General features: G+C 70.6%; 844 protein-coding genes, 6 tRNA genes, 2 pseudogenes and 1 riboswitch (1 of these 853 cut by a window edge). Of the genes and pseudogenes, 404 read left to right on the top strand and 448 right to left on the bottom strand.

The window, feature by feature from the left end:
- Both CRP50_RS04235 and trhA read left to right on the top strand, forming a co-directional pair.
- Positions 1-275, top strand: the 3' portion of a protein-coding gene (locus CRP50_RS04235; RefSeq protein WP_097277706.1) for an NAD(P)/FAD-dependent oxidoreductase. 901 nt of this gene lie to the left of the window's left edge; only the last 275 of its 1,176 coding nucleotides appear in the window; the start codon falls outside the window, past its left edge; its stop codon occupies positions 273-275.
- 90 nt (positions 276-365) lie between these two features.
- On the top strand, positions 366-1,055 hold the full coding sequence (gene trhA, locus CRP50_RS04230; protein WP_097277705.1) for a PAQR family membrane homeostasis protein TrhA: 690 nt from the start codon (positions 366-368) through the stop codon (positions 1,053-1,055).
- Between the two features lie 58 nt (positions 1,056-1,113).
- Here trhA and CRP50_RS04225 read toward each other — a convergent pair whose 3' ends face one another.
- Complete coding sequence (locus tag CRP50_RS04225; RefSeq protein WP_097277704.1) at positions 1,114-3,093, bottom strand: di-heme-cytochrome C peroxidase; 1,980 nt, start codon at positions 3,091-3,093, stop codon at positions 1,114-1,116.
- Positions 3,094-3,272: 179 nt separating this feature from the next.
- Between CRP50_RS04225 and CRP50_RS04220 the strand changes: the two genes are divergently transcribed.
- The 3 genes from CRP50_RS04220 to CRP50_RS04210 all read left to right on the top strand — a co-directional run bounded on the left by CRP50_RS04220 (position 3,273) and on the right by CRP50_RS04210 (position 6,054).
- Positions 3,273-4,772 carry an ATP-binding protein gene (locus CRP50_RS04220; protein ID WP_097277703.1) on the top strand — a complete coding sequence of 500 codons (1,500 nt, stop codon included), beginning with the start codon at positions 3,273-3,275 and terminating at the stop codon, positions 4,770-4,772.
- A gap of 62 nt (positions 4,773-4,834) precedes the next feature.
- On the top strand, positions 4,835-5,455 hold the full coding sequence (gene msrA, locus CRP50_RS04215) for a peptide-methionine (S)-S-oxide reductase MsrA (RefSeq protein WP_097277702.1): 621 nt from the start codon (positions 4,835-4,837) through the stop codon (positions 5,453-5,455).
- A 98-nt stretch (positions 5,456-5,553) separates the two neighbouring features.
- Complete coding sequence (locus CRP50_RS04210; protein WP_097277701.1) at positions 5,554-6,054, top strand: hypothetical protein; 501 nt, start codon at positions 5,554-5,556, stop codon at positions 6,052-6,054.
- Positions 6,055-6,298: 244 nt separating this feature from the next.
- Here CRP50_RS04210 and CRP50_RS04205 read toward each other — a convergent pair whose 3' ends face one another.
- Complete coding sequence (locus CRP50_RS04205) at positions 6,299-9,511, bottom strand: efflux RND transporter permease subunit (protein ID WP_097277700.1); 3,213 nt, start codon at positions 9,509-9,511, stop codon at positions 6,299-6,301.
- Entirely contained in the window at positions 9,508-10,530 is a 1,023-nt protein-coding gene (locus CRP50_RS04200; RefSeq protein WP_097277699.1) for an efflux RND transporter periplasmic adaptor subunit, read from the bottom strand. Before CRP50_RS04200 ends, CRP50_RS04205 begins: the two co-directional genes overlap by 4 nt.
- A 101-nt stretch (positions 10,531-10,631) precedes the next feature.
- Between CRP50_RS04200 and CRP50_RS04195 the strand changes: the two genes are divergently transcribed.
- The 3 genes from CRP50_RS04195 to CRP50_RS04185 are packed head-to-tail and all read left to right on the top strand — an operon-like array spanning position 10,632 to position 12,556.
- Positions 10,632-11,009, top strand: coding sequence for a metalloregulator ArsR/SmtB family transcription factor (locus CRP50_RS04195; RefSeq protein ID WP_322090839.1), 378 nt, complete (start codon positions 10,632-10,634; stop codon positions 11,007-11,009).
- Entirely contained in the window at positions 11,006-12,325 is a 1,320-nt protein-coding gene (locus tag CRP50_RS04190) for an NAD(P)/FAD-dependent oxidoreductase (protein ID WP_097277697.1), read from the top strand. Before CRP50_RS04195 ends, CRP50_RS04190 begins: the two co-directional genes overlap by 4 nt.
- A gap of 24 nt (positions 12,326-12,349) precedes the next feature.
- The gene (locus CRP50_RS04185) at positions 12,350-12,556 is read left to right on the top strand and encodes a DUF2892 domain-containing protein (protein WP_097277696.1); all 207 of its coding nucleotides are present in this window, start codon (positions 12,350-12,352) and stop codon (positions 12,554-12,556) included.
- Between the two features lie 27 nt (positions 12,557-12,583).
- On the opposite strand, the gene fabG (CRP50_RS04180) is transcribed toward CRP50_RS04185, so the two are convergent.
- Positions 12,584-13,348, bottom strand: a complete 765-nt coding sequence (gene fabG / locus CRP50_RS04180) for a 3-oxoacyl-ACP reductase FabG (protein WP_097277695.1) — start codon at positions 13,346-13,348, stop codon at positions 12,584-12,586.
- 158 nt (positions 13,349-13,506) lie between these two features.
- Between fabG (CRP50_RS04180) and CRP50_RS04175 the strand changes: the two genes are divergently transcribed.
- On the top strand, positions 13,507-14,184 hold the full coding sequence (locus CRP50_RS04175) for a DsbA family protein (RefSeq protein WP_097277694.1): 678 nt from the start codon (positions 13,507-13,509) through the stop codon (positions 14,182-14,184).
- A gap of 1 nt (position 14,185) precedes the next feature.
- Here the strand turns inward: CRP50_RS04175 and CRP50_RS04170 are convergent, their stop codons facing one another.
- The 4 genes from CRP50_RS04170 to CRP50_RS04155 all read right to left on the bottom strand — a co-directional run bounded on the left by CRP50_RS04170 (position 14,186) and on the right by CRP50_RS04155 (position 20,502).
- Positions 14,186-17,761: an AsmA family protein gene (locus CRP50_RS04170; RefSeq protein ID WP_097277693.1), complete on the bottom strand. Its 3,576-nt coding sequence runs from the start codon at positions 17,759-17,761 to the stop codon at positions 14,186-14,188.
- A 663-nt stretch (positions 17,762-18,424) separates the two neighbouring features.
- The gene (locus CRP50_RS25455) at positions 18,425-18,658 is read right to left on the bottom strand and encodes an osmotically-inducible lipoprotein B (protein WP_097277692.1); all 234 of its coding nucleotides are present in this window, start codon (positions 18,656-18,658) and stop codon (positions 18,425-18,427) included.
- Between the two features lie 126 nt (positions 18,659-18,784).
- Entirely contained in the window at positions 18,785-20,113 is a 1,329-nt protein-coding gene (locus tag CRP50_RS04160) for an MFS transporter (protein WP_097277691.1), read from the bottom strand.
- A gap of 89 nt (positions 20,114-20,202) precedes the next feature.
- Positions 20,203-20,502 (bottom strand): hypothetical protein, encoded by a 300-nt coding sequence (locus CRP50_RS04155; RefSeq protein ID WP_097277690.1) that lies wholly within the window; start codon positions 20,500-20,502, stop codon positions 20,203-20,205.
- Positions 20,503-20,755: 253 nt separating this feature from the next.
- Between CRP50_RS04155 and CRP50_RS04150 the strand changes: the two genes are divergently transcribed.
- From CRP50_RS04150 to CRP50_RS04140, 3 genes are all read left to right on the top strand, one after another.
- Positions 20,756-21,610: a LysR family transcriptional regulator gene (locus tag CRP50_RS04150; protein ID WP_097277689.1), complete on the top strand. Its 855-nt coding sequence runs from the start codon at positions 20,756-20,758 to the stop codon at positions 21,608-21,610.
- 66 nt (positions 21,611-21,676) lie between these two features.
- Positions 21,677-22,813, top strand: a complete 1,137-nt coding sequence (gene rimI, locus CRP50_RS04145; RefSeq protein ID WP_097277688.1) for a ribosomal protein S18-alanine N-acetyltransferase — start codon at positions 21,677-21,679, stop codon at positions 22,811-22,813.
- The gene (locus CRP50_RS04140; RefSeq protein ID WP_097277687.1) at positions 22,810-24,291 is read left to right on the top strand and encodes a RimK family protein; all 1,482 of its coding nucleotides are present in this window, start codon (positions 22,810-22,812) and stop codon (positions 24,289-24,291) included. The genes rimI and CRP50_RS04140 overlap by 4 nt, the downstream gene beginning before the upstream one ends.
- On the opposite strand, the gene CRP50_RS04135 is transcribed toward CRP50_RS04140, so the two are convergent.
- Entirely contained in the window at positions 24,288-24,593 is a 306-nt protein-coding gene (locus CRP50_RS04135; RefSeq protein ID WP_097277686.1) for a helix-turn-helix domain-containing protein, read from the bottom strand. The two genes, CRP50_RS04140 and CRP50_RS04135, sit on opposite strands and share 4 nt — an antisense overlap.
- Entirely contained in the window at positions 24,571-24,957 is a 387-nt protein-coding gene (locus CRP50_RS04130; RefSeq protein WP_097277685.1) for a type II toxin-antitoxin system RelE/ParE family toxin, read from the bottom strand. The genes CRP50_RS04135 and CRP50_RS04130 overlap by 23 nt, the downstream gene beginning before the upstream one ends.
- A 182-nt stretch (positions 24,958-25,139) precedes the next feature.
- On the opposite strand from CRP50_RS04130, the gene speE reads away from it, so the two are divergent.
- Complete coding sequence (gene speE, locus CRP50_RS04125) at positions 25,140-25,994, top strand: polyamine aminopropyltransferase (protein ID WP_097277684.1); 855 nt, start codon at positions 25,140-25,142, stop codon at positions 25,992-25,994.
- Between the two features lie 353 nt (positions 25,995-26,347).
- On the opposite strand, the gene CRP50_RS04115 is transcribed toward speE, so the two are convergent.
- From CRP50_RS04115 to CRP50_RS04105, 3 genes are all read right to left on the bottom strand, one after another.
- Positions 26,348-27,532, bottom strand: coding sequence for a type III PLP-dependent enzyme (locus CRP50_RS04115; RefSeq protein ID WP_097277682.1), 1,185 nt, complete (start codon positions 27,530-27,532; stop codon positions 26,348-26,350).
- Between the two features lie 164 nt (positions 27,533-27,696).
- Entirely contained in the window at positions 27,697-28,632 is a 936-nt protein-coding gene (gene rpoH, locus CRP50_RS04110) for an RNA polymerase sigma factor RpoH (RefSeq protein ID WP_097277681.1), read from the bottom strand.
- A gap of 91 nt (positions 28,633-28,723) precedes the next feature.
- A complete protein-coding gene (locus CRP50_RS04105) occupies positions 28,724-29,191 on the bottom strand; it encodes an Hsp20 family protein (RefSeq protein ID WP_217991980.1) in 468 nt (155 codons plus the stop codon).
- A 544-nt stretch (positions 29,192-29,735) separates the two neighbouring features.
- Here CRP50_RS04105 and CRP50_RS04100 point away from each other — a divergent pair.
- Positions 29,736-31,034 carry an MFS transporter gene (locus CRP50_RS04100; protein WP_097277680.1) on the top strand — a complete coding sequence of 433 codons (1,299 nt, stop codon included), beginning with the start codon at positions 29,736-29,738 and terminating at the stop codon, positions 31,032-31,034.
- Positions 31,035-31,049: 15 nt separating this feature from the next.
- On the opposite strand, the gene CRP50_RS04095 is transcribed toward CRP50_RS04100, so the two are convergent.
- Positions 31,050-31,865: an alkaline phosphatase family protein gene (locus CRP50_RS04095; RefSeq protein WP_176525015.1), complete on the bottom strand. Its 816-nt coding sequence runs from the start codon at positions 31,863-31,865 to the stop codon at positions 31,050-31,052.
- A 48-nt stretch (positions 31,866-31,913) separates the two neighbouring features.
- Here CRP50_RS04095 and CRP50_RS04090 point away from each other — a divergent pair, with 48 nt between their 5' ends.
- A complete protein-coding gene (locus tag CRP50_RS04090) occupies positions 31,914-32,417 on the top strand; it encodes a PaaI family thioesterase (protein WP_097277793.1) in 504 nt (167 codons plus the stop codon).
- Positions 32,418-32,419: 2 nt separating this feature from the next.
- Here the strand turns inward: CRP50_RS04090 and CRP50_RS04085 are convergent, their stop codons facing one another.
- Positions 32,420-33,526 carry a bifunctional transcriptional activator/DNA repair enzyme AdaA gene (locus tag CRP50_RS04085; protein ID WP_097277678.1) on the bottom strand — a complete coding sequence of 369 codons (1,107 nt, stop codon included), beginning with the start codon at positions 33,524-33,526 and terminating at the stop codon, positions 32,420-32,422.
- Between the two features lie 156 nt (positions 33,527-33,682).
- On the opposite strand from CRP50_RS04085, the gene CRP50_RS04080 reads away from it, so the two are divergent.
- From CRP50_RS04080 to CRP50_RS04070, 3 genes are all read left to right on the top strand, one after another.
- Entirely contained in the window at positions 33,683-34,534 is an 852-nt protein-coding gene (locus tag CRP50_RS04080) for a metalloregulator ArsR/SmtB family transcription factor (protein ID WP_097277677.1), read from the top strand.
- Positions 34,535-34,610: 76 nt separating this feature from the next.
- Positions 34,611-35,063, top strand: coding sequence for an arsenic resistance N-acetyltransferase ArsN2 (arsN2, locus tag CRP50_RS04075; protein WP_097277792.1), 453 nt, complete (start codon positions 34,611-34,613; stop codon positions 35,061-35,063).
- Positions 35,064-35,172: 109 nt separating this feature from the next.
- Positions 35,173-35,562 (top strand): response regulator, encoded by a 390-nt coding sequence (locus tag CRP50_RS04070; RefSeq protein ID WP_097277676.1) that lies wholly within the window; start codon positions 35,173-35,175, stop codon positions 35,560-35,562.
- A 269-nt stretch (positions 35,563-35,831) separates the two neighbouring features.
- On the opposite strand, the gene CRP50_RS04065 is transcribed toward CRP50_RS04070, so the two are convergent.
- From CRP50_RS04065 to CRP50_RS04055, 3 genes are all read right to left on the bottom strand, one after another.
- The gene (locus CRP50_RS04065) at positions 35,832-36,323 is read right to left on the bottom strand and encodes a hypothetical protein (RefSeq protein WP_097277675.1); all 492 of its coding nucleotides are present in this window, start codon (positions 36,321-36,323) and stop codon (positions 35,832-35,834) included.
- Between the two features lie 98 nt (positions 36,324-36,421).
- Positions 36,422-38,866, bottom strand: coding sequence for a bifunctional diguanylate cyclase/phosphodiesterase (locus CRP50_RS04060; RefSeq protein WP_097277674.1), 2,445 nt, complete (start codon positions 38,864-38,866; stop codon positions 36,422-36,424).
- 187 nt (positions 38,867-39,053) lie between these two features.
- Entirely contained in the window at positions 39,054-39,326 is a 273-nt protein-coding gene (locus tag CRP50_RS04055; protein ID WP_097277673.1) for a DUF2312 domain-containing protein, read from the bottom strand.
- 168 nt (positions 39,327-39,494) lie between these two features.
- Between CRP50_RS04055 and CRP50_RS04050 the strand changes: the two genes are divergently transcribed.
- Positions 39,495-40,658 carry a response regulator gene (locus tag CRP50_RS04050; protein ID WP_097277672.1) on the top strand — a complete coding sequence of 388 codons (1,164 nt, stop codon included), beginning with the start codon at positions 39,495-39,497 and terminating at the stop codon, positions 40,656-40,658.
- Between the two features lie 22 nt (positions 40,659-40,680).
- Here the strand turns inward: CRP50_RS04050 and CRP50_RS04045 are convergent, their stop codons facing one another.
- Entirely contained in the window at positions 40,681-40,845 is a 165-nt protein-coding gene (locus tag CRP50_RS04045; RefSeq protein WP_097277791.1) for a YqaE/Pmp3 family membrane protein, read from the bottom strand.
- 149 nt (positions 40,846-40,994) lie between these two features.
- Positions 40,995-41,378, bottom strand: coding sequence for a 2Fe-2S iron-sulfur cluster-binding protein (locus CRP50_RS04040; RefSeq protein ID WP_097277671.1), 384 nt, complete (start codon positions 41,376-41,378; stop codon positions 40,995-40,997).
- A gap of 224 nt (positions 41,379-41,602) precedes the next feature.
- On the opposite strand from CRP50_RS04040, the gene CRP50_RS04035 reads away from it, so the two are divergent.
- Positions 41,603-42,046, top strand: coding sequence for an ArsC/Spx/MgsR family protein (locus CRP50_RS04035; RefSeq protein WP_097277670.1), 444 nt, complete (start codon positions 41,603-41,605; stop codon positions 42,044-42,046).
- A 78-nt stretch (positions 42,047-42,124) separates the two neighbouring features.
- Here CRP50_RS04035 and CRP50_RS04030 read toward each other — a convergent pair whose 3' ends face one another.
- From CRP50_RS04030 to CRP50_RS04005, 6 genes are all read right to left on the bottom strand, one after another.
- Entirely contained in the window at positions 42,125-42,391 is a 267-nt protein-coding gene (locus tag CRP50_RS04030) for a hypothetical protein (RefSeq protein ID WP_141415060.1), read from the bottom strand.
- Positions 42,392-42,451: 60 nt separating this feature from the next.
- Positions 42,452-42,730, bottom strand: a complete 279-nt coding sequence (locus CRP50_RS04025) for a hypothetical protein (RefSeq protein ID WP_097277668.1) — start codon at positions 42,728-42,730, stop codon at positions 42,452-42,454.
- 10 nt (positions 42,731-42,740) lie between these two features.
- A complete protein-coding gene (gene pyk, locus CRP50_RS04020) occupies positions 42,741-44,165 on the bottom strand; it encodes a pyruvate kinase (RefSeq protein WP_097277667.1) in 1,425 nt (474 codons plus the stop codon).
- 80 nt (positions 44,166-44,245) lie between these two features.
- Positions 44,246-45,523 (bottom strand): glycerate kinase, encoded by a 1,278-nt coding sequence (locus CRP50_RS04015; protein WP_097277666.1) that lies wholly within the window; start codon positions 45,521-45,523, stop codon positions 44,246-44,248.
- A 19-nt stretch (positions 45,524-45,542) separates the two neighbouring features.
- Entirely contained in the window at positions 45,543-46,847 is a 1,305-nt protein-coding gene (locus CRP50_RS04010) for an MFS transporter (protein WP_097277665.1), read from the bottom strand.
- Positions 46,848-46,887: 40 nt separating this feature from the next.
- Positions 46,888-47,835 (bottom strand): DMT family transporter, encoded by a 948-nt coding sequence (locus tag CRP50_RS04005; RefSeq protein ID WP_176525013.1) that lies wholly within the window; start codon positions 47,833-47,835, stop codon positions 46,888-46,890.
- A 117-nt stretch (positions 47,836-47,952) separates the two neighbouring features.
- Here CRP50_RS04005 and CRP50_RS04000 point away from each other — a divergent pair, with 117 nt between their 5' ends.
- From CRP50_RS04000 to CRP50_RS03985, 4 genes are all read left to right on the top strand, one after another.
- The gene (locus tag CRP50_RS04000) at positions 47,953-48,786 is read left to right on the top strand and encodes an N-formylglutamate amidohydrolase (RefSeq protein ID WP_097277664.1); all 834 of its coding nucleotides are present in this window, start codon (positions 47,953-47,955) and stop codon (positions 48,784-48,786) included.
- Positions 48,787-48,788: 2 nt separating this feature from the next.
- Complete coding sequence (locus CRP50_RS03995) at positions 48,789-49,946, top strand: carboxylate-amine ligase (protein WP_097277663.1); 1,158 nt, start codon at positions 48,789-48,791, stop codon at positions 49,944-49,946.
- Positions 49,947-50,159: 213 nt separating this feature from the next.
- A complete protein-coding gene (locus CRP50_RS26310; RefSeq protein WP_097277662.1) occupies positions 50,160-51,173 on the top strand; it encodes a methyl-accepting chemotaxis protein in 1,014 nt (337 codons plus the stop codon).
- An 86-nt stretch (positions 51,174-51,259) separates the two neighbouring features.
- Complete coding sequence (locus CRP50_RS03985) at positions 51,260-52,213, top strand: YihY/virulence factor BrkB family protein (RefSeq protein WP_097277661.1); 954 nt, start codon at positions 51,260-51,262, stop codon at positions 52,211-52,213.
- A gap of 25 nt (positions 52,214-52,238) precedes the next feature.
- Here CRP50_RS03985 and CRP50_RS03980 read toward each other — a convergent pair whose 3' ends face one another.
- The 9 genes from CRP50_RS03980 to ipdC all read right to left on the bottom strand — a co-directional run bounded on the left by CRP50_RS03980 (position 52,239) and on the right by ipdC (position 60,123).
- Positions 52,239-52,718, bottom strand: coding sequence for a VOC family protein (locus CRP50_RS03980; RefSeq protein ID WP_097277660.1), 480 nt, complete (start codon positions 52,716-52,718; stop codon positions 52,239-52,241).
- 15 nt (positions 52,719-52,733) lie between these two features.
- Positions 52,734-53,174: a VOC family protein gene (locus CRP50_RS03975; protein WP_097277659.1), complete on the bottom strand. Its 441-nt coding sequence runs from the start codon at positions 53,172-53,174 to the stop codon at positions 52,734-52,736.
- A 65-nt stretch (positions 53,175-53,239) separates the two neighbouring features.
- Positions 53,240-53,665 (bottom strand): type II toxin-antitoxin system VapC family toxin, encoded by a 426-nt coding sequence (locus tag CRP50_RS03970; protein ID WP_097277658.1) that lies wholly within the window; start codon positions 53,663-53,665, stop codon positions 53,240-53,242.
- On the bottom strand, positions 53,662-53,901 hold the full coding sequence (locus CRP50_RS03965) for a type II toxin-antitoxin system Phd/YefM family antitoxin (RefSeq protein ID WP_097277657.1): 240 nt from the start codon (positions 53,899-53,901) through the stop codon (positions 53,662-53,664). Before CRP50_RS03965 ends, CRP50_RS03970 begins: the two co-directional genes overlap by 4 nt.
- Before the next feature lie 76 nt (positions 53,902-53,977).
- Positions 53,978-55,267: a glycolate oxidase subunit GlcF gene (glcF, locus tag CRP50_RS03960; RefSeq protein ID WP_097277656.1), complete on the bottom strand. Its 1,290-nt coding sequence runs from the start codon at positions 55,265-55,267 to the stop codon at positions 53,978-53,980.
- Positions 55,268-55,271: 4 nt separating this feature from the next.
- Complete coding sequence (glcE, locus tag CRP50_RS03955) at positions 55,272-56,489, bottom strand: glycolate oxidase subunit GlcE (protein WP_097277655.1); 1,218 nt, start codon at positions 56,487-56,489, stop codon at positions 55,272-55,274.
- Positions 56,490-56,494: 5 nt separating this feature from the next.
- Positions 56,495-57,982 carry an FAD-linked oxidase C-terminal domain-containing protein gene (locus CRP50_RS03950; protein WP_097277654.1) on the bottom strand — a complete coding sequence of 496 codons (1,488 nt, stop codon included), beginning with the start codon at positions 57,980-57,982 and terminating at the stop codon, positions 56,495-56,497.
- Between the two features lie 245 nt (positions 57,983-58,227).
- The gene (gene ykgO, locus CRP50_RS03945) at positions 58,228-58,353 is read right to left on the bottom strand and encodes a type B 50S ribosomal protein L36 (protein ID WP_097277653.1); all 126 of its coding nucleotides are present in this window, start codon (positions 58,351-58,353) and stop codon (positions 58,228-58,230) included.
- A gap of 126 nt (positions 58,354-58,479) precedes the next feature.
- Positions 58,480-60,123, bottom strand: coding sequence for an indolepyruvate/phenylpyruvate decarboxylase (gene ipdC, locus CRP50_RS03940; protein ID WP_097277652.1), 1,644 nt, complete (start codon positions 60,121-60,123; stop codon positions 58,480-58,482).
- A gap of 201 nt (positions 60,124-60,324) precedes the next feature.
- Here ipdC and CRP50_RS03935 point away from each other — a divergent pair, with 201 nt between their 5' ends.
- Positions 60,325-60,858 carry an RBBP9/YdeN family alpha/beta hydrolase gene (locus tag CRP50_RS03935; protein ID WP_097277651.1) on the top strand — a complete coding sequence of 178 codons (534 nt, stop codon included), beginning with the start codon at positions 60,325-60,327 and terminating at the stop codon, positions 60,856-60,858.
- Between the two features lie 21 nt (positions 60,859-60,879).
- Here the strand turns inward: CRP50_RS03935 and CRP50_RS03930 are convergent, their stop codons facing one another.
- Together CRP50_RS03930 and CRP50_RS03925 are read right to left on the bottom strand one after the other, a co-directional pair.
- Complete coding sequence (locus CRP50_RS03930; RefSeq protein ID WP_141415059.1) at positions 60,880-61,299, bottom strand: hypothetical protein; 420 nt, start codon at positions 61,297-61,299, stop codon at positions 60,880-60,882.
- Between the two features lie 323 nt (positions 61,300-61,622).
- Positions 61,623-63,989 (bottom strand): DEAD/DEAH box helicase, encoded by a 2,367-nt coding sequence (locus tag CRP50_RS03925; protein ID WP_097277649.1) that lies wholly within the window; start codon positions 63,987-63,989, stop codon positions 61,623-61,625.
- Positions 63,990-64,230: 241 nt separating this feature from the next.
- Between CRP50_RS03925 and CRP50_RS03920 the strand changes: the two genes are divergently transcribed.
- The 4 genes from CRP50_RS03920 to CRP50_RS03905 all read left to right on the top strand — a co-directional run bounded on the left by CRP50_RS03920 (position 64,231) and on the right by CRP50_RS03905 (position 67,319).
- Positions 64,231-64,776 (top strand): hydrolase, encoded by a 546-nt coding sequence (locus tag CRP50_RS03920; protein ID WP_097277648.1) that lies wholly within the window; start codon positions 64,231-64,233, stop codon positions 64,774-64,776.
- A 25-nt stretch (positions 64,777-64,801) separates the two neighbouring features.
- Positions 64,802-65,503, top strand: a complete 702-nt coding sequence (locus tag CRP50_RS03915; protein ID WP_097277647.1) for an alpha/beta fold hydrolase — start codon at positions 64,802-64,804, stop codon at positions 65,501-65,503.
- A gap of 151 nt (positions 65,504-65,654) precedes the next feature.
- Positions 65,655-66,584 carry a class I SAM-dependent methyltransferase gene (locus CRP50_RS03910; RefSeq protein ID WP_097277646.1) on the top strand — a complete coding sequence of 310 codons (930 nt, stop codon included), beginning with the start codon at positions 65,655-65,657 and terminating at the stop codon, positions 66,582-66,584.
- A 111-nt stretch (positions 66,585-66,695) separates the two neighbouring features.
- On the top strand, positions 66,696-67,319 hold the full coding sequence (locus CRP50_RS03905; RefSeq protein ID WP_097277645.1) for an FMN-dependent NADH-azoreductase: 624 nt from the start codon (positions 66,696-66,698) through the stop codon (positions 67,317-67,319).
- Between the two features lie 87 nt (positions 67,320-67,406).
- Here the strand turns inward: CRP50_RS03905 and CRP50_RS03900 are convergent, their stop codons facing one another.
- Positions 67,407-67,652 (bottom strand): YfhL family 4Fe-4S dicluster ferredoxin, encoded by a 246-nt coding sequence (locus tag CRP50_RS03900; RefSeq protein WP_097277644.1) that lies wholly within the window; start codon positions 67,650-67,652, stop codon positions 67,407-67,409.
- A gap of 70 nt (positions 67,653-67,722) precedes the next feature.
- Positions 67,723-67,971, bottom strand: coding sequence for a YfhL family 4Fe-4S dicluster ferredoxin (locus CRP50_RS03895; RefSeq protein ID WP_097277643.1), 249 nt, complete (start codon positions 67,969-67,971; stop codon positions 67,723-67,725).
- Positions 67,972-68,360: 389 nt separating this feature from the next.
- On the opposite strand from CRP50_RS03895, the gene CRP50_RS03890 reads away from it, so the two are divergent.
- Genes CRP50_RS03890 through CRP50_RS03880 form a run of 3 tightly spaced genes read left to right on the top strand, consistent with a single transcriptional unit; the run spans position 68,361 to position 71,511 of the window.
- Positions 68,361-70,118: a 2-oxoacid:acceptor oxidoreductase subunit alpha gene (locus CRP50_RS03890; RefSeq protein ID WP_245913349.1), complete on the top strand. Its 1,758-nt coding sequence runs from the start codon at positions 68,361-68,363 to the stop codon at positions 70,116-70,118.
- A gap of 17 nt (positions 70,119-70,135) precedes the next feature.
- Positions 70,136-70,990 carry a 2-oxoacid:ferredoxin oxidoreductase subunit beta gene (locus CRP50_RS03885; protein WP_097277641.1) on the top strand — a complete coding sequence of 285 codons (855 nt, stop codon included), beginning with the start codon at positions 70,136-70,138 and terminating at the stop codon, positions 70,988-70,990.
- Positions 70,987-71,511, top strand: coding sequence for a ferritin-like domain-containing protein (locus tag CRP50_RS03880; protein ID WP_245913348.1), 525 nt, complete (start codon positions 70,987-70,989; stop codon positions 71,509-71,511). The genes CRP50_RS03885 and CRP50_RS03880 overlap by 4 nt, the downstream gene beginning before the upstream one ends.
- Positions 71,512-71,626: 115 nt before the next feature.
- Here CRP50_RS03880 and CRP50_RS03875 read toward each other — a convergent pair whose 3' ends face one another.
- The 7 genes from CRP50_RS03875 to CRP50_RS03845 all read right to left on the bottom strand — a co-directional run bounded on the left by CRP50_RS03875 (position 71,627) and on the right by CRP50_RS03845 (position 76,226).
- Positions 71,627-72,211 carry a phage holin family protein gene (locus tag CRP50_RS03875; protein WP_097277640.1) on the bottom strand — a complete coding sequence of 195 codons (585 nt, stop codon included), beginning with the start codon at positions 72,209-72,211 and terminating at the stop codon, positions 71,627-71,629.
- Positions 72,212-72,236: 25 nt separating this feature from the next.
- A complete protein-coding gene (locus CRP50_RS03870; RefSeq protein ID WP_097277639.1) occupies positions 72,237-72,515 on the bottom strand; it encodes a hypothetical protein in 279 nt (92 codons plus the stop codon).
- 97 nt (positions 72,516-72,612) lie between these two features.
- A complete protein-coding gene (locus CRP50_RS03865) occupies positions 72,613-73,656 on the bottom strand; it encodes an AI-2E family transporter (protein WP_176525012.1) in 1,044 nt (347 codons plus the stop codon).
- Positions 73,657-73,828: 172 nt separating this feature from the next.
- Positions 73,829-74,332: a TspO/MBR family protein gene (locus tag CRP50_RS03860; RefSeq protein WP_097277637.1), complete on the bottom strand. Its 504-nt coding sequence runs from the start codon at positions 74,330-74,332 to the stop codon at positions 73,829-73,831.
- A 13-nt stretch (positions 74,333-74,345) separates the two neighbouring features.
- Positions 74,346-74,546 carry a PLDc N-terminal domain-containing protein gene (locus CRP50_RS03855; RefSeq protein ID WP_217991978.1) on the bottom strand — a complete coding sequence of 67 codons (201 nt, stop codon included), beginning with the start codon at positions 74,544-74,546 and terminating at the stop codon, positions 74,346-74,348.
- A 119-nt stretch (positions 74,547-74,665) separates the two neighbouring features.
- A complete protein-coding gene (locus tag CRP50_RS03850; protein ID WP_097277636.1) occupies positions 74,666-75,544 on the bottom strand; it encodes a hypothetical protein in 879 nt (292 codons plus the stop codon).
- Positions 75,545-75,554: 10 nt separating this feature from the next.
- Positions 75,555-76,226: a hypothetical protein gene (locus CRP50_RS03845; RefSeq protein ID WP_141415058.1), complete on the bottom strand. Its 672-nt coding sequence runs from the start codon at positions 76,224-76,226 to the stop codon at positions 75,555-75,557.
- A gap of 262 nt (positions 76,227-76,488) precedes the next feature.
- Between CRP50_RS03845 and CRP50_RS25945 the strand changes: the two genes are divergently transcribed.
- The 4 genes from CRP50_RS25945 to glgB all read left to right on the top strand — a co-directional run bounded on the left by CRP50_RS25945 (position 76,489) and on the right by glgB (position 85,527).
- Entirely contained in the window at positions 76,489-77,820 is a 1,332-nt protein-coding gene (locus tag CRP50_RS25945) for an alpha-amylase family glycosyl hydrolase (RefSeq protein ID WP_097277634.1), read from the top strand.
- Positions 77,821-77,871: 51 nt separating this feature from the next.
- Positions 77,872-79,923 carry an alpha-1,4-glucan--maltose-1-phosphate maltosyltransferase gene (locus CRP50_RS25940; protein ID WP_097277633.1) on the top strand — a complete coding sequence of 684 codons (2,052 nt, stop codon included), beginning with the start codon at positions 77,872-77,874 and terminating at the stop codon, positions 79,921-79,923.
- Between the two features lie 86 nt (positions 79,924-80,009).
- Positions 80,010-83,294: a maltose alpha-D-glucosyltransferase gene (gene treS / locus CRP50_RS03830; protein WP_097277632.1), complete on the top strand. Its 3,285-nt coding sequence runs from the start codon at positions 80,010-80,012 to the stop codon at positions 83,292-83,294.
- 10 nt (positions 83,295-83,304) lie between these two features.
- Positions 83,305-85,527 carry a 1,4-alpha-glucan branching protein GlgB gene (glgB, locus tag CRP50_RS03825; RefSeq protein ID WP_097277631.1) on the top strand — a complete coding sequence of 741 codons (2,223 nt, stop codon included), beginning with the start codon at positions 83,305-83,307 and terminating at the stop codon, positions 85,525-85,527.
- Positions 85,528-85,906: 379 nt separating this feature from the next.
- Here glgB and glp (CRP50_RS03820) read toward each other — a convergent pair whose 3' ends face one another.
- The 5 genes from glp (CRP50_RS03820) to CRP50_RS03800 form a co-directional block, all read right to left on the bottom strand.
- Positions 85,907-87,154 carry a gephyrin-like molybdotransferase Glp gene (glp, locus tag CRP50_RS03820; protein WP_097277630.1) on the bottom strand — a complete coding sequence of 416 codons (1,248 nt, stop codon included), beginning with the start codon at positions 87,152-87,154 and terminating at the stop codon, positions 85,907-85,909.
- Complete coding sequence (gene mobB / locus CRP50_RS03815; protein ID WP_097277629.1) at positions 87,151-87,669, bottom strand: molybdopterin-guanine dinucleotide biosynthesis protein B; 519 nt, start codon at positions 87,667-87,669, stop codon at positions 87,151-87,153. The genes glp (CRP50_RS03820) and mobB overlap by 4 nt, the downstream gene beginning before the upstream one ends.
- The gene (locus CRP50_RS03810) at positions 87,666-88,229 is read right to left on the bottom strand and encodes a DUF2478 domain-containing protein (protein WP_176525011.1); all 564 of its coding nucleotides are present in this window, start codon (positions 88,227-88,229) and stop codon (positions 87,666-87,668) included. The genes mobB and CRP50_RS03810 overlap by 4 nt, the downstream gene beginning before the upstream one ends.
- Positions 88,230-88,239: 10 nt before the next feature.
- Complete coding sequence (glp, locus tag CRP50_RS03805) at positions 88,240-89,502, bottom strand: gephyrin-like molybdotransferase Glp (RefSeq protein WP_097277627.1); 1,263 nt, start codon at positions 89,500-89,502, stop codon at positions 88,240-88,242.
- Positions 89,503-89,583: 81 nt separating this feature from the next.
- Complete coding sequence (locus tag CRP50_RS03800; RefSeq protein WP_097277626.1) at positions 89,584-90,198, bottom strand: inner membrane-spanning protein YciB; 615 nt, start codon at positions 90,196-90,198, stop codon at positions 89,584-89,586.
- Positions 90,199-90,617: 419 nt separating this feature from the next.
- Here CRP50_RS03800 and CRP50_RS03795 point away from each other — a divergent pair, with 419 nt between their 5' ends.
- Positions 90,618-91,346: a helix-turn-helix transcriptional regulator gene (locus CRP50_RS03795; protein ID WP_176525010.1), complete on the top strand. Its 729-nt coding sequence runs from the start codon at positions 90,618-90,620 to the stop codon at positions 91,344-91,346.
- A 140-nt stretch (positions 91,347-91,486) separates the two neighbouring features.
- Positions 91,487-92,722, top strand: a complete 1,236-nt coding sequence (locus tag CRP50_RS03790) for a TIGR03087 family PEP-CTERM/XrtA system glycosyltransferase (RefSeq protein ID WP_097277624.1) — start codon at positions 91,487-91,489, stop codon at positions 92,720-92,722.
- 68 nt (positions 92,723-92,790) lie between these two features.
- On the opposite strand, the gene CRP50_RS03785 is transcribed toward CRP50_RS03790, so the two are convergent.
- The 6 genes from CRP50_RS03785 to CRP50_RS03760 all read right to left on the bottom strand — a co-directional run bounded on the left by CRP50_RS03785 (position 92,791) and on the right by CRP50_RS03760 (position 101,761).
- Positions 92,791-94,032 (bottom strand): hypothetical protein, encoded by a 1,242-nt coding sequence (locus CRP50_RS03785; protein ID WP_097277623.1) that lies wholly within the window; start codon positions 94,030-94,032, stop codon positions 92,791-92,793.
- Positions 94,033-94,054: 22 nt separating this feature from the next.
- The gene (locus CRP50_RS03780; RefSeq protein WP_097277622.1) at positions 94,055-95,575 is read right to left on the bottom strand and encodes an MBOAT family O-acyltransferase; all 1,521 of its coding nucleotides are present in this window, start codon (positions 95,573-95,575) and stop codon (positions 94,055-94,057) included.
- 193 nt (positions 95,576-95,768) lie between these two features.
- Positions 95,769-97,118, bottom strand: a complete 1,350-nt coding sequence (prsR, locus tag CRP50_RS03775) for a PEP-CTERM-box response regulator transcription factor (RefSeq protein ID WP_245913347.1) — start codon at positions 97,116-97,118, stop codon at positions 95,769-95,771.
- Positions 97,115-99,259 carry an XrtA/PEP-CTERM system histidine kinase PrsK gene (gene prsK, locus CRP50_RS03770; protein WP_097277620.1) on the bottom strand — a complete coding sequence of 715 codons (2,145 nt, stop codon included), beginning with the start codon at positions 99,257-99,259 and terminating at the stop codon, positions 97,115-97,117. The genes prsR and prsK overlap by 4 nt, the downstream gene beginning before the upstream one ends.
- 1 nt (position 99,260) lies before the next feature.
- On the bottom strand, positions 99,261-100,748 hold the full coding sequence (locus CRP50_RS03765; RefSeq protein WP_097277619.1) for a TIGR03013 family XrtA/PEP-CTERM system glycosyltransferase: 1,488 nt from the start codon (positions 100,746-100,748) through the stop codon (positions 99,261-99,263).
- A 185-nt stretch (positions 100,749-100,933) separates the two neighbouring features.
- A complete protein-coding gene (locus CRP50_RS03760) occupies positions 100,934-101,761 on the bottom strand; it encodes an aldo/keto reductase (protein WP_097277618.1) in 828 nt (275 codons plus the stop codon).
- A gap of 171 nt (positions 101,762-101,932) precedes the next feature.
- Here CRP50_RS03760 and CRP50_RS03755 point away from each other — a divergent pair, with 171 nt between their 5' ends.
- The gene (locus CRP50_RS03755) at positions 101,933-102,262 is read left to right on the top strand and encodes an antibiotic biosynthesis monooxygenase family protein (protein ID WP_097277617.1); all 330 of its coding nucleotides are present in this window, start codon (positions 101,933-101,935) and stop codon (positions 102,260-102,262) included.
- A 71-nt stretch (positions 102,263-102,333) separates the two neighbouring features.
- Here the strand turns inward: CRP50_RS03755 and grxD are convergent, their stop codons facing one another.
- The 3 genes from grxD to CRP50_RS03740 form a co-directional block, all read right to left on the bottom strand.
- On the bottom strand, positions 102,334-102,666 hold the full coding sequence (gene grxD / locus CRP50_RS03750; RefSeq protein WP_097277616.1) for a Grx4 family monothiol glutaredoxin: 333 nt from the start codon (positions 102,664-102,666) through the stop codon (positions 102,334-102,336).
- 121 nt (positions 102,667-102,787) lie between these two features.
- Positions 102,788-103,750 carry an EamA family transporter RarD gene (gene rarD, locus CRP50_RS03745; protein WP_097277615.1) on the bottom strand — a complete coding sequence of 321 codons (963 nt, stop codon included), beginning with the start codon at positions 103,748-103,750 and terminating at the stop codon, positions 102,788-102,790.
- 43 nt (positions 103,751-103,793) lie between these two features.
- Positions 103,794-104,804: a hypothetical protein gene (locus CRP50_RS03740; RefSeq protein WP_097277614.1), complete on the bottom strand. Its 1,011-nt coding sequence runs from the start codon at positions 104,802-104,804 to the stop codon at positions 103,794-103,796.
- A 126-nt stretch (positions 104,805-104,930) separates the two neighbouring features.
- On the opposite strand from CRP50_RS03740, the gene CRP50_RS03735 reads away from it, so the two are divergent.
- The 14 genes from CRP50_RS03735 to CRP50_RS03670 all read left to right on the top strand — a co-directional run bounded on the left by CRP50_RS03735 (position 104,931) and on the right by CRP50_RS03670 (position 120,875).
- Positions 104,931-105,395, top strand: coding sequence for an Lrp/AsnC family transcriptional regulator (locus CRP50_RS03735; protein ID WP_097277613.1), 465 nt, complete (start codon positions 104,931-104,933; stop codon positions 105,393-105,395).
- A gap of 296 nt (positions 105,396-105,691) precedes the next feature.
- Complete coding sequence (locus CRP50_RS03730) at positions 105,692-109,204, top strand: indolepyruvate ferredoxin oxidoreductase family protein (protein ID WP_097277612.1); 3,513 nt, start codon at positions 105,692-105,694, stop codon at positions 109,202-109,204.
- Between the two features lie 181 nt (positions 109,205-109,385).
- The gene (locus tag CRP50_RS03725; protein WP_097277611.1) at positions 109,386-110,204 is read left to right on the top strand and encodes a PRC-barrel domain-containing protein; all 819 of its coding nucleotides are present in this window, start codon (positions 109,386-109,388) and stop codon (positions 110,202-110,204) included.
- 184 nt (positions 110,205-110,388) lie between these two features.
- On the top strand, positions 110,389-110,940 hold the full coding sequence (locus tag CRP50_RS03720) for a DUF3429 domain-containing protein (protein ID WP_097277610.1): 552 nt from the start codon (positions 110,389-110,391) through the stop codon (positions 110,938-110,940).
- 49 nt (positions 110,941-110,989) lie between these two features.
- Entirely contained in the window at positions 110,990-111,403 is a 414-nt protein-coding gene (locus CRP50_RS03715) for a hypothetical protein (protein ID WP_097277609.1), read from the top strand.
- A gap of 206 nt (positions 111,404-111,609) precedes the next feature.
- Positions 111,610-112,020 carry a hypothetical protein gene (locus CRP50_RS03710; protein WP_097277608.1) on the top strand — a complete coding sequence of 137 codons (411 nt, stop codon included), beginning with the start codon at positions 111,610-111,612 and terminating at the stop codon, positions 112,018-112,020.
- Between the two features lie 160 nt (positions 112,021-112,180).
- On the top strand, positions 112,181-112,732 hold the full coding sequence (locus CRP50_RS03705) for an Hsp20/alpha crystallin family protein (protein WP_097277607.1): 552 nt from the start codon (positions 112,181-112,183) through the stop codon (positions 112,730-112,732).
- Between the two features lie 248 nt (positions 112,733-112,980).
- Positions 112,981-113,559: a hypothetical protein gene (locus tag CRP50_RS03700; protein WP_097277606.1), complete on the top strand. Its 579-nt coding sequence runs from the start codon at positions 112,981-112,983 to the stop codon at positions 113,557-113,559.
- A gap of 90 nt (positions 113,560-113,649) precedes the next feature.
- Positions 113,650-114,105: a hypothetical protein gene (locus CRP50_RS03695; protein ID WP_097277605.1), complete on the top strand. Its 456-nt coding sequence runs from the start codon at positions 113,650-113,652 to the stop codon at positions 114,103-114,105.
- Positions 114,106-114,125: 20 nt separating this feature from the next.
- Entirely contained in the window at positions 114,126-114,977 is an 852-nt protein-coding gene (locus tag CRP50_RS03690; protein ID WP_097277604.1) for a M48 family metalloprotease, read from the top strand.
- Positions 114,978-115,028: 51 nt separating this feature from the next.
- Positions 115,029-115,697 (top strand): response regulator transcription factor, encoded by a 669-nt coding sequence (locus tag CRP50_RS03685; protein ID WP_217991977.1) that lies wholly within the window; start codon positions 115,029-115,031, stop codon positions 115,695-115,697.
- 155 nt (positions 115,698-115,852) lie between these two features.
- The gene (gene dsrO, locus CRP50_RS03680) at positions 115,853-116,620 is read left to right on the top strand and encodes a sulfate reduction electron transfer complex DsrMKJOP subunit DsrO (protein ID WP_097277603.1); all 768 of its coding nucleotides are present in this window, start codon (positions 115,853-115,855) and stop codon (positions 116,618-116,620) included.
- Entirely contained in the window at positions 116,617-117,735 is a 1,119-nt protein-coding gene (gene nrfD / locus CRP50_RS03675) for an NrfD/PsrC family molybdoenzyme membrane anchor subunit (RefSeq protein ID WP_097277602.1), read from the top strand. The genes dsrO and nrfD (CRP50_RS03675) overlap by 4 nt, the downstream gene beginning before the upstream one ends.
- A gap of 11 nt (positions 117,736-117,746) precedes the next feature.
- Positions 117,747-120,875, top strand: coding sequence for a molybdopterin dinucleotide binding domain-containing protein (locus CRP50_RS03670; RefSeq protein ID WP_097277601.1), 3,129 nt, complete (start codon positions 117,747-117,749; stop codon positions 120,873-120,875).
- Here the strand turns inward: CRP50_RS03670 and CRP50_RS03665 are convergent.
- Complete coding sequence (locus CRP50_RS03665) at positions 120,868-121,317, bottom strand: hypothetical protein (RefSeq protein ID WP_097277600.1); 450 nt, start codon at positions 121,315-121,317, stop codon at positions 120,868-120,870. The two genes, CRP50_RS03670 and CRP50_RS03665, sit on opposite strands and share 8 nt — an antisense overlap.
- Positions 121,292-121,942: an MEDS domain-containing protein gene (locus CRP50_RS03660; protein WP_176525009.1), complete on the bottom strand. Its 651-nt coding sequence runs from the start codon at positions 121,940-121,942 to the stop codon at positions 121,292-121,294. Before CRP50_RS03660 ends, CRP50_RS03665 begins: the two co-directional genes overlap by 26 nt.
- A 220-nt stretch (positions 121,943-122,162) precedes the next feature.
- On the opposite strand from CRP50_RS03660, the gene CRP50_RS03655 reads away from it, so the two are divergent.
- Complete coding sequence (locus CRP50_RS03655; protein WP_176525008.1) at positions 122,163-124,787, top strand: MMPL family transporter; 2,625 nt, start codon at positions 122,163-122,165, stop codon at positions 124,785-124,787.
- On the opposite strand, the gene CRP50_RS03650 is transcribed toward CRP50_RS03655, so the two are convergent.
- Complete coding sequence (locus CRP50_RS03650) at positions 124,759-125,406, bottom strand: ABC transporter substrate-binding protein (RefSeq protein ID WP_176525007.1); 648 nt, start codon at positions 125,404-125,406, stop codon at positions 124,759-124,761. The two genes, CRP50_RS03655 and CRP50_RS03650, sit on opposite strands and share 29 nt — an antisense overlap.
- 119 nt (positions 125,407-125,525) lie before the next feature.
- Here CRP50_RS03650 and CRP50_RS03645 point away from each other — a divergent pair, with 119 nt between their 5' ends.
- Positions 125,526-126,710: a glycosyltransferase gene (locus CRP50_RS03645; RefSeq protein ID WP_097277597.1), complete on the top strand. Its 1,185-nt coding sequence runs from the start codon at positions 125,526-125,528 to the stop codon at positions 126,708-126,710.
- Here CRP50_RS03645 and CRP50_RS03640 read toward each other — a convergent pair.
- Complete coding sequence (locus CRP50_RS03640; protein WP_097277596.1) at positions 126,692-127,792, bottom strand: sulfotransferase family protein; 1,101 nt, start codon at positions 127,790-127,792, stop codon at positions 126,692-126,694. The genes CRP50_RS03645 and CRP50_RS03640 overlap by 19 nt on opposite strands.
- Positions 127,793-127,833: 41 nt before the next feature.
- Between CRP50_RS03640 and CRP50_RS03635 the strand changes: the two genes are divergently transcribed.
- Together CRP50_RS03635 and CRP50_RS03630 are read left to right on the top strand one after the other, a co-directional pair.
- Positions 127,834-128,832 carry an NAD-dependent epimerase/dehydratase family protein gene (locus CRP50_RS03635; RefSeq protein WP_097277595.1) on the top strand — a complete coding sequence of 333 codons (999 nt, stop codon included), beginning with the start codon at positions 127,834-127,836 and terminating at the stop codon, positions 128,830-128,832.
- Between the two features lie 122 nt (positions 128,833-128,954).
- On the top strand, positions 128,955-129,404 hold the full coding sequence (locus CRP50_RS03630; protein ID WP_097277594.1) for a hypothetical protein: 450 nt from the start codon (positions 128,955-128,957) through the stop codon (positions 129,402-129,404).
- Positions 129,405-129,429: 25 nt separating this feature from the next.
- Here the strand turns inward: CRP50_RS03630 and eutC are convergent, their stop codons facing one another.
- Both eutC and CRP50_RS03620 read right to left on the bottom strand, forming a co-directional pair.
- Positions 129,430-130,200, bottom strand: coding sequence for an ethanolamine ammonia-lyase subunit EutC (gene eutC / locus CRP50_RS03625; protein ID WP_097277593.1), 771 nt, complete (start codon positions 130,198-130,200; stop codon positions 129,430-129,432).
- Positions 130,197-131,597 (bottom strand): ethanolamine ammonia-lyase subunit EutB, encoded by a 1,401-nt coding sequence (locus CRP50_RS03620; RefSeq protein WP_097277592.1) that lies wholly within the window; start codon positions 131,595-131,597, stop codon positions 130,197-130,199. The genes eutC and CRP50_RS03620 overlap by 4 nt, the downstream gene beginning before the upstream one ends.
- 135 nt (positions 131,598-131,732) lie before the next feature.
- Between CRP50_RS03620 and CRP50_RS03615 the strand changes: the two genes are divergently transcribed.
- Entirely contained in the window at positions 131,733-132,551 is an 819-nt protein-coding gene (locus CRP50_RS03615; protein WP_097277591.1) for a hypothetical protein, read from the top strand.
- A gap of 4 nt (positions 132,552-132,555) precedes the next feature.
- Here CRP50_RS03615 and CRP50_RS03610 read toward each other — a convergent pair whose 3' ends face one another.
- The 4 genes from CRP50_RS03610 to CRP50_RS03595 are packed head-to-tail and all read right to left on the bottom strand — an operon-like array spanning position 132,556 to position 136,348.
- Positions 132,556-133,434, bottom strand: coding sequence for a lauroyl acyltransferase (locus tag CRP50_RS03610; RefSeq protein WP_097277590.1), 879 nt, complete (start codon positions 133,432-133,434; stop codon positions 132,556-132,558).
- Positions 133,427-134,413 (bottom strand): tetraacyldisaccharide 4'-kinase, encoded by a 987-nt coding sequence (lpxK, locus tag CRP50_RS03605; protein WP_097277589.1) that lies wholly within the window; start codon positions 134,411-134,413, stop codon positions 133,427-133,429. The genes CRP50_RS03610 and lpxK overlap by 8 nt, the downstream gene beginning before the upstream one ends.
- Positions 134,400-135,689 (bottom strand): 3-deoxy-D-manno-octulosonic acid transferase, encoded by a 1,290-nt coding sequence (locus CRP50_RS03600; RefSeq protein WP_097277588.1) that lies wholly within the window; start codon positions 135,687-135,689, stop codon positions 134,400-134,402. Before CRP50_RS03600 ends, lpxK begins: the two co-directional genes overlap by 14 nt.
- On the bottom strand, positions 135,683-136,348 hold the full coding sequence (locus CRP50_RS03595; protein ID WP_245913346.1) for a lysophospholipid acyltransferase family protein: 666 nt from the start codon (positions 136,346-136,348) through the stop codon (positions 135,683-135,685). The genes CRP50_RS03600 and CRP50_RS03595 overlap by 7 nt, the downstream gene beginning before the upstream one ends.
- Positions 136,349-136,756: 408 nt before the next feature.
- On the opposite strand from CRP50_RS03595, the gene CRP50_RS03590 reads away from it, so the two are divergent.
- From CRP50_RS03590 to CRP50_RS03570, 5 genes are all read left to right on the top strand, one after another.
- On the top strand, positions 136,757-137,542 hold the full coding sequence (locus CRP50_RS03590; RefSeq protein WP_097277587.1) for an ImuA family protein: 786 nt from the start codon (positions 136,757-136,759) through the stop codon (positions 137,540-137,542).
- Positions 137,454-139,025, top strand: coding sequence for a DNA polymerase Y family protein (locus tag CRP50_RS03585; protein WP_097277586.1), 1,572 nt, complete (start codon positions 137,454-137,456; stop codon positions 139,023-139,025). The genes CRP50_RS03590 and CRP50_RS03585 overlap by 89 nt, the downstream gene beginning before the upstream one ends.
- Entirely contained in the window at positions 139,022-142,309 is a 3,288-nt protein-coding gene (locus CRP50_RS03580) for an error-prone DNA polymerase (RefSeq protein ID WP_322090838.1), read from the top strand. Before CRP50_RS03585 ends, CRP50_RS03580 begins: the two co-directional genes overlap by 4 nt.
- Before the next feature lie 119 nt (positions 142,310-142,428).
- Positions 142,429-143,784: an FAD/NAD(P)-binding oxidoreductase gene (locus CRP50_RS03575; protein ID WP_097277585.1), complete on the top strand. Its 1,356-nt coding sequence runs from the start codon at positions 142,429-142,431 to the stop codon at positions 143,782-143,784.
- A 15-nt stretch (positions 143,785-143,799) separates the two neighbouring features.
- Positions 143,800-144,153 (top strand): DUF5368 domain-containing protein, encoded by a 354-nt coding sequence (locus CRP50_RS03570; protein WP_097277584.1) that lies wholly within the window; start codon positions 143,800-143,802, stop codon positions 144,151-144,153.
- 73 nt (positions 144,154-144,226) lie between these two features.
- Here CRP50_RS03570 and CRP50_RS03565 read toward each other — a convergent pair whose 3' ends face one another.
- Positions 144,227-144,709 carry a YchJ family protein gene (locus tag CRP50_RS03565; protein WP_097277583.1) on the bottom strand — a complete coding sequence of 161 codons (483 nt, stop codon included), beginning with the start codon at positions 144,707-144,709 and terminating at the stop codon, positions 144,227-144,229.
- 206 nt (positions 144,710-144,915) lie between these two features.
- Between CRP50_RS03565 and CRP50_RS03560 the strand changes: the two genes are divergently transcribed.
- From CRP50_RS03560 to CRP50_RS03540, 5 genes are all read left to right on the top strand, one after another.
- The gene (locus tag CRP50_RS03560; RefSeq protein ID WP_097277582.1) at positions 144,916-146,436 is read left to right on the top strand and encodes an oligosaccharide flippase family protein; all 1,521 of its coding nucleotides are present in this window, start codon (positions 144,916-144,918) and stop codon (positions 146,434-146,436) included.
- Complete coding sequence (locus tag CRP50_RS03555; protein WP_097277581.1) at positions 146,433-147,716, top strand: hypothetical protein; 1,284 nt, start codon at positions 146,433-146,435, stop codon at positions 147,714-147,716. The genes CRP50_RS03560 and CRP50_RS03555 overlap by 4 nt, the downstream gene beginning before the upstream one ends.
- Positions 147,717-147,832: 116 nt before the next feature.
- Positions 147,833-148,618, top strand: a complete 786-nt coding sequence (locus tag CRP50_RS03550; RefSeq protein WP_245913345.1) for an ATP-binding cassette domain-containing protein — start codon at positions 147,833-147,835, stop codon at positions 148,616-148,618.
- A gap of 24 nt (positions 148,619-148,642) precedes the next feature.
- On the top strand, positions 148,643-149,464 hold the full coding sequence (locus CRP50_RS03545; protein ID WP_097277580.1) for an extracellular solute-binding protein: 822 nt from the start codon (positions 148,643-148,645) through the stop codon (positions 149,462-149,464).
- 63 nt (positions 149,465-149,527) lie between these two features.
- Positions 149,528-150,295 carry a M48 family metallopeptidase gene (locus CRP50_RS03540; protein WP_097277579.1) on the top strand — a complete coding sequence of 256 codons (768 nt, stop codon included), beginning with the start codon at positions 149,528-149,530 and terminating at the stop codon, positions 150,293-150,295.
- A gap of 116 nt (positions 150,296-150,411) precedes the next feature.
- On the opposite strand, the gene CRP50_RS03535 is transcribed toward CRP50_RS03540, so the two are convergent.
- The 3 genes from CRP50_RS03535 to CRP50_RS03525 are packed head-to-tail and all read right to left on the bottom strand — an operon-like array spanning position 150,412 to position 154,041.
- A complete protein-coding gene (locus CRP50_RS03535; RefSeq protein ID WP_217991976.1) occupies positions 150,412-151,320 on the bottom strand; it encodes a helix-turn-helix transcriptional regulator in 909 nt (302 codons plus the stop codon).
- Positions 151,317-152,024: an ABC transporter permease gene (locus CRP50_RS03530; protein WP_097277578.1), complete on the bottom strand. Its 708-nt coding sequence runs from the start codon at positions 152,022-152,024 to the stop codon at positions 151,317-151,319. Before CRP50_RS03530 ends, CRP50_RS03535 begins: the two co-directional genes overlap by 4 nt.
- 4 nt (positions 152,025-152,028) lie before the next feature.
- A complete protein-coding gene (locus tag CRP50_RS03525) occupies positions 152,029-154,041 on the bottom strand; it encodes a 4Fe-4S dicluster domain-containing protein (protein WP_097277577.1) in 2,013 nt (670 codons plus the stop codon).
- A 154-nt stretch (positions 154,042-154,195) separates the two neighbouring features.
- On the opposite strand from CRP50_RS03525, the gene CRP50_RS03520 reads away from it, so the two are divergent.
- From CRP50_RS03520 to CRP50_RS03485, 8 genes are all read left to right on the top strand, one after another.
- Positions 154,196-155,077 (top strand): formate dehydrogenase accessory sulfurtransferase FdhD, encoded by an 882-nt coding sequence (locus tag CRP50_RS03520; RefSeq protein WP_097277576.1) that lies wholly within the window; start codon positions 154,196-154,198, stop codon positions 155,075-155,077.
- Complete coding sequence (gene mobA / locus CRP50_RS26410) at positions 155,070-156,254, top strand: molybdenum cofactor guanylyltransferase MobA (RefSeq protein WP_097277575.1); 1,185 nt, start codon at positions 155,070-155,072, stop codon at positions 156,252-156,254. The genes CRP50_RS03520 and mobA overlap by 8 nt, the downstream gene beginning before the upstream one ends.
- On the top strand, positions 156,251-156,901 hold the full coding sequence (locus tag CRP50_RS03510; RefSeq protein WP_097277574.1) for a DUF3306 domain-containing protein: 651 nt from the start codon (positions 156,251-156,253) through the stop codon (positions 156,899-156,901). The genes mobA and CRP50_RS03510 overlap by 4 nt, the downstream gene beginning before the upstream one ends.
- 199 nt (positions 156,902-157,100) lie before the next feature.
- The gene (locus tag CRP50_RS03505) at positions 157,101-157,718 is read left to right on the top strand and encodes a molecular chaperone (protein ID WP_097277573.1); all 618 of its coding nucleotides are present in this window, start codon (positions 157,101-157,103) and stop codon (positions 157,716-157,718) included.
- 38 nt (positions 157,719-157,756) lie between these two features.
- Positions 157,757-157,978 (top strand): formate dehydrogenase, encoded by a 222-nt coding sequence (locus CRP50_RS03500; RefSeq protein ID WP_097277572.1) that lies wholly within the window; start codon positions 157,757-157,759, stop codon positions 157,976-157,978.
- Positions 157,979-158,001: 23 nt separating this feature from the next.
- Complete coding sequence (locus tag CRP50_RS03495) at positions 158,002-160,878, top strand: formate dehydrogenase subunit alpha (protein ID WP_097277571.1); 2,877 nt, start codon at positions 158,002-158,004, stop codon at positions 160,876-160,878.
- A gap of 24 nt (positions 160,879-160,902) precedes the next feature.
- Positions 160,903-161,499, top strand: coding sequence for a formate dehydrogenase FDH3 subunit beta (gene fdh3B / locus CRP50_RS03490; RefSeq protein ID WP_097277570.1), 597 nt, complete (start codon positions 160,903-160,905; stop codon positions 161,497-161,499).
- A gap of 98 nt (positions 161,500-161,597) precedes the next feature.
- Complete coding sequence (locus tag CRP50_RS03485) at positions 161,598-162,701, top strand: formate dehydrogenase subunit gamma (protein WP_097277569.1); 1,104 nt, start codon at positions 161,598-161,600, stop codon at positions 162,699-162,701.
- A 78-nt stretch (positions 162,702-162,779) separates the two neighbouring features.
- Here the strand turns inward: CRP50_RS03485 and CRP50_RS03480 are convergent, their stop codons facing one another.
- From CRP50_RS03480 to CRP50_RS03430, 11 genes are read right to left on the bottom strand one after another with little or no spacing between them, the layout of a single operon-like run.
- Complete coding sequence (locus CRP50_RS03480) at positions 162,780-163,106, bottom strand: hypothetical protein (protein WP_097277568.1); 327 nt, start codon at positions 163,104-163,106, stop codon at positions 162,780-162,782.
- Positions 163,107-163,164: 58 nt separating this feature from the next.
- Positions 163,165-163,881, bottom strand: coding sequence for a GNAT family N-acetyltransferase (locus CRP50_RS03475; protein WP_097277567.1), 717 nt, complete (start codon positions 163,879-163,881; stop codon positions 163,165-163,167).
- Complete coding sequence (locus CRP50_RS03470) at positions 163,878-165,770, bottom strand: asparagine synthetase B family protein (RefSeq protein WP_097277566.1); 1,893 nt, start codon at positions 165,768-165,770, stop codon at positions 163,878-163,880. Before CRP50_RS03470 ends, CRP50_RS03475 begins: the two co-directional genes overlap by 4 nt.
- On the bottom strand, positions 165,767-166,642 hold the full coding sequence (locus CRP50_RS03465; protein WP_217991975.1) for a hydrolase 1, exosortase A system-associated: 876 nt from the start codon (positions 166,640-166,642) through the stop codon (positions 165,767-165,769). The genes CRP50_RS03470 and CRP50_RS03465 overlap by 4 nt, the downstream gene beginning before the upstream one ends.
- Entirely contained in the window at positions 166,639-167,499 is an 861-nt protein-coding gene (locus tag CRP50_RS03460) for a hydrolase 2, exosortase A system-associated (RefSeq protein ID WP_097277565.1), read from the bottom strand. The genes CRP50_RS03465 and CRP50_RS03460 overlap by 4 nt, the downstream gene beginning before the upstream one ends.
- Positions 167,500-167,502: 3 nt before the next feature.
- A complete protein-coding gene (locus tag CRP50_RS03455) occupies positions 167,503-167,763 on the bottom strand; it encodes an acyl carrier protein (protein WP_097277564.1) in 261 nt (86 codons plus the stop codon).
- Positions 167,764-167,800: 37 nt separating this feature from the next.
- Positions 167,801-168,598: a S1 family peptidase gene (locus CRP50_RS03450; RefSeq protein WP_097277563.1), complete on the bottom strand. Its 798-nt coding sequence runs from the start codon at positions 168,596-168,598 to the stop codon at positions 167,801-167,803.
- Positions 168,595-170,514, bottom strand: coding sequence for an XrtA/PEP-CTERM system amidotransferase (locus CRP50_RS03445; RefSeq protein WP_097277562.1), 1,920 nt, complete (start codon positions 170,512-170,514; stop codon positions 168,595-168,597). The genes CRP50_RS03450 and CRP50_RS03445 overlap by 4 nt, the downstream gene beginning before the upstream one ends.
- A gap of 18 nt (positions 170,515-170,532) precedes the next feature.
- The gene (gene xrtA, locus CRP50_RS03440) at positions 170,533-172,128 is read right to left on the bottom strand and encodes an exosortase A (protein ID WP_245913361.1); all 1,596 of its coding nucleotides are present in this window, start codon (positions 172,126-172,128) and stop codon (positions 170,533-170,535) included.
- Between the two features lie 37 nt (positions 172,129-172,165).
- The gene (locus CRP50_RS03435) at positions 172,166-173,176 is read right to left on the bottom strand and encodes an XrtA-associated tyrosine autokinase (protein WP_097277560.1); all 1,011 of its coding nucleotides are present in this window, start codon (positions 173,174-173,176) and stop codon (positions 172,166-172,168) included.
- A 44-nt stretch (positions 173,177-173,220) separates the two neighbouring features.
- A complete protein-coding gene (locus tag CRP50_RS03430) occupies positions 173,221-174,921 on the bottom strand; it encodes an XrtA system polysaccharide chain length determinant (protein ID WP_176525006.1) in 1,701 nt (566 codons plus the stop codon).
- A gap of 268 nt (positions 174,922-175,189) precedes the next feature.
- Between CRP50_RS03430 and CRP50_RS03425 the strand changes: the two genes are divergently transcribed.
- The 10 genes from CRP50_RS03425 (at position 175,190) to CRP50_RS03380 (ending at position 185,497) form a co-directional block, all read left to right on the top strand.
- Positions 175,190-175,807, top strand: coding sequence for an XrtA/PEP-CTERM system exopolysaccharide export protein (locus tag CRP50_RS03425; RefSeq protein ID WP_097277558.1), 618 nt, complete (start codon positions 175,190-175,192; stop codon positions 175,805-175,807).
- Positions 175,808-175,903: 96 nt separating this feature from the next.
- On the top strand, positions 175,904-177,520 hold the full coding sequence (locus tag CRP50_RS03420) for a TIGR03016 family PEP-CTERM system-associated outer membrane protein (RefSeq protein ID WP_176525005.1): 1,617 nt from the start codon (positions 175,904-175,906) through the stop codon (positions 177,518-177,520).
- A 63-nt stretch (positions 177,521-177,583) separates the two neighbouring features.
- A complete protein-coding gene (locus CRP50_RS03415; protein WP_097277556.1) occupies positions 177,584-178,645 on the top strand; it encodes an XrtA/PEP-CTERM system-associated ATPase in 1,062 nt (353 codons plus the stop codon).
- Positions 178,642-179,523, top strand: a complete 882-nt coding sequence (locus tag CRP50_RS03410; RefSeq protein ID WP_097277555.1) for an XrtA system polysaccharide deacetylase — start codon at positions 178,642-178,644, stop codon at positions 179,521-179,523. Before CRP50_RS03415 ends, CRP50_RS03410 begins: the two co-directional genes overlap by 4 nt.
- A gap of 31 nt (positions 179,524-179,554) precedes the next feature.
- Positions 179,555-180,598: a FemAB family XrtA/PEP-CTERM system-associated protein gene (locus CRP50_RS03405; protein WP_097277554.1), complete on the top strand. Its 1,044-nt coding sequence runs from the start codon at positions 179,555-179,557 to the stop codon at positions 180,596-180,598.
- A gap of 4 nt (positions 180,599-180,602) precedes the next feature.
- Positions 180,603-182,210: an FAD-binding oxidoreductase gene (locus CRP50_RS03400; protein ID WP_097277553.1), complete on the top strand. Its 1,608-nt coding sequence runs from the start codon at positions 180,603-180,605 to the stop codon at positions 182,208-182,210.
- Between the two features lie 144 nt (positions 182,211-182,354).
- Positions 182,355-183,158 carry a hypothetical protein gene (locus CRP50_RS03395; RefSeq protein ID WP_097277552.1) on the top strand — a complete coding sequence of 268 codons (804 nt, stop codon included), beginning with the start codon at positions 182,355-182,357 and terminating at the stop codon, positions 183,156-183,158.
- 10 nt (positions 183,159-183,168) lie between these two features.
- Complete coding sequence (locus tag CRP50_RS03390; protein WP_176525004.1) at positions 183,169-183,459, top strand: HPr-rel-A system PqqD family peptide chaperone; 291 nt, start codon at positions 183,169-183,171, stop codon at positions 183,457-183,459.
- On the top strand, positions 183,423-184,394 hold the full coding sequence (locus CRP50_RS03385) for an HprK-related kinase A (protein ID WP_141415057.1): 972 nt from the start codon (positions 183,423-183,425) through the stop codon (positions 184,392-184,394). The genes CRP50_RS03390 and CRP50_RS03385 overlap by 37 nt, the downstream gene beginning before the upstream one ends.
- Positions 184,391-185,497 (top strand): nucleotidyltransferase family protein, encoded by a 1,107-nt coding sequence (locus CRP50_RS03380; RefSeq protein ID WP_097277549.1) that lies wholly within the window; start codon positions 184,391-184,393, stop codon positions 185,495-185,497. Before CRP50_RS03385 ends, CRP50_RS03380 begins: the two co-directional genes overlap by 4 nt.
- 102 nt (positions 185,498-185,599) lie before the next feature.
- Here CRP50_RS03380 and CRP50_RS03375 read toward each other — a convergent pair whose 3' ends face one another.
- Positions 185,600-186,280 (bottom strand): LuxR C-terminal-related transcriptional regulator, encoded by a 681-nt coding sequence (locus CRP50_RS03375; RefSeq protein ID WP_097277548.1) that lies wholly within the window; start codon positions 186,278-186,280, stop codon positions 185,600-185,602.
- A gap of 1,210 nt (positions 186,281-187,490) precedes the next feature.
- On the opposite strand from CRP50_RS03375, the gene CRP50_RS03370 reads away from it, so the two are divergent.
- Both CRP50_RS03370 and CRP50_RS03365 read left to right on the top strand, forming a co-directional pair.
- Positions 187,491-188,846, top strand: coding sequence for an MATE family efflux transporter (locus CRP50_RS03370; protein WP_097277547.1), 1,356 nt, complete (start codon positions 187,491-187,493; stop codon positions 188,844-188,846).
- An 85-nt stretch (positions 188,847-188,931) separates the two neighbouring features.
- On the top strand, positions 188,932-190,308 hold the full coding sequence (locus CRP50_RS03365) for a sensor histidine kinase (protein ID WP_176525003.1): 1,377 nt from the start codon (positions 188,932-188,934) through the stop codon (positions 190,306-190,308).
- A gap of 6 nt (positions 190,309-190,314) precedes the next feature.
- Here CRP50_RS03365 and CRP50_RS03360 read toward each other — a convergent pair whose 3' ends face one another.
- The 3 genes from CRP50_RS03360 to CRP50_RS03350 form a co-directional block, all read right to left on the bottom strand.
- Entirely contained in the window at positions 190,315-190,617 is a 303-nt protein-coding gene (locus tag CRP50_RS03360; RefSeq protein ID WP_097277545.1) for a hypothetical protein, read from the bottom strand.
- A 14-nt stretch (positions 190,618-190,631) separates the two neighbouring features.
- Positions 190,632-191,069 (bottom strand): helix-turn-helix domain-containing protein, encoded by a 438-nt coding sequence (locus tag CRP50_RS03355; RefSeq protein WP_176525002.1) that lies wholly within the window; start codon positions 191,067-191,069, stop codon positions 190,632-190,634.
- A gap of 295 nt (positions 191,070-191,364) precedes the next feature.
- Positions 191,365-191,865 (bottom strand): MarR family winged helix-turn-helix transcriptional regulator, encoded by a 501-nt coding sequence (locus CRP50_RS03350; protein ID WP_097277543.1) that lies wholly within the window; start codon positions 191,863-191,865, stop codon positions 191,365-191,367.
- A 368-nt stretch (positions 191,866-192,233) separates the two neighbouring features.
- Here CRP50_RS03350 and CRP50_RS03345 point away from each other — a divergent pair, with 368 nt between their 5' ends.
- From CRP50_RS03345 to CRP50_RS03265, 16 genes are all read left to right on the top strand, one after another.
- Positions 192,234-192,530 carry a BrnT family toxin gene (locus tag CRP50_RS03345; RefSeq protein ID WP_097277542.1) on the top strand — a complete coding sequence of 99 codons (297 nt, stop codon included), beginning with the start codon at positions 192,234-192,236 and terminating at the stop codon, positions 192,528-192,530.
- Positions 192,475-192,786 (top strand): hypothetical protein, encoded by a 312-nt coding sequence (locus tag CRP50_RS03340; RefSeq protein ID WP_097277541.1) that lies wholly within the window; start codon positions 192,475-192,477, stop codon positions 192,784-192,786. The genes CRP50_RS03345 and CRP50_RS03340 overlap by 56 nt, the downstream gene beginning before the upstream one ends.
- Positions 192,787-192,884: 98 nt before the next feature.
- Entirely contained in the window at positions 192,885-194,132 is a 1,248-nt protein-coding gene (locus CRP50_RS03335; RefSeq protein ID WP_097277540.1) for a hydrolase, read from the top strand.
- Complete coding sequence (locus tag CRP50_RS03330; RefSeq protein ID WP_097277539.1) at positions 194,129-195,157, top strand: arginine N-succinyltransferase; 1,029 nt, start codon at positions 194,129-194,131, stop codon at positions 195,155-195,157. Before CRP50_RS03335 ends, CRP50_RS03330 begins: the two co-directional genes overlap by 4 nt.
- 14 nt (positions 195,158-195,171) lie before the next feature.
- Positions 195,172-196,629, top strand: a complete 1,458-nt coding sequence (astD, locus tag CRP50_RS03325) for a succinylglutamate-semialdehyde dehydrogenase (protein WP_217991974.1) — start codon at positions 195,172-195,174, stop codon at positions 196,627-196,629.
- Positions 196,626-198,014: an N-succinylarginine dihydrolase gene (gene astB / locus CRP50_RS03320; RefSeq protein ID WP_097277538.1), complete on the top strand. Its 1,389-nt coding sequence runs from the start codon at positions 196,626-196,628 to the stop codon at positions 198,012-198,014. Before astD ends, astB begins: the two co-directional genes overlap by 4 nt.
- A gap of 126 nt (positions 198,015-198,140) precedes the next feature.
- Positions 198,141-199,547, top strand: coding sequence for an aminotransferase (locus CRP50_RS03315; protein WP_097277537.1), 1,407 nt, complete (start codon positions 198,141-198,143; stop codon positions 199,545-199,547).
- 26 nt (positions 199,548-199,573) lie between these two features.
- Positions 199,574-200,356, top strand: a complete 783-nt coding sequence (locus CRP50_RS03310) for an ATP-binding cassette domain-containing protein (protein ID WP_097277536.1) — start codon at positions 199,574-199,576, stop codon at positions 200,354-200,356.
- 85 nt (positions 200,357-200,441) lie between these two features.
- Entirely contained in the window at positions 200,442-201,209 is a 768-nt protein-coding gene (locus CRP50_RS03305; RefSeq protein WP_097277535.1) for a lysine/arginine/ornithine ABC transporter substrate-binding protein, read from the top strand.
- Positions 201,210-201,397: 188 nt separating this feature from the next.
- The gene (locus CRP50_RS03300; protein ID WP_097277534.1) at positions 201,398-202,090 is read left to right on the top strand and encodes an ABC transporter permease; all 693 of its coding nucleotides are present in this window, start codon (positions 201,398-201,400) and stop codon (positions 202,088-202,090) included.
- 3 nt (positions 202,091-202,093) lie between these two features.
- Entirely contained in the window at positions 202,094-202,861 is a 768-nt protein-coding gene (locus CRP50_RS03295) for an ABC transporter permease (RefSeq protein ID WP_097277533.1), read from the top strand.
- Between the two features lie 47 nt (positions 202,862-202,908).
- Positions 202,909-204,156: a cyanophycinase gene (locus tag CRP50_RS03290; RefSeq protein WP_176525001.1), complete on the top strand. Its 1,248-nt coding sequence runs from the start codon at positions 202,909-202,911 to the stop codon at positions 204,154-204,156.
- A gap of 28 nt (positions 204,157-204,184) precedes the next feature.
- Positions 204,185-205,333 (top strand): succinylglutamate desuccinylase/aspartoacylase family protein, encoded by a 1,149-nt coding sequence (locus CRP50_RS03285; RefSeq protein WP_097277531.1) that lies wholly within the window; start codon positions 204,185-204,187, stop codon positions 205,331-205,333.
- Positions 205,334-205,361: 28 nt separating this feature from the next.
- Positions 205,362-206,372 carry an Lrp/AsnC family transcriptional regulator gene (locus CRP50_RS25925; protein WP_245913344.1) on the top strand — a complete coding sequence of 337 codons (1,011 nt, stop codon included), beginning with the start codon at positions 205,362-205,364 and terminating at the stop codon, positions 206,370-206,372.
- A 94-nt stretch (positions 206,373-206,466) separates the two neighbouring features.
- Positions 206,467-206,907 (top strand): hypothetical protein, encoded by a 441-nt coding sequence (locus CRP50_RS03270; RefSeq protein ID WP_097277530.1) that lies wholly within the window; start codon positions 206,467-206,469, stop codon positions 206,905-206,907.
- Complete coding sequence (locus tag CRP50_RS03265) at positions 206,904-207,647, top strand: DUF1828 domain-containing protein (protein WP_097277529.1); 744 nt, start codon at positions 206,904-206,906, stop codon at positions 207,645-207,647. Before CRP50_RS03270 ends, CRP50_RS03265 begins: the two co-directional genes overlap by 4 nt.
- Positions 207,648-207,711: 64 nt before the next feature.
- Here the strand turns inward: CRP50_RS03265 and CRP50_RS03260 are convergent.
- Positions 207,712-207,787 (bottom strand) — tRNA-Glu (locus CRP50_RS03260).
- Positions 207,788-207,973: 186 nt separating this feature from the next.
- Between CRP50_RS03260 and CRP50_RS03255 the strand changes: the two genes are divergently transcribed.
- The 3 genes from CRP50_RS03255 (at position 207,974) to CRP50_RS03245 (ending at position 211,836) form a co-directional block, all read left to right on the top strand.
- The gene (locus tag CRP50_RS03255; protein ID WP_097277528.1) at positions 207,974-208,552 is read left to right on the top strand and encodes a GNAT family N-acetyltransferase; all 579 of its coding nucleotides are present in this window, start codon (positions 207,974-207,976) and stop codon (positions 208,550-208,552) included.
- Between the two features lie 183 nt (positions 208,553-208,735).
- Positions 208,736-210,679: a TonB-dependent receptor gene (locus CRP50_RS03250; protein WP_097277527.1), complete on the top strand. Its 1,944-nt coding sequence runs from the start codon at positions 208,736-208,738 to the stop codon at positions 210,677-210,679.
- A gap of 26 nt (positions 210,680-210,705) precedes the next feature.
- Positions 210,706-211,836 (top strand): PepSY-associated TM helix domain-containing protein, encoded by a 1,131-nt coding sequence (locus CRP50_RS03245; protein ID WP_097277526.1) that lies wholly within the window; start codon positions 210,706-210,708, stop codon positions 211,834-211,836.
- Positions 211,837-211,863: 27 nt separating this feature from the next.
- On the opposite strand, the gene CRP50_RS03240 is transcribed toward CRP50_RS03245, so the two are convergent.
- Positions 211,864-212,400, bottom strand: a complete 537-nt coding sequence (locus CRP50_RS03240) for a DUF2076 domain-containing protein (RefSeq protein WP_097277525.1) — start codon at positions 212,398-212,400, stop codon at positions 211,864-211,866.
- Between the two features lie 196 nt (positions 212,401-212,596).
- Between CRP50_RS03240 and CRP50_RS03235 the strand changes: the two genes are divergently transcribed.
- Positions 212,597-212,818, top strand: coding sequence for a hypothetical protein (locus CRP50_RS03235; RefSeq protein WP_097277524.1), 222 nt, complete (start codon positions 212,597-212,599; stop codon positions 212,816-212,818).
- A gap of 17 nt (positions 212,819-212,835) precedes the next feature.
- Positions 212,836-213,177 (top strand): DUF6156 family protein, encoded by a 342-nt coding sequence (locus CRP50_RS03230; RefSeq protein ID WP_217991973.1) that lies wholly within the window; start codon positions 212,836-212,838, stop codon positions 213,175-213,177.
- Between the two features lie 80 nt (positions 213,178-213,257).
- On the opposite strand, the gene CRP50_RS03225 is transcribed toward CRP50_RS03230, so the two are convergent.
- Positions 213,258-214,373: a branched-chain amino acid ABC transporter substrate-binding protein gene (locus CRP50_RS03225; protein WP_097277523.1), complete on the bottom strand. Its 1,116-nt coding sequence runs from the start codon at positions 214,371-214,373 to the stop codon at positions 213,258-213,260.
- Positions 214,374-214,562: 189 nt separating this feature from the next.
- Here CRP50_RS03225 and CRP50_RS03220 point away from each other — a divergent pair, with 189 nt between their 5' ends.
- A complete protein-coding gene (locus tag CRP50_RS03220) occupies positions 214,563-215,495 on the top strand; it encodes an alpha/beta hydrolase (protein ID WP_097277522.1) in 933 nt (310 codons plus the stop codon).
- A 257-nt stretch (positions 215,496-215,752) separates the two neighbouring features.
- On the opposite strand, the gene CRP50_RS03215 is transcribed toward CRP50_RS03220, so the two are convergent.
- The 11 genes from CRP50_RS03215 to CRP50_RS03165 form a co-directional block, all read right to left on the bottom strand.
- Positions 215,753-217,924, bottom strand: a complete 2,172-nt coding sequence (locus tag CRP50_RS03215) for a site-2 protease family protein (RefSeq protein WP_097277777.1) — start codon at positions 217,922-217,924, stop codon at positions 215,753-215,755.
- Positions 217,925-217,929: 5 nt separating this feature from the next.
- A complete protein-coding gene (locus tag CRP50_RS03210) occupies positions 217,930-219,303 on the bottom strand; it encodes an efflux RND transporter periplasmic adaptor subunit (protein WP_097277521.1) in 1,374 nt (457 codons plus the stop codon).
- Positions 219,304-219,395: 92 nt separating this feature from the next.
- Positions 219,396-220,157 (bottom strand): efflux RND transporter periplasmic adaptor subunit, encoded by a 762-nt coding sequence (locus CRP50_RS03205; protein ID WP_245913342.1) that lies wholly within the window; start codon positions 220,155-220,157, stop codon positions 219,396-219,398.
- A gap of 2 nt (positions 220,158-220,159) precedes the next feature.
- Positions 220,160-222,001 carry a TolC family protein gene (locus CRP50_RS26305; protein WP_281257883.1) on the bottom strand — a complete coding sequence of 614 codons (1,842 nt, stop codon included), beginning with the start codon at positions 221,999-222,001 and terminating at the stop codon, positions 220,160-220,162.
- Between the two features lie 214 nt (positions 222,002-222,215).
- Complete coding sequence (locus CRP50_RS03195) at positions 222,216-230,423, bottom strand: DUF4347 domain-containing protein (protein ID WP_176525000.1); 8,208 nt, start codon at positions 230,421-230,423, stop codon at positions 222,216-222,218.
- Positions 230,424-230,743: 320 nt separating this feature from the next.
- Positions 230,744-231,241, bottom strand: a complete 498-nt coding sequence (locus CRP50_RS03190; RefSeq protein ID WP_097277518.1) for a GNAT family N-acetyltransferase — start codon at positions 231,239-231,241, stop codon at positions 230,744-230,746.
- 81 nt (positions 231,242-231,322) lie between these two features.
- Positions 231,323-231,856: a phage tail protein gene (locus CRP50_RS03185; protein WP_097277517.1), complete on the bottom strand. Its 534-nt coding sequence runs from the start codon at positions 231,854-231,856 to the stop codon at positions 231,323-231,325.
- Positions 231,857-231,868: 12 nt separating this feature from the next.
- Positions 231,869-232,387 carry a phage tail protein gene (locus CRP50_RS03180; RefSeq protein ID WP_097277516.1) on the bottom strand — a complete coding sequence of 173 codons (519 nt, stop codon included), beginning with the start codon at positions 232,385-232,387 and terminating at the stop codon, positions 231,869-231,871.
- Between the two features lie 13 nt (positions 232,388-232,400).
- Positions 232,401-232,919 carry a phage tail protein gene (locus tag CRP50_RS03175; RefSeq protein WP_097277515.1) on the bottom strand — a complete coding sequence of 173 codons (519 nt, stop codon included), beginning with the start codon at positions 232,917-232,919 and terminating at the stop codon, positions 232,401-232,403.
- Between the two features lie 281 nt (positions 232,920-233,200).
- Positions 233,201-234,238 carry a 2-oxoacid:ferredoxin oxidoreductase subunit beta gene (locus CRP50_RS03170; RefSeq protein ID WP_097277514.1) on the bottom strand — a complete coding sequence of 346 codons (1,038 nt, stop codon included), beginning with the start codon at positions 234,236-234,238 and terminating at the stop codon, positions 233,201-233,203.
- A gap of 3 nt (positions 234,239-234,241) precedes the next feature.
- A complete protein-coding gene (locus CRP50_RS03165) occupies positions 234,242-236,119 on the bottom strand; it encodes a 2-oxoacid:acceptor oxidoreductase subunit alpha (RefSeq protein WP_097277513.1) in 1,878 nt (625 codons plus the stop codon).
- 433 nt (positions 236,120-236,552) lie between these two features.
- On the opposite strand from CRP50_RS03165, the gene CRP50_RS03160 reads away from it, so the two are divergent.
- Positions 236,553-237,722: a sensor histidine kinase gene (locus tag CRP50_RS03160; RefSeq protein WP_097277512.1), complete on the top strand. Its 1,170-nt coding sequence runs from the start codon at positions 236,553-236,555 to the stop codon at positions 237,720-237,722.
- Here CRP50_RS03160 and CRP50_RS03155 read toward each other — a convergent pair.
- Positions 237,707-240,055 carry a cache domain-containing protein gene (locus tag CRP50_RS03155; RefSeq protein WP_097277511.1) on the bottom strand — a complete coding sequence of 783 codons (2,349 nt, stop codon included), beginning with the start codon at positions 240,053-240,055 and terminating at the stop codon, positions 237,707-237,709. The two genes, CRP50_RS03160 and CRP50_RS03155, sit on opposite strands and share 16 nt — an antisense overlap.
- Before the next feature lie 148 nt (positions 240,056-240,203).
- Positions 240,204-240,875 carry a Fe2+-dependent dioxygenase gene (locus tag CRP50_RS03150; RefSeq protein ID WP_097277510.1) on the bottom strand — a complete coding sequence of 224 codons (672 nt, stop codon included), beginning with the start codon at positions 240,873-240,875 and terminating at the stop codon, positions 240,204-240,206.
- A gap of 173 nt (positions 240,876-241,048) precedes the next feature.
- Here CRP50_RS03150 and CRP50_RS03145 point away from each other — a divergent pair, with 173 nt between their 5' ends.
- The 5 genes from CRP50_RS03145 (at position 241,049) to CRP50_RS26300 (ending at position 249,057) form a co-directional block, all read left to right on the top strand.
- On the top strand, positions 241,049-241,906 hold the full coding sequence (locus tag CRP50_RS03145; protein ID WP_097277509.1) for a hypothetical protein: 858 nt from the start codon (positions 241,049-241,051) through the stop codon (positions 241,904-241,906).
- Positions 241,907-241,958: 52 nt separating this feature from the next.
- Positions 241,959-243,338, top strand: coding sequence for a cytochrome c peroxidase (locus CRP50_RS03140; RefSeq protein ID WP_097277508.1), 1,380 nt, complete (start codon positions 241,959-241,961; stop codon positions 243,336-243,338).
- A gap of 76 nt (positions 243,339-243,414) precedes the next feature.
- On the top strand, positions 243,415-243,978 hold the full coding sequence (locus tag CRP50_RS03135) for a hypothetical protein (protein ID WP_097277507.1): 564 nt from the start codon (positions 243,415-243,417) through the stop codon (positions 243,976-243,978).
- Between the two features lie 52 nt (positions 243,979-244,030).
- Positions 244,031-245,326: an exonuclease SbcCD subunit D C-terminal domain-containing protein gene (locus CRP50_RS03130; RefSeq protein ID WP_097277506.1), complete on the top strand. Its 1,296-nt coding sequence runs from the start codon at positions 244,031-244,033 to the stop codon at positions 245,324-245,326.
- Complete coding sequence (locus CRP50_RS26300; protein WP_097277505.1) at positions 245,323-249,057, top strand: AAA family ATPase; 3,735 nt, start codon at positions 245,323-245,325, stop codon at positions 249,055-249,057. Before CRP50_RS03130 ends, CRP50_RS26300 begins: the two co-directional genes overlap by 4 nt.
- Before the next feature lie 8 nt (positions 249,058-249,065).
- On the opposite strand, the gene CRP50_RS03120 is transcribed toward CRP50_RS26300, so the two are convergent.
- From CRP50_RS03120 to CRP50_RS03110, 3 genes are read right to left on the bottom strand one after another with little or no spacing between them, the layout of a single operon-like run.
- On the bottom strand, positions 249,066-250,346 hold the full coding sequence (locus CRP50_RS03120; RefSeq protein WP_097277504.1) for a cation:proton antiporter: 1,281 nt from the start codon (positions 250,344-250,346) through the stop codon (positions 249,066-249,068).
- Between the two features lie 59 nt (positions 250,347-250,405).
- Positions 250,406-252,511, bottom strand: a complete 2,106-nt coding sequence (locus CRP50_RS03115; protein WP_097277503.1) for an EAL domain-containing protein — start codon at positions 252,509-252,511, stop codon at positions 250,406-250,408.
- Positions 252,508-255,744 (bottom strand): PAS domain S-box protein, encoded by a 3,237-nt coding sequence (locus CRP50_RS03110; RefSeq protein ID WP_097277502.1) that lies wholly within the window; start codon positions 255,742-255,744, stop codon positions 252,508-252,510. The genes CRP50_RS03115 and CRP50_RS03110 overlap by 4 nt, the downstream gene beginning before the upstream one ends.
- 332 nt (positions 255,745-256,076) lie before the next feature.
- Here CRP50_RS03110 and CRP50_RS03105 point away from each other — a divergent pair, with 332 nt between their 5' ends.
- The 5 genes from CRP50_RS03105 to CRP50_RS03085 all read left to right on the top strand — a co-directional run bounded on the left by CRP50_RS03105 (position 256,077) and on the right by CRP50_RS03085 (position 260,535).
- Positions 256,077-256,826 (top strand): helix-turn-helix transcriptional regulator, encoded by a 750-nt coding sequence (locus CRP50_RS03105; RefSeq protein ID WP_097277501.1) that lies wholly within the window; start codon positions 256,077-256,079, stop codon positions 256,824-256,826.
- 195 nt (positions 256,827-257,021) lie between these two features.
- Positions 257,022-257,720 (top strand): autoinducer binding domain-containing protein, encoded by a 699-nt coding sequence (locus CRP50_RS03100; RefSeq protein WP_176524999.1) that lies wholly within the window; start codon positions 257,022-257,024, stop codon positions 257,718-257,720.
- Positions 257,721-257,772: 52 nt separating this feature from the next.
- Positions 257,773-258,423 (top strand): exopolysaccharide biosynthesis protein, encoded by a 651-nt coding sequence (locus tag CRP50_RS03095; RefSeq protein WP_097277499.1) that lies wholly within the window; start codon positions 257,773-257,775, stop codon positions 258,421-258,423.
- A gap of 92 nt (positions 258,424-258,515) precedes the next feature.
- Positions 258,516-259,277, top strand: coding sequence for a Crp/Fnr family transcriptional regulator (locus tag CRP50_RS03090; protein WP_176524998.1), 762 nt, complete (start codon positions 258,516-258,518; stop codon positions 259,275-259,277).
- Between the two features lie 445 nt (positions 259,278-259,722).
- Positions 259,723-260,535, top strand: coding sequence for a Crp/Fnr family transcriptional regulator (locus tag CRP50_RS03085; protein ID WP_097277497.1), 813 nt, complete (start codon positions 259,723-259,725; stop codon positions 260,533-260,535).
- A gap of 44 nt (positions 260,536-260,579) precedes the next feature.
- Here the strand turns inward: CRP50_RS03085 and putA are convergent, their stop codons facing one another.
- From putA to CRP50_RS25445, 3 genes are all read right to left on the bottom strand, one after another.
- Positions 260,580-264,512 carry a bifunctional proline dehydrogenase/L-glutamate gamma-semialdehyde dehydrogenase PutA gene (putA, locus tag CRP50_RS03080; RefSeq protein WP_097277496.1) on the bottom strand — a complete coding sequence of 1,311 codons (3,933 nt, stop codon included), beginning with the start codon at positions 264,510-264,512 and terminating at the stop codon, positions 260,580-260,582.
- 292 nt (positions 264,513-264,804) lie between these two features.
- A complete protein-coding gene (gene putP / locus CRP50_RS03075) occupies positions 264,805-266,274 on the bottom strand; it encodes a sodium/proline symporter PutP (RefSeq protein ID WP_097277495.1) in 1,470 nt (489 codons plus the stop codon).
- A gap of 97 nt (positions 266,275-266,371) precedes the next feature.
- On the bottom strand, positions 266,372-266,539 hold the full coding sequence (locus CRP50_RS25445) for a hypothetical protein (protein ID WP_176524997.1): 168 nt from the start codon (positions 266,537-266,539) through the stop codon (positions 266,372-266,374).
- Between the two features lie 57 nt (positions 266,540-266,596).
- Here CRP50_RS25445 and CRP50_RS03070 point away from each other — a divergent pair, with 57 nt between their 5' ends.
- Positions 266,597-267,085, top strand: a complete 489-nt coding sequence (locus CRP50_RS03070; protein ID WP_097277494.1) for an Lrp/AsnC ligand binding domain-containing protein — start codon at positions 266,597-266,599, stop codon at positions 267,083-267,085.
- A 380-nt stretch (positions 267,086-267,465) separates the two neighbouring features.
- Here CRP50_RS03070 and CRP50_RS03065 read toward each other — a convergent pair whose 3' ends face one another.
- The 3 genes from CRP50_RS03065 to CRP50_RS03055 all read right to left on the bottom strand — a co-directional run bounded on the left by CRP50_RS03065 (position 267,466) and on the right by CRP50_RS03055 (position 271,099).
- On the bottom strand, positions 267,466-268,905 hold the full coding sequence (locus tag CRP50_RS03065; RefSeq protein ID WP_097277493.1) for a DEAD/DEAH box helicase: 1,440 nt from the start codon (positions 268,903-268,905) through the stop codon (positions 267,466-267,468).
- Between the two features lie 212 nt (positions 268,906-269,117).
- Entirely contained in the window at positions 269,118-270,791 is a 1,674-nt protein-coding gene (locus tag CRP50_RS03060; protein WP_097277492.1) for a cation acetate symporter, read from the bottom strand.
- The gene (locus CRP50_RS03055) at positions 270,788-271,099 is read right to left on the bottom strand and encodes a DUF485 domain-containing protein (protein ID WP_097277491.1); all 312 of its coding nucleotides are present in this window, start codon (positions 271,097-271,099) and stop codon (positions 270,788-270,790) included. Before CRP50_RS03055 ends, CRP50_RS03060 begins: the two co-directional genes overlap by 4 nt.
- Before the next feature lie 340 nt (positions 271,100-271,439).
- Here CRP50_RS03055 and hpnD point away from each other — a divergent pair, with 340 nt between their 5' ends.
- The 3 genes from hpnD (at position 271,440) to CRP50_RS03040 (ending at position 275,120) form a co-directional block, all read left to right on the top strand.
- Positions 271,440-272,330, top strand: a complete 891-nt coding sequence (gene hpnD / locus CRP50_RS03050; RefSeq protein ID WP_097277490.1) for a presqualene diphosphate synthase HpnD — start codon at positions 271,440-271,442, stop codon at positions 272,328-272,330.
- A 169-nt stretch (positions 272,331-272,499) separates the two neighbouring features.
- Positions 272,500-274,458 (top strand): squalene--hopene cyclase, encoded by a 1,959-nt coding sequence (gene shc, locus CRP50_RS03045; protein WP_416045196.1) that lies wholly within the window; start codon positions 272,500-272,502, stop codon positions 274,456-274,458.
- Complete coding sequence (locus CRP50_RS03040; protein WP_097277489.1) at positions 274,446-275,120, top strand: hypothetical protein; 675 nt, start codon at positions 274,446-274,448, stop codon at positions 275,118-275,120. The genes shc and CRP50_RS03040 overlap by 13 nt, the downstream gene beginning before the upstream one ends.
- On the opposite strand, the gene hpnH is transcribed toward CRP50_RS03040, so the two are convergent.
- Together hpnH and ispH are read right to left on the bottom strand one after the other, a co-directional pair.
- Positions 275,079-276,224: an adenosyl-hopene transferase HpnH gene (gene hpnH, locus CRP50_RS03035; RefSeq protein ID WP_097277488.1), complete on the bottom strand. Its 1,146-nt coding sequence runs from the start codon at positions 276,222-276,224 to the stop codon at positions 275,079-275,081. The two genes, CRP50_RS03040 and hpnH, sit on opposite strands and share 42 nt — an antisense overlap.
- 2 nt (positions 276,225-276,226) lie before the next feature.
- A complete protein-coding gene (gene ispH / locus CRP50_RS03030) occupies positions 276,227-277,189 on the bottom strand; it encodes a 4-hydroxy-3-methylbut-2-enyl diphosphate reductase (protein ID WP_097277487.1) in 963 nt (320 codons plus the stop codon).
- A gap of 294 nt (positions 277,190-277,483) precedes the next feature.
- Between ispH and CRP50_RS03025 the strand changes: the two genes are divergently transcribed.
- Positions 277,484-278,479 carry a glycosyltransferase gene (locus CRP50_RS03025; protein ID WP_097277486.1) on the top strand — a complete coding sequence of 332 codons (996 nt, stop codon included), beginning with the start codon at positions 277,484-277,486 and terminating at the stop codon, positions 278,477-278,479.
- 13 nt (positions 278,480-278,492) lie between these two features.
- Here CRP50_RS03025 and CRP50_RS03020 read toward each other — a convergent pair whose 3' ends face one another.
- The 7 genes from CRP50_RS03020 to CRP50_RS02990 all read right to left on the bottom strand — a co-directional run bounded on the left by CRP50_RS03020 (position 278,493) and on the right by CRP50_RS02990 (position 285,571).
- Positions 278,493-279,938, bottom strand: coding sequence for a gamma-aminobutyraldehyde dehydrogenase (locus CRP50_RS03020; RefSeq protein WP_097277485.1), 1,446 nt, complete (start codon positions 279,936-279,938; stop codon positions 278,493-278,495).
- 25 nt (positions 279,939-279,963) lie between these two features.
- Entirely contained in the window at positions 279,964-280,800 is an 837-nt protein-coding gene (locus CRP50_RS03015; RefSeq protein WP_097277484.1) for an ABC transporter permease, read from the bottom strand.
- Positions 280,790-281,767, bottom strand: coding sequence for an ABC transporter permease (locus CRP50_RS03010; RefSeq protein ID WP_097277483.1), 978 nt, complete (start codon positions 281,765-281,767; stop codon positions 280,790-280,792). The genes CRP50_RS03015 and CRP50_RS03010 overlap by 11 nt, the downstream gene beginning before the upstream one ends.
- On the bottom strand, positions 281,764-282,786 hold the full coding sequence (locus tag CRP50_RS03005) for an ABC transporter ATP-binding protein (protein ID WP_097277482.1): 1,023 nt from the start codon (positions 282,784-282,786) through the stop codon (positions 281,764-281,766). The genes CRP50_RS03010 and CRP50_RS03005 overlap by 4 nt, the downstream gene beginning before the upstream one ends.
- A gap of 142 nt (positions 282,787-282,928) precedes the next feature.
- Positions 282,929-284,101, bottom strand: coding sequence for an ABC transporter substrate-binding protein (locus CRP50_RS03000; protein ID WP_097277481.1), 1,173 nt, complete (start codon positions 284,099-284,101; stop codon positions 282,929-282,931).
- Positions 284,102-284,374: 273 nt separating this feature from the next.
- Positions 284,375-285,070, bottom strand: a complete 696-nt coding sequence (locus CRP50_RS02995) for an RluA family pseudouridine synthase (protein ID WP_097277480.1) — start codon at positions 285,068-285,070, stop codon at positions 284,375-284,377.
- 57 nt (positions 285,071-285,127) lie between these two features.
- A complete protein-coding gene (locus CRP50_RS02990; RefSeq protein ID WP_097277479.1) occupies positions 285,128-285,571 on the bottom strand; it encodes a MarR family winged helix-turn-helix transcriptional regulator in 444 nt (147 codons plus the stop codon).
- A gap of 199 nt (positions 285,572-285,770) precedes the next feature.
- On the opposite strand from CRP50_RS02990, the gene CRP50_RS02985 reads away from it, so the two are divergent.
- The 4 genes from CRP50_RS02985 to CRP50_RS02970 all read left to right on the top strand — a co-directional run bounded on the left by CRP50_RS02985 (position 285,771) and on the right by CRP50_RS02970 (position 290,290).
- Entirely contained in the window at positions 285,771-286,193 is a 423-nt protein-coding gene (locus tag CRP50_RS02985; protein ID WP_097277478.1) for an organic hydroperoxide resistance protein, read from the top strand.
- A gap of 85 nt (positions 286,194-286,278) precedes the next feature.
- Positions 286,279-287,172, top strand: a complete 894-nt coding sequence (locus CRP50_RS02980) for a trypsin-like serine peptidase (protein ID WP_097277477.1) — start codon at positions 286,279-286,281, stop codon at positions 287,170-287,172.
- A gap of 17 nt (positions 287,173-287,189) precedes the next feature.
- Positions 287,190-288,755, top strand: coding sequence for a sigma 54-interacting transcriptional regulator (locus CRP50_RS02975; RefSeq protein ID WP_097277476.1), 1,566 nt, complete (start codon positions 287,190-287,192; stop codon positions 288,753-288,755).
- A gap of 221 nt (positions 288,756-288,976) precedes the next feature.
- Positions 288,977-290,290, top strand: a complete 1,314-nt coding sequence (locus CRP50_RS02970) for a D-amino acid dehydrogenase (protein WP_097277475.1) — start codon at positions 288,977-288,979, stop codon at positions 290,288-290,290.
- A 96-nt stretch (positions 290,291-290,386) separates the two neighbouring features.
- Here the strand turns inward: CRP50_RS02970 and CRP50_RS02965 are convergent, their stop codons facing one another.
- The 6 genes from CRP50_RS02965 to CRP50_RS02940 all read right to left on the bottom strand — a co-directional run bounded on the left by CRP50_RS02965 (position 290,387) and on the right by CRP50_RS02940 (position 295,766).
- A complete protein-coding gene (locus tag CRP50_RS02965; protein ID WP_097277474.1) occupies positions 290,387-290,674 on the bottom strand; it encodes a hypothetical protein in 288 nt (95 codons plus the stop codon).
- A gap of 87 nt (positions 290,675-290,761) precedes the next feature.
- Positions 290,762-291,511 carry a TlyA family RNA methyltransferase gene (locus tag CRP50_RS02960; protein WP_097277774.1) on the bottom strand — a complete coding sequence of 250 codons (750 nt, stop codon included), beginning with the start codon at positions 291,509-291,511 and terminating at the stop codon, positions 290,762-290,764.
- Between the two features lie 17 nt (positions 291,512-291,528).
- Positions 291,529-293,448: a 1-deoxy-D-xylulose-5-phosphate synthase gene (gene dxs, locus CRP50_RS02955; RefSeq protein WP_097277473.1), complete on the bottom strand. Its 1,920-nt coding sequence runs from the start codon at positions 293,446-293,448 to the stop codon at positions 291,529-291,531.
- Between the two features lie 29 nt (positions 293,449-293,477).
- The gene (locus tag CRP50_RS02950; RefSeq protein ID WP_097277472.1) at positions 293,478-294,380 is read right to left on the bottom strand and encodes a polyprenyl synthetase family protein; all 903 of its coding nucleotides are present in this window, start codon (positions 294,378-294,380) and stop codon (positions 293,478-293,480) included.
- A 70-nt stretch (positions 294,381-294,450) separates the two neighbouring features.
- Positions 294,451-294,705 carry an exodeoxyribonuclease VII small subunit gene (locus CRP50_RS02945; RefSeq protein WP_097277471.1) on the bottom strand — a complete coding sequence of 85 codons (255 nt, stop codon included), beginning with the start codon at positions 294,703-294,705 and terminating at the stop codon, positions 294,451-294,453.
- 131 nt (positions 294,706-294,836) lie between these two features.
- Positions 294,837-295,766 (bottom strand): histone deacetylase family protein, encoded by a 930-nt coding sequence (locus CRP50_RS02940; RefSeq protein ID WP_097277470.1) that lies wholly within the window; start codon positions 295,764-295,766, stop codon positions 294,837-294,839.
- Positions 295,767-296,001: 235 nt separating this feature from the next.
- Between CRP50_RS02940 and CRP50_RS02935 the strand changes: the two genes are divergently transcribed.
- Positions 296,002-296,337, top strand: coding sequence for an ArsR/SmtB family transcription factor (locus CRP50_RS02935; protein WP_097277773.1), 336 nt, complete (start codon positions 296,002-296,004; stop codon positions 296,335-296,337).
- Between the two features lie 255 nt (positions 296,338-296,592).
- Here the strand turns inward: CRP50_RS02935 and CRP50_RS02930 are convergent, their stop codons facing one another.
- Positions 296,593-297,675, bottom strand: a complete 1,083-nt coding sequence (locus tag CRP50_RS02930; RefSeq protein ID WP_097277469.1) for an MBL fold metallo-hydrolase — start codon at positions 297,673-297,675, stop codon at positions 296,593-296,595.
- Positions 297,676-297,770: 95 nt separating this feature from the next.
- On the opposite strand from CRP50_RS02930, the gene CRP50_RS02925 reads away from it, so the two are divergent.
- Together CRP50_RS02925 and CRP50_RS02920 are read left to right on the top strand one after the other, a co-directional pair.
- Positions 297,771-298,667, top strand: a complete 897-nt coding sequence (locus CRP50_RS02925; RefSeq protein WP_245913341.1) for an ROK family protein — start codon at positions 297,771-297,773, stop codon at positions 298,665-298,667.
- 58 nt (positions 298,668-298,725) lie between these two features.
- Positions 298,726-299,328, top strand: coding sequence for a 2-hydroxychromene-2-carboxylate isomerase (locus CRP50_RS02920; protein WP_097277467.1), 603 nt, complete (start codon positions 298,726-298,728; stop codon positions 299,326-299,328).
- Positions 299,329-299,367: 39 nt separating this feature from the next.
- Here CRP50_RS02920 and CRP50_RS02915 read toward each other — a convergent pair whose 3' ends face one another.
- Both CRP50_RS02915 and aspS read right to left on the bottom strand, forming a co-directional pair.
- Complete coding sequence (locus CRP50_RS02915; RefSeq protein WP_176524996.1) at positions 299,368-300,234, bottom strand: cell envelope integrity EipB family protein; 867 nt, start codon at positions 300,232-300,234, stop codon at positions 299,368-299,370.
- A 168-nt stretch (positions 300,235-300,402) separates the two neighbouring features.
- Positions 300,403-302,244, bottom strand: coding sequence for an aspartate--tRNA ligase (gene aspS / locus CRP50_RS02910; protein WP_097277465.1), 1,842 nt, complete (start codon positions 302,242-302,244; stop codon positions 300,403-300,405).
- A 196-nt stretch (positions 302,245-302,440) separates the two neighbouring features.
- On the opposite strand from aspS, the gene rnd reads away from it, so the two are divergent.
- From rnd to CRP50_RS02800, 22 genes are all read left to right on the top strand, one after another.
- Positions 302,441-303,598, top strand: coding sequence for a ribonuclease D (gene rnd, locus CRP50_RS02905; RefSeq protein WP_097277464.1), 1,158 nt, complete (start codon positions 302,441-302,443; stop codon positions 303,596-303,598).
- Between the two features lie 584 nt (positions 303,599-304,182).
- Positions 304,183-304,662: a division/cell wall cluster transcriptional repressor MraZ gene (locus CRP50_RS02900; protein ID WP_097277463.1), complete on the top strand. Its 480-nt coding sequence runs from the start codon at positions 304,183-304,185 to the stop codon at positions 304,660-304,662.
- On the top strand, positions 304,659-305,630 hold the full coding sequence (gene rsmH / locus CRP50_RS02895) for a 16S rRNA (cytosine(1402)-N(4))-methyltransferase RsmH (RefSeq protein WP_097277462.1): 972 nt from the start codon (positions 304,659-304,661) through the stop codon (positions 305,628-305,630). Before CRP50_RS02900 ends, rsmH begins: the two co-directional genes overlap by 4 nt.
- On the top strand, positions 305,627-306,073 hold the full coding sequence (locus CRP50_RS02890; protein ID WP_097277461.1) for a hypothetical protein: 447 nt from the start codon (positions 305,627-305,629) through the stop codon (positions 306,071-306,073). Before rsmH ends, CRP50_RS02890 begins: the two co-directional genes overlap by 4 nt.
- Positions 306,070-307,869, top strand: coding sequence for a peptidoglycan D,D-transpeptidase FtsI family protein (locus CRP50_RS02885; RefSeq protein WP_097277460.1), 1,800 nt, complete (start codon positions 306,070-306,072; stop codon positions 307,867-307,869). The genes CRP50_RS02890 and CRP50_RS02885 overlap by 4 nt, the downstream gene beginning before the upstream one ends.
- Positions 307,853-309,334, top strand: a complete 1,482-nt coding sequence (locus CRP50_RS02880) for a UDP-N-acetylmuramoyl-L-alanyl-D-glutamate--2,6-diaminopimelate ligase (RefSeq protein WP_097277459.1) — start codon at positions 307,853-307,855, stop codon at positions 309,332-309,334. Before CRP50_RS02885 ends, CRP50_RS02880 begins: the two co-directional genes overlap by 17 nt.
- The gene (locus CRP50_RS02875) at positions 309,331-310,758 is read left to right on the top strand and encodes a UDP-N-acetylmuramoyl-tripeptide--D-alanyl-D-alanine ligase (RefSeq protein ID WP_097277458.1); all 1,428 of its coding nucleotides are present in this window, start codon (positions 309,331-309,333) and stop codon (positions 310,756-310,758) included. The genes CRP50_RS02880 and CRP50_RS02875 overlap by 4 nt, the downstream gene beginning before the upstream one ends.
- A 37-nt stretch (positions 310,759-310,795) precedes the next feature.
- Complete coding sequence (gene mraY / locus CRP50_RS02870; protein ID WP_097277457.1) at positions 310,796-311,881, top strand: phospho-N-acetylmuramoyl-pentapeptide-transferase; 1,086 nt, start codon at positions 310,796-310,798, stop codon at positions 311,879-311,881.
- Between the two features lie 142 nt (positions 311,882-312,023).
- A complete protein-coding gene (gene murD, locus CRP50_RS02865; RefSeq protein ID WP_097277456.1) occupies positions 312,024-313,412 on the top strand; it encodes a UDP-N-acetylmuramoyl-L-alanine--D-glutamate ligase in 1,389 nt (462 codons plus the stop codon).
- Complete coding sequence (gene ftsW, locus CRP50_RS02860; protein WP_097277455.1) at positions 313,409-314,539, top strand: putative lipid II flippase FtsW; 1,131 nt, start codon at positions 313,409-313,411, stop codon at positions 314,537-314,539. The genes murD and ftsW overlap by 4 nt, the downstream gene beginning before the upstream one ends.
- Positions 314,539-315,672: an undecaprenyldiphospho-muramoylpentapeptide beta-N-acetylglucosaminyltransferase gene (gene murG, locus CRP50_RS02855; RefSeq protein ID WP_097277454.1), complete on the top strand. Its 1,134-nt coding sequence runs from the start codon at positions 314,539-314,541 to the stop codon at positions 315,670-315,672. Before ftsW ends, murG begins: the two co-directional genes overlap by 1 nt.
- Positions 315,669-317,096 carry a UDP-N-acetylmuramate--L-alanine ligase gene (gene murC, locus CRP50_RS02850; RefSeq protein WP_097277453.1) on the top strand — a complete coding sequence of 476 codons (1,428 nt, stop codon included), beginning with the start codon at positions 315,669-315,671 and terminating at the stop codon, positions 317,094-317,096. Before murG ends, murC begins: the two co-directional genes overlap by 4 nt.
- Positions 317,093-318,103, top strand: a complete 1,011-nt coding sequence (gene murB, locus CRP50_RS02845; RefSeq protein WP_097277452.1) for a UDP-N-acetylmuramate dehydrogenase — start codon at positions 317,093-317,095, stop codon at positions 318,101-318,103. The genes murC and murB overlap by 4 nt, the downstream gene beginning before the upstream one ends.
- A gap of 8 nt (positions 318,104-318,111) precedes the next feature.
- A complete protein-coding gene (locus tag CRP50_RS02840; RefSeq protein WP_176525019.1) occupies positions 318,112-319,023 on the top strand; it encodes a D-alanine--D-alanine ligase in 912 nt (303 codons plus the stop codon).
- Complete coding sequence (locus CRP50_RS02835) at positions 319,011-319,997, top strand: cell division protein FtsQ/DivIB (RefSeq protein WP_097277450.1); 987 nt, start codon at positions 319,011-319,013, stop codon at positions 319,995-319,997. The genes CRP50_RS02840 and CRP50_RS02835 overlap by 13 nt, the downstream gene beginning before the upstream one ends.
- 26 nt (positions 319,998-320,023) lie before the next feature.
- The gene (ftsA, locus tag CRP50_RS02830) at positions 320,024-321,340 is read left to right on the top strand and encodes a cell division protein FtsA (protein WP_245913340.1); all 1,317 of its coding nucleotides are present in this window, start codon (positions 320,024-320,026) and stop codon (positions 321,338-321,340) included.
- Positions 321,341-321,915: 575 nt separating this feature from the next.
- A complete protein-coding gene (gene ftsZ / locus CRP50_RS02825; protein ID WP_097277771.1) occupies positions 321,916-323,640 on the top strand; it encodes a cell division protein FtsZ in 1,725 nt (574 codons plus the stop codon).
- A 304-nt stretch (positions 323,641-323,944) separates the two neighbouring features.
- Complete coding sequence (gene lpxC, locus CRP50_RS02820) at positions 323,945-324,946, top strand: UDP-3-O-acyl-N-acetylglucosamine deacetylase (RefSeq protein ID WP_097277449.1); 1,002 nt, start codon at positions 323,945-323,947, stop codon at positions 324,944-324,946.
- A 446-nt stretch (positions 324,947-325,392) separates the two neighbouring features.
- Positions 325,393-326,238 carry an outer membrane protein assembly factor BamD gene (locus tag CRP50_RS02815; RefSeq protein ID WP_097277448.1) on the top strand — a complete coding sequence of 282 codons (846 nt, stop codon included), beginning with the start codon at positions 325,393-325,395 and terminating at the stop codon, positions 326,236-326,238.
- A gap of 19 nt (positions 326,239-326,257) precedes the next feature.
- Positions 326,258-327,931, top strand: a complete 1,674-nt coding sequence (gene recN / locus CRP50_RS02810) for a DNA repair protein RecN (RefSeq protein WP_097277447.1) — start codon at positions 326,258-326,260, stop codon at positions 327,929-327,931.
- Positions 327,928-330,027, top strand: coding sequence for an NAD-dependent DNA ligase LigA (ligA, locus tag CRP50_RS02805; RefSeq protein WP_097277446.1), 2,100 nt, complete (start codon positions 327,928-327,930; stop codon positions 330,025-330,027). The genes recN and ligA overlap by 4 nt, the downstream gene beginning before the upstream one ends.
- A 256-nt stretch (positions 330,028-330,283) precedes the next feature.
- Positions 330,284-331,090, top strand: coding sequence for a MetQ/NlpA family ABC transporter substrate-binding protein (locus CRP50_RS02800; RefSeq protein WP_097277445.1), 807 nt, complete (start codon positions 330,284-330,286; stop codon positions 331,088-331,090).
- Between the two features lie 82 nt (positions 331,091-331,172).
- On the opposite strand, the gene CRP50_RS02795 is transcribed toward CRP50_RS02800, so the two are convergent.
- A complete protein-coding gene (locus CRP50_RS02795; protein WP_097277444.1) occupies positions 331,173-333,182 on the bottom strand; it encodes a propionyl-CoA synthetase in 2,010 nt (669 codons plus the stop codon).
- A 306-nt stretch (positions 333,183-333,488) separates the two neighbouring features.
- Entirely contained in the window at positions 333,489-333,656 is a 168-nt protein-coding gene (locus CRP50_RS02790) for a YdcH family protein (protein ID WP_097277443.1), read from the bottom strand.
- 138 nt (positions 333,657-333,794) lie between these two features.
- Between CRP50_RS02790 and CRP50_RS02785 the strand changes: the two genes are divergently transcribed.
- Positions 333,795-334,373: a UbiX family flavin prenyltransferase gene (locus CRP50_RS02785; RefSeq protein WP_097277442.1), complete on the top strand. Its 579-nt coding sequence runs from the start codon at positions 333,795-333,797 to the stop codon at positions 334,371-334,373.
- A 28-nt stretch (positions 334,374-334,401) separates the two neighbouring features.
- Here the strand turns inward: CRP50_RS02785 and CRP50_RS02780 are convergent, their stop codons facing one another.
- Complete coding sequence (locus CRP50_RS02780) at positions 334,402-335,580, bottom strand: ATP-dependent 6-phosphofructokinase (RefSeq protein WP_245913338.1); 1,179 nt, start codon at positions 335,578-335,580, stop codon at positions 334,402-334,404.
- Positions 335,581-335,678: 98 nt separating this feature from the next.
- Here CRP50_RS02780 and CRP50_RS02775 point away from each other — a divergent pair, with 98 nt between their 5' ends.
- Complete coding sequence (locus CRP50_RS02775; RefSeq protein ID WP_097277441.1) at positions 335,679-335,885, top strand: YdcH family protein; 207 nt, start codon at positions 335,679-335,681, stop codon at positions 335,883-335,885.
- 27 nt (positions 335,886-335,912) lie between these two features.
- Here CRP50_RS02775 and CRP50_RS02770 read toward each other — a convergent pair whose 3' ends face one another.
- Positions 335,913-336,674 carry a GGDEF domain-containing protein gene (locus CRP50_RS02770; protein WP_097277440.1) on the bottom strand — a complete coding sequence of 254 codons (762 nt, stop codon included), beginning with the start codon at positions 336,672-336,674 and terminating at the stop codon, positions 335,913-335,915.
- 162 nt (positions 336,675-336,836) lie between these two features.
- Between CRP50_RS02770 and purE the strand changes: the two genes are divergently transcribed.
- Genes purE through CRP50_RS02755 form a run of 3 tightly spaced genes read left to right on the top strand, consistent with a single transcriptional unit; the run spans position 336,837 to position 339,024 of the window.
- Complete coding sequence (gene purE / locus CRP50_RS02765; RefSeq protein ID WP_097277439.1) at positions 336,837-337,319, top strand: 5-(carboxyamino)imidazole ribonucleotide mutase; 483 nt, start codon at positions 336,837-336,839, stop codon at positions 337,317-337,319.
- Positions 337,320-337,328: 9 nt separating this feature from the next.
- Positions 337,329-338,459 (top strand): 5-(carboxyamino)imidazole ribonucleotide synthase, encoded by a 1,131-nt coding sequence (locus tag CRP50_RS02760; protein ID WP_097277438.1) that lies wholly within the window; start codon positions 337,329-337,331, stop codon positions 338,457-338,459.
- On the top strand, positions 338,443-339,024 hold the full coding sequence (locus tag CRP50_RS02755; protein ID WP_097277437.1) for a GNAT family N-acetyltransferase: 582 nt from the start codon (positions 338,443-338,445) through the stop codon (positions 339,022-339,024). The genes CRP50_RS02760 and CRP50_RS02755 overlap by 17 nt, the downstream gene beginning before the upstream one ends.
- 608 nt (positions 339,025-339,632) lie before the next feature.
- Here CRP50_RS02755 and CRP50_RS02750 read toward each other — a convergent pair.
- The 3 genes from CRP50_RS02750 to def all read right to left on the bottom strand — a co-directional run bounded on the left by CRP50_RS02750 (position 339,633) and on the right by def (position 341,757).
- A complete protein-coding gene (locus CRP50_RS02750; RefSeq protein WP_097277436.1) occupies positions 339,633-340,403 on the bottom strand; it encodes an SDR family NAD(P)-dependent oxidoreductase in 771 nt (256 codons plus the stop codon).
- A 75-nt stretch (positions 340,404-340,478) separates the two neighbouring features.
- The gene (locus tag CRP50_RS02745) at positions 340,479-341,147 is read right to left on the bottom strand and encodes a COQ9 family protein (protein WP_097277435.1); all 669 of its coding nucleotides are present in this window, start codon (positions 341,145-341,147) and stop codon (positions 340,479-340,481) included.
- 31 nt (positions 341,148-341,178) lie between these two features.
- Positions 341,179-341,757 carry a peptide deformylase gene (gene def / locus CRP50_RS02740; protein WP_097277434.1) on the bottom strand — a complete coding sequence of 193 codons (579 nt, stop codon included), beginning with the start codon at positions 341,755-341,757 and terminating at the stop codon, positions 341,179-341,181.
- A gap of 211 nt (positions 341,758-341,968) precedes the next feature.
- Here def and rpsU point away from each other — a divergent pair, with 211 nt between their 5' ends.
- Positions 341,969-342,172: a 30S ribosomal protein S21 gene (gene rpsU, locus CRP50_RS02735; protein ID WP_009542764.1), complete on the top strand. Its 204-nt coding sequence runs from the start codon at positions 341,969-341,971 to the stop codon at positions 342,170-342,172.
- Between the two features lie 519 nt (positions 342,173-342,691).
- On the opposite strand, the gene CRP50_RS02730 is transcribed toward rpsU, so the two are convergent.
- From CRP50_RS02730 to CRP50_RS02715, 4 genes are read right to left on the bottom strand one after another with little or no spacing between them, the layout of a single operon-like run.
- Positions 342,692-343,510, bottom strand: coding sequence for a carbon-nitrogen hydrolase family protein (locus CRP50_RS02730; RefSeq protein ID WP_097277433.1), 819 nt, complete (start codon positions 343,508-343,510; stop codon positions 342,692-342,694).
- Positions 343,511-343,520: 10 nt separating this feature from the next.
- The gene (gene grxC / locus CRP50_RS02725; RefSeq protein WP_097277432.1) at positions 343,521-343,775 is read right to left on the bottom strand and encodes a glutaredoxin 3; all 255 of its coding nucleotides are present in this window, start codon (positions 343,773-343,775) and stop codon (positions 343,521-343,523) included.
- Between the two features lie 43 nt (positions 343,776-343,818).
- Positions 343,819-344,577: a ComF family protein gene (locus tag CRP50_RS02720; protein ID WP_097277431.1), complete on the bottom strand. Its 759-nt coding sequence runs from the start codon at positions 344,575-344,577 to the stop codon at positions 343,819-343,821.
- Between the two features lie 44 nt (positions 344,578-344,621).
- Complete coding sequence (locus tag CRP50_RS02715; protein ID WP_097277430.1) at positions 344,622-345,815, bottom strand: MFS transporter; 1,194 nt, start codon at positions 345,813-345,815, stop codon at positions 344,622-344,624.
- A 173-nt stretch (positions 345,816-345,988) separates the two neighbouring features.
- Here CRP50_RS02715 and CRP50_RS02710 point away from each other — a divergent pair, with 173 nt between their 5' ends.
- From CRP50_RS02710 to CRP50_RS02685, 7 genes are all read left to right on the top strand, one after another.
- Positions 345,989-346,900 carry a methyltransferase domain-containing protein gene (locus CRP50_RS02710; RefSeq protein WP_097277429.1) on the top strand — a complete coding sequence of 304 codons (912 nt, stop codon included), beginning with the start codon at positions 345,989-345,991 and terminating at the stop codon, positions 346,898-346,900.
- A 10-nt stretch (positions 346,901-346,910) separates the two neighbouring features.
- On the top strand, positions 346,911-347,630 hold the full coding sequence (sfsA, locus tag CRP50_RS02705) for a DNA/RNA nuclease SfsA (RefSeq protein WP_097277428.1): 720 nt from the start codon (positions 346,911-346,913) through the stop codon (positions 347,628-347,630).
- A 30-nt stretch (positions 347,631-347,660) separates the two neighbouring features.
- Positions 347,661-348,473 carry a type I methionyl aminopeptidase gene (map, locus tag CRP50_RS02700; protein ID WP_097277427.1) on the top strand — a complete coding sequence of 271 codons (813 nt, stop codon included), beginning with the start codon at positions 347,661-347,663 and terminating at the stop codon, positions 348,471-348,473.
- 107 nt (positions 348,474-348,580) lie between these two features.
- On the top strand, positions 348,581-348,811 hold the full coding sequence (locus CRP50_RS25440; RefSeq protein ID WP_176524995.1) for a hypothetical protein: 231 nt from the start codon (positions 348,581-348,583) through the stop codon (positions 348,809-348,811).
- The gene (locus CRP50_RS02695; RefSeq protein ID WP_176524994.1) at positions 348,808-349,293 is read left to right on the top strand and encodes a DUF2335 domain-containing protein; all 486 of its coding nucleotides are present in this window, start codon (positions 348,808-348,810) and stop codon (positions 349,291-349,293) included. The genes CRP50_RS25440 and CRP50_RS02695 overlap by 4 nt, the downstream gene beginning before the upstream one ends.
- Before the next feature lie 23 nt (positions 349,294-349,316).
- The gene (gene radC / locus CRP50_RS02690; protein ID WP_097277425.1) at positions 349,317-350,072 is read left to right on the top strand and encodes a RadC family protein; all 756 of its coding nucleotides are present in this window, start codon (positions 349,317-349,319) and stop codon (positions 350,070-350,072) included.
- A 112-nt stretch (positions 350,073-350,184) separates the two neighbouring features.
- The gene (locus CRP50_RS02685) at positions 350,185-350,643 is read left to right on the top strand and encodes a MarR family winged helix-turn-helix transcriptional regulator (RefSeq protein WP_097277424.1); all 459 of its coding nucleotides are present in this window, start codon (positions 350,185-350,187) and stop codon (positions 350,641-350,643) included.
- 19 nt (positions 350,644-350,662) lie between these two features.
- Here the strand turns inward: CRP50_RS02685 and CRP50_RS02680 are convergent, their stop codons facing one another.
- On the bottom strand, positions 350,663-351,052 hold the full coding sequence (locus CRP50_RS02680; RefSeq protein WP_097277423.1) for a pilus assembly protein N-terminal domain-containing protein: 390 nt from the start codon (positions 351,050-351,052) through the stop codon (positions 350,663-350,665).
- Positions 351,053-351,187: 135 nt separating this feature from the next.
- Here CRP50_RS02680 and purB point away from each other — a divergent pair, with 135 nt between their 5' ends.
- A complete protein-coding gene (purB, locus tag CRP50_RS02675; RefSeq protein ID WP_097277422.1) occupies positions 351,188-352,486 on the top strand; it encodes an adenylosuccinate lyase in 1,299 nt (432 codons plus the stop codon).
- 43 nt (positions 352,487-352,529) lie between these two features.
- On the opposite strand, the gene CRP50_RS02670 is transcribed toward purB, so the two are convergent.
- Both CRP50_RS02670 and doeB read right to left on the bottom strand, forming a co-directional pair.
- On the bottom strand, positions 352,530-353,009 hold the full coding sequence (locus CRP50_RS02670; RefSeq protein WP_097277421.1) for an Lrp/AsnC family transcriptional regulator: 480 nt from the start codon (positions 353,007-353,009) through the stop codon (positions 352,530-352,532).
- Complete coding sequence (gene doeB / locus CRP50_RS02665) at positions 353,006-354,040, bottom strand: N(2)-acetyl-L-2,4-diaminobutanoate deacetylase DoeB (RefSeq protein WP_097277420.1); 1,035 nt, start codon at positions 354,038-354,040, stop codon at positions 353,006-353,008. Before doeB ends, CRP50_RS02670 begins: the two co-directional genes overlap by 4 nt.
- A gap of 135 nt (positions 354,041-354,175) precedes the next feature.
- On the opposite strand from doeB, the gene CRP50_RS02660 reads away from it, so the two are divergent.
- The 4 genes from CRP50_RS02660 (at position 354,176) to CRP50_RS02645 (ending at position 358,897) form a co-directional block, all read left to right on the top strand.
- On the top strand, positions 354,176-355,555 hold the full coding sequence (locus tag CRP50_RS02660) for a PLP-dependent aminotransferase family protein (RefSeq protein WP_097277419.1): 1,380 nt from the start codon (positions 354,176-354,178) through the stop codon (positions 355,553-355,555).
- Between the two features lie 164 nt (positions 355,556-355,719).
- Positions 355,720-356,703, top strand: a complete 984-nt coding sequence (gene eutB, locus CRP50_RS02655; RefSeq protein WP_245913337.1) for a hydroxyectoine utilization dehydratase EutB — start codon at positions 355,720-355,722, stop codon at positions 356,701-356,703.
- Entirely contained in the window at positions 356,703-357,689 is a 987-nt protein-coding gene (locus CRP50_RS02650; protein ID WP_097277417.1) for a cyclodeaminase, read from the top strand. Before eutB ends, CRP50_RS02650 begins: the two co-directional genes overlap by 1 nt.
- The gene (locus CRP50_RS02645; RefSeq protein ID WP_097277416.1) at positions 357,686-358,897 is read left to right on the top strand and encodes a M24 family metallopeptidase; all 1,212 of its coding nucleotides are present in this window, start codon (positions 357,686-357,688) and stop codon (positions 358,895-358,897) included. The genes CRP50_RS02650 and CRP50_RS02645 overlap by 4 nt, the downstream gene beginning before the upstream one ends.
- A 15-nt stretch (positions 358,898-358,912) precedes the next feature.
- Here CRP50_RS02645 and CRP50_RS02640 read toward each other — a convergent pair whose 3' ends face one another.
- From CRP50_RS02640 to CRP50_RS02630, 3 genes are all read right to left on the bottom strand, one after another.
- The gene (locus CRP50_RS02640) at positions 358,913-359,512 is read right to left on the bottom strand and encodes an HD domain-containing protein (RefSeq protein ID WP_097277415.1); all 600 of its coding nucleotides are present in this window, start codon (positions 359,510-359,512) and stop codon (positions 358,913-358,915) included.
- A gap of 1 nt (position 359,513) precedes the next feature.
- Complete coding sequence (locus CRP50_RS02635; RefSeq protein WP_097277414.1) at positions 359,514-361,103, bottom strand: peptide chain release factor 3; 1,590 nt, start codon at positions 361,101-361,103, stop codon at positions 359,514-359,516.
- Between the two features lie 152 nt (positions 361,104-361,255).
- Positions 361,256-361,726: a MarR family winged helix-turn-helix transcriptional regulator gene (locus CRP50_RS02630; RefSeq protein WP_097277413.1), complete on the bottom strand. Its 471-nt coding sequence runs from the start codon at positions 361,724-361,726 to the stop codon at positions 361,256-361,258.
- Between the two features lie 437 nt (positions 361,727-362,163).
- Between CRP50_RS02630 and CRP50_RS02625 the strand changes: the two genes are divergently transcribed.
- Together CRP50_RS02625 and CRP50_RS02620 are read left to right on the top strand one after the other, a co-directional pair.
- Positions 362,164-362,667, top strand: coding sequence for a flavin reductase family protein (locus tag CRP50_RS02625; protein WP_097277412.1), 504 nt, complete (start codon positions 362,164-362,166; stop codon positions 362,665-362,667).
- Positions 362,668-362,747: 80 nt separating this feature from the next.
- Positions 362,748-364,061, top strand: a complete 1,314-nt coding sequence (locus CRP50_RS02620; protein WP_097277411.1) for a dipeptidase — start codon at positions 362,748-362,750, stop codon at positions 364,059-364,061.
- Between the two features lie 10 nt (positions 364,062-364,071).
- Here the strand turns inward: CRP50_RS02620 and CRP50_RS02615 are convergent, their stop codons facing one another.
- Positions 364,072-365,739, bottom strand: coding sequence for a putative transporter (locus tag CRP50_RS02615; RefSeq protein WP_097277410.1), 1,668 nt, complete (start codon positions 365,737-365,739; stop codon positions 364,072-364,074).
- A 732-nt stretch (positions 365,740-366,471) separates the two neighbouring features.
- On the opposite strand from CRP50_RS02615, the gene CRP50_RS02610 reads away from it, so the two are divergent.
- The 4 genes from CRP50_RS02610 to CRP50_RS02595 are packed head-to-tail and all read left to right on the top strand — an operon-like array spanning position 366,472 to position 372,350.
- A complete protein-coding gene (locus CRP50_RS02610) occupies positions 366,472-368,574 on the top strand; it encodes a methylmalonyl-CoA mutase family protein (RefSeq protein WP_097277409.1) in 2,103 nt (700 codons plus the stop codon).
- Positions 368,571-370,775, top strand: coding sequence for a methylmalonyl-CoA mutase (scpA, locus tag CRP50_RS02605; protein WP_097277408.1), 2,205 nt, complete (start codon positions 368,571-368,573; stop codon positions 370,773-370,775). The genes CRP50_RS02610 and scpA overlap by 4 nt, the downstream gene beginning before the upstream one ends.
- Before the next feature lie 4 nt (positions 370,776-370,779).
- Positions 370,780-371,832 (top strand): methylmalonyl Co-A mutase-associated GTPase MeaB, encoded by a 1,053-nt coding sequence (gene meaB / locus CRP50_RS02600; protein WP_097277407.1) that lies wholly within the window; start codon positions 370,780-370,782, stop codon positions 371,830-371,832.
- Positions 371,829-372,350, top strand: coding sequence for a 2'-5' RNA ligase family protein (locus CRP50_RS02595; protein ID WP_097277406.1), 522 nt, complete (start codon positions 371,829-371,831; stop codon positions 372,348-372,350). The genes meaB and CRP50_RS02595 overlap by 4 nt, the downstream gene beginning before the upstream one ends.
- On the opposite strand, the gene CRP50_RS02590 is transcribed toward CRP50_RS02595, so the two are convergent.
- The 3 genes from CRP50_RS02590 to mprF all read right to left on the bottom strand — a co-directional run bounded on the left by CRP50_RS02590 (position 372,337) and on the right by mprF (position 376,037).
- Positions 372,337-372,588: a hypothetical protein gene (locus CRP50_RS02590; protein WP_097277405.1), complete on the bottom strand. Its 252-nt coding sequence runs from the start codon at positions 372,586-372,588 to the stop codon at positions 372,337-372,339. The two genes, CRP50_RS02595 and CRP50_RS02590, sit on opposite strands and share 14 nt — an antisense overlap.
- 153 nt (positions 372,589-372,741) lie before the next feature.
- Positions 372,742-373,452 carry an AcvB/VirJ family lysyl-phosphatidylglycerol hydrolase gene (locus tag CRP50_RS02585; protein WP_176524993.1) on the bottom strand — a complete coding sequence of 237 codons (711 nt, stop codon included), beginning with the start codon at positions 373,450-373,452 and terminating at the stop codon, positions 372,742-372,744.
- Positions 373,449-376,037 carry a bifunctional lysylphosphatidylglycerol flippase/synthetase MprF gene (gene mprF / locus CRP50_RS02580; RefSeq protein WP_176524992.1) on the bottom strand — a complete coding sequence of 863 codons (2,589 nt, stop codon included), beginning with the start codon at positions 376,035-376,037 and terminating at the stop codon, positions 373,449-373,451. Before mprF ends, CRP50_RS02585 begins: the two co-directional genes overlap by 4 nt.
- 181 nt (positions 376,038-376,218) lie before the next feature.
- Between mprF and CRP50_RS25435 the strand changes: the two genes are divergently transcribed.
- From CRP50_RS25435 to CRP50_RS02550, 6 genes are all read left to right on the top strand, one after another.
- Positions 376,219-376,842, top strand: a complete 624-nt coding sequence (locus CRP50_RS25435; protein ID WP_176524991.1) for a LysE family translocator — start codon at positions 376,219-376,221, stop codon at positions 376,840-376,842.
- Positions 376,843-376,906: 64 nt separating this feature from the next.
- On the top strand, positions 376,907-377,524 hold the full coding sequence (locus CRP50_RS02570) for a LysE family translocator (protein WP_097277402.1): 618 nt from the start codon (positions 376,907-376,909) through the stop codon (positions 377,522-377,524).
- 54 nt (positions 377,525-377,578) lie between these two features.
- A complete protein-coding gene (locus CRP50_RS02565; RefSeq protein WP_097277401.1) occupies positions 377,579-378,760 on the top strand; it encodes a hypothetical protein in 1,182 nt (393 codons plus the stop codon).
- Positions 378,761-379,162: 402 nt separating this feature from the next.
- On the top strand, positions 379,163-379,732 hold the full coding sequence (locus CRP50_RS02560) for a gamma-glutamylcyclotransferase family protein (RefSeq protein ID WP_097277400.1): 570 nt from the start codon (positions 379,163-379,165) through the stop codon (positions 379,730-379,732).
- A gap of 104 nt (positions 379,733-379,836) precedes the next feature.
- Positions 379,837-380,973, top strand: a complete 1,137-nt coding sequence (locus CRP50_RS02555) for a type III PLP-dependent enzyme (RefSeq protein ID WP_097277399.1) — start codon at positions 379,837-379,839, stop codon at positions 380,971-380,973.
- A 52-nt stretch (positions 380,974-381,025) separates the two neighbouring features.
- Complete coding sequence (locus CRP50_RS02550) at positions 381,026-381,706, top strand: GNAT family N-acetyltransferase (RefSeq protein WP_097277398.1); 681 nt, start codon at positions 381,026-381,028, stop codon at positions 381,704-381,706.
- A 61-nt stretch (positions 381,707-381,767) separates the two neighbouring features.
- On the opposite strand, the gene CRP50_RS02545 is transcribed toward CRP50_RS02550, so the two are convergent.
- From CRP50_RS02545 to CRP50_RS02525, 5 genes are read right to left on the bottom strand one after another with little or no spacing between them, the layout of a single operon-like run.
- Positions 381,768-382,508, bottom strand: coding sequence for a hypothetical protein (locus CRP50_RS02545; RefSeq protein ID WP_097277397.1), 741 nt, complete (start codon positions 382,506-382,508; stop codon positions 381,768-381,770).
- A 22-nt stretch (positions 382,509-382,530) separates the two neighbouring features.
- Entirely contained in the window at positions 382,531-383,661 is a 1,131-nt protein-coding gene (locus CRP50_RS02540; RefSeq protein WP_217991972.1) for an alanine racemase, read from the bottom strand.
- A 3-nt stretch (positions 383,662-383,664) separates the two neighbouring features.
- Entirely contained in the window at positions 383,665-384,054 is a 390-nt protein-coding gene (gene msrB / locus CRP50_RS02535) for a peptide-methionine (R)-S-oxide reductase MsrB (protein ID WP_217991971.1), read from the bottom strand.
- Positions 384,055-384,097: 43 nt separating this feature from the next.
- The gene (locus tag CRP50_RS02530) at positions 384,098-384,763 is read right to left on the bottom strand and encodes a ChrR family anti-sigma-E factor (RefSeq protein WP_097277395.1); all 666 of its coding nucleotides are present in this window, start codon (positions 384,761-384,763) and stop codon (positions 384,098-384,100) included.
- Positions 384,760-385,335 carry a sigma-70 family RNA polymerase sigma factor gene (locus CRP50_RS02525; protein ID WP_097277394.1) on the bottom strand — a complete coding sequence of 192 codons (576 nt, stop codon included), beginning with the start codon at positions 385,333-385,335 and terminating at the stop codon, positions 384,760-384,762. Before CRP50_RS02525 ends, CRP50_RS02530 begins: the two co-directional genes overlap by 4 nt.
- Positions 385,336-385,594: 259 nt before the next feature.
- Between CRP50_RS02525 and CRP50_RS02520 the strand changes: the two genes are divergently transcribed.
- From CRP50_RS02520 to CRP50_RS02500, 5 genes are read left to right on the top strand one after another with little or no spacing between them, the layout of a single operon-like run.
- Positions 385,595-386,995, top strand: coding sequence for an NAD(P)/FAD-dependent oxidoreductase (locus CRP50_RS02520; protein WP_097277393.1), 1,401 nt, complete (start codon positions 385,595-385,597; stop codon positions 386,993-386,995).
- The gene (locus CRP50_RS02515) at positions 386,992-387,789 is read left to right on the top strand and encodes a DUF1365 domain-containing protein (protein ID WP_097277392.1); all 798 of its coding nucleotides are present in this window, start codon (positions 386,992-386,994) and stop codon (positions 387,787-387,789) included. Before CRP50_RS02520 ends, CRP50_RS02515 begins: the two co-directional genes overlap by 4 nt.
- Before the next feature lie 32 nt (positions 387,790-387,821).
- Positions 387,822-389,054 carry an SAM-dependent methyltransferase gene (locus CRP50_RS02510; RefSeq protein ID WP_097277391.1) on the top strand — a complete coding sequence of 411 codons (1,233 nt, stop codon included), beginning with the start codon at positions 387,822-387,824 and terminating at the stop codon, positions 389,052-389,054.
- Entirely contained in the window at positions 389,051-390,388 is a 1,338-nt protein-coding gene (locus tag CRP50_RS02505) for an MFS transporter (RefSeq protein ID WP_245913336.1), read from the top strand. Before CRP50_RS02510 ends, CRP50_RS02505 begins: the two co-directional genes overlap by 4 nt.
- A 29-nt stretch (positions 390,389-390,417) precedes the next feature.
- Entirely contained in the window at positions 390,418-391,002 is a 585-nt protein-coding gene (locus CRP50_RS02500; protein WP_097277390.1) for a DUF3833 domain-containing protein, read from the top strand.
- Here the strand turns inward: CRP50_RS02500 and CRP50_RS02495 are convergent.
- The 3 genes from CRP50_RS02495 to CRP50_RS02485 are packed head-to-tail and all read right to left on the bottom strand — an operon-like array spanning position 390,974 to position 392,930.
- Complete coding sequence (locus tag CRP50_RS02495; protein ID WP_097277389.1) at positions 390,974-391,432, bottom strand: nuclear transport factor 2 family protein; 459 nt, start codon at positions 391,430-391,432, stop codon at positions 390,974-390,976. The two genes, CRP50_RS02500 and CRP50_RS02495, sit on opposite strands and share 29 nt — an antisense overlap.
- A 20-nt stretch (positions 391,433-391,452) precedes the next feature.
- On the bottom strand, positions 391,453-392,214 hold the full coding sequence (locus tag CRP50_RS02490) for an SDR family NAD(P)-dependent oxidoreductase (RefSeq protein ID WP_097277388.1): 762 nt from the start codon (positions 392,212-392,214) through the stop codon (positions 391,453-391,455).
- Positions 392,211-392,930 (bottom strand): DUF6134 family protein, encoded by a 720-nt coding sequence (locus CRP50_RS02485; RefSeq protein ID WP_141415055.1) that lies wholly within the window; start codon positions 392,928-392,930, stop codon positions 392,211-392,213. Before CRP50_RS02485 ends, CRP50_RS02490 begins: the two co-directional genes overlap by 4 nt.
- A gap of 208 nt (positions 392,931-393,138) precedes the next feature.
- Between CRP50_RS02485 and CRP50_RS02480 the strand changes: the two genes are divergently transcribed.
- Both CRP50_RS02480 and CRP50_RS02475 read left to right on the top strand, forming a co-directional pair.
- Entirely contained in the window at positions 393,139-394,101 is a 963-nt protein-coding gene (locus CRP50_RS02480) for an RNA polymerase factor sigma-32 (RefSeq protein ID WP_097277386.1), read from the top strand.
- Between the two features lie 114 nt (positions 394,102-394,215).
- The gene (locus CRP50_RS02475) at positions 394,216-394,767 is read left to right on the top strand and encodes a PAS domain-containing protein (RefSeq protein WP_097277385.1); all 552 of its coding nucleotides are present in this window, start codon (positions 394,216-394,218) and stop codon (positions 394,765-394,767) included.
- A gap of 68 nt (positions 394,768-394,835) precedes the next feature.
- Here the strand turns inward: CRP50_RS02475 and CRP50_RS02470 are convergent, their stop codons facing one another.
- Entirely contained in the window at positions 394,836-396,887 is a 2,052-nt protein-coding gene (locus CRP50_RS02470) for an elongation factor G (protein WP_097277384.1), read from the bottom strand.
- 194 nt (positions 396,888-397,081) lie between these two features.
- Between CRP50_RS02470 and CRP50_RS02465 the strand changes: the two genes are divergently transcribed.
- Positions 397,082-397,852, top strand: coding sequence for an AraC family transcriptional regulator (locus tag CRP50_RS02465; protein ID WP_097277383.1), 771 nt, complete (start codon positions 397,082-397,084; stop codon positions 397,850-397,852).
- Between the two features lie 98 nt (positions 397,853-397,950).
- Here the strand turns inward: CRP50_RS02465 and CRP50_RS02460 are convergent, their stop codons facing one another.
- Together CRP50_RS02460 and CRP50_RS02455 are read right to left on the bottom strand one after the other, a co-directional pair.
- Positions 397,951-398,328: a GFA family protein gene (locus CRP50_RS02460; RefSeq protein WP_097277382.1), complete on the bottom strand. Its 378-nt coding sequence runs from the start codon at positions 398,326-398,328 to the stop codon at positions 397,951-397,953.
- A 33-nt stretch (positions 398,329-398,361) separates the two neighbouring features.
- Positions 398,362-398,658 (bottom strand): Dabb family protein, encoded by a 297-nt coding sequence (locus CRP50_RS02455; RefSeq protein WP_097277381.1) that lies wholly within the window; start codon positions 398,656-398,658, stop codon positions 398,362-398,364.
- A gap of 125 nt (positions 398,659-398,783) precedes the next feature.
- Here CRP50_RS02455 and CRP50_RS02450 point away from each other — a divergent pair, with 125 nt between their 5' ends.
- The gene (locus CRP50_RS02450) at positions 398,784-399,401 is read left to right on the top strand and encodes a LysE family transporter (protein ID WP_097277380.1); all 618 of its coding nucleotides are present in this window, start codon (positions 398,784-398,786) and stop codon (positions 399,399-399,401) included.
- Between the two features lie 140 nt (positions 399,402-399,541).
- Positions 399,542-401,716 carry a catalase/peroxidase HPI gene (gene katG, locus CRP50_RS02445; RefSeq protein ID WP_097277379.1) on the top strand — a complete coding sequence of 725 codons (2,175 nt, stop codon included), beginning with the start codon at positions 399,542-399,544 and terminating at the stop codon, positions 401,714-401,716.
- An 86-nt stretch (positions 401,717-401,802) separates the two neighbouring features.
- Here the strand turns inward: katG and CRP50_RS25745 are convergent, their stop codons facing one another.
- Positions 401,803-402,669, bottom strand: a complete 867-nt coding sequence (locus tag CRP50_RS25745; RefSeq protein ID WP_101613944.1) for a transglycosylase SLT domain-containing protein — start codon at positions 402,667-402,669, stop codon at positions 401,803-401,805.
- 357 nt (positions 402,670-403,026) lie between these two features.
- On the opposite strand from CRP50_RS25745, the gene CRP50_RS24780 reads away from it, so the two are divergent.
- A complete protein-coding gene (locus tag CRP50_RS24780) occupies positions 403,027-404,253 on the top strand; it encodes a GGDEF domain-containing protein (RefSeq protein WP_101613942.1) in 1,227 nt (408 codons plus the stop codon).
- 9 nt (positions 404,254-404,262) lie between these two features.
- On the opposite strand, the gene CRP50_RS02430 is transcribed toward CRP50_RS24780, so the two are convergent.
- Genes CRP50_RS02430 through CRP50_RS02400 form a run of 7 tightly spaced genes read right to left on the bottom strand, consistent with a single transcriptional unit; the run spans position 404,263 to position 410,159 of the window.
- A complete protein-coding gene (locus CRP50_RS02430; protein WP_097277377.1) occupies positions 404,263-404,832 on the bottom strand; it encodes a response regulator transcription factor in 570 nt (189 codons plus the stop codon).
- A gap of 6 nt (positions 404,833-404,838) precedes the next feature.
- On the bottom strand, positions 404,839-405,543 hold the full coding sequence (locus CRP50_RS02425; protein WP_097277376.1) for a hypothetical protein: 705 nt from the start codon (positions 405,541-405,543) through the stop codon (positions 404,839-404,841).
- Between the two features lie 3 nt (positions 405,544-405,546).
- Complete coding sequence (locus CRP50_RS26295) at positions 405,547-407,322, bottom strand: methyl-accepting chemotaxis protein (RefSeq protein ID WP_097277375.1); 1,776 nt, start codon at positions 407,320-407,322, stop codon at positions 405,547-405,549.
- On the bottom strand, positions 407,300-407,824 hold the full coding sequence (locus CRP50_RS02415; protein ID WP_097277374.1) for a PAS domain-containing protein: 525 nt from the start codon (positions 407,822-407,824) through the stop codon (positions 407,300-407,302). Before CRP50_RS02415 ends, CRP50_RS26295 begins: the two co-directional genes overlap by 23 nt.
- Before the next feature lie 54 nt (positions 407,825-407,878).
- Positions 407,879-408,439: a chemotaxis protein CheW gene (locus CRP50_RS02410; RefSeq protein ID WP_217991970.1), complete on the bottom strand. Its 561-nt coding sequence runs from the start codon at positions 408,437-408,439 to the stop codon at positions 407,879-407,881.
- Positions 408,439-409,071 carry a chemotaxis protein CheD gene (locus tag CRP50_RS02405; RefSeq protein WP_097277372.1) on the bottom strand — a complete coding sequence of 211 codons (633 nt, stop codon included), beginning with the start codon at positions 409,069-409,071 and terminating at the stop codon, positions 408,439-408,441. Before CRP50_RS02405 ends, CRP50_RS02410 begins: the two co-directional genes overlap by 1 nt.
- Positions 409,068-410,159 (bottom strand): pentapeptide repeat-containing protein, encoded by a 1,092-nt coding sequence (locus CRP50_RS02400; protein ID WP_097277371.1) that lies wholly within the window; start codon positions 410,157-410,159, stop codon positions 409,068-409,070. Before CRP50_RS02400 ends, CRP50_RS02405 begins: the two co-directional genes overlap by 4 nt.
- Before the next feature lie 64 nt (positions 410,160-410,223).
- Here CRP50_RS02400 and CRP50_RS02395 point away from each other — a divergent pair, with 64 nt between their 5' ends.
- Positions 410,224-410,646 (top strand): hypothetical protein, encoded by a 423-nt coding sequence (locus tag CRP50_RS02395; RefSeq protein ID WP_097277370.1) that lies wholly within the window; start codon positions 410,224-410,226, stop codon positions 410,644-410,646.
- A 7-nt stretch (positions 410,647-410,653) separates the two neighbouring features.
- Here the strand turns inward: CRP50_RS02395 and CRP50_RS02390 are convergent, their stop codons facing one another.
- The 10 genes from CRP50_RS02390 to CRP50_RS25425 all read right to left on the bottom strand — a co-directional run bounded on the left by CRP50_RS02390 (position 410,654) and on the right by CRP50_RS25425 (position 423,796).
- Entirely contained in the window at positions 410,654-411,499 is an 846-nt protein-coding gene (locus CRP50_RS02390; protein WP_097277369.1) for a division plane positioning ATPase MipZ, read from the bottom strand.
- 15 nt (positions 411,500-411,514) lie between these two features.
- Positions 411,515-411,877 carry a hypothetical protein gene (locus CRP50_RS02385; RefSeq protein WP_141415054.1) on the bottom strand — a complete coding sequence of 121 codons (363 nt, stop codon included), beginning with the start codon at positions 411,875-411,877 and terminating at the stop codon, positions 411,515-411,517.
- Between the two features lie 69 nt (positions 411,878-411,946).
- Positions 411,947-412,336, bottom strand: a complete 390-nt coding sequence (locus CRP50_RS02380; protein ID WP_097277367.1) for a response regulator — start codon at positions 412,334-412,336, stop codon at positions 411,947-411,949.
- A 29-nt stretch (positions 412,337-412,365) separates the two neighbouring features.
- A complete protein-coding gene (locus tag CRP50_RS02375; protein ID WP_097277366.1) occupies positions 412,366-413,430 on the bottom strand; it encodes a protein-glutamate methylesterase/protein-glutamine glutaminase in 1,065 nt (354 codons plus the stop codon).
- 34 nt (positions 413,431-413,464) lie between these two features.
- Positions 413,465-414,328 carry a CheR family methyltransferase gene (locus CRP50_RS02370; protein WP_097277365.1) on the bottom strand — a complete coding sequence of 288 codons (864 nt, stop codon included), beginning with the start codon at positions 414,326-414,328 and terminating at the stop codon, positions 413,465-413,467.
- Positions 414,329-414,335: 7 nt separating this feature from the next.
- Positions 414,336-416,516, bottom strand: coding sequence for a chemotaxis protein CheA (locus CRP50_RS02365; RefSeq protein ID WP_097277364.1), 2,181 nt, complete (start codon positions 416,514-416,516; stop codon positions 414,336-414,338).
- Between the two features lie 16 nt (positions 416,517-416,532).
- The gene (locus tag CRP50_RS02360) at positions 416,533-416,898 is read right to left on the bottom strand and encodes a response regulator (RefSeq protein WP_097277363.1); all 366 of its coding nucleotides are present in this window, start codon (positions 416,896-416,898) and stop codon (positions 416,533-416,535) included.
- Entirely contained in the window at positions 416,895-417,206 is a 312-nt protein-coding gene (locus tag CRP50_RS02355) for an STAS domain-containing protein (RefSeq protein WP_176524990.1), read from the bottom strand. The genes CRP50_RS02360 and CRP50_RS02355 overlap by 4 nt, the downstream gene beginning before the upstream one ends.
- Positions 417,207-417,216: 10 nt before the next feature.
- On the bottom strand, positions 417,217-418,659 hold the full coding sequence (locus tag CRP50_RS02350) for a methyl-accepting chemotaxis protein (protein WP_097277361.1): 1,443 nt from the start codon (positions 418,657-418,659) through the stop codon (positions 417,217-417,219).
- Between the two features lie 229 nt (positions 418,660-418,888).
- Positions 418,889-423,796 carry a DUF4347 domain-containing protein gene (locus CRP50_RS25425; RefSeq protein ID WP_176524989.1) on the bottom strand — a complete coding sequence of 1,636 codons (4,908 nt, stop codon included), beginning with the start codon at positions 423,794-423,796 and terminating at the stop codon, positions 418,889-418,891.
- A gap of 409 nt (positions 423,797-424,205) precedes the next feature.
- Between CRP50_RS25425 and CRP50_RS02340 the strand changes: the two genes are divergently transcribed.
- The 4 genes from CRP50_RS02340 (at position 424,206) to CRP50_RS02325 (ending at position 428,339) form a co-directional block, all read left to right on the top strand.
- Entirely contained in the window at positions 424,206-425,582 is a 1,377-nt protein-coding gene (locus CRP50_RS02340) for a tyrosine-type recombinase/integrase (protein WP_097277359.1), read from the top strand.
- A gap of 153 nt (positions 425,583-425,735) precedes the next feature.
- Complete coding sequence (locus tag CRP50_RS02335; RefSeq protein ID WP_097277358.1) at positions 425,736-425,978, top strand: helix-turn-helix transcriptional regulator; 243 nt, start codon at positions 425,736-425,738, stop codon at positions 425,976-425,978.
- 308 nt (positions 425,979-426,286) lie between these two features.
- Positions 426,287-427,861: an AAA family ATPase gene (locus CRP50_RS02330; RefSeq protein WP_176524988.1), complete on the top strand. Its 1,575-nt coding sequence runs from the start codon at positions 426,287-426,289 to the stop codon at positions 427,859-427,861.
- A gap of 286 nt (positions 427,862-428,147) precedes the next feature.
- The gene (locus tag CRP50_RS02325) at positions 428,148-428,339 is read left to right on the top strand and encodes a hypothetical protein (protein WP_097277356.1); all 192 of its coding nucleotides are present in this window, start codon (positions 428,148-428,150) and stop codon (positions 428,337-428,339) included.
- A 424-nt stretch (positions 428,340-428,763) separates the two neighbouring features.
- On the opposite strand, the gene CRP50_RS02320 is transcribed toward CRP50_RS02325, so the two are convergent.
- Positions 428,764-429,492 carry a recombinase family protein gene (locus CRP50_RS02320; protein WP_097277355.1) on the bottom strand — a complete coding sequence of 243 codons (729 nt, stop codon included), beginning with the start codon at positions 429,490-429,492 and terminating at the stop codon, positions 428,764-428,766.
- A 291-nt stretch (positions 429,493-429,783) separates the two neighbouring features.
- On the opposite strand from CRP50_RS02320, the gene CRP50_RS02315 reads away from it, so the two are divergent.
- Together CRP50_RS02315 and CRP50_RS24970 are read left to right on the top strand one after the other, a co-directional pair.
- Positions 429,784-430,233 carry a hypothetical protein gene (locus CRP50_RS02315; RefSeq protein WP_097277354.1) on the top strand — a complete coding sequence of 150 codons (450 nt, stop codon included), beginning with the start codon at positions 429,784-429,786 and terminating at the stop codon, positions 430,231-430,233.
- Positions 430,234-430,851: 618 nt separating this feature from the next.
- On the top strand, positions 430,852-431,076 hold the full coding sequence (locus tag CRP50_RS24970; protein ID WP_141415052.1) for a hypothetical protein: 225 nt from the start codon (positions 430,852-430,854) through the stop codon (positions 431,074-431,076).
- Positions 431,077-431,757: 681 nt separating this feature from the next.
- Here the strand turns inward: CRP50_RS24970 and CRP50_RS02305 are convergent.
- Positions 431,758-432,411 carry a hypothetical protein gene (locus CRP50_RS02305; RefSeq protein ID WP_097277352.1) on the bottom strand — a complete coding sequence of 218 codons (654 nt, stop codon included), beginning with the start codon at positions 432,409-432,411 and terminating at the stop codon, positions 431,758-431,760.
- Positions 432,412-432,653: 242 nt separating this feature from the next.
- Between CRP50_RS02305 and CRP50_RS02300 the strand changes: the two genes are divergently transcribed.
- From CRP50_RS02300 to CRP50_RS02280, 5 genes are all read left to right on the top strand, one after another.
- On the top strand, positions 432,654-433,016 hold the full coding sequence (locus CRP50_RS02300; protein ID WP_097277351.1) for an ArsR/SmtB family transcription factor: 363 nt from the start codon (positions 432,654-432,656) through the stop codon (positions 433,014-433,016).
- A gap of 149 nt (positions 433,017-433,165) precedes the next feature.
- On the top strand, positions 433,166-433,765 hold the full coding sequence (locus tag CRP50_RS02295; RefSeq protein WP_097277350.1) for an NTP transferase domain-containing protein: 600 nt from the start codon (positions 433,166-433,168) through the stop codon (positions 433,763-433,765).
- A 71-nt stretch (positions 433,766-433,836) separates the two neighbouring features.
- Positions 433,837-434,154, top strand: coding sequence for a DUF1244 domain-containing protein (locus tag CRP50_RS02290; protein WP_097277349.1), 318 nt, complete (start codon positions 433,837-433,839; stop codon positions 434,152-434,154).
- Positions 434,155-434,195: 41 nt separating this feature from the next.
- Positions 434,196-435,188 carry a GTP 3',8-cyclase MoaA gene (gene moaA / locus CRP50_RS02285; RefSeq protein WP_097277348.1) on the top strand — a complete coding sequence of 331 codons (993 nt, stop codon included), beginning with the start codon at positions 434,196-434,198 and terminating at the stop codon, positions 435,186-435,188.
- 110 nt (positions 435,189-435,298) lie between these two features.
- Positions 435,299-435,703, top strand: a complete 405-nt coding sequence (locus tag CRP50_RS02280; protein WP_097277347.1) for a rhodanese-like domain-containing protein — start codon at positions 435,299-435,301, stop codon at positions 435,701-435,703.
- Positions 435,704-435,824: 121 nt separating this feature from the next.
- Here CRP50_RS02280 and ftrA read toward each other — a convergent pair whose 3' ends face one another.
- The 13 genes from ftrA to CRP50_RS02215 all read right to left on the bottom strand — a co-directional run bounded on the left by ftrA (position 435,825) and on the right by CRP50_RS02215 (position 450,297).
- A complete protein-coding gene (gene ftrA / locus CRP50_RS02275; RefSeq protein ID WP_245913335.1) occupies positions 435,825-436,835 on the bottom strand; it encodes a transcriptional regulator FtrA in 1,011 nt (336 codons plus the stop codon).
- 41 nt (positions 436,836-436,876) lie between these two features.
- Positions 436,877-437,749, bottom strand: a complete 873-nt coding sequence (locus tag CRP50_RS02270; RefSeq protein WP_097277346.1) for a YihY/virulence factor BrkB family protein — start codon at positions 437,747-437,749, stop codon at positions 436,877-436,879.
- 57 nt (positions 437,750-437,806) lie between these two features.
- Entirely contained in the window at positions 437,807-438,550 is a 744-nt protein-coding gene (locus CRP50_RS02265; RefSeq protein ID WP_097277345.1) for an SDR family oxidoreductase, read from the bottom strand.
- Positions 438,551-438,634: 84 nt separating this feature from the next.
- On the bottom strand, positions 438,635-440,578 hold the full coding sequence (locus CRP50_RS02260; RefSeq protein WP_141415051.1) for an AsmA family protein: 1,944 nt from the start codon (positions 440,576-440,578) through the stop codon (positions 438,635-438,637).
- 55 nt (positions 440,579-440,633) lie between these two features.
- A complete protein-coding gene (locus CRP50_RS02255; protein WP_097277343.1) occupies positions 440,634-441,635 on the bottom strand; it encodes an LLM class flavin-dependent oxidoreductase in 1,002 nt (333 codons plus the stop codon).
- Complete coding sequence (locus CRP50_RS02250; RefSeq protein ID WP_097277342.1) at positions 441,632-442,528, bottom strand: aldo/keto reductase; 897 nt, start codon at positions 442,526-442,528, stop codon at positions 441,632-441,634. The genes CRP50_RS02255 and CRP50_RS02250 overlap by 4 nt, the downstream gene beginning before the upstream one ends.
- 92 nt (positions 442,529-442,620) lie before the next feature.
- Positions 442,621-444,438 carry an O-acetylhomoserine aminocarboxypropyltransferase gene (locus CRP50_RS02245; RefSeq protein WP_097277341.1) on the bottom strand — a complete coding sequence of 606 codons (1,818 nt, stop codon included), beginning with the start codon at positions 444,436-444,438 and terminating at the stop codon, positions 442,621-442,623.
- A 104-nt stretch (positions 444,439-444,542) separates the two neighbouring features.
- Entirely contained in the window at positions 444,543-444,800 is a 258-nt protein-coding gene (locus CRP50_RS02240) for a DUF5808 domain-containing protein (protein ID WP_097277340.1), read from the bottom strand.
- Between the two features lie 116 nt (positions 444,801-444,916).
- Positions 444,917-445,435 carry a hypothetical protein gene (locus CRP50_RS02235; RefSeq protein WP_097277339.1) on the bottom strand — a complete coding sequence of 173 codons (519 nt, stop codon included), beginning with the start codon at positions 445,433-445,435 and terminating at the stop codon, positions 444,917-444,919.
- Between the two features lie 28 nt (positions 445,436-445,463).
- Positions 445,464-446,162 carry an exonuclease domain-containing protein gene (locus CRP50_RS02230; RefSeq protein ID WP_097277338.1) on the bottom strand — a complete coding sequence of 233 codons (699 nt, stop codon included), beginning with the start codon at positions 446,160-446,162 and terminating at the stop codon, positions 445,464-445,466.
- 38 nt (positions 446,163-446,200) lie between these two features.
- On the bottom strand, positions 446,201-448,066 hold the full coding sequence (locus tag CRP50_RS02225) for a putative nucleotidyltransferase substrate binding domain-containing protein (protein ID WP_097277337.1): 1,866 nt from the start codon (positions 448,064-448,066) through the stop codon (positions 446,201-446,203).
- Between the two features lie 150 nt (positions 448,067-448,216).
- The gene (locus CRP50_RS02220) at positions 448,217-450,007 is read right to left on the bottom strand and encodes a sodium:solute symporter family protein (protein WP_097277336.1); all 1,791 of its coding nucleotides are present in this window, start codon (positions 450,005-450,007) and stop codon (positions 448,217-448,219) included.
- A 23-nt stretch (positions 450,008-450,030) separates the two neighbouring features.
- Positions 450,031-450,297 carry a DUF4212 domain-containing protein gene (locus tag CRP50_RS02215; RefSeq protein ID WP_097277335.1) on the bottom strand — a complete coding sequence of 89 codons (267 nt, stop codon included), beginning with the start codon at positions 450,295-450,297 and terminating at the stop codon, positions 450,031-450,033.
- A 585-nt stretch (positions 450,298-450,882) separates the two neighbouring features.
- Here CRP50_RS02215 and CRP50_RS25420 point away from each other — a divergent pair.
- The 12 genes from CRP50_RS25420 to CRP50_RS02155 all read left to right on the top strand — a co-directional run bounded on the left by CRP50_RS25420 (position 450,883) and on the right by CRP50_RS02155 (position 462,061).
- On the top strand, positions 450,883-451,248 hold the full coding sequence (locus tag CRP50_RS25420; protein WP_176524987.1) for a DUF4174 domain-containing protein: 366 nt from the start codon (positions 450,883-450,885) through the stop codon (positions 451,246-451,248).
- Positions 451,249-451,417: 169 nt separating this feature from the next.
- Entirely contained in the window at positions 451,418-451,924 is a 507-nt protein-coding gene (sufU, locus tag CRP50_RS02205; RefSeq protein ID WP_097277333.1) for a Fe-S cluster assembly sulfur transfer protein SufU, read from the top strand.
- On the top strand, positions 451,921-452,271 hold the full coding sequence (locus CRP50_RS02200) for an XdhC family protein (protein ID WP_097277332.1): 351 nt from the start codon (positions 451,921-451,923) through the stop codon (positions 452,269-452,271). Before sufU ends, CRP50_RS02200 begins: the two co-directional genes overlap by 4 nt.
- A gap of 46 nt (positions 452,272-452,317) precedes the next feature.
- The gene (locus CRP50_RS02195; protein WP_097277331.1) at positions 452,318-453,118 is read left to right on the top strand and encodes an SRPBCC family protein; all 801 of its coding nucleotides are present in this window, start codon (positions 452,318-452,320) and stop codon (positions 453,116-453,118) included.
- A gap of 105 nt (positions 453,119-453,223) precedes the next feature.
- A complete protein-coding gene (locus CRP50_RS02190; RefSeq protein ID WP_097277330.1) occupies positions 453,224-453,715 on the top strand; it encodes a (2Fe-2S)-binding protein in 492 nt (163 codons plus the stop codon).
- A gap of 13 nt (positions 453,716-453,728) precedes the next feature.
- On the top strand, positions 453,729-456,125 hold the full coding sequence (locus tag CRP50_RS02185; RefSeq protein WP_097277329.1) for a xanthine dehydrogenase family protein molybdopterin-binding subunit: 2,397 nt from the start codon (positions 453,729-453,731) through the stop codon (positions 456,123-456,125).
- 21 nt (positions 456,126-456,146) lie between these two features.
- Positions 456,147-456,944, top strand: a complete 798-nt coding sequence (locus CRP50_RS02180; protein WP_097277328.1) for an FAD binding domain-containing protein — start codon at positions 456,147-456,149, stop codon at positions 456,942-456,944.
- Between the two features lie 211 nt (positions 456,945-457,155).
- Positions 457,156-458,079 (top strand): AAA family ATPase, encoded by a 924-nt coding sequence (locus tag CRP50_RS02175; protein WP_097277327.1) that lies wholly within the window; start codon positions 457,156-457,158, stop codon positions 458,077-458,079.
- Positions 458,080-458,085: 6 nt separating this feature from the next.
- Entirely contained in the window at positions 458,086-459,264 is a 1,179-nt protein-coding gene (locus CRP50_RS02170; protein ID WP_097277326.1) for a vWA domain-containing protein, read from the top strand.
- Entirely contained in the window at positions 459,261-459,965 is a 705-nt protein-coding gene (locus tag CRP50_RS02165; RefSeq protein WP_097277325.1) for an XdhC family protein, read from the top strand. Before CRP50_RS02170 ends, CRP50_RS02165 begins: the two co-directional genes overlap by 4 nt.
- Complete coding sequence (locus CRP50_RS02160) at positions 459,962-460,978, top strand: molybdopterin-binding protein (protein ID WP_097277324.1); 1,017 nt, start codon at positions 459,962-459,964, stop codon at positions 460,976-460,978. The genes CRP50_RS02165 and CRP50_RS02160 overlap by 4 nt, the downstream gene beginning before the upstream one ends.
- A gap of 258 nt (positions 460,979-461,236) precedes the next feature.
- The gene (locus tag CRP50_RS02155; protein ID WP_245913334.1) at positions 461,237-462,061 is read left to right on the top strand and encodes a DUF2189 domain-containing protein; all 825 of its coding nucleotides are present in this window, start codon (positions 461,237-461,239) and stop codon (positions 462,059-462,061) included.
- Between the two features lie 88 nt (positions 462,062-462,149).
- Here CRP50_RS02155 and CRP50_RS02150 read toward each other — a convergent pair whose 3' ends face one another.
- Together CRP50_RS02150 and CRP50_RS02145 are read right to left on the bottom strand one after the other, a co-directional pair.
- Entirely contained in the window at positions 462,150-462,923 is a 774-nt protein-coding gene (locus CRP50_RS02150; protein WP_176524986.1) for a phosphodiesterase, read from the bottom strand.
- A 121-nt stretch (positions 462,924-463,044) separates the two neighbouring features.
- Positions 463,045-463,272, bottom strand: a complete 228-nt coding sequence (locus CRP50_RS02145) for a sulfurtransferase TusA family protein (RefSeq protein WP_097277322.1) — start codon at positions 463,270-463,272, stop codon at positions 463,045-463,047.
- A gap of 119 nt (positions 463,273-463,391) precedes the next feature.
- On the opposite strand from CRP50_RS02145, the gene CRP50_RS02140 reads away from it, so the two are divergent.
- The 4 genes from CRP50_RS02140 to CRP50_RS02125 all read left to right on the top strand — a co-directional run bounded on the left by CRP50_RS02140 (position 463,392) and on the right by CRP50_RS02125 (position 466,254).
- Complete coding sequence (locus CRP50_RS02140) at positions 463,392-464,051, top strand: fused MFS/spermidine synthase (RefSeq protein ID WP_097277321.1); 660 nt, start codon at positions 463,392-463,394, stop codon at positions 464,049-464,051.
- A gap of 79 nt (positions 464,052-464,130) precedes the next feature.
- Positions 464,131-464,457 carry a rhodanese-like domain-containing protein gene (locus CRP50_RS02135; protein WP_097277320.1) on the top strand — a complete coding sequence of 109 codons (327 nt, stop codon included), beginning with the start codon at positions 464,131-464,133 and terminating at the stop codon, positions 464,455-464,457.
- 111 nt (positions 464,458-464,568) lie between these two features.
- Positions 464,569-465,492: a sulfite exporter TauE/SafE family protein gene (locus CRP50_RS02130; RefSeq protein WP_097277319.1), complete on the top strand. Its 924-nt coding sequence runs from the start codon at positions 464,569-464,571 to the stop codon at positions 465,490-465,492.
- Positions 465,493-465,726: 234 nt separating this feature from the next.
- A complete protein-coding gene (locus tag CRP50_RS02125; protein WP_176524985.1) occupies positions 465,727-466,254 on the top strand; it encodes a universal stress protein in 528 nt (175 codons plus the stop codon).
- A gap of 37 nt (positions 466,255-466,291) precedes the next feature.
- Here CRP50_RS02125 and CRP50_RS02120 read toward each other — a convergent pair whose 3' ends face one another.
- Entirely contained in the window at positions 466,292-466,753 is a 462-nt protein-coding gene (locus CRP50_RS02120) for a Mut7-C RNAse domain-containing protein (protein WP_097277318.1), read from the bottom strand.
- Between the two features lie 107 nt (positions 466,754-466,860).
- Here CRP50_RS02120 and CRP50_RS02115 point away from each other — a divergent pair, with 107 nt between their 5' ends.
- Positions 466,861-467,721, top strand: a complete 861-nt coding sequence (locus tag CRP50_RS02115; protein ID WP_097277317.1) for a fumarylacetoacetate hydrolase family protein — start codon at positions 466,861-466,863, stop codon at positions 467,719-467,721.
- Between the two features lie 52 nt (positions 467,722-467,773).
- On the opposite strand, the gene CRP50_RS02110 is transcribed toward CRP50_RS02115, so the two are convergent.
- Positions 467,774-469,159: a hypothetical protein gene (locus CRP50_RS02110; protein ID WP_141415050.1), complete on the bottom strand. Its 1,386-nt coding sequence runs from the start codon at positions 469,157-469,159 to the stop codon at positions 467,774-467,776.
- 61 nt (positions 469,160-469,220) lie between these two features.
- Positions 469,221-470,027: a 2-oxo-tetronate isomerase gene (otnI, locus tag CRP50_RS02105; RefSeq protein WP_097277315.1), complete on the bottom strand. Its 807-nt coding sequence runs from the start codon at positions 470,025-470,027 to the stop codon at positions 469,221-469,223.
- A gap of 110 nt (positions 470,028-470,137) precedes the next feature.
- Between otnI and hemN the strand changes: the two genes are divergently transcribed.
- Entirely contained in the window at positions 470,138-471,487 is a 1,350-nt protein-coding gene (gene hemN / locus CRP50_RS02100; protein WP_097277314.1) for an oxygen-independent coproporphyrinogen III oxidase, read from the top strand.
- A gap of 12 nt (positions 471,488-471,499) precedes the next feature.
- On the opposite strand, the gene wecB is transcribed toward hemN, so the two are convergent.
- Positions 471,500-472,591 carry a non-hydrolyzing UDP-N-acetylglucosamine 2-epimerase gene (gene wecB / locus CRP50_RS02095; protein WP_097277313.1) on the bottom strand — a complete coding sequence of 364 codons (1,092 nt, stop codon included), beginning with the start codon at positions 472,589-472,591 and terminating at the stop codon, positions 471,500-471,502.
- 193 nt (positions 472,592-472,784) lie between these two features.
- On the opposite strand from wecB, the gene CRP50_RS25875 reads away from it, so the two are divergent.
- The 4 genes from CRP50_RS25875 (at position 472,785) to CRP50_RS02075 (ending at position 479,219) form a co-directional block, all read left to right on the top strand.
- Complete coding sequence (locus CRP50_RS25875) at positions 472,785-474,014, top strand: TIGR03088 family PEP-CTERM/XrtA system glycosyltransferase (protein ID WP_097277312.1); 1,230 nt, start codon at positions 472,785-472,787, stop codon at positions 474,012-474,014.
- A 16-nt stretch (positions 474,015-474,030) separates the two neighbouring features.
- A complete protein-coding gene (locus tag CRP50_RS02085) occupies positions 474,031-475,242 on the top strand; it encodes a glycosyltransferase (protein WP_097277311.1) in 1,212 nt (403 codons plus the stop codon).
- A 202-nt stretch (positions 475,243-475,444) separates the two neighbouring features.
- Positions 475,445-478,252 carry an XrtA/PEP-CTERM system TPR-repeat protein PrsT gene (prsT, locus tag CRP50_RS02080; protein ID WP_097277310.1) on the top strand — a complete coding sequence of 936 codons (2,808 nt, stop codon included), beginning with the start codon at positions 475,445-475,447 and terminating at the stop codon, positions 478,250-478,252.
- A 142-nt stretch (positions 478,253-478,394) separates the two neighbouring features.
- A complete protein-coding gene (locus CRP50_RS02075; RefSeq protein ID WP_097277309.1) occupies positions 478,395-479,219 on the top strand; it encodes a PEP-CTERM/exosortase system-associated acyltransferase in 825 nt (274 codons plus the stop codon).
- Between the two features lie 162 nt (positions 479,220-479,381).
- On the opposite strand, the gene CRP50_RS02070 is transcribed toward CRP50_RS02075, so the two are convergent.
- The 6 genes from CRP50_RS02070 to CRP50_RS02045 all read right to left on the bottom strand — a co-directional run bounded on the left by CRP50_RS02070 (position 479,382) and on the right by CRP50_RS02045 (position 484,646).
- On the bottom strand, positions 479,382-479,621 hold the full coding sequence (locus CRP50_RS02070; RefSeq protein ID WP_097277308.1) for a BolA family protein: 240 nt from the start codon (positions 479,619-479,621) through the stop codon (positions 479,382-479,384).
- Between the two features lie 20 nt (positions 479,622-479,641).
- On the bottom strand, positions 479,642-481,873 hold the full coding sequence (gene purL / locus CRP50_RS02065) for a phosphoribosylformylglycinamidine synthase subunit PurL (protein ID WP_097277307.1): 2,232 nt from the start codon (positions 481,871-481,873) through the stop codon (positions 479,642-479,644).
- Entirely contained in the window at positions 481,870-482,559 is a 690-nt protein-coding gene (gene purQ / locus CRP50_RS02060) for a phosphoribosylformylglycinamidine synthase subunit PurQ (protein ID WP_097277306.1), read from the bottom strand. The genes purL and purQ overlap by 4 nt, the downstream gene beginning before the upstream one ends.
- 82 nt (positions 482,560-482,641) lie before the next feature.
- Entirely contained in the window at positions 482,642-482,884 is a 243-nt protein-coding gene (gene purS / locus CRP50_RS02055) for a phosphoribosylformylglycinamidine synthase subunit PurS (protein ID WP_097277305.1), read from the bottom strand.
- Positions 482,885-482,972: 88 nt separating this feature from the next.
- Positions 482,973-483,740 carry a phosphoribosylaminoimidazolesuccinocarboxamide synthase gene (purC, locus tag CRP50_RS02050; RefSeq protein WP_097277304.1) on the bottom strand — a complete coding sequence of 256 codons (768 nt, stop codon included), beginning with the start codon at positions 483,738-483,740 and terminating at the stop codon, positions 482,973-482,975.
- 159 nt (positions 483,741-483,899) lie between these two features.
- A complete protein-coding gene (locus CRP50_RS02045; RefSeq protein WP_097277303.1) occupies positions 483,900-484,646 on the bottom strand; it encodes an NRDE family protein in 747 nt (248 codons plus the stop codon).
- A gap of 143 nt (positions 484,647-484,789) precedes the next feature.
- Here CRP50_RS02045 and CRP50_RS02040 point away from each other — a divergent pair, with 143 nt between their 5' ends.
- Together CRP50_RS02040 and CRP50_RS02035 are read left to right on the top strand one after the other, a co-directional pair.
- Positions 484,790-485,137: a DUF1476 domain-containing protein gene (locus tag CRP50_RS02040; protein ID WP_097277302.1), complete on the top strand. Its 348-nt coding sequence runs from the start codon at positions 484,790-484,792 to the stop codon at positions 485,135-485,137.
- Positions 485,138-485,342: 205 nt separating this feature from the next.
- On the top strand, positions 485,343-486,035 hold the full coding sequence (locus CRP50_RS02035) for an extensin family protein (RefSeq protein WP_097277301.1): 693 nt from the start codon (positions 485,343-485,345) through the stop codon (positions 486,033-486,035).
- Positions 486,036-486,042: 7 nt separating this feature from the next.
- On the opposite strand, the gene CRP50_RS02030 is transcribed toward CRP50_RS02035, so the two are convergent.
- The 5 genes from CRP50_RS02030 to CRP50_RS02010 all read right to left on the bottom strand — a co-directional run bounded on the left by CRP50_RS02030 (position 486,043) and on the right by CRP50_RS02010 (position 490,609).
- Complete coding sequence (locus CRP50_RS02030; protein WP_097277300.1) at positions 486,043-486,237, bottom strand: hypothetical protein; 195 nt, start codon at positions 486,235-486,237, stop codon at positions 486,043-486,045.
- A 26-nt stretch (positions 486,238-486,263) separates the two neighbouring features.
- Positions 486,264-486,464: a hypothetical protein gene (locus CRP50_RS02025; protein ID WP_097277299.1), complete on the bottom strand. Its 201-nt coding sequence runs from the start codon at positions 486,462-486,464 to the stop codon at positions 486,264-486,266.
- Between the two features lie 62 nt (positions 486,465-486,526).
- Positions 486,527-488,218, bottom strand: a complete 1,692-nt coding sequence (leuA, locus tag CRP50_RS02020) for a 2-isopropylmalate synthase (RefSeq protein WP_097277298.1) — start codon at positions 488,216-488,218, stop codon at positions 486,527-486,529.
- 620 nt (positions 488,219-488,838) lie between these two features.
- Entirely contained in the window at positions 488,839-489,825 is a 987-nt protein-coding gene (locus tag CRP50_RS02015; RefSeq protein ID WP_097277297.1) for a mitochondrial fission ELM1 family protein, read from the bottom strand.
- A 4-nt stretch (positions 489,826-489,829) separates the two neighbouring features.
- Positions 489,830-490,609 carry an enoyl-CoA hydratase/isomerase family protein gene (locus CRP50_RS02010; RefSeq protein ID WP_097277296.1) on the bottom strand — a complete coding sequence of 260 codons (780 nt, stop codon included), beginning with the start codon at positions 490,607-490,609 and terminating at the stop codon, positions 489,830-489,832.
- Between the two features lie 98 nt (positions 490,610-490,707).
- Between CRP50_RS02010 and CRP50_RS02005 the strand changes: the two genes are divergently transcribed.
- Positions 490,708-491,418: an orotate phosphoribosyltransferase gene (locus tag CRP50_RS02005; protein WP_097277295.1), complete on the top strand. Its 711-nt coding sequence runs from the start codon at positions 490,708-490,710 to the stop codon at positions 491,416-491,418.
- 61 nt (positions 491,419-491,479) lie between these two features.
- The gene (locus tag CRP50_RS02000; RefSeq protein WP_097277294.1) at positions 491,480-492,277 is read left to right on the top strand and encodes a formate/nitrite transporter family protein; all 798 of its coding nucleotides are present in this window, start codon (positions 491,480-491,482) and stop codon (positions 492,275-492,277) included.
- 21 nt (positions 492,278-492,298) lie between these two features.
- On the opposite strand, the gene CRP50_RS01995 is transcribed toward CRP50_RS02000, so the two are convergent.
- Positions 492,299-493,729 carry a hypothetical protein gene (locus CRP50_RS01995; protein ID WP_097277293.1) on the bottom strand — a complete coding sequence of 477 codons (1,431 nt, stop codon included), beginning with the start codon at positions 493,727-493,729 and terminating at the stop codon, positions 492,299-492,301.
- Between the two features lie 176 nt (positions 493,730-493,905).
- Between CRP50_RS01995 and treZ the strand changes: the two genes are divergently transcribed.
- Both treZ and treY read left to right on the top strand, forming a co-directional pair.
- Positions 493,906-495,738 carry a malto-oligosyltrehalose trehalohydrolase gene (gene treZ, locus CRP50_RS01990; protein WP_097277292.1) on the top strand — a complete coding sequence of 611 codons (1,833 nt, stop codon included), beginning with the start codon at positions 493,906-493,908 and terminating at the stop codon, positions 495,736-495,738.
- Positions 495,735-498,650, top strand: a complete 2,916-nt coding sequence (treY, locus tag CRP50_RS01985) for a malto-oligosyltrehalose synthase (protein ID WP_097277291.1) — start codon at positions 495,735-495,737, stop codon at positions 498,648-498,650. The genes treZ and treY overlap by 4 nt, the downstream gene beginning before the upstream one ends.
- Positions 498,651-498,692: 42 nt before the next feature.
- Here treY and CRP50_RS01980 read toward each other — a convergent pair whose 3' ends face one another.
- Together CRP50_RS01980 and CRP50_RS01975 are read right to left on the bottom strand one after the other, a co-directional pair.
- The gene (locus CRP50_RS01980) at positions 498,693-499,406 is read right to left on the bottom strand and encodes a hypothetical protein (RefSeq protein WP_097277290.1); all 714 of its coding nucleotides are present in this window, start codon (positions 499,404-499,406) and stop codon (positions 498,693-498,695) included.
- Between the two features lie 144 nt (positions 499,407-499,550).
- Positions 499,551-500,387 carry a universal stress protein gene (locus CRP50_RS01975; protein ID WP_097277289.1) on the bottom strand — a complete coding sequence of 279 codons (837 nt, stop codon included), beginning with the start codon at positions 500,385-500,387 and terminating at the stop codon, positions 499,551-499,553.
- 242 nt (positions 500,388-500,629) lie between these two features.
- Between CRP50_RS01975 and CRP50_RS01970 the strand changes: the two genes are divergently transcribed.
- The 5 genes from CRP50_RS01970 (at position 500,630) to CRP50_RS01950 (ending at position 505,611) form a co-directional block, all read left to right on the top strand.
- On the top strand, positions 500,630-502,105 hold the full coding sequence (locus CRP50_RS01970) for a thioredoxin-like domain-containing protein (RefSeq protein ID WP_097277763.1): 1,476 nt from the start codon (positions 500,630-500,632) through the stop codon (positions 502,103-502,105).
- Positions 502,106-502,294: 189 nt separating this feature from the next.
- Complete coding sequence (hemA, locus tag CRP50_RS01965) at positions 502,295-503,518, top strand: 5-aminolevulinate synthase (protein ID WP_097277288.1); 1,224 nt, start codon at positions 502,295-502,297, stop codon at positions 503,516-503,518.
- Positions 503,519-503,621: 103 nt separating this feature from the next.
- A complete protein-coding gene (locus CRP50_RS01960; protein ID WP_097277287.1) occupies positions 503,622-504,671 on the top strand; it encodes a GAF domain-containing protein in 1,050 nt (349 codons plus the stop codon).
- A gap of 105 nt (positions 504,672-504,776) precedes the next feature.
- Entirely contained in the window at positions 504,777-505,322 is a 546-nt protein-coding gene (locus tag CRP50_RS01955) for a hypothetical protein (RefSeq protein ID WP_097277286.1), read from the top strand.
- A gap of 88 nt (positions 505,323-505,410) precedes the next feature.
- Positions 505,411-505,611 carry a hypothetical protein gene (locus CRP50_RS01950; RefSeq protein WP_097277285.1) on the top strand — a complete coding sequence of 67 codons (201 nt, stop codon included), beginning with the start codon at positions 505,411-505,413 and terminating at the stop codon, positions 505,609-505,611.
- 3 nt (positions 505,612-505,614) lie between these two features.
- Here CRP50_RS01950 and CRP50_RS01945 read toward each other — a convergent pair whose 3' ends face one another.
- On the bottom strand, positions 505,615-506,346 hold the full coding sequence (locus CRP50_RS01945) for an SDR family oxidoreductase (RefSeq protein ID WP_097277284.1): 732 nt from the start codon (positions 506,344-506,346) through the stop codon (positions 505,615-505,617).
- An 86-nt stretch (positions 506,347-506,432) separates the two neighbouring features.
- Positions 506,433-507,173, bottom strand: a complete 741-nt coding sequence (locus CRP50_RS01940; RefSeq protein WP_097277283.1) for an SDR family NAD(P)-dependent oxidoreductase — start codon at positions 507,171-507,173, stop codon at positions 506,433-506,435.
- Between the two features lie 59 nt (positions 507,174-507,232).
- On the opposite strand from CRP50_RS01940, the gene CRP50_RS01935 reads away from it, so the two are divergent.
- Complete coding sequence (locus CRP50_RS01935; RefSeq protein ID WP_097277282.1) at positions 507,233-507,844, top strand: SOS response-associated peptidase; 612 nt, start codon at positions 507,233-507,235, stop codon at positions 507,842-507,844.
- A gap of 4 nt (positions 507,845-507,848) precedes the next feature.
- Here CRP50_RS01935 and CRP50_RS01930 read toward each other — a convergent pair whose 3' ends face one another.
- The 5 genes from CRP50_RS01930 to CRP50_RS01910 all read right to left on the bottom strand — a co-directional run bounded on the left by CRP50_RS01930 (position 507,849) and on the right by CRP50_RS01910 (position 513,166).
- Positions 507,849-508,538 carry a LysE family translocator gene (locus tag CRP50_RS01930; RefSeq protein WP_097277281.1) on the bottom strand — a complete coding sequence of 230 codons (690 nt, stop codon included), beginning with the start codon at positions 508,536-508,538 and terminating at the stop codon, positions 507,849-507,851.
- 37 nt (positions 508,539-508,575) lie between these two features.
- Entirely contained in the window at positions 508,576-509,439 is an 864-nt protein-coding gene (locus CRP50_RS01925; protein ID WP_097277280.1) for a universal stress protein, read from the bottom strand.
- A 93-nt stretch (positions 509,440-509,532) separates the two neighbouring features.
- Positions 509,533-511,071: an AAA family ATPase gene (locus tag CRP50_RS01920; RefSeq protein ID WP_097277279.1), complete on the bottom strand. Its 1,539-nt coding sequence runs from the start codon at positions 511,069-511,071 to the stop codon at positions 509,533-509,535.
- A 97-nt stretch (positions 511,072-511,168) separates the two neighbouring features.
- On the bottom strand, positions 511,169-512,428 hold the full coding sequence (locus CRP50_RS01915) for a ferritin-like domain-containing protein (RefSeq protein WP_097277278.1): 1,260 nt from the start codon (positions 512,426-512,428) through the stop codon (positions 511,169-511,171).
- A gap of 102 nt (positions 512,429-512,530) precedes the next feature.
- Positions 512,531-513,166, bottom strand: coding sequence for a TetR/AcrR family transcriptional regulator (locus CRP50_RS01910; RefSeq protein WP_097277277.1), 636 nt, complete (start codon positions 513,164-513,166; stop codon positions 512,531-512,533).
- 109 nt (positions 513,167-513,275) lie between these two features.
- Here CRP50_RS01910 and CRP50_RS01905 point away from each other — a divergent pair, with 109 nt between their 5' ends.
- Both CRP50_RS01905 and nirK read left to right on the top strand, forming a co-directional pair.
- Positions 513,276-514,802, top strand: a complete 1,527-nt coding sequence (locus CRP50_RS01905) for a 4-hydroxyphenylacetate 3-hydroxylase family protein (RefSeq protein ID WP_097277276.1) — start codon at positions 513,276-513,278, stop codon at positions 514,800-514,802.
- A 138-nt stretch (positions 514,803-514,940) separates the two neighbouring features.
- Positions 514,941-515,984, top strand: coding sequence for a copper-containing nitrite reductase (gene nirK, locus CRP50_RS01900; protein WP_097277275.1), 1,044 nt, complete (start codon positions 514,941-514,943; stop codon positions 515,982-515,984).
- A gap of 61 nt (positions 515,985-516,045) precedes the next feature.
- Here nirK and CRP50_RS01895 read toward each other — a convergent pair whose 3' ends face one another.
- A complete protein-coding gene (locus CRP50_RS01895) occupies positions 516,046-516,276 on the bottom strand; it encodes a hypothetical protein (RefSeq protein ID WP_097277274.1) in 231 nt (76 codons plus the stop codon).
- A 368-nt stretch (positions 516,277-516,644) separates the two neighbouring features.
- Between CRP50_RS01895 and CRP50_RS01890 the strand changes: the two genes are divergently transcribed.
- Positions 516,645-518,870 carry an esterase-like activity of phytase family protein gene (locus CRP50_RS01890; protein ID WP_097277273.1) on the top strand — a complete coding sequence of 742 codons (2,226 nt, stop codon included), beginning with the start codon at positions 516,645-516,647 and terminating at the stop codon, positions 518,868-518,870.
- Between the two features lie 194 nt (positions 518,871-519,064).
- Here CRP50_RS01890 and CRP50_RS01885 read toward each other — a convergent pair whose 3' ends face one another.
- The 5 genes from CRP50_RS01885 to CRP50_RS01865 form a co-directional block, all read right to left on the bottom strand.
- On the bottom strand, positions 519,065-519,304 hold the full coding sequence (locus tag CRP50_RS01885) for an alanine-zipper protein (protein WP_097277272.1): 240 nt from the start codon (positions 519,302-519,304) through the stop codon (positions 519,065-519,067).
- 104 nt (positions 519,305-519,408) lie between these two features.
- Positions 519,409-520,119 (bottom strand): HdaA/DnaA family protein, encoded by a 711-nt coding sequence (locus tag CRP50_RS01880; RefSeq protein WP_097277271.1) that lies wholly within the window; start codon positions 520,117-520,119, stop codon positions 519,409-519,411.
- Positions 520,116-521,228 carry an AI-2E family transporter gene (locus tag CRP50_RS01875; RefSeq protein WP_097277270.1) on the bottom strand — a complete coding sequence of 371 codons (1,113 nt, stop codon included), beginning with the start codon at positions 521,226-521,228 and terminating at the stop codon, positions 520,116-520,118. Before CRP50_RS01875 ends, CRP50_RS01880 begins: the two co-directional genes overlap by 4 nt.
- A gap of 44 nt (positions 521,229-521,272) precedes the next feature.
- The gene (locus tag CRP50_RS01870) at positions 521,273-521,821 is read right to left on the bottom strand and encodes a CDP-alcohol phosphatidyltransferase family protein (protein WP_097277269.1); all 549 of its coding nucleotides are present in this window, start codon (positions 521,819-521,821) and stop codon (positions 521,273-521,275) included.
- A 30-nt stretch (positions 521,822-521,851) separates the two neighbouring features.
- Complete coding sequence (locus CRP50_RS01865; protein ID WP_176524983.1) at positions 521,852-523,042, bottom strand: DUF2066 domain-containing protein; 1,191 nt, start codon at positions 523,040-523,042, stop codon at positions 521,852-521,854.
- A 103-nt stretch (positions 523,043-523,145) separates the two neighbouring features.
- Between CRP50_RS01865 and purM the strand changes: the two genes are divergently transcribed.
- Both purM and purN read left to right on the top strand, forming a co-directional pair.
- Entirely contained in the window at positions 523,146-524,204 is a 1,059-nt protein-coding gene (purM, locus tag CRP50_RS01860) for a phosphoribosylformylglycinamidine cyclo-ligase (protein ID WP_217991968.1), read from the top strand.
- Complete coding sequence (gene purN / locus CRP50_RS01855; protein WP_097277267.1) at positions 524,201-524,854, top strand: phosphoribosylglycinamide formyltransferase; 654 nt, start codon at positions 524,201-524,203, stop codon at positions 524,852-524,854. The genes purM and purN overlap by 4 nt, the downstream gene beginning before the upstream one ends.
- A gap of 76 nt (positions 524,855-524,930) precedes the next feature.
- Here purN and CRP50_RS01850 read toward each other — a convergent pair whose 3' ends face one another.
- Together CRP50_RS01850 and CRP50_RS01845 are read right to left on the bottom strand one after the other, a co-directional pair.
- Positions 524,931-526,244, bottom strand: coding sequence for a PDZ domain-containing protein (locus CRP50_RS01850; protein WP_097277266.1), 1,314 nt, complete (start codon positions 526,242-526,244; stop codon positions 524,931-524,933).
- 61 nt (positions 526,245-526,305) lie between these two features.
- Positions 526,306-526,722, bottom strand: coding sequence for a nuclear transport factor 2 family protein (locus CRP50_RS01845; RefSeq protein WP_097277265.1), 417 nt, complete (start codon positions 526,720-526,722; stop codon positions 526,306-526,308).
- 102 nt (positions 526,723-526,824) lie between these two features.
- On the opposite strand from CRP50_RS01845, the gene CRP50_RS01840 reads away from it, so the two are divergent.
- Positions 526,825-527,532, top strand: a complete 708-nt coding sequence (locus tag CRP50_RS01840; protein WP_097277264.1) for an alpha/beta hydrolase — start codon at positions 526,825-526,827, stop codon at positions 527,530-527,532.
- 16 nt (positions 527,533-527,548) lie between these two features.
- On the opposite strand, the gene CRP50_RS01835 is transcribed toward CRP50_RS01840, so the two are convergent.
- Entirely contained in the window at positions 527,549-528,205 is a 657-nt protein-coding gene (locus CRP50_RS01835) for a glutathione S-transferase family protein (RefSeq protein ID WP_097277263.1), read from the bottom strand.
- Between the two features lie 70 nt (positions 528,206-528,275).
- Positions 528,276-529,802 (bottom strand): ATP-binding protein, encoded by a 1,527-nt coding sequence (locus tag CRP50_RS01830; RefSeq protein ID WP_176524982.1) that lies wholly within the window; start codon positions 529,800-529,802, stop codon positions 528,276-528,278.
- Positions 529,803-529,945: 143 nt separating this feature from the next.
- Here CRP50_RS01830 and CRP50_RS01825 point away from each other — a divergent pair, with 143 nt between their 5' ends.
- Complete coding sequence (locus tag CRP50_RS01825; RefSeq protein WP_097277261.1) at positions 529,946-530,401, top strand: acyl-CoA thioesterase; 456 nt, start codon at positions 529,946-529,948, stop codon at positions 530,399-530,401.
- Positions 530,402-530,512: 111 nt separating this feature from the next.
- Here CRP50_RS01825 and CRP50_RS01820 read toward each other — a convergent pair whose 3' ends face one another.
- The 7 genes from CRP50_RS01820 to CRP50_RS01790 form a co-directional block, all read right to left on the bottom strand.
- Complete coding sequence (locus CRP50_RS01820; RefSeq protein ID WP_097277260.1) at positions 530,513-532,177, bottom strand: 3-(methylthio)propionyl-CoA ligase; 1,665 nt, start codon at positions 532,175-532,177, stop codon at positions 530,513-530,515.
- Between the two features lie 57 nt (positions 532,178-532,234).
- On the bottom strand, positions 532,235-532,984 hold the full coding sequence (locus tag CRP50_RS01815) for an enoyl-CoA hydratase/isomerase family protein (RefSeq protein WP_176524981.1): 750 nt from the start codon (positions 532,982-532,984) through the stop codon (positions 532,235-532,237).
- A gap of 107 nt (positions 532,985-533,091) precedes the next feature.
- Positions 533,092-533,529 (bottom strand): EF-hand domain-containing protein, encoded by a 438-nt coding sequence (locus CRP50_RS01810; RefSeq protein ID WP_097277258.1) that lies wholly within the window; start codon positions 533,527-533,529, stop codon positions 533,092-533,094.
- 76 nt (positions 533,530-533,605) lie between these two features.
- Positions 533,606-534,004, bottom strand: a complete 399-nt coding sequence (locus CRP50_RS01805) for a DUF983 domain-containing protein (protein WP_176524980.1) — start codon at positions 534,002-534,004, stop codon at positions 533,606-533,608.
- A 68-nt stretch (positions 534,005-534,072) separates the two neighbouring features.
- A complete protein-coding gene (locus CRP50_RS01800) occupies positions 534,073-534,480 on the bottom strand; it encodes a hypothetical protein (RefSeq protein WP_141415049.1) in 408 nt (135 codons plus the stop codon).
- A gap of 70 nt (positions 534,481-534,550) precedes the next feature.
- Positions 534,551-534,835 (bottom strand): hypothetical protein, encoded by a 285-nt coding sequence (locus tag CRP50_RS01795; RefSeq protein ID WP_097277255.1) that lies wholly within the window; start codon positions 534,833-534,835, stop codon positions 534,551-534,553.
- Entirely contained in the window at positions 534,832-535,017 is a 186-nt protein-coding gene (locus tag CRP50_RS01790) for a hypothetical protein (RefSeq protein WP_097277254.1), read from the bottom strand. The genes CRP50_RS01795 and CRP50_RS01790 overlap by 4 nt, the downstream gene beginning before the upstream one ends.
- A gap of 169 nt (positions 535,018-535,186) precedes the next feature.
- Between CRP50_RS01790 and CRP50_RS25415 the strand changes: the two genes are divergently transcribed.
- Complete coding sequence (locus tag CRP50_RS25415) at positions 535,187-536,914, top strand: hypothetical protein (RefSeq protein ID WP_097277253.1); 1,728 nt, start codon at positions 535,187-535,189, stop codon at positions 536,912-536,914.
- 28 nt (positions 536,915-536,942) lie between these two features.
- Here the strand turns inward: CRP50_RS25415 and CRP50_RS01780 are convergent, their stop codons facing one another.
- From CRP50_RS01780 to CRP50_RS01750, 7 genes are all read right to left on the bottom strand, one after another.
- Positions 536,943-537,527, bottom strand: coding sequence for a hypothetical protein (locus tag CRP50_RS01780; protein WP_097277252.1), 585 nt, complete (start codon positions 537,525-537,527; stop codon positions 536,943-536,945).
- A 1-nt stretch (position 537,528) separates the two neighbouring features.
- The gene (locus CRP50_RS01775; RefSeq protein ID WP_097277251.1) at positions 537,529-538,908 is read right to left on the bottom strand and encodes a DUF6880 family protein; all 1,380 of its coding nucleotides are present in this window, start codon (positions 538,906-538,908) and stop codon (positions 537,529-537,531) included.
- Positions 538,909-538,930: 22 nt separating this feature from the next.
- Positions 538,931-539,284 (bottom strand): hypothetical protein, encoded by a 354-nt coding sequence (locus tag CRP50_RS01770; protein WP_245913333.1) that lies wholly within the window; start codon positions 539,282-539,284, stop codon positions 538,931-538,933.
- Positions 539,285-539,456: 172 nt separating this feature from the next.
- A tRNA-Ser gene (locus tag CRP50_RS01765) sits at positions 539,457-539,548 on the bottom strand.
- 71 nt (positions 539,549-539,619) lie between these two features.
- Positions 539,620-540,111: a YbaK/EbsC family protein gene (locus CRP50_RS01760; protein ID WP_097277249.1), complete on the bottom strand. Its 492-nt coding sequence runs from the start codon at positions 540,109-540,111 to the stop codon at positions 539,620-539,622.
- Entirely contained in the window at positions 540,111-540,731 is a 621-nt protein-coding gene (locus CRP50_RS01755; protein WP_097277248.1) for a glutathione S-transferase family protein, read from the bottom strand. The genes CRP50_RS01760 and CRP50_RS01755 overlap by 1 nt, the downstream gene beginning before the upstream one ends.
- 61 nt (positions 540,732-540,792) lie before the next feature.
- Positions 540,793-541,725, bottom strand: coding sequence for a hydrogen peroxide-inducible genes activator (locus tag CRP50_RS01750; RefSeq protein WP_097277247.1), 933 nt, complete (start codon positions 541,723-541,725; stop codon positions 540,793-540,795).
- A 118-nt stretch (positions 541,726-541,843) separates the two neighbouring features.
- Between CRP50_RS01750 and CRP50_RS01745 the strand changes: the two genes are divergently transcribed.
- Entirely contained in the window at positions 541,844-542,311 is a 468-nt protein-coding gene (locus tag CRP50_RS01745; protein ID WP_416045199.1) for a Dps family protein, read from the top strand.
- Positions 542,312-542,389: 78 nt separating this feature from the next.
- Here CRP50_RS01745 and CRP50_RS01740 read toward each other — a convergent pair whose 3' ends face one another.
- Both CRP50_RS01740 and CRP50_RS01735 read right to left on the bottom strand, forming a co-directional pair.
- A complete protein-coding gene (locus tag CRP50_RS01740; protein WP_097277245.1) occupies positions 542,390-543,079 on the bottom strand; it encodes a glutathione S-transferase N-terminal domain-containing protein in 690 nt (229 codons plus the stop codon).
- A gap of 86 nt (positions 543,080-543,165) precedes the next feature.
- Positions 543,166-543,810, bottom strand: a complete 645-nt coding sequence (locus tag CRP50_RS01735) for a hypothetical protein (protein ID WP_176524978.1) — start codon at positions 543,808-543,810, stop codon at positions 543,166-543,168.
- Positions 543,811-543,924: 114 nt separating this feature from the next.
- Here CRP50_RS01735 and CRP50_RS01730 point away from each other — a divergent pair, with 114 nt between their 5' ends.
- From CRP50_RS01730 to CRP50_RS24965, 3 genes are all read left to right on the top strand, one after another.
- Entirely contained in the window at positions 543,925-544,551 is a 627-nt protein-coding gene (locus CRP50_RS01730) for an ion channel (RefSeq protein ID WP_097277243.1), read from the top strand.
- 15 nt (positions 544,552-544,566) lie between these two features.
- Complete coding sequence (locus CRP50_RS01725) at positions 544,567-544,950, top strand: hypothetical protein (protein ID WP_097277242.1); 384 nt, start codon at positions 544,567-544,569, stop codon at positions 544,948-544,950.
- A 107-nt stretch (positions 544,951-545,057) separates the two neighbouring features.
- A complete protein-coding gene (locus tag CRP50_RS24965; RefSeq protein ID WP_141415048.1) occupies positions 545,058-545,246 on the top strand; it encodes a hypothetical protein in 189 nt (62 codons plus the stop codon).
- Positions 545,247-545,249: 3 nt separating this feature from the next.
- On the opposite strand, the gene CRP50_RS01720 is transcribed toward CRP50_RS24965, so the two are convergent.
- Positions 545,250-546,005 carry a class I SAM-dependent methyltransferase gene (locus tag CRP50_RS01720; RefSeq protein WP_097277241.1) on the bottom strand — a complete coding sequence of 252 codons (756 nt, stop codon included), beginning with the start codon at positions 546,003-546,005 and terminating at the stop codon, positions 545,250-545,252.
- A gap of 104 nt (positions 546,006-546,109) precedes the next feature.
- Complete coding sequence (locus CRP50_RS01715) at positions 546,110-546,496, bottom strand: hypothetical protein (protein WP_097277240.1); 387 nt, start codon at positions 546,494-546,496, stop codon at positions 546,110-546,112.
- A 141-nt stretch (positions 546,497-546,637) separates the two neighbouring features.
- Between CRP50_RS01715 and CRP50_RS01710 the strand changes: the two genes are divergently transcribed.
- Positions 546,638-546,871 carry a hypothetical protein gene (locus CRP50_RS01710; RefSeq protein WP_097277239.1) on the top strand — a complete coding sequence of 78 codons (234 nt, stop codon included), beginning with the start codon at positions 546,638-546,640 and terminating at the stop codon, positions 546,869-546,871.
- A gap of 802 nt (positions 546,872-547,673) precedes the next feature.
- Here the strand turns inward: CRP50_RS01710 and gatB are convergent.
- Genes gatB through gatC form a run of 3 tightly spaced genes read right to left on the bottom strand, consistent with a single transcriptional unit; the run spans position 547,674 to position 550,905 of the window.
- The gene (gene gatB, locus CRP50_RS01705; protein WP_097277238.1) at positions 547,674-549,128 is read right to left on the bottom strand and encodes an Asp-tRNA(Asn)/Glu-tRNA(Gln) amidotransferase subunit GatB; all 1,455 of its coding nucleotides are present in this window, start codon (positions 549,126-549,128) and stop codon (positions 547,674-547,676) included.
- A 5-nt stretch (positions 549,129-549,133) separates the two neighbouring features.
- Complete coding sequence (gene gatA / locus CRP50_RS01700) at positions 549,134-550,615, bottom strand: Asp-tRNA(Asn)/Glu-tRNA(Gln) amidotransferase subunit GatA (protein WP_416045195.1); 1,482 nt, start codon at positions 550,613-550,615, stop codon at positions 549,134-549,136.
- 2 nt (positions 550,616-550,617) lie between these two features.
- Entirely contained in the window at positions 550,618-550,905 is a 288-nt protein-coding gene (gene gatC / locus CRP50_RS01695; protein ID WP_097277236.1) for an Asp-tRNA(Asn)/Glu-tRNA(Gln) amidotransferase subunit GatC, read from the bottom strand.
- A 101-nt stretch (positions 550,906-551,006) separates the two neighbouring features.
- Between gatC and ruvX the strand changes: the two genes are divergently transcribed.
- Positions 551,007-551,474, top strand: coding sequence for a Holliday junction resolvase RuvX (gene ruvX / locus CRP50_RS01690; protein WP_097277235.1), 468 nt, complete (start codon positions 551,007-551,009; stop codon positions 551,472-551,474).
- Between the two features lie 16 nt (positions 551,475-551,490).
- Here the strand turns inward: ruvX and CRP50_RS01685 are convergent, their stop codons facing one another.
- On the bottom strand, positions 551,491-552,117 hold the full coding sequence (locus CRP50_RS01685) for a LysE family translocator (RefSeq protein ID WP_097277234.1): 627 nt from the start codon (positions 552,115-552,117) through the stop codon (positions 551,491-551,493).
- Positions 552,118-552,253: 136 nt separating this feature from the next.
- Between CRP50_RS01685 and CRP50_RS01680 the strand changes: the two genes are divergently transcribed.
- The 3 genes from CRP50_RS01680 to CRP50_RS01670 are packed head-to-tail and all read left to right on the top strand — an operon-like array spanning position 552,254 to position 553,928.
- On the top strand, positions 552,254-552,511 hold the full coding sequence (locus CRP50_RS01680) for a type II toxin-antitoxin system prevent-host-death family antitoxin (protein ID WP_097277233.1): 258 nt from the start codon (positions 552,254-552,256) through the stop codon (positions 552,509-552,511).
- Entirely contained in the window at positions 552,511-552,921 is a 411-nt protein-coding gene (locus CRP50_RS01675) for a type II toxin-antitoxin system VapC family toxin (protein ID WP_097277232.1), read from the top strand. The genes CRP50_RS01680 and CRP50_RS01675 overlap by 1 nt, the downstream gene beginning before the upstream one ends.
- A gap of 59 nt (positions 552,922-552,980) precedes the next feature.
- Positions 552,981-553,928 carry an AEC family transporter gene (locus tag CRP50_RS01670; RefSeq protein WP_097277231.1) on the top strand — a complete coding sequence of 316 codons (948 nt, stop codon included), beginning with the start codon at positions 552,981-552,983 and terminating at the stop codon, positions 553,926-553,928.
- On the opposite strand, the gene CRP50_RS01665 is transcribed toward CRP50_RS01670, so the two are convergent.
- Positions 553,918-554,748 carry a hemerythrin domain-containing protein gene (locus tag CRP50_RS01665; RefSeq protein WP_097277230.1) on the bottom strand — a complete coding sequence of 277 codons (831 nt, stop codon included), beginning with the start codon at positions 554,746-554,748 and terminating at the stop codon, positions 553,918-553,920. The two genes, CRP50_RS01670 and CRP50_RS01665, sit on opposite strands and share 11 nt — an antisense overlap.
- A 180-nt stretch (positions 554,749-554,928) precedes the next feature.
- On the opposite strand from CRP50_RS01665, the gene CRP50_RS01660 reads away from it, so the two are divergent.
- The 9 genes from CRP50_RS01660 to rpmG all read left to right on the top strand — a co-directional run bounded on the left by CRP50_RS01660 (position 554,929) and on the right by rpmG (position 566,943).
- Positions 554,929-555,408 carry an NUDIX hydrolase gene (locus tag CRP50_RS01660; protein ID WP_176524977.1) on the top strand — a complete coding sequence of 160 codons (480 nt, stop codon included), beginning with the start codon at positions 554,929-554,931 and terminating at the stop codon, positions 555,406-555,408.
- 62 nt (positions 555,409-555,470) lie between these two features.
- On the top strand, positions 555,471-556,430 hold the full coding sequence (locus CRP50_RS01655) for an aspartate carbamoyltransferase catalytic subunit (RefSeq protein WP_097277761.1): 960 nt from the start codon (positions 555,471-555,473) through the stop codon (positions 556,428-556,430).
- A gap of 2 nt (positions 556,431-556,432) precedes the next feature.
- Positions 556,433-557,737, top strand: coding sequence for a dihydroorotase (gene pyrC, locus CRP50_RS01650; protein WP_097277228.1), 1,305 nt, complete (start codon positions 556,433-556,435; stop codon positions 557,735-557,737).
- Complete coding sequence (gene plsY / locus CRP50_RS01645) at positions 557,730-558,362, top strand: glycerol-3-phosphate 1-O-acyltransferase PlsY (protein ID WP_097277227.1); 633 nt, start codon at positions 557,730-557,732, stop codon at positions 558,360-558,362. The genes pyrC and plsY overlap by 8 nt, the downstream gene beginning before the upstream one ends.
- 64 nt (positions 558,363-558,426) lie before the next feature.
- Positions 558,427-559,560 (top strand): DNA-processing protein DprA, encoded by a 1,134-nt coding sequence (gene dprA / locus CRP50_RS01640; RefSeq protein ID WP_097277226.1) that lies wholly within the window; start codon positions 558,427-558,429, stop codon positions 559,558-559,560.
- Between the two features lie 51 nt (positions 559,561-559,611).
- On the top strand, positions 559,612-562,296 hold the full coding sequence (topA, locus tag CRP50_RS01635) for a type I DNA topoisomerase (protein ID WP_097277225.1): 2,685 nt from the start codon (positions 559,612-559,614) through the stop codon (positions 562,294-562,296).
- A 139-nt stretch (positions 562,297-562,435) separates the two neighbouring features.
- Entirely contained in the window at positions 562,436-564,760 is a 2,325-nt protein-coding gene (rnr, locus tag CRP50_RS01630; protein WP_097277224.1) for a ribonuclease R, read from the top strand.
- 197 nt (positions 564,761-564,957) lie between these two features.
- Positions 564,958-566,676, top strand: a complete 1,719-nt coding sequence (locus tag CRP50_RS01625) for a S41 family peptidase (protein ID WP_101613936.1) — start codon at positions 564,958-564,960, stop codon at positions 566,674-566,676.
- 99 nt (positions 566,677-566,775) lie between these two features.
- Positions 566,776-566,943 carry a 50S ribosomal protein L33 gene (gene rpmG / locus CRP50_RS01620; protein ID WP_097277222.1) on the top strand — a complete coding sequence of 56 codons (168 nt, stop codon included), beginning with the start codon at positions 566,776-566,778 and terminating at the stop codon, positions 566,941-566,943.
- Positions 566,944-567,109: 166 nt separating this feature from the next.
- Here rpmG and CRP50_RS01615 read toward each other — a convergent pair whose 3' ends face one another.
- The 4 genes from CRP50_RS01615 to purU form a co-directional block, all read right to left on the bottom strand.
- On the bottom strand, positions 567,110-567,484 hold the full coding sequence (locus CRP50_RS01615) for a response regulator (protein WP_097277221.1): 375 nt from the start codon (positions 567,482-567,484) through the stop codon (positions 567,110-567,112).
- A 112-nt stretch (positions 567,485-567,596) separates the two neighbouring features.
- Complete coding sequence (locus tag CRP50_RS01610) at positions 567,597-567,971, bottom strand: DUF423 domain-containing protein (protein ID WP_097277220.1); 375 nt, start codon at positions 567,969-567,971, stop codon at positions 567,597-567,599.
- Between the two features lie 238 nt (positions 567,972-568,209).
- Entirely contained in the window at positions 568,210-568,911 is a 702-nt protein-coding gene (locus CRP50_RS01605; RefSeq protein ID WP_245913332.1) for a Crp/Fnr family transcriptional regulator, read from the bottom strand.
- A gap of 109 nt (positions 568,912-569,020) precedes the next feature.
- Positions 569,021-569,884 carry a formyltetrahydrofolate deformylase gene (gene purU, locus CRP50_RS01600; protein WP_097277219.1) on the bottom strand — a complete coding sequence of 288 codons (864 nt, stop codon included), beginning with the start codon at positions 569,882-569,884 and terminating at the stop codon, positions 569,021-569,023.
- Positions 569,885-570,010: 126 nt separating this feature from the next.
- On the opposite strand from purU, the gene CRP50_RS01595 reads away from it, so the two are divergent.
- Together CRP50_RS01595 and CRP50_RS01590 are read left to right on the top strand one after the other, a co-directional pair.
- Positions 570,011-570,421: a cyclic nucleotide-binding domain-containing protein gene (locus CRP50_RS01595; RefSeq protein WP_097277218.1), complete on the top strand. Its 411-nt coding sequence runs from the start codon at positions 570,011-570,013 to the stop codon at positions 570,419-570,421.
- Positions 570,422-570,501: 80 nt separating this feature from the next.
- Positions 570,502-571,134 carry a hypothetical protein gene (locus CRP50_RS01590; protein WP_097277217.1) on the top strand — a complete coding sequence of 211 codons (633 nt, stop codon included), beginning with the start codon at positions 570,502-570,504 and terminating at the stop codon, positions 571,132-571,134.
- Between the two features lie 30 nt (positions 571,135-571,164).
- On the opposite strand, the gene CRP50_RS01585 is transcribed toward CRP50_RS01590, so the two are convergent.
- From CRP50_RS01585 to rpoH (CRP50_RS01570), 4 genes are all read right to left on the bottom strand, one after another.
- Positions 571,165-571,509: a hypothetical protein gene (locus tag CRP50_RS01585; protein WP_097277216.1), complete on the bottom strand. Its 345-nt coding sequence runs from the start codon at positions 571,507-571,509 to the stop codon at positions 571,165-571,167.
- Between the two features lie 161 nt (positions 571,510-571,670).
- Positions 571,671-573,026: an ammonium transporter gene (gene amt, locus CRP50_RS01580; protein WP_245913331.1), complete on the bottom strand. Its 1,356-nt coding sequence runs from the start codon at positions 573,024-573,026 to the stop codon at positions 571,671-571,673.
- A 22-nt stretch (positions 573,027-573,048) separates the two neighbouring features.
- Positions 573,049-573,387, bottom strand: coding sequence for a P-II family nitrogen regulator (gene glnK, locus CRP50_RS01575; RefSeq protein ID WP_097277215.1), 339 nt, complete (start codon positions 573,385-573,387; stop codon positions 573,049-573,051).
- A 350-nt stretch (positions 573,388-573,737) separates the two neighbouring features.
- Entirely contained in the window at positions 573,738-574,643 is a 906-nt protein-coding gene (rpoH, locus tag CRP50_RS01570; RefSeq protein ID WP_097277214.1) for an RNA polymerase sigma factor RpoH, read from the bottom strand.
- A gap of 491 nt (positions 574,644-575,134) precedes the next feature.
- Between rpoH (CRP50_RS01570) and CRP50_RS01565 the strand changes: the two genes are divergently transcribed.
- From CRP50_RS01565 to malQ, 4 genes are all read left to right on the top strand, one after another.
- On the top strand, positions 575,135-575,545 hold the full coding sequence (locus tag CRP50_RS01565; RefSeq protein WP_097277213.1) for a c-type cytochrome: 411 nt from the start codon (positions 575,135-575,137) through the stop codon (positions 575,543-575,545).
- Between the two features lie 281 nt (positions 575,546-575,826).
- Positions 575,827-576,201, top strand: coding sequence for a DUF2934 domain-containing protein (locus tag CRP50_RS26285; RefSeq protein WP_097277212.1), 375 nt, complete (start codon positions 575,827-575,829; stop codon positions 576,199-576,201).
- A gap of 83 nt (positions 576,202-576,284) precedes the next feature.
- Positions 576,285-578,468, top strand: coding sequence for a glycogen debranching protein GlgX (gene glgX / locus CRP50_RS01555; RefSeq protein ID WP_097277211.1), 2,184 nt, complete (start codon positions 576,285-576,287; stop codon positions 578,466-578,468).
- 95 nt (positions 578,469-578,563) lie between these two features.
- On the top strand, positions 578,564-580,774 hold the full coding sequence (malQ, locus tag CRP50_RS01550) for a 4-alpha-glucanotransferase (protein ID WP_097277210.1): 2,211 nt from the start codon (positions 578,564-578,566) through the stop codon (positions 580,772-580,774).
- Between the two features lie 162 nt (positions 580,775-580,936).
- On the opposite strand, the gene glgC is transcribed toward malQ, so the two are convergent.
- Positions 580,937-582,241 (bottom strand): glucose-1-phosphate adenylyltransferase, encoded by a 1,305-nt coding sequence (glgC, locus tag CRP50_RS01545; protein WP_097277209.1) that lies wholly within the window; start codon positions 582,239-582,241, stop codon positions 580,937-580,939.
- A gap of 296 nt (positions 582,242-582,537) precedes the next feature.
- Between glgC and glgA the strand changes: the two genes are divergently transcribed.
- The 3 genes from glgA to CRP50_RS01530 all read left to right on the top strand — a co-directional run bounded on the left by glgA (position 582,538) and on the right by CRP50_RS01530 (position 587,111).
- Entirely contained in the window at positions 582,538-583,980 is a 1,443-nt protein-coding gene (gene glgA / locus CRP50_RS01540) for a glycogen synthase GlgA (protein WP_097277208.1), read from the top strand.
- Positions 583,981-584,042: 62 nt separating this feature from the next.
- Positions 584,043-586,520 (top strand): glycogen/starch/alpha-glucan phosphorylase, encoded by a 2,478-nt coding sequence (locus CRP50_RS01535; RefSeq protein WP_097277207.1) that lies wholly within the window; start codon positions 584,043-584,045, stop codon positions 586,518-586,520.
- A gap of 138 nt (positions 586,521-586,658) precedes the next feature.
- A complete protein-coding gene (locus CRP50_RS01530; RefSeq protein WP_097277206.1) occupies positions 586,659-587,111 on the top strand; it encodes a DUF4168 domain-containing protein in 453 nt (150 codons plus the stop codon).
- Between the two features lie 3 nt (positions 587,112-587,114).
- Here the strand turns inward: CRP50_RS01530 and CRP50_RS01525 are convergent, their stop codons facing one another.
- On the bottom strand, positions 587,115-587,411 hold the full coding sequence (locus CRP50_RS01525) for a hypothetical protein (RefSeq protein WP_097277205.1): 297 nt from the start codon (positions 587,409-587,411) through the stop codon (positions 587,115-587,117).
- Positions 587,412-587,506: 95 nt separating this feature from the next.
- Between CRP50_RS01525 and CRP50_RS01520 the strand changes: the two genes are divergently transcribed.
- On the top strand, positions 587,507-588,199 hold the full coding sequence (locus CRP50_RS01520; RefSeq protein WP_097277204.1) for a helix-turn-helix transcriptional regulator: 693 nt from the start codon (positions 587,507-587,509) through the stop codon (positions 588,197-588,199).
- A 6-nt stretch (positions 588,200-588,205) separates the two neighbouring features.
- Here CRP50_RS01520 and CRP50_RS01515 read toward each other — a convergent pair whose 3' ends face one another.
- The gene (locus tag CRP50_RS01515; RefSeq protein ID WP_097277203.1) at positions 588,206-588,682 is read right to left on the bottom strand and encodes a c-type cytochrome; all 477 of its coding nucleotides are present in this window, start codon (positions 588,680-588,682) and stop codon (positions 588,206-588,208) included.
- 171 nt (positions 588,683-588,853) lie between these two features.
- Here CRP50_RS01515 and CRP50_RS01510 point away from each other — a divergent pair, with 171 nt between their 5' ends.
- From CRP50_RS01510 to CRP50_RS01500, 3 genes are read left to right on the top strand one after another with little or no spacing between them, the layout of a single operon-like run.
- The gene (locus tag CRP50_RS01510) at positions 588,854-590,239 is read left to right on the top strand and encodes an aspartate aminotransferase family protein (protein WP_097277202.1); all 1,386 of its coding nucleotides are present in this window, start codon (positions 588,854-588,856) and stop codon (positions 590,237-590,239) included.
- A gap of 7 nt (positions 590,240-590,246) precedes the next feature.
- On the top strand, positions 590,247-591,617 hold the full coding sequence (locus tag CRP50_RS01505) for a glutamine synthetase family protein (RefSeq protein ID WP_097277201.1): 1,371 nt from the start codon (positions 590,247-590,249) through the stop codon (positions 591,615-591,617).
- A 29-nt stretch (positions 591,618-591,646) separates the two neighbouring features.
- Positions 591,647-592,219 carry a peroxidase-related enzyme gene (locus CRP50_RS01500; RefSeq protein WP_097277200.1) on the top strand — a complete coding sequence of 191 codons (573 nt, stop codon included), beginning with the start codon at positions 591,647-591,649 and terminating at the stop codon, positions 592,217-592,219.
- A gap of 64 nt (positions 592,220-592,283) precedes the next feature.
- Here CRP50_RS01500 and CRP50_RS01495 read toward each other — a convergent pair whose 3' ends face one another.
- Positions 592,284-593,633: a hypothetical protein gene (locus CRP50_RS01495; RefSeq protein ID WP_141415047.1), complete on the bottom strand. Its 1,350-nt coding sequence runs from the start codon at positions 593,631-593,633 to the stop codon at positions 592,284-592,286.
- A gap of 149 nt (positions 593,634-593,782) precedes the next feature.
- On the opposite strand from CRP50_RS01495, the gene CRP50_RS01490 reads away from it, so the two are divergent.
- Complete coding sequence (locus CRP50_RS01490) at positions 593,783-594,808, top strand: hypothetical protein (protein ID WP_097277198.1); 1,026 nt, start codon at positions 593,783-593,785, stop codon at positions 594,806-594,808.
- Here the strand turns inward: CRP50_RS01490 and CRP50_RS01485 are convergent.
- From CRP50_RS01485 to CRP50_RS01470, 4 genes are all read right to left on the bottom strand, one after another.
- Positions 594,744-595,262, bottom strand: a complete 519-nt coding sequence (locus CRP50_RS01485) for a YbaY family lipoprotein (RefSeq protein WP_097277197.1) — start codon at positions 595,260-595,262, stop codon at positions 594,744-594,746. The two genes, CRP50_RS01490 and CRP50_RS01485, sit on opposite strands and share 65 nt — an antisense overlap.
- A gap of 4 nt (positions 595,263-595,266) precedes the next feature.
- On the bottom strand, positions 595,267-595,638 hold the full coding sequence (locus tag CRP50_RS01480) for a hypothetical protein (RefSeq protein WP_097277196.1): 372 nt from the start codon (positions 595,636-595,638) through the stop codon (positions 595,267-595,269).
- 277 nt (positions 595,639-595,915) lie between these two features.
- The gene (locus tag CRP50_RS01475; RefSeq protein WP_097277195.1) at positions 595,916-598,783 is read right to left on the bottom strand and encodes a PAS domain S-box protein; all 2,868 of its coding nucleotides are present in this window, start codon (positions 598,781-598,783) and stop codon (positions 595,916-595,918) included.
- An 88-nt stretch (positions 598,784-598,871) separates the two neighbouring features.
- Positions 598,872-599,738 carry an alpha/beta hydrolase gene (locus CRP50_RS01470; RefSeq protein WP_176524976.1) on the bottom strand — a complete coding sequence of 289 codons (867 nt, stop codon included), beginning with the start codon at positions 599,736-599,738 and terminating at the stop codon, positions 598,872-598,874.
- Positions 599,739-599,982: 244 nt separating this feature from the next.
- On the opposite strand from CRP50_RS01470, the gene CRP50_RS01465 reads away from it, so the two are divergent.
- The 5 genes from CRP50_RS01465 (at position 599,983) to CRP50_RS01445 (ending at position 605,742) form a co-directional block, all read left to right on the top strand.
- Positions 599,983-600,603: a PadR family transcriptional regulator gene (locus CRP50_RS01465; protein ID WP_097277193.1), complete on the top strand. Its 621-nt coding sequence runs from the start codon at positions 599,983-599,985 to the stop codon at positions 600,601-600,603.
- A 5-nt stretch (positions 600,604-600,608) separates the two neighbouring features.
- Positions 600,609-601,763 (top strand): efflux RND transporter periplasmic adaptor subunit, encoded by a 1,155-nt coding sequence (locus tag CRP50_RS01460; protein WP_097277192.1) that lies wholly within the window; start codon positions 600,609-600,611, stop codon positions 601,761-601,763.
- Complete coding sequence (locus tag CRP50_RS01455) at positions 601,760-604,903, top strand: efflux RND transporter permease subunit (RefSeq protein ID WP_097277191.1); 3,144 nt, start codon at positions 601,760-601,762, stop codon at positions 604,901-604,903. The genes CRP50_RS01460 and CRP50_RS01455 overlap by 4 nt, the downstream gene beginning before the upstream one ends.
- A 148-nt stretch (positions 604,904-605,051) precedes the next feature.
- Positions 605,052-605,411 (top strand): type II toxin-antitoxin system RelE/ParE family toxin, encoded by a 360-nt coding sequence (locus tag CRP50_RS01450; RefSeq protein WP_097277190.1) that lies wholly within the window; start codon positions 605,052-605,054, stop codon positions 605,409-605,411.
- 13 nt (positions 605,412-605,424) lie between these two features.
- Positions 605,425-605,742 (top strand): XRE family transcriptional regulator, encoded by a 318-nt coding sequence (locus tag CRP50_RS01445; RefSeq protein WP_097277189.1) that lies wholly within the window; start codon positions 605,425-605,427, stop codon positions 605,740-605,742.
- An 85-nt stretch (positions 605,743-605,827) separates the two neighbouring features.
- Here the strand turns inward: CRP50_RS01445 and CRP50_RS01440 are convergent, their stop codons facing one another.
- The 3 genes from CRP50_RS01440 to CRP50_RS01430 form a co-directional block, all read right to left on the bottom strand.
- Positions 605,828-607,531: a methyl-accepting chemotaxis protein gene (locus tag CRP50_RS01440; protein WP_176524975.1), complete on the bottom strand. Its 1,704-nt coding sequence runs from the start codon at positions 607,529-607,531 to the stop codon at positions 605,828-605,830.
- A 460-nt stretch (positions 607,532-607,991) separates the two neighbouring features.
- Entirely contained in the window at positions 607,992-608,861 is an 870-nt protein-coding gene (gene pssA, locus CRP50_RS01435; protein WP_097277187.1) for a CDP-diacylglycerol--serine O-phosphatidyltransferase, read from the bottom strand.
- Between the two features lie 4 nt (positions 608,862-608,865).
- Positions 608,866-609,576 carry a phosphatidylserine decarboxylase gene (locus CRP50_RS01430; protein WP_097277186.1) on the bottom strand — a complete coding sequence of 237 codons (711 nt, stop codon included), beginning with the start codon at positions 609,574-609,576 and terminating at the stop codon, positions 608,866-608,868.
- Between the two features lie 176 nt (positions 609,577-609,752).
- On the opposite strand from CRP50_RS01430, the gene CRP50_RS01425 reads away from it, so the two are divergent.
- Complete coding sequence (locus tag CRP50_RS01425) at positions 609,753-610,193, top strand: hypothetical protein (RefSeq protein ID WP_097277185.1); 441 nt, start codon at positions 609,753-609,755, stop codon at positions 610,191-610,193.
- A gap of 90 nt (positions 610,194-610,283) precedes the next feature.
- A complete protein-coding gene (locus CRP50_RS01420) occupies positions 610,284-611,159 on the top strand; it encodes a DUF3108 domain-containing protein (RefSeq protein WP_097277184.1) in 876 nt (291 codons plus the stop codon).
- 25 nt (positions 611,160-611,184) lie between these two features.
- Here the strand turns inward: CRP50_RS01420 and CRP50_RS01415 are convergent, their stop codons facing one another.
- Both CRP50_RS01415 and CRP50_RS01410 read right to left on the bottom strand, forming a co-directional pair.
- Complete coding sequence (locus tag CRP50_RS01415; RefSeq protein ID WP_245913330.1) at positions 611,185-612,255, bottom strand: LysM peptidoglycan-binding domain-containing protein; 1,071 nt, start codon at positions 612,253-612,255, stop codon at positions 611,185-611,187.
- A gap of 100 nt (positions 612,256-612,355) precedes the next feature.
- Positions 612,356-613,192: a hypothetical protein gene (locus CRP50_RS01410; protein WP_097277183.1), complete on the bottom strand. Its 837-nt coding sequence runs from the start codon at positions 613,190-613,192 to the stop codon at positions 612,356-612,358.
- A gap of 173 nt (positions 613,193-613,365) precedes the next feature.
- Here CRP50_RS01410 and CRP50_RS01405 point away from each other — a divergent pair, with 173 nt between their 5' ends.
- Both CRP50_RS01405 and CRP50_RS01400 read left to right on the top strand, forming a co-directional pair.
- Positions 613,366-614,148: a cytochrome b/b6 domain-containing protein gene (locus CRP50_RS01405; protein ID WP_245913329.1), complete on the top strand. Its 783-nt coding sequence runs from the start codon at positions 613,366-613,368 to the stop codon at positions 614,146-614,148.
- 142 nt (positions 614,149-614,290) lie between these two features.
- Positions 614,291-614,728 carry a DoxX family protein gene (locus tag CRP50_RS01400; RefSeq protein ID WP_097277756.1) on the top strand — a complete coding sequence of 146 codons (438 nt, stop codon included), beginning with the start codon at positions 614,291-614,293 and terminating at the stop codon, positions 614,726-614,728.
- 70 nt (positions 614,729-614,798) lie between these two features.
- On the opposite strand, the gene CRP50_RS01395 is transcribed toward CRP50_RS01400, so the two are convergent.
- Positions 614,799-615,560 carry an MASE3 domain-containing protein gene (locus CRP50_RS01395; protein WP_097277182.1) on the bottom strand — a complete coding sequence of 254 codons (762 nt, stop codon included), beginning with the start codon at positions 615,558-615,560 and terminating at the stop codon, positions 614,799-614,801.
- 136 nt (positions 615,561-615,696) lie between these two features.
- A complete protein-coding gene (locus CRP50_RS01390) occupies positions 615,697-616,149 on the bottom strand; it encodes a c-type cytochrome (RefSeq protein ID WP_097277181.1) in 453 nt (150 codons plus the stop codon).
- A 350-nt stretch (positions 616,150-616,499) separates the two neighbouring features.
- On the opposite strand from CRP50_RS01390, the gene CRP50_RS01385 reads away from it, so the two are divergent.
- The 3 genes from CRP50_RS01385 to CRP50_RS01375 all read left to right on the top strand — a co-directional run bounded on the left by CRP50_RS01385 (position 616,500) and on the right by CRP50_RS01375 (position 619,910).
- The gene (locus CRP50_RS01385) at positions 616,500-617,102 is read left to right on the top strand and encodes a TIGR00730 family Rossman fold protein (RefSeq protein ID WP_097277180.1); all 603 of its coding nucleotides are present in this window, start codon (positions 616,500-616,502) and stop codon (positions 617,100-617,102) included.
- Positions 617,103-617,279: 177 nt separating this feature from the next.
- Positions 617,280-618,497 carry an NADP-dependent isocitrate dehydrogenase gene (locus tag CRP50_RS01380; protein ID WP_097277179.1) on the top strand — a complete coding sequence of 406 codons (1,218 nt, stop codon included), beginning with the start codon at positions 617,280-617,282 and terminating at the stop codon, positions 618,495-618,497.
- 240 nt (positions 618,498-618,737) lie between these two features.
- Positions 618,738-619,910, top strand: a complete 1,173-nt coding sequence (locus CRP50_RS01375) for a GGDEF domain-containing protein (RefSeq protein ID WP_097277178.1) — start codon at positions 618,738-618,740, stop codon at positions 619,908-619,910.
- A 10-nt stretch (positions 619,911-619,920) separates the two neighbouring features.
- On the opposite strand, the gene CRP50_RS01370 is transcribed toward CRP50_RS01375, so the two are convergent.
- The 7 genes from CRP50_RS01370 to CRP50_RS01340 all read right to left on the bottom strand — a co-directional run bounded on the left by CRP50_RS01370 (position 619,921) and on the right by CRP50_RS01340 (position 625,231).
- On the bottom strand, positions 619,921-620,130 hold the full coding sequence (locus CRP50_RS01370; protein ID WP_097277177.1) for a hypothetical protein: 210 nt from the start codon (positions 620,128-620,130) through the stop codon (positions 619,921-619,923).
- 186 nt (positions 620,131-620,316) lie between these two features.
- Positions 620,317-620,505, bottom strand: a complete 189-nt coding sequence (locus CRP50_RS01365; protein ID WP_097277176.1) for a hypothetical protein — start codon at positions 620,503-620,505, stop codon at positions 620,317-620,319.
- Positions 620,506-620,769: 264 nt separating this feature from the next.
- A complete protein-coding gene (locus CRP50_RS01360) occupies positions 620,770-621,252 on the bottom strand; it encodes a c-type cytochrome (RefSeq protein WP_245913328.1) in 483 nt (160 codons plus the stop codon).
- A gap of 63 nt (positions 621,253-621,315) precedes the next feature.
- The gene (locus CRP50_RS01355; protein ID WP_097277175.1) at positions 621,316-622,245 is read right to left on the bottom strand and encodes a hypothetical protein; all 930 of its coding nucleotides are present in this window, start codon (positions 622,243-622,245) and stop codon (positions 621,316-621,318) included.
- Positions 622,245-623,546: a TRAP transporter large permease gene (locus tag CRP50_RS01350; RefSeq protein WP_097277174.1), complete on the bottom strand. Its 1,302-nt coding sequence runs from the start codon at positions 623,544-623,546 to the stop codon at positions 622,245-622,247. Before CRP50_RS01350 ends, CRP50_RS01355 begins: the two co-directional genes overlap by 1 nt.
- 14 nt (positions 623,547-623,560) lie before the next feature.
- Positions 623,561-624,133: a TRAP transporter small permease gene (locus CRP50_RS01345; protein ID WP_097277173.1), complete on the bottom strand. Its 573-nt coding sequence runs from the start codon at positions 624,131-624,133 to the stop codon at positions 623,561-623,563.
- Positions 624,134-624,235: 102 nt separating this feature from the next.
- Positions 624,236-625,231 carry a TRAP transporter substrate-binding protein gene (locus CRP50_RS01340; RefSeq protein ID WP_097277172.1) on the bottom strand — a complete coding sequence of 332 codons (996 nt, stop codon included), beginning with the start codon at positions 625,229-625,231 and terminating at the stop codon, positions 624,236-624,238.
- Positions 625,232-625,342: 111 nt separating this feature from the next.
- Here CRP50_RS01340 and CRP50_RS01335 point away from each other — a divergent pair, with 111 nt between their 5' ends.
- The 5 genes from CRP50_RS01335 to CRP50_RS01315 all read left to right on the top strand — a co-directional run bounded on the left by CRP50_RS01335 (position 625,343) and on the right by CRP50_RS01315 (position 633,110).
- Positions 625,343-626,044 carry an N-acyl homoserine lactonase family protein gene (locus tag CRP50_RS01335; protein WP_097277171.1) on the top strand — a complete coding sequence of 234 codons (702 nt, stop codon included), beginning with the start codon at positions 625,343-625,345 and terminating at the stop codon, positions 626,042-626,044.
- A gap of 154 nt (positions 626,045-626,198) precedes the next feature.
- A complete protein-coding gene (locus CRP50_RS01330) occupies positions 626,199-629,849 on the top strand; it encodes a hydantoinase B/oxoprolinase family protein (RefSeq protein WP_097277170.1) in 3,651 nt (1,216 codons plus the stop codon).
- A 153-nt stretch (positions 629,850-630,002) separates the two neighbouring features.
- Positions 630,003-631,631 (top strand): GMC family oxidoreductase, encoded by a 1,629-nt coding sequence (locus CRP50_RS01325; RefSeq protein ID WP_097277169.1) that lies wholly within the window; start codon positions 630,003-630,005, stop codon positions 631,629-631,631.
- 121 nt (positions 631,632-631,752) lie between these two features.
- Positions 631,753-632,505, top strand: a complete 753-nt coding sequence (locus CRP50_RS01320) for a FadR/GntR family transcriptional regulator (protein WP_097277168.1) — start codon at positions 631,753-631,755, stop codon at positions 632,503-632,505.
- Between the two features lie 353 nt (positions 632,506-632,858).
- Positions 632,859-633,110, top strand: a complete 252-nt coding sequence (locus tag CRP50_RS01315) for a hypothetical protein (RefSeq protein ID WP_097277167.1) — start codon at positions 632,859-632,861, stop codon at positions 633,108-633,110.
- 64 nt (positions 633,111-633,174) lie between these two features.
- Here CRP50_RS01315 and CRP50_RS01310 read toward each other — a convergent pair whose 3' ends face one another.
- From CRP50_RS01310 to CRP50_RS01300, 3 genes are all read right to left on the bottom strand, one after another.
- Entirely contained in the window at positions 633,175-634,359 is a 1,185-nt protein-coding gene (locus CRP50_RS01310) for a vWA domain-containing protein (RefSeq protein ID WP_097277166.1), read from the bottom strand.
- A 24-nt stretch (positions 634,360-634,383) separates the two neighbouring features.
- A complete protein-coding gene (locus CRP50_RS01305; protein WP_097277165.1) occupies positions 634,384-634,989 on the bottom strand; it encodes a sel1 repeat family protein in 606 nt (201 codons plus the stop codon).
- Positions 634,990-635,050: 61 nt separating this feature from the next.
- Positions 635,051-635,896, bottom strand: a complete 846-nt coding sequence (locus tag CRP50_RS01300; RefSeq protein WP_097277164.1) for an AAA family ATPase — start codon at positions 635,894-635,896, stop codon at positions 635,051-635,053.
- Between the two features lie 195 nt (positions 635,897-636,091).
- Here CRP50_RS01300 and CRP50_RS01295 point away from each other — a divergent pair, with 195 nt between their 5' ends.
- The 4 genes from CRP50_RS01295 (at position 636,092) to CRP50_RS01285 (ending at position 638,362) form a co-directional block, all read left to right on the top strand.
- Positions 636,092-636,364, top strand: coding sequence for a hypothetical protein (locus CRP50_RS01295; RefSeq protein ID WP_097277163.1), 273 nt, complete (start codon positions 636,092-636,094; stop codon positions 636,362-636,364).
- Between the two features lie 20 nt (positions 636,365-636,384).
- A complete protein-coding gene (locus tag CRP50_RS24960; RefSeq protein ID WP_141415046.1) occupies positions 636,385-636,810 on the top strand; it encodes a hypothetical protein in 426 nt (141 codons plus the stop codon).
- 4 nt (positions 636,811-636,814) lie between these two features.
- On the top strand, positions 636,815-637,993 hold the full coding sequence (locus CRP50_RS01290) for an MFS transporter (protein ID WP_141415045.1): 1,179 nt from the start codon (positions 636,815-636,817) through the stop codon (positions 637,991-637,993).
- A 147-nt stretch (positions 637,994-638,140) separates the two neighbouring features.
- A complete protein-coding gene (locus tag CRP50_RS01285) occupies positions 638,141-638,362 on the top strand; it encodes a hypothetical protein (protein WP_097277161.1) in 222 nt (73 codons plus the stop codon).
- Positions 638,363-638,371: 9 nt separating this feature from the next.
- Here the strand turns inward: CRP50_RS01285 and CRP50_RS01280 are convergent, their stop codons facing one another.
- From CRP50_RS01280 to CRP50_RS01265, 4 genes are all read right to left on the bottom strand, one after another.
- Positions 638,372-638,866 (bottom strand): type II toxin-antitoxin system YhaV family toxin, encoded by a 495-nt coding sequence (locus CRP50_RS01280; protein ID WP_097277754.1) that lies wholly within the window; start codon positions 638,864-638,866, stop codon positions 638,372-638,374.
- On the bottom strand, positions 638,863-639,192 hold the full coding sequence (locus CRP50_RS01275) for a type II toxin-antitoxin system PrlF family antitoxin (protein WP_097277160.1): 330 nt from the start codon (positions 639,190-639,192) through the stop codon (positions 638,863-638,865). Before CRP50_RS01275 ends, CRP50_RS01280 begins: the two co-directional genes overlap by 4 nt.
- Positions 639,193-639,394: 202 nt before the next feature.
- Positions 639,395-640,597 (bottom strand): pyridoxal phosphate-dependent aminotransferase, encoded by a 1,203-nt coding sequence (locus CRP50_RS01270; RefSeq protein ID WP_097277159.1) that lies wholly within the window; start codon positions 640,595-640,597, stop codon positions 639,395-639,397.
- Between the two features lie 135 nt (positions 640,598-640,732).
- A complete protein-coding gene (locus CRP50_RS01265) occupies positions 640,733-641,506 on the bottom strand; it encodes a Crp/Fnr family transcriptional regulator (protein ID WP_245913327.1) in 774 nt (257 codons plus the stop codon).
- Between the two features lie 119 nt (positions 641,507-641,625).
- Here CRP50_RS01265 and CRP50_RS01260 point away from each other — a divergent pair, with 119 nt between their 5' ends.
- The 3 genes from CRP50_RS01260 (at position 641,626) to uvrB (ending at position 644,804) form a co-directional block, all read left to right on the top strand.
- Positions 641,626-642,057, top strand: coding sequence for a DUF2141 domain-containing protein (locus CRP50_RS01260; RefSeq protein ID WP_097277158.1), 432 nt, complete (start codon positions 641,626-641,628; stop codon positions 642,055-642,057).
- Between the two features lie 82 nt (positions 642,058-642,139).
- Positions 642,140-642,625, top strand: coding sequence for a DUF2141 domain-containing protein (locus tag CRP50_RS01255; protein ID WP_097277157.1), 486 nt, complete (start codon positions 642,140-642,142; stop codon positions 642,623-642,625).
- 67 nt (positions 642,626-642,692) lie between these two features.
- A complete protein-coding gene (gene uvrB, locus CRP50_RS01250) occupies positions 642,693-644,804 on the top strand; it encodes an excinuclease ABC subunit UvrB (RefSeq protein WP_097277156.1) in 2,112 nt (703 codons plus the stop codon).
- 42 nt (positions 644,805-644,846) lie between these two features.
- Here uvrB and CRP50_RS01245 read toward each other — a convergent pair whose 3' ends face one another.
- The 6 genes from CRP50_RS01245 to CRP50_RS01220 all read right to left on the bottom strand — a co-directional run bounded on the left by CRP50_RS01245 (position 644,847) and on the right by CRP50_RS01220 (position 651,002).
- Positions 644,847-645,800, bottom strand: a complete 954-nt coding sequence (locus CRP50_RS01245; RefSeq protein ID WP_097277155.1) for an MBL fold metallo-hydrolase — start codon at positions 645,798-645,800, stop codon at positions 644,847-644,849.
- A gap of 561 nt (positions 645,801-646,361) precedes the next feature.
- Positions 646,362-647,063: an ABC transporter ATP-binding protein gene (locus tag CRP50_RS01240; protein ID WP_322090840.1), complete on the bottom strand. Its 702-nt coding sequence runs from the start codon at positions 647,061-647,063 to the stop codon at positions 646,362-646,364.
- A 17-nt stretch (positions 647,064-647,080) separates the two neighbouring features.
- Positions 647,081-647,842, bottom strand: a complete 762-nt coding sequence (locus CRP50_RS01235) for an ABC transporter ATP-binding protein (protein ID WP_097277153.1) — start codon at positions 647,840-647,842, stop codon at positions 647,081-647,083.
- Complete coding sequence (locus CRP50_RS01230; protein WP_097277752.1) at positions 647,839-648,774, bottom strand: branched-chain amino acid ABC transporter permease; 936 nt, start codon at positions 648,772-648,774, stop codon at positions 647,839-647,841. The genes CRP50_RS01235 and CRP50_RS01230 overlap by 4 nt, the downstream gene beginning before the upstream one ends.
- Positions 648,775-648,850: 76 nt before the next feature.
- Positions 648,851-649,726: a branched-chain amino acid ABC transporter permease gene (locus CRP50_RS01225; protein ID WP_097277751.1), complete on the bottom strand. Its 876-nt coding sequence runs from the start codon at positions 649,724-649,726 to the stop codon at positions 648,851-648,853.
- A gap of 103 nt (positions 649,727-649,829) precedes the next feature.
- Positions 649,830-651,002: an ABC transporter substrate-binding protein gene (locus tag CRP50_RS01220; RefSeq protein ID WP_176524974.1), complete on the bottom strand. Its 1,173-nt coding sequence runs from the start codon at positions 651,000-651,002 to the stop codon at positions 649,830-649,832.
- A gap of 506 nt (positions 651,003-651,508) precedes the next feature.
- Here CRP50_RS01220 and paaX point away from each other — a divergent pair.
- Positions 651,509-652,462 (top strand): phenylacetic acid degradation operon negative regulatory protein PaaX, encoded by a 954-nt coding sequence (gene paaX / locus CRP50_RS01215; protein ID WP_097277151.1) that lies wholly within the window; start codon positions 651,509-651,511, stop codon positions 652,460-652,462.
- Positions 652,463-652,826: 364 nt separating this feature from the next.
- On the opposite strand, the gene CRP50_RS01210 is transcribed toward paaX, so the two are convergent.
- The 4 genes from CRP50_RS01210 to CRP50_RS01195 form a co-directional block, all read right to left on the bottom strand.
- Positions 652,827-653,393, bottom strand: a complete 567-nt coding sequence (locus CRP50_RS01210) for a hemerythrin domain-containing protein (protein WP_097277150.1) — start codon at positions 653,391-653,393, stop codon at positions 652,827-652,829.
- A gap of 109 nt (positions 653,394-653,502) precedes the next feature.
- Positions 653,503-654,150 (bottom strand): maleylacetoacetate isomerase, encoded by a 648-nt coding sequence (maiA, locus tag CRP50_RS01205; protein ID WP_097277149.1) that lies wholly within the window; start codon positions 654,148-654,150, stop codon positions 653,503-653,505.
- Entirely contained in the window at positions 654,147-655,169 is a 1,023-nt protein-coding gene (locus CRP50_RS01200) for a fumarylacetoacetate hydrolase family protein (RefSeq protein WP_097277148.1), read from the bottom strand. The genes maiA and CRP50_RS01200 overlap by 4 nt, the downstream gene beginning before the upstream one ends.
- 135 nt (positions 655,170-655,304) lie before the next feature.
- Positions 655,305-656,429 carry a homogentisate 1,2-dioxygenase gene (locus CRP50_RS01195; protein WP_097277147.1) on the bottom strand — a complete coding sequence of 375 codons (1,125 nt, stop codon included), beginning with the start codon at positions 656,427-656,429 and terminating at the stop codon, positions 655,305-655,307.
- Between the two features lie 123 nt (positions 656,430-656,552).
- Between CRP50_RS01195 and CRP50_RS01190 the strand changes: the two genes are divergently transcribed.
- Positions 656,553-657,086, top strand: coding sequence for a MarR family winged helix-turn-helix transcriptional regulator (locus CRP50_RS01190; protein ID WP_245913326.1), 534 nt, complete (start codon positions 656,553-656,555; stop codon positions 657,084-657,086).
- 30 nt (positions 657,087-657,116) lie between these two features.
- Entirely contained in the window at positions 657,117-657,323 is a 207-nt protein-coding gene (locus CRP50_RS01185; protein ID WP_097277146.1) for a hypothetical protein, read from the top strand.
- A 75-nt stretch (positions 657,324-657,398) separates the two neighbouring features.
- Here CRP50_RS01185 and CRP50_RS01180 read toward each other — a convergent pair whose 3' ends face one another.
- The 5 genes from CRP50_RS01180 to CRP50_RS01160 are packed head-to-tail and all read right to left on the bottom strand — an operon-like array spanning position 657,399 to position 662,635.
- Positions 657,399-658,169 carry an ABC transporter ATP-binding protein gene (locus tag CRP50_RS01180; protein WP_097277145.1) on the bottom strand — a complete coding sequence of 257 codons (771 nt, stop codon included), beginning with the start codon at positions 658,167-658,169 and terminating at the stop codon, positions 657,399-657,401.
- A complete protein-coding gene (locus CRP50_RS01175; RefSeq protein WP_097277144.1) occupies positions 658,166-659,005 on the bottom strand; it encodes an ABC transporter ATP-binding protein in 840 nt (279 codons plus the stop codon). The genes CRP50_RS01180 and CRP50_RS01175 overlap by 4 nt, the downstream gene beginning before the upstream one ends.
- A gap of 3 nt (positions 659,006-659,008) precedes the next feature.
- Complete coding sequence (gene nikC / locus CRP50_RS01170) at positions 659,009-659,926, bottom strand: nickel transporter permease (protein ID WP_097277143.1); 918 nt, start codon at positions 659,924-659,926, stop codon at positions 659,009-659,011.
- A 1-nt stretch (position 659,927) separates the two neighbouring features.
- Positions 659,928-661,001, bottom strand: coding sequence for an ABC transporter permease (locus CRP50_RS01165; RefSeq protein WP_097277749.1), 1,074 nt, complete (start codon positions 660,999-661,001; stop codon positions 659,928-659,930).
- 38 nt (positions 661,002-661,039) lie between these two features.
- Positions 661,040-662,635 (bottom strand): ABC transporter substrate-binding protein, encoded by a 1,596-nt coding sequence (locus CRP50_RS01160; RefSeq protein ID WP_097277142.1) that lies wholly within the window; start codon positions 662,633-662,635, stop codon positions 661,040-661,042.
- A 340-nt stretch (positions 662,636-662,975) separates the two neighbouring features.
- Between CRP50_RS01160 and CRP50_RS01155 the strand changes: the two genes are divergently transcribed.
- The 3 genes from CRP50_RS01155 to CRP50_RS01145 all read left to right on the top strand — a co-directional run bounded on the left by CRP50_RS01155 (position 662,976) and on the right by CRP50_RS01145 (position 666,345).
- On the top strand, positions 662,976-665,033 hold the full coding sequence (locus CRP50_RS01155) for a methyl-accepting chemotaxis protein (RefSeq protein ID WP_176524973.1): 2,058 nt from the start codon (positions 662,976-662,978) through the stop codon (positions 665,031-665,033).
- Between the two features lie 101 nt (positions 665,034-665,134).
- On the top strand, positions 665,135-665,794 hold the full coding sequence (locus tag CRP50_RS01150) for a VOC family protein (RefSeq protein ID WP_217991967.1): 660 nt from the start codon (positions 665,135-665,137) through the stop codon (positions 665,792-665,794).
- A 14-nt stretch (positions 665,795-665,808) separates the two neighbouring features.
- A complete protein-coding gene (locus tag CRP50_RS01145) occupies positions 665,809-666,345 on the top strand; it encodes a winged helix DNA-binding protein (RefSeq protein WP_097277140.1) in 537 nt (178 codons plus the stop codon).
- A gap of 16 nt (positions 666,346-666,361) precedes the next feature.
- On the opposite strand, the gene CRP50_RS01140 is transcribed toward CRP50_RS01145, so the two are convergent.
- Together CRP50_RS01140 and CRP50_RS01135 are read right to left on the bottom strand one after the other, a co-directional pair.
- Entirely contained in the window at positions 666,362-667,957 is a 1,596-nt protein-coding gene (locus CRP50_RS01140) for a BCCT family transporter (protein WP_097277139.1), read from the bottom strand.
- A 22-nt stretch (positions 667,958-667,979) separates the two neighbouring features.
- On the bottom strand, positions 667,980-668,567 hold the full coding sequence (locus tag CRP50_RS01135; RefSeq protein WP_217991966.1) for a hypothetical protein: 588 nt from the start codon (positions 668,565-668,567) through the stop codon (positions 667,980-667,982).
- A gap of 296 nt (positions 668,568-668,863) precedes the next feature.
- On the opposite strand from CRP50_RS01135, the gene CRP50_RS01130 reads away from it, so the two are divergent.
- Positions 668,864-669,412 (top strand): invasion associated locus B family protein, encoded by a 549-nt coding sequence (locus CRP50_RS01130; RefSeq protein ID WP_097277138.1) that lies wholly within the window; start codon positions 668,864-668,866, stop codon positions 669,410-669,412.
- A 100-nt stretch (positions 669,413-669,512) separates the two neighbouring features.
- On the opposite strand, the gene CRP50_RS01125 is transcribed toward CRP50_RS01130, so the two are convergent.
- The 11 genes and pseudogenes from CRP50_RS01125 to CRP50_RS01085 all read right to left on the bottom strand — a co-directional run bounded on the left by CRP50_RS01125 (position 669,513) and on the right by CRP50_RS01085 (position 678,269).
- Positions 669,513-670,184 (bottom strand): response regulator, encoded by a 672-nt coding sequence (locus CRP50_RS01125; RefSeq protein WP_097277137.1) that lies wholly within the window; start codon positions 670,182-670,184, stop codon positions 669,513-669,515.
- Between the two features lie 214 nt (positions 670,185-670,398).
- Positions 670,399-672,504, bottom strand: a complete 2,106-nt coding sequence (locus tag CRP50_RS01120) for a putative bifunctional diguanylate cyclase/phosphodiesterase (RefSeq protein ID WP_097277136.1) — start codon at positions 672,502-672,504, stop codon at positions 670,399-670,401.
- A gap of 51 nt (positions 672,505-672,555) precedes the next feature.
- Positions 672,556-672,621, bottom strand: a pseudogene (locus CRP50_RS26445) (hypothetical protein); the annotation flags it as partial.
- Between the two features lie 24 nt (positions 672,622-672,645).
- Positions 672,646-673,191: a hypothetical protein gene (locus CRP50_RS01115; RefSeq protein ID WP_097277135.1), complete on the bottom strand. Its 546-nt coding sequence runs from the start codon at positions 673,189-673,191 to the stop codon at positions 672,646-672,648.
- Between the two features lie 43 nt (positions 673,192-673,234).
- Positions 673,235-673,408, bottom strand: a complete 174-nt coding sequence (locus CRP50_RS25410; RefSeq protein ID WP_176524972.1) for a hypothetical protein — start codon at positions 673,406-673,408, stop codon at positions 673,235-673,237.
- 215 nt (positions 673,409-673,623) lie between these two features.
- On the bottom strand, positions 673,624-675,270 hold the full coding sequence (gene groL / locus CRP50_RS01110; protein ID WP_097277134.1) for a chaperonin GroEL: 1,647 nt from the start codon (positions 675,268-675,270) through the stop codon (positions 673,624-673,626).
- Positions 675,271-675,335: 65 nt separating this feature from the next.
- Positions 675,336-675,623, bottom strand: coding sequence for a co-chaperone GroES (gene groES, locus CRP50_RS01105; protein ID WP_097277133.1), 288 nt, complete (start codon positions 675,621-675,623; stop codon positions 675,336-675,338).
- A gap of 182 nt (positions 675,624-675,805) precedes the next feature.
- Complete coding sequence (locus CRP50_RS01100) at positions 675,806-676,543, bottom strand: TVP38/TMEM64 family protein (RefSeq protein WP_097277132.1); 738 nt, start codon at positions 676,541-676,543, stop codon at positions 675,806-675,808.
- A gap of 10 nt (positions 676,544-676,553) precedes the next feature.
- Positions 676,554-677,342, bottom strand: a complete 789-nt coding sequence (locus tag CRP50_RS01095) for a glycosyltransferase family 2 protein (protein ID WP_176524971.1) — start codon at positions 677,340-677,342, stop codon at positions 676,554-676,556.
- A gap of 67 nt (positions 677,343-677,409) precedes the next feature.
- Positions 677,410-677,919 (bottom strand): type II toxin-antitoxin system YhaV family toxin, encoded by a 510-nt coding sequence (locus CRP50_RS01090; RefSeq protein WP_097277131.1) that lies wholly within the window; start codon positions 677,917-677,919, stop codon positions 677,410-677,412.
- Complete coding sequence (locus CRP50_RS01085) at positions 677,916-678,269, bottom strand: type II toxin-antitoxin system PrlF family antitoxin (RefSeq protein ID WP_097277130.1); 354 nt, start codon at positions 678,267-678,269, stop codon at positions 677,916-677,918. The genes CRP50_RS01090 and CRP50_RS01085 overlap by 4 nt, the downstream gene beginning before the upstream one ends.
- A gap of 164 nt (positions 678,270-678,433) precedes the next feature.
- On the opposite strand from CRP50_RS01085, the gene CRP50_RS01080 reads away from it, so the two are divergent.
- Positions 678,434-679,543 (top strand): COX15/CtaA family protein, encoded by a 1,110-nt coding sequence (locus tag CRP50_RS01080; protein WP_097277129.1) that lies wholly within the window; start codon positions 678,434-678,436, stop codon positions 679,541-679,543.
- Here the strand turns inward: CRP50_RS01080 and CRP50_RS01075 are convergent.
- A complete protein-coding gene (locus tag CRP50_RS01075) occupies positions 679,525-680,055 on the bottom strand; it encodes a hypothetical protein (protein ID WP_141415044.1) in 531 nt (176 codons plus the stop codon). The two genes, CRP50_RS01080 and CRP50_RS01075, sit on opposite strands and share 19 nt — an antisense overlap.
- A 166-nt stretch (positions 680,056-680,221) precedes the next feature.
- On the opposite strand from CRP50_RS01075, the gene lptF reads away from it, so the two are divergent.
- The 6 genes from lptF (at position 680,222) to CRP50_RS01045 (ending at position 688,361) form a co-directional block, all read left to right on the top strand.
- A complete protein-coding gene (gene lptF, locus CRP50_RS01070) occupies positions 680,222-681,355 on the top strand; it encodes an LPS export ABC transporter permease LptF (protein ID WP_245913325.1) in 1,134 nt (377 codons plus the stop codon).
- Positions 681,355-684,000, top strand: a complete 2,646-nt coding sequence (gene lptD, locus CRP50_RS01065; protein ID WP_097277127.1) for an LPS-assembly protein LptD — start codon at positions 681,355-681,357, stop codon at positions 683,998-684,000. Before lptF ends, lptD begins: the two co-directional genes overlap by 1 nt.
- Positions 684,001-684,035: 35 nt before the next feature.
- On the top strand, positions 684,036-685,361 hold the full coding sequence (locus CRP50_RS01060; protein ID WP_101613933.1) for a peptidylprolyl isomerase: 1,326 nt from the start codon (positions 684,036-684,038) through the stop codon (positions 685,359-685,361).
- Positions 685,362-685,395: 34 nt separating this feature from the next.
- On the top strand, positions 685,396-686,406 hold the full coding sequence (gene pdxA / locus CRP50_RS01055) for a 4-hydroxythreonine-4-phosphate dehydrogenase PdxA (protein WP_097277125.1): 1,011 nt from the start codon (positions 685,396-685,398) through the stop codon (positions 686,404-686,406).
- Complete coding sequence (gene rsmA, locus CRP50_RS01050; RefSeq protein ID WP_245913324.1) at positions 686,403-687,248, top strand: 16S rRNA (adenine(1518)-N(6)/adenine(1519)-N(6))-dimethyltransferase RsmA; 846 nt, start codon at positions 686,403-686,405, stop codon at positions 687,246-687,248. The genes pdxA and rsmA overlap by 4 nt, the downstream gene beginning before the upstream one ends.
- 156 nt (positions 687,249-687,404) lie before the next feature.
- Positions 687,405-688,361 (top strand): response regulator, encoded by a 957-nt coding sequence (locus CRP50_RS01045; RefSeq protein WP_176524970.1) that lies wholly within the window; start codon positions 687,405-687,407, stop codon positions 688,359-688,361.
- Positions 688,362-688,370: 9 nt separating this feature from the next.
- On the opposite strand, the gene CRP50_RS01040 is transcribed toward CRP50_RS01045, so the two are convergent.
- The 5 genes from CRP50_RS01040 to CRP50_RS01020 form a co-directional block, all read right to left on the bottom strand.
- The gene (locus CRP50_RS01040) at positions 688,371-688,835 is read right to left on the bottom strand and encodes a VOC family protein (RefSeq protein WP_097277123.1); all 465 of its coding nucleotides are present in this window, start codon (positions 688,833-688,835) and stop codon (positions 688,371-688,373) included.
- 96 nt (positions 688,836-688,931) lie between these two features.
- Positions 688,932-689,312 carry a type II toxin-antitoxin system RelE/ParE family toxin gene (locus CRP50_RS01035; RefSeq protein WP_097277122.1) on the bottom strand — a complete coding sequence of 127 codons (381 nt, stop codon included), beginning with the start codon at positions 689,310-689,312 and terminating at the stop codon, positions 688,932-688,934.
- On the bottom strand, positions 689,305-689,676 hold the full coding sequence (locus CRP50_RS01030; RefSeq protein WP_097277121.1) for a hypothetical protein: 372 nt from the start codon (positions 689,674-689,676) through the stop codon (positions 689,305-689,307). Before CRP50_RS01030 ends, CRP50_RS01035 begins: the two co-directional genes overlap by 8 nt.
- 56 nt (positions 689,677-689,732) lie before the next feature.
- A complete protein-coding gene (gene gmk / locus CRP50_RS01025) occupies positions 689,733-690,341 on the bottom strand; it encodes a guanylate kinase (protein WP_245913353.1) in 609 nt (202 codons plus the stop codon).
- A gap of 133 nt (positions 690,342-690,474) precedes the next feature.
- Entirely contained in the window at positions 690,475-691,389 is a 915-nt protein-coding gene (locus tag CRP50_RS01020) for a YicC/YloC family endoribonuclease (protein WP_097277119.1), read from the bottom strand.
- A 122-nt stretch (positions 691,390-691,511) separates the two neighbouring features.
- Between CRP50_RS01020 and CRP50_RS01015 the strand changes: the two genes are divergently transcribed.
- From CRP50_RS01015 to CRP50_RS01005, 3 genes are read left to right on the top strand one after another with little or no spacing between them, the layout of a single operon-like run.
- Positions 691,512-691,964 carry a nucleotidyltransferase family protein gene (locus CRP50_RS01015; protein WP_245913323.1) on the top strand — a complete coding sequence of 151 codons (453 nt, stop codon included), beginning with the start codon at positions 691,512-691,514 and terminating at the stop codon, positions 691,962-691,964.
- Positions 691,965-691,989: 25 nt separating this feature from the next.
- Entirely contained in the window at positions 691,990-692,364 is a 375-nt protein-coding gene (locus CRP50_RS01010; protein WP_097277118.1) for a DUF86 domain-containing protein, read from the top strand.
- On the top strand, positions 692,361-693,137 hold the full coding sequence (locus tag CRP50_RS01005; RefSeq protein WP_097277117.1) for an SDR family NAD(P)-dependent oxidoreductase: 777 nt from the start codon (positions 692,361-692,363) through the stop codon (positions 693,135-693,137). The genes CRP50_RS01010 and CRP50_RS01005 overlap by 4 nt, the downstream gene beginning before the upstream one ends.
- Before the next feature lie 13 nt (positions 693,138-693,150).
- Here CRP50_RS01005 and CRP50_RS01000 read toward each other — a convergent pair whose 3' ends face one another.
- From CRP50_RS01000 to fabD, 6 genes are all read right to left on the bottom strand, one after another.
- Positions 693,151-693,477 (bottom strand): hypothetical protein, encoded by a 327-nt coding sequence (locus tag CRP50_RS01000; RefSeq protein WP_141415043.1) that lies wholly within the window; start codon positions 693,475-693,477, stop codon positions 693,151-693,153.
- Positions 693,478-693,607: 130 nt separating this feature from the next.
- Entirely contained in the window at positions 693,608-694,612 is a 1,005-nt protein-coding gene (gene mltG, locus CRP50_RS00995) for an endolytic transglycosylase MltG (RefSeq protein ID WP_097277115.1), read from the bottom strand.
- A gap of 48 nt (positions 694,613-694,660) precedes the next feature.
- Complete coding sequence (gene fabF, locus CRP50_RS00990) at positions 694,661-695,923, bottom strand: beta-ketoacyl-ACP synthase II (protein WP_097277114.1); 1,263 nt, start codon at positions 695,921-695,923, stop codon at positions 694,661-694,663.
- Between the two features lie 101 nt (positions 695,924-696,024).
- Entirely contained in the window at positions 696,025-696,261 is a 237-nt protein-coding gene (locus tag CRP50_RS00985) for an acyl carrier protein (RefSeq protein ID WP_097277113.1), read from the bottom strand.
- 199 nt (positions 696,262-696,460) lie between these two features.
- Positions 696,461-697,198, bottom strand: a complete 738-nt coding sequence (gene fabG, locus CRP50_RS00980) for a 3-oxoacyl-[acyl-carrier-protein] reductase (RefSeq protein ID WP_097277112.1) — start codon at positions 697,196-697,198, stop codon at positions 696,461-696,463.
- A 32-nt stretch (positions 697,199-697,230) separates the two neighbouring features.
- Complete coding sequence (gene fabD / locus CRP50_RS00975) at positions 697,231-698,175, bottom strand: ACP S-malonyltransferase (protein ID WP_097277742.1); 945 nt, start codon at positions 698,173-698,175, stop codon at positions 697,231-697,233.
- A 283-nt stretch (positions 698,176-698,458) separates the two neighbouring features.
- On the opposite strand from fabD, the gene rpsF reads away from it, so the two are divergent.
- The 3 genes from rpsF to rplI are packed head-to-tail and all read left to right on the top strand — an operon-like array spanning position 698,459 to position 699,750.
- Positions 698,459-698,914: a 30S ribosomal protein S6 gene (rpsF, locus tag CRP50_RS00970; RefSeq protein ID WP_097277111.1), complete on the top strand. Its 456-nt coding sequence runs from the start codon at positions 698,459-698,461 to the stop codon at positions 698,912-698,914.
- The gene (gene rpsR / locus CRP50_RS00965; protein WP_097277110.1) at positions 698,914-699,147 is read left to right on the top strand and encodes a 30S ribosomal protein S18; all 234 of its coding nucleotides are present in this window, start codon (positions 698,914-698,916) and stop codon (positions 699,145-699,147) included. The genes rpsF and rpsR overlap by 1 nt, the downstream gene beginning before the upstream one ends.
- A 21-nt stretch (positions 699,148-699,168) precedes the next feature.
- Positions 699,169-699,750 carry a 50S ribosomal protein L9 gene (gene rplI, locus CRP50_RS00960; RefSeq protein ID WP_097277109.1) on the top strand — a complete coding sequence of 194 codons (582 nt, stop codon included), beginning with the start codon at positions 699,169-699,171 and terminating at the stop codon, positions 699,748-699,750.
- A 118-nt stretch (positions 699,751-699,868) separates the two neighbouring features.
- Here rplI and CRP50_RS00955 read toward each other — a convergent pair whose 3' ends face one another.
- Both CRP50_RS00955 and CRP50_RS25405 read right to left on the bottom strand, forming a co-directional pair.
- On the bottom strand, positions 699,869-700,363 hold the full coding sequence (locus tag CRP50_RS00955) for an NUDIX hydrolase (protein ID WP_097277108.1): 495 nt from the start codon (positions 700,361-700,363) through the stop codon (positions 699,869-699,871).
- A gap of 201 nt (positions 700,364-700,564) precedes the next feature.
- Complete coding sequence (locus CRP50_RS25405; protein ID WP_097277107.1) at positions 700,565-701,152, bottom strand: hypothetical protein; 588 nt, start codon at positions 701,150-701,152, stop codon at positions 700,565-700,567.
- A 251-nt stretch (positions 701,153-701,403) separates the two neighbouring features.
- Between CRP50_RS25405 and CRP50_RS00945 the strand changes: the two genes are divergently transcribed.
- From CRP50_RS00945 to CRP50_RS00915, 7 genes are all read left to right on the top strand, one after another.
- Positions 701,404-701,643, top strand: a complete 240-nt coding sequence (locus CRP50_RS00945; protein ID WP_097277106.1) for a hypothetical protein — start codon at positions 701,404-701,406, stop codon at positions 701,641-701,643.
- A gap of 8 nt (positions 701,644-701,651) precedes the next feature.
- On the top strand, positions 701,652-702,320 hold the full coding sequence (locus tag CRP50_RS00940) for a hypothetical protein (RefSeq protein ID WP_097277105.1): 669 nt from the start codon (positions 701,652-701,654) through the stop codon (positions 702,318-702,320).
- Between the two features lie 62 nt (positions 702,321-702,382).
- Positions 702,383-703,126: a response regulator transcription factor gene (locus CRP50_RS00935; protein ID WP_097277741.1), complete on the top strand. Its 744-nt coding sequence runs from the start codon at positions 702,383-702,385 to the stop codon at positions 703,124-703,126.
- A 46-nt stretch (positions 703,127-703,172) separates the two neighbouring features.
- Positions 703,173-704,744, top strand: a complete 1,572-nt coding sequence (locus tag CRP50_RS00930) for a sensor histidine kinase (RefSeq protein ID WP_176524969.1) — start codon at positions 703,173-703,175, stop codon at positions 704,742-704,744.
- Positions 704,745-704,868: 124 nt separating this feature from the next.
- Positions 704,869-706,227, top strand: coding sequence for a pyridoxal-phosphate dependent enzyme (locus CRP50_RS00925; protein WP_097277103.1), 1,359 nt, complete (start codon positions 704,869-704,871; stop codon positions 706,225-706,227).
- Positions 706,228-706,247: 20 nt separating this feature from the next.
- A complete protein-coding gene (locus tag CRP50_RS00920; protein WP_097277102.1) occupies positions 706,248-707,426 on the top strand; it encodes a cystathionine gamma-synthase in 1,179 nt (392 codons plus the stop codon).
- A 161-nt stretch (positions 707,427-707,587) separates the two neighbouring features.
- On the top strand, positions 707,588-707,860 hold the full coding sequence (locus CRP50_RS00915; protein WP_097277101.1) for a hypothetical protein: 273 nt from the start codon (positions 707,588-707,590) through the stop codon (positions 707,858-707,860).
- 68 nt (positions 707,861-707,928) lie between these two features.
- Here CRP50_RS00915 and tyrS (CRP50_RS00910) read toward each other — a convergent pair whose 3' ends face one another.
- Positions 707,929-709,179, bottom strand: a complete 1,251-nt coding sequence (gene tyrS / locus CRP50_RS00910) for a tyrosine--tRNA ligase (RefSeq protein ID WP_097277100.1) — start codon at positions 709,177-709,179, stop codon at positions 707,929-707,931.
- 105 nt (positions 709,180-709,284) lie between these two features.
- On the opposite strand from tyrS (CRP50_RS00910), the gene CRP50_RS00905 reads away from it, so the two are divergent.
- Positions 709,285-710,364: an anhydro-N-acetylmuramic acid kinase gene (locus CRP50_RS00905; protein ID WP_281257876.1), complete on the top strand. Its 1,080-nt coding sequence runs from the start codon at positions 709,285-709,287 to the stop codon at positions 710,362-710,364.
- A gap of 15 nt (positions 710,365-710,379) precedes the next feature.
- Here the strand turns inward: CRP50_RS00905 and CRP50_RS00900 are convergent, their stop codons facing one another.
- From CRP50_RS00900 to CRP50_RS00880, 5 genes are all read right to left on the bottom strand, one after another.
- Positions 710,380-711,579, bottom strand: a complete 1,200-nt coding sequence (locus tag CRP50_RS00900; protein ID WP_097277099.1) for an OpgC family protein — start codon at positions 711,577-711,579, stop codon at positions 710,380-710,382.
- A gap of 92 nt (positions 711,580-711,671) precedes the next feature.
- Positions 711,672-713,024: a phenylacetate--CoA ligase family protein gene (locus CRP50_RS00895; RefSeq protein ID WP_097277098.1), complete on the bottom strand. Its 1,353-nt coding sequence runs from the start codon at positions 713,022-713,024 to the stop codon at positions 711,672-711,674.
- An 80-nt stretch (positions 713,025-713,104) separates the two neighbouring features.
- Entirely contained in the window at positions 713,105-713,911 is an 807-nt protein-coding gene (locus CRP50_RS00890) for a MetQ/NlpA family ABC transporter substrate-binding protein (RefSeq protein ID WP_097277097.1), read from the bottom strand.
- A gap of 117 nt (positions 713,912-714,028) precedes the next feature.
- Positions 714,029-714,295, bottom strand: coding sequence for a hypothetical protein (locus CRP50_RS00885; RefSeq protein WP_097277096.1), 267 nt, complete (start codon positions 714,293-714,295; stop codon positions 714,029-714,031).
- A 311-nt stretch (positions 714,296-714,606) separates the two neighbouring features.
- On the bottom strand, positions 714,607-717,834 hold the full coding sequence (locus CRP50_RS00880; RefSeq protein ID WP_097277095.1) for a DUF3971 domain-containing protein: 3,228 nt from the start codon (positions 717,832-717,834) through the stop codon (positions 714,607-714,609).
- A gap of 103 nt (positions 717,835-717,937) precedes the next feature.
- Here CRP50_RS00880 and CRP50_RS00875 point away from each other — a divergent pair, with 103 nt between their 5' ends.
- Genes CRP50_RS00875 through CRP50_RS00865 form a run of 3 tightly spaced genes read left to right on the top strand, consistent with a single transcriptional unit; the run spans position 717,938 to position 722,242 of the window.
- Entirely contained in the window at positions 717,938-720,955 is a 3,018-nt protein-coding gene (locus tag CRP50_RS00875) for a bifunctional [glutamine synthetase] adenylyltransferase/[glutamine synthetase]-adenylyl-L-tyrosine phosphorylase (RefSeq protein WP_097277094.1), read from the top strand.
- A 28-nt stretch (positions 720,956-720,983) separates the two neighbouring features.
- Positions 720,984-721,448 carry a thioredoxin-dependent thiol peroxidase gene (gene bcp / locus CRP50_RS00870; protein WP_097277093.1) on the top strand — a complete coding sequence of 155 codons (465 nt, stop codon included), beginning with the start codon at positions 720,984-720,986 and terminating at the stop codon, positions 721,446-721,448.
- Entirely contained in the window at positions 721,445-722,242 is a 798-nt protein-coding gene (locus tag CRP50_RS00865; RefSeq protein ID WP_097277092.1) for a ferritin-like domain-containing protein, read from the top strand. Before bcp ends, CRP50_RS00865 begins: the two co-directional genes overlap by 4 nt.
- Here the strand turns inward: CRP50_RS00865 and CRP50_RS00860 are convergent.
- Both CRP50_RS00860 and CRP50_RS00855 read right to left on the bottom strand, forming a co-directional pair.
- Complete coding sequence (locus CRP50_RS00860) at positions 722,239-722,619, bottom strand: type II toxin-antitoxin system VapC family toxin (RefSeq protein WP_097277091.1); 381 nt, start codon at positions 722,617-722,619, stop codon at positions 722,239-722,241. The two genes, CRP50_RS00865 and CRP50_RS00860, sit on opposite strands and share 4 nt — an antisense overlap.
- Positions 722,620-722,666: 47 nt before the next feature.
- Positions 722,667-722,903 carry a FitA-like ribbon-helix-helix domain-containing protein gene (locus CRP50_RS00855; protein WP_097277090.1) on the bottom strand — a complete coding sequence of 79 codons (237 nt, stop codon included), beginning with the start codon at positions 722,901-722,903 and terminating at the stop codon, positions 722,667-722,669.
- 274 nt (positions 722,904-723,177) lie between these two features.
- Between CRP50_RS00855 and CRP50_RS00850 the strand changes: the two genes are divergently transcribed.
- Together CRP50_RS00850 and CRP50_RS00845 are read left to right on the top strand one after the other, a co-directional pair.
- The gene (locus CRP50_RS00850; protein WP_097277089.1) at positions 723,178-724,086 is read left to right on the top strand and encodes an alpha/beta fold hydrolase; all 909 of its coding nucleotides are present in this window, start codon (positions 723,178-723,180) and stop codon (positions 724,084-724,086) included.
- Positions 724,073-724,498, top strand: a complete 426-nt coding sequence (locus tag CRP50_RS00845) for an NUDIX hydrolase (protein ID WP_097277088.1) — start codon at positions 724,073-724,075, stop codon at positions 724,496-724,498. The genes CRP50_RS00850 and CRP50_RS00845 overlap by 14 nt, the downstream gene beginning before the upstream one ends.
- Here the strand turns inward: CRP50_RS00845 and CRP50_RS00840 are convergent.
- On the bottom strand, positions 724,495-725,454 hold the full coding sequence (locus CRP50_RS00840) for an alpha/beta fold hydrolase (protein ID WP_097277087.1): 960 nt from the start codon (positions 725,452-725,454) through the stop codon (positions 724,495-724,497). The genes CRP50_RS00845 and CRP50_RS00840 overlap by 4 nt on opposite strands.
- A gap of 101 nt (positions 725,455-725,555) precedes the next feature.
- Between CRP50_RS00840 and CRP50_RS00835 the strand changes: the two genes are divergently transcribed.
- A complete protein-coding gene (locus tag CRP50_RS00835) occupies positions 725,556-726,137 on the top strand; it encodes a TIGR00730 family Rossman fold protein (protein ID WP_097277086.1) in 582 nt (193 codons plus the stop codon).
- Positions 726,138-726,165: 28 nt separating this feature from the next.
- Here the strand turns inward: CRP50_RS00835 and CRP50_RS00830 are convergent, their stop codons facing one another.
- From CRP50_RS00830 to CRP50_RS00805, 6 genes are all read right to left on the bottom strand, one after another.
- Entirely contained in the window at positions 726,166-727,104 is a 939-nt protein-coding gene (locus CRP50_RS00830) for a lysylphosphatidylglycerol synthase transmembrane domain-containing protein (RefSeq protein WP_097277085.1), read from the bottom strand.
- 13 nt (positions 727,105-727,117) lie between these two features.
- The gene (locus CRP50_RS00825) at positions 727,118-728,050 is read right to left on the bottom strand and encodes a class I SAM-dependent methyltransferase (RefSeq protein WP_097277084.1); all 933 of its coding nucleotides are present in this window, start codon (positions 728,048-728,050) and stop codon (positions 727,118-727,120) included.
- Entirely contained in the window at positions 728,047-729,087 is a 1,041-nt protein-coding gene (locus CRP50_RS00820) for a glycosyltransferase family 4 protein (protein ID WP_097277083.1), read from the bottom strand. The genes CRP50_RS00825 and CRP50_RS00820 overlap by 4 nt, the downstream gene beginning before the upstream one ends.
- Positions 729,084-729,488: a 6-pyruvoyl trahydropterin synthase family protein gene (locus tag CRP50_RS00815; protein ID WP_097277082.1), complete on the bottom strand. Its 405-nt coding sequence runs from the start codon at positions 729,486-729,488 to the stop codon at positions 729,084-729,086. The genes CRP50_RS00820 and CRP50_RS00815 overlap by 4 nt, the downstream gene beginning before the upstream one ends.
- Before the next feature lie 31 nt (positions 729,489-729,519).
- On the bottom strand, positions 729,520-730,503 hold the full coding sequence (locus CRP50_RS00810; protein WP_097277081.1) for a zinc-dependent alcohol dehydrogenase: 984 nt from the start codon (positions 730,501-730,503) through the stop codon (positions 729,520-729,522).
- 98 nt (positions 730,504-730,601) lie between these two features.
- Positions 730,602-731,417, bottom strand: coding sequence for a creatininase family protein (locus CRP50_RS00805; protein ID WP_097277080.1), 816 nt, complete (start codon positions 731,415-731,417; stop codon positions 730,602-730,604).
- Between the two features lie 137 nt (positions 731,418-731,554).
- Between CRP50_RS00805 and CRP50_RS00800 the strand changes: the two genes are divergently transcribed.
- The 3 genes from CRP50_RS00800 to CRP50_RS00790 all read left to right on the top strand — a co-directional run bounded on the left by CRP50_RS00800 (position 731,555) and on the right by CRP50_RS00790 (position 734,249).
- On the top strand, positions 731,555-732,115 hold the full coding sequence (locus CRP50_RS00800) for a type 1 glutamine amidotransferase domain-containing protein (protein WP_097277079.1): 561 nt from the start codon (positions 731,555-731,557) through the stop codon (positions 732,113-732,115).
- Positions 732,116-732,187: 72 nt separating this feature from the next.
- Positions 732,188-733,222 carry a sodium:calcium antiporter gene (locus tag CRP50_RS00795; protein ID WP_097277078.1) on the top strand — a complete coding sequence of 345 codons (1,035 nt, stop codon included), beginning with the start codon at positions 732,188-732,190 and terminating at the stop codon, positions 733,220-733,222.
- Between the two features lie 22 nt (positions 733,223-733,244).
- Positions 733,245-734,249, top strand: coding sequence for a magnesium transporter CorA family protein (locus CRP50_RS00790; RefSeq protein ID WP_097277077.1), 1,005 nt, complete (start codon positions 733,245-733,247; stop codon positions 734,247-734,249).
- 24 nt (positions 734,250-734,273) lie between these two features.
- On the opposite strand, the gene CRP50_RS00785 is transcribed toward CRP50_RS00790, so the two are convergent.
- Positions 734,274-735,719 carry a diguanylate cyclase domain-containing protein gene (locus tag CRP50_RS00785; RefSeq protein WP_176524967.1) on the bottom strand — a complete coding sequence of 482 codons (1,446 nt, stop codon included), beginning with the start codon at positions 735,717-735,719 and terminating at the stop codon, positions 734,274-734,276.
- Between the two features lie 428 nt (positions 735,720-736,147).
- Between CRP50_RS00785 and CRP50_RS00780 the strand changes: the two genes are divergently transcribed.
- A complete protein-coding gene (locus CRP50_RS00780; protein WP_097277075.1) occupies positions 736,148-737,731 on the top strand; it encodes a diguanylate cyclase in 1,584 nt (527 codons plus the stop codon).
- 10 nt (positions 737,732-737,741) lie between these two features.
- Here CRP50_RS00780 and CRP50_RS00775 read toward each other — a convergent pair whose 3' ends face one another.
- The 11 genes from CRP50_RS00775 to lipB form a co-directional block, all read right to left on the bottom strand.
- Positions 737,742-739,124 carry an ATP-binding protein gene (locus CRP50_RS00775; RefSeq protein ID WP_097277074.1) on the bottom strand — a complete coding sequence of 461 codons (1,383 nt, stop codon included), beginning with the start codon at positions 739,122-739,124 and terminating at the stop codon, positions 737,742-737,744.
- Between the two features lie 21 nt (positions 739,125-739,145).
- Positions 739,146-739,811 carry a response regulator transcription factor gene (locus CRP50_RS00770; RefSeq protein WP_097277073.1) on the bottom strand — a complete coding sequence of 222 codons (666 nt, stop codon included), beginning with the start codon at positions 739,809-739,811 and terminating at the stop codon, positions 739,146-739,148.
- Between the two features lie 8 nt (positions 739,812-739,819).
- Entirely contained in the window at positions 739,820-740,209 is a 390-nt protein-coding gene (gene mnhG / locus CRP50_RS00765; RefSeq protein ID WP_097277072.1) for a monovalent cation/H(+) antiporter subunit G, read from the bottom strand.
- Positions 740,206-740,511: a monovalent cation/H+ antiporter complex subunit F gene (locus tag CRP50_RS00760; protein WP_176524966.1), complete on the bottom strand. Its 306-nt coding sequence runs from the start codon at positions 740,509-740,511 to the stop codon at positions 740,206-740,208. Before CRP50_RS00760 ends, mnhG begins: the two co-directional genes overlap by 4 nt.
- The gene (locus CRP50_RS00755; protein ID WP_097277071.1) at positions 740,508-740,981 is read right to left on the bottom strand and encodes a Na+/H+ antiporter subunit E; all 474 of its coding nucleotides are present in this window, start codon (positions 740,979-740,981) and stop codon (positions 740,508-740,510) included. The genes CRP50_RS00760 and CRP50_RS00755 overlap by 4 nt, the downstream gene beginning before the upstream one ends.
- Positions 740,978-742,489 carry a Na+/H+ antiporter subunit D gene (locus CRP50_RS00750; protein WP_097277070.1) on the bottom strand — a complete coding sequence of 504 codons (1,512 nt, stop codon included), beginning with the start codon at positions 742,487-742,489 and terminating at the stop codon, positions 740,978-740,980. The genes CRP50_RS00755 and CRP50_RS00750 overlap by 4 nt, the downstream gene beginning before the upstream one ends.
- Positions 742,486-742,839 carry a Na+/H+ antiporter subunit C gene (locus CRP50_RS00745; RefSeq protein ID WP_097277069.1) on the bottom strand — a complete coding sequence of 118 codons (354 nt, stop codon included), beginning with the start codon at positions 742,837-742,839 and terminating at the stop codon, positions 742,486-742,488. Before CRP50_RS00745 ends, CRP50_RS00750 begins: the two co-directional genes overlap by 4 nt.
- Before the next feature lie 4 nt (positions 742,840-742,843).
- Positions 742,844-745,570, bottom strand: coding sequence for a hydrogen gas-evolving membrane-bound hydrogenase subunit E (gene mbhE, locus CRP50_RS00740; protein ID WP_245913322.1), 2,727 nt, complete (start codon positions 745,568-745,570; stop codon positions 742,844-742,846).
- Positions 745,571-745,888: 318 nt separating this feature from the next.
- On the bottom strand, positions 745,889-746,116 hold the full coding sequence (locus tag CRP50_RS00735) for a hypothetical protein (protein WP_097277067.1): 228 nt from the start codon (positions 746,114-746,116) through the stop codon (positions 745,889-745,891).
- A 120-nt stretch (positions 746,117-746,236) separates the two neighbouring features.
- Positions 746,237-746,446, bottom strand: coding sequence for a cold-shock protein (locus CRP50_RS00730; RefSeq protein ID WP_097277066.1), 210 nt, complete (start codon positions 746,444-746,446; stop codon positions 746,237-746,239).
- A gap of 177 nt (positions 746,447-746,623) precedes the next feature.
- Positions 746,624-747,280, bottom strand: a complete 657-nt coding sequence (gene lipB / locus CRP50_RS00725) for a lipoyl(octanoyl) transferase LipB (protein WP_097277065.1) — start codon at positions 747,278-747,280, stop codon at positions 746,624-746,626.
- Positions 747,281-747,404: 124 nt separating this feature from the next.
- Here lipB and CRP50_RS00720 point away from each other — a divergent pair.
- The 5 genes from CRP50_RS00720 to CRP50_RS00700 all read left to right on the top strand — a co-directional run bounded on the left by CRP50_RS00720 (position 747,405) and on the right by CRP50_RS00700 (position 751,363).
- Positions 747,405-747,491: transfer RNA gene (locus CRP50_RS00720), tRNA-Leu, on the top strand.
- A gap of 200 nt (positions 747,492-747,691) precedes the next feature.
- The gene (gene mgtE, locus CRP50_RS00715) at positions 747,692-749,089 is read left to right on the top strand and encodes a magnesium transporter (RefSeq protein ID WP_245913321.1); all 1,398 of its coding nucleotides are present in this window, start codon (positions 747,692-747,694) and stop codon (positions 749,087-749,089) included.
- Positions 749,090-749,103: 14 nt separating this feature from the next.
- Positions 749,104-750,348 carry a DUF2157 domain-containing protein gene (locus tag CRP50_RS00710; protein WP_097277063.1) on the top strand — a complete coding sequence of 415 codons (1,245 nt, stop codon included), beginning with the start codon at positions 749,104-749,106 and terminating at the stop codon, positions 750,346-750,348.
- Positions 750,345-750,923 (top strand): GDYXXLXY domain-containing protein, encoded by a 579-nt coding sequence (locus CRP50_RS00705; protein WP_097277062.1) that lies wholly within the window; start codon positions 750,345-750,347, stop codon positions 750,921-750,923. The genes CRP50_RS00710 and CRP50_RS00705 overlap by 4 nt, the downstream gene beginning before the upstream one ends.
- Positions 750,924-750,970: 47 nt before the next feature.
- Positions 750,971-751,363: a MerR family transcriptional regulator gene (locus CRP50_RS00700; protein WP_097277061.1), complete on the top strand. Its 393-nt coding sequence runs from the start codon at positions 750,971-750,973 to the stop codon at positions 751,361-751,363.
- 7 nt (positions 751,364-751,370) lie between these two features.
- Here CRP50_RS00700 and CRP50_RS00695 read toward each other — a convergent pair whose 3' ends face one another.
- The gene (locus tag CRP50_RS00695; RefSeq protein ID WP_097277060.1) at positions 751,371-754,109 is read right to left on the bottom strand and encodes a PAS domain S-box protein; all 2,739 of its coding nucleotides are present in this window, start codon (positions 754,107-754,109) and stop codon (positions 751,371-751,373) included.
- A gap of 282 nt (positions 754,110-754,391) precedes the next feature.
- Between CRP50_RS00695 and CRP50_RS00690 the strand changes: the two genes are divergently transcribed.
- The 6 genes from CRP50_RS00690 (at position 754,392) to CRP50_RS00665 (ending at position 761,201) form a co-directional block, all read left to right on the top strand.
- Positions 754,392-754,892, top strand: a complete 501-nt coding sequence (locus CRP50_RS00690) for a bacteriohemerythrin (RefSeq protein ID WP_097277059.1) — start codon at positions 754,392-754,394, stop codon at positions 754,890-754,892.
- A gap of 95 nt (positions 754,893-754,987) precedes the next feature.
- The gene (locus tag CRP50_RS00685) at positions 754,988-755,779 is read left to right on the top strand and encodes a protein phosphatase CheZ (RefSeq protein ID WP_097277058.1); all 792 of its coding nucleotides are present in this window, start codon (positions 754,988-754,990) and stop codon (positions 755,777-755,779) included.
- 98 nt (positions 755,780-755,877) lie between these two features.
- Complete coding sequence (locus CRP50_RS00680) at positions 755,878-756,729, top strand: Ku protein (RefSeq protein ID WP_097277057.1); 852 nt, start codon at positions 755,878-755,880, stop codon at positions 756,727-756,729.
- A gap of 13 nt (positions 756,730-756,742) precedes the next feature.
- On the top strand, positions 756,743-759,406 hold the full coding sequence (ligD, locus tag CRP50_RS00675) for a DNA ligase D (protein ID WP_097277056.1): 2,664 nt from the start codon (positions 756,743-756,745) through the stop codon (positions 759,404-759,406).
- 74 nt (positions 759,407-759,480) lie between these two features.
- Positions 759,481-760,260: a 3'(2'),5'-bisphosphate nucleotidase CysQ gene (gene cysQ / locus CRP50_RS00670; protein ID WP_097277055.1), complete on the top strand. Its 780-nt coding sequence runs from the start codon at positions 759,481-759,483 to the stop codon at positions 760,258-760,260.
- Positions 760,257-761,201: an L-threonylcarbamoyladenylate synthase gene (locus CRP50_RS00665; RefSeq protein ID WP_097277054.1), complete on the top strand. Its 945-nt coding sequence runs from the start codon at positions 760,257-760,259 to the stop codon at positions 761,199-761,201. Before cysQ ends, CRP50_RS00665 begins: the two co-directional genes overlap by 4 nt.
- A gap of 184 nt (positions 761,202-761,385) precedes the next feature.
- On the opposite strand, the gene CRP50_RS00660 is transcribed toward CRP50_RS00665, so the two are convergent.
- Both CRP50_RS00660 and paaN read right to left on the bottom strand, forming a co-directional pair.
- Positions 761,386-762,369, bottom strand: coding sequence for an MBL fold metallo-hydrolase (locus CRP50_RS00660; protein ID WP_097277053.1), 984 nt, complete (start codon positions 762,367-762,369; stop codon positions 761,386-761,388).
- Positions 762,370-762,622: 253 nt separating this feature from the next.
- Positions 762,623-764,305: a phenylacetic acid degradation protein PaaN gene (paaN, locus tag CRP50_RS00655; protein ID WP_097277052.1), complete on the bottom strand. Its 1,683-nt coding sequence runs from the start codon at positions 764,303-764,305 to the stop codon at positions 762,623-762,625.
- A 435-nt stretch (positions 764,306-764,740) separates the two neighbouring features.
- Between paaN and CRP50_RS00650 the strand changes: the two genes are divergently transcribed.
- From CRP50_RS00650 to paaK, 6 genes are all read left to right on the top strand, one after another.
- Positions 764,741-765,553 carry an enoyl-CoA hydratase-related protein gene (locus CRP50_RS00650; protein ID WP_097277051.1) on the top strand — a complete coding sequence of 271 codons (813 nt, stop codon included), beginning with the start codon at positions 764,741-764,743 and terminating at the stop codon, positions 765,551-765,553.
- Positions 765,554-765,568: 15 nt separating this feature from the next.
- Entirely contained in the window at positions 765,569-766,360 is a 792-nt protein-coding gene (gene paaG / locus CRP50_RS00645) for a 2-(1,2-epoxy-1,2-dihydrophenyl)acetyl-CoA isomerase PaaG (protein WP_097277050.1), read from the top strand.
- Position 766,361: 1 nt separating this feature from the next.
- Positions 766,362-767,876 (top strand): 3-hydroxyacyl-CoA dehydrogenase PaaH, encoded by a 1,515-nt coding sequence (gene paaH / locus CRP50_RS00640; protein ID WP_097277049.1) that lies wholly within the window; start codon positions 766,362-766,364, stop codon positions 767,874-767,876.
- On the top strand, positions 767,869-768,339 hold the full coding sequence (gene paaI, locus CRP50_RS00635; protein WP_097277048.1) for a hydroxyphenylacetyl-CoA thioesterase PaaI: 471 nt from the start codon (positions 767,869-767,871) through the stop codon (positions 768,337-768,339). The genes paaH and paaI overlap by 8 nt, the downstream gene beginning before the upstream one ends.
- Entirely contained in the window at positions 768,332-769,540 is a 1,209-nt protein-coding gene (gene pcaF / locus CRP50_RS00630) for a 3-oxoadipyl-CoA thiolase (RefSeq protein ID WP_097277047.1), read from the top strand. Before paaI ends, pcaF begins: the two co-directional genes overlap by 8 nt.
- An 83-nt stretch (positions 769,541-769,623) precedes the next feature.
- On the top strand, positions 769,624-770,946 hold the full coding sequence (gene paaK, locus CRP50_RS00625) for a phenylacetate--CoA ligase PaaK (protein WP_097277738.1): 1,323 nt from the start codon (positions 769,624-769,626) through the stop codon (positions 770,944-770,946).
- 112 nt (positions 770,947-771,058) lie between these two features.
- Here the strand turns inward: paaK and CRP50_RS00620 are convergent, their stop codons facing one another.
- From CRP50_RS00620 to CRP50_RS00600, 5 genes are all read right to left on the bottom strand, one after another.
- Positions 771,059-771,517, bottom strand: coding sequence for a PaaI family thioesterase (locus CRP50_RS00620; RefSeq protein ID WP_097277046.1), 459 nt, complete (start codon positions 771,515-771,517; stop codon positions 771,059-771,061).
- 57 nt (positions 771,518-771,574) lie between these two features.
- The gene (locus CRP50_RS00615) at positions 771,575-772,354 is read right to left on the bottom strand and encodes an enoyl-CoA hydratase/isomerase family protein (protein WP_097277045.1); all 780 of its coding nucleotides are present in this window, start codon (positions 772,352-772,354) and stop codon (positions 771,575-771,577) included.
- 212 nt (positions 772,355-772,566) lie between these two features.
- A complete protein-coding gene (gene clpA / locus CRP50_RS00610) occupies positions 772,567-774,861 on the bottom strand; it encodes an ATP-dependent Clp protease ATP-binding subunit ClpA (RefSeq protein WP_097277044.1) in 2,295 nt (764 codons plus the stop codon).
- Positions 774,862-774,867: 6 nt separating this feature from the next.
- On the bottom strand, positions 774,868-775,200 hold the full coding sequence (clpS, locus tag CRP50_RS00605) for an ATP-dependent Clp protease adapter ClpS (protein ID WP_097277043.1): 333 nt from the start codon (positions 775,198-775,200) through the stop codon (positions 774,868-774,870).
- A gap of 379 nt (positions 775,201-775,579) precedes the next feature.
- Positions 775,580-776,302, bottom strand: a complete 723-nt coding sequence (locus CRP50_RS00600; protein ID WP_097277042.1) for a phasin family protein — start codon at positions 776,300-776,302, stop codon at positions 775,580-775,582.
- A 484-nt stretch (positions 776,303-776,786) separates the two neighbouring features.
- On the opposite strand from CRP50_RS00600, the gene CRP50_RS00595 reads away from it, so the two are divergent.
- On the top strand, positions 776,787-778,277 hold the full coding sequence (locus tag CRP50_RS00595; protein WP_141415042.1) for a D-alanyl-D-alanine carboxypeptidase: 1,491 nt from the start codon (positions 776,787-776,789) through the stop codon (positions 778,275-778,277).
- A gap of 264 nt (positions 778,278-778,541) precedes the next feature.
- Here the strand turns inward: CRP50_RS00595 and CRP50_RS00590 are convergent, their stop codons facing one another.
- From CRP50_RS00590 to alaS, 6 genes are all read right to left on the bottom strand, one after another.
- Positions 778,542-778,739 carry a hypothetical protein gene (locus CRP50_RS00590; protein WP_097277040.1) on the bottom strand — a complete coding sequence of 66 codons (198 nt, stop codon included), beginning with the start codon at positions 778,737-778,739 and terminating at the stop codon, positions 778,542-778,544.
- A 314-nt stretch (positions 778,740-779,053) separates the two neighbouring features.
- A complete protein-coding gene (locus CRP50_RS00585; RefSeq protein ID WP_097277039.1) occupies positions 779,054-780,697 on the bottom strand; it encodes an alpha-D-glucose phosphate-specific phosphoglucomutase in 1,644 nt (547 codons plus the stop codon).
- Between the two features lie 91 nt (positions 780,698-780,788).
- Positions 780,789-782,126: a UDP-glucose dehydrogenase family protein gene (locus CRP50_RS00580; RefSeq protein ID WP_097277038.1), complete on the bottom strand. Its 1,338-nt coding sequence runs from the start codon at positions 782,124-782,126 to the stop codon at positions 780,789-780,791.
- 92 nt (positions 782,127-782,218) lie between these two features.
- Positions 782,219-783,103 carry a UTP--glucose-1-phosphate uridylyltransferase GalU gene (gene galU, locus CRP50_RS00575; protein ID WP_097277037.1) on the bottom strand — a complete coding sequence of 295 codons (885 nt, stop codon included), beginning with the start codon at positions 783,101-783,103 and terminating at the stop codon, positions 782,219-782,221.
- A gap of 436 nt (positions 783,104-783,539) precedes the next feature.
- On the bottom strand, positions 783,540-783,893 hold the full coding sequence (locus CRP50_RS00570; protein WP_097277036.1) for a phasin family protein: 354 nt from the start codon (positions 783,891-783,893) through the stop codon (positions 783,540-783,542).
- A gap of 623 nt (positions 783,894-784,516) precedes the next feature.
- Positions 784,517-787,183, bottom strand: a complete 2,667-nt coding sequence (alaS, locus tag CRP50_RS00565) for an alanine--tRNA ligase (protein ID WP_097277035.1) — start codon at positions 787,181-787,183, stop codon at positions 784,517-784,519.
- Between the two features lie 295 nt (positions 787,184-787,478).
- Here alaS and CRP50_RS25400 point away from each other — a divergent pair, with 295 nt between their 5' ends.
- Entirely contained in the window at positions 787,479-787,913 is a 435-nt protein-coding gene (locus CRP50_RS25400; RefSeq protein WP_176524965.1) for a hemerythrin domain-containing protein, read from the top strand.
- Positions 787,914-787,962: 49 nt separating this feature from the next.
- On the opposite strand, the gene CRP50_RS00555 is transcribed toward CRP50_RS25400, so the two are convergent.
- The 9 genes from CRP50_RS00555 to flgB form a co-directional block, all read right to left on the bottom strand.
- On the bottom strand, positions 787,963-788,475 hold the full coding sequence (locus CRP50_RS00555; RefSeq protein WP_097277034.1) for a hypothetical protein: 513 nt from the start codon (positions 788,473-788,475) through the stop codon (positions 787,963-787,965).
- A gap of 244 nt (positions 788,476-788,719) precedes the next feature.
- Complete coding sequence (gene recA / locus CRP50_RS00550; protein WP_097277033.1) at positions 788,720-789,811, bottom strand: recombinase RecA; 1,092 nt, start codon at positions 789,809-789,811, stop codon at positions 788,720-788,722.
- Between the two features lie 130 nt (positions 789,812-789,941).
- Positions 789,942-792,452 (bottom strand): PAS domain-containing sensor histidine kinase, encoded by a 2,511-nt coding sequence (locus CRP50_RS00545; RefSeq protein ID WP_097277032.1) that lies wholly within the window; start codon positions 792,450-792,452, stop codon positions 789,942-789,944.
- Positions 792,439-793,524 carry a flagellar biosynthesis protein FlhB gene (flhB, locus tag CRP50_RS00540; RefSeq protein WP_097277031.1) on the bottom strand — a complete coding sequence of 362 codons (1,086 nt, stop codon included), beginning with the start codon at positions 793,522-793,524 and terminating at the stop codon, positions 792,439-792,441. The genes CRP50_RS00545 and flhB overlap by 14 nt, the downstream gene beginning before the upstream one ends.
- 3 nt (positions 793,525-793,527) lie before the next feature.
- Entirely contained in the window at positions 793,528-794,304 is a 777-nt protein-coding gene (fliR, locus tag CRP50_RS00535; protein WP_097277030.1) for a flagellar biosynthetic protein FliR, read from the bottom strand.
- A gap of 79 nt (positions 794,305-794,383) precedes the next feature.
- Positions 794,384-794,650: a flagellar biosynthesis protein FliQ gene (gene fliQ, locus CRP50_RS00530; RefSeq protein WP_097277029.1), complete on the bottom strand. Its 267-nt coding sequence runs from the start codon at positions 794,648-794,650 to the stop codon at positions 794,384-794,386.
- A gap of 53 nt (positions 794,651-794,703) precedes the next feature.
- On the bottom strand, positions 794,704-795,018 hold the full coding sequence (locus CRP50_RS00525; protein WP_097277028.1) for a flagellar hook-basal body complex protein FliE: 315 nt from the start codon (positions 795,016-795,018) through the stop codon (positions 794,704-794,706).
- A 52-nt stretch (positions 795,019-795,070) separates the two neighbouring features.
- Positions 795,071-795,481 carry a flagellar basal body rod protein FlgC gene (gene flgC / locus CRP50_RS00520; protein ID WP_097277027.1) on the bottom strand — a complete coding sequence of 137 codons (411 nt, stop codon included), beginning with the start codon at positions 795,479-795,481 and terminating at the stop codon, positions 795,071-795,073.
- A 27-nt stretch (positions 795,482-795,508) separates the two neighbouring features.
- Positions 795,509-795,919, bottom strand: coding sequence for a flagellar basal body rod protein FlgB (gene flgB, locus CRP50_RS00515; RefSeq protein ID WP_097277026.1), 411 nt, complete (start codon positions 795,917-795,919; stop codon positions 795,509-795,511).
- A 244-nt stretch (positions 795,920-796,163) separates the two neighbouring features.
- Between flgB and CRP50_RS00510 the strand changes: the two genes are divergently transcribed.
- The 6 genes from CRP50_RS00510 (at position 796,164) to thiC (ending at position 800,376) form a co-directional block, all read left to right on the top strand.
- Entirely contained in the window at positions 796,164-796,496 is a 333-nt protein-coding gene (locus CRP50_RS00510) for an EscU/YscU/HrcU family type III secretion system export apparatus switch protein (protein ID WP_097277025.1), read from the top strand.
- Complete coding sequence (locus CRP50_RS00505; RefSeq protein ID WP_097277024.1) at positions 796,493-796,822, top strand: hypothetical protein; 330 nt, start codon at positions 796,493-796,495, stop codon at positions 796,820-796,822. Before CRP50_RS00510 ends, CRP50_RS00505 begins: the two co-directional genes overlap by 4 nt.
- Before the next feature lie 19 nt (positions 796,823-796,841).
- Entirely contained in the window at positions 796,842-797,216 is a 375-nt protein-coding gene (locus tag CRP50_RS00500; RefSeq protein ID WP_097277023.1) for a flagellar biosynthetic protein FliO, read from the top strand.
- Positions 797,213-797,995: a flagellar type III secretion system pore protein FliP gene (gene fliP / locus CRP50_RS00495; protein ID WP_416045194.1), complete on the top strand. Its 783-nt coding sequence runs from the start codon at positions 797,213-797,215 to the stop codon at positions 797,993-797,995. Before CRP50_RS00500 ends, fliP begins: the two co-directional genes overlap by 4 nt.
- A gap of 8 nt (positions 797,996-798,003) precedes the next feature.
- Positions 798,004-798,321: a hypothetical protein gene (locus CRP50_RS00490; RefSeq protein WP_097277022.1), complete on the top strand. Its 318-nt coding sequence runs from the start codon at positions 798,004-798,006 to the stop codon at positions 798,319-798,321.
- A 27-nt stretch (positions 798,322-798,348) separates the two neighbouring features.
- A riboswitch (TPP riboswitch) is annotated at positions 798,349-798,469 on the top strand.
- 104 nt (positions 798,470-798,573) lie between these two features.
- Positions 798,574-800,376 carry a phosphomethylpyrimidine synthase ThiC gene (gene thiC / locus CRP50_RS00485; protein ID WP_097277021.1) on the top strand — a complete coding sequence of 601 codons (1,803 nt, stop codon included), beginning with the start codon at positions 798,574-798,576 and terminating at the stop codon, positions 800,374-800,376.
- Positions 800,377-800,531: 155 nt separating this feature from the next.
- Here the strand turns inward: thiC and CRP50_RS00480 are convergent, their stop codons facing one another.
- The 4 genes from CRP50_RS00480 to CRP50_RS00465 form a co-directional block, all read right to left on the bottom strand.
- Positions 800,532-801,911 (bottom strand): IS4 family transposase, encoded by a 1,380-nt coding sequence (locus CRP50_RS00480; protein ID WP_097277020.1) that lies wholly within the window; start codon positions 801,909-801,911, stop codon positions 800,532-800,534.
- A gap of 340 nt (positions 801,912-802,251) precedes the next feature.
- Complete coding sequence (murA, locus tag CRP50_RS00475) at positions 802,252-803,544, bottom strand: UDP-N-acetylglucosamine 1-carboxyvinyltransferase (RefSeq protein ID WP_097277019.1); 1,293 nt, start codon at positions 803,542-803,544, stop codon at positions 802,252-802,254.
- Positions 803,545-803,651: 107 nt separating this feature from the next.
- A complete protein-coding gene (gene dcd, locus CRP50_RS00470) occupies positions 803,652-804,206 on the bottom strand; it encodes a dCTP deaminase (protein WP_097277018.1) in 555 nt (184 codons plus the stop codon).
- 21 nt (positions 804,207-804,227) lie between these two features.
- Positions 804,228-804,422, bottom strand: coding sequence for a hypothetical protein (locus CRP50_RS00465; RefSeq protein WP_245913320.1), 195 nt, complete (start codon positions 804,420-804,422; stop codon positions 804,228-804,230).
- Positions 804,423-804,655: 233 nt separating this feature from the next.
- Here CRP50_RS00465 and CRP50_RS00460 point away from each other — a divergent pair.
- Both CRP50_RS00460 and CRP50_RS00455 read left to right on the top strand, forming a co-directional pair.
- Positions 804,656-804,730: transfer RNA gene (locus CRP50_RS00460), tRNA-Thr, on the top strand.
- A gap of 346 nt (positions 804,731-805,076) precedes the next feature.
- The gene (locus CRP50_RS00455; RefSeq protein WP_097277016.1) at positions 805,077-805,526 is read left to right on the top strand and encodes a ferritin-like domain-containing protein; all 450 of its coding nucleotides are present in this window, start codon (positions 805,077-805,079) and stop codon (positions 805,524-805,526) included.
- Between the two features lie 15 nt (positions 805,527-805,541).
- Here the strand turns inward: CRP50_RS00455 and CRP50_RS00450 are convergent, their stop codons facing one another.
- The gene (locus tag CRP50_RS00450) at positions 805,542-806,138 is read right to left on the bottom strand and encodes a helix-turn-helix domain-containing protein (RefSeq protein ID WP_141415041.1); all 597 of its coding nucleotides are present in this window, start codon (positions 806,136-806,138) and stop codon (positions 805,542-805,544) included.
- A 234-nt stretch (positions 806,139-806,372) separates the two neighbouring features.
- Here CRP50_RS00450 and CRP50_RS00445 point away from each other — a divergent pair, with 234 nt between their 5' ends.
- From CRP50_RS00445 to CRP50_RS00420, 6 genes are all read left to right on the top strand, one after another.
- Positions 806,373-806,783: a hypothetical protein gene (locus CRP50_RS00445; protein WP_097277014.1), complete on the top strand. Its 411-nt coding sequence runs from the start codon at positions 806,373-806,375 to the stop codon at positions 806,781-806,783.
- Between the two features lie 90 nt (positions 806,784-806,873).
- Positions 806,874-807,347: a YbaN family protein gene (locus CRP50_RS00440; RefSeq protein WP_097277013.1), complete on the top strand. Its 474-nt coding sequence runs from the start codon at positions 806,874-806,876 to the stop codon at positions 807,345-807,347.
- 8 nt (positions 807,348-807,355) lie between these two features.
- Positions 807,356-808,015: an O-methyltransferase gene (locus CRP50_RS00435; protein ID WP_097277012.1), complete on the top strand. Its 660-nt coding sequence runs from the start codon at positions 807,356-807,358 to the stop codon at positions 808,013-808,015.
- Positions 808,012-808,797 carry a hypothetical protein gene (locus CRP50_RS00430; RefSeq protein WP_097277011.1) on the top strand — a complete coding sequence of 262 codons (786 nt, stop codon included), beginning with the start codon at positions 808,012-808,014 and terminating at the stop codon, positions 808,795-808,797. The genes CRP50_RS00435 and CRP50_RS00430 overlap by 4 nt, the downstream gene beginning before the upstream one ends.
- A 143-nt stretch (positions 808,798-808,940) precedes the next feature.
- Entirely contained in the window at positions 808,941-810,296 is a 1,356-nt protein-coding gene (locus CRP50_RS00425; RefSeq protein WP_416045193.1) for a class I SAM-dependent methyltransferase, read from the top strand.
- 53 nt (positions 810,297-810,349) lie between these two features.
- The gene (locus CRP50_RS00420) at positions 810,350-811,759 is read left to right on the top strand and encodes an exonuclease domain-containing protein (protein ID WP_141415040.1); all 1,410 of its coding nucleotides are present in this window, start codon (positions 810,350-810,352) and stop codon (positions 811,757-811,759) included.
- 14 nt (positions 811,760-811,773) lie between these two features.
- Here the strand turns inward: CRP50_RS00420 and CRP50_RS00415 are convergent, their stop codons facing one another.
- Together CRP50_RS00415 and CRP50_RS00410 are read right to left on the bottom strand one after the other, a co-directional pair.
- A complete protein-coding gene (locus tag CRP50_RS00415) occupies positions 811,774-812,424 on the bottom strand; it encodes a CPBP family intramembrane glutamic endopeptidase (RefSeq protein ID WP_097277008.1) in 651 nt (216 codons plus the stop codon).
- Positions 812,425-812,590: 166 nt separating this feature from the next.
- Positions 812,591-813,121, bottom strand: a complete 531-nt coding sequence (locus CRP50_RS00410; RefSeq protein WP_097277007.1) for an Lrp/AsnC family transcriptional regulator — start codon at positions 813,119-813,121, stop codon at positions 812,591-812,593.
- Positions 813,122-813,593: 472 nt separating this feature from the next.
- On the opposite strand from CRP50_RS00410, the gene CRP50_RS00405 reads away from it, so the two are divergent.
- The 3 genes from CRP50_RS00405 (at position 813,594) to CRP50_RS00395 (ending at position 816,478) form a co-directional block, all read left to right on the top strand.
- Positions 813,594-814,196: a peroxiredoxin gene (locus CRP50_RS00405; RefSeq protein ID WP_416045198.1), complete on the top strand. Its 603-nt coding sequence runs from the start codon at positions 813,594-813,596 to the stop codon at positions 814,194-814,196.
- 205 nt (positions 814,197-814,401) lie between these two features.
- Positions 814,402-815,349, top strand: a complete 948-nt coding sequence (gene trxB / locus CRP50_RS00400) for a thioredoxin-disulfide reductase (protein ID WP_097277005.1) — start codon at positions 814,402-814,404, stop codon at positions 815,347-815,349.
- 241 nt (positions 815,350-815,590) lie between these two features.
- Complete coding sequence (locus CRP50_RS00395) at positions 815,591-816,478, top strand: LysR family transcriptional regulator (protein WP_176525018.1); 888 nt, start codon at positions 815,591-815,593, stop codon at positions 816,476-816,478.
- A gap of 200 nt (positions 816,479-816,678) precedes the next feature.
- Here the strand turns inward: CRP50_RS00395 and CRP50_RS00390 are convergent, their stop codons facing one another.
- The 3 genes from CRP50_RS00390 to CRP50_RS00380 all read right to left on the bottom strand — a co-directional run bounded on the left by CRP50_RS00390 (position 816,679) and on the right by CRP50_RS00380 (position 818,983).
- The gene (locus CRP50_RS00390) at positions 816,679-817,431 is read right to left on the bottom strand and encodes an amino acid ABC transporter ATP-binding protein (RefSeq protein WP_097277003.1); all 753 of its coding nucleotides are present in this window, start codon (positions 817,429-817,431) and stop codon (positions 816,679-816,681) included.
- Positions 817,432-817,457: 26 nt separating this feature from the next.
- Entirely contained in the window at positions 817,458-818,132 is a 675-nt protein-coding gene (locus tag CRP50_RS00385; protein WP_097277002.1) for an amino acid ABC transporter permease, read from the bottom strand.
- An 80-nt stretch (positions 818,133-818,212) separates the two neighbouring features.
- Positions 818,213-818,983, bottom strand: a complete 771-nt coding sequence (locus CRP50_RS00380) for a transporter substrate-binding domain-containing protein (RefSeq protein WP_245913319.1) — start codon at positions 818,981-818,983, stop codon at positions 818,213-818,215.
- 336 nt (positions 818,984-819,319) lie between these two features.
- Between CRP50_RS00380 and tyrS (CRP50_RS00375) the strand changes: the two genes are divergently transcribed.
- Positions 819,320-820,573: a tyrosine--tRNA ligase gene (gene tyrS / locus CRP50_RS00375; protein WP_097277000.1), complete on the top strand. Its 1,254-nt coding sequence runs from the start codon at positions 819,320-819,322 to the stop codon at positions 820,571-820,573.
- A 262-nt stretch (positions 820,574-820,835) separates the two neighbouring features.
- Here tyrS (CRP50_RS00375) and ettA read toward each other — a convergent pair whose 3' ends face one another.
- The 5 genes from ettA to carA all read right to left on the bottom strand — a co-directional run bounded on the left by ettA (position 820,836) and on the right by carA (position 828,654).
- Positions 820,836-822,518: an energy-dependent translational throttle protein EttA gene (gene ettA / locus CRP50_RS00370; protein ID WP_097276999.1), complete on the bottom strand. Its 1,683-nt coding sequence runs from the start codon at positions 822,516-822,518 to the stop codon at positions 820,836-820,838.
- Positions 822,519-822,587: 69 nt separating this feature from the next.
- Positions 822,588-823,166, bottom strand: coding sequence for an alpha-ketoglutarate-dependent dioxygenase AlkB (locus tag CRP50_RS00365; protein ID WP_097276998.1), 579 nt, complete (start codon positions 823,164-823,166; stop codon positions 822,588-822,590).
- A gap of 370 nt (positions 823,167-823,536) precedes the next feature.
- Positions 823,537-824,022 (bottom strand): transcription elongation factor GreA, encoded by a 486-nt coding sequence (gene greA, locus CRP50_RS00360; protein ID WP_097276997.1) that lies wholly within the window; start codon positions 824,020-824,022, stop codon positions 823,537-823,539.
- A gap of 71 nt (positions 824,023-824,093) precedes the next feature.
- Positions 824,094-827,342 carry a carbamoyl-phosphate synthase large subunit gene (gene carB / locus CRP50_RS00355; protein WP_097276996.1) on the bottom strand — a complete coding sequence of 1,083 codons (3,249 nt, stop codon included), beginning with the start codon at positions 827,340-827,342 and terminating at the stop codon, positions 824,094-824,096.
- A gap of 136 nt (positions 827,343-827,478) precedes the next feature.
- On the bottom strand, positions 827,479-828,654 hold the full coding sequence (gene carA, locus CRP50_RS00350; RefSeq protein WP_097276995.1) for a glutamine-hydrolyzing carbamoyl-phosphate synthase small subunit: 1,176 nt from the start codon (positions 828,652-828,654) through the stop codon (positions 827,479-827,481).
- A 271-nt stretch (positions 828,655-828,925) separates the two neighbouring features.
- Here carA and CRP50_RS00345 point away from each other — a divergent pair, with 271 nt between their 5' ends.
- The 4 genes from CRP50_RS00345 to CRP50_RS00330 all read left to right on the top strand — a co-directional run bounded on the left by CRP50_RS00345 (position 828,926) and on the right by CRP50_RS00330 (position 833,793).
- Positions 828,926-829,384 carry a GatB/YqeY domain-containing protein gene (locus tag CRP50_RS00345; RefSeq protein WP_097276994.1) on the top strand — a complete coding sequence of 153 codons (459 nt, stop codon included), beginning with the start codon at positions 828,926-828,928 and terminating at the stop codon, positions 829,382-829,384.
- A 96-nt stretch (positions 829,385-829,480) separates the two neighbouring features.
- The gene (dnaG, locus tag CRP50_RS00340) at positions 829,481-831,328 is read left to right on the top strand and encodes a DNA primase (RefSeq protein ID WP_097276993.1); all 1,848 of its coding nucleotides are present in this window, start codon (positions 829,481-829,483) and stop codon (positions 831,326-831,328) included.
- 148 nt (positions 831,329-831,476) lie between these two features.
- The gene (gene rpoD / locus CRP50_RS00335; protein WP_097276992.1) at positions 831,477-833,561 is read left to right on the top strand and encodes an RNA polymerase sigma factor RpoD; all 2,085 of its coding nucleotides are present in this window, start codon (positions 831,477-831,479) and stop codon (positions 833,559-833,561) included.
- A gap of 156 nt (positions 833,562-833,717) precedes the next feature.
- Positions 833,718-833,793, top strand: a tRNA-Ile gene (locus tag CRP50_RS00330).
- Between the two features lie 83 nt (positions 833,794-833,876).
- On the opposite strand, the gene CRP50_RS00325 is transcribed toward CRP50_RS00330, so the two are convergent.
- The 4 genes from CRP50_RS00325 to CRP50_RS00310 form a co-directional block, all read right to left on the bottom strand.
- On the bottom strand, positions 833,877-835,313 hold the full coding sequence (locus tag CRP50_RS00325; RefSeq protein ID WP_097276991.1) for a hypothetical protein: 1,437 nt from the start codon (positions 835,311-835,313) through the stop codon (positions 833,877-833,879).
- Between the two features lie 142 nt (positions 835,314-835,455).
- The gene (locus tag CRP50_RS00320) at positions 835,456-835,896 is read right to left on the bottom strand and encodes a DUF1465 family protein (protein WP_176524964.1); all 441 of its coding nucleotides are present in this window, start codon (positions 835,894-835,896) and stop codon (positions 835,456-835,458) included.
- A gap of 78 nt (positions 835,897-835,974) precedes the next feature.
- Positions 835,975-840,279, bottom strand: coding sequence for a translocation/assembly module TamB domain-containing protein (locus CRP50_RS00315; RefSeq protein ID WP_097276989.1), 4,305 nt, complete (start codon positions 840,277-840,279; stop codon positions 835,975-835,977).
- On the bottom strand, positions 840,279-842,165 hold the full coding sequence (locus CRP50_RS00310) for an autotransporter assembly complex protein TamA (protein ID WP_101613931.1): 1,887 nt from the start codon (positions 842,163-842,165) through the stop codon (positions 840,279-840,281). The genes CRP50_RS00315 and CRP50_RS00310 overlap by 1 nt, the downstream gene beginning before the upstream one ends.
- A 381-nt stretch (positions 842,166-842,546) precedes the next feature.
- Between CRP50_RS00310 and CRP50_RS00305 the strand changes: the two genes are divergently transcribed.
- Positions 842,547-843,014 (top strand): MarR family winged helix-turn-helix transcriptional regulator, encoded by a 468-nt coding sequence (locus CRP50_RS00305; protein WP_097276987.1) that lies wholly within the window; start codon positions 842,547-842,549, stop codon positions 843,012-843,014.
- 130 nt (positions 843,015-843,144) lie between these two features.
- Here CRP50_RS00305 and CRP50_RS00300 read toward each other — a convergent pair.
- Positions 843,145-843,221: transfer RNA gene (locus tag CRP50_RS00300), tRNA-His, on the bottom strand.
- Positions 843,222-843,324: 103 nt separating this feature from the next.
- On the bottom strand, positions 843,325-844,485 hold the full coding sequence (locus CRP50_RS00295) for an aminotransferase (protein WP_097276986.1): 1,161 nt from the start codon (positions 844,483-844,485) through the stop codon (positions 843,325-843,327).
- Positions 844,486-844,833: 348 nt separating this feature from the next.
- Here CRP50_RS00295 and CRP50_RS00290 point away from each other — a divergent pair, with 348 nt between their 5' ends.
- Complete coding sequence (locus tag CRP50_RS00290; protein WP_097276985.1) at positions 844,834-845,172, top strand: P-II family nitrogen regulator; 339 nt, start codon at positions 844,834-844,836, stop codon at positions 845,170-845,172.
- Positions 845,173-845,299: 127 nt separating this feature from the next.
- Complete coding sequence (gene glnA / locus CRP50_RS00285; protein WP_097276984.1) at positions 845,300-846,709, top strand: type I glutamate--ammonia ligase; 1,410 nt, start codon at positions 845,300-845,302, stop codon at positions 846,707-846,709.
- Between the two features lie 482 nt (positions 846,710-847,191).
- Here the strand turns inward: glnA and CRP50_RS00280 are convergent, their stop codons facing one another.
- Together CRP50_RS00280 and CRP50_RS00275 are read right to left on the bottom strand one after the other, a co-directional pair.
- Positions 847,192-848,052 carry an urea carboxylase-associated family protein gene (locus CRP50_RS00280; protein WP_097276983.1) on the bottom strand — a complete coding sequence of 287 codons (861 nt, stop codon included), beginning with the start codon at positions 848,050-848,052 and terminating at the stop codon, positions 847,192-847,194.
- A gap of 62 nt (positions 848,053-848,114) precedes the next feature.
- On the bottom strand, positions 848,115-850,169 hold the full coding sequence (locus CRP50_RS00275) for a methyl-accepting chemotaxis protein (RefSeq protein WP_101613929.1): 2,055 nt from the start codon (positions 850,167-850,169) through the stop codon (positions 848,115-848,117).
- A 520-nt stretch (positions 850,170-850,689) separates the two neighbouring features.
- Here CRP50_RS00275 and CRP50_RS00270 point away from each other — a divergent pair.
- The 12 genes from CRP50_RS00270 to CRP50_RS00215 are packed head-to-tail and all read left to right on the top strand — an operon-like array spanning position 850,690 to position 862,510.
- Positions 850,690-851,346, top strand: a complete 657-nt coding sequence (locus CRP50_RS00270; RefSeq protein WP_097276981.1) for a cytochrome c3 family protein — start codon at positions 850,690-850,692, stop codon at positions 851,344-851,346.
- A 16-nt stretch (positions 851,347-851,362) separates the two neighbouring features.
- Complete coding sequence (locus CRP50_RS00265; RefSeq protein WP_097276980.1) at positions 851,363-854,257, top strand: TAT-variant-translocated molybdopterin oxidoreductase; 2,895 nt, start codon at positions 851,363-851,365, stop codon at positions 854,255-854,257.
- Positions 854,250-855,662, top strand: a complete 1,413-nt coding sequence (gene nrfD, locus CRP50_RS00260; protein WP_097276979.1) for an NrfD/PsrC family molybdoenzyme membrane anchor subunit — start codon at positions 854,250-854,252, stop codon at positions 855,660-855,662. Before CRP50_RS00265 ends, nrfD (CRP50_RS00260) begins: the two co-directional genes overlap by 8 nt.
- On the top strand, positions 855,659-856,195 hold the full coding sequence (locus tag CRP50_RS00255) for a DUF3341 domain-containing protein (protein ID WP_097276978.1): 537 nt from the start codon (positions 855,659-855,661) through the stop codon (positions 856,193-856,195). The genes nrfD (CRP50_RS00260) and CRP50_RS00255 overlap by 4 nt, the downstream gene beginning before the upstream one ends.
- A complete protein-coding gene (locus CRP50_RS00250; RefSeq protein WP_097276977.1) occupies positions 856,192-856,725 on the top strand; it encodes a c-type cytochrome in 534 nt (177 codons plus the stop codon). Before CRP50_RS00255 ends, CRP50_RS00250 begins: the two co-directional genes overlap by 4 nt.
- On the top strand, positions 856,722-857,651 hold the full coding sequence (locus CRP50_RS00245) for a hypothetical protein (protein WP_097276976.1): 930 nt from the start codon (positions 856,722-856,724) through the stop codon (positions 857,649-857,651). The genes CRP50_RS00250 and CRP50_RS00245 overlap by 4 nt, the downstream gene beginning before the upstream one ends.
- Positions 857,644-858,093 carry a hypothetical protein gene (locus CRP50_RS00240; protein WP_141415038.1) on the top strand — a complete coding sequence of 150 codons (450 nt, stop codon included), beginning with the start codon at positions 857,644-857,646 and terminating at the stop codon, positions 858,091-858,093. Before CRP50_RS00245 ends, CRP50_RS00240 begins: the two co-directional genes overlap by 8 nt.
- On the top strand, positions 858,090-858,899 hold the full coding sequence (locus CRP50_RS00235; protein ID WP_097276974.1) for an SCO family protein: 810 nt from the start codon (positions 858,090-858,092) through the stop codon (positions 858,897-858,899). Before CRP50_RS00240 ends, CRP50_RS00235 begins: the two co-directional genes overlap by 4 nt.
- On the top strand, positions 858,896-859,915 hold the full coding sequence (coxB, locus tag CRP50_RS00230; RefSeq protein WP_097276973.1) for a cytochrome c oxidase subunit II: 1,020 nt from the start codon (positions 858,896-858,898) through the stop codon (positions 859,913-859,915). Before CRP50_RS00235 ends, coxB begins: the two co-directional genes overlap by 4 nt.
- The gene (locus tag CRP50_RS00225) at positions 859,912-861,570 is read left to right on the top strand and encodes a cbb3-type cytochrome c oxidase subunit I (RefSeq protein ID WP_097276972.1); all 1,659 of its coding nucleotides are present in this window, start codon (positions 859,912-859,914) and stop codon (positions 861,568-861,570) included. The genes coxB and CRP50_RS00225 overlap by 4 nt, the downstream gene beginning before the upstream one ends.
- Positions 861,567-862,217: a cytochrome c oxidase subunit 3 gene (locus CRP50_RS00220; RefSeq protein WP_097276971.1), complete on the top strand. Its 651-nt coding sequence runs from the start codon at positions 861,567-861,569 to the stop codon at positions 862,215-862,217. The genes CRP50_RS00225 and CRP50_RS00220 overlap by 4 nt, the downstream gene beginning before the upstream one ends.
- 17 nt (positions 862,218-862,234) lie before the next feature.
- Positions 862,235-862,510: a cytochrome C oxidase subunit IV family protein gene (locus tag CRP50_RS00215; protein ID WP_097276970.1), complete on the top strand. Its 276-nt coding sequence runs from the start codon at positions 862,235-862,237 to the stop codon at positions 862,508-862,510.
- Here the strand turns inward: CRP50_RS00215 and CRP50_RS00210 are convergent.
- From CRP50_RS00210 to CRP50_RS00200, 3 genes are all read right to left on the bottom strand, one after another.
- Positions 862,476-862,928 carry a hypothetical protein gene (locus tag CRP50_RS00210; RefSeq protein WP_097276969.1) on the bottom strand — a complete coding sequence of 151 codons (453 nt, stop codon included), beginning with the start codon at positions 862,926-862,928 and terminating at the stop codon, positions 862,476-862,478. The two genes, CRP50_RS00215 and CRP50_RS00210, sit on opposite strands and share 35 nt — an antisense overlap.
- 3 nt (positions 862,929-862,931) lie before the next feature.
- On the bottom strand, positions 862,932-863,864 hold the full coding sequence (locus tag CRP50_RS00205; protein WP_097276968.1) for an NAD(P)H-dependent flavin oxidoreductase: 933 nt from the start codon (positions 863,862-863,864) through the stop codon (positions 862,932-862,934).
- Between the two features lie 199 nt (positions 863,865-864,063).
- A complete protein-coding gene (locus CRP50_RS00200; protein ID WP_097276967.1) occupies positions 864,064-864,324 on the bottom strand; it encodes a hypothetical protein in 261 nt (86 codons plus the stop codon).
- A 397-nt stretch (positions 864,325-864,721) separates the two neighbouring features.
- Between CRP50_RS00200 and CRP50_RS00195 the strand changes: the two genes are divergently transcribed.
- Positions 864,722-865,765 (top strand): Fe(3+) ABC transporter substrate-binding protein, encoded by a 1,044-nt coding sequence (locus CRP50_RS00195; RefSeq protein WP_176524963.1) that lies wholly within the window; start codon positions 864,722-864,724, stop codon positions 865,763-865,765.
- A 269-nt stretch (positions 865,766-866,034) separates the two neighbouring features.
- Here the strand turns inward: CRP50_RS00195 and CRP50_RS00190 are convergent, their stop codons facing one another.
- Positions 866,035-868,344 (bottom strand): ATP-dependent helicase, encoded by a 2,310-nt coding sequence (locus CRP50_RS00190; protein ID WP_097276965.1) that lies wholly within the window; start codon positions 868,342-868,344, stop codon positions 866,035-866,037.
- A 136-nt stretch (positions 868,345-868,480) separates the two neighbouring features.
- Between CRP50_RS00190 and CRP50_RS00185 the strand changes: the two genes are divergently transcribed.
- Positions 868,481-869,728: a cytochrome P450 gene (locus tag CRP50_RS00185; protein WP_097276964.1), complete on the top strand. Its 1,248-nt coding sequence runs from the start codon at positions 868,481-868,483 to the stop codon at positions 869,726-869,728.
- A gap of 16 nt (positions 869,729-869,744) precedes the next feature.
- Here CRP50_RS00185 and CRP50_RS00180 read toward each other — a convergent pair whose 3' ends face one another.
- The 3 genes from CRP50_RS00180 to CRP50_RS00170 all read right to left on the bottom strand — a co-directional run bounded on the left by CRP50_RS00180 (position 869,745) and on the right by CRP50_RS00170 (position 873,283).
- Entirely contained in the window at positions 869,745-871,538 is a 1,794-nt protein-coding gene (locus CRP50_RS00180; protein ID WP_245913318.1) for a chloride channel protein, read from the bottom strand.
- A 131-nt stretch (positions 871,539-871,669) separates the two neighbouring features.
- Positions 871,670-872,707 (bottom strand): GGDEF domain-containing protein, encoded by a 1,038-nt coding sequence (locus tag CRP50_RS00175; protein WP_141415037.1) that lies wholly within the window; start codon positions 872,705-872,707, stop codon positions 871,670-871,672.
- A gap of 90 nt (positions 872,708-872,797) precedes the next feature.
- On the bottom strand, positions 872,798-873,283 hold the full coding sequence (locus tag CRP50_RS00170) for a thioesterase family protein (RefSeq protein ID WP_245913317.1): 486 nt from the start codon (positions 873,281-873,283) through the stop codon (positions 872,798-872,800).
- A 114-nt stretch (positions 873,284-873,397) separates the two neighbouring features.
- Between CRP50_RS00170 and CRP50_RS00165 the strand changes: the two genes are divergently transcribed.
- Together CRP50_RS00165 and CRP50_RS25395 are read left to right on the top strand one after the other, a co-directional pair.
- The gene (locus CRP50_RS00165; RefSeq protein WP_176524962.1) at positions 873,398-874,312 is read left to right on the top strand and encodes a tetratricopeptide repeat protein; all 915 of its coding nucleotides are present in this window, start codon (positions 873,398-873,400) and stop codon (positions 874,310-874,312) included.
- Positions 874,312-874,452, top strand: coding sequence for a hypothetical protein (locus CRP50_RS25395; RefSeq protein WP_176524961.1), 141 nt, complete (start codon positions 874,312-874,314; stop codon positions 874,450-874,452). The genes CRP50_RS00165 and CRP50_RS25395 overlap by 1 nt, the downstream gene beginning before the upstream one ends.
- A gap of 321 nt (positions 874,453-874,773) precedes the next feature.
- Here the strand turns inward: CRP50_RS25395 and CRP50_RS00160 are convergent, their stop codons facing one another.
- From CRP50_RS00160 to tuf, 32 genes and pseudogenes are all read right to left on the bottom strand, one after another.
- Positions 874,774-875,736 carry an RluA family pseudouridine synthase gene (locus CRP50_RS00160; protein WP_097276960.1) on the bottom strand — a complete coding sequence of 321 codons (963 nt, stop codon included), beginning with the start codon at positions 875,734-875,736 and terminating at the stop codon, positions 874,774-874,776.
- Complete coding sequence (crcB, locus tag CRP50_RS00155; protein WP_097276959.1) at positions 875,733-876,119, bottom strand: fluoride efflux transporter CrcB; 387 nt, start codon at positions 876,117-876,119, stop codon at positions 875,733-875,735. The genes CRP50_RS00160 and crcB overlap by 4 nt, the downstream gene beginning before the upstream one ends.
- Complete coding sequence (locus tag CRP50_RS00150) at positions 876,116-877,447, bottom strand: replication-associated recombination protein A (protein ID WP_097276958.1); 1,332 nt, start codon at positions 877,445-877,447, stop codon at positions 876,116-876,118. Before CRP50_RS00150 ends, crcB begins: the two co-directional genes overlap by 4 nt.
- Before the next feature lie 22 nt (positions 877,448-877,469).
- Complete coding sequence (locus tag CRP50_RS00145) at positions 877,470-878,909, bottom strand: DegQ family serine endoprotease (RefSeq protein ID WP_097276957.1); 1,440 nt, start codon at positions 878,907-878,909, stop codon at positions 877,470-877,472.
- Positions 878,910-879,023: 114 nt separating this feature from the next.
- On the bottom strand, positions 879,024-879,449 hold the full coding sequence (gene rplQ, locus CRP50_RS00140) for a 50S ribosomal protein L17 (RefSeq protein WP_097276956.1): 426 nt from the start codon (positions 879,447-879,449) through the stop codon (positions 879,024-879,026).
- A 268-nt stretch (positions 879,450-879,717) separates the two neighbouring features.
- Entirely contained in the window at positions 879,718-880,734 is a 1,017-nt protein-coding gene (locus CRP50_RS00135) for a DNA-directed RNA polymerase subunit alpha (RefSeq protein WP_097276955.1), read from the bottom strand.
- A gap of 193 nt (positions 880,735-880,927) precedes the next feature.
- Complete coding sequence (rpsK, locus tag CRP50_RS00130; protein WP_097276954.1) at positions 880,928-881,323, bottom strand: 30S ribosomal protein S11; 396 nt, start codon at positions 881,321-881,323, stop codon at positions 880,928-880,930.
- Between the two features lie 22 nt (positions 881,324-881,345).
- Positions 881,346-881,714: a 30S ribosomal protein S13 gene (rpsM, locus tag CRP50_RS00125; RefSeq protein ID WP_097276953.1), complete on the bottom strand. Its 369-nt coding sequence runs from the start codon at positions 881,712-881,714 to the stop codon at positions 881,346-881,348.
- Positions 881,715-881,812: 98 nt separating this feature from the next.
- Complete coding sequence (locus CRP50_RS00120) at positions 881,813-882,484, bottom strand: adenylate kinase (protein WP_097276952.1); 672 nt, start codon at positions 882,482-882,484, stop codon at positions 881,813-881,815.
- On the bottom strand, positions 882,484-883,824 hold the full coding sequence (gene secY, locus CRP50_RS00115) for a preprotein translocase subunit SecY (RefSeq protein ID WP_097276951.1): 1,341 nt from the start codon (positions 883,822-883,824) through the stop codon (positions 882,484-882,486). Before secY ends, CRP50_RS00120 begins: the two co-directional genes overlap by 1 nt.
- A 51-nt stretch (positions 883,825-883,875) precedes the next feature.
- A complete protein-coding gene (rplO, locus tag CRP50_RS00110; protein ID WP_097276950.1) occupies positions 883,876-884,361 on the bottom strand; it encodes a 50S ribosomal protein L15 in 486 nt (161 codons plus the stop codon).
- 44 nt (positions 884,362-884,405) lie between these two features.
- Positions 884,406-884,594 (bottom strand): 50S ribosomal protein L30, encoded by a 189-nt coding sequence (rpmD, locus tag CRP50_RS00105; protein ID WP_097276949.1) that lies wholly within the window; start codon positions 884,592-884,594, stop codon positions 884,406-884,408.
- 5 nt (positions 884,595-884,599) lie between these two features.
- Entirely contained in the window at positions 884,600-885,214 is a 615-nt protein-coding gene (gene rpsE, locus CRP50_RS00100; protein ID WP_097276948.1) for a 30S ribosomal protein S5, read from the bottom strand.
- Between the two features lie 12 nt (positions 885,215-885,226).
- Positions 885,227-885,586, bottom strand: a complete 360-nt coding sequence (gene rplR / locus CRP50_RS00095) for a 50S ribosomal protein L18 (RefSeq protein WP_097276947.1) — start codon at positions 885,584-885,586, stop codon at positions 885,227-885,229.
- 11 nt (positions 885,587-885,597) lie between these two features.
- Positions 885,598-886,134, bottom strand: coding sequence for a 50S ribosomal protein L6 (gene rplF, locus CRP50_RS00090; protein ID WP_097276946.1), 537 nt, complete (start codon positions 886,132-886,134; stop codon positions 885,598-885,600).
- Positions 886,135-886,145: 11 nt separating this feature from the next.
- The gene (rpsH, locus tag CRP50_RS00085; RefSeq protein WP_097276945.1) at positions 886,146-886,544 is read right to left on the bottom strand and encodes a 30S ribosomal protein S8; all 399 of its coding nucleotides are present in this window, start codon (positions 886,542-886,544) and stop codon (positions 886,146-886,148) included.
- 15 nt (positions 886,545-886,559) lie between these two features.
- On the bottom strand, positions 886,560-886,865 hold the full coding sequence (gene rpsN / locus CRP50_RS00080; RefSeq protein ID WP_097276944.1) for a 30S ribosomal protein S14: 306 nt from the start codon (positions 886,863-886,865) through the stop codon (positions 886,560-886,562).
- A gap of 19 nt (positions 886,866-886,884) precedes the next feature.
- The gene (gene rplE, locus CRP50_RS00075; protein ID WP_097276943.1) at positions 886,885-887,427 is read right to left on the bottom strand and encodes a 50S ribosomal protein L5; all 543 of its coding nucleotides are present in this window, start codon (positions 887,425-887,427) and stop codon (positions 886,885-886,887) included.
- Positions 887,428-887,440: 13 nt separating this feature from the next.
- Positions 887,441-887,758, bottom strand: a complete 318-nt coding sequence (gene rplX / locus CRP50_RS00070) for a 50S ribosomal protein L24 (RefSeq protein ID WP_097276942.1) — start codon at positions 887,756-887,758, stop codon at positions 887,441-887,443.
- Positions 887,758-888,126 carry a 50S ribosomal protein L14 gene (gene rplN, locus CRP50_RS00065; protein WP_097276941.1) on the bottom strand — a complete coding sequence of 123 codons (369 nt, stop codon included), beginning with the start codon at positions 888,124-888,126 and terminating at the stop codon, positions 887,758-887,760. The genes rplX and rplN overlap by 1 nt, the downstream gene beginning before the upstream one ends.
- 38 nt (positions 888,127-888,164) lie before the next feature.
- Positions 888,165-888,404: a 30S ribosomal protein S17 gene (gene rpsQ, locus CRP50_RS00060; protein ID WP_097276940.1), complete on the bottom strand. Its 240-nt coding sequence runs from the start codon at positions 888,402-888,404 to the stop codon at positions 888,165-888,167.
- Positions 888,405-888,425: 21 nt separating this feature from the next.
- Entirely contained in the window at positions 888,426-888,629 is a 204-nt protein-coding gene (gene rpmC, locus CRP50_RS00055; protein WP_097276939.1) for a 50S ribosomal protein L29, read from the bottom strand.
- A 3-nt stretch (positions 888,630-888,632) separates the two neighbouring features.
- Positions 888,633-889,052: a 50S ribosomal protein L16 gene (gene rplP / locus CRP50_RS00050; RefSeq protein ID WP_097276938.1), complete on the bottom strand. Its 420-nt coding sequence runs from the start codon at positions 889,050-889,052 to the stop codon at positions 888,633-888,635.
- 38 nt (positions 889,053-889,090) lie between these two features.
- Positions 889,091-889,762, bottom strand: coding sequence for a 30S ribosomal protein S3 (gene rpsC, locus CRP50_RS00045; protein ID WP_097276937.1), 672 nt, complete (start codon positions 889,760-889,762; stop codon positions 889,091-889,093).
- Positions 889,762-890,142, bottom strand: a complete 381-nt coding sequence (gene rplV, locus CRP50_RS00040) for a 50S ribosomal protein L22 (RefSeq protein ID WP_097276936.1) — start codon at positions 890,140-890,142, stop codon at positions 889,762-889,764. Before rplV ends, rpsC begins: the two co-directional genes overlap by 1 nt.
- 3 nt (positions 890,143-890,145) lie before the next feature.
- Positions 890,146-890,424 carry a 30S ribosomal protein S19 gene (rpsS, locus tag CRP50_RS00035; protein ID WP_097276935.1) on the bottom strand — a complete coding sequence of 93 codons (279 nt, stop codon included), beginning with the start codon at positions 890,422-890,424 and terminating at the stop codon, positions 890,146-890,148.
- Positions 890,425-890,436: 12 nt separating this feature from the next.
- A complete protein-coding gene (rplB, locus tag CRP50_RS00030; RefSeq protein ID WP_097276934.1) occupies positions 890,437-891,273 on the bottom strand; it encodes a 50S ribosomal protein L2 in 837 nt (278 codons plus the stop codon).
- A 4-nt stretch (positions 891,274-891,277) separates the two neighbouring features.
- A complete protein-coding gene (locus CRP50_RS00025; protein WP_097276933.1) occupies positions 891,278-891,589 on the bottom strand; it encodes a 50S ribosomal protein L23 in 312 nt (103 codons plus the stop codon).
- Entirely contained in the window at positions 891,586-892,203 is a 618-nt protein-coding gene (gene rplD / locus CRP50_RS00020) for a 50S ribosomal protein L4 (protein WP_097276932.1), read from the bottom strand. The genes CRP50_RS00025 and rplD overlap by 4 nt, the downstream gene beginning before the upstream one ends.
- A gap of 6 nt (positions 892,204-892,209) precedes the next feature.
- A complete protein-coding gene (rplC, locus tag CRP50_RS00015; protein WP_097276931.1) occupies positions 892,210-892,956 on the bottom strand; it encodes a 50S ribosomal protein L3 in 747 nt (248 codons plus the stop codon).
- A 12-nt stretch (positions 892,957-892,968) separates the two neighbouring features.
- The gene (gene rpsJ / locus CRP50_RS00010; RefSeq protein WP_043645655.1) at positions 892,969-893,277 is read right to left on the bottom strand and encodes a 30S ribosomal protein S10; all 309 of its coding nucleotides are present in this window, start codon (positions 893,275-893,277) and stop codon (positions 892,969-892,971) included.
- Positions 893,278-893,356: 79 nt separating this feature from the next.
- Positions 893,357-893,740: pseudogene (gene tuf / locus CRP50_RS00005) on the bottom strand (elongation factor Tu); the annotation flags it as partial.

Here is an 893,740-nt window from a genome sequence, read left to right as displayed (position 1 = left end):
GCGCCATGGCGACCCTCACCGACAAGGCCCTGCGCGCCGCCGGCGACCAGCTCAACCGCTGGCAGGTGGTGCCGAGCGGCACCGAGGGCTTCGCCAAGGCCGAGGTGACGGCCGGCGGCATCGACACCCGCGCCCTGTCGTCGCGCACCATGGAGGCGCGCGAGGTGCCGGGCCTGTTCGTCATCGGCGAGGCGGTGGACGTGACCGGGTGGCTCGGCGGCTACAATTTCCAGTGGGCGTGGTCGAGCGGCTGGGTGGCCGGACAGGCGGTGTAGGCACGCCCGCCCGATGGTGGTGGGGTCTTGCGTCCGGCCGTCGGCACCAAACGTTATAAGCATGAGACCCGACCCGAAGGAGACGCGGCGATGCGGCGACCGGCGCCCTTCCACCACAGCTATTTCCCGGACTACACCCGCGCCGAGCGCATCGCCGACGCCGTCGTGCATCTGATCGGCGTGCCGCTCGGCGTGCTGGCGGCGGTGCGCCTGCTGTGGGTGGCGGGCCAGAACGCCGACACCCCAGTGATCGCGAGCCTCGCCGTCTATGCCGCCGGCCTCATCGGCATGCTGACGGCCTCGGCACTCTACAACCTGGCGCCGGTGGGGCGGGCAAAGGCGATGTTCCGCCGCGTCGACCACGCCATGATCTTCGTGATGATCGCCGGCACCTACACGCCCTTCGTGGTCAACGCCCTCGGCGGCGGGCTCGGCACCATGCTGGCCGTCATCGTGTGGAGCGGCGCGGTGACGGGCGTGGTGCTGAAGATCGGCTTCCCGCGCATGAGCGAGCGCCTGAGCCTCGCCCTCTACCTCGGCCTCGGCTGGGTCATGGTGGTCGCCATCGAGCCCCTGGCCGGCGCCGTCGCCCCCACCACCTTCTGGCTGCTGGTGGCCGGCGGGCTCGTCTATACCGCCGGCACGGTGCTGCACGTGTGGGAGCGCCTGCCGTTCAACAACGCCGGCTGGCATGTCGCGGTGCTGGGCGGCGCGGCCTGCCACTTCGCGGCGGTGATCCTGGAATTCGGCTACGGCCGCGTGCTGCCCGTGGTGGGGTGAAAACGCAGAAACGCCGCCTCCCCCGGTGAGGGAAGGCGGCGCCCCGACGTGGTGCCCCTTACAGGGTCTTCAGGTACTCGACCAGCGCATCGCGCTCCGCCACCGTCAGGCCGCGGCCGATGACGCCGTTGCCGAGCGGCCCGTCGCGGAACTCATGGCCGGTGTTCAGGTTGCCGGGGATGCTGGTGTTGATGACGTTGGTCCCCGGCTCGCAGGTGGTGACGTAGCCGACGTTCACCGGATCGAACTCCCGCACGCCGACGCAGAACGACTGCGGCCGCTCCGCCACCGGCGACAGCAGCGCCATGAGCGTCGGCACCGCGCCGTTGTGCAGGAACGGGCCGGTCGCCCAGATGCCGTCCAACGGCCGCGCCTTGTAGACCAGCAGCGCCTGCAGGTGGTTGGGCCGCCAGCCGTTCATGGCCTCCTGCTGCTGATGCGAGGTCCCGTGGTCCTGGTACCACCGCTCGGTGGTGTTCTGCACCACGTCGCCGAGGGCGGCGGCGAAGGAGATCTGCACCCACGAGGAGTCCGGCCGCCCCTCGCACTGCGCCTGCGCCGGCGCGAGGTCGAGCCAGCACGGCACCGCCACCTGGCGCGCCGTCAGCACCGAGGCCTGGGCGGGATCGGTGCCGATTTCCACCACCGGCACCTCGGGCAGCTTGAGGTAGCGTTCGCCGTTGGTGTTGAAGGGCTCGGTCCGGGTGGTGTTCTGGTCCACCGGCACCTGCACCACGATGTCGGTCGGCGTGGTCCAGTAGCGGTCGCGGTACTCCGGCTTCCACAGGTCGCTCTCGGGATCGTTGACCGGCGGCAGGTGGCAGCCCTGGCACAGCTCGGCATAGAGCTGCTTGCCGTGCCCGGCCTTGGCCGTGTCGACGGCGCCCAGGATGGCGTCCGGCCAGCGCGGCGAACGCAGGCCGGCGAAGCCCGGCACCGGCTGCTTCAGCGGGTCCGGCCCGGCCAGCAGGCTTTCCATCTGGTAGATGTTGTCGACCGCCACCGACGAGCCGAACAGCGGCCGCTTCGGGTTGACGAGGTTCACCTTGGCGGCGACGCCGAGCGATTCGCCGGCATTGCGCACCATGGGCTCCATGATGGAAGCGTCATACTGCACCCACTCGAACCACGAGGTGTTCCAGATGTGGGGGTAGTTCACCGGCGCGTTGGTGGGCGCCACGTTGACCAGCGGATCGAACCCCTCGGCACCCCACAGGTCGGTGACGAAGACCTGGTTGCCGATGCGGTTGAGCGCATCCAGGCGGCCGAAGCCTTCCTCCACGTTCTGCGTCTTGGTGGTGCCGAAGGCCTTTTCCTGCGCTGCCAGCGCCTCCAGCACCGCCTTCAGGCCGGCCTTGAGCGTGGCGCGGTTTTCCGGCGTGTCGGCGGTGCCTTCGCGCGCGAAGACGTCCTTGGCGAAGCGGTCGAAGCGCGGCGCCTCCAGCGTCGTGAACAGCAGCGACTCGCCGAGCGCGATGCTGAACTTGCCGAGATCGGTATAGGCCGGGCCGCCATCGACGCGGATGTCGGTGCCCTTGTAGGTCATGTGGCCGGTGTGGCACGCCGCACAGCTGAGGCCGATCTGGTCGGGCACCGGCGCACCCGTGGTCGGGTCGACATAGCCGGGCGTCCGCGCGAAGCCCACCGGCAGTCCGTCCGGGTTTTCGCCCCGTTCCTGCCCGTAGTAGGCCGTGGTGACGCCCGCCCCGCCGCCGTCGGGGGCATAGCCATAGGCCACGGCCTCGGCCATGGAGCTGGGGCTCGGGATGAAGCCGAAGCCCTGGAGGTACTTGCTGTCCGACAGCTTGCCCACCTTGGTCGGCACCAGCTGCGGCTGTTCCAGCGCCATGAACCAGGTGTAGGGCACGGGGAAGGTGGACGTCCCCTGGGTCTCGTGGTGGTACCAGAAGCGCTGCTCGTTGTTCCACGCCTGGTCCAGCCACACCGCCTTGGCGGCGGGCGGCTGCTCCGGCAGTAGCGGCGCACAGGCGGTCGCGAGGGCGCTGAGCGCCGCCGCCGCCACGATCTTCCAACGCATGGCAAATTCCCCCCTTACTAGAAAAGTACGGGATTACTCATATCACGGTGGAGTGCGAACAACCAGGAGGCGCTTTGCAACGACTCGACAACCCGGCGAGAAAAGCCGCCGCCGGTGCTGGCGCAGCCCCTGCCTTATGGGCTATATCAGGCCCTCCCCGACGCGAGAGACAGGTGTTCATGAAGGTCAGCATCGACATGGGATCGGCGCAGGCGGGCAAATCCGCATCGCTCGATCTCGAGGAGCTGCTCGCCACGCGCCTGCTGGTGCAGGGCAACTCCGGCTCCGGCAAGTCGCACCTGCTGCGGCGCCTGCTGGAGCAGAGCGCCCAGTGGGTGCAGCAAGTGGTCATCGACCCCGAAGGCGATTTCGTCACCCTGGCGGAGCGCTACGGCCACGTCGTGGTCGACGCCTCCGACCACAACGACGCCCAGTTGCAGCAGGTGGCGGCGCGGGTGCGCATGCACCGCGTTTCGGTGATCCTCAACCTCGAACACCTGGACGCCGAGTTCCAGATGCGCCGCGCCGCCTCGTTCCTCGGCGGGCTGTTCGACTGCGATCGCGACTACTGGTATCCGGCGCTCGTGGTGGTGGACGAGGCGCAGCTGTTCGCCCCGGCCGCCGCCGGCGACGTGTCGGACGAGGCCCGCAAGGCCTCCCTCGGCGCCATGACCAACCTCATGTGCCGCGGCCGCAAGCGCGGGCTGGCCGGCGTCATCGCCACCCAGCGCCTCGCCAAGCTGGCCAAGAACGTGGCGGCGGAGGCGTCCAACTTCCTCATGGGCCGCACCTTCCTCGACATCGACATGGCGCGCGCCTCCGACCTGCTCGGCATGGAGCGCAAGCAGGCGGAGATGTTCCGCGACCTCAAGCGCGGCCACTTCATCGCCCTCGGCCCGGCCATCAGCAACCGCCCCTTCCCCATCGTCATCGGCACGGTGGAGACCAGCCCGCGCGCCACCAGCCCGAAGCTGATGCCGCTGCCGGAAACGCCGCCGGCCGATGCCGCCGACCTGATCTTCAAGCCCGGCGAGAACGAGCCGGCGCCGGCGCCGCGGGTCATCAAGCCGCTGCCGCCGCAGGCCGCCACCAACGACATCCTGCAGCAGCTCGCCCGCGCCAAGCCGCCCGAGCCCGAATTGCCGGAGGAAGACGACGCCGACCCCGCCGTTTCCATGGAGCGCATCCTGCGCGAGCTGATCGCCGACCCCGACACGGCCTTCCGCTCCGTCGCCGTGCTCTACCAGGATTTCCTCGTGCGCTGCCGCATGAAGCGCCTGAACGGCCGCCAGCTCGACCTCGCCGCCTTCAAGCGCAAGCTGGCGACGGCGCGCGCCGGCGTCTCGGTGGAAGCCGAGCACACGGACGAGTGGGAAAAGGCGCAAGGCGTCGCCGAGCGCCTGCCGGAAGACCTGCAGCCGCTGTTCCTGCTGCTCGCCCGCGCCGCCATGGACAAGGCGCCCTGCCCGTCCGACACGGACATCGCCCGTGCCCGCAACAGCCGCTCGCCGCGCCGCGCCCGCGGGCTGCTCGACTACATGGAAAGCCGCGGCCTCATCGTCATGCGGGAAGAGGACGGCCTGCGCTCCATCACGCTGCCCGACCTCGGCTGGGAAACCGCGCCCGGCGACCCGCAGGCGGGGGAAGAGGCGGTGAACCAGGGCGACCTGTTCGGCTAGTTCCCTCGGCGCCGGCCGCCCCCCATGTAGGGGCGATGCCGCGTCCGCCGAGGAGCCGTGCCATGCGCCGCCTGTCCTTCGCCGCCCTGCCCGTCGCCGCCGCCCTGCTCGCCCTGGTTCCGGCCCCCGCCGCCGCCGAGGACGCGGCCGCCGTCTTCGCCGGCGGCTGCTTCTGGAGCATGGAGCCGCCCTTCGACGCCGTTCCGGGCGTGCTGTCGACCACCACCGGCTACACGGGCGGCGACGAGGAGGCGCCGACCTACGAGCAGGTGGCGCTCGGCCGCACCGACCATGTGGAAGCGGTGCGCGTGGTCTACGATCCGGCGCAGGTGGGCTACGCGACGCTGCTGGAGGTGTTCTGGCGGAACATCAACCCCTCCGACGGCGGCGGCCAGTTCTGCGACCGCGGCGACAGCTACCGCACCGCCGTCTTCGCCATGACGCCCGACCAGCGCCGCCTGGCCGAGGCCAGCCGCGAGGCCGTCGCCGCCCTGCTCGACCGCCGGGTGAAGACCGATGTGGCCGACGCCGGCCGCTTCTGGCCGGCCGAGGAGCCGCACCAGGACTTCTACCGCAAGCACCCAGAGAAATACCTGCTCTACCGCCTCGGCTGCGGCCGCGATACGCGCCTCGCCGACATCTGGGGCGACGTCCCGCCGCTCGACCTCTCCGCGCTGCGGTAGGGACCGGCCGGCGACGAAGGGAACCGATCGGCCCGCTGTTCAATCGTCGGGCGAAGGGATACAGTTGTCATACATCCAGCGGAGGGGGAGTGCTTCGGATGTTCGGCATAAAGTTGCCCGGCGGCGCCGTGGACAAGGCGGAGCTCCAGCGCCAGGCCGTCGAACGCGCCAAGGCGGAGTGGCTGAAGCAGCTCCACGAGATGGTGGAGGCCGACCCGGAGACGGCCGAGCGCCTCAACAAGGCGCTCAAGGACCGCTGCGGCAAGGACAAGACCCTGCCCTACGACTTCAAGAAGGCGCTGCTCGACAAGGCGCGCGAGTACGAGCGCAATGCCAACATGCGCCAGTGCGACCGCCTGCTGCACGAAGCCGCCCGCCTCGCCGCCGAGGAACACCTGACGGAACGGGCGCAGAAGCTGGGCGCCGGCCGGCGCTACTTCAGCAAGGCCTGCACGCTCGGCGCCGACGAGGACTTCCGCCACGCCGCCCAGCGCCTGATGGAAACCATCATGCTGACGGGTGGTGTCCACAAGGACGGCCCGAGCCGCGCCAAACCCGCCGACTTCGCCCCGAAGACACCCAACCGCGCCAAGGGGTGAGGCTGGGGCGGGGGGTGTGGCACCACCCCGCCGCCGGTTCCCGTGCCGAACACCATGAAGAACCGCGCCCGCGGCCCTCGCCGGTGGCGCCGTGGATGGCCGGGTCGAGCCCGGCTATGACGGTTTATGCAACGATACCAACCACTTGTTATGCCCGGCCGCCGAGCCGGGCATCCACGGCTCCCCTACCGGTCGCCGTGGGGGACGGAGCCCCCGACGCCCGCCGCCCGCTCTCCCGGCCCCGTCAGCCCGTCAGGCCCTTGCCGTCGTCGCGCAGCCACACGTAGATGGCCGGGATCACCAGCAGGGTCAGCGCCGTCGAGCTCGCGAGGCCGAACACCAGGCTGATGGCGAGGCCCTGGAAGATCGGGTCGGCCAGGATGAAGGCCGCGCCGATCATGGCCGCCACCGCCGTCAGGAAAATCGGCTTGAAGCGGATGGCGCCTGCCTCCAGCAAGACCTCCCGCAAGGTCAGGTCACCGCGCGCCTGCAAATGACGGATGAAGTCCACCAGCAGGATGGAGTTGCGCACGATGATGCCCGCCAGCGCGATGAAGCCGATCATCGACGTCGCCGTGAAGGGGGCCGAGAACAGCCAGTGCCCGACCACGATGCCGATGAGCGTCAGCGGCACCGGCACCAGGATCACCAGCGGCAGCTTGAAGCTGCCGAACTGCCCCACCACCAGCAGGTAGATGCCGAGGATGGCGACGGCGAAGGCCGCCCCCATGTCGCGGAAGGTGACGTAGGTGATTTCCCACTCGCCGTCCCACAGCACCGTCACATGGCGCTCGCTCTCCGGCTGGCCGTGGTAGCCGATGACCGGCGCGCCGCCGAGGCCGCTCCAGTCGAGCGCGGCGATCTGGTCCTCCACCGCGAACATGCCGTAGATGGGCGCCTCGAAGTCGCCGGCGAGGTCGGCCATGACCATTTCCGCGTAATGGCCGTCGCGGCGGAAGATGACGTGGCTGGACGGCTCCCGCGTCAGGGTCACCGCGTCGCCCAATTCCACGATGCCGTTGCGGCCGGGCACCGGGGTCGTCAGCAGGCGTTCGTCCGGCGTCAGGCCCGACTGCGGCAGGCGCACGGCGATCTCGATGGGGTTCTGGCCGTGGCCGCGGTGGGAATAGCCGACTGGCACGCCGCCCATGAGCGCGGCCAGGGTGTCGTAGACGGCTTCCTCCTCGACGCCGTGGTATTCCAGCGCCTGCTGGTTGATGGCGATGCGCAGGCGCTCCGCCGGGGTGCCGTAGCTGTCGTCGACGTCGACCACGAAGGGCACGGCGCGGAAGGCCTCCTTCACCTTCTCCGCCGCCGCCCGCCGGGCCTCCGGCGTCGGGCCGTAGACCTCGGCGAGCAGGGTCGAGAGCACCGGCGGGCCGGGCGGCACCTCCACCACCTTGATGCTGGTGCCGGCCGGCGCCGGCAGGCCCTTCAGGCGCTCGCGGACCTCGAGCGCAATGGCGTGGCTGGCGCGGTCGCGCGCGTCCTTGGGCGCCAGATTGACCTGCAGGTCGCCCAGTTCCGGGCTTTCGCGCAGGTAGTAGTGGCGCACCAGGCCGTTGAAGTTGAACGGCGCCGCCGTGCCGGCATAGGCCTGGATGTCGGCCAGTTCCGGCAGGTCCGCCAGGCGCCGGGCGGCGGCCAGCAGCACGCGCTCGGTATCCTCCACCGACGCGCCCTCGGGCAGGTCGACCACCACCTGCAGCTCCGACTTGTTGTCGAAGGGCAGCAGCTTCACCGTCACGTCCTTGGTGTAGAACAGCAGGCAGACGGCCAGCGTCGCCGCCCCCACCGACAGCAGGAACACCTTCGACCGCACCCGCCCGACCAGCAGCGGCGCGGCGATGCGGCGGTAGAAGCGGCCCATGGCGCTGTCGGAGCCCTCGTGCCCATGCGCCTCGGCGATCTGCGCCGCCCGCCCGCCGGCCAGCTTCAGCAGCAGCCAGGGCGTGATGATGACGGCGACGAAGAACGAGAAGATCATGGCCGCCGAGGCATTGGCCGGAATGGGGCTCATGTACGGCCCCATGAGGCCGGAGACGAACATCATCGGCAGCAGGGCGGCGACGATGGTCAGAGTGGCGATGATGGTGGGGTTGCCCACCTCCGCCACGCCCTCGATGGACTTGCGCAGGATGGAGCGGTCGTCCTTCATCTGCCAGTGGCGGACGATGTTCTCCACCACCACGATGGCGTCGTCCACCAGGATGCCGATGGAGAAGATGAGCGCGAACAGGCTGACGCGGTTGATGGTGTAGCCCATCAGCCAGCTGGCGAAGAGCGTGAGCAGGATGGTCGTCGGGATCACCACGGCCACCACCACGCCCTCGCGCCAGCCGATGGTGAAGGTGATGAGGGCGACGATGGAGACCGTGGCGAGGCCCAGGTGGAACAGCAGCTCGTCGGCTTTCTCCAGCGCCGTCTCGCCGTAGTTGCGGGTGACCTCGACGGCGATGCCTTCGGGGATGAGGTCGCCCTTCAGCCCCTCCAGACGCTCGATGACGGCGTCGGCGACGTTCACGGCATTGGCCCCGGCCCGCTTGGCGAGCGCGATGGACACCGCTGGCCGCGCCGACAGACCGCCGGCCTCCGTCTTGCCCAGTTGCCAGACGCGGGCGTCGGTCGGGCGGGCGTCGACCACCACGTCGGCGACGTCCTGCACGTAGACCGGGCGGCCGTCCATGGTGGTGAGCAGCAGTTGCCCGACGTCGGGCACGCCCTGCAGCGTCTGCCCCGCCACCACCGGCAGGGAGAAGCCCGCCTCGCGCACCCGGCCGACGGTGAACGAGCGGTTGGCGTTCTCCACCTTCTCCACCAGGTCCTTCAGGGTGACGCCGTAGAGGGCCAGCTTTTCCGGATCGGGCTCGACGCGGATCTGGTCGGCGCGGCCGCCGACGATGAAGGTGAGGCCGACGTTGTCCACCTTCACCAGTTCGGGCAGCAGGGCGTCGGCGATGTTGTAGAGGTCGTTGTCGCTCCAGCGCGCCACCGCCGGCCCGTCCTCCGCCGACAGGGTCAGGACCACGATCGGCACGTCGTTGATGCCGCGCCCGACGATGAGCGGCTCGGGGATGCCGATGGGAATGCGGGCGATGTTGGCGCGGATGGTCTCGTGCACGCGCAGGATGGCGGCATCCTCGCTGGTGCCGACCTCGAAGCGGGCGGTGACGGTGACGTGGTCGTCCACCGTCTGGGAATAGACGTGCTCGACGTCGTCGATGCCCTTGACGATGTCTTCCAGCGGCTTGGTGACCAGTTCCGCCGCATCCACCGCCTTCAGGCCGTTGGCGCTGACCATGATGTCGACCATGGGCACGCTGATCTGCGGCTCCTCCTCGCGCGGCAACTGGACAAGCGCGACGATGCCGACCACCAGCGACGCCAGCAGCAGCAGCGGCGTCAGGGGCGAGCGGATGAAGGCCTGGGTGATGGACCCCGAAATGCCGAGCTTCATCGCATCACCTGCGCGTCGGGGGCGGCGGGCGGCACCAGCGTGTCACCGGCCCGCACGCCGGACAGGATCTCGACGCCGCCGTCCACGGGCTGGCCCGGCTGCACGACGATCTGCGTCCCGTCGGCGAGGGTGGCGTAGGTCAGGCCCCAGCGGCGCACCAGGTACTCGGGCGGCACCACGAAGGTGCGGCGTGCGCCGGTGGAGACGTAGACCAGCGCCCGCTCGCCGACGAAGAAGTCCCCGAGGCCCGCCACCTGCACGTCGGCCACCACGCGGCCGTTGGTGAGGCGCGGGTAGACCTGGACGATGCGGCCTTCCGTCAGCGCGCCGTCGTGCGCCGCCTTTTCCTCCAGCCCGCGCCGGCCGACCAGCACGCCGTCGCCCTCCGCCAGGAAGCGGGCGTGGCGTTCCGGCAGCTCCATGCGCAGGACGTAGCTGTCGGCGGCGATGACGGCGAGCGTCTCGCCCGGCATCACCACGCTGCCGTCCTGCACCGGCACCGCCAGCACGCGGCCCGGCGCCGGCGCCAGCACCGCGCCCTGGTCGGCCTGTTCGGCGATGACCGAGCGTTCGGCACGCACGGACTCCACGGTGCGCTCCAGCACCTGCGCCTGGGTGCGCGCCTCGTCCAGCCGGGCCTGCGGAATGACGCCCTGGCGGCGCAACTCGTTCGCGCGGTTGAGGTCGGTGCGGGCCTGGGACAGCTGCGCCTGCAGGCTGGCGATGCGGGCGTCGAGGGCGCGCATCTGAAGCGCCAGCTTGTCGTCACCGACGACGGCGATTTTCTGCCCGGCCTCCACCATGTCGCCCTCGTCCACCGTGAGGGCGGCGACGGTGCCGCCGATGCGGGCGCGGGCGGCCAGCTGGTCGATGCTCTCGACGGTCGCGAAGACGGCCTTGCGGTCCTGGATCTGCACGGGCTCGACGGCGAAGGGCGCCCCTTCGGCGGCGGGTGCCGGGGCGGCACTCATCACCGCGACGACGGCGGCCGCGACGGCCGACAGGTGGCGAAATCTCATGGAACGGCCCCCTCTCCAATAGGAATGGCGGGCGCGGAGGGTCCACGCCTCTTTCTCTGTTGCCCAATATATTCGTTTACGCTAATTTAGCAAGCATGGATATGATGGACCTCACCTCCAGTGCCAAGGCCGCCGCCGCCCTGTTGCGGGCGCTGGCCAACGACCGGCGCCTGATGATCCTGTGCGAATTGTCCGCCGGGGAGAAGACGGTGGGCGCGCTGGAGGTGGCCGTCGGCCTGCGCCAATCGGCCCTGTCGCAGCACTTGGCGAAGCTGCGGCGCGAAGGGCTGGTGAGCACGCGGCGCGAGGCCCAACACATCTACTACCAGCTGTCCAGCGCAGCCGCCCTGCAGGTCATCGAAACGCTGGCCGGACTGTACTGCGCCCCGCTGCAGGCCGGGGAACGACAGAGCGGAACCGGTTCGCCCGAAGAAACCGGCCGCCGAGGAAACGACAGGAACAGGAAGGATCGCAAATGACACACGTGGTCATCATGGGCGCGGGCATCGGGGGCATCCCCATGGCCTACGAGATGAAGCAGGAGCTGAAGCACGGCGACCGTGTGACGGTGGTGTCCAACCAGCCGACGTTCCACTTCGTGCCGTCCAACCCCTGGGTGGCGGTGAACTGGCGCAAGCGGCAGGACATCGAAATCGAGCTGGCGCCGCTGCTGGAAAAGAAGGGCATCGGCTTCTCCGCCGCCGGCGTCACTCGCGTCGTGCCGCAGGAAAACCGGCTGGAGCTGGGCGACGGCACCAGCCTCGCCTACGACTACCTGGTCATCGCCACGGGGCCCGAGCTGGCCTTCGACGAGGTGCCGGGCCTCGGCCCCGCTGGCCACACCCAATCCATCTGCCACGTCGACCACGCCGCCCATGCCGCCGAAGCGTGGGAGCGGTTCTGCGCCGACCCCGGCCCGATCGTGGTCGGCGCCGCGCAGGGCGCCAGCTGCTACGGCCCCGCCTACGAGTTCGCCATGATCATGGACACCGACCTGCGCCGCCGCAAGGTGCGCGCCGACGTGCCCATGACCTTCGTCACGGCGGAGCCCTACGTCGGGCACCTCGGCCTCGGCGGTGTCGGCGACAGCAAGGGCATGATCGAAAGCATCCTGCGCAGCCGCCACATCAAGTGGATCTGCAACGCCAAGGTAGAGAAGGTGGAGGACGGCGTCATGCACGTCGTCGAATGCGACGAGGAGGGCGCCGAGAAGAAGCGCCATACCCTGCCCTTCAAGTATTCGATGATGCTGCCCGCCTTCCGCGGCATCGGCGCCGTGCGGGGGATCGAGGGGCTGGTCAACCCACGCGGCTTCGTGCTGGTCGACAAGCACCAGCGCAACCCCACCTTCCGCAACATCTTCGCCGTCGGCGTCTGCGTCGCCATCCCGCCCGTGGAGTCGACGCCGGTGCCCGTCGGCGTGCCGAAGACCGGCTACATGATCGAAAGCATGGTCACGGCGACCGCCCACAACATCGCCGCCCTGATCCACGGCCGGGAACCGGAGCGCGAGGCGACGTGGAACGCCATCTGCCTCGCCGATTTCGGCGACAGCGGCGCCGCCTTCGTCGCCCTGCCGCAGATTCCGCCGCGCAACGTCAACTGGTTCTCCGAAGGCTGGTGGGTGCACCTCGCCAAGATCGCCTTCGAGAAGTACTTCCTGCGCAAGGTGCGCAAGGGAGTGTCCGAACCCGTCTACGAGAAATACGTGCTCCGCACGCTCGGCATCGACAAGCTGAAGGGAAAGCAGATCCCCAAGCCCGAGATGGCGATGCTGGAGCGCGAGGCCAAGTAATCTTTCACCAGGAGCCTTCGTATCATGTCCATCGATCGTGTCGTCATGGCTTTCGCCGGTACCGTCGTCCTCGTCACCGTCGCCGCCGCCCTGTTCGGCGGCCTCACCTGGGCGCTGTGGATCACCGGCTTCGTCGGCCTCAACATGCTGCAGGCCGCCTTCACCGGCTTCTGCCCGCTCGCCATCGTCCTGAAGAAGATGGGCGTGCGCCCCGGCGTCGCCTTCGACTGACCACGACGCACGGCCGGTCGGCGGCGGTCAGGCCCGCGCCTCGGGCAGGGTCTGGCCGCCGTCGACCACCAGCGTCTGGCCGGTGATGTAGCGCGCTTCCCGCGACAGCAGGAACAGCACCGCATGGGCGATGTCCTCCGGCTCCCCCAGGGCGCCGAGCGGCACCGAGGCCGCCATGCGCGCCAGGTAATCGTCGCCGAGATCCTCGAGCCCTTCCGTCGCGATGTTGCCGGGCAGGATCGCGTTCACCGTCACCCCGTCGCCCGCCAGCTCCAGCGCCGCGCTGCGCATGAACCCCAGCATTCCGGCCTTGGTGGCGGCGTAGTGGCTGTCGCCCGGGTTGCCGGTGATCGGCCCGGTGATGGACGACATGAGCACGATGCGCCCCTGGTCGGAGGCACGCAGGTGCGGCAGGCAGCTCTTCACCGTCAGGAACATGCCGCGCAGGTTCACGGCGCTCATGTCGTCCCACTGCTCCACCGTCATGTCGTCGAGGAAGGCGGTCGGGTAGATGCCGGCATTGGCGACCACGGCGTCGATGCCGCCGAACTCGCGCGCCGCATAGTCGGCCATGGCCTGCACGGCCGCCGGGTCGCGCATGTCGGCGGCGAGCGGGCGGGCGGTGCCGCCCTCGGCGATGATGCCGTCGCAGGCTTCGGCGGCGGCATCGGCCGAGCGCGCCACCACCAACACCTTGGCGCCCTGGCGCCCGCAGGCCTGCGCCACGGCGCGGCCGATCCCCTTGCTGGCGCCGGTGACCACGACGCTGCGGCCGGTGAGCGGTGTGAGCATGGCTGCTGCCTCCTTCTGCCTCTGGTGTCTGCCGCGCACCGCCAGCATAGCGGGGCGATCACGTTCCCGTCAGCAACGGCCGGGGCGGTCGCTCCGCCGCCCGGCCGCGCGTTAGGGTGGGCACACCCAAGCCCCGAGTGCCTGTTCAGGAGCCCATCATGCCCCCCATCGTCCGCCACGCCGCCCTCGCCGCCGCCGGGCTGTTCGTCGCCGGCGGCGTCGGCCTCGCCACCCTCGGCTGGATCACCTCCGGCGGGCCGGCGACGGCGGCGGGTGTCATCGTCGAGGGCACCGAGCCGCTCACGCCGGCCAGGATCGCCGACAGCGCCAGCGGCATCGTCACCGGCAATCCGCTGGGCGACGTGACCATCGTCGAGTTCTTCGACTACCAGTGCCCGGTGTGCCGGCAGGTGCATCCTGACGTGAAGGCCCTGGTGGAGGAAGACGGCGGCATCCGGCTGGTCCACAAGCACTGGCCCATCTTCGGCGCCGGCTCTGAACACGCCGCCGAACTGGCCATGGCGGCCCGTTGGCAGAACCGCTACGACCCGGTGCACGAGGCCTTCATGGGCCTGTCGGGCCGCCTGAACCGTGACGGCGTGCGCGCGGCGGCGGCGGAGGCCGGCCTCGACCTCGCCCGCGCCGACGCCGACCTGCAGGCCCGCCGCGCCGAGGTGGACGCCGCCCTGGCGGAGGCGGCGCGCGAGGCCATCCTCATGGGCCTGCAAGGCACGCCGGGCTTCCTGATCGGCAACTACGTGGTGCCCGGCGGGCTCGACAAGGCGGGCCTCGCCGAGCTGGTGGCGGGCGCCCGCGCCGGCAAGGACGCGCTGTAACCTACTGGAACAACAGGTTCTTGAGGGTGTCGCGCAGCACCTTCTCGGGCTTCGGCGCGGCCGGCTGGTCGCCCTGCGCCGGGTCGGCGGGCGCGGCCTCGTCCTTTTGGCCGCCGAGTTCTTCCGTCAGCACCTGCTTCAGGGCGTCGACCGCCTGATCGGGCGTCGGCGCCGGTGAGGCATCGGTACCACGGCCGGCGCCGATCTTCACGTTCGGGCTGTCGAGCGGGCCGGACAGCGCCACCGGCACCACCTCCGGCAGCTTGACGCGGTTGCCGAGCAGGGCCGTCAGGGCGTTCTGCGACAGCCGCACCTCGCCTTCCGCATCCACCGTCCAGGCCGGCAGGGCGGCAGCGCCGTGCAGGCTGCCGGAATAGAGGTTGGAGGCGATGGTCAGCGGGCTCTGCGGCGTGAAGCGCACCACCCCCTGCTCCACCGCGAAGTCGCCGCGCACGTCGACGCCATAGCTGCCGCCGCCGACCACGCCGGCCAATCGGTCGAGCGCCCGCAGCGGCGCCAGCAGAGCGGCCAGCGCCGAGCCGCCGGCCTTCTCCACCCGCCGCATGTCCACCTTCGACAACGCCAGAGCCCCCTGCCCGCCCAGCCCGGCAACCAGGGCGGCCTCGCTGGCGCCGGTGGTGGCGACGGTGGCGCGGAAGTCCATGCGCCCGCGGGCCGCCCGCTCGCCCTGCAAGGCATCCAGGGCCGCGCCGACGTCCATCTGTTGCAGCGCCGTATCCAGGTCGAGGCGCACCGCCCCCTCCGGCGTGCGGGCGACGGTGGCCGACAGGCGCAGCGGCCCGCCGAACAGGGCGCCCGTCAGCTCGGGCACCGCCAGCGCGCCGTCGGCCATGCGGGCGGTGAGCGCGGCGTCGGACAGGCGCCAGCGGTCGTAGAGGATCTGGCCGGCCGTCAGCGACAGATCCAGCGTCACGGCGTCCAGGGCGCCGAGATCGATGGGCTCGCGCGACCACCGCGGCGCCGCCGCCTGGGCGTCCGTCACCGGCAGGCCCGCGGCCGGCTCCACCGTCGGCAACACGAAGGCGGCGGGGACGATGCCGCCCACCAGCCGCTCCACCGCCGCCCGCCGCTCGGCCGGCAGGAAGGCACCGACGGGCAGTGTGTCGGCGGCGAGGCGCGCCACCACCGTCGGCACCGCCTCGCCCGGCGTCACCGTCACCTCGCCCGTCAGCCTGCTCGGCCCGGCGCGCAGGCTCAGGTCCGCCAGGGTGACGCTCTGCGCGCCGCCGGTGAGGCGGCCGGTCAGCGCCAGCGGGCCGAGCCCCTTGCCGCCCTGCGGCTCGTAGGCGATGCCGAGGCGGCGCACGAGGCCGACCAGATCGTCGTGATTGGCGGCGACGGTCAGGTCGACGGCCGGCGTGCCGGTGACGTCCGAGACCGAACCCTCGGCGGTCATGGTGCCGCCGGCGAGGCGGTTGGTGGTCTGCACCTGCAGCGCCGTCAGGTCGCCGGTCAGCGTCGCCGACAGCGCCAGCGGCGCCGCCTGGCGCACGGCCGCCGGCAGGTCGAGGTCGAGCACGCGGGCGAGCGGCGCCGGGTCGTCGCTGCGCAGGGACAGGGTCAGGCCGTCGAAGCGCGGCGCCCCGCCGAAGCCGGACAGGCCGCCGGACACGGCGACGCGCGATCCCGCCAGGTTTTCCACCACCGTCTCGCCGAAGGTGGCCTTGCCCTGCAGCAGGGTGACGTCGAGGCGGGCGTCGCGCACGTCCTCGCCACGCAGCGTCAGCGTCCCGGCGCGCGCCTTGACGTTGGCGTCGAAGGTCTGCAGCACGTCGAGCCCGGCCAGCAGCGGCGGCGGCGCGGCCGGAGCCGTCGGCCCGCTCTGCCCCTCCGGCTGGGCCGGCGCGGGGTCGGCCGCCGGCGGCGACGCATCGCGCGGCAGGTAGGCGTCGACGTTGAGGGCGTCGAGCGACAGCGACAGCCCGAAGGCCGGCCGCTCGGCCAGCGGACGCAGGGCGGCGGCGCCCTGGAAGCGGCTGAGGTCGAGCACGCCCTCCAGGCTCGGCAGGGTCAGGTCCGCGGCGGTGCCCTGCAGGGCGGCGGTGACGGCGAAGCGGCGCAGGCGGTCGGCCGGCACGGCGGCGACGTCGACGCCGAGCCACTCCAGCATCTCGCGCAGGTTGCTCGACTTCAGTTCCACCGTGCCGTCCATGGCGGCGGGCTCGGCGCGGGTGTCCAGGAAGCCGAAGGCGTTGATCTCGGAACTGCCGGGCAGCAGGGCGCGGGCCTCGTTCAGCGTCACCTCACCGTCGGCCAGCGAGGCGCTGACGGCGGCGGAGCGGACGATGCCGCCCTTCCAGGTGACCACGTCGGCGGTCACGTCGATGCTGCCGGCCAGATCGGCGGGCAGCGCCGGCACCAGCGCCTGCGTCGGCGGCGCGGGGTCGCCGGGCACGGCCGGGGCGACGGGCTCGGCGGCGGCCGCCTGGGTGGGCGAAATGTCGGCCGGGGCCGGCGGCGGCGTGGTGGCGGCGGTCTGCACCGGCGCCTCGACGCGGGCCTCGCGCAAAAGGGTGTCGAGGTCGATGCGGGTGAAGGCCAGCGCGGCGTCGAGGCGCGGCGGCGCGGCCAGTGTCAGCGAGGCACCACCCGACCCCTCGGTCTCGCCGAGGCGCAGCGTCATGCCGTCGAGCGCCACCCGGTCGGGCGCGGCTGCCAGCGTACCGGCCAGGCGGAAGGCCCGATCCAGCGGCGGCGCCGGCTCCACCCCCTGCACCGCCGCCAGCGTGCGGGCGAGCGACGGGCTCTCGGCCGTCAGGGTGCCGGTGAAGGCCATGGGACCGTGGTCGCTGCCGATGCCCGCGAGGCGCCCCTGAACGGTGACGGTGCCGCCGGCGTCGGGCACGCCGAGCGTCAGCCCGAGCGGCGTCGACGCGGCCTCCGGCGCGAAGCGGCCGGTGCGCAACTCGGCGGTCACCCGGCTGCCGCGCAGCGTCATGGCGAGGTCGCCGGAGAACGGACCCTGCAGGCTTTCGGCGGCGATGTCGCCCGCGATCTGCTCCACCCGCGTCTCGCTGCCCGCGGCGTCGCGCCAGACGATGCTGCCGTCTTCGATGGTCAGCTTCTCGAGCGCCACCGCGAAGCCGTCGCCCGCCGCACCGCCGGCGCCGTCGCCGGCCGGTGCTTCGCCCGGCGGCGGCGGCATCGGGCCGCCGGTGGCCTCGGACGGGCGGTCGAAGGTCCAGTTGCCGCGGCCGTCGGGCAGCATCTCCAGCACCAGCCGGGGCTCCACGAGGCGCACGGACTCCACCTGGATACGCCCGCCGAGCAACGGCCCGAAGGCGACGCGCACCGCCAGCTCCTGCATGCGCACCATGTGCTCGGCAGAGCCCGCGGGGTCGTTGGCGAAGGTGACGTCGCTCGCCACCAGCGTCGGCGCCGGCAGGATGCTGAGCGACAGGCCGCCGGCGATGTCGAGCTGGCGGCCGGTCTGCGTCCGCACCCACTCGGCCAGGTCACCGCGGTAGCGGTTCCAGTCGATGAACGACGGCGCGATCAGCACCACGGCGAGGATCACGACCAGCAGGGCCGCGACCCCGATCAACACCTTCTTCACGACCAGCCTCCCGGCTTCTCGATTCGTTCCATGCTCCGTGCAGTCTACCGGGCTTCGGCCCGGGCCGAAACCGTAGGAAGCGATGTAGGGAAAAAGAGGGGCGGTCCAACCCGTGGACCGCCCGCAGGGTAATCAAGGAGTCTTAACTGCTCTCTCTGGAGAAGGCCGGCCCGAACAGATTTGGGGCCTCCGGCAAGGCCGGCCTTCGCGCCGGACCGCCGTCCGTGGGCCGAACGGCGGCGCAACGCCGCGGGACCGCGATCCGCCATGGGGCGGCGCGGAAACTCAGGAGCGGCGGGAGAACAGACCGACGCGGCCACCGGCGCGAGGATCGCGCACGCGGCGGCGGCATGGGCATGCCATAGGATGTCGGAAGCCTGCCGGGCGCCCGCCGCGGTTCGCGCGACACAGGCGGCCGGCCGTGCTGCTGGCCATGACGTTCATCCCCCCGTTCGGGATCAGGCGGCCGGACTTGTGTTTTTATGGCGTCCGATCCGCCGCAACCGTTCTAATAAACCCCATTCTTCGTGTGGGGCGAAAGGATCATGCCACGCGGCGCGGGCGCGGACCAGAGAATTCGATCACGCCCATGCACCGCACACACGAAACGGGCCGCCCCCGAAAGGACGGCCCGACCGTTCGCCGCAGGGCGACGGAGCGAGATCAGTCGAACAGCTCGCCGTCGTCCTTGGTCGCTTCGTTGACGGCGTAGCCGCCGGCCGCACCGGCCAGGCCGCCGAGAGCCGCGGCGCCGGCGCTGCCGCCCAGCAGGGCGCCGCCCGCGGCACCGGCGGCGGCGCCGCCGCCCACGTACTTCTCCTGACGGCTCATGCCGTCGCAGGCGGCGAGACCCAGCACGCTGGCGCACACGGCGGTGGCGGCGATGAACTTGCGCATGATGAAACCTCCTCCGATCATCCAGAGGGCCGGGTCGAGCGCCGTGCGGCGACCAGGATCGCCGGCCCGTGTCATGCCAGGAAAACGAGGAGGATGGTCCCGGGGTTCACCGATGGAGGGTCCTGGTCATGGATTGCTCACGCCGCGGTCATCCTCGGGCGGGCGCACCACCTCGGCCGGCGGCAGTTCGTCGACCGGCGTCAGCACCGCCTCCGGCCCGTCCGCGGCTTCCGCCCGCGGGTCCAGTTCGAAGCCCTGCGGCGTGGTCAGCGGCGGCGGCGCGGCGAACCTGCCCTGCACCTCGGCGGGCGGCGGCGGCCGGCGGGTGGCGCGCCACAGGCCGAACAGCACCAGCGTCACATGGACGGCGGCCGTATAGAAGAACAGCAGCCACGCCGGCCGCTCCAGCATCACCCACGACCCGAGCGTCGGCCCGATCACCGCGCCGATGCCGTAGACCAGCAGCAGACCGCCGCTCGCCTGGACGAACTCGCCGGGGTCGAGGAAGTCGTTGGTGTGGGCGATGAGCAGCGAATAGAGCGGCATGGTCAGCGCCCCGAACAGCACCGACACCCCGAGCAGCGCCGGGAAGGAGTCGGTCTGCGCCACCGCCGCCATGGCCGCCCCACCCATGGACGCGAAGGCGGCGACGGTGATGAGCACCGTGCGGCGGTCGAAGCGGTCCGACAGCCAGCCGATGGGGTACTGCGCCACCGCACCGCCCACCAGCAGGGCCGCCATGACGAAGGAGACCTCGGCGATGCCGTGGCCGATGCGCTGCACGAAGACCGGCGTCAGGCCCCAGTAGGCGGAATTGGCCAGCGCCACCAGGAAGATGCCGACGACGCCGAGCGGCGAAGCGCGGTACAGCCGCCCCGGCCGCAGCCGCGCCGCCGCGATGGGCGCCGGCGCCACCGCCCGCGTCACCGCCACCGGCACCAGCGCCAGCGCGATGAGCAGGGCGGCGATGCTGAACAGCTGGAAGCCCTCCGGCGCCGCCGCGTTCAGCAGCAGCAGGCCGCCCGTGGAGGCCGACAGCTCGACCACGCGATAGATGCTGAACAGGCCGCCGCGATTGCGGTTGGTGGCGCGGTCGTTGAGCCAGCTCTCGATCACCGTATAGAGGCCGGCGAAGGCGAAGCCGGCCAGCGCCCGCAGCAGCCACCACACCCACGGCACCACCACCATGGGATAGATGAGCGCCGTGCCCGCCCCGATGGCGGCCAGCGCCGCGAAGGTGCGGATGTGCCCGACGCGGGCCACGAGGTGCGGGTTGACCAGGCACCCGGCGGCGAAGCCGGCGTAGTAACTCGACACCAGCAGGCCGATCTGGGTGGCGTCGAAGCCTTCGAGGTTGGCGCGCACCGTGATGAGCGTCGTCTGCAGGCCGTTGCCGGTGACCATGATGGCGACGGACAGAAGCAGGGCGCCGATGGCGGCGACGGCGGCGACCATGGAGTCTCCCGGGGGTGGTTGCGGTCGAAGGGCTGGCAGACTAACGCGCCCGGTGCCCCGCCGTCACCCCCTGGTTGAGCAGGGTCACCCTACCTGGCGGCGGCAGGAGGCGTGGCGGCCTCGACGGTCAGGACGCCGCCGCGGATGACCGCCCGGGCGGCGTCGCGCACCTCGACGGCCGGTCCGCCGGGTAGTGCCAACGTGCAGACCTCGCACACCCCCTCCATCACCTCGCCGGCCTCGATGGTCAGCTCCACCCGGTCGCCACGGTCGACGATGACGACATCGTGCGGCCGGTCGTCGGCGTTGGTCAGGGTGGTGGCGGCCGCCGCCGGCGCGGCGACGGCGAGCACGATGGCGACGAGGGAAACGGGCAGGATGCGACGCACGGGGAACCTCTCCGACCGACGGGGGCGGCAGTCTGGAGACGGCGGCATGGTTCCGCAAACCGAATTTTTCCGATGCCAATGATCAATATCGCGCATGAACAAGCAATTCTGCCGCATTGCGGCATGCAGGCACAGAGCGGGCTTTGGAGATATGATTTGATGACCTCGAACTCATTGCGGTAAACCATTGGCATCACGCTTGGCTGCCTGCTGCAGTGCAGAGGCGCCGTATCAGGACCGGACCGTCTTTCCCATGGACATCGACCTCGCACGCACCTTCCTCACCATCCTCGACACCGGCAATTTCGGCCGGGCGGCGGAACGGCTGAACGTCACGCAGTCGACCGTGTCGACGCGCATCAAGACGCTGGAGGAGCTGCTCGGCCGGCCCATGTTCATCCGCTCCAAGGCGGGCGTGCAGGTCACCCAGGCGGGCCAGCAGTTCAAGCGCTCGGCCGAGACCATGGTGCGCGCCTGGTATCAGGCCAAGCAGGAAGTGGGCCTGCCCGACAACTTCCAGACCATGATCACCATCGGCGGCCAGTTCACCCTGTGGGACCGGCTGCTGCTGAAGTGGATCCCGTGGATGCGCACCTCCATGCCCGACGTCGCCATCCACGCCGAAGTCGGCCTGTCCGACGGCCTCATGCGCCAGCTGGCCGAAGGGCTGCTCGACATCGGCGTCATGTACACGCCGAGCCACCGCATCGGCCTCGTCACCGAGGAACTGATGGAGGAACAGCTGGTGCTGGTGTCCACCGACACGGTCACCGCCGCGCCCTTCACGCCCGACTACGTGTTCGTCAACTGGGGGCCGGAGTTCGCCATCTCCCACTCCAACGCCTTCCCGACGCTGGACACGCCGCCGCTCTACGTCAGCCACGGGCCGCTCGGGCTGCAGTACATCCTGGAGAACGGCGGCGCCGGCTATTTCCCCATGCGCCTGGTGCGTCGCCATCTGGCGGAAGGCCGGCTGCACATCAAGGAAGACGCCCCGCGGTTCCGCCGCCCGGTCTACATGGTCTATGCCGCCGGCTCCACCGATGCCCGGTTCAAGACCGCCCTGCAGGGCCTGCGCTACGTCGCGGCGCAGGAAAGCGAGGAGTGACGGCGGGCGGGCGCGGCTGCTAGGCTGGCGCCACCGCCCCTTCCCTTCTCCGCAGGACGCCCCACCGTGAAGGACGCCGGCACCGCCCTCCGCTCCGCCGTTCCGGCCGACCTGGACACGCTGGTGCGGCTGGAGGACGCCTGCTTCGAGGGCGACCGCATCAGCCGCCGCAGCTTCCGCCACCTGCTGACCCACGGGCACATGAGCTGCCTGATCGCCGAGGTGGAGGGCCAAGCCGCCGGCTACGCTCTGGTGCTCTATCGCGGCACCACGTCGCTGGCGCGGCTCTACTCCATCGCCGTCGATCCGGCCATGCGCGGCCACGGCCTCGCCCGGCTGCTGCTGAAGGCCGCCGAGGACGCCGCCCGTAGCGAGGGCTGCGCCGTCATGCGGCTGGAGGTGCGGCAGGACAACGCCGGCGCCATCGCGCTCTATCGCGCCGAGGGCTACCGCGAGTTCGCCGTCTACCAGCACTACTACGAGGACCTCGCCGACGCCCTGCGCATGCAGAAGGCGCTGGTGGAGCGCCCGGCGCTGCTCAACGTCGGCGTGCCGTTCTACGCCCAGACCCTGGAATTCACCTGCGGCGCCGCCTGCCTGATGATGGCCATGCAGGCGCTCGACCGCGACCGGCCCGTGTTCGACCGCACGCTGGAAATCCGCCTGTGGCGCGAGGCGACCACCATCTACATGACCTCCGGCCACGGCGGCTGCGGCCCGCACGGGCTGGCGCTGGCCGCCCGCCGGCGCGGCTATGCCGCCACCATCCACGTCTCCGACGGCGGGCCGCTGTTCCTCAACTCGGTGCGGTCGGAGAAGAAGAAGGAGGTGCTGCGCCTCGTCCACCAGGAAATGGTGGCGGAGTGCATAGAGGCGGACGTTCCCATCACCGTCAGGGCGCTCGACGTGGACGAGCTGTGCCGCCGCTACGCCGACGGCGAGATGGTGCTGGTGCTGACCAGCCAGTGGCGCATCCACGGCGAAAAAGTGCCACATTGGGTCATTATATCGGGCGTCGACGGGGACCGGATCTACGCCCACGATCCCGACGTGGACGATGCCGACGGCGCCACCTCCGGCGACTGCATGAGCGTTCCCATCCTGCGGCGGGAATTCGCCCGCGTCGCCCGCTACGGCCGCGATCGCCTGCAGGCCGCCGTGTTCATCCGCAAAATCGGGCAGGAGCCTTCTTCCGGCGCATGACCCACGAGATCATCATCCTCACCGACCGCCGCCCGGACACCTTCGACACCCTGGCCGCCCCGCTGGTGCGCAGCCCGCGCGACTACATCGCCAATGCCGAGACCTACCCCGGCAAGGCGATCCGCGTCATCAACCTGGTGCCCGACTGCTCCTACCTCGGCCTCGGCTACTATGCCTCGCTGCTGGCGGAGGCGCGCGGCCACACCGTCATCCCCTCGGTCGAGACGGTGGTGAGCCTGGAGCGCAAGTCGCTGTGGCAGCTGGCCGTGGAGGAATTCGATGCCGCCCTGAACCGGCGCATGAAGAGCCTGGGCGCGGCGGCGCCCAGTGGCCCGTTCGAGCTGTTCGTCGCCTTCGGCCAGGCCGAGGACGACCGCTTCGAGGCCTGGGGCCGCATGATCTACGACCGCTTCCGCTTCCCGCTGCTGCTGGTCGACGTCGACCGCCGCAAGGACGGCACGTGGCACGTGGCGGACCTGGAAACCATCGGCGCCAAGGACTTGTCGCTGTCGCGCGAGACCGTGTTCCAGGACCAGCTCCGGCGCATGCTCACCACCGAGTGGCGGCCGCCCAAGGCCCGCACGACGCCGCGCTACACCATGGCCATGCTGCACAACCCGGCCGACGCCCTGCCGCCGTCGGACCCGGTGGCGCTCAAGCGCTTCGTCAAGGCGGGCAAGGAACTGGGCATCGCGGTGGAGCTGGTGACCAAGGCGGACCTGCCGCGGCTGGCCGAATACGACGCCCTGTTCATCCGCGAGACCACCAACGTCAACCACCACACCTTCCGCTTCGCCCGCAAGGCCGAGGAGGAAGGCATGCCGGTGATCGACGACAGCCTGTCGATCCTGCGCTGCACCAACAAGGTCTATCTGGCCGAACTGCTGGAGGCGCGGAACATCTCCCGCCCCTATACCCGGGTGCTCGACCGCAAGCGGCTGAAGACCATCGACGCCGAGCTGGAATACCCCATGGTGCTGAAGGTGCCCGACGGGTCGTTCTCGCGCGGCGTGGTGAAGGTGAACGACCGCAAGGAACTGCTGGAGGTCGGCGGCAAGCTGCTGGAGAAGTCCGACCTCATCCTCGCCCAGGCCTTCATGCCGACGGAATACGACTGGCGCGTCGGCGTGCTGAACGGCCAGCCGCTGTATGTCTGCCAGTACCTCATGAGCACGAGCCACTGGCAGATCGTCAACCACAAGGAAGGCGGCGGGTTCGAGCAGGGCGGCTACCGCACCATTCCGGTCGACGAGGCCCCGCCCGAGGTGGTGGCGCTCGGCCTGCGGGCGGCGGGACTGATGGGCAACGGGCTCTACGGCGTCGACATCAAGCAGACGACCGACTACGGCTGCGTGGTCATCGAGGTGAACGACAACCCGAGCATCGAAAGCGACGTCGAGGACCAGGTGCTGGGCATGGACCTCTACCGCGCCGTCATGCGCGAGTTCCTGCGCCGGCTGGAGGCCGCACGGGCCTAATAGATCGCCTGGATGCCCTTGCGGTCGATCAGGTCGAGCAGGCGGCGCACGGGGCCGGACGGCTTCTTGGTGCCGGCTTCCCACTTGTGCACCGTTTCCACGGTGACTCCGAGATGGCGGGCGAACATCTGCTCGTCGTCACCACACGCCTGCCGGATCCGGCGGATGTCGGCCGGTGAGAAGGACCCCGGGATCGGGCGAATGTCGTCGTACTTGGCCATGTCCTGGTCGGAAATGAGGCCGATGTCGTGCAGGTCCTTGGCGGCCTCGTAGACGGCGTCAAGAATCGTACTTCTGGGCATGGTCGATCTCTATCAGCTTGCGTTCTTCAATGGCTTCATCCAAGTCGGCATTGCTCTGTTTCAGCACATGACCGGCATAGAGACGAAGCTTCAGAAGCTCTCGATCGTCGATGTTGTCTTTCTCGCTCTTCGCATAACCGATGACGAAGACGATACGCTCGCCCTGTCGGCACGCCAAGAGCATACGGTAGCCGCCACTCTTGCCCTGCCCGGGTCGTGCGACGCGCTTCTTATACAGACCCCCGCCGAGGTCCGCATCCACCAGACCGGCCTCGATCTCCGCCACGGCCTCCCGCAGGACGCGATCCGAAATGCCTTCGTGCCGCGCCCACCGGGCGAACGGCCTCGTCTTGAAAACCCGCATCGGCGCCGCCCCCTCCTGCGACGCCGTAGAAGATATGGCACCTTGCGCCATCCCGGCAAGGCCATTGCCACCGTCACGCGTCCCGGATCACCGCCGTTTTCCCGTGACCGGCCGCCGCGCCTGGTCTATACCCTGCCGCTCATCGCAACCGAGACAACCAGACGAGACGGAGTCGCGAGACGATGGCCACCATCTTCTCCGAGACCCTGCACAAGGGCTACGGGCAGCACATGGAAGTCGCGGGCGACATGCTGGTCAACCAGCGGTCCGAGTTCCAGCATATCCAGATCTTCGACACCGAGGCCCTCGGCCGCGTCATGACGCTCGACGGCGTCGTGCAGATCACCGAACGCGACGAAGCCTCCTACTCCGAGATGCTGAGCCACCTGCCGATGATCGAGCACGGCGCCGTCAAGCGCGTCATGATCGTCGGCGGCGGCGACGGCGCCATCGCCGAGGAATGCCTCAAGCATCCGGGCGTCGAGGTCGACATGTGCGAGATCGACGGTCAGGTGGTGCAGGCCTGCAAACAGCACTTCGCGCACGTCAACAAGGGCGCCTTCGACGACCCGCGCTTCCACCTGCACATCGAGGACGCCTTCGAGTTCCTGAAGAGCGCCGAGGCGGAAGGCCGCTACGACCTCATCATCGCCGACCGGCCCGACCCCATCGGCCCGGCCCAGGTGCTGTTCGCCACCGAGTTCTACGAGCTGCTGAAGCGCGCCCTGTCGGACCGCGGCATCGCCGTCTTCCAGAACGGCTGCCCGTTCTTCCAGAAGGACGAACTGGCCGAGACCATGAAGCAGCTGCGCGGCGTCTTCCCGCACGCCGGCACCTACCTGACGGTCACGCCGACCTACATCGGCGGCTTCATGACGCTGACCTGGGCGTCGCGCGGCACCGACCTCGGCACCCTGCCGCAGGACGAAGTGGCGCGCCGCATCGACGCCATCGGCCTCGCCACCGATCACTACAACGCCGCCCTCCACAAGGCCGCCTTCGCACTGCCGACCTGGATCGCCCGCCTGGCGGGATGAGGCCGGGTCACGTCCGCCGATCCTGATGCAAGGCTTCAGCGAGACGCCTTCTGGCAACGACTCGCCACCCGTAGAACCTCCGCCTCCTGTCGTCTCCCGACGGCCGGAGGCGGAGGGACGTCTGGTTCTCCCGCAGAATCTCGACCTCGTCGCCCGCCTCCACCACGTGAAGAAGGCGCCAGAAATGGTGCTCGGCGAAGGTGAGGGTGACACGGTGATGCATGAGCGACCTCCCGAAGATCCCCGCCATTTGATCGGGAGACAACGCGGCGGTCAATCCGCTGCAAAGAAATGCCCCGGAGCAGCGTCCGCCGCTCCGGGGCAATGTCTTTCGTCGCAGGGCACCACCCGCCTCAGGCGACCTTGCGGACCTTGTAGGAGTCGAGCCAAGTCACCTTGCCGCCGTCGTCCTCGTGGCGGATTTCCACGAAGCGGTCGGCGTGGAAGCCGTTGAAGCGGGTGCGCAGGGCGTTGGAATAGGCGCCCATGAGGCCGATCTCGATCCAGTCGCCGGTACGGATGTCGGCCGGCATGCGGTGCGGGCCGGGCATGCTGTCCACCGAATCGCAGGTCGGGCCGAACAGCTGGAAGTCGTCCCACTCCTGCCCCACCGGCTCGCCGTGGCGGCGGATCACCGAGATGGGGAAGCATGGCCCCAGGTACTTCAGCTCCGACAGGCTGCCGTAGGTGCCGTCGTTGAGGTAGACCGAGGACCCGCGGCGGAGGTCGACGCGGCAGATCACCGACAGCCCGTCCCACACCAGCGCCCGGCCCGGCTCGCACTGCAGGCGGCAGGTGCCGGGCAGGCCGATGCGCGCGATGCCGGCGCGGATCTCGTCGCAGAAGTCCTCGAAGGCGGGCTCGCTGCCGGTGTACTGGCCGGGGAAGCCGCCACCGACGTCCAGCAGGTCGATGTCGACGCCCGACTGCTTCAGGGTCTCACCCACCAGGTCCATGGCGACGCCGAAGGCGCGCACGTCGACGCACTGCGAGCCGACGTGGAAGGTCAGGCCGACCTTGGCCGCCACCGCCTTGCACTGGCGCAGCAGGCGGGCCGCCTCGTGCACCGGCGCGCCGAACTTGCCCGACAGGTCCATGAGCGCCTGGCCGCGCGGCATTTCCAGCCGCACGGCGAGCGTCAGGTCGCGAGCGCCGCGCGTGACCTCGACGATCTTCGCCAGTTCGTCCTCGTGATCGAGCACGAAGGACCGCACGCCGTGCTTGTAGTAAGCCTCGGCGATGGCGTCGGGCGCCTTGATCGGGTGCATGAAATGACACTCGGCCGCGGGCAGCTGGCTGCGCACGTTGCGGATTTCGACGATGGACGCCGTGTCGAAGTGTCGGATACCGCCCTCGTGGAGGGCCTGCAGCACCGCGGGATGGTCGTTGCACTTCACGGCGTAGAGCACATCGCCGGGAAACGCCTGCACGAACCGCAGCGCCGTCGCCCGGAGCACGTCCGAACGCACGCAATGAATGGGATCGACAGGCTGAAGGACGTCGACGACTTCCGCAGTGCAGCTATACAGCTGGCTCATTTTGACCCCTCCCCAAAACCGGTGACAGTTTCAAAGGATGATCAGAATGCCGCCGCCGCGCGAGCCGCAGTGCTTAGGCAAACATTGATCGACTTGAAAAAATTGGGTTCCGGAACAAGGCGTTATGAAAACACCTCACCCGGAACCCGATTTGTGCGCGGACCTTACACAGGAGCGGGCAGCAGGTCAAGACCCTGCGCGATGGGAGCCCGCAGACGCAGCGCGGCGGCCTTGATGGCGCTCTGCATCTTCTGGAAGGCCCGGTTCTCGATCTGGCGCACGCGCTCGCGCGACACGCCGTAGCGCTTGCCCAGGTCTTCCAGGGTCATGGGGTCGTCGACCAGGCGGCGGGCCTGGATGATTTCCCGCTCGCGGTCGTTGAGCGCCGCGAGACCCTCGCTGATGAGCTGGCGGCCGAGGGTGCGTTCCTCGAACGCCGCGTAGGTGTCTTCCTGGTTCGGGTTGTCGTCGATCAGAAGCTCCATGCGCTCCGTCTCGATCTCGCCCGACACCGGCGCGTTCAGCGAACTGTCGCGCGCCATGAGGCGCCGGTTCATGTTCACCACGTGGTCGCGGCCGACGTTCAGTTCCTCGGCGATGCGGGCGACGTCGGCCGGAGCCATGTCGCTGTCCTCGTAGAGGCCGAGCTGCGCCTTCACCTTGCGGAGGTTGTAGAACAGGCGCTTCTGGACGGCGTCGGAGCCCATCTTCACCAGCGACCACTGGCTCAGCACGTATTCGTTGATGCTGGCCTTGATCCACCACATGGCATAGGTGGCGAGGCGGAAGCCCTTCTCCGGCTCGAACTTCTGCACGGCGCGCAGCAGGCCGAGGTTGCCCTCGCTCACCAGGTCGGGCATGGGCAGGCCGTAGCGGCGGTACTGCGAGGCGATCTTGACCACCAGACGCAGGTGGCTGTTGACCATGCGGTGCGCCGCGGCCTCGTCGCCCTGCATCTTGAAGCGCATGGCGAGGTCGTATTCCTCCTGCGGCTCCAGCACGGGGTAGCGGCGGATGGATTCGACATAGGAGGTGAAGCTCATCTCCGGCGTCAGAACCGGAACGTTCTTCACGGGGACGTCGATCTCGTTGAGTTCCATAGGGACATCTCCCCTTTCGTATTCTTCAGATCCCGCTTTCGCGATGCGTGCGGTGCGGCTGGGCCGGCGCGTCTCGTAAGGCTCTGCGCGCTCAGGCCGCCGCGGTGTGGGCATTCTTCGGTGCACCGGCGGCGATGGCGATCTTCAGCGGCGCCTTGGCCTTGGGCTCTTCCCGCGCCAGGTCGATGCGCAGAAGCCCGTTCTCAAGCCGGGCGCCCGTCACCTTGACGTGCTCGGCGAGATGGAACTTGCGCAGGAAGTCGCGGGACGCGATGCCGCGGTGCAAAGTGATGGCGGCCGGCGCGCCGCCGTCCTCGCCCTTGCCGGAGGCCTTGCGGCCGGCGACGATCAGCATGCCGTCGCGCACTTCCACCAGCAGGTCGTCCGGCTCGAAGCCGGCGACGGCCAGGGTCACGGCGTAGGCGGTCTCGCCGATGGCCTCGATGTCGTAGGGCGGGTAGTTGGTTCCGCCGTCGCGGTGGCGCGCAGCCTCCATCAGGCGCGCGGCGCGGTCGAATCCGACCGTGGAGCGGAACAGAGGGGCAAGGTCTTCAATCATGTCACACATCCTCCTTCAGAGCGATGCCGACCGGCCCGCCGCCCAGGCCCCTTGCCCGATGCGTCGAACGTTTCGGTCGTGCGACCCCGGACCGCTCCCGGCGCGTCCGTCGTCGCGATGGTTCGGAAGATCCGCAAGACGTTTGTCCCGGTCTCTCCCTTGCGAGATCGCGCTGCCCTCCCCAACTCCGCCTCACGATCCCGCCGCCCAGGCTGCGGGTCGTTTCCTCTTCAGGCGCGAGCTGCGGTTCGGCGCAGGCGCGGAGCCGGACCCGCTCTGCGGCATCCGGCAGTGTCACTATATAAGCCTGCCGTCGCCGTCGTCAAGCGGAAAGAGGACTAAAACAGTCTCCTTTTCGGAGGCTGCCATGCCGGCCGCGCAAAGCGGTCGCGAACGAGGCGCACCTCCTTTCCGTTGAACTCTCGGGTCGGATGATGCCAGCCTGGGGAGCGGGGGCCGGGACCGGGTTCCGCCTCGCACCAGGGCTGCCGTCTCCGCCCTTTGGATAAGAACACACCGCCGGCCCCGAGAGTTTCCCGTTCGCATGCGCCAGATCGTCGTCCCCATCATCGCCCTGCTGTTCGGCATCGCCTTCATGATGCTCGGCAACGGCCTCATGGGCACCCTCACCTCCCTGCGCCTGGATCAGGCGGGGTCGTCCGCCACCATCGTCGGCCTGGTCATGGCCGGCTATTTCGGCGGCCTGACCATCGGCGCGCTGTTCGCCGAGCGGGTGATCCGCCGCGTCGGGCACATCCGCACCTTCGCCGCCTTCGCGTCGCTCTATTCGGGGGCGGCACTGGCCCATGCCCTGCTGCTCGATCCGTGGTTCTGGCTGGCGCTGCGCCTCATCGAGGGCTTCACCATGGCCGGCCTGTTCATCTGCGTCGAAAGCTGGCTGAACGCACGCGCCACCAACCAGACGCGCGGACAGGTGCTGTCGGCCTACATGATCACCGTCTACTTCTCGCAGTTCCTCGGCCAGTTCCTGCTGAACGTGCCCGACGAAGCGGGCTTCGTGCTGTTCGTGGTGGTGTCGATCCTGCTGTCGGTGGCGGTGGTTCCGGTGGCCATGACGACGACGCCCGGTCCCGTGCTGCCCGACGTGGTGTCCTTCAGCTTCCGCCGGCTGTGGCAGGTGTCGCCCATGGGCGTGTTCGGCACCTTCACCGGCGGCATCGTGTTCGGCGCTTCCTACGGCCTCGCCCCCGTGTTCACGCAGGGGCTCGGCTATTCGGTGCCGCAGACGGCCATCTTCGTGTCGGCGACCATCCTCGGCGGCCTCATCATCCAGTACCCCATCGGCAAGTTGTCGGACCTGCTGGATCGCCGCATGGTGCTGGCGGGCCTCTACGTCGCCTTGGTGGCGACGTCGCTGCTGGTGATCGGCGCCAGCTTCCTCGGCTTCTGGTGGGTGATGGCGGCGGCGCTGCTGTTCGGCGGCATCTCCTTCACCATCTATCCCATGGCCGTCGCCCATGCGAACGACCACCTGCAGCCCAGCGAACTGGTGGCGGCGAGCGGCGGCCTGATCCTGTCCTATTCAATCGGCGCCACCATCGGCCCCATCGTCGTGTCGCCCATCATGGACGCCGGCGGCCCCATGGCGCTGTTCGCCTGCCTGGTGGTGGTCGGCAGCGGCGCCACCGCCTTCGCCGCCTGGCGCCTGCGCGCCCGCCCCTCGGTGCCCATGGAAGAGCAGGCGCCCTTCCGGGTGGCTGCCCGCACCTCGCCCGTCGCGGCCGTGCTCGACCCGCGCGGCGAGGAGGATGCGCAGATGTCCTTCGACTTCTCGGCCGCCCCCACCACGGCCGGCGAGCCCCTGCGGGAGGCGGCGGAGTAGTCCGCCCCTCGCCGCCTAAACCAGCGGCGGCACCCGCATGGTCTCCGGCACCGGCAGCCCCATGAGCCGCAGCACCGTCGGCGCCACCGCCCGCTGGTCGGCCTCGACGTCCGGCGGCACCACCAGCGGCGGGCCGCCGGCGAGGTAGAAGGGAACCCGCGTCACCGCCGGGTAATCGCCGCCGTGGCGGCCTTCGGCGTCCATGCCGTGGTCGCTGGTGACGATCACCGCATAGCCGCGGTCGAGCCAGCCGGGAACGTGGTGGCTCAGCAGCTCGTCGCAGCCTCCCACCCTGTCCCGGTACTGCCGGCTTTCGCCGCCGTGGGCGTGGCCGGTATGGTCGATGCCCATGGGGTGGACCAGCAGGTAGTCGGGCGCCCGCCGCCGCACCAGCATCTCCGCCTGATGGAAGACCTCGCCGTCGGGGATGTCGCAATCCAGGTAGAAGCGGCCGTGGCGGATGGCGCGGTCGCCATCGTCCACCTCGCGGTGGTCGGCGGGGTCATAGGGGATGGCGCCGTTGTACAGTTCGGCGAACCAGGCGAAGGCCGCCGCCGCCGTCACCCGTCCCGCCGCCGCCGCTTCCGAGAACACGCTGGGGTGCCGGCTCGGCGCCACCACGGTATTGCCGGTGATGCCGTGTTCGGCCGGAGCGAGGCCCGTGTGGATGGTGTGGTAAAGGGACCGCGACACGCTCGGCAGGCCGCAGCGCAGGGTGCGGCGCCCCGCCTGCCCTGCCGCCACGAGGCCTTCCATGAAGCCGAGGTGCAGCCGGGCGGTGTCGTCGCGCAGGCCGTCGAGCAGCACGAGAACGATCTTGCCTTCCGTCACGTCACCTCCGCTATCCGGGAGGAAGAACAACACCAGGGAGGTTCCGCCATGTCCAGCACCGTTGCCGTTCCCCCCGCCGGAGCCACACCCGCTGCCGCTCCGCTGCAGCCGCGCGACCCCGAGTGGCGTGCCCGCGTCGAGCGCAGCTTCGGCCTGCAGGGCGCCATGCGCACCATCGGCGCCCGCATCGTGCTGCTGGAGCCCGGCCTGTGCGAACTGGCCCTGCCCTATGCCGAGGCGGTGGCCCAGCAGCAGGGCTTCTTCCACGGCGGCATCATCGGCACGCTGGGCGACTCCGCGGGCGGCTATGCCGGATACTCCATGATGAGCGCCGACTCGGAAGTCCTGACGACGGAATACAAGCTCAACCTGCTCAGCCCCGCCGTCGGCCAGTGGCTGGTGGCGCGCGGCGAGGTCGTCAAGCCCGGCCGCACCCTCACCGTCACCCGCGTCGACGTGTTCGTCGCCGAGGCCCCGCAGGAGGCGCCGCGCAAGCTCTGCGCCACCCTGCTGCAGACGCTGATCCGCGTCGACAAGCCGGCCGGGATGTAAAGTCAGGCGTCCTCGGTAACCGCTTCCGCCTCACCGGCCAGCAGACGCGCCTTGCGCTCCGGCCCCCAGCGGTAGCCGCCGGTGCCGCCGGCGGCCGGCACCACGCGATGGCACGGCACGGCGAGGGCGACGGGATTGCTCGCCACCGCCCGCGCCACCGCCCGCTGCGCCGTCGGCTTGCCGATGCGGCACGCGAGGTCGCGGTAGGTGATGGTGGCGCCGGGCGGGATCTCGCGCAACGCCTCCCACACGCGGCGCTGAAAGGCGGTGCCGCGGACGTCCACCGGCAGGCGCGGCCACGGCCGTTCCCCCGCCACATAGGCCGCCAGCGCCGCCGCCCAGTCCTGCACCGCCGCCTCGGCCTCCACCACTTCGGCCGCCGGGAACTCGGCCGCTAGATCGGCCCGCAGCGCCCCGGCGTCGTCGCCGAGCCGCACGGCGCACAGGCCCGTCTCCGTCCCCGCCACCAGCAGCGCGCCCAGGGGTGTCGGCACCACCACCACCCCGATGCGCTCCCCGGCGCCGCCGCGAGCATAGGCGCCCGGTGTCATGCCGAGGTGGGCGCCGCTGCGCTCGTAGACCCGACTGGCGGAGCCGAAGCCGGCGCCGTAGGTAGCTTCGGCGATGCTCTCGCCGGCGCGCAGGCGGTCGCGCAGGGCGGTGAGGCGCAGCGACTCCACGAACTGCGCCGGCGTACAGCCGAGCACCGCCCGGAACCGCCGGTGCAGCGTGGTGTCCGACAGGCCCTGCCCGGCCGCCACGGCGGCGACGGACAGATCGGCCGCCTCCACCCCTTCGGCGACGGCAGCGGCCAGGCGGCGGCAGACCGCCACCACGTCGGCGGCGGCCGGATCGCCCGCCGCCCGCGGCCGGCAGCGCAGGCAGGCGCGGAACCCGGCGGCTTCCGCCTCTTCGCAGGTGCCGAAGAACCGCACACGGTCCGGACGAGGCCGGCGGCTGGGGCAGCTGGGACGGCAGTAGATTCCCGTCGTGGAGACGCCGTACCAGAAAATTCCGTCGAATCTGTTGTTGCGCTGCAACACGGCAGACCAAAAATGAGGGGGGAGAGCCCCGATGTGGGCGTCCGACGGGAACGGAGGCGCGGCCATGGCGGTTGTCCCTGAGTCGTGGTGCGGTTGCAGCATGATCGTATCGCGGTGCGCAAACCGGCGGCCATCCGGTTCCTGGCGTCGAAGCAAAGGCGTCGCGGAACCGACACGCCACCTTCACTTGTCTCTTGTCAACGGCCCGGCGAGGATCGACGCATGAAATCCCACGATGCCGTTCAGGCCCTGTCCGCCCTGGCCTATGGCGCCAGGATGGACATCTTCCGCATTCTCGTGGAAGCGGGCGAGGACGGAATGCCGGCGGGGCACATCGCCGAACAGTGCGGCATGTCCGCCTCGACGCTGTCGTTCCACCTGAACCAGTTGAAGGCGGCGGGGCTGGTTTCCCACCGGCGCCTCGGACGATCGCTCATCTACAGCGCCAACCGCGCCCTGATGGACACCCTGATCGGCTACCTGGGGGAGACCTTTCACAGCGGGCCGGCCGGCGTCGCCAACCAGACGACGCCCGCCGCCCACGCAGGGACAGGAAGCATGAGCGACGCCGTCTACAACGTGCTGTTCATCGGGGCCGCCAACAGCGGTCGCAGCATCATGGCCGAGGCCATCCTGAACCGCGAAGGCCGCGGCCGCTTCCGCGGCTTCAGCGCCGGCGTCGGGCCGAGCGGCGAGGTCAGCGGCGTCGCCCAGAGCCTGCTGCACCGCATGAACTACCCCACCAGCGCCCTGCGATCCAAGCCCCTGGCCGAGTTCCGCGCCGAGGGCGCGCCGCTCATGCACTTCGCCTTCACCGTGGCAGACCTGCCCGAGACCGCCGCCCTGGGGGCGCTGCCGGGCCAGCCGCTGCGCGCCGACTGGAGCGTGCCCGACCCGCTCACCTTCGTCGGCACGGAAGCGGAGATCGGCGCGTTCTACCACGACGTCTTCCGCATGCTGCACAACCGGATCACGGTATTCACCGCCCTGCCCTTCCGCTCGCTCGACCGCCTGAGCCTGCAGCGGCGCCTGGACGCCATCGGGCGGGAACCGGCGGCGGCCGGCGTGGCCTGATACGAACGATATGGCCCTGGATGTGGCGGTGGCGCCATGGCAGCGTGAGGACGGACCGACCCTGGAGACCGCCGTCATGCCCATCACTGAAGCCGGCCCCGCCGACCTGACGGCCGTCACCGCCCTGCTGACGGCGGCCGGCCTGCCCGCCGACGACATCGCCGCCGCGGGCGTCCGCCTGTGGGTGAGCCGGGGCGCCGACGGAACCGTCGACGGCTGCGCCGGGCTCGAACGCTGCGGGACGGCCGGGCTCTTGCGCTCCGTCGCCGTCGCTCCCCACCGCCGCGGCGGCGGGCTGGGCGGACGACTGGTGGCGACGGTGGAGACGGCGGCACAGGCGAGCGGCTTGAGCCGGCTCTACCTTCTGACCACCGGCGACGCCGCGCTGTTCCTGCACCACGGCTACGCCCCCTGCGAGCGCGCCGCCGCGCCGGAGGGCATCCGCGCCACGCGGCAGTTCAGCGGGCTGTGCCCCGCCGCCGCACGATTGCTGTGGAAGCCGCTGACGGTCGCGACTGTTCAATCCTGACCGAAGGATCAACCAAGGGATACGGCGCCTATTCCAATTAACCCTCGCGCCGGCATGGTAATGCAGACACAGTGTTCCCATGAAAAAAACATAAGAGGGGCCTAGAGGAATGCAGGACGAGCGCAAGACAGTCGTCGTTGTCGAAGACAACGCTTTGAACATGAAGTTGTTCGAGCAGATCCTGCAGCAGGGCGGCTTCACCGCCATTCCGAGCTTGGACGGCCACGGCCTCGTCGAGTTGGTGCGGGGCGCGCGACCGACCTGCATCCTGATGGACATCCAGTTGCCGCACGTGTCCGGCTTCGATCTGATGAAGCAGGTGAAGGGCGAGGCGGACCTGCGCGAGACGCCCATCGTGGCGGTGACTGCCTATGCTCCCGGCCACGAGCGCAACCGCTTCCTGGACGCCGGCTTCGACGCCTTCCTGCCGAAGCCCATCTCGGTGCGCGTGCTGCTGTCGACGGTGGGGCAGTTCAGCGGCGGTGCCGTGCCGGCCTGACCGGCGGTTGATGCCCCCCCCCCGGCACAGCGCCACGCCCGGCGCGGCGACCGGGCATGACGAGTTATTGAGGTCACGGCATAATCGTCATGGCCGGACGTGATCCGGCCAGCCACGGCGCCCCCAGCGTCCGCCGTCACTCCGTCGTGTCGGGGGCCATGTCTCCGTCGCCGGCCGCTTTGGCACCAGCGGGTTTCCCACACGCCGAAGGGCCGCCCCCCGGAGAGAGAGCGGCCCCTGCGTAGGTTTGCCGAGATGGCGGTGGTGCGTCAGTCCGGCTGATGCACCGGAGCCTGCGGGTCGATGGGCTGGCGGTTGCCCTCGCCGCCGACGCGGGCGATGCCGTCCACCTGCGCCGCGAACAGCTCCGGGTAGGCGTGCCGCTGGGTGACGATCACCGTCGTCGTGTTGCGGCCGGTCTTGCCGACCAGCAGGTCGGGGCCGGACACCTGACGCGAGGCCCGCACGTCGCCGGCATCGACGTCGGCGCCCATGGCCTGGTGCATCTGGCGCACCTGCGGGCTCATGCCGGCGGCACCGGAGCCGTCCATGGGCATGGCGCCCTGCGACGCCTGGCCCTGCATGTGCTGCTGGCGCATCTGCTGCATCTGCTCGGGCGTCATACCCTGCATGTGCTGCTGCTGCATCTGCTGCGGCGTCATGTCGGTGCCGATCGCGCCGCGCTGCATGTCGTCGGCGAGGGCCGGCGCGGCGGCCGTGGCGGCCAGGGCGGCGCCGGCGAGAAGGGTGCGAAGGCGCATGGTCTCCTCCTGTGGGACACGAAAAGGTCTGTGTCCTAGAGACGCACAAGCGCCCCGGCGGTTGCCGAGCGCATGAGGTGCCGCCGATGGAGGGCCGGTCAGCCGCCGACGCCGGCCGCCGGCAGCCGCGCCGCGGGCGCCGCCCGTTCCCGCAGGAAGCGTTCGAAGGCCTCGGCCGGCACGGGGCGGGAGATCCAGTAGCCTTGCAGCATGTCGCAGCCCATGGCGCGCAGGGCGGCGGCGTGTTCGGCCGTCTCCACCCCTTCGGCCACCGTCGAGAAGCCCAGGTTGCGGGCCAGCGTGATGATGGTGGAACAGATGGCCGCGTCCTTGCCCGACGACGCCAGCAGGTCGCGCACGAAGGTCTGGTCGATCTTCAGGGTGTCGATGGGGAAGGTCTTCAGGTAGTTGAGCGACGAATAGCCGGTGCCGAAGTCGTCCACCGACACGCTCACGCCCATGGCCTTGATGGCCTCGAGCGTCGCCACCACGCGCTCCACGTCGCCCGACATCACCGTCTCGGTGATCTCGAGGTCGAGGCACTGCGGCGGCAGCCCGGTCTCCTCCAGGGTCTGCGCCACCGTCGCCAGCAAGCCCTGGTCGCCGAACTGGCGCGGCGACACGTTCACCGAAATGGAGGCCGGGGCGATTCCTTGCGCCCGCCACTGCACCATGAGGCGGCAGGCCTCGCGCAGGATCCACCGGCCCATGGGCATGATGAGCCCGCTTTCCTCGGCCAGCGGGATGAACTGCATGGGGCTGACGAGGCCGAGCTGCGGGTGCTGCCAGCGGATCAGCGCCTCCGCCCCCACCACCGCCTGGGTGGCGGCGTCGACCTTGGGCTGCAGGTGCAGCTCGAACTCGTTGCGCGCCACGGCGACGCGCAGGTCGTTCTCCATGGTCAGCACGGCGAGCGAGCGCTGCGCCATGTGCGGCTCGAAGGCGGCGTAACGCCGCTCTCCGCCGCGCTTGGCGTGGTACATGGCGACGTCGGCGTGGCGGATGAGCGCCGCCGCGTCGTCGCCGTCCTGCGGCCAGTAGGTGATGCCGATGGACGGCACGCAGAACAGCTCGCGCCCGACGATGGAGAAGGGCTCCGACATGCTGTAGAGCACCTTCTCGGCGATGTAGCTGCCGATGTTGCCCTCCCCGCAGTCGGGCAGCACGATGAGGAACTCGTCGCCGCCCAGGCGCCCGACGGCGTCCGACATGCGCACGCAGTGCCGCAGGCGGCGCGCCGTCAGCTTCAGCAGCTCGTCGCCGGCGGCGTGACCGTAGCTGTCGTTGACGTACTTGAAGCGGTCGAGGTCGAGGAACAGCACGCAGACCCGCGTCCCCGTCCGCCGCGCCCGCAGGATCGCCTGTTCCAGACGGTCGGTGATGAGGTGGCGGTTGGGCAGGCGCGTCAGCTGGTCGTAGTTGGCCTGGAAGCGGATGCGCTCCTCGTCGCCCTTGCGCCGGGTGATGTCGGTCGCCGCCGCCACGTAGCGCAGGATGGCGCCCCGCTCGTCGCGCACCGTGGTCACCGACAGGTCCATGAGGAAGGGGCGGTCGTCCTTGCGCTCGGCCCATACCTCGCCGCGCCACAGGCCCTGCTCGGCGGCGGCGGACCACATCTCGCGCTCCAGGTTCTTCTCGTGAAAGCCGGGGGCGAGCAGATGCGCCGGCCGCCCCACCAGGTCCTCGGCGGCGTAGCCGGTCATGGCGGTGAAGGCCGGGTTGACGGCGCGCACCACCTGGGCGTCGTCGATGAGCAGGATGCCTTCCGCGACGCTCTCGAACACTTTGGCGAGCATGCGGATCTCTTCCTCCGCCTGCTTGCGCGCCGTGATGTCCTCCACCGTGCCTTCGTAGTACATGAGGCGGCCGTGGTCGTCGCGCACGCAGCGGGCGTTCTCGGTGATCCAGATCACCTCGCCGTCCTTGCGGCGGATCTGCGCCTCGAACTCGCGCACCATGCCGGCGCGCTCCATGAGCGCCTTGAAGCGGTCGCGCGCCTGCGGGTCGACGTAGAGCTGGCCGGCGATGTCGGTCAGGCCGTCCATCAGCTCGCGCGGGCCGTCGTAACCGTAGATGCGCGCCAGCGCCGGGTTGACCTGGATGTAGCCGCCCTGCGCGGTCGACTGGTAGATGCCCTCGACGGCGTTCTCGAAGATGCCGCGCCAGCGCCGTTCGGCCTCGCGCAGGGCCTGTTCCACCGCCTGCTGTTCGGAAATGTCGGTCAGCAGGGCGCAGGCGTGGGTGTCCGACAGGCGGCGGACGTGCAGCGTCAGGGTGCGGCCGGCGAGCGCGAAGGCCAGGATGCGGTCGTCGCGGTCATGGGCGAGGGCGTCGGCCGTCAGGTCCAGGTCGTCGCCCAACAGCTCGTCCAGCGACCCGCCGAGCAGCCGAATGACCGGGCGCCCCGCCAGAGTGGCGAAGGCGGCATTGGCGAACACGATGCGCCCCTGCGCCAGCACCGCCACGCCGTCGGGCAGGTGGTCCAGCAGAGAACGCGTGATGCGGGCCGGCAGGGGGTGCCGGTCGGCGGTGGCGTCGAGCATTCTGCACAGCGTCTCGTCAATGGCCGCTCGGGCATGGCGGCTTGCCCACAGAATAGGCGTCGCAATTGTGCCATGCAACAAAAGGCTTTGGTCGGCTGCACCGAAAGGGGTAAGCCCCGCCGCACGATTCGCCCAAGCAAAAGCCCCCGCCGCGGGTGGCGGCGGGGGCTTTTGCAGCAGAATCGGGTCAGTAGCCGACGGCGCTCAGGTAGAGGTCGAGCAGTTCTTCCTGCTCGGCGCGCTCGTGCGGCTCCATCTTCCGGATGCGGATGATCTGGCGCATGATCTTGGTGTCGAAGCCCGACGACTTCGCTTCCGCGTAGACATCCTTGATGTCGGAAGCGATGTTGGCCTTCTCCTCCTCCAGGCGCTCGATGCGCTCGATGAAGGAGCGAAGCTGGTCGGCGGCGATGCCGCCGACGTCGTTGCTGCTGGCCTGCGCGGCGCTCTCGTCGGCCATGGCGTGGCAATCCTCGTTGTGTGGCAATGGGTTGAGCGGCACCGACTCGGGTTGCGGCGCCGGACCGAGGCGCGAAGATAGCCGAGCCGCCGAGCCCCATCAAGGGACGATGCCGGGACCGCGATGCCCCCTTTGGCCTCCGCGGCGTGATCGCGTATAACGGAGCCCATGGAGCCCGCTGCACCCACGCCTGGAACCCCGCCCTCCTCGCCCCTCGAGCGCCTGACGGTGCTGCTGGTGGAGGACAACCTCTATATCCGCGACATTCTGGCGCAGACGCTGCGGAGCCTCGGCTTCCGCAAGATCGCGCTGGCGCGCAACGGCGAGGAAGCGGTCGGCGTCCTGCGCCGCCGCGGGGCGCTGGCCTCCGGCGGGCAGGCGGTGCTGGCCGTCGACCTGGTGATCTCCGACATGGTCATGCGGCCGGTCAACGGCCTGATGCTGCTGAAGTGGGTGCGCCAGCGCAAGGAGAGCCCCAACCGCTTCATGCCCTTCATCATGCTGTCGGGTGCCGCCGACCGCGAGTTCGTGGAAGCGGCGCGCGACCTGGGCGCCGACGAGTTCCTCGCCAAGCCGTTCTCGGTCACCGCCGTCTACGAGCGCCTGCGCTGGGTGATAGACCACCCGCGGCCCTTCGTCTGCACGCGCGACTACTTCGGCCCCGACCGCCGCCGCCACCGCGGCGCACCGCCCGCCGACACCGGCGAGCGCCGCCGCGAGGGCGAGGAGCACGCCACCGTCGTCTACAGCGGCGACACCATCGTGCGGCCGAAGCAGGCGGGCGACGTGTGGCTGTTCAAGCTGCCGAACCTGATGCGCCAGAAGATGGGACTCGCCGACCCGGGCGAGGACTTCGCGCTGCCCAAGGGCCTGCTGGACGAGGCGGAAGCGACGCTGGAACGCCACGCCGCCGACTTCCACGACTGGGCCGGGGAATACCTGAAGCGGCTGGCCGATGCGGTGGAGGGCGCGCGACTCGTGCCCGGCCTGCGCCACCGCGACTTCGAGGCCATCAACGCCACGGCCCACGAACTGCGCGGCGAAGGGGGGACCTTCGGCTATCCGCTCATCACCCTGTTCGCCAAGAGCCTCTACGAGGCCACCGGCCAGGGCAGCCGGCAGGACGACGCGGCGCTGGAAGTGGTGAAGGCGCACATCGACGCCATGCGCGCCGTCATCCGCGACCGCATCTCCGGCGACGGCGGCGAGACGGGCCGCGAACTCTACCGCACCCTGCAGCAGGCCATCGAACGCTGGCGGCCGGACCTGAAGAAGGCGGAGCCGGCCGCCCCGCCGCCGCCGGCGGCGGCGACGACGGCGGGCAAGGCCTGATCCGCCGCTGCGGGACGGCGAGCTACTTCTTCGCGATCACCCAGACGGCGTGGATGATGCCCGGGATGTAGCCGAGGATGGTCAGGATCACGTTGATCCAGAAGTGCTTGCCGAGCCCGACCTCCAGGAACACGCCGAGCGGCGGCAGGATGATCGCCAGGATGATGCGGAAGACGTCGCCCGCCATGCTGTCGCCGGTACCGCGGTGACCATCGGCCATGTCTGTTCCTCCGTTGCGGGTTTCGCTGTGTCGTGTCCTCACAACGGGCGACGGGGCCCGCCTGTTCGCCGCGCCCGAGTCGGACGTGGTGACGCAGGCGGGCGGGACCCGCGGCGTCAGCGGCGCAGGTCGATCTCGACGCCCGGCTCGCCGGAGAACTCCACCAGGACGTCCTCGTCGCGCACGATGTACTGGCAAGCCAGGCGGTAAGCCGGCGGCACGTCGTTGGTCTCGGCCTCGTAGAGCGCGTCCTTCGACAGCTTGCCGTTGACCGACAGGGTGAGCTTCTCCTTCTCGGTCAGGCCGACGGCCATGGGCTTCTTGTCGCCGAGCGGCGTCACCTTGATGAGGCAGGCGCCGCATTCGCCGTCCTGGCACTGGAAGGGAATGGGAATCTCGTGGCGCTTGGCCAGCGCCAGGATGGTGGAGGTGTCGCCGGCCACCGCATAGACCGTGCAGTCGCGGGGCATGCCGGGGCCGGAAAAGGTGACGTTCGCCATGGGTGTCAGTCCTTCTTGCGCTCGATGAGCCGCGTTGGAAGATGCCGCACCTGGGGGGAACGCCGTCATATGCTCATATTTTAGGCGCAGGTTCGGTAGGGACTATTATTTCATCACGGAACAGGTTATCAAGGTTTTCATCATGACGGAGCTGTGACGGCTCGGCGCACAGGCCCCCAGGCCCGACCGGCAGGCACCGCCCCACCATGAGGAGAGCGAATCCGATGGCTCACGTGATCTTCTTCGGCAAGGCCGATTGCCCCGCCAACGCCAAGCAGCGCCGCCAGTTGGAGGCGGCCGGGCATACCCTGGACGTCCGCGATCTCGCCGCCGAGCCGTGGACGCCCGAGAGCCTGATGGCCTTTTTCCAGGGCCGTCCGGTCGCGACGTGGCTGAACAAGCTGCACCCCAAGGTGCGCACCAACGCGATCGACCCCGACGCCCAGACGCCGGACAAGGCCATCGCGCTCATGCTGGCCGACCCCGATCTCATCCGCCGCCCGTTGTTGCAGGTGGGCGAGCAGAAGCGCTTCGGCTACGACCCGGTCGCCATCGAGGCGTGGATCGGCCTGCGGCCCAAGGCCGACGGCATAACCTGCGACGAAAAGCACGCGGCCGGCCGCTGCGACCACGGCCACCAGCACTTCCCGCAGGCGGCCAGCGCCTGAGGACGGTCACCGTCACCGCACGACGTCCGGGGAGGAGCGGCCCACGCCCCTTCCCGCACGCCGCGCCACGGCCCGCGGCTATTCGGCCGCCTGGCTGTAGGCGCCCCAGCGCGCACGCCACTGGCGGCGTTGCCGCTCGTGGTGGGCGGTGAGCAGCGGACTGGCGATCAGGTAGACGACGCCCAGCATCACCAGCGAAACCCAGGGGTTGGCGTCCTCGACGCCGAACAGCATCAGCTCGAGCGTCAGTTCGAACGCCGCTGCCGCCAGGGCGAAGACGAGCGCCTTCAACGCCGGCGGAGCACCCAGGTCCGGTTCAGGAATGGGCGGCAGGGACTGAGGCATGGCGCACCTCGCATGTCGGGTATTCCCAAGGTTTAACGCTTGGGTCCCGGCGAGGCTGCTTCAACTGCCCGTACGGGTGGGACCGTCGGGATTCTGCCCTTCCGCGAGCATTTTCCGCCGCCGCCGCAGCCATGTTTCATAGGCGAAATAGCCGGCGCCGAGCCCGAAAGCGAGCCCGAGGGACCGCCACGGTTCCGGCTCGGCACCGCCCAGGGTCAACTCCAGCGACAGCGAGACGGCGCCGGCGATCAGCCCGATCACCACGGCCTTCAGGATCGGCGGCGGGCCGTAGCTGCTGGGCGGCGGAGTCGGGCCGGTCGGCGGCGGGGTGGCGGTCACGGGCGCGTCCTCAGCAGAACTCTTCCACCCAGGCGATGCGCAGGATGTTGGTGGTGCCCGGCGTGCCGAAGGGGACGCCGGCGGTGATGACCAGACGCTCGCCGACCTTGGCGATGTCCTGGTCGAGGGCGATGCGGCAGGCCTTTTCCACCATCTCGCCGAAGCTGGTCAGTTCCGTCGTCACCGTGTTGTGGGTGCCCCAGGCGAGCACCAGCCGGCGCGCCACGCGGCGGTCGGCGGTCAGGCAGACGATGGGCACCAGCGGCCGCTCGCGGGCGGCGCGCAGGGTGGTGGAGCCCGACGAGGTGAAGGTGACCACGGCGGCGGCGCGCAAGGTCAGCGCCACCTGGCGGGCGGCGGCCGAAATGGCGTCGGCGGCGGTGTTTTCCGGCGCCTCGCGGCTCGCCTCCATGATCATGCGGTAGGTGTCGTCTTTCTCCACCCGCTGGATGATCTTGTCCATCATGGACACGGCTTCGATGGGATAGGCACCGGCGGCGCTTTCCGCCGACAGCATCACCGCGTCGGCGCCGTCGTAGATGGCGGTCGCCACGTCGGAGGCCTCGGCGCGGGTCGGCGCCGGGTTCTGCACCATGCTCTCGAGCATCTGCGTCGCCACCACCACGGGCTTGCCGACGTGGCGGCAGGCCTGGACGATGCGCTTCTGCAGGATCGGCACGTTCTCCGGCGGGCTTTCGACGCCGAGGTCGCCGCGCGCCACCATGACGGCGTCCGACAGCTCGATGATCTCGGTCAGCTTGTCGATGGCCGAGGGCTTTTCCAGCTTGGAGATGACGGCGGCGCGGCCGGCGATGAGCTTGCGCGCCTCGGCCACGTCCTCGGGCCGCTGCACGAAGGACAGCGCCACCCAGTCGACGCCCAGGTCGAGGCCGAACTGCAGGTCGCGGCGGTCCTTGTCGGTCAGGGCGGAGATGGGCAGCACCACGTCGGGCACGTTCAAGCCCTTGCGGTCCGACAGCATGCCGCCGGTCAGCACCGCCGTCTCGGCGAAGTCGGGGCCGTGGCTTTCGACGCGCAGACGGATCTTGCCGTCGTCGAGCAGCAGTTCCGTGCCCGCGGTCAGGGCGGAATAGACCTCGGGGTGCAGCAGGGGCGCGCGGGCCTCGGTGCCCGGCGTCTCGTCCATGTCCAGGCGCAGCTTGTTGCCGGCCTTGAGCAGGACCTTGCCGTCCGCGAACTTTCCGACGCGCAGCTTCGGACCCTGCAGGTCCATGAGGATGGCGATGGGCCGGTCGAGCTTCTGCTCGATGGCGCGCACGATGTCGTAGCGCTCGCGATGGTCCTCGTGGGAGCCATGGCTGAAGTTGAAGCGGAAGACGTCCGCGCCGGCAAGGCACAGGGCTTCGATGGTGGCGGCGGTGGAACTGGCGGGCCCCAGCGTCGCGATGATCTTCGCGTTGCGATAGCGTCTCATGGTGGCCTGAGCATAAACGCATCCGCCGCCGCCCCGAAAGAGGCTTCAGGCCGGTCGGGCTTTAAGTTTTCGTGATCCGGCTATGCATCGGGCGGCAGCACCAGCACGGCGCGGAAATCGTTTACGTTGGTCAGGGTCGGCCCGGTGGTCACCAGCGCGCCGAGCGCCTGGAAGAAGCCGTAGGAGTCGTGGCGCGCCAGATGGTCGGCCGCCGCCACGCCGGCCGCCCGCGCCGCCGCCGGCGTGCCCGGCCCGGCCAGGGCGCCGGCGTTGTCCTCGCTGCCGTCGATGCCGTCGGTATCGCAGGCGAGCATGTGAATGCCTGCCGCCCCCTCCAGCGCCGCAGCCATGGCGAGCACGAACTCGGCGTTGGGACCGCCCCTGCCCTCGCCGCCGTGCGTGACCGTCAACTCGCCGCCCGACAGCAGCACGCAGGGCGGCGCCACCGGCATGCCGTGGTCGCGGCACGACAGCGCCATGCCGGCGAAGACCTTGGCGACCTCCTTCGCCTCGCCCTCGATGACGTCGCCGAGCACCAGCGGCGTCACCCCCGCCGCCAGCGCCGCATCCCGGGCCGCCAGCAGGGACGCCAGGGGGCGGCCGATGACCCGCGTCTCCACCGACTCGAAGGCCGGGTCGCCGGGCTTGGGCGTCTCCGCCTCCTCGCGGTCCAGCCACGCCGCGATGCTGGCCGGAACGGCGATGCCGTAGCGGCGGAGGATGGCCTGCGCCTCGTGCCGGGTCGTCGGGTCGGGCACCGTCGGGCCGCTGGCGATGACCGAGGGGTCGTCGCCCGCCACGTCGGAGATCACCAGCGCCAGCACCCGCGCCCCGCCCGCCGCCTGAGCCAGCCGCCCGCCCTTGACGGCGGAGACGTGCTTGCGCACGCAGTTCATCTCGTCGATGGCGGCACCCGACTGCAGCAGCGCCTTGGTCAGCGCCTGCTTGTCCTCGCGCGGAATGTCGCCGGCCGGCTTGGACAACAGCGCCGAGCCGCCGCCCGAGACGAGGCACAGCAGCAGATCGTCCGGCCCGAGCCCCTGGGCCAGCGCCAGGATGCGGTCGGCCGCCGCGGCGCCGGCGGCGTCGGGCACCGGGTGGGAGGCCTCGACGATCTCGATGCGCCCGGCCGGGCAGCCGTGGCCGTAGCGGGTGACCACCAGGCCCGACAGCGGCGCGTCGGCCGGCCACGCCGCGTCCACCGCCCGCGCCATGGCGGCGGAGGCCTTGCCGGCGCCGACCACCACGGTGCGGCCGCGCGGCGGCTCCGGCAGGGCCGGCGGCACGATGAGCGCCGGGTCGGCGGCGGCGACGGCAGCGTCGAACAGGCGGCGCAGGAAGGCTTCGGGCTCGGTCATCGGTGGCGATCCTCCGGCGTCAGGCCTGCGGGCGGCAGTGGGTCTCGCGGGTGAGCAGGGCGGCGGTCACCGCCAGCGCGCTGCACACCGGCAGCACGATCATGGCGCTGCGCCACGCTTCGGCGGCATAGACGCGAGCGCCGTCGAGCGTCTCGCCGGTCCACGCCAGGTCGAGGAACCAACCGATGAGCGGTTGGAAGATGGCGCCCGACGACATCACCGCCATGTTGACGACGCCCAGCGCCGCACCGCTCGCCCAGCCGGGAGCGTTCTCGCGCGCCGTGGCGAAGGTGAGCACGATGCCGCCGGCAAACAGGCCGGTGAGGAACAGAACCGGGTAGAGTGCCGCCAGCGGCAGATCAGCGAAGAGCAGCACCAGCAGGCTGCACAGCGACCCGCCCGACGACAGCAGCATGGGCACCCGGCGGCGGCCGATGGCGTCCGTCAGCCAGCCGAAGAACGGCGACCCGAAGCCCCAGCCCACCAGCATGAGCGAGGTCATGAGCGCCGCCTCGGGCCGCGTCATGTCATAAAGCCGCATCATGTAGGGCACGCCCCACAGGCCGGCGAAGCTGAGCATGGGGGCCGAGGTCATGGCGCCGTAGAGGCCGATGACCCAGATCTGCCGCGCGCCCAGCACCCGCTTCAGGCCGCTGAGGAAGGCGTGGTCGGCGGCCGGCGGGCGGGCCTTGGCGCCGGCGCCCGGCCGGTCGCGCACGATGATCCAGGCGGCGAGGCCGAGCACGGCGGCGAAGACGGCGGCGCCCACCATGGTGCCGCGCCAGCCCACCGCCTCCACCGCCGCCGACAGCGGTGCCTGGCCGCCGACGGCGCCGGCCATGCCGAGCGCCATGGTCATGCCGGAGACGAAGGCGAAGCGCTTGGGCGAGAACCACGCCCCGGCCAGCGTCAGCGCCGCCACCCAGGTCACCGCCGCGCCGACGCCGATGAGCGCCCGGCCGACATAGGCCAGCAGCAGGCTGTCGGCGAAGGCGAAGCCGGCCGATCCGGCGCAGGACACGATCGCCGCCGCCGCCAACACCCGGCGCGGCCCGAAGCGGTCGAGCACCAGCCCGACCGGGATCTGCAATCCGGCGTAGGTGTAGAAGTAGAGCGACGACAGGGTGCCGGTGATGGCGGCGCCGACGGCGAAGTCGCGCATCAGCTCGCCCACCATCACCGACGGCGCGACGCGCTGGAAGAAGCCGTAGCAGTAGAACAGGGCGCCGAAGCCCCACATGAGCCACGGCACCCAGGGCGCGATGTCGTCGGTGCGGCGCGCACCGTCGGCGGCCGCCGCGGCCGCCGTCGTCTTGCCTCCCATGGTCGTTCCTCCGGCCCGTTGTCCGGGCTCTAAGGTTGCGTCAGGCCGCGCCGGTCGTGGAGTTGCCGGCGGCCGGCGGCTTGGGCGTCTTCGAGCCGCGACGCGCCAGGAAGATGCCCGCAAGGATGATCACACCGCCGACGCCCTGCCAAGGGCTCAGCGGCTCGTTCAGGATGGCCCAGGCCAGCACCGCCGCCACGGCCGGCTGCAACAGCAGCGACACCGAGCTGAAGTTGGCCGGCAGGTGGGCGAGCGCATAGGCGATCAGGCTCTGGCCGCCGAAGTGCGACACGACCGCCAGGCCGACCAGGATGGCGAGGCCGTAGAGGCTGACGATGGCGAGCCCCTCGCCCGCCACCAGGGTGCACACCAAGAGGCCGGCGGTGGTGTAGACGGTGCTCCAGAACATCAGCACCGAGGTCGAGAACCGCGCCCGCAGCCGGCCGATGGACAGGATGTAGGCGGCATAGAACACCGCCGTCACTACGCCCAGCACGTCGCCCATGATCTGCTCGGACGAGATGGTCAGGCTCTCGCCCATGAGCACGATGGCGCCGCCCATGGCGAGCCCCATGCCGCCGAGGAACATGGGCGTCGGCTTGACGCGCCACAGCAGCCAGCCGCCGAGCGTGACGAACACCGGCGCGAAGTTGGCGAGCAGGGTGGCGTTGGCCACCGTCGTCATGGTGATGGAGATGTGCCACACCGCCAGGTCGCCCATGAACGACAAGCCCGGAATGGCAAGCAGCAGATGGTCGCGCAGGGTGCTCGGCCGCGCCTGCCCCTGCGGCTTGCCGCGCCCCTCCATGCTGGTCCACGCCCACAGCAGCGGCAGGGCGAACAGGCAGCGGTAGAAGGCGGTGGCGATGGGCCCCACCTCCGACAGGCGCACGAAGATGGGCGCGAACGCGATGCCGACGGCCCCCAGCAGCAGGGCCGGCAGGGCGAGGCGAACCAGGGGGGCGGAGGTGGCGGACAGTGTGGTCATGATGGGCAACAGTACGGGCGTCCTGCCCTTTCGGCAAAGGTCCATTGTGACGCGGGCATGGCGGCGCCGTGCGCCCCCTATTGGCCGAGCCGTCGGATCGGGTATAGTCCCCCGATCATGACCGATACGCAGATCCACCGACTGAACCGCGAACTGCCGCCGTTGCTCGGGCCGGAAGACCCGCCGGCGGCCGAACTGGTGAACGGCGACGGCCGTGCGCCGCTGCTCATCGTCTGCGACCACGCCGCGCGCACGGCGCCCAAGGCGCTCGGTGACATGGGCGTGCCGGCGGAGGCGTGGGAGGAGCACATCGCCTGGGACATCGGCGCCGCCGCCGTCACCCGCCGCATGGCGGAGCTGCTGGACGCGCCGGCCATCCTGTGCGGCTACTCGCGCCTCGTCATCGACTGCAACCGCCAGCCCGGCCACCCCGGCAGCGTGCCGCCGGTGTCCGACACCTGGCCGGTGCCGGCCAACCAGAACCTGACCCAGGCGCACCTCGACCGCCGCCTGGACGAGATCTTCCACCCCTACCACCGCGCCATCACCAACACGCTCGCCCACCTGTGGCAGCGCGACCCCGAGCGCGCGCCGGTCATCTTCGCCGTGCACAGCTTCACGCCGTGCATGAAGAGCGGTCAGCCCCGCCCATGGCACGCCGGCATCCTGTGGAACAAGGACCCGCGCATCGCCACGCCCATGATCGACCACCTGCGCCGCGCCCACCCGGACCTCGTGATCGGCGACAACGAGCCCTACGACGGCCGCGAGATCGCCTATACCACCGAGACCCACGCCGCCGCCGCCGGCCTCGCCCACGCCTCGGTGGAGGTCCGCCAGGACCTCATCGCCGACGCCGCCGGCGCCGCCGCCTGGGCCGCCCATCTGGCCGATGCCCTGGGCGCCGTTCTGCGGCAGGAGCCCCGCGTCCACCTCGTGGAACACTACTGACCATGACCACCGCGGCCGCCCGTGAGCCCGCCTTCAGCATCGGTGTCGAGGAGGAATACCTGCTGGTGTCGCAGGACACCCGCGACCTCGTCACCGACTGCCCCGACGACCTGCTGGAAGACTGCGGCGTGTCCGACGCCGGCTCGGTCAGCCCGGAGTTTCTGCGCAGCCAGATCGAGGTCGGCACCCGCATCTGCAAGACAGCCGGCGAGGCCCGCGCCTGTCTGGCCGAGATGCGCGGCGTCGTGGCGCGGGCGGCCAACCGCCACGGCCTCGCGCCCATCGCCGCTTCCACCCACCCCTTCGCCCAGTGGCAGGACCAGCGCCACACCCCGAAGGAGCGCTACGCCGTGCTCGCCCGCGACCTGCAGGGCGTGGCGCGCCGGCTGCTCATCTGCGGCACCCATGTGCACGTCGGCATCGAAGACCCCGACCTGCGCATCGACCTGATGAACCAGGTCACCTACTTCCTGCCGCACCTGCTGGCCCTGTCGACCAGCTCGCCGTTCTGGCGCGGCGTCGACACCGGGCTGAAATCCTACCGCATCAGCGTGTTCAACGAGCTGCCGCGCACCGGCCTGCCCGAGCAGTTCCAGAGCTGGGGCGAGTTGCAGCGCCACATCAACGTGCTGGTCGGCGCCGGCCTGATCGAGGACGGCACCAAGCTGTGGTGGGACGTGCGCCCCTCCGCCCGCTTCCCGACCCTGGAAATGCGCATCACCGACGTCTGCACCAACGTCGACGACGCCTGCGCCATCGCCGCCCTTTATGCCTGCGTGCTGCGCATGCTGTGGCGCCTGCGCCGCGGCAACCAGCGCTGGCGGCTCTATGCCCACATGCTGATCCTGGAGAACCGCTGGCGCGCCCAGCGCTACGGCTTCGACGAGGGGCTGGTGGACTTCGGCAAGGGCGAGATCGTGCCCTACGCCGACCTGCTGGAGGAACTGCTGCACCTGACGGCGGAGGACGCCGCTGCGCTGCAGTGCGAAAACGAAATCGCCCAGTGCCGCCACATCCTGACCCGCGGCACCAGCGCCCACCGCCAGCTCGCCACCTACCGCACGGCCATGGCCGCGGGCGCCACCTCCGAGGAAGCCCTGCGCCAGGTGGTCGACTTCCTCATCGGCGAGACGGTGGCGGGGATCGACGTTCCCGCCTGAACACGCCACTTTCCGCGCCTGTCTCTCCGTCTACCGCGCCCGCGCCGCGGCCGGGCTCGCGCAGGCGTGGCGGCGGTGATGGGGCTCGCCCATCGTCCCCAGACGCACCTTTGCCTGCCTTTTGCGCACAAACTCATTGTGGTTGTAAATGGATCACTTTCGGTGCCCAATAAGTCTTACATCTCGCAGGTGCAGCATTAGACGGAGGTGCCGATGTCCGAACGCATTCTTCAGCTGGCCACCCAGTTTTCCGAAGAGGCCAACCTCAAAGTCGGAGAAATCCAGACCGTCACGACCGCCACCAACATTCTCGCCCTCAATGCCCTGATCGAAGCAGCCCGCGCCGGCGACGCCGGACGCGGGTTTTCCGTAGTCGCCAACGAGGTGAAGGAGATTTCCGGCCGGGTGAGCGGCATCACGCTGCAGTTGCGCGACCTGTTCACCCGCCAGGTGCGCGAATTGCAGAGCACGGCGCGCGAGGTCGCCGGCGTCCGGCTGGCGGACCTGGCGCGCTACACCGTCGAACTCATCGACCGCAACCTCTACGAACGCTCGTGCGACGTCCGCTGGTGGGCCACCGACAGCGCCGTGGTCGACGCCTGCGGCGCGCCCTCGTCGGCCTCGGCGGCCTTCGCCAGCGAGCGACTCGGCATCATCCTCGACAGCTATACCGTCTACCTGGACCTCTGGGTCGCCGACGCCTCGGGGACAGTCATCGCCAGCGGACGGCCCGGCCGCTATCCGGACGCCGTCGGGGCCAGCGTCGCCGACACCGAGTGGTTCCGGGGCGCCATGCGCACGGACGATGGCTCCTGCTTCGTCGTCACCGACATCGAGCGCGCCCCGCACCTCGGCGGCAAGGCGGTCGCGACCTATGCCACCGCCATCCGCGAGAGCGGCGACGTCGCCGGCCGCCCCATCGGCGCGCTCGGCATCTTCTTCGACTGGGAGCCGCAGGCCCACAGCATCGTCACCGGCCTCGGCTTCAGCGCCGAAGAGCAGGCGCGGACGCGCGTCATGCTGGTCGACCGCAACCGCCGCGTCATCGCCAGCAGCGACGGGCACGGCATCCTGACGGAAACCTATCCGCTCGATACCCGCGGCGGCCGGACGCGCGGCTCCTACGTGCCGTCGCAGGGCCGGCTGGTCGGCTTCGCCCTCACGCCCGGGTACGAGACCTACGACGGCCTCGGGTGGTACGGCGTGATCGAACAGGCCGACGCCTGACCGCGGCGGCGGCGGCGGACCCAACCCTCCCCCGCCGCCGCCCGTTGCCTCTGCGCCCCCACCAACGGCGACGAGGACACCGGCCCATGGCGCGCTCCCGACACGATCCCCGCGGCCGCACCGCCGACCGCCCGACCGAGATCCCCCGCCGCGGCTGGATGGACGTCGGCCGGCGGGTGAAGGACGAGATGGCGGCCGACAACATCAGCATCGTCGCCGCCGGCGTCGCCTTCTTCACCCTCCTGTCCATCTTCCCGGCGCTGGCGGCCGCCCTCACCCTCTACGGCATCGTTGCGAGCCCCGAGCAGGTGGCCACGCAGATCCAGCCCCTGAGCGGAGTGCTGCCGGGCGACGTGCAACGGATCATCGGCGACCAGTTGCAGCGCCTGGCCTCCGCCTCGGGCGGGGCGCTCGGGTTCAGCGCCGTCGTCGGCCTGCTCGCCAGCCTGTGGAGCGCGTCCAAGGGCATGAAGGCCATGGTGGGCGGCATGGACATCGCCTACGACGAGACGGACGATCGCGGCTTCGTCAAGCTGACGGCGACGGTGCTCGCCCTGACGGTCGGGGCGGTCGTGTTCTTCCTGGTGTCGCTGGTGCTGATCGCCGCCGTGCCGGCGCTGGCCGGCTCCCTCGGGCTGCCGGACGCGCTGCGGACCCTGGTGTCGTGGGGCCGCTGGCCGCTGCTGCTGGTGCTGGTGATGCTGGCCCTGGCCGTGCTCTACCGCTTCGCCCCCGACCGCGACCCGCCGCGCTGGCGCTGGGTGACGCCCGGCTCGCTGATCGCCGCCGTGCTGTGGCTGGTGGGGTCGGTGGCGTTTTCCATCTACGTGCGGTCCTTCGGCAGCTACAACGAGAGCTACGGCGCGCTGGCCGGCGTCGTGGTGCTGCTGATGTGGCTCTACATCTCGGCCTACGTGGTCCTGCTCGGCGCCGAGGTGAATGCCGAACTGGAGCGCCAGACCCGCAAGGACTCCACCAAGGGCCGGCCCGAGAAGCTGGGCCGGCGCGGCGCGCACGCGGCGGACACGGTCGGACGCTGACCGGCCGCCGGCGCGCGCCCGCCCCTCAGCCGGCCGCCGCCGCCTCCAGCGCGGCGATGTCGAGCTTCACCATGTCCTGCATCGCCTCGAACACCCGCGTCGCCCGCGCCCGGTCGGGGTCGGAAATCAGCGGCGGCAGCATCTTCGGCACGATCTGCCACGACACGCCGTAGCGGTCGGTGAGCCAGCCGCACTGCACCGGCGCACCGCCGTCGGCCGTCAGCGCCGCCCACAGGCGGTCGACCTCCGCCTGATCATCGCACTCGATGGTGACCGAGACGGCGTGGTTGAAGGCGATGGCCGGCGGCCGGCCGTTGAGGGCGATCCACGGCGAACCGTCGAGGGTGAAGCGCACCACCAGGACGCCGCCCGCCGGCCCGGCGGGACCGTCGGCCGGCACGCGCTGCACCTCCTCGATGCGCGAGTCGGGCAGGAGGGAGACGTAGAAGGCCGCCGCCTCCTCCGCCTCGTGCGGGAACCACAGGCAGGGATACATGCGGGACATGACCACCCTCCCCCCTCAGGCCTGAGCGGCGGCAGCGTCGTGTACGCCCGCCTCGGCCGTGGCCGGGTCCATCCACAGCACTTCCCAGATGTGCCCGTCGGGGTCTTCGACGTTGCGGTAGTACATGAAGCCGTAGTCCTGCGCCGGCTTCAGGTCGGCCTGCCCGCCGGCCGCGGCGGCGCGGTCGACGATGGCGTCCACCTCGGCCCGGCTGTCGGTGGACAGCGCCACCAGCACCTCCGTCGCCGCCCGCGCATCGGCCAGCGGCCGCGGCGTGAAGCCGGCGAACTTGGCGTGGGTGAGCAGCATGACGTGGATGGTATCCGACAGCACCATGCAGGCGGCGGTGTCGTCGGAGAACTTGGGCTCCTTCCGCCCGCCGAGCGCCTCGTAGAAGGCGACGGCGCGGCCGAGGTCGGCGACGGGCAGGTTGACGAAGATCTTCTGCTTGGCCATGGACGGCTCCTCTCGTTGGTGACGCCCAGAGGACGAACGAGAGGGACTGGGGCCGACAGGGGGAGTCAGAGAAAGACGGTTTCGATTCCGAGGGACGACGCAGCGGCGGCAAAGCGCCGGTCCAGCGTACACAAGGTGCCGCCATGCTCGGCGACGATGGCGAGATGAAGCGCATCACCGGCTCGCAGGCCGAGGCGGTGATCGTCGGCGAACCTGGCTGCAAGCCGAAAATGAACTGGCTCCACCGGCAGGATGCGGAAAGTTTCCGCGGCCAACCGCTTGAAGGTAGCGAGAGCCGAAGACCTCAGATCCTCGTCCAACTGTCCCGTCCGGAGCTTGAGCGATAGGGCCGACGAGAATTCAGTGACGGCCCACTCGCCGAGGACCAAGTGCTCGGCCTCCTGCGCCGCGAGCCAGGCCTGGACACGTTCGGTTGCCGCTTCCTTGGTCAGTGCCGCGACCAGCAGCGACGTGTCGAGGTAGAGGCTCAATACCGAGCCTCGTCCCGCATCCGCCGCACCAGGTCGGCGGCGGTTTCCGGCTGCTCGGGCATGGGATCGGTCACCGCCTTGAGCTCCGAGAGCGAGATTGGGCGGCGCGGCCCTGCTGCGGTCAGACGGGCGACCTCGCGGCCGTCGCGGAGGATGGACACCGCCTCGCCGGCCTCGGCCTGGGCGATCAGGTCTTCCAGATGCTCCTTGGCGTGCGCCAGCGTGACCTTGTTCATGACGGCTCCCAATGCCGGGAAACGACTCTCAGGATATAGCAATCGCGCCGGTTCGCCACAACGTGCCCCCGCCCCCTCACACCCCCGCCGGCCGCTCGCCGCCCAGGGCCCAGTCCAGCAGCTGCACCGTGTGCACGATCGGCACCTGGGTGCCCTGGGCGATCTGGGTCATGCAGCCGATGTTGCCCGCCGCGATGACGTCGGGCTGCACCGACTCGATGTTGGCGCACTTGCGGGCCAGCAGTTGGCCTGCGAGTTCCGGCTGCATGAGGTTGTAGGTGCCGGCGGAGCCGCAGCACAGGTGGCTTTCCGGCACGTCCTTCACCACGAAGCCGGCCCGGGCGAGCAGGTCCTTGGGCTGGGTGCGCACGCGCTGGCCGTGCTGCAGCGAGCAGGCGGAGTGGTAGGCCACCGTCACCCCCGCCACCCGCGCCGGGTCGCCCGGCGGCAGGTCGAGGTCGGTGAGGAACTCGCTCACGTCGCGGGTCAGGGCGGAAACGCGCGCGGCGCGGTCGGCCCACTCGGCGTCGTGCTGCAGGAAGTGGCCGTAATCCTTCACCATGGTGCCGCAGCCCGAGGCGTTGACGACGATGGCGTCCAGCCCCTCGCCCTCGATCTCGCGCATCCAGGCCGCCACGTTGGCGCGGGCGAAGGCGCGGCCGTCGTCCTCCTTGCCCAGGTGGTGGACCAGGGCGCCGCAGCAGCCGGCATCGGGCGGAGCGACGATCTCGACGCCGAGGCGCGTCAGCAGCCGCACGGTGGCGTCGTTGATGGCCGGGTCGAGGGCCGGCTGCACGCAGCCCTGCAACAGCGCCACCCGCTTGCGCCGCGCGCCCTGCGCCGGGAAGCGGCCGGGGCGGTTGGCGGGGGTGGCGGCCGGCAGGGCGGCGGGGGCGAACTTCAGCATGCCGCGCAGACGTTCCGGCAGCACGCCCGCGAAGGGCTTGCCGAGGCGGGCGGCGGCCATGGCGGCGCGGAAGCGGCCGGGGTACGGCATCACGCGCGCCAGCATCTCGCGCAGCAGGCGGTCGGCCAGCGGGCGGCGGTAGTTCTGTTCGATGCGGGTGCGGGCCTGGTCGACCAGATGCATGTAGTCGACGCCCGACGGACAGGTGGTCATGCACGACAGGCACGAAAGGCAGCGGTCGATGTGCTTGACCACCTTGTCGGACGCCGGCTTGTCGTTCTCCAGCATGTCCTTGATGAGGTAGATGCGGCCGCGCGGGCTGTCCAGCTCGTCGCCGCGCAGCACGAAGGTCGGGCAGGTGGCGGTGCAGAAGCCGCAGTGGACGCACTTGCGCAGGATGCCGTCGGCTTCCTGGATGGCGGGATCGCGCAGCTGTTCCGGGGTGAAGGTGGTCTGCATGGGCCTACAGCCCCTCCGCCATGCGGCCCGGATTGAACACCCGGGCCGGGTCATAGGTCTCCTTCAGGCGGCGGGACAGCGCGGCCAGCGCCCCATCCTGCGGCTGAAAGACGGGAACGGCGGCGCGCACGTCCTCCGGCGCCCGCACCAGCGTCGCGTGCCCGCCGCCGCAATGGGCGACGGCGGCGCGGATGAGCGTCGCCGCCTCGGCCGGCGTGGGTCCGTCGAGCGTCAGCCACACCTGGCCACCGCCCCAGTCGTAGAAGGCGGTCGGCGTGCCGTGGGGCCGCAGGGACTCCACCACCGCCGGGCCGCTCATGGGCGGCACGGAGAGGCGCCACACGGGGCGGTCGGCGGGCTCCACCAGCGGCCGCACGTCGCGCACGGCAGCCCAGGCGGCGAGGCTGTCGTCGCGCCCCATTTCCGCCGTCGGGCCGAAGCCGGCCAGTTCGGAACACAGCGCCTTGGCCCGCCAGTCGACGGAGGGACCGGGCCCTTCCACCCGCACCAGAGTCACCGCCTCCCCTGCCCCCGCCACGGCGTGACCCGCCAGCGCCGCGGGCAGATGGGCGGCGCCCACCACCTCGTGGCTCGATTGCAGGGCGGCGCTCAGGCACTTCACGGCGTCGCAGTCGGACAGGCCGCGCACCACCACGGTGCGGGTGTCCTCGGGCGCCGGCAGCACCTTCAGCGTCACCTCGGTCAGCACCGACAGCGTGCCCCACGAGCCGGCGAGCAGTTTGCACAGGTCGAAGCCGGTGACGTTCTTCACCACCTTGCCGCCGGCCTTGAACACCTCCGCCCGGCCGCCGACCGCATGGCAGCCGAGGAAGTGGTCGCGCACCGCCCCCACGGCGATGCGCCGCGGCCCGGCGAGGTTGCTCGCCACCAGCCCGCCGACGGTGCCGCGCCCGGCCGGCTCGCCGAGCAGCGCCGTCAGGTCCGGCGGCTCGAAGGCCATCTGCTGGTTCTGCGCGGCCAGCGCCGCCTGGATCTCGGCCAGCGGCGTGCCGGCGCGGGCGGTGAGGATCAGTTCCGCCGGCAGGTATTCGACGATGCCGGAGAGGCCGGACAGGTCGAGGGTCGCGGTGGTGTTGGTGGGGCGGCCGAGGGCGCGCTTGCTGCCGTGGCCCTGCACGGTCAGCGGCGTCGCACTCTCCACGGCCCAGGCGACGGCATCGCGCACCTGGTCCGACGTCGTGGGGGCGAGGGTCTGGGTCATGGGCCTCAGAAGCGCGGGATGTCGGGGAACGGCAGGCGGCCGCCGGTGACGTGCAGGCGGCCCAGTTCGGCGCAGCGGTGCAGGGTCGGGTAGACCTTGCCGGGGTTGAGCAGCTGCTCGGGATCGAAGGCGCACTTGATGCGCTGCTGCTGCTTGATGTCGTCCTCGCCGAACATCACCGGCATGAGGTCGCGCTTTTCCACGCCCACGCCATGCTCGCCGGTCAGCACGCCGCCGACCTCGACACACAGGCGCAGGATGTCGGCCCCGAAGGCCTCGGCGCGCTCCAGTTCCGTCGGCTTGTTGGCGTCGAACAGGATGAGCGGGTGCAGGTTGCCGTCGCCGGCATGGAAGACGTTGGCGACGCGCAGGGCGTGGGTCTGCGCCATCTCCTGCATGCGCGCCAGCACCTGCGGCAGGGCGCGGCGCGGGATGGTGCCGTCCATGCACAGGTAGTCGGGGCTGATGCGCCCGACCGCCGGGAAGGCCGCCTTGCGTCCGGCCCAGAACCGCATGCGCTCCTCGTCCGAGGTGGAGACGCGCAGTTCCGACGCGCCGTGGTCGCGGGCGATAGCTTCGACGCGGGAAATCAGGTGTTCCACTTCCGCCGCCGGGCCGTCCAGCTCGCAGATGAGCAGCGCCTCCACGTCGAGCGGGTAGCCGGCGTGGACGAAATCCTCCGCCGCGTGGATGGCCGGGCGGTCCATCATCTCCAGGCCCGCCGGGATGATGCCGGCGCCGATGATGGCCGCCACGCAGTCGCCGCCCGCCTCGCTGGTCGGGAAGCCCATGAGCACGGCCTTGGCGGTTTCCGGCTTCTTGAGGATGCGCACCGTCACTTCGGTGACGATGCCGAGCATGCCCTCCGACCCCGTGACGACGCCGAGCAGGTCGTAGCCGCCGGCGTCCAGGTGCTTGCCGCCGAGCCGCACGATCTCGCCGTCGGGCAGCACCATCTCGACGCCGAGCAGGTTGTTGGTGGTAAGGCCGTATTTCAGGCAATGCACGCCGCCGGCGTTCTCGGCCACGTTGCCGCCGATGGAACAGGCGATCTGGCTCGACGGATCGGGCGCGTAGTAGAAGCCGGCGTGGGCGACGGCGGTGGTGATGGCGAGGTTGGTGACGCCCGGCTGCACGGTGGCGCAGCGGTTCTCGAAGTCGATGTCGAGGATGCGGTTGAACCGCCCCATGCCGATGGTGACGGCATCCGCCAGCGGCAGCGATCCGCCGGACAGGGAGGTGCCGGCGCCGCGCGGCACGATCTTCACGCCCTTGGCGTGGCACCATTTGAGGATGCGGCTGACCTGCTCGGTGTTTTCCGGCAGGACGACGACGAGCGGCAGTTGCTTGTAGGCGGTGAGCGCGTCGCAGTCATAGGCGCGCAGCTCGTCCTCGTCGGCGATGACGCCCTCGCCCGGCACGATTCGGCGCAGGGCCTCGACGATCTCCGACCGGCGGGCGATGGTGCCCTGGTCCGGCGGCGGCATCAGCATGAGCCATCCTCCCTGGCGGCGGCATCCTTGGGATGCCTTGTCTTTCCGCCATCATATGGGGGAGGTGCGGCGCCTGACAATGCCGGAACGGAATTGTCGGATTAGGCGAGCCCGCGGGGCGGGCGCACAAACGAAAAAGCCGCGCAGGCGTGCGCGGCTTTTTCGAGTGCTCTTCGGAAGAACGCGCCCCGCGAACGAGGCGCCATCCGTCGGCGGGGCGCAAGCGCACCGCCCGGATCGCGTCCTCAGCCCTGGCGGGCCTTGAAGCGCGGGTTCTTCTTGTTGATCACGTACACACGGCCCTTGCGACGCACGACACGGCAGTTCTTGTCGCGGAGCTTGGCCGACTTCAGAGAGTTGCGGACCTTCATGACCTGTCCCTCGAAAACCTTTTTGGCTCGGAAGAGCGCGCAAGATACGGGCCGGGTGGGGGGCTGTCAACGGCGGAATCAGGCTTTGTCCGCCCTTTCCGCCGCCCCCGCCGGCCCGTTTGCGGTTCAGTTCTCGCGCGGCGGCTGGTTGCTGCCCTTGATGGTCGCCACGAAGCGCGACAGCGTGTCGGAAATGGCGCCGCGTTCCAGCATCACCTCGATCAGGTGGAAGCGCGCCTCGTCGGCCATGGCCGCATCCAGCGCCGCCTTCAGCTCCCGCCGCGCCGCCGCCCGATGGCCGCAGCCGCCGAGCGCCTGGGCGATGTCGGCAAAGCGCCATTCGGCTAGGTTGTTGTAGGAGCCCTCGGGCTGGAAGGTGCGCAGCATCTCCCAGCTCGCGTTGTTGAACACGATGACGACGGGCGCCCAGCCGTTGGCGAGGCAATTGCCCAGTTCCCACCCCGTCATCTGGAAGGCGCCGTCGCCCACCAGGATGAGCGGCCGCCGCCCGGTCGCCGCCGCCAGCCCGATTCCCGCCGGCACGCCGAACCCCATGGTGGCGTAGTAGCCCGGCGCCACCAAGGCGGTGTTGACGATGTCCATGGCGGTGAACAGGCAGTCGCCCATGTCCGACGCGATGGGCATGGGGCCGCTGGCCGCGAACAGGTCGTTGACGGCGCGCGCGATGTCCATGGGGCCGACCGCGGCGTCGTCGGCGTCGAGTCCCGTCGGGCACACCTGGCGCTGCGGCCGGCGCAGGGCTTCGGCGGCCGGCGGCGGCTCGGCCTGCGCGAGCAGTTCCGCCACCACGTCGGCGAGCGGCAGGGCGGGATACTTGTGGTAGCCGAGGCTCACCTCGCCGTCGGCCGCCAGCATGGCGTGGCGCAGGTCGATGCGGCGGCCGGAGACGCCGAAGTTGGTGTCCGACAGGATGACGCCGAGCATGAGCAGCCCGTCCGACTCCTCGATGATCTCGCTGACGTCCGGCTTGCCGGCCATCCCCATGTAGACGCCCACCAACGGCGCGTCGGCCTCGGCCAACAGGCCGCGGCCCATGAAGGTGGTGGCGACGGGGATGTTGAGGCGGCGGGCCAGCTGCGCCACTTCTTCTTCGATGTCGTAGCGCCGCACCTCGACACCGATGAGCAGGGCCGGCTTTTTCGCCTCCTTCAGGCGGTCGAGGATCTCGGCGGCGGCGGCGCGGGCGGCGCCCGGATCGCCGCGGCGGGGCGGCAGCGGCTGCACCGGCTCGCAGGGCTCGGCCACCATGTCGCGCGGAATCTCGATGTAGACGGGGCGGCTTTCGTCCAGGCAAGCGCGGAGCACGCGGGCGATTTCGCGCGGGGCGGTGCGGACGTCGTCGAGGATGGCCTGGGCGCAGGTGATTTCCTCGAACACCCGCTGCTGGCTCTCGATGGTCTTGGCCTGGTGGTGGAGCAGCAGGCCACGGCCCTTCTCGCCCTTGCCGGGGGCGCCGGAAATGACCACCAGCGGCGACTTCTCGGAATAGGCGCCGGCCACCGGGTTGACCATGTTGAACGCCCCGGCGCCGTAGGTGACGCAGGCGACGCCGAGCCCTTTGTGGATGCGCGCCGCCGCGTCGGCGGCGAATCCGACGCCCGGCTCGTGGCTCAGGCAATGCAGGGGCAGGATCCCGGTGCTCTCGATATAACGGAAGAAGGGCAGCGCGAAATCGCCGGGGATGCCGAAGATCTCGCGGGCGCCATGATCCTTCAGGGCGGTGAGCAGGACTTCGCTGAGGGTGGGCATGGGACGGGTCGTCTCCCTGATCGTGGTCCGGCTCGGACGGCCGGTGTTGCCGCGAGGCTAACGCGGAACGCCGCCGCCGCCCAGGGGCAATTTCCCGGGAGGAAATCGAATTTCCCACCATGGCGTAGCGCGGCGGGGACTTGCGGACACAACCGGCATTTGCCACCGTCGGTTCCACCGATCATCCAGGAGCCGCCCCCCATGACCACCGTCCTCGTCGTTCCCGGCCTCGGCAATTCGGGGCCGGACCACTGGCAGAGCCACCTGGAGACCGCCCTGCCCGGCTGCCGCCGCGTCGTCATGGGCGACTGGGACAAGCCCGACCTGCAGGATTGGGTACAGGGCCTGGAGCGAGCGGTGCAGGATGCCGGCGACGACCCGGTGGTGCTGCTGGCCCACAGCCTCGCCTGCGCCACCGTCGCCCACTGGAGCCGCGAGGGCCGCGTCGACGCCGTTAAGGCCGCCCTGCTGGTGGCGCCGGCCGACGTCGACAGCCGCGACCACACGCCGCCGGAGATCTGGGGCTTCGCGCCCATGCCGCTGCACCGCCTGCCCTTCCCGGCCACGGTTGTGGCGAGCCGCACCGACCCCTTCGTCGCCTGGGACCGCGCCGCCGCCTTCGCCGAGGCCTGGGGCGCCGACTTCGTGGACGCCGGCGACGCCGGTCACCTCAACACCGATGCCGGTTACGGCCGGTGGGACTACCCGGCATCGTGGCTGAACGCGCTCGCATGAGCCGCTCCGCCCCGCGGACCGTCAGGTCGCCGGCGGCGGCGGTGGCGGCGCGGCCGACGGCGCCGTAGCCGCCTGCGCGAGACCGACCAGCTCGCGGCCGACCGAGAGCAGGTCGGGAACGCAGTCCGCAGGAATGCCGAGCACGTAGCCGGCCTCGATCAACGACAGGTTCTGGATCACGATCAGGATCACGGCGCCGCGATTGAGGAACGGCAGGCTGCGCAAGGCGGCGACGGCCGCGTCGCCGCCGGAAACGGCACGCCGGGGCAGACACCGGTAGAGCATCCGCAGGGCCGGTGCCAGTCCGCCGTCCCGAAGCAGGCTGCGCCCCACCCCACCGAAGGCGCGCACGACGAACTCGTCGCCGACCGTTCGGGTTCCGGTCATCAGGTAGGCATGCCGCCGCAGGATGCGCACCAGCGCGACTCTATGCGTGCCCATGGAACCACCGCCGTGAAGACCTCATCACCCCAGGATAAACGCCTTCCGTTCATTAGGAAACCCGTATTCAATTGTGCATACGGTGGGCGTTGTCGATGAAGCGCAAAACACTGCGCCGAACGTCGGTCATCGGGTGGCACCTGCGCGCCCGTCATGCCGATGGACACACCGCGGCTCCACTGGGCACAGGGCGCCCGGCCCACTGATTCGCCGAGCCGAGAAACGAAAGAACCCGCGGCGCGCCGTCGCGCATCCGCAGGTTCTTTGTCGTTCGAGAGACGGCGGATCGCTCCGCGAGCCTCGTCGTTGTCAGGGCTGCCGCGTCACTCGCTGACGGGCGGCACCGGATCGGTCGGGGTGTCCGACGACGCCGGCGCATCGGCATCTACCGCCTTCTTGCGCGGGGCCCGGCGCTTGGCCGGCGCCTTGGCGGCCGGCGCGGCGTCGGTCGACTCGCCTTCCGCGGCGGCCTTGCGCACGCGGGTGCGCTTCGGCTTGGCGGGAGCGGCCTCGGCTTCGGCGGCGGGGGCGGCTTCCGCGTCGGCCGGTTCGGCGGCCTTCTTGCGGCTGCGCGGCGCGGCGGCCTTGGCGGCGGCGGGCTTCTTCGCCGTCGTGCCCGTCGCCTTCTTGGCGGGGGCGCGCTTGCGCTTCGGCTTCTCCTCCGTCGCGGCCTCCTGCGCGGCGGCGGCCTCGACCACCTGCTCGGCGGCGGCGTCGGCGGTCGGCTCGACCGTCTCCGCCGGCGCGGCGGGAACGGCGACCGTCTCGGCGACATCGGCGGCCGGCTGGTCGGCACCACCCTCGATCACCGCGTCCACCGCCTGCACGGCGGCATCGACGGCTTCCGGCGCGGGCGGCACGGCCTCGGCCTTGTCACCCTTGCCGCGACGGCGGGTGCGGCGGCGCTTCTTCGGCTCGCCGGCGTCTTCGGCAGCAGCGTCGACGGCGACGATGTCGTCGGACTCGGCCACGGCTTCCGCCTCGGCTTCGGTCGCGGCGGCCTTTTCGGCGGCGGCAGCCTCGCGGGCGGCACGGCGCTTCTCGGCCTCGGCCTCGCGGCGCTCCCGTTCGACGCGCAGACGCTCGCCTTCCTTCTCGGGGTCGACCAGGATGAAGGCCGGGGTGTGGGAGCCGAAGGCCATCACGTCGTGGCCGTGATCCATCTCCTCGACCTCCCAGGCGGGATGGTCGCGGCGGCCGCGGCCGCTGCGCTCGCCCCGGCGGTCACGATCCCGGCGCTCACCCCGTTCCGGCCGGTCACCCCGCTCGGGACGGTCGGCGCGCTCGGTCCGCTCGGGACGGTCGGCGCGGTCGCGGCGGCGGTCGTCGCGCACCTCGCGGCGTTCCTCCAACCGCGGCGCCTCGGCGACGGGAGCGGGCGCGGCGGCGGTGACGGCGGCCTCGACGGGCGCCTGAACCGGCTGGGCCTGCGCCGGCGCCTCGTCGCGGCGCGGCTCGTCGCGGCGGCCGGAGTCGCGGCGACGCTCACGGCCCTGCTCGCGGGGCTTGTCGCGGCCGGTGTTGCGGCGGCGCCGCTTGCGGCCGTCGTCGGGTGCCAGCTCGCAATTCTCGACGGTTTCGAGCTGCACGCGCGGGATCTCCTTGCCGATCAGCTTCTCGATGGCGTCCACGTACTTGGTGTCGTCGGGCGTCGCCAGGGTGTAGGCGTGGCCTTCCTTGCCGGCGCGGCCGGTGCGGCCGATGCGGTGGATGTAATCCTCGGAATGGCTGGGCACGTCGAAGTTGAAGACGTGCGACACATCCGACACGTCGATGCCGCGCGCCGCCACGTCGGAGCACACCATCAGGCGCGCTTCGTTCTTCTTGAAGCGCTCCAGCGTCACGGTGCGCTCGTTCTGCGGCATGTCGCCGTGCAGCTGCACCACGTCGTAGCCGTGCTTGGACAGCGACTTGTAGAGAATCGCCACGTCCCGCTTGCGGTTGCAGAAGATGAAGGCGTTGCGCACGTCCTCGCGGTTCAGCAACTCGCGCAGCGCCCGGCGCTTGTCCTCGTGCTCGACGATGGCCATCTGCTGGACCACGGTGGCGGCGCTCGACTGCTTCGGGCTGACGCGCACTTCACGCGGGTTCTGCAGGAAGGCGTCGGCCAGCTTGCGGATCTGGTCGTCCATGGTGGCCGAGAAGAACAGCGTCTGGCGGATCTTCGGCAGCAGCGACACGATGCGCTCGACGTCGGGGATGAACCCCATGTCGAGCATGCGGTCGGCTTCGTCGATCACCAGGATCTTCACGTCGGTCAGCAGGATGCGGCCACGCTCGAACAGGTCGAGCAGGCGCCCCGGCGTCGCGATCAGCACGTCGACGCCCTTGTTCAGGGCCGACTCCTGATCCCGGAAGCTCTCGCCCCCGATGAGCAGCGCCATGGCGAGCTTGTGATACTTGCCGTAGAGCGTGAAGTTTTCCGCCACCTGCGCGGCCAGCTCGCGGGTCGGTGCCACGATCAGGGATCGCGGCATGCGCGCCTTGGCGCGGCCGGCGGCGAGGATGTCGATCATGGGCAGCGTGAAACTGGCGGTCTTGCCGGTACCGGTCTGGGCGATGCCCAGCACGTCGCGCCCCATGAGGACGTGGGGGATGGCCTGCTCCTGGATCGGGGTCGGCGTATCGTAGCCGACGTCAGCGATGGCGCGCAGGGTTTCCGGAGAAAGTCCGAGATCGGAAAAGGTCATGCGTATGGATTTCGGCCTACAGGATCTGGCGGGGGCGGACGCTCGAAAAGATGTCGGCGCAGGCCCGGGGCCAAAATGCGGTTCGGTGCGGATAATAGAGCGGGAATAGCCGCTGTCAACGTTCGCGGAAATACCCGATGCCGGCCGCCTTGGCCCGGCGGGCGATTTCGTCTACGGTCGGCGGGTCCGCACGGGGCCTCGCCACCGCCCGGAACAACGCGCCAGAGCCAGGGAGGCTGCCATGTTGATGACTGCCGACAGATCTTCGCTGCTGATCGTCGACGTGCAGGAAAAACTCTGCCCGGTCATGGACGACCCGCGCATCGTGCTGCACAACGGCAGCCGCCTCATGCGCGGCGCCGCCCGGCTCGGCGTGCCGGTGACGGTGACGGAGCAGTACCCCGAGGGCATCGGCCCCACCATGTTCGACCTGCGCGAACTGACGGCGCCCGAGAACGTGCTGACCAAGCGCACGTTCTCGTCGGCGGCCGACGCCGGCATCGTCGAGCGCCTGCGCGGCTTCGGCCGGCCGCAGGTGGTGGTGGCGGGCATCGAGAGCCACGTCTGCGTGCTGCAGACCTGCCTCGGGTTCCGCGCGTTGGGCTACGAGGTGTTCGTGGTGCGCGACGCCTGTTCGTCGCGCCGCGTCGCCGACCGCGACGCCGCCTTCGTCCGCATGGCCGCGGCGGGCGTTGCCGTGGTGACCACCGAGATGGTGCTGTTCGAGTGGCTGGGCGATTCGCGCCACGAGGCCTTCCGCGAGGTCAGCAAGACGTTGATCAAATAACACCCACCAAGGGAGATCCAAGAGAATGTCCAAGGTTTCGCTCGTGCTGGTGCCCGGGCTGCTCACCGACCGCGCGTTGTTCGCGCCGCAGATCGCGGCGCTGGCCGACGTCGCCGACATCACCGTCGCCGACGTGGTGAACGACGACAGCATGGAAGGCTTCGCCCGCCGCCTGCTGCACGATGCGCCGCAGCGCTTCGCCGTGTGTGGCCTGTCCATGGGCGGCTACATCGCGCAGGAAGTGATGCGCCAGGCGCCGGAGCGGGTGCTCGGCCTCGCCCTGCTCGACACCAACGCCCGCGCCGACCGCCCCGAGCAGCAGGAAGCCCGCCGCGAATTCGTGCGCCGCGCCGAGTCGGGTGACTTCATGGACGTGGTCGACGAGATGTACCCCATGCTGGTGGCGCCGAGCCGCCTCGAGGATGCCGACCTCAAGCACACCTGTGCCGAGATGGCGGCACGCGTCGGCGTCGTCGGCTTCGCCCGCCAGCAGACCGCCATCATCGACCGCAAGGACGGCCGCGGCGACTTGAAGGCCGTGGCGGTGCCGAGCCTGGTGCTGTGCGGCGCCGAGGACGCCATGACGCCGCCCAAGGTCCACCAGGAAATGGCCGACCAGCTGCAGGACGTCGAGTACGTCGTGATCGACGGCTGCGGCCACCTCGCCACCCTGGAAGCGCCCGAGGCGGTGAATACTGCCCTGCGGCAGTGGCTCGCCCGACTGTAGTCGGTCTGCAACCGCTGGACGTCCTGTCAATCGCCCTCGGCTTCCACCGTAAAGCCGGGGGTGATTTTTTTCTCTTCATGCGCTAAACCTTTGCGCAGGCGACGTTCACACGCTGGGTGAGGAAAGGGTTTTGGCGGCTGGCAACGGTCTCATGGGATTTCTGCGGCGTGGCGGCTCCAAGAAGGCCGGCGCGGCGGAGCAGGCTGCCAAGTCCGCGGAGCCATCCAAGAAGGACAGCGTCTTCAAGGCGCCGCGCCCGCCCTCCGGCCCGCAGGATCCGGCCTGGCCGAAGCCGCGCGTGCGGCTGATGGACCGCATGTGGGGCGTCGGCCACGTCCTGCCCGGCGGCGACGACCACGTGGTCGACCTGTTCCGCGTCTTCAGCCCCAACAACAGCATGTCCATGCTGCAGATCGGCGCCGGCCAGGGTGGCGACGGCCGCGCGCTGGCGCTGGCCTTCGGCGTCTGGGTCACCAGCATCGAGCAGTCGGAAGTGCTGGTCGAGTCGGGCATGCGGGAAAGTTACAAGCACGGCCTCGAAAAGAAGGCGCCGGTGGTGTCCTTCGTGCCCGAGCGCCTGAAGCTGCGCCCCAGCGGCTTCGACGTGGTGTTCTCGCGCCTCGGCATGCACACGCTGCCCGACAAGGACCTGACCATCACCCAGATGGCCGAGGGCTTGAAGCCCGGCGGCCAGATGCTGCTGATCGAGCTCATGCCGGGCGAGAAAGCCGACCCGCGCGTGCTGGAAGGATGGGCGGACCAGGAGCCGCAGCGCCCCTACCTGGTCTCCGGCCCCAAGATGGCCGAACTGATCCGCGGGCAGGACCTGGACCTGCGCGTGGTGCAGGACGTCAGCGCCGACTATCGCAAGATGGTGATGCTGGGCTTCGCCAAGTTCCTCGGCACCCTCAGCCGCAAGGAGCTGGAGGAAGACCGCGAACTCGGCCGCGCGCTGCTGAAGGAAGCGGAAATGTGGATGCGGCGCATGGCGCTCATCGACACCGGCGTGCTGCGCGTGGTGCGCTTCCACGCCATCGCCCCGCAGACCAAGCGGCGCAAGAAGCTGCCGACGGTCGAATAGGGCATCGTTTCCCCGTCGGAAACGAACATGTTCCGACGAGCCGGTTTATCAACCAGCCGTCGCCAATTACCTTGGGTCTCACGAACGAAATCCCGTCCGGAGACCCGAGACATGACCCTGCTGCACCTCGATTCGAGCCCGCTCGCCGGCGCTTCCGCCTCCCGCCGCCTCACCGCCGCCATCGTCGCCGCGGCGCAGGAGGCCAACCCCGCCCTCGCCGTGGTCTACCGCGATCTCGCCGCTGCGCCGCCGGCGCATCTGGGGGGTGACGCGCTCGCCCCGCGCGGCCTGCCGGCCGACCAGCTGACCGAGGCGCAGAAGGCCGAAGCCGCTGTCACCGAAGAGCTGATCGCGGAATTCCTCGCCGCCGACGTCGTCGTGGTCGGCGCGCCCATGTACAACTTCTCCATCCCGAGCCAGCTGAAGGCGTGGATCGATCGCGTCGCCGCCGCCGGCCGTACGTTCAAGTACACCGAGACCGGCCCGGTCGGCCTGTCCGGCGGCAAGACGGTGATCGTCGCCTCCACCCGCGGCGGGCTCTACAGCGAAGGCCCGGCATCGGCCATGGATCACCAGGAGTCGTACCTGAAGACGGTGTTCGCCTTCCTCGGCATCACCGACGTCCGATTCGTGCGGGCCGAGCGCCTCAGCCTGGGCGGCGACCAGCGGGCGCAGGCCATGGATGCGGCGCTGGCGGGCATCCAGGCCGTGCTGCCGGTGGCCGAGGCCGCCTGAGCGGCGCCCCACCCTGCCCCTCTCATGCTCGACGGCGGCGGTCGCCCCCAGGCACCGCCGCCGTCGGCATGGCGGGATGGCGCCGCGTCAGGCGTGCAGCGCCGCGTACTTCGCCTGCAGCGCCTGCGGGCTCTCGGCATGCGCCGGGTCCTTCACGATGCAGTCCACCGGACAGACGGCGATGCACTGCGGATCGGCATGGGCGCCGACGCATTCGGTGCAGCGCGCCGGATCGATCTCGAACACGACGTCACCGGCCGTGATGGCCGCATTGGGGCAGACTTCCGGACAGGCGCCGCAGTTGATGCAGCTGTCGTTGATGAGCAGGGCCATGGCCTCGCGACACTCCTTCTCGCTCTCGCAGCGCGGCGACCGTGCGGCCGCCGCCCGCGCCGGGAAGGCGTCAGGAAGCGAGCAGCAGGCGCCGCTTTTCCATGAGCCGGCCCCGGTCCTCCTGGACCGCGGGATTCGGCACGATGCATTCGGTGGGGCACAGCGCGGCGCACTGCGGCTCGTCATGGGCGCCGACACATTCCGTGCACTTCGCCGGGTCGATCCGATAGATCTCGCCGTCGAGCGCGATCGCCATGTTCGGGCACTCGTCGACGCATCCGCTGCAGCCGATGCAGTCCTCGCCGATCATCATCGCCATGGTAGCCACTCCGCACGTGCCCGGCATTGACAATTCGCAGAAAAACAAGGGTTTTCCGGGCCCCTCCACGGGCACAGTATAGACCGGCAAGTGCTGTCGGTGCGTTAGTGCTTTTGGTATAATGCCGCCGTTTGTGGGCATTACGGACGGCAGGTGCGCGGTCGGCTGTCGACAAAATCGTCTGCGAGTGAGAGTGCAGTGCAAAAACGCTCTTTCATCCCGACGGCAATTACGGTTATATGAGGATCAGGCGCCAGGATTGGCTGTGCCGGTAGCCCCCAGACCGATGCACCACGAAGGCCCCGCCCCGCGACGCGACCGGCTTGCCGCCGGCACCGGCGGGGGTGGGTGATCCTTCACGTCCCGGCGCTTCGTGAGAACGCAGACTGATGGGGATCACCTCGATGGCCTTGAATTCCGTCTCTATCGCCCTGACCGGCAGCGGCGGCGCCGGTGTCATGACGTCCGGCCAGGTGCTCGTCGACGCCGCCGCCAAGGCCGGCTGGTACGGCCTGATGGCACGCTCGCTCGGCCCGCAGATCCGCGGCGGCGAATCCGCCGCCCTGCTGCGGCTGTCGCCGTCGCCCGTGCAAGCCATGGACGACTGCTACGACCTGATGCTCGCCGTGGACTGGGGCAACATCGAACGCTTCGCGTCCGAAATCCCGTTGACGTCCAAGTCGATCATCATCACCGACCCCGAACAGGGCGACGTGCCGGCCATCATGCTGGCCAAGAACCCGATCGTCGTGCCGATCCCGCTGAAGGAGATCGCCGCCAGCGTGCCGCAGGGCCGCGTCAACATGGTGGCGCTCGGCATCGTCGCGGCGCTCGCCGGCGTGCCGGAGGAGTTCTGCATCGAGGTGCTGGCCGCCGCCCTGAAGAAGAAGGGGCCGGAGGCGCTGGAGACCTCCATCGCCGCCATGCGTGCCGGCGCCGCCCATGCCGACAAGGTGCAGGGCGTGCCCAAGCTCGACGCCGCGGTGAAGACCGACAAGGAACGCTGGTCCATCACCGGCAACGAGGCGACCGGCCTCGGCGTGCTGCGCGGCGGCGTGCGCTATGTCGCCGCCTACCCCATCACCCCGGCGACGGAAGTGCTGGAATACATGGCGCCGCAGCTGCCCAAGCTGGGCGGATGCCTGGTGCAGGCGGAGGACGAGCTGGCCTCCATCAACATGGTGATCGGCGGCAGCTTCGGCGGCGTGCCGGCCATGACCTCGACCTCCGGCCCCGGCCTCGCCCTGATGACGGAAGCCATCGGCCTCGCCGTCGCCTCGGAAACGCCGCTGGTGGTGGTGAACGTGCAGCGCGGCGGCCCGTCCACCGGCATCCCGACCAAGTCGGAACAGTCGGACCTCAACATCGCCGTCTACGGCCTGCACGGCGACGCGCCGCACATCGTGACGGCGCCGACCTCCATCGCCGACTGCCTGTTCACCGCGCAGTGGACCGTCTACCTGGCGGAAGCCATGCAGGCGCCGGCCATCCTGCTGAGCGACCAGGCCATGGGCCAGGCCCGCGCCATCATCGACCGGCCGGCCGACGTCGCCTTCATCGGCCAGCGCCTGAAGCCCGAGATGACCGACGGTGCCATCGACGAAGGCTACCTGCGCTACAAGGTCACCGCCGACGGCGTCTCGCCCATGGCGATCCCCGGCATGAAGGGCGGCGAGTACACCGCCGACGGCCTGGAACACAGCCCGCGCGGCACGCCCTCCACGCAGGCGCAGCACCACCAGGAACAGCTCGACAAGCGCGAGCGCAAGATCACCGGCTTCGATTACGGCAGCCACTGGGCCGAGATCGAGGGTGACGGCGAGATCGCCGTGGTCACCTGGGGATCGGTCACCGAACAGGTGCGCGAGGGCATCGACCGCGTCGCCGAGGCAGGCGGCCCGAAGGTGAAGCTGATCTCGCTGCGCCTCATCGCCCCGGCCCTGCCGGAGAAGATGGCGGCGGAGCTCGCCGGCGTCTCCAAGGTGCTGGTGGTGGAGCAGTGCCACGGCAAGCAGTTCACCAAGTACCTGAAGGCCAGCTACACGCTGCCGCCGGTGGTGCAGACGCTCAACCGCCCCGGCCCGCTCGCCATCCGCCCGTACGAAGTCGTCGCCGCGCTGAATGCGCTGGCCGCGACGTCCGCCTGAGACCGGAGGACACACCCATGAACATCCAGGCTCCGATCAAGACGGAACTGACGTTTGCCGACTACAAGTCCGACCTGAAGCCCGTGTGGTGCCCCGGTTGCGGCGACTATTCGGTGCTGTCGGCCATCACCAAGGCGCTCGCCACCCTGCAGCTGCCGCGCGAGGACGTGGCGCTGATCTCGGGCATCGGCTGCTCGTCGCGCATCCCGGCCTACACGTCGGTCTACGGCTTCCACACCATCCACGGCCGCGCCCTGCCGGTCGCCACCGGCGTGAAGACCGCCCGCCCCGACCTGACCGTGCTGGTGGCCGGCGGTGACGGCGACGGCTTCTCCATCGGCGGCAACCACTTCCTGCACGCCTGCCGACGCAACGTCGACCTGACCTACATCGTCATGGACAACTCGGTCTACGGCATGACCAAGGGGCAGGCCTCGCCGACCACGGAAAGCGACTGGACCGGATCGAAGCTCACCCCGGAAGGGCCCGGCGTCGCCGAGTTCCAGCCGCTGGAAATCGCCCTGTCGGCCGGTGCGAACTTCATCGCCCGCGGCTTCTCCGGCAAGCCGAACGAGCTGGTGAAGCTGATCTGCGAGGGCATCAACCACCCCGGCTTCTCGCTCATCCACGTGCTCAGCCCCTGCATCACCTTCCGGCCCGAGCAGCGCGAATACAAGAGCATGGTGCACGACGGCTTCGGCGGCTTCGGCTTCGACGACGGCACCCCCGACCGGCGCGAGGCGTTCCGCCGCCTGATGGACGACGACGGCTACAGCTGCGGCGTCCTGTTCAAGGGCAACACGCCCGCCTTCAAGTCGCCCACCGCCGCGCCCGCCTCGCTCGCCGACATGGAAAGGAAGTTCGCCCTATGACCGGTTTCAAGGACATGACCGGCGTGCCGGAATTCCTGGCGCACGCCATCACCCTGGAGCAGGAAGCCGCCGTCCGCTTCGACGAGCTGGCGGGCATGCTCGAGGTCCACAACAACCACAAGGGCGTGGTGGACCTGTTCCGCAAGATGGCCCACTTCTCCCGCCTCCACCTGGCCGAGGCCAAGGAGCGGGCGGAAGGCGTCGACGTGCCGAAGCTGGCGCCGTGGGAGTTCAAGTGGCCGGGCGACGAAAGCCCCGAGTCCGGCACCATCGAGGACGCCCACTACCTGATGACGGCGCATCACGCGCTGACGCTGGCGCTCGCCAGCGAAACCCGCGGCTACGACTTCTACCAGGGCCTCGCCGACAAGGCGGCGGACGCCCAGGTGCGGGAGATGGCGCAGGAATTCGCCGACGAGGAAGCGGACCATGTGGCGACGCTGAAGGAGTGGCTGACGCGCTACCCCGAGCCCGAGTCCACCTGGAACGAGGACATGGACCCGCCGGTCTCGGTGGACTGAGCGGCGTCCCATAGCGTACAGGCGATGGCCGGTCCTCTCTCGCGGACCGGCCGGCCGAACGACGGGCGGCATCGGGGAAACCCGGTGCCGCCCGTGCGCTGTTCAGGCCCTGGACTCAGTGCTCGCGCCGGTTGGACGCCTGGGCGCCGAGGGCGGCGGACAGGCCGGCCAGCAGCAGCTTGCGGGCGCCGGCGCTGCGGCCGATGAGGAAGCCGGTCGCCACCGCCGCGGCGACGGCCATTTCCGGATTGCGGCGCAGCTGCTCCGATACCGTGATGCCGGCCATCTGCGCCTTGGCGGCGAGTGCCGCCATGGGATCGTCCGACGCCATGGCCGACGGCGGCGCACCGCGGGTGCGACCGGCGGCCGTGGGCGCCGGATGGGGCCGGACGGGCCGTTCGCCGGCCGCGCCGTGGCCGTGCGCCTCCTTGCCGCTCCCGCCGCCGAGCATCAGCACCACGAGGCCGAGCGCCAGCACAATGCCGGCGACGATGGCCATCGCCGCCCAGGCGTCGAGCAAGGTCGCCAGCCACAGGTACAGGGCGATGGTGCCGTAGATGAACCCGATGAGCAGGAAGATCGCCGCCACGATCTTGATGGCGATGCGGACGGCCGCCTCGACGGCGGCCTCCTGGGCGTTGTGGATGGCGACCTTGGCGCGTTCGCGCAGGGCCAGCAGGGCCATGAGCCGGGCGATCATGCGGTCCTCCCCTCCCCCCGCGCGATCACGAGCGGTCCAGGTCGAGCAGCTTGCCGATGGCGAGGCCGACGCCTAGGGCGATGAGCAGGCTGATGATGGGATTGCGGCTGACCTGGGTGCCCACCACTTCCTGCGCGTCGTGCGCATAGTGGCGGGCCTGCCCGTAGGCGCGCCGCATCTGGCGGGCGGACCGCCGGCGCCAGGCATCGGCACGATCCCCGGCTTCGGCGCCGTAATCGGCCAGCTGGTCGCGCAGGTCTTCGATCTGGCTGCGCAGGCGGTCGATCTCCACGCGGTCGGACATTCTGGCGTCTCCGTCGGCTGGGGTTTGACTGTCGTCGTGTGCGGGAGGATGTCCCTGCCGGTGAACGCGGCGCGGGTAAACCCCGTTGCGGAAGAGGCTAGAGCTCGTCGTAGAAGGCGCTGCGCCGCCACCGGTCGGCCACGTAGCCCACCAGCACCCGCACCACCGCGGCGACGGGCATGGCGAGCAGCGCGCCCACCAGCCCGAACAGGCTGCCGCCGACCAGCAGGGCGAACATCACCCACACCGGATGCAGCCGTACCCGCTCGCCGATGAGCCAGGGCGTCAGCACCGTCGTCTCCAGCACCTGCGAGGCGCCATAGACGGCGCAGACGGCGAACACCGGCCCCACCGTGTCGAACTGGATCAGCGCCGTGCCGAGGGCGACGGCGAACATGGTGAGGTTGCCGATCACCGGCACCAGCGCCGCGAGGCCGGTCATGATGCCGATGAGCAACCCGAAATCGAGGCCGATGAGGGTCAGGCCGGCGGCATGCAGCGCCCCTTGTGCCAGCACGATGAGCAGATGCCCGCGGATGTAGGCGCCGAGCTGGACCTGCATGTCGCCCAGCATCTCGCGCAGGGTCGGCGCCGAGCGGCGCGGCAGCAGGCGGTCGCCGCTGCGCAGCACGCGCGGCCAGTCGGCCAGCAGATAGGCGGTGATGAAGGGCGTCACCACCACCAGCAGCAGCATGGAAACGGCGCTGAGCCCATAGGACACGACGCTCTCGACGTAATGCCGCGTCGGCATGATGGCGCCGGCGATCTGGGCCTTGAGGTCCTCCCGCGACGGCAGGTCGATGGTATCGCCGACCCGGTGGTGGAGGTCGGAATAGGCCTGCGACAGCATGGACGGCAGTTCCGTCGACAGGGCGTCCAGCTCGCGCAGCAGCAGCGGCAGCAGGCCGCCGACGACCGCCGCCATGGCCAGCACCACCACCAGCGTCACCACCGCCGCCGCCGGTCCGCGCGGCACGCCCCAGGCGACCAGCCGCTGCACCACCGGGTGCAGCAGCACGGCGAGCAGGCCGCCGACCACGAAGGGCAGCAGCGCCGTCCCCAGCAGCCACAGCACCACGGCCAGCAGCACCAGGACCGCCGGCGCCAGCAACAGCCGCAGCAGGTGGCGCTGCCGCCGCACGGGATCGTCGACGGGCGCCCTGTGCGGGGCGTCGGCAGGCGCCCTGTGCGGGGCGTCGGCGGGCGCCCTGTGCGGGCGATGCGACGCCGCGGGCGTGTGCGGCCGCGGGCTGATCACGACCCCTCCATGGTTGTTGAACGGTCTGGCAGGGGACCAACGGCCGGATGCGGCCTCAGGCTCGCGGCTGCATGAACCACACGGCGATGGTGATGGAGGCGGCATAGCCGACCCACACCGCATAGGGCAGCAGCAACAGCGCCGCGGTGCGCGAGTGATCGAGGAAGGCGCGCGTGGTGGCGAGGATCAGCAGCAGCAGCACGACGATGTCGAACGCCGCCCAGCCGAACGCCTGGAAGGCGAAGAACAGCACCGGCCACAGCACGTTGACCACCAGCTGCACGAAGAACAGCCCGAGGCCGACGGCGGCGCCGCGCAGGCCCGCCTGCCGCCACACCAGCCAGGCGGCGATGCCCATCATGGCGTAGAGCACGGTCCACACCGGCCCGAACACCCAGTCGGGCGGCGTCCAGAAGGGCTTGGGCAGCGTCTGGTACCACGGCCCCATGCCGAGCGAGGTGGCGAGGCCGCCGACGATCATGGCGACGAACACCACGCCGAGGAAGGCGGCGAGGCCGACGAGGCTGCGGCGGCGATGGCGCGGATTGGGCTCGCTCATGGCGGCGCCGGCCCTACGGCCGTGCCGACTTGGTGGTGCGCGGCCCGAACAGCAGCCACACCAGGAAGCCGAGCAACGGGAACAGCAGGATGAACAGGATCCACAGCACCTTGGCGCCGGTGCCGCGATCGGACCCGAAGACGTTGACGATCGCCCAGATGTCGGCGATCAGCAGCAGCAATCCGAAAAAGCCGCCGATTTCCATCATTTCCATCCGCTCCTCCTGCCATGCCCACCCGTTCACGTAGGACGGGTTCCCTGCTTCCGCAACGCGAGGTCGCGACGGACAGTTCGCACGGGGCGGGAAGAACGGGGCCGGCCGGCGCCGCCGCGTCAGCCCTCCACGTCGACCAGCAGGCCGGGCGTCATGTCCCAGCCGTGGCGCGAGAGAGTCATGGTCGGCGTCACCGTGAAGCCGTCGCCGTCGCGGTCCCAGGTCCAGCGGCCGCTGGCCTCCACGGTCACGCCGTGCTCCGTGTAGGTGTAGTCGCGCGACGAAAAGGTGCGGCGCACGGCGTATTCCAGCACCATGTCGCCCTCGCTGGTGCGGGCGATGTCCAGGTGATGGACGCCGTTCTCCAGCAGCCACTCCCGCGACCGTTCCGCCATGCTCGCCGCGATGGCGTCGAGGTCGATCTGCGCCCGCATGCGGCCGTCGCCCTCGGCTGCTGCGGGCTGGTCCTGCTCGGACGTGGCCGGCGGCGACGCCAGCGTCCAGCCGCCGAAGACCGACCCGGCGTACATGCGCAGGTGGTGTTCCAGCATCTGGTTGAAGAGGTCCGCCTGCTGACGCGCCCCTGCCCGCGCCTGCTCTGGCGTGGCGTTGCTGCCGATGACCATGATGTTGCCGCCGATGCGGACCGTGCCGTCCCACGGGCGGCCGGACTGGGCATGAACGCGGATGCCGGCGACCACCGCGTCGCGCGACGACTCCGTCGCCTCCACATAGGCGAAGGCGGTGGCGACCGCCCCGCCGGCGGCGGCGGCCGCGGCGGCGCGTTCCCCTTCCGGCAGGTCGTAGATCGCCGCCAGATGGTCGTACATGTTGCCCTTGAGCCGCGGACGGTCCGTCGGCAGGCGGTCGACCGATACCGCCGACGCCCGCTCGTGCACCCGCTGCCCCGGCGTGTCGCTCGCCTTCATGCCGGCGAACAGGCTGAAGATGTCGCGCTGGGTCAGGCTGGCGACACCGGTCGGGACGTGGACGGACATGGCGGCCTCCTCAGGCGGTGGCGGTGCGGACGGCGGGGAGACGGCCGCCGGCCGGGCGCGGCAGGCCGCAGCCGACGTGGACACGCCGCAGGTGATCCACCACGGCGGCCATTTCGGCCCGGCGCAGCAGCAGGCGGCGCCCCAGGCGATCGCGGCGGGGCGGTTGCGCCACCAGATCCCGGACGCGGTCCTCCGCCCCCTCGGGCGACAGCACCAGGGCGCGGCAGAGGTCGCCGGGACCGACGGCGGCCTCGCCCATTCCGTGACGGCCGTTGGTCACGACCAGGGCGTCCACCGGCAGGGCGGCGGCGAAGACCGCCGGCAGCAGACGGCCGTGCAGCAGGCTGGCGGCCCGCGCGGCCAGATGTGCCCGCAGGGCTTCCGCCTGGCGGCGCACGGCGACGAGGGCGTGGCAGGGTTCGGCCAGGACCGGCCCATGCGCCGCCCCGGTCAGGCATCCCAGTCCCGCCGCGGCGGTCGGGTGCAGCACGACGAGGCCGCGGCGATGCACCACCACCGTCCCCAGGCGTTCCACCCGCCCGCCCGCCGGCAACCCGACGCAAGGCAGCACCCGCACGTCCGGCATGTCGGCCAGAGCCCGACGCAGCCCGGCCCCGAGGGTGTCGTCCTCGGCGCCGGCGAGCCAGGCATCGGGCGTCACGTCCCGGATCGTCATCGCCATGTGCATCCCGCCCCTCCTCCCCAGGAGACAATCGCACACAGACACTATTACCAGAGCACATGGAGCGCAATACAACTTACGTCAGAAAGACCCTCGGATCGGCCCCTGCCACGGCGGGCGCAACCGCTTTCGTGGTAGCGGCGTTTCCCTGCCGCGGATTCTTCACGCCCCATGGGGGTGACCCGCAGCGCCGAATGGGGCTATCATCACCAGTAGCGGCGATTGAGCCGGCAGGAAATTCTTCGCGTTCCGGAGGTACTGCATGACGTCCGCCGTCGGGCCCCGTGGGCCGCGCATCTACAATCTGTTCCCGCTGCTCGCCGGTCCGGTACACGACTGGCAGCGGCATCTGCCGCGCATCGCCCAGATGGGGTTCAACTGGATTTACGTGAACCCGTTCCATTTCCCGGGATTTTCGGGCTCGCTCTACGCGGTGAAGGACTACTACCGCCTGAACCCCATGCTGCGCGGCAATGCCTACGAGGCCGACGACGCGCTGCTGCGGAGCTTCTGCGACTCCGCCGCCAAGCTCGGGCTGAAGGTGATGATGGATCTCGTCATCAACCACACCTCCAAGGACAGCGAGCTGGCCGCCCAGCACCCCGAGTTCTTCGCCCGCGAGGACGATGGCAGCCTGAAGAGCCCGTCGGCCATCGACCCGGCCAATGCCGAGAACGTCACCGTCTGGGGCGACCTGGCGGAGATCGACTTCACGCCGCGCGACGAACTGGACGGCTTCATCCGCTACTTCCAGGACGTCGTACGGCACTACGTGAAGCTCGGCGTGCGGGGCTTCCGCTGCGATGCCGCCTACAAGGTGCCGGCCGACGTGTGGCTGGCGGTCAACCACGCCGCGCACGGCCTGAACCCCGACGTGCTGTTCTTCGCCGAGACGCTCGGCTGCCGCATCGACGAGGTGGAGGCGCTGCGCCCCGCCCGCTTCGACTACCTGTTCAATTCCGCCAAGTGGTGGGACTTCAAGGGCCCGTGGCTGCTGGAGCAGTACAACCGCTTCCGCGGCATCGCCCCGTCGGTGTCCTTCCCCGAGAGCCACGACACGCCGCGCCTGCGCCAGGACCTGGAAGACCGCGGCATCACCAGCCCGAAGCAGATCGAGCAGCATTACAAGTCGCTGTATCTGTTCACCGCCACCTTTGCCACCGGCGTCATGATGCCCATGGGCTTCGAATACGGCTTCAAGAGCCCGCTGCACGTGGTGGAGACGCGGCCCGAACACTGGGAGCAGCCACTTTTCGACATCTCCGACTACGTCTGGCGCGTCAATCAGATGCGGGCGCTGGTTCCGACCCTGAACCGCGAGGGTCCGCAGTACCAGGTGTGGTCGCCGACCGGCGTCACCGGCCTGTTGCGCAAGGACGCCGAGGGCCAGGACTGGAGCCTCGTGGTCGTCAATCCGGAACCGCGCGGCTCGTGGTCGCTGGCCGGCGACGGTTCCGACCCCATCGCCCGCATCGCCATGCGCGGGCACGAAGTGACGCCGGCCGGGCGCTGCGGCGCCGGCACCGGCGAGGACGGCCTGACCAGCAAGGCCGGCGAGATCCGCGTCTTCACCGGCGACGGCCCGACCGACTAGGAGCACCACATCCAAGCCGGCAACTTGGAGAGCGAAAGGAGTTTGCGCCTCATGGCCTATGACGCACCGCAGGGAACGCCGCACCGGATCGCCACCCCGCAGGACTTCGCGGCCCATGTCCGCAGCCGCTCCGTCGTCATCCAGAACGTCCGGCCGGAAATCGACGACGGCCGTTACGCCGTGAAGCGCGAGGTCGGCGATACGCTGGAGGTATCGGCCGAGGTGTTCAAGGAGGGCCACGGCCGCATCGCCGCGGTGCTGAAGGTCCGCCGCGCCAAGGACGCGCCCGACGCCTGGACCGAGCTCCCCATGACGCTCGTCAACCCCGGCCTGGACTGCTGGCAGGCCGGCGTGGTGCTGCCCGAGAACACGCGCTACTGCTACACCATCGAGGCGTGGGACGACGGCTGGGCCACCTGGAAGCACGACATCGGCAAGAAGCTGGAGGCGGGCCAGGTGGTCGACCTGGAACTGATTGAGGGCCGCACGCTGGTGGATGCCGCCCGCGGCCGCGCCGATGCCGCCGACGCCCAGGCTTTCGCGCTGCTCGTCCAGCGCGTCGACGCGGCGGCGACGGCCGAGGACAAGGCGGCCGTGCTGCTCGGGCGGCAGGCCGACGACCTGATGCGCCGCTGGCCGGACCGCTCCCGCTCGGTGTGCTACGACCGCACGCTGGAAGTCATGGTCGATCCCGTGCGCGCCCGATTCGCGGCGTGGTACGAGATGGCGCCGCGCAGCCAGGGCACCGATCCGACCAGAAGCAGCACCTTCGACGACTGCATCGCCCGCCTGCCCGAAATCCGCGAGATGGGCTTCGACGTCGTCTACCTGCTGCCCATCCACCCCATCGGCAAGCTGAATCGCAAGGGCAGGAACAACGCCGTCACCGCCCAGCCGGGCGATCCGGGCAGCCCCTACGCCATCGGCTCCGACGAGGGCGGCCACGACGCGATCCATCCCGACCTCGGCACCGAAGCCGACTTCCGCCGCTTCGTCGGCGAGGCGAAGAAGCTGGGGATGGAAGTCGCCATGGACATCGCCGTCCAATGCGCCCCCGACCACCCGTGGATCGCCCAGCACCCGGAGTGGTTCGAGTTCCGCCCCGACGGCACCATCCGCTACGCCGAGAACCCGCCGAAGAAGTACCAGGACATCGTCAACGTCAACTTCTACGGCGACCACCAGAAGGAACTGTGGGAGGAGATGCGCCGCATCTTCCGCCACTGGGTGGACTGCGGCGTCACCATCTTCCGCATCGACAACCCGCACACCAAGCCGGTGCCCTTCTGGGAATGGGTGATCCGCGAGATCAAGGACGAGCACCCGGAGGTGATCTTCCTGTCGGAGGCCTTCACCCGGCCGACCATGCTCAACATGCTCGCCAAGATCGGCTTCAGCCAGTCCTACACCTACTTCACCTGGCGCAATTTCCGCCACGAGCTGGAGCAGTACCTGACGGACCTGGTGATCGAGGGCGAGACGCGCGAATACCTGCGCCCCAACTTCTTCCCGACGACGCCCGACATCCTGCCGGAATACCTGCAGCGCGGCGGCCGGCCGGCCCACATGATCCGCCTGACGCTGGCGGCGACGCTGTCGTCGGTCTACGGCATGTACAACGGCTACGAGCTGATCGAGAACGCGCCGGTGCCGGGCAAGGAGGAGTTCCTGGACTCCGAGAAGTACCAGTACAAGGCGCGCGACTGGAACGCGCCCGGCAACATCCGCGACTTCGTCACCGACCTCAACCGCATCCGCACCGAGAACCCGGCCTTCCACGAGCTGACCAACCTGCGCTTCCACGGCAGTTCCGACCAGAACGTCATCTTCTACGGCAAGCGCAGCGCCGACGACGGCAACATCGTCTTCGTCGCCGTCAACCTCGACCCCTTCGAGCCGCACGGCGCCACCCTCACCTTCCCGCTGGAAGAGCTGGGCATCGGCCCCGACGACGCCTTCGCGGTGGAGGAACTGTTCTCGGGCACCCGCCGCCTGTGGCACGGGGCGGAGCATCACGTGACGCTCGACCCGGAAGCCAACCCCGCCATGATCTTCCGCGTCACCCGCTGGAAGACCGTCGACTACCACAGCCCCTGCTACTGAGGATGACCACCCGCCGCTGATCCGGCCGCCGGCGCCTGCCGCCGGTGGCCCTTCGACCGACCACGCCGCTACACTCGGGGAGACCGATGACCGACGACCCGCTCTGGTACAAGGATGCCATCATCTACCAGGCCCACGTGAAGGCCTTCTTCGATGCCGACGACGACGGCATCGGTGACTTCAAGGGCGTGACGGCGAAACTGGACTACATGGTCGACCTTGGGGTCACGGCGGTGTGGATCCTGCCGTTCTACCCGAGTCCGCTACGCGACGACGGCTACGACATCGCCGACTACAAGGCCGTCAACCCGCGCTACGGCACCATGAAGGACTTCCGCACCTTCGTGAAGGAAGCGCACAAGCGCGGCCTGAAGGTCATCACGGAACTGGTCATCAACCACACCTCCGACCAGCACCCGTGGTTCCAGAAGGCGCGCAACTCGCCCAAGGGCTCCAAGTGGCGCAACTTCTACGTCTGGTCCGACACCGACCAGAAGTACGACGGCACGCGCATCATCTTCCTCGATACCGAGCCGTCCAACTGGTCGTGGGACCCGGTGGCGAAGCAGTACTACTGGCACCGCTTCTTCAGCCATCAGCCGGACCTCAACTGGGACAACCCGGCGGTGTTCGACGAGATTACCAAGGTGATGAAGTTCTGGTTCGAGGCCGGCGTCGACGGCATGCGGCTGGACGCCATCCCCTACCTCATCGAGCGCGACGGAACCAACAACGAGAACCTGCCGGAGACCCATACCGTCATCAAGCGCCTGCGCGCCTGGGTGGACGAGCACTTCCCCGGCCGCATGTTCCTCGGCGAGGCCAACCAGTGGCCGGAAGACGTCCTGCCCTACTTCGGCGAGGGCGAAGGCGACGAGTGCAACATGGCCTTCCACTTCCCCCTGATGCCGCGCATGTACATGGCGCTGGCGCAGGAGGACCGCCTGCCCGTGACCGACATCATGCGCCAGACACCCGACATCCCGGCGACGGCGCAATGGGCCATCTTCCTGCGCAACCACGACGAACTGACGCTGGAGATGGTCACCGACCGCGAGCGCGACTACCTGTGGAACTTCTACGCCATGGACCCGCGCGCCCGCATCAACCTGGGCATCCGCCGCCGGCTCGCGCCGCTGGTCGACAACGACCGCCGCAAGATCGAGCTTCTGAACAGCATGCTCATGTCCATGCCGGGCACGCCGATCGTCTATTACGGCGACGAGATCGGCATGGGCGACAACATCTACCTAGGTGACCGCGACGGCGTGCGCACGCCCATGCAGTGGACCATGGACCGCAACGGCGGCTTCTCCAAGTCCGACCCGGCCAAGCTCTACCTGCCCTGCGTCATGGACCCGGTCTACGGCTACACCACGGTGAACGTGGAGGCGCAGTCGCGCAGCCAGTGGAGCCTGCTCAACTGGATGCGGCGGCTCATCAACGTGCGCAAGATGCACCAGAGCTTCGGGCGCGGCGAGATCAAGTTCCTCTATCCGGGCAACCGCAAGGTGCTGGCCTATCTGCGCGAGCACGAGGGCGAGTCCATCCTTTGCGTCTGCAACCTGAGCCGGGCGCCGCAGGCGGTGGAACTGGACCTGCGCGACTATGCGACGCGGGTGCCGATCGAGTTGATCGGCCGCTCGCCCTTCCCGCCCATCGGCGACCTGCCCTACCTGCTCACCCTGCCCGCCTACGGCTTCTACTGGTTCCTGCTGGCCGACGAGGCGGAGGCGCCGGGCTGGCACGTGGAAGCCGTGCAGGCCATGCCGGAACTGATGACCCTGGTGGTCGGCAACGACCTCGCCACCGTCACCCAGGGGCGCAACAAGGACATGGTGGAAAGCCAGATCCTGCGCGGCTTCCTGCCCAACCAAAGGTGGTTCGCCGCCAAGGGCGAGGAAATCACCGAGGTGACGGGGGCCGACCATGCCCTGCTGCGCCACCAGGACGCCCAGTTCCTGCTGCCCGTCTATACGGTCAACACCCGCAGCGGCAAGCCGGGCGACTACTTCCTGCCGCTGTCGGTGGCGTGGGAGACGCGCGCCGACGACCCGTTCCAGCGCCTCGCCCCCTTCAGCGTCGCCAAGGTGCGGCGCGGCCCGACCGTCGGCGCCCTGCACGACGCCACCGCCGACCCCGCCTTCACCCGCGCCATGGTCGAGTCCATGCTGGCCGGCAAGGAGGTGGAGACCGGCGCCGGCGGCAAGCTCAAGTTCGTGCCGACCGATACCGGCCGCACCATCGAGTTCGACCGCAGCGGCGAGATCCAGCGCCTGTCGCGCGAGCAGTCCAACACGTCGGTCGTGGTCGGCACGCAGATGGTCATGAAGATCCTGCGGCGCCTGGAACAGGGCATCCATCCCGAGATCGAGGTCGGCCGCTACCTGACCGACGTGGCCAAGTTCGAGCACATCCCGCCGCTCTACGGCTCGGTGGTGCTGGAGGATTCGGCGGGGCGGGAAACGGCGCTCGCCGTGCTGCAGGGCTTCGTCCGCAACCAGGGCGACGGCTGGGCCTATACGCTGGACTACCTCGACCGCGTCATGGAGGAGGCCGAACTGGCCTCGCCCGAGGCGGCCGAGGACGACACCGGCATGCACGAGTTCTTCCTGACGCTCGCCGGCACCCTCGGCACCCGCGTCGCCGAGATGCACAAGGCCTTCGCGCTGCAGTCCGACGACCCCGCCTTCACGCCCGAACCGGCGGCCGAAAAGGACTTCGCCGCCTGGGCCGAGGGCTTGCGCAAACAGGCCGACGAGGCCCGCCGCATGCTGGAACGGGCGCTGCCCGGCCTGGCCGACGACCTGCGGTCCGACGTGGAGCGCCTGTTCGCCCGGTGGGACGCCATCGACCGCCGCGTCGAGTCGCTGCGCGGCCTCACGCCCGCTGGCCTCGTGAAGACCCGCTTCCACGGCGACTTCCACCTGGGCCAGGTGCTCATGGCGCACAACGACTGGGTGTTCCTCGACTTCGAAGGCGAGCCGACGCGCAAGCTGGAGGAACGGCGGTCGAAGAACTCGGCGCTGAAGGACGTGGCCGGCATGCTGCGCTCGTTCAACTACGCCGGCTGGTCGGCCCTGCTGAAGCGGGCCGAGTACAACCCGCAGGCCATGGAGCGCATCGGCGGCTTCACCGCCGATTGGGAGGCCGCGACGGCCGCCGCCTTCCTGCTCGCCTACCGCGAGGGCATCGCCGGCTGCCCCGTTTGGCCCGACGACGGCGAGACGGCCGCAGCGCTGCTCGAAGCCTTTACACTCGAAAAGGCCCTATACGAAGTATGCTATGAAGTGGCGAACCGCCCAGACTGGCTGCGCATTCCGCTGCAAGGCGTGCTAAGGCTCGTCGACCCGGACCGCCCGGAGGAATGAGGGAGACAGAATGACCCAGGCCCTGACCGTCGACCGCCCCGCCATCGACTCCATCGTGCGCGGTGACCACGGCGACCCCTTCGCCGTCCTCGGCATGCACGGCGGCGGAGGCCGGCCCGTCGAGGTGCGCGTCTTCCTGCCGTGGGCCGAAAGCGTCACCGTCGTCGACCCGAGCGACGGCAGCGAATTCGCGCTCGAGCGCATCCACGACGGCGGCTTCTTCGCCGCCGCCCTGACGGGCCGGCGCGAACGCTTCCGCTACCGCCTGCGCGCCGCCCCGCGCGACGGCGGTGCGGCCGGCGAGTTCCACGACGTCTACGATTTCGGCTACGTGCTGGGCGAACTGGACGTCCACCTGCTGGCCGAGGGCAACCACCTGCGCGCCTTCGAACGGCTCGGCGCCCATCCCATGGAACTGGGCGGCGTCAAGGGCGTGTCCTTCGCCGTATGGGCGCCCAACGCCAAGCGGGTGTCCCTGGTCGGCCCGTTCAACGGCTGGGACGGCCGCGTCAACCCCATGCGCAAGCGCCAGGAATGCGGCGTGTGGGAGATCTTCATGCCGCACATGACGGTGGGGGAGATCTACAAGTTCGAGCTGCTCGACCCGCACGGCAACGTGCTGCCGCTCAAGCTCGACCCCTACGCCTTCCAGTGCGAGCACCCGCCGGCCACGGCCGCCGTCGTCCACGGCACGCCGGAGCTGGAATGGACCGACCACGACTGGATCGCCGAACGCGAGCGCGTGCTGAAGGACGGCGAGAGCCTCCACACGCCCATGACCATCTACGAGGTCCACCTGGGCAGCTGGAAGCGGCACGCCGACGGCAACCGCTACTTCACCTACCGCGAGATGGCCGACCAGCTGGTCGCCTATGTGAAGGACATGGGCTTCACCCACATCGAGGTGCTGCCGGTCCACGAGTTCCCCTTCGACGGCAGTTGGGGCTACCAGCCCATCGGCCTGTTCGCGCCCACCAGCCGCTTCGGCAGCCCGCGGGACTTCGCCTATTTCGTCGACGTCTGCCACCGCAATGGCATCGGCGTCATCATCGACTGGGTGCCCGGCCACTTCCCCACCGACGCCCATGGCCTCGGCTACTTCGACGGCACCCACCTCTACGAGCATGCCGACCCGCGCCAGGGCATGCACATGGACTGGAACACCCTGATCTACAACTACGGCCGCCGCGAGGTGCAGAACTTCCTGCTCGCCAACGCCCTGTTCTGGATCGAATACTTCCACATCGACGGGCTGCGCGTCGACGCCGTCGCCTCCATGCTCTACCTCGACTACTCGCGCGAGGAAGGGCAGTGGATCCCCAACCAGTACGGCGGCAACGAAAACCTGGAAGCCATCGCCTTCCTGCGCCGCCTGAACGAGCTGGTCTATACCCAGGGCCGCGGCGCCGTGACCCTGGCCGAGGAATCCACCGCCTGGCCCATGGTCAGCCGGCCGGTCTACCTCGGCGGCCTCGGCTTCGGGTTCAAGTGGAACATGGGCTGGATGCACGACACCCTGTCGTACATGAGCAAGGACCCCATCCACCGCCGCTATCACCACAACCAGATGACCTTCGGCCTGCTCTATGCCTTCAACGAGAACTTCGTGCTGCCGCTCAGCCACGACGAGGTGGTCCACGGCAAGGGCTCGCTGATCGGCAAGATGCCGGGCGACGACTGGCAGAAGTTCGCCAACCTGCGCGCCTATTTCGCCTTCATGTGGGGCCATCCGGGCAAGAAGCTGGTGTTCATGGGCGGCGAGTTCGGCCAGTGGGCCGAATGGAACCACGACAAGGGCCTCGACTGGCATCTGCTGGAGCAGCCGGGGCACGCGGGCGTGCAGCGCCTCATGCGCGACCTCAACCTGACGCTGAAGGCCATGCCGGGCCTGTGGCAGCGGGACTTCGACTGGACCGGCTTCGAGTGGGTGGACGCCTCCGACGTCGACAACTCCATCTTCTCGTTCCTGCGCCGCACGGGCGAGGACGACGAGCGGCCAGTGCTGGTGGTGTCCAACTTCACGCCGCGGCCGCACGACGGCTATCGCATCGGCGTGCCCTTCGGCGGCTACTGGAAGGCGCACATCAACTCCGACGCCGACATCTACGGCGGCTCCGGCATGGGCAACGGCGACGGCGTGATGGCCGAGCCGGTGGAACACCACGGCCGGCCCTACTCGCTGTGCCTGACCCTGCCGCCGCTGTCCACCCTGTGGTTCACGCCCCAGGGGTGAGGGTTCGGGGAGGGGCGGACGCCTCTCCCCCCTGCCCTCGTCGTGGGGGGTGTGGGTGACCGGCCGAGTGCGTCATGCCCGGCTTCCGCACCGCCTCCGCGCCAGGCATCCACGGCGTGCACGCCGCCCGCCGTGGAAGACGCCGCCAACAGTCGCCGGCGGAGACGCTCGTGGATGGCCGGGTCGAGCCCGGCCATGACAAGTTTCTCTGATTTTTCAGCTATCTATGTCATGCCCGGTCTTGAGCCGGGCATCCACGGCTCCCCTGCCGCCTGCCGTGGACAACGCCGCCAACGGCCGCCGCCGGTGACGCTCGTGGATGGCCGGATCAAGGCCGGCCATGACAATCCCACATATATTTCAACACCCTGCCGCCCCCCTACCGCTTCAACTCCTCGAACGGCAGGAAGTCCAGGACCATGCCCGGCGTGATCTCCGCCGGGTCCTCGGGCAGGGCGAGCAGGCCGTGGGAGGTCACCACGCTGCGCAGGATGCCCGAGCCCTCGCTGGGAAAGCGTTGGGCGACGGGCAGGCCGTCGTCGCCCGGCTCCAGGGTGGCGCGCAGCCATTCGCGGCGGCCGGGGCGCTTCTTGAAGGCGAAGCCGGCGCGCACGGGCACGGGGCGCGGCAGCACCTCGCGCAGGCCCATGCGCTTCAGGATCAGCGGCCGGGCGAACATCATGAAGGTGACGAAGACCGCCACCGGGTTGCCCGGCAGCCCGATGAAGGCCGCCTGCCCCACCCGGCCCACCGCCAGCGGCCGGCCGGGGCGGATGGCGACGCGCCAGAAGTCGAGCGTGCCCAACTCGCCCAGCACCGCCTTCACGTGGTCTTCCTCGCCGGTCGACACACCGCCCGAGGTGAGCACCACGTCGGCCTCCGCCGCCGCCTCCTGCAATACGGCGCGCAAGCGGGCGGGATCGTCGGGCAGGATGCCGAAGTCGCGCACCGTGCAGCCCATGTCGCGCAGCAAACCGATCAAAACATAGCGGTTGCTGTCGTAGATGGCGCCCGGCGGGGCGTCGGCGCCGGGGTCGCGGACCTCGTCGCCGGTGGAGAACACCGCCGCCCGCACCGTCCGATAGACCAGCGGCCGGGCGCAGCCGACGGAGGCCATGTAACCCACCTCCTGCGGCCGCAGGCGGGTGCCGGCGCCCAGGATGCACTGGCCGGCGACGATGTCCTCGCCCGCCCGGCGCAGGTTCTGGCCCGCCTTCTTCACCGGCGGCAGGACGACGCGGCCGTCCTCCTCGCGGCAAGGCTCCTGCGGAATGATGGTGTCCGCCTCGGCCGGCACCGGGGCGCCGGTGAAGATGCGCGCCGCCTCGCCCGGCGCCAGCGGGCGTTCCGGCACGTGGCCGGCGGGGATGCGCATCACCACCGGCAGCGTCGTCTCCGCCTCCGCCGACAGGTCGGCGAAGCGCACCGCGTAGCCGTCCACCGCCGAATTGTCGTGCGGCGGCACGTTGCGGTCGGAGATCACGTCTTCCGCCAGCACGCGGCCGTAGGCATCCGTCAGCGCCACCCGCTCCGTCTCCGCCGCCGGCTCGACCAGCGCCAGCAGGCGGGTGATGGCCTCGTCGGCGCGCAGCATGTCGGCGGAGGGGGCGAAGGCGTCGCGGCTCATGCGGCAGGGTCCTTGCGGTGCGGCAGGCCGATGCGGGCCAGGATGAAGTCGGCCACGGCCTCGGGGTCGTTGAGGTCGAGGCGCGGGCGGTCGAGCGCCGGAATCACCTCGTCGCTGGCCACCGCCACGATGGACGGGTCGCCGGGCCACAGGGGTTCCTTGCCGACGGTGGGGCGGTGGACCTCGATCTTGTCGTGGGGGTGGCGCTTGAAGCCCTCGATCAGCACCAGGTCGACCGCCGCCATGCGCGGCAGCAGGTCTTCCAGGGTCGGTTCCTCCTCGCCGCGCAGCTCGTGCATGAGCGCCCAGCGGGTGCCGGAGGTGACCAGCACTTCCGTGGCGCCGGCCTCGCGGTGGCGGTAGCTGTCCTTGCCCGGCTGGTCGACGTCGAACTTGTGGTGGGCGTGCTTGACGGTGGAGACGCGGAAGCCGCGCGCCGTCAGCGCCTGGACCAGGGCGATCATCAGGGTGGTCTTGCCGCTGTTGCTCCAGCCGGCGAGGCCGAAAATCTTCATGATGCGGAGGTGTCCTCGAGGGAAACGGAAGAAGCGGCGGAAAGCCCGAGACCATCGACCCAGGCCCACATGGCCGGCACTGTCGGCTCGATGAGGGTGCCGAGCCCGCCCGAGGCCTCCATCCAGGCATCCAGATAGCGGCGCGACACCAGCAGCAGCACCGGCACGCCGTCGCTCACGGCCCGGAAGATCTCGGGCGCCAGGCCCTCGCCGTCGGCCTCGGCTCCGGCGAACTTGTTGGCGATGAGCAGGTCGACGCCCTCCTCCAGCACCGCCCGCAGACGGGCCGAGGCATCGGCCAGGCCGCTCGGGTCGAGGCAGCAGGACGCCGAGCCGGAGCCCAGCGCCTGCGAGATGCGGAAGCGTTCGCCGCTGCCGGCGTCCACCAGTTCCATCAGGTTGGGGCCGTCGGGATTGCGCACCGTCTCCTGATACAGGCCGCCGATGCGGAAAGGCGCGCGCGCCATCAGCGCGCGGACGAAATCCGCGAACACGTCCTCGCCGTCCTGGCCGCGGTCGTGGACCACGACGCCGATGCGGACTTCCATGTCGTCGCTCATGGGCGCCTCCTCACACCGGCAGGATATGGGCATAGGGGATGAAGGACACCATGTCGCCGGGCAAGACGCCGGTGCAATCCTCGCGCAGGTCGACGAGCCCGTCGGACTGCACGAGCGACGACAGCACGTGCGGCTCCTGGCTCGGGAACAGGCGCACGACAGGCGATCCGCCGGAGCGGTCGAGGCTGGCGCGCACGAACTGGCGGCGCTTGTGCTTCTTCACGAAGGTGAAATCGGCCGGCAGCGGGTAGACCTCGGGGAACAGCGGTTCGGCCGTGGCACCCGACAGCCGCAGCACGACGGGACGCGCCACCACCATGAAGGTCGCCAGCGTCGACACCGGGTAGCCCGGCAGCCCGACGAAGGCCGCCTTGCCGACGGTGCCGAGGGTGGTCGGCTTGCCCGGCTTCACCGCCATGCGCCACACGTGCACCTGCCCGAGCGCCCGCACCGCCGCCACCACGTGATCCTCGCCGCCGACGGACACGCCGCCGGAGGTGACGATGAGATCCTGGGTCTCGCCGGCCGCCTTCAGCGCCGCCTCGGTGGCGTCGCGGCGGTCCGGCAGATGGCCGAGGTCGTTGGCCTCCACCCCGAGGGTCGCGAGCGCGGCCAGCAGGCCGTAACGGTTGCTGCCGTAGATCTGCGCCGGGCCGAGGGGATTGCCGGGCTCCACCAGTTCGTCGCCGGTGCCGAACACGCCGACCTTCAGGCGGCGGTAGACGGTCAGTTGCGCCACGCCGGCCGCCGCCGCCATGGCGACGTCCTGCGGCCGCAGGCGGCGGCCGGGCTGCACCACGACGCCGCCCTCGGCGAAGTCCTCGCCCACCTTGCGCACGAAGTTGCCGGCGGCGATGCCGGGCGGAATGGTCACGCGGTCACCGTCGACCGTGCAGTCTTCCTGCATCACCACCGCATCGGCGCCCGGCGGCAGGGGGGCGCCGGTGAAGATGCGCGCCGCCGCTCCCGCCGCCAACGGCTCGCCGGGCGCCTGGCCGGCGGCGTGGCGGCCGGTGATCGGCAACGTCGTCGGCGCGGCGGCGTTCAGGTCGGCGGAGCGGAGGCAGAAGCCGTCCATGGCCGCGTTGTCGAAGCGCGGGTTGCCGGTGCGGGCGTGCACGGGCTCGGCCAGCACGCGGCCGAGCGCCGCCGTCAGGCCCACCGTCTCGGTCGCCACCACGGGAAACAGGCGCCGTTCGAGCATCGCCAGCGCGTCGTCGAGGCGCAGCAGATCGTCCGGCGCCTTGAAGCAGTCGTTGAGGTCGCCCTGCATGGAAAGGACATCACCATCTCGTTGATCGGCAAGGATACTCCAGCGTCGTCGAGCAGGACAACGATGGAAACGTCCGGCCGCTCATCCGGCCGGTTCCGGCGCCTCGCGCGGTTCGGTCAGGTCGCCGGCCTCGGGCGCATCCAGCCGGTTGGCGCGCAGGTACTTGTAGGCGCCGGCCACGAACAAGCCGTCGAGCGTGGGGATGACGAAGGCCTTGTAGGCGGCCCAGGTGTCGGTCGGAAAGGCCCGCCACATGATCTCGTTCATCACCGCCAGCAGGGTCAGGAAGGCGACCAGGGCCAGCGTCAGGGTGCGCCACGCCTCGGTGCGGGCATGGGTGCCGGCGCCGAAGATCGCCTTCAGCGGCAGCTTCTTGACCGCCAGCGCGCCAGCCAGCACCAGGGCGCTGATGCCGTTGACCAGGGTCGGCTGCATCTTGATGAACTGGTCGTCGCGCCACCACAAGGTCATGCCGCCGAACAGCAGCGTCAGGCCGAGGCCGGCCAGCGGCATGACGGGAATGCGGCGCGTGCGGTACCACGACACCACCGTGGAGAGGGCGGCCGAGGCCATCAGGGCGATGGTACCGGCGTAGATTCCCCAGATCTTGGTGGCCGCGAAGAAGACGACGGCCGGCCCCAGTTCGAAAACCAGGCGAAGCGCCGCCTGGCGGATGTTCCACGACGTCTTGGCCACGCGGGCTCCTGTTCCTGCATCGGCTCAACTTCCATTGCAGCAGAACGACGCGCACCGGCCGGTGGTGCGGTGGAACAAGCCCTTCGACCGCCCGATACACCAAAAGGTCACAACACCTACCCCCTAGACAAAGGGCATGGTAGGACAGACCTAGGTATGACCTCACGCCAGCCGATCGCCGCATCGGCAGGCCAGCGGCAGCGCCAGCAAGAAGTCTATGATGTCGCCGGCGTAGTCTCTGCAGTGTCGGAAAAACAGACACATTTATTGCACCGGAAATGTAAAGAATGCCGACGTACTTCACGGGAATGACTTTATTCTACCCCGAAAAAACACGGAAGACTTCACATGTGCCGTTTACCGCAGCGACCCGGGAGCCCTAGCGTAACATGCAGCAGATGGCGAATTGGATGAGCTCCATGGCGGAAAGGGACGACATCAGGAAGGCGGCCGGCGCGGCCGAAAACGGCAAAGGCTGGCCGCGCGCGCTCCTGTGCCTGGTCGCCCGCGAAGACCTCGGCGTGCTCGGGGAACTGGTCGCCGACGTGAAGCATGCGCCGCTCTACTTCCTGGATAGGCCGGCGGACCTTCTCACGGCGCGACGGGAGGGGTCGGTCCTCATCGCCTCGGCCAGCCGGGTGGCGAACGAGCCGTGGTCCAACGCCATTGGTCAGGCGCGGCGCACCGGCTCGCTGCCGACCGTGTTCCTGACCCGCTCCGACCAGATGATCGAGATCGCGCCCTATGCCGACCTCATCGACAACCTGATCTTCCTGGAGGTCCCGCCCCGCCGGCTCGGCAGGGCGCTGACCATGGCGCTGGACGGCTTCGTCACCCTGCCCGGCCGCGCCCGCGCCTCGCTGGCGGTGGACGCGGTGCGGCAGGAACGGCTGCAGCGCCTCGACGACCTCGAGCAGGAAGTCATCGCTCTCATCGCCGAAGGCATGACCAACGAGCAGATCGCCCGCCGCCTCGGCATGGGTGAACCGCAGGTCAAGCGCACGGTGAAGCGCATCCTCGACCACCTCGGCCTGCGCAACCGCACCGAGGCGGCCGTGTTCTACCACTGTGCCGACGGCGGGCTGCGCGGTCAGGCCGGCGACGGCGGCGGCAGCGGCAGCGAGAGCCCCCCCGGCGCCCCCGGCTGACCCTGCCTCCTGCGGCGGTCCGCCGGGATTACCCCTCCTTGCCGCAGCGGCTCGCCCCCTGAACCGTCGCTCCGGCGCGCCGGCCCCGTACCATGGCGGAGACCTCCTTCCCCTTCTCCGCCTCAGCGACGGGAGCCGTCATGGCAGACGTGCTGTTCCTCACCCAGCGCATCCCCTACCCGCCCAACAAGGGCGAGAAGATCCGCTCCTTCCGCCTGCTGGAGCGGCTGGCGCGGCGCCACCGGGTGCACCTCGGCTGCCTCATCGACGACCCCGACGACCTGCAGCACCGCGACACCGTGCGCGCCATGGTCGCCGACGCCCACTTCGGCGTGCTCGACCGCCGCCGCGCCCGTATGTGGTCGTTGCGCGGGCTGCTGACCGGCGAGGGCCTCAGCGTCACCTATTTCGGCGATGCGTCCTTGCGCGCCTGGGTGCGGCGCGTGCTGACCGAGGTGAAGCCCAAGGCCGGCGTCATCTCGTCGTCCAACATGGCACCCTACCTGCTCGACGAGCCGGCCCGGCCGCCGCTGCTGGTGGCCGACGTGGTGGACGTCGACAGCGCCAAGTTCGCCCACTACGCGCGGGAAGCGCGCCCGCCCATGCGCTGGGTCTTCGCCCGCGAGGCGGTGCGCGTCGCCGCCCTGGAGCGCCGCCTGGCCGACGAGGCGGCATGGTGCACGCTGGTCTCCGAGCCCGAGGCGGCCCTGTTCCGCCAGGTCGCGCCGCGGGCGCGGGCGCGCGTGCTGGGCGTGCCCAACGGCGTCGACACCGCCTTCTTCAGCCCCGAGCACGCCGCCGTGTCACCCTACGACGGCGCCGGGCCGGTGCTCGCCTTCACCGGCCACATGGACTACCCGCCCAACATCGACGCCGCCCTGTGGTTGGCGCACGACATCCTGCCGTTGGTGCGGCGCAAGGTGCCGGCGGCGCGGCTGGCGATCGTCGGCGCCAACCCGGCGCGCGAGGTGCAGGCCCTGGCCAGCCGGCCGGAGATCCTGGTCACCGGGCGGGTGCCCGACGTGCGGCCCTACGTGCGGCATGCCACTGTCTGCGTAGCCCCCTTGCGCATCGCCCGCGGCATCCAGAACAAGGTGCTGGAGGCCATGGCCATGGGCCGGCCGACGGTGGTCACCACCGCCGCCCTCACCGGCATCGCCGCCGAGCCCGGCCGCGACCTCCTGCTCGCCGACGGCGCGCCGGCGGTAGCCGACGCGGTGCTGCAGGCCCTGGAGCCGGCGCGCGCCCTGGCGCTCGGCGCCCAGGCCCGGCGCTTCGTGGTGGAGCATCACGGCTGGGACCACACCTTCGCCGCCTTCGACACCTGCCTGCGCGGCCTCGACGGGCCGGAGCCGGTGCGCGGCGCGGCGGAATAGGGCAGCGCGCGAGCCTGCGTGGCGCGTGAACGCAGCTCCGGCGCGACGGCGCCGGAGCGCAAAAGGCTCTACCGCGACGACACCGGCACCACCCCGCCCTCCCCTGTCTCTGCCACCCGCCCGGCCTTCCAGGCGTCGAGCACGGGGCGCAGGGTGCGCTGCTGCTCGGCCAGGGCGGCGACGGTCAGGCGCTCGCCCGGTGCCTCCGCCGGGGCGGCGCAGTCGCGGCCGAGCAGGGCGCCCAGCATGCGTTCCCCAAGGGCCGCCGTATAGTGGGCCGGCTCCCAGAACCAGCGCAGCGTGGTGCGACGGTCGCCGGCCGGCGGCACCGCCTCGCGGGCGAAGGGGCCGAGGGTGTTGAAGTCCCACAGCGGCACCCCGTGCGCCGCCGTCACCGCCAGCAGGTCCGCCTTCCAGCGCAGGAAGTCCGGCCACAACCCGCCGTGATCCACCGCCGACAGGTAGGCGGCGTGGTAGGGGTTGAGGAACAGATGCGGCGTCACCCCGCGCGCCGCCAGCTCCGCCAGCAGGGCATCCAGCGCCGCCAGTTCCGGCGAGGTGTCTGCCGCCGGCAGGTGCAGGCCGGGGCGCGAAAACAGGCCGCGCAACTCGTCCTGCTTCTGGGCGAACAGCACGCGCTGGCCCTCGGCGGCGATGATGGCGCGGTAGGGCCGTGCCGGGTTGAACCCGTCCGCCCGCAGGTCGCCGGCGTCGGGATCGTGCTGGGCGACCACCGTCCGCAGGCTGTCGGCCAGCGCATCGAGCGACACCGCCGCCCGCCACCCGTCGGTGAGCCGCTGCCGCCACTGGCCGGCGCCCTCCGGTCCGAGCGCGAGGCGGCGCTGCCAGTCACCGGGCGAACCGCCGCCGCTGCCGCCCTCGCCCGCCGTGGCGACGGCGCCGACGTGCAGGAAGTCGAGGAAGTCGAGGCCGATCACCACCGTGCGCACCGTCCCCGCCGCCAGGCCGTGGCGCAGCGCCTCCAGCTGCATGGCGAAGGAGGCGCCGGGCAGGCCGAGGTTGTAGACCGGCTGCTCCGCCGCGCTCCAGCAGGCGGAGGCTGGGTCCAGCCCCATCTCCGGCCGCGAGTTGCCGACCACCAGCGTCGCCGGCCGCGCCGCCGCCACCTGATAGGGCTTGGCGACGCGGGAATGGCTCGACGCTTCCGGCTTCACGGCATTGACCCCGGCGACGCGGGGGGTGCCGAACAGGCCGTAGGGGTCGACCGCCACGTTCACCGCCGCGGCGACCGCCAGGGTTCCGGCGAAGGCGGCGGCGCAGAGGCGGAGATAGCGACCGTGGCGGCTCATGGTGATGGCGACCCTCGCAGGCTCAGAACTGGAAGTAGAGGAACTCGGACACGCCGGTCAGCGTCAGCACGCCCACCCCGGCCGCGACGCCCGTCGCCACCGCCCAGCGCCCCGAGGGCTGCCATTGCAGGCGGCTCGCCCGCTCCGTGCCCTGGCGCAGGCGGGCGACGATTTCCTGCGTGTTCGGGCAGGCGACGGCGATGGGCAGCAGCACGGCGATCCATGTCCACATGAGGACGAAGTCGCTGCCGCCGCCGAGGTAGCTTTCGACGCCCCAGCCGCTCAGCAGCGTCCAGGCCTCGCCCAGGCGGGCGGCGATGGCGTTGGGCAGGGCGACGCCGTTCAGCCCCGCCATGCCGCCGAGCAGGGTCCAGGCGCCGGCGAAGCTCTCGGCGCGGAAGAACACCCAGGCGACCACCACGGCCAGCATGGTCAGCGCCCAGCCGCCGACGCCGCGCAACGGCCGCCGGTCGCCCGCCACCGCCCGCCACAGGTGGGCGACCATCAGATAGAAGCCGTGCAGCCCGCCCCATGCCAGGAAGGTCCAGCCGGCGCCGTGCCACAGTCCGCCGAGCAGCATGGTGATCATCAGGTTGCCGTAGCGCCAGGCCGTTCCCTTGCGGCTGCCGCCGAGCGGGATGTAGAGATAGTCGCGCAGGAAGCGCGACAGCGTCATGTGCCAGCGCCGCCAGAACTCGATGATGCTGGTGGCCTTGTAGGGCGAGGCGAAGTTGAGCGGCAGGGTGATGCCGAAGATCAGCGCCGCCCCGATGGCCATATCGGAATAGCCCGAGAAGTCGAAGTAGATCTGGAAGCTGTAGGCCAGCGCCCCGCCCCAGGCCTGCAAAAGATCCAGCGCCGCCCCCTGCTCCGCCGCCCGGAAGGCGCCGGTGGCGTAAGGCGCGATGCCGTCGGCCAGCACCGCCTTCTTGAACAGGCCGATGGCGAGCACGGTGACGCCGACGGCGGCGTTCTCGGCCGTCAGACCGGCGGGGCGGGCGAACTGCGGCATCATCTCGCGGTGATGGACGATGGGGCCGGCGATGAGCTGCGGGAAGAAGCTGACGAACAGCGCATAGCGCAACGGTCCGTAACCGCCGTCGTCGCCGTTGGCCCAGCAGTCGGCCAGGTAGGCGATCTGCTGGAAGGTGAAGAAGGAGATGGCGAGCGGCAGCACGATGGCGCCCATGGTGAAGCCCGTGCCGGCGGCGTCATTGACCGTCTGCACCAGCAACCCGGCATACTTGAAGTAGCCGAGCGCCCCCAGGTTGGCGGCGATGCCCGCGATGAGCAGCGCCTTCGCCGCCCTGTCCCGCCCGCTCCCACGCCGGCCGGCGATGGCGCGGCCGAGGCCGTAGTTGACCACCATGGAGCCGCCGAGCAGCACCAGATAGACCGGATTCCACCAGCCGTAGAAGAACAGCGACGCCAGCACCAGCCACGCCACCACGCCCCGCCCCTGCCCCCACCGGCTCAGCACGGCATAGCCGGCGGCGACCACCGGCAGGAACAGGAACAGAAACTCGTAGCTGTTGAAAAGCATGGTGCTTCGTACCTGGCGGTGGAGGATGGTTAGCCACCAAGGCACCAAGAACACCAAGATGCCGTGCCGGTTGCCACCCAGTGCGCCGCCGCAGGCGCAGTGACAGTCCCGTTGGAGGAAAGCTCCGGCTTCACCATCCCGCGCCGCTCTCTTGGTGTCCTTGGTGTCTTGGTGGCTAAAAACTGAGGCCCGCTCACTCCCGCAGCCGCAGCGACCGCATGAGGTCGTAGAGGGTCGGCCGGCTCACGCCCAGCAGCTTGGCGGCGGCGGAGACGTTGTTGTCGGCGACGCACAGCGCCTTGCTGACGGCTTCCATCTCCGCCTCCTCGCGCGCCATGCGCAGGGTGGGGAAGTCGGCGGCCTCCAGGCGCAGGTCGGTGGCGGCGATCATGGGGCCGTCGGCCAGCACCAGCGCCCGCTTCACCCGGTTTTCCAGCTCGCGCACGTTGCCCGGCCACTCGTAGCCGGCGATGGCGGTGACGGCGTCGGCGGTGAAGCCGCGGACGGGGCGCTTCATCTCGCGGGCGTAGCGGCCGAGGAAGAACCGCGCCAGCAGCGTCGCGTCGCCCGGCCGGTCGCGCAGCGGCGGGATGTGCACGCCCACCTCGTCGAGGCGGTAATAGAGGTCCTCGCGGAACCGCCCGTCGCGGATGAGCGCCTGCAAGTCGGCATTGGTCGCCGCCACCACCCGCACGTTGACGGCGATCTGGCTGCGGCCGCCGACCCGCTCGATCACCCGTTCCTGCAGGAAGCGCAGCAGCTTCACCTGCAGGGGGTGGGGCATGTCGCCGATTTCGTCGAGGAACAGGGTGCCGCCGTCGGCCTGCTCGATCTTGCCGGGCGTGGTCTTCACGGCGCCGGTGAAGGCGCCCTTCTCGTGGCCGAACAGCTCGCTTTCCAGCAGGTTCTCGGGGATGGCGGCGCAGTTGATGGCAACGAAGGCGCCCTTGGCGCGGCCGCTGCACCGATGCAGGGCGCGCGCCAGCACCTCCTTGCCGGTGCCGCTCTCGCCGGTGAGCAGGACGTTGACGTCCGACGGCGCCACCCGCTCCACCATGCGCAGCACGTCGAGCATCTTCGGGCTTTCGGCGATGACGTCGGTCATGGGGCCGGTCTCGCGGGCGGCGGCGAGGCGGCGGTTCTCCGCCTCCAGCTCCGCCAGTTGCATGGCGCGCTCGACGATGAGCCGCAGGGTGTCGATGTCCACCGGCTTGGGGTAGATGTCGTAGGCGCCGTTGCGCACGGCTTCGAGGGCGTGCACGCGCTCGGCATTGCCGCTCGAGACGATGATCTTCAGCCACGGCTTGAACGACAGCAGGTCCTTGAGCACCGCCAACCCCTCCGTCGCGCCGTTGGGGTCGGGCGGCAGGCCGAGGTCGAGCACCACCACCTGCGGATCGCAGCGGCGGGCGGCCGCCAGCGCGGCGGCGCGGTCGTTCGCCACCTGGACGTCCCAGGCGTCGGCCAGCGCCCACTTCAGCTGCTTGGCCAGGCCCTCGTCGTCCTCCACGAGCATGAGGATCGGCTTCGCGTCGGCCATCATACGGTCTCCCTGGTCGGCTGCGGCGTCGCCCTGGCCGGCCCCTCCGCCGCGGTGCGGTCGAGGGGCAGGACGATGCGCATGATCGTGCCCTTGCCGGGCTCGGTGCTCACTTCGAGGCGGCCGCCCATCTCGCGCACCAGCTCGCGGCACTGGAAGGCGCCGAGGCCGTAGCCGTCGGCCTTGCTGCTGTCGAGCGGGCGGAACAGGCGGTCGCGGACGTAGGCGAGGTCCATGCCGACGCCGTCGTCGGCGACCTCGACGGCGATGGTCCCGCCGCCCCGCACCAGCCGTACGGTGACCCGCCCCGCCGCGCCGGCGGCCTCGATGGAATTCTGCAGCAGGTGGTCGAGGACGCTGCCGAAGGTCTCGGCCGGCGGAATCGGCAGCCCGCCGCCCGCTGCGCCCGCCAGGTCGGCGGCGAGATCGGGATGGCGGCGGCGCCAGCGCGTCACCGCCTGCGCCACCTGCTCGCCGACGTCGGGGGCCGGCGCGCCGGGCGGCAGGGCCGGCGGAGCCGGCGCCCGGCTGTGGCGCAACTCGGCCAGCAGGGCGCGCAGCTTGGCGACGGCACCGGCGGTGGTGTCCAGCATGTCCTTCTGGAACTCGGGGTCGTCGCCGACGCGCTCGGCGTTCTTCAGCATGAGGTCGAGCTGGCTGACGATGTTCTTCACGTCGTGCACCAGGAAGGCCGTGCGCTTGCTGAAGGCCTCCAGCCGGCGGGCGTCGGACAGCTCGTTCAAGGCCTTTTCCGTCGCCAGGGTGGCGGCGGCGTGGCGGCCGACGGTCTTCAGGACGTCGAAGTCCTCCCACGTCAGCGGCCGGCGCAGGCGCGGCGCGGCCACCAGCACGAAGCCGATGACGTCGCCGCGGATGGGCAGCGGCAGCACCAGCCACGCCTGCGGCAGCGCCGTCAGCCACTCGGGCGCGTCGAAGCCGTAGAGGTCGGGGCGGCGGCGCATCTCGTCCAGGTCCACCACCCAGCGCCGCCCTTGCAGGAACCCCACCAGCGCCGAGTCCACCGGCACCGCCGGCAGGCCGGCGGAGAGGTTCCAGACGGCCGACGGGATGAAGGCGCGGTCACGCTCCTGCAGCAGCCAGAGAGCGCCGGCGGTGCCTTCCACGATGTCGCAGACGGCGCGGATGACGCGGTCGTGCAGGGCGGCGGCGTCCTCGCCCTCGCCGCCCGCCAGCGTGCGGGTCACGCGCAGCCATTCGGCGCGGTAGTCGTAGCGGTGGGCGAAGAAGTTCTTGGCGACCCACACCCGCGCCCGCGCCCGCGACGCCCCCGACAACACCAGGACGCCGAGCAGCAGCAGCGACCCGGCCAGGAACGCCGCCTGACTGGCCGGCCCCCACGAGCCGCCGAGCCCGCGGATGCCATAGCCCACCAGCGACATCACCAGCAGGTAGACGCCGGTCGCCAACAGCGTCGTCGACTTGAGCAGGATCTCCCGCGACGGCCGCAGGCGCCGGCCGCCGTCCATGGAGCGGAACAGCGAGACGCCGATGGCCGCGGCGCACAGGGCGTCGACCAGGGCGCGCGCGGCCACCATGTTGGCGTCGAGCCGGTTGACCAGGAGGGCGTCGGCGAACAGGAAGACATCGAAGGCGAAGACCACCGCCAGCCCGAGGCAGAGGTGCTTGATCGCCCAGCGTTCCTCGACGTCGCGCTGGCGCAGGATGCTCTCCATCAGCGCCAGCCCGACCACCGCGAGCACCAGCAGCGCCACCGGCATGAGGTGGGGAGCGGTCGTCGCGATCCAATCGGAGAGGCCGACGCCGGCGGCCAGGGCACCGGCACCGAGCACGGCACCGCCGCCCACCAGGGCGAGACGGCGGCCCTGCCACAGGCCCGCCACCTCGGCCAGCACCACGAGCCACGCCATGGTGTGCATGGCTTCCAGCGCGAGCACCACGGGCGGCACCGCCATCGTCGGCAGCAGGCCCGCGGCGGCCGGCAGCCCCGTCATCGCCACCGCCCACAGGGCCGTCAGGACGGCCGCCGCCGTGGCGGCGGTGCGGCGGGCGGGGAGCAGGTCGGCGCCCCGGCTCAGGGCGACGACGGCCAGCAGCATGTATGCCCCGGCGCACAGGCCGTAGGCCCAGGTCAGGACGACACCGATGCCGGCCGCGGGATCCACCTCAGCGCGCCCCCTCGTTCCACAGGATCACCTTGGCGGTCTGCACCAGGATGAGCAGGTCGAGGAACATGCTGCCGTTCTTCACGTAATAGAGGTCGTAGGCGAGCTTGCGCCGGGCATCCTCGACCGAGGCGCCGTAGGGGTAGTTGATCTGCGCCCAGCCGGAGATGCCGGGGCGGACCGAGTGGCGCTCGCGGTAGAAGGGGATCTCGGCGGCCAGCTGGTCGACGAAGAAGGGGCGTTCCGGGCGCGGGCCGATGAAGCTCATCTCGCCCTTCAGCACGTTCAGGACCTGCGGGATCTCGTCGATGCGGGTCTTGCGGATGAAGCGCCCGACCGCGGTGACGCGGGCGTCGTTGGTGCGCGCCCACTGCGGCGTGCCGTCCTTCTCGGCATCCACGGTCATGCTGCGGAACTTGAGCAGCCCGAAGGTGCGGCCGTTCAGCCCGACCCGCTCCTGCCGGTAGAACACCGGCCCGGCGCTGGTCAGCTTGACGGCCGCCGCCGCCAGCAGGGTGATGGGCAGGGTGCCGAGCAGGAACACCAGGCTGACCACGATGTCGAAGGTGCGCTTGAAGATGCGGCGGCCGAGCGACAGGCGGAACCCGTCGGAGAAGATCATCCAGCCGGGGCGCAGGGTGTCGAGGTCGATCTCGGCGGCCTCGCGCTCCCAGAAGGTGGCGTAGTCGGCGATGGCGACACCCGCCAGCTTGCACTGCAGCAGGTCGTGCAGCGGCAGCCCGCCCCCGCCGCCGGCCGCACCACTGCCGCGGCGTTCGCGGGTGGTGAGCACGATCTCGTCGACGCGGCGGTCGGTGACCAGCTGGCTCAGGGCTTCGCGCTCCTCCACCAGGCGGCGGGGGAAGATCTGCCAGTGGCGCATGTCCTCGGCGGTGCCGTTCTCGCCGGTCTCGACGAAGCCGACGATGCGGAAATTGCGGTGGTGCGCCGGATCGCCCAGCTCCGCCAGCCGCTGCGCCGCCGCGCCGGTGCCGAGCACCAGCACCCGGCGCTTGAAGACGTCGAGGTCGGCCAGCTCCACGAAGAAATAGCGGATGAGCAGGATGGCGACCCCGGCGGCCGGTGTCGCGAAGCCGAGCAGGATGACGTAGCCCGACCAGTCGGTGCCGGCCCAGGTGGCATAGGCCACCGCCGCCATGGCGAGCGCCACGAACAGCAGCGGGAAGATGACCAGCGAGCGGCGGACGAAGGTCTTGATGTCGAAGAACATGCGGCGGCTGTACATGCCGACCGACGCGATCACCACCACCCCGAGCAGCGCCAGCGCCAGCGGCACCACGTCGTCATGCCATTCCAGCCCGTGAACGAGGGCGTCGGCGGCGCTTTCCACGCCGACGTCCACGGTCACCGGCCACAGCGCCGCGACCAGGGCCGCCAGGCCATCGAACAACCCGAGAAGGACGCCCGCTTCCAACAGCGCCAGAAGCAGCACGGGAACCGCAATGTGGTGCCCGAATACCCGCAGCATGTGCGCTCTCCCTGATGGTTGGTTTTTCTTGTGCCGACCACCAGAGACGCTAGCGGAGCGCTGCGTCGAGGGACAAAGGCGGGGAAGGAGAGGCAGGGCCTATTTGGACCTACCTCGGAGGATGGAACAATCTTTTCAATGGCTTACGGCGGAGGCCCGACCTCCCCCGCGGCCAGGTCGGGCACTCAGCTGTCCCACTGCGGCGCCAGGCCCTCCGGCGCGATCTGGCGGCCGTCGGGGCGCTGCAAGCCCTTGATGGCGCGCATGTCGTCGGCGGACAGCTCGAAGTCGAAGATCTCCAGGTTGGCCTTGGCGTGGTCTTCGCTGCGGCTGCGCGGGATGGCGCAGACGCCCTCCTGCTGCACCAGCCAGCGCAGGGCGACCTGGGCGGGCGTCTTGCCGTGCGCCTCGGCGATGCGCGCCAGCACCGGCTCGCCCAGCACCTTGCCCTGCGCCACCGGGCTGTAGGCGGTGAGCGCCATGCCCTGGGCGCGGCAGGCCTCCAGCACCGGGTCCTGGTTCAGCAGCGGGTGGTATTCCACCTGGTTGGTGACCAAGGGCTCGGGCGAAAGCTCGGTGGCGCGGCGGATCAGGTCGACGGTGAAGTTGGAGATGCCGACGTGACGCGCCTTGCCGGCCTGCTTCACGGACGCGAGCGCGCCCAGCGTCTCGGCCAGGTCGACCTCCGGGTTCGGCCAGTGGAGCAGCAGCAGGTCGACGTGGTCCATGGCGAGCTTGCGCAGGCTTTCGTCCACCGAGCGCTGCAGGTCGCCGTCGCGAAAATTGCTCACCCACACCTTGGTGGTGACCCACAGGTCGCTGCGGCCGATACCCGAGTCGCGGATGCCGGTGCCGACTGCTTCCTCGTTTTCGTAGATCTGCGCCGTGTCGACGTGGCGATAGCCTTCGCGCAGGGCGGCCTTCACCATGCGGTGGCAGTCGTCGGGCGGCAGAGTGAAGGTGCCGAACCCGAGGGCGGGAATCCGGGCGTCCTTGGCATTGACGGTCCACATGGGGCGAGTCCTGTCGTCTTGGGAGGGATCGGGAGGAGGAGCGGGGCCGCACCCCCTGCCCTGCGGGCAACGCCACCGCCCGCGGGCCCGTTGCCGCCCCCGTCAGTGGCCCTGGAGGCCACCCGCCCCGCCGCCTAGGCTCGCAGGGACCGGGACAACGGAGGGCTCGCCATGGACGACCGCACCCCAGGCTGTTACGCCGTCATCTTCTCCTCGCAGCGCAACGACCAGCCGGGCGACGGCTACGGCGCCGCGGCCGACCGCATGGTGGAGCTGGCGAAGGCCCAGCCCGGCTTCCTCGGCATCGAGTCGGCGCGCGGGCCGGACGGCTTCGGCATCACCGTCAGCTACTGGGAAAGCGAGGAGGCGATCCGCGCCTGGAAGCTGCACGCCGAGCACGTCCAGGCCCGCGAGCGCGGCCGTACCGAATGGTACGATTTCTCCACCACCCGCGTCGCCCGGGTGGAACGGGCCTACAGCAGCGCCCGCCGCGGCGGCTGAGGGCGGACGAAAGGAAAGGCCGGCACCCTCGCGGGCACCGGCCTGTTCCGTCGGGGTCGGGAGACGTCCGCTTACGCGGCGGTCTTCACGCCCTTTTCCTTCAGCATCTGCTGCAGTTCGCCGCTCGCGGCCATCTCGCGCACGATGTCGCAGCCGCCGACGAACTCGCCCTTCACGTAGAGCTGCGGGATGGTCGGCCAGTTGGAGAATTCCTTGATCCCCTGGCGGATCTCGTCGCTGGCGAGCACGTTCACGTCCTTGAACGGTACGCCGAAGTGGTTCAGCACCTGCACGACGGCGGCGGAGAAGCCGCACTGCGGAAACTGGGCGGTGCCCTTCATGAACAGCACGACGTCGTTGGTGTCGATGTCGGACTGGATCTGCTGGTGAGCCGGGTTGGTCATACTCGTATAAACTCCTGTGGCGTCGTCGTCGGAGGGGACGGGCCGCCTGACGGCTGGGGGAGGTGGTCCTTTGCACGGTCGACCACCGCCGACTGCGGGCACGGCTGGAAGGGATATTGGCCTATGGCGCGGTTCTGTCAACGCCTTCGGGCGTGGGGTCTTGGTCGGGCCGGCGACGCGCCCGCCGCAGCTTCGCCGGGTCGAGGCTATAGACGGCGATGCCGCTCCAGATCAGCACGAAGGCGACGGCGTGGGGCACCGTGAAGGTCTCGTGGAACACCAGCGTCGCCAGCAGGAACTGCATGGTCGGGTTCATGTACTGCATGAGGCCGAGGGTGGCGAGCCGCAGCCGCCGGGCCGCGAAGGCGAACAGGAACAGCGGCACCGCCGTCAGCGGCCCGGCCGCCACCAGCAGCAGCGGGATTGCCCAGCCCTCGGAATGCAGGAAGCTGCCGGCGCCCGTCGCCTCCAGGGTACCGAGGTAGAGCAGCACCAGGGGCATCAGCACCAGCGTCTCGACGAACAGGCCGACCAGGCTTTCCGCCGGGGCCGTCTTGCGCAGCAGGCCGTAGATGCCGAAGGAGACGGCGAGCGTCAGCGCCACCCACGGCAGCGTGCCGAGCCCGACCACCAGCGCCGCCACGCCTGCCACCACCAGCCCGAGGGCGGCGGCCTGGCGGCGGTTGAAGGTCTCCTTCAGGAACACGGCGCCGAGCAGCACCGTGACCAGCGGGAAGATGTAGTAGCCGAGGCTCGCCTCCAGGGCGTGGCCGCTGGTGACGGCGTGGACGAAGGTCACCCAGTTGATGGTGATGGCCGTCGCCGACCCGACGAAGACCAGCAGCTTGCGCCGGTCGGACAGGATGCCGAGCACGTCGTGCCAGCCGCGGCGGACGGTCAGCACCACCGCCAGCACCACCAGCGCCCACAGCACGCGATGCGCCACCACCTCGACGGGCGGCACGGCGGCCAGCAGCTTGAAGAACAGCGGCGACACGCCCCACACCCCGTAGGCGGCGACGGCGGCGAGGAAGCCGGACTTGGCGGACGCGGCGGCGGCGGAGGGGCTCGGGCTGGGGCTCATGGTGCGCAGGGTGACAGGCCGGCGGCGACGGGTCGAGAGCCGCTCACGCCGCCCCGGCCGGGGCCGCGACCGCCGCCGGACGGCCCCGGCGGTTCATGAACAGGCGCTCGAAGGTGCGGTCCGGCAGGGGGTGGACGATGCGGGCGAGCACGGTCATCACCACCACCGTCAGCAGCAGCCGGCCGAGCACCACGCCCGTCCAGTCGCCGCCCATGGCGATGATGATGAGGCTGTCCTCGATCAGGCTGTGGCACAGGGCCATGAAGGAGATGGACAGGAACACGTCGCGCCGCGGCAACGCCCCGCGGTCGACCTCGCGGATGATGAGGCCGGAGCCGTAGGACAGGCCGAGCACCACGCCGATCACCGTCAGCGGCACCGCTTGCGGCCCCATGCCCATGAGGCGCAGCAGCGGCTGCAGCAGGCGCGTCAGCAGCCGGTTGCCGCCCACCGCGTCGAGCAGGCGCATGCCGGCCATGATGACGAAGATGACGGCGAGGATCATCGCCAGGCTCTCGACCGCCGCGATGCCCCACGCCAGCCAGCCGCCGTCGGCCGGCGCCTGCGGCAGCCACGCCATGTTCGCCGGCTGCTGCAGCACGTCGAGGCCGGTGTAGACCGCCGACAGGATGGCGCCGAACAGCACCGCACCGCCGAGGCGCAAGGCCGTCTGCACCAGGAAGCTCGTGCCCGTGCGCTGGCACACCCGGCCTTCCAGCGGCAGGGAGTGGGCGACCAGCATCATGGTGCCGAGCACGGTCATCTGGGCGACCGTCAGCTGGTCGGCCGGCATCACCGTCGGCAGCACGGCGGCGGCGCCGTAGATGGTGGTCAGGCAGGCCGTCGCCCACACGATGCCCAGCTCCGGCGGCAGGCCGACCACCGCCATCACCGGCGCGAAGGCGGCGGCGATGTAGGGGATGGCGCCGAAGTCCGCCGCCAGCTTCACCAGGATCATGGTCGGCACCATCAGCTTCAGCAGCACCCACCACACGCGCAGCGAATCACGGGCGACGGAGCCGAGGGCGGCGACGGGACGTGGGACGGCGGACATGGGGGTCTCCGGCGGGAGGGGGGATCGCGGTGCCACCAGTGATAGCGCATCGGCCGCGGCAAGGGTGGTCAAAGATTGCCTTTCCGTGGCAGGATCTTGCAGCATCCCCCGCCATTCTGGTGAACCATGCCGCTCGACCGCATCGACCGCCGCATCCTGGCCCACTTGCAGGAGGATGCCGACATCACCAACGCCGCCCTGGCCGAGCGGGTCGGCCTGTCGCCGTCCACCTGCCTGCGCCGCGTCCAGCGCCTGAAGGAGACGGGCGTCATCCGCCGCACCGTGGCGGTGGTCGACGCCGAGGCGGTGGGGCGCGGCCTGACGGCGGTGGTGGAGGTGCAGCTGTCGCACCACGGCGCGCCGCAGCGGCAGGACTTCATCGCCCGCGTGCGGCAGGAACCGGCGGTCATGCAGGCCTGGGGCGTCACCGGCGAGCCGGACGTCATCCTGGTGCTGCAACTGGCGACCATGAGCGAGTACCAGGGCGTCATCGAACGCCTGTTCGCCAACGATCCGCTGGTCGAGCGGTTCTATACCTACGTGGCAGTGGAAACCTACAAGAGCCGCACCGCGGTGCCGGTGGAAGCGTAGCGGGCACCCGGCGCACCGCGAGTCCCGAAACGGCGTCCGCCCTTCCCCGCCCTGCCCTCACAACCTTGCGCGCCGTCCCCGCAGCGCAGCATGTCCGTTGCTTGCATCGCGGCTTTCCCTGACCGATCCTTGCCTTAGCGCGACGGTCGACATTTCCCCATTGTAGGTCACGTTTCCTGCCATTAAATTTTCTTTCATACGCCCCGCCCGGGATACGGACCCCGGAGCAAGCGGGCGCCTGAGGACACCGCGAGGGCGGCGCAAAGAACTGCCCCTGCATCACCGGGAGACACCGCATGACCTTCCTCGCCAACGTCACGCTCGACGACAAGTACACGCTTGCGTCGGGCCGCATCTACATCACCGGCATCCAGGCCCTCGCCCGACTGCCGATGATGCAGCGGGAGCGCGATCTGGCGGCCGGCCTGAACACCGCCGGCTTCATCTCCGGCTATCGCGGCAGCCCCATCGGCGGCCTCGACAAGGAGCTGTGGAAGGCCCGCGAGCACCTGAAGCGCCACCACATCCACTTCCAGCCGGGCGTGAACGAGGACCTGGCCGCCACCGCCGTGTGGGGCAGCCAGCAGACCAACCTGTTCCCCGGCGCCAAGTACGACGGCGTGTTCGGCATGTGGTACGGCAAGGGCCCCGGCGTCGACCGCTCGGGCGACGTGCTGCGCCACGCCAACATGGCCGGCGTCGCCAAGAACGGCGGCGTGCTGTTGCTGGCCGGCGACGACCACGCCGCCAAGTCCTCGACGGTCGCCTACCAGACCGAATACGCCTTCATGGACTTCATGATGCCGGTGCTGGCGCCGGCCAACGTGCAGGAAATCGTCGACTACGGCGTGCTCGGCTGGGCCATGTCGCGCTATTCCGGCTGCTGGGTGGCGTTCAAGGCGCTGGGCGAGATCCTCGACAGTTCCGCCTCCATCGCCGTCGACCCGCACCGCATCGACGTGAAGATCCCGACCGACTTCGAGATGCCGGCCGGCGGCCTGCACATCCGGTGGCCCGACGCGGTGCTGGAGCAGGAACACCGGCTGATGAAGCACAAGCTTTACGCCGCCCTCGCCTTCGCCCGCGCCAACGGCCTGAACCGGGTCGTCATGGACAGCCCGACCCCGCGGCTCGGCATCGTCACCACCGGCAAGAGCTACCTGGACGTCCGCCAGGCGCTGCACGACCTCGGCATCGACGAGCGCATGGCGGCCGAGATCGGCATCCGCGTCTACAAGGTCGGCATGCCCTGGCCGCTGGAGCGCGAAGGCGTGCGCGAGTTCGCGCAAGGCCTCGAGGAGATCCTGGTGATCGAGGAAAAGCGCGCCCTCATCGAGAACCAGCTGAAGGAACAGCTGTACAACTGGCGCGAGGACGTGCGCCCGCGCGTGGTCGGCAAGTTCGACGAAAACCGCAACTGGATCCTGCCGTCCACCGGCGAACTGACCCCGGCCCGCGTCGCCCGCGTCATCGCCGAGCGGCTGGCGCAGTTCTACACCTCGCCCGCCATCAAGCAGCGGCTGGAGTGGCTGGAAGCCAAGGAGCGCAGCCTGGAAACGCCGGTCAGCCCGGTGAAGCGCGTGCCCTACTTCTGCGCCGGCTGCCCGCACAACACCTCGACCAAGGTGCCCGAGGGCAGCCGCGCCGTCGCCGGCATCGGCTGCCACTACATGGTCACCTGGATGGACCGCTCCACCTCCACCTTCACCCACATGGGCGGTGAAGGCGTGCCGTGGATCGGCCAGATGCCCTTCACCGAGGAAAAGCACATCTTCGCCAACCTGGGCGACGGCACCTATTTCCACTCGGGCATCCTGGCCATCCGCGCCTCGGTCGCGGCCAAGGCCAACATCACCTACAAGATCCTCTACAACGACGCCGTCGCCATGACCGGCGGACAGCCCGTCGACGGCATCCTCACCCCCTGGCAGATCACCCGCCAGCTGGAGGCCGAGGGCGTGCAGAAGATCATCGTGGTCGCCGACGACCCCGACAAGTACGCCATCGGCACCGCCTGGGCCGGCGGCGTCACCATCCGCCACCGCGACGACCTGGACGCGGTGCAGAAGGAGCTGCGCGGCGTCGAGGGCGTCACCGTCCTGCTCTACGACCAGACCTGCGCCGCCGAGAAGCGCCGCCGCCGCAAGCGCGGCAAGATGATCGATCCCGACAAGCGCGTGTTCGTCAACGAGCTGGTGTGCGAAGGCTGCGGCGACTGCGGCGTGCAGTCCAACTGCGTCGCCGTGCAGCCGGTGGAGACCGAATACGGCCGCAAGCGCATGATCGACCAGTCCTCGTGCAACAAGGACTTCTCGTGCGTGAAGGGCTTCTGCCCGAGCTTCGTGACCATCGAGGGCGCCAAGGTCCGCAAGAAGACCCCGGACGGCGCCGGCAAGTCGGCGGCCGAGGGCGACGACGGCTTCGGCCCGCTGCCCATGCCGACCCTGCCGGCCCACGACGAGCCCTACGGCATCGTCGTCACCGGCATCGGCGGCACCGGCGTCGTCACCATCGGCGCGCTGCTCGGCATGGCCGGCCACCTGGAGGGCAAGGGCGTCTCCGTGCTCGATCAGATCGGCCTGGCGCAGAAGAACGGCGCCGTCGTCACCCACGTGCAGATCGCCGAAAGCCCGTCCGGCCTCTACGCCAGCCGTATCGCCGCCGGCAACGCCAAGGTGGTCATCGGCTGCGACATGCTGACCGCTGGCACCTTCGATGTGCTGGGCAAGACGCGGGCGGACTTCACGACCGCCGTGGTCAACGACCACGAGACCATGACGGCCGAGTTCACCTCCAAGCCCGACATCGCCTTCCCGCGCCACGAAGTGCGCCACGCCCTGGCCGACGCCGTCGGCGCCGACGCCGCCCACTTCGTCGACGCCACCCGCGTCGCCACGGCCCTCATGGGCGACAGCATCGCCACCAACCTGTTCATGGTCGGCTATGCCTGGCAGCGCGGCCTGATCCCGCTGACGCTCGAGAGCATCGAGAAGGCCATCGAGCTGAACGGCGTCGCCATCAAGGCCAACAAGGCCGCCCTGCTGTGGGGCCGCCGCTACGCCGTGGCGCCGGGGCGGGTGGAAACCCTCATCGACGAAGGCGACAAGGCCCCGGCGGCGACCGAACTCGCCCACCGCCGCCTGTCGCAGACCTTCGACGAGGTGGTGGCCCGCCGCGTCGAGTTCCTCACCGGCTACCAGAACGCCGCCTACGCCGGCCGCTTCCGCGCCCTGGTGGACCGCGCCGTGCAGGCCGAGAAGTCCCGTGCGCCGGGCCGCGGCGGCTTCGCCGAGGCGGTCGCCCGCAGCGCCTTCAAGCTCATGGCCTACAAGGACGAGTACGAGGTGGCGCGCCTCTACACCGACGGCCGCTTCCAGACGGCGCTGAAGGAGCAGTTCGAGGGCGAGAACCTGAAGCTCACCTTCCACATGGCGCCGCCCCTCATCGCCAAGCGCGGCGAGGACGGCCACCTGAAGAAGACCACCTTCGGGCCGTGGATGATGGGCGCCTTCCGCACGCTGGCCAAGCTGAAGGGCCTGCGCGGCTCGGCGCTGGACGTGTTCGGCTACTCGTCCGAGCGCAAGCTGCAGCGCCGCCTGATCGCCGAGTACGAGGCGGTGGTGGCGGAACTCTGCCAGGGCCTGACCCACGACACCCACGGCCTCGCCGTGGAGATCGCCGGCCTGCCGCAGAAGATGCGCGGCTTCGGCCACGTCCTGGAGCGCAACGTCGCCGAGCAGAAGGCCCGCGAGGCGGAGCTGCTGAACGCCTTCCGCCACCCGCAGCCGACCGCCACCGCGGCCGAGTGACGCAGAAGGGAAGACCGACCCGGGGAGAGGCCGGCGGCAGCGATGCCGCCGGCTTTTCCTTTGCCCGGCAAGCGGTTCAAGAAGAAGGAAACCAAAAGCAACCTTACCACTTTGGCTGCGTTGGCAAGACAGAACCCCGATGCCAAGGGGGCCACCGCCAACCAGGCAAAGGAGGATACATATGCTTCGCCATACAATCGGCGCTTCCACCCTCGCCCTCGCCGTCGCGCTCGCCGGCCCTGCGGTCGCACAGAGCCAGAACCAGAGCCAGACTCAGGGTCAGACGGGCCAGCAGCAGATGCAGAAGGGCCAGGCCAACGTGCAGGGCCAGCAGGTCCGCGTGCTGAGCGAGTGGAACTACGACGAGCTCTACCGCACCGGCCTGCGCGCCGAGAACCTGCTCGACGCCGACGTGATGGGCCCGCAGGGCGAGGAGATCGGCAGCGTCGAGAACGTCATCCTCGACCAGAACAACCAGATCGTCGCGCTGATCGCCCAGGTCGGCGGCTTCTGGGACATCGGCGACACCCACGTGGCCGTGCCGTGGACCGAAGCCAAGCTCGTCGACGACGGCGTGCAGATCCCGGTGACCGAGGAAAACGCCGAGGACTACGACCTCTACGCCGAGACCTCCGTCGTCAACAAGCAGATGCTGCAGCAGGCCCGCGTCGTCGACGACGACCTGACGGCCGGCAGCCGCGTCTGGAAGCTGACCAACCTGATCGACGACTTCGCCACCCTGCGCGGCGGTGTCGGCTACGGCTACGTCGACGACGCCATCTTCACCCGCGAGGGCAAGCTGCAGGCCGTGGTGGTCGAACCGAGCGGCACCGGCTACGGCGTCGGCCCCTATGCCTATCCGTTCTACGGCTACGGTGCCGGCACGGGCTGGAACGCCGGCCTCGACACCTACGAAATGCCCTACGGCGAGGGTGACGTGGCCGAGATGGAGACCCTCGACTACGACCTGTTCGAGGACGACTGGGGCGAGATCGACTGATCGTCCGTCATCGCCACCTGCTCTCCGGCGCCCGCTCCGCATCTCGCGGGGCGGGCGTCGCCTTGCGTGTGGGCGGCCGAGCACTTTCGCCTCCGCCTTGCGGTGACCGATCCCCCCGCCCACCTTGAACGTATGGACCCAAGAGAGGGCGCCGCCGCGGCGCTCCGATCCGGAGGTGCCGCCCATGAGTTCCGCCAGCCCCACCGCCGCCCCGGTTCCGACCCTGGACCCGCAGGAGACCCACCGCCGCCTGGCGCGCACCGCCCGGCTGCTGGGCTACGCCGGGCTGATCCCGTTCTTCGTCGGCACGGCGGGGGTGTGGCTGGCCCGACATCCCTTCGACCTGATGGCGCACAAGGCGCAGCTGTCCTACGGCGCGATCATCCTCGCCTTCCTCGGCGCCGTGCACTGGGGACTCGTGCTGCGCATGCCCTACGGCGTGCCGCGGGTGCTGCTGGTGTGGGGGGTGGTGCCGTCGCTGGTCGGCTGGGCGGCACTCGCCTTCGGGCCGCCGCTGGCGCACGGCGTGATGATGCTCGGCTTCCTGGCGGCCTTCCTCGCCGATTACCGAGCAAGTCTGTCGGGTTTGACACCGACGTGGTACGCTCGTCTCCGTCTGGTGCTGACCACCCTCGTGCTGCTGGCGCTGGCCGTGTCGGGCTTGCGGTTCCTGGTCTACCCGCTGTTCGACCACGTGTCACTGGTGCCCGCCGCCGCCGAGGGACTCGCCATCTGACGGCTAACGATAAACGCGCTCGCCGCGAAAAACAGACAGTGGAGGAAGGATGTTCACACCGCAATACGCCGGCAACCTGGTGGTCGCCGTTCTGTTCTTCGTCGCCATCGTGATCATTCAGGTGGTGCAGGGCGCCTTCGCCCTTCCGGGGGGCGTCGACGATCTTCTGAGCATCCTCGCCGTCGTCTCGGCGCTGGGCATCCTGCTGTTCCTGGGCGCCGCCGCCGTGCACGGCACGCCGCGCCTGGACTGGTCCGACGACAGCGGCGAGCACCTGCACCCGCGCGCCAAGGCCGGCCTGCAGACCATGGGCGTGCTCGGCGTCGGCCTCGGGGCCCTGGCGTTCTACGTTGCCATCTACGTGTTCCAGTGGCCGGTCATCATCGTGCCCATGGTCCTGCTGGCGATCCTGGCGCTCGCCGTCATCATCTACCTGACCGCCGGCAAGCACGTCGGCACCTGATCCTTTTCCGCATTTCTTTTGAGGCCTTGACGGTGAAGGGGCGACTGCTTGCGGCAGTTGCCCCTTATCTTTTTGCGGATTAGCAGAGTCTTGTTGTCGACTTTGCCGCACCCATGGTATGGGCACGCTGCGTTGCGGCGGCGCAGCATCGCGCACCCGCTGCACCCCCATTTCCGATCCGCACACCGCCAGAGGATTTCCCGTCGATGTTCACCGCTCGCTATGCCGGCAACTGGGTGATGAGCCTGACCTTCGCCGCCGTCGCCGCCATCGCCCTCGGCCTGCCGGCGCTGGTGCAGACCAGCGGCGCCACCACCTTCCTCGGCCAGCTGGTCGCCGCCATGGCGGTCGCCGGCGTGCTGGTGCTGGTCCTCAACGCCGCCCGCGGCAAGACCCCGCTGTTCGACTGGACCGACGACACCGGCCGCCGCCTGCACCCGCGCGCCACCGCCGCCCTGAAGGGCCTCGGCATGCTGGTGCTGAGCCTCGCCTTCCTGCTCGGCTACGTCTCCATCTTCGTGTTCGGCTTCCACAACATCATCTACTTCGGCCTGTTCATGGTCGTGGTGCTGATGAGCTGGATCCTCTACATCACCGCCGGCAAGCACGTCAGCTGACGGCTCAGCCGTTCGGCGCATCCTGCATCGGAAGAAGGGGCGGCATGATCCGCCCCTTTTTCTTTTGCGGCCTTCCCGGCGGAGGCGTAAAATTACTCTCGGCGGCCAAAGGAGCCGCGCGCTCCACCCCCGCCGCCACCCGCAGCGCTGGGAGGATGCCATGCTCGACCTGAGAAGCCTGGTTCCGTGGGCGGGTCGTTCCACCACCCCCGCCGCGCGGGACACCGATCCCTTCACGGCCATGCGCCGTGACATGGAACGGATGTTCGAAGACGCCTTCGGCCGCTCGCCCCTGCCCACCGGCACCGCCTTGACGATGCCGCGCATGGACGTGACGGAGACGGCCACCGATCTGGTGGTCACCGTCGAACTGCCGGGGGTCGAGGATAAGGACGTCACCGTCGACCTGACGGGCGACCTCCTGACCATCAAGGGCGAAAAGAAGGAGGACTATGAGACCAAGGAAGAGGGCCGTCACCTCGTCGAACGGTCCTACGGCAGCTTCGTCCGCACCGTCCGCCTGCCCTTCACGGTCGACGGCGACGGCGTCGCGGCCACCGTCGATAAGGGCGTGCTGACCGTCCGGCTGCCCAAGCCGGCCGAGGCGCGCAAGGAGCCCAAGCGCATCGAAATCCGCACCACCGCCGCCGCCACGCCGACGGCGCCCGCCGCCACCGCCGCCGCGCCCGACGAACCGGGCAAGGCCGCGTGACGACGACGCCGGCCGGAGCGGCTCCGGCCGAACCCCTCCGCATCACGGACGGCGCGGCCCCCGAACGGGCCGCGCCGTTCGCGCCTGGGCCGGTGCGCCATTCCCGCAACCGCTTCATTGACAGCAGGTTCTTCCCGGACGATATGCAAGGGGCGCGGTGGCCGTTCCGGCATCGCGCGGCCGCCGGCCCGAGGACGGGCGACGGCCGGACAGTACCCGGGTATCGCTTCGCGTGGAGGATACTTGCGATGACCCCCCCCCCTGCCCCGCCGGCCCCCGCCGCCGGCGCCGCCGTCGTCACCCCGCAGGGGGTGCAGCCGCCCGTGAAGGCGGTGGAGGCGCTGATCGACACCATGGTCGGCAGGGCCGCCGCCAAGGGCGCCACCCCGGCCGACGTCGCCCACGGCATCGTCGGCGCCCTCGCCCACCTGCGCACCACCTTCGCCGCCCAGGGCGGTTACACCGCCATGCGGAGCTTCGACGACGCCCTGCGCACCTTCGTGCTCGCCCAGGGCATGGAGATCCGCCGCAGCACCGGCCGCGAGCCCACCCGCATCCGCCGCCTGCCCGACCCCGGCCCGCAAGCCGCCCGCGCCGCCGCCATCCTGCGCGACGCCGTTTCCACCGGGCTGCTGCTCAACGTCTGGGGTCCCGGCAACCTGTTGCTGCAGGTGGCCGCCGGCCGTCTGGCGGTGCGGCTGATCGAGGCCCTCGGCGGCGCCCTCCCCACCTGGAGCGCGCTCGAGGACTGGCTGGCGGTGGATGCCGACCACGTCCTTACGGCCGATCCCGGCCCCGTGCCCTTCCCCGCCGGGCGTCTGCAGTAATCGCGCCGTTGAAGGCAGGTTCGGCGAGCCCACCTGGACTGGGCGGCGTTTCGGGGTTACGACCCGATGCTTTGCAGAAGGAATGACATCATGGTCCACGGCCCCTTCCAGCGCACCGATCCGGGCGACCCCGATCGCGACGACGAGCGGGCCCGGCACGACCGCCCGCCGCCGCGCCGGCCCTACCGCGGCGACGACGACGACGGCAACGGTGCCCCCGACTGGACCGACCCCATGGTGCGCGACCGCCACAACCGGCGGGCGCTCATCAGCGCCGGGCTCGGCGTCGCGGTGGCCTTCCTGCTCGCCTCCGTCATGCCGCAGCCGGTGGTGCTGGCCGCCTTCCGCGAGATCCTGTTCTTCGGCGCCATGGGCGTCGGCCTGGTCGCCGCCCTGCGGCGCGAGCCGCTGACCGGTGCGCCGGTGCTGACGGGCTGGGACCGCGCCGCGCTGATGATGCTGGTCGCCCAGGTGTCCGGCCTGTTCGTCGATCATGGCGCCGTCGAGGAATACCTGCGCCAGGTGCAGGAAACCGGCCAGTTCTGACGCCGCAGGAGGACCGCCGCATGGCGTGGGTCCGCGCCGTTCTGCGCCTCGACGCGCTGGCTTCCCTCGCCGGCATGATCGCCGTGCTGGGGCTCACCGGCTGGCTCATCGCCGGGCCGGACGGACTGCTGGTGACGGCGGCCGTCGGCCTCCTGTCGGTGGCCCTGGCCCCGACCGTGCCGCCGGGCGTCGCCATGCGGGTGCTGGGCGCGCGCCCGGTCCACCCCGAGCAGGCGCCCGGCCTCTATACCCTGCTGATCGAACTGGCCGAGGCCGCCGGCCTGCGCCAACCGCCGGTGCTCTACCGCATTCCCGGCGGATCGGTCAGCGCGCTGTCGGTGGGCGACGGCGAGCGCGCCGCCATCGCCCTGTCGGACGGCATGACCATGGTGATGGACGCCCGCGAACTGCGCGGCGTGCTGGCCCACGAGGTGGCGCACGTCGCCGCCGCCGACACCGCCCTCATGAGCCTCGCCGCCGTGCTCGGCCGCATCGTCCACACTCTGGCGACCTTCGGCCTGATCGCCGCCATCGTCGTCGCGGTGTTCACGCCGGCCGTGGTGCCGGTGTGGCTGGTGCTCGCCATCGCCCTGGCGCCGTGGGGCGCGACGCTGCTGCACCTGCACCTGTCGCGCCGCCGCGAGTTCGCCGCCGATGCCGCCGCCGCCCGCCTGACCGGCGACCCGCAAGGCCTCGCCCGCGCCCTGGTGAAGCTGGAGACCCTGCCCCGCCGCGGCCTCGGCCACCTCATGCGGCCGAGCGGCGGGTGGAGCCGCGGCGGCTGGCTGCGCACCCATCCGTCCACCCGCGACCGCATCGAGCGCCTGGTCGGCCCCATCCGCGACCGCGTGCGCCCCCTGGCGGAGTTGTGAGCGGCGCCTGTCTGGTATAGTGGGCCGTCGTCCACCCGCCAGGAGCCCCCGGTGCCGTCCCCTTCCGCCCAGCCGCCCGCCGAAGCCCCGCCGCTCGTCTACATCGTCGACGACGACGAGGCACTGCGCGATTCCCTGCGCTGGCTCATCCGCTCGGTGGATCTGGCGGTGGAGGATCACCCGTCCGCCGACGCCTTCCTGCGCTCCTTCTGTGACGACCGGCCGTGCTGCATCCTGCTCGACGTGCGCATGCCGGGCGTGTCGGGGCTCGAGTTGCAGGACGTGCTGCGCCAGCGCGGCGCACTTGCCCCGATCCTGTTCATGACCGGCCACGGCGACGTGCCCATGGCGGTGCGAGCCCTGAAAGCCGGCGCCTTCGACTTCGTGGAGAAGCCCTTCGACGACGCCGTCATGCTCGGCCGCATCCACGCCGCCCTCGACCATCACCGCGCCCTGCTGGCCGAACACGCCCAGCGCCAGGCGGTGCTGGACCGCTGGGCGACGCTCACCCCGCGCGAGCGGCAGGTCATGCGCAAGGTGGCCGGGGGCGCGCAGAACAAGGTGATCGCCCACGACCTCGACATCTCGCTGAAGACCGTCGAGGTCCACCGCCACAACGTCATGGACAAGATGGCCGCCCAGTCCGTCGCCGACCTGACGCGCATGCTGCTCACCCTTGGCGAGGCGGCGGAGCACGACCTGCCGCCGCCGGGATCCTGACCAGCCGGTCAAATACATGACCTGATCCCTCAGGTTTCATAGGGGTAACCCCAATATCGCCATCTTCGATAGGGGCGTAAGGTCCGGTCCATGGAGGACGGGCGCCGCGCGGCGCCGACTCCGGCCGCCTTCACGAACCCGAAAGGGGATGAGCCATGGATACGAGCCGCCGCGACTTCCTTGCGGGCGCCTGCTCGATCACCGCCGGCGCCGCCGTCTGCGTCGCTTCCGCCGAGACGGCCCAGGCCGCCACCCCCGCCCGCCGCGGCGGCGAGAGCGGCCAGCGTTTCGCCATGGTGATCGACCTGCGCAAGTGCATCGGCTGCCAGGCCTGCACGGTCGCCTGCTCGACGGAGAACCAGGTGCCGCTCGGCGACTTCCGCACCATCGTCTCGCAGTACGAGGTACGCGACGCCGACCGCCCCGACCAGCCGGCCGCCACCTACACGCTGCCGCGCCTGTGCAACCACTGCGACGATCCGCCCTGCGTCGAGGTCTGCCCGGTGCAGGCCACCTATCAGCAGAAGGACGGCAAGGTGCTGGTCGACGCCGACCGCTGCGTCGGCTGCGCCTATTGCGTCCAGGCCTGCCCCTACGATGCCCGCTACATCAACCCGGAAACCCAGACCGCCGACAAGTGCACCTTCTGCACCCACCGGGTGGAAGCAGGCCTGCTGCCGGCCTGCGTCGAGACCTGCGTCGGCGGCGCCCGCGTGTTCGGCGACCTGCTCGACCCGAACAGCACCGTCAGCGGGCTGCTGCGCGACCACGCCGTGAAGGTGTTGCGCCCGGAGATGGGCACGGCGCCGCACGTCTTCTACATCGGCCTCGACGACCGCTTCGCCGGCAAGGTCGAGGGCCAGGCCGCCCTGTGGATCGTGCGCGATGCCCAGGGTGCCGAGATCGGGGAGATCCGGTCATGACCACCACGCCCGACATCATCGAGACGGTCAACGTCGCCCGCCACGTCGCCTGGCTCCCCTGGGCCGTGTCGTACTTCTTCCTCATCGGCGTCAGCGTCGCCGGCGCCTTCCTGTCGCTGCCCGCCTTCCTGGCCGGCCGGCCGGGGTGCGAGCGCATGGGCCGCATGGCCGTGCTGACCATGCTGAGCTGCGCCCTCGTCGCCCCGGTCGCCCTGCTCGCCGACCTGCACCAGCCCGGCCGCTTCTGGCATTTCTACGCCCACCTGACGCCGTGGTCGTGGATGAGTTGGGGCGCCCTGCTGCTGCCGGTCTACGTGGGCCTCGCCGTCGTCTACGGCTGGCTGGTCATGCGCCCCGGCCTGCAGCGCGGCGGCACGCTCGCCCGCCTGCTGGCGCTCGGCACCGGCGACCTGTCGGGCCTGGTGCGTCCGGTGGCCGCCGTCACCGCCCTCGCTGCCGCCGGCATCGTCGTCTACACGGGGATGGAGGTCATGGTGGTGCGCGCCCGCCCGCTGTGGCACACGCCGACGCTGCCCGTCATGTTCCTGTTCACCGCCCTGACCGGCGCCGCCGGCATGGCGCTGGTGCTCAACCGCGTCGTCGCGGGCTTCGAGGCCGCCGCCGAGCGTCGCCTGTTCCGGGCGCTCGCCCTGTTCTCCGCCCTGGTGCTGCTGAACGGCGCCGTCTGGCTCGGCCTCGGCCTGACCGGCGGCGGGGCGGAGGCGGACGCCGTCGCCAGCCTGTCGGGCAGCGGGCCGTGGCTCGCCGTCGCCGGCTGGGCGGGCGCCACCGCGCTCCTGCTGCTGGTGCTCGGCCTCGTCGCGCCGGCCGGCTTCGGCTGGGCCGCCGGCCTGATCGCCCTGCACAGCGCCTGGATGTTCCGCTGGACCGTGTTCATCGGCGGCCAGACCGTGCCGAAGACCGGCGCCGGCTTCTACGACTACCACCTGCCGCTCGGCTCCGAGGGGCTGGCCGGGATCGTCGGCGTGTTCGGCCTGTGGGTCGCCGTCGTCGCCATCCTGACGCTGGTCGCCCCCTGGCACGCCCAGGGCACCGCCGCCATCCGCTCCGGCGACGCCGGCCGCCGCGCCGCGCCTCCCGCCGCCGCCGAGTAAGGAGACCCGCCATGACCTCCCGCCGCACCCTTCTGAAGGGCGCCGCCGCCGTCGGTGGCCTGACCGCCTTCGCCGCCGGCTACGGCCACACCGTCGCCAAGACCGCCGAGGGCCTCGCCACCGGCAGCGCCGGCACCGCCCCGCGCGACCCGCGCACCTTCAACGCGCCCAAGCCCGAGTTCACCGTCGATGCCGCCACCGGCGCGCTGACGCCCAATCCCGACCAGCAGGTCGCCTTCACCATGTGCCAGGCCTGCAACACCATGTGCGGCGTTCGGGTGCGCACCGACAAGGCGACCGACGCCGTGCTGCGGGTGGCCGGCAACCCCTATCACCCGCTGTCGGCCGACCGCCAGATCCCCTATGCCACCCCGGTGCGCGACGCCTACCTGAGCCTCACCCGCCACGGCGAGGCCGGGCTCGCCGGCCGCTCCACCGCCTGCGGCCGGGGCAACGCGGCGCTGTCGCAGATCAACAACCCCTACCGCGTCACCACCTGCCTGAAGCGCGTCGGCCCGCGCGGCGCCGGCGAATGGCGCAGCATCCCCTACGAACAGCTGATCGAGGAAGTCTGCGAGGGCGGCGACCTGTTCGGCGAAGGGCCGGTGGCCGGCCTGCGCGCCCTGCGCGACCTGGAGACGCCGCTCGACCCCGCCAACCCGGAATACGGCCCGGTCGCCAATCAGGTGGCGATCCTCAACGCCACCAGCGACGGCCGCGACGAGTTCATCAAGCGCTTCGCCTTCAACGCCTACGGCACCCGCAACTACGGCCACCACGGCAGCTATTGCGGCCTTTCCATGCGTGTCGGCTCGGGCGCCATCATGAACGACCTCAACGGCTACCCCCACGGCAAGCCGGACTTCGAGAACGTCGAGTTCGCCATCTTCATCGGCTCCGCCCCCGGCAACGCCGGCAAGCCCTTCAAGCGCCAGGGCCGGCTGCTGGCGCAGGCGCGCAGCGAGGGCAAGCTCAACTACGTGGTGGTCGAGCCGGTGCTGACCAATGCCTCCAGCATGGCCGCCGACGACCGCAACCGCTGGATCCCCATCGTCCCCGGCGGCGACAACGCGCTCGCCATGGGCATGATCCGCTGGATCCTGGACAACGAGCGCTACGACGCCCGCTACCTCGCCCAGCCCGGCCCCAAGGCCGCCGAGCAGGCGGGCGAGGCCAGCTTCTCCAACGCCACCCACCTCGTCGTCACCCAGGACGGCCACCCGCGCAAGGGCTTCTTCCTGCGCGGCTCCGACATCGGCCTGCCGCTGGCCGAGGTCGAAGGGGCCGAGCGCTGGAAGAAGGGCGACGTGTTCCTGTGCATCGACGCCGCCGACGGCAGCCTGCGCCCCTTCGGCAAGCCCGGCCCGGCGCAGCTGTTCCACACGGGTACGGTGGAGACGCCCGAGGGGCCGGTGGCGGTGAAGACCAGCCTGCAGCTCCTGAAGGACTCGGCCGAGGCCCATTCCATGGCCGACTACGCCGCCGCCTGCGGCCTCGACGTCTCGGTCATCGAGGGACTGGCACGCGAGTTCACCGCCCACGGCAAGAAGGCGGCCGTCGACTGCCACGGCGGCACCATGCACGCCAACGGCTTCTACACGGCGTTCTCCGTCCTCATGCTCAACCTGCTGATCGGCAACTGGAACATGAAGGGCGGCATGGTCGACAGCATCGGCGGCTTCCCCGACTACGCGCCGGGGCCGCGCTACGACCTCGCCAAGTTCCCCGGGCAGGTGGCGCCCAAGGGCATCTTCCTGTCGCGCTCCAAGTTCCCCTACCAGAAGACCAGCGAGTTCAAGCGCCGCAAGGAAGCGGGCGAGAGCCCCTACCCCACCAAGGCGCCGTGGTACCCGCTGTCGCCGCCCATGCTGACCGAGTACCTGACGGCGGCGGTGAACGGCTATCCCTACGGCCTGAAGGCGCTGGTGAGCTTCATGGCGAACCCGGTCTACGGCCACGCCGGCCTGCGCGGGGCCGTCGCCGACAAGCTGAAGGACCCGAAGGTCCTGCCGCTGTTCGTCGCCATCGACGCCTTCATCAACGAAACCAACTGCATGGCCGACTACATCGTGCCCGACAGCGTGATGTACGAGGCCTGGGGTTGGACCAGCCCGTGGAGCGGCACCGTCACCCGCGCCTCCACCGCCCGCTGGCCCGTCATCGAACCGCGCCAGGTGAAGGCCGCCGACGGCGACCGCGTGACCATGGAGAAGTTCTTCATCGACGTCGGCCTGCGGCTCGGCCTGCCCGGTTTCGGCGACGCCGTCATCGCCGACGCCGATGGCACGCTGCACCCGCTGAAACGGCCCGAGGACTGCTACCTGCGCGCCGGCGCCAACGTCGCCTATGCCGGCACGCCGGTGCCCGACGCCTCCGACGACGACATCGCCCTGTCGGGCGTCGGGCGCATCGTGCCGGAGCTCGAAAAGGCGCTGAAGCCGGAGGAAGTGCGCAAGGTCGCCTTCGTCTTCGCCCGCGGCGGCCGGTTCCAGGACCACGCCGAGGCCTACGACGGCGAGGCCGTCATGGCCGACAACCGCGTCACCGCCAAGGCCGGCTTCTGCATCTACAACGAGGCCGTGGCGACCGCCGTCAACACCATGACCGGCAAGCGCCACAGCGGCGTGCCGGCGTGGTACCCGCTGACGCTGGCGGACGGCACGCCCCTGCGCGACCGCTTCCCCGAAGCCGAGTGGCCGTTCCTGGTGGCGAGCTACAAGTCCAACATGCAGTCGAGCTATTCCATCGGCTCGCCGCGCCTGCGCCAGGTGCACCCCAACAACCCGATCTCGGTGAGCGTCGCCGACGCCGCGCGCCTGGGCATCGCCTCGGGCGACGCGGTGCGGCTGGTGACGCCGGGCGGCAGCGTGGTGGCGACGGCGCTGGTGCGCCACGGCATCCGCCCCGGCGCCATCGCCGTCGAGCACGGCTACGGCCACACCGAGCTGGGGGCGCGGCGGCACGTCATCGACGGCGTGGCGCAGCCCGACCTCGGCGGTTTCTCGGCGGGGGTGAACCTCAACGACGTCGGCCTCATGGACCCGACGCGCGAGGGCGTGTCCACCCTCGGCGACTGGGTCATCGGCTCGGCGGCCCGGCAGGCCCTGCCGGCGCGGCTGGAGAAGGTGGCGGCTACCTGACCGACTGGCGCAGCATCGGCGGCGGCTCGTCGCGGTCGCCGATGCGGCGCTCCAGGTCCTCGTGCCGGCGGGCGAGCGCCTCGTGGGCCTCTTCCAGGCAGGCGAGCGTCGCCCGCCGCTCCAGTTCGTGGGCGAGCAGGTTGAGCACGTTCTGCACGTCGCCGGTGTGGGGGGCGAAGAGGCCGGCGTCGGCGATGCGCAGGTCGACGAAGCCGAAGGTCTCGCAGCCCGACACCAGGTCGTAGCGGGTCCAGCCGCGCGCCAGCGCCGGGCGTTCCAGCACCGTCTGGCCGTGCACCCGCGCCTCGGCGACGCCCGGCACCTCGCGCAGGGCGGCGGCGGCGAAGGCCTCGAACTGCGGGCGGCCGGGCAGCGAGCGGACCATCACCGCCAGCATGAGAAGACGCGACGCGACATCAGGCATGCGCATGATCGAGGCCATGGGTCTCTCCGCACGGGCAGGCGTCGTCACTGTTGGCCGCCTCGGGCGGGCCGACGTAATAGGGATTGGCGAGGATCTGGTTGCGCACCAGCATGAGCGGATGCGCCTTGACGATCTCGAACAGCAACTCGCCGTCGAAGGCGGCGGCGTCGTACTGGCAGATGGCGCTGAACGGATGGGTGCGGATGACGGTGTTCACCGCCTGCTCGTAGGCCACCAGGTGCTCCCGCCCCGGCAGGCCCGGTTCCGCGGCCCATTCCATCTCGCCGGTGAAGAACACCGTGCCGTCCACCTCCGCCCGGCCGCGGGCATAGGCGTCGCGCAACTGCTGCAGCATGCGGTCCCTGTCGAACCGGCCGCCGGGGGTATAGACCTCGCGCGCCGACTTCACCGCGAAGGTCGGCTCCGCCAGCAGGTCGAGCGGCACGCCGCGCTGACCGAGGTGGTCGCGGATGACGTCGAGGTCGCTGTCGCAGGCGAAATAGGTCGTCGATCCGCCGCCGCGCAGCACGCCAGCCATGATGCGGCCGAGGGCGTCCAGGCGCTGGTCGGCGCTGTCGTAGATGAAGCAGACGTGCGTCCCCGGCCGAATCGAGCCCAGGTCGAAAGTAGCCTGATCGGTCATCGAATCCCCCGCCCCTCCAATGCTTTGTGCGCAGGCCCCGCCCGGCAGGTGGACGAACCTGAGTAATACTGTTGCACGCAGGCTTCCTATACGGAAGTAAAAGCTTAGGGTATTGCCCCTGGCAACAGTCTCGTCGCGCGGACGTAGCGTCGGGAGCGCCGATTGCCTAAACTGCCGCCCGTCCGCCCGTGCCATCCGCCCGCCGCTTCGGGAGGCCTTCGTGCCCTTCAGTACCGCCGACGCCTACCGTCGATTCCTCGTAAAAGTGGTTCGTCTCTGCGCCCGCGCCCGTTGGGCGGTCACCGCCCTGGCGGTGGTGCTGACGGGGCTGTCGGTGTGGTACCTGGCCGCGAACATGGCCATCAACTCCGACACCGAGGACATGCTGAGCGCCGAGCTGCCGTTCCGCCAGCGGGCGACGGAGCTGAAGCAGGCCTTCCCCGAACTGGGCAAGACCCTGCTGGTGGCGGTCGAAGGGCGTACGCCCGAACTGGTGGAGGAAGCCGCCCGCGCGCTGGCCGGCGCCATGACGGCCGAGCCCGTGTTCGGCGACGTCTTCTACCCCGCCGCCGACCCCTTCTTCCGCCGCAACGGCCTGCTCTACCGCGACGTCGCGACGCTGGAGCAGACCGTCGACCGGCTGACAGAGGCGCAGCCCTTCCTCGGCCCCCTGTGGCAGGACCCCACCCTGCGCGGCCTCGGCAGCCTGGTCGGGCGACTCGGCCAGCAGACGGCGGGCGACGGCCTGCCGCCGGCCGCCGGCGAGGCCATGGGGCAGTTGTTCACCCGCATGGCCGAGGTGGCGGAAGCGCGCCTCGCCGGGGCGGAGGATTACCTGTCGTGGCGCGGCGTGCTGTCGGGCGGGGCGCCGGCGCCGCTGGCGGCACAGCCCTTCCGCCGCCTCATCGTCGCCCAGCCATCGGTGGACTACACCGGCCTCGCCCCCGGCCGCAGCGCCATCCGCACCGTCGAGCGGCTGACCGCCGACCTCGACCTCGCCGAGCGCTTCGAGGTGCAGGTGCGCCAGACCGGCCCGGTGGCATTGGCCTACGACGAATTGCAGAGCGTGCGCGAAGGCATGGGCGTGTCCGGCGCCCTGTCGCTGCTCATGGTCGCCGGCCTCCTGTGGTGGGCGGTGAAGTCGGTGCGCATGGTGCTCGCCGCCTTCCTCACCCTGCTCATGGGGCTGGTGTGGACGGCCGCCTTCGGCCTGTGGATGACCGGCGCGCTCAACCTCATTTCAGTCGCCTTCGCGGTGCTGTTCATCGGCCTGTCGGTGGACTTCGGTATCCACTTCTCGCTGCGCTACAAGGAAAGCCGCGACCGCGGCGGCAGCCACGCCGACGGGCTGGACGCCGCCGCCGGCGACGTCGGCGATTCGCTGACGCTGTCGGCCATCGCCGCCGCCATCGGCTTCCTCGCCTTCCTGCCCACCGACTACAAGGGGCTGGCGGAGCTGGGGCTGATCTCCGGCGTCGGCATGGGCGTGGCGCTGGTCGCCAACCTGACGGTCCTGCCGGCCCTCATCACCCTCATGCCGCCCAACCGCATCCGCCTGCCGCGTGGACCGTCGCAGAAGCTGGTGACGGCGGTGGAGCACCACCCGCGCACCATCCTCGGCGTCGCCGGCGGCCTCGCGCTGGTGTCGGCGCTGCTGATCCCGCGGGTCGACTTCGATTTCGACCCGCTGAACCTGAAGGACCCGCAGGCCGAGAGCGTGCAGACCCTGGGCGACCTCATGGCCGCCGGCACCATCGACTTCTACGCCGCCCAACTGCTGCGCCCGAGCCTGGAGGAAGCGGACGAAGTCGCCGCCCGCCTCGCCGGGCTCGACGTGGTGGCGAAGGCGTCCACCATCGAAGCCTCGGTGCCCGACGAGCAGGACGACAAGCTGGCGCTCGTCGACGAGGCCGCCCTGGTGCTCGGCCCCTCCTTCACCGAGGAGCGCCGCCCGCCGCCGACCGGCGAGGAACTGGAGGGCGCCGTGATCCAGCTGCGCCAGGTGCTCGACGCGCTGCCGCCCGATCAGGTGGGAGCGGACACGGCCGCGGCCGCCGCACGCCTGGCGCGGGCGCTGGACGACCTGCCGCCGGCCCAGGCGGAAACGGCGCTGATGACCACCCTGCCCCTGGTGCTGACCGACCTGGACCTGGCGCTGCAAGCCGAAGGCATCGCCCTCGACGACCTGCCGCCGGCCCTGCGTGATCGCTGGGTGTCGGACGGCGGCGCGGCGCGGGTGGAAGTGGCGCCCGCCGTCGACGTCACCGACCGGGCGGCGCTGGCCCGCTTCGTGACCGAGGTGCGCGCGGTGGCGCCCGGCATCAGCGGCACGCCGGTGACCATCCTGGAGGCCGGCACCGCCGTCATCACCGCCCTGCTGGAAGCCGGCGCCCTGTCGGCCGCCGCCATCACGGTGATGCTGGCCGTGGTGCTGCGGTCGCTGCGGGGGATCCTCTACGTCTTCGCGCCGCTCGTCATGGCGGCGCTGGTGACGGCGGGGGCGAGCGTGGTGCTCGGCATCCCGCTCAATTTCGCCAACGTGATCGTGCTGCCGCTGCTGTTCGGGCTGGGCGTCGCGAGCGGCATCCACATCGTGCAGCGCGCCCGCGCCACCGGCCGCCCCGGCGAGCTGCTGGCGACCTCGACGCCGCGCGCCGTCATCTTCTCGACGCTGACCACCATCGCCAGCTTCGCCAGCCTCGCCACCAGCCCGCACCAGGGCACCGCCAGCATGGGGATCCTGCTGACGGTGGCGGTCGGGCTCACGCTGCTGTCGACGCTGGTGGTGCTGCCGGCGCTGATGTCGGTGTCGCCGCTCAGGCCGCGGTCAGCTCACGGCTCTTGATGCGCAGCGTCTCGATGAGGCCGTCGATGCCCTGGCGCTTCAGGATGGTGCCGTACTCGCTCTTCTTGGTGGCGAGTTCGCTGACGCCGCCGCCGAGCACCACGTCGACGATGCCCCAATGACCGTCCTGCTCCGCCATCACGTAGTTGAGGCCGATCGGCTCCTTGCCGGGGCGGACGATCTGCGTGCGCACGATGCGGGCGCCACGCGGCCCGTCGGCGACCTCCAGCACCTCGAACTCCTGGCCCGAGTAGCTGTGGAAGCGGGCGGCGTAGTTGGCGGCGGTCAGGTCGGCGAAGGCCTCGCGCAGGGCCTGGCGCTGGGCGTCGGAGGCCTTGCGCCAGTCGGCGCCGGCGATGGTGCGGAGCATGACGTCGAGGTGGAAGCTGGTCTCGACGGGCGTCCGCAGGGCGCCGTAGCGGGTCTTGAAGTCGCCCGTCTGCATGGCCTGCTTGAGCACGCCCTGGAAGGCGCTCACCACCGCCTGCGGCGACTCGGCGGCGGTATCGGCGGGCGCGGCGGCCTGCGGCTGCGGGCTCGCGCCCTGCTGGGCGGCGGCCGGCAGCGGGGCGGCCAGCGCGAGGGCCACGGCGGCGAGGGCGGGCAGGCGGAAACGCATGGTCATCCTCCGTGCGACAGGCGGCGATTGCGGCGAAGCCCGCAGAACCGACTCCGGTTATGCTTGCGGCGGCCTTGCGAGGCAAGCCGGGATGTATGGCAGATTTCGGGACCGTCCAGATGCCGCATGCGATAATCACCGCCGCCGCCGTGCTCGCCCTCGCCGCCTGGGTGTGGCTGCTGCTGGTCCACGGCGGACGGTTCTGGCGCGGCAGCGAACGCCTGCCCGCCGCCCCGCCGGCCGCCCCTTCGCCGCTGCGGGTCGTCGCCGTGGTGCCGGCGCGTAACGAGGCCGCCGTCGTCGGCGCCTGCGTCGAGAGCCTGCTGCGCCAGGAGTGGCCGGAGCCCTTCCCCGTGATCGTGGTCGACGACCATTCCACCGACGGCACCGCCGCCGCCGCCCACGCCGCCGCCGCCCGCGTGCCCGGCGGGACGGCCCGCCTGCACGTGATCGCCGCCCCGCCGCTCGTCGCCGGCTGGACCGGCAAGCTGTGGGCGCAGCGGGCGGGTCTGGCCGAGGCGGCGCGCCTCGCCCCCAAGGCCGACGCCGTGTGGCTGTCCGACGCCGACATCGCCCACGGCCCGGCCGTGCTCGCGCGGCTGGCGGAGCGGCTGGAGGGGCGGGTCATGGCGTCCGTCATGGCGCGGCTCGACACCGGCGACGCCTGGAGCCGGCTGTTGGTGCCGGCCTTCGTCTACTTCTTCCAGAAGCTCTACCCCTTCCCGCTGGTCAACGACCCGCGCCGCCGCACCGCCGCAGCCGCCGGCGGCTGCGTCCTGGCGCGCCGGGCGGCGCTGGAGGCCGCCGGGCTGCCGGAGGCCATCCGCGGCGAAATGATCGACGACTGCGCCCTCGGCCGGGCGCTCAAGCGCCAGGGGCCGGTGTGGCTCGGCCTGTCGCCGGACGTGCGCTCGCTGCGGCCGTCGGGCGGGCTCGGCGGGGTGTGGCACATGGTCGCCCGCACCGCCTTCGAGCAATTGAACCACTCCGCCCTGCTGCTGGCGGGGACGGTGGTCGGCATGATCCTGCTCTATCTGGTGCCGCCGCTGACCGCCCTGCTGGCCGACGGCTGGACCCGCGCCGCCGGGGCCGCCGCCTGGGGCCTCATGGCGGTGAGCGTCGCGCCGACCTTGCGGCTCTACGGCCTCGGGTCATGGCGGGCGCCGCTGCTGCCGCTGGCCGGGCTACTCTATACCGCCATGACCGTCGACAGCGCCCGCCGCCACTGGCAGGGGCGCGGCGGGGCGTGGAAGGGACGCATCGAAGGCGGCCGCCGCGGCGGTACTCAGGAGGACGTGCCGTGACCCCAGCGCGCCAGCCACGGCTGCCAGTGGCGCTCCACCAGGGCCTTGGTCTCGGGCTCGTCCCGGTAGGTGTTCTTGCGGTAGCCGCGGATGCTGCCGAGGTAGTCGGCCATGCGCGGCCGCGCCGCCGCGAACCCGCCCAGGCCGAGCTGGTCGTAGACCCGCGCCAGTTCGCCCACCGGGTCGTCCTCCAGCGCGTCGAACCCGATCTCGGCGTAGCGGTGCGGCGGCAGGTCGGCGGTGTCGCGCACCAGGGCGGCCATCATGCGGTCGTAGGTGCGCAGGATGACGGTGTCGAAGTCGACGTGATCCCATGGCTGCAGCGCCATGGGCGGCATGAGCTTGGCGTAGAAGTTGCGCATGGACGAGAAGATGCGCAGCGGGTCGCGGTGGACGTGGATGAACCGCGCCTCCGGGAACATCTGCCGCAGCAGGGCGACGCGGGCGGTATAGACCGGGTTCTTGATCAGCAGCGGCCGCCCGTCCCACTGCAGGGTGAGCTTGCGGCACAGGAGCAGGAAGCGCCGCTGCCACAACGCGACCTCGGCCTCGCTGGCACCGTCGAGGAACACCGCCTTGTCGAACTGGGCGTGGAAGCGCCGCGGGAAGTAGAGGGCGTGGTAGTAGGACAGCGGCTGCATGTTGGCCAGCGCCACCTCGTCCTCCTGCGGGCTGTCGGGGGTGACGGCGACGTTGTCGATGTAGCGCCCTTCCGGCAGCTGGCGCTCCAGCGACCGGCGCAGCAGCGGCACCAGGGTCAGCATCTCCCACGGCAGGCCGGTGGCCAGCGGCGGCAGCCAACCGAACTGCGGATCGCGGCTGAGCACGTTGTAGAGGTGCGTCGTGCCGCTGCGCCAATGGCCGAGGATGAACACCGGCGGCGGCAGGGGCGCCGCCCTGCGCAGCCGCACCGCCGTCACCGCCTGCTCCGCCAGGGTGAAGGGCAGCCGCCCCAGCACCGACCCCGCGATGCGCAGCAGCCGGCCGCGCTGCCCCGGCGCCACACCGCCGTTGGCGCGCAAGACGGCCAGCAGGGTGGCCACGTCGCTGCCGCTGAGCGGGTGCGGGGAGTCCTTCTGCATGCCACCTCTTGCCTGACACTCGGCCACCATAGGACGGCGCCATGACCGACGCCCCCGTCTCGCTCGTCACCGGCGGTTCCGGTTTCCTCGGACGTCATCTCGTAGCGGCCTTGCGCAGGCGCAACCACCGCGTTCGGATTATGGACCCAGCGGCGGGGTCCTTGCCACCCGCTCCTGGAGTCGAGGTTCGGGCCGCCTCCATTCTCGACCCCGCCGCCCTGGCCGCGGCCATGGAGGGAGTCGGCCACGTCTGGCACGTGGCCGCGAACGCCGGCCTGTGGGCGCCCGATCCGGCGGTGTTCGAGCGCATCAACGTCGGCGGCACCCGCGCCGTGCTGGACGCCGCCCGCGCCGCGCCTCAGGTCGCGCGCATCGTCTGCGTCTCCTCGGCCGTCGCCCTGGTGGGGCGTGCGACTCCGGTGCCCATCGCCGAGACCACGCCGCGCCCGCCGCTGGAGGAGTTGGCCGGCGCCTATGCCCGCTCCAAGGCGCGCGCGTTGGCGCTGGCGGAGCAGGCGGCGGCGGAGGGGGCGCCGGTGGTCACCGTCTTCCCGACGGTCCCCCTCGGCGCCGGCGACGACACGCCGACGCCGCCGACGCGCATGCTGACGGACTTCCTGGCCGGGCGCGTGCCGGCCTATCTGGAGTGCCGCATGAACTGGGTCGGCGCCCCCGACTGCGCCGAGGGCATCGCGCTGGCCGGCGAGCGCGGCCGGCCCGGCGAGGGCTATATCCTCGGCGGCGAAAACCTGTGGTTCGGCGACTTCCTGCGTCTGCTGCAAGAGGTGTCGGGCAGCCCCATGCCGCGCCGCCGGGTGCCCTACGGCGTCGCCTTCGCCGCCGCGGCGGTGCAGGAATGGCTGGCCGACACCCTCACCCGGCGCCCGCCGCAGGCGCCGCTGGCGGGCGTGCGGCTGGCCGGGCGGGCGCAGTGGTTCGACAGCGGCAAGGCCGCCCGCGACCTCGGCTGGCAGCCCCGCCCCTTGCGCGAGCCGCTGGCCGAGGCCGTCGCCTGGCTGCGGGAGGCGGGGCGCGCCTGACCCGCCGGCCGCCCTGCCGTATGGAAGTGTCGCGGGATGCCCCTGCTGCGGTGTGATCGGCGCACCGGCCTTGCGCGGCCGGTCGTCACGATCACCACCACTCGCATCGGAGCATCCGGTCCATGACCCTGTCCTACAACGTGCCCGCCTATAACGGCATCGTCGTCGACCTCGCCAGCGACACCGCCATGGCCTCGCCGCTGGCGGGCTGCGCCGTCGTGCTGACGCGCGAGGGCGATACCCGCGTCGGCCTGTTCCACTGCGGCCCCGGCCGCGCCTACACCACCGAGCAGACGCGCGACGCCCTGATCTGCATGATGCAGGAATTCGGCGCCACCTGCGCCACCGTCGTCCCCGGCCTGCCCTTCGCGGCCGAGAACAAGCACGAGCGCAACCTGCTGCATTTCCTGGAGCACGAGATGCGCGTCGCCACCGACCTGCTGCCGCGCCCCGACGGCCTGCTGTGCTGGTGCCAACTGGTGGACGGCCAGGTCGCCATCAACGGCTTCATGCAGCCGCCGGCAGTCGCCATCACGGCGGTCGGTGCCGGCAAGGCGGCCTGGTTCTCCTGACGCAGCCCCCCCGCCGACGGCGCCATCAGCCGAGCGCCGGCGGCGGCTCCGCTCCGCCGGGGATGAGGTCCGGCGCGGCGTCCTTGAGGCCGACCCCGGTCAGCGTCAGGCGCCGCGCCTCGGCCATCAGCCACGCCAGCTTGAAGGCAGCGGCGTCGATGGCCAAGCCCTCGGGGCGGATGTTGGAGAGGCAGTTGCGGTCGCTGTTCGGGCGGCCGCGCTGCGGCGCCCAGGTCAGGTAGGCGCCCAGGCTGTCGGGGCTCGACAGGCCCGGCCGCTCGCCGATGAGGATCACCGTCATGGCCGCCCCGAGCGCCGCCCCCACGTCGTCGGCCAGCGCCACCCGCGCCCGCTGCGCCACCACCAGCGGCCCGACGGACCAGCCGCCGAGGCGCTTCAATACCGCCTCCAGCAGAGGCGCCGCATGGCTTTCCACCGCCCGCACCGACAACCCGTCGGCCACCACGAAGACGGCATCCCAGCGGCCCGGCGCGAGGCGCGCCGCATCGTCGGGGTGGAGGCGGCGGCCGAGGTCGGGGCGCTTCAGGTACTCCGCCCCGTCGGCGGCCTGCGAGCGCACCGTCTCCACCGGCAGGCCGAGGGGCGCCAGGCGGGCGGCCAGGGCCTCGGCGTCGAGGCTGCTCTTGAGGCTGTCGCGGGCTTCCGCCCAGGCCGCCTGGAAGCGCAGCAGCGGCGCCGTCGGCAGGCCGTCGCCGGCGCGGCCCAGCGCGATGCGGGCCGCCGTGTGGCGACGCAGGAAGGCCCAGGGCTCGTCGGGTCCGCCGCCGCCGCTCATGCCGCGCCCTCCCCGGCCCCGGCCTGCGCCGGCAACAGGCGGCGCGTCGCCGCCAGGGCCGGACGGATGCGCCCCGCGGCGTCGGCGATCGCCATGCGGGCGAGCCAGTCTTCGAACTCCGGCGCCGGTTTCAGGCCGAGCGTCGACCGCACGTAGAGGGCGTCATGGAAGCTGGTGCTCTGGTAGTTCAGCATGATGTCGTCGGCCCCCGGCACGCCCATGACGAAGGCCACCCCCGCCGCCCCCAGCAGGGTGAGCAGGGTGTCCATGTCGTCCTGGTCGGCCTCGCAGTGGTTGGTGTAGCAGACGTCCACCCCCATGGGCAGGCCGAGCAGCTTGCCGCAGAAGTGGTCTTCGAGCCCGGCGCGAATGATCTGCTTGCCGTCGTAGAGGTATTCCGGCCCGATGAAGCCCACCACCGTGTTGACCAGCAACGGCGAGAAGGCGCGCGCGACGCCGTAGGCCCGCGCCTCGATGGTCTGCTGGTCGCAGCCCCAATGGGCGTCGGCCGACAGGGCGCTGCCCTGGCCAGTCTCGAAGTACATGACGTTGTCGCCCACCGTGCCGCGCTGGAGGGCCAGCGCCTGCTCGCGCGCCTCGGCCAGCATGGGCAGGGTGATGCCGAAGCTGTCGTTGGCCTTCTCGGTGCCGGCGATGGACTGGAACACGAGGTCGACCGGCGCCCCCTCGGCCATCACCGCCATGGCGGTGGTGACATGGGCCAGCACGCAGGATTGCGTCGGGATGTCGTAGCGGCGGCGCACCTCGTCGATGAGGTGCAGCAGGCGCACCATGGCGGCCGGGCTGTCGGTCGCCGGATTGATGCCGATGACCGCGTCGCCGCAGCCATACAGCAGCCCGTCGAGGATGGAGGCGGCGATGCCCTCGGCGTCGTCGGTCGGGTGGTTGGGCTGCAAGCGCACCGCCAGCCGCCCCGGCAGGCCGATGGTGGAGCGGAAGGCGGTGGTCACCCGCACCTTGCGGGCGACGGCGATGAGATCCTGGTTGCGCATGATCTTGCTCACCGCCGCCGCCATCTCCGGCGTCAGGCCGGGCGCCACGGCGGCGAGCGCGGCAGCGTCGGCGGCGTCCGACAGCAGCCAGTCGCGGAACCCGCCGACGGTGAGCGAGGCCAGCGGCGCGAAGGCCGCCGCGTCGTGGCCGTCGCACACCAGGCGCGTCACCGCATCCTCTTCGTAGGGCACCACCGGCTCGGCCAGCAGACGGGCGAGCGGCAGGTCGGCCAGCGCCATGCGGGCGGCCACCCGCTCCGCCTCGCCGCCCGCGGCGACGCCGGCCAGCTCGTCCCCCGACCGCCGCGGGCTGGCCTTGGCGAGCAGGTCGCGCAGGTCGGGGAAGCGGTAGGTGGTGTGTCCGATGGTCCGGGCGAAGGCCATGGCGACGGGCTCCCTGATGCGGCCGCAGGCGTCGAGTGTAGCGCAGCCGCCGCCGACACCGGCAGGGGGATTGCAGCGCCGCTTGCTGCACACGTTTAACGTGATAATGTTCTGGAACACATAAGGAGGGGGATAATGATCAGCTACCATGACTTGTCGGATGCCGACTACATCCAGTGCCGCAATACGGTGGTGAAGACCTTCGAGAACCCGCAGCTGGCGCTCGGGCAGAACCCGGCGGTGATGGGCAACATCGTCGACGTGCTCGGCAACCCGACGGTCGGCTATGGCTACGACCTGACGCAGCACGACCTGCCGGCCATTCAGGTGGCCTTCACCGCCGCCTTCGACGGTACCCTGACGGCGACGGCGCAAGCGGCGCTGGAGCAGATCGGCCGGTGGAAGGCGGGGCAGCTCACCGCCGCCGCCCTCTGCGCCTGGCGGCCGGCGACGCCGCTGTTCGACGACGCCACGGCGACGCGGCTGCTGTCGCAGGTGCTCGATTCGGAGTACGAAGCCGTCCTCGACCGCGCCCTGGCGCGCACGGCGGGCCTTGCGGTGCCGCGGTCGCGCGAGCGGGCGGCGCTGCAGTCGCTGGTCTACAACGGCGGCGGCGGCATGGTCGGCCCCGGCCTGCGCGGCGCCCTCGCCGCCGGCAACCGGGCGCTGGCGTGGTGGGAGATCCGTTACGACTCCAACGCCGGCAACGTCGGCGGCCTCGCCGTGCGGCGCTGCTTCGAGGGCGACCTGTTCGGGCTCTACGACGACTCCGCCGCCCCGACGGCCGCCGAGCGCCAGCAGGTCCAGGCGCTGCTGGCCGGTCACGGAGCGCAGATGGCGGCCTACGACGCCCGCTTCCCGACGGCGGTCGCCCAGGCCAACGCCAACGAAGCGAGCATGCTGTCGTTGCTGCCGGCGGGCCGGGTGCAGACGCTGGCGGAGGCGACGGGCTGAGGCGTCAGCCTTCGCGCGGCCAGCGCTTGTGGACCCACAGCCATTGTTCGGGGTACTCGCGCACCCAGCCTTCGATGATGGCGTTGATGCGCACCATGGTCTCGCGCACGTCGGCGTCGAGGTCGCCGGTGTCGGGCAGGTCCAGGGGCGGGAAGATCTCGACGCGCAGGCGGTGCGGCGCGGTGCGGATCACCCGGCCCGGCACGATGGGCAGCTTCAGGCGCAGGGCGAACTGGGCGATGGAGGTGGTGGTCATGGCGTCGCGGCCGAAGAACGGCACCGGGATGCCCTCGTTCAGCTTCTGGTCCACCAACATGCCGAGGTGCCCGCCCTTGCGCAGCAGCGCAAACGCCCGCCGCGCCCCGGCCGCGCCCTTGGGCAGCACCTCGCCCGGGGCGCCGCCGCGCGCCCGGCGATAGAGTTCCTCCACCGCCGGATTGTTGGCGGCGCGGTAGAAGCGGTGCATCTCCAGCCCCTCGGCATGGGCGAAGAGGTTGGCCATCTCCCAGTTGCCGAGGTGGGCCGAGAAGGTCAGCCCGCCGATGCCGTCGTCGCGCAGATGGCGGATGTGCTCCGCCCCCACCACGTCGCAATGCTCGGCATAGAAGGTGCCGTCTTCGAGGTGCGGGAACTCGCCGGCGACGCGGCCCAGGTTGTCCCACATGGCGCGCAGGATGCGCTCGCGCTCGGCCTCGCTCTTTTCGGGGAAGGCGAGCGCCAGGTTGCGGCGGCCGACGCGCGACACGCCGAGCCGCGGCCCGATCAGGCGGAACAGCCAGGCCATGAAGTCGGACGAGCGGTCCACCGGCAGGAGCCGCAGCCCCTTGTAGACGCCGACCGCGAGCGCGCCCTCGAGCTTCGTCCGCCATGCCGCCTTAGCCATGGGCGGCCTCGGCGGATCGCAGCGGCAAGCCCTTGGCGGCGAGCAGGGCGCGCAGGGCGGCCGGATCGTCCCAGGCGACGGTCACCGTCACCACGTCCACCTGCTGGCGCTGGTCGGGCGGCAGGCGCACGGCGTCCTTGGCGGTGGTGACGGGCACGGCGCCCAGCGCGAAGGCTTCGTCGAGGATGGGCTGCACGTCGTCATGCCTGTAGGGGTGATGGTCGGCGAAGGGATGCACGGCGACGAGGCTCGCGCCGCAGCCGCGCAGGGTGGCGAAGAACTTGCGCGGCTGGCCGATGCCGGCGAAGGCGACCACCCGCCGCCCGGCCAGCGCCGCCGCCTCCGGCCCCGGCACCAGGCGCGCCCGCAGCACCGGCAGGTCCGCCGGCAGACGGCGCGCCACGCCGGCGGTATCGTCGCCCATGAGCACCACCGCATCGGCCCGCGCGAGCCCCTCGGCCAGCGGTTCGCGCAAGGGGCCGGCGGGCAGAACGCGGCGGTTGCCGAAGCCGTACCCGCCGTCGACCACCACCAGCGACAGGGTCTTGGCGAGCGTCGGGTTCTGGTGGCCGTCGTCCATGACGAGCGCGGCGGCTCCGGCGGCCTCGGCGGCGCGGGCGCCCTCGGGGCGGCGGCGGGCGACCCAGGTGGGGGCGCGGGCGGCCAGCAGCAGGGCCTCGTCGCCCACCTCGTCGGCGGTGTGACGGTCGGGGTCGACGCGCAGCGGCCCGGCTTCCGACCCGCCGTAGCCGCGCGTCAGGAAGTGGGCGCCGTCGATGAGGTCGGCGAGCGCCAGGCAGACCGGCGTCTTGCCCGCCCCGCCGGCGACGATGTTGCCGACGCAGACCACCGGCACCGAGGCCGTATACGGGGTCGTGCGTGCCCGCCGCCAGCGGCCGGCGGCGGCGTAGAGCAGCCCGGCCGGCTCCAGCAGCCGCACCAGGCCGTTTTCGGTGCGCCAGAAGTCAGGCGCGCGCATGGGCCTGCCGTTCGGCGGCGTCGAGCAGCGGCGCGAGGCGGTCCACCACGCGCTCCAGCACCACCATTTCCTGGGTGGCGAAGTCGTGGCCGCGGTCGCCCAGGTGGCGGCGCTCGGCCTCGTCGCGCAGCAGGCGGTCGACGGTGAGCGCCAGCTCGCCCTCGCTGCCCACCTGCAGAGCGGCGCCGCCGGTGACCATGCGGCGGGTCATTTCGGCGAAATTGTCCATGTGCGGCCCCATCACCACGGCACAGCCGAGGCGCGCCGCCTCCAGCGGGTTCTGGCCGCCGTGGCCGATGAGCGACTTGCCGACGAAGACCACGGGCGCGAGGCGGAAGAACAGGCCCATCTCGCCCATGGTGTCGCCGAGGAAGAGGTCCACCTTGGCCTCCGGCATCTCGCCGCGCGAGCGCTGAGCGACCACCAGGTCTTCCGCCTCCAGCTCGGGGCGCAGCTCGTCGCCCCGGTGGGCGTGGCGCGGCACCACGATGGTGAGCAGGCCGGGATGCTTCTGCGCCAGGGTGTGGTGCAGGCGAGCGGCCATTTCCTCCTCGCCGGCGTGGGTGCTGGCGGCGAGCCACACCGGCCGGTCGCCGAGCACCCGGCGCAGGCGGCCGAGCGCGTCCTCGTCGGCAGGCAGCGGCGGGGCGGCGAACTTCAGGTTGCCGAGGCACTCGCAGGCCGGGGCGCCCAGGGTGGCGAGGCGCTCGGCGTCGTCCTGCGTCTGGCCGAGGCACAGGGTGAACCCCGCCAGCAGCGGCCCGATGACGCCGCGGAAGCGCTGCCACGAGCGGTAGGAGCGGTCGGAGACGCGGCCGTTGAGCAGCACCAGCGGCACCCGGCGGCGGCGCACCTCGGTCAGCATGTTGGGCCAGAACTCGCTTTCCGCCCACAGCACCATGTCGGGCCGCCAGTGGTCGAGGAAGCGGCGCACGAAGCGGATGCGGTCCACCGGCACGTACTGGTGGGTGCAGCCCTCCGGCAGGCGGTCGGCCATCATGCGGGCCGAGGTGACGGTGCCGGTGGTGAGCAGCAGGCGCAGGCCCGGCCGCGTCTCGCGCAGGTGGCGCAACAGCGGCAGCATGGACAGGCTCTCGCCGACGCTGGCGGCGTGGATCCACACCAGCGGCCCGTGCGGGCGCGGCACCGAGGCATGGCCGCGGCGTTCGGGGAAGCGCAGCGGGTCTTCCTTGCCGCGCGCCTTGCGGCGGCCGAGGTAGAGGTCGATGAGCGGACCGCCGAGGGTGGTGACGCCGCGATAGAGCGAGATCAGCATGGCGCCGCCGGCTCCGTCGTCGGGCGGCCGACCAGGCCGTCGGCCTGGGCCGTGATGGCGTTCATGCGGTCTTCCAGCAGGGCCCGCAGGCGTTCGATTTCCGCCGGATCGGCGTCGCGCGGCACCACGAGCGGCTCGCCCCAGACGAAGGCGCCGCGGGTGAACGGGCGCGGCACCAGGAAGCGGTCCCAGCTGTCCAGCAGGCGGCGGCTGCGCGTGGCGTAGGCCAGCGGCACCACCGGCACGCCGGACATGCGGGCGATGTGGATGACGCCGTCGGCCGCCCGCTGGCGCGGGCCGCGCGGGCCGTCGGGGGTGATGCCGACGCACTCGCCGTCCTTCAACGCCTTCAGCATGATGCGCAGTCCCCCCGCCCCGCCGCGGCTGGACGAGCCGGCGGCGGACTTGATGCCGAAGTGCGCCACCGTGCGGGCGATCAGCTGTCCGTCGCGGTGCTGCGAGATGAGCATGTGGATGGGCTTCGGCCGCGGCCAGGCCTGCGACATCATGAGCAGGCGCCCGTGCCAGAACGACAGGATGAAGGGCTTGCCGGCGCTCCAGATGGCCTCCGGATGCTCGCGGCCGACCTCGGTCCAGCGGCTGGTGGCGTAGACGAAGGCGATGTAGCGGGCCGCGAGCCAGCACATCGCGTTCCGCACGCGATCAGTCTTCAGGACCTGCTTGATCTTCCCCGACAAGCGGCTGCGGCGACGCCGTTGCTGCGAATCCTCTTCGGGGACGGTGGTACGGTGACTGCTCAAGACCGGACGGCTATGCGGTGCGGACGAAGGCGCAACTTACCACGCTTGGCACCGGGGTCAACGCAAAGCAGGCCGAGCGGCGGCGAAGGCGGCGGCCGGCGGCGGGGCGGACGTTCGCGAAGCCCCGCCGCCCATGGGCCGGGCGCGGCGAGCCGGCCTTCAGGTGAGAAAAGGCTATATTCAGTGTTTTCAATGAGTTAACCGCTTTTCCCGGAACCCTCCGTCGACTCCGATGGGACTCTCTCCACAGCTTGACTCTCGCCGCCCCACCCCATAGAACATAAGAAGAACACACGGGATCGGGCCATGACCGCGGAACATCGTCTGGAGCTGCTGCGCCGGCGGGTGCGGGCCATCGAGGGGACGGCGCGGGAGGTCGGGGCGGTGCTGCCGCTCGGCCTGCCGGAGGTCGACGCCGCCCTGCCGTGGGGCGGGCTGCCGCTCGGCTGCCTGCACCAGGTGGTGGGCGAGCCCGGCGATGCGGCGGAGGCCGCCGCCGGGCCCGCCGCCGCGCTCGGCTTCACCGCCGTGCTGGCGGCGCGGCTGGCGGCGCGGCGCGGCGGCACCGTGCTGTGGTGCGTGCGCCGCGGCTCGGTGGACGACGCCCTGCATCCGCCCGGCCTCGCCCGCCTCGGGCTGCCGCCGGCGCAGGTGATGATCGCCCGCGCCGCCGACGATGCCGAGGTGCTGTGGTGCATGGAGGAAGGATTGCGCGCCCCGGCGCTCGCCGCCGTGGTCGGCCAGGCCCGCGACGCCGACCTCACCGCCGGCCGCCGCCTGCAACTGGCGGCCGAGGCCGGCGGGGTGACCGGCTTCCTGCTCGCCGCCGGCGGGCGGGCGGGCCGCGGCGGCCCCACCGGATCGGTGGCCGCGACCACCCGCTGGCGGGTGGTGCCCGCGCCCTCCGCCCCGGTGCCGTGGCCGGGGCTCGGCCCGGCGGCCTGGGACGTGACGCTCGACCGTTGCCGCGGCGGCCTGCCGGGGCGCTGGAAGGTGGATTGGGATGACGAGACGGGTGATCTCTCTGTGGCTGCCGCGCTTCGCGACGGACCGGCCGACCCGCCCCGGCCGGCCGTGCGCCGGCTGGCGTGAGCAGCCCTTCGCCCTGGTGGCGGAGGCGGCGGGCACCCTGCGCCTGCACGCCGTCAACGGCGCGGCGGAGGCGGTCGGCGTCTTCCCCGCCATGCCGCTGGCCGACGCCCGCGCCGTCTTCCCCGCCCTCAAGGTGACGGAAGCCGACCCCGAGGACGACGCCGCGGCCCTGGAGACGCTCGCCCAATGGGCCACCCGCTACACCCCGTGGACGGCGGTGGAGGGCATCGCCCCCGGCGGCGGCGCCGGGCTGTGGCTCGACGTCACCGGCTGCGCCCACCTGTTCGGCGGCGAGGCGGCGCTCGCCCGCGACCTGCGCGACCGCCTGACCGGCTTCGGCTTCGCCGTGCGCCTCGGGCTCGCCGACACCCAGGGCGCCGCCTGGGCCGCCGCCCGCTTCCTCGCCGGCGAGGAAGCGGGCGGCGGTGACGACGACGGTGACGGGGCGGGCCTCGCCCTGCTGCCGGAAGGGGCGCAGCGCCAGCTGCTCATGGGGCTGCCGGTGGAGGCGCTGCGCCTGCCGGCGGCGGTGGTGGAGACGCTGAAGCGCCTCGGCATCCGCCGCATCGCCGACCTCGCCGCCCTGCCGCGGGCACCGCTCGCCGCGCGTCTCGGGGCCGAGGCGGCGCGCCGGCTCGACCAGGCGATCGGGCGGGCGCCGGAGCCCTTCACGCCGCGCGCCCCCGTCACGCCGTGGCGCGAGCGCCTCGCCTTCGCCGAGCCCATCGGCCGCACCGAGGACGTGCAGACCGCCATCGCCGCCCTGTGCCGCGCCCTGCACCCGCGCCTGGAGCGCGAGCGCAAGGGCGCCCGCCGCCTGCTGCTGGAGATGTTCCGCGTCGACGGCGAGGTGATCCGCCGCATGGTCGGCACCAGCCGCCCGGTGCGCGACCCCGACGCCCTCGCCCGCCTGTTCAAGGAGACGCTGGACGGCCTCGACGCCGGCTTCGGCATCGAGGCCATGGTGCTCAGCCTGCCCGCCGTCGATCCGCTGGAGGCCACCCAGACCGGCTTCACCCGCGGCGCCGGCGAGGCCCCCGACGCCGCCGAGCGGGCCGCCCGCACCGCGCTCCTGCTCGACCGACTGCGCACGCGCCTCGGCGAGGACGGCGTGCTGCGCCCGGTGCCGCGCGAAAGCCACATCCCCGAGGCCAGCGTCACCGTCGCCGAGCGCACCCCCGGCGGCACCGCGCCCGACACCTGGGCCGCCGCCGCGCCGCGGCCGGTGCGCCTGATCGCCGCCGAGCCGGTGGAACCGCTGGCCGAGGGCACGCCGCCGGCCGCCTTCCGCTGGCGCCGCCGCACCTGGACCGTCGCCCGCAGCGAGGGGCCGGAGCGCGTCGCCCCCGAATGGTGGCACGGCCCCCTGCCCCACCCGCGCGCCGCCCGCGACTACTGGCGCGTCGAGGACACCGGCGGCCACCGCCTGTGGCTGTTCCGCGGCCGGGCGGCGCGGTGGTTCGTGCAGGGGGTGTTCCCGTGACCCGCACCCTGCCCACCTGGGGCGACGGCACCCTCCGCACCGCCGGGGAGGCGCCCGGCGACATCCCCGCCGCCGATGCCCCGCCCTATGCCGAGCTGGAGGTGACCACCAACTTCACCTTCCTGCACGGCGCCTCGCACCCCGACGAACTGGTGGTGGCCGCCGCCGCCCTCGGCCTCAAGGCCATCGCCGTCACCGACCGCAACAGCCTGGCCGGCGTGGTGCGGGCGTGGGAGGCGGCGAAGCGGGTCGGCATCCGCTTCGTCACCGGCTGCCGGCTCGACCTGGTGGATGCGCCGAGCGTGCTGGTCTACCCCACCGACCGCGCCGCCTACGCCCGCCTGTGCCGCCTGCTCACCCTCGGCCGGCGGCGGGCGCCCAAGGGGGAATGCGAGCTGCGGCGCGCCGACCTGGAGGGCGAGACGACGGGCCTCCTCGCCGTCGTGCTGCCGCCGGAGCGGCCGCTCGCCGCCGCCTTCCTGGCCGACCTGACCGCCCTGCGCGCCCTGTTCGACCCCGGCGCCTGCCACCTCGCCGCCCGCTGCCGCCTCGACGGCCGCGACGCCCGCCGCCTCGCCGCCCTGGCGGACGCGGCGGAGCGGGCGGGAACGCCGCTGGTCGCCACCAATGCAGTCCGCATGCATACGCCGGCGCGGCGGCCGCTGCTCGACGTGGTCACCTGCATCCGCGAGCACGTCACCGTCGACACCGCCGGCTGGCGGCTGGCTGCCAACGCCGAAGCCTACGTCAAGGCGCCGGAGACCATGGCGCAGCTGTTCGCCGACTACCCCGAGGCCCTGGCCCGCACCGTCGCCATCGCCGAGCGCTGCACCTTCGACCTGGGCGAGCTGCGCTACGAATACCCCGACGACGACACGCCGCCGGGCATGACGCCGCAGCAGCGCCTGGAGGAGCTGACCTGGGCCGGCCTCGCCTGGCGCTGGCCCGACGGTGCGCCGGAGGCCGTGCGCCAGACGGTGGCGAAGGAACTGGAGGTCATCCGCGGGCTCGGCTACGCGCCCTATTTCCTCACCGTCCACGACATCGTGACGTTCGCCCGCTCGCAGGACATCCTCTGCCAGGGGCGCGGCTCGGCGGCCAATTCGGCGGTGTGCTACTGCCTCGGCATCACCGCCGTCGACCCGGTGAAGGTGGACCTGCTGTTCGAGCGCTTCGTCTCGGCGGCCCGCAACGAGCCGCCCGACATCGACGTCGACTTCGAGCACGAACGGCGCGAGGAGGTGATCCAGCACATCTACAATAAGTACGGCCGCCACCGCGCCGGGCTGGCCGCCACGGTCATCACCTACCGCTCGCGCTCGGCCATCCGCGAGGTGGGCAAGGCGCTCGGCCTGTCGCAGGACGCCGTGGCGGCGCTGGCCGGCACCGTGTGGGGCTCGTCGTCCAAGCCCATCGAGGACGCCCATGTGCGCGAGGCCGGCCTCGACCCCGACGATCCGCGTCTGCGCCTCGCCCTGACGCTGGCCGACGAGCTGCGCGGCTTCCCGCGGCACCTGTCGCAGCACGTCGGCGGCTTCGTGCTGACGCGCGGGCCGCTGTCGGAGGTGGTGCCCATCGAGAACGCCGCCATGGCCGACCGCACCGTCATCCAGTGGGACAAGGACGACCTCGACGCCCTCGGCATGCTGAAGATCGACGTGCTGGCGCTCGGCATGCTCACCTGCGTGCGCAAGGCCTTCGACCTGATCGCCGAAACCGGCGGGCCGGCCCTGACGCTCGCCACCGTGCCGCCCGACGATCCGGCGGTCTACGACATGCTGTGCCAGGGCGACAGCCTGGGCGTCTTCCAGGTGGAAAGCCGCGCCCAGATGGCCATGCTGCCGCGCCTGCGGCCGCGCTGCTTCTACGACCTGGTGATCGAGGTCGCCATCGTCCGCCCCGGCCCCATCCAGGGCGACATGGTCCACCCCTACCTGCGCCGCCGTCAGGGGCTGGAGCCGGTGCGCTACCCCTCCGGCCGGCTGCGCGCGACGCTGCAGAAGACCCTCGGCGTGCCGCTGTTCCAGGAACAGGCCATGAAGATCGCCATCGACGGCGCCGGCTTCACCCCCGCCGAGGCCGACAACCTGCGCCGCGCCATGGCCGCCTTCCGCCGCTCCGGCACCATCCACACCTTCCGCGAGAAGTTCATCGCCGGCATGATCGGCAACGGCTATGCCCCCGACTTCGCCGAGGGCTGCTTCCGCCAGATCGAGGGCTTCGGCGAATACGGCTTCCCGGAAAGCCACGCCGCCAGCTTCGCCCTGCTGGTCTACGTGTCGGCGTGGCTGAAGCGCCGCCACCCGGCCGCCTTCGCCTGCGCCCTGCTCAACAGCCAGCCCATGGGGTTCTATTCCGCCGACCAGATCGTGCAGGACGCCCGCCGCCACGGCGTCGAGGTGCGCCCCGTCGACGTCAACCGCAGCCGCTGGGACTGCACGCTGGAGCCCTTCACGCGCCCCGGCGGCAAGCGCGACGTGGCGCTGCGCCTCGGGTTCCGGCAGATCAAGGGACTCGCCGGCACGGTCGCCGCCCTGGAATGCGACCGCATCGTCGCCGCTCGCCCGCTGAAGGGCTACATCGACGCCGAGGACCTGTGGAGCCGCGCCGGCCTGTCCGCCGAGACGCTGGAGAAACTCGCCAATGCCGACGCGCTGGCCGGCATGGGGGTGAGCCGGCGCGACGCCCTGTGGGCGGTCAAGCGCCTGAAGGCTGCGCCGCTGCCCCTGTTCGCCGCCGCCGAGGCACGCGAGAACGGGGCGGAACCGGCGGTCTTCCTGCCCGACCTGCAGATCGGCGAGCACGTGGTGGAGGACTACCAGACCCTGCGCCTCACCCTGCGCAAGCACCCGCTCGCCCTGCTGCGGCGCGACCTGGACCGCGACGGCGTGATCTCGACGCGGCGGCTGTCGGCGCTGCCCGACGGGCGCAAGGTGGTGGTCGGCGGGCTGACGGTCTGCCGTCAGCGGCCGGGCACCGCCAAGGGCGTCATCTTCATCACCCTGGAGGACGAGTTCGGCGTCGCCAACCTGATCGTGCGCGCCGACGTCTTCGAAAAGCACCGCCAGGCCGTGCTGCGCGCCCGCCTGCTCTATGCCGAGGGCCGCTTCCAGAAGGACGGGCTGGTGCAGCACGTGGTGGTCGACCGCCTGACCGACATGAGCGGCCGCCTCGCCCTGCTGACCCAGGACGGCCGCGACGGCGCCGGCCTCTCCCTCACGCCCAGCCGCGCCGACCGCGTCGGGCGCTTCCCCGAGGGGATGGGGACGGCGGAGCACGGGTGAGCGGGCCGGCCGGCGGGATGAGCCCCAGCAAACCCCTTGGTTATTTCGGGCTTCTTGCGAATTAGGTTTTTCTAAATTAGAATTTCCTCAGAAAAAGCCTGAGCGAGGGAGCTTCCAGAATGTCCGGTGACCATCCGTCCACCCGCCCGCCGAACGGCCTGAGCCGGCGCGGCCTCCTGAAATTCGGTGCCGCCGGTGCCGCCGTCGGGGCGCTGCCCCTGGTGGCCCCGCCGCCCGCCGCCGCGGCGCAGGCGCCGGTGGTGAAGACCAGCGCCCGCATCGTCATCGCCGGCGCCGGCGCCGCCGGCCTCGCCACCGCCGCCCGCCTGGCCGAGCGGCTGTCGGGGGCGGAGATCACCATCATCGACGCCCGCAAGGAACACTACTACCAGCCGGGCTTCACCCTGGTCGCCGGCGGCCTGAAGCCGCAGAGCTACGTCACCTCCGCCACCGCCGACTACCTGCCGCGCGGCGTGACCTGGGTGGAGGAACGGGTGGCCGAGTTCGACCCCGACGGCAATTCCGTCACCACCGAGGGCGGCCGCAAGATCCCCTACGACTTCCTGGTGGTCGCCGCCGGCCTGCAGCTCGACTACGACGCCATCGCGGGCATGGACACCAGCCGCATCGGCCAGGACGGCCTGGGCAGCGTCTACCACAGCCCGGCCGGCGCCGCGGCCACCTGGCAGGCCATGTCCAAGTTCGCCGACACCGGCGGTCGCGGCCTGTTCCTGCGCCCCAACACCGAGATGAAGTGCGCCGGCGCGCCGCTGAAGTACACCTTCATCACCGACGACTACCTGCGCCGCCGCGGCAACCGCGGCAAGGCCGAGCTGATCTACGCCGCCAACAACAAGGGCCTGTTCAGCGTGCCGATCGTGGCGGAAAAGGTGCGCATGCTCTACCGCGAGCGCGACGTGAAGGTGCAGTACGAGCACGTCATGACCGCCATCGACCTCGGCCGCAAGGTGGCGACCTTCACCACCCCCAACGGCCCGACCGAAATCCCCTACGACTTCGTCAACGTCATTCCGCCCATGCGGGCGCCGCAGGCGGTGCGCAACAGCCCGCTCGGCTGGACCGAGGGTCCCTTCGCCGCCGACGGCTGGATGGAAGTGGAAAAGCCCACCCTCCGCCACAAGCGCTACCCCAACGTCTTTGGCGTCGGCGACGTGGCCGGCGTGCCCAAGGGCAAGACGGCGGCCAGCGTGAAGTGGCAGGTGCCGGTCGCGGTCGACCATCTGGTGGCGACCATCGCCGGCACCACGGCGACCAGCGTCTACGACGGCTATACCTCGTGCCCGCTCATCACCCGCCTCGGCCGCGCCATGCTGGTCGAGTTCGACTACGACAACAACCTGACCCCCTCGTTCCCCGGCGTCATCGCGCCGCTGGAAGAGCTGTGGGTCACCTGGGTGATGAAGACCATGGCGCTGAAGCCGACCTACGTTTCCATGCTGCGCGGCCGCGCCTGAGCCGGAGGACAAGACATGAAGGACCTCGATCTCTCCGTCCTCGTCTCGGTCTTCCTCGAGATGATGGGCCCGCTGTTCTGGCTGCTGCTGCTGCTCGGTATCGCCGGCATCGTCGGCTTCGTGGCGGTGTTCCTGCGCGAGGGCAAGCTCGACAGCCGCCGCCTCATCCGCTCCGAACTCGTCGGCCTGGCCGGCGGCGTCGCGGCGCTGGTGCTGATGGCGTCGGTCACCGTCTCCGGCTTCACCGACGCCGGCGGGCCGGTGGACTGGCTGCTCATCGGCATCATCTGGGGCATCGGCTTGGCCGGGACGACCATCCTCGCCTACGCCGTCCAGGGCCTGCTGGCCGGCAAGCGCCCGACGGCCTGATCCGCCGGGCGGACTGCACGCAGATCAAGAGACAGGGAGACCGTCGGCGCCACCGGCGGTCTCCCTCGTCACGTCAGGCGGCGGCGCCGCAGCACTTCTTGAACTTCTTGCCCGAGCCGCAGGGGCACGGGTCGTTGCGGCCGACCTTCACGGTCGTGCGCGGCAGCGAGCCCATGATGCCGTCCACGTACCACCAGCGGCCGTCGCGCTTCTTGAACGAGCTGGTCTCGTGGTGCACCTGATCCTTGCCGGCCATGCGGTAGTGGGCCACGAACTCGACGATGCCGTTCTCGTCGCCCGCGCCGCCGCCCTGGGTGTGGCGGATCTCGAGGCCGGTCCACTCGCTGTTCTCGGCCCACTGGCGCGCCTGCTCCTTTTCGAAGTCGTGGCGCGTCTCGGGCAGCAGGGTCTCTTCCAGATAGTCGATCTGGCCGGTGGCGAAGGCCGAGTAGCGCGAGCGCATCAGCGCTTCCGGCGTCGGGGCCGCCTGTCCGGCGAGGTAGGGGGCGCAGCACGCGTCGAACTCGCGGCCGGAACGGCAATAGCACTCAGCCATGGAAAAGGACCTCCAGAAACGTCAGGCGCCCTACATAGCCTACCCCGCCCCGTCGTTTCCAGTCCGCAGGGAGCAGGACGGCGCGGCCGCCGCATATCCAAGGGCGTGATCCGCCCGATAGGTCGCGAGGCCCCGGCCCGTTCCGTATCCTGAAGCCCGTCCGCCGCCGCCCGCGGCGCCGGCGCGCCAGGGAGAGCGACCGCACCATGACCGATCAGCCGCCCGGCCCGACGCCCCCCGAAGGCGCGCGTCCCCGCGCCGCCGTGTCGCGCGCGGTGGTCCTGCGCGCCTCCGCCTGGGCTGTCGGGTCGCGCTGGACGGTGCGGCTGCTCGGCCTCCTCAGCACCATCGTGCTCGCCCGCCTGCTGACGCCGGCCGACTTCGGCGTGGTCGGCACCGCCATGATCGTCATCGCCTTTTCCGAGGCCATGTTCGAGATGGGCGTACGCACCGTCCTCATCCACGCCGACGACCCGACGCGCGCCGACTACGACACCGCCTGGACCATGAGCCTGATCCAGGCCTGGGCCGGTGCGGCCCTGACCGCCGCCCTGGCGGTGCCGGCGGCGGCGTGGTTCGACGATCCGCGCGTCGTGCCGGTGATGTACGCCATGGCCGCCGCCATGGCCGTCGGGGGCCTGCGCAACATCGGCATCGTCGATTTCCAGCGCGACCTCGCCATGGGGCCGGACTTCGTGCTCTTCGTGGTGCAGAAGGTGAGTTCCGTCGCCGTCGCCATCGCGGCGGCCTTCCTGTTGCGCAGCTACTGGGCGCTGGTGGCCGGCTATGCCACCTTCATGACGTCGTCGGTGATCCTCAGCTACGTGATCCACCCTTACCGGCCGCGGCTGTCGCTGTCGCGCTGGCGGCGGTTCCTGCGCATGTCGCTGTGGCTGACCATGCAGGCCATGGGGCGCTTCGCCCAGTTGCGGCTCGACCGCCTCATCGTCGGCGGCGCGGCGGGGACCGGCGCGCTCGGGTTCTATTCGGTGGCGAGCGACCTCGCCAACATGCTGGTGGGCGAGTTGCTGGCGCCCATGGCGCGCGCCCTGCTGCCGGCCTATGCCGCCTTGCAGACCCAGGCGGCCCGCCTGCGCAATGCGGCCGAGCAGGCGGTAGCCGGCTGCACCGCCGTCGCCCTGCCCGCCGCCGCCGGGGCCGCGCTGACGGCGCCGCAGCTCATCCTGGTGGTGTTCGGCGAGCAATGGCTGCCGGCGGTGCCGGTGTTCCAGATCCTCTGCCTCGTCATGGGGCTGAACGCCATGCGCCAGCCGGTCGGCACCCTGCTCATCGCCACCGGCCGCGTCGCCCTGCCGGCCTGGGGCACCTGGGCGCAGGCGGCCGTCTTCGCCGGTGCCTGGGCGCTGTGGTTCCGCGACGACGGCCTGACCGGCTTCGCCTTCGCCGTGCTCATCGCCCAGGGCTGCTTCACCGTGCTGACCTTCGGCGGCGCCCTGAAGGACGGCCTGATCGGCGGCAGCCAGCTCGCCCGCGCCGTCGGCCGGCCGCTGCTCGCCTGCGTCGCCATGGCCGCCGTCCTGCTGGAGCTGCCGGTGCCGCCGCTGCCGCCGGTGGCCGACCTCGGCCTGCGGGTGACGGTGGGCGGCGTCACCTACGGCGCGGCGCTGCTCGGGCTGTGGCTGGCGCTCGGGCGACCGCGGGGCGTCGAGAGCCTCGTCGTCGACATGCTCCAGGGCGCCCTGCGCCGCCGCCGGGCGACCCCATGAGCGCCGCCGCCGAAGCCCTGACGACCGGTCCCGCCGGCTACATCGCCGACCGTTTCCGGCCGCAGTTCCACGACACCCGCACCAGCGCCGCCGCCGGCTCCGTCCTCTCGCTGCTGGAGGGCGGCACGCCGGCCGACCTGGACTTCGGCGCGCTCAACGTCTTCCTGCGCACCGGCCTGTTCCTCGGCGGCACGACGCCCTTCCGGCACATCCGCGCGCCCTGCCCGCCCGTGCCCGTGCTGGCGCCCGCCGACCTGACGCGGGAGCAGGCGGTGGCCGGCTACATCGACCTCTTCCGTCAGGCCATGACGCGGCTGCTCGACCGCCACGACGGCCAGCCCTTCGCCCTCGGCCTGAGCGGCGGCCGCGACTCCCGCCACATCCTGCTGCAGGCGGTGGCGTTGGGGCGCCGCCCCGCGTTCTGCTGGACCGTCGCCAACCCCGCCCTGCCCGAGGATACCGCCGTCGCCGCCACCCTGGCCGAGCGCTGCGGCGTCCGCCATGTTCTGGTGACGCCGGCCGATGGCCTGGCGGCGGAGTTGGAGAAGAACCGCCGCACCGACTTCTGTTCGCGGCAGCACCGCTGGATGGTCGGCGCCCTGCCCGCCTTGCGCGGCATCGGCCACCTCTACGACGGCATCGGCGGCGACGTGCTGAGCGAAAGCGCGGTCCTGAAACCCGAGTGGGTGGCACTCATGGCGGCCGGCCGCCTGGACGAGCTGGCCGAGGCCCTGGTGCCGCCCGGCCCCCTGCCGCTGGTGGCCGACCCCGGCCGGTTCCCCGACCGCGCCGATGCCGTGCGCCGGGTGGCGGCGGAACTGGCCCGCCACCGCCCGGCGGTGAACCCGCTCGCGTCCTTCTTCTTCTGGAACCGCACCCGCCGCGACATCGGCGAAAGCCCCTTCGCCCTGCTGGCGGAGGGTAGCCGACAGGTGCACGCGCCCTTCCTCGACGACGACCTCTTCGCCTTCCTGGCGAGCCTGCCAGCCCGCCTGACCCTGAAGACCGGCCTGCATACCGAGGCCATCCGCCGCGCCTTCCCCGCCTTCGCCGACATCCCCTATGCCGCCAAGGCCGCCCGACCGCGGCCACCGTCGGCAATTGCGGTGTTGCGCCTCGCCGCCGGACTCGCCGCCCGGCCGGCGGGGCTGGCGGACCGGCGGGGCGTGGTGGCGCGCCTGCTGCGGGCGGCGCTGGTGCCGGCGCGGCGGGAGGATGCCGGCTGGATCCTGACCACCGCCGCCTATCTCGGCCAGATCACCCGCCCGCTCGGGCGGTAACGCCACCTCTGCATTTCGCAGCATGGGACTGCACACATTCCGGCTTCCGCCGAAAAGCCGCAACGGGTGCTTGGCCGGGGGGCCGCTCGGCTGCTTACACTCTCGGACAAGACGAAATGTCCGAGTCCGGTCCCATGCTGCTGCAGCCCGCCCCCGTTCCCGCCATACCCGACGCCAGCCTGACCCGGGCGGCGCGGCTGCTGCCGTTGCGCGTGACCGACCTGCGCTTCCGCAGCGGCGAGACCGAGCTGATCGCAGGGATTTCCCTCACCCTCGACCATGCCGGCCCGACCGTCCTGCTCGGCCACAACGGCGCCGGCAAGAGCCTGCTGCTGCGCCTGCTGCACGGCCTTCTGAGCCCGACCGCCGGCACCGTCGACTGGGGCGGCCTCGACGCCGCCGCCGCCCGCGCCCAGCAGGCCATGGTGTTCCAGCGCCCCGTCATGCTGCGCCGCTCAGTGCGCGCCAACATCGAATATGCGCTCGGCCTGCAGGGCCACCCGCGCCGCTTCCGCCGGTCCCTTGCGCTGCAGGCGCTGGAGGCGGCCGGGCTCGCGGGGCTGGCGGAGCGGCCGGCCCGCGTGCTGTCGGGCGGCGAGCAGCAACTGGTGGCGCTCGCCCGTGCCCGCGCCTTGCGGCCGGCGGTACTGCTGCTGGACGAGCCGACGGCCAGCCTCGACCCCGCCCATTCCCTGGCGGTGGAGCGGCAGGTCGCCGCCATCGCCGACGAGGGCGTGAAGATCGTCATGGCGACGCACGATCTCGGCCAGGCCCGCCGCCTCGCCGCCGACGTCCTGTTCATGGCCGGCGGCCGGCTGGTCGAGCACACCGCCGCCGCTTTCTTCGACCGCCCGGCCACGCCCGCCGCCGCCGCCTTCCTGCGCGGCGAGCTGGCCGCCTGATCCAACGACCGCACGAGGCCCCCCATGAAGAGGCTCATCGCCGCCGCCCTTACCGCCGCCGCCCTGTTCGCCGCCCCGGCGCAGGCCGCCGACGAGCGGTTCATCACCGTCGCCTCGACCACCTCCACCCAGTCGTCGGGCCTGTTCGAGCACCTGCTGCCGGTGTTCGAGGACAAGACCGGCATCGACGTGCGCGTCGTCGCCGTCGGCACCGGCAAGGCGATCCAGATGGCCGAGGCCGGCGACGCCGACGTGCTGTTCGTCCACCACAAGCCGTCGGAAGAGAAGTTCGTGGCCGCCGGCTACGGCCTCGTCCGCCGCGACGTCATGTACAACGACTTCGTCATCGTCGGCCCCAAGGCCGAACCGGCCGGCGTCTCGGGCATGAAGGACGCCGCCGGCGCCCTGAAGAAGATCGCCGAAGCGGCGGCGCCCTTCGCCTCGCGCGGCGACGACAGCGGTACCCACAAGGCGGAACTCGCCCTGTGGAAGCAAGCCGGTGTCGACGTCGGCGGCGCGGGCGGCGACTGGTACCGCGCCACCGGCTCGGGCATGGGTCCGACGCTCAACACCGCCGCCGGCATGGGCGCCTATGCCCTCACCGACCGCGGCACCTGGCTCAACTTCAAGAACCGCGACGACCTGGCGGTGCTGGTGGAAGGCGACCAGAGCCTGTTCAACCAGTACGGCGTCATCGTCGTGAACCCCGAAAAGCACCCGCACGTGAAGACGGACGACGCCCAGGCCTTCGCCGACTGGCTGGTGGCGCCGGAAGGCCAGAAGGCCATCGCCGACTACACGATCAACGGCGAACAGCTGTTCTTCCCCAACGCGGCAGGAAGCTGAGCTTGCGCGTTGGCATCCGGAGGCTACCTTGATGGCCGAGTGCAACGACCTCCGGATGCCTGCATGTCCTGCTCCTGCCCGACCCACCTCTCCCGACGGCGCTTCGTCTTTCTGACGGGCGCCGTCGCGCTGTCCGTGCCGCTCGGCGGCTGCGACGACAGCGGCGACTGGCCCGTCGACCTGGTCAGCGACGACCAGGTCCGCGAGATGGGCCTCGCCAGCTGGAAGCAGATGCGCCAGGAGATCCCGCTGTCGCAGAACGCCGCCTTCGACGGCACCCTGCAGGACATCGGCGGCCGCCTGCTGCAGGCCCTCGGCTCCGATCCGTCGCAGTGGGAGATGCGCGTCTTCCAGGGCGACCAGATCAATGCCTTCGCCCTGCCCGGCAACAAGATCGGCGTGTTCGAAGGCATGATGCGCTTCGCCGAGACCGAGGCGCAGCTGGCCGCGGTCATCGGCCACGAGATCGGCCACCACCTCGCCGACCACGCCCAGGAACGCCTGAACGCCCAGGTGCTGAAGGACTTCGGCATCAACGCGGTGGAGCTGGTCCTGAACCTCGGCGACATCCAGTACGCTCGCGAGATCGCCGCCGTGCTGGGCCTCGGGGTGGAGGTGGGGCTGCAACTGCCCTACACCCGCGACCACGAGCTGGAGGCCGACCGCCTGGGGCTCGACCTCATGCGCCGCGCCGATTACGACCCCCACGCCGCCGTCGCCCTGTGGCGGCGCATGGAAAGCCAGGGCGGCCAGGGCTTCGCCTTCCTCTCCACCCACCCGGCACCCGGCGACCGGGCGGAAAAGCTGGAGAGGCTGATCCGGGAAGTGTGAGGACTTTTTTTGTTTGGCCCTCAGGCGCCGGGCGCGGCCTCCGGCCGCTTGGCTCCCGCGGCAGGAGCCGCGCGGCGCGGTCGCGCCGTCCGGCTTGCGAGGCCGCAAGCCGGGCTTTACGCCCCGTTGCTGCGCACCGCCCCCAGGTCCGCGAGGTCGTAACCGCCGAACAGCCGGGCGCGCTCGGCGAAGGCCGGGGTGCGGGTGAAGCCGAGCAGGGCCTGCACGGGCGGCTCGAACACCGCCCGGCGGTCGAGCACCAGATCGAAGTCCTCCCACGCCAGCGGCACGAAGGCGAGGCCGAAGCGGTTGGCGGCGGCGCGCACGGCGAAGCCGGCCGTCGCCCGCCGCTCCAGGATGGCCGCGGCGACGTCGGTTTCGCTGACGGCCGCACCCTCGGCGGGGCGGAGGCCCTGCGGGTCCAGCCCGGCCTTGCGCAGCAGGTGGCGCACCAGGATATGAGCGCCGGTGCCGGGCGGACGGTCGGCGAACAGCACGTTGGGGCGCAGCAGGTCCGGCAGGCCGGCGATGCCCTGGGGGTTGCCCTGCGGCAGCACGATCCCCGTTTCCCGCCGCGCCCAGTGCAGCAGCACGTAGGGCACGCCCGCCAGGGTGCGCTCCACGATGGGGGTGTTGAAGCGCTCCGACGCCTCGTCGATGACATGCAGGCCGCAGGCGACGGCACCGCGCTCGGCGAAGCGCTTGAGGCCGACGCCGCTGCCGTCCAGCAGAAGGGCGAGCTTGCAGCCGCTCTGGCGCACCGCCCATTCCAGCAGCAGATCGTCGCTGCCCGACAGCACCGCCGGGCGCGGCTGCGGCACCGGCGCACCCTCGGGCTGTTGCAGGTGGGCGGTCAGCCACAGGTCGATGTGGGCGCGCGGGAACAGCAGCTTTCCCGTCACCTTCACCACCGGAATCTCGCGCCGCGCCACCAGATCGTAGACCTTGCGCTCGCCGAGGCGGAGGTAGTCGGCCACCTCGCGCACGGTCATGAGGTCCGGCATCGGGCCGGGCGGCGCGGTCATGCGTTCTGGCTCCGCGCCGCCCGCTCCTGCGCCAGGAAGGCGGCGATGTTCACCGCCAGCGCCATGAGCAGCAGCACGATGCCGAGCGCCAGCGCCAGCGGCAGGTCGCCGCGGGCGGTTTCCAGCGCGATGGTGGTGGTCATGACGCGGGTGACGTGGTCGATGTTGCCGCCGACGATCATCACCGCGCCGACCTCGGCACTGGCCCGCCCGAAGCCCGCCAGCAGCGCCGTGAACAGCGCCACCCGGCCATCCCACAGCAGGGTCGGCACCGCCCGCAGCGGGGTGGCGCCGAGCGATCCCAGCTGCTCGCGGTACTCGGTCCACAGGTCCTGCACGGTCTGGCGCGTCAGAGCGGCGATGATGGGCGTCACCAGCACCGCCTGGGCGATGATCATGGCCGTCGGGGTGAACAGCAGGCCGAACACGCCGAAAGGACCGCTGCGCGACAGCAGCAGATAGAGCACGAGGCCCGCCACCACCGGCGGCAGGCCCATGAGCGCATTCACCGTCACCAGCACCACCCGCCGGCCAGGGAACCGCGCCAGCGCCAGTAGAGCGCCGAGCGGCAGGCCGATCACCGCCGCCAGCGCCACGGCCGAGAGGCTGACGTAGAGCGACCGCACCACGATCTCCACCAGATCGGGATCGAGTTCGATCAGCAGCTCCAGGGCGCGGGCACCGGCGGCGGCCATCTCGTTCATGGCGTCAGCTCTTCTTCGCCTGTTCGTCGCGTTCGCGCAGGTAGTCGTCGGTGGTGCGCGGGCGCGGCGGCGGCGGGGCGAGCGTCGTGCTGCCGGAGATCTTCACCTGCTCGATCACCCGGCAGTCGCCGCACATCTGCAGCAGACGCAGGCGGTCGCCGCCGGCGAACATGCTGTGACCGGACAGCTTTTCCACCACCTTGTCGATGGCCGACTTGGTGCCGAACTCCTTGCCGCAGCTGATACAGGCGAAGGGCTCTTCCTCCTTCAGCACGCGGCGCTTGGGTCCGGCCAGGAAGTCGATGCGCGGCTCCAGCGTGATGACCTTCTCCGGGCAGGTGGCGGCGCACAGGCCGCACTGCACGCAGGCGCTTTCCAGGAAGGTGAGCTGCGGCCGTTCCGGATTGTCGCCGAGCGCCGCCGTCGGACAGGCGCCGACGCAGGCCAGACACAACGTACAGCCGGGCACGTCCACCACCACGGTGCCGAAGGGCGCGCCCTCGGGCAGCGGCAGCACGTCCACCGGCTGCGGCGCCTGGGCGTGCAGGTGGTCGAGCGCGACGGCGAAGATTTCCCGCCGCTCGCCGAGCACCATGTAGCCGGCGTGCGGGGCGGCCGGCGTCACCGGCCGGCGCAGATCGTCGCCCAGCGCCTCGGGATCGGTCACCCACAGCAGCTCCCCCCGCCCGGGGCCGTAGCCGAGGCCCTGCATCACCCGGTCGGCGAGGTCGAGCGCCCCGTCCAGGTGGTCGAGGGTGCCGCGCAGCTCGGGCGTCGCCAGCAGCACGACCCGCGCCGCGCCCATGGCGTAGGCGGTCAGCAGCAGGTCGAGGCCCGCCGAGCCGACCTCGTTCACCGCGAAGGGCAGCACGTGCGCCGGCAGGCCGCGGCCGTGGCGGGCGAGCAGGTCGATGGCCTCCGCCCCCTTGGCGTCGTGGACCAGCAGCACCGGCGTGCGGCCGCCGGCCTCCAGATAGGTGCCGAGCAGCACGCGCAGGCGTTCCAGCAGGTCGCGGGCCTGCGGCACCTGGTACTTGATGGCGCCGGTCGGGCAGACGCTGTTGCAGGCGCCGTGGCCGCCGCAGGCCAGCGCATCCACCGCCACATGGTCGCCGGCCGGCGACAGGGCGCCGGTGGGACAGGCGTCCAGGCAGGCGGTACAGCCGGTGATGTTGGAGCGCGAATGGGCGCAGAGATCGGTGTCGACGGTGATGTAGCGCGGCTTCTCGAACTCGCCCACCAGATCGGCGAGTTCGAACACCGCCTTCTGCACCGCCACCGGATCGCCGGCGTCGACCCGGACATAGCCGTCGCGCGGCGGGCGGCCGGGGAACAGCGGCGGCGCCGAGGACAGGTCGAGGATGGCGTCGGCCTCGAAGGTGACGGCATCCTTGCGGCTCGCCGGCTCCAGCCGGTCGCGGGACGACGGGCGCGGTGCCAGCACGTCGGCGAAGCGCACCGCGAAGGCGCCGACGTGGCCGGAGGCGCCGACCGGGCGGCCGATGAACAGCGCCATGTCGGCGACGGCGGCGGGCGTGACGTCGCCGCCGCTTTCCAGCACGCAGGTCACCGCCATGCGCCCGGCCAGCTGGCGGGCGGCGGCGAAGGCGACCTCGGGGCGGCCGAACACCACCAGCCGGCCGTCGGACCGCACGGGCAGCGCCGCCGTCGGGCGCGCCTGCACCGTCGCCTCGGCCAGCAGGGCGGCCATCTTGGGGGCGGCCGCGGCGGCCTCGTCGGACCAGCCGGCGCGCTCGCGGATGTTGGTGAAGGACAGGCGCGCGGCGGCCCCGTTCACCTCCGCCGCCTCGCCGAACAGCGGCGCTTCCTGGGTACAGGCGACCAGGAGCGAGCCCGGCGTCGCGGCGGCGCCGACGAAGCGGTCGATCTCGTCGCGGCAGAGATGGCGGCAGGCGGTGACGGAGGCACCGCCGAGCGCGTCCGACAGGCGGTCGGCGTCGACGGGCATGGTGGCTTCGCAGGAGCACACCAGGAAACGGGTATCGATCTTGGGCATCGGGACGCTTTCCAGCCGGGGTGATGGGTCGGTCTTGCTCTTGCTTTGCGGCGCCCTTGCCCCGCGGCGTCGAGTCGCGCCATGATCGGGACGAGGGATGGACAACGGTTCCGCAAAGGCCGTCATAAACACTTAAGCACGAGGCCAAGGCTCGATGGAAGATTCAGAATTCCTGGTCCGCCCGGACCCGGACGACGACCGCCTGTTCCGCGTCGTCGACGGCGTGGATCAGGATGGCCGGCGCATCGAAGCGCCCATCATCAACGAGCGTCCGCTTACCCTCTACTTGAACGGCAGGCGCATCGTCACCGCCGTTACAATCGGCGATTACCCCGAGTACCTCGCCGTCGGCTACCTGATGAACCAGGCCATGCTGCGGCCCGAAGATACCCTCGTGTCGGTCGAGCACGACCCGGAGGCGCGGGCGGTGCGCGTGGTCATCGACGCCGACCGCGACCTCGACGCCATGATGAGCAAGCGCACCCACACCTCGGGCTGCGCCCTCGGCACCGTCTACGGCGACATCCTGGAACGCTTCGCCGACGTGCCGCTCGACACGCAGGCGCGCTTCCATACCCGCTGGCTCTACGCCTTGTCCAAGAAGATCAACACCGCCCCCAGCCTCTACCTCACCACCGGCGCCATCCACGGCTGCGTGCTGTGCGAGGAGGACCGCCCGCTGGTGTTCATGGAAGACGTGGGCCGCCACAACGCCGTCGACAAGATCGCCGGCTACATGCGCCTGCACGGCATCTCGCCGCGCGGCAAGAGCTTCTACACCACCGGCCGCCTGACCAGCGAGATGGTCATGAAGTGCGTGCAGATGGAGATCCCCGTGCTGGTGTCGCGCTCCGGCTTCACCGCCTGGGGCGTGGAACTGGCGCGCGAGGCCGGCCTCACCCTCATCGGGCGGGCCAAGGGCAAGCGGTTCCTCGTGCTGGCCGGCGAGGACCGCCTGGTGTGGGACGCCGACCCCGCCGCCGCCGACGAAGAGCCCGCCCGCGCCCGCCGCAAGGGAAGCCGATCCGATGACTGACCAGCCCGCCCTGCCCGCTCCGCCGCCGCTCCACCGCATCGCCGGGGTGATCCTGGCCGGCGGCCTGTCGCGCCGCATGGGCGGCGGCGACAAGACCCTGCTGACGCTCGACGGCAAGCCCATGCTGGCGCACGTGATCGAGCGCCTGACGCCGCAGGTCGGCCCCATGGCGCTCAACGCCAATGGCGACCCGGCGCGGTTCGAGCCCTTCGGCCTGCCCGTGCTGCCCGACGTGGTGGAAGGCTTCGCCGGGCCGCTGGCGGGCGTGCTCACCGCCCTGCGCTGGGCCGCCCTGGAGCACCCGGACGTCACCCACGTCCTCACCACCGCCGCCGACGCGCCCTTCGTGCCGCTCGACCTGGTGGCACGGCTGTGGCGGGCGGTGGAGGACGGCGCCGATATCGCCTGCGCCGCCTCGGGCGGCTGGACCCATCCGGTGGTGGCCCTGTGGCCGGTGCGGTTGGCCGGCGACCTGCGGCGGGCGCTGGTGGACGAGGACATGCGCAAGATCGACGCCTGGACCGCCCGCTACCGCACGGTCGCCGTGGAATGGCCGGCGCAGCCGCTCGACCCCTTCTTCAACGTCAACCGCCCGGAAGACCTCGACGCCGCCAACGCCATGCTGGAGGCGGCGGAAGCCCGCGCCGCCGTCGGCGAGGTGGAGAAGTCCCGCCGCCTGTCCATCGTGCTGGAGCGGCGCACCTCGTCGCACCCCTGGGGCTCGGACAGCTATGTGCCCGTCGCGGCGGTGCCGGCCGCCGCCGACGCCCCGGCCGAGATCCGCCCCGCCGAGGCCGACCGCTGGATCAGCGCCCCCATGACGGTGGAGCTGTTCCGCCGCGAGACCGAAGGCTACCGCCGCAACCTCTCGGCGCCGGAGCCGCGGCTCTACGTCATCCTGCGCCCGGTGGAAGGCCAGCCGATCCCCATGGCGCCGTTCCTGGTCACCGCCTGCCCCTACGAGGGCGAAGCCTATCTGCACGACGACGGCACCCAGCTCGAGACCGTGCCCATGCCCGAGGACGTCGCCTATTGGGTCGGCGCCTTCTGCGCCCGCCACCACGTCGACACGCCCTTCGTGAAGCGCAAGCAGAAGACCAAGGCCCCGCGCGAAGACGACACCTTCAGCCGCATCGCCCCAGTGGACCGGGCGCGCCGCAAGGGAGAGACGCGATGAGCCGCCCCGGACGCGACGACGAGGACGGCGGCGGCGGGTTCCTGTCGCGCTGGTCGCGCCTCAAGCAGGAAGCCCGCGAGCGCGAGCAGGAGCCGGCCACCGAACCGGACCCCGCACCGGAACCGCCAGCCGAAGCCGAACCGGACGCCGCGGACGACACCGCCCCTGCGACCGACGTGGTCGAGGGCGAGGCGACAGAACCGCTCGACCTGCCCGACATCGACAGCCTGACCCGCGACAGCGACTACAGCGTGTTCATGCGGGCCGGCGTGCCGGCCGACCTTCGCAGGCAGGCCCTGCGCAAGCTGTGGCGATCGGACCCGGTGCTCGCAAACCTTGACGGGCTGAACGATTACGACGAGAACTACGCCGCTCCGTCCATCGTCGGGGCCGCCGTCCGGACGGCCTACGACGTCTTCAAAGGATACGCTCCGCGCGACGTGGAGGCCGGCGAGGCCACCGCGGAGGCGGCGGACTCGCTCGAAGCCGCAGCGCAGCAAAGCGATACCGCAGCGCAATATCCGCAGCCGCCCACCGAACAACCGGAGGAGGCGGCAAAAGCCGCAGCAAGTGCTGCAGCAGCAGAGCCTGAAAATAAAACGGACGAATCTGGTCCGCTTTCAGGGGAAAACGACGAAAGAGCCTGAGCGGCCCTTGTCGGGAATCCGGTTTATCTGGACTTCCCGGTCCCGATCCCGCTATCCTCGGCGTTTCAAGGACAATGGCGGTTCTGCCGCCGAAGTCTAGCGACACCCTCTTTGGGGTGACGCTAGGCCACACTCTCGCCCCTTTGGGGCGATAGGGAACAACGCCCGGCGGGGCTGGCACCGGACAGGGAGGACGCGCATGACCGCTGCGGCGGGGCTGTCGACAGTCGCCGAAGAAGATGCTCTTCGGGCTCATTTCTACGCCTTGCTCTCCAGCCTGACCCTGGCGCCGCCGCCGGCCGAGCGCCTGCGCGACCTGGGGCAACTGGCGGGGGACGAGACCGAACTGGGCCAGGCACTGGCGGCCCTGGGCGCAGCGGCCCGCGAGGCCGATACGGCGGCGCTGACCGAGGAGCACACGGCGGTCTTCGTCGGCATCACCCGCGGCGAGGTCGTGCCCTATGCGTCCTACTACCTCACCGGCTTCCTCAACGAGAAGCCGCTGGCCGAAGTGCGCCAGACCCTCGCCGCGCTCGGCGTCGAGCGCAGCAGCGGCCGCCCCGAGCCCGAGGACCACGTCGGCATCCTGTTCGAAGTGATGTACGGGCTCATCCTCGGCCGCATCGGCGACGGCAGCCTGACCGCCCAGAAGACCTTCTTCGACACCCACGTCGATCCGTGGGCCGAAACCCTGTTCCGCGACATCGAACAGGCGCCGTCGGCCCGTTTCTACCGTCCGGTGGGCACCATCGGCCGGCTGTTCCTCGCCATCGAGCGCGAAAGCCTCGGCATGGTGGGCGAAAAAGGTGAAGGATGAGCCGCGCCGTCGTGCGGCCGCGTGATGAGGACTGTCACATGAGCGAAACCAAGGACCACAAGCAGACCACCGTCGACCGCCGCGGCTTCCTGCGCACGGTCGGCCTGGGTGCCGGTGCCGCCGGTGCCGCGGCCGCCCTCGCCGCCGGCACGGCCGCCGCCGGTGTGGCGGAGCCGACGCCCGATCCGGCCGGCAAGACCGACGCCGGCTATCGCGAGACCGATCACGTGCGCCGCTTTTACGATCTGGCGCGCTTCTGAGGCGGCCTGAAGGGAGACGTTCCATGCTGGTCAAGAAGCGTTCCGGGTCGGCCAACGGCCCGCACATTCTCTCCACCCTGTCGGCCGCCGTCGGCGGCGCCATCGACCGCCGCACCTTCCTGCGCCGCTCCGGCATCGCCGCCGGCGGTGCCGCGCTGGCCGCCGCGCTGCCGGTCGGCGCCGTGCGCCAGGCCCAGGCCGCCGGCCCCGCCGCGCCCGCCGGCAAGATCGAGATGCGCAAGACGGTGTGCACCCACTGCTCCGTCGGCTGCACGGTCGAGGCGGAAGTGGTCAACGGCGTCTGGGTCGGCCAGGAGCCGGGCTACGACAGCCCGTTCAACCTGGGCGCCCACTGCGCCAAGGGCGCCAGCGTGCGCGAGCACGCCCACGGCGAGCGCCGCCTGAAGCACCCCATGAAGCTGGAAGGCGGCAAGTGGAAGAAGATCAGCTGGGACGAGGCCGTCAACGAGGTCGGTGACCGCCTGCTGAAGATCCGCGAGGCCAACGGCCCGGATTCCGTGTTCTGGCTCGGCTCCGCCAAGCACAACAACGAACAGGCCTACCTCATCCGCAAGTTCGCGGCGCTGTGGGGCACCAACAACATCGACCACCAGGCGCGTATCTGCCACTCCACCACGGTCGCGGGCGTCGCGAACACTTGGGGCTACGGCGCCATGACCAATTCCTACAACGACATCCACAATTCCAAGCTCATCTTCCTCATCGGCGGCAACCCGGCCGAGGCGCACCCCGTGGCCATGCAGCACATGCTGCACGCCAAGGAAAAGACGAAGGCCAAGTTCATCGTCGCCGACCCGCGCTTCACCCGCACGGCGGCGCGCGCCGACGAATACATGCGCTTCCGCCCGGGCACCGACGTGGCGCTCATCTGGGGCATCCTGTGGCATGTCCTGGACAACGGCTGGGAAGACAAGGAATACATCCGCCGCCGCGTCTACGGCTTCGAGGACATCCGCGCCGAAGTCGCCAAGTGGACGCCGGAAGAGGTGGAGCGCGTCACCGGCGTGCCGGGCGCGCAGGTCAAGCGCGTCGCGCAGCTCATGGCGTCCAACAAGCCGGGCACCCTGATCTGGTGCATGGGCGGCACGCAGCACTCCAACGGCAACAACAACACCCGCGCCTACTGCATCCTGCAGCTGGCGCTCGGCAACATGGGCGTCTCGGGCGGCGGCACCAACATCTTCCGCGGCCACGACAACGTGCAGGGCGCCACCGACTTCGGCGTGGTGGCCGACAGCCTGCCGGGCTACTACGGCCTGGCCGAAGGCTCGTGGAAGCACTGGGCGCGCGTCTGGGGCCTCGACTACGACTACCTGCTGAGCCGTTTCCACAGCAAGGAGATGATGGAGGCCACCGGCATCCCCGTCTCGCGCTGGATCGACGGCGTGCTCGAGCCCGCCGAGAACCTGGAGCAGCCGGAAAGCCTGAAGGGCATGGTGTTCTGGGGCCACGCGCCCAACAGCCAGACCCGCCTGCCGGAAATGAAGCAGGCGATGGAGAAGCTGGACACGCTGGTCATCATCGACCCGTATCCGACCGTCGCCTCGGTCCTCAGCGACCGCACCGACGGCGTGTACCTGCTGCCGGCGGCGACGCAGTTCGAGACCTACGGCTCGGCGACCGCCTCCAACCGCTCGTTGCAGTGGCGCGAGAAGGTGATCGAGCCGCTGTTCGAGAGCCTGCCCGACCACGTCATCATGTACAAGTTCGCCAAGAAGTTCGGCTTCGCCGACGAACTGGTGAAGAACATCCAGGTCAACGGCGAGGAGCCGGTGATCGAGGACATCACGCGCGAGTTCAACAAGGGCATGTGGACCATCGGCTACACCGGCCAGTCGCCGGAACGCCTGAAGGAGCACATGAAGTACCAGCACACCTTCGACAAGACGACGCTGCGCGCCGTCGGCGGTCCGCTGGACGGTGAATACTACGGCCTGCCGTGGCCCTGCTGGGGCACGCCGGAGATGCGCCACACCGGCTCGGCGAACCTCTACGACACCTCCATCCCCGTCGCCCAGGGCGGCATGGGCTTCCGCGCCCGTTTCGGCGTGGAGCGCAACGGCACCAACCTGCTGGCCGAGGACAGCTGGCCGGTCGGCTCGGAGATCGAGGACGGTTACCCCGAGTTCACCATGGCCATGCTGAAGAAGCTGGGCTGGGACAAGGACCTGACCGACGACGAGCGCAAGGCCATCGAGGCGGTCGGCGGCGATTCCGCCAACTGGAAGACCGACCTGTCGGGCGGCATCCAGCGCGTCGCCATCGCCCACGGCTGCGCCCCCTACGGCAACGCCAAGGCACGCACCGTGGTGTGGACCTTCCCGGACCCGGTGCCGCTGCACCGCGAGCCGCTCTACACGCCGCGCCGCGACCTGGTGGCCGACTACCCGACCTACGAGGACAAGACCTTCTGGCGCGTGCCGACCATGTACGCCTCCATCCAGAAGAACGACTTCTCCAAGGACTTCCCGCTCATCCTCACGTCCGGCCGTCTGGTGGAGTACGAGGGCGGCGGCGACGAGACGCGGTCCAACCCGTGGCTCGCCGAGCTGCAGCAGGACATGTTCGCCGAGGTCAACCCGTACGATGCAAACAATGCCGGCATCCGCAACGGCGCCGACCTGTGGCTGCACGGCCCCAACGGCGGCAAGGTGCTGGTGAAGGCGCTGGTGACGGAGCGCGTCGGCCGCGGCGTGGTGTTCATGCCGTTCCACTTCGGCGGCGTGTTCCAGGGCAAGTCCCTGCGCGACAAGTACCCGCAGGGGGCGGATCCCATCGTGCTCGGCGAATCCAGCAACACGGCCCAGACCTACGGCTACGACTCGGTCACCCAGATGCAGGAGACCAAGGCCACCCTGTGTCGGATCGAAGCGGCGTAACGCCTGGGAAAGGAGACCCCAACAATGGGCAAGATGGTATTCCTGTGCGACGGCGACCGCTGCATCGAGTGCAACGCCTGCGTCACCGCCTGCAAGAACGAGAACGAGGTGCCGTGGGGCATCAACCGCCGCCGCGTCGTCACCCTGGACGACGGTACGCCGGGTGAGAAGTCCCTGTCGGTCGCCTGCATGCACTGCTCCGACGCGCCCTGCGTCAACGTGTGCCCGACCAACGTCATCTACCACACCAACGACGGCGTCGTGCTGCACAACAAGGACGGCTGCATCGGCTGCGGCTACTGCTTCTACGCCTGCCCGTTCGGCGCGCCGCAGTACCCGCAGGAAGGCAACTTCGGCTCCCGCGGCAAGATGGACAAGTGTACCTTCTGCAACGGCGGCCCGGAGGAGACCTTCTCCCAGGCCGAATACACCAAGTACGGCCGCAACCGTCTGGCCGAAGGCAAGCTGCCGCTCTGTGCCGAGATGTGCTCGACCAAGGCGCTGCTGGCCGGCGACGCCAACGAGGTGAGCGACATCTACCGCCAGCGCGTGGTGGAACGCGGCTTCGACAGCGGCGCCTACGGCTTCTCCCAGTCGTTCGGGCAGCAGCAGAAGCTCTGACGGCGCTGTTCGCCGCCACGCACCCGACCGGCCGCCGCCGCCGCGCTTCGCCCGCGAAGCCGACGGCGGCGGTGCCGTCTCCGCGAGGATTCCGCCTGATGCGTCACCCCATCGTCTTCCTTCTGGCGGCCCTGGCCGCCGTCGTCGCCTTCGGGCCGTGGGCGCCCGCCGCCGCTCAGGACGTGCGTCCGCCCGCGAATGCGACGCAGCACGTCCAGCCGACGCCCGGCGGCCCCGGCATCGAGGCGGCGCCGCCGGCCACCATGCGCTATCCCTCCATCACCGGCCAGTGGGGGGAGATCGTCGACGGCGAGCGCGGCTATGTGAGCATCCCCGACAAGAAGGCCGGCCGCCTGATCCAGACCCAGGGCATGGACTGGCTGTCGTGGCGCAGCGAGGAGGTCCGCCGCTACGGCGCCTACGCCGTCGCCGCCATGCTCATCGCGCTGACCGGCTTCTTCGCCGTCAAGGGCCGCGTGAAGGTGGACAGCGGCCTGTCGGGCCGGCTGATCCAGCGCTTCAAGACGCACGAAATCATCGGCCACTGGCTGACCGCCGGCTCGTTCCTGCTGCTGGCGCTCACCGGCACCTGGCTGCTGTTCGGCCGTCCGCTGCTGATGCCCGTGCTGGGTGCCGACGGCTACGCGCTGACGGCCGAGATTTCCAAGTACATGCACAACTTCGGCGGCTTCGTCTTCATGGCGGGCCTGCTGTACATCTTCCTCGTCTGGGTCCGCCACAACCTGTGGGACCGCTACGACTTCAACTGGATCATCAAGGCCGGCGGTTTCCTCGCCAAGAACAGCCATCCGCCCGCCGACAAGTTCAACTTCGGCCAGAAGACGGTGTTCTGGATGGTCGTCCTGCTCGGCCTCGCCCTGTCGGTGACGGGCCTGAACCTGCTGATGCCCTTCTGGTTCGTCGACGAGATCGAGCTGATGCAGTGGAGCCAGATCGTCCACGCCGGCCTCGGCATGGGCATGTTCGCGCTCATGCTGGCGCACATCTACATCGGCTCGGTCGGCATGGAGCACGCCTTCAAGGCCATGTCGACGGGCTGGGTGGACATCAACTGGGCCCGCGAGCACCACAGCGTGTGGGTGGACAAGTACGTGGCCGGCAACAACCCCGAACGCCGCGGCGAAAGCCGCCCGCCGACGGACGGCGAACAGGCCCACGGCCACCGCTCGGCGGCCGAATGACGCAACGGGGCGCTTCCGCAAGGAAGCGCCCCGAGTGTTTGTGGGTTACCGGAGCGGTTCTGAAGCGATCGTCCCTGCTCAGGGCGTCTCTCGTCGGGCGGCCAGCTTCCGGTCGAACTCGGCCAGCATCCGCGCCAGTTCATCCGGCGGAACGCAGCCATCCCGGTCCGCCTCATCGGCGGCGGCATCGATTGATTCTGCGAGGTCCTGCAGGCGCCGGCTGTCTCCGGCCTGTCTGCTCCGATTGAACTCGGCGATCAGACGGGCGCGCTCCTGCGCGTTGACTGGACCGTTGCGCCGTGCGTCCTCCGCCGCCTCGCACAGAGAGTCGACGAGCGCATCCATCTGCCGGCGCCAGTCGGCATAGGCGGCGGAACCGTCGTCGCGGGGCATCGGATGGACCATGGTGCGGAACTCCTGCGTCTGACCCTGATATTGCCACGCGACCGTGGTTTGTCCAGGGTCAGGCGTCCGTCGCCACCGGGATCACCAGGTCGGGGCGGCGGCGCAGGGTGAGGGACAGGCATGGCCGGAAGGTGGAGGTCATGAGTTGCAGCGGCCCGAGGCTGACATAGGTCGCGCTGCCCACCACCCGCGCGCCCAGCGAGCCGTGCGACCGCAAGGACCCGGCGTTGAAGGCCGAGATGCGGCTCGCCGACCAGCGCACGCCGCGCGCCCGCAGGAAAGCGTTGGCGGTGTCCCACAGGCGGGCGAAGGCAAAGCCGCTGCGGTGGTCGGGGTGGACCCAGACGTCGAAATCCCACGACGCCAGCGCCGCCGGCGCGCGCACGAAGCGGCAGCGCACCTCGTCCTCGTCGTAGGGGCCGAGCACCAGCCAGACGCAGCCGACGATGGCGCCTTCCTTGAAGGCGCCGAAGCACACCGCGCCCTGCCCGAAACGGTAGTCGAGCACGGGTTGCGTCAGCGGCAGATCGAGCAGCGCCGGCTCCCCCGGCTCCACCACCCGCACCTCGATGGCGCGGCCACGGTGGGGCTTCAGCAGCGGCGCCTCCGGCACCGGTTGCAGCACGAACAGATAGCGCCGCACCCCCACCGGCAGGCGCAGGCGACGCGCCGCCGTATTGGTCCAGTAGAGCGCCGCATTGCCGCCGCCCAGCTCGTCGAGCGTCGCCCGCAGTCGCTGTGCCAGGCTCGGCCGGGGTGAGACGGCGGTGGTCATTCCGCCGCCCCCAGGGCCGGCTGCGGCCGGCGGCCCGGCGGATGGCGGCGGCTAACGAGCCAGCGCCCCACCGTCACCAGATCCCAGGCGAGCGGCACCGCGGCGCGGTCGCCGGCTCGCAGGGCGCGGATCTGGCCGTCGAGAAAGCCGGCGTCGAACAGCCCGGCGCCCTTGAGGTCGGCGAGCGTGTCGCAAGCCATGGCGCGCAGCGGCGCGTGGGCCGTCAGCATGTCCAGGTAGGGCAGTCCGAAGCCGTGCTTTTGCTTGGCGAGGATGGCGTCGGGCAGGAAGCCGCGGAAGGCGTCCTTGTAGAAGGCGCGCAGCCGGCCGCCGCGACACAGCAGGTCCGGCGGCACGCGGCCAGAGAAGTCGGCGACGTCGTCGTCGAGCATGGGGTAGCGCACCCGCACGCCCGCCAGCTCGCACATGCGGCTCACCTTGCGCAGGTCGCTGTCGGCGAGCGTCAGGCGCAGGTCGAGCCACAGGTGGCGGTGCAGCGGGTGATCGGACCCGGCGTCGTCCCAGATGGCCTGCACCAGCCGCTCCGGCGCCTTCGGATCGACCGCCGCCACCACCTCGCGCGCCAGGATGCCGGCCGCCGGCTGGTCGCGGAACACCGTGTCTCCGGTCACCCGCACGGGCGTCGGCAGGCGCGCCTTGCGGACGTAGCGCGCCACCTTGCGCAGCGGCATGATCCGGCTGTCGGGCGACAGGCGGAGGGCGGCCGGCTCGATCACCGCCCGCCGCAAGGCCGCCGGGATGCGGCCGTAGTGCTGGAACACGGCGTCGGACAGGTAGCGCGCATTGCCGGCGAACAGCTCGTCGCCGCCGTCGCCGGCCAGCATCAGCTCCACCCCCGTCTCCCGCGCCCGCCGCGCGCAGAGGTACGCCGGCACGGCGGAGGAATTGCCGAAGGGTTCGTCGTAGGCGGTGGCGATGGCCTCGAAGGCGGCTTCCACCTCGGCCGGGGTGACGGTGACGATGTCGTGGTCCATGCGGAAGTGCGAGGCGGCGAGCCGGGCATAGGGGCTCTCGTCCCACCGCTGGTCCTCGAAGGCCACGGTGACGGCGCGGGCCGGGTGGTCCACCGCCTGGGCGAACAAGCCGGCGACCGTGCTGGAATCGAGCCCGCCGCTGAGGAAGGCGGCCACCTGGTGGGTGTCCTCGCCGTCGATGCAGCGGCGCACGGCGGTGTCGAGGTGGCGGCGCAGGTCCTTCTGAAGACCCGCCTCCCCCGCCGTGCGGTCGGGGTCGTAGGCGACGCGGCCCCAGCGGCGGCGGGTGACACGGCCCGCTTCGGCCAGCAGGCACTCCCCGGGCACCAGCTTGCCGATGCCCTGCCAGATGGTTTCCGGCGCCGGCACCCGGTCGACGAAGTAGAAGTAGTCGTAGAGCGCCTGCGCACTCAGCGACGTCTCCACCGCCGGATGCGCCCGCACGGCGTCGGCGGTGGAGCCGAACACCACGCCGCCGCGCACCTCGGCCCAGCACAGGCCGTGGACGCCGAAGCGGTCGACCGCGACCAGCAGGCGCTTGCGGGCCGGCTCCAGCACCGCCACCGCCACCTCGCCGGCCAGATGGTCGAGAAGGTCCGGCCCGTGCCGCCGCCACGCCTCCAGCAGGGCGGCGCCGGGACCGTTGCTGCGGGCGACCGCGGCAAGCGCGGCGTCGGTCCAGCGCGGGTAGCCGTCCCATGCCGCCAGCACGCCGCGCGCCTCGACGAAGCCGCCGGCCCCGCGGGCGGTGCGGGCGCCGAGCGCCGCCGGCGGCAGGCCCACGGCCGCCGTCGAGCCGTGCGGCGGTGCCGGCAGGGCCTCGGCCATGGCATGCACGATGCCACTCGGGTCGGGGCCGGTCTCGACGCCCAGCCAGCCGCACAGACCGCTCATGCGCTCCTCCCCACGCCGCGCACCCAGTCGAGGGTCCAGGCGTGGACCTGCTCGCGCCAGGCGGGGCTGCTGTAGGTGTGGTTGGCCTCGGGCAGCCGGCGCAGCACCAGCCGCCCCGCAGCCACCGCCCGCTTGAGCGGCGGCCGCGACAGCACCGCGTCCTCGAACTCGCGCGCCGTCAGGTCGCGGCCCGAGAGGATCAGGCACGCCGGCACGTCGAGCCCGGCCAGCGCCGCCGCCAGACGGTCCGGCAGCGGCGCATCGCCCGCGGCCTCGGGCGTCGCCTCGCTGCGCCGGAACCGGGCCACCAGAGAGGCCGCCACGCCCCGCACAGCGCCGCCTATGTCGACGCCGCCGCGCAGCAGCTTCTTCCAGAACTCGGCAGAGGTCAGGCGGCGGCCGTACCAGTGGCGCACCTGTGTTTCGGCCAGCGTGCGGTCGCTGCGCGCCCAGGGGTTCAGCAGGACCGTGCCGGCGATGCGTGCATCGCGCCGCTCCGCCTGATGGAAAGCGATGGCGGTGGCGCCGTCGCAAAGGCCCCACAGCACCACCTCCCGCACCGCCGGCAGGTGGGCGCAGAGGGCGTCGACGGCGGCGGCGATGTCCTCGCCGCAGTCCTCGAAGCCGCGGAAGGTGCCGGTGCTGTCGCCCATGCCGCGGTAGTCGAAGCGCAAGGTCGGCACCCCCGCCTCGGCCAGAGCGCGGGCGAGCATCACGTACTGCCGGTGGGCGCCGGCGCGGTACTGCGGACCGCCGACGACGATCACCACCGCCCGCTCGGCGGCGAGGCCGGGGTGGTGCAGCACGCCGACCAGGGTGTCGCCGGCGCAGGGCAAGGTGATCGCGTCCTCGCGCGGGGTTTCCAGCATCATCCGGGATACTCCTGCGGCGCCGGCACGACGGGGGCGAAGGCGGGCCGCGGCGCCGTCAGGGCCGCCACCGTCGCCGTCACCAGGTCGGGCGCGAGCGTCGTCTCCTCGATGGTCCAGAACGGCTGGCCGGGCACGTGGCGCAGCGTCGCGTCGATGCGCTGGCGCAGCCACCCGTCCACCAGCGCCCCCACCGCCGGCGGCGCCGGGGCGTGCGGATCGGCCGAGACCTGCAGCAGGTCGATGGTGCCGCGATACCCGCCGCCCATGTCCTTGAGCGCGATGGCCTCCAGCGCCCCGCCGAGCGCCGGGGTCAGCGGGTAGCCGCCGACCTCCACCGTCTCGCCGCCGGCCAGGCGCCGGCGCAGGTCCTTCACCGTCTCCGCCGGTCCCTCGCCGAGCGCCGCCGCCACCCGCACCCGCAGGAGCTGGGTGAGGTAGAGGTCGCCGCGCGTCACCGGCTGCCACAGCAGGGCATGGGGCAACTGTGCCTCCGTCGCCAGGTCGAGCGCCAGCACGGCCCCGGTGCGCAGGCCGCCGGCGGCGCGCGGGCTGAGGCCCTCCTGGCGCAGCCACTCCAGCCCGGCGCGGGCGTCGGCGCGCCAGCCGTCCCAGGTGGCGGCGGCGAGGTCGCCGGCGCTGTCGCCGGTGCCGGAGGGGTCGAGCACCAGCAGCGCCCCGCCCGCCTCCGCCAGGGCGCGGCCGAGTTCCGTCGCCATGCGGCGAGAGCGGTTCATCTCCTCGCCGAAGGGCGGCAGCCACAGCACCGACCACGCCGGCCGGGCGCAGCCGTGCAGCACGGCGAACAGCCGGCCGGCGGGACCGTCGAGGAACAGGGGGCGGGGGACCCAGCCGGTCATGGCTCAGGCCGCCTGCCGCAGCTTCTCGTCCACCAGATCGCACAGGGTGCCGACGGTGCGGAACACCTCCACCGACAGGTCGTCGTCCTCGATGATGATGTCGAAGCGGTCCTCGAGCCCGGCGATGACGGTCGCCACCGCCATGCTGTCGAACTCGGGCAGGCTGCCGAGCAGCGGCGTCTCCGCGGTCAGGCCGTCGGCGCGCGGGCCGAGCTGCAGGACTTCGCCGAGCAGGCCTTTGATGCGGGTCAGGGTATCGGTCATGGCGTGCAGTCTCCTGGGGACGGATGGGGCGGATCGATCAGTCGGGGATGGGCTCGCACTCGCCCGCCCGCGCCCGGGCGAGCAGCGGCTGGAGGCGGGCGACCGGGATGGCGTAGGTGATGCCGCTCGGATCGGTGAGGGCGCTTTCCTTGGTGCTCTTCACGTAGACGCTGTTGAGGATGCCGACGACGCGCCCGCCCGCGGTCTCGTACAGCGGGCTGCCGCTGTTGCCGGGATAGGCCGTGGCGTCCAGCTGGTAGATGTCGAAGTTGTCGCGCAGGCGGGCGACGGTGCGGGCATCCAGCGTTCCGGCCTCGGCGGCCGGCACGGCGGCGGGCGACACGGCCGAGACCATGCCGCGGTGGGTCACCGGGACCAGGCCGATGGAGCCGGTGAGCGGGAAGCCGGTGAAGGCGACCGGCATGCCCGGCGCGACGGGCAGCTCGGGTGCCAGCGTCAGGGCAGCCGGAATGCGGTTGGCCTTGGCGAGGCGCAGGACGAGCAGATCGCGGCCCTCGTCGCGGCACTCGGCGACGGGGAACAGCAGTTCCACCATCTTGCCCTTGCCGAGCACCACCGCCAGCTTCTCGCGCGCCGCCAGATCGTCGAGGCGCGGCAGCACGTGGGCATTGGTGACCACCAGCCGGCCGTCGTCGACGGCGAAGCCGGTGCCGCGCAGGGCAATGGGCGGGCTGCGGAATTCCTCGTAGGTGCCGAGCGCCACCACCGCCGGTGCCACCTGCGCGATCAGCGACCGCAGATCGCCGGCATCGGGCGCGGCGGCGGCTGGTGTCGTCGCCAGCAGCGGCGGCAGCAGGGCGGCGGCCAGTCTCATGCCGGCACCGCCAGGGGCTGCGCCGGCTCGTCCAGGCGCAGGCCCTCGGACCGCCGCAGGAAGGCTTCGAACATGAGCACGCTCCAAAGGGCCGGCGCATGGTCGGCCGTTCCCGCCGCATGCTCGTCGGCGAGGCGGGCGAGGAAGGCCTGGTCGAACAGGCCGCAGTCGGCCAGCACCGGCCCGGTCACCGCCGCCTTGACGCGCTCCCGCAAGGGGCCGCGGAACCACGCCGCCAGCGGCACGGCGAAGCCCATCTTGCGGCGATACAGCACGTCGTGCGGCACCAGCGGCTCCAGCGCCTTCTTGAACACCGCCTTGCCCTCGCGCCCCGAGAGCTTCAGGTCCGGCGGCAGCGAGCAGGCCCATTCGAGGAAGGGGTGGTCGAGCAGCGGCACCCGCACCTCCAGCGCCACGGCCATGGAGGTGCGGTCGACCTTGGTGAGGATGTCGCCGGCCAGATAGGTCTTCAGGTCGGCGTACTGGATGCGGCCGATGGTGTCGTCGGCCGGTGCGGCCTCGATGTGCCGGCGCAGCACGTCGCTGGCGTGATGGCCACCGAGGCGCGCCCGCATGCTCGGACTGAACAGCCGCCGCCGCAGGCCGTCGGGCAGGACGCAGACGGTGTGGAAATAGCTCTCGCCGGTGTCGCGGGCGAGCGCCTGCAGGGTCTGGCGGGCGCGCGGCTCCGGGCACAACGACCCGAGCGTGCCGAACACCGGCCGCCGCAGGCCGCGCGGCAGCAGCCCGCGCAGGCGTTCCTCGTCGGCCAGCCAGCGGTAGCGGGTGTAGCCGGCGAAGGCCTCGTCGCCGCCGTCGCCCGAGAGCGCCACGGTGACGGTCTCCCGCGCCAGCTGGCAGACGCGGTAGGTGGGAAGGGCGGAACTGTCGGCGAAGGGCTCGTCGTACATGGCGGCCAGCGCGTCGATCAGGTCGAAGTCGTCGGCCTCCACCCGTTTGGTGCGGTGGCGTGTTCCATAGCGCTCGGCGACCCTTCCGGCGTAGACGGTTTCGTCGTAGTCCGTCTGGCCGAAGCCGATGGAGCAGGTGTCCACGGGGTCGGGCGACTGGCGCGCCATCATGGCGACCACGCCGCTGGAATCGACGCCCCCCGACAGGAAGGCCCCGAGCGGCACCTCGGCAACCATACGAATGCGTACGGCCTCCGCCAGGCGGGCGCGCAGTTCCTCCGCCGCGTCGTCCATATCGCGCGGGCCGTCCTGGGTGAAGCGGATGTCCCAGTAGCGCCGCGGCCGCAACACGCCGCGGCCTTCGCCGCGCCGCACCAGCAGCGTGTGGCCGGGTTCCAGCTTGCGGACGGCGGCGTAGACGGTGCGCGGATCGGGCACGTAGCCGTAGGCGAAGTAGTCCTCCACCGCCGCCGGGTCGATCGCGCGCGACACCTGCGGGTGGCGCAGCAGGCTCTTCAGCTCCGACCCGAAGACGAGCCCGCCGCCGGGCAGTTCGGCGTAGTGCAGCGGCTTGATGCCGAGGCGGTCGCGGGCGAGGAACAGGCTCTGGCGGGTGCCGTCCCACAGGGCGAAGGCGAACATGCCGCGGAAGCGGGTGACGCAGTCCTCGCCCCATTCCTCCCAGGCGTGGACGATGGCTTCGGTGTCGCAGTGGGTGCGGAAGACGTGGCCGCGCGCCTTCAGCTCGTCGAACAGGTCCGCGAAGTTGTAGATCTCGCCGTTGTAGACCACCACCACCGAGCCGTCCTCGTTGAACAGCGGCTGCGCGCCGCCGCCGACGTCGATGATGGACAGCCGCCGGTGACCCAGCCCGACGCCGTCCTCGGCGTACAGGCCGCCGCCGTCGGGGCCGCGGTGATGCTGCGTCTCGTTCATGGCATGCAGCAGGGCGCGGTCGACCGGCCGGTCGGCGGTGGGATGATAGAGTCCGACGATGCCGCACATGCGGGCGCTCTCCTTCGGTCAGGGACGGGCGGCCAGGGCCGGCAGGCCCTCGGCGGCGTCGGCGAGGCGGCGGGACAGGTCCTGCTGGCCGACCACGAAGGCGCGCAGGGCGCCCAGCGTCGCCGGTTCCTCCAGCGGGTCGGCGTATTCGGCGGACACGGCCAGCAGGGCACCGGCGTCGGAGCGTCCGAACAGCAGGGCGCGCGCCTGCAGCAGCTTGGCGAGGCGATCGTCGCCGGTGAAGGCGCCGTCGACCCAGTACCAGCTCCACACGACGCGGCGGGCGCCCTCGGGGCCGGTGAGGCGCAGTTCCAGGGCCTCCACCGGCTGGCCGTCGACGGTCAGCGCCACGCGGGCCGAGGACAGCCGCTGCCAGCCCGGCCCGAGCAGGTCGTGCTGGCGGTTGACCACCTCGCGCCCCTGCTCCTGGTTGGGGAACCAGGCGGCGATGCGCTCCAGCCGGGCTCCGGGGGCGGCGAAACCCTCGTGCAGGACGCTGGCGGCGCCGGCGAAGGCGGGCTGCCAGGCCCGCGGCGGGGCGTCGTCCCAGCCGGCGGGAACCCCGAGGGCGAGCGGCACGGCGATGCGGCCGCCGGCGGCATGGGCGTCGCGGATGGTGCCGAGGGCGAGCCAGCCCGGCAGCACCGCACCGACGCCGAGCGCCAGCACCACGGCGGCCGCGACCGTTCCCGTGCCGCCGCGGCCGGGGCCGACGAAGTCCGGCAGGGCGGTCGGCGGCGGCTGGCGGAACAGCAGGCCGACGCCGGCCATCAGGGCCATGACCACCGAGAAGAACAGCCAGCCGTAGACCACGTGGTCGACGTCGCGCGCCACCGACGGGCCGACCATGTCGGTCAGCATGACGATGCCGTAGGCGCGCACCCCGTTGGCGATCACCGGCACCACGGCGGAGGCGATCACGAACAGCAGGCGCCGCTTCCAGTCGGCGTAGACCTGCCACGCGAACAGGGTGCCGAAGGCGAGGCAGGCGGTGAGGAAGCGCAGGCCCGAGCAGGCCTCCGCCACCTCGAAGGAGCCGAAGGCGGTCTGCAGCAGCACGCCGTCGCTGAACACCGGCACGCCGCTCAGGCGCAGCAGGCCGACGGTCATCCAGGCCGTCACGTCCTGCAGGTGGACCACCAGGAAATCGCCGAAGGGCACGGCGAACACCAGCCACGCCAGCGGGAAGGCGATCTGCCAGGCGGCGCGCCAGCCGATGACGGCGATCACCAGCCCCCAGATCATGCCGACCAGCGCCGCCTGCTCGACGATCAGCGCCGCCACCGCCGAGCCCAGCGTCCAGAGGAGCGAGGCGACGGCGACGGCCAGCAGGCCGAAGGGGCTCGGCCGCGGCGCCACGCGGGCGAGGGCTGCGCGCCGCTCCCACACCAGCAGCAGCACGACGGGCACCACGAGAAGGCCATGGTTGTAGGACCCGGTGTTCCACCAGGTGGAGACGGTGGCGACGACGGTGCCCGAAAACATGCCGAGCAGCACGACGACGCCGACCGCCACCGCCACCACCGCCGCCGGCCACCCCTGGCCCGCCGCGCCGGAAGGGGCCGTCATGGCGGATACGCCCGCCGCTCCGGCCTGAACGGCCGGCTTGCCCATGGTCACGATGCTGCCTCCTCGACCGGCCCGGGCGGGCTCAGCCGTAATAGTAGTAGCCGTCGTAGACGCCCTTGCTGTGCACGCCGAAGCGGGTGCGCACCTTGTTGAGCACCAGTTGCACGTTCTCGCAGGCGTGCAGCACGTCGAGCGCGCCCTTGACCTCGAGTTCCGTGGTGCGCTCCGCCTCCACGATGAGCAGCACCTGGCCGACGTGCGGGCTGAGCGCCGTGCCTTCGGCGCTGACGAGCGTCGGCGCGCTGTCGAAGATGATGACGCGGTCCTTGTAGCGTTCGGCCATCTCGCGAATGATCGCCGTGGCGCGCTGGCTGGCGAGCAGCTCCGTGCCCATGGGGTGCGGCTTGCCGGCCAGGATGATGGACAGGTTGGGTACGTTGGTGCGCATCAGCACGTCCGGCACCGACAGGCTCGGGTCTTCCAGCAGGTCGGTCAGCCCGCGTTCCGCCGAAATGCCGAGCATGGCGCCGACGTTGGGGCGGCTGAGGTCGGCGTCGACCAGCAGCACGTGCACGTCGCGCTCCTTGGCGATGCTCATGGCGAGGTTGACGGCCGTGAAGCTCTTGCCCTCGCTCGGCAGGGCGCTGGTCACCATGATGAGGTTTTCCTTGCGCACCTGCCCCGGGCGGTAGGTGAAGGCCGCCTGCAGCAGCGGCCGCTTGATCATGCGGAATTCCTCGGCGATGGACGACCGCTCGCCGCGCGGCGTCACCATGCCGCCGGCCTGCAGGCGGTCGAGGTCGATGTCCACCCGGCCGCCGCCGGCGGGGCCGCCGTGGCTGACGGCGTCGGCCGCCGGGCTCGGCCGCGGCGCCGGGCGCGGCGAGTGGTGGTGCGGATGCGGGTGCTGCTGCTGGGGCGGCGGCGGCGCGGCCGGCGCCGGCCGCTCGGCCACGGCGGCTCCGGCCCCCGCCAGTTCGGGCTGCGGCGCATCGCCGCCGAGGCGCTGGGCGGCCCGTTCCACCAGCGAGACGCGCCGCGCCTTGCGGGGGTCGTCGTGGCCGGAGGCGGTGGTGTCGATCACGGATGTCATGCGGACGGATCCCCTGGAACGGGTGGACGGGCCTCTGCGGGCGCTTACTGGATCGTCTCGACCAGCGTCTTCATCTTGCCGGCGACGGTTTCCTTCACGTCGGCCGGCACGGCGTTGGGCAGGCCGACCTGCAGCTCGACGACCATGAGGCCGACGAACACCGCGATCAGCGCGCTGGCGACGCCGCCGAAGGACGACAGCCGCAGCATGCGCTGGGCCGCCGACTCGTGGCGCACCATGGACACGCTGCCGAGCACCGGCAGGCCGACGATCTGCGACAGCCGCGTGGTGGAGACGAAGTTGCTCTGCAGGCTGACCAGCAGCACCGCGATGGCGAGCGCACCGGCCAGGCCGACGACGAACACCACCGACAGCAGCAGCGGGCGCTTGATGCCGGTCGGCAGCACGGGCACCTGCGGCGGATCGATGACGCGGAACTGCACCTTGTCGGCGTTGACCTCGCGGCTTTCCGAGATGTTGGCGGTCTCGCGGCGCTTGAGGAATTCCTCGTAGCCGGCGCGGGCCAGGCTGTAGTCGCGGTTCAGGCGGTCGAGTTGGGCCTGTATCTCCGGCATGCGGTTGACCTCGCCGCGCAGGCGTTCGAGGTCGCCGCGCTTACGCTCGACGGCGCTGCGCAGGGCGGCCACCTGCGACTCGGCGTCGACCAGCGACACCTTGACGCTGTGGTAGATCTGGTTGGGCAGGCGGTTGGCGGCGAGCGGCGCGGCGTCGACCACCGTCACCTCCTCCTCGGCGGCCTCGGCCACCTCGGGCGGCACGTCGCCGGTCGCCATGGCGGCGGGCACCACCGGCGGCCCCGCCACGCCCGGCGGACCGCCCGGAATGCCGCCCGCCTGCGCCATTTCCACATGCAGGCTTTCGAGCAGCGCCTTCACGGCGACGACGTCGGGGTGCTTCGGCGTGTAGCGCATCAGCATGTCGTCGAGGCGCTGCTGCAGTTCGAGGATGCGCACCTCGAGCCCCGTCGGCGGGCCGGCGGTGTTCGCCACCTCCACCCACTGGGGCAGGTCGGCGAGCTGGCGGCGCAGTTCCTCGCTGCGCGCCTCGGCCTCGGCGAGCTGGTTTTCCAGGTCGTCCAGGTCGGTGCGCGTGCGGTTCATGTGGTCGACGAAGGTGGTGTTGCCGGGCAGGTAGCCGAGGTTGTCCTGCTTGAAGGCGTTGAGGCGGGCCTCGGCCTCGCGCATCTGCCGCTCGTAGCGGCGCACCTGGTCGTCGAGGAAGGCGCGGGCGGAGTCGAACTCGCGCCGCGTGGTGCCGGCGTTGCTCTCCATGTAGATGCTGAGCAGCGCCTGCACGACCTTGTAGGCCACCTGCGGGTCACGGTCCTCGTAGGAAATGGTGAAGATGTTCATCTTGTCCGCTTCCAGGGCGATCTTCTCCTGGAGCGTTGTGATGAGCCGCGCCATGTCCTCTTCGCTGCGGGTGCCGAGGTCGAGGTCGGTCATGCGGGCGACGCGCTCGAGGTTGCTGCGGCTGACCAGCGTGCGCTGCATGAGGTCGATCTGCTGCAGCGGGTCGACATCCACCGCGAGGCCCCGCAGCAGCGGCCGCAGCAGGCTTTCGGTGTCGATGTGGACCTTGGACTGGACCCTGTACTGGTCGGGAATGAAGGCGACCGCCGCCCATCCCGCCGCACAGACCAGCCAGGCGACGCCCAGGATCTGCCACCGCCGGCGCCACAACGCCGGGATGTACCACATGAGCTGCGAGAGAGCGTCTTTCATGCGCGTCCCGTCCGATTGAGGGTTCAGGGGGCTCGCGGGCGGCGAGTTGCCCACGGGGACGCGCATTGCCGTGACGCCGACGTAACGGCGCGCCCAGCGCTATGTAAAGCCGGCCGGCACCATTCTGCCAATCCCCCCGGCGGCGTAGTCCGGTCAACACGGAGACTAGGCAATACTTTTAATCTGACAGACTACGTCTTTAGGGGCCGGTTGCGCCCCATGAAATCGTCGTCGATAATGACGCGGAAATTCAAAAGGGAATGGTGCGATGACACGCTTCTCCTCTCTCTTCAAGGCCGCGGCAGCCGCCGTCGTCCTGGCTCTCGGGGCCTGCTCGTCCTATGCGGATGCGCCGGAAGTTCCCGCGGCGAACGAGCGTCCGACCTACGTGATCGGGCCGGGCGACAGCCTGCAGATCTTCGTCTGGCGCAACCCCGATCTTTCGGCCGCAGTGCCGGTGCGGCCCGACGGGCGCATCTCCATCCCGCTGGTGTCGGAACTGGTGGCGGCCGGCAAGACTCCGCCGGAACTGGCGGAAGACATCGAAGGCACCCTCAGTGAATACGTGCAGAGCCCGAGCGTGACCGTGATCGTCACCGGCTTCTCCGGGCCGTTCGACCAGCAGGTGCGCATCGTCGGCGAGGCGACCCAGCCGCAGGCCCTGCCCTACCGCGACCAGATGACCGTGCTCGACGCCATGATCGCCGTCGGCGGCCTGACCGACTACGCCGCCGGCAATCGTGCCGTGCTGGTCCGCGAGCTTCCCGAAGAGGGCCGCAAGCAGTACCGGGTGCGAATCGACGACCTGCTCGAACGGGGCGACATCTCGGCCAACGTGGACCTGCTGCCCGGCGACATAATCATTGTTCCCCAGACCTGGTTCTGACAGTAGAGTGTCTTGGAGCCGAGACACTTTGGGGGTTTCATTTATGGTCGCTCGTCTTTTCGTCGCCTGCCCGGCCCTGCGGTGGGGTGCGTGATCGTGACCCGCTGCCGAAAGACTCCCATCGCCTCGGTCCCAGCCGTTTCGTCCCTCGCCCTCCTCGCCGCCGCGGCCGCCCTGCCGGTGCCTGCCGCGCTGGCGCAAGGGACGGCGACCCCGCCCACCCCGCCCGGGGTCACCGGCCCCGCCGCCGCGGCCGAAGCCGCGCCGGCGGCGGCAGGGCGCGACGCCGTTCAGCGCCCGGTCGACGTGACCGCCACCGCCGCCATCTCGGAAGAGTTCACCGACAATGTCGGCGGCGTCGGCACCACCGGCCGGGGCAACGACGACTCCGACTTCATCACCACCCTGAACGTCGGCGTCGGGGTGACGGTGGACGCCGCGCACACCAAGGCCAACGCCGCCTACCGGCTCGGCTACGACCACTACCTCGACAACGACGACCTCAGCGGCGTGCGCCACAACCTGGCGGGCAACGGCACCTACGAGGCGGTGGAGGACCACCTGTTCCTCGACGCCGCGACCGCGCTCACCCAGCGCAGCGTCGGCCTCGGCCAGGCGACGGCGACCGAACGCACCGCCGCCTCCGGCCAGACCGGCATCTGGACTTTCGCCCTCGGCCCGACGTGGCGCCACCACCTCGGCGACTTCGCCGACGCCAGCCTCGGCTACCGCCTGTCGGGCTCGGCCTTCTTCGAGACCGACGTGGGCGACGCCGGCGACTCGTCGCGGCCGTCGGACAGCATCGGCCACGAGCTGAACGCCGGCCTCGTCAGCGGCGAGCAGTTCGGCCGCCTGCGGTGGGACCTCGCCACCCTGTTCGGCAACTACTACAACGAGGGCGAGCTGCGCGAGGAGCGCCGCACCGTCGACCTCGGCACCGAATACCGCGTCAGCCCGGAACTCGGCATCCTCGTCTCCACCGGCTACGACGACATCCAGTTCTACGAGACCAAGGGCGTGTCGCGGCTCGACGCCGAGGAAGACGACGTCAACGCGCCCTTCCTGACCGCCGGCCTGCGCTTCAACCCGTCGCCCAACCTGGACGCCCAGTTCGAGGTCGGCCGCCGCTACGACGACCCGTACTACACCGGCTCCCTCGGCTGGGACATCACCTCGCGCACCAACCTGACCGCCAGCTACACCATGGACGTGGTGACGCAGCAGCAGGCCCTCATCGAGGCGCAGTGCGCCGATCCATCGGATCCCTTCTGCCTCCCTCTGGAGGAGGATCTGACCAACGATTCTTTCCGCCGCAAGACTCTTTCGGTGAGGTTCACGCACCGGTACGAGCGCACCACCTACGGCCTGTCCGGCTCGTGGGCCGTGCGCGAGTTCAACGGAACCGGAGGCGGCGACGACAGCACCCTGCAGTTTCTTGCGTCCGTTGACCACAACCTGACGCCGACCACCAGCGGCGTCCTGCAAGTCGGCTATACGCTGGGCGACACGGCCACCGGCGGCACCCGCACCACCGGCGTCGGCGGCACCGGCCGCACCGACGAGGTGGATACCCTGCGCGGCACCGTCGGCCTCACCCAGCAAGTGTCGGAAGACCTTTCGGGCTCGCTGTCCTACAGCCACCTGCGGCGCGAGGACGGCTCGGATACCTCCAGCGAGAACTCCATCGTCGCGAGGCTCTCCGCCCAGTTCTGACGGCCCGGCAGCCGACCCGCAGGACACCGGTTCACCGCCCTCGACCTTTGAGAGGTGTCACCGATGTTCGTCGAGCACTACGGCCTCACCGGCCATCCGTTCCAGTTGACTCCGGACCCGAGCTTCTTCTTCGGGTCCACCGTCCACAACCGGGTCAAGAGCTACCTGACCTACGGCATCGCCCAGGGCGAAGGCTTCGTCATCGTCACGGGCGACGTGGGCGCCGGCAAGACCACCCTGGTCGGCCACCTGCTCGACACGCTGGATCCGGCACGGTTCCGCTCGGCGAAGATCGTCACCTCGCAGCTGGGCGCCGACGATACCCTGCGCATGGTCGCCACCGCCTTCGGCGTGCAGTACCCGCGCGACGCCGGCAAGGCGGAGCTTCTCACCATCCTCGGCGACTTCCTGGCGGAGCGGCAGCGCGCCGGCCAGCGCTGCCTGCTGGTGGCCGACGAGTGCCAGAACCTGCCGTTCGAGGCGCTGGAGGAACTGCGCATGCTCTCCAACCTGTCGGTGGAGGGGGCGCCCGCCCTGCAGACCCTGCTGGTCGGCCAGCCGCAGTTCCGCACCACGCTCGCCGGCAGCAACCTGGAACAGCTGCGCCAGCGCGTCATCGCCTCGTGCCACCTCGGCCCCATCGACGCCACCGAGATCGAGGGCTACATCCTCTACCGCATGAAGGCGGTGGGCTGGCAGCGCAATCCCGAGTTCACCGCCGACGTGTTCGACGCCATCCACCGCCACACCGGCGGCGTGCCGCGGCGCGTGAACGTGCTGTGTTCGCGCATCCTGCTGTTCGGCTGCCTGGAGGACCGGACCCTCATCGACGCCCAGGCGGTGGACGAAGTGGCCGAGGACATGGAGGCCGAGGGCGAGTCCGTCCTCGACCGCGAGGGCGCCGCCCGCCGCGCCCTGGTGCCGCGCAACGGCAACGGCCACGGCCACCTCGCGCCGGCGGTCGACGGCGACATCGTCACCCTGCTCGAAGGCCTGGAAGGCCGCCTGAGCGCCCTGGAGGAACGCGCCCGCCGCCACGACCGCGTGTTCCGCCGCACCCTGACCACCCTGTCCGAACACCTGGAGGACTTCATCGACGGCATGCGGCCGCGGACGCCGTCATGACGGGCCGCGTCGTCAACGCCCTGTCGGTGGACGTCGAGGACTGGTTCCAGGTCCAGGCCTTCGCCGACCGCATCGATCGCCGCGACTGGGACGGCCAGGAGCGCCGCGTCGAGGCCAATACCCACCGCCTGCTCGACCGTTTCGCCGAGGCCGGCGTGCGCGCCACCTTCTTCACCCTCGGCTGGGTGGCGGAGCGGGCGCCGCTGCTGGTGCGGCGCATCGTCGGCGAGGGGCACGAGCTGGCGAGCCACGGCCTGGAGCACCGCCTGGTGCGCGAGCAGACGCCGGCCGCCTTCGCCGCCGACCTGCGCCGGTCCAAGGCGATCCTGGAAGACGTCGGCGGCGTCGCGGTGCGCGGCTACCGCGCCGCCACCTTCTCGGTCGGCGCCGACACGCCGTGGGCGTGGGAGGTGCTGGCGGCGGAGGGCTTCGCCTATTCCTCCAGCGTCAACCCCATCCGCCACGACCTCTACGGCATGCCCGACGCGCCGCGCTTCTCCTTCCGCCCGCGCGCCGACCTGCCGGTGGTGGAGGTGCCCATGACGACCGTGCGCATGGGCGGCCGCAACCTGCCGTGCGCCGGCGGCGGATTCTTCCGTCTTCTGCCCTACTCCCTTTTCCGCGCCGGCGTGCGCCGGGTGAACCGCCACGACGGGCGGCCGGCCGTGTTCTACTGCCACCCGTGGGAGGTCGATCCCGGCCAGCCCCGCGTGTCCGGCCTGTCGCGCAAGTCGGCGTTCCGGCACTACCTGAACCTGTCGCGCACCGAAGGACGCCTCGTCCGCCTGCTGCGCGACTTCGCGTGGGACCGCATGGACCGCGCCATCCCGGAATGCGCGGAAGGCCGCGCCGAACCGGAGTGCGCCGCAGCCTCGTGAGTCCCGTCCGCCGCCACGGAGGAGCCTCGCGATGCTGTCGTACACGGTCACGGAGCTGGGCGACGGAACCGCCGCCGCCGAGCGCTGGGACGCGTTCGTGGACGCCTGCCCCGACGCCACCTTCTTCCACCGCGCCGGCTGGAAGACCGTCATCGAGCGCAGCTTCCGCCAGTCGTGCCACTTCCTCATGGCCGAGCGCGGCGGCGCCATCTGCGGCATCCTGCCGCTGGTGCTGGTGAGGAGCCGCCTGTTCGGCACCCGCCTCGTCTCCACCGGCTGGGGCGTGGCGGGCGGCGCGGTGGTGGCCGAGGACGCCGCCGCCGCCGCGCTGGACGCCGCGGCCGATGCGCTCCTGCGCAACACCCGCGCCGCCTACATCGAGATCCGCGACCCCGTGCGGCCGCACGCCACCTGGCCGAAGAAGGACGGCCTCTACGCCACCTTCGACCGCGCCATCGAGGCCGACGAGGACGCCTGCCTGAAGCAGATCCCGCGCAAGCAGCGGGCGGTGGTGCGCAAGGCGCTCACCTCCGCCGACCTCGGCTGGCGGCGGGACGACGACGTCGACCTGTGCTGGAGCCTGTTCGCGCTCGGCATGCGCAACCTCGGCACGCCTGTGTTCGGCCGCGACTACTTCCGGCACCTGAAGGACGTCTTCGGCGACGACTGCGATGTGCTCACGGTGTTCGACCAGGGGCGGCCGGTCAGTTCGGTGCTCAACTTCTATTTCCGCGACCGCGTCATGCCCTTCTACACCGGCGCCGACCCGGTGGCGCGCGGCACCGGCGCCGCCGATCTCATGTACTGGCGGCTCATGCGCGAGGCGGCGGAGCACGGCTATCGGGTGTTCGACTTCGGCCGCAGCAAGACGGGCACCGGCCCCTTCGCCTTCAAGAAGAACTGGGGCTTCGAGCCGCGCCCGGTGCTGCACGAGTTCCGCCTCGCCGACGGCCAGGCCATGCCCGACGTGAACCCCAACAATCCCAAGTACGCCCGCGTCATCGCCGCCTGGAAGCGGCTGCCGCTGCCCGTCGCCAATACCGTCGGCCCGTGGATCGGCCGCCAGGTCGGGTGACGCCATGGACCTCGACGCCTTCGCCGCCGCCGTCACCGAAGCCCTCGGGCCCGACCGGGTGCTGAGCGACGAAGCGGCGCTCGCCGCCTATCGCACCTCGGCCAGCGGCCACAGCCGCACCGTCCCGCTCGCCCTGCGACCGGGTCGGACGGAACATGTGCAGGCGGTGCTGAAGGCCGCAGCCGCCCACGGCGTCCCAGTCTATCCAGTGAGCCGCGGCCGCAACTGGGGCCTCGGCTCCCGCCTGCCGGTGATGGACGGCGGCGTCGTGGTCGACCTGTCGGCCATGGACCGCATCGTCGACATCGACCACACCTTCGGCACCGCCACCCTGGAGCCGGGCGTCACCCAGGGCCAGCTGGCCCGCGCCCTGGCCGAGGCCGCCAGCCCCTTCTTCCTCGACGTCACCGGCTCGGGCGCCGAGACCTCGGTGGTCGGCAACACGCTGGAGCGCGGCGTCGCCTACAACACCACGCGGGCCGACACGCTCATCGCGCTCACCGTCGTGCTGGCCGACGGCACCGTGGTGGAGACCGGCTTCGGCCATTACCCCGGCAGCCGCGTCGGCCGCCTGTTCTCCCACGGCATCGGCCCCGACCTGCGGGAGCTGTTCGTGCAGTCGAACCTCGGCGTCGTCACCCGCGCCACCGTCGCCCTGCTGCGGCGGCCGGAGGCGCTGTCGACGCTCATCCTGTCGGTGCGCGACGAGGACGCCCTGCCCGGCCTGTTCGACGCCCTGCGCGAACTGCGCCAGGAAGGGACGCTGGAAAGCGTCGTCCACGTCGGCAACCGGCGGCGCAGCGAGATCACCCTCACCCCCCTGGTCCAGCGCGAGCTTCCCGGCCTCGGCCTGCCGGCGACGCGGGCGGAGGCCTCGGCCATCGTCGACGGGCAGTTGCGCGGGCCGTGGAGCGCCATCGGCGCCATAATGGGCAGCGTCGGCCACGTGGCGGCGGCCCGCCGGCGGGTGAAGGCGGTGCTCGGCCCCTTCGGGCGGCTGCGCTTCATGACGCCGCGCCTGCGCCGCACCGCCGGATCCGTCGCCGCCGCCCTGCGCATGCGCCGTACCCAGGCCTTCCTGGCCGGGATCGAGCCGCTCATGGGCCTGACCGAGGGCATCCCGACCGACGCCGCCCTGCATTCCACCTGGTGGCCGGCGGGCGGCGACGAGCCGACGCCGCACGACCCCGACACCGGCGAAGGGGGCATCGTCTTCGCCGCGCCCATCGTGCCGCTGGAGGGCGACGCAGTGCGGGCCATGCTGGCGGCGACGGCGGAGGTGGGGGCGGCGCACGGCTTCTCGCCCGCCATCACCCTGAACCTGATGAACGGCCGCACGCTGGAAGGCGTCGTCAGCATCGACTTCCGCCGCACCGATTCGGACGACGTTCGGCGGGCGCACGCCTGCATAAGGGCGCTGAACGCGCGCTACCGCGACGACGGCTTCACGCCCTATCGCATCGACATCGGCAACATGGACCTGATGATCTACCCGGCCGACCCGTTCTGGCAGGTGGTGACGCGCCTCAAGGCGACGCTGGACCCCGCGGGAATCCTCGCGCCCGGCCGCTATGCGCCACTGCCGCAGGCCCGGCACGGTCGAAAGGCGTAACGGCTCTGCCGAGATGCGGCCCCCGCTTCTCCAAGCCTTTAAGCCGGAAGCGTCCTTGGGTGGCGATGCCCGTACCGGTAGCCTTGATCGTACCGACCGAGCCGGCTGCGCCCGGACCTGCAACGACCATCCGATGGGGCGATCATGGACCTGAACGAACAGTCTCCGACCCCCGAGGCGCCGCGCGGCGGAGTCCCCGGTGAACCGCCGGCGGGCGACCGCATGGCGGCCTCGCGCCGCGCCATGCTGCGCGCCGGCATGATCGGCATTCCCGCCGTCACCACCCTGATGGCCCGGCCGGCCTGGGCGCAGGTCGCCTGCTTCTCGGCCGCCACCCAGGTGTCGGTGGAAGCGGCGGGCTTCGCCGGGTCGTCCTACCAGCGGGCGCTGGCGAACGGCACCTGCGAGGAAGGGCCGAGCGCCGCGCGTTGGCTCGAGACCTACAACCTCATGCTCCAGACCGAGCAGATGAAGCTGGCGCAGGCGAGCGAGACCTACGGCCTCACCGCCACGTCGACCACCTTCACCACCGACGACGCCACCGGCCTGCTCGGCACCCGCGCCGGCAAGCCGGGCAAGGGCGGCGGGTCGAAGAAGCCGGTTCCGGAGATCCAGGAACTGACGGTGGCCGCCCTGGCGCTGCAGACCGGCTCGCTGCTCTACACCGCCACCGACGGCACCGTGCTGTTCCTCGGCACCTTCTCGCAGGCCTTCGGCGGCGGCCCGTCGCTGACCCTGGACGAGGTGCTGGGCGGCGGATCCGTCGGCGAGCAGGTCTTCGCCGCCGGCTACCTGAACGCCCTGAACCGCGACACCGGCAATCGGGGCTACATGGACTACCCGCTCAGCACCTCCGACGTGCTGGCCCTCTATGCCGGGGAGCCGGTGGCCGGCAAGCGGTGGAGCTACAGCGAAGCCGTCGCCTACCTGTCGACCACCATGGCCTGAGGCGGACGCCGTGTCCGGCCCGGTGGATCTGGTGGATCGCGGCGAGATCGCCTGGCGCTGCTGGCCCGGCGAGACCGTCGTCTACCAGATGCGCACCGGCGCCGTGCACCACCTGGAGGGCCTGCCGGCCGCCGTCTTTGCCGAACTGGCCGAGGGCGGCGCACGCACCGCCGAGGCCCTGACCGCCTGGCTGGCCGATGCCGCCGACCTGCCGCCGCCGCAGGTCGCCCCCTCCCTCGCCGCCTCCCTGGAGACGCTGTCCCGGTGCCAGCTGATCGTCCCGCCGCCCCCCTCACCGTAGACGCGCTGCCCACCGCCGACCTGCGCGCCCGGCTGCGCGGGCCGGGGGTCCGGCTGGACCTCGGGCCCATGGTGGCGCGGGTGCGCAGCCCGTTGGCCGGTTTCGCTGAGACCTTCCGCCTGCTCTACGGCAACTGGCCGCTGGCCGGCACCGACCAGTTCACCGACGTCACCTGCGACCTGCGCCCGGTCTGGGCGCTGCGCCACGCACCGCACCGCCGCGTGCAGTGCCTGATCGACGGCCAGCCCACCTTCGAGACGCAAGCGCCCGCCTTCGCGCCGCTGCTGTTCGAATGGGCGCTCAACCTGCACCTCGCCAACCACGGCCTCGGGCACAAGATGTTCCACGCCGCCGTGGTGGCGCGCGGCGACGACGCGCTGATCCTCCCCGCCCCCTCCGGCTCGGGCAAGAGCACGCTCGCCGCCGCCCTGGTGGCGACCGGGCGGTGGCGGCTGTTGTCCGACGAGTTCGCCGTGGTCGGCGTGGACGACGGCCTGCTGCACCCCCTGCCCCGGCCGGTGAGCCTGAAGAACGACATGCCGCGCCTGTTGCGCCGGCTCGACCCGCAGGCGCGCTTCGCCGCCACGGTGCCGACGGCGCACAAGGGGCCGGTGACGCTCATGCGGCCGCCGGCGGCCAGTGTGGCGATGCGGCGGCGGCCGGCACGGGCGCGCTGGCTCGTCACCCCGCGCTACACGCCCGGCGGCGACGACACGCTGCGGCCGGACGCCCCGGGCCGTGCCATGATGGGCGTGCTGGAGCAGTGCTTCGAATGGGGCCTGCGCGGCCGCCGCGACTTCGACCTGATCGCCGACCTGGTGGGCGGTTGCGGGTGCTTCACCCTCGCCCACGGCGACCTCGACCGCGCCGTCGCCGCCATCGAGCGCATGGCCGACGCGACCGCCGACACCACCACGGCGGAGGCGGCGGCATGACCGACGTGCGCGCCCTGATCTGCGACCTCATCGCCAAACCCGCCGACACGGTCGGCCGCCTCGGCCTCGGCGAGTGGGAGGCGGTGATCCCGGCGGCGCGGGCGACCCGGCTGCTGGCGCGCATCGCCGTCTGCATCGAGGCGGCAGGCCACTTCGACGCCGTGCCCGCCGGGCCGCGCCGCCACCTCGACGCCGCCCTGCTGGCCGCCGCCCGCCACCGCGCAGACGTGATGACCGAAGTGGAGCGGGTGCTCGACGCCCTCGCCCCCACCGGCGTCGCGCCCATGCTGCTGAAGGGCGCCGCCTATGCCGCTGGCGGCGTGGCGGCGGCCGACGGCCGCCTGTTCGGCGACATCGACCTCATGGTCCCGCGCGAGTCGCTGACCGACGTGGAGCACGTGCTGCGCCGCGCCGGCTGGACCACCGGGCGCGTCGAGCCCTACGATTTCCTCTATTATCACCGCTGGATGCACCAGCTGCCGCCGCTGGTGCACGTGGAGCGGCAGTCGGTGCTCGACGTCCACCACACCCTCGCCGCGCCGGTGTCGCGGCGGACCGTCGACGAAGGTATGGTGCGGGCGGCCGGACGGCGGGTCATGGGCGGCCGGGCGCTGGTGCCCATGCCGGCCGACATGGTGCTGCACAGTGCCGCCCACTTGTTCACCGACACCGAGTTTCCCCACGGGCTGCGCGACCTGTCGGACATGGACCGCCTGATGCGCGGCGAGGGCACGACGCCCTCGTGGTGGGAACTGCTCGCCCTGCGCGCCCGCAACCTCGGCCTCAGTACCGAGCTGGTGATGGCGCTGGTGCACTGCCGGCGGCTGTTCGGCACGCCGGTGCCCGATTACGTGCTGGCGCGCGCCTGCAAGGACGCCGGCCGGCGGCGCGGCACCCTGACCGACCGCCTGTTCGACCACGCCCTGCGCCCCGATCTCGACGGCTGCCGCACCGTCTGGACCGGCACCGCCGCGCGGCTGCTGCACCTGCGCGGCCACCTGCTGCGCATGCCGCCGCGCCTGCTGGTGCCGCACCTCGCCCACAAGGGCCTGCGCGCCGCCGGCACCTGGCTGAAGGCCGAGCCGCCGCACCACGCGGCGTGATCCGTCCCACCACTCGATCGTCCGCCCGCCAAAAGCGAAGGGCACCGGCGCTTCTGCGACGGTGCCCTTCGGCGGTGTAGTGGTCGGCTGTCGACCGCGCAGTTACGCGGTGGCGGCCGCCGCGGCGCCGGTATTGGCGAAGCCGTGGTGCAGTGCCCAGATCGCGGCCTGGGTGCGGTTGGCGGCGTTGATCTTCTTCAGCAGGCTGCGCAGGTGCACCTTCACCGTCGCTTCCGTGATGCTGAGACGGCGGGCGATGACCTTGTTGGGCTCGCCGGCGACCAGCAGATGGAGGATGTCCATCTCACGGGCCGTCAGGTTGTACTGTTCCTGGCTGCCGGGCATCATGACCATGGACTGCGCACCGCCGCGCAGAAGCCGGGCGACCAGATTGGCCGGGTAGACGCGCTCGCCCTCGGCGATCAGCGCCAGCGACTGCAGCAGCACGTTGGGCTTCATGGTCTTGATCAGGAAGCCGTCGATGTCCTGCATCAGGCAGTCGGTCATCAGCATGGGGCACTGCTGCCCCACCAGGGCGACGATGCGCGCATCGGGCACCGCCTCGCGGATGGCCTGGAACTCCTCCGGGACGCTTTCGGCGCCGGCGGGAAGCTCGACGATGACCAGGTCGGGCTTTTCGGCCTGCAGGTGCGGCAGGGCGTCTTCGGCCCGTTCCGCCTCGAAGGCGATCTGGAAACGGCTGTCGCGCAGGATGCTCTTCAGCCCTTCACGGAAAAACGAATTGCTCTCGACGATAACGGTCTTGATCGTGTCTTTTTCCATCGTGACCCCCAAAGTCAGATTAAAGTTATCCCCAAGTCGCGATAGTAGTCCCCTCGTTCCCCGACGAGCGTATGGTAGGGAGATTCTGGCCAAACGGAACAGGCATTCTTGTGTCTTATCTGTGACCCCCTTCCGGGGTACCTCCCATCATAGGGCCACAGTGTTGCCTGTTCCGACGGTGAGGCCGAACCGACCGACCGACGAAAACCCAGAGGACATTCCCACCGCTCGTCCGACCCTGGGTCATCCCAAAGATCGGCAGGGCCGGACTGCGTGCGTCTCGTTCCTTTTGTGAGGGGTGTTGTCCGAAGAGGTTGTTTCCTGCTCCGCACGGGCACACCACCCGGTTGATCGACACACGACGTTGGGAACGCCCCACGCCCCGAAAAGATCCATCCAAAGTGTACGATCGCGAAAAAAGTTATGCCGGAAGGCATATCCGCAGGATGGTCTTTGCCGGACCTCGGCCGGCCCGTCACCACAAGACCCTGTCGTCTTCATGGTCACGGCAGACCGGCATTTCGCCCGGCGTGATACGGGGCAATCGTCACTGCGGTAAAAAATGTATCAGTGCGTCAAAGCCATGAAAACCAGGAAGACGCGGGCCTTCGGGTATTTCTTTTACATATGAGAAGTTTCCGTACGACATTGGACGCGCATCGGCGACATCTTCGGATGCTCGTGCTGCGACGGGGTGGCGCGACGAAGGTAGAGCAGGGCAAGACCTTGGTCGTACGTTGGATGCGAACATGCCTGCTCCTGCACCGCTTCCGACCGCACATGTCCGACCGACTCGGTCGCCCCGCACGCCGTCCGAGTCGCCTGCGCACCGAACGGGCGCCCGACTCGACCGCTGCGGCATTCCGGCCGAGGCCCTGCGTCGTTTGGTGAGCATCCGTAACCCGCTTGCGCGGTGGCGAAGGGCCCGCCCCCCTCCTACAGTTGCTTCACGGCCCACAAGGCCTTGCGCCCGTCGCGGTGGAGTCTTTCCCCCTCACCATTCCCCCCTGCGACACTGCGACGGGCGCCCCCTCCATATATAGAAGTGCGACAACCCGCTTAACCGCCGCCGCCCGCGCCAGCCGCCGGGCGGTTTTTCGTGTGGCGGTCGCGCCAGGGCGGCCCGCTCGGTGGTGCCGCAACGGCCTTTGACAAGGTCGGGCGGGCAGGATAGAGCCCGTCGTCCAATCCGCCGCATCACGAGGCCCCCATGCCGACCCCCGCCTGGCGCGGAGAGCTGAAGGAGACCCTTCGCCTCGGGCTGCCGCTGGCCCTGACCCAGTTGGCGCAGATCGCGCTCGAGACCACCGACGTCATGATGATGGGCCACCTCGGCCCGGAAGCCCTGGCGGCGGGGTCGCTCGGCCTCAACCTGTTCTTCGCCGCCCTGCTCATGGGCGTGGGCGTGACGGCGGCCGTGTCGCCGCTGGTCGCCCAGGCGCTCGGCCGGCGTGACCCGCGCGAGGCGCGGCGAGCCTATCGCCAGGGCCTGTGGGTGGCCGTCGCCATCGGCCTGCCCGGCATGGCGCTGCTGTGGAACGCCGAGTCCATCCTGCTCGCCCTGGAGCAGCCGGCAGGGCCGGCGGCCGATGCCGGCATCTACCTGTTCTGGGTCAGCTTCGCGCTCATCCCCATCCTGTGGTGCATGGTCAACCGGTCGCTGCTCGCCGCCTTCGGGCGCACGAGCATGGTGCTGGCCGTCAGCATCGCCGCCATCGGCGTCAACGTGGTGCTCAACTACGCCCTGATGTTCGGCCACTGGGGCGCACCGCGCATGGAACTGGCCGGCGCCGGCCTCGCCACCTCCATCGTCGCGGCGCTGCAGGCGCTGGTGCTGTTCGTCCACGTGACGCGGGCGCGCCGGGTGCGCCTGCTGCGGCCGCTGGCCCGGCTGTGGCGGCCGGACTGGGCGAGCTTCTTCGCCATCCTGCGCATCGGCTTCCCCATCGGCCTGACCATGGTGATGGAGATGGGCATGTTCGCCACCGCCGCCCTGCTCATGGGCCTGATCTCCACCGACGCCCTGGCGGCCAACCAGATCGCCATCCAGCTGGCGTCGGTGACCTTCATGGTGCCGCTCGGGCTGGCCCAGGCGGCGGCGGTGCGGGTGGGCCTCGCGGTCGGGCGCGGCGATCCAGCCTCGGTACTGCGGGCGTGGCAGGCGGCGCTGGTCGGCGGGCTCGGTTTCATGTCCGTCGCCGCAGCGGTGTTCTGGTTCCTGCCGCACTGGCTGGTGGACGTGTTCCTCACCGACGAGGCGGCCGGCGGGCCGGTGGCGGCGCTCGCCGTCTCCTTCCTCGCCGTCGCCGCCTGCTTCCAGCTGGCCGACGCGACGCAGGTCATCACCTCCGGCGCCCTGCGCGGGCTGAAGGACACCCGCGGCCCCATGGTCATCGCCCTCACCGGCTTCTGGGCCGTCGGCGTGCCGGCCGGCGTGCTGTTGGCCTTCGGCCTGGATCTGGGCGGCATCGGTATCTGGTGGGGACTGTTGTCCGGACTCATGGTCGTCGCCGCGCTGCTGTCCCTGCGTTTCCTGAACCGCGCGAGAAAACTACAGGTAGAGTAGTCGCCTTCGGACTTCGCTGGACAGAGGCTCCACTTCGAGTCATCGTCGTAACGACGGGATGTGGACGCTTGGGGGAGCGGGGACTATGCACGAACAGCGACCCTTGCGCGCCGTGCGCACGCTCCTGTCGCCATTGCGTATCGCCGTGATCTTCCTGCTGCTGGCGGCGGCCTGGATCGTCTTCTCCGACCGCATTCTCCATGCCGTGATCACCGACCCCGATGCCCTGGCTCAGGCGCAGACGGTTAAGGGGCTGGTCTTCATCGGAGCCACGGCGGGCCTCATCTGGGCCTTGGCGCGGCACATGGTCGGCCAGATCGAGAGTGTGCGCCGCGCCCAGATCGAGGCGCTGCGCGACAGCGAGGAACGCTTCCGCGCCACCTTCGAGCAGGCGGCCGTCGGCATGGCCCATGCCGAGCCGGACGGCCGCTTCCACCGCACCAACGCCCGATTGGCCGCCATGCTGGGCCGCGGCCCGGAGGACCTGTCCGGCCTCGCCTGGCCCGACGTGCTGCATCCCGACGACCGCGCCGCCTTCTCGCTGTCGTTCTGCGAGGTCGCCGGCGGCACCCTCGACCATGCCCATGTGGAGGTGCGCTTCAAGCGCCCGGACGGCGTCACCCTGTGGGGGCGGACCACCCTGTCGCCGCTGTTCGGTCCCGACGGACGCATCCGCTGGGTGGCGGCGGTCTGCGAGGACATCGGCGCGCGCAAGCAGATGGAAGCCGACCTGGTGCGCACGGTGGAGGAACTCACGCGCTCCAACACCGAACTGGAACGCTTCGCCCACCTCGCCTCCCACGACCTGAAGGAGCCGACGCGCATCCTCGTGTCCTTCGCCCAGTTGCTGGAGCGCGACCTCAAGGACCGCCTGGAGCCCGACAGCCGCAGCTACCTCGATCATATCGTCGGCGGTGCGCGGCGCATGCGGCAGATCGTCGACGACCTCATGGCCTACGCCCGGTCCGACACCCGCCAGGAACGCTTCCGCACCGTCGAGCTCGACCGCGCCCTGGAAGCGGCGCTGGAGCCCCTGCGCGAGAGCATCGCCGAGGAAGGCGCCGAGATCCGCCTTGCCGCGCCCCTCCCGGCGGTGAACGGGCTCGACGCGCAGATCGTGCAGGTGTTCCGCGCCCTGATCGGCAACGCGCTGAAGTTCCGCCACCCCGACCGGCCGCCGGTGGTGACCGTCGACGCCCATCCCGACGGCGACCGCTGGTGCATCGAGGTGGCCGACAACGGCATCGGCTTCGACCCCGCCCGTGCCGAGGAAGCCTTCCAGGTCTTCCGCCGCCTGCACGGGCCCGGCGTGACGCCCGGCTCCGGCATCGGCCTCGCCTTGTGCCGCCGCATCGTCGAGCGGCACGGCGGCACCATCACGCTGGAGACCAGCCGCGACGCGGGCACGACCGTGCGCTTCCTGCTGCCCGCCGCCCACGGCGACACGGCCCACGCCGCCTGAGACGCCTCAGAACTTGGGCGGGCCGAGGCGGTCGAGACGGCGGCGGTTCTCCGCCGCCGAGCGCAGCGCCTGCCCGGCGAGGCCGCAACGGCCGTCGGCGAGGGCTTCGGCGGCCCGGCGGCCGTCGCTGCACAGGATGACCGGCCCGTTGATCACGAAAACCTGCTGCGCATGGATGACCACGGTGGGGGCGACCGGAGAGGGGACCGCCTCGGGCGGAGAGGGGACCGCCTCGGGCGACGGTGGCGCGTCGTCGTTGCTGCCGAGGGCGCGGCGCAGGATGTCGTCGATGATGGCCTGACGGTCCATGGCAGGGGCTACCGTCACGAGGCCAGCCGCACGAAGCGGGCCACCAGGTCCTCCGACGGCCCGGCTGCGGCGTCGGTCGCCCCTGCCATGCGCTCCTGCGTCAGCATGTAGATCTCCGTGACGACCAGCGCCTTCTTGCCGGCATCCAGCGACTTTCCGCGCGCCGCCAGCGCACGCTCAACACCCGCCAGGCAGGCGGCCAGCAGAGGCTCGTCGAGTCCCTGCGACGGGCCGCGCTGCATGGCGCCCTCGCCCAGCAGAAGCCAGTGCAGGTCGCAGCCGCGGCCGGCCAGGGCACCCAGCACGGCCGCGCCCGGCATGGTGCGGCCGCCCTCGTAGTCGGCCCAGGCCCGCTGCGAGCCGCCGACGCTCTCGGCCATTTCGCGCTGGCTGAGGCGCCAGGCCTCGCGCAGGGCGCGCAGGCGGGCGGGCAGACCGGGCAGGCTCGTCATGCCCGGCCGCTCCGCGCACGCCGCCCAGGGCGCGACATCCGCAATCCGGACACGCGGCGCGCGATTTCCCGCTTGCCTCCAGCGCATTTCCGCATCAAGCTCTTCCGCAGCTGTAGACGACACTATCGGAGCCGCAGGCGTCATGCCTCCTTCGGCTCTCGTCACAACCTACTATAGTCGCAGCGGCGACGGCGGTCACCGCCGAAGGAGGAAGGGCGTGCCACAGCACACGCGCAGATGGGGCGGTCACCGCCCCGCACCGGTCGGCGGACGCCGCGTGGACCTGCCGCCGCGCCTATTCGGCGGGCGGCTCGTCACGGCCCTCGGCGACTTCCAGCAGGCGCTCCAGGCTCGCCTCCATCATGCGCTGGCCGCCGCACATGGGCCGGAAGAACCGCGCATCCACCGCTTCCACCAGCGGGACCGCGGCGGCCACGAGTCGGGCGCCTTCCTCGCTGAGCGAGGGGTTCTTGGCGCGGGTGTCGCGGCCGGTGTTGCGGTGGATGAGACCGCGCTTTTCCAGGCCCCGCAGGATCTGCGACATGGTGTTGGGGTCGAGCCGCACGTGGCGGCCGAGCGCCGCCTGACTGACGGGATCGCCGGCGCGGGTCAGCCAGCCGATGCCGGCCAGGGTGACGAACTGCGGGTGGGTGAGGCCGAGCGGCGCCAGCGCCGCCTCCACCTGACGGCGCCACGTGGTGCTGACCAGCCAGAGCAGGAAACCGGGGCTGTCCTCCGGCGCCGCATAGTAGCGCGCCGGGTCCACCTGGGCGGAAGTCGGTATGTCCTTCGTCATGGGCCGCACGATACACCGATCCTTGGCGGAAATGTGGCGAATTGTGCCCCGCGCGGCGGCGTCGAAAGGGGTGGTCGGGGGTGGTCGATCGTCCTCTTCAGGCGACCGGCCACGGCTCCCGCGCCGCCGGCGGCGGTTTCTCGCTAAGGAGGCGTATGCGAGACGCGGCAACCGCAAACACAGGCGACGATTGCACCATAAGTACAGTTTCTAACACCATCTACTTTTTCTTGCGCAGCGTCGCACGCAGGAAATGAATTTGAAGACTACTGGGCTTTCCTGCAAGTCAAGAATCCGCTATTCCCTTGCTCCTTCGCGCTTTCAACGGCTAGACTCTGCATAAACAATCCTGGGGTGAACGGTCCATCATGTACGACGCCTTCGAGTGGGATGCCGGTCGCAGTCGCTCGAACATCGACGCCCACGGCATCGACCTGGAGAGCGCCGCGACGATCTTCGACGGCCCCGTCCTGGCGCGACCGGACGAGCGCGCGGCCTTCGGAGAGCGGCGGTTCGTCGGGGTGGGAAGCGCGCAAGGGGTGGAACTGACGATCGTCTTCACCGTCCGCTCCCCCAGGCTTTGCAGAATCGTATCGGCACGGAGGGCCCATGGCCGCGAGCGGGAAGCGTATCACCAGGCTGTCGCGAGCAACGCTGCGCGCTGACGCAGACAAGCTGCGCACACTGGCCGGGCGGACGGATGCGGAGGTCGAGGCGGAAGTCGCCGCCGACCCGCTCGCCGCCCCCGTCATCGCCGGCGACGGCTGGCGCGGTGCCGAGCTCATCATGCCCGAACAGACGGTGGTGGTGTCGCTGCGCATCGACCGCGCCGTGCTGGAGCACTTCAAGGCGGCCGCCCCGACCGCGCCCGAAGCCGCCATGGCCGCCGCGCTGAAGGCGTGGCTCGACGCGCAGGAGTAGCTGCCGCCCCAAGCCGCGAAACATCCTGCCGCGGCGGTCGACTTCAGAACCCTTCCCGGCGTGATCCATGGCACGGTGGCACCATGGAGGCACACGCCATGACGACGACCACCCCAAAAGACTACAACCGGTGGCTCGACTGGCTCGACGGACGGCAGGAGGCGATGCTCGCACGCCTCGTGGACTGGTCCGCGATCAATTCGGGCACCCGCAATCTCGCCGGCCTGGAGCGCATGGCCGAGCGGCTGACTGAGGCATTCCGCGCCCTCGGCCCCGCAACGGCGGAGGCCCTGCCCCTGCCCGATGCCGAGGAGATCGGCCCCGACGGCGCGCCGCGCATCGTGCGCCACGGGCGCATGCTGCGGTTCGTGTTCAACCCGCAGGCCAACCGCCGGGCGCTGATGGTGATCCACTACGACACCGTCTTCCCCGCCGACAGCCCGTTCCAGACCGCCCGCCGCACCGACGCCGACACCCTGCACGGCCCCGGCGTCGCCGACGCCAAGGGCGGCATCTGCGTCATCCTGGCCGCCGTCGAGACCTTCCTGCGCTCGCCCTGGGGCCGCGACCTCGGCATTGAGGTGCTGCTCAATCCCGACGAGGAAACGGGCTCCATCGGCTCCGCCCCGCTGCTGGCCGAGGCCGCCGGCCGCGCCCAGTTCGCCCTGCTGTACGAGCCCGCCCTGCCCGACGGCACGCTCGCCGGCGCCCGCAAGGGCAGCGGCAACTTCTCGGTGGTGGTGCGCGGCAAGGCGGCCCATGCCGGCCGCGCCTTCCACGAGGGCCGCAACGCCGTGGTGGCGCTCGCCCGCGTCATCGGCGCCCTGCACGGCCTCAACGCCGAGCGGCCGACCATCACCCTGAACGTGGCGAAGCTGGAGGGCGGCGGGCCGACCAACGTGGTCCCCGACCTCGCCATCGCCCGCTTCAACGTGCGCACCGAAAGCCACGCCGACCAGCACTGGATGGAAGACCGCCTGCGCGCCCTGATCGCCGCGGCCGACGCGACGGCCGAGGACGGCATCACGGTGACACTCGCCGGCGGCTTCACCCGCCCGCCCAAGGAGATCGCCGGTCGTACCGCCGCCCTCTACGACTGGGTCAAGGCGGCCGGCGGCGTGCTCGGCCAGCCCATCGCCTGGGTGCCGACGGGGGGCTGCTGCGACGGCAACAACCTGGCCGCCGCCGGCCTGCCCAACGTCGATACCCTCGGCGTGCGCGGCGGCCTCATCCATTCCGACCGGGAGTTCATGACCGTGTCGAGCCTGACCGAACGCGCCCGCCTGTCGGCCCTGCTGCTGATGCGCGCCGCCGCCGAGGGCCTGCCGTGGGAGGCCGAGCGATGACCCACCTCGTCCGCCCGGTGCGCGAGGCCGACCTCGACATGCTGGTGGCGCTGGCCGAAGGCGCCGGCCAGGGGCTCACCACCCTGCCCGCCAACCCCGATACCCTGCGGGCCCGCATCGCCCGCTCCACCGCCGCCTTCGGCCGCAACAGCGCCGACCGGCAGGAGACGGAGAGCTTCCTCATGGTGCTGGAGGAGGCCGCCACGGGGCGCGTCTGCGGCACCTCGGGCGTCTATGTGGGCGTCGGGCGGGCGGCGCCGTTCTGGAACTTCCGCCGCTCCATCCACAGCCACTTCTGCACCGAACTCGGCATCCGCGTCGACAGCACGGTGCTGATGCTGGCCAACGACTACACCGGCGCGACGGAGGTCGGCACCCTCTACCTGGAGCCCGGCAGCCGGGTGAACGGCAACGGCAGCCTGCTCGCCCGTGCCCGTTACCTGCTCATGGCGAGCGCGCCGGCCCGCTTCGGCGACATGGTGATCGCGGAGTTGCGCGGCTGGCTCGACGAGGCCGGCGACAGCCCGTTCTGGCAGGCGGTGGGCCATCACTTCTTCCAGATGAGCTTCGACCGCGCCGATTACCTGTCGGGCACCGGCCAGGGCGGCTTCATCGCCGACCTGATGCCCAAGTTCCCCATCTACGCCGACCTGCTGCCCGAGCCCGCCCGCAAGGTGATCGGCCTGCCGCAGGAGGCCTCGCGCCCGGCCTTCCACATGCTGGTGAAGGAAGGCTTCCGCATCAGCCACTCGGTGGACATCTTCGACGCCGGCCCGGTGCTGGAGGCCCACCCGCGCGATCTCGCCACCATCCGCGACAGCCGCGCCCGCACCATCGCCGCCGTCGTGCCCGACGAGGCCGACGACCTGCACGAGCACCTCGCCTGCGTCCCCGACCTCGCCCGCTTCCGCGCCGCCCGCGTGCGGCTGCGCCGGGTGTCGCAGGAAACGGTGGAGGTGTCGCAGAGCGCCGCCGCCCTGCTCGACGTGGCGCCGGGCGACCCGCTGCGCTGCGTCGGCTGCTGACAGGAGACCATCCCATGCACGGCATGCACATCATCGCCGGCCGCCGCACCGACGGCAGCGGCCCCGAGTTCACCGCCGAAGACCCGCGCAGCGGCGCCGTCGTGTGGCGCGGCCGCGCCGCCGGCCGGGCGGAAGTGAACGCCGCCCTCGCCGCCGCCCGCGCCGCCCTGCCCGCCTGGGCCGACCTAGGCCGCGACGACCGCCGCGCCGTGGTGCTCGCCTACAAAGACGCTCTGGAAGCCCGCAAGGACGCCCTCGCCGAGGCCATCACGGCCGACACCGGCAAGCCGGCGTGGGAGGCGGCGACGGAGGTCGCGTCCATGATCGGCAAGGTCGCCATCTCCATCGCCGCCGAGGACGAGCGCTGCCCCGAGCGCACCACGCCCATGGGCGCCCACCGTGCCGTCCTGCGCCATCGCCCGCACGGCGTCTGCGCCGTGTTCGGCCCCTACAACTTCCCCGGCCACCTCGCCAACGGCCACATCGTGCCCGCCCTGCTGGCCGGCAATACCGTCGTCTTCAAGCCGAGCGAGCTGACGCCGCTGACCGCCGAGGTGATGGTCGAGGCCTGGCAGGCCGCCGGCCTGCTCGACGGCGTGCTGAACCTGGTGCAGGGCGGCCGCGAGACCGGCGAAGCGTTGGCCGGTCACGCCCAGCTCGACGGCCTGTTCTTCACCGGCTCCGCCCGCGTCGGCAAGCTGCTGGCCCGCCAGTTGGCGGACCGGCCGGGCGTCATGCTGGCGCTGGAGATGGGCGGCAACAACCCGCTGATCGCCTGGAACCCGTCGGACGTCGAGGGGGCGGCGCGGCTGATCGTGCAGTCGGCCTTCGTCTCCGCCGGCCAGCGCTGCACCTGCGCCCGCCGCCTGATCGTCCCCGACACCGCCGCCGGGGCCGAGCTGGTGGAGACGGTGGCCGCCCTGGTCGACCGCTTGCAGATCGGCCCCGACGCCGAGCCCGCCTTCATGGGGCCGCTCATCTCCAACGCCGCCGCCGACCAGGTGCTGGAGGCCGAGGCCGCGCTGGCCCGTGCCGGCGGCCGCGTGATCCGCGGCGCCGTGCGCCCCGTCGCCGGCCGCCCGTGGGTGACGCCGGGGCTGGTGGACGTCACCGACCTCGCCGGCCGCCCCGACGACGAGGTGTTCGGCCCGCTGCTGCAGGTGATCCGCGTGCCCGATTTCGACGCCGCCCTGGCCGAGGCCAACGCCACCCGTTACGGCCTCGCCGCCGGGCTGGTCGCCGACGACGCCGGGCTGTGGGAGACCTTCCTGTGCCGGTCGCGCGCCGGGGTGGTCAACTGGAACCGGCCGCTCACCGGCGCATCCTCCGCCCTGCCCTTCGGCGGCGTCGGCGACAGCGGCAACCACCGCCCGTCGGCCGCCTATGCCGCCGATTACTGCGCCTATCCCGTCGCCTCGCTGGAGGCCGACGGCCTGTCCGACATTCCCCTGCCGCAGGGAGTCCGCCCATGACCACCGCCGCCGCCTTCGAGGTGAACTTCGACGGCCTGCCCGGCCCGACCCACAATTACGCCGGCCTGTCGTGGGGCAACATCGCCTCCGGCAGCAACGCCCGCGCCGCCTCCAACCCGCGCGAGGCGGTCAAGCAGGGCATCGCCAAGATGCGCCGGCTCATGGCCATGGGCTTCCGCCAGGGCGTGCTGCCGCCGCACGAACGGCCGCACGTGCCGACCCTGCGCCGCCTCGGCTTCACCGGCACCGACCGGCAGGTGCTGGAAAAGGCCTGGGCCGCCGATCCTTCGCTGGTGCTGTCGGTGTGCTCCGCCTCGGCCATGTGGACGGCCAATGCCGCCACCGTGTCGCCGAGCGCCGACACCGTCGACGGCCGCGTCCATTTCACTCCCGCCAACCTCGCCGCCATGGCCCATCGCGCCATCGAGCACGAGGTGACGGGCCGGGTGCTGCAGGCCGTCTTCCCCGACCCCGCCCGCTTCGCCCACCACCCGGCGCTGCCGGGGATCGAGCACTTCGGCGACGAGGGCGCGGCCAACCACACCCGCTTCTGCGACGGCTACGGCGCGCCGGGGGTGGAGCTGTTCGTCTACGGCCGCAGCGCCTTCGACAAGGCCGCCCCCAAGCCCGCGAAGTTCCCTGCCCGCCAGACGCTGGAAGCGTCGCAGGCCATCGCCCGGCTGCACGGGCTGGAGGCCGGGCGCACCGTCTTCGCGCAGCAGAACCCGGCCATGATCGACGCCGGCGTGTTCCACAACGACGTCATCGCCGTCGGCAACGGCACCGTGCTGTTCCACTACGAGGACGCCTTCGTCGACACGCCCAAGGTGCTGGCGGAGCTGCGCGGCGCCCTCGGCCCGGCCGGCTTCACCGCCGTCGAGGTGCCCGCCGCCGCCGTGCCCGTCGCCGACATGGTGAAGAGCTACCTGTTCAACAGCCAGCTGCTCAGCCGCCCCGACGGCGACGGCGACGGCATGATGCTGCTGCTGCCCATGGAAGCGCAGGAAACCGACAGCGTGCGCACCTGGCTCGAAGGCCTGGTCGGCGGCGACGGCCCCATCCGCGAGACGGTGTTCATGGACCTGCGGCAATCCATGCGCAACGGCGGCGGCCCCGCCTGCCTGCGCCTGCGCGTGGTGCTTACGGAGGCCGAACTGGCCGCCGCCAACCAGGGCTGCCTCATGACCCCCGCTCTCGCCGACCGCCTGGAGGCCTGGGCCGACCGCCACTACCGCGACCGGCTGGCGGCCGAAGACCTGCGCGACCCGGCGCTGCTGGACGAATGCCGCGCCGCCCTCGACGACCTCACGGGCATCCTCGGCCTCGGCGCCGTCTACGACTTCCAGCGCGAGCCCGGCGGCACCGCCGCCGCGGCGGCGCAATAGGGCCGGGAAAGATTCCGCACGGGCGGGAGCATTCGGGCATTTTCCTCCCGCTGCCGATGCTAGCGTAACTGAAACGTCAAAGGCCGGTCCGCCCGAACGAGACCCGGCCACGACAGGAGAGGCACAATGGCGAACACCTACGACGCCGCGGCCCTGCGCCGCGCGGACGCCGAGAGCATCCTGCATCCCGCCAGCGTGGCGGCCGACGTGGCGGCCAACGGGCCGGCCGGCATCATCGCCTCGGGCCGCGGCTCGACGGTGGTCGACGTCGACGGCACCGAGCTTCTGGACGCCGTCGGCGGCCTGTGGTGCGTCAACGCCGGCTACGGCCGCCAGGAAATCGGCGACGCCATGGCCAAGGCGGCCGGCGAGCTGGGCTACTTCCACACCTTCACCGGCATGTCCAACCCGCAGCAGATCCAGCTGGCGGAAAAGCTCATGGGCCTCGTGCCCGACACCATGGGGCGGGTGTTCTTCGGCTCCTCGGGGTCGGACTGCAACGACACCCTCATGAAGATCATCTGGTACGTGAATTATCTCCGCGGCACGCCGGAGAAGCGGAAGATCCTGTCGCGCCGCCAGGCCTACCACGGCACCACCATCGCCACCGCCTCGCTCACCGGCCTCGCGAGCTTCCACAAGGGCTTCGGCCTGCCGCTGCCGGAGGTGATCCACCTGACGGCGCCGGACTACTTCCGCAACGCCACCCCCGGCGAGAGCGAGGAGCAGTTCTCCGCCCGCCTCGCCGCAGAGCTGGACGAGACCATCCGCCGCGAAGGGCCGGAGACGGTGGCCGCCATGTTCGCCGAGCCGATCATGGGCGCCGGCGGCGTCATCGCCCCGCCCAAGGGCTACTTCGAGGCCATCCAGCCGGTGCTGAAGGCGCACGGCGTGTTCCTGGTGGCCGACGAGGTGGTGTGCGGCTACGGCCGGCTCGGCACCTGGTTCGGCATGGACAGCTACCCCATCCGCCCGGACATGATCGCCACCGCCAAGGGCCTGACCAGCGGCTACTTCCCGCTGTCGGCCGGCTTCGTGTCGCACGAGATCTGGGAGACGCTGCGCGACGGCTCCGCCACCATGGGCGCCTTCGCCCACGGCTTCACCTACGCCGGCCATCCGGTCGGCTGCGCCGCCGCACTCGCCAACCTGGCGATCATCGAGCGCGAAGGGCTGGTGGACCAGGCCGCCGATACCGGCGCCTACCTGCACCGCTGCCTGAACGAGACCCTGGCCGACCATCCGCACGTCGGCGAGATCCGCGGCCGCGGCCTGCTCGCCGCCGTGCAGCTGGTGGAGGACAAGGCCGAACGCCGCGTGTTCGACAGTGCGCTGAAGACCGCCGGCAAGGTCTCCGCCGCCACCAAGGCCCGCGGCGTGCTGGTGCGCCCGCTGCCCACCGTCGACAGCCTCGCCATGTCGCCGCCGCTGGTGGTGACGCGGGCCGAGGTCGACCGGCTGGTCGGGGCGCTCACCGCCGCCATCGACGAGGTGACCGGCTCCGCCGCCGCCCCGCTCGCCCGCCGCGCCTGACCCCGACCCCGACGAAGGATCGTTCCATGCCGCTCGACGCGAACACGCCGGCGCCGCTGGTCATCGAGGGCCTGCGCAAGAGCTTCGGCGCCTACGAGGTGCTGAAGGGCATCGACCTCACGGCCCACACGGGCGACGTCATCTCCATCATCGGCTCGTCCGGCTCGGGCAAGAGCACCTTCCTGCGCTGCATCAACCTGCTGGAGATGCCCGACGAGGGCCGCGTGCAGGTCCACGGCGAGCTGATCCGCATGAAGCGCCTGAAGACCGGCCACCAGGAACCCGCCGACAAGGCGCAGCTCCGCCGCATCCGGGCGCGGCTGTCCATGGTGTTCCAGAGCTTCAACCTGTGGAGCCACCTGACCATCCTCGACAACGTCGCCTTGCCGCCGCAGAAGGTGCTCGGCAAGAGCCGCGCCGAGGCGGTGGAGGCGGCCGAGGCGCTGCTCGCCAAGGTCGGCATGTACGAGCGCCGCGGCCACTACCCCGGCCAGATCTCGGGCGGCCAGCAGCAGCGCGCCGCCATCGCCCGCGCGCTCGCCATGGAGCCCGAGGTGCTGCTGTTCGACGAACCGACCAGCGCCCTCGACCCCGAACTGGTCGGCGAGGTGCTGAAGGTGATGGCGGGCCTGGCCGAGGAAGGCCGCACCATGCTGGTGGTGACGCACGAAATGGCCTTCGCCCGCGAAGTGTCGTCGCAGGTGATGTTCCTGCACGCCGGCGAGGTGGAGGAATTCGGCGAGCCCGAAACCGTCTTCGGCAACCCGAAGAGCGACCGCCTGCGCCAGTTCGTCAGCCGCAGTTTCTGAGGCCGGTCCGCCGGCCCTCGCACCGAAGAATCACAACAAGAAAACGTCCATCCTCTTCCGGATCCATACAGGGAGTTCCTTCACCATGAAGAAGATTCTCGCCGGCGCCGTCGCCGCCGTCGCGCTGCTCGCCGTCGTGCCCGCCCAGGCCGCCATGAAGGAGGTGACCGTCGGCACCGAGGCCGCCTATGCGCCCTTCGAGTACGTCGACACCAACGGCCAGATCGTCGGCTTCGAGGTCGACCTGGGCAACGCCATCTGTGCCGCCGCCGAGCTGAAGTGCAATTGGGTCAACGTGCCCTTCGACGCGCTGATCGCCCAGCTGCAGGAAAAGAAGATCGACGCCATCATGTCGTCCATGTCCATCACCGAGAAGCGCCAGCAGACCATCGACTTCACCAAGAAGTACTTCCAGGTCCCCAACGCCTTCGTCGCCAAGAAGGGCAGCGACCTCGAGATCAGCGAAGAGGGCCTGAAGGGCAAGGTGATCGGCGTGCAGTCCGGCACCACCAACGCCGACTACCTGAAGGCCAAGTACGAGGACAGCGTCGAGATCCGCCGCTACCCGACGCAGGAAGAGGTCACCATGGACCTCGTCAACGGCCGCCTCGACGCCATGGTGGTCGACAGCGTCATCGGCTCCGAGTGGTTCAAGAAGCCCGACGGCCAGGGCTACGGTTTCGTCGGCCCCATGCTGCGCGATCCGCTGTTCGGCCAGGGCGTCGGCGTCGGCCTGCGCAAGGGCGACGACGCGCTGAAGGCGCAGTTCGAAAAGGGCATCGACACGGTGATGGCCGCCGGCATCCCGCAGCAGCTGTCGCAGAAGTGGTTCGGCGTGAACATCTACGAATGATGTCCGCCGCGGCCGGACGCCCCCGTGTCCGGCCGCCCCCTTCTTCCGCCTTCCGCCGCCGTCGCGCCGACCGAGCTTTCGCGTCCCCCCGCGGACGGCACGGCGGCGGCGGAGCCTGCGGCACCGGGTGCCGCCGGGCGTGATCTCGCGGCACGACCGGGTGCCGCCGAACGAGACGAGGAGCCGCTATGGAACCGACCTGGGCCTACGGCTGGATGATCGTACAGGGAGCCGGCTGGACGCTGGCCCTGGTGTTGACCGTGATCCCGGTGGGGCTCCTGCTCGGGCTGATGGGAGCCGCCGCCAAGCTGTCGCCCTTCGCACCTCTGCGCTGGGTGGCGGACGGATACACGACCTTCATCCGGGGCATCCCCGAACTCCTGATCATCTTCCTCGTCTTCTTCGGCGGCAGCCGGGCGCTGATGTGGCTGCTGGAAGGCCTCGGCCTGCCGGACGTGCGCATCGACATCAACCCCTTCGTGGCCGGCGTCATCGCGCTCGGGCTGGTGCAGGGCGGCTTCGCGACGGAAGTGTTCCGCGCCGCCATCCAGTCGGTCCCGCGCGGCCAGATCGAGGCGGCGGAGGCCTGCGGCTTCACCCGCTGGCAGGTGTTCCGCCACGTCACCCTGCCGCAGGTCTGGCGCATCGCCCTGCCGAGCCTCGGCAACCTGTTGCAGATCCTCATCAAGGACACGGCGCTGATTTCCGTCGTCGGGCTCGCCGACATCATGCGCAACGCCCAGATCGGCGCCGGCGCCACCAAGGAGCCGTTCACCTTCCTGCTCATGGCCGGGGCGCTGTACCTGATGATCACCACCGTCGCGACCACGGGCATCACGCTCATGGAAAAGCGCGCCAACCGCGCCTACCGGAGGGCCTGATCCATGCGCTGGGACCTGATCGCCGAAGCCGCCCCCGACCTGCTGGAGGGCACCTGGGTCACCCTGCAGCTGCTGCTGATCCCGCTGGCCTTCGCCACCGCCCTGTCGATCCCGCTGGCCATCGCGCGCGTCTCGCGCCTGTGGTGGGTGCGGGCCCTGCCGGCGGCCTTCATCTTCGTGTTCCGCGGCACGCCGCTGCTGGTGCAGCTGTTCCTCATCTACTACGGCCTCGGCCAGTTCGAGACCCTGCGCGACGGCTTCCTGTGGGACAACATCCTGCGGCACGCCTACTGGTGCGCCATGATCGCCTTCACGCTCAACAACACCGCCTACATCGCCGAGCTGATGCGCGGCGGCATCAACGCCGTGCCCCACGGCGAGGTGGAAGCGGCGCGCGCCTACGGCATGAGCGGCCTGCAGGCCTACCGCCACGTCATCCTGCCGCGCATGTGGCGGATCATCCTGCCCGCCTACAGCAACGAGGTGGTGTTCAGCCTGAAGGCGACCTCGCTCGCCTCGGTCATCACCGTCCTCGACCTGACGGGGCAGGCGAAGGTCTATTACTCCATGTACTACGAGCCCTACGACTTCTTCATCGCGGCCGGCGCCATCTATCTCGTGCTGGTGTTCGTGGTGACGCGCATTCTGCGCGGCGTCGAATGGCAGCTCAACCGCGCCTTCCGGCCGCCCAAGACGATGGCCGCCGCCGCCCAGGACGACGCGCCCGGGGCCGCCCCGCGCGGGGTCGCCAACACCACCCCGGCCGCCTGATCCCCTTCGACCGACCCAACAAGAACGACCGACAGGGAGTATCCGTCATGACGTTCCGTCGCCTGCTCGCCGGCTCCATCGCCGGCGCGGCCCTCCTGACTGTTGCCGTTTCCGCCACCCCGGCCGCCGCCGCCGGCAGCCTGGTCATCGTCGGCGGGGCGCTGCGTTACGAGAACGACGCCGTGTGGCAGCGCATGGTCGACCTCGGCGGCGGCCAGGGCGCCAAGGTCGCCGTCATCGCCGCCGCTTCGGGCAATCCGCAGAAGTACGGCACGCTGGCGGTGGAGGAATTCGCCAGCCACGGCGCCGAGGCCTTCCTGGTGCCGCTGTCGCCGCGCGAGGGCAAGTTCGACCGCGCCTATACCGACGTGCGCCAGGACCCCGAGTGGGTCGCCCGCGTCAAGGACGCCGACGTGGTGTGGTTCACCGGCGGCGCGCAGGAACGCATCGTCAAGGCGCTGCTGGAGGACGGCAAGGACAGCCCCCTCATGGCCGCCATCCGCGACGTCTACGCCCGCGGCGGCGTCATCGGCGGCAGCAGCGCCGGCGCCGCCGTCATGTCCGATCCCATGTTCCGCGACGCCCAGGACGTGTTCCACGTCATGGCCAACGGCCTGACCATGGGCGAGGAGATCGACCGGGGTCTCGGCTTCATGCCCGACGGCTGGTTCGTCGACCAGCACTTCCTCACCCGCGGCCGCTTCGCCCGCTCGCTGGTCGCCATGCGCGACCTCGGCCTGCCCTACGGCATCGGCGTCGACGAGGACACCGCCGCCGTCGTCACCGACGGTAAGGCGCTGGAAGTGATCGGCTACAAGGGCGTCGTGTTCATGGACATGAGCGACGCCACCTGGAGCAAGGAGGGCCCGTTCAACGTGAAGAACGTGAAGCTGTCCTACCTCGACCGCGGCGACCGCATGGACCTGGCCACGCGCCAGGTGACGCCGAGCGAGGCCAAGGCATCGGACCTGAAGGTCGACCCCAACGCGGCCGACTTCGACCCCTACTACGGCGACTACCAGTTCGTGCCCGACATGCTGGGCAATACCGCGCTGCTCGACGTCATGGCGAACCTGGTCGACAACAAGCACGCCGAAGCCCACGGGCTCGCCTTCCGCCGCACCGCGCCCGACGCCCCCTTCGAGGGCGGCTATGCCTTCCGCTTCTACCGCGGCGCCGACACGCTCGGCTGGTACACGGGCAAATTCGGCGGCGAGGACTACACGGTCACCAACATCCACCTGGACGTGACGCCGGTGACCATCGCGCCCGACCTCGCCACCCCCACCAACTGAGGCCGCCCCAGGCCATCGGAGGACCACCATGGCGGATACCGCCCGGCTGCCGCTCGTCGCCGCCAGCCCCGGCACGGCCCGCGCCCTCACCATCCATCGCTTCGGACGGCCGGGGGCGCGGCCCAAGGTCTACGTCCAGGCCGCCCTGCACGCCGACGAGCTGCCGGGCATCCTGGTCGCGGAGCACCTGATCCGCCGGCTCGACGCCGCGGAGGCGGAGGGGCGCATCCGCGGCGAGGTGGTGGTGGTGCCCGTCGCCAACCCCATCGGGCTCGACCAGATGGTGCACGGCCACCTCATCGGCCGCTTCGACCTGGCCGGCGGGGTGAACTTCAACCGCCTGCACTGCGACCTCGCCGAGGCGGTGGTGCAGGCGGTGGACGGGCGCCTGACCGACGACGCGGCGGCCAACGTGGCGACCATCCGGGTGGCGCTGAAGACCGCCTTCGACGCCCTGGTGCCGGCGGCGCCCGCCGGCCAGGGCGAGCACCTGAAGCGCCTGCTGTTCGGCCTCGCCCACGACGCCGATCTGGTGTTCGACCTGCATTGCGACTGGGACGCCGTGATGCATCTCTATACCGCCACCGCCAGCTGGCCCGACGTGTCCGACGTCGCCCGCCAGCTGGGGGCGGAGGCCGTGCTGGTGGCCGGCCAATCGGGCGACGTGCCCTTCGACGAGGCGCTGTCGTGGCCGTGGATGGCCGTCGCCGCCCGTTACGGCGACCGCTTCCCGGTGCCGCAGGGCTGCCACAGCTTCACCGTCGAGCTGCGCGGCCAGACCGACGTGGACGACGCCCTCGCCGCCGCCGACGCTGCCAACCTGCTGGCCGTGCTGGTGCGTCGCGGCGTGCTGGAGGGCGAGCCCGGCCCGCTGCCGCCGGCCCGCTGCGACGCCAGCCCGCTGGAAGCCGTCGACATGGTGAAGGCTCCCGCCGCCGGGGTTCTCGTGTATGCTCACGCGGTCGGAACCCGGGTGGAGAAGGGAGCGGTGCTCGGCCATGTGGTGAACCCACTGGCCGAGGATGCGGCAGCGCGCCGCGTGCCCTTCACCGCCGGCACCTCCGGCATCGTCTACGGCCGCCTAGCGCAGCGCCTGGTGCGGCCGGGCGACGTCATCTGCAAGGTGGCGGGCAGCGAGGTCCTGGCCCATCGCAAGGGGAAGCTGCTCACCGCCTGAGGCGATCCTCGGGAGGAACGGGCAGCGCATGGCGCGCAAGGTGAAGCTGGACGAACTCAACCTGCGAATGCTCGCCGCCCTGCAGACGCAGGCGCGGCTGACCAGCGGCGAGCTGTCGGAGCTGCTCGGCCTGTCGCAGAGCGCCTGCCTGGAGCGTTGGCGCAAGCTGGAGAAATGCGGCGCCATCCGCCGCTACCGCACCGACATCGACCTCGACCGCCTGACGCCCAACGTGCGCGTCTTCGCCGAGGTGACCCTGGAGGACCAGCGGCCGGAGGACTTCAAAGCCTTCCTCGACGTGCTGAACGCCTGCCCCGAGGTGGTCGCCGCCTACCGCATCAGCGGGCCGTTCGACGTGATGGTGTGCTTCGTCTGCCGCGACGTGAAGCGCTACCACGAGCTGTCGGAGCACCTGATCGAGACGGTGCCCGGCATCGCCAAGTTCACCGGCCACGTGGTGCTCGGCCGCACCAAGAGCTACGGCGGCTATCCGCTGGGCGACCTGTCCGGCCTCGACCTGCCGCCCCCCGCCCCCGCCCCGCGCCCGGCGGAAGAGGCCCCGCTCAAGCTCGACCAGATGCACCTGAAGATCCTGCAGTGCCTGCAGACCGAGGGCCGCATCTCCAACCTCGCCCTGGCCGAGCGGGTGGCGCTGTCGCCCTCGCCGTGCCTGGAGCGAGTGAAGCGGCTGGAAGCGCACGGCTACATCGGCCAGTACGTGACCGAGATCGACCTCGACGTCTGCCTGCCGCACGTCTACCTCATGGCCGAGGTGACGCTGGAAAGCCACTACACCAGCGACTTCAAACGGTTCGAGGAGCGCGTGCGGGGAATCCCGGAGATCATCTCCTGCTACAAGATCGCCGGACCCTACGACTACACCATGGACATCATCTGCCGCGACATGAACCACTTCCGCGAGCTGGAGGACTACCTCACCGGCCGCGACATGGCGCTGGCCAAGCTGCGCTTCCACGTGGTGCTCCAGCGCATGAAGCTGTTCTCGGGCTTCCCGCTGGAGCGGTTGACGGGGGGATGAGGGGGGCGTAGACTGCGGCAAGCGAATCTGCAACGCTGCACAACCGTCTTCGCCCTGGGGAAGCAGCGTGGGAAGCCAACCCGATACATCGGCCGTGGTTGCCGATTTTCTCGCCGACGCCAAGCGGCTCGAGGGCCGCCTGTCATGGAAGCCGAAGTCGACCCGCGGGGATTACGTCTGGACGTCGCACCTGGTCGTCGTGTTGAGCGGCCGCCACCGGGCAGCCGACCTCCACCTCACCGCCCACCTGACCCGGGAGCCGCGCAAGTACGGCTTCACCCTGATCTGGCGCGGCGCAAAGATCCTCCGCCTGGACGTGGAGCCCGGCGCCACCCACTTCAACATATCGACGAAGACGTCCGTCAGCGGCACCCATTGGCAACGGTGGCCCGACGACGAGGCGGAGCCGGATCTCCGCGCGCTCGATCATCGTGGCTGGTTGACCGCCTTCTGCGGGCGCGCCAACATCGCGTTCGAGCCCGACCAGTACAAGGCGCCGCCCTTCAAAACCTATCAGTACGAGATGCCGTTATGAGCGCGCTGGATCCCAAGGCCATCGAAACTGCCGTCCGTGCCCTGGTCACGGCGCGGGAGACGAGCCTCGGCGTCGAGGTGAACCTGCCCGTGGTGCATGCCGGGGGCCAGGGAGTATCGGTCACGGTGGTGCGCCACAACGACCGCTACCAGGTCCATGACGGCAGCGCTGGTGCCATGATTCTGAGCGGCAGCGGCATTCGCATGGACCGCCGGATGCACGACCGTCTCGCCGCCCTGGTCGCCACCTACGGCTGCGAATTCACCGCCGGCCGCGTGTCGACCACCTGCACGGACCAGCAGGTGCCGGTGGCGCTCGTGCTCGTGGCCAATGCCTCCCGCGCCGTCGGCGATGCGGTGAAGACGGCGAGCGATCTGGCAGAGGCCGGCTTCGACAGCAAGGTCACCGAGATCCTGCGGCAGACGGTCGGCAAGCGTCTGCGGGAGCGGGATGGCGTCGTCGGCGACAGCGGCAAGACTTACATCGTGTCGCACGTCATCCTCGACGCGACGCTCAGTCGTCCGGCGGCTTTCGTCGAAGCCGTGCCGCAAAGCGAGGCCGTACCGCGCCGGGTGGCCGAATTCCTCGACCTCATGGGTGAGTATCCGGACGTCGCGCGTGAAGCGATCTACGACGACAGTGTGGCATGGGGCGCCCACAACCTCGTCCTGCTCGGCAAGGTGTCGAACCCGGTCCCGTGCAGCGTCGCAGCCGATCGCATGCGCCTGCTGGCGGCCTGACCGCCCGCCCCCGCCGCCAAAGCGAAAACCCCGCCGTCTCGCGACAGCGGGGTTTTCCGAAACTTGGCGTCCCCACGGGGATTCGAACCCCGGTCGCCGCCGTGAAAGGGCGGTGTCCTAGGCCTCTAGACGATGGGGACGTAGTGGCCTGCGTTCCGTGTGGGGCGGTTTTTAGCGGGTCGGCTCCGGTCGTGCAAGCACTTTTTTGCAGATTTTTTCCGCCCCCCTCAGGCACTTGCGCCAGCGCCCGGCAGTGGCCCTTGCGAACGGGGCCGGCGACGGGCAGGTTCGGCCGGAAACCGCCTCCTTCGCAGGGACCCGCCGCCATGGCCGATCGTGATCCGCGCACGCCCGAAACCGCTTCTCCCGAGCCAGTGCTGCGCGAGGCGACCGCCGGCGACCTGCCCGGCATCCAGGCCATCTACGCCCACCACGTCGCGCACGGCACCGGGTCCTATGAATACGAGGCGCCCGACCTGGCCGAGATGCAGGCGCGGTGGGAGAAGATCCGCAGCCACGACCTGCCGTGGCTGGTGTGCGAGGACGTCGCGACCGGCCACCTGCTCGGCTACGCCTACGCCGGCCTGTTCCACGGCCGCATCGGCTGGCGCTTCGTGGTGGAGGACAGCGTCTACGTCCACCCCGACCACACCGGCCAGGGCATCGGCGAGCTGCTGCTGCGCGAGCTGCTGCGCCGCTGCGAGGCCCTCGGCTACCGCCAGATGATGGCGGTGGTCGGCGACGGCGAGAACCGCGGGTCCATCCGCCTGCATGAAAAGCTCGGCTTCGAGCGCATCGGCACCGCCAAGGACACGGGGTGGAAGTTCGGCCGCTGGCTCGACACCGTCTACATGCAGAAGACCCTCGGCGTCGGCGGCAGCGAGCCGCCACCCGCCGGCGCCTGATCCCCCGTCGCCTTCCCCAGTCCCGCCGACCGTAGCCCCTCCCCGCCCCGCCCCGCGGCGGGGAGGACCGCCTACCTGCTTTCCCATCCACTCTAAATGCAAACGATTCTTATTTGCGTTTTCTGGCAGGCTTGCTTAGTCTTCTCGATAATGAGAATCATTCGCAGATTATGGAGAGTGGAGATGCGGGTGTGGCTGAAGCTTAGCGGTGCCACCATTTTGGCGACGACTGCGGCTTTCCCGGCGGGGGCCGAACAGTTCCAGCTCGATACCATCGTGGTGGTCGACGGTGCTTCGCATCCGTCGCAGCAGGTGCGGGCGCAGGTGGAAGGCGCCGCCCAGCAAAGCCGCACCACTTCGACCGTCGACGGGTCGGTGGTGCAGAACGTCAGCCCGGTCAACAAGCTGGATGCGGTGCGCTACAACACCACGGGCATCCTCAACCAGCCCGGCACCGGCGACCGCTTCGGCGCCAGCACCAAGATCCGCACCTTCGGCGACTGGGGCGCGGCGGAGTCCATCGACGGTCTGCCCGCCATCAAGTCGGCCGGCGAGGAAGGCGGCGGCTACTCCAACACCATGATCCCGTCCATCGCCGTCGACCGCATCTCGGTGCTGAAGGGCGGCCGCGCCGTCGGCTATGGCGACGGCACCGACGGCGGCGTGCTGGAAACCCGCATCAAGAGCGGCCGCGCCTACACCGACCACGGCGCCGTCTCGCTCGACGCCAGCTCGGCCGGCGAGGCCCTGGTGCAGGCCGAGGCCGCCGATCACGGCGAGCAGTGGGATTACTACGCCGCCCTCAACGGGTTCGCCGGCGACTACGACCGCGAGCCGCCCAACCTGGAAAGCCAGACCACCTACGGCGGCCTCGGCAAGGTGGGCCTGAACCTGAGCGAGGACACCCGGATCGAGCTGCTGACCATCTACGACCGCAGCGAGCCCGAGATCTACCGCAACGCCGTGCAGGAAGACGTCTCGACGGAACAGAGCTACAGCGCCGTCACCGTCGACCATCGCCTGAGCGAGACCACCAGCCTGCGGGCCGGCGCCCTCTACAACGACAGCCGATCCCTGTGGGAGGCCCGCAGCCGCGACCGCAGCGTCGACACCGCCGTCGCTTTCGCCGATGCCTACACGAGTGTCGCGCTGTCCGACGACATCCACTTCGACGGATCGCTCGGCGGCGAGTACCGCCACACCGAATACCTGCGCGACAATCAGTGGGAGAACACCTTCGCCGACGTGGCCGCCATCGCCCGCGGCGCCCTGACCTTCGACGACAACCTCACGCTCTCCGCCGGCCTGCGCAACACCTGGCTGACCAACGACATCGTGCTCAACGGCGTCACCCAGCCGGACAACCTGGAGAGCGACACCGTCTTCTCCTACGAACTCGGCGCCGCCTATTCGGTGCTGGAGAACACGCGCCTGCGGGCGTCGTGGGCCACCGGCTACAACCGCTTCTACGAGAAGTACGGCAACTTCGGCAGCGACCCGCTCGACACCACCAACGGCGCCGGCGACGCCGTGGTGGAATCGCGCACCGCCGAGATCGGCGTCCGCCAGACCTTCGACCGCGGCTATGTCGACCTCGCCCTCTACAACATCGTCCAGGACAACGTGCCGCGGCGGAACAACGGCGCCATCGAGAGCGTCGAGGTCGACCAGAGCGGCCTGGAACTGGAAATGCTCTGGCAGCTGACCGACGCGGTCGCCCTGTCCGGCGGCTACATGTACGTCATCGACCTGGAGGCGACGCGGGCCGACGGCACCAGCGCCAACTCCAACATCTTCTTCGGCACCAACGGCACCTCGGTGCCCAAGCACCAGCTGAACGGCCGCGCCACCTGGGCGGTGACCGACGACCTGAGCCTGTGGACGGCGGCCTTCTGGTCGTCGGGCTACGAGGCCGTCAACTTCGACGGCAGCGTCACCGAGCGCGACGGTTACAGCCGCTTCGACCTCGGCGCCGCCTATGCCGTCGCCGACAACGTCGTGCTGCGCGGCCGGGTCGAGAACCTGACCGACGAAAAGGACTTCGGCACCACCGTCAAGGGCGTCGCCGCCAACGACGGCGGCAACATCGGCCGCGTGTTCTGGCTCGGCGCCGACGTGGTGTTCTGAGCGGCGGCAGCAGAGGAAGCCCGATCATGCAGTACAAGACCGTGAGGCGCCTTCACCTGGCGGTGACCCTGTTCATGGGGCTTCCTCTGCTGGTGCTCTGCCTGACGGGGGCGGTGCTCGTCTTCGGCAAGGAGATCGACCGGCTGGTCGAGCCGGACGTCTACACCGTCACCCCGCAGCCGGCCGGCCCGCTGCCCATGTCCGAGCTGCTGCACCGCCTGCAGGTCCAGGCGCCGGACGTCGAACCGTGGTCCGTCGGTCTCGGGAAGGAACCCGACGCGGCCTGGACACTGTGGCTCGGCAAGGGCGCCGGCGTGCTGGTGTTCGATCCCTACGACGGCGCCGTCCTGTCGCACCGCCGGCCGCAGGAGTCCGTCAACGGCTTCCTGACCGGCGTCCACCGCTACTGGATGGCGCCGGAGTCCGTGCGCCGGGTGGTACGCAACGTCCTCTCGACGGTGGCGCTGCTGCTGATCGTGCAGGTCGTCGTCGGCACCTGGCTGTTCCTGATCCCGCCCAAGCCGCTCAAGCGGCTGGCCGTCAAGCGCGGCCGCATGTTCGTGCTGCGCCTGCATCAGGCGACCGGCCTCGCCACCGGGCTGGTGATGGCGGTCATCGCCTTCACCGGCTTCAGCATCTTCTGGCACGAGGCGACCAAGGCGGTGTTCGTCGCCGCGGGCGTGGAGATTTCCGACCCGCCGGAGCCCGAAACCGCCGGCCTCGCCGCCGTCGCCGACCTGGACGGCGCGCTCGCGCTCGCCCAGGCGGAGCTGCCGGAGGGCCGGCTGCTGCACTTCCGCGTGCCCGACGGCCCCGGCAAGCCGTTGGTCGCCGCTTTCGCCGAGGGCGCGGCGGAGGTGCCGAGCCGGGTGTGGGTCGGCGACGACCCGCCGCGCGTGCTGGCGGTGGAGGATCGCCGCGCCGTCACCCTCGGCCAGTGGATCTGGTACAGCCGCTACAAGATCCACATGGCCGACTTCGACATCCTGGCGATCAAGCTGCTGTGGGTGCCGCTGGCGCTGCTGCCCATCGGCTTCATGGTCACCGGCCTGCAGCTCCATTTGCGCCGCCGCCGGCGCCGGGCGACGGCGGATCGCCTGGTGCGCGACGCCGACGCCGCCCGCCGCGAGCCGGCGGCGGAGACCGGCGCCCCCTGAGCGGCAGGGAGCGTCGGGTGTCGGCTGTCACCATTCCTCGTCGCCGAAATCCATGGCGGGCTCTTCCTCCATGGCCGCCTCGTCCTCGGCCGGAGCCTCGGCGGCCTGCGCCATGTCGGGCATGAGGGCGGCCGACAGCAGGTTGCCGAGCACGAGGCCGCCGGCCACCGCCATCATGGTCTGCCCGGCGCCCGCCATGAAGCCGCCGCCGTGCGGGTGCTGCTGGGCGTGGGCGGCGCGGGCGAGGATGGGCGACTGCTGCGTCGCCGGCACCGGCGCCGGCACGCCGCGCGGCCCGCCGCCGCCGAACAGCCCGCCGAGCAGGCCGCCGCCGGCCGGCTGGCGTAGCGAGGCCTCCAGCTGCTCGATGCGGTTCTGGGCGACCTTCAGGCTTTCCTCGAGCATGACGATGCCCTGCGCCATGTAATAGGCGGCATGGGGCTGCTTCTGAAGGTGAGACGCGATCAGCGCCTCGGCGTCGGCGTCGCGCGGGCCGGCCTGGCTCTCGGCCTGGGCGACCTTGTCGAAGACACCGTCGATGAGGGCGCGGTCGTTGGCATCCATGGGGGAAACTCCTGGTCAGGGTGGAAGCGTCGCGCGTCATGTGATCGCCGCCGCCCGCGCTTCAAGCCCGCACGAGACGCTTTCACCCGAACGCGAATCAGGGTAATCGGGAAAGCATGGTGGCCGTGTCTGCACTCCCCCCGCGCGCTGCCCCGATCAACCATCGCGCCCCGACGCGAAGAGGGAGTGCTCTGCCATGGCGACGTACATGATCAAGGTGGCCGGCGAAGGCCTGGTGGCCAAGGCCCACAAGCTGGCCGACCCCGGCCCCACCACCGGATCCTCCATCATCTACGAAGTGGTCGAAGTGCCCGACGGCCTGTCCGCCGAGGACGTCATCGAACGCTTCAAGCGCTTCGCTGCGCCCAAGGACCGCTTCGAAATCAGTTTCGCCGAACTGCCCGACGCGGCGGCCTGAGCGGCAGGAGCCCGAGCGTGAGCGACACCGCCCCGCCCGCCCCCGTGTCGATCGCCGTCCCCGCCGGCGGCTGCATCCGCCACTTCGTCACCTACAGCGGCATCCGCCTGCCGCTGAAGCTGGTGACGCCCCTGGAGGACGACCAGCTCGACAACCGCAACACCTTCTTCCGCGGCACCTTCGACGCCCTCGACCGGCTGGTCGCCTGCGAGAAGCTGGTCTACGGCACCGTCGAGCTGACCCACCGCTACGCCTACCACGGCGACGGCACCATCCTGGCGCGGGCGGAGGTCACCGGCCCCGACGGCGAGATCAAGGTGATTGCCTTCGACGAAACCGGCGCCCCGGCGGCCGGGTGATCCCATGCGAAAGGGCCCGCCGGATCGCTCCGGCGGGCCCCTTCCTCACGACGTACGGCGTGCGGCCTGCGGCCTGCGACTCAGAAGCCGGCGGGCTGCGCCTTGCCGCCTTCCCACTTGTAGAAGACGAACTGCGGCGCCTTCAGGTCGCCCTTGTCGTCGAACTCCATGGTGCCGACGACGGTCTCGAAGCTGTTGCCGCGCAGGGCCTTGCGCACCGCTTCCGGATCGGACGAGCCGGCCTTCTCCATGGCCTGGGTCAGCACCTGACCGGCGGCGTAGTAATAGTAGGCGAAGTTGTCCGGATCGCCCTTGCCGTCGGCCTTGAAGGCGTCGACCGCGGCCTTGGCGGACGGGTTCTGGCTGGCGTCGGGGGTGAAGGTGAACAGGGTGCCCTTGCCGGCCTCGCCGGTGATGGCCCAGAACTCAGTGGACGACAGGCCGTCGCCGCCGATGAAGGTGGCGTTCAGGCCCTGCTGGCGGGCCTGGCGGACGATCTGGCCCAGGTCGTTGTAGTAGCCGCCGAAGTAGACGACCTCGATGCCTTCCTGCTTCAGGCGCGAGATGAGGGCCGAGAAGTCCTGCTCGCCCGGCGTGATGGAGGCTTCCATGGCCGGCGTCTTGCCGGCTTCGACCATGGCCTTCTTGGCTTCGTCGGCGAGGCCGCGGCCGTAGGCCTGCTTGTCGTGCACGACGGCCGCCTTCTGGTCCTTGAAGCGCTCGGCGATCATGGCGCCGGCGACCGAGCCCTGCTGGTCATCGCGGCCGGTGGCGCGGAACACGTTGTCGTAACCGCGCTCGGTCAGGTCCGGCCCGGTGGCCGAGGCGCTGATCATCGGGATGCCTTCCTCGGAATAGACCGACGAGGCGGCGATGGTCGGGCCGGTGCACATGTGACCGACCACGGCGACCACGCCCGACGACACCAGCTTGTTGGCGACGGCGACGCCCTGCTTGGGATCGCAGGCGTCGTCTTCCACCTGCAGGGCGATCTTCTCGCCGTCCAGGCCGCCCTTTTCGTTGAAGGCTTCGATGGCGGCGGTGACGCCGCGGCGCGACTGCTCGCCGATGGCGGCGATCTGGCCGGTCAGGCCGAGCGCCACGCCGACGGGGATCTCGGCCAGCGCCGGCACGGCGGCGGTGACGACGAACGACGCGACGGACGCCGCCAGGGCGGCCCGGGTGATGGAACGCATTCTTCCTACCCCTTGAATTGTTTTCGATCTGGAAGGCCGGGCGGCAGGCTCCCGCGTCCGCCGCCCCGGTTTCCGCGACTACGGGACCGTAGTGAATGGGGGCCGATGATGCAATCCCAGGCCCATTCCGCCCCGGCCGACAGGACCATATAGTGCGAGTGCTACGCCGCCCCGATTTGCAGGAGCCCCATGCCCGACCAGCCGCCCCTCGACCCGCACGCCCGCGCCTTCCTCGACCGTCTCGCCAGTGGCCGGCGGCCGAGCCTCGCGGAGCAGTCGCTGGAGGAGGCCCGCGCCGGTTTCGCCCGTCTGCAGCGCCGCGCCGGCGCCCCGCCGCCCGTCGGCGTGACGGCCGAGGACATGGACGTGCCGGGCGGCGCCGGCGACCGCCCCGCCCGCCTCTACCGCCCCGCCGATCCGGCGCCGGGCCGGCCGCTGCTGGTATGGCTGCACGGCGGCGGCTGGGTGCTCGGCGACCTCGACACCCACGACACCGCCTGCCGCTGGATCGCCCACGGCTATGGCGGCCCGGTGCTGTCGGTGGACTACCGCCGGGCGCCGGAGCACCCCTTCCCCGCCGCCCTCGACGACGCCGAGGCGGCCTTCGGCTGGGCGGGCGAGCGCTTCGGGGCGACGGCCCTCGGCGGCGACAGTGCCGGCGGCAACCTGACCGCCGCCCTCTGCCTGCGCCTCGCCGGGCGGCGGGCCGCGGTGCGGCCGGTGCATCAGGTGCTCGTCTACCCCTGCCTCGACGCCAGCCTGCAGGCGCCGAGCCACCGCGCCCACGGCCGCGGCAAGTTCCTGGAAGAGGCCGACATCCTGTGGTTCCTGGAGCACTACGCCCTGGCGGCCGGGGTGAGCGTGCTCGACCCGGAGCTGTCGCCCCTGCGCGCCGCCCGGCTTGCCGACCTGCCGCCGGCGACGGTGGTCATCGCCGGCCACGACCCGCTCGCCGACGACGGCCGCCGCTGGGTCGAGCGACTGACGGCCGACGGCGTGCCCGCCCGGCTGGTGGACCACCCGGGCCTGATCCACGGCTTCCTGCACATGACCGGCCTCATCCCCGCCGCCGACGCGGCCCTACGGGCGCTCGGCGGCGAGATCGCGGCGGATGTGGGGTAGGAGGTGCCGCCGGCGAGCCCGGCCATGACAAGTCATCGTTTTAAATCAAACCCTTGTCATGCCCGGCCACCGAGCCGGGCATCCACGGCCCCACGACCGGCAGCCGTGGAAAGCAGCGCCCCCAGACAGCAAACACCAGTGCCGCCGTGGATGGCCGGGTCGAGCCCGGCCATGACAATTTCTACTGCAAAATCAAATACTTGCCGCCTTGACGGTGAGCGATCCCGCCCCCCAAGCACACCGAACCCAGCGGCCCCTCAAAACCCGCTTTCGCGGATCAGCACGCCCGCCACCGCGCGCCACAGGCGCACCGCCAGGCTCTCCGGGCGGCCTTCGACGCGGACGGTGCCGCGGCGGACCTGGTCCGGGGCCGTCGCACCCTCGGCCGGCGTGATCGTGACGCGGTAGACCGAGCGTTCCGGCGTCAGCCGCCTCTCCGCATCGGGGCGAGCGGCGATGGGGCCGCCCTGGTCGGCCGACAGCATGGCGTGGTCGAGCACGGGGCGGTTCACCGTCTCCACCGCCGCCACTGCGCCGTCCAGCGCCGGCGCCAGGGCGTCGTCGGGGTGGAAGCGCGCCGCCGCTCCCGCCTGCAGGTGCGGCAGGTCGTCCTGCCCGGCGTAGGCGACGATGCGGCCGTCCTCGCGCCCCACCACCCGCAGCAGGACGGTGGTCGGCTCCACCCACAGGCCGGGGCGCAGGCCGGGCAGCAGGTCGGCGGCGACGCCGTCCACCGCCGCGGTCAGGGTCATGCGGCCCTGGCGGGCGACCAGCCCGGCCTCCTCCGCCATCTGGGTCTGCAGGTCGGCGGTCAGCAGCGGCACGTCGGCGCGGCGGTCCTCGTCGGTCACGGCACGGTCGAGGGTCATCTGCGTCACCGCCACGCGCAGCCGCGCCAGCGCCAGTTGGAAATCGACGTGCGGCTGCGTCAGCACCACCAGCGGCTCGCCCGCCCGCACCGCCTGCCCCGGCGCCACCAGCACCTGCGCCACCTGCGCCGGCTCCGGCGCATGGACCTCGTGGCTGCGGGCGGCTTCGTAGACCGCCGGCAGCGGCACGGCGGTGCGCCACGGCACCACCAGCACGGCCGCCAGCAACGCCAGCAGGCCGAGGGTGGCGAAGACGTTGGGCGTCGGCCGCAGGTCGCCGCGGCGCTGCCACCACACCTTCACCTCCGACGCCACCGGGCGCAGGATGAACCAGCCGATTTCCACCGCGAACAGCAGGATGCCGACCACCTTGATGAAGAAGTGATAGACCAGCAGTGCGATGCCGAGGAACAGCACCAGCCGGTAGAGCCACGTCGCCCAGGCATAGACCACCAGCAGCCGCCGGCGGCCGCGCGGCAGCGCTTCCGGCGGCGGGTCGCCGAGGCCGAACAGCAGCTCGCGCAGGCGCCACCGCCCCAGCGCGAAGGCGCGCGGCTGCAGGTTGGGTTCGTCCAGCCAGTCGGCCAACAGGTAGTAGCCGTCGAACCGCATGAAGGGGTTGAGGTTGATGGCCAGCGATGCCGTCCACCCCGCCGTCGCCAGGAAGAAGGCGGCGGAGCGCAGCGGCCCGTCGTCGGTGAGCGCCCACACGAAGGTCGCCAGCACCGCCACGCACAGCTCCACCGTCACCCCGGCGGCCCCGATGGCGAGGCGCTTGCGGCGCTCCGTCAGCGTCCAGCCGTCGGAGGTGTCGGTATAGAGCACCGGCCACAGCACCATGAAGGCGACGCCCATGGTCGGCACGCGGCAGCCGTAGCGGTGGGCGGTATAGGCGTGGCCCAGCTCGTGCAGGATCTTGGTCACCACCAGCGCGACGCCCATCCAGGCGAGGCCCTGGAGGCTCGCGAACTGGGTGAAGGTGTGGACGAAGGCGTCCCATCGGCGCGCCACCAGATAGACGGCGACCAGCGCCAGCAGCGCCATGATCCAGCCGGCGGCGGGCGAGAACAGCGGTCGCACCAGCGGCCAGGTGCGCCGCAGAAAGCCGTCGGGGCGCACCAGCGGAATGCGGAAGAACAGGTAGTTGTGCAACAGCCACGACGACCACCGCTGCCGCATGGCCTCCGCCTGCCGGGTCCACTGGCCGCGGTCGGCGGCGGAGCCCATGTCCACCAGGGCGTTGGCGCGCAGGAAGCGCAACAACTGCTCCAGCTCCGCCTTGCCGGGCGCCAGGGTGGTCTCCGCCGCCACGCGGGCGCAGACGGCGGCGCCGGTGCCGGCCGGCCAGCGCGCCAGCATCTCGAAGGCCGCCCAGCCGAGCCGGTGGTAGCGGTTGCGCACGGGATCGTGGATGGTCCAGGTCGGCGAGCCGTCGCGGGCCGTCGGGCCGGGCAGCAGCCGCAGGTCGTCGCGCAGGGGCGGCAACGGCTGCTCCATGGGGTCCGGCGCCCCCATGGTGAGGCGCGGGGCGGCGGACGGGACGGCAGCGGGCGACGCCATGGCGGTCACAGCCCCAGCACCTGACGCACCGTCGCGATCGGCCGCCGGAACAGGGTGAAGGCGAGCGGCGCCCGCTCGCCATAGAGCTTGGCCGTGCCCTGCAGGCCGAGGCGCGGCGCGGCGGCGGCGGTATCGCCGTCGAACTCGGCCTCGATGCGGTAGGCGAGCACGCCGTCGGGCCGCATTTCGGCGTCGTAGCTCGCCCGCCGCAGCACCGCCGCCACCGGGGCCAGCGGATCGACGGCAAGGAAGAGGCGCACGTCGGTACCAGGCTCCAGACCGATGGCGTCCGAGACCGGCAACCAGGCCCGCAGTTCGGTACGCGCCGGGTCGGCCACCACCATCACCCGCTCGCCGACGGCCACGGGGCGGCCGGTCCAGTGGTCGCGGTCGGCGAAGACGGCGACGCCGGCCGCCGGCGCCGTCACCACGGCGCGCGCCAGCATCTCTTCGGCATAGGCCAGTTCCGCCTGACGCAGGGCGACGGCAGCCTCCTTCAGCGCCACCTCGCCCTTGCGGGTGACGTCGCGGAAGGCACCCTGCTGGGCCAGCCGCAGGTCCGCCTCGGCCACCGCCAACTGCTTGGCCGCCACGTCGCGGCGGGCGCGCAAGGGCGCCTCCTCGAAGCGGAACAGCACGTCGCCCAGGGCCACCGGCTGGTTGGGCTGGACCAGCACTTCCTCGACGACGCCCTCCAGCGGCGCCGCCACCATCCAGGGGTCGCGCGGCACCACTTCCGCCGGCGCCAGGGCCGACTGCCGCACCGGCCAGGCCAGCACGACGACGGCCACCGCCGCCGCGGCCGCCATGATCCAGCGGCGGCGGCGATGGGTGCGGGCGTCGGCGAAGCGGCGGCCGAGGCGGCGGCGCAGGGCTTCCCAGGCGTGGGCATAGGCGTCGGCGAGGCGGTCGGCGAGCACCCGCTCGGCCGGCTTGAAGGGCTCTTCCCGCAGCAGCACGAGGCCGCCGAGCAGGCGGCCGTCGGGCGCGGTGAGCGGCTGCCACAGAGCCTCCGGCAGCCACCACTCCGCCCAGTCGGCCCGCAACGCCTCGGGCAGCGCCGCCGGGTCGAGGCGGCGGCCGGCGGGCTGGCCGGGCTCCAGGGGTGTCTCGGGCGGCAGGTCGGGGCGCAGGGCGGCGAGCACGCGGGCGATCCAGCGCACCAGCGGCGCCTCGCGGTCGATCACCGGCACGTTGGAGACGGCATCGACCACGAACAACCCCGGCCCTTCCAGCCGCACCAGCACCGCCTGCCGGAAGGCGACGAGGCGGCGGGTCTGGTTGACCACCACGAAGCGGAAGGCGTCCTCGCTCTCGGCGTGGCGCGCCTCGCGCTCGAGCTGCAGCAGGACGGCGTAGACGCTGGTCTGTTCGGTCATCGAGCCCGCGAGGTCCCGCGACCTCCCTCCGGTTGCCGGCGATGCGCCATCATCCGCAACCCGGTCTTGAAAAACAGTTTACGCCTCAACTATTACCGGGCCGACGGCGCGGCGAAGGCGGCGGTGCCGCTCATGCCCGCCAGCAGGTCCGGCGCCGGCTTGTCCAGGGCGGCATAGACCGTCACCGACTGGCTGACGGGGTCGACGCGGGCGCCCAGGCGCGAGACCTTGGCCGGATGGCTCGTGCCGGTCTCGTCGACGGTGACGGTCAGCGGGTGGCCCGCCTTCAGCCAGCCGAGCCACGGCGAGGGGACGATGACCTCCACCTCCAGCGCCGTGTCGTCGAGCACTTCGATGAGCTGCTTGCCCGCCTCGACGCTCTCGTGGGTCTTGGCGTGCTGCTGCACCACGCGGCCGGGCCACGGCGCGGCCACCTTGCAGCGGTCGACCATGACCGCGGCGCCGTCCACCACAGCCTTCACCTCCTGCACCTCGGCGCGCGAGATGGCAACGTCGAGGTCGCCGATGGAGTTGAGCTTGCGCAATTGCTCGTTGGAGGCGAGCCGCGCCTGCGCCGCCGCCAGCCGGCCGCGGGCCTCGTTCAGGCGGGCCTGATAGAGCCGGCAATCGAACTCCACCAGCACCGCCCCCTTCTCGAAGCGGCCGCCGGTGCGCACGGGCATGTCCGCGATGCGGCCGGCGATTTCCGCCGACAGCACCGCCTCGCGGGCCGGGACCAGCAGGCCGCGGGCGGTGAGACCGTCCGCCCCGCCCTGTGCCAGACCGGGGGCCGCCGCCCCGCCGGCGAGAACCGGCAGGACGGCGGCGAGAACCAGAAGGCGCGAGACCCGCACCCTCAGAACCTCACCGTGCCGGGCATGCTCGACCACACGGCGGGCGCCGGCACGACGGCGCGGGCGGGCGCCGCAGCGGGGGTCGGCGCGGCCGTCCGCACCTGAGCGGCGGCGGGGACGAGGCGGATGCGGCTGGCCGCTTCGGACACCGCGGCCGTCTCCACCACCGGCGGCTGGTAGGGCGCGGCGGCCGTCGCCGGAGCCGGAGCCGGAGCCGGAGCCGCCGCGGGAGCGGTGGCCGGGGCCGGCTCGGCGGCAGCCATGGGGGCCGGGGCGCTTTCCACCACGGCCGGAGCCGGGGCGGCCGGGGCGGCGGGAGCCTCCGGCGCGACCTCGGCCGGCTCCTGCGGGGCGGCAGCCGTCGCCGCCTCGATGGAGCCGGTCTTCCACCGCGCGAAGGTCTCCGCCACGGCGGCGGCCACCTCGGGCACCGAGTGCTCGGCGAGCGCGGCCGGCAGCGGGTCGGCGCCCACCGTCGCGAACATGCGACCCCAGGCCGCCTGCATGTCGGCATAGGCCATGTCGCGGCGCAGTTCCGCCAGCGCCGCCCCGATGCGGCCGCGGACCACGGCCCGCAGGCCCTGCTGCTGCGCCAGGCCGCCGGCTTCCAGCTGCTGGGCGATGCGCAGCTCGACGTCGGCCAGACGGCTGGCGAGCTGGTAGTCCTCCACCGCCGACTTGTAGGCGAGGTTGGCGACGTTCACCTGGCTCAGCACCGCCATGGACAGGGCATGACGCCGCACCTGCGACAGCAGTTCCTGGCTCTCCGCCAGTTTGATGGCGCGCGGGCCGGCGAACAGGTTGAGCAGGTTCCACGTCAGCTCCACGCCACCCGAGGCCCAGGTGTCGTTGAGCAGGAACTTGTTGGCCGAGTAGTCGAGCGAGCTGGTGAGTTCGAGGCCCGGCAGCATGCGCAGCATGGCCACCCAGCTCTCGTTCTCGTTGATGCGCAGCTGATAGGCCTCGCCGCGGGTCTCGGAGCGGTTGGCGAGCGCCGCCAGCTCCAGGGTGTCGAGGTCGGCCGGCAGGGTCGGCACCTCGTCGGGCGTCGGCGCCTGGGCGGCGGCGATGTCGAAGGGCGTGCCCGGGCGCAGGTTCATGAGCGTCGCCAGCTCGGTGCGGGCCTGCTGCATCTGGCTGCGCAGGGCCTTCAGCTGGCGCTCGGCCTCCAGCATGGAGCGCTGGTATTCGAGCGCGTCGAGCTGCGGCCCGATGCGCTGCGTGACCGCCGCCTCGGCGTCGGCGACGGCGCGCTGCACGTCGGGCAGCAGGGCGTCGAGGCGCTTCAGGATGCGGTCGGCCGCCGCCGCCCGCCAATAGGCGGCGCGCACGTCCTGAACCACGTTCTGCACCACCTGACGGCGGCGTTCCGACACGATCAGCGCCTGATCGGCCTGCTGGCGGGCGCGGATGTAGCTGATGCCGAAGTCCAGCACGTTCCAGCTCACCACCAGATTGGCGGTGCCGAAGGCCTTCTCGTCGGACGTGGTGTAGGTGTTACCCGTCTGCCCGGCGTTGGGGCCGGTGAGCGTCTTGTTGACCGAGGCGTCGTAGTTGGACCGGCCGAAATAGCCCGCCGAGGCCGCCAGGTTCGGCAGCAGGGACATTTCGGCGACGTCGAGTTCGCGGCGCGACACCGCCTCTTCCATCAGCTTCAGGCGGCGGTCCAGGTTGAACTTCAGCGCCCGCGCCACCGCCTCTTCCAGGCTGATCGGCGCCGTCACCGGGTCCTGGTCCTGGAACATGGCGGCGAGGTCGGCCTCGGCCCGGGCCTGGTTCTCGGCCTCCGTGTAGGGCTCCGGCGACACGCAGGCCGTCAGGGCCAGCACCGTCAGGACAACCACGCTGGCTCCGCCCAGGCGGCCGCGCACTCCCCGCCGGGTCGTCGCCTGCCGCGCCGTCCCGGTTTCCCCGCTCGCAAATCGAATCACTCTTTCCCCCGTAGCAGGTTTGTCTGTCCCGTGGTCGTGTGGTCGCGGGACCGCCGCGGTCGTGCGGCCCCGCCAGTCCCGTGACTCCCCCCGCCGGCCCCGAGCCGGGCGGAAGGCGCTAGTGTAATCAAGCCGCTGCCTCTTGTTCCAGCGCCGCGACCGAGGCTGCCAACAGGGCCGCTTCGGCATCGAACCGGGCATGCAGGGCCGTGAGCCGGGCCGTGAAGGCCGGCGCCGCCGCCACCTGCTCGCCGTCCGGCTCGGCCGCCGGCTGGTCCTCCGCCGCGCCGGCGAGGATGTCGCCGCCGAAGCCACCGCCCCCGAGACCGCCGCCGAAGCCGCCCCCGAGGCCACCCCCGAAGCCACCACCCAGGCCGCCGCCGAAGCCGCCGCCCAGGCCACCGCCGAAGCCGCCGCCGGCCAGGCTGCCGCCGAGGCCGCCACCGGCCGGACCACCGCCGCCCAAACCGCCGCCCTGCGTCGGGCCGGTGCCACCGCCGCCCAGGGTGCGCTGGGTGAGCGTGTTGAAGGTATTGACGCCCGCGGTGACCGGCGTGCCCGAGTTGTCGATGGGCGACTGGCTGCCCAGCTGGCCGGTCACGGTGGTGCGCACGCCGCCGTCGTTCTGGCCCGTGCCGCCGGCGGAGCTGCGCACCGGCGTGCCGCCGTCGTCGACGTTGCCGGCCCCCACCCGCGGACCGACAGGACCGCCGGTGAGCGGCCCGGTCTGCCCGCCCGGCGTCGTGCCGCTGGCGAGCGGGCCGGTGGTGAAGGCCGTCGGCGCGGTGTTCGGCCCGGTGTCGCGCGGCGCGTTGCTGAACGGGTTGCCGCCGATGTTGGGGGCCGCGCCGCCGAATGGGCTGCCACCGGCCGGCGGCGCCGGCGGCGGCGCGGGAGGCGGCGCCGGCGGCGGTGCGGGGGGCGGCGCCGGCGGAGGCGCAGGCGGCGGAGCAGGCGGAGGCGCCGGCGGCTCGACCGGCGGCGGGGCGGGCGGCGGCGCCGGGGGCGGCGCCGGCGGCTGGACCGGCGGCGTGTCGCCACCGCCACCCCCGCCCGTCGGCGGCGGCACGCTGTGGCCGACCGTGATGGTGGCGTCTCCGGTCAGGACCGGATTGCCGCCGGTCAGGGGCCGGTCGCTGATCTGCACCGTGATGGAGCGATCCGTCGTATCCGGCGTCATCGACAGGTTCTGGTAGACGACCTGGCGGAGCAGCGCCTGGTAGTCGGCGACCGTGGCATCCCCGGTGAGCGTGATGCTGGCCGCCCGGGTCCCGGCCACGTACCCGCCGCCGAGCGTGACGCCGGCGGGCAGAACTGCCGTGGTCGGCAGGATGAGGCCTTCCTCGGCACCGTTCGGAGCCGCGACGAGGCTGACGGTGGCGCCGCTCAGATGCGTGCCGTCGATGTCGGACAGGACGAGCGCGGTTGCGAAGGACGACGTGCCGCCGGTCTGGAACGTCGGCTGCCCGGTGGACGCGACGGTGGGCGCGTCGTTGGCGTCCACCACGGTGATGGTGCCGGTCTTCGACGGCCACGTCGGCGTGCCGGTGCCCGTATTGCCGCCGTCCTGCAGGCTTACGGTGATGGTCCGGCTGGTGGCCGTGCCCTTCTGCGTCGGATCGTCGCTGGACGAATAATACGCCAGGTGGATCATGGTGTTGCGGGCCATGGTGGCGGTGACGGACGGATTGCCGCCGCCGGCGGCGACGAAGGTGACCGTCAGGCTGCCGGTGGCGGCGTCCCAGGCCGCCGTGCCGATCCGCACCATTGTGCCGCCGCCCATGTCGTAGAGCACGTCGCCGGTGGTGGTGCTGGTCGCCGTGTAGCCGATGACGCCCGTCGCCGCGACCCCGATGCGGTCGCCGGCCACCAGCGGACCGGAGACCGTGGCGACGACGCGGCCGCCGTTGAACTCGGTGGCGTCCGGGTCGGTGACGGCGGTCGGATAGCTGGTCCAGATGGAGGTGCCGGCGCCTTCCGTGTAGGTGCCGCCGATGGTGCCCCCGTCGATGACGGGCGGATCGTTGACCGCCGTCACCGCCATGGTGACGGTGGACGCGGCCGACACGCCCGCCGTTCCGCCGGCGCCGTCGGTCATCTGCACGGTGATGGTGCGCGCGCCGGTGCCCGGCGTGTCGCTGCTGCTGCTGAAGCCGATCTGGCGCAACAGGGCGCCGGCCGCGTCGGTGGTGGCAGCCCCGCCGGTCACGAAGGTGACCTGCAGCGCCTGGGTGTTGCTGCCGGCCTGGGTGATGTCTGCGATCTTCACCGCCGCGGTGGCAGGGTTGGCGTCGGCGTCGAAGAACACTTCGCTGCCGACCACGGTGATGCCGTTGCCCTCCGTCACCGTCAGCAGATCGCCGGTGGCGCCGTTGGCGGTGATGGTGGCGGTGACGACGCCGCCGCCGAAGTCGGTGCTGTCGGCGTCGGAGACGGTGACCGCCCCGGCCGCCAGGGTGGTGGCGGCGGCGCCTTCGGTGAAGCTACGGCTGCCGCCGTTCAGGCCGGTCAGCACCGGCGGGTTGGCGGTCACGGTGAGCGTGAAGGCCGTCGTGGTGACGCTGGCGGCGCCGCCGTTCGCGGTGCCGTCGCCGTCGTCCAGGGTGACGGTGAAGGTGCGGGCGCCGAGGCCGGTGCCGGGGTCGTAGGCGAGCGCCGCCAGGAAGGCGCTCACCTGCGCCTCGGTCACGCCGGCGTCCAGCGCCACCACCAGGTCCGCCCCCGCCTGCCCCGCCGTGGTGACGGTGCCGATGGTGGCACCGCCGACGGTGATGGTCTCGGCGGCGGCGAAGGCCCCGTCGGCGCCGGAGGTGCCGCTGGCGAGCGCCCAGCCGCCGGTGCTGCCGGCGGTCTGGTGGATGGTCAGGGTGCCGCCGCGCACGTGGCTCTCGGCATCGCCCACCACCGCATCGGCGGCGATGGTCAGCGCCTGCGGGCCGTTGCCGGCGACCACCGTCATGCTGTCGCCGCCGAGGCCGCCGAGCGTGGGCGCATCGTTGACCGAGGTGACGACCACCGTGGTGGTGGCGTTCTGCACCGGGTCGGTGGCGCCGTCGGCGTCCTCCACGGTGATGGTGAAGGTGGCCGTCTCCGTCGCGCCGGCGACGCCGCGGTTCTGCGTCGGCGTATAGACCATGCCCTGCAGCGCGGTCTGCGCCGCCGCCGCCGTGCCGGTGAAGGTCCAGGTGCCGCCGCCGGCGTCGGTGAAGCCGTTCAGGGTGGTGAAGGTGCCGATGGCGGCGGTGTCGACGGCGACGGTGACGGTCACCGCCTCGCCGTCCGCTTCCGTCACGGTGACGGCGGAGAACGGCGAGATGGTCGCCTTGTCGGTCACCGCCTGCCCGGCCGCCGCGCCGCCGATCACCGGCTGGTCGTCGGTGGCGGTGACGGCGACGGTGGCGGTCGCCGCCGAGCTGGTGTTGCCGTCGGTGTCGCGGGCGGTGATGGTGATGCTGCGCTGGGTGGTGGACGGCGCCTGCGAGGTGCTGTTGAACCGCGCCTCGCGCATCAGCGACACGTAGTCGGCCTTGGTGGCCGCCCCGCTGAGGGTGACCACCGACGACGAGGTGTAGGTGATGGTGATGCCGTTCACCACGTCGCCGCTCGCCCGCCCGGCCAGGGTCAGCACGTCGCCCGCCTGCGGATTGGTGAGGGTGACGACCATCTGGTTCAGGTTGGCGTTGTCGTCGGTCAGGTCGGCCGTGGCGTCGACGATGGCGACCGCCCCGAGATCCTCGGTGAAGGAGGCGGCGTAGCCGGTGCCGGCGGCGGCGCCGTTGAGGTCGAGGATGGGCGCCCGCACCAGGGTGACGGACACCGCCGCGCCGGCCGAGGGATCGGTGCCGTCGTTGACGGTGAAGGTGACGGTGCGCGTCGCCGTGTTGGCGGTGCCCGCGTCGGTGTTCTGGTAGGTCACCGCCCGCAGCGCCGCCGCCCATTGCGTCGGCGTCGCCGTCTGGCCGGCGGAGGTGAGCGTCAGCGTGCCGGTGCCGGCATCCCACGAGCCGGTGATGTTGCCCATGGTCGTGCCGTCGTTGGCGAAGGCCAGCACGTCCTCGCCGGTCTGGTAGCCGCCGGTGATCTGCACCGTGGCCGAGGCCAGGGCGGCGTGGTCCAGGTCGCTCACGCCGAGCGCCGTGCCGGCGTCGAGCACCATGGCGCCGCCGCCGACGCTGAACTGGCGGGTGTCGCCGTTCAGGTCGGAGAGGGTCGGCGGGTCGTTGCTGGCGGTGACGGTCACCGTCGCGGCATGGCTGACGGTGGCCGTCGCCCCCGCCCCGCCGCCGCTGTCGGTGACGGCGGTCAGGGTGACCGTGCGGGTGCCGGCGACGGTCGGGTTGTCGCTCGAGTTCATGTACTGCAGGGCGGTGATGTAGCCGCCCCAGGCGGCGGCCGTGTCGGTGCGGGTCAGGGTGACCTGCGCCGTCGAGCCGGTGACGCTGACGCTGTAGCCGATGCCGCTGGTCGCCGACGTGCCGGTATTGCCGTCGGTGAGCGTCACCTGCACGCCGTCGACCAGCAGGCGCTCCGCCGCGCCGTCGGCGAGGCCGCTGACGGTCACGGTCACGCCGGTGATGGACTGGCCGGCCTCCACCGTCGACAGGGTGGCGGCGGTGAACAGCTGCTGCGCCGGGCCGTTCTCGGCATAGGTGGGCGTCGCGCCGGTCACGGAGGTGCGCGGCGTGTCGTTGGTGGCGACGACCGTCAGGGTGCCGGTCAGCTGCCCTTCCAGGGCGCCGGTGCCGCCGTTGGCGTTGTCGTTGAAGGTGGCGGTGACGGTGCGGTTGCCGGCCGTCGGGTCGTCGTTGGCGTAGATGGAATAGGTGACGGCGCCCATCACCGCCTCGATGGCGGCCTTGTCGGCGGCGGCCAGGAAGGTGACGACCAGCGGTGCCTGATAGCCGCCGGTGACGTTGCCGACCGGCGTGCCGCCCACGGAGACCACCCCCGGCGTTCCGGTCACATAGCTGACGGTGCCGTAGTTGGCGGGGATCGAGATGAGGTCGCCCGTCCGGTACTCCGACAGCGCAACCGTCAGCGTCGCGCCGGTGAAGGCGGTAGTGGTGTCGGCGTCGGTGAGCGTCGGGCTGGCGAACAGCAGCTGACCGGTGCCGCTGTAGGCGGCCGGCGTGGTGGTGTAATCGCCGTTCTCGGTCCAGGTGGCGCCGACGGTGCCGCCGAGCACCGGCGTGTCGTTGGACGGCGTGATGTTCACCGCCACCGGCCCGAAGGCCAGGTCGCCGCTGCCGGCGCCGTCGTTGACGGTGACGGAGATGCTGGTGGCGCCCGCGCCGTTGACGTTGCTCGCGCCGGTGTAGCGCACGTTCGACGCGGTGTTGAGGAAGGTGTCGATGGCCGCCGCCGTGCCAGACAGCGTCAGGGTGCCCGAGCCCGAGCCGGTCACCGTCACGCCGCCGCCCGTCACCGCCGTGAAGGTGCCGGCACCGGCGGCCAGGGTCATGGTCAGGGTGTCGGAGGGGTCGATGTCGGCCAGGGTGGCGGCCGACAGGTCGACGTTGCTCAGCGTATCCTCGACCACCGTCACGCTGGCCGGCAGGGCGACGAGCGTCGGGTTGTCGTTGGTGTTGCTGACGGTGATGTTCAGCGTGTCGTCGTCGCTGCCGCCGTTTCCGTCGCTGGTCTGCACCCGCAGGGTCGCGGTGCCGGCGAAGTCGGCCGTCGGCGAGAAGGTGAGGCTGGCGAGCGCCGCGTTCACCTGCGCAAGCGTGCCCGAGAAATTGACGGACGTCGTGTTGGTGTAGCCGCCGGAGTTGAGCGTCAGCCCGGTGGTGGTGCCGACCGTGACGGTGCCGTTGCCGACGGTCAGGGTCACCGTCTGGTCGTGACCGTCGCCGTCGGCGATGGAGATGCCGGTGATGGCATTGCCGGTGGTGTCTTCCACCACCACGGGCGTCGTCGGCAGCGTGGTGACCGGGACGTTGTTCGACAGCGTGGAGACGTCGAGCTTCGTCTGCACGGCGGTGACGTTGGGCGTGCCGGCGGCGTCGCGGGCCACCATGTAGACGTCGTAGGCGGTGCCCATGGTCAGGCCGGCGACGGCGAAGGTGTGGCTGAAGGGCGTCGTCCCCACCGCCTGGCTGCCCGCCGCCAGCGCCGCCGCGCCGGAGGCGTTCTGGCCGGCGATGATCTGGGTCGCGGTCGGCGCCGCGGCGCCGTCGGCGACCACCACGTAGTAGAGCGTGCCGGCCTCGTTCACGCTGGCCGACAGGTCGAAGCCCGTCGTGGTGATGTTGGCGGCTGCCGGGGCGCTGTCGAACACCGGCGCGACGTTGTCGGCGACAGTTATGGTGAAGGCCTCGGCATAGGTGCCGCCGGAGCCGTCGCTCACCTGTACGCGCACGCTGTAGGTGCCGGGCGTCATGGCGGCGGCGTCGTTGGCGCGCAGGCTGGTGCCGCTGATGTTGAACAGGCTGTTGTTGGTGTCGCCGCTGCCCGCCACCAGGGTGTAGGTGGACGACGGGCCGTCGGGGTCGTTGTTGCCGAGGGTGCCGACCACCGCATTGGCGCCGCCGGACTGGTCGACGCTGGTGCTCGACAGGGTGATGTCGGTCGCGGCATCGTTCTGCGGCGTGATGGTGATGGTGGCGGTGCGGGCCGTGCTGGTCGCATTGCCGGCGCCGCTGCTGTCGGTGACCGTGACGGACACGGTGCGGGACGTCGTGTTCGGGGCGTCGGACGTATTGTTGAACTGGATCGCCTGCAGCAGCGACTGGTAATCGGCGCGCGATCCGGCGGTCGAGAAGGTCAGTGTCGTCCCCGTCTGATTGACGAGGCCGAGGCCGCCGAAGGTGCCGTTCACCGACAGCTGGTCGCCGGCCTGGGCATTGCTCAGGCTGACCGACATGCCGGTGATGGTGTTGGCGGCGTCGCCGTCGCTGATGGTGGCGCCGGAGGCGATGGCGACCGGCGTCTGTTCGGTGAAAGCGACGGTCACGTCGTCACCGGCGGCAGTGTTGGGGCCCGTGGCACCGTTCAGGTCGACGACCGGACTCGCATTCGTCGCCGGCGGCGACGCCGAGGCCGACTGAATCGTCAGGTCGATCAGATTCATGGCGCTGAGATAGCTTCCTATCGGGGCCGTGAAGTATACCCTGATAGTATCCAAGGTTTTTCCAAGTATCGGGGCATAGTCGATCGCATACGTCGCTTCGTACGTGCCGACACTGTCGATTGCCACAGTTCTACCGACCTCACTCCCCGCCGCATACCCGACGACATAGATATTCGTGAAATCATCAGCAGAAGAAGACTGGTCACTATTAATATATTCGCCAACATTTAACCCACTCAAAGTAAAACTTCCAGTCGCCGCAAGCTGTAAGTAATATGTAGATGCGCGCCAATAACCGGCGCTGCCGTCGCTCTCGTCCTCGATGAAAGCGCCATATTGGTCAGCACTTATGCTGGCCTCCGGACTGTCATTCGGAGGAGCGTTCCTGCGATCGCGCGGAAAGATGTTGTTGTCTACGTCCCACGCGGTGATCGTGAAGAATCCGCCGCTGACGGTTGCGCTCATCCCGTCAGGTGCAGCGGTCGCGCCGGCAAAAGTGAAGGTGCCTGTGCCCGGCACCGCCAGCAGCCACCCGTAGAAGTTCCACGAGAGGGCTTCGCCATCCACATCACCGTGGCGAGCTTCCAATGCCCAATCGCCGCCGAGTCCGGCCGCCCCGGTGGCGTCGTCGGAAGCGGCAACATCGGCACCCGTGGCCTCCGCCAGCGCCGTCAGGAACGTCGCGCCCTCGCTACCCTGGCCGACATCGCAGCCGTAGACCAGAACGTCGCCCGACTCCGTCAGCGCCGCGCCGAGCGCGGCGAGGTCCGCAGCGCGCTCCGCCACGGTATCGGCCGTCATGGTCAGCGACCCGATATGCAGGGTCGCCGCCGAGCCATGGGTGACGAGGTGGACGACGTCGTACCCGCTGCGCCCCTGCGCCCACTCGGCCATCTGCGTGAGCCCGTCACGCGCCGCGTCGAGCAGCACGACCTCGACCCCCGGCCCGGCGGCGTCGATCAGGGCTTCTGCGTCGCGCACCGTGGTGTCGACGAACAGCACCTGCTTGCGCTCCGCCGGCGGCAGGGCGTGGTCGGCGGCGGCGCGGTCGAGGGCGGCGGCAGGCGCGTCGTGATCCGACTGCGCGCCGTCGCCGGCCATGGCGTGGGCGGTCGCTTCGCGCACCGCCTCCACTCCGGAGGCGGCACCGGCGGCATCGAACATGAACCGCGGCTCGAGCGCCATGGCGAGCGGCGCGGCGTGGGACATCATGGTGTCCTTCCACCGCCGCGCGGTGCGGTTCGGCGTAAACATCTGGTTCATGGCTGATGCCACCTTTCTGCAGTCGTCCGGTACAGGAACCGGCTCCCCCGTCTTTCCCCAACAGCACCGCGGCGTGCCCGTGCACTGCTCTTCTTTTTCGGCTGCCCGTCCGGCGGGTCGCCGAGGCGGAACCGCGCCTCTGCGATTATGAGCAAAACCTCGCGCCCATGAAACCACAACGATAGGCATACTATATGCTCTACCTTAGCTTAGCAGTCTAGTCGAAGCCAGTGCGAATCGACGGGGGATCATGGCTGCCACTCGGTCCCGAACGGGCCGACAGCCCCCATGCTCGGTTGATGGCCCCGCGTGACGTTCGCTCAAAAAGATGAGGGACGCCACTCTAATAATTTGTGAACACCCTTGTCCTGCACCATCGTGAAGCCCAACCGGTCGTAGAGATGCCCTGCCCGATTGAAGGCCTCCACGTGCAATCTCACCGCGAGGCCCCGCGCCGCCGCCCGCGCCATCACCGCCCGCAGCACGAGGGTGCCGTGCCCCTGGCCGCGGAACCCGGGAAGGAGCGCGATGTCCATCACCCGAATCTCGTCGCCCAGCTCGCAAAGGGCGAGACGCCCGACGGGCTGCCCCGCGTGCTCCAGGATGTCGAAGGTCGCGCCCGGATAATGGGCGCGGTAATGGTGATCCTGGGCCGCGGCCTGCTGTGCCATCAGCGCATCCCATACCGCCGGGTCGCCGGGGAACAGGTCGCGCTCCACCTCACGCGCCGAACTCATGAGCCGGGCGAGAAACGGCAGGTCGGCGGCCGTCTGGGGCCGGCGGAGAAAGCCGCCGACGGTGGCGGGCAGATCGATCATGGCACACTCCCGGTCTGAAACGACGGAGGGGGCCGGACGATCGTCCGGCCCCCATCGCCGCGCGATGCGACGAGCGACATCCTACCAGGGCTGCGGCGGCCACAGCCCGGCCGAGGCGATGCAGTAGTTCAGCACGAGGTACGGCTGCATGTTCTCATGCGCCTGACTTCCGCCCGCAATGGTGAGGGCACCGGCACCCATCTGACCGGTTCCCGGACCAGGACCGAAGGCGTTGAACGGCGACGGTGTACGCCCGGCCCGGATATTCTGGCCGACCATGACCGTCGCGGCCGGCACGTTGGTCGTTCCAGCGACATCCACCGCCGAGAGGCTGTGCGTGTGTGCCGGCACTTCGGCGATGGTCAGCTGGTGGGCCGCCTCGCCGCCCGTGGCGCCCACCGGGTAGGTGGTCGCATAGTCGGTGCAGATGGCGCTGCGGCCCTGCATGTTCGGCAGGGCGAAGGTGGTGGTGCCGTTGCCGCCGAACTTGGTGCCCAGGAGGGCGTAAAGCGCCTGGTACTGCGAGATGTTCAGAATCTGGCCGTTGCACTGCAGCCAGCCATGCGGCGTGAACCAGTAGGGAAACACGCGGATTTCACCGAGAAACGGATCCATGAAAGTGCCTCCTTACGGCTTGACCGGGAAAGTGCCGTTCCAGCAGATGCAGAACCGCAAGGCGGTGAAGGGCGCCATGTTGTTGTGCGCCTGCGCGCCGCCCACCGGGGTGACGGTCGCCGCCAGCGGAACCGGCGTATTGCTGCCGGGGGCGGCGTAGAGCTTCTGCTGGCCGGCGGGGACGGCGCCGACCGGACTGCTCACCAGGTTGGTGTTGGTGGTCGAGGCGCTCATGCCGTGGGTGTGCGGCGGCACGGTCGTCTCGTTCAGGGTGACGGTCGTCGAGCCCCACGTCTGGGCGATGGTGCGCGCCGTCAGCCCGGGGCCGGCTCCGGTGCCGACCGGCACGAGCCCGCGCAGGTCCGGCAGTTTGAAGTTCGTCTGTCCGTCGCCACCGAAGCGGATGCCGATCACCGCGAAGAGCGGCGTGTACTGCTGGATCAACAGAGTCTGCCCGCTGCAATCGAACCAGTCTTCCGGCGCGTAGGTGTAGGGCATGAGGCGAATTTCGCCGATGTATGGATCAGCCATCGCGATACCCTCCTTACTGCTGCTGCGGGAAAATGCCCTGCAGGGCGATGATGTAGGTCAGCGCCACGCTCGGCTGACAGTTCTGATGCGGCTGGCTCCCACCCGGCGCCGTCGAGACCGAGGCGGGCGCCAGGGTGGTGTTGGGAACCGAGGCCGTGAAAGTGGTCAGGTCGGCAGTGGCCCACACGGCGTCGTTCGGCGACGAAGACGTCGCCGCGGTGCTGGCGGCCGACACCATGTGCGTGTGCGCCGGCATGTTGGCGACGGTGACGGTGACCGTCTCCGCACCAGCCTTCTGGCCGCGGTTGTACATGATCCCGGTGGTGCTGGTTCCCATGCCGACGATCATGCGACCACGGAGATCGGGCAGACCGAAGGTCGTCACGCCGTCGCCGCCATAGGTCGTTCCGATCAAGGAATACAGTGCCTGATACGTGTTGATCGGCAGCAGCGAGCCGTCGCACAGATGCCAATCCTCCGGGGCGTAGTTGCCGGCGAACAGCCGGATCTCGCCCAGATAAGCGTCACTCATGAGGATGTCCCCCCCTTTTCCATACAGCCTCCCGCAGGAGGCGATGACGGGTGGAATGATAACCCCAGGCCACACCAATAGCACACACCGAAAGTTGTTTTATACGAGCAAAAACCGTCTGGACACGAACCACGAATCCCCCTTTGCGCGAAAGGAACTCAGTATTCTGTGAGAAACCGCCGCCCGCAGACAAAAAAGTGGCCGGGGCGAGCCCGGCCACTGTCCTCACCGCGGCATCCAGAAGGATGCTTCCAAAACAGATCCCACCCGCGACGGGTGCGTCAGGCCTTCGGCCCCTCCACCATCCAGGTGCGGCCGCGCTTCAGCAGCGCGTTGATGGACACGTCGGGCGTGCGCGCCTTCTGGTCGGCCTTGTGGGCCGCCACCGCCGCCTCGTGGCTCTCGGCCGGATCGTCGTAGAGGACGCCGAAGGCGATGGGGAAGTGCGGGCCCCTCATGGCCGCCAGCAGGCCGGCGAGTACCGGGTCGGTCTTGTCGTGGACCAGAAGGTCGGCTTCCGTCACACCGCCCTCGCCCACCGTCACCACCTCCAGTTTGAAGGTGCCGGGCTTGACGCGCAGGCCCTTGGCGCGGCCGGCGCCGAACAGCAGCGGCTTGCCGTGTTCGACGTGGAGGAAGCTGCCTTCCTGCGCCTCCTTGCCGGTGAAGCCGGCGAAGACCTGGTCGTTGTAGACGATGCAGTTCTGCAGGATCTCCACGAAGGCCGTGCCGCGGTGGCTGCGGGCGGCCTTCAGCACGTCCGGCATTTCCTTGATCCACTTGTCGGCCGTGCGGGCGACGAAGCGGGCACCGGCGCCGAGCGCCACCTTGATGGGCTCGAGCGGCGCGTCGGTGGAGCCGTTCGGCGTCGTGCTCGACCGCGTGCCGAGGTGCGAGGTGGGCGACGCCTGGCCCTTGGTCAGGCCGTAGATCTCGTTGTTGAACAGCAGGATCTGGCAGTCGATGTTGCGGCGGATGGCGTGCATCAGGTGGTTGCCGCCGATGGACAGCCCGTCGCCGTCGCCGGTGACGATCCACACGTCCAGCTCCGGGTTGGCCAGTTTCACGCCCGTGGCGATGGCGGGTGCCCGCCCGTGGATGGTGTGGAAACCATACGTTTCCATATAATACGGAAACCGCGACGAGCAGCCGATGCCCGACACGAAGACGGTCTTGTCCTTGTCGGCGCCCAGGTCGGCGAGGGTCTTCTGCACCGCCTTCAGGATGGCGTAGTCGCCGCAACCGGGGCACCAGCGCACGTCCTGGTCGGTGGCGAAGTCCTTGACGGTCAGCTTCTGGGGGGACGTCGGGGCGTTCATGGCTCAGGCCTCCAGCCGGGACCGCACGGCGGCCTCGATCTCGGCGATCTTGAAGGGTTGGCCGGTCACCTTGGACAGGCTCTCGAAGGGCTTGGCGTAGGTGGCGCGCAGCAAGGTGCACAGCTGGCCGACGTTCATTTCCGGCACCAGCACGTGGTCGAAGCCGGCCAGCATGTCGCCCAGGTTCTCGGGCAGCGGCCACAGGTTGCGCAGGTGGATGTGGCTCACCTCCACCCCCTCTGCGCGCAGGTTGGAGACGGCGCGGCGGATGGGTCCGTAGGTGGAGCCCCAGCCGACCAGCGCGAGGCGGCCGCGCTCCGGCCCCTGGTCGATGGTCTGCGGCGGGATGTCGCGGGCGACGCGCGCCACCTTGGCGTGGCGGTAGTCGGTCATGACCTGGTGGTTGGCCGGGTCGTAGGAGATGTCGCCGGTCAGCGCGTCGCGCTCGATGCCGCCGATGCGGTGGGCGAGGCCCGGCGTGCCCGGCTTCACCCAGGCGCGTGCCAGCGTCTGCGGGTCGCGGGCGAAGGGCTGGTAGCCCTCGGCCTCGGTGCGGAAGGCGACCGGCAGGTGCGGCAGGCTGTCGACGTCGGGGATCAGCCACGGCTCCGACGCATTGGCGATGTAGCCGTCGGACAGCACCATCACCGGCACCATGTACTTGACGGCGATGCGCACCGCCTCGATGGCCATGGTGAAGCAGTCCGACGGCGACTGCGGCGCCAGCACCACCAGCGGCGTGTCGCCGTTGCGGCCCCAGACGGCCTGGAAGAGGTCCGACTGCTCGGTCTTGGTCGGCATGCCGGTGGAGGGGCCGGCGCGCTGGGTGTTGATGACCACCAGCGGCAGTTCCGCCGCCACGGCCAGACCCAGCGCCTCGCCCTTCAGCGCGATGCCGGGGCCGGAGGACGAGGTGACGCCGATGGCACCGGCCCAGGAGGCACCGATGGCGACGCAGGCCGCCGCGATCTCGTCTTCCGCCTGATGGGTGGTGACGCCGTAGGCGCCGAGCTTCACCAGGTGGTGCAGGATGGGCGAGGCCGGGGTGATCGGGTAGCTGGCGAAGACCATCTCAGTTTCCGTCAGCTGCGCCGCCGCGGCGAGGCCGAGCGCGAAGCCGTCGCCGCCCGTGATGGTGCGATAGAGGCCGGGCGGCAGGTCGGCGGCCGGCACGGCGTAGCCGTGGAAGCCCTGCAGCAGCTCCATGGTCTCGCCGAAGGCGTGGCCGGCGTTCAGCGCCGCGACGTTGGCGGCGGCGACGGCCGGTTCCTTCTTCTCGAACTTCTGCAGGATCCACTGGGCGGTCGGCGCGCGGTCGCGGCCGAACATCCAGTAGACCAGGCCGAGCGCCCAGAGGTTCTTGCAGCGCAGGGCGTCGGACTTGCCGAGGCCGCTGTCGGCCACCGCTTCCAGCGTCAGCTTGCTGATGTCGACCGGCACGATCTTCCAGTCGCCCAGGCTGTCGTCGTCGAGCGGGTTGTGGTCGTAGCCGGCCTTCTTCAGCTCGCGCGGGCCGAAGTTGCCGGTATCGACGATGATCATGCCGCCGCGCTTGACCAGCTTGGCGTTGGTCTTCAGCGCCGCCGGGTTGAAGGCGACCAGCACGTCGGCGGCATCGCCCGAGGTGTTGATCTGCCGCCCGCCGAAATTGATCTGGAAGGCCGAGACGCCGTAGGTAGTGCCGACGGGGGCGCGGATTTCCGCCGGGAAGTCGGGGAAGGTCGCGAGGTCGTTGCCGGCGAGCGCGCTCGCCACGGTGAACTGGCCGCCGGTCAGCTGGATGCCGTCGCCGGAATCGCCGGCGAAGCGGACCACGGCGGACTCGAGCGGCGTGCGCTCGGCGTGGCCGGCACCGGGGGAGAGGGTCTGCGTCTCGTTCATGCGGTCCTCCGGCCGCCTGCAGCGCGGCCGTGCTTCGGAGTTGCGTGCGTTCGCCACGCGGGTCCGGCGAGTCTGGCGCATGCGGCACCCGCGAAGGGGCCTCATGAATAGACCATCACCCACCCCGCGTCAGCAGGAAAACCCGGGTGCGGACATCGGAATTAACCGCTGTCCATCCCGCATCTAGGGGGCGCCGGGCGCCGCCGCCACCAGCACAGGCGCTTTTCCCCGTCCGGATAGCCCACTGGCGCCCTGTCTCTCCCCGCCATGCCCCACCCGCCCTGGTAGTAAAGGGCGATTATCCAGCTGGCCGCCTTTCAAACTATCCGAATTGGTGTATCCTTTGGAACCGCACCAACGGTGGGAGGGGGCCCCCGACGTGACGACCGCCGAAGATCCATGCTGTCCGCCAGGGACACTGCCCTTTGAGGCCATGGCCGACGCCCTGCCCAACCAGCTCTGCGTGCTCGATGCGCGTGGCCGCGTGGTGTTCGTCAATGCCGCCTGGCGGCGCTTCGCAGAGGAGAACCTGCACTGCGGCGGGTCCTTCCTCGGCGTCGACTACGTGACCCTGTGCGAAGCCGCCGAGGGCGCGGAGATGGAAGACGCGCGCACCGTCGGCCGCGGCCTGCGCGAGGTGCTCGCCGGCCGCCTCGACCGCTTCGAGCACGTCTACCCCTGCCATGCCCCCGCCTGCACCCGCTGGTTCCGCGTCCAGGCGACGCCCTTCGGCAGCGGCCTGGTGGTGCAGCATGTGCCGGCCGCCGACCCCGCCAAGGCGGAGGACGACCTCGTCCACGTCCTGTCGCACGTGGCGCACGAACTGCGCACGCCGCTCGGCGCCATCGTCGGCTATTCGGACCTGCTCACCCATGTGCGCGACACGGCGACGCCGGTGCAGCGCGACAGCTTCACGGCCGCCATCCACCGCTCGTCGCTCTATCTGTCCGGGGTCATCGAGGACATGATGGAACTGGCCCGCAGCCAGCGCCAGCGCGACATGCTGACCCTCAACGAGACCGTCTGCGACCTGGAAGACCTCGCCGCCGACGCCTGCGCCATGGTCTCGGCCCTGGCCGCCGACCGCGCCCTGCGCCTGACCCTGGAGCGCCACCGCCGCGACGATCCGGTGCCGATGGTGCTGGTCGACCGCCGCCGCCTGACCCAGGTGCTGGTCAACCTGCTGACCAATGCCATCAAGTTCTCGCCGCGCAGCAGCGCGGTCGTCTGCCGTCTGGTGCGCGCGCGCAGCGGCGGCTGGCGGACGGAGATCGTCGACAACGGCCCCGGCATGAGCGCCGAGGAAATCCCGCTGGCGTTCGCGCCCTATGGCCGCACCGCGTCGGCGCGCAAGAGCGGCGCCACCGGCCTCGGTCTCGGCCTGCCGCTGTCGAAGGCGCTGGTGGAACTGCACGGCGGCACGCTGATCCTCGACAGCAGCCCCGGCCGCGGCACCACCGCCGTCGTCGATCTGCCCGCCTGGCGGACGAAAGCCGCAGCGGAGGCCGCGACGGCAGCGTCCGGCGAGGCGACGGCGGACCGCTCCACCGCCGCCTTCACGGCCGCACCAGCCATGGCCGCCGCCGCCTACGCCGCGCCCTGAGCCTTCGCCGACAGGGCCTTCGCCAGCTCGTCCAGCAGGTCGAGCACCGCGTGGCTGGCGTCGTTCATCTCCTCCACGTGCTTCAGGGCCGCCTGGCGGTCACCCGCCTGCGCCGCCTTCAGGGCGGCGACGCCGGCGGCATGGACGCGGGCGTGCGGCTGTTCCATGCGCTTGAAGGCGGCCTGATCGCGGATCGCCGGATCCTGGACGCCGTCGTACCACTTGCCGAGGCGGCAGGCGTGATGGTCCGGCACCTCCGACGGCGCCCAGCGGCCGCGGCCGATGAGGGCGTCGATGATGCGCTTCTTGAACACCACGTGGTCGTTCTTGGCCACCTGCACGATGGCGAGGCCGGTGCCCACCTTGGCGAATTCGCCGACCCGTTCGTTGAGCACCGCCGAGGCGCGGTCCATGGCGCGCAGCACCTCGCCGATCTCCTCGTCGTTGCGGCGCGACAGGTCGGCGATGGAGGCGGTGCCGCGGCTGACCTCGCTGGCCGCCATGGTCTGCTGGCTGAGGATGGCGGCGATCTCGGCGATCTTGCCGTTGACGCCGTTCACCGCACCGGCGATGTCCTGCAGGCGGTCGCCGAGCGCATGGACGGCCGTGCGCCCCTTCTCCACCGCCGCCGCGCCGTTTTCCATGGCGGTGACGATGGTGGTCATTTCCTGCCGCAGGTTCTCGATGCGGGCGCGGATGTCCTCGGTGGCGCGGCCGGTCTGGCCGGCGAGGTTCTTCACCTCGTTGGCGACCACGGCAAAGCCCTTGCCCGCATCGCCCGCGCGCGCCGCCTCGATGGTCGCATTGAGCGCCAGCAGGTTGGTCTGGTCGGCGATGTCCTCGATTTCCTCGATGATGGTGCCGATCTGCGCCGAGGCCTCGGCGAGGCCGGTGACATTGGCCGCCGCATCCGAGACGGCGCGGAAGATCTGCTCCATGGTCGAGGTGGCGTGACCGGCGGCGGACAGGCCGTCCCCGGCCGCGCCCTCGGCGTCGCGGGCGCCGTCGGCGGCGGTTTCCGAGTTGCGCGAGATTTCGTGCACGCTCGCCACCAGTTCCTCGATGGCCGAGGCCATGGCCTGGCTCTGGCGACTGGCGGCGGCCACGTCCTCCATCATGTGGGCGAGCACGATGATGGCCTCGTTGGACTGGATGGCGGCGTCGACCACGCCGACCAGATGCGCCTCCGTCTCCCGCCGCACCTCGGCTTCGCGGGCTTCCACCTCGGCGAGGCGGCGGCCCTGGGCGGCTTCGTTCTCGGCCACCTCGCGGGCGCGATCGCGCAGGGTGACCAGGGCACGCGCCATGGCGCCGATCTCGTCGCGGCGATCCTGGGCCGGGATGTCGACCTCGAACTGCCGGTGGCCGATGGCGTCCATCACCGCGGTCATGCGGCCGACCGGGCGGGCGATGCCGCGGGCGATGAGGAAGCCGAGCACCGACGCCAGCACCACGGCGGCGAGCCCCGCCAGAAGGGTCGTCGTGCGCGCGGCGGACAGTTGCTCCGTATAGGGCGTCGCGTCCATGACGATCTCGGCCACCGCGATGGGGGCGCCGGAGAAGTCCGTCACCGCGTGGGCATAGACGCCGACGTCGACGCCGCTCACCACCGCCCGGCGCATGACCGGCGACCCGCCGAGCGCCGCCATCAGGTCGTTCTGCGTGAACACCGAAGCGCCGGTCAGGGTCGAGGCGAAGGTCTCGAACCCGGCGCCGTCGGCCTTCCGCACGTGCAGCGCCACCTGCAGGCCGGTGAGATCGGAGAAGTGCTGGAAGAACGCCGGGCCGAAGCTGGTGCCCACTTCCACCGTGCCGACATGGGCACCGTCCGGTCCCGGCACCGGCACCACACCGCGCACGCCGAGGCCGGCGACGCCGCTTTCGAGGCCGGTGACCGTCTGGCGGCCGCGGTTGGCCTGCACGACGGTGGCGCGGAACCCGCTCAGGTCGTCGCCGAACTTCTCCGGCTTGTGCAGGCGCAGGAAACTGGTGGCGGGCGGGGTGTGGAACTGGAACTGCTCCACCGCCCAATCGCTCTTCAGGGCGGCGAACCCGTCGGCGAACAGCGCCGTGAGCCGGTCGCGGTCGCCCGCCGCGAAGGCCTCGCGGGCCGGCGGCAGGGCCGCCACCACCGCCGACATGGACGCGGCGCGGCTGCTTTCCGCCGCGATGGCGGCCGCCATCTTCTCGTAGGCCTGGTCCAGCTGGCGCTGCAGAGTGGTCGAGATGATGTCGTTGGTGGTCATCAACGCCGGCACGGACGCGACGGCCGCCGCCAGCGCCGCGACGGCGACCATGGCCGCACCGATGCGGCCGAGAATGCTGAAAGTCATGACTCCGATCTCGCTCTTCCCCCGGGCGGTTTAGCAGTTCCCGCACCGCCACACCCGTTGCGTGCACGATAGCGCGGGGCGCGCATGAGACCAAGCTTAACTATTCGGCAACAAGGGGCATTTGGCGCAGGGCCGGTCTGCGCTGCCGTTACACCTCGGCCCACTCGCGCAACAGGTTGGCGCGGCTCTTGGTGACGAGGTCGAAGACGGCCGACTTGCCGTCCTTCTCGAACACCGCCCGGCGCGAGCGTTCCAGGTCGAACAGGATCTCGCGGTGGGCGGGGTCGCGCACCATGCTCTGGGTCCAGGTCACCGCCACCCGGCGCTCGCCCGCCGTCACCGGCTGCACGCGGTGGAGGGTGGTGGAGGGATAGGCGATGGCGGCGCCGCGCGGCAGCTTGAAGGACTGGGTGCCGGCCGGCGTCTCCATGACCAACTCGCCGCCCTGGTAGGCGTCGGGGTCGGACAGGAAGACGGTGGTGGAGACGTCGGTGCGCACCGGCGGCGCCCCCTGCGGGCGCATGATGGGGTCGTCGATGTGGTCGCCGTAGGTCATGTCGGTGCCGTAGCGGGCGATGAGCGGCGGCATGATGCGCACCGGCAGGGCCGCCGTCATGAAGGTGGCGTTGCGCTGCAGGGCGGCGAGCACGATGTCGCGCGCCCGCGCCGCCTGCGGCCCGCCCATCTGCTCGTTGTTCTTCACCAGCTTGGCGTGCCAGCCGGCGGTGCGGGTGCCGGCCTGGAAATCCCCGCCCTCGATGATGCGGTCCAGCTCGGCGAGCTCTTCGGCGGTCAACACCTCGGCGATGGCGATGAGCATGGGGGTCCCTCCGGTCGATGTGGGGCCGCATGGTAGTCGCCATGCGGCGGGGCGTGAAGCCCTACGGAATATGGCGGAAAGCCTATTGAAACTGCGAATGATTTTCAATACGATTTCGACCGTCGCCCCGTGCGGCAGCATTCCCCCCATTCCATCCGGAGGATCGGATCGACATGCAGAACAACACCGTGAAGCTGTGGAGCGGCCTGGGCGTCGCCCTCGTGCTGGGAACCACCGGCGCCGTAGTGGCCGCCGATGCGGCCGAGGCCGCGCCGATGCACCTGGAAACGCCCGCCGCGCCGGGCATGCCGGTGCTGCTCGCCGCTGGTGGCGAGGGTGGTGAAGGCGGTGAAGGTGGCGAGGCCGGGCACGGCCACGGCGGCGAGGCCGGTGCCTTCGAGGGCATGGACGAACACGCCGCCACGGTGGGCCAGCTGCTGCTGGTGCGCGGCCACCTGAACATGGGCATGACCCTCTACGAAGCCGGCAAGGCCGACGACGCCCTGCCCCACTTCCTGCACCCGGCCGAGGAAATCTACGAGGCCATCGAGCCGGAACTGCACGAGCACAAGATCACCACCCTCGGCGACAAGCTGAAGGCGCTGTCGGAAGCCGTGAAGTCCAAGGCCGACACGGCCAAGGTCGCCGAGTTGCGCAAGGCCGTCGCGGCCGACGTCGCCGGAGCGATCGAGGAAGTCGGCGGCAAGGGCCTGTCCGACAAGGCTTTCCTCTATCACGTGTCGCTGCCGGTGATGCAGACTGTCGCCGACGAGTACGAGGCCGCCTTCCGTGACGGCCGCATCGCCAACGTGGTGGAATACCAGGACAGCCGCGGCTTCGTCTGGGCGCTGGAGGACTTCCTGAAGGCCCGCGGCCTGAAGGACGGCGACCCGCTGCTGTCGGCCGTGCAGGCGACCAAGCCGGCGTGGCCGTCGGTCGACGCGCCGGAGAAGCCGGCCATGGAACCCGGCGCCGTGCTCGCCGAGGTGTCGCGTATCGAGCTGATGCGCGGCGACTACGAGAAGAAGTAAGCCGCAACGCCCGGCGACAGATCGGGCGGCGGCGCCAGGGGACACGACGATCATGCGCATCCGTATCTTCATCGGGTCGGCCGTGTGGGCCGCCGCCCTTCTATCCCTCCTGCTGCACCCGGCCGACGCCCACGCGGCGGCGGACGGGGGCGCGGTGGAGGTCGACCGCGACCTGCTGGCCGCCTTCGAGCGGCCGGCGGCGGTGCCCTTCCCCGCCGACAACCCCTACACGCCCGAAAAGGCGGCGCTGGGCGAGCGGCTGTTTCACGACCCGCGCCTGTCGGGCGCCGACGACCGCTCCTGCGCCTCCTGCCACATCCCCGAGCGCGGCTTCGAGGACGGCCTGCCCACCGGCGCCGCCATCGACGGCACGCCGCTCGGCCGCCGTGTGCCGACCATCCTCAACGCCGCCTGGGGCGCCCTGTTCTTCTGGGACGGCCGCGCCGACGGGCTGGAGGACCAGGCCCTCGGCCCCGTGCAGAACCCCCGCGAGATGAACCAGACCCTGCCGGAGCTGGTGGGCGAGCTGAAGGCCGACCCCGATCTGGTCGCCGCCTTCGCCACCGCCTTCCCCGACCGGCCGGAGATCACCGCCGACACCATCGCCGCGGCGCTGGCCACCTTCGAGCGCACGGTCGTCTCCGGCATCGCCCCCTTCGACCGCTGGGTGGCGGGCGACGACGGCGCCGTGTCGGCTGCGGCCAAGCGCGGCTTCGCCCTGTTCACCGGCGAAGCGGGCTGCGTGTCCTGCCATTCCGGCTGGGCCTTCACCGACAACGCCTTCCACGACATCGGCCTGCCCGACCCCGACGTCGGCCGCGGCGAAATCCTCGGCATGGCGGAGTTGAACCACGCCTTCAAGACGCCGACCCTGCGCGACCTCGGCGCCCGCGGCCCCTACATGCACAACGGCATGTTGACGACGCTGGAGCAGGTGGTCGGCCACTATGCCCACGTGCGCGACATGACCCACGCCATGGACGCCTCGCACGCCATGCACCACGGCAAGGCGCACCCGGAAACGGTGACCCGCGCCAGCCTGTCGCCCGACCTGCCCAAGGTGGACCTGTCGGCGCAGGACCAGGCCGATCTGGTGGCTTTCCTCATGAGCCTGGACGCCGACGCGGCCCCGCCGCCCTTCCGCGCCGAGACCATCGGCCTGCCCGCCACCACCGTGACCACCACCGAGATCAGCCAGAAGGACAAGCAGTTCCAGCCCGGCGCCATCACGGTGAAGGTCGGCGCGACGGTGCACGTGCTCAACGACGACACGCGCAGCCACAACGTCCGCGTCGACGACCCCAAGCTGACCCTGAACTCCGGCTACCAGGACCCGGGCCAGAGCGTCGAGTTGAGCTTCCCCGAAGCCGGCACCTATCACGTCTTCTGCGGCATCCACCCGAAGATGGAGCTGGTGGTCACCGCCGAATGATCGCGTACCACTCTTGAGCGGCGCGCGCGGCGGTGGTCTACTGGCGTTCCCCGTTGGCCCCAGCCGGAGACGCCGCATGCCCCGCCGCCGCCCGCAGACCGTCCTCGCCGCCGCCGCCCTGCTCGCCCTCGCGGTGCCGCCGGGCGCCGCCTCGGCCGCCGAGGTACCGCGGACGCTCGCCGGCCTCGACCTCGGCATGACGCTGGACGCCGCCCGCGCCGCCGCGGTGGCGCAGAAGCTGCCGTTCAACGGCTGCGACACGGTGACGGTGCGCGGCGACGGCCGCCCGCTGGTCACCATCTGCTCGCACCAGGGCCTGTCCAAGGGCACCGAATTGGACCTCGAGCGCACCGACCTGCAGGTGTGGGCCGACGGCGCCGGCACCGTCTTCACCATCCGCAATGCCACGCCCATCTCCTGCCGTCCGGAAGAACAGGTGGGCGTGGTGCGCGACATCCAGGCCCGCTACGAGGGCATCGCCCAGTGGCAGCCGGCCTGGAGCTGGACCGGCGGCGACGGCACCACGGCGCTCGACGTCGAGATGAAGAACGCCGAGGCGCCGTGCTCGGTGGTCAGCGAGATCCGCACCATCGCCACCCACGATGCGGTCGCCGCGGCGTTGAAGGCGGAGTTCGAGTGACGCGCCGCCGCGACACGTGACGCCGGCCCCGGCGCTCTGGCATGATCGCGCCATGACCGCTTCGCCCCCGCCGCTCCGCCTCCTCCACACCTCCGACTGGCACCTGGGCCAGGAGCTGCACGGCCTCTCCCGCGAGGGGGAGCACCGCGCCTTCCTGGAGTGGCTGCTGGCCACCCTCGACACCGAGCAGGTCGATGCCCTGCTGATCACCGGCGACGTGTTCGACAGCCAGAACCCGCCGGTCGCCGCCCAGGCGCTGTTCTACGAATTCCTGGCGCGCGCCAAGCGGGCGCGGCCCGACCTCGACGTCGTCGTCATCGGCGGCAACCACGACAGCGCGGCGCGGCTGGAGGCGCCCAACGCCCTCCTGCGGCCGCTCGACGTGCACGTGGTCGGCAGCCTGCCGAAGGAGCCCGAGCGCCTGCTGGTGCCGCTCACCGACCGCAGCGGCCGCCTGCGCGCGGTGGTCGCCGCCATCCCCTTCCTGCGCCTCGCCGACCTGCCCGTGCCGACGCCGGGCGAGGACGTGGAAGACACCCTGGTGTGGGGTGTGCGGACCGTGCACGAGCGCGTCTTCGCCGCCGCCCGCGCCCGCTGCGCCGAGTTTGGCGGCCTGCCGCTGATCGCCACCGGGCACTGCTACATGGTCGGCACCGCCCTGTCGGAACTGAGCGAGCGCCGCATCCTCGGCGGCAACCAGCACGCCCTGCCGGTGGACCTGTTCCCGGCCGACTGCACCTATGTCGCCCTCGGCCACCTGCACAAGCCGCAGGCGGTGGGGGGGCGGGAAACGGTGCGCTATGCCGGCAGCCCCTTCCCCCTGTCGGTGACGGAAAAGGACTACCCGCACCAGGCGGTGCTGGTGGAGATTTCCGCCGAAGGCCCGGCCGCCGTGCGCGCCCTGCCCATCCCCCGCACCGTCGACTACCTGCGCGTCCCCCGCACCGGCGCCGCCGCGCCCGAGCCGGTGCTGGCGGAGCTGCGCGCCCTCGACGTCGCCGAGGCGCCGGCCCGCGACCTGCGGCCCTACCTGGAGGTGGTCGTCCGCCTCGACCGCCCGAGCCCGTCGCTGCGCCATGAGGTGGAGCAGGCTCTGGAGGGCAAGCCGGTGCGCCTCTGCCGCCTCGCGGTGGAGTATGCGACGCCCGAGGCCGGCGGCCCGGCGGCGGCGGAGACGCCCGACCTCGCCGGCCTGCACCCGGAAGAGGTGTTCGAGCGCGCCTGGGCCAGGCTCTACCCGGACGAACCGCCCGAAGAGACCCATCTGGCCGCCTTCCGCGAACTGCTGGAGAGCCTGGATGGCGACGCGCCCGCCGCCTCCGCCCCCGCGACGGAGCCCGTGGCATGAGGATCCTCGCCATCCGCGGCCGCAACCTGACCTCGCTCGCCGGCGACTTCGCGGTGGACTTCGAGGACGGGCCGCTGGCCGCCGCCGGCCTGTTCGCCATCACCGGCCCGACGGGCGCCGGCAAGTCGACCCTGCTCGACTGCCTGTGCCTCGCCCTCTACGACCGCTTCCCGCGCCTGGAGAACGCCGCCCGTGTCGCCGTCGGGGCGGCGGGGGCGGATGCCACCATGCTGGTCACCGGCACCGACCCGCGCACCATTCTGCGCCACGGCGCCGCGGAAGGCTTCGCCGAGGTCGACTTCGTCGGCCGCGACGGCGGCCGTTACCGCGCCCGGTGGGAGGTGCGGCGGGCCCGCAACAAGGCAGACGGCAAGCTGCAGGCGCAGGGCATGAGCCTCACCTGCCTGACCACCGGCGGGCAGCTGGGCGGCACCAAGACCGAGACGCTGGCCGCCATCGGCGAGCGCACCGGCCTCACCTTCGAGCAGTTCCGCCGCTCCGTGCTGCTGGCGCAGGGCGACTTCGACGCCTTCCTCAAGGCCAAGCCCGCCGACCGCGCCGACCTGCTGGAACTGATGACCGGCACCGAGGTCTACGGCCGCCTGTCGCAGGCCGCCTACGAGCGTCACAAGGCCGAACGCGGCGCCCTCGACGCCCTGGAGATGGAGCGCCGGGCGCTCGCCATCCTGTCGCCCGAGGACCGCGCCGAGGCCGAGCGCCTGGTCGCCGAGGCGGAGGCCGAGGCCAAGGCGGCGCAGGAGGGGCTGGACGGCCTCCGCGCCCAGATCGCCTGGCACCGCGAAACCCGCCGCCTCGCCCAGGCGGTGACCGAGGGCGAGACCGCCCTCGCCGCCGCCGAAGCCGCCCAGGACGAGGCGGCGCCGGAACGGGCGCGGCTCGCGGCCTTGCGCCGCCTGCACCGCCTGCGCCCCGTCGTCGCCGAGGCCGACCGCCTTGAGGCCGAGGCCGCCCGCCTGTCCGCCGCCGCCACCGAGGCCGGCGCGCGGGTGGAGCGCACCGCCGCAGCCCTCGCCACGGCGGAAGCCGCGCGCGACGCCGCCCGCACCGCCCTGGCCAAAGCCGAGGCCGCCTTCAAGGACGCCGGGCCGCAGCTCGACGCCGCCGCCGACCTCGACAGCCGCATCCACACGGCGGCGGAACACAAGGAGCGCTGCGCCGCCGTCCGCGAGAAGGAGGTCGCCGCCTGCGCCCGCGCCGAGGCGGCGCCGGCCGACCACACCCGCGCCCGCGACGCCGCCGCCCGCACCGCCGCGGAGGCGCGCGACTGGCTGGCGGCGCACGAGGGGCACCGCCTGCTCGCCGACCAGACCGACCGCTGGACCGCCGCCCTCGCCGACTGGGCGGCCGCCTCCGCCGCCCGCGATGCCGCTGCGGCCAAGGGCGCCGCCCGCGCCGCCTCCGTCACCGACCTCACCGCCCGCAAGAACAAGCGCGAGGCCCAGCGCAGCGAGCGCACCGAGGCCCTGGTCGCCGCCGAACGCGACCTGACGCCGGTCGTCGAGCGCCTCGCCGCCCTCGACCCCGATGCCCTGGAAGACCGCCGCCTCGCCGCCGCCGGCCGTGCCGATGCGGTCGCCGCGCTGGTCGCCCTCGCCCGCTCCGCCCGCGACGTCGCCGAGCGGCAGACCGCCCTCAGCAAGCGGGTCCGCACCGCCGCCGCTGCCCGCGACGCCGCCGCCGAGGCCGTCGCCGCCGTCGGACGCGAACGGCCGGAGGTGGACGCCCGCCTGTCGGAAGCCCGCCGGGCGCTCGACCTCTCGCGCGCCGCCGCCGACGAGGTGGCCGCCCGCCTGCGCGGCCTGCTGCGCGACGGCGATCCCTGCCCGGTCTGCGGTTCGCCCGATCACCCCCTCGCCCACACCGACACGGCCTTCGACGGGCTGGTGCGCGAGCAGCAGGCGCGGGTGCGGGAGTTCGAACAGCAGATGCGCCTGCTCGACGACCGCTGGCGCACGGCCGCCGCCGAACGCGACGCCGCCGCCGCCATCCTCGACGCCTGCCACGGCGACGAGCGCCGCCTGAAGGCGGAAGCGGACCGCATCGCCGCGGACTGGACGGAGGCCTTGCCGCGCGCGCCGCTGGCGGACCTGCCGCCGGAGCCCGCCGCGGCCGACGCCGGCGTCCTGGAAGCGGCGGTCGCCGAGACGGCGCAGGCCCTGGCCGCCGCCACGGACGAGCTCAAGCAGGCCGCCCAACTGCGCGGCGAGATCGACCGCCGCAAGGCGCAGATCGACCAGATGCGCCTGGAGATCGCCCAGCACGGCGACACCCTCTCCACCCTCGGCGAGAGCCTCGCCAAGGCCGAAGCCGAGCGCACCGCCGCCGAGCAGGAAGCCGCCCGCGCCGCCCGCGCCGCCGAGGCCGCCGCCGCCGCCCTCGCCGCACCGCTCGCCGCCCTGCCCGGCTGGCAGGAGCGCGCCGCCGCCGATGCGGCCGCAGTGATCGCCGAGGTCGAGGCCCTGGCCGCCGCCTACGCCGGCCGCCGCGCCGCCCTGACGGAGGCGGAGGCGGAAACCCAGCGCCTCGCCGCCGCCATCGGCGCCGCCGAGGCCGAGGCCCGCGCCGCCCGCGCCCGTCGCGACGAGGCCGGCGCCTCCCTCGATGAAGCGGCGCAGCGGCTCGCCCGCCTGACCGCCGCGCGGGCCGGCCTGTTCGGTGGCGAGCCGACCCAGGCCGTGCGCTCGCGCCTCAACCAGGCGCGCCTGCACGCGCAGGAGCACGCCGACCGCACCGCCGCCGCCTGCGCCGAGGTCCAGGCCGCCCGCACCGCCGCCGAAGCCGCCGCCGAAGACCTGCGCCGCCGCCTCCGCGAGACCCGCGATGCCCTCACCGCCGCCGTCGCCGCCCGCGATGCCGCCCTGGCCGACGCTGGTGCCTCCCTGGCCGAAGCCCGCACCGCCCTCGCCGTCTCCGACGAGGCGTTGACCGAGGCGGAGGAGCGGGTGCGCCGGCTGGACGAGGCCGTCGGCCAGGCCCGCGCCGTGCTCGCCGACCGCCGCGACGCCCTGGCCCGCCACCGCGAGACGCCGGCGCCCGAGGACGACGAGGAGGCGCTCGCCGCCCGCGCCCTGGAGGCGGAGGCCCTGTGCGAGACGGCCCGCCAGCGCGGCGCCGAGCAGCGCGCCCGCCTCGCCCACGATGCCCGCCAGCGCGACAAGGGTGCCGACCTCGCGGCGCGTATCGCCGCCCAGCGCAAGACCACCGACCTGTGGGCGGCGCTCAACGAGGTCATCGGCTCGGCCAACGGCGACAAGTTCCGCCGCTTCGCCCAGAGCCTGACCCTCGACCGCCTGCTCATGCTCGCCAACTGCCACCTGGAGGAGTTGACGGCGCGCTACGTGCTGCAGCGGGCGCCGGGCGGCGAGCTGGACCTGCAGGTGGTCGACCGCGAGATGGGCGACGAGGTGCGCGGCGTCGGCTCGCTGTCGGGCGGCGAGCGCTTCCTGGTGTCGCTGGCGCTGGCCCTCGGCCTCGCCTCCATGTCCGGCGAGCGGTCGCTGGTCGAGAGCCTGTTCATCGACGAAGGGTTCGGCGCGCTCGACGCCGACAGCCTGGACGTCGCCCTGTCGGCCCTGGAAGCCTTGCAGGCGACGGGGCGCAAGGTCGGCGTCATCAGCCACGTGCAGGCCATGGTCGACCGCATCGGCGTGCAGATCCGGGTGGCGAAGGCCGGCGGCGGGCGATCGGTGGTGGCGTGCGTACAGGCCTGACCGGCCCCTCATTCGGTCTGGCGCACGGCCTGCCGGCGCTCCGTTTCCGGCTGGTAGAGCGTGCGGTCGAGCCAGCGCATGACCGGTGTCGAGGCGATGCCGTGCACCACCACCGACACCAGCACCGTGAAGCCGACCACCGACCACACGGCCTTCAGCTCGGGAAACGCGGCATGGCCGGCGGCGAAGGCCAGATAATAGAACGACCCGACGCCACGAATGCCGAAGAACGCCGTCACCGCCGCCTCGCGCCTGTGCTGGCGGGTCGGCAGGAGGGCGAGCAGGCCTGTCAGCGGCCGCACCAGGAACACCATCAGCAATGCCCCGACGGCGCCGGGCCACGTCAGGGCGTCGAGCAGCCCGCCGACCAGGCTGCCGCCGAACAGCACCAGCAGCACCATCATCAACAGGCGCTCGATCTGTTCGATGAAGTGATGCAGGTGGACGACGTAGTCGCCTTCGTGCGTGCGCTCCGCCCGCCGCAGCACCACGGCGGCGGCGAAGACGGCGATGAAGCCGTAGCCGTGCGCCAGTTCGGCGGCAGCATAGCTGATGAAGGTGACGCCGACGGCCACGAAGCCGTCGCGCGTCGCCGACAGCACCACCCGGTCGTCGCGCCCGAACACCAGCCAGCCGAGCAGCCGCCCGACGCCGTAGCCGATGCCCGCCCCGGCCGCCAGCTGCCACACCACGTCCACCAGCAGCCAGTCCCAGGTCCACGGCCCGCCGGTGCTGCCGTTGAGCGCGAGGCCGATGGCGAGCCAGGTGAAGGGAAAGGCGAGGCCGTCGTTGAGCCCCGCTTCCGACGTCAGGGCGAAGCGCACATCGCCGCCTGGGCCGGAGCGCGGCGGCCCGACCTGCACGTCGGCGGCCAGCACCGGGTCCGTCGGCGCCAGCACGGCCCCGAGCAGCATGGCGGTCGCTGGCGGCAGGCCGAGCAGCAGCGTCCCGACCCCGTAGCCGGCGGCGATGCACAGCGGCATGGTGACGCTGAGCAGCCACCACGTCGAACTCCAGCGCCGCACCCCCGGCCGCTCGTCGATGCGCAGGCCGCAGCCGGTGAGCGCGATCAGCACCACCAGTTCCGTCATGCGCTCGGTGGGCGTCAGCCAGTCGGCGGGGTGCAGGGCGCTGCCGCCTTCCGGCAGGGCGAAGACGACGGCGCCGAGGGCGATGCACACCAGCGGCAGGGACAACGGCAGCTCGCGCGTCACCAGCGGCACCCAGGCCACCAGCAGCACCAGCAGCCCGAGGCCGCCCAGGAGGGCGACGTAGGGATCGACGATCATCCGGCCTCCGCGACAAGGATCCGGACGATCAACGGCTTGGCCGGCGCGGCGATGCGTCGTCAGGCGGGAACGCGGCCGCTCACGAAGTCGAGGAAGTCGGCGGGCGGCAGGGGCCTCGCGTAGAGGTAGCCCTGCCCCAGGTCGCAGCCGAGGTCGCGCAGGACGGCGGCGTGTTCCTCGGTCTCGATGCCTTCGGCCACCACGTTCAGGTCGAGGGCGCGGGCGAGGTCGACGATGGTGCGGGCGACGGCGCGATCGGCGGCGCGATCGGGCATGTGGCGGACGAAGGACTGGTCAATCTTCAGGGTCGACAGCGGCAACTGCCGCAGCGTGCCGAGCGACGAATAGCCGGTGCCGAAGTCGTCGATGGCGACCGACGCGCCCATGTCGCGCCACTCGCCCAGCATGCGCACGGCATCGGCGACGTCGCTCATCACCGCGCTTTCGGTGATTTCCACCTCGAGGCACGAGGGCGTCAGGCCGGCGCCGTCGATGGCGGCGCGCACCCGCCGCGTCAGGTCGTGGACGCGGAACTGGCGGCCCGACACGTTCACCGCCACCACCAGGTCCGTATGGCCGGCGTCGTGCCAGATGCGGGTCTGGCGGCAGGCTTCCGTCATCACCCAGTCACCGATGGCGACTATGACGCCGGTATCCTCGGCGACCGGGATGAACTGCGCCGGCGACACGAGCCCGAGTTCGGGATGCTGCCAGCGCACCAGCGCCTCCATGCCGGCGACGCGCCCCGAGGCGAGGTCGATCTTCGGCTGGTACAGCAGGCGCAGCTGGCCGCGTTCCACCGCATGGCGCAACTCGCGCTCCAGCACGTGGCGGCGGCCGATGGCCTCCTCCATTTCGGCGTGGAAGACGGTGACACCGGCATCGCCCCGCACCCGACCCGCGAACACGGCGAGCCCCGCCCGCTGGACCACCCGCGGCGCCAGCGCACCGTGCTCGGGGAAGCGGGAGACGCCGATGCGGCAGTCGAGCACCAGTTCGTTGCCGTCGACGTGGAACGGTTCCTCGATGGCCTCGCGCAGGGCCGTGGCGAGGTCCTGGCCGCTGTCGGCGCTGTAGTCGCACACGCCGTCCATGTTCTCGCACAACACCAGGAAGTCGGCGGCACCCCAGGCGCCCACCACGGCGCGACCGCCGCTGGCTTCCTCCAGCCGTTCGCCGGCGGCGCGCAGCACCTTTTCCGCCACCGCATGGCCGAGGGTGTCGCCGATGCGGCGCAGGCCCTGGATCGCCACGTAGAGCGCGAGGCCACCGCGCCCTTCGTCGATCATGGTGGTCAGGCGGGTGATGAGGGCGGTGCGGTTGGGCAGCTCGGTGATCGGGTCGTGGCGGGCGAGGAAGGCCATTTCCTCCTCCGCCAGCTTGCGCTTGGTGACGTCGCGGCCGATGAGGATGACCCACGGCGCGCCGTCGATCTCCATGGTGGCGAGCGAGGCTTCCAGCGGGAAGATGCTGGCATCGCTGCGCCGGGCCATGGTCTCCAGCGTGCCGACGCGCGGCGTCCAGCCCTCCCCCAGGAACGTGGCGAGCGGCAGGCCGGCGGCTTCGGCGGCGCCGATGTGGAAGGTCTGTTCCGCCGCCGGGTTGAACTGGCGGATGCGGCCTTCGGCATCGGCGGTGACGATGATGTCGGCGGCGTTGCGCAGGATGCCCGACAGATGCGCCTCGCGGGCGTGCAGCTCGGCGGTGCGCTCGGCCACCAGGCGTTCCAGCGCCTCTGCGTGGTCGCTGCGCTCGCGCCACAGGAGTTCCACTTCCAGCGTGTTGCGGATGCGGTAGAGGGTCTCGGTGCGGTCGAAGGGCTTGGTGATGAAATCGCGCACGCCCGCCTGCAGGGCCTGCAGGCGGGTCTGGCTGTCGGTCTGCGCCGTCATGACGATGACCGGCAGGAAGGCGTCCTCCCCCACCAGGGCGCGCAGGCGGCGGATGACCTCGTGGCCGTCCATGCCCGGCATGCGGATGTCGCACAGCACCAGATCGAAGGGCTGCGCCGCGAACAGCGCCACCGCCTGGGTCGGATCGGTGACGCCGGTGACGTCCGTATAGCCCTCGTCGTCGAGCATTTCCTCGAGCAGGGCGACGTTCACCGGGTTGTCGTCGACCACCAGCAGCCGCGCGTCGCGGACGAGTTCCTGCAGCCGGTTCATGACGGACGTCCCTCCACCGCTGTGCGGATCGCCTGCATCAGCTGGGGAATGACCACCGGCTTGGTCAGATAGGCGGTGAAGCCGGCGGCGATGCCCTTCTGGATGCTGGACGCGGTGGCATTGGCCGTCAATGCGATGATGGGGGTGGCGCTCGTCTCCGGCTGCTCGCGCAGGAACGCGAGCGCCTGGAAGCCGTCCATGCCGGGCAGGTTGATGTCCATGAGGATGAGATCGGGCCGCTCGCGCACCGCCAGCTCGATGCCGAGTTCCGCCGTGTGGGCCGTGCGCAGGTCGACGCCCCCGAGTTCGTCCATCACCTCTTCCATGAGCCTCATGTTCGCCGGATTGTCCTCGACGTACAGAACGCGGAGGGAGGGACCGGCGGACGCATCGGCAGTAGTGTCGTCGGGTGTTTCGATTTCCGCCGGTATGTCGAGCCGGGCTTCGGAGAGCGGCATCTCCACCCAGAAGGTGGAGCCGACGCCGACCTCGCTCTCGACGCCGAGCGTGCCGCCCATGCGCTCGGTCAGCTCGCGGGTGATGGTCAGGCCGATGCCGGTGCCTTCCACCTCCGTCGTCTCGGCGCCCAGGCGGTTGAACGGCTCGAACAACGAGGCGAACTTGTCGGCGGGGATGCCGCGCCCCGTGTCGGTGACGGCGAAGCGGAGCATGCCCGGCGCGCCGGGGCCGACGGCGAGGGTGAGGCGGCCCGCCTCGCGGTTGTACTTCACGGCGTTGGACAGGAGGTTCAGCAGCACCTGCTTGAGGCGCGTGTAGTCGGCCCGCACGCCCGGCAGCGGCAGGGCGAAGCCGCGCTGCACGGCGATGCCGCGACGCTCCGCCAGGGTCTCGGTGATGGACAGGCACTCGTCGAGGACGTCGGCGGGCGAGATGTCCTCGATGGACAGCGTCAGCTTGCCGGCCTCGATGCGCGCCAGGTCCAGCACCTCGTTGATGAGGTCGAGCAGGTGCTGGCCGCCCTTCAGGATGTGCTGGACGTGGCTCTTCTGCTTGTCGGTCAGCGGGTCCTTGCGGCTCGCTTCCAGCAACTGGGCGAAGCCGAGGATGGCGTTGAGCGGCGTGCGCAATTCGTGACTCATGGACGACAGGAATGCGGACTTGGCCTCGTTGGCGCGCTCCGCCTCCTCCTGGGCCAGCCGCAGTTCGGTGATGTCGGTGCGGATGCCGACCCGCCCGCCGCCGGGCAGCGCCGTTTCCGCCACGCGCACCCAGCGCGGCCGCCCCTGGTCGTCGATCAGCCGCTCCTCGTACAGTTCCTGCGGCAGGCGATGGCGCGCCATGCGCTCGGCGACGAACTCCTCCTCGCGGCCCGCGGCGTTCAGGTACTGGCCGTCGCGCACGCCGGCCCGGACCATGTCCTCGAAGGGAACGCCGACGCGGACATGGGGGGCGAGGCGCGGATAGAGCTGCGTCATGCGCTCGTTCCACAGCACGATGCGGTCGTCGGCGTCGATGAGGATGAAGCCGTCGGTGATGTTGTCGATGGCGACCCGCAGGCGGCGCTGGCTTTCCTGCACCGCCACCTCGGCCGCCTTGGCGCGGGTGATGTCGCGCACCACGCCGAGCATGCGCCCGGGTCGGCCGTCGCCATCCCGCACCACGTCGCCGCGTTCGTGGACCCAGCGCACGGTACCGTCCGGCCATACCACCCGGTGTTCGATGTCGTAAACGCGGCCCTGCTCGATACAGGCCACGACAGCCGACTGCAGCCGCTTGCGGTCCTGCGGATGGACGCAGGCGAGGAAGTTCTCGTAACTCGTTTCCAGCGTTCCGTCAGGGTAACCGAACAGCTTGGGGATCCGTTCCGACCAATAAAGCTCGCCGGTGCGGATGTTCCAGTCCCAGGTGCCGATATCTGCGAAGGCGGTGGCACGCTGCAGGCGGTCCTGGCTCAGCTTCAGCGCCTCCTGGGCTCGCTTCCGGTCGGTGATGTCCTGCATGACACCGAACACGGCCGTCACGCTGCCGTCCGCCGCCACCTCGCAGCGCCCGAGGATGGCGACGTCGCGCACCTCTCCCGACGGCAGGATCACGCCCGCGTCGATCGAGAAGCCGCCCGCCGTGGCAATCGCCCGCTGCACCGCCGCCTGGACCAGCGAACGGTCGGTCGGCGGATGGCACTGCACCACGCTCTCGACGGTCGGCACGAAGTCCTCGCGGGTGCGGCCGAAGATGCGGTACATGCCGTCGGACCATGTCACCTGCAGGTTGGCCCGCTCCACCCGCCAGTTGCCCATGAGAGAGAGTTCTTCGGCGAGCCGCAGCAGGCGGTTGCGCTCCACCAGGGCCTGCTCGGCCGCGACACGGGCCGACAGGTCGCGCAGCACGCCGGTGAAGAAGACCTCGCCGTCCAGGTCGACGCGGCTGACCGCCAGGTCGCAGGGGAAGATGGTGCCGTCCTTGCGGCGGGCCGGCACCTCGCGCCCGATGCCGATGATGTGGGGCACGCCGCTGCCGAGATAGCGCCGCATGTAGCCGTCGTGGCCGGCAGCGTGCGGTTCGGGCATCAGCATGTGGACGTTGCGGCCGACCATTTCGCTCTCGGAGTAGCCGAAGAGGCGCACGGTGGCGGCGTTGACACCCTGGATGATACCGGACGAGTCGATGGTCAGGATGGCGTCGACGGCCGTCTCCAGGATGGCGCGCTGGCGCTGTTCGCTGGCCTTCAGGGCCTGCTGGGCCCGCAGGGTCGCTTCCTCGCGCGCCGTCGCATCGCGCAACGCATTCCGCAAATCCATGGCGTCCATGGCCATGGCCGCGAGGTCGACCAGCACCTGCCGCTGTTCTTCCGTCAGGGCGCGCGGCTTGCGGTCGATGATGCAGAGCGACCCGAGCGCCACCCCGTCGGCGGTAAGCAGCGGCGCCCCCGCGTAGAACCGGATGCCGGGGTCGCCGGTGACGAGGTCGGTGCCGACGAAGCGGGCATCGACGGTGGCATCGGGCACTTCCAGGATGTCGCGCCCCTGGATGGTGTGGGCGCAGAACGCGACCTCGCGCGGGGTTTCCCGGACGTCGAGCCCGAAGGCCGACTTGAACCACTGGCGGTCGGCGTCCACCAGCGAGACCGCCGCGATGGGAACGTCGAACAGGCGCGCCGCCAGACGGGTCACGCGATCGAAGCTCTCCTCCGGCGGCGTGTCCAGGATGGCGTAGGCGCGCAGCCGCGCGAGCCGATGAGCCTCGTCTTCAGCGAGCGTGTTCACAGGAGTCACGAGATGTCGTTCCCACTCTTCAGAGCCTGACCTAATGGATCAGGCATTGCAACACTCGGACCAGACCAGGACCCGACTGGATTATCCGGCGCCATAGTAAGTGTATGGATTTGTTCGCCAAGCCCGGCGGAAGTCATAACCCGCGGTAGGGCGCCGCCCCGGTCCGGTGGGAGCGGACCGGGGGGCTGTGCCAGCGGCGCAGCGGCACCTGGGGTTGGGCATGGGGTTCGGCTGCGCCGTCGGAGTATATCCGCCAGGTAGCGGACGCTCGACAGTAGCTCACCGATACGGTACCTCCCTATACTCCAAATCGAGGATGCCGGAGCCCCCGCATGCCCCCTCGCCGCCCGCGCGCCGCGGTCCTGCCGCCCGACTGGATGAGCCGGATCGCCGACACGGCGACCATGGACGACCTCGGCGCCGTCTCGGCGACCCTGGTCGAGGGGCTCGGCTTCCGCATGCCCACCTACGGCCTGTTCCTCGGCGCCGCCGGCATGCCGGCGCCGGCCGGTCTGTTCACCACCTTTCCCGCCGCCTGGGTGGAGCACTACCTGGCGACGGAGGCGGCGGCGGTCGACCCGGTGGTGCACCACGCCCACGGGACGCGCGATCCCTTCACCTGGAGCGAGATCCCGGCGGCCCGCATCGGTCCGGCGGAGGCGGAGCACCTGCGGCGGGCGGCCGACTTCGGCATCGTCGACGGGCTGACGGTGCCCTTGGCCACCAGCAATGCCATCGGCGTCTTCACCGCGCTGGCCGACGGCAGCCGGGCTGAACGCGCCGCCGCCCTGCGCATGCGGCGGGACGGCATCGCCGCCCTCGCCATGGCGGTGCACGACCGGGCCATCCGGCTGTGCCGCTCCGCCCGCCTGCCGGCCGCCCCGACCCTGTCGCCGCGCGAACGGGAATGCCTGCAGTGGCTGGTCGTCGGCAAGTCGGGCAGCGAGATCGGCGAAATTCTCGGCATCAGCGACTTGACGGTGACGCAGCACCTCAAGTCGGCCATGCGAAAGCTCGGCGTATACAACCGGGTGCATCTGGCGGTGCGCGCCGTCGCACTGGGATTGGTCGCGCCGGAGTAGCAGCCTCCGCCACCTATACAATCGACATTGTCCCCATTATAGTTGTCCAGGGACGGGGCAGCCGCACCACCGCCGGCCGACGGCGGCACGCTGCTGCACCGGAGGGGGTATCCGCACAGCGGATTTGGGGGAAACGGGATGTGGGACCCTGGAGGGACTCGCGGCACGTCGTCATTCGTCCTGCCATCGGGCTGGATGACCCGCATCGGCAACGCGAACAGCGTCGCGGACCTGCAGGCGATCGCCGACGATCTCGCCGAGCGCATCGGTTTCGGCAGCGTCACCTACACCCAGCACCTGCCGCAGGACCCCGACCGGGTCCCCCTGTTCTTCACCCGCTATCCGGACGACTGGGTCGAACACTACAGCGGCAACCACTTCGGCGCCGTCGACCCGGTGATCCGCCTGGCTAAACTCGGCCGGCCCTTTTGCTGGCGCGACATCCCCGACCGCTACCAGGGCGACGACGGGCGCCACGTGCTGAACGAGGCGCGCGACTTCGGCATCATCGACGGGTTCTGCGTGCCCGTGCTCGGCGGGCCGGTGATCGGCGCGCTCAACGCCCTGCCCGTGGGCTCGGCGCGCGAGCGGGAGGAAGCGCTGCGCTACGGTGTCGAGTCCCTGGTCGCCCTCGGCCATCTCGTGCACGAACGCGCCCGCCTCCTGACCATGCGGCAGGCGCGCGACATCGTCGCCGCCCTGACGCCGGTGGAGAGCGAGATGGTGCAGCGCCTCATGACCGGCCTCAGCGAAGACCAGGTGGTCGGTGCCATGCGCCTCGGCGAGGGGGAATTCCGCCGCCTGCTGGGATCGGTGATGGGCAAGCTCGGCGCCACCGACCCCCACCAGCTGCGCGCCCGCACCGCCCTGCTCGGCCTCGCCGACGCACCGTGACCGGACCGGCGTCGGCAGCCGCGCCGGCGCGGCAGGCGTTGAGCCGCACGCCATGTCCACCCCACCGCCCCATGCCCCGCAGACGCCGGCCGTCGGCGACGGGGACTCCGCCAGCGCCGTGCTCCACCGCCTCGCCGAGACGTGGCCGGAGGAGCGCGTCGCCCTGAACGGGTTGATCGACGCGCTCGGCGACCGCGCCTACGGGCTGCTGATCCTGGTGCTGGCGGTGCCCAACATCGTGCCCAACCCGGTGCCCGGCCTGTCCGGGGTCATGGGCGTGCCGCTGGCGCTGGTGTGCCTGCAGATGGCGGCGGGCCGGGCCTCGCCCTGGCTGCCGCGGATGATCGGCCGGCGCAGCGTGTCGCGCGACGGCTTCCGGCGGGTCATGGCGAAGGCCCTGCCGCGTGTCCGCTGGTTCGAGCGGGCGCTGCGGCCCCGCCTGCCGGCGCTGACCACCCCGGCCATGGAGCGCCTGCTCGGCGCCGTCTGCGCCGGCCTCGCGGTGCTCCTGGCGCTGCCCATCCCCTTCGGCAACACGCCGACCGCCATCGCGCTCACCATCCTCGCCCTCGGCCTGGTGGAGCGCGACGGCGTCTTCGTGGCGGCCGGGCTGGCGGCCGCGGCGGTGGGGGCCGGCATCGCCGGAATGCTCGGCTGGGGCGCCGTCGAGGCCTGGCAGGCCGCCGCGCGCGAGCTGCTGTAACCTGCCGCAGGGGCTACCCTTACCACCGGTGATGATGCATCCACCCGGCTTCCACAACCGTCTTTTTTCCGACCATGACGGGAAGGAGACCCATGACGCATCCGGCCGACCGCCTCTTTCACCGACTGCAGGCCGTGCTCGACCTGCCGCCGGAGGATCGCCGAACCCTGGAGGGGGCCTTCATCCGCTGCGAGACCGTGCCGGCGGGCACGGTGCTGGTGCGCGAGGCGGAGCCCAACCGCATCGGGTTCCTCATCGCCTCCGGCTGGGCCATGCGCGAGCGGCACCTGCGCGACGGCAGCCGCCAGGTCATCAATTTCCTGGTACCCGGCGACCTGAGCGAGCCCGGCGCCTTCGTCACCGACGATGCCGACCACACGGTGACCACCCTCACCGAGGCCAAGGTCTGCCGCTTCACCCACCGCGACTGGTTCATGGCCATGACCGCTACCCGCCCCCTGTCCGCCGCCCTGTGGTGGCTGTCGGCGCACGAGGAGGCGGTGGTGAAGGAGCATCTGGTCTCCATCGGCCGGCGCTCGTCGCGCAACCGCCTGCTCTACCTGCTGTGGGAATTGTGGCGGCGCCTGCGCATGGCGGGCCTGGCCGAGAACGGCAGCTTCACCTTTCCGGTGGGGCGCGAAGTGCTGGCCGACGCCACCGGCCTGACGCCGCGCCATCTGGGCCGCGTGCTGGCGGAGGTGCGCGGCAGCGACATCCTGACGCTGGAGCGCGGCCGGGTTCATATCCACGACCCGGCCCGGTTGCTCACCGAAATCGACTGCCGCGACGTCTACCTGCAGATCACACCGATCGCCGAGAGCCTGCGGGAGGTTCTTCGCCAGCCCCGGCCGTGACCGCCGCGTCACCTTCCGGCGAGGCGTACCCGCAGGTGCCGCAGGTCACCAGATGCCAGGTGCCGGGGAACAGGTCGGCGAACAACTCGGCCGAGACCGTGACGTCGGACGCGGGCAGACAGGAGCGGCACAGGATGGCGCCGTCGATCGAACGCCTGAACATCTCTCTCATCGTGTGCTCCATGATGGCCCGGCACGGATGCCGAAAACCGCACCACCAGGAATAGCACGACTGCGGGAAAAGGCTCGCTGACATATGTCCCGCGCCGGGAAAAGCGAGCCGCGCGACATATGTCCTCGCACGTCCTGCGGGGTGCGCGGATACTGCCCCTAGTCGTAGGTTCTTTAAAGAATGCTGCACAATAAGGCCTGAACCCGGACCCTTAATGCCCGACCAATCCCTGCCGTTTGCTCCGGTTGCGCCCGCCCCGGAGACCCGCCCCTGATGCCGACCCCCGAGTTCCTGCTACGGAAACTCAACACGGCGCTCGAGCTGCCGCGCGGTGACCGCGAGACGTTGTTGCGCCTGCTCGGCAGTGCGACACACGTGCGCAGTGGTGCGCTTCTCGCGCGCGAGGGCGAACCGCTGGCCGGCGGCTTCGTAGTCGGCTCGGGCTGGGCGGTGCGCGAGCGCCTGCTCAGCGACGGCCGCCGGCAGGTCATCAACTTCATGTTGCCGGGCGACCTGTCGCACGCCGGCCCCTTCGTCGGCGCCACGGCCGACCATACAGTGACGGCGCTGACCGACATGACGGTGCTGCGCTTCGCCCCGGCCGCCTGGGCCGCCGCCGTGCGCGACAGCGGCACGCTGTCGGCCGCCCTGTGGTGGCTGGCGGCGCACGAGGAGGCGCTGCTGAAGGAACACGTCGTCGCCCTCGGCCGGCGGGCGGCCAAGGAACGCATCCTCTATCTGGTGTGGGAGGTATGGCGCCGCCTGACGCTGGTCGGCCTCGCCACCAACGGCACCTTCGACTTCCCCGTCGGCTACGAGACCCTGGCCGACGCCAGCGGCATGACGCCGCGCCACCTCGGCCGCGTGCTCAACGGCCTGCACGAGGACGGCATCATCCGCTTCAAGGCGGGCATCCTGACCATCCTGGACCACGACCGCCTGCGCGACGCCTGCGACTGCCGCGACGAGCACCTGCGCATCGTGCCCATCCCCGAAGCCGCCCGCCGCGCCTTCGAAACCGCCGGCAGCGCCGACGCCACGTCGGCCCCGGCGGCGGCGGCCGCGCCGCGCATGCGGGAACCCTGACGCCATGACGAAAGGGGCGGCCCGCGAGCCGCCCCTTCCCTCTCTTACTCCGCCGCCTGCGGCGCGTCCTCGTTCAGCGTCAGCAGCGAGGCGTTGCCGCCCGCCGCCGTCATGTCGACGGTCAGCGTGCGCTCGGCCGCGAAGCGGTGCAGGTAGTGCGGCCCGAAGGCCTCGGCGACCAGCGGCACGATGGGTCCGCGACGGCCGGCGAGCGCCACGGCGAGGCGGCGCTGCACGTCCTCCGGCCCGGCCCAGGCAAGTACCTCCACCCGCTCGTCGGCGCATAGCGCGTCGGGGTCGGAGCCTTCCACCAGCGCCAGCACACCCTCCGGCACGCCGGCGGCGCGGAAGGCGGCCACCACCCGCTCCAGGGCGGCGGCGAGGGAGGCGTCGGGCGCCACAACCACCGGACAGCCGGCGGCCAGCGCCGCGGCGACGGGCGCCACGGCGGCGGCGAGTGTCGCGCCCGGCCCACCGGCAGCGGCGACGAGGCCGCGGCCGTGCAGTTGCAGCTCGTTGTGCTCGCCCGTCGGCCCCGGCAGGGTCATCGGCTTGGCAAACTCCGCCCGTGCCTGGGCGGCGAGCAGCCGCAGCATCTCCACCGCCGCCACCGCCTCGCCGGCGGCCTCGGCCATGGGACGGCCGGTGTCGCGGGCCACCATGCCGGCGAGCAGGGCCGCGTCGCGCATCAGGCGCTCGGCCGCGTCCTCCAGCAGCACCGCCCGCTTGGCGCCGCCCTGGCGGTCCCAGGCCAGCGCGGCGGCCCGGGCGGCGTCGAGCGCCCCGTGCAGCCCGGCATGCGAGCCCTGCACCTTGGGCAAGTCGCCCGGCAGCAGCTTGGCGGCGTTCATCTCGACCGCCCGCACGGCCTCCGGCTGGCCGTCGGCCAGCGGGGTGACGCGCGGTTCGGCGAAGCGGGCGATGTAGTGCGGCCCGCCGGCCTTGGGGCCGGTGCCCGAGACACCCTCGCCGCCGAACGGCTGCACGCCGACCACGGCGCCGATCATGTTGCGGTTGACGTAGGTATTGCCGATCCGCGACTGCGCCTGGATGGCGCGCGCCTTGCGGTCGATGCGGGTGTGGATGCCCATGGTCAGGCCGAAGCGGGTGCCGCGCACCGCCGCCACCACCTTGTCGAGGTCGGCGGCCTTGTAGCGCACCACGTGCAGCACCGGCCCGAAGACTTCGCGCTCCAGCACGCCGATGTCGGCGATCTCGTAGGCGGCGGGGGCGAAGAAGGTGCCGTCGCGGCAGCCCTCCGGCACCGCCACCCGGTGGACGAGGCGCGCCTCGCGGTCCATGCGGTCGGCATGGGCCTGCAGGCCGGCGCGCGCGTCCTCGTCGATGACGGGGCCGACGTCGGTGGACAGCAGCGACGGGTCGCCGACCGTCAGTTCGGCCATGGCGCCCTTCAGCATGGCGATCATGCCGTCGGCGACGTCCTCCTGCACGTACATCACCCGCAGCGCCGAGCAGCGCTGGCCGGCCGACCCGAAGGCGGAGACGATGGCGTCGCGGATCACCTGCTCGGGCAGCGCCGAGCTGTCGACGATCATGGCGTTCTGGCCGCCCGTCTCGGCGATGAGCGGCGCCGTGCCACCGGCCCGCTCGGCGAGCGTGCGGCTGATGATGTGGGCGACCTCCACCGAGCCGGTGAAGGCGACGCCCGCGACGCGCGGGTCCTTCACCAGCGTCGCGCCGACGGTTTCGCCGCGGCCCGGCAGCAGGGCGAGCACGTCGCCGGGCACGCCGGCCTCGTGGAACAGCGCCACGGCGGCGGCGGCGATGAGGCTGGTCTGTTCCGCCGGCTTGGCGAGCACGGCGTTGCCGGCGGCCAGCGCCGCCGTCACCTGCCCGGTGAAGATGGCGAGCGGGAAGTTCCACGGGCTGATGCAGACGAACAGGCCGCGACCGCGCATCTCGACCCGCGCCGCCTTGCCGTCCAGGCTCGGCATCTCGACCGCGTGGCCGAAGGTCTCGCGGCAGCGGCGGGCGTAGTAGCGCAGGAAGTCCACCGCCTCGCGCACCTCGGCGACGGCGTCGTTGATGGTCTTGCCGGCCTCGCGCACGCAGATGGCCATGAGGGCCGGCATGCGCTCTTCCATCAGGTCGGCCACCTTTTCGAAGCAGCGGGCGCGCTGGTCGGGGTCGGTGGCGTCCCAGGCCTGCCACGCCGCTTCGGCGCGGGCGAGCGCGTCCTGCACGTCGTCGGCCGTCGCCTCGGTGACGTGGCCGACGGTGCGGCGGCGGTCCGCCGGATCGGTGACCGGCACGCCGTTGCCGGCGCGCAGCGCGCCGCCGACGATCGGGCCGGCCTTCCAGGTGCCGCAGCCGGCTTCGTCCATTGCGTGGGCGACCGGGGCGAGGCGGGTGAAGTCCGACAGGTCGATGCCCTTGGAGTTGGGCCGCCCGTCCGGGTAGAGCCCGCGCGGCTGCGGGATGTGCGGATGGCGCTTGGGGCTGAGGCCGCTCAGGCGCTCCACCGGGTCGGCGATGATCGCCTCGATGGGCGTGCGGTCGTCCACCAGCCGGTTGACGAAGCTGGTGTTGGCGCCGTTCTCCAGCAGCCGGCGCACGAGGTAGCTCAGCAGTTCCGCATGGCCGCCGACGGGCGCGTAGATGCGGCAGGGCTTGCCGCGCTTGTTGTGGCCGACGACCTCGTCGTACAGCTCCTCGCCCATGCCGTGCAGGCGCTGGAACTCGAACTCCTTGTCGCCGCCGATCTCGAGGATGGTCGCCACCGTGTGGGCGTTGTGGGTGGCGAACTGCGGGAAGAACAGGTCGGTGCGGTCGAGCAGCTTCTTGGCGCAGGCGATGTAGCTGACGTCGGTGGTCACCTTGCGGGTCCACACCGGATAGCCTTCCAGGCCCAGTTCCTGGCTGCGCTTGATTTCCGTATCCCAGTAGGCGCCCTTCACCAGCCGCACGTTCATGCGGCGGCCGACGCGCTCCACCATGCCGGCGAGCACGTCGACGACGGCGCGGGCGCGCTTCTGGTAGGCCTGCACGGCGAGGCCGAAGCCGTTCCAGCCGGCCAGCGACGGGTCGCCGTAGACCTTCTCGATCAGCTCCAGCGACAGTTCCAGGCGCTCGGATTCCTCGGCGTCGACGCAGAAGCCGATGTCGTGGCCCTTGGCCTGGCGGGCGAGCTGCAGCAGGCGGTCGGCCAGCACGTCGAGCATCTCGGCGCGGCGGCCGGGCTCGTAGCGCGGGTGCAGGGCCGACAGCTTGACCGAGATGCCGTTGCCGGCGACGACGCCCTTGCCGCGGGCGTCCTTGCCGATGGCGTCGATGGCCATCTGGTAGGCGCGGAAGTACTTGGCGGCGTCCTCTTCGGTGCGGGCAGCCTCGCCCAGCATGTCGAAGGAGTAGCGGTAGCCCTTCTTCTCCATCTCCTTGCCGCGCTCCATCGCTTCCTCGATGGTGCGGCCGAGCACGAACTGGCGGCCCATGACGCGCATGGCCTGGCGCAGCGCCTGACGGATCACCGGCTCGCCCAGGCGCGACACCATGCGGCGCAGCGTGCCCTGCGGCGCGTCCTCCGGCAGGTCGGCGGGGCCGAGGATGCGGCCGGTCATCATCAGGCCGAGGGTGGAGGCGTTGACGAAGATGGAGCGCGACGACCCGAGGTGCTTCTCCCACTCGGTGCCGGCGATCTTGTCGTGGATGAGGCGGTCGGCGGTCTCCGGATCCGGCACGCGCAGCAGCGCCTCGGCGAGGCACATGAGCACGAGGCCCTCTTCCGTCGACAGGTCGTACTCGCTCATGAAGGCGTCGATGCCCGAACGCAGGGTGCGGTTGGCGCGCACCGCCTCGACCAGGGCATAGGCCGTGCCGCCGATGCGCTGGCGGGCGTCGGGGGCGATCTGCGCGTCGGCCAGCAGCGTCTCGACCAGGGTGTCCTCGTCGGCGCGGTAGGTGGCCTGCAGGTGATCGCGCCAGGCGGGGGCCGGCGGGGCATCGTCGCGGAAGATCATGGGCGCGGACTCCAACGGAAGCGGCGGTTGTCGAGCGGTCGCATGGCAGCCATGCGTGTCTCACCTGCGGCAAAGAGTACCCGGAACGCGGCAGACGATCTTGCTTAGTTTGGCCGTCACGGCAGCACGGCGTGCTGGTTGATGGCGGCCGGATCAGCCGAATCGTCTGCCGACGGCCGATGATGCAGACTATTCGATCATATCCAAAGAGACCGTCGGTCGAAGCGGTCCCTCAGACAGAGGTAAGGCCGCGACCGGGAGCGGAAAACCCCGGCCGCGGCCTTGGCCGTCCTCACTTGGCGCGGTCGAACTCGGCGCGGACGCGGGCGAACTCCTCCCGCACCTCCGGCGTCGCCGGACCGGCGAACAGGCTGACGCCCACCGCCGTCAGGCCGCACAGCAGGAAGCCGGGCAGGATTTCGTAGATGTCGAACAGGCCGCCCGACAGCTCCGCCCAGACCACCACCGTCACCGCACCGACGACGATGCCGGCCAGCGCGCCGTTGCGCGACAGGCGCTCCCACGTCAGCGACAGCAGGACGATGGGCCCGAAGGCCGCTCCGAACCCGGCCCAGGCGTAGGACACCAGGTCGAGCACCGAGCGCTCGGGGTCGGACGCCATCCAGATCGCCAGCAGCGCGATGCCGAGCACGGCCAGACGGCCGACCCACACCAGTTCCTTCTCGCCGGCGTCGCGGCGGAACAGCTGCTTGTAGAAGTCCTCGGTGATGGCCGACGACGACACCAGCAGCTGACTGTCTATGGTCGACATGACGGCGGCCAGGATGGCGGCCAGCAGGATGCCGGAAATCACCGGGTGGAACAGCACGTCGGACAGGATGATGAACACCTGCTCGGCGTCGCCCACGGCACCGCGCGACAGGTAGGCGACACCGACGAAGCCGGTGAAGATGGCGCCATAGAGCGACAGCACCATCCAGCCCATGCCGATGACGCGCGCCTTCGGCACGTCGGCGGCGGAGCGGATCGCCATGAAGCGCGCCAGGATGTGCGGCTGGCCGAAGTAGCCGAGGCCCCAGGCCATGAGCGAGATGATGCCGAGCGTCGTCATCTCGTGGAAGGCGTCCAGGTAGCCGGGGTCGAAGGCCGCTGCCTCGCGCGTCACCTCGCTCCAGCCGCCGACCTCGATGATGGTGACGATGGGCACGGCGATGAGCGCCAGGAACATGAGGATGCCCTGCACGAAGTCGGTCCACGACACCGCCAGGAAGCCGCCGAGGAAGGTGTAGGAGATGATGACGATGGCGCCGACCCACAGGGCCGAGGTGTAGCTCATGTCGAAGCTCGCCTCGAACAGCTTGGCACCGGCCACCATGCCCGAGCTGGTATAGAAGGTGAAGAACACCAGGATCACCAGCGCCGAGATCACCCGCAGCAGGCGCGACGTGTCGCGGAAGCGGTTCTCCAGGAAGTCGGGCAGCGTCAGGCTGTCGGCGGCGACCTCGGTGTAGATGCGCAGGCGCCCGGCCACGTACCACCAGTTCAGGAAGGCGCCGACGGTCAGGCCGACGGCGATCCAGATCTGGTTCATGCCGGCGGCGAACACCGCCCCCGGCAGGCCGAGCAGCAGCCATCCGCTCATGTCCGACGCGCCGGCCGACAGGGCCGCGACACCGGGGCCGAGGCGGCGGCCACCGAGGATGTAGTCGGACAGGTTGGACGTCATCCGGTAGGCGAAGACGCCGATGGCGAGCATGCCGACGAGATAGATGACGAACGTGACGAGGGTCGTGCTGGTCACCGGCCGCCCTCCTTGCGCGCATGCCGCAGCCACGAGGCCACGGAGATGATCACCACGAGCGGCATCGGAATGAAGAGCCACAGCCACGTGGCCGTCGTCAGTCCGGTTTCCATCGGTCTCCCTTTCGCTTGCTGTCGAAGGCGGCGGGCGCGGCGGCCCGGCGGCGCACCACCTGCGCGATGCGCATGGCAGCCATGCCCGCGCCAGTGGGCGTCAGGTTAACAAAAACATAACCGAGGATTTCGCTTTGTTCGGGGCGATGCATGGCGGATCATCCTGCTAAAGCCGCCGAAATGGGCGGATCCTTCTGAAAGACCCGCCGATGAGTAGAGAAATCGATCACATCGACCGCAAGATCCTGCGCGAGCTGCAGGCCGACGGTCGCCTGTCCAATGCCGAACTGTCGCGCCGCGTCGCCCTGTCACCGACGCCGTGCCTGGAGCGGGTGCGCCGGCTGGAGCGCGAGGGCTACATCCAGGGCTACCGCGCCCAGCTCGACCCCCACAAGCTGGGGCGGTCGGTGGTGTGCTTCATCGAGGTGGCCCTGGACAGGACGACGCCCGACGTGTTCGACCGGTTCCGCGACGCCGTGCTCGACATGCCCGAGGTAATGGAATGCCACATGATCACCGGCGGCCTCGACTACCTGCTGAAGGTGCGGCTCGCCGACATGGGCGAATACCGCCGCTTCCTGGGTGACAGCCTGGTCACCCTGCCGGGCGTGAAGGCCACCCACACCTACGTGGTGATGGAGGAGGTGAAGACCGACAACGTGATCCCGGTGGAGGACGCCATGCCGGGGCGGCGGTGAGGGGGGTTTTGCGGCGCGGCTCAGGCCCTCGCGGTTGAGAAAGCCCATGGTTTGGGCATGGCCGGCCGTCCACGCCCCCTGACGGCGGTTGTGAAGGACGCAGCCCGACGGCTGCCGGATGTGCAGCCGTGGATGGCCGGGTCAAGCCCGGCCATGACATTTTCTATTTTATCACAAGTAGTTATGTCATGGCCGGCCTCCGAGCCGGCCATCCACGGCTCCCCTGGCGGCGGCCATGGAAGACGCAGCCCAGCGGTCGCCGTAAGTGCCGTCGTGGATGGCGGCGCCCCCCACCACGCCACACGGCCCGGCAAACGAAAACGGGGCGCCTCTCGCGAGGCGCCCCGTCGTCTTGGTCAGGCTGAAGGGCCCGAGGCGGCTTACGCCGCGCTCATGCCGCCGCCGCGGCGCTGGCCGCCGCCGCCGCCGCCGAACTTGCGGCCCTTGCCACCCTGCTTGGCGCCATGGGGCGCCGGGCGGCGGTCGTGGCGGTCGGCGCGCTGCTCGTTGGCAGCGGCGTGCGGCGCGCGACCGGCACCGCCCTGCGGACGCTGGCCCTGACCACCCGGACGCTGACCCTGGGCACCCTGCGGGCGCTGGCCCTGGCCGCCCTGCGGACGACCCTGACCCTGCTGCTGGCGGGCCGGCGGCTTGGGCGGACGGGTGCGCAGCGCCGCCACTTCGGGGGCGTGCCACTCGTGCGTCTCGTCGGCTTCCACCGGCTGGCGGATGGCGCGCTCGATGTCGCGCAGGTAGAACAGCTCGTCGGTGTCGCAGAACGAGAAGGCCATGCCCTCGGCGCCGGCGCGCGCGGTACGGCCGATGCGGTGGACGTAGCTTTCCGGCTCGTTCGGCAGCTCGTAGTTGATGACGTGCGTCAGGCCGTCGATGTCGATGCCGCGGGCGGCGATGTCGGTCGCCACCAGCGCCTTCACACGGCCGTTCTTGAAGTCCTTCAGCGCCGCCTGGCGGGCGTTCTGCGACTTGTTGCCGTGGATGGCGGCGGCGTTGACGCCGTCCAGCTCCAGCTGGCGGACCAGGCGGTCGGCGCCGTGCTTGGTGCGGGTGAAGACCAGCACGCGCTCGATGCCGTGGGTATCCATCAGGTGCGTCAGCAGCGGGCGCTTGTCGTCGCGGCGGACGAACATGACGCGCTGCTCGATGCGCTCGGCGGTGGTCGCCGGCGGGGTGACTTCCACCTTCACCGGGTCACGCAGCAGGCCGTCGGCCAGCTCGCGCACGCCGCTCGGCATGGTGGCCGAGAACAGCAGAGTCGACCGATCGGTCGGGAGGCGTTCGACCACCTTCCGCACATCGCGCACGAAGCCCATGTCGAGCATGCGGTCGGCTTCGTCGAGGATGAAGCATTCCACCGAGTCGAAGCGCACGTAGCCCTGGTTCATCAGGTCGATCAGGCGGCCCGGGGTGGCGACCAGAAGGTCGACGCCGCCGGCCAGCGCGCGGATCTGCGGGTTCATGCCGACGCCGCCGAAGATGCAGGCGGCGCGGAACTTCATGTAGCGGCCGTAGGCCTTGAGGCTGTCGTTGATCTGCACCGCCAGCTCGCGCGTCGGCGTCAGGATCAGCGCGCGGCAGCCCTTGGGGCCGGCGCGACGGTTGCTGGCGGCGAGGCGCTGCAGCAGGGGCAGGGAGAAGGCCGCCGTCTTGCCGGTGCCGGTCTGGGCGATGCCCAGGACGTCGCGGCCCTGCAGGAGGAGCGGAATGGCCTGGGCCTGGATCGGAGTCGGCGTTTCATAGCCGTCGTCGGCGAGCGCCTTCAGCAGGGGCTCGGCGAGGCCCAGGTCGGTAAACTTCGTCATATGTGAGAGAGTCTTTCGAAAGATGGGGCGGCGCGCCGCACCAGGAGGGTGCGCACGGGAGCCGGCCGCGTTTGGGCGACCGTCTCGACCTGTGTCGATGCAGCCGCGAAGGCCCCCATTTAGTCCGCCGGGGCCAGAATGTCAAAGGGTAAAGGAAAACGCCCCGGCGGAAAGCTCTCCGCCGGGGCGTCCCCGCAGTCACGAAAACCGGATCAGTGCGACGAGGCGGACTCGGCGCCGAGGCCGGTCTGGCTGCGCACGTACTGCGCCGGGAAGCGGCCCTTTTCCTCTTCCGCCCGCTTGCTGCGGTCGGTGACGGAGAAGAACCAGATGGCGAAGAAGGCCGTCGGGATCGAGAAGATCGCCGGGTGCTCGTAGGGGAACACGGCGGTCTGGAAGCCGAGGATCTTCACCCAGATGGTCGGACCGAGGACCACCAGCGTCAGCGCCGTCGCCAGGCCGATGAAGCCGCCGATCAGCGCGCCGCGGGTGGTGGTGCCCTTCCACATCATGGACAGGATCAGCACCGGGAAGTTGGCGCTGCCGGCGATGGCGAAGGCCAGGCCCACCATGAAGGCGATGTTCTGGTTCTCGAAGGCGATGCCGAGGCCGACCGCCAGCACGCCCATGGCGAGCGTGGCGATCTTGGACACGCGCATTTCGGTGCGCTCGTCCGCCTGGCCCTTCTTGAACACCGAGGCATAGAGGTCGTGCGACACCGCCGAGGCTCCGGCGAGGGCGAGGCCCGCCACCACCGCGAGGATGGTCGCGAAGGCCACCGCCGAGATGAAGCCGAGGAACAGGTCGCCGCCCACCGCCTTGGCGAGGTGCATGACCGCCATGTTGCTGCCGCCGAGCAGCTTGCCGTCGGCGCCGAGGAACTCGGGGTTCTTCGACACGATGACGATGGCGGCGAGGCCGAGGACGCCGACCACCATGAAGAAATAGCCGATGAAGCCGGTGGCGTAGACCACGGACTTGCGGGCTTCCTTGGCGTCGGAGACGGTGAAGAAGCGCATCAGGATGTGCGGCAGACCGGCCGTGCCGAACATCAGCGCCATGCCGAGCGACACCGCCGACACCGGGTCGGCGAGGAAGCTGCCCGGGCCCATGAGGGCCTGGCCGAGCTTGTGCATCTCGACCGCCTGTTGGGCCATGGTGTTGAGGTTGAAGCCGAACTGCGACAGCGCCATCAGCGCCATGAACGAGCCGGCCGACAGCAGCATCACGGCCTTGATGATCTGCACCCAGGTGGTGGCGATCATGCCGCCGAAGGTGACGTAGGCGATCATCAGCACGCCGACCAGCGCCACCGCCCACTCGTACTCCAGGCCGAACAGCAGCTGGATGAGCTTGCCGGCGCCGACCATCTGGGCGATCAGGTAGAGCGCCACGACGGACAGCGACCCGCAGGCCGACAGGGTGCGGATCTCGGTGCGGCCGAGGCGATAGGCGGTGATGTCGGCGAAGGTGAACTTGCCGAGGTTGCGCAGGCGCTCCGCCATCAGGAACAGGATGATCGGCCAGCCGACCAGGAAGCTGATGGAATAGACGAAGCCGTCGTAGCCGACGGTGAACACCATGCCGGTCAGGCCGAGCAGGGTCGCGGCCGACATGTAGTCGCCGGCGATGGCCAGGCCGTTCTGGAAGCCGGTGATGCCGCCGCCGGCGGTGTAGAAGTCCTTGGCGCTCTTCGTGCGGCGGGCGGCCCAGTAGGTGATGCCGAGCGTCACCGCGACGAAGATCAGGAACATGACGATGGCCGTCGGATTGACGGCCTGCTTCTCGACCTCGCCGCCGATGGCGCCGGCGGCCCACGCCGGCATCGCGGAAGCGAGGAACAGGGCGCCCGCCGCGGCGGCGGACGCGAAAGTGCGGGCGGTCATCGGTTCAGCTCCTCGAGCACTTCGCGGTTCAGCCGCTCGAACTCGCCGTTGGCGCGGGTGACGTAGGCCCAGGTCAGCAGGAACGACAGCACGATGATCCCGGCCCCGACGGGAATACCGACCGTCAGGGTCCAGCCTTCGCCGAGCGGCACGGCCAGCACCTGCGGATTGAAGGCGACCACCAGAATGTAGCCGTAGAACACGGCCAGGATGATCGCAGAGAGCGTCCAGGCGAACCGGCTGCGCTTGGCGACCAGTTCCTGGAACCGCGGATTCGCAAGGATCCGCTCGACAGACTCCTGTCCCATTTCTTGTTTTCCCCTCTCTCTAGACGGTGCGCCGCAAAATGGGATGTTGCAGCGCGGCATCTCATAGAGGGGAATGGGCGCAACATCCACAAAAAAACGCCGCATTCTGCGGACAGGATGTTGCAAAATAAGGGCTTTGAGAGCGATTCAAAACCAAACGCAAGTTTGGTTGAACTGCACCGCGGAAAGGAAGCGGCATTCTTGCGGCAGGTGCAGTACCATGAACCCGAATTGCGGGTGCGGTGTTCACTCCTTGGGACAGTGTGGAGAAGGCGATGCGGAGGGATCGACGCACGACGGTTCCGGCGCCCGGCAGCGGCAATCCCGCGGAGCGCGGCGCATGACGCCGCCGCCGCCCCTGCCCGCCACCGTGGCCGCCGCCCCCGACGCCGACTTCGGCGCGTCCACTCCCCCGCAGGCCGCCGCCGCGCGATCGAGCTTCTACTGGGGCATGAAGGTGCTGCCGCGGCCGCGGCGCGAGGCCATCTTCGCCGTCTACGCCTTCTGCCGCGAGGTCGACGACATCGCCGACGAGCCCGGCCGTTCGCGCGACGAGAAGCTGGCCGGCCTGGCCGAATGGCGCCGCCGCGTCGACGCCCTCTACGGCGGCCCGCCCGCCGCCCCCTATGCCCTGGAGCCCGCCCTGCGCGACGCCGTCGACCGCTTCGGCATGGCGCGGGAGGACTTCCTGGCGGTCATCGAGGGCATGGAGATGGATGCCCTGGGGCCGGTCCGCGCCCCCGACCTCGCCACCCTCGATCATTACTGCGACTGCGTCGCCGCCGCCGTCGGCCGGCTGGCGGTGCGCGCCTTCGGCTGCCCCGACGCCCCCGGCCGCGACCTGGCCGACCGCCTGGGCCGCGCCCTGCAGCTGACCAACATCCTGCGCGACCTGGGCGAGGACGCCGCCGACGGCCGCCTCTACCTGCCGCGCGAGACGCTGGTGCGCCACGGCATCACCGCCGAGGACCCGCAGGCGGTGCTGCGTCACCCCGCGCTGCCCGCCGTCTGCCGCGAGATCGCCGCCACCGCCGAAGCCCACTTCGCCGCCGCCGAGGCCGCCGCCGCCCGCTGCCCGCGCGCCACCGTCCGGCCGGCGCGCATCATGGCCGCCGTCTATCGCGGCACCCTCGACCGCCTGCGGGCGGAGGACTGGCGCGACCCGTCCCGCCGCGTACGCCTGTCGCGCGCCCGCAAGCTGTGGCTCGTGCTGCGCCACGGGGTGCTGTGACCATGCCGCGCCTGCCTCCGCCCCTCGCCCACTCCCTCCCGCCGCCGCCGCGCGGCTCGCGGCCGTGGCGGCGGCGATCGCGCCCGCCGGGCCCCATCCCCTCCGCCGCTCGACCAACCGGCGCCCGCGCCGCGACGCCATAAGAAGACTGAAGAAGAAGAGGGATTGGATGATGCATCCGCAGACCCTGCACCGGTCCACCTCGGACGCCGGCGTGACCCACGCCGCGCGGCTGTCCGCCGCCGAGGCGGCCGAGGCGTTGCTCGCCCGGCAGAAGCCCGACGGGCACTGGATCTTCGAGCTCGAGGCCGACTGCACCATTCCCGCCGAATACCTGCTGCTGCGCCACTACCTGGGCGAGGACGTCGACCCGGGGGTCGAAGCGCGCATGGCCGATTACCTGCGGGCCGGGCGCACCGCCGACGGCGGCTGGCCGCTGTTCCACGGCGGCGCCATGGACCTGTCGGCCAGCGTGAAGGGCTACTTCGCCCTGAAGGCCTGCGGCGATTCTCCCGACGCGCCGCACATGCGCGAGGCCTGCGCCGCCATCCACCGCGCCGGCGGGGCGGAGCGCGCCAACGTCTTCACCCGCATCCTGCTCGCCCTGTTCGGGCAGGTGCCGTGGAAGGCGGTGCCGACCATGCCGGTGGAGATCATGACCCTGCCCAAGTGGTCGCCCTTCCACCTGGACCGCGTCAGCTACTGGTCGCGCACCGTCATCGTGCCGCTGCTGGTCCTCATGGCGCTGAAGCCGCAGGCCCGCAATCCGCGCGGCATCGCCGTGGCGGAGCTGTTCCGCACGCCCCCGGACCGCGTCGCCGACTGGCACCACCACCCGGAGCAGGCGGCCTGGACGCGCTTCTTCAAGCTGCTCGACGCCGCCGTGCGCCGCGCCGAGCCCCTGCTGCCCGCCGACAACCGCCGCCGCGCCATCGCCAAGGCGGTGGGCTGGGTGGAGGAACGGCTCAATGGCGAGGACGGGCTCGGCGGCATCTATCCGGCCATGGCCAATGCCGTGATGATGTACGACGCCCTCGGCTATGCCCGCGAGCACCCGAGCTTCCTGATCGCCCGCCGCTCCATCGAGAAGCTGGTGGTGGACCGGCCGGGCGCCACCTACGTGCAGCCCTGCCTGTCGCCGGTGTGGGATACGGCGCTGACCGTCCACGCCCTGCTGGAGACCAACACGCCGGCCGCCCGCGACGCCGCCCTGCGTGGCCTCGACTGGCTGAAAGACCGCCAGATCCTCGACGTGGTGGGCGACTGGGCGGTCAAGCGGCCGAAGGCGAAGCCCGGCGGCTGGGCCTTCCAGTACGAGAACCCGCACTACCCCGACGTCGACGACACCGCCGTCGTGGTCATGGCCATGCACCGCGCCGATCCCATCCGCTACGCCGGCAGCATCGAGCGGGCAGTGCACTGGATCCGCGGCATGCAGAGCGACAACGGCGGCTGGGGCGCCTTCGACGCCGACAACACCGCCCACTACCTCAACTACATCCCCTTCGCCGACCATGGCGCGCTGCTCGACCCGCCGACCGCCGACGTCTCGGCGCGCTGTGTCGGCATGCTGGCGCAGCTCGGCACCGGCGCCGGCGATCCGGTGCTGACCGGCGGCCTGCGCTACCTGACCAAGGAGCAGGAGCCGGACGGCTCGTGGTTCGGCCGCTGGGGCACCAACTACATTTACGGCACCTGGTCGGTGCTGATGGCCTACAACGCCCTCGGCCGCCGCGCCGACGATCCCGCCGTGGCGCGCGCCGCCCAGTGGCTGAAGAACCGCCAGAACGCCGATGGCGGCTGGGGCGAGAGCGGCGCCAGCTATTGGCGGGAGCACCGCGATGCCCGCTGCGCCTTCTCCACCGCCAGCCAGACGGCCTGGGCGCTGCTCGGACTCATGGCGGCGGGCCAGGTGGACGATCCGGCGGTGGCGCGCGGCGTCGCCTACCTGACCGAAGCGCAGGGCAAGGACGGCCTGTGGCCGGAGGATCCCTATACGGCCGTCGGCTTCCCGCGCGTGTTCTACTTGCGCTACCACGGCTATGCGTCGTTCTTCCCGCTCATGGCGCTGGCGCGCTACCGGGCGCTCAAGGAGGGCAATGCGGGGGTGTCGCCTTGGGGGCTGTAGAAGGGATCGGAGTCGTCACCGGCCTGCAGTCGGAGGCCGCCATCGTCCGCCGCCTCGGCCACCGGGTCGCCTGCTCGGGTGCCAACCTGGGGCGGGCGGAGGATCTGGCCGAGGAACTGATCGAGGAACAGGGCGTCATCGCCCTGGTCAGCTTCGGGCTGGCCGGCGGGCTCGCGCCCGGCATGGCGCCGGGCACCCTGCTGGTGCCCTCGGCGGTGATGGGCGAGGACGACGGGTTCGCCCTGCCCACCGACGCCCTGTGGCGCACCAACCTGCTGCGCGCCCTGCCCGACGCCCTGACAGGCGCCATCCTCGGCCTCGACCGGGTGGTGCCCGGCGTGGCGGAGAAGCGTGACCTGTTCGAGCAGACGGCCGCCGTCGCGGTGGATACGGAAAGCCTGGGCGTGGCGGAAGCCGCAGCGCGGCGCGGCCTGCCCTTCGTCGCCTTGCGCGCCGTATGCGACCCGTGGGACATGAGCCTGCCGCAGGCCGCCCTGGTGGGCGTCACGCCGACCGGCCACGTCGCTGTCGGCCGGGTGCTGGCGGCGGTGCTGCGGCACCCGGCGGAGGCGGCGGGCCTCGCCCGCACCGCCCGCGCCAGCCGCATCGCCCATGCCGCCCTATTCCGCGGCGCTGCGGCCCTCGCCGCCACCCTGCCGTAGACGCTCCATGGCGTCCTCGACGTGGGTGGAGAACACGTAGTCCGCCGGCCGCTGGCGGTCGAGCGGGATGTCCGGCGCGAAGGCGCCCTCCAGGTCCGGCCCCTTGCGGCTGACCGCCCAGGCCTTCAGCGGATGGGCGGCGGCGTCCATCACCGCCGTCGCCTCGAAGCCCGAATGGACCATGCAGTCGGCGCACTTCTCGTAGTTGCCGACGCCGTAGGCGTCCCAGTCGGTCTCCTCCATCAGCTCCTTGAACGACCGGGCATAGCCCTCGCCGAGCAGGTAGCACGGCCGCTGCCAGCCGAACACGTTGCGCGTCGGGTTGCCCCAGGGGGTGCAGCGGTAGGTCTGGTTGCCGGCCAGGAAATCGAGGAACAGCGACGACTGCGCGAACTCCCACTTGGACCCGCGCTGGCGGCCCAGGCGGAAGATGTCGCGGAACAGGGTCTTGGTGCGCGTGCGGTTGAGGAAGTGCGCCTGGTCCGGCGCCCGCTCGTAGGCGTAGCCCGGCGACACCGTGATGCCGTCGACGCCCATGGCCATGACGTCGTCGAAGAAGCGCGCCGTGCGCTCGGCCTCGGCGGTGTTGAACAGGGTGCAGTTGATGTTGACGCGGAAGCCCTTGTCCTTGGCGCGGCGGATGGCGGCCGTGGCGCGGTCATAGACACCCTTCTGGCAGACCGACTTGTCGTGGTCGTCCTGGTCGCCGTCCAGGTGGATGGACCAGGTGAAGAAGGGCGACGGCGCATAGTCGTCCATGCGCTTGTCGAGCAGCAGGGCGTTGGTGCAGAGGTAGACGTATTTCTTGCGCGCCATGATGCCGCGCACGATCTGCGGCATCTCCTTGTGCAGCAGCGGCTCGCCGCCGGCGATGGAGACCACGGGCGCGCCGCATTCGTCCACCGCACCCAGCGCATCCTCCACCGACAGGCGCTGGTTCAGGATGGCGTCGGGATAGTCGATCTTGCCGCAGCCGGCGCAGGCGAGGTTGCAGCGGAACAGCGGCTCCAGCATCAGCACCAGCGGGTACTTGTCGCGCCCGAGCAGGCGCTGCTTCGCCACGTAGGAGCCGACACGGGCAATCTGGCCGAGGGGTATCGCCACGTCTATCTCCCGCCCACGGGTTGCATCTGCGCCGCCGGGCGCACGTCTTCCAACTCGCGCGGCAGGCGGAAGCGCACCGTCTCCTCGACGCCGTCGAGCACCGACACCTCGATGGGCTCGATGGCCCGCAGGGCGGCGAGCACGCCGTCCACCAGCACCTCGGGCGCCGAGGCGCCAGCGGTGACGCCGACGCGAGCGCCGCCGGCGACCCACGCCGGGTCCAGCTCCGAGGCGTCGTTGATGAGGTAGGCGGCCCGCCCCATCTGCGTCGCGATCTCGCGCAGGCGGTTGGAGTTGCTGCTGTTCTTGGCACCGACCACGATCACCACGTCGGTCCGCCCGGCCAGTTCGCGCACCGCCCGCTGGCGGTTCTGGGTGGCATAGCAGATGTCCTTGGTGTCGAGCCCGGCGACCGCCGGAAAGCGCGCCCGCAGCGCCCGCACCACCACTTCGGTGTCATCCAGCGACAGGGTCGTCTGGGTGACGTAGGCCAGTTTCTCCGGGTCCGCCACCGTCAGGGCGGCGACGTCCTCCGGCGTCGAGATGACGTGCACGGTGCCGGGGATCTGGCCGACGGTGCCTTCCACTTCCGGATGGCCGGCATGGCCGATGAGCACCACCTCGCGCCCCTGCTCGGCGTAGCGGCGGCCCTCGTTGTGGACCTTGGAGACCAGCGGACAGGTGGCGTCGATGACCGGCAGGTCGCGGGACGCCGCCACCTCTTCCACCGACCGGGCGACGCCGTGGGCGGAGAAGATGGTCGGCATGCCGGCCGGAACTTCATCGAGATCCTCGACGAAGCGTACGCCCTTTGCCCGCAGCGACTCGACCACGTGCTTGTTGTGAACGATCTCGTGGCGCACATAGATGGGGGGACCGAACTTTTCCAGCGCCCGCTCGACAATGTCGATGGCGCGTTCCACGCCGGCACAGAACCCGCGGGGTTGAGCCAGTATGACCTGCATCGGCGCTCCTTCCGTCCGTCCTTCGATGGTTCCGCTCGCTTCGCCACCCGCAGGGCAACGCAGCCCGAGCGGCGGCCGTCCGTCCCGCTCCCGGCCGCGGATCCCCTCCGCCGGCACCCTGAAGACAACCCGTGGCGACCATCCGTGTTCCGCCGCGACCACCTCTCAGATGGGGGCGAAACCCGTGACCGGAAGCCCGACGATTCCGTGGCCGATACCATACCGCACTGCCGCGCCCTTGCGCAGACGGGATTTGCGCCTGCGAAACGGACACCGCGCCGGCGGAGCACCGCGATGCTGAGTCCGCTCCATGCCCTCGGCCTCGTGCTCGCCCTGTTCGCCATGGCCGCCGTGGTGGTGCAGACCATGGCCGCCCTGCTGCTCGCCCGGTTCCGCCGCCGGCCGTCGCGCGGCCTCGGCTGGGCGCCGCCGGTGACGGTGCTGCTGCCGCCGGGCGGCGGCGACCGCGGCGCGGCGCTGACGGCACTGGCGCGGCAGGATTATCCGGGACCGGTGCGGCTGGTGACGCCGGCGGGCGGCGATGCGCCGACGGCCGCGAGCGCCGGCGGGCTGGAGGTGGTGGCCGTGCCGGTGGCGGCGGCGGCCGACGGCGCCGCCCTGCTCGACGCCCTGGCGCGGCGGGCCGAAGGCGCGGTGCTGGTGGTGGCCGCTCCGGACATGGTGGTGCCGCGCGACTGGCTGAGCCGCATGGTGGCGCCGCTGCAATCGCGCTCCATCGCCCTGGTGGCCTGCGCCACCCGCTCCCGCGCCGCCGACGGCTCCCTGCCGGCGCGGCTGGCCGCCCTGACGGCCGACACGCGGCTCCTGCCGGCGACCATCATGGCCCCGCGCGCCGCGTGGCGGCGCGGCCTGGGGCGTGAGGCGATGGCCTTGCGCGCCGACGACCTCGCCAGTCTCGGCGGTTTCGCCGCCCTGCTCGCACCGGCTACGACGCCGGCCGAGGTGGTGCGCGAGCGGCTCGGCCTGCGCCCCTACCTCGCGACCACCCTGCCCGAGCGCCGCATCGACCGCGCGCCGCCGCCGCCGCTCGGTCCCGACCTGCCGTTCTGGCACGCGCTGCCGCTGGCGCTTGCGGTGACCCCGCTGCTGCCGCAGGTGGGGCTGGTGCTGACGGCGGCCGCCCTGCTCAGCCGCTGGCTGGTGGCGATTGCGGCGGGGGCGCGCGATTGGCCGCTGCTGCCCCTGCGCGACATGCTGGCGCCGCTGTCCTTCGTGCACCGGCCGGCCCGGCGGAGCGGCGCCGTGCCGCCCGCCGTACCGGCCGAGTGACCCGAAGCGACGCCTACAGCTTGACCATGACGTGGCGGACGACGGTGTAGTCCTCCAGCGCGTACATGCTCATGTCCTTGCCGTAGCCGCTGCTCTTCATGCCACCGTGGGGCATCTCGTTGCACAGCATGAAGTGGGTGTTGATCCAGGTGCAGCCGTATTGCAGGCGGGCGGCGGTCGCCATGGCGCGGCCGACGTCCTTGGTCCACACCGAGGAGGCGAGGCCGTACTCGCTGTCGTTGGCCCAGCCCACCGCCTCGTCCACGTCGGAGAAGCGGGTGACCGAGACGACCGGGCCGAAGACCTCGCGGCGGACGATCTCGTCGCTCTGCAGGGCGCCGGCGATGACCGTCGGGGCGTAGAAGTACCCGCCGCCGTCCATCTTGGCGCCGCCGGTCACCACTTCCATGTGGCTCTGCGCCTGGGCGCGTTCCACGAAGCTGGCGACGCGCGAGCGCTGGCGCTCCGAGATCAGCGGGCCGAGTTCCACCCCGGCCTCGTCCGGCCCGCCCACCTTGATGCCGGAAACGGCGGCCGACAGGTCGGCGACCAGCTTCTCGTAGACCTTGGGGCCGGCGTAGATGCGGCAGGCCGCCGTGCAGTCCTGGCCGGCGTTGTAGAAGCCGAAGGTGCGGATGCCCTCGACCACGGCGTCCAGATCGGCGTCGTCGAACACGATGACCGGCGCCTTGCCGCCCAGCTCCAGGTGGGTGCGCTTGAGCGTGCGGCTGGCCGCCTGGAGGATCTTCTGGCCCGTCGCGATGTCGCCGGTCAGCGACACCATGCGCACCTTGGGGTGTTCCACCAGCGGCGCCCCGACGCTCTCGCCGCGGCCGGTGACGACGTTGAGCACGCCGGCCGGGAACAGGTCGGCGGCCAGTTCGGCGAGGTAGAGGCTGGTGAGCGGCGTCTGTTCCGACGGCTTCAGCACCACCGTGTTGCCGGCCGCCAGCGGCGGGGCGATCTTCCACGCCGCCATCATCAGCGGGTAGTTCCACGGCGCGATGGAGCCGACGACGCCGAGCGGGTCGCGGCGGATCATGCTGGTGTGGCCCGGCAGGTACTCCTTGGCCGCCATGCCGCCCATGCAGCGGGCGGCACCGGCGAAGAAGCGGAAGCAGTCGACGATGGCCGGGATCTCGTCGTTGAGCGCCGCCGTGTAGGGCTTGCCGCAGTTGCGGCTTTCCAGGCGGGCGAGGGTCTCGGCGTTGGCCTCGATGCGGTCGGCCAGCTTGAGCAGCAGGCCGGCGCGCTCACCCGGCGTGGTGCGCGACCAGCCGTCGAAGGCACGGTCGGCGGCGGCGACGGCGGCCTCCAGCTGCTCGGCGGAGGCTTCCGGCACGGTGCAGAGAACCTCGCCCGTCGCCGGGTTCAGCACCTTTTCCTCGGCACCGGCGCCGGTCACGAAGGCGCCGTCGATGAACTGGCGGCTCGGCAGGGGGAAGGCGGGGGTGTTCATTCTGGGGATCCTCCCTTGGGGATGCTTATTTGCCGCCCGCGTCGGCGGTCGTTTCCGACCCGCGCGTCAGCCAGTAGGCGGTGAGAATGGGGATGAAGGTGACGGCGATGACGAACACCGCCACCACGTTGGTGACCGGGCGCTGGCGCGGCCGCACCAGTTCCGACAGCATCCAGATGGGCAGCGTGGTCTGCTGGCCGGCGGTGAAGGTGGTGACGATCACCTCGTCGAACGACAGGGCGAAGGCCAGCATGCCGCCCGCCAGCAGGGCCGTCGCCATGTTGGGCAGCACCACGTAGCGGAAGGTCTGGAAGCCGTCGGCACCGAGGTCCATGGACGCCTCGATGAGGCTGCCCGAGGTGCGGCGGAAGCGCGCCAGGGCGTTGTTGTAGACCACGACGATGCAGAAGGTGGCGTGGCCGACCACGATGGTCCAGAAGCTGAAGGGAATGTCGGCCAGTCCGTAGGCGGAGCGGAGCGCGATGCCGGTCACCACGCCCGGCAGGGCGATGGGCAGGATGACCAGCAGGCTCACCACCTCGCGCCCGAAGAAGCGGGCCCGGCTGATGGCGGCAGCGGCCAGCGTGCCGAGGATCATGGCCGTCAGCGTCGCCGTCAGCGCCACCTGCACCGACAGCCACAGGGCGTTCCACACGTCCTGGCGCTCCCACGCCACGGCGAACCACTTCAGCGTCAGGCCGGGCGGCGGGAAGACGTAGCTCTGGTCTTCGGTGGTGAAGGCATAGAGCACGATGAAGGCCATGGGCACGTGCAGGAACAGCACGGTGAAGGCGGCGGCGGCCTTCAGGCCCCAGCCGGCGCGCGGCCGGCCGTCGGCGGGCGGGCGGCGGTCAGAGCGCATCGAAGGCCCCCAGTCGCTTGGCGGCGGTCAGGTAGATCGCCATGATGACGATGGGCACCACCGAGAAGGCGGCGGCGAGCGGGATGTTGCCGGCGGTGCCCTGGTGCATGTAGACGGCCTGGCCGATGAACAGCCGCGAGGCGCCGATGACACCGGGGATGATGTAGTCGCCGAGCGTCAGCGAGAAGGTGAAGATCGACCCGGCGACCACGCCCGGAAAGGCCAGCGGCAGGATCACCTTGCGGAAGGTCAGGCCCGGCCGCGCACCCAGGTCGGACGAAGCGTCGAGCAGGTTCTTCGGTACCCGCTCCAGCGCCGCCTGGATCGGCAGGATCATGAACGGCAGCCAGATGTAGAGGAACACCAGGAACATGCCGAGGTAGCTCACCGACAGGCTCGGGCCGCCGATCACCGGCAGGCCGAGGATGCCGTCGAGCAGCCAGGTCGTGCCGGTGGCGCCGGCCGCCCAGCTGAGGATGCCCTCCTTGGCCAGGATCAGCTTCCAGGCATACAGGCGCACCAGATAGCTCGACCACAGCGGCAGCATGACGCCGAGGTAGAGCACCGCCTTCATGCGCGGCCCGGCATAGCGGGCCATGTAGTAGGCGAGCGGGAAGCCGATGAGGGCGGCGGCCACCGTCACCACCGCCGCCATGGTCACGGTGCGGACGATGATGTCGAAGTTGGCGAGGGTGAACAGCTCCGCCCAGGTCGCCAGGGTGAACTCGGGCACCACCATGCCGCTGAACGGGTCGATGGCGAAGAAGCTGTTGAGCAGGAGCGCGAACAGCGACCCCACGTAGACCACGCCGAGCCACAGCAGCGGCGGCAGCAGCAGGATCAGCAGGAACAGCCCGCGCCGCCCGTAGAGCCAGCCCGACAGCCGCCGCGACAGGCTCCGCGTCCGGGCGGGGCGCACCTGCGGCTCGGCCTGCCCGAGGGGGTGCGGCTGCGAACGCGCGGTCATGCCAGCACCTGCCAGGTCTCCGGCCCCCAGCTCAGGCGCACGCGGGTGCCGCTCGGCAGGGCCTGGCCGGCCGTCAGCACGTTGGGCGCGGTGACCATGAGGTGGGTCGCCTCGTCGCCCGCCAGCGCCACGCGGTAGCGGGTGGCGGCACCGAGGAAGGTGACCTCGGCGATGGTGGCGAGGGCGCCGGTGTCGGGCCCGGCGGCCGGCTCGTTGTCGGGGCGCAGGACGATCTTCTCCGGGCGGATGGACACCGGCCCCTCCACCCCGAACAACCGTTTGGTCACCGGCCCGCGCAGGATGTTGGAGGTGCCGACGAACTCGGCCACGAAGGCGGTCTGCGGCCGGTCGTAGACCTCGGCGGGGGTGCCGATCTGCTCGATGCGGCCCTGGTTGAACACGGCCAGGCGGTCGGACATGGACAGCGCCTCGGTCTGGTCGTGGGTGACGAAGACGAAGGTGATGCCCACCTGCCGCTGCAACTGCTTCAGCTCGGTCTGCATCTCCTCGCGCAGCTTGAGGTCGAGCGCGCCGAGCGGCTCATCGAGCAGCAGCACGCGCGGGTGGTTGATGAGGGCGCGGGCCAGCGCCACGCGCTGGCGCTGGCCGCCCGACAGCTGCACCGGGCGGCGATCGCCGTAGCCGCCGAGGCGCACCAGCTCCAGCATCTCCTCTGCCCGGCGGCGACGCTCGGCCTTGGCCACGCCGCGCACCATGAGGCCGTAGGCGACGTTGTCGGCGACGGTCATGTGCGGGAACAGGGCGTAGTCCTGGAACACCGTGTTCACGTCGCGCTCGAAGGGCGGCAGGCGGGTGTCGTCCTTGCCGTGGATGTAGACGTGGCCCGCCGTCGGGTACTGAAACCCGGCGATCATGCGCAGGCAGGTGGTCTTGCCCGAGCCGGAGGGGCCGAGGAGGGAGAAGAACTCACCCTCCGCGATCTCGAAACTGACGTCGTCGACCGCCTTGACCGGCCCGAAGGCGCAGGTCACCCGGTCGAAGCGGACTTCCGCGGCCATGGCGCGGTCCTCTTCTCTCAATGCGTAGGGTCTTGGGTACGGTGTGCGGTAGGCGGGGCTGCCCGGCCCGCCGCTCCCCTCGGGGAGTAAGGCGGGGTGTGGGTGAGGCGGCGGCGTGCCGGGCCCCCGGAGTGCCGGCGGCTCAGCGGCCGCCGAGCACCGCGATGTAATCGGTCACCCAGCGGTAGTAGGGGACGCAGGCCTCCTGCGTCTCGCACTTGGCGACCGGCGTGCGCCAGAAGTGGATCTGGTCGAACTTGTCGAAGCCGTTGGTGGTGCAGCCGTCGGGGCCGAGCAGCTCGTGGTCCTCGCAGGCGGCCGGCACCACCGGGTTGGCGCCGAACCAGGCGGCGACGTCGCCCTGCACCTTGGGCGACAGGCTGTGCTCCATCCACAGGTAGGCGCAAGTGGGGTGCGCCGCCTCGGCGTGCAGCATGGTGGTGTCGGCCCAGCCGGTGGCGCCTTCCTTGGGGATGACGCTGGCGACGGGCTGGCCCTTGGACTTCAGGATGTTGACCTGGAACGGCCACGAACCCGACGCGACCACGCCCTCGTTGGTGAAGTCGTCGATCTGCACGAAGGCGTCGTGCCAGTAGCGGTTCACCAGTTCGCGCTGCTGGCGCAGCAGATCGAGCGCCGCCTTGTACTGGTCTTCGGTCAGCTCGTAGGGGTCCTTGATGCCGAGGTCCGGCTTGGCACTCATCAGGTAGTTGGCGGCGTCGGCGATGTGGATGGGGCCGTCGAAGGCCTGGATGCGGCCCTTGTTGGACTGGCCGTCGGCCAGCGTCTGTTCCTCGAACACCACCTTCCAGCTGTCCGGCGCGGTGTCGCCGAAGGCCTTGGTGTTGTAGGCGAGCACGTTCGGCCCCCACTGGTAGGGCGTGCCGTAGTGCTTGCCGTCGACCGTGTGCCAGGGGGCGGACTTCAGGCGGTCGTCCAGGGTGTTCCACGACGGGATGAGGGCGGTGTTGATCTCCTGCACCCGCTTGCCGGCGATGAGCCGCAGGCTGGCGTCGCCCGAGGCGGTGACGAGGTCGAAGCCGCCCTCGTTCATGAGCGCCACCATCTCGTCGGAGGTGCCGGCGGTCTTGACGTTGACCTTGCAGCCGGTCGCCTTCTCGAAGCCGGTCACCCAGTCATAGGCGGCGTCGGTGTCGCCGCGCTCGATGTAGCCGGGCCAGGCGACGATGTCGAGCTGCCCCTCGGGCTGCCCCAGCGACTGAAGCGGCGCCGCGGTGGCGGCAGCCGTGGTGGCGGCGACGAAGGACGCGGCGACGGCGGCGGCGACCGTCCGGCGGGCGGCGGTGTGGGTCATGATGCTCTCCCTGTTGGACCTTATGGTTGTCCGACTTGGGAGAAAGGCTACTTGGGGGGCCGCCGTATGGAAAATATGAAAATCTCTGGCAGGGGCATGAGGAAAAACGATGGCCTGGTCGCAACATCATGCCCCGCGCCGGTGTCCCCGCGGTTGGCCGGAGCACGCCCAGCCATGACAAAATCCTCTACCTCGGAAGACCTCGCCACGGTCGGGCTGCGCGCGGCCGCATCCAGGCCCGCCGGAGCGGAGCGCAAGTCGCTGCCCCCGCCCCTATTCCCCGCCGAAGCCGCAGGCCGTCAGGGCGGCGCGCATGTGGGCCGGGACAGGGGCCTCGCAGGCTACCGGGTCGCGGGTCGGGTAGAGCGGCACGACCACGCCGCGGGCATGCAGGTGCAGGGCGTCGGCCGGGGCGTCGGCGGCGCCGTAGACCGGGTCGCCGACGATGGGGCAGCCGAGGTGGGCGCAGTGGACGCGGATCTGGTGCGTCCGCCCCGTCTTCGGCCGGCATTCGAGCCAGCTGCGGCGGCCATCGGCGGAGCGGCCGAGGAGGCGCCACTCGGTCACCGCCGGCTGGCCCTCGGCGGGGTCGACCACCATCTTCCAGCCGCGCTTGGGCGTCAGCTTGCGCAAGGGGGCGTCCACCGTGCCGGCTTCGGCCCCGCCCGTGGGCGCGCCTTCCACCACCGCCCAATAGATCTTTTCCACCCGCCCCTGCTGGAACAGCTTGCCGAGCTTGCGCAGCGCCTTGGAGTGCCGCCCGAGGATCAGGCAGCCCGAAGTGTCGCGGTCCAGCCGGTGCGCCAGGTTGGGCAGGCGCGGCAGGCCGAAGCGCAGGGCGTCGAAGTACATCTCCATGTTGTCGCCGCCGCCCGGCCCGGCATGCACCGGCACGCCCGCCGGCTTGTTCAGGATGAGCATGAGGCTGTCCTTGTAGAGGACGCGGGCGACGATCTCTTCGGGGGTCATGGCTCGGCGGCTGGTGGCGATGGGGTGCGGCACACATAGCGCGCGCAGGGCGCCCTGTCACGCGCAGCCGTCGGCGAGCAGCGCGTCGCGCAGGGCGGTGAGCTGGTCGCGCAGGGCCTCCAGCTCCGCCGGCGTGCGCTTGGAGGCGCAGAGGATCGACTCCTGCACCGTCCCGGCCCGCTGCCGCAGCGCCCGCCCCTCTTCGGTGAGGCCGATGCGCACCTGGCGTTCGTCGGCGGCGTCACGGCGACGGGTCACGAGGCCGGCGGCCTCCATGCGCTTGAGCAGCGGCGTCAGGGTACCGGAGTCCAGGTGCATCTGCACGCCGAGCTGTTTCACCGTGATGCCGTCCTCCTCCCACAGCGCCAGCAGCACCAGATACTGCGGATAGGTGAGCCCGAGCGGATCGAGCAGCGGCTTGTAGACGCGGTTGAGGGCGTGCGCCGCCGAATAGACGGCGAAGCAGAGCTGGCGGTCGATGGGCAGCGGCACGTCGGCCATGGCGGACTCGCGGGCTGGAGCGGCGGAACGGGACATCGTGCCCCGGAGATGGATCGCGCACAATGAAATCGCTCGTCCGGCATGCGCATGGCTGCCATGCGGTCTATTTCATTGCACACGATCAAATTGCCCGCCATTCTTCACTCCATGGACGGCGCCCCAGCCGTTCCCCTTCGACCGAAGACCTCAGGAGACCGTCATGGACATCAAGTACCGCACCACCGCCTCCGCCACCGGTGGCCGCGAGGGCCGCGCCGCGAGCGACGACAACCGCCTGTCCGTCACCCTGTCGACGCCGAAGGAGCTGGGCGGCGGCGGTGGCGAGGGCACCAACCCCGAGCAGCTGTTCGCCGCCGGCTACTCCGCCTGCTTCCTCGGCGCGCTCAAGTTCGTCGCCGGCAAGGAGAAGGTGAAGGTGCCCGAGGACGCCACCGTCACCGCCACTGTCGGCATCGGCCCGCGCGACGACGGCACCGGCTTCGGCATCGACGTCGACCTGACGATCGCCCTGCCGGGCATCGAGCACGCCGTCGCGGAAGACCTGGTGCAGAAGGCGCACGTGGTCTGCCCCTACAGCCACGCCACCCGCGGCAACATCGACGTCCGCCTGGCGGTCGCCTGAGCCCCGGCGCGGCAGCACGAGGCTTGCGGGCGACGATCCGGCGGGCGACACTGGCGGCCCGACCGCCCTCCCCCGCCCGGACCCCATGCTCCGCCGCCTCGTGCTCCTCGCCCTGATCCTGCTGCCGGTCCTGGCCCCGCCCGTGGCGGCGGCCGGGCCGGCGCAGCCGCGCGACGAACACCGCGCGCTGATGGATGCCGGCACCTGGCCGTTCACCGCGCTCGGCCGCCTCAACGCCGCCGGGCGCGGCTTCTGCACCGCCGTGCTGGTGGGGCCGAGCACGGCGCTCACCGCCGGGCACTGCCTGTTCAACCCGCGCAACGGCGCCCTGCGGCAGTTGTCCGACATCCACGTCGTCGCCGGCTTCCAGCGCGACACCTGGCTCGCCCACGCCCGCGCCAAGGCGGTGCGCACCGGCCTCAAGACCTTCCCCCGCAACCCCGACAGCAGCCTCGCGCCGCAGGACTGGGCGGTGATCGAGCTGGACGTGCCCATCGGCCGCACCGTCGGCTGGCTGGGCGTGCGGACGCTCGACGCCGCGCCCGATGCGCCGCTGTTCGAGGCCGGCTATCGCCACGACCGACCCTATGCCGTCTCCCTCGGCTCGGGCTGCAGCGTGCTGTCGCGCAACGCCGAACGCCTCATGCACGACTGCACGGTGCAGCAGGGCGGGTCCGGCTCGCCGCTGCTGCAATACGACGACGGGCGGTTCTGGGTGGTCGGCCTCAACGTCATGCAGGGCCGCATTCAGGACGGCCGCGCCGTCGCCATCGCCGCGCCCGCCGAGATCTTCGCCGCCGGTGCCCCGGGCCAGGCCCTGAGCAAGGCCGGCGTGAGCCTCGGCGCTCCCACCCCGCTGCCCGAGGCCGTCGGCACCGACACCGGCGCCTTCCGCTCCGTGCTCGCGTCCTGCCTGAAGGCCGACGCGCCCCTCGACACGCTGCTGCGCCGCCGCCTGCCGGCCGGCTGCATCCGCTGAGCTGAACCCACCCCGCCATGCGCATCACCGTCCGCTTCGACGACCGCGTCGGCATCGCCCAGGAAATCCTCGGCGTGCTGGCGCTGAAGGGCATCAACGTGGTGGCGGTGGAGGTGGACGTCCCCTTCGTCTACATCGACGCCCCCGCCCTGCCCACCGACGCCTTCCACGCCCTGCGCGACGACCTGGCGGCGGTGGCCGGCGTCACCCATGTGCGCACCACCGACCAGCTGCCCGGCATGCGCCGCCGCCTGCACCTGGAGGCGCTGCTGTCGGCCATGCCGGACCCGGTGCTGCTGCTCGACGGCGAGGGCGTGATCGTGGTCGGCAACGCCGCCGCCGCGGCCGCCGCCGGTACCGACGAGCGGGGGCTGGAAGGCCTCGCGCTCGACGTCTACCTGGCCGACGACGAGGACATGGCGCCGCCCCTGGTCGCCGCCGGCTTCCGCATGGCGCCGCGCGAGGTTTCCGTGCGCGGCGAGCCGTTCCTGCTCACCTGCACCCCGGCGCTGGACGCCGAGGGGCAGCCGGCGGGCGGCGTCGTCACCCTGCAGGCGCCCAACCGCGTCGGCGAGCAGATGCACGTGCTGCAGCACTTCCGCCCCGGCAGCTTCGAGGCCATCCTCGGCGCCTCGCCGGCCATCGCCGCCCTGCGCCGCCAGGGGGCGCGGGTGGCGGCGCTGGATGCGCCGCTGCTCATCCTCGGCGAGACGGGCACCGGCAAGGAACTGGTGGCGCTCGCCTGCCACGCCGGCAGCCCGCGCAAGGAGGCGCCCTTCCTCGCCCTCAACTGCGCCGCCGTGCCCGAAAGCCTGGCCGAGAGCGAACTGTTCGGCTATGCCCCCGGCGCCTTCTCCGGCGCCCAGAAGGGCGGCAAGCCGGGGCTGCTGGAACTGGCCGGCGGCGGCACCGTGTTCCTCGACGAGATCGGCGAGATGTCGCCCTACCTCCAGGCCAAGCTGCTGCGCTTCCTCAACGACGGCAGCTTCCGCCGTGTCGGCGGCGACCGCGAGCTGCGGGTGGACGTGCGCATCATCGGCGCGACGCACCGCGACCTCGCCGCCATGGTGCGCGACGGCAGCTTCCGCGAGGATCTGTTCTACCGCCTGAACGTGCTGCGCCTGGAGGTGCCGCCGCTCCGCAAGCGCGGCGACGACATCCTGACGCTCGCCCGCCACTTCATGGAAGAGGCCGCCGCCCGCGCCGGCCGCCCCTGCCCCGCCCTGTCGCCCGCCGCCCGCGCCGGCCTGCTGGCGAGCCCCTGGCCGGGCAATGTGCGGCAATTGCAGAACGTGGTGTTCCGCGCCGTCACCATGACCGAGAAGACAGTGCTGGAGCCCGCCGACCTGGAATTGGCCGACGAACTGGCCGGCGGCCAGGGCGCCGATCCCGGCACCGCCCTGCCGCCGCCCGGCCCCGGCCCGGCGTCGTGGGAGGACGCCCAGGCCGCCTTCGAGCGTGACTTGCTGACACGGCTCTACCCGCTGTTCCCCTCCAGCCGCAAGCTGGCGGCGCGGCTGTCCACCTCCCACACCATGATCGCCAACAAGCTGCGGCGCTATGGGATTCCGGAGAAACCGTAAACGATCGCGTACGGCGTAAACGTTTCGTTACAGAGCTTGGGAACCGCGGATTTCTGCGGCTTGATGGCTCGGCCGTAAACCTACGTGTACAGCCCCGCTCGCACGCCCACCTGAAATTGCCCCGTTTTCCGCCATTCCGGCATCTGGCCCGCCGCTTGCTCATGCAGCAGGCAGGACCACACCGGCCCGCCCGAGGCCGGAGACAACAGGGGCGCATCACCATGAAGATCGTCATTCTCGGCAGCGGCGTCGTCGGCGTCACCACCGCTTGGTTCCTCGCCCGCGACGGGCACGAGGTCACGGTGCTCGACCGCCAGCCGGCCCCGGCCATGGAGACCAGCTTCGCCAACGCCGGTGAGATCTCGCCGGGCTACGCGACGCCCTGGGCCGCGCCGGGCATCCCCATGAAGGCGATCAAGTGGATGTTCATGCGCCACGCCCCGCTGGTGCTGCACGCCCGCATGGACGCGGACATGTGGCGCTGGATGGGCATGATGCTGCGCAACTGCACCGCCGCCCGCTACGAAGTCAACAAGAGCCGCATGGTGCGCGTCGCCGAATACTCCCGCGACGTGCTGAAGTGGCTGCGCGGCGAGACCGGCATCACCTACGACGAGCGCACCCGCGGCACGCTGGAGGTCTTCCGCACCCAGGCGGCGCTGGACGGTATCGCCAAGGACACCGCCATCCTCGACCGCTACGGCGTGCCCTACGAGGTGCTCGACACCGCCGGCTGCGCCCGTTACGAGCCGGCCCTCGGCCAGGTGTCGCAGAAGATCGTCGGCGGCCTGCTGCTGCCGGGCGACGAAACCGGCGACTGCTTCAAGTTCACCCAGGCGCTCGCCAAAATGGCCGCCGACCTCGGCGTGACGTTCCGCCACGGCGTCACCATCAAGGCCGTGACCACCGAAGGCGACCGCGTCACCGGCGTCGAGACCGACCAGGGCCGCGTCACCGCCGACAGCTATCTCTGCGCCATGGGCAGCTATTCGCCGCTGCTGCTGAAGACGCTGGGCATTTCCGTGCCCGTCTACCCGGTGAAGGGCTACTCCATCACCATCCCGGTGGAGAACGAGGCCGGCGCGCCCGTCTCGACGGTCATGGACGAGGCCCACAAGGTCGCCCTCACCCGCCTCGGCGACCGCATCCGCGTCGCCGGCATGGCCGAACTGAACGGCTACAACCTGGACCTCGACCAGCGCCGCCGCGAGACGGTGGAATACGTCGTCTCCGACCTGTTCCCGACCGGCGGCGACGTGGCGAAGTCGGAATTCTGGACCGGCCTGCGCCCCATGACGCCCGACAGCGTGCCGGTCATGGGCCCGACCCGCTTCCGCAACCTCATGCTCAACACCGGCCACGGCACGCTGGGCTGGACCATGGCCTGCGGCTCGGCGCGGGTGCTGACCGACCTCTACGCCGGCCGCACGCCCGACATCGACATGGACGGCCTCACCATCGCTCGCTTCGGCGGCACGGTGACGACGCCCGACACCGGCCGCGCCGTCGCCCGTCCCGACCGCAAGGCGGCGTGACGGCGGCGGGTGCGCCCGCTTCGATCGTGATTTTCCTCCCTCGCATGCACCTCCGGCCGGGCCTCGCGCCCGGCCGTTTTTTTGTCCGCGGCGGCCTCACCACGGCCAGCCGAACGGGCGCAGCCAGTCGGTCAGGGGGTGCAGGCGGCCGAGGATCCAGGCGTGCAGCTTCCAGCGCCAGAAGGTTTCGGCGATGTAGGTGTCGTCGCGGCTCGCCTTCCATTTGCGCCATTGCGGGTGGGCGAGGCGCTCGAAGGTCACCAGCTGCTTGCGTTCGGACGGCATTTCGTAGGCCCGCACCACGTAGGGTCCGACCGTGAAGGTGCGGACGATGCGACGGTCCCACGACGTGGTGCCGGAGGCGGCGAGTGCGGAGTCGAACATGGCGAGCCTCGGGGTGACGATCCTTCAGCCGGTGACGGCGCCTCGGACTCAACGCCCGCGGGGCCGCATCGGTTAAAGGTGGCGTCGTCAGTCGGCCGTCGCCATCCTCCGTGCGGCGATGAGGAACTCGACGTTGCCCTCCGGCCCCTTGATGGGGCTTTCGGTGATGCCGAGCACGCGCCAGCCGGGCAAGCCGCTCACCCACTCGCGGATGGTGTCGCAGACCTCGGCATGCAGGGCGGGGTCGCGCACCACGCCGCCCTTGCCGACGCGGTCCTTGCCGACCTCGAACTGCGGCTTGATGAGGGCGATGAGCCACCCCTCGTCCTTCACCCGCGCCAGCGCCGCCGGCAGCACCGTGCGCAGGCCGATGAAGCTGGCGTCGCACACCACCATGTCGACGGCGTCGGGGATCTCGGTCTCGGTCAGGTGGCGGGCGTTGGTGCGCTCCATCACCACCACGCGCGGATCGACCCGCAGCTTGTGGGCGAGCTGGCCGTAGCCGACGTCGACGGCGTACACCTTGGCGGCGCCGCGCGTCAGCAGCACGTCGGTGAAGCCGCCGGTGGACGCGCCGACGTCGATGCAGGTGAAGCCCGTCGGGTCGCAGGCGAATTCCGCCAGCCCCTTCTCCAGCTTCAACCCGCCGCGCGACACCCACGGGTGATCCTGCCCGCGCACCTCGAGCGCGCTGTCGGCAGGCACCTTCACCCCGGCCTTGTCGAGCTTCTTCTCGCCGCTGAACACCAGCCCGGCCATGACGATGGCCTGGGCGCGGCTGCGGCTCTCCACCAGTCCGCGATCGACCAGCAGTTGGTCGAGCCGGACCTTTTCCACTTTCTCGGCCACGTCGATTACGCCCGCGCCGCCCCTTCGGTGCCGCGGCCCAGGGCCTTCAGCGCCGTCTCGACGATGTCGGCCTGGGTCAGGCGGGCCTTGGCGTACTGGGTCTCCGGCTTGTCGTGCTCGAAGAAGTGGTCGGGGATGGCGAGCGTGCGCACCTTCAGCCCGTGGTCGAGCAGCCCCTCGTCCGACATGAACTGCAGCAGGTGGGCGCCGAAGCCGCCGCGGGCGCCCTCCTCCACCGTGATGAGCACCTCGTGCGTGGCGGCGAGACGGCGCACCAGCTCGGTGTCGAAGGGCTTGGCGAAGCGCATGTCGGCGACGGTGGTGGACAGACCCTTGGCCGCCAGGTCCTCGGCGGCCTTCTGACAGTGGGCGAGGCGCGGGCCGACGGACAGCAACGCCACCGACGTGCCTTCGCGCAGCACGCGGGCCTTGCCGATGGGCAGGACCTCGCCGCGCTCGGGCAGCGCCGTGCCGACGCCCTCGCCGCGCGGGTAGCGGAAGGCGATGGGGCCGTCGCCGTGGGCGGCGGCGGTGGCGACGGCGTGCACCAGTTCCGCCTCGTCGGACGGGCACATGACCACCATGTTCGGCAGGCAGCACAGGTAGCACAGGTCGAACACGCCCTGGTGGGTCGCGCCGTCGGCGCCGACGAAGCCGGCGCGGTCGATGGCGAAGCGCACCGGCAGGTTCTGGATGGCGACGTCGTGGACCACCTGGTCGTAGGCGCGCTGCAGGAAGGTGGAATAGATGGCGGCGAAGGGCTTGTAACCCTCACACGCCAGACCGGCGGCGAAGGTCACGGCGTGCTGCTCGGCGATGCCGACGTCGAAGGTGCGGGTCGGGAACTCGCGCTCGAACTTGTCGAGCCCGGTGCCGCCCGGCATGGCGGCGGAAATGGCGACGATGCGGTCGTCGTGACGCGCCTCCTCGATCAGCGCCTTGGCGAAGACGGCGGTGTAGCTCGGCGCGTTGGGCTTGGCCTTCACCTGGTCGCCGGTCACCACGTCGAACTTGGAGACGCCGTGGTACTTGTCGGCGGCGGCTTCGGCGGGCGGATAGCCGCGGCCCTTCTGCGTCACCACGTGGATGAGCACCGGCCCCTCGTGGTTGGTGTCGCGCACGTTCTTCAGCACCGGCACCAGATGGTCCATCTTGTGGCCGTCGATGGGGCCGACGTAGTAGAAGCCCAGTTCCTCGAACAGCGTGCCGCCGGTGACGAGGCCGCGGGCGTATTCCTCCGCCCGCTTGGCGGCGCGCTCCAGCGGTCCGGGGAAGCGGGCGGCCATTTCCTTGGCGATGTTGCGGGCCGACAGCCAGGGCTTGGACGACAGCACCTTGGACAGATAGGCCGACATGGCGCCGACCGGCGGCGCGATGCTCATGTCGTTGTCGTTGAGGATGACGATGAGCTTGGAATTCATCGCGCCGGCGTTGTTCATGGCCTCGTAGGCCATGCCCGCCGACATGGCGCCGTCGCCGATGACGCAGACCACGTGACGGTCGTCGCCCATGAGGTCGCACGCCACCTTCATGCCGAGGCCGGCGGAGATGGAGGTCGAGCTGTGACCGGCGCCGAAGGGGTCGTACTCGCTCTCGCTGCGCAGGGTGAAGCCCGAGATACCGCCCGGCTGGCGGATGGTGCGCAGGGTCTCGCGCCGGCCGGTCAGGATCTTGTGCGGGTAGCACTGGTGGCCGACGTCCCAGATCAGGCGGTCTCGCGGCGTCTCGAACACGTGGTGCAGGGCCACCGTCAGCTCGACCACGCCGAGCCCGGCGCCCAGGTGCCCGCCGGTGCGCGAGACGGCGTCGATCAGGTCGGCCCGCACCTCGTCGGCAAGCTCGCGGAGCTTGTCGAGCGACAGGCCGCGCATGTCGGCCGGGGTCTGGACGGTGTCGAGGATCGGAGTGGCGGGTCGCTGGGTCAAGGCAGGATCCTTTGGCGGCAACGGCGGCGTCAGGCGCGGCGGGCGAGGACGAAGTGCGCCACGTCGCGCAGCAGGTCGGCCTCGGCGTCGAAGGGCTTCAGATGGGCCACGGCCTGTTCGACGAGCATCTCGGCGTGGGTGCGGGCGCGGTCCAGGCCGAGCAGGGTCACGAAGGTCTGCTTGCCGGCGGCGGCGTCCTTGCCCACCGTCTTGCCCAATTCGGCCTGATCGCCTTCGACGTCAAGCAGATCGTCGACGATCTGGAACGCGAGGCCGAGGTCGTGGGCGTATTTGGTCAACGCCTGGCGCAGCTGCGGCGCCGCCTTGCCGAGAATGGCGCCGGCGCAGCACGAGAACATGATGAGGCGGCCGGTCTTCAGCTGGTGCATGCGCGTGACGGCGGCGACGTCCATGCCGCGGCCGAAGCCCTCGTCGCGCTCGGCCAGCAGGTCGACCATCTGGCCGCCGACCATGCCGCGGGCACCGGCCGCCTTTGCCAGTTCCACCACCAGCTCGGCGCGCACCGCCGGATCGGGGTGGGCACCGGGGTCCCCCAGAACCTCGAAGGCGCGGGTCAAGAGGCCGTCGCCGGCCAGGATGGCGGTCGCCTCGTCGAACTGCTTGTGGCAGGTCGGCCGGCCGCGCCGCAGGTCGTCGTCGTCCATGGCCGGCAGGTCGTCGTGCACCAGGGAATAGCTGTGCACCATCTCCACCGCCGCGGCGACGCGCAGCGACGCGCTGGAGGCGACGTTGAACAGGTCGGCCGTCGCCGTCACCAGGAAGGGCCGCAGCCGCTTGCCGCCGTTGAGGCACGAATAGCTCATGGCCTCCCACAGCCGGCGCTCGGGGATGTCCTCCACCGGCAGCAGGCGCTGCAGCTCCTCTTCCACGGCGGTGGCGCGCTCGGCCATTGTGTCGCGAAGGCGGCTCATGCTCGACGGAACTCCTGGCGGGACGGGGGCGGGAACGATGGTGAACAGGGGCGAAGGCGGAGGCGCCGGCTCAGCCGGCATCGAAGGGGGCGGCGCCGGTCGGGCGGCCGTCGGCGCCGAGGGAGATCTTCTCGACGCGCTGGCGCGCCTCGGCCAGCTTGCGTTCGCAGTGACTGCGCAGGGCGACGCCGCGCTCGTAGGCATCCACCGCCTCGTCGAGCTTCACCCGGCCGCCTTCCAGCTGGCGGACGATGTCCTCCAGGGCGGCCAGGGCGTCTTCGAAGGAAAGGGCGGCGATATCGGCGGGAACGGGGGATTCGGCCATGCGGGGACTCGGGTCCTGGATCCGGGGCGGGAAAGGCCGGAAGTCTAAAGCCCCGGCATCCCACAAGGCAAGGGAACAACCCGGACCGCCGTTCGATCCACGGCTCTTCCACCGAAGGAAGTGGCCGCCGGTCAGATCCCCATCAAGGCCCGCACGTGGCCGACCGTGCAGGCGGCGAGCGCGCGGATGTCGTAGCCGCCCTCGAGCACCGACACGACGCGCCCGTCGCAGACCTCGTCGGCCAGCGCCATGACCTCCTTGGTGGCCCACACGAAGTCGGAGACCTGCAGCAGCAGGTAGGCCATGGGGTCGTTGGCGTGGGCGTCGAAGCCGCAGCTCAGGATGATCATGTCCGGCTTGAAGTCGCGCATGGCCGGCAGCACCTGGTCGGTCATGACCTGGCGGAATTCGTCCGATCCGGCGCGCACCGGCAGCGGCACGTTCAGGATGTTGTCGTGCGCCCCCGTCTCGCCCGTCGCCCCCGTGTGCGGCCACTGCGGCCACTGGTGGGTGGAGGCGTAGAACATGTCCGGGTCGTCCCAGAAGATGTGCTGGGTGCCGTTGCCGTGGTGGACGTCCCAGTCGAGCACCGCGACGCGCTTCAGCCCGTGCACCTCGCGCGCATGGTAGGCGCCGACGGCGACGTTGTTGAAGATGCAGAAGCCCATGGCCTGCTCGCGCTCGGCATGATGCCCCGGCGGGCGGACCGCGCAGAAGGCGTTGCGCACCTCGCCGCGGGCCACGGCATCCACCGCGGCGCACACCGCACCGGCGGCGCGCAGGGCGGCCTCGCCGCTGTCGGGGCTGAGGATGGTGTCGCCGTCGATGTGGTGGTGGCCGTCGTGCGGCACGGCGTCCATCACGCGCTCGATGTAGCTCAGCGGGTGGACGCGCATGAGCTGCTCGCGGGTGGCGTGCGGCGCCTCTTCCCGGTGCAGCATCATGAACTCTTCCGACTCCAGGACACGCAGGATGGCGCGCAGCCGGTCGCCGCATTCGGGATGGAGGTCGCCCGTATCGTGATCGATGCAGGCATGATGCGTGACCAGTAGCGTCGCCATAAACTTTCGTTCCTTCAACCACCCGGGCAATACCCTTACCCGGACCCTGCCATTGCGGAAATTTGTCACCAGTCGTGGATGCAGCGCAACCTGTCTTTCGACAGATATGGGTCGCCGCCGCGGCCGCGGCACGCCGGCCCGTCTCCTAGGCGTTTGCTCCCTCTGCCCGAACGGCATACAATCGGGTAGTGCACCCGATGCTTTTGTGGGAACCGGAATGCCCGACGATCTGGGGATGGACCTGCAGCAGTTGCAGGAAAACGCGCGGCGCGCCAGCGCCCTGCTCAAGGCCATGAGCAACGAACACCGCCTGATGATCCTGTGCCAGTTGCTGCACGGGGAGATGTCGGTCGGTCAGCTCGAGCGCATCGTCGGCCTCAGCCAGTCGGCCCTGAGCCAGCATCTGGCGCGCCTGCGCCGCGACGATCTGGTGAAGACCCGCCGTAGCGCGCAGACCATCTACTATTCCCTGAAGGGGGAGGAAGCGGCGGCCGTCATCAGCACGCTCTACACCCTCTATTGTGCCGAGGACGACGCCAACCCCTGCCGCCCCTCGGCCGTCGGCGCCTGATCCGGGGCCGGCGCGTCGGCCTGCGCCCGCATGTCCTCGACCAGAGGCGCGACGACGGTCGTCTGCAGCAGGGCAGCGACGACCGACGCTCCGAGCACGAGCATCAGGCGGGTGGCGGCGCGAGGTCTGTGAAGCGGTCTGGGCATGGCTGCGGCTGCGGCTTGGGATGACGGTTCGAGGGTCGCTGAACCGAACGGCCCCAGTCGCCGCCTCGTTGCCGGAACCGTCGGGTACCATCTATCCGACGGGATAGAGTCAGCCCGCCGAATCCGTGGCCGCCGTCCAGCGGTGAACGCCGTCCGCCGCCACTTGCCGCACCAGCAGCCCCTCCACTTCCAGCCGCCGCACGTGCGCCAGCACCTCGCCGATGGCGAAGAACAGCTGGTGGTCGTCGAGCGGCCGCGGGAACATGACCGGCACCAGGTCCATGGCGCTGCGCGGCTGTCCTGCGCAGGCGTCCAGCGCCTCGGCCAGGCGCTCGGCGTGATGGTCGGCCAGTTCCTTGACGCGGGCGTGCAGTCCGATGAAGGGCAGGCCGTGGCTCGGCAGCACCAGGGTGTCGCGCGGCAGCGCCCCGAACACCTGCAGCGACCGCAGGAACAGGCCGAGCGGGTCGGCCTCCGGTTCGTTGGGCCACAGCGAGACGTTGGGGCTGATGCGCGGCAGGATCTGGTCGCCCGAGATGAGCACGCCGTCCTCGGCGCAGTGCAGCGCCGCCAGTTCGGGCGCATGGCCCTGGCCGACGACGACTCGCCACGTGCCGCGGCCGATGCGGATCTCCTGCCCGTCGACGATGCGACGGTAGGCGCGCGGGATCGGCGCGACGCGCCCGGCATAGGCATTGCCGCGGCTGCGCACCTTCTCCATCAGGTCCGGCCCGAAGCCGGCGGCCTGATAGAACCGCACCGAGGCGGCGCGGAACTCGTCGGTGGTGTCGAGCGACAGATGCATGCCCGTCGCCCATTCGCCGAGCGTCGTCCACATCTCGATGCCGAAGCGCTCGCACAGCCAGCCGGCGAGGCCCATGTGGTCGGGGTGGAAGTGGGTGCAGAACAGCCGCGTCACCGGCCGGCCGCCGAGGCGCGGCTGGCGCATCACCTGTTCCCACAGGTCGCGGGTGAGGGTAGAGGCGACGCCGGTGTCGACGATGGCCCAGCCGTCGCCGTCTTCCAGAAGCCACAGGTTGATGTGGTCGAGGGCGAAGGGCAGCGGCATGCGCAGCCACAGCACGCCTTCGGCCACCTTCAGCAGGTCGCCGGCCTGCGGCGGCGCCTTGTGGGGGTGGCGCAGGGCCGGGCGGGCGGGCGTGCGGGGCGGGGTCTGACGGGTGTCGCTCATGCCCTTCACCTGCCATGATCGGCGGCCACTTCGCAAGGGCCGCGACGTCGCCTACCATCCGGAGCCATAGCATTCGCGACGAAAGGATAAAGGCGGTGAGACTGGGCGTGGACCTGGGCGGCACCAAGATCGAAGCCATCGCGCTGGCGGAGGACGGCGCACCGCGCGCCCGCCGCCGCACCGCCACGCCGGCCGGCGACTACGCGGCGACGGTGCGCGCCGTCGCGGCCCTGGTGACGGCAGTGGAGGCCGAGGCCGGCGCGCGCCCCGGCGGCGCCACCGTCGGCATCGGCATCCCGGGCGCGCTGTCGCCCGCCACGGGCCTCGTGAAGAACGCCAATTCCACCTGCCTCATCGGCCGACCGCTCGACCGCGACCTGGCGGCGGCGCTCGGGCGGCCGGTACGGCTCGCCAACGACGCCGACTGCTTCGCGTTGTCCGAAGCGACCGACGGGGCCGGCGCAGGCGCCGCGAGCGTGTTCGGCGTCATCCTCGGCACCGGCGTCGGCGGCGGCATCGTCGTCGGCGGGCGGCCGCTCGCCGGCCCCAACGCCATCGCCGGCGAGTGGGGGCACAATCCCCTGCCCTGGCCGCGCGACGAGGAACGGCCCGGCCCGGCGTGCTACTGCGGCAGGCGCGGCTGCATCGAGACCTTCCTGTCCGGCCCCGGCCTCGGCGCCGACCACGGCCAGGGCCTGAGCGGGGCTGAGGTCGCCGCCCGCGCCGCCACCGGCGAGCCCACCGCCGTCGCGGCCCTCGACCGCTACGTCGACCGTCTGGCGCGCGCCCTGGCGACGGTGGTCAACGTGCTCGACCCGGAGGTGATCGTGCTCGGCGGCGGGCTGTCCAACCTCGCCGTGCTCTACGACCGCCTGCCCGCCGCCCTGCCCGCCTGGGTGTTCAGCGACACGGTGCGCACCCGCATCCTGCCGCCGGTGCACGGCGACTCCAGCGGTGTGCGCGGCGCGGCGTGGCTGTGGCCGCAGGGTTGATCGAGGGCGCCGGCGGGACCATGTGGGCGCTTCCGCCCGCAACCCGAGGACCCTGCCCATGCCCGCCGCCGCCGTCGTCGACTACTACTTCGCCCTCAACTCGCCGTGGACCTACCTGGGCTCGGCGCGGCTGGAGGAGATCGCCCGCCGCCACGGCGCCACGGTGCGGGTGAAGCCGACCCGGCTCGGCGAGGTGTTCGGCCGCACCGGCGGCGTTCCCCTGCCCAAGCGGGCACCGGAGCGGCAGCGCTACCGATTGGTGGAACTGGAGCGCTGGAGCGCCTTCCTCGGCGTGCCGCTGGTGCTGCAGCCGACGCACTTCCCCAACGACGAGACCCGCGCCGTTCACCTGATCCTGGCGGCCCAGGCGGCCGGCGCCGATGCCCTGCCGCTGGCGACGGCGCTCGGCCGGCAGTTGTGGGAGTTAGACCGCCCCTTCGCCGACCCGGCCACCCTCGCCGCCGCCGCCGACAGTTGCGGCCTCGACGCCGAGGCGCTGCTCGCCGCCGCCGATCCGGCGCAATTGGACGCGGCGTGGACGCGCAACACGGAAGAGGCCGTCGCCGCCGGGGTGTTCGGCGCGCCGAGCTACGTGGTGGAGGGGGAGATCTTCTGGGGCCAGGATCGGCTGGACTTCCTGGAGCGCCGTCTGGCCGGGTGACCGGCGCCGGCGCTCCAGGGATCGTCCCGTCGTCTCAGATCAGCACTCGGGCTTGGCGACGGGCTTTAGGTCCGTCAGCTTGCCGCCGATGGAGAAGTCGCCGAAGTCCTGCTGGACGCTGCCGGCCACGCCGTTGGTGTGGTAGGCGAGCCCGACCTGGAACTCGGGCAGCGGGTCGTTGCCCTCCTGCGGGAAGAAGGCCATGGTCATGGGCCACGAGGTGCCCTGCAGCAGATCCCGGCTGATGCGCGCCTCGCCGGCACCGCCGGCCGAGGCCTTCTCGGGGCCGACCGCAGGCTCGCCCGCGCGCCGCACGCCGATCAGCGCCGACACCTCGTAGGGGCCGCGGTCGCCGGAGCCGTCGAACACCGAGCGATTGATGAACTTGCGGCCCTTCTCGGCTTCGGCCAACAGCAGGCGCGTGTGTTCCGTCGGGAACAACGTGCCGGCCGGCAGGTCGATGGAATGGGCCACCGGCTGCACGAAGTCCACCGTGCCGGCGCCGTCGTCGGAGGGCATGCTGGCGCGGCCGTCGATGGTCTCCACCAGCATGCCGTTGCGGCTGTTGCGCACCTTGAAGCGGTACTGGCTGCCGTCGTAGCTCTCCCACGTGGTGAATTCCCACGCGGTCAGCACCGGCGTGCCGACGCCGTAGGAGATGGACAAGAGCGTGCGGGTGTTGACCGCATAGCCGTCGCAGGTGTCGGTGAAGGTGTAGTGCATGGTGCCGCTGGCCCCGACGACGCCGCTGCCGCTGCGCGAGCTGGACAGCTGCATGTCGTAGGTCGCCTCGTGCGGCACCAGCTTGGCGGCGGCGGAAGCGGGCTCCGCGGCGCCTGCCGGAGCCGCCGCCACGCCCAGCACGAGGACGCCGGCGAGCGCGAGGCCAGACGTGGTGCGGATCATGAGCGTCATCCTTCAAAGTGACCCTTTGGAACCTGAACGGTCCCGCCGAACGGGTCGTTCCCCCGATGTAGGCCCGCTCGTCCACAAGAACAAGGCGCGCCCCCTTTCGGTCGCGCGCCCCGTCCACGGCCGTCGTCCGGCCTTCTACTGTACTCGAAGCGAGCCGGCTCAGGCGCCGGTCTTTTCGGTCCCCGCCGACGCTTCGGGGGTAGCCGCACGGGCTTCGCCCGCCTTGATCTGCTTCGGCTTGACCACCTGGATGTGCAGCTCCTTCAGCTGCTTTTCCGTCACGTCCGACGGCGCGTTCATCAGCAGGTCCTGCGCCTGGCCGTTCATGGGGAAGGCGATGACCTCGCGGATGTTGGGCTCGTCGGCCAGCAGCATGACCATGCGGTCGATGCCCGGGGCCGAACCGCCGTGCGGCGGCGCGCCGAACTTGAAGGCGTTGAGCATGCCGCCGAACTTCTGCTCCACCACCTCGGGGCCGTAACCGGCGATCTCGAAGGCGCGGTACATGATTTCCGGGCGGTGGTTACGAATGGCGCCCGAAGACAGCTCGATGCCGTTGCAGACGATGTCGTACTGGAACGCCTTGATGTCGAGCGGATCCATGGTGTTCAGCGCCTCCAGGCCGCCCTGCGGCATGGAGAACGGGTTGTGGCTGAACTCGATCTCGCCGGTGTCCTCGTTCTGCTCGTACATGGGGAAGTCGACGGTCCAGCAGAACTTGAACACGTCCTTTTCCAGCAGGTCGAGTTCGTTGGCGACCTTGGTGCGCACGGCGCCGGCGAACTTGGCGGCCTTCAGCGGCTTGTCGCAGGCGAAGAAGACGGCGTCGCCTTCCTTCAGCTCGCAGCGCTCGCGGATCAGCGCCACGCGCTCGTCGTCCAGGTTCTTGGCGATGGGGCCCTTGGCGCCGCCGACCACGTACTGGATATAGCCGAGGCCGCCGGCGCCGTTCTCGCGCGCCCAGTCGTTCAGCTTGTCGAACCACGAGCGCGGCTGCTCGGCACCGCCCGGGGCCGGGATGGCGCGCACGATGGCGCCGCCCTCGATGGCGCGGGCGAAGATGCCGAAGCCCGAGCCCTTGAAGGCGTCGGTGACGTCGGCGATGACGATGGGGTTGCGCAGGTCCGGCTTGTCGGAGCCGTACTTCAGCATGGCCTCGTCGAAGGGAATGCGCGGGAACGGCGCCGGGGTGACGGCGCGGCCGTTGCCGAATTCGGTGAACAGGCCGTGCAGCACCGGCTCGATGGCGGCGAACACGTCGTCCTGCGTCACGAAGCTCATCTCGAAGTCGAGCTGGTAGAACTCGCCGGGGCTGCGGTCGGCGCGGGCGTCTTCGTCACGGAAGCACGGCGCGATCTGGAAGTAGCGGTCGAAGCCGGCCACCATGAGCAACTGCTTGAACTGCTGCGGCGCCTGCGGCAGGGCATAGAACTTGCCGGGGTGCATGCGGCTCGGCACCAGGAAGTCGCGGGCGCCTTCCGGGCTCGACGCGGTCAGGATGGGCGTCTGGAACTCGGTGAAGCCCTGCTCGATCATCTTCTGGCGCAGGTAGGAGATCACCTGGCTGCGCAGCAGGATGTTCTTGTGGATCTGTTCGCGCCGCAGGTCGATGTAGCGGTAGCGCAGGCGCATCTCTTCCGAATAGTCCTGGTCGCCGGCGACCTGGATGGGCAGCACGTCGGCGGTGGACTGGATGGCCACCTCGGCCACCTGCACCTCGATGTCGCCGGTGGCGAGGCGGGGGTTCTTGGTCTCGGCGGAACGCTCGACGACCTTGCCGGTGACGGTGACGACGCTCTCGACGCGCAGGTCGGTCAGCACCGGGAAGACGGCGCTGGAGGTGTCGCACACCACCTGGGTGATGCCGTAGTGGTCGCGCAGGTCGATGAACAGCAGGTTGCCGTGGTCGCGCTTGCGATGCACCCAGCCCGACAGCCGCACGGTCTGACCGGCGTGCTCGGCCCGCAGATCGGTGCAGGTATGGGATCGATACTGGTGCATGACATCCTCTCGGGGTTGCGACGGCCTGACGTCCCGCGCCTGCGCAGGCGCGGGAAGCCGGCAAGATAAGCCATTGGAGGCGCGAAAGCACACCCTAACGCGGATTTTGTCAAGAACGCCCGCGGCAGCGCCGAAAGCCGCACCCGACGTCGCGCCGCATCTTGCCGCGGAGTCCGCGGCGCGTTATAGCAAATGCATGACCCTCATCGCCGATTCCGCCGCTCTCCGCGCCCTGTGCGACCGCCTGTCGAAGGCCGAGTACGTCACCGTCGACACCGAGTTCATGCGCGACCGCACCTACTGGCCGGGCCTCTGCCTGGTGCAGGTGGCCGGTCCCGACGAAGCCTGGTGCATCGACCCGCTGGCGCCCGACATCGACCTGACGCCGCTGTTCGACCTCATGCGCAACGAGGCCGTGCTGAAGGTCTTCCACGCCGCACGGCAGGACCTGGAAATCTTCTACCGCGCCATGGGCGACTTCCCGCGGCCGCTGTTCGACACGCAGGTCGCCGCCATGGTGTGCGGCTTCGGCGAGTCCGTCGGCTACGAGACGCTGGCGACCAAGCTCGCCAAGGCGCGCATCGACAAGTCCATGCGCTTCACCGACTGGACCCGCCGGCCGCTGACCGAGCGTCAGTTGCACTACGCGCTCGCCGACGTCACCCACCTGCGCATGGTCTACGAAAAGCTGCGCAAGCGGCTGGAGCGCGACGGCCGCGCCCACTGGCTGAACGAGGAAATGGACTCGCTGGTCGACCCGGAGAAGTACAGCTTCGACCCCGACCAGGCGTGGCTGCGCCTCAAGCCCCGCACCAAGAGCCCGCGCTTCCTGGCGGTGCTGAAGGAAGTGGCGGCGTGGCGCGAGCGCGAGGCCCAGACCAAGGACATGCCGCGCCAGCGCGTGCTGAAGGACGAGGCGATTCTCGAGATCGCCGCCCACGCCCCCTCCTCGGTGGACGAACTGGCGCACGTGCGCGCCATCAGCCGCTCCACCGCCGAGGGCCGGCTCGGCCGCGAGATCCTCGACGCCATCGCCCGCGGCAAGGCGGTGCCCGAGGCCGAGGCGCCGGTCATGGCGCCCAAGCGCGACGTGCCGCCGGGCGTCGGCCCGGCCATCGACCTGCTGCGCGTGCTGCTGAAGATGCGCTGCGAGGAACACGACGTGGCGCAGAAGATGGTCGCCAGCATGGACGACCTGGAACTGCTCGCCATGGACGACGACGCCGACGTTCCGGCGATCCAGGGCTGGCGGCGCCTCGTGTTCGGCGAGGACGCGCTGAAGCTGAAACGGGGCAAGCTGGCGCTGGCCCTGTCCGGCGACGGCGGCGTCAAGGCGCTCGACCTGGAAGACTGACGACGCGAAGGGCGGCCGACGAGCCGCCCTTTCCTTTTGCGCGGGCCCCGCCTCTGTTGCTGCGGCCTTTGCACGGGCCGCGACGACGCGCGCCCTTTCCCACCGCTTCTCCCGCCCTCTCCCCCAGACTTATCCACATCCGCCCCCGGCCATGGGCCGGCATGGGTCGGCGTGGGGTTCCGCCATGGGAAAACATGGGACGACGCCGCCACGCCGCCTGTTCCGGCGCCTCCGGCCATGATTCGGCGCGGATCGAAAGGCCGGTGCGCACTGAATGCATGGGACGGTCGTGCACGATGTATCCTCAGACTTATCCACAGGAACATCCACCGAACAAATAAATGTGACACCTAATGCGAGTGCTACAAACCTCAAGGATTGACACGAGTCGCGCGTCTGTGGACAACTACTTCGACCATGTCAATGAAAGGCGCTACCCCCTTCGAATGAAGGGGATGATTACCAGTCGCGGCACGTTGACACCCATGTTTTCCCATGCGATACCATGACTGACCTGCACGCGCGCCGACGGGGGCAAGCGGGCAGCGTCACCGGGGCATCCACTTGGGAAAACGGGGGGCGTCATGCTCGCCCTGTTCACGGGCACCCATATCAACAAGGTCGACAAGAAGGGCCGCGTCAGCGTGCCGGCTCCCTTCCGTGCGACCTTGTCCGGACAGGGGTTCGCCGGTGCCGTCGTGTTCCCGAGCTTCACCGCCGACAGCCTGGAAGGCTGCGGCGCGAGCTTCCTCGAAGAACTTGCCGCCGGCATGGACGCCACCGCGGCCGTGTTCTCGGAGGAGGAGGACGACCTCGCGACGCTGGTCTTCGCCCAGGCCCGTCAGCTGGCCTTCGACCCGGAAGGCCGCATCATCCTGCCCGCCGAATTCATGGACCATGCCGGCATCACGGACACCGCCGCCTTCGTCGGCAAGGGCCGCAAGTTCCAGATCTGGCATCCCGACCGCCTCAAGGTTCACACCGCCGAGCTCATGAAGAAGGCCCGCGACAAGCGCCCCACCGTCTCCCTCGCCCGCACCCGCGTTCCGGGAGGCGACGCATGACGCCCGCGCCCCACGTTCCCGTCCTGCTGGCCGAAGTGCTGGCGGCCCTGGCGGTGCGCGCCGGCGGCGTCTACGTCGACGGCACCTTCGGGGCCGGCGGCTATACCCGCGCCATCCTCGAAGCTGCCGACTGCACCGTCGTCGCCATCGATCGCGACCCCGAGGCGCAGGTGCGCGCCGAGCCGCTGCGGCAGGCCTTCCCCGGCCGCTTCACCCTGCTGTCGGGCCGCTTCGGCGACATGGCGACGCTGCTGCCGGCGCATGGGTTCACCGCCCCGGTGGACGGCGTCGCGCTCGACATCGGCGTGTCCTCCATGCAGATCGACGAGGCCGAGCGCGGCTTCTCCTTCGCCAAGGACGGGCCGCTCGACATGCGCATGGAAAAGGCCGGCCGCTCCGCCGCCGACGTGGTCAACGAGGCCGACGAGGCCGAGCTGGCCGACATCATCCATTTCTACGGCGAGGAGCGCTACGCCCGCCGCGTCGCCCGCGCCATCGTCGAAGCCCGCGCCGAAAAGCCCTTCGAGCGCACGCTGGAACTGGCCGAGGTGGTCCGCCGCGTGGTGCGCAAGGGCAAGGACGGCATCGACCCCGCCACCCGCACCTTCCAGGGCCTGCGCATCGCCGTGAACGACGAGCTGGGCGAGCTGGAACGCGGCCTCGCCGGCGCCGAGGCGATCCTGGCGCCGGGCGGCCGGCTGGCCGTCGTCACCTTCCATTCGCTGGAAGACCGCGTCGCCAAGCGCTTCATCCGCGAGCGCAGCGGCCGCACCGGCGGCGTGTCGCGCCACGTGCCGGTGGACGTCGCCGCCAGCGGCCCCGCCCCCACCTTCCACGACGTCAGCCGCAAGGCCATCGCGCCGGGGCCGGAGGAATGCCGCGCCAACCCGCGCGCCCGGTCCGCCAAGCTGCGTGTCGCCGAACGCACCGACGCCCCCGCCCCCTCTGCCGATGGAGCCAAGGCATGATCCGCGCCGCCACCCTCGTCTGGGCCGTGCTCGCCATCGCCGTCGGCGTCGGCCTCTTCATGCTGAAGTACGAAGTGCAGGGGTTGGAGGACGAACTGGCCCGTCTCAACCGCGAGATCCGCTCCGACCGCGCCGCCGTCCACGTGCTGCAGGCCGAGTGGAGCTACATGAACGACCCGTCGCGCCTGCGCGACCTGGCGAGCCGTCACCTCGGCATGGCGCCGCTCGCCCCCGACCAGGTGAGCACGGTCGCGCAACTGCCGCTGCGGCCGCCGCCAGCGCCCGAGGCCGAAGCCGCGCCCGATGCGCCGAAGGCGCCGCCCGCCGCCAAGGCGCCGCCCAAGCCGACCGCGCCGCCCGCCGCCGGCGGGCGTGCCATGGTGGCGGTGCCGCCGCCGGTGCCGCAGGCCCAGCTGGCGACCGCGACGAGGACCGTGCCATGACCTTGCGCCGCCTCTTCAAGCGCTTCCAGCGCGACGACGACCCCTTCCTCTATCCGGGCGAGGAAATCCGCCCGGCGCGTACGAAGGCGCGCGTCACCCTGCACGGCCCCGGCCGCAAGCACGTCGAAATCGGCCGCACCCGTCTCGTGGTGGCGGCCGGTCTGTTCGCCTGCGCCTTCTCGCTGGTGGGCTTCCGGCTGGTCGATCTGATGCTGCTGAAGGGCGGCGAGCCGCCGGTGTCCATCGCCCGCCGCGCCGCCACCGCCGAATACGACGAAGGCCGCGCCGACATCGTCGACCGCAACGGCATCCTGCTCGCCACCAACCTGCCGACGGTCAACCTCTACGCCAAGCCGAACCTCATCGCCGACCCGGCCGACGCCGCCAAGCGCCTGACCGAGGTGCTGCCCGACCTCGCCTACAAGGAGGTCTACGACAAGCTCGCCTCCGGCAAGAAGTTCGTCTACATCGACCGCAACCTGACGCCGCGCGAGCAGCAGGACGTCAACGCCCTCGGCCTCGTCGGGGTGGACTTCGAGGACGCCTCGCGCCGCATCTACCCGCAGGGCGCCCTGGCGGCCCACGTGGTCGGCGCCACCGACCTCGACAACAACGGCATCGCCGGCATCGAGCTGACCTTCAACGACAAGCTGAACGAAGGCGGCAAGCCGCTGAAGCTGGCCGTCGACATTCGCGTCCAGGCGGCGGTGCGCGACGAACTGCTCTACGCCATGGAGAAGTTCAAGGCCGTCGGCGCCACCGGCCTCGTGCTCGACATCCAGACCGGCGAGCTGGTCTCCATGGTGTCGCTGCCCGACTACGACCCCGTGCACATCGGCACCGCCGGCCAGGACCAGCGCTTCAACAAGGCGACCCTCGGCGTCTACGAAATGGGCTCGACCTTCAAGCTGTTCAACACGGCCATGGCGCTGGAGAGCGGCAAGATCGGCCTGAACAGCCGCTACGACGTGGAGAACCCCATCCGCGTCGCCCGCTTCACCATCCGCGACAGCCACCCCGAGCACGGGCTGATGGACGTCGGCCAGATCCTGGTGAAGTCGTCCAACATCGGGTCCGTGCGCATGGTGCTGGAACTGGGCACCGAGATGCAGAAGGCCTTCCTCGGCAAGCTGGGCATGCTGCAGCCCATCTCCATCGAGCTGCCGGAGAACGGCGCGCCGCTCTATCCCAATCCGTGGCGCGAAGTGAACACCATGACCATCTCGTTCGGCCACGGCATCGCGGTGACGCCGGTGCATCTGGCCCGCGCGACGGCGGCCATGGTCAACGGCGGCGCCCTGCCCAGCGTGACGCTGCTGAAGAAGGACGAAAACTACCAGGTCGACGGCCGTGCCGTGATCTCGCCACAGACCAGCGACATCATGCGCCGGCTGATGCGCGCCGTGGTGGAACAGGGCACCGCCAAGAAGGCCAACGTTCCCGGGTATCGCGTCGGCGGCAAGACGGGCACCGCCGAGAAGGTCTCGAGTGCCGGCGGTTACGCCCGCCGCGCCGTGATGACCTCCTTCGTCGGCGCCTTCCCCATGGACGCCCCCCGTTACGTGATCCTCGCCGTGCTCGACGAACCCCAGCCGCTGAAAGAAACCTACGGCTTCATCACCTCCGGGTGGAACGCCGCCCCCACCGCCGGCCGCATCGTCGCCCGCATCGCCCCGCTGCTCGGCGTGTTCCCGAGCTTCGAGCCGCTGACGCCGGCCGCGCTGCCCGAACGCCGCCCCGCCGGCATCCTGGAAGCCGCCGCCACCGGAAGGGACGCCGATGCGATCATTGAATGATCTCGCGCGCGCCGCCGGCGCCACCCTCGCCGCCGGCAACGCCGACGGCCTGACGGTTTCCGGGCTCACCGCCGACAGCCGGGCGGTCGAGCCCGGCATGCTGTTCGCCGCCCTGCCCGGCTGGAAGCTCGACGGCCGCGACTACATCGCCCAGGCGATCGACAAGGGCGCCGTCGCCGTGCTCGCGCCGGAAGGCACCGCCCTGCCCGCCGGCGCGACCTCCGTCGCCCTGCTGGTCGCCGCCGAGCCCAAGCGCGCCTTCGCCCGCATGGCCGGCGCCTTCTACGGCCGCCAGCCCGAGGTGGTGGCCGCCGTCACCGGCACCAACGGCAAGACGTCCACCGCCAACTTCGCCCGCCAGCTGTGGCTGCACCTCGGCCATGCGGCGGCGAGCCTCGGCACCCTCGGCGTCATCGGGCCGGACTGGACTATCGACGGCAAGCTGACGACGCCCGACCCGGTGCAGCTGCACCGCCTGCTGGCCGAGTGCGCCGACCGCGGCGTGACCCACCTGTGCATGGAAGCCTCCAGCCACGGCCTCGACCAGCACCGGCTGGCCGGCGTGACGGTCGCCGCCGGCGGCTTCACCAACCTGAGCCGCGACCACCTGGACTACCACGGCACCATGGAGTCCTACCTCGCCGCCAAGACCAAGCTGTTCGGCGCGCAGGTGGGCGAAGGCGGTGCCGCCGTCCTCAACGCCGACATCCCCGAATACGCCGCCCTGCGCGCGACGGCGGAACAGGCCGGGCTGCGCGTCGTGTCCTACGGCGCGAACGGCGACACCCTGCGCGTCGTCGCCACCGAACGCACCGCCCACGGCCAGCGCCTGACCCTGCGCGTCGAGGGCCGCGACATGGTGGTGGAGCTGCCGCTCGCCGGCACCTTCCAGGCGGAGAACGCCCTCTGCGCCCTCGGCCTCGTCATCGGCTGCGGCGCCGACGCGGCGCACGCCGCGCCGCTGCTGGAGCGCCTGACCGGCGTGCCTGGACGCCTGCAACTGGCCGCCACCCGCGCCAACGGCGCCGCCGTCTACGTCGACTACGCCCACACCCCCGACGCCCTGGAGACGGTGCTGGAGGCCCTGCGCCCGCACGCTGCCGGCCGCCTCGTCTGCGTGTTCGGCGCCGGCGGCGACCGCGACCGCGGCAAGCGCCCGGTCATGGGCGAGGTGGTGAGCCGCCTCGCCGACGTCGCCATCGTCACCGACGACAACCCGCGCACCGAAGACCCCGCCTTCGTCCGCTCCGAGGTCATGGCCGGCTGCCCCGGCGGCATCGAGATCGGCGACCGCCGCGCCGCCATCGCCGAAGGCGTCGCCCGCCTGACCGGCCCCGGCGACGTGCTGCTGGTGGCCGGCAAGGGTCACGAGAGCGGCCAGACCATCGGCACCCTCGTCCACCCCTTCGACGACGTGGAAGAATCGCAGAAGGCCGTCGCCCGCGCCGACGGAGGTGCCGCATGACCGCGCTCGCCCCCCTGTGGACCGCCGCCGAAGCGGCCTCCGCCACCGCCGGACGCACCGCCGGCGACTGGGCCTGCACCGGCGTCTCCATCGACAGCCGTACGGTCGGCGAAGGCGACCTCTTCGTCGCGCTGGCCGGTCCCTCCTTCGACGGCCACGACTTCGTCGCCCAGGCGCTGGAGAAAGGCGCCGCCGCCGCGCTGGTCCATCGCGTGCCGGAGGGCGTCGACGCCGCCCGCCTGCTGGTGGTCGACGACACGCTGGCCGGCCTGCGGGATCTCGGGATCGCGGCCCGGGCGCGGCTGACGGGGCGGGTGATCGCCGTCACCGGCAGCGTCGGCAAGACCGGCGCCAAGGAAATGCTGCGGCTGGCCTGCGGCGCGCTCGGCACCACCACCGCCAGCGAGGGCAGCTTCAACAACCATTGGGGCCTGCCGCTCAGCCTCGCCCGCACGCCGCGCGACACCGCGTGGTGCGTGCTGGAGATGGGCATGAACCACGCCGGCGAGCTGCGCGACCTGACCGCCGTCGCCCGCCCGCACGTCGCCATCGTGACGACCGTCGCCGCCGTCCACATCGAGTTCTTCGCCTCCGTCGCCGACATCGCCCGCGCCAAGGCCGAGATCCTGGAAGGCGTCGTCGAAGGCGGCACCGCCGTCCTGCCGCGCGACAACGACCACTTCGACATCCTGCGCGGCGTCGCGGCGGAGCGCGCCTTGCGCGTCGTCACCTTCGGCGAGCACCCCGACAGCGACCTGCGCCTGGAGGCCGTCGAGCCCGGCGAGAGCACCACGGCGGTGCGCGCCTCGCTGGCCGGCAAGCCGCTCGTCTACACCGTCGGCGCGGTGGGAAAACACTGGGCGCTCAACAGCCTGGCGGTGCTCGCGGCGGTCGATGCGGCGGGCGGTGATGCAACCACGGCGGCTCTCGCGCTCGGCGCGATGGAGCCCCCGAAAGGGCGCGGACGGCGTCAATCGATTTCTTTGCCGAAAAGCCACGGCGGAGGGCTTCTCACGGTCATCGATGAGAGTTACAACGCCTCGCCCGTGTCGGTACGGGCGGCTCTCGGGGTTCTCAGGACGGCGGCTGTCGGGCCGGGCGGGCGACGCATCGCGGTGCTCGGCGACATGCGTGAACTCGGTGTGCAGGCGGACGCCATGCATGCCGGTCTCGCCGATGCCGTGACCGCGGGCGGCATCGACGTCGTGCACTGCTGCGGACCCCACATGGCCCGCCTGCACGACGCGCTGCCGCCGGCCTTGCGCGGACTTTACGCGGCCGACAGCGCGGCACTCGCCCCGCTGGTGGCCGCCGACGTCCGCGCGGGCGACACGGTCACCGTCAAGGGATCGCTGGGGAGCCGCATGAAGGTGGTGCTCGACGCCCTGCTGGCGCTCGACACCGCTGCCGACGACGGACGCTGACGCAACACGGATCGAGAGTTAGGAAAGCCGCGGGACCATGCTCTACTTCCTGTCCCAACTGTCCGGCGAAGTCGCCATGCTCAACCTGTTCCGCTACCTGACCTTCCGGGCGGGCGGAGCGGTGGTGACGGCGCTCGTCGTCGCCTTCCTCGTCGGACCGCTCCTGATCCGCTGGCTGCGGAAGAAGCAGCGCGAGGGACAGCCCATCCGCGCCGACGGCCCGGAAACCCACCTGCTGACCAAGAAGGGCACGCCCACCATGGGCGGCCTGATGATCCTGTTCGCCACCTTCACCTCGACGCTGCTGTGGGCCGACCTCAGCAACGTGTTCGTGTGGGCGGTGCTGCTGGTGACGGTCGGCTACGGCCTGCTCGGCTTCGCCGACGACTTCCTGAAGGTGACCAAGCGCAACACCAAGGGCGTGTCGGGCAAGATGAAGCTGCTGGTGCAGTTCGGCATCGCCGCCGTGGCGGCGCTGATGATCAGCTACGGCACCATGTCGGCGCTCGACAACCACCTCGCCATGCCGTTCCTGAAGAACGTTCTGCTCGACCTGGGCCTGCTCTACATTCCCTTCGCCATGCTGGTGATGGTGGGCGCCTCCAACGCGGTGAACCTCACCGACGGCCTGGACGGCCTCGCCATCGTGCCGGTGATGATCGCGGCGGGCGTGTTCATGCTCATCAGCTATCTGGTCGGCAACGCCATCTTCGCCAACTACCTGCAGATCCACCACGTGCCGGGGACGGGCGAACTCGCCATCCTGTGCGCCGCCCTGGTCGGCGCCGGCATGGGCTTCCTGTGGTTCAATGCTCCCCCGGCCATGATCTTCATGGGCGACACGGGATCGCTGGCACTCGGCGGTGCGCTGGGTGCCATTGCGGTGGCCACCAAGCACGAGATCGTGCTCGCGATCGTCGGTGGCCTCTTCGTGCTGGAGACGGTGAGCGTCATCGTTCAGGTCGCCAGCTTCAAACTGACCGGAAAGCGCGTGTTCCGCATGGCGCCCCTGCACCATCACTTCGAAAAGAAGGGGTGGGCGGAAAGCACCGTGGTCATTCGCTTCTGGATCATCGCCGGCATCCTCGCGATCGCCGGATTGAGCACCCTGAAGCTCCGCTAGGGGCTGACCGGGAAGGCACGAGAGAGAGAAAAGAGAGACCGCCCGGCGAACCCCACCCACAACAACGGGGACGCCGGGCGGATCTCGGGAAAGAGTACCGCCAGAGTTGCAGCGACCCACCCAGGGGACGAACGACGTGAGCATGGTCATCCCGCAGTACGCCGGCCGCACCGTCGCGGTCCTGGGCCTCGGCAAGACGGGGCTGTCGGCGGCGCGTGCCCTGAGCAAGGGCGGCGCCCGCGTGCTGTGCTGGGACGACGGCGAGGCCAAGCGCGCCGAGGCGCAGGCCCAGGGCTTCACCTGCGCCGAGCCGACGCTCGCCAACTGGGCCGACATCGCGCTCTGCGTCTGGAGCCCCGGCATCCCCCACACCCACCCCAAGCCGCACCCGGCCAAGGCCGTGCTCGATCGCCTGGGCATCGCGCCGGTGTGCGACATCGAGCTTCTGCTGGCGCGCTGCGCCGACGCCTTCGTGGTCGGCATCACCGGCACCAACGGCAAGTCGACCACCACCGCCCTCATCGGCCACATCCTGAAGAGCGCCGGTCACCGCGTCGAGGTGGGCGGCAACCTGGGCACGCCGGTGCTGGAGCTGGAGCCCCTGCCCTTCTTCGGCACCTACGTGCTGGAGCTGTCGAGCTACCAGCTGGAGCTGACGCCGTCGCTGGACTGCGACGTCGCGGTGCTGCTCAACGTCACGCCCGATCACCTGGCCCGCCACGGCGGCATGGACGGCTACGTCGCCGCCAAGGCGCTCATCTTCAAGAACCAGCACCAGCCGGCCACCGCCGTCATCGGCCAGGACGACCGCCACTGCCGCGGCCTGACCCAGACGGTGGCGCAGCGCGTCGACCAGACGGTGGTGCCGGTGCGCGGCGACGGCGAGGAGCCGGGCGGCGTGTTCACGCTCGACGGCGTGCTCTACGACGCCACCGACGCCGGCTACCCGCGCGAGGTCATCGACCTGCGCGGCATCCCGACGCTGCCCGGTGCCCACAACTGGCAGAACGCCTGCGCCGCCTATGCCGCCTGCCGCGCCCGCGGCGTCGCGCCCGAGGACATCGCGGCGGCCATGCGCACCTTCCCCGGCCTCGCCCACCGCCAGGAGCTGGTGGCGGAAGTGGACGGCATCCGCTTCGTCAACGACAGCAAGGCGACCAACGCCGACGCCGCCGAGAAGGCGCTGCTCTGCTACAAGGACATCTACTGGATCCTCGGCGGGCAGGCGAAGGAAGGCGGCATCGAAAGCCTGCTCGGCTACTTCCCGCGCATCCGCCACGCCTACCTCATCGGCGAGGCGGCCGAGGCCTTCGGCGAGACGCTGGGGTCGCACATCGCGCACAGCCAGTGCGGCACGCTCGACGCCGCCGTCGCCGCCGCCACCGCCGACGCCCGCCGCGACGGCCGCAAGGGTGCGGTGGTGCTGCTGTCGCCGGCCTGCGCCTCGTGGGACCAGTTCAAGAGCTTCGAGCATCGCGGCGACGTCTTCCGGGCGCTCGTCCACGACATCACGGCACGGGGAGCGGCATGACGACCATCACCATCTCCCGCACGGACACGAGCATCCTCGGCCGCTGGTGGTGGACCGTGGACCGCTGGCTGCTGGCCGCGGTGCTGGCGCTCATCGGCATCGGCATCTTCCTGGTCATGGCCGCCGGCCCCGCCGCCGCCGGCCGCATCGGGGCGGAAGCCTTCCACTTCGTGCGCCGCCAGTTCGTGTTTCTGCCGGTCGCCATCGGCGTCATGCTGGTGGTGTCGCTGATGGCGCCGCGCACGGTGCGCCGCCTGGCCGCCGTCGGCTTCGGCGTGACGGCGCTGATGCTGTTCGCCACCCTGTTCATCGGCACCGAGATCAAGGGCGCGGCGCGCTGGATCCACATCGGCCCGCTGTCCATCCAGCCGTCGGAATTCATCAAGCCGTTCTTCGCCGTCACCGCCGCCTGGATGTTCTCCGCTGGGCGCGAGAACGAGGGCTTCCCGGGCCAGTGGATCGCCATCGGCCTCTACGCCATGGTCGCCCTGCTGCTGCTGGCGCAGCCCGACGTCGGCATGACCCTGGTCGTCTCCGCCGTGTGGGCGGCGCAGTTCTTCCTGGCCGGCCTGCCCATGGTGCTGGTGGTGCTGTTCGTCGCCGCCGGCCTGGGTGCCGCGGTCGGCGCCTACTTCCTGTTCGACCACGTCAAGAGCCGCATCGACCGCTTCCTCGACCCGGCCAGCGGCGACACCTACCAGATCGACAAGGCCATGCAGGCCTTCCGCGACGGCGGCCTGTTCGGCCGCGGCCCCGGCGAAGGGCGCGTCAAGGAACTGCTGCCCGACGCCCACACCGACTTCATCTTCGCCGTCGCCGGCGAGGAATTCGGCCTGATCCTCTGCATATTCATCGTCGGCCTGTTCGCCTTCATCGTGCTGCGCGGCATCGCGCGCGCCATGGAGGAGGACAACCTGTTCGTCCTGCTCGCCGTCGGCGGCCTCGTCAGCCAGTTCGGCCTGCAGGCGCTCATCAACATGGCGTCGAGCCTGCACCTGATGCCGACCAAGGGCATGACGCTGCCCTTCGTGTCCTACGGCGGCTCCTCGACGCTGGCGCTGGCGCTCGGCTTCGGGATGATGCTGGCGCTCACCCGCCGCCGCCCGACCGGCGGAGGGGGTGTCTGATGGCGCTCGTCGTCCTCACCGCCGGCGGCACCGGCGGCCACGTCTTCCCCGCCGAGGCCCTGGCGGCCGAGCTGCTGGCCCGCGGCCACGACCTGACGCTGGTCACCGACAGCCGCGGCGCCACCTACGGCGGCGTGCTCGGCAGCCTGAAGACGGTGCGCGTGCGCGCCGGACAGGTGGCGGGCCGCGGCCGCATCGGGCAGGTGCTCGGCCTCGTCGACATCGCCCGCGGCGCCCTGCAGGCGCGCGGCATCCTGGCGGCCATGAAGCCCGCCGTGGTGGTCGGCTTCGGCGGCTATGCCTCGCTGCCGGCCATGGCGGCGGCCAGCCTGCTCGGCATCCCGACGGTGATCCACGAGCAGAACGCCGTGCTCGGCCGCGCCAACCGCCTGCTGGCGAGCCGCGTCTCCACCATCGCCACCAGCTTCGACGCGGTGCGCCACCTGCCGCCGACGGTGGAGCGCGTCCACACCGGCATGCCGGTGCGCCCGGCCATCGTGCCGGTGCGCGAGGCCCCCTACCCCGCTGTCGACGGCACCGCGCCGCTGCGCCTGCTGGTGCTCGGCGGCAGCCAGGGCGCGCGCATCCTGTCCGACGTGGTGCCGGCGGCGCTGGCGGCTCTGCCGGCCGAGATCCGCGGCCGCCTGCACGTCGCCCAGCAGTGCCGCCCGGAAGACCTGGATCGCGTGCGCGCCGCCTATGCCGGCGCCGGCCTCGCCGAGGCGACGCTCGAGAGCTTCTTCGGCGACGTGCCGCAGCGCCTCGCCGCCTGCCACCTGCTCATCGCCCGCGCCGGTGCCTCGACGGTGGCCGAGATGACGACGGCGGGCCGCCCGGCCATCCTGGTGCCCTACCCCTTCGCCACCGACGATCACCAGACCGCCAACGCCCGCGCCGTCGACGCGGCCGGTGGCGGCTGGCTGATGCCGCAGGACCGTTTCACGGCCGAGGCGCTGACCGCCCGCCTCGCCGACCTCTTCGCCATGCCGGCGAGCCTCCAGGCCGCCGCCGGCGCCGCCCGCGCCTTCGGGGTGCCGGATGCCGCCGCGCGCCTCGCCGATCTGGTCGAGGCCAAGCTCGCCGCGACCACCACCACCGCCACGACCGCCGTTGCCAGGGAGACCGCCCAATGAGGGCCATGCCGCTCGATATCGGAACCATCCACTTCGTCGGCATCGGCGGAATCGGCATGTCCGGCATCGCCGAGATCCTGGTGAACCTGGGCTATTCCGTGCAGGGCTCCGACCAGGCGGAAGGCGCCAACGTCGTGCGTCTGCGCGAGAAGGGCATCACCGTCCACATCGGCCACCGCGCCGAGAACCTGGGCGATGCGCAGGTGGTGGTCATTTCCTCGGCGGTGAAGCCCGACAACCCGGAAGTGGTCGCCGCCCGCCAGAACCTGATCCCGGTCGTGCGCCGCGCCGAGATGCTGGCCGAGCTGATGCGCCTGAAGTGGGCCATCGCCGTCGGCGGCACCCACGGCAAGACCACCACCACCAGCATGGTCGCCGCCATGCTCGACGCCGCCGCCATGGACCCGACGGTCATCAACGGCGGCATCATCAACGCCTACAACACCAACGCCCGCCTGGGCGACGGCGAGTGGATGGTGGTCGAGGCCGACGAGAGCGACGGCACCTTCACCAAGCTGCCGGCGGTGATCGCCATCGTCACCAACATCGACCCCGAGCACATGGACCACTACGGGTCCTTCGACAAACTGCGCGAGGCGTTCCAGACCTTCATCACCAACATCCCGTTCTACGGTCTGGCGGTGCTGTGCATCGACCACCCGGAGGTGCAGGCCATGATCCCGCGCGTCTCCGACCGCCGCGTGGTGACCTACGGCCTGTCGCCCCAGGCCGACGTGCGGGCGGTGAACGTGCGCATCGGCGTCGGCGGCGCCCGCTACGACGTAATGGTGACCGACCGCATGAGCGGCCGCCAGCGCCTCATCCAGGACCTGCGCCTGCCCATGTTCGGCGAGCACAACGTGACCAACAGCCTGGCGCCCGTCGCCATCGCCGTGGAAATGGGCCTGTCCGACGACACCATCCGTCAGGCGCTGGCCGGCTTCTCGGGCGTCAAGCGCCGCTTCACCAAGACCGGCGAGGCGGGCGGCGTGACCGTCATCGACGACTACGGCCACCACCCGGTGGAAATCGCCGCCGTGCTGCGCGCCGCGCGCTCGGCCACCACCGGCAACGTCGTCGCCGTGGTGCAGCCGCACCGCTACACCCGCCTCAACAGCCTGTTCGAGGAATTCTGCACCTGCTTCAACGACGCCGACACGGTGGTCGTGGCCGACGTCTATGCCGCCGGTGAAGCCCCCATCCCCGGCGTCGACCGCGACGCGCTGGTCAACGGCCTGCGCCAGCGCGGCCACCGCGGCGCCATTCCGCTCGCCCGGCCGGAACTGCTGGCGGAGACGGTGCGCCGCGTCGCCCGCAAGGGGGACATCGTGGTGTGTCTCGGCGCCGGCAACATCACCGCCTGGGCGCACGCCCTGCCGGCCCAGCTCGCCGACCTCTACGGCCCGGAGGGCGCCGCGGAATGAGCCTCGACGCCCGCCGCACCGCCGCCACCACCACCGCGCCCGCCGCGCCGCTGTCCGACCGGATGGCCGGCGCGCTGGCGCGCGTGCGCGGCCGGGTGAGCGCGGGCGCCGATCTGGCCAAGGTGACGTGGTTCCGCGTCGGCGGTCCCGCCGAGCTGATGGTGCGGCCGGTGGACGTGGACGACCTGGCGACGGTCCTCGCCGCCCGCCCGGCCGACGTGGCGCTGACGGTCATCGGCGTCGGCTCCAACCTGCTGGTGCGTGACGGCGGCGTGCCGGGCCTCGTGGTGCGGCTCGGCCGCGGCTTCGCCGAGATCGAGGCGGAGGCCGGCGGCTTCGTGCGCTGCGGCGCCGCGGCGCTGGACGCCCACGTGGCGACGGTGGCGCAGGAGGCCGGCATCGCCGGGCTCGAATTCCTCACCGGCGTGCCGGGTACCATCGGCGGCGCCCTGCGCATGAACGCCGGCGCCTACGGCCGCGAGATCAAGGACGTCCTCGTCACCGCCGAGGCGCTCGACGCCGAAGGCCGCCTGCACACCCTGCGGCCCGAGGACATGGACCTGTCCTACCGCCACTGCGGCGTGCCCGAGGACTGGGTGTTCACCGCCGCCACCCTCAAGGGCGAGCCCGGCGCCGACCCCGCCGCCGTGGCCGAGCGCATCGCCGAAATCCGGCGCCAGCGCGAGGACAGCCAGCCCGTGCGCACCCGCACCGGCGGCTCCACCTTCGCCAATCCCGAAGGTCACAAGGCCTGGCAGCTCATCGACGCCGCCGGGTGCCGCGGGCTGACCATGGGCGGCGCCCAGGTCAGTGAGAAGCACTGCAATTTTCTGTTGAATCTCGGCGATGCCACCGCCGCCCAGGTTGAAGCGTTGGGCGAGGAGGTTCGCCGCCGCGTGCACGAAACCAGCGGCATCGAGCTGCGGTGGGAGATCCGCCGCATCGGTGTTCCCGCCGACGATCCCCGGGCCATCCGCCCCGCCGCCGACCAAGGAGACGACGCATGACGACCCCGATCACCCGGCGCGTCACCGTGCTCATGGGCGGCTTCTCGGCGGAGCGCGACGTGTCGCTCAATTCCGGTGCGGCCGCCGTCAAGGCGCTGAAGGATTACGGCTACGTCGACGTCGCCGCCATCGACGTGCCGCGCGACGTGCCGGCCTTCGTGCAGGCGCTGGCCGAGACGAAGCCCGACGTGGTGCTCAATGCCCTGCACGGCCGCTTCGGCGAGGACGGCGCCATCCAGGGCATCCTGGACATGATGCGCATCCCCTACAGCCACTCCGGCCGGCTCGCCAGCGCCATCGCCATGGACAAGCCGACCGCCAAGCTGCTGTTCGCCCAGGCCGGCCTGAGCGTCGCCGAGGACCGCATCGTGGGGCGCGAGGAAATGCTGTCGGGCGTCGATCCGCTGCCGCGCCCCTACGTCATCAAGCCGCTCAACGAGGGCAGCTCGGTCGGTGTGCACATCATGCGCGAGGGCGACAACCACCGCTTCGCCGACGACGACTGGCCGTTCGGCGACAAGGTGATGGTGGAGGCCTTCGTGCCGGGCCGCGAACTGACCGTCGCCGTCATGGGAGATCGTGCGTTGGCCGTGACGGAGATCACAACCCAGCGCGGCTTCTACGACTATGATGCCAAGTACGCCGCAGGGGGATCCCTGCACGTTCTGCCGGCGGACATCGGTCCGGAGCTGACGGAACGTGCCATGGAGGTCGCCGTGCGGGCCCACCAGGCGCTCGGTTGCCGTGGCGTGTCGCGAACCGACATCCGCTACGACGGCGAGCGCCTCGTGATTCTCGAAGTGAACACCCAGCCCGGCATGACCGCCACGTCCCTCGTCCCCGAGCAGGCGGCCTTCGCCGGAATCCCGTTCCCCGCGCTGTGCCACTGGATGGTGGAGACCGCCGCATGCGACTGCTGAGCCTCGCCGTTCCCCTGCCGCCGCTCGACATCTTCCCGGGCCGCGGCGGCAAGAGCGTCAAGCGCACCGCCGCCCCGCGCCAGGGGGCGAGCGCCGCCGCCGCGCGCACCGTGCGTCGGCGCCGCCGGCTGCCGCGCGTCGACGGCCGCATCGCCGGTGCGGCGCTGCTGTCGCTGGCGGTGTCGCTGGGCGCGGCGTGGCTGGTCGGCTCCGGCGCGCTCGACCGCGGCATGGCGGCGAGCGGCTCGGCCGTCGCCACCGTCAGCCAGGGGCTCGGCCTGACCGTCAACAACCTGATGGTCGAAGGCCGCAACCGCACCGACGGCCGCGACATCCTGGCCGCCCTGAACGTGCAGCGCGGCGCCTCCATCCTCGACCTCGACATGCAGGCCGCCCGCGAAGCGCTGGAAGCCCTGCCGTGGGTGAGCAAGGCGGTCGTCTCGCGCCGCCTGCCCGACACCGTGCATGTCCGCATAGAGGAACGTACTCCCATCGCGTTGTGGCAGCGCGAGGACGGACAGTTCATGCTCACCGACGCCGGCGGCGCGGCCATTCCGGTGCAGGACGTCGGCACCTGGGGGCATCTGCCGGTGATCGTCGGCGGCGGCGCTCCGGCGGCGGCGGCGGAGTTGTTCGCCATGCTGAACGGCGAGCCGAGCCTCGCACCGCGCGTCAAGGCGGCCACCCGCCGCGGCGACCGCCGCTGGGACATCCTGCTCGACGACTTCGAGCACGGCATCACGGTGAAGCTGCCCGAAACCGGCGCCGCCGCGGCCTGGGCCCGCATGGCGCAGATCGAGCAGACCCACCGCATGCTGGCCAACGACCTGACGGAAATCGACCTGCGCCTCACCGACCGCGTCGTCGTCCGCCTGAACGGCGACGGCATCCCGGTCGGCGACCGGATGAAGGGCGGACCGAAGCTGAAAGCCATGCCGCTGCCCCTCGCCCCCGGCGCCGGCCGCGAGGCCTGAGAGAGAAAACGGAAGGAACGACCCAAGTGCCGTCGAAGGCCAAGACACGCACCGGAACGATCGCTGCGCTGGACGTGGGCACCACCAAGGTGGCCTGCTTCATCGCGCATGCGGACGACGACGGCAGCCTGCGCGTGCTCGGCGTCGGCCACCACCGCTCGCGCGGCATGCGCGGCGGCCAGGTCGCCAACATGGAGGAGCTGGAAGGCTCCATCCGCGCCGCCGTCGACGCCGCCGAGCAGATGGCCAACCAGCGCGTCGAAAAGGTGCTGGTCAACGTCAGCGGCGGCCAGCCGCGCTCGCAGAAGGTGGAAGTGGACCTGGCGGTCGCCGGCCACGAGATCCGCGAGCGCGACGTGCGCCGCATCCTGGAAGCCGGCCGCGCCCACCACGTCGGCGAGGACCGCGAACTGGTCCACTGCATCCCCATCGGCTACACCATCGACGGCACGCCGGGCATCGTCGACCCGCGCGGCATGTACGGCGACCGGCTGGGCGTCGACATCCACCTCGTCTCCGCCGCCGCCGGGGCGGTGCGCAACCTTTCCACCGTCGTCGAGCGCAGCCACCTGGAGATCGAGGCGCGCGTCGTCTCGCCCTATGCCTCTGGCCTCGCCTGCGCCGTCGAGGACGAGAAGGAGATGGGCGTCACCGTCATCGACATGGGCGGCGGCACCACCACCATCGCCGTGTTCCAGGACGGCCACATCGTCTACGTCGACAGTGTCGGCGTCGGCGGCAACCACGTCACCAACGACATCGCCAAGGGCCTGTCGACGCCGGTGGCCAATGCCGAGCGGCTGAAGACGGTGTACGGCAGCGTCATCGCCACCCCCGCCGACGACCGCGACCTGTTGAAGGTGCCGCTGGTCGGCGAGGAGGACGACACGACGCCCAACGAAGTGCCGCGCTCCATGCTGGTCCACATCGTGCGCCCCCGCGTCGAGGAGACGCTGGAGCTGGTGCGCCAGCACCTGGACCAGGCGGGGCTGCTGAAGGCCGTCGGCCCGCGCTGCGTCGTCACCGGCGGCGCGAGCCAGCTGGCGGGCCTGCGCGACCTGGCGGAAACCATCCTCGAAAAGCAGGTGCGCCTCGGCCGCCCGCTGCGCATCAAGGGCCTGCCGGAGAGCGTCTCCGGCCCGGCCTTTTCCACCGTCGCGGGCCTCGTGCGCTACGCCGCCTACGACCACGTGGAGACGCCGCAGCAGGCCGAGCCGGACGAACCGGCCGCCGCCGCCGGCAAGGCGCGCGGCGCCCGCAAGGGCAAGACCAAGGGCAGGAGCGGCTCCGGCGTCGGCGCCGGGATCGCACGGATCTCACAGTGGCTGCGGGAGAACTTCTGATGGCGGACAAGACCGAGTGGCGCATGTTGGACGAGTTCGGCCATCGCATCGCCGAGGCGTCCCCCGCGGAGCAGCCCGCCCACGACGACCGCGACACCATCCGTGCGCTGGGCGCCACCAAGCGCGCCGCCGCGGTGCTGTCGGCCATGATCTGGGGTCCGCCCGAGGGTGTCGATCCGGCGGTGGAAGGCCTGCTGCCCGAGCCGGTGGACGTGTCGGCGCCGAGCGCGCTCGACCTCGCGGAATCCGTGTCGCAGGCGGTCGCCCGCTGCTTCGCCGAGCCGGATGGGACCGAGGAATACCATCCCACTGATTCGGACCTGCGCATCGAGCACCACTCGCTCGCGCCGCAGCCGGAAAACGAAGGTGCATCAGAGGGTAGCGATGGCTTGACCGAGCAGGAACGCCACCTGCTGAAAGTCCTCTCCACACCTACGGAAAAGCCAGATCTTGCGCAGGGTGACGGAACCTTGCATGAACGCACCGAAGATTTTGCGAATGCACCGAAAAGCACGCTGAACAAAGAACAAAATCCTGGTACACATCTCCCCGTTCAGACGCACACGGAGGCTAACATGCCGATCAACTTCCATGCCCCCGAAGGCATCGGGGCGCAGCTGAAGCCCCGAATCACCGTCGTCGGTGTCGGCGGCGCCGGCGGAAACGCCGTGAACAACATGATTCTGAGCGGCCTCGAAGGTGTCGACTTCGTGGTCGCCAACACCGACGCGCAGGCCCTCAACCACGCGCGCACCGACCGCCGCATCCAGCTCGGCATGGACGTGACGCAGGGCCTCGGCGCCGGCGCCCGCCCCGACGTCGGCAATGCCGCGGCCGAAGAGAGCTACGACCTGATCGCCAAGGAGCTGGAAGGCGCCAACATGGTGTTCATCACCGCCGGCATGGGCGGTGGCACGGGCACCGGCGCGGCTCCCGTCATCAGCCGCATCGCCCGCGACATGGGCATCCTGACCGTCGGCGTGGTGACCAAGCCGTTCCAGTTCGAAGGCGTGCACCGCATGCGTCTGGCCGAGAACGGCATCGACGATCTGGCGCAGTTCGTCGACACCCTCATCATCATCCCGAACCAGAACCTGTTCCGCGTCGCCAACGAGCGCACGACCTTCGCCGACGCCTTCAAGATGGCCGACGACGTGCTGAACTCGGGCGTGCGCTCGGTCACCGACCTGATGGTGATGCCGGGCCTCATCAACCTCGACTTCGCCGACGTCCGCACCGTCATGTCCGGCATGGGCCGCGCCATGATGGGCACCGGCGAGGCCGACGGCGAGAACCGCGCCCTGCAGGCCGCCGAAGCCGCCATCGCCAACCCGCTGCTGGAAGACACCTGCATGCGCGGCGCCAAGGGCGTGCTCATCAACATCACCGGCGGCCCGGACGTCACCCTGTTCGAGGTCGACGAAGCCGCCAACCGCATCAAGGACGAGGTCGAAAGCCCCGACGCCCACATCATCTTCGGCTCGTGCTTCGACGAGGCCATGGAAGGCAAGATGCGCGTCTCCGTCGTCGCCACCGGCATCAACGCCGAGGCGATGGCCGGCCATCACCCGCAGCGCACCACCGTCGCCATGCCGGGCGCCCCGCGTCCGCAGCCGCTGACGGCGCCGGCCGCCGCCGCTGCCCCCGCCGCTCCGGCGCCGCAGCAGCCGACCGCCGAGGTCGAGCCGGTGGCCGCCCAGGCCGCCGCCCACGTCGCCGCCGAGGCGCCGATGCAGGCCCCGGCCGTGGTCGAGGAAGAGCAGCCGGCCGCCTTCCAGGCCACCGGCACCCACGGCGGCCTCGCCCGTCCGACGGCTCCGGCCGCGCCGCGCTTCACCCAGCCGCGCGACGTGTTCATCCCGCGCGCCCCGGTGACGCCGGGTTCGGCGGGCCACGCCGCCGCGCCGCAGCACCACCAGCCGGAGGCGTCGCGCGCCGCCGCCCAGCCGCAGGCCGCCGCGCCGCAGCCGGCACCGCGCCCGATGGCCGTGCCGCCGCGTCCGCAGCCGCTGCAGGGTAGCGCCCAGACCCGCACCTCCATCGAGCCGGAGGAGCACCGCACCCTGGCGCAGGGCCTGCTCGCCCGCATGACCGGCCTCGCCCGCCGCGCGACCCCGGCCGCGCCGCACCAGGAGCCGGAAGTGCGCACCCAGCACCACCAGCAGCCGCAGGCGCCGCAGGCCCGTCCGACGACGGAGCAGATGCGCCTCGCGGTCGACCCCGATGACCGGGTCCAGACCTCGTCGCAGGACGACGACGAACTGGAAATCCCGGCCTTCCTGCGCCGTCAGGCCAACTGACCGACGCGGCGCACCCGGCGGATGCCTCTGCCGGACGTCTGAACACAAACTTGTCGGCCCGCCCTCCCCGGGCGGGCCGATCCTTTTTCGCACTGCAACACTCCCTTATTCCCCTGCCGCGCCAAACGCCCGGCCCGCCGTAACAATCTGCAACAATGATTGATTTGTGCAGTTGCGGGATGGAGCGTTAGAAAAGCATCATCGAAAACCTGACAGATGCGGTGTCCCGCCTCGAACGCAATAACCGGAAAGACCAGGACCGGAACGTGCGAGTTGAAGAGGATCCGCCGAAGGGGAATGAATAATGTTCGTCGAGAACGCTCGGGAAGACATCGCCGACCGCAGTGCGCCGACCCGCGGTGAAGACCGCCCGGCGACTTACGCGCGCCAGCGGACACTGAAGAGCGCCATCTCGTGCACCGGCATCGCCCTGCATTCGGGCCAGAAGGTCACCATGACCCTGCAGCCGGCGCCGGCCGACACCGGCATCGTGTTCCGCCGCACCGACATCGCCGGCCGCAACGCCGAGATCCCCGCCCTGTGGAACACGGTGGCCGACAGCCGCCTGTGCACCGTCATCGCCAACGACCAGGGCGTCACCGTCGCCACCATCGAGCACCTGATGGCCGCGCTGGCCGGCTGCGGCCTCGACAACGTGGTGGTGGAGCTGAACGGCCCGGAAGTGCCGATCATGGACGGGTCCTCCGCCCCCTTCGTGTTCCTGGTGGAATGCGCCGGCACCGTCGAGCAGGACGCGACGCGCAAGGTCATCCGCATCCGCCGCGAAGTGGCCGTGCGCAACGGCGAGACCGTCGCCGCCCTGACGCCGGGCCGCGGCGGCCTGACGGTCGACTTCGAGATCGACTTCACCGCCCGCGCCATCGGCCGCCAGCGCGACGCCTTCCTGGTGACGCCAGCGACCTTCAAGCAGGACATCGCGCGCGCCCGCACCTTCGGCATGCTGGAAGACATTCCGAAGATGCGCGCCGCCGGCCTCGGCCTCGGCGGTTCGCTCGACAACGCGGTGGTGGTCAACGACGACCAGATCCTGAACGAGGACGGCCTGCGCTTCGGCAACGAGTTCGTCCGCCACAAGATCCTGGACGCCGTCGGCGACCTGGCGCTGGCCGGTCATGCCATCGTCGGCCGCTTCCACGGCGTACGCTCCAGCCACGCCCACAACAACAAGCTGCTGCGCGCCCTGTTCGCCGACCGCAGCGCCTGGACCCTCGAGCCCCTGCGCGCCGACGAAGCCGCCGGCGCCGCGGTGCCTGCGGCTGCCGCCCCGGTGCGCCTCAGCGCCTGAGGGCTACCAGTGTTTGAAAGACCGCTGGGATAGTGTCCTGGCCGGGCATGACAACCTGCTGATAGCAAAGAAGATTGTCATGGCCGGACTTGATCCGGCCATCCATGGCTCCGCGGACGGCTGCCGTGATGACGCCGCCCTCCACGGCCGCCGGCGTGCACGCCGTGGATGCCCGGCTCGGAGGCCTGGCATGACAAGTAATTGAAAAATCAGTGAAAATTGTCATGGCCGGGCTCGACCCGGCCATCCACGGCTCCACAGACGGCAGCCGTGATGACGACGCCCTCCACGGCCCGTGCGGTGCACGCCGCGGAGGCCCGGCCGCTCCCTTCCGACCGAGCTCCCCCCTTCCCCACCCCGCCACCACACTACCTGCTGACACCTCCCGCGCCGGTGGGGTATAGTGCGGCCGCTGCCGACCTGCCTGCGACCATTAGCGAGCCGAGATGACCGTCGAGTTCCGTACCTCCGCCGCCGGCCTCCGCTGGATGCGCCGCACCCTTCTCGCCACCGCCGCGGCGGTGGCGCTGGCCGCGTGCTCGTCCGACAACGAGCCCGACGCCTATGTCGAGCGCCCGGTGGAGGAGCTCTACAACATCGCCATGGCCGATGTCGGCGAGGGCAATTACGAGCAGGCCGCCAAGTCCTTCGACGAGGTGGAGCGCCAGCACCCCTATTCGTCGTGGGCCACGCGCGCGCAGCTCATGTCTGCCTATTCCTATTACGAGGCCGAGAAGTACGACGACGCCATCATCGCGCTCGACCGCTTCATCCAACTGCACCCGGGCAACCCCGATGTGCCCTACGCCTATTACCTGAAGGCGCTGAGCTATTACGAGCAGATCAGCTCCGTCGGCCGCGACCAGAAGATGACGCGCCTGGCCTACGACGCCCTGCAGGACGTCATCAACCGCTTCCCGACCAGCGAGTACGCCCGCGACGCCAAGCTGAAGCTCGACCTCACCGTCGACCACATGGCCGGCAAGGAGATGGACGTCGGGCGCTACTACCTGAAGCAGAAGCAGTACCTGGCCGCCGTGAACCGCTTCAAGTCGGTGGTGGAAGTCTACCAGACCACCAGCCACGTGCCGGAAGCGCTCTACCGCCTGGTGGAGGCCTATGCGCTGCTGGGCATGCAGACCGAGGCCATGAAGACCGCCGCCGTGCTGGGCCACAACTACCCCGGCAGCGAGTGGTACGAAGACGCCTATGCCGTCGCCCAGGGCGGCCAGCCGGTGACGGACACGGCGCAGGATTCCGGCTGGCTGCCCAGCCTGCCGGCCCTGTGGTAACGGCGACGCGGGAGCCATCATGCTCGTCAGCCTGTCGATCCGCGACGTCGTCCTGATCGACCGCCTGGACCTTCACTTCGAAGGCGGGCTCGGCGTGCTCACCGGCGAGACCGGCGCCGGCAAGTCCATCCTGCTCGACAGCCTCGGGCTTGCCCTCGGCGACCGCGCCGACAGCGGCCTCGTGCGCCACGGCGCCGACCAGCTGTCGGTGACCGCCGTATTCGACGTCGGCCCCGACCACCCCGCCCGCGCCATCCTGAAGGACCAGGGCCTGGATGCCGGCGAGGACGTGCTGACGGTGCGCCGCACGGTCAGCCGCGACGGCCGCTCGCGCGCTTTCGTCGACGACCAGCCCGCCTCCGTCGGCCTGCTGCGCCGGCTCGGCGACACGCTGGTGGAGATCCACGGCCAGTTCGAGACCCACGGCCTGCTCGACGCCACCACCCACCAGGGCGTGCTCGACGCCTACGGCGCGCTGGAGACCCAGGTCGCCGCCGTGCGCGCCGCCTGGAAGGCATGGCGCGAGAAGGCCAAGGAACGCGCCCAGGCGGAAGCCGACCTGGAGAAGGACCGCCAGGAAGAGGAAGCCCTGCGCCACGCGGTGGAAGACCTGCGCGCCCTCGGCCCCAAGGCCGGCGAGGAAGCGGAACTGGCCGACCGCCGCAGCCAGCTCATGCACGGCGAGCAGATCGCCGAGGGCCTGAACGGCGCGCTGGCCGCCGTCACCCAGACCGCCGACGTGGAAGGCGCCTTCCGCGGCGCCCAGCGGTCGCTCCAGCGCATCCTCGACAAGGCCGGCACCACCGTGCAGCCCATCCTCGACGCCCTCGACCGCGCCGCCATCGAGGCATCGGAAGCCCTGAACCTGCTGGAGAAGGCCGCCGGCGAGATCGACCTCGACCCGCGCCACCTGGAGCAGGTGGAGGAACGTCTGTTCGAACTGCGGGCGCTGGCCCGCAAGCACGGCGTCGACCCCGACGGGCTGCCCGACGTGCAGGCGCGGCTGGAGAAGCGGCTCGCGGCCCTTGAAGGCGGCGGCGCCGACATCACCCGCCTGATCCGCGAGGAACAGGCCGCCCGCCAGACCTACGTCGAGGCCGCCCGCGCCCTGCACAAGACCCGTGCCGCGGCGGCGAAGACGCTCGATGCCGCCGTCATGACCGAGCTGAAGCCGCTCAAGCTCGACAAGGCGACCTTCGTCACCCGTGTCGAGGAGCTGGAGGAAGGGTCCTGGAGCGCCGAGGGACTCGACCGCGTGGCCTTCGAGGTGGCGACCAACCCCGGCGCGCCGCCCGGCCCCATCGCCAAGATCGCCTCGGGCGGCGAACTCTCCCGCTTCACCCTGGCGCTCAAGGTGGTGCTGGCGAGCATCGGCCCGGTGCCGACCCTGGTGTTCGACGAGGTCGACGCCGGCATCGGCGGCGCCACCGCCGCCGCCGTCGGGGAACGCCTCGGCCGCCTCGCCGAACGCCTGCAGGTGCTGGTGGTCACCCACAGCCCGCAGGTCGCCGCCCGCGGCGCCCGCCACTACCGCGTCTCCAAGCACGAGCGCGACGGCCGCGTCGCCACCACCGTGGAGCGCCTGGACGCCGCCGCCCGCCGCGAGGAAGTGGCCCGCATGCTGGCCGGCGAGCGCATCACCGACGAAGCCCGCGCCGCCGCCGACAGCCTCCTGAACACGACAGCCGCATGACCGACACGACACTCCGCCAGAAGGACCCGGCCGACCTGACGCAGGACGAGGCGCGGGACGAACTGGCCGCGCTCGCCGCCGAACTGGCCGAGCACGACCGCCGCTACCACGCCGAAGACGCGCCGACCATCTCCGACGCCGAGTACGACGCGCTGAAGCAGCGCAATGCGGCCATCGAAGCACTCTTTCCAAAGTTGGTCCGCGACGACAGCCCGTCGAAGACGGTGGGCGCCGCCCCCGCCGCCGGCTTCGCCAAGGTGCGCCACCGCGTGCCCATGCTGTCGCTCGACAACGCCTTCTCGGAAGAGGACGTGCGCGACTTCGTGGCGAGCATCCGCCGCTTCCTGTCGCTGGCCGAGGACGACCCGCTCGACATCGTCGCCGAGCCCAAGATCGACGGCCTGTCCTTCAGCGCCCGCTACGAGAACGGCGTCTTCGTCCAGGCTGCGACGCGCGGCGACGGGCAGGAGGGCGAGGACATCACCGCCAACCTGCGCACGCTGGCCGACCTGCCCGAGCGCCTGAAAGGTGACGCCCCGGCGGTGCTGGAGGTGCGCGGCGAGGTCTACATGAGCCGCGACGCCTTCTTCGCCCTGAACGAGCGGCAGGAGGCGGCCGGCGGCAAGATCTTCGCCAACCCGCGCAACGCCGCCGCCGGCAGCTTGCGCCAGAAGGACCCGGAGATCACGCGGTCGCGGCCGCTGTCGCTGTTCGCCTATTCCTGGGGCGAGGTGGTCGGCTACGAGGCGACCACCCACTGGGCCTACCTGGAGCAGCTGCACGCCTGGGGCTTGCCGACCAACCCGCTGGCCCGCCTCTGCCGCTCGGTGGAGGAGGTGATGGACCTCTACCGCGAGGTCTACGAGCGGCGCCCGTCCCTGCCCTACGATATCGACGGCGTGGTCTATAAGGTCGACCGCATCGACCTGCAGAAGCGCCTGGGCTTCGTCAGCCGCAGCCCGCGCTGGGCCATCGCCCACAAGTTCCCCGCCGAGCAGGCGCAGACGGTGCTGGAGAAGATCGAGATCCAGGTCGGCCGCACCGGCGTGCTGACGCCAGTCGCCCACCTGACGCCGGTCACGGTCGGCGGCGTGGTGGTCAGCCGCGCCACCCTGCACAACGAGGACGAGATCAAGCGCAAGGGCGTGCGCGAAGGCGACACCGTGATCGTCCAGCGCGCCGGCGACGTCATCCCGCAGATCCTCGGCGTGGTCGAGGGCAAGCCGCGTGGTGCCGCGGACTACGAGTTCCCCCACGTCTGCCCGGTGTGCGGCAGCCAGGCCATCCGCGAGGACGGCCAGGTCGCGCGGCGCTGCACCGGCGGCCTGATCTGCAAGGATCAGGTGGTGGAGCGCCTGAAGCACTTCGTCTCGCGCGACGCCTTCGACATCGAAGGGCTCGGCGCCAAGCAGATCGAGCTGTTCCACGAGCGGGGCTACCTGAAGGCGCCGGCCGACATCTTCCGCCTGCGCGACCTGGAAACACCGGGGCAGAAGCGCATCAGCAGCCTGCCGCGCATCGGCGAGAAGTCGGCGCAGAACCTGTTCGACGCCATCGACGCCCGCCGCCGCATCGGCCTCGACCGTTTCGTCTATGCCCTCGGCATTCCGCAGATCGGCCAGGCCACGGCCCGCCTGCTGGCCCGCGTCTACGGCACCCTCGATGCCCTGGTGGAGGCCATGCGCGCCGCCGCCGACAAGGAGAGCGAGGCGCACAAGGACCTGATCGGCATCGAGGGCATCGGCGAGAGCATGGCCGACGACCTCACCGGCTTCTTCACCGAGCAGCACAACATCGACGTGCTGGAGGACCTGAAAGCGGCGGGCGTCGAGGTGCAGCCCTTCGAGCAGCAGGTGGCGAGCGACAGCCCCATCAAGGACAAGACCGTCGTCTTCACCGGCACCCTGGAAACCATGAGCCGCGGCGAGGCCAAGGCCCGCGCCCAGGCGTTGGGGGCCAAGGTGGCGGGGTCGGTGTCGAAGAAGACCGACCTGGTGGTCGCCGGCCCGGGCGCCGGCTCCAAGCTGAAGCAGGCCCAGGAGCTGGGCGTCGCCACCATGACGGAAGAGGAATTCCTCCGCCTGATCGGAGGATGACGGGGTCCCGTTCCACTTAAGCCCGCTGTGTTTTGCACTACATTCATACCAGCCATGAGCGTGAAATGGGTGGCGCGCCGCGCCGCCCTGCCCTATGTCTGGTGTCGCCGCCACGGCAGCGCCGATTTGATCTTCAGATTGCGGGCGCTCAACAAATGCAGCTAAAGCCGAAGCCGGTCCCGCTTTCCGACCGCCCGGCCCGTTGGCTGTGGCGGTTTTTGTTTGTGCCGAACCAACCACGGGAGACCGTTCCGGAATGCCGACCTTCACCGCCCTCCGCCCGCTCGCCGTCGCCGCCGTCTTCGCCGCCGCCACCCTGGCCGGCCCGGCCATGGCCGACACCAAGGACACCGTGCGCATCGGCGTCACCCCCGGCAGCCATGAAGAGGTGATGGAAGTCGTGCGCGAGGTCGCCAAGGAAAAGGGCCTGACGCTCGAGATCGTGCCCTTCACCGACTACGTGCTGCCGAACACTGCGCTCGCCGACGGCGACCTGGACGCCAACAGCTTCCAGCACCAGCCCTACCTGGACCAGCAGGTGAAGGATCGCGGCTTCGACCTGGTCTCCGTCGGCAAGAACTTCGTCGAGCCCATGGGCATCTACTCCCAGTCGGTGAAGAGCCTCGACGCCCTGCCCGAAGGCGCCCAGATCGCCATCCCCAACGACCCGACCAACGGCGGCCGCGCCCTGCTGCTGCTGGACGCCCAGGGCGTCATCGGCCTGAAGGACGACGTCGGCCTGACGCCGAGCCCGCTCGACATCGCCGAGAACCCCAAGAACCTGGAGTTCACCGAGGTCGATGCCGCCCAGCTGCCGCGCGTGCTGCCCGACGTCGCCGCCGCCGCCATCAACACCAACTACGCGCTGGAGGCCGGCCTCAACCCGCTGAAGGACGCCGTCGCCATCGAGAAGGCCGACAGCCCCTACGCCAACATCATCGTGGTGCAGGGCAAGAACGCCGACGCGCCGTGGGTGAAGACCCTGGTCGAGGCCTACCAGACGCCGAAGGTGCGCGAGTTCATCCTGGAGCGCTTCCAGGGCGCCGTCGTCCCGGCGTTCTGAGCCGCCCTTCCTTCCCTGAACGAGCAAGGCCCCGGCGTCACCGCCGGGGCCTTTTCTCGTGCGAGGCAGTTCGGACGCCCGATCAGCCGCGCTTCTTGCCGAGGCCGATGGCTTCCAGCGCGTCCTCGATCTCCGGCAGGATGTCGGGGTCGTCGATGGTCGGCGGCACCTTGACGTCCTGGTTGTCGGCCATCTTCTGCATGGTGCCGCGCAGGATCTTGCCCGAGCGCGTCTTCGGCAGGCGCTTGACCACCACGGCCTGCTTGAAGGCGGCCACCGGGCCGATCTCGTCGCGCACCAGCTTGACCAGTTCCTTGACGATGTCGGCGTCGTCGCGATCGACGCCCGCCTTCAGGCACACGAAGCCGAGCGGCGTCTGGCCCTTCAGGTCGTCGGCGACGCCGATGACGGCGCATTCCGCCACGTCCGGGTGCTGCGCCAGGACTTCTTCCATGGCGCCGGTGGACAGGCGGTGGCCGGCGACGTTGATGACGTCGTCGGTGCGGGTCATGACGTAGACGTAGCCGTCGTCGTCCACGAAGCCGGCGTCACCGGTCTTGTAGTAGCCCGGGTATTCAGTCAGGTAGGCGTCACGGTAGCGCTGCTCGGCGTTCCACAGGGTCGGCAGCGTGCCCGGAGGCAGCGGCAGCTTGCACACCAGCGCGCCGATCTGGGTCGGCGCCACCGGCTGGTGGTCTTCGCCCAGCACCTGCACGTTCCAGCCCGGCATGGCCTTGGTCGGCGAGCCGTGCTTGACCGGGAACAGCTCGATGCCCTTGGGGTTGCCGCAGATGGCCCAGCCCGTTTCCGTCTGCCACCAGTGGTCGATGACCGGCACGTTCAGCATCTGCTCGGCCCACTTGAGCGTCTCCGGGTCGGAACGCTCGCCGGCCAGGAACAGGGCGGTCAGGCTCTTGGTCGAGTACTTCTTCAGGAACTCGCCGTTGGGGTCCTCGCGGCGGATGGCGCGGAAGGCCGTCGGGGCGGTGAACAGCACCTTCACGTCGTGCTCTTCGATGACGCGCCAGAAGGTGCCGGCGTCCGGCGTGCCGACGGGCTTGCCCTCGAACACCACCGTCGTGCAGCCGTGCAGCAGCGGGCCGTAGACGATGTAGGAGTGGCCGACCACCCAGCCCACGTCCGACGCCGCCCAGAACACGTCGCCCGGCTGCACGTCGTAGAGCGCCGCCATGGTGTACTTCAGCGCCACGGCATGGCCGCCGTTGTCGCGCACGACGCCCTTCGGCTGGCCCGTGGTGCCGGAGGTGTAGAGGATGTAGAGCGGATCGGTCGCGGCCACCGGCACGCAGGCGGCCGGGGCGGCATCGGCCACCAGCGCGGCCCAGTCGTAGTCGCGGCCCGCCTGCAGCTCGGCCTGGCACTGCGGACGCTGGTAGACCACCACCGTTTCCGGCTTGTGCTCGGCGACGCGGATGGCCTCGTCCACCATGGGCTTGTAGGCGACGGTGCGGTTGGGCTCGAGGCCGCAGGAGGCGGCGATGATCGCCTTCGGCTTGGCGTCGTTGATGCGGGTCGCCAGCTCGTGCGCCGCGAAGCCGCCGAACACCACCGAATGCACGGCGCCGAGGCGCGCGCAGGCCAGCATGGCGACGACGCTTTCCGGGATCATCGGCATGTAGAGGATGACGCGGTCGCCCTTGCCGACGCCCTTGGCGGCCAGCGCACCGGCGAAGCGACTCACTTCGTCCAGCAGCTCGGCGTAGGTGATGGTGCGCTTGGTGCCGGTGATCGGGCTGTCGTAGATGACGGCGGTCTGGGCGCCGCGGCCGGCCTCGACGTGACGGTCGACGGCGTTGTAGCACGTGTTCAGCTCGCCGCCCGTGAACCAGCGGTAGAGCGGCGCATTGCTGTCGTCGAGCACCTTGGTGGCCGGCTTGGTCCAGGTGATCTCCTTGGCGGCATCCCCCCAGAAACCTTCCGGATCGTTCAGCGAGCGCTCGTGAGCGGCTTGATACGGACTGGTCATGACCTGACGTCGTTCCTTTGTTTGGTGTCTTCTGCCTTTCTCGGGCCGGCACCGGGACGCCGGCCGCACCGGAAGACCCTCCGATGTGTGCGGGCGAGTTTGCATCAATCGTTGCGCCGAGGAAAGGGCGCTTATGCATAAATGTTCGCGCCGAAGGCCGTAAGGTTCAAGAAAATGTCCCTTGGTCCGACAATCGGATACCTGTCGCCGTCTGTCGGACAAACGAAAAGGCCTCGCCGTCCATGCGGTCGAGGCCTTGCTCGTTTCGGTGCCGCAGCCCGACTCTTCGGGCGGTCATCGGCAACCTTGGCGCTTTGCGCTATGAGACGAAACGGCGTGGCCGCATCGTTGGCAAGTCAGTGCTGATTTTCTACTGGACCTCTTGGTTCCCTCGGCGTCGTCCGCGCGGCGTCAATGACGCGACATGCGGGCGAGTTCGTCCTTTATCTTCAGCTTCTGTCTCTTGATGATGGCTACCATGGAAGTATCGGGGATCGGTCGCCGAAATTCCTCCTGCAACTGCGCTTCCAGAGAAGCATGCTTGGTGGAGAGAGCGTCGATCCGAGCATCATAGCCCATGGCAAACCTCCGTCTTACCGATATGGTACGCCGAGAATGGTACGCCATTCCGAAGCCGGATTCCAGGCAATCCGTTAAGCTACTGTGACCGTATGACTTTCGCTTTATTACCCATACGCCCCACTGGGACACAGCTTCATGAACAACCCGACCCGACCCCGCGTAATAGTCGGAATAACCGGCGCCTCCGGCATCATCTACGGTATCCGGATGCTGGAAATCCTTCGCCGGCTGGACGTCGAGACCCATCTGGTCATGTCCGACGCCGCCGAAGTGACGCTCGCCCACGAGTCGGACCTGAAGGTCGCCCAAGTGCGGGCGCTGGCCGACGTCTACCACCGCCACGGTGACCTGGCGGCGGCGCCGTCGTCGGGGTCGTTCCGCACCCTCGGCATGGTGATCGCGCCGTGTTCCGTACGCACCCTGTCGGAGATCGCCGCCGGCACGGGCGCGAACCTCATCACGCGGGCGGCCGACGTGACGCTGAAGGAGCGCCGCCGCCTCGTGCTCATGGTGCGGGAAACGCCGCTGCACCTCGGCCACATCCGGGCCATGGCGGCGGTGACGGAAATGGGCGCCATCGTGGCGCCGCCGGTGCCGGCCTTCTACACGCGGCCGCAGACGCTGGACGACATCGTCGATCATGCGGTCGGCCGCACGCTCGATCTGTTCGGGCTGGATGCCGGGGTGGTGAAGCGCTGGGGCGGCGACGGCTGACGCCGCCGCCCGCAGCGAAGGTGCTTCGTCAGATGGTTTCCGGGCCGGCGGCGTCGGCGTCGCGGGTGACGACCGCGGGGCCGCAGCATTCCGCCGGGCTTTCCAGATCCTCGCCGAACTCGCCGCAATAGATGCCGAGGCCGCGCGCCGTGTGCACCAGGGCGCCGTGCGGGTCGAGCGCGCGGGCGCCGATGGTGACGTTGTCGAGCGGCACGTCGATGACGCTGCGGTCGCGCCACGCCACCATGCGGCCGAAGCGGCGCTGCGCCACGAGGTCCACCGCATGCACGCCGAAAGCCGAGGCCAGCAGGCGGTCGTGCATGGAGGGGATGCCGCCGCGCTGCACGTGGCCGAGAATGGTGACGCGCGTCTCCGCCCCGGTCAGCGCCGCGATCTGCTCCGTCAGGTAGTGGCCGATGCCGCCGTAGCGCGTCTGGCCGCCCGAGTAGGAGACGCTCGGCGTCGAGCCCTCGGCGGTCTTGCAGCCCTCGGCGACCACCACCAGGGCGTGGCTGCGGCCTTCGCCGTGCAGCACTTCCTTGATCTTGTCGGCCACGCCTTCCAGCGTATAGGGCACTTCCGGCACCAGGATCACGTCGGCGCCGCCGGCGATGCCGGCATTGAGCGCGATGTGGCCGGCGTCGCGGCCCATCACTTCCAGGATCATGACGCGGTGGTGGCTGGCCGCCGTCGGCTGCAGGCGGTCGAGCGCCTCGGTCACCACGTTGGCGGCGGTCGAGAAGCCGACGGAGGTGTCGGTGCAGTGGACGTCGTTGTCGATGGTCTTCGGCACGCCGACCATGCCGATGTTGCCGGTGGCGCACAGCTTGGAGACGATGCGCATGCTGCCGTCGCCGCCGATCACCACCAGGGCGTCGAGGCCGAGCAGCTTCACCCCTTCCACGAAATCGGGCGAGCGGTCGCGCTTGCTGCCGTCGGGCATGGGGAAGTTGAAGGGGTCGCCCTTGTTGGTCGTGCCCAACATGGTGCCGCCTTCGCGCAGGTGGTTGCCGTTGAAGAAGTGTAGATCCAGCATGCGGTACTGCAGCGGCCGGTTCATCAGCCCCATGGTGCCGTCGACGATGCCGAACACCTCCCACCCGTAGGTGCGGATGGCGCGATAGGCCACGGCGCGGATGACGGCGTTCAGGCCGGCGCAGTCGCCGCCGCTGGTGAGCACGCCGATGCGCTTGATGGGCTTGGTCATGTCAGCACTCTCTCCCCTGGTGGCCGCGATACTGCATACCTTTTTAGGCCGGCATCTGGTAGTGTCAAAGGCGTTAAATCTATCCAGGCCAGAGCATTATGATCGACGACGAGACCCAGCGTCTGCAACTCCGCCTCACCGAATTGAAGCAGGAACATCGCGACCTGGACGACGTGATCGCGCGTTTGCTGGAGCGGGCGCCGTTCGATCAATTGCAGATGCAGCGCCTGAAGAAGAAGAAGCTGAACCTCAAGGACGAGATCGCCTACATCGAGGGACGGCTGCACCCCGATATCATCGCCTGAGACCACCGTCCGGTTGCACGATCGGCGTCACGCGGCCCGCCCGTCGTCCGATCCTTCGCGCAGGCGGGCGTCGGCCAGGGCGAGCGCATGCGCCACGCTCATGTCGCCGCGCAGGCGCAGCAGCGACCACCGCAGGCGCAGCGGCAGGGCGACGTCGAGGTGACGCGGCGGCCAGGCGACGGCCGCTTCCGCCAGTTGGGCCGCCTTGTCGCGCAGCGCCGCCTCGTCGGCCAGGGTCAGCACGACGCCGAGCCCCGCCCCGCCGGTCGCCCCCACCACGTCGGACTGGCGCACGTGCGTCAGCAGGGTTTCCGCCACGTGGCGCAGGGCGGTTTCCGCCGCCTCCATGCCGCGGTCGGCGTGCAGAGCCTCGAAGTTCTCCAGGTAGAAGGTCGCCAGCACCGGCGGGGGCGTCGCCGGATCGTCGCCCGTCCGCTGGATGAGCAGCGCCAGTTCCCGCTCGAAGGCACGGCGGTTGAGCACCGGCAGCACCGGGTCGCGGTCGGCCAGCCCCTCCAGATAGGCCTGGCGGCCTTCGCTCTGCTCCAGGGCCCAGCGCAGGCGGTCGATCTCGCCGACCATGTCCTCCAGGGCGTGGCGCACCGACTCCGTCAGCTCGCGCGGCGGAATGCCGTGGAAGGAGAGCGTGTCGTGCGGCTCCGGCATCGGCGTCGAGCCATAGGCGCTGACGGCCCGCTGGAAGGCGCGCTTGCGGTTCTGCTGCTGCGGATTGCCGCCGCCGTTCCAGCCGACCGCCATGGAGGGCGGGGGACGGTTGATGTCGGCCATGGTCGAGCGCCCTCCGATGTTCCCGCATAGTCTAACACTTCCGGAAGTAAGGGCGCATCCGGCGACTTCCAGCGCGCGCCCGCGTCCGCGCCCTTGCAGGGGCGGCGGCGGTGCCTATAATCCCCGTCTTTCCGCGACGGACCCCGAGCGAAGGAGCACACCATGGACGTCGGCATCATCATGGGCAGCCAGTCGGACTGGGAGACCATGCGCCATGCCGTGGACGTGCTCACCGAACTGGGTGTGGCCCACGAGGTGAAGATCGTCTCGGCCCACCGCACGCCGCAGCGCCTGGTGGACTACGCCACCACCGCCCGCGACCGCGGCCTCAAGGTCATCATCGCCGGGGCCGGCGGCGCCGCCCACCTGCCCGGCATGGCGGCCAGCATGACGCCGCTGCCGGTGTTTGGCGTGCCGGTGCAGTCCAAGGCGCTCAACGGCATGGACAGCCTGCTGTCCATCGTGCAGATGCCGGCCGGCGTGCCGGTCGGCACCCTCGCCATCGGCCGCGCCGGCGCCGTCAACGCCGGCCTGCTGGCGGCCTCGGTCATCGCCCTGACCAATGCCGAGGTGGCGCAGAAGCTGGATGCCTACCGCGCCCGCCAGACCGCCGCCGTCGCCGACGCCCCCGTCGACGAGACCTGAGAGCCCGCCATGACCACGCCCGCCCCGGCTTCCGCGTCCAAGCTCCTGCCGCCCGGCAGCACCATCGGCATCCTCGGCGGCGGCCAGCTGGGCCGCATGACGGCGCTCGCCGCCGCCCAGCTCGGCTATCACGTCCACGTCTACTGCCAGAGCCCCGACGAGCCGGCCGCCCAGGTCGCCCGCGCCACCACCTGCGCCGGCTTCGACGACGAGGCGGCGCTGGCGGCCTTCGCCGCCGTCGTCGACGTGGTGACCTACGAGTTCGAGAACATCCCCCTCGCCCCGGTGCGCTTCCTGGCCGACCGCGTGCCCGTGCGGCCCGGCGCCCACATCCTGGAAACGGGGCAGGACCGCCTGCGCGAGAAGGCTTTCTTCAACGGCATCGGCATCGCCCCCGCGCCCTGGCGGGCGGTGCACTCTCTGGCCGACCTGGAGGCCGCCGTCGCCGACCTCGGCCGCCCGTCGGTGCTGAAGACCGCCCGCATGGGCTACGACGGCAAGGGCCAGGTGAAGATCGAGGCCGCCACCGACTTGGCCGAAGCCTGGGCGTCGCTGAAGACCGACGCCGCCGTACTGGAAGGCTTCATCGATTTCGAGCGCGAGATCAGCGTCATCGTCGCCCGCGGGCTGGACGGTCACGTGGCGCCCTTCGACCCGGTGGAGAACATCCACGTCCACCACATCCTCGACACCACCATCGCGCCGGCCCCCATCACCGGCCCGCGCGGCCGCAAGACCCTGGAAGACGCCGTCGCCGTGGCCCGCAAGGCGGCGGAAGCGCTCGAACTCGTGGGCATCCTGGCGGTCGAGATGTTCGTCGGCCGCGACGGCCATGTGCTGGTCAACGAGATGGCGCCGCGGCCCCACAACTCCGGCCACTGGACCATGGACGCCTGCCTCACCGGCCAGTTCGAGCAGCTGGTGCGCGCCGTCACCGGCCTGCCGCTCGGCAGCCCGCGGCGGCGCTGCGACTGCCGCATGAAGAACCTCATCGGCGCCGACATCGAGCTGTGGCGCACCGCCGTCACCGACCCGACCGCCCACATCCACCTCTACGGCAAGGCGGAGACGCGGGCGGGCCGCAAGATGGGTCACATCAACTACCTGCTGCCGCTGTCGGACGATGGACATCACGGGTGACGCCGTCGCCGAGCCCAAGCCCGGCCGCGCCCTGAAGTCGGCGCGCCTGCTGCTGCGCCCGCTGCGGGTGGACGACCTGGCGGAGATGCAGCGCTACGCCGTCGACCCGGCCTTCTGGCGCTGGCTGCCGCTGCCGCCGCTGACGGCAGGCTCGGTCGCCGCCTTCCACGCCGCCAAGATGGCCGAGGCCGACGCCCCCGACCGCTGGCTGTGGGCCATCGAGCCGCTGGACCTGCACCGCATCTGCGGCACCATCGAACTGCGCACCCAGGACGCCGCCAACCGCGCCGCCGACATGGGCTGGGGCCTCGACGCCGCCCAGCAGGGCAAGGGCTACATGACGGAAGCCGCCTCCCTGGTCCTGCGCTTCGCCCTCGGGGATGCCGGCTTCGAGCGCGTCTGGGCCGTGGCGGCGGTGGAGAACGAGGCCTCGTGGCGGGTGATGGAGCGCATCGGCATGCGCCGCGAAGGCACCCTCCGCCACCACGCCGACGTCCGCGGCGTGTGGCGCGACGACCACCTCTATGCGGCGGTGCGCGGGGACGCGCTGCCGGCAAGGCCTTGAACGGTCAGTGAAATTTTCATGGCCTGGCTCGACCCGGCCATCCACGACGCCACCGGCGGCGGGCATCTCGCACCGTCCTCCACGGTCACCGTCCGGGAAGCCGTGGATGCGCGGGTCGAGCCCGCGCATGACAAACTGTTGAAAAGACAGAAGAAATTGTCATGGCCGGGCTTGACCCGGCCATCCACGGCGCCTCCGGCGGCGGCCATCCGGCACCGTCCTACACGGCCGCCGTCCGGGGAGCCGTGGATGCGCGGGTCGAACCCGCGCATGACAAGTGGTTGATTTTCCAGCCTAAAATGTCATGGCCGGGCTCGACCCGGCCATCCACGACGCCACCGGCGGCGGGCATCTCGCACCGTCCTCCACGGTCACCGTCCGGGAAGCCGTGGATGCGCGGGTCGAGCCCGCGCATGACAAACTGTTGAAAAGACAGAAGAAATTGTCATGGCCGGGCTTGACCCGGCCATCCACGGCGCCCCCGGCGGCTACCGTGGCGCACCGTCCTCCACGGCCGCCGTCCGGGGCGCCGCCGAAGGGCGGGTCGAGCCCGCGCATGACACTACGGGAAGGAGCGGCGGGCCGTTCCGCCGACAGCCCCCTCCCCCTCACGGCCACGCCGACCGCACCGCCCCCAGCACCCGCGACAGTGGCAGGTAGACGGCGTCCGGCAGGGCGCGGCCCGCCTTCAACTGGCCGGCGATCTCCGGCGGCACCAGGATCTCGAAGCAGTCTCGCTGCAGCCCGCGCACGATCTCCCGCGCCGCCCGCTCGGGCGTGATGGCGAAGGGCACGGGGGACCGGGCGCCCTCGCTCAGCGGCGTGCGCACGAACCACGGGTTGATGACCGACAGCCGGATGCCGTCGCGCCGCAGGTCGCCGTGGAGGCTCTCGCACAGGGCGATGAGGGCGGCCTTGCTCGGGCTGTAGGCGGCGAAGCCGGGAAAGCCGCGGTAGCCCGCCACCGAGGCCGTGACGCCGATTCGCCCATGCCGCCGCTCGCGCAGCACCGGCAGCACGGCGTCCAGGCAGTTGGCCGTGCCCTGGTAGTTGACCGCCATCACCCTCGCGGCCGTCTCGGCGGAGTAGTCGGCGCCGCCCATGGGCGCGTCGGTGCCGGCGACGAAGAGCGCCAAGTCGACGGGCCCGACTCCGGCCTCGATGCGGCGGACGGTGGTGCGGCAGGCGTCCAGGTCCGTCACGTCCAGCGGATAGGTGGCGATGCTGCCGCCCAGGCGCTCGGCCTCCAGCGCCAATTCCGCCAGCTTGGCTTCGGAGCGGGCGCTGGCGGCGACGCGCACGCCTTGGGCCGCGAGCCGCAGGGCGGTGGCGCGGCCGATGCCGGAACTGGCTCCGGTGACCCAGGCGGTGGCGAACATGGCGGCTCCTCCGGCGCAGGCGGGCGATGCCCTACCTACGCGCGGCGGCGCCGGGCGGATGTGTGCCGCCGTCCCTCAGAGGCTCTTGAAGCGCGGCCGCGGCGCCCGGGGCAGGCGCGGCACCAGGCGCAGCGGGTTCGGCAGCCGGTCGAGCGTCTTGCGCACCCGCGCCGACATGGCCGGCAGGGCGCCGACGGCGCGGAACTGGCGGTCGAGGAAGTCCCAGGTGTCCTCGAAGTCGTCCGACTTGTCCTCGAACCAGTAGAGCAGCGTGGCCGAATAGACCGGCGCCAGCGTCGCCCGCTTGGTGTACCAGGAGAAATCGGCCGAATGGTCGCCGGCGCAGCGCCACATGGCGTCCACCGTGCGCGCCGTCATGCGCAGGTTGGCGCCGGCGTACTGCGGCAGGGCGAGCATGGCGACGGCGCGGCGGATCGATTCGCGGTCGCCAGCCCAGCGCTGCAGGCGCAGCTGGATGGCCCGCTTCAGGCGCGCCGGCATGTGCAGGCCGGTGAGGTCGTCGGCCTCCATGTCGGCCGTCATCTGGCGGTCGGCGAAGTCGGAGAAATGCTCCAGCGCCTCCACGACTCCGCCAGGGAACAGGCGATCGGCCGCACCGGCGCCCAGCCCCTCGTCGTCGCAGGCGTGGCGCAGGGTCTTCATGCTCCAGCCGTCGAAGGGCACGTGGATGAGCGCCCGCTGCACGACACGGTCGCGGGAGTCGGTCAGGTCGGCGATGTCCATGGCTGCTCGGTCCTTCTCGTGCATCGGCTGGTCACTCGGGCACCGGGTCGGCGGGCGGGACGGGAGCATCGTCGTCGCCCTCGCCCACCGGCGTGGCGGTGCCGTGCTTCATCTCGTCCACGAAGCCGAAGGTCGTCAAGTCGCGCATGCGCCGCGGATAGAGCATGCCGTCGAGATGGTCGCATTCGTGCTGCACGACGCGGGCATGGAAGCCGCTCGCCTCGCGGTCGATCTCGCCGCCCGAGGGGGTGACGCCGCGATAGCGGATGCGCGTCCAGCGCGGCACCAGGCCGGTCATGCCGGGCACCGACAGGCAGCCCTCCCAGCCGTCGGCGGTGTCGTCGGCCAGCGGCTCGATCACCGGGTTGATGAGGCAGGTGAGCGGCACCGGCCGCGAGTCCTCGTTGCGGGCGGCGGGGACGTAGAAGATCACGATGCGCAGCGGCACGTGCACCTGCGGCGCCGCCAGCCCGACGCCGCCGGCGTCGGCCATGGTCTCTTCCATGTCGCGCACGAGGCGGGCGATTTCGGGATCGGTGGGGTCGGGAACCTCGGCGGCGCGATGGCGCAGGACCGGGTGCCCCATTTTTGCGATTTTCAGAATGGCCATGGCTGTACTATGCTCGCCTCAGCGCTGTCCGTAAACAGGGCCCTCGCCCTCCGCGGACCCACCAAGATAATGCCCACGCCCCCTTCACAGATCGGTGCGGCGGTGTTATTATTCGCGCCCTTCGGTCAGGACAACCGAGTTTGCGGCTGGCAGCCGCCTTTTCGTGCTGCCGGTGCGCGGAAACAGGATTTTGGAAAGGAGATGGGGTTCCGTGCAGGTTCTCGTTCGTGACAACAATGTCGATCAGGCTCTGAAGGCGCTCAAGAAGAAGATGCAGCGCGAGGGCATCTTCCGTGAGATGAAGCTCCGCCGTTCCTTCGAGAAGCCCTCGGAGAAGAAGGCGCGCGAGAAGGCGGAAGCCGTCCGCCGCGCTCGCAAGCTGGAGCGCAAGCGCCTCGAGCGCGAGGGCTTCTAAGCACCTGCCTGCCTGCTTGCGGCCCTGGCGCCTTCGGGCGCCGGCCGACTGCATCGCATACATCTCCGTCCGATCTGGCGCGCCTGGGGTTTCCCTGGCGCGTCGTCGGCGTATGGGCGGGTGTGTCGGTCGTCGCCGCGGACGGTCGGGTCGCGCCCGGCCATGACAGTATTCTCAATGAAATCAGAGACTTGTCATGCGCGGGTTCGCCCCGCGCATCCACGCCCCCCCCTGACGACGGCCGTGGAGACCGCAGCCCGATGCCCACCGCCGGTGACGCCGTGGATGGCCGGATCAAGTCCGGCCATGACAAATTTCTCAATAACACCAGACATTTGTCATGCGCGGGCTTGACCCGCGCATCCACGGCTCCCCTGACGGCGGCCGTGGAGGATGCGGCCCTATGCCGACGGCCGGTGACGCCGTGGATGGCCGGGTCGAGCCCGGCCATGACACTTTCTGGCGGCGCATCAACTTCTTGCGGCATGGCCAGCCACCGGAGCCACGCCAGCCCCTCCCTCACACCAGCGAGAACGGCCGGTCGTGGGTCAGGGACGGCACCTTGCCGCGGGCCTTGTCCACCGCCGCCGTGTCCAGGTCGGCATAGATCAGCCCCGGCGACTCGCCGGCGTCGGCCACCACTTCGCCCCACGGCGCGACGATCAGCGCATGCCCCCAGGTCTGGCGCCCGGTGTGTTCGCCCGTCTGGGCCGGGGCGAGGACCCAGCAGCCGGTCTCGATGGCGCGCGCCCGCAGCAGCACCTCCCAGTGGGCGGCGCCGGTCGGGCGGGTGAAGGCGGAAGGCACCGTCAGGAACTGCGCGCCGTTCTTCGCGAGCGTCCGGTAGAGGTGCGGGAAACGCAGGTCGTAGCAGATGGACAGGCCGAGCCCGCCCCACGGAGTCGCCACCACCACCGCCTGCCCGCCCGGCTGGAAGGTCGCCGACTCGCGGTAGACCTCGCCGCCGCCCAGGTCGACGTCGAACATGTGGATCTTGTCGTAGCGCCCGACGATGGCGCCCGAGGGGCCGAGCACGTAGGTGCGGTTCGCCACCTTGCCGTTGGCGAGCGCCACGGCGATGGATCCGCAGTGCAGCCACACCCCCGTCTCCACCGCCAGATCGCGGAAGGCGGCGAGCGCCGGATGGTCGGGTTCGGGCCGCGCCGCCGCCAGGACGTTGTCGCGCCCCCATTCCATGAGGCTGACGTTCTCCGGCATGAGCACCAGGTCGGCGCCGCCGGCCCTGGCCTCGCGCACCAGGGCGCAGGCGGTGTCGATGTTGGCCGCCATGTCGCGGCCGGCGTTCACCTGCAGGCAGGCGGCGCGGACGGTGGTCATGGTCGCCCTCTCACTGCGCCAGCATGGAGTCGAGGCCGCCCTTGCGGTCGAGCGCGTAGAGGTCGTCGCAGCCGCCGACGTGGGTGCCGTCGATGAAGATCTGCGGCACCGTGTGGCGGCCGGCGCGCTCTTCCATCTCGCGGCGGCGATCGGGGTGCATCATCACGTCGATCTCCTTGAACTCCGCCCCCTTGCTGGTCAGCAGCTGCTTGGCGCGGGAGCAGAACGGGCAGAACGGGGAACTGTAGATCTCGATGGTCGCCATGCGGGACCTCCTGTCCAAAGGGTGAGGCATGCCTGTCTTACGCCTAGTATAGCGAGTCGGTCTCCGCCGCGTCGTGCAGCGGGTCGAGAACCACCCGGGCGAGACACACCACGTCCACCGCCGCCGCCCCCGCCCGCCGCAGGGTGCGGGCGCATTCGCCGACGGTGGCGCCGGTGGTGAGCACGTCGTCCACCAGCAGCACCCGCCGCCCCTGGATGCGCGCCGCATCGACCACGGCGAAGGCCGCCCGCACGTTGCGCGCCCTGCCCTGCCGGCCGAGCCCTTCCTGCGGCGGGGTGCGGCGGGCGCGGGTCAGCAAGTCGGGGACGAAGCGGCCCGGCGCGCCGCTCTGGCGGTCGATGGCGCGGGCGAGCAGCGCCGCCTGGTTGTAGCGCCGCTTCAGCAGGCGCAGGCGGTGCAGCGGCACCGGCGCTATGACGTCGGCCGCCGTCACCAGCTCGCGGCCGGCGCGGATCATCCAGCGGGCGAAGGCCGGCGCGCAATCAGTGCGGTCGGCGTGCTTGAAGCGCAGCACCAGGTCGCGGGCGCCGTCGTCGTAGCGCATGACCGCCCGCGCCCGGTCGAAGGGCGGCGGCTCGGCGACGCAGACGGCGCAGACCGCGCCTTCCTCCATGGGCAGCTCGAAGGGGTCGCCGCAGCGGGCGCATTGCGGCGGGCCGAGGAAGGTGACGCGGGCGAAGCAGTCCGGGCACAGCGCGCCGGGCTCGCCGACGATGGTCCCGCATGCGAGGCAGCGCGGCGGCAGCAGAACGTCGAGGAGTGATCGGGCGAGGCGGTGCATGGAGCGGGCGCGGCGAGAGGAACCGCCGCAGTGTAGCGCCGCGCTCAGGCCTCCGCCACGCGCAACCGCGCCGCGCGCTCCACCCGCAGGGACACGCCCCACAGCAGCAGGCCGGTCCCGGCGAGGCCGGCGCCGACCCAGCCGGTGGAGGTCCAGCCCCAACCGGCGGCGATGGCCAGCCCGCCGAGCCAAGGGCCGAGGGCATTGGCGACGTTGAAGGCGCTGTGGTTGAGGGCGGCGGCGAGCATCTGAGCGTCGCCCGCCACGTCCATGAGGCGCGTCTGCAGCACGGTGCCGAGGCCGCCGCCGCCGCCGATGAGGAAGACGCACAGGCTCACCAGCCAGATGTCGCCCGCCACCAGCGGGAACAGCAGCAGCGAGCCGGCGCTCCACACCAGGATGCCGCCCGCCGCCGGCATCAGGGCGCGGTCGGCGGCCCAGGCGGCGACCAGGTTGCCGAGGGTCATGCCGACGCCGAACACGGCCAGCACCACCGGCACCATGCCGGGGCCGACGCCGGTGACCTCCAGCAGGGTGGTCGCGAGGTAGGTATAGACGCAGAACAGGCCGCCGAAGCCGATGGCGCCGATGCCCAGCGTCAGCCACACCTGCCCACGGGCGAGCGCCCCCAGCTCGCGCCGGGCGCTGACGCCGGCGATGCGGCCGCCGCGCGGGGCGAAGGCGACCAGCAGCGCCACCGTCGTCAGCGCCAGCAGCGCCACCAGCCCGAAGCCCCAGCGCCAGCCGAGCCCCTGCCCGATCCAGCTGGCGAGCGGCACGCCGGCGATGGTGGCGACGGTCAGGCCGAGCATCACCCGCGCCACCGCCTGCGCCCGCTTGCCCGCCGGCACCAGCGACGCCGCCACCAGGGCGGCGACGCCGAAGTAGGCGCCGTGCGGCAGGCCGGCGAGGAAGCGGAAGGCGATCATCCATCCGTAGGACGGCGCCATGGCGCTCAGGGCGTTGCCGAGGGCGAAGACCGCCATCAGGCCGATGAGCAGCGTGCGCCGCCCGACCTTCGCGCCCAGCACTGCGATCACCGGCGCCCCCACCACCACACCGAGGGCATAGACGCTGATGACGTGCCCCGCCGTCGGCTCGTCGATGCCGAGCCCGGCCGAGAAGTACGGCAGCAGGCTCATGGCGGCGAACTCGGCCGTGCCGATGGCGAAACCGCCCATGGCGAGCGCCAGCAGGACGAGCCCGGCGCGGGCGGGCGGAGGAGCGGAGGACGACATCACGGGGAACCCTGACGGAAACGGGGCCGGCCCGTATGGCACCGATGCCGCCGCAGGGCCAGGGCCACTTGCCGCCCGAGCCGCGCGCTGGCTGCAATGCAGCATCCCGGCGAGACGATCCGGCGGGCGCTCCGCCCTTGCCAGCGGCGCGGCGAGGTGCCATCTAACGGCGCATGTCAGACCTGATGCAGATCTTCGACCGCACCACGGTGCGGCGTCATCGCGACCGGGCCGCAGCGCGGCTCGGCGACTACGACTTCCTGTTCCGCGAGTCGGCGTCCCGCATCGCCGACCGGCTGGAGGACGTGGCGCGCGACTTCCCGCTCGTCGCCGACCTCGGCTGCCACGGCGGCGAGCTGGCCGACGCCATCCAGGGCCGGCGCGGTGTCGAAACGGTCATCCGCGCCGACCTGTCGCCCGCCATGGCGCGCCGTGCCGGCGGCCTCGCCGTCGCCGCCGACGAGGAATTCCTGCCCTTCGCCGAGGGCGCCTTCGACGCCATCGTCACCAACCTGTCGCTGCATTGGGTGAACGACCTGCCGGGCGCACTCATCCAGATCCGCCGGGCGCTGAAGCCCGACGGGCTGTTCCTCGGCGCCATGCTGGGCGGCGAAACGCTGTACGAGCTGCGCCACTGCCTGACCCAGGCCGAGGTGCAGGTGGAAGGCGGCCTGAGCCCGCGCGTGTCGCCCTTCACCGACAGCCGCGACCTGGGCGCCCTGTTGCAGCGCGCCGGCTTCGCCCTGCCGGTGGTCGACAGCGACATCATCACCGTGCGCTACGAGAACCCCATGCGGCTGCTCGATGACCTGCGCGGCATGGGCGAAAGCAACGCCGTCGCCGAACGCCGCAAGGGCTTCACCCGCCGCGAGACGCTGCTGACGGCGCTGGAGCGCTACGTCGCCGAGCACCGCGACCCCGAGGACGGCCGCGTGCCGGCCAGCTTCCAGGTGCTCTACATGCACGCCTGGGCGCCGCACGACAGCCAGCAGAAGCCGCTGCGTCCCGGCAGCGCCGCCCACCGCCTCGCCGACGCGCTGAAGGCGGAGGAATTCAAGGTCGACGGCGAGCCGCGCCGCAACTAGGGTATCCGTCATGCTGTTCAAGACTCCCCTCGTCCGCGGCACGCTCATCAAGCGCTACAAGCGGTTTCTGGCCGACGTCACGCTCGACGACGGCACGGTCGTCACGGCCCATACGGCCAATTCCGGCAGCATGATGGGCTGCTGCGAGCCGGGCTCGGAGGTGTGGCTGTCGCCGGCCGACAACCCCGAGCGCAAGCTCAAGTGGACGTGGGAACTGATCCGCGTCGGCGCCGGGCTGGTCGGCATCAACACCAGCTGGCCCAACGCCCTGGTGGCCGAGGCCTGCGCCGAGGGCCTGATCCCCGAGGTCGCCGGCTACGACACCGTGCGGCGCGAGGTGAAGTACGGCAAGAACAGCCGCATCGACGTGCTGCTGGAAAAGGCCGACGGCAGCCGCTGCTACGTCGAGGTGAAGAACGTGACGCTGGCCCGCGACGGCCACGCCGAATTCCCCGACGCCGTCACCACCCGCGGTGCCAAGCACCTGGTGGAGATGACCGACATGGTGGCCGAGGGCCATCGCGCCGTCATGGTCTACCTGGTGCAGCGCGAGGACTGCGAGGCCTTCCGCGTCGCCGCCGACATCGACCCGGCCTACCGCGACGCCCTGGCGCTCGCCATGTCCAAGGGCGTGGAAGCCGTGTGCTGGGCCTGCCGCGTGACGCCCGAGGGCATCACCGTCGCCCGGCCGCTGCCGCTGCGCCTCGACGCACCGCTCGCCGTCGCCTGAGACCCGAAGAACAAGATCAAACGGAAGAGAATGATGGAAACCGCTCGCCGCCGCCCCTCCTCCTTCGAGCTGCACGGTCCCGAGGACTTCGCCGCCATGCGCAAGGCCGGCCGCGTCGCCGCCGAGATGCTGGACTTCATCACGCCCTACGTGACGCCGGGCGTGACCACCGGCGAACTCGACGACCTGCTGGCGAAGAAGGCCGAGGACTACGGCGTCACCCACGGCCCCATGGGCTACCGCGGCTTTCCGAAGCACATCTGCACCTCGGTCAACCACGTGGTCTGCCACGGCATTCCCGGCGACAAGAAGCTGAACGACGGCGACATCGTGAACATCGACGTCACCCCCATCGTCGACGGCTGGTACGGCGATTCGAGCCGCACCTACTTCGTCGGCAAGCCGAGCGTGAAGGCCCGCAAGCTGGTGGAAGTGACCTACGAATGCCTGATGCGCGGCATCGAGGTGGTGCGCCCCGGCGCGACGCTCGGCGACATCGGCCACGCCATCGAGACCCACGCCAAGGCGCACGGCTTCTCGGTGGTGGCCGACTTCTGCGGCCACGGCATCGGCCAGACCTTCCACACCCAGCCCAACGTCATGCACTTCGGCGAGGCGGGTGAAGGCGAGGTTATCGAGGAAGGCATGTTCTTCACCATCGAGCCGATGATCAACGCCGGCAAGGCCGCCACCAAGATCCTGCCCGACGGCTGGACGGCGGTGACCCGCGACCGCTCGCTTTCGGCGCAGTTCGAGCATACCATCGGCGTCACCGCCGACGGCTGCGAGATCTTCACCCTCTCGCCCAAGGGCTGGCACTGCCCGCCCTACGAAGGCGCCTGATCGGCCTGCGGGGCGGCCGGCTGAGACTTGCCAGAGCCGCGATTTCATGGCCTTGATTAGGAGAGCCAACATCGCGGACGGCGGCGGCACAATAGGAGGCGGCGGGCATGGCTGACAACGGGGCGAAAGGTCGGGAATACCGGCAGACCCGTTTCGGGTTCGTCTCCGGCCTTCTCGGCGGCCTCGCGGCCTTTGCGGACATATCGACCGTCCCGCCCCGTCCCCGCCGCTACCCCGACAGCGCGCGGCGAACGGATTGGGAGCGCGTGGGACGCGACCTTTTCGCCGCCATGACGGCCGTGCGGTCCTCCCGCCTCGACGTTGGACCCCGGCAGTGAGCGAAGCCACTGCAGAATCCGCCGGAGAGTCGTCGACGGGAGCACCCGCATCCGCCGACGCAGCGGGAGCGGAGATCGAACGCCTTCTGCGAGCCCTCCCGCCGGACGAAGCGAATGAGCTTCGAACTGCCATCGTGCAGTCCGGTTCCTTCCGTGGCCCCCTGCCCCCACCGGCCCTGTTCGCCCATTACGACGACGTTCTCCCCGGCGCAGCCGACCGCATCCTCCGCATGGCGGAAGCGGAACAGGCCCATCGCATTTGGTGGGAGCGCCGCGACATGACCACCGCCAGCGCGACGGCGGTCGGCGGCATGGCGCTGGGGTTCGTCGCGCTCCTGTCTCTGATCGGCGGCGCGACCTACTCGATCGCCATAGGCTCGGAAGTTGGCGCCGGCCTCTTCCTCGGCGTCGGCGTGATCGGGGTGATCGGCCGTTTCCTGTCGCACCGCTGGAACCACGGCGGCGACGGCGGGCGGACCTGAGGCCGGCATCGCGGGAGGGGGAGATGGCGGACGAGGATCTGGATCTGTTCGAGCCGGCGCCGGGCACCCCGGCCGGCGGGCTCGCCGAGGCGGTGGAGCGGGCGCCCTCGCCGCATCATGCCGGGCATCGCGACCGCCTGCGCGAACGCTTCCTGCGCGGCGGGACCGAGGCGGTGCAGGATTACGAGCTGCTCGAACTGCTGTTGTTCGCGGCCATCCCGCGGCGTGACGTGAAGCCCATCGCCAAGGCGCTGCTGAAGAAGTTCGGCTCCGTCGCCGGCGTGGTCACCGCCAAGCCCGAGGAGCTGAAGCAGGTGGACGGCATCAAGGACGCCGCCGCCACCGCTCTGAAGGCCGCCGAGGCAGTCGCCGTCCGCATGCTGCGCGACCAGGTGATGAACCGGCCCGTCATCAGTTCGTGGGACGCCCTCATCGACTACTGCACCGCCAGCCTCGCCTACCGCGACGTGGAGCAGTTCCGCATTCTCTTCCTCGACCGCCGCAACCACCTCATCGCCGACGAGATGCAGCAGAAGGGCACCGTCGACCACACGCCGGTCTACCCGCGCGAGGTGGTCAAGCGGGCGCTGGAACTGCAGGCCTGCGCCATCATCATGGTCCACAATCACCCGAGCGGCGACCCGACGCCGAGCCAGGCCGACATCGCCATGACCCGCACGGTGCGCGACGTTTCGGAACCCCTCGGCATCGTGCTGCACGACCATGTGGTGGTGGGGCGCGGCTCCTATACCTCCATGCGCGCGCAGGGGTTCATCTGACGCGCCATTATCCCGTTCTTCCACAAGGGTTTGACCAAAGCGTCATCAGCCTGTAGGAAGAACTGCTGCCTTTGGGCGTAACGGGTACGCCGAAAGGCCGGGGGAAAGGTCGATGTACGACGCCTACAACACCATCGTGCAGCTGGTCGAACGGCTGCACCGGCACTTCCTCGACGTGCTGCGGGCCGAGCTGCGCCGCATGGGCGTGAACGACATCAACGCCGTGCAGGCCCTCCTCCTCTCCAACATCGGCGACGACGACGTGGTGATCCGCGACCTCAAGGATCGCGGCTACTATCACGGCTCCAACGTCAGCTACAACATCAAGAAGCTGACCGAATTCGGCTACATCGAGCAGGAGCGCGCCGAGCACGACCGCCGCGCCGTGCAGTTGAAGCTGACGGACAAGGGCATGGAACTGTGCCTCGCCATCCGCGCCCTGCAGCAGCGCCTGGCGGAAAACCTGAACGTCAACGGCGGCGCCGAGGAAGCCGAGATGAAGCAGGCGGAAACGGTGCTGCAGAAGCTGGAACGCACCTGGACCGACTTCATCCGCTACGGCGCCCGCTGAGGCCGCCGCCGGCCCTCGCCTACGGCTTTTCCGTCACCACGATGGTGCGGGCGTAAAGCTCGCCGAACTGCGAATCCGCCACCACGATCTGCGTCTCGCCCGGCGCCTCGGCGAAGATGAACAGCATGTCCGGCGGCTCGACGCCCACCGACACGATGCCGGGGAAGGTGGTGATGGTGGTCGACGGCACCTCGCCGAGGCGCACGATCTCCATCTCGCCGACCTGCATCTCGAGCACCGGCAGGGGCTCCAGCGTCGGGTCGCGGGGGGCGGCCGGGGCGGGATCGGGGATCGGCACGATGGGCGTGGTGAAGGGGTCGCCGCGATCGGGCGCGGCCTTCTGTTCGGCCAGCGCCGGCAGCGCCGCCACCAGCAGCGCCACAGCCGTCATCCCCGCAGCGTACCGCATGATCCCCCCTTCTACCGCCACACCTCGACGCTACCGCAGCTGCGAAGGCGGTGCAAGTTCTGGTCCCGCGCGGCCGAATGCCCTATAACGCCGGGCATCCCGAGTCCTTTCGTCCACCACGCGAGACCGACCGCCATGATTCCCCGCTATTCGCGCCCGCAGATGGCCGCCATCTGGGATCCCGAGAACAAGTTCCGCATCTGGTTCGAGATCGAGGCGCACGCCTGCGACGCCCAGGCCGAGCTGGGGGTCATTCCGAAGGAAGCCGCCAAGGCGGTGTGGGAGCGCGGCCAGTTCGAGGTCGCCCGCATCGACGCCATCGAGGCCGAGGTCAAGCACGACGTCATCGCCTTCCTGACCAACCTGGCGGAATACGTCGGCGACGAAGCGCGCTTCGTTCACCAGGGCATGACCAGCTCCGACGTTCTCGACACCTGCCTGAACGTGCAGCTGGTGCAGGCCGCCGACATCCTGCTGGCCGACATCGACGCCCTGCTGGCGGCGCTGGAGACGCGCGCCTTCGAGCACAAGATGACGGTGTGCATGGGCCGCAGCCACGGCATCCACGCCGAGCCGGTCACCATGGGCCTCAAGTTCGCGAGCTTCCACGCCGAGTTCCAGCGCAACCGCGAGCGCCTGCTGGCCGCCCGCAAGGAAGTGGCCACCTGCGCCATTTCCGGCGCCGTCGGCACCTTCGCCAACATCGACCCGCATGTGGAAGAGCACGTCGCTGCCAAGATGGGCCTGGAAGTCGAGCCGATTTCCACCCAGGTCATCCCGCGCGACCGCCACGCCATGTATTTCTCGGTGCTCGGCGTCATCGCCAGCTCCATCGAGCGTCTGGCCGTGGAAATCCGCCACCTGCAGCGCACCGAAGTGCGCGAGGCCGAGGAGTTCTTCTCCAAGGGCCAGAAGGGCAGCTCGGCCATGCCGCACAAGCGCAACCCGGTGCTGACCGAGAACCTGACCGGCCTTGCCCGCATGGTGCGCGCCTACGCCCTGCCGGCCATGGAAAACGTCGCCCTGTGGCACGAGCGCGACATCAGCCATTCGTCGGTGGAGCGCTACATCGGCCCCGACGCCACCGTCACCCTCGACTTCGCCCTGGCGCGGCTGACCAACGTGGTCGCCAACCTGGTGATCTACCCCGAGAACGTCGAGAAGAACCTCAACCAGATGGGCGGGCTGGTGTTCAGCCAGCGCGTCCTGCTGGCGCTGACCCAGAAGGGCTGCAGCCGCGAGGACAGCTACCGCATCGTCCAGCGCAACGCCATGGAGGTGTGGGGCGGCAAGGGCGACCTGCTCTCCAACCTGAAGCAGGACGCCGACGTCACCGCCAAGCTGTCGGACGCGGAGCTGGAGGAGATCTTCGACCTCGGCTACCACACCAAGCACGTCGACACGATCTTCAAGCGCGTCTTCGGCCGCGCGTGAGGACGACGGGGCGGCCTTCCGGGGCCGCCCCGTTCTTCTTTGGTCACCCCCGCCCGAGCAACTCCCGCACCGGGTAGTCGAGCCGGCGCTTGACCGGCTTGGTGACGATGTAGGTGAAGTAGCGGTCCACCCCCACCTCGGCATCCAGCAGCGCGTCGATGACTGCCTGGTAGTGGGCGATGTCGGTCGCCACCACCTTCAGCATGTAGTCGACCCCGCCGCCGATGGCGTAGCACTCGAGGATTTCCGGCACCTCCTGCACGTGCGCCTCGAAGCGCTGGAAATCGCTGCTGCGGTGGGTCTTCAGCGTCACCTCCACGAACACGAAACTCGCCCGCACCAGCTTGGCGAGGTCGAGGTCGGCGTGGTAGCCGGAAACGAAGCCCGCCTGCTCCAGCCGCCGCATGCGCTCGAAACAGGCGCTGGGCGACAGGGCGACACGCTCGGCCAGCTTCAGCTTGGTGATGCGGCCGTCCTCCTGCAGGGCGCAGAGGATCTTGAGGTCGAGGGCGTCGAGCTTCATGCGTCGTCGAGGTCCACCGCCAGCACCGCCAGGCAATCGCCGCGGCGGATGAGTCCGCGGGCGTGGCGGCAATAGAACAGCCCGTCGCGCGCCGCCCGATATTCCGCCGGCCGGCCGCCGCTCTCCTCCACCGGGTGGATGCGGGCGATGACTTGCCCTTCCCGCACCAGGACGCCCAGGTCGACCAGCGGCTCGAACAGGCCGGCGTGGCGGCTCTGGACGAAGCAGGCGGCGTCGGGCGTATGCATGAGGCGCGACGGTTCCGGGATGTCCGGCGCGCCCTCCACGACGCCGAAGTGGCGCAGCATGTTGGCGACGCCGCGATCGGCCACCGCCACCGTCTCCGCCGTCGCCAGGCCCTTGCCGCCCAGTTCGGTGGAGACGAAGACCTTGCCGGCCTGCTCCACCGTGGTATCGAGCATGCCGGCGCTGTCCAGTTCCGTCAGCACGAGGCCGAGCGGTGCGCCGAAGGCCTTCAGGGCGGCGCGCGTGCGACGGTTCTGCTCGGGATCCGGCAGGTCGTGGACCACCGCCGAGGGCACGAAGTCGAGCGTCTTGCCGCCGGCGTGGATGTCGACCACCGCGTCGGCGCGGGCCACCAGGTCCTCCGTCACGAAGGCGCAGATCATGGCCGAGACACCGCCGCGCCGGTCGCCGGGGAAGGCGCGGTTCATGTTGACGCCGTCCACCGGCGACACCCGGCTGCCCGCCAGCACCGCCGGCAGATTCATCGCCGGCACGACGATCACCCGCCCCGCCACCTGCGCCGGATCGAGCGAGGCGGCCAGCTTCATGAGGGCGATGGGGCCTTCGTACTCGTCGCCGTGATTGCCGCCGGTGAACAGCAGCGTCGGCCCCGGCCCCGCCGTGCCGACCACCACCGTCAACGGCACCAGCACCGATCCCCAGGCCGAGTCGTCGCGGCTCCACGGCACGGTGAGGTAGCCGTGGCGGCGCCCCGGCGCATCCAGGTCGATGTCGAGGGAGACGCGCGGCGGCGGCTCGGACGGGTGGCGCAGGGGTTCGGCCATGGGACCTCCGATGGGGTGCGAGACGGCGGCCGATTGATCTGGTCCATTGGCACCTACTGACGTAGGATGGGATCAATCGCCTTGTTGATGAGGCTACAGGAAGAAATTGCACCCCCACAAGGGACGGAATGATCCATGACACCCTGGCGCCCCAGCCTGGAGGGCCACCGCGGTCCGACGTACCTCGCCCTCGCCAATGCCATCGCCGACGCCATCGAAAGCGGCGCCCTCACCCCCGGCGCCCGCCTGCCGCCGCGCCGCGACCTGGCGCACGACCTCGGCATCAGCGTCAACACCGTCTCCAGCGCCTATGTGGAAGCGGAACGGCGCGGCCACGTGGTCGGCGAGGTCGGGCGCGGCACCTTCGTGCGCCGGCGGTCGGAGGAAACCTTCACCGGCGGGCATCCGGAAGGGCACATCGACCTGTCCATCTGCCGCCCCTGCGTGCTGCACGACCAGATCCCCAAACTGCGCGAGGCGCTGCGCACCGCCGCCGACGATCCCGACCTCGCCGCCATGCTGTGGTGCCGGCCGCTCATCGGCCTGCCGCCGCACCGGCTGGCGGCGGCGCGCTGGCTCTATAAGATGGGCATGCCGGCCGACCCCGCCGACATCGTCATCACCAACGGCTGCGCCCACGGCATGCTGGTGGCGCTGTCGACCATCGTCGAGCCCGACGACGTGGTGGTGACCGACGCCCTGACCGACCACGGGCTCATCTCCTTGGCGAGCTTCCTGCACTTCAACCTGCGCCCGCTGGCCAGCGACCGTGACGGACTGATGCCCGACGCGGTGGAGGCCGCCGTGCGCAAGGGCGGCGTGAAGGCGCTGGTGACCACGCCCAACCTCAACAATCCCACCTCCAGCCTCATGCCGGCCGAAAGGCGGGAAAAGATCGCCGCCATCTGCCGCCAGTACGGCGTCGCCATCGTCGAAGACGACGTGTTCGGTGCCCTGGTGGAAGACCGGCCGCCGCCGCTGTCCTCTTTCCATCCCGACGACAGCTATTACGTCACCAGTTTCACCAAGGTCTCGGTCTCGGGCCTGCGCGTCGGTTTCCTTGTCGGTCCGCCGAAAAACACGCAGCGCCTGGCCGCGCGGGTGCGTACCACGAGTTGGATGGCAACGCCTCTGGTCGCCGATATCGCCGCCCGTTGGATCGAGGACGGCACCATGGACGAGATCGTCGCCGGACAGCGCCGCGAACTGGCGGCCCGCCAGGCCCTGGTGGACCACTACCTGGCGGACTTCGACACCATCAGCCATCCCACCGGACCGAACGTGTGGATCAACCTTCCCGGCGACTGGCGGGCCGACGGCCTGGTGCGCCAGTTGCAGGCCCAGGGCGTCCTGGTTACGGCGTCGGAACCCTTCGTGGTCGGCCGTTCCGCCGGTCCCCACGCGGTGCGCCTGTCCGTCGGCGGCGCCGAGACCCGCGCCGACCTGGAGCGGGCGCTCGAGCTGGTGCGCGGCGACCTGTCGCAGCGCCCGGAGCCGGCGCTCATCGACGTGTAGCGGCTACATTGGATGGTTTCAATTTCGCAATTGACATGATCCGGTAACCTCTGGCTAAGGTCGGTCCAGGACTCACGCACTGCGGCGCGGCAGGAGGTGGCATGGCATACCCGGCCTTTCGACCCGATCGGATCAATCACGGCTTTGGCCCGCTGGTGTCGCACGTGCTCGATGCGCGCCTGCGCCTCGCGGGCCACATCCGGCATACGCCGCTCGTCCCCTGCCCCGCCCTGAGCGCGCAGGCCGGCCACACGGTGGCACTGAAGCTCGACCTGCTGCAGGAAACGGGCTCCTTCAAGCTGCGCGGGGCGACCAACCGCATCCTCACCCTGCCGCCGCAGCGCCGGGCGCGCGGCGTCGTCACCGCCTCCACCGGCAACCACGGCCGCGCCGTCGCCCATGCCGCGGCACGCCTCGGGCTGCGGGCGGTGGTCTGCCTGTCGGCGCTGGTGCCCGCCAACAAAGTGGAGGCCGTGCGGGCCCTGGGCGCCGAGGTGCGCATCGTCGGCCGCAGCCAGGACGACGCCACCGTCGAGGCGCAGCGGCTGGTGCGCGAGGAGGGCATGGCCTGGATCGCCCCCTTCGACGACCCCGCCGTCATCGCCGGCCAGGGCACGCTCGGCCTCGAAGTGGTGGAAGACCTGCCGGAGGTGACGACGGTGCTGGTGCCGCTGTCGGGCGGCGGCCTCGCCGCCGGCGTGGCGCTGGCGGTGAAGACGGTGCGGCCGAAGGCGCGCGTCATCGGCGTCAGCATGGAGCGCGGCGCCGCCATGCACGCGAGCCTGCTCGCCGGCCGCCCGGTGGACGTGGAGGAATGCCCGACGCTCGCCGATTCCCTCGGCGGCGGCATCGGGCTCGCCAACCGCCATACCTTCGACCTCTGCCGCGACCTGCTGGACGACGTGATGCTGCTGACGGAAACCGAGATCGCCGCCGGCATGCGCCACCTGCACCACTGCCACGGCCTCACCGCCGAGGGCGCCGCCGCCGTCGGCCCGGCCGCCCTGCTCGCCGGCAAGGTGCGGCTGGACGGCCCGGCGGTCTGCCTCGTCACCGGCGGCAACGTCGACCGCGAGACCTTCCGCCGGGTGATCGCAGCCGCCGACGCCGAAACCGCCGCCGCCACCGCCCTGCACGAGGTCGCGTGATGCCCGATGTCCTGATCCTGACGGAAGCCGACCTGCGGGCCTGCGTGCGGCTCGACCTGCCCATGGTCGACGCCATGGCCGAGGCCTTCGCGCGCCTGTCCGCCGGCGAAGTGCGCATGCCGCCCGTGCTGCGCCTGGACGTGCCGGAGCACAACGGTGAGATCGACGTGAAAACCGCCTTCGTGCCGGGCATCGACAGCATCGCCATGAAGATGAGCCCCGGCTTCTTCAATAACCCGACGCTCGGCCTGCCCAGCCTCAACGGCCTCATGGTGCTGCTGAGCGCCCGCACGGGCCTGGTGGAGGCCCTGCTGCTCGACAACGGCTACCTGACCGACGTGCGCACCGCCGCCGCCGGTGCCGTTGCCGCCCGCACCCTGGCGCCGCGCGGCCCCGGCCTCACCGCCGGCGTGCTCGGCGCCGGCACCCAGGCGCGCCTGCAGATGGAGGCGCTGGCCCTGGTGCGCGACCTGCGGCAGGTGCTGGTGTGGGCGCGCGAGCCGGCCAAGGCGGAGGCTTACGCCCGCGACATGACCAGCCGCCTCGGCCTGCCCGTGCATCCGGTGGCGAGCCCAGAGGCGGCGGTGGCCGAAAGTGACGTCGTCGTGACCACCACCCCCTCCCGCCAACCGTTGATTCACCAGGACTGGCTCCATCCCGGCCTGCACATCACCGCGATGGGATCGGACGCCGAGGACAAAGGCGAACTGGCGCCCGAGGTGCTGGCGGCCGCCGACCTGGTGGTCTGCGACCGCATCGCGCAGTGCGCCGTGCTGGGTGAACTGCACCACGCCCTCGACCGCGGGCTGTCCGTCAGCCCGGTCGAACTCGGGACGCTCGTCCACGCAAGAGACGGCGCCCGCCCATCCGAGGAGGCGGTGACCGTCTGCGATCTGACGGGGACCGGAGTCCAGGACACCGTGATCGCGACACTGGCTCATGCCGCGGCACAGCGGCAGGGCCTCGGACGGGAGTTTCACGCATGAGCCCGACTTCCCTCGCCGATCGCGCCTCGCCCACCTGGCGCGTCTTCGACCGGGCCGAGTTCGACCACAGGCTGGCGGCGGTGAAGTACCGCATGGCCGCCGACGGCATCGACGTGATGCTGGTCTCCGACCCGGCCAACATGAACTACCTCACCGGCTACGACGGCTGGTCGTTCTATGTGCCGCAGGTGGTGATCGTGGCGCTCGACCACGACAACCCGGTGTGGATCGGCCGCCACATGGACGCCAACGGCGCCCGCTGGACCACCGTACTGCCGCCCGACGACATCCTCGGCTACCCCGACCACTACGTGCAGCAGCGCCACATCCACCCCATGACCTTCGTGGCGGAGGAAATCACCCGGCGCGGCTGGCACAAGGGCCGCTTGGCCGTGGAGATGGATGCCTACTACTTCTCGGTCCAGGGCTGGGAATCGCTGCGCGCCGGCCTGCCGAACGCCACCTTCAAGGACGCCGGCCACCTGGTGAACTGGGTGCGGGCCGTGAAGTCCGACGCCGAGATCGGCCTCATGCGCCGCGCCGCCCGCATCCTCGAAAGCGCCATGCAGACGGCCTGCGAGGGCGTCGAGCCCGGACGGCGCCAGTGCGACACGGTGGCCGAGATCATGTCGGCCCAGGTGCGCGGCACGCCGGAGTTCGGCGGCGACTACACCGCCATCGTGCCCATGCTGCCGACCGGCATCTGTTCCTCGACGCCGCACCTGACCTGGACCGACGAGACCTTCAAGGCCGGCGAGGCGACCATCCTGGAACTGGCCGCCGCCAACCGGCGCTACCACTGCGCCATGGCGCGCACGGTCTATCTGGGCAAGCCGCCGGCGCTGATGGTGGATACGGCCGAAGTGGTGTGCGAAGGCCTGCAGGCCGCCCTCGACGCCGCCCGCCCCGGCGCCACCTGCGAAGAGGTGGAACACGCCTGGCGCGAGGCGACGCGCCGCCACGGCCTCGTGAAGGAAAGCCGCATCGGCTATTCCATCGGCTGCGCCTACCCGCCCGACTGGGGCGAGCACACCATGAGCCTGCGCCCCGGCGACACCACGGTCCTGCAGCCCAACATGACCTTCCACCTCATCCCCGGCATCTGGATGGAGGACTGGGGCATCGAGCTGAGCGAGACCTTCCTGGTCACCGAACGCGGCGGCGAGCCCCTGTGCGGCCTGCCGCGCGGGCTCTACGTCAAACAGTAGGCGAAGGCGCCTGACTTACCCGAAGCTGCCCTCGCGGTCGGTGCGGGCGTAGAGGCGAGTGAGCAGCGCGTCGAAGGCCGGGTCCACGGTGCGCGGGAAATCGGTGCGGCGACGGGTGTCTTCCCGCCCGACGCCGTTTTCCCGCCACGCCCGGCCGCCCGAGATGACGTTCTGCATGAAGCCCTGGAAGTTGTCGCAGGCCTTGGCGAAACGCGCTTCCGGCGTCTCGCGGGCCTCGAACTCCTCCCACAGGGCGCGCATCTCCGCCCCCAGGTCGTCGGGCAGCAGGCCGAAGATGCGGTCGGCGGCGCGCTGCTCGCGCTCCTCCTGCCCCTCGATGGCGGCATCGTCGTAGGCGTACGTATCGCCGGCCTCGATCTCCACCAGGTCGTGGACCAGGATGAGGCGCAGCGCCTTGCCCAGGTCCACCGAGGCGGGGTCTTCCAGCTCACCGTGCAGGACCATGGCGACCAGCGCCATGTGCCAGCAATGCTCGGCGTCGTTCTCGCGGCGCTCGCCGCCGGTCAGGTAGCCGCGCCGCTCGACGAACTTGAAGCGGTCGGCGAACTCCAGGAAGTCGAGGATGCGCTGCAGGCGGTCGGGGGCGCCCACCATGTCAGGCGTGTTCCTTGGTCTTGTGGAACTTCACGGCCGGGAAGTCCTCCGCCGTGCGCTCCAGGTGCCAGGCGTTGCGGGCCAGGAACACCACGTCGCCGTCGTGGTCCTCGGCGAGCGCCTGGTTGTTGCCGTCCTGGAACTTCTTGAAGACGATGGCGTCGTCGCAGGTGACCCAGCGGGCGGTGTAGAGCGTGGTCTGCTCGAACCGCACCGGCACGTCGTATTCGGTGCGGATGCGGTCGGCCAGCACGTCGAACTGCAGCGATCCGACGACGCCGACGATCCAGTCGGAGCCGAAGCGCGGCTTGAAGACGCGCGCCGCGCCCTCTTCCGCCAGCTGCTCCAGGGCGCGGCCCAGGTGCTTGGCCTTCAGCGGGTCTTCCGGCCGCACCTTCTGCAGCAGTTCCGGCGCGAAGGACGGGATGCCGGTGAAGCGCAGGTCCTCGCCCTCGGTCAGGGCGTCGCCGATGCGCAGGTTGCCGTGGTTGGGCACGCCGATGATGTCGCCGGCGAAGGCTTCCTCGGCCAGCTCGCGGTCCCGGGCGAGGAACATGACCGGGTTGTGCATGTTCACCAGCTTGCCCGACCGCACGTGCTTCAGCTTCATGCCGCGCTTGAAGTGGCCCGAGCACAGCCGCATGAAGGCGATGCGGTCGCGGTGCTTGGGGTCCATGTTCGCCTGGATCTTGAAGATGACGCCCGTCACCTTGTCTTCCAGCGGGTCGACCAGACGGTCGGCGGTCGGCTGCGGGCGCGGCGGCGGCGCCACCTGGCCGAGGGCCTGCAGCATCTCGCGCACACCGAAGTTGTTGACCGCCGAACCGAAGAACACCGGCGTCATGTGGCCGGCGCGGTAGGCCTCGGGGTCGAACTCCGGGCACAGGCCGCGCGCCATCTCCACTTCCTCGCGCAGCTGCTTCACGGCCCAGTCGGGCAGGATGCGGTCGAGCTTGGGATCGTCGAGGCCGGAGCAGCTCTCGCCCTCGTCCGGCATCTCGCCCTTGCTGCGGCCCATGAGCACGAGGCGGTCGTTGAACAGGTCGTAGACGCCGAGGAAGTTCTTGCCCATGCCGATGGGCCAACTGCCCGGCGTGACGTCGAGCGCCAGCGTCTGCTCGATCTCGTCCAGCAGATCGAAGGGGTCGCGCGTCTCGCGGTCCATCTTGTTGATGAACGTCATGATCGGCACGTCGCGCAGGCGGCAGACCTCGAACAGCTTGCGGGTCTGTTCCTCGATGCCCTTGGCGGCGTCGATGACCATGACCGCGCTGTCGACCGCCGTCAGCACCCGGTAGGTGTCTTCCGAGAAGTCTTCGTGGCCCGGCGTGTCGAGCAGGTTGAAGGTGCGCTCGGCATAGTCGAAGGTCATCACCGACGAGGCGACGGAGATGCCGCGCTCGCGCTCCACCTTCATCCAGTCGGAATGGGCGCGGCGCTGTTCGCCGCGGGCCTTCACGGCACCCGCCATCTGGATGGCACCCCCGAACAGCAGCAGCTTTTCGGTGAGCGTGGTCTTGCCGGCGTCGGGGTGCGAGATGATGGCGAAGGTCCGCCGCCGCGCGACGTCGCTGTCGAGGCTTCCGGTCATGTCCGTCGTGGCTCTGGAATGGGTCTACGGTGATTGCCGCCGTGCGTAGCAGATGCGCGCCCGGCGCACAAGCCGCACCGCCCCGGCGGGCCGAGGCTCCAGATGGGGAGCCGACGGCCCCGCCGCCAGAGGATGCCCGCAGCCCGCCGGCGCTACTGCACCGCGCAGACGGACGCCTTCAGATCCGCCAGGTGGTTGTAGAGCGCCTCCACCCGGTCGCGGCACATGTCGCCCATGAGGTCCTGCAGCCACTCCGCATGGTTGGGCGCCACCGCCTCGAACACCTCGCGCCCGCGGGGCGTCATGCGCACCACCAGGGCGCGGCGGTCGGTGGGGCTGACGTGGCGTTCCAGCAGGCCGTCGCGCACCAGCCGGTCGACCAGCGCGGTGACGTTGCCGTTGGTGACCATCAGACGCTTGGACAACTCGCCCATGACCAGGGTGCCCCCCTCGGCCCGGTCCAGCGCCGCCAGCAGATCGAACTGCGGCAGCGTGATGCCGGCGTGGTCGCGCAGGCGTGTGCGGATTTCCTTCTCTATCAGATTATAGCACGCGAGCAGGCGCAACCATGTGCGCAGCTCCAGCCGATCGTCGCCGCTGGCGACGGTTTCGCAGTCGATCATCGTGAACCCTACCCCTAACACCCACGACCCGACATTATACAAGAGAAGGTCCCTGTAAACAGGAACCGGACGGATCCCGTCGCGTCGACAGTCGCCCACATCCAAGGGATGCCCGCACGCAACCCTTCCAGATGCGTGGATAAGTCCGCTATCCCTTCGGATATGCTCACTCTCTTTTCCGAGCATCGTGAATGGATAAATCCACGGGCATTTTATGTAACTTTTTGTGATCGACAGGGCCCATTCGGTCCCGCGGCGGCGCGGCGAGGGGCCGACGGCGGTCGGGCGGCGTCGACGGGGAGGTGCGAGTCGCGGCGGCAAGGGGGCTTTCGCGGCGCGGCGAAATGCGCCAAAGTGCGCCCGCCCGCAGCCCGGTGCCGGACGCCGGCGCCGATGCCGCGGGGCCTTTCCGCGCTTCTGACAGAGGACCTTCCGCGATGACCCTGCCGATGCGGTCGCAGCCCTTCGACACCCGTGACTTCCGCCGCGCCCTCGGCCAGTTCGCCACCGGCGTGTGCGTCGTCACCGTGCGCGATCCGGACGGCCACCCGCAGGGCCTGACCGTCAACTCCTTCGCCTCGGTGTCGCTGGAGCCGCCGCTGGTGCTGTGGAGCCTGGCGCGGTCGTCGTCGGTGTTCCCCGCCTTCCACGGCGCCACCCATTTCGCGGTGAACGTGCTGGCGGCCGACCAGATCGACCTGTCCAACCGCTTCGCCGCCCCCGGTGAACGCTTCGCCGGCCTGGCGTGGGAGGAAGGCCACCACGGCCTGCCGCTGCTACGCGGCTGCCTCGCCAACTTCGAATGCACCACGGCGGCCACCCACGAGGGCGGCGACCACGTCATCTTCATCGGCGAGGTGGCGCGCTACGACGCCCGCCCCGGCACGCCCCTGGTCTACTCCGGCGGGCGCTACGCCCAGGCCTTGCCGCACGACGGCTGAGGCCGCTTCCGGCAACACGACCGCCCCCGAAGGTGTTCCGTTGGCGTAGGAACGGACACCGACGGAGGTAAGGAAGGCCCGTGCGCCGGCTGCTGGTTTCCCTGGTCGCGATCTTCGCCGTGCTGCTGCTGGCGGGGTTCGCCGTGTGGCTGTTCGGCGCCGACCAGTTGGACCGCCGCCTCAACCGCGTCGCCGCCGACCCCGCCGCGCCGGTGCCGAGCGCCGCGGATCTGGCCTTCCACCGCGACCTCTTCGTCGCCGACCTGCACGCCGACACGCTGAAGTGGGAACGCGACCTGCTCACCCGCTCCGCCGTCGGCCACGTGGACCTGCCGCGGCTGGTGGACGGCAACGTCGGCCTGCAGCTCTTCACCATCGTCACCAAGAGCCCGATCCCGCGCAGCCACCCCGAGATCCCGGGCGAGCGTTGCGTCTCCGGCAGCGGCATCAACGTCGCCGGCCTGCTGGCCTTCGCCCAGGGGCGCCCGGCGTGGTCGCTGCGCGAGCGGGCCATCTGGCAGGTCCGCCGCCTCTACGACGCCGCCGAGCGATCGCGCGAGCGGCCGGGGCCGGAACTGCGCGTCATCACCGACGCCGAGGGCCTGCGCCGTCTGCTGGCCGACTGGCGGGCGGGGAAGCAGGTGGTCGGCGGTATCCTCGGCATCGAGGGCGGCCACTGGATCGGCGCCGAGGACGACCCGTCCGCCGCCGGTCCCACCGTCGCCGAGCGGGTGCGGGCCGACATGCGCCAGTTGTTCGACCTGGGTGTGCGCATGTTCGCCCCCACCCACCGCTTCGACAACGCCCTGTCGGGCTCCAGCGAGGGCTGCGAGGCCTATGGCTTGACGCCGCAGGGCCGCATCGCCCTGCAGGCGGCGGAAGAGCTGGGGATGGCGGTCGACCTGTCGCACATCTCGCCCAAGGGCTTCCGCGACGCGCTGGAGATGCTGACCGCGCCGGCGGTGGTGTCGCACACCGGCCTTCAAAGGGGCTGCGAGGCGCCCTGCCGACCGGCCCGCAACCTGAGCGACGAGGAACTGCGTCTGTTGATTGAGAACGGTGGCGTGGTGGGCGTCGGCTACTGGCCGCAGGCCCTCGGCCCGACCGTGCTGCGCATCGCCGACGTCATGGCCCACGTCATGGATCTGGCGCGCGAGTTGGGGCGGGAGCCGGGCCGCCACGTCGCCTTCGGGTCCGACTACGACGGCTCGGTGACGCCCTTCTTCGACGCCAGTCAGGTGGCGATCCTCACCACCATCCTGCGGCGCTACGGCCCGCCCTTCGACGCCGGGACCATCCGCGCCATCGCCGGGCTCAACACCTGCCGGCTGTTCGCGCAGCGCTTGCCAGGCGGCGGGGCGGACAAAGCGGACGAGTTCTGCACGGCGGAGTGACGCCGGCGGCTCACACCCACAACAGCAGCACCAGCACCTGCGGCGCCAGGATGCGCAGGAACATGACCAGCGGGTACACGGTCGCATAGGCCAGCGACGGCGCCTCCGACGGGCGGATGGCGTTGGCGAAGGCGAGCGCCGGCGGGTCGGTCATGCCGCCGGCCAGCAGGCCGCAGAGCGTCAGGTAGTTCATGCGCAGGAACAGCCGCGCCGCGAAGCCGACGATGAGCAGCGGCACGATGGTGATGAGTGCGCCCCACAGCAGCCACTTCAGGCCGTCGCCCTCGGTGAGCAGGGCGACGAAGCTCTCGCCCGCCTTCAGCCCGACGATGCCGAGGAACAGCACGATGCCGATCTCGCGCAGGGCGTGGTTGGCGCTCGGCGGCATGAACCACACGAAGGGGCCGATGTGGCCGATGCGCGCCAGCACGATGGCGGCGATGAGCGGCCCGCCCGCCAGCCCGAGCTTCACCGGCGCCGGCATGCCCGGGAAAGCGAAGGGGATGGAGCCGAGCAGCACGCCGAGCGCGATGCCAAGGAAAATGGGCAGGATCTGCGCCTGCTGCAGTGCCTGCGCCCGGTTGCCGAGCACGGTGGCGGCGGCCTCGATGTTGCGCGGGTGGCCGATGACCGTGCAGATGTCACCGAACTCGAGCTTGAGGCCGGGGCTCGGCGTCAGCTCGACGCCGGCACGATTGACGCGGCTGATGACCACGTCGTGGCGGTGCAGCAGGTTCAGGCTGCCGATGGCATGGCCGAGCACCTTGTCGCTGGTGACCACCAGCCGCTCCCACTTCACCTCCGAGGGCACCGCCTTGAGGTCGGTGTCGGCGCGACGGCCGAGGATGCGCACCATGTCGCGCAGGCGCGGCGGCGGGCCGACCAGCAGCAGCACGTCGCCCACCCGCACCGGCGTCTCGGGGTGCGCCACCTGCACCGCCCCGTCGCGCTGCATGCGGCTGACGACGACGTGCATCTCCTCCATGCCCGGCAGCTCGCCGAGGGGGAGGTTCTCCATGTTGGGATTGGTGATCTCGACGTTGACCGTATCCAGCGCCTGGGTCTCGGCGGCGCGGGCGGCCTCGAAGGCGGCCTGCTCCTGGTCCACCTTCACCGCCAGCACGGCGCGCACCAGCACCATGGTGAGCAGGATCCCGGCGATGCCGAAGGGATAGGCCACCGCGTATCCGAGCCCCGGCACGCCGAGCAGGTCGGGCGAGGCCCCCACCGCCTTCAGCATCTGCGTCGCGGCACCGAGGGAGGGCGTGTTGGTGGTCGCCCCCGCCATCAGGCCGAGAGCGACGGGCAGCGGCGCGCCGAACACCACGTGCACCCCCGCCGCAACCAGCACCGACAGCCCCACCAGCGCCGCCGCCATGCCGTTGAGCGCGAGCCCGGAGCGCTTCAGCGCCGAGAAGAAGCCCGGCCCGACCTGGATGCCGATGGTGTAGACGAAGAGGATGAGCCCGAACTCGCGCAGGAACTGCCCGACCTCGGGGTCGACGTGCAGGCCCATGTGGCCCCAGAAGATGCCGGCGAACAGCACGCCCCCGATGCCGAGCGACACGGTGCCGAGGCGCAGGCGCCCGATCAGCAGCCCGGTGACCGCCACGAGGCACAGCACCACGAGCCCGCGTGGGACGGGATCGAGGCCGGCGAGAAGGTCGGCGAACTCCATGAAGGGCGACGGCTCCGGCGGGCGTTGTGCGATGCGGCAACGCTAGCGCGTGGCGGGGGGTTGGGCAACCGGTGGATTTGTGACGGGGCGGCGGAGAGGCGGCGGTCTCCACGGCCTCAGGCGGTGGAGCCGTGGATGCGCGGGTCGAGCCCGCGCATGACAAGCATTTGAAATAACGTTAGAAATTGTCATGGCCGGACTTGATCCGGTCCTCCACTGCGGCACAAGCGCCGGCCGCATGGGCACCGTCCTCCACGGCCTCCTCCAGGGGAGCCGTGGATGCGCGGGTCGGAGCCCGCGCATGACAAGCATTTGAAATAACGTCAGAAATTGTCATGGCCGGACTTGATCCGGCCATCCACGGCGGCACAGGCGCCGGCCGCATGGGTACCGTCCTCCACAGCCACTGCCCGCGAAGGACTCCACCCAAAAAGCCCCCTCCCCACCCCTTGTCGGACATTCGGATGTTGCGTCAAGCCGGGTTCCGGAGGCCCAAAAATTTCACGATTTCAGGGCCACCACCCCCTCTTTGGGGTTTGCCCCTGCGCGGCTTTGGGGTATGTGGTCGTTTGCGCAGGTATGGGTCCGGCTGCTAGACTGGCCCGACCCAGAGCCCTGCATCCTCGGCGGAGGCCGCCCGTTCGGGACGGGGGGCCTCGCCGCCGTCGACGGCGCGCCGGATCACCGGCCGCGCCACGGTGCAACGACAGGCAGGAACGGTCGGACACGAGGATGAGCGACGACACTCTCTCCCTGGCGGGGGATTTTCCCGCCGCCACCAAGGACCAGTGGCTCGCGGCTGTCGAGAAGGCGCTGAAGGGCGCCCCCTTCGACAAGAAGATGCTGACCAGGACCTACGAAGGCATCACGCTGCAGCCGCTCTACACCCTCGACGACTGGGCGCCGGCCGGCGATCCGTCGGGCCTGCCGGGCTTCGCGCCCTACACCCGCGGCGGTGCCGTCGCCGGGCAGCGCGTCGGCGGGTGGGACATCCGCCAGCTGCACACCCATCCCGACCCGCAGGTGGTCAACAAGGCCGTCCTGACCGACCTGGAGCGCGGCGCGTCGTCCGTCACCCTGCGCCTCGACGACGCCGCCCGCCGCGGCGACGATGCCGACCAGGCCACCAACTACGCCGGCCTGAACGGCCTCATGGCCTATACCGCGGCCGACTTCGACACGGTGCTGACGGGCGTCTACGAAGACCTCGCCACCGTGGCGCTGGAGCCGGGCGCCGCCTTCCTGCCGGCCGCCGCCCTGCTCGCCGGCCACTGGCAGGTGAAGGGCGTCGACCGCGCCGCCGTCAAGGCCGCCTTCGGCGCCGACCCCATCGGCTGGCTGGCCGCCGCCGGCGAGCTGCCGGGCGGCATCGACACCGCCCTGAAGGCCCTGGCCGACCTCGCCGCCTGGACCGCCGCCAACTGCCCCAATGCCACCGCCGTGCGCGTCGACACCGCGCCCTGGCATCTGGCCGGCGCCACGGAGACGCAGGACCTCGCCGTCGCCATGGCGACCGCCGTCGCCTACTTGCGCGCCATGACCGACGCCGGCATGGACGTCGACACCGCCGCCAAGCAGATCGTCTTCGCCCTGCCCGTCGGCACCGAGCAGTTCCTCGGCATCGCCAAGCTGCGCGCCGCCCGTCGCCTGTGGGGCCGCATCATGCAGGCCTGCGGCGTGTCGGAGGAAGCCGGCCGCATGCGCCTGACCGCCGGCACCGCCGAGCGCGTCGTCAGCCAGCGCGACCCCTGGGTCAACATGCTGCGCACCACCGTGACCACCTTCGCCGCCGCCGTCGGCGGGGCGGAGAGCGTGACCGTGCTGCCGTTCGACGCCATGCTCGGCCTGCCGACCGAGTTCGCCCGCCGCATCGCCCGCAACACCCAGCTGGTGCTGATGGAGGAGAGCAACCTCGACAAGGTGATCGATCCGGCCGGCGGCTCCTGGTACGTGGAGACGCTCACCGAGCAGGTCGCCGACGAGGCTTGGACCCTGTTCCAGGACATCGAGAAGCACGGCGGCATGGTCGCCTGCCTGGAGTCCGGTCATCTGGCCGCCAAGGTGGACGCCGCTCACACGGCACGCGCCCGCGCCATCGCCACGCGCAAGGACCCCATCACCGGCGTGTCGGAATTCCCCAACATCCACGAGAAGCCCGTGGACGTGGCGAAACCCGACATCGACGCCCTGCGCCGCGCCGCCGCCGGCCGCACCCGCGAGGCCCGCAAGGCCGTGAGCCTGCCGCTCGCCGAACTGGGCTCGGGCGCCGTCACCGCCGCCGCCGTCGCGGCCGCCGCCGAGGGTGCGACGCTCGGCGCCCTGTTCGCCGCCCTGTCGGGCAGCGGCGAGGCCACCGTGGTGAAGGCCCTGCCGCAGCGCCGGCTCGCCGCCGAATACGAGGAACTGCGCGACGCCGCCGACGAGTACATGGTGCACACCGGCGCCCGGCCGCGCATCTTCCTCGCCAACCTGGGCCGCGTCGCCGCCTTCACCGCCCGCTCCACCTTCGCCAAGAACTTCTTCGAGGCGGGCGGCATCGAGGGCGTGGGCACCGACGGCTACGACAGCGCCGAGGCCTGCGCGGCGGCGTTCAGGGAGTCGGGCGCGGCCGTCGCCGTGCTGTGCTCCAGCGACGACGTCTACGCCGAGATGGCGGAACAGGCCGCAAGCGCCCTCAAGGCCGCCGGCTGCAAGAAAGTCTTCCTGGCCGGCGCGCCGGGCGACCGCAAGGACGCCTATACCGCCGCCGGCATCGACGCCTTTGTCTTTGTCGGATGCGATGCGCTGGACACCCTGCGCTCCACCCTCGCCTTCCTGGGAGTGACCGACCGATGAGCGCCAAGATCCCCGACTTCTCGCAGATCGCGCTCGGCGCCACCAGCCCCGGCGCCGCGTCGGTCGCCGACTGGCAGGCCAAGGCGGCGCAGGAAACCGGCCAGGGCGTGGACGCGCTGACGTGGCAGACGCCCGAGCAGATCCCGGTCAAGCCGCTGTTCACCAGCGCCGACCTGGACGGCCTCGACTTCCTGAACACCCGGCCGGGCATCGCGCCGTTCCTGCGCGGCCCCTACCCGACCATGTACACCAGCCAGCCCTGGACCATCCGCCAGTACGCCGGCTTCTCGACGGCCGAGCAGTCCAACGCCTTCTACCGCCGCAACCTGGCGGCCGGCCAGAAGGGCCTGTCGGTGGCCTTCGACCTGGCGACCCACCGCGGCTACGACAGCGACCATCCGCGCGTCGCCGGCGACGTCGGCATGGCGGGCGTCGCCATCGACAGCATCTACGACATGCGCACCCTGTTCGACGGCATCCCGCTCGACAAGATGAGCGTGTCCATGACCATGAACGGCGCCGTGCTGCCCATCATGGCGCTGTACATCGTCGCGGCGGAAGAACAGGGCGTCAAACCGGAACTCCTCAGCGGGACCATTCAGAACGACATCCTGAAGGAGTTCATGGTCCGCAACACCTACATCTACCCGCCCAAGCCTTCCATGCGGATCATTTCGGACATCTTCGCCTTCACGTCGAAGAACATGCCGAAGTTCAACTCCATCTCCATTTCCGGCTACCACATGCAGGAAGCCGGCGCGACGGCGGACCTGGAGCTGGCCTATACGCTGGCCGACGGCGTCGAATACGCCCGCGCCGGCATGGCCGCCGGGCTCGGCATCGACGCCTTCGCGCCGCGCCTGTCGTTCTTCTGGGCGATCGGCATGAACTTCTTCATGGAAGTCGCCAAGATGCGCGCCGCCCGCATGATCTGGGCCAAGCTCATCAAGCAGTTCGACCCGAAGAGCGAGAAGTCGCTGGCGCTGCGCACCCACAGCCAGACCTCGGGCTGGTCGCTGACGGCGCAGGACGTGTTCAACAACGTCACCCGCACCTGCATCGAGGCCATGGCGGCGACGCAGGGCCACACCCAGTCGCTGCACACCAACGCGCTGGACGAAGCGCTGGCCCTGCCGACCGACTTCTCGGCCCGCATCGCCCGCAATACCCAGCTGTTCCTGCAGCAGGAGACGCAGACCACCCGCGTCATCGACCCGTGGGGCGGCAGCTACTACGTGGAGCGCCTGACCGCCGAACTGGCCGCCCGCGCCTGGAGCCACATCCAGGAAGTGGAGCAGCAGGGCGGCATGGCGAAGGCCATCGAGGCCGGCATCCCCAAGATGCGCATCGAGGAAGCCGCCGCCCGCACCCAGGCCCGCATCGACGCCGGCCGCCAGTCGGTCATCGGCGTCAACAAGTTCCGCCTGGACGAGCGCGAGACCGTCGAGGTGCTGAAGGTCGAAAACGCCCAGGTGCGCGCCCAGCAGCTCGACAAGCTGCAGCGCCTGCGGGCCGAGCGCGATCAGGCGGAGGTGGACCGTCACCTCGCCGCGCTGACGACGTCCGCCGAGTCCGGCGAGGGCAACCTGCTGGAGTTGGCGGTCAACGCCGCCCGCGCCAAGGCCACCGTCGGCGAGATCAGCGCCGCGCTGGAGAAGGTGTGGGGCCGTCACAAGGCGGACATCAAGGCCATCTCGGGCGTCTACTCTTCGGAAGTGGGCAAGGACTCGCGCGCCATGAAGCAGGTTCACGAACTGGTCGAGCGCTTCGCCGAACGGGAAGGCCGCCGGCCGCGCATCCTCATCGCCAAGATGGGCCAGGACGGCCACGACCGCGGCCAGAAGGTGATCGCCACCGCCTTCGCCGACCTGGGCTTCGACGTCGACATCGGGCCGCTGTTCCAGACGCCGGAGGAAACCGCCCGCCAGGCGGTGGAGAACGACGTCCACGTCATCGGCGTCAGCTCGCTGGCCGCCGGTCACCTGACGCTGGTGCCGGAGCTGAAAGCGGAACTGACCAAGCTCGGCCGCGAGGACATCATGATCGTGGTCGGCGGCGTCATCCCGCCGCAGGACTTCGACGAGTTGTTCGCTGCCGGCGCCTCGGCCATCTTCCCGCCGGGCACGGTCATCGCGGACGCCGCCGTCGGCCTGCTGAAGGAGCTGTTCCAGCGCCTCGGCTACACCGACGAGGCCGCCTGACGGCATGGCGTCCACTCCGCGTGTCACAGATTACGGGGGCTTCGCGCCGCGCGGCGCGGCCCCCGTGCGCCGCCAGTTGACCGTCGACGACTACGTCGAGGGCGTGCTGAAGGGCGACCGCACGGTCATGGGCCGCGCCATCACCCTGGTGGAAAGCCGCAACGCCGAGCACCGCAAGCTGGCGCAGCAGATCCTGGTCAAGCTGCTGCCGCACGCCGGCAAGGCGCACCGCGTCGGCATCACCGGCGTGCCCGGCGTCGGCAAGTCGACCTTCATCGAGGCGCTCGGCAAGCACCTGACCGCCCAGGGCAAGAAGGTGGCGGTGCTGGCCGTCGACCCGACCAGCGCCCGCACCGGCGGCTCCATCCTCGGCGACAAGACGCGGATGAACGAGCTGGCCATCGACCCCAACGCGTTCATCCGGCCGTCGCCGTCGTCCGGCACGCTCGGCGGCGTCACCCGCACGACGCGCGAGACCATGGTCATCGTCGAGGCCGCCGGCTACGACGTGGTGATGGTGGAGACGGTGGGCGTCGGCCAGTCGGAGACCATGGTCTCCGAGATGGTGGACTTCTTCCTGGTGCTCATGCTGCCGGGCGCCGGCGACGAGTTGCAGGGCATCAAGAAGGGCGTGCTGGAAATCGCCGACATGATCGCGGTGAACAAGGCCGACAGCGACCCGCAGAAAGCCCGCCTCGCCGCCCGCGAATACCGCACTGCCCTGCACATCATGACGCCGGCCAGCCCCAACTGGCAGCCGCCGGTGGTCACCGTCTCGGCGCTGGTGAACCAGGGCCTGGACGAGCTGTGGACCAACGTCGAAAGCCACCGCGAGAAGCTGACGGCCTCCGGCGAGTTGCCCGCCAAGCGGCAGGAGCAGCAGCTGCAGTGGATGTGGCAGATGGTGCGCGACCAGCTGATGGACGCCCTGGTGGAACACCCGGACGTGAAGCAGCAACTGCCGCAGGTGGAAAAGGCCGTGGCGACCGGCGACCTCACCCCGGCCCTGGCGGCCCACCGCATCCTTGAGGCCTTCGGCATCCGGTTCGAGTTGTGACCCGGCTGGCCGTGGTCGCGCTGCCGCGCTGGCACGACCACGCCCACGGGGCCGCGGTGGAGGCCCTGCGCCGCCGCCACGATCCGCTGGCGTCCTACGTTCCGGCCCACGTCACGCTGGTGTTTCCGGTCGCCGTGGACGACGAGAGCGAGGTGACGGGCGCGGCGGAAGCGACGGCCGGCGCGACGGCGCCCATCGACCTGCGCTTCACCGCCATCGTGCCCTTCGCCGACCCGCTGTCGGGCGATACCTATGCCTTTCTGGAGCCGGAGGACGGGGCGGCGGTCAGCGCCCTGCACGCCCGCCTGCATGCCGGCAGCCTGGCGCGGTTCCGGCGGCCCGACATCCCCTATCGGCCGCACGTCACAGTGGGCCGTGTCGCCGGGGGCGCCCCGCTTCCCGCCGACGCCCTGGCCGGCCCCTGCCCCTGCCCGGCGACACTGGACCGCCTGACGGTCCTGCGCCTGGCCGACGCGGCGGCGGTGCCCATCGCGAGCCACCCTCTCACAGGCACATGAGCATCCGGTCCGGCGCCACGGACGCCACCATCACCGGCCCCGGCGCATCCGGCGCGACGGGCAGGGTCATGGGGGCGGCCATGTCCACCGTGGCAACGGCGCCGTAGGCGGTCAGGCCGATGCCGAGCACCCCGGCGCACAGCCGCGCCGCCACCGGTCGCAGGCGGTTGACGGACGTCAGCGCGGCGGCGCCGACGGCCAGGACGGCGAGGTTCAGGATCAGCGTGGGGAGGACCATGGCGTCGCTCTCCGTCTCGTTCGGTCGGCAGGGAGGGGATGCGCTCACCCTGCCAGACCGCCGCCGCGGCGCCCAGCGGCCATTCCGTGGCAAGGCTGGGGCACAGCCGGGGCGCGAACCACCCGACACCGTCACAGCCGCGGGAGAGTCCGCCTAGCGCGGCGCACCGTGGGCGGCGGCGTGCTGCAGCACCAGTTCGGCCAGCGCGTCGTAGTCGTAGTCGAAGTGATGACCGCCGGGCTTCTCCACCACCGTCGCCATGTCGGCGAGGCGCGGGCAGATCGACTTGGCCGCTTCCTCGACGCCGTAGACGCACAGCAGCGGCAGGCCGAGGCGACGGGCTTCCGGCTCCACGTCGGTCGCGTGGTCGTCTGGGTCGTCGCGGAACCAGCCGCCCATGTGGATCTCCCAGTTGGCCCAGGTGTAGCTGGTCAGCATGGCGGCCGTCACCACCTTGGCCCGCACCTCCGGCGGCAGGCGGTTGGCGATGGCCGGCAGCACCGAGGCGCCGAAGGAGAAGCCGATGAGGATCACCTCGTCCCGCCCCCACCGCGCCATGGCGTCGCCGAGCACCACGGCCAGATCGGCGGCGGCTTCCTCGGGTGTGCGGCGGGTCCAGAAGTACTTCAGGGCGCTGACGCCGAGCACCGGAATGCCGCGGTCGACGATGAGCGCCGCCAGGTCGCGGTCGAGGTCGGCCCAGCCGCCGTCGCCCGACAGGATGACGGCGAGCCGGCGACCCGGTGCCGCAGCGGCGGCCACCGGTTCCTCCACCACCCAGCCGGGCTGCTCCGCCCTGGCTGACGGCGGCACGGCCGTCGTCACCAGCGCCGCCAGCAGCAGCGCGACGAGAATGCGGGTCACTTCGCGATCACTCCCCTGAAGCCGCCGCCGATGAGGCTGGCGACGTCCACTGCCACCTTCAGCAGCGCCGGGCCGGCGGGCGCGGCGAGGAAGCGCGGCCGCCATTGCGGCGCATACTTCTCCTTGTAGACCCGCACGCCCTGGAAATTGTAGAGGCCCTCGCTGCGCTCGAAGATCATGGTGCCGACGCGGCTCCAGATGGGCGCCAGCGGGTTGTCGGGCAGGCCGGCCAGCGGCGCCATGCCGAGCGAGAAGCTCTCCCACCCTTCGGCCTTGGCCCACAGGATGATCTCGACGAACAGGAAATCCATGATGCCGTAGCCAGCGTCGGGCGCGTGGCGCATGAGGTCGACGGTCAGCTCGCGCTGGTCGCCGCCCGGCCACAGGTTGGCGAAGGCGATCAGGCGGCCCTCGCGGCGGGCCAGGGCGACGGGGAAGCGGCGCAGGTAGGTCTCGTCGAAGCAGCCGAGGGAGAAGCGCTTTTCGCGCGCCCGCCGCGATCCCATCCAGGCCTGCGACACCGCCGCCATCTCGGCCATGAGGGCGTCGTCGACGGCGCCCGCCGGCACCATCTCGAAGGTCGCGCCGTCGCGCCCCGCCCGGCGGTGGCCGTAGCGCAGGGCCGACCGCGCCTGACCGGCCAGCGAGAAGTCGGGCAGCCGGACCACCGCCTCCTCGCCCAGCTTCACGAAGCGCAGGCCGAGGTCGAGGTAGAGCGGCAGGGTGTCGGGGCGGATCTGGTAGAACACGGGCCAGGCGCCGGTGCGGTCGCACAGCTCGCGGAACGACCACACGAGGTCGGCCGCCGCCGCCGGATTGCCCACGGGGTCGCCCATGGCGACCAGCGAGCGGCCGCTGGCGCCGTACATGAGGAAGGCATCGCCCGCCTCGGAAAACAGGAACGACTTGTCGCCGAGCAGCGCGAGGTTGGCCTGGCTTTCCGACGCACCCGCGACGATGGCGGCGGCGCGGGCGAGATCGTCGTCGGACGCCGGGCGGGGCCGCTGCGCCGCCGGGCCGGTGAAGCGCATCACCAGCAGAACCAAGGCGACGGCGGCGGCGACCACGCTGGCGCGCAGCACGCGCGGCGCCTCGGCGTCGAAGGCGAAGGTCCAAAGGTCGAAAGCGGCGTACTCGCCGTGGCTCCAGGTGAACCAGCCGAGCCAGCCGCTGGCCGCCAGCGCCACGGTCACCGCCGCCAGCCAGCCCGGTGTCAGCGGCTGGTGCAGCAGCGAACCGTGGCGGTCGAACAGGGGCCGGGCCAGCCCGAGCAGCACCGCCAGCACGAGCATGAAGCTCGCCTCCTCCCAGTCCCACCCCTTCAGCAGCGACAGCAGGACGGCGCCGATCGCCAGCGCCATGACGCCGAACCACGCGCTGTCGAGCCGGCGCATGAGGCCGCGCGCCAGCACCAGGCACAACAGGCCGACCACGCTGCCGAGCACGTGCGACGCCTCGACCACGCCAAGCGGCAGGATGCCGCTCAGCATCTCGATGCGGCCCGGTGCGGCGGGGGTGGCGGAAGACACCAGCATGACCAGCCCCGCCACCACCGTCAGCATGGCGAAGGCGGGCGGTGCGAGCCGGCGGCTGACGCCGGCGAGGCGCCGCAGGGTGGATTGCGCGGCGGCCCGCTTCTGCGCCAGCTCGATCGCCACCAGCAGCACCACCGCCAGCACCAGCGGCAGCACGTTGTAGAGCAGGCGGTAGAGGATCATGGCCGTCAGCACGTCGGCCGCCGGCACGCCGGGCAGGAACAGCAGCAGCAGCCCCTCGAACACCCCGACGCCGCCCGGCACGTGGCTGACCACGCCGGCCATGAGGGCGATGGCGTAGAGGCCGAGGAAGCCGAGCAGCGACACCGGCAGGCCGTCGGGCAGCAGCACGTAGAGCACGGCGCCGGCGGCGGTCCAGTCCAGGGTCGACAGCGCCACCTGCGCCAGCGTCACCTTGAGCGCCGGCAGGCGGACCCGCCAGCCGCGGAAGGCGATGTCGGTGCGCAGCATGGCCGCACCCACGTAGACGCCGACGCCGAGCAGCAGCCCGGCGCCGATCAGGTTCACCACCGGCACCGGCAGGGTGAGCGCGGCGGCGAGGCGCACCGGCTCCGCCACCGCCCCGACGGCGCCCACCACGGCGGCGCCGAGGCCGATGCTGATGGAGCAGAACACCATGACGCGCGCCACGTCCACCGGGCCGACGCCCAGGTTGGAATAGAACCGCAGGCGGATGGAGGTGCCGGTCAGGGCGGCGAAGCCGGCGGTATGGCTGATGGCCTGAGCGATGAAGGCCGCCGGCACCACCTGCCGATAGGGCACGCTCGCACCGCAGTGGCGCAGGCCCATGTGGTCGAAGACGGTGAGCGCGAGGTAGCTGACGGCGGTCAGCGCGAGGCCGATCAGCACGTCGCCGGCGCCCACCCGGCGCATGCCGGCGTGGATCTCGTCCCAGGTGATGGCGGAAGCCTCGTGGTGGATGACCCACAGGGCCAATCCGAAGGCGAGCAGGCTCGCCACGGCCGCCAGCGGACGGATGACGGCGGGCGACAGCAGGCGCTGCGGCAACGACGGTTCGAGGGAGGACATGAGGGTCCGGTCAGCCGATGAAGTCGACCCCACGGCGGTCGCCGCTTCTCTTACCTCGGAAGCGGTAGGGCTTGAAAGTGAATTTCCGGCACACATGGCGCCTGCGGCAGCGCGCCAATGGCCCTGGCAGCGACAGGGGAATGGCGCCAGCGTGGAGGCCAATCGCAAGGACCCCCGCGCCATGACCCTGCACACCGTCGCCGCCCTGCTCGCCACCTGCTTCCTGGCCGCCGTTCTGCCGGGGCCGGGCACCGTCGCCCTGTCGGCGCGGGTGATGGCCCAGGGCGTGCGCCGCTCGCTGGTGTTCGTGGCCGGCATGCTGTCGGGCGACGTGGTGTGGATCGCCTTCGCGGTCACCGGCCTGACCGTCATCGCCAAGACCCTCGGCCCGCTGTTCCTGGCGGTGAAGATCGCGGGCGGGCTCTATCTGGTGTGGCTCGGCATCAAGCTGCTGCGCACCCGCCACGACGACGCAGCGGACAACGGCCCGACGCCCGTGCCGACGGAACCGAGCGCCTGGCGCACCTACCTCTCGGGCCTCGCGCTGATGATCGGCAATCCGAAGGTGATGCTGTTCTACGTTTCCGTCCTGCCGACGGTGATCGACCTGCATTCCCTGTCGCTGCCCGGCCTGATCGCCACCGTCGGCGTCATCGGCGTCGGCGTCGGCGGCGGGCTGGTGCCGTGGATCGTCACCGCCAGCCGCCTGCGCGGCCTCATGCGCTCCGCCGTCGCCCGCCGCCGCATCGACAGGGGCGCCGGGGTGGTCATGGTGGGTGCCGGCGCCGCCGTGGCGGCCACTTGAAACCATTCCGGCTCCGTGACAGGATGCCGCCGCGTTCGCCCTCCCTGAGGCTCTGCACCCCATCATGACCCTGCACGCCGCCTTTGCGTTCTACGTCGCCGTCTATCTGCTCGGCCTGACGCCGGGCCCCGGCGTGTTCGCCGTCATCGCCCGCGGGCTGGCGCAGGGCTTCGTGCGCACCCTGCCGTTCATCGCCGGCATCCTGTGCGGCAACATCACGTGGCTGACGCTGACGGTGTTCGGCCTGTCCATGGTGGCGCAGGTGCTCGGCCCGCTGTTCCTGGCGGTGAAGATCGCCGGCGGCCTCTACCTCGTCTACATGGGCGTCAAGATGTGGCGCAAGCGGGTGACCGCCGAGGATCTGGACGCCGACGTGCCGGAAGAAGCCTCGCTGCTGCGCCGCTGGCTGTCGGGCTACATGCTGACGCTCGGCAATCCGAAGCCGATCTTCTTCTATCTGTCGGTGCTGCCCAACCTGCTCGACATGAACGCCCTGGCGCACGGCGCCGTGCTGACCGCCGCGCCCATCGCCGCCGCCGGCATCGCCAGCGCGCTGATCCCCTACTGCCTGATGGCGAGCCGCCTGCGCCGGGTGCTGCGCAGCGTCACCGCCCGCCGCCGCCTGAACCGCACCGCCGGCGCCATGCTCATGGGGGCGGGTGCGGCGGTGGTCGCCAACTGAGGTAGTCCGGGCGGGTCCTGTCCCGCCGCGGCGGCGGCCCCTATCCTGGGGACCATGCGCCGCCTCGCCCCTTTCGCCGCCGCCTGCGCGCTGCTCGCCGCCGCCGTCCTGCCCGCTGCGGCGGCGGAGCGGGCGGCCGCCTTCGTGCCGTCGCCCGGCCAGTGGGCGCTGGTGCCGGGAAGCGCACTGTCGGAGTCGGGCGTCCAGGTCGACAAGGCGACGGCACAGCGACTCCACCTCTCGGGATCGAAGGACGCCCAGGCCGCCGGCGACGACAACGGCGCCGCCTGGGATCCCGAGTCGCGTTGTCTGCTGTTCATGGGCGGCGGGCGACGCTACTGGGGCGGCAACGAGATCTATCGCCTGTGCCTGTCCGACCTGCGCTGGCAGCGCCTGACCGAGCCGACTCCGCTGCCCGCCGACGGACCGCCCTGCCCCGCCGTGCCCGACGCCCCCGCCGCGGGCCTCGCGTGGGACGGGCTGGAGGTGGTCGACGGCCGGCTCTACGCCTTCCTCACCGACGCCTTCTGCCGCAGCGGCACGCGCAGCATCGACACCGCCTGGTCGCTCGACCTGCGCGCACCGCAGGCCGGGTGGCGGCCCGAGCCGGGCGCGCCGCGCCGCTTCGCCGGGGCGGCCGTCGCCCGCAACCCGCGCACCGGCGGCCTCGTGGTCGTCGGCACCGAGCGCGACGTGCTGGCCGAGATGGACCCCGCCGCCACCCTGCCCGCCACCGAAATCCCCATCGGCGCCACCAGCCCGGCGCCGGGCATGGTCTGCACGGCGGCGGGCGAGGACATCTATTGCCTGTCCGGCGGCCGCGCCCTGTGGCGGCTGGAGTACGGCCCCGGCCAGCGGGCGGATCGGCTGCGCGAGTTGGGTGACCTGCCGCTCGGCGGTGTCGGGCCGTCGCCCTGCGTCGTCTGGCACCCGGCGCGGCAGCGGCTGGTGGTCCTGAGCGGCAGCCGCACGGTCTACGAGGTGAACCCGGCCGACCGCTCCGTCACCCGCTGGCCCAACCCGGAGGGGCCGGAGCCGCGCGACAAGCCATTGCGCGTCGTGTCCAAGTGCGCCTATGTGGCCGACCTGGACGCCTTCGTGCTGGTGCGCGGGCGGCACGATCCGGTCGCCTTCTACCGCCTGTCGGCGCCGGGCACGACCCAGCGCGCGCCGGTTGAACAGCGCGCCCCCGCCTACGTCCGCGGCCTGTCGGTGCCCGACCCTGCGGGGGGATGAGAATCTTCAACGTTTCTGCGGGTTTCCGATGCATTTCCGCAACAGGCGCGGCGATGTGCGCGGGGGGCGAAATTTTTTCTTGTCAGGCCGGGCCTTTGGGACTACATCGGGACCCACAGACGTATTCGCACGTGCCCCTGGCCCCGCGAGGCTAAGCAACGACGTAACGCGGCTCTGGACGTTCACTCGGCTCACGCCGGTGTTTTGCTGGAGAAGTGATATGGTTGCTCATCGCGCGCCGGGGCTCAGTACCCAGGTCGAATAGTCGGCGCCTTACCCGGGGCAGATACCGGGTTATCCGACATCGCTGAACGAACCCTTGCCCGGCCACACAAGCCGCGCCGAGGGTTTTGCTTCCACCTTCCGCTTCACGGCGGACGATGACCTGGGGGACGGCCCGCTATGGCTTTCCTTTACACCAACGGCGATCATCACGCCGCTGAAGCCCTGTTCGTCTTCGGCAGCCTGATGGACCTCGACCTCATGGCCCGCGTGATCGGCCGCGACGCCGCCCACGTGCGCATGGCGCCGGCTTCCATCCGCGGCTTCCAGCGCCGCCGGGTGGCGGGCGAGCACTACCCCGTGCTGGTGCCCAAGCCCGACGGTCTGGTCGACGGCCGGCTGGTCGAAGGCCTGACGGCGGCCGACATCGACCGCGTGCATTTCTACGAAGGCGACGTCTACGAACTGGTGCCGGTGACGGCCACCACCGAAGACGGCCGCCGGGTGACGGCGCTCGTGTTCCTCGACACCGGCGCCATCGACGTGTCCCACGACGGGTGGGATTTCGACGCCTGGGTGCAGACCGAACGGTCCATGGCCCTCGCGTTGGCAGAACGGCTCATGACCTACTACGGCCGCATCTCCCTGCGAGAAGTCGAAGGGATCTGGGCCCGTATCAAGGACCAGGTGGACAGTCTCTACGGCTACGACGAAGAGGCCATGGCCGCCGAAGCCAGAGCGTATCCATAGGCGCGCAAGGGCCGGGTCTCACCGCCCCCAGACGCTCGAAAAATCCGCAAAAACAAGCGTTTCGACTCATTTTGCGCCCGTGTTGCGCCTGAAGGACTGCTGCCATGAACACCAAGATCGCCGCCTTCCTCCGCGACTCCCGTCCGGCCACCCCGTGCCTCGTGATGGACCTCGACATCGTCGCCGACAACTTCTGCGCCCTGCGCGCCGCCCTGCCCGACACGCGCATCTTCTACGCCGTGAAGGCCAACCCGGCGCCGGCCATCCTGAAGCTGCTGGTGGCCGCCGGCTCGTCGTTCGACTGCGCCTCGATCCCCGAGATCGACATGGTGCTGGCCGCCGGCGCGACGCCCGACCGCATCTCCTTCGGCAACACCATCAAGAAGGAGAGCGACGTCGCCGCCGCCTTCGAGCGCGGTGTGCGCCTCTACGCCTTCGACAGCGAGGCCGAACTGGACAAGGTGGCCCGCGCCGCCCCCGGCTCGCGCGTGTTCTGCCGCATCCTGACCTCGGGCGAAGGCGCCGAATGGCCGCTGTCGCGCAAGTTCGGCTGCGAGCCCGAGATGGCTAAGGAGCTGCTGCTCGCCGCCCGCTTCAAGGGTGTGGAGCCCTACGGCGTGTCGTTCCACGTCGGCAGCCAGCAGCGCGACCTGGAGCAGTACGACCGCGCGCTCGCCGAAGTGGCCGACATCTTCCACGACCTCGCCGGCAAGGGCCTGGAGCTGAAGATGGTCAACCTGGGCGGCGGCTTCGCCACCAAGTACATGGTCGACATCCCCACCGCCGAGCAGTACGGCCAGGCCATCCGCGACAGCCTGCTGAAGCACTTCGGCAACCGCATGCCGGAAACCATCATCGAGCCGGGCCGCGGCATGGTCGGCAATGCCGGCGTCATTCAGTCGGAAGTCGTGCTGATCTCCAAGAAGTCGGCCAACGACAACCGCTCGTGGGTCTACCTCGACATCGGCAAGTTCGGCGGCCTGGCCGAAACCATGGACGAGGCCATCAAGTACCCGCTGGTCACCGAGCACGATGCCGAGGGCGCGGAATCCGAGCCCGTCATCATCGCCGGCCCGACCTGCGATTCCGCCGACATCCTCTACGACAAGGCCGACTACCGCCTGCCGACGGCGCTGCGCATCGGCGACAAGGTCGAAATCCGCGCCGCCGGCGCGTATACTACGACCTACGCCTCCAACGGATTCAACGGCTTCGCGCCGCTGACCGAGTACTACATCTGACGCCGCCCGCGGTTCTGCGCTTCGGCTCCTGGTATGAGAGAGTGCCCAGACGATGATGATCGTCCGTGAACTCCCCGGTCATGGCCCCGCCATCGACCGGCTGGTGGAGAAGTCCTTCGGCCCCGACCGGGCCACCAAGACGGTCTACCGGCTGCGCGACGGCGTGCCGTCGGTAGCCGCCCTCAACCTCGTGGCGGTGGAAGGGGCCGAGGTCATCGGCACCATCCGCTTCTGGCCCATCGTCATCGGCCCGCGCCGGGTGTCGGCGGTGCTGCTCGGCCCCATCGCCATCGAGGAAAAGTACCGCTCGCTGCGCATCGGCACCCAGTTGATGCGGGCGGCGCTGGAACGCTGCCGCGAGGAAGGCCACGAGATCGTCATCCTGGTCGGCGACGAGCCCTATTACCGCCGCTTCGGCTTCCGCCGCGATCTGGCGGTGAACCTGGACCTGCCGGGCCCGGTGGACCTCGACCGATTCCTCGGCCTGGAACTGGTGGAGGGGGCGCTGTCGGGCGTCACCGGCATGATCGACAAGCCGACCGCCGAGGAACTGGAACCGCAGGTGTCGGTGCCGGTGCTGCCCGGGGCCGCCAAGAAACAGGTGTGGGTTCGCCGGGCGTGGGCGGAAAAAGACCAGCGCACCGGCACGGACGGCCTCGGCACCGTCCTCTTCTTCGACCCGGCCCTCCTCCCGGCCGCGGCGCCGGCCGAGGACAGACGCCTGAGCGCGTAAGGCGCTAAAACATGAAGGGGCCGCCCCGGATCTTCCGGAGCGGCCCCTTCGTGCTATGGGGTCAGAGGGTGGGCCGCGTCGACCACACCGACAGGGTGACGGCCGGCGTCTCGTAATCCAGATCGCCGACCGGCATGGCCGCCACCACCACGGCGTCCGGCGGCGCAGCCTCGGCGACGCCGGCGATCACATCCGCCGTCACCTGAAGCGGCGCCCGCGGCCCGGCGCCCGGCCAGATGTTGAGGAAGAGGCCGACGCCCGCGTCCTCGGCGAGCGGCGATACGGCGGCCAGCAGAGCCTGGACACAGGCGTCCGCGTCGTCGCCCAGGTCCACGGTGACGACGTGCCGGCAGTGGCGTCCGTTGACTGCGGTCCGCAGGTCCGCAACGTCACAGCCGATGAAGCCGGGCAGCCACGACGGCGCCAGCAGGGTCTTGATGGCTGTTGCGGCCTGTTGCGGCGTGGCCGCGCGCATCACCGCGACGTCTTCATGCAGGGTGGACAGCCTGCACCCGGCCCCGATCACGAGCAGCCGCAGATGAGCCTTCTGCGCCGCCAGGTCGTGCAAGGCCGCTTCCGCCTCATTCTCTGAGGCGGACAGCGCCACCGCCACGGCAGCCAGGGGCGTCGATTGCCCCTCGTCAGCCGTCACGCGATCGACCCAGGGAATATCGCCCAGGTGGTGGAGGGTGGCGACGGACGACTGATCGAGCGCCGCGATCCGGGCATGACCCTCGACTCGCTCGCAGGGTGCGACGGTGAGGACATCCACGGCGGCAGGCGGCACAGTGTCCTTCCTCATCGCTCCATCCCCTCCCGGCCCCTCACCAGCCGCCGAAGCGCTTCCATTTGTCGATCACCTCGCCGTGGTCGACGACGTGATAGGCCTCGTGGCAGGCGGCGGTGATGCAGGCGTGGTTGGGCATGATGCGGACCTTGGAGCCCACGGGCAGGCGATCCCAGAGGGTGTCGTCGGTCACGGCGCACATGCCGTGTTCCTGCGACACGTCGGTGACGAAGAGGTTGGCGATGGGGCGGGCCGTGGCGGCGTCGCACACCACGCCGTAGCCGATGTCGGCCATCAGCTCGTTGGCCGACACGTCCTTGGACAGCGCCAGCGCCCCGGCGTCGATGAGCAGCTTGTCGGCGGGGCGGTTGTGGCCGATCACCGTCGCCAGCACCGACAGCGCGAGGTCCTGCGCCGAGCATACGCCGAGCAGCAGCTGGTGGACGTCCATGAACATGTAGACGCCCGGCCGCATCTCGGTGATGCCGCTGTAGTCCTCGCCGCACATGGCGGTCGGCGTCGAGCCGGCGGAGACCACCGGGCACGGCAGGCCGGCGGCGCGCAGGCGCTCTGCGGCGTGGACCAGCCCCTCGCGCTCGGCCCAGGCGACGGTCTTGATCTCGTCGCGGCTGCGGCAGTGATAGCTGTGGCCGGCGTGGGTGAGCACACCGGCGAGGCGGGTGCCCGGCCCCTCGTGCAGGATGCGGCCGACCTCGAGCAGCTCGGCGCTGTCGGGCAGCACGCCGGCGCGATGGCCGCCGGTGTCGATCTCCAGCATCACGTCGAACACCACACCCAGCGCCGCCGCCTTGTCGGTGACGGCGCGCGCCATGGCGGCGTTGTCGGTCAGCAGGGTGATCTTCACCCCCTTGGCGAGCAGCGGCGCCAAAGGCTCCAGCTTGCCCGGCACGATGCCGACGGCATAGGTGATGTCCTTGAACCCGTGGCCGGCGAAAGCCAAGGCCTCGGCGACTGTCGACACGGTGATGCCACCGCTCTGCCCTTCCGTCGCCAGCATGGCGACCTCGGCGCTCTTGGCGGTCTTCAGGTGCGGACGCAGGGCGATGCCGTGTTCGGCCATGCGCCGCCCCATGGTCGCCAGGTTGTTGCAGAGGACCGGCAGGTCGAGAAGCAGAGAGGGCGTCGGCAGGTCGACAGGGCGGACCACGGGCTATTCCAGCTTTCTGAGGGACACCGAGTTGATGCAGTACCTCAGGCCGGTCGGCGGGGGCCCGTCGGGGAAGACGTGGCCGAGGTGGGCATCGCACCGATTGCATAGCACCTCGATGCGGACCATGCCATAGCTCGTGTCGTGCTCTTCCCGCACGTGGTCTTTTTCAACCGGTGCGGTGAAGCTCGGCCAGCCGGTTCCGCTGTCGAACTTGGTGCGACTGTCGAACAGCGGCAGGCCGCAGCACACGCAACCGTAGAGACCGGGCTCGTGGGCGTGGCAGTATTCGCCGGAGAACGGGCGCTCGGTGCCCTTCTTGCGCGCGACCTGGAACTGCAGCGGAGTCAGCTCTGCGCGCCATTCCTCGTCGGATTTGACGATCTTTTCCAACACGACCTCCTGGGGCGGGCGGCGCGGCCCCCGGGGGCCGCGCTCAGATCCCGAAGAACGGTGCCATGAGTCTGGGCACGACGCCGGTGAACCGCAAGGGCGCGTCGGTGACCGCGAGGCACAGGCAGGGCTCGCCGGGGTCGGCGATGGGCTGGTGCAGCAGCGTCTCGTCGGCGCAGGCGACGTCGCCGCGGGCGAAGCTGCCGACCTCGTCGGAGAAGCCGCCGGCCAGCACCAGGGTATACTCGGCGCCGTTGTGGCTGTGCTCCGGCAGGGCCGCGCCCGGCTTGATGCGGAACAGGCGGGCCTTGGCGCCCTGCGTCGGCAGTTCCACCGACCGCACCGCCGGGCCGAGCGACCGCCACGGCAGCGCATCGAGGTTGCCCGACAGGTAGGAGCGCAGCGGCTCGGGGATGGTGCGCAGGGTCGTCTCGTCCACCTGCGTGGGGGGCGCGGGCGGCGGCGGCGGAGCGGGTTCCGGCTCGTCCAGGCGGGCGAGGATGCTCTTCAGGGCGTCCTCGGCCAGCGGCTCGGGCGGCATCTCGTCGACAAGGGCGGCGCCCATGGATTCGGCGGCCGTCACCTTGGTGCGGCAGGCGGGGCACAGCGCCAGATGGGTGGCGACCATCAGCGACAGGCCTTCGTCGAGGCTGCCCGCGGCATAGGCGACCAGCAGGTCGTCGCCGGGATGGTGCTTGATCGTGCTCATTCCACATCGTCTCCCAACGCCGTCCGCACCTTGCGGAAGGCGAGCCGCAGCCGGCTCTTGACCGTGCCGAGGGGCAATTGCAGCACTTCGGCGATCTCGGCGTGCGGTTTCTCTTCGTAAAAGCTGAGGCGCACCACTTCCGCCTGTTCCGGCGGCAGCTGGCGGATCGCCTCGCGGACCAGGGCCTCGCGCTGGCGGGCGCCGACATGGTCGTCGGCACGCGGCTCGGCGTCGGGCACCAGGGCGGGGTCCTCGGCATCGATCTCGGGCCGCTTCTCGCGCCGGATCATGTCGATGCGCATGTTGCGCGCCACCGCGAAGATCCACGTTCCGGCCGACGCCTTGGCGGGATCGTAGAGGTGAGCCTTGCGCCACACCGCCAGCAGGGCCTCCTGCGCCACCTCCTCGGCGGCGGTGTCGTCGGCGCCGAGCTTGCGCATGTAGGCCTTCAGCCGCGGCGCGTAGTGGCTGAACAACTGAGCGAAGGCCGCCTTGTCGCGGTCGCGCCCGACGGCCACCAGGCAGGCGCCGGCATCGAACACGGGTGGCTCCGCTGTCTCCGTCTGCCTCATGCGACCTCCCCGCCGCACCCGGTCGAGGGGGCGGAACAGGGGAGGCAGGGACGGCGCCGGCAGGGGCCCGCCCAATTGCGCTGCTTGTGCACTCATGCCCTCCGATACGGGACGCCGGCGGCGGCGGATCACGCCGACGGGGCAACGATTTTTTTGTTCTGCCGGAGCGATGGAAACATGATCCGATCGGATGCCCGGATCCGTAAGATGGTAGCCCATTGAGCCCTACGAAACCTATTTCTTCATCGGATTTTTCGCCATGCCCGACAGCGTTTTCCCCGAGCCCGCCCGCGGGCGCCGCCTCCGCGTCGCCGTCATCGGCAGCGGCATTTCCGGTCTCTCCTGCGCCTGGCTGTTGTCGCAGGGTCACGAGGTCACCGTCTACGAGAAGAACGAGCGCCTCGGCGGCCACAGCAATACGGTGGTGGTGCCGACGCCCGACGGGTCGATCCCCGTCGACACCGGCTTCATCGTCTACAACACCCTCACCTACCCCAACCTGACCGCCCTGCTGGACCACCTGGGCGTCGCCACCCACGGCACGGACATGAGCTTCGGCGTCTCCATCGACGCCGGCCGGCGGGAATACGCGGGCTCCACCCTGCCCGCCCTGTTCGCCCAGAAGCGCAACATCCTGCGGCCGCGGTTCTGGTCCATGCTGCACGACCTGGTACGGTTCTACCGCGACGCGCCGAAGCTGCTGAGCGAGCCGGGCGCCGACGCGCTGACCCTCGGCGAATTCCTCGACCGCGAAGGCTACGGCGAGCCCTTCCTCACCGACCACCTGCTGCCCATGGGGGCGGCCATCTGGTCGACGGCGGTGGAGGACATGCGCGCCCACCCGGCCACCGCCTTCATCCGCTTCTGCGACAACCACGGCCTGCTCAAGCTGACGGGCCGGCCGCAGTGGCGCACGGTGGTCGGCGGCTCGCGCGAGTATGTCGACCGCATCAGCCGCCCCTTCGCCGACCGCGTCCGCCTCGGCGTCGGCGCCCGCGCCGTCACCCGCCTCGGCGGCAGCGTCATGGTGGAGGGCACCGACGGGTCGGTGGAGGTCTTCGACCACGTGGTGCTGGCCTGCCACGGCGACGAGGCGCTGCCCCTGCTCACCGACCCGACGGCGGAGGAAAGCGCCCTGCTCGGCGCCTTCCGCTACCAGCCCAACACGGCGTGGCTGCACACCGACCCGGCGCTCATGCCCAAGCGCAAGGCGGTGTGGTCGAGCTGGAACTACCTGTCCCATACCGGCCGCGACGGCAAGGCGGCCGTCTGCGTCACCTACTGGATGAACAAGCTGCAGCCGTTGCAGACCCGCACCGACCTGTTCGTGACGCTGAACCCCGACACCCCGCCGCGCGACGAGGCGGTGCTGCGCCGCATCGAGTACGCCCACCCGCTGTTCGACGCCGCCGCCGTGGCGGCGCAGAAGCGGCTGTGGAGCCTGCAGGGCGACCGCAACACCTGGTACTGCGGCGCCTGGTTCGGCGCCGGCTTCCACGAGGACGGCCTGCAGGCCGGCCTCGCCGTCGCCGAGGCGCTCGGCGGCGTGCGCCGGCCGTGGTCGGTGCCCGACGAGTCCGGCCGCATCGTGCTGCGCCCCCTGCCCGCCTCCGGCGCCGCCAGCGACGGCAGCGGCGCCCGCGACGAGGTGGCGGCATGACGGCATCGGCCCTCTACCACGGCACGGTGGTGCACCGGCGCTTTTCGCCGAAGACGCACGCGCTGTCGTACCGGGTGTTCTCGCTGCTGGCCGACCTGGACGAGCTGCCGGAGCTGTCGCGGCGGCTCAAGCTGTTCGGCTACAACCGTCGCGCCGTATTGTCGCTGCACGACCGCGACCACGGCCCCGGCGACGGCACGCCCCTCAAGGAGTGGGTGACGCGCGAGCTGGACGCGGCCGGCATCGCGGCGGGCGGGCCGATCCGCCTGCTGTGCTATCCGCGCCTGTGGGGCTATGCCTTCAACCCGCTCAGCGTCTTCTGGTGCCACCGGCCCGACGGCAGCCTCGCCGCCGTGCTGCACGAGGTCCACAACACCTTCGGCGAGCGCCACTGCTACCTGGCCGCCGTCGACGACCGCGAGGCCGGGGCGAAGCTGGTGCGCCACAGCGCCGCCAAGGACTTCCACGTCTCGCCCTTCCTGCCCATGGACCTGACCTACCACTTCACCCTGCGGCCGCCGGGCGAGAAGGTGGCGGTCGGCATCGACGAGACCGACCCGGCGGGCGCGCGGGTGCTGCATGCCTCCTTCGGCGGCACGCGCCGCGCGCTTTCCGATGCGGAAATTCTTCGATCGGTGGTCCGCCACCCGCTGATGACCGTAAAGGTGATAGCGGGCATCCATTGGGAAGCCCTGCGGCTGTGGCGCAAGGGCCTGACCGTCTACCGCCACGCCGGGGAGCGCCCGCCGCTGGTGACCGTGGCCCCGCGCCCGGTCCCCACCGAGCCCGCCTGATCCTCCTCCCCCTCTCGACGAGCCTGCCCGCCATGCCGAACGATCCCGCATCCGCCGACCTGCTCGCCCTGTCCCGTCCGCCCGCCGTCCGCCTCGGCCCCTGGGGGTCGGCGGTCCTGCCGCTGCTCGGGGGGCTGGAGCGGGGGCGGCTGACGCTGGTCGACCCGTTCGGCGCCGTGCGGGTGTTCGACGGCCGCCGGCCGGGGCCGCAGGCGACGGTGCGCATCGCCGACGCCGCCGCGCTGCACCGCTTGGTGACCGGCGGGTCGGTGGGCTTCGCCGAGGCCTACATGGACGGCCTGTGGGACAGCCCCGGCCTGACGGCGCTCATCGAGCTGGCCGCCGTCAACACCGACCTCGACGACCGGCTGGAGGGGCGCTGGACGACGCGCGCCATGAACCGCGTCCTGCACCTTCTGCGCGGCAACACCAAGCGCGGCAGCCGGCGCAACATCGCCTACCACTACGACCTCGGCAACGGCTTCTACCGCCGCTGGCTCGACCCGACCATGACCTATTCCGCCGCCGTCTTCGAGACACCGGACCAGGACCTGACGGCCGCCCAGGTGGCCAAGTACGAGCGCCTCGCCGCCCTGCTGCACGTCGGCCCGGGCAACCGGGTGCTGGAGATCGGCTGCGGCTGGGGCGGCTTCGCCCGCCACCTCGCCACCACTCGCGGCTGCCATGTCACCGGCATCACGCTGTCGACCGAGCAGCTCACCTGGGCGCAGGAGATGGCGCAGCGCGAGGGCCTGGCCGACCGCCTGGAGTTCCGCCTGCAGGACTACCGCGACGTGCCCGAGACCTACGACGCCGTCGCCTCCATCGAGATGTTCGAGGCGGTCGGCGAGGAGCACTGGCCGGTCTACTTCCGCACCCTGCACGACCGCCTGAAGCCGGGCGGCCACGGCGCGCTGCAGGTCATCACCATCGCCGAGGACCGCTTCGACCGCTACCGCCGCGGCGCCGACTTCATCCAGCGCTACATCTTCCCCGGCGGCATGCTGCCGAGCCCGAGCCGCATGCGCCAGGGCCTCGCCGACGCCGGCCTGTCGCTCACCCACGAGGCCGAATACGGCAGCCACTACGCCGAGACCCTGCGCCGCTGGCAGCAGGACTTCCAGCGCGAATGGCCGGCGATCCGGGCGAGCGAGGGCTTCGACGAGCGGTTCCACCGCATGTGGACCTACTACCTGGCCTATTGCGAAGCGGGGTTCCGCGCCGGCACCATCGACGTCGTCCACTTCGGCCTGACCCGGCCGTGACCGCCGGCCTCGGCTGGCGGCGCCTGCTGGCCTACGGCGGGCCGGGCTTCGCGCTCGCCATGCCGACCATTCCGGTCTTCGTCTTCCTGCCGAGCTTCTACGCCGAGGATCTGGGGCTCGGCCTCGCCGCCGTCGGCACCGCCATGCTGGCGGCGCGGGCGGTGGACGTGGTGTCCGATCCGCTGGCCGGCTGGTTGTGCGACGGCCACCCCACCCGCTTCGGCCGCCGCAAGCCGTGGATCGCCGGCGGCGCCCTGCTCGCCGCCATCGGCCTGCTGGCGCTGTTCATGCCGCCGGCGGGCGTCGGGCTCGGCTGGTTGATCGGCTTCACCATCCTGCTGTACGTCGGCTGGACCTTCGTCGCCGTGCCCTATACCGCCTGGGGCGCCGAGCTGACCCGCGACTACGACGACCGCGCCCGCCTGACCGCCAGCCGCGAGGGCCTGATGCTCGCCGGCATCCTGGCCGCCGGCGCGGTGCCCGCCATCGCCGCCGCCGTGGGGTGGAGCGAAGCGGCCGGGCTCGCCGCCGTGGCGTGGCTCGCCGTGCTTGTGGGGGCGCCCGCCGTCGCCGTGCTGCTGCTGCGGGTGCCGGAAGGCCGCGTCGATGCGGGCACGCGGGTGCGGTTGACGCGGGAGTCCCTGCGCGCCGCCCGCCGCAACGGCCCCTTCGTGCGGCTGGTGGCGGCGTGGTTCGTCAACGGCGCCGCCAACGGCCTGCCGGCGGTGCTGTTCCCGCTCTACCTGGAGCACGCCCTGCGCGCCGACCAGACGGAGCGCGGCCTGCTCATCTTCCTCTATTTCCTCGCCGGCATCCTCGCCATGCCGCTGTGGCTCGCCCTCGCCCGCCGTATCGGCAAGCACCGCGCCTGGGTCGCCGCCATGGCGCTGGCCTGCGCCGCCTTCGTGTGGGTGCCGCTGATCCCGCCCGGCGCCATCGCCGCCTTCGCCGTCGTCTGCCTGCTGACCGGCGCCACGCTCGGCGCCGACCTCGCCCTGCCGCCGGCCATGCAGGCCGACGTGGTCGACCTCGACACCCTGCGCACCGGGCAGCAGCGTGCCGGCCTGTTCTTCGCCCTGTGGAGCATGGCGACCAAGCTGGCGCTCGGCATCGCGGCGGCGGCCGCCTTCTGGGCGCTGGACCTGGCCGGGTTCTCGCCCACCACCGACACGGAAGAAGTCGCGGGCCTTCTCGCGCTGACGATGATCTATGCGGTGGTACCCGTCGTACTGAAAGGTGTGGCGATGACGCTAGTCTGGCCTTTCCCGCTGGACGCCCGTCGCCAGGCCGTCATCCGCGCCCGGCTGGAAAAACGGGGCCGGATCGGCGGCTGAGGGGACGAACGTCCGACAGGAGGTGACACATGCGCAAGAGCGCGGCGGCCGCCGTGGTCGCTCTGGCTCTCGTATCGACGGGATGCACCAGCATGAAGATCGACGATTTCCAAGGCACGCAACCCGAACTGACGCTCGAGGACTACTTCGAGGGCCGCACCACGGCCTGGGGCCTGTTCGAGGACCGCTTCGGCGACGTGCGCCGCCAGTTCGTGGTCGACATCGACGGCGACTGGAACCCGCAGACCGGCGTCCTCGTGCTGACCGAGGACTTCCGCTACAGCGACGGCGAGACCGACCAGCGCGTCTGGACCATCCGCAAGACCGGCCCCGACACCTACGAGGGCACGGCGCCGGACGTGGTGGGCACGGCGCAGGGCACGCTGGCCGGCAACGCCTTCCACTGGACCTACACCATGAACCTGAAGGTCGGCGACGGCACCTGGCGCGTCGGCTTCGACGACTGGATGTTCCTCCAGCCGGGCGGCGTGCTGCTCAACCGCGCCACCGTCACCAAGTGGGGCATCGAGATCGGCTCGGTCTCGATCGCCTTCCGCAAGGACGACGCGGCGAACAGCGCCGCCGTCACAGCACCGCGATCCGCCGCCGAATAGCGCGCAGGACGATGCCGATCAGCGGCAGGCGCTCGTAGAGGGTGGAGGCGGCGTCCCAGTAATCGACATGCGCCGTCACCAGCCCCTGCGTGTCCAGTTCCACCTCCGACATGCCGTCGACGCTCCACGGCCGGCCGCGCAGGGCGCGGACCCGGCCGCTCAGCGTCCAGCGCAGCAGAGCGGTACCCCCGCCGCCGGCGAGGCAGGCGTGATGCACGACGAAGCGCAGGTCGGCGACGTCGTGGAACATGCGCTCGAACACCGCGAGCATGGCGCCACGGCCCGTCACCTCGTGGAACGGGTCCTTGAAGCGCACGTCGGGCGCGGTCACCCGGCGCAGCTCGGGAAGAGTTTCGGGTGTCAACTGTTGCAGCAGGGCGACGTAGGCCTCGAGACCCGCCGCCCGGATGTCGTCCGGCGTCGTTCGCATGCTCGCCCCCGCTCGCGTGGTCACGGGCGCACCATGCGACGAGTCAGCGCGAAATACAAGCCTGCAGGCAGTAATGATACCGCTTTCATCAGTAACGCCATGCGGCGCGGGAATACGATCTCGAACTTGCCTACCTCAATACCGTCGGCCATGCGGCGGGCGGCATCTTCCGGCTCCATCAGGAAGGGCATGGGGAAGTCGTTGCGATCCGTGAGCGGCGTACGGACGAACCCCGGATTTACTATGGATATCCTTACGCCGTAGCGGTCGAGATCCGGCTTCAGCGCCTCGCACATGTTGTTCACGGCGGCCTTGGTGGCACCGTAGGCGGCGGCTGAGGGCAGACCGCGGTAGCCGCTGACCGACCCGGTCACCACCACATGGCCGCCACGGCGCGCGATGAAGCGCGGCACAACAGCGGCGAGGCCGTGCACCACGCCCATAAAGTTCACCTCCACCAGCGTGCGGAAGGGCTCGACGGTCAGGGCATCGGCGCGCACGGGGATGTGGCTGCCGGCGTTGAAGACCGCGAGGTCGATGGGGCCGAGGTCGCGCTCCACCGTCTCGGCCACCGCCGCAACCGCGGTCGCGTCGGTGACGTCGAGCGGATAGGGGCGGATGCGCTCGTCTTCGCGGGCGAGGCTGTCGAGATCCTCGGCAGAGCGGGCGGACGCGGCGACGGTGACGCCGCGGCGCGCCAGTTCCAGCGCGAGGTAGCGGCCGATGCCCTTGCCGGCACCGGTGATCCAGGCGACGCGGAAGCGGGAGGCGGAGCGGCTCATGACTGACCGTCGCGGGCGAGCTGTCCGCCACCGCCGTCCAGCCCGCAGACGCGGCAGACGTAGGTGATGGTGGAGCCGTCGCGGGCCGGGAAGCGCAAGCCCACCCAGCGGCCGGCGTCGTCGTACCAGACGTCGGCGGTCAGTTCGCCGCGGTAGGTCCACAGCGTCGCCTCCACCGGACCCTGGCGGGTCTGCACGACCTCGCGCCCGGCATCGGTCATGGTGACGGCGTTGAGGCCGCCGGTGATGGTGTTGAGCACCTGGCCGGTGCCGCGCGCGGCGGCGTTCCAGTGGTTGGTGGGAAACACCGCCCCCGGCAGTTCCAGGCGCCCCTGCGGGCCATCGACCAGCAGGGTGTCGCCGGCGCGGGTGGCGATCACCTGGGCGCGGTCGCCGTCGTCGTCGGTGGTGGCGGTCAGGCCGGTCAGGCGGCCGTCCCGCCACACGTCGCGCGAGGCATAGGTGAAGCGATAGACGGGGATGCCGAGCAGCGTGACCGTCATCTCGCTACGCGCCTCCGCCACCAGGGCATCGCCCTCGGTCGTGAAGGTGACGTCGTGGCGGCCGATGACGGCGCCGTCACGCACCACGTCGAACTGCATGCGCGGCCCGTAAAGGGCCAGGGGATCAGGGTTTTCCGCCGCCGCGGCGGCCCCAGGAGGCAGCGCGGCGGAGAGGAGGAGAAGGCTCGCGGCGAGGGTTCGCACGGCCGGCATGACTCGGCTCCCGGTCTGTCTGGATACCCTTTGGTACGACGCCCTCCCCCACCCGGATCACTGTCCGAAAACGAATTAAAGCGCACTAAAACTGGTCATTCAGCGTTCATTTAACGAAAAACGTCGGAAAGGGCTTGAACGGCCTGTCGGGCCTGACCAATCTTCAGCCCGACAGGATGTTCACACCCATCGCCACAGGAGTCGGATCATGACCTCGCGCACCATCGACGGCCCGCTGCCGCCGCTTCGGCTGCCCGATCCGCGCGACGACGGGACGGGCGGACTGCGCGGCTATCTGGCCGCCGTGCACGGCCAGCCGGTGCTGGAAGAAGACGAAGAACGCCGCCTCGCCGAGGCCTGGACCCGCGACGGCGACCTCGACGCCGCCCACCGCCTGGTGGCGGCGCACCTGCGGCTGGTGCCCAAGGTGGCGCGCCAGTTCCGCGGCCACGGCATGCCCATCGCCGACCTCATCAGCGAAGGCAACATCGGCCTGCTGCAGTCGCTGCGGCGCTACGACCCCGACAAGGGTTTCCGCTTCGCCACCTATGCCCGCTGGTGGATCCGCGCCGCCATCCTGAACCACCTGCTGCAGGACTGGTCGCTGGTGAAGATCGGCACCGGGACCGGCAACAAGCGCCTGTTCTTCAACCTCGCCAAGGTGACGCGCCAGATGGGCCTGCAGCCCGACCGCCTGTCCGACCAGGACATCCGGGCGCTGGCCGACCGGCTGGAGGTGCAGCCCGCCGACATCGTGCGCATGACGCAGCGCCTGGCCGGCGGCGACCTGTCGCTCGACTACCAGACCACCGACGCCGAGGACGGCCGCATGGGCTCGCTGCTCGACAGCCTGGCCGACGACCGCCCGACCCCTGAGGCAGCCCTTGCCGAGCGGCAGGAAAGCGTGTGGCGCCGCGACCGGGTGCGCGAGGCCCTCGACGTGCTCGACGAGCGCGAGCGCACCATCCTGGCCCGCCGCTACCTGACCAAGCGGCCGCACACCCTGCAGGCGCTCGCCGGTCTCTACGGCGTGACGGCGGAACGCATCCGCCAGATCGAGACCAAGGCGATCCGCAAGCTGCGCGAGGCCGTCCATCGGGGCGGTACCGCCGCCGCCGCCGTGCGCGCCCGCCGCGCCGGCCGTGCGCTGCCGGTGCCGGCCGCGGGCTAAGCGTCTGACAAATAACCGCCCTGCAGCCTCCTGCGTTGATTTCGCGCCGCCGCCGCCCATACTGGGAGCCGCCCCGCAGGCAGCGGGGCGCGAGCGTCAACCGGGAGGCCCCGCATGCATTTCGCGCCGGACATCGATCAGCCGCGGCTGAAAACCCTGTTCCGCTACTGGGTGGAGAAGCGCGGCGGTGTCGTCATGCCCTCCCCCGGCAGCATCGACCTCGCCGAGCTGCCCGTCGAGGTGCGCCGCCACTGCGTCCTCTATCGCGTCGAGAAGGACCAGCCCGACACGCCGAGGGGCCTGCGCTTCCGCGTCCTCGCCGCCGGTGACGAAGTGATCGACCGCTACGGCCCCGCCATCGAGGGCCGGACGGTGGACGAGATCCTGCACGGCCACCACGCCGACGTGGTGATCCGCACCCTGGAAAGCGTGGTGCGCGACCGGGTGGTGCACTTCTATCGCACCGTCGTCGCCCTGGCCGGCGGCGGCGCCGTGCTGCACACCAAGCTGCTGCTGCCGCTCGGCATCGGCGACACCGAGGTCATGGCCGTGCTCGGCGGCCTGTGCCGCGGCGAGCCGCCGGCGGAAGGCACACTCGAAAACAACTACCACAGCCGCTTCGCCGCGCTGGACGTCATCGAGGACCGGCCCGAGGACTTCCGCTGACGCCGGCCTGAAACGCACCGCGGGGGACGGTTTCCCGTCCCCCGCGGTGTGGCGCTGCGTCAGCCGGCTCAGGCGGTCACCAGGTCCTGCTTGCGCTTCTCGACCACCTGGTCGGCGGTCTTGCCCTGCACTTCCTGCAGGCGCTCGAAGCGCCACGAGAAGGTGCCCACGCCCATGGTCACCGAGCGCAGCTCGACGATCAGGTCGTGCATCTCCCCCTGCGGCACGCAGGCGGTCACGGTGTCCCACGTCTCCCACCCCTGCCGGCGGTCGAAGCCGAGGATCTGGCCACGGCGGCTGGACAGGGCCCGCTGGGCCTTGGACGTATACTCGGTCGGCACGCTGACCTCGACCATGAGCATGGGCTCGAGCAGCAGCGGGTCGCACTGCGGCATGCCTTCGCGCATGGCCAGCTGGGCGGCGGTCTTGAAGGCCATTTCCGAGCTGTCGACCGTGTGATAGCTGCCGTCGAACAGCTCCACCGCCACGTCCACCACGGGGAAGCCGAGCGGTCCGCGCACCAGATACTCGCGCACGCCCTGCTCGACGGCCGGAATGTACTGGCGCGGCACCACGCCGCCGGTGATGTGGTCGGAGAACACGAAGCCCTCGCCGCGCGGCAGCGGCTTGATGCGCACGTGCACGTCGCCGAACTGGCCGTGGCCGCCGGTCTGGCGCTTGTGACGGCCCTGCACCTGAGTGCCCTTGCGGATGGTCTCGCGGTAGGGCACCTGCGGCTGCGCCGTCTCCACCTCCACGTGGTAGACGCGGGCGAGCTTGGCCATGGCCACCTGCAGGTGGGTGTCGCCCTGGCCCCACAGCAGCAGTTCGCCCGTGTCGGCGGACTGTTCGACCGCGAGGCTCGGGTCTTCCTCGCACAGCTTCTGCAGGGCACCCGACAGCTTCACGTCGTCGCCCTGCTTGGACGGGCGCAGCGCCAGCGCGAACAGCGGCGGCAGCGGCGCGAGCCATTCGCTCTCCGCCGGCGGCTTGCTGCCGACGAGCATGCCGGTGGCGGCATCCTCCAGGCGGCCGAGGGCGACCACCTCGCCGGCGACGGCCTGATCGGTCTTGCGGGTCTCGGCGCCGAACAGGGTGAAGACGCCGGTGACCTTGTTGGACTTGCCGGCCGGCGTCTCGACCGTCGAGCCGTCCTTGATCGCGCCGTTCCATACGCGGACGTAGGACAGCTTGCCGGCGTGCGGCGCGTGCACGGTCTTGAACACCTGGGCGAGCGGCGCGTCGCCGGCGGCGTCCAGGTCGATGCCCATGCGCAGGGCGGCGGCCTGATGGCCCGGCACTTCGTGGCGCAGCGCCTTCAGCAGGCGGCGCACGCCTTCGGACTTGTCGGCCGAGCCGAAGAACACCGGCACGATCTTGTCGTCCTCCAGATCCTTGGCGAGGTCGGCATAGACCTCCTCCTTGGGCGGGACGACCTCTTCCAGCAGTTCCTCCATGAGGTGATCGTCGAAGTCGGCCAGGGTCTCCAGCATCTCCTGCCGCGCCGAGGTCTCCACGTCCTTGGCGGCGTCGGGGATCTTGATGAGGTCGGAGGGCTCGCCCGGCTTGTAGCGGTAGGCGCGTTCGGAGACGAGGTCGACGTAGCCGACGATGTCGTCGCCTTCCTTGATGGGCACCTCGCGCAGCACCAGCGGCCGTTCCGAATGCACCTGCAGGGCTTCCAGGGCGGCGCGGACGTCGACGTTGTGGTGGTCGACCTTGTTGATGAACACGATGTGCGGAATCTGGCGGTCGTCCAGCGCCTTCAGGATGGGCGCGACCATGACCGCGCGCTCCGGCTCGGGGTCGCACACCACCACGGCGACGTCGGCCACCAGGGCGGGCGCCAGGGCATCGTGCAGGAATTCGGTGGAGCCGGGGCAGTCGAGGAAGGTCCAGGGTTCGTCGAGCCAGGAACAGGAGGCGACGGTGACTTCCACCCCCATCTGCTTGTCGCGGGCCTCGGGCGAGGCGTCGCCGACGGAACTCTTCTCGGTGACGGAACCGCGGCGGTGCGTGGCGCCTGCCGCATGGAGGATGCTCTCGAGGAGCGTGGTCTTGCCGCCCATGTAAGGCCCGACGAGGGCCGCCACGCGGGGCGAAGATGCCTTGCCGACCATGGATCGTCTCCTTGTTTCCGTGGATTTCGACCATGGTCCACCCGCATGCGGGGGCTCTGCAACTCAAATCGGTTTCGGTCCTTTTCGGTATTCGTCTCGCTGCCATGCAGCATCGGCATTGCTGCGGCGCCCATTGACGCGGAAGTCGAACAGGGCTTTTACTTGCGGCGATCTTCGGTGGAGGAACGCGATATATGGGCGCGATCACCCGCCTGTGGCGGGGCGACGGGGTGGAGGTGGTGCGCGTGCGGGCGCCGGGCGGCCGGCTCGCCTACGACCGCCATTTCCACGACGACTGGGTGATCGGCGTCAACCTGACGGGCCGCGAGCACCTGTGGCTCGACCACCGCGACCACGACGTCGCCGCCGGCAGCATCACCGCCTACGAGCCCGGCGCCGTCCAGGCCGGCCGCTTCGAGGGGCCGGAGGCCGACTTCGTGTCGCTCTACGTCTCGCAGGAGGCCTGGCGGCGGCTGGCGGAAGACGCCGCGGGTGACGGCGACACCCGGCTCGCCCGGCCGGTGATCGACGATCCGCCCGTGGCCGGCGGGCTGGTGGCGCTGGCGCGCGACCCGTCGGCGGAAGCCGCCCTCGTCGTGCTCGGCACGCTGGTACGCCATCACGGTACCCGCCTGCCGCCGGCGCTGGCCGCCGCACCCGACCGCCTGGCTCGGGCCGCCGAATTCCTGCGGGCGACCCTCGACCGGCCGGTGGACCTGGCGGAACTGGCGGCGGTGACGGGCCTGAGCCGCTACCACCTCGCCCGCAGTTTCCATGCCCGCTACGGCCTGCCGCCGCGCCTGTGGCACCAGCAGCTGCGGGTGGACGCGGCACGCCGGCAGATCGACTCCGGCCGTCCCCTCGCCGAGGTGGCGCTCGACCTGGGCTTCGCCGACCAGAGCCACCTGACCACCGCCTTCCGCCGCGTCATGGGCACCACGCCGGGCCGCTGGCGGAACGCATAGAACCGGGGCGCGACCGCGCCCCCGCGCCGGTCAGGCGCGGGAGCCTGCGTGGCGCCTGAACGCAGCTCTGGGGCGACCGCGACAGAGCGCAAACGACTCTAATCCTCCTCCCGGTTCCGCTCGAAGTGGCGGTCGAGCGGGAAGGCCGGCAGCCACGACTCGCGCCGGACGGTCCACAGCTCGTAGGTCGGCGTGAACTGGTCGGGGGCGTCGAGGGCGCCCAGGTGGACCTCCACCTCGTCGCCGCTGCGCGCGAAGACCGACGAGCCGCAGCGCGGGCAGAAGTGCCGCCCGGCGTAGGAGGCCGTCTCCCCCTCCACCGTCACCGCGGCCTCGGGATAGACGGCGGCGGCGAAGAACAGGGCGCCGTGGTGCTTGCGGCAGTCGAGACAGTGGCACAGGCCGACCCGGTCCGGCCGGCCCGTGCCCACGAAACGCACGGCGCCGCACAGGCAGCCGCCGGTGACCTGGTCCATGGGGTGTCTCCTCGGCAGGACTCGGTCCGCCCGTCAGTCCTTTCCCGGCGCGGTGAAATCGACGGCGATGCGGGTCTCGCGCAAGGGGCGGACGCGGCGGATGCTCTCCTGGTAGAGCGGGTGGGCCTTGTAGGCGGCGAGTGCGGCCTCGTCGTCGAACTCGCCGTAGACCACCACGTCGATCTCGTCGGACAGGGCGTCGTGCTTCTCGTTCAGCACCACTTCCAGCGTGCGGGCGTCGGGGATGCCGCGCAGGATGGACAGGCCTTCGTGGATGGTCTGGACGTCCTTCGGGTCCTTGGCGCTGAACAGGACGATGTGGCGGATCATGGGTCTCTCGTGATTGCGACGGGGCGGGCGCATCCTGCCCGGCGGCGCAATCCGCTTCAAGACGGCGATGCGGCCTTCGGGTGGAATGGCCCCCGTCGACCACCACCGCAGGGACCACGCCCGCCATGCTCAGCCTGTTCGCCGCCGCCTTCTGGCTCGGCCTCGCCTTCAACGCGCCGCCGGGCGCGGTGACCGCCGAAACCCTGCGACGCGGCCTCGCCCGCGGCTTCGGACCGGCCTTCGCCGTGCAGGTGGGCTCGCTGATCGGCGATGCCGCCTGGGCGGTCGTCGGGCTGACCGGCGCCGGCATCCTCATGCAAGTGGGGGCGGTGAAGGCGGTGCTCGGCGCCGCCGGCGTGGCGCTGCTGGCGTGGCTCGGCCTGCAGGCCCTGCGCGACGCATTGCGCGGCGGCCTGCCGGAGGCCGACCCGGACGCCTCGCCGCGCGGTGACTTCCTGGCCGGCGCGGCGCTGTCGCTGACCAATCCCTTCGCCGCCGCCTACTGGATGGCGCTCGGCGGCGTGCTGGTCGCCCTCGGCGTCGAGCGGCCCGAGGCGGCGCACTACGGCGTGTTCTTCGCCGGCTTCATGGCGTCGTCGGTGCTGTGGTGCTTCGTCGCGGCGGGCGTCACCGCCTGGGGGCGCCGGCTGCTGACGCCGGGCCTCTACCGTGCCGTCAACGCCGTCTGCGGCCTCGGCCTCATGACCATGGCGGCGCTGCTCGGGGTGGACGCCTGGGCGTGAGGCCCGCGGTTTTCAATCGTCCAGAACGATCAATAACGGCTTTATTTCCACCTTTCCATGGGGTCTTCCGACCATTACCTTGAATCCAGCGGCGCCCGAGGGTCGAGCCGCGGTGCCCCAAGGATGCTTCGGAGGTTTCCATGCACGCAGAACCCAAGCCGTCGGCCGGCAAGTGCCCGGTCATGCACGGCGGCCACACGGCGGCCGGTACGTCCAACACCCAGTGGTGGCCCAACGCGCTGAACCTGGACATCCTGCACCAGCACGACGGCAAGACCAATCCGCTCGGCCGCGACTTCGACTACCGCAAGGCCCTGAAGACGCTCGACGTGGCGGCGCTGAAGGCCGACCTCACCGCCCTCATGACCGACAGCCAGGAGTGGTGGCCGGCCGACTGGGGCCACTACGGCGGCCTGATGATCCGCATGGCGTGGCATTCCGCCGGCTCCTACCGCATGGCCGACGGCCGCGGCGGCGGCGGCACCGGCAACCAGCGCTTCGCGCCGCTCAACTCCTGGCCCGACAACGCCAACCTGGACAAGGCCCGGCGCCTGCTGTGGCCGATCAAGAAGAAGTACGGCAACGCCGTCAGCTGGGCCGACCTCATCATCCTGGCCGGCACCGTCGCCTACGAGTCCATGGGCCTGAAGACCTTCGGCTTCGCCTTCGGCCGCGAGGACATCTGGCACCCCGAGAAGGATACCTACTGGGGCGCCGAGAAGGAGTGGCTCGGCCCGAGCGGCGGCCGCTACGCCGGGGACGACCGCGCCACGCTGGACAACCCGCTGGCCGCCGTGCAGATGGGCCTCATCTACGTCAACCCGGAAGGCGTCGACGGCAAGCCCGATCCGCTGCGCACCGCCCAGGACATGCGCGTGACCTTCGCCCGCATGGCCATGGACGACGAGGAGACGGTGGCGCTCACCGCCGGCGGCCACACGGTCGGCAAGTGCCACGGCAACGGCGACGCCTCGCTGCTCGGCCCCGAGCCGGAAGCCGCCGACGTCACCGAGCAGGGCTTCGGCTGGATGAACCACACCGCCCGCGGCGTCGGCCGCAACACCGTGACCAGCGGCCTGGAAGGCGCCTGGACGGCCAACCCGACGCGCTGGGACGGCGGCTACTTCCACAACCTGCTGACCTACGACTGGGAACTGAAGAAGAGCCCCGCCGGCGCCTGGCAGTGGGAACCCGTCGCCATCGCCGAGGAAGATCGCCCGGTGGACGTGGAAGACCCGTCCATCCGCCACAACCCCATCATGACCGACGCCGACATGGCGCTGAAGATGGACCCCGCCTACCGCGCGATCTCGGAACGCTTCCACGCCGACCCGGCCTATTTCGCCGAGACCTTCGCCCGCGCCTGGTTCAAGCTGACCCACCGCGACATGGGCCCGAAGGCGCGCTACGTCGGCCCCGACGTGCCGGCCGAGGACCTGATCTGGCAGGACCCGGTGCCGCAGGGGCCTGTTGGGTGGGACGTCGACGCCGTGAAGGCGCAGATCGCCGCCAGCGGCCTGCCGGTCGCCCAACTGGTCGCCACCGCCTGGGACAGCGCCCGCACCTTCCGCGGCTCCGACATGCGCGGCGGCGCCAACGGCGCGCGCATCCGCCTCGCCCCGCAGAAGGACTGGGCGGGCAACGAGCCGGAGCGCCTGCAGAAAGTGCTGGCCGTGCTCACGCCCATCGCGGCTTCGGCCGGCGCCAGCCTCGCCGACGTCATCGTGCTGGCGGGCAACGTGGGCGTCGAGCAGGCGGCGCGGGCGGCGGGCGTGGCCGTGACGGTGCCCTTCGCCCCCGGCCGCGGCGACGCCACGGCGGAGATGACCGATGCCGCCTCGTTCGACGTGCTGGAGCCGCTGCACGACGGCTTCCGCAACTGGCAGAAGGATCATTACGCCGTCTCGCCGGAGGAACTGCTGCTCGACCGCACCCAGCTCATGGGCCTGACGGCGCCCGAGATGACGGTCCTGCTCGGCGGCATGCGGGTGCTCGGCACCAACCACGGCGGCACCCGGCACGGCGTGTTCACCGACCGCCCCGGCGCGCTGACCACCGACTTCTTCGTCACCCTGACGGACATGGCCAACACCTGGGTGCCGACCGGCCGCAACCTCTACGAGGTGCGCGACCGCAAGACCGGCGCCACAAAGTGGACCGCCACCCGCGTCGATCTGGTGTTCGGCTCCAACGCCATCCTGCGCGCCTATGCCGAGCTCTACGCCCAGGACGACAGCGCGGACAAGTTCGTGCACGACTTCGTCGCCGCCTGGACCAAGGTGATGAACGCCGACCGCTTCGACCTGAAGGCCTGATCCGGCCCGGCCGGACACGACGACGCCTCCCCCGCACGACCGGCGGGGGAGGCGTTCGCCGTCTCTGTCTCTCTCTTTGCTCTCGGTTATTCCGTGGCGGCCAGAACCACGCCGCCCCCGGCCCCCGTGGCGAGCCCCGGCTCGTAGCGGTGGCGTTCCGCCTGATAGTAGCGGCGGACCTTCACCACATAGTTCTGCGTCTCCTCGTAGGGTGGCACGCCGCCGTAGCGCAGCACCGCGTTCTCCCCCGCGTTGTAGCCGGCCAGCGCCTTGGTGACGTCGCCCTCGAACAGCGACAGCAGCCAGCGCAGGTACTTGGCGCCGCCGCGGATGTTCTGCTCCGGGTCGAAGGGGTCGGAAACGCCGAAGCGCGCCGCCGTCTCGGGGATCAGCTGCATGAGGCCCTGGGCGTTGGCATGGCTGACCACGTCCGGCCGATAGGCGCTTTCCACCGCCATCACCGCCAGCACCAGGTCGGGGTCGAGGCCGTTCTCCGCCGCCACCGTCTCGACGATGGTGCGATACTCGGCCGGCGGACGCAGCGGCAGGCGGCCCCCGGCCGCCACCGGGGCCGGGCCGACACCCGTGCAGCGCGCGGTGCCGCTCGGCTTGATGCCGCCCAGGTGGCGAATGAGGTTGGGCGCCGTCTTGTGGCCCTTGGCGGCCGCCGCCTGCAGCCAGGCCACGGCGCGGGCGTCACTCTGCGAGACACCGCGGCCGTTCAGGTGCATCCAGGCGATGGCGAACATGGCCTCGGCATGGCCCGACGCCGCCGCCTGGCAATAGGACGCCAGCGCCTTGGCGTAGCTGCGCGGCACCCCTTCGGCATGTTCGTGACGCAGGCCCTGGCGATACAGGGCGTCCCCCGCCGCCGGACCGGCCACGGCCGCCGGCGCGGCGGCGGTGGCGAAGACGGCGACGGCGAGGCTCATCCGAAGGGCGGTCATCCGCATTGCGAGGCAGCTCCCTTGTCCCACGACACGCCGGCCCTTGCAGCAAGCGGCGGGCCAGCGGCGCCCGCCGCAGCCGACGGTGGCCGCGCGGGCGTCGTTGTAAGAAATTCCGACACGCGCGGCGCCTGCCGAACGAAAGGGGTAACCGCCGCGACGGCAGCGGGCGGCGGTGCCCGCGTCGGCGAGGCCGGCGACCTGCCTCCTCCGGCGGATGTCGGCGGAGTTTACGCCGACGCGCTCCTGCGGGTGCTTTCGCCCGGCAGCGGCTTCCTGTATGACTTGAGGTTGATCGGAGATTGGAACGCAACCGGATTCGGCGGCGTGCCGGGGGGCTCCGGTCGGGGGGAGACCGTCGGAATGGATTTGGACAGCAAGACCATCATCGCCATGATGAGTCTGTCGAGCCTGGCGGCGGCAGCCACGCTGGCGCTGGCGTCGCGCATGCATCTGGCGGTGCGCGGCATCGGCCTGTGGGCCTGGGGCTTCGCCCTCGGCGGCATCGGCGTCGGGCTCTACCCCTTGCGCGGCGCGGTGTCGCCGCTGCTGACGGTGCTGGTGGCGAGCACCTGCATCATCGCCGGCTACGGCCTGTTGTGGGCGGGCATGCGCCGCTTCGCCGGGCGCCGCGTCGCCCCGTGGCACCTCGCCCTACCGCCGCTGATCGCGGCCCCCGTGCTCGGCACGCTCTACCTCGCGGACCACGCCGCCGCCGGCCGTTCCGCCTTCATCTCGGCGCTCATCCTGGTGCTGCTGGTGCTGGCGACGGCGGAACTGGTGCGCGGCTGCGGCGGCCGGGCGCTCGGCCGCCGCCTGCTGGCCGGGCTGTTCGGCGCCCATGCGGTGTTCTACGCGGCGCGGCTCATCGCCATCCTGGCCGCCGACAGTGGCGCCGTCGCCGAGCCCGTCGGCGCCTTCGCCACCATCACCTTCGTCGAGGCCTTCGTGTGGGTGGTGTTCTCGGCGCTGGCCATGGTGGTCTCCACCAGCGAGGTGCTGCAGGAGGAACTGAACCGCCAGGCGACCCGCGACCCGCTGACCGAGACCTACAACCGCCGCGCCTTCTACGATCTGGCAGGGCGGGAACTGGCACGGGCGGCGCGCGGCGGCCGGCCGCCCGCCGTCGCCATGCTCGACCTGGACCACTTCAAGAGCCTCAACGACCGCCACGGCCACGACGCCGGCGACCGCGTGCTGCAGGCCTTCGCCGCCACCGCCGCCGCCTGCCTGCGACCGTCCGACGTGCTGGCGCGCTACGGCGGCGAGGAGTTCGTGCTCCTGCTGCCGGACACGCCGCTCGCCGACGCCGTCGCGGTGGCGGATCGCATCCGCCGCGCCCTGGAGGCACAGCCCTTCGACGGCGCCGGCGGCCCGCTGCACGCCACCGTCAGCATCGGCGTCGCCACGGTGGCCGCCGGCACCACGGACCTGGAAGCGACCCTGAAGGCCGCCGACCGCGCCCTCTACCGCGCCAAGGCCGCCGGCCGCAACCGGGTGGAGGCGGCACCGCCACCCCTGCCCGATGCGCCGCCGTCGTCCGCGGCGCTGGACGCGACCACCGCCAGGCCCGCCGGCACCGCGGCCTGAAACGGCGCGCTACAGCCCGAGCATGGCCTCGATCTCGTCTTCCGAGATCACGCCGCTCATGTCCACCGACGCCGCCGCATCGGCCGACCGGCGTGCCTTGGCGACCAGATAGGGGTCGTGCTTGCGGCGGCGATCCGGCCCGACGAAGCCGGTGGCGTCGATGAAGGCGCGCGGCCGTTCCAGCACCGCGCAGATGCGCGAATAGATGAGCTGCGCCGAGAAGGGCTTGGCGAGGTATTCGTTCACGCCGGCGTCGCGGGCGGTGGTGACGTGCCACTGCTGCGTATGGGCGGTGACGAAGATGACCGGCGTCATGCGCTGGACAGTCGCGCGGTCGCGCCGCAGGCCGCGGACGAACTCGGTCCCCTTGCCGTCGGGAAGTTCCCACTCGCAGAAGATGATGTCGGGCGACCTCGTCTTCATCAGGTCGGCCGCCGCCTTGGCGCTGTCGACCGCGGCGATCTGGGTCGCGCTGAAGGCGCGCAGCACCTTCACCAGGGTGTCCCGCATGGCGGCGTCGCCGTCGATGCAGAGGAACTGGAGCGCGCTGAGGTTGAAGTTGGGAAGAACGCGGGCCATGACCGCTTAAGCCTCGGGTTTGCCGATCATCTTGACCACGACGTCGTGGAGGCGGCCGACGAGCATGCGGCCCTCCTCGGTCGTGCCGGTGATGCGGCTTTTGAGAATGAGGGACATGGTGTCGATGTGGACCTTGATGGCCTCGATGATGCGCGGGTCGCCCAGGTCGCGCGCCCGCCCCATGAGGTAGAGGTGATGCGCCACAGCCGTCATGGACGGATAGCCGAAGGTGCCGCCCTGCCCCTTGATCTCGTAGACGCGGCCGAGGAAGGCCGCCTCCAGGTCCGATCCCTTGGGACACCCTTCCGCCGCCATGCGGGCCACCAGCGCCTGCAGGGCGCGCAGGTCGTCGCGGGCGCGGTCGGGATAGACGGCGGCCTCCTGGTCGATGGCTTTCTGGGCCTGCTCCAGGCGCTCGGAGGTCACCGCGCCGGGGCCGCCGATGGTGACCTTCCGCGCCACGTCGGGCGGCGGCAGGATGCGGATGCTCTTCAGCTCCCGCGCCATGCCGGCGCGCACGGCGGCGACGGCGGCGGTCTCGTTGGGCGCCTCGGCCTCGTACATGGTCAGGCGCGCCGTCAGGCGCTTGCCTTCGGCCGAGCGGCAGGCGGCGTCGACGAGGCTCGACCAGCGGGTGTCGGCCTGGGCCGCCTCCCGGTCGCCGGCCGCCGACGAGAACCCGTCGTCACGTTGCACGCAGATGACGAACACGGATCAGAACTCCTGCCAGTCGTCGTCGGCGTCGTAGTCGTCCACCGCCAGGGCCGGAGCGGCGGTCGCGGCCTTGGCCGGACGCAGCGGCGGCACGGACGGCCGCCGGACTTTTGCGACCGGCGGCGGAGCGGGCACCGGCCGCAGCGGCACGGCGGCCCGCGGCGCCGGACGCGCCGGCGCGTCGTCCCAATCGTCGTCGAAGTCGTCGTAGCCGGCGGCCTCCGGCTGCGCCATGGCCGGCGCAGCCTTGGTCCCGCCACCACGCAGGAACACGGCGAGGCGCTGGTTGAGGTCGCGGGTCTGCTCGCGCAGGGACTGGGCGGCGGCCGTCGTCTGCTCGACCAGGGCGGCGTTCTGCTGCGTCATCTCGTCCATGTTGGAGACGGCGGTGTTGACCTCCTCCAGGCCCGTGGACTGCTCGGCGCTGGCGGCGGAAATCTCGGCGACGATGTCGGCGACGCGCTTCACCGAGGTGACGATCTCCGTCAGCGTGCCGCCGGCGGTATTGACCAGCGCCACGCCCTGGCGCACCTGCCGGGCGCTGCTCTCGATCAGCCCCTTGATGTCGCGCGAGGCTTCGCTCGACCGCTGCGCCAGGGCGCGCACTTCCGACGCGACCACGGCGAAGCCCTTGCCCACCTCGCCGGCCCGTGCCGCCTCCACCGAGGCGTTGAGGGCGAGCAGGTTGGTCTGGAAGGCGATCTCGTCGATGAGGCTGACGATTTCCGAGATGCGGTCGGAACTGTCCTTGATCTGCGACATGGCCGACACGGCGTCGGCGACGGTGCCGCCGCCGCGCTCGGCCGCCTCGCGCGCCACCACCGACAGCTGGTTGGCCTGGCGGGCGTTGTCGGCGTTCTGACGGACCGTCGCCGTCAGCTGCTCCATGGCGGCGGCGGTCTCTTCCAGGTTGGAGGCCTGCTGCTCGGTGCGGCTGGCGAGGTCTTCGGTGCCGGTGGCGATCTCGGCCGTCGCCGTACGCACCACCTCGGCCGAGGCGGCGATGGCGTCGATGGTGGACTGCAGGCTGGCGGCGGCCGTGTTGAAGTCGGTCTTCAGGCGTTCGAAGGCGCCCTGGTAGGTGCCGGTCATGCGGCGGTCGAGGGCGCCCTCGGCCATGGCTTCCAGGCAATCGCCGACCTCGCGCACGCCGGCGTCGACCAGATCGAGCACCTGGTTCATGCCCTCGGCGAGGTGCAGGTGGAAGCCCTTCTTGTCGCCCAGGTCCATGCGCTGGCCGAACTCGCCGCGGGCGGCGGCGGCGACGAGGGTCTGGATCTCGGCCTCGATGGCCTGGTCCTGGCGGGCGTCGGACGCCATGGTCTCGATGGCGCCGTTGATGATGCGGGCGCTGTCGAGGAAGGTGCCGGTCAGCCCCGTCTCGACGATGCGGCGGTAGTAGCGGCGCTGGCTCAGCACGGCCATGGAGGCATGGGCCTCGCGCTGGAAGGCTTCCACCCGGTCGAGCACGTCGTTGACGCGGTCGAACAGCGGCACCAGATCGGCCGTCGGCTTCATGACGTCGAGGCGCAGGTTGGTGTCGCCGGCGGCGACGGCGCCCATGGTGGCGGCGGCGGCGCTCATGTCGCGGCTCGCCCCGGCCAACCCGTTGGCCACCACCACCAGCAGGACGACGGCGATCAGCGCCGGCGGCACCGCGACCAGCGCCATGGGCGCACCGCCCGTCGCGACGGCGGCGGCGACCGGCGCGGCCACCACCGCGGCCGCGGCGATCAGGAGAAGGCGCCGTGCCCTAGAGAGAGAAAACGAATTCATTGTAATCGACGCCCTTCTCTTTCAGGAGGTGCTGCAACGCCCCGAAGCTGTCCTTCAGTCCCTGCTTGCGGTCGGCGGCGCGCCGTTCGATGGTCAGCAGCCGGTCGTAGAGCGGGATGATCTTGCTCTCGACGATGCGCCGGTCGGGCACCCGGCGGCTCGAGTGGTAGCCGTCGATCTGCCCGTCGGTGCCGAAGTTGGGCGTGACGTGCGCGAAGGCCCAGTAATAGGCGCCCGACTTGGCGCGGTTCTTCACGTAGGCGAAGACCTCGGTGCCGGCGGCGATCTCGTCCCACAGCAGCTTGAAGACGCAGCGCGGCATGTCGTCGTGCCGCAGGATGCTGTGCGGCTGCCCGATCAACTCGCCGCGGTCGTAGCCGGACACGCGGACGAAAACCGAATTGCCGTAGGTGATGCGGCCGGTGCGGTCGGTCTTGCTGACGATGATCTCGTCGGGGTCGAACCGGATTTCCTCGTCCGCCGCTGCAGCGGTGCGTACCATGACTCAATTCCCCCTCACGGGCCGCTCGGGCCCCATCTCGGCCGCCGACCGGCGTCAGCCGTTCGCTTGGGCGGCGCGATCCGTCGCCTCGCCCGACCCTGCATGGACACCCGTCACCACCTCGCGGCTGAACAGCCGGGCGGGGGCGATGAGCGCCACCATCTCCTCGCCGACGGTCACGAGGCCGCTCAGGAAGGCGGACTCATGCCCCGGGTCGGCATCGGGCACCGGGCGGATGCCGTCGCGCGGCACCGTCAGGATGTCCGACACGGCATCGACCAGAATGCCGAGGGTGCGCCCCTCCACCGACACCACGACCACCACGTGGGTGCGCGTCGTCTCGGTGCGGCCCTGGCCGAAGCGGTCGCGCAGGTCGAACACCGGCACGATCAGGCCGCGCAGGTTGATGACGCCGCGCACGAAGCTCGGGGTGTTGGGCAGCGGCGTCGCCTCGGTCCACACCTTGATCTCGCGCACCATCATGATGTCGATGGCGTAGGTCTGCTCGCCCAGCCGGAACGACACCAGCTGCAGGATGCCGGCCCCCTCGGCGCCGGACCGGTCGCCGGCCACGCCCCGCATGTCGCCCATGCCGTTCCCCATCGTCGGTCCCATCAGTCGAACAACTCCACGTCGCCGGCGGCCGTCGCCTGCACCACCCGCACCTGCCGCCGCCGCTCGCGCGCGGCGATGTCGCGCGCCGTATCGGGCGTCAGTTCGCGCAGGCGCACCCGGCCGGAGCGCGGCACGTACTGGATGCGCCGCGGCAGTGTCCCGCGCAGGTGGCGGGCGGCGATGGCGAGGCGTTCCGCCTCCAGGTAGGCTTCCACGAAATCCGCGTTGCGGTGGCCGACGCCGCCCAGCCCCGCCACCACGTTGCCGCCGCCGAACACCTTGATTTCCAGGCGTTCGCGCCGGCCGCCGCGGGCCAGGATGTCGTTGATGAGGCGTTCCATGGCATAGGCGCCGTAGCGCATGCGCACCGAGACGCTGTCGTCGGCCCCGCCGCCGTCGGGCAGCAGGAAGTGGTTCATGCCGCCGCAGCCGAGCAGCGGGTCGCGGATGCAGGCGCTGATGCACGACCCGAGGACGGTGGTCAGCACCTCGTCCTTGCGCCTGGTGACGTAGTGGTCGCCCTGCAGCACCTGCACCACGGTCATGCCGAGCCCGGCGTCGAAGTAGCGGCGCCGGCCGTCGTCGCGGATGCCGTCGTCATCGGTCGTGGCGAGCAGGGCCGCGGCGCTCATGGCGAGGCCTCCCCGCCCGCGACGGCGAGGCCGCGCGCACCCAGCGTGCGGGCACCGTCGAGCCGCAGGCCGGTCAGGCGGGCGCCGGTGAAGTCCGCCGGGCGCGAGCGGGCAGCCGCATCGTCGGGGGTCGAGAGGTCGGCGTCGCGCAGGTCGGCGTCGGTCAGGTCGGCACCGGCGAAGCTGCAGCCGCGCAGGTCGGCCCGGCGCAGGTCGGCCTCGTGCAGATCGGCGCCGGTGAAGTCGCACAGCAGGAAGCGGCCGCCGGCCAGTTCCGCGCCGCTCAGGTCGGCGTCGCGCAGCAGGGCGCCGCTCAGGTCGCAACCGGCGAGGGACAGGCCGCTCAGGTCCGCCCCCCGCAGATCGGCGGGACGGCCGTCGGGGGCGCCGGCGAGCCAGCGGGCGTGCCCGTCGAGTACCGCCGGCAGGTCGAGCGGCGCGGCGTCCGTCTCCGCCGCCTCCGGGTCGAGCGCAGCCCCGTCCAGTCGCACGTCGGCGAGGTCGCAGCCGGCGAAATCGGCCCCCACGGCGACGGCGTCGCTCAAGTCGGCGCCCGAGAGCACGGCGCCGTGGAACACCGCCTCGCCCAGCATGGCGCCGCGCAGGGACGCTCCGGCCAGCGACGCGCCGGAGAAGTCGGCGCCAAGGGCGTCGGCTTCGGCGAGGTCGGCGCGGTCGAGGCGGGCGCCGGACAGGTTCTGCCGCAGGATCTCGGTATGCCCGTCGGCGCACAGGCGCAGGCCGCGGCGCAGGTTGCCGCGCGTCAGACGGGCGCCGGTCAGGTCGGCGCGGGCGAGCGAGGCGCCGCGCAGGTCCGCCTCCGTCAGGTCGGCCCCGGCGAGGTCCGCGTCCGTCAGATCGGCGCCGAACAGCGTCGCCCCCCGGAGATCGGCGTCTCCGAGGCGGGCGCCGGCAAGCCGGCAGCGCGACAGGTCGGCGTCCCGGAAGATCGCCGATCGCAAGTCCGCACGGTCCAAGGCCGCCCCGCTGAGGTCGTCACCGGTGAAGTCGGCGCGCTTGCCGGCGCCGCTGCCGATGAGCCACAAACGATGCGCGTAGACCTTTTCAAGAAGGCCGTTCTGAGTCATTCCCACTGGAACGGCAAATCACTTGCCGTTCCCCTGTACATCCCACCCGGACGAGGTAACACCAATGGACGAGAGCCTTCAATATGCTAACAGGAGTATGGCCGACGGGCCGCCGGTGGCCCGGCTATTGCTTGCGGCGGCCATAGAACTCGACCGTACCGCTGCGGAATACCGCCAACTCCTGCGGCGGGTCGCTCCCGTGTTGCAGACGGCGGCCGAGGCGGGGCGGCCGGAGGCGACGGCGGCACTCCTCGCGCTTCAGGACGAAGACCGGCTGTCGCAGCACCAGGATCAGCTGGCGACGGTGCTCCGCCTGCTCGCCGAAACGCTCGGCGCGGACGCGGCGGAAACCGACGCTCTGGCTGCGGCGCTGGAAAGCCGGCTGACGGTCGAGGCGATCCGCGCGCCCCTGCTCGCCGCCCTCGGCCACGCGATCACCCCGCCAGCAGACGCCGCCGCAGCGGCGGGAGAGCCCGAGTTGTTCTGAACGACGCCTACAGACGGCCGAGGCGCCGGCTCAGGCTGGGCAACCACAGGTCGTCGAGCAGGTGACGCACCTCGTCGCGGGCGGCAGCCAGCGAGGCCTCCGTCTCGGCGGAGGCGGGCCGTTTGCCCTTCGCCGGTTCGCGCGTCAGGTCGAGCACGGTGAGGCCGCGCAGGAAGAGCTGGCGGTAGATGACGCGGTCGCGCACGCCGCGGGCGATGCGGCAGCCGACGACTGCCGACAGGCGGTCCAGCGTCTCGCCGATCATGGTGCTGTTGCGGCTGCCGAGCGGCGACATGCGGTTGCGCAGCACGATCCAGTCCATGCCGGCGCCACCGCGGGCGAGGCGGGCGCGGCGCTGCTCCACCACCATCACCGCATAGGCGCCGGGGGCCACGAAGGTCTTTCCGGCGGCGTCGAGGCGGACCACCATGTCGAGGTCGAGCAGGCTGTCGTTGATGGGCGTCACCAGCGTGTCGGCCACCCGATGGGCGGCGCGCGACAGGTGGGCGTCGCTGCCCGGGCAGTCGATGACCACGAAGTCGTGCGCGGCGGCCAGCCGGCTCAGCCGCTCGGCCAGCGCCATGGTGTCCTCGCGGCGGGCCTGGCGGGCGGAGTCGGCGGTGCTGGCGGTGATGACCTCGTGCGTCGGGCAGAGCAGGTCGACGCCCTCCGCCGCCGCCGTCGCCGCGCGGTTCTCCAGGTAGCGGGTGAGGCTCTGCTGGCGGCCGTCGAGGTCGAGGCTGGCGACGCGGAACCCGGCCCACAGGAGGCCCGAGATCAGGTGCACGGCCGAGGTGGTCTTGCCCGACCCACCCTTCTCGTTGCCGAAGACGACGATGTAGCCGCGCCGCAAGCCCGCCCGCCTCCCTCAGCTGAACGCCACGTCCAGGTCGGCCCCGGCATCGCGCGCCGCGCAGGCGTGGCGATGCAGGGCGGCGATGACGCTGCGCTCGTCGGCGTCGTCGAACACGTCGAGCAGGGCGGCGCAAAGGTCCGCCACCGCCGCCGACTCGGCCAGCGGCACGGTCAGGGTGCGGTTCAGCATCACTTCCACCAGCATGCCGCCGACGCAGCCGCCGGCTTCCCGGATGCGCAGCTCGTCGATGGGCATTTCCATCTCGCCGAGGCGCGCCACCAGCCCCTCGCACACCGCCTGCAGCCGCGCCGCATCGGCCACCGGCGCCGCGACGACCACCGCCCCCGGCGGTGCCGCCATATCGGTCCCGCTCATCCTGCTCTCCCCTCCCCTCCTCGCGGCGCGCCCGTCGCGCCGCGTCGATCCACTGCCTGCACGCCCGCCTCAGGTGAGGGCGCCGATGACCTGTTCGATCTTCTTGCGCAGCGTTTCGACGTTGAACGGCTTGACGATGTAGTTGTTCACACCCGCCTGGACCGCCTCGGCCACCTTCGCACGATCCTTGTTCGCCGTCGACATGATGAACGGCGTGCGCTGGGTGAGCGGGTTGGCGCGCAGCGCCTTGAGCAGCTGCAGGCCGTCCACGATGTCCATGTTCCAGTCGGAGATGATGAGGTCGTAGCGATTGACCGCCAGCGCATCCAGCGCCTCCTGGCCGTTGCGGGCCTCGGTGACGTTGCGGATGCCGATCTGCTGCAGGCTGTAGCGCGTCAGGTTGCGCATGGACAGATGGTCGTCCACCAGCAGAATGCGGATGTCCTGGGCTGCGGGCACGGAAGGAACTCCTCTCTCGGGGTGATGGATCAGCCGGCGGTGCGGCAGGTTTCGACGATGGCGTCGGCGACGCGCGACAGCGGCACCTGCCGCTCCACGCCGCCGGCCAGGAAGGCGGCCTTGGGCATGCCGTAGACGAGCGAGGTGTCCTCGTCCTGCCCGAGGGTGCGGGCGCCGGCCTCGCGCATGGCCTTGAGGCCGAGCGCGCCGTCCTTGCCCATGCCGGTCAGGATGACGCCGACGCCGTTGACGCCGGCGGCCTGCGCGACGGAACTGAACAGCACGTCCACCGACGGGCGATGACCGGATACCGGCGGGCCGTCGTGCAGGCGGCACAGATAGGCACCGCCCGAGCGCGTGACCTCCAGATGATGGTCGCCCGGCGCGATGAAGCAGTGGCCGGGCAGCAGGCGCGCGCCGTCGGTCGCCTCGGCGACGGCGACGGCCGAGATGCCGTTCAGCCGCTCGGCGAAGCTGCGCGTGAAGCCGCCCGGCATGTGCTGGGTGATGACCACCGGCGGGCTGTCGGGCGGCAGCGCCGTCACCACCTCGCGCAGCGCCTCCACCCCGCCCGTCGAGGCGCCGATGGCGACGACCTTGTCGGTGGAGCGGTAGCCGGGTCCGGTGGCGACGGTGCGCCGCGGCGCCCCCGCGCCGGCGCCCGCCCCCGTACCGCCGCCGCCGCTGCGGGCGGTGACGCGGGCGCGCGCGGCGGCGCGCACCTTCTGCAGCAGTTCGCCGCGGCGCTCTTCCATGCCGCGCTTCATGTCGATGGTCGGCTTGCCCACCACGTCGACGGCGCCCATTTCCAGCGCCTGCACGGTGATGTCGGCGTGCTTCTGGGTCAGGGTCGAGACCATGACCACCGGCATGGGCCGCAGCCGCATGATCTTTTCCAGGAACGACAGGCCGTCCATGCGCGGCATCTCGACGTCGAGGGTGACGACGTCGGGGTTCAGCTCCTTGATCATGGTGCGCGCCTGATAGGGATCGTTGGCCGTGCCGACCACCTCGATCTCCGGGTCCGACGACAGGATGGCGCTGAGCAGGTCCCGCATCAGCGCCGAGTCGTCGACGACGAGCACACGTATCATGGAACGATCCCCTCCCAATGGTCCGGCGCCGCCCTCACGCCTTGCTGTAGATTGTCCGGCCGTGGCCGCGGAACACCTCGGTCGCCGCCGCCAGGGTCTCGGAATGGCCGATGTAGAGGACGCCGTCGTCCGTCAGGATCTCGGCGAGGCGCCGATGCAGCGTCGCCTGTGTCGGCTTGTCGAAGTAGATGGCGACATTACGGCAGAACACGACGTCGAACCGCCCCGCCATGGGCCACCGCCCGAGCAGGTTCAGCCGCTTGAAGGCGACGATGCGGCGCAAGGGTGCCGCCATGCGCACCTTGTCGGAGCGGCCGGGCACGGTTTCCACGAAGCGGCGGCGCAGGTCGGCCGGCACGCGGGCCACCCGCTCGGCGTCATAGAGGCCCTCGCGGCCGTGCGCCACCATGGAACTGTCGATGTCGGTCGCCAGGATGCGGGCGTCCCAGCGATCCGCCTCCGGCAGGGCGGACAGCACCACCATGGCGGCCGAATAGGCTTCCTCGCCCGAGGAACAGCCGGCCGACCAGATGCGCAGCCGGCGCTCGCCACCCGCCGCGGCACGCGCCGCCAGGCGCGGCAGCACCGCGTCGCGCAAATGATCGAAGTGGTGGCTTTCGCGGAAGAAGCTGGTGAGGTTGGTGGTGAGCGCGTTGGTGAAGGCGGTCAGCTCCGCCGCGCCCGCGGATGAGCGCAGCAGCGCCACGTAGTCGGCGAAGGAGTCGAGCGACAGCGCCCGCAGCCGCCGGGTCAGGCGGCCGTAGACCATGTCCTGCTTGTTGTCGGCCAGCACGATGCCGGTGCGCTCGCGCACCAGTCCGACGATGAAGGCGAAGTGCTCGGCGGTGAAGCCGAACTGGCGGTGCCGCTCGGCCTGGCCGCCCGCGGGAAGGCTCATGGCGCCCTCACACCGCCGCCGTGCGCGCCGGCGCCCCGGCCCGTTCGGCGTGGAGCGCCGCGCCCAGATTGCGCAAGCCCATTACGTCGACGATGAGCGCGACCTGGCCGCTGCCGAGGATGGTGGCGGCGGCGATGCCGTCGACGCGGCCGAAGTTCTCCTCCAGGCTCTTGATGACCACTTGCTGCTGGCCGAGGATCTCGTCGACGACGAGGCCGAGCTTGCCGCCGCCCTCCGTCTCGGCGATGAGCACCAGCGCCTGCGACGGGTCGTCGACGGCGCCGGAGATGTCGAACAAGCGGCTCAGGTGCTCCACCGGGATGTACTCGCCGCGTATGCCGAGCACGGTGCGGGTGTTGGACCCCGCCACCGGGTGCAGGTCGCGGGCCTGCGGCCGCAGGCTTTCCACGATGGTGGTCAGCGGCACCACGAAGGACTGGCTGCCGACCCGCACGATCATGCCGTCGAGCACCGCCAGCGTCAGCGGCAGCGACAAGGAGATGCAGGTGCCGCGCCCCGGCTCCGACTGGATGGTGACGCGCCCGCCCATGTTCTGGATGTTGCGCAACACCACGTCCATGCCGACGCCGCGGCCGGACAGGTTGGACACGGTCTCGGCCGTCGAGAAGCCGGGCAGGAAGACGAGCTGGTCGATCTCCTCCGGCGTCAGGATGGCGTCGGCGGCGACGAGGCCCTTCTCGACGGCGCGGCGCAGCACCCGCTCGCGGTTGATGCCGCGGCCGTCGTCGCGGATCTGGATGACGATGCGCCCGCCGCGATGACCGGCGGCCAGATGGATGGTGCCTTCCGCCGGCTTGCCCGCCGCGATCCGCTCCTCCGGCGGTTCCAGGCCGTGGTCGGCGGCGTTGCGGATCATGTGCGTCAGCGGGTCGCCGAGCTGCTCGATGACCGTCGTGTCGATTTCGGTCGTCTCGCCGCTGGTCTCCAGGCGGATCTGCTTGCCGGTCTGCGCCGCCAGTTCCCGCACCAGCCGTGGGATGCGCGAGAAGATGGTCTTCACCGGCTGCGCCCGCATGGACATGACGCCTTCCTGCAGGTCGCGGGTGTGCTGCTGCAGTTCGTTCAGGCCCTGCTGAAGCTCCTCCACCGCCGCCCGCTGGCCCTGCTGCATGAGCATGGCCTGGGTGATGACCAGCTCGCCGACCATGTTCACCATGCGGTCGAGCTTGCTGGTATCGACGCGCATGGACGACGTGGCGGCCGGCTTGGCCGCCGGCGCGGCGGCGGCGGCCGGCGCAGGCGCCGCGGCGGCGCGCGGCGGCGCCGGAGGGGGCGGCACGGCCGGAGCCGGCGGCGGCGACGCGACGGGCGCCGGTTCGGGCTCAGGCTCGGGCTCGGGCTCGGGCTCGGGCTCGGGCTCGGGCTCGCCGCCGAGCGGCGTGACGGAAAGCTCGCAGTCGTCGACCACGAACTCGAACACCTCTTCCACCGCCGTACGGTCGGCGTCGGTCAGCACGTCGATGGACCAGCCGAGATAGGCGCCTTCGGGGTCGAGGTCGGCCAGCGCCGGCAGGGCCGTCAGGTCCGCCCGCGCCGTCACGGCGCCCAGGCGCTTCAGCTCGCGGATCAGCAGCAGCGGCTCGTTGGCGCGGCGGAGCATGTCGGGCCGCGGCACCAGCCGGATGGCGAACCCGGCCGGGCCGGAGGCGCCCGCAGCGACCGCGGGCGCGGCAGCCGGTTCCGCCGCGGCCGGAGCCGGCGGCGGCGGCGGCGCCACGCCGGCCACGGGCACCGGCGCGAACAGGTCGTCGAAATCGTCGTCGTCGTCGACGGCGGTCGGGTCGATGCCGCCCAGCGCGTTGAGGGCGGCGCAGACCACGTCCTCGTGGCCGGGCGGCACGTCCTCACCGCTGCGGGCGGCGCGGGCGAGGTCGGCCAGCACGTCGGAGGCCTGCAGGGCCAGCGCCACGGTGTCGTGGGCGGCCGGCAGGGTGCCGTCGCGCATGAGGTCGAGCACCGTCTCGAAGGTATGCGCGAAGGCCACCAGCCGCTCGAACCCGAAGGCGCCCGCCCCGCCCTTGATGGAGTGGGTGGCGCGGAAGGCGGCGTGCAGCGCCTCCTGGTCGGTGCCGTCGGCCTGCAGGGCGAGCAGCTTCTCCTCCAGGTCGGCGAGCAGTTCCTCGCATTCCTGGAAGAACGTCTGCTTGAATTGTTCCAGCTCGTTCATGATGCGATGCCCGGCCTCACGGACTGACCTTGCGCACGACGGCGAGGAGTTTCTCGGGATCGAAGGGCTTGACGATCCAGCCGGTGGCGCCGGCGGCGCGGCCCTTGTCCTTCATGGCCTGCGACGCCTCGGTGGTGAGCACTAGGATGGGCGTCGACTTGTGGGCGGCGCGGCTGCGCACGTGGCCGATCATGGTCAGCCCGTCCATCACCGGCATGTTGACGTCGGTGATGACGACGTCGGCGCCCTCGGCCTCCAGCTTGTCCAGGCCCTCCTGCCCGTCGCGGGCGAGGATGACGCCGTAGCCGGCGGGCTCCAGGGCGAAGCGCAGCATCTCGCGCATGGTCATGCTGTCGTCGACCACCAGGATGCGCTTGGTCATGCCTCGATCCTCCAGCCCATCATCACGGAAAACAGGCCGAGGTCGTCGAAGGCGGCGATCAGCGGCTCGCCGGGGCGCATCACCACGAACTCGCGGCCGGCCTCGGCGGCGGCGCGGCCGGCGGCGATCAACACCTGGATGCAGGCGGTGGACAGGCGCTCGACGGCGCCCGCCTCGACCGCGAGCACCGGCTTGCCGGCGGCGAGCGCCTCCAGAAACGCCTCCTTCAGCGGCGCGGCGACGCCGTTGTCGAGGGTTCCGGGCAGGGTGACGACCGCACGGTCGCCGTCGCTGGTGACGGACAGCATGGCCGCGCCCTCAGCCCGCGGCCGCGACGGCGGGCGCGCGGACCTCGCCGCGCAGGCGGTCGAGCAGCGCCAGCACATCCTGCGACGCGCGCGTCACTTCGGCCAGGCTGCGCAGGGCACCGTCGTGGTCGCCCTCGGCATGCTGGCGCACCGCCTCGCGCCCGGCGGCATGCACCGCGCGGTGCGGCGCTTCCAGGGCGGCGAAGGCGGGGGCGGCCAGGATGCGGGCGTCGGTCACGGCGTCGTACCACTTGCCGAGACGGCAGCCGTGGTGGTCGGAGAGCGAGGCCGCATCCAGCGTCTTCCGCCCCGCCAGCATGGCGACGATGTTCTTCTTCCAGCGCACGTGGTCGGCCTTGGCGAGGTGGATGACCTTGAGCGGCAGGTCCATGCCCGCCAGCACCTCCAGTTCCTTCACCACGATGCCGTCGATGCCGTCGAGCACGTCGAGCACGCCGCCGACCCGCTCGCGGATGTGGTCCGCCTCGCCGGCCACCACGGTGATGCCGTGGGCGACGTCCGACGCCGCCACCTGCTGCTGGTTGATGATGTCGGCGACCTCGGCGATGCGCTCGGCCACTTCGCGGACGCCGCCGGCGATGACCTCCACCCGCCCGCCGGTCTCGGCGATGGCGTCGCGGCCCTCGGCGACCACCATGTCCACCGACTGCATGGACTCGACGATGGTCGCCATGTCGGTGCGCAGGGTGCCGATGCGCTGGGAGATGTCGACGGTCGCCTCTTTGGTCTGGCGGGCCAGCCGCTTGACCTCGTCGGCCACCACCATGAAGCCCTTGCCGGCCTCGCCCGCGCGCGCCGCCTCGACCGCCGCGTTGAGGGCGATCATGTTGGTGTGGAAGGCGATTTCCTCGATGGTCAGGACGATGTGGCCGATGTTCTCGGCGGCTTCGCCCAGCCGGTCCACCTGCCGCGCCGCGGTCAGCACCGAGCCGGCGATGCGCTCCATGCATTCGGTGGCGCGCTGCGCCTGGGCGCGGCCGTCGCGGGCCTCGGCCAGGGCGGCGCGGGCCTCGTCGGCGACGGCGCCGCTGTTTTGCGCGATGGTCTCCACCGACGACACCAGTTCCTCGGCCGCAGCGGCGATGGCCTGGCTGCGGCTGCCGATCTGGCGCACGTCGCCGAAGATGGCGACCGCCGTTTCCAGATTGCTGTTGCTGCGGATCGACAGGTCGACGCAGCTGTGCAGGCGCGTCGAGGCCTGGCGGCCGATGCTGCGCGCCAGTTCGCGCAAGGCGCGCCCGAGCGCGTCCTTCCCCGCCGGCACGGCCGCATACTGGGCCGTGGCGATGAGCCCGATCACGCGCTCCAGTTCCTCTACGCGCTGCGGCGATACCCAGCCGGCGGCGACGAGATCCGCTTCCAGGGCGTCGGCCGACGAATGCGGGCCTGCAACCGCACCCGCGACGGCGGGCGGCTCACCGAATGATGTCATGACGTAACGCTTTGCCGAAAATGCGACGCCGCGACTGCTCGCGGCATTCCACACCAACCGTCGCCGGTGACCCCTCACCGCGACGACACACACCGGCACAGTAGAGAACGCCAAAAGTGGTAAGGCAACAGGAAAAAGGCGCAGATGACCTTCGCCATAGGACGCACGACCGGAGGATGAGTTTCTGCGCCTCCGCCTCCCGCTCGGGCGCTGCGTCGCCCGGGCGACCTCAGGTGGACGCCTCCTCCGCCGCCGCCGCCACCGCCTGCGCCAGCAGACGCGCCTGGGTGTCGAAGCCCGCGAACTCCGCCGCCAAGGCGGTGGTGAAGGCGGTCGCCCCCTCGGCCGGCGCGACGTCCTCGACGGCACCGACCAGCACGTCCTCCAGCAGCGGGTCGCCGGCGACGAGCCCGCGTCCGACCGGTCCCTCGGCGCGGTCGAGACCGTTGACCCGGAAGTCGCCGGGCCCGGCACCGCCGAACTGACGAAGGCCGACGAGCGCGTACCGCACCGGCTGAGGTTCCGTCGCGAGCGTTCCCAGACCATCGTCGGGCCGCCCCATGCCCGACACGCCCACCGTCACCGGCTGCAGCGGCACGAGGAACTCGTCCAAGTCCAATCCCGCAGGCCGCTGCGGCGCAATCCCACCGGAGGAACTGCCGCCGGGCACCACCGGGGCATCCCCGGTGTTCGGGCCCGGCGTCGGCGTCGGGGCAGGCGACGGCGACGGCACCGCGGGACCCGGCGTGGGCCGCGTGGGCGTGGGCGTGGGCGTGGGGGTGGGGGTGGACGGCTCCCCCGGCTGCGGCGTCGGTGTCGGTGTCGGCGTGGGATCGGGAGCCGGGGGCGCGGGCGCCGCCGGGATGGTCAGGGACAGGGATGCCTGCGCCGTCGAGAATGCCGTGGTGCCGCCAGCGGTGGCGACCGATACACGGGCCTCCGCCGCTCCGCTGGTCCGGTCCCAGGCGCGCACCGTCAGGGTCGCGGTCTCCCCGCCGCTGCCGTCGGGCGTATAGCGGATCTGGGCGGCGGCGGGCAGCAACAGCGCCGCCGCCTGCGAGGGGGTCCCTACGGCGGTCCAGGTCGTCCCGTCCAGGGAATACTCCCACACGCCGGCTCCGGTCGTCGCCGTCACCGCCACGCCCGAGACGGCGCCGGTGTCGATGTCGGCGTGCCCCGCCCCGGTCAACAGGGCGGCGACCGAGGTCGTGATCGCCGCGCGGCTGTCGGCTCCGGTCTTGTCGACGACGGCCGCCGCGGTGAGGGTCGGCGCGTCGTTGGCGGCCGTCACCGTCAGGGTGCCGGTATCGCTGGCGGCCGAGAAGGCACTGCCGACGCCGCCGGCTCCGGCGGTGTCGACGCGGCTCCCGAAGGCGCCGCTGGTGCGGTCCCAGGCCCGCCAGGTCAAGGTGGCGGTGCCGCCGTTGGTACCGTCGGGGGTGAAGCGGACCCGGTCCGTGTCGCGCAGCAGCAAGGCCGCGCCGTCGGAGACGGTCCCGACCGCGACCCAGGACACGCCGCCGTCCACCGAGTACTCCCACGCTCCGACGGTGCCGGTGCCGCCGGTGATCGCCATGCCGGCCAGCGCCCCGGCGTCGGGATCGGTCACCGTGGCGCCGAGCAGGGCGGCGACCGTCTGCCCCGTCCCATCGGCGGCGTCCTCACCGACCGCGGTGAGCACGGGCGAGCCCGGCGTCAGAACGGGCGCGTCGTTGGCCGCCGTCATGGTCATGGTCGCCGTCGCGACCCCGTCGGAGAACGCCGAGGTGCCGCCGGGAACACCGATCGACACGGTGTCGCCGATGGCGCCCGTGGTCCGATCCCAGGCGCGGAACGTCAGCCCCGCCACGTCGCCCGCCGTGCTGTCGGGGACGTAGCGGACCTGGGTCGCCGACCCGAGCAGCAGGGCGTTGGAGGACGAGAGCGCGCCGAACGCGGTCCAGGTCGTGCCGTTCGTCGAGTACTGCCAGGTGCCGCTTCCGGCCGTCGCCGTCACCGCCACGCCCGACACGGCACCCGTGTCGACGTCGGCATGGCCGGCGCTCGTGAGCAGACCGGCCACCGATACACTCGCCGGGGTATTGTCGGGCGCGCCGGGCAGGGTGATCGCCGTCCCGTTCACGAGGGTCGGCGCATCGTTGACCGACGTGACCGTCAGCGTCGCCGTGTCGCCGGCGGTCGAGAAGGGCGTGGCGTTGCCGGTCGTCGAGACGTCCACCTTGCTGCCCGCCGTTCCGCTGGTGCGGTCCCAGGCGCGGTAGTCGAGGGTCGCCGTGGTGCCGTTCTCGGCATCGGGGCGGAACCGGAGACGGTGCGTATCCTGCAACAGCAGGGCCGATGTGGCGCTGACGCTGCCGACCGCCGTCCACGAGACACCGGCGTCGAGCGAGTACTCCCACTGCCCGTTGTCGCCGCTGACGCCGTACAACGCCAGGCCTTCCACCGCCCCGGTATTGCCGTCGCTGACCGAGGTGCCGAGGATCTGGGCGACCGTCTGCCCGGTATTGGTCGTGGCGTTCTCCGAGATCGTCGTGAGCGTCGGGGCCTGCGGCACCAGAACCGGCGCCACGTTCACCTCCGACACCGCCAGCGACGCCGTCGCCTGCTGCGTCGAGAAGGCCGTGGTGCCGCCGGCGCTGGCGACGGACACCTTGCTCCCTTCCGTCCCGCTGGTGCGGTCCCAGGCCCGGAAGCCGAAGGTGGCGGTCTCCGCCGCACCGCCGCTGGGCACGTAGCGCACTTGCGTGGCGGTGGTCAGCAGCAGCGCCTGCGCCGTCGACACGGTGCCGAAGGCGGTCCATGTGCCGCCGTCGAGGTACTGCCAGGTGCCGGTTCCGGTCGTGGCCGTGACGGCGACGCCCGCCACCGCGCCGGTGTCGACGTCGGCATAACCGGCGCCCGTCAGCAGGGACGACAGCGTGACGTTGGCGGCAGTCTGGTTGTCGGTGCCCGTCAGCGTGACGGTCGCGCCGTTGGTCAGTGTCGGCGCGTCGTTGGCGCGGCTCACGGTCACCGTCGCGGCCACCGAAATCGAGGCCGTATCGGTGCCGCCGTTGGCCGTGCCGCCGTCGTCGGTGACGCGGTCGAGCGTAAAGGTGCGCGACGCCGTGCCGGGATTCTGCGCGTCGGTGTTGCGATAGCGGATGCCGTTGAGGAACGTCAGGGTCTCGGCGGCCGTCAAGGGTGTCGCGAAGGTCACCGTGACGGTGTAGGCATTGGCCCCGGCGCTCGCCACGACGACGGTGTTTCCGCCGACAGTCGACGTTCCGGCGTTCAGCGCGACGAAATTCCCACCGATGACCAGCCCTTCCTTCACCCCGTCGACCGCATTGGTCGCCGAGATGCGGATGCTCTTCATGGCCTGCCCGGCCTCGACGAAGTCCACGGCGGTGGCGGTGAACAGCGGGTCGGTGTCGGCGCCGTCCTCGGTGAAGGCGACCGTGTTGCCGGACGCCGTGAGCGTCGGGGGATCGTTGACGAGCGCCACCGTCACGGTCGACGTCGCGGCCGGATTGCTGGTCGTGCCGTCGTCGACGACGACCGTGACATCGCGCGCGCCGCCGGTGGCATTGGACGTCTTCGGCGAATACTGGACGTTGCGCAGGATGGTCTGCAGGTCGCCGTAGGTCATTCCCGCGCCGGCCACCGTCAACGTGCCGGTCGTCGGGTTGTAGGTCACGCCCAGGCCCGTGGCCGTCGCGAGCCCCGCCGCCGACAGCGCGAGCCCCTCGTCCGTCCCATCGGGACGGGTGGTCAGGGTGACGGTCATGGAGGTCGGGTTGGCCGCTCCCGTTCCCGCTTCGAGAAGAGCCTGCGGGGCAATGAACACGGTCTGCCCTTCGACGACGCTCGCCGTCGTGTCCTTGCCGTCCGCCGCGCCGTTCAGATCGACGACGGGAACGGCCGACGGCGTATCGCGCTGGACGATCCGGAACACCATGTCGAAGACCGATATGGCGCCGTCGGGCTCGAACAGCATGCCGCCGCTGTAGGGATTGGCCGTCATGAGTTGCAGGCCCTGGACCCCGCTGGAAAGCGCGAGGGTGTACTTCGTTCCGTTGGTGATCGCCACCGCGCTGTCGAGAGTGAGGGTATTGAGCGTGGCTGTGCCTTCGGTGGTCGTCGTCAGATCCCCGGCCGTCACAGACTTGCTGTAGAGAACGGCGCCGCCGGTTCCCTCGCCGGCGAGGACGCGGACCGTGATGCTCGACGTCAGTGTTCCCGAAAAGGCGACGCTGCGGATCTGTCCGTCCTTGGTCGCCGTGAACGACTGGGCATAGGCGACGCTCGTATTGTAGCCCGGGTTCGTATAGTTCGTGGACAGGTTCTCGACGATGGAATCGGCCAGGGCATGGCGATAGGCTGGGGCCGCGATCTCGGCGGTCTCGATGGTTCCCGTGTGGTGTTCCAGGGTCCAGTCGCCGCCGCGCCCGGCGGCGCCGGTGGGGTCGGTGCTGACGGCGACGTCGGCGCCCGTCGCATCGGCGAGCCTGGCCGCGAAGGCCCCGCCGTCGTCGACCGCACAGCCATAGAGGAGAATGTCTCCCGTTTCGGAGAGCGCGGCGCCGATGGCGGCCAGATCCGCCGACCGGGCCTCCACGGCGGATTCCGTGACGGTCGCACTGCCCAGGGTGACGAAGCCGGCGCCGCCGTGGCTCAGCACGTGGATGGCGTCGTAGCCGGACCGTCCGTCCGCCCAGGCGGCCATGGCGGCCAGCCCGTCGGACGCGCCGTCGAGCAGCACCACCTCCACCCCGGCCGGGACGGCATCCCGCAGGGTCTGCCAGTCGGCGACGGAAGTGTCGACGAAGGCGACCTCCTTCCGCGGCGCGTCGGCCACCGCCGCAGCGGCAGCGGTCGCATCGGCGACGGCGCGCTGCAGCGTCGGATCGGCGTCATCCCCTGCGGCCCCGGCCGGGTCGTGCGCATCGCGCCCGATCATGTCGTGCGCGGCTTCCGTGGCCGTGGCGGCGCCGGCGGCGTCGAACATGAACCGCGGCTCGAGCGCCAGCGCGAGAGGCCCCCCGGCCGCCGTCACGAGATGCCCGGCCGACGGCCGACGAAAGGAAAAGAACGCCCCCAGTCTCATAGGTCCCCCGCAAACGGAATCGCTTCCCCGATCCGGAGCCGACGCCACCCCGCATGGTCGTCGGCACCCGTACAAGTAGAACCTAGGCAGATTCTGGATTGAGGTCAAAGCGAATAGAGTGCCCGAGGGTTGATGACGGCCCGACCAAGGGCGCAGATACCCGCGCCTGAGCCGGATTTGGCCCATACCCGCTATCATCCGTCCGCATGGCACAAAAAAAGACCCCCGGGTCAAACCCGGGGGCAAGTAGAACAGGGAGGCTTCACGTCTGGGAGTAGTGATTTTTCGTTATTGTGGGGCACCACCCATAGCAGTCCCGCACGGCTGGAGCCCTTGATTTCTGCCGTTTTCAGGCGCATTCTTGCAACCACTTGCAATGCCCTGACATGCGCGGGAACGCGCCGACTGTGCCCACGCTGTGCCCACGGTGGGCACGAACGCACCGGAGAAACAGCACATGGCCGCGCCGAAGAAGCTCACCGACACCAGGGCCAACAGCGCACGGGGCCGCGCCAAGGCGAGCGGCGCCGCGGTCGACATGGCCGCCGGCTTGGCCGTGCCCGGGCTCCAACTGCGCACCACGCGAACCGGGCAACAGGCGTGGACGCTGCGCCTCCGGTTCGGCGGTAAGCAACTTCGGCTGAACCTCGGGATCTTCCCGGCGGTGGACCGCGAGGCGGCCCGGGCGAAGGCGCTGGGCTTGATCCAGGCGGCCCGAGACGGCAACGACCCGGCGGCCGTGCTGCACCCGCCGGCCGCACCGACGACACCGGCGAAGGCGACCTTGCGCGAGGCGTGGAGCCTCTACGCCGCCACCCGAACCGCCGTCCGCTCGGCTGGGCAGGAACAGCGGCGCATGGAATTGCACGTCTTCCCGCGGCTGGGCGACCTCGCGGTCGAAGACGCCATGACTGCCGCCGTGCTGGTGCCTCACCTCGAAGCCCTGGCCCACCAGCCGACGACGAGGCCAGCCAAGGCCCGCGGCGGCCGTCCGCAGGGTGCGGCCGGCGGGCTCACCGCAGAGGCGAACCGGGTCTACACCACCCTCCGCGCCTTCGCGGCATGGGCGCGGCGCCGTCGCATGATCCGGGAAAACCCATTCGACGCCGACGGCATAGAGCGGCCGGTGAAGGAGGAGCCCTCGGAGCGCCGCCAGCGGGAAGAAACGGAGCGGGTGCTCGACCTGGCGGAACTGGCGGCCCTGTGGCGGGGCCTGGACGATGATCCATCGCCCACGCTGCGGGCCCTGCTGCGGCTGCTGATGCTGGTCCCGCTTCGGCGCGAGGAGGTCACCGAACTGTCGTGGGCGGAGTACGAGCCCGAGGGCGCCGCCGAGGACTACCGAGGCCCCCTCCTCCGCATCGCTGCCGACAGGATGAAGGGGACGCGGCCGGCGGTGGTCCCGCTGCCTGCCCGGGCTGCTGCGCTGGTGGAGGAGCGGCGCGACGCCGCCGGCTTGTCGCCCTTCGTCTTCCCGGGCCGATCCGCGAAAGCGGCGTTCAAGGGCTGGCGCAACGGCGCCCGACGGGCAATCGAGGCGCTGCAACGCGAGCTGCCCGAGGCGGCACCCTTCACGATCCGGGACATCCGCCGGAGCGTGGCCTCGGCGCTGGTGCGCGACCTCGGCGCCGACGAGCTACTGGTGAAGCGCATCCTACAGCATTCCACCCGGGCCGCCCTCGGCGTGACCGCGGTTTACCAGAAGTCGAAGAGGCTCCGCGAACAGGCTGCAGTCCTTCAGGCATGGGCGGATCTACTGGTCGCCACCGCGGAAGGCCGCGAGGCGCCGGGCAACGTGGTGCAGATAAAGAGACCGGTCGGGCTACCACTTTAGAACGTAGGTTGACTGTTGCGATATCTTGCAACAGTCGGCTATCATCATATTCCCAAATCGAGACAGCCCGGAGTGAACCTGCAACTTGCGGGGCAGCTGTCGTACGGTTTGGCCGGTGACTGCGCCCCGCTCCGATTGGGAGTATGGCGCCACATGGCGAAGATCATTCCGAATGGCGAGGCAACGCTTGATGCGCTGCGGGCCCGACCCGGTGCGCTGATCGGACCCGCGGAGCTTGCCGGCGCAGGCATCGTCCGCAACTACACCAGCCTGAATGCCTGGATCGCCCGGGGCGCGCTGCCGCCGCCGGTGAAACTGCCCGGTGGGTTCCTCCGCTGGCGGGCCGGCGACGTGCTCGACAAGCTCGGGCTTGCGGCGCCGGCGGGCGACGCATGATCCAGCCCAGCCACGCGGCGCCGCTCCTTGCGGTGGCCGCGGCGGTGGTCCTGGTGCACGTCCTGACCACCGGGCCCGGCCGGGCAGTGACGGAGGCGGCCCTACGGGGCGCGCTTCGCTCGGCCTGGCACTACGCATTCCCGAACACCGGAGACACTGAAGCGCCGCCGCCCTTGGGCGGTGGGCGATGAACCGCGACCCGACGGAGCACCCGCTCCGCCGGATCGCCGACACGACCGGGCACCGGGCGGGCCGGAGTGGTGATGCACTTCGGCCGGCGCATGGCCCAAGACCATGAGGTCACTTTGATGAGCAAGACCGAGTATGAACTGTCCCCGGTGGAGAGGGAAGCCATTGAACTGGTGAAACAGCGCACCGGCGCGAAGGAACTGTTCTTCCACCTCGCGGTCTATGTCGCCCGCTCGCGGGAGGGGTATGTGTGCGAGCCTGATTTGGGAGGGGAGGAGGCGTGCGCTGCTTGGATGGAGGCGTCGCACCTGGGCCACTACGACCTGTCTGGCTGGAAGGTTCGAGCCATGCCTGTGCAGAAATCACGCTTCATAAACCCGCCGCCGCCGAGCGCCCTGGCATTGTATGCGTGGTTCGCCTCGGAGCGCCCGTTGGACCGGTCCGAAGTACCGCCCAACTGGCGGGACGGTGCCGTAACCTACGAGCTGATGGATGACTGCCTGCTTTTCTGGGGACGGCCGCCGCAAGCATTCTTCAGTGATGAGCAATGCCGGGAACTGGAAGATTTTTACCCAGGCAGCCCCGCAGAACATACCGCAAGCGGGATTGAACAGTGGTTCCGTCGGGCGCAAGAACTGCCCCGTTGGCGGGAACTTCATCGCCTTTCGGGCGGTGATCTGAAGGTCGCCCGGCGGCTCTACGAGGGCCGCGCGAAGTCACCGGCGCCCCCGTCTTTCCTGGTCGACGGGCTGATCCCGCGGGGCTATGTCACCATCCTGGTCGGCGGCCGCAAGACGGGCAAGAGCACGCTGACAACGGAGCTGGCCGCGGTGGCTGGCGCCGGCGGTGGCGAGTGGTGCGGCTTTAAGGTGCTGCCCGAGGCGTGCGAGGGCCTGTCGCTCCTCCTGGCCGGCGAGGACGGCGACGACATGATCGCGGCCCGCCTGGAGGCGATGGACCCCGACGAACAGGCGTTTCGCCTGATGCCGCACGCGCAGGAAGGCCGCCCGCTGGCGGACGTGCTGGCCGAGTACGAGCAGGCGGAGGTAAGCCTCCTCGTTGTCGACCCTGCCCGGAAGTTCCTGAAGGGCAACGAGGACGAAAGCGAGCACGTCAACGACCTGATGACGAGGCTTGAAGACTTCGCCCGGCGGAAGCGGTGCGCGGTGATCCTGGTCCACCACATCCGCAAGGACGCGCAACCGCGGTCGCTCAACGAAATCCCGCTCGCTGCCCGTGGCTCCAGTGTGTTCCTTGACCGGCCGCGCGTGATCCTCGGGCTGGTGCGGTCGGGCGACGAGACCATTCTCGGCATCCCGGCGCCGCAGGGAACGCCGCTTACGAACCTGCCCACGAGCATGATGTACCTCGGGCAGAGGCGCTTGCGACGCGACCCCAACACCTTCCGCCACATCTCGCCCGACGCTGCGGTCAAGCGGGCCGGCGCGACAGCGGAACCCGAGGCGGTGGAGGCGGTGCTCCGGGCGGTGGCGAGGCTCACCAGCGAAGGCGCCAAGGTCACGCGCACCGGGCAGGCGGGCATCTTCGAGCTTCGGCCCGACGAGCTGGCGGGGCTCCCTCGGGCCAAGGTGCGGGCGGCGGTCGACATGCTGGTGAACGAGGGCCGCCTCCTGGTCGGCGAAGGCAACACGCTATCGCAGATGCGTGATAACGCGGTCGCTTTCCTGGACTGATACGGCGTTGCCGCCGTTGCCGGCCACGGCCCCGGCAACGCGGCGACGGTCGGCAACGGCGGCGACGAAACAGCTAAGTGTTTGATTTTGCACGGTTTTGCGGCTTGGCAACGGAAACGGGCCCCTGCCCGTAAGTGGTTGATTTTCCTCAGTTTTCCGTTGCCGGCCGTACTAAGAGAGAGAGTGCCTTTGAGGGCACCCTCTCACTTTAGGCCCGGGCATGGCCGCGGCGACGATTTCAGCGGCGGGCCCGGAACGGCATAGACGAACGAGCGAGGACAGGACCATGAAACAGACGACCAGGAAGTTCGGCGGGCTGGTGTATGTGTCGGAGGGCGAGCACCCGCTCACGGCCGCCGCGAGGCATCGGCGTCAAACGGGCTGGAAGGGTGCCTGCATCATCGTCCGGCGAAAGGCGCCGGCGGGGATCATGCACCGTGACCCCGGGCACGCGACGTCGGCGGCCGCAACGGCATAACATCGCCCGCGGCGATACTCTGTTTCGGCCGGTTCGCTGTTGCGGGCCGGCCGTTTTTCTTGCGGCTCCGGGTTAGTGCTTCGGCGCATCGGGGCGATGCATCCGACGACGACGACCGGGCAGATCAAAGAAGGCGCAGGCAATGAACGAACGTGACCGGGTAAATCCGTATCTTGACCATTTGGTTAGGTTTCGGCGGGTGCCCAGCACGACCGTGATGGGGCCCGCCACCGCCCGCCCGGGATCCAGGGAAGGACGGCAAGGGCGTCCGGGCCGTGTCGTCGTCGTCGTCGTCGTCGTCGTCGTCGTCGGGCCCCGTGCGGCCCGCCACCGCCCCGGGACCGCCGTAGGGGCGCCTGGGGCGCCGGGACCGCCGCAGGGGCGCCGGGGGCGACACCAACACCGGGCGGCCCCCACCGACCACCTATGCGGCCGGCGGCGGCGCCAGCTTGGCGAGGACACGCTGTAGCGTCACGGCCTGCCACAGACCGCGGCCCGACGGCGTAGGCACGCCCTCGGCGTTCAGGCGATCGGCGAGACGTCGAAGGGACGCGCCGGGCTCCTCGGCCTGCAACCGCTCGATCACCGGCGCAAGGTCTTCTGCCCGGCGGACGGCGCCGCCCTTGCGCGCTTCCCGGGCTGCATCTCGACCACGGGCCGCCGCCTCGGCGTCGGGACCGGGGCCGCCGCCGATGCGCTTCCCGCGCGCCTTCGCCACCGCAAGGGCCGCCTTGGTCCGGGCGCTGATGGCCTCGCGTTCCTGCTGCGCGACCAGGGCCATGATCCCGACCGTCAGGTTGTTCGCGTCGGGCATGTCGACCGCGACGAACTGCACCCCCGCATCCCGCAGGGCCAACAGGAAGGACGCATTGCGGCTCAGGCGATCCAGCTTGGCAATGACCAGCGTCGCACGGTAGGCCCGGCAGAGGCGCATGGCCTCTTCGAGCTGCGGCCGGGCGTTGACCTTGCCGCTTTCTACCTCGGTGAACTCCGCCAGCGGCGGGAACCCGCCCCGCGACGACGTGAAGGCGCGCACGGCATCCCGCTGGGCTTCGAGCCCGAGGCCGCTGCGCCCCTGCCCGGCCGTGCTGACGCGGTAGTAGGCGACGAACCGGGGGCGGTCGGCGGCGGCGGTGGGCAGGTTCGACACCATGATGATGCTCCGTTACATGTCGTCCAACGTTCGTTGCACCATATGTAACACCCTCGCGCCCGCCATAGCAAGGCTCAAGGACGGGGACGACAACGGCGGGATTTTGCGTCTTCCGCCTGCATTGAAGTGAAACGGGACACGAAACGGGATGAAAAGGCGGAGCTATTGAAACTACGACAGTATTTTGTCTCGTTTAATGTTTCTTCTGCGCCTAGCAAATAATGGCATTGACGATCTTTTGTTTTAGGCTTCTTCTTGTGGCGTGAGCACATCAACCAAAGGAGACATGCCATGTACCTTTCTATCGTCCCCGGCGCCCGCACGGGCTACGCCGTGGGAACCTCCGAAGCCGCCCTGCACGGGGAATACTGCCCGCCGCCCCAGACCGGCGCCGCCTACTGGATCAGGTGCGAGGCGGTGGCGCGGTGGCTGGATCGCGTGGCGCCGGCCCCCGCTGCTGTGACCGCCGTCGCCCTCGGGCCCTGCCTCGATGACGCGGCCGCCGCCCTGGTCGCCGAAGTCGTCGAAGAGTGGTGCGACGAGAACGGCGTGCCGCTGGTGCGCGGGTGCTTCGAGGCTGCCGACGGCGAGGCGGTGGCGCCGGGCGACGCGGCCTTGCGCGGCCTGCACCGGGCGCAGGAACGCGCCGCCACCGCCGCGGCCGCCTTCCATCCTGCCGCCCTTCTGGCCGTGGCCTCGGCGGTGCAGGGCGCGGCCCGCCGGCCGGGCGTCGGTGCCTGACAACGAGGTGCCGGGGCCGGTGCTCCGGCGCCGGCCTCGCATCGGCGTACCCGATGGAAACCACGGGAGGAACCACGCTTCACAAAGTTCAATTGTAGGTGCATGGTGGATGGCGGGAGTGGCTGTACTCGGGGATTAGCCACTCCCACCGAGGGGCGCGGCCTTGGGGGGTCTTTAAGGGCGCGTCCCTCCTCACACTAACCCGTGTTTGTAGAAATGAAAACCGCCGCCGCGACGGACACGCCGCTGCGCCGCCGGCCGCGCACGGCGTTGCGGGCGCCTCGGGGCCGCGGTAGGGTGCCGCCGCCCCCACCTCGCGCGATCCCGACGACAGATGCAGCCCGATCCCGACCGCCTCCGTGACGAACTTGTCGACGTGCTGGGCGACCTATGCGACCGCCTGCCAGATGAGACAGCTCGATCCGCCGTGGCGGCGGTGGCGTCGCTGGTGCCATACCTGCCCGGGCCCCTGCTGGCCTCGCTGATGGATCAGGTAGCGAGCTGGCGCGCAGGCGACCCGGCGCCCGCCGTCGCCGACCGGATCGCGCTGCTGTGCCGGCCCGTGGCCGGTAGGGGGTAGGCCACCCCTGGGGTACCCGTCCCCGCGATTGCGTACAAATGCGTAAACCCGCTCGACAAAATTTGCGGTCGCCAAAACCAAATCCGCTAATTTCCGCTGAACAGCATGTGCCGGGCGCGCTACCCTGTTGCTCCGACGGCGCCGCGGTGGCTCGCGGCCAAAGCAGGGAAACGCACCCCATGTTCTACCTAATCAAGAAGCTCTATGAGCTGTTTTCCCTGCTGTTCTTGATCGGCTGGATCCTCTACCTGATCCTCTCGTGACACAGCCGCCCGCCACTTGCGCGCCCGTCCCACCGCGTCGGGGCGGCGCGGCGGCGCCGTCACAGCACTGGTCACCTGGGCAGACGCACCCGCCGGACCAGCCTACGCGCTAACCCCCGGATCTGTGCCCACGCTGTGCCCACGCGGGCAGGTTCACCGGCCGGGCCCGAGATCGGCGCGGCGGCGCCAAGCCGCTAACCACCTGAAAAAGCGCACAAAAAAAAGACCCCCAGGTCGAACCTGGGGGCAAGTAGAACAGGGAGGCTTCACGTCTGGGAGACGTAGGATCCGAGGACCCTTGCATCGGGCTCTCGCCCGATCGGAGTTGGTGGTCGTGGACCACCGAAACTCGGGGCCGGTGTCTGCGGCGATGTGCGTCGCAACAACCGACGACCGGAGATATAGGCGATGCCATCGCCGGCCGGTACCCGAAAATCCGGGGGTCACCCATGCCTCGCGTGCATGCCTCCGGCGCGGTTTTCCAGGCGTTGCCCAAACTTGAGGCAAGAACCCCATGCGCAGGGGTCATGGCTCGTTCCGGCGGCACTTTTTTGTGCAGTGCCGAAGCAGCAGCGTCCGGCTACGCTCTTCGGCGTAGAGGCTGCGGGCGAGACTTGCGCGCGATCCGCGTGCCGCACCGACGGCTGCCGCCGGTGGATCGCCGCCACGGGATTGACAGTCTCAGCGGGCGTCCCCAGGGCGCAGCGGCAGCTCGGCCAGGGTATCGCCGGTGGTCGGATCGACCACCCGCAGCAGCCGATGGCCGCCGCCGCCGACGGCGATGCGCAGGTCGCGGCTGGCCGGCACCCCGGCGGCATCACGCGGCCCGAGCATGCGGAAGATCTGGTCGGGCGTCCCGAGCACCGTCAGGGCCGCCGTCGCCGCCCGCGCCGCCACGGCCGCATAGCGCAGGTCGGTGGACGGGCCAGAGGCGGCGATGACGTGGCGGAAGCGGCCGCCGTAGCGTTGCAGGCGCAGGAAGGTCATGGCCCAGGCCGGCACGAAGGCGCGCGGGTCGTAGGGCACCGCCCGCTCGCCGAGCAACACGGAGAGGCCGCCGGCCGGCGCCGCCGGGTCGGGCGGATCGGCCCGCTGCACCATGCCGAGGTCGCCGCCGGCGATGCCCTCCGCCGGCCGGTCGAGCAGCGCCATGACCGGCGCCCCTTCGCCCGGCGCCGCACCCGCCAGCAGGGCGTTCACCCGTTCCGCGTCGAGGCCCGCCGGCAACGCCACCACGTCGACACCGGGCAGGAATCCGGCGCGGCGTGCCTCGGCGACGGCGGCGTCGACGGGATGGTTCGTGGTCACGATGCGCAGGGTGAGGACGTCGGGCATGGGTCGGCGGAAGGTCCCGTGGTGGCAGAAACGGCGGCAGCCATTCTCTATGACGATCGTTATATTGTGCGCCGGACGGTGGCGCGCCAACCCACGTACGAAAGGCTTGGTCACGCTACGAACTGTGACGAGCTGTGACACGTTGGTGGCAGCCGGAACCCGGTAGGCAGATCGGAACGTTCACCCTCCAGTCGGCGTCGCATGCGCCAGACAACCGTTCACCCCTGAAGCACGGAAACGCCATGACCCCTCGCTACGCCCCGGACCTGGCGGTCGATACGGATGCCGCCGCCGCCGTCCTCGCCGAACTCGGCAACGGGACGCGCCTCACCATCTTCCGCCTGCTCGTCAACGCCGGGCCGGAAGGCTTGTCGGTCGGCGACATCCAGGGACGGCTCGGCATTCCCTGGTCGACGCTGTCGCACCACATCTCCCGCCTGGTGCGCGTCGGGCTGGTGGAACAGATCCGCGACGGCCGCACGCTGCTGTGCCGCCCGCGCCACGCCACGCTCAACACCGTGCTCGGCTGGCTGACGGAAGAGTGCAACCTGCCCTTCGTCGCCCAGACCCGCAACGGCATGCACGCCTACGGCGCCGCCGAGTGACGCCGCCGGTCGGACGGTCCCGCCCGGCCGCCGCGTCCCTTCCCCCGGGACGCCGGCGCCGGGGACCGTCGCCGCTGGCCGCGCTTGCCGGAGCCCCGCCCGGCACGCCATGATGCGCGGACCGCCGCCCCCGCCGCGAGTCCGCCGCCATGCCCCCATCCTCCCCCCATCGCACCGCCGTCGCCGGATTGATCCCGGCGGCCGGGCGGTCGTCGCGCATGGGCCGTGACAAGCTGACGACAGAGGTCGCCGGCCGCGCCATGCTGCGTACGGTGGCGGAGGCGCTGCTGGCCGGCGGCTGTGACCCGCTGGTGATCGTCTGCCGCGGCCCAACCGATGCCCGCCGCGCCGCCCTCGCCGGCCTGCCCGTCGCACTGGTCGACGCCCCGCGGCCCGAGGACGGCATGGGCGCCAGCCTCGCCGCCGGTGCCGCCGCCCTCCCGGCGGATGCGGTCGGCGTCGCCGTCTGCCCCGGCGACATGCCGCTGCTGACCGCCGACGACGTCGCCCGCCTGCTCGCGGCCTTCGACGGCACGGGCGTCGCCGCCGCCGCCCACGACGGCTGCCGCGGCCACCCCGTGGTGTTCCCGGCCCGCCTGATCCCGGCGCTGCGCGGCCTCACCGGCGACCAGGGCGCGCGGCCCGTGCTGGCGGCCGAGCCGGTGACGCTGGTGGCGGTCGGCCGCGGCTGTCTGGTGGACGTCGACACCCCCGCCGACCTCGCCGCCCTGCCCGGACGCGAAGGCTGACCTTTCCCCGGCGCCCCTGCGCGCCATATACTAGGGACCAAAGACCGATAATCCCCCCGAGGAGGACACCCATGGACGATCGCACGCGCACCGAGATCGAGGCCGCCGCCTTCCGCGGCCTGGTGGCCCATCTGCAGAAGCGCACCGACGTTCAGAACATCGACCTGATGAACCTGGCCGGCTTCTGCCGCAACTGCCTCGCCAAGTGGTACCGCGCCGCCGCCGAGGCGCGCGGGGTCGAGATGTCCTACGACGACGCCCGCGAAGTGGTCTACGGCATGCCCTACGACACCTGGAAGGACCAGCACCAGCACCCCGCCTCCGACGAGCAGAAGCGCATGTTCGAGGAGACCAAGCCGCTGCACGCCGACATCAGCGGCCACGTCTGAGTCCCCCGTTTCCCTTTGCCGCCGCTGGAGTTTTCCCGGCCATGCTGATCGATCCCTTCGGCCGTCATGTCACCTACCTCCGGGTCTCGGTCACCGACCGCTGCGACCTGCGCTGCACCTATTGCATGGCGGAGGACATGACGTTCCTGCCCAAGCGCGACCTGCTGACGCTGGAGGAACTGGACCGCATCTGCTCGGCCTTCGTCGAGCGCGGCGTGAAGAAGCTGCGCATCACCGGCGGCGAGCCGCTGGTGCGGCGCAACGTCATGCAGCTGTTCCGCGCCCTCGGCCGCCACCTGCAGAGCGGCGCGCTGGACGAGCTGACGCTGACCACCAACGCCAACCGCCTCGCCCTCTTCGCCGACGAGCTGGCCGACATCGGCGTGAAGCGGGTCAACGTGTCGCTCGACAGCCTGAAGCCCGACCGTTTCCGCACCATCACCCGCACCGGCGACCTGGACAAGGTGATGGAGGGCATCATGGCCGCCAAGAAGGCGGGCATCCACGTCAAGATCAACGCCGTCGCCCTCGCCGGCCAGAACGAGGACGAACTGCACGAGATCGTGGAATGGGCCCACGGCGAGGGCTTCGACGTCACCTTCATCGAGACCATGCCCATGGGCGAGGTGGAGGAAGACCGCACCGACCGCTACCTGCCCCTCTCGGTCCTGCGCGAGCGGCTGGAGGAGCGCTGGACGCTCACCGACATCCCGCTCACCACCGGCGGCCCGGCGCGCTACGTGCGGTCGGCGGAGACGGGCGGGCGCATCGGCTTCATCACGCCGCTCACCCACAACTTCTGCGAAGGCTGCAACCGGGTGCGGCTGACCTGCACCGGCACCCTGTATATGTGCCTCGGGCAGGAGGACGCCGCCGACCTGCGGGCCGTCATGCGGTCGACGGACTCCAACGAGGCGCTGCACGCCGCCCTGGACGAGGCCATCGCCCGCAAGCCCAAGGGCCACGACTTCATCATCGACCGCGGCGCGCCGCGCTTCGCCGTGCCGCGCCACATGAGCGTCACCGGCGGCTGACAGCGGTTTGGCGGAAAAGCGTCGAACATCGGCGCTTCGCCACCTGCCGGCCCGGCGGCGCCTCGGGCATCCTGCTCCACAGGTTCACCCCTGAGCAGGAGCCAGGACCCATGCCGAGCGCCGTCACCGAAATCCCGCCCGCCCCCGCCGCCGAAGCCGCCGCCCATTTCGCCGCCAAGTTGGGCTTCGAAACCGACTGCTGGGACGTCCACGCCAGCCTGAGCGCGGGCAAGGCCGACTTCGTGCTGCTCGACGTGCGCAGCCCGGCGCTCTACGCCGAGGGCCACGTGCCGGGCGCGATCAACCTGCCCCACGGCAAGATCGTCGCGTCGAAGATGGCGGAATGGCCGGAGGACACGGTCTTCGTCGTCTACTGCGCCGGACCGCACTGCAACGGCGCCGACCGCGGCACGCTGCGCCTCGCGCGGCTCGGGCGGCCGGTGAAGCTGATGATCGGCGGCATCACCGGCTGGCTGGACGAGGGCTTTGCCCTGAAGCCGGGCGATCAGCCCTGACCAGCTGGCGACGGCTCGTCGCCAGCTGGACGGCGCAAGTGCGCCGCGCGGCTCCTGCCGCGGGAGCCAAGCGGCCACAGGCCGCGCCCGGCGCTTGAGGGCCAGCCGTGATCGGTCACGATCACGGCTGCATGTGATGAGTCTTGAACCGCCGCCGGTAGTCCAGCGGCGTCACGCCGAGCCGCTTGCGGAAGTGCTGGCGCAGCGCCGCCGCCGTCGGGAAGCCGGCGGCGGCGGCGACGTCTTCCACCGACAGCGCCGTCGCCTCCAGCAGCTCGCGCGCCCGCGCCACCCGCTCGCCCGCCAGCCAGTCGGCGGGCGAGGTGCCGGTGGCCTCGCGGAAGCGGCGCAGGAAGGTGCGCTCGCTCATGGCGGCCAGCCGCGCCATGGCGGCGACGGAATGCTCCGCCGCCAGGTCGCGGCGCAGGGTCTCGAACAGGGCGGCGAAGCGGCTGTCGGCGCGGTCGGGCAGCGGGCGGTCGATGAACTGCGCCTGGCCGCCGTCGCGGTGGGGCGGGATGACCAGCCGGCGGGCCACGGCGTTGGCGACGCGCGGGCCGAAGTCGCGCCGCACCAGATGCAACGCCAGATCGAGCCCCGCCGCGCTGCCGGCCGAGGTCAGCACCTGCCCGCCGTCGACGTAGAGCACGTCCGGATCCACCTGGATGCGCGGGAAGCGGGCCTGCAGGCGGTCGGTGTAGCGCCAGTGGGTGGTCGCCCGCCGGCCGTCGAGCAACCCCGCCGCCGCCAGCACGAAGACGCCCGAGCAGATGGACAGGAGCCGTGCGCCGCGCCCGTATGCGGTGCGCAGGGCGTCGAGCAGGTCGGCGGGCGGCGTTTCGTCGGGATCGCGCCAGCCGGGGACGACGATGGTGCCCGCCTCCGCCAGGTCGGCGAGGCCGCCGTCGGCCTCCACTCTGATGCCGCCCATGGCGCGATAGGGGCCGGGGCCGACGCCGCAGACCTGGAACGTATACCAGTCGTCGCCGAATTCCGGACGCGGCAGGCCGAAGACTTCCACCGCGATGCCGAACTCGAAGGTGCAGAGCCCGTCGTAGGCGAGCACCGCCACCCGGCGGTTCGGCATGGCTGCCGCCGCGGCTGTCCGGTCGAGGGGCTGGACGAGCGTCATGGGGTGTCGTGCCTCTGGCGGGCGGTCTCGGTCCCGGCAGCTTACGGGGCCGGATCGGCGTCGGCAACGGGGGCGGCGAAGCTGCCGCGGGTCTCGCCGTAGGCCTTGGCGATCTCGGCCCCGAACAGGAAGATCTGCGACGAGAAGTAGACCCAGATCAGCACCACCACCAGCGCGCTGCCGGCCCCGAAGGTGGTGCCGATGTCGCGGCTGCCGATGTAGAGCCCGATGAGGCCCTTGCCGATGGAGAACAGCAGTGCCGTCGTCACCGCCCCCACCAGCACCTCGCGCCAAGCCACCGTGCGGTCGGGCAGCACGCGGTAGGTGACGGCGAACATGGCGGTGATGACGAGGTAGGAGACGGCGAGGTTTACCGCCTGCGCCACCACGGCGAAGCCGCCCGGCCCCTGGATCTTCGCCGCCACCGCCGCCAGCGCCATGCTGACCACCAGCGACACCAGCAGCAGGAACCCCAGCACGACGATGAGCGACAGACTGAGGAGGCGGATGCGCACCAGGTCCCACACCATCCAGCGCGGCGACGGCTTGGCCTTCCAGATTAGGTTCAGGCTGTCCTGCAATTCGGCGAAGACGGTGGTCGCCGCGATCACCAGCACGACGATGCTGGCGAGGGTCGCCAGGGTGCCGCTGCCGCCGGCGTAGGCCTGTTCCAGCATGCCGGCGGCGGCCTGGGCGCCGGTGTCGCCGACCACCTGCCGCACGGCGTCGATGACGCCGCCGCGCGCGGTTTCTTCCCGCAGGAACAGGCTGGCGACGGTGACCACCAGGAACAGCACCGGCGCCAAGGAGAAGGTGGTGTAGAAGGCGATGGCCGCGCCCTTGGACATGGCGCGGTCCTCGATGAACGCCGCCACCGCCCGCTTCACGATGCGAAGGACCGTGCCGCCGATCATGCGCCCTCCCCTGCCGGTGCCTCGGGCAGGAAACGCGCGACCGGCGGGCGCGGTGCCTCAGCCGCGGCCGATGTAGGGCATCTTGGTCGCCATGATGGTCATGAACTGGATGTTGGCCGACAGCGGCAGGCTCGCCATGTGGACGACGGCGCGCGCCACCTCGGCCACGTCCATGCGCGGCTCCACCATGGTCTCGCCGGTGGCCTGGAGGATGCCGGCGGCCATGCGGTCGGTCATTTCCGTCGCCGCATTGCCGATGTCGATCTGGCCGCAGGCGATGTCGAAGGCGCGGCCGTCGAGCGACAGCGAGCGGGTCAGGCCGGTGATGGCGTGCTTGGTGGCCGTATAGGGCGCCGAGAACGGCCGCGGCACGTGGGCGGAGATGGAGCCGTTGTTGATGATGCGGCCGCCCTGCGGATCCTGCCGCCGCATGATGCCGAAGGCGGCGCGCGCGCACAGGAAGGCGCCGGTCAGGTTGACGTTCACGACGGCCAGCCAGTCCTCCACCGACAGCTCGTCCACCGGCACCGGGGGCGCGCCGCGGCCGGCGTTGTTGAACAGCACGTCGAGGCGGCCGAACTCGGCGACGGTGCGCTCGAACACTTGGTCGACGGCGGCGGCGTCGGAGACGTCGGCCGGCAGCACCAGCGTGCGGGCCGATCCGGCCTGGGCGGCGGTCTCGCGCAGGGGCTCCTCGCGCCGGCCGACCAGCGCCACGGCATAGCCCGCCTCCGCCAGCGCCAGCGCCGCCGCCCGCCCGATCCCGGTCCCCGCCCCCGTCACCAGCGCCACCTTCGCCATGCCCCGTCTCCTCGTGTCGGTTCGTTTGTGAAGACACGATTGTGGAGCGGCGCGGTCGGGCTTTCAACCGCGGCGACGCGGGGGTCACTCGGCGCCCAGCTTCTCCCGCACCGGGGCGCAGGGGTCTTCGCCCTCTCGGTCCTCGGTGAAGAAGGGCGACAGCGGCATCATGAGCAACTTCTTCAACGCCTGGCCCACCAGTTCCGTCTCGTCGACGCCGATGTCGCCGCCGACGGTGCCCTGCACGGTCAGGACGGTCGGCGCGTTGAACAGGCTGAAGTCGTGCGGCCGTACCCGCAGTCGCACCTGCAACGCACCCGTCTCCAGGTCGAGCGTGCCGTCGCCCAGCACCGTGTCCTGCGCCGCCTCCAACAGCATGGGGTCGCCGTGGACGACGCCGTCCTTCACCTGCAACGGCAGGATCATGCAATGGATGGGCGAGTCCGGGTCGGTGCTGAACAGCGAGGCGACCACCTCCGTCACGTCCAGGCCGATGCCCTCGATGAGCACATTGCCGATGCCGCCGCGGCCCATGTAGAGCAGCGCCTCGCCGTCCAGCGACGAGGCGATGGCGTGGGCCGAGCCGCCGCGCCCGCGCAGGTCGATCCGGCCCTGGACGGTGCCCCAGGTCGCCATTTGCGGATCAAGGTCGCCGACCAGGGGCTTCAGCTCCACGTCGCGCAGCCGCAGCGCCGCCGCCAGCGCCGGCGTCTTTTCCCCGGCGTCCACGGTCACCGTGCCGCCGACCGAACCGCCGGCGAGGCCGAGGGAGACGGGGTCGAGGCGCAGGCGACCGCGCTCCAGCACCGCGTGGCCCTTCACGTTCTGCAGGATCCGCCCGCCGCCGCGGATCTCCTGCGCATCGAAGCGCACATCGCCGGCCACCGAGCGCAGGCCCTCCAGGTCGAAGGGGTCGTCGGGCAGCAGCGCCCCCGGCGGCGCATCGGGCGCCGCCCGCTCGCCGGTCGCCGCGCCGCGCACCTCGTCGCCGCCGACGAGGCCCGCCAGGTCGGCGAAGTCGAGGCGCCTGGACGCCACGTCCGCCTGCACCACCGGTACCTCGCCCCCGGTCTCCACCGACACCGTTCCGCGCAAGTCGCTGGCGCCCAGGCTGCCGGCGAAATCGGCCAGCCGCCACAGCGTCCCCTCCGACGTCAGCCGGCCCTGCACCGCGTATTGCGGCGTCGCCGGCAGCGGCAGGCCGAGGATCTGCGTCAACTGGTCGAGGCTCGGCCCCGTCAGGTCGATGGCGGTATCGAAGCCGGTGAAGGCGAGCGGCTCCGCCACCGTGCCCTCGATGCGGGCGGCGGTTTCACCGGCGGTGACGGACAGGGCGACCGGATAAGGCTCCGCCGCCTCCTGCAGCGCCGCGACGGACCCGAGCGTGCCCTCCATCGCATAGGCGGCGCCGCGCCATGATCCCTCCGCCGCGAGCGCCACGCCCTCGGCCGTACTCTCGGCCGTCAGGGTGGCGAAGACCGCCTCCAGCGGCTCCACGTCCGGCTCGCGGTAGACGATGCACATGTTCTCGAAGGTCAGGCGTTCGATGTCGGGCACCTCGGTGCGGTCCTGCGGCGTCGCCGCCTCCACTGCCGCCGCGCCGGCCCCTTCGGCGGGCGAGAAGTCCCAGTTGGCGCGGCCTTCGGCGTCCTTCTCCAGGGTGACGACGCCGTCGGCGAGGTGCAGCCCGAGGATGCGGATGCGCCCGCCGAGCAGCGCCCGCAGGTCCATCTGGAAGGCCAACCGGCCGATCTCCGCCATGTGCGGCTGCGACGCACCTCCCGGGTTGGCGAAGCGCACGTCGTGGGCGACCAGCGCCGGCGTCGGGGTGAGCAGGTCGAGGTCGAGGTCGCCCCCGATGGTCAGCGGCCGCCCGACCATGCCGGAAGCGCGCTCCGCCAGCGGATCGCGGAAGCGGTTCCAGTCCATCACCGCGACCGCCGCCACCGCCAGGGCCGCCAGCCCCAGCAGCGCCGCGAGAAGGGTCGCCGCGATGGCGACGAGGGCGCGGAGACTGCGGATCATCATGCTGCTGAAACGCGCCACGCCCCGCCGCGATGCGCCGCTCGGTCGGCGGTCGGCGCTACAGGCTCGCCATGGCCTCCGCCGCGATGGTGAAGGACCGCAGCCGCGCGGCGTGGTCGAAGATCTGCGCCGTCACCATGATCTCGTCGGGCGCCGCCTCTTCCACGAAGGCGGCGAGGCCCCGGCGCACCGTCTCCGGCCCGCCCACCACCGAGCGGCGCAGGGCATGGTCGATGCCGGCCCGTTCCTCGGGCGCGCAGACCGACGCGATGTCGTCCACCGGCGGCGGCACCTGGTCGGGTCGGCCGCGCCGCAGGGCGAGGAACTGCTGTTGCAGCGAGGTGAACAGCCGCCGCGCATCGTCGTCACCGTCGGCGGCGAAGACGTTGAGGCCGAGCATGACGTGCGGCTGCGCGAGTTGGCGCGACGGCCGGAACTCGCTGCGGTAGAGCCGCACCGCATCCATCATGGCGCCGGGCGCGAAGTGCGACGCAAAGGCGAAGGGCAGCCCCAGCATGGCCGCCAACTGGGCGCTGAACAGGCTGGAGCCGAGCAGCCAGATGGGCACCCGCAACCCCTCCCCCGGCACCGCCCGCACCGTGCGGCCGAAGCCGCCCGGCTCGCCCGGCTCGAAATAGGCCTGCAACTCCTGCACATCCTGCGGGAAGCGGTTGCCGGTGTCGCCCATGTCCCGGCGCAGCGCCGCCGCCGTGCGCTGGTCCGTCCCCGGCGCCCGCCCGAGGCCGAGGTCGATGCGGCCGGGATAGAGGCTTTCGAGCGTGCCGAACTGCTCGGCGATCACCAGCGGCGCGTGATTGGGCAGCATGACGCCGCCCGACCCGACGCGGATGGTGGAGGTGCCGCCGGCGATGTGGCCGATGAGCACCGCCGTCGCCGCGCTCGCCACCCCCGGCATGGCGTGGTGCTCGGCCAGCCAGAAGCGCCGGTAGCCCAGCGCCTCGGCGTGGCGGGCGAGATCGAGCGCATTGCGGAAGGCCTGCGCCGCATCGCCGCCGCGGACGATGGGCGCGAGGTCCAGGACCGACAGCGGCACGCTCATCGGCGCGCCCGCTCGAACTGCTCCCGTCCGGCCTTGTCGAGGGCCGCGATCTCCTCCTCGTCCAGCATGATGGCCGCCGCCGCCACGTTCTCCTCCAGGTGCTTGAGGCTGGACGTGCCGGGGATGGGCAGCGTCATCGGGCTCGCCGCCAGCAGCCAGGCGAGTGCGATCTGGCCCGGCGTCGCCTCGTGGCGACGGGCGATGTCGTCGAGCAGCGAGCCGGGCTTGGCGAGGTCGCCGGCGGCCAGCGGGTACCACGGGATGAAGACGATGCCCTCGCGCTCGCAGTAGCGCAGCACCTCCTCGCTGGTGCGGTCGACCAGGTTGAAGCGGTTCTGCACGGTGGCGACCGGGAAATACTCCTGCGCCGCCTCGATGTCCTCGACGCTCACCTCGCTCAGGCCGACGTGCGTCATCACCTCGTCGTCGTAGAGGCGGCGGATGGCGTCGAACTGCTCGTCGCGCGGCACCCGCGGGTCGATGCGGTGCAGCTGCCACAGATCCAGCGTGTCGACGCCGAGGGTGCGGCAGCTCTTCAGCGCCTGCTGGATGAGGTATTCCGGCCGGCCGAGCGGGATCCACTCGTCGGGGCCGGTGCGCACCAGGCCGCCCTTGGTGGCGATCACCAGGTCGTCGTAGGGGTGCAGCGCCTCGGCGATCAGTTCCTCCGACACGTCGGGACCGTAGCTGTCGGCGGTGTCGATGAAGGTGACGCCGAGGTCCGGCAGGCGGCGCAGCAGCCCGAGAGCGCTTTCCACGTCGTCGGGATAGTCCCAGATGCCCGGGCCGGTCAGGCGCATGGCGCCGAACCCGAGGCGCGACACCTCCAGGGCGTCGTCGAGATCGGCGCCGATCAGGATGGTACCGGCGGCGGCGGCGTCCAGCTCTTGCATGAGACTCTCCTTGGTGAGGTACGTCTTTCGCCGCGCTCGGTGCGGGCGGCCAGGGGTCGCGAGATGGGGGGCGCGATGCCGCGCCGCAACCGTCACCCCGCCGCCGCGGCCGCGGCAGCCGCCGTCAGCGCCCGGCCGAGGTCGCGGATGAGGTCGTCGGCGGTCTCCAGGCCGATGGACAGGCGGATCACCTCCGGCCCCGCGCCGGCGGCCTTCTGCTGCTCCTCCGTCAACTGGCGGTGGGTGGTGGAGGCCGGGTGCAGGATCAGCGAGCGGGTGTCGCCGATGTTGGCGAGATGGCTGAACACCTGCACGTTCTCCACTACCTTGCGCCCGACCTCGTAGCCGCCCTTCACGCCGATGGTGAACACCGCGCCGCAGCCCTTGGGCAGGTACTTGTCGGCCAGCGCCTTGTAAGGCGACGTCGGCAGGCCGGCGTAGGACACCCAGCTCACCTGCGGATGATCGGCCAGGAAGGCGGCCAGCTTGCGGGCATTCTCCACGTGGCGGTCCATGCGGACGTGCAGCGTCTCGATGCCGGTGATGGTCAGGAAGGCGTTCTGCGGCGACAGGCTCGGGCCGAAGTCGCGCAGGGCGACGGCGCGGGCCTTGGTGGTGAAGGCGAAGTCGCCGAAGGTCTCGTAGAAGGTGAGGCCGTGATAGGCCGCCTCCGGCTGCGTCAGCGACGGGAACTTGTCGTTCTGCGCCCAGTCGAAGGTGCCCGATTCCACGATGCAGCCGCCGACGGCGTTGCCGTGGCCGCCGAGGAACTTGGTGGTGGAATGGACGACGATGTCCGCCCCCCACTCCATGGGCCGCAGCAGGTAGGGCGTCGCCATGGTGTTGTCGACGATGAGCGGCACGCCGGCTTCATGCGCGATGGCGGCCACCTTCTCGATGTCGACCACGATGCCGCCGGGATTGGCCAGCGCCTCGATGAAGATGGCCTTGCACTTGGGCGTCAGGGCCTTGCGGAAGGTCTCCGGGTCCGTCGGGTCGACGAAGTGGCAGGTCCAGCCGAGCTTCTTGAACGACAGGCCGAACTGGGTGATCGACCCGCCGTAGAGATTGCGCGAGGCGACGAACTCGTCGCCCGGCTCCAGCAGGGTGAAGAAGGTGAGGAACTGCGCCGCGTGGCCGGAGGCGCAGGCGACGGCGGCGCGGCCGCCTTCCAGGCTCGCCACCCGTTCCTCCAGCACGCTGACCGTCGGGTTGGTCAGGCGCGAGTAGATGTAGCCGAAGGTGTGCAGGTTGAACAGCGACGCCGCATGATCGGCATCGTCGAACACGTAGCTGGTGGTCTGGTAGATGGGCGTGGTGCGGGCGCCGGTGGTCGGGTCGGGCGCGGCGCCGGCGTGGATGGCGCGCGTTTCGAAGCCGTAGGACAGGTTCTTCTCCGGCCCCGTCTCGGACGCGCCTTCCTTGTTGGGCGCCTTGCGCGGCTTGGAGGAAATGATGCCCGAGTTCACCCCCGACCACGACAGTTCGCCGCCCAGGCGGCCGTATTCGATCTTCGGGCAGCGGTCCATGACGACGGTCAGCCCGGCCGCCTCGGCCTTGGCGGCGGCCTCGTCGTTGCGCACCGACAGCTGCATCCACACCACCTTGGCACCGATGGCGATGGCGTCGTCGACGACGGGCCCGACCTGGTCGGAACGCCGGAAGACGTCGACCATGTCCACCTTCTCGGGGATGGAGCGCAGGTCGGGGTAGACCGTCTCGCCCAGCAGTTCCTGTCCCGCCGCGCCGGGGTTCACGGGGATGACGCGATAGCCCTTCTCCTGCAGGTACTTCATGACGAAGAAGCTCGGCCGGTTCCAGTTGGTGGACGCGCCGACCAGGGCGATGGTCTTGGTCTCGCGCAGGATGCGGGAGAGCAGGATGTCGGGGTAGGAGATGGGGGCGTTCATGGACGTCGGGACCTTTTCCTTCTTGCGGGCCGTGTCACTGTATCGGACGCGAAACGGCAGGCAAAGGGACGCTGCACCCGCGCCGATCGGGCCGACGCCCTCCGTCAGCCGCCGGCGGCGCCGACGCCCGCTCCGCCCCCGGCGGTGGCGACGACGACGATCAGCACCGGCACGATGGTGATGCCCACCAGCACGAGGCCGGCGGCGCGGTGCGCCAGGTTGACGGTCCAGCCCATGGAGGGACGGCGCTTGCGCACGAACAGGCGCGGGTCGCGCTTGCAGAAATAGAGGCCGATACGGCCGTGGCCCCAATGGGCATCGTCCTGCCACAGGGCATCCAGGTCGTGTTGCGAAAGGGACATGGAAGACGGGCTCCGCGGTGGTTTCGGGGGCGGCTTCTATCCGGGTGGGCGGCGGTGCGGAAGGGCCGTTTCCACCCCTGCCGCGCAGACCGCCGGGACGCCGGCGCGGTTCCGGCTCAGGCCGGCTTGCAGGCCAGGTCGTAGAGCGCCGCCGGGGCGTCGGAGCCCCACTGCAGCCCCGCCGGCAGCTGGTCGGCCGACAGGTCGGCGTCGGCCGGCACCATGGCGTTGCGGCGGCCGGCGCAGTCGACCAGATGGCGGCCGACGATGGTGTCGGCCATGCGGTCGAGCAGCAGCACGTCCACCATCACCATGTCCGGATGCGCCGGGTTGCGCAGGATGCTGCCGCGGTCGAGCACCACCAGGCGGTCGGTCACCGGATGGATCGCCGACCACGGCTCGATCAGGTTGGAGAAGGTCAGCCGCTCGATCACCACCATCTGCGGCGGCAGCAGCTTCTCCGTGTTGGCGGCCCACTGGTAGCGCAGGTAGGCGGTGACGCCGACGATGGCCACCGCCGCCACAGCCATCACCAGGGTGCGCGGCGCCTTGCGGCCGGTCAGGCGGAAGGCGGCCATGAACACGCCGGCGGCGGCGAAGGCGGCACAGGCGGCGATGACGACGTCGAGCAGCATGGGTCGAGGATACTCCGGACGGAACGGGTTACACGAGAAGGTCTTGTAGACGGGTCGCCTGCTTGCCGTCCATGTATGTCGCCTGGGCGAGCAGCAGTTCGGCGCAGGCGAGCGCATCGGCGAGCGCATGGTGGCCGCGGTAGCGCGGCAGGCCGTAGCGGTCGCGGCAGGCCTGCAGCCGCATCTCGCCGCTCTTGACCTCGCGGCCGGTGCGGGCGGCGCGGCGGCGTTCCAGCGCCAGGGTGTCGACGTAGGGCACCCGCAGCGGCAGGCCGTAGACGCTGCGGCAGGCGGCGTCGAGGAAGCCCTGCTCCACCAGGGCGTGGTGGGCCACCGGGATGCGCCCGCGCAGCGCCGCCAGGAACTCCGGCAGCACGTCGCCGAGCGGCGGCGCGTCCTCCACGTGGCGGTCGAGGATGCCGTGCAGGACGGCGCTCTCGCCCGGCATGGGGCGGTCGACGCGCACCAGCGAGTACCCCGCCTGGGCGAGCCGCACGGCACCGCCCACGATGGGCACCCAGCCGATGCTGACGACGACGTCCTTGCGCGGGTCGAGGCCCGTGGTTTCCAGGTCGACGGCGAGGAACTCCACCTCGCGCCACGGCTTGTCGAGCGTGGCGTAGTCGGCGGCGTAATACTGGCGCAGCGGCCCGCCGCCGGCGCGGAAGGCCAGCCACCAGCGGAGCAGGTCCAGGCTGATGAGGTTGTGAATGGCGGAAAACGGCATGGTTCAGGCGCACTCCCCCCGGATCGCGTCCATGCCGGTCAGCCCATGCCGCCGCGGTAGGTGGACGCCGCCGCGCTTTGCATGTTCTTGACGACCGTGAAGGCGTCCTTCAGGTGGCTGCGCTCGAAGGACGACAGTTCCTCCGGCCGCAGGTAGTTGTCCGCCGACTGCCCGTCGCGGATGAGGCGCGCCTGATGGCGCAGCCGCACGAGGCCGAGGAATTCCAGCGCATCCATCAGATCGCGCGAGCCCTCGCGGCTGACCTTGGCGGTCTCGCAGGCGGCCTCCAGGCGGTCCTTGGTGTTGACCTGCGGCAGGCCGGCGTCGAGCGCGTAGATGCGCGCCAGGTCGACGATGGGCACGATGCCGGTGTGCTTGAGGTCGAGCGCGTGGTCGTGGTCGCCGCCGCTGATGAGCACGAGGTTGCGGAAGAACCCGAGCGGCGGCCGGTGGGTCAGCGCGTTGCCCGTCATGTGACCGAGGAACAGGCGGCTGCCCTGCGCCTTCTTCAGCACGTGGGCGTGCAGGTCGTCGAACAGGCCCATCTCGCCGGCGATGGGGCGCATGTCGAAGAACACGCTGGAGTACATGAGCGCCTTGGGCTGAGGCTCGTCGATCCAGCGGCCGAAGGTGGCCTTCCAGCCGGTCAGGCTCTGGCGCCACTTGGGGTTCATGGCCATGACGTCGCCCGGGCACAGGATGTACCCGGCGACGGCGAGGCCCTGGCAGACGAAGGTCGCCAGCTTCTCGAAATACTCGCCATGGCGGGCCGGGTCGTAGTCGTCGGACAGGACCATGCAGTTGTCCTGGTCGGAGCGCGCCGTCTGCTCGTTGCGCCCCTGGGACCCGACCGCCAGCCACAGATAGGGCACCGGCGGCGGGCCGAAGGCCTCTTCCGCCAGTTGCAGGATGCGGATGGTGGCGGCGTCGGCCAGCGACGAGATGGCGTGGCCGATGGCGTAGGAACTCGCCCCGCTCGCCACCAGGTCGTGGACGATGTCGGGGATGATTGTCAGGGCCTGGCCGATGCCCTCCGGGTCGTGGCGCTGGTAGATATCGCCGGCGACCAGGGCGGTGGAGCGGGCCTGGTTGCGCAACAGGTCGGTGACGGTGATGACGCCCGCCGGCTTGCCGTCGGCGCGGGTGATCGGCAGGTGGTGGATGGCGTGGCGCGACATCAGCAGCATGGCCTGGAACAGCCAGGCGGTGGCCGGCACGCTCAAGGGGTCGGCGGTCATGATGGCAGCCACCGGCTCCTGCGGCGAGCGGGCCGCAGCGACCACGCGGTTGCGCAGGTCGCGGTCGGTGACGATGCCGCACAGCTGGTCGCCGTCGAGCACCAGCAGGCACGACACGTTGGCCGCGGCCATGGTGGCCGCCGCCTGCTGGATGGTGGCGGCGCGGTCGATGACGATGGGCTCGCGCTTGACCAGTTCACCGACGCGCCGGGTGGTAAGGCCGCTGGCATCGGCGTCGGTGCCGGCGGTGACGCGGGCGCCGCGCAGGCGGTCGCCGCCGGTCGGCGAGAAGTGATAGGCGAAGGAGGCGTGCTCGTCGCGCAGGCGGTGGAACTCGGCCGCCGGCACCTGGTAGAGCAGCGCGTCCTCGATGGCGACGATGTGGTTGACGGCAAGGCCGCCGCGCAGCAGCGCCCGCAGGCCTGCCAGTTCGCCCTCGCCTGCCCGCGCCAGCAGGTTGCCGTCCGGGTCGCGGGTCTCGAGCGCGCCGGAGCGCACGATGCTGAGCGCGTCGACCCGCTCACCCGGCGTCATCAGCACGGTGTCGCGGCGCAGGTAGCGTACCGACACGAGCCGCGCCAGCGCCGTCACCTCGGTGTCGGGCAGCAGGTCGAAGGGGTGATGTCCGGCGATGAAGTCCCGGATGTCGGCAATTTCCGTTTCCATGATCTGATCCCTCCCCAGGGTGGTCACGGCCCGTCTTGCGGTGCGGGCTCTCGTTCTTCTGCAAACATCGGTGCCGCCGGCGGAAAGAAAAGGCGGCCCTCCCGTACGGGAGGACCGCCCTTCGATTACCGACCGGTCATGCGAACCGGATCAGTGGTGGGTGGCGGAACCCGCACCGCGCGGCGAGCGGATGAACTCCACCAGCTCCTGGATGCGCTCCGGCGGGGCGGCCGTCACGCGGCTGACCAGGAAGGCCACGGCGAAGTTGAGCAGCATGCCGACGAAACCGATGCCTTCCGGCGAGATGCCGAACAGCCAGTTGGCCGGAATGTTCTCCTGCACCGGGGTGATGAAGATGCCCTTGAACCACAGGATGTAGCCCATGGTGAACACCAGGCCGGACAGCATGCCGGCGATGGCGCCCTCGCGGTTCACCTTCTTCGAGAAGATGCCCATCATGATGGCGGGGAACAGCGAACTGGCCGCCAGACCGAAGGCGAAGGCCACCACCTGGGCCACGAAGCCCGGCGGGTTGTACCCGAGGTAGCCGGCGATGACGATGGCGACGGCCGCGGCGATGCGTCCCGCCATCAGTTCCTGCTTCTCGGAGATGCCCTTGGCGAAGGTGCTCTTCATCAGGTCGTGGGAGATCGACGACGAGATCACGAGCAGCAGACCGGCCGCCGTGGAGAGCGCCGCCGCGATACCACCGGCCGCGACCAGGGCGATGACCCAGTTCGGCAGCTTGGCGATTTCGGGGTTGGCGAGCACCATGATGTCGTTGTCGACGATCAGTTCGTTGCCGGTCCAGCCGCGGCTCTGGGCCACTTCGGGCTTCAGGCCCTTTTCGTTGTAGTACTGGATGCGGCCGTCGCCGTTCTTGTCTTCCCACTTGATCAGGCCGGTGGCGTTCCAGCGCTTCATCCAATCGGGGATGGCATCGGCCGCCAGGGCGTTCTGCGGATCGGTCACGGCCGAACCGACGTCGGTGCTGGCGGCGACGCCCGGCCACGCGGTGACGGTCAGGTTGTAGCGGGCCATGGCGCCGACGGCCGGGGCCGTGGTGTAGAGCAGCGCGATGAACAGCAGCGCCCAGCCGGCCGAGGAGCGGGCGTCACGCACGCGCGGCACGGTGAAGAAGCGCACGATCACGTGCGGCAGACCGGCGGTGCCGACCATCAGGGCCGCGGTGATGCAGAAGATGTCGATGGTGGACTTGCCGCCCGAGGTGTAGGCCGCGAAGCCGAGTTCGGTGACGATCTCGTTCAGGCGCGTCAGCAGATGGGTGTCGGACCCTTCGACGTTGCCCCACAGGCCGAGCGGCGGAACCGGGTTGCCGGTGATGTTGAACGAGATGAAGATCGCCGGAATGATGTAGGCGGTGATGAGCACGCAGTACTGCGCCACCTGGGTGTAGGTGATGCCCTTCATGCCACCCAGCACCGCGTAGATGAACACGATGCCCATGCCGACCAGCAGGCCGGTGAGCAGGTCCACTTCGAGGAAGCGGGAGAACACGATGCCGACGCCGCGCATCTGGCCGGCGACGTACGTGAACGAGATGAAGATCAGGCAGATCACGGCGACGACGCGCGCGGTCTGGCTGTAGTAGCGGTCGCCGATGAATTCCGGCACCGTGAACTTGCCGTACTTGCGCAGATACGGCGCGAGCAGCATGGCGAGCAGCACGTAGCCGCCGGTCCAGCCCATCAGGTACACCGAGCCGCCGTAGCCGAGGAAGGCGATCAGGCCGGCCATGGAGATGAACGACGCGGCCGACATCCAGTCGGCGCCGGTCGCCATGCCGTTGGCGATGGGATGCACGCCGCCGCCCGCGACGTAGAATTCACCGGTCGACGACGCGCGCGTCCAGATGGCGATCCCGATGTAGAGCGCGAACGACGCGCCCACCAACAGGTAGGTCCAGGTCATGAGATCCATGTGTAGGTTTCCCCCCGCTCTTCTTACTGTTCGTCGACGTCGAATTCGCGGTCGAGCTTGTTCATGCGCCAAGCGTAGAACGCGATCAGAATCAGGAAGATGATGATGGACCCCTGCTGGGCGAACCAGAAGCCCAGGCCGGTGCCACCGACGGGGATGGAATTCAGCGCATCGGCGAACAGGATGCCGGCGCCGTAGGAAACCAGGAACCAGACCACCAGACTACCGCCGACGATGCGGAGGTTGGCCTTCCAGTAGGCTTCCGCCTGGCTCTTGTTCATTTCTGACATTACGTCCTCCCTGCTTTAACTCCCAGAGACCGCTTGAGGCCTTAGAGGCGCGTAGCGTACACGATCTCGACGATGGTGTAAGCCTTTCTTATGGCCCCCTGAAAGATTCGTGCTTTTTGGCCGGCCGCGGCGAAATCCACCGCCGGCATCGCGCCTCCCCAGGAACGAATATTGCCCGCTCGCGCAGCGGTGGCAGAGATCGAAGGTCCCTCCCGCCGTTGCCCGAATGCGGCAAAAGCGAGGCAAAGCATGCACGAGCCGCAGAAAAAGCCAAGTCTCATTCTCGTTTCACCTGGGCGAAGGCTCCACCCTGAGCGCCAAAGTTCTGCCGGAACAACCGCCGGTTCGCTTTTCCGCACCGCGGTCAGGGGCAAGGAAACTGCGGAAATCCGCCCGCCGTCGCGGCGACGGCTCGATCCAACGGCGCACGGCCCGCGCATGCGGCGGAGGCGGCGGCGGTGCCGGGCGCGCACGCGATGCTGCGGTGCACGATCGCTTTTGCGCCGCCACGAATCGGAACGGCGGCGGCGGCAGGCGCGTCTTTTCCGCACACCCCCGATGCCAGAACCGTGCGGAGACGCCACCGTGGACCAGTCCATCAGCCAGCCCTACGAGGGCAAGAATCGCCTGTTCGTCCTGTTCGCCCCGAGCGACGCCGACGAACGCCTGACCCGCCAGATCGACGGCCTCATGGCCGAGGAGGACGGCCTGCGCGAGCGCGACGTCTTCCTTTTCGTGGTCGCCGGCCAGGGGGCCGTGAAGGCCATCGGCGACGGCGCCTCGGGCGCCCGCCTCGACCCCGACGACATGCGCGAGCGCTTCGGCGTGGCGCGCGACGACTTCTGCCTCGTGGTCATCGACAAGGACGGCGACGTGCAACTGGTGGAGAAGGCGCCGGTCGCCACCTTCCGCCTGTTCGACCTGATCGACCACCTGCCGGTGCGCCACTGACCTGACCCCCGCGCCCCCATCCGCCGCGCCGGGGCCTGCGCGCCGCCGGCCGGTGCTGCGGCGCGTCCACGATGGCGTTTGACTTGCCCGCCCTTGCGGTTCGATACTTGAGCCAACAAGTGGGAGTCCCGGCCACGCAGTCGGCGACCCAGGGAGGCAAAGGTCTGGCATGCTCGAGGATCGGGAAGCGCTGTTCCGGGCGCTGATCGAGGATCACGGCACGCATCCGCGCCACGCGCAGGCGGTGGAGCCGGCCGACGCTCGGGCCGACGGGCACAATCCCCTGTGCGGCGACCGCGTCGCCCTCACCCTGCGCTTTTCCGCCGACGCCCCCGACACGATCGCCGCCTGCGGCTGCCGCGCCCGCGGCTGCGCCATCTGCACCGCCTCGGCCTCGCTGCTCGCCGGGCTGGTCGAGGGGCGGACGCGCACCCAGGCGGTGGACCTCTTCCACGCCTTCCGCGACGCCTGCGTCTCCGGCGAGCCGCTGGCCGCGATGCCGGGCCTGCCGCCCGAGGACCGCGACGTGCTGGAGGCGCTGACGATCATCCATGCCAGCCCCTTGCGGGTGAAGTGCGTCACCCTGCCGTGGCACACCCTCAACGCCGCCCTCACCGGCACCGTCGAGGCGGCGCACGACCTGAAGACCTCTGCGGCGCGGGAGGCCCCGGCATGACGCCCACCTCCACCTCTTCTCCCACCCCCGCCGCCCCGCAGGACCCGCTGCTCGCCGTGCGCGACTGGAGCGCCGCCGGCGTCCCCTGTGCGCTCGCCACGGTCATGCGCACCTGGGGCAGCTCGCCCCGCCCCGTCGGCTCCAAGCTGGCGGTGCGCGAGGACGGCGAGATGGTCGGCTCCGTCTCCGGCGGCTGCGTCGAGGGCGCCGTGGTCGACGCCGCCATGACCGCCATGAAAACTGGCCGCCCCCAGACCCTGGAGTTCGGCGTCGCCGACGAGACCGCTTGGGCGGTCGGCCTGGCCTGCGGCGGCCGCATCGAAATCTACGTCGAGGCGATCGTCTAGACGCCCCCACCAGCACGCCCACCACCAGCAGGGAGGACAGCGCACCTTGGACATCAGCGGCGAATACCTCATTCCGGCGGACCGCCGGACGGTCTGGCAGGCGATCAACGATCCCGAAGTGCTGCGCGACTGCATCCCCGGTTGCGATTCGCTCACGCCCGCCGAGGACGGCCTCGGCTACGACGCCACCGTCACCGCCAAGGTCGGGCCGGTGAAGGCCACCTTCCGCGGCTCCGTGCGGCTGGAAGACATCGTCGCGCCGGAAAGCTACCGCATCGTCGGCGAGGGCAAGGGCGGCGCCGCCGGCTTCGCCAAGGGCGGCGCCAACGTGATGCTGGAGGAGGTGGACGCCGGCAACACCCGCCTGACCTACAAGGCCGACGCCCAGGTGGGCGGCAAGCTGGCGCAGCTCGGCTCGCGCCTCATCCAGGGCACGGCGCAGAAATACGCCGACGACTTCTTCGCCCGCCTGACGGCGCGCCTGTCGCCGCAGGACGTGCCGGACACCGCCGCCACCGTCGGCATGGGCGCCGGCTCCGCCGATGCCGGCCGCCCGCGCGAAGGCGAAGCGCCGCTGCCGCCGCCGTCGGGCGAGGCCATGGCGACCGCCGACCTCGGCGGGCCGCCGGACATGGGCGCCGTGACCGGCCCCACCGCCGCCGAACGGGCCGGCGCGCAGGCCGCCGCGACCACGCCGACCGAGCCCGTCGCCGCCCATGCCGCCGCCTCCACCACCGCGGCCCACACGGCCGCGCCGGCCAAGTCCGGCGGCTCGCCCGCCTGGGCGTGGTGGGCCGGCGGCGTCGCGCTGATCGTCGTCCTCATCCTGCTGTTCGCGGGAGGCTGATACCGACCGGCACCCCTCGACACAAACCGCCCCTTACACGTCCGAGCCGCATCCACAACAACACGATCCAGGCGCCAACGCAGCGCCACAGGGAGGAAAGCACAGATGGCTCTCAGTGTTTCGATGACCGTCAACGGCAAAGCCGTCACCGTGAGCGTGGCCGAGAACGCCCTGCTGGTGGACGTGCTGCGCCAGACGCTCAACCTCACCGGCACCCACGTCGGCTGCGACACCAGCCAGTGCGGCGCCTGCACCGTGCACGTGAACGGCCGCTCGGTGAAGAGCTGCACCATGCTGGCGGCCCAGGCCGACGGCGCCGAGGTGACCACCATCGAAGGTCTCGCCGCCGCCGACGGCACGCTGCACCCCATGCAGGCCGCCTTCAAGGAGCACCACGGCCTGCAGTGCGGGTTCTGTACCCCCGGCATGGTCATGAGCGCGACCGACCTGGCGCGCGTCAACCCGACCGCTTCCGAGGACGAGATCCGCGAATGGCTGGAAGGCAACATCTGCCGCTGCACCGGCTATCACAACATCGTCAAGGCGGTGAAGGACGGCCTCGGGGCCATGTCCGCCACCCGCCAGGCCGCCGAGTGAGGGAGACGCCGTCATGACCATGCAGCAGAATCCCGCCAAGGCGACGGGCATCGGCGCCTCGGTGAAGCGGGTGGAAGACTACCGCTTCCTCACCGGCCGCGGCCGCTACACCGACGACATGAACAAGCCGGGCCAGCTCCACGCCTTCATCGTGCGCAGCCCGCACGCCCATGCCACCATCGTCTCCATCGACACGACCGAGGCCGAGCAGGCGCCGGGCGTGCACACCGTCATCACCGGCGCCGAGATGAAGGCCGCCGGCATCGGCTCCCTGCCCTGCGGCTGGCTCATCAAGAGCAAGGACGGCATGGCCATGAAGGAGCCGCCGCACCTGCCGCTGGCCGCCGACAAGGTGCGCTACGTCGGTGATCAGGTCGCCGTGGTGGTCGCCGAGACGCTCAACCAGGCCAAGGACGCCGCCGAGCTCATCGCCATCGAGTACGACGAGCTGCCGGCCACCGTCGCCACCGCCACCGCCGCCGGGGCCACCGGCGCGCCGGTGCACGACGAGGCGCCGGACAACGTCTGCTACGACTGGGAGTGGGGCGACAAGGCCAAGACCGACGAGGCCTTCGCCAAGGCGGCGCACGTCGCCAAGCTCGACCTCGTCAACAACCGGCTGATCCCCAACGCCATGGAGCCGCGCGCCGCCATCGGCGAGTACGACCGCGGGTCTGAGGAGTACACCCTCACCACCACCAGCCAGAACCCGCAGCTCATCCGCCTGCTGCTCTGCGGCTTCACCATGGGCCTGCCGGAGCACAAGGTGCGCGTCGTCGCGCCCGACGTCGGCGGCGGCTTCGGGTCGAAGATCTACCACTACGCCGAAGAGGTCATCGTCGTCTTCGCCGCGCGGAAGCTCGGCCGGCCGGTGAAGTGGACGGCCGAGCGGACGGAAAGCTTCATGTCCGACGCCCATGGCCGCGACCACGTCACCCACGTGGAACTGGCCATGGACGACGCCGGTACCTTCCTCGGCCTGCGGGTGAACACCACCGCCAACATGGGCGCCTACCTGTCCACCTTCTCGTCGTGCATCCCGACGATCCTGTATGCCACCCTGCTGTCGGGCCAGTACAAGACACCGGCCATCTACGCCGAGGTGAAGGCGGTGTTCACCAACACCGTGCCCGTGGACGCCTACCGCGGCGCCGGGCGCCCGGAAGCCTGCTACCTCATCGAGCGCATCGTCGACGTGGCGGCGCGCCAGACCGGCATCGACAAGGCGGAACTGCGCCGCCGCAACTTCATCACGCCGGAGATGATGCCCTACGACACGCCGGTCGGCCTGCAGTACGACAGCGGCGACTTCGCGCGCAACCTGAACGACGCGCTGGAGATGATCGACTACGCCGGCTTCCCCGCCCGCAAGGCGGAGGCCGCGTCCCGCGGCAAGCTGCGCGGCATCGGCTTCGCCAGCTACATCGAGGCCTGCGGCATCGCGCCGTCCAACGTCGCCGGGGCGCTGGGCGCCCGTGCCGGCCTTTATGACTCGGCGGAAGTGCGGTTCCACCCGACCGGCTCCGTCTCGGTCATGGTCGGCGTCCACAGCCACGGCCAGGGCCACGAGACCACCTTCGCCCAGATCGTGGCGGAACGGCTCGGCGTGCCCATGGACAAGGTGGAGATCGTCCACGGCGACAGTGCCCGCACGCCCTTCGGCATGGGCACCTACGGCTCGCGCTCGCTGGCGGTCGGCGGCATGGCCATGATGAAGGCCATCGACAAGGTGATCGCCAAGTCCAAGAAGATCGCCGCCCACCTGCTGGAGGCCAGCGCCGACGACATCGAGTTCGCCGACGGCACCTTCCGCGTCGCCGGCACCGACAAGACCATCGGCATCGCCGAAATCGCCGGTGCCGCCTACATCCCCCACAACTACCCGCTGGACGAGCTGGAACCCGGCCTCGACGAGCAGGCCTTCTACGACCCCAAGAACTTCACCTTCCCCAACGGCACGCAGATCTGCGAGGTGGAAATCGACCCCGAGACGGGCATCACCAAGATCATCCGCTTCGTGGCGGTGGACGACTTCGGCCGCGTCATCAACCCGATGATCGTCGAAGGCCAGGTCCACGGCGGTCTGGTGCAGGGCATCGGCCAGGCGCTGCTGGAGAACTGCGTCTACGACGAGGACTCGGGCCAGCTGCTGACCGGCTCGTTCATGGACTACACCATGCCGCGCGCCGACGACGTGCCGAGCTTCGAGGTCAAGACCAACGAGGTTCTCTGCACCACCAACGCGCTCGGCGTGAAGGGCTGCGGCGAGGCCGGGACCATCGGCGGTGCGGCCTGCGTCATGAACGCCGTCTGCGACGCCCTCGACATCGCGCACATGGACATGCCCGCCTCGCCCGAACGGGTGTGGCGGACCCTGCGCGACAAACAGGCCCCCATGGCGGCCGAATAACAGAAGGGGAGGACTTGAACCATGTACAGCTTCGAGTACCAGCACCCGAAGACCGTCGCCGACGTCGCCGCGGTTCTCGCATCCGATCCGGACGCCAAGGTGGTGGCCGGCGGCATGACGCTCATCCCCACCCTGAAGCAGCGCCTCGCCATGCCGAGCGCGCTGGTGGACCTGCGCGACATCGCCGAGTTGCGCGGCGTGCGGGCCGACGGTGACACCATCGTCATCGGCGCCATGACGCCGCATGCCGACGTCGCCTATGACGCCACCGTGCGCGACCGCATCCCGGCGCTCGCCCACCTCGCCCGCCACATCGGCGACGCGCAGGTGCGCAACCGCGGCACCATCGGCGGCTCCATCGCCAACGCCGACCCGGCGGCCGACTATCCCGCCGCCGTGGTGGGGCTGAACGCCACCATCGTCACCAGCACGCGCGAAATCGCCGCCGACGACTTCTTCACCGCCATGTTCGAGACGGCGCTGGAGGAAGGCGAGATCGTCACCGCCGTGCGCTTCCCGGTGCCGAAGCGGGCCGGCTACGCCAAGTTCAAGCACCCGGCCTCGCGCTATGCGGTCGTGGGCGTGATGGTGGCGGAAACGGCGGGCGGCGTGCGCGTCGCCGTCACCGGCGCCGGCCCCTCGGTGTTCCGCGTGGCGGAGATGGAGCAGGCCCTGGCGGGCAGCTTCAGCCCCGACGCCCTGGCCGGCATCAGCGTGCCGGCCGACGGGCTGAACAGCGACATCCACGCCAGCGCCGACTACCGCGCCCACCTGGTGACGCTGATGGCCAAGCGTGCCGTGGTGGCGGCGACGGGCTGAGGGGTGGCGGGGGCCTGGCGGCGGCTTCGTCGTTCCGCTAGGCCCCCGCCTTCTTTCCTTGTCATGCCCGGCCTCGAGCCGGGCATCCACGGCTCCCCCGCCGTCGGCCGCCCTGCCTCGTTACCGTCCCGACCGCCGGTGACGCCGTGGATGGCCGGGTCGAGCCCGGCCATGACATATCTTCCTTTCGCACTCAGCAGCCCGAGGCCCCATGACCGCCCTTCCCGCCTCCGTCGACGCCACGGCCGATCTGCTGCGCGCCGGCAGTTACGTCGCCGACCGGTCGCTCGCCACCGTGCTCTACCTGGCGCTCAAGCTCGGCCGGCCGCTGTTCCTGGAGGGCGAGGCCGGCGTCGGCAAGACCGAGATCGCCAAGGTTCTGGCGAAGACCCTCGGCCGCCGCCTCGTGCGCCTGCAGTGCTACGAGGGCCTCGACGTCGCCGCCGCCGTCTACGAATGGAACTACGCCCGCCAGATGCTGGAAATCCGCCTCGGCGAGGCGTCGGGCGACCGCGACCGGGCGGCGCTCGGCGAAGACCTGTTCTCCGACCGATTCCTCATCCGCCGCCCCATCCTGCAGGCGCTGGAGCCCGACGTGGCCGGCCCGCCGGTGCTGCTCATCGACGAACTGGACCGCACCGACGAGCCCTTCGAGGCCTACCTGCTGGAAATCCTGTCCGACTTCCAGGTGACCATCCCGGAAATCGGCACCATCGCCGCCGCGCATCCGCCCATCGTCATCCTGACCAGCAACCGCACGCGCGAGATCCACGACGCGCTGAAGCGCCGCTGCTTCTACCACTGGGTCGACTATCCCGATTTCGCCCGCGAACTGGCGATCCTGACCGCCCGCCTGCCGCAGGTGCCGGAGTCCCTCAGCCGGCAGGTGGTGGCCTTCGTGCAGGCCTTGCGCGGGCTCGACCTGTTCAAGGCGCCGGGCGTGGCGGAAAGCCTCGACTGGGCCAGCACGCTGGTGGAACTGGACCAGATCGAGCTGTCGGCCGGGGCCGTCGACGATACGCTCGGCATCCTGCTCAAGTACCAGGACGACATCGCCCGCATCCAGGGCGACGAGGCGGCGCGCCTCCTCATGCAGGTGAAGGCCGACGTCTCCGCCCGCACCGCCGGGGAGTGACCGCCCGTGACCGGATCGCTCGCCGCCAACGTGGTGGCGTTCACCCGCACCCTGCGCGCCGCCGGCCTGCCCGTCGGGCCGCAGAAGGCCCTGCGCGCGCTCGAGGCGGTGGAGGCGGTGGGGCTCGACCGGCGCGACGACTTCTATTGGGCGCTGCACGCCACCCTCACCGACCGCCATGACCAGCACGAGATCTTCGACCAGGCCTTCCACCTGTTCTGGCGCAACCCGGAGCTTCTGAAGAAGGCCATGGGGCTCATGCTGCCGGCCATGCGGGCGGAACTGGGCAAGGACGGGCCCGAGCTGTCGCGCCGCCTGCAGGACACGCTCGCCAAGCCGCCGCCGCCCGACCTCGACGCCCGCGAGCAGAAGAAGCAGGAGATCCAGATCGACGGCCGGCTGGTGTTCTCGGCCGAGGAGATCCTGCGCGCCAAGGACTTCGAGCAGATGACCACAGCCGAACTGGCGGAGGCGCGGCGCATCATCGCCGGCATGCGGCTCGCTCGCCTCGCCCTGCCGACGCGCCGCTTCCGCCCGTCGCCGCGCGGGGCCCGCATCGACCTGCGGCGCTCCCTCCGCGAGACGGCGCGGGCCGGCGGCGGCGACGTCATCGAACTGGCGCGCGCGACCCGCCGCGTGCGGCCGCCACCCATCGTGGTGCTGTGCGACATCTCGGGCAGCATGGGGCAGTACGCGCGCCTGCTGCTGCGCTTCCTCTACGCCCTGACCAACGACCGCGACCGCGTCCACGTCTTCCTGTTCGGCACCCGGCTGACCAACGTCACCCGCGCGCTCAAGCGCCGCGACGTGGACGAGGCGGTGGCGCGCGTCGGGCAGGAGGCGCCGGACTGGGACGGCGGCACCCGCATCGGCCAGTGCCTCGCCGCCTTCAACAAGCGGTGGAGCCGGCGGGTGCTGGGCCAGGGGGCGCTGGTGCTGCTCATCACCGACGGCCTCGACCGCGACGCCGGCGCCGGGCTGGAGGACGAGATGGACCGCCTGCGCCGCAGTTGCCGCCGGCTCATCTGGCTCAATCCCCTGCTGCGGTGGGAGGGGTACGAGCCCAAGGCCAAGGGGGCGGCGGCCATGATATCGTGCGTGGACGAACACCGCCCCGTGCACAATCTGAACAGCCTGAGCGCGCTCGCCGCGGCGCTCGGCGACAGTGGAGGACCCCGGCGATGAAGCGCGCCCTGCTCGACGCCCTGCTGGCGGCCAAGGCCCTGCGGGTGCCGGCCGCCGTGGTGACGGAGACCGCCACGGGCGCCCAGGCGCTGGTGGAGCCCGACGGCGAAAGCGGCGACCTCGCCCTCTCCGGCCCGGAGCGGCAGGCCGTCCACGCCCTGCTGCACGACGAGGCGGGCGGGACGCTGGAGCCGGCCGAGGACGTGCGGCCGCTGTTCGTCGACGTCCACGCCCCGCCGCCACGGCTGGTGATCGTCGGCGCCGTCCACATCGCCCAGCACCTGGTGCCCATGGCGGTGATGACCGGCTACGACGTGGTGGTGGTCGACCCGCGCGAGGCCTTCGCCACGCCGGAACGCTTCGCCGGCGTCACCGTCACCCACGACTGGCCCGACGAGGCGCTGGAAGACCTGCGGCTCGACGCCCGCACTGCCGTCGTCACCCTGACCCACGACCCCAAGCTGGACGACCCCGCCCTGCGCATCGCCCTGCGCGCGCCGGTGTTCTACATCGGCTCCCTCGGCAGCCGGAAGACCCACGCCAAGCGGGTGGAACGGCTGGAGAAGGCCGGGCTGTCGGCGGGTGAGATCGGCCGCATCCACGCCCCCGTCGGCCTCGCCATCGGCGCCCGCTCGCCAGCCGAGATCGCCGTGTCCATCCTGGCGCAGGTGACGGCGGTGCGGCGCGGGGCGGCGTCATGAAGTTCGGCGCCGTGCCGGTGGACGAGGCCGAGGGCTGCGTGCTGGCGCATTCCCTGATGATCGGTGGCCGCAAGTGGCCCAAGGGGCGCATCCTGACGCCGGCGGACCTCTACGAACTGCGCGCCGAGGGCCACGCCACCGTCATCGCCGCCCGCCTGGAGCCCGGCGACGTGGCCGAGGACCGCGCCGCCACCCGCGTCGCGGAACTGGTGCTCGGTCCCGGCGTGGAGGCACGGCCGGCGGCGACCGGGCGGGTGAACCTGCACGCCACCGCGAGCGGCCTGTTCCGCGCCGACCGCGATGCCGTCGACCGCATCAACGGCGTGTCGGAGGCGGTCACCCTCGCCACCCTGCCCGACGGCGAGCCGGTGGAGCCCGGCAAGATGGTGGCGACGGTGAAGATCATCCCCTTCGCCGTGCCCGACGACACCCTGGCCCTGTGCGCCATGCTGGCCGGGCGGGCGGCGGTGCGGGTGGCGCCCTGGCGGCCGCTGCGGGCCGGCCTCGTGCAGACGCGCGTCGCCGGCACCAAGGAGAACATGCTCGACAAGACCCGCGACACCACCGCCGCCCGCCTCGCCGCCTGTGGCGCGGCGCTGGTGACGGAACGCCGCTGCGCCCACGACGAGGACGCGGTGACGGCGGAGCTGCGGGCGCTGCGGGCGGCGGGCTGCGACCTCTTCCTGCTCATCGGCGCCTCCGCCATCACCGACCGTGCCGACGTGCTGCCGGCGGCGGTGGAGCTGGTGGGCGGCACGGTTGAGCAGCTGGGCATGCCGGTCGACCCCGGCAACCTGCTCATGCTCGGCCGGTGGGAGGGGGCGCCGGTGCTCGGCCTGCCGGGCTGCGCCCGCTCCCCCAAGCTCAACGGCGCCGACTGGGTGCTGTGGCGGCTGGCGGCCGGCGAGCCCGTCGGCCCGCGCGAGATCATGGGCATGGGCGTCGGCGGCCTGGTCATGGACGTGCCGGAACGCCCGCTGCCGCGCGCCAAGGCGGTGCGGCCGGAGCGCTGAGCCCGCCGCGTCGGGACTCGACACGGCCTTCCGTCTTCCTCTACACGCCCTGCGACCAGTACCTCGAAAGTCTTTTCCGCCGCAGACTCGTGGGCGACTTCAGCCACTTACCGCAGACGCGAAAGTCCGCGTTACGAATATTTATTTTATTCCTTCCTGGTTATGGGCACCATTGCGGCAATGGGAGCGTGGACAAGAGCCGCCCGCTGAACGAGGCGCACCGTCCCGCACAGGCATCACCGTGGGAGGAGACTGCCCATGAGCGCCATCTACAGCCACCCGACCCTGCATCGCGAGCGCAACCGGCGCCCGTGGCTGGAAGGGCGGCCCTACCCCGACATCCGCACCGTCACCGTCGACCAGTCGAGCCTGTGGCTCGCCGCCGGATGGCGCGACCTGACCGCCAATCCCGGCGTCAGCCTGACCTACGGCATGGCCTTCACCGTGCTCGCCTACCTGCTGGTCTTCGGCTTGGGCGAGTTGGGCATGGCGAGCCTGATCCTGCCGCTGGTGGGCGGCTTCCTGCTGATCGCCCCGGTGCTCGCCGTCGGGCTCTACGAGGCCAGCCGCCGCCGCGAGACCGGCGAGCCGGTGCGCCTCGGCATGTGCTGGGCGGCCTTCACGCGCAACCCCATCCAGTTGTCGAGCATCGGCCTCGTGCTGATGATTCTCTTCCTGGTGTGGCTGATGCTGGCGCTGCTCGTCTTCGCGGTGTTCTACAATTCGGCGCCGCCCAACATGTCCAGCTTCCTCATCGACATCGTCATGGCCCCGCAGGCGCCGCTGTTCCTGGTGGTCGGCACCCTGGTCGGCGGCGTGCTGGCGACCATCGCCTTCACCCTGTCGGTGGTGGCCCTGCCCATGCTGCTCGACCGGCCGGAGACCTCGGCGGTCTACGCCATGGCGACCAGCGTCGAGGCGGTGCGCAAGAACGCCCGCGTGATGATCGGCTGGGCCGCCATGCTCGCCCTCATCACCTTCGCCGGCATGGCGACCTTCTTCGTCGGCCTGGCGGTCATGCTGCCGCTGGCGGGCCATGCCTCGTGGCACGCCTATCGCGCCATGGTGGGCGACAGGGTCTGACGCATCCTCCCGACGTCACGCGCCCATCATGACCGGGCCGGCGGCGCCCCCAGCCGCCGGCCCGGTTGTCGTCGCGCCCGGCGGATGGTCAGGTGTGGGCGGTGTGGGTGACGAGCCCGCCGCGACCGAAGAGGTGCAGCTGAAAGCCCGGCGCGGCGCCGTTGACGATGCGGAAGTCGGTGCCTTCGCGCAGGTCGAGCGCGATCTCGAAGGCGGTGGAGGGGGCGACGGTGACCGTCAGCCCGTGCCACCGCGTCTCCACGGGCCGGTGCAGGTGGCCGCACACCACCCGCTCCACATGCGGGTTGGCGGCGACGATGGACGCGAAGGCGTCCGCCCCCTGCAGCGGCTCGCGGTCGAAGGGCGCGATGCCGGTGAAGAACGGCGGGTGATGCATGGCGACCACCGTCGGGGCGGTACGGTCCTCGGCCAGCGTCGTTTCCAGCCACTGCAGGCGGTCGAGGCAGAGCCGGCCGCCGTCGTGCCCCTCGTGCAGGGTGTCGAGGCAGACGATGCGCAGCGGATACCCCTCGACCACGTAGTTGAGGTAGCCGCTTTCCGGCAGGTAGCCGTCCTGGCGGAAGGCGGTGCGGATGCAGCCGCGGTCGTCGTGATTGCCCGGCAGCACGTAATACGGCATGTCCAGTTGCCCGAGCACGCCGCGCAGGTGGCGATAGTCCTCGTCGCCGCCGTCGCTGGTCAGGTCGCCGGTGACCAGCACCAGGTCCGGCCGCGGCTCCATGGCGTTCAGCGCCCGCACCACCCCGAGCAGGCGGCGCGACGGATCGGCGCCGGCCGGCCCGGTCGGCTCGGCGGCGCTGACGTGGGTATCGGTGATCTGGGCGATCAGCATGGACGGCATGACGTCCCTCCTCCCTCGGACTTCCCCTGGGCCACAGTGTAGCCGAGCCCTTGCGTCCCGCAAGGTCCGGGCGCGCGCTGCCATGGAAGTTTCGCCGATTACGCGCGTCGCCGTCGACGCCTCAGGCGTGTTCGATCCGGAAGACGTAGACGCCGTCGGTTTCCGTCTGCTCGCGCAGGATGTGGCCGGTCTGGCGGCAGAACGACTGGAAGTCGGCCACGGCGCCGGGATCGGTGGCCTGCACCTCGAGCATGGCGCCGCTCGCCATGCCGTTGAGCGCCTTCTTGGCGCGCAGGATGGGCAGCGGACACTGCAGGCCGCGGACGTCGAGGACGGTGACGGTGCTCATGAAGGCGGCTCTCCCCTTTCCAGCCGGGTCGTCGGCCCCCATAATAGGGCGATCGCCGCGGCGGCGGAACCACCGCCCCGCCGCATCCAGGACACGCGCCAGCACGAGGGCTCCCGCCGATGCCCCGAGACGGCCTTCCCGACGACAACCTTTCCGTCCGCGGCAGCCGCCTGCGCCTCGGGCTCTATGCGCTCGCCCTGGCGGGTGGCTCGGCGGCGGTCGCCGCGGTCACCGCCGCCGGTGCGCTGCTCGCCGGCACGCGCGGCCAGCCGTGGCCGGTGGAGGCCGGCGCCGTGCTGGCCGGGCTCGGGCTCGGCGTCTGGCTCGGGGGCCGCCTGAGCGGTCCGCTCGCCACCCTGCGCATGACCCTGCGACGGCTCGCCGCCTGCTTCGGCGCCGCGGCCGTGGCCTCGGTCGCCGCCGCGCTGCTGCCGTCGGCGGTGGCGGCGCTGGCCGCCGACCTGGCGCTCGGCCCCGCCGCCGCAGCGGCACTGGCCGGCGGCGCCCTGCTCGCCCCGCCGGCACTCGCGGCCGGGGCGGCGCTGGCGGTGCTGCTCAAGCTGGCGGTGGACGAACGGCCGCTGGAACGCGGGCCGGCGCTGGGTGCCATGCTCGCCTGCTGCGCCGCCGGCGGGCTGGCCGGCATGGTGCTGACGGAAGCGGTGACGCTCGCCCGCTTCGGCGGCGCCGGCACCATGACCGGCGCCGGCGTGATCTTCGCCAGCCTCGCCCTTATGTTCGCCCTCGCCGAGCCGCGCGCCATGAGCGACCGGCGCTGATCCCCCCTTGCCTCGCCGTCGCCGGGTGCCCATTGTTCTTCAGCGAAACCGCATGGAACCGCGAAGGAGACACCGAGCGATGGCGACCGTCCGCATGGCGAGCCCCGAGGAAGTGAAGCAGTGGGTGGCCGAAGGGTCCGCCGTGATCGTCGACGTGCGCGAGCGCGGCGAATACGCCCAGGCCCGCATTCCCGGGTCCACCCTGGTGCCGCTGTCGAGCTTCGACCCCGCCGCCATCCCGCCCGTCGGGCCCGACCAGCACCTGGTCATCCACTGCGCCAGCGGCATGCGCTGCGAGCCGGCGTCCATGATGGTGAAGGCGTCGGGCTTCCCCGGCGACATCAACCGCCTGGCCGGCGGCATCATGGCGTGGTACCGCGCCGGCGGCGAGATCGAGCAGGGCTGAGCCCGCGCACCGCCGACGGACCGCATCTTCTCTAGGCAGCCGGCGCGGAACAGGGTAGCGTCTTGGCTCGCGCCGCCCTTCCGCCGCACAACCGACGCTGCCACCGCCTTCATGGACATCTACCTGCCCGTCGCCAACATGACCGAGAACGTCCTCGTGCTGTTCGGGGTCGGCTGGGTGGTGGGTGTTCTGTCGGGCATGTTCGGCGTCGGCGGCGGGTTTCTGCTGACGCCGCTTCTCATCTTCCTCGGCATTCCCCCGACCGTCGCCGTCGGCACCGGCGCCAACCAGGTGGTGGGCGCCTCGGTGTCGGGCGTGCTGGCCCATTGGCGGCGCGGCAACGTCGACGTGAAGATGGGGATGGTGCTGCTGGCCGGCGGCGTCGCCGGATCGTCGCTCGGGGTGTGGCTGTTCGCCATCCTGACCCGACTCGGCCAGGTCGAGACGGTGGTGCAGGTTCTCTACGTCATCATGCTCGGCATCATCGGCGGCCTCATGCTGTACGAGAGCCTGCAGCAGATGCGGCGGCGGCGCGGCGGCCGGCGACCGGCGGCGCGCAAGGTGCACCGCCACGCCTGGGGGCAGAACATGCCGCTGAAGGTGCGGTTCCGCCGCTCGCGCCTCTACATCAGCGTCATCCCGCCGCTCGCCATCGGCGGCTTCGTCGGCGTACTGTCGGCCATCATGGGCGTCGGCGGCGGCTTCATCATGGTGCCGGCCATGATCTACCTGCTGGAGATGCCGACGGCGGTGGTGGTCGGCACCTCGCTGTTCCAGATCATCTTCGTCGCCGCCAACGTGACGTGGCTGCAGGCCAGCGCCAACCAGGCCGTCGACGTCGTGCTGGCGGTGCTGCTGCTGGCCGGCGGCGTGGTCGGCGCGCAGATGGGCGCGCGCATGGGCTACAAGCTCAATGCCGAGCAGATGCGCAGCCTGCTCGCCCTCATCGTCCTGGCGGTGGCCGGCAAGCTGCTGTTCGACCTCGTCACCCGCCCCGACGACCTGTACAGCCTGGGCCTGCCGCCGGTTCTTTGAGACATGAACCATGGCGTGCGGCGCAGCACAGGAATCCATTTCCGAGGGCGCGCCGTGCTGCTAGACTCCGCGCGCCGATCTTAAGACCAGGGAGAACCCCGTCCGGCCAGGACCCCCGTGAAAAGGGAGTGTACGGCGGCAATCCGTTTGTCATCGCACCGACGGCCCGCCATGATGATCGCTCAGCAACGGAGCCGAAAAAAACGCGGCCCACGCTTTGGGAGGACATCAATCATGCATGTCGAGGTACCCCTCGGCGGCGTGAGGACCGAAGCCGCGTCGCTCAGCCGCCCCGACACCCGCCGACGAACCTTCCTCGTCGTCGTCGACGACAGCCCCGAACTGCACGCCGCGGCCCGTTTCGCGGCCCGCCGCGCCGCCCGCACGGGCGGCCGCGTCGCCCTGCTGTCGGTGGTCCAGCCGGTCGAAGGCGGCCACTGGATGTTCGTCGGCAACCTGATGCAGGAAGAGGCCCGCGAGGACGCCGAACGGCGACTCCAGCAACTTGCGGCCACCGTCCACGCCACCTCCGGCCACCGGCCCGAGCTGATCGTGCGCGAAGGCAGCCTGCGCGAGGAACTGTTCAGCCTCATCGAGGAGGACGAGGACATCTCGGTGCTCGTGCTCGGCGCCGCCGTCGGCGGTGAAGGCCCGGGGCCACTGGTGCAGGCGCTGACCGGCAAGAACGCCGGCAAGCTCCGCATCCCCGTCACCATCGTGCCCGGCAACCTGACCGAGACGGAGATCGACGCCCTGTCGTGAGCGACGGGGCGGCGCGTCCACGTCGCCGGCCGGCCTGCTACTCCGCCGCCGCCCACCGTTCCAGGCGGGCGCGCATGCGGCGCGCGTGGCTGCCGGGCCAGTAGAGGCGACCGCACGACGGGCAGGAGCAGAACGGCCCGCCGCCGGCCCGCGCCGGTTCGGGCGCCCGCGCCACCGCCTGCGGCGCGGCGGCCTGCAGCACCACGTTGCACAGCAGGCAGCGGCTGAACGGCGCCGCCAGCCAGTCCACGGCGAGGCGGCGGCGCAGTTCCTGCGCCTGCGCGTCGAGGGCGGCGGCCTCCAGCACCACCACCAGCCCCGCCGCCGCCTTGTGGCGGGCGATGGGTCGGTCGCGCGTCAGGAACAGCCGCTCCTCCACCGCCGCCCGGGCGATGAGGCGGCGGTCGTCGTCGCCCGGCACCGGCGTCGCCGCGTCGTATCCGGCGGCCCGCAGCCAGCGCGCCAGCCCCACCAGCATTTCGTCGCACAACAGTCGCATGGATCGAAGATGGGGCGGGCCTGCGCCCTCTGCACCCATCGTGGGGGCTTCAGTCCCGGCCGGACCGGTTGCTATAGTGGCGCCGCCCGACCCTGCCGGAGACCATCATGAAGCTGTTGCGCTGGGGCCCGCCGGACGCCGAAAAGCCCGGACTGATCGCTGCCGACGGCAGCATCCGCGATCTCTCGGCCGAGATCGCCGACCTCGCCCCCGCGCGCATGACGCCCGCCGACTGGGACCGCCTGCACGGCCTCGATCCCGCCGCCCTGCCCGCGGTGCCGGCCGGCGAACGGCTCGGGCCGCCGGTGGCGGGGGTCGGCAACATCGTCTGCATCGGCCTCAACTACCACGACCACGCGCGGGAAACCGGCATCCCGGCCCCGCCGGAGCCCATCGTCTTCAACAAGCACACGGGCGCGCTGACCGGCCCGGCCGGCCCGGTGCCGCTGCCGCGCGGGTCGCTGAAGATGGACTGGGAGGCGGAGCTGGCCGTCGTCATCGGCACCCGCGCCTATGCGGTGCGCGAGCAGGACGCGCTGGCGCATGTCGCCGGGTACTGCGTCGCCAACGACGTGTCGGAGCGTGTCTATCAGATGGAGCGCGGCGGCCAGTGGGTGAAGGGCAAGTCGTGCCCCGGCTTCTGCCCGCTCGGCCCGTGGCTGGTGACGCCCGACGAGGTGCCGGACCCGCAGGCCCTGCGCGTGTGGCTGGAGGTCAACGGCCGCCGCATGCAGGACGGCACCACCGCCGACATGATCTTCCCCGTCGCCTTCCTGGTCAGCTACCTCAGCCGCTTCATGGCGCTGCAGCCCGGCGACGTGATCCTGACCGGCACGCCGGCGGGCACCGGGCTCGGCCACGACACCTTCCTGCGCGAGGGCGACCGCATCCGCCTCGGCATCGACGGCCTGGGGGAGCAGGACCAGCCGGTGACCGCCAACGGCGCCGGCAACGGCGGCGGCCACTGACGGGGCGCCTGCCGACGCAAGGGGCGGCGCCGGCGCCGCCCCCGGCACGGCGTCAGCCGAACTTTTCCAGCTGTCCCTTGCGCAGCGACTCGAACAGGCCGGCGCAGACCATGCGCAGGTCTTCGGCGTTGCGCACGCTGCCCGAGCCCGGCAGGGCGTCGGGCTGGTAGTTGAACGAGTTGTTGAACTTGCCGGGGATGGCCTGCCAGATCTTCAGCCGTTCCTCGTCGTTGAGGAAGCGGGCAAAGTCGTCCTCACCGAACTCCTCCGCCGCGAAGACCAGCAGGTCGCGGCCCAGCTCGCGGTTGGCGATCTGCTCCACCATGCGGCTGATGGTCGGCGGCACGTGCTGGCACAGGCGGCCGAGCGCCGGGGCGACGTGCTCGGGCACGTTCATGACGTTGCGCAGGCGGTCGGGCTCGGCGAACAGGCGCCACACCTCGTCGCCGAAGATGGGCGTCAGGCGGCGCACCAGCTGGTCGACGCTGGCGCCCTGCTTGAGGATGGTCTGCAGGCCGACGGAGTGGTGCGTCACCAGCGACTCGAAGGTGGCGCTTTCCAGCTCGGCGATCTGCGGCTCCATCTCGTCGAGCTTGCGCTGTTCGGCGGCGGACGTCTTGGAGCGCGACTTGTTCGCCTTGCCGTCACGCACGCCGAGCTTCACCTCCGCGAAGGCCCGCGCCACGCCGCGCACGACGGAGATGTCGGCGCTCTTGAGCGCCAGCACCGGCTCCAGTTCCTCGGGCGTCTTGAAGAAGGTGATGAGCGAGCCGAGCGCCTCGGCCTGACGGGTGCGCAGGCGGCCGTAGGCGCGCACCATGGTGAACTGCCATTCCTCGCGCAGGTACGGCTTGATGAGCACGTAGACGCCGTGGCCGGGGTACTTGTCGCGGAAGTCGCGCGCTTCGAACACCGGGTCGCCCGACAACAGCTTGCGGGTGGCGACGCTGAGGCGCCCGCCCAGGCTCTTGCGCTCGCGCGCTTCCTCCTTGGCGTGGCGGGCGGCCTCGCGCTTGGCTTCCTTCTCGGCCCAGGCGCGTTCCAGGCGCTCCAGGTAGATGCGCGTCGCTCCCATCAGGTGGGCGCGCACCACCTCGTCGAACGACCGGCCGCAGGGCGCGATGGGCGTGCGGCGGTCGGTGACGGTGCCGCTGCCGTCGGCGGCCTTGAACAGCGGCGCGAACTGCGGCGTGGCCCGCAGCTCCCACCCCATGTCGAGCAGGGCCGGCACCACCTCGGGCAGGTCGGCCAGCACGTCGTCGACCTTGCGCCGGTTGCCCAGCTTGTCGATGAAGTCGCCGCGCCCTGCCTTTTCCAGCAGGGCGAGCAGCACCTCGTAGCCCTTCTGGGCGTGAATGCGGAGTTCGGGACACGTGCGCCGCTCGTTCCCGTCGCCGGCGGCGGCAGCAGGAGGCGGAGGCTTCTTCGTCGTGGGCACGGGCACCAGGTCTCCCTAACGGCGATCGCTCGCCCGCGGGGCGGGCATAGAGACGATCGTACTACGCCTTGTGATCCTGCCCAATGCCCCATTCCCGCGCCCAGCGCAAGCCCGCGATGGTATTGATGCGCGGGCGGTACTCGCAACCGATCCATCCGGCATAGCCGTGGGCGTCGATCAGGTTGAACAGGTAGGGGAAGTTGATTTCGCCGTTGGCGTCGGGTTCGTGCCGGCCCGGCACGCCGGCCACCTGCATGTGGGCGATGCGGTGCAGGTTGCCTTCCAGGAAGTCGGTCAGCCCGCCCTGGGTCATCTGGGCGTGATAGAGGTCGTACTGCAGGAAGAGGTTGCGGTGGTCGACCTCGTCCAGCACCCGCACGGCGTCGTCGGGCCGCTGCAGGAAGTAGCCGGGCATGTCGACGCCGTTGATGGGCTCGATCAGCACCTTCACGCCCCGCGCCTCGCCCTGTGCGGCGGCATAGGCGATGTTGCGCAGGTAGGCGTCGTAGGCGTCTTCCAGCACGTCGGGATCGTCCAGGTCGACGATGCCGGCCATGACGTGCAGACGCTGGCACTTCAGCGCGTTGCACCAGTCGAAGGCGAGGTCGAGGCCGTCGCGGAACTCCTCCTCGCGCCCCGGCAGGGCGGCGAGGCCGCGCTCGCCGGCTTCCCAATCGCCCGGCGGAGCATTACATAGCACCAGGGAAAGCCGATACTCGGCCAGGGCGTCGCCGAAGGCGTCGCGGTCGAGGTGATAGGGGAACTGGACCTCGACGGCCTTGAACCCCACCCCCGCCGCGGCGGAAACGCGATCGAGGAAGGGCCGGTCGGTGAACAGCGTGGACAGATTGGCGGAAAAACGAGGCATGGAACCTCCCGTGGACGACGCGCTACTATAGCGCCCCCGCTCCGGGACGAAAGCCTCGGCGTCGACCGTCGGCGCTTCCAGTGGCCGATGCATACAGTGATAGAGGACAGATGCGACACGATCTCGTCGAGAAGTACGACCTGCGCCTGCCGCGCTACACGTCGTACCCCACCGCCCCCCACTTCACGCCGCAGGTGACGGGCGAGACCTACGGGACGTGGCTGGCCGAGCTGCCGGCGGACGAGGAGTTGTCGCTCTACTTCCACATCGCCTATTGCGCCGAGATGTGCTGGTTCTGCGGCTGCCACACCAAGATCACCAAGCGCTACGACCCCATCGCCGTCTACCTGGAGGCCCTGCTGGCCGAGGTGGACCTAGTGGCGGCCAAGCTGCCGCACCGCTTCAAGGCGCGGCACGTGCACTTCGGCGGCGGCACGCCGTCGATCCTGACGGCCGAGGACTTCAAGCGCACCATGGACAAGGTGCGCCAGCACTTCGACCTGACGGCCGACGCCGAGGTCGCGGTGGAGTTGGACCCGCGCACCGCCAACGAGGCCTACGTCGTCGCCATGCGCGAGGCCGGCGTGACGCGCGCGAGCCTCGGCGTGCAGGATTTCAACCGCAAGGTCCAGGAAGCGGTCAACCGCATCCAGCCCTACGAGATGGTCGAGGAAGTGGCCGGGTTCCTGCGCAAGCACGGCATCACCGAGCTGAACATGGACCTCATCTACGGCCTGCCCTACCAGACGACGGAGAGCGTGGTCGAGACCATCGACCAGGCCGTCACGCTGGCGCCGCGCCGCATCAGCCTGTTCGGCTACGCCCACGTGCCGTGGATGCGCAAGCACCAGACCCTGCTGCCCGAAGAGTCCCTGCCCGGCATGGCCGAACGCTGGAGCCAGTACGAGGCGGCGCAGGACCGCCTGCGCGAGCACGGCTACGTGGCGGTCGGCCTCGACCACTTCGCCGCCCCCGACGACGAGATGGCCAAGGCCCTGAACGAGGCGACGCTCCACCGCAACTTCCAGGGCTACACCACCGACACCGCCTCCACCCTCATCGGCTTCGGCGCCTCCGGCATCGGGTCGCTGCCGCAGGGCTACGTGGCGAACGAGGGCGGCATTCACGCCTACCAGCGCATGGTCCACGACGGCCTGCTGCCGACCACCCGCGGCCGCGGCCTGTCCGACGAGGACAAGCTGCGCCGGGCGGTGATCGAGCGCCTGATGTGCGACCTGTCGGTGGACCTGGAGGAGGTCGCCCGCCCCTGGGGCGTGGCGCCGGACCACTTCACGCCGGAACTGGACGCGCTCGCCGACCTGGAAGGCGACGGCGTGGTCCTCCGCAACGGCTGGCGCCTCACCGTCACCGACGACGGCCGGCCGCTGGTGCGCGCCGTGGCCGCCAAGTTCGACCAGTACCTGAAGGCCGGCGAACAGCGGCACTCCAAGGCGGTCTGACTCCCCTCCCCCCTACATTCTCCGCTTCAGCGACGCCACCACCCGCTCCGCCGTCTGCCCGTCCCACAGGGCGGGCGGCGGGGCGGTGCGGCGGCCGCGTGCCAGGGCGGCTTCGGCTTCGGCCAGCAGGGTGTCGGGCGTCACCAGGCGGTTGCTGCCTTCGGTGATGGTCACCGGCCGCTCGGTGTTGGGGCGGAGCGTTAGGCAGGGGATGCCGAGGTAGGTGGTTTCCTCCTGCACGCCGCCCGAGTCCGTCACCACCAGGGACGCCCGCGTGACCAGCCCCATGAAGTCGATGTAGCCGAGCGGCTCCGTCAGGTGCAGGCGCGGGCTGGCCGCCAGCCGCTCCAGCAGCCCGGCCGCCTCCAGCGTCTTGCGGGTGCGCGGGTGTACCGGGAAGACGAGGTCGACGTCGCGCGCCAGCGCCACCAGCCCGTCCACCAGCCGCCCCAGCACCGCCGGATCGTCCACGTTGGCCGGCCGGTGCAGGGTGACGACGCCGAAGGCGCCGGGGGTGACGCCGAAGCGTTCGTGCGAGGCCTGGTCGGCGATGCGCGGGCGCAGCATCTCGAAGGTGTCGATCATGATGTTGCCGACCCGCTCCACCCGCTCCGGCGCCACGCCCTCACGCGCCAGGTTGGCGTCGCCGTCGGGCGACGGCGTCCACAGCAGGTCGGCGATGCTGTCGGTCACCACCCGGTTGATCTCCTCCGGCATGGTGCGGTCGAAGCTGCGCAGGCCCGCCTCCAGGTGCGCCACCCGGATGCCGAGCTTGGCGCCCACCAGGGCGCAGGCGACGGTGGAGTTGACGTCGCCGACCACGACGATCCAGTCGGGCTGCGTCTCCAGACAGACCTTCTCGTAGGCGATCATGACGCTGCCGGTCTGCTCGGCATGGCTGCCGCTGCCGACGCCGAGGTGGTGGTCGGGCGCCGGGATGGCGAGGTCGCGGAAGAAGGCGTCCGACATGGCGGCGTCGTAGTGCTGGCCGGTGTGGACGAGCGCCGACCGGCACCAGTCCTGGCGCCGCAGGGCGTGCATCAGCGGCGCCACCTTCATGAAGTTCGGACGGGCGGCGGCAATGACGTGCACGAGCGGGAGCATCTCGTCTCCTGGAGTCCGGGGGCGGGGCGTGACCGCTATTCTACGGACGCCGAAGGCCGGCCTGAATTAACAGAAAGGAGAGCCGAGAACTTCATGCGAATTACGCTACGCCGGCCGGGGTAGTCCGTCGTAAACATTGATGTGCAATTGCCGGCGCGCGACCCTTTTGCTGCTGTCGAAAAGGGGAGAATGCATGTCCGTCGCCGGATCCGCCGCCCGCGCCCTGTCACCGCCGCCCCCGGCGGCGGAGGTGCCGCTGGTCGTGCACGTGGTGGACAGCCTGGGCGTCGGCGGCATGGAGAACGGCCTCGTCAACATCGTCAACGCGACGCCGCCGGAGCGCTTCCGCCACGCCATCGTCTGCCTGCGCGAAGCCGGCCCCATGGCCAGGCGCCTGCGGCCGGGAGCGGCGGAGGTCCACGTCCTCGGTAAGAAGGCGGGCAAGGACCCGGCGGCCTACGCCCGGCTGTGGCGGCTGCTGCGCACCTTGCGGCCGCAGGTCGTCCACACCCGCAATCTGCCCGCCGCCGACATGGTGGTGCCGGCCTTCCTGGCCGCAGTGCCCGTGGTGGTGCACGGCGAGCACGGCCGCGACGCCATCGAGGAGACCGGCGCCAACCGCCGCTACAACCTGCTCCGCCGCCTCGTCGAGCCCACCGTCGACCACTACATCGCCCTGTCCGGCGAGATCGAGGACTGGCTGACCGAGCGCGTCGGCCTGCCCGCCGCCAAGGTCGGGCGCATCATCAACGGCGTCGACACCCGCCGCTTCCGCCCCGCCGACGCCGGACGGGCGCCGCTCGCCGGCGCGCCTGCGGGTTTCGCCGGGCCGGATCAGGTGGTGTTCGGCACCGTCGGTCGCATGGCCGGCGTGAAGGACCAGACGACCCTGGCGCGCGCCTTCGTCGACCTGCTCGACCGCGTGCCCGACGGCCGGGCGCGCCTGCGTCTCGTGCTGGTGGGCGACGGCCCGCTGCGGGCGGAATGCGCCGACATCCTGGCGGCGGCGGGGGCGTCCGACCTCGCCTGGCTGCCCGGGCGGCGCGACGACGTGCCGGCGCTGCTGCAGGGCCTCGACGTCTTCGTGCTGCCGTCGCGCACCGAGGGCATCTGCAACACCATCCTGGAAGCCATGGCGACCGGCCTGCCGGTGGTGGCGACCCAGGTCGGCGGCAATCCGGAACTGGTGGAAGACGGCCGCACCGGCATCCTGGTGCCGCGCCTCGCGCCTGCCGCCATGGCGGCGGCCATGGCGCCCTATGCCACGGACGCCTGCCTGCGCCGCGGCCACGGCGCCGCCGGGCGGGCGCGGGCGATCACCGACTTCGCGCTGGAGCGCATGGTTGAGCGCTACCTCGCCACCTACGACCGGCTGCTGGCCCGTCGGGCTCCTCGCCGCGCGCCCCGCCGCGCCTCGGCCTGAGCGGAGGGGGCGAGCGGTGCGCATCCTCACCTTCGGCAACCTGTTCCCGAGCCGCGCCAACCCGCAGAACGGCGTGTTCACCGAGCTGCGGCTGAAGGCCCTGCGCGCCGCCGACACCGAGGTCGAGGCCCGGGTGGTGGCGCCGGTGCCGTGGTTTCCCTTCACCCATCCGCGCTTCGGCGCCTATGCGGTGCACGCCCGGGTGCCGGCGCGGGACGTGCGGGACGGCGTGCCGGTGGTCTATCCGCGGGTGCCGATGATCCCCAAGGTCGGCATGACCCTGGCGCCGCACCTGCTGTACCGCGCCGCGCTGCCGGCGGTGGAGCGGCTGCGGGCGGAGGGGTTCGCCTTCGACCTCATCGACGCCTATTACCTCTATCCCGATGGCGTCGCCGCCGCCCGCCTCGCCCGCCGCTTCGGCGTGCCGCTGGTGCTGACGGCGCTGGGCAGCGACGTCAACATCCTGCCCACCTTCCCGAAGCCCCGTCGCATGATCCTGGAAGCCTGCGCCACCGCCGGGCTGGTGGCGACGGTCAGCCGGTCCCTGCGCGACGCCCTGGTGGAGCTGGGCGTGCCGGCGGAGCGCGTCGCCGTCATCCGCAACGGCGTCGACCTGGACGTCTTCCGCCCGCCCGCCGACCGCCGCGCCCTGCGCGCGTCCCTGCGTCTGCCGCCGCCGGGCGAGGCGCCGGTGCTGCTGTTCGTCGGCAACCTGGTGGCGCTGAAGCGCTGCCACCTGTGCATCGAGGCCCTGACCCGCCTGCCCACCGCCCGCCTGATGATCGCCGGCGAAGGCCCGGAGCGGAGCCGGCTCGCGGCGCTGGCGGAACGGCTCGGGGTCGGCGGGCGCGTGCGCTTCCTCGGCCGGTTGACGCAGGACGCGCTGACGCCGTGGTACGGCGCCGCCGACGCCCTGCTGCTGCCGTCGGAGCGAGAGGGCCTGCCCAACGTGGTGATGGAGGCCATGGCCTGCGGCACGCCCGTCGTCGCCTCGCACCTGCCGGGCACGGCGGAGGCGGTGTCGGTGCCCGCCGCCGGCCGCCTGGTGCCGGAACCCGACGGCGCCGCCCTGGCCGCCGCCGTGCAGGCGCTGCTGGCCGAGTCGCCGCCGCGCGAAGCCACCCGCGCCCACGCCGCCGGCTTCTCGTGGGAGGCCGCCGGGCAGGCCATGGCCGCCCATTACCGCCGACTCCGAAACGTCGAATCACCCGCACCGGTCGCGGCCTGAGGCGAGTCTTCTCCTCGGGGATGCAAGTATTTCGAATAGTCACAAGGCGCTGGTGACATTTCTGTGGCCCGCCTTGTTGCAGCGAGAGCCCTGAATTACTGTTCCAGCCGGGCCGAAGAAGTCTTCCGAACTTTCGTGGTATCCCGGAAACTTTCGGCGTCTCGCGCGGGAACACCTATTTCCGCTGAGAAAAGGTGGTACCATGAAGATCGTTCGGCCACGTTTTACTTCCTTCCGGTCTGCTTTGGCAGTATCGGCCCTTGCCTTGTCTGCCGTCATGGCAACGGGCGGGGTGTCTTCCTCATGGGCGGCGGCGGTCGACGACTTGTTGGACGAGGCGCGTCGGTATCGGGCGGAGGGGCGGGTGAGCGAGAGCATCATTCAGCTCAAGAACGCGCTGCAGGAGCAGCCGTCGAACGCGGAGGCGAACGCCCTCCTCGGCGGCCTCTACATGGACCTCGGCGACACGGCGCGGGCGGAAGTGCAGCTGACGCGCGCGCGCGACCTCGGCGCCCCGGCCGACGACTGGCTGAAGCCGCTGCTGCTGTCGTGGCTGTCCCTCGGCCGCACCCAGGAGGTCCTCGCCACCGTCGCCGACCTGCCCGAAAGCATGCCGGCCCGCCTGCGCGCCGACGCGCTCGCGCTCGCCGGTCGCGCCCATCTCGCCCGCGGCGACGCCGACCGCGCCCGCACCACCTTCGAAGAGGCCGCCGCGCTCGCCCCCGACAGCGCGCTGGCCCACGTCGGCATCGGCCGCATGGCGCTGCGTGACGGCGACCTGGCCGCCGCCGTCGCCGCCGCCCAGGCCGCCCTGAAGGCCGACCCGGAAGAGTCCGATGCCGTCTACCTGGCCGGCGACGTGGCACTCCGCGAAAAGCGCATGGACGACGCGCTGGCGCTCTACCGCGGCCTGCGCGACCGCTACCCGCTGAACCCCTTCGTCCGCATCCCGCTGGCCCAGGCGCTGGTGCAGGCCGACGAACTGGACGCGGCGGATACCGAGATCAGCTTCGTGCTGGAGCGCGTCCAGGGCCTGCCCATGGCGCACTACCTCAAGGGCCTGGTGTCCTACCGCAAGGGCGACCTCGCCGGCGCCGACACCCAGCTGACCGAAGGCTTGGCCATGCAGCCGGGCAACGCCGAGCTGCAGATGCTCGCCGGCCTGACCAAGTACGGCCTCGGCCAGGACGAACAGGCCGTGCGCCTGCTGGAGAGCTTCGCCAACCGCCCCGAGACGCCGACCGAGGTGCGTCTCGCGCTCGGCTCGTCGCTGCTGCGCCTGGGCCGTGCCGAGGACTCCTACGGCGTGCTGTCACAGGTGTCGGAAGCGGTCGCCGACAACGCTCCCGCCGTCGCCCTGCTCGGACAGGCGGCGCAGCAGGCGGGCGACCTGGAGGAAGCCTCGGTCCTGCTGGAGCGCGCCCTGGCGCTCGCCCCCGACGACAGCCGCGTGATCGGCCAGCTGGCGGTGGTGTTCGGCGAGCTGGGCCGCCAGCAGGACGCCATGGACCTGCTCGCCCGTGCCGTCGAGAAGAACCCCGACGACTCGCGCACCCGCAGCCTCTACTTCGCCATGCTGCTGCGCGCCGACAAGGCCACCGAGGCCCTGGCCGTGGCGCAGGCGGTGCAGCAGGCGCGGCCCGACGATGCCGCCGGCTACACCATGGAAGGGCTGGCGCAGGTCGCCCTGCGCGACCAGGACGCCGCCGAGGCCGCCTTCCGCGAGGCCCTGAAGCGCAACCCCGGCGCCAGCGACGCCGCCGGCAACCTGGCCTCGCTGCTCATCATGAAGGGCCGCGACGACGAGGCGCGCGACCTCATGGTCGACGCGCACGCCCAGTCGCCGGGCGATTACGACATCCTCATGCGCCTCGCCCGCATGGCCACCGACCGCGGCGCCATGGACGACGCCCGCACGTGGCTCGACCTCGCCGTGAAGGCCGACCCGACGGCGGTCGAGCCGCGCGTGCGCAGCGCCGCGCTGATGCTGGAGGAACGGCGCTACGAACCGGCGCTCGCCCTCATGCTGCCGCTCATGAACCAGCATCCGCGCGACCCGCGCGTGCTGCGTGCCGTCGCCATCGCCCGCTCGGGCACCGGCGACGTGCCGAACGCCGTCGCCGCCCTGCAGACGCTGGTCGAGGTCGAGCCCAACGAGGCCAACTACCGCCTGCTGCAGTCCGCCGCCCAGCGCGCCGGCGACCGGGTGTTGATGCAGCGCAGCCTGGAACGGCTGGTGCAGCTGGCGCCCGCCGATCCGCTGCCGAAGGTGGCGCTGGCCGAACTCTACATGCAGGACCGCCGCCCCTTCGACGCCGAGCCGTTGGTGGCCGCCGCCGCCGAACTGGCGCCGAACGACCCCAAGGTGATCGAGCAGCAGGCCCGCCTGCGGCTCGAGTCCGACCGCGCCGGCGGCACCGAGTTCCTGCGCTCGCGCCTGACCGGAATGGAGACGCCGCCGCGCAACCTGGTGATCCTGCTCGCCCACGCCGAGTTCGACGGCGACCGCGAGGCCGGCATCACCCGCGTCGCGCAGTGGCTGGAAGCCAACCCCGACGACCAGGACGCCCGCTTCCTGCTGTCCAACTGGCAGATCGGGCAGGAGAACTGGGCCGGCGCCGCCGACAACCTGCGGCGCGTCACCGAGGCGCAGCCGGCCAACTGGATCGCCCGCAACAACTACGCCTGGGTGCTGCTGCGCAAGGGCGACGCAGAGACGGCCCTCGAGCAAGCGGAAGTCGCCCGTACCCACGGCGGCGACCGCCCCGAGATCCTCGATACCGAAGGCCAGATCCGGCTGGCCCTCGGGCAGCCGGCGGAAGCGGAACTGCTGTTCCGTCGCGCCGCCGGACAAAGTGCGAAACCGGGCTTCCGTCTTAACCTTGCGGAAGCATTGGTCGTGCAAAATAAGTCCAAAGAGGCGCGAGAGGTCCTGAACGACCTGATCGCGACCGACGACTTCGCCGGAAAAAACCAGGCTCGCGACTTACTCGCCCGACTGGGGGATTGACCCCCGCGGCCGAACCCGTGCGCGCGCCCCGTGAGAGAGAGTGACCCCCAAGGGTCGGCGGAACGAACGGCAGAAAAAACATGCCGCGTCCGCCGACCGGACCCGAGACCCGGTAGAGAGACCGCAGAGAGAGAGTACAGAGATGACCGTGAGCCAGATCGCCTTGGCAGGGCGCCCGAGGGCGTCAGCCGTCCTGCCCGTGCCCCCGCGCAGCGAAGGGGCGGAGCCCTTGTTCGACCTCTACAACCGGCACTTCGTCGTGGTGCCGGCCGATACGGCCGAACTGAAGCAGCAGGTGTTCCACCTGCGCTACCAGGTGCTGGCCGAAGAGAATTCCTATCTCGACCCGGCCGACTACCCGGACCAGATGGAATGGGACGAATACGACGACCGCTCGGAGCACTACCTGCTCATGCATCGGGTGACCGGCGAGACGGCGGGCACGGTCCGCCTCATCCTGCCGCAGGTCGACCGCCCGGGCGACGAGTTGCAGTTCGTCCACCACTGCGAGCTGCCCGACCTCGGCTCCCGCGTGCCCTTCGCCCGCGCCGGGGAGGTATCGCGCTTCGCGGTGACCAAGGCCTTCCGCCGCCGCCTGACGGACGGGTCCATCATGCCCGACGTCTACGACCCGCGCATGGGCAAGTTGCCGAAGGACGACGAAGTGCGCCGCCTGGTGCCCTACATCACCATCGGCCTGCTGCAGGGCATCGTCCACGGCATGCTGAAGCACCGCCTGTCCTACGTCAGCATGGTGACGGAGCCGACCCTGCTGCGCCTGCTGCAGCGTTTCGGCATCTACTTCGAGACCCTCGGCCCGCTGGTGCCGCTCTACGGCTGGCGTCAGCCCTGCGGCCGCGAGCTGTGCGACCTGCTGCACGACGTCCATGCCGAGCGCCCCGACGTGTGGGACATCCTCACCGACCGCGGCCGCCTGAACCGCGAGCTGGAAACCTACGCGCCCTGACGGGCGCCGGCGGTCAGGAGCCAGCCCCGTCCAGAGGCCTGAGGGGGTCTTCCGGACGGGGGTGGTCCCCGCCGCCGTGAGACCGGCCGCACGGACAAGACGAAAACGGGGGAGGCCCATGGGCCTCCCCCGTTCGTATCGGAGCCGTTGGTGCCGGCCGGTTCAGCCGGGCGCCGGCACCTGGGTCTGCAGCGCCAGGGCGTGCAGGTCGCCGCCCATCTTGCCCTTGAGCGCGCCGTAGACCATCTGGTGCTGCTGCACGCGGCTCTTGCCCTCGAAGGCCGACGACACGACCAGCGCGGCGTAGTGGTCGCCGTCGCCGCGCAGGTCCTCGATGGTCACTTCCGCGTCGGGGAAGGCATCCTTGATGAGCCGTTCGATTTCGTTGGCTTCCATCGCCATGATCGGTCCTCCGTTCAGTGTTACGCCGGGGCGCCCGGGTGCTCCACGGCTTCGCCGCCGGCCATGTAGGCGGGCATCCACGCCTCGTTGACGGCGCGCAGCTGGGCCACCGCCGGGCCGGCGACGCCGTCGACGACCACATGGTCGCCGCCGGTGAAGCCGAGCACCCGCACCGGCACCTTGGCTTCCTCGGCCTCGGCGACGATGGCGGCCACGTCCGTTTCCTTCACCGTCACGATATAGCGACCCTGGTCCTCGCCGAACAGGTAGGCGTGGCGCGGGCCCGGATCGGTCTTGATCTCGAAGCCCATGCCGCCGGCCAGCGCCATCTCGGTCAGCGCCACCAGCAGGCCGCCGTCGGACACGTCGTGGCAGGCGGTGACGCGGCGGGCGCGGATGAGGCCGCGCACGTGGTCGCCGACCTTGCGCTCGTGCGCCAGGTCCACCGGCGGCGGCGCGCCGTCCTCGCGGCCGAGCAGCTCGCGCAGATACAGCGACTGGGCGAGCCAGCCGGCGCCGCGCTCGCCGAGGGTTTCGCCGAACACCAGGATGATGTCGTCGTCGTCCTTGAAGGCGATGGTCGCCATGGTGTCCAGGTCGTCGATCAGGCCGATGGCGCCGATGGCCGGCGTCGGCATGATGGGCTGGCCCTGGGTCTCGTTGTACAGCGACACGTTGCCCGACACGACCGGGAAGTCGAGCGTCACGCAGGCCTCGGCCATGCCCTGGCAGGCGCCGACGAACTGGCCCATGATCACCGGCTTCTCCGGGTTGCCGAAGTTCATGTTGTCGGTGATGGCGAGCGGCCGGGCGCCGACGGCGGTCAGGTTGCGCCAGGCTTCCGCGACGGCCTGCTTGCCGCCCTCCACCGGGTCGGACTCGACGTAGCGCGGCGTGCAGTCGGTGGTGACGGCGAGGCCGCGGTTGCTGCCGTGCAGGCGCACGACGCCGGCGTCCCCGCCGGGGCGCTGGGTGGTGTCACCCATGACCATGTGGTCGTACTGCTCCCAGATCCAGCGGCGGCTGGCGAGGTCGGGGCAGCCCATGAGCTTGCTCAGGGCTTCCGGCCACGGCACCTCGGTGATCTCGTTGGAGCGGATGCCGCGGGTCTCGCGCACGATCTCGTACGGGCGGTCGTATTCCGGCGAGGCCATGGCGAGGGGGTCGATGGGCAGGTCGCCCACCACGTCGCCGTGCCACTTCAGCACCATGCGGCCCGAGTCGGTGAGGTGGCCGATGACCGCGAAGTCCAGCTCCCACTTGTGGAAGATGGCCCGCGCCAGGTCTTCCTTGCCGGGCTTCAGCACCATGAGCATGCGCTCCTGGCTTTCCGACAGCATCAGCTCGTAGGGGGTCATGCCCTCTTCGCGCATGGGCACCCGGTCGAGGTCCAGCTCGACGCCGAGGCCGCCCTTGGACGCCATCTCGAAGGACGACGAGGTCAGGCCGGCCGCGCCCATGTCCTGGATGGCGACGATGGCGTCGGTCGCCATCAGTTCGAGGCAGGCCTCGATGAGCAGCTTCTCGGTGAACGGGTCGCCGACCTGCACGGTCGGGCGCTTCTCTTCCGACTTCTCGTCGAACTCGGCCGACGCCATGGTGGCGCCGTGGATGCCGTCGCGGCCGGTCTTCGACCCGGCGTAGACCACCGGGTTGCCGACGCCGGCGGCGGCCGAATAGAAGATCTTGTCCGCTTCGGCGACGCCCACGGTCATGGCGTTGACCAGGATGTTGCCGTTGTAGGACTTGTGGAAGTTGGTCTCGCCGCCGATGGTCGGCACGCCGACGCAGTTGCCGTAGCCGCCGATGCCGGCGACGACCCCGGCCACCAGGTGGCGGGTCTTCGGATGGCTCGGGTCGCCGAAGCGCAGGGCGTTCATGTTGGCCACGGGGCGCGCGCCCATGGTGAAGACGTCGCGCAGGATGCCGCCGACGCCGGTCGCCGCACCCTGGTAGGGCTCGATGAACGACGGGTGGTTGTGGCTCTCCATCTTGAAGATGGCGGCCAAGCCCTCGCCGATGTCGACCACGCCAGCGTTCTCGCCGGGGCCGCAAATGACCCACGGCGCCTTGGTCGGCAGGGTCTTCAGCCACTTCTTCGACGACTTGTAGGAGCAGTGCTCCGACCACATGACCGAGAAGATGCCGAGCTCGGTCAGGTTGGGCTCGCGGCCCATGATGTCGAGCACCAGCTTGTACTCGTCCGGCGTCAGGCCGTGCTGGGCGACGATTTCCGGAGTGATCTCGCTCACGACAGGGCCTCCAGCAGGGACTTGAACATGGGCACGCCGTCGGTGCCGCCGAGGTGGTCGTCGATCAGCCGCTCGGGGTGCGGCATGAGGCCGAGGACCGTGCGGCGCTCGTTGAACAGGCCGGCGATGTTGTTGCGGCTGCCGTTGATGTTGGCGGCGTCGTCGACTCGGCCGTCGGGGTGGGCGTAGCGGAACGCCACCTGGCCCTGGCCCTCGACGCGCGCCAGCGTCTCGTCGTCGGCGAAGTAGTTGCCGTCGTGGTGGGCGACGGGGTAGCGCACCACCTCGCCGTCGCGGTAGCCGCGGGTGAAGTCGCTGCCGGCGCTTTCCACCTTCAGGTGGACGTCCTTGCAGATGAACTTGAGGCCGCGGTTGCGCATGAGCGCGCCGGGCAGCAGGCCGGCTTCCGTCAGGATCTGGAAGCCGTTGCAGATGCCGAGGACGCGCACGCCCTTCTCGGCCTGCGCCTTCACTTCGCGCATCACCGGCGAATGGGCGGCCATGGCGCCGGAGCGCAGGTAGTCGCCGTAGGAGAACCCGCCGGGGACGACGATGAGATCCAGGTCCGGCACCTCGGTCTCGCGGTGCCACAGCATGATGGGCTTGGTGCCCATGATCCGGTCCACCGCCACCGCCACGTCGCGGTCGCAGTTGGAGCCGGGGAATACGATGACGGCGGCTTTCATGACGTCATTCGGCCTTCGACAAGGGGAAAGGGGCGCGATCGCGGCGGCCGGCCGGCGCGGGGGCGCCGGCGGCGGAGCGGCGTCAGCCTTCCAGATCGACCGTGAAGTTCTCGATCACCGTGTTGGCGAGGAGTTCGCGGCACATGCGCTCGACGGCCTCGCGCGCCTTGGCGGGGTCGGTCTCGTCGAGGTCGAGTTCGATGTACTTGCCCTGGCGGACCTCCTGCACGCCCTCGAAGCCCAGCGACTGGAGCGCGTGGCTGACGGCCTTGCCCTGCGGGTCGAGCACACCGGGCTTGAGGGTCACGTGTACCTTGGCTTTCACGGCCTGACGTCCTTATGAAAGGTAGTGAAACGGGGGATGAAGCGGCGAAGGGCCGGCGCGCGGGGTGCGGGCCGGCCCTTCGGGTTCCTTACTGGACGGTATCGGGCGCCGGGGCGTCGGCCGGGCCGGCCTCGGGCAGGATGCCGAGACGGCGGGCGACTTCCTGGTAGGCGCCTTCGACGTTGCCCATGTCGCGGCGGAAGCGGTCCTTGTCCAGCTTCTCGTTGGTCTTGGCGTCCCACAGGCGGCAGTTGTCGGGGCTGATCTCGTCGGCCAGCACGATCTGCATGTCGCCGCTTTCGTGCCACAGACGGCCGAACTCCAGCTTGAAGTCCACCAGCTTGATGCCGATGCCGAGGAACAGGCCGGACAGGTAGTCGTTGATGCGCAGCGACAGCGCGATGATCTCGTCGATTTCCTGGATGGTCGCCCAGCCGAAGGCCGTGATGTGCTCTTCCGACACCATCGGGTCGTTCAGCTCGTCGTTCTTGTAGTAGTACTCGACGATGGAGCGCGGCAGCGGCGTGCCCTCGGCGATGCCGAAGCGGGTGGCGATGGAGCCAGCGGCGACGTTGCGGATCACCACTTCGATGGGGATGATCTCCACTTCCCGCACCAGCTGCTCACGCATGTTGAGACGGCGGATGAAGTGGGTCGGCACGCCGATCTCGTTCAACCGGTTCATCAGGTATTCGCTGATGCGGTTGTTGAGCACGCCCTTGCCGGTGATCGTGCCCTTCTTCTTGTTGTTGAAGGCGGTCGCGTCGTCCTTGAAGTACTGGACCAGCGTGCCCGGCTCCGGCCCCTCGAACAGGACCTTCGCCTTGCCTTCGTAAATCATTCTGCGTCGTGCCATGTCCGTCGTCCGGTGCAGGCTTCCGGAAACCGGCTCTCCGGAAGCGGGAAATGAAAGTGGGCGGGCCGGAGAATGGCTCTCCGCCCGCCTGACCGCGATGCGGGCTGTATAGCAGGGCGGGGCCGCGCATACAACGGCGGAGGACCGCCGGGCGCCGCCTCAGTCGAGCCGCACCGGCAGGAACGGCGCGGCGTCGGGGCGCCCCTCGGCGAAGGAAAAGCGCGGCGGCTCCTCCCGCCCGATGGCCGGCAGCGCCAGCAGCGCCGAGGAGACAGTGCCGAATCCGCGCTCGGTCATGAAGCACATGGCGGCGGTGGCGCGCTCGCCCTCGGCCGTCTCGGTTCCCGCGAGCAGCCCCGGCCAGTCGCCCCACGCCCCGGCTTCCGGGTCGGGCGCGGCGGCGGCGCGGAAGCGCGGCAGCCAGCGGGCGATGCGCGGGTCGAGGTCGTCGTTCAGGTCGAAGGCGGTCAGCATGCTCACCCCTTCGGGTAGCGGCTGCACCACGATGCCGTCACCGTCGTTGCGCAGCCAGAAGGCATCGCGGTTGTCGGCCACCACCATGTTGAAGGGGCGGTAGGCCAGCGGGTCGAGGTCGGCCAGCGCCTCGGCGGCGGCATCGGCGTCGGCGTGGTCCAGCGCCTCCAGCACCAGTTCGCCGCGCGAGCGCTTGCCCGGCGCCGGGCCGAGGGTGTTGACCCGATTGAGCATGGCGGCCATGACGCCGGCCTCGTTCAGGCCGAGCCAACTGCCGCCGGCCAGCACGTCGAGGCCGCCGATCACCTCCGGCCGGTCGGGCCAGTGGCGGGCCGGCGGACGCCACGGCCGGTCCTGCATTTCGTCCCTGTTGGCGGCGACGACGAGCGGCCACATATCAGTAGGACGGCGCAGGATCACGATGGAGCACATAGGGTCTTCGTCCGAAAAATAAGGTACACGTTGGGGTGGGCAGGCTGTATAAGGGGGCGGCCATTTCAGCCGGCGCCGTGTTCCCCTAGAGGCCGGAGCCGCCGCCGCCCGTCATAGTTCAGCCATTAGGGGATTAGCGCAACATGAGCGACGCCTTCAACGAGCGGGAAAAGGGTTTCGAGGCGAAGTTCAGGCTGGATCAGGAACTCGAGTTCAAGATCAACGCCCGCCGCGACAAGCTGTTCGGCCTCTGGGCGGCCGAAGCCATGGGCATGGCCGGTGGCGGTGCGGAAGCCTACGCCCGTTCGGTGATCGCCGCCGACCTGGAAGAGAAGGGTGACGACGACGTCATCCGCAAGGTCTTCCGCGATCTGCAGCAGCACGAGGTGGACATCACCGAAGGCCGCCTGCGCATCAAGCTCGAGAAGTTCCACGCCGAAGCTCGCCGCCAGCTGATGAGCGAGATCGAGTCGGGCTCCGACAAGACCTGATCGCACCGCCGGCCGCCACCACACTCCGCGCCGCCCGCCAGGGGCCGCAGCGGAGCACGTACGGCTGCCGCGACGCGACGAAACGACGCCGTGACGGCCGGGCAAGTCCCGGCCGTCGCCGTTTCCGCACCCGGGCCGCGTCACCCGCGGCAGTGTTCGAACGTTGGCCTTATGATCGCCATCGTCCGGGTGCTCCCTACCCCCCATGCGCCACTTCATTCCCGTCGCCCTGCTGCTGATCGTCGCCGGCCTCGCGCTGGCGGTGTGGCGAGGGCCCGTGGAGGTGCCGGACCGCTGGAACCCGTGGGCGCCGCTGCGCATCACCGAGGCGCCCAACATCCTCACCCCCATGAAGCTGTCGCTGCTGGAAGCCGACGGCGACCTGTGCCGCGCCGCGCTCGCCTCCGCCGACGCGCTGGCCTGGACGCCCCTGCCCGACCGCCCGTCGGAGGAGGGCTGCGGCCTGACGGATGCGGTGCGCATCACCGAGGCCGAGCCCGGCTTCGGCGAGCCGATCACCGCCACCTGCCGCCTCGCCGTCGCCTGGGCGCTGTTCGAACACCACGAGCTGGCCCCGGCGGCGCAGGAGGAACTGGGGACGGAGGTCGCCCGCATCGGCCACTACGGCACCCAGGTCTGCCGCAACATCGCCGGGTCGAGCCGCCGCAGCGAACACGCGACGGCCAATGCGCTCGACCTGTCGTCCCTGCGCCTCGCCGACGGCCGCACGGTGAGCGTCGCCCGCCACTGGGAGGAAGACAGCCCGCGCGGCCGCTTCCTGCGCCGCATCCACGCCGGCGCCTGCCGGTTCTTCGACGTGGTCCTCGGCCCCGACTACAACGCCGCCCACGCCGACCACCTGCACCTCGACATGGGGCCCTTCGGCACCTGCCGGTGAGGCGGTGTCAGTCGTCCAGCCTGTCACCCGGCTGCGGCGGCGCATCGGGCGCCCCGGCCACATACCGGCGGAAGGTATCGGCATCCGCGCCGGTCGGTCGGCGAGCGAAGAACTCCTCGGTCGCAGTAAGCACGCCCACCTTCTCCGCCACCGCAGGACTGCGGGATGCCGGCGGCCTGCGCAGATCGCGTCCTTCGCCCATCGGTGTTCTCCGTCCTAAGGTTGTCTCTACTCCCGCAGCACCGCCGCCAGGGCGCCGTCGCCGAAGCGGCGGCGGAGGAAGTCTTCGGCGGTGGTCTCGGCGGCGATCTTGTGCAGCACGGCCGTCACCGCGAACTGCTCCAGCGTCATGCGCCGTTCCGCCGCCAGATCCTGGGCGGCCGTCATCATCCAGTCCGGCAGGCGGACCGTCACCGTATTCGCGTTCATGTCTGCTCTCTCCCCGTGCGGGAGGGACGGCCGAACCCGAAGGCGGCCGCCCCTGCCCTGCCTTACTTCGCCGCTTCGCCGCGGTTGATGGCGCTCAGCACCGCCTTCAGCGAGGCGACGACGATGTTGCGGTCCATGCCGGCGCCCCACAGGCTGCGGCCCTGCGCGTCGGTGACGCAGACATAGGCGGCGGCCTGGGCGTCGGCGCCGCGGCCGATGGCGTGCTCGCTGTAGTCCTCCACCTTCACCGAGACACCGCAGGCCCGCGCCAGCGCGTCCACCAGGGCGTCGATGGGGCCGGAGCCGTGGCCCTCGATGGACTTGCCGACGCCGTTGTCGAGGATGCGCGCGGTCAGCGCCCGCTTGGCCCCCTCGCCGCCCTCGCTGATGGGCACGGTGCGGTGCTCCACGAAGGCGAAGCGGCCGGTGCCCTGGTAGAGGTAGGTCTGATCGAAGGCGCGCCAGATGAGGTCGGGCGTCTGCTCGTCGCCGGTGCGGTCGGCCAGCTGCTGGACGACGCGGGCGAATTCCACCTGCATGCCGCGCGGGATCTTCAGGTCGAAGTCGCGCTCCAGCACATGCGCCACGCCGCCCTTGCCCGACTGGCTGTTGACGCGGATGACGGCCTCGTAGGTGCGGCCGATGTCGGCCGGGTCGATGGGCAGGTACGGCACCTCCCACACCGGCTGGTTGCTGGCGCGCATGGCCTTCAGGCCCTTGTTGATGGCGTCCTGATGGCTGCCCGAGAAGGCCGTGAACACCAGCTCGCCGGCCCACGGGTGACGCGGGTGCACCGGCATGCGGTTGCACTCCTCGGCGATCTCGACGATGCGCTTCATGTCGGAGAAGTCGATTCCGGGGTCGACGCCCTGGCTGAACAGGTTCATGCCGAGCGTGACCAGGTCGACGTTGCCGGTGCGCTCGCCATTGCCGAACAGGGTGCCCTCCACACGGTCGGCGCCGGCCATGACGGCCAGCTCGGCGGCGGCGACGGCGCAGCCGCGGTCGTTGTGCGGGTGGACCGAGATGATGGCGCAGTCGCGGTTGGGCAGGTGGCGGCAGAACCATTCCACCTGATCGGCATGCACGTTGGGCGACGACATTTCCACCGTCGCCGGCAGGTTCAGGATCACCCGCTTCTGCGGCGTCGGCTGCCACACCTCCATCACCGCCTTGCAGATGTCGACGGCGAAGTCCAGTTCCGTGCCCGTGAAGCTTTCCGGCGAGTATTCGTGCACGATGTCCATGCCGCGGGCGCGGGCCGCCTCGGCGTGGGTATGGACCAGCTTGGCGCCCTTCACGGCCAGGTCGATGATGCCCTGGCGGTCCAGCCCGAACACCACGCGGCGCTGCAGTTCGCTGGTGGAGTTGTAGAGGTGGACGACGGCCCGCGGCGCGCCCTCGATGGCCTCGAAGGTGCGGACGATCAGGTCCTCACGCGCCTGGGTCAGCACCTGGATGGTGACGTCGGCGGGAATGCGGCCCTCGTCGATGAGCAGGCGCAGAAAATCGAAGTCGGTCTGCGACGCGGCGGGGAAGCCGACCTCGATCTCCTTGAAGCCCATCTCCACCAGCAGGGTGAACATCTTCAGCTTGCGGTCGGAGCCCATGGGCTCGACCAGCGCCTGGTTGCCGTCGCGCAGGTCGACGGCGCACCACATGGGCGGCTTGGTGATGGTGTTGTTGGGCCACGTGCGGTCGGTCAGGGTGACCGGCTGGAACGGGCGGTACTTGGTGGTGGGATCGACCTTCATGATCTGTCTCGTCTCGTCTGGCTGTGAAGCTGCTGGGGTAGAAGCGGCTTCGGCCGTCGGTGCGCCGCGCGCGATCAGGACCGACGGCCGCCGATAAGTCGCAGCAGCGCCAGCACCCGGGCGCCGATGTGCGGCGCGGTGACGAGGAAGGCGGAGGTTGTACTGTGGGGGGTCATGGGGACTGCGTCCTGCCCTGGTGACTGCAAACATGCCGATCCGGCGCGGCCCGCGAGGGGCGGCCGGGTCAAATAAGTCGCAGTAGGGCGAGGTCGCGAATCTGTTCCATGGGGATATGGGTACGGAGGATGGGCGGCGGTGTCAAGGGTGTTGGGTGCGGCGGGCGGCTGATCGGGTGCCGGTTTGGGTAGCCACCAAGGCACCAAGGACACCAAGGGCGCCGCTTCGCGGCACAAGACGAGGGAGGGGAGGCCCTCCCTCGCGCTCCCTCCGTTTTCCTTGCCACTTTTGTCGTGGCCGGACTTGATCCGGCCATCCACGGCGCCACGGTCGGCAGCCATGGGGCTCCGTCATCCACGGTGGACGGCGGGGGAGCCGTGGATACCCGGCTCGGAGGCCGGGCATGACAAGCACGGCGAAAGCGACCGTGACGTCCTTCGCGCCTACTCCACCCCCAACCCCAGGTTCTGCCGCACCGCCAGCGCCACCTCGCGGGCGGCGTTGAGCGGTGGGTGGGTCCAGTCGTGGAAGGCACCCGTGAACGGCCGGGCATAGCCCAGGCGGTACAACTCCGCGTGCAGGCGGGCGTGCTTGGGGGCGACGAAGCCCTCCGGCGCGTGGATGAACACCGGGCCCTGCGTCGCGCAGGCCTCCGAGCACATGGAGACGCTGTCGCCCGTCGCCACCACGGCATCGGCCAGCGCCAGCAGGCCGAAGTAGGGGTTCTCGCCCGGGTCGCCCACCTTGTAGAGCCACATCGGCTGCGGCAGGGTGCGCTCCAGCACCGTCACCGCCTCGGCAGGCGTGCGACGGCTGGTGGTGATGAGCAGGGTGCCGCCCGTCTCGGTCTGGATCTGGCGCAGCTTGGCGGCCAAGTCGGCGGCCTCGCGCGGGCCGAAGGGGCGGTTCTTGGTGCTGCCGCCGACCAGCACCGACACGAAGGGCCGCGGATAGCTGTCGAAGCGGTCGCGCCAGGCTTCCGCCTCGCGGTCGAGGCGTTCGGGCGTCACCCGATGGGGCGCGCCGGTGATGCGCAGCACCGTCGGCAAGCGGTCCTTGAAGGAGTCGTGGCGCGGTACGGCGATGAGGTCGAACTCGCCGACGGCAGCGGTGCCGAGCCCGCCCGGATACATGATCTGCACCAGGAAACAGCGCCCACCGGCCATGCGCTTGATCCACCGCGCCACCGGGGCGACGCGGCGGCCGGCGCCGATCACCACCGTCGGCCACGGCGCCGACAGGCCGTCGACGCTGTCGTCCGTCAGGCCGAGCGTCGAGGCGCCGCGCACGAAGTTGGGCAGCGCCGCCAGCCGGGAATAGCGGATCTGCTTCACCTCGAACGGCAAGCCCAGCGCCTCGGCGACGCCGAGCGCCTGGTTCACGTTGCCGGCGCGGTCGTCGGCCAGCACCCAGACGGTCGGCGCCGCCATGGCGTCACTCCCCCTTGAAGGCGGGCTTGCGCTTGTCCTTGAAGGCGCTCAGGCCCTCGGCGTAGTCGGCGGTGGCGAGGAAGGCGTAGCACTCGTCCAGCTCCGCCTCGGTCACCGGCGTCGGGTCGAGCAGACGGCGGACGAAGCGCTTGTGCCAGGTGTTCACCTTGGGCGCGCCGGCAGTGATGCGCTTGACCGTCTCGGCGACGTCGGCGTCCATCATGTCGTCGGCGACCACCCGGTTGACGAGGCCCATGCGCAGCGCGTCCTGGGCGTTCACCACCTTGCCCTCCAGCAGGATCTCCAGCACGTTCGCCGGGCCGGCGTGGCGCAGCAGGCCGAGGATCTCCGGGTAGGCCATGACCACCGAGATGCGGTTGATGGGCACGCCGAAACGGCCGCTTTCATTGCAGATGCGGATGTCGGCCATGGCCGCCAGTTCGAGCCCGCCGCCGACGCAGGCGCCGTCGATGCGGGCGATGACCGGGTGGCGGCACTCGCGCACCGCCCGCAGGGCCTCGCGCATGATGACGTCGTAGTCCTTGGCCTGCTCGGCCGTGGCGCGCACGGTGTCGAACTCGCCGATGTCGGCGCCGGCCGCGAAGGCCTTGCCGCCGGCGCCGCGCAGCACGATGCAGCGCACGCCGTCGTCGGCGTCGAGCGCCGTGAACGCCGCCGCCAGACCGCGCCACATGGGCAGGTCCATGGCGTTGAGCTTTTCCGGCTTGTTGAGGACGACGGTGGCGAGGCTGCCCTCGCGCTCGACGGTGATGACGTCGGCCATGAACGGGTCCCTTCCCCTCGGGTTTGGTCGTTGTGTGACGGCAGGTTTACCCTTAAACAGGGGCACATCCAATACGATTTCCCCAAGGGAGCCCGCCCATGTCCCTCGCTTCTCCCCCCGCGGCCGCGGCGTCGCGCAGCCCCGAGCAGAAGGCCGCCGGCCTGGCCGTCGCGCGCATCCTGCTGGAGATCCAGGCGGTCAACTTCCGCCCCGAGGAGCCCTACATCCTCACCTCCGGGCGGGCGAGCCCGGTCTACATCGACTGCCGCAAGGTCATCGCCTTCCCGCGCGCCCGCCGCAAGATCGTGGAGCTGGCGCGCGACTGCATTGAGCGCGAGATCGGCTGCGAGAGCATCACCCACGTGGCCGGCGGCGAGACGGCGGGTATCCCCTACGCGGCGTGGATTTCCGACGCCCTCATGCTGCCCATGCTCTATGTGCGCAAGAAGCCCAAGGGCTTCGGCCGCATGGCGCAGATCGAAGGCCACCTGACCGAGGGCGGCAAGGTGCTGCTGGTGGAAGACCTGGCGACCGACGGCGGCTCCAAGCTGGTGTTCGCCGACGCCATCCGCGCCGCCGGCGCCGAGTGCGCCCATACCTTCGTGCCCTTCTTCTACGGCATCATCCCCGGCGCCGAGGAAGCCCTGCTGGAGCGCGGCGTGAAGCTGCACTATCTGGCCTGCTGGTGGGACGTGCTGGACGTGGCGGAGCAGCAGAAGCTGTTCACCCTGGATGCGCTGGGCGAAGTGCGCGCCTTCTTCAGCGATCCCATCGGGTGGTCCAAGGCCCACGGCGGCAAGGAAGAGTAGCGAGCCGGGAGGGTCTTCGCCGCGTTGGTCGTCTGACCGGCACCCCGCAGCGGAGACCTCCATGGCCGACAAGGACGACGACCGCCCGAGCCAGGCGGAACGATCCCGCCTCAACGCCTTCGAGCTTTACGAGGTGGTGTCGCGCGACGGCGAGTCGGAACTGGACCGGCCGGCAACCTCGCTGTGGTGGTCGGGCGTCGCCGCCGGCATCGCCATCACGGCGTCGCTGGTGACGGAGGGGCTGCTTTATCTGCACCTGCCGGAAGGGCCGTGGCACCACGCGCTGTCGAGCCTCGGCTACACGGTCGGCTTCCTGATCGTGGTCATCGGCCGCCTGCAACTGTTCACCGAAAACACCATCACGCCCGTGCTGCCGCTGCTGTCCCACCCGGGAATGGAACTGGCGCGTGGCACGGCGATCCTGTGGGCCGTGGTGTTCGCCGCCAACATGGTGGGCGGCCTGCTCGCCATCGCCGTCATGGTGTACGGCGGCACGGTCACGCCCGAACAGCTGGACGCCATGGTCGCCGTCAGCCGCGTCGTGCTCGGTCACGGCTGGCTGGAAACCTTCCGCCTCGCCATTCCCGCCGGCTTCCTCATCGCCGCCGCCGTGTGGCTGCTGCCCAATGCGCGCGGCTACGAGATCTGGGTGGTGGTCGGGCTCACCTACGTCATCGCCCTCGGCGACTACAGCCACGTCATCGCCGGGGCGGCGGAAGTCTTCCTGCTGTGGATGGTGGGCGAGGCGGACATCGCCAAGATCCTCGGCTTCATCTCCGCCGCCTTCCTCGGCAACGTGGTCGGCGGCACCGGGCTGTTCGCCCTGCTCGCCTACGGGCAGGTGAAGCAGGAGCTGTAGCGCCGGGGCACGGGCCGTCGCTCACGCCTTCACGTAGGCCTTCAACTGCGTCAGCTCCTTGGTGCGGGCGGCGAGCCACTGGCGCACCTTGGCCGCCGCCGCTTCCGCCTGCTTCAGCTCGTCCGACTTCTCGCGCTTCAGGCGCGTCAGTTCGTCGCCGAGCTTCTTCTCGTAGGTATCGAGCGCCGCCAGGGTCTTGGTGAAGGCCGTGGCGACTTGGCCGCGCTGGCCGTCCTGGCTGTCCGGGTCTGAGCCGGCGAAGGTGGTGACGACATCGGCCAGGGTGTCGAAGTTGGGGCCGAGGTCCGCCTTGCCGAGGGTGATCGGCGTCTTCTCCAGCTGCTTCTTGCAGGTGCGCCAGTCGGCGCGCATGTCGGTCAGGCTGCCGAGGATGCGCTTGGCCTGCTCCTCCGCCTGCCGCTTGCGGACCTTAGCCTCCTCCTTGGCGATGAGCTTGCGGCCGCGCCGTTCGGTCTCGGCGGTGATCTCGATGTCCTTGGCGTACTGCGGGATCGTCTTGCGCACGGCATCGACCGCGGCCTGCGCCGTCTTCGCTTCGTCGGCGGCTTCGTCGTAGGCGGCCACCGCCTTGGGGAATTCGGCCAGTGCGGGGCGCAGGCTCGCGATGGGCAGCGGCTTGGCGCGGGCGATGGTGTCGATGTCGTCTTTCAGGTCGTGGGGTGTCCAGCCGATGAGCGTGCGGCGGTCGGCGAAGGCGTCCAGGCGCTTGTCGGCGGCGTCGCACAGGGCTTTCAGGCCCTCCACGTAGGTGCGTGTGGCCGTGGCGACCCAGCGGTCGATGTCCCAGTCGTGCCCCTTGGACACCTGCGTCAGGTCGCGCTTGAAGTCGGCCGCCAGCGCCTTGGCCGGCCGCGTGAAGCGGTCGTCCAGGCCGTTGCGGGCCCAGGCGTCGAGGTAGGTCTTCAGCCCCGCCCGCACCGCCTCGACCTGCGCATGACAGCGTTCGTGCTCCTGCTTGGCGGCGAGGATGCGCTTGGCGTTGGCCCCGGTCTCGTCCTCGATCGACTTCACGTGCGCCGCCACGGCCTTGGCGAAGGCCGCCACGTCGCTGCGCAGCTTCGTCTCGACCTTGGCGTCGTCGCCCGACTTACGCTGCAGGACGGCGGCGATGGCATCGTCGAGCGCCGATTTCGCGGCGAGGAAGCCGGCCTCGTGGGCGGCGACGGCCGCGTCCATGTGGGCCCGCGCCTTGACGCCGAGCTTGTGGTACTCGGCGGCGGTCGCCGTCGCCTCGGCGGCTTCCAGGTCCTGCTGCGACAGTTCGGCGCTGTAGAGCCCCGCCTGCAGGTCGCCGTAAGCCGTCTCCAGGGCGTCCAGCCGTGCGCCGATGCGGTTGTCGGACCCCAGCACGCGGGCGACCACGCCCAGTGCCGCGGCATAGGCCTTGGACGTCAGGGTGTCCGGGTACGGACGGAACCGGAAAGCGGGCATGGCACATCCCCCCTTTGCGTGCGCGCCTACGCCACAGTAGCAGACTCGGGCATGCCGGTCATGGGCGCAGATAGGTGCAACAACCGCGACACGCCGCAGCGGTCCCGAACGTTGATGCCGCGAGGGAGGCTCCGCCCCTCCCCCCCCGCGACCACCACCCCAGGAGGCCCCCGCGCATGCGCGATCACCACTCCATGCCCTTCGGCGCCGAACTCACCCCCGACGGCTGCCGCTTCCGCCTGTGGGCGCCGGACGTCGATCGCGTCACCTTGTGCATCGAAGGCCCCGGCCCCGCCCGCGAGATCGCCGCCACGCCCGACGCCGACGGCTGGGTCCAGGTGGTGGAGGACGGCGTCGTGCAGGGCACCCGCTACCGCTGGCGCCTGCCCGACGGCCTCATGGTCCCCGACCCCGCCAGCCGCTATCAGCCGGAGGACGTGCACGGCCCGTCGGAGGTCATCGACCCGCTCGGCTTCCAGTGGACCGACCAGGCGTGGGAGGGTCGGCCGTGGGACGAGACGGTGATCTATGAGTTGCACGTCGGCACCTTCACGCCGGAGGGCACCTTCCGTGCCGCCATCGACCAGCTCGACTACCTGACGGACCTGGGCGTCACGGCCGTCGAGCTGATGCCCGTCGCCGATTTCCCCGGCCGCTGGGACTGGGGCTACGACGGCGTCCACCTGTTCGCACCCGATGCCGCCTACGGCCATCCCGACGACCTGAAGGCGCTGATCGACGCCTGCCATGCGCGCGGGCTGCAGGTCTTCATGGACGTCGTCTACAACCACTTCGGGCCGGAGGGGAACTACCTCCACGCGCTCGCCGCCAAGCGGTTCTTCGACGCCGGCAAGCACACCCCCTGGGGGGCGGCCATCGCCTTCGACGGGCCGCACGGCAAGTGGGTGAGCGACTTCTTCGTCCACAACGCGCTGTATTGGGTCGACGAGTTCCACATCGACGGCCTGCGGCTCGATGCCGTCCACGCCATCCACGACGACCGCGACCTCGACGTACTCGACCGCATCGCCGAGGCGGTGCATGGCCGCGAGGGCGGCGACATGCGGCACATCCACCTGGTGCTGGAGAACGACCTCAACGCCGCCCACCGGCTGACGCGCGACGACGGACGGGCGACCCACTACGTCGCCCAGTGGAACGACGACAGCCACCACGCCCTGCACTGCCTGCTGACCGGGGAAAGCGGCGGCTACTACGGCGACTACGCCGCCGACCCCGCCGCCTTCCTCACCCGCATCCTGGCCGAGGGCTTCGCCTACCAGGGCGAGCCGAGCCGCCACCGCGGCGGCGAGGCGCGCGGCGAGCGGTCCGGCCACCTGCCGCCCACCAGCTTCGTCAACTTCCTGCAGAACCACGACCAGATCGGCAACCGCGCCATGGGCGAGCGCATCGACTCCCTCGCCCGCCCCGAGGCCGTCATGGCGGCCGAGAGCATCGTGCTGCTCGCCCCCGCCATCCCGCTGCTGTTCCAGGGCGAGGAATGGGGCTCGCGCCGGCCGTTCCTGTTCTTCTGCGACTTCGGCGAGGACCTGCACGAGGCCGTGCGCGACGGCCGCCGCGCCGAGTTCGAGAGCTTCCCCGAGTTTCGCGACCCCGAGGCCCGCAAGCGCATCCCCGACCCCATGGCGGAGGAGACCTTCCGTCTGTCCAAGCTCGATTGGAGCGAGGCGACGCAGCCGCCCCACGCCGACCGCCTCGCCTTCACCAAGGCACTGCTGTCGGTGCGCCGCCACGAGATCGTCCCCCGCCTGCCGCGCATCGACCCCAGGCGCAGCCGGGCGGAATTGGTCGCCGACCGGGTCGTGACCGCCCGCTGGGGCATGGAAGGGCACTGGCGCCTGTCGCTGCTGGCGAACCTGTCGGACCGGCCGGTGGACGACATCGTGCCGCTGTCGGGCCGCGTCATCTGGACCACCAACACGGCGGGCGGCCGGCCCGACGCGCTGAACCCCTGGGCCGTGGTCTGGGCCATCGAGGACGCCGAATGACGAGCCCGGCCGCCATGCGCATCGTTCCCGACGCCACCTACCGCCTGCAGTTCAACAAGGACTTCACCTTCGCCGACGCGACGGCGCTGGTGCCTTACCTTGCGCGGCTCGGCATCAGCCACGTCTATGCCTCGCCCTTCCTGAAGGCGCGGCCGGGGTCCACCCACGGCTACGACATCATCGACCACAACGCCCTGAACCCCGAGGTCGGCGACGAGGCGGCGCTCGCCCGCCTGTCCGCCGCCCTGAAGGAAAAGGGCATGGGTCAGATCCTCGACTTCGTGCCCAACCACATGGGCATCGCCGAGGCCGAGAACCCGTGGTGGCTCGACGTGCTGGAATACGGCCAGGGCAGCCCCTACGCCGAATACTTCGACATCGACTTCAACCCGGCCAAGGTGGAGTTGCGCGGCAAGGTGCTGCTGCCGGTGCTCGGCGACCAGTACGGCAAGGTGCTGGAGGACGGCCACCTCGTGCCGAAGCTCGACCGCGAGAGCGGCGGCTTCTCGGTGTGGTACTGGGAGCACCGCTTCCCCCTGACGCCCTACCGCTACGGCCCCGTGTTCACGGCGATCCTGCCGGCGGTGCGCCGCGCCGGCCTGCCCGAGGCGGCCGTGGCGGCGCTGGAGGCGGTGGCGACGGGCTTCCGCGAGGTGCGCGCCGCCGCCCGCTCCGGCCGCGCCCGCGGCGCCCGGCGGGGTCGCGCCGAAACCCTGAAGCGCCGCTTCGCCGAGGTGCTGGCCGAGCATCCGGGCCTCGCCGAGGCGGTGGAGGAGGCCTTGGCCGCCCTGCACGGCACGCCGGGCACGCCGGCCAGCTTCCTGCCGCTGCACCGCCTGCTGGAGGCGCAGAACTTCCGCCTCGCCTTCTGGCGCGTGGCGTCGGACGAGATCAACTACCGCCGCTTCTTCCAGATCAACGACCTCGCCGGCCTGCGGGTGGAGGTGCCGGTAGTGTTCGAGGCCTCGCACCGCCTGGTGATGCGCATGCTGGCGGAGGGCCACATCGACGGCTTGCGCATCGACCACGTCGACGGCCTGTTCGACCCCAAGGCCTACCTCGACCGCCTGGCCACCGCCTGCCGCGCCGCCACCGGCAGCGATACGGACACGTACGTCCTGGTGGAGAAGATCCTCGGCCACCACGAGCGCCTGCGCACCGAATGGCGCGTCGCCGGCACCACCGGCTACGAGGCGCTGAACGAGATCAACGGCCTGTTCGTCGATCCCGCCGCCGAGCGCCGCCTGACCCGCACCTATGCCCGCCTCACCGGCGAGAGCATCGACTTCGAGAACATCGTCCGCGCCGGCAAGCGGCAGGTCATGCAGCAGGAACTGGCGTCGGAGGTGCAGGTGCTGGCCAACGGGCTGTCGCGCCTGTCGGAGCGCAACTGGCGCACCCGCGACTACACCCAGCGCGACATCCGCCTGGCGCTGTCGGAGGTGATCGCCTGCTTCCCCGTCTACCGCACCTACATCGACCGCCGCCGCCCGGCTTCGGAGGATCTGCGCGACATCGATTGGGCGGTGGCGCAGGCGCGCAAGAACCCGCAGTTCCATGACGAGAGCATCTTCGACTTCCTGGATGCCGTGCTGTCCACCGACGCCGGCCGGCGCAGCGACGACCCGTTCCCGCGCGAGGAGGTGCGCCGCCTCGCCCGCCGCGCCCAGCAGGTGACCAGCCCGGTCATGGCCAAGGGGCTCGAGGACACGGCCTTCTACCGCTACAACCGCTTCGCCTCGCTGAACGAGGTGGGCGGCCACCCCGACGTCTTCGGCACCACCGTCGGCAGCTTCCACCACCGCATGGCGGATCGGGCGCGCCTGTGGCCGCACTCCATGCTGACGACGGCAACCCACGACACCAAGCGCGGCGAGGACGTGCGGGCGCGCATCAACGTCCTCTCGGAATACGCAGAGGACTGGACCGGCCGCGTGCGCCGCTGGATGCAGCTCAACCGCCGCCGCAAGCCGGAGGTGGAGGGCGAACCCGTGCCGTCCGCCAACGACGAATACCTGTTCTACCAGACCCTGGTCGGCGCCTGGCCGCCGGAACTGGCGGTGCCGGACGAGGGCACCGAGGACCCGGCGACGGTGGACGCCATGGCGACCTTCCGCGACCGCCTGACGGGCTACATGCTGAAGGCGGTGCGCGAGGCCAAGGTGCATTCCGCCTGGACGCGCCAGAACGAGGCCTACGAGCAGGGCATGGCACGGTGGATCGAGCGGGTGCTGGAGATCCGCCACCGCAACCCCTTCCTCGCCGACCTGCAGCCCTTCCAGGCCCGCTGCGCCCGCGTCGGTGCCGTCAACGGCCTCGCCCAGGCGGCGTTGAAGTTCACCTGCCCGGGCGTGCCGGACACCTATCAGGGCTGCGAGCTATGGGAACTGAGCCTCGTCGACCCGGACAACCGCCGCCCCGTGGACTTCGCCGCCCGCGACGGCCTGCTGGCGGAGATGGAGCGCACCTTCGGCACGGGCGACGCGGGCCGAGGCGAGGCGGGCCGAGGCGAGGCGGCGCGCGCCCTGCTCGACCGCTGGACCGACGGCGGGGTGAAGATGCTGCTGACGTGGCGCCTGCTCACCCTGCGCCGGCGCCTGCCCGCCCTGTTCCGCCACGGCGACTACCGGGCGCTGGAGCCGACGGGCGCCGAAGCCGGCCGCCTGATCGCCTTCGAGCGGCGGCACGAGGGGCAGCGGCTGGTCGTCGCCTGCCCGCGCCTCGTCGCCCCGCTCATGCCGGGCGACGGCGACTGGTCGCTGGGCGAGGTCTGGGGCGAGACGGCGGTGCCGCTGGAGACCGGCGGTCGCTTCCGCCACGTGCTGACGGGGGAGACGGTGGAGGGCGAGGCGCTGCGGGCGGCGGACCTGTTCGCGCACCTGCCCGTCGCCGTGCTGCTGGCCGAGGACTGAAGAAGCGAGGGACGCTAGGCCGTCCCTCGCCCTCTCGCGTGATCAGCCGGCGCCGTAGTCGCACCAGTCGGCGGTGACTTCCACGAAGCCGCGAGCGCCGGGGGCCGCGGTGAAGCGGTATTCCTTGCCCTTGAAGATCATGGAATGCTCGATGGGCAGCTGGCCGGTCACTTCCTCCTCGCGGTCGCCGAGGGGGGAGAACACGACCGTCACCGGCTGCGCCGGGTCGTACCACTGCTCGCGGCCGTTGTTGGCGGCGCGGCCGGTGGCGGTGACCGTGATCATGTCGTTGAAGCGGACCCAGGTGTTGGCGCCGTCGTAGTTTTCCGTCTTGGCGAGGAAGCGGCGGTTTTCCACCGCGGTGCAGTTGCGCGGCGGCTGGGCCTGACCGACCACGAAGGCGAGGCGCTCGGGCGACAGACCCTGCTCCATCTTCACGCGCACCTGCTCCAGCACGGCGCGCACCTCTTCCGGCGCCACTTCCTCGTAGCGCGTGCGGTAGTCGGCGGCGACCTGCTCGGCCGAGGTGAGGCCGGCCTCCAGCTCGCCGATGCGCTGCTGCTGGGCCTGTTCGGTCTGCGACAGACGGCCGATCTCGGCCTTCAGTTCGGTGATCTCCTGCGCCGAGAGCTGGGTGCCCGCCTCGTAGGCATAATAGGCGGTGGCTCCGACGACGCCGAGAAAGACGCCGAACTTGACCAGCCCCATCCAGAACTTCTTGCTCTGCTCGCGCTGGCGACGGCTGCGACGTGCCATCGTTGGTCCCGTCCTCCTGTTGCGGTGGCTGCCGCAGTCCTACTTTTCCTTTGTGGCGCAGGCAAGGCAAAGCCGACGCGCCTACCCCCTATGACAGAGGGCGGCCCGTTCGGAGCCGCCCTCGCCGTGGGACCCGTGTCCCGATCAGTGCGCCATCAGCACCGGCACGGTCATGTGGCGCAGCAGGTGGCGCGTCGCGCCGCCGAGCACCAGCTCGCGCAGGCGGGAGCGGCCGTAGGCGCCCATGACGATCAGGTCGGCACCGGCGTCGGCGGCGCGCGACAGCAGCATCGCGCCGGGGTCGACGTCGTCGGAGAAGATGTGCTCGGCGTTGGCCTTCACCCCGTGGCGGGCGAGGTGCAGCGAGATGTCGGCGCCCGGCACGTCGCCGTGGCCGGCGCGGCCGCCGCGCGGGTTGATGGCCAGCACTTCCACCTCGCGCGCCTTCTGCAGCAGCGGCATGGCGTCGTTGACGGCACGGGTGGCCTCGCGGCTGGCGTTCCAGGCCAGCACCACCTTGCTGCCGATGGTCTTGAACTTGCCGGCGTAGGGCACGACCAGCACCGGACGGCCGGCTTCCAGCACCACGTGGTCGACCAGGCCGTCCTCGCCGTCCATGGCGTCGTCGCTGGTGTCGCGCTGGCCCATGACCACCAGATCGGTGTACTTGGCGTGCAGGCAGACGGTATCCACCAGATCGCCTTCCACGGCACGCCACTCGGCGCGGATGCCGGCGGCGCGGACCTTGTCCTCGAAGATCTTGTGGGCGGCGCGGGCGGCGTCCTGGGCGTACTTGCGCTGGACGTCCTGCACCTCGGGCCCGAGCTGGCTCATGACGAACTGCGGCACATGCGGGACCATGCGCACGAACAGGCCTGTCAGATGCGCATCGTGATCGGTCGCCAGCTTGATGGCGACGTCCAGACGGTCGGCCGAGTGGGCCGAGCTGTCGACGAGCACCATGATGTCCTTCAGCGCCATTGGTTCCTCCTGACGATACGGCCGACGGTCGACGGCCCGCATTTTCTTTTGCACCCCGGGGCGCAAGCCCTTGAAGTCATGGAACCATAGCGCAACCCGCGCAGGCTGCACAGGGGCCACGCGCGGGCACAGGGGAGGCATGCGCGTGCGGGACACCAGCCGTTCGACCCCGCCTTGCCACGGCCGGACCGCGCCGCCATATAGGCCGCACCCGGACAGAACGAACGAGGATGTGGAACGGCATGTATGGTCTGGTCAGGGCGCCGGAAATTGGCCGCGAGGGGCTGACCTGGTTCAACGTTCCCGAGCCGCTGTCGCTGAAGGACCTGCGCGGGCGCATCGTCGTCCTCGATTTCTGGACCTATTGCTGCATCAACTGCGTCCAGGTCCTGCCCACGCTGCGGCGGCTGGAGGAAACCTACCCGCGCGAGGTCGCCGTCATCGGCGTCCACAGCCCCAAGTTCGCCGCCGAGCGCGACCCGGCTGCGGTGGCCCACGCCATCAAGCGGTACGACATCCGCCACCCGGTGGTTCACGACCCCTACATGACCCTGTGGGACGAATACGCCGTGCGCGCCTGGCCGACGCTGGTGCTCATCGGCCCCGACGGCAAGGTGATCGGCCAGATGTCGGGCGAGCCCGACCCCGACCTGCTGGTGCAGGGCATCGGCGACCTCATCGCCAACCTGGGCGGCGTCTGCGCCCTCATGCCCGGCGACCTGCCGCTGACGCTGGAGGAACCGGTGCGCGGCCCGCTCGCCTTCCCCGGCAAGGTCAAGCCCCTGCCCGGCCCCGAGAAGCGCTGGGCGGTGGCCGACGGCGGCCATCATCGCATCGTCGTGTGCGAGACCGACGGCCGCGTCGTCGCCCGCTACGGCACCGGCCTGCCGGGCATGGACGACGGTCCGGCGGAGGCGGCCAGCTTCACCTCGCCGCAGGGACTCGCCTGCACCGCCGACGCCATCTTCGTCGCCGACACCGGCAACCACCTGGTGCGCCGCATCGACCTGCATACGGGCCTCGTCTCGACGGTCGCCGGCCTGGGCTTCCGCGGCATGCCGGTGTGCGAGGGCGGCCCGGCCGACCGCACGCCGCTGGCTTCGCCGTGGGACCTGGAGATCGCAGGCGACACCCTGTTCGTCGCCAATGCCGGCACCCACCAGCTGCTCACCATCGACCTCGCCGGCGGGCACATGGCGTCGCTGGCCGGCACCGGCGGCGAGAACATCCACGACGGCCCCGCCCGCCGCGCCCTGCTGGCGCAGCCGAGCGGCCTCGCGCTCGCCCCCGACGGCTCGGCGCTCTATTTCGCCGACAGCGAGACCTCGGCCCTGCGCAAGGTGATGCTGACCGGCGCGCAGCCCGAGGTGCGCACCCTGGTCGGGCGCGGCCTGTTCGACTTCGGCCTCGCCGACGGGCATCTGTCGGAAGCGCGCATGCAGCATCCACTGGGTGTCGCCGTCATGCCCGACGGCCGCATCGCCGTCGCCGACAGCTACAACCACGCCATCCGCCTGGTGGACGAGGCGGCGGGAACGGTGGAGACGGTGCGCCTCGGCACCCTGCGCTGCGAGGGCAGTGCCTGCCGCCGCCCCCTCAGCGAGCCCGCCGGCCTGTGGGCCAAGGGGCCGGACAGCCTGCTGGTGGCCGACACCAACAACCACCGGGTGGTGGAGGTGGACCTGTCGGCCCGCCGGCTGCGGCCGTGGCTCGGCTGAGCGCAAGGCCGGGCATGGCTCCTATTCCCGACGCGCGCTTTGGGTTGAAGCGCGGGGAAGGGTTCGCGTAGAGTAAGCACCGATTTTCGCTCCGGCGGCGGCGGGCCGTGCGCCGGGGATCGGTTCCCCGCGTGGGAACGACAGCCGAAGCGGCGCGATCGCCGGCTTCGCCATGAGGGTAGCCTGCCGATGGATTACGAAGCCTACTTCGCCGAGCGCCTGGACGCGCTCAAGCGCGAGGGCAACTATCGCGTCTTCGCCGACCTGGAGCGCAAGGTGGGAGCCTTCCCGCGGGCCGCCAACCACGCCGACGGGGAAGTGCGCGACATCACCATCTGGTGCAGCAACGACTACCTCGGCATGGGCATGCACCCCGAGGTGCGCGGCGCCATGTGCGACGCCATCAACGCCTCGGGCGCCGGCGCCGGCGGCACCCGCAACATCAGCGGCACCACCCACTACCACGTGCTGCTGGAGGACGAGCTGGCCTCGTGGCACGGCAAGGAGGCGGCGCTCACCTTCACCTCGGGCTACGTCGCCAACCTCACGACCCTGATGACGCTCGGCGCCCAGATCCCCGACGTGGTGCTGTTCTCCGACGAGCTGAACCACAACTCCATGATCGAAGGCATCCGCCACTCGCGGGCCGCCAAGAAGATCTGGAAGCACAACGACGTCGAACACCTGGCGAAGCTGCTGGCGGAATACCCGAAGGACCACCCCAAGGTGGTCATCTTCGAAAGCGTCTATTCCATGGACGGCGACATCGCGCCGCTCGACGAGATCGTCTCCTGCGCCGAAGAATACGGTGCCATGACCTTCCTGGATGAAGTGCACGCCGTCGGCATGTACGGCACCCGCGGCTCGGGCGTCGCCGAGCGCGACGGCGTGGCGCACCGCATCGACATCATCCAGGGCACCATGGGCAAGGCCATCGGCGTGGTCGGCGGCTATATCGCCGGATCGGCGCGCATGGTCGACTTCGTGCGCAGCTTCGGCGCCGGCTTCATCTTCACCACCTCCCTGCCGCCGGCCGTCGCCGCCGGGGCGCGGGCGAGCGTGCGCTGGCTGAAGGAGCACGACGAGGTGCGCGTCCGCCACCAGGAGCGCGCCGCCACCGCCAAGCGCCGCCTGCTGGAACGCGGCATCCCCGTCATGCCGTCGGTCAGCCACATCGTGCCGGTGCTGGTGGGTGACGCGACGCTGTGCAAGCAGGCGAGCGACCTCCTGCTGACGCGCCACGCCATCTACGTCCAGCCCATCAACTACCCGACCGTGCCCAAGGGGACGGAGCGCCTGCGCATCACCCCGACGCCGCTGCACGACGACGCCGCCATGGACCATCTGGTGGAGGCCCTGTGCGACGTCTGGCAGACGCTCGGCATCCAGCGGGTGCAACAGGCGGCCGAATAAGCGATAGTGGGGAGTATCGGGAGTATCGTGGCCGCGGAGCCCTACCTCCGCGGCCATGGTGTTTTATGCTTTCGCTTGAGAACGACTGGAAACAGGAGGAGACATGGCCGCTGCTCCGCCGCCGTCGGACGAAGCCCTGCGTCTGCTCGTCCTGCAGGAATGCGACATCCTCGACACGCCCCCGGACCCGGTGTTCGACGCCGCCGCCGCGCTCGCCGCGCGCCTGTGCGGCACGCCCATCGCCCTGGTGAGCCTGGTCGACGCCGACCGCCAGTGGTTCAAGGCCCGCCACGGCCTCGCCGAGCCGCAGACGCCGCGGGACCATGCCTTCTGCGCCCACGCCATCCTCGCCGCCGAACCCTTCGAGGTGTGCGACGCCGCCGGCGATCCGCGGTTCATGGACAACCCGCTGGTGACCGGGGCGCCCTTCATCCGCTTCTACGCCGGCTTCCCCATCACCGCCGCCGGCGGCCAGCCGCTCGGCACCGTCTGCGCCATCGACCAGGTGCCGCGCAAGCTCGACGAGGCCCAGCGCCAGGGCATGCGCCATCTGGCCGACATGATCACCGCCCTGATGGAGGAGCGCCGCGCCGCCGCCCTCGCCCGCCGCGCCGCCGACGCGACGGCCGAGCACCTGCGGCGCCTCGCCCTGACGGACAGCGTGACGGGCGCCTTCAACCGCCGCGGCTTCCTCGACCAGGCGACGTGGTGCGGTGCCGCCGGCGGCGCCCTGCTGCTGGTGGAGGTCGACGCCCTCGCCGCCATCCGCGAAGAACTGGGCCTCGCCGCCGCCGAAGCGGTGGTGAAGAGCGTCACCGGCCTCGCCCAACGCATCGCCGGACCGCAGGACGTGGTGGGCCGGCTGACCGCCTCCACCCTCGCCCTCTTCCTGCCGGGCAGCACGGCGGCCGACGGTCGGGCGCTGGCCGAACGCCTGCGCCTGCTGGTGGCGGCGGCGCCGGTGGATGCCGCCGGCCAGTCCTTCTGCCCCACCGTCACCTGCGGCGTCGCGCCCGTGCAGGGGCCGCGCGGGGTGGAGACCTCGCTGGTGGCCGCCGACACGGCGCTGGTGGAAGCCCGCGCCCAGGGCGGCGATCAGGTGGTCATCTGCACCCGCGCCGCACCGCCGGTGCATCGCCAATCGCTGGCATGATCCGATTGCATTCCTCCAGCGTACTTGTGGGGAATTGCCAAGCGGGCGGAAAAGCCCATATACTTGCAAACGATTCGCAGCACGCCCGTCCATGGAGACGCCCCGATGTTCGCCGACAAGACACTGACGCCCCGTGAAGCGGTGCGCCTCTGCGCACTCGGCACCATCGTGGGCAAGCCCATGCGCTACAGCGAGCTGGCGTCGAGCGTGCGCCACTTCATCAGCCGCCTGACCGGGCCGAGCGTCGACCTGCTCGGCACCTCCATCGAGCTGCTGCGCTACGAGGGCCTGATCGAGGCCGTCGGCGGCGAGGGCATGGAGGACGACGCGCTGCTGGTCGTCACCGACGCCGGCCGCAAGGAATTCCGTAACCTCATGGTGGCCCCGCTGCGGGCGGCCAGCGACCTGTCCAAGCTCATCACCGCGCTGAAGTTCCGCTTCCTGCACCTGCTGGACCGCGAGGACCGGGAAGCCCAGGTGGAACTGCTCATCGACACCTCGGAGACGGGGCTCAACCGCCTGCTCGACCTGCGCGACAGCATGTCCGACGAGGGCGGCTATCTGGTGGACTGGCTGGACGACGAAGTCGGCCGCGCCGAAGCCCGCCTCAACTGGCTGCACCAGCTGAAGCAGCGCGTGCAGGCCGGCTGACGCCGACGACGGCATCGACCATTCACGAAGGCGGCCTCGACGGGCCGCCTTCGCCGTTTCCGGGGGTCGCCTTGGCATCGTATCGTCGGTGACCGCCGCATCGGAGGAGGCGCGCGCCGAGGTCTATACCCGCGACGGCAGCCAGTGGCGCTACGAGACGGTGGCGGGCCTGGACGCGACGGTGCGGCTGCCCGCCATCGGTGCCGCCCTGCCGCTGGCCGCGGTCTACGAGGACGCCCCGCCCACCCCCGAGGACCCGGAGGCGGAGGTCGAGGCGCATCCGTCCTGACGTCTACCGTCCGCCGGCGATGTCGATGAGGGCGCCGGTGGTGTAGGAGGCGCCGTCGCCGAGCAGCCAGACGATGGCGTCGGCCACTTCCTCCGCCGTGCCGGCGCGGCCGAGCGGGGTGGTGGCGCCGAGGCGCTGGGCGCGGTCGGGCTGGCCGCCGCTGGCGTGGATCTCGGTCTCGATGAAGCCCGGCCGCACGGCGTTCACCCGCACGCCCGCCGGCCCCAGTTCGCGGGCGAGGCCGCGCGTCAGGGTGTCGACGGCGCCCTTGGAGCCGGCGTAGTCGACGTATTCGTTGGCCGCCCCCAGCACCGCCGCCACCGATGAGACGAAGACGATGGAGCCGCCTGCCGTCAGCCGCCGCGCCGCCTCCCGCGCACACAGGTAGGCGCCGAGGACGTTGACGTCGAACATGCGGCGCAGGCGGGCGAGGTCCATGTCGGCGAGGCGGCTGGCGGGGGCGACGATGCCGGCGTTGACCACCACGCCCGTGAGCGGCCCGAGCGCCGCCTCCGCCCCGTCGAACAGGGCCAGCACGTCGGCCTCCACCGCCACGTCGCCGCGCAGGGCGATCGCCCGGCCGCCGGCCGCTTCCACCGCCGCGACGGTCTCCTCGGCGGCCGCCGCATTGCCGGCATAGCCGACGGCGACCGACCAGCCCCGGCGCGCGGCCAGCACCGCCGTCGCCCGCCCGATGCCGCGGCTGCCGCCGGTGACGAGGACGACCTTGCTCATGCGATACCTCCTGCGTGCGGTCCTACGCCCCAGGCGAGCATTGAGCGAGCGGCCAAGGGCGCGCCAGCGCCCGCCCGGCGAGGGCCCTAATACAGATGCTGCCCGCCGGTGACGAAGATTTCCGTGCCGGTGACGTAGTTGAACTCGTCGGTGCACAGGCGGAACACGGCCGCGGCCACGTCTTCCGGCTTGCCCATGCGGTCGAGCGGGATGCGGGGGATCAGCGCCTCGTAGTCCGGGCTGATCATTTCCGTCTGGATCTCGCCCGGCGCCACGGCGTTGACGCGGATGCCGAGCTGCGCCATCTCGGCGGCCATCTCGCGCGTCAGGCCCGACAGGGCGGCCTTGGACGTGGAATAAGCCGAGCCCGCGAAGGGGTGCACGTAGTGCCCGGCGATGGAGGTGATGTTGACGATGGCGCCCTTGGACCGCGCCAGATCGCCGGCGAAGCCGCGGGCGAGGCGCAGGGGGGCGAACAGGTTCAGCTCGAAGACGTCGCGCCACCCGTCGATGGAGCCGTTGAGGATGCCGAGGCGCTCCTTGAACGGCGTCTTCGGCGACACGCCGGCGTTGTTCACGAGGGCGTGCAGCGGCGCACCGTCCAGGATGCCCTTCACCTCGCGCAGGAAGCCGTCCACCGCCTCGCGCCCTGTCAGGTCGAGCTGGAAGTGGTGGGCCCAGTTGGCGGCGCGCGACAGCTCTTCCGGCAGCGGGCCGCGGGCGCAGGTGATGACCCGCCACCCTTCCTGCATGAAGCGGAGCGCGGTGGTCTGGCCGATGCCCCGGCTGGTGCCGGAGATGACGACGGTCTTCTGGTCGGTGCTCATGGCCTTGAGATAAGCTGATCCGTGCGCCCGCCGCAACACTGGAAAGACGAGCAGACGCAATGTGTTCGCGTTACGCGCTGAACTGCGCGCCCATCGACCTGATGTCCCGCTTCGATCTGACGGCGGCGCCGCGCGCGCCGCTGCCGATCCCCGAGATCCGCCCGACCGACGCCGCGCCGGTGAAGGGCCGCAAGGACTTCCTGCTGCGCAAGCGGTTCGGCATCCCCTCGCCGCGCGACGGCAAGCCGCTCATCAACGCCCGCTCGGAAACCCTGACCGAGAAGCCCACCTTCCGCCGTCTGCTGACCAACCGCGTGCTGGTGCCGGCGACGGCCTATTTCGAGTGGCGCAAGGACGGCAAGTTGCGCCACCGCAACACCATCGCCCCAGGCCAGGGCGACCCGGAGCCGTCGGGCGAGGTGGCGCTGTTCGCCTTCGCGGCGCTGACCGACGGCGAGTTCTTCACCATCATCACCTGCGCCCCGGCCGCGTCCATCGCCGCCGTGCACGACCGCATGCCGGTGGTCCTGCCGCGCGAGGCGGAAGAGGCCTGGCTGTCCGATCTGCCGTTCGATGCGGTGGCCGACCTGCTGCGCCCCTACGAGGGCGCCATCACGGCGGTGGAGGACGCCCCAGCCCCGCCTCCGCGCGGCGATCTGTTCGGCGACTGACGCCTCACGCCGCCGCCGGCTTACCCGCGCCGCCGCCCACGAGCAGCAGGCGCAGGGCGAGGGCGATGAAGATGACGCCCGACACCTTGCCGAGCACCGCCCCGGCCCGCGGAAAGCGCCGCAGCAGGCGCGTCATGCCGCCGCCGGCCGCCGCCACGGGCAGCAGGGTGACGAAGCTCGACACCAGGAAGACGGCGCCGAGGAACAGGATCTGCGCGACGACGGGCGCGGCTTCCGGCCGGTGATCGACGAACTGCGGCAGGAAGGCGAGGAAGAACAGCCCGACCTTGGGGTTGAGGATGCAGGTGACGAAGCCGTCGCGCACCACCGGCAGCGCCCCGCGCCGCCCACGTCCGGCCGCCTCGGCGGTATCGGCCATGGCGGCGCCGAGGGGCGACGGCCCGGTCAGCGCCTTCCACCCGAGCCAAAGCAGATAGAGCCCGCCGCCGATGCGCACCGCATCCAGCGCCCACGGCAGCGCCGCCAGCAGGGCCGTCAGCCCGAGCACCGCCAGCGCCACGTGCCCGCCGGCGCCGAGAACGATGCCGCCCGCCGCCGCCAGGCCGCCGCGGAACCCGCCGCGCAGCCCGTTGGCGAGCACGTAGATCATGTCCGGCCCCGGCGTCAGGTTGAGCGCCAGGGTGGCGGCCAGGAACAGCGCCAGCGTCTGCGGCGCGACGGGAAGCAGGTCCATGGTCCCTCGCCGATGATCGGGCCGGGTGGGTGCCGCCTCAGTGCGACAGCAGCACGGGCAGTTTCGCGTGCTCCAGCACATGGCGGGTCACGCCGCCGATGATGAGCTGGCGCAGGCGCGAGTGGGTATAGGCGCCCATGACCAGCAGGTCCGCCCCGACGTCGCCCGCCGCCTTCAGGACGGCGGCACCGGCATTGCCCTCGCTGGACACATGGCGGGTCTGGCAGGTGACGCGGTGCCACGCCAGGTGGGTCACCAGATCCTCGGCACTGGCGCCGCTGTCGGAATCGCCGACCACCAGCAGCACGACGGTCTTGGCGCGCACCAGCAGCGACATGGCGCCAGTGACGGCGCGCGCCGCTTCGGCGCTGCCGTTCCAGGCGATGGCGATGGTCTCGCCGATGACCGTCGGCACCGCCGGCGCGGCCACCAGGACCGGCCGTCCGCTTTCCATCAGCGCCGTGTGCAGGGTGACCATGGCCGAAGGCTCGGTCTCCTCGCTGCCGCGGCCGAGCACGATGAGGTCGGCGACACGGCCTTGCGTCGCCACCACCTCGTCCTCCGCGCCCGTCTCCAGGCGGAAGCGGGCCGACATCTCGCCCAGGCCCGGCGGCTCCACGGCCACCGGCACGCCGGCGCGGCCGCAGGAATTGTCGAACAGGGCACGGCAGGCCTCGGCGCGCTGCTTTCCTTCGCGCTCGGCCACCTGCATCATCTCGTCGACCATGGCGCCCGACATGGCTTCGCCCACCAGCGGCACCGCCTGGGCGGGATCGGGGCGGACGTGCAGCACCTCGACATGGCACTGCAGGGTGCGGCCGACGACGAAGGCCGTCTCCATGGGCACGCGGCCGGTTTCGGCGTCACCGACGACGGCGAGAATGTTCCTGATACCGGGCATGACGCGTCCCTCCTTCACTCCGGACCACAGGTGCAAGCACCTGTATTTCCTGAAGTATGCGCCTTTGTGCCGACAGGGAAAAGGGCCGTTCCGTCACGCCCGGCAGGTACGCCTTGCGGCGGAGAGGGTTGCCTCCTTCGGTCCGCCGGAGTCGATGCGGGTCCACTCCATGGGACCCAGGTCGTAGGACAGCTGGGCGTCGAGCACCCGCGGCGTCGCGTCGGACACGTTGTTGCGCCGCCCGGTGATGCGCTTGGCGGCCACGGCGCGCGGCGCCTCCAGCCACAGGCCGTCGAAGGGCACGCCGGCCGCCTCCGCCACCGCCCGGATCTGCGCCCGTTCCTCGGGCCGCGCGAAGACGGCGTCGGCGACCACCGCCTGCCCGGCCGCCAGCGCCCGCGCCGCCCGGTCCATGAGTTCGGCGTAGGTGCGGGTCGACATCTCGGGCGTATAGGCTTCCGGCGGCAGGCGATCGAGCAGCGGGATGCCGGCCAGCTGCTTGCGGATGACGTCGGTGCGCAGGGTCAGCGCCCCCGGACAGCGGCCGAGGAACGGAGCCAGTTCGCGCGACAGCCGGCTCTTGCCCGACCCCGACAGGCCGCCCACCGCCACCAGCCGCGGCGGTTCCGGCGTCAGGTAGCCGAGCGCCCGGTCGAAGAGGCGGCGGGCGTCGCCGCGCATGGCCTCCTGCGCCGCCGCGTCGGGCTGGTGGGCGGCGGCCGCCGCCGCGACGTGGGCGCGGATGGTCGCGCGCATGGCGAGGAACAGCGGCAAGAGCGCCAGCCCCTCCAGTTCCGGCCGGTGTTCGGCGTAGGCGTTGAGCACCAGGTCGGCTTGCCGGCGGAAGCCGCGGTCGTCCAGGTCCATGAGCAGGAACGCCAGGTCGTAGAGGGTGTCGATGACGGCGAAGGCGTCGTTGAACTCGATGGCGTCGAACAGGATCGGCCGGCCGTCGGCGAGCGCGATGTTGCGCAGGTGCAGGTCGCCGTGGCAGCGCCGCACGCAGCCGGCGTCGCGGCGGGCGTCGAGCAGCCCGGCCAGCGCCTCAGCCTGGGCGAGGCTGCGGTCCGTCAGGTCCTCCACCGCCGCCGGGTCGAACACGGCGGGCGCGTTGGCGAGCAGGCTGGCGCGGTTGCCGTGGATGGTGGCGACGATGGCCGCCGCACCGCCGAAGCCGGTGTCGGGCGCGCCGGTGTCGTGGTAGGCGGCGATCACCTCGGCCAGCGCCGTCATGGTGCGGCGGTCGAGCCGCCCGGCTTCGGCCAGCCGGTCGAACAGGGTGTCCTGGTCGAAGCGGCGCATCTCGACCACATAGTCGACCGCCGCTCCGGCGCCGCCGAGCGCGAGGCGGCCGTCGGGCCCGCGGGTCACCGGCACGACGCTGCGGTAGATGCCCGGCGCGCCGCGGTCGTTGATGCGCACCTCGGCCTCGCAGGCGGCCTTGCGGGCGGCCAGCGGCGCGAAGTCGAGGAACGGCAGCGTCACCGCCTTCTTCAGCTTCAGCACCCGGTCGCCGGCCAGGAAGACGGTGGAGATGTGCGTATCGACCCTCTCCGGCCGCGCCCCGCCGTGGGTGGCGGGATCCGCCAGCAGGGCGACGACTTCGGCCTGATCCTGAAGCGCTTGCGACACGGCACACCTCCGACGGAATGGGATGCGGCGGAGGGTAGCGCGGATGGCGCGGCCGGGGAAGCCGCGGGAGGAACGGCACCCCCGGCCGGCCCCCGCCTCACCGCACCACGGTCTGGCCGGTGCGCTCCTCGTAGGCCAGGCGGCCCTCGGCGCCGTTCTGCCGCAGCGACGGGGCCGGGTGCGGGCCTTCCGTTTCCAGGCGGTATTCGCCGCCCTTGGCCTTCTTCTGGGTGATGACGTCCTCGCTCGGCACGCCGCCCGCGTTCACCGTCTTCTGGTAGGCGAAGAAGCGGTGGTCGGCCGGCAGGTCGCCGATGGGTACGAAGTCGCTGCCGTCGGCGGTCAGGTCCACTTGCCGGGCGATGACGTCGCGCACGTAGTTCTTGTTGCTCTCGAAGGTCAGCAGCGAGTCGAGGCTCTTCGGCATCAGGTCGGCGGGGTCGCGGCCTTCCACCTTCTTCATCAGCTCGCGGGCGATGCGCAGGTGCTCGATCTCCATGGCGAGGTGCGTCTCGTAGGCCTTCTTCAGGCGCGGGTCGGGCTCCGTCTCCATGAAGGAGTGGTAGATCCAGCACTCGTTGAACTCGTGCAGCACGAGGTTCATGAGCCAGCCGGCGTTGGGGTCGAGGATCGACTCGTAGTGGCTGACGTGCTGTTCCTCGATCTCGGCGATTTCCAGGTAGAGGCCGCGGGCGATGGGCTCCAGCGGGCGGTTGCCGATGGTCATGTAGAAGTTCATGGTCTGCTGCTCGGCCGCCATGACCGTCAGGCCGTTGAGCAGCGACTGCGGGCTGGCCGCCTTCACCGTCATGGGACGGCGGATCTCGTCGGCCGGGTCGCGGTGCTCGAAGATGGTGGGGCGGCCGGGCATGATCTCGGTCAGGTCGCCGACCAGCCAGTCCGCCTTGCTGCCCTCCAGCATCTCGTAGAGGTTGGCGTAGCGGTAGAGGTGGTCGAAGTCCTCCAGCAGGCCGAACTCGTAAACCTGCTTCAGGTACGGGTCGGGCTCGTGGCGGGCGACCCAGGCGGTGAGGTCGACGGCCACCTGCTCGTAGCCGATGGTGACTTCGAGCGTGCTCTCGTTGCCGGGGATGATCCAGTTGTTGGCCTTCTGCTGCTGCGCCTCGATGCGGCGCACCTGGGCGAGCAGCTTCTTTACGTCGGGATCGGCCGTGTTGCGCGCCATCTGGTGGGAGAACATCACCGCCTCCACCTCGATGCCGTTGACCACGATGGCGCGGCAGCGGCTGTAGGGGTGGATGTCGCGCTTGTCGTAGGGCGTGACGTTCAGCTCCGACCAGTTGCGCAGCTGGCGTTCGAGGGGCAGGCCTTTTTCTTCGAAAGGATTGAAGCTCATCCGGCGTCTCCGTTGGGGAGGTCTGGGGCTGGCCGGAAAGCAACGGGAAGGACACCCGCGGGTTCGCGCCTTAACACTTCCGCCGGTGCATCCTCCGGACGATCAGATGGCGATTTTCACCGTCGAGGCGACACCGCGCACATGGTCTTCCATGAGCCGCCGCGCGTCGCAGCCGAACAGGCGGATGCGGCGGGTGTGCAGCAGCAGGAGCAGCCCGACGGCGTGGCCGAACACCCCCGCCATGGCCGCCCGCGCCGCCTCGTCGTCCGCCCCGAGGGCCCGGGCCGCCTCGCCGATGGGTACCAGCGTCGCCTCCAGGCGGCGGTTGAGGTCGCGGTTCATGTCCGGCGCCAGCCCGCGCGGCTGCATGCCGCCGCGGAACAGGTAGAACCCGAGGTCGAGGTCGCGCGGGTTCTCGGCGTAGAAGTCGAAGAAGGCGAGGCCCGCCGCCACCAGCCGCGCCGCCGCATCGCCCCCGGCCGCCGCCACCGCGCCCTCCACCGCCGCCGCCAGCCGGTCCAGGCTGTCCTGCAGCAGGGCGCCGTAGACCGCCTCCTTGCTGTCGAAGTGGAAATAGAGGGCGCCCGGCGCATAGCCGGCCTCGCGGGCGATGGCGCGCATGCTCGCCCCCTCCAGCCCCTCGCGCTCGAACACCCGGCGGGCGGCGTCGAGGATGAGGCCGCGCTTGTGGTCGGCGACGGCCTGCTGGCGCTGGCTGCGGGCGGCGGAGTCTGACATGCGGAGGGCCTCGGGTGGGCGGATTGACGGGACGCGGCAGCGGATGCTAGCGTCGATCCAAGAATTGAACGCCGTTCAAAAATAACATCGCCCGTAGGGAGGCTCAACCATGCTGATGTCCGCCGCCGACTACCGCGAGTCGCTCCGCCGCTACCGCCCGCGCGTCTTCCTCGACGGCCGGGCGGTGGAGAGCGTCGCCGACGAGCCGCTGCTGGCGCCCGGCATCAATGCCGTCGGCGTCACCTACGACTTCGCGCGGCGGCCCGAACACGCGACGCTCATGACGGCGCGGCAGGGGACTTCGGGCAAGACCGTCAACCGCATGCTGCACATCGACGAGACCTCGACCGACCTGCTCTACAAGCTGGAGGCGGTGCGGCTGGTGTGTCAGGAATCGGGCTGTGCCCAGCGCTACCTCAGCCACGACGCCCTCAACGCCCTGTTCCAGGCGACCAAGCGCGCCGACGACGCCCACGGCACCGAGTATCACGACCGCTTCCTCGCCTACCTGCACGACGTGCAGGACCGCGACCTCACCCTCGGCGTGGCGATGACCGACGCCAAGGGCGACCGCTCCCAGCGCCCCGGCGCCCAGGCCAACCCCGACGTCTACGTCCACATCACCGAGCGGCGGGCCGACGGCATCGTCATCCGCGGCACCAAGGCCATCGTCACCGGCGCGCCCTACATGCACGAATTCCTCGTCATGCCCTGCCGCACCATGACGGCCGAGGACGCCGCCTTCGCGGTCTGCTGCGCCGTGCCGGTGGATGCCGAGGGCGTGACCATCGTCACCCGCCGCGCCGGCCGCCCCGGCGAGGCCGCCGCCAAGTTCTCGGCCAAGTACGGGCAGGCGACGGGCGTGGTGATGTTCGACGACGTGTTCGTGCCGTGGGACCGGGTGTTCCTGGCCGGCGAGCACGAGGAAGGCGGCGTCCTCACCACCTCCTACGCCACCCACCACCGCCATTCCTGCATCGGCGCGCGGGCCGGCTTCGGCGACCTGCTCATCGGCGCCGGCGTGCTGATGATCGAGTCCAACGGGCTCGACCCCGACCGCCACGGACACATCCGCGACGCCATGGTCGACCTCATCAAGATCGTGGAAGGGTTCTATGCCTGCGGCGTCGCCGCCTCGGTCTACGGCATGAAGGACCCGGCGGGCTCGATCATGCCCGACACGGTCTTCGCCAACGTCGGCAAGCTGCTACTGGCGACGCAGATCTACGACATGCACAAGCTGGCGCATTACGTTTCCGGCGGGCTGATCGTCGCCCTGCCCGGCCCCGACGAGGACCACAACCCCATGACGGAGGCTTCGCTCGCCGCCGTGCTGGCGGGCCGCGCCGACATCCCCGCCGACAAGCGGCTGGAGGTGGCGCGCTTCATGGAAGACCTCACCGCCTCCGGCCAGGCCGGGTGGTACAGCCTCATCTCGCTGCACGGCGGCGGCTCGCCGGAAGCCATGAAGCGGGAGATCTGGCGCAACTACCCGCTGACCGACCGCCGGCAGCTGGTGGAACGGCTGCTCGATCGCGGCGTGCTGGCGGACGAGAGCGGCGAGCGCGTCTCCAGCCAGCCCGGCCGCTGCTGCGTCACCGGCTGTCAGGTGCCGGAGCCGGCCGGCTCCGCCTGAGCATTCTCGCGGGGCAGGGTTGCGCGGATGGCATGGGTCCATCCGCGCGGCCTTGACCGAAGTAAAGGACCTGGAAAGCCCCACGGCCTACTGTAAGCCCATCAAGGACGCTGCAACGAAAGCCACGGGGACTGTACCATGAAAACCGCCATCATCGCCGCTGCTGCGGCTGCCGTTACTGCCCTCTCCTTCTCCACCACGACCTTTGCCGCGACGGATACTTCCGTACCGCAAGCCGAGGCCGGCGTCGCCAATGTGATCCGTAGCGCCACCGACCTGCCCGGCCCGCTCGCCAAGCGCGGCCCCGAGCACGTGAAGGTCAGCTTCGACACCGTCGAGGTCACCGGCGCGCTGGCCGACGGCACCACCTACCGCTACTGGACCTTCGACGGCAAGGTGCCCGGCCCGTTCGTCCGGGTGCGCGAGGGCGACACGGTGGAGATCGAACTCACCAACGACGACGACAGCGTCATGGCGCACAACATCGACCTGCACGCGGTCACCGGCCCGCACGGCGGCGGCAGCGCCACCATGGCCCTGCCCGGCGAAACCCGCAGCTTCACCTTCAAGGCCCTGAAGCCGGGCCTCTACGTCTACCACTGCGCCACGCCCATGGTGGCCCAGCACATCGCCAACGGCATGTACGGCATGATCCTGGTGGAGCCGGAAGGCGGCCTGCCGGCGGTCGACCGCGAGTTCTACGTCATGCAGGGCGAGATCTACACGGAAGAAGCCCACGGCACCAAGGGCGAGCTGACCGAGAGCATCGACAAGCTGCTCGACGAACAGCCGGAATACTACGTCTTCAACGGCGCGGCCGACGCGCTGACGGGCGACAACGCGCTCAAGGCCAGGACCGACGAGACCATCCGCGTGTACTTCGGCGTCGGCGGCCCCAACAAGACCTCGTCCTTCCACGTCATCGGCGAGATCTTCGACAAGGTCTACAACTTGGCCTCGCTGACCGGCGCGCCGCTCACCGACGTGCAGACCATCACCGTCCCGCCCGGCGGCGCCGCGGTGGTCGAGTTCAAGGCGGAAGTCCCCGGCCCCTACGTCCTGGTCGACCACGCCCTGTCGCGGGCCGATCGCGGCCTGAAAGGCATCCTGCAGGTGGAAGGCCCGGAACGGCCGGACCTCTTCCACGTCGCGCCGGACGAAACCAAGGCCGCCCACAACTGACGGGCCGCAGCAGCAGGAACCGACGAAGGGCCGCCCCGCGGGGGGCGGCCCTTTCCGTCGTTCAGCCGACCGGCGCCTCGATGAGCGGCAGCATGGCGTCCACGGCGCGGGTGATGACGGAATGGCGCGTGCGCTCGTCCAGTTCGGGCAGGAACTCGCCGGCGAAGGCCCCGGCGGCGGCGCGCGCCTCGACCACGTTGCGCGGCGCATAGCGCATCACTTCCATGGTGACGGTGCCGGCCAGACGGTCGACGTCGGCGACCGACAGAAGGGGCGTGGAGGGAAGGGTCATCTCTGTGCTCCAAAAACCTGCATCTCGTGCGCGCATCGGATGCGCCACACCCACCCGCCCCGACGCGGCCGCCGGTCCCACACGGTGGCCAAGTCGTTGTTTTAGGCGGATCATGCCCATGAGAAGCAATACCCACCTTCCGCTGGAAAGGAAAGCTCTCTTGTTGATTAGTCCTGGTACGCTACGAAGGTCGACGGGCCCCTGCGACCGTCGCGAAAGCGTCGCCAAAACATCATCAAACGGTCACTCCATAAACCGGGCGCTTCAGTAGGCTTCCACGCGCAGCGGTTCAGCGGCGGCGCGCCTTTACACGCGCCCGGTCCGGCGGCCGCGGCGATTCCTTTGTCGTCTGCATGGAGCCAGACCCGATGACCCCAGTCCGCGGCCTCCTGATCGCCCCGCTCGCGATCGGCGTGGTGGCCGGCAGCGCCATGTCCGCGCATGCCGCCGAGCAGTACTTCAGCCGCATCGCGACCATGCCGGTCTACCAGTCGCTGCCCAAGGGCGCCGACCCGGCCACCGAGACGGTCGCCGAGATCATCACCGCCACCAAGGACGGCATGCAGCTGGTCCACACCGACAGCCCGGGCGAGGCGCTGGTGTTCATCGACATCGCCGACCCGGCGCAGCCCCGCCCGCTCGGCCGTGCCGCCCTCGGCGGTGAGCCGACGTCGGTGACCGTGGTGGGCAAGGTGGCGCTGGCCGGCGTCAACACCAGCAAGAGCTTCACCCAGCCGTCGGGCCACGTCGCGGTGATCGACGTCGCGACCCGCAAGGTGCTCGCCCGCTGTGACGTCGGCGGCCAGCCCGACTCCGTCGCCGCCAGCCCCGACGGCCGCTTCCTCGCCGTCGCCGTCGAGAACGAGCGCGACGAAGAGCTGAACGACGGCGCCCTGCCCCAGGCCCCCGCCGGCCACCTGAGCATCCTCGACCTCGGCGCCGACGGCATGCCGACGAACTGCGCCACGGCCCGCACCGTCGCCATGACCGGCCTCGCCGCCGTGGCGCCGGAAGACCCCGAGCCCGAGTTCGTGTCGGTCAACGGCAAGAACGTCGCCGTGGTCACCCTGCAGGAAAACAACCACATTGCCCTGGTCGACCTGGCTTCCGGCACCGTCACCGGCCACTTCTCCGCCGGCGCCGTCAGCCTGGACGCCGTGCCGACGGCCAAGAAGAAGCTGGTCGACGCGACCGGCAGCCTGAAGGACGTGCCGCGCGAACCCGACGCGGTCGCCTGGATCGACGACTTCCGCTTCGTCACCGCCAACGAGGGCGACTGGAAGGGCGGCTCGCGCGGCTTCACCGTGTGGAATGCCAAGGGCGACGTGCTGTTCGACAGCGGCTCCGCCATGGAGCATATGGGGCTCGCCCACGGCCACTATCCGGCCAAGCGCGCGGCCAAGAAGGGCACCGAGCCGGAAGGCGTCGCCTTCGGCGTCTACGGCGGTGCGCCGCTGGTCTTCGTCAACTCCGAGCGCGGCAACTTCGTCGCCGTCTACAAGGACGGCGGCGCCGTGAAGGGCCCGCAGTTCGTGCAGATCCTGCCGACCGGCGTGGCGCCGGAAGGCCTGTTCGCCATTCCGCAGCGCGACCTGTTCGTGGTGGCGGCGGAAGCCGACAGCGCCGAGGACGGCGTGCGCGCCAACGTCGGCATCTACAAGCGCGGCCCGGCGGCCATGCCCGCCTACCCGACGCTGGTGTCGGTCACCGACGCCAAGACCGGCGCGCCCATCGGCTGGGGTGCCCAGTCGGGCCTCGCTGCCGATCCGACCGACCCGGCGCGGCTCTACTCGGTGAGCGACAGCTTCTACGACAGCGCCCGCATCTTCACCATCGACACCTCGGGCATGCCCGCCCGCATCACCGCCGCCGTCGACCTGACCGGCGGCACGCAGGAGAAGTACGACCTGGAAGGCATCGCGCTGAACGGCCGCGGCGGCTTCTGGGCGGTCAGCGAGGGCAACCCGGAGAAGGGCCTCGCCAACCTGCTGCTGTGGGTGAACGCCGACGGCAGCATCGAAAAGGAGATCGCGCTGCCCAAGGCCGTCGCCGATGCCGCCTCGCGCTTCGGCTTCGAGGGTGTCGCCGAGTTCAAGGACGAGGGCGTCACCAAGGTGATCGTCGCCGTCCAGCGCGAATGGAAGGACGACCCCAAGGGCCTGGTGAAGCTGGCCATCTACACCCCGGCCAAGGACAGCTGGAGCTTCGTGCACTACCCGCTCGAGAAGGCCGCCACGGGTTGGGTCGGCCTGTCGGAGATCACCAGCCTCGGCGGCAAGGACTTCGCCATCGTGGAGCGTGACAACCAGGGCGGCCCCAATGCCGCGCTGAAGGCCGTCTACCGCGTCTCGCTGGACGGCGTCACGCCGGCCGCGGCGGGCGAGGCCCTGCCGGTGGTGAAGAAGACCCGCATGCTCGACCTGCTGCCCTCCATGCAGGCGAGCAACGGCTGGACCCCGGACAAGGTGGAAGGCTTCGCGGTCACCGCCGACGGCCAGATGATCGCCGTCACCGACAACGACGGCGTCGACGACTCGACGGGCGAAACGCAGTTCCTGCGCCTCGGCCCGGTGGGCGGTACGGCGACCAACTGACCCACCGAACGCCTGTTCGTGTGTCATCGCGGGGGCGGCATCTTCGGGTGCCGCCCTTTCGAGTCGCGGGCTGCGGCGGGCATGAAAAAACCGCCTGACGGCGGCGCGTCGGCGGCGGCACGGATCGGCTGAAGACCGAAACGGCGGCGACGGAGATATTGCTCCGCCGCCGCCGGTCCGGGTACCGGCGATGATTACTTGCGCATCATCTGCTGGTAGATGCGCTCCGCCTTGGCGGCGGCGGCTTCGGCACGCTGGGCAGCGGCTTCGGCGCGCTGAGCGGCGGCCTGGGCCTGCTGCGCAGCGGACTGGGCCGTCTGACCGGCCTGCACGGCCGAGTTCATGGTCGCGCGATCAGCGTCGGTCATGGGCTGAGCGCAGGCCGCCAGACCGAGAATCATCGGAACGGCGAACAGCAGGCGAGTGGTCTTCATATCAATAAACCTCCCAATGTCACGCGTGAGACGGGGCACCGCCCGTCAAACGCGCATGTTTGGCTAGAAGTTCTCGCACCGCAAGGGGGTCAGGCGGATATACCTCACGGTGTTGCGGAATTGCCACGATCTGTCGCATCCAGGACACGTCGAATCAACGGAACGGTAATATCCCGTCGCTCCGCGAGGCTGAGAGCGTCCGCCGCGGCTACTGTTTCACGCGCGGCGGCGAACGAACGTTCCATGTGTCGCAACAAAAAGGCCACCACTTCTGGTGCGACTCGCAGCTGACGGTCGAAAAACAGCTTCAGCAGCACCGCTTCCATCAGCAGGTCGTCGGGCGGCGCGATGGCGACGGTCTGCGCCGTCGACAGGCGCGAGCGCAGGTCGGGCAGCGTGCCCTTCCACCGCGCCGGGGGCGTCTCGCCGGTGAGCAGCAGGTGGGCGCCGCGCTCCTTCACCAGGTTCCACAGGTGGAACAGGCCCTCCTCCACCGCCGCGTCGGGCATCAGGCGGTCGGCTTCCTCCACCACCACGGCACGGTGGTGGGCGAGCAGGTAGGGGACGTCCTCGCCCGGCAGTTCGGCGGCGGTCAGGATGGCCGCCCCGCTCTGGGCGGCGAAGACGTGCACCAGATGGGTCTTGCCGCAGCCACGCGGCCCGTGCAGGGCCAGCGCGTGCCCCGGCCAGTCGGGCCAGCGGTCGAGCCAGGCCACCGCCTCCTCGTTCGCCGGGGTGACCAGGAAGTCCTCCCGCGACAGGGCCGGCCGATGTGGCAGGGCGAGGGGAAGCTGCTTGCCGGGATCGCCGCTCATGGCGCCGGCGGGGTGTCGGGCGAGGCGGCGGGGGCGGCCGTGCCGCCGCGCGCGCCCTGGCCGGTATACAGCGGGCTGCGCAGGTACTGGCCGAGGAAGAACCGCACCAGCACGCCGATCACCGCCGCCACCGGCACGCCGAGCAGCAGGCCGACGAAGCCGAACAGGGCACCGCCCGCCAGCAGGGCGAAGATCACCCACACCGGATGCAGGCCGATGCGGTCGCCGACCAGCTTGGGCGTCAGGAAGTTGCCCTCCACCATCTGGCCGGCCACGAACACGCCGGCGACCAGGGCGACCGGCAGGTAGCCGTCGAACTGCGCGAGCGCGAGGCCGATGCCGACCACGAAGCCGGTGATGGTGCCGAGGTAGGGAATGAAGCTGAGGATGCCGGCGCCGAGGCCCACCAGCAGGCCGAGGTCGAGCCCGACCAGCGTCAGGCCGATGGCGTAGAAGGCGCCGAGGGCGAGGCAGACGCTCGCCTGCCCGCGCACGAAACCGGCGAGGATGGAGTCGATCTCGCGGAACCGCTCGCGGATGGTCTCGGCGTGGTCGCGCGGCAGCCAGCCGTCCACCTTGCCGACCATGCGGTCCCAGTCGCGCAACTGGTAGAAGGCGACCACCGGCGTGATGAACAGCAGCGACAGCAGGTTGAGCAGCGCGAAGCCGCCCGTCAGCACGCCCTGCAGCAGCTTGCCGACGAAGGCGAGCGCGTCGCCGGCATAGGACCCGGCGGTTTCGCGGATGTGCGCCACCTGGTCGGGCGGCAGGCGCTCCAGGATGCGCTCCAACACCGGCTCGGCGCCCGCGCGGAGCATTTCGATGTAGCCCGGCAGGCGGACCACGAAGGCGGTGATCTGCGCCTGCAGCAGCGGCACCAGCAGCAGCAGCGCCGCCACCAGCACCAGCACGAAGCCGGCGGTGATGACCACGGTCGCCATGAGGCGCGACAGGCCCCATTTCTCCAGGCGGTCGGCCAGCGGGTCGAGGAAGTAGGCGACGGCCATGCCGGCGACGAAGGGCAGCAGCACCTCGCGCAGGAGCCACAGGCCCACCACGAAGACGGCGAAGCCGATCAGCCAGAAGCGGATCTGGCGGCTGCCTGACATGCGTCCCTTGCCTCCCCCTGGCGCGGCGCCCGGCGCCGCGCGGCTCACTGGTCCTGCCCGTCGGACGCCGCCTTGCGGCCCCAGACCCACAGGTAGGCCGCCCCCGAACCGGCGGTGGTGGCGGCCGTGATCCACGTCAGTACACCAAGCGTCGGGCCGACGTCCATATCCAGCCCCACGACGGACAGCGTCGCCGCCGCCAGCACCACCTGGGCCACGGTATTTGCCTTGGAAATCCACAGCGGCTGCATGTGCAGGTCGCCGTACATGATCTCGTAGAGGATGGCGCCGCCGACGATGAGGGCGTCGCGGAACACCACCAGGATCACCAGCCAGCTCGGCAGGTAGCCGGTGACGCCGAGGGCGACGTAGACGCTGACCAGCAGCGCCTTGTCGGCCAGCGGATCGAGGAAGCCGCCGAGCTTGGTGCGGGCGTCGAGCACCCGCGCCAGCGTGCCGTCCAGCGCGTCGGTCACGCCGGCGATGACGAAGACCCAGAAGGCGGCCGCCAGGTCGTGTTCCAGGATCAGCCACACCGCCACCGGCACCAGCAGCAGCCGGAAGACCGAGAGGATGTTGGGGATGTTGCGCAAGGGCCGTCCCCGCTGCCGCCGCGGCTGCCGTTACTGCACGACGACCGGCGCCGGCGCCGGGGCCGGCGCCACGACCGACGATCCCGCCGCCGGAACCTGGGCGGGAGCGGGAGCGGCGGCGCCCTGGCGCAGCTCGATCTGCCAGATGCCGCCGCCGAGGTCGCTCAGTTCCAGGCCGTACTGCGCCAGCGTCAGCGCCAGCTGGTTGGTGTCGCCGACGTAGCCGAGCAGGATCTGCGCCTGCTGGCGGCTCAGCGCCTGGATGTCGACGCCGCGCACCAGCGGCACCTGCGACAGACGCTCGCGCACGGTCAGCCAGGTGTTCAGGCTGCCGGTCGGCACCAGCACCGTCACCTGCGACGGCGCCTGCGAGGCCGGCACGGCGGCCGCCTGGGCCCGCCAGTCGTCGCGCAGGCGCGCCGTCACCTCGTCGGCGGCGCGGGCCAGGAAGGCTTCCGGCGCCTCGTCGGGGCGGCGCGTGACGGTCACCGCCGCCTGCCCCGGCTCGCCGGCCAGCCGCACGCGCGTCAGGTCGATCTGCAGCGTGTCGGGGTTGACCTGCAGGGCGTGGGCGATGACGCCCTCCGTCATCTCGTAGCGGCCGAGGATGCGGCGCACGGCGTCGGCCCGCTTGGCGGCGGCTTCCTCGGCGGAGATCGCCTGCAGGTCGCCGAGATCGCCGAGCGGCGTCGTCACCGGCACCAGGCCGGCGGCCGGGCGGCGCTGCCACGTCTCGCGCCACGGGTTGGGGTCTTCCCACAGCACCGCCGAACCGCCTGCCTGCGGCTGCCACAGGGGCAGCACGAGCACCGGGGTCAGCGGCGTTTCCGAGAAGGTGATGCCGTTCTGGCGCAGCAGGGCGCGCACGGCGGGCGGGTTGTACATGATGTCGAGGGAGGCGATGTAGCGGACGCTGGAGCGCTTCTCGTCCTTCACCTGCAGCGACAGGACGTAGTTCTGCGCCTCCTGCGCCGACACCTGCGGCAGGCGGCTCTGCTGGTCGGCGGGCGTGAGGTCGCGCAGCACCTGGGCGAGGCCCTTGGCCTGCGCCTCCAGCAGCGCCTGGTCGCGCGCCTTCAGGGCGTTGTCGGCGGTCACGTCCACCGCCACGTCGCGGGCGGTGAACAGCGCCTGCGTCGCGGCCAGCGCGGCGCCGTCCTGGGCGCGCCCCTGGCCCGGCGCCAGCAGGGCCACCAGCGCGAGAAGCGCCGCGACGGCCATTGCAATGGAGCGCCGATGCAGTATCTTGCAGCCCATCGAACCGAGCCGTTCAGTCACACACGCAGACGAGGCCGTCATTACCACTCCCTCTGACAAGACCGGGTTGTCGTACAAGGACGCCGGCGTTGACATTGACGCCGGAAACGCGCTTGTGCAAGCGATCAAGCCGCTCGCCAAGTCGACCACCCGCTCCGGGGCCGATGCCGCGCTGGGCGGTTTCGGCGCCCTCTTCGACCTGAAGGCCGCCGGCTTCCAGGACCCCGTCCTCGTGGCCGCCACCGATGGCGTCGGCACCAAGCTGCGGGTGGCCATCACCGCCGGCCGCCACGGAACCGTCGGCATCGACCTCGTGGCCATGAGCGTCAACGACCTCGTGGTCCAGGGTGCCGAGCCGCTGTTCTTCCTCGACTACTACGCGACGGGTCGCCTGCAGGTTGACGTGGCGCGCGACGTGGTCGCCGGCATCGCCGAAGGCTGCCGTCAGGCCGGCTGCGCCCTCATCGGCGGCGAAACGGCCGAAATGCCGGGCATGTACGAAGACGGCGACTACGACATCGCCGGCTTCGCGGTCGGTGCGGCCGAGCGCGGCCAGCTGCTCGACGGCAGCGGCGTCGCCGCCGGCGACGTGGTCATCGGCCTCGCCGCCTCGGGCATCCACTCCAACGGCTACAGCCTGGTGCGCCGCATCGTCGAGCGCACGGGCCTCGGCTACGACGCCCCCGCGCCCTTCCGCAGCGGCCAGAGCCTGGGCGAAGCCCTGCTGACACCGACGCGCATCTACGTGAAGAGCTGCCTCGCCGCCGTGCGGGCCGGCCACGTGAAGGCGCTGGCGCACATCACCGGCGGCGGCTTCTGGGAGAACATCCCGCGCGTGCTGCCCGACGACGTGGCCGCCGAGCTGGACGCCGACGCCCTACCCCTGCCGCCGGTGTTCCGCTGGCTGGCCGAGGAAGGTGCGGTCTCCGCCCACGAAATGGCGCGCACCTTCAACTGCGGCGTCGGCATGATCGCCGTCGTGCCCGCCGACCGCGCCGAGGCGGCGCTGGCCGTGTTCCAGGAACACGGCGAGGACGCCCGCGTCATCGGCCGCATGATCGCCCGCGACGGCGGCGAGGCGGTGCGCATCCCGGGCCTCGCCGAGGCGTGGAAGCTCTCCGCATGAGCAAGCGGCTGAAGGTGGGCGTGCTCGTCTCCGGGCGCGGCAGCAACCTGCAGGCGCTGCTCGACGCCTGCGGCGATGCGTCGCACCCGGCCGAGATCGTCATGGTCCTGTCCAACGTGCCCGGCGCCTATGCGCTGGAGCGCGCCGCAAAGGCCGGGGTGGCGACCGTCACCCTGGACCACAAGCAGTACGACGGCCGCGAGGCCTTCGAGGCGGCGCTCAACGAGGCGCTGGACGCCGCGGGCGTGGAACTGGTGTGCCTCGCCGGCTTCATGCGCCTGCTGACGGCCGGCTTCGTAGAGCGCTGGCGCGACCGCATGATCAACATCCACCCGAGCCTACTGCCGAGCTTCAAGGGCCTGCACACCCACGAGCGGGCGCTGGCCGCCGGCGTGCGCTTCCACGGCTGCACGGTGCACTACGTGCGCGCCGACATGGACGCCGGGCCGATCATCGTGCAGGCGGCCGTACCGGTGCTGCCGGGCGACGATGCCGACGCGCTCGGCGCCCGGGTGCTGGAAGCGGAACACCGCATCTATCCGCTCGCCCTGCGCCTCGTCGCCGAGGGCAAGGCGCGGGTGGACGGCGAGCGCGTGGTCATCGCCGGCGCCGAAGCGCCCGACCACGCCCTGGTCAACCCGCTGGACTGAGCCGACACATTTCCGCCGTTCCGACACCGCGCCCCGACCAAGGGGGCGCGGTGGTCGGACGAGCCGGCAAACCCATTCACCGCGCCGGTTCGGCGCCCCACTGCAGCGTCGGGGTTCCGTTGGACGCAGCCGTGCCGTAGAGCGGCATGCCGTGGATGCGGAAGCCCTGCGGCCCTTCGATGAGCACCACCGCCTCCGCCGTCCGCACCGCTTCCGCCGCCGTCATGGCGGCGGCCAGCTCGGCGGGCGTCGTCACCGGCACCTGGTTCACCTGCACCACCACGTAGCCCGGCCGCAGGCCGACGGCCGCCGCACGGCTGCCGGGATCGACCGCCGTCACCGCGACGCCGCGGGCGCTCGGCCGGATCTCGTACTGCCGCAGCACGTCCGCCGACAGGGCCGCGACGGTCGCGCCGATGGTCTGCACGTGCCGCGACTCGGGCGGCGGCGGCGGCACCTGGGTGAAGGGCACCTCCGCGTGCAGCGGCGTTCCGTCCAGGCGCGTCCCCTGCACCACCCCGGCCACCCGCTCCGCCGTGTCGGCGGGGGTGCCGGCGACCTTGGCGAGCAGGTCGCCGGGCCGCAGGCCGGCGCGGGCCGCCGGCGTGTCGTGGGCGACGTCCAGCACCAGCAGGCCCTGGCCGAGCAGCGGCTGATACTGCGCCCCCGCCGAAACCAGCGGCGCCGGCAGCGGCGCGCCGTCGGTGCGCACGGCGCGGAAGCCGGCGGTTCCTTCCACCAGCAGCAGCGCGGCCGCCGTCAGCGGGCTTTCCGCCTTGGCGGCGTCGACCAGCGGCGTGCGGTCGGCGGCGACGATCAGGTCGCCCGGCCGCAGGCCCATGCGGGCGCCGGTGCCGTCGGGCTGCACGTCGGTCACCAGCAGACCGGTGGAGCCCCAGCGCACGCCGGCCTCGGTCCGCGCCGTCGGCGTCAGGGAGCGCAGCGTCAGCCCGAAGCGCGGCACCACGGCGGCGGCCTCGCCGGCCATGGACCAGCCGGCCGGCGTGGTGCCGAGGGTGAAGCGCAGCGGCACGGTCTCGCCACGGCGAAGCACGGTGGCATTGACGGTCTGGCCCGGCTTGGTGCCCTGCACCAGCTTCACCACGTGTTCCAGCCCCTGCAGGCCGGCCCCGGCGAACCCGGCGAGCACGTCGCCGCGGCGCACGCCGGCGGCATAGGCCGGCCCCCACGACAGCACGTCGCGCACGAAGACGCCCGGCGGTGCGCCGAGCCCCAGCGCCTTGGCCTCGCCCGGCGCGATGGGCTGCACCTCCGCCCCGACGAAGCCATGCACCGGCGCCGTGTCGGCGGCCTGCGCGGGCGCCGCGGCGAAGCCTGCGGCGACGGCCAGCAGCACCGCGGCGACGCGGCGCGAACGGCCCTTGGTCATGCGTTTCACTCCCCCACACACCGCCGTGCCCTCGGCCCGGGCGCGGCTTCCCCGTATCGATTCAGTTGATGGAACCGGAGCCCCCGGTTTCCTCGGCCTCGGGCATGAACTCCGGCACGTAGGCGAGCGGCCCCGCCTGATGGTGCACCATTTTCCACACCGCGCCCTCGCGCACCAGCACGTTGGTGGCGCACAGGATGTCGCCGTCCACGTCCTCGTGGCAGGTGACGATGGCCATGTCGCCGTGCACCATGACCTGCGGCCCGAGGCAGCGGATCTCCGGCGTCTGCGGATTGGCGAGGATGGCCTGCCAGCTTTCCATCACCTCCTCGCGCGTCGTCAGCGGCTCGGCGCCCGGGTGGATGCAACTGAGCGGCGCCGTCGCCGACCACGCGGTCCGCAGGCTGTCGAAGTCGCGGGTCACGAAGGCGTTGTAGAAAGCCTCGACGGTGAACAGAGCGGCTGTCGTGTCGGACATGCGGGTCCCATATACTGACGCGCAGCCGACGCGAGTGCGGCGGCTTCTGCTCCATCGTCGCCGACTTCGGCTTCGCGAACAACAGACTAAAGAGGGTGTTTCATGCCGAATGCGAGTCTCACCGGTCCGTCCGCCCGTCCCGCCGACGGCGCTCCGCCGCGCCGGCTGGTCGTGCTGCTGCACGGCTACGGTGCCGACGGCAACGACCTGATCGGGCTCGCCCCGGTGCTGGCCCGGACCATGCCGGACGCTGCCTTCCACAGCCCGCACGCGCCCTTCCCCTGCGAGATGGCGCCCTATGGCCGCCAGTGGTTCTCGCTGTCGGCCTACGACCCCGACATGCTGCGCCGCCGGCCGGAGACCATGGGCCCGGTCTACGCCCGCATGATGGAAGGGGCGGCGGCGGCCGCGCCGACGCTCGACGCCTACCTGGAGGGCCTGCTCGAGCACTACGGCCTGAGCGACGACCGGCTGGTGCTGGTCGGCTTCTCGCAGGGCACCATGATGGCGCTGCACGTCGCCCTTCGCCGCGCCGCGCCCTGCGCCGCCGTGGTCGGGTTCTCCGGCGCCCTGCTCGCCGACGAGAGCCTGGCCGGCGCCGTGACCGCCCGCCCGCCGGTGCTGCTGGTGCACGGCCTCGCCGACGAGGTGGTGCCGCCCGAGGCCATGGGCCTGACCGAATCGGCGCTGCGCGGCGTCGGCGTGACCGTGGAAAGCCACGGCCGCCCCGGCCTGCCGCACGGCATCGACGAGGAAGGCATCGCACTCGCCGGTGCCTTCATCGCCCGCAACGCACCGCCGGCGGCCTGAGCGGCGCCGGTTTCCGTCAGTCGATCTCGGCGGCCGGGATGACCCAGGTCTCGGCCGCCGCGTCGGCGTACCACTCCTGCATGGCGGGCAGGTCGAGGATGGCCTGCATGTACTCGGCCGAGACGGCGTCGACCGCGACGCCGTAGGTCTTGAAGCGCGTCACCACCGGCGCGTACATGGCGTCGGCCGCCGTGAAGCCGCCGAACAGGAACGGGCCGCCGGCGCCGAATTCCTCGCGCGTGTCGCGCCAGATCTGCTGCACGCGGGCGATGTCGGCGGCCAGATCGCCCTCCACCGCTACACGGCCCGACAGGTCCTTGCGCAGGTTCATGGACATGCGGGAGCGCAGCGCCCCGAAGCCCGAGTGCATCTCGGCGGCGATGCAGCGCGCCCGCGCCCGCGCCTCCGGCTCCGCCGGCCACAGGCGCAGGGCCGGCTGGCGGTCGGCCAGGTATTCCAGGATGGCGAGGCTGTCCCACACCAGCGTCCCGGCGTCGAGCAGCACCGGCACCTTGCCGGCCGGCGAGACTTCCAGGATGCGCGCCTTGGCGCCGTCCTCGTAGAGCGGGATCACCTCCTCCTCGAAGGCGAGCCCCTTGACCTTGAGGGCCAGCCACGGACGCAGCGACCACGAGGAATAGTTCTTGTTGCCGATGACGAGCTTCAGGGCCATGGCGTGCGCCTTCTCTTCAGTGCGGGACTAGCCGCCAGCATAGCGCAGGCGGCGCCGGCAGCCAGGGCCATTAGCCGTGGCCGCCGTCCAGCAGGCGGCGCAGGGCGGCGTTGAGGTCACCCGCGTCGATGGGCTTGTGCAGCAGCACGTGCCCGGCCGCCACCACGGCACGCAGGCGCTCCGGCTCGGTGTCGCCGGTGACCACCAGGGCCGGCACCGGCCGCCCCAGTTCGGCGGAGACGGCGGCGATGGCGGCGAGGCCGTCCATGCCCGCCGACAGGCGCAGATCGGCGATCACCACGTCAGGCCGCACCCGCGCTTCCGCCAGCGCCGCCAGCAGGCCCGGACCGTCGGCGGCGGCGGTGACGTCGCACCCCCAGTCGCACAGCAGGCCCGCCAGGGCGCGGCGCACGGTCGGGTCGTTCTCGGCGATGCCGACGCGGGCCTTCAGCGCCGCCGGCTGCGGGATCGCCGCCGGCGGCACGACGGCGCCGGCGATGCCGCGGGCAGAATGCAGCGCCGCCGGCACGGTCACGCAGAACCGCGAGCCGCGCCCGAACACCGACCGCACCTCCACCGGATGGCCGAGCGCCCGGCAGGCGCGGTCGACGATGGCGAGGCCGAGGCCGAGGCCCTCGCGGCGGTCGCGGGCCTCGTTGCCGACCTGGTAGAACTCCTGGAAGATGTTGGTCAGATGATCGGGCGGAATGCCGATGCCGCTGTCCCACACCTCCAGCCGCACATTGGGGCCGCGCCGGCGGGCGCCGACCACCAGGCCGCCGCGGCGGGTGTAGGTGATGGCATTGACCACCAGGTTGCCGAGCACCCGGCGCAGCAGCACCGGGTCGCTGCGCACCACGCAGTCGGGATGGCGGATGCGCAGGGTCAGGCCCGCCCGCTCCGCCACCGCGCCGAAGTCGCGCTCGATCTGGCGGAAGACGTCGGCCAGCGGCACGTCGTCGACGCGCGGCTGGGTCATGCCGGCGTCGAAGCGGCTCATGTCGAGCAGGCCGTTGAGCAGCGACGACAGGGTGGCGACGCTCTCGCGGATGTTGCCGACCAGCTCGCGCGCCGTGCCGTCCAGCTCGCGGCGCTCCAGGCGGCTGACGAACAGGGCCAGCGCCTGCAGCGGCTGGCGCAGGTCGTGGCTGGCGGAGGCGAGGAAGCGCGAGCGCGCCTCCGCCGCCTGTTCCGCCGCCCGGTGCGCCTCGTCGCGCAGGCGCTCCGCCTCCATGCGGGCGGTGACGTCGTTGAGGATGGCGATGAAGCCGGTGACACGCCCCGACGTGCGGTCACGCTTGTAAGTCCAGTGCACCTCGACCACGATCTCGCGGCCGTCGCGCGTGTAGCTGCGGTTGAGGTAGGGTTGCGGGTCCGGCTGTTCCCGGGCCAGCATCTCCAGGTCGCCGCGCAGGCGGCGGGCGTCCTCCTCCGGGATCAGGTCGAGGATGCTGCGCCCGGCGAGCGTGCCGTCGGGGTAGCCGAGCAGGCGGTGGTGGGCGGCGTTGCTGTAGAGAATGGTCCCGTCGACGGCGATCTCGTAGATGCCGTTCGGTGCCAGTTCGAGGATGGATTGCGTGAGATCCTCGGGCTGCACGGGCGGTGGTCCTCCTTCGGTGGCGGCGTCCCATGCACGAAGGGTGCATGGTGCGCCCGACGCTGCCCACTTCCATACCATTGCAACGCCGGAAGGGCAGGAATCGCTCGGCCGGCAGTCTAGCAGGGAGGTTGCAAAAAAGAATGCCTACTGAAGCCATAGGGCAGCGACACGACTATGGTCATTTCCTGTCCATACCGACCCGCTGGATGGACAACGACGTCTATGGTCACGTCAACAACGTCGTCTACTACAGCTACTTCGACACCGTCGTTAACCAGTGGCTGATCTCCGCTGGACTTCTCGACATAGGTGCAAGCCCCACCATCGGGTTGGTGGTCGAGACCCAGTGCCGCTACTTCGCCCCCATCGCCTTTCCCGACCGGGTGGACGCCGGCCTGCGGGTGGCGCGCATCGGCCGCTCGTCGGTGCGTTACGAGGTCGGCCTGTTCCGCAACGACGAGCCGCAGGCGAGCGCCGAGGGGCACTTCGTCCACGTCTACGTGAACCGCGCCACCACCCGGCCGACGCCGCTGTCCGACCCCATGCGCACCGCCCTGTCGCGCCTGATGATGGGACCGGAGACGGCGGTAACGTAAGGGGGCCTGCGGTGATCGTAGCCGATCACCGCAGGCCCTCAGGCGCCGGGCGCGCGCGGCGCGCGCTCGGCTCCCGCGGCAGGGGCCGCGCGGCGCGGTCGCGCCGTCAGGTCACTCCGCCGCTGCGCCGCCGCCTGTCAGCAGGTGGTCGGCGTAGCGGTCGCGCAGGGTGGTCTTCTGCAGCTTGCCCGTGGCGGTATGCGGCAACTGGTCGACCACCAGCACGGCGTCGGGAATCCACCACTTGGCGACCTTGCCCTCGAACCAGCCGAGCAACGTGGAAGGGTCGATCTCCCGCCCGTCGCGCGGCACGACGATGAGCAGCGGGCGCTCGTCCCACTTGGGGTGACGGGCGGCGATGACGGCGGCCTCGGCGACGTCGGGGTGGCCGACGGCGATGTTCTCCAGCTCGATGGAGCTGATCCACTCGCCGCCCGATTTCACCACGTCCTTGGTGCGGTCGGTGATGCGCATGAAGCCGTCGGGGTCGATGGTCGCCACGTCGCCGGTGCGGAACCAGCCGTCGGCGTCGTGGGTCTGGGCCACCTCGTCCTCGCGGCCGAAGTAGGCGCGGCACACCCACGGCCCCTTCACCATCAGGTTGCCGAAGGCCTTGCCGTCCCACGGCAGTTCCGTGCCCGCGCCGTCGACGATCTTCATGTCGACGCCGAAGATGGAGCGGCCCTGGGTGAGCCGCAGTTGCATCAGGTCTTCGCCGTCGAGCCCGTCGTGCTTCGGCTTCAGGGTGTTGTAGGTGCCGAGCGGGCTCATTTCCGTCATGCCCCAGGCGTGGTCGACGCGCACGCCGTACTCGCGGTCGAAGGCCTCGAACAGCAGGCGCGGACAGGCCGAGCCGCCGATGATGAGGCGCTGGCAGCCGTCGATGCGGGTGCCCGACTTGCGCAGGTGGTCGAGCAGGCCGAGCCACACCGTCGGCACGCCGAGCGCCGCCGTCACGCCCTCGCCCTCCATCACCTTCTGCAGGCTGGCGCCGTCCATGTGCGGGCCGGGCATCACCAGCGTCGCCCCGGCGGCCGGCGCGGCATAGGGCGTCCCCCAGGCATTGACGTGGAACATGGGCACCACCGGCATCACCCGGTCCACCGAGCGCAGGCCCAGCACGTCGGGCGCGTTGACGCCGAGCGCGTGCAGCACCGTCGAGCGATGGCTGTAGAGCACCCCCTTGGGCGCCCCCGTGGTGCCGGAGGTGTAGCACAGCGACGACGCCGTGTTCTCGTCGAACTCCGGCCAGGTGTAGTCGGCGTCGGCCTCGGCCAGCAGATCCTCGTAGCAGGCGACTTCCACCCCCGCCGGCACCGTCATGGCGGCCGGCATGTGGGCGTGGTCGGTCATGACGACGATGGTGCGCACCGACTTGGGCAGGTGGTCGGCCATGGCCTCCACCAGCGGCACGAAGGTCAGGTCGACGAAGAGGTGCGTGTCGGCGGCATGGCCGACGATGTAGACGATCTGGTCGGGGAACAGGCGCGGGTTGATGGTGTGGCACACCGCCCCCATGCCCGAGACGCCGTAGTAGATCTCCAGGTGGCGCCAGGTGTTCCAGGCCAGCGTGCCGATGCGCTCGCCGCGCTGCACGCCGCGGGCTTCCAGCGCGCGGGCGAGGCGCTTGGCGCGGCTTTCCGCCTCGGCATAGGTGCAGCGGTGCAGGCCGCCTTCCACCGTGTTGGTGACGATGCCGGCGTCGCGATGGTGGCGCGCGGCGTGGCCGAGGATCGACGCGATCATCAGCGGCCGGTCCTGCATGAGTCCGAACATGAAAAGCCTCCCGGAACGGTTCCTGTGGCCGGCCTCTGGCGGACCGGTCCCTGGCGCCTATTGTTGACCGTCGGTAGGGGTTTCCGTCAACTGCAAGGAATCGGCCGCCGCCGCGAGCGCCGCCTCCACCGCCGATCCTTCGGCGAGCGGCCGGAAGGAAGCGGCGACGGCGCGGGCCAGCGGATCGGTGCCCGCGGGCGGTTCCCCCGCCGGCATCCGGCGTGCCACCGGTGGCGGCAGATCGGCGTCGGCGAGGCGGCGGGCGGCGGAGAGGGCCGATCCCACCAGCGGGTCCTGCGCCACCGTGTCGAGCAACCCGAGCGCCACCGCCGCCTCGGCTTCCACCAGACGGCCGGAGCCCAGAAGGTCCAGCGCCGCCGCCACTCCGACCAGCCGCGGCAGCCGCTGCGTGCCGCCGGCCCGCGGCATGCGTCCCGCCGCGGCGGCGGGAAATCCGAGCCCGCAGCGCGGCGAGCCGGTGCGCAGCCGGCAGGCGAGGAAGACTTCCAGCCCCGCATCCAGGGCGAGGCCGTCGAGGGCGCCGAACACCGGCTTGCGGCAGGCTTCCACCTGCGCCGCCAGCGCGGCCGCCGACGGAACCGCCAGCGGATCCCCGTCGCCATCGCCGGCCAGGGCGCCGCCCTCGGCCAGCAGCACGATGCGGCGCACGCGGGCGTCGCGCTCCGCCGCCCGCAGATGCTCCGCCAGCCCGCGCCGCAGCGCCGGAACCAAGCCCGTCCCGGCCGCCGCCGTCACGGCGACCACCGCGACGTCGCCATGGCGCGACATCGTGACCCTGCCCGTCATGCCCATCCTCCCGCTTGCGATCTTGATCGTCGCTTTGTTCCACATGGGCGGAAATGACGCGGGGCGAAACCTCCAGTTGGATAGTCCGGACGGATGCCTGGCCGGCGTCAGTCGAAAAAGTCGAGGATCACCGTCCCCAGGTCGGCCTGCGACAGTTCCTCCAGCGTCACCTGGCCGTCGTCGTCGGCGTCGGCGATGGAAACGTCTTCGCGCACGGCGTCCTCCCACTCGGCGGCGGCGATGCGGCCGTCGGAGTTCAGGTCGATGCGGTCGAACAGATCGGCCCGCAGCTCCGGCCGGTCGGCGAAGCCGCCGAGCCCGGCGGGCAGCGGAAAGGCGGCGAACTCGCGGCCCGTGACGATGCCGTCGCGGTCCTGGTCGATGGCGCGGAAGGCCCGCGTGCTGTTGGCGCGCACTTCGGCGACGGTGATGCTGCCGCCCTCGGCCATGCGCCGCCACACGTCGTCGGTCTGAGCACCGGCGGCGACGGGCCCGGCGATGGCACCCGCGAAAGCGAGGGCGGACAGGCAGAGGCGGCGGGGCATGGCGGTGTCCTCCGGGCGGTGAACGAGGCTTTTCCTGCCAACGCCCCGGCGGCGCTGTGGCTCGCAGCGCCGCGTCCTACTGGCTGGCGGCGCCGCCCCCGTGACCGTCGTCGAGCCGCCACAGGACGGCCAGAATCAGCCCCTTGGCGGGCGGCAGCAGGGCCAGCACCAGCGCCGCCGAGCCGGCCAGCGCGACGCCGATGGTCACCGGCACCGGCGGATGCCAGCCCATCTCGGCGATCAGCAGCCCGGGAAACACCAGGGCGCCGACGATGCTGATGGTCAGCCACGCCGCCGCGTCGTCGGGCCGCAGGTGGCCGAAGCGGGCGTGGCAGACGGCGCAGGTCTCGGCGACGCGCAGATAGCCGCGCAACGTACGGCCGCGGCCGCAGCTCGGGCAGCGGCACACCAGTCCGCGCAGCAGGACCGTGTGCCACGGAAGCTCGGTGCGCGGCGTGGCGGCGGGGGTGGTCACGGCGGCGATGCTCCCGGCGGTGGTTCGGACGGCTCATGGTGCCACGACCGCTGCACCGCCGACAGTCCTCAGCCGTCGCCGTCGGCGGTGGGCAGCGTGTCCTGCAGGGGCTGGTCGGGCCGCGCCCGGTCCTCGGCGACGTCGGGAGCGGTGGGCGGCGTCGCCGGCTCCAGCGGCTCGGGGCGGACGACGCTCTGCACCGGGCCGGGCGGCAGGGCCTCCGGCCCCTCGCCGGCGTCGACGTCGTCGCGGCCGGCCGTGGTGCCGGGGTTGATGGTTTCTTCCACCTGCTCCCAGCGCTCGGCGCCCTTGGGCTGGCGGAGCTTGCCGTCATCGGTGAGGCCGCGCGGTTGGGCCGCCTGGCCGGCGTCCTGCTCCATGGCATCGGCGGCGACGGCGGGCGCGGCCGCGACGGCGGCGGCCACCAGCCCGAGGCAGAGGGAGCGGCGAAGAGACGGGATCGTCGGGATCGGCACGCGGCGTCCTCCGGTCTGTTGAAGTCGGGTCTTACCGGAACAACGCCGTGGCCGGCGGCGCGGTCGCCGGTCAGCGGTCGAACAGTTCCTCGTCCAGGTCGCCGAGCGCCCGGTCGCCGGAGGCCTCATCGGAGTCCCGGCGCGGCTCGGCCGGCACGCGCCCGGCCTTTTCCACCAGTTCGGCCTCGGTCTCGGTCATGGCGGGGGTGTCGTAGGGCACCTCGCCCTGCAGATAGTCGTAGCGGCCGTCGGGCACGGCCACGGTGCGCTGGTCCTCGACGGGCGGTCCACCCGCGACGCAGGCCGACAGGGCCAGAACTGCGGCGGGCAGCATGAGCAGGGGCAGGCGGATCATGGGCGGTCTCCTTCGGCGGATTGGTCGACCGGGTCTTCCGGCACCCAGCCCGGTCCTTCGGCGCCCAGCACTTGCCGCTCGCCGACGCCATAGGGCACGTCCTGCCCCTCGTAGGGGCCGTGGAGGTCGGTACAGGCGACGAGCGCGAGGCCGGCGGCCAGCACGGCGGCGGAACGGAGCATGGGGCGCCTCCCGGTGCGGTCGGGGGTTTGTCGAGCCAACACGCGGAAGTGCCCGGACGTTCGCCGAAAGTCGATCATCAGCATCATCCTAACGACGCCTTCAGGCCGAATTTCATCGGGCGGCGCGGCGGTCGATACTGGCCGCCCCCGACCCTGGCGGAGCCCCGGCATGAGCAAGCTCGCGATCCACATCGGCGGCGGCGACGCCTCGGCCCTGCTCGCTCGCCTGCAGCCGCCGGCCGGCCGCGGCGAGCGCATCGACCGCCCCGGCTTCTCCATCGCCGCCGACGGCGCCGTGCGCACCTTGCGCGCCGGCTCCTGCACCCTGCTGGTGAGCGGCACGCCCCTGCCCGAGCCCCCCGCCTGCCCCGCCCATTGGCGCGAGGCCGCTGGCGCCTTCGCCGAGCGCGACGGCATCCATGTCCTCGTGCTGCTGGACGAGGCGGCCGGCCGGCTGGTGATCGCCACCGACTTCCTCGGCCTGCAGCCGCTGTACTGGAGCCGCGGTCCCGACGGCCTGCGCCTGTGCAGCGACACCAAGGCCTTCCCCGCCGCCGCGCCCGACCCCGCCGCATGGGGCGGCTTCCTGGCCCTCGGCACCACCCTCGGCGACCGCACCCTGACCGAGGGCGTGACGCGGGTGCCGGCGGCGAGCGTGGTGGTGATCGACCTCGCCACCGCCGCGGTGGTGGAGACGCGCCGCTGGTGGCGGCTCGAACGCCCGGCCCGCGACGCCTCCGCCGCCGAGGTCGCCGCCGCCTTCGACGACAGCATGGACCGCGCCGTCGCCGCCGCCCGTCACCCCCACACCCTGCTGCTGAGCGGCGGCTTCGACGCCCGCCTCATGGCCTGCGCCCTCACCCGCCGCGGCGTGCCGGTGGAGGCGGTGGTGGTCTCCCACGCCGACGAGAACTTCGACGCCGACGGCCGCTACGCCCAGGCCATGGCACGGCGCCTCGGCATCCCCTGCCGGTTCGTCCGGCCGGACCCGGACTTCTTCTCGTCGCCGGCCTTCCTCGACTACCTCTTCGCCTCCGATGGCGAGGTGCCGGGCATGGGGCTGTTCATCACCCAGGTCGGCCAGTTTGTGCCGCCCGGCCGCACCGTGTGGGACGGCCTGCTGCCCGACAAGGCCCTGAAGCCCGCCGCCGACGGCCCCGGCGGCTTCGCCGGCTTCGTCGCCGCCAAGGTGCGGCCCTGGGGCGCGCCGGTGTGGGAGGCCGCCTGCGCCGTCTTCGGCCGCGACCTCGCGCGCGCCATGTGGGAGGGGTTCGAGGCCGACCTGCGTGCCGAGATCGCCCAGGACCGCGACGACGCGGCGGGTGTGGCCGCCTTCGTGCTGCGCAACCGCGGCCGCAACCGCATCGCGCCCAATCCCTTCAAGGTGTTCCAGCGCGCCGCCCAGCCCCTGACGCCAGGCATGACGCGCGCCTTCATCGAAGCCACCCTGCCCCTGCCGGCCGAGCGCAAGGCCGGCGGCCAACTCTACTTCGATCTGTTCCGCGCGGTGATGCCGGAAGCGCTGAGCGTCCCCATTGCATCGGGCGACACGCTGGTGCGGCCGCATGCCCTGTCGGTGGAGTATTACCTGTGGGCCAACCTGATCCGCGCCGGCCGCTTCGTCCGCCGCCGCCCGCGCCTGATGCGGCTGATGGGCCTGAAGGGCCGCCTGCCCGCCTTCCGCCGCTCCGCCTGGCTCGACGCGCCGGCGCTGTGGGGCGCCCCCGACCCGCTCCTCGCCGGCCCCGCCTTCGCCGCCCTGCGCGACGGCCGGACCGTCTCTCCCGCCGCGCAGCAGGTGCTGTTCTACTGGCAGACCTGGCGCTGGCTGCACCGGGGCGAGTTGCGCGACAAGCTGGGCGTGGCGGGGGGTGGCGTGGAGGCGGAGGCGGTGTGAGTTCGGTGCAGTGCGCCGGCACCGCCTTTCAGCCCGCTCCCTCCGCCTCTTCCGTCGGCAGGTCCACGGCCCGCAGCACGACGCCGGCGTCCCGCCGGTAGAGCACCCGCGCCGCGGCCAGCAGGTCGCGGTGCAGGGTGAAGCCGGGCACCACCTTGTTGAAGGCGGTCGCGCCGCAGCCGGGCGTCCGGCAGTCGGGCTTGCCCTTGGGGCACTGGGCGAAGTGGCACAGGCGGCCCAGGTAGCGGTCGGAGCCGGGCTCGAACAGGAAGGTGTCGACGCCGTGGGTGGCGAGCCCGCCGATCGCGGCGAAGGCCTCGCGAAGGGCGGTGTCCTTGGCGCGGCGCAGCTCCCCCAGACGCTCCTGCGAGTCGAGCCACAGGACGAGGTCGATGTCCATGCACTCGTGCCACAGGGCGATGCCCTTGCGGCGGAAGGGCGCGAACCGCGGCACTTCCTTCCACAAGGGTTTGGCGACCGAGCCGGTGAGGGCGACGGCGACCACCTCGGGAAAGGCCGCCCACGCCGCCGTCACGACGTCGGCCCCGGCGCGGAACTGGTTCCGCCGGTCGATGAGCCATTGGTTCTGACGGTCGATTTCCGCCTGGCGCACCTCACGCCTCCCGGATCAACTTCATGAAGTTGCGCTTCGCCTTGAAGCGTTGCCGCAGGTCGGACACGTGGGCCGCGTGCGCGGCCGCCGACCGCAGGCCGGCGAGGCGGCCGAGCAGGCGCGTCGCCTCGGCGTAGTTGTCGTTGCCACCCTGCGGCACCAGGGTCTCGATGCGGGCGACGTAGGCCGCGGCGGCTTCGGCGGGACAACAGGCCTCGCTGGCAGCGGCGAGGCGCAGGATGCGCATGTCGTCTGTCCCATGGGCGCGGGCCACCTGCCATGCCTCGGCGAACATCTCCTCCGCCATCAGCACGTCGATCAACAGACCGACCGGCGCCAGCCAGTCGGCCTGCGCCTTGGACGGCTTGGTCACCGCCTGGCGCAGGGCGGCGATGGCCCGATCGCGCGCCGCCTCGCCGCCGATACGGCGGAGGTGCCGGAAGAGCGACAGGCTCGGCTGCCGCTCGAAGGCCTTCCACAGGACCGCCACGGCGGCCGCGTCGTCGCCGGCCGCGGTATGGCGATCGGCGGCGAACTGCGCCAGCCTGTGATCGTACCCACGGCGGGCGAGCACCCGCAGCCCCTCCTCGGCGTAGCGCAGGGCCTCCGCCTCCCGCCCGTGTTCCAGACAGACCTTGCAGAGGTGGAGGTAGCAGTCCGGTGTCGGCAGGTCGATGGAGAGCAGGGCGATTCGGCGGTCGATGTCGCCGTCACGGGCGGCGACGGCGTCCAGCATCTGCACCAACTGCAGACGGGCGGCCGTGAACCCGTCGAAGGTGCCCGGCCCGCCTTCGGGCGGCGGCAGGCTCGCCAGCGCGTCTTCCGCGAGCCTGCGGTGCTCCGCGAGTCCCGCCTCGCCCAGCACCTCGCCGTACAGGTCGGCCGCACGGAAGAACAGAAGGTCGTCGCGGCCGGTCGCCCCCTCGAACAGGAAGGCGGCGAGCGCGACGGGATCGGGCGGCGCCGCCTTGCACGCCTCCAGATGGATGTCCCGCGCCCGGGATGGCAGGTACGAGCACTCCTCGTAGGCGAGCGTCTCGTCCTGGAAGACGGCGTCGAGGCGCTCCAGTGCGTAGACGGCCAGGTCACGGGCCACGGCGGGCGCACCGGCCGACACCAGGTCGGCGACCGCATCCAGCACCGCGTCGACATCCTCCGCCCAGGCGCCCGCCTCGCCGCGGTGCATGAAGCCCACGACTTCGGTCGCTTCCGTCAGCCGACTGCGCAGGCTGTCGCGGACGCTGTCGACATCGCCGGCGGCGACGGCCGTCAGCCTCTGCAGGCGGTACAGCAGGGCGTCGTCCCGCTCCGCCTGCTCCAGCAGCAGGCTGGCGAGGGTTTCGACATCCTGGGCGAGCAGGTAGCTACGGATACGGTCCAAGAGTCCTCCGTCGTCGGTTCCGTCACGGCCACAGCAGTTCGTCGGCCAGGATCGCCCGCATCGCGTCGCGCAAGGTCAGGCGGGGATAGAGTGGATACCACCGGCCGGTGTGACGCGGCCACAGGACGTCGAACCGCTCGCCCCCGATGTGGTCGAGGCGCGCGAAGGGCAGCTCGAACTCGATGCCGAGGGTCTCGGGATCGCCCGACCGGTAGCGCTTCAGGAAGCTGTAGCGGTGGCCGCGCCACCTGCCGTAGTAGGCGATGGGGTAGTTGAACCGGGTCGGCCGGATCTCCGGCAGAAAGCGCGGCACCAGCACGTAGGCGATGAATGCCTCGCACTGCCCGGCGATGCGGGCCTTGTCCGCTGCGGTCAACGGTGTGTCGCGGGTTGTCGATGCCTTCGCCATCGACTGCTCCTGCTGGCGGTCTGCCGGAAGCCGGCCCATGGTCCAGTCGACAGCGTAAAGAGCAGGCCAGCGCGCGGTCAATGGCGAGACCATCGCCCGAAAACGAAAGCCCCGGCCTTACGGCCGGGGCTTCGTATTCTGGCGGACAGGCCGGGATTCGAACCCGGGGTACGAGTTTCCTCGTACGACGGTTTAGCAAACCGCTGGTTTAAGCCACTCACCCACCTGTCCACGGCGGAGGCGGCCCTTATATCGGCAGCCCCCCAGCATTGTCAACCGACTAAGACGGCGCCGCAAGAGCCTCAGCGGGAAATGTCGGCGGCCACCACGCCGGGGGTGATGCGGCGCAGTTCTTCCAGCGTCGTGCGGAACACGCAGTGGGGGTGGCCGGCCGCCGCCCACACCGCCTCGAACCGCCCGAGGCTGGCGTCGATGACCAGCGGCAGCACCGTCGGATGCCCCACCGGCGCCACGCCGCCGATGGCGAAGCCGGTCGCCTCGCGCACCACCGCCGCATCGGCCCGCGCCACCGTGCCCTCCAGCCCGAGCGCCGCCGGCAACGCCTCCGTCACGCACTGGCGGTCGCCGGCGACCAGCGCCATCACGGGGCGGCCGGCGATGGTGAAGACCAGCGACTTGACGATGGCGCCGAGCGGCACGCCGAGGCTGTCGGCCGCTTCCTGCGCCGTGCGGGCGCTGGTCGGCAGGGCCAGCACCTCGTGCAGCGCGCCCAGGTCGGCCAGGGCCTCGCGCACCCGGCGGACGGAGGCCTTTTCCAGGGAGGGCTCGCTCATCACGGCACCTGCATGCCGCGTTTCACCGCCGGCCGCTCGCTGATCTCGTCGTGCCAGCGGGCGACGTTGGGGAACTGGTCGAGGTCGACGCCCAGCTTCTCGTGCGGCACCACCCAGGGATAGGTCGCCATGTCGGCGATGGAATAGTCGAGGCCGCCGAGGTAGTCGGTCTCGCCGAGCCGTGTCTCCAGCACGCCGAACAGCCGCCGCACCTCGGCATCGTAGCGTTCGAGGGCATAGGGCACCGGCTCCGGCGCGCCGTGGCGGAAGTGGAAGGCCTGGCCGAACATGGGGCCGATGCCGCCCATCTGGAACATCAGCCACTGCTCGACGCAGGACCGCTGCACCGGGTCCTCCGGGTAGAAGGGCGCGCCGTAGCGGGCGCCGAGATAGAGCAGGATCGCCCCCGACTCGAACACGGTGTGCGGGGCACCGCCCGGGCCGTCGGAATCGACGATGGCCGGGATGCGGCCGTTGGGGTTGATCTTCAGGAAGTCCGGCTGCTTCTGCGCCCCCGTCGACAGGTCGACGGCGTGCACGGCGTAGCGCAGGCCCATTTCCTCCAGCGCGATGGAGACCTTGCGGCCGTTGGGCGTCTTCCAGGTGTAGAGATCGATCATGGTCGGTCGTTCGCTCCCGCGTCCTTCTTGTCGTCGAGCGTGCCGGTCTCGCCGCGCCGGGTCAACGGTCGGGCCGCAGCACCGCCTTTTCCGGCGCGTGGCGCTTGAGCAGCGCCGCCAGCAGCGAGAAATCGCGCCGCCGCGCCGCGCCCGGGCGCCAGCACAGGGCGACGGTGCGGGCGGCGCGCGCCGCCTCCAGCTCGCGCACCACCACCGGCGCGCCCCGCCCCACCTCCACCGGCACCGCCGAGCGCGGCAGCAGCGTCACGCCGAGGCCGTTGCCGACCATCTGCACCAGCGTGTTGAGGCTGGTCGCCTGGAAGCTCTCGTTGGCGCCGGGGCGGCGGGTGAGGCTGCAGGCCTGCAGGCTGTGCTCGCGCAGGCAGTGGCCGTCTTCCAGCATGAGCACGTCCTCGCCGGCCAGCGCCTCCTCCGGCACGCGGTCGAGGGCGGCGAAGGGATGGTCGGCGGGGGCGGCGACCACCACGTCCTCGTCCCACAGGGGCAGCGTCTCCAGATCGCCGGTGGCGTAGGGCAAGGCGAGCAGCGCCACGTCGAGCCGCCCGTCGCTCAGTTGCTCCAGCAGGCGGGCCGTCTGGTCCTCGCGCAGGAACAGCTTGAGGTCGGGGTAGGTCTCGCGCACCGCCGGCAGGGCGCGCGGCAGCACGTAGGGGCCGATGGTCGGAATGACCCCGAGGCGCAAGGGGCCGCTCAGGGGCTCGGCGGCGACGGCGGCGGCGTCCACCAGGGCTTCGGCATCGGCCAGGATGCGGCGGGCGCGGGCGACGATCTCCTCACCCAGCGGCGTGAGCACCACCTGCCGCTTGGTGCGCCTTTCCAACAGGCGAACCCGCAGAAGGTTTTCCAACTCCTGGATGCCGGCGGACAGGGTAGACTGCGTCACCAGGCACGAGTCGGCGGCGCGCCCGAAGTGCAGCGTCTCGGCGACCGTGACGAGGTATCGCAACTGGCGGAGGGTCGGCAGGGGCTTCATGGGTTTATCCGGTTGATCCGATCAATATCGCCAGCATAACCGGTTAGACCTTAGAAACGCCAGGGTCTAAGGTCTGGGGTAGAAAGTCAGTTCTTCGGAGGGAGACCACATCATGAGCATGGATATCAACATCGGCATCGACACCACCCTGCGCAAGGCCATCGCCGACGGCCTGTCGCGCCTGCTGGCCGACACCTACACGCTCTACCTGAAGACCCACAACTTCCACTGGAACGTCACCGGCCCGCAATTCAACACGCTGCACACCATGTTCGAGCAGCAGTACACCGAGCTGTCCCTGGCCGTCGACGCCATCGCCGAGCGCATCCGCGCCCTCGGCTTCCCGGCGCCGGGCAGCTACAAGCAGTTCGCCGCCCTGACCCGGATCGAGGAGGAAGACACGGTTCCCTCCGCGACGGACATGATCAAGGCGCTGGTGCGCGACCAGGAAGCGGTGGTCCGCACCGCCCGCGAGATCTTCCCGGCCGCCGACGAAGCCCATGACGAGCCGACCGCAGACCTGCTGACCCAGCGCATGCAGATCCACGAAAAGACCGCCTGGATGCTGCGCGCCATGCTCGGCTGAGGCCGCGGACCGCTCCATCGACCCGACCGAACGGCGCGAGGGCCCGCCCCTCGCGCCGTTTTGTCGTCCGCCCCTGCCCTACTTCGCCCTCTGGCCGAACAGCACCTTCCGGGCTTCCTCGTCCTCGGCGATGTTGGGCTTGCGCCACTCGTTGCCGACGGCATGGCCCTTCTTCACGGCGTCGCGGGCGCCGATGGTTTCGAACCAGCGCTTCAGGTTGGGGAAGTCGTCGAGGTCCTGGCCCTGGCGCTCGTGCGGCACCACCCACGGCCAGGCGGCCATGTCGGCGATGGAGTAGTCGCCGGCCAGGAAGTCCCGGTCGGCCAGGCGGCGGTCCATGACGCCGTAGAGGCGGTTGACCTCGTTGGTGTAGCGCTCGATGCCGTAAGGGACCTTCTCCGGCGCGTACTGGCGGAAGTGGTGCGCCTGGCCCGCCATGGGCCCGAGGCCGCCGATCTGCCAGAACAGCCACTGGTTCACCTCCACCCGTGCCCGCAGGTCGGTGGGCAGGAAGCGGCCCTCGCGCTCAGCCAGGTAGGTCATGATGGCGCCCGACTCGAAGACCGAGACGGCTGCGCCGCCGTCCTTCGGCGCGGTATCGACGATGGCCGGCATGCGGTTGTTGGGGCTGATGCGCAGGAAGTCCGGCTTGAACTGGTCGCCGGCGCCGATGTTCACCGGCTTCACCTCGTAGGGCAGGCCCAGTTCCTCGAGCAGGGTGGAGACCTTCCAGCCGTTGGGCGTCGGCCAGTAGTAGAGTTCGATCATGACAGGGCTCCCGGTCAGTCTGGGATAGGGGTGGCCCGCATATCGGGCCCCCCGCGTCGACCTTCCAGGGCCATTTCGGAAACCGATCAGGCGGACGCCGCCGAAACGCCGCCGCACTCGCCGAGCAGCAGGGCGTCGCGGATGCGCGCGCAAAGGTCGCGCTCGTCCTCCAGCCGGCGGCGGCGCTGGCGCGACCACAGGCCGAGCAGCGGCAGCCCGTGGGCGAGGCGCTCCTCCGAGCGGCGGCGGGCGTCCAGCACGGCGTTCCAGGCGCTGACCAGGGCGTCGGCCTGCACCGCCCGCTCGCGTTCCGGCAGGCGGTCGAGCAGGCAGAGGCGCAAGGACAGGATGACCCGGTCCACCGGTTCCGCCGGCGCGGCCACCGGGGCCATGAGCAGGCAGTGCAGCGCGTCGCGCCCCGCCGGAGTGGCACGGAAGACGCCGCGGCCGTCGCAGGCGACCAGTTCCGCCGCCAGCAGGCCGCCGATGGCCTGGGTCACAAGCCCCTGCGGCGGGTGCCATTCCTCGGCCCCCACCGTCGCCAGCACGGCCTCGATCTCGGCCGCCGCCACCGTCTCGGTGGTGCCCTGGGTCAGCCCGAGGACGGCCAGGCAGGCGGCCTCCTTCGCGCGGCACGAGGCCCGCGTCGCCACCACCCGGGGCGCCGTCGCGGCGCCGCAGCGCGCGCCTTCCAGCCCACCGTGACCGACCGTTGCGCTCGCCATCGCCATGATCATCATCCCTTGCGTCCGTGAGGATAAGGGGATCGTATTGCGAATCATTCGCAGTTTCAAGCCTAGACTGCGGCGGAACGGGGATGCCGCCGCCTCCGTTGCTCCGGCACCATGACCGAGATCATCCGCACTCTCCTGTTCGGCGGCCTCGGCGCCGTCGTACTGGCGCTGGCCTTCGTCGATCTGTTGGTCACCACCCTGACCGTCGGCGGCACCGGCCCCTTCACCAGGCGCCTGCCGCCGCTGTTGTGGCGGCTGGCGCGGGCGACCGGGCGGCGCGGCGTCCTGGCCTACACCGGCATGGTCACCCTGCTCGGCATCGCCCTGGTGTGGATCCTGCTGCTGTGGGGCGGCTGGCTGCTGGTGTTCTCCGCTGATCCGTGGTCGGTGGTGGTGGCGCAGACGGGGCGGCCGGCCACTCTGGTGGAACGCACCTACTTCGTCGGCTACACGCTGTTCACCCTCGGCCTCGGCGACTACAAGCCGCACGGCGGCACGTGGCAGATGCTGAGCGTGCTGGTCGTCGCCAGCGGCCTGACGGCGGTCACCCTCATCATCAGCTACATCGTGCCGGTGGTGTCGGCGGCGGCGCAGCGGCGGGCCCTGGCGGCGCACCTCGCCGCGCTCGGCCGGTCGCCGCGGGACATCCTGCACCGGGCGTGGAACGGCCGGGACTTCAAGGGCCTCGAGCCCCACCTGCAGGCATTGGTCGGCCGCCTGACGCAACAGGCCCAGTAGCACCAGGTCTACCCGGTGCTGTCCAACTTCCACCCGCTCGATCCGGACCAGACCCTGACGGTGCGGCTGGCCGCCCTGGACGAAGCGTTGCTGGTGCTGCGCCACGCCGCCCCCGCCGACGTCCGCCCCCACGGCGGCGACATGCAGTCCGTCCGCGATGCCGCGACGAGTCTGCTGGGCACGCTCGGCGGATCGGACCGGTTGACCGGTTGCGCCCCGCCGCCGCCGCCGGACCGCGACCTGCTGCGCGCCTTCGGCCTCACCCCCTGCCCCGAGGCCGACTGGAACCGCGCCGTCGCCGCCGAGGACGATCGCCGCCGCCGCCTTCGGAGCCTGGTGCAGACCGAGGGATGGTCATGGCGCGACGTCACCGGCGCGGGCGCCTATACGTCAGGATAGGACAAGGGAGCCCAACGCCCCCGCCCCGCCATGCGTTCGTTCCGTTGCACGCCATCAACCCCGGCGCGCTTAATAGCCTGTCGACAGGCCGCAGTGGAGGAACTGCCATGAGCCGGAGCACGTGTTACGTGATCTCGCGCCACGACGGCTTCTGGTACGCCGTCATCGGCGGCCGGGATCTGGGCCGGTTCCCGCAGCAGGCGGCGGCGGAGGAGTTCGCCACCGCCATGGCCGCCAGCCGCGGCCTCGACCGCATCACCGTGCAGTCGGCCGCCGCCTCCGCCCTCCGCGGCTGAGGCTCAGGCCCCCAGGCGGGCGGCGAAGCGCAGGCGCACGTAGTCGGCGCTCCATCGGCCGGCCGAGTCGCACAAGGACAGGCGGAGCAGATCCTCCGCCTGGCGCAGCACCGTCGCGCGCTGATCCGCCGGCAGGTCCTGCACGAACGGCCCGGCGAAGGCGGCGAACCAGCCGGCCATGCCCTGCGGCAGCGGCGTCGGCCGGGGGATGAGCTGGATCACCTCCACACGGAAACCCGCCGCTTCGAGCACCGCCGCATAATCCTCCGCCGTCGGGAAGTACCACGGGTGCCGCGCCGCGCCGTCGATGCCATGCGCCGCCAGCGCAGCGAGCAGGGCCGTCGTGCAGGCGGCGACGTTGCCGAAGCCGCCGAACTCGCCGACGAAGCGGCCGCCGGGCTTCAGGTGCCGCGCGACTCCGGCCGCCACGGCGGCGGGATCGCGCTTCATCCAGTGCAGGGCGGCGTTGGAGAACACGGCGTCGAAGCGCTCCGGCAGGTCGAGGGTGTGGCCGTCCATGACCCGCGCGTCCAGCCCCTGCGCCTGTGCCGCCGCCACCATGTCGGGCGACCCGTCGACGCCCACCACCCGGGCGCCCGAGGCGGCGAGCTTCGCCGTCAACGCGCCGTCACCGCAGCCGAGGTCGAGGATCGCCTCGCCCGGCCGCGGGGCCAGCAGGTCCACCACCGGGGCGCCGAGCACGGGCACGAAGCCGGCGTTGGTCTGATAGGTATCGGGGCTCCAGGCTTGGCTGGTCATGGCGTGTCTCCGGTTGGGACTGGCCGTCAGCCTGCCGCCGGCGCCGGCGCCGCGCCAGTGCCCATGCGCGAGGGCGGCCACCGCCGTCGACGAACCCGCCCGCCTCAGCCCTCGCCGGCGCACCACTCCGTTGCCCGGTCGAGCAGCGCCGCCAGACGCTGGGCGTCGGCCTGCACCTGCCCGGCCGTCGGGTGGTCCGGCACCTCGCCGGCCTTGGTGGGGTAGAGGTAGGCGTCGCGGGCACCACTGAGCGGATCGAGGGCCAGCAGGTCGCGCCGCCACGGATGATCCTCCGGCAGGCGGATCGCCATCTCGCGGATGGAGGTGCCGAAGCGATGCGGCGCGCCGGCCTTGGCGAGGACGGCCATGGTCATCTTGCGCGCCGCGTGCTCCAGGCTGTAGGCGGCGAGCCAGGGGCGCTCCGGCGCATTGGCGCGGGCGTCGTCGAGGTCGCGGCGGGCGAGGCTGAGCAGCGCGTCGATGTCGCGCATGGGGATCCTCCGGGGTCGAAGCGATACGGAAAGGCGGCCGTATACTCCAAACGTGTGACGGATGAAAGGGTGGTCCGCCGCCTGCAACGCCCGCGCCCCGGCGGGAGTTGGTAGCGAAAGCGGAACGGCAAAGGACCCGTCATGGAAAAGCGACCCACCCCCGACGGCCGCGAGCAGGTTCGCGAAACGCCCGAGGAAGCGCGCCAGGGCCGGAAGGGGCGCCCGGTCGCGATGGTGCTGATGGGCGCCCTGACGCTGGGCCTGATCGCGCTGATCGCCCTGATGATCTGGGCGCTTTCGGGCGAGCCGGAACCGACGTCCCAGGAGCAGCAACAGGGCACCGCCCCGGCGGTCGTCACCCCGCCACCTGCGTGAGCGGGCCCGTGGGAGCGGCGTCATGTGCAATCTTGCGCATGGTCCCGACCGCGCCTAAACTTGCTTCGGAGTGGGACGAACCGGCTTCCGCCGGCCCGCCCCTCTTCTCCTAGAGCCCGAAGTCGATCCGGACGAGGATTCGCAGGCCCGCGTCCGGATCTTTTCGGAACTCCAGAAGGACGCGGATGCGCGGAATACGCATCTCGTCATCCTCCGAAAGCAGGCAGAGGCGTTCTGCCGTCGGCCGGGGCGCCCATCGTCCCGGCCGGCCTCGGGCCTGCGTCGAGGCTCCTGCTTCCTGCCTGCCGGCAATCAGATTATCTCAAGCACATTCGGCCGTCACCACCTGCAGATGGTACCGATCCAGCCGCTAACGCTCCGCGACAGCCTCCGTGCTTCGACTTGCGGAATGGGGTGACCGCGCCTAAACTTGGTTCGGAGTGGGACGAGCCGGCTTCCGCCGGCCCGCCCCTTTCTCCTGGAGCCCGAAGTCTATCCGGATGAGGATTCGCAGCCCCAGGTCCGGATTTTTTCGGAACTCCAGAAGGACGCGGATGCGCGGTATACGCATCTCGTCATCCTCCGAAAGCAGGCAGAGGCGATCTGCCGTCGGCCGGGGCACCCATCGTCCCGGCCGGCCTCGGGCCTGCGTCGAGGCTCCTGCTTCCTGCCGCCGAAGAAATTACTGCAGGCACCCTCCCCTGTCACCACCTCAGGGTGCGTTGAGCGTCGAGCATAGAATAAGGCGGCCCCCTTTCGGCGACCGCCCTTCTCTCTTCCGGAACCCGAACCGACGCCGGCGTCAGCCCAGGATCTTCTTCTTCAGCAGATCGTTCACCGCCTGCGGGTTGGCCTTGCCCTGGGTGGCCTTCATCACCTGGCCGGTGAACCAGCCCAGCAGCTTGTCCTTGCCGGCGCGGATGTCTTCCACCTTGTCCATGTTGGCGGCCATGACCTCGTCGATGGCCTTCTCGATGGCGCCGGTGTCGGTCACCTGCTTCATGCCGCGCTCTTCCACGATCTTCGCCGGGTCGTCGCCCGTTTCGATCATGATCTCGAACACGTCCTTGGCGAGGCGGCCCGACAGGGTGCCGTCGTTGATGAGGTCGATGAGCGCGCCCAGTTGTTCCGCCGACACCGGGCTCTCGGTGACGCCCTTGCCGAGCTTGTTCAGCGCGCCGAACAGGTTGGTGGTCACCCAGTTGGCGGCCGTCTTGCCGTCGCGGCCCTTGGCGACCTTCTCGAAGTAGTCGGCGCTTTCCTTCTCGAACACCAGCACCGTCGCGTCATAGGGCGACAGGCCGTAGTCGGCGATGAAGCGCTGCTTCTTCTCGTCGGGCAGTTCCGGCAGGCTGGCGCGGATCTTTTCGACGAAGGCGTCGTCGAACTCCAGCGGCAGCAGGTCGGGGTCGGGGAAATAGCGGTAGTCGTGCGCGTTTTCCTTGTTGCGCAAGCTGCGCGTCTCGCCCTTGCCGGGATCGAACAGGCGGGTTTCCTGCTCGATCTTGCCGCCATTCTCGTAGACCTCGACGTGGCGCTTGGCCTCGTACTCGATGGCCTGCATGACGAAGCGCACCGAGTTGACGTTCTTGATCTCGCAGCGGGTGCGGAAGCCCTCGCCCGGACGGCGCACACTGACGTTCACGTCGCAGCGCATGGAGCCTTCTTCCATGTTGCCGTCGCAGGTGCCGAGGTAGCGCAGGATGGCGCGCAGCTTGCGCAGGTAGGCGCCGGCCTCTTCCGGGGTCCGCATGTCGGGCTTGGAGACGATCTCCATCAGCGCGACGCCGGAGCGGTTCAGGTCCACGAAGGTTTTGCTCGGGTGCTGGTCGTGCATGGACTTGCCGGCGTCCTGCTCCAGATGCAGGCGCTCGATGCCCACCTCGCGGGTGGAGCCGTCGGGCATGTCGAGGATCAGCGTGCCGAGGCCGACGATGGGCAGTTCGTACTGGCTGATCTGGTAGCCCTGCGGCAGGTCGGCGTAGAAGTAGTTCTTGCGCGCGAACACGCTGCGCTTGTTGATCCGGGCCTTGAGGCCGAGACCCGTGCGCACCGCCTGCTCCACCGCCATGGCGTTGATGACCGGCAGCATGCCGGGGAAGCCGGCGTCGATGAAGCTGACCTGGGTGTTGGCTTCGGCGCCGAAGGCCGTCGCCGCGCCCGAGAACAGCTTGGCGTTGGAGATGACCTGGGCGTGCACCTCCAGACCGATCACGACTTCCCAGTCGCCCGTCTCGCCCTGAATGACGTAGCTCATGTCCCTCACGCCTCCACGATGGCGGGCTTCGCGGTGAAGCCGGCCGCCTTCTCCATCACGTCACCCACGCGCAGCACCGTCTCCTCGTCGAAGGGACGGCCGATGAGCTGCAGGCCGAGCGGCAGCCCCTCGGCGCTCAGGTCCACCGGCAGCGACAGGCCCGGCAGGCCGGCGAGCGAGGTAGGAACCGTGAAGACGTCGTTCAGGTACATGGTAATGGGGTCGTCGATCTCCGCCCCCAGCTCGAAGGCGGCGGACGGCGCCGTCGGCGTCAGGATGACGTCGCAGACCTCGAAGGCCTTGCGGAAGTCCTGCGCGATGAGGGCGCGGACCTTCTGGGCCTTCAGGTAATAGGCGTCGTAGTAGCCGGCCGACAGGGCATAGGTGCCGATGAGGATGCGGCGGCGCACTTCCTTGCCGAAGCCTTCGCCGCGCGTCTTCATGTACATGTCGTCCAGCGACCGCACGCCCTCGGTCACCCGCAGGCCGAACCGCACGCCGTCGTAGCGGGCGAGGTTGGACGAGCATTCCGCCGGCGCCACGATGTAGTAGGTCGGCAGGGCGTACTTGGTGTGCGGCAGGCTGATGTCGACCGGCGTGGCGCCGGCGTCCTTCAGCATCTGGATGCCCTTCTGCCACACCGCGTCGATCTCGGCGTTCAGGCCCTCGGGGCGGTACTCGGCCGGGATGCCGACCTTCAGGCCGCGCACGTCGCCGGACAGCGCCGCCTCGAAGTCGGGCACCGGGATGTTGGCCGAGGTGGAGTCCTTCGGGTCGAAGCCGGCCATGGCGCCCAGCATGATGGCGGCGTCACGCACCGTGCGGGTCATGGGGCCGGCCTGGTCCAGCGACGACGCGAAGGCGACCACGCCCCAGCGCGAGCAGCGCCCGTAGGTGGGCTTCAGGCCGACGATGCCGGTGAAGGCGGCCGGCTGGCGGATGGAGCCGCCGGTGTCGGTGCCGGTCGCCGCCATGGCGAGGCGCCCCGAAACCGCCGCCGCCGACCCGCCGGACGAGCCGCCGGGCACGAGGTCGGTGGTGTCGCCGGTGCGCTTCCACGGGTTCTTGACCGGGCCGTAGTAGCTGGTCTCGTTGGACGAGCCCATGGCGAATTCGTCGAGGTTCGTCTTGCCCAGCGTCACCGCGCCCGCCTTCTTCAGGTTGGCGGAGACGGTGCTTTCATACTGCGGCTTGAAGCCGTCGAGGATATGGCTGGCCGCGGTGGTCAGCACGCCCTCGGTGCAGAACAGGTCCTTCATGCCGATGGGGATGCCGGCCATGGCCCCCGCGTCGCCGGCCTTCAGGGCGGCGTCGGCGGCATCGGCCTGCGTCAGCGCCAGGTCCGGCGTTTCGGTGATGTAGGCGTTCAGGTCGCGGTGCTTCGCCATGGCGTCGATGTGCGCCTGGGTCAGCTCGCGGGCGGAGAACTCGCCCTTCTTCAGCCCGTCGCGGGCTGCGGCGATGGTGAGGTCGGTGAGCCTGGTCATGGTCATTCCACCACCTTGGGAACGGTGAAGAAGCCCTCGATCGCGTCGGGCGCGTTGGCGAGGACCTTCTGCTGGATGCCGCCGTCGGTGACGACGTCATCGCGCCAGCGCAGGGCCATGTCGGTCACGCTGGTCATGGGGTCGACGCCCGTGGTGTCCACCTCGCCCAGTTGCTCGACGAAGCCCAGGATGGCCGACAGTTGGTCGGCGAGCTGGGGCAGCTCGGCTTCGGGGACGTCGATACGGGCGAGGAACGCGATGTTCCTGACGGTGGTGTTGTCCAGCGACATGCGGTAAGTGTCTCCGGCTTGAACGGAAAAGCGGCGGCCGGCGCCCGCAAAGCGCCGGAATCCGCCGGTTTCGAGGAAACGCGCGGAAGGTAGCACCCACCATGGCGATCCGCAACCCTGTGGACCTGAAGGCCGACCTGCCGCGCGGGCGGCGCCTGCTCGGCATCGATCTCGGCACCAAGACCATCGGCCTGGCGCTCTCGGACGCCCTGCTCATGGGCGCGACGCCGCTCAGCACCATCAAGCGCACCAAGTTCACCAAGGACGCCGAGGAGTTGTTCAAGGTGATCGACGCGCGCGAGGTCGGCGGCCTCGTCCTCGGCCTGCCGGTGGAAATGAGCGGCGAGGAAGGCAAGCGGGCGCAATCGACCCGTCAGTTCGCCGCCAACATCCTGGCGATCCGCGACATGCCGCTGTGCTTCTGGGACGAGCGCCTGTCCACCGCCGCCGTCGAGCGGGTGATGATCGAGGACTTCGACATGAGCCGCAAGAAACGCGCCGAGAAGATCGACTCGCACGCCGCCGCCTTCATCCTGCAGGGCGTGCTGGACGTGATCGGGCGGGGCTGAGCGGCCGGCGGTGGCCTCACGCCGCCTTGCGCATGGCCGCCGTCATCACCCCGGCGCCGATGAGCAGGGAGCCGCCGGTGCGGTTCACCGCCCGCTGCACCGCCGGTTTGCGGATCAGCCCGCGGGCGCCCGAGGCCAGCATCGCGTAGCCGAAGGCGTTGGCGGCGGCGAGCACCAGGAAGGTCGCCTCCATCACCGCGAACTGCGGCAGCAGCGGCCGCGAGGCATCCAGGAACTGCGGCAGGAAGGCGACGAAGAAGACGATGCTCTTGGGGTTGAGCACCGTCACCAGGAACATGTGCGCCGTCATGCGCCGGGCGCTGACGGGGCGCACGTCCGCCTTCACCTCGCCGGCCGACACGGGCGCCCGCCACAGCTTGATGCCGAGGTAGACGAGGTAGGCGGCGCCGATCCACTTGATGACGGTGAACAGCGTCGCCGAGGTCGCCAGCAGCACGCCGAGGCCGAGCAGCGACGCGGTCATGGCGACGAAGTCCCCCATCGCCACCCCCACCACCGACGCCAGCGCCGCCCGCCGCCCATGCCCGAGCGCATAGGACACCACCAGCAGCACCGTCGGCCCGGGAATGAGGAGCATGACGATGGAGGCGACGGCGAAGGCGATCCAGGTTTCGGGCGACATGGCGGGGGCATCCCGGCGACGGTTGCAAATCGGCTCCCATGGAGCGCCCATTGCGGGCGAAAGGCAAGAGGGATGGCTGGCGGCTTCCCCGGCGGCGCGCCATGTAGTAACGTAGCGCCATTAAGGGAGAGAGCCGATGCCCGCCACCTTTTCCAGTCGCGACTTCAACCAGGACCTCGCCGGCGCCAAGCGCGCAGCCAAACAGGGGCCAGTGGTCATCACCGATCGAGGCGAACCGGCCTACGTGCTGATGACCCACGCGGAATTCCGCCGCCTGAAAGGTGAAAGGCGGCGCTCCATCGTCGATTTACTGCGCCAAGACGAGCCCGACGCGGACTTCGACTTCCAACCGCCACGCCTGACTGGACCGATGTCCCGCCCGGAAGAGTATTGATGTTCCTGCTCGACACCAATGTCGTCTCGGACCTGCGGCGTCCGGACCGCGCGAATCCGGGCGTGCTGCGCTGGGCGGAATCGCAGGACCCGGAGGTGTCGTTCCTCTCGGCCATCTCCCTCCTCGAGATTCACGTTGGGGTCTTGCGGGTGGAGCGCCGAGACGGACCGGCAGGAGCGTTGCTGCGCCACTGGCTCGATCGCAAAGTCGTGCCGTCGTTCGAGGATCGCGTGTTGCCCATCGACGGAGCGGTGGCGCTACAGTGCGCACGCCTGCATGTTCCCGACGCTCGGCCGGAACGCGATGCCCTCATCGCTGCGACGGCTATGGTCCATGGCCTTACCCTCGTCACGCGGAACACGGCCGACTTTGCCCCGACGGGGGTGCCGCTTCTCAACCCATGGACGTGAGCACACCGCCAGCACCGGCCCTTGCCGCCACACCCCATCCGCGCTAACGGTCGGGCATCATGCTCGACACCGTCCTCGCCCTGGTCCCCATCTTCCTGCTCATCGTCGTCGGCTTCGCCATGAAGCGGCGGGGGTTCGTGCCCGATGCCTTCTGGGCGCCGGCGGAGAAGACCACCTACTACATCACCTTCCCCGCCCTGCTGGTCGCCTCCACCGCGCGGGCGCCGCTGGAGGAACTGGACTGGGGCCCGCTCATGCTGGTGAACGCCGGCGCCATCGTCGCCGTGTTCGCCGCCATGACCCTGGCGCGACCGCTGTTCGGGGTGTCGGCGGCGACATTCACCAGCATGATCCAGGGCGGCATCCGCCCCAATACGTACATCGGCCTCGCCGCCGCCGCGTCGCTCTACGGCGAGGCGGGGGTTGCGCTGACGGCGGTGTGCATCGCCAGCGTCGTGCCGCTGGTCAACGTGCTGGCGGTGGCGACCCTGGTGCGCTGCGTCGGCACGGCGACCACCACCAGCCGCTGGCAGCGCCTGCTGCAGACGGTGCGCGGCATCGTCACCAATCCGCTCATCCTCGCCTGCGCCCTCGGCATGGCGCTGAACGGCGTCGGCATCGGCATGCCCGAGATCGTGGTCGGCCCCTTCCTCGACATCCTCGGCAGCGCCGCCCTGCCCGTGGGCCTCCTGGCGGTGGGCGCCGGCCTCGCGCCCGAGGCCATTGCCGGCAGCGGTCGGGCGGTGGGGATCACCAGCGCCGCCAAGCTGTTCGGCGTGCCGCTGGCGGCCGGGCTGCTGGCCCTGGCGGCGGGACTCGACGGTGCGGCGGCGGGGGTTGCGGTGCTCTATGCCGCCCTGCCCTGCTCCGCCTCGTCCTACGTGCTGGCGCGGCAGATGGGCGGCGATGCGCCCATGATGGCCAACGTCATCACCGTCCAGACCCTGGCCGCCGCCGCCACCATGCCGCTGGTCATCGGCGCCGCCCTGGCCCTGTTCAGCCCGTGATGCGGGACGCCGCCAGCGCCTGCGCCAGCGGCCGGTCCATGGTGTCGATGTGCTCCACCAGCCAGTGCTGGACGTACGAGCCGAGCAGGTCCGCCACCGTGTCGTCGCGCCCCGCCCGCAAGTCGGCGAGCACGCGGTCGAGGTCGGCGAGAAGGGCGGCGTGCATGGCGACGTGGGCGTCGTCGTGGGCGCCGGGCACCAGGGCCATGCAGCGTTCCTCCCACGCGAAGTGACGGGCGGTGAAGCGCCGCAGGCCGGTCAGCCGGCCCATGAGCGACTCGCGCCGCAGCCCGCCGGTGATGCCGGCGTGCAGATCGTTGACCAGGGCGAGCAGGATCTGATGCTGGCGGTCGATGTCGCCATCGCCGACGGCGACATGGGCGCCCCAGGCGACGAGGCCGCCCGTCTCGCCCTGGCGCTGGCCGGCGAAGTGGACCCAGAAGTCCTGGTCGTCGACCATCTCGTGTTCCCACACCAGCCGCTCGGCGGCGCGGAACAGATCGACCATCACGTCGGCGACCAGACCGGCGGCACCGTCGAGTGCCGCGGCCAGCGCCTCGAACTCGGCCATCAGTTCGGCGTGGCGGCGCCGGTGGTCGGCCGCGGTGCCGAGCGCCACGTCGTCCATGATGCCCTCTTCCTCGGCGAAGTGCTGCGCCAGGGCAGCCACGAAGGCGCGCGCCTGACGGCCGAGCCCGCCGCTTCGGCCGCCCTGCCAGGCAAGGTAGAGGTCGTTGGCGAGGTCCGCCAGTTGGGCATGCCCCTCGTCGATCAACGGGTGCCCGGTTTCCGGCAGGCGTGCCGGGTCGATGAAGGTCATCGGTTCCTCTGCGCTGGGCGCGGTCTTGTCCACACCAATAGCACGGGCCTTCCCGCCGAGGTAGCGCAACCGCCCGCCGGCGCAGCAGATGCGCAGATCCCGCCCGGCTTGCCTGAACCGCCCGCCATCCTATAAATGACGGTCAACCCGCGCCCCTTCCGCCGCCGGAGTTCCCAAGGCATGCCGTCCGACCCCAGCACCACCCCCGTGCCCATGCGCTGCACCGCGGTCGCCGCCGCCGTCATCAACGGGCGGCAGGTGCTGCTGATCCGCCGGTCGCGCGGCACCTTCGCCGGCTCGTGGACGCTGGTGTCGGGGCGCGTGGAGGCCGGCGAGACCGCCTGGCAGGCCGCCGCCCGCGAGGTGACCGAGGAAACGGGCCTGCGGCCCATCACCCTCTACACCACCGGCAACACCGACGTATTCTACAACCCGAAGGACGAGGTGATGGAGGTGGTGCCGGTGTTCGTCGCCCGCACCAACAGCCAGGAGCCGGTGATGCTCGACGACGCCCACGACGACTACGCCTGGCTGCCGCTGCCGCGCGCCATGGAAACGGTCGCCTTCCCGGGCCAGCGGCGGGCGCTGGAGATGATCGCCCATTTCTTCATGGACAAGCCGCCGGCCGACTTCTACCGCATCGACGCCTACCGTCCCTGACCGCCCCGCCCGCCCGCGCCCGCGGCTTGCCGCCGTCCCACCCGAGACGTATGATCCGCGCCATGACCGACGACTACGGATACCCGCACCGCCACCTGCTCGGCATCGAGGGCAAGCATCCTTGGGAGATCAAGGCGCTGCTCGACCTCGCCGACCATTACGTCGAGCAGTCCCGCTCGGGCTCCAAGAAGACCGAGGAGCTGCGCGGGCGCACCATCGTCAACCTGTTCTTCGAGAACTCCACCCGCACCCGCACCAGCTTCGAGCTGGCGGCGCAGCGGCTGGGCGCCGACGTCATCAACATGGGCGTCTCCACCTCCAGCGTCAGCAAGGGCGAGACCCTCATCGACACGGCGGTGACGCTGAACGCCATGCACCTGGACGCGCTGGTGGTGCGCCACGGGGACTCGGGCGCGGTGCAGCTGTTGTCGGAGAAGGTCAACTGCGCCGTCATCAACGCCGGCGACGGCTCGCACGAGCACCCGACCCAGGCGCTGCTCGACGCCCTGACCATCCGCCGCCGCAAGGGCCACCTGGACAACCTGCTGGTCGCCATCTGCGGCGACGTGCTGCATTCCCGCGTCGCCCGTTCCAACATCCACCTGCTGAACGCCATGGGCGCCCGCGTGCGCGTCATCGCGCCGAAGACCCTGCTGCCGACCGGCATCGAGGAACTGGGCGTCGAGGCCTTCACCGACATGCGCCAGGGCCTGAAGGACGTCGACATCGTCATGATGCTGCGCGTCCAGAACGAGCGCATGACCGGTAGCTACATCCCGTCCATCCGCGAGTTCTTCCACTTCTTCGGCCTGGACCGCGAGAAGCTGGCGCTCGCCAAGCCCGATGCCCTCATCATGCACCCCGGCCCCATGAACCGCGGCGTCGAGATCGACTCCGACGTCGCCGACGACTTCGAGCGGTCCGTGATCCGCGAGCAGGTGGAGATGGGCGTGGCCGTGCGCATGGCCGTGCTCGACACCCTCATCCGCAACGCCCCCAACTTCGCCGAGGGAGCCGCCTGACCATGCTGCAGAAGGCTTTCGGCCGCGTCGCCTACGTCAACGCCCGCGTCCTCGACCCCGCCACCGGCCTGGATGCGCCGGGCGGCCTGCTGGTGGAAGGCGAGCGCATCGCCGCCGTCGGTCCAGACGTGCGCCGCGGCGCCGTGCCGAGCGACGCCAAGCTGGTGGACTGCGGCGGCGCCTGCCTCGCCCCCGGTCTGGTCGACATGCGCGTCAGCCTGGGCGAGCCCGGCGAGGACCACAAGGAATCGCTGCGCTCCGCCGGCGAGGCGGCGGTGGCCGGCGGCATCACCTCCATGGTCTGCCTGCCCAACACCAACCCGGTGATCGACGACGAGGCGACGGTGGAATTCGTCGCCCGCCGCGCCCGCAAGATCGGCCTCGCCAAGGTCTATCCCTACGGCGCCGCCACCCATGCCTGCGAAGGCCGCACCATCGCCGAGATGGGCCTGCTGTCGGCCGCCGGCGCGGTCGCCTTCACCGACGGCGTCCACCCCATCGCCGACCCGCAGATCCTGCGCCGCGCCCTGTCCTACGCCGCCACCTTCGGCCTGCTGGTGGTCAACCACCCCGAGGAACGGGCGCTGACCGGCGGCGTCATGAACAGCGGCGACCTGGCGACCCGCCTCGGCCTGTCGGGCATCCCGCGCGAGGCCGAGGTCATCATGCTGGAGCGCGACATGCGCCTCGTCGCCATGACCGGCGGGCGCTACCACGCCACCCACGTCACCTGCGCCGAGTCCATCGAGGTGATCCGCCGCGCCAAGGACAAGGGCCTGGACGTCACCTGCGACACCGCGCCCTTCTACTTCGCCCTGAACGAGCTGGCGGTGTCTGACTACCGCACCTTCGCCAAGCTCAACCCGCCGCTGCGCCACGAGGACGACCGGCAGGCGGTGGTGCGGGCGCTGAAGGACGGCGTCATCGACTGCATCGCCTCCGACCACCTGCCGCAGGACCAGGACACCAAGCGCCTGCCCTTCAACCAGGCGAGCTTCGGCGCCATCGGCCTGGAGACGCTGCTGCCCATTTCGCTCGAACTCTACCACAACCGCCACCTGACCCTGCTGGAGGTGCTGCGCGCCCTCACCGTGCGCCCGGCCGAGCGCCTGGGCCTGAAGGCCGGGCGGCTGGAGGTGGATGCCCCGGCGGACTTCTTCCTGTTCGAGCCGGATCGTGCCTGGAAGGTGGTGGCCGCCAACCTGCGCTCCAAGTCCAAGAACACGCCCTTCGACGGCCGCCCCGTGCAGGGCCGCGTGCTGCGCACGGTGATCGACGGCCGCACGGTGTTCGAGCACCATGGCTGAGTTGTCGCCCACCGCCCTGCTCGCCCTCGCCGCCCTCGGCGGCTACCTGCTCGGCTCCATCCCCTTCGGACTGGTCATCACCCGCCTGCTCGGGCTCGGCGACATCCGCGCCATCGGATCGGGCAACATCGGCGCCACCAACGTCCTGCGCACCGGCAACAAGCCGGCGGCGCTGGCGACCCTGCTGCTCGACTCCGGCAAGGGCGCCATCGCCGCCCTGATCGCCCGCTTCGTCCTGGCCGCCGCCGACGTCGACGGCCTGGGCATCGAGGCGGGGCTGGCCGCCGGTGTCGCCGCCGTGTTCGGCCACAACTTCCCGGTCTGGCTCAAGTTCAAGGGCGGCAAGGGCGTGGCGACCACGCTCGGCACCCTGCTCGCCACCGCCTGGCCGGTGGGCTTGGCGGCCTGCGGCCTGTGGCTGCTGACGGCGGTGGTGACGCGGTTCTCCTCGCTGTCGGCCCTGGTGGCGCTGACGGGCGCGCCGGTGGCGGCGTGGTTCCTGGCGACGCCGGTGCATGCCGCCGCCTTCGCCCTGCTCGCGGTGCTTGCGTGGATTCGCCATCGCGAGAACCTGCGCCGCCTGCTCAACGGCACCGAGAGCCGGATCGGAGCCAAGAAGAAGTAACGAGTCCGGGGGTGCTCGCGCGGAGCGATTGACGGCAGGCGGATTCGCGTCCAGCCTTCGTTCCATGACCGTCGAAAGCCGCACCCTGAGCCCCGCCGAGAAAACCGACTGGCTGCGCCTCATCCGCAGCGAGAACGTCGGCCCCGTCACCTTCCGCCGCCTGCTCGAACGCTACGGCACCGCCCGCGACGCCCTGGCCGCCCTGCCCGACCTGGCGCGCCGCGGCGGCCGGGCCAAGCCGGTGCGCATCTGCCCCAAGGGCGAGGCGGAGCGGGAGCTGGAAGCGCTCGACCGCTTCGGCGTGCAGGTGGTGGGGTGCGCCGAGCCCGCCTACCCCCGGCGCCTGCGGCAGGTGGAGGACGCGCCGCCGCTGCTGATGATGATCGGCAGCCCGCACCTGTTCCGCCGCCCGGCCGTCGCCATCGTCGGCGCCCGCAACGCCAGCGGCAACGGCCGCCAGTTCGCCCGCCGCCTCGCCGCCGATCTGGCCGGGCAGTTCGGCCTGCTGGTGGTCTCCGGCCTCGCCCGCGGCATCGACACGGCGGCGCACGAAGGCTCGCTCGCCGGCGGCACCTGCGCCGTCATGGCCGGCGGGCCGGACGTGGTCTACCCGCCGGAGAATGACCGCCTGCATGCCGCCATCGCCGACGGCGGCGTCATCGTGTCGGAACATCCTCTCGGCACCGAGCCGCAGGCCCGCCACTTCCCCCGCCGCAACCGCATCATCAGTGGTATCGCGGTGGGTGTGGTGGTGGTGGAGGCGAGCGAACGCTCGGGATCGCTCATCACCGCCCGGCTGGCGCTCGAACAGGGGCGCGAGGTCTTCGCCGTGCCGGGCTCGCCCATGGACCCGCGCTGCGCCGGACCGAACCTTCTGCTGCGCGACGGCGCCACCCTGACGCGGGACGTGCGCGACGTGATGGAGGTGCTCGATCCCCTGCTGAAGCGCCGCGAACTGGACGACGACGGCGCCCGCCCGGCGCCGCGAGCCCCGGCCCCGCCTCCACCTGAGGTTGCCGACGCCGCCCGCTCGGCGGTACTGTCCTGCCTGGGGGCGAGCCCGGTTACGGTTGACGAAGTGATCCGGGAGTGCCAATTGTCAGCCCCTGTGGTCGCGACGATTCTGCTCGAACTGGAATTGGCCGGCCGCCTGGAACGACACAGGGGGAACCGCGTTTCCCTGCTGTTTTTCGGCTGATGCGCACCGTCCAGCCGCCTTTGATCCTCGTCTAGGGAAGCGTCCGACCTAATGCACGTCGTCATCGTCGAAAGCCCGGCGAAGGCCAAGACCATCAACAAGTACCTCGGCAAGGACTTCACCGTCCTCGCGTCCTACGGCCACATCCGCGATCTGCCGGCCAAGGACGGATCGGTGCGGCCCGACGAGGACTTCGCCATGGACTGGACCGTCGAGGGCAAGGCCGAACGCCACATCAAGGACATCGCCGCCGCGGTGAAGTCCGCCGACACCGTCTACCTCGCAACCGACCCGGATCGCGAGGGAGAGGCCATTTCCTGGCACGTGCTGGAGGTGCTGCGCAATCGCAAGGCCCTGAAGGACAAGACGGTCAAGCGCGTCACCTTCAACGCCATCACCAAGGGCGCGGTGCTCGACGCCATCGCCAACCCGCGCGACCTGGACCAGGAGCTGATCGAGGCCTATCTGGCGCGCCGCGCGCTGGATTACCTGGTCGGCTTCACCCTGTCGCCGGTGCTGTGGCGCAAGCTGCCGGGTTCGCGCTCGGCGGGCCGCGTGCAGTCGGTCGCCCTGCGCCTGATCTGCGAGCGCGAGTCCGAGATCGAGCGCTTCAAGGCGCAGGAATACTGGACCGTCGACGTCGCCCTGAAGACCAAGGACGACGCGCCCTTCAGCGGCCGCCTGACGCACCTGGACGGCAAGAAGCTCGACAAGTTCGACCTCGGCAACGAAGCCTCGGCCATGGCCGCCAAGGCCGCCATCGAGGCCGCCCAGTTCACGGTCGCCAAGGTCGAGCGCAAGGAGGCCCGCCGCCACCCGGCGCCGCCGTTCACCACCTCGACCCTGCAGCAGGAAGCCAGCCGCAAGCTGCACTTCTCCGCCAAGCAGACCATGCAGATCGCCCAGCGCCTGTACGAAGGCGTCGACATCGGCGGCGAGACGGTCGGCCTCATCACCTACATGCGAACCGACGGCGTGCAGATGGCGCCGGAGGCGATCCAGTCGGCCCGCGGCTACATCGGCCGCGAGTTCGGCGACGCCTATCTGCCCAACAGCCCGCGCCTCTACAAGACCAAGGCGAAGAACGCCCAGGAAGCGCACGAGGCCATCCGCCCGACCGAGATCATGCGCCACCCGAGCACGGTGTCGCGCACCCTCGACCGCGACCAGTTCCGCCTCTACGAGCTGATCTGGAAGCGCACGGTGGCGAGCCAGATGGAAAGCGCCGTGCTCGATCAGGTGGCGGTCGACATGACCGACGCCGCCGGCAAGACGACGCTGCGCGCCAACGGCTCGGTCGTGAAGTTCGACGGCTTCCTCAAGCTCTACCGCGAAGACCGCGACGACAGCGACGAGGACGAGAACAGCCGCCTGCTGCCGCCCCTGTGGGAAGGCGACCCGGTCAAGCGCGGCCCGGTGAAGGCGGAACAGCACTTCACCCAGCCGCCGCCGCGCTACACCGAAGCGTCGCTGGTCAAGCGCATGGAAGAGCTGGGCATCGGCCGCCCGTCCACCTACGCCAGCATCCTGTCGGTGCTGCAGGACCGCGACTACGTGAAGCTGGACCAGCGCCGCTTCGTGCCGGAAGACCGCGGCCGCATCGTCACCGCCTTCCTGGAAAGCTTCTTCAACCGCTACGTCCAGTACAACTTCACCGCCGACCTGGAGAACCAGCTCGACGACATCTCGGGCGGCCGCGCCAACTGGAAGGACGTGCTGCGCCAGTTCTGGCAGGACTTCCACCAGGCGGTGGACGGCACGTCGGGCCTGCGCGTGTCGGAAGTGCTGGACGCGCTCGACCGCGACCTCGGCCCGCACCTGTTCCCGGAACGCGAGGACGGCCACGATCCGCGCAAGTGCCCGGCCTGCGAAGCCGGCCGGCTGTCGCTGAAGCTCGGCAAGTTCGGCGCCTTCATCGGCTGCTCCAACTACCCCGAGTGCCGCTTCACGCGCCAGCTCTCCGACAGCGCCACCGGCGGCGGGGAAAAGGACGAAGAGGCGGGCGTCGCCGAGGGGCCGAAGCTGCTCGGCCAGGACCCGGCGACGGGCCTCGACGTCACCCTGCGCAAGGGACCGTACGGCGTCTACGTCCAGCTCGGCGAGCCCGAGGGCAAGACCAAGCCCAAGCGCGCCAGCCTGCCCAAAGGCATGGAGCCGGCCGACGTGACGCTGGAAAAGGCGCTGGCGCTGCTGTCGCTGCCGCGCGAGGTGGGCAAGCACCCGGAAACCGGCGAGACCATCCTGGCCGGCATCGGCCGCTTCGGGCCGTACCTGAAGCACGGCGACGCCTACAAGTCGCTCGGCCGCGACGACGACGTGCTGGAGATCGGCCTCAACCGCGCCGTGGTGGTGCTGGCGGAAGCCAAGGCCGGCCGCAAGGCGGGCGCCCCGGCCAAGACGCTCGGCGAACACCCCGACGGCGGGCCGGTGACCCTGCACGACGGCCGCTACGGCCCCTACGTGCAGCACGGCTCGGTGCGGGCGACCATCCCGCGCGACGCCGACAAGGACGCCTATACCCTGGACGAGGCCGTGCCCCTGCTCGCCGCCAAGGCGGCCAAGGACGCCGCCTCGGGCAAGAAGCCGGCCAAGAAGGCCGCCCCGAAGAAGGCCGCGGCCGCCAAGGCGCCGGCGGAAAAGAAGACCACCGCCGCCAAGAAGGCCCCGGCCAAGAAGGCCGCAACGAGCAAGACCGCGAGCGCGTCCAAGTCCAAGAAGACCGCCGCGGGCGGGTGAGCCCGATCCGAACCATCGTTTTTATGAACCACCAAGACACCAAGACACCAAGGGTCCTGAGCACCGCCTGACCGCCTGCACAGCCTCTTGGTGTCTTCGTGTCTTGGTGGTTCTGACTTTTTTTGTCGAAGGACCCGCCTTGACCAAGCCCAAGCACCCCGCGCCGCTGCCCACCAAGGACCAGGTGCTGGAGTTCATCCGCGAGAGCCCAGGCAAGGTGGGCAAGCGCGAGATCGCGCGGGCCTTCAACATCGGCCCGCAGGATCGCGTGTGGCTGCGCGGCATCCTGAAGGACCTGGCCGAGGACGGCGCCATCGAGCGCGGCCACAAGCGCCAGTACCACAAGCCCGGCGCCCTGCCGGACGTGGTGGTGGTGGAAGTGGTCGCCATCGATACCGAGGGCGGCCTCATCGCCCGCCCCATCAGCGGCGTCGCCGAGGACGCCGAGCCGCCGACCGTCCTGCTGCTCGACCGCAAGAGCCAGGCCATGGGCCGCGGCGACCGGGCGCTGGTGCGCGTGCGGCCGCTGCGCGAGGGCGTCTACGAAGGCAAGATGATCAAGCGCCTCGCCGCCGCGCCCCTGCAGGTGCTCGGCGTGTTCGAGAGCGGCGCCGAGGGCGGCCGCCTGCTGCCCACCAACAAGCGCGAAAAGTACGAATACCTGGTGCCGCGCGACGGCACGCTGGGCGCCGAGCCGGGCGAGATCGTGCTGGCCGAGGTCATGCCCGGCCGCCGCCTCGGCCTGCGCCTCGCACGCATCGTGGAGCGCCTGGGCCGCACCGGCGAGGCCAAGTCCATCAGCCTCATCGCCATCCACGAGAACGACATCCCCGTCGAGTTCCCGCCCGACGCCCTGGAACAGGCGCGTGCAGCCAAGGCGGCGCCCATGGGCAAGCGCGAGGACCTGCGCCCCATCCCGCTGGTCACCATCGACGGCGAGGACGCCCGCGACTTCGACGACGCCGTCTACGCCGAGCCCGACGACAGCCCGGACAACCCGCGCGGCTTCAAGCTCATCGTCGCCATCGCCGACGTCGCCCATTACGTGCGGCCGGGCGATGCGCTCGACAATGCCGCCTTCGAGCGCGGCAACTCGGTCTACTTCCCCGACCGCGTGGTGCCCATGCTGCCGGAGGAATTGTCCAATGGCTGGTGCTCGCTGCGGCCCGACGGCGACCGGCCGGTCATGGCGGTGCGCATGCGCATCGACCGCCAGGGCAACAAGCTCGATCACAGCTTCACCCGCGCCATGATCCGCTCGGCGGCGCGGCTGACCTATACCCAGGTGCAGAACGCCGCCGACGGCATGCCCGACGACACCACCGGGCCGCTGTTGAAGCCGGTGATCGAGCCGCTCTACGGCGCCTACCGGGCGCTGGTGGAGGCCCGCCACCACCGCGGCACCCTCGACCTCGACCTGCCGGAGCGGCAGATCCTGGTGGACGACCAGGGGCAGGTGACCGGCGTCGTCACCCGTCCGCGTTACGACAGCCACAAGCTGATCGAGGAATTCATGATCCTCGCCAACGTCTGCGCGGCGGAGGAACTGGAGAAGCACGGCGTCCCCTGCATGTACCGCGTGCACGACGAACCGGCGCCCGAGCGCCTGGAGGCCCTGCGCGAGTTCCTGGAGAGCATGAACATCAGCCTGGTGAAGGGCGTGGTGAAGCCGCACCACTTCAACCGCATCCTCGCTCAGGTGCGCGGCACGCCGCACGAGATCCTGGTGAACGAGGTGGTGCTGCGCAGCCAGGCGCAGGCCGTCTACAGCCCCGAAAACCTGGGCCACTTCGGCCTGGCGCTGCGGCGCTACGCCCACTTCACCTCGCCCATCCGGCGCTATTCCGACCTCGTCGTCCACCGCGGCCTCATCGCCGCGCTCGGCTTCGGGCCCGACGGGCTGACGGAGACGGAGGCCGAGCGCATGGACGCCATCGGCGAGCACATCTCCATCACCGAGCGCCGCGCCGCCACCGCCGAACGCTCCGCCGTCGACCGCTTCGCCGCCTCCTGGCTGGCGAGCAAGGTGGGCGCCACCTTCACGGGACGCATCAAGGGCGTGAACCGCTTCGGCCTGTTCGTGCAACTGGACGAGAGCGGCGCCGACGGGCTCATCCCCATCTCCACCCTGCCCGAGGACTACTACATCCACGACGAGATCGGCCACGCCCTGGTGGGCCGACGCAGCCGCCGCACCTTCAGGCTCGGCGACTCGGTGGCGGTCATGCTCATGGAAGCCAACCCCTTGACCGGCGGCATGATTTTCCAGCTGCTGGACAAGGACGGCAAGGCCCGTGGTCGCCCCGGCGGCGATGGCCGCACCCTCGGCCGCGAACGGCGCGCCAAGGTGGCCAAGGAAACCCGGCGGGTGAAGACCGCCGGACCGGCCGCACCCGCCCCCCGCGGCGCCGGTGGCAAGTCTTCTTCAAAGAGTAGCAAAGTGCGGCGCAAGAACCGCCCCTAGTTGAAGACTGCATGCCGTCAGGCGCCAACTGGTTCCATGCCTCTTCACGATTTCCTAACTCGGGTCACGGCACAGTGTGTCCGTGAGCCGGGGAAATCGTTGCATTCCCTTCTTGTAAGGCAGCCCCGCCGCATGTTTCTATACGTGCGGTGCGAGGGAAAGGAATCGGCTGCGGCCAGATGAGCTTCCGACAGAAAATGACCCGTCCCGCCCATCGGATCAAGCGTACGGCCCTGGTCGTCGCGGCTCTGACCGCCGCAGCTTGTGCCCCGAGCGAAGGCCCCACGTCGAGCGCCGTCGCCGCCGGTCCGGTTCCGTCGGCGCCGCACGCCGTGGACCGCTCCGACGGGTTCGCCGTCCGGGAGGCCGAGCGCGTCTTCTCCTATGCCTTCGACGCCATCACCGACCGCTATATCGACGGCGTGACCGCCCGTGGGGTTGCAGTCGAAGGCCTGCGCGGCCTCGGCAGCATCGATCCGGCCGTGGCGGTGGAGGTCGAGGGCGGCCGGGCGGAGATCCGCACGCCGGCCGGGCTGCTCGCCTCGGTGGCCGCGCCTGCCGACGACGACGCCCGCGGCTGGGCCCGGGCGGTGACCGAACTCATCGCCGGCGCCCGCGGCACCTCGCCGCAACTGGCCGCCGCCGGGCGCGAGGACATCTACGAAGCGGTGTTCGACGCCACCCTCGCCAAGCTCGACATGTTCTCGCGCTACGCCGGGGCCGAGGAAGCGCGCGACCACCGCGCCAGCCGCAACGGCTTCGGCGGCATCGGCATCCGCTACGTGAAGAACGAAGACGGCCTGCTCGTGAAGGACGTGTTCGAGGACGCGCCCTCCGACGGCCTGCTGTTCGTCGACGACGTCATCGTCGGCGTCGCCGGCACCCCGACCGTCGACCTCGAGACCAAGCAGATCAAGGACCTGCTGCGCGGCCCCATCGACAGCTCGGTGACCCTGAGCGTCAAGCGCACCGGCATCGACCAGCCCGTTCAGGTGCCCATCCGCCGCGCCCTGGTGGTGCCGCGCACCGTCACCCTGACGCTCGACCACGACGTCGCGGTCATCAAGATTTCCAGCTTCAACCAGCGCACCGCGTCGGGCGTCGACACCGCCGTCCGCCAGGCGCGCGCCGGCCTCGGCGCCTCCTTGCGCGGCATCGTGCTCGACCTGCGCGGCAACCCGGGTGGGCTGCTCGATCAGGCGGTGGCGGTGAGCGACCTGTTCCTGACCGACGGCCCCATCGTTTCCACCCGCGGCCGCCACCCCGAGAGCCGCCAGGCCTACGCCGCCCGCGAGGACGACGTCGCCGCCGGCCTGCCGGTGGTGGTGCTGGTGGACGGCCGCTCCGCCTCCTCGGCGGAGATCGTCACCGCCGCCCTGCAGGACCGCGGGCGCGCCGTGGTGGTCGGCACCACCTCCTACGGCAAGGGCACCGTGCAGACGGTGGTGCGCCTGCCCAACGACGGCGAGCTGACGCTCACCTGGTCGCGCTTCCACAGCCCGTCGGGCTACGCCCTGCACGGCCTGGGCGTCATGCCCGCCCTGTGCACCGCCACCGCCGACTCGGCCCCGCAGGTCGCCGAGGCACCCGGCACGGCGCACGAGGACGACGACGCGGTGGTGCCGGTCACCCACTCCGACGTTCCCGCCGCCGGCGAGGACGCCGGCCGGACGGTGGAGAAGCTGATCGCCTCCCGCGCCGCCGCCGCCGGCAGCGTGCCGACCCAGTACGCCCAGTGGCGCTCCACGCCCATCGAGGACACGGAAGGCCGCAAGCGCCTGCGCACCGCCTGCCCGCCGGTCAACCACGCCGACAGCACCGTCGACCTGGCGGTGGGCGAGCGGCTGATCGAAGACCGCGGCCTCTATTCCTGGGCCCTCGGCCTCACCCACGGGGCCGACACCGCTGCCCGCTGAACCCCACGCCCCGCGCCCGATTCCGGCCTTGACACCCTGGCAGATCCGGGTATCGTGCGCGGCTCCAGTTCCGACTTCAGACCCTGAGGATTTGCCGCCATGGCCAAGCCCACGACGATCCAGATCAAGCTCGAGAGCACCGCGGGCACGGGCTACTTCTACATCGCGAAGAAGAACCCGCGTAACACCACCCAGAAGCTCGAGTTCAAGAAGTACGACCCGGTGGTGCGCAAGCACGTCGTCTTCCGCGAGACGAAGATGAAGTGAGACCCGACCAGGGTCTCCCTCAGACGCCGAAACGAAAGGCCGCCGACATCGTCAGCGGCCTTTTCGTTTGTCTGCCGGTCGGCGCCCGGCTGTCCTGTCCTCGCCCCCTCCCCTCGCGCCGGGCCCCATGGCGGGCGGCTCCGGCGCGGCAGGTGGCTGGCGGCGCTCAGGCCGCCGGTTCGAGGAAGCGGTTGACCGTCTGCAGGAAGCTCGCGACCGAGATGGGCTTGGCGATGTAGCCCTCGCAGCCACCCTCGCGAATCTTCTCTTCGTCGCCCTTCATGGCGAAGGCGGTGACGGCGATGACCGGGATTCGCTTCAGGTCCTCGTCGTCCTTCAGCATGCGGGTGATCTCGAGGCCCGAAATCTCCGGCAGCTGGATGTCCATGAGGATGAGGTCCGGCTGCTTTTCCCGCGCGATCCCCAAGACTTCCCGGCCATCCTTGGTCTGCAGCGTCTCGTACCCGTGGGCCTGAAGCAGGTCGTTGAACAGCTTCATGTTCAAATCATTGTCTTCGACGATGAGGATGGTCTTCGCCATGGCAGATCCCGATCTCCTTGGTCCCGATTGAGTCTTTGTGCGATGCGGGACGTTGGCATGATCGTTCATCCCTTTGCGCGAGTCAAACGGCGGAGGGAACCCCGCCGTCCGGTCAGCCGCGGGTGCGGAGCGCGGCCCAGGCGAGCACCAGCCAGCCGGCGATGAACGACGTGCCGCCGAAGGGCGCGGCCATGGCCACGGGGCGCCAGCCGGTGAAGGCGAGCGTCAGCAGGGAGCCGCAGAACAGCACGATGCCGAGGGTGAACAGGCCGCCGGCCACGGCGACGCCGCGGCGGCCCGGCAGGCGGTCGGCCAGCACCGCGACCAGCCCGAGGGCCAGCGCATGCCACAGCATGTAGTGCGACGCCTTCTCGACCAGGGTCACCGCCCGCTCGTCGCCCAGGCGCTCCATGGCGTGTGCCGCGAAGGCGCCGACGGCGACGCCGCAGGCGCCGAACACCCCGGCCAATCCCAACCACATGCGCATCCGGAAGGTCTCCCTCGTCGCTTCCCGCTCGTCGTGCGGCGCCAGACTGCCCGTCGGGGCGGCGCGGCGGAAGCGAAAAAAGAGGGCGGGGCCTGGCCCCGCCCGAGTAACGCTCTTGAGGGAAAGAGGATACCGATACCGGGAAATCCCGGTGAAGTGAGAATGCCCTGTTCCACCCCGCCGCCCTGTGACGCGCGTCACAGGATCACCACTTTTTGCCCGACCGACCGACTTTCGATCACTCGCCGCGCACTTCCTCGACCAGATCACGCAGGCGCTCCACGTCGAGCACCACGAGCGCATCGGCGTCGCGCCGAACGATGCCCTGGCGCGACAGGTCGTTGAGCACGCGCGCCACCGTCTCGCGGGTGGTGCTGACGCGGGCGGCGATGTCGGAGTGCACGGGGATGGGGCGGATGCGGGCGTGGCCCTCGCGCGTCACCTCGGCGGCGCGGCAGAGCGCCAGCAGATCGGCGTGCACCCGGTTGTTGGCGCCGAGCGTCGACAGGTCGAGGATGCGGGCGCCCGAGACGCGGATGACGGTGGCGAGGCGGCGCATGAGCGCCAGCGCCACGTCGGGGTGTTCGCGCAGCACGCGCAGGAACTGATCGGCCGTCATGGCGGCGACGGTGGTCTCGCCGATGGCCATGACGCTGGCCGACCGCGGGCTGCCGTCGAGCGCCGCCAGCTCGCCGAAGACGCCGCCGGCGGTGATGTCGTCCAGCGCGATCTCGCGGCCGGAGAGCGAGTAGATCACCACCCGCACGGCGCCGCCGATGACGAAGAACACGTCGCGGCTGTCGGAGCTGCGGTCGATGATCTGCTCGCCGGAGGCATAGCGGCGCCAGCGGCAGGTCCGGCCGAGCGCTTCCCGCTCCGCCGCGGTCAGGCTGTCGAGTAATCCGATGCCGTCGAGCGCGCGCGCCGCCAGTTCAGTCACGTCCGTTCCCCCGATGCTGCGGAGCGTGGTCCGCCGCCCCAGAGGTTAGGCCAGAGCGGCGAAAAGACCAGCCGAAATTTCAATCGTCAGGGACTTGCCCGCCCGCCGGTCAGCGGAAGACGACCGTCTTGGCACCATTGATGAGCACGCGGCGTTCGATGTGGTAGCGCACGGCGCGGGCCAGCGTCACGTTCTCCAGGTCCTGGCCGACGCGCACCAGGTCGTCCACCGAATGGGTGTGGTCGACGCGCTCGACCGCCTGCTCGATGATCGGGCCTTCGTCGAGGTCGGGGGTGACGTAGTGGGCGGTGGCGCCGATGATCTTCACGCCGCGCACATAGGCCTGCTGGTAGGGCTTGGCGCCCTTGAAGCTCGGCAGGAAGGAATGGTGGATGTTGATGGCCCGGCCGTTCAGCGCCCGGCAGGCGTCCGGCGTCAGGATCTGCATGTAGCGGGCGAGCACCACCAGGTCGATGTCCTGCTCTTCCACCATGTCGAGCATGCGGGCTTCCTGCGCCACCTTGGTTTCCTTGGTGACCGGCAGGTGGTGGTAGGGGATGCCGTGCCATTCCACCAGCTTGCGCATGTCGTCGTGGTTGGACACCACGCCCGCCACGTCGATGGCGAGCTGCCCGGTCTGCCAGCGGTGCAGCAGGTCGTTCAGGCAGTGGCCGAAGCGCGAGACGGCGATGAGCACCTTGGGCCGGCGTTCGTGGTCGTGCATGGCCCAGGTCATGCCGAAGCGCTGCGCCACCCGCTCGGCGAAGCGGCTGCCGAGCACGTCGCGCGCCGGCGCCTTGTCGCCGTGGCGGAACACCGCGCGCATGAAGAAGCGATCGGCGGCCAGGTCGCCGTACTGGGCGCATTCGACGATGAAGCAGTCCTGCTGCGCCAGGAAACCGGTCACGGCGGCGACGATGCCGGTGGCGTCGGGACAGGTGATGGTCAGGATGGTGGTGGCGGGTGACGACATGATCCGTATCCTTGCAGGCGCGGGCGCGCAAGGTAACCATCTTGCACCGCAACCCGCAAGCTCGCCTATGGCGGCGCGTGCGCTGCAGCGATAAGATCGGAGGCCTGACCGATCCGGGGGAGCCGCATGAGCAGCATCGATCGCACCACCGCCGGCATGTTTTCCGATGCCGAAGGCGGCCGCCTGACCGTCGCCCGCGGCGAGGTGCTGTTCCACGAAGGCGACGAGGCTGCTTGCGCCTACATCATCGAGACGGGCCTGCTGGAAATCGCCCGCACCATGAACGGCGCCCAGGTGATCCTGGGGGCGGCGCGGCCCGGCGAGATGGTCGGCGAGATGGCGCTCATCGACAACAGCCCGCGCAGCGCCACCGCCCGGGCGCTGAAGGACACCACGCTGCTGGTGGTGCCGCGCGAGCACTTCGAGTTCCTGCTGAAGGACACCAACCCGGTGGTGCGCGGCCTTCTGGAACGCTTCGTCACCATCATCCGCAACGTCAACGACGTGAACCTGCGCCTGACCCTCGGCATCCGCTGATCGCCCGGCGCTGCGACGCGGAAGGCGCCTCGGGCGTGTCTATGGTGCAGCCGCCGTCGTCCGTTCGTCGAGGAGCCGCCATGATGCCCACCCTGCCCCGCCGTCTTCTGCTCGCCGCGTCCGTCCTGCTCGCCGCCGCCGCGCCCCTGCCGGCCGCCGCCATCGAGCAGACCGTGGACGCCGAACTCAATGCCCAGTCCTATGCCGCCGTGCCGCGCGCGCCGGTCGAGGTGCGCCTCTATACCCGCACCGGCGAGGTCGAGGATCTGCGCGCCCGGGCGACGCGGGCGCTGGAGGCGGCGGGCTGGCGGGTGGTGGAGACCGGCGGCACCCTCGCCTTCAGCCTGGAACTGGCGGGAGACGACCCCATCGTCCAGCGCGGCGAGCCCGGCGTGCTGGCGGTGGAAGGCTTCCGCGGCAGCAGCGGCGCCAGCACCGACCGCCTCTATGCGCGCCTCAAGCTCTATTCCACCACCGAGAGCAGCGTGCTGACGGGCCAGCAGGCGCCGGACCGCCGCGACGCCGGCGGCGGCACCCGCATCCAGGCCGACGTCACCAGCCTGACGGACGGCCGTCGCCTGTGGCAGGGCTGGGTGATGGTGGATGCCGCCGGCCGTGCGCCCGAGGTGGCGGCCGAAAAGCTGCTGCCGCTGCTGGTCGAGTCCATCGGCGACACGGTGCGCGGCGAAAGCCGCAAGGTGGAATTCGAGTAGGCGGAACCGCCGGCCCGACGCCCCCTCCCTTCAATCCTCACCGACGACCGTCAGGTGGCCGCGCCGGTGCCCGCTCGCCGGGACCAGGGCGAGGTCGCCCTCGATACGGCGCAGCAGCGCCACGTACCCGGCATAGCGATGGGCGGGCTCCCCGGCGGAGGCCTCGGCGGCGGCGGCGAAACGGCGGGCGAGCCAGCCGACCGTGCGCAGCAGCAGCCGGCGGCGCCACGGCGGCAAGGCGTCGGTGGCCTCGGTGTCTTCGGCGGCGGCTTCGGCGGCGGCAGGCCGGCGCGGCGGCCGGCGCAGGATTTCGCCCACGGGGCGCAGGTCCACCGCCCGCGGCGGCGGCATGCGGTCCGGGCCATCCACGGTCATGGCGGCGTCTCCTCGATCGATCCCGTTGGCGTGGTGTTTTCTGGCAAACGCCGGGCCGCGGGGCCGGTTGCCGCTCCCCCGTCCTTACGGACAAGAAGAAGCCCGGGAGCCGAAGCCCCCGGGCCGAAGGTGGTGAGGAAACTCGTGAGATCGTCAGGCGATCACAGCTGCGAGCCGCGGCCGAACTCGGGGTAGGCTTCGAGGCCGAGCTCGTGCTTGTCGAGGCCGTCCAGCTCTTCCTCGTCGCTGACGCGCAGGCCGACGGTGGCCTTCAGCACGCCCCAGATCACGAAGGAGACCGCCAGGACGTAGACACCGATGGCGACCACGCCGATCAGCTGGGTGACGAAGCTGCCCGAGCCGAAGATGCCGACCGCCAGGGTGCCCCACACGCCGGCCACCAGGTGGACCGAGATGGCGCCGACCACGTCGTCGATCTTCATCTTGTCGACCAGCGGCACGGCCAGGACCGCGAGCGCCGCACCGACGGCGCCGACCAGCATGGCGAGGACCATGTTCTCCAGCGTCGGACCGGCGGTGATGGCGACCAGGCCGGCCAGCGCGCCGTTGAGCACCATGGTCAGGTCGATCTTCTTGAAGATCAGCTGGGTCATCACCATGGCCGTCACCACGCCGGCGCAGGCGGCCAGGAAGGTGTTGGCGTAGACGATGGACATGGCGGCGGCGTCGAGCGCCGAGCCGAGGGCCAGCTGCGAACCGCCGTTGAAGCCGAACCAGCCGAACCACAGGATGAAGGTGCCGAGCGTGGCGAGCGGCAGGTTGTTGCCCGGCAGCGGGTGGACGCGGCCGTCGGCGCCGAACTTGCCCTTACGCGCACCGACCATGATGGCGCCGGCGAGCGCCGCCCAGCCACCGACCGAGTGCACCAGGGTCGAACCGGCGAAGTCGCTGAAGCCCATTTCGGTCAGCCAGCCGCCGCCCCACACCCAGGACGCCTGGATCGGGTAGATGAAGGCGCCGAGCAGGGCGACGAAGATCATGAACGGCCAGATCTTCATGCGTTCGGCGACGGTGCCGGAGATGACCGAGGCGGCGGTGGCGACGAAGACCACCTGGAAGAACCAGTCGGACATCACCGAGTAACCGCCCTCGATCACCGCGGCCACCTGTTCCGGCGTGGCGGCGTCGGCACCGGCGGCGATGAGCGCGCTCTCGGCTTCGGACGGGTTGTAGAGGAAGCTGAAGGTGCCGATCCAGCCCGTGACGTCGACGTACATCAGGTTGTAGCCGACCAGGTAGAAGCCGATGGCGGCGACGGCGTAGAGGGCGGTGTTCTTCAGGCAGATGGAGGCGACGTTCTTGCCGCGCACCAGGCCGGCTTCCAGCATGGCGAAGCCGACCGCCATGAAGAACACGAGCGCGCCGTGGATGAGGAAGGAGAAGGTGTTGAAGACGTAAGCGGTTTCGGCGTCGACGGCCGCCAGGGCGGGCGTCGCCACGAGGCCGGCGGCCAGCGCCGCGGCGCCGCCCTTGATGATGCTGGTCATGCGGGTCATGTGATGCATCCCCCTGTGTCCGTCAGAGCGCTTCGACGTCGGTTTCGCCGGTGCGGATGCGCACGGCCTTCTGCAGGTCGAGCACGAAGATCTTGCCGTCGCCGATCTTGCCGGTGTTGGCGGCCGCCTGGATCGCCTCGACGACGCGGTCGACCATGTCGTCGTTGACCGCGACTTCCAGCTTCACCTTGGGCAGGAAGTTCACCACGTATTCGGCGCCGCGGTAGATTTCCGTCTGGCCCTTCTGGCGTCCGAAGCCCTTCACCTCGCTGACGGTCAGGCCCTGGATGCCGAGCGGCGTCAGCGCCTCGCGCACCTCGTCGAGCTTGAACGGCTTGATGATCGCCATCACTAGCTTCATCGGTTTTCCCTCCATGGGTCCGCGCGACCGCTGCCGCGCCCTCATCCCCGACCGCACCGGCCGGGAGACGTCTCGCCGGGAAGGAAGTCAAGATCCGTGCCAACTCGCGGAATTTTGGAAAAGTCGAGGGAATGCGGGCACTTGGCTCTGCCTGCCGCGCGAGCATCCGATCAGGGGAGTGGGGATTTGCCCGATTTTGATGCACTGCAGTGCAACATGGCCGCCCAAGATTAAGGCAGAAGCATGGCGAGCCGAGTCGCGCAGCCTTCTTTTGAGGCACCCTCAGACGAAAGGCGGCCCCGGGTGGGGCCGCCTCTACGACTGTCGGAGGAGGAGGAGAGGCCTGCCGCTCAAATAGGCAGCGCCACCTCGGCACCGCGTTTTTCCAGCGCCGTGGCGGCGGCGCGCACCGCCGTCTGCAGCTTGGTGAAGGCGCGGTTTTCGATCTGGCGCACGCGCTCGCGGCTGATGCCGTAGTGGCGGCCGAGTTCCTCGAGCGTGGTCGGCTGGCTGCGCAGGCGGCGCTCCAGGATGATGTGGCGCTCGCGGTCGTTGAGGCCGGACAGGGCGTCGCGCAGCAGCTGGCGGCCCAGGCGACGCTCTTCGGCTTCGGCCAGCATGGTTTCCTGGTTGGGGCCGTCGTCGACCAGCAGGTCCTGGCGCTGCAGGTCGCCTTCCTCGCCGACCGGCAGGTTGAGGCTGGCGTCCTGGCGCGACAGGCGGCGGTTCATGTCCACCACGTCGGCCTCGCTGACGTTCAGCTCCTCGGCGATGGCGCGCGCGTTGTGGGGCGCCATGTCGCCTTCCTCGTAGACGCCGAGCTTGGCCTTCATGCGCCGCAGGTTGAAGAACAGCTTCTTCTGCGCCGCCACGGTGCCGACCTTCACCAGCGACCACGAGTTCAGGACGTATTCGTTGATGCTCGCCTTGATCCACCACATGGCGTAGGTGGCGAGGCGGAAGCCCTTCTCGGGCTCGAACTTCTTCACCGCCCGCATCAGGCCCAGGTTGCCCTCGGCGATGAGGTCCGACACGGGCAGGCCGTAGTAGCGGTAGCCCATGGCGATCTTCGCCACGAGGCGCAGGTGGCTGGTCACCAGCACGTGCGCGGCGGCCTGGTCGGCCTCGTCGCGATAGCGCACCGCCAGCATGTATTCCTGCTCGGGGTCGAGGAGCGGAAACCGCTTGATCTGCTCCATGTAGCCGGCGAGACCATCCTCGGAGGCGACGACCGGTAAGGAAAGATTGGACGCCATGGCTCCACCTCTTCTCCAGACAATCAGATCCCGGTCCTCCGCCGCCGCCCGCCGGCCGATCCCCACCCCCGTGGTGTTCGGCTCTTTTCCTGCGGGTCGCGGCCCCGACTCATCTCTTTTTTATCCATTCCAGCCTATAAAACCCGACTTTCATTGTCAAGTTTGCAGGGCTGGGGACTCTTTCGCGTTCACCGTGTCGTGATCGGTCGCCGGGGTTTTTCGACCGTGTATCGATCTACGTTCGATGGTCCCGAAAGGATCACGACAATGGGGGAATAATAAGGCCGTGCGACACCATCATGGCGCCACAATCCGGCAGTAGACCCTTCGGCGACGACAGGGCCTTGCGTACGCCGGACGGCGCGATCTTGAGTCTTAGCCACTTTCCGGGTACGGTCGCCCCGATCATCATCAAGAACCGTTGGGACGGGGGAACGCCCTTCGGCGCCGTCGCGAACGAACGGAACATCCGGATTCGAAGGAGTTTGGGAATGAACAAGACCATCGTGATGGCCGCCGCCGCCCTGGCCGTCGCCGGGTTCGCCAGCACCTCCGCCATGGCCCAGGACGCGGCCGCCGGTGAAAAGGTCGCCAAGAAGTGCCTCGCCTGCCACACCTTCGAACAGGGCGGCGCGCACAAGGTCGGCCCGAACCTGTTCGGCGTGGTCGGCCACAAGCCGGGTGAAGGCGCCGACGGCTTCAAGTTCTCCGAAGGCTTCCTGGCCGCCACCGCCAAGGGCTTCGAGTGGACCGACGAAAACCTGATGGCCTACCTGGAAGACCCGACCGCCTTCCTCCGCGCCACCTCGGGCGACGACAAGGCCCGCTCCAAGATGACCTTCAAGCTGAAGGACGAGCAGGAGCGCAAGGACGTCATCGCCTACCTCAAGACCCTGAAGTGAGCGTCTGACGCCCATCGACGGCAGTCCGGCCCACGCGGCCGGACCACAGGTCGCCGCCCCGGACCCCGGGGCGGCGATCGGCGTTTTCGGCATAAGCCTTTGATCTTTGGTGAAATTTCCGTTTCGACCAACGTCGAACGATGAAGTTCTTGCGGAATCAACCACTTGCAGGATACCGGACGGGTCGTCGCGCGTTCACGTTCGTGTTTTCCGGGTGCCACCCACCGTGTACAGTGGGACACGCAAGTTTTTCCCGTAGCGCCGATCATGGAAGGTGACCGATGCCGTCTCTCGAAGAAGCGATTCGCCGGCGGGCCTACGAGCTCTGGGAAGCCCACGGCTGCCCGGAAGGACGCGAACAGGAATTCTGGTATCTGGCCGAGCGCGAAGTGATGGCCAACGACGCCCCTGCCGCCGCCGAGCCGCCGCAGCCCGCCACCACCAAGCGGGCCACCAAGACCGCCACCACCGCCAAGGCGCCCAAGAGCGACGCCAAGGCCGACGGCACGTCGACGCCGCCGAGCGCCGCCAAGTCCCGCGCCAAGGCCGGCGAGGGCACCGCCAAGTCCGCCGGCAAGCCCGCCGGCAAGCCCGCCGCCGGCCGCGGCAAGAAGCAGGCGCGCGGCACGCCGTCCGCCACCGGCGGCGAGGCCTGATCGCGGCGGGGCGATCGCCCCGCCCCCGGCTTTTCGCCGGCCCTGCCCTGCCCGCGCCCTTCCGCCCTCCGCCGAGGACGTTCATGAGTCACCCCGTCCGCCGCACGCTGCTCCCCGGGGCGCCCTATCCGCTGGGCGCCACCTGGGACGGCCACGGCGTCAACTTCGCCGTGTTTTCCGAGAACGCGACGCGGGTGGAGTTGTGCCTGTTCGACGCCTCGGGCCGGCGGGAGCTGGAACGCATCGCCCTGCCGGAGCTGACCGATGCCGTCTGGCACGGCTACCTGGCCGACATCGGGCCGGGCCAGCTCTACGGCTACCGCGTGCACGGGCCTTACGACCCGCCGCGCGGCATGCGGTTCAACCCCAACAAGCTGCTGGTCGATCCCTACGCCCGCGCCCTGACCGGCGAGGTGAAGTGGACGCCGAGCTGCTACGCCTACCGCCTCGGCAGTTCGCGCGCCGACCTGTCGTTCGACCGCCGCGACAGCGCCCGCTCCATCCCCAAGGGTATCGTCGTCAACGACGCCTTTCCGTGGAACGAGCGCATCCGCCGGCCGCGCACGCCGTGGACGGAGACCATCCTCTACGAACTGCACCCGCGCGGCGCCACCATGCGCCACCCGCAGGTGCCCGACGCCCTGCGCGGCACCCTGGCGGGCCTCGCCTCGGCGCCCATGATCGACCATCTGGTGTCGCTCGGCGTGACGTCGGTGGAATTGCTGCCCATCTACGCCTACGGCGACGAGCCGCACCTGCTGGAACTGGGCCTGTCCAACTACTGGGGCTACAACCCCTTCAACTTCTTCGCGCCGGCGCCGCGGCTGCTGTCGTCGGGCTCCATCGACGAAGTGAAGACCCTGGTGTCGCGCTTCCACGAGGCGGGGCTCGAAGTGGTGCTGGACGTGGTCTACAACCACACCTGCGAGGGCAACGAACTCGGCCCCACCATCTCGCTGCGCGGCTTCGACAACGCCAGCTATTACCATCTGGTGCCGGAAAACCCGCGCTATTACGAGAACCACTCGGGCTGCGGCAACACCATGAACCTGGCGCACCCGCGCGTGCTGCAGATGGTGATGGACAGCCTGCGCTACTGGGCCGACCTCATGCGCGTCGACGGCTTCCGCTTCGACCTCGCCACCGCGCTCGGCCGCGACCAGCAGGGGTTCGACGCCAACCATCCGTTCTTCGCCGCCGTCCGCCAGGACCCTATTCTCAACCGCGTCAAGCTGATCGCCGAGCCGTGGGACATCGGCCCGGCCGGCTACCGCGTCGGCAGCTTCCCGGCCGGCTGGCGGGAGTGGAACGACGGCTTCCGCAACAACGTGCGCTCGTTCTGGCGCTCCGACCCCGGCCAGGGACCGGCGCTTGCCACCCGCATCGCCGGGTCGAGCGACATCTACAGCCGCCGCGGGCCGAGTGCGTCGGTGAACTTCATCACCGCCCACGACGGCTTCACGCTCGCCGACCTGGTCGCCTACAACGCCAAGCACAACCACGCCAACGGCGAGCACAACCGCGACGGCACCGACAACAACATCGCCTGGAACTGCGGCATCGAGGGGCCGACCCGCGACCCGGCGGTGCTGGAACTGCGCTACCGCCAGAAGCGCAACCTCATGGCGACGCTGCTGCTGTCGCAGGGCGTGCCCATGATCCTGGGCGGCGACGAGCTGGGCAATTCGCAGAAGGGCAACAACAACGCCTACTGCCAGGACAACGAGATCGGCTGGATCGACTGGTCGCTGGTGCGCGACGACGACGACGACTTCCTCGACTTCACCCGCGCCATGATCCACTTCCGCCGCAACAACCCGGCCTTCCGCCGCGGCCGCTTCTTCGCCGGCAAGGCCATCGGCGACGGGCCGGTGAAGGACATCACCTGGCTGTCGCCGGCCGGGCGCGAGATGACGCCCGCCGACTGGAACGAGCCCATGCTGCGCTGCTTCGGCTGGCACCTGGGCGCGCCGGCGCACGATCATCACCTGCATGCCCCGGACGAGCAGGATCACGACCAGTTCATGGTGCTGATGAACGCCGGCATCGACCCGGTCGCCTTCCGCCTGCCGCCGGAAAGCCACGGTGGCCCCTGGGTGCGGGTGATGGACACCTCCAAGGCCGACCCGCACCGCGACGAGAAAACCTTCCAGGCCGGGGAAATGTATCCGCTCCAGGCGCATGCGCTCGCGTTGTTCGTGCAGGAACGGCGCCACCGGCCGCGCCGCGGCGGTCGCCGCCACGAAGACCGGCCGCGCGAGGCCTGACGCCACACCACACCGCGGGAGCCGTAGCGCCCGGCCTCCCGAGGCCATGATTGCCCGCCGCCGCGGCGGCGGAAACGAAGACGCGAGGGGAAGACATGCAGTATGCGGAAACGCTGGCACGGCTGGCCGAAGCAGCAGGCATAGAGCCCTGCTACTGGGACATCTTCGGCAACCGCCACGACACGACCGAGCTGGACATGCAGGCGCTGCTGGCCGCGCTCGGCCATCCGGCGACGGACGAGGCCACCGCCGCCGCCAGCCTGGAGAAGCTGGAGACCGCCCGCTGGGGTCGGCTGCTGGAGCCGGTGACGGTGCTGCGCACCACCGGCGCCCAGATGTGGACCACCCTCACCACCCGGCCCGCCGACCGCGACCGCACCTTCACCTGGGTGATCGAGCAGGAGGACGGCCTCGAGATGCGCGGCGAGGTGATCCCCGCCGGCCTCGCGGCGCTCGAGGTCCGCGACATCGCCGGCGTCACCCACGAGCGGTGGAACCTGCCGCTGCCGTCGCACCTCGCCTACGGCTACCACACCCTGCGCCTGTTCGACGCCGCGGGTACCCTGCTTGACGAGGGCCGCGTCATCGTCTGCCCGACGCGCTGCTGGCGGCCGGACTTCGTGGAGGACGGCGGTCGCGCCTGGGGCATCGCCTGCCAGCTCTACAGTGTGCGCACCGCCGTCGACTGGGGCATGGGCGACTTCTCCAGCCTGCGCAGCCTCGCCCAGGCGACGGGCGCGCAGGGCGGCCACGTGGTCGGCATCAACCCGCTGCACGCCCTGTTCCCGCACAACCCGGCGCACGCCAGCCCCTACAGCCCGGCCAGCCGGCTGTTCCTCAACCCGCTCTACATCGACGTCGACGCGGTGCCGGAACTGGCCGACAGCACGGACGCCCGCTCCCTCATGGCCGACACCGCCTTCATGGACCGCCTGAAGGCGGTGCGCGGTGGTGATCTGGTGGACTATCCCGCCGTCTCGGCCCTGAAGCACGAGATCCTGCGCGTCCTGCACAAGGCCTTCGAGGCGCTGCCCGAGACCCACGCCCGCAAGCAGGCCTTCGCCGACTTCCTCGATGCCGGCGGCTACCGCCTGCATCGCTTCGCCGTGTTCAACGTGCTGCAGGAGGACTTCGCCGGCACGCCCTGGCCGCAGTGGCCGGAGGAGTTCCGCAATCCCGCCGGCCCGGCCGTGCTCGACGTCGCCACCGCGCAGATGGACCGCGTGCGCTATCACCTGTGGCTGCAGTTCGAGGCCGACCGCCAGCTCGGCGCGGCGGCGGACGCCCTGACCACGGCGGCGCGCGGCGGCCCGGTCATCGGGCTCTACCGCGACCTCGCCGTCGGCGTCGACACCAGCGGCGCCGACACCTGGATGGACCCCGGCGTCTACGCCGTCGGCGCCCGCGTCGGCTGCCCGCCGGACGCCTTCAACAGCCACGGCCAGGACTGGGGCCTGCCGCCGCTCAACCCGCTGGTGCTGCGCGACATGGGCTACGGGCCGTTCGTGGAGATGGTGCGCGCCAACATGCGGCACGCCGGCGCGCTGCGCATGGACCACGCCATGGCGCTGCAGCACCTCTACTGGATTCCGCCGGGCGTCTCGGCCATGGGCGGTACCTACGTCTCCTACCCCATGGACGACCTGCTGGGCATCCTGGCGCTGGAGAGCCATCGCAACTGCTGCATGGTGATCGGCGAAGATCTGGGCACGGTGCCGGACGGCTTCCGCGACCGCATGGCCGAGGAAGACATCCTGTCCTACCGCCTGTTCTATTTCGAGCGCTACGCCGACGGCCTGTTCAAGCGGCCCGAGACCTACCCCGAGCAGGCGGTCGCCACCGCCACCTCGCACGACCTGCACACCATCGTCGGGCACTGGCGCGGCTGGGACGTGCAACTGCGCCACGACCTGGGCCTGATCCCCGAGGGCGCCTCGCCGGCCGACGACGACCGCGCCCGCATCCGCGAGCGCGAGGTGCTGCTGGCGGCGCTGAAGGATCAGGGCGTGGTGCCGGAGACCTTCGGCCGCGACCCGGCGGCCGACGAGGCGGCGCTGCGCACCCTGGTGCTGGCCATCCACCGCTTCCTGGCGCGCTCGCCGGCGCGGCTGATGATGGTGAACCTGGACGACCTGGCGCTGGAGGAAGCCCAGGTGAACCTGCCGGGGACGGTCGACCAGTATCCCAACTGGCGCCGCCGCCTCGGCCGCACCCTGGAAGCCATCGCCGCCGACCCGGACTTCGCCGCCACCGCCGACGCCGTGCGCGCCGAACGGGCGCACGTGCCGGCGGCGACGAAACGCTAGAGCGGTTTCCGATCGGGCAGGATCGGAAACCGCGATCAGGGGCGCGACTGCGCCCCCACGCCAGTCAGGCGCGGGAGCCTGCGTGGCGCCTGAACGCAGCTCCGGCGCGACCGCGCCGGAGCGCACGAGACTCTAGGGGCCGCGCCGCAGGCCGGCCCCTCCTCACGCCGCCGGGACGGGCCGTGCGCCCTCCCCGGCCGGCAGGGCTTCCAGCATGCGCTGGGTGATGAGGGTCACGCCGTCCTCGGTGACGTGGAAGCGGCGGGCGTCGGCCTCGCGGTCCTCGCCCACCACCAGCCCTTCCGGCACGCGGCAGCGGTTGCCGACGATGGCGCGCTTGATGCGGCAGTTGCGGCCGATGTCTGCGCCCGGCAGCACCACCGTGTCCTCCACCAGCGAGAAGCTGTTGACCCGCACGTTGGAGAACAGCAGCGACCGCCGCACCGTCGCGCCCGAGACGATGCAGCCGCCGGAGACCAGGCTGTCCACGGCCATGCCGCGGCGCTGTTCGTTGTCGAACACGAACTTTGCGCTCGGCAGCTGTTCCTGGTAGGTCCAGATGGGCCAGCTGTGGTCGTAGAGGTCGAGCGCCGGGGTGACGTTCACCAGGTCCAGGTTGGCTTCCCAATAGGCATCCACCGTGCCGACGTCGCGCCAGTAGGGCTCCGCGTCGGGGGCCGAGCGCACGGCACTGTCGGAGAAGCGGTGCGCCATCAGCTTGTAGCGGCCGAGCAGCGACGGGATGATGTCCTTGCCGAAATCGTGCGACGAGGTGGGGGTGTCGGCGTCGCTTTCCAGCAGGCGCTCCAGCAGGTCGCGGTTGAAGATGTAGATGCCCATGGAGGCGAAGGCGCGCGTCGGGTCGCCGGGGATGTGCGGCGGGTTGGCGGGCTTCTCCAGGAAGCCGACGATGCTGTCGGTCTCGTCCACGTCGACGCAGCCGAAGCCGGTGGCCTGCTTCAGCGGCACCTCGACGCAGGACACCGTGACGTCGGCGCCGGTTTCCAGGTGGTGCGCCAGCATGCGGCTGTAGTCCTGGCGATAGACGTGGTCACCGGCCAGGATGAGGATGTAGTCCGGGTCGTGGGCGCGGATGGTGTCGAGGTTCTGGTACACGGCGTCGGCGGTGCCGCGGTACCACGCCTCGTCGCGGGTCTGCTGCTGGGCCGGCCACAGTTCCACGAACTCGTTGATCTCGGCGCGGAAGAACGACCAGCCGCGCTGGATGTGGCGGATCAGCGTGTGCGCCTTGTACTGGGTCGGCACGGCGATGCGGCGGATGCCCGAATTGATGCAGTTGGACAGCGGAAAGTCGATGATGCGGAACTTGCCGGCGAAGGGCACCGCCGGCTTGGCCTCGTCGTCCGTCAGCGCCATCAGGCGCGACCCGCGACCGCCCGCCAGCACCAGCGCCAGCGTCCCCTTCAGGGCCCGGTTGAGATCGTAGGCCACGTCGATCTGTTCCATTCGCTTCCTCCGTTGGCACGGCCTCAGGCCGCAGAGCCGACTTTCTCCCCACCCTGCATCGGGACTTTTGCACGGGTCGCCGACAGGATCAATTACAGGGGCATGAACACTCGAACCCTCGACGAAGGTCCATATCCCCTTGATCTTCGGGCCCTATCCAGACGTTCCTGCCGAAAGGCCACAACGCAAGTGTCACGATTCCGGTATTGCCTCTTCGTCACAAATGCCGTGAATTACGCCATCGTCACGCCGGCCATCCGCCCGCCGGCGCGGCCCGCCTGGGAACGGGAGTCAGAATGCGCGTCCTCATCGCCGCCTCCGAAGCCTATCCGCTGATCAAGACCGGGGGCCTGGCCGACGTCGCCGGTGCCCTGCCGGCGGCGCTCGCGAGGATCGGAATCGACGCCCGCATCGTGCTGCCGGCCTATCCGTCGGTACTCGCCAAGGTGACCGAGCGGGTCGCCGAGGTCGACCTGGGCGAAGTGCTGGCCGCCCATCACGTGCGCCTGATCGAGACGCGCATGCCCGACAGCGGCGTGCCGGTGTGGCTGGTGGACTGCCCGAGCCTCTTCCATCGCGGCGGCGGCCCCTACATCAACGAGTGGGGCCACGACCACCCGGACAACTTCCTGCGCTTCGCCCTCCTGTCCAAGGTGGCGGCGCTGCTCGGCACGCCCAAGTCGCCGGTCGGCTGGCAGGCCGACGTCATCCACTGCAACGACTGGCAGACCGGCCTCGTCCCCGCCTATCTGGCGCTGACCGACGGGCCGGGTGCGGCGACCGTCTTTTCGATCCACAACATCCACTTCCAGGGCATCTTCGGCGAGGAGATCCTGCCGCTGATCGGCCTGCCGGGTCACAGCTTCGCCATGGACGGGCTGGAGTTCTACGGCCACGTCAGCACGCTGAAGGCCGGCTGCTACTACGCCGACCGCATCACCACCGTCAGCCCCACCTACGCCCGCGAGATCCAGACGCCCGACGGCGGCCGCGGCATGGACGGGCTGCTGCGCTGGCGGTCGAACGACCTGTCGGGCATCCTAAACGGCGTCGACTACGACCAGTGGGACCCGGCGCGCGACCACCTGCTGCCCGCCCGCTACTCGGTCGACGACCTGGCGGGCAAGGCCGCCTGCAAGGCCGCCCTGCAGCGCGAGTTCGGCCTGGAGGAACGGCCCGAGGCACCGCTGTTCGGCCTGGTGTCGCGCTTCAGCGAGCAGAAGGGCATCGACCTGGTGCTCGGCGCGCTGGACCACATCCTGTCGCGCGGCGGCCAGGTGGTCATGCAGGGGTCGGGCGACAGCTGGCTCGAACACGCCATCTACGGCCTGGGCGGGGCGCGGCCGGGCCGCGTCGGCACCTGGGTCGGCTACGACGAAGGCCGTTCGCACCGCATCCAGGCGGGCAGCGACGTGTTCCTCGTTCCGTCGCGGTTCGAGCCCTGCGGCCTTACGCAGATGTACGCGTTGCGCTACGGTAGTCTGCCGCTGGTGCGCCACACCGGCGGTCTGGCCGACACGGTGACGGACATCCACGACCCGTCCGGCCAGGGCACCGGCTTCGTGTTCGGCGAGGCATCCGTCGGCGGCCTGATCTCGGCCGTCGACCGCGCCTTCGACACCTGGGGCAGGGCGGCCTGGGAAGACGCCCGGCGCCGCGGCATGACCCAGGACTTCGGCTGGCACAAGGCGGCGGAGGCCTACCTCGCGCTGTTCCGGCAGTTGACGGCGCGCGACTGACCGTCCGCCCGTTCTGCCCGGCCACACGTTACGCTCTCAGGGAACTCAATCGGGGACTGACCATGGACCAGACGGCGAAGCGCGACGCGGCGGACATCCCCGCCCTCGACATCGGCAGCGTCGAGGCGATCAAGCAGCAGCTCAAGAGCTACATGGTCCACAACGTCGGTGTGGACCCGGAATTCGCCACCCAGCGCGACTGGCTCTACGCCCTCGCCCACTTGGTGCGCGGCCGGCTGTCGGAGCAGTACCTGGAAACGGCGCGGGCGCAGTACGACGCCGACGTGCGGCGCATCTACTACCTGTCCATGGAATACCTGACGGGCCGGTCGCTGCTGAAGCAGCTCTACGACCTCGGCCTCTACGACCGCGTCGCCCAGGCCCTGACCGAACTGGGCCAGAGCCTCGACAGCGTGCAGGAGTTCGAGTACGACGCCGCCCTCGGCAACGGCGGCCTCGGCCGTCTGGCGGCCTGCTTCCTCGACAGCATGGCGACGCACCGCTACCCGGGCTTCGGCTACGGCATCCGCTACGAATTCGGCATGTTCACCCAGCGCGTCGAAAACGGCGAGCAGGTGGAGCACCCGGAAACCTGGCTGCGCTACGGCAACCCGTGGGAGTTCGAGCGGCCGAACGTCATCTACCCGGTGCGCTTCCGCGGCCGCCTCACCCACTTCAAGGACGAGTCGGGCCAGTCGGTCACCCAGTGGGTGGACACCAGCGACGTCATCGCCATGGCCTACGACGTGCCGGTGCCGGGCTTCGAGAGCGACGCCGTGGTGAAGCTGCGCCTGTGGTCGGCCCGCGCCACCCGCGACTTCGACCTGCGCTACTTCAACGAAGGCAACTACATCGACGCGGTGAAGGACAAGACCATCAGCGAAAACCTGTCCAAGGTGCTCTACCCCATGGACACGACGCTGATGGGCCAGGAACTGCGCCTGATGCAGGAGTACTTCTTCGTCAGCGCCAGCCTGCAGGACATCATCGCGCGCCATCACCGCAAGCACGCGACGCTCGACACCCTGCCCGAGAAGGTGACGGTCCAGCTCAACGACACCCACCCGAGCCTGGCGGTGCCCGAGCTTCTGCGCCTGCTCATCGACCACTACGACTACCCCTTCGACAAGGCGTGGCAGATCACCCGCGGGGTGTTCAACTACACCAACCACACCCTGCTGCCGGAAGCGCTGGAAACCTGGCCCATCGCCATGCTGGAGGCGGTGCTGCCGCGGCACCTCGACCTGATCTACAAGATCAACCACGAGTTCCTGCAGCAGGTGAAGTACGCCTTCCCCGGCCAGCCCGACGTGCTGAGCCGCATGTCGCTGATCGACGACGCCGGCCGCCGCGTGCGCATGGCGCACCTCTGCGTCGTCGGCTCGCGCAAGGTCAACGGCGTCGCCGCCCTGCACACCGAGCTGATGCGCAGCCACGTGTTCGCCGACTTCAACCGCCTCGACCCCGACAAGTTCGTCAACGTCACCAACGGCGTCACCCAGCGCCGCTGGCTGCTGCAGGCCAACCGGCCGCTCGCCGACCTCATCACCGAGGTCATCGGCAACCGCTGGACCACCGACCTGGAGGCGCTGAAGGACCTGGAGCCGCACGCCGAGGACGCCCAGTTCCGCCACCGCTTCGCCGCCATCAAGCGCGCCAACAAGCAGCGCCTGGCGGCCATGGTGCAGGACCGCTGCGGCGTCTCCTTCGCGCCGGACCTGATGTTCGATACCCAGGTCAAGCGCATCCACGAATACAAGCGCCAGCTGCTGAACGTGCTGCACGTCATCACGCTGTACAACGAGATGCGCTCGGGCCGCGGTGGCGACCGTCAGCCGCGCGCCGTGGTGTTCGGCGGCAAGTCGGCGCCGGGCTACTTCACCGCCAAGCTGATCATCCGCCTCATCAACGACGTGGCGGCGGTGATCAACCACGACCGCGCCCTCGGCGGGCGGCTGCGCGTCGCCTTCATCCCCAACTACAACGTCTCGGCGGCGGAAATCATCATCCCCGGCACCGACCTGTCGGAGCAGATCTCGACCGCCGGCACCGAGGCTTCGGGCACCGGCAACATGAAGTTCGCGCTGGGCGGCGCGCTGACCATCGGCACGCTCGACGGCGCCAACATCGAGATCAAGAACGCCGTCGGCGACGACAACATCTTCATCTTCGGCAAGACGGCGGAAGAAGTGGGCGACATGCGCGCCCGCGGCTATCACCCGCGCGAGTACTACGAGGGCAATGCGTCCTTACGCGAAGCCATCGACATGATCGCCGGCGGCTTCTTCAGCGCCGACGACCCGGGCCGCTACCTGCCCATCCGCGACGCCCTGCTGTCGGGCGGCGACCACTTCTTCCTGCTGGCCGACTTCCAGGACTACGTCGACACCCAGCGGCGCGTGGAAGAGGTCTACCGCGATCAGGACCAGTGGGTGCGCAAGGCGGTGCTGAACGTCGCCAACATGGGCATGTTCTCGTCGGACCGCGCCATCCACTCCTACGCCCGCGACATCTGGAACGTGGAAGGCCTGCCCCGGTAACCGGGGACCGGCACGACACCCGCGAAAGCCGGGGCGGTCACAGCCGCCCCGGCTTTTTCACAGGCCTTTTCGCCAACCCTTCCGCAGTGCGCCCCGTCCCTATGGGACAAGGTTTCAACGCACTCCGGAGGGAAGACCATGCGCTTCACCGCGACCGCCATCGCCGCCGCCCTGCTCGCCACCGCCCCGCTGGCCGGCGGCGCCTTCGCCCAGACGGCCAGCCCGGCCGAACCGGCGCCCGGCACCCAGCCGGTGCCGCAGCAGGGCCAGACCCAGGGCCAGGCGGCCGAGTTCTCGGACCAGCAGCTGCAGTCCTTCGCCGCCGCCGTGCAGGGCATCCAGAACGTGGCCAACGAGTATGCGCCGCGCCTGCGCGACACCTCCGACCCCGACCAGCTCGCCGAGCTTCAGCAGGAAGCCGAAAGCAAGATGCTGAGCGCGGTCGAGAACGAGGGCCTGTCGGTGGACGAGTACAACGCCATCGCCGTCACCGCCCAGACCAACCCGCAGGTGGCGGAAACCATCCGCGGCTACATCGTCGAGGACGGCGGCGCGCAGACCCCGTCGCAGGGCCAGGGCCAGACGCAGTAAGCGTCAGAGAATGCGGCCGAACTCCATGCTCTCGGCTTCGATGAGCGCGAGGAAGGCCTCACAATCCGGCTGACCGAGCCAGGAGGCGCAGATGCGTTCCGCCGCCTCCTGGCTGGTCGCCAGCACCACATCGAGATACCGCCCGTCGCCCAGCGCCACCACGTGATGGCTGCCGAAGCCGTCCTGGTGCGCCAGGTGGCGGCTTTCCATGGCGCGGCTGGCCGCGATCAGCTGCGCTTCCTGGACGCCCGCCTTCAGGCGGAAGCGGCCCAGTTCGAATCCCTGCATGTGCATGGGCATGTCCGGTGGTCTCCTGTTGACCGGTGAGGGGAACGGGAGAACCATAGGCCGCCCCTCCTGACGGTTTTCGTCAGGATGGTTCGCCGGACCCCGCCATGCGCACCTACCGCCTCATGTCCCTGCTCGACCACCTGCGCCGCCGCTCCGCCCCCGTCTCGGCGGAGGTGCTGGCGGCGGAGACGGGCGTGTCGGTGCGCACGCTCTACCGCGACATGGCGACGTTGCAGGGCATGGGCGTGCCGGTGCGCGGCGAGGCCGGCGTCGGCTACCGGCTGGAGAAAGGCGCCTTCCTGCCGCCGTTGTCCTTCGACGCCGATGAACTGGACGCGGTGATGCTCGGCCTGCGGCTGGTGGCGGCCCGCGGCGATGCGCCGCTGGCGCAGGCGGCGCGGCGGGTGACGGGCAAGATCGCCGCCGCCCTGCCGGAGGATCGCCGTGACGCCTATACCCGCCTGCCGTGGCGGGCCGCCAGCCGCGGCGCCGCGCCGACGGCAGAGGGAGCCGACGACGGTCGCCGTAACCTGGACGTGCTGCGCACCGCCGTCCGCGACCGGATGATCCTGCGCCTCGCCTACCGCGACGCCGCCGGCCGCGCCAGCGATCGCACGGTTCACCCCCTCGGCCTGACCGCCTTCGACACCGTATGGCTGCTGACGGCGTGGTGCGAGACGCGCGACGCCTTCCGCGATTTCCGCCTCGACCGCATCGCTGCCGTCACCCCGACCGGCGCCACCTTCGCCCCCCTCCCCGGCCGCCGTTTCGAGGATTATCTGGCGACGCTGGCGTGATTCCCCCTACCGCGACAGCAGGGGCGGTTCCTGCCCCGGCGGGTCCTGGATGGACTGCAGGTAGGTGACCAGCTCGACGATGCGCCCGGCGACGATCTGGCGGCGGGTGTCGAGGGTCAGGGGCACGTCCTCCATCAGGCCTTCCACCATGTAGCGCGTGCCCCACACGGGCATCAGGCGCTCACCGTGGGCTTCCAGGTCCGGTGTGCCCTCGATGGTGCGGAACACCTCCACCACGGGGAAGCGCCCGTCGTTGCGGGCCGCGAGGCCGGTCAGGTCGGGGAAGGTGTCGCCCAGGTAGCGCGCCACCGGCCCGTCGCCCTTGCCCGCCTTGCCGTGGCAGGGGGCGCAACTGGTGAGGAATTCCGCCCGCCCGACCGGCGCCGCCTCTGCGGCCGCCGGGTCCTGGGCGGCGGACGGGGCCGGCGCGACGGCGGCGGCGAGCAGCGCGACGGCGGCGGTCGTGGTCGATGCTCGGATCATGGCGGAACCTCCCCGGCGGCCTGTCCGTCATGGTCGGCCGGGCGGCGCACCGGCCGCAACCGAGCACAAGGCGGACCACCCTGCCCCGGAAGGGCGGGTTGCGCACCCTCTTGTCATTTCCCGCGGCCTCGCACACACTGTTCAATATTCTCATCGCGAGGTCCGCAAATCTTGAGCACCGTCGCCCCGTCCGAGGTCTCCGACGCCGCCGCCGATGCGCTTTATGCGCGGGAGGCGGAGGCTTATGCCGCCGCCCGCCCCGCCTCGCGCCGCCTGGCCGAGGAGGCCCGCGCCCACTTCTACGGCGGCGTGCCCATGCACTGGATGGCGGACTGGCCGACGCCCTTCCCGCTGTTTCTGAAGGAAGCCGAGGGCGCCACCCTCACCGACGCCGACGGCCTGCGCTACACCGACTTCTGCCTGGGCGACACCGGGTCCATGTTCGGCCATTCGCCGGCCCCGGTGGCGCGGGTGCTGGCCGAGCGCGGCGCCCGCGGGCTGACCGCCATGCTGGCCTCGGAGGACGCGGCCGCCGTAGGGCGCCTGCTGGCGGAGCGCTTCGGCCTGCCCGTCTGGCAGGTCTGCGCCACCGCCACCGACGCCAACCGCTACGCCCTGCGCTGGGCGCGCGCCGTCACCGGCCGCCCGGTGGTGGTGGTGTTCGACGGCTGCTACCACGGCACGGTGGAGGACGCCATGGTGCGCCTCGGCCCCGGCGGGGAGACGCAACCGCGCCCCGGCCTGCTCGGCCAGGTGCACGACCTGTCGCGGTCGACCCGCGTGGTGCCCTTCAACGACCCGACGGCGCTCGCCGCCGCCCTGGCGCCGGGCGACGTCGCCGCGGTGCTGACCGAGCCGGCGCTGACCAACTGCGGCATGGTACTGCCCGACGACGGCTTCCTCGACACCCTGCGCACCTTCACCCGCGCCGCGGGCACCCTGCTGATCGTCGACGAGACGCACACCTTCTCGACCGGTCCCGGCGGATATACGCGCACGTACGGGCTGGAGCCCGACATGTTCGTCCTCGGCAAGCCCATCGCCGGCGGCCTGCCCGCCGCCGTCTACGGCGCCACGGCCGAGGTCGCCGCCCGCATGGCCGAGGCCCACGCCCGCGCTTCCGCGGCTGGCGGCCACGGCCATTCCGGCATGGGCACCACCCTGTCGGCCAACCCGCTGCAGCTCGCCGCCATGCGCGCGACGCTGGAGGACGTGGCCACACCCGCCGCCTATTCGCACATGATCGCGCTGGCGAACCGCCTCGCCGACGGGCTGGAGGCGGTGATCGCACGCCACCGCCAGCCGTGGACCGTCACCCGCCTCGGCGCCCGCTGCGAGTTCCAGTTCCGCGCCACCCCGCCGCGCACCGGCGCCGAGGCCGAGGCGGCCTTCCGCCCGGCCGTGGAGCGCGCCCTGCATCTGTTCCTGCTCAACCGGGGCCTCGTCATCACACCGTTCCACAACATGACGCTGTGCAGCCCCGCCACCACCGAGGCCGACGTCGACCGGCTGCTGGCCGCCTTCGACGACGCCCTCGCCCAACTGACCACCAGGTGATCCATCCATGAGCCACTTTGCCGACGTCTCGGAGGCGCGCGCGTTCCTCGCCGCCAACCCCGACATCCGCCGCGTCCATCTGCTGTTCACCGACGTGACGGGCACCTTCCGCGGCAAAGCGGTGCAGGCGCACGAGCTGGAGGCCGTCTATCGCACCGGGCGGCCGCTGCCGACCTCCACCCTGTCCATGACCATCCGCGGCGTCGACGTCGCCGAAGCCGGCCTGCTGTGGGAGGTGGGCGACAAGGACTGCACGCTGCGGCCCATCGCCGGCACCCTGGTGCGCTGTCCGTGGATCGCCGTGCCGACGGCGCAGGTGCTTCTGGCGGTCGATCCGACCAGCGTGCCCGCCATCCACGCCTGCCCGCGCGCCGCCCTGCAGCGCGTGACCGAGCGCCTGCAGGCCGACGGCTTCCACCCCGTCATGGCCTGCGAACTGGAGTTCTACCTGTTCGACCGCGAGCGCGGCCCCTACGGCGAGCTGCAGCCCGCCCGCGGCTTCCTGTCGCAGGAGCGGCCGGCGCAGAGCCAGGTCTGCCACACCACCGCCATCGAGGACATGGCGCCCTTCTTCGACGAACTCTACGACTGCGCCGAGGCCCAGGGCATTTCAGCCGAGACCGCCATCAGCGAGTTCGCCGCCGGCCAGTGGGAACTCACCCTGCACCACAAGGCCGATCCGCTGCGCGCCGTCGACGAGGCGATCATGCTGAAGCGGCTGGTCAAGGCGCTGGCGCAGAAGCACGGCCTGCTCGCCAGCTTCATGGCCAAGCCCATCACCGAGGAATCGGGCAGCGGCATGCACCTGCACGTCAGCCTGGGCGACGAGGCGGGTGCCAACCAGTTCGCCGGCACCGAGCCAGACGGCGGGCCGCTGCTGCGCAAGGCGGTGGCCGGGCTGCTCGACACCATGCAGGACGCCGTCGCCGTCTTCGCCCCCGGCGCCAACAGCTTCCGCCGCTTCCGCGAAGGCTCCTACGCGCCGACCACCAAGACCTGGGGCATCGACAACCGCACCGTCGCCGTGCGCGTGACCAGCGGCGACCCGGCCACCCGCCACATCGAGCACCGCACCGCCGGCGCCGACGCCAACCCCTACATCGTCGCCGCCGCCGTGCTCGCCGGCCTGCACCACGGCATCACCGAGGGCCTGGCCCCGCCGCCGGCCATCGAGGGCAACGGCTACGACCAGCCGGGCGAGCCGCTGCCCACCGACTGGCGCGACGCCATCGCCCGCTTCGACGCCAGCATCGTCCTGCGCCGCTACCTCGGCGACGACTTCGTGCGCATCTACACCTGCGTGAAGCGGGCGGAGTGCGAGACCTTCATGGCCGAAGTTTCGGACCGCGACCTCCTCTGGTACCTTCGGGACGCCTGAACCAGAACAACACCAGGGAGGACCCGTTCATGCCGCAGCCCGACCACGTCATCCGCCTCGCCCTGCCCGACGACCAGGAACTGGGCGAGGATCTGGAGAAGTATTTCCAGGTCTGCGAGGAGAAGATCGGCTTCGTGCCGAACGTGCTGCGCGCCTACACCATGAAGCCTAACAAGCTGCGCAGCTTCTCCCGTCACTACAACGAGATCATGCTGGCCGAGAGCGGCCTGTCGAAGCTGGAGCGCGAGATGATCGCGGTGGTCGTCTCGTCGGCCAACCACTGCTACTACTGCCTGGTCGCCCACGGGCAGGCGGTGCGCCAGCTTTCCGGTGACGCGCAGCTCGGCGAGATGCTGGCCATGAACTACCGCGCCGCCGACCTCGAACCGCGCCAGCGCCGCATGCTCGACTTCGCGTGGAAGCTGACGACGGCGCCCATCGACGTCGACGAAGCCGACCGCCAGGGCCTGCGCGACGTCGGCTTCAGCGACGCCGACATCTTCGACATCGCCGACACGGTGGGGTTCTACAACTATACCAACCGCGTCGCCCACGCGACCGAGATGATGCCGAACCCGGACTACCACGGCCGCAACCGCTGAGGCCGCAGCCTGGAGTGAACACGGGGGAAGGCGGGCCGGCAGGCCCCGCCTTCCCCCGCCGTCGTCACAGGACCCCGAGCGAGCCCAGCAGGGCCGCCAGGATGGCGACGAAGTCCCAGTTGCCCGGCGGGTTCTGCAGCAGGCTGTCGGCCTGGAAGGCGGCCTGCACGTCGCGGCGGGTGACCTGCACCCCCGGCTCGCCCGTCTCGATGGCATCCAGCACCGTGTTGGCGAACAGGGCATAGGCCGGCACGGTCGGGTGCATGTTGTCGAGGCCGAACAGTCCGCCGTGGTCGAAGCCGCCGAACAGCCCGATGGACAGCGGGATGTTGCTCAGCGTCTGGGTCAGGCCGCGGCGCGTCTTCACCCGCACCGGCATGGACGGTTGGCGCGGCAGGTGCTTGGCGTCGAGCGCCTCGGCCATGCCGTAGACGTCGACCATGGTGAGGACGGGTTTGTCGCCGCCCAGCTTCGCCAGTTCCGTCCGCATCGCCGCTCCGACCTTGGCATTGAGGTCGGCGACGGCGGCGTCGAAGGCGGCCATCTGCTCACCGCTGATGAAGGCGATGCCGCCGCCCAGGCGCGCCAGGTACTTGTCGAAGTACTGTTTACCGTCCGGCAGCTGGGTATAGTCCTCGCGCGGCATCAGGTTGCAGATGGTCGACGGCTTGATGAGCTTGGTCATGTAGATCCGGGGCGGCACGTAGCCGGTCTTCACCATCTCGTCCACCAGCTGCGCCGCCGCGTCGGGAATGGCGGCCATGGTCTGCTGGCAGGTGCGGTCGTAGATGCCCGAGATGCCGGCGCGGAACAGCCCGTTGTTGGACCCGATGCTGATGAGCAGGCGCTGCGGCTTGCGGCTCGCCACCCACTCCAGCGGCGTCAGGTCGTCGAGGTCGTGGTGACCCGACGGGTTCAGCACGAAGGCGCCGTTGATGCCGTAGTAGAGCTTGCCCACACCGTCGTAGGACAGGCCGGTGCCGCTCTGCAGCGTCGCCAGGGCGCCCGGCACCTGCGCCTTCAGGGCGGCGGCGGTGTCGGTCCACAGGTTGGCGTACTCGGCACCGGCGATGGCGAGGTTGTCGTGCAGCAGGTCGTAGGACCATTCGGGGCCGGAATTGATCCAGGCCTGGGCGTTGGCGACCATGCCCTGCTGGAACGACGACAGGCTGAGGCCGCCGTTGCGCACCCAGTCCTCCAGGTCGAACAGCACCGGCCGCGGGTAGTTGGGCACACGGAACCCGCTGACGCCGAGCGCGGCCGCCACCTGCGCCGGCACCGACTGGCGCGCCAGCTCGGCGGTGATGCTCAGCGAGCGCACCCCGTTGTACAGGCTGTCGCCGATGGCCATGACCGGCGGGTTCATGGCGCCCTGGAGCACCGGGTGGTTTTCCGGCAGAACGTTCAAAGGCATCGGACTTCCCCCTTCTTCGGTGGCACGGAAGATCACGCACCACCCTGAAGAGGATAAACCCGCCCAACTCAGGTTGCATCCTGCACTTGGAAAGTTCATAAAGTTGCATCCGCATGGGCCGTCGGCCCGCGGCAGGGGGAGGTCGGGGAATGATGGATGCGACACCGGCCGCCGGCGACGGCGGCACCGGCGGCACCGCCGCCGGAATGGCGGATTTCCTGGTGGCGCCGATGGAGGCAGCCGGCGACGACGGCGCCGTCGCGGCCACCGGCGACCGCCTCGGCACCTTCGCCCTGGCGGCCCCGCCCGACCCGGCCTGCGGCTTCCCGACGGACATCGGGTTCCGGGTGGTGCCCAACACCGGCACCGTGCCGCCCGACCAGGAAGCGCTGAAGACCGCCATCGACTCGACGCTCACCAGCCTGCGCATCATCCTGCCGCCGGACAGCGACGACCCGGCGGTGACGCGCCGCTTCGGGGAATACTTCAACCGCATCTACAGCGCCGCCCGCGTCGGACTGGTGACGCCCGCCTACCCCGAGGTCGCCCGCCCCGACCTGCAGGCGGTGCGCGAGGAGATCGTCTATCGCGAAGGCCCGGCCATCGTGAACGGCTACCTGAAGCGGCTGGGCACGCGGGCCTTCCTGCACGTCTTCGCCGCCCTGCTGGTGCACGTGGCGGCACTGATCGTCGAGCAGATCGGCCGCGGCCTGCTGGAGCCCTTCGATCTGCACAACCTGCCGCTCATGTGGGCAGGGGCCATGATCGGGGCGTGGCTGTCGGTGGGAGCCAGCCGGCGCGCGCCGACCCTGGAGGACCTCGCCCGCATGCGCGAGGACAGCCTGGACGCCGACATGCGCCTGCTGTTCGTCGGGCTGCTGACGCTGGTGGTCGGCCTCGTGCTGCTCACCGACCTCATCGTCATCACCGTCGGCACCTTCGACGGCGGCCGCATCGAGGACAGCTGGATGATCGCCCTGCTGGTGGGCGCCTTCTGCGGCCTCGGCGAAAAGGCCATGTCGAGCCGCATCGTGCAGCAGGCGCAGAGCATGTTCGGCGGCGGCGGCGGGAGTGCGGGTGCGGGTGCCGGAGTCGACGGCGGGGCGCCGGTCAGCCGTCCTGCAACGGCGGCGCGCGATGCGGCGCGGGAGACGGGAGCGGCGTCGGGGCGCTGATCTCCACCACGCCCCACTGCCCGGTCAGGGGCACCACCACCGGCTGGTCCGCCGCCGCCAGCGGCAGCACCACCGGCAGCGGCGGCTCGGCGCGGAACAGGATGCGGCCGTAAAGCTCGATCACCGCCGTCAGCACCAGCGTGCCGCCGCCGCTGTTGCGCAGGTACAGCGGGTCGTAGAGCAGGCGGAAGGGGATGGGCGGCACGAAGGGCCCTGGCGTGTCGGCCGACGCGACGACCTCCACCCCGGCGACGGGACCGTTCCGGCGCAGGAGGCGCACCTCCGCCACCGCCTCGGGCGGCAGGATCAGCGGCTCGCCGTAGACCAGATAGCCGTCGAGCACCTGCGGCGCCTCGGCCACCGGGCCGCCCTCGTCGGCGGCGGTGCAGGCGGCCAGGGCCGCCAGCAGCCCCAGGCTGGTCGCGGTGGTGACGAGAGCCCGCGCCAGTCCCATGCCGTCAGCGCACCAGGCCGCGGATGGCCTGGGCGAGGGTCGGCAGTTCCACCTCGATCTGCTGCCACACCGGGCCGGGGGTGGCGCGCGGCGGCGTGTCGAGCAGGGTTTCCGACAGGTCGACGAAGCCCTGCCAGTCCACTTCCGGGTGCCCGGCCACGGGCATGGCGTCGCGGCCGCGCCCGGTGCGGCCGCCGGCCATCATGCCACTCACCAGCTCGCCGATCTGCACGAGCTGGAACGACACCGCCGAGGCGAACACCCAATCCTTCTCGAACTTGTCGATGAACCGCGTGCGGTCGAGCCCCTGGCACAGGATGCCCATGCGGTCGATGGCGGTGGAAATGACGCGCAGGGCGTCCTGGTCGGAAATCATGGCGGTCGATCACCCCCTGCCGAGGAGACGTGGAAGAGGCTGGTCCGTCCCATCAGTATCGTGCGTGGCGGGCGCCTTTCCAAGGGGGTGCGACGGCCGGCGCCGCGGCGTGAAAAAATCTTCTTCAGCGCTGCAACCGGCGTCCGCCGCCGGCGTTGAAGATGCGATACCCGCACCGGCCTGCACGGCCCTATCGGTATCCCCTCCCGAGGCGTCTGGTATCCCCCCCACCAGACGCCTCACCCTTGTCCGGGCCATGGCGTCGCGGTCGGCGCGATCAGCCGATGACGGCCTCGACTTCCCGCAGCGGGCGGCCGAGCAGGGCGCGGAACTCCTCCGGCGGCAGCGGGCGGCCGAACAGGAAGCCCTGGAACAGGTCGCAGTACTGGCCGAGCAGCCAGTCCAGCTGCGCCGCCGTCTCGACGCCCTCGGCCACCACCGACAGGCCCAGCTTGCGGGCCATGGCGATCACCGTCTCCACCAGCACCTTGTCCTCGGCGTCCTGCAACACGTCGCGCACGAAGGAGCGGTCGAGCTTGAGGGTGCGGAAGGGGAAGCGCCGCAGGTGCTGCAGCGACGAATAGCCGGTGCCGAAGTCGTCGATGACCAGCTTGACGCCCTGGGCGCTGATGCCGCCCAGCACCTCGTCGATGATCGGCAGGTCGCGCACGAGAAGGCTCTCGCCCACCTCCACCGCCAGCGCCTCGGCGGGCAGGCCGGTTTCCGCCAGCACCTCGTTCACCACCACGTGCAGGCGCCCGGTGGTGACCTGGCGGTCGGCGATGTTAACCGATACCGTCAGCCCCTCGAACCCGGCGGCGCGCCAGGCGGCGGCCTCGGCGCAGGCGGTGCGCAGGACCATGCGGCCGATGTCCTGGATCAGGCCGATCTCCTCGGCGATGGGCAGGAACTCGCCCGGCGCCACCAGGCCGCGCTGCGGGTGGCGCCAGCGCACCAGCGCCTCCGCCCCCGTGACGGCGCGGGCGGCGGCGTCGACCACCGGCTGGAAGTGCACCACCAGCTCGCCCTGCTCCACCGCCCGGCGCAGGTCGGTTTCCAGCATCAGGCGGTTGACCGCCTCGGCGTTCATCTCGGCGGTGTAGAACTGGTAGGTGTTGCGGCCGTTCTCCTTGGCCCGGTACATGGCGGTGTCGGCGTTCTTCAGCAGCGTGCCGGCGTCCTCGCCGTCCTGCGGGAACAGCGCGACGCCGATGGACCCGCCGACAAAGACCTCGCGCCCGCCGGCGATGAGGAAGCGCTCGCGCAGGGCCTCGAGGATCCGCACGGCGACGGCCGTGATGTCCTTGTCGGCGCCGGGGTCGGGCAGCAGCACCGTGAACTCGTCGCCGGCCAGCCGCGCCACCGTGTCGCTTTCACGCACGCAGGTGGCCAGCCGCACGCCCACCTCGCGCAGCAGCTCGTCGCCCGCCTCGTGGCCGAGCGTGTCGTTGACGTACTTGAAGCGGTCGAGGTCGATGAACATGACGCACAGCCGCTCGTCCCGCCGCCGCGCCCGTGTCACGCTCTGCGCCAGGCGGTCCTGGAACAGCACGCGGTTGGGCAGCGCCGTCACGGCGTCGTAGTTGGCCTGCTGCCAGACGCGCGCCTCGCTTTCCTTGCGGCGGGTGATGTCCTCCTTCACCGCCACGTAATGGGTGATGCCGCCGCGGGCGTCGCGCACCGGGGCGATGGAGGTGTGCTCCCAATAGACCTCGCCGGTCTTGCGACGGCAGCGCGCCTCGCCCTTCCACAGCCGGCCCTGCTGCATGGCCTTGGCCATGGCGTCGGCCTCCGGGCCGCCGTCGGGGTCGGCGAGGAACTCCGCCGGCCGGCCGAGCACGTCGGCCGCATCCCACCCGGTCAGCTTGGTGAAGCGGTCGTTGACGTATTCGATGATGCCGCGGGCGTCGGTGATGACCACCGCCGCCGCCGACTGATCGAGCGCCGAGGACAGCTTGCGCAGTTCGTCCTCGATGCGCTTGCGCTCGGTGACGTCCTTCATGGTGGTGATGTGCATGCGGCCGCCGTCGCGGGCGCCGGTCTGGGCGGTGTGCAGGTTGACGACGGCGCGGCTGCCGTCGGCGCGCAGCAGGCGCGCCTCGTATTCCTTGGGCAGGACCTCGCCGCGCAGGCGCCGCTCGTAGCGGTCGGCGAGCATGGGCTGATCCTCCGGCGCCACCATGGACATGAAGGTGCGCCCGACCAGCGCCGCCGGCGTGCTGCCTACCATGCGCGCCGCCGCCTCGTTGGCGAACTCGAGCCGTCCGTCGCGCACCTGCAGCAGGCCGTCCTGCATGCTGTCCACCAGGGTGCGGTAGCGTTCCTCGCTGGCCGCGAGCGAGCGTTCGGCCAGGCTGCGCTCGGTGGTGTCGACGATGACGGCGATGAAGCCGCCGGTGACGGTGCCGCCGGATGCGCCCAGACGATCGGCGAGGCCGGCGGGATAGACCTGGGTCAGTACCTCGCGCCCCTCGGCGTGGCGGAACGACAGGCCGAAGGCACGGTCCATGAGACCGTCGCGGCGGTCCAGCTCGATGGCCAGCGTCGCCGCGCCTTCGCCGGTCAGGAACTGGGTGAGCGGCCGCCCGACGATGTCCGGGCGCCCGACGCCCAGCATGCCGCACAGGGCGTCGTTGACCTCGACGATGCGGCCGTCGCCGTCGACCTGGGCGAAGCCTTCCGACAGGGCGGAGAAGATGGTGCGGTGACGCCGCTCGCTGTCGAGCAGCATCTGCTCCAGCTGCTTGGCGTCGCTGATGTCGCGCACCTGGATGCCGAAGTATTCGCGGCCGTCGCCGTCGTCGCCGTCCTCCGGCCCGACCAGCGACACCGACAGGGCGGTCCACACCACGTGGCCGCGGGCGTTGACGAAGCGGGTGTCGCGCCGCAGCACCCGCAAGGGGCCGCTGCGCAGACGGTCCAGCCGCTGCACCAGGGCGACGCGGTCGCGGCCTTCGACGAAGTCGGTGAAGGGGCGGCCGAGCACCTCGCCGCGCGACCGGCCGACGAGATCGCAGAAGGCCCGATTGGCGGCCACGGCCACGCCGTCGAGGCCGCACACCAGCAGGCCTTCGCCGCTCTGCGCGAAGACCGCCGCGAAATCCGGCCGGTCGCCGGATGTCGGGTCCGCCCCCCTGTCCCTCATGTGGCCGTCGCCTTCTTCCCTCTTCACAAGAATAAAGGCCGGAAAACCACCTCATCCGCAATAGGTAATAGTTGCCCCCACCACCCACTCAGGCGGCACGGCTCCGCCGCCGCGACACCGCCGGCGCGTCGAAGCGGGCGAGCCAGCCCTCCAGCCGTTCCGCCGCCTGCCGCCAATGGGGCTCCAGCATCATGGCGTGGGCGGTATCCGGCATGATCTCCACCGACTCCGCCTGATAGTAGCGCGCCGTCGCCTCGACAACCAGGGGCGGCACGAATACGTCGTTTTCCGCCCCCAGCACGAAGAGGGGCGGCCGCGACTCGGGCAGAAGGGTCGGCAGCGGCGGCACCAGCCAGGTCAGCTGCGCCGTCGCCAGCCGCGACTCCGGCTGCATGAGCGCGAACCAGCGGACGGCGTCCTCCGGGGCGACGTGGTCGCTCAACATGGCGGCCTGCATGCCCTGGGGCGTCGCCGCCTCCGGGCCGATGAGCTGGATCATGGCGATCTCGCGCAGCAGGTCCGGCCGGGCGGTCGCCATGAAGGCGCCGGTCGGCCACAGGCCCCATGGCGACAGCGATGCCATGAGCACCACGCCGGCCGCTGCCGGAGCGCCCGGCGGCGCCGCGTCCATGGCCTTCTGCACCACCATGCCGCCCATGGAATGGCCGATCAGCACGGCCGGCCGCTTCAGCCGCGTCATGGCCTCGCCGACGTCGTCGAGGAAGTGGCGCAGGCCATACTGGTCCAGATCGTCGCGCCGGCCGCTGCCGCCGTGGCCGCGCAGCGACACCGCCGCAGCCTCCCAGCCGCGCTCGGCGAAGTACGGCAGGAAGTGCTCCTGCCAGATCCAGGCGCCGCAGAAGGCGCCGTGCACGAACAGCAGCGGCGGCCGTCGCGCCGCCAGCTCCGCCAGGGCGGGGTCGTCGGGCACGGCACGCAGGATCTCCAGGCTCACGCAGCTCTCCATTGGCAGGGGGACGCCAGCTTCCGGGCGCAGTATAGCGTGGCCCAGCCGGCGCTGCGACTGCGAATGCTGCATTGCAATATGGCGTCGGACGCAGGACTATGGTGCGCGCATTGCGCGAAGGAGGCAGCGGTCTGTGCCCGCTCACGGAAATGTCGCTTGCGGCCCCTATATCGGCCCGCTATATATCGCCCCGATAGAACACCTATATCGAGTCGATAGGTCCGGAGACTTCATGGACGCCAAGACCCTGTGCCTCGGGGCGCTCACCTGCGGCCCCGCGTCGGGCTACGAGATCCGCAAGCTGTTCGAGGAGGGGGCTTATGCCACCCTGCACCCGATCGGCTTCGGCTCCATCTACCCGGCGCTGACGGCACTGCTGGCCGACGGGCTGGTGGAATGCACCGCCGAGGAGCAGTCGGGACGGCCGGACAAGAAGGTCTACCGCCTGACCGACGCCGGCGTGGCGGCCCTCGCCCAGGCCCTCCTGGGTGAGCCGCAGGCCGACCGGTATCGTTCCGACACCCTGTTCATGCTGACGCTCGCCGAGCTGATCCCGGCCGAGCGCATCCGCTGGCTGCTCCGCCAGCACCGCGCCGCCCATCAGGCGGAACTGGACAAGATGCTCGCCTGCGACCCCGCCGACATGCCGGCCGGGCCGCGTTTCGTCCACGGCCTCGGTCTCACCGTATACCAAGCCGTGATCGACCATATCGACCGCCATGGCGATGCGTTGGTGGCCGCCATCGCCGCCGGTCGAGACACCACCACCAGCGGGTCTTCCGCCGGAACCGCGGAGGCGTCGGGGGGCGCCGACCGCGGCCTCGGCGGCAGTTCCCGCACAGCCGCGAAGTGACCCCCATGCGCCGTTCTTACATCATCGCCGCCGGCATCCTGATCGCCGCCGTGGCCTGGATCGGATCCGGCCTCATGGCCGATGGTGCACCGCCCCCCGCCGACTCCCCCGCCGCCGAGGCCGCCCACGAGGCGAAGGCCCTGACGCCCGTGCGCGTGGCCGAGTCCGTCGCGCAGGAGCGCGTCGACAGCCTGATCGCCAGCGGCCGCACCGTCGCCGACCGCACCCTGACGGTGCGGGCCGAGACCTCGGGCCAGGTCGCGAGCGTCGAGAAGCGCAAGGGCGACATCGTCGCCGCCGGCGACGTGATCCTCACCATCGCCATGGACGACCGCAAGGCCCGCCTGCAGCGCGCCGAGGCCAAGGTGGAGCAGTCGCGCATCGAGTACGACGCCGCCCGCGACCTGCAGGCGCGCAACTTCGCCAGCCGCGTCAAGCTGGCCGAGGCCCGTGCCACCCTGGAAGAATCCCGCGCCGACCTCGCCGAGATCGAACTCGACATCGCGCGCACCACCATCCGCGCGCCCTTCGGCGGCGTGCTGGCCGGTCGGCCGGTGGAAGTGGGCGACGTGCTGTCGCCCGGCGCCGAGGTCGCGTCCATCGTCGACCTCGACCCGCTGGTCATCCGCGCCGACATCGCCGAGCGCCGCGTCGGCGAGATCGAGCCGGGCGCCGTCGGCCACGCCAGCATCTTCAACGGGCCGGAGCTGGACGGCAAGGTGACCTTCGTCGCCCCGGTCGCCGACCCCGCCACCCGCACCTTCACGGTGGAACTGGAAGTGCCCAACCCCGACATGCGCCTGCGCGAGGGCCAGACGGCCGAGATCCGCCTGCCGCTGCGCCATGTGGCGGCGCACCGCCTGTCGCCCGCCCTGCTGACGCTCGACGACGCCGGCGTGGTCGGCGTCAAGACCGTGGACGACCAGGACGTGGTGCACTTCCACCCCGTCGACATGATGGCGGCGACGCCCGAAGCGGTGTGGCTGACCGGCCTGCCGGAGCGGGTGCGCATCATCACCGTCGGCCAGGAGTTCGTCGGCGCCGGTGACAAAGTGCAGCCGGTGCTGGCGCCGGCCCCGACGGCGCCGCAGGGCGCCCTGGCGCCCGGTGCCGCGCTCGGCCAGGCCGTGCTGCCGGACCAGACGGGGGCCGCCCAATGAACGCCCTCATCGACGCCGCCATCCATCACGCGCGCACGGTCCTCTCGACGCTCGTGCTGATCCTGCTGGCGGGCACCATCACCTTCATCCAGATTCCCAAGGAATCGGCGCCGGACATCAACATTCCGGTGATCTACGTCTCCCTGGTCCACACCGGCATCGCGCCCGACGACGCCGTGCGCATGCTCGTCAAGCCCATGGAGAAGGAGCTGCGCACGGTGGAGGGCGTCAAGGAGATGCGCTCCACCGCCTACGAGGGCGGCGCCAACGTGCTGCTCGAGTTCGAGGCGGGGTTCGACGCCGACCAGGCGCTCGACGACGTGCGCCAACAGGTCGACAAGGCCAAGGCGGAACTGCCCGACGACACCGATGAGCCCATCGTCAGCGAGGTCAACTTCAGCCTGTTCCCGGTGCTGGTCATCGCCCTGTCGGGCGACGTGCCGGAACGCACCCTGCTCGCCGTCGCCAACGACCTGGAAGACGAGATCGAGGGCCTGCCGCAGGTTCTGGAAGCCAACGTCGGCGGCGACCGCGAGGAACAGGGCCAGGTCATCATCGACCCGACGCTGGTGGAAGCCTACAACCTGTCGGCCAACGACTTCGTCACCTTCTTTTCCGGCAACAACACCCTGGTGGCCGCCGGCAACCTGGATACCGGCGCCGGCCGCTTCGCCGTCAAGGTGCCCGGCCTGATCGAGACGGTGCCGGAAGTCATGAACCTGCCCATCAAGGTGCAGGGCAACGCCATCGTCAGCCTGGCCGACATCGGCGACGGCCGCCGCGCCTTCGAGGACCCGGAGGGCTTCGCCCGCGTCAACGGCCAGCCCGGCCTGACGGTCGAGGTGGTCAAGCGCACCGGCGAGAACATCATCGACACGGTCGCCGCCGTGCGTGCGGTCGTCGAGCGCGAACGCCAGACCTGGCCGGTCGGCATCGACGTCACCTACATGCAGGACCAGTCGACCGAGATCCGCAACAGCCTGAACGACCTGACCAACAACGTCATCGCCGCCGTGCTGCTGGTGATGGTGCTGGTGGTGGGCGCGCTCGGCCTGCGGTCGGGCCTGCTGGTGGGCATCGCCATCCCGGGCTCGTTCCTCATGGCGATCCTGGTCATCGGTGCCGCCGGCCTGACCATCAACATGGTGGTGCTGTTCGGCCTCATCCTGGCCGTCGGCATGCTGGTGGACGGCGCCATCGTCGTCACCGAATACGCCGACCGCAAGATGACCGAGGGCCTGCACCGGCGCGAGGCCTATGCCCTCGCCGGCAAGCGCATGGCCTGGCCGGTCATCGCCTCCACCGCCACGACGCTCGCCGCCTTCCTGCCGCTCGCGTTCTGGACCGGCGTGGTGGGCGAGTTCATGAAGTACCTGCCCTATACCCTGTTGGCGACCCTGACGGCCTCGCTGTTCATGGCGCTGATCTTCGTGCCGACGCTGGGCGCCATCTTCGGCAAGCCGGGCGAGTCCGACCCCGAGACCATGAAGGCCATCGCCGCCAGCGAGGAAGGCGACGTGCGCGACCTGCGCGGCGTCACCGGCGCCTATGCCCGCGTCCTCGACGTCACCTTGCGCCATCCGGGCAAGGTGGTGTTGGCGGCCGTCGGCCTGCTGATCGGCAGCCAGGTGCTCTACGGCGCGCTGGGCCGCGGCGTAGAGTTCTTCCCCAACATCGAACCCGAGCAGGCCTTCCTCTACGTCCACGCCCGCGGCAACCTTTCGGTCCACGAGAAGGACGCCCTGGTGCGCCAGGTGGAGGAAGCGGTGCTGGAGATGGACGGCATCGAGAGCCTCTACGTCAAGACCGGCCTGAACGCCGCCGACCGCGAGGCGCCGGAGGACGTGGTGGGCTCCGTCGGCATCGACTTCACCGACTGGGAGACCCGCCGCCCCGCCCGCCAGATCCTGGAAGACATCCGCGTGCGCACCCAGGCGCCGGAGTTCGCCGGCATCACCGTCGAAGTGCGCGAGCAGGAACAGGGGCCGCCGGTCGGCAAGCCCATCCAGGTGCAGATCACCGGCATCGACAAGGACGCCCTCTACGCCACCGCCGCCAAGCTGCGGGCCGGCATGGAGAGCCTGGGCGGCTTCACCGACATCGAGGACAGCCGCGCCATTCCGGGCATCGAGTGGGAAATCACCGTCGACCGCGCCCAGGCCGCCAAGTTCGGCATCGACGTGCGGTCGGTGGGCGACATGGTGAAGATGGTCACCAACGGCCTCAAGTTCACCTCCTACCGCCCCGACAACAGCGACGACGAGATCGACGTGGTGGCCCGCTACCCGGAGGCCTACCGCTCGCTCGACCAGCTCGACCGCATCACCGTCAACACCGCCGAGGGCACGGTGCCGGTGGGCGCCTTCGTGCAGCGCGAGGCCCAGCCCAAGACCGGCGAGATCCGCCGCGTCGACGGCCAGCAGGTGGTGACGGTGGGCGCCGACGTGGCGCCGGGCCTGCTGGTGGCCGACAAGCTGGCGGAACTGCAGGCCTGGATGGCCGACGCCGACCTCGACCCGCGCCTCGGCTACGAGTTCAAGGGCGAGGACGAGGAACAGGCCAAGAGCCAGGCCTTCCTCATGAAGGCCTTCGGCATCGCCCTGTTCCTCATGGCGATCATCCTGGTGACGCAGTTCAACAGCTTCTACTCGGCCTTCCTGATCCTCAGCGCCGTCATCATGTCGACCATCGGCGTGTTCCTCGGCCTGCTGATCTTCCAGCAGCCCTTCGGGATCATCATGTCGGGCATCGGCGTGATCGCGCTGGCGGGCATCGTGGTGAACAACAACATCGTGCTCATCGACACCTACGACCGCCTGAAGCACGACATCGCCGACCAGCACGAGGCCATCCTGCGGACCGGCGTGCAGCGCCTGCGGCCGGTGATGCTGACCACCATCACCACCGGCCTCGGCCTGCTGCCCATGATGTTCCAGGTGAACATCGACTTCGTGAACCGCCACGTCTCCATCGGCGCGCCCAGCATGCAGTGGTGGTCGCAGCTGTCGACCGCCCTGGTCTGCGGCCTGACCTTCGCGACGGTGCTGACGCTGATCGTGACGCCGAGCGCGCTCATGCTGCGCGTGAAGGCCCGCCAATGGCGCGACCGCCGCCGCGAGGCGAAGCTGGCGCGGGCGTAAACCCGCGCCGCCCAGGGGAAAGCCGCGCAGCACCCGCTGCGCGGCTTTTTTCGTGGACGAACAATCCAGAAGATGCCACTCGTCATGGACAGCGACGGAGGGTCGTTGACGCAACGTACCTTATGCGGTACAAAGCACGGGAGCGGGCATGAAGCGGATCACGGCGCGCTTCTACAGGACCGCGACGGGCGGACAGCCGATCAAGGACTGGCTGCTGTCGCTTCCGGCGGACGATCGTCGCATCGTCGGCGTCGACATCGCCAAGGTGGAGTACGGCTGGCCCGTCGGGATGCCGGTATGTGCGCCGCTCGGGAATGGTCTGTGGGAAGTCCGCTCCACCATCGCCCGAGGCAAGGTGGAGGCGCGCACCTACTTCGCCGTCGAGGGTGGCGACATGATCCTGCTGGCCGCCCACAGCGGCAAGGACCGGCAGCACCGCACCATCGATCTAGCGCTGGAGCGCTGGAAGGACTTCCGCACGCGCCGCGGCAGCGGGCAACCGTCATGACGAAGGGCAGGACATGAGCAATCACGACGCGATCGATCCCGCCGGCGAGACGCTGGAAGCGCTGCTGGCGGAGACGGGCCAGAAGGACGAGGTGTACGCGGCGGCCACCAAGGCCGTGCTCGCCTGGCAGATGGACGAACTGCGCAAGTCCCAACACATCAGCAAGACGACCATGGCAGCCCGCATGGGCACCAGCCGCAGCCAATTGGACCGGGTGCTCGACCCCGCGAACGTCGGCGTGTCGCTGGAAATGATGGCGAAGGCAGCCCGCGCCGTCGGCGGTGAGCTGAAGATCGAGTTGTTGACGCCCGACAAGCCGGGCGCACCCTGAGCACCGGCCGGAGCCGTTCTCCCCGGCTCGCGCCGACGGCAGACGAGAAAGGGCGTCCGAAGACGCCGCTTTCTCTACCCCACCCTCACGCCGCCCGGACGGTGGCGATGAACTCGCGGACCTGGGACTTCAGCGTGGCGGCCTGCCGGGACAGTTCGCCGGCAGAGGACAGCACCTGCCCCGCCGCCGCGCCGCTCTCGCCGGCGGCCTGGCGGACGCCTTCGATGTTGGACGACACTTCGCGGGTGCCGATGGCGGCCTGATCGACGTTGCGGGCGATTTCCTGGGTGGCGGCGTTCTGCTCCTCCACCGCCGAGGCGACGCCGGCCGAGATTTCGGTCAGGCCGCGGATGGTGCCGCCGATGGCGTCGATGGTGCCGGCGGCGTGCTTGGTCGCCTGCTGCACCGCCTGGATCTGGCCGGAAATCTCGTCGGTGGCGCGCGCCGTCTGGTTGGCCAGCGCCTTGACCTCGTTGGCCACGACCGCAAAGCCCTTGCCGGCGTCGCCGGCGCGGGCCGCTTCGATGGTCGCGTTCAGGGCGAGCAGGTTGGTCTGCTCGGCGATGTCGGTGATGAGGCTGACCACCTCGCCGATCTTGGCGGAGGCCTGGGCGAGGCCCTGCACCTCGGACACGGCGGCCTGGGCCTGGCTGTCGGCTTCCGCCGACATGCGGCTGGCGTCGGCGACGCGGCGCGAGATTTCGGTGATGGAGGCGGACAGCTCGTCGGCGGCGCTCGCCACCGTCTGCACGTTGGTGGTCGCCTGTTCCGAGGCCGCGGCGACGGCGGTGGACTGGCGCGAGGTCTCCTCGGCCATGGCCGACATGCTCTCGGCGCTGGCCTGCAGTTCGGCGGCGGCGGCGGAGACGGCCTCGACCACGGTGTTCACCGTGCGCTCGAAGCTGTCGGCCATCTCGTTCATGGCGCGCTTGCGCTCGGCCGCGGAGCGCAGTTCGGCGGCCTTGGCCTCCGCCTCCATCTCCTTGTTGCGGACCATGTTCTGCTGGAACACCAGGGTGGCATGGGCGATGTCGCCGATTTCGTCCTTGCGGTCGGCGCCGGGCACGGTGACGGACAGATTGCCGCCGGCCAGTTCGCGCAGCACGGCGACGATGCGGGTGATCGGGCCGACGATGCCGAAGCGCGACACCAGCATGCCGCCGATGAAGCCGGCGACGACGCCCACCGCCGCCACCACCACCATGACGGTGGAGAAGAACGACGAGTCGGCGCGCGAGGCGGTGTTCAGGCTCTCGCCCTTCGCCGTGGTGTATTCGATGTACTCCGTCACCTGATCGCGCAGGGCACGGGCTGCGACCCGGCTGGCCTCCACCGACGCCAGCACCTCGCGCTGGGCCTCGGAGATCTCGACCGCGGCGGCGACCTTGCCGGCGACGGCCAGGGTGTCGTCGAGTTCACCGCGGTAGGCGGTGAGGCGCTGCTCCACGGCGGCGAGGAGCTGCTTCTGGCGGTCGTCGGCGGTCGCTTCCAGGCCGTCGAGGCGCGACGTGAACTCGGCCATGAGCTTGTCGGCGTCGGCCCGGGCGGCGGCGGCGGTATCCGGATCGGCCGCCACGCCGTATTCCACACGGTTGAGTTCGATGACGTTGCGGCCGAGGCGGGCGCTGTCGCGCATCTCGACGCCGGCGACGAAAAGCTCCTCGGCATTGGCGGCGACCCGCGAAATGCCGGTGGAGCCGGTGACGGCGATGGCGACCGCCACGAGAGACAGCAGGCCGATGACGAGCAGCATCTTCGTGCTGATCTTCAGGCGGGCGAACAGGGACATGACGAGCACTCCGATGTACAGCCGCATCGTCCTTCGGCGGTGACGGCGGGAGGTGGTGCACCGCAACCCGGGTGCACAGTGACCCCGGGCAAGACGGCATGACCGGCCCGGCGCGCGTGGAGCCCAGCAAGGCGCATGCCGCACATCCTATGCGGGATAGGGACGTCCGCGGCCCGCACTCAGAAGGCGACATTGTCGCTTGGATTCGGCGTAGGGGGCCAGCATTTTCGCGCGTCCGCAAGGGTTCCGCCACCCGCCAGAAGGATCCACACGCACCTGATCGGATAGCGAACCGCAGTCGAGCCGTCGCATTTCGCGGAACAGTCTCTCATTCCGCGCTTGAGATAAAGTTAAACTACTTTGGCATTATGCCGCCCCCTCCAGTGCCGCCTAAAGGACGAGCCCGCGCTCGGCGCGGGCTCGGACGGCATCGGAGGAAGGAGCAGTCGCGCCGGCGGCGTCAGCTGCGGCTGGGCGGCGGCCGGTCGAGATCGCCGTCGGCAGGCTCCTCGCCGTCGGCGGCCGCAGGCGCCGGGCCGTCGGCGGCCTCGGCGGCCTCCTCCGCTTCGGCGAGGCGGCTCTTGGCCTTCAGGCGATGGTAGCTGCGCCAGGCCAGCGGGATGGTGGCGAGGTAGACCAGCCCGATGACCGACAGGGTCGTCCACGGGTTGGTGACCAGGAAGGCCGCCAGCAGGCCGACCACGATCATGATGGGCAGCGCCGCCTTGCGCGGCACGTGCACGCGCTTGAAGGAATAGGTCGGCATGCGGCTGACCATGAGCAGCCCGACGCCGACCATGAACACCGCCACCACCGCCGGCTCGCCGAAGAAACTGTCGCCCAGCTGGAAGCTCAGCATCATGGGCAGCAGGCCGAGGAAGGCCGCCGCCGGGGCCGGCACGCCGACGAAGTAGTTGCGCGACCACGCCGGCGGCTCGGGATCGCCGAGCATGGTGTTGAAGCGCGCCAGGCGCAAAGCGGAGCAGGTGGCGAACAGCAGTACCAGCGCCCAGCCGGCGCCGCCGGCGTCGTTCATGGTCCACAGGTAGAGCAGCATGGCCGGCGCCACGCCGAAGGACAGGAAGTCCGACAGGCTGTCCAGTTCCGCTCCGAACTTGGTCGTGCCGCGCAGCATGCGGGCGATGCGCCCGTCCATGCCGTCCAGGATGCCCGCCAGGATGATCGCCACCACCGCCCGCTCGAACTCGCCGCGCAGGCCGTAGCGGATGGAGGTGAGCCCGGCGGCCAGCGCCAGCAGGGTCACCATGTTGGGGATCATCTTGTTGATCGGCAGGGCCCGCAGGCGCGGACGGCGGTTCGGAGCGATCATGGGTTCAGCGGGCCTCCCCTTCGCGGCGTTTCTCGTCGGACAGGGCGTCGGCGATCACCGTCTCGCCGGAGATGCACGACTGGCCGAGGGTGACCAGCGGCTCGACGCCCGGCGGCAGGTAGATGTCGAGGCGGCTGCCGAAGCGGATCAGGCCGTAGCGTTCGCCGGTGCGGAAGGTCTGGCCTTCGCGGGCGTCGCAACGGATGCGGCGGGCCACCAGGCCGGCGATCTGCACGAAGGCGATGTCGCGGCCGTCGGCCATCTCCAGGCGCACCAGGTTGCGTTCGTTGTGCTCGCTCGCCTTGTCGAGGCTGGCGTTCACGAACTTGCCGGGGACGTAGACGATCTTCTTGATCTCGCCGCCGGCCGGCACGCGGTTCACGTGGCAGTCGAAGACGCTCATGAACACCGACACGCGCCAGCGCGGCTCGTCGCCCATGTCCAGCTGGCGCGGCGGCGGCACGTGGGTGATCAGGCTGACGATGCCGCTGGCCGGCGTGATGATCAGGCCGGAGCGGATCGGCGTCGAGCGGTCGGGGTCGCGGAAGAAGTAGAAGCACCAGACGGTCAGCGCCGCACCCACGAAGCCCAGCGGCTCCCACGCCCACCACAGGAGCAGGCCGATGACGGCGAAGATCGCGACGAACTTCGGCCCTTCGGGATGCAGCGGCGGCAGCAGGTAACGACGCCAGGATACGTTGAACTCGGTGGTCACGGGCAGGGGGCTCCAGCTTCGAGGGAAAACAACGGGGCGCGGACGGCGGCCGTTGCGACCTTACCCCGCGCCGCAAGCGGGGTTAAGGCGCTTTTTTCAACGGCATGGCGAAGGCGGCGCGGCCGGTGCTAGAGTGGTGGCCCGACGCCGTTCCACAAGAGTAGCCGCGCCGCATCATGACCAAGGTGAGAATCGACGAAGCCGGCCTGCCCATGCGCCTGCGCCACGTGAAGGTGACGGCGGACGGCACGCTGCTGGCCCAGCAGGACCGCGCCACCCAGCACTTCCGCTTCCGCTGGCGCGACGTCGAGTTCGTCGCCCGCTACCGCCACGACACCGAGGGCGCGCGCGTGCGCATCGCCGCCGACCTGGGCCCCCTGCCCTACGCCGCCGAGCAGCCGCAGGCCTTCGCTGACCTCAAGGCCATCGTCGACGCCATGCGCGAGGACATCGGGCCGCTGGTCCACGTCACCCGCGACCGCCGCATCGTGGTCGGCGGGCGCGAGTTGCTCGATCCGCCCATGACCGCCGACCGCCTGATGGCGACGCTGGCCACATTCCTGCTGAAGGTGGATCCGTACCTGCCGCTGCTGAAGCAGTACCGCGCCGCCGGCTGAGGGGGCGGGGGCTTGGCGGCGGCCGCCGCGGGGCTACATAGGGGGAAGACCGTCCGCCGCGGCCCGTCGCCGCCCGCCGAAGGAGCGCCCATGCGTCCGTCCCCTGCCGGTCCCGCCCGCGCCGCCCTCGCTTCCCTGTGCGCCGCCGCCGTGCTGGCCGCCGCCGGCCCGGCCCATGCCGCCGCCGACACCGTGCTCACCTACCAGTTCCGCCTGGGCGGCTTCGACGTCGCCCGCGCCGACCTCGCCGTCGACCTGCCGGAAGCGGCCGGCGGGGCCTACAGCATGACCTCGGATCTGGTGGCCGACGGGCTGCTCGGCACCTTCACCAGCTTCACCAGCCGCTCCGCCGCCGCCGGCACCCTGGGGGAGGCCGACGGCCGCGCCGAGCCGCACAGCTTCCGCAGCGACAGCACCTGGCGTGGCGAGCAGCGCACCGCCGTCCTGTCGTGGCAGACGCCGCCCCTGCCCGAGGCGCGCGTCGAGCCGCCGCCCGATCCCGACGAGCGCGAGCCGGTGCCGCCGCACCTGACCGAAGGCAGCGTCGACCCGCTGTCGGCGCTGCTCACCCTCATCGCCGCCGCTACGGGCGACGCCGCGTCCGGCGCTACGGGCGACGCCGCGTCCGGCGCTACGGGCGACGCCGCGTCCGGCGTGGCGGGCGAGCCGGTGACCGTCTACGACGGCCGCCGCCTCTATCGCCTGACGGTGGCGGGCTTCGCCCCGGCGGCGGTGAGCGCGGGTGGCTTCGCCGGTGAGGGCTGGCGGGCCGACGTGCGCTACGAGACGCTGGCCGGCACCTCGCGCCGCTGGAACAGCCGCAAGGAGGTGACCGCCGATGTGCTGCTGGCGCCGGGCGAGACCTTCGGCCTCGACGTGCCGGTGCCGGTGCGCATCATCGTGCCGGTGAAGACGCTCGGCGCGCTGGTGGTGGAACTGGCGGGGGCGCGGCCCGGCGACGCCTGAGCGCCGCCTGCGTCGGCCCGCAGGCTCAGCCGTTGCCGTTGCCGTCGCCGCCCGGCAGCAGGATCACTTGGCCGGGGTAGATGAGGTTCGGGTCGCGGATCTGGTCGCGGTTGGCTTCGTAGATCAGCGTGTAGTCGGCGCCGCTGCCGAGCGTGCGGCGGGCGATGCGCCACAGGCTGTTGCCGGGCTGCACCACGACGGCGCGCTCGCCGTCGGGCACGTCCACGCTTTCCGGACGGAGGAACGGGATCTCGGCGCGCGAGGCGACCTCGCCGTTGCCGCCGATGGCATCGGCGCGCAGGGCGTGCTCGCCCGGCACGACCGGCGTGGTGGGGGTGATGGACCAGCGGCCGTCGTCGCCGGCGACGGTGCGGCCGGCGAAGGTGTTGTCGACGTAGCCCTGCACCACCGTTCCGGGGGCGGCGCGGCCGCCGAAGCTCAGGTTGCCCTCGGCGTCGTAGTCGACCACGTCGATGACCGTCGGGCCGGCGGCGGGGTCCTCGGGCTCGCGCATGTCGGCGAGCAGCGGTGCGGGGGCCTGCAGCACGCGGCTCGGCCCGCCCGGCGTCGTCTGCACCGCCAGCGGCGGGCGGTCGGCGCCGGCGCCCGGCTCGGGCACCATGAGCACGACGGAGCCCTCGGCGACGGCGGTGGTGGCGCCATCGGGGCCGATGCTGCGCAGGCCCAGCTCGCGCGTGCCGGCCGGCAGCGGCTTGTCGGGCAGGAAGACCCATTCGCCGCGGGCGTCGGCCTTGACGCGGCCCAGTTCCTCGTCGCCGTCGGTGATGACCACCTCGGACTCCGGGGCGGCGCGCCCGGCCATGACGGCATTGCCCTGGCGGTCGATGCGCACGACGTCGAACGACGGCTGCCCGGCCTCGGCGGGCGCCGCCGGCGTGACGGCGGGGGCCGTCGTCGGCGACGGTGTCGTCGAAGTCGGGGCGGGAACGGCGGTCTGGGCGGCGGGCGCCTCGGTGGCGGCGACGGGCGCCGGCGCGGTGTCCTCGTCCTCCTCCAATCCCACCGTGAAGGTGAGGATGAGGGCGACGATGACGACCACGGCCCCGGCGAGGGCGACGATGAGCGGGCGGTTCAAGAAAGCCTCACGATGCGCATGCGGGCCGTCGACGACCGGTGTCGGTCCGTCGCGGCCCCGGCATCAAGGGTAGTACGTCCGGTTATGCGGCGCAACGGCCTCAGCCGGAAGAGACTCTCGCCGCGACCTGGGCGAGGAAGCCGGCCAGCGCCGCCGGCACCGCCGCAACCGCCGCGAGCCACAACGGCCGGGCCAGCGTCGCGAGGCGGGCACCGCCGGCCGGCAGACGCGCCGCCGTCGGCTCGGCCAGGAACACCAGCGCCAGCACTGCCAATGGGCCGGCCGCGCCGGGCTCCGCCGCCACCAGGGCCGCAGCCAGCGCCGTGAAGGTGCCGCCGCCGGCCAGCGCCGGCACCCAGCCGGGTTGCGCCGCCGCCGCCGGTCCCCATACCAGTACGCCGAGGCTCGCCGCCGCCAGCGCCAGCGCCGCCGCCGTCACGCCCGCGACGCCGAAGGCCGCCGCCGCCCCCGCCAGCCCGAGCGCCGCCATGGCCAGCAGCAGCAGCGCCGCCGGCGCCGTCGTGGCGGCCCGCGCCGGCACCGCCACCGACAGCCCCCACAGCGCCGCCACGGCCAGCAGCGGCAGCCCTTGCGCCGCCACCGCCGCCAGGTCGCCCGGCATGCCGGCCAGCGCCCACAGGCAGGCGGCCGAGAACACCGCCGCCACGGCCCAGGCCGCCGCCCGGCGCCCGATCCAGCCGTCGGCGGCGGCCCCCAGCAGCAGGCCGCCGAGGGTCACGTGCGGCGCCAGATGGATGGGCTCGGCCACCATCGGCGACAGGCCGCGCGCCCACAGCCACCAGCCGAGGAAGCCGACGGCGAGCCCCGCCCCGGTGAGACGGCCGCCGCGCTCCGGCCCCGCCGACAGGCGCAGCACGCCGGCCACGGCGACGGCCACCAGGAAGGGCAGCGCGAGGGACAGCACCAGGTCCACCATGCGGCGGCAAAGCCTCTCTTCACGAAGGGGTGAGTGGACGCGCCGGTCCAGCATTGCGTATGGTCCCGGCGGAGCCCGTACCCAACACCAAGATGCCGCCGGGTTCAACCGGTTCCGCCGGGCTCCGCCGGAGGGATGTCCAGATCCGCCGCAACAGCCGTGAGACGACCGCCATGACCATGCAAGCCTCCCTTCCGCCCGACCACGCGGCGCGCCGGCAGTTCGGCAGCCTGAAGCCGGTGCGCGTGTGGGACCTGCCGACACGCCTGTTCCACTGGACGCTCGTGCTGCTCATCGCCGGCCTGTGGTGGACCGGCGAGAACACCGCCATCCCCCTCGGCCCGCTGGGCGGCGCGACGATTCTCGGCTGGACCGTGCCGACCGGGCAGATGGCGCAGCACATGCTGATGGGCTACGGCGTGCTGGCCCTGGTGATCTGGCGGGTGCTCTACGGGCTGTTCGGCTCCACCACCGCCCGGTTCGGCGACTTCGTGAAGGGGCCGGCGGCCGTCGTCCGCTACCTGCGCACGGCATTCGGCGGCGGCAAGGAGACGGCGGCCTACGTCCTCGGCCACAACCCGGCGGGCGGCTGGATGATCCTGGCGCTGCTGCTGGTGCTGGCGGCGCAGGCGGGCACCGGCCTGTTCGCCAACGACGACATCTTCACCGAAGGCCCGCTCTACAGCCTGGTGAGCAAGGAGACCAGCGACGCCCTCACCGGCTGGCACAAGGGCATCCTGTTCCCCGCCCTGCTGACGCTCATCGGCCTGCACGTCGCCGCCGCCCTGTTCTACCTGGCGGTCAAGGGCGAGAACCTGATCCGCGCCATGGTCACCGGCCGCAAGCCGGCCCCCGCCGGTGCCGCCGAAGGCCTGCGCTTCGCCTCGCCGGTGGTGGCGCTGGGCGCCGTCCTGGTCGCCGTCGGAGCCGTGTGGGCGGTGGTGACGCAGGTCTGACCTCCGGCACATCGTTTCCATTCAGGACACGAACAGGTTCCATTTCGATAGATTGTTCACGGTCATTCCGACCGGCATAGTCGGGTTCATGAACGGCGGCGCGCATCGCCCGCCAGAACCCGACGACCCGGAGGTTTCCGCCATGACCGATACCCGCTTCGCCCCCTACGCCGCCCTGCTGCTCCGCCTGACGCTGGGCGTCGCCGTGCTGGCCCACGGCCTGATGAAGGTCTTCGTCTTCACGCCGGCCGGCACCGTCGGCTTCTTCGAGAGCATCGGCCTGCCCGGCCCGCTCGCCTATCTGGTGATCTTCGCCGAGGTCGCCGGCGGCCTCGCCCTCATCCTCGGCCTGTGGACCCGCCTCGTGGCGCTGCTGCTGGTGCCGGTGCTGCTCGGCGCCCTGTGGGCCCATGCCGGCAACGGCTGGGTGTTCAGCGCCCCCGGCGGCGGCTGGGAATTCCCCGCCTTCTGGACCGTGACCCTGCTGGTGCAGGCGATGCTCGGCGACGGCGCCTATGCCGTCAAGGTGCCCTTCCGCCTGCTCGACGGCGGTGCCGCGCCGGAAGCCGCCCGCTCCTGATCCCGCGTCCCCGCCAGTAACGGCCGACAGGGCCGGAGGCACCCGCCTCCGGCCCTTGGCGCGTGCGGCCTCAGGCGTGGCGGCGCTGCAGCAGGGCGCGCAGGATGAACCAGTAGGACCAGACCTTCAGGATGTGGCCGACGGCATTCAGGGGCCCGTCCACGACGACGTAGAGGGTGAACAGGACCTCGGCGGCGATGGTCAGCCCCACGGAGGCCACGAGCGGACCGTAGAGTTCCTCCCCTAGCCGGCGGCGGTGACGCCGCAAGAGCAGGAGGGTGACCGCCAGCACGGTGATGATGACGTACTCGGCCCCGACCTTGAAGGCGGTGAGGCCGCTGCCGGCGACATAGGCGTCGGGCATCACCTGCTGCTCGACGGCGGCATAGCCGGCCAGAGCGAGGGCGCCGAAAGCCGCGAAGGGCATCGCCCGCCCCGCCGGCCGCTTCGCCGCCACCGCCAGCGGCAGGGTCAACAGCAGCAGGGCCTCGATCAGCCGCCCCATCACCCACAACTGCGCCCCGGCGTTGGCGCCGCCGTGCGGGTGCAGGTTCATGCCCTCGAAGAACAGGACGTGCAGCAGATCCAGCAAGGCCACCCACAGGTAGCCGGCGCCGAGGTGCACCGCCGCCGGCTCCACGTCGACCCGCGCCAGCGGCATGGTGACGAAGAACAGCGAGGCGCCGACGCAGACGGCGAACAGTTCCGCCACCGTGTGGAAGGCCAGGAAGTCGACGGAATACACCACCGCCAGCACGGCCGCCGCCGCCGCGGGCAGGACGGCGCCGCGGGCGATGGTGACGGTGGGCCGCAGGATGGTCTCGCGCGACATCGGAGGCTCCCGGTTGGCTCCCCCCGTCTTACCACGGGGCCGCCGGCCGGCACCACCCGCGCCCCGTCGGCGGCGCAGGAAAAAGGGCCGGGAACACGTGTTCCCGGCCCCCTTTCGGACTGCTCGGACCGACGGCTTACTTCGTGCGGAAGTTGTCGTGGCAGGTCTTGCAGGTCTCGCCGACGGCCTGCACGGCCTGGCCGATGGCGGCCTTGTCGCCGCCCTGCACGGCGGCCACCAGGGCGTCGCTGCGCTCGGCCATCATGGTCAGGCCGCCTTCGAACTTCTCCCAGTTCTGCCAGATGTCGGCCTTGGCGGTGGTCTTGACGTCGCTGCCCGAGGTGTCGGTCTTGAAGGCGGCCGGCGACAGCTTGGCGGCGGCGGCGAGGCCGAGGGCGTTGGCTTCCAGCTGCTCGGCATAGGGCACCTCGCCCTTCAGCACGGCGACCGTGTTCTGCATGTAGGCGCCGACGGCCTTCATGTTGTTCTGGCGGTACTTCACGGCGGCCTCGTTGGCCGAGGCGGCGACCGGGGCGACGGCGGTGGCGGCGAACACGGCGGCGGCGGCGGCCAGGGCGGCGAACTTCATGATCGAACTCCTCTCGAAGATTTTTGATTCGTATGTTTCGGATGAAAAAGTGGTGGGGCAACTATCCCAATTCGCTGCAGCGCATCAAGCCACATTTCCGTGAGCGTGGTCTGTGACTCGGTCACACAGGCGCCCCGTCGCGGTCGCCGCCGGGCGGGGATGCCGTGGCGAAAAAGCCTTGCTCCTGACGGCGCAGCCGGCGGACCCCCTGGCGTCGGCGGTCGTTGAACCTCATACAGGAAGGGATGGGGCCGCCGTCGATGCGTCGACCGGCCCCCTTTTCGCCCCCGCGGCGGTGCGCCGGCGCCGGGGCCGCACGACCAAAAAGAACTGACGAAGGACGCTCCGCCATGACCCGACACCTGACCTCGCTGTGCCTGTTCTGCGGCTCCTCGGTCGGGGACGACCCGCTCTACGCCGAAGCGGCCGACGCACTCGGACGCGAGATGGCGGCGGCGGGGGTGCAGCTGGTCTACGGCGGCGGCCACGTCGGCCTCATGGGCACGGCGGCGGAAGCGGTGATGGGCGGCGGCGGCCGCGTCGTCGGCTTCATCCCCGAGCACCTGACGCGGCTCGAGGCCGCCTTCCAGGGCGCCACCGAGCTGCACGTGGTCGAGAACATGCACGTGCGCAAGCACGCCATGTTCCAGCGCTCCGATGCCTTCGTGGTGTTCCCCGGCGGCTTCGGCACCCTGGACGAGACCTTCGAGATCCTGACGTGGCGCCAGCTCGGCATCCACAACAAGCCGGTGATCCTGGCCGACATCGGCGGCTACTGGCAGCCGCTGCTGGCGCTGGTCGACCACATGATCGAGCACCGCTTCGCCCGCCCCGCCAACCGCGACCTGTTCACCGTGGTGGAACGGGTCGAACGGATTCTCCCGACCATCGAGGAGGAGCTGGGCCGCGCCGGGGTGGGCACGGTGGCGGCCGATGCCGACGAACGCCTGTAAAAGCGCCGGTTTGCCGCCCCACCCATACCGCCCGAACGGGCGGGTCTTGCTTGCCGGCGCGCCGACGTCTATGGTGCCGCCGTCCGCGGCGCACGCATCCGGTAGTGGTCCATCCATAGACATGGGGCGCACCCCATCGGACACCCGAGTTCGTCACCCATCGGGAGAACCGCCCAAATGAGCAAGATCAAGGTCAAGAATCCGATTGTCGAGCTGGACGGCGACGAGATGACCCGGATCATCTGGTCCTTCATCAAGGAAAAGCTGATCCTGCCGTACCTCGACGTCGACCTGAAGTACTACGATCTGTCGGTCGAGCACCGTGACGCCACGGACGACCAGGTGACCGTCGATGCCGCCAACGCGATCAAGGAACACCGCGTCGGCGTGAAGTGCGCCACCATCACCCCCGACGAGCAGCGCGTCGAGGAATTCAAGCTGAAGAAGATGTGGAAGTCGCCGAACGGCACGATCCGCAACATCCTCGACGGCACCGTCTTCCGCGAGCCGATCATCTGCAAGAACGTGCCGCGCTACGTGCCGGGCTGGACCCAGCCGATCGTCATCGGCCGTCACGCCTTCGGCGACCAGTACCGCGCCACCGACTTCAAGGTGCCGGGCAAGGGCACGCTGACCATGAAGTTCACGCCGGCCGACGGCGGCGAACCGGTCGAGTACGAGGTGTTCAAGTTCCCCGAGGCGGGCGTCGCCATGGGCATGTACAACCTCGACGAGTCGGTGAAGGGCTTCGCGCGGGCCTGCTTCAACTACGGCCTCGACCGCGGCTGGCCGGTGTACCTGTCCACCAAGAACACGATCCTGAAGGCCTATGACGGCCGCTTCAAGGACCTGTTCCAGGAGGTCTTCGACGCCGAGTTCGCCGACGCCTTCAAGGCCAAGGGCATCACCTACGAACACCGTCTGATCGACGACATGGTCGCCTGCGCCATGAAGTGGTCCGGCGGCTTCGTGTGGGCCTGCAAGAACTACGACGGCGACGTGCAGTCCGACACCGTGGCCCAGGGCTTCGGCTCGCTCGGCCTGATGACGTCGGTGCTGATGACGCCCGACGGCAAGACCGTCGAGGCCGAAGCGGCCCACGGCACCGTCACCCGTCACTACCGCCTGCACCAGCAGGGCAAGGAGACGTCGACCAACCCGATCGCGTCGATCTTCGCCTGGACCCGCGGCCTGAAGTTCCGCGGCAAGTTCGACGACACCCCCGAGGTGGTCGACTTCGCCGAAAAGCTGGAGCAGGTCTGCGTCGAGGCGGTGGAAGCCGGCTACATGACCAAGGACCTGGCCATCCTCATCGGCCCGGACCAGCCGTGGATGACCACCACCCAGTTCCTCGAGAAGCTGGACGAGAACCTGCGCAAGAAGATGGGCCTCTGATCCCACCTTCCGCCGCAAGGTCCCGGACGAACCCGCCGGAGCACACGCTCCGGCGGGTTTTTCTTTGGGGCGGCGGCCAGACCGGACGACGTACCAGTATCGGAACCGGCCGGCACCGGGAGGGTAAGGCGACACCAAAGAGCGGTAAAAAAGGAACCCGCTTGGCCTCTTCGCTCGTTCTGTGGTCTAAAGAAGTAGGACCACCGGCCAAGGCGCCGACCTGCGGCCGACCTTTCTCCCATGACGAACCTTCCCTTCGATCTCCCGACACTCATCGGCGCCATGTGCATGGTGAGCTTCTCCGCCGGCGCCGCCCTGCTGCTCGCCAGCCACCTGCACCTGCCGGTGAAGGGACTGCGCTACTGGGGCGCCGGCTATCTGGTCACCGGGCTCGGGCTCGCGCTGACGCTGCTGCGCGGCGTCATCGACCCCGCCGTCGCCATCGTCGGCGGCAATACGCTGGTGGCCGCCGGATACCTGCTGGTGTGGCTGGGTGCCCGCCGGCTGGCGGAGCGGCCGGTGCGCCTCTGGATGGCGCCGCCGCCGCTGATCGTTGCGGCGGTCGGCATGCTGGCCTTCCTCGGCGACGGCGGCACGGCCATGCGCGTCGCCGTCATGTCGCTGCTGACGGTGGTGCTGACGCTGCTGTCGGCGTGGGAATTCGCCCGGCTGGCGCGGCGCCGCTCGCTGGTCGGGACCTTGCTGGCGGGCCTGTTCGCGGCGCACGCGCTGTTCTACGCCGCGCGGGCGGGCATCGCGCTCGGGGCGGCGTGGGAGCCGGCGGTCTATCCGCTCGGGTTCCTCGGCGTTCCCACCTTCATCGAAGGCTTCGTGTGGATGATCGTGACGGGCTTCGGCCTGATCGTGCTCACCAGCGAGGTCCTGCAGGCGGAACTGACCCGTCAGGCGACCCGCGACCCGCTGACCGACCTGTTCAACCGCCGCGCCTTCACCGAGGCCGCCGAACGCGAAATGGTGCGCGCCCGCCGCCACGGCCGCATGCCGGCCTTCCTGTTGCTCGACCTCGACCACTTCAAGCGGTTGAACGACACCCACGGCCACGACGCCGGCGACCGCCTGCTGCGCGCCTTCGCCCTGACCGCCGCCACCGACCTGCGGCGCTGCGACGTGCTGGCGCGCGTCGGCGGCGAGGAATTCGTGCTGATGCTGCCGGAGACCGACGACGCCGGCGCCGTGCGCGCGGCCGAACGCATCCGCCTGGGCACCGAACTGCTGGCGGTGGCGACCGCCGCGGGCGACGTGGCGGCGACGGTGAGCGTCGGGGTCGCCGTCGCCGACGCGGCCCGCGACGATGCGCTGGACGAGGTCCTGCGGCGGGCCGACCGGGCCCTCTACGCCGCCAAGGCGGCCGGCCGCAACCGCATCGTGGTGGCGCCGGGGCCGACTCCGTGACCGGACGGCCTCAGAACTGGTTCACGCGGTCGGTATAGACGGAATAGGGCCGCCCCTGCTCGCCGGTGCCGGCATAGCGCACGCGGCGGGCGCGCGCATAGGCCTGATCCAGGCGGTGCTGGCGGGCGTGGCGGCGGCTTTCCTGTGCGGCGGCGAGCAGCATGGCGACGAGCAGCGCCAGCGCGACGGCGCCGGCGGCGACCATCCAGGGTTCGAACATGGGTCGGAGTCCGCTTGCAGTCGGTCCTGACGGCCGCCCCGTCGTCCCCCGCAGCGGCCGGACGCAGACTAACAAGCCGGCAGCCGCCTGTTCAACCCGTGGCGGTACGGAAAAACGAAGAACCGGGCCGCTTGTGCCCAGCGACCCGGTCCCCGCTGCTCTTGGACGTCCGTCGACGGTCGAACCTCAGGCGCAGCGGCGCACGGGCTCTGGCATGGCCAAGCGGCCCCGCAGGCCCGCCCGCGCGGTCTCGACATGCGCCCAGACCATGTCGGGCGTCAGGCGGTCGCGGCGCATGACGAGATGAACGAGCTCGTCGTCCATCAGTTCGTCCAGCGGCGGTTCGATGCCGGCCTTGCGATAACGCCCATTCACGGTTCTGTCTCCCCGGACTTGGTGTTCGGCCCCTCGGCGCGATTGGCGACACCATAGCGCGCCTCGGGGACCCTTTTATGACGCATCGATTTTTTGTTCGTGACGCCCGGCCCGTCGGTGCCTCCCTCGGACCGCCGGCGGAGCGGCCGGGCGCTGCATCGCGGCGCGTCCTCATCCACGATGCGGGTATTGAAACACGCGACGGCGAAAACGGTTCCAGCACTCTTGAAAAAAGTAGGAGAGAAAAAGCCTCCGCCGCACATACTAGCGGTTGCTGTTGCGGGCTTCCTGGACGCGGCGGGTCTCGTCCGGCCAGCGCGACTTGATGAAGGCCAGCACGGCCCAGATCTCGCGGTCCGACAGGACGTCCTCGAAGGCCGGCATGTTGGACCGGTAGCCGGGCGGCGCGAACCGCTCGACACCGTACTTGGTGATGTCGAACAGTTGCTGGTCGGGGTGGTGCCAGGTATGGCCGGTCTCGTCGTGGGGCGGGGCCGGCAGGGTGCCGTCGGGGTTGCGGGTGCGCCAGTCGGGCTCGCCGGCCAGCGTCGGGCCGTGGCAGGAGGCGCACTGGGCGGCATAGACCTGGCGCCCGAGCGCCACCATCTCGGCGTCGCCCGCATCGGCCCGCAGGGGGCTGCCGGTGCCGCCCCAGCTCCACCACGCCCACAGGCCGACGACACCGAGGGCCGCCAGCAGCAGACCGATCAGCACGACCTGCATGAGGCGCGAAGGGGCATAGGCCATGGCGGTGTCCTCTGTCTGCCGTCGACGGAACTCTCATCCATGGAGGTTCCAGCGGCGGGAAAGTCAACCCTGCAGGCGCAGCCGGCGATAGAGCGGCGTCAGCACGGCCGGCAGGATGTAGATGGGGAACTGGCCGAGGGCGAAGTAGAGCGGCACGTCGGGATGCACCTCCGCCGGCAGCACGGCGAGCAGCAGCGCCATGTTGCAGTTGCCGCCGACCAGCCCGACGGTCAGTGCGGCGCGCCGGCCGGTCCACCAGAACAGCGCCGCGCCGGCGGCCTGCAGGCCCAGGTTGGCGGCGAAGCTGCCGAGGATGATGAGCAGGGTGCGGGCCGGGTCGGCGATCAGCTCCGCCGTCACGCCGTCCATGATGGCGATGGCGAACAGCACCAGGAACAGCACCGAGGCGGCGTCGATCCCCCTGCCCCAGGCCACCAGCCGCGCCCGCCCGATCAGGCGCCGCAGCACCAGCGCCGCCGCCACGCTGCCCGCCACCAGCCCGGCGAGGCGGGCCGTCAGCTCCCATGTCGGGATGGCGAGCGGCAGGTGGGCCAGCAGGTCGGCGGCCCAGGGCGCCGTGAAGGGCATGGTCAGCGTCGCCGCCACCACCACCACCAGCGCCAGCGAGGCGTCGAGCCCGAGCAGCACGGCCAGCGCCGGCGACGACATGATGGGCGCCGAGGCCGCCATGAGAATCAGCGCCGCCCGCAAGCCGTCGGACAGGCCGAGCGGCGCCACAACGGCCGCCATCACCACCGGCGCCCCCACCAGCACCCAGGCGAGCGCGAGGCCCATGCGCGCCGGGCGGCGGGCGTAGTCCAGCACCGCCGCCCAATCCATGCGCAGCATGGACAGCACCAGCAGCACGGCGACGGCGGGCGGCAGCAGCGGCCGCAGGGTCGTCGCCAGTTCCGGCAGGGCGAGGCCGGCGAAGACGCTGCCGGCCAGCCACCACCGGCTGTGCGCCACCAGGATGTGGGCGACGCGCTCCATCAGCCCATCATGGCGTCGGGCAGATAGGTGGCGATGCCCGGGAAGGCGGTGACCAGAATGACCGCCAGCACCAGCAGCAGGAAGAACGGCAGCGCGGCACGGGCGACATAGAGGATGTTCTTGCCCGTCAACCCCTGCAGCACGAACAGGTTGAAGCCGACCGGCGGGGTGATCTGGCTCATTTCCACCACCAGCACCAGGTAGACGCCGAACCAGATGCGGTCGATGCCGGCCTGTTCCACCATGGGCATGATGACGGCGGTGGTCAGCACAACCACCGAGATGCCGTCGAGGAAGCAGCCGAGCACCACGAAGAACACCGTCAGCGCCGCCAGCAGCTCGTACTTGCTCAGGCCGAAGGCGCCGATCCAGGTCGCCAGCTTGGCCGGAATGCCGGTGAAGCCCATGGCGACGGTCAGGAAGGCGGCGCCGGCCAGGATGAAGGCGATCATGCAGCTGGTGCGCGTCGCGCCCATGAGGCCGTCGACGAAGCTCTGCCACGTCAGCGAGCCCGACACCCAGGCGATGAGCAGCGCCAGCGCCACGCCGACGGCGGCGGCGTCGGTCGGCGAGGCGATGCCGGCGTAGATGGAACCGATGACGCCGGCGATGAGCAGCACCACCGGCATCAGGCCGAGGGTGCGGCGCAGCTTGTCGCGCAGGGGCAGGCTCGGCTCGGCCGGCGGTACCTTGCTCTTGTTGACCAGCGCCCAGACCATGATGAAGCCCATGAACAGGCTCACCAGCAGCACGCCGGGCAGCACGCCGGCGATGAACAGCCGGGCGATGCTCTCCTCGATGGCGACGCCGTAGACGATGAGGATGATGGACGGCGGGATCAGCAGCCCGAGGGTGCCCGACCCGGCCAGCGTGCCGATGGTCATGAGCGGGTCGTAGCCGCGCTTCTGCAACTCGGGGATGGACATCTTGCCGATGGTGGCGGCGGTTGCCGCCGACGAGCCCGAGACGGCGGCGAAGATGCCGCAGCCGATGACGTTGACGTGCAGCAGGCGCCCCGGCAGGCGGCTCATCCACGGCGCCAGGCCGGCGAACATGTCTTCCGACAGGCGGGAGCGGAACAGGATCTCGCCCATCCAGATGAACAAGGGCAGCGCCGCCAGCGCCCAGGAATTGCTGGCGCCCCACACGGTGGTCGCCAGCACCTGCCCGACGGGAGCGGAGGTGAACAGCGCGAGGCCGAGCCAGCCGACGCCGAGCAGCGACAGCGCCACCCAGACGCCGGAGCCGAGGAAGGCGAACAGGGCGACGACGAGGAACAGGGTCAGGACGACTTCGTTCATGGTGGCGGCGCCCTTCAGCGATCGGCGGGGGTATCGTCGAAGGAGTCGGCGAGGTCCGCCTCCTTGGCGTCGAAGCTCGGCATGTCGCCGCGCAGGATGCGCACCACTTCGTCGGCGAAGGACACGGTGAGCACGATGAGGCCGAGCGTCATGCCCGACTGCGGGATCCACAGCGGCATGGCGACCATACCGAAGGAGACGTCGCCGAAGCTCCAGCTCTCCCACGTCAGGGAGGCGGCCCAGTAGGCGAAGTAGCCCGACGCGAGCAGCCCGAGGCCGCAGCACCACAGCTCGATGAAGCGGCGCAGGCGCGGCCGGGCGCCCTGGATCAGCAGCTCGACGCGGATGTGGCTGCCGGCCCGCAGGGTATAGGCGAGCGCGAGGAAGCTCGACGCCGCCAGGAACCAGCCGGTGAAGTCGGCATAGGACGGCACCACCAGGCCGAGCGGCTCGCCGGTGACCCACTGGTTGACCTTGCCGATGATGTTGGCGCCGACCTGGGCCAGCACGACCAGCGTGATCGCCACGAGGAACAGCGCCGCCAGCACGCCGCTCGCGAGGTAAAGGGTATCCAGCGCCTTGCGCATGGCCGGAACCGTCCTGTCCTGGAAAATGAAGGCGGAAAAGCAGGCTCCCGGCCGCGCCCAGTCAAGGGAGGAGTCGGCGCGGCCGGGGCCTCCACGCTGCCGTCAGTTGGCGGCGCGGTAGGTGTCGAGCACGGCCTTGCCGGACTCGCCGGCGGTCTTGGCCCATTCCTCGGTCATGGTCTTGCCGATGTCGGCGAAGCCCTGCTTCAGCGCGTCGGACGGCTGGGCGACGGTCATGCCGTTGTCGGCGAGGACCTTGGTCTTTTCCTCGGTCTCCTGCTTGCTCATCTCCAGGCCGCGGCTTTCGGCGGCGGCGGCGGCATCGATCACGGCCTGCTGGGTCTTCTCGTCCAGGCGGCGCCACGCCTTGTCGCTGACGACGATGATGTTGCGCGGCAGCCAGGCCTTGGTGTCGTAGTAGTGGCTGACGTAGTCCCAGGCCTTGGAGTTGGCGCCGGTCGAGGGCGAGGTGATCATGGCGTCGACGCGCCCCGTCGCGAAGGCCTGCGGCAGGTCGGGCACTTCCACCTGGGTCGGCACGGCGCCGGCCAGCGTCGCCACGCGCTCGGTGGCGGTGTTGTAGGCGCGGAACTTCATGCCCTTCAGGTCGTCCATCTTGTCGATGGGCTGCTTGGTATAGATGCCCTGCGGCGGCCACGGCACGGTGTAGAGCACCTTCAGGCCCTGCTTCTGCAGCGCTTCGTCGACCGCCGGCTTGGCGGCGTCCCACAGCTTCGCCGACGCGGCGTAGTCGGTGGCGAGGAAGGGCACGCTGTCGATGCCGAAGATGGGGTTCTCGTTCTGCGCCTGCGACATCAGGAACTCGCCGACCGGCACCACGCCCGAACGCACCGAGTTCTTGATTTCCGGGTGCTTGATGAGCGAGCCGGCGGGGTGGACCTTGATGACCAGTTCGCCGCCGGTCTTTTCCTTCACGTCCTCGGCGAACTTCTGGATGTTGAGGGTGTGGAAATTGTTGTCCGGATAGGGCGTCGGCATGTCCCAGGTGGTCTCGGCCAGCGCCGGACCGGCGGCGAGGCCGGTGGAGAGAACGGCCGCGGCCGCCAGCATGCGGGACCGGGTGGTGAAAGCGTTCATTGTTGTGTGCCTCCCGTTCGGCATTTGATGAAGGGTGTACAAACGATCACCCGCGCCTAATATCCGAGTCAATGTGCGGGTTTTGTTGCGCGGAAGAAGGAGTTCCGGTTCATGGCGTCGGCGCGCTTCGGCATCGACTACGAGGTCATCGTCAAGGGCAACAACCTGAAGCTCCGCGAAGGCTTCCTGGCGCTCGCCAACGTGACGCTGATCCGCACGCCCGACGGCCCGTGGCTGTTCGACTGCGGCCATTTCTCCAACCGCATCGGCGTGATCAAGGGCCTGCAGCGGGCGGGGCTGACGCCGGCCGACATCAAGGTGGTGTTCCTCAGCCACCTGCACTTCGACCACGCCAACAACATCGACCTGTTCCCGCAGGCCCGCGTCATCGTCAGCCGGCGGGAATTCGACTACGCCGCCGCGCCGCACCCCGAGGACATCCTGATCCCCTGGCTGATCCAGGACCAGCTGCGCAAGCACGACCTGCACTTCATCGAGGGCGACGGCGAGCTGGCGCCCGGCATCCGCCACATGGCCGCACCCGGCCACACGCCCGGCCTGCAGGTGCTGATCCTCGACACCGACTCGAAGGGGACCGTGGTGCTGGCGGGCGACGCCATCAAGTACGTGAAGGAGGTCATGGCCCGGCGCTGCGACATGGCGTTCGACACCGCCGAGAACGGCACGGCGTCCATCCGCCGTATCCTCGACATGGCGGACCGCATCGTGCCCGGCCACTTCCCCGAACTGCGCCGCGACGGCGACGCATGGCTGTGGGACGAGCCGGCGGAACTGCCGCTGCTCATCCGCTGACCATACGCTGCGCAACATCGCTGCGGGCATGACGGGGTTGGACCTCCCTCTCTTGCGTGACAGCTTCATAATGAGAAATCGTTGACAAAATGTCCACGTCTTATGACGATCCTGTCAACGTAGATTTTCATGCGAGCAGGAGCACCGTCCGGCCATGACCGCCTCCCCCACCTCCGCGTCGACCCCCGTGCACGTGCAGCAGGCCACCGGCCGGTGGCAGTTCTGGATCGACCGCGGCGGCACCTTCACCGACATCGTGGCGCGCAAGCCGGACGGCACCGTGGTCACCCACAAGGTGCTGTCGGAAAACCCCGAGCAGTACCGTGACGCGGCGCTGAAGGGCATCCGCGACCTGCTCGGCCTGCCCAAGGATGCCACCGTGCCGGCCGCCGACATCGAGGCGGTGAAGATGGGCACCACCGTCGCCACAAATGCGCTGCTGGAGCGCAAGGGCGACCGCACCCTGCTGGTCACCACCCGCGGCTTCGCCGACGCGCTGCGCATCGGCTACCAGGCGCGGCCGCGGCTGTTCGACCGCAACATCGTCAAGCCGGAAATGCTCTACGAGCAGGTGGCCGAGATCGACGAGCGCGTGCGCGCCGACGGCACCATCGAGACGCCGCTCGACCTGGAGCAGGCCGACGCCGCCTTGCGCGCCGCCTACGACTCGGGCATCCGCGCCTGCGCCATCGTGTTCATGCACGGCTACCGCTACACCAGCCATGAGAAGCAGGTGGCCGACCTCGCCCGCCGCATCGGCTTCACCCAGGTGTCGACCAGCCACGAGGCCAGCCCGCTCATGAAGCTGGTGGGCCGCGGCGATACCACGGTGGTCGACGCCTACCTGTCGCCCATCCTGCGCCGCTACGTCGACCAGGTGGCCGGCGACCTGGGCGACGTGCGGCTCATGTTCATGCAGTCCAACGGCGGCCTGACCGACGCCCGCCTGTTCCAGGGCAAGGACGCCATCCTGTCCGGCCCGGCCGGCGGCGTCGTCGGCATGGTGCGCACCGCCGCCATGGGCGGGTTCGAGAAGATCATCGGCTTCGACATGGGCGGCACCTCCACCGACGTGTCGCACTACGACGGCGTCTACGAGCGGTCGTTCGAGTCGGTGGTGGCGGGCGTGCGCATCCGCGCGCCCATGATGAGCATCCATACGGTCGCCGCCGGCGGCGGCTCCATCCTGTTCTTCGACGGCAGCCGCTTCCGCGTCGGCCCCGACAGCGCCGGCGCCAACCCCGGCCCGGCCTGCTACCGCCGCGGCGGGCCGCTCGCCGTCACCGACTGCAACGTCATGCTGGGCAAGATCCAGCCGGCCTTCTTCCCCAAGGTCTTCGGCCCGAACGCCGACCAGCCGCTGGACGCCGACGTGGTGCGCGAGAAGTTCACCGCGCTCGCCGCCGAGATCGAGGCGAAGCTCGGCGAACCGCGCACGCCGGAAGAGGTGGCGGAAGGCTTCCTGACCATCGCCGTCGAGAACATGGCCAACGCCATCAAGAAAATCTCGGTGCAGCGCGGCTATGACGTGTCGGAATACACGCTCGCCTGCTTCGGCGGCGCCGGCGGCCAGCACGCCTGCCTGGTCGCCGACACGCTCGGCATGAACTCGGTCTTCATCCACCCCTACGCCGGCGTGCTGTCGGCCTACGGCATGGGCCTCGCCGACCTGCGCGCCATGCGCGAGCGGTCGCTGGAGGTGAAGCTGTCGGACGCCGCCATGGCCGACATCGCCGCCGTCCACGAGGAACTGGGCGCCGACGCCCGCAAGGAGCTGCTCGGCCAGGGCGTCGAGGAGCGCCAGATCACCGTCGTCGCCCGCGTCCACCTGCGCTACGAGGGCACCGACACCGCCATCGTGGTGGAAGCCGCCGACAAGGCCGGCCTGATCGCCGCCTTCGAGGACAACCACCGCCAGCAGTTCGGCTTCGTCATCGAAGGCCGCGGCTTCATCGTCGAGGCCGTGTCGGTGGAGGCCATCGGCGCCACCGAACAGGCCGAAGACCCGGTCATCAGCCGCCCCGCCGACGCCGCCGAGGCGCCCGCCGCGGCCGATACGGTGCGCGTCTACTCGGGCGGCGCCTACCACGAGGCGCCGGTCTACCTGCGCGAGTCGCTGCACGTCGGCGACCGCGTCATGGGCCCCGCCGTCATCATCGAGGCGACGGCCACCACCGTGGTCGAGCCCGGCTGGGCGGCCGAGCTGAACACCCGCAACCACCTGGTGCTGACGCGCATCGCGCCGCGGCCGAAGCGCGTCTCCATCGGCACCGACGCCGACCCGGTGATGCTGGAGGTGTTCAACAACCTGTTCATGTCCATCGCCGAGCAGATGGGTGCGACGCTCGCCAACACCGCCTACAGCGTCAACATCAAGGAACGCCTGGACTTCTCCTGCGCCATCTTCGACGCCACGGGCAACCTGGTCGCCAACGCGCCGCACATGCCGGTGCACCTGGGCTCCATGGGCGAATCGGTGCGCACCGTCATCCGCGAGAACGGCCCCGAGCTGAAGCCGGGCGACGTCTACGTGCTGAACGCCCCCTACAACGGCGGCACCCACCTGCCCGACGTGACCGTCATCACCCCGGTGTTCGACGAGACCGGCAGCGAGATCCTGTTCTTCGTGGCGAGCCGCGGCCACCACGCCGACATCGGCGGCATCACGCCGGGCTCCATGCCGCCCGACAGCGCCACGGTGGACGAGGAAGGCGTGCTCATCGACAACCTGAAGCTGGTCGAAAACGGCCGCTTCCTGGAAGACGAGATCACCGCCGTCCTCAAGTCGGGCAAGTACCCGGCGCGCAACCCGCACCAGAACGTCGCCGACCTCCGCGCCCAGGTGGCCGCCAACGAAAAGGGCCTGCACGAGCTGCACCGCATGGTGGAGCACTTCGGCCTCGACGTGGTGAAGGCCTACATGGGCCACGTCCAGGACAACGCCGAGGAAAGCGTGCGCCGCGTCATCGGCCGCCTGAAGTCCGGCGACTTCGCCTATGAAATGGACGACGGCGCCGTCATCCGCGTGAAGATCTCGGTCGACCAGGACAGCCGCTCGGCCACCGTCGACTTCACCGGCACCAGCGAGCAGCGCCCCAACAACTTCAACGCCCCCAACTCGGTGGCGCGGGCCGCCGTGCTCTATGTCTTCCGCACGCTGGTGGACGACGACATCCCCATGAACGAGGGCTGCCTCAAGCCCATCGAGATCATCCTGCCCAAGGGATGCATGCTGAACCCCGTCTACCCGGCCGCCGTGGTGGCCGGCAACGTGGAGACCAGCCAGGTGGTGGTCGACAGCCTCTACGGCGCGCTGAAGGTGATGGGCGCGGCGCAGGGCACCATGAACAACCTCACCTTCGGCAACGAGCGCTACCAGTACTACGAGACCATCTGCGGCGGCTCCGGCGCCGGCCCCGACTTCGACGGCTGCTCGGCGATCCACACCCACATGACCAACAGCCGCCTCACCGACCCCGAGGTGCTCGAGTGGCGGTATCCGGTGCTGCTGGAGAGCTTCGGCATCCGCGAGGGCTCGGGCGGCGCCGGCCGCCACCGCGGCGGCGACGGCACGGTGCGCCGGCTGCGCTTCCTGGAGCCCATGACCGTCGCCATCCTCGCCAACCGCCGGCGGGTGCCGCCCTACGGCATGGCGGGCGGCGAGCCCGGCGCGCCGGGCAAGACGCTGGTGGAACGCGCCGCCGGCGGCGTGCAGGAACTGGGCTCGACGGACCAGACGGAGATGCACGCCGGCGACGTGGTGGTGGTGCTCACCCCCGGCGGCGGCGGTTACGGCAAGGTCTGATCCGGCCGCACGGGAGCCATTGACGACGCGACGGCCGGGCCTGCCCCGGCCGTTCGCACGTCTGCCCCTTCCCCCGCCGCATCGGCTCCCCTAAACTTGCATACAAACGACCCCGCGAATGGGTCCACGTGCGTCCAGGGAGGATCGGTCGCCATGCATCTGGGTAGCTTCGACTTCGTCATCGTCGGCGCCGGCAGTGCCGGCTGCGTGCTCGCCAACCGGCTGTCGAAGGACGGGCGCCATTCGGTGCTGCTGCTCGAGGCGGGCGGCAAGGACGACTACATCTGGATCCACGTGCCCGTCGGCTACCTCTACTGCATGGGCAACCCGCGCACCGACTGGGGCTTCAAGACCGAAGCCGAGCCGGGCCTGGCGGGCCGCGCCCTCAACTACCCGCGCGGCAAGGTGCTGGGCGGCTGCTCGTCCATCAACGGCATGATCTACATGCGCGGCCAGAGCGCCGACTACGACCACTGGCGCCAGCTCGGCAACCCCGGCTGGGGGTGGGACGACGTGCTGCCCTACTTCAAGAAGAGCCAGGACCAGGCCGCCTGTGCAATCGGCGACTGGCACGCCGAGGGCGGCGAGTGGCGCGTCGAGAAGCAGCGCCTGCGGTGGGACATCCTGGACGCCTTCAAGGAGGCGGCGGTGCAGTTCGGCATCCCCGCCTGCGACGACTTCAACACCGGCGACAACCAGGGCGTCGGCTACTTCCACGTCAACCAGCGCGGCGGCTGGCGGGTGAACACCTCCAAGGCCTTCCTGCGCCCGGCCCTGAACCGCCCGAACCTGCGCGTCGTCACCAAGGCGCACGCGAAGAAGCTGCGCATCGTCGACGGCCGCGTCACCGGCGTCGAGCTGTCGGTGGACGGCCAGGACGCCTTCGCCGAAGCCTCCGGTGAGGTGATCCTGGCGTCGGGCGCCATCGGCAGCCCGCAGATCCTGCAGCTGTCGGGCATCGGCCCCGGCGGCCTGCTGCAGGAACACGGCATCCCCGTGGTGCTGGAGCGCGACGGCGTCGGCGGCAACCTGCAGGACCACCTGCAGGTGCGCTGCGCCTACAAGGTCCAGGGCGTCGAGACGCTGAACGAGCGCGCCGGCAGCCTGGTCGGCAAGCTCGGCATCGGCCTCGAATACGTGCTGTTCCGCAGCGGCCCCATGTCCATGGCGCCGTCGCAGCTGGGTGCCTTCGTGAAGTCCGACCCGGCGCTGGAAACGCCCGACCTGGAATACCACGTCCAGCCGCTGACGCTGGACGCCTTCGGGCAGCCGCTGCACCCCTTCCCCGCCTTCACCGCCAGCGTCTGCAACCTGCGCCCGGAAAGCCGCGGCTGGGTGAGCATCAAGAGCCCCGATCCCTTCGCCCCGCCGTCCATCCGCCCCAACTACCTGTCGACGGACGGCGACCGGCGGGTGGCGGCGCGCTCGGTGCAGATCACCCGGCAGATCGTGCAGCAGCCGGCGCTGGCCCGCTTCAAGCCGGAGGAGTTCAAGCCCGGCCCCAAGTACCAGACCGACGACGAGCTGTGGCGCGGCGCCGGCGAGATCGCCACCACCATTTTCCACCCGGTCGGCACCTGCCGCATGGGCGCCGACGAGGCCGCCGTGGTCGACCCGCGCCTGCGGGTGAAGGGCCTGGCCGGCCTGCGGGTGGTGGACGCCTCCATCATGCCGACCATCACTTCGGGCAACACCAACTCGCCGGTCATCATGATCGCCGAGAAGGCGTCGGACATGATCCTGGAAGACGCCAAGGCGGCGAGCGCGGCGCAGGTGGCGTGACCGGCCGGCGGAGCGCCGACGGCGTTCCGCTTGTGGTCCCACGGCCGGGGCGATATTCTCGGCCCCTCGCGGAGAACGGGGCGGAGCCCCCGACTCCGGCGAGGGAGAGGAACGCCAGCCCATGACCCAGACCTTCGCGCGCCTCGAGGTGTCGCCCGCCTACAAGGTGGTGTACGAGGCCATCGAGAAGGAAATCCTGAGCGGACGCCTGAAGGAAGGCGACCAGCTTCCCACGGAAACGGCGCTCGCCGAGCAGTTCGGCGTGAACCGCTCCACCGTGCGCGAGGGCATCCGCCTGCTCGAACAGTCGGGCCTGGTGCGGCGCGAGGCCGGCCGCCGGCTGCACGTCAACCTGCCCCACTACACCGAGCTGGCGCCGCGCGTCTCCCGCGCCATGGTCATGCAGCGCGTCACCTTCCGCGAGCTGTGGGAGGTATGCATGGTGCTGGAGCCGCAGGCCGCGGTGGATGCCTGCGACCGTGCCTCCGACGCCGAGTTGGACGCGCTCAACCGCAACCTGTGGGAAATGAAGGCGGCGCTGGATGCCGGCACGCCGCTCACCGATCTCGACGTGGAATTCCACGCCCTGGTCGCCGAGGCCACCGGCAACAAGGCCCTGCTGCTGGCGCGCGAGCCCATTTCGCTGCTGTTCTACCCGGCGGTGAAGGTGCTGTTCGAGCGCCCCGAAAGCAGCGCCGTCGCCGGCCGCCGCGTGGTGCAGGCGCACCAGTACATCGTCGACGCCCTCAAGGCCCGCGACGTGGAAACGGCGCGGCTGTGGATGCACAAGCATATGGTCGACTTCAAGCGCGGCTACGACCTGTGCGGCCTCGACATCGACGCCGTGGTCGAGCGCATGCCGGGCCGCGCCTGACACGCCACGGCGCGCGCCGCGTTTTACGACCTTCCGCCTAACCCCATCGAACCGCAGGCGCGGTCGTCGACTGCTGTAGACTGTCGACAGTGACGGTCCTGTCGCCGTCACCAGCCCCTGGGGCTGTTCCGCGCGCGGGCCCACCCGGGCCGGCGGCAGGCGGCGCCGTCGGATGCCTCCCCCCGGATCCTGTCCGCGGACAGGCGGGCCCTCGTCCGGCGACGGCCGGGGGCCCTGCCGGCGGCGGCTCCACCACCCGCAAAAAGTCGCCTCGCCCTGCGTTTTTCTCGCCACGCACAGCCCCGTAAACCGTTGATCGTGTGCCCTTCAAGCGATTGATAAGGAGTTCCTTCATGCGCGTGATCATCCCCGCCGCCGCGGTCCTGCTGCTGGCCGCCTGCGCCAACGACGTCAACGACCCGAACGTCCCGGGCAAGAACGCCATCGGCACCGTCCACCAGCAGTCCATGGAAGGCTCCGCCACCGCGACGCAGGCCGCCCAGCGCGCCCAGGCCGCCGCCGAACGCGCCGCCGCCGCCGCCGAGCGCGCCGAACAGGCCGTCATGCGGATGGAACAGGGCTACCAGTCGAGCCTGCGCAAGTAACACCGCCGCCGGGACGCGGTGCAGCGCCGCACTCCGGCCGCGCTGCACCGAGTTCCGCCCAGCCCTACCGGTTCAGTTCCTGCATGGCGGCGTCCAGGCCTTCCAGCGTCAGCGGGAACATGCGGCCGTCCATGATCTGGCGCAGCATCTGCGTCGACTGGGTGAACTGCCAGTAGCGCTGCTCCGTCGGGTTGAGCCAGACGGCGTGCGGCCAGGTCGCCAGCAGGCGGCGCATCCACACCTCCCCCGCTTCCTCGTTCCAGTGCTCCACTGACCCGCCGGGATAGACGATCTCGTAGGGGCTCATGGCGGCGTCGCCGACGAAGATCAGCTTGTAGTCGGAGCCGTAGGTGTGCAGCACGTCCCACGTCGGGATGCGCTCGGCGTGCCGGCGCGCGTTGTCGCGCCAGACGTATTCGTACACGCAGTTGTGGAAGTAATAGTATTCCAGGTGCTTGAACTCGGTCCGCACGGCCGAGAACAGCTCGGCACAGGTGCGCACGTGGTCGTCCATGGACCCGCCGATGTCGAAGAACAGCAGCACCTTCACGGTGTTGTGGCGCTCCGGCACCATCTTGATGTCGAGCATACCGCCGTGGTGGGCGGTGGAGCGGATGGTGTCGTCCAGGTCCAGCTCCGTCGCCGCCCCCTCGCGGGCGAAGCGGCGCAGGCGGCGCAGCGCCACCTTGATGTTGCGGGTGCCGAGTTCCACCGTGTCGTCGAGGTTCTTGAACTCGCGCTTGTCCCACACCTTCACGGCGCGGCGGTGGCGGCTCTCGTGCTGGCCGATGCGGATGCCTTCCGGGTTGTAGCCGTAGGCGCCGAAGGGGCTGGTGCCGGCGGTGCCGATCCACTTGCTGCCGCCCTGGTGGCGCTCCTTCTGCTCGGCCAGGCGCTCCTTCAGGGTCTCCATCAGCTTGTCCCAGCCGCCGAGCGACTGGATCTTCTGCTTCTCCTCGTCGGTGAGGAACTTCTCGGCGAGCTTGCGCAGCCATTCCTCGGGGATCTGGGCCAGCAGCTCGTCGGCGTCGCCGCCGCCCTCCAGCCCTTCGAACACGGTGCCGAACACGCGGTCGAAGCGGTCGAGGTGGCGCTCGTCCTTCACCAGGGCGGCGCGCGACAGGTAGTAGAAGTCGTCGACGGAGAAATGGGCGCAGCCCTTCTGCACCGCCCCCAGCAGCGTCAGGTATTCGTTGAGGCTGACCGGCACGCCGGCCTCGCGCAGGGCGGTGAACAGCTTAACGAACATGGGACTCCGCACTGTCCGGGTGGCCTAGAACGGCAGGCGGGCCGCCTGCTGCTCGCTTTCCGACATGGACTTGTAGACGGCGATGGCGTTTTCGCGCGCATTGGGCACGCCCAGCTGGTGCGCCCGGGCATAGAGCTTGAACGCTTCCGGCAGGTCGCGGGCAACGCCCGAGCCGTTGGCGCGCATCCAGGCGAGCAGTTCCACAGCCTCCGGCGTGCCCTCGTCGGCCAGGCGCTCCACCTCGGCCACGTGGGCCGGCTCGGCGGCGTTGCGGGCGACGGCGCCCACCACCTCTTCCCACGGCGGCGGCGGCGTCGGGCCTTCGATCTCGTAGACCACCTGCGGCGGCTCGAACCCTGGTGCTGGTGCAGGCGGCGGGGCGGCCGGGCCGAGCAGCGTGATGCCGTCGCGGTTCTGCACGTAGCCGGGCAGCCGGCCGTCGTTCTCGCGCAGCAGGCTGTCGCGGAACATGCCGTCGAGGGTGGGCGCGAGAATGGCTTCGCGCTCCGTCACCGGGGGCGGCTCGTCCTTCGGGCGCGGCTTCGCCTCGGCGGCGAACGCCGGCAGCGCCGCCAGCCCGCAGGCGGCAGCGAGGACGAAGCAGCGCAAGGATCGCATGGTGGTGCGCATGATGCCCCGATGTTTCCCGTCGATCCCCTCGGTCTCCCCTTGCGGCCCCCTGGCCTTCGGTTCAGCGCTTCTCGCGGCGGGCGAGGAAGGCCAGACGCTCCAGCAGATGCACGTCCTGCTCGCTCTTGAGCAGGGCGCCGTGCAGCGGCGGCAGCATGGTCTTGACGTCCTTGGCGCGCAGCGCCTCGGGCGACAGGTCGTCGGCCACCAGCAGCTTGAGCCAGTCGAGCAGCTCGCTGGTGGACGGCTTCTTCTTCAGCCCCGGCACCTCGCGCAGGTCGTAGAACACGGCCATGGCCTCGCGCACCAGCGCCGCCTTCACGGCGGGGAAGTGCACGTCGACGATGCGCTGCATGGTCTCGGCGTCGGGGAAGCGGATGTAGTGGAAGAAGCAGCGGCGCAGGAAGGCGTCCGGCAGCTCCTTCTCGTTGTTGGACGTGATGATGACCACGGGGCGGGTGGCGGCGCTCACCGTCTCGCCGGTCTCGTGGACGAAGAATTCCATGCGGTCGAGTTCCTGCAACAGGTCGTTCGGGAACTCGATGTCGGCCTTGTCGATCTCGTCGATGAGCAGCACGCAGCCGCCCTCGCGGGTGAAGGCTTCCCACAGCTTGCCGGGGCGGATGTAGTTGCGGATGTCGTGCACCCGTTCGTCGCCCAGCTGCGAATCGCGCAGGCGCGACACCGCGTCGTATTCATAGAGGCCGTGCTGCGCCTTGGTCGTCGACTTCACGTGCCACGACACCAGCGGCAGGCCGAGGGCCTTCGCCACTTCCTGGGCCAGCACCGTCTTGCCGGTGCCGGGCTCGCCCTTCACCAGCAGCGGCCGCTGCAGCGTGACGGTGGCGTTGACGGCCACCATCAGATCCTCGGTGGCGACGTAGTTCTCGGTTCCGGTGAATTTCATCGGTCGGCCTGGCGTTCTCTACCTGAGGGATGAAGGATAGGCGACGAAGGTTGCGCATTCGTTGACGCCCTGCACAATGGGCGCAAGTCCTTGTTTTAACGGTTCCAGGGCCGGATTGCGAGTCTTCCGCGGTTGCGAAGAGCCGCGCCACGCGCCATGGTGACGCCCGTTCCCCCTTCGATCCGGACTCCGACCATGCCGTTCCGCCGCCTCCTCGTCCCCGCCCTGGCCGTCGCCCTCGCCCTGCCGCTCGCCGCCTGCGAGCCGAGCAAGGAGGACCTGCTGACCAAGGCCGAGACGGTCGAGACCAAGGCCCAGCTGCGCGAGGCGCTGGGCCAGCCCGACGACATCCAGAAGCTCGGCCCCATCGAGACCTGGACCTACCGCGCGAAGAACGGCGAGGTTACCTTCCTCATCGCCGGCGAGGTCGTGACGCTGAAGACGGCCAGCGGCGGCGCGACCCAGTAAGAGACGGAGCACGGAAAGACATGATGCGAAGCCATCGCCCGGCCGTCGTGCTGCTCGCGGCGCTGCTGCTCGCCGCCGCGCCCGCCGCCACCGCGCAGGACGGCGGCGGCGACCGGGTGCTGACGGCCGACGAGCTGGCGGCCCTGGTCGACGGCGGCGCCGCGTGGGACTTCCGCGCCCCCGGCTCCACCGGCACCCAGACCTTCACGCCCGGCGGCGGCGCCCGCATCACCTGGACGCGGCGCGACGGCAGCGGCGGCGGCGACAGCGCCGGGGCGTGGCGGCGCGACGGCAATGCGCTCTGCACCCGCTGGGACGCCATCGGGCAGGGGCGCGAGACCTGCGTCCACTTCTACCGCTTCGGCACCGGGGTCTACCGCACGCTCGACGCCCGCACCGGCGACGACCGGGCGGTGCTCATGCCGCCGGGCACACCGCAGGACTGACGCCATGACCGAGCCCGCATCCTCCTGCACCGCCGCCGCCTTCACCCCGGTGGAGCGGGTGCTCAGCATCGGGGCCGTGGTGGTGTCGTCCTTCGGCGTCGGCATCTCCTACGGCATCGGCTACCCGCTGACCTCGCTGACCTTCGAGGCCTGGGGCGCCCCGGCGTGGCTGACCGGCCTCGCGGGCAGCATGCCGGCGCTCGCCATCTTCCTGCTGCTGCCGGTGTTCCCGCGGCTGGTGGGGCGGTTGGGTGCGGTGCCGGCCATGACGCTCGGCTGCTTCGTGGTGGCGGCCGGCTTCCTGCTCATGAAGCTGCTGCCCGGCATCGGGCCGTGGATCGCCCTGCGCTTCTTCATGGGCGCCGGGCTGGCCCTGCCGTGGCTGGTGGGCGAGACGTGGATCAACACCGTCACCAGCGACGCCGCCCGCGGCCGCATGATCGCGCTCTATTCCATCGCCCTGTTCAGCGGCTTCGCCGTCGGGCCGCTGGTGCTGGAGGCGGTGGGCACGACGGGCTGGCCGCCCTTCCTGGTGGGCGCCATTGGCGTCGCCCTGGCGGCGGTGCCCATCATCGCCGCCGCGCGCCTCGCGCCGCCCCTGCCGGCGCATCCCGAGACGGGCATCCTCGGCGTGGTGCGGCGGGTGCCGGCGGCCATGGCCGGCGCCTTCCTGGGCGGGCTGCTTGAAATGAGCCATTTCTCGCTGCTGCCCAACTACCTGCTGGCCGGCGGCGCGGAGACGGATCTGGCGCTGCGGTCGCTGACGCTGCTGATGATCGGCGGCATCGTGCTGCAGTTCCCCATCGGCTGGCTGGCCGACCGCCTGCCGCGCCGCACGCTGCTGGTCGGCCTGTGCCTCGCCTTCGCCGTCTGCGCGCTGGCGCTGCCGGCGGCGGCGACTCCGGGGTGGTTCGGCTTCGCGGTGGTGTTCCTGTGCGGCGGGCTGTTGATCGGCTTCTACACCGTCGGGCTCGCCATCCTGGGCGAGCGCACGCCGCCGCAGGACCTGGCCGTCGCCAACGCCGCCTTCCTGATCCTCTACCAGGCCGGCGCCATGATCGGCCCGACCGCCGCCGGCGGGGCGCTGACCCTGTGGATGCCGCACGGCTTCATCGTCGCCGTGGTGGCGGCAGCCCTGGCCGGCGCGGTGCTGTCGGCGGTGGCGGCGCGGCGGGCGGGATAGCGGGCGCTCGCCCCCACCCTTTCGCGGTGGACAGGTCTCGCGGCATCGGGCCATGCTGTGACGGGCGTCACTGCCGGCGGGCGCCCGCTTGTCCCCACATGGGCGGAAAGAGGAAGGCGTCCCCCCGCGTTCCCGTTGAGGACCTGCATGACCCCGAGCACCATCGACGCCCGCTGCGCCACCAAGCTGACGACTCGCAAGACCCTCGACCAGATCGAACACTGGCTCGAACGCTATTGCATGGGCGACTGGCAGGTGCAGGTGGAGGCCATCGCCGACGACCTGGTGACCAAGACGATCACCATCTACTTCTCGCGCGAGGACGACCGCGCGTCCTTCAAACGCGCCCTGCAGACGCGGTCGGTGTAGCGGTTCGGACTATTCCCGATCCGCCGCACCGGCGTTCTGCAGCGCCGCCTGTAGTTCGGATGGCAAATCCCCGGCGGCCGCCATGAGGTCGTTCCACGTGTCCGGCGGATTACCTCGATCCAGCATGCCTTTGAAGACAGTGTAGGGATCCGTCTTGCTGCCGCGCGCCCGCAACGTGGTCTCGTCGTTGACCCATGCGAAGATGATGATCCTGGCGCGGCTGTCGTAGCGGAAGAACAGACGGAAGCGCTGGCCGAACTTGGCCCGCGACCAATGGCGATACTCATCCCCCATGGTGTTGCCGATGCGACAGTTGGCATGGCCTGGGTCCTGAGGGATGGTCGACAAGACCAGCTTCGCGATGGCCGCCAGCACGCGAACGTTCGCATTGCGGCGATACCCGCTCGGGTCGTTGGCTCGCGCCCGCTGGAAGGCCTCGGCCAGGGCGCGGATCTGGCCGATCATCATGCCGTGGAACCGCAGTGTCCAGCCGTTGACCGTCAGAGACACACGTCGCCCTCGATAGGCTCGTCGAGATCCACGTCGACGTCGTGAAGGATGGTTTCGAGGGTCTGGAGCAGATCGTCGGGCAGGACACCGATGTTGCGGCCGGCGGCGACATCGTCGGCAATCAGCCGCAGGAAGGCGCCGATGGCCGGGTCGCGATGTTCCGCTTCGACTGGCTCGATGATGACGCGACGCCCCTCGGCGCGCACTACGACCTGTCCGCCGTCACGGACGCCGAGGATTTGCCGGACCGCCAAAGGCAAGGTGGTCTGCCCCTTGCGACTGACGGCACAGGTGCGTGCGATGACTGCGGGGTCACTCATGGCCGGGCTCCCAACTGACGACTCAAGAAGTAGGGAAAATTCCATACCTCGTCAAGATCGATCACCGATGCCCGGTTTGGCCTGATCGGCTGCCGCGCCGGAAAAGGCACAGCCAGCCTGGACTATCAATCCAGGCTGGCTGCGATTTCCACGCGGTCGGGTCACCGGCCTGCGGGGCTTTCCCGTTACCGGCGGACCGGTCTTACTTCAGGCCGGCGCAGAAGCGCTGGATGCGCGTGCAGGCTTCCGTCAGGGCCTTTTCGCTGGTGGCGTAGGAGATGCGGAAGTAGGGCGACAGGCCGAAGGCCACGCCCTGCACCACCGCCACGCCCTCGGCTTCCAGCAGGGCCTCGGCGAAGTCGCTGTCGGATTCGATCACGCGGCCGTCCGGCGTCTTCTTGCCGAGCACGCCGGCGCACGACGGGTAGACGTAGAAGGCGCCTTCCGGGGTGCGGCAGGTCAGGCCCTCGGCCTCGTTCAGCATCTTCACCACCAGGTCGCGGCGGGCGGCGAAGGCCGTGCGCCACTCGGCCAGGAAGTCCTGCGGGCCGTTGAGCGCTTCCACGGCGGCGGCCTGGCTGACCGAGCTGGTGTGGGTGCTCGACTGGCTCTGGATCTTGTTCATGGCCTTGATGAGGTCGGCCGGGCCGGCGGCATAGCCGACGCGCCAGCCGGTCATGCTGTAGGCCTTGGACACGCCGTTCAGCGTCAGCGTGCGGTCGTAGAGCTTGGGCTCGACCTGGGCGATGGTGGCGAACTCGAACCCGTCATAGACGAGGTGCTCGTACATGTCGTCGGTCATGATCCAGACGTGCGGGTGCTTCAGCAGCACGTCGGCCAGCGCCTTCAGGTCGGCGGCGGAATAGGCGGCGCCCGTCGGGTTGGACGGCGAGTTCAGCACCAGCCACTTGGTCTTCGGCGTGATGGCCTTCTCGAGCGCGTCCGGCGTCAGCTTGAAGCCCGAGTTGTCGCCGCATTCCACGAACACGGGCGTGCCGCCGGCCAGCAGCACGATGTCGGGGTAGCTGACCCAGTACGGCGCCGGGATGATGACCTCGTCACCCGCTTCCACGGTCGCCATGATGGCGTTGTAGATGGTCTGCTTGCCGCCGCAGCCGACGGTGATCTGGTCGGGCACGTACTTGAGGCCGTTCTCGCGCTCCAGCTTGGCGCAGATGGCCTTGCGCAGGGCGAGCGTGCCGGCGACCGCGGTGTACTTGGTCTCGCCGCGGTCGATGGCGGCCTTGGCGGCGGCCTTGACGTTGTCGGGGGTGTCGAAGTCGGGCTCGCCGGCGCCGAGGCCGATGACGTCGCGCCCGGCCGCTTTCAGCTCGGCGGCCTTCTGGGTCACCGCGATGGTCGGCGACGGCTTGATGGCGGACAGGCGCTTGGCGATGATCGACATGGTGTTCCCTCTGGCTGTCGAAAGGCTGCCGGAACGGCGGGCGAAAACGGTGCAGACACTACGACCGCCGCGGGCCGGGTGCAAGGCCCCGACGCGACGGACGCTACGTCAGCCGTCGTTGGCAGGCACGGCTCGTCAGCCGTCGATGTCCGCGATGGCGGCGAGGCCCGCCCGGTCCACCCGCACGTGGCGCGGGCCGACGTTCACCAACAGGCCGGCGCGGCGGAAGTCGGCGACGAGGCGACTCGCGGTTTCCTTGGTGATGCCGAGGATGGCGCCGACGTCGTCGCGCGACGGCAGTTCCACCGCCGGGCGGCCGGAGTTGGGCGGCAGCGCCGCCGTCTCCAGGTCGTGCAGGTCGCCGAGCAGCCGCGCCATGCGCTGGCGGGCGCTGCCGGTGGCGTAGTGGGTGAGCCAGACGTCGGCGTTGCGCACGGCGCGGTGCCAGTGGTGGATCATGCGCTCGGCCAGCCACGCCTGCTTTTCCATCACGAGGCGCACCACCGGCAGGGGCACGCGGCAGACCTCCACCTCCGTCAGGGCGACGGCGGTGTGGTCGCAGGCCGTCTCCAGCAGCGACTCCAGCGCCAGGATGTCGGTGCGCCGCGCCAGCCGCACGATGCGGTAGCTGCCGTCGGGCAGGTACTGCTCCAGCTTCACGACGCCGCGGCGGACGATGAACAGGGCGTTGGGCCAGTCGCCGCCGTCGTAGAGCCGCTGGCCGGCGGGCACCACCAGGTCGGGCACGCTCGGCGCGATGCGGTCCAGTTCGTCCAGCGGCAGGTCGACGAACAGCGCGTTGGCGCGGACCGTGCAGGCGCGGCAGCGGCCGGTGCGGCGGCAGCCCTCGGAACTGGAGCCGGTGGAGACGACGGCGGCGGGGAAGGCCTGGCGGGCCGGCTGCGGCATGGCGCGGAACTCCCTGTTGCGCGCGCCACCATAGCCGCCCGCGCGCGCCCTCGCCACACTGCTGCCATGGTCGCGATCGAAAAGAGGACACGCCACCCCTTTCGATAGACACCGCAGCCATGCCCCGCGCCGCCCACACCCTCGCCCTCGCCGCCTGCCTCGCGGTCGCCGCCGCGCCGTCCGCATGGGCCGCCGGCCTTACGGTGACGGTGGAAGGTGTCCGCGACGACCGGGGCGACCTGCGCATCGCCCTGTTCGACCGCCCGGAGACCTTCGGCGAGACGGGCAAGCAACGGACCCGGCTGGTGCTGCCGGCGGCCCCCGGCGAGGTGACGGCGGTGTTCGCCGATGTGGCGCCCGGCACCTATGCGGTCACCGTCTACCACGACGCCGACCGCAACGGAGAGCTGAACCGCGCCCTCGGCCTGCTGCCGAGCGAGGGCTGGGGCGTCTCCAACAGCGCCGGCCCGCTCAGCCGCCCGCGGTGGGAAACGGCGTCGTTCAGTGTGCCGGAGGCCGGCGCCACGGTGCGCATCCGCCTGCACTACTGACGCCTCTGCCATACTCTCGCCACGGTTCGGGGGCATCACACGGGCCGTTCCCCGCCCTGCCACCCGACGTGACGCGCCGCCCATGTTCCGCTGCCGGATCCCCCTCCGTCCGCTCGCCCTGACGGCCATCCTCGCCGTCGCCGCCCCGGTCGTCCCCGCCATCGCCGCCGCCGATCAGTCGGCGTCGTTGAGCGACGGCGTGCGCCTCAAGGTGCGGGCCGAGCATGTGGAGAGCGATCGCGGCATGGTGCGCGTCGCCCTGTTCGAAAGCCCCGAGTCGTTCGAAAAGCCCGACGGCACCGCCCCCACCCAGGTGCAGGACCTGCCGGCGGCGCCGGGCCGCGTCACCGCCGTGTTCGACGGGCTGGAGCCGGGCCGCCGCTACGCCGTGCGCGTGCTGCACGACGAAAACGGCAACGGCCGGCTGGACCGGGCGCTCGGGTTCTTCGTCATCGAGGGCGAGGGCGTCTCCAACGCCGCCGATCCGCGCCACGCCGCCTTCGACGAGGCCGCCTTCGCGGCGCCGGAAAACGGTGCCATGGTCATCACGGTGCCGCTCCGCTATTGATCGCGGCGGCCGTTCGGTCCACCTTGGCGGTCGTGAACAATGACCGAACGAAGGGTGCCCGCCCGTCATGACCGTCGTCCTGCCCATGTACGAGCGCCCGGCCGCCGGGCCGCGTGCCGAGTTCCGCCTCGCCTCCGACTACACCCCCGCCGGCGACCAGCCGCAGGCCATCGCCGAGCTGACGGCGGGCATCGGGGAGGCCGAGCGCAACCAGGTGCTGCTGGGCGTCACGGGCTCGGGCAAGACCTTCACCATGGCATCGGTGATCGCCGAGACGGGCCGCCCGGCGCTGGTGCTGGCGCCCAACAAGACGCTGGCGGCGCAGCTCTACGGCGAGATGAAGGCCTTCTTCCCCGACAACGCCGTCGAATACTTCGTGTCCTACTACGACTACTACCAGCCCGAGGCCTACGTGCCGCGGACGGACACCTACATCGAGAAGGACGCGAGCATCAACGAGCAGATCGACCGCATGCGCCACGCCGCCACCCGCGCGGTGCTGGAGCGGCGCGACGTCATCATCGTCGCGTCGGTGTCGTGCATCTACGGCCTGGGCTCGGTGGAAAGCTACTCGCGCATGACCATCAAGCTTGCCGTCGAGCAGACGCTCGACCGCAAGGACTTCATCAAGCGACTGGTGGAACTGCAGTACAAGCGCAACGACGCCGCCTTCTCGCGCGGCGCCTTCCGGGTGCGCGGCGACGTGATCGAGGTCTTCCCCGCCCACTACGAGGACCGCGCCTGGCGCGTCTCGCTGTTCGGCGACGAGATCGAGGCGCTGACCGAGTTCGATCCCCTCACGGGGGAGAAGTGCGGCAGCATGACGCAGCTGACCATCTATCCCAACAGCCACCACGTCACCCCCCGCCCCGCCCTGTCGCAGGCCATCAAGGGCATCAAGGCGGAGCTGAAGGCGCGGCTGGAGGAACTCACCAGCGCCGGCAAGCTGCTAGAGGCGCAGCGCCTGGAACAGCGCACCACCTTCGACCTGGAGATGATGGAAAGCACCGGGCACTGCAAAGGCATCGAGAACTACAGCCGCTTCCTCACCGGCCGCAGCCCCGGCGAGCCGCCGCCGACGCTGTTCGAGTACCTGCCGGAAGACGCGCTGTGCTTCGTCGACGAAAGCCACGTCACCGTGCCGCAGATCGGCGGCATGTTCCGCGGCGACTACGCCCGCAAGCACACCCTGTCGGAGTTCGGCTTCCGCCTGCCGTCGTGCAAGGACAACCGGCCGCTCAAGTTCGAGGAATGGGACACCATGCGGCCGCAGACGGTGTTCGTCTCGGCCACCCCCGGCCCGTGGGAACTGGAGCAGACCGGCGGCGTCTTCACCGAACAGGTGATCCGCCCGACGGGCCTCATCGACCCCGTCTGCACCATCCGCCCGGTCGAGAAACAGGTCGACGACCTGCTGTACGAGGCGCGCCAGTGCGCCGCCAAGGGCCAGCGCGTGCTGGTCACCACCCTGACCAAGCGCATGGCGGAAGACCTGACGGAATACCTCGGCGAGCAGGGCGTGCGGGTGCGCTACATGCACTCCGACATCGACACGCTGGAGCGCATCGAGATCATCCGCGACCTGCGCCTCGGCGCCTTCGACGTGCTGGTCGGCATCAACCTGCTGCGCGAGGGGCTCGACATCCCGGAATGCGCCCTGGTGGCGATCCTCGATGCCGACAAGGAAGGCTTCCTGCGCTCCAAGACCTCGCTGATCCAGACCATCGGCCGCGCGGCGCGCAACGTGGAGGGCCGCGTCATCCTCTACGCCGACAAGATGACCGACAGCCTGGAATGGGCCATCAACGAGACCAACCGCCGTCGCGAGAAGCAGCAGGCCTACAACGCCGCCCACGGCATCACGCCGGAATCGGTGAAGGCGCGCATTTCCGACGTGCTGTCGGACGTGTCGGAACACGATTACGTCACGGTGTCGACGGGCGACCCGGACATGCCACACATGGTCGGCCACAACCTGCGCGCCACCATCGACGACATGCGCAAGCGCATGGTCGCCGCCGCCGCCGACCTGGAGTTCGAGGAAGCGGCCCGCCTGCGCGACGAGATCAAGCGGCTGGAGGCGAGCGAGCTGGAACTGCCCACCGCCCCCAATCCGCCCTCCACCCGCCGCGGCATGCCGCAGAAGATGCAGAAGCCGCCCAAGAAGCGCCGGCGCTGAGGCCGGCGCGGTCCCGGGCGGCGGGGCGGTCTGCGGGCCGGCTCAGGCTTCGGCCATCGCCCAGATTTCCTTGTCGCGCTCGGCCGTCCAGATGTTGGGACGGTCGAGGCCCTGCGCCTCGTCCACGGCGCGGGCGACGTCGAACGGCATGCAGTGGTCGTAGATGACCCAGTGGCCGTACTTCGGGTCCATCTTCTCGCGCGCCATGCGATAGATCTGCTGCAGGTCCTTGCCTTCCTTCACGCCCTGCTGCGCCGTCTCGAACAGGTCGGTCAGGAAGGCCTGGGTGCCGGCCATGGCCTCGTCGCACTGCTCGGGGCTGTGCAGGGCGTCGCCGCGGCCGGGAACCAGCTTGGCGGGCTTCAGGTCGCGCAGGGCCTGCAGGGTGTGCGGCCAGTCGCGCAGGTGGGCGTCGCCGGTGTAGGGGGTGGCGCCGTACTCCACCAGGTCGCCGGCGTAGAGGATCTTCTGGTCGGGCAGCCAGGCGATGGTGTCGCCCTGGGTGTGGCCGCGGCCGGGGTTCCAGATCTCCACCCGCTGGTTGCCGAGGTCGACGGTGATCTTGCCGTCGAACACCACCGTCGGCCAGGTCAGGCTCTTGATGGTCTCGTGGCCCTGGAACAGGCGCGGGAAGCGGCCGAACTCGCTCTCCCAGTCCTGCTGGCCACGCTCGACGATCATCTCGTGGGTGCGCTTGGACGCGATGACCGTGTGCGCCTCGTAGGCCGCTGCGCCGAGCACGCGCACCGCGTGATAGTGGGTCATGAGGATGTGGGTGATGGGCTTGTCGGTCACCTTGCGGATTTCCGCGATCACCTTCTGCGCCATGAGCGGCGTCGCCTGGGTGTCGATGACCATGACGCCGGTATCGCCGACGATGACGCCCGTGTTGGGGTCCCCCTCGGCGGTGAAGGCATAGGCACCCCGGCCCAGTTCGGCGAAGGTGATGGTCTTCTCGCCGAGGTCGCCGGTGGAGGCGAAGGTCTTGGGGGTCATCGGTTGGTCTCCTGTGTCGTCGAGGACGTGTCTTGGTGGCGGCGGTGGGCGTGTACGGGGGCCGTGGGCGGCGGTGGCGCCCGGCCCGTCCCGCACCCTGCCCGGCCCTTTTCTTTTGTGTCATGCCCGGCCTCGAGCCGGGCGTCCACGGCGCCCCGGACAGATGCCGTGGAGGGCAGCGCCCCTCTGGCCGACGGCGGTGACGCCGTGGATGGCCGGGTCGGGGCCCGGCCATGACAGGGGGGAGAGGGCGGTGCCGGGCGTGGACGGCAGGGGCGAGGCGCGTGAGCGGATGGCGCCCGGCACCCGACCCGGCCCTCCTTTTCTGTGTCATGCCCGGCCTCGAGCCGGGCATCCACGGCTCCCCGGACGGGGGCCGTGGAGGGCAGCGCCCCTCTGGCCGACGGCGGTGACGCCGTGGATGGCCGGGTCGGGGCCCGGCCATGACAGGGGGGAAAGAGCGGAGCCCGGCGCGGCGGCAAGGGGCGCGGTGCGTCAACCGCCGACGCCCGCCCCTTCATGCACCCCGCCCGCCCCTCTCCGCCATACACCGCCATCCCGTCACAGCCCAAGGTAGGCCGCCTTCACCTTGTCGTCGGCGAGCAGCGCCTCGCCGGTGTCGGTCAGCACGATGCTGCCCGTCTCGATCACGTAGCCGCGGTCGGCGATGGCCAGCGCCGAGAAGGCGTTCTGCTCCACCAGCAGGATGGTGGTGCCCTGCTCGCGCAGCATCTGCACGATGTTGAAGATCTCGCCCACCAGCAACGGCGCGAGGCCCATGCTGGGTTCGTCGAGCAGCAGCAGCCGCGGGTGGGCCATCAGCGCGCGGCCCATGGCCAGCATCTGCTGCTGGCCGCCCGACAGGGTGCCGGCGGCCTCGTTCCGCTTCTTCTTCAGGATCGGGAAGGTGTCGTAGACCTTCTCCAGGTCCGCCTCCACGTCCTTGCCCTTGCGGCGGAAGGCGCCGAGGCGAAGGTTGTCTTCCACCGCCAGCGGGCCGAACACCTGGCGCCCTTCCGGCACCTGGCAGATGCCCATTTCCACCCGCTTTTCCGGCTTGGCACGGCCGATGTCGACGCCGTCGAAGCGGATGGTGCCGGCGCTGGCCGGCTGCACGCCCGACAGCGCCCGCAGGAAGGTGGTCTTGCCCGCCCCGTTGGCGCCCACCAGGGCCACCAACTCGCCTTCCTTCACCTGGATGTCGATGCCGTGCAGGGCCTCGATACGGCCGTAGGCGCTCTTCAGTCCGGTCACTTCCAGCAGCATAAAGGGCGTCTCCGTCAGGCGGCGTGGCCGAGATAGGCGGCGATGACGTCGGGGTTCTGGCGCACTTCCTGCGGCGTGCCCTCGGTGAGCTTGCGGCCGTAGTCGAGCACCAGGATGTGGTCGGAGATTTCCATGACCATCTTCATGTCGTGCTCCACCAGCACCACGGTCACGCCGCGCGCCGCCACCTTCTTGATGACCTCGTCGATCTCGCGGCTTTCGGAATCGTTGAGGCCGGCGGCCGGCTCGTCGAGCAGCAGCAGGCGCGGCTCGGCCGCCAGCGCGCGGGCGATCTCCAGGCGCTTGAGGGCGCCGTAGGGCATGGCGTCGGCGTCCCAGTCCCAGTACTTCTCCAGGCCGACGAAGGCCATCAGCTCGCGGCACTGGTCCTCCGCCGCGCGGTCGGCGCGGCCGATGCGCGGCAGGCGGAACAGCGACGGCAGCAGGCGCCCGTCCAGGTGCAGGTGACGGCCGACCATGACGTTCTCCAGCGCCGTCATGTTGTGGCAGATCTGCAGGTTCTGGAAGGTGCGCGACATGCCCATGCGCGCCAGCTCGAAGGGCTTCTTGCCCGTCACCGGCTTGCCGTCGAAGCGGATCTCGCCCCAGCTCGGCACGTAGACGCCGGTGATGAGGTTGAACAGGGTCGTCTTGCCGGCCCCGTTGGGGCCGATGATGGAGTGGATGACGCCCGGCCCGATGTCGAACGACAGGTCGTCGATGGCGCGCACCCCGCCGAAATCCTTGGACAGCTTGGAGACCTGCAGCAGGCTCATCGGTCGCCTCCGCGCTTCAGAAGGGCCGCCAGGCTGGGGACGATGCCCTTGGGCAGGAAGATCATCACCAGCATGAGGATCAGGCCGAAGATCAGGTGCTCGTAGTCTTCCAGGAAGGTGAGGAACTGCGGCAGCGCCGTCAGGATCGCCGCGCCCACGACGGCGCCGAAGGTCGACGCCATGCCGCCCAGCACCACCATGATGACCAGCTCCACCGAGTGGAAGAAGCTCGCCTCGTTGGGGCTCAGGAACATGATGTAGTGCGCTTCGAGCGAGCCGACGACGGAGGCGAAGACCGCCGAGACCACGAAGACCAGCACCTTGTAGCGGGTGGTGTCGACGCCCACCACCTCGGCCGCCACCTCCGACCCGTGCACGGCGCGCAGCGCCCGGCCGACCGGGCTGTCGATGATGTTGAGCGACAGCCACACCGCCACGAACAGCAGCCCGCCCACCAGCCAGTACCACTGCCACGCCTTGGCGAAGGTGAAGCCGAACACGCTGAACGGGTCGACGATCATGCCGTCGGGGCCGCCCGTCAGCTGCGCTTCCTGGTTCAGCACGATGGAGATGATGATGCCGAGGCCGAGCGTCGCCATGGCGAGGTAGTGGCCCTTCAGGCGCAGCACCGGGCGTGCCACCACGAAGGCCAGCAGGCCGACCACCGCCGCCGCCAGCACCAGCGACAGCACCGGCGGCCACCCCAGCTTGGTGACCGTGATGGCCGAGAAATAGGCGCCGAGGCCGAGGAAGCCCGCGTGCCCGAGCGAGATCTGCCCGGCATAGCCGATCAGCAGGTTCAGGCCGACGACGACGATGGCGTTGAAGCCGATCTTGATGGCGACGTCGTATTGGAAGTTGTTCTGCAGGAACAGCGGCAGCAGGCAGATCACGACCGCCAGCACCAGCAGGCCGCCGGTGCGCGGCCGCATGAGGCGGGCGCCGAGGCCGGTGTCGCGCCGGCGCGCCACGCCGCCGCCGCCCAGGGTGGGTTCAGCCTTGGTCATGTCAGACACGGTCCGTCCCCCGCTTTCCGAACAGGCCGCTCGGCATGAAGAACAGGGCGAGCAGGATGATGACGAAGGCCATGGCATCCTTGTACTCGGAGGAGATGTAGCCGGCCCCGAAGGCCTCGACGATGCCGAGGATCAGGCCGCCCGCGACGGCCCCGAACGGGCTGCCGAGGCCGCCCAGGATGGCGGCGGAGAAACCCTTCAGGCCGAGCATGATGCCGACCTCGAAGTTGGTCGAGGTGATGGGCGTGATGAGCACGCCGGCGATGGCCCCCAGCGCCGCCGACAGGCCGAACGAGATGAGCAGCACCAGATTGGTGTTGATGCCCACCAGCTTGGCCGCCAGCGGGTTGACGCTGGTCGCCAGGATCGCCTTGCCCCAGAGCGTGCGGTTGAAGAACCACTGCAGCACCAGCACGATGGCGACGGTGACGCCGAGCACCCAGAGCGTCTGCGGCGTGATGGTGGCGCCCAGCACGTTGATCGGCGCATCGCCCGTGAAGGCCGGCAGGGTGTGGAACTGCTTGTCGAAGATCACCTGCGCGGCGCCGCGGATGACGATGGAGGCGCCGATGGTGATGATGATGAGCGTCACCACCGAGGCGTTCTTGGTCTGCTCCACCGCCAGCTTTTCCAGCGCCAGGCCGACCACGGCGGTGGCGGCCACCGCCAGCAGAACGGCGACGGGCAGCGGCACCCCGGCGGCCGACAGGAACACCGTCGACATGCCGCCCAGCATGACGAACTCGCCCTGGGCGAAGTTGATGACGTGGCTCGCGTTGTAGATCAGCGCGAAGCCGAGGCCGACCAGGGCGTAGATGGCGCCGCTGGTGAGGCCGGAAAACAGGTACTGCATGAACTCGCCGAGCATGTCGTCGTCCTGCCGTGCCATTGGGAGGGCGGGAGCCGTCCCCGGCCCCGGCCGCGGCGGGCGCGGCGGGGTCCGGGGCGGCGGACGCGGAGCCGGATGCGGCTTACTGGATCAGGGCCCAGTCGCCGTTCTTGATCTCCAGCATGCGGAAGGCGTCCAGCGTCAGGCCCAGGTGGTCGGCGGCCGAGAAGGTGACCTCGCCGCCGGTGCCCATGTAGCCCTTGGTCTGCTCCAGCGCGTCGCGCACGGCGGCCTTGTCGGTGGAGCCGGCGCGCTTCATGGCGTCGGTGATGAGCATCAGGCCGTCGTAGGCATGGCCGCCGAAGGTGGAGACCGAGCCGGCGCCGTGCTTGCCCTCGTAGGCCTGCTTGTAGGCGACGACGACGGGCTTCTGCGGGTCGCTGTCGGGCAGCTTCTCGGCCACCAGCAGGGCGGCCGCGGGCAGGCGGACGCCCTCGGCGGCGTCACCGGCCAGCTCGATGAACTGCTTGGAGGCGACACCGTGCGACTGGTACAGCGGCGCGGCGATCTGCAGCTGGCGGTAGTTCTTGGTCACGATGGCCGGGCCCTGGCCGAAGCCGGGGTTCAGCACGGCCTGCACGCCGTCGGTGTTCTTGATCTTGGTCAGCTGGGCCGTCATGTCGGTATCCTTCGGCCCGTAGGTCTCGTCGGCCAGGATCTCGATGCCGTACTTGCCGGCCACGCCCTTGCACTCCGCCTGCATGGAGGCGCCGAAGCCGTCGGTGCCCGAGATCATGGCGATCTTGGTGGTGCCCTGGGCCTTCATGTCCTCGAAGATCTTCTCGCAGGCCATGGTGTCGGTGTGGGGGGTCTTGAACACCCACTTCTGCACCGGGTCGACGATCTTCTTGGAGCCGGCGAAGGAGATGAACGGCATCTCGGCGCGCTCCATCAGCGGCATGACCGCGAGGCTCTCGCCCGACGAGGTGCCGCCGATGATGACGTCCACCTCGTCCTGGTCGATCAGGCGCTTGACGAAGGTGACGGCCTTGTTGGGGTCGCCGCCGGTGTCGTAGTGCACCAGCTCCAGCGGCCGGCCGAGCACTCCGCCCTCGGCGTTCATGCTGTCGATGTACATCTGCAGCGTCTTCAGCTCGGGATCGCCGAGGAAGGACGCCGGGCCGGTGACGGCCAGGAACGTGCCGATCTTGATGGGCTCGGCGGCCGTGGCGGCACCGCCGGGCAGCGCCGCGGCGGTCAGGCCGAAGGCCGCGGCGGCGGCCAGCACCATGCGTCGGGTGAGACGGACGGACATTCGTAACCTCCCTGTTGCCGAGCCCTGCGGGTCGCGTGCGGGCCCGTGGTCTTGGTTCTTTGCTCGATGCGCGGCGCCGTCGGGTCTGTCGCCCGGTTCTGGTGGCGCCGGCTGGCGGTAACGTCACTGCGGCGGCGGTGGACGTATCCGCCAGACCGTTACATATGAAACCATTAACCCGTCGCCGCAGCCCGTGAAACCCTTCTTTTGAATAACCACAAGTCAAAGTGGGTCACAGGCCGCAGAAGAGACGAGCCCCGGGACCGGCCCGGCCCGCGGAGCTCGCGACGGTGACACCCCCGCGCGGACGGGCCTGCTTGACCCTCGCGGAAAAGTGACACAGAATTACCTCACATCAATGAGCTTAGTGTAACGCTTTTCCGGCTGTCAAACCGAATCTCGGGCCGGCGCATCGCACTGGCGCCGCGGGGCCGCCCGGACTACCTTCGGCGGCCGGGGCCGCGGGGCGCGGCAGGGACACGGGAACAAGGGGACCAGGGACGGGCATGGGACGCAGCAAGCGGATCGAGGATCTCACCCGCGGCCTGCTGGACGGCACGACGCTGCGCGCCAAGTCGCTCATCGTCACCGTCTACGGCGACGCGATCCTGCCGCACGGCGGCAGCGTGTGGCTCGGCAGCCTCATCAATCTGGTGGAGCCCTTCGGCCTGGGCGAGCGCATGGTGCGCACCGCCGTGTTCCGCCTGACCAAGGACACCTGGCTGGAGGCGACCCAGATCGGCCGCCGCAGCTACTACGCCGCCACCGATTCGGCGCGCCTGCGTTTCGGGGCCGCCCACCGCCGCATCTACGCCGCGCCGCACCAGCCGTGGGACCGCGAGTGGGTGCTGGTTCACACCAATTGCGGCGGCCTGGAGCCCGACGTGCGCGAGGCGCTGCGCCGCGACCTGACGTGGCAGGGCTTCGGCACCCTGGCGCCGCACGTGCTCGCCCACCCGGCGGCCGACGAGGATGCGCTCGAGATGGCGCTGCGCGAACACGACGCCCTCGACAAGGTGGTGGTGCTGCGCGCCGCCGCCCATCGCCTGACCGGGCCGGGCGGCTTCAAGGCCCTGGTGCGGGCGTGCTGGGACCTGGACCAGCTGAAGACCGACTACGACGCCTTCCTCGACCGCTTCCGGCCGCTGTTGCGGGCGCTCGACGCCGAAGGCCAGCCGGACCCGCAGGACGCCTTCGTGCTGCGCACCCTGCTGATCCACGACTACCGCCGCATCCTGCTGCGCGATCCCATGCTCCCCGACGAGGTCCTGCCGCCCCACTGGCCGGGCACGGCGGCGCGGCTGCTGTGCCGCAACCTGTACCGGGTGGTGCAGGACCCGGCCGAACGCCACCTGATGGCGACCCTGGAAACCGCCGACGGCCCGCTGCCCGCCGCCCTCCCCTACTTCCGCGACCGCTTCGGCGGCCTGATCGACGAGGTGCCGGCGGTGGCGGAGTGAGGGGGTAAGGCACAGGGGTTAGATGAAGAAAGGCCGGGCCTAGGCGAGTCTCACGCCTTGGCGCCCCCTTGGAACATAGGCGCGACCGCAATTAGACCGCCAAGCACTGCGCCAAAAATCCCCCAGCCTTGGCTTGCCAGTGATCCCAGGGCGAATCCGACCCCGCCACCGATGAGCAGCAGAATCAGACCATTAATCCCCATTCGCTGGAAGGCAGCGACAGCAACCATCAGCGCGAAGACAGCACCAATTACACCAGCCACAGCAGCCCTCGAAAAAAGCGTCAGTTGATCGGACGCTCAATAGCACCCCCTAATTACAATCGCAACAGGCGCGTGGGAGAGACCTAGCAACCCACCCGCCCTCACCCACCCACGCCGTAAGGCGCCGGGGCCTCGTTCACCAGCCGGCTATAGAGGCGGCGCATGTCTTCCTTCGCGTCCGTGCTGAACAGCGGGTCGCGGTTGTCGGCGAAGGCGGCGTCGATCTCGGCCCAGTCCTCGGCCGACAGCACCTGCTGGGCCATGGGCATGACGATCGCCTCTTCCTTCTGCATGTGCTTGATGAGGAACTTGAGGTACTGCGCCGCCTTGTCCCGCAACTCGTCGGCCGATCCCGGCTCGCCGCGTTCGCAGGCGGCCAGCGTGTCCTTGAAGCGCGCCAGGGCACCGGGGCAGCCGGCGTGTTCCGACTCCAGTTCCTCGATGATCGCCTCCGCCGTGCGGTCGCGGCGACGCAAGGCGGCGAAGAGGTAGCGGTCTTCCTTGGGGTGGTGGTAGCGGTCGGTGAAGGTGTCGATGTACTCGATCACGTGCCGCACGAAGGCCAGATCCGGCGTCTCCCGCGCGTCGTGCAGCACGGCGTCGAGCATGCTGGCGACGCGGAACAGGTTGCGGTGTTCCTGCCGGATGATCTGAAGTGCCTGGCTCATGGCCCCTGCCGTCCCCATCCCTGTGGTGCCCGCTTCGGCACCTTATGGTTCATTCCAACGCGCTGTGCGCGCCACATTGTATCACTTTCGCCGGGGCGCGCGACAGGCGTCAGACGGCGTCCGGCTGCTGTTCCGGCGCCGCCGCGGCGAAGGCGGGCAATTCCCGACATGCGGAGTCGATGCGGACCAGCGTCGGATAGGGCGCCAGGTCCACCTCGAAGCGCCGGGCATTGTAGAGCTGCGGCACCAGGCAGACGTCGGCCAGCGTCGGCGAGTCGCCCTGCACGAAGCGGCCGGTGCCCGGATGCCCGGCCACCAGCGCCTCCAGCTGCGCCAGCCCGACCGTCGTCCAGTGGCGGTACCACGCCAGCTTGTCGGCATCCGACAGGCCCATGGCGCCGGTCAGGTGCGACAGCACCCGCAGGTTGGTGAGCGGATGGATCTCGCAGCCGATGGCGAGTGCGAAGGCCCGTACCCGCGCGCGTGCCTCCGAATCGGGCGGCAGCAGCGGCGGGCGGGGGTGGCGTTCCTCCAGCCATTCGCAGATGGCGAGCGACTGGGTGAGCACCGCCCCGCCGTCGGTCACCAGCGTCGGCACCGCCTCCTGCGGGTTGAGCGCCTTGTACTCCGGCCGGTGGTGCTCGCCGCCGTCGCGCACCAGGTGCACCGGCACGTGCTCGGCGGTCAGGCCCTTCAGGTTCAGCGCGATGCGCACCCGATAGGCGGTCGACGAGCGCCAGTAGCCGTAGAGCTTCATGCCCCGCTCCCCTCGTAGCGCCGCACCTCCTGCTCAATGGCGCCGAAGATGCTGGCGCCGGCGGCGTCGAACATCTCGATGCGGATGCGGTCGCCGAACTTCATGAAGCCGGTGGCCGGCTTGCCGTCGCGGATGGTTTCGATCATGCGCACTTCGGCGATGCAGGAATAGCCGACGCCGCCCTCGGCGATGGAGGTGCCGTGGTCGGTGCCCTGCTTGTTGGACACCGTGCCCGAGCCGATGATCGCCCCGGCGCCGAGCGGCCGGGTCTTCGCCGCATGGGCGACCAGCTTCGGGAAGTTGAAGGTCATGTCGGTGCCGGCGTCGGGCTCGCCGAACTTCTGGCCGTTGAGGTGGCTGACCAGCGGCCGGCAGACCTTGCCGTCGCGCCACGCCTCGCCCAACTCGTCGGGCGTCACGGCCACCGGCGAGAAGGCGCTCGACGGCTTGGACTGGAAGAAGCCGAAGCCCTTGGCGAGCTCGCCGGGGATGAGGCCGCGCAAGGACACGTCGTTGACCAGCATCACCAGCCGGATGGCATCGGCCGCCTGCGCCTCGGACGCGCCCATGGGGACGTCGCCGGTGACCACCGCCACCTCGCCCTCGAAGTCGATGCCCCAGGCTTCGTCGGCCATGACGATGGGGTCGTGCGGCGCGAGGAAGGCGTCGGAGCCGCCCTGGTACATGAGCGGGTCGGTCCAGAAGCTCTCCGGCATCTCCGCCCCGCGCGCCTTGCGCACCAGCTCCACGTGGTTGACGTAGGCCGAGCCGTCGGCCCACTGGTAGGCGCGCGGCAGGGGGCTGGCGCAGGCGGTCTGGTCGAAGGGCAGCGCTTCCGCCACCTTGCCGGCGTTGAGCGCGTCGTAGCGGGTGCGCAACGGCCCCTCCACCTGCTCCCACCGGTCGAGGGCGTCCTGCAGGGTGGCCGCGATGTCGGTCGGCGCCGTGCACAAGGTCAGGCCGCGCGAGACGATCACGAGCCGGCCGTCGCGGCCGTCCTTCAGGCTGGCGAGTTTCATGGGGGCTTTTTCTCCCTAGTGGTCTTGTTTTCTGGTGATCGTCACCGATCACCAGGGTCCCTCAGGCGCCGGGCGCGGCCCTTGGCCGCTTGGCTCCCGCGGCAGAAGCCGCGCGGCGCGGTCGCGCCGTAGGTCCTATTTCTGTTGCCAGGACTTGTAGTAGTCGCTCCACTCGACGCCGTCCGGCAGGTTGGGAACGCGCAGCATGTCGCGGGTGTCGACCATCACCGCCACCTCGTCGGTCTCCTTGCGGCTGTACTGCATGGCCGTCTCGTAGGCCTTGGGGTGCGGGCCGTGCGGGAAGCCGATGGGGTGATAGGTGGTCATGCCCGGATGGATGTTGTCGCGCGAGAAGAACTGGCCGCGGTGGTAGAAGATGAACTCGTCGAAATCCACGTTGGCGTGGAAGTACGGCAGTTTCAACGCGCCGGGATCGGATTCGATGGGCCGCGGCGCGAAGGTGCAGACGATCACCCGGCCCGACAGGAAGGTGGTGTGGGCCGACGGCGGCACGTGATAGCGGGCGCTCATGAGCGGGCGGATGTCGCGCCAGTTCAGCTTCACCGGGGCCAGATCGCCGTGCCAGCCCACCGCGTCCAGCGGGTTGAAGCCGTAGGTGACCATCGACACCGTGTCTTCGCGCTTGATGAGGCAGGCGGTCTCGCGCTCGCTGTACTGGTCCTGGAAGGCCTCGTCGATGCGCGGCACCTCCAGCACGGCCGGGTCGAAGATGGCGTGGGTGCCCATGATGCCCTTGGCCGGCAGCTTGAAACTGTCCCCGGTCGCCTCGATCATCAGCACCTGGGCCGGCTCGTCGCATTCCAGGCGCCACTGCACGCCGCGCGGCACGACGATATAGTCGCCGTCGCGGAAGGTCATGTGGCCGTAGTCGCAGAAGAAGTGGCCGCGGCCTTCGTGGAAGAACAGGATGTCGTCGCCGTCGGCGTTGCGGGCGAGCGCCTCCATCGTCCCCTCGGTGCGCCAGAAGCGGACCTTGGTGGCGGCGTTGTGCAGCACCAGCTGCGCCGCCCAGGGGTCGGGGCCGACCTCGCGCACCTTGTTCAAATCGAAGGCGCGCGGGCGCAGCGGTCCTTCCCACTTGACCCAGCCGGTCGGCGGGTGCTTGTGGTGCAGCTGAGAGGCGGGGCCGAAGAAGCCCTCGCGGCCCATCTCCTGCTCGTAGGTCCCCTCCGGCAGGTCGCAGTGGGCCTGGCGGCTGGCGCGGCCTTCCACGTGCGGAAAGGAGATCCAGTTCTTCATGGGTGCGTCGCCTCCCTGGAGTTTTCTTGCTTCGCGGCGCGGCCGCCCCATGGCTTGCCCGCCGCCTTCGCCTACGTTAGTTTCAAATGAAACCACTTCCAAGGACAAATGCGGTGAGGGGGCATGATGACCGGATTCCAGGCTGACCGACGACCACCCGAGGCGGCGGACGCGGCGGCGGACACGGCCGAGCCGCTGTCGCTCGACCACTTCATCCCCTACCGCCTGTCGGTGCTGGCCAACGTCATCAGCCGCGCCGTCGCGGCGATCTACGAGGAACGCTTCGGCCTGACCATCCCGGAATGGCGGGTCATGGCCGTGCTCGGGCTCGACGAGGCGGGGCCGGAACCGGTGAGCGCCAACTCGGTCGCCGCCCGCACGGCCATGGACAAGGTGCAGGTCAGCCGCGCCATCGCCCGCATGGTGCAGGCGGGGCTCGTCAGCCGCGACACCGACAGCAGCGACCGCCGCCGCTCGGCGCTGGCGCTGACCGCCAAGGGCCGCGCCGTCTACCGCGAGATCGTGCCCGCCGCCCTGCGCTACGAGGCCGATCTGCTGGCTAGCCTGGACGAGGGGGAAACGGCGACGCTCGACCGGCTGCTCGCCAAGCTGCATGCGGCAGCCATGGCACGCGGGGGTGGGTCCGGCGTAGACTAGGGGAAATCCTTCTACCGCAGGACGACCGCCATGCTCCGCACCGCCCTCCCCCTCGCCGCCGCAGCCGCGCTGCTCGCCGCCTGTTCCGGCGCGCCGGGCACCGCCTACGACTACCGCACCGACCCGCAGGTGGCCGGCCAGCGGCCCGGCTCCATCGTCTACAGCGACTCGTGGAAGCCGGGCTGGTACTACGACGAGGACGACAGCCGCTACTACGTCATCGTCCCGCCGCAGTGAGGCCATTTGCGCTCCGGCGCGGGGGCGCAGTCGCGCCCCTGATCGCAGGGTCCGACCGAATGAGATCGGAACCCGCTAGACCAGCAGCTCCTCCACCACGGCGCGGTCGTAGCCCTTGGCGGCCAATAACAGTTGGCGGGTATAGGGCTCCTGCACCGTGCCGTCGCGCAGCTGATCGACGGTCAGTTGCTCCACCACTTCGCCATGGCGCATGACGCTCATGCAGTCGCACATGTGGGCGACGACGGCGAGGTTGTGGCTGACCAGGATCATGGTCAGCCCGAGGTCGCGCTTCAGCCGCCCGAGCAGGTTGAGGATCTCCGCCTGCACCGAGACGTCGAGCGCGCTCGTCGGCTCGTCGAGCAGCAGCACACGCGGCTCCAGGATGATGGCCCGCGCGATGGCGACGCGCTGGCGCTGGCCGCCCGACAGCTGGTGCGGATAGCGGAAGCGGAAGCTGTCGTCCAGGCCGACCTCGCGCAGCACCCGGCGGATGCGGCCGTCGTGGTCGTCGAAGTGGTGGATCTTCAGGGGCTCCGACAGGGTGCGGTCGACCGTGTGGCGCGGGTGCAGGCTGCCGTAGGGGTCCTGGAAGACCATCTGGACACGGCGGTGGAAGTGCCCCGACCGCCGCTTGCCGAGCCGCTCGCCGGCGACCGTCATGCGCCCGTCCCACGCCCCGTCGAGCCCGGCCAGCGCGCGCAGCACCGTCGACTTGCCGGAGCCGCTCTCGCCGACGAGGCCGTAGACCTCACCCTCCCGCACGTGCAGCGACACGCCCTTCACCGCCTGCACCACGTGGCGCTCGGTGCGGAAGGTGACGTGCAGATCCTCGATGACGATCATGCGCCGCCCTCCAGCCAGGCCGGGTCGCGGGCGAGCACCGGCAGGTCGCCGCGGCCGCCGTCGATTGCCGGCATGGCCGCCAGCAGGCCGCGGGTATAGGGGTGGCGGGCGGCGTGCAGGTCGGCGGCGGCGCATTCCTCCACCACCCGGCCGGCGTACATCACCACCACGCGGTCGCAGAAGCTGGCGACCAGATTGAGGTCGTGGGAAATGAACATGAGCCCCATGCCGGTTTCCCGCACCAGGTCGTCGAGGATCGCCAGCACCTGCATCTGCACGGTGACGTCGAGCGCGCTGGTCGGCTCGTCGGCGATGAGCAGGTCGGGGCCGAGCGCCACCATCATGGCGATCATCACCCGCTGCCCCATGCCGCCCGACAGTTCGTGCGGATAGGCGTCGTAGACGCGGTGGGGGTCGGTGATGCGCACCTTGGCGAGCGCGTCCAGCGCGATGGCACGGGCGGCGGCGCGTCCGAGGGAGCGGTCGGCGGTGCGGAAGGCTTCCGTCAGTTGCCGGCCGATGGGCATCACCGGGTTGAGGGAATACTTGGGATCCTGCATCACCATGGCGATGCGCCGGCCGCGCAGGGATCGCATCTCGCGCTCCGGCAGGGCGAGCAGGTCGCGGCCGTCGAACGCCATCCGGTCGGCGCTCACCACCCCCGGCGGGCGGACGAGGCGCAGCACCGAGCGGCCGGTCATGGACTTGCCGGACCCGGACTCGCCGACGATGCCCACCCGCTCGCCGCGGGCGACGCGCAGGGACAGGCCGCGCACGGCATGGACGACGCCGGTGTCGGTGTGGAAGTCGACCCGCAGGTTGTCGATCTCGAGCATGGGTCAGCTCCCGCTCTTCGGGTCGAGCACGTCGCGCAGGCCGTCGCCGAGCAGGTTGAAGCCGAGCGACACGACGAAGATGGCGATGCCGGGCATGGCCGCCACCCACCACTGGTCGAGCAGGAACTTGCGGCCCGAGGCGACCATGGCGCCCCACTCCGGGCTCGGCGGCTGGGCACCGAGGCCGAGGAAGCCGAGGCCGGCGGCGGTAAGGATGATGCCGGCCATGTCGAGCGTCACCCGCACGATGACCGACGACGTGCACAGCGGCATCACCTGCCGCACGATGATCCGCGCCGACGACGCCCCCTGCAGCCGGGCGGCGGCGATGAAGTCGCTGCGGCGGATGGTCAGGGTTTCGGCGCGGGCGATGCGGGCATAGGGCGGCCAGGTGGTGATGGCGATGGCGATCACCGCGTTCTCGATGCCCGGCCCCAGCGCCGCCACCAGGGCCAGCGCCAGGATGAGCCGCGGGAAGGCGAGGAAGATGTCGGTGACGCGCATGAGCAGGGTGTCGATCCAGCCGCCGAAGTAGCCGGCGACGGTGCCGATCAGCAGCCCGAGCGGTGCGACGATGATCGCCACCAGGATGACGATGTAGAGGGTGATGCGGGCGCCGTAGAGCACGCGCGACAGGATGTCGCGGCCGAGTTCGTCGGAGCCGAGCAGGTAGCCCTCCGTCCCCGGCGGCATCAGCCGCATGTCGAGGTTCTGGTCGTAGGGCGAGTGCGGCGCGAGCAGCGGCCCGACGGCCGCCACCAGCAGCAGCACCAGCACGATGGCGAGGCCGGTGACGGCCAGCGGGTTGCGGCGGAAGTGCAGCCAGCCGCGATAGGTGCGGCCGAACCACGCCTGCCGGCGCGACGCCGGCGCGTCGTCGAGCAGCCAGGAGCGGAGGGAGCGCGGGGTGGTAGCAGTCATGTCAGCGCGCCCTCGGATCGAGCTTGCGATACAGGAAGTCGGACAGCAGGTTCAGGCCGATGAACACGCAGCCCACCACCACGGTCCCGCCGAGCACCGCGTTCATGTCGGCGTTGAGCAGCGAGTTGGTGATGTAGGACCCGAGCCCCGGCCACGAGAACACGATTTCGGTCAGCACCGAGCCCTCCAGCAGCGTGCCGTAGGACAGGGCGATCACCGTCACCAGCGGCACCCAGGCATTGCCGAGGGCATGGCGCCAGACCACCGTGCGCTCGGGCAGGCCCTTGACGCGCGCCGTGGTGATGTATTCCTGGCGCAATTGTTCGAGCATGAAGCTGCGGGTCATGCGGCTGATGTAGGCGAGGCTGAAGTAGCCGAGGATCGAGGCCGGCAGCACGATGTGCGACACGGCGTTCCAGAACACGTCCCACTCCCCCGCGAGGGCGGCATCGAGCAGGATCACGCCGGTGAAGCTCGGCACCATCCCTTCGTACAGCAGGTCGATGCGCCCGGGCCCGGCCACCAGGTCGAGGCGGGCGTAAAGGATCAGCAGCCCCATGAGGCCGAGCCAGAACACCGGCACCGAATAGCCCATGAGCCCGATGACGCGGATGACGTGGTCGACCCAGGTGCCGCGCTTCACCGCCGCCAGCACGCCGGCCGGGATGCCGAAGATGATGCCGATGAAGGTCGCCACCGTCGCCAGTTCCAGGGTGGCGGGGAAGACGCGCTTCACGTCCTCCAGCACCGGGTTGGACGTCAGCACCGAGGTGCCGAAGTCGCCCTGCAGCGCCTTGCCGACGTAGATCAGGAACTGCTGCCACAGCGGCAGGTGCAGCCCCAGCTCGCGGCGCATGGCCTCGTAGGTCTCGCCGCTGGCACGGTCGCCGACGGCGGCCAGCACCGGGTCGATGGGCACCACGCGGCCGATGAAGAAGGTGACCGCGAGCAGGCCGAGGAAGGTGACGACCATGGTCACCAGCAGGCGCAGGCCGCTCGCCGCCCATTGCGGAGTGGCGGAGAGGGCGCCGCGGCGGCGCCCTCCCTTGCCGGCGATCTGAGGCGGTGGAACCATCGCCTCGGGGGTGTGGTCTCGGGCCATGCCGGCGGCCGTCACTCTTTGGTGATGTTGCGGTAGTAGACGACGTCGAAGTTCGGTCCGACCTCGAAGCCCGTCACGCCCTTGCGCTCGGCGATGACGGCGATGTCCTGGAACATGATGACGAAGGGCGAGACCTTCTGGTGCTCGCGCTGCATGTCCTGGTACATCTGCCGGCGCTTGGCGGTGTCCTTCTCGGCCAGCGCCGCCTCGGTCTGCTTGGTCATCTCGGGGATGTCCCAGGCGTTGCGCCAGGCCAGCAACTTGAAGTCGCTGTCGTCGGCGTTGTTCGGGTTCCAGGCGAAGCCCTGGGCGTTGGAGTGCGGGTCGAGGTAGTCCGGCGCCCAGCGACCGATGTAGATGTCGTGCTGGCGGGCGCGGTACTTGGTCAGGGTCTGCTTGTTGTCGCCCGGGATGATCTCCAGGTCGATGCCGGCCTTGGCCCACATGGCCTGGATGGCCTGCGCCACGTCCGCCGTCGGATAGGTGTTGCGGACGTCCATGGTGACCTCGAAGCCGTCGCCGACGCCGGCCTTCTCCAGCAGCGCCTTGGCCTTGTCCAGGTCGTAGCTGTAGGGCTGGTCGTCGATGGCGCCGAGGAAGCCGGCCGGCAGGAACGACTGGTGCTGCACCTTGGTGCCCTGCAGGATGTTCTTCTCGATGCTGTCGTAGTCGACCAGCCACTTCAGCGCCTCGCGCACCTCGGGCTTGGCCAGCGTCTCGTTCTTCTGGTTGAGGCCGAGGTAGTAGATGGCGCCCTGCGGGACGTTGCGGATGCCGACGTCGTCGCGCTTGGACAGGGCGGCGATGTCGTCGGGCGAGAGGTTGCGGGCGATGTCGGCATCACCCTTCTCCAGCAGCAGGCGCTGCGGCGCGCTTTCCGGGATGTGGCGGAGCGCGACCCGCTTCATGGCGGGCGCGCCGCGCCAATAGTCCTCGAAGCGGTCGAGCATGACCAGCTCGTTGGGCTTCCAGGCGTTCAGCGTGAAGGGGCCGGAGCCGGCTTCGTTGGTCTTCAGCCAGGCATTGCCGAGGTCGCCGTCCTTCTCGTGCTCCATCACCGTCTTCTTGTCGAGGACGGAGCTGACCCAGCTGCCCAGGTTGTTCAGCACGAAGGTCGGGGCGTAGGCCTTGTCGGCCTCGAACACCAGGGTCTGCGGGTCGGTGGCGCGCACCTTCTGGTCGACGTTCTCCGGCGTCAGGCCGAATTCCGTGAGGATGAAGGCGGGGCCCTTGTTCAGCTTCACCACGCGCTGCAGCGACCACGCCGCATCCTCGGCGGTGACCGGGTTGCCCGAGTGGAACTTCAGGCCGTCGCGGATCTTGAAGGTGAAGGTCTTGCCGTCGTCGGAAACGGTCCAGCTTTCGGCGATGCCGCCCTTGATGTCGTCGGTGTTCTCGATGTCGTAATAGACCAGCCGGTCGTAGAGGTTGGCCGCCAGCTCGGCGCCCGAAAACTCGTAAGCCTCGGCGGGGTCGAGCGTGATCAGCTCGTCGAGCTGCCAGGCGATGACGGCCATGTCCTTGGGCGTCGCGGCCTGCAAGGACACGCTGCCGAAGGCGGTGGACAGCGCCACCACGGCGGCGGCGCAAACGGTACGAAGCATCATGATGTAGGAGCCTCCCTGCGGGTTGGGTGCCGCATGGCGATTATTTTGAACACCCCGATCATGGCCGAGCCCGAGTCGACAGGTCAAGGATGCTGCACGGCACCCGCATACCACCGCCGACGGCGCGCCACGCGATCCATGCGGCGGTCCCAGGAACCCTGGCGCGCAAGGCCCCTCCTTCGTCGCAAGAATTCGCCGCCGGGAAATACCTGCGCATATGCGGCATATACGAAATTTCTACCACCAACGGCGAAAAAGCCATGATCCGTCGGGGTATATGCCGTTTAATGTCCAAGTCGGGAAGTCAACGAACAACCAAAGCGAGGGGCAGATGAGGCTGATGTCGACACTGCGGGGGGCGATCCTGGTGCCGGTCCTGGGCGCCACCGTGATCGGACTGGGACTGCTGATCACCTTCTCCAGCGTCATGCAATGGCGTGACGCCGAAGTCCTGGATGCGCAGATCATGGAAGCCACCGCCGCGGGTGCGGCGGCGCGCCTGACGGGCTTCGTCAACCGCGCCGCGGCCACGGCCGAGGCCAACGCGGCCGCCGTGGCCGCCGCCATCGACGCCGGCACCTGGGACCGCGCCGACAATGCGGTCACCCTGCGCGGCCAGCTGGAAACCCAGAAGCACCTGACCGGCGTCTACATCGGCTTCGAGCCGGACGCCGACGGCCGCGACGCCGACCACCGCTCCGACGGCCTCGGCACCGAGGGCGAAGGCCGCTACCTGCTCTACGCCGCCCGCGCCGCCGACGGCTCGGTGACGGTCGACCCGGCGCCCATGACGGGCGACGCGGCCGAAGAGTTCTGGTACCGCAAGCCCATGCGCGAGCGCCGCACCGTCCTCACGCCGCCCTATACCTACAACGTCGCCGGCCGCGACCTGCTGATGACCACCATCAGCGCCCCCATCGTCCTGAAGAGCGGCAAGGTGATCGGCATTTCCACCGCCGACGTCGCGCTCGACATCCTGGCCGGCGAGTTCGCCGCCCTGAAGCCCTTCGACGTCGGGTCCGTGTCGCTGGTCGCCCACGACGGCACCTGGGTCGCCCACCCGACCGCCGCCGCCGTCGGCACCGCCACCGCCGCCGAGGAAAAGGCGCTGCTGGACGCCGGCCTCGCCGGTCGCACCTGGGCCGGCGAACGCACCGCCGCCGACGGCACCCTCATGATGGCCGCCGCCATGCCGGCCGACCTGGGCGCCATCACCGAGCGCTGGACGGTCATCGCCGAGGCACCGGTGGACGTGGTGTTCGCCCAGGCGCGCCGTACCCTGATGCTGCTCATCGTCGCCGGCCTCGCCACCATGGGCGCGCTGGTGGTGGTCGGCATCCTCATCGCCCGCCGCATCAGCCGTCCCATGAGCGCGCTGGTCGACACCGTCGACCGCCTCGGCGCCGGCGACTACGCCGCACCCCTGCCCGCCGCCTGCGGCGTGCGCGAGGTGGACGCCATCGGCACCGCCATGGCCGACTTCAAGGACAAGCTGCGCCACGCCGAAGACCAGCGGCAGGAGCGCGAGGCGCGCGCCAAGGCCGACGTGGAACGCGCCGCCGAACTGCGCCGCCTGACCGAGACCTTCGACCAGGAAGTGGGCGAGATGGTCACCGGCCTCGCCTCCGTCGCCACGGAACTGGAAGCGACGGCCCAGTCCATGAGCAGCATTTCCGAACAGACCGCCCGCCAGGCGGAAGCCGTCGCCGCCGCCTCGGGCAACGCCGAAGCCGGCGTCGAGAGCATGGCCTCGGCGGCGGAACAGCTGTCGGCCTCCATCGCCGAGATCGCCCGCCACGTCACCTCCTCCACCACCGTCGCCGGCGAGGCGACGACGCGGGCCAAGAACACCCGCGAGCTGGTGGGCGGCCTGTCCACCGCCGCCGGCCGCATCGGCGAGGTGGTGAACCTCATCAACGACATCGCCAGCCAGACCAACCTGCTGGCGCTCAACGCCACCATCGAGGCGGCGCGCGCCGGCGACATGGGCAAGGGCTTCGCCGTGGTCGCCAACGAGGTGAAGAGCCTCGCCAACCAGACCGCCCGCGCGACCGATGAAATCGCCGCCCAGATCAAGGAAGTGCAGCAGGCGGTGGAGGAAACCGTCGGCGCCATCGACTCCATCGCCGGCATCATCGAGGAGATCAACACCCTCAGCACCACCGTCGCCGCGGCGGTGGAGGAACAGTCGGCCGCCACCCACGAGATCGCCCGCAACGCCCAGTCCGTCGCCGGCGACACCAGCGAGGTGGTCAGCCACATCGGCGGCGTCAGCGGCGGCGCCGCGGAAACCCGCAAGGCCGCGCAAGCCGTGCTCGGCGAGGCGGAGACCATGGCCGCCCGCGCCGAGGGTCTGCGCCGCAAGGTGGACGAGTTCCTGGCCGCCGTCGCCGCCTGACGACCGTCCGACGGCCTCGCATGGTGGGCGCGGCGCGGTCCTCTGGTGTATGGTGCGGGGCCGAGACCCCGCCCGACCACCGCCGAGGACCGCGCCGCCCCATGATGCACACCGTCATCGACCACCTGGCGATCGGCGCCGCCACGCTCGAGGACGGCACCGCCTGGGTGGCGCAGCGGCTCGGCGTCGCCCCGCAGGGCGGCGGACGCCATCCCCGCATGGGCACCCACAACCGCCTGCTGCGCCTCGGCAAGGGGCAGTATCTGGAAGTGATCGCCGTCGACCCCGACGCCCCGCCGCCCGACCGGCCGCGGTGGTTCGGCCTCGACGATCCCGCCGTGCGGGCCCGCCTCGCCGAGCGCCCGCGGCTGCTGGGCTGGATCGCCCGCACCGACACGCTCGCCGAAGCCCGTTCCGCCGCCGCCGACCCCGACCTGTTCGGCCCGGCGGAGACCATGAGCCGCGGCAGCCTGTCGTGGCAGATCACCCTCCGCCCCGACGGCGCCGCCCCCGCCGGCGGCGTCCTGCCCTCGCTCATCCAGTGGCCCGAGGGCGTTCATCCCTGCGACGCCCTGCCCGAGGTCGGCTGCCGGCTGGAAAGCCTGACCCTGCACCACCCGCGCCCGGAAATGGTGCGCGAGACCCTGTCGCGGATCCTGTTCGTCGCCGGCCCCGTGGCCGTCACCGTCACCCCCGCCGAGACCGCCCCCGCCGCCGTCGCCGTGGTGCGCGGCCGCCGCGGGCCCGTCACGTTCGACTGAAGGGAGCAGAGCCCATGGCCGACGCCACCGACCCCGCCGCCGGCACCAAGCCTCGCCGCATCGTCTCCTCCGCCCATCTGGTCAGCGACAAGGCGGCGGAGCTGTCGGAATTCGAGTTCGGCCTCATCATCGGCTACCACGCCTTTTCGCGCTGGATGGTGCGCTGCATGGCGGCGGCCGGCTACCCGGAGCTGTCGCCGCTGGACGTGCTGGTGCTGCACTCGGTCAACCACCGCGACCGCGACAAGCGCCTGGCCGACGTGTGCTTCACCCTGAACGTGGAGGACACGCACCTCGTCAGCTACAGCCTGAAGAAGCTGGCAGCCTCCGAGCTGGTCAGTCGCGAGAAGCGCGGCAAGGAGGCCTGGTTCAAGACCACCGACAAGGGCCGCGCCGCCTGCGACGCTTACCGCCAGGTGCGCGAGGAATGCCTGGTGGAGAGCTTCCAGACCATGGGCCTCGACACCAAGGCCATCGGCGAGCTGGCCGGCAAGCTGCGGGCGCTGTCCGGCCTGTACGGCCAGGCGGCACGGGCGGCGACGGTGTTGTGAGGCGGGGCGAGAGCCCTCACCCCGGCCAGGTCTGGTCCTGTGGCGTGCCCTGGCCGAGGGCGGCGCGCATGCGGCGGTCGCTTTCGGCCAGGATGGCCTTCTCCTCGCGCAGGCCCTGCACCAGGCCGTAGCACATGAACAGCATGATGATGCTGAACGGCAGCGCGGCGATGATGGAGGCGGCCTGCAGTCCCTCCAGCCCGCCGGCCAGCAGCAGCACCGCCGCCACGAAGCCCTCGCCCAGGCCCCACACGACGCGGTGCGGCGTCGGCGGTTCGGCGTCGCCGATGGACAGAAGCGTCGTCACCACCAGCGTCGCCGAGTCCGACGACGTGATGAAGTAGGTGGCGATGAGCAGCGTCACCAGGCACATGGCGGCATAGGCGATGCCGTCGCTCGCCATGGCGCCGATGGTGGTGTAGAGGGCGAGCGTCACGTCCTCGTTCACCGCCGCGGCGATGCCCGCGCCCTCCTGGTAGAGTTCCAGGTAGAGGCCGGTGCCGCCGAACACCGTCAGCCACAGCATGCCGAGCAGCGTCGGCACCAGCAGCACGCCCAGGATGAACTCGCGGATGGTGCGGCCACGGCTGATGCGGGCGATGAACATGCCGACGAAGGGCGCCCAGGCGATCCACCAGCCCCAGTAGAACGCCGTCCACGACGCCTGCCAGGTGCCGGTGCCGGCGGATTCGGCGTTGGTCCAGAAGCTCTGCGGGATCACCGTCCACATGTACTCGCCGAGCCCCTCGACGAACAGGTCGAGCAGGTAGCGGGTCGGCCCGAAGGCGAAGAAGAACAGCAGGATGGCGAGGCTCATCCACAGGTTCGCCTCCGACAGGATGCGCACCCCCTTGCCGACGCCCGACACCACCGACAGCGTGGCGACGGCGCTGATGCAGGCGATGAGGATGACCTGATTGGTGGTCGAGACCTCCATGCCGAACAGCGTGTTCAGGCCGGTGTTGATCTGCGTCACGCCGAAGCCGAGCGACGTGGCGACGCCGAACACGGTGCCGAACACCGCCAGCACGTCGACGGCATGGCCCCAGCCGCCGTAGATGCGGTCGCCGATCAGCGGGTAGAGGGCCGAGCGGATGGCCAGCGGCAGCTTCTTGCGGTAGCTGAAGAAGGCCAGGGTCAGCGCCACGATGGCATAGATCGCCCAGGGGTGCAGCCCCCAGTGGAAATAGGTGAGCCGCATGGCCGTCACGGCCGCACCGGGGCTTTCCGGGTCGGTCAGGAAGGGGTTGCCCTGAAAGTGGAACATGGGTTCGGCGATGGACCAGAACACCAGGCCGATGCCCATGCCGGCGCCGAACAGCATGGCGAACCACGAGAAATAGCCGAACTCCGGCTGCTGGTCGTCGTCGCCGAGCTTCAGGTCGCCGAACCGGCTGAACAGCAGCCACAGCGAGAACAGCAGGAACAGCGCGACGATGAGCACGTAGTACCACTTGAACCACGTGGTGATGCCGTCGCGCACGGCGATGAACCAGGAAGACGACGTCTCCGGCGCCGCCGTGCCGACCACCAGGAACAGCGCGACGACCACCAGGGCGACCAGCGCCATGGTGGGATTGAGGCCCTTGAACAGGCCGCTTTCGGCTCGCATTACGGTATCCTCCGCCCCGCCATCAGGTCTGCGCCGCACCGCCGCCCGCGGCGGCCTCGTAGAACTCCTCGCCGACGTGGGTGCCGGCCCCGCCGACCGCGCGGTAAACGCGCACGCCGCGCCGTTCCGTGCGGTGGTCGACCAGGGTCACCGCCGGTTGGCCGTTGACGGCGTTGCGCTGGCCGAGGAACACGGCCACCGGCAAGCCGATGTTGGAGGGGCCGCGGGTCATCCACAGGCGTTCCCAGTCGAAGGTGCCGCCGATGAAACCGAGCTGGGTCAGCGCGCCGTCGAAGCCGGAGGCGAAGAACTCGAGCGCCGCCTCGTCGGGGAAGACGTGGACGTTGATGTACGCATACGTCAGTTCGTTCACCAGCTCGGGCAGCGAGAAGGCGCCGGTCTCGTCGGCGCTCTCCTGGCGGCCGATGGCGCTGTCCATGTGCACCGTCAGCTCGTCGGGCTGCGGCTGGAAGCTGGGGGCGTAGCGCACGTAGGCGGCCGTGTCGGGCATGTGGTAGCGCACGCGGCGGATGCGCAGGTCGCGCACGATGTCGGTGGGGGTCATGGACAAGGCGTCGGCCCCGTCCACGGCGGGAACGTCGTCCGGCATGGAACCTTCCGTCTGCTTCGGGTGTCGTGTCGTCGGGGCCCGGCGGCGGCCTGCGCACCGGGCCATCCCTCGGGAAACGCCCGTGGCACCGGAAGGGTTGAACACTCGGCGCCCTCAATCCGCCACGATCGTGGCCTACGCGAGGGAGCCCGTGCATCCCGGTCTTGCCGGTGGTATGGTGCCGCGCACACCGGCACCCGCCATCGGATGGGGATGGCGGCGCCGGATCTGCACGACTACCGGCCGGCGGCGTAGAGTGCGCCGACGGCCGTTCGCCAAGGCGAGAGGAGCCCTGAATGAGTTTCCGTGTGAGTGTTTCCAGCATGCGCGCCATCGCCGCGGGGGCGGCGGCCGTTCTCGGCGTCGCGCTCACCACCACGCCCGCCGCCGCCCAGGCCCAGGGCGGCGCCCAGGGCAACGCGCAGGTCGGCCAGACCTACGGCAGCTGGACCGGTGCCTGCGAGCAGATGCCCGGCGGCGGCACCGAATGCTTCATCTTCCAGAACGTCAAGGACGCCCAGAGCGGCCGCCCCATGATGTCGCTGAAGGTCGGCTACTTCGGCCCGAACAACGAAGCGGCCATCCTCGCCGACCTGCCGACCGGCGTGCTCATCCCGCCGGGCGCCGCCTTCGCCGTCGACGGTGGCAACGAGGTGCGCGTGCCCTACCAGATCTGCACGCCGGGTCTGTGCCGCGCCATCGTGCCGCTCAACGACCAGATGATCAGCCGCATGAAGGCCGGCAGCGCCCTGCAGGTGAGCTTCGTCACCGCCGCCGGCAAGAAGCTCGGCGAGGCCGCGTCGCTGTCCGGCTTCACCGCCGGCTGGGACAGCGTGAAGAAGTGAGCCGCCGGCCGGCGCGGCCCTGCCGCCGCCGGTGCCTCAGGCGAACGAAAAGGGCCGCCCCCGCGAGGGAGCGGCCCTTTTTCTCGACCTGTTTCTGGTGTCAGACTTCGCCCATCAGCGTGTCGTTGCCTTCCTCGGCGCTGGCGGCGCGGATCAGCTTGGCGCGGCTGGCGACGTTGTAGGCACGCAGGATGGCGGTGACGTGCGCCTTCACCGTCGCTTCCGACAGGTTGAAGCGGGTGGCGATCTCGCGGTTGCTGAGGCCTTCCAGCACCAGCGCCAGCACGTCGCGCTGCCGCGCCGTCAGGCTCTGGCGCGGCGACCGGCTGTTGCCGCCCCCACCGCCGGACTCCGCATTGGCCGCGTGTTCGGCGACCATGGACGGGATGTAGATCCCGCCCTGCAGGACGAGGCGGATGGCCGCCAGCAGCACCGGTTCCGGCGCCGTCTTCGGGATGAACCCCGACGCCCCCTGCTCCAGGGCCTTGAGGGCGAGGCGCGGGTTTTCGTCGGCCGTCAGCACCACCACCGGCACGTCGGGCGCCGCGGTGCGCAACTGCGTGAGACCGCCGAGTCCGCTCGATCCCGGCATGCGGAGGTCGAAGACGACGAGGTCGAGATCGGGCACCGCCGCGACCTTCGACAACGTTTCGTCGAGGCTTCCCGCCTCCTCCAGGGTGACCTGCCCGAGTTGCGACAAAGATCCGCCCAGCGCGCGACGGACCAACGGGTGGTCGTCGGCGATGAGGATACGTACTGGCTTGTCGTTCATTTCCTGTTGAGCCCCCCAAAGGACTATCGGGCGCCCCCCACATCCCCGAGTGCGGTGCGCGCGCGGTTTCCCCTACCCAGGACCCATTATCCCTCAAACATATTTGTGAATATACTACCCTTTGGTATAGTTCCGCACCCTTTTGATCAGATACTCGCCTCAGCGACAAGATAAAACAACCGTGCCGCGAAGATTCCATAAATAACAGCAGGCATCAGCCAACGGTAGTCCCGGAAACTACCCGCACCGTCCCCGAGGCCGGCCGCCGGGTCGGAATACCGTCTACACTAGCCGGCTCCGGCAAACCTATGTACCAACCTTGCACGAAGTCTATTCCCATCTCGCGCAAAGCTTCGAGCGTCGCCGCATCCTCTACGAACTCGGCGACGGTGGCCACGCCGAACTCCTTCGCCATGGAATGGATGTGCCGGACCATGACCCGGTCGCGCGGATCACTGCACAGGTGGCGCACCAGGCTGCCTTCGATCTTCACATAGTCGACGTCGAGGAACTTGAGGTAGACGAAGGAGGAGAACCCGCTGCCGAAATCGTCGAGCGCGAAGCCGACCTTGTGGACCCGCATGGCGTCTATGATCTTCACCAGCCGGTCGAAGTGGGGCAGCGCCTCCCGCTCGGTGATCTCGAAGACGATGCGCTCGGGCTCGACGCCGGCGGCGCGGGCCTTGGCGGGCACGCCGTGCATCCAGTCGGCGGCGGCCAGCGAGCGGCCGGACAGGTTGAAGAACATCTTCAGCCCGCGGTCGGCATGGGCGGCCAGCACCGCCAGCCCCTTGTCGAACACCCGCTCGTCGATTTCGCGCGTCAGACCCAGCTCGTCGGCCGCCTCGATGAACTCGGCCGCCGGCTTCAGGCCTTCGGACGTGCGCACGCGGGCCAGCACCTCCAGCGCCATGAGCCCGCCGCCGGCGCGGTGGATGGGCTGGAACACTGCCTCCACCGCATCGTCGGCGAGCGCCTGCTGCAGCATCCGGCCCTTCTGGAAGACCGCCATGACGGCGTCCTCCTCGCCGCTGTCTAGGGTCGCCACCCGGTTCTTGCCGAGGCGCTTGGCCTTGTACATGGCCACGTCCATGGCGATGGTCAGCTTCTCGACGGTCGCGCCGTTCTCGGGGTAGGACACCAGGCCGAAGCTGGCGTTGGCATGGGCTTCGCCGACCGGCAGGCGGATGACCGCTTCGGTCAGGGCCCGGCGCAGGTTCTCGGCGGCGATATGCGCCTGTTCGGGCGTCGTCTCGGGCATCAGCACGGCGAACTCGTCGCCACCGAGCCGCGCCACCACGTCGGTGCGACGCATGCGGCGGTCGAGCACGCAGGCCAGTTCCTTCAGCGCCAAGTCGCCGACCGGGTGGCCGTAGGTGTCGTTGATGCTCTTGAAGTCGTCGAGGTCCAGCATGATGAGGCTGAAGCGGTGGCCATGGCGGTGGGCGCGGGCCACCTCCATGCGCAGGAAGTCCTCGAACTTGCGGCGGTTGTAGAGCTTGGTCAGCGGGTCGCGCTGGCTGAACTCCTCCAGCTTGTCCTGGTATTCCTGGATGGTGCCGAGCAGCCGATTGAAGTGGTCGGACAGGCTCTTCACCTCCTTGAGGTGAGTGCCCTGCCCGACGCGACGGTTGAGGTCGGTGTGTTCGATGATCTCGTCGATGACGCCGACGAAACGGGCGATGGGCTGCGCGACGAAGACCCGCAGCTTGAAGTACAGCGCCAGGAACAGGCTGCTCAGGATGAGTGTGAAGTAGATGATGACCGACTTGATGACGAAGCCGACGGACACCTTCAGGTCGGTGATGGGATAGCTGATGTCGACGACGCCGTTCACCTGGCCGATGTCGGCGGCGTGGCAGGCGCGGCATTCGTCGCGCACCAGCACGGGATAGAGGTAGCGGATGTGGTGTTCGCCGGTCCGTAGCACCGGCTCGCGCGTGCGGAAGGCCTCGGCGACCAGCGGGTCGTTGTCGCGCACCAGCGCCTCGCCCGGCAGGTCGCCGTACTGGGCGATGACCGGGGTGCCGCGGAAGACGCGGATTTCCGTGCCCGGCTGGCTCTCGTTGAGGCGGGCGACGATGTCGGCGATCTCGTCCTTGGTCCAGCCCTTGCGCATGGCGGCATAGAGCGACTGGAAGATGAGTTCGGACGTCTGCCGCGCCTCTTCCTGCGCCAGATCGCCGACGGCGCGGCGCTCCACCACCGTCGACATGACCAGGACGACCCCGACGGCCAGCGCCATGGCGGCCATGGAGAGCAGGAAGACGAACTGGCCGATGCTCAGCGTGCGGACCGTGCGCGCCAGAAAGGACTTCATGGAAGGAGATACCCGCCCCAGACCCGGGTACGCGCCGGAGCGCGCCCCCGCTCAACCGTAGCGGCGGAGCATGCCGTACTTCGCGGGAAAATACCACAAAGGTCTTAGGTGTTCTGGCGAAAGATCGCCGCCGCCGGACTGTTAAAGGCCGAGCCCCGGCAACAGCGGCAGGATGCGCTCGGGCGCGAGGCCGGTCAGCACCGCCAGCCGGTCGGCCAGGGCCTGCCGGTGCGGTTGCAGGGCGGCGATGCGGTCGGCCTCGGCGGCAGCCATCGCCTGTTCCTCCGCCACCGCCAGCGGACGGCCGAGGCCGGCGGCCATGGCCGGGCGCAGGTCGCGCGGCGCGCTGAAGGTACCGCGCCCGAGGGGCGGCAGCGCGGACTCCACCGTATCGGCCGCGAGGCCGGTGGCGACGGTCAGGCGCTCCACATAGGCCGCGCGGGCCTGCCGGACCTTGCCGAGGTGGTCGACGACGGTCTGCTGAAGGGCCCACCCTTCGGGCGGCGTCAGCGGGCGGCCGAGTTCGACGGCCAGCGCCTCGGCCAGGGCCCCCGACGAGGAGGCGGCGGGCGAGCCTTGCGCGGCGACCGGGCCGGTGCCGAGCACGACGGCGGCAGGAATGAAGACGAGCGCCACCGCCAGTGCGGCGGCGCGGCAGGGGACGGCGGCGAAGCGTGGTGCGATCATGCCGCCTAGATAGCGGTGCCGGGCGACGAAGGGAAGCCCCGCGTCACCCGCCCGTGAAGGGCGCCGACACCGCCACCAGGATGGCGCCGCTCACGGCCAGCATCAGTGCCTGCCGGTCCACCGGCTTCCACGCCACCGCCCGATAGCCGGTCATGGCCCACGACGTCATGGCGTAGAGCGTCGGCAGGGCCACCAGGAATCCAAGGAACGACAACATTCCTTCATCCTCCCTCCTGTTGCTCTCGACAAGAATCATGGCACGACCAAAGTAGCATCTCAACAGTTTGAATTTTACGTTCTTATGGCACGATTTTCCGCCTTATGGCTTGGAACTGCGCGCCCTGCGTCCTGCACCACCGGCACGCAAAAGGGCCGCCCCAAGGGGCGGCCCTTCCGTGTCGGTCCGGTGAAGGGGCCGGGAGGCGCGGGCTCTTAGAAGCCCATGCCGCCCATGCCACCCATGCCGCCCATGTCGGGGGCGCCCATGGGCTCCTTCTTCTCCGGCAGCTCGCCCACCATGGCTTCGGTGGTGATGAGCAGGCCGGCGATGGAGGCGGCATCCTGCAGCGCGGTGCGCACGACCTTGGTCGGGTCGATGATGCCTTCCTTCACCATGTTGACGTAGGTGCCGTTCTGGGCGTCGAAGCCCATGTCGACGTCGTTGCCTTCCAGCAGCTTGCCGGCGACCACCGCACCGTCGTGACCGGCGTTCTCGGCGATCTGACGCAGCGGCGCCTGCAGGGCGCGACGGACGATCTCGACGCCGACCTTCTGGTCGTCGTTGCCGACGGCGATGTTCTCCAGCGCCTTGATGGCATAGAGGAGGGCGGTGCCGCCACCGGCGACGATGCCTTCCTGCACGGCCGCGCGGGTGGCGTGAAGGGCGTCGTCGACGCGGTCCTTCTTCTCCTTCACCTCGACTTCGGAGGCGCCACCGACCTTGATCACCGCGACGCCGCCGGCGAGCTTGGCCAGGCGCTCCTGGAGCTTCTCGCGGTCGTAGTCGGAGGTGGTCTCTTCGACGGCGGCGCGGATCTGGTTGCAGCGCGCCTCGATGTCGTCCTTGGAGCCCAGACCATCGACGATGGTGGTGGTTTCCTTGGTGATGGTGGTCTTCTTGGCCTGGCCGAGCATGTCGAGCGTGACGCTCTCCAGCTTGATGCCCAGGTCTTCGGAGACGACTTCACCGCCGGTCAGGATGGCGATGTCCTGCAGCATGGCCTTGCGACGGTCGCCGAAGCCCGGCGCCTTCACGGCCGCGACCTTCAGGCCGCCGCGCAGCTTGTTGACCACCAGGGTGGCCAGGGCCTCGCCTTCGATGTCCTCGGCGATGATCAGCAGCGGACGGCCGGACTGCACGACGGCCTCGAGGACCGGCAGCAGCGGCTGCAGCGAGCTGAGCTTCTTCTCGTGGATCAGGATGTAGGCGTTGTCCAGATCGACGGTCATCTTCTCGGCGTTGGTGATGAAGTACGGCGAGAGGTAACCACGGTCGAACTGCATGCCTTCGACGACGTCCAGCTCGGTCTCGAGGCCCTTGGCCTCTTCCACCGTGATGACGCCCTCGTTGCCGACCTTTTCCATCGCCTTCGCGATGATGTCGCCGATTTCCTTCTCGCCGTTGGCGGAGATGGTGCCGACCTGCGCGACTTCGCTGGAGGTGGAAATCTTGCGGGTGCGGCTGGCGATGTCGTCGACCACGGCCTTGACGGCCAGATCGATGCCGCGCTTCAGGTCCATCGGGTTCATGCCGGCGGCGACGGACTTGGCGCCTTCACGAACGATGGCCTGGGCCAGAACGGTGGCGGTGGTGGTGCCGTCGCCGGCGATGTCGGCGGTCCGCGAGGCGACCTCCTTCACCATCTGGGCGCCCATGTTCTCGAACTTGTCCTTCAGTTCGATTTCCTTGGCGACCGAGACGCCGTCCTTGGTCACGCGCGGCGCGCCGAAGGACTTCTCCAGCACCACGTTGCGACCCTTCGGGCCGAGGGTGACCTTCACCGCGTCGGCCAGGATGTCGACGCCGCGCAGCATGCGGGAGCGCGCATCGACGCCGAACTTGATTTCCTTGGCAGCCATTGGCTCAAATCCTCTTGCAGATGAATGGGGAACCGGATGTCAGGGGTCGGAGCGAGCCTCGCGGCTTACTCGACGATACCCATGACGTCGGTTTCCTTCATGATCAGCAGGTCCTGACCGTCGATGGTGACTTCGGTGCCCGACCACTTGCCGAACAGCACCTTGTCGCCGACCTTCACGTCCAGGGCGACGATCTTGCCGTCTTCGCCGCGCGCGCCGGGGCCGACGGCGATCACTTCACCCTGCTGGGGCTTTTCCTTGGCGGTCTCGGGGATGATGATGCCGCCGCGGGTCTTTTCTTCGGCCTCGAGGCGCTTGACCAGCACGCGGTCATGCAGCGGACGAAACTTCATGGAATTCCTCCGTTTGGGGAATATGTCCCAATGCGTTGTGACAAAGAGACGAAACGATGCGGGGATCGGGAGCCGCCGTTAGCACTCCCGCCCGGTGAGTGCCAACACAGGTATGCGGATGAGAGGCGTCTGTCAAGCGTGCGCCTGTTACATCGGCCCGACTGCGCCATGAGTGGCAGGGCTCAGCCCTGGCCGGCGGCCTTGTCGCGGCGTCGCTGGCGGCGGATGCGCCGCCACAGCCACACCCCGAGCACGCCCGAGGCGACGAACAGCACCACCGAAAGCGTGATGCGCAGCTCCGGCTCCACGTGGATGCCGCTGCCGAGCAGGGCGAAGATCACCGTCTGCGGCAGGTAGCCGAGGATGGACCCGGCCAGGAACGGCCGGGCGCCGACGCTGGTCACGCCGGCGGCCAGGTTGGTCACCACGTTGGACCCGACCGGCAGGAAGCGGATGAGCAGCGTCATGGTGAAGGGATTGCCGCGCAGGAAGCCGTCCACCTTGGCGATGCGGGCGCCGAAACGGTGGCGCACGAAATCGCGGCCGAACAGGCGGGCGTACCAGAAGGCGGCGGCGCATCCGAGCGTCTGGGCCAGCAGCGCCCAGGCCGTACCCTCCCACAGCCCGAAGGCGTAGCCGCCGCCGAAGGCCACCAGCTGGCGCGGCAGGCCGACGCCGGTGAGCGCGGCGCCGGCGGCGACGAACACCACCTCGCCCCAGAAGCCGCGGCCCTTCACCTGCGTGTCGAGCCACTGCGGGTCGAGCATCTCCACCACGCCGAGGGCGCGGGCGGCATAGCCGATGGCGACCAGCCCGGCGATCATCACCAGGCCCTTGAGCAGGGGCTTCAGGCTGGAGCCGCCGCCGCCGGCCTCGTCGTCGCCGGTGCCGTCGTCGGAGTCGGGAGGGGTGGATGTCATCCGGCCGCGGTCAGTCGTGGTGCTCGATCACCGGCCGGCGGGCGCGCGCCTGCAGCCAGGCGACGCCGAACAGGTCGACGATGCCGACCCACAGGCGGTTCCACAGGCCGTACTTGGACACGCCGCGCTCGCGCGGGCGGTGGTTGACGCGCACGCTGACCACCTTGCCGCCGGCCCGGATCATCAGCGCCGGCAGGAAGCGGTGCATGTGGTCGAACCGCGGGAAATCGAGGAAGGTCTGGCGGGCGAACAGCTTCAGACCGCAGCCGCTGTCGGGCGTCGAGTCCTTCAGCAGGCCCGAGCGCACGCCGTTGGCGACCTTGGACGACAGGCGGCGGAGGAAGGTGTCCTGCCGCTTTTGGCGGTGCCCGGCGATCATCACCAGGGCGGCGTCGGAGGCCGAGGCGGCGGCTTCCTGGTCGCGGCGGCGGATCATGGCGGGGATGTCGGCCGGATCGTTCTGGCCGTCGCCGTCGAGCGTCGCGATCCAGGCGCCGCGGGCGAATTTCACGCCGGACGCCACCGCCTGGCTCTGGCCGCAGCTGCGGGCGTGGCGCACCACGCGCAGGCGCGGGAACTGCCCTTGCGCGTCGCGCAAGCGGGCCGGCGTGTCGTCGTCGGACCCGTCGTCGACGTAGACCACCTCGAAATCGATGAAGTTCTCGAGGGCGGCGTGGATCTCCTGCACCAGCGGCAGGATGTTCTCCGCCTCGTTCTTCACGGGCACCACGACCGACAGGTCGGGGACCATGGGAAGATCCGACGACAGGATCGCCGCGGGCTTGGTGAATTCGTTCATGGGATGGGGCCGGCCGGTCTCTCGGAGAAATACGACCGAGGTCTTTTATACCCGCAGGGGAAGCGACTCAAACGGATTCGGGCGGGGTGGCGGCAGCCAGGACCCGGCGCGCCCGCGCGTCGGCCTCGCTCGCCTCGGTCAGCAAGGTCTCCCAGTCGTCCGGTGGGCGACCGCTGGAGAGCATGTGGCGGAACACGGCGTAGGGGTCGTTGCGGCTGCCGGCCGCCCGTTGCCCGTCGTCGTCGTTGACCCACGCATAGACGATGATCCGCTCCGCCGCCCGGTAGCGGAAGAACAGGCGATAGCGCTGGAACAGCTTGGCGCGGAACCAATGACGGTGGGTGCCGCCCAGGGTGTTGCCCTGGCGATAGGCGTCGCGCGTCGGGTCCGACGGAATGTCGTCCAAGATCAGGCGGACCAGCCCCGCCAACATCCGGGCGCTGCGCCGATGCATCCAGCCCTCGGGATCGCGCGCCCGCGCCCGGTCCACCTGCACCAGCAGGTCCTCCAGGTGATCGAGCAGCAGGGGGTGGAAGGCCAGCCGCCACCCGTTGGCAGTCAGCGGCGTGCGCCTCACCGGTCGGGCTCGCCGTCTTCATCGTCGTCGGGCAGCGGCGCGTCGAGGTCCACCGCCACCCCGGCGACGGCCTCCCTCAGGCGGCGCTCGAAATCGGCGTCGGGCATCACCAGCCGGTCGGGCCGCCGGGCCATGTCCTGCTCCAGGAAATCGAGGAAGCGGCCGAGGACGGGGTCGGCATCCTCCACCTCCACGTCCGGCTCCTTGCGGGCGACCACCACGGTGCCGTCGTCCAAGGCGCGAAAGACGATGGCATCCCGCTTGCCCAGCCGCAGGACATTGCGGATGGCGGCCGGAACCGTCGTCTGACCGCGTTCGGTGACGGTGGCTTCCACTTCGATGATCGTCATGACGAAGGCTCCAAGGGGCACAGGCAGAGAAAGTAATGCATTTGCATTGGATCGCCAAGGCGCACGCCATACCCGACACCCCCGCTCGGCTTTCCCTTTGACGGGCGGCAGCGGGCGTTTCATCATCGGCGGCAGTGGAGGCACCGCCCGGGAGGCAGCAGCGCATGCAGTCGTCGATCGCCCTCGACCTTCCCTCCGGCCCGCAGACCGACCGGCGCGCGGCCGGGCGGCGGCGGGCGGTGGCGGTATGGCTGTTCGTGCTGTGCGGCATGGTGACGGTCATGGTCGGGCTCGGCGGTGCGACGCGGCTCACCGACTCCGGCCTGTCCATGGTGGAGTGGCAGCCGCTGACCGTGCTGCCGCCGCTGACCGAGCCCGAGTGGCAGGCGACCTTCGACAAATACCGCCAGTTTCCCGAGTACCAGAAGAAGAACTACGGCATGACGCTGGCCGAGTTCAAAGGCATCTTCTGGCTGGAGTATCTGCATCGCCTGTGGGGCCGCGCCATCGGCGTGGTCTTCGCCCTGCCCTTCCTGTGGTTCCTGGTGCGCGGCGCCATCGACCGGCCGCTGGCCTTGCGGCTCGGCGGGCTGTTCGTGCTGGGCGGCATGCAGGGGCTGGTGGGCTGGCTGATGGTCAGGAGCGGCCTCGTCGACCAGCCCATGGTGAGCCCGGTGCGGCTGGCCGCCCACCTCGGCCTCGCCTTCCTGATCCTGGTGCTGATGCTGCGCCTCGCCCTCGACCTGTGGCTGAACGAAGGCCGCGCCGTCGTCGCCGTCGGCGCCCGGCGTTTCGCCGCGGCGGCGCGGACCTTCGGCGTGTACGTCTTCGCCGTCGCCCTGTCGGGGGCGCTGGTGGCCGGCCTCGACGCGGGGCTGACCTACAACACCTTCCCCCTCATGGACGGCCGCCTGGTACCCAAGGGATTGCACCTGCACGCGCCCTGGTGGGTGAACCACCTGGACAACGTGACCACGGTGCAGTTCCAGCACCGGCTGCTGGCGGTGACGCTGGTCGCCCTCGCGCTCGGTCTGGCCGCCTGGGCACTGCGCCTCGGCGATGCCCTGCCGGCGCGGGCGCGGACGGCGGCGCTGGTCGTGGCCGCGCTGGCGGTCGGGCAGATGACGCTCGGCATCGCCACGCTGCTGCTGGTGGTGCCGACCACCCTCGGCGTCGCCCACCAGTTGGGGGCGCTCGCGGTCCTGTCGGCGGTGGTGGTGCTGGTGCGCCTGCTGCGCCGGCCCGAGGCGACCGCTCAACGCCTGCCGCAGTAGTAGGCGGCGCCCCACACCATCTTGGCCAGTTCGGGGCCGAGCAGGCGTTCCGTGCGGATGCGCTGGACACGCAGCGGCATGGTCTTGCGGTCGGCGATCAGGGTGATCACCTCGTCGCGGGCATCGGGCAGGAAGGCGGGGCGGGCGTCGCGCCACAGGCAGCCGCAATCGATGTCGTGCAGCTGGGCCTGACAGACGCCGAGAAATTCCGCCTCCGCCTGCGCTTCGGCCACCGCAGCCGCATCCTCCCGGCCCGAGCCGACGAAGCTGACCGCCCCGACGACGCCGGCCGCGGCGCCCACGATGCCCACCAGCACGCCGATGACCGCCGCCGACATCAGGTGGCGCCGGCGCCGCCGCAAACGACGGGCATGGGCCCGGCGTCGGCGCCGCCGGGCGAGGCGATGCTCGGCATCCGCCGCCTCCGGTGTCGCGGGGTGCTCGCCCGCCGCTGGCGGCTCGGCATGGCCCTCGCCGGGAACGCTGTCGGGGTCGGGGGCCGTGCTGGTCATGGCGGAGCGTCTACCAGAATGGACTCGGGCGGGCGGTCATCCACTATAGCGCGATCGCTCTGGAACTCACAGAACCTGATGGCGTAAATCGACTTGACGCGACGCCGCCGCGGCAGGCATTTCCCGCTGGTTTCCGCCGCCTGCCTCCCCCTATAATCCGCGCGCCATGCGACTGATCACACGCTACATCCTCCGCCAGCTCGCGCTCGGGACCCTGCTCGTATCGGCGGGTCTGGCGGTCGTGCTGTGGTTGACGCAGTCGCTGCGCCTGGTGGAAATGATCATCAGCAAGGGCCTCGGGCTGGGCGTCTTCGTGAAGATGACCATGCTGCTCATGCCGAGCTTCCTGGTGATCGTGTTCCCCATCGCCCTCTTCGCGGTGATCCTGTTCACCTACAACCGCCTCAACGGTGACCGCGAGCTGGTGGTGATGCGGGCCGTCGGCCTCGGCCCCTTCGGCCTCGCCAAGCCGGCCCTGCTGGTGGCCCTGGTGCTGACCGGCCTGTGCTACGGCCTGACGCTCTACATCGCGCCCAAGTCGGTGGAGACCTTCCGCGAGATGCGCTGGCAGGTGCGCAACGACCTGACCCAGGTGCTGGTGCAGGAAGGCGCCTTCACCGAGATCGAGCCCGGCCTGACCGTCTACGTGCGCGAGCGCGGCCCCGACGACGAGCTGCTCGGAATCCTGCTGCACGACAACCGCGAGCCGGCCCGCCCCGTCACCATCATGGCCGACCGCGGCGCCCTGCTGAACACGCCCGAGGGTGCCCGCGTGCTCATGGAGACGGGCAACCGGCAGGAGGTCGAGGAAGGCACCGGGCGCATGTCGCTGCTCTACTTCGACCGCCACGTGTTGGAACTGGGCAAGATCGGCGGCGAGGCCGGACCCCGCTTCCGCGACGCCCGCGAGCGCATGACCGACGAACTCCTCGCCATCTCCACCGAGAACTCCGAGCTCGGCGAGGAGGACGTGCGCAAGTTCCATGCCGAGGCCCACCAGCGGCTGTCGAGCCCGCTGTTCAACCTGTCCTTCGCCCTCATCGCCTGCGCCGCCATGCTGACCGGCGCCTTCAACCGCCGCGGCCACGGCGCCCGGGTGCTGACCGCCGTCGCGGCCATGGTCGGCGTGCAGGTCATGGGCCTCGCCGCCATCAACGGCGCGGCCACGTCGGAAGCCCTGATGCCGCTCATCTACGGCGTGGCGATCGTGCCGGGCGTGATCGCCGCCGCCGTCCTCTATCGTTCGACACGCGCCGTGGCCGGCCCCATCGGCCCCGCCGTGCCCCAGGGAGAAGCGTGATGCTCCGACGGTCGCCGCGGCCGCTCACCCTCACCGCCGGCGTCGCCGCCCTGCTGGCGGCGCCCGCGGCCTCTGCCGCGACGCCCGTGGGCAGCGGCTGGCAGCCGTCGCGACCGCTGTGGGAAGCGGGGACCACCGCGGCGGCGCCTCTCGCCGCACCCGCGACGGCTCCCCTCGTCGCACCCGCGACGGCTCCCCTCGTCGCGCCCGCGACGCCCGGCGTGGCGCCGACGGCCCCGACGGCGCCCTGGGCCCCGCCCATGACCGCGCGCCCGGTGGTGGTGCAGCAGGTCGCCGCCGAGCCGGCACCGGCGCCGGCCGTTCCGCCGCTCGTCGCACCGCCGGCCGAGGCGCTCGGCGCCGGCGCGGCCCCCATGGCGACGCCGCGCCCGACCTCCGACCCGGTGTTCGACAATCCGCCGCCGCGTGACGACTCCGCCCCCATCCGCCAGGCCCGCTCCGGCGCCCGGCTGCCGGGCGCCGGGATGGAAAGCCTGATCCGCCGACCCGAATTCGGCAACCTGCCGCGCCCCTACACGCCGCCGCAGGTGCCGCCGACGGCGGCCGGCGAGCCGCGCACCTCGGTGGTCGCCGAGGAACTGAGCTACGACGACGATGCCGAGGTGGTCACCGCCCGCGGCAAGGTGGAACTCGTCTACGAAGGCCGGGTGCTGCGCGCCGACACGGTGCGCTACGACACCGTCGCCGACCGCGTCACCGCCGAGGGCGACGTGGTGGTGGTCGACACCGACGGCACCGTCTCGTTCTTCGACTTCGCCGAGCTGACCGGCGACATGAAGGAAGGCTTCGCCCGCGAGGCGACGCTCCTGCTGGCGGACCGCTCGCGCGCCACCGGCGAGCTGCTGACGCGCGAAAACGACGTCAACACCATGCGCGAGGCCATCTACACCGCCTGCGACCCGTGCGAGGACCCGAACGCCGCCCCGCTGTGGCGCCTGCGGGCCGACCGCATCACCCACGACGAAGCGGAAAAGATGGTCTACTACCGCGACGCCTGGATGGAGTTCGCGGGCCTGCCGGTGTTCTACACGCCCTACCTGTCGCATCCCGATCCGACGGTGAAGCGCAAGTCGGGCTTCATGCCACCGTCCTACAGCTACAACAGCGACCTCGGCGCGCAGGTGACGATCCCCTACTACATCGTCATCGACGGCCAGCAGGACGCCGAGGTGGCGCTGCGCTGGACGGGCGTCGAAGGCCCGGTGTTCGAAGGCGCCTACAGCGGCCTCTATTCCTCGGGCGCGCTCGACGCGGCGGGCAGCATCACGCGGGATGCGGACGGGCAGACCCGTGGCCACCTCGACACCACCCTGATGTGGCACTTCGACAATACCTGGCGCGGTGGCTGGGACGCCGAACTGGCGTCGGACGGCACCTATCAGCGCAAGTACCGCTATGGCGACACCAGTGACGCCTGGCTGGTCAGCGAGGCCTTCCTGGAGGGCTTCGGACGGCGGTCCTACGCCCGCGCCCGCGGCCTGTACTTTCAGGAATTGCGAGAGGCGACGGACATCGACGAGGTGCCCGTGGTCCTGCCGGACCTGACCTATTCCTTCGTCAGCCGACCGTTCGAAAGCGGCGCCTGGTGGACCTTCGACGCCGCCGGCACCGCTCTGACCCGCGAGGACGGCATAGACTCCCGCCGCGCCGGTGTCGAGACTGCCATCCACTACCCCTACTACGGCTCGCTCGGCGACGTGACCGAATTCATGGTCGCCCTTCGGACCGACGGCTACAGCCTCGGTGTGGACGACGCACGCGTTCCGACCAACCCCGCCATCAACGACGGCTTCGCCGGCCGTTTCGTGCCGACGGCGGGCGTGACGTGGCGGTGGCCGGTGACGCGCGACAACGGCTGGTTCCGCGAGGTGCTGGAGCCCATGGCCTCGGCCTACTTCAGCCCCGAGGACGCCAACAACGACGAGATCCCGAACGAGGACAGCCGCGACTTCGAGTTCGACGCCGCCAACCTGTTCGACCGCAACCGCTTCGCCGGCTGGGATCGGGTCGAGACCGGCGCGCGGGTCAACTACGGCCTGAAGTGGACCGCCTATTGGCCGGAAGGCGAAAGCCTGTCGCTGCTGTTCGGCCAGGCCTACCATTTCGACGACAAGATGACCGCCTTCGGCAGCGAGGACGGCGGGGCGTCGGATTACGTGGGGCGCGTCGCCATGGACGTCGCTCCGTGGCTGAACCTCGACTACCGCTTCCGCCTCGATCAGGACGACTTCGAGATGCGCCAGCAGGAGGTCGTGGCGACCGCCGGCAGCCCCGTCCTCACCGTGTCGGTGGGATACCTGCAAGCGTCGCCGGACCCGTGGATGACGGAGAGCATCGGCGAGCGCGAGCAGGTGACGCTTGCGGCCCAATCGAGAATCCTGCGCAACTGGTCCCTGTTCGGCGCGACCACCCTCAACATTACCAGCGCCGAAGCCGACGAACCTCTCCAGACCAGCTTCGGCGCCATCTACGACGACGAATGCTTCACCGCCTTCGCCACCATCAGCAACGACGCCACAGAAGACCGCGACTACGAAGGCGGCACCGAGATCATGTTCCGCGTCGTGTTCAAGACGCTCGGCGAACTGGACTTCGGCTCCGTCGAAGCCGGTTTCGGCGAGTGATCCACCCCAGCCGGCCCGAGGAAACGGACGACCCCATGACCTTCAGCATCCGCACGGCACACCCGACCCGCCGCCCCGCCCGCCGGATCGCGGCCGCCTCGGCCCTCGCTCTCGCGGCCCTGCTGGCGGCCCCGGTGATGCCGGCGGGCAATGCCCTGCTGGCCCCGCCGGCGGCGGCTCAGTCCATCCAGCGCATCGCCGCGGTGGTGAACGACGACGTCATTTCGCTGCGCGACATCATCGCGCGCATGGACTTCGTCATCGCCACCTCCAACCTGCCCGACAGCCAGGAGACGCGCCAGCGCCTGCTGCCGCAGGTGCTGCAGGGCCTCATCCTCGAGACGCTCAAGCTGCAGGAGGCCGAGCGCCTCGGCATCCAGGTCAGCGACAGCGAGATCGCCGAGGGCATCCGGCAGGTGGAAAGCCGCAACCGCATGGCGCCGGGCACCTTCCTGCAGTCGCTGCAGGGCCGCGGCATCCCGACTTCCACCTTCGAGCGCCAGGTGCGCGCGGAAATCGCCTGGATCAAGGTGGTGCGCAGTTCCCTGTCCGGTCAGGTGACCGTCAGCGACACCGAGATCGAGGCCCGCCAGGACCAGCTGCAGCAGGCCATCGGCAAGCCCGAGGCGCTGCTGGCGCAGATCTACCTGCCGGTGGACGATCCGCTGCGCGAGGCCGAGGTGCGCGACGCCGCCGACCGGCTGGTGTCGCAGATCCGCGGCGGCGCCAACTTCGCCGCCCTGGCGCAGCAGTTCAGCCAGGATCCGACGGCGGCCAAGGGCGGTGACATGGGCTGGGCGCCGCTGTCGACGCTGGAGCCGGAACTGCGCGAGGCGGTGACCGCCACCGAGGGCAACCGCCTGTCCGATCCCGTCCGCACCGCCGCCGGCTACACCATCCTGCTGGTGCGCGACAAGCGTGTCGCCGGCGAGCAGCAGGCCGGCAGCGGCGCCATGCAGATCGTGCAGGTCTCGCTGCCGACCACCGGCGCCCGCGCCATGGCGGCGGAGCAGCGCGCCGCCGTCGCCCAGCGCGCCGCCGCCGCCACCACCTGCGACGCCATGGCCGCCATCGCGACCGAAGTCGGCACACCGGGCTCCGGCCGTCTCGGCCCGCTGACCATGACCGACCTGCCGCCCGCCCTCGCCACCGCCATCCGCGACCTGCCGCTGAACACGCCGAGCCGCGTCGTCCCGGTGCCGGGTGCCGAGGTGGTGGTCATGGTCTGCGAACGCGAGGAATCGAGCGCGCTGGACGAAGACAAGATCCGCCGCGAAATCGAGACCGAAAAGCTCGAGGTGCTGGCCCAGCGCCGTCTGCGCGACCTGCGCCGCGCCGCCCTCATCGACATCCGTCTGTGAGGCGGCGGCCCATCGCCCGCCGGAGAGGCACGCCATGACCACGGTTCCGCCCCTCGCCCTCACCATGGGCGAGCCCGCCGGCATCGGCGGCGACATCACCCTGAAGGCCTGGGGCCGCCGCGCCGGCGCCGGGCTGCCGCCGTTCTTCGTCATCGACGACCCGGCCCGCCTGCGCGCCCTGGCCGGCCGCCTCGGCCTGACCGTGCCGGTATGCCCCATCGCCGCGCCGGAAGAGGCGGTGGAGGCCTTCCCCCACGGCCTGCCGGTGCTGCCGCTCGCCCTCCCCGCCGCCGTGGAGCCGGGCCGGCCCGACGCCGCCAACGCCCCCGCCGTGCTGGAGGCCATCGCCTGGGCGGTGCGCCTGACCACCGAAGGCCGCGCCGGCGCCGTCGTCACCAACCCCATCAACAAGGCGGTGCTCAAGGCGGCCGGCTTCGCCCACCCGGGTCACACCGAGTTCCTCGCCGAACTGGCAGGCGGCGTGACGCCGGTGATGATGCTCGCCTGCCCCGGGCTGCGGGTGGTGCCGGTGACCATCCACCTCTCCTTGCGCGAGGCCGTCGAGTCCCTGCGCACCGAGACCATCGTGGAGATCGGCCGCCTGACCGCCGCCGGCCTGCGCGACAACTTCGCCATCGCGCGCCCGCGGCTGGCCGTCGCCGCCCTCAACCCGCACGCCGGCGAAGGCGGCGTCATGGGGCGGGAGGAAATCGACGTCATCGCCCCGGCGGTCGCCGCCCTGCGGGCCGAGGGCATCGACGCTTTCGGGCCGGCGCCGACCGACACGCTGTTCCACGCCGCCGCCCGCGCCCGCTACGACGCCGCGCTCTGCATGACCCACGACCACGCGCTCATCCCGCTCAAGACCATCGACTTCGCCGGCGGCGTCAACGTGACCCTCGGCCTGCCCTTCGTGCGCACTTCGCCCGACCACGGCACCGCCTTCGACATCGCCGGCACGGGCACCGCCGACGACGCCAGCCTGGTCGCCGCCCTGCGCATGGCGGGCGAGATGGCCGCCGCCCGCCGGAGCACCGCATCGTGAGCGACGACGGCACCCCCGACCTCGCCTTCGACGGCCTGCCGCCGCTGCGCGACGTCATCGCCCGCCACGACCTGGCGGCCAAGAAGAGCCTCGGCCAGAACTTCCTGCTCGACCTCAACCTGACGGGCCGCATCGCGCGCTCCGCCGGGCCGCTCGACCAGGGCACGGTGATCGAGATCGGCCCCGGCCCGGGCGGCCTGACGCGCGCCCTGCTGGCGGCCGGCGCCCGCCAGGTGATCGCCATCGAGCGCGACCCGCGGGTGATGCCGGCACTGGCCGAAATCTCCGCCCGCTGGCCGGGCCGGCTGGAGGTGCGCGAGGCCGACGCGCTGGAGATCGACGTCGCGAGCCTCGGCGAGGCGCCCCGGCGCATCGTCGCCAACCTGCCCTACAACGTGGCGACGCCGCTGCTCATCGGCTGGCTGCACCGGCTCGACGCCATCGCCGGCATGACGCTGATGTTCCAGAAGGAGGTGGTGGACCGCCTGGTCGCCAAGCCGCGCACCAAGGACTACGGCCGCCTGTCCGTCATCACCCAGTGGCTGTGCCATGTCGAGCCGCTGTTCGACATCAACCCGCGCGCCTTCACGCCGCCGCCCAAGATCGTGTCGACCGTGGTCTCGCTGACCCCGCGCACCGCCCCGCTGGCCGAGGCCGACTTCGCGACCCTGGAACGGGTCACCGCGGCCGCCTTCGGACAGCGTCGCAAGATGCTGCGGGCCAGCCTGAAATCCCTCGGCGGCGACGGCGAGGCATTGTGCGCCGCAGCAGGCGTCGCCCCGACGGCACGGGCCGAAGAGCTCACGGTGGAGCAGTTTTGCGCCATCGCGCGAGCCCTGTGACCTGCGGCGCCTTCGCAACCGCAATATCCCGTTGCGCGTGCGCGTATCCTTTTTGACTCCTCGACACTATACCAGTGCATGAGGTCTGCTCAGACCAACGGCGTGGGACCCGGCGCCTCCCTGGTGGAGGCGCGGCGGCCGGAGGGGGATCTGGGCATGGCACACACCTACTTCTATTCCAACGTGACGGCCGTCGTCGCCGACCCCGAGGGGCAGCGGCGGCAGGTCATCCGGTCCACCCTGCACTACCTCGGCTTCCGCGAGGTCGAGTGGTGCGACAATCTGGCCGACCTGCGCAGCCTGTGCGAAAGCCGCAAGCCGGACCTCGTGCTCGCCGCCCTGGACCTCGCCGACGGGCCGGCCTCGCAGTACTTCCAGGACGTCCGGCGCGGCCGCACCTCGGTGGATCCCTTCACGCCCATTATCGCCGTACTGTCGGAAGCCTCGCCTGAAACCGTGCGGCGCGGCATCGACTGCGGTGCCGACGATCTGCTCATCCACCCCTGGCCGACGGGTTACCTGGACGGCCGGATGGAAAAGCTCATCCACGGGCGCAAGCCCTTCGTGGTCAGCGCCGACTATGTCGGCCCCGACCGCCGCGCCCGCGACCGCGACGGCCCGAAGGCGCAGCAGTTGACGCCGCCCAACGTGCTGGAGGCCAAGGCTCTGCGCCGCCAGTCGTCGGAAACGGTGGCGGAGGCCCTGGCGACCGCCCGCACGACCCTGGAGCAGTACCGCCTGCATGCGGTGGCGACGCTGGCCGTGCGGCTGGTGGACGAGGTGGAGGCGCTCTATGCCCGCGGGCAGATGGCCGACGCGCTGGTGCCGGTCCAGTTGGAGCGCATCCGCGCCGCCGCTGACGAGGCATCGCTCCTGGCGATTAAGGGGGCGGCGGCGACGGCGGCCGCCGGCTTCCGCGACCTCGCCCGCCACGCCGTTCTGTGCCGCGATGCGCAGCAGCACGGCCGGGTGGCGAGCCTGGTGGAAATGGCCCGCCTGCGCGACGCCATCGCCGGCTTCTTCAAGATCGAGACGGCACTGCTGCTCGATACGCCGGCGGCGGCAGCGGCCCCGCCGCGTCCGCCGCAGCGCAGCCGCGCCGCCGTCGGCTGACGGGCGGCCTTACCAGGTGCCGGTGTTGGGCATGCTCGCCCAGGGCTCGCGCGGCTCGAGCGGCTCGCCCCTCTGCAGCAGCTCCACCGAGATGTTGTCGGGCGAGCGCACGAAGGCCATGTAGCCGTCGCGCGGCGGCCGGTTGATGACGACGCCGCCGTCCTGCAGCTTCTGGCAGGCGGCGTAGATGTCGTCGACGCGGAAGGCCAGGTGACCGAAGTTGCGACCGCCGGTGTACTCCTCCGGGTCCCAGTTGTAGGTCAGTTCGACCATCGGCACGTTGAAGGTCGCGGCATTGTCGCCGGCCTGCGGGCCCGCCTTGGCGACGTCCTGCGGCGCGGCGAGGAAGACGAGGGTGAAGCGGCCCTTCTCGCTTTCCTTGCGCGAGACCTCCTGCAGGCCGAGCAGGTCGCAGTAGAAGCGCAGCGACGCATCGAGGTCGGTGACGCGCACCATGGTGTGCAGGTATTCCATCGGCATCCTCCAGGTGGGAACGGAAACGGGCGAGTGCCCCTCAGGTAGGACGCCCGGCCGCCCGTGAAAAGCGCCATTTCGGCCAGGGCCGCTGCGTCAGCCCGCTTCCGGCTCCGCCGCCGGGTCGAGCAGCCGGCGCAGGGCGCGCGGGCGGTCCATGGTTTCATGGACGAGGCCGAGGACGATGATCTCGTCGGCGGTCACCTCGAAGAAGACCAGATGGCGAGGCCGCTTCACACGCGAACCGGCGGCGCTGGCAGTACGGCTGTGCCGGATATGGTAGAGGCCGAGCCGCCGGCTGCCGTAACGCAGCCAGCGGACGAGGCTCGTGGACGCGCCGGTCGCGATGTCGTCCAAGGCCGAGACGATGAGCGCCTGATAGCGGTCGGCGGCGAGCGAGCCGAACGTCTCCTCGCTGTAGGAGAGAATGTCGAGGATGGTCTCGTCGGCGACCGCCGTCGTGCGCAGTTTACGCACGGCGGCGGGCGAGGCGCTTGCGCTCGGCGCGGATGGAGGCCTCGGCGCGCAGGCCGGTCATGTAGGTTTCCAGGTCGCCCCTCGACCGGAGATCGGTATAGGCCCCCCGGGCCAGATCGGCGTCGGCGCGACGCAGCACGTCCAGGAGGACCTCGGTCGGAACCGTGTCTTGCGCCGCCGCCGAGGCAGCCGGCAACGACTCGTACTCCAGCTTCGGTTCCGCAGTTGCCCCCGCCGCCTCGTACTCCACCAGCGCGGCGCGGAGGACGGCGGCGGCGTCGGGATGGGCCCCCTCGTCCACCAACCGCTGCACGAACGCAGCGAGGCGGGCATCCAGGGCGACGGTGACGGTGCGGTCGGGCATGGGCGGGTCCTGGCGCGAGATCCTTCCAAGATAGGCCCGAACCACCTCGCCGGCAATCACCCCTCGGCGCCGCGCATGCCGTTGACGAATTCGGCCAGGCCCACCTGGCGGGCGCGCTTCAGGCGCTCGGCGTGGAGGATGGCGGCGACGCTGCGGATGGAGCTTTCGACGTCGGTGTTGACGATGACGTAGTCGTATTCCGGCCAGTGGCTCATCTCGTCGGCGGCCTTGGCCATGCGCTTGCGCACCACCTCTTCCGGGTCCTGGGCGCGGCCGCGCAGGCGGCGTTCCAGTTCCTCCACCGTCGGCGGCAGGATGAAGACGCTGACCAGGTCGTCGCGGGCATTGGCGGCGAGCTGCTGGGTGCCCTGCCAGTCGATGTCGAACAGCACGTCGTGGCCGGCGGTCAGGCTGTCCATCACCGGGCCGCGCGGGGTGCCGTAGAAGTTGTCGAAGACGCGGGCGTGCTCCAGCAACTCCGACCGCTCCACCATGCGCTTGTAGGTCTCGACGCCGATGAAGTGGTAGTCGCGGCCGTCCACCTCGCCGGGCCGCGCCGGCCGCGTGGTGACGGAGACCGACATGGCGAGGTTGTCGTCGCGCTCCAGCAGGGCGCGCGAAATGGTGGTCTTGCCGGCGCCCGAGGGCGACGACAGCACCAGCATCAGCCCGCGCCGGCGGATGCGGGTGCCGGAGCCGGCGGCCGCCTCGGAGGCCGGGGCGGCGGTGTCGGTCGGAGCGGCGGTCATGGTCGGGCGTCCCCCTCGGATCGTGGCATGCGGCGCAGGCGGGCTGCCGTCATTCGATGTTCTGGACCTGCTCGCGGAACTGGTCGATCACCGCCTTCAGGTCCAGCCCGATGCGGGTGAGCGCCACATCCTGCGCCTTGGAGCACAGCGTGTTGGCCTCGCGGTTGAACTCCTGGCAGAGGAAGTCGAGGCGCCGGCCGACCGGCCCCTTGTCCTCGCCGATCATCTCGCGGGCCTGCTCGATGTGGGCGGTCAGGCGGTCCAGTTCCTCGCGCACGTCCGCCTTCACGGCGAGCAGCGCCAGTTCGGTCGCCAGGCGGTCCTCGCTGATCTGGGACTGGGCATCGAGCAGGGCGGCGATCTGCTCGCGCAGGCGGGCCTTCACCGCCTCGGGGCGCAGCGACGCCGTTTCGCCCGCCCGCTTCGTCAGGTCGGCGATGGTGTCGAGCTGGCCCAGGAGCACCGCTTCCAGCCGCGCGCCTTCGGCGTTGCGGGCGTCGGCCAGCTTGGCCAGCGCCTGATCCAGGATGCCGATGAGGGCGGCGTCGCGGCGGTCGCGGGCCGTCTCGTCGGGTTCGGACTCCACCACCGGCTCCAGCACGCCGCGCAGGGCGAGCAGGCCGTCCAGGCGGGGCGGGGCGATGCCGGCGTCGGCGCCCAGGTGCTGCTGCCAGTGGCGGGCGACGGCCATCACCTGATCCAGCAGCCCCTCGTTGATACGGTAGGCCGGCTGCTCCTCGGGCCGGTTCACCGACAGGGCGACGGAGACGTTGCCGCGCTTGAAGCGCTTGGCGACGGCGTCGCGCACGGCGATCTCCAGCCCGTCGTAGCCCGGGGGGATGCGCCAGCGGGTTTCCAGGCCCTTGCCGTTGACGCTGCGCACCTCCCACGTGCAGGTGGTGCCGGGGCGGGAGGGGTCGGGGCCTTCGGCGCGGGCGAAGCCGGTCATGCTGGCGATGGGCACGGGCGGCGGGTCCTTCAACAGGCGGTCGCGGAAACGTGGGGAGGGTTATACCGGGACGCACCGCCGCCAACAAGCCGCGAGGCGCCCCTTGCGCCGCCGCCCGGGCCGGCTAGGATGAAGCCATGACCCGAGGATTCCACAAGAAACCGCGCCGCCCGCGCCGCCGGCAGTCAGTCGAAAACGGCCCGGCCGAGATGACGGAACTGACCGTCACCGTGCCGCGCGACCGGGTGGGCGCGCTGAAGCGCTACGCCGGCCGCCTGCGCAAGTCGAACCCCGCGCGCCGCGAGGAAGTGCTGTGGCGCCTGAAGCGCAACTTGCACGAACTGGAGCGCTTCGGCATCGCTTCGCTCGCCCTGTTCGGCTCGACCGTGCGCAACACCGCCCGCCGCGAAAGCGACGTCGACCTGCTGGTGGAGTTTCAGGAGGGTCGCCCCGACGGCATGCTGGAATTCGTGGAACTGAAGCACGTGCTGGAGAGCATCGTCGGCCGGCCCGTCGACCTCGTCACCCCCGCCAACCTGAAGCCGCGCATCAAGGGCCGCATCCTGGCCGAAGCCGTGCGCGTAGTCTGACCCTCACTCCGGACTCCCCTGCCCCATGTCCTACAAGGATTGGCGCGTGCGCGTCGACGACATGCTGGAAGCCATCGCCCGCTGCCGCTCCTATACCGAGGGCATGGACGAGGGCGCCTTCGCCGCCGACCAGCGCACCATCGACGCCGTCGCCCGCAACCTGGAGATCGTCGGCGAGGCGGCCGCCCGCATGCCCGAGCCGATCCAGGAGCGCCACCCGCTGGTCCCCTGGCGCAATCTGGCCGAGATGCGCCACGTGCTCATCCACGAATACCACTCGGTCGACCCGGTGATCCTGTGGCGCGCCGTGCGCAACGACCTGCCGCCGCTGGAGGTCATGCTGCGCGCCGTGCTGGACGACCGCGACGCGCCGCCGGAAACCTGGGAGGCACCGCGATGAGCCGCAGCCCCACCCCGCAGGCCATCGTCGTCACCGGCGCCTCGTCGGGCATCGGCCGGGCCCTGGCGGAGGAGTACGCCGCGCCCGGCGTCTTCCTCGCCCTCACCGGCCGCGACGCCGCCCGCCTGGACGAAGCCGCCGCCGCCTGCCGCGCCCGCGGCGCGGAGGTGGAACCGCGGATGATCGACGTCGCCGACGCCGAGGCCATGGCGGCGTGGCTGAACGACCTCGACGACCGCCGGCCGCTCGACCTGGCGGTCGCCAATGCTGGCATCTCGGCCGGCACCGCCGGGTCCGGCGGCGAAAGCGCGGAGCAGGCGCGCCGCATCATGGCGGTGAACGTCGACGGGGTGATGAACACGGTCCTGCCGCTGCTGCCGCGTTTCCGCGCCCGCCGCGCCGGACAGGTGGCGCTGGTCAGCAGCATGGCCGCCTTCCGCGGCTTCCCCGGCGCGCCGGCCTATTGCGCCAGCAAGGCGGCGGTGAAGGTGTGGGGCGAGGCCCTGCGCGGCTGGCTGGCGCCGGAGGGAGTGCGGGTGTCGGTGATCTGCCCGGGGTTCGTCGAAAGCCGCATCACGGCGCAGAACGATTTCGCCATGCCGTTCTTCATGGACGCCCCCAAGGCCGCGCGCTTCATCCGCCGCGGCCTCGCCAGCGACCGCGGCCGCATCGCCTTCCCCTGGCCCATGTACGTGGCGAGCTGGCTCGGCGGCGCCCTGCCCGACGGGCTGGTGGACGCCATCACGCGCCGGCTGCCGAAGAAGGGTGGCTAGACCCGCCGCACCGTCAGCGGCCGCTGCCGGCGGCGACGCGCCACAGGGTCTCGCTGTAGGGAAGTTCGGCCAGCACGCGCGTCTCGCGCATGACCCAGTTGCGCACCAGCCCGCGGCAGCCCTCGTCCGACTGGGCGAACTGCCGGCGGCAGATGGCGTCGGCGCTGTCGACGAAGCGCATGTCGGCGCCGCGCGTCACGATGTAGACGGTGCCCGGGCCGACCGGCTCGGACGCCGTCACGGCGGCGCCCGCGGGCACCACGAAGACCCCCACCTGCGTCACCGCCACGGCCACGACAAGGGCCAGGACGATGACGACCGTCATCAGTGCCTTACGCATCTCGACTTACCCCCGCAGGATGCGTTGCCGCATCTTCTGCGTGAATCATGCCGCAGCCTGGCCCTACTGGCAATAGGATTGATTACGCAACGATCCTTGAAATGTCGGGAGTCGCCGCGCCGCAGCAGCCTCACTCGGCCGATCGTTGCAGGCGCCGCCAGCGGGCCACGTTGCGGTTGTGCTCGTCCAGCGTCCGCGCGAAGGCGTGGCCGCCCGTGCCGTCGGCGACGAAGTAGTATTCGTCGCTCTCGATGGGGTCGAGCACCGCCTGCAGTGCCGCCTTGCCGGGGTTGGCGATGGGCCGCGGCGGCAGGCCGGCGATGACGTAGGTGTTGTAGGGCGTGTCGCTTTCCAGGTCGGCGCGGGTGAGCGGCCGCCCCAGGTCGCCGTCCTCGGGGTCGAGGCCGTAGATCACCGTCGGGTCCGATTGCAGCCGCATGCCCTTGCGCAGACGGTTGAGGAACACCGCGGCGACGCGCGGACGCTCCGCCGCCACGCCGGTCTCCTTCTCGACGATGGAGGCGAGCACCACGGCCTCCTCCGGCGTCTTCAGCGGCAGGCCCTCGGCGCGGGTTTCCCACAGGTCGGCCAGCACCTTGCGCATGTCGTCGCGCATGCGGCGGACCATGGCTTCGCGGCGGTCGCCGAGGGTGTAGTGATAGGTTTCGGGCAGGAGCGCGCCGGTGGGCGGGGTCTCGGCCGGCAGGTCGCCGTCCAGGCCCTCGGCCGTCGCCAGCACGGCGAGCACCTCGGGCGAGGTCAGTCCCTCGGCGATGGTGAGCGAGCGCACCACCACCTTGCCGGCGGCCAGCAGGTCCAGCACCTCCTGCATGGAGGCACCGGCGGGGAAACGGTACTCGCCGGCGTGCAGCGACGCCGCCTTGCCCGACTGCTTGACGCCGAGGGTGAAGACCAGCCGGTGCGGCTGGTCGGCGGTGATGACGCCCGCGTCCGCCAGCAGGGCGGCGATGCGGGCGAGGCCGGCGCCCTTCGGCACCACCACCGTCGTCTCCTGGGCCAGCGGCCCCGGGGCATGGAAGGTGCGGTCGGCCCACCACCAGGCCGAAACGGCCGCGATCGCGCCGGCGAAAACCAGCGCGATCGCGATGTAGAGCAGCCTGCGGATCAGACGCATGCGCCTATCGGGCCGTCATGGCGGTGTCGGTCGTGTCCCGGCCGGCGCTCAGGGCGCGCGACCGAGGACCAGCGACGCGTTCGTGCCACCGAAGCCGAAGCTGTTGGACACGGCGACGTCGATGCGACGTTCCTTGGGCTTGTGGGCCACCAGGTCGATGTCGCAGCCGTCCGACGGGTTGTCGAGGTTCAGCGTCGGCGGCGCCACCTGGTCGCGCAGGGCGAGCAGGCTGTAGATGGCTTCCACCGCGCCGGCGGCGCCCAGCAGGTGCCCGATGGCCGACTTGGTCGACGACATGGACAGCTTGTAGGCGTGATCGCCGAACAGGCGCTTCACCGCGCCCAGCTCGATCTCGTCGCCGAGGGGCGTCGAGGTGCCGTGGGCGTTGACGTAGTCGACGGCGGTGACGTCGAGCTTCGCGTCGCGCAGCGCGTTGCGCATGGCGCGGAAGCCGCCGTTGCCGTCCTCGGCTGGGGCCGTGATGTGGTAGGCGTCGCCGGACATGCCGTAGCCGAGCACCTCGCCGTAGATCTTGGCGCCGCGGGCCTTGGCGTGCTCGTATTCCTCGAGCACCAGGACACCGGCGCCTTCGCCCATGACGAATCCGTCGCGGTCCTTGTCCCACGGCCGCGAGCCGCGGCTCGGCGTGTCGTTGAAGCCGGTCGACAGGGCGCGCGCCGAAGCGAAACCGGCGAGGCCCAGACGGCACACCGCGGCCTCGGCACCACCGGCGATCATCACGTCGGCGTCGCCGTACTTGATGATGCGGCTGGCGTCGCCGATGGCGTGGGCGCCGGTCGAGCAGGCCGTGACCACCGCATGGTTCGGGCCCTTGAAGCCGTACTTGATGGACAGGTGGCCGGAGACCAGGTTGATCAGCGACGACGGAATGAAGAAGGGGCTCAGCTTGCGCGGCCCGCCGGCGACCAGGGTATCCTCGGCGCCCGCGATGTTGCTGAGGCCGCCGATGCCCGAGCCGATGATGACGCCCGTGCGTTCACGGTCCTCATCGTCGTCCGGCTTCCAGCCGCTGTCCTCGACGGCCTGGATGGCGGCGGCCATGCCATAGACGATGAACTCGTCCATGCGGCGCCGGTCCTTGGCCGGGACATAGGCATCGGCATCGAAACGATGAAGATCGTTTTCGCCCTTGGGAACCAGTCCGGCGATCTTGGCCGGCAGGTCCGAAACGTCGAACTGGTCGATGGCCCGGATACCGCTCTCGCTGTTCAAGAGGCGGGTCCAGTTGCCTTCGACGCCGCTACCCAGCGGCGAGACCATACCGACGCCGGTGACGACAACTCGTCTCATGGCTCTCCCGAAAACTGTTTCTCGCCCCGATGCGCGCAGAGCGCGGGGGCCGGCAGGAGGGTGGCGCCGCCGTCAGCGAACCTGCGGCAGCGCGCCCGACCTTACTTCTTGTTCGCCTGGATGAAGTCGATGGCGTCCTTGACGGTCAGGATCTTCTCGGCCGCATCGTCCGGAATTTCCACGCCGAACTCTTCCTCGAACGCCATCACCAGCTCGACGGTGTCGAGGCTGTCGGCGCCCAGGTCGTCGATGAAGGAGGCGTTCTCGGTGACCTTGGCCTCCTCGACACCGAGGTGCTCAACCACGATCTTCTTAACGCGCTCGGCGACGTCGCTCATGTCGTCAGTCCCTCAAATTCACAAAGTGTTGGGTGGTGGTTCGATCGGGTACGCCAAATACCCGGCGAAATCCGCCAGGGTTCGGGCGTTGGTAACACACTTGCGGGGGCTTGACCACTCCAACCTGTCACAGCGGCGGCCCCGGCCCGGCCGGTGCGCGCCCCTATGTCGGTAGGCCGGCGGCGGCCCGCAAGTGCAATCAGATCATCGCCATGCCGCCGTTGACGTGCAGCGTCTGGCCGGTGACGTAGGAGGCCTCGTCGCTCGCCAGGTAGACGACGGCGGCGGCGATGTCGTGCGGGGTGCCCATGCGGCCGAGCGGAATGCCGGCGTTGAGCTTGGCCTTCTGGTCGTCCGACAGCTTGTCGGTCATGGCCGTTTCGATGAAGCCCGGGGCGATGCAGTTCACGGTGATGCCGCGGCTCGCCACTTCCTGCGCCAGCGACTTGGTCAGGCCGGTCATGCCGGCCTTGGAGGCGGCGTAGTTGACCTGGCCCGGGTTGCCCGTGTGGCCGACGATGGAGGTGATGTTGATGATGCGGCCCGCGCGGCGCTTCATCATGCCCTTCACGGCGGCGCGCGACAGGCGGAAGGCGGCGGTCAGGTTGACGTCGAGCACCGACTGCCAGTCCTCGTCCTTCATGCGCAGGATGAGGCCGTCGCGGGTGACGCCGGCGTTGTTCACCAGGATGTCGAGGCCGCCCATGGCTTCGACGGCGGCGGGCACCAGCCCTTCCACCTCTTCGGCGGAGGACAGGTTGCACGGCAGCACGTGGACGCGGTCGCCCAGGGTGACGGCCAGTGCGTCCAGCGCCTCGCGCCGGGTGCCGGAAATGGCGACGACGGCGCCGCGGGCGTGCAGCACGCGGGCGATGTCGGCACCCAGGCCGCCCGAGGCGCCGGTGACGAGGACGGTCTTCTCGGTCAGGTCGAACATCAGGAGTCCCCTGCGTCGTTATCTTGGAAGAATCAGCCGAGGCTCTTCAGGAAGCTCTCGATGTCGGCGGGGCCGTTGACGGCAACGCCGGTCAGTTCGCGGTCGATGCGGCGCGCGAGGCCGGTCAGCACCTTGCCCGAGCCCAGCTCCACCAGCGTGTCGACGCCGAGCGCCTTCATGGCGAGCACGCTCTCGCGCCAGCGCACGGCACCGGTCACCTGCTCCACCAGCAGCTCGCGGATGGCAGCGGGGTCGGTGGTCGGCGCGGCGGTGACGTTGGCGACCACCGGCAGGCGCGGGGCGCGGATGTCGACGTTGGCGAGCGCCGCCGCCATGGCGTCGGCGGCCGGCTGCATGAGCGGGCAATGGAAAGGGGCGGACACCGGCAGCAGCACGGAACGCTTGGCGCCGCGCTCGGCGGCCAGCGCCACGGCGCGCTCGACGGCGGCCTTGTGGCCGGAGACGACCACCTGCCCCGGCGCATTGTCGTTGGCGGCGGCGACCACCTCGCCCTGGGCGGCGGCTTCCGCCACTTCGCGGGCCTGCTCCAGGTCGAGGCCGAGCAGCGCCGCCATGGCGCCCTGCCCCACCGGCACGGCCTTCTGCATGGCCTGGCCGCGGGTCTTCAGCAGGCGGGCGGTATCGCCGATCTCCAGCGCGCCGGCGGCGCACAGGGCCGAGTATTCGCCGAGCGAGTGGCCGGCGACCAGCGACGCGATCTTCGCCAGGTCGACGCCGCCCTCGCGCTCCAGCACGCGCACGACGGCGAGGGAGACGGCCATGAGCGCCGGCTGGGCGTTCTCGGTCAGGGTGAGCTGATCCTCGGGGCCCTCGAACATGAGGCGGGAGAGGTTCTGGCCGAGGGCCTCGTTCACCTCTTCGAAGACCTCGCGGGCCGCCGCGAAGGCGTCCGCCAGATCCTTGCCCATTCCGACGGCCTGCGATCCCTGGCCGGGAAACACCAGTGCACGCGCCATGGCGCCCATTCCCTCCGGTTGTTCCTGTGTCGCGGCGGACGGGGCCGGCCACGAATTCGGGCGAAAGTGCGCAGGCGGCGCGCCGCTGTCAAGCGTCGATGCGGTCCGCGCGGCCGCGCGTGGCGGCTTCGGGGTTGCAATCGGCGCTCAGTTCCGTATAGTGCGCCGCTTCACGAAACCCGTGTCCCTTGCCGAATCTCGTCCACGTGATGGGGTCCGGCTATGCCCGGCGGTCAATGGTGATCGACCGGGATGAGACAAGCCGTAAGGGGTCGACAAGACGATGCCTTTGTACGAAAGCGTGCTGATCGCGCGCCAGGACATCTCGGCCGCCCAGGTCGAGCAGCTGGCCGACGATATGGCCAACATCATCGCCCAGGGCGGTGGTTCCGTTGGCAAGAAGGAATACTGGGGCCTGCGCAACCTCAGCTACCGCATCAAGAAGAACCGCAAGGGCCACTATGTTCTGATGAACATCGACGCGCCCGCTCCGGCGGTTCACGAGATGGAACGCCTGCTGCGCCTCAACGAAGACGTGCTGCGTCACATGGTGGTCCGCGTCGAGGAGCTGGAGGAAGGCCCGTCGGCCGTCCTGCAGACCCGCAACGAGCGCGGCGACCGTGGCGACCGTGGCCCGCGCGGCGGCCGTGGCGGCCGTGAGCGCGGCGAACGTGGTGACCGCGGCGATCGCGGTGACCGCGGCGACCGTCGTGATTCCCGCAGCGAGGGAGCTGAATAATGGCTGCCGCCCGTCGTCCGTTTTTCCGCCGCCGCAAGACCTGCCCGTTCTCCGGTGCCAACGCCCCGAAGATCGACTACAAGGACGTGAAGCTGCTGCAGCGCTTCGTGTCCGAGCGCGGCAAGATCGTTCCGTCCCGCATCACGGCCGTGTCGGCCAAGAAGCAGCGCAAGCTGGCCCAGGCCATCAAGCGCGCCCGCTTCCTGGCGCTGCTGCCGTACGTGCTGAAGTAAGCCGGGCCAGGAGACATCGACATGACCGAAGTCATTCTGCTCGAGCGCATCGCGAAGCTGGGCCAGATGGGCGACACCGTGAAGGTGAAGCCCGGTTACGCCCGCAACTTCCTGCTGCCTCAGGGCAAGGCCCTGCGCGCCAACGAGAAGAACCGCAAGCTCTTCGAAGCGCAGCGCACCCAGCTCGAAGCCCGTAACCTGGAGCGCCGTCAGGAAGCCCAGGCCGTGGCCGAGAAGATGGCCGACCTGAGCATCATCATGGTGCGTCAGGCCGGCGAAGGCGGCCAGCTGTACGGCTCCGTCACCGCCCGCGACGTCGCCCAGGCGATCAAGGAGAACGGTTTCTCCGTGGAGCGCGGCCAGGTCGAGCTGAACACGCCGATCAAGGACCTGGGCCAGTACCAGGTCGCCGTCATCCTGCACCCGGAAGTCACCGTGTCCGTTCCGGTCACCGTGGCCCGCACGCAGGAAGAGGGCGAGGCCCAGCTGCGCGGCGCCGCCGAGCAGCCGGAAGAGGTCGCCGAGGAAGAGCTGACCGGGTTCGACATGACCCCGGACAGCATCGAGGCCGAAGACGAGGAAGAAGAAGAAGAGCAGGCGTAAGCCTTCCCTTCCTTCCCTCGCCATCGGGCCCTCGGGCTCCGAACGACGAACACCCCGCCGCTGGCATCAGCGGCGGGGTGTTTCGTTTCGCGGGAGAGCGGGTGACGGACCGCTCTGCTCAGATCGGCATGTTGGCGACCGGCGAGCGCACGAAGGCGCCTTCGTGGGCGGCGCGGGCGCGGCGCTCGACGCTGGCGAAGCGGGCCAGCAGGTCGGCCAGTTCCAGCTCGGCGACCATGAGAGAGGCCTCCTCGGGCGTCACCCACACGCGCTTGCGCTGGCCGCGCTCCGGCCAGTCGAGCGCCTCGTAGCGCACCCGCAGGGCGAAGACGTCGACGGCCAGCGGCTGCAGGGCGCCGCAGTTGAGGGCCTTGGTGTAGGTGTAGCTGCCGATGGGTTCGGGCGTCACGTCGCCGACGACGCCGCCTTCCTCGAAGGCTTCGAGGGCGGCCGTCTCGGCGGCGCTGTGCTTCTTCTTCGGCCAGCCCTTGGGCACGATCCAGCGCCCCGTGCCGCGCGAGGTGAGCAGCAGCACCTGCACGTGACCGTCCTTGATCACGTACGGAATCGCCGCGCACTGCCGGTTCGGGCCGGCCTTTTTGGTCTTCGTCACGTTGCCGCCTCCTGCCGCCCGCGGTTCTTGTTGCTCGGGACGCCTGTTATCCCATTGTGCCGCGAGACCGAACGGATGGGTAGACCTGCATAAGGGGTATGCGGCCACCACCACTGGCGCACTCGTCGCAGGCCGGCTGCATCCCTTGGTATTGCACGACAGCAACGGACCCGGCCGCGAAAAGTTGCGGCGGCGGTGCGGTTATTGGGCGCGCGGCGCGGCGTTTTCGGCCGCCGTGGCCGATTCGGCGGCGGCGGCAGGCTGCGCCGGCGGCGGGTTGCGGAAGCTGTCGAGACAGGCCTCCACCGGCAGCCCGGTCGCCGACACGTCCAGGGCATAGAGCCCCTGCGACTCGACCCGCGGGAACAGGTGGACGTCGAGGATGCACACCCGGTTCGGGTAGCGCCAGCGCACGCCCGGCGCCTCCGCCACCTCCTGCGCCGGGGCGCCCATGGCGGCGCGCAGCTCGTCGGCCGACAGCCCGACCAGGGTCGCCGGCACGGTGCGGGCCGGCGGCACCGGCGCGACCGCGACCGGCGCGGTGACCGTCTCGGCGGGCGGCGGCTCCGGCTTGGGCGGCGTGGTCGTCGCCTTGGCCGGCTTGGCGGCGGCCGTCTGGCGCGGCGCGGGCGGCTTGCGGTCGGGCAGCGGCACCGCCGGCCCGGCCACGGTGGCGGGCGCCGCCGGGGGCGGGTTCAGGCGGCCGGACAGCGACCGGTCGAGCTCGGCGAGAGCCGTGCAACCGGAAAGCAGCAGGGCCGCCGCGGGGAGGAAGTACGGTGCGCGCATATGTCTTTCGTCGAGGGTGGGGTCGCCCCGGATCATGCTCCGGTTTTCCGTCCAGGGCAACATACAGCCTTCCGCGGTGACAAGACTGTGACCGCCGCCATCGTGGAAATACCCCTGTGTGACAAAGCCAAGTCCTTGAAATCCATCACTTGAGGGCCTGCGTTATCAGCATCATCCTCGAAACGAACGGCGCCCGTGGCCGCAGCGTTGCGTGCCGCCGGCCTCCGCCGAAAGATCCAGAGAGACCGACCATGACCACGACCCTTCGCACCCGCCCCCTGGCCGTCCTGGCGGCGGTCGCCCTCAGCCTCGGCGTCACCGGCTGCTCCGGCCTGAACGAGCAGGAGCAGCGGGCGCTCACCGGTGGTGCCATCGGTGCCGCCGGCGGTGCCGCGGCCGGCGCCCTGCTCGGCGGCTCGGTGGTCGGCGGCGCCCTGCTGGGCGGCGGCGGCGGTGCGCTGCTCGGCGCCTTCACCGACATCGGCGAGTGAGGCCCGTCATGGCCGCCCCCCTGCGAAGCCGCCGCGTCGCCGCCGCGCTCGCCGTCGCCGTCACCGGCGGCCTGCTGCTCGACGCCGGCGCGGCCCTCGCCGACCCGCCGCCCTGGGCCCCGGCCCACGGCTGGCGCGCCAAGCACGAGTACAAGCACAAGCACAAACACAAGGACCGCGATTGGCATGACGGCCCGCGCGTCGTCTACGTGCCGGTGCCGACGGTGGTGGAGCGCAAGCCGGCGCCGTCCCTGCCCTACGGCTTCGGGCGCGGCACCTGCGACCGCGGCCTGATCTCGTCGGAACTGCTCGGCAACCTGCTCGGCGGGGCTGCAGGCGGCGCGATCGGCAGCCGCTTCGGCCAGGGCCAGGGCAAGCTGGCGGCCGTCGCCGGCGGCACGCTGCTCGGCGTGCTGATCGGCGGGTCCATCGGTCGCTCCATGGACGCCGCCGACCAGGCCTGCGCCATCACCGCCCTCGACTACGTTCCCGACGACCGCCGCATCCGCTGGTCGGGCGACCGCGCCGACTACGCGCTGGTCCCCACGCGCAGCTACGAACGCGGCGGCCGCTACTGCCGCGAGTACACGACGACCGCCTACATCGGAAACCGCCCCGATGTCGTTTCGGGCACCGCCTGTCGTATGCCGGATGGTGCCTGGGAGATCGTCAACTAAAAGCTTCGGTGATACGTTCATGGGAACGCAGTAGTTTCCCCCTTCACCCCCTGCTCGTGCCCATGACCGAAAAACCCACCATCGCCATAGTCGACGACGACCCACTGTTCCGCGAATCCCTGGGGCGCAACCTCGAGGACAGCGGGTATGCCGTGGAGACCTTCGCCGACGGCCCGACCGCCATCGCGGCGCTCACCAACGGCGGGGTCGCCCCCGACCTCGTGCTGCTCGACTGGAAGATGCCGCGCATGACGGGCATCGAGGTGCTGCGCCAGTTGCGCGCCTCCAACGACCTGACGCCGGTCATCTTCCTGACGACGCTGAACGACCAGATCTACGAGGAGACGGCCCTGACCAACGGCGCCGTCGACTACGTGGACAAGGGCCGCGGCTTCACCATCCTGCTGCGGCGCATCCACCTGATCCTGGAAGGCGCCAAGCCGACGGTCGGACTGCCCGGCGGGCCGGAGGTGGCGGACCCCGAGATCCTGAACCTCGGCCCGCTGAACCTGGACCTCGCCTCGGCCCGGGCGCGCTGGCGGGACGCGGCGGTGGACCTGACCATCACCGAGTTCCGCATCGTCCGGAAGCTGGCCGAGAACGCCGGCCGCGACCTCAGTTACCGCGCCCTCTACGACGCCGTGCGCGGCGAGGGCTTCATCGCCGGATCGGGCGACGAGGGCTATCGCGCCAACGTGCGCACCCACATCAAGCGAATCCGCCAGAAGTTCCGGGAGATCGACCCTGGGTTCGACGCCATTCTCAATTACGCGGGGTTCGGTTATGGCTGGCGCGCGGAGGGTTGATCCCTCCGAACGGGACCGCATCGCCGACAAGGTCGCGCGAGCGCGCATGGCCGCCGAGATGGACGCGGCGGCCGAACCGCGCCGCCACGCCGCCGCGACGCCCCCTCCCCCGCCGCCGCCGGAACGGTCGGCCCGGCGCCGCCGCGGCTTCGGCTGGCAGCCGTCGCTGGCCGCCCGCCTGGTGCTGCTGGCCTTCGTCTTCGTCGCCGTGCCCGCCGTGCTGGTCGGCCCCTTCCTCGCCGCCGAGGAGGCCAAGCGCCAGGCCCTGCTGCGCGCCGTGCGCACCCAGGGCGCCGTCATCGCCGAGGGACTGCGCCTCGCGCTGGAGAAGAGCGACGAAGCCGCCCTGCCCACCGCCCGCGAGGCCCTGGAACGGCTCGCCCAGCCGGACATGCGCCTGCGCCTGCTGTTCCGGCCGCTGGACCAGGACTCGGTGTTCCTGGTCGGCGCCCAGCCGCCGCTGCCGACCGAGACCCTCGATACCGAACGCCTCGCCCTGGTGGCCGCCGGCGTGCCGTGGACCCTGCCGGAAAGCTGCCGCGGCGGCCAGCCGCTCGACCTGCCCTACGTCACCCCCGGCGGCGAGCAGGAGGTGCTGACCAGCCTGACGCCCTTCACCACCCAGGGCGGCTGCTGGGGCCTGCTCACCTCCTACAGCCTGTCGGGCCTCATCGGCGAGCAGCTGGCACGCCCGACGTGGCGGTCGCAGCAGGTGCTGTGGGCGGCCGGGCTCTATGGCCTCGCGGCGCTGCTGGCGCTCGGCGTCATCTGGGCGCTGTGGCGGTCGCTGCGGCGCTTCGCCAGCCAGGCCCGCGCCATCGCCCAGGGCGACACCGAGGCGGCGGAAGGCTTCCAGCGCCAGGCCCGCATCCCCGAACTGGCCAACGTGGCCGGCGAGTTCGACCGCATGGTGGAACGCCTGCGCGCCTCCGCCGACGCCATCCGCCATGCGGCGGAGGAAAACGCCCACGCCTTCAAGACGCCGCTCGCCACCATCGCCCAGAGCCTGGAGCCGCTCTATCGCGCCGTACCGCCCGACGACCAGCGCTCCCGCCGCTCGCTGGAGACGGCGCGCGCCGCCCTGACGCGGCTGGAGGCCCTGGTGCAGGCGGCCCGCCGGGTCGATGCCGCCATGGCCGACCTGATCGATCCGCCGCGCCGGCGCATCGACCTCTCGGGCCTCATCCGCGCCGTGGCGGAAAGCTTCGACGACCCCGAGGAAGGCGTGCGCATCGTCGCGGACGTGGAGCCGGGGCTGCACGTGCTCGGCGGCGAGGATCTGCTGGAGACGGTGGCCGAGAACATCATCGAGAACGCCGTCTCGTTCAACCCGCCGGGCGCCATGGTGCGCGTCAGCCTGAAGCGCACGGGGCGCGACATCGAGTTCGTCGTCGACGACGAGGGCTCGGGCGTCGACCCGGCGGTGCTGCCCAACGTGTTCGAGCGCTACGTCAGCCACCGCCCGGAAACCCGCCCGGAACGCCAGGGCACCGGCCACTTCGGCCTCGGCCTGTGGATCGTGAAGCGCAACGTGCAGGCCATGGGCGGCATCGTCCAGGCCCAGAACCGCAGCCCGCGCGGCTTCCGCGTCACCGTGGTCCTCCCCGCCGCCCGCTGAGGCGGCGGGGCACGCCCCTTCCCCTCACCCTCGATCGCCGAACCACAGCGAAACTTTGTCGTATCTTCAAATTACACACCTGCCGTAGACTATCCTCAATGTTCTACGGCAACATGGTGTGAATATGAACACCCTGGACCTCATTGGCAATACCCCCCTGGTGGAGATCACCGGCCTGGACACCGGCCCCTGCCGCCTGTTCGCCAAGCTGGAAAACCAGAACCCCGGCGGCTCCATCAAAGACCGCATCGGCAAGTCCATGATCGAGGCCTTCGAGCGCGACGGCCGCCTGAAGCCCGGCGGCACCCTGGTGGAAGCCACCGCCGGCAACACCGGCCTCGGCCTCGCCCAGGTGGCGGCGCGCAAGGGCTACCGCCTGATCCTCGTCATCCCCGACAAGATGAGCCGCGAGAAGGTGCAGCACCTCAAGGCGCTCGGCGTCGAGGTGGTGATGACCCGCTCCGACGTGGAGAAGGGCCACCCCGAGTACTACCAGGACAAGGCGGAGAAACTGGCCGCCGAGATCCCCGGCGCCGTCTACGTCAACCAGTTCGGCAACCCGGCCAACCCGCTCGCCCACGAGACCGGCACCGGCCCGGAGATCTGGGAGCAGATGGACCACGACGTCGACGCCATCGTCTGCGGCGTCGGCTCGGCCGGCACCATCACCGGCCTGTCGCGCTTCTTCGCCGGCGTCAGCCCGAAGACCACCTTCGTGCTGGCCGACCCCAAGGGCAGCGTGCTGGCGGAATACACCCGCAGCGGCACCATGCCGAAGGCCGGCTCGTGGCTGGTGGAGGGCATCGGCGAGGACTTCCTGCCGCCCATCGCCGACCTGTCGCGCGTCGGCGCCGCCTATGAAATCTCCGACAAGGAGAGCTTCCTGGCCGCCCGCGAGCTGCTGGCGAAGGAAGGCATCCTCGGCGGCTCTTCCACCGGCACCCTGCTCGCCGCGGCGCTGCGGTACTGCCGCGAACAGACCGAGCCGAAGCGCGTGGTGTTCTTCGTCTGCGACAGCGGCAACAAGTACCTGTCCAAGATGTACAACGACCACTGGATGGCCGACCACGGCTTCCTCGACCGGCCGAAGAGCGGCGACCTGCGCGACCTCATCGCCCGCCGCCACGGCGTCGGCGACACGGTGACGCTGGCGCCCGACGACACCCTGCAGGTCGCCTACGGCCGCATGAAGCTCTACGACGTCAGCCAGCTGCCGGTGACGCGCGGCGATGAAGTGGTCGGCATCCTCGACGAATCCGACCTGCTCCTGTCGGTGATGGGCGATGCCGCCGCCTGGAAGACCGCCGTCGGCGCCGTGATGACCACCAAGCTGGAAACCCTGCCGCCCACGGCGGACGTTTCCGACCTGCTGCCCATCTTCGCGCGCGACCGGGTGGCGATCATCGTCGAGGACGGCCGCTTCCTCGGCCTCATCACCCGCATCGACCTGCTCAACCACCTGCGCACCCGCGCCGACGCCTGACACCGGAGCCATAGACGACCATGAGCCGCAACGACAAGACCGGCTTCGGCACCCGCGCCATCCACGCCGGCCAGCAGCCCGACCCCACCACGGGCGCCGTCATGACGCCTATCTACGCCACCTCCACCTACGCCCAGGAAGGCCCGGGCGAGCACAAGGGGTGGGAATACAGCCGCTCCGGCAACCCGACGCGCAAGGCCTTCGAGGATTGCCTCGCCGACCTGGAAGGCGGCACCAGGGGGCTCGCCTTCGCCTCCGGCCTGGCGGCGGAAAGCTGCATCCTGGAGATGCTGAACCCCGGCGACCACGTGGTGGCGGTGGACGACCTCTACGGCGGTTCGTTCCGTCTGTTCGAGCGGGTGCGCCGGCGCTCCATGGGGCTGGACTTCTCCTACGCCCCGGCCGACGACCTGGCGGCCATCGAGGCGGCGATCCGTCCCGAGACGAAGATCATCTGGATCGAGACGCCGACCAACCCGCTGCTGAAGATCGCCGACCTCGCCGCCATCGCCGCCCTGGCACGCCGCCACGGCGTGCTGACGGTGGCCGACAACACCTTCTGCTCGCCCTTCATCCAGCGCCCGCTGGAGCAGGGCATCGACATCGTCGTCCACTCGGTGACCAAGTACGTCAACGGACACTCGGACATGGTGGGCGGCGCCATCGTCGTCGGCGACCGGCCGGAGGTGGCCGAGCAGTTGGCCTTCCTGCAGAACGCCACCGGCGGCATCCTGTCGCCCTTCGACAGCTTCCTGGCCCTGCGCGGCCTGAAGACCCTGCACCTGCGCATGGAGCGTCACAGCCGCAACGCCGAGCGCATCGCCGAATGGCTGATCGGCCGGCGCGAGGCGGAGGCGGTGTTCTACCCCGGCCTGCCCGACCACCCCGGCCATGCCGTTGCGAAGCGGCAGATGCCGGGCGGCTTCGGCGGCATGATCTCGGTGCGGCTGAAGACCGACAAGGCCGGGGCGGTGCGTCTGCTGAAGGCCATGAAGGTCTTCACCCTGGCGGAGTCCCTCGGCGGGGTGGAAAGCCTGATCGGCCACCCGGCCACCATGACCCACGCCAGCATCGACCCCGCCCGCCGCGCCGACCTCGGCATCACCGACGGGCTGGTGCGCCTGTCGGTGGGCGTGGAAGACGCCGACGACCTCATCGCCGACCTGGAACAGGCCTTCGCCGTGGCGGAGATCGGGTGAGGCGGCGGGGCGGCCGGCACGCGCGGCCGCTCTTCCCTTTCCCCGCCCCACCTGCCGAACGGCAGGCGAGTTCCCCTTGGCCGGGCCGTAGGGTGCCTGGGCGGCTTCGGGATGTCCGAAGCCCCGCACCCATCCAAAGGCCAGGAACAAGGAGAAGTCGAATGGGCACGCTCAAGGAGAGCAAGAAGAAGGCTCAGGAAGCGTCCAGCAGCGTCATGAAGGTCCACCACGAGGCCAAGGGGAACGCCCTGCGGAAGTGGACGAAGTGGATCAAGGACCGCGACAACCCCGACTGCTACACGCTGGAGGGCCACATCGTCGTGCGCCTCGACAAGGTCACCGAGAGCAACGTCGAGGCGGCCCTGGAGACCGGCGACATCTTCGGGGACAAGAGCGGGCACTACTACGGCGACATCTGCGAGATGAGCGGCTGAGCCGCCGCCGTCGCGCACTGCGGAAAGCCGAAGGGCCGCTCCGGCAGGGGCGGCCCTTCTTTCGCGGCTTACGCCGGCTTCACCAGCGCGTGCTTTTTCTTGCCCGCCGACAGCTTGATGTGGTCGCCGTCCAGCGCGGCCAGCGTCACCGTGTGGGCTTCGTCGGTGACGGCGGCGTCGTTGACGCGGGCGCCGCCCTGCTTGATGAGGCGGCGCGCCTCGCCCTTGGAGGCGGTCATCTCCAGGCGCACCAGCAGGTCGACCAGCGCGACGCCGGCTTCCAGCTCGGCGCGCGGCACCTCCACCGTCGGCAGGTCGCCGCCGGCGCCGCCCTTTTCGAAGGTTTCCTCCGCCGTGCGGCGGGCGGCCTCGGCGGCCTCGGTGCCGTGGCAGAGGCGGGTGACTTCGTCGGCCAGAACCTTCTTGGCGTCGTTGATCTCGGCGCCCTGCAGGCCTTCCAGGCGGGCGATCTCGTCGAGCGGCAGTTCGGTGAACAGGCGCAGGAACTTGCCGACGTCGGCGTCTTCCGTGTTGCGCCAGAACTGCCAGTAGTCGTAGGCGCTCAGGCGCTCGGCGTTCAGCCACACGGCGCCCGAGGCCGTCTTGCCCATCTTGGCGCCCGAGGCGGTGGTGAGCAGCGGCGAGGTCAGGCCGAACACTTCCTTGGCGTCGCAGCGGCGGGTGAGCTCGACGCCGTTGACGATGTTGCCCCACTGGTCGGAGCCGCCCATCTGCAGGCCGACCCCGCGCGAGCGGTTCAGCTCCAGGAAGTCGTAGGCCTGGAGGATCATGTAGTTGAATTCCAGGAACGACAGGCTGTGCTCGCGCTCCAGCCGCAGCTTGACGGAATCGAAGCTCAGCATGCGGTTGATGGAGAAGTGGCGGCCGTAGTCGCGCAGGAAGTCGATGTACTGCAGGCCGTTCAGCCAGTCGGCGTTGTTCACCATGACCGCATCGGTCGGGCCGTCGCCGAAGGTCAGGTACTTGGCGAAGACCTTCTTGATGCCCGCCATGTTCTCGGCGATCTTCTCGTCGGTCAGCAGCTGGCGCGCCTCGTCGCGGCCAGAGGGGTCGCCGATGCGGGTGGTGCCGCCGCCCATGAGCACCACCGGCTTGTGGCCGGCCTGCTGCAGGCGGCGCAGCAGCATGATCTGGATCAGCGAGCCGACGTGCAGGCTGTCGGCCGTGCAGTCGAAGCCGATATAGGCCGGCACGATCCCCGCCTGCATCTTGGCGTCCAACGCCTCGATGTCGGTGCACTGGTGGAGGTAGCCACGCTCCACCACGGTCCGGATGAACTCGGATCGGCAGGTGCTCATGGGAAAAGGTGCCTTCTTGCTCTGGCCCATATTGGCGTTGAGGAAAGACCGGTCGTTTAGCACAATCACACCGCCCCCACAACGCAACCGGATCGGTCCCGCCCCGTGACAGAGCTACTCGCCGCCCCCCGCCGTTTCCGCGCCCTCGGCCTCATGAGCGGCACCAGCATGGACGGCATCGACGCCGCCTGCATCGTCACCGACGGCCATCGCGTGCTGGAACGCGGCGCGTCCGTGACGCTGCCCTACGACGCCGCCTTCCGCGCCCGACTGCGCTCGGTGCTCGGCGGCGGCGGGCCGGTGACGGCGGTGGAGCGGGAACTGACCCTGCTGCACGTGGAGGCGGCGCGGGCGTTGCTGGCCAAGACCGGGCCGGTGGACGTGGTCGGCTTCCACGGCCACACCATCCTGCACCGGCCGGAACAGCGTCGCACCTGGCAGATCGGCGAGGGCGCCCTGCTGGCGCGCGAGCTGGGTGTGCCGGTGGTGGACGGCCTGCGGGTCGCCGATGTGGCGGCGGGTGGTCAGGGGGCGCCGCTGGTGCCGGCCTATCACGCCGCCCTGGCCGCCGACCTGGAGAAGCCGCTGGCGGTGCTCAACGTCGGCGGCGTCGCCAACGTCACCTACATCGGCCCCGACGGCGCGCTGCTCGCCTTCGACACCGGCCCCGGCAATGCCCTGGTGGACGACTGGATGCACCGCCGCGCCGGCTTGCCCATGGACCCGGAGGGCCGCTACGCCGCCCGCGGCACGGTGGACGAGGCCTGCCTGGCGGCGCTGACGGCGCACCTCTACTTCGACCGTCCGCCGCCCAAGAGCCTCGACCGCGACGACTTCACCGCCGACGCCGTCGCCCACCTGGGGCAGGACGACGGCGCCGCGACCCTCACCGCCTTCACCGCCGCCACCGCGGCGCGGGCGGTGGAGCACCTGCCGCAGCGTCCGCGCCGCTGGATCGTCTGCGGCGGCGGGCGGCGCAACGCCACCCTCATGCGCCTGCTGGCGGAGCGTCTCGCCCCCGCCGTGGTGGAGCCGGTGGAAGCGGTGGGCTGGGACGGCGACGCGGTAGAGGCGGAAGCCTTCGCCTTCCTCGCCGTGCGCAGCCTGCTCGGCCTGCCGGTCACCTTCCCCGGCACCACGGGGGCGCCCTCGGCCCTCACGGGCGGGGTCATGCACGCCGCATGAGGGCCGGCGCCCGCCCTACTTGTCCGCCCGCGCCGGGGCGCCGGCACCGGGCAGCGACCGCCAGTCGGCCTCGCGCGCCAGGGCCGGCAGGGCGAGCAGGGCGACGCCGGTCACGGCGATGAGCGTCTTGGTGGTCTCGCCGAAGGGGCCATAGTGGCTGTCGAGCGCCATGACCGCGTAGGCGAGCGGCACGTGGAAGGCGTAGACCTGCAGCGAGTGACGGCCGATCAGGCGCAGGAACGGCAGCTGGAACGGGCGGCCGACCAGATCGGCGGCGCGGCGGATGCGGGCGTCGGCGCTGCGCGGTCCGGCGATGAGCAGCCACGCCACGGCCCAGCCCAGCGCCACGAAGTTCGCCAGGAACACGAGGCTGAACTCGGGCCGCACCTCGTAGGCCTGGAAGCGCTCCGCCATGGCCTCCGGCCACAGTCCGAAGCTGAAGCCGACGCGCCACACCAGGAAGAACACCAGCAGCGCGACGGCGAGGCGCACGAGGCCGGTGCGCTCGGGCGTGAAGACGCGCTGCCACTCGACGCGCTTGGTGGCGGTCAGCACGCCCAGGATCAGGCCGCCCATGAACACGATCTGCCACGCCAGCACGTTGAAGGCGGCGCGCAGGCGCACGCCCTCGCCGGCGGTGCCGAGCACGGCGTTCACCCCCTCCGCCACCGGCAGATGGACGCCCAGCTGCACCGCCAGCCACAGCACGGCCGAGCCGATGGCGACGCTGGCCCAGCGGCCGTGCACGCACAGCCACACCAGCGGCGGCGCCGCCAGCAGGTAGACGATGTACTGCGGCAGGATGTCCATATAGGTGGGCTGGTAGGCGAGGCTCGCGGCCGCGCCCACCATGGCGCCGTCGGCGGGCGTCAGGTCGCCGAGCCACGGCTGCCAGTAGGCGAGCAGCGCCGGCTCGAGGCTCGCCGCCGCCAGCACCAGGGCGAGGCAGCCCATGGCGTAGAGATACAGCTCGCCGGCCCGCTTCCAGATCTTGCCGGCGGCGTCGCCGAAGCCCTTCCGCTCCATGCGGCGGGCGTGGACCATGCCGACCAGCAGGCCGGACAGGAAGACGAAGCCTTGGGCGTCCTGCACGAAGCCCAGTTCCGCGTGGTTGACCTTCACCAGCAGATACCCGCCGGCGAAGGCCAGGTGATTGAGCAGCATGAAGACGAGGAAATAGCCCCGCATGCCGTCGAGGATCTCGAGGCGTCGCATCCGTTTGCCCTCGGCTGAGTTGATCTCGTTGCCGAACAAACGGACCGCGACGCCCCGGGGCTTCTGCTTCCACCCGTGAGCAATCGGTGGCGTCAGGTGGTCCACACCTGACCGCGCCGGTCCTCCACGCGCTTGGCCTTGTGGGTGGCGCGCGGCAGGGTGTCGGGCGGCAGGATTGCGACGGCGGCGCCGACGCCGGTGACCGCCTTGATCTGGCGCTTCAGCCGGGCCGCCAGCTCCTCCGGCGGCAGATTGACGCCGTGGCGCGCCTCCGCCTCCACCGTCAGGCTGTCGAGGTGGTCTTTGCGCTCCACCACCAGGCGGTATTCGCCGCTCAGGTCGTGGTCCTTGCGCACCAGGGCCTCGACGTCGCTCGGGAAGATGTTGACGCCGCGGATGATGAGCATGTCGTCCAGCCGCCCGTGCACGCCCATGAGGCGCTGCGAGGTGCGGCCGCAGCGGCAGGGCTCGGTGGTGAAAGAGACGATGTCGCCGGTGCGGAAGCGGATGAGCGGCCGGGCCTGCTTCTGCAGGGTGGTCAGCACCATCTCGCCGCGCTCGCCCTCGGCCACCGGCTCGCCGGTCTCGGGGTCGAGCACTTCCACCAGGATGTGGTCCTCGGCCCAGTGCAGGCCGTCCTTTTCCTCGCACATGCCGGCGCAGGCGCCGAAGATGTCCGACAGGCCGTAGTAGTCGTAGACCGAGGCACCCCACAGGCCCTCGATGCGCGCCCGCGTCTCGGGGATGGAGCCGCCGGGCTCGCCGGCGACGAAGATGCGCGTCACGGCGAGGTCGGTCTTGGGGTCCAGGCCTTCCTTCTGCGCCGTCTCGCCCAGGTACCAGGCGTAGGACGGCGTGGTCCAGATGGCGGTGGCCCGGAACTGGCGCAGGATGGTCAGCAGGCGCTCCGACGGCACGGTCCCGGCGTGCACCGTCAGCGCCCCCAGCTTCTGGGCACCGAGCACGCAGGGGCCGCCGATGAACAGGCTGAAGTTCAGCGAATGGCAATAGCGGTCGTGCGGCCGCAGGCCGGAGGACCAGAACTGCCGCGCCTCGTAATCGATCCAGCCGTCGAAGTCGGTCTGGGTGAAGGGCGACAGCGTCGGCACGCCGGTCGAGCCCGAGGAGGCGGAGACGTAGACCACGTCGCGCTCCGGCACCGCCGCCAGGTCGCCGAGCAGGGGCAGCGCCTCCTGCCGGGCGCGCAGCACCGACTTGGTGATGGTCGGGAAGCGGCGCAGATCGTCGAGGCTGCGCAGGTCGTCGGGGCGCACGCCGGCGGCGTCGAAGGTGGTGCGGTAGTAGGGCGAGTTGTCGTAGGCGTGCCGCAGGTGGCGGCGCAGCAGGCCGAGCTTGAGGGCGTCCCACTCGGCGCGGCTCTGGGTTTCCAGGCGGGCGTCCCAGTAGGGGCGGTCGTCGGCGGAGGTGGCGGAGGCGGAGGCCATGTGGCTGGACCTTTTCTTCTTGCGGGGAAGCGGAGCGGCGGCGGCGCGCCGAGGGGGCGCGCCGCCGCCGGCAGTCGGCCTCACCAGGTCGGCAGGATGGTGCCGTTGAACTCGGTCTGGATGAACTGCTTCACCTCGGGCGAGCGGTAGGTGTCGATGAAGGTCTGCACGCGGGCGTCGTCGGCGTTGTCCTTGCGCGTCGCCCACACCAGGTGCCAGCGCGAGTGCTCGTCCTCCAGCACCAGCGCGCTCTTGGGGTCGAGGCCCGACAGCACGGCGTAGTTGAGTGTGACCACGGCGGCGTCCACGTCGCCGAGGGAGCGCGGCAGCTGGGCGGCGTCCAGCTCGATGAAGCCGACGTTCTTCGGGTTCTTCTCGACGTCGAGCACGGTCGCCGAGATGTCGGCGCCTTCCTTCAGCCCGATGAGGCCGGCCTTCTCCAGCAGGAAGAGGGCGCGGGCGCCGTTGGTCGGGTCGTTGGGGATGGCGACGCGGGCGCCCTCGGGCAGGTCGGCGAGGCTCTTCACCGTGCTGGAATAGACGCCGGTCGGCACCACGATGGACGGCTTGGACGCGACGATGGCGTAGCCGCGCGCCTTCACCTGGTTGTCCAGGTAGGGGATGTGCTGGAAGTTGTTGGCATCGATGTCGCCGTTGTTCAGCGCCTCGTTGATGAGGGTCCAGTCGGTGAACTCGATGATCTCGGCCTCGACGCCCTTCTTGGCCGCCAGTTCGGCGGTGTAGCGCAGGATGTCGCCGTAAGGGCCGGCGGAGACGCCGATCTTCAGCGCGGGCTCGGCCTTGGCGGGCGCGAGCGGGGCGGCGACGGCGAGGGCGGCGAGGCCGAGGGCGGCGAGCAGGCCGCGGCGGGTGAGGAAGCGGGACATGCGAAGGCTCCTGTCGGTCGGGGTGTCTGTGCGGTTCGGACATGCGGCAGGGTTCGGCGCCGCCGGGAACGGCGCCGGGTCTGCCGGGTGTGAGGGGGTCAGGGTGCGGTCAGGCCGTCAGCGGGCGAGCAGGCGGCGGCGGGCGGCGAGCATCTCGCGGCGCACGGTCTCGACGGTCAGGCCGTCGCGGGCGAGCACCAGATGCACCAGGGGATCGGCGAGCAGCTCTTCCAGCGCCGGCTCCGTGCCGGCGGTGCCGTAGGGCTGGCCGCTGCGGCGGGGCGGCGGCGGCACCGGGCGCAGGAAGGCGGGCAGGCGCGACCGCGGGCCGAGGCTCGCGGCGGCGGGTGGAACGGAGGGAAAGGCGACAGCCGGGCAGGCCATGGATCGTGCTCCTCGTCTGGTGGCGCGAGGGCTCTGCCGAAACGACAAAACCCGCCGCAGCGCTGGCGCTGGGCGGGGTCGGGCCGCTCACGCTTTAGCTGCATTTATAACGCGCCCGCAAGCTGTTGCTTCAAATCGGCGCGACGGGAGGGAGTGTATTGCACACGATGCAGTGCGTCAAAGGGAAAATTTGTACTGTCTTTTTGTGTTTAAATGACCACCGCCGGTGACGTCGTGGGTGGCCGGGTCAAGCCCGGCCATGACATGCGGTGGGGTGGGAAAGGCAGCACGAAACCTGGAATAAATGCCCCCTACTGCGTCGTCCCGCCCGGCGGCGGGCCGTCTTCCGGGCGGCGGACGGTTTGCGCGGCTTCGCCTTCGAAGATCTTGCGCAGGATGCCCGGCGCCAGCACCGACAGCGGGTTGACCGAGGCGTCGGGATCGTCGAGCGGCCCGGTCACCGTATAGGTCGCGGCGAAGATGCCGCCGCCCTTGTCCCCGCCCGTCAGCAGGTCGCCGACGATGGGGATGCTGCCGAGCAGGCTGTTGAGCGCATAGGCCGGCACGATGGTGCCCTGCATGTCCATGCGGTCCTGCCGCAGGTCCATGGCGCCCTCGGCGGTGAAGCCGAGCGACGGGCCGTTGGCGCGGGCGTCCGACAGGCGCAGCATGCCGTCGACGTAGGTGAAGGGCACGGTCGCCGACTGGAAGAACAGCCCCTCGCCCGTCAGGCTTTCCAGGATGCCGGTGAGCGCCGCGACGGACAGGATCTTGGCCAGCGCCGGTGCCCGCACGAGGCGGAAGTCGCCGATGCGGGCGACGCCGGTGACGTTGCCGAGGGCGTCCATCGCCCCTTCGACGCGCAGGCGGCCGCCTTCCACGTTGTCGATGACGTTCAGCGCCCGCAGCACCGTGCCCGCATTGCCGCTGTCGAGCGTGAAGGCGCGGTTGGGCGAGCCCGCCTCCAGCGGCCGGAAGTCGAAGGCGACCGGCTCCTGCCCTTCGGCGAGGCCGCGGATGTCCATGGAGGTCCAGCCCTCCTCGTCGCGGATCATGTGGGCGACGACGGATTCCATGGTGCTGTCCTCGGTCACCCACACCACGTCGAACTGCGCCCGCAGCGACAGCGGCGGCAGGTCGGATTCCTCGGTGCCCTCCTCCTCCGGCAAGGCGGCGCTGTCGGAGGCGCCCATGGGGCGGTCTTCGAGGAACGGCACCGCGTCGAGGGACGCGCCCCGCACCTCGACGTCGAGCCCGCCGTCGGGCCGCATGGTCAGGCCGCCGGCGAGGCGCGTCTCGCCCACCCGCACGTCGGCGAAGGCGACGTGGTCGAGGGTGCCCTCGTCGGTCATGTCCACCTGCCCGGTCATGGCGAGCTGCGTGCCGGCGGTGACGGTGAAGTGGTTGATGGCCTGCAGCTGCCCGGCCTTGTCGAGCCGCCCGGCCAGCGTCGCCGTGCCCGCCTCGCCGGCCGGCTTGTGCCAGCCGAAGCCCGGCAGGCGCATGTCGGCGGCGGTCAGGTCGATGGTGGCGCCCAGCGTCTGCGTCCCGCCCGGCAGCACGGTCAGGATCACCGAGGCGCCCGCCGGCCCGGTGGTGAAGGGCTTGGTGAAGGGGATGATGTCGAGGCCGAAGCGCGCCCGCTCCGCGTCGTCGAGCACGGCCGACGCCGTATAGCGGCCGGTGAACGGCCCCTTGCCGGTGAAGTTCTCCTCCCACTTCACCACCGCCGGCACGCCGCCGAGGGCGGCGTCGCCTTCCACCACCAGCCCTTCGGTATCGACCTCCAGTGCGAGCGAGCCTTCCGACAGGTCCTGGTCGAAGGCCACCTTGGGCAGGGCGACGCCCTTCAGGCGGCTGACCGCCTTCACCTTCAGGTCGTCGAGGTCGAGGTCGCTGAGCAGCGGGAAGGCGAGGTGCAGGTCGGTCACCTGGCGGCCCTTCACGCCCTTCAGCGGCAGGCCGTAGCGCGAGACGTAGCCGAGCGGTTCGCTGTCCACCAGCCGCAGAGCGTCGAGCACCGGGCCTTCCACGGTCAGGGCGATGTCGGCCGTCTGGTCTTCCTCCGCCAGCCCGCCGAAGGTGAGCGTGCCGCCGGTGACCGCCAGGTCGAACACCTTGCCGCCGGAGAGGACCAGCGTCACCGCCTCGGGCGCGAAGACCAGTTCGGCCGCCGCCTCGCGCACCTTGGGCATGGGCGGCAGGTAGTCGACCGTCACGCCCTGCACGTCGGCGCGACCTTCCAGGGCCGTCAGGGCGAGGGTGTCGAAATCGGCGCCGGCCACGGCGGCGTGCAGGGTCAGGCCGGTGACGGCGCCGTCGGCCAGGCGCTCGTCGATCCAGTCGCGGGCGCCGTCGGCCACCGCCGCCGGCCACAACTGCGGCAGGCGGTCCGTCTCCACGCGGTCGAGGGTGACGTCGGCGGTGGCGCTGACGCCCTCCGCCGTCCGCTCCAGCGCCGCCTGCAGGCCGACCGTGGTGCCGCCGAGGCCGAGGGTGAAGCTGTCGAGCACCACGTGCCGCAGGTCGTCGGCGGCGGAGAGGTGCAGCGCGAGGCGGTCGACCTCGTAGGCGTGCTGCACCGGATCGGGCAGCACCAGCACGCCGGGCTTGGCCGACAGGGAGGCCGTCAGCAGGTCGAGGGCGACGCGGTCGCCGTCGAGCGAGGCCGTCGCCGTCAGCGTGCCCGACAGCGGCAGGTCGAAGCCCGCGAGGTCGGCGAGGCGTTCGTCGGCGGCGGCGAAGTCGGCCGGACGCAGGTCGCGCAGGGTGAGCCCCGCGTCGATGACGCCGCCGCGCTCCAGGTAGGCGACGAGGTCGAGCGTGGTGGTGCCGGTGCCGTCCGGGGTCGCCACCCGCAGCGAGGCTTCCGCCGCCAGCCGGTCGGCCTCGCGGCGCAGGACGGCGTCGGCCTCGGGCACCCGCCACACCATGCCGGTCATGCGGTCGTCGAGCACGATGCGGGCGTCGGCGATGCGCAAGACCTGCGGCAGCGCCAGGGCCGGCGGCGAGCCGCCGTCGTCGAGACCCAGCTCGCGCAGCACGGCGCGCACCGCCCCGGCCACCGTGTCGGCATGGTGCTCCACCGCCGGTGCCGGCTGCTCGGCGGCGCGGCCGGCGTCGCCCATGGCGAGGGTGACGGAACCGTCCGCCTCGCGCCGCAGGGCGACCTCGGGGCCGCGCAGGGTGACGGCGTCGATGGCGAGGGTGCCGTCGCGCAGGTAGGGCCGCGGGTCGACGGTGAGCGAGGCTTCCGGCACCTGGGCGATGAGGGCGCCGGAACGGTCGGTGGCGCGGATGTCGCGTACGCGCAAGTCGAAGGGCGCATCCAGCCCGCCCCAGTGCAGGGCGGTGCCGCCGACGCCGATGCGCACGGCGGCGTCGGGGTCGTTGACGGCCTCTTCCACGTAGGGGGTGAGCAGGTCGAGCGACAGCGGCCCCTGCGACAGCCGCAGGGCGATGCCGGCGCCGATGACGAGGAGCAGGAAGGCGAGCCCCGCCAGCCCCTTGAACAGCCACTTGACGGCGCCGTGAACCACGCCCGTTCATACTCCGATGCAGCCGGTCGCCGGGGCCCTCTGCCCCGTCGCTTGACCCCGGGCGACCTATCGCGCAGTGTGCGCGAAAACCCGGGACTTGCAAATGCCTGACTTCGCCTTTCCGGACCCCTCCGCCACCCTGCCGGCGCCCGCCGACGGCGAGCGCCGCGACCGCGGCCGCGAGCGGTTCGCCGCCCTGGCCGGGCAGACCGACGACGCCGATCTGGCCGCCTTCGTGACGGCCGCCGCCGACGATGCGCGGGTTGGCCCGCTGCTCGACGCCGTGTTCGGCAACAGCCCGTTCCTGACCGCCTGCGTGCTGCGCGAGCCGGCCTTCCTGCGCCGCCTGCTGACCCAGGGGCCGGAGGCGGCGCTGACCGGCCTGCTCGCCGAAACGCGCGAGACCATCGCCGCCGAAAGCGACATGAATAAGGCGATGAAGACCCTGCGCATCGCCAAACGCCGCATGGCGCTGGCGGTTGCGCTGGCCGACATCGCGGGCGCCTGGGACGTCGACCGCGTCACCGCCGCCCTGTCCGACTTCGCCGAGGCCGCCTTGCGCATGTCCTGCGGCTTCCTGCTGCGCAAAGCGCACGAGGCGGGTGAGATCGTGCTGCCCGACCCGGCGGCGCCGGAACGCGACTGCGGCTACTTCGTGCTCGGCATGGGCAAGCTGGGGGCGCGCGAACTCAACTACAGCTCCGACATCGACCTGATCGTCGTCTTCGACCCCGACAAGGCGGACTATCGCGGCAGCAAGTTCATCGGCGAGTTCTTCGTCCGCATCACCAAGGATCTGGTGCGGCTGATGGACGAGCGCACCGCCGACGGCTACGTCTTCCGCACCGACCTGCGCCTGCGCCCCGACCCCGGCTCGACCAAGATCGCCATCGCCCTGCCGGCGGCCGAGACCTATTACGAGAGCTTCGGCCAGAACTGGGAACGCGCCGCCATGATCAAGGCGCGTTGCGTCGCCGGCGACGATGCGGCGGGCCAGGGCTTCCTGTCCCACCTGCGCCCCTTCGTGTGGCGCAAGTCGCTGGATTTCCACGCCATCCAGGACATCCACTCGATCAAGCGCCAGATCCATGCCGCCAAGGGCGGCGCCAAGGTGGCGGTGGCCGGGCACAACATCAAGCTCGGCCGCGGCGGCATCCGCGAGATCGAGTTCTTCGCCCAGACCCAGCAACTCATCTGGGGCGGCCGCGAGCCGCAGAACCGCAGCCCGCGCACCCTGGACGCCCTGCAGGCGCTGGTCGCCACGGACCACGTCAAGCAGGCGGTGTGCGACGAGCTGGCGCAGTGCTACCGCTACCTCCGCACTCTCGAACACCGCCTGCAGATGATCGAGGACGCCCAGACCCAGACCCTGCCGGCGGAACCGGCCAAGCTGCGCGACCTCGCGGTCTTCGTGGGCTACCCCGACCTGCCCGCCTTCGAGGCGGCGCTGAAGGACGTGCTGCACACGGTCGAAAGCCACTACGCCGACCTGTTCGAGGAAGAGCCGAGCCTGTCCGACGAGGGCAATCTGGTCTTCACCGGCAACGAGGACGACCCGGCCACCATCCAGACGCTGGCCGACATGGGCTACGGCAACCCCTCGGGCGTCGCCGCCACGGTGCGCGGCTGGCACCACGGGCGCTACCGCGCCGTGCGCTCCACCCGGTCGAAGGAAATGTTGACCGAGCTGGTGCCGACCCTGCTGCGCGCCCTCGGCCGCACCGCCGACCCCGACAAGGCGTTCTTCCGCTTCGACGAGTTCCTCAGCCGCCTGCCCGCCGGCGTGCAGCTGTTCAGCCTGTTCTACACCCACCCGCAGCTGCTCGATCTGGTGGCCGAGATCATGGGCGATGCGCCGCGGCTGGCGGAGATCCTGTCGCGGAACCCGGGCCTCATGGACGCCGTGCTGACGCCGGGCTTCTTCGACGCCCTGCCCGACCGCGGCGAGCTGGCCGAGGAACTGGACCTGCGGCTGGCCGATGCGCGCGACTTCGAGCACGTGCTCGACATCAGCCGCCGTTTCGCCAACGACCACAAGTTCCAGGTCGGCCTGCAGACCCTGCGCCACATGGCCGACGCCCGCGAAAGCGGCCGCGAACTGGCCGCCGTCGCCGACGTGGTGCTCGACCGCCTGATCCCGCCGGTGACGGCCGAACTGGCCCGCACCGCCGGCACCTTTCCCGGCGCCGGGCTGGCCGTCGTCGCCATGGGCAAGGCGGGCGGCGAGGAAATGACGGCGACCAGCGACCTCGACCTCATCTGCGTCTACGACGCGCCGGCCGACGTGGAGGCCAGCGACGGCCGCAAGCCGCTGTCGCGCACCGAATACTTCGGCCGCCTGACGCAGCGCTTCGTCAACGCCGTCACCGCCATGACCAGCGAGGGCCGCCTGTGGGAGGTGGACCTGCGCCTGCGCCCCTCGGGCAACAAGGGGCCGCTCGCCACCAGCTTCGAGAGCTTCGTCAAGTACAACCGCGACGACGCCTGGACGTGGGAGCATCTGGCCCTGGTGCGCGCCCGTGTCGCCTGCGGCGATCCGGTGCTGGCGGCCAAGGTGCGCGACGCCATCTGCGAGGTGCTGTGCCGCCCGCGCGACCCCGACAAGCTGCTGGTCGACGTCGCCGACATGCGCGCCCGCATGGCCAAGGAACTCACCAAGGACGGCGACACCTGGGACGTCAAGCACATGCGCGGCGGCATGGTGGACGTGGAGTTCGTCTGCCAGTACATGCAGCTGCGCCACGGCCACGCCCACCGCGACATCCTCTCGCCCAATACCGAGACGGCGCTGAAGAACCTCACCGCCGCCGGCCTCATCGACGCCGAGGACGCCGCCGCGCTGGACCGGGCGCATTTCCTGTGGCTGACCATCCAGGGCGTCCTGCGCCACTGCATCGAGGGCCGCTTCAACGAAGAGACGGCGCCCATCGGCCTCAAGGAAAAGCTGGTGAAGGCGGCCGGCTGTCCGGACTTCGACGCGCTAAAGGCGCACATGGCGGACATCGCTGCCGCCGCCCATGCCGTGTTCCGCCGCCTGGTGGAGGAACCGGCCGAGGCGGCGCGGGCGCGGCTGGCGGAGGTCCAGCCCGGCGCCGACGGCGTAGAACCGGACCCCACCTGACTTTTTCCGGATCGAGGAGCCAGACCCCATGACCCTGTCCGTCGGCGACACCGCCCCCGATTTCACCCTGCCCACCGACGGCGGCGGCAGCGTCACCCTGTCCGACCTGCGCGGCAAGCCGGTGGTGCTGTACTTCTACCCCAAGGACGACACCCCCGGCTGCACCACCGAGGCCTGCGACTTCCGCGACGCCATGCCCGACTTCTCGGGCATCGACGCGGTGGTGATCGGCATCTCCAAGGACACGGTCGCCAAGCACGACAAGTTCAAGGCCAAGCACGGCCTGACCTTCCCGCTCGCCTCCGACGCCGAGGGCGACGTCTGCGAACGCTACGGCGTGTGGAAGGAAAAGAGCATGTACGGCAAGACCTTCCTCGGCATCGAACGGTCCACCTTCCTGGTCGGCCGCGACGGCACGCTCGCCCGCGTCTGGCCGAAGGTGAAGGTGAAGGGCCACGCCGCCGAGGTGCTGGAGGCCGTGAAGGCGCTGTGACCGAGGCCGTCCGCACCCTGACCGCCGCCGCCTGCGCCGTGTTGCAGGCGGCGGACCCCGCCGACAAGATCCGCCTGACCCGCCTTTACGGCGAGGCGTGGAAGAGCGGCGGCCTCGCCGAGGTCGGCGGCGATCTGCCGCCCGACCGCCCGGCCCGCCCGCCCCGGCCGGAACTGCTGCCGCCCAAGGACATGCCCAAGCGGTCCAAGGGCGGCACGCGCGGGCGCATCGCCCTGCTGCACGCGCTGGCCCACATCGAGCTGAACGCCATCGACCTGGCGTGGGACATCGTCGCCCGCTTCGCGGCGCGCGAGAGCCTGCCGCGGGAGTTCTACGACGACTGGGTGCAGGTGGCGATCGACGAAGCGCTGCATTTCGAGCTGCTGGAGCGCCGCCTCGCCGATCTGGGTGCGGCCTATGGCGACCTGCCGGCCCACGACGGCCTGTGGCAGGCAGCCACCGCCACCGCCGGCGACGTGCTCGACCGGCTGGCGCTGGTGCCCATGACCCACGAGGCGCGCGGCCTCGACACCACCCCGCCCACCATGGCGCGCCTGACCGCCAACGGCGACGCCGAGACGGTGGCGGTTCTCGACGTCATCTACCGCGACGAGATCACCCACGTCGCCGCCGGCGTGCGCTGGTTCCGCCACATGTGCGAGACGCGCGGCCTCGACCCCCAGGCCGACTACGACGCCCGGCTGGCACGGCTCTACCCGGGCGGCCTGAAGGGCCCGTTCAACGGCCCGGCGCGCGAGGAAGCGGGGATGCCGGCGGGGTGGTACGGCGGTTAGGCGAGGTCGGACAGCGGGACGATGTAGGCGGCTGCTTTGCTGTCACACGCTTCCACCTTTCGCAGGAAACGCGCATCGGCAGTGACGAACGGGATCTGCAGAGCCATCGCGAGCGCCAGATAGACGATGTCGTAGGCCGGATGCTTCAGCTTGACGGCCAAGCCAACTGCATCGTCCATCCGCGGGTGCGCATCGACAAAGGTGATCGGAGCGGCATCGAGCGTGGCGGCATTCGACCGCGCAACCGTCTCGCTCAACTGTTCCCGCTGGACGAGGCGCCAAAGGATATTGGCGCATTCGGCCCGCAACAGCGACGGGGCGCACAGTCCCTTGCCCAGGATGTGCAGAGCCGTCTCCGAGTCCTCCTCCTCGACCACTCACTTGATGGCGACGCTGGCATCGACGACGTAGTCGAGGGTGCCGATCATCGACCCTCGCGGATCTCGCGGAGGATATCGGTCGTCGACGTCGTAACCTTGCCGGAGGTCGCCTGGCGGCACTTCCGCGCTGCCTCCATGAACGTCTCGACGTCCCGCGCCACCGCGTCCCGCAAGACCTCGGCGGCCTCGTCGGTGAGGGACCGGCCGTGCACCTCGGCTCGAAGCCTCAGTCTGGCGATGGTGGCCTCGTCAAGGCCGGCGATCGTCAAGTCGATGCCCATGGGTGCGATCTCCGTCATCCCTTCTAACATGCCTGCGAACGCCCCCGGAGGCAACGGGCTGCGGTGGGTCAGGCGAGATCGGACAGCCGCAGGACCGGCGGTGCGACTGCGTCGGAAGTCACGCCCATGGCACCGTCCTCCGACACGTTTCCCTGACTATGATCCACCGCGCTGGCGGCGGCAACCGTCCGCCCGGCGGCTCGCCGCATTGGCCCTCCCACCCCGCCGTCCCCTGTGGCAGCCTGAACCCTTCCGCCAGACCGGAGGCCAGCGCATGACCGAGAGCCATCCCGCCGACGCCCTGTTCCCGCCCGGCTTCGCCTGCCGCCGCATCGCGGCCAACGGCCTGACGCACACCGTCCGCGTCGGTGGCGAGGGGCCGCCGCTCCTGCTGCTGCACGGCTACCCGCAGACGCACGCCTGCTGGCACCGCATGGCGCCGCTGCTGGCGAAGACTCATACGCTGGTCATGCCCGACCTGCGCGGCTACGGCGACAGCGACAAGCCGGCGGGCGATCCCCGCCACGAAACCTATTGCCGCCGCACCATGGCGGCCGATGCGGCGGCCATCATGACGGCGCTGGGCCATGAGCGCTTCCAGGTCATCGGGCACGACCGCGGCGGCCGCGTCACCCATCGCCTGTGCCTCGACCATCCCGAGCGGGTGGAGCGGGCGGCGGTGCTCGACATCGTCCCGACACATACGATCTTCGCCGACATGAACCGCAAGGTCGGCCTCGCCTATTACCACTGGCTGTTCCTCGCCCAGCCGGCACCGCTGCCCGAGCGGCTCATCGGGGCGGAGCCGAACTTCTATCTGGAGTGGAAGCTGGGCGCCTGGGGCACCGGCCTCTCGGCCTACGACCCCGCCGCCGTCGCCGAGTACCGCCGCGCCTTCCGCGACCCCGCCACCATCCACGCCACCTGCGAGGACTACCGCGCCGCCGCCACCATCGACCTGGAGCACGACGAGGCCGACCTCGGCCGCCGCATCGCCTGCCCGCTGGTGGCCCTGTGGGGCGGCAAGGGGCTCATGGAGGCCAACTACGACGTGCTCGCCACCTGGCGGGCCAAGGCCGACGACGTGCGCGGCCGCGCCCTGCCCGGCGGCCACTTCCTGCCCGAGGAAGTGCCGGAGGAAACCGTAGCGGCCCTGAAGGAGTGCGGCTTTGCCCTGGCGTGAGGGCGAGCCGCGGGTCGGCGTCATCGTCGCCGTGCGCGATACCGCCGGCCGCATCCTGCTGGTCCGCCGCCGCAACCCGCCCTCGGCCGGCATGTGGGGCTTCCCCGGCGGCAAGCCGCACCTCGGCGAGACGCTGGAGGCCTGCGCCGCCCGCGAGCTGCTGGAGGAAACCGGCATCACCGCCCGCATCCGCCACCCGCTGACGGCGCTGGATGCCCTCGAACGCGACCCGGCGACGGGGGCGGTCGCCCATCACTTCGTGCTGGTCGCCATGCTTGCGGTGGAGCCGCAGGGCACCTGCTGCGCCGCCGACGATGCGCTCGACGCCGGCTGGTTCGCCCTCGACGCCCTGCCCGAGCCGCTGATCGAGCGGGTGCGCGAGGTGGCGGCGCTGATGGACGGCCCCGGCTAACGGGTCAGCAAGCCCGCCTCGGCCAGGAAGGCCGCCACCTCCTCCGCCGCCCGCTCGTAGGGGGCGACCTCGGCCGGGAAGTGCGGCACGCCGTCGAGCAGCACCAGCCGCTTGGGTTCGGCTGCACCCGTCAGGGCGGCGAAGGCCCGTTCGGTGGCGGCGGGCGGGATCATGCGGTCGGCCGCCGGCTGCAGCACCAGGATGGGCCGGTCCCACTCCGCCCAGCGTAGGCGCGGCGGCAGGTCGAGTTGGAGCGACTGCATGAAGCCGAGGGTACCGGTGCGCGAGATCAGCGGGTCGTCCATGAGCGAGCGCAGGAAGCCGGGCGTGTCGTTCAGGTGCTCCAGCGCCATGCCGATCATGGCCGGCATGGGAAGGCCCGGCACCGCCCGCACCAGCGGCCGCACCGCCTTCAGAAGCGCGCCGCTGGCTGCCCCGAAGCGGCCGGCGCTACGCAGCACGTCCGGGTCCGACGGGTCGAACAGGTTCCACAGGGCCAGCGCCCGCACCGCCGGCACCCGTAGGGCGGCGGCGAAGGCCGTCGGGGCGCCGAGGCTGACGCCGCTCAGCACCAGCGGCCGGCCGGGCCAACGTTCGGCGGCCGCCAGCGCCACCGCCTCCACCCCCGCCACCTGGTCGAGGATGGGGCGCTTGCCCTTGTCGTGGCGGGTGGCCGACAGGCCACAGCCGGGCACGTCTGGCACCACCACCACGCAGCCGCGCCGCCACAGGCCGCGCACCACCGGCAGCAGCATGCGGCCGTAGCCCATCACGCCGTGCACCATGACGATCACCGGCGCGTCGGGCTCGGGCCGGTCGTAGACGTCCTGGTGCACCAGCCCGTCGGCCCAGGCGACGCGCTCCGCCCGGCCGTGGTCGCGGTGGAAGGCGATCACGTCGTCGCCGAACCAGCGGCGGGCGAAGGCGGTCCAGCGTTCGGGGCGTGTGGTCGTCATGGCTGCTCTGCGCTCCGCTGAATGGGACTTCCGCTGCCGCGCGCCCGGGTGCTATGAGGCCGCCACCCAATGACGCGAGGCGACAGACGGAGGATCCTATCATGCGGCGGTTGTGCGTGTTCACCGGCTCCAACGAGGGTGCCAACGTCGCCTATGGCGCGGCGGCGGCGCGCATGGGGAGGCTGCTGGCCGAGGAAGGCATCGAGCTGGTCTACGGCGGCGGCCGGGTCGGCCTCATGGGCATCGTGGCGGACGCCTGCCTCGCCGCCGGCGGGCGCGCGATCGGCGTCATCCCCAAGTTCCTGATGGACCTGGAAGTGGGGCACGAGGGCCTGAGCGAGCTGCGCGTCGTCGCCAGCATGCACGAGCGCAAGGCGCTCATGGCCGACCTGTCCGACGGCTTCGTCGCCCTGCCCGGCGGCATCGGCACCATGGAAGAGATCTTCGAGGTCTGGACCTGGGGCCAGCTCGGCAACCACGGCAAGCCGGTCGGGCTGCTCAACGTCCATGGCTACTACGATCCGCTGCGCACCTTCATCGACCACATGGTGGCGGAGCGCTTCCTGCGCGCCGAGCACCGCGGCATGCTGCTGGTGGAGACCGAGCCGGCGGCGCTGGTCGCCAGCTTCCGCGACTGGAAGCCCCTCGCCCAGGCCAAGTGGATCACCCGCGCCGAACGCTGACAGGACCGGCCACGCCCCTCCCCCTCCGTCACCGCCGCAGCAGCACCAGCGCGCCGGGGGTGGCGGAGATGAGGATCGCCGCACCGTAGACCACAGAAATGGCGACGCCCTGGCTCGCCGGCAGGCCCGCCGCCGCCCACAGGCCGGCGGCGGCGCCCTCGCGGACGCCCCAGCCGCCGACGGTGATGGGCACCGTCATGGCCATGAGCACCACCGGCACGACGCCGACGGCCATGACCGGATCCAGGGTGACGCCGATGGCCTTGCCGGCGCACCAGAAGGTGGCGAGGAAGCTCGCCACCACCGGCAGCGACAGGGCCTGATGCATCACGAAGTTCCGCGGACCGAACAGGGCGCTGCGGCTGTCGCGCAGGAACTCGAGCGCGAACTGCGGCTTCCGCCGCCCCCGCCGGGCGAGCGCGCGCAGGATGCGCATGGCGGCGAAGATCACCAGCGCCACACCCGCCAGTGCCCCGGGAAAGACCCACAGCGGCAGCACCGAGCGGATGTTTCCGGGCACCAGCAGAAGCCCGATCAGCGCCACCAGCACCAGGGTGATCTGCCCGGCCACCCGCTCGCACAGCACCGCCCGCCCCGCCTCGCCGAGGCCGGCGGTGCGGCCTTCGTCTTCGTCAGTCCGGGTGCGGCGGCGGTCGCGCCACGCCCGGACCAGGTCGCCCGGCACCCCGCCCGGCAGGGTCTGGTTGAGGAAGACGGCGAGGAAATACTCCGGCACCGCACGCCGTAAGCGGAGGTCGCCGCCGAACAGACGGGTGAACCAGCGCCAGCGGACGGCGGAGAACAGGTAGTGCGGCAGGGCCGCCGCCAGGGCCGCCGCCAGCCACACCGGCTCCACCCCCGCCAGATGCCCGAGGATCTCGTCGGTGTCGAGCAGCAGCACCACGACGCCCAGCACCACCACGGTGGACAGGGCGCGCAGGGTGCCGATCACGGCGGTGCGGCGCATGCGCGACGCCCGCTCAGGGGTGCGCCAGCAGGTCGACGTGCCCCACCTGCAGGCGGCCGTGGCCGCGCTCGACGGCCTTGAGGCGGCGGTCGCACCAGGCGGCGATGGCGTCGTGCCGGTCCGAGGGCGCGATCTCGGCGGCGGCGCGGGCGTAATCGTCGATGAGCAGGCGTTGGAACCGCACCGTCTCCGGCCCGGCGTCCCAGTCGCTCGGCTCGGTCGCCACCTGCCAGCCGAGGGCGTGGAAGGCGTCGGCCATGATCTGCGGCGCGTCGGGGCCGAGGGCGGCGCCGAAGCCCTTGTCGCCGCGCTGGTGCAGGTTCACCAGGGCGATCACTTCCTCGTCCAGCGGGTCCACCGGCGTGAAGTCGACCATGCCGTTGTAGGTCAGCGCGGCGTAGAACGGCGCGCCGGCCTCCACCACCGCCCGCGCCATACGGGTCAGCCAGCCGGCCGACACCAGATCCATGAGCGCCGCGCAGGTGACGAGGTCGACACCGTCCAGCGGCAGATCGTCGGCGCCGGCGGAAAGGTCGCGCAGCTCCAGCTCGATGCGGTAGCGGTAGTGGTCCGGGCCTTCCACCGCCAGGATGGTCTCGTCGCCGTCTTCCCACCGCATCGCGAGGCCGTCGGCTTCCGCCCAGGGGCGGATGCGGTTGGGCAGTTCGCGCAGCAGCAGGGGGTCGCGGTCGATGCAGCGCCAGGTCTGCGGCACCGGCAGGTGCGGCGCCAGGGCCCGCAGGTTGGAGCCGGTGCCGCAGCCCATGTCGACCACCGACAGGCCGCGGCCGCGCGGCATGCGCTCGGCCAGGCGTTGCACCAGGGCCACCGGCCGCGCGGCGCGGTCGAGCGGTTCGCGCAAGGTCAGCCAGTCGGTGGTGAACAGCGGGTCGATGCCGGCGAGGCCGCCGGCGGGCGGGGCGGCGTCCATGGCGGCGGCGCTCATCGCACGGCCTCCAGCACGGACGCGAAGGCCTGCGCCTGGGCCCGCCAGTCTGGCAGGTCCGCGCGGGCGGCAAGGGCCCCGCGGCGCAGGGCGGTACGATCCTCGGGGTGGTCGAGCAGGCGGGCCAGCGCCGCCGACAGGGCGTCCACGTCGCCCGGCGGCACCAGGACCCCGGCGCCGGGCGGGACGGTGGCGGGGATCGCCCCGCCGGTGGTGGAAACGACGGGGAGGCCGCGAGCCACCGCTTCAGTCAGGACCATGCCGAACCCTTCGTAGTGCGAGGCGAGGACGAAGACGTCCGCGGCGTCATAGAGCGCCGCCAGCGCCTCGGAGGTGACGGCGCCGGCCAGGGAGATGCGATCCCCGAGGCCGGCGCTAGCGATCAACGACCGGAGTTCGGCGGCCGTTGCTGCGTCGCGCTCCGGCCCGGCGATGGTGAGGCGCCAGGTCCGGTCGGCCAGCGGCGCCAGCGCCCGCACCAGCACGTCGTGCCCCTTGCGCGGCACCACCGCGCCCACCGCCAGCAGCACCGGCGCCGCCCCGTCGGAGCCTGCCGCCGCCGGCGCCGCATCGGTGCCCGGCAGCACGACCGCCACTCGATTCGCCGGCACGCCGTAGTCGCGCACCAGCGTCTCGGCCGTCACCGGGCTGGTGACGATCACCTGCCGCACCGCTGCCAGCGCCGCCCGCTCCATCACCGCGAAGACGTCCGCCGTCACGGCGTCGAGCCCCGTCTCCAGGGCCAGCGGGTGGTGCACCAGGGCGACCAGCCGCAGCCGCGCCGCCTGGGCCGCCGCCGCCTCGGGCAGCACGCCGAGCGCCAGCCCGTCGACCACCACCAGGGCGTCGTCGGGCAGCCGGGCGAGCAGGTTTTCCGCCGCCGTGCGGTCACGGGGGGCCGGCCGCGGGAAGCCCTCGGCCAGTTCGTGGACCGCCACCGCGTGGCCGAGGTCGCGCAGGCCCTCCACCATGCGGCGGTCGTAGACGGTGCCGCCGGTGGGGCGGTCGAGGGCGCCGGGCAGGACGAGGTGGATCATGACGTCAGCGCACCCTCGTAGGCGGCCCAGGCGACGTGGCTTTCGTGCAGCGTCACCTTGAGCACGGCCAGCCCCTGGGCATTGGGGCCGAGGGTGCCTTCGCGCACATGCCCGGCGATGCGCCGCCAGACGGCATGGGCGAGGAACTCGGTGGTCGTGTTCTGGCCGGCGAAGGCCGGCTCGTCGTCGAGGTTGCGGAAGTTGAGATCGGACAGCACGTCCTTCACCAGCGCATGGGCGGCGCCGATGTCCACCACCACGCCGTCGGGGTCCAGGTCGGGCCGGCGGAATTCCACGTCCACCACGTAGGTGGCGCCGTGCAGGCGCTGGGCGGGGCCGAAGGTCTCGCCGGTGAAGCTGTGGGCGATCATGAAGTGGTCGCGGACGCAGACGCTGAACATGGACGCGGGGTCTCCTCGGTCGGTGAGCGGATCAGGGATAGCGGATGCGGTGGCACAGCACGTCGGCGCCGGGGGCGAGGACGCGCGGCAGGTCGGCGGGCAGGTCGGCGAAGGCGGTCTCGCCGGAGATCAGGACGTCGAGCGCCGGGTCGGTCAGCAGCGCCAGCGCCGCCGCCAGCCGGTCGCGGTGGCTGCGGCGGGCACGGCGGGCGGGCGACACGGCGCCGACCTGCGACGACACCAGCCGCAGCCGCCGGCTGTGGAACGCCTCGCCGAGCGGCAGCGGCACCGAGGCGGCACCGAACCACGACAGGCAGAGCACCGTCGCCTCGAACCCCGCCAGCTCCAGCGCCTGCGCCAAAGCGGCGGGATTGCCCGACGCCTCGATCACCAGATCGGCCTCGCCCGGCGCCTCCTCGGGCGCGGCGAAGCCGATGCCGAGCGCCGCCGCCACCGCCCGACGCTGCGGCAGCGGATCGCAGAGGGTGACGGTGGTGCCGGGGATGCGGCCGGCGAGCCACGCCGTCAGCGCCCCCACCACCCCGGCGCCGAGCACCACGATGCGGTCGCCGACGCGCGGCGCCGCATCCCACAGGGCATTGACGGCGGTTTCCAGGTTGGCGGCGAGCACCGCCCGCCCCGCATGCACGTCCTCGGGCACGGGCACCAGGGCCTCGGCGGGCAGCAGCCAGCGGTCCTGGTGAGGGTGGAGGGCGAAGACGGCGCGGCCCATCAGGTCCGCCGGCCCGTCCTCTACCCGCCCGACGCCGGCATAGCCGTACTTGACGGGAAAGGGGAAGTCGCCGGCCTGGAAGGGCGCGCGCATGGTGGCGTACTGGCTCTCCGGCACCCGGCCGTGGAAGACCAGCCCTTCCGTCCCGCGGCTGACGGCGCCGAACAGAGCCCGCACCACCGCCTCGCCCGCCTGCGGGTCGGGGAGCGGCTCGCGGCGCAGTTCGGCCCGCCCGGGGGCGACGGTCCACAGGGCGGTGGCGGTGCGGGAGGAAGGGGTCATGCCGGCTCCGGCTGGGGAAGGATCACGGAGCCTATACGTGCGGTGCGGCCCCGGCGGAGCACAAGAGGGCGACGCCTCAGGCGTCAGGGGCCGCCCCCTCAGGCGTCCGCCGGCCCCACGCGCAGTTGGTGCAGGGGGAAAGCCTCGACGTCGGCCACCAGGTCCACCAGCCGGCGCGCCACGTGGTCGACGATGAGGGCGCCGCGCTCGGCGTCGGCGTCCTCGGCGTCGCCGACGGCGCCCTCGGGGTTGAGGTCCTGCGCCGCCCAGGCGAAGCCCACCGGCTTGTCGGAGCGCAACACCTCGCAATCGCTCGCCAGGTCTTCGGCGACGGAGGGGAAGCGGGCGACGAATTCGGTGCGCACCAGGTCGGCGCGTAAGTGCAGCATCATGCTGGTCTCGACGGCGCCGCCGTGGATGCCGAAGGTCAGCTCGTCCTCGGGGAACAGGGCGTCGGGCACGCCGAAGCGGTAGGAATTGGCGCGGATCACCAGCATGCCGTGCTCGTGCCGCAGGCGGCTCGCCACGATGTCGACGATCTGGCCCTGGCCGCCGTGGCTGTTGAACAGGATCAGCTTGCGGATGCCGGTGCGGGCGACGCTGGCGCCGATCTCCGTCCACAGGGCGATGAGCGTTTCCGCCGACAGGGTGAGCGTGCCGGGGAAGCCCGCGTGCTCGATGGAATGGCCGACCGGCAGGGTCGGCAGCACCAGCACCGTGCGGCGCTCGGGCAGCAGTTCCAGCATGCGGGCGACGATGCCTTCGTTCAGGCAGGCGTCGGTGTAGAGCGGCAGGTGCGGCCCGTGCTGCTCGATGGCGGCGACCGGCAACAGGGCGATCACCCGCTCGGGGTCGACCGTCGCGAAGTCTTCCGTCGTCAGGTCCTGCCAGTAGCCGCTCTGCAGTCCGTTCAAGGCAGCCTCCCATAGGTGCTTTCCCGGCAGTTTTAGCGCCCTTTTCGCCGATGTCACGGAAGAACCGCGCCGAACGGGCGGCGGCGGGGCCGCGTTGGTCGGGCAGATCCGTATTCACACAGCGAGGAGAAACCGACGTGCAGACGCTCGACGGCAAGAAGATCGCCATCATTTCCGCCAACGGGTTCGAGCAGTCGGAGCTGATGGAACCGCTGCGCCGCTTCCGCGAAGCCGGCGCCCTGGTCGACGTCGTGTCCATGAAGCCGGGCGAGCTGCGCGGCTGGAACAAGACCGACTGGGGCGACAGCGTGCCGGTGGACAAGACCATCGACGCCATCCGCCCCGACGACTACGACGCCATCATGATCCCCGGCGGCCAGATCAACCCCGACCTGCTGCGGGTGGAGCCCGCCGTGGTCAGCTTCGTCAAGGCCTTCCACGACAGCGGCAAGCCCATGGGCGCCATCTGCCACGGGCCGTGGGTGCTGATCGAGGCCGGCGTGGTCGAGGGGCGCCGCATGACGGCCTATCCCTCCATCCGCACCGACCTGAAGAACGCCGGCGCCCAGGTGGTCGACACCGAGGCGGCGGTGGACGCCGGCATCGTCACCAGCCGCAACCCGAACGACATCCCGGCCTTCGTGGACGCGCTGGCCGACGAGATCGCCCAGGGCACCCTTCACCGCCGCGCCGCCTGACCGGCGGCCGGCGACGATGACCCGGGCCGGCAGACGACCCCCTGAGCGCACCGCCCGGGGAGGCGGGGACCGATGATCCTCGACCTCTCCGGGCTCGCGCTCGTCTGGGTGTGGCTGCTGTTCGCCGCCTGCGCCGGGGTGATCCTGGTGGTGGGGTCGCGCCTCGCCGCCACCGCCGACGAACTGGCCGATCGCACCGGCCTCGGCGAGGCGATCACCGGCGCGGTGCTGCTCGGCGCCTCCACCAGCCTGCCGGGAATCGTCACCTCCGTCACCACCGCCGCCTGGGGCCTGCCGGAACTGGCGTCGTCCAACGCCGTCGGCGGCATCGCCGCGCAGACGGTGTTCCTGGCCGTCGGCGACTTCTTCCTGCGCCGCACCAACCTGGAGCATGCCGCGGCCTCGCTCGCCAACATGGCGCAGGGCACGCTGCTGCTCATGCTGCTCGCCCTGCCGCTGGCCGCGGCCGCGGCACCGGACTTCACCATCTGGTCCATCCACCCCGCCACGCCCTTCATGCTGGCGCTGTGGGTCTATGCCATGAACATGATCCGCGGCATCCACCACAATCCCATGTGGCGGCCGCAGCAGACCGACGACACCGTGGCCGAGGAAGACCAGCCCGACGACGATTCCGGCCGCGGCCTCGCCACCGTCTGGGTGATCTTCGCCGTGCTGGCGGTGGTGTGCGGCAGCGCCGGCTTCCTGCTGGCCGAGGCGGGCGTGTCCATCAGCCGCCGCACCGGCCTCGGCGAGACCGCCGTCGGCGCCCTCATGACCGGCGTCGCCACCAGCCTGCCCGAACTGGTGACCACCGTCACCGCCATCCGCAAGGGGGCGCTGACGCTGGCCGTCGCCGGCATCATCGGCGGCAACGCCTTCGACGTGCTGTTCCTGGCCATGGCCGACATCGCCTACCGCGACGGCTCGCTCTACCACGCCATGAGCGACCGCAGCCTGTTCGTCACGGCGCTCGCCATCATCATGACCGGCGCCCTGCTGCTCGGCATGCTGCGGCGGGAGCGCCACGGCCCCATGGGCATCGGCTTCGAGAGCATGGCGATCCTGGGCTTGTACGCCGCCGCCCTGCCCGTCATCCTCGGCTGACCGCACGACGGGAGGACCATCGTTGATCGTCGCCTACTGCTACCGCTCCGGCGCCATCCATCGCCGCACCATCGGCCCCGGGGATCCGCTGCCCGAGGGCACCACCTGGATCGACGCCCTGAACCCGACGCAGGACGAGCGGGCGGCGCTGTCCACCCTCCTGTCCATCGATCTGCCGACCCGCGAGGACATGCTCGAGATCGAGGCGTCGAGCCGGCTCTACGAGGAAGACGGCTGCCTCTACATGACGACGCCGGTGGTCGCCAACGCCGAGACCGAAGCCCCCGAGGCCAGCGCCCTGACGCTGGTGCTCAGCCCCCAGGCGCTGGTGACGCTGCGCTACGTCGAGCCCAAGTCCATCGGCATCTTCGCCGACCGGCTGCACCGCACCCCTGCCCTCGCCGCCACCAACGAGGCGGCACTGGTCGGCCTGCTCGACACCCTGGTCGACCGCACCGCCGACGTGCTGGAGGCCATCGCCGGGCGCCTCGAACGGCTGTCGACGGACATCTTCGACCGCGCCTGGCCGCAGGAGAGCAAGGCGCCGCCGCGCGAGCGCCGCCGCCCGCCGGCCGACCGCGACCTGCAGGAGGTGCTGCGCGGCATCGGCAAGGCGGGCGACCTGGCCGGCAAGGTGCGCGACAGCCTGGCGGGCCTGAGCCGGGTGGTCGCCTACGTCACCGCCACGCGCCCCGACATGTCCTCCGACCACAAGCGCACGCTGAAGACCGTGCAGCGCGACATCCAGTCGCTGGCCGAGCATGCCAACTTCCAGGCGTCGCGCGTCAGCTTCCTGCTCGACGCCACCCTCGGCGCCATCAGCATCGAGCAGAACAACATCGTGAAGACCTTCTCCATCGTCGCCGTCGCCTTCATGCCGCCGACGCTGGTCGCCAGCATCTACGGCATGAACTTCGAGCACATGCCCGAGCTGTCGTGGCCCTTCGGCTATCCGCTCGCCTTGGCGGTGATGGTGATTTCCGCAGTGCTGCCGGTGTGGTACTTCCGCCGCCGCGGCTGGCTGTAGCGGCGCCAGGGGGCGACGGGGCCGTCAGCCGTTGGCGGCGCGGCCCCGCGGCGGGGCGGCCGGAGCCTCCGGCGCCCGACCGCGGCCGCGCTTTTCCGTCTTGTCGGCGTACATGCGGGCGTCGGCCTCTTCCAGCAGGCCGTGGATGGTGTCGGCGTCGGTCGGGTAGATGACGCAGCCGACGCTGGTGCCGAGGCGCACCTCCTCCCCTTCGATCGGCCAGGGGGCGGCGACGGCGGCGCGGATGCGGCCGGCCACCAGATCCGCCTCGGCCGGCGTGGCGGTTTCCGCCGAGACCAGCACGAACTCGTCGCCGCCGACGCGCGCCAGCGTGTCCGACCGGCGGATGGCGCCGAGGATGCGCTGACCGACCTCGACGAGCAGGTGGTCGCCGACGCGGTGGCCGTAGCGGTCGTTGACCGGCTTGAAGCCGTCCAGGTCGAAGTAGAACACGGCGAAGCGCATGCCCGTGCGGTCGCTGAGCGCCACCAGCTGCTCCAGCCGCTCCAGCAGCAGGCGGCGGTTGGGCAGTCCGGTCAGGTGGTCGCGCAGGGCCAGTTGGGCGGCCTGGCGGTGGGCCCGCAGGGCGACGAAGAACAGCCCGCCGACCAGGGCGGTGATGATCCAGCCGGCGATGCGCACCAGCATCACCTCGGGCGCGGCGGCGGCCACGGGCCGCGCCGCCAGGGTCCAGGCACCGCCCGGCACCCGCACCGGCAGGGTGATGGCGTCCCTCCCGAAGGCCTCGCCCGCGCCGGCGATGAGCTCCGCGGGGCTGGACCGCCCCTCGTTGCGCCAGCCCACCGTCAGCGGCATGCCGTGATCTTCGAGCCCGGCGACGGTGACCAGCGCCTGCTGCTCCACCACCACCGACAGGGCGCCCCAATAGCGCATGGGGAAGTCCGGATGATAGGGCAGCCGGCGCACGAAAATGGGGATGCGCAGGATGAAGGCCTCGCCGCCCTGCACCAGCCGAACGGGGCCGGAGAAGACGTTGCGCGCCATGTCGCGCGCTTCTTCCACCGTCACCCACTGCTCCGGCACCTCGGCGTAGCGCAGGCCGAGGGCGGACTCGTTGCCGGCCAGCGGGTGCACCATGGTCACCACGTTGTCGGGCGCGAGCGCCAGATGGCGGATGAGCGGCACCGCCTGACGGGCGTTGGCGGCCACGGTGGCGAAGGCGTCTTCGTCGATGAAGGGGCGCTGCCGGATGGCGTTGGCGACCTGCTCGCCCATGGTCTCGATGAGGCCGACGGCGCCTTCCAGGCGGGCGCGCACGCCGCTGAGGAACAGGCTCGCCGCCGCCGCCCGCTGTTCGGCCACCCGCTCGGCGGCCAGACGCACGACACCTTCGGTCAGCAGGCCGCCGGCCAGCAGGCAGGCGAGCAGCGTCAGCACCGGCAGGTGCCGACGCAGGACCCCGGACCAGGAACGATGCGAACGATCGGCGGCGGCAGGCGGCGCGGTCACAGACATCCATCCACGACGGCCGCCCGGGGCGCATCCGGAACGGCGGGAGCGACAGTAGGGAAATGATCGGCCCGATACGGGTATCGCGGCGGGGCCACCTTAGCACCCGGCTATTCGACCGGATAGAAAAAAGGCCCCCTTGTATGACCTTCTACCTATTTGGCTCGGGCTTTCGGCCAGAGACACACTAACGTTCGTCAAGGTGGGCAGCAGGCCGAGCCCGCGCCAGCCGCAGTTGTGGCCGGGCGATGTCTTCCGGCTTCCGCCGTACGGCCAAAGCCTGGATAGACCAAGGCATACTCCGTCGTATCCGATATTGCGGTGAACTTTTCCCATGCTTTCGACGTAGTCTTAGCCCTTGAAACAAAAATGCCGGACGCCGCCGCCGCACGGCAGGCGACTCGGAACAACCGGGGCCGGGAACCATCTTGAAACGTCTCGTCGTCAGTATACAGGCGCGTGCCGCCCTCATCGTCCTCGCCGGCCTGCTGGCACTGGTCGCCAGCCTCGGGTCGGTGCTGGAGCGCGTGGTCGAGCCCACTTTCGCCGAGATCGAGCGCCACGAGGCGCGCGTCGCCGGCGACCGCATCCGCGAGGCGGTGCGGGCCGAGCTGGAGGCGCTCGACCGGCTCGCCTACGACTGGGCGGCCTGGGACGACAGCTTCGCCTTCCTGCAGGACTGGAGCGACGACTACGTCGCCGCCAACCTGCAGCCGAGCGCGCTGGACGTGCTCGGCATCGACCTGCTGGTCTTCGTCGACGAGGACGGCCGCGTCATCTGGAGCGGTCTGCTCGACGACAGCCGCGAGGGCCTCGCCGCGGCGCAGGGCTTCATGCCCGGCAGCCAGATCCCCGACCCGGCGCTGGTCGCCCTGCCCGGCACCGGCAGCCGCGTCATGGGCCTGTGGCGCTGGGGCGACGAGGTGCTGCAGGTGGCCGCCCGCCCGGTCACCGACACCCAGGAGGAGGAGACGCCCAACGGCGCCATCCTGATGGCCCGGCGGGTCGACGCCGCCCGCATCGCCCGTCTGGCGGGGCGGCTGCGCCTCGACCTCGGCACGCAGGTCCTACCGCCCGAGACCGGCCCCGGCAACGTGCGCAGCGCCCCGCGCGACGACACCACGGTGACGGCCCGCGACCACGCCTTCCTGGACGCCGAGGTGGCGCTGCGCGACATCCAGGGCCGCCCCCTGCTCGCCCTGTCGGCCCGCCTGCCGCGCGACGTCATGACCGCGGCGCGCGAGACACTGGCCACCGCCTGGGGCGTCGCCGTCACCGCCAGCGTCGCCATCGTCGGCCTCATCGCCGTGACCCTGCAGGTGCTCATCGTCCGCCCGCTGCTCGACCTGCGGCGCGCCGTCGTCGGCCTCGCCGAGGGCAAGGAGGCCGAGGCCGCCGGCCTGCCCATGCGGCGGCGCGACGAGATCGGTGCCGTGGCGCGCTCCATCGGCAAGATGCACGCCCGCATCAGCCACCTCGCCCACCACGACATGCTGACCGGCCTGCCCAACCGCCTGTCCTTCGCCGCCCGCGCCCGCCGCATCATCGAGACGGCGCGCGAGCAGCACCAGCTGGTGGCGGCCATGGTCATCGACCTCGACCGCTTCAAGCCGGTGAACGACACCTACGGCCACGACGCCGGCGACGGCGTCCTGCGCGAGGCGGCCAGCCGCATGACCCAGGCGGTGCGCGACAGCGACGTGGTCTCGCGCGTCGGCGGCGACGAGTTCGTGGTGCTCTGCTCCATCCAGACCGACACCCAGGCGGCGGAGATCGCCGAGCGCATCGTGCGCTGCATGGAACTGCCGTTCACCCTGGAGTCCGGCGCACGGGTGGAAATCGGCTGCTCGGTCGGGCTCACGGTCTGCCGGCCGGACGACAAGGCGGGGCTCGACCACCTGCTGGCCCTCGCCGATCAGGCCATGTACGACGCCAAGCGCGCCGGCCGCGGCCGCTGGCAGGTGGTGACCGACGAGACGGCGACGGCGGCGGCAGCAGCGGCGCCGGCCTGACCCCTGCCGGTCAGGCCACCTCGCCCGGCGGCGCATGCACCCGCGGCAGCGGCGGCATGGCCGGCAGCAGCAGTTCCGCCGCCAGGCCGCCCAGGTCGGAATCGCCGAGGGTGACGGTGCCGCCGTAGTCGTCCACCAGATCGGCGACGATGGCGAGGCCGAGGCCGCTGCCCGGCACCTGCTCGTCGAGCCGCGTGCCGCGCTTCAGCGCCTCCGCCCGGCGCTCGGCGGGCAGGCCGGGGCCGTCGTCTTCCACCCGCACCAGCAGGCGGTCGCCCTGCCCCGCCGCGCTCACCCGCACCGCGCTGCGGGCGTGCTTGCAGGCGTTCTCCACCAGATTGCCCACCATCTCCACGAAGTCGTCGCGGTCGCCGCGGAAGTCGGGCACGCCGCCGCCCGCCTCCAGGGCGATGTCGCGCCCCTGCGGGCCGTAGACCTTGTCGAGCATGGTGCAGATTTCGCCCAGCGCCGCCAGGGTGTCGGTGCGCGACGCGCCGCTGCCGGTGACGCCGGCCAGCCCGCCGCGGCCCAGGTGGCGCTCCACCAGGTCGGTCATGGTGGCGAGGCGGCGCTCCACCACCTTGCGGCCTTGCGGTTCCTGGCGGGACACCTCGCTGCGCAGGACGGCGATCTCGGTCTTCAGGGCATGGGCGAGGTTGCCGGCGAGCCCGCGCGAGCGCTCCACCGTGCGGCGGTTGGCGTCGAGCACATCGTTGAAGGCGCCGACCAGCGGCAGCAGCTCGCGCGGCACGTCCTCGTTCAGGCGGGTGCCCTCGCCTTCCCCCACCTTGCGCAGGTCGGCGAGCACCCGGCGCACCGGCGCGAGACCCCAGCGCACCTGGGCGGCGATGGCGGCGGCGAGCCCCACCGTCAGCAGCACCATGATGGTGACGAGGATGGAGCGGAACCGCGCCAGCGCCGCCCGCATCTCGCGGTCGGCCAGGGCGACCTTGACCTGCGCCGTGGTGCCGTCGGGCAGTACGACGCGGGTTTCCGCCGTCACCACCTCCTCGCCGCCCGGCCCGTCGTCGTAGCCGGCGACGGCGACCGCGCCCGGCGCCAGGTAGGACAGATCCTCCTGCGGCAACACCGCCCCGCGCAGGGTGGCCGAGCGCAGGGTGGTGCCGTCGGCAAAGGCGACCTGCCAGTACCAGGTGCCGTTGTCGGTCTCGCGCAGGCCCGGTCCCTCGAGCCGCGGCTCGCCGTCGGGGCCGACCACCACCGCCGCCGCCACCACCCGCGCCGCCAGGTCCAGCTTGCCGGTCAGGCGGTGCGCCTGCGCCTCGCGGAAGGCGTGGTCGAGCGCCACCGCCCCCAGCGCGCAGCCGATCACCACCACCAGCACGGCGGCGGCGATCAGGCGGTGGGTCAGCGACAGGCGCGGCGGCGGCATGGCGGGGCGGAGCCTCCGGCGTCAGGCGTTGGGCAGGGCCAGGCGATAGCCCTGGCCGCGCACGGTCTGGATGATGTTCACCGGCAGCTTGCGGCGGATGCGGCTCAGCAGCACGTCGACCACGTTGCTCTCGCGGTTGACGGCGTGGTCGTAGACGTGGGCCATGAGCGTCGAGCGGCTGATGACCCGCCCCTGGTGATGCATCATGTAGCTGAGGATGCGGAATTCCTGCGCCGTCAGGTGCAGCGGCTGGCCGTTGGCGGTCACCCGCCCGCCGGCGGTATCCAGCACCACCGGGCCGCAGCTGAGGGTCGAGCTGGCATGGCCGGCGGCGCGACGGATGAGGGCGCGCAGGCGCACCACCACTTCCTCGGCCTCGAAGGGCTTGGTGAGGTAGTCGTCGGCGCCGGCGGCGAAGCCGGCCATCTTCTCGCTGAAGCGGCTGCGCGCCGTCAGGATCAGCACCGGCACGGCGATGCCCTCCTCGCGCCAGCGCTTCAGCACGCTGATGCCGTCGTGGCCGGGCAGCCCGAGGTCGAGCACCACGGCGTCCCACGTCTCGGTCAGGCCGAGCTTCTCGGCCAGCCAGCCGTCGTCGCAGCCTTCCACCACGAAGCCGGCGCCGCGCAGCGTCTGTTCCAGTTGCGCCCGCAGGAAGGCTTCGTCCTCGACAACCAATATGCGCATGGCGGTCCTCAGGTGTGCGGGCCATAGGGGGGCGCCGCGGGAGCGCGTGCGGGCGGCTCCTCGGGCGCGGCGGGGCGGTCGTGCTGCCATTCGTCCACCACGGTGTTGTGCCACAAGGGCACCCCGATGCGATAGGCGGCGCGGCCGATGAGGTGGGCGGCGATGGGGGCGGTGACCAGCAGGAAGGCGATGATGAGCACGACGCGCGTCGTCACCCCCGCCTCCCACTGGCTGACGGCGACGGCGGCCAGGATGAGGCCGCCGCCCAGCGTGCCGGCCTTGGTGGAGGCGTGCATGCGGATGAACACGTCGGGCAGGCGCACGACGCCGAGCGCCGCCACCAGGGCGAAGAAGCCGCCGGCCAGCAGCAGGGCGGCGACGATCAGGTCGGCGATCATGGCCGCCCCCGCTGCTCGGCGTAGCGGGCGAAGGCGATGGTGCCGAGGAAGGCGACCAGCGCCAGCGCCAGCGCGGCATCGAGGAACGACGCCTCGCGGTGGACCAGGGTCAAGAGGCCAATGACGCAGACCGCCAGCAGCGCCACGAGGTCGAGGCCGACGACGCGGTCGGGCAGGCTCGGCCCGCGGGCGATGCGCCACAGGGTGAGCAGGAAGGCCGCCGCCAGCATCAGCGCGCACAGCGTCGCGGCGACGGTGACCACGGGGCTGAGCCCGGCGGCGGTGGCGAGGGTGGTGATCATCGCATGGCCTCCAGCACCCGGCGCTCCATGCCGTCCTTGAGGTCGCGGCGGAGCATGTCGGGGTCGTCGATGAACATGGCGTGCACCCACAGCGTCCGCCGGTCGGCGGAGACGTCGAGGCTGAGGGTGCCCGGCGTCAGGGAGATGAGGTTGGCGGTCATGAGAATCTCGCCGTCGCTGCGGGCGTCGAGCGGCACGCCGACGATGCCCGGCCGGCTCAGGTGGCGCGGCGTCAGCACGTCCCACGCCACCTTGATGCTGGAGCGCGCGAGGTCGAACAGGAAGTAGCCGGCCAGCGCCAGCGCCCGCCACACCGCTCCGAAGTACCGCCCGCCGCCATAGAGCGGCCGGCTCGCCAGCAGGGCGAGGTAGCCGGCGACGAAGCCGGCGGCGAGGTTCACCAGGCTGAAGTCGCTCCACAGGAAGCCCCAGCCGACGGCGAGGCAGAGGTTGAGCATGAACAGGATCACGGCACGCCTCCCAGCACGGTGCGGACGTAGGCCTCGGGCGACAGCAGCTCGGCGGCGGAGCGGGCGGCGAGGTCGAGGAACGGCTGCGGCACCAGGCCGATGACCACCGTGATGGCCGCCAGCACCACCACCGGCGCCACCAGCAGCACGGTCTCCGACCGCGTCAGGCTGACGACGGCGGCGTCACCGTCGGGGTGCGGCTTCCAGAAGGCTTCCAGCCAGATCTTGCTCATGGAGAAGATGGTCAGGAGCCCGACCACCAGCGCCGTGGCGGCGATGGCCCAGCTTTCCACCTCCAGGCTCGCCTGCACCAGCACGAGCTTGGCCCAGAACCCCGACAGCGGCGGAATGCCGGCCAGCGACAGCGCCGGCACCAGGAACAGCACCGCCAGCCACGGCTTGGCGCGATAGAGCCCGCCGATGCGCTCCAGCTCGAACGAGCCGGTCAGGCGCTTCGCCACGCCGCTCACCAGGAACAGGTTGGCCTTCACGATGATGTGGTGGACCAGGTAGAACACGGCGCCGAGCAGCGCCAGCGGCGTGAACAGCGCCAGGCCCATCACCATGTAGCCGATCTGGCTGATGATGTGGAACGACAGGATCTTGCGCATCTGCGTCTGCGCCGCCGCGCCCAGCACGCCGGTCACCATGGTCAGGCCGGCGATCACCAGCAGCAGGCCGTGGGTGTAGTCGACGTCCTGGGTGAACACCAGGGTGAACAGGCGGATCAGGGCATAGACGCCGACCTTGGTCAGCAGCGCCGCGAAGATGGCCGACACCGCAACCGGCGGCGTGTGGTAGCTGGCCGGCAGCCAGAAGAACAGCGGGAAGACCGCCGCCTTGATGCCGAAGGCGCCGACGAACAGGATGGCGATGGTAGTGACCAGCGCCGGCGCCTCCACCGTCTTCAGGGCGCCGTGCAGGTCGGCCATGTTCAGTGTGCCGGTCAGGCCGTAGAGCAGGCCGACCGCCACCAGGAACATCACCGTCGCCACGAGGTTGAGGAAGACGTAGCGCAGGCCGCCGTCCAGCTGCTCGCGGTCGCCGCCGATGACCAGCAGACAGAACGAGGCGATGAGCATCACCTCGAACCAGACATACAGGTTGAACAGGTCGCCGGTCAGGAAGGCGCCGGTCACGCCGGCCAGCAGCACCAGATAGAGGGCATGCCAGCCGAGCCGCTCGCGGGCGCGGTCGATGTCGGCGCAGGCGTAGACGGCGACGGCGAGGCCCGAGACGGCGGTGATGACCACCATCACGGCCGCCAGCACGTCGGCCACCAGCGTGATGCCGAAGGGCGCGATCCAGCCGCCCATCTGCACCGCCAGCACGCCGTCGCGCCACACCGCCGCCATGAGCAGGCCGGACGCGACCACCATGGCGGCGCAGGTGAGCACCGAGGCCCAGCGCCCCGCCCCCGGTCCGGCGAAGCGGCCGGCGAAGAAGGCGACGACGGCGCCGAGGAACGGCAGCGCCAGCGGCAGGGTGAGGAGAACGGCGGCGCTCATCGCTTGCCCTCCGCCTCGGCCAGGGCGTCGACGTCGGCGGTCCCCAGGTCCTTATGGGCGCGATGAACCAGCGCCAGCGCGAAAGCGAACAGGCCGAAGCTGATGACGATGGCGGTCAGGATCAGCGCCTGCGGCAGGGCGTTGGCGACCTCGCCCACCGGCGCCGTCATGCCCTCGGGCACCAGCGGCGGCTTGCCGGCGGTCAGGCGCCCGGCGGCGAAGATCGCCAGGTTGGCGGCATTGCCGAGCAGCGCCAGCCCGAACAGCACGCGCACAAGCGAGCGGTCGAGCAGCAGCCACACGGCGGCGGCCGTCAGCAGTCCGGCGAGCAGGGCGAACAGGACGTCCACGGCCTCAGGCCTCCTCTTCCAGGGCGAACACGATGGCGAGCACGGCGCCGACCACCACCAGGAACACGCCGATGTCGAACACCAGCACGGTCGACAGCGGCAGGCCCTTGTCGCCGGTCGCCGGGTCGGCGCCGACGAACAGCCACAGGCCTTCGAACGGCAGCCCGCCCGCCACCATGCCGGCCATGCCGGCGGCGAGCGCGAGACCGAGGCCGCCGAGCGCGATCAGCCGCGGCGCCGCGCCCATGGCCCGGCGGGCGAGGCCGACGCCGTGGCCGATGGTCAGCAGCGCAAAGCCGGTGGCGGCGATCAGGCCGGCGATGAAGCCGCCGCCCGGCGCGTTGTGGCCGCGCAGCAGCATGAACAGGGCGAACACCAGCAACAGGGCCGCGAGGCCGCGCGTCGCCGTGCGCAGGATCAAGCTGTCGGCCGGCAGCTTGGGCAGGATGCGGTCGTTGCGCAGCAGGGCGTAGGCGCCGAGCCCCGCCACCGCCACCACGGCGATCTCGCCGAAGGTATCCAGCGCCCGGAAGTCGACCAGGATGACGTTGACGATGTTGCGGCCATAGGCCTCGGGCCAGCTCGCCGCCTCGAAGAAGGCGGTGACGCGACGGTCGAAGGGCTCGGCCAGCACCGCCAGCAGCACCAGCGTCACCGTCAGGCCGGCGGCGCCGGCGATGAGGCCGTCGCGCAGGCGGGTCGGCAGCGGCCGGGCCGGCAGGCTGGTCAGCTCCGGCAGGCGCAGCAGGGCGACCGCCAGCAGCAGCACCACCAGCGTCTCCACCAGGAACTGGGTGGTCGCCACGTCCACCGCGCCGTGCATGAGGAACAGCAGCGCGACCGCCGTGCCCACCATGCCGAGCCCGCCGATGGCGGCGAGGCGCGAGCGCGTCATGACCACCAGCAGCGTCCCCGCCGCCGCCACCGCCACCGCCGCGAGGCCGAGCACGTCGGGCGCGGGGGAGCCGGCCGGCATCACCACGCCGCCGCCCGCAACCAGCGTCGCCAGGGCGAGGGCGGCGACGGTGCCGACGGTGGTCGCCATGTAGACGCGCGGCCGGCCGCTCTGCAGCAGGTCCGTCTGCCAGGCGGCGAGGCGCTTGAAGCCGGCCAGGGCGCCGTCGTAGGCGGCGTCGCCCGTGGTCGGCAGCCGCGCGGTCACGGCGTCCAGGGCGGCGATGACGGGGCGGCGCAGCACGTAGAGCGCGATGCCGAGGGTGAAGGTGGCGAGGCCGAGCATGAGCGGCACGTTGATGCCGTGCCACAGCTTCAGCTTCACCTCCGCCGGGCCGCCGAGCACGGCCGTCACCGCCGGCTGCACCAGGGTGCCCGAGATCAGCCCCGGCGCCAGCCCGAAGGCGAGGCCGAGCCCGGCCAGCAGCAGCGGCCCGACCAGCATGCCGGCCGGCGGGTCGTGCGGATGGGCGGCGACGGCGCGACGCTCGCGCCCGAGGAAGGGGCCGATGGCCACCATGCCCGCCACCGCCACCATGCAGGCGCTGGCGAGCACCAGCCCGGCGGCGGCGACGCCCGGCATGGCGGTGAGGGCGAGCGCGCCCTCGTACTTCAGTTCCTTGCCGATGAAGCCGAGGAACGGCGGAAAGCCGCCCATGGACATGGCCGCCAGCGCCGCCGCCGCCGCCGTCAGCGGCATGGCGCGCAGGAGGCCGCCGAGCAGCCGCTTGTCGCGCGTGCCGGCCTCGTGGTCGAGGATGCCGACCACCATGAACAACGTCGCCTTGTAGAGGGCGTGCACCACCAGGAAGGTCATGGCGGCGGCGATGCTGATGGGCTCCGACCCCGCCAGCAGCAGCGTCAGCGTGCCCAGCGCCATGACGGTGGTCCACGCCAGCATCTGCTTCAGGTCGGTCTGCCGCACCGCCCACAGGGCGCCGACGACGGCGGTGACGGCACCGGCCAGCGTCAGGCTCCACACCCAGATCTCGCTGCCGCCGAGGCTCGGCGACAAGCGGGCGAGCAGGTAGATGCCGGCCTTCACCATGGTCGCCGAATGCAGGTAGGCCGACACCGGCGTCGGCGCGCTCATGGCGTTGGGCAGCCAGAAGTGGAAGGGGAACTGCGCCGACTTGGTGAAGCAGCCGATCAGCACCAGCACCGTGATCCCCGGCAGCAGCGCCGAGGCCTGCACCACCGCCGGGTCCATCTGCGACAGCCGCAGGGTGCCCGTCTCCTGCCCCAGCAGCAGCAGGCCGGCCAGCAGCGCGAGGCCGCCGGCGCCGGTGAGCAGCAGGGCCTGCAGGGCGTTGCGGCGGCTCTTCGGGTCGTCGTGGGTGAAGCCGATGAGCAGGAACGACGTGACCGTCGTCAGTTCCCAGAACACGAACAGCGCGATGGCGTCGTCGGCCGTCACCAGGCCGAGCATGGACACCATGAAGAGCGTCAGATAGAGGAAGAACCGCCCGATGCGCGGATGGTCGGCCAGGTAGACGCCGGAATAGAGCATGACGGCGGCGCCGATGCCGGTGACCAGCAGGGCGAACAGCAGCGCCAGCCCGTCGATGCGGAAGGCGAAGGAAATGCCGAGCTGCGGCGCCCAGGCGAGGCTCCACTCGAAGGCCTCGCCGGCGGCGACGCCGGGCAGCAGCAGCGAAAACGCCAGCGCCGCCAGCGCCGGCGGCAGCGCGAACAGCGCGCCGAGCCACGCCGGCGCCTTGTACCCGCCCGGCGTGACCGCCACCTGCCCTGCCGCCTGAACCGTTCCGTCAGCCACGCCTCACCTCTCGTGCCTTGGGGTCTCCGGGACGAGGTGGGCGCCCGTCATGAATGGTTCATGACGGCGTCATTCATGAAGAGTTCATTTGTGGGGACGGCGCTACGCCCCCACGGCCCCCGCCCGCTGACCTTCGATGCCCGGCCCGGCGACCGAGCATGCCGAAATTATAATGGAACAGGGGACATTGTCATGGATGGACTTGATCATGGCGGCGGCCGCCACGGCTTCCGACCGGGGAGCCGTGGATGCCCGGCATGACACCGTATTGGCAAGACAGAGAAAGTTGTCACGCCCGGCCGCCGCCCGGCCGGCCGGTCATTTCCCCGAGCGGGCGATGGACTTGATGGCGCCGCGGGACTTGCCCGACATGCGCTGGATTTCCTTGTCCTGCTCCTCGATCACCGCGCGGGCCGGCTCGTCGCCGTCGAGGCCGCCGAGGATCTCCGACGGGACGCGGCGGTTGGACGTGCGGAAGCCGTCTTCATAGAAGACGTCGAACAGCACGAACTCGGCTTCGGGCTGTTTCGATTTCTTTTTCGCCATGGCACAAACTCCTGTGGCCGGACACGGCGGGAAGCCATCGTCCGGCGGGCGTGCAGATTGATACGCGAATCGCTGAAAAAGCGAAGGGCGGCCGAAGCCGCCCTTGCCGTCGAAGGCGCCTTAGAGGGCCTTCAGGTTCACCGCGGCGGTCTTACCCTTGCGCGGGTCGTTCTGCAGCTCGTAGGACACGCGCTGGCCTTCATTCAGGGTCGACATGCCCGAACGCTCGACGGCCGAGATGTGCACGAACACGTCCGCGCCGCCCTCTTCCGGCTGAATGAAGCCGTAGCCCTTGGTGCCATTGAACCACTTGACGGTACCGGTAGCCATGATCGGTTCTCCCTTCTGGCTGTTTTGCCGCACGCCGGATTGCGTACGGCCGGAAGTCACTCGGGAGACGACCACGGTCGGACGTGCCGCGTCGGTCGGTAGACCCTAAGCAATTTCGTGCCCCAAGATGGGCCGGTCCGCGCTCGCTGGCAAGAGGGCCTTGCTGACAAATCCGTCTTAGGTATCGCAGGCGCGCACGCGGGTGGCCTCGAACACCTCGGAGAAGGCCGCTTTCAGGGCCATGTCGACCTCGTCCATGGTGGCCGTGATGCCGAGGTCCCACAGCGACGTGACGCCGTGATCGCGGATGCCGCAGGGCACGATTCCCTGAAAATGGGACAGGTCCGGCTCCACGTTGAGCGCGATTCCATGGAAGGTCACCCAGCGCCGCACCCGCACGCCGATGGCGGCGATCTTGTCCTCCCGCCCGTGGCCGCGGTCTACCCAGATGCCGACGCGGCCGTCGCGCCGCTCGCCCTTGACGGTGAACTGGGCCAGCGTGCGGATGATCCATTCCTCCAGGTCGTGGACGAAGCAGCGCACGTCGGCGCCGCGCTGCTTCAGGTCGAGCATGACGTAGCCGACCCGCTGGCCGGGGCCGTGGTAGGTGTACTGGCCGCCGCGGCCGGTCTGGTAGACGGGAAAGCGGTCGGGGGTCAGCAGGTCCGATGCGGTCGCGCTGGTGCCGGCGGTATAGAGCGGCGGATGTTCGAGCAGCCACACCAGTTCGGGCGCCGCCTCGTCGCGGATGGCGCGCACACGCTCCTCCATGACGGCCAGCGCCTCGGGGTAGTCGACGGGGGCGTCGCTGATGCGCCATTCGGGGTTCGGCATTTTTTTGTCCCTGTCTGAAAACATGTCCTTGATTTAGCCGGAACCGTCTGGTAAGTCACGCTTCCCACACGGCGAGGAGGCCAAAGACGCAAGTCGACGGCAGCCGAGCCTGGGTCTACCAGATGCGGTCGTGGCGGAATTGGTAGACGCGCAGCGTTGAGGTCGCTGTGGCCGAAAGGCCGTGGAAGTTCGAGTCTTCTCGACCGCACCATCCCAACCGGGGCCTTCGCGAAAGCGATGGCCCCGGTCGGCGTTTCGGGGGGTGGTAAAACCGCCGCCGAAGTGCTTTAACCGGAACCGGCGTGCCGGAGTGCGTGCACGACGGGAGGGATGGACGGCGCGAGGCGCGGTCCGGCTCCCGCCCTGCAGGCGCCCCGGGGGCATGAACCTCGCAACAGTTGGGGGACGTCCGTGGCGGAAACTCGGGTTCGCAGCCTGCCTCGCGAAGAGACCGGCCTGCCGGAGGAAATCTTCGGGCTGGATCCGGATTTCGTCGCCGAGATCGATCAGGCCCTGGAGGAAGAGCGGGACGAGATCGTGCGCGAACTCGTCGTGCCGCTGCATTACGCCGACACCGCCGATCTCATCGAAAGCCTGCACGGCGACCATCGCTCGCGGCTCATCGACCTGCTGCGGCCGGACTTCAACCCGGAAATCCTGCCCGAGCTGCCCGACGACATCCGCGACGAGATCATCGAGCGCTACGGCTTCGCCGACTTCGCCGCGCTGATCGAGGAACTGGATTCCGACGACGCCGTCTACATCCTCGACCGCATGGACGAGGCCGAGCAGGCCCACGTGCTCGCCCGCCTGCCGCTCGAAACCCGCACCATCGTCGAGCAGGGCCTCAACTACCCCGAATACACCGCCGGCCGCCTCATGCAGCGCGAGCTGGCCGCCGTGCCCGACTATTGGACGGTCGGCGAGGCCATCGACTACCTGCGCTCCAACGCCGTGCTGCCGGAGGACTTCTACGTCCTCTTCGTGGTCGACCCGCGCCACCGGCCGGTCGGCATCGTGCGGCTCAACCGCCTGCTGCGCGCCAAGCGGCCGGTGCGCCTGCGCGACATCATGTCGACCGAACTCGACATCATGAAGGTGGACATGGACCAGGAGGACGTCGCCTTCCTGTTCCGCCGCAAGGACCTGTTGTCGGCGCCGGTAGTCGACGCCTCCGGCCGGCTGGTCGGACGCATCACCATCGACGACATCGTCGACGTCATCGACGAGGAGGCGGAGGACGACATCCTGCGCCTCGCCGGTCTGTCGGAAAGCTCCATCTACGTCTCGACGTGGGAGACCATCAAGAGCCGCTTCACCTGGCTGTTCGTCAACCTAGGCACGGCGATCCTGGCGTCGCTGGTGATCGGCCTGTTCGAGAGCAGCCTGGAGCAGATCGTGGCGCTGGCCGTGCTCATGCCCATCGTCGCCAGCATGGGCGGCAACGCCGGCACCCAGACGCTGACCATCGCCGTGCGCGGCCTCGCCATGAAGGAACTGACGGCGTCCAATGCCATGCGCGTGGTCGGCAAGGAACTGGCGGTGGGCGCGGCCAACGGCATCGCCTTCGCGGTGTTGACCGGCGCCATCGCCTGGGCGTGGTTCGACCAGCCCATGATCGGCGCCGTCATCGCCATGGCCATGGTCATCAACCTGGTCATCGCCGCCCTGTCGGGCATCGCCATCCCGCTCGGCCTGGAGCGGTTGAAAATCGACCCGGCGGTCGCCTCTGCGGTGTTTCTCACCACGGTGACGGATGTGATAGGATTCCTCGCCTTCCTCGGGTTGGCGACCATCTTCCTTCTCTGACGGCCTCCTCCATCATGCCCTTCCAACGCCGGTACCTCGATCGCCTGGGTGAGGATCTCGACCGGTGGGTCGCGGCGGGCTACGTCGCCGCCGGCCAGCGCGAGGTCATCCTGGCCGACGCCGCCGCCCACGGGCCGCAGCAGTCCAAGGCCCGCACCGCCGCCATGCTGGCGCTGCTCGGAGTGCTGCTGGTGGGGGCGGGCGCCGTGTCCTTCGTCGCCGCCAATTGGGAGCAGATGCCGCGTGCCCTGCGCCTCGTGGTGCTGTTCGCGTCCATGATCGCGGCCTTCGCCGGCGGTTGGTGGATGCTCGCCCGCGCCGGCCGGCCGCAGGCGGGGCAGGGGCTCATCCTGCTCGGCGTCATCCTGTTCGGGGTGGACATCCACCTCGTCGCCCAGACCTACCAGATCCAGGCCCACTACCCCAACGGCGTCCTGATGTGGGCCGGAGGCGCCTTGCTGGCGGCGGTGCTGGTGCCCTCGGCGCCGTCCCTGGCGCTCGCCTTCGCGCTCATCGGCCTGTGGAGCTGGCAGGAGATCTTCTTCGACGACGTGCGGCTGCACCTGCCCTTCCTGCCGGTGTGGGCGCTGGCCATGGCGGCGGCGGTGGGCTTCCGCTGGGACCGCTGCCTCGCCTTCGGCGTGGTGGTCTTCGCCGGCTGGTACGGCCTCAGCGGCCTCGCCCTGCTGGCCCGCCTGGAAGACATCGACCCGTCCGACGCGGCGGCCCTGCTGGCGGTGCTGCCGCTCGCCCTGTGGGTGGGCGGCGAGAAGGTGCCGCGGGTCGGGGCCCTGCTGCACGCCCTCGGCCTGATCGGCAGCATCCTGGCCGCGGCCGTCGTGACCTCGCCCGACACCGGCGGCGGCGCGCCGGTCTACGCCCTGGCCTCCGGCGGCCTCGGCGTGGCGGCGGTGGTCGCCGCCTGGGCCTGGGCGCGGCCCACGCCGCTGCGCCTGTGGCTGGCGCTGGCCGTGGCGCTGCTGGCCCCGCTGCGCCTCGCCCTCGAGCTGTGGGCGCCGGCCGGGTTGGTGGAGTGGGGTCTGGTGGTCGCCTTCCTCGGCATCGTCATCACGCTGGCCGTGCTCGGCGGGCGGGAGGGCAGCCCGCTGACGCGGCGCGTCGCCTATACGGCCTTCGGGCTCGACATCCTGGCGCTCTACATGGGCGGCACCATGTCGCTGCTGTCGCTGTTCGTGTTCTTCACGGTGGTGGGCGCCGGCCTCGTGGTCTCAGCGTTGCGGCTGGAGAAACGGTCATGAGGCTGCCCTTGGGCGCGCGCATCGCGCTGGTGGTGGGGGTGATGCTGGCGGCGCTCGTCGCCATGGTGGTCCTGCGCCAGTGGCCGCTGCTGCATGGGCGTGAGGTGGTGCTGGCGACCGAGCCGGTCGACCCGCGCTCGCTGCTGCGCGGTGACTACGTGATCCTCACCTACCGCGCCTCGCGCCTGTCGACGGCCACCCTGCCGCTGCCCGAGGTGGCCGACGGCGACACGCTCTACGTCGAGCTTCGCGGCCCCGACCACCGCGGCCTGTGGCGCCCCGCGGCGGCGACCACCGAGAAGCCGGACGGCGACGCCCCCTTCCTGCGTGGCACGGTGCGGGGTGTGTGGACCGATTTCGACGCCGCCTGCGGCACCGAAGGCTGCCGCACCATCTCGGTCGAGTACGGCATCGAGAGCTACTTCGTGCCCGAGAACAGCGGGCGGGACCTGGAAGACCTGGTGCGCGAGGGCGGCCGGCTCGCCGTCGCCGTGGCCATCGACGGCAGCGGGCGGGGCGTAATCGCGGGCCTCGTCATCGACGGTGAGCGGGTGACGCGCGAGGGGCTGTTGTGACCCCAGACGCGACTTGCTTTACGTTTACGTTCACGTAAACTAACCCCATGACCAGCGAGCGCACCTATTCCATCAGCGACCTGTCGCGCGAGTTCGACGTGACCGCGCGGGCCATCCGGTTCTACGAGGACAAGAACCTCATCGAACCCATGCGCGAGGGCCAGCGGCGCATCTACACCGCGCGCGACCGGGTGCGGCTGATGCTGATCCTTCGCGGCAAGCGGCTCGGCTTCTCGCTGTCGGAGATCAAGGACATCCTCGATCTCTACGACACCGACATGGGCGAGAGCCGGCAGCTGGAACTGCTGATGGCCAAGATCGGCGAGCGCCGCGACGCCCTGCAGGCGCACCGCCGCGACATCGACCTGACGCTGGCGGAACTGGACGACCTGGAACGCCAGTGCCGCAGCCACCTGCGCGACCGCGCCAAGGCCGGCTGACGGCGCTTCAGGCGCCGCTGCCGGCGGCGGCGCGGGTGGCCGGGGGGGCGTCGAGCACCAGGCAGCGCGGCGGGAAGTGCAGCGTCACCATGGTGCCCACCCCCGGCGACGAGGCGATGGCGAGGCTGCCGCCGTGCATTTCCACGAAGGCCTTGGTGAGCGGCAGGCCGAGGCCGGTGCCTTCGTACTTGCGCTGCAGGCTGCTGTCCACCTGCTGGAAGGGCGTCAGGGCGCGGGGGATGTCCTCGGGCCGCATGCCGATGCCGGTGTCGGCGATGCGGACGACGAGGCCGGCGCCGACGGGATCGCGCTTGGCCTTCAGGGTCACGCGGCCGCCTTCCGGCGTGAACTTCACCGCATTGGCGAGCAGGTTGATGAGGATCTGCTTCAGCCGCCGCGCCTCGCCCATGAGCAGCGGCAGGGTGTCGGGCATCTCCACCTGCAGCGTCAGCCCGGCGTCAGTGGCGCGCTGGCCGATGAGGCGCACGGCGCTGTCGATGACGGCCAGCAGGTCCACCGGCTCGGGGTGCAGGGCCATCTCGCCGGCTTCGATGCGCGAGACGTCGAGGATGTCGTTGATGACGTCGAGCAGGTGGCGGCCGCTTTCCAGGATGTTGGCGGCGTAGCCCTTGTATTGCACCGGTTCGACGCGGCCGAAGATCTCGTGGGCGATGACCTCGGAAAAACCGATGATGGCGTTGAGCGGCGTGCGCAGCTCGTGGCTCATGTTGGCGAGGAACTCGGTCTTGGCGCGGTTGGCCAGTTCCGCCTCTTCCTTGGTGCGCAACAGTTCGGCTTCCGCCGCGCGGCGATGGGTGACGTCGCCGATGGAGCCGGCCATGCGGTAGGGCTCGCCGTCGGGCCGGCGCAGCGCCATGCCGCGGTGGCGCACCCAGCGGGTGCGGCCGTCGACGGTGCCGACCAGGCGGTATTCGATGTTGAAGGTGGCGCCGCCGCCGCGCACGTGTTCGGTCATGGCCTTGACGTAGCCGCGCCGGTCGTCGGGATGAATGAGCGCCCGCCAGTCGTAGGGCCGCCGCACCAGCGCCGGGTCGACCCCCAGCACCTCGCGCATGTGGGGGCTGAAGAACAGGCGGTCGCTCTCCATGTCCCAGTCCCAGATGGCCTCGTTGGAGCCGGCGATGGCGAGCGCGTAGCGTTCCTCCGACAGGCGGAGCGCCTTTTCGGCCTCCTTGCGGTCGGTGATGTCGCGCACGACGCCGGTGAACAGCCGCCGGCTGCCGAGGTCCAGTTCGGTGACCGCGAGGTCGATGGGGAACACGGTGCCGTCCTTGCGCCGGCCCTGTTCCTCGCGGCCGATGCCGATGATGCGCTTGCGCCCCGTCGCGGCGTAGTTCCGCATGTAGGCGTCGTGCCGGTCGGCGTGGTCGGAGGCCATGAGCTGCGCCACGTTGCGCCCCACCACCTCGGCCGCGGCATAGCCGAAGATGCGCTCGGCCGCCGGGTTGAAGCTTTCGATGCGGCCGCGGTCGTCGATGGTGATGATGCCGTCGACCACCGAGTTCATGATGCCTTCGAGCAGCCGCTGGCGGTCGGCGGCGGCCTCGTTGGACCGGCGGATCTCGGTGACGTCGCGCGCCACCAGCATGACGCCGCGCTGCCCGCTCTCGCTGAAGGGCATGACGGCGGCTTCCACCTCGGCCGTCTCGCCCTCGGGGCCGAGCAGGCGCAGCGGCAGCCAGTCGTCGTCGGTCAGGCCGCTCTCCAGCATGCCGATGGCGCGGTCGCGGCTTTCGGGATGGACGAATCCGAGGAAGTGGCGTCCGACCACGTCGTCCTCGGGCAGCGACAGCAGCAGGGCGCCGGCCGGGTTGATGAAGCGCACCAGCCCGTCGATGACGACGCAGATGAGGTCGGGCGCCATTTCCACCAACTGGCGATAGCGCGCCTCCGACACCGCCAGCGCCCGCTCCGCCCGCTTGCGCAGGGTAATGTCCGACTGGATACCGACGATGCCGCCGTCGGGCATGCGGGCCTCGCGCACCAGATGGCAGCGGCCGTCGGCGTATTCCACCTCGCGCGGGGCGGTGGGGGCGGCGTGGTCGGCGAGGCGGCCGGCGATCCAGCCTTCCGGGTCGGCGACGGCGGAGGCGACGAGGCCGCGGCCGACGGCCTCCCGGATCAGGGTCTCGAAGGGCACGCCCGGCCGCAGGATGTCCTCCATGCCGGGGAACAGGCTCATGTAATGGCCGTTGCACAGCACCAGGCGGTCGTCCGAATCGAACATGACGAAGCCTTCCGTCATGCTTTCCACCGCCTGGCCCAGCATGGCGCGGGCGGTGTGGGTGCGGGCCTCGCTCTCGCGCAGGCGCATTTCCCACCGGCGCAGGTCGGTGGTTTCCAGCGTGGTGGTGATGGTGGAGCCGTCGGCGGCGCGGGTTTCCTTGACGCGGGCGAAGCGTCCGTCGGCGAATTCCACCTCGAACGGCTGCCCCGGCGTGCGGCGGTGGGCGAGGCGGAGGGCCGGCCAGTCGTCGCGGCGGCCGTCGACGGCCACCACCGCCCGGCGCTCGGCCAGGGCCGCGACGAAGGTCGTAAACGCCATGCCGGGCACCAGCAGGTCGGCGACGGGCGGGCACAGATCGCGGTAGCGGGCGTTGCAGGCGACAAGGCGGTCGTGCCGGTCGTACAGGGCCACGCCCTCGTTCAGCGCATCCAGAACGTCCAGAAGGCGCGGCGTTCCGTCGCCTTCCGCGCCATCGTGGGGATCGCCGTCCTGCACCATAGACCTCGTTTCAGACCCGACCGTTCACCCGCGGCCGACCGGCGGCCCGTCCGGCCGGCAGTGCGAGTGTGCGCCCAGTCTTATTCGATAGCGACAAAAAAGCGTATCCTTCTTATACTTCCGGCGGAGCGAATGCCTTGCCCATAAGAACCGCCGTGGTGTATTCGTGGTGCCTGCTGCGGAGTGTCGGGACACCGCTTCCGCGGCCACGGGGAACGCTTCGCCGACCGGATTCGCAGAGACGATACCGCCGGCATCGCCGGTGGGGAGGGAGATCGCCGCATGGCGCTGATTAACTGGCAGGACTCCTACAGCGTCGGGGTCGACCTCATCGACACCGATCACAAGCTGCTGGTGAGCCTCATCAACCAGCTCGACGACGCCATGAATGAAGGCGGCGGGCGTGACACCGTCGGCAGCGTGCTGAACGTGCTGCTCGAGTACACCGAGACGCACTTCGGCCGCGAAGAGCTGCTGATGGAAAAGGGCGCCTACCCCGAACTGGCGCCCCACAAGCGCGAGCACGCCAAGCTCACCACCCAGGTGCGCGGCATCGTGGAACGCTGGCATGGCGGCGACGACGCCAGCCTGGACGGCGAGGTGCTGGAGTTCCTCAAGAACTGGCTGACCGGCCACATCCTCGGCGTCGACCGCAAGTACACGCCCTTCGTGCAGGGCCAGACGCTGACGCCCGAGGAACTGCTCGCCTGCATGAACCTCGACCTCGAGGGCCTCGACGGCGAAGAAGACGACGACCTCGACCGCGCCACCGGCGCGCGCTGAGGCGCAAGGGCGGCCGGCGCGGGTGCGCGACGGCCGACGGGGAAAGACGGATACCCGGAGCGATGGTTCGTCCCGGGCCAGGGGCAGGTGACACCATGAGCAAGAAGCTCTTCACGGCAGAACTGCGGCGCATGCAGCAGGCCGGCGCGGCGCCGGCCGACGGTGCGGCCGCTCCCGCCGGCGCGGCCTCGGCGGTCCCCGGCACGGCCATGGACGCCGAAGCCTTCCTGCAACTCAGCGAGCAGTTGAAGGCGCTCGACACCTTCGTGCGCGAACGCCTGGGCGACGAGGCCCACGAGCAGGCCAAGCAGGAAGCCGAGCGCGCCCGCGAGGCAGCCGAGATGTCGTCGCTGGAAAAGCAGCGCCAGGAAGTGGAACTCCTGAAGATGGAGATCCACGCGCTCGCCAACTGCATCCAGCAGACCAAGAAGGAAATCGCCGCCCTGCGGTCCAACGACAAGGACCACGACCGTCTGCTGGCGGTGGCGAGCGAGCTGGACGCCGTGGTCGGCTCCACCGAGGGCGCCACCGACTCCATCCTCAACGCCGCCGAAAAGATCGACGCCCTGGCCCAGGGTATCCAGGCACAGGAGCAGGACGGCTTCATCCGCCATCAGGCGGAGGAGATTTCCGAGCACATCCTGAACATCTTCGAAGCCTGCAACTTCCAGGACATCACCGGCCAGCGCATCACCAAGGTGGTGAACACGCTGAAGTTCGTGGAAGAGCGCGTCGAGCGCATGATCGAGATCTGGGGCCGCGACACCTTCGCCAACATCATCCCCGAAGACGCGGTGCCGCAGGACGAGGAAAAGCGCCTGCTCAACGGCCCGGCCCTGGAAAACAAGGGCATCAGCCAGGACGAGATCGACAAGCTGTTCGACTGACGGCGCGGCGGGACCGCGCGTCCCGCCCGAACGCCGGCCGCCTCCATCGCGTTTTGCGAGTCGTCGATCCTGTCGCGGCGCTCGGAGGCGCATCCCCCATGGCGGCTCGTCCCTACTGGAAAGGTCATATCCGGCTGGCCCTGGTGTCGTTCCCGGTGCGGCTCTACGCCGCCGTCACCGGCACGTCCAAGATCAGCCTGCACCGCTATCACCGCGACACCGGCGAGCGGGTGCGCAACCAGCTCACCGTGCCCGACCACGGCCCCATCGACAGCGACGAGGTGGTCATGGGGGCCGATGCCGACGGGTCCTTCGTGCCCATCGAGAAGGACGACATCGACCAGTTGAAGGTCGACTCCAAGCACACCATCGACCTGTCGCACTTCGTCGACGCATCCGACGTCGACGCCATCTACTACGACAAGCCCTACTTCGTGACGCCCGACGGCGACATCGCCAACGAGGCCTACGTCACCATCCGCGACGCCCTGCGCGGCGCCAAGAAGATGGCGCTCGGCCAGATCGTGCTGTCGGGCAAGGAGCACATCGTCGCCATCCGCCCCTGCGGCAAGGGCCTGCTGCTCGAAACCCTGCGCTATGCCGACGAGCTGCGCGAGGCCGAGGAGTACTTCGACGACGTCAAGGACGTGAAGCCCGACAAGGACCAGGTGAAGATGGCCCAGCAACTCATCGAGAGCCGCGCCGGCGCGTTCGAGCCGGAGACCTTCACCGACCACTACCAGGAGGCCCTGCGCGAACTGATCGAGGAGCGCATGCAGCGCCACGCCGGGCCGGTGGAGAAGGGCAAGGCCAAGCCCAAGGGCAAGGTCATCAACCTCATGGACGCGCTCAAGAAGTCCATCGCCGAGGACGAACCACCCAAGCCGGCGCCCAAGAGAAAGACCGCCAGCGGCGGCAGCAGCGGCGGCAGTCGCCGCAAGACGGGCTGACGGGGGCGGGGCCATGCCGCGCAACGGCTCCTCCGACGACGAGACCAAGCCCGCGGTGCGCGCCGCCGACGCGCTCGCGGCCTACGTCGCCAAGCGCGACTTCTCCAAGACCCGCGAGCCGCCGGCCGGCAAGGCGAAACGGCGGAAGAAGGGCGATCCGCCGATCTTCGTGGTGCAGAAGCACGCCGCCACCCGCCTGCACTGGGATTTCCGGCTGGAGATGAACGGCGTGCTGGCGTCGTGGGCGGTCACCAAGGGGCCGTCGCTGGACCCAGCCGACAAACGCCTCGCCGTCCACACCGAAGACCACCCCTTGGACTATGCCGGGTTCGAGGGCACCATCCCCAAGGGCCAGTACGGCGGCGGCACCGTCATGCTGTGGGACGGCGGCACCTGGGAGCTGCTGGAGGGCGACGACCCGGTGGCGCAGGTGGAGAAGGGCAAGCTCGACGTCCTGCTGCACGGCCAGCGCATGAACGGCCGCTGGGCGCTGGTGCGCATGGGCGGCCGGCGCGCCGCCGACAAGGGCAAGGACAACTGGCTGCTCCTCAAGAAGAAGGACGACCACGCCCGCCCCGGCGACGGGGACTGGCTGGTGACGCAGCACATGACCAGCGCCGTCACCGACCGCCCCATGGACGTCATCGCCGCCGAGGAAGGGGAGGCGCCGCCGCCGCCGCCGAAGCCCAAGACGGCCCGCCGCAAGGCCGCCGCGTCCGACGCCCCGCCGCCCTTCGTCGCCCCGCAGTTGGCCACCCGCGAGGCCCGCGCGCCCGCCGGCGGTGCCTGGCTGCACGAGATCAAGTTCGACGGCTACCGCATGATCGGTCGCCTGCACGGCGGCAAGGCGAGCCTGCTCACCCGCACCGGCAAGGACTGGACGACCCGCTTCAAGGCCCTGGCCGAGGCGCTCGCGGCGCTGCCGGCCGACGGCCTGATGGTGGACGGCGAGATCGTCGTGCTCGACGACGCCGGCGCCAGCGACTTCGGCCTGCTGCAGGAGGCCATCGGCGAGGCGCGCACCGACGCCATCGTGTTCCAGCTGTTCGACTGCGTGTTCCTCGACGGCGAGGACTTGCGCGACCGCCCCCTGGTGGAGCGCAAGGAGCGGCTGCGCAGCCTGCTGGAAGACGCCGACCTGCCCGAGGACGCGCTGCTCCGCTACTCCGACCACATCGACGGCGCCGGCCCGCGGGTGTGGGAGAAGGCCTGCTCCATGAGCCTGGAGGGCGTGGTGTCCAAGCGCCGCGACGCGCCCTATCGGTCCGGTCGCGGCCGGGACTGGGTGAAATCGAAGTGCATCGAGCGGCAGGAGTTCGTGGTCGGCGGCTTCACCGCGCCGACCACGGGCGGCCCCGGCCTCGGCGCCCTGGCGGTGGGCTACTACGATGCCCACGGCGCGCTCACCTACGCCGGCAAGGTGGGCACCGGCTATACCGAAGCGGTGGCGAAGAAACTCCGCGCCCGGCTGGACAAGGCACAGCGCAAGACCAGCCCCTTCGTCACCGGTGGCGCTGCCAGCGAACGCGGCATCCGCTGGGTGACGCCGGAGCTGGTGGCCGAGATCGAATACGCCGCCTGGACGCGCGAGGGCATCCTGCGCCACGCCGCCTTCAAGGGCCTGCGCGAGGACAAGGACCCGCGCGAGGTGGTGCTGGAATCCCCCGCCGAGACACCGCCCGACGTCGGCTTCGCGGAAACGACGGAGACGCCGCCGGTGGACGATCCCGCCGATCCGCCGCCGCCTCCCAAGGCGAAGATGGCGAAAGCCAAGACCAATCCGCCGGAATACCGCGGCGTGCGCATCACCAGCCCGGAGCGCGTCGTCTACCCGAGCCAGGGGCTGACCAAGGGGCAACTGGCCGAGTACATGGACCTGGTGGCCGACCGCATGCTGCCCTTCGTGGCGAACCGCCCGCTCGGCCTGGTGCGCTGCCCGGAAGGGCGCGGCGACAGCTGCTTCTTCCAGCGCCACCCGGGCATGGGGCTCGCCAAGTCGGTGGCCTCCGTGCCGGTGGAGGAGAAGGGCAAGCGCAAGGCACACGTCATGGTCACCGACGCCGCCGGGCTCATCGGGCTGGCGCAGTCGGGCGTCATGGAGATCCACCCCTGGGGGGCGCGGGCCGACGACCTGGCGCACCCCGACGTCATGATCCTCGACCTCGATCCCGACCCGGCGGTGCCCTTCGACCGGGTGAAGGAGGCGGCGCGCGAGGTGAAGCAGCGCCTCGCCGACCTCGGCCTCGACAGTCTGGTGAAGACCACCGGCGGCAAGGGCCTGCACGTGGTGGTGCCGCTGCTGCAGCGGCGCAACGACTGGGCGGAGGTGAAGGGCTTCTCGCAGAAGCTGGCGCGGCAGATGGCGGCCGATGATCCGGATACGTACGTCGCCGTCATGACCAAGGCCAAGCGCACCGGGCGCATCTACGTCGATTACCTGCGCAACGGCCACGGCTCCACCGCCATCGCGCCCTATTCGACCCGCTCGCGCGAGGGCGCACCGGTGGCCGCGCCCATCGCATGGGACGAACTGGCGCGCCTGCCCTCGGGCGCGCGCTGGACGGTGGAGACGCTACCGGCCCGCCTGAAGCGCCTGAAGGCCCATCCGTGGGCCGGCTACTGGGACCTCAAGCAGTCCCTGACCAGGAAGGCGCTGAAGGCGGTGGGGCTCGGCTGAGACGGCGATGGTGACTCGCGCGCGGTCATGCGCTAAACCGGCCGGACCCGTTTCCCGTCCCGCCGGAGGATGCCATGCCGCTGCCCGATCTCGCCGCCCTCGCCGAGGCCCTGCGCCCCGTCATGCGGGAGGCGGGGGCTGCGACCCTCGCGGTCTACCGCAGCGACTTCGAGGTCTTCCGCAAGGACGATGCGAGCCCCGTCACCGCCGCCGACGAAGCGGCCGAAGCCATCATCCTCGCCGCCCTGGCGACGCTGACGCCGGACATTCCGGTGGTGGCCGAAGAGCAGGCGGCGGCGGGCAACATCCCGGACGTCGACAGCGCGCCCTTCTGGCTGGTCGACCCGCTGGACGGCACCAAGGAATTCATCAACCGCCGCGACGAGTTCACCGTCAACATCGGCCTCATCGCCGAGGGCCGGCCGGTGCTCGGGCTGGTGTACTGCCCGGTGCTGGACCAGCTCTACGTCGGCCACGGCCCCGGCACGGCGACCCGCGAGACGGCCGACGGTCGCCAGGACATCCGCGTGCGCCGGCCCGACGCCGACGGCCTCGTGGTGCTGTCGAGCCGCAGCCACGCCAATTCCGACGCGCTCGCCGCCTTCCTCGACGGCAAGCCGGTGAAGAAGGTCATCGACGCCGGCTCGTCGCTGAAGTTCTGCCGTCTGGCCGAGGGCGAGGCCGACATCTACCCCCGCTTCGGGCCGACCTGCGAGTGGGACACCGCCGCCGCCCACGCGGTGCTCGACGCCGCCGGCGGCAGCGTCACCCTGACCGACGGCGGGGCGTTCCTCTACGGCAAGGCGCCGACCTTCCTCAACCCGCACTTCATTGCCCGCGGAGCCGCCGCATGAGCCGCATCGAGGCCGCCTCCGACGCCGTGCTGACCGAGGCCGGAGCGCATCTGCGCGCCGGCCGGCTGGTCGCCTTTCCGACGGAGACGGTCTACGGCCTCGGCGCCGACGCCACCAACGACGACGCGGTGGCGTCCATCTTCGAGGCCAAGGGGCGGCCGCGTTTCAACCCGCTCATCGTGCATGTGTCCGATCTGGCGGCGGCGGTGGCGCTGGTGAAGTTCGACGACCGCGCCCGCAAGCTCGCCTCCACTTTCTGGCCCGGGCCGCTGACCCTGGTGCTGCCGCGGCGCGAGGATTGCGGCCTGTCGCTGCTGGTGTCGGCCGGGCTCGACAGCGTGGCGGTGCGCGTGCCGGCCCATCCGGTGGCGCAAGGGCTGCTGCGGGCGGTGGCGCGGCCGGTGGCGGCGCCCTCGGCCAACCGCTCGGGCGCCATCAGCCCGACCGAGGCGGAACACGTGGCCGAAAGCCTGGGCGAGCGGGTGTCCCTCGTCGTCGACGGCGGCGCCTGCACGGTGGGGCTGGAAAGCACGGTCGTCGACCTGACCGGCCCGCAGCCCGCCATCCTGCGCCCCGGCGCCGTCACCCGCGAGGAGGTGGCGGCGGTGCTCGGCTGCGCGGTGATCGAGGGCGGCGGCGACCCGGCGGCGCCCAAGAGCCCCGGCCAGCTCCTCAGCCACTACGCCCCCGACCGCCCGGTGCGGCTGGGCGCCACCGACAAGCAGCCCGGCGAGGCGCTGCTGGGCTTCGGCGGCACGGCGGGGGCGGACCTCGACCTGTCGCCGGACGGCTCCCTGCGCGAGGCGGCGGCCCACCTCTTCGCCTACCTCCGCCGCCTGGACCGCGCGCCCTTCACCGGCATCGCCGTGGCACCGGTCCCCGACGACGGCCTCGGCCGCGCCATCAACGACCGCCTGCAACGGGCCGCGGCGCCGCGGTAGCGGGTGCCTGGCGACGCCTCACCGCCGGTGACGGCGTGGATGGCCGGGTCGAGCCCGGCCATGACAATTTCTGACGATGTTTCAGCCTCTTATGTCATGCCCGGCCTCCGAGCGCCTCCGAGCCGGGCATCCTCGGCTCCCCTGACGGCAGCCATGGAGGACGGCGCCTCGCAGCCGCCGCCCCTTACAGCGCGTGTTCCCACTTGACCGGCACGAAGGTGTAGGCCGCGCCGCCCTCGCCGCCGCGGGCGACGTGGCCGAGGCCGGGGAAGTCCAGGTGCATGCCGGCGACCAGCGTGCGGCCGTCGGCCACCTCGGCCAGGATGGCTTCGCGGGTGGTGCGGGCGCGGTCGGCGTCGACGTCGAAGGCGATGCTCCACTCCGGGCGGGCGAACTGCAGCACCGGGGCATGGACCACATCCCCCCACACCAGCAGCGTTTCGCCCTCCGACGTCAGGCGGTAGCCGGTGTGGCCCGGCGTGTGGCCGGGCAGCGCGACGGCGGTGAGGCCGGGCACCACCTCCGCCCCGTCGGCGACCTTGCGCACCTTGGGGTAGAGCGCCGCCGCCTGGCGGATGCCGTCGAACCAGGCCTTCACGTCGTCGGGCACGGCGGCGCGGGCGGCATCGTCGTGCCAGTAGGCCCATTCGGCCTCGTGCACCACCAGTTCGGCATTGGGGAACAGCGGCTTGCCCTCGGCCGTGGCGACGCCGCCGATGTGGTCGGGGTGCATGTGGGTCAGCACCACCAGATCCACCTTGGCCGGATCGAGTCCCGCCGCCGCCATGTGCTTGGGCAGCATGCCGGCGGTCGGGCCGAACACGCCGCCGGCGCCGGCGTCGATGAGGATCAGCCGCTCGCCGGTGTTGACGGCATAGGTGTTGAGCGAGGTGCGCAGCGGCCCGCCGGGCAGGAAGGCGCCCTCCTGGAAGGCCTTCACCGCCGCCGGGTCGGCGCCGGGGAACAGCTCGGTCGAGAGGTCGAACCAGCCGTCGGACAGGGCCGTGACCTCCATCCCCCCGACCGTGGTGCGGTAGACGGCGGGCACCTGGGTGCCGGCGGGCGGCTGGGCGGCACGCAGGCCGCGCGGCAGCACCAGCGGTGCCAGGGCGCAAGCGGCGGCGGAGGCGAGGAAGGCACGACGGGACAGGCGGGCGACACCGGGCATGGATGCTCTCCGAAGAGTTGCGGTCCTTCCCTATGCCACGCGCCGGTACCACCGGCAACAGCCGTTGCGGCAGGGCCGGTGCCGGCCACCGGCCGGTTCTGTTTGTTTCAGCCCTCGCCGGGCGGGCGCTGCCGCGCCCTTGGCCGCTCGCTCAATGCTCGCTTGCGGCGGACAGCGCCGACCGGGGATCCTGGCTGTTTGATTCAGCCCTCGCCGGGCGGACGGGGCCGCCCGCCCGGCGAGGCGATACCCCTTACGCCGGCTCGCGCACGCCGACGAAGCGGAAGCGGTTCGCCACGAAGGCGAGGTCCGTCAGGCTGGCGTTGGCGGCCGGGTTGCCGCCGGTGGCGTGGAAGTCGCTGAAGGCGGCCGTCTGGTTGACGAACACCCCGCCGGTCAGGTTGACCGACAACGCCACCTGGGCGTCCAGGCAGGCCTCCACGGCGTCCTCCACCACGTCCGGCTTCACCGAGTACAGGCCGGCGGTGATGGCGCCGTGCTCCATGGCGGTGCGGCGGGCGGTGGCGAGGCAGTCGGCCGTGTCGTCGCAGGCGATGACGAAGGCGACCGGGCCGAAGCACTCGCGGCAATAGGTGTCGGCCGCCTTCTTGTCCACCGCCAGCAGCAGCGGCGTGCGCACGCGAGCCCCCTTCAGGTACGGATGCTCGATGCTGCGGCTGTCGAGCAGGACCGTGCCGAAGCCCTTGGCCTCGTCGATGCGGGCCGCCGTCGCCGGGTTCTGCACGGCGCCCAGCACTTCCACGGCGCGGGCCGGATCGGACAGGAACTTGTCCACCCCGGCGGCGAGCGCCTGCGCCACCTCGTCGAAGGACTTGTGGCCGTCCTCCGTCTCGATGCCGCCCTTGGGCACGAAGATGTTCTGCGTGGTGGTGCACATCTGGCCGGTATAGAGCGACAGGGTGAACGCCATGTTGCGCACCATGCCCTTGAAGTCGTTCGTCGAGTCGATGACGACGAAGTTCACGCCGGCCTTCTCCGTATAGACCTGCGCCTGCCGGCAGTTCTGTTCCAGCCAGTCGCCGAAGGCGGTGGAGCCGGTGAAGTCGATGATCTTCACTTCCGGCCGGGTGCACAGTTCCTTGGTGATGGGCGCATCGACCGAATCGGCGGCGAGCGTCACCAGGTTGGGATCGAAGCCGGCCTCGGCCAGCACCTCACGCGCCACCGTCACGGTAATGGCGAGCGGCAGCACCGCGCCGGGGTGCGGCTTGACCACCACCGGGTTGCCGGTGACCAGGCTGGCGAACAGGCCGGGGTAGCCGTTCCACGTCGGGAAGGTGGCGCAGCCGACCACCACGGCGACGCCGCGCGGGCTGACGTGCCAACGCTTCTTCATGACCAGCGGCGGGTTCTTGCCCTGCGGCTTTTCCCACGTCACCTCGCCGGCAGGCACCTGGGTCTGCGCCATCCAGCCGTAGGTGACGGCCTCGAGGCCGCGGTCCTGGGCGTGCGGGCCGCCGGCCTGGAAGGCCATCATGAAGGCCTGCCCGGTGGTGTGCATGACGGCGAAGAGGATTTCCGGCGTCTTCTTGTTCAGACGCTCCAGGATCTCGACGCAGACCGCCGCCCGCTGGTCGGCGGAGGCGCGGCGCCAGCCCTTCATGGCTCCTTGCGCGGCCTTCAGTACGGCGTCGATGTCGGGCTTCGGGTAGGTGATGCCGAGGTCGACGCCGAACGGGCTCTGCTCCGATCCGACGGTGCCGGACGCGCCGGGGACCTCGATGTCGAAGGCCTTGCCGAGATGCGCCTTGAAGGCCGCCTCGCCGTCGTCCTTGGCGGTCTCGCCGTAGGCCTTCAGGTGCTCGGGGTAGGCCGACCAGTAGCCGCGCGCGCCGGCGGCGGCGGCGGCCTTTTCCAGGGTCGGCTTGTGCTTGTCGACCAGGCCCGCGACGGCGGCGCCGTTCATCATGTTCATGCAGGTCCTCCCAGGGTGGACGCGGCGCCGGTGGGCCGGCGCTCTGGTGTTCGGGCGGTGCGGCGGCGTGCCGCGGCCCGCGAATCGGTCTTTCGTGATACCAAAAATCATTCCAGCTGTCTAATTCTGTATCGGACGCATGGTGCGGCCGTCCAGCGTCCGGAAGGCGCAGGGCCGCTGCCCGGCTGCGCCCGCACCTATGCCCCGCCGCCGATTGGGGTTACCCCGCCCGCGGCGCCCGGCCCGGCCCCTCCTCCCTTCGCGCACCATGACGGTGGCGAAAAAAGGTTTACAAAATTCCGCGGCGATGCCACGATTTTGTATCATTATAAAAGCACGGGCCGTCTGGCCGTCATGGGTGTCGCGTCAGGCATCCGTCCGGGCGATACTGTGACCAAGGCCGGCAAACGGCCACCACGGGAGGAAGACGACGACATGCTCACGGCCCCACCGGCCGCGGAGCGTGCGGGCGACGCCTGGGACGACATCCGTGTCGACCAGCCGGCGCCGCACGTCCTGGCGATCACGCTTCACCGGCCGCAGGCGCGCAACGCCCTGCGCACCCAGACCCTGCGCGAGATCGCGGCCGTCCTGACCGAGGCCGCCGCCGACGACGACGTCCGCGTCGTGGTGCTGACCGGCGGCGACACTGTCTTCGCCGCCGGCGCCGACATCGGCGAGCTGGCGGCGCACGATGCCGTCTCCATCCTCACCGACGGCCGCCCGGCCCTGTGGCAGGCCATCCGCCAGTTCCCGAAGCCGCTCATCGGCGCCGTCAACGGCTTCTGCCTGGGCGGCGGCAACGAGCTCGCCATGCACTGCGACGTGCTCATCGCCGGCGAGACGGCGCAGTTCGGCCAGCCGGAGATCAACCTCGGCATCATTCCGGGGGCCGGCGGCACCCAGCGCCTGACCCACGCCCTCGGCAAGTCCGACGCCATGAAGCTGGTGCTGTCGGGCGCCTTCCTCGACGCCCGCGCGGCGCTCGCCCGCGGCCTCGTGAGCGAGGTCTGCCCGCCCGAACTGACGGTGGAGCGCGCCGTGGCGCTGGCGGTGCAGATCGCCGCCAAGCCGCCGCTCGCCGTGCGGCTCGCCAAAGAAGCGGTGCTGAAGGCCTTCGAGGTCGGGCTCGACCAGGGCCTCGCCTTCGAACGCCGCGCCTTCTGCCAGTTGTTCGCCACCGAAGACCGCCAGGAAGGCCTCGCTGCCTTCAAGGAAAAGCGCCGGCCCGCCTTCCGCGGCCGCTGACGACCGGGGACCCGCATGACCTACGAGACCATCCAGCTCGCCATCGCCGACGGTGTCGCCACCCTGACGCTGAACCGGCCCGACAAGCTGAACAGCTTCACCACCCAGATGCACGCCGAACTGGCCGACGCGCTGAAGGCCGTCCAGCGTGACGACGCCGTGCGCTGCCTGCTGCTCACCGGCGCCGGCCGCGGCTTCTGCGCCGGGCAGGACCTGTCGGACCGCGCCGTCGCCCCCGGCGGCGAGACGCCCGACCTGGGGGAAAGCCTGGAAAAGCGCTACAACCCGCTGCTCAAGACCCTGAAGGGCCTGGAGATGCCGGTGGTCTGCGCCGTCAACGGCGTGGCGGCCGGCGCCGGCGCCAACCTGGCGCTGGCCTGCGACATCGTCATCGCCGCCCGCTCCGCCAGCTTCATCCAGGCCTTCTGCAAGATCGGCCTGATCCCCGACAGCGGCGGCACCTGGAGCCTGCCGCGCGTGGTCGGCCAGGCGCGCGCCACCGCCCTCATGATGCTGGGCGACAAGGTGAGTGCCGAGCAGGCGGAGGCCTGGGGCATGATCTGGAAGTGCGTCGACGACGCCGCCCTGGCCGAGGAAGCCCACGCCCTCGCCGCCCGCCTCGCCGCCATGCCGACGCGCGGCCTCGCGCTCATCAAGCGGGCGCTGGCCGCCAGCAGCACCAACACGCTGGAGCAGCAGCTCGACCTCGAACGCGATCTGCAGCGCCTCGCCGGCCGCACCGCCGATTACCAGGAGGGCGTCGCCGCCTTCATGGAAAAGCGGCAGCCCACCTTCCAGGGGCGCTGACATGACCGCCACCTCCGCCCTGCCCACCTCCGCTCCGGTCGCCGTCGTCGGCGCCGGCACCATGGGCGCCGGCATCGCCCAGGTGGCGGCCGCCGCCGGCCATGCCGTGTTGCTGCACGACGCCGGCCCCGGCGCCGCCGCCAAGGGCCGCGACGGCATCGCCAAGGCGCTGGCGAAGCTGGTCGACAAGGGCCGCATGACCGCCGCCGACCGCGACGCCCTGCTCGGCCGCATCACCGTCGCCGACGGCCTCGCCGACCTCGCCCCCGCCCGGCTGGTCATCGAGGCCATCGTCGAGCGGCTGGAGGTCAAGCAGCAGGTGTTCCGCGAGCTGGAAGACCTGTGCGGGCCGGAGGTGATCCTGGCGACCAATACCTCGTCGCTGTCGGTCACCGCCATCGCGGCGGCGCTGGCGCGGCCGGAGCGGCTGGTCGGCATGCACTTTTTCAACCCGGCGCCGCTCATGGCGCTGGTGGAGGTGATCTCCGGCGTCGCCACCGATCCGGCCGTCGCCGACTGCATCCACGCCACCGCCGCCGCCTGGGGCAAGAGCCCGGTGCGGGCGCGCTCCACCCCCGGCTTCATCGTCAACCGGGTAGCGCGGCCGTTCTATGCCGAGGGCCTGCGCATCCTCCAGGAAGGCGCCACCGACCCCGCCACCATCGACGCCGTGCTGCGCGAGGGCGGCGGCTTCCGCATGGGGCCGTTCGAGCTGATGGACCTCATCGGCCACGACGTAAATTACGCCGTCACCAATTCCGTCTTCGCCGCCTACTACGGCGACACCCGCTTCCTGCCGGCGCTGGCGCAGAAGGATCTGGTGGACGCCGGCTGGCTCGGCCGCAAGACCGGGCGCGGCTTCTACGACTACCGCGAGGGCGCCGTGCTGCCCGCGCCGGCGACCGCCGAACCGGCCGCGGCGCCGGGCAGCGTCGTCGTGCAGGACGACAGCCCGCTGCTGCCACTGATCGAGGCCAAGGGGCTCGCCCACGAGCGCACCGACGGCCCCGGCGCCATCGAGGTCGACGGCGTGCTGCTGCTGCCCTCCGACGGGCGCACGGCGACGGAGGTCTCGGCGAGCCTCGGCGGCCGGGCGGTGGTGGTCCACGACCTCGCCGGCGACTGGCTGAAGGCCGGCCGCACCGCCGTCGCCTGCGCCGACCAGACGGGGCCGGCGGCGCTCGCCCCGGCCGTCGGGCTGTTGCAGGCGCTGGGGCTCGCGGTGTCGGTCGTCGACGACATCCCCGGCCTGATCGTCACCCGCACCGTCGCCATGCTGGCGAACGAGGCGGCCGACGCCGTGCTGCAGGGCGTGGCGGCACCGGCCGACATCGACGTCGCCATGACCAAGGGCGTCAACTATCCGCGCGGGCCGCTGGCCTGGGCCGAGCGTATCGGGCTCGGCCGGATCCATGCCGTGCTCGACCACCTGTTCACAACCTATGGCGAGGACCGTTACCGCCCGTCGGCGCTGCTGCGGCGCAAGGTCCTGGGAGGAGGCCGTTTCCATGCCTGAAGGCACCACCAGCAGCGCGGCCCCGCGCGACCCGCAGGCCCTGTCGGAAGCCGTGCGCGAGGCCATGTACGCCCGCGACCACGCGGCGCAGGCCCTCGGCATCGCGGTGCCGGAGGTCGGGCCGTCCTACGCCGTCTGCACCATGACCGTGCGCCAGGACATGGTGAACGGTCACGACATCCTGCACGGCGGCCTGTGCTTCACCCTGGCCGACACCGCCTTCGCCTATGCCTGCAACTCGCACGACGTGGTGACGGTGGCGGCCAACTGCTCGGTCACCTTCTGCGCGCCGGCCAAGCGCGGCGACGTGCTGCGGGCCGAAGCGCGGGAGACCTGGAAGGCCGGCCGCAGCGGCATCACCGACGTGGTCGTCACCAACCAGGACGGCACCGTCATCGCCCAGTTCCGCGGCAACTCGCGCAGCCTGAAGGGCAGCGTCACGGAGGTCATGACCCATGGCTGAAGCCTTCGTCTGCGATGCCGTCCGCACCCCCATCGGCCGCTTCGGCGGCGCGCTGTCTTCGGTACGCGCCGACGATCTGGCGACGGTGCCCCTGAAGGCGCTCATGGACCGCAACCCGGGCGTCGAGTGGGATGCGGTGGACGACGTCATCCTCGGCTGCGCCAACCAGGCCGGCGAGGACAACCGCAACGTCGCCCGCATGGCCGCCCTGCTGGCCGGCCTGCCCGACGTCGTGCCCGGCACCACCATCAACCGCCTGTGCGGCTCCGGCATGGACGCCGTCGGCACCGCCGCCCGCGCCATCAAGGCCGGCGACGGATCGCTGTGGATCGCCGGCGGCGTCGAGAGCATGTCGCGCGCCCCCTTCGTCATGCCCAAGGCGGAGACGGCCTTCTCGCGCACCGCCGAGATCTACGACACCACCATCGGCTGGCGCTTCGTCAACCCGCGCATGAAGGCCGAGTTCGGCATCGACTCCATGCCCGAGACGGCCGAGAACGTCGCCGCCGACTTCGGCATCAGCCGCGCCGACCAGGACGCCTTCGCCGTGCGCAGCCAGCAGCGTGCCGGCGCCGCCATGGCCTCGGGCCGCTTCGCCGAGGAAATCGTGCCGGTCACCATCCCCCGCCGCAAGGGCGAGCCGGTGGTGGTCGACACCGACGAGCACCCGCGCCCGGAAACGACCCTGGAGCAGCTGGCCAGGCTGCCGACGCCCTTCCGCAAGGAGGGCGGCTCGGTCACCGCCGGCAATGCCTCGGGCGTCAACGACGGCGCCTGCGCGCTCGTCGTCGCGTCGGAGGACGCCGCCCGCCGCCACGGCCTGACGCCGCGCGCCCGCGTCGTCGCCATGGCGACCGCCGGGGTGCCGCCGCGCATCATGGGCATGGGCCCGGCGCCGGCCAGCCGCAAGGTGCTGGCGCTGGCCGGCCTGACGCTGGACCAGATGGACGTCATCGAGCTGAACGAGGCTTTCGCGGCGCAGGGGCTGGCGGTGCTGCGCGACCTCGGCCTGCCCGACGACGCACCGCACGTGAACCCCAACGGCGGCGCCATCGCGCTCGGTCATCCGCTCGGCATGAGCGGCGCCCGCCTGGTCACCACGGCCACCTACGAACTCCACCGCCGCCAGGGCCGCTATGCGCTGTGCACCATGTGCATCGGCGTCGGCCAGGGCATCGCCATGATCCTCGAACGGGTTTGACCGCCACACAACAGAGTCCCCGGCGAGGCGAGGAAACGACCATGACCGAAGGAAATCCGTCCATGAACATGCTCAAGACCAGTATGGCGAAGATGGACCTGACCAAGCGCCCGGCCGAGCATGAACTCGACCCCATCGAAATCTGCTCGCGCGACGAACTGACGGCGATCCAGACGCGCCGCATGAAGTGGTCGGTGCGCCACGCCTACGAGAACGTCGAGCACTACCGCAAGAAGTGCGACGACAAGGGCATCCACCCGCGCGACTTCAAGGAACTGGCGGACCTGCGCCACTTCCCCACCACGTCGAAGGCGGACCTGCGCGACACCTACCCCTACGGCATGTTCGCCGTGCCCATGGACGAGGTGGTGCGCATCCATGCCTCGTCGGGCACCACGGGCAAGCCGACGGTGGTGGGCTACACCGCCTCGGACATCCAGATGTGGTCGCGGGTCATGGCGCGCTCCATCCGGGCGGCCGGCGGCCGGCGCAACATGAAGGTCCACATCTCCTACGGCTACGGCCTGTTCACCGGCGGCCTCGGCGCCCACTACGGGGCGGAGGCGCTGGGCTGCACGGTCATTCCCATGTCGGGCGGCCAGACCGAGAAGCAGGTGGCGCTGATCCGCGACTTCCAGCCGGAAATCATCATGGTGACGCCGTCCTACATGCTGGTCATGGCCGACGAGATGGAACGCCAGGGCATGAACCCGCGCGACTGCTCGCTCAAGATCGGCATCTTCGGCGCCGAGCCCTGGACCAACGACATGCGGCTGGAGATCGAGGAGCGCCTCGGCATCGACGCCATCGACATCTACGGCCTGTCGGAAGTGATCGGCCCGGGCGTCGGCATCGAGTGCATCGAGAGCAAGGACGGCCTGACCATCTGGGAAGACCACTTCTACCCCGAGATCATCAACCCCGAGACCGGCGAGCCGGTGCCCGACGGCGAGATCGGCGAACTGGTGTTCACCAGCCTCACCAAGGAGGCGATGCCGGTCATCCGCTACCGCACCCGCGACCTGACCCGCCTGCTGCCCGGCACGGCGCGCACCATGCGGCGCATCGAGAAGATCACCGGCCGCTCGGACGACATGCTCATCATCCGCGGCGTCAACGTCTTCCCGACCCAGATCGAGGAGCTGATCCTGAAGGACAGCCGCCTCGCGCCGCATTACCAGCTGGTGGTCAGCCGCCAGGGGCACCTGGACGCCCTGAAGGTGCGCGTCGAGATGCGCACGCCCGACATGCCGCGCGCCGCCTGCGAGGCCGCCGGCAAAGAACTGGCGCACCACATCAAGTCGTTCATCGGCGTGTCGGCGGTGGTGGACGTGGAACCCCACGGCGCCATCGAGCGCAGCCAGGGCAAGGCCAAGCGCATCATCGACCTGCGCAAGGAGGCCTGAGCGGCCGCGACCTCCCCGGTCGCCCGGCAGAAGGCGCGAGAGCGTGCCGTCGCTCTCGCGCCTTTTTGCGCGGCTGCTGGTCGGGCCAGCGGGGGCCGGCGTGGCCCCTCGGTCAGCGGTCCGGCTTGCCGTGCATGCACATCAACGTCTGCTGACCGACGGCGACCAGCACACGGCGCTCCGCCGTGACGCCGAAGACCTCCAGCTGGCAGATGGTCAGGGTGCGGCCGGAGCGCACCACGGTGCCGATGGCCTCCAGGTAATCGCCCTGGGCAGGTGCGAGCAGGTTGATCTTGAACTCGACGGTCAGGACCGAGCTGCCCGGCGGAAAGAGCGTGAAGCCCGCATAGCCGCCGGCGGAATCGGCGATGGCGCTGGTGCCGCCGGCGTGGAAGTAGCCGTGTTGCTGGGTCAGGGTGTCGCGGAACGGCAGGCGGATGCTGACCCGCCCGCGCGACACCTCGTGCATTTCGGCCCCCAGGTGGTGCATCAGCCCCTGGCGGGCGAAGCTGTCGCGCACGACCTGTTCGACGTCGGGGCCGAGCGACGGGGGCGGGGTGATCTCGTTCATGGTCGGAAGGGTCCTTCTCGGTTGCGGTTGGTTCGGGATCGGGATCGGGCGCGGCGGTCACGGCCCGGCATCGAAGCGGGGCGGACGCTTTTCCAGGAAGGCCCGCATCCCTTCGTAGCGCTCGGCTCCGGCGAGGCTGTGGTGGAAGGCGGCGCGCTCCTGCCGCAGGGCCTCCGCCAGGGGCACATCGGCGCCGGACCGGGCGACCCGCTTGATCGTCCGCAGAACCTCGCCCGGGAGGGTCGCCATGTCCGCCGCCACCCGGCGCCCCTCCTCGATCAGGCTTCCGGCCGGGACGACGCGCGAGACCAGCCCGCAGCGCTCCGCCTCGCGGGCGTCCATGCGGCGGCCGGTCAGCAGCAGGTCCAGCGCCTTGGCCATGCCGACCAGGCGCGGCAGGCGCTGCGTGCCGCCGGCGCCGGGCATGGTGCCGAGGCGGACCTCCGGGTGGCCGAAGACGGCGGTCTCGGCGGCCAGCACGACGTCGCACATCTCCACCAGCTCGCAGCCGCCGCCCAGCGCGAAACCCTGCACCAGGGCCACCACGGGCTTGGGGAAGTCGCCGAGGGCGGCGCAGCAGCCGGCGAAGTCGAGGGCGCGCGCCTCGTCGGCGCTCAGGACGAGCATTTCCTTGACGTCGGCCCCGGCCGCGAAGTGCTCGCCCTCCGCCCGCAGCAGGACCACCCGCACGGCGGCATCGGCCGCCAGCCGCGCGAGGTGTGCGGCCATGGCATCGGTCAGGGCGCGGTTCAGGGCATTGCGCGCGGCGGGCCGGTCGATGATCAGCTCCGCGACCCCACCGGAATGCGGCTCGCATCGAACGACGTCTGACGACACGGGCACCTCCTCGCCGGGACGCCCGGAGCGTCGGCCGTCTTCGGATCGGCATCACCGGGCAGGGTCGTCGAAGTGTGCGGTGCGACGCCGCGCGCGGCCAAACTCGAACATTTCAGCCGTGGCTGAGCGTCGCTCGCGCTGCCCGTGCCGCCCAAAGAAAAACCCCCGCCACCTTGCGGTACCGGGGGTCTTCGTCACGGCGGCGGACCGTATCAGTCCACCGTTTCCTCTTCCTTGCGGCGGGCTCGCGGCGGGGCCGGGCTGATGTCGAAGACGGGCTTGTCGTCCTCGATGCGCACCTTCACGACGCCACCCAGCACGAGCTTGCCGAACAGCAGTTCCTCGGCCAGCGGGCGCTTGATGGTTTCCTGGATCACGCGGCCGAGCGGGCGGGCGCCCATGCTGCGGTCGTAGCCGCGATCGGCCAGCCACTTGCGCGCTTCGTCGGTGAGTTCGATCTGCACGTCGCGGTCGGCCAGCTGGGCCTCCAGCTCCATGATGAACTTGTCGACGACCTTGGACACCACGTCGGTATCCAGGTTGGCGAAGGGGATGACGGCATCCAGGCGGTTGCGGAATTCCGGGCTGAACATCCGCTCGATGGCTTCCTTGTCGTCGCCTTCGCGGGTCTCGCGGCCGAAGCCGATGGCCGGCTTGGCGAGTTCCGTGGCGCCCGCGTTGGTCGTCATGATCAGGATGACGTTGCGGAAATCCACCGTCTTGCCGTTGTGGTCGGTCAGCTTGCCGTGGTCCATGATCTGCAACAGGATGTTGAACAGATCGGGGTGGGCCTTCTCGATCTCGTCGAGCAGCAGCACGCTGTGCGGGTGCTGGTCGATGCCGTCGGTCAGCAGGCCGCCCTGGTCGAAGCCGACATAGCCCGGCGGCGCGCCGATCAGGCGGCTCACCGAATGCCGCTCCATGTACTCCGACATGTCGAAGCGCAGCAATTCGATGCCGAGCGAGCGCGACAACTGGCGCGCCACCTCAGTCTTGCCGACGCCGGTCGGGCCGGAGAACAGGTAGTTGCCGATGGGCTTCTCGGGCTCCCGCAGGCCGGCGCGCGCCAGCTTGATGGAGCTGGACAGCATCTCGATGGCCTTGTTCTGGCCGAACACCATGGTCTTCAGGTCGCGTTCCAGGTTGCGCAGGGCCTCCTGGTCGTCGCGGCTGACGGACTTGGGCGGGATGCGGGCGATCTTGGCGACGATTTCTTCCACGTCGCGAACCGTCACGGTCTTGCGGCGCTTGTTCTCGGGGATCAGGTTGCGGGCCGCGCCCACCTCGTCGATGACGTCGATGGCCTTGTCGGGCAGCTTGCGGTCGTGGATGTACTTGGCGGCCAGTTCCACCGCCGAGCGGATGGCTTCCACCGTGTACTTCACGCCGTGGTGCTTCTCGTAATACGGCTTCAGGCCGCGCAGGATCTTGACCGAGTCCTCGACGGACGGCTCGGGCACGTCGATCTTCTGGAAGCGACGGACCAGCGCGCGGTCCTTCTCGAAGTGGTTGCGGAATTCCTTGTAGGTGGTCGACCCGATGCAGCGCAGCGTGCCCTGGGCGAGCGCCGGCTTCAGCAGGTTGGAGGCGTCCATGCTGCCGCCCGAAGTGGCGCCGGCGCCGATGACCGTGTGGATCTCGTCGATGAACAGGACCGAACCGGGCAGCGCCTCCAGTTCGGAGACGACGGCCTTCAGGCGCTCCTCGAAGTCGCCGCGGTAGCGGGTGCCGGCCAGCAGCGAGCCCATGTCGAGCGCGAAGATGGTGGCGTCCTGCAGCACCTCGGGCACCTCGCCCTCGACGATGCGCTTGGCCAGGCCTTCGGCGATGGCGGTCTTGCCGACGCCGGGGTCACCCACGTAGAGGGGGTTGTTCTTGGTGCGGCGGCACAGGATCTGGATGGTCCGCTCGACCTCGAGATCGCGTCCGATCAGGGGGTCGATCTTGCCGTCGCGCGCCTTCCGGTTGAGGTCGACGCAGTAGGTGTCGAGCGCTTCACGTCCCTTTTTCACCACGGCCTCCGCGTGCGCATCGTCGTCGGCGCCGGAGACGGGGCGGGCAGACGCGCCACCCGGCCGCTTGGCGATCCCGTGACTGATGTAGTTGACGGCGTCCAGCCGGCTCATGTCCTGGCTCTGCAGGAAGTAGACGGCGTGGCTCTCGCGTTCGCTGAAGAGCGCGACGAGGACGTTGGCCCCCGTCACTTCCTCGCGGCCGGAGGACTGAACGTGGATGGCGGCGCGCTGCACGACCCGCTGGAAGCCGGCAGTCGGCTTCGGATCGGTCTCCCGCGCGGTGACCAGCCCGGACAGTTCCTTGTCGACAAAGGCGCCGACATCGCGCTTCAGGCGCTCGATGTCCACGTTGCAAGCCCGCATGACCGCGACCGCGTCCGCATCGTCGCCGAGCGCCAGCAGGAGGTGTTCCAGCGTGGCATACTCGTGGCGATGCTGGGCGGCCAGCGCCAGGGCCTTGTGTAGGGTCTGTTCCAGGTTGGCCGAAAGCATGGGCGGCTATTCCTTTTCCACGGTGCACTGCAGCGGATGCTGGTGCTGACGCGCCAGATCCATCACCTGGGTCACCTTGGTCTCCGCCACCTCGTAGGTGAAGACGCCGCACACTCCGACACCGCGCTGGTGCACGTGCAGCATGATGCGTGTCGCTTCTTCCCGGTTCTTGGCGAAGAACCGTTCCAGGACATGAACGACGAACTCCATGGGCGTGTAGTCGTCGTTCAGCATCAAGACCTTGTACATGGACGGCTTTTTCGTCTTCGGACGGGTCTTGATGACCACGTTCGTATTGGGCCCGCCCGGCCCGTTCCGGTCATGGTCGTGATCGCTCATATGCGTCCGTCACTCCAGTACAGAACCTGCTCGTCCTTCGATAATAGGTCGGGCCGGGGCGGCGGCAAAGAGCACTGTTGGTCACCCGAGGCTGATATAGGTACGCACGACCGAGGCAGCCAGTGGCAGGGCAATTTTCCCAATAGCTTGCCGCCGATGCGCAGCGTCCGAAGGAAGATGAACTCCGCCGCCTGGAAGGAGCCGGCGACGGGGCGGACGAGGACCGTCCGGAATGATCTACGTCCTGCGGCGGCGGGCGGATCATGGCCGCCGCTCACGCGGGCGGGCGGCCGCGAGCGGCGGCGCAGAAACGCGAAAGGCGCCCGGGCGGGTGACCGCCGGGCGCCTTCGTCAGCAGGCAGGTCTGCGTCGTGCCGCGTCAGCGGCCGAGCGGCTGCAGCGTGCGGTCGAGAGTGGCGCTCAGCCGCGCGGTCAGGGGCGCGACGGCCTCTTCCACGGTCTTGGCCGAGGTGGCGGAGATCTTGCCGACGATCTCGCCGGCGCTGTCGAAGCCGGCCTTGGCGGCGGACTGGTTGAGGTCGATCACCTCGTTCACCGAGCGGCAGCCGAGCAGCGCCTTGCCGTAGGCCAGATTGCCCTCGAGCTGGTCGTGCACGGCCGACAGCAGGATCTTGGTGACGTCCTGCATGCCCTTCACGACGATGGAGCCCGAGGTCAGCACGGCGTCCACGTTGTCCTTCGCGAGCGCGACCGAGGACTCGTAGCTCTTCATGGCGTCGTCGCTGGCCTTGGCGGCGGCGTCGACGCGCGAGCGCTGGGCCGCGACGGCAGTCTCGTAGGTCTTGGCGGCGGTATCCGTGCCGGCCTTGACCACGTTCTCGACGGTCTGCTTGCCGACGGCGACGGCCTCGTCGATCACCTTGGCGGCGTCGGTCGCCTGCTTGCTGGCGGCGGCGGCGGCCTCGGTGGCCGTCGGCGCCTTGGGCAGGTCCACCGGCGCGACGGCGGCGGCGGCCTTCGGCGCGGCGGCGGCCTTGGCGGCCGGCTTGCGGGCGGCGGCGGCGGGCGCCGGCGCGGCGGCGGCTTCGGCGGGCGCGGCGGTCTCGGTGGTGGTGGTCGGGGCGGTCTTCGCGGTGGTCATGGTCGCTGGCTCCCTGGCGGCAACAACGTCTGTCGGATCGGGCTCATGTGGCACCCGCGAAAGTCCTCAAGCGGAGTGCCGGATAACGGGTGCAGAACAACGCCGACGGCCCGGCGTTCCCGCAGCGCGGAAAAATCCTTCGCAGCACCGCCGGCCACGGGCCGCGAAGGCGCGCACGGCCGCCCTTTGTGCGATGCAACATGGCGACTATGGCAAGGCCTTCCGCGGCGAGTCAAACGAAATTGCTGCGACGCAACAGAACCCTTTGATGCTTCAGGGACCATGGACACGACAAGGTCACGGCAGGATAAGGAACGTCCCGTGAAAATCCCTTGATTCCCGAGACTTCGGTTTACAGCGACTCGGTGGAAGCTTATCCTGAGGGCCGAGTCGCCCCGGAAAAACCATTGGTTAAGGGATATCCGTCATCTTGGTCTTCGTAAGCCGAGGGACCGTGGCCGCACGTCGTCGCATGGGGGAAAGTATGCAGGCAGCTCTTCGCGTCATTTGTTTCGCCCTGGTGGTCGGCATCCTGACCCTGGGCGGGGCCTCGCAGGCGTTCGCCGGCCGCTACGCCTCCATCGTGGTCGACGCCGCCACCGGCAAGGTCCTCTATTCCCGCAACGCGGAGGAGCGCCTCTATCCCGCGTCGCTGACGAAGATGATGACCCTCTACATGGTCTTCGAGCAGCTGGAGAAGGGCACGCTGAAGCTCAACTCGCCGCTCAAGGCCTCCACCCGCGCCGCCGGCATGCCGCCGTCCAAGCTCGGCATCAAGGCGGGCGAGAGCATCACGGTGGAAGACGCCATCCGCACCCTGGTCACCAAGTCGGCCAACGACATCGCCGTGGTGGTGGCCGAGAACCTGGCCGGCAGCGAGGTCCAGTTCGCCGCCAAGATGACCAAGAAGGCGCACGACCTCGGTATGAAGCGGACCACCTTCCGCAATGCCTCCGGCCTGCCCAACACGGCGCAGCTGTCGACGGCCGAGGACATGGCGACCCTGGCGCTCGCCCTGCAGAAGCATTTTCCGCAGTACTACCATTATTTCGCCACCCGATCCGCCAAGGTGCTCGGCCGCACGCTGAACACCCACAACCGCGTGCTGCTGAAGTACAAGGGCGCCGACGGCCTGAAGACCGGCTACATCAATGCCTCGGGCTTCAACCTGGTGGCCAGCGCCGTGCGCGACGGCCGACGCCTGGTCGGCGTGGTGTTCGGCGGCGAGAGTGCCGGCTGGCGCGACACCCACATGATGAAGCTGCTCGACCAGGGCTTCGCCGTCGCCTCGGGCGAGACCGCCCCGACGCCGAAGAAGAAGCCGGCCCCGGCGATGGCCGCCGCGACGCCCGCCCCTGCCCCGGCCGCCAAGCCGGCCGCGGGTGCGCAGCTCGCCGCCGCGGCGCCGCTGCCGGTGGTGAAGCCGATCCCCGGCCAGCCCGTGGTCGCCGCCGCCGTGGCCGCGCCGGCCGCCGCGCCGGTGGCCGTCGGCAGCGCCAATCCCGCCGGTCCGGCCGGCACGGTGAAGAACCTCGCCGAGGCCCTGCCTGCGGCGCCCCAGGCGGAGACGCAGGTCGCCCTGGCGCTGACGCCGCCGGCCGGCCTGCAGGCGCCGGCCGTCACCGCCCCCTCGGCCCTGACCGACCCCGGCGCCCGCACCGCCCCCACCGCCGGCCGCGACGGCTGGGGCGTCCAGGTCGGGGCCTATTCCAAGTTCGAGGCGGCGCAGATGAAGGCCGTGGAAGCGGCCGACAAGCTGAAGCGCGCCATCCAGGGCACCCACGCCAAGATCTCCACCCTGCGCGACGACAGCGGCACCATCTACCGCGCCCGCGTCATGGGCATGAGCGAGCGCGAGGCCCGCACCGCCTGCGACACCCTGAAGCGCACAAACATGGCCTGCATCATCGTGCCGCCCGACGTCAACCTGGCGCTCGCCGGCGGCAAGCGCGCCGCCACCACGGCCACCGACTGACAAGGGTTCCCAAGAAAAACGCGAAGGCCCCGCCGCGAAAACCGGCGGGGCCTTTTCTTTATGCCGCCCTTATGCAAGAGAATGCGATACAAACGTTAGGACTGCGTAAAGAAAAGCCGGCGTTCCCTTATGCAGGAACGCCGGCTTTTCGGACGGGATCGGCTCGCTCGCCCTGGCCGCGGATCCGCGCGAGCGGCGGTGCGGCGGGCGGTCTTTGGGCGTAGGAAACGCGGCGCCGCTTGCGCCTGCTTCCCGCACCGAGCCTCAGTGCAGGTGGGGTGACAGGCGTTCTTCCTCGTGGGCCGCCTGGGCGATGGCGATCGCCACCTCCCGTTGACGGACCAGGGCGATCACGTCCCCTGCGAGCGTCTGCACGCGGTACCCGAGGATCGCGCCGTCGCTGGAGATGGCGGGGCTGACGAACACGTCGGCGGCGGAAAAGATGGTGGTATCCAAGGGCATGGCGAGCGTCCCGTGCGAATTTTTATGCTCCCTTGATACCACGCACCCCGGACCCCCGTGACAAAAAAGTGAGTTTCAGCCCTAGATCTTTGGTCGCATATGAATCTCTACCACTTCAGAAGTACCAGCTTTGTCACATCCATTTACGGTACGTTTATCAATCCCGCCACACGGTTGAGTTATCCACAGATTTCTTCTACAGAAATAGAAATGGCGGCCTGTTTCGGCAGGCCGCCACTCGTATTTGGGGGGTAGGTCGCGCCGACTCGGAGTAAGACTCCGCCCGCGACCTTGGTCGACTCGACCGTGCCGCCTCAGGTGATGACGGTCGGCGCCTCGCGGCCGGTGAAACCGGCAATGTCGGCCACGGACCCGGCCGCGGCGATGAGGTCGGCGAGCGCCTCCTGCGGGTCGAGGTCGTGGCGGGCGGCGTCGGGCTCGTAGCGCTCGATGTAGACGCGCAGCGTCGCCCCGGCCGTGCCGGTGCCCGACAGGCGGTAGACGATGCGCGAGCCGTCGGCGAAGCCGATGCGGATGCCCTGCTTGGCGGCGGTGGAGCCGTCCACCGGGTCGGTGTAGGCGAAGTCGTCGCCCAGCACCACCTCGCGCCCGGCCACGGTCTGCCCGACCAGCCCCGGCACCGTGGCGCGCAGGTGCGCCATGAGGCGGTCGGCGCCGTCGCTGTCGATGCCCTCGTAGTCGTGGCGGCTGTAGTAGGTGCGGCCGTATTCGGCCCAGTGGCCGCGCACGATGTCGGCGATGCTCTCGCCGCGCTTGGCGACCACGTTCAGCCACAGCAGCACGGCCCACAGGCCGTCCTTCTCGCGCACGTGGTCGGAGCCGGTGCCGAAGCTCTCCTCGCCGCACAGGGTGACCTTGCCGGCGTCGAGCAGGGTGCCGAAGAACTTCCAGCCGGTCGGCGTCTCGAAGGCCGGGATGCCGAGCTTCTCCGCCACGCGGTCGGCGGCGCGGCTGGTGGGCATGGAGCGCGCCACGCCGGCGACGCCGCGGGCGTAGCCCGGCGCCAGATGGGCGTTGGCAGTCAGGATCGCCAGGCTGTCCGACGGCGTGACGTAGATGCCGCGGCCGAGGATCATGTTGCGGTCGCCGTCGCCGTCGGAGGCTGCGCCCATGTCCGGCGCGTCGGCGCCCTCCATCACCTCCACCAGGTCGTGGGCGTGGACGAGGTTGGGATCGGGGTGCCCACCGCCGAAGTCCTCCAGCGGCGTGCCGTTGATGACTGTGCCCGGCGCGGCGCCGAGGCGGCCTTCCAGGATCTCGCGGGCATAGGGCCCGGTGACGGCGTGCATGGCGTCGAAGCACAGGCGGAAGCCGCCGGCGAACAGGGCGCGGATGGCGTCCATGTCGAACAGCTGCTCCATCAGTTCGGCGTAGTCGGCGACCGGGTCGATCACCTCCACCACCATGTCGCCGAGCGTCGTTTCGCCGAGGCGGTCGAGGTCGACGTCGGGCGCCTCGACGATGCGGTATCCGGAGATGGTCTGGGTGCGGGCGTAGACGGCTTCCGTCACCTTCTCCGGCGCAGGCCCGCCGGCGGAGACGTTGTACTTGATGCCGAAGTCCTCGTCCGGGCCGCCGGGGTTGTGGCTGGCCGACAGGACGATGCCGCCGAAGGCCTTGTGCTTGCGGATGACGCAGGAGACGGCCGGCGTCGACAGGATGCCGCCGCGGCCCACCTTCACCCGGCCGAAGCCGTTGGCGGCGGCCATCTTCAGGATGACCTGCACGGCGGTGCGGTTGTGGTAGCGGCCGTCGCCGCCGACCACCAGCGTGCCGCCCGAAAAGCCGTCCAGGCTGTCGAACAGTGCCTGGACGAAGTTCTCCAGGTAATGGCTCTGCGCGAACACCTTCACCTTCTTGCGCAGGCCGGAGGTGCCCGGGCGCTGGCCTTCGAAGGGCGTGGTGGCGACGGTCTGCACGGGCACGGAGTGGGACATGAATAGCCTCTGCGGTCGGGAATGCCCCCGACCGCAGCCCGTGGGGGCCCGGCCGGGGGCCGGAAGGAAGAAGAAACGGCGCGCCGGCCGGTCAGCCGGCGGAACCGCCGCGCTTGCCGTAGGGCCAGGGACGGCCGATGGAGGTATAGGTGAAGCCGGCCTTGGCCATCATCTCGGGCTCGTAGACGTTGCGCAGGTCGACCATGACCGGCGCCTTCATCAGCTCCTTGATGCGCTGGAAGTTGAGCGATCGGAACTCGTTCCACTCGGTCAGGATGGCCAGCACGTCGGCGCCCGGCATGGTGTCGTAGGCGGTGTCGCAGAACTCGACGCCGTCCATCATCTTGCGCGCCTCGTTCATGCTCTCCGGATCGAAGGCCCGCACCTTGGCGCCGGCCGCCACCAGGGCGGGCACGATGGCGAGGCTGGGGGCGTCGCGCATGTCGTCGGTGTTGGGCTTGAAGGCGAGGCCGAGGATGGCGATGGTCTTGCCCTTCACGTCGCCGCCGGCCGCCGCCACGATGCGCTCGGCCATGGCTTCCTTGCGCTTGTCGTTGATGTCGACCACCGTCTCGACGATGCGCAGCGGCGCGCCGAAGTCGCGGGCGGTGCGCACCAGGGCCAGGGTGTCCTTGGGGAAGCACGATCCGCCGTAGCCGGGACCGGGGTGCAGGAACTTGCGCCCGATGCGGCCGTCGAGGCCGATGCCCTTGGCGACGTCGTGCACGTCGGCACCGGCCCGCTCGCACAGGTCGGCGATCTCGTTGATGAAGGTGATCTTGGTCGCCAGGAAGGTGTTGGCGGCGTACTTGATCATCTCCGACGTTTCGAGATTGGTGAACAGGATCGGCGTTTCGATCAGGTAGAGCACGCGGTAGAGCTGGCGCATCACCTCGCGCGCCCGCTCCGTCTCGGCGCCGATGACGACGCGGTCGGGGCGCATGAAGTCGTTGATGGCCGAGCCTTCGCGCAGGAACTCGGGGTTGGAGACGACATCGAAGTCGGCGTCGGCGCGGGTCTCGCGGATCACCCGCTCCACCTCGCGGCCGGTGCCGACGGGCACGGTCGACTTGGTGACGACCACGGTATAGCCGTCCATGGCGCGCGCGATCTCTTCGGCGGCGCCGAACACGTAGGACAGGTCGGCGTGGCCGTCACCGCGGCGCGACGGCGTGCCGACGGCGATGAACACCGCGTCCGCCTCCTTCACCGCCTCGGTCAGGTCGGTGGTGAAGTGCAGGCGGCCGGCGGCGGCGTTGGAGGCGACCAGCTTGTCGAGGCCCGGCTCGAAGATGGGAATTTCGCCGCGCTTCAGTCTCTCGATCTTGCTTTCGTCCTTGTCGACACAGGTGACGGTCACGCCGAATTCCGAGAAACAGGCTCCCGACACCAGGCCGACGTAGCCTGTGCCGATCATGGCGATGCGCATGCGCGATCCTTCCTTTCGTCAGGGGAAACTTGGTGGTCGTGGACCGGCGACCGGTCCGGCGGGGGCCGGGCCGGTCGCCGGAGGCGTGGGCCTCAGTCGAGGTCGGCGCAGAACTCCTTCAGCACCTCGCGCACGCGCGGGCCCATGTCGTCGCGCTTCAGCGCGAATGCGATGTTGGCCTTCAGGAAGCCCACCTTGTCGCCGCAGTCGTAGCGGGTGCCTTCGAAGCGCAGGCCGTGGAAGGGCATCTTGCCGATGGTGGCGTTCATGGCGTCGGTCAGCTGGATCTCGCCGCCGGCGCCCTTGCCCTGCTTCTCCAGCGCGTCGAACACGCGCGGGTCGAGGACGTAGCGGCCGATGATGGCGAGGCGCGACGGCGCGTCTTCCGGCTTCGGCTTCTCCACCAGGCCGCTGGCGCGGGCGAGGCGGCCGTCGTCGAAATCGACGTCGAGGATGCCGTACTTGTTGGTCTGGTCGGCGGGCACTTCCTCCACCGCCACCACATGGCCGCCGACGCGGGCCTGCGCCTCGATCAGCTGGCCGATGCAGGGCTTACCCTCGGCGAGCACCATGTCGTCGGGCAGCACCACGGCGAAGGGCTCGTCGCCGACGAAGGCGCGGGCGCACAGCACGGCGTGGCCGAGGCCGAGCGGCGCCTGCTGGCGCGTCGAGAAGACGCTGCCGGCCGGCGGCATGGACGACAGCAGCGCGTCCAGTTCCTGCGCCTTGTTCTTCTCCCGCAGCATGGACTCGAGCTCGGGCACATGGTCGAAGTGCGCCATGATGGACGACTTGCCGCGGCCGGTGACGAAGATGAAGTGCTCGATGCCGGCCTCGCGGCATTCGTCCATGGCGTACTGGATCAGCGGCCGGTCGACGACGGGCAGCATTTCCTTGGGGACGAGCTTGGTGGCGGGCAGGAAGCGCGTGCCGAGGCCGGCGACGGGGAAGACGGCTTTCTTGACGGGTCGCACCATGGCGAATAGCACCTATGACGACGTTGAAATTGAAACCGTGGTTAAACGCCTCTGCGCCCGGTTCGGTTGAGCCTTGCGGCCTTCCTTCGCGCAGCCCCCGCATCGCTGCCGCATGCCCTTGCGCGCCCACGGTTTATTGCCACGCGGGCAGGGCTTAGGCAACCGCACATTGGTTACGAATTCGGGGCAGACGGAGGCGTCGGACGGCGCTCCGAACGGACGAGGCACAGGTGCGGGAGGCGACCGGGAACCACTTTCGACCGCCTCTTCCCCACAAGATCGCAGTATGCCCAATGACCATGGCATGAAAAAGGCGAAACCGGCACCACCGCACGGTGGTACCGGTTTCACCTGGTCTTCGGCGCCCGTCGGGCGGGCGCGGACCGGTGCGGCGGTGGAGGCCCGCCCCCGCCGCTCCGGCCGGCCGTTCCGCGTGTTACGCGGCGGCCTTGGCGGCCACGTCGTAGGCCGTCTTGTAACGGGCCTGCAGCGGCTCGGCGGCGGCCTTCACGACGGCGGTCGACAGCTCGGAGATCTTGGTGGTCTCGGCGACCAGCGATTCCCAGTTGTCCTTGGCCAGCTTGGTCTGCAGCTGCATCAGGTCGGCCGGGGTCTTGCAGGCGGCGAACTGCTGACCGGCTTCCACGGCGCCCTCGAAGGAGCGGCCGGCGAAGCTGAAGGCTTCCTTGGCGATCTGCTCGAAACCATTGGCGAGCTTGGTGCCGGACTGCACGACGGCGTCGAGGCTGTCCTTGTTGAACTGCATGAGGGCTTCGTAGTTCTTCAGCATGAGACTATCTCCTGTTCGGGTTCGTCGGCTTTGCGCGTGCGAGGTCGTCACGATCTATCGGGTGTAAGGCCGCGAGGCCTGTTCGCTTGCGCTGGACGCACACCCTTCGGCGCCCCGTGCTGCATTGCAACATGAGACTAAGATAGGCACTCTCGGGGAAATGTCAAACGGTTTTTTGTGCGCCGCACAAAACCGTCATGATGGGGAGAAAGTTGAAGCATCACAGATGCTTGGTGCATCTGACCCGTTTGGATGGCGGGGATTATGCTGCAGCGCAACATGGCGCGCGGCAAGGCACCGAGGGAGAGAACACCGCAGCGGGCGCGGGGTTCCATGGGGGCGTCGATTTTTGTCTGATGCGGCCGTGGAGGGCGGTGCCCAGCGGCCTCCGTCAGAGACGCCGTGGATGCCCGGCTCGGAGGCCGGGCATGACAAGCTATTGAAAAGTCGCATCAAACTGTCATGGCCGGGCTGGACCCGGCCATCCACGGCTCCCCCGACGGAGGCCGTGGAGGGCAGCTGCCCATGCCCACCGCGGAGGGCGCCGCCATAGCCCCGGGCACGAGCAAACGAGGCGCCCCATGGGAGCGCCCCGTCCGCTTTCACCCTCACACGCGACCGCCTCAGGCAGCCACGGTCTCGCCCAGCGCCTGTTCGATGGCGGCGATGGCGTCGGCGGCCTTGGCGCCGTCGGGGCCGCCGGCCTGGGCCATGTCGGGACGGCCGCCGCCGCCCTTGCCACCCACCGCCGCCGAACCGGCGCGCACCAGGTCCACCGCGGAGACGCGGCCGACGAGGTCTTCGCTCACGCCGACGACCAGCGACGCCTTGCCCTCGGCGACCGAGATCAGCGCCGCGACGCCCGAGCCGAGGCTCTTCTTGATGTCGTCGACCATGCCCTTCAGGTCCTTGGCCGGCACGTCTTCGACGACTCGGCCGGAGAAGGCGATGCCGGCGATCTGCTTGACCTGCGGTTCGGCCGCCGCGCCGGCGGTGCCGCCCATGGCGATCTTCTTGCGCAGGTCGCTGACCTCGCGCTCCAGGCGCTTGCGGTCCTCCAGCAGCGCCGCGAGGCGGCCGGGGATCTCGGCCGGCGTGGCCTTCACGGCGTCGGAGGCCGCCGCCAGGATGGCCTCGTGCTGGCGCACGTAATCGAGCGCGCCGATGCCGGTCACCGCCTCGATGCGGCGCACGCCGGCACCGACGGCGCCCTCGCCGATGATCTTGAAGAAGCCGATGTCGCCGGTGCGGCGCACGTGGGTGCCGCCGCACAGTTCGGTGGAGAAGTGGGTGTCGCACTCGACGTCGCCGCCCATGGAGACGACGCGCACTTCCTCGCCGTACTTCTCGCCGAACAGGGCCATGGCGCCGGCCTTGATGGCGCTTTCCGGGTCCATCAGGCGGGTGGTCACCGGCGCGTTGGCGCGCACGGCGGCGTTCACCTCGTCCTCGACCATGCGGATCTCGTCCGCGGTCAGGGCCTTCGGATGGCTGATGTCGAAGCGCAGGCGGTCGGGCGCCACCAGCGAGCCCTTCTGCGTCACGTGATCGCCGAGGGCGCGGCGCAGGGCGGCGTGCAGCAGGTGGGTGGCCGAGTGGTTGGCGCGCACGGCGTCGCGGCGCACCACGTCGATGGCGAAGACGGCCAGGTCGCCGACGGCGATCTCGCCCTCTTCCACCACGCCGATGTGGACGGTCAGGTCGCCCAGCTTGCGCTGGCTGTCGCGGATGGCGACGCGGCCCTTGCCGGTGACGGTGACGACGCCGGTGTCGCCGATCTGGCCGCCGCTCTCGCCGTAGAACGGCGACTGGTTGGCGATGAGCGCCACTTCGTCGCCGGCCTTTGCGGCCTGCACGGGCTGGCCGCCGACCACCAGGGCCTCGACGCGGCCCTCGGCCTGGGTGGCGCCGTATCCGAGGAACTCGGTGGCACCGGCCTTGTCGCGCAGCTCGAACCACACCTTCTCGGTCGCCGCCTCGCCGGAGCCGGACCACGCCTTGCGGGCCTCGGCGCGCTGGCGCTCCATGGCGGCGTTGAAGCCCTCCACGTCCACCGCGATCTGGCGGGCGCGCAGGGCGTCCTGCGTCAGGTCCAGCGGGAAGCCGAAGGTGTCGTAGAGGCGGAAGGCGACTTCGCCCGGCAGGGTGCCGCCGGCGGCGAGGCGCGTCGCCTCCTCGTCCAGCAGCTTGAGGCCGCGGTCGAGCATCTGCTTGAAGCGGCTTTCCTCGAGCTTCAGCGTCTCGGTGATGAGGGCGCCGGCGCGGTCGAGCTCGGGATAGGCCTCGGCCATCTCGCGCTGCAGGGCGGGCACCAGCTTCCACAGCAGCGGATCGTCGCAGCCCATCATGTGGGCGTGGCGCATGGCGCGGCGCATGATGCGGCGGAGCACGTAGCCGCGGCCCTCGTTGGACGGCAGCACGCCGTCGGCGATGAGGAAGCAGACCGAGCGCAGGTGATCGGCGATGACGCGGTGGCTGACCTTGTGGGCGCCTTCCGGATCGGTGCCGGCGGCCTTGGCGGTCGCCAGGATCAGGTTGCGCATCAGGTCGATGTCGTAGTTGTCGTGCTTGCCCTGCAGCACCGCCGCCAGACGTTCCAGCCCCATGCCGGTGTCGATGGAGGGCTTGGGCAGCGCCACGCGCTCGTCCGGACCCAGCTGTTCATACTGCATGAACACCAGGTTCCAGATCTCGATGAAGCGGTCGCCGTCCTCGTCCGGGCTGCCCGGCGGGCCGCCGGGGATGGACGGGCCGTGGTCGTAGAAGATTTCCGAGCACGGGCCGCAGGGGCCGGTGTCGCCCATCATCCAGAAATTGTCCGACGTCGGGATGCGGATGATCTTCTCGTCGGGCAGGCCGGCGATCTTGCGCCACAGGGCGGCGGCGTCCTCGTCGGTGGAATGCACGGTGACCAGCAGCTTCTCCGCCGGCAGGCCGTATTCCTTCGTCATCAGGGTCCAGGCGAGGCTGATGGCCTCTTCCTTGAAGTAGTCGCCGAAGGAGAAGTTGCCGAGCATCTCGAAGAAGGTGTGATGCCGCGCGGTGTAGCCGACGTTGTCCAGGTCGTTGTGCTTGCCGCCGGCGCGGACGCACTTCTGCGACGTGGTGGCGCGCGAGTAGGGGCGCGCCTCCTGGCCGGTGAAGACGTTCTTGAACTGCACCATGCCGGCGTTGGTGAACATCAACGTCGGGTCGTTGCGCGGCACCAGCGGGCTCGAGGGCACCACTTCGTGCCCATTGGCGGCGAAGAAGTCGAGGAAGGTCTTACGGATGTCTTTTGCCGTCTGCATTCGTCGTCACCACACCCGCCGCGCCGAAGGCGGCAGTTCAAGGGAAAAGGGCTCGGCCTGCGCCGGGACGGGGCCGTCCCGCTTTCTAACCCGCGTCATGGCGCGAGTCCAGCACGGGCACCCGTTGCGCGGCCCGAGGGATATGGGCCGAGGCGCCTCGCGCGGCAAGCGTAAGCGGTTGAATCCTCTTCGAACCACCCGCCCGGCCACCCGTTTGACCGGTACGACCCGAGCGGTCGCGGGGGACCCGGCCGCCGGCCGGCCCCGCGCGCCGCCACTCCAGGAGACCCAGACCATGACCGACATCTTCAAGGCGCTGAGCGAGGACCACCGGGAGGTCCTCGACATCCTGCGCAGCATTACCGTCGAATCCGACCCGCAACGCCGCGGCGTCCTGTTCGACGAGGTGAAAGGCGCCCTGCGCACCCACTCGGAGTTCGAACGCAAGGCCTTCTACCCGGAGGCGGAAAAGCGCTCCGACCGCATCGATCACGACGAGATCGCGAGCGACCTGGAGGAACACGACGAGGCGGAGGCCATCCTCAAGGCCATGGAGACGGAAGACCCGTCGTCGGACGCCTGGATGCAGCACTGCCGCCGGCTCTACGACGCGGTGCAGGAGCACGCGGGGCACGAGGAACACGTGCTCTTCCCCCTGGCCGAAGCCGCCCTGCCCCACGACCGCGCCCGCGCGCTCGGCGAGGAGTATCAGCGTCAGTGGAAGGGCTGAGGGAGGCCGCGGAGGTGGCGCCGGCACGGGATACGGCGCCGGGACCCGGTCAGCTCGGTTCCGGCGTGCCCGCCGAGCGGGAGCGGAGGGCGCGCCGACGCCCCTGACCGCCGGCCGCCGTCCGGGCCGGGCCGCCGACGTCCACCGTGGCGGAGCGGACCAGCGAAATGTCGACGCTCGACGTCGACAGCTGGACGCGCCCGTCGGCCCGGGCCAGGGCGATCGGCCGGTCCGTCTCCATGAAGATCTGCGGGATCAGCTCGACGACCTTTTCCAGGACGCGGTTGATCTGCTCGGCCGCCACGCCCGGCAGAACATCGCGGAACGAGGTGGCGAGGGCGCGGGTGCGGCTGGCGACCGGCCCCGTCGGCCCGCCCGGGAGCGGCGGCGTGTCGTCGTCGTCGGGTGGGTCGACGAACCCCTTTTTCTCCCAGCAGCCGCACCAGTCGTCCTCGGCCGAGAGCGGCCAGCCATGGTCCATCGTCGGCGGCTGGTTGCGGCATTGCAGGACCTGCTCGGCCCAATAGACGCAGGTGCCGCAGGTGGCGTCCGGGTTCAGCATGGGCGTCCTCCCACGACCGTCGGGGATGGTGGATCACCCGGCCAGTCTCGGCGCATACCGCCCCACCCTCAACATATCGGACGGACGAGGCGCGCCGGCATCGTCGGTGGGCGTCGCCGGACACGCGAAAGCCCCGTGAGGCGGTTCTCACGGGGCTTTCGAAAGGCTGTGCTCCCAGCCGTCCGCCGCTGCGGAGACGGCGGGAACGAGGGGCGACGATCCCGCGCCCCCTGCCCCATGCGCCTCAGTCGTCGGCGGCGGCCGCGTCGGAGGCTTCGTCGATGCCGCCGGGGCCCGACTGCATGTGGTCGCCCAGGATGCCGGCGTTCTGGCGGATGGTACGCTCGATCTCCGTCGCCATCTCCGGGTTGTCGCGCAGGAACTGCTTGGCGTTCTCGCGGCCCTGGCCGATGCGGGTGGAGTTGTGGCTGAACCACGAGCCCGACTTCTCGACGATGCCGGCCTTGACGCCGAGATCGATGAGTTCGCCGGTCTTGGACACGCCCTCGCCGTACATGATGTCGAAGTCGACCACCTTGAACGGCGGCGCCACCTTGTTCTTCACCACCTTCACGCGGGTCTGGTTGCCCACCACCTCGTCGCGGTCCTTGATGGAGCCGACGCGGCGGATTTCCAGGCGCACGGAGGCATAGAACTTCAGCGCATTGCCACCCGTGGTGGTTTCCGGGTTGCCGAACATGACGCCGATCTTCATGCGGATCTGGTTGATGAAGATGACGAGGCAGTTGGACTTGGACACCGAGCCGGTCAGCTTGCGCAGCGCCTGGCTCATGAGGCGGGCCTGCAGGCCGACGTGGCTGTCGCCCATCTCGCCTTCCAGTTCCGCGCGCGGCACCAGGGCGGCGACGGAGTCGACCACCAGCACGTCGATGGCGCCCGAGCGTACCAGCGTGTCGCAGATTTCCAGCGCCTGTTCGCCGGCGTCGGGCTGGGAGATCAGCAGTTCGTTCAGGTCGACGCCCAGCTTGCGGGCGTACACCGGGTCGAGGGCGTGTTCGGCGTCGACGAAGGCGCAGGCGCCGCCGCGCTTCTGGGCTTCCGCCACCACGTGCAGGGCGAGCGTCGTCTTGCCCGAGCTTTCCGGCCCGTAGATCTCGACGATGCGGCCCTTGGGCAGGCCACCGATGCCGAGCGCCAGGTCGAGCCCGAGGGAGCCGGTCGAGATCGCCTCGATGTCGACCACCGAGTCCTTCTGACCGAGCTTCATGATGGAGCCCTTGCCGAAGGCCCGCTCGATCTGCGAGACGGCGGCGTCCAGTGCTTTCTGCTTGTCCATGGAATCCTTCTCGACGAGGCGGAGTGCGGTCTGCGTCATGTGCTGCCCCTTATCCCACAGGTGCGACGGACGGATCAACGTCGTTCCTGGGCATCACTGTACGCAGTTTGTTCACCACCGCAAGGCCAAAGTGAACAAAACAGGAAACACAGCCCCGCCCGATCGGCGACTACGTCGAAGGATCAAGGGGTTGGCGGGCGATGGCCGCCTTCACCCGCGCCGCCAGGGTGGCCAGGTCGAAGGGCTTGGGGAGGAACTCGATGTCGGGCGAATCGGCCAGGTCGCCGCGCGCCGCCTCCTCCGAATAGCCGGAGATGAGGATGACGCGAATCTCCGGCCGCTCCACCCGCACCAGTCGCGCCAGCGTCGCGCCGTCCATGCCGGGCATCACCATGTCGGTGATGAGCAGGTCGATGTCCGGCGCCTCGCGCAGGATGTCGAGGGCGCCTTCGCCGGTGCGCGCTTCCAGCACCGTGTAGCCCTTGTTGCGCAGCGCCCGCGTGGCGAAGACGCGCACCGCGTCCTCGTCCTCCACCAGCAGGACGGTGCCGCCCTTGGCGAGGTCGGGCGCCTCGGCCGCCGGTTCGGGCGCGGCGGGGTCGGCGGCGGCCGGCGGGTCTGCGAGCGGCAGCGGCGCGGCGGCGCGCGGCAGGTCGGGCGGCGGCACCGGGCCGCGGTCGACGGCCCCCTGCACCTGGCTGCGGCCCGTTTCCGGGTCGTGGCGCGGCAGCCAGATGGTGAAGGTCGCGCCCTCCCCCGGCTCGCTTTCCACGAAGATGAAGCCTTCCGTCTGGCGCACGATGCCGTAGACGGTGGACAGGCCGAGGCCCGTGCCGGCCCCGGTGACGCCGATCTTGGTGGAGAAGAACGGCTCGAAGATGCGCCCCAGGTGTTCGGCGCGGATGCCGGTGCCGGTGTCGGCGACCACGATCTCCACGTATCGCCCGGGCGGCACTTCCTCGACGCCGCGGCGGCGGGCCACCGGCACGTCGACCACGCCGGTGCGGATGGTCAGGGTGCCGCCGCCCGGCATGGCGTCGCGGGCGTTGACGGCGAGGTTGATGATGACCTGGTCGAACTGGCCGGGGTCGACGCGCACCAGCCCCAGCTCGCGCCCGTGCACCATGGACAGCGTCACCTGCTCGCCCAGCAGGCGGCGCAGCAGATGCGACAGTTCCGACAGCCCGTCGGTCGCGTTCATCAGCTTGGGCAGCAGCGGCTGGCGGCGCGAGAAGGCGAGCAGCTGGCGCACCAGGTTGGCGGCGCGGTTGGCGTTCTGCTTGATCTGCATGATGTCGGCGAAGCTCGGGTCGCCGGCGCCGTGGCGCTGCAGCAGCAGGTCGCAGAAGCCGATCATGGCGGTGAGCAGGTTGTTGAAGTCGTGCGCCACGCCGCCGGCCAGCTGGCCCATGGCCTGCATCTTCTGGGCCTGGGCGAACTGCATCTCCAGGTTCTTCTGCTCGGTGGTGTCGACGGCATGCACGAGGAAGCCGCGCACCCCAGGCTCCGCCGCGTCGGCGTCGAAAGCGAGCCCGGCGATGGAGAGCGAGCACACCCGCTCCCCCGCCTCGGCCAGCCGCACGTCCACCGTTGCAACGCCCGGCTGACCCGCCCCGTCGCCGGCCAGCGCCATGCGCGACAGCAACGCCTCCAGCATCTCGCGGTCGTCGCCGTCCACCAGGTCGGCCAGCGGCCGGTCGGTCAGGTCACCCTGGCCGAGGCGCACCAGCTGCGTGAAAGCGGCGTTCGCCGCCTCCAGCGTGCCCGCCTGGTCGAGCACCGCGAGCGCCGTCGGCGCGCGGTCGAACAGGCGGCGGAAGGGCGCGTCGGAGCCCGAGGGCCGGCGGCGCTCGCCGGGGGCGGCCAGGGCGCGGGGCGTCACGTCGTCCAGGCGCAGCACGGCGGTGCGGGTCAGGGTCTCGCCGCCGTCGTCGAACACGTCCTGGGCGACGAAGCACGGCAGCGGCTGGCCGTCGCGGTCGCGGTAGACGACGACGCCGCGCCAGGTGCCGTCGCTCTCCGGTCCCGGCCCCTCGTGCAGCAGGTCGGCGACGCTGCGCCCGGCCAGATCGCCGGGCTGCCACTCCAGCCACTCGGCGAAGCGCTGGTTGACGAAGCGGATGTGGCCGTCGATGTCGGCGGAATAGGTGCCGACCGGCAGGAAGTAGAGGAAGTCGGAGAGGTCGTCGCGCTCGCGCCGCAGCACGTCGTCGATGGCGCGGCGGGCGGTGACGTCCTCCGCCTCCCACAGCACGCTGCCGGCCGGGGCCGGCGCGGGCGCCGGGCCGACGGCGACGCGCAGCCACTCCGGCGCGCCCGCCCCGTCCGGCGCCAGCGGCACGTCGGCCACCTCGCGCAAGGGGGCTTCGGACGCGGTGCGCAGGCGGGCGAGGCTTTCGCGGCCTTCCTCGTCGTCGCGCGGCACGCGGCGGCGCAGTTCGTTCAGCGGCGTGTCGCCGGCCCAGCGGGCGCGCGCCGCGGCGTTGGCGGCGAGCACCACGCCGTTGCGGTCGACGATGAGGCGCGGGTGCGGCGAGCCGTCGCGCAGGGCCGCCTCGGCCGCCGCCCGCCGCCGCTGCTCGGGCCGCCAGCGGCGGTCGTGCAGCCACACCGCCACCAGCGCCGCCGTCGGCAGGCTGGCGCCGAGCGCGACCCAGCCGAGCGCCTCAGTGACGGACACGCCGGCCGCCCCCCGCCTTCTTCAGCTTCATGACGTAGCCGATGACCTCGGCGACGGCCTTGTAATGCTCCTGGGGGATTTCCTCCTCCAGGTCGACGGCCTTGAACAGGGCGCGGGCGAGCGGCGGGTTCTCCACGATGGGCACGTCGTTCTCCTCGGCGATTTCGCGGATCTTCAGCGCGATGAGATCCTGACCCTTGGCGACCACCACGGGGGCCGCCATTTTCTCCATGTCGTACTTCAACGCCACGGCGAAGTGGGTCGGGTTCGTGACCACCACGTTCGCGTCGGGCACCGCCGACATCATGCGCTGCTTGGCGCGCTGCTGACGCAGCTGGCGGATCTTGCCCTTGACCTGCGGATCGCCTTCCTGGTCCTTGAACTCGTCCTTCATCTCCTGCTTGCTCATCTTCAGGCTGTCGCGGTGCTGGTGGCGCTGCCACACGAAGTCGGCGACGGCCAGCGCCAGCACCGCCGCCACGACGGCGCCGAGCAGCAGGACGATGGCGGTATGGGCGTGGTCGAGCGTCGCCAGCAGCGATTCGTCGACCATCTGGTCGGGGCTGCGCATCACCGGCACCACCGCCAGCACGCCCACCACCGCGATGATGAACACCTTGGCGATGGACTTGAGGAACTCGATCACCGAGTTCATGGAGAACAGCCGGCCGAACCCCTTGATGGGGTTGATGGTGCTCAGCTTCGGTTCGAGCTTCTTGGCGGTGAACAGCAGGCCCACCTGGGTGGTGGTGCCGAGCACGGCGAGGATGCCGAGCAGGCCGATGGGCATCGCCAGCCACAGGCTCACTTCCAGCACCACCTTGCCGAACATCTCCTGGACGCCCTCGACCGTGGTGTCCATGACGGCGACGTGCTCGATGAAGCCGCGCATGTAGTCGCGCAAGCCGCCCATCACCCAGGGCGCCAGCAGCCAGGCGATGATCAGCACGCCGCCCAGCATGAACAGCGTGCGCACTTCCTGCGATACGGCGACCTGGCCGTCGTCGCGGGCTTTCTCCAACCGTCTGGCGGTCGGCTCTTCTGTTTTCGAGTCCTTGTCTTCGTCGGCCACCGCTCAGCCTCCGCCGATGCCCGGCAGGAAGCCGGTCAGGTTGGTCTCGAAGAACCGCAGGAACACGAACATCATGGCCGGCAGCGCCACCGCCAGCGCACCCAGGCCGAACAGGATCTGGATGGGCAGGGCGATGAAGAACACGTTCATCTGCGGCGACAGGCGCGACAGCAGGCCCATGCCGATCTGGAACACCAGGTTGAACACCAGGAAGGGCGCCGCGATCTGCACGCCGATGAGGAACGACGCATCCAGCGTGTCGGTCAGCACCCGCAGGGCGTCGCCGATGATGAACCGGCCGCCGAGCGGCGGGAAGGTGGCGTAGCTCGACACCAGCGCACCGATCATCAGGTGGTGCATGTCCATGGCGAACATCAGCACGATGCCGGTGATGGTGATGAAGCTGATGACGATGGCGCCCTGGCTCTCGGTCACCGGGTCGAACACCATGGCGTTCATCAGCCCCGTGTCGCGGCCGATGGAGGTGCCGGCGACGGCCAGCGCGGTCATCAGGAACTGGGCGAACAGGCCGAGGAACAGACCGATGAGGATCTCGGTGCCGAGCAGCAGCAGCAGCCCGCCCGTGGTGCCCGGCATGGCCGGCAGGGCGGCCGCCACCACCGGCGTCACCACCAGCGTGATGACCAGCGCCATGGCGAGGCGCGCCCGCGTCGTCACGTAATAGGCCGAAAACCCGGGCAGGAACATGAACATGGAGCCCAGCCGCGCGAACACGAGCAGGAACGCGAACACGTTCGACGTCAGGAACTCGGACAGCATGGGCGGCGGGTCCCTCCGGCAGACCGGCGGCGGCAGGGGCGAACGGCGGCGGGCGGCGATGCGCCCGGCCCGACCGGGGCTACTCCAGATTGACCACGCTGTCCATCATGCGCAGCCAGAACTCGTCGATCTGGCGGATCATGAAGGGCAGGAAGAACAGGATCGACAGGAACATCGCCAGAATCTTCGGCACGAAGGTCAGGGTCATTTCCTGGATGTGGGTCAGGGTCTGGACCAGCGACACCAGCACGCCGACCCCCAGCGCCACCAGCAGCGTCGGCCCGCAGATCATCAGCAGGGTCCAGATGCCGTCGCGGGCGATATCGACGATGACGCTTTCATTCATGGCAGGCTGCCGCAGGCGATGCGCAACGGAACAGGACGGGCGCGCCCGACCCGTCAGATCGGCATCTTGAGGATTTCCTGGTAGGCGCTCAGCACACGGTCGCGGATGGTGACGACGGTGTCCAGCGCCATCTCGGCGTTGGCGACGGCCATGACCACGTCGCGCATATCGGCCTGGCCGTTGACCGCCTGCATCTGGATCTCTTCGGACTTGGCGCCCAGGTCGCGGGCCTCGCGCAGGCTGTCCTTCACCAGCGACGCGAAGGCCGAGCCCTGGCCCGCCTCTTCGGCCGGCTGGGCGGCGCCTTCGCGGACCGAGCGGGCGGCGCTGTTGTAGGCGTTGATGGCGTTGGAGAAGCTGACCGACATCTCTCTCACTCTCTCTCGGTGGCGGCGGCGGACGGGCGGGCGTCAGGGTCCGTCAGCGCAGCAGGTCCACGGTGCGCGACACCAGCATCTTGGAGACCTGGATCACGTTCATGTTGGCTTCGTAGGACCGCTCGGCTTCGCGCAGGTCCATGAGTTCGATCAGCGGGTTGACGTTGGGCGTCAGCACGTAGCCGTTCTCGTCGGCGGCCGGGTGGCCGGGATCGTACTTCCGCCCGAAGGCGCTCATGTCTTCCTCGTTGCGGCGGACCATGGGCTTCACCGCGTCGAGTTCCTGGTCCATGACGTTCTTGAACGTCACCAGCTTGCGGCGATAGGGCTCGCCGCCCGGCTGGTTGGAGATGGAATTGGCGTTGGCCAGGTTCTCCGACGTCACGCGGATGCGCTTGGACTGCGCCTTCATACCGGCGGAAGCGATGGCGGAGCTTTTCGAAAGGTCGTCCATGACGGTTTATCCGTTGCGTCCCGAGGGTCAGCTCTGCTTGCCGAGGGCGGTCTTCAGCATCTTGACGTTCTTCTGGAACAGGTTGAGCGCAAGGGTGTATTCGCCCTTCACCTTGCCCACCTTCTCCATCTGCTCTTCCAGCACGACGCGGTTGCCGTCGATGCTCTCTTCGAAAGGCTTGCCGTGCGAATCCTCGTAGAACGGACCGCGGGTCGGCAGGGTGCCCGGCAGGTGCCGCGCGTCGGTCTGGGAAACCGCCACCTGCGGCTCCATGATCGACTTGATTTCCTTGGCGAAATCCAGTTCGCGCAGGTCCTTGGCCTTGTATTCCGGCGTGTTGGCGTTGGCGATGTTCTGCGCGAGCACCTTCTGGCGCTGGGCGAGCCAGTCCAGCTTGGTCTTCGTCATGCGGAACAGGGCGAGGTTCTGCAGATCCATCTCGTCTCTCCAACCGCCGCGGCCGATGGGGCCGGGCCAGACCCCCGAAACCGGACGGATCCGGCACCGGGTGTCGGAGCATAGTCACCCCGGCGGCTTTAAGGAACGGTAAACCGGCGGCACTTTCCACCGCACGCCGACGGGCGGCCGTGACGACCGTCATAGCGCCGGATGTCTTCATTCTTTCTTAAGCGCGCCCAACGCATTCTCCGCTCCCGGGACCCCTTGCCGGAGGCGCCTCGCCATGGCCGACGACCGCGACTCGCGCGCGCAGACGACGCCGTCGCCGCAATCGGTGGCGGTGGCCCTGCAGTGGGACCCGGCGACCGACGCGGCGCCCAAGGTGGTGGCCTCGGGCCGCGGCACGGTCGCCGAACAGATCCTGGAACTCGCCTGGGCCAACGGCGTGCGGGTGCGCGAAGACGCCGACCTCGCCCAGATCCTCGCCGCCATCGACCTCGACATGGAGATCCCGGTGGAGGCCTATGCGGCGGTGGCGGAGATCCTGCTCTACGTCTACCGCGCCAACGGACAGGAGATCCCGCCGCAGACCACGGCGGGCACATTCGGGCCATGAGCAGCGACCGCCTGAACGACATTCGCCTCGACATCGAAAAAGCGTCCTCCGTCGTCGCCACCGGCCGGCGCCTGGTGGCGCAGGGCCGCACGCTCGACCTGTCGGCCCTGGAAGCCAAGGTGGCCGCCGCCTGTGCCGCCATCGGCGCGCTGCCGAAGGACGACGCCCGCGACCTGCTGCCGGCGCTGGAAGCCCTGCTGACCTCGCTCGACCAGCTTGAAGAAGACCTGAAAAGCCAGTACGCAGCACATCTCGGCGGCACCCAGCCCGCCGATCCGACGCGGGCGGCGGCCGTCTACCGGCGCCTGCAGACCGACATCGACTGAGCCCGCCGCGCCCCGCCCCATGGACCCGCTCGTCTACTTCCGCTTCGCCCTGGCGCTCGCGCTGGTCCTCGGCCTCGTGCTGCTGGTCGGCTGGGCGGCCCGCCGCTTCGGCCTCGCCCCCGGCGGCGCCCGGCGGCTGCGGCGCGGCCGCCGCCTCGGCATCGTCGAGGTCATGCCCATCGACGCCCGCCGCCGCCTCGTGCTGGTGCGGCGCGACGACAAGGAACACCTGCTGCTGCTCTCCACCACCCGCGACCTCGTGGTCGAGGCCGGCATCGCCGCCCCGCCCGAGGATCTGGTCGCCGCCACCGCCGACGACGAGCCGGCCGCCGCCGCCCCCGCCCTGCCCCACGCGCCGAGCGCCGCCGTCCCGCCGCAGGAGGAGCCGCGATGATGACCGCCGCCGCCCTGCCTTCCGGCCTTCGGCGCCTGCTGACGGCCCTGCCGCTCGCCCTGCTCGCGGCCCTCTGCCTCGGCCTGCTGGCCGCCCCGGACGCGCTCGCCCAGTCGGTGACCGTGGAACTGGGCGACGACACCGGCTCCACCACCAGCCGCATCGTTCAGCTGGTGCTGCTCATCACCGTGATCGCGCTGGCGCCGTCCATCCTCATGATGGTGACCAGCTTCGTGCGCATCGTGGTGGTGTTCTCCATCCTGCGCGTCGCCATGGGCACCAACACCACGCCGCCCAACATGGTGCTGGTGAGCCTGGCGATGTTCCTCACCTTCTTCATCATGCAGCCGATCTTCGAGCAGGCCTGGGACAGCGCGGTCGTACCCATGGTCAACGAACAGATCGACGAGTTCGAGGCCTTCGACCGCGCCATCGAGCCGTTCCACGGCTTCATGATGACGCACGTGCGCGAGCGCGACCTGCAGCTGTTCCTCGACATCGCCAACCTGCCGGAGCCGGAATCGCCCGAGGCGACGCCCCTGCGCGCGCTCGTGCCCGCCTTCATGATCAGCGAGCTGCGCCGCGCCTTCGAGATCGGCTTCCTGCTCTACGTGCCCTTCATCATCATCGACATGGTGGTCGCCTCGGTCCTCATGTCCATGGGCATGATGATGCTGCCGCCCATGATGCTCGCCCTGCCCTTCAAGCTTATCTTCTTCGTGCTGGTGGACGGCTGGTACGTGCTGGTCGGCAGCCTGGTGCAGAGCTTCGGCGGATAGCGGCGATCATGCGCCGGCGGCTCGCCCTCCTCCTCCTGCCGCTGTGCCTCGCCGCCTCGCCGGCGGCGGCGCGGCAGGACGGGCCGGTGCTCGCCTACGCCTGCTTCATGGAGTACGGCGCCGAGATGAGCGACGCCCGTTCCGACGCCGGCCGCCTGCGCCCCGCCGCCGCCCAGCGCCGCCTGTCGGCCTACATCGCCTCCCTCGGGCTCGACCGTGACGCCGACACGGCTGCCGTGCGCGCCGCCTACGACCTGCGCCGCGCCACGCCCGACCTGCGCGCCGCCTGCGCCGCCTTTCTCGACACGCTGCCCGAGAACCATTGACAACCGGCAAGCATCGTCGCACCATCCCTCCCGTTCCAGGGGAGCCCCGGTAGGGGGCTGAGAGTCCGACTGGCCATACGGCCGACGCGGAGACCCTCAGAACCTGATCCGGCTCGTACCGGCGTAGGGAGGGGACAGTCAGGCCCGAGGGGCGCCCGCGCGCGCCGTTCTTGCACCCGCACATGGGCCGGGACTCCACGCACCATCGCGACGCCGGATCTCCACGACCTTTGGACCGAGGAGATCCTGTTCATGCCCGACACCCTTCATCCCGACGGCTTCACCGTCTCCACCGGCGCCCTGCCGTCCAGCCGCAAGATCCACATCGGCGGCACGCTGCACCCCGAGGTGCGCGTCGCCATGCGCGAGATCGACCTGGAGCCGGCCAGCGGCGAGGCGCCGGTGCGCGTCTACGACAGCTCCGGCCCCTACACCGACCCGGCCGCCGCCATCGACATCCGCCGCGGCCTGCCGCCGCTGCGCGCCGCCTGGATCGCCGGCCGCGGCGACGTCGAGGCCTACCACGGCCGCACGGTGAAGCCCGAGGACAACGGCCGCCGCAGCGGCGAGCGGGGTGCCGACCTGCCGCCCTTCGACCGCGCCGGCCGCCCCGTCCTGCGCGGCAAGCCGGGTGCGGCGCCGACCCAGTTGGCCTACGCCCGCGCCGGCATCGTCACGCCCGAGATGGAATACGTGGCGGTGCGCGAGACCCTCGGCCGGCAGCAGGCGGCGGCGCGCGACGGCGAGAGCTTCGGCGCCGCCCTGCCCCTGGTGGTGACGCCCGAGTTCGTGCGCGAGGAAATCGCCCGCGGCCGCGCCATCCTGCCGGCCAACATCAACCATCCGGAAAGCGAGCCGATGATCATCGGCCGCAATTTCCTGGTGAAGATCAACGCCAACATCGGCAATTCCGCCGTCGCGTCCTCGGTCGCCGAGGAAGTGGAGAAGATGGTGTGGTCCATCCGCTGGGGCGCCGACACGGTCATGGACCTGTCCACCGGCCGCAACATCCACGACACCCGCGAGTGGATCATCCGCAATGCCCCCGTCCCCATCGGCACGGTGCCGCTATACCAGGCGCTGGAGAAGGTGAACGGCGTCGCCGAGGACCTGACGTGGGAGGTGTTCCGCGACACCCTGATCGAGCAGGCCGAGCAGGGCGTCGACTACTTCACCATCCACGCCGGCCTGCGGCTCGCCCACATCCCGCTGACGGCGCGGCGGGTGACGGGGATCGTGTCGCGCGGCGGCTCCATCATGGCCAAGTGGTGCCTGTCGCACCACCGCGAGAGCTTCCTCTACGAGCGCTTCGCCGAGATCTGCGACCTCTGCCGCACCTACGACATCGCCCTGTCGCTGGGCGACGGCCTGCGTCCGGGCTGCATCGCCGACGCCAACGACGCCGCCCAGTTCGCCGAGCTGGAGACGCTGGGCGAGCTGACCAAGGTCGCCTGGGACCACGACGTGCAGGTGATGATCGAGGGGCCGGGCCACGTGCCCATGCACAAGATCAAGGAGAACATGGACAAGCAGCTGGCGCTGTGCGGCGAGGCGCCGTTCTACACCCTCGGCCCGCTGGTGACCGACATCGCGCCGGGCTACGACCACATCACCTCGGGCATCGGTGCTGCCATGATCGGCTGGTTCGGCACCGCCATGCTGTGCTACGTGACGCCCAAGGAACACCTGGGCCTGCCCGACCGCGACGACGTGAAGGTGGGCGTGGTGACCTACAAGATCGCCGCCCACGCCGCCGACCTCGCCAAGGGCCACCCGGCGGCGCAGGAACGCGACGACGCCCTGTCGCGGGCCCGCTTCGAGTTCCGCTGGCGCGACCAGTTCCGCCTCGCCCTCGACCCCGAGACTGCCGAACGCTTCCACGACCAGACCCTGCCGGCGGAGGGCGCCAAGTCGGCGCACTTCTGCTCCATGTGCGGGCCGAAGTTCTGCTCCATGAAGATCACCCAGGAAATCCGCGCCTCCGCCGCCGAGGGCATGGCGGAGATGTCGGAGAAGTTCCGCGCCGGCGGCGGGGATATCTATGTGCGGGAGTGAGGGAGGCCTGCTTCACACCCTTGTTATCGCTTAGAAAATGTCATGGCCGGGCTCGACCCGGCCATCCACGGCGTCACCGGCGGTGGCCGCAGGGCACCGTCCTCCACGGCCACCGTCGGGGGAGCCGTGGATGCCCGGCTCAAGGCCTACGGGATTCACAGATCTCCCCGAGCCAGCCTGTAGCCCTCGATACGCTGGTTGAGGTGCTCCCAGCCGCTGTGCATGGTCTTCGGGCCCGGAGGCTTGTAGTAGCAGTGCCAGCCGCCGAGGCGGGCGGCGATCCAGGACAGCCATGCGAGGCTGCGGCGCGGGTGGGGGTTCTTCTGCCGCTCGGTCTTGCCTTCGAGGCTCTTGCCGATGGCTTCGGCCGCGTCGAGCCGGTCTTCGTCGTCGAGGACGTCGGTCGCCGGGCGCGACCCGCCGGAGCGGGCGTCGACCAGCTGGATCGTCCGCACGGCCGCGACGAGCGCCGCCATGGACAGGTTGAAGAGCCGGTGGCGGTCGCGGACCTGTGTGCGGTTGAGCCCGAGGCCGTCGGATTTCATCGCCCGGAAGACCTGTTCGATGCGCCAGCGGCGGCGGTAATGGTCGACCACCCGCCAGGCGTCCTCGACCGTCGCGACCGCCAGCGTCGTCAGCAGCCGCCACCGCACCGGCGAGCGCCCGGGCGCGGCGTTCACCTCGCGGACGTCGACGAGCGTGAGGCCGATCGGCTCCGATGCCGCCTTCACGTTGCCGCTGCCCGGCGGCCGCAGGGCGACGGTGCCGAAGCGGATCTCGACCTCCATGTGGCGGGGCGTCCGCCGCTGCTTCTTGGACATGCCGGTGGGCCGCGGCGGCGTCGCGGTGATGTCCCGACGATCGGCGGGACGCCAGGCGTCGGCCGCGGCGAACAGCTTGCCGCCGACGATCGACCGGTCGTGCATGGCGCGGACGAGGAGATCGACCGTCGGGGGCCGGCTCGCGAAGTTGGCGTAGAAGTCGCCCTCGCGGTCGGCGACGACGATGACCTGCGCCGCCTCCGCCAGGGTCTCGGCGGCCCGGGCGGCGCCCTCGATCCAGCGACGGGTTTCCTTCTGCTCGACCGGTCGTTGGTTGCGCCGCGACCGATCCGGCGCGTCGGCACCGGTTCCACGCGTCCAGATCTCGGCGTGCGCCACCCCGAGCAGATGGTCGGTTTCGGCGTCGACCGCGATGGTCGGATGGATGAAGAAGCCCGGCGCCTTGTCGTTGGCCTGGCCGAGCCCGGCGTACTCCGCCTCCTGGCCCCGGAAGGTGATCGTCGTCGTGTCCTGAATGGCCAGAATGGTCCGCCCGGCCACTGCCCGACCCACCCGCCGGGCCGCCGTGGCGGCCATCTCCTCGACCGTCACCGCCGCATTGCCCAGCCAGCGCCCGATCCGCACCTCCGCCGCCCGGCCGGTCGCCGCCTTGCGAACCACGGCGCTGCCGCTGCGAACCATTCCCTCTACCAGCTCGGAGCCGGTCGCGCCGTTGCGCCGGTCGCCGAAATAGCCGAGCCTGATCTCGCTCATGGGATGCCTCCGTCGCTTGCCTCGGAAGCTCCCCACCGAATCACAACCGGCCCGTGCCCTTCAAGGGGCGAGTTCTGTGCATACCGTAGGCTCAAGGCCGGGCATGACAAGTGGTTGCAAAAACGCCGAAAATTGTCATGGCCGGACTCGACCCGGCCATCCACGGCGTCACCGGCGGCTGCCGCAGGACACCGCCCTCCACGGCCGCCGTCCGGGGAGCCGTGGATGCCCGGCTCGGTGGCCGGGCATGACAAGGGGTTGAGTTCACTGGGAAATTGTCATGGCCGGGCACGACAACGCAGGAACAGGGGCGGGCGGCGAGGCGTCCGCCCCCTGTCCCTCAGCGGTCGCCGCGGAGGCGTTCGATGTGGGCGCCGCAGGCGGAGAGTTTCTGCTCCAGGCGCTCGTAGCCGCGGTCGAGGTGGTAGATGCGGTTGACGATGGTCTCGCCTTCCGCCGCCAGGCCCGCCAGCACCATGGAGACCGAGGCGCGCAGGTCCGTCGCCATGACCGGTGCACCCGACAGCCGCGGCATGCCGCGCACGATGGCCGAGGCGCCGTGCACCGTGATGCGGGCGCCCATGCGCAGCAGCTCCGGCACGTGCATGAAGCGGTTCTCGAAGATGGTCTCGGTCAGCATGGAGGCGCCGTTGGCCGTCGCCATCAGGGCCATGAACTGGGCCTGCATGTCGGTCGGGAAGCCCGGATAGGGCTCGGTCATGACGTCGACGCCGCGGATGTCGGCGCCGTCGGCACGGACGCGCAGGCCCTTGGCGGTTTCCTCGATTTCGACGCCGGCTTCCTGCAGGGTCTTGGTGACCGAGGTCATGATGTCGGTGCGCACGCCGGTCAGTTCCACGTCGCCGCGGGTGATGGCGGCGGCGACCATGTAGGTGCCGGTCTCGATGCGGTCGGGGATGACACTGTACTCGGCGCCGTGCAGGCGCTCGACGCCGCGCACGCGCAGGGTGGAGGTGCCGATGCCCTCGATGCGCCCGCCCATGGCATTGAGGCAGTGGGCGAGGTCGCAGACCTCGGGCTCCTGGGCGGCGTTGGCGATGACGGTGTCGCCGTCGGCCAGCACGGCGGCCATGAGGGCGTTCTCGGTGCCGCCCACGGTGACCTGCGGGAAGACGATCTGACCACCCTTCAGGCGCCCGGCGACGCGCGCCGTGATGTAGCCTTCCGACAGCTCGATGGTGGCGCCGAGCGCCTCCAGGGCCTTCAGGTGCAGGTCCACCGGCCGGGTGCCGATGGCGCAGCCGCCGGGCAGCGACACGCGCGCCTCGCCGTGGCGGGCGAGCAGCGGGCCGAGCACCAGGACGCTGGCGCGCATCTTGCGCACCAGGTCGTAGGGCGCGGTGGAGGATGTGATCTCGCGGCAGCGCATGGCGAGCACGCGACCCGTGGCGCCGCCGTTCTCGGCGTGGCCGTTCATCTCCATCTCGACGCCGTGCTGCGCCAGCAGGTTGGCCATGGTGGTGATGTCGGCGAGGTGCGGCAGGTTCGACAGCGTCAGCGTCTCGTCGGTCAGCAGGGCCGCCGGCATGAGCGTGAGCGCGGCGTTCTTGGCGCCGCCGATGGGAATGGTGCCACGCAGCGGCACGCCGCCGACGATGCGGATACGATCCATGGGAAGCTGACTTTCCGAAACGCGATGCGAGGAGGACGACGGGGTGAAGGTCGAGGTGAAGACGGCAGGCTGCGCCACCACCGTGGCGGCAGCAGGGCGGAGATGGGTCACAGGCGGGGCAGCGTCACGCCGCGCTGGCCCTGGTACTTGCCGGCCCGGTCGCGGTAGGAGACGTCGCACTCCGGCTCGCCGCGCAGGAAGATGAACTGGCAGGCACCCTCGTTGGCGTAGATGCGCGCCGGCAGCGGCGTGGTGTTGGAGAATTCCAGCGTCACGTGCCCTTCCCACTCGGGCTCGAGCGGGGTGACGTTGACGATGATGCCGCAACGGGCATAGGTGCTCTTGCCCAGGCAGATCACCAGCGTGTCGCGCGGGATGCGGAAGTATTCCACAGTGCGCGCCAGGGCGAAGGAATTGGGCGGGATGACGCAGACGTCGGTGTCCCGCTCGACGAAGCTCTGGTCGCTGAAGTGCTTGGGATCCACCACCGCGGAATCGACGTTGGTGAAGATCTTGAACTCGCTGGCGACGCGCGCGTCGTAGCCGTAGGACGACAGGCCGTAGGAAATGACCCCCTGGCGCTCCAGGCGGTCGGTGAAGGGTTCGATCATGCCCTTCGTCTGGGCCATTTCCCGAATCCAGCTGTCGGGCATCACGGGCATGGGACGCTTCCTTCCGTCTGCTTATTCGTCGCCGCCGGACGGCTCGGAGCCTTCGGGCGCCTTGGCGGCTTCCTCGCGCGCCCGCAGCTGGTCCTTGCGCTTCAGCAGGTTGGCCCGCAGGGCCTGGGCGCGGCGCTCCAGGCGGTCTTCGACACGATCCTGCCCCTTGCCGGAAAGGCGGGGCGGTGTCCTGTCACGCATCGACTTGGTCGGCATGGCGGATCTCTGATGCTGCTTCTGGCGGATGGTAAAGTGGCGCATCCTCCCTTCTGCCGCCGATTCCGTCAAGTGCGCGATGCGGCATCCGGGGCGACGGGGCGCCCGATGCGGAATTCTGAAAAAAGAAGCTTGCATGGCCGGAATCCCGTCGCTATAAAGCGCGCCTCGGCACGACGGAGGCCACGGCGACACGCCGGACGCCACCACCGCCGCCGGGACGGATACGGCACGCTGCTGTAGCTCAGGGGTAGAGCACTCCCTTGGTAAGGGAGAGGTCGTGGGTTCGATTCCCCCCAGCAGCACCATCCTTCGAAAAAGCCCCGCGGCACCCGCCGGCGGGGCTTTTTCGCATTGATCGCTTCGTCAAAGGCCTGTCGCGCCTCGCCCCCCGCAGCTCCCCGGCAGCAGGCGTGGAGGACGGCACCCACGCCCACCGCCAGTGAAGCCGTGGAGCGCGGTGCCCTCCGCCATCCGCAGGAGCCACCGCGGATGGCCGGTTCAAGTCCGGCCGCGATCCTTTCTGCACGCCCCGGCGGCGCCCGTCCGGCGCAGGTAGACACAAGGGTGGTAGGGGCGAAGCGCGCCCCCCCGTCGCGCGTTGGCGGGACAGGATCCACCGATCCCCGCCAGCCACGCACGGAGGGAACCCCCATGGCCACCACCATCGGCAAGGAAGCGCGCCTCACGGACCTGGTCGAGAGCCTGCTCCACCTGGAGCACGACGCCATCGCCGCTTATGAAGAAGCCGTCGCCCGCATCGACGACGGCGGCTTCAAGTCCAGCCTGCAGGGCTTCCAGCGCGACCACCAGCGCCACGTCACCGAACTGTCGAGCCTCCTGCGCGACCTCGGCGGCACGCCGCCGTCGGGTGGCGGCTTCAAGCAGATGCTCACGACGGGCAAGGTGAAGCTGGCCGACTTCCTCGGCGACAAGGCCATCCTGCAGGCCATGAAGACCAACGAGGACGACACCAACACCGCCTACGAGCGGGCCTCCGCCCACGGCGAGGCGACGCCGGCCGCGCGCACCCTGTTCGAGGGCGCCCTGGCCGACGAGCGGCGCCACCGCGCGTGGATCGAGGAGACGGTGGCCCGCCTCTAGAAGGCGGCGCCTGCGTCAGCCGGCGATCTCTTCGCCGAGGTCGAGCACGGCGGCGCGGCGGGCCTGCAGGGCATCCGCCTCCGCCGCCGGCACGACCCGGCACTGCCACACCACCAGCGGCCGCTCCTGCCCGTCGAGGCGCAGGGCGTGCCACGTGCCGTCGGTCCACACCCGGCCGCGGCCGCCGCGCAGCGGACACAGGATCCGCAACCCGCTGGTCCCGCCCGTCAGCAGACCGCGCGCCAGCGCCGCCTGGGCGGCCTCGGTCAGTTCGTCGGAGAACCGGCGGCGCAGGTCGGTGCCGATGGCCTCGCCGGGGCTCGACCCCAGAAGATCCGAAAACGACTGCGACAGCGCATGCACGCGCCAGCCGGCATCGAACAGGGCCATGGCGGCGGGGCTGTGGCTGACCAGAAGGCGGAGGGACGCCTCCCCCCGATCGGACGCGCCCTGCAGCAGGGCGTAGAGGCGGCGGCGGGTCTCGGCGTCGGGGCGGGTGGTGCCGCGCTCCCAGCGCGACACCGTGGACTGGTTGAGACCGAGGCGGACGGCCAGTTCCTTCTGCGTCGCCCCCAAGGTGATCCTCAGGTGGCGCACGAGATCCTTGTCCACCGCTGCGCTCCGCTGTTGTCCGCGAGTACGAGGACGGCAAAAGGCCGCCGAGGAGACTAATACTAAAGTTCTCGCCAAGATCAGGACTTGCAGATGAGGCTATCTGCATCCTTAGTCTTGGTCAATCTGTTCATAATCCTGCAAAAACCCATGCTCGCTCCACGAGACCAGCGCCGGAAACTCGCCGCCGATGACCATCCGCTCCTTCGATCCCGAGACGGGGAGCCCCCCGTCATGACCACGCCCCAGCCCCCCAATGAAGAGGCGCCGCTGCTGGTCGCCCTCGGCACCCAGTCGGAACTCGCCGACTACATCGCCGAAACCGCCGCCGACAGCGGCTTCGACGCGCTCAGCGTCGCGGCGGGCGACGACATCCGGCTGCGGTTGGCGGCGGCGGCGGCCGACGTGCTGGTGCTCGACACCGCCACCGCCCGGCGCGAGCTGGCCGCCGTACCGCCGCCCGACGCCGACGACGCGCCGCGGGTGGTGCTGGTGGTCTCGGCCGACGCCGCCGAGGCGGCGCTGGCGCGGGAGATCATCGCCACGCGCGGCATGACGGTGGTGGCCACCCTGCAGGCACCGCTCGCCGAGGATGCCCTGGCCCGGGCGCTGGCGGCGGCGCGGGCGGAGCTGCCGCGGCCCTGAGCCGGCCGGCGGCGGAAAACCCGAGCGCCACCCCTGGATTTCCCCCGGTCCCTGCGCCAATATCCTGGGGAGACAAGGGAAGGACGCGCCATGGCCCACCGCACCGCCCCACCCGGCGGTCACGCTCACGCCGCCGCCCCGGACGCCGAGAGCGATCCGGCCGCACCTCCGGCCTCGCCGGTGGTGCGGGTGCTGCTGCTCGGCCTCGGCTGGGTCTGCGTCGGGCTGGGCGCCGTCGGCGCCTTCCTGCCGGTGCTGCCGACCACGCCCTTCCTGCTGGTCGCCGCCTGGGCCTTCGCCCGCTCCTCCCGGCGCCTGCGCGCCTGGCTCTACGGTCATCCCCGCTTCGGCACCGCCCTGCGCGCCTGGCACGAGCACGGCGCCATCCCGCGCCGCGCCAAGGTGCTGTCGCTGGTCGGCATGAGCCTGAGCTTCGCCTGGGTGCTGCTGCAGGCGGAAAAGGCCTGGCTGCCGGTGGTGGTGGGGCTGACGCTGCTGGCCGTCGCCGCCTTCGTGCTCACCCGGCCGGAGCCACCGCGCACCGCCGCCAACCCCGCCGAATAGGACCTTCCATGTCCCGCACCACCACCCAGATGACCGAGGCGCTGGAACAGTACATGCGCGCCGTCGGCGTCCGCGAGCCGAGCCTGCTGCGTGCCCTGCGCGAGGAAACCGCCGGCATGCCCGGCGCCGGCATGCAGACGAGCCCCGAACAGGGCGCCCTGCTCTCCCTCCTGGTGCAACTCACCGGCGCCCGTCGCATCCTGGAGATCGGTACCTTCACCGGCTATTCGTCGCTGTGGATGGCGCTCGCCCAGGGCGACGACGGCCACGTCACCTGCTGCGACGTCAGCGACGAGTACACCGCCGTCGCCCGTCGCTACTGGGCGCAGGCCGGCGTCGCGAGCCGCATCGACCTGCGGATCGCGCCGGCGCTGGAAACGCTGGAGGCGCTGCGGGCCGAGGGCGCGGCGCCCTTCGACATGGCCTTCATCGACGCCGACAAGGAAAGCTACGCCGCCTATTGGGACGCCGCCCTCGGCCTGCTGCGTCCGGGCGGACTGATCGCCGTCGACAACGTGCTGTGGCACGGCGCCGTGGTCGACCCGGCCGAGACCGGCGCCAGCACCGTCGCCCTGCGCGCCTTCAACGAGGCGGTGGCGCGCGACGAGCGGGTCGACGTGGTGCTGGTGCCCATCGGCGACGGCCTGACGCTCGCGCGCAAGCGGTGAGCGGCGGCGGCGCCACCCTCGTCCTGCAATCGCATGCGCCGGCGGCCCTCGGGCCGTGGCAGCGTGCCTGCCTCGACAGCGTCGCGGCCTGGGCCGCCGACCGTGGGCATGCGTACCGCTTCCTCGACGACGCCCTGTTCGACGGCATTCCCGGCTGGTACATGGCCAAGTGCCGCGACCACGGACGCATGGCGACGGCCGCCGACCTCGGCCGCCTGCTGCGGCTGCGCGAGGCTTTGGAGGCCGGGGCGGAGCGCGTGGTGTGGCTCGACGCCGACGTGCTGGTGATCGACCCCTCTCGCCTCGCCCTGCCCGAGGCGGTCGACCACGCCTTCGGGGTGGAGGTCTGGGTGCAGCCCGGCGCCGACGGCCGGCCGAAGGCGCGGCGCAACGTCCACAACGCCGTCTGCCTGTTCCGCCCCGGCAATCCGGTGCTCGACTTCCTCATCCACGGCTGCCTGCGTCTGGTCGAGGCGCTTAAGCCGGAGAATGGCTTTCCGCCGCAGTTGTGCGGGCCGCGGCTGCTCAACGCCCTGCACCCGCTGGTCCGCTTTCCGCTCATCGAGACCGTCGGCATGGTGAGCCCGCTGCTCGGCGCCGACCTGATCGGGCGCGGCGACGGGCGGGCGCTGGCCTGCTGGCGCCGTGCCGCCGCCGACCTGCCGCCGCCGGCCGCCCTCAACCTCTGCGCTTCGCTGCACGGCCGCACCGTCGACGGAGTGCTGTGCGACGCCGCGTACTACGACGGCATAAGGGAGGCCGCCGCCCGCCTCACCGGATGAACCGCCCCCGTCGACCGCCGACACTCTTGCAGTGCCCCTCGCGCCTTCCCAACATCGTTGGTCGGGAGGAGGAACGACGAGGGAAGCGGACCAGGGCGGAAGAAGGAGCGGCCATGCTTCTGGCGAAAGTCTTACGGCGTCTCGTGACATACGGTGATCTGGTGGTGATCGACGCCGACGGCGAAAGTCACCGCTTCGGTGGCAGGCCCATCACCGACGTCTCTCCCGCCGACCTGCCGGCGCCGGTGCGCCTGCGGCTGAAGGACAGACGGCTCCACTGGCGCCTCGTGGTCAACCCCGGGTTGGCCTTCGGGGAGGGCTACATGGACGGCGGCATCGAGATCGAGCAGGGCTCCTTGCGCGACGTGCTCGGGCTGTTCATGTACAACATGCACCGCGGCAACGGCCATTGGACCATCCGCCTGCAGGAGCGCCTGAACGGCTGGCTGCGCTGGCTGCACCAGCACAACCCGGTGGACGTGGCGCGCAAGAACGTGGCCCATCACTACGACCTGTCGGGCGAGCTTTACGACCTGTTCCTCGACCGCGACCGCCAGTATTCCTGCGCCTACTTCCCGACCGGCATGGAGAGCCTCGACGTCGCCCAGGAGGCCAAGAAACGCCACATCGCCGCCAAGCTGCTGCTGCAGCCGGGCCTGCGGGTGCTCGACATCGGCTGCGGCTGGGGCGGCATGGCGCTCTATCTGGCGCGCGAGTTCGGCGCCCACGTCACCGGCGTCACCCTGTCGCGCGAGCAACTGGCAGTCGCGCGCCGGCGGGCGGCGGAGGAAAAGCTGGAGCACCGCGTCACCTTCCAATTGCTCGACTACCGGCTGGTGGACGACCAGTTCGACCGCATCGTCTCGGTCGGCATGTTCGAGCACGTCGGCGCCCGCCATTACCGCGAGTTCTTCGGCAAGGTGCGCGACCTGCTGAAGCCCGACGGCATCGCCCTGCTGCACACCATCGGCCGCCCCGAACCGCCGGGCGGCACCAACGCCTGGATCCGCAAGTACATCTTCCCCGGCGGCTATTCCCCCGCCCTGTCGGAGCTGATGGCGGCGGTGGAGCACGAGCGCCTCATCCCCTGCGACGTCGAGATGCTGCGCCTGCACTACGCCAAGACGCTGCGCCACTGGCACGACCGCTTCCAGGCCAACCGCGACGAGGCGAAGGCCCTCTACGACGAGCGGTTCTGCCGCATGTGGGAGTTCTATCTGGTGGCCTCGGAGATGGCCTTCCGCCACGAGAGCCACATGATCTTCCAGGTCCAACTGGCCCGCCATCAGGAGGCGGTGCCGCTGGTGCGCGACTACGTCACCGCTTTCGAGGCGACGCAGCCCCTGCGTCTGGCCGCCGCCGAGGATCGCGCCGCCGCCCCGGCCCGGCGGACGGCCGCACGACCCAAGACGGCGGCCGGCCGCGGCAACGGCAGCCGCAAGCCGCAGCCGGCGACCGCCGAGGCCCCGGCGCGGAGCCGGGAGCCGGTGGCGCACTGAGGGCGGCGCCGCGACCGTCGGCGAACCGCAGGAAGGGAGGAAGGATGGGCGGCATGACCCGGCACGGCCCGACACGCCGCACCCTGCGGCTGGCCTTCCTCGCGCTGGCGGCCGTGGTTCTGGCCGCCGTCGGCGGGGCGGTGTGGCTGGTGGCCGACGCCGGCCTGCTGCGCGATGCCGCCGGGGCGCCCGCCGTGCCGGCGCTGGTGGTGCTCGCCCTCGCCTTCGCGGCGCTGACCGGGCTGTGGGCCTGCTGGGGCGTGCTCGCCAGCCACTTCGCCGACCTGGAACGGCTGCGCGCCGGGGTCCTGGTCGCCTCGGTCAGCCGCGACGGCCGCCTGCCGCCGCCGCGCGACCGCGCCGCCGGCCCCGACGAGGTCGCCCGCCTGCGCGAGGCGGTGGAAACCCTGGTGCTACGCCGCCTGTTCCCCTCCGCCGGCCCCGACGAGCGGCTCACCGCCGTGCTGGCGACCCTGGACGAAGCCATCCTGGTGGTCACCGAGCAGGGCCAGGTGAGCCTGGTCAACGCCGCCGCCCGCGCCTTGCTGGGGGACGAGCCGGTGCGCGTCGGCTCCTCGGTCTTCGCGGCGCTGGAGCGCGACGACCTGCTCGACGCCATGGCCCATGCCCATGCCGAGCCCGGCGGCGCCGTCGACGCCACCCTGCCCGGCGTCGACGGCCGGCGCTGGCCGGCGCGCATCTGCGAGCTGACCGGCCACGGCGGCTATGTCGTGCGCCTCACCGCCACGCCGGTGGGCGGGCCGCGCCTGCGGGTGGTGGCGGAAGACGGCGCGGTGCATCACGACCTTTCGCTGCACGACGCGCTGCCCGAGGCCGCCGCCGACGACGCGACGCCGCTGTTCGACCTGCCCGCACTGGTGTTCGACTGCGAGTCGACGGGCCTCGACGTGCGCGCCGACCGCATCGTCTCCATGGGCGGCGTGCGGGTGCATGGGACGCGCATCTTCCACATCGCCAACATCGACCGGCTGGTGAACCCCGGCGTGCCGATCCCGCCTCGGTCGTCGGCCATCCACGGCATCACCGACGAGCTGGCGCGCGACGCCCCGCCCTTCCCCGAGGTGTGGCCGGCGCTGGAGCCGCTGCTGCGCGGGGCGGTGCTGGTCGGCCACAACATCGGCTTCGACCTGGCGCTGCTGCGCCGCGAGTGCAGCCTCGCCGGCCTCACGCCGCCCGCCCCGCCGACCCTCGACACCCTGCTGCTCGCCGGCCTTTTGTTCCCCGACATGACCGACCTGAGCCTGGAGGCTTTGGCCGAACGGCTCGGCGTCGACATCCACGGGCGGCACACCGCCCTCGGCGACGCGCTGGTGACGGCGGAGCTTTACGTGCGGCTGCTGCCCCTGCTCGACTCGGCGGGGATCGCGACGCTGGCCGAGGCGCGCGCCTTCACCGGCCGGGCGACGGCCCTGCGGGCGCGCCAGCGGGCCATGGGATGGTGAGCGGGCGGGCGCCCTCAGCCGACGGGCAGGCCGACGCCCAGCAGTTCCTGCCAGTCGATCCAGCTGATGAGCCACAGGTCGATGAGCGTATGCGCCGCCACCGCCGGCCACAGCGAGCCGGTGCGGTAGACGCAGACCATGAAGAGGACGCCCGAGACCGTCGTCATGGCGACGTGGCCGAGACCGCCGGACCAATGCCACAGCCCGAACAGCAGCGAAGCGGCCAGCGTCACCAGCACCGGGTGCCAGCCGCGGTCCTCCAACGTGCGCTTGACCAGGCCGCGGGCCACGATCTCCTCGCTCAACGCGACCAGGGGGATGCCGATGGCGGTATCGAGCAGCAGCCACAGGTGGTCGTCGGCGATGGGCGCCCAGCCCCACGGCTGGCCGGGGATGTACCAGCGCAGCGGGAAGGCGAGCACGATGGCGAGGGTCAGCCCGACGGTCCAGCCGATGCCCTGCAGGCTGCGGTAGGGGCGCCCGGCCAGCGGCCGCAGCGCCCGTCGCCCCGCCGGCACCACCAGGGCGGCGACCACGACGGTGGCGCGCAGGACCATCTCGACGGCGACGTAGGTGCCGTACTCCACCTGAAAGATCAGGTAGAGGTCGTTGACGAGGAACGGCACGACGCACAGCGTCGTCAGGACGGGCAGCGAAAGGCGCATGGACGGCCGCCGATGGAAGGTGCGCCCGCTTTAGCACAGGCCCCCGGCCGGCGGAACGGCCCCGCCGCGGCGTGTTGCACTTTCGTCACGGAGTGTTGCAGTGCCGCCGCGCCTCGGGCGTACCGCCGCCGCTGAAGGGGGAGGAAAGAAGAAGGGCGCCGATTGCTCAGCGCCCCTCGCCATCCGCGTCGTGGTCCCGTTCCGGGTGGGGTTCGGGGCCGGAGTCCACGTCGATGGGCACCCCGGGCTGCTGCTTGCCCGTGCGGATCGCCAGCGCCGACTTCACGTGCGCCACGTTGGGCGCCGCCGTCAGCCGCGTGGTGAGGAACCGCTGGTAATCGTCCCAGTCGTGCGCGACGACCTTCAGAAGAAAGTCGGTCTCGCCCGCCAGCATGTGACATTCGCGCACTTCCGGCCACTGGTTGACCAGTCCTTCGAAGGCGCGCAGGTCGGCCTCCGCCTGGCTGTTCAGGCCGACGTGGGCGAACACCGTCACATGGTAGCCGAGCGCCGCCGGGTCGATGTCGGCGTGATAGCCCCGGATGTAGCCGGCTTCCTCCAGCGCCCGCACGCGCCGCAGGCAGGGCGGCGCCGAGATGCCCGCCCGGCGTGCCAGCTCGACGTTCGTCATGCGACCGTCGGCCTGCAGATCGCTCAGGATGCGCCGATCGATGCGATCAAGCTTCACCCGCTGCATGTCGTAAATTATCCTCCCGGGTAGCGCGTCGGAATCTTGTATCGCACCGACGCAATGATGTTTCAAGGTAATGGCCTCGCGCGGCAATGACAATAAGGCTTTCCGCCCAAAGCCCACAATTATGCTAGGATGCGCCACCTTTCCTGGGTAACGTTCGGCGTGCGCCAGGGTGGCACGGCACCCACCGCCTTCGCCTTCGGCGCGCCGATCGCATGCGCGGGCTTGAGCCGGAGCGCCCGTGCCGCCATGTTGGGGCCACCGTCGCGCCCCGCCCGCCGGACCGTCGGCGGTGCCGGCCGGACCGAAGGTCGCCCCACCCCCTCCGCAAGGAGAAGTCAGGGTGGAATGCCCTACATTTTACTTATTCCGACTTGCAAAAGGGCGTCCGCGACGGCTAGATAGGGGCCGCAGATTTGTCCCATAGGCCCAAGCCATTTCAAGGGGAGCACACATTATGACCGAGACCGTCTCCATCACCTCGCTCGTCGGCAAGCAGGCCCCGGACTTCACCGCCCAGGCCGTGATGCCCGACAACAGCATCAACGCCAGCTTCAACCTGAAGGAATACCTCGGCGGTTCGTACGGCTGGGTGTTCTTCTACCCGCTCGACTTCACCTTCGTGTGCCCGTCCGAGATCATCGCCCACGACCACCGCCTGGCCCAGTTCCAGGAGCGCAACTGCAAGGTCGTGTCGGTGTCCATCGACAGCCAGTTCACCCACCTCGCGTGGAAGAAGACCCCGCAGGACGAGGGTGGCCTCGGCAACGTGCAGTTCCCGATGGTCGCCGACGTGACCAAGGACATCGCCAAGAACTTCGGCGTGCTGCTGCCGGCCGGCGTCGCGCTGCGCGGTTCGTTCCTGATCGACAAGAACTTCAACGTCCGCCACGCCACCATCAACGACCTGCCGCTCGGCCGTAACGTCGACGAAGGCCTGCGCCTGATCGACGCCCTGCAGTTCCACGAAGAGCACGGCGAGGTCTGCCCCGCCGGCTGGACCAAGGGCAAGAAGGGCATGAAGGCCACCCCCGACGGCGTCGCCGCCTTCCTGAAGGAAAGCGCCGGCGAACTCTGAGGCGGCGTTCTTCCGCTCGTGAGCCAGGGGCGCCCGGTCATGCCGGGCGCCCCTTCGCTTTGCCGGACTGCTCCATCGCCCTTGCCGCCGGCCAGCGCGCCGCACATTTGTTGCGTGGCCGGGAACGCCTCACTATCCTCCCCCGACCCATCGTCCCGGACCCGGCCGGGCATCCGTTTTCCGCATCGAGAAGGCCCCGTTCGACATGGCTGAGCATCACACGAAGGTTCTCATCCTGGGCTCCGGCCCGGCCGGCTGCACCGCCGCCATCTACGCCGCCCGCGCCAACCTGGCGCCGATCCTCGTGTCCGGCATCCAGCCGGGCGGCCAGCTGACCATCACCACCGACGTCGAGAACTATCCCGGCTTCGCCGACCCCATCCAGGGGCCATGGCTGATGGAGCAGATGCAGGCCCAGGCGCAGAACGTCGGCACCAACTGGGTGCACGACACCATCGTGTCCGTCGACCTGTCGAGCCGCCCCTTCAAGGCCGTCGGCGACTCGGGCGACGTCTACATCGGCGAGACGGTCGTCATCTCCACCGGCGCCTCGGCGCGCTGGCTGGGCCTGGAGAGCGAGGCCCGCTTCCAGGGCTTCGGCGTCTCGGCCTGCGCCACCTGCGACGGGTTTTTCTTCCGCAACAAGGTGGTCGCGGTCATCGGCGGCGGCAACACGGCGGTCGAGGAAGCCATCTTCCTGACCAACCACGCCAGCAAGGTCTACCTCATCCACCGCCGCGAGGAACTGCGGGCCGAACGCATCATGCAGGACCGCCTGTTCGCCAACCCCAAGATCGAGCCCATCTGGAACACGGTGGTGGCCGACGTGCTGGGCGGCGGCGAGCCGCTGGGCGTCACCGGCGTGCTGCTGGAGGACGTGAAGACCAAGGAAACGCGCGAGCTGCCGCTCGACGGCGTGTTCGTCGCCATCGGCCACACGCCCAACACCAGCCTGTTCCAGGGCCAGTTGGACATGGACGAGAACGGCTACCTCATCACCAAGCCGGACTCGACGGCCACCAACATCCCCGGCGTCTATGCCGCCGGCGACGTGCAGGACCACGTCTACCGCCAGGCCGTCACCGCCGCCGGCACCGGCTGCATGGCCGCCATCGAGGCCGACCGCTTCCTCGCCCTCAACGGCCAGGCCTGAACCACGGGAGCCGGCTTACTCCAGGCCGGCTCGTCCGTGCACCCAACGGCGCGACCGCGCCGCGCGGCCCCTGCCGCGAGAGCCCAGCGGCCGCAGGCCGCGCCCGGCGCCTGAGGGCAAGCACAAGCCGCAGTTATGCGAGCGATGCATGGCTGACATCGCCCGCGTGCTCCGGTAGAACATCAGACGTGTGAAACAATCTGCCCCCGGGGGGACCATGGCGGCCCGTGCGAACACCATGATGGACTGGGACAAGCTGCGGATCTTCCATTCCGTGGCCGAGGCCGGGTCGTTCACCCATGCCGGCGAGTCGCTGAACCTCAGCCAGTCGGCCGTCAGCCGCCAGATCTCGGCGCTGGAGGAGAGCCTCAACGTCTCGCTCTTCCACCGCCATGCGCGCGGGCTGATCCTCACCGAGCAGGGCGAACTGCTCTACAACACGGTGCACGAAGTCTTCGCCAAGCTGTCCATGGCCGAAGCGCGCCTGACCGAAAGCCGCGAGCGCCCCGAAGGGCCGCTCAAGGTGACCACCACGGTCGCCTTCGGCTCTGTGTGGCTGACGCCGCGCATCAAGGAGTTCATGGACACCTACCCCCACATCGAGATGAGCCTGCTGCTCGACGACGGCGAGGTGGACCTGGCCATGCGCGAGGCGGACGTCGCCATCCGCTTCCACCCGCCGCGCCAGCCGGATCTGGTGCAGCGCCACCTCATGGGCCTGCACTACCGCATCTACGCGAGCCCCGAGTACCTGAAGAAGTTCGGCATCCCGAAGACCCCCGACGACCTGGACAGCCACCGCCTCATCGTCTACGGCGAGGACGCCAAGGCGCCGGTCGACAACATGAACTGGCTGCTGACCGCCGGCGGTGTCCCCAAGAAGCGCCGCCAGCCTGTGCTGCGGGTGAACAACATCTACGGCATCTTCCGCGCCGTGCAGTCGGGCCTCGGCATCGCCGCCCTGCCGGAGTACTTCTCCACCGAAGCGACCAACCTGGTACAGGTGCTGCCGGAGCTGCGCGGCCCCGGCTTCGACTGCTTCTTCGTCTACCCGGAGGAACTGCGCCACTCCAAGCGCGTCGCCGTGTTCCGCGACTTCCTGCTGCGCAAGCTGGGCGAGAAGGCGTAAGGCGGCGCGGCTGGTCGGCCGCCGGCGCCGGCTAACCCCTTGAACGCCCTTGGACAGTGTCGTGGCCGGACTTGTTCCGGCCATCCACGGCGTCTCCGGCGGCTGTCGACGGCACCATCCTCCACGGCCACCGTCAGGGGAGCCGTGGAGGCCCGGCTCGGAAGCCTGGCGTGACGAGGAGGGGATGTCGCCCCCGCCCCTCAGTGCTTCAGCACGCGCGACAGGAAGGCCTGGGTGCGTTCGCTCTGCGGGCGGTCGAAGACCTCTTCCGGCGGGCCTTCCTCGACGATCTGGCCCTCGTGGATGTAGATCACCCGGTCGGCGACCTCGCGGGCGAAGCCCATTTCGTGGGTGACGATCATCATGGTCATGCCCTCCCCCGCCAACTCGCGCATGACGTCCAGCACCTCGCCGATCATTTCCGGGTCGAGCGCGCTGGTCGGTTCGTCGAACAGCATGAGGCGCGGCTCCATGGCGAGCGCGCGGGCGATGGCGACGCGCTGCTGCTGGCCGCCCGACAGCTGGGTGGGGTACTTCTCCGCCTGGTTGCCGATACCGACGCGGTCGAGCAGGCGGCGGGCCGTCTCTTCCGCCTCGCGCCGGTCGGTGCCGCGCACCTTCATGGGCGCCAGGGTCACGTTCTGCAGCACGGTCCGGTGCGGGAACAGGTTGAACTGCTGGAACACCATGCCGACCTCGCGCCGGATGGCCTGCAGGTCGCGGCTGCCCTGGTCGCCGGGTTTCAGCGGGTGGCCGTCCACCTCGATGGCGCCCTGCTGGAACGGCTCCAGGCCGTTGACGCAGCGGATGAGCGTCGACTTGCCCGAGCCGCTGGCGCCGATGATGACCACCACCTCGCCCGGCACCACGTCGAGCTCGATGTCGCGCAGCACGTGCAGGCGGCCGAAATACTTGTTCACCTTCTGCATGCGGACGATGGGCTGTTCCGCCATGTCTCTTCCTCCTCCTCGTCCGTCTCTCAGCGGCCGCCGACCACGCCGGTGCGCTCCGCCCAGCGCAGCAGCGCCGACAGGGTGAGCGTGATGGCGAGGTAGAGCAGCGCCACCATCAGGTAGACCTCCAGCGCCGTGAAGGTGGTGGCGATGTAGATCTGGCCCTGGCGCACCAGCTCGCCGACGCCGATCACCGAGAACAGCGACGTGTCCTTGATGCTGACGATGGCCTGGTTGCCGAGCGGCGGGATCATGCGCTTCAGCGCCTGCGGCCAGATGACGTAGCGGAATGTCTGCCCGCGGCTGAGGCCGAGGGACAGGCCGGCTTCGCGCTGGCCGCGGTCGATGCTCTGCACGCCGCCGCGCACGATTTCCGAAATATAGGCGCCCGAGTTCAGGGCGATGGCGGCGATGCCGGCGGTCAGCGCGTTGATGGGGCCGCCGAGCAGCTCCGGCAGGCCGTAGAAGATGAACAGCACCTGCACCAGCACCGGCGTGCCGCGGAACACCTCGATGTAGGCGATGGCCGGCCAGCGCAGCAGGCGCACCGGGTTGATGCTCAGAAGGCCGAAGACGATGCCGAGCAGGAAGCCGAACACGAGGCCGGCGAAGGAAATGAGCAGGGTGTAGGGGATGCCTTCCAGCAGGTAGGGGATCGAAGCGATCGCCGCCTGCCAGTCGAAGGTGAAGTCGCCACCCACCGGGGGAATCTCCTGGCTTGGAAACGGGAACACCGGAGCCCCCGCAGGGGCCCCGGTGCGACGGTCGGGTCAGGGGCGCGTCACTTCTGGGCCGGCGGCGCCTCGCCGAACCACTTCTCGTAGATCTTGGCGTAGGTGCCGTCCTCGCGCATGGAGGCGAGCGCCTCGTTGGCGTCGTCCACCCATTCGCTGCCCTCGTTGAAGGCGATGCCGTACTGCTGGCCTTCATAGAGCGGGCCGGCGGTCTTCACGCGGTCGCCGCCCTTGGTCTTGGCGAAGTAGCCGACGTTGGGCGCGTCGTAGAACACCGCGTCGACGCTGCCCGACATGAGCGCCATGTACATGTCGGCGCTGCCCGGATAGGGGGTGATGTCGGCGCCGTCGCCCAGTTCCTGCTTCAGGTAGTCGAAGCTGGTGGAACCGATCTTGGTGCCGATCTTCTTGCCCTGCAGGTCCGACAGCTCGTCGACGTCGCTGTTCTGCGGCACCAGGATGCGTAGGCCGCTGTCGTAGTACGGGTCGGAGAAGTCGACGATCTGCTCGCGTTCTTCCGTGATGGTGATGCCGGCGATGGCGACATTGGCATTGCCGGTCTGGATGGCCGGGATGATGCCGTTGAAGTCCATGGTGCGCAGGTTGTAGTCGAAGCCGCCGCGCTTGGCGATTTCGGCCAGGATGTCCATGTCGAAGCCGACCATCTCGCCGCTCTGCTGATCCAGCATCTCGAAGGGCACGAAGCTCGGGTCGGTCACCGCCTCGAGGGTGGCGGCCGCGGCGGAGCCCGCGGCGGCAGCGGTGGATGCGGCCACGGCGGCGGCGAGGCAGAAGCGGCGGAAGCGGGTCCTGGTCACGGCTGTCTCCTTCTCGTTTTTCTCAGGCATGCGGGCGCACTACCGGGCCGGAGCCGGCGGCACCCGCTGTTCAACGCCCGGTGCACGCGCTGCGTTTCGACAAAAGCGGGACGGCGGGCGGCGCGGCTTGCCTTCCGCCGACGCCGGCGCTATATGTCCCGCCCATGACCGCGACCCGCACCGCCGCCTTCCAGACCCGCTATTACGCGCCGTCCCCATAACGGCGGCGTCGACGGTCCTTTGCACGATACGAACCCCGCCGCAGGTCGGCGGCTCGTATCGGCGGTGAATGCACCGGGTCTCCGGCCTCCGGCCCTTTCCGGAGACCTTGCAGTCATGACATCCGATCTTCCCGCCTTCCGTTCCGACACCCTGCGGGTGCTGGCCGAGCGCGGCTTCCTGCACCAGGGCACCGACTGGCAGGGGCTCGACGCCCTGTTCGCCGGCGGCGCGCCGGTGACGGCCTACATCGGCTTCGACGCCACCGCCGACAGCCTGCACGTCGGCCACCTGCTGTCGATCATGACCCTGCGCTGGCTGCAGAAGACCGGCCACCGGCCGCTCGTGCTCATGGGCGGCGGCACCACCCGCATCGGCGACCCGAGCTTCCGCGACACCACCCGGCCGCTGCTCGACGACGCCCAGATCGCCGCCAACATCGCCGGCATCCGCCGGGTGTTCGAGCGCTTCCTGACCTTCGGCTCCGGCCCGACCGACGCGGTGATGGTGAACAACGCCGACTGGCTCGACCGCCTCGGCTACATCGCCTTCCTGCGCGACTTCGGGCGGCATTTCTCGGTCAACCGCATGCTGACCTTCGACTCGGTCCGCCAGCGCCTGGACCGCGAGCAACCGCTGACGTTCCTCGAATTCAACTACATGCTGCTGCAGGCCACCGACTTCGTGGAGCTGTCGCGCCGCTTCGGCTGCCGCCTGCAGATGGGCGGCTCCGACCAGTGGGGGAACATCGTCAACGGCGTGGAGCTGGGCCGGCGGGTGGACGACGTGCCGCTGTTCGGCGCCACCACGCCGCTGCTCACCACCGCCTCGGGCACCAAGATGGGCAAGACCGCCGGCGGCGCGGTGTGGCTCAACGCCGAGCGCCGCTCGCCCTTCGAGTTCTGGCAGTTCTGGCGCAATACGGAAGACGCCGACGTCGGCCGCTTCCTGCGCCTGTTCACCGAGCTGCCGCTGGCCGAGATCGACCGCCTCGCCGCCTTGCGCGGGGCGGAGCTGAACGAGGCCAAGAAGGTGCTGGCGACGGCGGTGACGACGCTGGTCCACGGCGCCGACGCGGCCGCCGAGGCGGCGGAAACCGCCCGCCGCGCCTTCGAGGACGGCGCCGCGGCCGACGGCCTGCCGACGGTGGAGGTGTCGGCGGCGGCCCTGGCGGCGGGCCTGCCGCTGGTGGACCTGCTGGTGACGGCGGGCCTCGCCGCGTCCAAGGGCGAGGCGCGGCGGCTGGTGGCCGGCGGCGGTGCCCGGGTGGACGGCGCGGCGGTGGAGGATGCGGCGGCGCTGGTCCAGGGCGCCGGCACCCTGCGCCTGTCGGCGGGGCGGAAGCGGCACGCGCTGGTGCGGGGGGTGTGAAGGCGGCGGCGGCTGCCCGGCTCTTTGCCTGCCCCCACCTCCCCCACCTCCCTTACGTTGTCATGGCCGGACTTGATCCGGCCATCCACGGCGGCACGGACGGCGGCCGCTACTCCATCCTCCACGGCATCCGTCCGGGGAGCCGTGGATGCCCGGCTCGGTGGCCGGGCATGACAAAGAAGAGGGGCGATGATGGCGCCTCCCCAAACGAAAACCGGGGGCCCCTCGCGGAGCCCCCGGTGCCGTGCGTCGAACCGCCGCCTCAGCGGGTCAGCGGCTTGTACTTGATGCGGTGCGGCTGGTCGGCCTCGGCGCCAAGGCGGCGCTTGCGGTCGGCTTCGTAGTCCTGGTAGTTGCCCTCGAACCACTCCACGTGGCTGTCGCCCTCGAAGGCCAGGATGTGCGTCGCGATGCGGTCAAGGAACCAGCGATCGTGCGAGATGACCACGGCGCAGCCCGGGAAGTCCAGCAGCGCCCCTTCCAGGGCCCGCAGGGTGTCAAGGTCCAGGTCGTTGGTCGGTTCGTCGAGCAGGATGACGTTGGCGCCGGACTTCAGCATCTTCGCCAGGTGCACGCGGTTGCGCTCGCCGCCCGACAGCTGGCCGACGCGCTTCTGCTGGTCGGGGCCGCGGAAGTTGAACTGGCCGACGTAGGCGCGGCTCTGGATCTTGCGCACGCCCAGGTCCAGCTCGTCCAGGCCGCCGGAGATTTCCTCCCACACGGTCTTCTTGTCGTCCAGGCTTTCGCGGCTCTGGTCGATGTAGCCGAGCTTCACCGTCTCGCCGACGCGGAGGGTGCCGGTGTCCGGCTCTTCCTTGCCCGTGATCATCTTGAACAGCGTGGTCTTGCCGGCGCCGTTCGGACCGATGATGCCGACGATGCCGCCGGGCGGCAGCTTGAACGACAGGTCCTCGATGAGCAGGCGGTCGCCGAAGGACTTGGTCAGGCCTTCCGCCTCGATCACCACGCCGCCCAGGCGCTCGCCCGGCGGGATGACGATCTGCGAGGCGTCGGGCGCCTTGTTGCGGGCCTCGGCCACCAGGCTGTCGAAGGCGGTGATACGCGCCTTGCTCTTGGCCTGACGGGCCTTCGGGCTGGAGCGGATCCACTCCAGCTCGGCGCTGATGGTGCGCTGGCGGGCGGCCTCTTCGCGCTGCTCCTGCTCCAGGCGCTTCTGCTTCTGCTCGAGCCAGCTGGAGTAGTTGCCCTCGTAGGGGATGCCGCGGCCGCGGTCCAGCTCGAGGATCCAGCCAGTGACGTTGTCGAGGAAGTAGCGATCGTGGGTGACCAGCACGACGGTGCCGGTGTAGTCGCGCAAGAAGCGCTCCAGCCACGCCACCGACTCGGCGTCCAGGTGGTTGGTCGGCTCGTCGAGCATGAGCATGTCGGGGTGCGACAGCAGCAGGCGGCACAGCGCCACGCGGCGCTTTTCACCGCCCGACAGCTTGGTGACGTCGGCATCGGGCGGCGGGCAGCGCAGGGCGTCCATGGCGATCTCGACGCGACGGTCGAGTTCCCAGGCGTCGGCGGCGTCGATCTTTTCCTGCAGCTCGCCCTGCTCGACCATGAGCGCGTTCATCTCGTCGTCGGAGATGTCGGGGTCGGCGAACTTCATGGAGACTTCCTCGAAGCGCACCAGCAGGTCCTTCACGCTGCGCACGCCGTCGAGCACGTTTTCCAGCACGGACTTGGAGGTGTCGAGTTCCGGCTCCTGCGACAGGTAGCCGACCTTGACGCCGTCCGCGGCCCAGGCCTCGCCGCCGAAGTCCTTGTCGATGCCGGCCATGATCTTCAGGACCGTCGACTTACCCGCGCCGTTCGGGCCGAGCACGCCGATCTTCGCCCCGGGCAGGAACGACAGCGTCAGACCCTTCAGGATCTCGCGGCCGCCCGGATAGATCTTGGTCAGGCCCTTCATGACGTAGATGTACTGATATGCGGCCAAGGAAACCTCCGGCGCTTGCGATCTCGGAAAAACGGATTGCCGCGGTTTTACCGCGTTGGCGCGCCGGGTTCAACGGGCGGTGGGGCTTACGCGCACCGTGCGGAAGGTGACGGAGACGCGGCGGCTACGGGGGTGGCGGAGGCCGGCGATCACGTCCGACTTCCGCGCCGCGATGCCGTGCCGCCAGCCGTGGCGCGCCGCGTCGGCCAGGACGGCGAGGCTGTTGGGCGGCAGCGGCAGGTCGACGCGATCCTGTCCGCGCGAGAAGGTCATGACGCAGGGCGAGCCCAGGCTCAGGATGACGATGCGCGGCCCGAAGCACGGCACGCAGTCCACGTGCGGCGCGATCCCCTGCCCCGGCAGGTACTCGTTGACGATCACCTGATCGGGCGCTGCCCCCATGGAGTCGGCGACGCGCGCCGCCAACGGCTCCAGCCACTCCGGCAGCGGGCCGAGCTGGTCGTCGGGGCCGACGGATCGAGTCTTGTAGTCGTACCGATACCCGTAGTGCTGCACCCGTCGCTTGAGGTCGTCGCGCCAGGGCTGGGCGTCGATGCGGGCGAGAAGTGCGGCCGCGTCAGCCTCGGCAACGAAGTCGGGCGTGAGGGAGAGACCGGCGGTGCTGGGGGAGAAGAGGTCGGGGAGCATGGCGGCAGTCCAGTCATATCATTGGCCGAAATACCCACGTCCCGAACTGACTGTGGTGGCCAATGCCGCTCTCGCTCTCATTAGTCATGCGGTGCTCGTACTGCGGATAGCTCTCGCACCAAGGGGAACAAGGCCGACACGCCCAAGCCGTCCTGTGCAAGAGCCCTCCAGCAAACTCCCATGCGCCATCTTTCGCTCCTCCGGCTCGGCGCCCTTTATGGGCGGCCCCATCAGAACGGCTCTACCTGAGGATGAAAACAAATCAAGAACATTCCAAAGGCCGATCTGCGCACTCGCATAAACAAAACCGCCGCGCCCCCTTCCCGGGAACGCGGCGGCCTGAACCTCCGGCGTTGACGCCTGTCCGTCCTCAGACGTCCACGTCCACGAACTTCACCGACACGATTTCGTACGAGCGCGAGCCGCCCGGGGCGTTCACTTCCACCACGTCGCCTTCGCTCTTGCCGATGAGGGCGCGGGCGATGGGGCTCTGGATGGAGATGCGGCCCTGCTTCAGGTCGGCCTCGTGCGGGCCGACGATCTGGTAGCTGACTTCCTCGTCGGTGTCCTCGTCGGCCACCACCACGGTGGCGCCGAAGCGCACCTTGTCGCCCGACATCTTGGCGATGTCGATGACGTCGGCGCGGCCGATGATGTCTTCCAGCTCGGAGATGCGACCCTCGATGAAGCTCTGGCGCTCACGGGCGGCGTGGTACTCGGCGTTCTCGGACAGGTCGCCGTGCTCACGCGCCTCGGCGATCGCCTTGATGACGTTCGGGCGTTCCACCGACCGCAGCTGCTTCAGCTCCTGCTCCAGAAGGGTCAGACCCTTCGGAGTCATGGGAATCTTCTCCATTCGAGAACCCCTGATGAACCTTCAAACGACAAAAAGCGACGGGGCGCGGCAAACGCGCCCCGTCACGACGGCTAACCAAAATAGGACTGAAGCGGCGCCACATCAAGCGCCCCGCTCTTCACCGCCGCAATCGCGTCCACCGCCGCCAGCGCGCCGGCGATGGTGGTGAAGTGCGCGATGTTGCGGGTCAGCGCGGTGTTGCGGATGTCGAAGCTGTCCTTCAGCGCCTGGCTGCCCTCGGTGGTGTTGATGACGGCGTGCACTTCGCCCGAGAGCATGCGGTCGACGCAGTGCGGCCGGCCTTCCAGCACCTTGTTGACGATCTCCACCTCGACGCCGTGCTGCGCCAGGAACGCCGCCGTGCCGCGGGTGGCGAGCACGCCGAAGCCCATGCCCTTCAGCTTCTTGGCGATGGACAGCGCGGCGATCTTGTCGCCGTCGCGCACCGACAGGAACACGGTCCCTTCCATGGGCAGACGGACGCCGGCGCCGATCTGCGACTTGGCGAAGGCGCGGTGGAAGTCCGAGTCGATGCCCATGACCTCGCCCGTCGACTTCATCTCGGGGCCGAGCACGATGTCGACGCCGGGGAAGCGGGCGAAGGGGAACACGGCTTCCTTCACCGCCACGTGCTTGGGCTTGGCGATGGCCGGCAGGTCGAAGTCGGCGATGGTTTCGCCGGCCATGATGCGCGAGGCGATCTTGGCCACCGGCACGCCCGTCGCCTTGGCGACGAAGGGCACCGTGCGGCTGGCGCGCGGGTTCACTTCCAGGATGTAGACGGTGCCCTCCTGGACGGCGAACTGCACGTTCATAAGGCCGACCACGTTCAGGCCCTTGGCGAGCGCCTGGGTCTGGACCTTCAGCTCCTCGATCTTCTCGTCCGACAGCGAGTACGGCGGCAGCGAGCAGGCGGAGTCGCCCGAGTGCACGCCGGCTTCCTCGATGTGCTGCATCACGCCCGCCACGTAGACGCGGCCGGTGGCGTCGCAGATGGCGTCGACGTCGACCTCGATGGCGCCGGCCAGGTAGTGGTCGAGCAGCACCGGATCGTCGCCCGAGACCACCACGGCCTCGTGCATGTAGCGGTCGAGTTCCGCCTCGTCGTGGACGATGCGCATGGCGCGGCCGCCGAGCACGAAGGACGGGCGCACCACCACCGGGTAGCCGACGTCCGCCGCCACCTTGCGCGCCTCGTCCAGCGAGCGGGCGAGGCCGTTGGGCGGCTGCTTGAGGCCCAGGCGGTGCAGCAGCTGCTGGAACCGCTCGCGGTCCTCGGCCAGGTCGATGGCGTCGGGCGTAGTGCCGAGGATGGGGATGCGCGCCTTCTCCAGCGCGTCGGCCAGCTTCAGCGGGGTCTGGCCGCCGAACTGGACGATGACGCCGTGCACCGTGCCGTTGGTCTGTTCCTTGCGGATCAGCTCGATCACGTCCTCGGCGGTCAGCGGCTCGAAGTACAGGCGGTCGGAGGTGTCATAGTCGGTGGACACGGTCTCCGGGTTGCAGTTGACCATGATGGTCTCGTAGCCGGCCTCCTTCAGGGCATAGGCGGCGTGGACGCAGCAGTAGTCGAACTCGATGCCCTGGCCGATGCGGTTGGGGCCGCCGCCGAGGATGACGACCTTCTTCGCGTCGGTCGGCTGGCTCTCGCACTCGCCGGGGGAGACGCCGTCGCCCTCGTAGCAGGAGTACATGTAGGGCGTGTCGGACGGGAACTCGCCGGCGCAGGTGTCGATGCGCTTGTAGACGGGCACCACCTTCAGGTGATGGCGCAGCGCCGCCACCTCGGCCGCCTTGCGCCCCGTCAGCTGGGCGAGGCGCATGTCCGAGAAGCCCATCTTCTTCAGCGCGAGGAGGCCGGCGGTGTCACCCGGCAGGCCGTCTTCGCGAATGCGCGCCTCGGCGTCGATGATGGCCTTGATCTGCTCCAGGAACCACGGGTCGTAGTGGGTGACCTGCGCCACCTCGGGCACCGTGAAGCCGAAGCGGAAGGCCTGGGCGATGGTCAGCAGGCGGTCGGGCTTGGGCTGGGCGAGCGCGGCACGGATGGCGTCGCGGTTCTTGCCGCCCTGCGCCTCGGGGATCTCCACCTCGTTGAGGCCGGTCAGGCCGGTTTCCAGCGAGCGCAGGCCCTTCTGCAGGCTCTCGGCGAAGGTGCGGCCGACCGACATGGCCTCGCCGACCGACTTCATGGAGGTGGTGAGCAGCGCCTCGGCGTCGGGGAACTTCTCGAAGGTGAAGCGCGGGATCTTGGTGACCACGTAGTCGATGGTCGGCTCGAAGCTGGCCGGGGTGCAGCCGGTGATGTCGTTGGTCAGCTCGTCGAGCGTGTAGCCGACCGCCAGCTTGGCCGCCACCTTGGCGATGGGGAAGCCGGTCGCCTTGGACGCCAGCGCCGACGAGCGGCTGACGCGCGGGTTCATCTCGATGACCACCAGGCGGCCGTCGGCCGGGTTGACGGCGAACTGCACGTTGGAGCCGCCGGTGTCGACGCCGATCTCGCGCAGCACCGCGATGGAGGCGTCGCGCATCAGCTGATATTCCTTGTCGGTCAGCGTCAGCGCCGGCGCGACCGTGATGGAGTCGCCCGTGTGCACCCCCATGGGGTCGATGTTCTCGATGGAGCAGATGATGATGCAGTTGTCCGCCTTGTCGCGGACGACCTCCATCTCGTACTCCTTCCAGCCGAGCACGCTTTCCTCGACCAGCACCTCGTTCACCGGCGAGGCCGCCAGGCCGCCGGAAACGATGCGCTCGAACTCGGTCTTGTTGTAGGCGATGCCGCCGCCCAGGCCGCCGAGGGTGAAGGACGGGCGGATGATCGCCGGCAGGCCGACGAATTCCAGCGCCTCGTGGGCTTCCTGCATGTTGGTGACGACGCGCGAGCGCGGGCTTTCCAGGCCGATCTTGTCCATGGCCTCGCGGAACAGCTGGCGGTCCTCGGCCTTCTCGATGACCTCCTTCTTCGCCGCGATCATCTCCACGCCGAACTTGGCCAGCACGCCCATCTCGTCGAGCTTGAGCGCCGTGTTCAGCGCCGTCTGGCCGCCCATGGTGGGCAACAGGGCGTCGGGCCGTTCCTTCTCGATGATCTTGGCCACCATCTCGGGCGTGATCGGCTCGATGTAGGTGGCGTCCGCCATCTCCGGGTCGGTCATGATCGTGGCGGGGTTGGAGTTCACCAGGATGACCCGGTAGCCCTCCTCGCGCAGCGCCTTGCAGGCCTGGGCGCCCGAGTAGTCGAACTCGCAGGCCTGGCCGATGACGATCGGGCCGGCGCCGATGATGAGGATGGACTTGATGTCGGTGCGTTTGGGCATGGCGGCCTGGTCTCTTTTCTCATGGCGGGCCGCGGCGGGGGCGGCCGGCGGCACTCTCTTCTTTTAGTCGCTCATGACGCGGGGCGGAACGTCGTTCGGCGCCCCGCCCCGCGTCTGTCGTGAACCGTCGCGGACGTCAGCCCTTGGCCTGGGCCATCAGGTCGACGAAGCGGCCGAACAGGTAGTGGCTGTCCTGTGGGCCGGGGCTGGCTTCCGGGTGGTACTGCACCGAGAACACCGGCTTGCCCTCGACGCGCAGGCCCTCGACCGAATTGTCGAACAGCGAGACGTGGGTTTCCTTCACGCCCGCCGGCAGGGTCGCGCGGTCGACGCCGAAGCCGTGGTTCTGGCTGGTGATTTCCACCTTGCCCGTCTCCAGGTCCTTCACCGGCTGGTTGGCGCCGCGGTGGCCCTTGTCCATCTTGTAGGTCTTGGCGCCGAGCGCCAGCGCCAGCAGCTGGTGGCCGAGGCAGATGCCGAACAGCGGCTTGCCGGTCTTCAGCACCTCCTGGATCACCGGCACGGCATAGGTGCCGGTGGCGGCCGGGTCGCCGGGGCCGTTGGAGAGGAACACGCCGTCGGGCTCGTGCCGCAGGATGTCTTCCGCCGTCGCCGTCGCCGGCACCACGGTCACCTGGCAGCCCATGTCGGCCAGCGAGCGCAGGATGTTGCGCTTGGCGCCGTAGTCGACGGCGACCACCTTGTACTTGGGCGCGTGCAGCGTGCCGTAACCGTCCTTCAGGGCCCAGCGGGTCTGGCGCCAGTCGTAGGTCTGGGCGCAGGTCACTTCCTTGGCGAGGTCCATGCCTTCGAGGCCGGGCCACTTCTGCGCCAGGGCGACCAGCGCCGGGATGTCGAACGTGCCGTCCGGGCGGTGGGCGATGACGCCGTTGGGGGCGCCGAAGTCGCGGATCTTGCGGGTCAGCGCGCGGGTGTCGATGCCGGTGACGCCGATCAGGCCCATGGCCTTGAGCCAGGCGTCCAGGTGCTGGGCGGCGCGCCAGTTGCTCGGGTCGGTGATGTCGGCGCGCAGGATGCAGCCGCGGGCCGCCGGAGTCGCCGCTTCCAGGTCTTCCGGATTGGCGCCGACGTTGCCGACGTGGGGGAACGTGAAGGTGATGATCTGGCCGGCGTAGGAGGGGTCGGTCATCGTTTCCTGATAACCGGTGAGGCCGGTGTTGAACACCACCTCGCCCACCTTCTCGCCGGTGGCGCCGACGCCGCGGCCCCAGTAGACGGTGCCGTCGGCGAGTACCACCGCCGCCGTCGTGCCGGGGGGCTGCGGGGCGGTGGAAAGGGTCGTGTCAGCCATGAATGCAATCCCAACTCTGGTCACTGGCGTCCGGGCGTGCGCGATCCCGCCCTGGGTGCGTAGGGCGCTGGCGAGGGTGCCGGCGCGGGCAGGTGGGATCGGCTCGCCTTGGGAGCGGCGGGCAAATTGCCGGTCTTCTAAGGGAACGCCGGGACCTTGTCAACATTTGCTTTATCGTTGAAAATCAAGGACCTAGCCTACCTTGCCCCGGCGGGTCTGTTAGTGTAATGTCGGCTCTTTCCACTAAAGCTGCAAGAGGCCCCCCCAGCCCATGATGCGCACCCGCCTGCAGGAAGCGTTGAAGGAAGCCATGCGCTCCAAGGACGCCCGCGCGGTCGCGACCGTCCGCCTCATCTTGGCGGCGCTCAAGGATCGCGACATCGCCGCTCGCACCAAGGGGCAGATGGACGGCATATCCGACGACGAGATCCTGTCCATGCTGCAGTCCATGATCAAGCAGCGGCGGGAGAGCATCCAGCTCTACGAACAGGGCGGCCGCCTGGAACTGGCCGAGCAGGAAGCCGAGGAAATCACCGTCATCGAGCGCTTCCTGCCGCGCCAGATGGACGAGGCCGAGGCCGCCGCCGCCGTCGAGGCCGCCATCGCCGACCTGGGCGCCACCGGCCTCAAGGACATGGGCCGCGTCATGACCGAGCTGCGCGAGCGGCACGCCGGCCAGATGGACTTCGGCAAGGCCTCGGGCCTGGTGAAGCAGAAGCTGCAGGGCTGACCGCCCGCCGTCCCCATCGTCAACGGTACACCGGCGGTCTGGCCGGGCGCGGCTTCGGCCGCGCCGCGGGCCCGCCGGTCGAGAAACCCGACCCCCATGGCCCTGCCGCCACAGTTCCTCGACGAGCTGCGCAGCCGCACCTCCATCACGTCCGTCGTCGGGCGGAAGGTGAAGCTCGTCAGCGCCGGCAAGGGCGAATACAAGGGCCTGTGCCCCTTCCACAACGAGCGCACGCCCTCGTTCACCGTCAGCGAGGACAAGGGCTTCTATTACTGCTTCGGCTGCCAGGCCAAGGGCGACATCTTCGACTTCGAGATGAACACCCGCGGCCTCAGCTTCATGGAAGCGGTGGAGGGTCTGGCCGCCGACGCCGGCATGGAGGTGCCGAAGCCCTCCCCGCGCGAGGCCGAACAGGCCAAGCGGCAGGCCGGCCTGCAGGACGTGGTGGAGGCCGCCTGCGCCTTCTTCCAGGCGCAGCTCTACCGCCCGGCCGGGGCCGAGGGGCTCGCCTACTTGCGCCGCCGCGGCCTCGACGACGCCACCATCGCCCGCTTCCGGCTCGGCTACGCCCCGCCGCCCGGGCCTTTGCGCGAGGCGCTCGGCAAGCAGGGCATCACCGAGCGGCAGATGGTCGAGGCGGGTCTTTTGAAGGCGCGCGACGACGGCAAGGTGGTGGACTACTTCCGCGACCGCGTGCTGTTCCCCATCACCGACCGCCGCGGCAAGGTGATCGCCTTCGGCGGCCGCGTCATGGGCGACGGCCAGCCCAAGTACCTGAACAGCCCGGACAACCCGCTCTTCCACAAGGGCAGCGTGCTGTACAACCTGGCCGGCGCCCGCGACGCGGCGCGCGACACCGGGCGGGTGATCGTGGCGGAAGGCTACATGGACGTCATCGCCATGGCCCGCCACGGCATCGCCGAGGCGGTGGCGCCGCTCGGCACGGCGGTGACCGAGCAGCAGATCCAGGAGTTGTGGAAGCTCTGCCCCGAACCCGTGCTGTGCCTCGACGGCGACGCCGCCGGCATCCGCGCCGCCAACAAGGCCGCCGAGCGCGCCCTGCCGCTGCTCAAGCCCGGCAAGTCGCTGCGCTTCGCCCTGGTGGTCGGCGGCAAGGACCCCGACGAGCTGTTGTCGACGGCCGGTCGTGACGCCCTCGAATCGATCCTCGGCAAGGCGCAGCCGCTGGCCGACATCCTGTGGCGCAACGCCCTGGAGGGCCGGCCGCTCGACACGCCGGAACGGCGGGCGGCGCTGGAGTACGATCTCGACCAGCTGACCCAGACCATCCAGGACGGCACGGTCCAGCAGGCCTACAAGCGGGAGTTCCGCGACCGCCTCTACCAGCTGTCGCGCAGCCAGCGGCAAAACTCCTTCACCCCCGCCAAGCGGGACGGCAAACCGTGGCGCGGCAAGGACTTCCAGCCCGTCGCGCCGCCGCCGTCGCCGCTCACGCCGCCTCCCTCGGCGGCGGTGCAGCGCCAGCGCATCCTGGTGGCGGCGGTACTCACGCACCCCGAGCTGTTCGACCACGTGGGGGAGCGACTCGGCTCCATCGCCTGCGACGAGCCGCCGGTCGACCGCATCCGGCAGGCCCTCCTGCTGCTGCTCGCCACCGAGTCGGGTCTTGACTTCGAAGGCGTGTCGAGCCACTTACGATCGCGTGGACTGGAGAATGACCTGAGGTTCCTCCTGAGTCCGAACGTGTTCGCCCACGCTTCGTTCGCACGACCCGACGCGCCGACCGACAGGGCCATGAGTGGATGGGACCACACGTTCGAACTCGGACTGCAGCAGGAATTCAGGGCCGACGTGCTTCGCGCCGGTGCCCAATTCGCCCGACAGACCGCCGACGCGGACGAGTCGGAGCAGGCGCTTCTGCGCCTGAAGGCGCTCTTCTTCCAGGACATGAGGCGAATGAACGACGATTCGCTGGATGATTAGGGACGGACTCTTTTCCGTCCATTCCATGGCGCGAGGGTCGGCCTGACCTATCTCTACGCCCGGTGCCCCCGAAACGGGGCTTTGAATTTCGCGGACCGACATCGAGCGGGGACGGTTCGCGTATCGGTTCGTTAAGGAGCGGATAAGCATGGCGACGAAGACGGCGAACGCAGCGGAAACGACGGAAACTCCTGAAGAAAATACCGACGGCCCGCTGCTGGATACGGTCAACGCCGCTGTCAAGAAGCTGGTCGCCAAGGGCAAGGAGCGCGGCTACGTCACCTATGACGAGCTGAACAACGCCCTGCCGCCCGACGACGTGTCTTCCGAACAGATCGAGGACACCATGTCCATGCTGTCGGAAATGGGCATCAACATCATCGAAGGCGAGGAAGACGCCGAGACCGACGAGGGCCCCGGCGGCGTCGACGACGAGGAAGAGTCGGAAGGCAGCAGCGGCCGCCGCGGCAACGTCAGCGAGGAAGACATCGGCCGCACCGACGACCCGGTGCGCATGTACCTGCGCGAGATGGGGTCGGTCGAGCTGCTGTCGCGCGAGGGCGAAATCGCCATCGCCAAGCGCATCGAAGCCGGCCGCGAGATGATGATCGGCGGCATCTGCGAAAGCCCGCTGACCATCAAGGCGCTGCTGAGCTGGCACGACGCGCTGCTCGACGGCCGCATGCTGCTGCGCGACATCATCGACCTCGAAACCACCTACGGCAACGAGCCCGGCAACGACGAACTCGCCGAGGAAGAGGAAGCCGAGGAGGCCCCCGAGGCCGTGGCCGAACCCGAGGCGGAAGCGCCCTCCAAGGGCGCCAAGGTCATCGCCCATCCGGCCCGCAAGGACGCCGTCGCCCGCAAGGCCGACGCCGCCCCGACCGGCGACGACGAGGAGGAGGCCGAGGCCGCCCCCGCGCCCGCCGGCGAGGACGAGGAAGAGGAAGGCGAGGCCGAGAACAACGTCTCCCTGGCCGCCATGGAGGCGCAGCTGATGCCGAAGGTCGTCGAGACCTTCGAGCAGATCGCCAAGACCTACGACAAGATGAAGAAGCTGTCGGACCAGCGTCTGACGGCCTTCGGCAAGGGCGAATCCGTCTCCTCCGCCCAGGAGAAGAAGTACGAGAAGGCGCGCGGCGAGCTGATCCAGCTCATGGACGGCGTGCACCTCAACTCGGCCCGCATCGAACAGCTGGTCGAGCACCTGAACGACATCAACCGCCGGGTCATGGGCCTGGAGGGCAAGCTCCTGCGCCTCGCCACCAGCTGCAAGATCAAGCGCGAGGACTTCCTGTCCGCCTATTTCGGGTCGGAACTGGACCCCAACTGGCTGGAGCAGGTGACCGGCCGCCCCGGCAAGGGCTGGAAGGACTTCGGCGCCCGCCACCAGCGCGAGATCGAGGCCATCCGCGAGCAGCTCGCCCACCTCGCCGAGGAAGCGGGCCAGCCGCTGGGTGAATTCCGCCGCATCGTTCAGACCGTGCAGAAGGGCGAGCGCGAGGCCAGCAAGGCCAAGAAGGAAATGATCGAGGCCAACCTGCGCCTCGTGATCTCCATCGCCAAGAAGTACACCAACCGCGGCCTGCAGTTCCTGGACCTCATCCAGGAAGGCAACATCGGCCTCATGAAGGCGGTGGACAAGTTCGAGTACCGCCGCGGCTACAAGTTCTCGACCTATGCGACGTGGTGGATCCGTCAGGCCATCACCCGCTCCATCGCCGACCAGGCGCGGACCATCCGCATCCCGGTCCACATGATCGAGACCATCAACAAGCTGGTCCGCACCAGCCGTCAGATGCTGCACGAGATCGGCCGCGAGCCGACCCCGGAGGAACTGGCCGAAAAGCTCCAGATGCCGCTGGAGAAGGTGCGCAAGGTGCTGAAGATCGCCAAGGAGCCGATCTCCCTCGAAACGCCCATCGGCGACGAGGAAGACAGCCACCTCGGCGACTTCATCGAGGACAAGAACGCCGTGCAGCCGCTGGATGCCGCCATCCAGGGCAACCTGCGCGAAACCTGCACCCGCATCCTCGCCACGCTGACGCCGCGCGAGGAGCGCGTCCTGCGCATGCGCTTCGGCATCGGCATGAACACCGACCACACCCTCGAAGAGGTCGGCCAGCAGTTCAACGTGACCCGCGAACGCATCCGCCAGATCGAGGCGAAGGCGCTGCGCAAGCTCAAGCACCCGAGCCGGTCGCGCAAGCTGCGCTCGTTCCTCGACAACTGAGGACGGCAACCCGCCACGAAGAAACGCCCGGGCGTCCAGCGCCCGGGCGTTTTTCGTCGGTGCCGCACCACCGTGCGGTTGCAGCGCGCGGGAAGATGCCATAACTCATTGACCGTACCGCGGTTTGCGCTAAGGTGCGGTCCTTCCCGCCTCTGGGGGCCTGTAGCTCAATGGTTAGAGCTGACCGCTCATAACGGTCTGGTTGGGGGTTCGAGTCCCTCCGGGCCCACCAGAGACGACGACGTTCCCGAGCCCGGTTCGCAGACAGCGCGGCCGGGCTCCGTCGTTTGCGGGCCGCGCGGCGGCCGCCCCGGTTCACCGCAGGACGAAGGCCTTGCCGTTGACCGTCAGCACGGACCCGTCGAAGCCGCACTGCGACTCCCCGCCGGGAATGGCCGTCCGCCGCAGCACCCGGCCGCTCGCGTCCTTGTAGACGGCCTCGCCGTAGCGGAAGCGCATGCTGGTCGGCGTCGCGTCGTAGGAGAACGGGATCTCGAAGGTATAGACGTCGGCACCGCCCGTGGTCTGCTGCCACATGTCGCCGCGTCCACGGCCGTCCAGGGTGAGGCGCGTCAGCCCGCCGTCGGCGGTGAAGGTGCCGCGCGCCGTGGTGCAGTCGGGCGCGCCCGCCGCCGTCGCCGGCCGGGCCTCCGCAGGCGCGGGCGGCGGGGCGGCGGCGCGCTGCCGCGCCTCCACCTTGGCGACGTAGTCCTCGCCCGAGGCGAGGCGCTGCCCTTCGAAGTAGTAGCAGGTGGCGACGGTGCCGTCGGTGGCGGCGCAGTCGAAGGTGCCGTCGAAGGTGCGCGGGTCGGCGCCGGGGGCGTTCAGGATGCGGGTGCCGTCGGCCAGCGTCAGGTCGCCGCGGCCGCTGGGCGCGTCCTTCTCCAGCCAGCCGGCCCAGGACGACCCGTCGAGGAAGCGCAGGACGCCCTTGGACGGCTTCAGGCCCTTGTACTCGCCCTCGAACCGGGCGCCGGATGCATAGGTCGTCACCGTGCCCGGCGGGTAGGCGTAGGTGACGTCGGGCGAGCCCTCGACCGTGCGGCCGTCCGCGAACGTCGGCTCACCGCGGAAGCCGCCCTCCACCACCTCGGCCTCGGTGACCGTGGCGACCCGCGCGTCGTCCTGGTAGAGGTCGAGCCGGCCGCTGCCGCGGGGCGTTCCGCGGACCTGCGGGCCGTGGTACTTGCCCGTCACGCGGGCGGCCAGCGGCACGGTCAACGGCTCGAAGGTCTGGCCGACGTCCAGCGAGCGGAGCACCAAAGCCGTGCGCGCCTTCTCCGTCGCTTCGGCGCCCTGGAGCACGTCGCGGGAATTGCTCAGGAAGCCGATGTCGACGTGGACGAGGGTCAGCTGCCCCGGCTGGACCTCGACCCAACGATCCTCCACCACGTCGCCGAGCAGAATGACCCGCACGCGGTAGCGGTCCGGCCACAGCTCGGCGCTGAAGGCCTGCCCGGCGCTCATGTCGTCGGAGGTGAAGGGGCGGAAGCCCGGAGTGTCGGCTGCCGACAGCACCTGGAAGCGCCAGCCGTAGTAATTGCCGGAGCCGGATGGCGACAGCGCGAACTGCAGTGTCCCCGACTCCGCCGCCACCTCTGCGCCTGCCACCGCGGCCGGGGCGGCGGCGGGTGCAGGTGCCGGGGCAGGAGCGGTGGACACCGTCGGCGTCACGCAGGCGGCGAGGCCGAGGGTCGCCCCCATGACGACGGTCAGGGTGACGGCGGCCGCAGGGCGGCGACGGCTGGGCATGGCGGCGGGTCTCCTCGCGGTCGGGGATGTGCCGCCCCCACTCACAGGCCCGACACGGTCCGGATTTCGTCGCGAAGAGTATGCACGTGTTCGGCGAGTGCAACCACCCTGCGGCTCACCCTCGCGGCAAGCCGGTCGATCGTCACGACACGTAGCGACCGCCGCCGCCACCACCGTTGCCGCCCATGTCGAACATGGCCTGCAGGCGCTGGACGCGGTGGAACAGGTCGTGCGCGCTGCCGATCAGCGCCGTCAGTTCCGGCGCATAGGCGTGTTCCGACGACGGGTCGGGCAACTGGGCGGTCACCTCCGCCAGCAGCGAGCGCGCCTCCCCTTGCATCTCGGTGCGGTCGAGCTGGTCCTCGCGCACCGCGCGGTAGAGCAGCAGCAGGCTCATGCAGCAGGTGAGCGCGCTGGTGACCCGCGACATGTCGCGCGCCATGCGGATGCGGTCGAGCGGCTGGGCCTCGGCCGGCACGCTGGCCGCGGTGCCGGCGCCGACGTAGGCGCGGGCCCGTTCGAGGAGGGCCAGGGCGTCCTCGAAGGTCGTGTCCAGCAGTCGCGCGTCCATCCAGTCGGTCACCGAATTCATCCCCTGCACCATTGTCCCTCAGGCGGGCACCCTACGGCAGGGCATGAACGCTCACAAGTCGTACCGCGCTCAGTAGTCGCGTTCCCAGTTGACGCCGATGTCGCTGCCGCGCCCGGTGGTGCGGCCTTCCAGGGTGATGGAGGGGGTGAGTTCGACCTCGACGTTCACCCCGCCGCTGTCGATGGCGGTGCCCTGTTCGACGCCGACATAGACGTTTTCGGTGATGTACTTGCCGATTTCCACCGCCGGGCCGTCCTCGCCGCCGCCGACGCGCAGGGTGTCGACGCCGAGCGTATCGCGCACCACGTCCATGATCCCCGGCCCGCCGCCGCCGAAGCCCGACAGCACCCGCACCGCGTTGGCCGCCTGCAGCGCCTCCACGGGGCCGAGGTCGGCGAGCGAGCGGCCGAACAGCACGCGCGCCATCACCTCGTCCTGCGGCAGCGCCGGGCGGCTGGTCAGTTCCAGCTCGGGCGACGACGCGGTGCCGGTGACGCGGATGATGGCGGTGAGGCCGTCGTCGGTCTCGTTGGCGGCCGCGATGTCGAAGCGCGGATCGATGGACGTGCCGCCGGTCAGTTCCACCACGCCCTCGGTGAAGACGAAGGTGTTGCCGACCAGATCGAAGCGGCCGCGCACCACCTGCAACTGGCCCACGGCCACCGGGTCCGACGAGGTGCCGGTGACACGGATGGCGCCGCTCCATTCCGAATCGAGGCCGCGGCCGCGCACATAGACCTGGTTCGGCGCCGTCACCGTGACGTCGAGGGAGACGTTGACGCCGCCACCCTCCTCCTCCGCCTCGGCCGGCGGCGGGGCGCCCTCGCCGACCTCCACCACATCGAGCGTGCGGTAGCCGCCGCCGAAGGAATTGACCAGCCGGAACAGGGCGTATTCGACGGTCAGGTCGGCCGTCATGGCGCCGCCGTCGAGCGGCCCCTCGAAGCCGAGGTCGCCCGACAGCGCCACCACCAGGTCGTCGCGCCGCACCAGCGTCGCCGACCGCAGGTCGCCGTCGGCGGCAAGCAGCAGGGTGCCGTCCTCGGCCAGCTCCGCCCGGCCTTCCAGCCGCACGGTGCCGTCGCCGCCGTCGCGCCCGGTGAGCAGGATGCCGACGGTGCCGTCGGGGCGGCGGCTTGCCTCCACCGCCAGATCGGTGATGACGGTGCCGTACTCCAGGTTCTCGTAGCGCCCGTCGCTGAGCCGCAGGTCGGCGGTCAACTGCGGGTCGGCGAGCGTGCCCTCGACGCCCACCACGCCGGCGCCCGTACCGGTCAGGCGGTGGCCGACCACCGGCACCAGCTGCCACACGCTCGCCACCTGCCCGCGCCAGCGCACCAGCGCTTGCAGGGGCTCGTCCTCGGGGATGGAGGGGATGCCCTCGGCGCTGAAGGCGACGGGGACCGAGGCGGTGCCGAGCAGTTCGTCGGCCTGCACGCCTTCCAGCGCCAGGCGCATGTCCAGGCGCTCGTTCGCCAGGTCGCCGGTCAGGCGCAGGGCGAGGTCGCCGACGGTGGCGTCGGGAATGTCGAGGTCGGGGATGGTGGCGACGATGGTGCCCGTCGGGTTGGACGGCGGGCCGGAGATGTCGACGCGGGCGTTCAGCAGGCCGGTGACGTTCGGCCCGGCCGCCACGTCCTGGGCGAGGTCGAGCGGCAGGTCCTGCACCCGCATGTCGATGTCCACCCGCCGCGCCCCGAGGGCGGCGTCGAGCGCCACCACGCCCTGCCCGTTGACCGACAGCCGCACGTCCGACACGTCGAGCCCCTGGCCGAAGGACACCGTCGCCGGCTGGGTCAGGGCGACCGTCAGGTCCTGCGGGTCGTTGCGGGCGCGGAAGGTGGTGAGGGTGATGCGGCTGTCGGGCAGGTCGTAGGTCGCCGCCGCGCGCAGCTCCGTCTCGCCGGCCAACCGCGCCTGCACCGTGCCCTGCTCCGCCGTGCCGTCCATGTCGACGGCGGCGCGCGTCCAGGCGAGGCCGCCGGCGCTGCCGTCGCCGGTGGTGAGCGACACGTCGACGGTGGGCGTGCCGAACAGGTCGCCGAGGTCGGCGCGCAGCGTCACCTCCGCCACCTCGGCGCCCTGGTCGGGCAGCGTCAGGCGGTCGGCGGTGATGGTGGCGACGGCGCTCTGGCCCTGCAGGCGCACCTCGGCGGTGGCGCCGCGGCCGGACAACGGCATGCCGGCCACCGCCGACAGGGCCTGCCAGTCGGTGACCCGCCCCGTCAGGCGGCCGTCGAGGGACATCTGCGGCGCCAGCGTCGCGGACACGGCGCCGCCGAGATCGAGACCGGCCGCCGCGGCGTCGAGGTTCGGCAGGCGGATGGACTGGAAGCCCTCCTCCGCCTCGTAGGGCGTGCGGAGGCGCACCGGTGCCCCGCCCGGACCGCGGGCGGTGAGCGCCAGGGTACCGGCGGTGCCGTCGGCGTCGAGCCCCTCCGCCGTCAGCTCCAGCCGCAGGTCGTCGAGCGGCGTGCCGCCGGCGGTCAGGCCAGGGCTGGTGGCGGTCAATTGCACGTCGGGCGACGCCAGCGGCCCGCTGACCTGCGTTTCCAGCCGCACCGGGCCGTTTACCCCCGGCGCCACGGCGGCGAGGTTGGGCACGTCCAGTGCCAGGTCGGCCTCCACGCTGTCGAGCGCCGCCGACACCACCGCCCGGCCTCCGCCGGTGACCCCGGCGCTGTCGATGGCAAGGTCGGACACGCGCATCTCCCCTTCCGCCGTGCGGGCGAGGTCGGCGGTGACGGTCAGGCGGTCGCCGATGGCCTCGGCGTAGAGCGGGTCGGCCCACGACAGGCTCGACAGGGCGAGGCGCGCCGATCCGTCCACCTCGCCGTCCGCCCCGGCGCGGTCCAGGGTGATCTCCAGCACGCCGTCGCCGGTCACCTGCAAGCCGGCCAGTTCGGCGAGGGGCGCGATGCGGTCGGCGCGGGCGGTGATGGTGCCGGCGGCGGTGAGTTCCTCGATGTCGGCGGTCAGTTCGGCTTCGGCGACCAGCTGCGGCGTCTCCACCTGCAGGAAGCGGATGTCGAGCGCCCCGGTCTCGCGGTTCAGCGTGGCGTCCACCGCCACCTCGGCCGTATCGCCCGGCACCGCCTCCGGCAGGCCGGTGAGGGTGGCGCCGCCGCTCAGCGTCAACGGCGAGGCCGGATCGGTGACGGGGCCGCCGGCCGCCACCTGCAGGCGGGCGGTGATCTGCTCGATCGTCTCTGGCCCCGCCTGGACGGCGTTCAGCGTGGTGTCGACCGTCGCCTGCGGTTCATTGAGCGTGCCGGCCAACTGCACCGTGGCGGTCCCGGAGGCGAAGGGCAGATCGACCAGGGCGGCGAAGGCGTCGGCGTCGTCGGTCGTCAGCGTCGCCTCGCCCGTCAGCCCGCCGTCGGGGCCGACGGAGAGGCCGCTGGCCGACAGGGCGTAGGCGTCGGTGGACGCCGTCAGGCTCTCCACCGCCACCGCGTCGCCGAGGGCATTGGCGGCCACCTGCAGGGAAAGTTCGTCCCGCACGAGGGCCTGCCAGGCCTGCGGCGCCTGATCGGTCACCGTGGCGGCGAGGTCGGTCTCGACGCTCCAGCGGCCGTCCTCGGGGTAGCTCAGGCCGACGGTCCCCTCCACCGTGGCGAGGTCTTCCGCCACCGCCGACAGTTCGCCCTGCCACTCGGCGGCCGGGCCGGCGCCCTCCAGCGCGAGGCGCACCGGCGGCAGGCCGGGCAGGTCCAGCAGGCGGGCCAGGATGCCGCCCTGCGGCTCCCCCACCTGCAGGTCGAGGGCGAGTTCCTGCCCCGCCGCCAGGGTCGCCGCCACCTGGGCCTTGCCGCCGGCGCCGTCCAGGCGGTCGACGGTCAGGTCGAGGACGATGCCGTCGTCTTCCTCGGCCGGCACCAGCGAGCCGGTCGCAGACAGCCGCATGGCCTCGCCCAGGATGGGCTGCCCGAGGCTCAGGTTCTCGATGGTCAGGTCTTCCACCGCCAGCCGCGACAGCATGCCGAAGTCGAAGCCGCCTTCGGACGGCTGTTCCTCCTCCGGCGCCGGCGGCAGCACGGGCATGCGCAGGAATTCGGGGTTCTCCAGCCGCAGTTCCTCGACGCGCAGCTTGCCGCGCACCAGCGAGCCGGGCTTCCAGTCGAACACGCCGCGCGGGATGCGCAGGAAGACGCCCTGTTCGTCGGACAGCACGACGTCCTCGACCACCACCGTGCCCAGCAGGCCGTCGAGGCTGCCGATCTCGGCCTCGATGCCGCTGGACGACAGCACGCTTTCCAGCTGGCCGCGGACGAAGTCGTCGATGGGACCGGCGGCGGCGGGGGCCGGGGCGGCGACGGCGAGGCCGCCCGCCAGCACGGCGGCGGCGGCGAAGGAGCGCACGACACCCGCCATCAGAACGCCTGCCCGAGGCTGAGGTAGAACTGGTAGGCGTCGTCGTCCTCGCGGCCGTTGAGCGGCACCGCCACGTCCAGCCGCAGCGGGCCGATGCCGGTGTAGTAGCGGAAGCCGAGGCCGCCGGCCCAGCGGATCTCCTCAGAGAAGTCGGGAACTTGCGCTTCGAACACCTGGCCGCCGTCGAGGAAGGGAACCACGCCGATGCTGTCGGTGACCTTGATACGCGCTTCCAGGTTGGCTTCGATCACCGAGCGGCCGCCGACGGGATCGCCGGAGCGGTCGCGGGGGCCGATCTGCTGGTATTCGTAGCCGCGCACGGACCCGCCGCCGCCGGCGTAGAACCGCTTGTCGGCGGGGATGGCGAGCAGCTCCTCGCCCATCAGGCTGCCGGCGGCGCCGCGCACGGCGAAGACCACGCGGTCGTTCTCGAACGGCGACCAGTAGGCGCTGGCGCTCGCCTCGGCCCGGCCGAAGACGAGGGCCTGCTCCTGGTTGGCGCCGGCGTAGGGGGTGAAGGTGGCGGCGAAGATGGAGCCCTCCGTCGGGTCCAGGCGGTCGTCGGTGCTGTCGCGGATGACGTTGAGCGGCAGGCCGGCCAGCGCCACCGTCGTCTCGTCCTGGTCGCGTTCCTGCAGCTTGGCGAATTCCAGCGAGACCCGCGCGCCGGCCCGCCAGTATTCGTCCAGTTGGCGCTCGACGCCGACCGCGGCCAGCGCGCCGGTGCGGTCGTAGGCGTCGGTTTCCTCGTGGTCGGCAGTGAAGTTGGCGACCAGGCTCTGGTCGGTGCGCAGCCAGGCGGGCTTCATGAAGTCGGTGGTGAATTCCTGCTGCAGCTGCGACAGGGTCAGGGCGATGCGAATGTCCTCGTCCTCGCCGAAGTAGTTGCGGTGCTCCCAATAGGCCTTGGTGCCGAAGCCGGTGTCGGAGGAAAACTCGACGCCGGCGCCGATGGTGCGGTGCTTGGCCTCGGCCGCCTCCACGTCGACCGGCAGCATGCCGTCGGCGCCGATCTCGTCGGGGTGGCCCAGGCGCAGCGACCGGAACAGGCCGGTGCCTAGCAGGGCGGTGCGGTAGGCCTGGACCTTCTCTTCGTTCCACTGCTCGCCCGGCTCCCACGGCGCGAGGCGGATGAGGTAATCCTCCTCCACGTCCTCGAGGCCGCTCACCCGCACCGGCCCGAAGCGCGCCGGCGGGCCGGCCTTCATGGTGACCTCGGCGCGCAGCGCGTCGTCGTCGTGATTGACGACGTAGCGGGTGTTCTCGACCTTGGCGAAGGGGTAGCCCATGGCCTTGAGGCGCGGCGGCAGGTCCGCCACCTGCTCCAGCACCCGGTCGGCGTCGGCCGGTTCGCCGACCTCGAGGTCGACGTCGGCGATGGACACCGGCGCCCCCGGCGGCGGTACGCCCTCGGCATAGGACACGTCGAAGGCGGCGACGGAGTAGCGCGGCCCCGGCTCCACCGCCACCCGCACGCGCACCGGCTCGGCCTCGCGGTCGATGGTGCCGTCGACCTCGGCGGCGTAGTAGCCGGCCGAGCGCAGGATTTCCCGGAAGGTTTCCAGGTCGGCATCGACGCGGCGTTGCAGCGACAGGATGGAGGCCGGCGGATCGTCGCGCAGGCGGAACAGCAGCCCGTTGTCGGTGAAGCGGTCGCGCAGGCCCTCCGTCCCGTCGAGCCCCTCCACATCGACCTCATAGGGCACCATGGGGGCACCGGCGCTCGGCCGGTCGGTGCCGGGGTCGGCGTCGGCGGCCGTGGCGGGCTCGACGGCGGGCGTTTCGCCGTAGGGTGCGGCGGCGGTGTCCTGAACCGGCGGCGGCGCGCCCATGTCGAGACTGCCGCAGGCGGCCGTCAGCAGCGCCACGGCGGCGGCCGCTGCCATGGTCGCCAGCCGCTGCCGCGCTCGCCCATACCCTGCCCTGCCCGTCATGCCCCCTCGCCGGTCGTCGCGCTTCGTTTCGTGCGGCAGCCGGACCGAGGCCGGAACCGCCGGAAGAGTATAACGCACAGGATCAAGCTTCGGCTTTCAACGAAGGGTGAGAATGCGGTCACCGACGGCAAGCGTTCGGTCAAAGGTGTGACAACGGCACCAGAATACCGCAACAACCATGCTTGCCGAACTTTTCCCTATACCAATCCCCTCGAAGCCGCTAGGGTAGGGTTGGCAACCACGTGTAGGCGCAATCGAGTGGGACCGAGGGCGCCAGCGCGTCAGATTGGGCATGGGAGGCCGCGCCGGCGGCCGTAACGGAGTATCAAGTCAATGGCGAATACCGAAGAACTGGGCCGCACCGCCGAGACGGCGGGCATCGCCGCGCTGCTCGAGCAGGTGAGCCGCATCGTGCAGGCCATGTGCTTCGCCGACGGCATGCACCCGGTGCAATGGTCGGCGCTGCGCTATTTCAGCAAGGCCGGCGCCAACGCGCGCACCGTCAGCGGCCTCGCCAACTACCAGGGCACCACTCTGCCGCCGGCCTCGCGCACCGTCGCGGCGCTGGTGAAGAAGGGCTTCCTGGAAGCCGTGGTCGACCCGCGCGACCGCCGCAGCCGCCGCATCGACCTGACCGACAGCGGCCGCACCCTGATCGCGCGCGATCCGATCCACGCGCTGGAACAGGCCATCGCCGACCTGCCGGACGAACGCCGCCAGGCCCTGACCGACAGCCTGGAGACGATCCTCGCCCAGCTCGGCGAGAAGAGCTTCGCCATGAAGTCGGGCCGCGCCGCGTAAGGCATCACGCCCCGCCGCAGACCTGCAGAAGCCCCGGCGGCCCGGCTCGGCCGCCGGGGCTTTTCGCGTGCGGCCGGGTGTAGACAAGAACAAAGCCCCGCGGCTCGCGCCGGCGGGGCTTTGCATCATGTGGGGCGACTAATGGGATTCGAACCCATGACCTCCTGGACCACAACCAGGCGCTCTAACCAACTGAGCTATAGCCGCCATCGCGGGAAGGGCCGCTTTGTAGGGCATCCGCAGCGGGGCGTCAAGCGGGATTTGCGTCGTCCCCGGTGCCGCGGTCGAGAGTGAGTGAAGGCTCCCGCCGTCACCCCCGGAAGAACCGCCGCATGCGGCTGACGGCCTCGTCCAGGGCCGCGTCGTTCTTGGCGAAGCAGAAGCGAACGTAGTGCGACGGCGCATCGCCCGCGTAGAAGGCCGAGACCGGCACGGCGGCGACGCCGGCCTCGGTCGTCAGGCGCAGGCAGAAGTCGGCGTCGCCGCCGGTCCAGCCGAGCGGGCGGACGTCGGTCGTGATGAAGTAGGTGCCGGGGGCGGCCAGCACGTCGAAGCCGACGCTGCGCAGCCCTTCCGCCAGGCGGTCGCGGCGGGCCTGCATGTCGGCGGCGAGGCCGTCGAAGTAGTCGTCGCCGAAGCCGAGGCCGGCGGCGACCGCCGTCTGCAGCGCCGTCGGCGTGGTGAAGGTGATGAACTGATGCGTCTTGGCGATGGCCTGCATGAGGTGCGCCGGCGCCGTCACGTAACCCACCTTCCAGCTGGTCACCGAGAAGGTCTTGCCGGCCGACCCGATGCGCACGCAGCGCTCCCGCATGCCCGGCAGGGTCATGAGCGGCACGTGGCGGCGGTCGTCGAAGGTCAGGTGCTCGTAGACCTCGTCACAGACGGCGTAGGCGTCGTGCTTCTCCAGCAGGCCGGCGACGAAGGCCAGCTCGTCCTCGTCGAACACCTTGGCGCAGGGGTTCATGGGGCTGTTGAGCAGGATCAGCTTGGTGCGGTCGGAGAAGGCCGCCGCCAGCGCCGCGCGCGGCAGGTCCCAGTGCGGCGGCGAGAGGCGCACCAGCTTCGGGATGCCGCCGGCCCGCTTCACGATGGGCAGGTAGCTGTCGTAGAGCGGCTCGATCAGCACCACCTCGTCGCCCGGCTCGATGAGGCCGAACAGGCAGTCGGCGAGCGCCTCGGTGGCGCCGGAGGTGACCATCACCTCGGTCTGCCAGTCGACGTCGAGGCCGTAGAAGCGCCGGTTGGCCGCCGCCACCGCCTGCCGCAGGGCGGGCGTGCCCATCATGCTGGGGTACTGGTGCGGCCCCGCCTGCACCGCCGCGGCCGCCGCCGCGATCACCGCCGCCGGCTCCAGGTCCTCCGGGAAGCCCTGGCCGAGGTTGACGGCGCCGTGCTGCTGGGCGAGGCGCGACATGGTCTCGAAGATGGTGGTGCCGAGGGAGGAGAACAGCGCGTTGGCGGGCTTCACGGGGATCCTCGCAGGGGGTGTGGGTGGGGATGGTCCGAGCCTTATAGCATGGCCGCGGCGGCCGCCGCAGCGGCGAGTCGCCGCCCCGCCGCCGGGCCGGCGCGGCGTGTCGCGCAAGCCCCTGCCCGAATTGCGATCAATGTGCCCGCAATTTAGGCATATGCGCCGGTCGTCGGGGCTGCGTCCTCATCCGAAAGGTGGTGTCACGGGCAGTTTTCCGCCCCCTTCTCGGGTTGGCACGCCGCGTGATAAAGGGTGTTGCCGAAGGCCGTAGGAACCGGCCACACTCGCACCGCGCAAGGCCGTCCGGCCGGTGCTGGCGAGGACAGAGCGAGAGCGACGGGGTTCATGAAGAAGATCGAAGCGATCATCAAGCCGTTCAAGCTGGACGAAGTGAAGGAAGCGCTTCACGAGATCGGCCTGCAGGGCATCACCGTGACCGAGGCCAAGGGCTTCGGCCGCCAGAAGGGCCATACGGAGCTCTACCGCGGCGCCGAATACGTCGTCGATTTCCTGCCGAAGGTGAAGATCGAGCTGGTGGTGGACGACGCGCTCGCCGAGCGCGCCATCGAGGCCATCCAGCAGGCCGCCCACACCGGCCGCATCGGCGACGGCAAGATTTTCGTCTCCTCCGTCGAGGAGGCGATCCGTATCCGCACCGGGGAACGCGGCAGCGACGCCATCTGAGGCGCGCCCGCGACTTCGGGGCCGGGACGGCCGCGCCGGCAGCGGCGCGATCCACCCGGACCAAGGCCGACGGTTGGCGGCCTTGGGGGGACCAAGTTCAACCGGCCACACTCATGGGAATAGGATCATGTCCGACGTCAACAAGGTTTTGGAGCTGATCAAGGAACACGACGTCAAGTACGTCGACTTCCGCTTTACGGACTTCAAGGGCAAGTGGCAGCACACCGCGCAGCACATCTGCACGGTCGATGAAGACCTGCTGACCGAAGGCATCATGTTCGACGGTTCCTCCATCGCCGGGTGGAAGGAAATCAACGAGTCCGACATGATCCTGAAGCCGGACCTGTCGACGGCCGTGATGGATCCGTTCGCCGCCCAGCCGCACCTGATCATTTTCTGCGACGTCGTCGACCCGGCCACCGGCCAGCTGTACGACCGCGACCCGCGCGGCATCGCCAAGAAGGCGATGGCCTACCTGAACTCCACGGGCATCGGCGACACCGCCTACTTCGGTCCGGAAGCCGAGTTCTTCGTGTTCGACGACGTCCGCTTCGACGTCTCCATGAACCGCTGCTTCTACGAGATCGACAGCGACGAAGGCCCCTACGTCTCGGGCAAGCTGTTCGAGGAAGGCAACTGGGCCCACCGTCCGTCGGTGAAGGGCGGCTACTTCCCCGTTCCGCCGGTGGACTCGGGCAACGACCTGCGCGCCGAGATGCTCACCGTCATGGGTGAAATGGGCCTCGCCATCGAGAAGCACCACCACGAAGTGGCGCCCTCGCAGCACGAGCTGGGCACCCGGTTCCAGACCATGATCACCGCCGCCGACCACATGCAGATCTACAAGTACGTGGTCCACATGGTCGCCCATGCCTACGGCAAGACCGCGACCTTCATGCCGAAGCCGGTCCAGGGCGACAACGGCTCGGGCATGCACGTGCACCAGTCGATCTTCCGTGAAGGCAAGCCGCTGTTCGCCGGTTCGGGCTACGCCGACCTGTCGGAGACCGCGCTGTACTACATCGGCGGCATCATCAAGCACGCCAAGGCGCTGAACGCCTTCACCAACCCGTCGACCAACAGCTACAAGCGCCTGATCCCGGGCTTCGAGGCTCCGGTGCTGCTGGCCTACTCGGCGCGCAACCGCTCGGCCTCCTGCCGCATCCCCTACGTCGCGAGCCCGAAGGGCAAGCGCGTCGAGGTGCGCTTCCCGGACCCGACCGGCAACCCGTACCTGGCCTTCGCCGCCATGATGATGGCCGGCCTCGACGGCATCGAGAACAAGATCCATCCGGGCGACCCGATGGACAAGAACCTCTACGACCTGCCGCCGGAAGAGCTGGCCGGCGTTCCCACCGTCTGCGGCTCGCTGCGCGAAGCCCTGCAGTCGCTGGCCGCCGACAACGACTTCCTGAAGAAGGGCGACGTGTTCACCCAGGACATGATCGACGCCTACATCGCTCTGAAGTGGGAAGAAGTGTACAACTACGAACACACCCCGCACCCGGTCGAGTACAAGATGTACTACTCGGCGTAAGCGGACGGCTGGTCCGTCTGTTGCGACTGGAGAAGGCCCCGGGATTTACCCGGGGCCTTTTTCTTTGCTTGCGACCTACTACCTCACTCCCTCCATTGTCATGGCCGGACTTGATCCGGCCATCCACGGCGCCCCCGCCGGCGGCCGCGGAAGAGAGGGCCAGGGCAAGACGGCAAGCACCGTGCACGCCGTGGATACCCGGCTCGGAGGCCGGGTATGACAAGGGGTTGATAGACCTTCCGTCGTCATGGCCGGACTTGACCCCGCCCCCACGGCGCCACGGACGGCGGCCGTAGAAGAGGGCGCCCGTGCAAGGCGGTAGGCGCCGTGCACGCCGTGGATGCCCGGCTCGGAGGCCGGGCATGACAAGGCATTGATAAGCCTAACGAATTTGTCATGGCCGGACTTGATCCGGCCATCCACGGCGCCCCGGACGGCGGCCGTGGAAGAGAGCACCTGTGCAAGGCGGCAGACGCCCCGCCCTACCCCACCCCGTGCGTGCGCGGGTAGGCGTTGCGGGCGGGCGGCGTCCACCCTTCCAGGGCCTCGGCGCGCGGGCGGTAGATTTCCACCAGCAGCGGATGGCAGGCGGCGGCGTCGCTGGAGTGGCTGGCGCTGCAATCGCCGCCGGGGCAGGCCGACAGGGCGCCGAGCAGGTCGATCTCGGCGAACAGCTCCAGGAAGTCGCCGGGGCGCACCGGGCTCGCCTTCATGAAGTACTGGTGGGTGTCGTGGGTGAAGCCCGTGCACATGAACACGTTCAGCACGTCGTGCACGTGCATCTCGGCCTCCTGCACCGGCAGCGCGGTGCCGTCGGCGAAGGCGCGGGTCAGGTTGGAGTGGCAGCAGTGGTGGTAGTCGCCGCCGCTCAGCAGACGGTTGGTGTAGGGGTCGCAGCGCGTGCCGATGACGTCGTGCACCCCCGCCCCGTCGGCGTCCCACCCGTACCAGGCGAGGGTGTCGTGGGTGATGGTCGCCATGGGGCGCAGGGACGGCAGGGTGCTCCACAGCCGGTCGCCGGTGGTGACGTGGCTGGCGTGCAGCTGGCGGGTCTTGCCGCTGAAGAAGCGTTCCGTCGGGTCGGCCGCGTTCCACAGGTTGAGGTCGCCGACCTGCGGCCCCTCGACGCTGACGATGCGGAACAGGTGCCCGGCCGGCACCCGGAAGGCGCGGCCGTCGCGCGGCGGGACGATCACCTCGTCCACCTTGGTCATGCCCTGGCGCACGCCCTCGTAGAAGGCCGTGTCGACGGGCGGCAGGCGGTCCACGGTGTAGCACACCACCGGCTTCGCCGCCCGCCGTTCGGCGGCGTCGGCCGGTGCCTTGATCCCTTTGCGCGTCATTCTGTCCTCATGGTCGGAGCGGTGCGGAAAGCGCCCATGCTCCGCCGTCCGGCGGGGCGGCGTCAAGCGGTGCGCAGGCGCTCCACGAAGGCTTCCACCTCGCGACCGAGGGTTTCGCCCTGTTCGGCCAGGTCGGCGGCGGTGGTGCGCATGGTGCCGGCGAGGTCGTGGGTCTCGCCGGAGGCGCGCGCCACCTCGTCGATGGAGCGGGTGACGCCTTCCGTGCCGTCGGCCGCCTGCTGGACGTTGCGGACGATCTCGCGCGTCGCCGCCGCCTGTTCCTCCATGGCCGCGGCGATGGTGGCGGCGATTTCGTCCATGTGGCCGATGCGGCCGCCGATGTCGGCGATGGCCGCCACCGCCTTGTCCGTCTCGGCCTGCACGGCGCCGATGCGGGCGCCGATCTGTTCGGTGGCGCGGGTGACCTGGCCCGCCAGCTGCTTGACCTCGTGCGCCACCACGGCGAAGCCCTTGCCGGCGTCGCCCGCGCGGGCCGCCTCGATGGTGGCGTTGAGTGCCAGCAGGTTGGTCTGGTCGGCGATGTCGGTGATGAGCTTCACCACCTCGCCGATCTCGCCGGTCGCCCGCGACAGGCGCTGCACCACCTCGGCCGTCTCGCCGGCGGTCTGCGAGGCTTCGCGCGCCGCCTCGCTCGACAGGCCGACCTGACGGCTGATCTCGTCGATGGAGGCGGCCAGTTCCTCGGCCGCCGCCGCCACCGTCTGCACGTTGCTGGCCGCCTGGCCGGCCGCCGCGGCGATGTCGGTGGCCCGGGCGCTGGTCAGCTCGGCCGTCTGCGCCATGCTGTGGGAGCTTTCCTGCATGCCGTCGACAGACTGGCGGGTGCGGCGGACCATGCTGCCGACGGTCTCGTGCAGGCGCTCGGCGATGTCCTGCAGCATGGCCTTGCGGTCGGCTTCGGCCTGGGCGCGATGGGCCTCGGCGGCGGCGTTGAGGCGTTCCACCTCCTCGGCGTTTTCCTTGAAGACCTGGACGGCGCGCGCCATCTCGCCCATTTCGTCGCGGCGGTCGCGGGCCGGCACCTCGGTCGCCAGTTCACCGGCGGCGAGGCGCGTCATGGTGCGCGTCATGGCCTTCAGCGGCCCGACCAGCCCGCGCACGGTCACCAGCGCCATGAGGGCGCCGAGCACGATGGCGGCGCCGGCCACGGCCACCACCACCTGCATCAGCATCTCCATGCGGTCGGCGAGGCCGTAGCGCAGGTCTTCGGCCGTCTGCAGTTCGGTGTTCTTGATGGAGACGGCGACCGCCGCCGCCTGCCGCGCGAGGTCGGGCATCACCGTGCCGGTCTGCTGGGCCAGCGCCTCGCTGACCTCGTACACCTCGTCCAGCTTGTCCGCATAGGCGCGCAGGTCGGAGCGGGCGCCGTCGAGCTGCTCGCGCTCCGCCGACTGCAGGCCGAAGCGGCCCATCAGGCCGGCCTGGCGGTGGAAGTCGCGGAACGACTGCTTGGCGAGGTCGAGCAGTTCCGGCGAGGGGTTGTCGATGAAGCTGCGCGTGTAGGTGCGGCCGTCCATGACCGCTTCCATGGCCTTGCCGGCGAAGGCGGCCAGCTTGTAGTCGCCGCGCTCCGACGCGAAGGACGCCAGCTTCGACAGCTTCTCCTGGATGCCGGCCCCGAGCGGGACGATGACCGTCTCGTCCAGTTCGTGCTTCTGCAGCTGCAGGGCCACCGCCTTCTGGAAGGCGGCGAAATAGTCCTCCTCCAGCTTCTGCAGGGTGGCGAAGCGTTCGCGCTGGTCGTCGCTCGCCGTGGCGGCGGCGCGGGCGAGGCCGCCGGAGAGGTTGCCGTGCGCCTCTTCCAGCTGCGACTGCGCCTGGGCGCCGCGGCCCGCCAGCACGTTGTTGGCGTAGAGTCGGAGGGCGGTCAGGTCGCGTTCGATCTCGCCGCCCGACAGCGCCCGGCTCATGCCGGCGCCGAGGCGGTCGACACCCTGGGCCGCCTCGCGGAAGCCCGTGTAGCCGGCCGCCGCCACCGCGGCGGTGACGATCAGGCAGAAGGCGAACCCGGCGATGATGCGGGTGGAGACGCGGAACCGGTCGAGCACGCGGATACGGCCGAACGACCGGAAGACGGCGGTGGCGGGCAGCTTCAAGTCTCTCATTCCCCAGCAGGCGGTCTGGCGGTGCGCCGGTGCATGGCGCGCCCTCTTCGGTTGTCGCCATGGTAAAGGCCATACCGCCGGGCTGTCCGGTACCGAGGTATAGGAAACTGCTTCAAAGGTATATTCGCACCAGCCCTATGGCTAATAGCGCCTGCCGATCGTCTATTGGCGCCCCACGCCACGCGGCAAGCGGCCCCGACGCGACGGAGCGCACATTACGGCTTGCAATTGCGAATGCCTCGCAGTAGCGTCAACTCACCACGGCCGTTCGGTCGATGGCGTTTCCCGCAGGTCCGCCCTTCCCGTCTCCCATTCCCTCGTGGCGGGCCCGATCCTTCAGTCCGTATTACCAACCTACCTTCAGGCGGCGCTCCGGCGCCGCCTGCCTTTTTTGCGCGCAGGGCCGCCGATCCTTCCATGACAGCAACCCGGCTTCGAAAGCGGGCGTTGCCCTGACAGATGTCGGGGCTGCCGATGCCGCGGCTCCGGTTTCCCAGAACCGGACGGAGCAATGGCGCAGGTTTTCAAACCGTCGGCGGACGTGTGGTTGCGGGCCATCCTGGTCACGGCCGCGCTGACGGTCGCGTCCATCGTGGTGGGCGGCTGGGTCTACCTGCATTCCGACTGGGTGACCGACGTGGGCGAGGCGCCATGGCAGCCGGTGCCCTTCAGCCACCGCCACCACGCCGGCGAGATGGAGATCGACTGCCGCTACTGCCACTACACGGTGGAGCAGTCGGCCCAGGCCACCCTGCCGACGGCGGAGACCTGCATGACCTGCCACAGCAAGGTCTGGACCGAAGCCGACATGCTGCGCCCGGTGCGCGAAGCCTATGCCGAGGGCCGGCCGCTGGTGTGGAACCGGGTCGTCAACGTGCCGGACTACGTCTACTTCAACCACGCCATCCACGTCGACAAGGGGGTCGGCTGCACCACCTGCCACGGGCCGATCCAGGAGATGGCGCTCACCTACGAAAGCCATTCCTACAGCATGGCCTGGTGCCTGGACTGCCACCGCGACCCGGCGCCCTTCGTACGGCCGCGCGACGCGCTCACCGACCTGCGGTGGAAGCCGACCAAGGACCAGATCGCCGCCAATCGCCGGCGCCTGCACGCCGAGGGCGTCACGCCCGAGACCATGACCGACTGCTACACCTGCCACCGATGACCGAGGCCCCTCGCCCATGACCGACGGAAGCCCCCAGCGCCGCGGCCGCGACCTCTGGCTCAGCCTGGAGCAGCGCACCGACCCCGAGGCCGTCGCCGCCCTGGTGGAGCAGGAGTTCGGCGTCTCCGCCCGGCAGGTGCTGGAAAGCGACCGCCGCACCTTCCTGAAATGCATGGCGGCGTCGTTCTCGCTGGCCGGGCTGGCGGGCTGCGACTGGGAGGCGCCGGAGGAAATCGAGATGCGCGGCCGCGGCGGATCGTGGGTGCAGACCGACGAACGCCGCTTCTACGCCACCAGCGTGGTGCGCAGCGGCTGGGCGGTGCCGGTGCTGGCCGAAGCCGTGGGCGGCCGACCGCTGCGCTTGGACGGCAACGCCGAGCACCCGGCCGGCACCACCGCCATCGACGCCCATGCCCAGGCCGAGGTGCTGCGCCTCTACGACCCCGACCGTTCCCGCGCGGTGCGCCACTTCGACACCCCAGTCGGCGCCAAGCGGCTGGAGCGCGAACTGGCCGACATCCGCCGCTGGCTGGCCGAGAGCGGCGGCGAGGGCGTCGCCCTGCTCACCGGCCCGACCACCTCCCCCATGGTCGGTGCCCTGCTGCGCGAGATCACCGAGCGCCATCCGCAGGCGCGCTGGTACACCCTGGACCCGCTGCCGGCCACCGCCCCGCCCCGCCTGCCGCGGTTCGATAGGGCGGAGGTGATCGTGTCGCTGGCAGCCGATTTCCTCGGCCCCGGCGCGACGCAGGTGCCCTTCTCGGCCGCCTTCGCGGCGCGGCGGCGGGAGCACGGGGCGCAGGCGCTGTTCGTCGCCGAGCCGACGCCCACCCTGACCGGCCTGCGCGCCGGCCCCGACCGCCTGCCGCAGGAAGCCGCCCGCCTGCCCGCCTTGGCCGCCGCCCTGCTCGCCCGCGCCGAGGATCGGCCGCTGCCGGACGGCCTGTCCGAGGCGGAGCGCACCTGGGTCGATCGCGCCTGGGGCGCGCTGGAGGCCGCACCGGGCCGCGGTATGGTACTCGCCGGCGACCACGAGCCGGAGGTGCTGCACGCGCTCGCCACCCACCTCAACCACCGCACCGGCAATGCCGCCAACGTGCAGGTGTTCGACGGCCCGCTGTTCGAGGTGCCGCAGCCGGCGGAGCAGGTGGGCCTGCGCGACCTGCTGGCGCGCGACGACGTCTCGACCCTGGTGGTCCTCGACAGCGACCCGGTCTACCACGCCCCCGGCGACCTCGACGTGGCAGGATGGCTGCAAACCGTGCCGCGCATCGTCCACGCCGGGCTCTATGTCGACGAGACGGGCAAGCGCAGCCAATGGCACATCCCCCTCGCCCACCCGCTGGAGGTCTGGAACGACGGCCGCGCCATCGACGGCACCTATACACTGCGCCAGCCGCTGCTGCGGCCGATCTTCGCCGGCTGGTCGGAGGCGGAGGTGCTGAAGGCCCTGCTGGTGCCGCTGGCCGAGGCCGCCCCCGACCGCGAGCTTCTGCGCGCCTCGTGGCAGGCGGTGACGGGACAGGAGGGCGAGGACGCCTTCCGCGCCGCCATCGCCGCCGGCTTCGTACCCGACACCGCGCCGCCCCTGGTCGACCAGCCGCAGCCGCCCGCCGTCGCCGACCCCGACGCGCTGGCCGTGGCGCCGGTGGAAGACGGGCTCGAGGTGGTGTTCCGGCCCGACGCCGCCCTGTGGGACGGCTCCTTCGCCAATTGCGCCTGGATGCTGGAATGGCCGAAGCCGCTCACCAAGGTGACGTGGGATACGGCCCTGCTGGTCAGCCCGCAACTGGCGGCGGAGCGGGGCCTGCGCGACGGCGACGTGGTGGCGCTGGGCACCGCGGCGGGCGGGGTGACGGCGCCGGTGATCGTCCACCCGGGGCAGGCGGCGCGCTCGGTGACGGTGGAACTGGGCGGCGGGCGCGACTACTACGGCAGCCTGTCGCGCGACGTCGGCTACGACGGCTTCCGCATCCGCCCCGCCGACGCCCTGTGGCGGGCGCCAGCGACGGTGTTCCAGAAGACCGACGGCCGCCGCCCCTTCGCCCGCACCCAGCTCGACGGCATGATGCGGGAGGAGGAACCCATCCGCGTCGTCGCCGCCGCCGAGCAGGACGCGGCGCCCGAGCAGCACCCGACCGTCCAGGCACCGACCCTCTATCCCAAATGGATGGAGAAGGCCGAGCACGCCTGGGCCATGGTCATCGACCTCGACCTCTGCACCGGCTGCAGCGCCTGCGTCACCGCCTGCCAGGCCGAGAACAACATCCCCGTGGTCGGGCGCGATCAGGTGGAGGCGGGGCGCGCCATGCACTGGCTGCGCGTCGACCGCTACTGGGAGGACGCGCCGGAACAGCCGCTCGGCCACTTCCAGCCGCGCCCCTGCATGCATTGCGAGAAAGCCCCCTGCGAACTGGGCTGCCCGGTCAACGCCACCGTGCACGGGCCGGAGGGGCTGAACCAGATGGTCTACAACCGCTGCATCGGCACCCGCACCTGCGCCAGCTTCTGCCCCTACAAGGTGCGGCGGTTCAACTTCTTCGACTACACGAGCGGCGACGCCAACGAGGCCGCGCGGCCGCAGCGCAACCCCGAGGTCACGGTGCGCTCGCGCGGGGTGATGGAGAAGTGCACCTACTGCGTCCAGCGCATCGAGCGCGCCAAGATCACCGCCGAGATCGAGGGCCGAGAGGTCGAGGACGCCGACGTCACCACCGCCTGCGCCTCCGCCTGCCCGACGCGCGCCATACGTTTCGGCGACAAGCGGCGCGACGACAGCGACATCGCCCGCCTGCGCCGCGATCCGCGCCATTACGCCCTGCTGCACGAACTCGCCACCCAGCCGCGCACCACCTACCTCGCCAAGGTCGAGCCGGGCGCCGCCCACGACGAGGAGGACGAGCATGGCTGAGCGGCTCGAGCCTCGCCTCTACCCCTACCACGGCGGCGACCTGCCGGAGGCGCAGGCGCAGATCGCCGCCATCCCGACGGCCTTCCCGCATCGCTGGCGCTGGTGGTGGATGACCATCGCCGCCGCCGCGGCCACCGTCATGCTGCTGATCGCCATCGGCGCCACCTTCTCCGAGGGCATCGGCCTGTGGGGCAACAACGCGCCCAACTACTGGGGCATGGCGATCATGAACTACGTGTGGTGGATCGGCATCGGCAATGCCGGCACCATGATCTCCGCCCTGCTCCTGCTGCTCGGCCGCGGCTGGCGCAATTCGCTGAACCGCATGGCCGAGACCATGACCGTCTTCGCCGTGGCCTGCGCCGGGCTGTTCCCCATCATCCACCTGGGGCGGCCGGGCTTCGTGATGTACGTGTTCCCTTATCCCAATACACAGGACCTGTGGCCGCAGTTCCGCTCGCCGCTGTTCATGGACGTGACGGCGGTGTTCAGCTACCTGCTGGTCAGCGTGATCTTCTGGTACGTCGGCCTGCTGCCCGACCTGGCCGCCATGCGCGACCGCGCGCCGACGCGGCGCTGGCAGGTGTTCTACGGCCTGCTGGCGCTCGGCTGGCGCAACAGCGCCCGCCACTGGGACACCTGGTGGAACGTCTACAAGGGCTGCGCCATCCTGGCCGTGCCGCTGGTGATCTCGGTTCATTCCGGCGTCGGCCTGTTGTTCGCCATGGGGCCGCAGGCGGGCTGGCACACCACCCTGTTCCCGCCGTTCTTCGTGATCGGGGCGCTCTATTCCGGCTTCGCCGTGGTGGCCATGCTGGCGACCACGCTCCGCCATGCCTTCGGCCTGCATGCGCTCGTCACCGAGCGGCACCTCGACATCCTCGGCAAGGTGCTGCTCGCGACCGCTCTGATGACCGGCTACGGCTACGTCATGGAGGCCTTCACCCAGTGGTGGAGCGGCGATCCGTTCGAGCGCAACACCCTGATGGACCGCTTCGTCGGCGAATACGCCTGGCTGTGGTGGACCACCATCGTCTGCAATCTGGTGCTCATCCAGCTGCTGTGGTTCAAGCCCTTCCGGGTACGGCCGGTGCTGCTGTTCGCCATGGGCGTGGTCGGCACCGTCGGCATGTGGTTCGAGCGCTACATGCTGCTCATCACCACCACCTACCGCCCCTTCATCTCGGCCGAGGACGGCCCCTACGTGGCGACCGCGTGGGAGTGGATGATCCTCGGCGGCACCATCGGGCTGTTCCTGTTCGGCTACCTGCTGTTCGTGCGCCTGCTGCCCATGATCTCGGGCTTCGAGGCCAAAGAGACCATCGCCGAGATGGCCCGAAAGCGTGGCGAAACCGTCGGCGCGGCGGGGCCCCACTCCCCGGCCAGCGGGAGGACCATGCCGTGACCGAGCAGCTGGCGATCTTCGGCATGGCGGCGCGCTTCGACGACGAGGCGCTGGCGCTGGAAACCGTGCGGGCGGCGACGGACGCCGGCTGGCGGGTGGAGGCCTACACGCCCTATCCGGTGCCCGGCATGCCGGCGGCGCTGCGCCACCGCGACCCCTGGCCCGCCCGGGCGCTCACCGCCGGCGCCGTCGGCGGCTTCGCGGCGGCCATGCTGGTGCAGTGGTACGCCACCGCCGTCGATTACCCCATCAACGTGGGCGGCCGCGACCTCGTCGCCTGGGCGGCCTTCGCCATCCCGTCCTTCGAACTGGGCGTGCTGGCGGCGGTGGTTTGCGGTGTCGGCGCCATGCTGGTGCGCAACCGCCTGCCCAAGCTCTACCACCCCATCTTCTGGTACCCCGACCACTGGCGGTCGAGCAGCGGCAGCTACGTCGTCTGCATCGAGAACGACTGCGACGCCTTCGACCCCAACGCGGTGCGCGACTTCCTGCGCCGCAGCGGCGGGCAGGCGATCCGGGAGGTGACGGCATGACGCTTCGCCACCTTCGCCGCGCCGCCCTCGTGCCCCTGGTCCTGCTCGCCACCGCCTGCGGCCCCGACATGGAGGAGCAGGAACGCCCCCGGCCCATCGACCCGGAGCCGGTGCTGTCCGGCCCGACCTCCCGCCTGCCGGTGGAGGGCACCGTGGCGCGCGGCGAAAAGACGGCATGGGAGGTATTGCGCGACCGCCCCGAGATCACGCCCGAACTGCTCGCCCACGGCCGGGAGCGGTTCGAGATCTATTGCGCCCCCTGCCACGGCATCGCCGGCTACGGCGACGGCCTCATCGTGCGGCGCGGCTTCCCCGCCCCGCAGAGCTTCCACCAGGACCGCCTGCGCGAGGCGCCGGCCGGCCACTTCCTGGCGGTCATCGCCAACGGCTTCGGCGCCATGTTCCCCTACGGCGATCGCGTGCCGCCGGGCGACCGCTGGGCCGTCGTCGCCTACATCCGCGCCCTGCAACTGAGCCAGCACGCCGAGGCGGCCGCCCTGCCCGCCGACGTGCGGGAGGCGCTGCCATGAGCGCCGCCGCCGGCCTCGCCGCCTTCACCGCCGGCCTGTTCGTCTTCGGCCTTTCGGGCGGCGCCGTTTTCCTGCTGCTGACCCAGGCCGTCACCTGGCGCGGCTGGATGACGCCGCTGCTGCCGGGCCTGCGCCTGCTGGCGGCGGCGACGCCGGTGTTCGGCGTCATGCTGGTCGCGCTCTACGGCGTCGCCTGGCCCGCCTATCCGTGGGCGGAGCACCCGGCGCTCGGCGGCTACCTGAGCCCGCTGTGGACCGGCGTGCGGCTCGGCGCCCTGGTGGGACTGTTCAGCCTGTTCGGCCTCATCGGGGCCCTCGGGCTGCTGAACCGGCGGGTGGCGGCGCTCGGGCTGATCGTGCTGACGATCGGCCTCAGCATCGCCTGCGTCGACTGGACCATCAGCCTGAGCCACAAGATGAAGCACGGCTCGTTCGGCCTCATCGTCATGACCGGCTGGGTCCTCTCCGCCCTGGCGCTGGTCTGTGCCGTCGGGTCCGTCACCTGGGACCGTGCCGCCCGCGCCACCTGGAGCGCCGTGCTGCTGGTGCTGGTGGTGCTGTGGATCTACCTGCAGTTCATGCAATACATCGTCATCTGGGGCACCGACCTGGTGCCCGAGGCGCAATGGTGGCTGGCTCGCGCCGAGCCGCCGTGGCGGCCCTTCCTGTGGGCGACCGCCGTGCTGCATGCGGTGGTGCCGGTGCTCTGCCTCGCCCTGCCGGCCCTGCGGTCACGCCCGCCGGTGCTGTTGGCGGCGGCCCTGTCCGTGCTGGCGGGGCGGGCGCTGGAGACCATGCTGTGGACCCTGCCGGCGCTGCCCGAACGCGGCCCCGTCACCCTCGGCGCCGCCACGGTCGCGGTGCCCCTGCTGATTTGCGCCGGCCTCGCCGCCGCCCTGCACCGGCGGGAGGTGCGCCATGGTTAGTCCGGAGCGCGTGCCCGGCCGCGGCGACTACGAACACCGCGACGCCGCCCCGCGCGGCGTGGTGTATGCCGCCGTCGCCTTCGTGGTGACGCTGTCGCTGTTCGGCGTCGTCGCCGTCGTCCTCGACGGCCTGCTGGAGCCCGACCGCCCGGCGCCGCCCCCCATCACCGGCCGGCTGGAGCGCGGCGGCCCGCCGCTCAACGTGGAGCCGGAGGACACCCTGGCCGACGCCCGCCGCCGCCACCGCGCCCGCCTGGAGGGCACCGCCTGGGTCGACCGCGACGCCGGCATCGCCCGCATCCCCATCGACACCGCCCTGCGCCTGACCGCCGAGCGCGGCTGGCAGGAACCGCCGCCCGACGCGCCGCCCACGGTGCAGACACCCGTGCCGCAGGAGCGCGTGCCCCTGAAGGACCGCCCGGAGGAGGAGCCGCCGCAATGACCGTGTTCGTCGCCCTGGCCCTGGCGGTGCTGACACTCGCCCTGCCGGCCCGCGCCGCCGTGCCCTTCGATCCCTTCGGCTCGACCGCCGTCGACAGTCCGCAGGACGCCGCCGTGCCCGAGCACGCGCCCTTCGTCGACCGCAAGGGCCGGCCGGTCGACCTCGGTACCCTGGTGCGCGGCGACGTGCCGGTGGTGCTGGCGCCGGTCTATTACGACTGCCCCAACATCTGTTCGGTCTCGACGGCCAGCCTGACCCAGAGCCTCGCCCTGCTGACGACGCTGGAGCACGGCCGCGACTACCGCGTGGTGTTCTTCAGCTTCGACCCGCGCGAAGGACCGGCCGAGGCCCGCAAGGCGCTGGCCTCGCTGCAGCAGCGGAAGATGGACTACCCCGCCCTGCCCGACCTCGCCTGGCTGACCGGCGGCCCCGAGGCCATCGAGGGCGTGACGCGCGCCCTCGGCTACCGCTACGCCTGGGATGCCGGCATCGGCCAATACAGCCACGCCAACGCCTTCGCCGTGCTCACGCCGGACGGCCGCCTGTCGCGCTGGATCAACGCCATCTCGGTGGAGCCCACCGACCTGCGTCTCGCCATCACCGAGGCGGGCGCCGGCACCGTCGGGTCGATGTCCGATTTCCTGCTCATGCTCTGCTACCAGTACGACCCGGTGACGGGCAAATACGGCCGCGTCATCGACGTCTCCATCAAGGGCCTGGCGGCGGTGACGCTGCTGTGCCTGTTCGGCTTCATCGGCTTCGCCCTGTGGCAGGAGCGGCGCCGGGCGCGGCGGGAGGGGCCATGACGCCGGACGACACCACCTCCTTCCGCTGGTGGACGGACGCCGTCTCGTCGCACGCCGAACGGGTCGACGCCCTGACCTTCGGCTTCCTCGGCCTGCTGGCGCTGCTGGTGATCCCGGTGGCGATACTGCTGCCCTATTTCGTCGTGCATTACCGCGAGGGCAGCCCGGCCAGCCGCAAGCGGGCGCCGAGCAACAACCGCCGCCTGGAGTGGGGCTGGTCCATCATTCCCTTCCTGCTGTCGCTGTACTTCTTCTGGCACGCCGCCGTGCTGTTCCTCGACCAGCAGCGCCCGCCCGAGGACGCCATGGAGATCGCGGTGGTCGGCAAGCAGTGGATGTGGAAGTTCCAGCACCCCGGCGGCCAGGGCGAGATCGACAGCCTGCACGTGCCCGCCGGCGTGCCGGTGCGCCTGCGCATGATCAGCCAGGACGTCATCCACAGCCTGTTCCTGCCGGCGCTGCGCATCAAGCAGGACGTCCTGCCCGACCGCTACACCGACCTGTGGTTCCAGGCCGAGAAGACCGGCCGCTACCACATCCTCTGCGCCGAGTTCTGCGGCACCGCCCATTCCCGCATGCGCGGCGAGCTGGTGGTGATGGAGCCCGAGGCCTACCAGGCCTGGCTCGACGCCCGCGAGCCCGACGACACCTTGGCGGCGCGCGGCGAGAAGCTGTTCCGCGCCTACGGCTGTTCCGGCTGCCACGGCGAGAACTCGGTGGTGCGGGCGCCGTCGCTGGCGGGCCTGTGGGGCAGCCCCGTTCCGCTGGCCGACGGCGGCACGGTGACCGCCGACGCCACCTACGTGCGCGACAGCATCCTGTTCCCGCAGCGCCACGTCGCCGCCGGCTACCGGCCCATCATGCCGAGCTTCCGCGGCCAGATCGGCGAGGACGACCTGGTGGAGCTGGTCGCCTACATCCAGTCGCTCGGCAGCCGCGACCGCCGCGCCGCCCCCGTCCGCCAGGACCGGGACGGCGAGCAGACCGACGAGGCAGGGGAGACCACATCACCATGACGGCCACCGCCACCAACCCGGCGAGCCAGCGCCCGACCTACCTCAACCACGCCTATACGCTGTGGTCGTGGCTGTCGACGACCGACCACAAGCGCATCGGCATGCTCTACCTGGGGACGCTGACGCTGATGTTCTTCATCGGCGGACTGGCGGCGACGCTCATCCGGCTGGAGCTGATGACGCCGGTCGGCGACGTGCTGTCGGCCGACGGCTACAACAAGGTCTTCACCATCCATGGCGTCATCATGGTGTGGTTCTTCCTGGTGCCGTCGATCCCCAACACGCTCGGCAACTTCATCCTGCCGCTGATGATCGGCGCCCGGGACCTCGCCTTCCCGCGGCTGAACCTGGCCAGCTGGTACATCTTCGTCGCCGCCTCGATCATGGCGCTCTACTTCCTGCTGGCGGGCGGCGTCGACACGGGGTGGACCTTCTACACCCCCTATTCCAGCATGTTCTCCAACTCCAACGTCACCGGCGTCATCGCGGCGGTGTTCATCGTCGGGTTCTCCTCCATCGCGACGGGCGTGAACTTCATCGTCACCATCCACAAGATGCGGGCGCCGGGCATGACGTGGTTCCGCATGCCCATCCTGTGCTGGTCGCTCTACGCCACCTCGCTGGTCATCGTGCTGGCGACGCCGGTGCTCGCCATCTCGCTGCTGCTGGTGGCGCTGGAGCGGGTGGCCGGCGTCGGCATCTTCGACCCGGCGCTCGGCGGCGACCCGCTGCTGTTCCAGCACCTGTTCTGGTTCTACAGCCATCCGGCCGTCTACATCATGATCCTGCCGGGCATGGGCGTGACGACCGAGATCATCGCCTGCTTCGCCCGCCGCCGCATCTTCGGCTACCGCTTCATCGCCTTCTCGTCCATGGCCATCGCCCTCATCGGCTTCGGCGTGTGGGGGCACCACATGTTCGTCGCCGGGCAGTCGGCGGTGGCGGCCATCGTGTTCTCGCTCATGAGCTTCCTCATCGCCGTACCTTCGGCCATCAAGGTCTACACGTGGACGGCGACGCTCTACAAAGGCGACATCCGCATGGCGGCGCCGCTGGTCTATGCGCTCAGCTTCATCGTGCTGTTCGTCATCGGCGGCATCACCGGCCTGATCCTGGCGAGCCTGGCGCTCGACGTTCATGTTACGGATACGTACTTCGTCATCTCCCACTTCCACTTCATCATGGTGGGCGCCAGCGTCTCCGCCTACATGGGCGGCCTGCACTTCTGGTGGCCCAAGATGACCGGGCGCATGTACGCCGAGCGCCCGGCCCTGCTCGCTGCCCTGTTCATCGGCATCGGCTTCGTGCTGACCTTCCTGCCGCAGTTCTGGGCCGGCTACCTCGGCATGCCGCGGCGCTACCACGAGTATCCCGACGAGTTCCAGGTGCTCAACGTCATGTCCTCGGCGGGTGCCGGCATCCTCGGCCTCGGCTACGCCATGCCGCTGTTCTACCTGACCTGGTCGCTGCGCCACGGCGAGCCGGCGGGCGACAACCCATGGCAGGCGACGGGCCTCGAATGGTCGGTGCCTTCGCCGCCGCCAAAGCACAACTTCGTCGAGATCCCGGTGGTCGAGCACGAGGCCTACAGCTACCGCCCCTTCGGCGCCCAGGGCAGCGAGCGGGTGGAGAGCGACGAGGAGATCCAGCGATGACCCGTCCCCTGCCCGGCGCCGAGGGCGTCGCCGTCCAGGAGCAGTACGAGAGCGCCGACCAGCAGATGTCGGCCAACCGCCTGGGCATGTGGGTGTTCCTGGCGTCGGAGGTGATGCTGTTCGGCGGCTTCTTCCTCGGCTTCCTGGTCTACCGCGTCATGCACCCGCAGGGCTTCGAGGAGGCGGCGAGCCACACGGACCTGCTCATCGGCACAGTGAACACCGTCGTGCTGCTGACCAGTTCCCTCACCGTCGCCCTGGCGGTGACGGCGGTGCGCCACGGCCGCCGCGGCATGGGCATCGGCTGCCTCGCCGCGACGGTCGGGCTCGGCGCCGCCTTCCTCGCCCTGAAGGGCTACGAGTACTGGAAGGAATACGGCGAGGGCCTGATGCCCCACGCCGGCAAGCCTTTCCCGCTGCACGAGGAAGGCACCATGCTGTTCTTCAACCTCTACTTCGCCGCGACCGGCCTGCACGCCGCCCACCTGACCCTCGGCATCGTGATGATGAGCACGATCGCCGTCCTGTGGGCGGTGCGCGGCACGGCCCGGGTGCCCGAGCTGGTGGAAAGCGGGGCGCTCTACTGGCACCTCATCGACGTGATCTGGATCTGGCTCTACCCGCTCATCTACCTGGCCGGGCGCTGAGGGAGGAGGAGGCCGCCATGCGTCACCATGTCCGCCTGTTCGTCGCCACCTGGGCCGTGCTGCTGCTCCTGCTGGGCGGCACCTGGGGCGCGGCCATGCTGCCGCTGAACGAGACCTGGAGCGTCGTCTGCAACATGGGGTTCGCGGCGGCCAAGACGGCCATCGTCGCGTGGCTGTTCATGCACCTGAACGAGAGCACGGGACTGACCCGGGTGGCGGCCATCGCCGCCATCCCCTTCCTGTTCTCGCTCGGGCTGGTCACGCTGCTCGACGTGCTGTTCCGCGTGCCCTGACCACCAACAGTACCGCGAGGCCGAGCAGCAAGTAGCCGTAGCCGAAGGCCAGCGTCCAGACGGTCATGCCGGCCAGACGCAGCAAGCCGCCGACGCCGTCGTCCGCCAGATGGCCCGCCAGCACGACCGTCACCAGGGGCACGGTGAGCGCCGCATGAACGAGCGGCAGCAGCCACAACGCCCGGCGCAGGCGCCGCCACGGCCGACGTCCCGCCGCCACCGCCAGCGCGACGGCGAGCGGCAGGTAGGTCGGCAGCCCCACCGCCGAGGCCGCGAGCCACTCCACTGCCAGGGGGACCGGCGCCCCGGTCCGCGCCAGCACCGCCACCGCCGCCCAGCCGACGCCCGCACCCGCCAGCGGCAGCAGCAGGAGCAGCCGCAGCAGGGGGACGGACGGCCCGTCGGCCGGCGGCGTCACGGCTCAGAACTGCGCCGTGGTGTCGCGGAAGGCCGCCATGTATTCCGCCTCCAGACGCGCCGCCAGCTCGGCCGCCGCCGGGACGTCGGCGATGCCGCCGACGCCGTGACCGGCCGACCAGATGTCGCGCCACGCCTTGGCCTCGGCGGCCATGTCCATGTGCTTCTTGGGCGGCAGGTTCTCGGGGTCGAGGCCGGCGGCGATCAGGCTCGGCCGCAGGAAGTTGGCGTTCACGCCCGAGATCGAGTCCGTGTAGACGATGTCGGCCAGCGCGCTGGCCGTCAGCATGTCCTTGTAGGCCTGGTCGGCCATGCTTTCGCGCGTGGCGATGAAGCGGGTGCCCATGTATGCGAAATCCGCGCCCATCATGCGCGCCGCCGCCACGTGGCGCCCGCTGCCGAGGGCGCCGGCCAGGATGAGCGTGCCGTCGAAGAACTGCCGCACCTCCTCGATCAGGGCGAAGGGGCTGGCGGTGCCGGCATGGCCGCCGGCGCCGGCGCACACCAGGATCAGCCCGTCGACACCGGCCTGCGCCGCCTTCCGCGCGTGGCGCACCGAGATCACGTCGTGGAACACGAGGCCGCCGTAGCCGTGCACTTCCTTCACCAGGTCCGGCACGGCGCCGAGGGACGTGATGACCAGCGGCACCTTGCGCTCGGCCACCACCGCGAGGTCGGGCTCGAGGCGCGGGTTGGTCTTGTGGACGATGAGGTTGACGCCGTAGGCGGCGGCCCGGCCATGGGCGCGGCGGCCGTCCTCGATCTCGGTCAGCCACGCGGCGAAGCCCTCGGTGGTGCGGGCGTTGAGCGCCGGGAAGGTGCCGATGAGTCCGGCCTTGCAGGTTTCGAGCACCAGCTGCGGGCCGCTGACCAGGAACATGGGCGCGGCGATGACCGGCAGGCGGAGGTTCTCTCGCAGGGCGGCGGGAATGGCCATGGACGTCGTGTCTCCCGTTGTTCGGTGGTTCGTTGCCGCGAGTACAGCACGGACCGCCGGCGCCGGAAAAGTCCCGCCGCCACCGGCTGCGGATGACGCGACGTCAGGGCGCCGCCGGCCGCACGCGACAGGGCCGCCGGCGCGGGTGCGACTCGGCGGCCCTGACTGTATGGGGTGTGCGAATGCCCTGCGGCGCGGCTCAGACGTCGTAGGACAGCCGTTCGACGCCCGTCACGACGAAGCCTTCGCTCGCCGGGTACTGCTCCAGCACCTTGCTGCGCGCGCCCTCGGCGTCGTCGGCGGTGACTTCCATGTGTTTCTCTTCCGCCCAGCGTTCGTCGTAGACGTGGTGCGTCTTGTTCTGCTTCACCGCCTCGCGCACCGTCTGGTTATAGACGGCGACGGAGAACTTGCAGCAGCCCTCCCGCGGGACGTAGAGCGGATCAGCCTGCTCGTTCATATGACCTCCACCAAACCTGTTCTGCCGTATCCTGGACCGGGAAGTGTTCTGCCGTCTGTCTCTCGCGGCTTCTTCCCGGTTCCACTGTGCCATGAACAGCAAACGCCCTGCACGCTGTCTTTTCCGTGACCGCGGCGGAACTTTTCGGTTATTGCCGCTGTTTTACGCGCCGTTTCGACGTTGCCCGGATGGCGCCGGCCGATGCTGCACGACGTCATCCCTACTCCCTTTGGGACGCTTAGTCCCCCGCGGGGGGTTGCAAATCCATGCACCACACCCATGCGAAAACTCAGGGCTTTACAAGGCCGTGCGGCTCTGCTAGCCCTTTTACTGCGACGCATTCTCAACTCATGTCCTGCGTCGCCCGATGCAACACGGATCCTGGAGCATAGTCCCGATGACGCAGTCTCTCCGCAGCCTCAGCCGCGTCGCCGTCGCCGCCGTGGCGCTCGCCGTCCCTGCCGTGCTGGCGGCCGCCGATGCCGACGCCGCCGAGGTGAACCTTTATTCCGCGCGCAAGGAAGAGCTGATCCGCCCGCTGCTGGACGCCTTCACCAAGGACACGGGCATCCAGGTCAACGTGCTGACCGCCGGCGCCGACCAGCTGGTCGAGCGCATCAAGGCCGAGGGCGACAACAGCCCCGCCGACGTGCTGATGACCGTGGACGCCGGCCGCCTCTACCGCGCCAAGCAGGAAGGCCTCCTGCAGCCCATCGAGTCCGACGTGCTGGAGAAGGCGATCCCCGCCCACCTGCAGGACAAGGACAACGAGTGGTTCGGCCTGTCGCAGCGCGCCCGCGTGGTGTTCTACTCCAAGGACCGCGTGAAGCCCGAGGAGCTGTCGACCTACCAGGATCTCGCCTCCGACACCTGGAAGGGCCGCATCTGCATCCGCTCGTCCGACAACATCTACAACCAGTCCCTGCTGGCCGCCATGATCTCCCGCGACGGCGAGGAGAAGGCGCGCGCATGGGCCGAGGGCGTGGTCGCCAACATGGCGCGCAAGCCGCAGGGCGGCGACCGTGACCAGATCAAGGCCGTGGCCGCTGGCGAGTGCGACATCGCCGTCTCCAACACCTACTACGTGGTCGGCATGCTGCAGTCGACCGACGAGGGCGACGTGAAGGCGGCGCAGTCCGTGGCGCCGTTCTTCCCCGACCAGGGCGGCACCGGCACGCACGTCAACGTCTCCGGCGCCGGCGTCGTGAAGTCCGCCCCGCACAAGGCAGAGGCCGTCAAGCTCATCGAGTGGCTGGCCGGCGAGAAGGCGCAGGAGATGTACGCCGAGGTCAACGGCGAATACCCGGCCGTGCAGGGCGTGGCGTGGTCCGACGTCCTGAAGGGCTGGGGCGAGTTCAAGATGGACGACCTGCCCATGGACAACCTGGGCGAATACAACGCCGCCGCCGTGAAGGTCTTCGACCAGGCCGGCTGGCGCTGAGGCTTTACCGGGACGAGGACCGGCGGGCTGGCCGGTTCCTCTTCCTCTCGACCCGTCCGGGCGGGCAATCCCGGAAACTGGCGGCGGCCTCGCGAGGGGCCGCCGCATTTTTGTGCGGCGCCCGGCCAAGCCCCGCCGGCGGACCCCGCCCCCACCTACGGCGCGACCGCGCCGCGCGGCCCCTGCCGCGGGAGCCCAGCGGCCGCAGGCCGCGCCCGGCGCCTGAGGGCGAACAAAAACACCCTATCCCGGCGCCTGAGGGACAAATATCAAGCCGCTTCCACGAAGCCCGCCAGCACCTTCTTCAGGCCCGCCTTGTCGAACTGCACCGCCAGCTTGTCGTCCTCGACGGCGGTGATGGTGCCGTAGCCGAACTTCTGGTGGAACACCCGCTCGCCCAGGCCGAAGCCCGACGAGGCCTCGCGCGCCTTGACGTTCCACGAGGTGCCGTCGCCGGGAACGACCTTGGACGACTTGCGCCGCCCGCCCCAGCCGTCGTCCCAGGTGGAGCCCCAGGCGCCGCCGCTTTCGGCGAAGCCGGCACCATAGAGGCCGCTTTCGCTCTGCTGCTCGACGCAATCGGGCGGCAGTTCGTCGACGAAGCGGCTCGGCACCGTGTTGACCCACTGGTTGTAGATGCGGCGCGAGGCGGCGAAGCTGATGTAGACCCGCTTGCGCGCCCGCGTCAGCCCGACGTAGGCGAGCCGCCGCTCCTCCTCCAGCGCCGCCTGGCCGTTCTCTTCCAGCGACCGCTTGCTCGGGAAGATCTCCTCCTCCCAGCCCGGCAGGAAGACCACGTCGAACTCCAGCCCCTTGGCGGCGTGCAGGGTCATGAGGGTGACGCCGGGTTCCTCGGCGCTCTTGGCCTCGTTCTCCATCACCAGGCTGATGTGTTCGAGGAACTGCACCAGCGTCTCGTACTCGCCGACGGCGCCGTACAGCTCTTCCAGGTTCTCGAGCCGGCCGGGCGCCTCGGGCGTCTTGTCGCGACGCCACATCTCGGCATAGCCGCTTTCCTCGACCACCGTGCGCACCAGTTCGGGCAGGTCCATGTGATCGACCAGGGCCTTCCACCGTTCCATGCCCTCCACGAAGTCGCGCAGGGCGGCGCGGGCCTTCGGCTTCAGCTCGTCGGTCTGGACCAGTTCGGCGGCGGTGGCATAAAGCGGCTTGCCGAGGGCGCGGGCCGAGACGTGCAGCATCTGGAGGGTGGCCTCGCCGAGGCCGCGCTTGGGCTTGTTCACCACCCGCTCGAAGGCGAGGTCGTCGTCGGGCGACACCAGCAGGCGCAGGTAGGCGAGCGCGTCGCGGATCTCCATGCGCTCGTAGAAGCGCGGGCCGCCGATGACGCGGTAGTTGATGCCGGTGGTGATGAGGCGTTCCTCGAACTCGCGCGTCTGGAAGCCGGCGCGCACCAGGATCGCCATGGCGTTGAGGTTTTCGCCGGCACGCTGCAGCGCCTCGATCTCCTCCACCAGCCAGCGCGCCTCGTCGTCCTGCGACCACACGCCGCGCACGTGGATCTTGGCGCCCTCTTCCGCCACCCCCGGCGCCCGCAGCTCCTTGCCGAGGCGTCCCTGGTTGTTGCGGATGAGGTGGGAGGCGGCGCGCAGGATGGTGGGCGTGGAGCGATAATTGCGCTCCAGCCGCACGATCTTGGCCCCGGGGAAGTCCTGGTCGAACTTCAGGATGTTGCCGACCTCGGCGCCGCGCCAGCTGTAGATGGACTGGTCGTCGTCGCCGACGCAGCAGATGTTCTTGTACTTCCGCGCCAGCAGTCGCAGCCACAGGTACTGCGCCACGTTGGTGTCCTGGTATTCGTCCACCAGGATGTAGCGGAAGCGGTCCTGATACTCGGCCAGGATCTCCGGGTGGGACTGGAACATCACCACGCAGAGCAGCAGCAGGTCGCCGAAGTCGCAGGCGTTCAGCTCGCGCAGGCGGGCCTGGTAGTCGGTGTAGAACTGCACCACCTTGGACCCGCCGCCGGCCCGCGCCTCGTCCTGCGGGATCTTGTCGGGCAGGTAGGCGCGGTCCTTCCAGCGCTGGATGATGCCCATGAGCATCTGCGCCGGCTGCTTCTTGGGGTCGAAGCTCGCCTGTTCCATCAGCTGCTTCAGAAGCCGCATCTGGTCGTCGGTGTCGAGGATGGTGAAGCCCGAGCGCAGGCCCACCGCCTCCGGGTGCCGTCGCAGCATGCGCACGCACAGGGAATGGAAGGTGCCGAGCCACACCGCTTCCGCCTGCGGGCCGATCATGGCGGCCAGACGCTCGCGCATCTCGCGGGCGGCGCGGTTGGTGAAGGTCACCGCCAAGCACTGCCACGGCTGCGCCAGCGGCTTGTTGAGGATGTAGGCGAGCCGCGTCGTCAGCACGCGGGTCTTGCCGGTGCCGGCGCCCGAGAGCACCAGCACCGGGCCCTCGGTGGTAGTCACGGCCTCGCGCTGTTCCGGATTGAGGCCGGAGACGAGGGCATCCTCGCGCGCCGCCGCGGCGGCGGCATGGGCGGCGGACGGCGTGGCGGACGGGCCCGGCGGCGCCAGGGGCTCGTCGTCGAGGGAGAAGGGATCGGAGGTCATGGCGCGACTATAGACGGAGAACGAAAGCGGCTCACGGGGAAATATGGGGCCGCGGTCGCCGGGGCGCCAGGAAACCATCGGTCCGGCCAGGCCGTTAGCGGGCGAGCAGCCCTTCCAGCCGACGGAGACCCGACGCATGGCGGCCATTCCGCACGAAGCCGGCCCCGACCACACGCTGGCGTTCCTGGCGGAAGGCTATCGCTTCATCCCCAACCGGGTGGACCGCTTCGGGTCGGACATCTTCACCACCCGCCTCATGCTGTCGCCGGTCACCTGCCTGCACGGGGCGGAGGCGGCGGAGCAGTTCTACACCCCCGACCGCTTCACCCGCCGCGGCGCCATGCCGCCGACCACCCTGCGCCTGCTGCAGGGCAGCGGCAGCGTGCAGAGCCTGGACGGTCTGGCGCACCGCTGGCGCAAGCGCATGTTCCTCGACATCATGCGCCCCGGCGCCGTCGCCGAGTTGGTCGATGCCTTCACCGCCGAATGGCGGGACCGCCTGCCTGTCTGGGAGCGGCAGGACAGGGTGACCCTGTTCCCCGAGGTGGAGGAGTTGCTCACCCGCGCCGCCTGCCGCTGGGCCGGCTGCCCGCTCGACGACGCCGAGGCGCCGGAGCGGGCGCGCGAGTTTTCCGCCATGATCGCCGGCGCCGGCTCGCCCGGGCTGCGCTTCGCCCAGGGCCTGCGCCTGCGCCGCCGCACCGAACGCTGGGCCGCCGGCCTGATCGAGCAGACCCGCGACGGCCGCCTCGCCCCGCCCGAGGGCAGCGCGCTCGCCGTCATCGCCCACCACCGGGGCGAGGACGACCGCTGGCTGGACGCCGGCACCGCCGTCTACGAACTGCTGAACATCCTGCGCCCCACCGTCGCCGTCGGCCGCTTCATCGTCTTCGCCGCGCTGGCCCTCTACCAGCACCCGACGTCCCGCGCCTTCGCCGAGGGCGACGACCGCGACGTCGAGTGCTTCGCGCAGGAGGTGCGGCGGCTCTATCCCTTCTTCCCCCTGGTGGGCGGCCGGGTGCTGCAGCCCTTCGCGTGGCGCGGGCACGACTTCGCGGAAGGCGACTGGGTGCTGCTCGACCTGCACGGCACCAACCACGACCCGCGCCTGTGGTCCGAGCCGAAAGAGTTCCGTCCGGAGCGATTCCTGCATTGGGACGAGAGCCCGTGGAGCTTCGTCGCCCAGGGCGGCGGCCCCTACGACACCGGCCACCGCTGCCCCGGCGAGCGCACCACCATCGAGCTGGTGAAGCGCGCCTCCCGCCTGCTGGCCCAGGACATGCGCTACGACGTGCCGCCGCAAGACCTGTCGGTGGATCTGTCGCGCATGCCGGCGGAGCCCGCCAGCGGCTTCGTCATCGCCAACCTGCGCGCCCGCGGCTGATCCGGGGCCACGGGCCTCAGAACGGCGGCAGGTCGCGCCGCTCGCCGCGGTCTTCCGCCTGCGCCGCCATGAGCGCCCGGTTGAAGGCGAGCAGTGCCTCCGCCTCGTGGACGCAGCCGACGAAGCGGCGCGTTTCCTCGTGGGCGACCACGGCGACGTGCTCCTCCTTCACCTCCAGCATGACCTTGAGCGCCCGTTCCAGGCTGTCGTCGGCCTCCAGCAGGGGCGGGTTCCGGCGGCAGACGTCGAAGGCGTTCACCAGGTCGTCGAGGGCCGGGTCGAAGGCGATGTCCGACAGGTCGGCCAGCGTGATGGTGCCGACGAAGCGGCCGCTCTGCGCCTCCACCACGAACAGCTCGCCGTAGGGTGTGCGCTGCAGCTTCTCGCGTACCAGGGGAAGGCGGCATTCGGGGCCGACGGTGGCGCATTCCGGGGCCATGACGTCGCGCACCCGCAAGGAGCGCAAGAGCCGCACGTCGTGCTGCTGCACCTTCAGGCCGCGCCGCTCCAGTGCCCAGTGGAACCAGCTGGACCGGCCGCCGATCTGCGTCGTGACGACGGTGGAGATCACCACGGCGATCATCACGGCAATGGTCAGGCCGTAGTCGCCCGTCAGCTCGAAGATGATGAGCACGGTGGAGATGGGCGCCCCCAGCACCGCCGCCGACACCGCCCCCATGCCGACCAGGGCGTAGGCGCCGGGGCCGGTGGAGAGTTCAGGGAAGGCGTTGGTCGCCAGCACGCCGAAGGCGCCGCCCACCAGCGCCCCGAAGGCGAGGCTCGGCGAGAACACGCCGCCGCCGAAGCCGAAGCCGAGCGACAGCGCCGTCGCCGCCAGCTTGGCCGCGGCCAGCGCCGCCAGCAGCAGGAACGGCAGGTCGCCGTGCAGGGCGTCGTCGGTCACCTCGTAACCGACGCCGAGCACGCCCGGATAGGCCAGCGCCAGCACGCCCAGCGCCACACCGGCCACCGGCGGCCGCGACCACTGCGGCAGGCCGGTGCGGTTGGCGAGCCGCTCGCTCCACAGGATGGAGTGCATGAACAGCAGCGCCATGATGCCCGACAGCACGCCGAGGCCGGCGAAGGCGGGGAACTCCAGCACGTGGATGTCGCGGAAGGCGGGGATGATGAAGGCCGGGTAATCGCCGAACCAGCCGCGGCTGATCATGGTGCCGGTGACCGAGGCGATGACCACCGGCGCGAAGGCCGACAGGGCGTAGTGGCCGACCACCACCTCGTGGGCGAACAGCACGCCGGCGATGGGGGCGTTGAAGCTGGCCGCGACCGCCGCCGCCGTCCCGCAGCCGAGCAGCACGCGCGACAGCGACCGCCCGAAGTGCAGGCGCTCGGCGAGCCAGGCGCTCATGGCGGCGCCCAGCGTCACCGCCGGCCCCTCGCGCCCGACGGAGGCGCCGGCCCCCAGCGACAGGGCCGCGCCCACCACCGCCATGATGCCGGGCACCACGGGCATGCGGCCGCCCTTCAGCGCCGCGCTCTCGATCACCTCGGGGATGCCGAGCGGCCGCCGGCCGGGCATGAGCAGGCGGTAGAACAGCCCGACGACCAATCCGCCCACCACCGGCGCCAGCACGATGTGCCACCACGGCAGCCCGACGACGACGGACGCCAGCCGCTCGTCGCCGCTGCCGTAGTAGAGCGCCTGGACGACGCGGATCAGTTCGCGGAAGCCGATGACGCCGGCGCCCACCGCCACGCCGACCACCAGCGCCAGCACCCCCAGCACCAACTGGTCGTTGCGCACGATGCGGCGGACATGGAACAGCAGGCGGGAGGGGCGAAGCTTCTGCACGGGTCCGAACGGGGCGGCTGGGGGGACCGCGGCACATCGACGGCAGGCGCCGAAAGACGTCGCGGAGTCATGAGCCTAGCATAGCCCCACGGGCGACCGCGGCACCACCCCCTGCGGCCGATCGGGCGATCTCAGGCGATCTGCCGTTCCAGCTCCGCCTGGGTGCACACCCGGTTGCGGCCGTTGCGCTTGGCGGTGTAGAGCGCTTCGTCGGCGCGCTGCACGAAGCCGGTCAGCGGCTCGCCGAGCGCCATTTCCGCCACACCGATGGACAGGGTCACCTTGCCCAGGTCCTGGTTGGTGCGGCGGTTGACGATGCGGCGCGAGGCGACGGCGAGGCGGATCTTGTCGGCCAGGGCGCGCGCGTCGGTCAGCGTGCAGGACGGCAGGATGACGGCGAATTCCTCGCCGCCGTAGCGGGCGGCGGTGTCGCCGGGGCGCACCGTGTCCACCATGGACTTGGCCACCAGCTTCAGCACCTGGTCGCCCAGCAGGTGGCCGTGGGTGTCGTTGAAGGCCTTGAAGTGGTCGATGTCGATCATCAGCAGGCTGACGAAGCCGCCCTTGGTCTGCGCCTTGGCGGCCGACTCGATGAGGATGCGCTCGAACACCCGGCGGTTGGCGATGCCGGTGAGGCCGTCGATGCTCGCCTGCTCCTCCATCACCGTCAGGTTCTGGCGCAGTTCCGACACTTCCTTGCGGCTGTCGGTGAGCTGCTGCTCCAGCGCCCGGTTCAGCTCGGCCATGCGGCGCGTCTCGGCGAGCACCGAGGCCAGCGTCTGGTTGAGCTGTTCCGGCTGCCCGGCGCGCTCCACCAGCCCCTGCAGGGTGCGGCCGTAGTCGGCGGCGCCCTGTTCGGCGGTGCCGACGGCATAGGCGACGGTGGCGATGGTTTCTTCCAGCTTGCGCGAGGCGTCGTCGATCCCGTCCCGCCGGGCCTGGCCGGTGAAGTGGCGCTGATAGAGGCCTTCACAGACCTCGGGGGAGAAGGTCGTGCCGTCGCCCAGCAGGCGGTCCACCTCGCGCCGCAGGTCGGGCAGACCGTCGGCCTCGTAGGCGTACCACAAGAGGTAGTTGTTGGGCGTCGGAGCCACGGCCAGCGTCGCCATGCGCGACAGCGCGGCGGCGGCCAGGGCATCGGCCCGCTCCTTGGTATGCGCGAACTGCATGAACGTCACGTCCCCACGACTCTATAGCGGAAGTATTACGCCGTTTCACGGTGACGTCACCCAAAGTTTCTCCAAAATCGTCGAAAACCCTCAGCGTCCGCCGATGGCGCGGCCCGCCTTGTCCGGCCACGGGCTCGCATCGGCGGCGACCAGCGCCTCGAGCCGCGCCCGCACGTCCGGGTCCCACAGCACAGAGCGGCGACTCGCCATGTCGACGTGCACCATCATCACCTCGTTGGTGGCGGCGAGGAAGCCGTCCTCGGCGTGGTGCATGGTGTGGAACAGGCGCAGCGTCTTGTGCCCGACCGCCAGCGGCCGCGGCTGGATGCGCAAGGGCGCACCCTGCACCACCTCGCCGTCGTAGGTGACGTGCGCCTCCACCACGAAGACGGAGCGCTGCGTCCGCTCCCGCCAGTCGGCGCCCAGGCCGGCGGCATCGAAGAAGGCGTCCGTCGCGTGGTCGAAGGCGAGCACGTAGAAGGCGACGTTCATGTGGCCGTTGTAGTCGACCCACTCGGGCCGCACGGTTTCCAGATGGGGCGGCACGGCGGGCATGGGCGTGGGGGCGGATGTCATGTCGGCGTCGTCTCCCTGTCATATGACGTCCATGGGGGCAGCGTTCGCGCCCGGGTTCCGTTATACTGTGTCCAGTACCCCACTGAAACGGCGCGGAAAGCGCGGGAGGACGCCATGGCCATCGACAAAGGCAACGACGCACTGGCCGAGGCCGAGCGCCACTGGGTGGAGGGCGACCCGCAGCGCGCCGCCGAGGCCGCCCGCCGCGCCCGCCTGCACTATCACGACGCCCGCGATCCCGACGGCGAGGCCTCCGCCCTCATCCTGCTCGGCGACATGGAACTGGACGCCGACCGCCTGTCCGACGCCCGCCAGGCCTATGTGGAGGCGCGCCAGCTCCTGGCGCCGTCGGGCGAGCAGGCGCACCAGGCGGCGGTGCTCATGCGCCTCGGCCTGCTGCACCGGCTGGAGGAGACGCCGCGCGAGGCGGTGGAGTGCTTCCAGTCCGCCATCGAGCTGTTCAGCGCCGCCGGCGACCTGTCGGGCGAGGCGCTCGCCAACATGCAGATCGGCCACGTCGCCCGCGGTCTGGAACAGCGTGACGACGACGCGGTGATGCACTACACCCACGCCCGCGCCCTCTACTCCAAGGCCGGCGACACCCTGGGCGAGGCCCACGCCATGAAGGCGCTCGGCCACCTGCAGACGCTGCTCGGCCACGCCGACAAGGCGCACGAGATGCTGGAAGGCGCCATCGAGCGCTTCGCCGAGAACGGCGACAGCCTGGACGAGGCGGAAGCGACAGGCGGCCTCGGGCTGCTGCTGCGCTCGCTGGGCGACGAGGACGCCGCCTTCGACGCCTTCCGCCGCGCCAGCAAGCTCTACGCCGGCGCCGGCCACCTGGAGGGCGAGGCGGAAATGCTCATGGAGATCGGCGAGATCGAGGCGGGCCGGAACCCCAAGCACGCCCGCAAGACCTTCCAGCACGCCGCCGAGCTGTTCCAGCGCGCCGGCCAGCAGGACCTGCACGAAGCCGCCGTGCGCGCAGCCGACACGGTGGCGCGGGCGGAAACGGAAGGCCTCGGCTGATGCCCCCCGCCGGCCCCTCCCCCGCCGCCACCCTCGGCGCCGCCGCCATCCTGGCCGCGGCGCTGGCGGCGGGCGTTGCGCTGTGGCAGGACTGGGGGCTGCTGGTGTTCCTCAACGGCGGCGGCTTGTTCTGCTTCTGAGGGCGCACGCGGCGCGCCCGCTCACCCCCTCCGGTGTCGCGGCGGGCCCCGGCGGTCGGCCGACGCCACTCCCGACGAACTCGGGAGACCTCTTGGTGTCCTTGGTGTCTTGGTGGCTGAACAACCGCAGCCCCAGCGACCGATGACGCCGCTGGCACTCGCCGCTGTCATGGCCCTGAAAACACGGAAGCCCACGCTTGCGCGTGGGCTCCGGAAAGGGCGTGACCGACGTCTCGATCGCTTCCCACCGTCAGATTACCGCGGTTCACAGCGCCTTCAAGCGCTTTCGTGCATGGGGTCGCACGGCCGGACGTCCAGACCTTACTCCCCCTCCCACCCGAAGAACCCGAAGGTCTCGCGCATGTGCTCGGGCAGTTCGGCGGTGATTTGAAGCGAGCCGCCGCGCGGGTGGGGGATGGTCAGGCTGCGGGCGTGCAGGTGCAGCTTGCGGCTGATGCCGTGGCCCATCATGTGCGCCTCCGCCCCGCCGTACTTGCCGTCGCCGAGGATGGGCGTGCCCATGTGGGCGGCGTGGACGCGCAGCTGGTGGGTGCGCCCCGTCAGCGGCTCCATCTCCAGCCACGCCGCCTTGCCGGCCACCGACTCCAGGGTGCGGTAGACGGTGACCGACGGCTTGCCCCAGTCCTCGTCCACCTCCATGCGCTCGCCGGCCTTGCCGGGGGCCTTGGTGATGGGGGCGGAGACCTTGCCCTCCGCCGGCTTCGGCGTGCCGACCACGACGGCCCAGTAGATCTTCTGCGTGTCGCGGCTGCGGAAGGCCGCCGTCAGGGCCGTCGCTGCGAAGGTGTTGCGGGCGATGACCAGCACGCCCGAGGTGTCGCGGTCCAGCCGGTGGACCAGCTTCGGCCGCTCGTCGGCGTCGGGGTCGTCCATGAGCGCCGGCAGCAGGCCGTCGACGTGCTTGGTCGTGCCCGTGCCGCCCTGCACCGCCAGGCCCGGCGGCTTGTTCAGGATGATGACGTCGTCGTCCTTGTGGATGACGCAGCCGCGGATCATGGCGGCGTCGGCCGGCGAGATCTGCTGGCGGCGGTCGACGTCGGGCGGCAGGTCGGGCTGCTCGCCGAGCGGCGGCACGCGCACCACCTGACCCTTTTCCAGCCGCTGCGCCGCCTTGGCGCGCTTGCCGTCGACGCGGATCTGGCCGGTGCGCAGAAGCTTCTCCAGGCGGCCGTGCTTCAGCTCCGGGAACCGCCGCTTGAACCAGCGGTCGAGCCGGGTGTCGTCTTCCGCCTGTTCGACGGTGATGGTCTGTACGCCGCTCATGTCAGCATCTGCCTTGCCACGAATAAACCGAATACCAGGGCGAGCACCCCGACGACCACCGTCGCCGCCAGATAGGCGCCCGCCGCCCATACCTGATCGCGCTGGACCAGGGTCACCACGTCCAGCGAGAAGCTGGAGAAGGTGGTGAAGCCCCCCAGCACGCCGACGAACACGAAGGCGCGCGCCTCGCCCGACATCACGCCGCGCAGCGCCGCCGCCTCGATCAGCAGGCCCATGACGAAGCTGCCGACGATGTTGACCGCCAGCGTTCCCCACGGGAAGCCCGTGCCCATAATCCGCGCCAGCAGCACGCCGACGGCATAGCGCCCCATGCTGCCGAGCGCCCCGCCGGCCGCCACGGCCAGCAGCATCTGCGGCGTCATGCGCCCCCTCCCCCGGTGCCCTCGTCGTCCTTGTCGTCGGCCGCCTGGCGCCGGGCGCGCAGGCGGTCCCACCAGTCGATGCGCTTGCGCAGTTCGCGCTCGAAGCCGCGTTCCGGCGGATCGTAGAAGCGGTGGCGCGCCATCTCCTCGGGGAAATAGTTCTGCCCCGAGAAGGCCTCCGGCGCGTCGTGGTCGTAGGCGTAGCCCTTGCCGTAGCCCAGGTCCTTCATCATGCGCGTCGGGGCATTGAGGATGTGCTTGGGCGGCATCAGGCTGCCGGTCCCCTTGGCCGCCTTGCGCGCCGCCTTGTAGGCGACGTAGCCGGCATTGGACTTGGGCGCGGTACCGAGATAGACCACCAGCTGCGCGATGGCCAGCTCGCCTTCCGGGCTGCCGAGGCGGTCGTAGGTCTCCCACGCCGCAATGGCCTGGGTGACGGCGCCCGGATCGGCCAGCCCGACGTCCTCCACCGCAAAGCGAGTCAGCCGCCGCAGCAGGAAGGCGGGGTCCTCGCCGCCGTCGAGCATGCGCGCCATCCAGTACAGCGCCGCGTCGGTGTCCGACCCGCGCAGGGACTTGTGCAGGGCGGAAATGAGGTTGTAGTGGCCCTCGCGGTCCTTGTCGTAGACCGGCGCCCGCCGCTGCACCACCGAGGCGAGGCCGCCGGCGTCCAGCGGCTCCGCCGGCCCGAAGTTCACCACGTCCTCCGCCATGCCGAGCAGGTAGCGCCCGTCGCCGTCGGCGATGGCCTTCAGTGCCGCGCGGGCGTCGGCGGTCAGCGGCAGGGGCGCACCCAGTTCCGCCTCCACCCGCGCCAGCAGCGTCTCCAGCGCCGGCTCGTCCAGCCGGTTGAGCACCAGCACGCGGCAGCGCGACAGCAGGGCGGCGTTCAGCTCGAAGCTCGGGTTTTCCGTGGTGGCGCCCACCAGCACCACCGTGCCGTCTTCCACGTAGGGCAGGAAGCCGTCCTGCTGGCTGCGGTTGAAGCGGTGGATCTCGTCGACGAACAGCAGCGTGCCGCGGCCCGTCTCGCGCCGCGCCCGCGCCGCCTCGAACACCTTGCGCAGGTCGGCGACGCCCGAGAACACCGCCGACAGCGGCTCGAAGTGCAGGTCGGTGCGGTCGGCCAGCAGGCGGGCGATGGTGGTCTTGCCGCAGCCCGGCGGCCCCCACAGGATGATGGAGGTCAGCTTGCCGGCGCGCACCATCCGCCCGAGCGGCCCGTCGGGGCCGATCAGGTGGTCCTGCCCCACCACCTCTTCCAGCCGCTGCGGCCGCAGGCGGTCGGCGAGGGGGCGGGGGGCGTGCGCGTCGAACAGGGTGGCCACGGGGCGGCTGTCTCCGGCTTTCCTAGCGGCCGAGCAGGACGGTGGTGGAGCGGCCGGCGCGGGTGAAGGTGATGCGCCAGGTATCGGCCTTCCGCACCGCCGCCTGCAGGGCGTCGATGGTAAGCGTATCGCTGTCGTTGACCCGCGTCACCACGTCGCCGGGGCGGAAGCCCACCTGCGCCGCCACGCCGCCGCGCAGCAGGCGCTGGATGACGACACCGCGCTGCAGGCCGGGCAGGCCCATCTCCTCGGCCAGCGCCGGGTTGATGTTGGCGACCTCGGCACCGCCGAAGGGGCCGGCGCGGTCGTCCAGGCGGGTGACGTTGCGCGGCGGGTCCTCGGGCGGAGCGATGAGGGCGACGGTCACGTCCAGCGGCGCGCCCTTGCGCAGAACGCTCATGCGGGCCGTGCCGCCGACCGGGGCGGTGACGATGCGGTAGCGCAGTTCCGACGGATCGGCGACCGGGTGGCCGTCCATGGCGGTGATGACGTCGCCGATGCGCAGGCCCGCCTTCTCCGCCGGGCTGCCGGGGTAGAGGCCGTTGACCAGCACGCCCGCCGGCCGCGGCAGGCCGAGGCTCTGGGCGATGTCGGCGGTGACGCCCTGCCCCGCCGCGCCGAACCACGGGCGCACGGCCTTGCCGTCGGACAACAGGCTGTCGACGACGACGCGCACAAGATCCGACGGAATGGCGAAGCCGATGCCGACGCTGCCGCCGTCGCGGGAATAGATGGCGGTGTTGACGCCGATGAGGTTGCCCGCCGAGTCGACCAGCGCGCCGCCCGAGTTGCCCGGGTTGATGGCGGCGTCGGTCTGGATGAAGCTGCGGTAGTCCGCCTGGCCGCCGCCGGTGGTGCGCGACAGGGCGGAGACGATGCCCATGGTGACCGTCTGGCCGACGCCGAAGGGATTGCCGACCGCCAGCACCAGGTCGCCGACCTCCAAGAGGTCGCTGTCGCCGAGCGGCAGCACGGGCAGGTCGGCACCGTCGGTCTTCAGGCGCAGCACGGCGAGGTCGGTGCGTTCGTCGGTGCCGACGACCTCGGCGGCGAACTCACGCCGGTCGGACAGGACGACGGTGATTTCGGTGGCGTTCTTCACCACGTGGTCGTTGGTGACGACGATGCCGTCGGCCCGCACGATGACGCCCGAGCCGAGGGAGTTCTGCACCTGCTCGCGCGGCTGGCCGAGCAGCTGGTCACCGAAGAAGCGGCGGAAGAACGGATCGTTGAACAGCGGCGAGACGGGCTGGCGCTGCTGCACCACCGTCTTGGTGTAGATGTTGACGACCGCCGGCGTGACGGCCTTCACCACCGGCGCGAAGCTGAGGCTGATTTCGGCCCGGTCCTGCGGCACGACGCGCGCCGGCTCCTCCTGCTGGGCCGTCGCCACCCCGCCCGTCACCAGGGCGGCGGCGCAAGCCAGCGCGGCGACGATCCCCTTCACCCACCCCTGCGGCATCTGTCCTCCACTCCTTCCTTCGGCGGTTGCATCCGCCGCTGATATAGGGCGCAAAGACGAAAGGGCAGCCGCAAGGGCTGCCCTTCCTGTCGTCCGGGTCGCGAAAGCGCCCGATTACTCCTGCTCGGCGGCCTCGACCTCGGCGGCGTGCCGCGCCTTGTCCTCGGCACCCTTGGCGGCCGGGTCACGGTCGACCAGCTCGATGACGGCCATGGGCGCGGCGTCACCGTAGCGGAAGCCGGCCTTCAGGACGCGGGTGTAACCACCGCTGCGGTCCTTGTAGCGCTCGGCCAGGGTGGAGAACAGCTTGCGGACCACCTCTTCCTCGCGGATCACCGCGAGAGCCTGGCGGCGGGCGTGCAGGTCGCCGCGCTTGCCGAGGCTGATCAGCTTCTCGGCGACCGGACGCAGATCCTTCGCCTTCGGCAGGGTGGTCTTGATCTGCTCGTGCTTGAGCAGAGCCGTCGCCATGTTGGCGAACAGCGCCTTGCGGTGAGCCTTCGTGCGGTTCAGCTTGCGGCCCGACATACCGTGACGCATGCGATCGTCCTCCTATCCCTGGTCTCGCGGCGCGAAACCGATTGCGAAACCCGCCGCCGCGCCCTGGATGAAAGGACTATGCGGCATGTACGGCGGGGCGGTTCCCTCGTGGAACCGTTCGGGGCCGCCCGTATAGACGAGACGGCCCCGGAAGGCAAGTGCGGAGCGGCTGGCGCCCCGTTTCCTCTGGCTGCGGCCCGGTCCGCTGCCGGGCCCTGCGGGACCGGCCGGCACGACCGCGCCCGGCGCCCGAGGGCAGTCAGACGCCTCAGTACGGCTCTTCCAGCTTCTTGGCCAGTTCCTCGATGTTCTCGGGCGGCCAGTTCGGAATTTCCATGCCGAGGTGGAGACCCATGGAGGCGAGCACCTCCTTGATCTCGTTCAGCGACTTGCGGCCGAAGTTCGGGGTGCGGAGCATTTCCGCTTCCGTCTTCTGCACCAGGTCGCCGATGTAGATGATGTTGTCGTTCTTCAGGCAGTTCGCCGAACGGACCGACAGCTCCAGCTCGTCCACCTTGCGCAGGAGGTTCTTGTTGAAGGGGAGTTCCTCCTCCTTCTTCTCCTCGTAGGCGGCCTGCGGCTCATCGAAATTGATGAACAGCTGCAGCTGGTCCTGCAGGATGCGGGCGGCCAGCGCCACGGCATCCTCGGGCGACACGGCGCCGTTGGTCTCGACGGTCATGGACAGCTTGTCGTAGTCGGTGACCTGACCGACGCGGCTGTTCTCGACCTTGTAGGAGACGCGCTTCACCGGGCTGAAGATGCTGTCGACCGGGATCATGCCGATCGGGCTGTCTTCGCTGCGGTTCATGGCGGCCGGGACGTAGCCCTTGCCGGTGTTGACCGTGAACTCCATGTCGAGCGTCGCGCCCTGGTCCAGGTGACAGATCACCAGGTCCGGGTTCATGATCTCGATGTCGGCGCTCGACTCGATCTGGCCGGCGGTGACCGGGCCCGGACCGCTGGCCTTCAGGGTCATGCGCTTCGGACCCTCGCCGTGCATGCGCAGGCCGAGCGTCTTGATGTTCAGGATCATGTCCGTGACGTCCTCACGGACGCCTTCGACGCTGCTGAACTCGTGCAGGACGCCTTTGATCTGGATGGCGGTGACCGCCGCACCCTGCAGCGACGACAGCAGCACGCGACGCAGCGCGTTGCCGAGCGTCATGCCGAAGCCGCGCTCGAGCGGCTCGGCCACGACCGTCGCGACGCGCGACGGATCGTCGCCGGGCTCCACGGAGAGCTTCGACGGTTTGATCAGTTCCTGCCAGTTCTTCTGAATCACGGGCGTGCCCCTTGTTTATCCGGTTGTCTCCGGGGCCTGCCGGCACCCGGTAACGCCGAAGTCCCTCTGCCTGCGCGCTAAACCCAGGATTGGGACGGCACAGCGCCGGCCAGAGCCTTGCGGCTCGGGCCGGCGAAACCTTGCGGACCGTACGGCTGCGCCGCGCAGGTTTCCTGCACGGCGGCCCGGCGCCTCAGACGCGCCGGCGCTTGCGCGGACGGCAGCCGTTGTGCGGAATCGGCGTGACGTCGCGGATGGAGGTGATCATGAAGCCCACCGCCTGCAGCGCGCGGAGCGCCGACTCGCGACCCGAACCGGGACCCGACACTTCGACCTCGAGGGTCTTCATGCCGTGCTCCGCGGCCTTGCGACCGGCGTCCTCCGCGGCCACCTGGGCGGCGTAGGGGGTCGACTTGCGCGAGCCCTTGAAGCCCTGCGAACCGGCCGACGACCAGGAGATCGCGTTCCCCTGCACGTCGGTGATGGTGATCATGGTGTTGTTGAACGACGCGTTCACGTGCGCGATACCGGAAGAAATGTTCTTCCGCTCGCGACGACGCGGACGGGCGGTCTGAGCAGCCTTGGCCATTGCCGAAACCTATCCTTCTCGCTTACTTCTTCTTGCCGGCGATCGGCTTGGCCGGGCCCTTGCGGGTGCGCGCGTTGGTGTGCGTGCGCTGGCCACGGACCGGCAGGCCCTTACGGTGACGCAGGCCGCGGTAGCAGCCCAGGTCCATGAGACGCTTGATGTTCATCGCGACTTCACGACGCAGGTCGCCTTCGACCTTGTAGTCCGCGTCGATCATTTCACGGATGCGCAGGACCTCGTCATCCGACAGCTGGTTCACACGGACCGCGTCGGCGATACCGATCTTGCTGCAGATCTCCTTCGCCTTCTTCGGGCCGATACCATAGATGTAGGTCAGCGCAATCTCCACCCGCTTGTTGGTGGGAATGTTAACGCCAGCGATACGCGCCAAAGCCCGTACTCCTTACTCTTCTGCGACTGTTATGTCGAATTGCGTTTCTAGGGCGGGTGACCCGAAGGTGCGCGATTATAGGTATCGCGCAGCCGGAGTCAACCTGCCGCCGTGGATTTTTCCAGGATGGAGACCAGATCGGCGGTGACCTGGTCGATGTCCTTGGTGCCGTCGACGACGTGCACCTTGCCCGTCTTCTCGAAGTGCGCCAGCACGGGCGCCGTCTGGCGGTGATAAGCCTCCAGGCGCGACACCACCGTTTCGGCGTTGTCGTCGGCCCGGCGCTTGAACTCCGTCGAGCCGCAGGCGTCGCAGACGCCCTCGACCTTGGGGCGCTGGTACGTGTCGTGGTAGCCGCGGCCGCACTTCGCGCAGGCGAATCGACCGGTGATGCGTTCCACCAGCAGCTCGTCCGGCACGCGCAGCTCGATGACGGCGTCGAGCGGCATGCCCTTGTCGGCCATCAGCGACTCCAGCGCCTCCGCCTGCGGAATGGTCCGCGGGAAGCCGTCCAGGATGAAGCCGTTGGCGCAATCGGGCTGATCCACCCGCTCGGAGATCAGGCCGATCATCAGGTCGTCGGACACCAGCTGGCCGGCGTCCATCACGGCCTTGGCCTGCTTGCCCAGCTCCGTGCCGGCAGCGACCGCCGCCCGCAGCATGTCACCGGTGGACAGCTGCTTGATGCCGAACGTGTCTTCCAGCCGCTGCGCCTGCGTGCCCTTGCCGCCGCCGGGCGGGCCCATGAAGATGATACGCTTCCCCTTCATCAGCGCTTACCCCTCAGTTTGGACTTCTTGATGAGCCCCTCGTACTGGTGCGCCAGCAGGTGGGACTGGATCTGCGCCACGGTGTCCATGGTCACGGTGACGACGATGAGGAGCGACGTGCCGCCGAAGTAGAAGGGCACACCGACCTCAGCGATCAGGATCTCGGGCAGGACCGAAATGACCACCAGGTAGACCGCGCCCACAGCCGTCAAACGGGTCAGCACGTAGTCGAGGTAGTCTGCGGTGTTCTTGCCGGGCCGGATGCCGGGCACGAAGCCGCCGTACTTCTTCAGGTTGTCGGCGGTCTCCTGCGGATTGAAGACCACGGCCGTGTAGAAGAAGGCGAAGAACACGATCAGCGCCGAGAACAGCACGATGTGCAGGGGCTGGCCGAGGCCCAGCATGGCGGTCACGTCACGCAGCCACTGCGGGCCGCTGCCAGCGGTGAAGCTCGCCGCGGTGGTCGGCACCAGCAGGATCGAGCTCGCGAAGATCGGCGGAATGACGCCCGGCGTGTTGATCTTGAGCGGCAGGTGAGTCGATTCGCCGCCGTACATGCGGTTGCCCATCTGGCGCTTCGGGTACTGCACCAGGATGCGCCGCTGGGCGCGCTCGACGAACACGATGCCGGCGATGACGGCGATGGCGAGCAGGATGATGCCGATGATGACGATCGGGCTGAGCGCGCCGGTGCGGCCCAGTTCCAGCATGCCCGCCAGAGCACCCGGCAGGTTCGCCACGATGCCGGTGAAGATGATCAGGGAGATGCCGTTGCCGACGCCGCGGGCGGTGATCTGCTCGCCCAGCCACATCAGGAACAGCGTGCCGCCCACCAGGGTGACGACGGTAGTGAAGCGGAAGAAGTAACCGGGGTCGTACACCGCGGCCGCACCGCCCTCGCCCATCGCCTCCAGACCGACGGCGATGCCGTAGGCCTGCATGATGGTGATGAGGACCGTCAGGTAGCGGGTGTACTGGTTGATCTTCTTGCGGCCCGACTCGCCTTCCTTCTTCAGCGCCTCCATGGAGGGGCTGACGGCGGTCATCAGCTGCATGATGATCGAGGCCGAGATGTACGGCATGATGTTCAGCGCGAAGATGGTCATGCGCGACAGCGCACCACCCGCGAACATGTCGAACATCCCGAGGATGCCGCCGCCCTGCTGCTGGAAGATGCTGGCGAGCGCCTGCGGGTTGATGCCCGGCAGCGGGATGTAGGTCCCGATGCGATAGACGATCAGGGCGCCCAGGGTGAACCAGATCCGCTTCTTGAGTTCAGTCGCCTTCGAAAAGGTGCTGAAGTTCATGTTCGCGGCCAGCTGTTCGGCGGCAGATGCCATGCCCGGTTACTCTCTCGCGTTTTACGAAATGAAAAAGGGAAGAGGCGGCGATTACTCGCCGCCCTCCTCGGAAGCCGCCGGCGCGAGCACCTCGAGGGTGCCACCGGCCTTCTCGATCGCCTCGCGCGCCTTGGCGGAGGCACCAGCGACCTTGAAGGTCGCCTTGGTCTTCAGCTCGCCCATGCCGAGGACGCGCACACCGTCCTTCGCACGACCGATGACGCCCGCGGCCACCAGGGCCTCGGCGGTCACCGGCTGGGCCGCGTCCAGCTTGCCGGCATCGAAGGCCGCCTGGATGCGATCCAGGTTCAGCGAGACGTAGTCCTTGCGGAAGACGTTGTTGAAGCCGCGCTTCGGCAGGCGGCGGTAGATGGGCATCTGACCGCCTTCGAAGCCGTTGATGGCCACGCCGGTGCGCGACGTCTGGCCCTTCACGCCACGGCCGCCGGTCTTGCCCTTGCCGGAGCCGATACCGCGGCCGACGCGGATGCGCTTCTTGGTCGCACCCGGATTGTCGCGGAGCTCGTTGAGTTTCATGTCCGTACCCTGACTTCAGGAGGTTCGGGAGGAAGACCGGCGGATCACTCCGCCGGTTCCACCTTGATCAGATGCGCGACCTTGGAAATCATGCCGCGAACCGACGGAGTGTCCTCGAGGACGCTCGTGCGGTGCATCTTGTTGAGGCCCAGGCCCACCAGGGTGGCGCGCTGGTCCTGCTTGCGGCCGATCGGGCTGCCGATCTGCGTGACCTTGACCTTCGCGTTCGCCATGGTCCTCACTCCTTCGCGCCGGCGACGGCGACAGCGGCGCCGTCACGGCGGGCCACGATGTCGCCCACCTTCTTGCCGCGCTTGGCCGCCACCTGGCGGGGCGACATGAGGTTGTTGAGCGCGTCGAAGGTCGCCTTGATCATGTTGTACGGGTTCGTCGTGCCGGTGCACTTGGCGACGACGTCCTGCACGCCCATGGTCTCGAAGATGGCGCGCATCGGGCCGCCGGCGATGATGCCGGTACCGGCCGGAGCGGTGCGCAGGATGACGCGGCCGGCACCGAAGTGACCGTTCACGTCGTGGTGCAGCGTGCGGCCTTCGCGCAGCGGCACGCGGACCATCTCACGCTTGGCCTGCTCGGTGGCCTTGCGAATGGCCTCCGGAACCTCACGCGCCTTGCCGGTGCCGAAACCGACGCGGCCCTTGCTGTCGCCGACGACGACCAGAGCGGCGAAGGCGAAGCGACGGCCGCCCTTCACCACCTTGGCGACGCGGTTGATGTGGACGAGCTTGTCGACGAATTCGTCGTCACGCTCGGTGCGGTCACGCTGGTCGCTCGGGCGACGGTCGCGGTCCCGCGGGGTGCGCTCGGAGCGCTCAGCGTTGGGTGTACGAGCCATACCGAATATCCCTTAGAACTGGAGACCGCCCTCGCGCGCGGCGTCGGCCAACGCCTTCACGCGACCGTGGTAGATGTAGCCGCCGCGGTCGAACACGACCTGGCTGACGCCGGCTGCGACGGCGCGGGACGCCACCAGCTTGCCGACTTCGACGGCGGCCTCGGACGTGGCGGTCTTCTCGACCTTGCCCTTCAGCTCCTTGTCGAGCGTCGAGGCCGAGGCGAGGGTCTTGCCCTGCACGTCGTCGATCACCTGAGCGTAAATGTGCTTGCCCGAACGGAAGACGGAGAGGCGCGGACGACCGCCGGCCTTCTGCTTCAGGGCGAAGCGGTTGCGCTGAGCGCGACGCTTGAAAAGCTGGTTCTGCTTCATCTGTTTCGCCCTTACTTCTTCTTGCCTTCCTTACGCAGGATCGTCTCGTCGGAGTACTTGACGCCCTTGCCCTTGTAGGGCTCCGGCGGACGGTACCCGCGGATCTCCGAGGCGATCTGGCCGACGCGCTGCTTGTTGGCGCCGGAGATCTCGATCTGCGTGGGCTGCGGCGTGACGATCTTCAGATCCGACGGAATCGGATAATCGACGTCATGGGAGAAGCCGAGCGACAGCTTCAGCGTGTCGCCCTGCACCGCGGCGCGGTAACCCACGCCGACGATGTCCAGACGCTTGCTGAAGCCTTCCGAAACGCCCTTCACCATGTTGGCGATATTGGCGCGCGTGGTGCCCCACAGCATGCGGGCACGCTTGTGCTCGGACTTCGGCTTGATCCAGACCTGCTGACCTTCCATGGAAGCTTCCACGAAGTCGGTCAGGATCGGCAGGCTGAGTTCCCCCAGCTTGCCCTTCACGGTCACGGTGTCATTCGCCAGCGTGACGGTCACGCCAGCCGGCACTTCGACCGGGTATTTTCCAACTCGCGACATCGTTTCGCCCCTTAGAACACCTTGCAGAGGACCTCGCCGCCGACGTTCGCCTGACGTGCTTCGTGATCGGACATCACGCCACGCGGCGTCGACAGGATGGAGATACCGAGGCCGTTGTAGACCTTCGGCAGGTCCTTGATCTTGGAGTAGACGCGGCGACCCGGCTTCGAGACGCGGCTGATCTCCTTGATCACCGGCTCACCGTCCAGGTACTTCAGGTCGACGCGGATCTCGTCGATGCCGGCGCGCACGTTGTAGCGCTCGAAGCCGCGGATGTAGCCTTCGCGCTGCAGAACGTCGAGGACGTTCGCACGCAGGCCGGAGGCCGGAGTGACGACGCTCGACTTGCGCGCACGCTGGCCGTTGCGGATGCGGGTGAGCAGATCACCCAACGGATCGGTCATGGACATGGGTGAATGTCTCCCTTACCAGCTCGACTTCACCATGCCGGGGATCTGGCCACGGGAGGCCAGGTCGCGCAGCATGACGCGGGCGAGCTTGAACTTGCGGTACGTGGCGCGCGGGCGGCCGGTCAGCTCGCACCGGTTGCGGATACGCACCTTGGAGGAGTTGCGCGGCATTTCGGCCAGCTTCATGACGGCCTCGAACCGCTCCTCGGGGGACACGCTCTGGTCCTTGACGATCGTCTTCAGGCTAGCGCGGCGGGCGGCGTACTGCGCCACCAGCTTTTCGCGCTGCTTGTTACGCTGAATCTTGGAAACCTTCGCCATTGTAAATCAGCTCCCGGCCTTACTTCTGGAACGGCATGTCGAAGGCCTCGAGAAGTGCGCGGCACTCCTCGGCATTCTTCGCCGTCGTGCAGAACGCGATATCCATGCCGCGGATGGTATCAACTTCGTCGTAGTTGATTTCCGGGAAGATGATCTGTTCTTTCAGGCCCATGTTGTAGTTCCCGGCCGCGTCGAACCCCTTGGGGGGGACGCCACGGAAGTCCCGGACACGCGGCAGCGCGATGTTCAGGAACCGGTCGAGGAACTCGTACATGCGCTCACGGCGCAGAGTGACCTTGCAGCCGACGACCATGCCGTCGCGCAGCTTGAAGGCGGCAATCGACTTCTTCGCGCGGGTCACGATCGGCTTCTGGCCGGAAATGGCGGTCATGTCCGCAACCGCACCCTCGATCTTCTTGCGATCCTGGGCGGCTTCGCCGACGCCCATGTTGATCACGATCTTGGTCAGGCGCGGGATCTCCATGTGGTTCGCGTAACCGAACTTTTCCTGGAGCTGCTTACGGACGACGGTGTCGTAGTGTTCACGCAGACGCGGGGTCATCACCCAACTCCCATCACTTGTCCAGGACTTCGCCGGAGCGCTTGGAAACGCGCACCTTGCTGCCGTCCTCGAGCGTCTTGAAGCCGACGCGGGTCGGCTTGCTGTCCTTCGGGTCGATGTGGGCGACGTTGGAGACGTGAATGGGCGCCTCCTTTTCGATGATGCCGCCGGCCGACATCGGAGTCGGACGCTGGTGACGCTTGACGACGTTCACGCCCTGGACGACCACCCGGTTCTCGGACGGGATCGAACGGACGACTTCGCCCGTCTTGCCCTTGTCCTTGCCGGCGATCACGACGACGCGATCGCCCTTCTTCACCTTCGCAGCCATTACAGCACCTCCGGAGCCAGCGAGATGATCTTCATGAACTTCTTCGCGCGCAGCTCGCGGGTCACCGGGCCGAAGATGCGGGTACCGATGGGTTCGCCCTGCTTGTTGATCAGCACAGCGGCGTTGCGGTCGAAGCGAATGATGGAGCCGTCGGGACGACGGATTTCCTTCGCGGTCCGGACGATCACGGCACGCGCCACGTCGCCCTTCTTGACGCGGCCCCGGGGGATCGCGTCCTTGACCGACACCACGATGATGTCACCGACACTGGCGGTCTTCCGCTTGGAACCACCCAGCACCTTGATGCACATAACCCGACGGGCGCCGCTGTTGTCGGCAACGTCGAGGTTCGTCTGCATCTGGATCATTGCACCAATTCCTTAAACGTTAGCGGTTGGTGTACTGATTATTCCGCGACGTCCGCCACCACTTCCCAAGTCTTCGTCTTGGAAATGGGGCGGCACTCGCGAATCCGCACCACGTCGCCAACCTTGAACTGGTTGGCTTCGTCGTGGGCGGCGTACTTCTTGGTGCGGCGGATGAACTTCTTGTACACCGGGTGCATGAACCGGCGCTCGACGACCACCGTGATGGTCTTGTCGGTTTTGTCGCTCACCACTACACCCTGAAGAATGCGCCGAGGCATCTACGTCACTCCTTCAGGCACTCAGGCGCCGGCGGGCCGGCGCTGCTCGTTAAGGACCGTCTTGACCTGCGCGATTTCCTTGCGGACGGCGGTCACGCGGGCGGTGTTCTCCAGCTGGCCGGAGGCCTTCTGGAAGCGCAGATTGAACTGCTCTTTCTTGAGTTCGACGAGACGGTCCTTAAGCTCGTCGACGCTCTTGCCACGGAGATCCGTGATGGACGCCATGATTTAGACCCCCTCGCCGATGCGGGCAACAAATTTCGTCTTGATCGGCAGTTTTGCCGCCGCAAGACGGAACGCTTCGCGCGCCACGGCCTCGTCGACACCGTCGACTTCGAACATGATGCGGCCCGGATGAATGCGGGCGACCCAGTATTCCGGCGAACCCTTACCGGAGCCCATGCGGACTTCGGCGGGCTTGCGGGACACGGGCACGTCCGGGAAGACGCGAATCCACACGCGACCCTGACGCTTCATGAAGCGGGTCATGGCGCGGCGGGCGGCCTCGATCTGGCGCGCGGTGATGCGCTCCGGCTCGACGGCCTTCAGGCCGAAGGCGCCGAAGTTCAGGGTGTAACCACCCTTCGCCTCGCCGTGGATGCGGCCCTTGTGCTGCTTGCGGAACTTCGTCCGTTTCGGAGAAAGCATTGCTCTACATCCCTATCGCTGACCGAAGAGGGGCCGCCTTAGCGGCCCGCCTCGGCGGCGCGCTTGTCCTGCGCCATCGGGTCGTGCTCGAGGACCTCACCCTTGAAGATCCACACCTTGACACCGCAGGTGCCGTAGGTGGTCTTCGCGGTGCCGACGCCGTAGTCGATGTCGGCGCGCAGGGTGTGCAGCGGCACACGGCCCTCGCGGTACCATTCCGTACGGGCGATCTCGGCGCCGCCGAGACGGCCGGCGCAGTTGATCCGAATGCCCTGCGCGCCGAGGCGCATGGCGTTCTGCACGGCGCGCTTCATGGCGCGGCGGAAGGCGACGCGGCGCTCCAGCTGCTGGGCGATGTTCTCGGCCACCAGCTGGGCGTCGAGTTCCGGCTTGCGGATCTCGACGATGTTCAGCATCACCTCGGCGCCGGTGCGCTTGGACAGCTCACGACGCAGGTTTTCGATGTCGGCGCCCTTCTTGCCGATCACCACACCCGGACGGGCCGTGTGGATGGTGATGCGGGCCTTCTTGGCGGGACGCTCGATGACGATCCGCGAAACGCCGGCCTGGGCCAGGCGCTTCTTCAGGAAGTCGCGCAGGGCCAGGTCCTGGTGCAGCAGCTCGGGGTAGGTCTGGTCGGCGAACCAGCGGCTGTCCCAGGTGCGGTTGATACCGACGCGCAGACCGATCGGATTGACTTTGTGACCCATTACTCAGTCTCCTCGCGCTCGCGCACCACGATGGTCAGGTTCGAGAACGGCTTCTGGATCTTGCCGACGCGACCACGGGCGCGGGCGCGCCAACGCTTCATCACGAGCGCCTTGCCCACGTAGGCTTCGGCGACGACCAGGCGGTCGACGTCGAGCTGGTGGTTGTTCTCGGCGTTCGCGATCGCGCTCTCCAGAACCTTCTTGACGTCGTTGGAGATGCGACGCGCGGAGAACGTCAGGGCCGACAGCGCAGCCTCGGCCGACTTGCCACGGATCATGGCGGCGACCAGGTTGAGCTTGCGCGGGCTGATGCGGATGGACGCCGAGAACGACTTCGCGGCGTTGTCCGGCAGAGTGCGGGGAGCGGACTGCTTACCCATCGCTTACTTCCTCTTCGCCTTCTTGTCCGCGGCATGGCCGTAGAACGTGCGGGTCGGCGAGAATTCGCCGAACTTGTGACCGATCATGTTTTCGGTCACGAGCACGGGCACGAACTTCTGGCCGTTGTAGACACCGAAGGTCAGACCGACGAACTGGGGCAGGATCGTCGACCGGCGGGACCAGGTCTTGATGACCTCGTTACGTCCGGACGAGCGAGCCGCCTCGGCCTTCTTGAGCAGGTACCCGTCGATGAACGGGCCTTTCCAAACAGAGCGAGCCACTGGCGGCCTCCGTTACTTCTTCTTCGCCTGGTGACGGGTGCGCATGATGAGCTTATCCGTCGCCTTGTTATTGCGGGTGCGCTTGCCCTTGGTCGGCTTGCCCCACGGGGTGACCGGGTGACGGCCGCCCGAAGTGCGACCTTCACCACCACCATGCGGGTGGTCGACCGGGTTCATCGCCACGCCTCGGACACTCGGACGACGACCGAGCCAGCGGTTACGACCCGCCTTGCCCAGGTTTTCGTTCTGATTGTCCGGGTTGGACACCGCACCCACGGTGGCCATGCACTCGCCGCGGACCATGCGCAGCTCGCCCGAGGACAGGCGGAGCTGGGCGTAGCCCTGGTCCTTGCCGATGAGCTGCGCATAGCAGCCGGCGGAGCGGGCCATCTGGCCGCCCTTGCCCGGCTTCATCTCCACATTGTGGACGATGGTGCCGACCGGCATGTTCTTCAGCGGCATCGCGTTGCCCGGCTTGATGTCGGCGCGCTCGGAGGCGACCACCTGATCACCGGCCTTCAGGCGCTGCGGCGCGAGGATGTAGGCCTGTTCGCCGTCCTCGTACGAAATCAGCGCGATGAACGCGGTGCGGTTGGGGTCGTACTCCAGGCGCTCGACGGTCGCGGGAACGTCGAACTTGGTGCGCTTGAAGTCGATCAGACGGTAGCGCCGCTTGGCGCCGCCGCCACGGTTGAAGGCCGTGGTGCGACCGGTGTTGTTGCGGCCGCCGCTCTTGGTCAGACCGTGGGTGAGCGCCTTGACGGGCTTGCCCTTCCACAGGTCCGAACGGTCCACCAGCACCAGCTGGCGGGTGCCGGGGGTGACCGGCTTGTAATTCTTCAGAGCCATCTCGTCACACTCCCGTGGTCACGTCGATGGAGTGACCCTCGGCGAGAGTCACGACCGCCTTCTTGACGTCGCTGCGACGACCGAGGGTGCCCTTGAAGCGCTTGGTCTTGCCCTTCTGGATGAGGGTGTTGACCGCGGTGACCTTCACGTTGAACACGCCCTCGACGGCCGCCTTGATCTCCGGCTTGGAGGCATCAAGCGGGACGCGGAAGGTGACCTGGTTGTGCTCCGAGCCCATGGTCGCCTTTTCGGTGATGACCGGGGCCTTGATCAGGTCGTACATGCGTTCCTTGCTCACGGTGACCTGCTTGCTCATTTCAGGCGCTCCTCGAGCTTCTCGACAGCGGCCTTGGTGAGGACCAGCGTGTCGCGGCGCAGGATGTCGTAGACGTTGGCGCCCTGCTGCGGCAGGACGTCGATGCCGACGATGTTGCGGGCGGCGCGGGAGAACTGCTCGTTCACCTGCTCGCCGTCGATGATGAGCACCGAAGACCAACCCAGCGCCTTGAACTTGGCGGCGAGTTCCTTGGTCTTGGCGACGTCGGCGGCGGTGTCGAGCACCACCAGCTTGCCGTCCTTCGCCTTCGCCGAGAGCGCCGTCTTCAGGCCCAGCTTGCGGACCTTCTTCGGCAGATCATGGGCGTGAGAACGCACGACCGGCCCAAAGATCGTGGCACCACCACGGTACTGCGGGCTGCGCAGCGAGCCCTGACGGGCATGACCCGTACCCTTCTGCTTGTAGGGCTTCTTGGTGGTGCCGGAGATCTCGGAGATCCCCTTCGTCTTGTGGGTACCGGCCTGTCGCTTGGCCAGCTGCCAGCGGACCACGCGATGCAAAAGGTCGCCGCGGACGTCGAGGCCGAAGATGTCTTCGGCCAGTTCGACAGAGCCGGCGCTCTTGTTGTCCAGAGTGATAACGTCAACCTTCATGGCCGATTATTCCTTGCTTTCACCTTCACCCGCGTCGGCGGCCGGGGCCTCCTCGGCAGGCGCGGCGGCCGCGGAGGCGGCAGCCTTGATGCCGGCGGGCATCGGAACGTCGGTGTTCGCCGGCTTCTTCAGGGCGTCGCGGACCAGGACCCAGCCACCGGCGTGGCCGGGCACGGAGCCGCGCACCAGGATCAGACCGCGCTCTTCGTCAGTGCCGAAGACGGTCAGGTTCTGAGTGGTCACACGCTCGACACCCAGGTGACCGGCCATCTTCTTGCCCTTGAACACCTTACCGGGGTCCTGGCGCTGACCGGTGGAACCGTGCGAGCGGTGGGAGACGGACACGCCGTGCGTCGCTTCGAGGCCACGGAAGTTGTGGCGCTTCATGCCGCCGGCGAAGCCCTTACCAATGCTGATGCCCGTGACGTCAATGTACTGGCCGTCGACGAAATGGGCGGGCGACAGTTCGGCACCGACGTCGACGAGGCAATCCTCGGTCACACGGAACTCCGCCAGCTTGCGCTTCGGCTCGACCTTCGCCGCGGCGAAGTGGCCGCGCATGGCCTTGGAGACGTTCTTGACCTTGGCCTTGCCCACGCCGAGCTGCAGCGCGACATAGCCGTCCTTTTCGATGGTGCGCTGGGCGACGACCTGGAGGCCGTCGACCTTGAGCACCGTAACCGGCACGTGTTCACCCGCAGCATTGTACATGCGGGTCATGCCGACCTTCTGAGCGATGAGACCGGTGCGCATCGTACCTGTCCTTTAGAGCTTGATCTCGACGTCGACGCCGGCGGCCAGATCGAGCTTCATGAGCGCGTCCACGGTCTGCGGCGTCGGGTCGACGATGTCCAGCACCCGCTTGTGCGTGCGGATCTCGAACTGCTCGCGCGACTTCTTGTCGATGTGCGGCGAGCGGTTGACGGTGAACTTCTCGATCCGCGTCGGGAGCGGAATCGGGCCGCGCACCTGCGCACCCGTGCGCTTGGCGGTGTTGACGATCTCCAGCGTCGACTGATCGAGGACGCGGTGATCGAACGCCTTCAAGCGGATGCGAATGTTCTGACTATCCATCGTGGGGCATTCCGTAAAAAAAGCGGCGTCCGGGTCCCGATCGCGGGACCAGGACGCCCGCCTTAAAATGGGGTGCGGTTTACTTCACGATCTTCGCGACGACGCCGGCACCGACGGTGCGGCCACCTTCGCGGATGGCGAAGCGCAGGCCTTCGTCCATGGCGATGGGGGCGATCAGCGACACGGTGATCGAGATGTTGTCGCCCGGCATCACCATTTCGGTGCCTTCCGGCAGCGCGATCGTGCCGGTGACGTCGGTGGTGCGGAAGTAGAACTGCGGGCGGTAGTTGGAGAAGAACGGCGTGTGACGGCCACCTTCTTCCTTGGTCAGGATGTAGCACTCGGCCACGAAGTCGGTGTGCGGGGTGATCGAGCCCGGCTTCGCCAGGACCTGACCGCGCTCCACGTCTTCGCGCTTGGTGCCGCGCAGCAGCGCGCCGATGTTGTCGCCGGCCTCGCCCTG

The sequence above is a fragment of the Caenispirillum bisanense genome (genome assembly GCF_900230255.1).
In the GTDB taxonomy this organism is placed as follows: Bacteria; Pseudomonadota; Alphaproteobacteria; order Rhodospirillales; family Rhodospirillaceae; genus Caenispirillum; species Caenispirillum bisanense_A.
This window is presented reverse-complemented; position numbering and strand designations above follow the sequence as displayed.

Bases quoted from the DNA above. Each gene is read 5' to 3' on its own strand.
- trhA (WP_097277705.1), top strand. From the start codon at position 366: ATGCGGCGACCGGCGCCCTTCCACCACAGCTATTTCCCGGACTACACC.
- CRP50_RS04225 (WP_097277704.1), bottom strand. From the start codon at position 3,093: ATGCGTTGGAAGATCGTGGCGGCGGCGGCGCTCAGCGCCCTCGCGACC.
- CRP50_RS04220 (WP_097277703.1), top strand. From the start codon at position 3,273: ATGAAGGTCAGCATCGACATGGGATCGGCGCAGGCGGGCAAATCCGCA.
- msrA (WP_097277702.1), top strand. From the start codon at position 4,835: ATGCGCCGCCTGTCCTTCGCCGCCCTGCCCGTCGCCGCCGCCCTGCTC.
- CRP50_RS04210 (WP_097277701.1), top strand. From the start codon at position 5,554: ATGTTCGGCATAAAGTTGCCCGGCGGCGCCGTGGACAAGGCGGAGCTC.
- CRP50_RS04205 (WP_097277700.1), bottom strand. From the start codon at position 9,511: ATGAAGCTCGGCATTTCGGGGTCCATCACCCAGGCCTTCATCCGCTCG.
- CRP50_RS04200 (WP_097277699.1), bottom strand. From the start codon at position 10,530: ATGAGATTTCGCCACCTGTCGGCCGTCGCGGCCGCCGTCGTCGCGGTG.
- CRP50_RS04195 (WP_322090839.1), top strand. From the start codon at position 10,632: ATGATGGACCTCACCTCCAGTGCCAAGGCCGCCGCCGCCCTGTTGCGG.
- CRP50_RS04190 (WP_097277697.1), top strand. From the start codon at position 11,006: ATGACACACGTGGTCATCATGGGCGCGGGCATCGGGGGCATCCCCATG.
- CRP50_RS04185 (WP_097277696.1), top strand. From the start codon at position 12,350: ATGTCCATCGATCGTGTCGTCATGGCTTTCGCCGGTACCGTCGTCCTC.
- fabG (WP_097277695.1), bottom strand. From the start codon at position 13,348: ATGCTCACACCGCTCACCGGCCGCAGCGTCGTGGTCACCGGCGCCAGC.
- CRP50_RS04175 (WP_097277694.1), top strand. From the start codon at position 13,507: ATGCCCCCCATCGTCCGCCACGCCGCCCTCGCCGCCGCCGGGCTGTTC.
- CRP50_RS25455 (WP_097277692.1), bottom strand. From the start codon at position 18,658: ATGCGCAAGTTCATCGCCGCCACCGCCGTGTGCGCCAGCGTGCTGGGT.
- CRP50_RS04160 (WP_097277691.1), bottom strand. From the start codon at position 20,113: ATGGTCGCCGCCGTCGCCGCCATCGGCGCCCTGCTTCTGTCCGTCGCC.
- CRP50_RS04150 (WP_097277689.1), top strand. From the start codon at position 20,756: ATGGACATCGACCTCGCACGCACCTTCCTCACCATCCTCGACACCGGC.
- CRP50_RS04140 (WP_097277687.1), top strand. From the start codon at position 22,810: ATGACCCACGAGATCATCATCCTCACCGACCGCCGCCCGGACACCTTC.
- CRP50_RS04135 (WP_097277686.1), bottom strand. From the start codon at position 24,593: ATGCCCAGAAGTACGATTCTTGACGCCGTCTACGAGGCCGCCAAGGAC.
- CRP50_RS04130 (WP_097277685.1), bottom strand. From the start codon at position 24,957: ATGCGGGTTTTCAAGACGAGGCCGTTCGCCCGGTGGGCGCGGCACGAA.
- speE (WP_097277684.1), top strand. From the start codon at position 25,140: ATGGCCACCATCTTCTCCGAGACCCTGCACAAGGGCTACGGGCAGCAC.
- CRP50_RS04115 (WP_097277682.1), bottom strand. From the start codon at position 27,532: ATGAGCCAGCTGTATAGCTGCACTGCGGAAGTCGTCGACGTCCTTCAG.
- rpoH (WP_097277681.1), bottom strand. From the start codon at position 28,632: ATGGAACTCAACGAGATCGACGTCCCCGTGAAGAACGTTCCGGTTCTG.
- CRP50_RS04105 (WP_217991980.1), bottom strand. From the start codon at position 29,191: ATGATTGAAGACCTTGCCCCTCTGTTCCGCTCCACGGTCGGATTCGAC.
- CRP50_RS04100 (WP_097277680.1), top strand. From the start codon at position 29,736: ATGCGCCAGATCGTCGTCCCCATCATCGCCCTGCTGTTCGGCATCGCC.
- CRP50_RS04090 (WP_097277793.1), top strand. From the start codon at position 31,914: ATGTCCAGCACCGTTGCCGTTCCCCCCGCCGGAGCCACACCCGCTGCC.
- CRP50_RS04085 (WP_097277678.1), bottom strand. From the start codon at position 33,526: ATGGCCGCGCCTCCGTTCCCGTCGGACGCCCACATCGGGGCTCTCCCC.
- CRP50_RS04080 (WP_097277677.1), top strand. From the start codon at position 33,683: ATGAAATCCCACGATGCCGTTCAGGCCCTGTCCGCCCTGGCCTATGGC.
- arsN2 (WP_097277792.1), top strand. From the start codon at position 34,611: ATGCCCATCACTGAAGCCGGCCCCGCCGACCTGACGGCCGTCACCGCC.
- CRP50_RS04070 (WP_097277676.1), top strand. From the start codon at position 35,173: ATGCAGGACGAGCGCAAGACAGTCGTCGTTGTCGAAGACAACGCTTTG.
- CRP50_RS04065 (WP_097277675.1), bottom strand. From the start codon at position 36,323: ATGCGCCTTCGCACCCTTCTCGCCGGCGCCGCCCTGGCCGCCACGGCC.
- CRP50_RS04060 (WP_097277674.1), bottom strand. From the start codon at position 38,866: ATGCTCGACGCCACCGCCGACCGGCACCCCCTGCCGGCCCGCATCACG.
- CRP50_RS04055 (WP_097277673.1), bottom strand. From the start codon at position 39,326: ATGGCCGACGAGAGCGCCGCGCAGGCCAGCAGCAACGACGTCGGCGGC.
- CRP50_RS04050 (WP_097277672.1), top strand. From the start codon at position 39,495: ATGGAGCCCGCTGCACCCACGCCTGGAACCCCGCCCTCCTCGCCCCTC.
- CRP50_RS04045 (WP_097277791.1), bottom strand. From the start codon at position 40,845: ATGGCGGGCGACGTCTTCCGCATCATCCTGGCGATCATCCTGCCGCCG.
- CRP50_RS04040 (WP_097277671.1), bottom strand. From the start codon at position 41,378: ATGGCGAACGTCACCTTTTCCGGCCCCGGCATGCCCCGCGACTGCACG.
- CRP50_RS04035 (WP_097277670.1), top strand. From the start codon at position 41,603: ATGGCTCACGTGATCTTCTTCGGCAAGGCCGATTGCCCCGCCAACGCC.
- CRP50_RS04030 (WP_141415060.1), bottom strand. From the start codon at position 42,391: ATGCCTCAGTCCCTGCCGCCCATTCCTGAACCGGACCTGGGTGCTCCG.
- pyk (WP_097277667.1), bottom strand. From the start codon at position 44,165: ATGAGACGCTATCGCAACGCGAAGATCATCGCGACGCTGGGGCCCGCC.
- CRP50_RS04015 (WP_097277666.1), bottom strand. From the start codon at position 45,523: ATGACCGAGCCCGAAGCCTTCCTGCGCCGCCTGTTCGACGCTGCCGTC.
- CRP50_RS04010 (WP_097277665.1), bottom strand. From the start codon at position 46,847: ATGGGAGGCAAGACGACGGCGGCCGCGGCGGCCGCCGACGGTGCGCGC.
- CRP50_RS04005 (WP_176525013.1), bottom strand. From the start codon at position 47,835: ATGACCACACTGTCCGCCACCTCCGCCCCCCTGGTTCGCCTCGCCCTG.
- CRP50_RS04000 (WP_097277664.1), top strand. From the start codon at position 47,953: ATGACCGATACGCAGATCCACCGACTGAACCGCGAACTGCCGCCGTTG.
- CRP50_RS03995 (WP_097277663.1), top strand. From the start codon at position 48,789: ATGACCACCGCGGCCGCCCGTGAGCCCGCCTTCAGCATCGGTGTCGAG.
- CRP50_RS26310 (WP_097277662.1), top strand. From the start codon at position 50,160: ATGTCCGAACGCATTCTTCAGCTGGCCACCCAGTTTTCCGAAGAGGCC.
- CRP50_RS03985 (WP_097277661.1), top strand. From the start codon at position 51,260: ATGGCGCGCTCCCGACACGATCCCCGCGGCCGCACCGCCGACCGCCCG.
- CRP50_RS03980 (WP_097277660.1), bottom strand. From the start codon at position 52,718: ATGTCCCGCATGTATCCCTGCCTGTGGTTCCCGCACGAGGCGGAGGAG.
- CRP50_RS03975 (WP_097277659.1), bottom strand. From the start codon at position 53,174: ATGGCCAAGCAGAAGATCTTCGTCAACCTGCCCGTCGCCGACCTCGGC.
- CRP50_RS03965 (WP_097277657.1), bottom strand. From the start codon at position 53,901: ATGAACAAGGTCACGCTGGCGCACGCCAAGGAGCATCTGGAAGACCTG.
- glcF (WP_097277656.1), bottom strand. From the start codon at position 55,267: ATGCAGACCACCTTCACCCCGGAACAGCTGCGCGATCCCGCCATCCAG.
- glcE (WP_097277655.1), bottom strand. From the start codon at position 56,489: ATGACCCAGACCCTCGCCCCCACGACGTCGGACCAGGTGCGCGATGCC.
- CRP50_RS03950 (WP_097277654.1), bottom strand. From the start codon at position 57,982: ATGCTGATGCCGCCGCCGGACCAGGGCACCATCGCCCGCCGGTCGGAG.
- ykgO (WP_097277653.1), bottom strand. From the start codon at position 58,353: ATGAAGGTCCGCAACTCTCTGAAGTCGGCCAAGCTCCGCGACAAGAAC.
- ipdC (WP_097277652.1), bottom strand. From the start codon at position 60,123: ATGCCCACCCTCAGCGAAGTCCTGCTCACCGCCCTGAAGGATCATGGC.
- CRP50_RS03935 (WP_097277651.1), top strand. From the start codon at position 60,325: ATGACCACCGTCCTCGTCGTTCCCGGCCTCGGCAATTCGGGGCCGGAC.
- CRP50_RS03930 (WP_141415059.1), bottom strand. From the start codon at position 61,299: ATGGGCACGCATAGAGTCGCGCTGGTGCGCATCCTGCGGCGGCATGCC.
- CRP50_RS03925 (WP_097277649.1), bottom strand. From the start codon at position 63,989: ATGACCTTTTCCGATCTCGGACTTTCTCCGGAAACCCTGCGCGCCATC.
- CRP50_RS03920 (WP_097277648.1), top strand. From the start codon at position 64,231: ATGTTGATGACTGCCGACAGATCTTCGCTGCTGATCGTCGACGTGCAG.
- CRP50_RS03915 (WP_097277647.1), top strand. From the start codon at position 64,802: ATGTCCAAGGTTTCGCTCGTGCTGGTGCCCGGGCTGCTCACCGACCGC.
- CRP50_RS03910 (WP_097277646.1), top strand. From the start codon at position 65,655: ATGGGATTTCTGCGGCGTGGCGGCTCCAAGAAGGCCGGCGCGGCGGAG.
- CRP50_RS03905 (WP_097277645.1), top strand. From the start codon at position 66,696: ATGACCCTGCTGCACCTCGATTCGAGCCCGCTCGCCGGCGCTTCCGCC.
- CRP50_RS03900 (WP_097277644.1), bottom strand. From the start codon at position 67,652: ATGGCCCTGCTCATCAACGACAGCTGCATCAACTGCGGCGCCTGTCCG.
- CRP50_RS03895 (WP_097277643.1), bottom strand. From the start codon at position 67,971: ATGGCGATGATGATCGGCGAGGACTGCATCGGCTGCAGCGGATGCGTC.
- CRP50_RS03890 (WP_245913349.1), top strand. From the start codon at position 68,361: ATGGGGATCACCTCGATGGCCTTGAATTCCGTCTCTATCGCCCTGACC.
- CRP50_RS03885 (WP_097277641.1), top strand. From the start codon at position 70,136: ATGAACATCCAGGCTCCGATCAAGACGGAACTGACGTTTGCCGACTAC.
- CRP50_RS03880 (WP_245913348.1), top strand. From the start codon at position 70,987: ATGACCGGTTTCAAGGACATGACCGGCGTGCCGGAATTCCTGGCGCAC.
- CRP50_RS03875 (WP_097277640.1), bottom strand. From the start codon at position 72,211: ATGATCGCCCGGCTCATGGCCCTGCTGGCCCTGCGCGAACGCGCCAAG.
- CRP50_RS03870 (WP_097277639.1), bottom strand. From the start codon at position 72,515: ATGTCCGACCGCGTGGAGATCGACCGCCTGCGCAGCCAGATCGAAGAC.
- CRP50_RS03860 (WP_097277637.1), bottom strand. From the start codon at position 74,332: ATGAGCGAGCCCAATCCGCGCCATCGCCGCCGCAGCCTCGTCGGCCTC.
- CRP50_RS03855 (WP_217991978.1), bottom strand. From the start codon at position 74,546: ATGGAAATGATGGAAATCGGCGGCTTTTTCGGATTGCTGCTGCTGATC.
- CRP50_RS03850 (WP_097277636.1), bottom strand. From the start codon at position 75,544: ATGTCCGTCCACGTCCCGACCGGTGTCGCCAGCCTGACCCAGCGCGAC.
- CRP50_RS03845 (WP_141415058.1), bottom strand. From the start codon at position 76,226: ATGGCGATGACGATCCGGGACGTGACGCCCGATGCCTGGCTCGCCGGC.
- CRP50_RS25945 (WP_097277634.1), top strand. From the start codon at position 76,489: ATGACGTCCGCCGTCGGGCCCCGTGGGCCGCGCATCTACAATCTGTTC.
- CRP50_RS25940 (WP_097277633.1), top strand. From the start codon at position 77,872: ATGGCCTATGACGCACCGCAGGGAACGCCGCACCGGATCGCCACCCCG.
- treS (WP_097277632.1), top strand. From the start codon at position 80,010: ATGACCGACGACCCGCTCTGGTACAAGGATGCCATCATCTACCAGGCC.
- glgB (WP_097277631.1), top strand. From the start codon at position 83,305: ATGACCCAGGCCCTGACCGTCGACCGCCCCGCCATCGACTCCATCGTG.
- glp (WP_097277630.1), bottom strand. From the start codon at position 87,154: ATGAGCCGCGACGCCTTCGCCCCCTCCGCCGACATGCTGCGCGCCGAC.
- mobB (WP_097277629.1), bottom strand. From the start codon at position 87,669: ATGAAGATTTTCGGCCTCGCCGGCTGGAGCAACAGCGGCAAGACCACC.
- CRP50_RS03810 (WP_176525011.1), bottom strand. From the start codon at position 88,229: ATGAGCGACGACATGGAAGTCCGCATCGGCGTCGTGGTCCACGACCGC.
- glp (WP_097277627.1), bottom strand. From the start codon at position 89,502: ATGCAGGGCGACCTCAACGACTGCTTCAAGGCGCCGGACGATCTGCTG.
- CRP50_RS03795 (WP_176525010.1), top strand. From the start codon at position 90,618: ATGGCGGAAAGGGACGACATCAGGAAGGCGGCCGGCGCGGCCGAAAAC.
- CRP50_RS03790 (WP_097277624.1), top strand. From the start codon at position 91,487: ATGGCAGACGTGCTGTTCCTCACCCAGCGCATCCCCTACCCGCCCAAC.
- CRP50_RS03785 (WP_097277623.1), bottom strand. From the start codon at position 94,032: ATGAGCCGCCACGGTCGCTATCTCCGCCTCTGCGCCGCCGCCTTCGCC.
- CRP50_RS03780 (WP_097277622.1), bottom strand. From the start codon at position 95,575: ATGCTTTTCAACAGCTACGAGTTTCTGTTCCTGTTCCTGCCGGTGGTC.
- prsR (WP_245913347.1), bottom strand. From the start codon at position 97,118: ATGATGGCCGACGCGAAGCCGATCCTCATGCTCGTGGAGGACGACGAG.
- CRP50_RS03765 (WP_097277619.1), bottom strand. From the start codon at position 100,748: ATGCTGCGGGTATTCGGGCACCACATTGCGGTTCCCGTGCTGCTTCTG.
- CRP50_RS03760 (WP_097277618.1), bottom strand. From the start codon at position 101,761: ATGTGGACCGTCAATGCCAAGGACGCCCGGATTCCCGCCCTCGGGTTC.
- CRP50_RS03755 (WP_097277617.1), top strand. From the start codon at position 101,933: ATGGACGACCGCACCCCAGGCTGTTACGCCGTCATCTTCTCCTCGCAG.
- grxD (WP_097277616.1), bottom strand. From the start codon at position 102,666: ATGACCAACCCGGCTCACCAGCAGATCCAGTCCGACATCGACACCAAC.
- rarD (WP_097277615.1), bottom strand. From the start codon at position 103,750: ATGAGCCCCAGCCCGAGCCCCTCCGCCGCCGCCGCGTCCGCCAAGTCC.
- CRP50_RS03740 (WP_097277614.1), bottom strand. From the start codon at position 104,804: ATGTCCGCCGTCCCACGTCCCGTCGCCGCCCTCGGCTCCGTCGCCCGT.
- CRP50_RS03735 (WP_097277613.1), top strand. From the start codon at position 104,931: ATGCCGCTCGACCGCATCGACCGCCGCATCCTGGCCCACTTGCAGGAG.
- CRP50_RS03730 (WP_097277612.1), top strand. From the start codon at position 105,692: ATGACCTTCCTCGCCAACGTCACGCTCGACGACAAGTACACGCTTGCG.
- CRP50_RS03725 (WP_097277611.1), top strand. From the start codon at position 109,386: ATGCTTCGCCATACAATCGGCGCTTCCACCCTCGCCCTCGCCGTCGCG.
- CRP50_RS03720 (WP_097277610.1), top strand. From the start codon at position 110,389: ATGAGTTCCGCCAGCCCCACCGCCGCCCCGGTTCCGACCCTGGACCCG.
- CRP50_RS03715 (WP_097277609.1), top strand. From the start codon at position 110,990: ATGTTCACACCGCAATACGCCGGCAACCTGGTGGTCGCCGTTCTGTTC.
- CRP50_RS03710 (WP_097277608.1), top strand. From the start codon at position 111,610: ATGTTCACCGCTCGCTATGCCGGCAACTGGGTGATGAGCCTGACCTTC.
- CRP50_RS03705 (WP_097277607.1), top strand. From the start codon at position 112,181: ATGCTCGACCTGAGAAGCCTGGTTCCGTGGGCGGGTCGTTCCACCACC.
- CRP50_RS03700 (WP_097277606.1), top strand. From the start codon at position 112,981: ATGACCCCCCCCCCTGCCCCGCCGGCCCCCGCCGCCGGCGCCGCCGTC.
- CRP50_RS03695 (WP_097277605.1), top strand. From the start codon at position 113,650: ATGGTCCACGGCCCCTTCCAGCGCACCGATCCGGGCGACCCCGATCGC.
- CRP50_RS03690 (WP_097277604.1), top strand. From the start codon at position 114,126: ATGGCGTGGGTCCGCGCCGTTCTGCGCCTCGACGCGCTGGCTTCCCTC.
- dsrO (WP_097277603.1), top strand. From the start codon at position 115,853: ATGGATACGAGCCGCCGCGACTTCCTTGCGGGCGCCTGCTCGATCACC.
- nrfD (WP_097277602.1), top strand. From the start codon at position 116,617: ATGACCACCACGCCCGACATCATCGAGACGGTCAACGTCGCCCGCCAC.
- CRP50_RS03670 (WP_097277601.1), top strand. From the start codon at position 117,747: ATGACCTCCCGCCGCACCCTTCTGAAGGGCGCCGCCGCCGTCGGTGGC.
- CRP50_RS03665 (WP_097277600.1), bottom strand. From the start codon at position 121,317: ATGGCCTCGATCATGCGCATGCCTGATGTCGCGTCGCGTCTTCTCATG.
- CRP50_RS03660 (WP_176525009.1), bottom strand. From the start codon at position 121,942: ATGACCGATCAGGCTACTTTCGACCTGGGCTCGATTCGGCCGGGGACG.
- CRP50_RS03650 (WP_176525007.1), bottom strand. From the start codon at position 125,406: ATGCGTTTCCGCCTGCCCGCCCTCGCCGCCGTGGCCCTCGCGCTGGCC.
- CRP50_RS03645 (WP_097277597.1), top strand. From the start codon at position 125,526: ATGCCGCATGCGATAATCACCGCCGCCGCCGTGCTCGCCCTCGCCGCC.
- CRP50_RS03640 (WP_097277596.1), bottom strand. From the start codon at position 127,792: ATGCAGAAGGACTCCCCGCACCCGCTCAGCGGCAGCGACGTGGCCACC.
- CRP50_RS03635 (WP_097277595.1), top strand. From the start codon at position 127,834: ATGACCGACGCCCCCGTCTCGCTCGTCACCGGCGGTTCCGGTTTCCTC.
- CRP50_RS03630 (WP_097277594.1), top strand. From the start codon at position 128,955: ATGACCCTGTCCTACAACGTGCCCGCCTATAACGGCATCGTCGTCGAC.
- eutC (WP_097277593.1), bottom strand. From the start codon at position 130,200: ATGAGCGGCGGCGGCGGACCCGACGAGCCCTGGGCCTTCCTGCGTCGC.
- CRP50_RS03620 (WP_097277592.1), bottom strand. From the start codon at position 131,597: ATGGCCTTCGCCCGGACCATCGGACACACCACCTACCGCTTCCCCGAC.
- CRP50_RS03615 (WP_097277591.1), top strand. From the start codon at position 131,733: ATGATCAGCTACCATGACTTGTCGGATGCCGACTACATCCAGTGCCGC.
- CRP50_RS03610 (WP_097277590.1), bottom strand. From the start codon at position 133,434: ATGGCTAAGGCGGCATGGCGGACGAAGCTCGAGGGCGCGCTCGCGGTC.
- lpxK (WP_097277589.1), bottom strand. From the start codon at position 134,413: ATGCGCGCGCCTGACTTCTGGCGCACCGAAAACGGCCTGGTGCGGCTG.
- CRP50_RS03600 (WP_097277588.1), bottom strand. From the start codon at position 135,689: ATGCTGATCTCGCTCTATCGCGGCGTCACCACCCTCGGCGGTCCGCTC.
- CRP50_RS03590 (WP_097277587.1), top strand. From the start codon at position 136,757: ATGACCGCGGAACATCGTCTGGAGCTGCTGCGCCGGCGGGTGCGGGCC.
- CRP50_RS03585 (WP_097277586.1), top strand. From the start codon at position 137,454: ATGACGAGACGGGTGATCTCTCTGTGGCTGCCGCGCTTCGCGACGGAC.
- CRP50_RS03575 (WP_097277585.1), top strand. From the start codon at position 142,429: ATGTCCGGTGACCATCCGTCCACCCGCCCGCCGAACGGCCTGAGCCGG.
- CRP50_RS03570 (WP_097277584.1), top strand. From the start codon at position 143,800: ATGAAGGACCTCGATCTCTCCGTCCTCGTCTCGGTCTTCCTCGAGATG.
- CRP50_RS03565 (WP_097277583.1), bottom strand. From the start codon at position 144,709: ATGGCTGAGTGCTATTGCCGTTCCGGCCGCGAGTTCGACGCGTGCTGC.
- CRP50_RS03560 (WP_097277582.1), top strand. From the start codon at position 144,916: ATGACCGATCAGCCGCCCGGCCCGACGCCCCCCGAAGGCGCGCGTCCC.
- CRP50_RS03555 (WP_097277581.1), top strand. From the start codon at position 146,433: ATGAGCGCCGCCGCCGAAGCCCTGACGACCGGTCCCGCCGGCTACATC.
- CRP50_RS03550 (WP_245913345.1), top strand. From the start codon at position 147,833: ATGTCCGAGTCCGGTCCCATGCTGCTGCAGCCCGCCCCCGTTCCCGCC.
- CRP50_RS03545 (WP_097277580.1), top strand. From the start codon at position 148,643: ATGAAGAGGCTCATCGCCGCCGCCCTTACCGCCGCCGCCCTGTTCGCC.
- CRP50_RS03540 (WP_097277579.1), top strand. From the start codon at position 149,528: ATGTCCTGCTCCTGCCCGACCCACCTCTCCCGACGGCGCTTCGTCTTT.
- CRP50_RS03535 (WP_217991976.1), bottom strand. From the start codon at position 151,320: ATGACCGCGCCGCCCGGCCCGATGCCGGACCTCATGACCGTGCGCGAG.
- CRP50_RS03530 (WP_097277578.1), bottom strand. From the start codon at position 152,024: ATGAACGAGATGGCCGCCGCCGGTGCCCGCGCCCTGGAGCTGCTGATC.
- CRP50_RS03525 (WP_097277577.1), bottom strand. From the start codon at position 154,041: ATGCCCAAGATCGATACCCGTTTCCTGGTGTGCTCCTGCGAAGCCACC.
- CRP50_RS03520 (WP_097277576.1), top strand. From the start codon at position 154,196: ATGGAAGATTCAGAATTCCTGGTCCGCCCGGACCCGGACGACGACCGC.
- mobA (WP_097277575.1), top strand. From the start codon at position 155,070: ATGACTGACCAGCCCGCCCTGCCCGCTCCGCCGCCGCTCCACCGCATC.
- CRP50_RS03510 (WP_097277574.1), top strand. From the start codon at position 156,251: ATGAGCCGCCCCGGACGCGACGACGAGGACGGCGGCGGCGGGTTCCTG.
- CRP50_RS03505 (WP_097277573.1), top strand. From the start codon at position 157,101: ATGACCGCTGCGGCGGGGCTGTCGACAGTCGCCGAAGAAGATGCTCTT.
- CRP50_RS03500 (WP_097277572.1), top strand. From the start codon at position 157,757: ATGAGCGAAACCAAGGACCACAAGCAGACCACCGTCGACCGCCGCGGC.
- CRP50_RS03495 (WP_097277571.1), top strand. From the start codon at position 158,002: ATGCTGGTCAAGAAGCGTTCCGGGTCGGCCAACGGCCCGCACATTCTC.
- fdh3B (WP_097277570.1), top strand. From the start codon at position 160,903: ATGGGCAAGATGGTATTCCTGTGCGACGGCGACCGCTGCATCGAGTGC.
- CRP50_RS03485 (WP_097277569.1), top strand. From the start codon at position 161,598: ATGCGTCACCCCATCGTCTTCCTTCTGGCGGCCCTGGCCGCCGTCGTC.
- CRP50_RS03480 (WP_097277568.1), bottom strand. From the start codon at position 163,106: ATGGTCCATCCGATGCCCCGCGACGACGGTTCCGCCGCCTATGCCGAC.
- CRP50_RS03475 (WP_097277567.1), bottom strand. From the start codon at position 163,881: ATGACCACCGCCGTCTCACCCCGGCCGAGCCTGGCACAGCGACTGCGG.
- CRP50_RS03470 (WP_097277566.1), bottom strand. From the start codon at position 165,770: ATGAGCGGTCTGTGCGGCTGGCTGGGCGTCGAGACCGGCCCCGACCCG.
- CRP50_RS03465 (WP_217991975.1), bottom strand. From the start codon at position 166,642: ATGATGCTGGAAACCCCGCGCGAGGACGCGATCACCTTGCCCTGCGCC.
- CRP50_RS03460 (WP_097277565.1), bottom strand. From the start codon at position 167,499: ATGACCGGCTGGGTCCCCCGCCCCCTGTTCCTCGACGGTCCCGCCGGC.
- CRP50_RS03455 (WP_097277564.1), bottom strand. From the start codon at position 167,763: ATGACCGATACCCTGACCCGCATCAAAGGCCTGCTCGGCGAAGTCCTG.
- CRP50_RS03450 (WP_097277563.1), bottom strand. From the start codon at position 168,598: ATGAGACTGGCCGCCGCCCTGCTGCCGCCGCTGCTGGCGACGACACCA.
- CRP50_RS03445 (WP_097277562.1), bottom strand. From the start codon at position 170,514: ATGTGCGGCATCGTCGGACTCTATCATCCCACCGCCGACCGGCCGGTC.
- xrtA (WP_245913361.1), bottom strand. From the start codon at position 172,128: ATGGGCAAGCCGGCCGTTCAGGCCGGAGCGGCGGGCGTATCCGCCATG.
- CRP50_RS03435 (WP_097277560.1), bottom strand. From the start codon at position 173,176: ATGACATCCGTGATCGACACCACCGCCTCCGGCCACGACGACCCCCGC.
- CRP50_RS03430 (WP_176525006.1), bottom strand. From the start codon at position 174,921: ATGAAAGACGCTCTCTCGCAGCTCATGTGGTACATCCCGGCGTTGTGG.
- CRP50_RS03425 (WP_097277558.1), top strand. From the start codon at position 175,190: ATGACACGCTTCTCCTCTCTCTTCAAGGCCGCGGCAGCCGCCGTCGTC.
- CRP50_RS03415 (WP_097277556.1), top strand. From the start codon at position 177,584: ATGTTCGTCGAGCACTACGGCCTCACCGGCCATCCGTTCCAGTTGACT.
- CRP50_RS03410 (WP_097277555.1), top strand. From the start codon at position 178,642: ATGACGGGCCGCGTCGTCAACGCCCTGTCGGTGGACGTCGAGGACTGG.
- CRP50_RS03405 (WP_097277554.1), top strand. From the start codon at position 179,555: ATGCTGTCGTACACGGTCACGGAGCTGGGCGACGGAACCGCCGCCGCC.
- CRP50_RS03400 (WP_097277553.1), top strand. From the start codon at position 180,603: ATGGACCTCGACGCCTTCGCCGCCGCCGTCACCGAAGCCCTCGGGCCC.
- CRP50_RS03395 (WP_097277552.1), top strand. From the start codon at position 182,355: ATGGACCTGAACGAACAGTCTCCGACCCCCGAGGCGCCGCGCGGCGGA.
- CRP50_RS03380 (WP_097277549.1), top strand. From the start codon at position 184,391: ATGACCGACGTGCGCGCCCTGATCTGCGACCTCATCGCCAAACCCGCC.
- CRP50_RS03375 (WP_097277548.1), bottom strand. From the start codon at position 186,280: ATGGAAAAAGACACGATCAAGACCGTTATCGTCGAGAGCAATTCGTTT.
- CRP50_RS03370 (WP_097277547.1), top strand. From the start codon at position 187,491: ATGCCGACCCCCGCCTGGCGCGGAGAGCTGAAGGAGACCCTTCGCCTC.
- CRP50_RS03365 (WP_176525003.1), top strand. From the start codon at position 188,932: ATGCACGAACAGCGACCCTTGCGCGCCGTGCGCACGCTCCTGTCGCCA.
- CRP50_RS03360 (WP_097277545.1), bottom strand. From the start codon at position 190,617: ATGGACCGTCAGGCCATCATCGACGACATCCTGCGCCGCGCCCTCGGC.
- CRP50_RS03355 (WP_176525002.1), bottom strand. From the start codon at position 191,069: ATGACGAGCCTGCCCGGTCTGCCCGCCCGCCTGCGCGCCCTGCGCGAG.
- CRP50_RS03350 (WP_097277543.1), bottom strand. From the start codon at position 191,865: ATGACGAAGGACATACCGACTTCCGCCCAGGTGGACCCGGCGCGCTAC.
- CRP50_RS03345 (WP_097277542.1), top strand. From the start codon at position 192,234: ATGTACGACGCCTTCGAGTGGGATGCCGGTCGCAGTCGCTCGAACATC.
- CRP50_RS03340 (WP_097277541.1), top strand. From the start codon at position 192,475: ATGGCCGCGAGCGGGAAGCGTATCACCAGGCTGTCGCGAGCAACGCTG.
- CRP50_RS03335 (WP_097277540.1), top strand. From the start codon at position 192,885: ATGACGACGACCACCCCAAAAGACTACAACCGGTGGCTCGACTGGCTC.
- CRP50_RS03330 (WP_097277539.1), top strand. From the start codon at position 194,129: ATGACCCACCTCGTCCGCCCGGTGCGCGAGGCCGACCTCGACATGCTG.
- astD (WP_217991974.1), top strand. From the start codon at position 195,172: ATGCACGGCATGCACATCATCGCCGGCCGCCGCACCGACGGCAGCGGC.
- astB (WP_097277538.1), top strand. From the start codon at position 196,626: ATGACCACCGCCGCCGCCTTCGAGGTGAACTTCGACGGCCTGCCCGGC.
- CRP50_RS03315 (WP_097277537.1), top strand. From the start codon at position 198,141: ATGGCGAACACCTACGACGCCGCGGCCCTGCGCCGCGCGGACGCCGAG.
- CRP50_RS03310 (WP_097277536.1), top strand. From the start codon at position 199,574: ATGCCGCTCGACGCGAACACGCCGGCGCCGCTGGTCATCGAGGGCCTG.
- CRP50_RS03305 (WP_097277535.1), top strand. From the start codon at position 200,442: ATGAAGAAGATTCTCGCCGGCGCCGTCGCCGCCGTCGCGCTGCTCGCC.
- CRP50_RS03300 (WP_097277534.1), top strand. From the start codon at position 201,398: ATGGAACCGACCTGGGCCTACGGCTGGATGATCGTACAGGGAGCCGGC.
- CRP50_RS03295 (WP_097277533.1), top strand. From the start codon at position 202,094: ATGCGCTGGGACCTGATCGCCGAAGCCGCCCCCGACCTGCTGGAGGGC.
- CRP50_RS03290 (WP_176525001.1), top strand. From the start codon at position 202,909: ATGACGTTCCGTCGCCTGCTCGCCGGCTCCATCGCCGGCGCGGCCCTC.
- CRP50_RS03285 (WP_097277531.1), top strand. From the start codon at position 204,185: ATGGCGGATACCGCCCGGCTGCCGCTCGTCGCCGCCAGCCCCGGCACG.
- CRP50_RS25925 (WP_245913344.1), top strand. From the start codon at position 205,362: ATGGCGCGCAAGGTGAAGCTGGACGAACTCAACCTGCGAATGCTCGCC.
- CRP50_RS03265 (WP_097277529.1), top strand. From the start codon at position 206,904: ATGAGCGCGCTGGATCCCAAGGCCATCGAAACTGCCGTCCGTGCCCTG.
- CRP50_RS03255 (WP_097277528.1), top strand. From the start codon at position 207,974: ATGGCCGATCGTGATCCGCGCACGCCCGAAACCGCTTCTCCCGAGCCA.
- CRP50_RS03250 (WP_097277527.1), top strand. From the start codon at position 208,736: ATGCGGGTGTGGCTGAAGCTTAGCGGTGCCACCATTTTGGCGACGACT.
- CRP50_RS03245 (WP_097277526.1), top strand. From the start codon at position 210,706: ATGCAGTACAAGACCGTGAGGCGCCTTCACCTGGCGGTGACCCTGTTC.
- CRP50_RS03240 (WP_097277525.1), bottom strand. From the start codon at position 212,400: ATGGATGCCAACGACCGCGCCCTCATCGACGGTGTCTTCGACAAGGTC.
- CRP50_RS03235 (WP_097277524.1), top strand. From the start codon at position 212,597: ATGGCGACGTACATGATCAAGGTGGCCGGCGAAGGCCTGGTGGCCAAG.
- CRP50_RS03225 (WP_097277523.1), bottom strand. From the start codon at position 214,373: ATGCGTTCCATCACCCGGGCCGCCCTGGCGGCGTCCGTCGCGTCGTTC.
- CRP50_RS03220 (WP_097277522.1), top strand. From the start codon at position 214,563: ATGCCCGACCAGCCGCCCCTCGACCCGCACGCCCGCGCCTTCCTCGAC.
- CRP50_RS03215 (WP_097277777.1), bottom strand. From the start codon at position 217,924: ATGGCGTCGCCCGCTGCCGTCCCGTCCGCCGCCCCGCGCCTCACCATG.
- CRP50_RS03210 (WP_097277521.1), bottom strand. From the start codon at position 219,303: ATGACCGAACAGACCAGCGTCTACGCCGTCCTGCTGCAGCTCGAGCGC.
- CRP50_RS03195 (WP_176525000.1), bottom strand. From the start codon at position 230,423: ATGAACCAGATGTTTACGCCGAACCGCACCGCGCGGCGGTGGAAGGAC.
- CRP50_RS03190 (WP_097277518.1), bottom strand. From the start codon at position 231,241: ATGATCGATCTGCCCGCCACCGTCGGCGGCTTTCTCCGCCGGCCCCAG.
- CRP50_RS03185 (WP_097277517.1), bottom strand. From the start codon at position 231,856: ATGGATCCGTTTCTCGGTGAAATCCGCGTGTTTCCCTACTGGTTCACG.
- CRP50_RS03180 (WP_097277516.1), bottom strand. From the start codon at position 232,387: ATGGCTGATCCATACATCGGCGAAATTCGCCTCATGCCCTACACCTAC.
- CRP50_RS03175 (WP_097277515.1), bottom strand. From the start codon at position 232,919: ATGAGTGACGCTTATCTGGGCGAGATCCGGCTGTTCGCCGGCAACTAC.
- CRP50_RS03170 (WP_097277514.1), bottom strand. From the start codon at position 234,238: ATGAACGCCCCGACGTCCCCCCAGAAGCTGACCGTCAAGGACTTCGCC.
- CRP50_RS03165 (WP_097277513.1), bottom strand. From the start codon at position 236,119: ATGAACGAGACGCAGACCCTCTCCCCCGGTGCCGGCCACGCCGAGCGC.
- CRP50_RS03160 (WP_097277512.1), top strand. From the start codon at position 236,553: ATGGCCGACGCCCTGCCCAACCAGCTCTGCGTGCTCGATGCGCGTGGC.
- CRP50_RS03155 (WP_097277511.1), bottom strand. From the start codon at position 240,055: ATGACTTTCAGCATTCTCGGCCGCATCGGTGCGGCCATGGTCGCCGTC.
- CRP50_RS03150 (WP_097277510.1), bottom strand. From the start codon at position 240,875: ATGCTCATCGCCATCGCCGAGGTGTTGACCGCCGAAGAGCTCGCCGAG.
- CRP50_RS03145 (WP_097277509.1), top strand. From the start codon at position 241,049: ATGCAGAACAACACCGTGAAGCTGTGGAGCGGCCTGGGCGTCGCCCTC.
- CRP50_RS03140 (WP_097277508.1), top strand. From the start codon at position 241,959: ATGCGCATCCGTATCTTCATCGGGTCGGCCGTGTGGGCCGCCGCCCTT.
- CRP50_RS03135 (WP_097277507.1), top strand. From the start codon at position 243,415: ATGCCCCGCCGCCGCCCGCAGACCGTCCTCGCCGCCGCCGCCCTGCTC.
- CRP50_RS03130 (WP_097277506.1), top strand. From the start codon at position 244,031: ATGACCGCTTCGCCCCCGCCGCTCCGCCTCCTCCACACCTCCGACTGG.
- CRP50_RS26300 (WP_097277505.1), top strand. From the start codon at position 245,323: ATGAGGATCCTCGCCATCCGCGGCCGCAACCTGACCTCGCTCGCCGGC.
- CRP50_RS03120 (WP_097277504.1), bottom strand. From the start codon at position 250,346: ATGATCGTCGATCCCTACGTCGCCCTCCTGGGCGGCCTCGGGCTGCTG.
- CRP50_RS03115 (WP_097277503.1), bottom strand. From the start codon at position 252,511: ATGAACCGGCTGCAGGAACTCGTCCGCGACGCGCGGCTGCTGGTGGTC.
- CRP50_RS03105 (WP_097277501.1), top strand. From the start codon at position 256,077: ATGCCCCCTCGCCGCCCGCGCGCCGCGGTCCTGCCGCCCGACTGGATG.
- CRP50_RS03100 (WP_176524999.1), top strand. From the start codon at position 257,022: ATGACCCGCATCGGCAACGCGAACAGCGTCGCGGACCTGCAGGCGATC.
- CRP50_RS03095 (WP_097277499.1), top strand. From the start codon at position 257,773: ATGTCCACCCCACCGCCCCATGCCCCGCAGACGCCGGCCGTCGGCGAC.
- CRP50_RS03090 (WP_176524998.1), top strand. From the start codon at position 258,516: ATGACGCATCCGGCCGACCGCCTCTTTCACCGACTGCAGGCCGTGCTC.
- CRP50_RS03085 (WP_097277497.1), top strand. From the start codon at position 259,723: ATGCCGACCCCCGAGTTCCTGCTACGGAAACTCAACACGGCGCTCGAG.
- putA (WP_097277496.1), bottom strand. From the start codon at position 264,512: ATGATCTTCCGCGACGATGCCCCGCCGGCCCCCGCCTGGCGCGATCAC.
- CRP50_RS25445 (WP_176524997.1), bottom strand. From the start codon at position 266,539: ATGCATCGCCCCGAACAAAGCGAAATCCTCGGTTATGTTTTTGTTAAC.
- CRP50_RS03070 (WP_097277494.1), top strand. From the start codon at position 266,597: ATGAGTAGAGAAATCGATCACATCGACCGCAAGATCCTGCGCGAGCTG.
- CRP50_RS03065 (WP_097277493.1), bottom strand. From the start codon at position 268,905: ATGACGAAGTTTACCGACCTGGGCCTCGCCGAGCCCCTGCTGAAGGCG.
- CRP50_RS03060 (WP_097277492.1), bottom strand. From the start codon at position 270,791: ATGACCGCCCGCACTTTCGCGTCCGCCGCCGCGGCGGGCGCCCTGTTC.
- CRP50_RS03055 (WP_097277491.1), bottom strand. From the start codon at position 271,099: ATGGGACAGGAGTCTGTCGAGCGGATCCTTGCGAATCCGCGGTTCCAG.
- hpnD (WP_097277490.1), top strand. From the start codon at position 271,440: ATGACGCCGCCGCCGCCCCTGCCCGCCACCGTGGCCGCCGCCCCCGAC.
- shc (WP_416045196.1), top strand. From the start codon at position 272,500: ATGATGCATCCGCAGACCCTGCACCGGTCCACCTCGGACGCCGGCGTG.
- ispH (WP_097277487.1), bottom strand. From the start codon at position 277,189: ATGCAGGTCATACTGGCTCAACCCCGCGGGTTCTGTGCCGGCGTGGAA.
- CRP50_RS03025 (WP_097277486.1), top strand. From the start codon at position 277,484: ATGCTGAGTCCGCTCCATGCCCTCGGCCTCGTGCTCGCCCTGTTCGCC.
- CRP50_RS03020 (WP_097277485.1), bottom strand. From the start codon at position 279,938: ATGAACACCCCCGCCTTCCCCCTGCCGAGCCGCCAGTTCATCGACGGC.
- CRP50_RS03015 (WP_097277484.1), bottom strand. From the start codon at position 280,800: ATGCGCTCTGACCGCCGCCCGCCCGCCGACGGCCGGCCGCGCGCCGGC.
- CRP50_RS03010 (WP_097277483.1), bottom strand. From the start codon at position 281,767: ATGACCGCGCGTTCGCAGCCGCACCCCCTCGGGCAGGCCGAGCCGCAG.
- CRP50_RS03005 (WP_097277482.1), bottom strand. From the start codon at position 282,786: ATGGCCGCGGAAGTCCGCTTCGACCGGGTGACCTGCGCCTTCGGGCCG.
- CRP50_RS03000 (WP_097277481.1), bottom strand. From the start codon at position 284,101: ATGACCCACACCGCCGCCCGCCGGACGGTCGCCGCCGCCGTCGCCGCG.
- CRP50_RS02995 (WP_097277480.1), bottom strand. From the start codon at position 285,070: ATGACCCCCGAAGAGATCGTCGCCCGCGTCCTCTACAAGGACAGCCTC.
- CRP50_RS02990 (WP_097277479.1), bottom strand. From the start codon at position 285,571: ATGGCCGACGTGCCGCTGCCCATCGACCGCCAGCTCTGCTTCGCCGTC.
- CRP50_RS02985 (WP_097277478.1), top strand. From the start codon at position 285,771: ATGGACATCAAGTACCGCACCACCGCCTCCGCCACCGGTGGCCGCGAG.
- CRP50_RS02980 (WP_097277477.1), top strand. From the start codon at position 286,279: ATGCTCCGCCGCCTCGTGCTCCTCGCCCTGATCCTGCTGCCGGTCCTG.
- CRP50_RS02975 (WP_097277476.1), top strand. From the start codon at position 287,190: ATGCGCATCACCGTCCGCTTCGACGACCGCGTCGGCATCGCCCAGGAA.
- CRP50_RS02970 (WP_097277475.1), top strand. From the start codon at position 288,977: ATGAAGATCGTCATTCTCGGCAGCGGCGTCGTCGGCGTCACCACCGCT.
- CRP50_RS02965 (WP_097277474.1), bottom strand. From the start codon at position 290,674: ATGTTCGACTCCGCACTCGCCGCCTCCGGCACCACGTCGTGGGACCGT.
- CRP50_RS02950 (WP_097277472.1), bottom strand. From the start codon at position 294,380: ATGAGCCGCCTTCGCGACACAATGGCCGAGCGCGCCACCGCCGTGGAA.
- CRP50_RS02945 (WP_097277471.1), bottom strand. From the start codon at position 294,705: ATGGCCGAATCCCCCGTTCCCGCCGATATCGCCGCCCTTTCCTTCGAA.
- CRP50_RS02940 (WP_097277470.1), bottom strand. From the start codon at position 295,766: ATGGCGACGCTACTGGTCACGCATCATGCCTGCATCGATCACGATACG.
- CRP50_RS02935 (WP_097277773.1), top strand. From the start codon at position 296,002: ATGGACCTGCAGCAGTTGCAGGAAAACGCGCGGCGCGCCAGCGCCCTG.
- CRP50_RS02930 (WP_097277469.1), bottom strand. From the start codon at position 297,675: ATGAGCGACACCCGTCAGACCCCGCCCCGCACGCCCGCCCGCCCGGCC.
- CRP50_RS02920 (WP_097277467.1), top strand. From the start codon at position 298,726: ATGCCCGCCGCCGCCGTCGTCGACTACTACTTCGCCCTCAACTCGCCG.
- CRP50_RS02915 (WP_176524996.1), bottom strand. From the start codon at position 300,234: ATGATCCGCACCACGTCTGGCCTCGCGCTCGCCGGCGTCCTCGTGCTG.
- aspS (WP_097277465.1), bottom strand. From the start codon at position 302,244: ATGCACCAGTATCGATCCCATACCTGCACCGATCTGCGGGCCGAGCAC.
- rnd (WP_097277464.1), top strand. From the start codon at position 302,441: ATGACCCTCATCGCCGATTCCGCCGCTCTCCGCGCCCTGTGCGACCGC.
- CRP50_RS02900 (WP_097277463.1), top strand. From the start codon at position 304,183: ATGCTCGCCCTGTTCACGGGCACCCATATCAACAAGGTCGACAAGAAG.
- rsmH (WP_097277462.1), top strand. From the start codon at position 304,659: ATGACGCCCGCGCCCCACGTTCCCGTCCTGCTGGCCGAAGTGCTGGCG.
- CRP50_RS02890 (WP_097277461.1), top strand. From the start codon at position 305,627: ATGATCCGCGCCGCCACCCTCGTCTGGGCCGTGCTCGCCATCGCCGTC.
- CRP50_RS02885 (WP_097277460.1), top strand. From the start codon at position 306,070: ATGACCTTGCGCCGCCTCTTCAAGCGCTTCCAGCGCGACGACGACCCC.
- CRP50_RS02880 (WP_097277459.1), top strand. From the start codon at position 307,853: ATGCGATCATTGAATGATCTCGCGCGCGCCGCCGGCGCCACCCTCGCC.
- CRP50_RS02875 (WP_097277458.1), top strand. From the start codon at position 309,331: ATGACCGCGCTCGCCCCCCTGTGGACCGCCGCCGAAGCGGCCTCCGCC.
- mraY (WP_097277457.1), top strand. From the start codon at position 310,796: ATGCTCTACTTCCTGTCCCAACTGTCCGGCGAAGTCGCCATGCTCAAC.
- murD (WP_097277456.1), top strand. From the start codon at position 312,024: ATGGTCATCCCGCAGTACGCCGGCCGCACCGTCGCGGTCCTGGGCCTC.
- ftsW (WP_097277455.1), top strand. From the start codon at position 313,409: ATGACGACCATCACCATCTCCCGCACGGACACGAGCATCCTCGGCCGC.
- murG (WP_097277454.1), top strand. From the start codon at position 314,539: ATGGCGCTCGTCGTCCTCACCGCCGGCGGCACCGGCGGCCACGTCTTC.
- murC (WP_097277453.1), top strand. From the start codon at position 315,669: ATGAGGGCCATGCCGCTCGATATCGGAACCATCCACTTCGTCGGCATC.
- murB (WP_097277452.1), top strand. From the start codon at position 317,093: ATGAGCCTCGACGCCCGCCGCACCGCCGCCACCACCACCGCGCCCGCC.
- CRP50_RS02835 (WP_097277450.1), top strand. From the start codon at position 319,011: ATGCGACTGCTGAGCCTCGCCGTTCCCCTGCCGCCGCTCGACATCTTC.
- ftsZ (WP_097277771.1), top strand. From the start codon at position 321,916: ATGCCGATCAACTTCCATGCCCCCGAAGGCATCGGGGCGCAGCTGAAG.
- lpxC (WP_097277449.1), top strand. From the start codon at position 323,945: ATGTTCGTCGAGAACGCTCGGGAAGACATCGCCGACCGCAGTGCGCCG.
- CRP50_RS02815 (WP_097277448.1), top strand. From the start codon at position 325,393: ATGACCGTCGAGTTCCGTACCTCCGCCGCCGGCCTCCGCTGGATGCGC.
- recN (WP_097277447.1), top strand. From the start codon at position 326,258: ATGCTCGTCAGCCTGTCGATCCGCGACGTCGTCCTGATCGACCGCCTG.
- ligA (WP_097277446.1), top strand. From the start codon at position 327,928: ATGACCGACACGACACTCCGCCAGAAGGACCCGGCCGACCTGACGCAG.
- CRP50_RS02800 (WP_097277445.1), top strand. From the start codon at position 330,284: ATGCCGACCTTCACCGCCCTCCGCCCGCTCGCCGTCGCCGCCGTCTTC.
- CRP50_RS02795 (WP_097277444.1), bottom strand. From the start codon at position 333,182: ATGCAAACTCGCCCGCACACATCGGAGGGTCTTCCGGTGCGGCCGGCG.
- CRP50_RS02790 (WP_097277443.1), bottom strand. From the start codon at position 333,656: ATGGGCTATGATGCTCGGATCGACGCTCTCTCCACCAAGCATGCTTCT.
- CRP50_RS02785 (WP_097277442.1), top strand. From the start codon at position 333,795: ATGAACAACCCGACCCGACCCCGCGTAATAGTCGGAATAACCGGCGCC.
- CRP50_RS02780 (WP_245913338.1), bottom strand. From the start codon at position 335,580: ATGACCAAGCCCATCAAGCGCATCGGCGTGCTCACCAGCGGCGGCGAC.
- CRP50_RS02775 (WP_097277441.1), top strand. From the start codon at position 335,679: ATGATCGACGACGAGACCCAGCGTCTGCAACTCCGCCTCACCGAATTG.
- CRP50_RS02770 (WP_097277440.1), bottom strand. From the start codon at position 336,674: ATGGCCGACATCAACCGTCCCCCGCCCTCCATGGCGGTCGGCTGGAAC.
- purE (WP_097277439.1), top strand. From the start codon at position 336,837: ATGGACGTCGGCATCATCATGGGCAGCCAGTCGGACTGGGAGACCATG.
- CRP50_RS02760 (WP_097277438.1), top strand. From the start codon at position 337,329: ATGACCACGCCCGCCCCGGCTTCCGCGTCCAAGCTCCTGCCGCCCGGC.
- CRP50_RS02755 (WP_097277437.1), top strand. From the start codon at position 338,443: ATGGACATCACGGGTGACGCCGTCGCCGAGCCCAAGCCCGGCCGCGCC.
- CRP50_RS02750 (WP_097277436.1), bottom strand. From the start codon at position 340,403: ATGTTCGCCACCGCCTGGGTCACCGGAGCCAGTTCCGGCATCGGCCGC.
- CRP50_RS02745 (WP_097277435.1), bottom strand. From the start codon at position 341,147: ATGGACATCGCCGACCTGACCGACTCCCGCGACCGTGTCGTGCAGCGG.
- def (WP_097277434.1), bottom strand. From the start codon at position 341,757: ATGGCCATTCTGAAAATCGCAAAAATGGGGCACCCGGTCCTGCGCCAT.
- CRP50_RS02730 (WP_097277433.1), bottom strand. From the start codon at position 343,510: ATGACCACCGTCCGCGCCGCCTGCCTGCAGGTGAACGCCGGCCGCGAC.
- grxC (WP_097277432.1), bottom strand. From the start codon at position 343,775: ATGGCGACCATCGAGATCTACAGTTCCCCGTTCTGCCCGTTCTGCTCC.
- CRP50_RS02720 (WP_097277431.1), bottom strand. From the start codon at position 344,577: ATGCACCGCCTCGCCCGATCACTCCTCGACGTTCTGCTGCCGCCGCGC.
- CRP50_RS02715 (WP_097277430.1), bottom strand. From the start codon at position 345,815: ATGTCGTCCTCCGCTCCTCCGCCCGCCCGCGCCGGGCTCGTCCTGCTG.
- CRP50_RS02710 (WP_097277429.1), top strand. From the start codon at position 345,989: ATGTCAGACCTGATGCAGATCTTCGACCGCACCACGGTGCGGCGTCAT.
- sfsA (WP_097277428.1), top strand. From the start codon at position 346,911: ATGCTGTTCAAGACTCCCCTCGTCCGCGGCACGCTCATCAAGCGCTAC.
- map (WP_097277427.1), top strand. From the start codon at position 347,661: ATGATGGAAACCGCTCGCCGCCGCCCCTCCTCCTTCGAGCTGCACGGT.
- CRP50_RS25440 (WP_176524995.1), top strand. From the start codon at position 348,581: ATGGCTGACAACGGGGCGAAAGGTCGGGAATACCGGCAGACCCGTTTC.
- radC (WP_097277425.1), top strand. From the start codon at position 349,317: ATGGCGGACGAGGATCTGGATCTGTTCGAGCCGGCGCCGGGCACCCCG.
- CRP50_RS02685 (WP_097277424.1), top strand. From the start codon at position 350,185: ATGTACGACGCCTACAACACCATCGTGCAGCTGGTCGAACGGCTGCAC.
- CRP50_RS02680 (WP_097277423.1), bottom strand. From the start codon at position 351,052: ATGCGGTACGCTGCGGGGATGACGGCTGTGGCGCTGCTGGTGGCGGCG.
- purB (WP_097277422.1), top strand. From the start codon at position 351,188: ATGATTCCCCGCTATTCGCGCCCGCAGATGGCCGCCATCTGGGATCCC.
- CRP50_RS02670 (WP_097277421.1), bottom strand. From the start codon at position 353,009: ATGAAGCTCGACGCCCTCGACCTCAAGATCCTCTGCGCCCTGCAGGAG.
- doeB (WP_097277420.1), bottom strand. From the start codon at position 354,040: ATGGCCGAACCCCTGCGCCACCCGTCCGAGCCGCCGCCGCGCGTCTCC.
- CRP50_RS02660 (WP_097277419.1), top strand. From the start codon at position 354,176: ATGACACCCTGGCGCCCCAGCCTGGAGGGCCACCGCGGTCCGACGTAC.
- CRP50_RS02650 (WP_097277417.1), top strand. From the start codon at position 356,703: ATGCCCGATGTCCTGATCCTGACGGAAGCCGACCTGCGGGCCTGCGTG.
- CRP50_RS02645 (WP_097277416.1), top strand. From the start codon at position 357,686: ATGAGCCCGACTTCCCTCGCCGATCGCGCCTCGCCCACCTGGCGCGTC.
- CRP50_RS02640 (WP_097277415.1), bottom strand. From the start codon at position 359,512: ATGGTGGGCGCCCCCGACCGCCTGCAGCGCATCCTCGACTTCCTGGAG.
- CRP50_RS02635 (WP_097277414.1), bottom strand. From the start codon at position 361,103: ATGACCGGAAGCCTCGACAGCGACGTCGCGCGGCGGCGGACCTTCGCC.
- CRP50_RS02630 (WP_097277413.1), bottom strand. From the start codon at position 361,726: ATGATCGACTGCGAAACCGTCGCCAGCGGCGACGATCGGCTGGAGCTG.
- CRP50_RS02625 (WP_097277412.1), top strand. From the start codon at position 362,164: ATGACCCTGCCGATGCGGTCGCAGCCCTTCGACACCCGTGACTTCCGC.
- CRP50_RS02615 (WP_097277410.1), bottom strand. From the start codon at position 365,739: ATGGAGTTCGCCGACCTTCTCGCCGGCCTCGATCCCGTCCCACGCGGG.
- CRP50_RS02610 (WP_097277409.1), top strand. From the start codon at position 366,472: ATGAGCGACGACACTCTCTCCCTGGCGGGGGATTTTCCCGCCGCCACC.
- scpA (WP_097277408.1), top strand. From the start codon at position 368,571: ATGAGCGCCAAGATCCCCGACTTCTCGCAGATCGCGCTCGGCGCCACC.
- meaB (WP_097277407.1), top strand. From the start codon at position 370,780: ATGGCGTCCACTCCGCGTGTCACAGATTACGGGGGCTTCGCGCCGCGC.
- CRP50_RS02590 (WP_097277405.1), bottom strand. From the start codon at position 372,588: ATGGTCCTCCCCACGCTGATCCTGAACCTCGCCGTCCTGGCCGTCGGC.
- mprF (WP_176524992.1), bottom strand. From the start codon at position 376,037: ATGTCCTCCCTCGAACCGTCGTTGCCGCAGCGCCTGCTGTCGCCCGCC.
- CRP50_RS25435 (WP_176524991.1), top strand. From the start codon at position 376,219: ATGACCCTGCACACCGTCGCCGCCCTGCTCGCCACCTGCTTCCTGGCC.
- CRP50_RS02570 (WP_097277402.1), top strand. From the start codon at position 376,907: ATGACCCTGCACGCCGCCTTTGCGTTCTACGTCGCCGTCTATCTGCTC.
- CRP50_RS02565 (WP_097277401.1), top strand. From the start codon at position 377,579: ATGCGCCGCCTCGCCCCTTTCGCCGCCGCCTGCGCGCTGCTCGCCGCC.
- CRP50_RS02560 (WP_097277400.1), top strand. From the start codon at position 379,163: ATGGCTTTCCTTTACACCAACGGCGATCATCACGCCGCTGAAGCCCTG.
- CRP50_RS02555 (WP_097277399.1), top strand. From the start codon at position 379,837: ATGAACACCAAGATCGCCGCCTTCCTCCGCGACTCCCGTCCGGCCACC.
- CRP50_RS02550 (WP_097277398.1), top strand. From the start codon at position 381,026: ATGATGATCGTCCGTGAACTCCCCGGTCATGGCCCCGCCATCGACCGG.
- CRP50_RS02545 (WP_097277397.1), bottom strand. From the start codon at position 382,508: ATGAGGAAGGACACTGTGCCGCCTGCCGCCGTGGATGTCCTCACCGTC.
- CRP50_RS02530 (WP_097277395.1), bottom strand. From the start codon at position 384,763: ATGAGCACGATCAAGCACCATCCCGGCGACGACCTGCTGGTCGCCTAT.
- CRP50_RS02525 (WP_097277394.1), bottom strand. From the start codon at position 385,335: ATGAGGCAGACGGAGACAGCGGAGCCACCCGTGTTCGATGCCGGCGCC.
- CRP50_RS02520 (WP_097277393.1), top strand. From the start codon at position 385,595: ATGCCCGACAGCGTTTTCCCCGAGCCCGCCCGCGGGCGCCGCCTCCGC.
- CRP50_RS02515 (WP_097277392.1), top strand. From the start codon at position 386,992: ATGACGGCATCGGCCCTCTACCACGGCACGGTGGTGCACCGGCGCTTT.
- CRP50_RS02510 (WP_097277391.1), top strand. From the start codon at position 387,822: ATGCCGAACGATCCCGCATCCGCCGACCTGCTCGCCCTGTCCCGTCCG.
- CRP50_RS02500 (WP_097277390.1), top strand. From the start codon at position 390,418: ATGCGCAAGAGCGCGGCGGCCGCCGTGGTCGCTCTGGCTCTCGTATCG.
- CRP50_RS02495 (WP_097277389.1), bottom strand. From the start codon at position 391,432: ATGCGAACGACGCCGGACGACATCCGGGCGGCGGGTCTCGAGGCCTAC.
- CRP50_RS02490 (WP_097277388.1), bottom strand. From the start codon at position 392,214: ATGAGCCGCTCCGCCTCCCGCTTCCGCGTCGCCTGGATCACCGGTGCC.
- CRP50_RS02485 (WP_141415055.1), bottom strand. From the start codon at position 392,930: ATGCCGGCCGTGCGAACCCTCGCCGCGAGCCTTCTCCTCCTCTCCGCC.
- CRP50_RS02480 (WP_097277386.1), top strand. From the start codon at position 393,139: ATGACCTCGCGCACCATCGACGGCCCGCTGCCGCCGCTTCGGCTGCCC.
- CRP50_RS02475 (WP_097277385.1), top strand. From the start codon at position 394,216: ATGCATTTCGCGCCGGACATCGATCAGCCGCGGCTGAAAACCCTGTTC.
- CRP50_RS02470 (WP_097277384.1), bottom strand. From the start codon at position 396,887: ATGGTCGGCAAGGCATCTTCGCCCCGCGTGGCGGCCCTCGTCGGGCCT.
- CRP50_RS02465 (WP_097277383.1), top strand. From the start codon at position 397,082: ATGGGCGCGATCACCCGCCTGTGGCGGGGCGACGGGGTGGAGGTGGTG.
- CRP50_RS02460 (WP_097277382.1), bottom strand. From the start codon at position 398,328: ATGGACCAGGTCACCGGCGGCTGCCTGTGCGGCGCCGTGCGTTTCGTG.
- CRP50_RS02455 (WP_097277381.1), bottom strand. From the start codon at position 398,658: ATGATCCGCCACATCGTCCTGTTCAGCGCCAAGGACCCGAAGGACGTC.
- CRP50_RS02450 (WP_097277380.1), top strand. From the start codon at position 398,784: ATGCTCAGCCTGTTCGCCGCCGCCTTCTGGCTCGGCCTCGCCTTCAAC.
- katG (WP_097277379.1), top strand. From the start codon at position 399,542: ATGCACGCAGAACCCAAGCCGTCGGCCGGCAAGTGCCCGGTCATGCAC.
- CRP50_RS25745 (WP_101613944.1), bottom strand. From the start codon at position 402,669: ATGCGGATGACCGCCCTTCGGATGAGCCTCGCCGTCGCCGTCTTCGCC.
- CRP50_RS24780 (WP_101613942.1), top strand. From the start codon at position 403,027: ATGGATTTGGACAGCAAGACCATCATCGCCATGATGAGTCTGTCGAGC.
- CRP50_RS02430 (WP_097277377.1), bottom strand. From the start codon at position 404,832: ATGGCCCGCGTTCTTCCCAACTTCAACCTCAGCGCGCTCCAGTTCCTC.
- CRP50_RS26295 (WP_097277375.1), bottom strand. From the start codon at position 407,322: ATGAATTCGTTTTCTCTCTCTAGGGCACGGCGCCTTCTCCTGATCGCC.
- CRP50_RS02415 (WP_097277374.1), bottom strand. From the start codon at position 407,824: ATGGTACGCACCGCTGCAGCGGCGGACGAGGAAATCCGGTTCGACCCC.
- CRP50_RS02410 (WP_217991970.1), bottom strand. From the start codon at position 408,439: ATGGGACCGACGATGGGGAACGGCATGGGCGACATGCGGGGCGTGGCC.
- CRP50_RS02405 (WP_097277372.1), bottom strand. From the start codon at position 409,071: ATGAGCGCCGCGGCCCTGCTCGCCACGACCGATGACGACGGCATCCGC.
- CRP50_RS02400 (WP_097277371.1), bottom strand. From the start codon at position 410,159: ATGACTCAGAACGGCCTTCTTGAAAAGGTCTACGCGCATCGTTTGTGG.
- CRP50_RS02395 (WP_097277370.1), top strand. From the start codon at position 410,224: ATGGACGAGAGCCTTCAATATGCTAACAGGAGTATGGCCGACGGGCCG.
- CRP50_RS02385 (WP_141415054.1), bottom strand. From the start codon at position 411,877: ATGAGCGGGACCGATATGGCGGCACCGCCGGGGGCGGTGGTCGTCGCG.
- CRP50_RS02375 (WP_097277366.1), bottom strand. From the start codon at position 413,430: ATGATACGTGTGCTCGTCGTCGACGACTCGGCGCTGATGCGGGACCTG.
- CRP50_RS02370 (WP_097277365.1), bottom strand. From the start codon at position 414,328: ATGAGCCTTCCCGCGGGCGGCCAGGCCGAGCGGCACCGCCAGTTCGGC.
- CRP50_RS02365 (WP_097277364.1), bottom strand. From the start codon at position 416,516: ATGAACGAGCTGGAACAATTCAAGCAGACGTTCTTCCAGGAATGCGAG.
- CRP50_RS02360 (WP_097277363.1), bottom strand. From the start codon at position 416,898: ATGACCAAGCGCATCCTGGTGGTCGACGACAGCATGACCATGCGCGAG.
- CRP50_RS02355 (WP_176524990.1), bottom strand. From the start codon at position 417,206: ATGCTGTCCGTCACCAGCGACGGCGACCGTGCGGTCGTCACCCTGCCC.
- CRP50_RS02350 (WP_097277361.1), bottom strand. From the start codon at position 418,659: ATGACATCATTCGGTGAGCCGCCCGCCGTCGCGGGTGCGGTTGCAGGC.
- CRP50_RS02340 (WP_097277359.1), top strand. From the start codon at position 424,206: ATGGCCGCGCCGAAGAAGCTCACCGACACCAGGGCCAACAGCGCACGG.
- CRP50_RS02335 (WP_097277358.1), top strand. From the start codon at position 425,736: ATGGCGAAGATCATTCCGAATGGCGAGGCAACGCTTGATGCGCTGCGG.
- CRP50_RS02330 (WP_176524988.1), top strand. From the start codon at position 426,287: ATGAGCAAGACCGAGTATGAACTGTCCCCGGTGGAGAGGGAAGCCATT.
- CRP50_RS02325 (WP_097277356.1), top strand. From the start codon at position 428,148: ATGAAACAGACGACCAGGAAGTTCGGCGGGCTGGTGTATGTGTCGGAG.
- CRP50_RS02320 (WP_097277355.1), bottom strand. From the start codon at position 429,492: ATGGTGTCGAACCTGCCCACCGCCGCCGCCGACCGCCCCCGGTTCGTC.
- CRP50_RS02315 (WP_097277354.1), top strand. From the start codon at position 429,784: ATGTACCTTTCTATCGTCCCCGGCGCCCGCACGGGCTACGCCGTGGGA.
- CRP50_RS24970 (WP_141415052.1), top strand. From the start codon at position 430,852: ATGCGTAAACCCGCTCGACAAAATTTGCGGTCGCCAAAACCAAATCCG.
- CRP50_RS02305 (WP_097277352.1), bottom strand. From the start codon at position 432,411: ATGCCCGACGTCCTCACCCTGCGCATCGTGACCACGAACCATCCCGTC.
- CRP50_RS02300 (WP_097277351.1), top strand. From the start codon at position 432,654: ATGACCCCTCGCTACGCCCCGGACCTGGCGGTCGATACGGATGCCGCC.
- CRP50_RS02295 (WP_097277350.1), top strand. From the start codon at position 433,166: ATGCCCCCATCCTCCCCCCATCGCACCGCCGTCGCCGGATTGATCCCG.
- CRP50_RS02290 (WP_097277349.1), top strand. From the start codon at position 433,837: ATGGACGATCGCACGCGCACCGAGATCGAGGCCGCCGCCTTCCGCGGC.
- moaA (WP_097277348.1), top strand. From the start codon at position 434,196: ATGCTGATCGATCCCTTCGGCCGTCATGTCACCTACCTCCGGGTCTCG.
- CRP50_RS02280 (WP_097277347.1), top strand. From the start codon at position 435,299: ATGCCGAGCGCCGTCACCGAAATCCCGCCCGCCCCCGCCGCCGAAGCC.
- ftrA (WP_245913335.1), bottom strand. From the start codon at position 436,835: ATGACGCTCGTCCAGCCCCTCGACCGGACAGCCGCGGCGGCAGCCATG.
- CRP50_RS02270 (WP_097277346.1), bottom strand. From the start codon at position 437,749: ATGATCGGCGGCACGGTCCTTCGCATCGTGAAGCGGGCGGTGGCGGCG.
- CRP50_RS02265 (WP_097277345.1), bottom strand. From the start codon at position 438,550: ATGGCGAAGGTGGCGCTGGTGACGGGGGCGGGGACCGGGATCGGGCGG.
- CRP50_RS02260 (WP_141415051.1), bottom strand. From the start codon at position 440,578: ATGATGATCCGCAGTCTCCGCGCCCTCGTCGCCATCGCGGCGACCCTT.
- CRP50_RS02255 (WP_097277343.1), bottom strand. From the start codon at position 441,635: ATGAGCGTGCCGCTGTCGGTCCTGGACCTCGCGCCCATCGTCCGCGGC.
- CRP50_RS02250 (WP_097277342.1), bottom strand. From the start codon at position 442,528: ATGCAAGAGCTGGACGCCGCCGCCGCCGGTACCATCCTGATCGGCGCC.
- CRP50_RS02245 (WP_097277341.1), bottom strand. From the start codon at position 444,438: ATGAACGCCCCCATCTCCTACCCCGACATCCTGCTCTCCCGCATCCTG.
- CRP50_RS02240 (WP_097277340.1), bottom strand. From the start codon at position 444,800: ATGTCCCTTTCGCAACACGACCTGGATGCCCTGTGGCAGGACGATGCC.
- CRP50_RS02235 (WP_097277339.1), bottom strand. From the start codon at position 445,435: ATGCTGCTCGACGTCGTCATCGCCGCCTGTGCCGCCTTCGCCGCCGCC.
- CRP50_RS02230 (WP_097277338.1), bottom strand. From the start codon at position 446,162: ATGCCGTTTTCCGCCATTCACAACCTCATCAGCCTGGACCTGCTCCGC.
- CRP50_RS02225 (WP_097277337.1), bottom strand. From the start codon at position 448,066: ATGGAAACGGAAATTGCCGACATCCGGGACTTCATCGCCGGACATCAC.
- CRP50_RS02220 (WP_097277336.1), bottom strand. From the start codon at position 450,007: ATGGATCTCATGACCTGGACCTACCTGTTGGTGGGCGCGTCGTTCGCG.
- CRP50_RS02215 (WP_097277335.1), bottom strand. From the start codon at position 450,297: ATGTCAGAAATGAACAAGAGCCAGGCGGAAGCCTACTGGAAGGCCAAC.
- sufU (WP_097277333.1), top strand. From the start codon at position 451,418: ATGCTCGAGGATCGGGAAGCGCTGTTCCGGGCGCTGATCGAGGATCAC.
- CRP50_RS02200 (WP_097277332.1), top strand. From the start codon at position 451,921: ATGACGCCCACCTCCACCTCTTCTCCCACCCCCGCCGCCCCGCAGGAC.
- CRP50_RS02190 (WP_097277330.1), top strand. From the start codon at position 453,224: ATGGCTCTCAGTGTTTCGATGACCGTCAACGGCAAAGCCGTCACCGTG.
- CRP50_RS02185 (WP_097277329.1), top strand. From the start codon at position 453,729: ATGACCATGCAGCAGAATCCCGCCAAGGCGACGGGCATCGGCGCCTCG.
- CRP50_RS02180 (WP_097277328.1), top strand. From the start codon at position 456,147: ATGTACAGCTTCGAGTACCAGCACCCGAAGACCGTCGCCGACGTCGCC.
- CRP50_RS02175 (WP_097277327.1), top strand. From the start codon at position 457,156: ATGACCGCCCTTCCCGCCTCCGTCGACGCCACGGCCGATCTGCTGCGC.
- CRP50_RS02165 (WP_097277325.1), top strand. From the start codon at position 459,261: ATGAAGCGCGCCCTGCTCGACGCCCTGCTGGCGGCCAAGGCCCTGCGG.
- CRP50_RS02160 (WP_097277324.1), top strand. From the start codon at position 459,962: ATGAAGTTCGGCGCCGTGCCGGTGGACGAGGCCGAGGGCTGCGTGCTG.
- CRP50_RS02155 (WP_245913334.1), top strand. From the start codon at position 461,237: ATGAGCGCCATCTACAGCCACCCGACCCTGCATCGCGAGCGCAACCGG.
- CRP50_RS02150 (WP_176524986.1), bottom strand. From the start codon at position 462,923: ATGCCGTCCATGCTGATCGCCCAGATCACCGATACCCACGTCAGCGCC.
- CRP50_RS02145 (WP_097277322.1), bottom strand. From the start codon at position 463,272: ATGAGCACCGTCACCGTCCTCGACGTCCGCGGCCTGCAGTGTCCGCTG.
- CRP50_RS02140 (WP_097277321.1), top strand. From the start codon at position 463,392: ATGCCCCGAGACGGCCTTCCCGACGACAACCTTTCCGTCCGCGGCAGC.
- CRP50_RS02135 (WP_097277320.1), top strand. From the start codon at position 464,131: ATGGCGACCGTCCGCATGGCGAGCCCCGAGGAAGTGAAGCAGTGGGTG.
- CRP50_RS02130 (WP_097277319.1), top strand. From the start codon at position 464,569: ATGGACATCTACCTGCCCGTCGCCAACATGACCGAGAACGTCCTCGTG.
- CRP50_RS02125 (WP_176524985.1), top strand. From the start codon at position 465,727: ATGCATGTCGAGGTACCCCTCGGCGGCGTGAGGACCGAAGCCGCGTCG.
- CRP50_RS02120 (WP_097277318.1), bottom strand. From the start codon at position 466,753: ATGCGACTGTTGTGCGACGAAATGCTGGTGGGGCTGGCGCGCTGGCTG.
- CRP50_RS02115 (WP_097277317.1), top strand. From the start codon at position 466,861: ATGAAGCTGTTGCGCTGGGGCCCGCCGGACGCCGAAAAGCCCGGACTG.
- otnI (WP_097277315.1), bottom strand. From the start codon at position 470,027: ATGCCTCGTTTTTCCGCCAATCTGTCCACGCTGTTCACCGACCGGCCC.
- hemN (WP_097277314.1), top strand. From the start codon at position 470,138: ATGCGACACGATCTCGTCGAGAAGTACGACCTGCGCCTGCCGCGCTAC.
- wecB (WP_097277313.1), bottom strand. From the start codon at position 472,591: ATGCTCCCGCTCGTGCACGTCATTGCCGCCGCCCGTCCGAACTTCATG.
- CRP50_RS25875 (WP_097277312.1), top strand. From the start codon at position 472,785: ATGTCCGTCGCCGGATCCGCCGCCCGCGCCCTGTCACCGCCGCCCCCG.
- prsT (WP_097277310.1), top strand. From the start codon at position 475,445: ATGAAGATCGTTCGGCCACGTTTTACTTCCTTCCGGTCTGCTTTGGCA.
- CRP50_RS02075 (WP_097277309.1), top strand. From the start codon at position 478,395: ATGACCGTGAGCCAGATCGCCTTGGCAGGGCGCCCGAGGGCGTCAGCC.
- CRP50_RS02070 (WP_097277308.1), bottom strand. From the start codon at position 479,621: ATGGCGATGGAAGCCAACGAAATCGAACGGCTCATCAAGGATGCCTTC.
- purQ (WP_097277306.1), bottom strand. From the start codon at position 482,559: ATGAAAGCCGCCGTCATCGTATTCCCCGGCTCCAACTGCGACCGCGAC.
- purC (WP_097277304.1), bottom strand. From the start codon at position 483,740: ATGGCACGACGCAGAATGATTTACGAAGGCAAGGCGAAGGTCCTGTTC.
- CRP50_RS02045 (WP_097277303.1), bottom strand. From the start codon at position 484,646: ATGTGCTCCATCGTGATCCTGCGCCGTCCTACTGATATGTGGCCGCTC.
- CRP50_RS02040 (WP_097277302.1), top strand. From the start codon at position 484,790: ATGAGCGACGCCTTCAACGAGCGGGAAAAGGGTTTCGAGGCGAAGTTC.
- CRP50_RS02035 (WP_097277301.1), top strand. From the start codon at position 485,343: ATGCGCCACTTCATTCCCGTCGCCCTGCTGCTGATCGTCGCCGGCCTC.
- CRP50_RS02030 (WP_097277300.1), bottom strand. From the start codon at position 486,237: ATGGGCGAAGGACGCGATCTGCGCAGGCCGCCGGCATCCCGCAGTCCT.
- CRP50_RS02025 (WP_097277299.1), bottom strand. From the start codon at position 486,464: ATGAACGCGAATACGGTGACGGTCCGCCTGCCGGACTGGATGATGACG.
- leuA (WP_097277298.1), bottom strand. From the start codon at position 488,218: ATGAAGGTCGATCCCACCACCAAGTACCGCCCGTTCCAGCCGGTCACC.
- CRP50_RS02015 (WP_097277297.1), bottom strand. From the start codon at position 489,825: ATGGCGGCGCCGACCGTCTGGGTGCTGGCCGACGACCGCGCCGGCAAC.
- CRP50_RS02010 (WP_097277296.1), bottom strand. From the start codon at position 490,609: ATGGCCGACGTCATCACCGTCGAGCGCGAGGGCAGCCTCGCCACCGTC.
- CRP50_RS02005 (WP_097277295.1), top strand. From the start codon at position 490,708: ATGTCCCTCGCTTCTCCCCCCGCGGCCGCGGCGTCGCGCAGCCCCGAG.
- CRP50_RS02000 (WP_097277294.1), top strand. From the start codon at position 491,480: ATGGCCGACAAGGACGACGACCGCCCGAGCCAGGCGGAACGATCCCGC.
- CRP50_RS01995 (WP_097277293.1), bottom strand. From the start codon at position 493,729: ATGCCCGCTTTCCGGTTCCGTCCGTACCCGGACACCCTGACGTCCAAG.
- treZ (WP_097277292.1), top strand. From the start codon at position 493,906: ATGCGCGATCACCACTCCATGCCCTTCGGCGCCGAACTCACCCCCGAC.
- treY (WP_097277291.1), top strand. From the start codon at position 495,735: ATGACGAGCCCGGCCGCCATGCGCATCGTTCCCGACGCCACCTACCGC.
- CRP50_RS01980 (WP_097277290.1), bottom strand. From the start codon at position 499,406: ATGGCACGTCGCAGCCGTCGCCAGCGCGAGCAGAGCAAGAAGTTCTGG.
- CRP50_RS01975 (WP_097277289.1), bottom strand. From the start codon at position 500,387: ATGGCGCTGAAGGACATCATGGTGCTCGTCGACAGCTCGGCCCACTCG.
- CRP50_RS01970 (WP_097277763.1), top strand. From the start codon at position 500,630: ATGTATGGTCTGGTCAGGGCGCCGGAAATTGGCCGCGAGGGGCTGACC.
- hemA (WP_097277288.1), top strand. From the start codon at position 502,295: ATGGATTACGAAGCCTACTTCGCCGAGCGCCTGGACGCGCTCAAGCGC.
- CRP50_RS01960 (WP_097277287.1), top strand. From the start codon at position 503,622: ATGGCCGCTGCTCCGCCGCCGTCGGACGAAGCCCTGCGTCTGCTCGTC.
- CRP50_RS01955 (WP_097277286.1), top strand. From the start codon at position 504,777: ATGTTCGCCGACAAGACACTGACGCCCCGTGAAGCGGTGCGCCTCTGC.
- CRP50_RS01945 (WP_097277284.1), bottom strand. From the start codon at position 506,346: ATGAGCAAGGTCGTCCTCGTCACCGGCGGCAGCCGCGGCATCGGGCGG.
- CRP50_RS01940 (WP_097277283.1), bottom strand. From the start codon at position 507,173: ATGAGCACCGACCAGAAGACCGTCGTCATCTCCGGCACCAGCCGGGGC.
- CRP50_RS01935 (WP_097277282.1), top strand. From the start codon at position 507,233: ATGTGTTCGCGTTACGCGCTGAACTGCGCGCCCATCGACCTGATGTCC.
- CRP50_RS01930 (WP_097277281.1), bottom strand. From the start codon at position 508,538: ATGGACCTGCTTCCCGTCGCGCCGCAGACGCTGGCGCTGTTCCTGGCC.
- CRP50_RS01925 (WP_097277280.1), bottom strand. From the start codon at position 509,439: ATGCCCGGTATCAGGAACATTCTCGCCGTCGTCGGTGACGCCGAAACC.
- CRP50_RS01915 (WP_097277278.1), bottom strand. From the start codon at position 512,428: ATGAGCTTCAATCCTTTCGAAGAAAAAGGCCTGCCCCTCGAACGCCAG.
- CRP50_RS01910 (WP_097277277.1), bottom strand. From the start codon at position 513,166: ATGTCAGACTCCGCCGCCCGCAGCCAGCGCCAGCAGGCCGTCGCCGAC.
- CRP50_RS01905 (WP_097277276.1), top strand. From the start codon at position 513,276: ATGCTGATGTCCGCCGCCGACTACCGCGAGTCGCTCCGCCGCTACCGC.
- nirK (WP_097277275.1), top strand. From the start codon at position 514,941: ATGAAAACCGCCATCATCGCCGCTGCTGCGGCTGCCGTTACTGCCCTC.
- CRP50_RS01895 (WP_097277274.1), bottom strand. From the start codon at position 516,276: ATGACCCTTCCCTCCACGCCCCTTCTGTCGGTCGCCGACGTCGACCGT.
- CRP50_RS01890 (WP_097277273.1), top strand. From the start codon at position 516,645: ATGACCCCAGTCCGCGGCCTCCTGATCGCCCCGCTCGCGATCGGCGTG.
- CRP50_RS01885 (WP_097277272.1), bottom strand. From the start codon at position 519,304: ATGAAGACCACTCGCCTGCTGTTCGCCGTTCCGATGATTCTCGGTCTG.
- CRP50_RS01880 (WP_097277271.1), bottom strand. From the start codon at position 520,119: ATGAGCGGCGATCCCGGCAAGCAGCTTCCCCTCGCCCTGCCACATCGG.
- CRP50_RS01875 (WP_097277270.1), bottom strand. From the start codon at position 521,228: ATGTCAGGCAGCCGCCAGATCCGCTTCTGGCTGATCGGCTTCGCCGTC.
- CRP50_RS01865 (WP_176524983.1), bottom strand. From the start codon at position 523,042: ATGGCCGTCGCGGCGCTTCTCGCGCTGGTGGCCCTGCTGGCGCCGGGC.
- purN (WP_097277267.1), top strand. From the start codon at position 524,201: ATGAGCAAGCGGCTGAAGGTGGGCGTGCTCGTCTCCGGGCGCGGCAGC.
- CRP50_RS01850 (WP_097277266.1), bottom strand. From the start codon at position 526,244: ATGACCAAGGGCCGTTCGCGCCGCGTCGCCGCGGTGCTGCTGGCCGTC.
- CRP50_RS01845 (WP_097277265.1), bottom strand. From the start codon at position 526,722: ATGTCCGACACGACAGCCGCTCTGTTCACCGTCGAGGCTTTCTACAAC.
- CRP50_RS01840 (WP_097277264.1), top strand. From the start codon at position 526,825: ATGCCGAATGCGAGTCTCACCGGTCCGTCCGCCCGTCCCGCCGACGGC.
- CRP50_RS01835 (WP_097277263.1), bottom strand. From the start codon at position 528,205: ATGGCCCTGAAGCTCGTCATCGGCAACAAGAACTATTCCTCGTGGTCG.
- CRP50_RS01825 (WP_097277261.1), top strand. From the start codon at position 529,946: ATGCCTACTGAAGCCATAGGGCAGCGACACGACTATGGTCATTTCCTG.
- CRP50_RS01820 (WP_097277260.1), bottom strand. From the start codon at position 532,177: ATGTTCGGACTCATGCAGGACCGGCCGCTGATGATCGCGTCGATCCTC.
- CRP50_RS01815 (WP_176524981.1), bottom strand. From the start codon at position 532,984: ATGACGGGCAGGGTCACGATGTCGCGCCATGGCGACGTCGCGGTGGTC.
- CRP50_RS01810 (WP_097277258.1), bottom strand. From the start codon at position 533,529: ATGCCCCGCCGCCTCTGCCTGTCCGCCCTCGCTTTCGCGGGTGCCATC.
- CRP50_RS01795 (WP_097277255.1), bottom strand. From the start codon at position 534,835: ATGATCCGCCTGCCCCTGCTCATGCTGCCCGCCGCAGTTCTGGCCCTG.
- CRP50_RS01790 (WP_097277254.1), bottom strand. From the start codon at position 535,017: ATGCTCCGTTCCGCCGCCGTGCTGGCCGCCGGCCTCGCGCTCGTCGCC.
- CRP50_RS25415 (WP_097277253.1), top strand. From the start codon at position 535,187: ATGAGCAAGCTCGCGATCCACATCGGCGGCGGCGACGCCTCGGCCCTG.
- CRP50_RS01760 (WP_097277249.1), bottom strand. From the start codon at position 540,111: ATGAGCGAGCCCTCCCTGGAAAAGGCCTCCGTCCGCCGGGTGCGCGAG.
- CRP50_RS01755 (WP_097277248.1), bottom strand. From the start codon at position 540,731: ATGATCGATCTCTACACCTGGAAGACGCCCAACGGCCGCAAGGTCTCC.
- CRP50_RS01750 (WP_097277247.1), bottom strand. From the start codon at position 541,725: ATGAAGCCCCTGCCGACCCTCCGCCAGTTGCGATACCTCGTCACGGTC.
- CRP50_RS01745 (WP_416045199.1), top strand. From the start codon at position 541,844: ATGGATATCAACATCGGCATCGACACCACCCTGCGCAAGGCCATCGCC.
- CRP50_RS01740 (WP_097277245.1), bottom strand. From the start codon at position 543,079: ATGATCGAACTCTACTACTGGCCGACGCCCAACGGCTGGAAGGTCTCC.
- CRP50_RS01735 (WP_176524978.1), bottom strand. From the start codon at position 543,810: ATGGCGATGGCGAGCGCAACGGTCGGTCACGGTGGGCTGGAAGGCGCG.
- CRP50_RS01730 (WP_097277243.1), top strand. From the start codon at position 543,925: ATGACCGAGATCATCCGCACTCTCCTGTTCGGCGGCCTCGGCGCCGTC.
- CRP50_RS24965 (WP_141415048.1), top strand. From the start codon at position 545,058: ATGAGCCGGAGCACGTGTTACGTGATCTCGCGCCACGACGGCTTCTGG.
- CRP50_RS01720 (WP_097277241.1), bottom strand. From the start codon at position 546,005: ATGACCAGCCAAGCCTGGAGCCCCGATACCTATCAGACCAACGCCGGC.
- CRP50_RS01715 (WP_097277240.1), bottom strand. From the start codon at position 546,496: ATGCGCGACATCGACGCGCTGCTCAGCCTCGCCCGCCGCGACCTCGAC.
- CRP50_RS01710 (WP_097277239.1), top strand. From the start codon at position 546,638: ATGGAAAAGCGACCCACCCCCGACGGCCGCGAGCAGGTTCGCGAAACG.
- gatB (WP_097277238.1), bottom strand. From the start codon at position 549,128: ATGAGCTACGTCATTCAGGGCGAGACGGGCGACTGGGAAGTCGTGATC.
- gatA (WP_416045195.1), bottom strand. From the start codon at position 550,615: ATGACCAGGCTCACCGACCTCACCATCGCCGCAGCCCGCGACGGGCTG.
- gatC (WP_097277236.1), bottom strand. From the start codon at position 550,905: ATGTCGCTGGACAACACCACCGTCAGGAACATCGCGTTCCTCGCCCGT.
- ruvX (WP_097277235.1), top strand. From the start codon at position 551,007: ATGGCGATCCGCAACCCTGTGGACCTGAAGGCCGACCTGCCGCGCGGG.
- CRP50_RS01685 (WP_097277234.1), bottom strand. From the start codon at position 552,117: ATGTCGCCCGAAACCTGGATCGCCTTCGCCGTCGCCTCCATCGTCATG.
- CRP50_RS01680 (WP_097277233.1), top strand. From the start codon at position 552,254: ATGCCCGCCACCTTTTCCAGTCGCGACTTCAACCAGGACCTCGCCGGC.
- CRP50_RS01675 (WP_097277232.1), top strand. From the start codon at position 552,511: ATGTTCCTGCTCGACACCAATGTCGTCTCGGACCTGCGGCGTCCGGAC.
- CRP50_RS01670 (WP_097277231.1), top strand. From the start codon at position 552,981: ATGCTCGACACCGTCCTCGCCCTGGTCCCCATCTTCCTGCTCATCGTC.
- CRP50_RS01665 (WP_097277230.1), bottom strand. From the start codon at position 554,748: ATGACCTTCATCGACCCGGCACGCCTGCCGGAAACCGGGCACCCGTTG.
- CRP50_RS01660 (WP_176524977.1), top strand. From the start codon at position 554,929: ATGCCGTCCGACCCCAGCACCACCCCCGTGCCCATGCGCTGCACCGCG.
- CRP50_RS01655 (WP_097277761.1), top strand. From the start codon at position 555,471: ATGACCGACGACTACGGATACCCGCACCGCCACCTGCTCGGCATCGAG.
- pyrC (WP_097277228.1), top strand. From the start codon at position 556,433: ATGCTGCAGAAGGCTTTCGGCCGCGTCGCCTACGTCAACGCCCGCGTC.
- plsY (WP_097277227.1), top strand. From the start codon at position 557,730: ATGGCTGAGTTGTCGCCCACCGCCCTGCTCGCCCTCGCCGCCCTCGGC.
- dprA (WP_097277226.1), top strand. From the start codon at position 558,427: ATGACCGTCGAAAGCCGCACCCTGAGCCCCGCCGAGAAAACCGACTGG.
- topA (WP_097277225.1), top strand. From the start codon at position 559,612: ATGCACGTCGTCATCGTCGAAAGCCCGGCGAAGGCCAAGACCATCAAC.
- CRP50_RS01625 (WP_101613936.1), top strand. From the start codon at position 564,958: ATGACCCGTCCCGCCCATCGGATCAAGCGTACGGCCCTGGTCGTCGCG.
- rpmG (WP_097277222.1), top strand. From the start codon at position 566,776: ATGGCCAAGCCCACGACGATCCAGATCAAGCTCGAGAGCACCGCGGGC.
- CRP50_RS01615 (WP_097277221.1), bottom strand. From the start codon at position 567,484: ATGGCGAAGACCATCCTCATCGTCGAAGACAATGATTTGAACATGAAG.
- CRP50_RS01610 (WP_097277220.1), bottom strand. From the start codon at position 567,971: ATGCGCATGTGGTTGGGATTGGCCGGGGTGTTCGGCGCCTGCGGCGTC.
- purU (WP_097277219.1), bottom strand. From the start codon at position 569,884: ATGTCGTCACCCGCCACCACCATCCTGACCATCACCTGTCCCGACGCC.
- CRP50_RS01595 (WP_097277218.1), top strand. From the start codon at position 570,011: ATGAGCAGCATCGATCGCACCACCGCCGGCATGTTTTCCGATGCCGAA.
- CRP50_RS01590 (WP_097277217.1), top strand. From the start codon at position 570,502: ATGATGCCCACCCTGCCCCGCCGTCTTCTGCTCGCCGCGTCCGTCCTG.
- CRP50_RS01585 (WP_097277216.1), bottom strand. From the start codon at position 571,509: ATGACCGTGGATGGCCCGGACCGCATGCCGCCGCCGCGGGCGGTGGAC.
- amt (WP_245913331.1), bottom strand. From the start codon at position 573,026: ATGACCCGCATGACCAGCATCATCAAGGGCGGCGCCGCGGCGCTGGCC.
- glnK (WP_097277215.1), bottom strand. From the start codon at position 573,387: ATGAAGCTAGTGATGGCGATCATCAAGCCGTTCAAGCTCGACGAGGTG.
- rpoH (WP_097277214.1), bottom strand. From the start codon at position 574,643: ATGGCGTCCAATCTTTCCTTACCGGTCGTCGCCTCCGAGGATGGTCTC.
- CRP50_RS01565 (WP_097277213.1), top strand. From the start codon at position 575,135: ATGAACAAGACCATCGTGATGGCCGCCGCCGCCCTGGCCGTCGCCGGG.
- CRP50_RS26285 (WP_097277212.1), top strand. From the start codon at position 575,827: ATGCCGTCTCTCGAAGAAGCGATTCGCCGGCGGGCCTACGAGCTCTGG.
- glgX (WP_097277211.1), top strand. From the start codon at position 576,285: ATGAGTCACCCCGTCCGCCGCACGCTGCTCCCCGGGGCGCCCTATCCG.
- malQ (WP_097277210.1), top strand. From the start codon at position 578,564: ATGCAGTATGCGGAAACGCTGGCACGGCTGGCCGAAGCAGCAGGCATA.
- glgC (WP_097277209.1), bottom strand. From the start codon at position 582,241: ATGGAACAGATCGACGTGGCCTACGATCTCAACCGGGCCCTGAAGGGG.
- glgA (WP_097277208.1), top strand. From the start codon at position 582,538: ATGCGCGTCCTCATCGCCGCCTCCGAAGCCTATCCGCTGATCAAGACC.
- CRP50_RS01535 (WP_097277207.1), top strand. From the start codon at position 584,043: ATGGACCAGACGGCGAAGCGCGACGCGGCGGACATCCCCGCCCTCGAC.
- CRP50_RS01530 (WP_097277206.1), top strand. From the start codon at position 586,659: ATGCGCTTCACCGCGACCGCCATCGCCGCCGCCCTGCTCGCCACCGCC.
- CRP50_RS01525 (WP_097277205.1), bottom strand. From the start codon at position 587,411: ATGCCCATGCACATGCAGGGATTCGAACTGGGCCGCTTCCGCCTGAAG.
- CRP50_RS01520 (WP_097277204.1), top strand. From the start codon at position 587,507: ATGCGCACCTACCGCCTCATGTCCCTGCTCGACCACCTGCGCCGCCGC.
- CRP50_RS01515 (WP_097277203.1), bottom strand. From the start codon at position 588,682: ATGATCCGAGCATCGACCACGACCGCCGCCGTCGCGCTGCTCGCCGCC.
- CRP50_RS01505 (WP_097277201.1), top strand. From the start codon at position 590,247: ATGAGCCACTTTGCCGACGTCTCGGAGGCGCGCGCGTTCCTCGCCGCC.
- CRP50_RS01500 (WP_097277200.1), top strand. From the start codon at position 591,647: ATGCCGCAGCCCGACCACGTCATCCGCCTCGCCCTGCCCGACGACCAG.
- CRP50_RS01495 (WP_141415047.1), bottom strand. From the start codon at position 593,633: ATGCCTTTGAACGTTCTGCCGGAAAACCACCCGGTGCTCCAGGGCGCC.
- CRP50_RS01490 (WP_097277198.1), top strand. From the start codon at position 593,783: ATGATGGATGCGACACCGGCCGCCGGCGACGGCGGCACCGGCGGCACC.
- CRP50_RS01485 (WP_097277197.1), bottom strand. From the start codon at position 595,262: ATGGGACTGGCGCGGGCTCTCGTCACCACCGCGACCAGCCTGGGGCTG.
- CRP50_RS01480 (WP_097277196.1), bottom strand. From the start codon at position 595,638: ATGATTTCCGACCAGGACGCCCTGCGCGTCATTTCCACCGCCATCGAC.
- CRP50_RS01475 (WP_097277195.1), bottom strand. From the start codon at position 598,783: ATGAGGGACAGGGGGGCGGACCCGACATCCGGCGACCGGCCGGATTTC.
- CRP50_RS01465 (WP_097277193.1), top strand. From the start codon at position 599,983: ATGGACGCCAAGACCCTGTGCCTCGGGGCGCTCACCTGCGGCCCCGCG.
- CRP50_RS01460 (WP_097277192.1), top strand. From the start codon at position 600,609: ATGCGCCGTTCTTACATCATCGCCGCCGGCATCCTGATCGCCGCCGTG.
- CRP50_RS01455 (WP_097277191.1), top strand. From the start codon at position 601,760: ATGAACGCCCTCATCGACGCCGCCATCCATCACGCGCGCACGGTCCTC.
- CRP50_RS01450 (WP_097277190.1), top strand. From the start codon at position 605,052: ATGAAGCGGATCACGGCGCGCTTCTACAGGACCGCGACGGGCGGACAG.
- CRP50_RS01445 (WP_097277189.1), top strand. From the start codon at position 605,425: ATGAGCAATCACGACGCGATCGATCCCGCCGGCGAGACGCTGGAAGCG.
- CRP50_RS01440 (WP_176524975.1), bottom strand. From the start codon at position 607,531: ATGTCCCTGTTCGCCCGCCTGAAGATCAGCACGAAGATGCTGCTCGTC.
- pssA (WP_097277187.1), bottom strand. From the start codon at position 608,861: ATGATCGCTCCGAACCGCCGTCCGCGCCTGCGGGCCCTGCCGATCAAC.
- CRP50_RS01425 (WP_097277185.1), top strand. From the start codon at position 609,753: ATGACCAAGGTGAGAATCGACGAAGCCGGCCTGCCCATGCGCCTGCGC.
- CRP50_RS01420 (WP_097277184.1), top strand. From the start codon at position 610,284: ATGCGTCCGTCCCCTGCCGGTCCCGCCCGCGCCGCCCTCGCTTCCCTG.
- CRP50_RS01410 (WP_097277183.1), bottom strand. From the start codon at position 613,192: ATGGTGGACCTGGTGCTGTCCCTCGCGCTGCCCTTCCTGGTGGCCGTC.
- CRP50_RS01405 (WP_245913329.1), top strand. From the start codon at position 613,366: ATGACCATGCAAGCCTCCCTTCCGCCCGACCACGCGGCGCGCCGGCAG.
- CRP50_RS01400 (WP_097277756.1), top strand. From the start codon at position 614,291: ATGACCGATACCCGCTTCGCCCCCTACGCCGCCCTGCTGCTCCGCCTG.
- CRP50_RS01395 (WP_097277182.1), bottom strand. From the start codon at position 615,560: ATGTCGCGCGAGACCATCCTGCGGCCCACCGTCACCATCGCCCGCGGC.
- CRP50_RS01390 (WP_097277181.1), bottom strand. From the start codon at position 616,149: ATGAAGTTCGCCGCCCTGGCCGCCGCCGCCGCCGTGTTCGCCGCCACC.
- CRP50_RS01385 (WP_097277180.1), top strand. From the start codon at position 616,500: ATGACCCGACACCTGACCTCGCTGTGCCTGTTCTGCGGCTCCTCGGTC.
- CRP50_RS01380 (WP_097277179.1), top strand. From the start codon at position 617,280: ATGAGCAAGATCAAGGTCAAGAATCCGATTGTCGAGCTGGACGGCGAC.
- CRP50_RS01375 (WP_097277178.1), top strand. From the start codon at position 618,738: ATGACGAACCTTCCCTTCGATCTCCCGACACTCATCGGCGCCATGTGC.
- CRP50_RS01370 (WP_097277177.1), bottom strand. From the start codon at position 620,130: ATGTTCGAACCCTGGATGGTCGCCGCCGGCGCCGTCGCGCTGGCGCTG.
- CRP50_RS01360 (WP_245913328.1), bottom strand. From the start codon at position 621,252: ATGGCCTATGCCCCTTCGCGCCTCATGCAGGTCGTGCTGATCGGTCTG.
- CRP50_RS01355 (WP_097277175.1), bottom strand. From the start codon at position 622,245: ATGGAGCGCGTCGCCCACATCCTGGTGGCGCACAGCCGGTGGTGGCTG.
- CRP50_RS01350 (WP_097277174.1), bottom strand. From the start codon at position 623,546: ATGAACGAAGTCGTCCTGACCCTGTTCCTCGTCGTCGCCCTGTTCGCC.
- CRP50_RS01345 (WP_097277173.1), bottom strand. From the start codon at position 624,133: ATGCGCAAGGCGCTGGATACCCTTTACCTCGCGAGCGGCGTGCTGGCG.
- CRP50_RS01340 (WP_097277172.1), bottom strand. From the start codon at position 625,231: ATGAACGCTTTCACCACCCGGTCCCGCATGCTGGCGGCCGCGGCCGTT.
- CRP50_RS01335 (WP_097277171.1), top strand. From the start codon at position 625,343: ATGGCGTCGGCGCGCTTCGGCATCGACTACGAGGTCATCGTCAAGGGC.
- CRP50_RS01330 (WP_097277170.1), top strand. From the start codon at position 626,199: ATGACCGCCTCCCCCACCTCCGCGTCGACCCCCGTGCACGTGCAGCAG.
- CRP50_RS01325 (WP_097277169.1), top strand. From the start codon at position 630,003: ATGCATCTGGGTAGCTTCGACTTCGTCATCGTCGGCGCCGGCAGTGCC.
- CRP50_RS01320 (WP_097277168.1), top strand. From the start codon at position 631,753: ATGACCCAGACCTTCGCGCGCCTCGAGGTGTCGCCCGCCTACAAGGTG.
- CRP50_RS01315 (WP_097277167.1), top strand. From the start codon at position 632,859: ATGCGCGTGATCATCCCCGCCGCCGCGGTCCTGCTGCTGGCCGCCTGC.
- CRP50_RS01310 (WP_097277166.1), bottom strand. From the start codon at position 634,359: ATGTTCGTTAAGCTGTTCACCGCCCTGCGCGAGGCCGGCGTGCCGGTC.
- CRP50_RS01305 (WP_097277165.1), bottom strand. From the start codon at position 634,989: ATGCGCACCACCATGCGATCCTTGCGCTGCTTCGTCCTCGCTGCCGCC.
- CRP50_RS01300 (WP_097277164.1), bottom strand. From the start codon at position 635,896: ATGAAATTCACCGGAACCGAGAACTACGTCGCCACCGAGGATCTGATG.
- CRP50_RS01295 (WP_097277163.1), top strand. From the start codon at position 636,092: ATGCCGTTCCGCCGCCTCCTCGTCCCCGCCCTGGCCGTCGCCCTCGCC.
- CRP50_RS24960 (WP_141415046.1), top strand. From the start codon at position 636,385: ATGATGCGAAGCCATCGCCCGGCCGTCGTGCTGCTCGCGGCGCTGCTG.
- CRP50_RS01290 (WP_141415045.1), top strand. From the start codon at position 636,815: ATGACCGAGCCCGCATCCTCCTGCACCGCCGCCGCCTTCACCCCGGTG.
- CRP50_RS01285 (WP_097277161.1), top strand. From the start codon at position 638,141: ATGACCCCGAGCACCATCGACGCCCGCTGCGCCACCAAGCTGACGACT.
- CRP50_RS01275 (WP_097277160.1), bottom strand. From the start codon at position 639,192: ATGAGTGACCCCGCAGTCATCGCACGCACCTGTGCCGTCAGTCGCAAG.
- CRP50_RS01270 (WP_097277159.1), bottom strand. From the start codon at position 640,597: ATGTCGATCATCGCCAAGCGCCTGTCCGCCATCAAGCCGTCGCCGACC.
- CRP50_RS01265 (WP_245913327.1), bottom strand. From the start codon at position 641,506: ATGCCGCAGCCGGCCCGCCAGGCCTTCCCCGCCGCCGTCGTCTCCACC.
- CRP50_RS01260 (WP_097277158.1), top strand. From the start codon at position 641,626: ATGCCCCGCGCCGCCCACACCCTCGCCCTCGCCGCCTGCCTCGCGGTC.
- CRP50_RS01255 (WP_097277157.1), top strand. From the start codon at position 642,140: ATGTTCCGCTGCCGGATCCCCCTCCGTCCGCTCGCCCTGACGGCCATC.
- uvrB (WP_097277156.1), top strand. From the start codon at position 642,693: ATGACCGTCGTCCTGCCCATGTACGAGCGCCCGGCCGCCGGGCCGCGT.
- CRP50_RS01245 (WP_097277155.1), bottom strand. From the start codon at position 645,800: ATGACCCCCAAGACCTTCGCCTCCACCGGCGACCTCGGCGAGAAGACC.
- CRP50_RS01235 (WP_097277153.1), bottom strand. From the start codon at position 647,842: ATGAGCCTGCTGCAGGTCTCCAAGCTGTCCAAGGATTTCGGCGGGGTG.
- CRP50_RS01230 (WP_097277752.1), bottom strand. From the start codon at position 648,774: ATGCGGCCGCGCACCGGCGGCCTGCTGGTGCTGGCGGTCGTGATCTGC.
- CRP50_RS01225 (WP_097277751.1), bottom strand. From the start codon at position 649,726: ATGCTCGGCGAGTTCATGCAGTACCTGTTTTCCGGCCTCACCAGCGGC.
- CRP50_RS01220 (WP_176524974.1), bottom strand. From the start codon at position 651,002: ATGTCCGTCCGTCTCACCCGACGCATGGTGCTGGCCGCCGCCGCGGCC.
- paaX (WP_097277151.1), top strand. From the start codon at position 651,509: ATGGGACGCAGCAAGCGGATCGAGGATCTCACCCGCGGCCTGCTGGAC.
- CRP50_RS01210 (WP_097277150.1), bottom strand. From the start codon at position 653,393: ATGAGCCAGGCACTTCAGATCATCCGGCAGGAACACCGCAACCTGTTC.
- maiA (WP_097277149.1), bottom strand. From the start codon at position 654,150: ATGAAGCTCTACGGCTACTGGCGCTCGTCGACCGCCTATCGGGTGCGC.
- CRP50_RS01200 (WP_097277148.1), bottom strand. From the start codon at position 655,169: ATGAAACTCGCCAGCCTGAAGGACGGCCGCGACGGCCGGCTCGTGATC.
- CRP50_RS01195 (WP_097277147.1), bottom strand. From the start codon at position 656,429: ATGAAGAACTGGATCTCCTTTCCGCACGTGGAAGGCCGCGCCAGCCGC.
- CRP50_RS01190 (WP_245913326.1), top strand. From the start codon at position 656,553: ATGATGACCGGATTCCAGGCTGACCGACGACCACCCGAGGCGGCGGAC.
- CRP50_RS01185 (WP_097277146.1), top strand. From the start codon at position 657,117: ATGCTCCGCACCGCCCTCCCCCTCGCCGCCGCAGCCGCGCTGCTCGCC.
- CRP50_RS01180 (WP_097277145.1), bottom strand. From the start codon at position 658,169: ATGATCGTCATCGAGGATCTGCACGTCACCTTCCGCACCGAGCGCCAC.
- CRP50_RS01175 (WP_097277144.1), bottom strand. From the start codon at position 659,005: ATGCTCGAGATCGACAACCTGCGGGTCGACTTCCACACCGACACCGGC.
- nikC (WP_097277143.1), bottom strand. From the start codon at position 659,926: ATGACTGCTACCACCCCGCGCTCCCTCCGCTCCTGGCTGCTCGACGAC.
- CRP50_RS01165 (WP_097277749.1), bottom strand. From the start codon at position 661,001: ATGGTTCCACCGCCTCAGATCGCCGGCAAGGGAGGGCGCCGCCGCGGC.
- CRP50_RS01160 (WP_097277142.1), bottom strand. From the start codon at position 662,635: ATGATGCTTCGTACCGTTTGCGCCGCCGCCGTGGTGGCGCTGTCCACC.
- CRP50_RS01155 (WP_176524973.1), top strand. From the start codon at position 662,976: ATGTCGACACTGCGGGGGGCGATCCTGGTGCCGGTCCTGGGCGCCACC.
- CRP50_RS01150 (WP_217991967.1), top strand. From the start codon at position 665,135: ATGATGCACACCGTCATCGACCACCTGGCGATCGGCGCCGCCACGCTC.
- CRP50_RS01145 (WP_097277140.1), top strand. From the start codon at position 665,809: ATGGCCGACGCCACCGACCCCGCCGCCGGCACCAAGCCTCGCCGCATC.
- CRP50_RS01140 (WP_097277139.1), bottom strand. From the start codon at position 667,957: ATGCGAGCCGAAAGCGGCCTGTTCAAGGGCCTCAATCCCACCATGGCG.
- CRP50_RS01135 (WP_217991966.1), bottom strand. From the start codon at position 668,567: ATGCCGGACGACGTTCCCGCCGTGGACGGGGCCGACGCCTTGTCCATG.
- CRP50_RS01130 (WP_097277138.1), top strand. From the start codon at position 668,864: ATGAGTTTCCGTGTGAGTGTTTCCAGCATGCGCGCCATCGCCGCGGGG.
- CRP50_RS01125 (WP_097277137.1), bottom strand. From the start codon at position 670,184: ATGAACGACAAGCCAGTACGTATCCTCATCGCCGACGACCACCCGTTG.
- CRP50_RS01120 (WP_097277136.1), bottom strand. From the start codon at position 672,504: ATGAAGTCCTTTCTGGCGCGCACGGTCCGCACGCTGAGCATCGGCCAG.
- CRP50_RS01115 (WP_097277135.1), bottom strand. From the start codon at position 673,191: ATGATCGCACCACGCTTCGCCGCCGTCCCCTGCCGCGCCGCCGCACTG.
- CRP50_RS25410 (WP_176524972.1), bottom strand. From the start codon at position 673,408: ATGTTGTCGTTCCTTGGATTCCTGGTGGCCCTGCCGACGCTCTACGCC.
- groL (WP_097277134.1), bottom strand. From the start codon at position 675,270: ATGGCTGCCAAGGAAATCAAGTTCGGCGTCGATGCGCGCTCCCGCATG.
- groES (WP_097277133.1), bottom strand. From the start codon at position 675,623: ATGAAGTTTCGTCCGCTGCATGACCGCGTGCTGGTCAAGCGCCTCGAG.
- CRP50_RS01100 (WP_097277132.1), bottom strand. From the start codon at position 676,543: ATGACATCCACCCCTCCCGACTCCGACGACGGCACCGGCGACGACGAG.
- CRP50_RS01095 (WP_176524971.1), bottom strand. From the start codon at position 677,342: ATGAACGAATTCACCAAGCCCGCGGCGATCCTGTCGTCGGATCTTCCC.
- CRP50_RS01085 (WP_097277130.1), bottom strand. From the start codon at position 678,269: ATGACGATCATCGAAGTGGAAGCCACCGTCACCGAACGCGGTCAGACG.
- CRP50_RS01080 (WP_097277129.1), top strand. From the start codon at position 678,434: ATGCAGTCGTCGATCGCCCTCGACCTTCCCTCCGGCCCGCAGACCGAC.
- CRP50_RS01075 (WP_141415044.1), bottom strand. From the start codon at position 680,055: ATGACCAGCACGGCCCCCGACCCCGACAGCGTTCCCGGCGAGGGCCAT.
- lptF (WP_245913325.1), top strand. From the start codon at position 680,222: ATGCGACTGATCACACGCTACATCCTCCGCCAGCTCGCGCTCGGGACC.
- lptD (WP_097277127.1), top strand. From the start codon at position 681,355: ATGCTCCGACGGTCGCCGCGGCCGCTCACCCTCACCGCCGGCGTCGCC.
- CRP50_RS01060 (WP_101613933.1), top strand. From the start codon at position 684,036: ATGACCTTCAGCATCCGCACGGCACACCCGACCCGCCGCCCCGCCCGC.
- pdxA (WP_097277125.1), top strand. From the start codon at position 685,396: ATGACCACGGTTCCGCCCCTCGCCCTCACCATGGGCGAGCCCGCCGGC.
- CRP50_RS01045 (WP_176524970.1), top strand. From the start codon at position 687,405: ATGGCACACACCTACTTCTATTCCAACGTGACGGCCGTCGTCGCCGAC.
- CRP50_RS01040 (WP_097277123.1), bottom strand. From the start codon at position 688,835: ATGGAATACCTGCACACCATGGTGCGCGTCACCGACCTCGATGCGTCG.
- CRP50_RS01030 (WP_097277121.1), bottom strand. From the start codon at position 689,676: ATGCCCGACCGCACCGTCACCGTCGCCCTGGATGCCCGCCTCGCTGCG.
- gmk (WP_245913353.1), bottom strand. From the start codon at position 690,341: ATGCTGGTGCTGTCGTCGCCCTCGGGCGCCGGCAAGACCACCATTTCG.
- CRP50_RS01015 (WP_245913323.1), top strand. From the start codon at position 691,512: ATGACCCGAGGATTCCACAAGAAACCGCGCCGCCCGCGCCGCCGGCAG.
- CRP50_RS01010 (WP_097277118.1), top strand. From the start codon at position 691,990: ATGTCCTACAAGGATTGGCGCGTGCGCGTCGACGACATGCTGGAAGCC.
- CRP50_RS01005 (WP_097277117.1), top strand. From the start codon at position 692,361: ATGAGCCGCAGCCCCACCCCGCAGGCCATCGTCGTCACCGGCGCCTCG.
- CRP50_RS01000 (WP_141415043.1), bottom strand. From the start codon at position 693,477: ATGCGTAAGGCACTGATGACGGTCGTCATCGTCCTGGCCCTTGTCGTG.
- mltG (WP_097277115.1), bottom strand. From the start codon at position 694,612: ATGCGTCTGATCCGCAGGCTGCTCTACATCGCGATCGCGCTGGTTTTC.
- fabF (WP_097277114.1), bottom strand. From the start codon at position 695,923: ATGAGACGAGTTGTCGTCACCGGCGTCGGTATGGTCTCGCCGCTGGGT.
- CRP50_RS00985 (WP_097277113.1), bottom strand. From the start codon at position 696,261: ATGAGCGACGTCGCCGAGCGCGTTAAGAAGATCGTGGTTGAGCACCTC.
- fabG (WP_097277112.1), bottom strand. From the start codon at position 697,198: ATGTTCGACCTGACCGAGAAGACCGTCCTCGTCACCGGCGCCTCGGGC.
- fabD (WP_097277742.1), bottom strand. From the start codon at position 698,175: ATGGCGCGTGCACTGGTGTTTCCCGGCCAGGGATCGCAGGCCGTCGGA.
- rpsF (WP_097277111.1), top strand. From the start codon at position 698,459: ATGCCTTTGTACGAAAGCGTGCTGATCGCGCGCCAGGACATCTCGGCC.
- rpsR (WP_097277110.1), top strand. From the start codon at position 698,914: ATGGCTGCCGCCCGTCGTCCGTTTTTCCGCCGCCGCAAGACCTGCCCG.
- rplI (WP_097277109.1), top strand. From the start codon at position 699,169: ATGACCGAAGTCATTCTGCTCGAGCGCATCGCGAAGCTGGGCCAGATG.
- CRP50_RS25405 (WP_097277107.1), bottom strand. From the start codon at position 701,152: ATGCGCGCACCGTACTTCCTCCCCGCGGCGGCCCTGCTGCTTTCCGGT.
- CRP50_RS00945 (WP_097277106.1), top strand. From the start codon at position 701,404: ATGACCACGACCCTTCGCACCCGCCCCCTGGCCGTCCTGGCGGCGGTC.
- CRP50_RS00940 (WP_097277105.1), top strand. From the start codon at position 701,652: ATGGCCGCCCCCCTGCGAAGCCGCCGCGTCGCCGCCGCGCTCGCCGTC.
- CRP50_RS00935 (WP_097277741.1), top strand. From the start codon at position 702,383: ATGACCGAAAAACCCACCATCGCCATAGTCGACGACGACCCACTGTTC.
- CRP50_RS00930 (WP_176524969.1), top strand. From the start codon at position 703,173: ATGGCCGCCGAGATGGACGCGGCGGCCGAACCGCGCCGCCACGCCGCC.
- CRP50_RS00925 (WP_097277103.1), top strand. From the start codon at position 704,869: ATGAACACCCTGGACCTCATTGGCAATACCCCCCTGGTGGAGATCACC.
- CRP50_RS00920 (WP_097277102.1), top strand. From the start codon at position 706,248: ATGAGCCGCAACGACAAGACCGGCTTCGGCACCCGCGCCATCCACGCC.
- CRP50_RS00915 (WP_097277101.1), top strand. From the start codon at position 707,588: ATGGGCACGCTCAAGGAGAGCAAGAAGAAGGCTCAGGAAGCGTCCAGC.
- tyrS (WP_097277100.1), bottom strand. From the start codon at position 709,179: ATGAGCACCTGCCGATCCGAGTTCATCCGGACCGTGGTGGAGCGTGGC.
- CRP50_RS00900 (WP_097277099.1), bottom strand. From the start codon at position 711,579: ATGCGACGCCTCGAGATCCTCGACGGCATGCGGGGCTATTTCCTCGTC.
- CRP50_RS00895 (WP_097277098.1), bottom strand. From the start codon at position 713,024: ATGGCCTCCGCCTCCGCCACCTCCGCCGACGACCGCCCCTACTGGGAC.
- CRP50_RS00890 (WP_097277097.1), bottom strand. From the start codon at position 713,911: ATGTCCCGCTTCCTCACCCGCCGCGGCCTGCTCGCCGCCCTCGGCCTC.
- CRP50_RS00885 (WP_097277096.1), bottom strand. From the start codon at position 714,295: ATGGCCTGCCCGGCTGTCGCCTTTCCCTCCGTTCCACCCGCCGCCGCG.
- CRP50_RS00875 (WP_097277094.1), top strand. From the start codon at position 717,938: ATGCCTGACTTCGCCTTTCCGGACCCCTCCGCCACCCTGCCGGCGCCC.
- bcp (WP_097277093.1), top strand. From the start codon at position 720,984: ATGACCCTGTCCGTCGGCGACACCGCCCCCGATTTCACCCTGCCCACC.
- CRP50_RS00855 (WP_097277090.1), bottom strand. From the start codon at position 722,903: ATGGGCATCGACTTGACGATCGCCGGCCTTGACGAGGCCACCATCGCC.
- CRP50_RS00850 (WP_097277089.1), top strand. From the start codon at position 723,178: ATGACCGAGAGCCATCCCGCCGACGCCCTGTTCCCGCCCGGCTTCGCC.
- CRP50_RS00840 (WP_097277087.1), bottom strand. From the start codon at position 725,454: ATGACGACCACACGCCCCGAACGCTGGACCGCCTTCGCCCGCCGCTGG.
- CRP50_RS00835 (WP_097277086.1), top strand. From the start codon at position 725,556: ATGCGGCGGTTGTGCGTGTTCACCGGCTCCAACGAGGGTGCCAACGTC.
- CRP50_RS00830 (WP_097277085.1), bottom strand. From the start codon at position 727,104: ATGCGCCGCACCGCCGTGATCGGCACCCTGCGCGCCCTGTCCACCGTG.
- CRP50_RS00825 (WP_097277084.1), bottom strand. From the start codon at position 728,050: ATGAGCGCCGCCGCCATGGACGCCGCCCCGCCCGCCGGCGGCCTCGCC.
- CRP50_RS00820 (WP_097277083.1), bottom strand. From the start codon at position 729,087: ATGATCCACCTCGTCCTGCCCGGCGCCCTCGACCGCCCCACCGGCGGC.
- CRP50_RS00815 (WP_097277082.1), bottom strand. From the start codon at position 729,488: ATGTTCAGCGTCTGCGTCCGCGACCACTTCATGATCGCCCACAGCTTC.
- CRP50_RS00810 (WP_097277081.1), bottom strand. From the start codon at position 730,503: ATGACCCCTTCCTCCCGCACCGCCACCGCCCTGTGGACCGTCGCCCCC.
- CRP50_RS00795 (WP_097277078.1), top strand. From the start codon at position 732,188: ATGATCCTCGACCTCTCCGGGCTCGCGCTCGTCTGGGTGTGGCTGCTG.
- CRP50_RS00775 (WP_097277074.1), bottom strand. From the start codon at position 739,124: ATGCCGCCGCCGCGCCTGTCGCTGACCCACCGCCTGATCGCCGCCGCC.
- CRP50_RS00770 (WP_097277073.1), bottom strand. From the start codon at position 739,811: ATGCGCATATTGGTTGTCGAGGACGAAGCCTTCCTGCGGGCGCAACTG.
- mnhG (WP_097277072.1), bottom strand. From the start codon at position 740,209: ATGATCGCCGACCTGATCGTCGCCGCCCTGCTGCTGGCCGGCGGCTTC.
- CRP50_RS00760 (WP_176524966.1), bottom strand. From the start codon at position 740,511: ATGATCACCACCCTCGCCACCGCCGCCGGGCTCAGCCCCGTGGTCACC.
- CRP50_RS00750 (WP_097277070.1), bottom strand. From the start codon at position 742,489: ATGAGCGCCGCCGTTCTCCTCACCCTGCCGCTGGCGCTGCCGTTCCTC.
- CRP50_RS00735 (WP_097277067.1), bottom strand. From the start codon at position 746,116: ATGGCGAAAAAGAAATCGAAACAGCCCGAAGCCGAGTTCGTGCTGTTC.
- CRP50_RS00730 (WP_097277066.1), bottom strand. From the start codon at position 746,446: ATGGCTACCGGTACCGTCAAGTGGTTCAATGGCACCAAGGGCTACGGC.
- lipB (WP_097277065.1), bottom strand. From the start codon at position 747,280: ATGCCGAACCCCGAATGGCGCATCAGCGACGCCCCCGTCGACTACCCC.
- CRP50_RS00710 (WP_097277063.1), top strand. From the start codon at position 749,104: ATGCCCTTCCAACGCCGGTACCTCGATCGCCTGGGTGAGGATCTCGAC.
- CRP50_RS00705 (WP_097277062.1), top strand. From the start codon at position 750,345: ATGAGGCTGCCCTTGGGCGCGCGCATCGCGCTGGTGGTGGGGGTGATG.
- CRP50_RS00700 (WP_097277061.1), top strand. From the start codon at position 750,971: ATGACCAGCGAGCGCACCTATTCCATCAGCGACCTGTCGCGCGAGTTC.
- CRP50_RS00695 (WP_097277060.1), bottom strand. From the start codon at position 754,109: ATGGTGCAGGACGGCGATCCCCACGATGGCGCGGAAGGCGACGGAACG.
- CRP50_RS00690 (WP_097277059.1), top strand. From the start codon at position 754,392: ATGGCGCTGATTAACTGGCAGGACTCCTACAGCGTCGGGGTCGACCTC.
- CRP50_RS00685 (WP_097277058.1), top strand. From the start codon at position 754,988: ATGAGCAAGAAGCTCTTCACGGCAGAACTGCGGCGCATGCAGCAGGCC.
- CRP50_RS00680 (WP_097277057.1), top strand. From the start codon at position 755,878: ATGGCGGCTCGTCCCTACTGGAAAGGTCATATCCGGCTGGCCCTGGTG.
- ligD (WP_097277056.1), top strand. From the start codon at position 756,743: ATGCCGCGCAACGGCTCCTCCGACGACGAGACCAAGCCCGCGGTGCGC.
- cysQ (WP_097277055.1), top strand. From the start codon at position 759,481: ATGCCGCTGCCCGATCTCGCCGCCCTCGCCGAGGCCCTGCGCCCCGTC.
- CRP50_RS00665 (WP_097277054.1), top strand. From the start codon at position 760,257: ATGAGCCGCATCGAGGCCGCCTCCGACGCCGTGCTGACCGAGGCCGGA.
- CRP50_RS00660 (WP_097277053.1), bottom strand. From the start codon at position 762,369: ATGCCCGGTGTCGCCCGCCTGTCCCGTCGTGCCTTCCTCGCCTCCGCC.
- paaN (WP_097277052.1), bottom strand. From the start codon at position 764,305: ATGAACATGATGAACGGCGCCGCCGTCGCGGGCCTGGTCGACAAGCAC.
- CRP50_RS00650 (WP_097277051.1), top strand. From the start codon at position 764,741: ATGCTCACGGCCCCACCGGCCGCGGAGCGTGCGGGCGACGCCTGGGAC.
- paaG (WP_097277050.1), top strand. From the start codon at position 765,569: ATGACCTACGAGACCATCCAGCTCGCCATCGCCGACGGTGTCGCCACC.
- paaH (WP_097277049.1), top strand. From the start codon at position 766,362: ATGACCGCCACCTCCGCCCTGCCCACCTCCGCTCCGGTCGCCGTCGTC.
- paaI (WP_097277048.1), top strand. From the start codon at position 767,869: ATGCCTGAAGGCACCACCAGCAGCGCGGCCCCGCGCGACCCGCAGGCC.
- pcaF (WP_097277047.1), top strand. From the start codon at position 768,332: ATGGCTGAAGCCTTCGTCTGCGATGCCGTCCGCACCCCCATCGGCCGC.
- paaK (WP_097277738.1), top strand. From the start codon at position 769,624: ATGGCGAAGATGGACCTGACCAAGCGCCCGGCCGAGCATGAACTCGAC.
- CRP50_RS00620 (WP_097277046.1), bottom strand. From the start codon at position 771,517: ATGAACGAGATCACCCCGCCCCCGTCGCTCGGCCCCGACGTCGAACAG.
- clpA (WP_097277044.1), bottom strand. From the start codon at position 774,861: ATGCTTTCGGCCAACCTGGAACAGACCCTACACAAGGCCCTGGCGCTG.
- clpS (WP_097277043.1), bottom strand. From the start codon at position 775,200: ATGAGCGATCACGACCATGACCGGAACGGGCCGGGCGGGCCCAATACG.
- CRP50_RS00600 (WP_097277042.1), bottom strand. From the start codon at position 776,302: ATGACCACCGCGAAGACCGCCCCGACCACCACCACCGAGACCGCCGCG.
- CRP50_RS00595 (WP_141415042.1), top strand. From the start codon at position 776,787: ATGCAGGCAGCTCTTCGCGTCATTTGTTTCGCCCTGGTGGTCGGCATC.
- CRP50_RS00590 (WP_097277040.1), bottom strand. From the start codon at position 778,739: ATGCCCTTGGATACCACCATCTTTTCCGCCGCCGACGTGTTCGTCAGC.
- CRP50_RS00585 (WP_097277039.1), bottom strand. From the start codon at position 780,697: ATGTCCCACTCCGTGCCCGTGCAGACCGTCGCCACCACGCCCTTCGAA.
- CRP50_RS00580 (WP_097277038.1), bottom strand. From the start codon at position 782,126: ATGCGCATCGCCATGATCGGCACAGGCTACGTCGGCCTGGTGTCGGGA.
- galU (WP_097277037.1), bottom strand. From the start codon at position 783,103: ATGGTGCGACCCGTCAAGAAAGCCGTCTTCCCCGTCGCCGGCCTCGGC.
- CRP50_RS00570 (WP_097277036.1), bottom strand. From the start codon at position 783,893: ATGCTGAAGAACTACGAAGCCCTCATGCAGTTCAACAAGGACAGCCTC.
- alaS (WP_097277035.1), bottom strand. From the start codon at position 787,183: ATGCAGACGGCAAAAGACATCCGTAAGACCTTCCTCGACTTCTTCGCC.
- CRP50_RS25400 (WP_176524965.1), top strand. From the start codon at position 787,479: ATGACCGACATCTTCAAGGCGCTGAGCGAGGACCACCGGGAGGTCCTC.
- CRP50_RS00555 (WP_097277034.1), bottom strand. From the start codon at position 788,475: ATGCTGAACCCGGACGCCACCTGCGGCACCTGCGTCTATTGGGCCGAG.
- recA (WP_097277033.1), bottom strand. From the start codon at position 789,811: ATGACGCAGACCGCACTCCGCCTCGTCGAGAAGGATTCCATGGACAAG.
- fliR (WP_097277030.1), bottom strand. From the start codon at position 794,304: ATGCTGTCCGAGTTCCTGACGTCGAACGTGTTCGCGTTCCTGCTCGTG.
- fliQ (WP_097277029.1), bottom strand. From the start codon at position 794,650: ATGAATGAAAGCGTCATCGTCGATATCGCCCGCGACGGCATCTGGACC.
- CRP50_RS00525 (WP_097277028.1), bottom strand. From the start codon at position 795,018: ATGTCGGTCAGCTTCTCCAACGCCATCAACGCCTACAACAGCGCCGCC.
- flgC (WP_097277027.1), bottom strand. From the start codon at position 795,481: ATGGACGACCTTTCGAAAAGCTCCGCCATCGCTTCCGCCGGTATGAAG.
- flgB (WP_097277026.1), bottom strand. From the start codon at position 795,919: ATGGATCTGCAGAACCTCGCCCTGTTCCGCATGACGAAGACCAAGCTG.
- CRP50_RS00510 (WP_097277025.1), top strand. From the start codon at position 796,164: ATGGCCGACGACCGCGACTCGCGCGCGCAGACGACGCCGTCGCCGCAA.
- CRP50_RS00505 (WP_097277024.1), top strand. From the start codon at position 796,493: ATGAGCAGCGACCGCCTGAACGACATTCGCCTCGACATCGAAAAAGCG.
- CRP50_RS00500 (WP_097277023.1), top strand. From the start codon at position 796,842: ATGGACCCGCTCGTCTACTTCCGCTTCGCCCTGGCGCTCGCGCTGGTC.
- fliP (WP_416045194.1), top strand. From the start codon at position 797,213: ATGATGACCGCCGCCGCCCTGCCTTCCGGCCTTCGGCGCCTGCTGACG.
- CRP50_RS00490 (WP_097277022.1), top strand. From the start codon at position 798,004: ATGCGCCGGCGGCTCGCCCTCCTCCTCCTGCCGCTGTGCCTCGCCGCC.
- thiC (WP_097277021.1), top strand. From the start codon at position 798,574: ATGCCCGACACCCTTCATCCCGACGGCTTCACCGTCTCCACCGGCGCC.
- CRP50_RS00480 (WP_097277020.1), bottom strand. From the start codon at position 801,911: ATGAGCGAGATCAGGCTCGGCTATTTCGGCGACCGGCGCAACGGCGCG.
- murA (WP_097277019.1), bottom strand. From the start codon at position 803,544: ATGGATCGTATCCGCATCGTCGGCGGCGTGCCGCTGCGTGGCACCATT.
- dcd (WP_097277018.1), bottom strand. From the start codon at position 804,206: ATGCCCGTGATGCCCGACAGCTGGATTCGGGAAATGGCCCAGACGAAG.
- CRP50_RS00465 (WP_245913320.1), bottom strand. From the start codon at position 804,422: ATGCCGACCAAGTCGATGCGTGACAGGACACCGCCCCGCCTTTCCGGC.
- CRP50_RS00455 (WP_097277016.1), top strand. From the start codon at position 805,077: ATGGCCACCACCATCGGCAAGGAAGCGCGCCTCACGGACCTGGTCGAG.
- CRP50_RS00445 (WP_097277014.1), top strand. From the start codon at position 806,373: ATGACCACGCCCCAGCCCCCCAATGAAGAGGCGCCGCTGCTGGTCGCC.
- CRP50_RS00440 (WP_097277013.1), top strand. From the start codon at position 806,874: ATGGCCCACCGCACCGCCCCACCCGGCGGTCACGCTCACGCCGCCGCC.
- CRP50_RS00435 (WP_097277012.1), top strand. From the start codon at position 807,356: ATGTCCCGCACCACCACCCAGATGACCGAGGCGCTGGAACAGTACATG.
- CRP50_RS00420 (WP_141415040.1), top strand. From the start codon at position 810,350: ATGACCCGGCACGGCCCGACACGCCGCACCCTGCGGCTGGCCTTCCTC.
- CRP50_RS00415 (WP_097277008.1), bottom strand. From the start codon at position 812,424: ATGCGCCTTTCGCTGCCCGTCCTGACGACGCTGTGCGTCGTGCCGTTC.
- CRP50_RS00410 (WP_097277007.1), bottom strand. From the start codon at position 813,121: ATGCAGCGGGTGAAGCTTGATCGCATCGATCGGCGCATCCTGAGCGAT.
- trxB (WP_097277005.1), top strand. From the start codon at position 814,402: ATGGCTGAGCATCACACGAAGGTTCTCATCCTGGGCTCCGGCCCGGCC.
- CRP50_RS00395 (WP_176525018.1), top strand. From the start codon at position 815,591: ATGGACTGGGACAAGCTGCGGATCTTCCATTCCGTGGCCGAGGCCGGG.
- CRP50_RS00390 (WP_097277003.1), bottom strand. From the start codon at position 817,431: ATGGCGGAACAGCCCATCGTCCGCATGCAGAAGGTGAACAAGTATTTC.
- tyrS (WP_097277000.1), top strand. From the start codon at position 819,320: ATGACATCCGATCTTCCCGCCTTCCGTTCCGACACCCTGCGGGTGCTG.
- CRP50_RS00365 (WP_097276998.1), bottom strand. From the start codon at position 823,166: ATGCTCCCCGACCTCTTCTCCCCCAGCACCGCCGGTCTCTCCCTCACG.
- greA (WP_097276997.1), bottom strand. From the start codon at position 824,022: ATGGAGAAGATTCCCATGACTCCGAAGGGTCTGACCCTTCTGGAGCAG.
- carB (WP_097276996.1), bottom strand. From the start codon at position 827,342: ATGCCCAAACGCACCGACATCAAGTCCATCCTCATCATCGGCGCCGGC.
- carA (WP_097276995.1), bottom strand. From the start codon at position 828,654: ATGGCTGACACGACCCTTTCCACCGCCCCGCAGCCCCCCGGCACGACG.
- CRP50_RS00345 (WP_097276994.1), top strand. From the start codon at position 828,926: ATGATGCGCACCCGCCTGCAGGAAGCGTTGAAGGAAGCCATGCGCTCC.
- dnaG (WP_097276993.1), top strand. From the start codon at position 829,481: ATGGCCCTGCCGCCACAGTTCCTCGACGAGCTGCGCAGCCGCACCTCC.
- rpoD (WP_097276992.1), top strand. From the start codon at position 831,477: ATGGCGACGAAGACGGCGAACGCAGCGGAAACGACGGAAACTCCTGAA.
- CRP50_RS00325 (WP_097276991.1), bottom strand. From the start codon at position 835,313: ATGCCCAGCCGTCGCCGCCCTGCGGCCGCCGTCACCCTGACCGTCGTC.
- CRP50_RS00315 (WP_097276989.1), bottom strand. From the start codon at position 840,279: ATGGCGGGTGTCGTGCGCTCCTTCGCCGCCGCCGCCGTGCTGGCGGGC.
- CRP50_RS00310 (WP_101613931.1), bottom strand. From the start codon at position 842,165: ATGGCAGCGGCCGCCGCCGTGGCGCTGCTGACGGCCGCCTGCGGCAGT.
- CRP50_RS00305 (WP_097276987.1), top strand. From the start codon at position 842,547: ATGGCGAATACCGAAGAACTGGGCCGCACCGCCGAGACGGCGGGCATC.
- CRP50_RS00290 (WP_097276985.1), top strand. From the start codon at position 844,834: ATGAAGAAGATCGAAGCGATCATCAAGCCGTTCAAGCTGGACGAAGTG.
- glnA (WP_097276984.1), top strand. From the start codon at position 845,300: ATGTCCGACGTCAACAAGGTTTTGGAGCTGATCAAGGAACACGACGTC.
- CRP50_RS00280 (WP_097276983.1), bottom strand. From the start codon at position 848,052: ATGACGCGCAAAGGGATCAAGGCACCGGCCGACGCCGCCGAACGGCGG.
- CRP50_RS00270 (WP_097276981.1), top strand. From the start codon at position 850,690: ATGGCGCAGGTTTTCAAACCGTCGGCGGACGTGTGGTTGCGGGCCATC.
- CRP50_RS00265 (WP_097276980.1), top strand. From the start codon at position 851,363: ATGACCGACGGAAGCCCCCAGCGCCGCGGCCGCGACCTCTGGCTCAGC.
- nrfD (WP_097276979.1), top strand. From the start codon at position 854,250: ATGGCTGAGCGGCTCGAGCCTCGCCTCTACCCCTACCACGGCGGCGAC.
- CRP50_RS00250 (WP_097276977.1), top strand. From the start codon at position 856,192: ATGACGCTTCGCCACCTTCGCCGCGCCGCCCTCGTGCCCCTGGTCCTG.
- CRP50_RS00245 (WP_097276976.1), top strand. From the start codon at position 856,722: ATGAGCGCCGCCGCCGGCCTCGCCGCCTTCACCGCCGGCCTGTTCGTC.
- CRP50_RS00240 (WP_141415038.1), top strand. From the start codon at position 857,644: ATGGTTAGTCCGGAGCGCGTGCCCGGCCGCGGCGACTACGAACACCGC.
- CRP50_RS00235 (WP_097276974.1), top strand. From the start codon at position 858,090: ATGACCGTGTTCGTCGCCCTGGCCCTGGCGGTGCTGACACTCGCCCTG.
- coxB (WP_097276973.1), top strand. From the start codon at position 858,896: ATGACGCCGGACGACACCACCTCCTTCCGCTGGTGGACGGACGCCGTC.
- CRP50_RS00225 (WP_097276972.1), top strand. From the start codon at position 859,912: ATGACGGCCACCGCCACCAACCCGGCGAGCCAGCGCCCGACCTACCTC.
- CRP50_RS00220 (WP_097276971.1), top strand. From the start codon at position 861,567: ATGACCCGTCCCCTGCCCGGCGCCGAGGGCGTCGCCGTCCAGGAGCAG.
- CRP50_RS00215 (WP_097276970.1), top strand. From the start codon at position 862,235: ATGCGTCACCATGTCCGCCTGTTCGTCGCCACCTGGGCCGTGCTGCTG.
- CRP50_RS00205 (WP_097276968.1), bottom strand. From the start codon at position 863,864: ATGGCCATTCCCGCCGCCCTGCGAGAGAACCTCCGCCTGCCGGTCATC.
- CRP50_RS00200 (WP_097276967.1), bottom strand. From the start codon at position 864,324: ATGAACGAGCAGGCTGATCCGCTCTACGTCCCGCGGGAGGGCTGCTGC.
- CRP50_RS00195 (WP_176524963.1), top strand. From the start codon at position 864,722: ATGACGCAGTCTCTCCGCAGCCTCAGCCGCGTCGCCGTCGCCGCCGTG.
- CRP50_RS00190 (WP_097276965.1), bottom strand. From the start codon at position 868,344: ATGACCTCCGATCCCTTCTCCCTCGACGACGAGCCCCTGGCGCCGCCG.
- CRP50_RS00185 (WP_097276964.1), top strand. From the start codon at position 868,481: ATGGCGGCCATTCCGCACGAAGCCGGCCCCGACCACACGCTGGCGTTC.
- CRP50_RS00175 (WP_141415037.1), bottom strand. From the start codon at position 872,707: ATGCAGTTCGCGCATACCAAGGAGCGGGCCGATGCCCTGGCCGCCGCC.
- CRP50_RS00170 (WP_245913317.1), bottom strand. From the start codon at position 873,283: ATGACATCCGCCCCCACGCCCATGCCCGCCGTGCCGCCCCATCTGGAA.
- CRP50_RS00165 (WP_176524962.1), top strand. From the start codon at position 873,398: ATGGCCATCGACAAAGGCAACGACGCACTGGCCGAGGCCGAGCGCCAC.
- CRP50_RS25395 (WP_176524961.1), top strand. From the start codon at position 874,312: ATGCCCCCCGCCGGCCCCTCCCCCGCCGCCACCCTCGGCGCCGCCGCC.
- CRP50_RS00160 (WP_097276960.1), bottom strand. From the start codon at position 875,736: ATGAGCGGCGTACAGACCATCACCGTCGAACAGGCGGAAGACGACACC.
- crcB (WP_097276959.1), bottom strand. From the start codon at position 876,119: ATGACGCCGCAGATGCTGCTGGCCGTGGCGGCCGGCGGGGCGCTCGGC.
- CRP50_RS00145 (WP_097276957.1), bottom strand. From the start codon at position 878,909: ATGCCGCAGGGGTGGGTGAAGGGGATCGTCGCCGCGCTGGCTTGCGCC.
- rplQ (WP_097276956.1), bottom strand. From the start codon at position 879,449: ATGCGTCACGGTATGTCGGGCCGCAAGCTGAACCGCACGAAGGCTCAC.
- rpsK (WP_097276954.1), bottom strand. From the start codon at position 881,323: ATGGCCAAGGCTGCTCAGACCGCCCGTCCGCGTCGTCGCGAGCGGAAG.
- CRP50_RS00120 (WP_097276952.1), bottom strand. From the start codon at position 882,484: ATGAAGGGGAAGCGTATCATCTTCATGGGCCCGCCCGGCGGCGGCAAG.
- secY (WP_097276951.1), bottom strand. From the start codon at position 883,824: ATGGCATCTGCCGCCGAACAGCTGGCCGCGAACATGAACTTCAGCACC.
- rplO (WP_097276950.1), bottom strand. From the start codon at position 884,361: ATGAAACTCAACGAGCTCCGCGACAATCCGGGTGCGACCAAGAAGCGC.
- rpmD (WP_097276949.1), bottom strand. From the start codon at position 884,594: ATGGCGAACGCGAAGGTCAAGGTCACGCAGATCGGCAGCCCGATCGGC.
- rpsE (WP_097276948.1), bottom strand. From the start codon at position 885,214: ATGGCTCGTACACCCAACGCTGAGCGCTCCGAGCGCACCCCGCGGGAC.
- rplR (WP_097276947.1), bottom strand. From the start codon at position 885,586: ATGAAGCAGAACCAGCTTTTCAAGCGTCGCGCTCAGCGCAACCGCTTC.
- rplF (WP_097276946.1), bottom strand. From the start codon at position 886,134: ATGTCGCGAGTTGGAAAATACCCGGTCGAAGTGCCGGCTGGCGTGACC.
- rpsH (WP_097276945.1), bottom strand. From the start codon at position 886,544: ATGTCCATGACCGATCCGTTGGGTGATCTGCTCACCCGCATCCGCAAC.
- rpsN (WP_097276944.1), bottom strand. From the start codon at position 886,865: ATGGCGAAGGTTTCCAAGATTCAGCGTAACAAGCAGCGCGAAAAGCTG.
- rplE (WP_097276943.1), bottom strand. From the start codon at position 887,427: ATGACCCCGCGTCTGCGTGAACACTACGACACCGTCGTCCGTAAGCAG.
- rplX (WP_097276942.1), bottom strand. From the start codon at position 887,758: ATGGCTGCGAAGGTGAAGAAGGGCGATCGCGTCGTCGTGATCGCCGGC.
- rplN (WP_097276941.1), bottom strand. From the start codon at position 888,126: ATGATCCAGATGCAGACGAACCTCGACGTTGCCGACAACAGCGGCGCC.
- rpsQ (WP_097276940.1), bottom strand. From the start codon at position 888,404: ATGCCTCGGCGCATTCTTCAGGGTGTAGTGGTGAGCGACAAAACCGAC.
- rpmC (WP_097276939.1), bottom strand. From the start codon at position 888,629: ATGGCGTCCATCACGGATCTCCGTGGCAAGAGCGTCGACGAGCTTAAG.
- rplP (WP_097276938.1), bottom strand. From the start codon at position 889,052: ATGCTTTCTCCGAAACGGACGAAGTTCCGCAAGCAGCACAAGGGCCGC.
- rpsC (WP_097276937.1), bottom strand. From the start codon at position 889,762: ATGGGTCACAAAGTCAATCCGATCGGTCTGCGCGTCGGTATCAACCGC.
- rplV (WP_097276936.1), bottom strand. From the start codon at position 890,142: ATGGGTAAGCAGTCCGCTCCCCGCACTCTGCCGGACAACGCCGCGAAG.
- rplB (WP_097276934.1), bottom strand. From the start codon at position 891,273: ATGGCTCTGAAGAATTACAAGCCGGTCACCCCCGGCACCCGCCAGCTG.
- CRP50_RS00025 (WP_097276933.1), bottom strand. From the start codon at position 891,589: ATGAGCAAGCAGGTCACCGTGAGCAAGGAACGCATGTACGACCTGATC.
- rplD (WP_097276932.1), bottom strand. From the start codon at position 892,203: ATGAAGGTTGACGTTATCACTCTGGACAACAAGAGCGCCGGCTCTGTC.
- rplC (WP_097276931.1), bottom strand. From the start codon at position 892,956: ATGCGCACCGGTCTCATCGCTCAGAAGGTCGGCATGACCCGCATGTAC.
- rpsJ (WP_043645655.1), bottom strand. From the start codon at position 893,277: ATGGATAGTCAGAACATTCGCATCCGCTTGAAGGCGTTCGATCACCGC.